Consider the following 922,746-nt stretch of genomic DNA (forward strand, 5'->3'; position numbering starts at 1 on the left):
CCGCGAAGGCACCGCCAGGAGGTGTGGGGCATCGACACGTCGTCAGCCGGCGGCAACATCGCTGTCGGTGGCGCCCCGCAGACCGGTAAGTCGACATTCCTGCAGACGCTGCTGCTGTCGGCCGCCGCGTCGCACACGCCGCGTCAGGTGCAGTTTTACTGCGTGGACCTCGGCGGTGGCGGCCTCATGTACCTCGAGGATCTGCCGCACGTCGGCGGGGTGGCGACCAGGTCCGAGCCCGACCGGGTGAACCGCGTGGTCGCCGAGATGAAAGCCGTTCTGCGGCAACGCGAAGCAACCTTCAAGCAGTACCGCGTCGGCTCGATGGCTGCCTACCGCCAGATGCGTGATGATCCGAACCACCCCGCGGCGGCCGATCCGTTCGGCGACGTGTTCCTGGTGATCGACGGCTGGACCGTGTTCGTTAGCGAATTCCCTGACCTCGAGCCGCTCGTGCAGGACATCGCGGGCCAAGGATTGGCGTATGGCGTACACACGGTGATATCAACGCCGCGGTGGACGGAACTCAGATCCCGCGTCCGCGACTACCTGGGCACCAAGGTCGAGTTCCGGCTCGGCGACGTGAACGAGACCCAGGTCGACCGCATCACCCGCGAGATCCCGGCCAACCGACCCGGACGCGCGGTCTCGATGGAGAAGCATCACCTGATGATCGGGGTGCCGAGGCTCGACGGCGTGCACAGCGCGGAGGAGCTCGTGCCTGCGCTGACGACCGCCGTTCAGCAGGTAGCGGCAAGGCACACCGACGAGGCTCCGCGCGTTCGGGTGCTGCCAGAACGCGTCTACCTTCACGAGCTGGACCCACAACCGCCGGGCCCGGACGCGGACTATCGGACCCGCTGGACGATTCCGCTTGGCGTGCGCGAATCGGACCTGACAGTGGCCTACAACCACATGTACAACACACCGCACCAACTCATCTTCGGGGCGGCGAAGTCGGGTAAGACCCGTATCGCGCATGCGTTGGCGCGGTCGATCTGCGCACGCAACAGTCCCGATCAGGTTCGATTCATGGTCGCCGACTACCGGTCCGGCCTGCTTGATGCGGTGCCCGAGAGCCATCTGCTCGCCGCCGGAGCCATCAACCGGAATCATGCGACGCTCGAAGATTCGATCAAAGCGTTGGCCGTCAACCTGAAAAAGCGGTTACCGCCGTCGGACTTGACGGCGGCTCAGCTGCGATCGCGGTCGTGGTGGACCGGGCCAGATGTGGTGCTCCTGGTCGACGACTGGCACATGATCGTGGCCGCCGGCGGCATGCTGCCGCCGATGGCACCACTTGCGCCGCTGCTACCTGCCGCAGCAGATATCGGTCTGCACATCATCGCGACCTGCCAGATGAGCCAGGCGCATCGGTCGACAATGGACAAGTTTGTAGGCGTCGTATACGGGGCGGGCACCCCCACGATGTTCCTATCAGGTGAGAAGCAGGACTTCCCCTCGCGCGAGATCACCGTCAAGCGTCGGCCCCCTGGCCAGGCGTTTCTCGTCACGCCCGACGGCAGGGAGGTGATCCAGGCCGCCTATGTGGACGGCCCTGAAGAAGTGTCATGAGCACCATTGGGGGGCGGTTAGTATCAATCCAGACTGTTCAGCAAAGTTGGCAAACGACGTCAGCAAAGGGGTCGGGGACCGCCGACGGTACCACTTGGCTACGCCCGCATAGGGCCGCACAGCGGTGCAGCCCGACGACGATTGTTTCCGCAGCAATAAGGAGTAGGAGCAAATGGAACCTTTGAGTGTCAATCCCGGCGTCGCTGCCATCGGCACGCAGGTCGTCGCGAATGGTGTCCGCGGACTGGCGGCTGGCACTGCAGCGACCGCAGAGGTCACCGCGCTGGTGCCGGCGGGAGCGGAGGAAGTGTCGGTGCATGCGGTGGCGGCGTTCGCTGCCGAAGGCGTGCAGACTCTCGGGATCAACGCGCTGGCCCAGGAAGAGTTGTCGCGCGCTGGCGCCGCATACATTCAGGCCGCGGGCACCTACGAGGCGGTCGACGCCGCCAACGCCGCCGGACTCGTCTAACCAATTCAGGTCGAATACCCGGTCCATCGATATGGCTACAGTTCCCGTATTGGTCCCGCCCATCTGGGCGGCCCTGCCCCCGGAGGTCAACACCTCGAGGTTGATGTTCGGGGCGGGCGCTGCGCCGATGCTGCAGGCCGCCGCGGGTTGGGAAGCGCTTGCCATCTCGTTGGAGGCGCAGGCCGACGAATTGGCCGGGAGTATGTCGTCTCTGGCGTCGGCGTGGACGGGAATGGCAAGCGAACGCGCGATTTCAGCAACCCTTCCGATGGTGATATGGCTACGGATGCTGTCGCTGCAGGCGATGAAGCGTTCGCTGCAGGCGGCGGCGCAGGCGACGGCGTACACCGCCGCGATGGCAACGACGCCGCCGCTGGCCGAGATCGAACTCAACCACATTACCCACGGGGTGTTGGAGGCCACCAACTTCCTCGAGATCAACCGGCTGCCGATCACGCTGAACGAACTCGACTACGTCCGGATGTGGGATCAGGCCGCGGCGGTGATGGATGCCTATCAGGCCGAGACGGTGGTCAACACGACGTTCGAGCCCATCGTGATGCCGAAGCCCATCGTGATTCCCGGCGTGGCCGAAGCCGCAACGGGCGTTGCGCTGGGCAACGCCGCAGCGACGGCCCCGACGGCGATGATGCGGAATGCCACGTTCACCAAGGTCAGCGCCGAGGGAAAAGCGCGGTCGGTCGCCCTTCAGACCGGGCGTGCCGCCTCGGCCGCCAATCAAGGTGTGGCGCATGCCAGTTCGGACGCAAAGCGGGCGGGCGACTTCTCGTCGTCCGGCCAGCTGCAAGATCAGATGGTCCAGCAGGGGATGCAGCAGGGCGTTCAGATGGCGATGCAGATGGGTTCCTCGCTCGGGCAGCTACCGCAGCAGTTGATGCAGGGTGTGACGCAGCCGTTTCAGCAGCTGACGCAACCGCTGCAGCAGGTGTCATCGCTGTTCGGCCAGATGAGCGGCATGAGTGGAAGCAAGGGGGCTCAGGTCGGCCTGATCGGTGCTTCGCCGTTTTCCAATCACCCGGCAATCGGTGGAAACGGCCCGACGTCGGGGGCTGGACTGGTCCGAGCCGCCTCGCTGCCCGGAGCCGGCGGTACAGCGATCCGTACGCCGTTGATGGCCAACCTCATCGGTCTGCAGAACGTGTCGCCGGTGTCCGTTTCGCCGGGGGCTGCTGCGGGCGCGGCCGCTGCGGGGCTGGCTCCGGTAGGTGCGGGGATGGGCACCGGCGGTCCGATGGGGATGCTGGGGCAACGCTCGAAAAGCGGTGGCTCCAAGTCGGGCCGGACCGCCCCGTCGCCGCTCCCGCAAAAACTCGACGAGGACGATGAGGACGACTGGTAGCAGTCACCGATGGACTTCGCGGCCACCGGGCCGGAAGGCTCACCATTGCCGTGGTGGGCACACATAGAGGAACAGTTAGGCAGGCAGGATAGGAATGGCAGATCCATTACGGACCGAATCTGCAGCAATGCAGACGGAGGCCGGCAATTTCGATCGCATCGCCGGCGAACTCACGGCCGTCATGAACCACGTCGGCACGACAGCGGCGGGGTTGGCGGCGTCTATGCAGGGGCTGGCCGGCGCCGCAGCACAGCAGGCGCTGACGCGTTTCGAAGAGGCTTCACGGCAGCAGACGCAGCTCCTCACGGAGATCTCGCAGAACGTGCAGCAGGGCGGTGTCCAGTACGACACAGCTGATTTCGATGGCAGCGAAGCCCTCGCTCATCAGATGCAGCTCGGCTGACCCAAGCACTTTCTAGAAAGGAGAACAACGTGCCAGAACTCGTATACAACTTCGGTGCAATCGAAGGCGGCGCCGGCGATTTGGACGGGTCCGTGGTGCAGACCCAAGGTCTGCTCGAGGAGGGCAGGGAGTCTTTGTCCCGGCTCGCCGGCCAGTGGGAAGGCGATGCCTCGATGTCGTGGCAGGAGGCCCAGACCCGTTGGGATGTCAACGCGAACGAATTGAATCACGCGCTGAGGAGCCTTGCGGCAGCCGTGCGCGATACGGGCCAAAACATGCTGCAGGTCAACACCGGCATCGCGAACTCGTTCCATTAGCCGGCTACGCACGCTGGTGGGCGGGTAGATCGACGACGATGCTCGCCCACCTCGTGCGCCCGGTGCAACATTCAGTAATGAGAGGCACCCATGTCGGCAGACTATGACCGGCTCTTCCATTCCGCGGACGCCGCGACCACGACCGAAGAAGACACCGTGACGGTGGACCGCGACGTCGTCGCGGCCGCCGACGGTAAGCCCACGCCGAGCGGGCCGGCGCACGCCGAGGCGCCGCCGCCCATGCCAGTGGCCGCAAAGGAAGCACCCGCGCCACCACCGCGGGCGGCTGAGATCACCCAACAGATGCGGCCCGCTCAACCACCGGCGCCGCAGGTTCCGGCGAACGGGATGATGCGCACGCCGCAGGCCCACGACATGCCCGCCGGTGCTCGATACGAGCAGCCCCGGCCCGTGCCGGCGCCGGCGCCGGCGCCGCGGCACCCGCCTGCCCCCGCCCCCAGCCAGCACTTCGCCGAAGCGCAATCCGACAGGAACGGCGCCTTCCGACCCGGCCAGGCGCCCCCGACTTCGGCCGCGACGATCGGCAACCACCGCGCGATCGACGCCCTGTCCCACGTCGGGGTGAAGTCCGTGGTGAAGATGCCGTCGCAGCGGGGCTGGCGACATCTGCTCTACGTGTTGACCCGGATCAACCTCGGGCTGTCGCCGGATGAGCTTTACGAAATGGAGTTGCACACCCGGATCCGTCGCAACGCCCGCGACTCCTACCAGATCGGCGTCTTCGGTCTCAAGGGCGGCGTCGGCAAGACCGCGGTCACCGTCGCGCTCGGGTCAGCGCTGAGCAAGGTGCGCGGTGACCGGATCCTGGCCATCGACGCCGACCCCGACGGCGGCAACCTCGGCGACCGGGCGGGACGCCAGTCCGCCGCCACCGTAGCCGATCTGCTCGCCGACAAGGAACTGGCGCGCTACAACGACATTCGTGCGTACACGAGCATGAACGCCGCGAACCTCGAAGTGCTGTCGAGCGAGGAATACAGCGGTGCCCGCCGTGAATTCAACGACGAGGACTGGAAGGGCGTGACGGGCATCGTCTCGCGCTACTACAACCTCGTGCTCGCCGACTGCGGGGCCGGGCTTTTCCAGCCCGCGGCCCGCGGTGTCCTGGCCACGGTGTCGGGGCTGGTCATTGTCGCCAGTGCGTCGATCGACGGTGCCCGCCAGGCGGCGATGACCATGGATTGGTTGCGCCAGAACGGATACCAGGATCTGCTCGGCCGCTCGTGCGTGGTGATCAACCATGTCGTCCCAGGCAAGCCGAACATCGACGTCGAAGATCTGGTCGCGCAGTTCGAGCGCCATGTCCCGCCGGGCCGGGTCGTCGTCCTGCCGTTCGACAAGCACATCGCTGCGGGCACTGAGATCCAACTCGAGCTGTTGGGCAAGACGTTCCGGCGCCGGGTCGTCGAGTTGGCCGCCGCCCTGTCCGACGACTTCGACAGGCTCGAACGGCGTTGACCTCCACCGCCGCAGCAGCATCCACGTCGAGCGTCACGCCCGGCCGGCCGTCGACTACGCGGGTCACGATCCTCACCGGCAGGCGGATGACCGATCTGGTGCTGCCCGCGGCGGCGCCGATCGAGACCTACATCGACGAGACGGTGTCGGTGCTGGCCGAACTCCTCGAAGACACACCCAAGGACGTCCTGGCCGGGTTCGACTTCACCGCGCAGGGGGTGTGGGCGTTTGCCCGACCCGGTGCCCCGCCGCTGAGATTCAACGAGTCGTTGGACGACGCCGGGGTCGTCGACGGGTCGCTGTTGACGTTGGTGTCGGTCAGCCGTACCGAACGGTACCGGCCGCTCGTCGAGGACGTCATCGACGCGATCGCGGTGCTCGACGAGTCACCAGAGTTCGACCGGTCTGCGCTGAATCGCTTTGTCGGCCTTGCCATTCCCGTGGTAGCACTCGTCGTGACGGTGATGGTGCTGGTGGCGTGGACGCGGGCAGACCATGACTGGTGGTGGTCGGCGGCCCTCGGCGTGCTGGGTTTGGGCCTGCTCGGCGGCAGTGCGCTTGCCATCAACCGATACCGAAACGTCGACATGGCGGAAAGCCTGCTGGCTGCGTCGATACCGACGCTCGCCGGTGCGGTCGCGCTGGCCGTGCCGTTACCCCGGGGCGTCGACTCGTTGGGGGCCCCGCAGATCGCAGGTGCAGCCGCCGTTGTGCTGCTGCTGACGTTGGCGACACGTGGCGGGCCCCGGCGAAGAGCGGAGTTGGCGTCGTTCACCGCGGTCACCGCGATCGCTGCGACGGCTGCCGCAATCGCCTACGGCTACGGCTGGCAGGACTGGGTGCCGGCCGGTGCGATCGCGTTCGGTCTCGTCGTCGTCACCAATTCGGCGAAGTTGACGGTCGCGGTGGCGCGCATCGCGCTGCCACCCATTCCGGCGCCGGGCGAGACGGTCACCAACGACGAACTGCTCGATCCCGTCGCGACATCCGGCACTGACGAGGAATCGCCGACGTGGCAGGCGATCATCGCCTCGGTTCCCGACTCGGCGGCGCGGTTGCACGAGCGCAGCGAACTGGCGAGGCGCCTGCTGATCGGGTTCGTCACAGCCGGAGCGCTTGTGCTGTCGATCGGTGCCATCACCGTTGTGGTGCAGGGACATTTCTTCGTGCACAGCATGATCGTCGCGGGTCTGGTCACCGCCATCTGCGCGTTTCGCTCTCGGCTGTACGCCGAGCGGTGGTGTGCGTGGGCGCTCCTGGGCTCGGTCGTCCTCATTCCGACCGGTGTGATGATTCGACTCTGTCTCTGGTACCCGGACTCTGCGTGGCTGGTGCTAGCGGGGTACGTCGCGGCAGCGATCATCGCGCTGATCATCATCGGGGCGACGGCTGGCGTGCGGCGGGTCTCACCGGTGACCAAGCGCATCCTCGAACTGCTCGACGGTGCCGCAATCGCCGCCGTGATCCCGATGCTGCTGTGGATCGCCAGCGTTTACGACCTGTTGCGCAACCTGCGTTTCTAGGTAGTCGCTACGCGACATGTTGCGGTGTGCCTCGAGGGCCGGCATGGCCGCGACTCGGTGGTGCGATCTACTGACCGGGGGCGCAGGAGAAGGAGGGCCGATGCGGCGACCAGTGGTTGGTTCGGGTCGACTGGCGGTAGCAGTCGGGTGCGTCATCGCGGTTGCAGGATGTTCATCGACGACACCGGGGGAAGCCGTGAAGGCATCGGATGCGACGGGTGGGGACGGTGTGGTGGCGTCCTTGCTGGACACCGGCGACTATGCGACCACGCAGAGTCGCCCGTTCGGCGTGATGGGGGAAGGCGACCCTCAGGGCCAACGTGTGTTGGAGGCGCATCGCATCGCCGAATTTACGGTGGGCCCGTGGGAAACCGACAAGGCGCTGCGCACGTTCCCACCAGTTCTGCAAACGGGGAGGACCGGGCCGGTCCCGACTACGCAGCTCATGCGAGACCTCGAGGTGTTGCCGGACCCATTGCCCGACATCGCTGCCACCCACGGTTTCATAACGGGGTTCTCGACGGTGCGGACCACCGCACCCGACGAGGAACAGCATCTTGCATTGCAGAACGTGGTGCTGCGGTTCCCCGACCCGCCGGCTGCAGCGGCCGCTGCGGGCGAGATGGCCGCCAAGGCGCCTGAGATCGGTGTTGCGCCAGGGCGGCCGACACCGCTCTCAGGAACACCGGAAGCGATCGCTAGGACCTATGACATGGCCGACGGCAGCGAGCGCGTGGACAGTTTCACTCCGCTCGGCCCATATGTGCTGTACCAGTCGGCCCGCACGACCGCGAAGTTCATGGGTATAACCGCTACCGGGTTGGTGCTAGGGATCCTCGGCGTACAAAAGCGGCGTATCGACGGGTTCGTGCCAACCGAATTGGCGGAAATGGCTCAGTTGCCGACGGATCCGACTGGTCAGTTGCTTGCGCGCACGCTGTGGGCTATTGACAATAGTGCCCCGTTCATAGTTGGGACGTGGCCGCCGCGTGGTTGGTTACATTTCGAGGATGACCCAGTTGCCTCGACGGCGCTATTCCAAAGCGCCGGCGTCGACGCGGTGACGCAGCGGTTGACGACCGTGTATCAGGCCGCCAATGCCGATGGAGCGGCCCGCATCGTCGATGAGTTCTCCGAGCAGATGGGGAGCATGGGTGCAGTCCGCTCGGTCGACGGTGTGCCGGGCCTTCGGTCGGCGCGCTGTTTTGAGCGGATAGATGGATGGGTTTCGGCGAGTACGGCGATGAGCTTTCAGCGAGTCGCCTGGCATTTCAAGTGTGTTGGCAGTGTTGACCGTTACGCCTACACCGCGTTCTCTGATGACCTGAAGGACGTTCATCAGCAGATGGCGGCCCAGTACCGCATCTTGTCGGGCAAGTGACCGGAGGTCGCTGCTGCGAGCGTGCATCCCGCGTTCGGTATGCCGTCGTCGTGCCAAACTTATGCCATGTCGCACGCCCGAAGTCGGAGGTGTGGTCTGCTGAGCGGTGGGCGTAGGAGAGGAGGATCGGTGCCGCGACTAAGGGCTGGTTTGAGTCTGCTGGCGGTGGCCCTCGGGTGCGCTGTTGTGGTTGCCGGATGCTCCTCGATGACGCCTGGCAGGGCGGTGAAGGCTTCGGATGCGGCCGGCTCGGACGGTGTGGTGCCGTCTTTGTTGGACACCGGCGCTTATGCGACCGCGGCCGGCCACCCGTTCGGTGCGGTGGGCGACGATCCGGCAAGTCAGAGCCTGATGGAGGCGCATCGCATCGCCGAGTTCACGGTCGGTCCGTGGGAGGTCGACGCGGCGCTCCGTATGCTGCCGGGCGCCATGGATTCAGGCCTGATCGGCCCGGTGTCGGATCTGCAGATGATGCGGGACAACCATGTGTTGCCCGAGCCCTTGCCCGACATCGCTGCCGCACACCGCTTCATAACCGGGTTTACGACGGTGCGGATGACTGCACCAGAGTCGGGGCAGCAGCGTGGGCTGCACAACGTGGTGCTGCAGTTCCCCGACCCGGCGGCGGCCGCGGCCGCGGCAGGGGAGATGGCGGCCAAGGCGCCTGATCCAGACGGCACGCCGGGGCGCCAGACGCCGATCGCAGGGACACCGGAAGCGATCGCCAAAACTTATGACATGCCCGACGGTACCGAGCGGGTCGAGAGCTTCACCGCGCACGGGCGGTACGTGCTGTACCAATCGGCCCGCACAGCGAAGATGTTTCTCGGTGCGACGGCCGGGCCGCTGATTCAGGGCGCCCTCAACAAGCAGAAGCGGCGCATCGACGAGTTCGCGCCGACCGAGCCAGCGGCGATGCCGCAGTTGCCGCTGGATCCGACCGGCCAGCTGTTGGCACGCACGCTGTGGTCTCCCGACAACAGGTCGCCGTTCATCACGGGGGTGTGGCGGCCTCGAGCCTGGCTGCATTTTGAACAAGATCCGGTGGCGTCGACGTCACTGTTCAACACCGCCGGTGTCGATGCAGTCACACAGCGGTTGACGACGGTGTATCAGGCGGCCAACGCCGATGGGGCCGCCCGCATCGTCGACGAATTTTCCGAGCAGATGGGCAACATCAATGGGGTCCGATCGGTCGAGGGTGTGCCGGGCTTTCCGTCGGCGCGCTGCTTCGAGCGGGTCAAGGGATGGATTCCGGCGACTACGCCGATGACCTGGCAGCGCGTTGTGTGGCATTTCAAGTGTGTCGCCAGCGTCGACCGCTACGCCTATACCGGGTTCTCAGTAGACCTCGAAGATGTCCATCAGCAGATGTCGGCCCAGTACCGCATCTTGTCGGGCCAGTGACCGGAGGCCATGGCAAGTGGTGCTGAGCGTGGGTTCGGTAATGGCCGGTTACCGCATCGAGGCGGTGCTGGGCGCGGGTGGCATGGGCACGGTCTACAAGGCTCGCAACCCGACGCTGCCGCGAAGTGACGCGCTGAAAGTCCTCTCGGAGCAGCTGTCGCAGGACCCCCACTTCCGTGCCCGCTTCGAGAGGGAAGCCGAGCTGGCGGCCACGCTGGATCATCCCAATATCGTCACCGTCTACAGCCGCGGCGAAACTGATGGGCAGTTGTGGATCGCGATGCAATACGTCGCCGGCAGCGACGCCGACAAGGAGCTCAGCCAGGGGCGGATGACGCCGGCGCGGGCGGTCCACATCGTTGGCGAGGTCGCCAAGGCGCTCGACTACGCGCATCGCCGGCACCTGCTGCACCGGGATGTCAAACCGGCCAACTTCTTGCTCGCGCCCAATGACGAGCGGGTGTTCCTTGCCGACTTCGGCATAGCCCGTGCGCTTGACGAAGCGGTCGGCTTGACCCAGACCGGAATGGTGATGGCCAGCGTGTCCTACGCTGCGCCCGAAAGTCTCGCCGGTGAAGGCGCCGACCATCGTGCAGACATCTATTCGCTGGGTTGTTCGTTGTTCCGGATGCTCACGGGCACTTCACCTTTCTCGCGTTCGGGTGGCATGGCGGCGGTGGCGGCTGCGCATCTCACGGAGCCGCCGCCGAGGCCCACCGACGTCGCGCCCGGGTTGCCCGCCGCGATGGATGCCGTCATCGCCCGGGCGATGGCGAAGAACCCGAACGAGCGCTACCAGAGCGCGGGCGAGTTGGCTGTCGCCGCGGCCCGGGCACTCGACGAAACCACCGACGCCGTTCGCGCTACGCCTGCGCCGTTCGCCGGCGCGCCGCCGTGGCCGAGCGAACAGACACCGCCGCCGCGGCCGCCTCACCACACCGGCCCCCCGATGCCCGGCGCCTACGGCGGGCCGGCATGGCCAGGCCATAGAGGCCCAACGACGGCCGGCTACGCCCCGACGCCGCCCATCGCTGCTAGGCCGGCGTCGCGATCGCGGCTTGCGGGACGGCGCAAGTGGGTGCTGATCGCGGTCGCGGCAGTGGTGGTGCTCGCTGCGGCTATAGGCGTGGGAACGCTTGTGTCGCGGGACGATTCGGCCCCGTCGTACACGGCCCAGACCTTAGTGCACCAGCACGGTGAAACGCAGCTGACCGCCCAGCCCGGTGCGGTGGCCGCGGTCGGGCCCGGTGATGCGGACGCGGTGTTGTCGTTGGGGGTACAGCCGGTGGCCATGGTGGTGCCTGGCGGCACATTGCCCAGCTGGTTGAAGCAGATGGTCAACGACAATGTGCGGACGTTGGCGGAGGCCGACGCAGCTGTGATCGCCGCAGCGGAGCCGGACCTGATCATCGACACCGGCGAGATGGACGACGCGGCTTACAAGGCGTTGGCAGCGGTCGCGCCCACGGTTACCCGGCCACAGAACACCACGGAGTGGACGTGGCAGACCCATCTCGAGTGGATCGGGCGCATGCTGGGCCGCAGCGATGAGGCTAAGAAGTTACTCGACGAGGCCGCCGCCCAGCAGGCCGAGCTGCGCAGCCAGCACCCGGCCTTTGACGCCAAGAGCGTTGAAGTGGTCACGGTCGCCGACGAGGGTGTCACGGTCGCGACGGCCGACTCGCCCGCCGGCCGCTATCTGCGGGGACTCGGCTTCCGCTACCCGGCCGAGTTTGATCCTGCCAGCGCCGGCGCCGCCTTCCGTCCCGTCGCCAACCCTGAGGAGCTCAACACCACGCCGACAGATGTGCGCGTGGTGGTGCGCACCGACAAAGGAGCGGGTGGCGGCAGCTACAACGGTCTGCCGCAAGCATTCTCGAGCTATCGGGGAACCACGGTGATCGTCGATGACCCCGACGTGATCGCCGCGCTCAATACTCCTGGCTATGCGGCGACGAAGTTCCTCGACACCACGCTGGTGGATGCACTTGCCCGGCAGGTGCGCTGACTACGGTGCCGGAGCGACCTTATCGGCGATGGCGGTCGCGATCGACAGCCCCGCGCTGCCGACGGTCGGCGAGCAAGCGCGCACATCGACGATCACGTTGCCGCGCACCGTCATATCGCGTTCACACTGCTGACCGGCGGTTGGCGAGTTGGTGGGAAAGAGCATTACGGTCATCACCCCCGCGGTGATCGCGGGCACGCCGACGTCGAGTTCGGTGGAATTGCCGCCGTACTCCCACCTGACGTGGCTGGATTTGCAGGCGTTCCAATCGGCAACCTGCTTGTCGTAGAACGCTTTCGCCCGTCCTGCGTCGGGGAACGAGACGACGGCCTGGGCCACCTTGTGCGACGGTTCCCGGTGGACGCCTTGAATGGCCAGCCCGGTATAGCCAGAGCCGTCGTAGGTCGCCTGGTATGCCGGAGCCCACACACCGGTGCAGTGCGGCGGAGTGACGGTGCCGCCCAATGGCGCATGCTCCGTCGGCAGCGCAGTCATCCCGCTGGTGTTCATGCGCTGGTTGATCTGCTCGGCCGGCAGCAGCAGGCCCGGCAGGGCATCGGGGGCGACGTTCGGCGCGGGCGGCGCGGCGGGGGGCTGCGACGGCGGCGCGGCCGTCGGAGAGGCGGGCACGGTCGTCTTCGGACCGGCCGGTACCTGCGCCGGGCTGGTCGGAGGGCCATCTTCGGAGGAGCTGTCATCTCCGCTGCTCGCAACGATCAGCGCGATAACCAGCACGACAGCGATGGCCGCGGCGGCGCCAATCACCCACCAACGGTGTTCGGACAGCCGGCTCCCCAGGCTGGGCTTCGCACGTGGCACGACGGTTGGCGGCGGCTGCTGATAGCCGGCGGGCCAAGTACCCGGGTGTTGGTACGGCGGAGGACCTCCCGGCCCGGGCGCAGGTGGCTGCTGATGGCCGGCGGGCTGACCCGGCCAGCCCGGGGGAGGTGGTGGTGCGCCCGGCGGAGGCTGTTGTGGCCGAAGAAATTGCGCGGCGTCGAGCGTGGTCTCCTCGTGGATGCTGCGCGGGGACGCGGGCGTCGCAACGGTGGTCTCCGGGTCCGAGGGCGGCTCACCCGCCGGCCGCTGTTGACCGGCTGGCCAGTCCGCCGTCTCCTCGCCGCGAGGCCCTTCTGCCGGGTCGTTCGGGTTCACGCCTAGTCCCCTCACCACTGTTGTCTCATGCGTCGAGTACGCCGACCGTGCGGCCACGCAAATCATCGCATGAACGAGCGCACCCTCAGTGCAGTAATTTTGCTGCGGTGGGGGACGGGGCGAAACCATAGCGGGCCAGCGGGAATTGCTAGCATGAGCGCTCGCCGTTGGTCAGTGCCGCGGACTCTCCGGGAGGTCTCATGCATGAGGGGCGGTCCGCCGGAGCCGAACCGCTGACAGTTCAGGTCGCCGGCAGCGTCTACACCGCGAAACCCGACGACGGCGCAGTCACGATCGGTCGCGAGTTGCCGGCGCAGATCCGCATCGACGAACCCGGAATCTCACGCACCCACGTTCGACTCGAACCGGCGCGCGACCACTGGGTGCTGACCGACGCCGGAAGCCGAAACGGCACCTATTTCGACGGGCAGCGTGTGGAGTCCGTCGAAATCGACCGCGAGATCGACGTCTATTTGGGCAACCCTGACGGCGTCTGTGTGCAACTGCGTCCCTCAGGCGGTGCGAACACGGGACAAAGTCCGACCGACACACTCACCGCAGCCCCGGCGTCCACGGAAGCAGACGACGCCGAGCCCGACCCCGACGAAGAATCCACCGAAGCGATCACGCCGACCGTACAAGTGGCGGTCGCCATCGACGCGGCCGACATCGCGCTGCGCGGCATCTACGCACGCGCGGCCTCGCTGCCCATGAGCGACGACCCGCAGTTCGCGCCCGAAGCCGCCGCGTTGCTGTCCGAACTGCGCCGCCTCGAGGCTTCGCTCACCAACGCCGCGCGCAGCGCTACCGGGCGGCCCGAGATCGCGATCGCCCTCGGCGAGGTCAGGCAGGCATACACCGATCTGATGCGACGCGCCGCGCGTGCTCCCGCAGCGACTCTGGGTCAGCGTCTCTACGACGCGCGCCACCGCTGCCAGTTGACGGTGCAGGAAGCCGCAAACGCCGCCGGCGTCACCGACGATGACGTCATCAGCGCTGAGTCCGACCTCTCGGTGCCCGCCCCGGCCGCGGCCACCCTGCAGCGGTTCGTCGACATCCTCGAGCACGGCTGGGAACGGCGGTGAAGCTCTGGCGGCGCAAATTGGTGTCGGGGTGCGGGTCGTAGCGCCGTTAGCATCAGAGCGCAACGCCGAAGCGGAAAGTAGGGGCCATGGGGCTTATCGGACAGGTGTCGCGCCGGAGAAGTCGGTGGCTGCGACCGGCCCTCGCGTCCGCGGCGGTCAGCACTGTTGTGCTCACGGGCTGCTCCACAGTCGAGGGCCAGGCCGTGTCGAGCCTGTACAACCCCAACACCGTGGGCGGATTGACCGTGGCTGACGGTCCGAGCGGTCTTCGACCGGACGCTGCCGAACCCACCGGCGAGGTCCGCTACACCGACGACGGACCCGTCGACGGGATGGCGCTGTCGGCGGTCAACGATCTCGTGCAGTTCTGGGAGGAGCACTACAGCGAGGCGCTGGACGGAACGTTCGAGCCGGTAGCGAACCTCGCGTCCTACGACTCCGAAGATCCGCTCGGCCCGCCGTTGTGCGGCCAGATCCTCTACGAGGAACCCAACGCGTTCTTCTGTCCCCGAAGTGAGCTGATCGCCTGGGACAGAGGCGTTTTGGTGCCTACCGGTCAGAAGTTCTTCGGTGACATGTCGGTCGCGGCGCTGATCGCGCACGAATACGGTCACGCGGTCCAGAACATGGCCGGACTGGTCGACCGGTCCACCCCCACCATCGTTCGTGAGCAGCAAGCAGACTGCTTCGCCGGCAGCTACACGCGCTGGGTCGCCGAGGGGTCCTCACCCCGCTTCGAGATGAGCACTGGCGACGGGCTGAACAAGGTGCTCGCCGGGGTCATCACCATCCGCGACCCGATCCTGACGCCCGAGGACGCCGAGATGGTCGAGGGTGGTCACGGCACCGCCCTGGATCGCGTCAGCGCGTTCCAGTCAGGGTTCACCGACGGTGTGTCGACCTGTGCGGCAATCGATCTCGACTCGATCGAGCAGAGCCGAGCGGATCTGCCGATCGTGCTCGACGTCGACGACAGCGGTGCCCTGCAGACCGGTGAGACAGCGCTCGACGAGGCCTTGGTCAAGACGGTGGTCGAGGCCCTCAACATGCAGTTCGAGCCCGCGCAACCGCCGACGCTGTCGATGCAGCCAGGTCAGTCATGTGCCGATGCCAAGGTGACCGAGCCGACGTCGTACTGCCCTGAGAACAACACCATTTCGGTCGACCTGCCCGGGATGCAGGCGCTGGGCACCCAGGCGGGAACCGAGGAGGGTGTACTCGTCCAGGGTGACAACACCGCGATCTCGGTGCTCACCTCCCGCTACGTGCTTGCGCTGCAGCATCAACGGCAAGCCCAGCTCGATTCGGCTGCGACGGCGTTGCGCACCGCCTGCCTGACCGGGGTTGCGCAGCGCGGCATGGTCGAGGAGGTGAAGCTGCCGTCGGGCAACTCCATCGTGTTGACGGCCGGCGACCTCGATGAGGCCGTTGCCGGCCTGCTCAACAACGGCCTGGCGGCCAGTGACGTCAACGGCAACACCGTCGCAGCCGGCTTCACCCGCATCATGGCGTTCCGTTCGGGTTTGGTGAACCCCGACGCCGACGCGTGCTTCACTCGCTTCCCCGAGTAGACGGCGTCTGCGGCGCTAACTCCACTGCGTCGCTGGGCGTTCGCGGCGGACGCCGTCGACGGTGACGTCGACCCGTTCGTCGAAGAAGCAGATCCGGTCGCGCACCCGGGCACCGTCCGGGAGCGGATCGCGGTAGGTCCACGCCACATCTCGCGGCCCGTCGGGCACCGAGAAGTAGGACGCCCGACCCTTGTAGGCGCAGTAGCTGATCGTGTCGCTGCCGTCGAGGTCGGCGAGCACGTCGTCGCGGGGCAGATAGAACCGTACCGGCAGGTGCGTTTCGAACAGCAGCAGCGGACGCTTCGACTCGGCAAGCACGTGCCCATCGGATTCGATGCGGACGTGACGGCTGCTGGCCAGCACGTCGATGCGGTGAAACGGATCATGCGGATGGCTGACGATTGGCTCGTCCTCTTCCAGCCATTCGAAGGCGCCGAACTCCAGCACCACATAGTCGGCCAGGTCGGCGTCGTCAGGACGGAACGCCGCCGCCGGTGCCGTCTCCTCGCCGGCGATCACGTCGAACTCGACGCCGGGACACGTATGAGCGCCGAACGGGACTGTCGGATCCAGCACCGCGCGGTCGGCACCCGGACGATCCACGTCGTCGTCACCGGACTCGGCACCCGCGGGCACCAGTTGCTCGACCAGGTCGGCCACCGGAACCGCGTAGGTCGGCACGATCCGGCGCGGTTCCCAGACGAGCAGTGCAGCACCGGTGTCGACGAGCGGTTCACCGGCCAGGCTGATGCGGATCCGCTTGGGCGTCGGTTCGTATCGCAGGGCGTCCAGGCTCCCGTGCAACAGTTCGGACATCCTGACACCCATACCGGACCTCTTATCCGCGAGTCACTTTCGAGGCGGCCGCAACACGTTCATCGCCAACCGCATTATCGGCGCAGGCACCCGGTCCTTGGCGGCAAGCGCGGCGTCGGCGGCGCGACCGCGTAGCGGCGTGCCCCGACCGAAGACGCGGTTGATCGGCCCGCCGGTGGGTTCGAGGTCGAAATGCAGCGGCGGCTTGCCGTCGGCGGCACCGAGCGCATTGGATATCACGATGCGTTGAATCTCGCTGGTGCCTTCGAAGATGGTGTACAGCTTGGCATCCCGATACCACTTCTCGACAGGATGGTCGGTGATGTAACCCCAGCCGCCCATCGTCTGGATGGCACGTTCGGTGGCGCGGACCGCGACCTCGCTGGCGGCCAGCTTGCACATCGACCCCTCGCCGCGTTCGAACGGCACGCCGCTGGCGGCCATCCAGGACGCCCGCCAGGTCAGCAGGCGCGCCGCGTCGAGCCCGGTAGCCAGTTCGGCGAGTGGGAACGCGATGCCCTGGTTGTCGATGATGGGGGCGCCGAACGCTTCCCGCCGATTGGCATACTCCGTCGCGTATTCCAGTGCCGCCCGCGCAATTCCGAGCGCTTGCGCGGCAACCATCGGACGTGTCTGTTCGAAGGTGCCGAGCGTGGCCGAGCCGGAATGTTGCCCACCTTCGACCGCCTCGCGCGCCTTGGCGAGCTTGTGGTCGAGCTTCTCCTGGCCGCCGAGCAGATTGGCGGCCGGGACCCGGACGCTGTTGAACTTCAACTCCGCGGTATGCGACGCACGGCAGCCGAGTTTGTCGAGCTTGCGAACCATCTCCAGACCAAGCGTGCCGCCGGGCACGATGAACAGCGCCTGTCCCTTGTGCCCGAGTTCTTCGTCGACGACGGCATTGACGACGTGCACGTTGGCGATACCGCCGTTGCCGATCCACATCTTGTGGCCGTCGATGATCCAGTCCTCACCGTCGCGGTGCGCGCGGGTGCGTAAATTACGAACGTCGCTGCCGCCCTCGGGTTCCGAGATCGCCAACGCGGCCAGCTTGAGATCGCCTGGCGTGCCGAAGCATTCGGGTGCCCACTCCAGCATCTGTTCAGGAGACGCCGCCTGCCCGATCGCCGACAGCGCGAGCGCCGGCATCACCACCGCCAGTCCGATCCCGGCGCATCCCCAGAACAGTTCCTCCATGAACATCGGCAGCGAGAGCCCCGTTGGGTCACCGATGAGGTCTCGATAGAACAGCGGGCTGTAAAACCCCCTAGTGGCGGCTTCTTCGAGGACCGGCCACGGGAACTCCTGGCGTTGGTCGTACTCGAGCGCAACAGGTCGGATGCACTGCTCGGCGAACTCATGTGTCCGTCGCGCGAGGTCGTGCTGGGCGGCGGTGGGCGTGAGGTCGAAGGCCACCTCAGTGTGTTAGCCAGCGGGGGGCGTTGCGAAACACTTGTTCGCCAAGACGGAAGGCCCCCGGATGCCGGGGGCATCGCGGGGGCCTGTCCGCCGGGGTAGCTACTTGACGTCTACATAGACGGTCTTGTTGATCACCCGGGTGTTGCGGTCACCGCCGATGCCCAGGCTGTCTGTCTGGGTGTAGGTCTGACCGGGGCGTACCGCCACGACGCTCGCCTCGGCCAGCGGGGCGTTGCCGATCCGGTTCACGATCACGTTGTAGCCCTGCGATTCAAGCTCGCTGATGGTCTGCTGCGCGTTTCCCGGTCCGGACGGAGCCGCCTGGACAGGCGCTGCTAGTCCGATCAGAGCGGCGGCCAAGGCGCTGGTGGCGACGGTGGCGATCCCAAACTTCTTCATTTCGGACCTCTTCTTATCTCGTGCGTTTGGTATCCGAGCCGTGGCATGTGTCGCGGTTCGTAGCTGCAGCTGATCTTGGAAACCACGTGGTCAACGCTTTTAATTCCGATGGCAGAAATTGGTTGCCGGATGGCAGCAATCCTGCTGCGGGACAGCCGATCGTCCATATTCGGGCGGCCGAATCCGTTCGCAGTTCGCGGTCAGGCACTCGAACGTATGATCGAACCGTGGGTGAGCTGAAGGGCATCGGATACAACGGCCAGCCCGTTGCGCAAGCCTTCCGCCGCGTCGACCCGCCGATCACCGTGCTCGTTGACCTCGCCGCGGTGTTCCCTCGCGAACCGCATGCCGCCGGCGGTTACAGCCCGGCGGGTCTGCAGATGCACGCCGTCGTCGAGGGGCGACTCACGTGCTGGGGCCTGTGCGAGCAGGGCCACTGGTGGGGGCTGGTCACCTACGACATCGCCTACGGCACGCGCCGTAAGGCCGTCACGCACTGGATACCCGCATGGACCCTCAAGCCCAAGCCCGAGTGATGACTAGGAAGCCGCCCGGCCAGGCGCCGCTGCGCCTCTCCCGGTGAAATTCGCAGTCGCCTGGCAACGTCCTTGGCCGATGAACCGCCGACGGCGAGCAGTCGTCCCAACAACCGCTGGTCGAGTGCTGCGCGTTGGTGGTCCAGTCGGTCCAGTCGCTCGAGCAGCGCATAAAGATCAGTGCGCGACAAATCGTCCAACCGCAGACCCGCCGCCTGCTTGTAGGCGCACTCGAGGGCGGCGAGCACGTCGGCCACTTCGTTCGAACGCATGTACGAATCATACCTCTGCCCGGTCGCGTTGACTCGCCTTTTATGCGCGCGAAGCGGCTATACGTTGCCTCACTGAAAATGCGCGCATGCGGCGTGCCTACCTGAGGGATCGGCGATGGTCTCGGTAGGCCCAATTGATGGGGTTGACGTTGGCCGAGCGCAGGGCTGTTACCGAGATGACCGCGATCCGCTACGTGGTGGCCGATAGGCCAGCCAAAAGCAGGATTCTGGACGAGTTGTGCGCCAACACCGGTTGGCACCGTAACCATGCCCGCAAGGCTCTCGGGGCGGCGCTGCAGCCCAAGGTGGTGGCACCGAGGCGAAGTCCGCGGCCACCCGTATACGGGACGGATGTCATTGCCGCGCTTACCGTGTGCTGGCTGGTGCTGGGGATGCCGGCCGGCAAGCGGCTGGCACCGATGCTGACCGAACTGGTGGCGGTGTTGCGGCAGTTCGGCGAGCTGGTCATCGATGATGACACCGCAGCACTGCTGGTGTCGATGTCGGCGGCCACCATTGATCGTCGCCTGGCAGGTGAACGGGCCAAACGCCAGCTCAAAGGGCGTCGCGCTACCAAGCCAGGGTCGCTGTTAAGAAGTCAGATCCCGGTCCGCACCTGGGCCGACTGGGACGACGCTAAGCCGGGCTTTGTTGAGATCGACTTGGTCTCCCACGACGGCGGAAACACCATCGGGCCGTTCGCATTCACCCTCACGGTCACCGATATCGCCACGGGGTGGACCGAGAACCGCTCAGTGCCGACCAAGGAGGCCAAGTGCGTCCTGGCCGCCCTAGAAGGCATCGCCGACAAGATGCCCTTCCCGATCTTGGGGGTGGACTCTGACAACGGAGCAGAATTCATCAACGTCTATCTGTTCCTGTGGTGCAGGAAACGTGAGATCACCTTCACCCGAGCGCGGCCGACGAACAAGAACGACGGCTGTCACGTCGAGCAGAAGAACTGGGCAGTGGTCCGCACCATGGTCGGCTACCACCGCTACGACACCGCACCAGAAATGTTGCTACTCAACGAAATCTGGAATCTTCAGTCCCAGTTGACCAACTACTTCTACCCGCAGCAGAAACTAGTAACCAAGGTCCGCGACGGCGCCAAGGTGACCAAGAAATACGACAAAGCGACCACCCCATTCCGCCGCGCGATCAATCATCCCGCCATGACCGATGACCGCATAGCATCCATGGCCCGAACCCACGCTTTGATCAACCCCGCCGCTACTCAACGGCAGATCCAGGTCCTGACCGCACAGCTCCTCAAAGTGACCACGAGCAAGTCCGAACCAGCCACCCGAGCCCGCATCCCCAAGCGCGCACAATCACGTGAGGCAACGAACCCACCCTCGCGCGCATCTTGACGTGAGGCAACACGCCGGTGACGTCGGCGAAGCGTCGTCCATAGGTAAGCGGAATGTATCGGACCGCAGTCCGGTTACTTCAGGCATGCCTGCCATCACAGCCGATACCCTCACCCTCCCGCGCATCGCCGCTCCCGCCCCGGCCGACACCGAACGCCCCGTGCGGTCGATCACCACCGGACCCCGTGGCTTCGAAGGCGAGGGCTTCCCGGTGGTGCGCGCCTTCGCCGGCGTCGCCGCGGCCGACCTCGACCCGTTCGTGCACATGGACCAGATGGGAGAGGTGGAGTACGAACCCGGCGAACCGCGCGGCACGGACTGGCATCCGCACCGCGGGTTCGAGACCGTGACCTACATGATCGACGGTCGCTTCGCTCATCAGGATTCCCACGGCGGAGGCGGACTGATCACCGACGGCGCCACCCAGTGGATGACCGCCGGTTCCGGCATCCTGCACATCGAGACACCGCCCGCCGAACTCGTCGAGCGGGGCGGTGTATTCCACGGCATCCAGTTGTGGGTGAACTTGCCGCGGGCCGACAAGTTCACCGCGCCGAGGTACCAGGCCATCGAGGGCAACGAGGTGAAGCTGTTGTCGTCGGACGACGGCGGGGCGCTACTGCGGGTCATCGCCGGCGACCTCGACGGTCACGTTGGCCCCGGAGCCACACATACCCCGATCACATTGGCGCATGCGACGATTCAGCCTGGGGCGCGACTCGACATCCCCTGGAACCGCGAATTCAATGCGCTCGCGTACATCCTGTCCGGGCAGGGGACGGTGGGTCCGGTGGCCCATCCGATTCGTCAGGGACAGCTCGCGGTGTTCGGGCCCGGCGACCGGGTCACCGTCGCGGCACAGCCGCAACAGGATCCACACCGGCCCGCTCTCGAGGTGCTGATCCTGGGCGGCAGGCCGATCCGCGAGCCGGTGTACCAGTACGGGCCGTTCGTGATGAACAGCAAGGCTGAGCTTGTCCGGGCGCTCGAGGACTACCAGGCCGGCAAGTTCGGCACCATCCCGCCGAACGCCCTTATGCCGCACCGCCCTTAGTCGCATCGGCGGGGACGGACTTCGGGTACAGCAACTCCAATTCGCCGAGGTGAGCCGCGACGGTCACCAGCGGCAGGGCCGCAGCGACCGCGAGGTCGTCGCCTGTCGCCTCGGCGCGCAGTGTTCTCACGAAGTCGTCGCTGATCGCTGGTGGCGAATCGGCTTTGCCGCCGGTGACTCTCGCGCAGATCGCCTCCGTGTGTGCCTCCAGCACCGTGCGGGTGCGGGCGTAGATCCCGTGCGGCGGGGGAACGACGTCGGCGATCTGTTCCGCGGCCGCCCGCAGCCTGATCGCCCGGTTGGCCGACCGGACCGCCGGCCCGCGGATGTCGGTGGGGCCGCTGCTTTCCGAAAGGAACTGTCGAACCGCATCGTCGGTGGTCCTCGACGCCTCGAGCGCACCGTGGCTCAGCGTGATCACCCGATTGGTGGCGTCCTCGGACGCACCTCGCGTCACGCGCAGCACCGCCGCCTTGAGGAACGTCGCGCCGACGGCGAACGCGTCGTCGATGGCCCGTGACAGCCGGGCCCGTGCCCCGCGCGGCCACAACAGAATCGACACCATCACGCCCACGAGGGCGCCGACCGCAACGTCCTCGACGCGGATCAAACCGACACTCCAACCCGTCGGCGCAATGAGGTTGAAGATGATCAGCACCATCATGGTGAAGGCGGCCTGGCCGGCGATGAACGACGCCACCTCCGGCACGAAAGCCGAGCCGAACGCGACCACCGGCAGCAGCCCCCACATGACCACCGGCTCGACGCCCACCAGTTCGATGAGTCCGACACCCAACAGGAATCCGATTGCCGTGCCCGCCACCGCGCGCAGCACCCGGGTACCAGTGGTCAGCGCGCTGCTGCGCAGCACCGACATCGCGCCGAGCACCACCCAGAAGCCATGCTCGAGGGGGAACAGGTGGGTGACGGCGACCGCCATCGCCAAGCCGAGGCCGGTGCGAAGGCTGTTGCGTAACACCACCGCTCGAGTGGCGAGAAATCCGCGGGTGATCGCGGCGACGGCCGTCGTCTCGGGCATCACCCAGTCCGCGGTGCCGGTCTTCGGTAGCCGACGACCCAGCACCCGCGCCCACACCGGACGGGCGTCGGCCTCGGCAGCGTTGCGGATGACGCGTCCGGTCACGCCTACGGTGGCAGAGAACGTGCGACGCCCCAACAATTCTCGGCCGACGCCGACGGCGGAGGCGTCGTCCGGGCAAGCGAGGATCTCGAGGATGTCCTCGTGGTACCTGCCCTGCGCGATGGCGCGCAGTTCAGTCAGCGCCGCGTTGAGATCGGCGCTGCGGGCGCTTCGTCCGGCCGCGTCGGAAATCCGCAGCACCGCAGCGCAATCCCGCAGCACCCGGATCAGCGGGTCCCTCATGTCGCCGAGCAGTCGATCCGTGTCGTCGGTGATCCGGTCGGCCAGCCAGCCGAGGTCGTCGACCACACGAACGAGCGCGCGGCTGCCCGCTGTCAGGGCGACCGGACGAAAGTCGGCGCTGAGAAACGTTTCCCACAGCTGGTTCATCGCGCGGGTCGCGTCCCTGGCGACCACCGTGCCCGCCAGACAGTCGGCCAGCCGATTGCACACCCGAGCGGCGTCACCACGTAACTCGTCGTGGTGACGGGGCGGTAGGAGAAACAGCGCGGCCGGCACGCAGACCGCCAGCGCGATGAGCCAGCCCAGCAACCGGTCCGGAATGGGACCCGCCGGCGTACAGGCGGGCAGCACGAAGGTCAGCAGCGTCGCGCGCTGCCCGGCGGCGATGATCTCGCTGAGCACCCCGGAGAACGTCACCACCACCCCGAGAACGAACATCGCCGCGACGCTCAACCACGGATGCGGCGAGACGAGAGTGCCCAGGGTGATCAGGATGGCGCCGTTGACGGCCAGCCCGCAGTACGCCAGCGCGCGGGCCGGTCGGTTGCCGGGAAAGTCCACCAGGATCAGCAGCGCGACCGAACCGAAGATGGTGAACATCGGCGTCTGCGAGCCGCCGCCGACCGCGAAGCTCACCGCGGCGGCGATCGGCAACATGATGGCCGCCCTCGTCGCGCGCCGCAGCGCGTCGAATTCCGGGTCGCGCCGCCGGATGCGGTTCACCACGCGGCGCCGCACGGGACCGACGACGTCGTTGAGCGACACTCCGCTACCCGCGCTACCCGGCGTCGGGAACCGACTGGAGGCGCCTCGAGTCGAGCGCATCGATCTCGACGTAGCCCTCCCGCGAAACCACGCTCGCCATGAGACGCGACATTAGTTCTTCGTCAGCCGACTTCTCTACGGAAGTCGGTAGCTGACACGGCCGATGGGGGCCCCCAACAGGGAGTGTCAGAGGACGTAAGTGACGTGTGGCACAATTTGACCGTGCCGCATACGGCGAGTAGAGGTCCGGGCCGTCCCCCCGCAGCGAAGGCCGCCGAGACACGGGAGCGCATCATACAAGCCGCTCGCGAGGTCTTCAGCGAACTCGGATACGACGCTGCGACGTTTCAGGCGATCGCCGTCCGCGCTGATCTCACGCGTCCCGCGATCAATCACTACTTCGCGAGCAAACAGGTGTTGTGGCGGCAAGTCGTCGAGCAGACCAACGCGGCCATCGTCAGCGCCGGCAGGGCGCGTGCGGAAGGCGAGACGAACCTGCTCAGCCGGTTGTCCGCATACTTCACCGCGGCGATGCAGCCGGACTCCGAAGATCGTTCAGCGGCAGCCTTTTTGGTGACGTCGGTGCTGGAGGCTCAGCGCCACCCAGAGCTCAGTGACGACGAGCACGACTCACTCAAACACTCGCGCGAATTCGTGGCGTGGGCGGTCAACGACGCGATCAAGCGCGGGGAGCTCACCACCGACACCGAGGTCGACTCGCTTGTCGAGATGCTGGTTGCGGTGATGTGGGGGATGGGCTTCTACGCGGGCTTCGTCGGCACACCCGATGAGCTCAAAGCCGTGGTGCAGCAGTTCGAGCTGCTGATGGCCAACAACCTCTGGCGGCTCAAGGGCTGAGCGGGCGCAGTCACCTGCCAAACCTTCGTATAGCTGGCCTAAGTTCTTGCGGTACCATGGCGCTCGATGAGTTCGTTGCGCACTGAAGATGACACCTGGGACATCGCGACCAGCGTGGGTTCGACGGCCGTGATGGTGGCCGCCGCCCGCGCCGCCGAGACCGCGCGGGACGACGCGCTGATCCACGATCCGTTCGCCGAAGTGCTGGTCGCGAAGGCCGGCGGCGGGGTGTGGGACATAGTGCTCGACCCCGAGGTCGGCGCGAAGGTAGCCGAGACGGACCCCGAGGTCGGCGCGATCTTCGAGCACATGGGCAACTACCAGGCCGTGCGCACGCACTTCTTCGACGAGTACTTCACCGACGCCGCCGCCGCAGGCATCCGGCAGGTCGTCATCCTCGCGTCCGGTCTCGACTCCCGCGCGTACCGCCTGCAGTGGCCCGCGGGCACGGTGGTGTACGAAATCGACCAACCCAAGGTGCTCGCGTACAAGGCCGCCCGGTTGGCCGAGCACGGTGCTCTGCCGACCGCCCAACGCGTCACGGTGGCCGTCGACCTGCGCCACGACTGGCCGAAAGCGTTGCAGGAGGCTGGATTCGACCCCGACTCACCGACCGCGTGGCTGGCCGAAGGGCTGCTGATGTATCTGCCCGCCGATGCCCAGGACCGGCTTTTCGAGCAGATCACCGCGCTCAGCGCGCCGGGCAGTCGCGTGTCCGTGGAGACCGTCGGGGTGCAGGCCGAAGAGCGACGCGAGCAGATGCGGGAGCGTTTCGAGCGGATCCGCGCGCAGTTCGGAATGCAGGATTCCGTCGACGTCGCGGAGTTGATGTACAACGACCCGGACCGTGCCGACGTCGCCGAATGGCTCGACGCGCACGGGTGGCGGTCGAATGCGGTCACCTCGCAGCAGGAGATGCGCCGGCTGGGGCGCTGGGCGTTGCCCGCCGAGTTGTCGGACGACGACGGGTTCTCGGAGTTCGTCATCGCCACGAAGGGCTGAATTCTCGCCGCGTGGGCCTCTCGCGGGGCTATCACCTGCCCAACCAGTTGGTTAGGATCGGGGGCGCGCGAGGAGCGGAGATCCTCGTGCTCGGGTCGGGAAGGACACCCATCATGACCACTGAAATCGCCGCGTCGACGCAAGCCACCGAGGACATTCCCAACGTCGTTCGTCGACTGCGCGACACCTTCAAGACCGGACGCACGAAGAGCATCGACTGGCGCAGAGAGCAGCTCAAAGCGATGGAGCGGCTCGTCCTCGAAAACGAGCAGGCGATCGCGGCCGCGCTCGAACAGGACCTCGGACGCAAGCCGTTCGAGGCGTGGCTGGCCGACATCGCCAGCGTCGCCGGTGAAGCCAAGGACGCCGCGCGCAACGTCCGCAAGTGGGCCAAGCGCAAGTACCGGATGCTGGAGATGAGCCAGCTGCCCGGCCGCGGCTGGGTGGAATACGAGCCGTTCGGCACGGTGCTGATCATCGGCGCGTGGAACTTCCCGTTCGCGTTGACGCTCGGTCCCGCCGTCGGCGCGATCGCGGCGGGCAACACCGTCGTGCTCAAGCCGTCCGAGGTGGCGCCCGCGTCGTCGGCGCTGATGGCCGAGCTGGTGCCCAAGTACCTCGACAGCGACGCCATCGCGGTTATCGAGGGCGACGGCCGGGTCAGCCAGGAACTCATCGCGCAGGGCTTCGACTACCTGCTCTACACCGGCGGCACCGAGATCGGCCGCAAGGTCTACGAGGGGGCGGCGCCGCATCTGACTCCGGTCACACTCGAACTCGGCGGCAAGAGTCCGGTGATCGTGTCGGCCGACGCCGACCTCGACGTCGCGGCCAAGCGCATCGCGTGGACCAAGCTGATCAACTCCGGCCAGATCTGCATCGCGCCCGACTACGTCTTGGCGGACGTCAAGATTCGCGACCAACTGGTCGACAAGATCAAGGCCGCGGTGCAGACCTTCGAGTCCGAGAATCCCGACGGCAAGCGCATCGTCAACGAGCGCCACTTCGACCGGCTGACCAACGCCCTGGCCGCAACCAAGGGCGACGTCGTGATCGGCGGCGGATCGGACGCGTCGAAGGTCAGCATCCAGCCCACCGTCGTCGTCGACCCCGACCCGGCGGAGCCGTTGATGACCGACGAGATCTTCGGCCCGATCCTGCCGATCATGACCGTCCAATCACTCGACGACGCAATCACTTTCGTGAACTCGCGGCCCAAGCCGCTCGCGGCTTACCTGTTCACCAAGACCAAGAGCATCCGCGAACGCGTGGTCAAGGAGGTCTCCGCGGGCGGCATGGTGGTCAACCATCTGCTGTTCCACTTCGCCACCCACAAGCTGCCGTTCGGCGGCGTCGGACCGTCGGGCATGGGCGCCTACCACGGCAAGTTCGGCTTCGAGACGTTCAGCCACAAGAAAACCGTGATGACCAAGCCGACCCGACCCGACGTCGGCGCCTTCATCTACCCCCCGTATACAGAAAAGGCTTGGAAGCTCGCCAGACGGCTGTTTTAGCGATTTCGGGGTAGTTGGTCGCGCTCAGCGCAACGAACTACACCGAAACCGCAGAACCTAGAAAGGAAACCCATGCCAGGAGTGCAGGATCGCGTCATCGTCGTCACCGGGGCCGGAGGCGGGCTCGGGCGCGAGTACGCGCTGACCCTCGCCCGGGAGGGCGCCAGCGTCGTCGTCAACGACCTCGGCGGTTCACGCGACGGCACCGGTGCCGGACACAACATGGCCGACCAGGTCGTCAAGGAGATCAAGGACGCAGGCGGACGCGCAGTCGCGAACTACGACAGCGTCGCCGAACCCGAGGGCGCCGAGAACATCATCAAGACCGCGGTCGACGAGTTCGGCAAGGTCGACGGCGTCGTCTCCAACGCGGGGATCCTGCGCGACGGCACATTCCACAAGATGGAGTTCGCCAACTGGGATGCGGTGCTCAAGGTGCACCTGTACGGCGGTTACAACGTGATCCGCGCGGCGTGGCCGCACTTCCGGGAGAACAGCTTCGGCCGTGTGGTCGTCGCCACCTCCACCAGTGGGTTGTTCGGCAACTTCGGCCAGGCAAACTACGGCGCCGCCAAGCTCGGCCTGGTCGGCCTGATCAACACGCTGGCCCAGGAGGGTGCGAAGTACAACATCAAGGCCAACGCGGTCGCTCCGATCGCAGCGACCCGGATGACGCAGGACATCCTGCCGCCGGAGGTCTTCGAGAAGCTGACGCCGGAGTACGTGGCCCCGGTCGTGGCCTACCTGATGACCGAAGAAGTGCCCGACACCGCTTCGGTGTTCATCGTCGGCGGCGGCAAGGTTCAGCGCACCGCGCTGTTCCAGAACGAGGGCATCACATTCTCCGAGGTTCCCTCGGTCGACGACATCTCCGCGAAGTGGGGCGAGATCACCGACCTGTCGGCGGCGCAGCGGGCCACCTTCAGCCTCGGCTGAGTCTGCTGAATGAAAGCGCTTGTCGCGCAGGAACTCACCGGACCGAGCGGGCTTAACCTCACCGATGTCGACGAGGTTGGCGGCGGCGACGACGTCGTGGTCATCGACGTCGGTGCGGCCGGGGTCAGCTTCCCCGACCTCTTGCTGTTACGCGGCGAGTATCAGCTGCGGCTCGAGCCGCCGTTCATCCCCGGCATGGAGGTCGCCGGGGTGGTGCGGTCGGCACCATACGAGTCGGAGTTCAAACCCGGTCAACGCGTGACCGCGCTGTCCATGCTCGGGGCGTGGGCGCAGCAGGTGGCGGTGCAACCAGCCAACCTCATGCGCACCCCTGACGACCTGGACGACGCCGAATCCGTTGCACTGCTGGGCAATTACCAGACGATGTACTTTGCACTGGCCAAGCGCGGCGCGCTGCGGCCGGGCGAGACGGTGCTGGTGCTGGGCTCGGCGGGCGGGGTCGGCACCGCGGCCGTACAGATTGCGAAGGCGTTGGGCGCCAGGGTGATCGCGATGGTGCACCGGCCGCATGCGGTCGAGTTCGTCGAATCGCTGGGCGCCGATGTGGTGTTGCCGCTCACCGAGGGCTGGCTGGAGGCGGTCAAGGATGCGACCGACGGCCGAGGCGTCGACCTGGTGGTGGATCCGATCGGCGGCGACGCCTTCGACGACGCGATCCGGGCACTCGCCGTCGAGGGCCGGTTGCTGGTGATCGGCTTTGCGGCGGGCGGAATTCCGACGGTGAAGGTGAACCGGCTGTTGCTGCGCAACGTCGCGGTGATCGGTGTCGGTTACGGCGAGTACGTCAACCGCAAGCCGGGCTCGCAGTCGGTGTTCGAGTTCGGGGTCGCGGAGTTGGTCAAAGCCGGCCTGCGGCCGCCGCCGCCGATGCGCTTTCCGCTGTCCAAGGGTCCCGAAGCGCTGCAGGCGCTGGCCGACGGTGGGGTCCTGGGCAAGCTCGTGCTGGAGCCGTAGGTGGCGCTGCAGGCGTTGGCGTTCGACACGTTCGGCACCGTGGTCGACTGGCGCTCCAGCATCATCCGTGAGCTCGAGGACTTCGGCAAAGCGCAAGGAGTGCAACGGGATTGGGCGGCGTTCGCCGACGACTGGCGCGCCGGCTACCCGCCGGCGATGGACCGGGTGCGGCGCGGCGAACTACCGTGGACCAAGATCGACGACCTGCACCGGATGATCCTCGTCGACCTGCTCGCCAAGGCCGGCATCACCGCCGATAGCGATACTCTCGACCACCTCAACCGCGCCTGGCATCGCCTCGACCCGTGGCCCGACGCGGTGCCTGGCCTCACGCGACTCAAGCGAAAGTTCGTGATCACGACGCTGTCGAACGGCAACGTCTCGCTGCTGACCAACATGGCCAAGCGGGCCGCGCTGCCGTGGGACTGCGTGATCTCGGCCGAATTGTTCCGGCACTACAAGCCCGACCCCGAGGCCTACCTCGGCTGCGCCGAACTGCTCGACGTGGCGCCCGGCGAGCTGATGCTGGTGGCCGCGCACGCCAGCGACCTGCGCGGAGCGAAACGCGCGGGACTGATGACGGCTTGGGTGGACAGGCCACTGGAATACGGCGAGGGAAGGCGGCGGCCGTCGAGAATCGCCGACGGTGAATTCGACGTCATGGCCGCCGACTTCATCGACTTGGCCGACAGACTCGGCGCCTGACGCCTCGCGAGTTCTACACCAGGGCTGCTCTCGGGGGCCGGATCGCGACCCTCAGGTAGAAATCGGCGATTGCTGGCGCGGCTAAAGTCGAGCCATGAGTTCAGGTGGGATCGTGCTTGTGGCGCTGGCCATCGCGGTCGGCATCGTCGGCATCGTCATTCCGCTGCTGCCCGGAACCCTTTTGGTGTTCGGCGCGATCGCGGTGTGGGCCGTCATCGAGAACAACCCCACCGGATGGGTCACGCTCGGCGCGGCCACGGTGCTGCTCGGCGCTGCCATGCTGATCAAGTACACGTGGCCGATGCGGCGGATGCGCGAGGCCGATGTGCGGACCTGGAGCCTGGTCGCCGGCGGCGTGCTCGGCGTCATCGGCTTCTTCGTGATCCCGGTTCTCGGTCTGCCGATCGGCTTTGTGCTGGGCATCTACCTGGCCGAACTGGCCCATCGGCACGACCAACGGGTGGCCTGGACATCGACGAAGCACGCGCTCAAAGGCGTCGCACTGTCGGTCGGGGTGGAACTGGCGGGTGCGTTGCTGGCCACTGTCGTTTGGGCCACCGGGGTGTACCTGACGCAGTAGCTTGCAGGAATGGCCAAGCTGCGCTTCGGATACTTCATCGCACCGTTTCACCGCGCCGGCACCAACCCGACGCTCGCCCTGCAACGCGACCTCGAACTCATCGAGCATCTCGACGCGGTCGGTTACGACGAGGCGTGGATCGGCGAGCACCACTCGGCGGGCAGCGAGATCATCAGCTCGCCCGAGGTGTTCATCGCCGCGGCGGCCCAGCGTGCCAAGCGGATCCGGTTCGGCACGGGCGTGATCTCGCTGGCGTACCACAACCCGCTGTGGACGGCCGACCGGCTGATGCTGCTCGACCACCTCACCCACGGCCGGATCATCGGCGGTATGGGACCGGGTTCCTTGCCCACCGACGCGGCGATGATCGGGCTGACGCCCACCGACACCCGCGAACTGCTGGAGACCAACCTCGACATCGTGGTCCGGCTGCTCAACGGCGAGACCGTCTCGGCGAAAACCCCGACGCACGAACTGTTCGACGCCCGACTGCAACTGGCGCCGTACTCGGAGGACGGCATCCCGCTGGCTGTCGCCGCGGTGGCGTCCCCGACCGGCGCGCGGCTGGCGGGCAAGCACGGCATCGGCCTGCTCTCGATCGGCGCGACCCTGGTCGTCGAGGGGTTCGACGCGCTTGCCCATCACTGGGGCATCGTGGAGGAGCGCGCGGCCGCGTTCGGCACCACGGTCGACCGCAGGAACTGGTCGCTGGTCGGGCCGTTCCACATCGCCGAGACCGAGGAGCAGGCGCGCGCCGACGTCCGGTTCGGTATCGAGCCGTGGTTCAACTACTTCCAGAAGGTGGCGGCGTTCCCGCAGATGACGATCCCGGGCGACCGCATCGACGACATGATCGACATCATCAACGAGGCCGGCGCCGGGGTGATCGGCACGCCGGAGCGGGCGCGGGCTCAAGTGCAGCGGTTGTGGGACCAGTCCGGTGGGTTCGGTTGCCTGCTGCAGATGGGCCACGAATGGGCCAACCCGGCGGCCACCAAACGATCGGCGGAGTTGTTCGCCGCCGAGGTGTTCCCACACTTTCAGGGTCAGGCGCAACCGACGCTGGACGCCGCGACACGGGCCAGCGACGTGCGCGAGGAACTCGCCCAGACCCAGCTCAGCGCGATCGACCACATGACCAAGAAGTACGAGGCGGAGAAGCGGGGTTAGCCCAGCAGGGTAGCGCGCAGTCGTGCGACCTCTTGGTCCGTCACGCCCGCCGCCTCGAGATAGCCGCGCAACGAACCGTAGTTCTGGTCGATCGAACGGCGCGCCGCGGCGAGATACTCCTCGCGCACCCCGAGCACCGCGTCGGTCAGTCGCGCCTCGACGAACGTGACTTCCTCGTCCGTCTCTGTCCGCTCCCGCACCGACCGCATGATCTGCTCCCGCAGGTGTGGCACCGCGTCGTTGCTGCGCAGGAAATCCGCCATGACCACTTCCCGGTTCACACCCACCGCGCCGAGGGCCGTGGCCACCGTGAAGCCGGTTCTGTCCTTGCCGGCGAAGCAGTGCGCGATGACCGGACGGCCCGCGGCGAGCAGTGAAATGACCTGCCGCACAGCGCGTTGCGCACCGGGCAAGGTCGGAAACCGCTGGTACTCCTCGGTCATGAACCGCAGCGCGGCCACGCTGACGTCCTCGTCGTCGGGCTTGTCGGTCATCATCTTCTGGAAGGCCGACTCGTGCGGCGCCTCGTCGGACACGGCGGTGACCTCGTGGAAGTGGAGGTGGTGCACTTCGACGCCCGGGGGTACCGCACCGGTGCCGTGACGTTCCACCTCCCGCGCCGAGCGCAGATCGGCCACATCGGTGATGCCCAGTTCGACAAGGCGACGACGGCCGGCGTCGTCGAGACCACTCAGCTCGCTGGACCGGAAGAACCGGCCCGGGCGCACGCCCGTCTCGGCCGCGACGTCACGGAAATTCCATGCGCCCGAGAGCTCGCCGAGTCCGACGCTCACCGGCCGGTCACCGCCGAGTCCGATTGGCGGCTCGCCGCCGTGCCCGATTGGCGGCTCGCCGCCGAAACGAAAGCGTCTTTCTCCCTACCAAGTTCGGCCCGTGCGATGGTGCGCATGTGTACCTCGTCGGGCCCGTCGAACAGCCGCATCGCGCGGTGCCAGCTGTACAGTCGGGCCAGCGGGAAGTCGTCGCTGACCCCGGCTGCCCCGTGCACCTGGATGGCGCGGTCGATCACGTCGCATGCCACTTGGGGTGCGACGGACTTGATCTGGCTCACCAACACGTGCGCTTCCTTGTTGCCGCGCTGGTCGATGGTCCACGCGGCCTTCTCGCACAACAGCCGCGCCTGGTCGATTTCGTTGCGCGACTTGGCGATTGCTTCACGCACCACACCCTGCTCGGACAGCGGCTTGCCGAAGGCGACCCGCTTCTGCACCCGGTCGACCATCAACGCCAGCGCCCGCTCGGCCGCGCCCAGCGCCCGCATGCAGTGGTGAATCCGGCCGGGGCCCAGCCGCGCCTGGGCGATCGCGAACCCGCTGCCCTCCTCGTGGAGCATGTTCTCGACCGGCACCCGGACGTTGTCGAAAACGATCTCGCAGTGTCCGTGCTGGTCCTGCCAGCCGAATACCGGAAGTGAGCGCTGGATGTCGACGCCGGGGGTGTCGACGGGCACAAGGAGCATCGACTGCTGCTGATGGCTGGCCGCGTCCGGATTGGTGCGGCCCATCACGATCAGGATCTTGCAGCGCGGGTCGGCGGCTCCGGTGATCCACCACTTGCGGCCGTTGATGACGTAGTCGTTCCCGTCGCGCAGCATCGTCGTCTCGATGTTGCGGGCATCGCTTGAGGCCACAGCGGGCTCGGTCATCGCAAAGGCGCTGCGGATCTCGCCATTGAGCAGCGGATCGAGCCATTGCCGGCGCTGCTCCTCGGTAGCGAACAGATGCAGCGTCTCCATGTTGCCGGTGTCCGGTGCGGCGCAGTTGAGCACCTCGGGCGCGATCTCCAGGCTCCACCCCGAAAGCTCGGCAAGCGGCGCGTACTCCAGGTTGGTCAGCCCCGAGATCGGCGGCAGGAAAAGGTTCCACAGCCCGCGCTCCTTCGCGAGCGCCTTCAACTCCTCGACGATCGGCGGAACGGTGTGGTCCTTCGGTCCCGTCTCTTCGCGGTAGCGGTGGTATTCGGCCTCGGCGGGGAAGACGAATTCCGTCATGAAGGCGGTCAGGCGGTTGTGGTAGTCCTGTGCCTTGGCCGACATCGCGAAGTCCATGCCGCCACGATATGACACCCGGTCAGAGCGGCTTGTGCTGCGTCGGACTTTGTTCCGACTCCCATTTCGCCTCGAGCGAGCGGGTGACGCGGGTCCCGGCGGCATACTCAACCTGGAAGGTTCCGCCGTCATCGACCTCGTAGGTGACCACGCACGTTCCGTCGGCTTCGTCCTTGTGGACGACTTTGTACGGGACGGGGCCGGCGCCGCGGTCGACTAGTACGAGGTCGCCGGGCGTGACGTCCTCGATGCGGTCGTTTTCAGAGATGTTCGACATCCCCCCGACGGTAGCAACGAGGCCGCCATTGCGTCTCGCGCGGCCGGCGACGCGGCGAGCCCACCGTCAGGGCCGGCGAAATCTGCTGAAACTGAAGCAGTTTCACGGCGCGGGTGTGGCAGCAATCACGTCCGGCCGGCTTGTCTTTGCAGCACGGAGCGCGCAGAATCGGGTAAGTAAACTGGACTGAATCCAAAATATACATAAAGGATGGTGTGCGAGCGATGGCATTGTTGACGATCGGTGACCAGTTCCCCCGCTACGACATGGCGGCGGTGGTCGGCGGTGATCTCTCCGAGGTCGATGCCAAGCAGCCCGACGACTATTTCATCCGCGTGACCAGCGAAGACTACGAGGGCAAGTGGCGGATCATCTTCTTCTGGCCGAAGGACTTCACCTTCGTGTGCCCGACGGAGATCGCCGCGTTCGGCAAGCTCAACGACGACTTCGAGGACCGCGACGCGAAGGTCATCGGCGTGTCCGTCGACAACGAGTTCGTCCACTTCCAGTGGCGGGCCCAGCATGAGGACCTCAAGAAGCTGCCGTTCCCGATGGCGTCCGACCTCAAGCGGGAACTGGCGCTAGCCACCGGCGTGCTCAACGCCGACGGTGTCGCTGACCGGGCGACGTTCATCGTCGACCCCAACAACGAGATCCAGTTCGTGTCGGTCACGGCCGGCTCCGTGGGCCGCAACGTCGATGAGGTGCTGCGGGTTCTCGACGCCCTGCAGTCCGATGAGCTGTGCGCGTGCAACTGGAAGAAGGGCGATCCCACGATCAAGCCGGCCGAGCTGTTGTCAGAGGCGGTGTGACCGTGAGCATCGACAACATCAAGGACGCGCTGCCCGAGTACGCCAAGGACCTGAAGCTGAACTTCGGCAGCATCGTCAAGACCACCGAGCTGTCCGAAGAGCAGCTGTGGGGTGCCCTGGTGGCGACCGCCGCGGCAACCAAGTCGGAGCGGCTGCTGCGCGAGATCGCCGAGGACGCAATGGACATCCTCAGCCAGGACGCCTACAACGCCGCCCTAGGCGCCGCCGCCATCATGGGGATGAACAACGTGTTCTACCGCACCAAGGGCCAACTCGACGGCGCCTACGACGATCTGCGGGCCGGTCTGCGGATGAACATCATCGGCAATCCGGGTGTCGCCAAGGAAGATTTCGAGCTGTGGTCGTTGGCGGTGTCGGCGATCAACGGATGCGGACACTGCCTCGCGGCGCACGAGAAGACCCTGCGTGACGCGGAGGTGGCGCGGTCGGTGATCTTCGAAGCGATCCGGCTGGCGTCGATCGTCTCGGGCGTCGCCCAGGCGCTGCAGACCGCCGACGTCCTGGCCGGCGTCTAGCCTCGATCCGCGAAGGCGGGGACACCCGATGGTGTCCCCGCCTTTCGCGCGCGTCTCAGCGGTGATAGTCGGGCTGCACGTACGTCAGATGCGGGATGCCGTGGTGCGGATGGGCGCCCGGCGCGGGGTGTGCGGTGACGGGTGCAGGAGCGGTCGTGGTGGGCTGCGGCGTCATGTCGTGCGAGTAGGTGCCCGCGCTGGCGGCACCGGCGAAGGCCAGTGCGCCCGCGACGATTCCGGCGCAGACGGCTGACAGCGCGAGGAAGCGGGCAAAGCGGCTAGTGGCGGTGGTGGTCATCGTGATCCTCTGTGTGCGTTAGATTTTCGGGTCTACCACCGGGTCCTTCCGGCGATCGCCTAAGCATGCTGCAGCGCGCGGCCGCGGTCTGTCGGCCGACCGGAGGATGACGCGGATGAATCGCGTGTCCCCCAATCGGGGGAAGCGGACGCGCCGCTGTGCCAAGCTGACTGCGTGGTGAGCGGCGCGGCCGGTGAGAAGGTCCGGGTGGTGGTGGGAGACGACCACCCGATGTTCCGCGACGGCGTGGTCCGTGCGTTGGTCTCCAGCGGTCAGATCGAGGTGGTGGCCGAGGCCGACGACGGAACAGCCGCCCTCGAGGCGATCCGAACGCACACGCCGGCGGTGGCACTGCTGGACTACCGGATGCCCGGTATGGACGGCGCCGAGGTGGCAGCCGCCGTCCTGCGAGACGAACTGCCCACCCGCGTGCTGCTGATCTCCGCCCATGACGAATCCGCGATCGTGTACCAGGCGCTGCAGAACGGCGCCGCGGGCTTTCTGCCCAAGGAGTCCAGCCGCTCCGAACTCGTCGCCGCGGTGCTCGACTGCGCCAAGGGCCGGGACGTCGTCGCACCGAGCCTGGCCGGGGGGTTGGCTGGCGAGATCCGCAGGCGCGCCGAACCGGAAGGCCCGGTGCTCAGTCCCCGCGAGCGCGAGGTGCTCCGCCTGATCGCCTCCGGCACCAGCATCCCCGCGATGGCCAAGCAACTGTTCCTGGCGCCGTCGACGGTGAAGACCCACGTGCAGCGGCTCTACGAGAAGCTAGGGGTCAACGACCGCGGTGCCGCCGTCGCCGAGGCGATGCGCCGCAAGCTGCTGGACTGACCCGCCGTGCTGGACCGGATCGCGAGCTTCTTCACCGCCGAACCCGTGCGCGTCACCGCGTTTCTGCGGCTGCCGCTGATCGCGCTGGTCGCCGTGCTGGTGTGGATCTGGGAGGTCGACCACTGGCTGCCCGGTGTCTACGTCGTGGTGCTCGGGGTGTGGGCCGCGGCGGCCGTGCTGTGGCTGGTGGTGATCCTGCGCGGACCGGTGCCCCGGTGGGGAGACTGGGCGTCCACCGGTGTCGACGTGCTCGTCGTCGTGGTGTTGTGCCTGGTGTCCGGCGGTGCCACCGCGGCGCTGCTTCCGGTGTTCTTCCTGCTGCCGATCGCGGTCGCGTTCCAGGACCGGCCGACACTGACCGCACTGCTCGGAATCGGCACTGCGCTGGGCTATCTCGCGGTGTGGATCGTGTACTCCAAACGCGACGACTCGGTGGGCCTGCCGGATGTCGTCTACACCCAGTTCGGATTCCTGCTGTGGTCCGCGGTGGCGACGACCGCGCTGTGCGCGGTGCTGGTGCGCCGACAGGCCCGCGTGATCAAACTCCAGGGTGTGCGGCGTCAGCTGGTGTCCGAGGCGATGCACGCCGACGAACGGCACAACCGGGAGGTCGCCGAGCACCTGCACGACGGACCGCTGCAGACGCTGCTCGCCGCGCGTCTCGACCTCGACGAGGTCCGGGAACGCGCCGACGACCCCGCACTCGACACGGTGCACACCGCGCTGCAGCAGACGGCTGCGGCGCTGCGCTCCACCGTGACCGAGCTGCACCCGCAGGTGCTCGCCCAGCTCGGTCTGATGCCGGCGATACGGGAGCTGTTGCGGCAGTTCGAGTCTCGTGGCGACTACGTGATCGAGGCCGATCTCGACGATGTGGGTAAGCCAGAGTCGCAGCAGCTGCTGTACCGGGCGGCGCGCGAACTGCTCGCCAACATCCACAAGCACGCCCGAGCGACGGTGGTGCGGGTCGGGTTGTCGCGCCAAGGGGACCGGATCGTGTTGACCGTCGCCGATGACGGCAAGGGCTTCGATCCGGCGACGGTCGAGCAGTACGTCGCCGACGGCCATATCGGGCTGGGGTCGCTGCTGGCCCGGTTCGACGCGATGGGCGGGTCGATGCACATCAATTCCATGACCGGCCACGGCACCCAGGTGACCGTCACGTCACCACCATCCGGCGAGCAGACGTGAAATGTCCTGATTTGTTAGGTTTTCGGTGCACTTCCCGACGGGACGCGCTCAAGTCGTGAGGCCGCGGGCGATGACCAGGCGCTGAATCTGGTTCGTGCCCTCGAAGATCTGGGTGATCTTGGCTTCCCGCATGTACCGCTCGACGCGGTAATCGCGGGTGTAGCCGGCGCCGCCGAACACCTGGACCGCGTCGGTGGTGACCTTCATCGCGGCGTCGGTCGCGACGAGCTTGGCCACGCTGGCCTGTTGCGAGTAGTCCCGCCCGGCGTCGCGTCGACGGGCGGCGTCCAGGTACGTCGCGCGCGCACTTGCCACCGCGGCAGCCATGTCGGCCAGCAGGAACCCCAGCCCCTGATGGTCGATGATCCTGCGGCCGAACGTCGTTCGTTCGTTGGCATAGGCGACGGCCTCGTCGAGCGCAGCCTGTGCCAGGCCGGTGGCGACGGCGGCGATGCCCAACCGTCCGGAATCCAGTGCGGAGAAGGCGATCTGCAGACCCTGGCCCTCCGCGCCGATCAACCGCTCGGCATCCAGGTGGGCATCGGAGTAGAACGCCGAGGTGGTCGGGATCGCGTGCAGGCCCATCTTCTCTTCGGGCTTGCCGAAGCTCAGCCCGGGCAGGTCGCCGGGCACCAGGAAGCACGAAATCCCGCGGGAGCCTTCGCCCGTCCGCGCGAACAGCGTGTAGAAGTCGGCGCGCCCACCGTGGGTGATCCACGACTTCGAGCCGTTGAGCACATAACCGCCGCCATCGGCCTTGGCCGCGGCGCAGCGCAGCGCGGCGGCGTCCGACCCGGCCTGCGGTTCGGACAGGCTGTAGGCGCCGATCTGCTCGCCCGACAGCATCCCCGGCAGCCACCTGTGCTTCTGCTCGTCGGTGCCGAACATCAGCAGCGGATGCGACGACAGGCTGTGCACGCTGACCGCGACCGCGACCGCCGCCCAGCGCGCGGCCAGTTCCTCGAGCACCTGTAGATAGACCTCGAACGGTTGGCCGCCGCCGCCCCACTCCTCGGGCTGCGGCAGGCTCAGCAATCCGGCCGCGCCCAACTGGGCCATCACCCCTTCCGGATAGCGCTCGGTCTTCTCGTGATCGTCGACGATCGGGTCGAGCACCTTGTCGGCGACGTCGCGGGTGAGCGCGATCAGGTCTTCGGCGTCCCGGGTGGGTAGCAGCCGGTCGACAGCCATCCGTTGGCCTCCCCTGGTTGTGCTGGTCAACTAACCGATCAAACTAATGGTCAGTCGCTGCGCCTCCACCAGGCGGTGAAGTACAGAACCATCGCCCCGGTCAACGCGAGCAGCACCCACAACACCAGGATCTGGTCGATCCATGCGCCGGGCGGCGGTGCGCCGGGCATGAAGTTCCGGATCGGGATGATCGCGAACAAACTCGCGGCGTACCACGTACCGAACGGCGGGAGGAAGTTCTTCCGTCCACGCAGCATCTCGATCGAGACGAACAGAGCCAGCGCGGGCAGCGTGATGAGCACCAGGCACAGGCCGACGTCGAAGGCGAGCGGGCCCCGCGCTCGAGTCAACGTCACCGTCTCGTAGTCGCCGTCGCCGGCCGACTGGGTCGCCGGGCCGCTGCGTGTGCTGGTGATGTCCCAGCCGTCGAGACCACCCGTCACCACCACCCGGGCGGGCTCGAACTGGCGGTCGTCGCCGGTCCCGACGAGCAGGTCGGCCCCGAGAGCCCCGACCGTGTACGAGTCGAACGGCCACTTGTCCGGATCACCGGTGGCGGTGATCGTCGTGCTCACCTCCGCAGGCAACTGACCCTTGGGTGTCCTCAGATCATCGATGCCGAGATTGACCTCGTTCATGAACAGCCGCACCGCAATGTCGGTGTTGACCACATTGAGGTCGGCGTTCATATGGTCATCGGAGGGGAAGACAACTACTTTGACGTCCACCTCGTTGCCGACGGTGCGCAGCGCCCCCAAGGTCACCTGCACGATCGTGTCGCTGTCCTCGCCGAGATCCGGTGGCCCCAGCGACCTGGCCGAACCGGAGACGTAGTGATAGCCGACCAGCGACCCGGCGTAAACCACGAGGATGATCAGCACCGTGCCGATACTGGCCAGCCGGCCACGCGTGCTACCGCGAGTTTTCGGCGGTTCGTCTTGTGGCACGGACGGGATGCTAGTTCCACCAGCGGTTCGACCGCCGCGCCTTGCCGATAGAAATCCGCGACGCCCCGTACCGATTTAGCTGTGACCAGCGGTAGCGGTTAAGGTGTTCCGTCATGACGCAGACGACGGATGCGGACGTCGCCGGTCGCGCGGCTCCGACGGTCGGGGTGGTGCGCGAATCCGGCTCCGACGAGCGCCGCGTCGCGCTGGTACCGAAGGCGGTGGCGTCGCTGGTGAACAGCGGTGTGGCCGTCGTGGTGGAATCCGGCGCGGGCGAGCGGGCCCTTCTCTCCGACGACCTCTACACCGACGCGGGCGCGACGATCGGCGACGCCTGGGCGGCCGACGTGGTGGTGAAGGTGGCGCCCCCGACCGCCGACGAGGTGGGCAAGCTCAAGTCCGGCCAGACGCTGATCGGGTTCCTCGCCCCGCGCAACTCCGACAACCAGATCGCCGCGCTCGAGGCCGCGGGCGTGCAGGCGTTCGCCGTCGAGGCGATCCCGCGCATCTCCCGCGCGCAAGTGATGGACGCGCTGTCTTCGCAAGCCAACGTCGCCGGCTACAAGGCGGTGCTGCTGGCGGCGTCGGAGTCGACGCGCTTCTTCCCGATGCTGACCACGGCCGCGGGCACCGTGAAGCCGGCGTCGGTGCTGGTGCTGGGCGTCGGAGTGGCAGGGCTGCAGGCGTTGGCCACCGCCAAGCGACTCGGGGCGCGCACCACCGGCTACGACGTGCGCCCGGAGGTGGCCGATCAGGTCCGTTCGGTCGGCGCGCAATGGTTGAGCTTCGGCGCCGAAGACATAGCGGCCGCCGGCGAGGGGGGCTACGCCCGCGAGTTGTCCGAGGAGGAACGCGCCCAGCAACAGAAGGAGCTGGAGCGGGCGATCACCGGGTTCGACGTGGTGATCACCACCGCGCTGGTGCCCGGCCGCCCGGCGCCGCGGTTGGTGACCGCCGCCGCGGTCGAGGGCATGAAGCCGGGCAGCGTGGTCGTCGACCTCGCCGGTGAGACCGGCGGCAACTGTGAGCTCACCGAGCCCGGGCAGACCGTCGTCCGCCACGGCGTCACCATCGCCTCGCCGCTGAACCTGCCGGCGACCATGCCCGAGCACGCCAGCGAGCTGTACTCGAAGAATTTGACCTCGCTGCTGGATCTGTTGATCACCGATGGTGCGTTGGCACCCGATTTCGACGACGAGGTCGTGGCGGCCTCCTGCGTCACCCGCACCGCGAGCGGTGCAGAAAGCTAGAGGGCATAGATGTACGACAACCTGCTGGCCAATCTCGCGATCCTGGTGCTCGCCGGGTTCGTCGGGTTCGCCGTGATCTCCAAGGTGCCCAACACCTTGCACACGCCGTTGATGTCGGGCACCAACGCCATCCACGGCATCGTCGTGCTCGGCGCGCTGATCGTGCTGGGCGACCTGCCCGCCGACGCGCACTGGGGAGTCCGGATCATCGCGTTCGTCGCGCTGATCTTCGGCACCCTCAACGTGATCGGCGGCTTCCTGGTTACCGACCGGATGCTGGGGATGTTCAAGTCCCGCAGGCCCGAACCCAAAGCTGTTGAGGCGGCTGACAAGTGAACTATCTCGTCACCGTCCTCTACATCCTCGCGTTCTCCCTCTTCATTCTCGGGCTGTCCGGGCTGACCGGACCGAAGACGGCGGTGCGTGGCAACTGGATCGCCGCCACCGGTATGGCCATCGCCGTGGTCGCGACGCTGATCAAGGTGCGCGACACCGCGTCGATCAACTGGATCCTCATCGTCGCCGGGCTGGCGCTGGGAGTGATTCTCGGTGTGCCGCCGGCCAAGAAGACCAAGATGACCGCGATGCCGCAATTGGTCGCGCTGTTCAACGGCGTCGGTGGCGGCACCGTCGCGTTGATCGCGTGGTCGGAGTTCATCGAGACCGACGGCTTCGCACACTTCACGCCCGATCAGCACCCGACGGTCGCGTTGGTGGCCGGGTCACTGTTCGCCGCGATCATCGGTTCGGTGTCGTTCTGGGGCTCACTGGTGGCGTTCCTGAAGCTGCAGGAGTCGATTCCCAAGAACGTCGAGAAGCGACTTGTCGCCTCCGCCAAGCTGTTTCAGGCCGCCAACGTGCTGCTGCTGCTCGGTGCGACGGCCGCCGCGATCTACATCGGGCTGAACGCCGGTGCAGGCAGCCCGGGTTGGACGATCATGGTGGTGCTCGCGCTGGCCGGCCTGATGGGCCTGTTCGTGGTGTTCCCGATCGGCGGCGCCGACATGCCGGTGGTCATCTCACTGCTCAATGCGTTGACCGGATTATCAGCCGCGGCAGCGGGGTTGGCGTTGAACAACACCGCGATGATCGTCGCGGGCATGATCGTCGGCGCGTCCGGTTCGATACTGACCAACCTGATGGCCGTGGCGATGAACCGCTCCATTCCGGCGATCGTGTTCGGCTCCTTCGGCGGCGGCGCCGCCGCCGTGGCCGGTCCGGACGGCGACCAGGGCACCGTCAAGTCGACCTCCGCCGCGGACGCCGCGATCCAGATGGCCTACGCCAACCAGGTGATCGTGGTCCCCGGCTACGGATTGGCCGTCGCGCAGGCCCAGCACACCGTCAAGGAGATGGCCGACCTGCTGGAATCCAAAGGCGTGGAAGTGAAGTACGCCATCCATCCCGTCGCAGGCCGCATGCCGGGGCACATGAACGTGCTGCTGGCCGAGGCCGACGTCGAGTACGACACGATGAAGGAGATGGACGACATCAACGGCGAGTTCGGCCGCACCGACGTCACATTGGTCATCGGCGCCAACGACGTCACCAACCCGGCGGCGCGCAACGATCCGAGTTCCCCGATTCACGGCATGCCGATTCTCAACGTCGACGAGTCGCGGTCGGTCATCGTGCTCAAGCGGTCGATGAACGCAGGTTACGCCGGCATCGAGAATCCGCTGTTCTTCCTCGACCAGACCTCCATGCTGTTCGGCGACGCCAAGAAGTCCGTCACCTCGGTGATCGAGGAACTAAAAGCGCTGTAGGCGCCGCCTCAGACCGGCGGGTAGGCGGGTGGCGGGTAGACGCCGCGGAGGATCCAGGCGAACCAGTTCACTCCGTATTCCAGCTCGTCGCTCGCGTCATAGTCCGGGTTCGGATCCATGTGGTCACCTCTCGAGTCCGGCTGGTTATGTCCGAAGTCTAGACCCGGTGTGCGGCCCGCGACACCCCCAACACCTACACTTCCAACCAGTTGATTGACACCCCGCTGACGTTCGGCCCAGCATAAAGTGAGTCGCCATGCCCTCTTCGGAAGCCCTCCCTCCGAACGGGAGGACCCGTCGCGATGAGTTGTTGGCCGTCGCCACCAAGCTCTTCGCCGCTCGCGGCTACCACGGCACCCGGATGGACGACGTCGCCGACGCGGTCGGCCTGAACAAGGCGACCGTCTACCACTACTACGCGAGCAAGTCGCTGATCCTCTACGACATCTACAAGGGCGCCGCCGACTTCACGGTCGACGCGCTGCACGACGATCCGTCGGCATCGGCACGCGAGACGATTTACCACTTCACGCGGCGGTTGCTGGTCGGCATCGCCAGCGACATCGAGCGCGCGGCCGTGTACTTCCAGGAGGGCCCGTACATCAGCGAGTGGTTCACCGAGGACCAGGTGGCCTACATCCGCGAGAAGGAAACCCAGGTCTACGAGCATGTTCGCGACGTCATCGACCGCGGCATCGCCAGCGGCGAGTTCCACGACTGCGACTCCCACGTGCTGGCGCTGGGCTACATCGGGATGACGCTGGGTGCCTATCGCTGGTTGCGGCCGCACGGCAGGCGGACGGCGCAGGAGATAGCCGTCGAGTTCAGCAAGGCGCTGTTGCGCGGCTTGATCCGCGACGAGTCGGTGCGCACGGAGTCGCCGTTGGGCATCGAGGTCGACGCGCTGCCCGGCGAACCGGACGCGGCCACCGCACCGTGAAGTCCCTGCTGCTCTCGCGCCGCGACCTGGATTTCCTGCTCTACGAGTGGCTACGGGTCGACGAGCTGACCAGCCGCGAGCGGTTCGCCGAACATTCGCGCGAGACCTTCGACGCGGTGCTGGACCTGTGCGAGCAACTGGCGACGCGGTACTTCGCGACGCACAACAAGAAGAGCGACGCCAACGAGCCGAGCTTCGACGGCGAGAAGGTCACCGTCATCCCCGAGGTCAAGCAGGCCTGGGACGCGTTCGCGCAGGCCGACCTGATCGCGATGTCGATGGATCAGCGGCTCGGCGGCGCGCAACTGCCCGCGACGCTGGCGCAGGCGGCGTTCGCCTGGTTCTCGGCGGCAAACATCAGCACGACGGGCTACCTCATGCTCACGATGGCCAACGCCAACCTGCTGGCCAGGTTCGGCACCCAGGAGCAGGTCGAGCAGTTCGTCAAGCCGATGTTGGCCGGACGGTTCTCCGGCACCATGGCGCTGTCGGAGACGCAGGCGGGTTCGTCGCTGGCCGACATCCTCACCCGCGCCGAACCACAACGCGACGCCTCTGCGTCCGGCACCTATCGGCTGTTCGGATCGAAGATGTGGATCTCCGGCGCCGAGCACGAGATGACCGACAACATCGTCAACCTGGTACTCGCGAAGATTCCGGGCGGGCCGGCGGGGACCAAGGGCATCTCGCTGTTCATCGTGCCGAAGTACCTGCTGGACGAGAACGGTGCGATCGGTGAGCGCAACGACGTGGTGCTGGCCGGGCTGAACCACAAGATGGGCCAGCGCGGCATCACCAATACCGTGCTCAATCTCGGTGAGGGCGCCTACACCCCGGGCGGGCAACCGGGCGCCGTCGGTTACCTCGTCGGCGAAGCGCACCGCGGCATCGCCTACATGTTCACGATGATGAACGAGGCTCGGCTGGGCGTCGGGATGGGCGCAGTGGCGTTGGGCTACACCGGTTATCTCAAATCGGTGCAGTACGCGCGCGAGCGTCCGCAGGGGCGTCCGGTCGGCGCCAAGGACCCGTCGGCGCCGCAGGTGCCGATCATCGAACATGCCGATGTCAAGCGGATGTTGTTGGCGCAGAAGGCTTATGTGGAAGGTGGCCTGGCGCTGCTGCTGTACTGCGGCAAGCTCGTCGACCTTGCGCACAGCGCACAGTCCGACGAAGAGCGTGACAGCGCCACGCTGCTGCTGGAGATGCTGACCCCGGTCGGCAAGAGCTGGCCGTCGCAGTGGTGCCTGGCCGCCAACGACCTGGCCATCCAAGTGCACGGCGGATACGGCTACACCCGTGAGTACGACGTCGAACAGCATTACCGCGACAATCGGCTCAACCCGATTCACGAGGGCACCCACGGCATCCAGAGTTTGGACCTGTTGGGCCGCAAGGTGGTTTCGCGCGGGGGCGCCGGCCTGGCCGCGTTGGGCGCCGTAATCTCCCGGACGGTGGCCGAGGCGGGGGCGCTCGGCGGTCAGCCCGCCGAGCATGCGAGCCTGCTCGACACCGCATGGCAACGCCTCGTCACTGTCACCGCCGAGATGTTCGGCTCCGGTGACATCGAGGCCGCGATGGCCAACAGCGTGGTGTACCTCGAGGCGTTCGGGCACATCGTCGTCGCGTGGATCTGGCTGCAGCAGGAGCTCGCCGCGCACGGTCACAGCGCAGACTTCTATGATGGCAAGCGCCAGGCCGCCCGCTACTTCTTCCGCTACGAACTACCCAGGACCGCACCACAACTGGACCTGCTCGCGAGCCTGGACCGCACCACCGTGGACATGCGGGCCGACTGGTTCTGACCGGCGCCGAACTGGCGTCTAACCGAAGCGGATGACCTGCCGCACGGCTTTGCCTTCGGCGAGTTCGTCCATGCCCGAATTGATTTCGTCGAGAGTGATCGTCGAGGACACCAGCGACTCGACCGGTAGCCGGCCCGCACGCCACAGCCCGACAAAGTACGGGATCTCACGCGAGGGCACCGCCGAACCGAGATAGCTGCCGATCAGTGACCGGCCCTCGGCCACAAAGCCCAACGGGGACAGCGATACCCGCGCATCGGGACGAGGCAGGCCGACCGACACCGTCCGACCGCCGGGAGCGGTGAGATCGACCGCGGTCTCCAGCGCGCTCGGATGGCCGACCGCCTCCACCACGACGGTCGCCTTGAGGCCCCGATCACGCGCTTCGTCGGGCGTGTACGCCTCGTGCGCGCCCATGCCGCGGACTCTTTTCAATTTGTCGGGCAGCGGGTCGACGCCGACCACGTGAACGTCGTCCTGAGCCAAAGCGGTGAGGATCGCCGCCATGCCGACGCCGCCGAGCCCGACGACGGCCACGGTGTCGCCCCGGCGCGGCCGGCCGGCGTTGATCACCGCGCCGCCGCCGGTCAACACGGCGCAGCCGAGCAGAGATGCCACGGCCGCGGGCACATCGTCGGGCACCGGCACCACCGAGCGCCGGTCGACCACCGCGTGGGTGGCGAAACCGGAGACGCCGAGATGGTGGTGCACCGGCCGGCCGTCGCGCGACAGCCGGCGTTCGCCGGTCATCAACGTGCCTGCCGCGTTGGCCGCGCTGCCGGGCTCGCACGGGGTGAGGCCGTCGGTGGCGCACGCCGGGCACCGGCCGCAGCGCGGCAGGAAGGTCATCACGACGCGGGCGCCGACGCTCACATCCGAGACCCCGGCGCCGAGCGCCTCGGCGACTCCGGCGGCCTCGTGGCCGAGCAGCATCGGCACCGGTCGGACCCGGCTTCCGTCGACCACCGACAGGTCGGAGTGGCACAGGCCGGCGGCCTCGACGCGCACCAGCAGTTCGCCCGCCCGCGGCGGTTCGAGGTCCAACTCGCCGACCGACAGCGGCCTGGACTCGGCGTACGGCCGTGCGCGGCCGATCTCTTCCAACACGGCACCGCGAATCCTCATGGTCACCAGCCTGCCTGCGACACTGCTGCCATGACCAGAAGCGAGGAGTCGCCGACGGCGGGCGATTTTCCGGTGCACTGGCCGGTGACGACCAGATGGGCCGACAACGACATGTTCGGCCACCTCAACAACGCGGTGTACTACGCGCTCTTCGACACGGCGATCAACGGGTGGATCAACACCAGCGTCGGGATCGACCCTCTGACCGTTCCCTGGCTGGGCGTGGTGGCCGAATCGGGCTGCCGGTATGTGGCCGAGTTGCGGTTCCCGGAGCCGCTGTCGGTCGGGCTGGCGGTGACGCGGCTGGGCAACAGCAGCGTCACCTATCGGCTGGGGCTGTGGCAGCAGAACGGCCCGGTCGCGGCGGTGGGGCACTGGGTGCACGTCTACGTCGACCGGGCCGAGCGCAGACCGGTGCTGATTCCGGAGCAGATTCGCGCACTGCTGGAAAAGGCGCGCGTCGACCATCGGGCGTGATCGATATGCTCGTCGGATGCCGCTCGTGAGCAAGACCGTCGAAGTGGCGGCCTCCGCCGACGCGATCATGGGGATCGTCGCCGACTTCGAGGCTTACCCCGAATGGAACGAAGAGATCAAAGGTTGCTGGGTGCTGGCCCGCTACGACGACGGCCGCCCCAGCCAGTTGCGTCTCGACGTCGTCGTGCAGGGGCAGGCGGGCACGTTCATCACGGCCGTCTACTACCCGGGCGACAACCAGATCTTCACCGTGCTGCAGCAGGGTGACCACTTCGAGAAGCAGGAACAGAAGTTCTCGGTAGTGGCGATGGGGCCGACGTCGCTGCTGACCGTCGATCTCGACGTCGAGACCAAACTGCCGATCCCCAAGCAGATGGTGAAGAAGGCGATCGGCGACACGCTGGATTACTTGGCCGGCAACCTGAAGGCCCGCGCCGAGCAGCTGGCGGCGAACTGAGAGAACGACGGCGAGCGCGCACTGGCGTACGGAAAACATCGCTGTTTGCGTACCTGGCTGAGCGCTCAGCCGCGGAACTTCAGCTCCACAGCCCCGCTTCGTCGAGCCGCGCGATCAGACGCTGCGCACCGTCAGTGAACTCGGCGCCGGTCAGTGTGACGATGGTGGCCACGTCGCGCCGACGAAGTGCGCCGATGAGTTCGCGATGGCGGGCGATCGCCAAGACTCCCCACTGCGGATCGCCGGCATAGATCTGACCGGGCAGATAGCGGGCGACATGAAGGAGGAACCAGGCCAGCTTGATCCGGCCGGTGGACCGGTTGAACGCCCGGTGGAAGGCGAATTCCGCGGCGGCGATCTCCTCGGTGTCGTGCCGTTCGACGGCGGCCGCCAACTGGTCGTTGAGCCGGTCCAACTCGTCGATCTCGGCGTCGGTGATGCGCGCGGCCGCCGTGGCCGCCAGCTCCTTGGCGATCGCGGCCTGTAGCCAAAAGATGTCCTCGACATCGGTGCGCGTCAGCGGTACCACCACGTGGCCGCGGTGCGGCTCCAGTTGCACCATGCCCTCGCCGCGAAGTGTGCGCAGCGCCTCGCGCACGGGCGTGATGCTCACCCCGAGCGCCGCGGCGGTCTCGTCCAGCCGGATGAAGGTGCCCGGCCGCAGCGTGCCGGTCATGATGTCGGCGCGCAACCGCGCCGCGACCTCGTCGGACAGTTGTTCGCGCCGCACCGCCCGCCGCGGCCGCCGCCGAGGCGCAGTGGGTGCGTTCACTGTGGTCTCCGGTCGTTTCTCGCAGCGCTGAGGCGGGCTTGTCCCAAAGCGGCCGAGGCCATAGTGTGACCGGGGCAACACTATGTTTGATCAAATATCACCCTCGCGCAACCCGCATCAGATGGAGCGTCAGCAGTTGATCGAGCCGGATCCCACCGCACAGCCCTACCTCGCCCGCAGGCAGAACTGGACGAACCAGCTTGCTCGCCACGCTCTGATGCAGCCTGAGGCCACCGCGCTGCGGTTCCTCGGCCGGACGACGACCTGGCGGGCGCTCGATCAGCGAGTGGGCACCCTCGCCGGCGCGTTGAGCAGGCGCGGAGTGAAGTTCGGCGACCGGGTGCTGATCCTCATGCTGAACCGCACAGAGTTCATCGAGTCGTTCCTCGCGGTCAACAAGCTCGGCGCGATCGCCGTGCCGGTCAACTTCCGCATGACTCCGGCGGAGATCGCGTTCCTGGTCGGCGACTGCAAGGCCGAGGTGGTGATCACCGAGGCGGTGTTGGCCAACGTGGCGACGGCCGTGCGTGACATCGGAGACACCGGAGCGACTCTGACCACCGTGATCGTCGCCGGCGCCGCGACCGACCAGAACGTGCTCGGCTACGACGACCTGATCGCCGAGGCCGGTGAGCCCGCGGCGACAGTGGATATCCCGAATGACTCCCCGGCGCTGATCATGTACACCTCGGGCACGACCGGCCGGCCCAAGGGCGCGGTGCTCACCCACACCAACATCGCCGGCCAGGCGTTGACGTTCCTGTTCAGCAACGGCGCCGACATCAACAATGACGTCGGCTTCATCGGCGTGCCGCTCTTCCACATCGCGGGGATCGGCAACATGATCCCCGGCCTGCTGCTGGGCCGCCCGACCGTGATTTACCCGCTGGGCGCGTTCGACCCCGACGAGTTGCTCGACGTGCTCGAAGCCGAGCAGGTCACCGGCATCTTCCTGGTGCCCGCGCAGTGGCAGGCGGTGTGCGCCGCACAGCAGGCCCGGCCCCGCGCGCTGCGCCTGCGCGTGTTGTCCTGGGGCGCCGCACCGGCATCCGACACCCTTCTGCGACAGATGGCCGAGACCTTCCCGGGCACCCAGGTCCTGGCCGCCTTCGGCCAGACTGAGATGTCACCGGTGACCTGCATGCTGTTGGGCGAGGACGCGATCCGCAAGCTCGGCTCGGTCGGCAAGGTGATCCCCACCGTGGCGGCCCGTGTCGTCGACGAGGACATGAACGACGTCCCGGTCGGACAGGTCGGCGAGATCGTCTACCGCGCACCGACTCTGATGGCCGGCTACTGGAACAACCCGGGGGCCACCGCCGAGGCATTCGCAGGCGGCTGGTTCCATTCCGGCGACCTCGTCCGCCAGGACGAGGAGGGCTACGTCTGGGTCGTCGACCGCAAGAAGGACATGATCATCTCCGGCGGCGAGAACATCTACTGCGCCGAGGTCGAGAACGCGCTCGCCGCCCACCCGGCGATCGCCGAGGTCGCCGTGATCGGGCGTCCGGACGAGAAGTGGGGTGAAGTGCCCGTCGCGGTCGTGGCGCTCGGCACAGGCGATCGGACCGATCTTGACCTGCGTGATCTTGACGCGTTCCTCACCGAGCGGCTCGCCCGGTACAAGCACCCCAAGGCTCTCGAAGTCGTCGACGCGTTGCCGCGCAACCCGGCCGGCAAAGTCCTGAAAACTGAACTGCGCGCACGTTTCGGGACCGCAGGTCCGATTGACGCGGATGAAAGTTTCGGTGCGCCAACGATTTCTGCTTCGGCGCCAAGGGACTAAGGGGCCGAATTGAGTTTGCTAACGGTTACAGGCTCAATCCGCCGGATGCACTGCACGGCGGGAAAGGCATCGGGTACATTCCTGTGGTCCGTCTTACTACCGGTGGGTAGGGAGACGGGGATTACATCGGTGAGGTCGGGGCAAGGAGGGGACGTGCGACAGGGGCTGCCGATGCACCACGACAGTCGCCGTTGCGCCGCGGGAGCACACTGGTGACGGCGTCGACCGGCGTGGTCGGGTACGTCCGCGATCAGACCAGACCCGCGCTGGAGGCCGTGGGCGGTTTCGTGCGCATGTGCGTGCTCACCGGCAAAGCCCTGTTCAAACCGTTTCAATGGCGAGAGTTCATCCTGCAGAGCTGGTTCCTGTTCCGGGTGTCGTTTCTGCCGACTCTCGCAGTGTCAGCGCCGTTGACCGTGCTCTTGATCTTCCTGCTGAACATCCTGCTCGCGGAGTTCGGCGCCGCCGACGTGTCCGGCGCGGGTGCGGCGATCGGCGCCGTCACCCAGCTCGGCCCGCTGGTGACCGTGCTCGTCGTCGCCGGGGCGGGTTCCACAGCCATCTGCGCGGATCTAGGAGCGCGCACCATCCGCGAGGAGATCGACGCGCTCGAGGTACTCGGCATCGACCCGATCCACCGACTGGTGGTGCCGCGCGTCGTCGCCTCCACGTTCGTCGCCTTGTTGCTCAACGGCGCAGTGATCACCATCGGCCTGGTTGGCGGATTCATCTTCGGGGTGTACCTCCAAAACGTCTCCGCGGGCGCATATGTATCCACACTCACGCTGATCACCGGTCTCCCGGAAGTGGTCATCTCGATCGTCAAGGCCGGGACGTTCGGCTTGATCGCCGGGCTGGTTGGCTGCTACCGCGGCCTTACGGTGTCGGGCGGCGCCAAGGGTGTCGGTACCGCGGTCAACGAGACGCTGGTGCTGTGCGTGATCGCCCTGTTTGCCGTGAACGTGGTGCTGACCACGATCGGTGTCCGGTTCGGTACGGGGAGCTGACGTGTCCACGACAACGGTCCTGCGTTCACGGTTCCCGCGGGCATACGAGCGCACCAAGAGTGTGGCCAGTGCACCCGCGCGGTTTCTCGACAGCGTCGGACACGTCGCGTGGTTCGTCGTCACCACGATCGGCTCGATCCCGCACGCACTGCGCTATTACCGCAAGGAAACGCTGCGACTGATCGCCGAGATCGGCCTGGGCACTGGCGCGATGGCGGTCATCGGCGGCACCTCCGCAATCGTCGGCTTCGTCAGCTTGTCTGGTTCGTCGCTGGTCGCGATCCAGGGCTTCGCCTCGCTGGGCAACATCGGCGTCGAGGCGTTCACCGGCTTCTTCGCCGCGATGATCAACGTGCGCTCGGCCGCCCCGCTGGTGGCAGGTGTCGCCTTGGCCGCGACGGTCGGTGCCGGCGCCACCGCGGAGCTGGGCGCCATGCGCATCAGCGAGGAGATCGACGCGCTCGAGGTGATGGGCATCAAGTCGATCTCATACCTGGTGTCGACTCGGATCATGGCCGGGTTCGTAGTGATCATCCCGCTGTACGCGATCGCGATGATCTTGTCATTCCTCTCCGGGCAGGTGACCACCACACTTTTCTACGGACAGTCGACCGGTACCTACGAGCACTACTTCCGGACATTCCTGCGACCCGAAGACGTGTTCTGGTCCTTCATGGATGTGCTCATCATCTCGGTCATCGTGATGGTGAACCACTGCTATTACGGCTATTTCGCCAGCGGCGGACCGGTCGGCGTCGGCGAGGCCGTTGGCCGAGCCATGCGGGCGTCACTGGTGGCGGTGGCAGTGGTAGTTCTGCTGGTTGCGTTGGCGCTCTACGGCGTCGACCCGAACTTCAACCTGACGGTGTAACGCCATGACCGCCCCGCTGAACAACCCGCGCACCCCGCCGTACAAGCTGGCCGGCCTGGTGCTGAGCCTGTTGACGGTTGTCGCTCTGGTACTGGTGTACCTGCAGTTCCGCGGCGACTTCCTCAACCGTGAGCAGCTGACCTTGGTGGCCGCGCGGGCCGGCCTGTCCATGGACCCCGGCGCCAAGGTGACCTTCAACGGCGTCGAGATCGGCCGGGTGGCCAACGTCGAAGCAGTCACCGTCGGCGAAGAGCCGAGGGCGAAGATCACGCTCAACGTCGATCCCAAGTACCTCAAGCTGATTCCGAAGAACGTCGACGCCAGCATCGACGCGACCACCGTGTTCGGCAACAAGTACATCAACTTCTCGTCGCCGAAGAACCCGACGGAAGCACGGATCACACCGGACGATGTGATCGACGTGACGAACGTGACCACGGAGTTCAACACGTTGTTCGAGACCATCGTGTCGATCTCCGAACAGGTCGACCCGATCAAGCTGAACCAGACGCTGGCCGCGACCGCCGAGGCGCTCGACGGGTTGGGCGACCGGTTCGGACAGTCGATCATCAACGGCAACCAGATCCTCACCGACGTCAATGCCCGGATGCCGGAACTCCGTCGGGACAACCGGCTGTTGGCCGACCTCGGCGAGGTGTACGCGAACGCGGCGCCCGACCTGTTCGCCGGGCTGGAGAACGCGGTCACCACCGCCCGCACGCTCAATGAGCAAAGGGCGAACCTCGATCAAGCGCTGGTCGCCTCGATCGGATTCGGCAACACCGGTGCGGACATCTTCGAGCGCAGTGCGCCGTACCTGATTCGCGGCACCGAAGACCTTCTGACGACATCGAAGACGCTCGACGAGTACAGCCCTGCGCTGTTCTGCACCATTCGAAATTTTCACGACGTGGAGCCAAAAGTCGCTGCATCCCTTGGCGGCAACGGGTATTCGCTGCAGACCCTGTCCACCATTGAAGGCGCCGGTAACCCCTATGTGTATCCGGACAACCTGCCGCGGGTGAACGCGCGCGGTGGCCCCGAGGGCCGGCCGGGCTGCTGGCAGCCGATCACGCGCGACCTGTATCCCGCGCCGTATCTTGTGGCGGACACGGGTGTTTCGATCGCGCCGTACAACCACTTCGAGTTGGGCCAGCCGATCCTGATCGAGTACGTCTGGGGTCGCCAGGTCGGGGAGAACACGATCAACCCATGAAAATCACCGGTACCGCCATCAAGCTCGGCGCCTTCTCAGTGGTGCTGCTGCTGTTCACCGCGATTATCGTGGTGGTGTTCGGACAGATGCGCTTCGACCGCACCACCAGCTACTCGGCGATCTTCTCGAGCGCCAGCGGGCTACGCGCCGGCCAGTTCGTCCGCGCGTCGGGCGTCGAGGTCGGCAAGGTTGACAGCGTCGAGTTGGTCAACGGCGGATCGCAGGCGAAGGTCGAATTCAATGTCGACCGATCGCTGCCGATGTTCGAGGGCACCACCGCCTCGGTGCGGTACCTGAACCTCATCGGCGACCGCTATCTGGAACTCAAGCGGGGTGACAGCGACAAGCGGCTGCCCAGCGGCGCAACGATCCCGCTCGAGCAGACCCAGCCCGCACTGGATCTCGACGCGCTGATCGGCGGCTTCCGGCCGGTGTTCCGCGCGCTGGACCCGGAGAAGGTCAACACCATCGCCGAGTCGATCATCACGGTCTTCCAGGGCCAGGGCGGCACGATCAACGACATCCTGGACCAGACCGCCTCGCTCACATCGGCGCTGGCCGACCGCGACCAGGCGATCGGCGAGGTGATCCGCAACCTGAACACCGTGCTGGACACCACGGTCAAGCATCAGGCCGAGTTCGACCAGACCGTGCAGGATTTCGAGAAGCTGATCACCGGCTTGAAGAACCGCGCGGATCCGATCGCCACCTCGGTCGGGGATATCAGCGACGCGGCGGGCACGGTCGCCGACCTGCTCGCCGACAACCGGCCGCTGCTGCAGAGCACCGTCGGACATCTCGAGGTCATCCAGCAACCGCTGATCGATCAGAAGGACGAGCTCAACGACTTGCTCACCAGGCTGCCCACCGCGTTCAAGATCATCGGCAGGGCCGGCGGTATCTACGGCGACTTCTTCAACTTCTACGCCTGCGATATCTCCTTGCGGCTCAACGGCCTTCAGCCGGGTGGGCCGGTCCGGACCGTCAAACTCTTCAGTCAGCCGTCGGGTAGGTGCACACCGCAATGAGGACGCTCGAAGGGTCGAACCGGGTCCGTGGCGGGTTGATGGGAATCATCATCCTGATCATCGTCATCGGCGTGGGACAGAGCTTCGCCAGTGTCCCGATGCTTTTCGCATCGCCCACCTACTATGCGTACTTCTCTGACACCGGTGGCATCGGCACGGGCGACAAGGTGCGCATCGCTGGCGTGGACGTCGGCGATGTGCGCAGCATGGAGATCGAGGGCGACAAGGTCAAGATCGGCTTCGGGCTTGGCGGGACGCAGATCGGCACCGACAGCCGCGCCGCCATCCGCACCGACACCATTCTCGGACGCCGCACCATGGAGATCGAGCCACGCGGTTCGGAACCGTTGCGCGCGAACGGCGTTCTGCCACTCGGCCAGACGACGACGCCGTACCAGATCTACGACGCGTTCTTCGACGTGACGAAGGCCGCCTCGGATTGGGACACCCAGACCGTGAAGCGTTCGCTGAACGTGCTCTCGGAGACCATCGACCAGACCTATCCACACCTGAGCGCCGCGCTCGACGGGGTGGCCCGGTTCTCCGACACCATCGGCAAGCGCGACGAGGACATCAAGAAGCTGCTGAGCAACGCCAACAAAATCGCGGGCATCCTGGGCAGCCGCAGTGAACAGATCAACCAATTGCTGGTCAACGCCCAGACCTTGCTCGGCGCGATCAATGAGCGCCAGTACGCGGTGAGCATGCTGCTCGAGCGCGTCGGCTCGTTCTCCGAACAGGTCAAGGGCTTGATCGACGACAACCCGAACCTCAACCGGGTGCTCGAACAACTCCGCGTGGTCAGCGGCGTGCTGGTCGACCGCAAGTACGACCTGATGGACACCCTGACCACGGTCGCAAGCTTCGTGGCGTCGCTCGGTGAAGCGGTCGCTTCGGGCCCGTACTTCAAGGTCATGCTGGTCAACCTGCTGCCGGGCCAGATCCTGCAGCCGTTCGTGGACGCCGCCTTCAAGAAGCGCGGTATCGACCCGCAGAAGTTCTGGCGCGACGCGGGCCTGCCCGCCTGGCGGTTCCCGGACCCGAACGCGCAGGGCTTCGAGAACGGCGCCCCGCCGCCGGGACCGGCCGTGCTCGAAGGCACCCCCGAGAACCCGGGACCCGGTGTGCTGAAGGGCTCACCGTGCTCGTACACGCCGCCGGCCGACGGTCTGCCGACACCAGGCGACCCGCTGCCCTGCGCGGATCTGTCCGTGGGGCCGTTCGGCGGTCCCGCGTACGGGCCACCCAATGTGGCGACCTCTGACCCGAATGTGCACGGCCCGCAGCCGTCTCCGGGCGTGCCGGCCGCGGCGATTCCGGGTCAGATCTCGCCGCCGGTGCCGGGTGCGGACATGCCGCTGCCGCCGGCCCCGCCAGGAGCGCGCACAGTGCCGGTCGGGCCGCAACCGCCGCTGCCGCCGGATTTCACGCCGGGCATCGCACCGTTGCCACCGGCGTTGCCCGCGCCGGCGGTCCCGGGCCCCGGTCAGCAGCTGCCACCCGCCAACACGCCACCGCTGCCGGGGAACCCACCGTTCCTGCCGCCACTCTCTCAGGGACAGGGGGGCTGATCGATGACAACGATCTTCAACATCCGAAACCTGAAGTTGCCCAAGGTTTCCCGGGTGACCGTCATCATCGGCGCGCTGGTCGTGGTGCTGGCGTTGGTGGCCGCCTTCGTCGGGTACAACCTGTACAAGAAGCTGACCACCAACACCGTCGTCGCCTATTTCACCGACACGCTGGCGCTGTATCCCGGCGACAAGGTGCAGATCATGGGGGTGAAGGTCGGCTCGATCGACGCGATCGAACCGGCCGGCGACAAGATGAAGGTCACCTTCCACTACGAGAACAAGTACAAGGTGCCCGCCAACGCCACCGCGTCGATCCTGAACCCGAGCCTGGTGGCGTCGCGCACCATCCAGCTGTCGCCGCCGTACACCGGCGGGCCGGTGATGGAGGACGGTGCGGTCATCCCGCTGGAGCGTACGCAGGTGCCGGTCGAGTACGACGAGCTGCGTGACTCGATCAACCGGATCCTGACCGATCTGGGGCCGACGCCGGAGCAGCCCATGGGCCCGTTCGGCGACATCATCGAATCCGCGGCCGACGGCTTCGCGGGCAAGGGCAAGCAGCTCAACGAGACGTTGAACAACCTGTCGGAGGCACTGTTCGCGCTCAACGAGGGCCGCGACGACTTCTTCAGCGTGGTGAAAAGCCTGGCGCTGTTCGTCAACGCGCTGCACCAGAGCGATCAGCAGTTCGTCGCGCTGAACGACGATCTCGCCGAGTTCACCAACGCGTTCACCAACACCGACCGCGAGGTCGCGAACGCACTGCAGGACCTCAACCAGCTGTTGACGACCACCCGCGGGTTCCTCGACGAGAACGCCGAGGTGCTCACCACCGACGTCAACAACCTGGCCGAAGCGACCACCGCGATCCTGCAACCAGAGCCGCGCAACGGTCTGGAGACCGCCCTACACGTGTTCCCGAATCTCGGCGCGAATCTCGTGAATATTGCTTCTCCGGTCACCGGTGGCATAAACAGCTACGCCGTCATAAACAACTTCGCCAATCCGCTGCAGTTTGTGTGCAGTGCAATCCAGGCGGGCAGCCGGCTGGGTTATCAGGAGTCGGCCGAGATGTGCGCGCAGTACCTAGCGCCGATCCTGGACGCGATCAAGTTCAACTTCCCGCCGTTCGGGATCAACCAGTTCAGCTCGGCGATGACGCTGCCCAAGCAGATCGCCTACTCCGAGCCGCGGCTGCAGCCGCCGCCGGGCTACAAGGACACGACCGTGCCGGGCATCTGGTCACGCGACACCTTGTTCTCGCACGGCAACCACGAACCGGGCTGGGTCGCCGCGCCGGGTATGCAGGGTGTCGACGTGCAACCGTTCACGGCGAACATGATGACCCCGGAGTGCCTGGCGGAACTGTTGGGCGGACCCAACTGTGTGGTCCCCGCGGCACCGCCGGCGTTCGGCACGACGCGCAACGGCAATCTGCCCGGTCCGCCGAATGCCTTCGACCAGAACAACCCGCTGCCGCCGCCGTGGTACCCGCAGCCGGGCCCGCCGCCGCCGCCGGCGCCGGGTGTGATCCCGGGCGATCCGGGCGGAGCGGCGATGGCCGGCCCGCTGCCGGCTCCCGGCCCGGGACCGGGGCCCGCTCCGGCCGCGCCCGCCCCGGCAGGGCCGCCGCTACCAGCAGAGGCAGGTCGGTGATGAGCGTTCGTAGGTGGAGCAGGTTCGCGCAGCGAGCCGTCGCGCTGGGCGCGGTCGCGCTCGTGCTGAGTTCCTGCGGTAACTGGAAGGGCATCGCGAACGTGCCGTTGCCGGGCGGTCCGGGCACGGGGCCGAACGCGACGACGATCTATGTGCAGATGCCGGACACCTTGGCGCTCAACGTGAACAGCCGGGTGCGGGTCGCCGACGTCTATGTCGGCCGGGTGCGCGCCATCGAGCTGAAGAACTGGGTCGCGACGCTGACGCTGGATCTGCAGCCCGACATCGAACTGCCCAGGAACGCCCTAGCCCGCATCGGCCAGACCAGCTTGTTGGGTTCACAGCATGTGGAGCTGGAGCCGCCGCCGAACCCGTCGCCGGAGCCGCTGCAAAGCGGTGACACGATCCCGCTCGCGAACTCGTCGGCCTACCCGAGCACCGAGCGGGTGCTGGCGAGCATCGCCACCATCCTGCAGGGCGGCGGGGTGCAGAACCTCGAGGTCATCCAGACCGAGATCTTCAACGTGCTCAACGGCCGGGCCGATGAGATCCGCGAGTTTTTCAACAAGCTGGACACGTTCACCGCCGAATTGAACCAGCAGCGCCAGGACATCACGCGCGCAATCGATTCCACCGACCGGCTACTCACGATCGTCGCGGAGCGCAACAACACGCTGGACCGGGTGTTGACCGAGTTCCCGCCGCTGATCAAGCATTTCGCGGAGACGCGCGATCTGTTCGCCGACGCGGTGGAGGCCGTCGGCCGGATCAGCCGGGCCGCAGACAACGCGTTGGCGCCGGCCAGCGACAATCTGCACACCAACCTGCAGAACCTGCAGCGGCCGCTCAAGCAGCTCGGGCGGGCGTCGCCGTACCTGATCGGCGCCCTCAAGCTCATGCTCACCGCGCCGTTCTCGATTGAGAACGTGCCGAAGGTGATCCGCGGCGACTACCTCAACGCGTCACTGATGGTGGACTTGACACTTTCGTCGCTCGACAATGCAGTACTGACGGGCACGGGCCTTTCCGGGATGCTGCGCGCGCTGGAGCAGGCGTGGGGTCGCGACCCGGCGACGATGATCCCGGATGTGCGGTTCGTGCCGAACGCGCACAACGCACCGAACGGCCCGCTGGTGGAAAGGGGTGAGTGAGCTGTGCTGACCAGGTTCATCAGGATCCAGCTGGTGCTGTTCACCATCCTGACGATCGTCGCGCTGGTGGTGCTGGGGTGGTACTACCTGCGCATCCCGAGCCTCGTCGGTATCGGCCAGTACGAGTTGAAGGCCGAACTCCCCCGCTCGGGCGGTCTGTACGCGACGGCCAACGTCACCTACCGCGGCACGCAGATCGGCAAGGTCACCTCGGTCGAGCCGACCCAGCGGGGCGCGCTCGCGGTGATGAGCATCGATGACCGCTACAAGATTCCCGCCGACGCGACGGCGAACGTGCACTCGGTGTCGGCGATCGGCGAGCAGTATCTGGACCTGGTGTCGACGGGCGACGCGGACCAGTACCTGTCGCCGGGTTCGACGATCACCGAGAGCACCGTGCCCAGCGAGGTCGGCCCGGCGCTGGACGCCGCGAACAGGGGTCTGGCGGTGCTGCCCAAGGAGAAGATCGACGCGCTGCTCACCGAGACGTCACAGGCGGTCGGCGGGCTGGGCCCGGCGCTGCAACGGCTGGTGGATTCGACGACCAACATCGCGCAGGGCTTCAAGGACCATCTGCCGCAGGTCAACGACATCATCGTCAACGCAGGCCCGATCCTGGACAGCCAGGTGCAGTCCGGCGACAACATCGAGCAGTGGTCGCGCAACCTGAACGTGATCGCCGCGCAGTCGGCCGAGCAGGATGCGGCGCTGCGGAGCGGCCTCCAGCAGGCCGCTCCGACAGCCGACCAGCTCAACGCAGTGTTCGGCGGGGTGCGCGAGTCGTTGCCGCAGACGCTAGCGAACCTCGCGATCGTCACCGACATGCTCAAGCGCTACAACAAGGGCCTCGAGCAGTCGCTAGTTCTCTTACCGCAGGGCGCGGCGGTGGCGCAAGCGGGCACGTTGTTTGAGGGCTACGGCCAACTGCCGCTCGCGTTAGGTGCACTCAACCAGCCGCCGCCATGTCTGACCGGCTTCCTGCCCGCGTCCGAGTGGCGCTCGCCGGCCGACACCAGCATGGCGCCGCTGCCGCGGGGCACCTACTGCAAGATCCCGAAGGACTACCAGGGCAACGTCGTTCGCGGCGCCCGCAACTATCCCTGCGTCGACGTCCCGGGCAAGCGGGCGGCGACGCCGATGGAGTGCCGCAGCGATGAGCCGTACGTTCCGCTGGGCACCAACCCGTGGTACGGCGACCCAAACCAGATCCTGTCCTGCCCGGCCCCTGGCGCGCGCTGCGATCAGGGCGTCAACCCGGGCCGCGGCGTCATCCAGGCGCCGTCGGTCAACAGCGGGATGAATCCTGCACCCGCGAGCGACCTGCCGCCGCCGAACTCGACGGCGCCGGTCAGCGATCCGCTGAGCCCGCCCGGACAGGGCAGCGTGACCTGCAGTGGACAACAACCCAACCCCTGCATCTACACTCCGGCACCAGGGCCACCCGGCTCCACGGCGGTGTACAGCCCGAGCAGCGGCCAGGTGGTCGGACCCGACGGCGTGAAATACAACGTCAGCAACTCGAGTAACCCAGGAGACGACGGATGGAAGGAGATGCTGGCACCCGCCAGCTGAACCCCACCGATGCTGATGAGACGCCCGACGAGTCGTTAGCAGTATCCCCAGGCCCAGCGCCCGCCGAGGATCCGGACACCACAGAAGAACAGGTTTCGGCCGATCCCCGCCGACCGTCGCGGATCGGTCGCGGCCTGGCTGTCAGTATCTGCGCGGCGCTGCTCGCGCTCGCCGTCGCCGGGGGTGTCGCGGGATTCCTGCTCTTCAAAAATGACCAACGGGTCGCGGCCAGCGAGCGCGCCGAAGCGGCGGCACTGCAGGCGGCGAAGGATTGTGTGGCCGCGACGCACGCGCCCGACACCGCCGCCATGACCGCGGCGCAGACCAAGATCATCGATTGCTCGACCGGCGACTTCGCCGTGCAGTCCTCGCTGTACGCAGGGGTGCTGGTCGACGCGTACCAGGCCGCCGACGTGCGGGTGCAGGTTTCGGATATGCGCGCGGCGGTGGAGAAGCACAACGACGACGGGTCTTTCGACATCCTGGTCGCGGTGCGGGTCAAGGTCACCAACTCCGACACCGCCGATGAGGAGCAGGGCTACCGGCTGCGGGTGCGGATGGCACCGGACGAAGGGACCTACAAGGTCGCCGAGTTGGATCAGGTCACATCGTGACATCGTCCACCCTGACACTCGACACGACCCCGGATTCGCCGGCCACCGACCAGGCCACCGTGGAGCCGGTGGCGTCGTGGCCGGCCAGGGCCGGCGCGTTCGCCGTCGACGTCCTGATCGGGCTCGCCGTGCTGGTGACGCTGGCATTGGTTTCGCTGACCGCGCCGCTGCGCAGTCCGCTGTGGTGGTGCTACATCGCCGCGGTGGTCGTCGTGGTGTTGGTGATCGCGGTCAATCGCCTCGTACTGCCTGGCATCGTCGGCTTCTCGCTGGGACGCGCGGTCTTCGGCATCGCGGTCAGGAAGCGGGACGGCTCACCGGTCGGAGTGTGGCGGCTGCTGATTCGTGACGGCGCGCACCTGCTCGACACTGTAGGGCTGTTCATCGGATGGTTGTGGCCGCTTTGGGATCGCCGAAATCGGACCTTCGCCGACCTTCTGCTGCGGACAGAGGTGCGCCCGGTGGCCCCGCCGGCGCGAAATGTGCGCAAGCTGACCGCAATTGCGCTGATCGTCGCGACGATCGGCTGCGCGACCGCGATCGGCGTCAACTACTGGGTGGTGTACCGGCACGAGCGCGCGGTGGCCGCGACCAAGCAGCAGATCACCGAGCAGGGGCCTCGGATCGTCGAGGAGATGCTCAGCTACAAACGCGACACCATGCAGGAGGACTTCACGCGCGCCCAGGCGTTGACCACTGACGGCTACCGGGACCAGTTGATCGCCCAACAGCAGGCCGCGCAGAAGGCGGGTGTCACCTCCAACGAGTACTGGGCGGTGAGCAGTGCCCTGCTCTCAGCGTCGCCAGACAAGGCCGAGATGCTGCTGGCGATGCAGGGCCAACGCGGCGATGATCCGAAGAACCTCAAGTTCATCACCGCGACCGTTCGAGCGGATTTCGCGAAGTCGGACGACGGCCAGTGGCGGGTCTCTGATCTCACGGTGTTGAAGAGGCCACACATGAATGCGCAGGGCCGATGAGTCCGCGGCGCAAGGTCGAGTCCGACGAGCCGGACTTCTTCGAAGTGGCGCCGAAGTCGCCGCGGCGCTGGGGCTTACCGATTGTCGCCGTCGTCGCGTCGCTGTTGATGGCCGCCTCGATCACGGTCGGCGCGCTGATGCTGGTCAGCCACGAGACCGACCGGCGCGCGGCGGTGAAAGACGCCGCCGCACTCGGCTACGTCAGCCAGTTCATGACGGACTACACGTCGCTGGATCCGTTCCATGCCAACGCGTATGTGGAGCGGATATTGGCGGAGGGCACCGGCGACTTCGCCAAGATGTTCAAGGAGAAGCAGAACGAAATTCTGATCCAGGTCGCGCGGGCCGAGCCCGCCACCGGCACCGTGGTGGCCGCGGGTGTGCAGCGGTGGAACGACAACGGCAGCGCGGACGTCTTGGTCGCGACCAAGGTGTCCGCGAAGGCGGCGGACGGCAAGTCGACGGTCGAAAGTGGAAACCGTTGGATAGCAACGGCTATCAAGGAGGGACAGCAGTGGAAGATCAGCCAGCTGATCCAGGTGATCTGACCACTGGGGAAACCGCCGCCGCGCCGCGTCGCCGTCGGTGGTTCTCCCTCCGCCGAAGGTCGGAAGCGCCTGCGTCCGAGCCGGATTCGGCCGTCGCCGACGCGACGGAGGGTGTGGCTGCGGACGAGGCGAAGCTTGCGCCGCGGCCGGTCGGCAAGGCGAGCCGCAGGGCCCGAACACAAGTATCCGAACCGGAGACGGCCGACGAATCCGACGCCGCCGCCGAACCGCAAGCTGAGGCCGTCGAAACTGAGGCCGTCGAATCCGACTCCGCCGAATCCGATGTGGTGCCACAGGAAGTGAGGTTCGTGCCGCACCGGCCCGCGGGCAGGCGGCTCATCGCCGCGGCGGTCGCGGCGGCGGTGTTGTTCGTCGGCGCAGCGGCATTCGCGGGCGCGATGCTGCAGCCGTACCTGGCTGAACGTGCCGAGGTCAACACCAAGCTCGAGGTGGCCCGCACGGCGGCGCGCGCCATCTCCACGCTGTGGACGTACACGCCGGAGAACATGGAAACGCTGCCGGACAGAGCGGCGGGATTCCTCGGCGGTGACTTCGCCTACGAGTACCGCAACTACATCGACGCGATCGTCGCGACGAACAAGCAGGCGCAGGTCACCAACACGACACAGGTGCTCGGCGCCGCGGTGGAGACGCTGACTCCGTCGGAGGCCACCGCGATCGTCTACACCAACTCGGTGGCCACCAGCCCGATGACCAAGAACATCCCGTCGCTGCGCTACCTGTCCTATCGGCTGACGATGGAGCGCCGAGATGCGAAGTGGCTGATCACCCGCATGTCGACGATCACGTCGCTGGATCTGACGCCGCAGTTGTAATCCGGTCGTGGCCGTCGAATCCCCTGTCTCACCGCGGTTGACGATCACCTGCCTGCTGCTGCTGACGTTTGCGACGGGCCTGGTCGATGCGGTCAGTGTGCTGAAGCTCGGACATGTCTTCGTCGCCAACATGACCGGCAACGTGATCTTTCTGGGCTTCTGGTTCGTTCCGCACTCGAGCGTCGACGTCACCGCCGCCCTCGTCGCGTTCGTCAGCTTCGTGACGGGCGCGGTGGTGAGTGGCCGCTTCGCCCGCCACCTCGGCACCGACGTCCGCCGATGGCTGGCGATCACGTTGTCCTTCGAAGTCCTGATGCTGGTGGCACTTTCGGTGCTGGCCGGCGCCGGCGTGCTCGACTATCAGGACAACAGGAAACTGCTTCTCATCGCAGGTCTGGCCGTCACCTTCGGCGTGCAGAATTCCACTGCCCAGCAATTCGGCATCCAGGAGCTGTCCACCACGGTGCTGACGACGACGATCGTGCGGATCGGGTTCGACAGCAGGCTGGCCGGCGGCAGTGGCGATCGGGAGAAGCTGCGCTACAGCGTGGTGCTCACGATGTGCGGCGGCGCGATCGTCGGTGCAACGATGACCCGCTTCACCGTCGCACCGATCATCGCGTTGGCCGCGGCGATGGTCGCGACCAGCGGGGCGCTGTTCTGGTTCTGCAGCCGCCCAGCCCGAACTAGTTGAATGCCAGCCAGCTGGGCAAGGCGCGTTCGCGCGAGTCGCACAGCACCTGACGGGTGTCGCATGATCCGCGCGGCACCCCGGCGCCGGCCCACATTCCGCCGGTGTCGCGGCGCAGCACGATGGACGATGACCCACCGCCGTCGAGCAGCACCGCCGCGTCACTGCCCAAGCCGCGGAACAGATCCTGGATCTGGTCGGGCGTGTAACTGCCGCCCTGGAAGACGTACATCTCGTCCTTGTCCTTGGCATACGCGATCGCGGTGCGGGCCGCGCTCGGGCCACCGTCGTTGAGCTGGCCGGTGTCGCCGGGCGCGAGCAGCCCGATGCCTGCCACCGCGACGAACCGCGTCCCCTCGTCGACCAGGGCCTGGATCACGGGCGACGCCGCATCGTAGTCGTCGGGATTCTTGGGCGGCACCACGTACGGCGCACCGCCCACCGGAAGGATCATCGTCGACAACGCCTTCCAGTGCTCGTTGCCGCCGGACAGCCCCTGCTTGCCCGCATAGGCGATCGTGCCGGTCACCGCGGCATTGGCCCGACCCTGTCCGCGGGTGTTGTCGACGTATGCGCCCAGCGGCGAACTGCATCCGGTCGACTTCCAGGAACCGCCCTTCTGCCCGCGCACGTCGAAGAAGTTGGCGTTGATCGCGATCGTCGGTTGGCCGAGGGCCTGCCAGGCTTGCAGCGGCGTGAAGATCTCCGACGCCTGCCACAGCCCCTCCGCGGTGCGAGCCCGCGGATCGCGTTCGCAGCGCGCTTGAAATCCCCTGTGTGAGTCGACAAGTAGGCGTGGTGCGAGGCGAGTCGACGCGGCCTTGATGATCATCAGGTGCCCGCCGCTGGTCATCTCGTACCAACCGCCGCCCGCGTTGAGCATCGGCGCAGGGTGCCCGCCGCCGAAGTTGTAGACGAGGTACGAACCGCGCGTCGTCGCAATGGCGTTGGCGAGTAGTTCGCGGGCGTCTGCGGCCTTCGCGGCCGGCACCCCCGCCGTCGCCGACAGCACCGCGCAGAGCATCAGCGATGCGGCCGTCGCCGCGAATCGTCGGATGTTTGCCACAGCCGTCGGCACCGTCGCTCCTTTCCCCGAAGCCCCTAAACCTGAGCCAACCGTAACCACAGGAGACACGCTGTCAACTTTCGTCACACCTGCATCACAGTTCTGCATCGTCCTGCCAGAACCCTGAGTTTCGAGCGCCAGAAGTGGGTAAGGAGAGGTGGTAAGCCGTGTACGGCGGACTACGTGTGAGGAGCGGCAATGATCTGGACCATTATCAGCGCGATAATCGTCGGCGCGATCATCGGTGCGTTGGCCCGACTGGTGATGCCCGGTAAGCAGAACATCGGTGTGCTCATGACGATCCTGTTGGGCATCGTGGGGTCATTCCTCGGGTCGTGGCTGACCGGCCTGTTCGGTTACAGCAACGAGAACGGTGGTTGGGCGGTCATCCCATTCATCGTCGGTGTCATCGTCGCGGTCGTGTTGATCGCGATCTACGTCGCAGTCACCGGTCGCAAAGGCACTGGGGCACCGACGGCCCGCTAGCGTTGCGGCGGCGCCAACCGGTAGATGGCGTCCGCGTAGTCGTCGGTGATGTAGACCGCCCCGTCGGGCCCCGTCACTGCGGCCACCGGACGCCCCCACCGGGAGCCGTCGTCTGCCTGGAACCCGGCGACCAGCGTCTGCTGGTTGCCCAAAGAGCCGTTCTGCCAAGGAAAGAACGCCACCTCGGGCGCAAGGGGCGGCTCCCTGTTCCACGATCCATGCACACCGATCAGCGCTCCGCTGGCATACGGCTCCGGCAGCACGCCCGTGGTGAAGCTCATGCCCAGCGGTGCCGCGTGTGCGCCCAGACTCTGCTCGACCGGCGGCAGCGACGCGCAGTCGAGACGGCTGCCGTCGGGATTGGCCTGAACGTCGCGGATGAACGGTAGGTTCGCCGGACCGCCATCGGGATTGCAGTACGGCCAACCCAATTCGCGTCCTTGCCAGAGTCGGGCGACCGACTCGGGAGGATGGTCGTCGACATAATCGGGGACGACCTCGCCGGTCCGCGGATCCGCCACATTGTCACGATTGTTGACCGCCGTCCACACCGACCCGTCCGGGGCGATGGCCAGGCCGGTGCCGTTGCGGACGCCGGTCGCGAACGGCTGTGGGGGACCGCCGCCGGGCGGAACGCGCATGATCGTTGCGCGTGGCGGATCGGCGTCGCGGTCCTCGGCGGAGATGTTGCCGGTCGAGCCGATCGAGAAGTAGACGCTGCCGTCGGGACCGACCGCAACGGATTTGAGCGCATGAGCGTAAGCCCCTTTCAGGTCGGGGCTCTTGGCGTCGGGCAGGTTCGCGACGACCGTGCGCCGGTTCGTCGCGGCGCCGTCGGCGTAGTCGTACACGTCGATCTGGTCGCTCTCCGCGATGTAGAGCGCGTCACCGGCGAACGCCATTCCGTGTGGCTGGTCGAGGTTCTCGAGCAGCGTCGACTGGCGCGGTTCGGCGTCGGTGGGTTCGAGCCGCAACACCTGGCCGGTGCTCGGCTGGGAAACCAGCAGCGCGCCGTCGGGCGCCCACACGGCCAACCTCGCCTTGGGTACGCGGGCCCACACCGACATCGACCAGCCCGCGGGCACCATCGCTTGCCGAGGCTCGTCGAAAGGCGATTGCGCGAGCGGCGATGCGACCGCCACGGTGACCGGCGCCAGGCCGGCCGACGTGTCCACCGTCGGCGCCGGGCTCGGTTCAGGGCTGGGTTCCGTGCTCGTCTCGGAGCTCGTTGAGCAGGCCGCCATCAGTGTCGCGCCCGCCAGGCACGCAATCGCGTTACGCCGCAGCCAAACTCGCATGCATCTCCCAGACCAGGATCTCGGCGGGCGTGGTGGCCGTGACGCGCTGGCCGCCGGATCCGGTGAAGCGCACCGCGTCGCCCTCGTGCAGCGCGCCCGCACCCTCGAGCGTCACCTCACCGCGGGGGATGAACAGATGCAGGTACCGCGCCTGCGGCAACCCGACGGTATCGCCGGGTTGCATGCGTGCGCCGTGCAGGGCGGCGTAGCTGTTGCGGATCGCGATCGCGGCCTGATCGCGGTGCTCGGGCATGCCGGAGGCGATGGTCACCAGCCCGCCGCGCAGCAGTTCGTCGTCGATCTCGAGTTGCTGATAACCCGGGTCGATCCCAGACTCGTCGGGCACGACCCACATCTGGACGAAATGCACCGGCTCATCCCCCTGCCCTTCGGGCGGGAGGTGCCCCCAGTGTGTCTCGGCGCCGGTCAACGTCCACGAGTCGTTCTTCTCGGAGTGCAGAATGCCGCGGCCGGCCGACATCCGCTGCGCCAGGCCGGGATAGATCACCCCGGAGTGACCGGTGGAGTCCTGATGTACCAGCGATCCGCGCAGCACCCACGTGACGATCTCCATGTCGCGGTGCGGATGAGTGTCAAACCCGGTACCGGGTGCCACGATGTCGTCGTTGTTGACCAGCAGCAGGCCGTGGTGGGTGTTCTCAGGCTCGTAGTGGCTGCCGAAGGAGAACGAATGCTTGGAGTCCAGCCAGGAGATCTTGGTGTTCGCGCGGTCGTCGGAACGCCGGATGTCGACGGTTTCCGCGGCGGCCATGCCCCCAGGGTAGCGGCGCTACCAGTCCGCCTCGTCATAGGTGACGACGCCGCGGATGTTCTTTCCGTCGAGCATGTCCTGGTAGCCCTGGTTGATGTCCTCGAGCCGGTAGGTCTTGCTGACCATGTCGTCGATGTTGAGCAGGCCGGATCTGTACAGGCCGACCAGCTTGGGCGTCTCGACGTGCGAGCTGCCGCCGCCGAAGATGTTGCCCTTCAGCGTCTTCTGCAACATCGTGAACAGGAACAGGTTGAGCTTGACGTCGACGTCCATCATCGAGCCCATGCCCGTCACCACGCAGGTGCCGGTCTTGGTGGTCAAGGTCAGCGCCTCTTCGATGTACTCGCCCTTCATATCGCCGACCGCGATGATGGTCTTGTCGGCCATGATGCCGTGGGTGAGGTCGATGACGGGCGCGATCGCCTCGGCCATTGACGGGTAGACGTGGGTGGCGCCGAACTTGATGGCCTGGTCGCGTTTCCATTCGTTGGGGTCGATCGCGATGACGTTGCGAGCGCCGGCGATCACCGCGCCCTGCAGCGCGCTCATGCCGATGCCGCCGACGCCGACGATCACGACGGTCTCGCCGGGTTGCACCTCGGCGACGTTGGTGGCCGATCCGAAGCCCGTCGGCACCGCGCAGCCGAGCAGGGCCGCCGACTCGAACGGAATGTCCTTGTCGATCTTGACGACCGAGTCCTTGTGCACGGTCATGTAGGGCGCGAAGGTGCCGAGCAGGTTCATCGGCGAGACCTCGGTGGTGCCGGCGTGCACCCGCGAAGTCCCGTCGGCGATGGCCTTGCCGCCGAGCAGCACCGCGCCGCGGTCGCACAGCGAGCGGTAACCCTTGAGGCACGGCGGGCATTCGCCGCAGGCGGGGATGAACGCGAGGATGACGTGATCGCCCTCCGCCAGGCCGGTGACGTTGCGACCGACCTTGGTGATGACGCCGGCGCCCTCGTGGCCGCCGAGCGCGGGCAGGGCGATCGGGGTGGCGCCGGTGGTCAGGTGGTAGTCGGAGTGGCACATGCCCGCGGCGTGCAGGCGGATCTGGACCTCATCGGCGACGGGGTCACCGATCTCGATCTCGTCGATACGGAACGGCGAGTTGAGCTCCCACAGCAGAGCGCCCTTGGTTCTCATGGAGGCTGACTATAGAACACGTTCCAGAACACGTGTCAAAGAGGGCGCTGACCTGGCTGTTTCAGTGCTATCGTCCGTCGAGTGTCGGCGCGCTAGAGAGTCGCGGGCATGCCGAACTTCTCGAACGACGTCATGTGAAACGCCACCACGTGCATGATGCCGTCGCGCCCGACGTCGAGGACATGCATCTGAAACGGCTCGTGGACGCCGGTCTCCCGATTGAGCATGTACAGCGCACCGGCCGGCTGACCGTTCGCAGTGATCTGGATGAACCGCATGTCCCCGGGGCCCTCCGCCGGGCAGTGCGTCTTCGACAACAGCACGATGTCCTGTGGACCCTGGTACCACCCGTCGAACGGCGGCATCTCCCACACCGCGTCCGCAGTGAACAACTCGACCAGCTTGTCGATGTCATAGCTCTCGAACGCGGCGATGTAGCGAGTCAGCAGGTCCTGCGCCTCCGGCGACTCCGGCGGCTGCAGCTGATCGTCCTCACTCGGGCCGATGGCATCCAGTTGCGCGCGCGCCCGCTGCAGCAGGCTGTTGACCGCCGCGGTGGAAGCGCCGATCGCATCCGCGACCTCGGCGGCCTTCCACTGCAGCACCTCACGCAGCACCAGCACCGCGCGCTGCCGCGGCGACAGATGCTGCAGCGCCGCGACGAACGCCAAGCGCACGGATTCGCGCGAGCCCACGATGTTCGACGGGTCGGTCGAATCGTCGGGTAGCGGCTCCAGCCACGGCACCTCGTCGCGCGCGACGATGTCGTCGACCGGATCCGAACTCGGCGCGCCGAGTCCCGTCGGCAGCGGCCGGCGCTGTCGGCCTTCCAGCGCCGTCAGGCTGGTGTTGGTGGCGATCCGGTACAGCCACGTCCGCACCGAGGATTTGCCCTGGAAACCGGCGTACGACTTCCAGGCTCGCAGATAGGTTTCCTGCACCAGGTCCTCGGCGTCATGCAGGGAGCCGGTCATCCGGTAACAGTGCGCGAGCAATTCGCGGCGGTACCGTTGCGCGTCGGCCAGGAAGGCATCCTGGGCGCTTCTGTCGTCGACATCGTGGGCCAGCACCGTCACGCCGCCGAGCTTAATCAGTACCACCGACAAGCGGATAGTCTCTGCTGGTGGCCACTACTCGCAGCGAACACACCTTCGACGGTGTCGGCGGTGTGCGCATCGTCTACGACGTCTGGACACCCGACGGTGATCCGCGCGGCGTGGTCGTGCTGTGCCACGGATACGCCGAGCACGCCCGCCGCTATGACCACGTCGCGGCCCGGTTCGGCGAGGCCGGCCTGATCACCTACGCGCTCGACCTGCGCGGCCACGGCCGGTCCGGTGGCAAACGGGTCTATCTGCGCAAGATCGGCGAATACACCGAAGATTTCCGCACCCTTGTCCGCCTCGCCGCCGCCGAGCACCCCCGGCTGCCGCGGATCGTCCTCGGTCACAGCATGGGTGGTGGGGTCGTGTTCGCCTACGGCGTCGACCACCCCGACGACTACACCGCGATGGTCTTGTCCGGGCCTGCCGTCTACGCGCAGGACGCGGTGTCGTCATTCATGATCGCCGTCGCCAAGATCGTCGGCGGCACCCTGCCCGGGCTGCCCGTCGAACAGCTGCCGACCGAAGCGGTGTCCCGCGACCCCGAGGTGGTGGCCGCCTACATGGCCGACCCGATGGTGCATCACGGCAAGCTGCCGGCGGGGATCGCCAAGGCGCTGATCAAGGTGGGCGAATCCATGCCGCAGCGGGCCTCGGCGCTCACCGCACCGCTGTTGGTGGTGCACGGTGAGCAGGACAAGCTGATCCCCGTTGCCGGCAGCCACCGCCTGATGGAATGCGTCGGCTCCGACGACGCGCACCTGAAGGTCTATCCCGAGCTGTACCACGAGGTGTTCAACGAGCCCGAGCGTGACCTGGTGCTCGACGACGTCACCTCGTGGATCGAGGCCAAGCTTTGAAAACCCTTGCAGCCAGCCTTCTTTCACTTGTCCTTGCGCTTGCCGCGTGCTCGTCGTCGGATCAGACCCAATGGGTCGACGAGGAGGTCACCTTCACCGCCGACGGCCTGACCGTCCACGGCACCTACCGGCATCCGTCCGGCGAGGCGCCGGGTCCCGCCGCGCTGCTGATCTCAGAAAGCGGTGCCACCGACCGTAACGGCGACAACCAGGTCGCCGGCCCGGTCGGCAACATGCGCCAACTCGCCGAACTGCTGTCCGACCGCGACGTCGCGAGCCTGCGTTACGACAAGATCGGCACCGGCAAGACCGGTCTGGGGCCCTACGCGCAGCGGCCCACCGAGGTGGTCAGCGCCGTGTACACCGCTGGCGCGAAAGCCGCCGTGCGCTACCTGGCCGGTCAGCCCCGCACCGACGCCGACCGCATCTCGGTCTACGCGCTGGGAGAAGGCACCATCCATGCGATGCAGTTGGCCGGCGACACCGGTCCCGATGCGCCGAAGATCCACTCGCTCGGCCTCCTTCAGCCACTGCCCGGCCGGTACCTGGACATCATCACCAACCGGGTGCGCGCCAACGCCAGCCCCGCGGCCCTGTCGACCTGGCTGACGGCCGTCGACGAGGTCCGCACGAAGGGGACCGTGCCGCCGAACCTCCCCGAGGGTCTCGGCGCGCTGCTCAACCCCGGCAACGTCAATGCCGTTGTCCAGGCCGACAAGATCGACCCGCTTACGCTGGCGGGCGACATTCCCGCGGGCACACCGGTCCTGCTGACCTGTTCGGATTCCGACGGTCAGGCCGACTGCGACGCGATCAAGCCGCTCGCGGATGCGCTGCGTCACACCGCGCTGACGCTGGTGGAACTCCAGGGCGTCAACCACGTACTGCGCGACGACCCGAGCGACAACGTCGCCAATTACGCCTCACAAGACCCGCTTTCTCCACAGGTGGTCGAAGCGCTGAATGGTTTTGTCGCCAAGTAGCCCTAATCTGGCGCCATGACCGACGACAAGATGCTGGCCCGCATCGCCGCCCTGCTGCGCCAGGCCGAGGGCACCGACAACCCGCACGAGGCGGACGCGTTCATGGCTGCCGCGCAGCGGTTGGCGACCGCGACGTCGATCGACCTGGCCGTCGCCCGCTCGCATTCCGATCTGCGCACCAAGGCGCAGATGCCGGTGCAGCGGACCATCACGATCGGCAACGCGGGCACCAAAGGCCTGCGCACCTACGTGCAGTTGTTCACGGTGATCGCGCATGCCAACGATGTGAAGTGTGACGTCGCATCGAATTCGACGTTCGTCTACGCCTACGGCTTTCCCGAGGACATCGATGCCAGCCACGCTCTCTATGCCAGCCTGGTGATGCAGATGGTCCGGGCTTCACAGGGCTACATCGCCTCGGGTGCGCACCGCCCCACACCGACCATCACCGCGCGGATCAACTTTCAGTTGGCGTTCGGCGCGCGCATCGGGCAGCGACTTGCCCAGGCCCGCGAGGAGGCCCGCGAGGAGGCCACCAGCAGCCGCGACAGTCGACCGGGAACCGCGATTGCATTGCGCGACAAGGACCTCGAGTTACGCGACTTCTACCGCGAGACCTCCGAGGCGAGGGGAACCTGGCGGGCCACCAGCGCGACGGCCGGCTACTCCTCGAGCGCCCGGCGCGCGGGTGACCGCGCCGGGCGCAACGCCAGGCTCGGGCCCAGCACGGAACTCGCGGGGGCACGCTCGGCGCTGGCTGGAGGTCGGCGCCGCGGCGCCTCCGGGGAGAAGTGACCGGCCGCGACGTCCAGCGCGCGAAGGTCTACGCCGCCGAGGAGTTCGTCCGGACGCTGTTCGACCGGGCGGCCGAGCACGGCAACCGCGTCGTGGAGTTCTTCGGCACCTCGCTCACGCTGCCGCCGGAGGCGCGCTTCGCGTCGGTGCAATCGGCGCAGCGCTACGTCGACGACGTGCTGTCGTTGGCAACGGTGCGGCGACGGTGGCCGCACGTGGCGCCGCTGGCCGTGCGCGCCAGACGTGGAGCGACCGCCGCGCACTACGAGGCCGGCGACGACGGGGCCGTCATCGCGGTGCCCGAAGCCGGCACCCGCTGGGCTCTGCGCGAGTTGGTGGTTCTCCACGAGATCGCACATCACCTCTGTACGGATCCGCCGCCGCACGGGCCCGAATTCGTCGCGACTTTCTGCGACCTCGCCGACGCGGTGATGGGACCCGAGGCTGCCCACGTGTTGCGCGTGGTGTACGCGAAAGAGGGTGTCCGCTAACGGTTTTCGCCTGGCCGAGCGTCGGTGATCTCGGCGACGGCGGCATCGATGCGCTCGCGGTCCGCCTCCATCGAGGCGCTGGCGACGGCGTTGGCGTTCTGTAGCGCCTCGTTGAGACGCTGCTGCACGGTTTCGACCCCGAGGCGCAGCAGCCCATCCTCGATGAACGCGCCCGTCAGGTGGTGGTGACCGTTCAACGTCACCTCGACGGTCTCCGTTTCGTCTGTGGCCGTGAAGGTTTGAGTGCTCATCCGGTGCAGCTGATCGTCCATGATCGACTGCAGCCGCTGCGCTTGCTGCAGCACGGCGGCGACTTCGGGATGCATCTCGTCGCTCACGTGGCGTCCTTGCCCCCGCCGCCGTCGCCGACATCCCTGCGCCGGCGGTTACCGATGACGGCCTCGGTCCAGGGCCGGTCCTCGGTGTACAGATCCTCGTCGGGAACCAACCGGGGATCGCGCCGCTTCTCCGTGCCCTGTTGCGCGCCCGCACCGTGGCCCATCGGCGCCATGCCGCCGCCCATGACCCCGGCCGTGCGGTCGGCCGACGGGCCCGCTGCAGCGCCGGCCGCGGCCGGCGTGGTCGGCGCGGGCGCCACCGTCTCGGCCGTCACCGGCGCCGACATCGGTGTCGCAGGCATGTCGCCACCGCCACCGCCCCCAGCGCCACCACCGGACCCTCTGCCGCCGGAGGCCGCAGCGGGGCGCAGGCTCGGATCGATGGGCAGTTTCGGAGTCGACGGCGCACCGCCCGGCAGGCCGCTCGGCGTGCCTGCGGTGGCACCACTACCTCCGGCCGGGGCGCCGCCGGATGGCGCGGCTCCACCCGCGGGCGTACCGGCGCCTGAGCGCGACCCGGGTTCGGCTCGTGCCGCGGTCGTTTGCGACTGACCCGGAGGCGTCCGCGAGGCCATTGCCGTGGGATCACCGCCGGGCTGCCCGCCGCCACCGCCCCCGCTAGCTGTGGCCGCGCTGTCGACGTCCCCGCGCGACGGCATGGCCGGGCGGACGGGTGAGAACGTCGCATCGCTGGCGTACTGCCTGCGGACTTCGTCGGAGCGCTGCTGCAGCTCCTGCATCCGCTTCTGGACCTTCGCCATCTCGGCCTGCGTCGCGACGGAGTTGTCGGCGGTCATCTGCGCGGCCAGCTGTCGCAGCTGCGTTTCCAGCGCGACGTACTCGCTGTGGATGCCCGCGTGCTCACTCTTCGCCTTGTCATGCGCCTCGAGGACTTTGGCGGCCGATTCGGCCAGCTCCCGCCATCCTTCGGCGAGCTGCTCCAGCCAGCCGTCGAACTCCGCCATCCGGGCGTAGGCCGCATCGGCGGCCTCGCCCTCCCAGTCACCGGCGGCGGGACGCGGCGCGTTGCCCCTGACCCGGGTGGCCGCCACGCTCCACTGCATCAGCGCCGTTTTCAGCGAGGCGCCGTTGTCCCCGGCGATCAGGTCGGCCTGCGTCTTGTGCACATCGCTGTAGCCGCCGGCGTCGAGGATCTGCGGAGCTCCGACGGGTGTCGGGAGGTCGGGCGGCGGGGTCGACGGAGCGGGCACCGGGATCGCCTGCACCGCAGCCCGGCGCTCTGGGTCCTCGATCACCCTGCCGTAGGTCTCGTCGACCTCGGTGTAGGCGTCGGCGGCTATCTGCAGCATCTCGGCGATGCGCTGGTTCTCCGTCTCGGCCCACCGCTGGAAGCCCAGCAGGGACTGCGCATTGTCGTTGAGGTTGGCGACCGCGGCGGCCGAGGAGGGCAGCGCGTCGGGCGGCACCACCGCTTCGGCGGCGGGGTTGTGCCAGTTCCGACCCTTCATCTCAGCGGACTGCCTGGTGAGTTCCACCGGGTCGACGCGCTGTATGTCGCCCATGGCTATCCCTCCGTCCGCATGTCGGTCTCAGCCCTCGAGGACCATCTGGTAGCGGCTTTCCTCCCGCGGGTTGATCAGCCGGATCGGGAGCTGGCGGTGACGCGGAGTGTCGATGAAGTTGTTGCGCAAGATAACTCGGCCGACACCCGGATGTGGACCCAGGTACGTCGTCGCATTGGGCCAGGCGACCTTGGCCTCTTCACCGACCCGCGCGTTGACGAACCCGGCGAACTCGCTGAACTGCGGCAGCAGAGTGATGACGGCGCCCGCCGCCGCCGAGCGCACGATGAACTGGGTGAACAGTCGCGCATCGCCGAGGTTGATGCTCACGTCGACGTCGTCGAACGGCATGTAGACCGGGTAGCGGTCCGCGGTCTCGCCGACCAGCACACCGGCCGATCCGATGGGGAGTTCGTAGTGGCGGTCGTTGACCGGGCTGATGCCGTACAGAGCCGCCCGCTGACCGCCGAACAGGCACGAAAAGCCGCGCGGCGTCGCGGGATTGGCCAACGTCGTCAGCAGCACCGTCGAGGTGGGAGCTTCCCCGGGCCGGATCCGGACCCTGGTGATCGTGTGGTCTGCACGCGCCGACCACCACACATCTGGACCACCGGGCGCGCTGTAGGCGGCGGTGAACGTGCTGCGGCCCTTGATCGCCGACCACATCTCACGCTCGAAGCTGATCTCGGTTGCCCGGTCGAGGTCGTCGAAGCTGCGCGCCGGGCGCGCGTCGATTCCGTTGCCGGCCAGCTGATCCGCGATCCGTGTCGCGGAGGCCACCAGGTAGCGGGCCAGCCCGGCGACGCCGGACTCACGACGCTGCGACGACTTGCGGGTGGTCTCCGGGTCGGCCCGCAACACGATCCACGTCCGCCGATTGGCGGGTGCCGGATAGGGGCCGACGACCTGCTCGTACAGCGAAACCAGCGTCGCCGGAGCGGTTTTGCCGACCCGGTAGCCAGAGGACACCACGTCGGCTTCGAGATCCGGACAGTGCGCCGCGACGAGTTGCTCGACGAGTCGGGTGTTGAGGACGTCGTCGGTGAACGCCTCCCCGTTGACGATCACCGTCGGGGTGAACGCCCGCGGCACCAACTCGATGGCCGACACCAGGTACTCGTCCTGCCACCGCACCGCGACGTGGTCGCCCGGCATCACCGTGGCGCCCACGGCGGGCTCCGACGGCCGCGCCGGCACGTTGCGATGCCGCCGGCGCCAGGCGAACACCGCCGCGACCCATCCGGTGACCCGTCGACCGCGGATGGTCACCACGGAACCGAGCGCGATCAGCACCGCGAGCGTGATCCCGAGCCAGAGCAGGTCCAGGCTGGCGAACAACAGAACGCCGGCCGGGATCAACGCCGCCGCCCAGATCGCGTGGCCGGTCGTGAACCGCAGCCCGAAGATGCGGAGGATCTTGGTCATCGGCGCCTCAGTGCGCGACGAGCCAGCGCGCCGAGTCCCAGGACCGCCGCGAGCACCGCACCCGCGACGACGACCGCGGTGATCGGGCCGCGATCCGGCGGAGGGATGTACACCGGCGGCGGAATCTCCTTGACCTTGTACGGCGCCCGTTCCGGACCCGCGGGCACGTCCCACGTCAGTGCCGCGACGGGGTCGATGGCCCCGGCGCCGACGTAGTTGTCGGCGCCCCCGCCCGGGTGGCGCGCCGTGGCGGTGATGCGGTTGATGATCTGGGCCGGCGTCAGTGTCGGAAAGCGTTGTTTGAGCAGCGCGGCCAATCCGGAGACGTACGCCGCCGCGAACGACGTCCCGCTGATCGGGATCGGGCCGTCCTGGCCGTGCAACGCGTTGACCGGGTTCCCGTCATAGCCGAGCGCGATCAAGTTCTCGGCCGGGGCGGCGGCGCCCACCCAGGGGCCGGACATCGAGAACGCGCTCGGCTGACCGGTCGGGCCGATGCCACCGACGGTCAGCACCAGCGGCGAATACCACGCTGGGCTGACGATCGTCTGCACCTGCTTCCAGCCGCGCGGATCCGCCGGCACCGCCGGATCCGGTGGCGGGTTCTGCGTGCAGTCCTGACCGGTGTTGCCCGCAGCGACGATGACGACCGCACCCTTGACGTTGACCGCATAGTTGATCGCGGCGCCAAGGCCGGTCTCGTTGATCGGGCGGGTCACCTTGTAGCACGCGGCTTCGCTGATATTGATGACCTGCGCGCCGAGGTTCGCCGCGTGCACCACCGCCCGGGCCAGGCTGCGCAGCGACCCGGCGGTCTGTGTGGTGTTCGGGTCATTGGGGTCCTGGCGCGAGCCGACCGGTTGGAACGCCTCGGAAGTCTGCCGCAGCGACAGCACACGGGCATCGGGTGCGACCCCGACGAACCCGTCGGTCGGTGCGGACCTTCCCGCGATGATCGACGCGGTCAGCGTGCCATGTGCGTCGCAGTCCGACATTCCGTTGCCTGCCTGGTCGACGAAGTCTCCGCCGGGTTCGGCAGGCACCCGCGGTGAGCCGACGACGCCGGTGTCGATCACCGCGACGGTGACGCCCGCACCGGTTGCGAACTTGCGTGCCTCCGACAGCCGCAGATAATCATTTGCCCAGGGTCGGTCGGCGAAATTCGAGTTGGGAAACGCCGTCGGCGCCGAGCAGACGCGACGCTGTTCCATCGGTTGGTCGGGGCCGGTCTGGTCGGGTGGCACGGCCGCGGGATCGATCGCCGGCGGTTCGATCGCCGTGGCCGCCGGGGCGGTGAGCAAGGCCAGCAGCAGCGCCGCCAGCAGCGCGGTGACGCGCGCGAAGTTGCGCTGCACGCGCTACGCACCTCCTTGCTGAAGCGCACGCAGCAAAGTCTGCGCCGCCGGGTAGGCGGGGCAAATCATCACGTCAAGCCGATCGGCCGATTGCACGCAGCCAATCTTAAGGGGCGGTCAGGGTGGGTCATTGCGCTATCTGTCCCCGGCGCCCGGCCGGCACCGGCGCCGACGCAACGTGTCGCCGCTTCGACCGTCGACCAGGTATGCCAGCCGACCGGCCACAGGGTTCGTCGGCCGAGGACACCCCGGGGTCGGCGACGCCCGCTCAGCGTCCGGACGTCGCCCTCAACGAGACAGCTGCTTTTCGCTGTCGACGCAGATTTCCACCATCCGGGTTGCGGAGCGACGTGGCTCGACGACGGTCCGGCGCATCACTTGCGCGCCCGGGCGCACGCGCAGGTACCGCGCTGTCGAGCAACTCCTCAGTCGCTTGCTGGAGCGCCCACACCTCGCTACGGAACGGCGGTGTCCAACCCGTCGACGTCGAGGGTGATCGCACCGGCCGGGTCGGCGCGGAACTTGCCGCTGCCGGCCACGTCGGCCAACCCGCCGGTGCCGGAGGCGATCCGCACGTCGGCACTGGCGACACCGTCGCTATAGGAGCCGTCGTGCAGCAACACGAGGCTGCCCGGATTGCCGCCGATGGTCCCCGTGATGTGCTCGATGCCGACGAACATCGCGCTCTTGTCCGGTGCATAGGCCAACAGCCACTTCGTCGTCGACGTGCCCTTGATGTCGCCGTCGTAGCGTTTGGCGACCAGCGCCTCGGTCAGCTTGGTGGCCTCGTCGCCGTCCTCGAACGGCGTCTCGTCCCAGCTGCCGATCTCGAAGGTTGCCTCGATATGTCTGCTCATGGGGGGCGGATACCCGGTCGGCGGGCGGGGTGAACCGAGAGGCCGACAGGCGGGGCCGCAAGCCACTGTGATAGTCAAGGCATGGCGGCCGCGTTGCGTCCGATAGCAGGTCAAACTATAGTCTGGACACATGTCCAGAAGGTTCGGAGTTGTTGCGTGACACGATTCGTCCAGCTCACCGGGCCTGGATTTATCCGCTTCTGTGCATCGGCGTGAGTTGAAGATGCGCATCGCCCTGTTGTCGTACCGGAGCAAGACCCACTGCGGTGGGCAAGGCGTGTACGTCCGCTACCTCAGTCGCGGTCTCGCCGACCTCGGCCACGATGTCGAGGTGTTCTCCGGCCAGCCCTATCCGGAAGACCTCGACCCCCGGGTCCGGCTGACCGAGGTGCCGAGCCTGGATCTGTACCGCGAACCCGATCCGTTCCGCGTTCCGTGGCCGACCGAGATCAAGACCTCCATCGACCTGCTCGAGCTGTTGACCACCTGGACGGCAGGCTTTCCGGAGCCGCGCACGTTCAGCCTGCGCGCCGCACGCGTGCTGGCCGAACGCCGCGACGAGTTCGACGTCGTGCACGACAACCAGTGCCTCGGCACCGGCTTGCGCAAGATCGCCGGCCTCGGGCTCCCGGTGGTGGCCACGGTGCATCACCCGATCACCCGCGACAAGGTCGTCGACGTCGCCGCCGCCAAGTGGTGGCGCAAGCCGCTGGTGCGGCGGTGGTACGGCTTCGCCGAGATGCAGAAGCAGGTCGCCTGTGAGATCCCCGAACTGCTCACGGTGTCGTCGACCTCGGCGGCCGACATCGCCGAGGACTTCGGTGTCGCGCCAAACCAGTTGCACGTCGTGCCGCTGGGCGTGGACACGGCGATGTTCAAACCGGCCGAACAGCGGGTGCGAAACCGCATCATCGCGATCGCCAGCGCCGATGTGCCGCTCAAAGGCGTCCGGCACCTACTGCACGCGGTCGCCCGGTTACGCGTCGAGCGCGACCTCGAACTGCAACTGGTCGCCAAGCTCGAACCCAACGGCCCGACCGAGAAGCTCATCGCCGAACTCGGCATCTCCGACATCGTGCACAGCTCCAGCGGGCTGTCCGACAGGGAGCTGGCCGACCTGCTCGCCTCGGCCGAAGTAGCCTGCATCCCTTCGCTTTACGAAGGCTTCTCGCTGCCCGCGGTGGAGGCGATGGCCAGCGGTACGCCGATCGTCGCCAGCCGTGCCGGTGCGCTGCCCGAGGTGGTCGGCGCCGACGGCGAGTGCGCCCGGCTGGTGCGGCCCGCCGACGTCGACGAGCTGACCGCGGTGCTCGGCGACCTACTCGATTCTCCGCGCGAGCTGGCCCGCCTCGGCGCGAACGGACGCAAACGCGCGCTCGAGGTGTTCAGTTGGCAATCGGTTGCGGCGCAGACGGTTGCGGTGTACGAGCAGGCGCGGGAACGGGTCGGCGCGTGCTGACCGTGGACTTCGACCGGCTCGGTGTGGGTGCGGGCACGAAGGTGATCGACGTGGGCTGCGGCGCGGGCCGGCACAGCTTCGAGGCGTACCGGCGCGGCGCGGACGTCGTGGCCTTCGACCAGAACGCGACCGACCTCAACGATGTCGACGAGATCCTGACCGCAATGCGGGAACAGGGCGAGGCGCCGCCGACGGCGAAGGCCGAGGCAGTCAAGGGCGACGCGCTCGATCTGCCTTACGCCGACGGCACTTTCGACTGCGTGATCGCCTCGGAGATCCTCGAACACGTGCCCGAGGACGAGTTGGTGATCGCCGAACTGGTCCGGGTGCTCAAGCCGGGCGGAACGCTGGCGATCACGGTGCCCCGGTGGCTCCCGGAGAAGGTCTGCTGGGTGCTCTCCGACGAGTACCACGCCAACGAGGGTGGACATGTGCGCATCTACCATGCCGACCGCTTACGCGACAAGGTGCTCGCCCACGGCCTGCGACTCGAGCACACCCACCACGCGCACGCCCTGCACGCCCCGTACTGGTGGCTGAAATGTGCAGTGGGAACAGAGAAGCCGGACCACCTCGCGGTGAAGGCGTACCACCGCATGCTGGTGTGGGACATGATGAGCCGTCCGTGGCTGACCAGGACGGCCGAGTCACTGCTGAACCCACTGATCGGCAAGAGTGTCGCGTTGTACTTCGACAAACCGGCGGTCGTCGGTGCTGACACCTAAACTCGAGGGCGTCCCGGGCGTCCCGGGTGTCCTGACGCCCGAACAGTGCCGGCAGACCGCGAAGTCGATTGCGGCGACACAGGAATCGTCCGGTGCCCTCCCGTGGTTCGACGGCGGCCACACCGATCCCTGGGACCACGTCGAGAACGCGATGGCGCTGACCGCCGCCGGCCTGCTGGAACCGGCGCGCGCGGCCTTCGAGTGGTCGCGCACGACCCAGCGTCGCGACGGCTCGTGGCCCATCCAGTTGCGCAACGGCGTCATCGAGGATGCCAACAGCGACAGCAACTTCTGCGCCTACATCGCGACAGGCGTGTGGCACCACGTGCTGATCACCGGCGACCGTCGGTTCGCCGAGACGATGTGGCCGGTGGTGGCCAGGGCCATCGACTTCGTCCTCGGCATGCAGCTCGGTGGTGGTGAGATCGCCTGGGCGAGAAGCCCTTCGGCAATCGAGCCCGACGCGCTGCTGACCGGCTGCGCGAGCATCTACCACAGCATCCGGTGCGCGTTGGCACTCGCGGACTACTTCGACGACCCGCAGCCCGAGTGGGAGGTGGCCGTCGGCCGGCTCGGCCATGCGATCGCCCACCATCCCGAGGCGTTCGCGGTGAAGGACCGCTGGTCGATGGAGTGGTACTACCCGGTTCTCGGCGGCGCCGTGCGCGGTGCGGCGGCGACGGCGCGCATCGACGAGCGGTGGCACGACTTCGTGGTGCCCGGCCTCGGGATCCGCTGTGTCGACGACCGGCCGTGGGTGACCGGTGCCGAAACCTGCGAGCTGGTCCTGGCTTTGGACGCGATGGGGGACACCGTGCGCGCTCGGGAACAGTTCGCCGCAATGCACCATTTGCGTGAGGATGACGGTTCGTACTGGACGGGCCTGGTGTTCGCCGACGGCAAGCGCTGGCCCGAGGAACGCACGACGTGGACCGGCGCTGCGATGATCCTCGCCGCCGATGCGCTGTCGGCAACCACGGCGGCCAGCGGGCTTTTCCGCGGCGTCGAACTACCACGCGGCCTCGAAGGCGAATACGACTGCGAGTGCGCGACGAGCGACCGCTGACTACAGCGGCTCGCCAACCACGCCTTGTGTCCGCTCCAGCACCCGCATGGATCCGGTTGCCGAGACTTCGCGAAAGTGGTTGCTGTCCAAGGCCCGACGGTAGACGTGGAACGGCGCCTGCCCGCCTTCCTCGGGATTGGGGAAGACGTCGTGGATGACCAGCGCGCCGCCCACCTGCACCCACTTCGCCCAGCCGTCGAAGTCGCGCTGTGCGGCCTCCTCGGTGTGGCCACCGTCGATGAACAACAGGCGCAACGGAGTTCGCCACCCGCGCGCCACCACCGGTGACCTGCCGACCACCGCGACGACGTGGTCATCCAGGCCGGCCGCGTCGAGCGTGTGCCGCGCCGTCGGCAACGTGTCGAACAGGCCCGTGACCGCGTCCACCATCGACGCGTCGTGGTACTCCCAACCGGGTTGGTGTTCCTCGGAACCGTGGTGGTGGTCGACGGTGTAGATCACGCCGCCGGTCTGCTGCGCGGCCGCGCCGAGTAGCACGGTGGACCTGCCGCAGTAGGTGCCGATCTCGACGCCGACACCGTCGCCGAGATACTTCACGGCCGCGTCGAACAGAGCGCGGCCCTCGTCGGCCGGCATGAAACCGGTCACCTGCTCGGCGAGGGCGAAGAGTTCATCGGTGGTACGCATCGTGGTCAATCTATCCGGCGGCAGCGCGCGGTTTCATTGCTGGTGCCGATTCGTTGTAGTAGCGTCCGGACATGTGTCCGACGCGGCCCTGGAGTCGACCCGGCGCCGTCTGACCGCCAAGCAGGCGGACACCGTGGACCGCCTCGGCCGGGCCGCGGTCGACCTCCTCGGCCGCGAGGGCTTCGCCGGTCTGACCGTGCGCCGGGTGGCCGCCGACGCGGGCGTCGGCGCCGCCACCGCCTACACCTACTTCTCCTCCAAGGAGCACCTCGTCGCGGAGGTGTTCTGGCGACGGCTGTCGATGTCGCCGCCGGCGGCGCACGAGTCGGACGATCCCGCAACCCGCGTCATCGAAGTGCTGCGGCACATCTCGCTGCTGGTCGCCGATGAGCCCGAGTTCGCCGGCGCGGTGACGACCGCGCTGTTGGGCCGCGACCCCGACGTCGAGGTGCTGCGGCTGCGGATCGGCCGCGAGATCCGCGCCCGACTGGCCGCGGCCCTGGGTACCGACGTCGATGCCGACGTCATCGACTCGCTCGAGATGCTGTATTCCGGCGCGCTGGTCCGCGCAGGCATGGGCTACGCGTCGTACACCGAGATCGCGGATCGGCTGGCGAAGTCCGCGCGGTTGATCCTGGGCTGACCGGTCAGCGTGCGCCGAGAATCGCTTCAGACGCGGTGATCGCGGGCTCGATGATCCCCCGCAGATCGCGGCCGTCCTCGACGAACAACGCGGTCAGTTCACGTAACCCACCCAACAGGATCAGCGCCAGCGGGCGCGAGATCGCGGGCAGTCGTGCACGCCGAAAACCGGGGCTGTCGCTGAGATCGACGAGCATGTCGGTCAGGTGCTCCATGGCCAGCCGATGCAGCGGCTGGGCGGCGGTGCCCAGCGCGGGTGCCTCGCGAATCCAGGTCAACGTTATCGCCGGACGTGCCGCGATGTGGTCGACGTAGGCGTTGACCGCCTGCCGGATCTGGTCCTGCCAATCGGCATCCGGCCGGGTCGCCGCCCGGATGCTGGCGATCAGGTCCTCGTTGTTGCGGCGCAGCAGCTCGATCAGACATTCGGCCTTGCTCGGAAACTGCTCGTAGAAGGTCCGCTTGGAGGTGCGGGCGTGCCGCACGATGTCGGCCACCGTGGTGTCGCGGTAGCCGCGCTCGTTGATAGAGGCGGCCAGACCGTCGAGAACTCGATCGCGGAACGGGTCGCCGACGGCGGTAGCGCCGTTGTCGAGCGCTGTCGTCATCTCGCCTCCAGACCCTTGCGACAACTGGTACCAACCGGTACCGTACATCACACAATCGTGGTACATCGTAGTACCGAGATATGGCTGGGAGCGTCATGAACGAAGTCACGGTCATCGAGGGCACAGGAACGCCCACCGAAGCCGAGTCGTCCCGAGCGGTCAAGCTGCCGCCGCAGCCGCCGATTCCCAAGCCCGTTCTGGGCGTCGCCTTCTCGATCTCACGGCGGTGGACCGTGGCCCAGATCGCCCGCCGCTACGGGTCGGTGTTCACGCTGAACCTTCCGGTGTTCGGACGCACGGTCGTCGTCGGTGAACCGCAACTGGCCAAGCAGCTGTTCATGGCCAACACCGACGACGTCGGCAACATCCAGCCGAATCTGTCCCGGGTGCTCGGACCCGGCTCGGTGTTCGCACTCGACGGAGCCGAGCACCGCCGTCGACGCCGGCTGTTGACCCCGCCGTTTCACGGCAAGAGCATCAAAAACTACGAGCGCATCTTCGAAGAGGAGACGCTGCGCGAATCGGCGAACTGGCCAACGGGACAGGCATTCCCGGCCCTCGAGCCGATGATGCGGATCACGCTCAACGCGATTCTGCGCGCCGTGTTCGGCGCCGACGGTGAGCATCTCGACGAATTACGGCGCATCATCCCGCCCTGGGTGACGCTCGGTTCCCGGGTGTCGACGCTGCCGACCCCGTCGCGAACCTACGGCCGGTTCAGCCCGTGGGGCCGGCTGGCCGAATACCGCAGGCAGTACGACGCCGTCATCGACAAGCTGATCGACTGGGTCACCGCCGACCCGAACTTCGAGAGCCGTGACGATGTACTGGCGCTGCTGCTGCGCAGCACGTACGAAGACGGTACCGCTATGTCCCGCAACGATATCGGCGACGAGTTGCTGACCCTGCTTGCTGCCGGGCACGAGACCACTGCGTCCACCCTGGCGTGGGCCTTCGAGCGGATCACCCGGCATCCGGAGGTACTGGCGAAGCTGGTCGACGAAGCGGGCACGGACGACAACGAGTACCGACAGGCCACCATCCTGGAAGTGCAGCGGTCGCGGACGGTCATCGACTTCGCCGGTCGGCACGTCTACTCGCCGACATTCGAACTCGGCGATTGGGTTGTACCGCAGGCGCATTCGATTCTGGCCAGCATCTCGCTGATGCACGACCGTGCCGAGGAGTTCCCGGGGCCCGACAGCTTCGATCCCCAGCGCTTCCTCGGTGATCGGCCCCCGACGTTCGCGTTCATCCCGTTCGGCGGGGGCACCAGGCGGTGCGTAGGTGCGGTGTTCGCCAACGTCGAGATGGATGTGGTGCTACGGACGGTGCTGCGCCACTTCGTGATCGACAGCACGACGGCGCCCGCGGAGAAGGTGCATTCACGCGGTGTGGCCTACACCCCGAAGGAAGGCGGACGCACCGTGGTCCACCGCCGAGAAACGCCGCTCGCTTAGGAGGAACCGATGACGGACGCCGCCGTCACCAAGCAGGACGCCCCGGTCGCACCCGGCCGGACGCCGCCGGCGGTGCCGTTACCCAAACCCGTTCAGCTGGTGCTCATGGCGGGGTTCCGGCGCTGGTATCTGGTCAAGGCCATCAACCGGTACGGGCCGGTGTTCGCGATCAATGTGCCGTTCTTCGGTCGCAGCGTGGTGGTCGCCGATCCCGCGCTGCTGCGGCAGGTGTACCTCGCGAGCACCGACGATCTGATCAACGTGCAACCCAACCTGAGCCGGATCTTCGGTCCCGGTTCGGTTTTCGCGCTTGACGGGGTCGAGCATCGCAAGCGCCGCAAGCTGCTTGCCCCGCCGTTCCACGGTCAGAGCATCAAGAACTACGAGAAGATCATCGAGGAGGAGACGCTCCGCGAGACGGCGACCTGGCCGGAAGGCGTCGAGTTCCCGACACTCGAACCGATGAACCGGATTACGCTGAACGTCATCTTGCGCACGGTGTTCGGCGCCGACGGAGCCGAACTCGACTTCCTGCGAGAGATCATCCCGCCGTGGGCCAAGCTGGGTTCCCGCATGGCGACCCTGCCCGAACCGCCGCTGCGGACCGGACGGTTCAGCCCGTGGGGGCGGTTGGCGGCTTTCCGCCGCCAGTTCGACCGGACGGTGTTCGCACTGATCGACAAGGCCGAAGCCGATCCCGCGCGCGATGAGCGCACCGACATCCTGGCGCTGTTGCTGCGCAGCACCTATGAGGACGGCACGCCGATGTCGCGCCAGGACGTCTCCGACGAACTGCTAACGCTTCTGGGGGCGGGCCATGAGACGACCGCCTCGACGCTCGGCTGGGCCTTCGAGCGGCTGCGCCGTCACCCCGAGGTGCTGGCCGAGTTGGTCAGGGAGAACGACGAGGGCGGCAGCGAATACCGCCAGGCCTTCATCAACGAACTGCAACGCAACCGCACCGTCATCGACTTCTCCGGACGTCACGTCGCCGCACCGCATTTCGACCTCGGCGAGTGGCGGATCCCGCACGGTTACACCGTGATGGTGGCGCTGGCGAACATCCACGCCGATGCGAAAGTCTTCCCCGACCCCGAGCGCTTCGACCCGAACCGCTTCCTGGGTAAGCGACCGCCGACGGCGTGGGTGCCCTTCGGTGGCGGCACGCGCCGGTGCATCGGCGCCGCGTTCGCGAACGTCGAAATGGACGTCGTGCTACGAACAGTGCTGCGGCACTTCGTGATCGAGACCGATAACGCCCCCGACGAGAAGGTGCATTTCCGCGGCATCGCGTTCACGCCGAAGGACGGCGGCCGGGTCGTGGTACGACACCGGAGTTAAGCGCGAGCAGGGGCCTAGACAAGCGCCGAGACTACGGTTTCTGACTGGTTTCGGTCGATTCTCGTCACAAACCGTAGTCTCGCGGCCGACGGATTACTTGTTCGCCGTCGCCCGCCTGGGTAGCTTCCAGCCCGGGCGCGGGTAGTGGCAGGTGTAGCCGGTGGGATACCGCTCCAGGTAGTCCTGGTGCTCTGGCTCGGCCTCCCAGAAGTCGCTCGCCGGTGTCACCTCGGTGACGACCTTGCCGGGCCACAGGCCGGAGGCATCGACGTCGGCGATGGTGTCGAGCGCGATGCGCTTCTGCTCGTCGTCGAGGTAGAAGATCGCCGACCGGTAGCTGGTGCCGACGTCGTTGCCCTGCCGGTTCTTCGTGGTCGGGTCGTGGATCTGGAAGAAGAACTCGAGCAGCGCCCGGTAGTCGGTCTTCGTCGGGTCGTAGACGATCTCGATCGCCTCGGCATGGCCGGGGTGGTTGCGGTAGGTGGCGTTGGCGTTCTCGCCGCCGGTGTAGCCGACGCGCGTCGACACCACACCGGGCTGCTTGCGAATCAGATCCTGCATGCCCCAGAAGCAACCGCCCGCCAGGATGGCCGTCTTGGTGTCACTCATGCTTGTGCCTCCTTCGTGAACAACGACTTGTACTGGCCGCCGCCCTCGGCCTCGAGGTCGTCGAGGTGAATGAACCTCAGCGAAGCCGAGTTGATGCAGCAGCGCAACCCGCGTTCGTCGCGCCGCCCTTCGGTGAACACGTGCCCGAGGTGGCGGCCACCGGCGACAACGCGCTCACCGCGGCCGGGTTCTTGTCGTATTGCCTTGCCATGGTGCCTGTATAACCGGCGGCGTAACGCCGGTGTTCCGAGCGGGGATTACGGTTATGTGATGCGTGCGCTCGCTGCGGTGGCCGGGCTGCTGATGGCCGTTGGCCTCGCTCCCGTCGCGTCGGCGGAGACCGCGGTGCTTGCCGAACGGCCCGGCTACCAGGGTGTCGTGTTCACCGACAACCCGGCGATCGTCGACGCCCATCCCATGCGCGCCGAGTCGTTCAGCCGAGCCGCCGACGACCGCGCGATCGCGGTGCATTTCACCACGGGCACGCCGCAGTGCTACGGCGTGCACGCCACGGTCCAGGAGACTCCCGACGTCGTCACCGTCGCGTTGCGGGGCGGCACGCTCCCGGAAGCCGTCGGCCGCGCGTGCATCATGATCGCGGTGTCGGGGACCCTCGACGTCGCATTGCAGGATCCGCTGGGCACCCGGCAGGTGCTGACCGCGTTCTGAGCCTCGACAAACGCCAGTAGAACGTGTTCTAGTTCTCGTTGTGACGAGCAGCACCTTCAGCCGTGACGAACTCGTCGCGGCGTTCGAGAAGTTCGAGGCGACGGTCGACCGCGCCGCCCAGACCAGGGACTGGGATCCCTGGGTTGAGCAGTACACCCCCGACGTCGTCTACGTCGAGCACGCGGCGGGCACCATGCGCGGCCGGGAGGAGGTTCGCGCCTGGATCTGGAAGACGATGGAGACCTTCCCCGGTAGCTACATGACGTCGTTCCCGGCGCTGTGGGCGGTCTTCGACGAGCCGACCGGCCGCGTCATCTGCGAACTCGACAACCCGATGCGCGACCCCGGCGACGGCACGATCATCAGCGCGACCAACATCTCGATCCTCACCTACGCAGGCGACGGGCTGTGGCGCCGGCAGGAGGACGTCTACAACCCGCTGCGCTTCGTCAAGGCAACGGTCAAATGGTGCAGCAAGGCCGCCGAACTGGGCACGTTGAGCGACGAGGCGGCGAGTTGGATGCGCCAGTACGGAGGCGCCCGGTGAGCAAGCTGGTGATCGGGGCCAACGGTTTCCTCGGCTCGCACGTCGCCCGACTCCTGGTGGCCGACGGGCATGACGTCCGCGCCATGGTCCGCCCGAACGCGAACACGACGGGCATCGACGACCTCGCCGTGGAACGTTTCCACGGCGACATCTGGGACGACGACACTTTGCGTGCGGCCATGACCGGAGTGGACGACGTGTACTACTGCGTCGTCGACACCCGCGGCTGGCTCAAGGACCCCGCCCCGCTGTTTCACACCAACGTCGACGGCACCCGCAACGTGCTCGAGATCGCCAAAGACATGAACCTGCACCGGTTCGTCTACACCAGCAGCTACGTGACGGTCGGACGCCGGCGCGGGCATGTGGCCACCGAGGACGACGCGATCGTCGACGGAGGCGAGATGTCGCCGACCTTTCGGCTCCGGGGGCTGACGCCGTACGTGCGGTCCCGCGTCCAGGCCGAGACGCTGGTGTTGCAGTACGCACGCGAACACGGCCTGCCCGCGGTAGCGATGTGCGTATCGACCACCTACGGCAGCGGTGACTGGGGCCGCACCCCGCACGGCGCGATCATCGCCGGAGCGGCGTTCGGCAAGCTGCCGTTCGTGATGGGCGGTATCGAACTCGAGGCCGTCGGTGTCGACGACGCAGCGCGCGCCATGATCCTGGCCGCCGAACGCGGCCGTGTCGATGAGCGCTACCTGATCTCGGAGAAGATGATCAGCAATGCCGAGGTCGTCCGCATCGCCGCCGAGGCGGCGGGGATGCCGGCGCCGACGAAGTCGATACCGCTCCCGGTCTCGTACGCGATGGCCACCCTGGGCTCCGTGAAGGCGCGACTGACCGGGACCGACGAGAAGTTGTCGCTGGAGTCGTTGCGGCTGATGCGTGCCGAAGCGCCGGTGGACTGCAGCAAGGCCAGACGCGAACTCGGTTGGGCGCCAAGGCCGGTCGAGGAGTCGATCCAGGAGGCGGCACAGTTCTGGGCCGCCTTGCGGGATGCGCGACGCAAGAGCAAGGCCGGCTGAACGGCGCGCCGAAGCGCGTTCAACTGCTGGCGTCGTCGATTCGATCGCGACTAGCGTCGCAGAGATGCCCGACAAACTGCACGTCGATCTGACCGGGGCGCCGCAGACCATGCTGGCGACCTTCTACGCCAAGGCGCTCGATGCCGATCGACCCGTACCCATCCTGGGAGACCGGTTCGCCAAGGACATCGTGGACCGCATCGACTACGACTGGTCCAAGACATCGATCACCGCGGCCAATTCACCGTCGGTGACCACCCGTAGCGCCCACTTCGACACGTGGGCGCGCCAATTCCTGGCCGTGCACCCCGAAGCGGTCGTGCTGCACCTGGGCTGTGGGTTGGACGCGAGGGCGTTCCGGATCGATCCCGGGCCGGGCGTCGACTGGTTCGACATCGACTATCCCGATGTCGTCGATCTGCGCACGCAGCTCTATCCCGAACGCGAGCACTACCGCGTCATCGCCGCATCGGTCACCGATCCGGCGTGGCTGACCGAAATACCCTCCGACCGACCGGCTTTGATGATCGGCGAGGGCCTCACCATGTACCTGACCGAGGCCGACGGGGTTGCGCTGCTGCGGCGCATCGTCGACGGGTTCCCGTCCGGCGAACTGCATTTCGACGCATTCAACCGACTCGGCATCCGGTCCCAGTGGATGAACGCGGTGGTGCGGCGCGCGGGCGCGACGCTGCACTGGGGTATCGACGGTTCCGACGACATCATCGACGCGGTGCCCGGCGTCCGGTTGATGGCCTGGATGTCCGCGTTCGACTCGCCGTCGTTCCGTGGCATCGCGTGGTACTACCGGGCGATGGGCTGGGCGATGTCGCTGCTGCCGTCGTTGCGCTATATGGCGCAGTACCACCGCTACGCGTTCTGAGCGGCTCGCGAGGCTAGCGCGACCCCTCGGCCTTTTCCTTCAACCGCTGCAGCGTCCGGCGGATGTGTTCGGCGTTGGCGGCGTCGCGGTCTTTCACGCCTGTGGCCCATCCGGCCGGGACGCGAAACCAACCGGGCCGCCGGTCCCACGTCCGTTCGGTCACCGTGCATCCGCCGTCGGTCGCGGTGATGTCATAGCGCCAGTGCGCGACCGGAATCACTGCACTGCGCACGTCGAAGGCGAAGGCGCTGCCGGGTTCGGCGTCGGTGACGGTGCAGGTAGTGGTCCAGGTACGTGACCCGTTGCGGTTGTGCCCCCGAAACACCGCGCCCGGTCGTGCCGCATCGCCCTTGCGCCACTCCATCGCATGCGCCTCCTCGGCCAGCGACGCAAGCGTCGGCAGGTCGGTGATCAACCGGTACACCGTGTCGGGATCGGCGTCGATGGTGACTTCTGCCTGTGCGGTGGCCGGACCGGATTCGCTCATGCGCCGATACTAGGGCGGCCGGTAAGAATGTAGTACGACAAAGCAGGAATCCAAGCACCACTTCGCGCGTTGGCCATGACATGAGCGATCGACCCGTACTCGAACCCAGCCCGTCGCACCCGATCACCGTCGAGCCGACGGGAAGACATGTCACGGTGCGGGTGGCCGGCGAGGTCGTCGCCGAAACCGACCACGCGTTGACGCTGCAGGAGTCCACGTATCCGCCGGTGCAGTACGTGCCCCGAAGCGACGTCATCGCCGACCGGCTCCGGCCCAGCGACACCGAAACCTACTGTCCCTTCAAGGGTGAGGCCAGCTACTACGACGTCGTCACCGAAGGCGGCGCCACCGTCGAAGACGCCGTGTGGACCTATGAGAAGCCCTATCCCGCAGTCGGCGGGATAGCCGGACACGTCGCGTTCTATCCGGACAAGGCCGACGTCGTCGTCGCATAGCCTTGGTCGGTGCACACCTCGGCCAGCCTCGTCTTCGACGGACCGGCCAGCCCGGCGTTGACCCTGGCCCCGCTGCGTCGAGGGCGTAAGGATCCCTGCTACTTCGACGCACCCGACGGCGCCATCTGGCGGACCAGCCTGATGCGCAGCGGCCCGGTGACCGCGCGCATCACAAAATCGGCATCCGGCACCGTCGACTGCGAGGCCTGGGGCGCCGGCGCGGCCGAGTTCGTCGAGGCACTGCCGGCTCTACTCGGTGCGTACGATGACCGCGTCGGCTTCCTGCCCGGCGAGCCGACGATCGCCGCGGCGCAGCGCCGGGTGCGCCACCTGCGGCTGGGCCGGACCGACCGGGTACTCGAAGCCCTCATCCCCGCCGTGCTCGAACAGCGTGTCTACGGCAAGGACGCTCGCCGTGCCTGGCGCCTTCTGGTGACGAAGTACGGCGCGCCGGCACCCGGGCCGGCGCCCGCCCACATGCGGGTCCCGCCGCCGGGCGAAATCTGGCGTCGCATCCCGTCGTGGGAGTTCCACCGGGCCAACGTCGACCCGCGCCGCGCCCGCACGGTCGTCGGATGCGCGCAGCGGGCGGACTCGCTGGAACGGCTCAGCGCCCGCTCGCCCGCGCGGGCGCGAGCCGCGATGGCGTCGCTGCCCGGAGTCGGTGAGTGGACCGCCGCGGAGACCGCGCAGCGCGCCTTCGGCGACGCCGATGCGCTGTCGGTCGGGGATTACCACCTGGCGAAGATGGTCGGCTGGAGCCTGCTGGGCCACCCCATCGACGACGCCGCGATGGTCGAGTTGCTCGAGCCGCTCCGACCGCACCGCCACCGCGCGGTGCGGCTGTTGGAAGTCAGCGGGTTGGCGGTGTTGCCGCGGTTCGGACCTCGCATGGCGATCCCGAATCTCATCGATTTGTGACGTACGCAGCGGCGTGATTACCGACCAGCGACAGCGGGTAGTCCGACGGTCGACACCGTATGCGTGCGAAGGAGCTTTGATGTCTGAGTACACCGTCCCCGGCATGACCGACAAGCAGGCCACCCAGGTCGCCGAACTCCTGCAGAAGCAGTTGAGCCGATACAACGACCTGCACCTGACGCTCAAGCACATTCACTGGAATGTGGTGGGGCCGAACTTCATCGGTGTGCACGAGATGATCGACCCGCAGGTCGAGTTGGTGCGCGGCTACGCCGACGAGGTCGCCGAGCGCATCGCCACCCTCGGCTTCGCGCCGAAGGGCACGCCGGGGGCCATCATCGAGGACCGGTCCTGGGACGACTACTCCATCGAGCGCGACACCGTGCAGGCGCACCTCGCAGCCCTCGACCTCGTCTACGACGGCGTCATCGAGGACACCCGCAGAAACATCGAGGAGACCGACGAGCCGGATCCGGTCACCCAGGACATGCTGATCGGCCACGCCGCCGAGCTGGAGAAATTCCAGTGGTTCGTGCGAGCGCACCTGGAGAACTCGGGCGGTCAGCTGGCCAACAAGGGCGCCTCGACGGAGAAGGGCGCCGCCAGCCAGGCCAAGAAGAAGTCCCCGGTCAAGTAGCCGGCGAGTCGCCGCGGGCATCCCCGAGAGCGTCGTCTCGCACCGGCCGGTCGGCCAGTTCCTCCCGACGGCCGAACAGGTACGGGTAGGCGACGCCCGCGAGGGCCGCACCGACCAACGGCGCCAGCCAGAACGCCCACAACTGGGCGGGTGCACCGTCGCCGTTGAAGAACGCGACCCCGGTCGAGCGCGCCGGGTTGACCGACGTGTTGGAGATCGGGATCGAGATAAGGTGGATCAGCGTCAGCGTCAAGCCGATTGACAAGCCCGCGAAGCCCTTCGGTGCACGGTCATCGGTCGAGCCGAGGATCACCAGCATGAAAATACCGGTCAGCACCACCTCGGCGATCAGCACCGCCCACAGCGAATAACCGCCGGGCGAGTGGGCGCCGTAGCCGTTGGCCGCCATGTTGCCCGTTGCGGTCCAGCCCTCCTGGCCCTTGGCGATCACATAGATGATCAAGCCCGCAGCGACACCGCCGATCACCTGGGTGATCCAGTAGGGCGGCAACGCCTTCCACTCGACCCGCCGGGCCAGCGCCGCGCCGAGGGTGACGGCGGGATTGAAATGCCCGCCGGAGATGGTGCCGAACGCATACACACCGGTGAGCACCGTGAGGCCGAACGCGAATGCGACACCGAGGAATCCGATGCCCAGCGATGCCCCGTCAGCGTTGACGAACTTCGCGGCGAACACCGCGCTGCCACAACCGCCGAGGACCAACCATAACGTTCCGATGAACTCCGCTGCCAACCGGTGCAGCATGGTGGGTGCGTCCATTCAGTGAGGGTCACATGCGCGGCACCGGTTGCGAACGGTCGTGGCCGAATCGTGCCGTGACAGAGACCGTCACCACCCGATCGCGACCCCGCCGTGACCGGCGTCAGTCGGCGCCACGCGCAGCGTGCTCGGACTCGCGGTCGAGGCGCTGCGCCTGATAGATCGACACGTCGGTGCGCGATATCAGCAGATAGGCGATACCGACCGCCACCATCGCGCACGGGATCACCGAGAAGGATCCGGTCATCTCCGCCACCATGATCATCACCGCCAGTGGCGCGTGGGCGACGCTGCCGAAGCAGGCCATCATGCCGACGACGACGAAGACGGCTGGAGAGTCGGGAATGCCTGGTGCGTGCACGAGATCGCCGAGTCGCCACACCGCGGCACCGACGAACGCGCCGATCACGACGCCCGGTCCGAAGATGCCGCCGGATCCGCCGGTGCCTATCGACAGCGATGTCGCGACGATCTTGGCCAGCGGCAGAACCAAAACGATCCACAGCGGGATGGCCATCAAAGTGTCGGTGGCGGTGGCTTTTTGCGCCCAGCCGTAGCCGCTGGCCAGGATCTGCGGGATGACGAGCGCCAGCAGCCCGACGGCCAGCCCGCCCAGCGCGGGCTTGAGCACCGTGTTGCCGGGCAGTCGCTTGGTCAGCGCGACCGTGCCGTAGAAGATGCGGGCGTAGGAGTATCCGACACCGGCGGCGACGATGCCGAGCACGACGAACCAGCTCAGGTCCAGCGGGTGGTCGAACCGGTAATCGGCGGCGACGAACCCGAACAGCGGGTCGAACCCCAGGATCGAACCGAGCACGGCGTAGGCGGTGGCCGAAGTGATGAAGCCGGGGATGAGCGCCTTGTAGTCGAAGTCCCGCCGGTACACGATCGACGCGGCCAGGACTGCCCCGCCCAGTGGCGCCCCGAAGATTGCCCCGATACCCGAGCCGATGCCAAGCGATACCGCGGTGCGCCCGTCTTCGTCGGGGAGGTCGAGCCACCGCGTGAGCATGGACCCGAAGCCAGCCGAGATCTGTGCCGCCGGGCCTTCGCGACCGCCCGAGCCGCCCGAACCGATGGTCAAGGCGCTGGCGATCGTCTTGACCACGATGGCCTGACCGCGGATGGCGCGGGGATCGGTGTGCACGGCCTCGATCGCGCTGTCGGTGCCGTGCCCCTCGGCCTCCGGGGCGAACTTCGCGACCAGCCATGCCGATACAAGCGCGCCGCCGCACGCCACCAGCGGAATCGCCCACGGTCGATCGAAGCCCGCCGAGCCGGGATCGCCGCCGTCCCCGACGGGTTCGGGAATGCGGTAACCGGCGAGCTCCCCGAGCAGGAAGCGGCTCGCGTAGTCGAGCGCCAGGTAGAACACCACCGCGCCGAGCCCGGCGATGACGCCGATCGCGATGCCGAGTATCAGCCACTTCCGGATGTATCCGGAGCGACGGATGAATCCGCCCAGACCGCCGCCGGTTTCGCGGGTCTCGGGCATGGTCTCCAGATGCTAGCGCGGTCCTGCGCGGTACGCGGTCAGTCTCGCGATGATCGCCGCTTCGCCACCCGGGCCGATGGCCTTCGCCTCGCCCACGCCCGTACTACGTCCGACACGCAAAACGGTTCCAGCATAACGGGATTCGGCACCGCTGTGGAATGGCCGCAAGAAATTGACATGCAGGGACGACGTCCGCAGCGGCCGGTCGAGGCGGTCGGTGTTGAGCGCCGCCGACGCCACCAGTTCCAGCGCCATGGCCGATACGCCGCCGTGCACGATGCCGAGTGAGTTGTTGAGCACGGGGTCTTCGTCCTGCAGCAGAACCGGCCCCGCGCCGCCGCTCTCGGCGATCCGCACCGCCATCCGGTGAGCGAGCGTGCCCGGTGGTAGGGGCCCGGTCGGGCCGTCGGGAAACGGCGCGAGATCGCCGGGCGAGCGGATGTAGAACGAACGAACGGTGGCGGTGGCCAACGGAATGCCTCGGTGGGCGAGTTCACATGTCGCCAACACCACGTCGCTCTTCCTGCCGAACGGCTGGGCCGTCGCCACCACCGGCACATCCGGCGCGCCGGCGATGATGTCAGCGGCGTCGGGGACGGCTTCCAGCGACAGCTCGCTGGATACCGTCCACTCCTCGGCGGCGCGTCGCCGGTGGTTGACGAGGCCGCAGGCGTGATCGACCAGCATCGCCAGCGGTGCGATGGTCGGGGCGCCGTTCAGCGGGTTGACCATCCCGCCGACCGGAATCGAGGCCACACACTCGTCAGGCGCGTCCTTCGACGTCACGATGCCGAACCGGCCCAGGGGAGTGTTCAGAGGGTGTGACATCGGGATCCAGCGTCGCCGATCGACGGTAGCGATATACCCCCAGGGGGTATAGCATGGCTCGCATGACGCACGTGGAGCACGCCCAACACCATCCAGATTCTGCGACGGCCGGGCATTCCGAACACGGCCATGCCGGGCACGCCGACCACGTAGCCCAGTTCCGGCGACTGTTCTGGACCATGCTCGTGCTCGCGATCCCGACCGTCGCGCTGTCGGGCATGTTCGCGATGATCATCGGCTACTCCATCCCCGACATTCCCGGTATCAATTGGGTGTCGCCCGTGCTGGGCACCGTGATGTACGTCTGGGGAGGACGCCCCTTCCTGTCCGGTGCGATCAGTGAGATCCGTTCCCGCGCACCGGGAATGATGCTGCTGATCGGTCTGGCGATCACCGTGGCGTTCCTGTCGTCGTGGGGCGCCAGCCTCGGCGTGCTGCACCATCAGCTGGATTTCTGGTGGGAGTTGGCGCTGCTCATCGTGATCATGCTGCTCGGTCACTGGATCGAGATGCGCTCGCTCGCGCAGACCACGTCGGCGCTCGACTCCCTGGCCGCGCTGCTGCCCGACGAAGCCGAACGGATCGTCGACGGCGGCACGGAAACGGTGGCGCCGGCTGAGCTGGAACTCGGTGACGTCGTGCTGATCCGGCCCGGAGGCAATGTGCCGGCCGACGGCGACATCGTCGACGGCGCCGCGGACGTCGACGAGTCGATGGTCACGGGTGAGTCGCGCCCGGTCCGCCGGTCCGTGGGCGACCACGTCGTCGCCGGTACCGTCGCGACCGATTCGGCGCTGCGGGTGAAGGTCACCGCGGTCGGCGACGACACCACGCTCGCCGGTATCCAGCGGATGGTGACCGAGGCGCAGAACTCGTCGTCGCGGGCGCAGCGGCTGGCGGACAAGGCGGCCGGTTGGCTGTTCTGGTTCGCGCTGTCCGCGGCGGTCGTCACCGCGGTGGTGTGGTCGTTCGCCGGGATGCCCGCCGAGGCGGTCGTGCGGACCATCACCGTGCTCGTGATCGCCTGTCCGCACGCCCTGGGCCTGGCCATTCCGTTGGTGGTGTCCATCGCCACCGAACGGGCCGCGCGCGGGGGCGTGCTCGTCAAGGACCGGCTGGCGCTGGAGAGCATGCGGACCGTCGGCACCGTGCTCTTCGACAAGACCGGCACGCTGACCAGGGGAGAACCGACGGTCACCGCGGTCGCCACGGCGCAGTCCGATGCCGGCGACGATGTGCTGGCGCTGGCCGCGGCGGCCGAAGCGGACTCCGAACATCCGCTGGCGCGCGCGATCGTCGCTGCCGCGCGGCACCGCGACCTGACGTTGCCACCGTCGACGGAGTTCAGCTCCTCACCCGCAGTCGGCGTCACGGCCACGATCGACGGCCGAACCGTGCAGGTCGGTGGCCCACGGATGCTGGCGGAGGCGGGTCTGGCCGAACTGCCCGATACCGCGCAGTGGCGCGACGAGGGCGCGATCGTGCTGCACGTCGTCGTCGACGGCGAGGTCGTCGGCGCGGTGAAGCTCGCCGACGAGGTGCGGACCGAGTCTCGGCAGGCAGTCGCGGCGCTGCGCAAACTGGGTGTCGAAGTGGTGATGATCACCGGCGACGCGGAGGCGGTCGCCCGGGCGGTGGCCGCCGAGCTGGGCATCGAGCGGGTGTTCGCCGGCGTCCGCCCGGAGGACAAGGCGGCGAAGGTCGCCGAGCTGCAGCACGAGGGCCGGAAAGTGGCGATGGTCGGGGACGGCGTCAACGACGCCCCCGCCCTCGCGCAGGCCGACGTCGGCATCGCGATCGGTGCGGGTACCGACGTGGCGATCGCCTCGGCAGGCGTGATCCTGGCCGGCTCGGACCCCCGCTCGGTGTTGTCGGTCATCCTCTTGTCGCGGGCTTCGTATCGAAAGATGAAGCAAAACCTTTGGTGGGCAGCGGCTTACAACATCGTGTCGGTCCCGCTTGCCGCGGGCGTGCTGGCGCCGGTCGGCTTCGTGCTGCCGATGTCGGTGGGCGCGATCCTGATGTCGGCGTCGACGGTGGTGGTGGCGCTGAACGCGCAACTGCTACGTCGGCTCGACCTCGACCCCGAAGCCAGCCTGAACGCCGTTTCTTAAGAATCTGACTAGGCTTTCAGCAAATACTAACTGAGCCACTTCCACGAGTACACTGAGGCATTAATGTCGACAACAGCAAACTTCATCGCCCACTTGAGGCCAGGTGTGACGTATGCCGCACCCAGCCGGCGTCAGACCGTATCCGATGAAAACACCTTCAGCACAACGGATTTCGTTACTCAGCACGGTGGTGGCCGATCGCAGGCTGCACCGTCGGCCAGACGTAGTTAGGTGCCGCTAAGTTGGCATGTCACCCGGTGTTTGTCATATCGTTTTCTTCACTTGAGGCAAGTGGGAAAAGGCCGGCGTTCGATGCTGCACGAAGGCACTCCATAGCCGGGGCCGGCGAAATGCCATGGTCTACGGCTGCCAGGCAGAAGCTTCGTGAGACGTGCGGAAAAAGGGTAGGTGGGAATGGCGCCCAACAGCCAGGGGCTCAATTGCTCCTCGCGTGCGCAGGGGCTGTACGACCCCGCGTTCGAGCATGACGCATGCGGCGTGGCCATGGTCGCCGACATGCACGGGCGCCGCAGCCGCGACATCGTCGACAAGGCCATCACCGCCCTGGTGAACCTGGAGCACCGCGGTGCCCAGGGTGCCGAGCCGAACACCGGCGACGGCGCGGGCATCATGCTGCAGGTCCCCGACGAGTTCCTGCGCGAGGTGGTCGACTTCGACCTGCCCGCACCGGGCAGTTACGCCACCGGTATCGCGTTCCTGCCGCAGTCGTCGAAGGATGCGTCGACCGCTTGCGAGGCCGTCGAGAAGATCGCCGAGGCCGAGGGACTCGAGGTGCTGGGCTGGCGCGAGGTACCCATCGACGATTCGCCGCTGGGCGCGTTGGCCCGCGACGCGATGCCGACGTTCCGGCAGCTGTTCCTGGCGGGCGCCTCGGGCATGGAACTGGAACGCCGCGCCTACGTGGTGCGCAAGCGGGCCGAACACGAGCTCGGCACCAAGGGCCCCGGCCAGGACGGTCCGGGACGCGAAACCGTCTACTTCCCAAGCCTTTCCGGCCAGACCTTCGTCTACAAGGGCATGCTGACCACCCCGCAGCTCAAGGCGTTCTACCTCGACCTGCAGGACGACCGGCTCACCAGTGCGCTGGGCATCGTGCACTCGCGCTTCTCGACCAACACGTTCCCGTCGTGGCCGCTGGCCCACCCGTTCCGGCGCATCGCCCACAACGGCGAGATCAACACCGTCACCGGCAACGAGAACTGGATGCGCGCACGCGAGGCGCTGATCAAAACCGACGTGTTCGGCCCGAATCAGGACCTCGACAAGATCACCCCGGTCTGTACCCCGGGAGCGTCGGACACCGCGCGGTTCGACGAGGTGCTGGAGTTGCTGCATCTGGGTGGCCGCAGCCTGCCGCACGCCGTGCTGATGATGATCCCGGAGGCCTGGGAGCGCCACGACACGATGGACCCCGCCCGGCGCGCCTTCTACCGGTACCACGCATCGTTGATGGAGCCGTGGGACGGCCCGGCGTCGATGACGTTCACCGACGGCACGGTGATCGGCGCCGTCCTGGACCGTAACGGCCTTCGGCCGTCGCGCATCTGGGTCACCAGGGACGGTCTGGTCGTGATGGCGTCCGAGGCCGGCGTGCTCGATCTCGACCCGTCGACCGTCGTGAAGAAGATGCGCCTGCAGCCCGGCCGCATGTTCCTGGTCGACACCTCCAAAGGCCGCATCGTCGACGACGAGGAGATCAAGGCCGAACTGGCCGCCGAGCAGCCCTACCGCGAGTGGCTCGACGCGGGCCTGTTCCACCTCGACGAGCTGCCGCCGGGCGACTACGTGCGCATGCCGCATCACCGGGTGGTGTTGCGTCAACAGGTCTTCGGCTTCACGTACGAGGAGCTCAACCTGCTCGTGGCGCCGATGGCACGCGCCGGCGCCGAGCCGCTGGGCTCGATGGGCACCGATACCCCGGTCGCGGTGCTGTCGCAACGCCCGCGGATGCTCTACGACTACTTCCAGCAACTGTTCGCCCAGGTGACCAACCCGCCGCTGGACGCCATCCGCGAAGAGGTGGTGACCAGCCTGCAGGGCACGCTCGGCCCAGAGGGTGATCTGCTCAACCCGAACGCCGAGTCGTGCCGCCAGATCGTGCTGCCGCAGCCGATCCTGCGCAACGCCGAACTGTCGAAGCTGATCTGCGTCGACCCCGACCACGAGATCCGCGGCCACAAGCACGGTATGCGCGCGGCGGTGATCCGATGTCTGTATCCGGTCAACCGCGGCGGGCAGGGCCTCAAGGAGGCGTTGGACAACGTGCGGGCCAAGGTGTCGACCGCGATCCGCGAGGGTGCGCGCATCATCGTGCTCTCCGACCGCGAGTCCAACGAGCAGATGGCGCCGATCCCGTCGCTGCTGTCCGTCTCCGCCGTCCACCACCACCTGGTCCGGGAACGCACCCGCACCAAGGTGGGCCTGGTCGTCGAGGCCGGCGATGCCCGCGAGGTGCACCACATGGCGTGCCTGGTCGGTTTCGGTGCCGCGGCGATCAACCCCTACATGGCTTTCGAGTCGATCGAGGACATGGTCGACCGCGGCGTCATCACCGGCATCAGCAGCGATGAGGCCAAGGCCAACTACGTCAAGGCCGCAGGCAAGGGCGTGTTGAAGGTGATGTCGAAGATGGGCATCTCGACGCTGGCCTCCTACACCGGCGCGCAGCTGTTCCAGGCCATCGGCATCAGCCAGCAGGTGCTCGGCGAGTACTTCACGGGGCTGACGTGCCCGGTCGGCGGCATCGAACTCGACGACATCGCCGACGATGTCGCGGCCCGGCACTCGCTGGCATATCTCGACCGCCCCGACGAGTGGGCGCACCGCGAACTCGAGGTGGGCGGCGAGTACCAGTGGCGCCGCGAAGGCGAGTACCACCTGTTCAACCCGGACACGGTCTTCAAGCTGCAGCACTCAACTCGTACCGGGCAGTACTCGATCTTCAAGGAGTACACCAAGCTCGTCGACGACCAGAGCGAGCGGATGGCCTCGCTGCGCGGTCTACTGAAGTTCAAGGAGGGCGAACGCTCGCCCGTGCCCCTCGACGAGGTCGAACCGGCGAGCGAGATCGTGAAGCGGTTCTCCACCGGCGCGATGAGCTACGGCTCAATCTCCGCCGAGGCGCACGAGACACTGGCGATTGCCATGAACCGCCTTGGCGGACGGTCGAATTCGGGTGAGGGCGGTGAACACGTCAAGCGCTTCGACCGCGACGAGAACGGCGACTGGCGCCGCAGCGCCATCAAGCAGGTGGCGTCCGGCCGATTCGGCGTGACGAGCCACTATCTGAGCAACTGCACCGACATCCAGATCAAGATGGCCCAGGGTGCGAAACCCGGTGAGGGCGGTCAGCTTCCGGGTAACAAGGTCTACCCGTGGGTGGCCGAGGTGCGGCACTCGACGCCCGGCGTCGGGCTGATCTCGCCGCCGCCGCACCACGACATCTACTCGATCGAGGATCTGGCGCAGCTGATCCACGACCTCAAGAACGCGAATCCACAGGCGCGGGTGCACGTCAAGCTGGTGAGTGAGAACGGCGTGGGCACCGTGGCGGCGGGCGTGTCGAAGGCACACGCCGATGTGGTGCTGATCTCCGGTCACGACGGCGGCACCGGCGCGACGCCGCTGACATCGATGAAGCACGCCGGCGCGCCGTGGGAGCTCGGTTTGGCCGAGACCCAGCAGACGTTGCTGCTCAACGGTCTTCGTGACCGCATCGTCGTGCAGGTCGACGGCCAGCTCAAGACCGGACGCGACGTCGTGGTCGCCGCGCTGCTGGGCGCCGAGGAGTTCGGCTTCGCGACCGCACCGCTGGTGGTGTCGGGATGCATCATGATGCGCGTCTGCCACCTCGATACCTGCCCCGTCGGCGTGGCGACCCAGAACCCGGTGCTGCGCGAGCGGTTCACCGGCAAGCCGGAGTTCGTCGAGAACTTCTTCATGTTCATCGCCGAAGAAGTGCGTGAAATGATGGCGCAGTTGGGCTTCCGCACGGTCAACGAGATGGTCGGCCAGGTCGGTGTGCTGGACACCACGAAGGCCGCCGAGCATTGGAAGGCCTACAAGCTCGACCTTGCGCCGGTGTTGCACGAACCCGAGTCGGCGTTCATGAACCAGGACTTGTACTGCAGTTCGCGCCAGGACCACGGCCTGGACAAGGCGCTCGACCAGCAACTGATCGTGATGTGCCGTGAAGCCTTGGATGCCGCTTCACCCGTCCGTTTTTCTACCACCATCGCCAACGTCAACCGCACGGTCGGCACCATGCTCGGCCATGAAGTGACGAAAGCTTATGGCGGGCAGGGTCTCCCGGACGGCACCATCGACATCACGTTCGACGGCTCGGCGGGTAACAGCTTCGGCGCCTTCGTGCCGAAGGGCATCACCCTGCGGGTGTACGGCGACGCCAACGACTACGTCGGCAAGGGCCTATCGGGCGGGCGGATCGTCGTGCGCCCGTCGGACAATGCGCCACAGGACTACGTCGCCGAGGACAACATCATCGCCGGCAACGTGATTCTGTTCGGCGCCACCAGCGGACAGGCGTTCATCCGCGGCCAGGTCGGTGAGCGGTTCGCGGTGCGCAACTCCGGCGCGCACGCCGTCGTCGAAGGCGTGGGCGACCACGGTTGCGAGTACATGACCGGCGGCAAGATCGCGATCCTCGGACCGACGGGTCGCAACTTCGCCGCGGGCATGTCGGGTGGTGTGGCCTACGTCTACGATCCGGAGGACACCCTGCCGGGCAATCTGAACGCCGAGATGGTGGAACTCGAAAGCCTCGACGAGGAGGATAGTGAAGATGTGGTGTGGCTGCACGACATCATTCGCGCCCACGTGGACGCCACCGATTCCGCTGTCGGAGCACGCATTCTGTACGACTGGAACAACAACGTGAAGCACTTCACCAAGGTGATGCCCCGCGACTTCAAGCGGGTGCTCGAGGCGATCGCCGAGGCTGAACAGCGCGGCGCCAACGTCGATGAAGCGATCATGGCGGCCGCCAGTGGCTGACCCGCGCGGCTTCCTCAAGTACACCCAGCGCGAGACCCCGCAGCGGCGGCCCGTGCCGATTCGCCTGCGCGACTGGAAAGAGGTCTACGAGGACTTCTCCCACGACACGCTGCGCGAACAGGCGACCCGCTGCATGGACTGCGGTATCCCGTTCTGTCACAACGGCTGTCCCCTCGGAAACCTGATCCCCGAGTGGAACGACCTGGTCCGCAACGACCGCTGGCACGACGCGATCGAGCGGCTGCACGCGACGAACAACTTCCCCGAGTTCACCGGCCGGCTCTGCCCAGCCCCCTGCGAGGGCTCCTGCGTGCTCGGCATCAACCAGGATCCGGTCACGATCAAGCAGATCGAGGTCGAGATCATCGACAAGGCGTTCGACGAGGGCTGGGTGACACCCCTGCCGCCGGAGGTCAAGACGGGCAAGAAGGTCGCCGTCGTCGGCTCCGGCCCTGCGGGATTGGCTGCCGCACAGCAGCTCACCCGCGCCGGGCACAGCGTCACGCTGTTCGAGCGCGACGACCGGATCGGCGGCCTGCTGCGGTACGGCATCCCCGAGTTCAAAATGGAGAAGCGCCACATCGACCGTCGTCTGGAGCAGATGGCGGCCGAGGGCACCGAGTTCCGCACCAGTGTCAACGTCGGTGTGGACATCACCGCCCAGCAGCTGCGCAAGGACTTCGACGCGGTGGTGCTCGCCGGTGGCGCGACCGCTCGCCGCGACCTGCCGATCCCCGGGCGTGAACTCGACGGCATCCACCAGGCGATGGAGTACCTGCCGTGGGCCAACCGCGTGCAATTCGGCGACCCGGTGACCGATGAGAACGGCCTGCCGCCCATCCACGCCAAGGGCAAGAAGGTCATCATCATCGGCGGCGGCGACACCGGTGCGGACTGCCTCGGCACGGCGCACCGACAGGGCGCGGCCAGCGTGCATCAGTTCGAGATCATGCCGCGCCCGCCCGAGACGCGCGCCGACTCGACGCCGTGGCCCGTCTACCCGCTGATGTTCCGGGTGTCCTCCGCTCACGAGGAAGGTGGCGAGCGGGTCTACTCGGTCAACACCGAGGAGTTCGTGGGCAAGGACGGCCGGGTGACCGGCCTGCGCGGCCACGAGGTCAAGATGAACGCCGGCAAGTTCGAGAAGGTCGAGGGCACCGAGTTCGAGATGGAAGCCGATCTGGTGCTGCTCGCGATGGGATTCACCGGACCCGAACGAGAAGGCCTGCTCACCGACCTGAACGTGGAGATCAACGAGCGGGGCAACGTCACGCGCGACGCCGACTTCTGCTCGTCGGTGCCGGGTGTGTTCGTGGCCGGCGACATGGGCCGCGGTCAGTCGCTGATCGTGTGGGCGATCGCCGAGGGCCGCGCCGCCGCCGCCGGTGCCGACCGCTACCTGATGGGCCACTCCGCGCTCCCAGCGCCGATCAAGCCGACCGCCGTCCCGCAGCGTTAGCTCCCCGCCCGCGACACGCGGGGCAATGACCGGCTTTTCTGTGCGCTCGCGGGACAGTAGGGGCGGTGATCGGCCGTTACGGAACTGCCCGCGCCGGGTTGGAGCTCAACCGGCGCAACTTCATCGTGGCGCTGTCCGTCGCGACGTTCGGCGCCATCGGGCTGAGCCGCTGCGCCACCGGCGAGCAACCGCGCGTGGCGGATGCGGCCGCGTCACAACCGCCGGACGCGGCATCGGCCCGCCTGTTGCCACCGCCACCGAAATCCGCGCGGGTCGCCCTGCCGGGCGGCGGGGTGCTGAGTAGCCTGCCGGGAGACGGGGACCTGTTGGCGCTGACCGTCGATGACGGTGTCGACAGCGACGTCGTCCGCGCCTACACCCAGTTCGCCAAGGACACCGGGGTCCGGCTGACCTACTTCGTCAACGGCGTCTATCGGTCCTGGACCGATCACGTCGACCTGCTGCGGCCCATGGTCGACGCCGGCCGCATCCAGTTGGCCAACCACACCTGGTCACACCCGGACCTCACCAAGCTCCCTCTGGTCGACGTGGTGGAGCAGTTCCGGCGCAACCATGAGTTCCTCTGGAAGACATACGGAGTCGACGCCCGCCCCTACTTCCGTCCGCCCTATGGCGCACACAACCCGCACGTCGACAAGGTGTCGGCCGAACTCGGCTACACCGTCGACACGTTGTGGTCGGGCTCCTTGGAGGACCACGTGTGGATCCCCGCCGACGAAGTCGTCAGGATGGCTGACAGGCATTTCACCGCGCAGGCGATCGTGATCGGCCACCTCAACCACGCGCCCGTCACCGAGGTGTACGGGCGCCTGGTCGAGATCATCCGCGCACGACGGTTGCGCACCGTGACGCTGGATGACGTGTTCCTCAAGCCGTAACTGGTCGATCGGCGACGACTTCAGCAGCCCGATTGTGAAGCTAGTGACGCTCTGCCGGCGAGTCGCGTCGGAAACCGCACAAACGGGCCCGAGGGACCGGAAGGCCCGACCGCACGATTCACTTCTGTCACTCTAAAAACATCCGATTAATTATCGGCGCGCCTCGCATAGTTTGCCGGTACACGGAGGTCTAATGACTTCATGAGGGCTCTGCGGTAATGTGAGCCCCCGGTCAGCTATCGGTTTCGACGCAGGAGACAGTTCCGTGTATGTCAACCCGCTATCCCGGTCACGAATGAGCCGAATCGCCTGGTCACTGCTACGTCATCCCCTGAAGAGCCGCGAATTTCCCGCAAAGGCAGAACGCCTGATAACCGCTGACGAGCTTCGTCTCTACGGCGTCTAGCGAACGCATCAACTCGACTTCCCCGCGCCGGGTACGACCCGTACTCCGCGTTTGCCAAATCGTTATATTTTCGTGACCGTCAGGAAAATCTGCTATCCGCGTAGCCCCGACGCGGTGATCGCGTCGGCCAGCGGTTGCAGCACGGCGGGATCATACGGCGGCGGCAGGTAGATGATCGCCAGGTCCAGTCCTTCCTGTCCCAGCGCCGCGGCTTCCTCGAGAACCTTGCCGTAGTTGCGGTCGCCGTCCAGCCGAACATGTGCCGACAGCGTGATCTCGTCGGGGTTCCGGCCGATGTCGGCGCAGTGCGAGGCCAGTACATCGCGTTTGCGGGCGAACTCCTCAGGCGGTCCGCCGACGAAGTTCCAATGCTGGGCGTACTTGGCGGTGATCCGCAACGTGCGCTTCTCGCCGCTGCCGCCGATGCAGATCGGCGGATGCGGTCGCTGTGGGCCCTTCGGCTCGTTGCGCGCCTCCTTGAGCTGATAGAACCTGCCGTCGAACGACGTCGTCTCCTGGCTGAGAAGGCTCGTGAGAATCTCGCAGGCCTCCTCGAAGCGGTCGAACCGTTCCTTGATCGATCCCAGCTCGATGCCGTAGGCGCCCGACTCCTCCTCGTTCCAACCCGCGCCGATGCCGAGCTCGAGGCGGCCGCCGGACACGATGTCCAACGCCGAGGCCATGTTCGCCAGCACGGCCGGATGGCGGTAGTGAATGCCGGTGACCAGCACGCCCACCCGTAGCCGCTCGGTCGCCTGCGCCAGCGCGGTCAGCGTGATCCAACCCTCCAGGCACGGTCCGGTGGAGTCGGAGAAGATCGGATAGAAGTGGTCGAACGTCCAACCGGACTCGAAGACCTCGATATCGTCAGCGGCCCGCCAGACGGCCAGCATGTCGGTCCAGGTGGTGTTCTGCGGGGACGTCTTGAAAGCGAATCTCACCGAGCCGAGCCTAGCGGGGCGACGATCAAGCGGCGAGGAACGAGCCGCTCACTCCATTTCGCCGTACTCGTCGAACCAGAACGCGAGCTTGCCTTTCCGACTCACCGCGCGCAGCCGGCGTTCGGCGACGGCGCGGGTCGCGGTGGTGGTGACGATGAGTAGTTCGTCGCCGATCGCGATGCGGGTGTCGGGTTGCGGAACGAAGGTGCGCCCGTTGCGGATGATCAAGGTGATGACGCTCGGGTCGGGCAGTCGCAGTTCCATCACGGTGACGTTGTGCAGCCGCGACGGCGCCTGCACCGTCATCGTCAGTAGTTCGGCGTCCAGAACGTCGAGGGGAGCCGACTCCACCTGAATCTCGCGGGTCGCCTCCTTGGGGATCAGACCCAACCTGCTCGCCAGCGGGCGCAGGCTCGGCCCCTGCAACAGGGTGAACACCACCACGAGAATGAACACGATGTTGAGCACGCGCACACTGTTTGGCACGCCGCCCACGATCGGGAAGGTCGCCAGCACGATCGGGACCGCGCCGCGCAATCCGGCCCAGGATACGAAAATCTGTTCACGCCAAGGGATCCGAAACCAGACCAGCGACACGAAGACGGACAGCGGCCTGGCGACGAGCAGCAACACCAAGCCGGTCACGATGCCGGGGACCACCTCCGCGGTCAGGTCGCTGGGGTCGACGAGCAGACCGAGCAGCACGAACAAGCCGATCTGCGCGAGCCAGCCGAGACCCTCGGCGAACGACCGGGTCGCCGAGCGGTGCGGAAGGCCGGAATTGGCCAGCACAACCGCGGAAAGGTAAGCGGCGAGGAATCCGCTGGCATGCGCCGAGCCTCCGGCAGCGAACGCGACCATCCCCAAACCGAACGTGGCGAGCGGATACAAGCCGGACGCCGGAAGAGCGATGCGGCGCAGCGCGATCGACCCCAGATATCCGACGCCCAACCCGATCGCCGCGCCGGCGGCCAACTCGTAGACCAGTTCGCCGAGCGCGTGCACGGGAGACAACTCGAGCGGCGCCACGCTGAACATCAGCACGAGGATCACGGCCGGGGCGTCGTTGAAGCCCGACTCGGCTTCGAGCAGACCCGCGACCCGGCGCGGTAGGGGCACCACGCGCAGCACCGAGAACACCGCAGCCGCATCGGTGACGGAGACGACGGCGCCGAGCAGCAGCGCCAACTGCCAGTCGATCCCGAGGAGCAGGTGAGCGCCGCCCGCGGTCACCAGCATGCTGACCGCGACGCCGAGGGTGGCGAGCATCCCCGCGGGCGCCAGCACCCGCCGGACGTCGGAGAAGCGTGTCGTCAGACCGCCCTCGACGAGGATGACGGCCAGTGCCACCGTGCCGAGGTGGTCGGCGAGCAGATAGTTGTCGAAGTCCAGGCCCAGCCCGTCCTCGCCGACGATGACGCCGACGCCGAGGAACAGCAGCAGGCTGGGCAGGCCGACACGGGTGGCCGCTCGGGTGGCGATGATGCTCGCCAGCAGCACCACCCCAGCGAGCAGCAGCATCAGATACAGCTGCTCCAGGGTCATTTCATCCCCGTCCGGGAAAGGCGTGGGTGGTGGGTGCAGTAAAACACCTACCACGGTCGGTGGCGCGGCGGTCCTATCCGGTAGCTGCGCGGAAAGGCCACATCATGGGTCAATATGGGGTGATGTTGCGGCTTCGCAGGCAGTCCCCCGACGCTTCGCGTCGCGCCGAGCAGCGGCCGATGATGCGCGTCGGCATCGCCGGCGCCGGGGCCGTCGGCCGCTCCGTCGCCCAGGAACTGCTCGACTACGGCCACAAGGTTCTGCTCATCGAGCACGACGTACGCCATTACGAACCGCAGACGGTCCCCGACGCCGAATGGCTACTGGCCGACGCGTGTGAGTTGACCTCGCTCGAGGAGTCCGGACTGCAGATCTGTGACGTGGTGATCGCCGCCACCGGCGACGACAAGGTGAACCTCGCTGCGTCGCTGTTGGCCAAGACGGAGTTCGGTGTCGCCCGCGTGGTCGCGAGGGTGAACGACCTGCGCAACGAGTGGCTGTTCACCGAGGCGTGGGGCGTCGACGTCGCGGTCTCCGCGCCGAGCGCGCTGGTCGCGGCGATCGAGGGCGCCATCGACATCGGCCACGTCGTACGCTTGATGCAGCTGCGCCACGGCCAGGTGAGCCTGGCCAAACTCACGCTCCCCGAAGGTGATTCGCTGGTCGGCCGGCGCATGCGTGACCTGCCGTTGCTGGAGAACACCGCGCTGGCGATCGTCATTCGCGACAGCGGGATCGTGTTACCGAAGCCAGACGACGTGTTGGAGGCCGGCGACGAGATGCTGTTCCTGACGGGCGGGCCCGCCCACGGTGAAGTCCGGGGCCTCGTGCACGGTGCGATCCATCCGGTGACCGACCGATGAATTGCGGCGGCCGCACGGGTCGGTATGGGCATGATTGACCTGACTGCAGCCTGTCGACGCACAGCCGACGTCCTTCGAAACGTGGCCGACGACCAACTGACGGCTCCCACGCCGTGCGAGAAGATGCTGCTGGACGCGTTGATCGCCCACGTTGGTGGGCTTTCGCTGGCGTTCACCGCGGCGGCGCGCAAGGAGTTCGGGCCGTTGACCGACACGTCGCCCACCGAAGCCGCACAGCCTTTGGAAGACGACTGGCGCGCGTCGTACCCGGATCGGCTCGCCGAACTGGCGCGGGCATTTTCAGATCCGGCGGCGTGGGAAGGTATGACGCGCGCGGGCGGATTCGACTTTCCCGGCGAGGCGGCCGGCATGGTCGCACTGACCGAAGTGGTGATCCACGGCTGGGATGTGGCCCGGTCCAGCGGGCAACAGTACGAGATCGATGAGCAGACCGCCGCCGCTGTGCTGCCGCACGTCACGCAGAGCGCGGCCGAGGACCCGGTGGAGGGCCTGTTCGGCCCGGCGGTGCCCGTCGCCGACGATGCGCCGGTGCTCGACCGTATCGTCGGGTTGACCGGTCGCGACCCGCGATGGATGCAACCGTCCTGACGCGTGCTCGGCGGACGACTCGGCGCAGGTTCCTCAGGGGACGGCGGTTAACGACGGCTTCGTGACTGTCTTCGTCGTCAAGTCGGCGGTCGTGGTCGACGTATCGGTGGTGGCTCTACCCGACGCCGAACGAATCGCCTCGGAGATCTCCCGAGCGATTATCGAACGCGTCAACTAACCCTGTGCACACTGGAGGCATGGACCCCGTCGTCGCCCTCCGGCAGATCGCCTACTACAAGGACCGCGCGCGCGAAGAACCGCGCCGGGTGATGGCCTACCGCAACGCCGCCGACGTCGTGGAAGCGCTCTCCGACGCCGAACGCGACCGCCACGGCACCGCGAACAGTTGGCAGTCGCTACCCGGCGTCGGCCCCAAGACCGCGAAGGTCATCGCACAGGCATGGGCCGGGCGCGAGCCGGACGTATTGACCGAACTCCGCTCCAGCGCCGCCGATCTGGGCGGCGGCGACGTCCGTGCCGCGCTGCGTGGCGACCTGCACGTGCACTCCAACTGGTCCGACGGGTCGGCCCCGATCGAGGAGATGATGCTCGCCGCAAGGGATCTGGGACACGAGTACTGCGCGCTGACCGATCATTCGCCACGCCTGCGGATCGCCAACGGTCTGTCGCCCGATCGGCTGCGCCAGCAACTCGATGTCATCGACCAGTTGCGTGAGACGGTCGCGCCGATGCGGATCCTCACAGGCATCGAGGTCGACATACTCGAGGACGGCTCACTCGATCAGGAGGACGAACTGCTCGAGCGCCTCGACGTCGTGGTGGCCAGCGTGCACTCGAAGTTGTCGATGGACGCCCCGTCGATGACGCGTCGCATGCTCAAGGCGGTGGCCAATCCGCACACCGACGTGCTGGGGCACTGCACCGGCCGGCTGGTCACCGGCGGCCGCGGCATGCGGCCCGAGTCGAAGTTCGACGCCGAGAAGGTGTTCACCGCCTGCCGGGACAACGGCACCGCCGTCGAGATCAACTCGCGACCCGAACGCCGCGACCCGCCGACGCGGCTGCTCAACCTGGCGCTGGAGATCGGCTGCCTGTTCTCGATCGACACCGATTCGCACGCCCCCGGGCAACTGGAGTTCCTCGCTTACGGAGCGCAGCGTGCGCTCGACGCCGAAATACCGGTCGAACGGATCGTCAACACCTGGCCGGCCGAGGACCTGCTGGCGTGGACCGAATCCTGAAACGCTCAGTCCGGTAGCAGGGGCATCTCTAGGCCGGGGTCGCGCCCCAGGAGGACACCTCGCGTGACCGCGGCGTTGCCGTACCGCCGGCGCACTTGGTCGACCGCTTCGTCGACGGCGGTCGTGTCCTGGACCTCCTCGAACGGCAACTCGAGTTGCTGCGCGCCATCCCGGTCGATGTTCGACACCGCGAAACCGACCAGTGTCAGACCTCGCGCGGCGATCAGCGGAGCCGCCGCGGCGACGAGGCCGCGCGCAGCCTGCAGGATGACCTCCGTCGACGCCGTAGCGCGGGGCATCGTGTGCGACCGGGTGGCGCGGCTGAAGTCGTCGAACCGCAACCGCAACACCACCGTGCGTCCGGTCCGGCCGGCCTTGCGCATCCGGCGGGTGATCCGGTCGATCAGATTGACGACCACGGCGTCGACCTCCGTGGTCGACATCGTGTTCCCGCGCCGGCCCAGCGCGCGCTGCGCGCCGACCGAGCGGCGGCGCACCCCGGTGACCACCCGGCGCCGGTCGATGTTGCGCGACAACGCGAACAACCGGCTGCCCATGGCGCCGCCGACCAGCGACCCGAGCGTGGATTCGCTCAGCTCGGCAACGTCGGCCACGGTTTCGATCCCGTACGCGCGGAGCTTCTCGGCCGTCTTCGCGCCGACGCCCCACAGCCGCCGCACCGGCAAGGGGTGCAGGAAGGCCAGTTCGCGGTCGGGCGGCACGAGCAGCAGCCCGTCCGGCTTGGCCTCCTGGCTGGCGACCTTGGCCAGGAACTTCGTGCGCGCGATGCCGACCGTGATGGGCAGGCCCACCTGGTCGCGCACCTGCGCGCGCAACCGGGCGCCGATCTCGACCGGCGTGCCCGAGACCCGCCACAGACCGGACACGTCGAGGAACGCCTCGTCGACCGACAGCGGTTCGACGACAGGCGTGGTGTTGTGGAAGACCTCGAAGACCGCGTGGCTGGCCTGCGAATACGCCGACATGCGCGGGGCCACGACGATCGCGTGGGGGCAGAGGCGACGGGCTTCGCGGCCACCCATCGCGGTGCGCACGCCGTATGCCTTGGCCTCATAGCTGGCCGCGAGCACGACACCGCCGCCGACGATCACCGGCCGCCCACGCAGCGCCGGGTCGTCGCGCTGCTCAACCGACGCATAGAACGAATCCAGATCGGCGTGCATGATCGACGGTTCGGACCGCCCCAACCGACCCTCGGACACGAACATATGTTCGCATCGCGGTGTGACTAGTGCGGGGCCTTGCCGTAGATACTGGTGACCCAGATGTGGGCCAGCGTGTCGACCAGCTGTGCCGGGTCGACGGCCGGTTGCTCGGCGGCGAAGGCGGCGAGCATGGTGCGCTCGTTCATCAGGTTCAGAGACGTGGCGAGGTCGTGCGCGGGGATGGTCTCGGGCGCTGCGCCGCGGGCCCGCTCACTGGCGATCGACGCGGTGGTGTGGTCGATCCACTTCTGCATGAACCGCGACCACAGCGCACGCACCTCGGTGTTCGTCGGCCGTGCCGTCGCGCCCGCGAGCGTGACCGCGCGATGGGAGCCGAAAGTGCTGAACAAGGCGTTGATGGCCTTCCAGACGCCGGCCGGGTCCACGGCCGTGTCCAAACCGCCCATCGCGGCGTCGGCGTTGCGGTCGGCCTCGTTGATCACCTGCTCGACGAGTGCGAGCAGTACGGCGTCCTTGGACGGGAAGTAGAAGTAGAAGGTCGGCCGTGAGATTCCGGCACCCTTGGCGAGGTCGTCGACCGAGATGTCGGCCAGCGACCGGACCTCGAGCAGTCCCTCGAGCGTCGAGAGAATTGCCTGTTCACGGTCGTCGCCCGACGGCCGTGGGGTGCGGCGGGCCCGCGAGCCGCGGGGGTGGCTGACAGTGGTCACGTTCGCCTACTTTACACGGTGTCGAGTTTCTCAACACACTGTTGACTAGTTCGACGCACCGTTGATACGCTGCCGTACCATGAGCGAACACCTCGACGTCGTCATCGTCGGAGCTGGCATCTCCGGCATCAGCGCCGCTTGGCACCTGCAAGACCGCTGCCCGGGCAAGAGTTACGCGACCTTGGAGCGCCGGGCCAACCTCGGCGGCACCTGGGACCTCTTCAAGTACCCCGGCATCCGGTCGGACTCCGACATGTTCACGCTCGGCTTCCGCTTCAAGCCGTGGACGTCGGAGAAGGCGATCGCCGACGGGCCGTCGATCATGGCCTACCTCGAGGAGACGGTCGCCGAGTCCGGCATCGACAAGCACATCCGCTACGGCCACAAGGTCGTCAGCGCGGACTGGTCGGACGCTGACAACCGGTGGACGGTGCGCGTCGAGCGTGATGGTGAGGAAGCCGAGATCACCGCTTCGTTCCTGTTCGCCGCGAGCGGCTACTACAACTACGACGAGGGCTACACGCCGGAGTTCGTCGGCCGCGACGACTTCGGGGGCACGATCATCCACCCGCAGCACTGGCCCGAGGATCTCGATTACCAGGGCAAGAAGATCGTCGTGATCGGCAGCGGTGCCACCGCGGTCACGCTGATCCCCGCGCTGGCGAACTCGGGTGCCGGCCACGTGACGATGTTGCAGCGTTCGCCGACTTACATCGGCGCGCTGCCCGATGTGGACCCGTTCACCGTCCAGACCAACAAGTCGCTGCCGGAGAAACCGGCGTACGTGCTCAACCGCTGGAAGAGCATCCTGTTCCAGGCCGCGCAGTACAAGATCAGCAGGCGCTTCCCGAAGTTCATGCGCAAGCAGTTGATGACCATGGCGCAGCGCCGTCTGCCCGAAGGTTACGACGTGGCAAAGCACTTCGGACCGAAGTACAACCCGTGGGACGAGCGGCTGTGCCTGGCGCCCAACGGTGACCTGTTCAAGACGATCCGGCACGGCAAGGCTGACGTCGTCACCGACACCATCGAGCGGTTCACCAAGACGGGTATCAAGCTCACCTCCGGTGAGGAGCTCGCCGCCGACATCATCATCACCGCAACGGGTTTGAACCTGCAGTTGTTCGGCGGGGCCACGATCATGCGCAACGGTGAGCCGATCAATCTTCACGACACGATGGCCTACAAGGGCATGATGCTCACCCACATGCCGAACCTCGCGTTCACCATCGGTTACACCAACGCATCGTGGACACTGAAGGCCGATCTAGTGTCAGAGTACTTCTGCCGAGTGCTGAACTACATGGACGCCAAGGGATTTGACACGGTCGAGCCGCAGCACCCGGGAAACAGCGTCGACGAGCGCCCGCTGATGGACTTCACCCCCGGCTATGTTCTGCGTGCACTGGACTATCTGCCCAAGGCCGGACACGTCGCGCCGTGGCGCCTGAAGCAGAACTACCTGTTGGATCTGCGCTTGATCCGGCGCGGCCGGGTCGACGACGAGGCGCTCAAGTTCAGCAAGCACCATGCGCCGGTGAAGGCCTCGGTCTAGTCCTCACGCCGAGAAGCTCGGCGGGTCCGCGTCGCTGCGGAAAAGTTCGTCCGGATCATGAATGCGGTTGACCTGCGGCGGTGAGATGCCGTTGGTCCACGCCAGCCGACCGGTCTGTGTGACAGTCGTCGTGTAGTGGCCGTCGGTTGCGAGTTTGTGGTCGGGCCCGCAGGCGAAGAAGAGGTGATCGGCATCGGTCGGGCCGCCCATCGCCCAGTCGGGGCTGTGGTGCACCTCGCTGTGATAGCCAGGTGCGGTGCAGTTGGGCCGGGTGCAGCCACCGTCGCGGGCGTAGCAGATGATGCGCTGATCTGCGGTGGCCACCCGCTTCTGGCGGCCGAGGTAGAGCGGGCGGTCACTGTGATCGTCGAACACCGCCAGATAGTGGATGGCATCGCTGGCCATACGGATCAAGTCACGCATCGGCAAGGCGGTGTTACCGCCCGTGCGCGCCGGTGGCGGCATCGGGACGGCGGCGTCGCTTACCGCGTGAGCGGCCTGGTTGAGTTCCGCCAGGGTGGTGCGTGCGATCACCGTCACCGGATGCCCGCGATGCTGACCCAGCTCACCTGAGGCGATGCCGGCCTTGAGGCCCAGTTTGATGCCGTCGTGGCAGCGCTGAGCCATACCGCGCTCGTCCTTGACCTCGGCCGTCGTGCCGTCGGGCAGGTGGCGGCCCGGCCGCGCCGCGGCGGTGGCGGCCTCCACATAGCAGCGAGTCTCCGGGTCGATCCAGCCGTGAAGCCGCGACATGCCATCGCGCCCCTGAGGGCCCAACGTGATGCCGCGGCGGCGCTCACGATCCTTCTCGTCGTAGTCGCCATCGGGGTTGAATATCGCATCGATCATCTTTGCCGCCGTCTTGACGATCTCGGCGTCACTCTTGATCGCCTCACGCACCAGGCTGGCTTCGACCTCGTCGCGCTCCGCGGCCGACACGCAGGAGGGCAGCTTGTCCAACGCTTTGGTGACCGCCTTGAGATGGTCTTCACCGATCAACCCGTCAGATACCGCGATTGCTACCTCTGCCAATTCGGCCGGCAGCGGTGGGCCACTGATCTGGCGGCGCGGGCATAACCGCGCGGCCACCTTCATCCGCCGCTTGATTTCGTTGGGCGGGAGGCGCAGCCGCGCCCACAGCCGATCCACCACCGTGGGTACCATCGCGGGCTCGTCCGGCGGGTTGGCGATCTGACCGAACACCCGATACATCAACCCCCGATTGCTGCGCTCCTGCGCCTCGAGGCGTTCGGCCATCTCGACCCGAAACTCGGTGCCAACCTCATCCGAGGACAGTTCACGTATCCGGGCATGGGCGTCATCGACCTGGTCCAGCAGCGCGCAGAACTGTTCCCGCGCTGCGGCTCCGGTGATGAATTCGCCCATACCGCAACGGTATCGAGCGCACACGCCAAATCAGATGCCTCGGGACGATCCGCCAGCGATCTGTGGATCAATCCCGCCTTGTGCACAACCCAGGGCGCCAGCGGCACGACGCGGCCAAGATGTCGCAGCCATGTGATACACGCGCTGCAACAATCCCTACAGACGAGGCCCACTGACGTTGTGCTACAGCTGGGGCGAGCGATCGGCTAGCGTTCCACCACGACGATGCCGTCGTCGTCGCTGTAGAGGATGTGGCCGGGCTCGAACACGACGCCGCCGAACTCGACGGGCTGATCCCGTTCGCCCGCACCGGTTTTGCTGCTCTTGCGCGGGTTCGTACCGAGCGCCTTGATACCGATGTCGAGGGTGCGCAGGGTCGCCGAGTCGCGGACCGCGCCGTTGATGACGAGCCCGACCCAGCCGTTGTCAACGCCGAGGCCGGCGATGACGTCGCCGACCAAGGCCGAGTGCACCGACCCGTCGCCGTCGATCACCAGGACGCCGCCATCGCCCGGTTCGGAGAGCACCGATTTCAACAAGGCGTTGTCCTCGAAACACGTGACCGTGGTGATCGGTCCGGCGAACTGGGCGCGGCCGCCGAACTGGCGTAGTTGGAGGTCGCAGCTGCGGACGTCGGGACCGATCTCGTCGACCAGGTCGGCGGTGGGGCGGGGCTCGATGCTCACCGCTCGATGCTAGCGATCAGACCTCGCCACGATGATGTCGTGCAGGAACTGCGCCAGCCCAGGCTCGACGTCGTCGTAGTACCGGGTGAACCGCTCGTCGGCCACATACATCTGCGCCAAGCAGACCTGCATCTCGTGGTCGCAGTCGTAGAACCGTTCGATCGACAACCTGTGCCGCTCGGCGAGCGCGTCGGCCTCGGCCGAGCCCGCCACCACGCCGCGGCGCTTGGCCTCGGCCAACGCCTGCAGCAGCGCGTCGCCCTCGGCCTTGATGTCGATCCAGTCTTGCTTGGTGAACCGCGAAGCCCGCTGCTGAGACTGCTTCCACGCATCGGTGTCGCCCCAGCGCTCCTCGGCTTCGGCCGCGTACTCAGTGCTGATCCGCGTGTGCGCCTCTGGGCCGAAGATCTCCACCTGTTCCTCAGCGGTCAGTTGAATTCCGCTACGGTGTGCGCTCATCAGTTCCTCCACTGCCTTGATCGTGTGTTGCAGGCGGTCGGCCTGCTCCAGTAGCAGCCGGTGCTGCCGCTCGAGGTGGTCGAGTACATTCGCCTCCCCGTCGAGTAGGGCGCGAATCTCCTCGAGCGGCAGTCCGACCGATCGGTACACCAGCACCACGTGCAGCCGTTCGATGTCAGCGTCGGTGTAGCCGCGGTAGCCCGCCGAAGTGCGCACGCTCGGCACCACCAGGCCGATGTGGTCGTAGTGGTGCAGGGTGCGCACCGAGACGCCCGTGAGGGCGGCTACTGCGCCGACGGTGTTGGCGTCCATAGCGCCACTATCGACCCTGACGCCGCGTGAGGGTCAAGTCCTCGGTCAGTCGTCGCCGCTACCGCGGCGGACCAGCAGCAGCACCAGGATCGCCAACACGCCCGCCGCGATCGCCGCGGCAACCGGCAGCCGCGACTGTTCGGGGCCGATCAATGGCACCGGCGCCGGTCCGGACACCGGATTGGTCGCGCTGGCTACAGTCGACTTCGCTTTGGCGGCAGTCTCTTTCGCCGCCGATTCCAGGTTGGTCCCGGTACCGACCTGCTCGGCGGCGGGCGCTTTCTTCGCCGGCGCCTTGTTGGGCGGGGCTTTCTTCGCGACCTTCTTCGCCGGTGCCGCCTTTTTCGCGGCCTTCTTGGCGGGCGTCTTCTTGGCGGCCTTCTTAGCCGGGGCCTTCTTGGCCGGCGTCTTCTTCGCCGGTGCCGGAGGGATCAGTGGGTCTGCGGAGGTGCCCGCCGACTCCGCGGCAGCGGGCTGCGGGGTCGACTCATCCGCGGGTGGTGAGCCTTGCGGCTGTTCGTCGGGTCGGCCCTGCTGGTCTGCCATCGGGCTGCTCCTTTGCAGTGTCTTGTCTCCGCCAGGCCGGCCGAGCATGGGAACCGGCAGTGGAACGATCCCATCATGCCAGTGGGGTGGGGCGCTAACCGGCGACGGCCAGTCCGGCGGCCAGTGCCAGGGCGATGATCATCAGCGTGGTCTCGACCCGCGCCCGGGTCCGTGACACCACCGCGGAGGCCCGATGGGCGCGCGCGGCGGGCAACCACATCGTGCGGTTGCGCCAGCCGAGGACGACGAGTACGACGGTCGTCGCGATCTTGGCCGACAACAGCCGTCCGTACCCGGTGGCATACAACTCGACCGGTGAGGCCAGCCGGACCGCGGCCCCCACCGCCCCGCCGATCAGCAGCACCAGCACGCAGGCCAACGACAACTGCGAGAAGCGCGGCAGCATCCGGGCCCACTGTCCGCGGTGCTCGACGGTGAGGACCAGGGCCGCCAGGGCACCGCACCACAGCGCGGCGGCCAGCGTGTGAACGGTCACCGCCAGACCACCCAGCGGGCTCTCGGCGAAGTGTCCGGTGAGTTGTCGTGCGGCAACCCCGACCGCCGCGACACCCGTCATCACGACGTTCGACGACGCGGACCGCGGCACGATGACGGCCGCGCCACACACGACCGCCGCGGCCGCTGCGGCCAGCACGCCCGTTCGGCCGGCGGCCGTCGTCGTCAGGAAGTCGACGGTGGTCTGTACGCCGAGCCGGCCGACCGGAGCCGCCGCGGCCTGCGCGGCCGCGCCGAGCATCCGGGTCAGCTCAGCCAGCAGCCACACCGCCGAGGCGGCGGCGAGCGGCTGCGTCGCCCGGGTCATCAGCTCGCCGCGGTGGCGCTCGCCGTCGAGCATCGGCAGCACGGTCAAACCCAGCGTGACGACGCCTGCGCAGTCGGCGAGAACGCGCACCGCGGTGAGGCTCAGCGACGCCTGTGGATAAGCCAGCGCCCAGGCCAGGACCGCCGCGGCAACGGCGACCAGCGTCCCGGCGGCCACCGTGCTTCGACGCGTCACGTGCGCCGCCGCACCGCCCACACGACGCCGGCGCCGACGATCACGACGGCGCCCACATAGAACGGCCACACCGGAATCGTTTCGTCAGGGGAGTCGGCCGGAGTGGCCGCCGACGGGCCCGGCGCCCCTGGCCCCGGCACGGTCAACCGGAACGACCACGACCCGTTGATCACGTGGCCATCGGCAGACGTCACGCGGTAGTTCACCGTGTAACTGCCGGACGGTCCGAGCGGACGTACTCCCACGCTGAGCACGGCCCCGTCGACCCGCGGTTCGCCGGTCGACCACAGGTTGCCGTCCGGGCCGACGACGGTCATCGCCGCGAACTGAGCCTGCAGTGCTTCGCTGAATGTCGCCGACACCCTCGGCGGGCCCTGGGTCAGCTCGGCGTTCTCCGCCGGATCCGTGGCGATGCGGGTGGCGTGCGCGGCGGCGGTGCCGGCGCCCGCCAGCGCAAGTGCGGCGAGCCAGAGCACCACGACCACGCAAGCGGCGGCGGGTTTGACCCGGGCGCGAACGCTAGCCCCGGTGATCGACGGCATCGGCGACATCGCGGCCTCAGCTCAAACCGAGCCGGGCCATCAGGTCGGCGTCGATACCGTCGAGTTGGCGTTCTATGGCAGCGTGCGCCGACCGGCGGCGCGGCGTCGGCATGTGCTCGGCGGCGGCGACCGCGGCCGACAGCTCGCCGAGGCGCTCGGTGATCGCGGCGACGAACCGCTTGGTCTCGGCGTCCTTCGGCTTCTTCTCGGCGACCAGATGCAACGACTGCTCGGCGCCGGCGATGCGGGCCGACAACTGGGCGCCGTGGCCGTTGAACTGGCCGATCTGGCTGAGCGGAACACCGAGGCGGTCGGCGCGGCGTTGGTCGACGTAGCCGCGCGCGGTGACCGCCGCGCGGTACGCGAGCGGAACGACGAGGGGGGCGAGCAGCCGCGTCACGGTGAGCATGCGGCGAATCCGCGTGGGCGAGAACAGCTTGCCTTCACGGGCGGCCTTCAACTGCGTCTCGGCGACCTTGAGAGCGGCCCGGTCACTGTCGCGCTGGGCCTTCAGCTGCGCCTTCAACGCTCTGGTCTCGGCGCGGTGCGCGGCCTTGATGCGGCGGGCCTCGTTCTTGGCGGCCAGCCGCGCTTCCAACTTCGCCTTCGCCTTGATCGCGCGGGCCTCGGCCTTACGGGTGGCGCGGGTTTTGCGTCGCTTGAACAGGCTCATCCCGGCTTGCCTCCCGGTGTTGTTCTCGACTGTTGACGTCGTGCGGTGCGGGTTGTCGATGCCGCCCAACCCTATCGTTCGACTTTGATCGGCCAGCGAACGGTTGGATGCGTTTGTGCGAGAATCGACGGGTCGTCGGACCGGTTGTCACCAGGCCGAGACCGGCCACGGTCGAAAGGGGGGCCTCATGCCAGCCAGCCGCCGTGTCACCCGCGCGGTCGGTGCCGTACTCGAACTGGCGCCGCGGCAGGGGGAAGTGTCGCTGACCCGGCTCGTCGAGGCCGTCAGCGCGGACCGCGATCGGCCCATCGAACTCAAGACGGCGGATCTGCCGCCCGGCGTATGTGGGCAGTGGCGGCAGTACGCCGACCGTGACGTCTTCCTGATTCAGAAGGGGCTGCCGGCATGGGACCGCACGCTTGCCCATGAACTGGGACACCTGGTGCTCGGTCACGACGGCATCCCGGTTGCCCAAGCGGCCCGGGAGACCACGGAGGTCGCCAGCTCCGACCTGATCGGCTACATGCTCAACCAGCGGACCGGTTGTATGGGGCCCGCCGGTGAGGAGGCCGAGCAGGAGGCCGAGGACTTCGCGGCGCTGCTGCTGTACCGGCTGGGCCGGTTGCCATCGGATCGCTCGTCCATCGTCCAGGTCCGGCTCGGAGAGGCGTTTGGTTGATCGTCTGGGTGATCGCCGGTCTGCTCGGACTGGCCACGGGCCTACGCATCGGCTGGGCGCTGGTCAACAAGCAGAGCCTGGTGAGCACCGCGATGATCCTTGCGCTGGGCAGTCTCGGCGTGATCGCCGCCCTCAACTGGCAACCGCTCACGCTGCTGATCGACACGCTGCTGCGATGGCCCAACATCTCGATGGGGCTGTCCCAGGTGGCCCTCGTCGCGTGCGCGGCGGGCAGCTGCGTGATGATCACGACCGTCTCCTCGGCACGTAAACCCGCCACGGTCCGCAAGGTCGCGATCGCCCAGTACAGCGTGGCCGCGGTGATCGCCTCGGTGAGCCTGGTGAGCTTCTTCGCCGCAGGCCGGCAACCCGAGATGTCGCCGCAGGAGTACCTGCGGCGCAACCTGAACAACGCCGGCTACCCGCTGCCGTGGCTGCTGCCGCTGCTCTATGTGCTGCTGGCGCTGTCGTTGGTGGCGTGGGCGGGCCTTCGCCACTCGAACCGCACTCGCCGAGGTCGGGCGTTGTTCGTGTTCACGATCGGCATCGTCCTGATCGTGGCGGCCTCAGGCTTCTTCCTCCTGCGCGCCGCCGGCAGGAGTGGACCGGTGGGCGTCGGAGCCGCTGCGACGCTGTTGGGCTGCGCGATGCTCGTCGTCGCCGCGGGGGCGTTGCTGCCCAGCGTCGAGGACTGGTTCGGTGCGCGGCGGGAACTGCGGGTGATTCAGCCGATCCTCACCGAACTCGGGCGCAGGCATCCCGACATCGGTATCGGCGTGCGGCCCCGCGGACCGCTCGTGTTCCGGGTGGCGGAGCGGATGTCGCTGGTTTCCGACGCGCTGTTCCTGGAAGCCACCGCAGCCGACCACACACGCAAGCTGCGGGTCGATTCGGCCGGCGCGCTCTCCGGCGAGGACGAGACCGAACTGGAGTCGCCGTCGGTGCCGCCGAAGGAGCAGGCGCGGGCGATCGCGGAGTGGATATACGCCGGGAGCGACGCCGCATCGGAGGTCCAGCACGCGAGCTTTCCCGGCCTCGGGTGGCTGCGACAACCGGGCGATTATTCAGACCGCGAGTGGATCCTCGAGATCGCCGAGCAGTACCGCGCGCTGACCCGGCACGGTGGCGCGGCGGCCCAGCCGGCGTAGCTGTTTCCGTTACGCGGATTCGCCGGGTTCCGCATTCACCGCCCGGTCGGGCTAATCGTCGAGATGCTCGCGGCGGCGCAGCTCATCGACCTTCTGGACGATGTCCTGCTGAGCCTCCGGCGACAGCCCCACAGTGCGTGCGGCAATACGCCGAACACCCTCGTCACGCATGCTGGCGAGCCAGGTCAGCTCCTTGTCCAGCTTCTCGTAGTACTCGTCGTCGGTGAAGTAGGCCGGCTTGATCCGGAAGAAGTTGGCAAGAGCGGCCATGGTGGCCGCAGAGGGGTTGGTGCGGTTGCCGGAGCGCAGCTGAGAAAGGTATGGCGCAGACATGGTGACGCCCTCGGACTTGAGCGCCGCAATCACCTCAGCGGAGGTGTGTGGGCCGCGTCCCGGCGGGTAGACCGTGTCGAACAGCCGGTTCAGGCGGGCGGCAAACGTCGTGCTCATCGATATGACCTCCACATGCAATAAACGAGCGGTGTATTAGCGGCGTATTTGCTGCTCATCGTAGCGAGTGTAGTGGCGTCAACCAAGTGCAAACCCGGGAAAAGTTAACTCACCCGTTCGGTCGGTACTGCCTCCGGTGGCCGCTGCGACGTGCTGAGAGCCTACCGGTTCCGCTTCTTCAAGGTGCGACGAAGCAAATATTGACGGCAATGTCGAGCTAGCTTTGCCAACGGAGTGTCCGACGCCGCAACCGAATTGTCGCTGTGCGCCCTCGGCAACGCTGATCTTGAGTGCAGAAGCAGAATTCGAAGTTTGCCGATATTCGAACCCGGCGTCGCGGAACGAGTCGAGAGTGGTTGCCGTCAGGACGGCGACGAGGGCTCCAACGTATTGGGATCCACGGTCGCGGTGCGGTTGCGCACCAGCCAGGCCACGACCGCCAGGACGATGACCGAGCCGACGACCGCCGCGGCGACCCACCGCAGCCCGAGGGCGCTGTCGAACAGCAGCCACAGACCGAAGAGCAGGAACAGCACGCTGGCCAGACCGTGCAGGAAGCGTTCGGGCAACCGCTTGTGCATCAGCCTGCCGGCCGCGATCGCCGCACCGTCGGCGAGCACCATGCCGGCCGTCGCGCCGATCCAGACGCCGGCCCAGTGGTGATCGCTGGCCAGCGCGACGGTGGCGAGCATCGTCTTGTCGCCGAGTTCGGCGAGCACGAATGAGGAGACGATCGCGGGCACGACGAAGCGCGGCTCGGCGATCCGCACCTCCTTGCCGTCGTCACTGCGTTCTCGCCACGTCCACACCGCGAACAACAGGAACGCGATGGAAGCGACGAAAGCGATCGGGCGCTCGGGAAGGGTCAGCCCGAGGAAATGTCCGATCGCCACCGACAGGCCGTGCACCAGCATCGCGGCGATCCCGACGCCGGACAGCACCACCCACCAGCGGTGGCGCAGTGAGTAGGTCATGGTGATCAGCTGGGACTTGTCGCCGAGTTCGGCGACGAAGACGACTGCGAGACTGACCAGGATTGCGGTGAGCATTCGGACGACCCTTTCGACGCGTCGCCGACGGATCGATTCTCACGCCCGTCGACTTCGGTCGAAGGTCTCGCCCACCGCCACTTCGTGAGGTGCGGTTCGCCGGCCGGGCTTGCGCCAGTATGTCGACACGACGATTGGGGGCTACTCCCCTTCGCTTACTCCACCGACCATAGCTGCGCTCAGGCCGGCGCGCCACCGCCCGCCGACGTTTCGGGCAGCCGAATCCGTCGTTCAGGAGCCCGAATCAAATGCTTCGAAATACCTTATGCCGCAAGGAGCATCGCGAGGATCGCGGTGTCGGGATGGCTGATCGGGTCGACGCCGACTCTGCTCACCATGGACGTCACCGTCCCGTCCGCTTCCGCCTCGACCCAGGCGGCCCGATGTTCGAGGCCCAAGTGGGGAAGGCCGGGCAGCAGCACGCAACCGGACGCCGCCCCAGTGCATTCCGGCAGCGACGGCATGGTCTCCGACGGCGGATGCAGCATCAACAGCGCCGGCGGCTGGTGCTCGGCGAAATATCCTGGCGGCACCGCTGATTCGCCGACGACGGTACCCTCGGCGAGGACCAGGCCGACGGTGTTCGGTTCCGGCTCGTCGGGTAACTCCTCCCGCGCGCCGAAAATCGTTGTGGTGGAGAGCAACCCAGGAAGCGACGCCACCCGCACCGCGACCATCAGCAACTGGGCCCACTCCTTGGTGGAGTCTGGCCACCGGCCCGAGATCACGAACCCCTTGAGTGAACCGCGTGAATGGAACGGGGCGACCTCGATCGCCCGGCCGGATTCTCTCTCCATATTGCCTCCGCGCCATCGGTGTTCACGCGCCGATTCGCTCAGGATGCGGCAGAATCGGCTGGCACGCAAGGGGACACGACTGCTAACGGCCGGATCCGCCGCGTGCGATCCACACCACACGGTAGGACCCGGCCGCCGAAATCCAGCCGAACTCATGGGAGTCGGCAGCGCCGGCGGCGCGGGGATTGTCCGAGCGGGCCTCGAAGATCGCGTCGCGTCCCACGCCGTACACGTCGCCGACCCGCTTGACGAGCCACCGCGTCGAACGTCGCGGATCCTGAAAGACCCGTAACTGTCCGCGACGAATGCTCCCGCAGCGCATGGCCAGAAGTCCGTCACCGGGGCGCAGCGTCGGGCGCATCGAGTCGTCGACGACGCGGAACAGCCGCAGCGGCCAGCGTCGCGGTGTCTGGTTGCGGCGCACACGCAAAGGGTAAGTTAGGACACATGCTGCATCGAATGTTCACCAACGCCACCCCAGCCCATGCCCATTGCGATCTGTACTGCGGTGTCTATGACCCTGCGCAGGCCAAGATCGAGGCGCTTTCCTGCCTCAAGTCGATCCAGAAGTATCACGACTCCGATGACGAGCACTTCCGCGCCCGCGCGATCATCATCAAGGAGGAGCGCGCCGAATTGGTCAAGCATCACCTGATGGTGCTGTGGGCCGACTTCTTCACCAAGGAACATTTCGAGAAGTTCCCCAACCTGCACCAGCTGTTCTGGGAGGGAGTGCACGGCGCGGGTGATGTGAAGAAGTCGCTCGACGTCGCCGTCGCCGAGAAGCTGCTGGCGACGATCGACGAGATCGCCGATATCTTCTGGCAGACCGAGAAGTCCAAGGACGCGGGGGTCTACCCGCCCGCTTGAGCAACCGATTCCGTTCGTCAAAAGAGCCGCCGACTCAACGACCGGCGGCTCTTTTCATGATTGTCGAGCGGCGTCCGGAGTCAGAACAACACGATGACTGCCAGCACGCCCAGCAGCACCAGCGCGATCACGCTGGCCCGCAGGAACGCCATCCACTGGGTGCACGTGTAGTCATGCGCCGACGACGGCCATTCCGTGGGCGGCATCGCCGAACCCGAACCCATCGAAGACGTCATCAACCCCTCCTGACCTGCACGTTTGGTGTCTCTCCCCCAGTGAGATCCATCACAACATCCGCTGTGACGCCGATCATAACCCCTGTTGTCCCGACGGGAGAAATTCGGCGGCCCCGCTGACGCCCCCGCTGTCGCGCCCGAGTAGAACGGAGGCGACCGCGCCGCGTTGCGCCATTAGGTTGACTAGGCTATTCGCTCGTCGCCGGGCAACCTGTTGATGAGGACACCCGACGCGGCGACTTCTATCCACAGCAAGCGGTGCAGGAAACCTCGATTCAGCGGCTCACGCCCGGTTCGCAGCGGCGCCCGCCTGTGGATGAACCTGTGGAAACTGTGGATAGGTCGGAATTGCTGTGGCTGCCCGACGGCCCGCGCCACATGAGGATCGGCGCGGCGGTCGGACGGGTCGTCGCTACGCTGTCGGGTGGTGAGTGCCAGGCAAGGAGCGACATGATTCAGGTGTGTTCCCAATGCGGAACCCGGTGGAACGTGCGCGACCGACGCAGGGTCTGGTGCCCACGCTGCAACGGACCGCTGCTCCCGCCGTCGGGCCCCGGGCCGGCCGCCTCCTTCGGCACCGCGTCGACACCCGGCGCCCCGCCGCGCCGGCCACCCGGCTACCGCTGGATCGCGGTACGCCCGGGCGCACCGCCTATACCGCGGCGGCCGAGGCTGGCACTCGGACCGACGCCGCGCTACGCGACGATTCCGCGGTGGGGTCTGTTGGACCAGGTCCGGCCGTTCGACGATCAGCAGGAGGCGCCGCGGACAGGACCGTCGGCCGCGACGCTCCGTGGCACTCTGCTGGCGACGATGGCGGCGCTGGGTGCGGCGGCGCTGATCCACCTGGTGCGCTACGTGCTGCTCATCGTCAACCGCTCAGTGCTGTTGCATCCGTGGATCGCCGCGGGTGCGACGTGGTTCGGCGCCGCGCTGAGCGTCATCGCGTTGTTCATGGTGGTCGCCAGCCTCATCGTGCTGACCAACTGGCTCATCGCGCGGCGGGCCGCCGCGTATGCCCATCGGGGGACGACGGATCCCCGGCCGGGCTGGCACCTGCAGGCCGGGTGCCTGCTTCCCTTCGTCAACCTGTTCTGGGCGCCGGTGTTCGTCCTCGAGTTGGCCGGAGTCGAGGAGCGCCTGCGCTGGCTGCGTCGACCGATCGTGGCCTGGTGGCTGGTGTGGCTGGCCAGCTACGTGGTGTCGATCTGGTCGATCGCGACGAGCTTCACCCAGGACGCGCAGGGAATCGCCGACAACACCATGACCACGACGGTGGCTTATCTACTGGCACTGGCGGCCCTGCTGCTCGCCGCGAAAGTCGTCCTCGGTTTCGAGCGGCAACCGGTCGAGCGGCCGACCAAGCGCTGGGTGGTCGTACCCGAGGATCAGCCGCAGGCGGAAAGTGACGTTCCGGTTGAGTCCGAAGGGCAGAACCCGGCAGCATAGGGCGCATGACTGGCGACGCCAAGGCCGCCGACGAAGCGAGTCCCGGGCCGACGTTCGGCGGGCACCCCTTCGTCGTGGCGCACCGCGGCGCATCGGCCGACCGGCCGGAGCACACGCTCGCGGCGTACGAGTTGGCGCTGCAGGAAGGTGCCGACGGCGTCGAATGTGACGTGCGGCTGACCCGCGACGGCCACCTGGTGTGCGTGCACGACCGCAAAGTCGACCGGACGTCGAACGGGACCGGCCTCGTCAGCGACATGACGCTCGCGCAGTTGCGCGAATTCGATTACGGCGCATGGCATCCCAGCCGTCAAGGCGATGAGCCGCAAGGGGAAACCGGCTTGCTGACCCTCGACGAGCTGGTTTCGCTGGTGTTGGACTGGCACCGGCCGGTCAAGCTGTTCATCGAGACCAAGCACCCTGTCCGGTTCGGCGCGCTGGTGGAGAGCAAGGTGCTGGCCCTACTGCACCGGTTCGGGATCGCCTCCCCCGCATCGGCGGATCTGTCGCGTGCGGTGGTGATGTCGTTCTCGGCGGCCGCGGTGTGGCGGATCCGGCGTGCGGCGCCGATGTTGCCGACGGTGTTGCTCGGCGAGACGTCGCGGTACCTGGGCGGCAGCGCCGCCACCACCGTGGGCGCCACGGCGGTGGGGCCCTCGATCGCGACCTTGCGCGAACATCCCGTGTTGGTGGACCGGGCGGCCGCGCAGGGCCGCGCCCTGTACTGCTGGACGGTCGACCATTTCGAGGACGTGCAGTACTGCCGCGAACTCGGCGTGGCGTGGGTCGCGACCAACCATCCGGGCCGCACCAAGGACTGGCTGCAGAATGGGCTGGCCGGGGCCGGCCGGGACTAGACCGCGGTCACGGCTCGGCGTCGAGGACGTCCTGCGGTACCGGTGCGTCGGTTCGCAGCGCCTCGAACAACCGGCTCGCGACGTCCTCGTCCCACAGCACCACCGAGCCCGAGTCACCGCCGGAGAACTCCCCGATCGGCACCGTGGTCGTCAGGACATCGCCGCGCAGTGCCCACGCCAGCCGCGCGAGGTCCCAGATGTGGTCGTCCTCGTTGACCGCGACGGCCCCGGTGGCGGCGCGCGCCATCGGGTACCAGCGCAGAGGGTTGAGCAGCACTGCGGGGCTCGCGGCGCGGTGCAGCAGCGCGGACATGAACTCGCGCTGGTGAAGCATGCGGTCCAGGTCGGCGCGCGGCGTGGCCCTGGAGCGGACGAATCCGAGCGCGCTGCGGCCGTCGAGTTTCTGGCATCCGGCGGGCAGGTCGATGCCGGCCAGCGGGTCGCTGATGGGCTCGGTCGGACACATCGTGACACCGCCGACGGCGTCGACCATCGTGGCGAACCCGTCGAACCCGATCTCGGCGTAGTGGTCCATCCGCAGCCCGGTGGCCTGCTCGACGGTCTGGGCGAGCAGCGGGGCGCCACCGACCGTGAAGGCGGCGTTGATCTTGTCGCTGCCGTAGCCGGGAATCGACACATAGGAGTCGCGCGGAATCGACACCATCGTGGTGCGTGTCCCCGATCCGATGCCGGGAATGTGCACGAGCAGGATCGTGTCGGTGCGACCATCGCCGAGGTCGCCGCCGGTGGCCAGCTGCGCTTGCTGTTCGGGCGTCAGGTTCTGCCGGCTGTCCGATCCGACCAGCAGCCACGTTGTGCCGGGCCCCGACGCGGGGCGGTCAGGGTAGTCGGTCAGCGCGGGGATGCGCCGAAGCGACGAGTCGAGCCAGAGGCCGCCGGCCACCACGAAGACCAACGCGGCCACCACGAACACCAGCAGAACCGCCGCGATGAGTCGGCCCCAACGGCGTTTGCGCCGGGGCGGTTTCGGTTGTGTCGGCGCGGGCGGCCGCGGGGGTGGTGGCGTCCGGGGCGGTGCGGGTTGGCGGGCGGCCGGTGGCCGGGCGCGCGGTGGTCGCGGCGGCGGTGGTGGCTGTCGTGGTGGTGCCGTGCGCGGCGGCGGCATGCGCGGCGGAGGCGTAGGCGGGGGCGGTGGAGGCGGGGGCAGGTTTCGCGGCCGCGGTGGCGGCGGTCGGTAGTTGGGATCCCGACGGATCACCTGCGACGGCTCCCGGCGTGCCCGCGGCGGTGGCTCGAACCCGCGGGGCGGCTGCCGGTTGTCGGTCATCTGAAGAATCTACGTCGCATTCCGCCATGTTCACCGCAACCAGCCCAGGTGGCCGGCGGCCAGGGTGTAGCCGACGAACGCCACGGCGTCGATCACCGCGTGGGCGATGATCAGCGGCCAGAGCCGACCGGTGCGCAGATAGACGTAGCCGAACACCAGGCCCATCGCCAGGTTGCCGAGGCCCGCCCCGAAGCCCTGATAGAGGTGGTACAGGCCACGCAGCACGCTGGAGACGATGACGGCCGACGCGGGGCTCACCCGCAGTTGACGCAGCCGAGTGACCAGGAAGCCGACGACGACCACCTCCTCGGCCCAGCCGTTGGCGAGCGACGTCAACAGCAGGACGGGTATCCGCCACCAGGTGTCGTACAACTCGGCGGGTTCGACGTCGGCGTTCATGCCGAGCAAGCGGGCGATCTGATACAGCGCGAGACCGGGCACCCCGATGAGCGCGGCCAACCCGAGTCCACCGAGCACGTCCGGTCGCCAACGCGGTCGGCCCAGCCCGATTGTTTCGAGGACGAAACCGCTGCGCCACAACAGATATACGGCGAGCCCGCCCCACGCCGACAGTTGGAAGACCCAGGCGAGGTTGAGCCCGAGGTCGATCAGGTCGAACGGGGAACGGCGCGGATTGAGTGCCACCACCTGGCCGGAAAGGCCGAGCAGGACCGACTCGGTCAGGTTCAGCAGCGCGCTGTAAGCCGACAGGCCGAACGTCACCGCCAGTACGACTGCGACTTCGACGCGAAGCGCCCGGCGCTGGCGGTCGGTCAGCTCGTCGCGGGCGCCGGTCACCGGAGCTACGGTAGTGGCGTCACAGCTTGCGTGCGCGCAGCCCGTTGAGGAACGGGCAGCCCATCAGCACCCGGATCGCCTGGCTGAGCCCGGTGACGTCGTCCACCGGCTTGGTGAACGGCAGCCGCACGTCGTGATCGCCGTCGTCGGTTTCCACCCGAAGCCGCACGCCGTAGCGGTCCAGCCCCAGAGGCCGAACGCGGCCGCGGCGCAACGACATCGGCAGCCGACTGGCCAGCCGCTCGACAACGTCGCGGTGTGCCGACTCCATGTGCTGCAGCCAACACGACTCCATCGCGCAGAACGGGTCCGGTCGCGCGTCAAGCAGCGTGCTCACGCCGACCGATTCCGCGCCGGTGGAGTCCGCCACGACCACCGAGTCGATCTCGAGGCGCAGCAGTGCGTAGCCGCGATCGCCGTCGGACGGGCCGGAGTTCACCTGCAGCAGGGCCGGGTTGGGGTCCTCGGAGGCGACCAGATCGAGCAGCGTGGGCACCTCGCCCGCCGGCACGTCGTGCAGGCGCCCGCGGATCCACACCAGGGACCGCACCGGCTCGCGCAGCGGCAGCGGCGCATAGTCGGTCATCTCCAGCACCGCCTGCACCCCGGCGGTGCCGGCAGAAACGGCCTTGGCCGCGACCGTGCTGTCGAGCGGGACGGTGATCGCGAACGAGCCGTCGTCGAGCAGATGGTGGACCGGAGTTTCGGTGGGTTCGACGTTTTCACAGCCTTCGACCGCGAGCATCGCGCCGCCGGCCCGCGCGCACGCGCTGCGGATCCGCTCGGCCGTCGTCGGTGCCGTGGTCGTTGTCGTCATCCCGCCTCCTCAGATAAGGTGAGCCTAACTTAACTAGGTCCACGCGGATCTCGCAAGGCTTTCGTGCAGCGGAACGGCATTACCGTAGGGAACCGATAGTGTTGTGCCGTGCCGCGCATCGCTTATCTGGGGCCTCAGGGGACCTTCACCGAGGTGGCGCTTCTGACGATGTCCGCCGAGGGCATGCTGCCCGGCGGGTCGGGCGCCGGTGAGGTGACCGCAGTCCCGACCGACAGCACCACCGGCGCGCTGGCCGCGGTCCGCAGCGGGGCCGCGGACTATGCCTGCGTGCCGATCGAGAACTCGATCGAAGGATCGGTGCTGCCCACATTGGACGGCCTGGCCACCGGTACGCCCCTGCAGATTTTCGCCGAACGGACACTCGACGTGTCGTTCACGATCGTGGTGCGCGACGGTATGCGGGCCGGCGATGTCGCCACGGTCGCAGCCTTTCCCGTCGCGGCCGCCCAGGTGCGCAACTGGCTGGCCCAGCATCTGCCGTCGGCGCAGTTGGTGCCCGCCAACTCCAACGCCGCCGCCGCCAACGACGTCGCCGAGGGTCGCGCCGATGCGGGGGTGAGCACCGCGCTGGCCGCGCAGCGGTACGGCCTGACGGCGCTGGCGTCCGACATCGTCGACGAACCCAACGCGCGCACCAGGTTCGTGTTGGTCGGCCCGCCCGCTCCGCCGCCGGACCGCACGGGCGCCGACCGCACCTCGGTGGTGCTGCGACTGGCCAACGTGCCCGGCGCGCTGGTGTCGGCGATGACCGAGCTCGCGATCCGCGACATCGACCTGACCCGGATCGAATCGCGGCCCACCCGAACGGGACTGGGCACGTACATGTTCTTCCTGGACTGTGTGGGCCACATCGACGACGATGCGGTCGCCGAGGCACTCAAGGCGCTGCACCGTCGTTGTTCGGATGTGCGATTCCTAGGTTCCTGGCCGACCGGAGCCGCCGCAGGCGCGGCGCCGCCCGCGCTGGACGAAGCCTCTCGCTGGCTGGCGCGGCGCAGGGAAGGCAAGCCATGAGCGGGCGCCTGGTGCTGGTGCGCCACGGGCAGTCACTGGCGAACGTCCAGCGTCGCCTCGACACCCGCCCGCCCGGGGCCGAGCTGACCGATCTCGGCCGAAACCAGGCGCGCTCTTACGCCAAGGGCCTGACGATGCCGCCGGCGATCCTTGCGCATTCGGTGGCACACCGGGCCCGCCAGACCGCCGAGGAGATCGCCGGCGCGCTCCGATTACCGCCAATGGAACTCGACGGCATCCACGAGGTGCAGGTGGGCGACCTGGAGGATCGCAACGACGACGAGGCGATCGCGACGTTCGAGACGGTCTACCAGAAGTGGCACCAAGGCGACCTCGACGCGCCGATGCCCAACGGCGAGACCGGTAACGACGTGTTGGACCGGTACGTGCCGGCCATCACGCAGCTGCGGATGCGCCACCTCGACGACGACGCCTGGCACGGCGACATCGTGGTCGTCAGCCACGGCGCGGCGATCCGGCTGGTGTCGTCGGTACTGGCCGGGGTCGAGAGCAGCTTCGTGCTCGACCATCACCTGGGCAACACCGAGGCCGTCGTGCTGGCCCCGATCACCGACGGCCGGTGGAGTTGCGTGCGGTGGGGGTCGATGACGCCGCCGTTCTACCCGGAGCCCGACGTGCACCCGGTCGAAGACGCGCTGCAGTCAGCCGACCCGATGGGCTGACAGCGAGACGGCGCAATTGCAGCCGATCGCCTCGCAGTCGATCACGAACGTGTGCACCACTTCGGGGGTCACACAGTCCGGTTCGGTGCACTCCGCCCGGCACGACGCGTGGTGGATGACGGTGCCGTGGCAGTGCTCGAGGCCAACCACGCAGTCTCGGCACTCGGTCATGGCCTCTTGATAGCACCAGCGGGGGACAAAGCGTGGTTGCCGCGCTGAGGCTTTCGGCGGTCTTCGCGATCTTCCGGCTGTCATCCCCAACCGAGTTCGTGCAGGCGCTGGTCGTCGATGCCGAAATGGTGCGCAACCTCATGGATCACGGTGATCGCCACCTCGTCGACGACCTCCTCCTCGGTGTCGCAGTGCCGCAGCAGCGCCTCGCGGTAGATCGTGATCGTGTCCGGGAGCGAACCCGCGTACCACGAATCGCGTTCGGTCAGCGCGACGCCCTCGTACAGGCCCAGCAGGTCGGGTTCCTCGTCGTTGCGGGCCTCGACCAGGACGACGACGTTGTCGAGCGCGTCGGCGAGCTTCGGCGGTATCAGGTCGAGCGCCTCGGAGACCAGTTCGTCGAACCGTTGCGGGCTCATCCGCACGGTCACGCGGCTACGGTCCCGGTGGCGCAGGTGCAGGTGCAGGTGCCGGCGGGGGCGGCGGTGCGGGGGCCGGCGCGGGCGCAGGCGCGGGAACCGGCGGCGGGGGAGCGGCCGCGGGCGGCGGCGGAGGCGGGGGTGCGCCCGGCGGAGGCGGCGGCGGAACCGGCGCGCCCGGCGGCAGCGGCGCCCCCGGCGGTGGCGGCCCTCCGTTGAACGTGTTGCCCGGCGCGGGCGCGGGGCCGGCCGGCGGTTCGGGCTCGCTGGTGTCCGGCGCCTGCGCGGGCCCATGGGTCGACTGGTCGCTGCTACCGCTACCACTGCTGCTGCCGCTGCTGCTGTCGTCGGAGGACTGGTCACTGGTGACCTGTGACGTGCTGCCCGTGTCGTCGTCGGGAATCGGGATCGGCGGGAAGTTCAGCCGCTCCTCGGGGATGTCCGGCGGCGGGACCGGCGGCTGTCCGTTGATCAGCAGCGGACCCTTGGCGCTGTTGAGCAGAGTCGACCAGCCGCCGTTGCCGAGGGTCGCACCGATGCTGCACGACACCTGACGGCTGCCCGCCGACCAACTCGGTAGCGAGATGGTGCTGTAGATCAGCGTCAGCGTGGTGCTGCGCAGCTCGATCGGCGCCAGATAAGCGTCCGTCATCCGGGTGCACGCGTCCTTGATGAAGGCGTCCTGTTCGGGCTCGGGCGGCAGGCCGCCGGGGAACTTCTCGGCGAGGTTCACCGCGCCGGTGACCTCCATCGCGTGCGGAGCCGCGCAGTCGACGGGGATGTCGGTGGGCTGGTTGGTGGTCGGGTCGATTCCCAGGCAGGTGCCCGCGGGCCACACCTTGGACTGGTCGATCTCGGCGACCTTGCCCGTGAACGGCAACTGCTGGTTGTTGGGTCCGGGCAACTGCAGGCCGCACAGCATGCGGCGCTCACCGGACTGACGCCAGGCCTTGTCGCCGGACCACAGCATGCTCACGGTGAAGCGGCTGTTCGGATCGAAGCGCGGACCCAGGTAACGCTTCACGGCCGTCGAGCACTGCTCCTGGCTGATCTGCTGGATGCGCGCACTCGACGGCGGCGCCGCGTCCGGCCCGTACTCGCTGCCCGGGAAGGTCCGCATGTCGACCGACTCGGCGACCTCGAACCGGTGCTCTGAGTTGCAGTCGACGATCTCGGCGGCGTCGGGTGTGCGGTCGGGCCAGTTGAGGCAGTCGCCGGCCTTGGCGTGCTCGAACGTCGCATTGCCGCGCGGGCCGAGGGAGATCGTGCTGGCGGTCAGGCCGTTGGCACCCTCGCTCTGCGGCAGTGCGGTGATGAAGCCGGCGATGAGCAGCCCGCCGAGGGCCGTCAGCAACAGGGCGCGACGCGTCGACGTGGCGTGCAGGCTGTGCCACCACGCCACCCGCTGCGCCGGTTCGGTGTCGTCTCGCTGCAGATCGGCGCGCTCATGCGCGTCGCCCGGACGACCTGGTGCCTCCAACATCTGCTCCATTGTGACAGGCGTGTCAGGTGCTGTGACAACTGTTGCAGTTGTAAAGTTATGCGGTTGTGCTGGCCCGCCCCGTCGACCAGTAGGGTTGCGCCGTGATCGACCTCAAGTTGCTGCGCGAAAACCCGGATGCGGTCCGTGCCTCGCAACGCGCCCGCGGCGAAGATCCGGACCTCGTCGACGCGCTGCTGCAGTCCGACGCCGCCCGCCGGGCCGCGGTGTCGGCGGCCGACAATCTGCGCGCCGAACAGAAGGCCGCGAGCAAGAAGGTGGGCAAGGCCTCGCCGGAGGAGCGGCCCGCCCTGCTCGAGCAGGCCAAGCAGCTCGCCGAGAAGGTCAAGGCCGCCGAGGCTGAGCAGGCCGAGGCCGCGCGGGCGTTCAGCGTCGCGCACATGGCGTTGTCGAACGTGATCGTCGACGGAGTGCCGGTCGGCGGCGAGGACGACTCCGTGGTGCTCGAGACCGTCGGCGAGCCGCCGCGCATCGACGATCCCAAGGATCACGTCGAGCTCGGCGAGGCGCTGGGGCTGATCGACCTCGAGCGTGGCGCCAAGGTGGCCGGGGCGCGGTTCTACTTCCTCACCGGTGCGGGTGCGCTGCTGCAGCTGGGACTGCTGCAGCTGGCGGTCAGAATGGCCGCCGAGAACGGCTTCACGTTGATGATTCCCCCGGTGCTGGTGCGCCCGGAGATCATGGCGGGCACCGGCTTCCTCGGCGCCCACAGCGAGGAGGTGTACCGCATCGAGGCCGACGACCTGTACCTCGTCGGCACCTCCGAGGTGCCGCTGGCCGGCTACCACGCCGACGAGATCCTCGACCTGTCCGGCGGGCCGTTGCGGTACGCGGGCTGGTCGTCGTGTTTCCGCCGGGAAGCGGGCAGCCACGGCAAGGACACCCGCGGCATCATCCGGGTGCACCAGTTCGACAAGGTCGAGGGATTCGTCTATTGCAAGCCCGAGGACGCCGAGGCCGAACACGACCGGCTGCTGGGCTGGCAGCGCGAGATGTTGGCCAAGATCGAGGTGCCCTATCGCATCGTCGACATCGCAGCGGGTGACCTCGGGTCGTCGGCGGCGCGCAAATTCGATTGCGAGGCTTGGGTTCCCACGCAGAGGACCTACCGGGAGCTGACCTCGACGTCGAATTGCACGACGTTCCAGGCGCGTCGGTTGGCGGTGCGGTACCGCGACGAGAACGGACGCCCGCAGACCGCGGCCACGCTCAACGGCACGTTCGCGACGACGCGGTGGCTGGTGGCGATCCTGGAGAACCACCAGCAGCCCGACGGCAGCGTCCGCGTCCCGGAAGCGTTGGTGCCCTTCGTCGGAACCGAGCTGCTGACGCCGGCCAAGTGAGCGCCGACCGCTAACCGTTCAGAAGTTCGTCCAGGCTCGCGAGGAACTCGGTCGGCCGCTGGGGCGTGAACGCGGGTTTGGGCCGCGCGCCTGCAACGTCCAGCGTCACCAAAGTCGACTTGATCGGTCGCCACACGTCCAGCGGCAGCCAGCGCCGCAGATCCGAGCTGCCCCAGATGCGGAACCGATGGGTGAACATGCCCAGCGGCTCGGCCTTGTATCCGCGGATCGACCGCAGCGGGATTATCTTCGAGGTGCCCGACGGGAAGTGATAGCGACGCAACGTGATCGCCTCACGGTCGAGCTGGATCATCCCGTCGTCGTAAAACTGTTGTGGGGCCATCAGTTCCGCGTACTCCGCAACTCGTGACCCTTGGTGGTCAGGCAGCGGCCGTTCTCCAGGTTCCACTGCCACCCGTGCAGGTTGCAGGTCAGTGTCGAGCCCTCGACCACGCCGAATTTCGACAGGTCCGCCTTCAAGTGCGGGCATCGCCGCTGAATCTCCCAGCCGTCCAGCGTGATCGACGAGGAGTCGTCATGGGCCTCGGCGAACCACCCGTCGGCGTAAGCGATCCGCTCGTCGGTCAAGCACTTGAAGAACGTGTAGAGGTACTCGTTGTAGCCGCCGACCCGCCACGCGCGGAACCGGGTCGACAGGAAGATGGTGTTGACCCAGTCGGGTTCGTTGTCCCGCAGCACGGTGCGCACCAGTTCCGGCGCGATCGCGAAGCCGTAGCGGAACTTCTCGTCGGGAATAGGTTCGCGCACAACGCGTTTAGGGAAGTCAAGGATCACCGTCTCCGGACCCAGTCGCAACTCCACCGGATAACCGATACCGTCGCAGATCTGATCGGTCTGAATCATGATCGGCTCGAAGGCCGTGCGCAGCGGTTCCAGCAGCGGCTCGCCCGCCGCGGGTGCCCAGTTCGCCTTCTCCGCGGCCAGCACGGGCGCCATCCGCTCGGCGTAGTCGGCGATGTAGTCGGCCTTACCGGTCGTGAAGATCGCCTGCACCTGGTCCTCGGGCAGCGGATGGGTCAGCGAATCCAGTTGCGAGCCGGTGAAAGTCGCCGTCGACCCCGGAATCATCAGCAGGCCACCCTCGTGGCCGTGCGCGCGCAGCTGCTCCAGGAACACCGCCTGGTCGGGAAAGATGTTGGCCGGATCGCCATGGTCGTCGTTCAGGTGCCGCAGGTCCGGATCGAGGAAGCACGGCGGGCCCGCCGACGGGACGACCCAGGTGGCGCCGACCTGGGCGATGTACTGGCGGCAGCGGTCCATCTGGCGCTGCCGCTTCTGGATCCCGAACGCCTCCTTGGCGCGGGCGGGCATGTCGTAGACCATCGGGTACCAGATGGCGCCCGAGTACTGCAGCATGTGCACGTCGACATGGCCGAAGTCGGCGTGCACCACGTCGAGATCGACGGGCCGCGCGTCGTTCATATTGAAAGCGGTGGTCACGCCATCCGATACCACGAGTCCGGAGTCGCCGATCGGACCGTCGGCCGGGGCGCGCAACGCGATGATCATCACCTTGAGATCGCCGCGCGGGCCGCTGACGGTGTGCGTGACCGAATCCGTCGTCTCGAAGAACCGGTGGAATCCGAGCTTCTCGAGTTCGCGACGCAGATCGGGCACCGGGTAGTCCGGCAGCAGCACGATCGCGTCCTTGTTGACGTGCCTGCGCAGCAACCGTGGGTCGAAGTGGTCGCGGTGCAGATGCGAGACGTACAGGTAGTCGCAGTCGCCGAGCGCGTCCCAGTCCAACGCGCTGTTGTCGGGGAACGGGAACCACGACGCGAAATAGGCGGGGTTGACCCAGGGGTCGCACAAGATGCTTCCCGCCTTGGTGTCGATGCGGAAACCCGCGTGCGCGACGCTCGTGACCTGCACAAATCCCCCTTCTTTGCAATGTGGCGCTCGCGGTGAGTCTAGCCCGCCAGCGGGTCCTGATCGTCGTCGGAGGCGTTCCACGCAAGCCTGTAGTAGAGGATGCGCTCGTCGTCGGCTGCCACGCCGTACGCCTCGAGCAGTAGTTCCGCAAAACCACCGGGGCCCTCGGTCGGGAAGTTCCAGTCCAGCGACAACGTCGCGATCGCCAAGTCGGCCCACCGGTCGGCGACGCCCAGGTCGCCGAGGTCGACGTGCCCGCTGAACGCGCCGTCGTCGGCCATCAGGGTGTTCGGGGCGCAGGCGTCGCCGTGGCACACCACGAGCCGGTCGGGCGGTGGCGCGTCGCTCGGCACCCATGACGGCCTGCCGAACGGACAGTCCTCGACCGGCAGCGCGTCGTGCAAGCGCCGCAGCCCCTGCCCGATTGCCCGGGCGGCGGTTTCAGGTTCGTCGGCCCAGCGGGGATCCACCGCGGACCGACCCGCCAGCCGCGCGGTGTGTAGCCAGCCCGGCCCGGACGCCAGCACCTCGGGTACCGGCGTGTAGCGCCGCGCCCAGCGCAGCCGGGGGACCTCTGCGGCGAGTAAGTGCGTTGAAGCGTCGGGGTACACCTTGACGAACTCCCGGCCCCCGTCGATGGCGAAGGTGACGCCACCGAGCTCGTTGACCCAGACGGCACGCACCGGGCGGCCCATCGAGATCGAGGCGACGAGGCCGGGAACCGGCACGGGTTCGGCGGGTCGGGTCACGCGACTAGGCTGCCTGATGTGGAACCGGTATACGGCACCGTCATCCAGCTGGCGCGGCTGCTGTGGCGCGCGCAGGGGCTGAAGTTCACGGTCACCGGCGTGGAGAACCTGCCGGCCACCGGCGGCGCGGTGATCGCGATCAACCACACCAGCTACTTCGACTTCACGTTCGCAGGCTTGCCCGCCTACCGCCAGGGGCAGGGCCGCAAGGTCCGCTTCATGGCCAAGAAAGAGGTCTTCGACCACAAGATCACCGGACCGCTCATGCGCAGCCTGCGCCACATCGAGGTGGACCGCGACAGCGGCGCCGGGTCCTTCGACGAGGCGTGCCGGAAACTCAAGGAGGGTGAGTGGGTCGGCGTCTATCCGGAGGCGACGATCAGCCGCAGCTTCGAGATCAAGGCGTTCAAGTCCGGCGCCGCGCGCATGGCGATCGCCGCCGACGTGCCGATCGTTCCGCATGTCGTGTGGGGTGCGCAGCGGATCTGGACCAAGGACCACCCGAAGAAGATGTGGCGGCCCAAGGTGCCGATCTCGGTCGCGGTCGGTGAACCGATCGAGCCGACGCTGCCCGCAACGCAGCTGACCGCGCTGCTGCACTCGCGGATGCAGCACCTGTTGGAGCGGGTGCAGGACGCCTACGGCCCGCACCCGCCCGGCGAGTTCTGGGTGCCGCACCGGCTGGGCGGGGGAGCACCAACGCTGGCCGAGGCCAATCGGATGGACGCCGAGGAGGCTGCCGAGAAGGCCGCCAGGCGCGCACAGCGTCCCGACCCCAGTGGGGCACCGGGGTAGCCGAGATGGAGCCCGTCTTCTACACACTCGAAGTACTGGTCAAGGCGGCGGTCAGGGTCAACGGGATCCCAATCACCTACCACGGTCTGGAGCACATCCCCGCCAGTGGCGGTGCGGTGATCGCGATCAACCACACCAGCTATGTCGACTGGTTGCCCGCGGCGCTGGCAGCGCACTACCGCAAGCGGCGGCTGCGTTTCATGATCAAAGAAGAGATGCAGCATGTGAAGGTCGTCAACTACCTCATCAGCCGCACGGGCACGATCCCGGTGGATCGCAGTGCCGGGGCCGGCGCCTACGCCGTCGCCGTGGAGCGGCTGCGGGCAGGCGAGCTCGTCGGTGTCTATCCGGAGGCCACGATCAGCCGCAGCTTCGAGCTCAAGGGCTTCAAGACCGGCGCTGCCCGCATGGCGCGGGAGGCCGATGTGCCGATCGTTCCGCTCATCGTATGGGGCGCCCAGCGGCTCTGGACCAAAGACCATCCGCGGCGCCTGGGCCGCAGCAAGATTCCGATCACCGTCGAGGTGGGTAAACCACTGCGGGCCGACGACTCGATGGAGCGAACGTTGCAGAACCTGCGCACGGCGATGACCGAGCTGCTGCACGAGGCGCAGCGCGACTATCCAAGCCCGAAGGGCGCCTTCTGGGTGCCGCGCCGGCTCGGCGGTGGCGCACCGTCGCCCGACGAGGCGAAAGCGCTCGACGAGGCAGAACTGGCCGAGCGGGCCCGCAAGCGCGCAGAGCGGGAAGCCAAGAGCCGCCGGTGACCCTCCCGTTGCTGATCGCCTCCGACGTCGACGGCACGTTGCTGGACGACGACGAGAAGGTCTCCGCGCGCACCCGGGCGGCGGTCACCGCCGCGGTCGCGGCGGACACGAAGTTCGTGCTGGCCACCGGTCGCCCGCCGCGGTGGGTGCAGCCCGTCGTCGACGAGCTGGGCTTCGCGCCGATGGCGGTGTGCGCCAACGGTGCGGTGATCTACGACCCGGCCACCGACCGGATCGTGTCCGCGCGCACGCTGACCACCGACGTACTCGGCGAACTCGCCGACATCGCGACACGGGCGATCCCGGGCGCGGGCTTGGCCGTCGAGCGGGTGGGGCGCAGCGCTCATGACGCCGCGACTCCGCAGTTCGTCAGCTCACCGGGCTACGAACACGCCTGGCTCAACCCGGACAACACCGAGGTGTCCCTCGAGGACCTGCTCAGCGCACCCGCCGTCAAGCTGCTCATCCGCAAGGCGGGCGCACGCAGTGCCGATATGGCCGCCGAGCTTGTCAAACACGTTGTCTCGCAGGGTGATATCACGTATTCCACGAATAACGGTTTGGTCGAGATCATGCCGATCGGCATCAGCAAGGCGACCGGCGTGGCGGAGTTGGCCGGTCCGCTCGGCATCGCCGCCGAGGAGATCGTGACGTTCGGCGACATGCCCAACGACGTGCCGATGCTGCAATGGGCCGGGTTGGGTGTCGCCATGGGGCATGCCCATCCGGATGCGTTGGCCGCGGCCGACGAGATCACCTCGACGAACAACGACGACGGCGTCGCGCGGGTGCTCGAGCGGTGGTGGATGTAGCGCCGCGATCAGCTGCTGATCGGCGGGGTGAACCGCTCGAGCTGCACGGGCGCCGTGTCGGCCGTCGGCTTCGGGAGCTCGACGGGGATGCCGTCGAACACCCGTGTCACGGTGCCGTTCTCGCGGTCGAAGTTCAGCGTGCCGTGTTGGAAGTTCTGCACAATCCAAAGCGGTGCTTGAATTTCCGCGCTGGTCGGCAATCCGAGCGCGCCACGCTCGAAGCCCAATGCGCCCCAGGCCTTGTAGATTTCGCCGGTGACCGGTTGCGCGCCGCTCTGCGGTGACCAGTACACCGCGCCGCGTTCGAATGTGACGTAGCGGGCGCCACCCTCGCCGGCGGCCTCCAATGACGTCGGCCTGCCCAGCGGGCTCTTCATCCCGCCCATCGCCTCCCACTGCGCGAAAATCGCGCCCCCGCGCAGTGATTCGGACAGGTCGTCGGGCCCCGGTGGGTGGTTGAACCGGGCGGCGATGTCGCGGATGTGGTCCATCAAGGCATACGCCGCATTGCCGGGGCACTCCGTGGCGCCGACGTCGCGGTGGGTGAAGATCGAGGGCAGCTTCGGTGTCGCGCCCGTTGGGAACGCCGAGAACGACCCACCCGAGGAGGCCAGCACAACAGTACCGCGCGGATCGACGTGGTCCAGTCCGAGTCGCCACCCGAGCAATCGGGCCGTGGTGCGCAACTGGATCGGTGTCGGCGGGACCACCTCGAAGTTGCCCATCATCGCCACACCCCAGGTGTCGCGGTTGAAGCCGCCGGTGTGCGCTCCCTCGACCGGTTTGGTGATGCCGCCCGCGCGCCCCTCGAAAACCTGTCCGTACTTGTCGACCAGCGCGTTGTACGCGATGTCGCACCAGCCCAACGTGCGGGTGTGGTACTCGTAGACCGACCGGACGATGCCGGCAGAGTCCTGGGGCGCGTATTCGTTGCTACCGGCGGTGTGGTGCACGACTCCGGCGCGAATTCCCGAGTCGTAGCGGGGGTCTCCGCACCGCATCGATTCGTCGGCACCCCACTGCGACCGGTTGATGATGTTCGGCGGCACGCCCGGCGCGTTCACCGCCGACGGCGGCGGCAGTGTGTCGACCGGCGGCGCCTGCGGTGGGCTGATCAGGACGGCGTTCAAGTTCTGCCCGATGGACTGCTCCACGCTGGCCGGCAGGTAACCGAGGCCGGGCCCCTGCGCAGGTGCCGGCTGCGGGGTCGTGGCCGCATCGGGCGGACGGGTCACGGCGATCTGCACGGTGGTGGTGCGTCCGACGAACACCGGTTCGGTGCCGCGCGGACCGGCAGCGGGAGTCTGGGGGCCGACGCCCTCGAGGGGCTCGGCCTCGTACCACGGCCCCCACGTGCCGTCGGCCTTCTTGGCCCGCACCCGGGCGGTGGTGCCGGCGAAGTCGTCTGCGGTCAGCGCGACCAACGAGAACGGCGTGTCCTGGTGGACCTCGCGGATCGTCTCTCCGCCCGGGAGGCCGGTCAGCGGTTGCTGCGCGAGTCGCGGCGCCTCCGAGGCCGTCGCCCGGTCCGGCCCGTCACCCGGTAGGCCGTAGACCGCCATCGGCAGCATCACGACCGTCGCCGCCAGAGCGGTGAAGATCAGCGACGGCGCGGGGCGGCGAGGCGGCACGGACCGATGTTACGTATGTGTCAGTTGTTGCTTGTGGTACGACACGGCCCGCAGCGGCACCAAAATCGACGGAGACCTGCACCGGCACCGCAGAGCCGCCCGGCTTCTGCGGTGCCGTCTGGTGGCAGGTCTCAGGCGCCGGGAGCGGCCGGCGCCGCAGGTACCGGCGGTGCGGGCACGGCGGCCGGGGCGCCCGGCGGCTTCACCGCCGACATGATCGCCGGCATCACCATGCCTTTGAGCAGGTCGATCGCCTGTCCGGCGCCGAGTTGTTCGGCCATGCCGGACAGCTCGCCGACGATCCCGCCACTGCCGCCGCCGGTCGCCGCGGGCATCGTCGCCAGAGAGGGGTCGCCGAGGATCGGGTACGTGCCGGCGGCCGGGTCGAGCCCGATCGGCGCCGCGATGGGCACCTCGCTGGGTGCCGGCAGGCCCGTCGCCGACGAGATCGGCGTGGTGCCCAGGGCCGGATCGGTCAGCGCCGGTGGGGTGGACAGACCCGGGGCGGTCAGGCTGCCGCTGTCCCCGGCCGGACTGGTCAGCCCCGGGCTGGTCAGGTCCGGGCTGGTCAGCGCGGGGTTGGTCAACGCCGGGTCGGTCAGGGAGGGAGCGGTGGCGGTGACCGGCGGAACCGTGGCGCTCGGGGCGGTCAGTCCCGGAGCGGTCAGTCCCGGAGTGGTCAGCTCGGGCGTGGTGAGTCCGGGTGTGGTGAGCCCGGGCGCCGTCAGGCTCGGAGACGTCAGCCCCGGTGTGGTGAGACCTGGTGTCGTCAGCCCCGGGGAGGTGAGCGTGGTCGGCGCGCTCGCCCCCGTGCCCGTCAGCATCCCGGTCGGCATCGGCGGCAGGTTGATGCCGAACTGCGAGAGGCCCTGGGACAAGGCGGACATCAACTCGTTGGGCAGATCGGTGATCATCGCTGCCTGGACGAACTCGCGGTGCTGGGACGCCGGCTCGGTGCTCTCCGACAACTCGGTCACGGCGACTACTGCTGCGGGACTCGCGACTGCCAAGGCCAGCACTGCGCTCGTGGCTGTCGACAGCCTGCGTCGACGTCGGTTCGGCACGGAAGTCTCCTCAATACATGGGCTACATCTGTTAGGCGGTTCTGCTGGGTCGCGCCAGGCGATTCAGGTGAACCACCCAGGTCGTGCGCTGCCGGCACGCAATGCCGACGTGAACGACGGTACTGGTGTGACTGGTGGGACGAAAGTGACGATATGGAATCGTGAGCCGATCGCAATCTTCGGCTTCTGTCGAATTCGGGTCGTGCGGTCGCGGTCGGATACCCTTGCTGCCGATGACAGCTCGTTTCGACCTCCTTGTCGTCGGCTCCGGGTTCTTCGGCCTGACGATTGCCGAGCGCGCGGCAACCCAGCTGGACAAACGCGTCCTCGTTCTCGAGCGACGCCCGCACATCGGCGGCAACGCGTACTCCGAACCCGAGCCGCAGACCGGCATCGAGGTGCACAAGTACGGGGCCCACCTGTTCCACACCTCCAACAAGCGGGTGTGGGACTACGTGCGGCAGTTCACCGAGTTCACCGGCTACCAGCATCGCGTCTACGCCATGCACAACGGGCAGGCCTACCAGTTCCCGATGGGCTTGGGCCTGGTCTCGCAGTTCTTCGGCAAGTACTTCACCCCGGACGAGGCCCGCCAATTGATCAAGGAGCAGGCCGCCGAGATCAATACCGAAGACGCCCAGAACCTCGAGGAAAAAGCGATCTCGCTGATCGGTCGCCCGCTCTACGAGGCGTTCGTCAAGGGCTATACCGCCAAACAGTGGCAGACCGATCCCGCGGAACTTCCGGCCGCTGTCATCAATCGCCTGCCGGTGCGATACACCTTCGACAACCGCTACTTCAACGACACCTATGAGGGGCTGCCCGCCGAGGGTTACACCGCGTGGCTGAAGAACATGGCCGCCGACGACCGCATCGAGGTCCGGCTGGACACCGACTGGTTCGACGTGGGGGACCAACTCCGTGCCGAGAACCCCGACGCGCCAGTGGTCTACACCGGGCCGCTGGACCGCTATTTCGACTACGCAGAGGGGCGACTCGGTTGGCGTACCCTCGATTTCGACGTAGAGGTGCTGCCCACCGGTGACTTTCAGGGCACCCCGGTGATGAACTACAACGACGCCGACGTGCCCTACACCCGCATCCACGAGTTCCGGCACTTCCATCCCGAACGCGCGTACCCGACCGACAAGACGGTGATCATGCGCGAGTTCTCCAGGTTCGCCGATGACGACGACGAGCCCTATTATCCGATCAACACCGAAGCCGACCGCGCGTTGCTGGCCGCATACCGGGCCCGGGCGAAGGCCGAAACCGCTTCTGCGAAGGTGTTGTTCGGTGGCCGTCTGGGCACCTACCAGTACCTGGACATGCACATGGCGATCGCCAGCGCGCTGAGCATGTACGACAACACGCTGGCCCCGCACCTGCGCGACGGTGCGCCACTGACCGAACCGGACCCAGAAAGCAGTAGCGCATGAGCGAGATACCGTCCGGCGCGCTCGACGCCGGCGAATCCAAGGCGGTCAGCCTGCTGACGCGCGTCATCCTGCCGCGTCCCGGCGAACCGCATGACGTCCGCAAGCTCTATATCGAGGAAGCCGACACCAACGCCAAACGCGCGCACGCGCCGACACGCACCGCGCTCGAGATCGGCACCGAATCCCAGGTGTCGTTCGCCACCTACTTCAACGCCTTCCCCGCCAGCTACTGGCGGCGCTGGTCCACACTGCAGACGGTGGTGCTGCGCGTCGAGCTGACCGGCAGCGCGCGCGTCGACGTCTACCGATCCAAGGCCACCGGGGCGCGCATCACCGTCGGCGGCGCGCCGGTCGCCAGCGAGAGTGACGGAGCCCGCGCCGCTGGATCAAATGTCGGCCCCGCCTCCGTCGAGTTCGAGATCGACCTCGGCCCGTTCGAGGACGGCGGCTGGATCTGGTTCGACATCGCCACCGACGCCGCGTCGACGTTGCATCACGCCGGTTGGTACGCGCCGGTGCCCGCACCGGGCCGGGCCAACATCGCGGTCGGCATCCCGACCTTCAACCGTCCGGCGGACTGTGTCAACGCGCTGGCCGCGCTCACTTCGGATCCGTTGGTGGACGAGGTGATCGGCGCGGTGATCGTGACCGATCAGGGCGCGAACAAGGCGAAGGATCATCCCGGTTTCGACGAGGCCGCGGCCGCACTCGGCAACCGGCTGTCCGTGCACAACCAGCCCAACCTCGGCGGTTCCGGCGGCTACAGCCGGGTGATGTACGAGGCGCTGAAAAACACCGACTGCGAACAGATCCTCTTCATGGACGACGACATCCGCATCGAGCCGGACTCGATCCTGCGGGCGCTGGCGATGAACCGGTTTGCGAAGTCGCCGACCCTGGTCGGCGGCCAGATGCTCAACCTGCAGGAACCCTCACACCTGCACGTGATGGGCGAGATGGTCGATTCCGAGAACTTCATGTGGACCAACGCGGTCAACACCGAGTACGACCACAACTTCGCGAAATTCCGACTCAGCGACGAGGATTCGCCGCGCAGCAGGCTGTTGCACCGGCGCATCGACGTCGATTACAACGGCTGGTGGATGTGCATGATCCCGCGCCAGGTCGCAGAGGAACTCGGTCAGCCGCTGCCGTTGTTCATCAAGTGGGACGACGCCGACTACGGCCTGCGTGCCGGCGAGCACGGCTACCCGACCGTCACGCTGCCCGGGGCCGCCATCTGGCACATGGCGTGGAGCGACAAGGACGACGCGATCGACTGGCAGGCGTACTTCCACCTGCGCAACCGGCTGGTCGTGGCGGCGCTGCACTGGGACGGCAACATCAGCGGGCTGATCGCGAGCCATCTGAAGGCGACCCTCAAACACCTTCTGTGCCTTGAGTATTCGACGGTCGCCATTCAGAACAGGGCGATGGACGACTTCTTGGCCGGACCCGAGCACATCTTCTCGATCCTGGAGTCCGCGCTGCCCGAGGTGCGCAAGATGCGCCAGGAGTACCCCGACGCGGTGGTGCTGTCCAGCGCCGCCGAGCTGCCGACACCATCGGACAAGCGGTGGCGCAAGAAGGTGAACATCCCCACGAACGCGCTGGCGATCTCGTGGCGGCTGTCCCGCGGCGTCATCCACCAGCTGAAGGCCGCCGACCCCGAGCACCATCGCCGCCCGCAGATCAACGTCGCCACCCAGGACGCCCGCTGGTTCTCGCTGTGCAGGGTCGACGGTGTCACGGTGACGACCGCGGACGGTCGCGGTGTGGTGTACCGCCAGCGCGACCGCGAGAAGATGTTCGAGTTGCTGCGGGAGTCGCTGAAGCGCCAGGCGCGCCTCGCGCGCAAGTTCAACCGGATGCGCAAGGTCTACCGCGAGGCGCTGTCGACGTTGTCGAGCAAGCAGAAGTGGGAGACGGTCTTACTGGAGTCGTCTGCACATGAATGACAGGCCGCGCGGGGAGGAAGCCGCGCTGGTCGCCGTGCAGTCCGCGCTGGCCGACCGGCCGGGGATCCTTTCGGGTGCGCGCGCGTTGTCGCATTTCGGCGAGCACAGCCTCGGCTGGCTGGGAATTGCCCTGCTGGGAGCGGTCTTTCAGGCCGACCGCCGGCGCGCCTGGCTGGCCGCGGGGGCGGGCGCATTCGTCGCGCACGCCGCTGCGGTCGTGATCAAGCGGGTGGTGCGTCGGGAGCGTCCGCACCACCCGGCGGTCACGGTCAACGTCGGAACCCCGAGCCGGCTGAGCTTCCCGTCGGCCCACGCCACGTCCACCACCGCAGCGTCGCTCCTGATGGCCAGGACCACGGGGCTGCCGCTGCCGGCACTGCTGGTGCCCCCGATGGCGTTGTCGCGGTTGGTGCTCGGCGTGCACTACCCCAGCGATGTGCTGACCGGCGTCGCGGTCGGGGCGGCCGTCGCCAAGGTGGTCGGCACGGTCGCCGACCGCGCCGAGAGGATCCCATGAGCATCTCGAGTGACAGCAGCGCAGAGAGCGTACGGCCAATGAGTCAACAACCGGCACCGGTCAACGAGCCACCGCGAAACGCCGCGACGGGTCTGATCAAGGCGATCCGGCCGCGGCAGTGGGTGAAGAACCTGCTCGTCCTCGCCGCGCCCATAGCCGCCCTCGGCGGAGATGTGGATTACGACTATCGCGAGGTCGCGGTCAAGATCCTGATCGCCTTCGTGGCGTTCTCGCTGGGTGCCTCGTCGATCTATCTGGTCAACGACGCGCGCGACGTCGAGGCCGACCGCCAGCATCCGACGAAGCGGTTCCGGCCGATTGCGGCGGGTGTCGTCCCGGAATGGTTGGCCTACTGCGCCGCGGTGGTGTTGGCCGCTGCGGCACTTGGCATCTCGGTGCTCGCCTCGACGAACCTGACCGTGGTGATCGCGGTCTACATCGCGATGCAGCTGGCCTACTGCTTCGGGCTCAAACACCAGGCGGTGCTCGACATCTGCATCGTCTCCTCGGCGTATCTGATCCGCGCCATCGCGGGCGGCGCGGCGGCGAGCATCCCGCTCTCGCAATGGTTCCTGTTGGTGATGACCTTCGGCTCGCTGTTCATGGTGGCCGGAAAGCGTTACGCCGAACTGCAACTCGCCGAACGCACGGGCGCCAAGATCCGCAAGTCCCTGGAGAGTTACACGGCGTCCTACCTGCGCTTCGTGTGGACGTTGTCGGCCACCGCGATGGTTCTCTGCTATGGACTGTGGGCCTTCGAACGTGACGGCACCACCGCGTCCTGGTACGCAGTCACGATCATCCCGATCACCATCGCGATCCTGCGCTACGCGGTCGACGTCGACGGCGGGTTGGCCGGGGAGCCCGAGGAGATCGCGTTGAAGGACCGGGTACTGCAGCTGTTGCTGCTGGCGTGGATCGGGACCATCGGTGCCGCCGTCCTCCTCGGCTGAGAAGGCGGCCCCGCCCCTCGCGGGCCGATGGGCCGACCAGCTCGCACACAACCTGGCCCGCTGGCCCGCATTCCGGTACGACACCACGGTCCGGGTGAGCCTGTGGCTCAGCGTGCTGGTGGTCGCGGCGCTGTTCGGCTGGGGCGCCTGGCAACGGCGCTGGATCGCCGATGACGGCCTGATCGTGCTGCGGACGGTCCGAAACTTGTTGGCGGGCAACGGCCCGGTGTTCAACGCGGGCGAACGCGTGGAGGCCAACACCTCCACGGTGTGGACCTATCTGGTCTACCTCGGCGCGCTGGTGGGCGGCTCGGTACGGCTGGAGTACGTGGTGTTCGTGCTGGCGCTGGTGCTCAGCGTGCTGGGCGTGGCGTTCGCGATGCTGGGCACCGGCCGCCTGTACGCGCCGAGCCTGCAGGGCCGACGCGCGCTGATGCTGCCCGCAGGTGTACTGGTGTACATCGCCGTGCCGCCCGCCCGCGACTTCGCCACCTCCGGACTCGAAAACGGTTTGGTGCTGGCCTATCTGGGCCTGCTGTGGTGGATGATGGTGTGCTGGTCACAAGGACTCCGCGGCGTCCGCGCTGCCCCGGCGCCGCTCACCCGGGGCGGCGCGCCGGTGATCCGCCGACACCCCGTCGGTGCGCACACACCGTCGACACCGCCGCGGCCGGCGAGCGAAATTTTCGACGGTGCACTGGCTTTCGTCGCGGGACTGAGCGTGCTGGTGCGGCCGGAGTTGGCGCTGATCGGAGGGCTCGCCCTGGTGATGATGCTGATCGCGGCACGCGATTGGCGCCGCCGAACGATCATCCTCGTCGCGGGTGGGCTGCTTCCGGTGGCTTACCAGATCTTCCGAATGGGCTACTACGGGTTGCTGTTTCCCGGCACCGCGCTGGCCAAGGACGCCACGGGATCGAAGTGGTCGCAGGGCTTCGTCTACCTCGCCAACTTCAACCAGCCGTACCTGCTGTGGGCGCCGGCGATCCTGCTGGCCGGGCTGGCGGGGGTGGTGTGGGTGACCCGCGGCCGTCCCCGACCGGGCCGCGGCGCCACGGCGCCCGGCTACGGATGGTTGGCGCGAATGGTGCAGAGTCCCGCTGCGGTGGTGATCTTCTTCCTCGTCAGCGGCCTGCTGCAGGCGCTGTACTGGATCCGCCAGGGCGGCGACTTCATGCACGGCAGGGTGCTGCTGACCCCGTTGTTCTGCCTGTTGATGCCGATCGCGGTGATCCCCGTCGTACTGCCCGACACCACCCGAATGGCCCGGGGCGCAGGCTATTTGTTCGTCGGCGCCACCAGTGTGCTGTGGTTGGCGGTGGCGGGATGGTCGCTGTGGGCGGCCAATTCGAGCGGGATGGGCAGCGACGCCACCCGCGTCACGTACTCCGGCATCGTCGACGAGCGGCGGTTCTACGCTCAGGCAACCGGCCATGCGCACCCGCTGACCGCCGCGGATTATCTCGACTATCCACGAATGCGGGCGGTGCTCGAGGCGTTGGACAACACGCCGGACGGTGCGCTGCTGCTGCCGTCGGGCAACTACGACCAATGGGATGTGGTGCCCGCCCTACCGCCGCCGCCCGACGCGCCGAAGGACTACAGAGGGCCGCACACAGTCTTTTTCACCAACCTCGGCATGCTGGGCATGAACGTCGGATTGGACGTGCGGGTCATCGATCAGATCGGCCTCGCCAACCCGTTGGCTGCGCACACCGCGCGCCTCGAGGACGGCCGAATCGGACACGACAAGAACCTGTTTGCCGACTGGGCGATCGCCGAGGGACCGTTCCTCAAAGAGCCACCGTTCATTCCGAGTTACATCGACGAGGACTGGGTCAAACAGGCCGAGGCGGCGCTGAAGTGTCCGGCGACAGAGGCGATGCTGACGTCGGTGCGCAGCCCGATGGGTCCGCGGCGGTTCCTGTCGAACCTCGTGCACGCCTACCAGTTCACGCAGTATCGGATCAACCGCGTGCCGCTCTATGAACTCATCCGCTGCGGGCTGCCGGTACCGGAGTCCACGATCGACCCGTACCAGGGCATGCCGGCGACGGGTCCGTAACGCGCGGACCCCTTGCAGTCGATAGATCAGTGGCTCAACGACTTAGCGTCGTGACCAGGAACGACACGCTCTGAATGGGAAGATTGCGACGAGGTGTGGTTGACTGCACGGGTTACGCGGCGTGCCCGAGGGGCCTTTCCGCGTGCGGCATACGACAGATGGGATAGATGAAGCATGAAGTTCGTTGGCAAGATCCGGGGTGCCTGGGTCCGCCGGCTGGCTACAGCGGCGATGGTTGCCGCGGTGCTGCCCGGTTTGATCAGCGCCATCGGAGGCTCGGCGACTGCGGGGGCTTTCTCTCGTCCGGGTCTGCCGGTCGAGTACCTCATGGTTCCGTCCGCCGGGATGGGCCGTGACATCAAAGTTCAGTTCCAGAACGGCGGTCCGAACGCACCGGGCGTGTATCTGCTCGACGGTCTTCGTGCGCGCGACGACTTCAACGGCTGGGACATCGAGACCGCGGCATTCGAGTGGTATCTGGATTCCGGCCTCGCGGTGATCATGCCGGTCGGTGGGCAGTCCAGCTTCTACAGCGACTGGTACAAGCCCGCCTGCGGTAAGGCCGGTTGCTCCACCTACAAGTGGGAGACGTTCCTGACCCAGGAACTGCCCGCGTACCTGGCGGCCAACAAGGGCGTGAACCCGAACCGCAACGCGGCCGTCGGGCTGTCGATGGCCGGATCCGCCGCGCTCACGCTGGCGATCTACTACCCGCAGCAGTTCCAGTACGCTGCTTCGCTCTCGGGCTTCCTGAACCTCTCCGAGGGTTGGTGGCCGATGCTGGTCGGTCTGTCGATGGGCGACGCGGGCGGCTACGAGTCCGAGGACATGTGGGGCCCGTCGAGCGATCCGGCGTGGAAGCGCAACGACCCGATGGTGAACATCGACAAGCTGGTCGCCAACGGCACCCGGATCTGGGTGTTCTGCGGTAACGGTAAGCCGGCCGACATCAACGGTAGCGGCGTTGCGGCAGGCGACAACTTCAACGCGAAGTTCCTGGAGAGCTTCACGCTGCGGACGAACGAGACGTTCCAGGAGAAGTACCTCGCCGCGGGCGGCAAGAACGGTGTGTTCAACTTCCCGCAGGCCGGTACCCACAGCTGGGAGTACTGGGGTCAGCAGCTGAACCAGATGAAGCCGGACATCCAGCGCGTGCTCGGCGCCACGCCGCAGCCGACGACTCCGATCGCGACTGAGGCCTCGGCGCAGACCCCGAACCCCGGGAACTGACCGGTACGGCGATAACTACATAGTTGGCGGCGGCGATCCTGCGGGGTCGCCGCCGTCAGCCGTTTCCAGCCCGATCCGGCGGGCGGGTGTGATTGACTACCTCGCGCGGGGACAGCAGCCGAACACGAGGTGGGTCAGTTGATGCGTGGGATGTTCCGGACGATCATGACCGTCGCGCTCGCCGCCGGTCTGTGGACCGCCGGCACGGCGATGGCGCCGTCGGCGAACGCACAAGTAGAGATGCTCATGGTGCCCTCGGGCGCGATGGGACGCGACATCCCCGTCGCCTTCCAGGGCGGTGGCCCGCACGCGGTCGTGCTGCTCGACGCGTTCAACGCCGCCCCCGACGTGAGCAACTGGGTGACCGCGGGCAACGCGATGAACACGCTCGCCGGCAAGGGCATCTCGGTGGCCGCCCCCGCGGGCGGCGCGTGGAGCATGTACACCAACTGGGAGGCCGACGGCAGCAAGCAGTGGGAGACGTTCCTCGCCGACGAACTGCCGAACTGGCTGGCCGCCAACAAGGGGCTGGCCCCCTCGGGTCACGGCATCGTCGGTGCGGCGCAGGGCGGCTACGGCGCGATGGCGATGGCCACCTTCCACCCCGACCGCTACCGCTACGCAGGCTCGCTGTCCGGCTTCCTGGCCCCCGAGCGCACCGGCGTCGACGGCGCCATCACCGCCGGGCTGGCCCAGTACGGCGGCGTCGAGACCCGCAACATGTGGGGCCTGCCACAGCTGGGCCGGTGGAAGTGGCATTCGCCCAACGTCCATGTGCAGTTGCTGGCGGACAACAACACCCGGTTGTGGGTGTGGAGCGCGTCGGCCGGCGGTTGCACCGATCCGCCCGCGATGATCGGCTACTGCGACATCGCCCAGGGCACCAACCGCGAGTTCTACCAGCACTACCGCGCTGTCGGCGGCCACAACGGGCATTTCGACTTCCCGCCCAGCGGCACCCACGACTGGGGGTCCTGGAGCGCTCAGCTCGCCGCCATGAGCGGGGAACTGGCGGCGACGATCAAGTAGCCGGCGAGCCGTCATCGCCGAGCCGGTCCGCGCCCGGGCGGCCGGTACCTTGGAGGAGTGCAACGCTCGGTACGGACGTCGGCGGCAGGGACGCTGCTGATCGCTTCGGCGACCGCGATGCTGACCGGATGCTCAGGTGACGCGGTGATGGGGACCATGGGCATGCCGACGACGGAGTCAGCGCCGGCCCACGGGACATCCCAAGCGCAGCCGGGGCCGCCGCCCGCAGGCGGTCAGTCCAACGCGCTGGTCGTCACCGACCGGCAGCGCGCGTACCTCGACGCGTTGGCCGCCGAGCGCGTCGAACCGTCCAGTGACCTGCTGGCGCTGAGCATCGGCTCCTACGTGTGTCAGGCCCACGCCGCCAAGCACACCGATCAGGAAGTGTGGGACGCCGTGTTGCCGATGGTGCGCAGCGATATGGATGAGCGGGTTGACGCAGGGACGTCGGGTATGGCGTCCTCGTCCGGCGACGTCCACGCCGCCACTTCCGACTACATTCGCATCGCAACCGACCGACTCTGCTAGCAGGAGCCCAACCGACACATGGCCAAGACCAATCGGCGGAAACGCCATCGCATCCTCGCGCTCATCGCAGCGGGCGCGATGGCGCTCGTGGTGGTGCTGCTCGTCGTCATCGTCGTGGTGATCCTGCGCAAACCCGAGGAGCCGCCGAGCGCCGGACCGCCGTCGGCGGTGCCCCCGACCGGCGTCAGCCCGACCAAGAAGCCGCGGCCGGAGTTCCAGGACGCCAGCTGTCCGGATGTGCAGATGATCTCGGTGCCCGGCACGTGGGAGTCCTCGCCGCAGCTCGATCCGTTCAACCCGACACAGTTTCCGATCGCGCTGCTGCTCGGTGTCACCAATCCGATCGACGAGCAGTTCGACGAGAACCGGCTCGAGGTGTTCACCGTCCCCTACACGGCGCAGTTCCACAATCCGTTCTCCCAGGACGGTCAGATGTCCTACAACGACAGCCGCACCGAGGGCTTCAACGCGACCGTCAAGGCCATGACGGAGATGAACGAGCGGTGCCCGTTGACGAGCTACGTCATCGTCGGCTTCTCCCAGGGCGCGGTGATCGCGGGGGATATCGCCAGCGACATCGGTAACGGGCGCGGGCCGGTCGACGAGGATCTGGTGCTCGGCGTGACGTTGATCGCCGACGGCCGTCGACAAGTAGGCGTCGGCCGCGACGTCGGGCCGAACCCGCCCGGGCAGGGCGCCGAGATCACGCTTCGCGATGTGCCGATGCTCGAGGGGATGGGGCTGGCGATGACCGGGCCCCGACCCGGCGGGTTCGGCGCGTTGAACGACCGCGTCAACGAGATCTGCGCTCCGGGCGACCTGATCTGCTCGGCGCCGCCGGAGGCATTCAACATCTTCAATCTGCCGAAGACCATCGACATCCTGCTCGGCGGTGCGGGACAACCGATTCACGCGATGTACGCGACGACGCAGTTCTGGAATCTCGACGGGGCTTCGGCCACACAGTGGACACTGAATTGGGCGAAGGGGTTGATCGATAACGCCCCGCACCCGAAACATGGCTGACCTGTAACCAGACTGATTTGGACTGCGCCAACCGGTCACCTAACATTAAGAAAAAACTAAGAGCAGTAAGCGGATAGCCGACCGGTACGATCTTCCGGGTCCGGGGCTTGGGGGCGGCTCGGGGATCATGTGCGAATCGGCATCGAGAAGCGTGTGCCGTTGACAGGAGAGTGCGATGGGGTTCCATAACCCGTTCATCAAGGACGGACTGATCAAGTTTCCCGACAACGGGAGCCTGGTCAAACACGTCGAACGATGGGCGAAGGTGCGTGGAGACAAGGTCGCCTACCGGTTCATCGACTTCTCCACCGAGCGTGACGGAGTCGCGCGCGACCTGCACTGGGCCGACTTCGGCGCCCGGAACCGCGCCGTCGGCGCCCGCTTGCAGCAGGTCACCCAGCCCGGCGACCGGGTCGCGATCCTCTGCCCGCAGAATTTGGAATACCTCGTCGCATTCTTCGGCACTCTGTACTCGGGCCGCATCGCCGTGCCGCTGTTCGACCCGAACGAACCCGGCCACGTAGGCCGGCTGCACGCCGTGCTCGACGACTGCCACCCCTCGGCGATCCTGACCACCACCGAGGCGGCCGAGGGCGTGCGCAAGTTCTTCCGCACCCGCCCCGCCAACCAGCGCCCCCGCGTGATCGCCGTCGACGCGGTGCCCGACGAGGTCGGCGCCACCTGGGAGCCCGTCGACGTCGATGAGCACACCATCGCCTACCTGCAGTACACGTCGGGCTCGACGCGCATCCCGACCGGCGTGCAGATCACCCACCTCAACCTGGCCACCAACGTGGTGCAGGTGATCGAGGCGCTCGACGGCGAGGAAGGCGACCGGGGGGTGTCCTGGCTGCCGTTCTTCCACGACATGGGCCTGATCACCGTGCTGCTCTCGCCGATGCTCGGCCACTACATCACGTTCATGACCCCCGCCGCGTTCGTGCGTCGCCCCGGCCGCTGGATCCGTGAGATGGCCCGCAAGGAAGGCGACAGCGGCGGCACCATCTCGGTCGCGCCGAACTTCGCCTTCGACCACGCCGCGGCCCGCGGTGTGCCCAAGGACGGCGAACCGCCGCTGGACTTGTCCAACATCAAGTGCATCCTCAACGGCAGTGAGCCGATCTCGGCGGCCACCGTGCGCCGGTTCAACGAGGCGTTCGGGCCGTTCGGATTCAAGCCGCAGGCCATCAAGCCGTCCTACGGCCTGGCCGAGGCGACCCTGTTCGTCTCCACCACGCCGATGGATGCGGAGCCGGTGATCATCTCGGTGGACCGCGACGAGTTGAACGCCGGTCGTTTCGTCCCGGTGCCCGACGACTCGCCGAAGGCCGTCGCGCAGGCCGGCGCCGGCAAGGTCGGCCTGGCCGAATGGGCGGTCATCGTCGACAACGACACCGCCACCGAGTTGCCCGACGGACAGATCGGTGAGATCTGGATCAGCGGCCAGAACATGGGCACCGGCTACTGGGGCAAACCGGATGCGACCGCGGAAACATTTCAAAACATCCTCAAGTCACGCACCAACCCGTCGCACGCCGAAGGGGCGGCCGACGACGCCACCTGGGTGCGCACCGGGGACCTCGGCACCTACCACGACGGTGAGCTCTACATCACCGGTCGCGTCAAGGATCTGGTGATCATCGACGGCCGCAACCACTACCCGCAGGACCTCGAGTACTCCGCGCAGGAGGCGACCAAGGCGCTGCGCACCGGGTTCGTCGCGGCGTTCTCGGTGCCCGCCAACCAGCTGCCCGACGAGGTGTTCGAGAACGCCCACTCCGGTCTCAAGCGTGATCCCAACGACACCTCCGAGCAGTTGGTGATCGTCGGAGAGCGCGCACCGGGTGCACACAAGCTCGACATGGGGCCCATCGCCGACGACATCCGCGCCGCGATCGCGGTGCGTCACGGCGTCACCGTGCGCGACGTGCTGCTCACCCCCGCGGGCGCGATCCCCCGTACCTCGAGCGGCAAGATCGGCCGCCGGGCGTGCCGCTCGGCATACCTGGACGGCAGTCTGCGGAGCGGGAAGATCGCCAACGCGTTCCCTGACGAGACGGACTGAGAACTCACTCGAAAATGGCTGATACACAAGACGACTCGCAGCAACCCGAGGCTGATGTCCTCGCCGAGGCGACTCCCGAAGCCGAGGTTCAACTCGCACCCGAAAAGCCGTTGACCGCACCGGGCTCCGATGTCGCCGCCGGCGCGGCTCCGGGTTCCGACATGTCGGTCAACGAGATGCGTGAGTGGCTGCGCAACTGGATCGGCAACGCGACCGGCCAGTCGCCCGACTCGATCAACGAGTCCGCGCCGATGGTCGAACTCGGCCTCTCGTCACGCGACGCCGTCGCGATGGCCAGCGACATCGAGGACCTGACCGGTGTCACGCTGACCGCGACTGTGGCCTTCCGCCACCCCACGATCGAGTCGCTGGCGACGGTGATCATCGAGGGCGAGCCCGAACTCGAGCAGGGTGAAGACGACGAGGACTGGAGCCGCGACGACACGGCCGCCCGGGACATCGCCATCGTCGGGCTGGCCACCCGCTTCCCCGGCGACATGAACACCCCCGACCAGACGTGGCAGGCGCTGCTCGAGGGCCGCGACGCGATCAGCGACCTGCCCGAGGGCCGCTGGGAGGAGTTCCTCGGCGAGCCGCGCATCGCCGAGCGGGTCGCCAAGGCCCGCACCCGCGGCGGCTACCTGTCCGACATCAAGGGCTTCGACGCCGAATTCTTCGCGCTGTCGAAGATGGAGGCCGACAACGTCGATCCGCAGCAGCGGATGGCGCTCGAGCTGACGTGGGAGGCGCTGGAGAACGCCCGCATCCCGGCGTCGAGCCTGCGCGGCGGCAACGTCGGCGTCTACATCGGCAGCTCGCTGAACGACTACAGCTTCCTGGCGATGTCGGACCCCTCGGTCGCGCACCCGTACGCGATCACCGGCACGGCAAGCTCGATCATCGCCAACCGGGTCTCCTACTTCTACGACTTCCGCGGCCCGTCGGTGGCCGTCGACACCGCGTGCTCGAGCTCGCTGGTCGCCGCGCATCAGGGTGTGCAGGCGCTGCGCTCCGGAGAGGCCGACGTGGCGATCGTCGGCGGTGTCAACGCGTTGATCACCCCGCTGGTGACTGTCGGCTTCGACGAGGTCGGCGGCGTGCTCGCGCCCGACGGCCGGATCAAGTCCTTCTCGCAGGACGCCGACGGCTACGCCCGCTCCGAGGGCGGCGGCATGCTGGTGCTCAAGCGGGTGGCCGACGCCCGGCGCGACGGCGACGAGATCCTCGCCGTCATCGCCGGAAGCGCGGTCAACCACGACGGCCGGTCCAACGGCCTGCTGGCGCCGAACCCGGACGCGCAGGCCGAGGTGCTGCGCAAGGCGTACAGGGACGCGGGCATCAACCCGCGCTCCGTCGACTACATCGAGGCGCACGGCACCGGCACCATCCTCGGCGACCCGATCGAGGCCGACGCGCTCGGCCGGGTTGTCGGCAGGGGCCGCACGCCCGACAAGCCCGCGCTGCTGGGTGCGATCAAATCCAATGTGGGACACCTGGAGTCGGCTGCCGGCGCGGCGAGCCTGGCGAAGATGACGCTGGCACTGCGCAACGACAAGATCCCGCCGTCGATCAACTACGCCGGCCCCAATCCCTACATCGACTTCGACGGTGTGCACCTGAAGGTCGCCGACACCGTCACCGACTGGCCGCGTTACAGCGGGCACGCGATCACCGGGGTGTCCGGGTTCGGTTTCGGCGGCGCCAACGCCCACCTCGTGCTGCGCGAGGTGCTGCCCTCCGATCTCGTCGAGCCCGAACCCGAAGAGCCAGTCGCCGAGGCGACCGCAGCACCTTCCGAAGCAACCGCTGTCTATGTCGGCGGCGTGCGGATGGACGAGTACGGCGAGTTCATCGACGACGACTCAGAAGATGGAGACGCGCCGGACCGGCCCGCGGTCACCGTCGATGACGAACCCGAACTTCCCGGCCTGACCGACGAGGCGTTGCGGCTGCTGGAGGTCGCCCGCGAGGAGTTGGAGTCCGGCGAACTACCCACTCCCGTTGTGCCATTGGTCGTTTCGGGATTCCTGACGTCTCGCAAGAAAGCCACCGCGGCGGAGCTGGCCGACTGGATCGACAGTCCGGAGGGCCGCGAGTCATCGCTGGAGTCGATCGGCCGCGCGTTGTCGCGGCGCAACCACGGCCGCTCCCGCGCGGTGGTGCTGGCGCACGACCACGACGAGGCGGTCAAGGGGATGCGCGCGATCGCCGAGGGCAAACAACACCCGAGCGTGTTCAGCGCGGACGGCCCGGTCACCAATGGTCCGGTGTGGGTGCTGGCGGGATTCGGTGCGCAGCACCGCAAGATGGGCAAGAACCTGTACCTGCGCAACGAGGTCTTCGCCGAGTGGATCAACAAGGTCGACGCGCTCATCCAGGATGAACGGGGCTATTCGATCGTCGAGATGATCCTCGATGACGCGGTCGACTACACCAATGAGACCTGCGAATACCCCATCGAAGTCGTCCAGACGGTGATCTTCGCCCTGCAGATCGCCCTCGGTGAGCTGCTCAAGCACCACGGCGCGAAACCCGCTGCGGTGGTGGGCCAGTCGCTCGGCGAGGCTGCCGCCGCCTATTTCGCCGGCGGCCTGTCGCTGGAGGACGCCACCCGGGCCATCTGTTCGCGCGCTCACCTCATGGGTGAGGGCGAAGCGATGTTGTTCGGGGAATGGATCCGGTTGATGGCGCTGGTCGAGTACTCGGCCGACGAGATCGAGACCGTCTTTGCCGATTTCAAGGATCTCGAGGTGTGCGTGTACGCCGCACCTACCCAGACCGTCATCGGCGGCCCGCCCGACCAGGTCGATGCGATCATCGAGCGTTGCGAGCAAGAGGGCAAATTCGCGCGCAAGATGCAGACCAAGGGCGCCAGCCACACCTCGCAGATGGACCCGCTGCTGGGTGAGCTGGCCGCCGAACTCGTTGGCATCCAAGCGCATCCGCTGAAGATCGGGTACTTCTCGACGGTGCACGAGGGCCGCTACATCCGGCCCGGCGAGACGATCCACGACGTCGACTACTGGAAGAAGGGGCTGCGCCACAGCGTCTACTTCACCCACGGCATCCGCAATGCCGTCGACAACGGCCACACCACGTTCCTGGAGTTGGCGCCGAATCCCGTTGCGCTGATGCAGGTCGGCCTGACGACGGCGGCGGCAGGTCTTCACGACGCACAGTTGATCGCGACGCTGGCGCGCAAGCAGGACGAGGTCGACTCGATGACCGTGGCGATGGCGCAGCTGTTCGTGTACGGCCATGATCTGGACGTCCGCACGCTGTTCCCGCGACGGTCCAAGGGGCTGGGCGGGGCGCTGGATTTCGCGAACATCCCGCCGACGCGGTTCCGGCGCAAGCCGCACTGGCTCGACGCGCGGTTCACCGGGGACAGCTCGGTGATGATGCCCGGCAACCACGTCGCGACTCCGGACGGCCGGCATGTCTGGGAGTTCGCGCCGAAGGGTGAGCCGGATCTCGCCGCGCTGGTGAAAGCCGCTGCGGCGCAGGTGCTTCCGGACGCCAAGCTGGTCGCCTCCGAGCAGCGCGCCGTCCCCGGCGAGGGGGCGAGGCTGGTGACGACGCTGGCCCGTCATCCCGGCGGGGCCAGCGTGCAGGTGCACGCACGCATCGACGAGTCGTTCACGCTGGTGTACGACGCGGTGGTGAGCCGTGACGGTGCCGTCGGTGCATTGCCGGTCGCCGTCGGCGCCGGCACTGGTGTGGCTCAGCAGGTTTCGGCGGCGCCTGTCGGTGACGAGCCGCAGGCTGATGCGGAGATCCTGCAGGACAACCTCACGGCAGGCGCAGGCCTGGCGGCTGGCTTCGCCAAGTGGTCACCGGACTCCGGGGAGACCATCCACGACCGGTTGGGCGCAATCGTCGGCGGCGCGATGGGTTACGAGCCCGAGGACCTGCCCTGGGAGGTGCCGCTGATCGAACTCGGCCTCGATTCGCTGATGGCCGTGCGGATCAAGAACCGTGTCGAGTACGACTTCGACCTGCCACCGATCCAGCTGACCGCGGTGCGCGACGCCAACTTGTATGCCGTGGAGAAGCTGATCGAATACGCGATCGAGCACCGCGACGAGGTCGACCAGCTCGCCGAGCACCAGAAGTCCAAGACCGCAGAGGAGATCGCGGCCGAGCAGGCCGAGCTGATGGGCGGCGCGACGACCGTTGCCGAACTCGAGCAGGTCCTGGCCGAGCGGGGCGGTGAATCTCCGCTCACCAGTGCCGGCACGGCGACCTTCACCGACATCCCGCCGCCGCCGACGGATCCGAGCGGTCCCACGGGTCCAAACATCCCGCCGCCGCCGACGGATCCGAGCGGTCCCACCGGTCCGTCGGAGTCGACGGTCGCGGCGGCCGCCAAGGCACTCAGCCAGGAGGCGGTCACCGAGGCGCTGGGCACCGACGTGCCCCCGCGTGACGCCGCAGAACGTGTCACGTTCGCGACATGGGCGATCGTCACCGGCAAGTCGCCGGGCGGAATCTTCAACGAACTTACCGCGGTTGACGACTCGACCGCGAGCAAGATCGCCGAGCGGCTGACCGAACGCGTCGACGAGGGCAAGATCACCGCCGACGATGTCACCGGCGCAAAGACCATCGAGGAGTTGGCCACCACGGTCCGCGAGTACCTCGAGGGCGGCAAGGTCGACGGCTTCGTGCGGACCTTGCGCGCCCCACAGGAGGGCTCGAACCGGATCCCGGTGTTCGTCTTCCACGCCGCGGGCGGATCCACGGTGGTCTACGAGCCGCTGCTCAAACGGCTGCCGGCCGACACCCCGATGTACGGCATCGAACGGGTGGAGGGCTCGATCGAGGAGCGTGCCCGCGAGTACGTGCCGAAGCTGTTGGAGCTCAACGGTGATCGACCGTTCGCCCTGGCGGGCTGGTCGTTGGGCGGTGTGCTGGCCTACGCGTGCGCGATCGGGCTCAAGCAGGCCGGCGCCGATGTGCGGTTCGTCGGTCTCATCGACGCGGTCCGTCCGGGTGAGGAGATTCCGCAGACGCGGGAGGAGACCCGCGCCCGCTGGGATCGCTACGCGCGGTTCGCCGAGCGCACGTTCAACGTCGAGGTGCCCGAGATCCCTTACGAGGAACTCGAAAAGCTCGACGACGAGGGTCAGGTGAAGTTCGTCCTGGACGTGGTGAGCCAAAGCGGCGTGCAGATCCCGGGCGGCATCATCGAGCACCAGCGCACGTCGTACCTGGATCAGCGGGCCATCGACACCGCCGAGATCAAGCCGTACGACGGCAAGGTCACGCTGTACATGGCCGACCGCTACCACGACGACGCGATCTACTTCGAGCCGCGCTATGCCACCCGCAAGCCCGACGGTGGCTGGGGTGAGTTCGTCTCCGAACTCGAGGTCGTTCCGGTCGGGGGTGAGCACATCCAGGTGATCGACGAGCCGTACATTGCGAAGGTCGGTGCGCATATGAGCGAGGCGATCAGCCGGATCGAGAGCGAGAACGAGTGACCACCAAGACGACCGCAGAACTGCTGTCCGAACTCCGCGAAAAGCTGGAGCAGGCCAAGGAGCCCGGTGGCGAGAAGGCGGTGGCCAAGCGGGAGAAGAAGGGGATCCCGAGCGCGCGCGCCCGAATTCACGCGCTGGTCGACCCGGGCAGCTTTCTGGAGATCGGCGCGCTGGCGAAGACGCCCGGCGATCCGAACGCGTTGTTCGGCGACGGAGTGGTGACCGGTCACGGGAGAATCAACGGCAGGCCGGTCGGCGTGTTCAGCCACGACCAGACGGTGTTCCAGGGCTCGGTCGGCGAGATGTTCGGCCGCAAGGTGGCCAAGCTGATGGAGTGGGTGGCGATGGTCGGCTGCCCGATCATCGGCATCAACGACTCCGCGGGCGCCCGGATCCAGGACGCCGTGACATCGCTGGCGTGGTACGCCGAACTGGGCCGTCGCCATGAGTTGCTGCGCGGCTTGGTGCCCGAGATCTCCATCATTCTCGGCAAATGCGCGGGCGGAGCGGTGTATTCGCCGATCCAGACCGATCTGGTGGTGGCGGTGCGCGATCAGGGTTACATGTTCGTCACCGGACCCGATGTCATCAAGGACGTCACCGGTGAGGACGTGTCGCTCGACGAACTGGGCGGTGCCGACGCGCAGGCCCGCTACGGCAACATCCACCAGGTGGTGGAGAGCGAGGCCGCCGCGTTCCAGTACGTCCGCGACTACCTGGACTTCCTGCCCGCCAACACGTTCGACGACCCGCCGTTCGTCAACCCGGGCCTGGAACCCGAGACCACACCGCACGACTACGAGCTCGACACGATTGTGCCGGACAGCGACAACATGGCCTACGACATGCACGAGATCCTGCTGCGGATCTTCGACGACGGCGATGTGTTCGACGTGGCCGAGCAGCAGGGACCGGCGATTATCACCGCGTTCGCCCGTGTCGACGGCCGCCCGGTCGGAGTGGTCGCCAATCAGCCGATGCACTTGTCCGGCGCGATCGACAACGAGGCTTCCGACAAGGCGGCGCGGTTCATCCGATTCTGCGACTCCTACAATCTGCCACTGGTTTTCGTGGTCGATACGCCAGGGTTCATGCCGGGCGTCGAGCAGGAGAAGGGCGGCATCATCAAGCGCGGCGGCCGGTTCCTCAACGCCGTCGTCGAGGCCGACGTGCCGAAGGTGACGATCACGATCCGTAAGTCCTACGGCGGCGCGTATGCGGTGATGGGTTCCAAGCAGCTCTCCGCCGACCTGAACTTCGCATGGCCGACCGCACGGATCGCGGTGATCGGCGCCGAGGGTGCGGCACAGCTGTTGGTGAAGCGGTTCCCCGACCCGACCGCGCCGGAAGTCCAGAAGATCCGCGCCGACTTCATCGAGGGTTACAACCTCAACATGGCCACGCCGTGGATCGCGGCGGAGCGCGGGTTCATCGACGCGGTGATCCAGCCGCACGAGACCCGCCTTTTGCTGCGGAAGTCGATGAACTTGTTGCGCGACAAGCAAATCGACCGCGTGCAGCGCAAACACGGCCTCACCCCGATTTAGTTTCTGCAGCTCCTTCGCGAGGGCCCACCCCTTCTTCGCGAGCGTGCGTGTTTGCACACGACACGCCGCGGATTTTCGACAGTCTGCGCACCCTCGTCGCATTCTGAAGGTGCGCATAACGGTGCGCCGCCTAGTTCATGTCTCCAGCCGTGGTCGCGATGTCGTCGCCGAACCACTTCTCTTTGATCAGGTTGTAAGTGCCGTCTTCACGCATCCGGAACAGCGTCTGATTGATCGGTCTGCGCAGCGGACTGTCGATCTTGGTGACGAAGCCTTGGTCCTCTTCATGGAAAACCGGTCCGGCCATCACCGCCACACCCTCACCACGGTGGGCCACGTAGTACCGCAGTACGGGGGCATCGAAAACGACCGCATCGTAGCCCTCTTCACGCAATAGGTGGTAGGAGTCCTCGACGGTGGAGGTTTCGGTGGCATCAATGCCCATGCTCCGAAGAAACGTCGCGGCGGTGGTGCCTGCGACGGTGGCAACCGATTTGTCGTACAGGTCTGCGGGTCCGGTGATCTTGGCGTCCAGTTTGGCGACGGTCAACGTGGCGCTGAGGTTGGCCGAGCAATAGGCGATGAAGACGATGCCTGCAAAACCCCACAGGATCGCCAATGCTTTGGTGACCGTCTTCGTCGCGGAGGCGCTGTTCTTGCCCACCAGTGAGCCAATGCCCCAGCCGAACGATTGGACGATACCGGGAAAGTAGGCGCGCGACACGACTGGCTTGTGGCTACGGCGTTCGATGAGCCAAAAGGCATGTGCGGGAACCATACTGACGACCACGGCAGCGCTCAGCCAGATCAGCATCGTCCGGGACAGCAGGAGGTCGAGGTAGCCGCCCAAGCCGGGCACCGACGGCCGGGTGTCGTGGACGGGCACGATGATCTGCAAGCCGGCATCGAGCGTCGGGTGGGTGAAGTCGAACGACCGCTCCCGCTCCGCCGTCAACGAAATGCCTCCGACGGCCACCTTGGCCCCTCCGTCGGCGACCGCAGCCAATTGACCACGCACATCGCCGGTGTCGACGTAATCCGTCGACCAGTCGAGGCGTTTGGTGATCTCCTCCCACAACTCGACGCTGAACCCTGTCATCGCGCCGCTGCCGGTCGGCATGACGAATGGCTCCAGGGAGTGAACGGCGGCGGTGACCGTCCGCGTGCCCGGCGCGGGTGCAGGTGCGGGTTCGGGTTCGGCGGAAGCTCGCGGGGCGGAACCGGGTACTGCTGCGAACAGACACACCCAGAGAACGGTCACGGCCAGCGCATACCACCGCACACCCATGAGACGGTCGACCTCTTTCCACCTTGGCGGCTCTACGAACCATACAAGCCGCCCAATCCGCGGCCGCGGGCCACCGCAATGGGTCCCTAAATCGGCGGGAACTCCATCCAGTCGTCGACCATGAACGCGTCTCCCCGCGCGACGACCGTGGCGCCGCCATGGCCCGGGTAGTGCGCCGGCACCGCCGCGGCCCGACGCCGCGACGCCTCGGTCAGGATGCGTTTTCGCGTCGCCGCCGCCGCGTCGAAGTCTTCGTCCCAGCCGCACGGATCGTCCGGTCTGACAATCTGGATCGGGCAGTGCGTCAGGTCGCCGACGAAAACCGGCTCTCCTGACACTTCCGTGGGTTGATTTCTGAGATGTCTGGGGCGCACGTCGTTGTCGCTTAAGGTTTCTGGCTTGTCAAGGGTCAGGAACCAAGGGAGCGGGCAACGACGTGCGCAATGTGAGGTTATGGCGTGGGCTGCTGGGTGTCGACAAGCGCACGGTGATCGAGGCGGTCGAGTTCGAGGAATTCGAAGGCCAGGACGCCGAGGGCGCCGCACTGGTGGTGGCGCGGGTGCGGCCACGAAGCGGGTCTCACGGCGTTGTGGCCGCTGTGGCCGCAGGGCGTCTTGGTATGACCGGGGTGAGGGTCGACGCCGGTGGCGGGGCCTGGATTGGGGCACTGTGCAGGTGGTGCTGGAGGCCGAGGCGCCGCGGGTGAACTGCCCCACCCACGGGCCGACGGTGGCGGCGGTGCCGTGGGCGCGTCATCACGCCGGACACACTTTGGCCTTCGATGACACGGTGGCCTGGTTGGCGGTGGCGTGCTCGAAAACCGCGGTGTGCGAGTTGATGCGGGTCGCCTGGCGCACCGTCGGCGCGATCGTGGCCCGGGTCTGGGCCGACACCGAGAAGACCTTCGACCGGTTCGCGGGCCTGCGCCGCATCGGCATCGACGAGATCTCCTACAAACGCCACCACAAGTACTTGACGGTGGTCGTTGATCACGACAGCGGCCGGCTGGTGTGGGCCGCACCCGGGCGCGACACCAAGACGCTGCGGCGGTTCTTCGACGCCTTGGGCGCCCAGCGGTGCGCACAGATCACCCACGTCTCCGCTGATGCCGCCGACTGGATCGCCGACGTCGTCGCCCAACGCTGCCCGGCCGCGATCCGTTGTGCGGATCCGTTCCATGTGGTGGCCTGGGCCACCGAGGCACTCGACGTCGAGCGGCGCCGGGCCTGGAACGACGCGCGAGCGCTGGCGCGCACCGAGCCCACGTGGGGCCGGGGTCGGCCCGGTAAGGACACCGCGCCGCGGCCGGGCCGTGAGCACGCCCGCAAGCTCAAGGGGGCCCGCTACGCGTTGTGGAAGAACCCCGAAGACCTCACCGAACGCCAGAACGCCAAACTGGCCTGGATCGCCAAGACCGACACCCGCCTCTATCGCGCCTATCTGCTCAAAGAGGGCTTACGGCATGTGTTCTCGGTCAAAGGCGAGGAAGGCAAACAGGCCCTGGACAAGTGGACCTCCTGGGCGCGGCGTTGCCGCATCCCGGTGTTCGTCGAGCTCGCCGGCCGCATCGTGCGCCACCGGGTGGCCATCGACGCCACGCTCGATCACGGCCTCTCCCAAGGACTGATCGAATCCACCAACACCAAGATCCGACTCCTGACCCGCATCGCGTTCGGATTTCGCTCCCCAGACGCACTCATCGCCCTGGCCATGCTCGCCCTCGGCGGCCACCGCCCCGCGCTACCAGGACGCATCAACCACCCACGGATCAGTCAGTAGAGCCCGAAAACCGCGGGTTTACCGGCGTCAAGCCACACCACCGACGACCCGGGGGTGTGGCCCGCCGCGGGGCGAAGCCACAGCGACTGGCTGAGTTGATGGTCGCCGGACCACAACTCGATCTGAGGCTCGACGGGAGAAACGCTGTCGTCGAACACCGTTCGCACATGCCGTTGCACTGATTCCTCATCCTCGGTCCGCGGCGTCGACGACTGCGCCGGACCGTCGGGACCGAAGTGCCGATAGTCGGCTTCGGGGACCAGGTAACGGGCGTTGGGAAACGTCGGAACCCATGAGTCGTTGAGACACAGCGTATTCCACCCCACGTGGTCGAAATGCAGATGTGTGTTGACGACGACGTCCACCTCCGCCGGGTCGAATCCTGCGGCGCGGAACGAAGCAAGGAACTCGGTCTGCAAGCCCGACAGCACGGCCATCCGCGGGCGCGACTTGTCGTTGCCCGCGCCGGTGTCGACCAGCACGGTCAGCCCGTCGACCTCGATCACCCAGATCTGCAATGCGATGCGCCATCCGGACTCGGCCCAGTATGTCGGTGAGAACTCGTCGGCATGTTTGGACCAGGCGTCCGCGGGTGTGTGCGGGAACACCGCCTTCGGCAAGTCGTCGACCTGCCACTCGACGACGCGGGTGAGCGCCGCGGCGCCGAGCCGAATCTGGTCCACCGCCTCAGATTAGATGACGCGTACACAGTCACGCCCGCTCACAGCGTCACGAGCGTGCACATAGTGTCGAAAATCCGCGGTGTGTCGTGTGCAGACATGCACGCTCGCCGATAAAGGTCGCGGCGTTCGCGCCAATTGTTACGGCTTGATGCGGATGTGGCCGGGGCTGTACAACCCGCTGCGCGTAGCCGTGCCGAAGTCCAGCGTCGCCGGCGTCGCACCCTGCGCCTCGGGGGTCATGTCGAACTTGCGCAGCGAACCCCAGTCGCGGCCCCAGTCCTTCGACAGATACGTCGCCATCACGTGTGCACGCAGCAACAGATCAGTGATGCCGAGCAGTCCGCCGTTGAGCCCGTCCTGCCAGGTGTCGGTGTCTTTGCGCTTGGCGTTGTAGTCCGGTGTGATGCGGAAATTCGGAATCTCTGTGACGCCGTTGGCGTGCAGCATCGGCTGCTGGCACGGGAACGCCAGGCCGACGGCCCAGTCCATCAGCACCGGCTGCTCCGATCCGACGTACTCCTGAACGGAGCGTACCTCGGGCACCCGCGGCGGCGTGACGGCCAGCCAGTCGCCCGTCGTCAGCGAACGGTCTTCGGCGACAACGCGAACCGCGACTGCATCGGATGGAATGTCGGCACGCGGGAACCGCAAGTTTCGCCACGACGGGATCGGGCCCAGATCATAGGGAACCAACCGCCCGGCGGGCACCGGCGCACCGTCCGGGCCGCGGCGCGCGTACTCCAATTCGACGGCCTCGCCCTCGGTGCGCCCGTTGAACACGCTGTCGCCGGTGATGGTGCCCGCCGCGGTGATGACGACAAGCGGATGCGCGTCGTCGGCGGGCGGCAGTTCATACCACGCCGACGTCAGCGTGCTCTGCTGTTGCGGGCCCTCGACGTAGCTGCCCGCGAGCGGCACCCGCTTAGGATCGAGCCCGTACGGCAGCGGCACCGTGGACCCGTTGACCCCCGGAGTCTTGAGCTTTGTCGGCTGGTCCCAATCGTAATCGGTACCCGGCATCGGGAGGTTGACCCGGATCGCCTCGGCGACAATGTCTTCCGGAACCCCGCTGGGGGAGAAGCCGACCGGTCCGACGCCGCCCAGCGGTCCCAGCGGCCCGTAATCGCCGGGCAGCGGCTCGAGGAACCCGTCGTTGGTGTCGGGTTCGACGAGCACATCGTCGGCCAGGCCGCAGCCGCCGGTGAAGGCTCGCAGGTTGGCCCATCCGTTCGAGTACGTCGGATACTGGCGTACCACGCCGATGAGCATCGAACCGACGAACACCACCACCATGAACCCCGCGACGACCGGGATTGGCGCGGCGGTCAGCGCCCGCGCGATGCGGCCTTCACCGCGGGTTCGTGACGAGAAGTGCAGCCACGCCGCCCACAGGGCAGCGATCGCAAACAGCACGAAAAAGATTGTGCTTAACGTGATTCCGCCGACTGCAGGCTTGTCGTTGTTGAACGGTACGCCGAAGCTGGACACATACCACCAGCCGTTGGTGGTCGCGAAACACAACGCCAGCACGAACAACACCGCGGCCAGGAACGCCATCCGGTTGCGGGACCAGGCCAGCACCTTCGGTGACATCAACACGGTCGCCAGGGCCGCCATCGCGGCGCCCACCGCGGCGAAGAGACCGAAGTGGTGCACCCACTTGGTCGGGGTGAACATCAGGAAGAACATGGTGCCGAGGATGATGCCCATCAGCCGCCACGCCGGGCCGCGCGCGACACCGGCGATCCGCTTGCGCCGCAGCATGACGAACATCGACGCGAACAGCGCCAGCGCGGTGATCAGGAAGCCGAAGCGCCGTGACAGCGACCCATCGACGGTCGGCAGGATCAGGTAGTAGTAGCGCAGGTTCTCGGTGTACCACTCCTGGTTCGGGCCGATCGCGGTGCGAATCCTGGTGGCTTCCAACACCGTCGCGATGGTCTGGTCGAAGAAGACCACCGTCAGGATCACCGTGCCGGCCGCAAGCAGCGGCAGCACCAGCGGCCAGGTTCCCACGACGCGGCGCCGTCGCACCAGGATCCGCAACAGCGGACGGCCGCCGGCCAGCAGCGCGGCCACCGCGATCAGGCCGGTCGGCTGGATGCCCAGCGTGAACGCCGCCGTGATGATCGCGAACGCGGCCGGAGTGAGCCGGCCCGAGCTGATGGCCCGCTCGATCAGCACGTAGGTGATCAGGGCGCCGGTGGCGATCTGCCCTTCCGGGCGCAGCCCGTTGTTGAACGGCATCCACGCCGCCAGCAGCACCAGGCCCGCCGCCCACAGTGCGGGCTTGCTGGCCGCCACGGCGGGCCCCAGCCTCGGCAGCACCTCCCGGGACAGCAAGAGCCAGCACACGATTCCGCACACCAGGTCCGGCAGCCGCATCCAGATGCTCGCGTCGCTGACGCTGGTCATCATCGCCAGCAGGTTGTAGTACCAGCCGAACGGATCCTCGGGGCTGCCGAACCAGCGGAAGTAGTTCGACATGTAGCCGGCGTGCCCGGCCACCCGTGCCATGCCCAGGATGTAACCGTCGTCGGAAGAGTTGGCCCCGATCACGTGCCAGACCATGAAGCCGCCGACCACCACCACGTCGGTGGCGGTGAACGTGCGCCAGCGCTGCGGGATCAGCCGCCGCATCCGTCGACCGTCCATTCGGTCCAGTCGCCACAGGGCCAGCAGGGCGATCGCGGTCGACACGATGGCCAGCACCATCGCCGTCAGCTTCAACGGCGTTGGCGTGGTGGTGAATCGGGTGTCGATCTCCGCCGACAGGCTCAATCCCGGTGGCGCCGGGCCGGTCAGGTCGGTGAAAACGCCGACGATCGCGGGGCGCAGATTCGGATCCGGAAATCCGCTGTACTGCGGCGAGCCGTCCCGTTTGGTCAGCCCGACGAATGTCGCGAAGGTGCCCTCCTCGGAGGACGTGATCTCGATCCTCTGGCAGTCGGGCCCAACGACGCGTGCGCGAGGCACGCTGGCCACCACGACGTTTCGGTCGGTGATGTCGACGCGTTGGGCGTTGACCGTGACGAACAGGCTCTGGAGAGCGGCCTGCTTGCCGTCCTTGGGCGCGGTGCCCAACACCACCCCGCCGCGGGCGGGCATGTCCCGGATCACCTCGCACGGCACCGTCACCGACATCCTGACCGGGGTCTGCGAGATCAACGGCGCGGTGACACTGTTCAGTTGACCCTGCTGTGGCCAGTTCAAGGTGGCGGTGGTCTGCTCGACCGGAAGCAGGGGCGTGGCCACCGACAGGACGAATCCGATCAGCCCGGCGATGGCCGCGACCCAACGGGCGATATTCACATCACTCATGGCTCGACTCACGGCAGCGCCCTGATGGGTCCGTTGCGGCTCCAGCCGAACACTCGCGTCGTGCCTTGTTCGACGACCGCGTCCGGCGCCTGCGACTCGGGCACCACGCGGTTGTAGCGCTCGATCGAGCCCCAGTCCCGGTACCAGTCGTCACGCAGGTAGGTCGGCACGGTCGACGTGCGCAGCAGCGCCTGGATGAACAGGAACGGACCGCCGTCCTGAGCGGACTGCCACTGATTCGAGGACACGACCACCTGCTTGAGGTTCGGAAGGATCCGGTACTCCGGCAGTTCGGCGATGCCGAGATGTTCGGAGAACGGGCGCTGGCATGGGAAATTCGCCGCCGTGGCGATGTCCATCAGCACGGGTGTCTGCGCGCCGAGGAACTGCTGGGCAGTCTGCAACACCGGTACCCGCGGCGGGGTGAACGCGAACCACTGATCGGTCGACAGGTTCGGGTCGTCGGCCACGATGCGGGCGACGTTCGCCTCCGGCGGCGCCCAGGCGAGCGGGAATCGCAAGTTGCGCCAAGCCTTCTGGGGGCCGGGACCGATGTCGATCGGCTGTACCTCGGCCAGCGGCTGGTAGCTGCCGTCGGGGCGGTGCACACCCCACTGCAGCTTGAGGGACTGCCCGTAGTTGAACGAGCCGTCTTCCTCGTAGAACCAGATGGCGCCCGCGGCAGCGACCGTGACCAACGGTCGATCGGGGGTGCGGGGCGGAAGCTGGTACCAGGCCGAAGTGACCTTGGCCGCAACGTCGTTCTCGTCGTAGCTGCCCATCACCGGCGTGCGGTCGGGGTCGAGACCGAACGGCAGGAAGACGTTCGAACCGTTCACCCCGACCGGGCCGTAGCCGCCGCCGGTTCCGGCCGCGAAACCGATGCCGATGTTCGGCTCGTTCGGCGAGCCGTCGGAGTTCACCGTGCCGGGGTTCGCGGTGATCGGCTCGGGCGGATCCAGCGTGTCGCTGACCCCGTTGGGCGTGAAACCGACCGGGTCCTCACCGCCCAGTGGACCGTACTCGCCGAAGCGTTGGCCCGGAACTGGTTGCAGCATACCGGCATTCGTGTCGGCCTCGACCAGCACGTCGTCGGCCATCGCGCAACTGGTGTCCGAGAGCCCCGACTTCAGTGCCGAGAAATTCGCCTTGGCGGTGGTGTAGACGGGGTAGCGCTGCACGGCGCCCTTGGCCATCGAGCCCACCTCGAGCACCACCATGATGGTCGCCACCACCAGCAGCGGCGTCGACGCGAGCACCCGGTTGCGCCGGGTGTCGGCGACCTGCGTGTGCCCGGCGTAGTCCATCCGGAAGTGCAGCCATCCGGCGAGCAGGCCGGTGGCGATCGCCAGCACGAGGAAGATGGTCATCACGGGGATGCCGGCCAGCACCGGCTGCTTGTCGAACCACGGCACGCCGTAGTTTCCGACGTAGAACCAGCCGTTGATACCCGATGTCGCCCAAGCCAATACGAACAGCAGCGCGGTGACGTACAGCGCGAGGTTACGTCGGCTGTGCAGGCCGACGCGGGCGAACGCGAACGCGGTGACCGCCCCGAGCGCACCCGCCAGCGCGGCGAACACGCCGAACTGCACGGCCCACTTGGTCGGCGTGAACGTCAACAGGAGCAGGCCGATCGCGGTCGATCCGATCAGCCGCCAGACCGGGCCGCGGGCCATGCCGGGGACGCCCCCGCGCCGCAGCAGCACGGCCAGCATCCCGAACAGGCAGAGCATCAACACCAGCACCGCGAAGCGTCGGGTCAGCGACGAGTCGACGCTGTCCTCGACGGTGAGGAAGTAGTAGCGAAGGAACTCCTGGTACCAGGCGATGGTCGGCCCCACCACATATTTGATGCGTGCCGACTCGGCGACGGTCGCCAGGGTCTGGTCCCGGAACACCACCACGAAGATCAGGGCGAGCGCCGCCAGCAGCGCGGCCAGCGGCGCCAGCACGCCGTCGACCGGACGACGGGCGCGGACGGTGCGCACGATCGCGCGGCCCCCGACCAGCAGCGGCGCGATCGCGATCAGCCCCTGCGGGGCCAGTGTCACGCTGAACACGGCGACGACGATCGCCAACGCGGCGGGCCACGTCCGCCGGGTGGCGACCGCGTTCTCGACCAGCACCCACACCGCGACGGTGCCGAATGCAATCAGCGGTTCGGGACGCAGGCCGTTGTTGAACGGCAGCCAGGCCGCCAGGAACACCGCCCCCGCGGTCCACACCGCGACCTTGTTCACCGCCAGTCGGCGGCCGAGTCTTGGCAGCACGCATCGGCTGACGATCAGCCACGCGCCGATCGCGGCCAGCGTCGCGGGCAGTCGCATCCACACGCTCGCGGTGCTGATCGTCGCGAAGGCCGCAAGCACCGACTGGTACCAGTCGAACGGCGCCTCGGTGGCGCCGAAGAAGCGGTAGTAGTTCGCGGTATAGCCGGCCTCGTTCGAGGCGCGCGCGATCGTCAGGTTGTAGCCGTCGTCGGATGACAAGGCGCCGATGATGTGCCACAGAAGAAGGGTGCCGACGACGCCGGCGTCGGCCAGCCAGTGCCCGAGACCGACCCGCCAGAACCGCCGCCAGGCCCGCGGCACGCGGCGGCGGTGCCGGCGGTCGAGCACCGCCAACGCAACGATCGACGCGATCACGCTCGCCACCCCGAGCACCATCGCCACGAGCTTGAGCGCGGTCGGCGAGCTGATGAACCGGGTATCGACGTCGATTCGCGCCGACAGCCCGTCCTGCGCCGCCACCTTCAGATCGGTGAAGATACCGGCGACCTGCGGCTTCTCCTCGGGGGGCAGGGTCCCTGCGGCACCGGGTAATCCGACGAAGTCGGCGCCGACCTGCCCCGGGTTCGCCCAGATGTGCAGCGTGCTGCAAGCGCCAGCGCCCGCGTCGGATTCCATCGCGGCCCGCGGCGCGACCGCGGCGACGGAGTCGCGGAAGGCCACCACCACCAGGTCCTTGGTGGCCCGCACGAAGAGCCCGTTGCGGCTGGCGTCGATCCCGCCCGGCGGGACCGTCGACAACACCAGGCCGCCGGCCTCGGGCAGGGTGGCGACGGCCCGGCAAGGGATCGAGATGTCGAGGGACTGCGGCGCGCCGGAGACCAGCGGCGCGGTGATGTCGGTGACGAAACCGTCTGGACCGGGCGCTTGCGGCCACAGGATCGTCGCGGTGGTCTGCTTCACCGGCAGCAGCGGGACCAGCCCGCACAGCAACACACCGGCGATGCCCGCGACGACGGCGATCAGTCGCGCGAACCGGTGGGTCCGCTGATCTTCGTCGCGTGGCACGAGGGTCGATGGTAGGCGACGGAAATGTGCGCGCCGCTGATGCGGGGCCGAGCGGCCTCGAGGTGTTGGTTGGTGGCGGCTTCCGCCACACCCCGGACCTGGCCGGTTCCGCTAGCGGCTTTGCGCTCTAAGAGGTTGATCCCCCGCACCAGGTGCATGCGATCAACCGGTTAAGCCGTTATCCACAGCCGCGGTTACGGCAGGTTGGCCATCGGGGGGTGGCGGGGTCACGCTTACCCTGTGGCGCGTTGGCATCTTGGGCATGTCGAGGGCATCTCGTGGGCGCAGAACGGAGTTGTTTCACGTCGCCAAATTCTGGCCGCAGCCGGCACCGATGACGACATCGCCCGATTGCTGCGCCGTCGCGAATTGACCTACGTCCACCGAGGCGTCTACGTGAACCACAGCGGCCGCCTCACGCAGGAGCAGCGTCACTGGGCCGCGGTGCAGGCGTTCTGGCCCGCCGCGTTGGCACATGCGTCGGCGCTGCCCGATCCGCCGACGACGGTCGTGCACGTCGCCGTTGACCAGGCGCGCAATCTGCACCCGTTGCCACGAATCGTGCTGCACCGGACGCCCGACTTCGAGCAACGCGCCGAACTCGACCGCAGCCCGCCGGCAATTCGCTTGGAGCACGCGCTGATTGACGTGGCGAGCAGGGAACTTCACGACGAGCACCTCGCGGACGCATTCGCCGTACTCGCGCGGGTGTGTGCCACGCGGCGGACCACCCCCCAGCGGATATTGGTGACGCTGGCGACTCGCCAACGTGTTTCCGGTCGGCGCACGCTGGAGGCAATGCTCACCGATCTTCGAGACGGCGCATGCTCGGTGCTGGAGCGCGGCTACCTGCACACAGTCGAGCGCGCCCACGGGTTGCCGCGAGGGCAGCGTCAGACTCGAAGCACCGCGACCGGCCGGTCCACCTTCCAGGATGTGCGCTACCCCCGACAAGGGGTGGTGGTCGAACTCGACGGCCGCGCGTTTCACGATTCGCCGCAGGACCGCGATCGCGATGCACTTCGTGATCTCGCGGAGCTGAGCCGGTCAGACCTCGTCACAATCCGGCTGACCTACGGACTCGTCTTCGGCGATGCATGCCGCACTGCCCTCCTGATCGGTGACGTGCTCCGTCGCCGCGGCTGGGCCGGTGGGCTGCGAAGCTGCCCGAAGTGCCCACCCGTGATCGCGTTAGCGGGTTGATCCCCGGCACCAGGTGCATGCAATCCACCCGGTAGTGCCACAAAACCTCGCAGAACGTCAGGAAAGGCGAAGCGGTGCCGGGCTCCACAGCCCGCTGCGTGTCGCCGTGCCCAGGTCCAGCCGGGCCGGTTCTGCGTTCGGGTACCACGGCGTGAGCTGCTGCAGCGAACCCCAGTCCCGGAACCAGTCGTCCTCGAGGTAGGTCGGCACCGTCGTGGCGCGCACGAGTAGTTCGGTGATGCCGAGCGGCCCGCCGCCGAGGTAGTCCATCACCGGGGAGTTCGCCTCGGCGCCGAACCGGTCGGGCAGGATCCGCCACTTCGGCACCTCGATGACGCCGTTCTCGTGTCCGAACGGCCGCTGGCAGGGGAAGGCCAAACCGACCAGCCAGTCGAGCAGCACTGGGTCGGAGGAGCCGACGACGTCCTGCAGAGTGCGCAGCTTCGGGATCCGCGGGGGCGTCAACGCGATCCAGTGCTGCGGGTCGAGGTCGTCGTCGGTGGCGACCAGGCGGATCTGGGTGGCCTCCCGCGGAATCGCGGCCATCGGCGCCCGCAGGTTGCGCCACGCGGGTGCGGCGCCGACATCGGCAAACCCCAGCGCGCCACCGGGTTCGTCGTCGCGGGCCTGGGCGTCGGTGGCCCACTGCACGACGACCTCGCCGGGATCGAAGCGGCCCGCCGCCGCGACCACCAGCAGCGGCCCGGCCTCGTCGCGCGAGGGCAGGCGGTACCAGGCCGAGCGCAACTGCGCCGGCTGCTGTGTGCCCGGACGCCAGCTGCCCATCACCGGTGTGCGGGCGGGATCCAGGTCGTAGGGGAGCCGGGCGCGCGAGCCGTTGACGCCCGCGGCGGCCGTGGTGCCGCCTTCGGTGCCGCCGTTGCCGGCCTCGTCGGTGTCGGTGTCGGTGTCGGCGAAGTTGGTGGAGGTGCCCTCTCCGCTCATCGCCTCGTCGGCGGAGACGTCGGTGGGAATTCCGTTGGGGCCGAAGCCCTGTGCGGTGACCGCGCCCAGCGCCTCACCGACCGGCGTTCCGACGGGGGCCAGCAGGCCGGCGTTCGGATTCTCCTCGACGAGCACGTCCTCGGCCATCCCGCACGTCTTACCGGTGAGAGCTTCGAGGTTGGAGCGGCCGACGCTCCACGCCGGGTACTGGTCGACCATCGCCAGCGTCAGCGAGACCACCTCGAACACCACGACCAGCCAGGTCGCAACGGCCAACGGCGACTGCATGATGCGCTGCCATCGACGTGGTGGTCCCGGCGGCGACGCGTCGCGCCCGGAGAAGTGGAACCACGCCGCCGCGAGCAGCGCCAACACGGAGAGCCCGAGCAGGAAGGTGCTGAAGCCGAACTTCCACTCCGGCATCTGATTCGACCACGGCACCCCGAAATTGGAGACGTACCACCAGCCGTTGACGGTGGCGAACGACAGCGCCATCGCGAACAGCACGGCGGCGGCGAACACCGATCGGTTACGCCTCGAGCGCATCGCGGTCACGGTGACGGCGACCGCAGCCAACGCGCCCAGCGAGCCGGCCAACCCGGCGAACACGCCGAAGTGATGCGTCCATTTGGTGGGGGTGAACATCATCGCCAGGAACGAGATCACCGTGATGCCGATGATGCGGCGACTCGGCCCCAGCGCGGTACCGGGAATCTTGAACTTGCGCAACGACATCGCCACCGACACGGCCAGCGCCAGCAGCAGCGTGAGCACCGCGAACCGTCGTGCGACCGAACCGTCCGGGCTCAGCGTGAACAGCCGCTCGTAGCGGATGTGTTCGTCGAACCAGCTCAGGCTCGGCCCGACCGCGGACTTGAACGTGCTGGCCTGCAGTTCGGCGGCCAGCGTCTGGTCCCGGAAGATCAAGATGATCGTGACGGTGGCGGCGGCCAGAATCGGCGCCAGCAGGGCAAGATATCCGAAACGCGAGACATGCGCGGCGACAATGGTTTTCAGCGGGCCGACGGCAACCAGCAGCGCGCCGACCGCGGCGATGCCGGTCGGGCCGGAGAACAGCGTGAGCGCGCCGATGATGACCGCGATCGCGACCGGCAGCAGCCTGCTCGTGGCGACCCCGCGCTCGACCGAGCACCAGGTGAGCAGGATGCCGAGCGCGATGATCGGTTCGGGGCGCAGGCCGTTGTTCAGCGGCAGCCAGAACGCCAGGAACAGACCCGCCGCCGTCCACGCCGCCGCGGGGGTGGACTTGACCGCGTGGCCCAGGCGCGGGATCACCTCGCGGCTGATCACCCACCAGCACGCCAGCGCCATCACCAGAGTCGGCAGCCGCATCCACACGCTGTGCGTGCTGACGTGCGCCCACAGCGCCAGCAGGTCGTAGTACCAACCGAACGGCGCTTCGGGAGTGCCGAACCAGCGGTAGTAGTTGGCCATGTATCCGGCCTGCTCGGAGACCCGGGCCATGGTCAGGATGTAGCCGTCGTCGGCGGTGTTGGCGCCGACGAAGTGCCACCACACCAGCACCGCGGCGACCAGCCCGTCCAGCGGCCGCAGCGTCCACCACCGGGGCGGCAGGAACCGCTTGGCCCGGCGGCCGTCCGCGGTGTCGAGAAGATGAAGCGCGGCCAACGCGATTACGGTCATCGCCACCCCGACGATCATCGCGAGCGTCTTGAGCAGGGTCGGTGATGTGCTGTACCGCGAATCGAGGGTCGCGGAGAACTCCAGTCCCGGCGACGCAGGACCGCTCAGATCGGTGAAGACCCCGACAATCTGCGGCCGGAAGTCGTAGCCGCCGCGCTCCCCGCGCAGCGGTTCCCCGGGGTCCCGATCGTCAGGGCCCTGCACCAGGCCGACGAACTCGCCGGTCACCTTGTCGGCGCGCGCGGTGAAGGTGAGCCGCTGGCACTGCGGGCTGAGCACCTGATCCAGCGGGGCGCTGATCACCGGGGTGTTGCGCACGATCACCAGTAGGTCGTTGTTCACCCGCTCGATGAGCAGTCCGCGGTCGACGGCCTTGGGCGCCTGCTTGGGCACGGTGGACAGCAGCACCGTGCGGCCGCGGTTCTCCGGCCGGGCCAGGTCTGCCGCCGCGCGGCACGGCACGCTGATTTCCAGGTCGGTCGCGACGTAGCCGATGAGCGGTGCGTTCACGCTCTGCAGCACGCCGTTCTGCGGCCAGTTCAGCTGCGCGGTCGTCTGCGTGACCGGTAACAACGGGGTCGCGATCGCGAGCAGGGCCCCCAGCAACCCGGCGACGATGGCAATCAGCCGCACGGTCCGATGGTTGGACCCGACCCCGGCTTCACCGACCACGGGGTTCGATCCTAATTGGGCTGCCGAATCGCCAGCACGAATGGGCCGATGGTGGACACCTGGAAGCGCGGGTCGTCGAACAGCGCCTCGTCGAGTGCGACGTGATAGCGGCGCACGTTCGGCTGGTTGGGATAGACGTCCGATGCCAGCCGCAGCGTGTAGGTGTCGTCGGCGCCGCGGCGCATCAGAAACACCGTCGGGGGCTCCCACGGCAGCGTGTCGAGCGCCTCGATGAACTGGTCGGCGTCGGTCAGCGTCGCCCAGCCCTCGATGGCTTCGGCCCGCTTTTCGAACTGCGCCAGCGGGTTCGCGTAGTGCGACGTCAGCCCTTGGAAGCCGTAGTAGGGGTAGTACGACAGAAAGCTGTAGTCCGCGGTCAGCACGACGGTCTCGTCGCGCGGCCGGCCGGTCACCTCGGTGATCTTCGCGTCGATCTCGCGGTAGTAGCGCTCGGCGCCTGGCGGCCGCCGGTCGGCGCGCTGACCGTAGCCGTCGGTGTCGGTGTAGGCGACGATGATGTCGGAGCGCAGCACGTCGGGGATGTCCTGGCTGAACGTCACGGCGCCGACCACGCCCAGCGTCGCGGCCACCGCGATGACGCGCTTCGCGTTCTCCGGCCGCACCCGCGCCGCGGTTGCGCGCGCGAAGTCGAGGAAGCCGAACGCGCCTGCCGCGGTCAGCAGCACGGTCAGCGTCGGGTTCAACCGGAACGACAGCAATGTCGTGCCCGCCAGCGTGGTCAGCATCGACAGCAGTGACCAGGCGTAGACGGCCAGCACGGCGATCGCGAGCGCGCCGGCCCGGGTCGACGAACGGGCGCGCCAGACCAACCACAGCGTGCCGACCATGCAGAGCGCCCCGAGCAGGGTGAAGTGCAGCATCGGGAACTCCAGTTGCGCGCCGTCGGACGGCAGGTAGTGCTGCGCGGTGCCGGAATCGGCGGGCTCACCCCTGATCGCGGCCAGCAGCCACGGGCCCAGGCCGATCAGCCACATGGCACCGGAGATCACCGCGATGACGAGCAGTCGCAGCAGCGGGTCGACGCGCCTGCGGGCGACGGCGATCGTGACCGCCATGATCGCCAGCGTGAATGCGGCATAGCCGAGCAGCAGTGAGTAGAACAGCGCGGCGACGCCGAGGAAGAAGCCGGTGCCGATGACCGCGGCCCACCCGCCTTTGCGATGCGTGTTCCCGCCCACCACCCGACTGGCCCCGCGAAGCCCCGACCAGGCCAGCACGAACACCGGCGGCAACAGCACGGTGATGAACGCGGCGTACGGCTCGGCCGGCGAGTACGCGAGCGTGGCGGCGGCGGTGGCGGTGGTGACGACGAGTGCGTACTCGAAGCGGATCATGGCCGCCCACAACACGAACGCCGCCACGATCGCGACGGTGATCGAGATGATCGCCCACGGTTTGAACATCTCCCACGCGGGCGTCCCTGTCAGCGCGGCGAGGCGCCCGCCGATCCAGAACCAGCCCGGCGGATAGAACGGCGGCAGCCCGATGTAGGTCATGTCGCGCAGCGCGGCGGTGTCGGTCAGCCGGGTCAGATACTCCGTGCGGAAGGCCTGGTCGACGGAGATGCCGTGCAGATAGAGCCGGGTGGCTCCCAGCGGCATCGCCAGCGTCACAACCGAGAACGCGGACAGGAACAGCGTCGCCGCGCCCTTCGCGAGCAGGCGACGCCCGCGCCGCCACACCCAGCCGCACACCAACAGCCCGGCCAGGCAGGCGAATTGGCCGACTGTCGTCAGCGCGTGCAGCTGATTCGACGAGTTGTAGGCGGGCCACTCCACCCGCGCGATCGCGGCAAGGGAGACCACCGCCACGACGATCGCGACCGCAGCCGCAGCCGCCATCTGGCCGAGGACGGCCAGCGTGCCGCGCATCAGATGGGAAGCTTGCGGAAGATCGGCCGCGGGATGTGTCGCAACACCATCATCACGTACCGGAACGCTCCCGGCGCCCATACCAGTTCCTTGCCCTTGGCTGCTGCCGTTACCGCCAGTTCGGCGACGTCCTCCTTGTCGACGGTGAACGGCGCCTCCTTCGCGCCGGTCGCTTTCCAGTGCTCGACGGTGGTCGTGGTGCGGACCTGCCCGGGCCGGATGACCAGCACCCGAACGCCAAACTCCCGCAACGCTTCTCCCAGCCCCAGGTAGAAGCCGTCCAGGCCCGCCTTGGTGGAGCCGTAGACGAAGTTGGATCGCCGCACCCGCTCACCGGCCGCCGAGCTCATCGCGATGATCTGCCCGAAGCCCTGCGCGCGCATCTTCTCGGCGAGCAGCACGCCTACCGAAACCGCTGCGGTGTAATTGATCTCGGCGATCTGCACGGCCTTGCGCTGGTCCTGCCAAAGCTCCTCGGCATTGCCGAGCAGTCCGAACGCCACGATCGCCACATCTATGTCGCTCCGGGCATCGGCCCCGCCCCAAGCCGCGTCGATCACGGCCGGGTGGCCGCCCGTGTCGGTGCCGTCGAAGTCGATCCACTCGACGGACTTGGCGCCCGCGGCCTTCATCGCAGCGATGGCGTCGTCTTTGCGCGGGTGATCGGGCAGGTCCGCCAGCACAATACGGGCGTGGGCGTTGCGCAGGTAGCGCTCGCAGATCGCCAGCCCGATCTCGGACGTACCGCCGAGCAACAGGATGGCCTGGGGGTTACCCACGGCGTCGAGAACCATTACAGCAACTCCAAGCGTCGGGCCATATCGGATGCGAAGACGCCGTTCGGGTCGGCCTTGCGGCGCACGGCGATCCATTCATCGATACGGGGGTACATCTTGTGGAACCTCTCCGCGCTGACGCGAGAATCCTTCGCCGTGTACACGCGGCCACCGAACTCCATGACCCGTTCGTCGAGTTCGTTGAGGAATTCGTTGACTCCGGCTTTGTTCGGGAAGTCCATCGCGACGTTCCAGCCGGCCATCGGAAAGCTCAGTGGCGCACGGTTGCCGGGACCGAACAGCTTGAACACGTTCAGCGCAGAGTAGTGGCCGCGGGTCTGGATCCAACCGATGATGGCCTTGAACTCCTCGAGCGCGTCGGGCGGCACCAGGAACTGATGCTGCGCGAAACCCGCTGGGCCGTAAGCGTTGTTCCAGCCGCTGACCAGGTCGAGCATGTGGTAGAACTGCGACAGGTTCATGATCTTGCCGCTGTAGGTACCGCCGAGCCGGTAGTACACCTCGCCGATCGCCATGAACGACAGCTTGTTCATCGCGCTTACCGGAAACACGTCGGGCACCGTGAGTAGTTGCGGCGCATCGAATTTCAGCGGGTTCCTGGCGAGTTTGGGTGGCAGCTGGTCCAGCGTCGCGAGGCTGCCGCGGCTGATCGAAGCGCGGCCGAGCTTCGGCGGCGGGCTGATGAGATCGAACCAGGCGCTGGAGTAGGTGTAGCGGTCTTCGCTGCCGTCGAGGTGCACGGCGACGGTTTCGTCGAGATCCTTGGTGGCCACCCCGTCGGCGATGAAGTACGCGGTCTCGGTGCGGGTCATCGCGATACGGGCGCGCACCACGATGCCGGTGAGGCCGTTTCCGCCGACGGTGGCCCAGAACAGCTCACTGTCCGGCTCGTCGGGTGCAACGGTGCGGACTTCGCCGTCGGCCATCAACAGGTCCATCGACAGCACGTGGTTGCCGAAGCTGCCGGCGCTGTGGTGGTTCTTGCCGTGAATGTCGGAGGCGATGGCTCCGCCGACTGTCACCTGGCGGGTGCCCGGCAGCACCGGAACCCACAGCCCGAACGGCAGTGCGGCCTTCATCAGCTGATCCAGGCTGACGCCCGCGTCCACGTCGGCGACGGCGGTGTCTGCACTGATCGAGTGGATCCTGTTCAGCGCGGTCATGTCGACCACGAGACCGCCGCCGTTGCAGGCCTGGTCGCCGTAGGACCGGCCGAGGCCCCGGGCCAGCACACCACGGCGCAGGAACGACGGAGTCGATGCGGCGGGGTCGGCGGCTTCGCGGACGGCGCGGGCGATCACCTCGACGTCGGGCGTGCGCAACACCTGGGCGACCGACGGTGCGGTGCGCCCGAAGCCGGTCAGGGCACGCGAAGTCGTCGGCAGGTTCTCGGACATCGTGACGAGGGTACCGTGCGCCGCGTCGCGCCCCGGAGAGCCGGAAATTGGTGCACGGAGCGCGTGTGCCGGTGAGTTAGCGTGGTCAGGCGACTGTAAGGGGTCACCGCCGATGCTGCTCAGCGACATCGACACCTGGAACGTGGGTGCGTTGCGGTCCATCGCGTTCGAACTCGGCGGTGAGCTGACGACGGTCGAGGGCGTCGCCTCAGATCTCGAGCTTATCTCCCGGCTGCCGGGGTGGGAGTCGCCTGCCGCGGACGCCGCGCGGGGCAAGATCAACGAGACGACCCGCGGGGTGCTCGACGACGCCGCGGTGATCGGCGCCGTGCAGCAACTCGCGTCGGAGACGGCTGCGGCGGTCGAGAAGCTGCACACCGAACTGGAAGCCCTCCGCGCCGACGTCGCCGCGCAGGGCGGCCTACTCACGCTGTCCGACAACGGCGACGTCACGATCAATGCGCCGCCGGACATGCGCGACGAGTTGCGACCGATCGCCGACAACATCGAGGCGCGGGCAAAGGCGCTCATCCATCAGGCCGAGGACGTCGACGCCGACTGCGCCGAGGTATTCGGTCACCTCGAGGACGGCGACATCACGTCGAAGGGCGCGACCGATTTCGCCGGCGCCCAGCAGATGGGTCGTGACCAGTCGGGGCTGTCGGCGCCGTATCCACCCGAGGGCGAGGGCACCATGCCCGAAGATGTCACCGCGTGGTGGAACGCGCTGTCGAAAGAGGAGCAGGACAAGCTCAAGGCCGAACATCCTGACTGGATCGCCAACCGCGACGGTGTGCCGACCCCGGTGCGCAGTGATCTCAACAAGTCGACGCTGGACCGCGAACTGGCCGACGCGCAGCGCGCCGTCGACGAGCTGCCGACGTTGCAGGAGTACCTGGGCGGCACCGGCGCGGGCCCCGGATCGGCGATCAAGCGGTCGGAGTACAACCGGATGGTGGCCGAACGGCACGATCGGTTGAACGATGCGAGGGCCATGAGGGCCGCGATGTCGGTGGACGGCAAGACCGAGAGCGCGTACGACCCGAACAAGTACCTGATGCTGTTGGAGTTCCCGGAGGACAGGGAAGCCCGGGCCGCCATCGCGGTCGGCAATCCCGACACCGCCGAACACGTGAGCGTGACGACGCCGGGCGTCGACACCCGGCCGACCAGCCTGCCGGGCATGGTCAACGAGGCCACCGCGCTACGCAACGAGACCATCAACCAGCTCGAGTTCGCGAAGCGGCCCGGTGAGGAGGTGTCGACGATCGCATGGCTGGGCTACGAGCCACCGGGCAAGGACATCTCGGTGCTGGAGGCCGGTTTCGAGAACCGCGCGAACGAGGCCGCGCCCGATCTCGCCGACTTCTACCGCGGCATCACCGCCACCAACGAACACGGATCGGATGTGCACTTGTCGGCGCTCGGGCATTCCTACGGTTCCCTCACCACCGCGCAGGCGCTCTATGAGCTCGGCCAGACCGGCGTGGTCGACGACGCGGCGTTCTACGGGTCGCCGGGCCTCGGACACACCGACGAGGTCGGGTCGATCACCGGTGCGCACGGCGTCCCGCTGGAGTTGATGCGGCCTATCGCCGACGAATCCGACATGTTTCTGCCGGACGGCCACGCATACGTCATGAGCGCGCCGGGCGACTGGATCTCCGGAGATCCGAAACTCGGACCGATCCCGATGCCGTCGGCCGGTGATCTCGGGCAGTTCGGCCCGAACCCGACGACGTTGCCGCTCGAGCAACTGTCCTCGGAGGCGGCGAGAAGTCCCACCGACAATGTGTCCCGCCTGGGCGCGCAGAGCCACGCCGACTACCCGCGATCAGATGACAATGGCGTGCTGCGCACCACCGGGTACAACCTCGCGATCATCACCGGTGGGCTGGCCGACGTACCTTTGGAGAACGGCGACGAAAGGTTGGTTCGATGACGACGACGCGCGCGTTGGCGGCCGTGTTGGCGATCGTGGCGCTGGTCATCGCAGGATGCAACGGCGGCGGTGGCGACGGCGGCTCCAGCGTCGGCCAGGACAAGCCCGATTCCCCGATCATCAACGAGGACGTACCGGCAATGGACATCGCAGACCTGCCCGATATCGAGGCCACCCGCACCCAGATGCTCGAACTGATCGAGCGGGTACGGGGCGAGGTCAGCCGGCTGGTGCCGGCCAGTGTGCCGTGGGAGTGGCGCCGAGAGGAGGCGCGCGCCGGCTGCGAGAGGAACGGCCGCCAAGGCGTCGCGCTGTACTTCGCCAAGCTGACGTCCCCGCACTCGTTCACCGACGAGGAGTGGAACCTCGCCCTGCCCGCGGTGCAGCGGCTGGCCGCCGAGGCGGGGTTGACTTCCGACACTGCGATGCAGAACTCGGCGGGCGCCCACGATGTGCGGTTCACCAGTGACGACGGCCGTGAGTTGGTGTTCGGCTCGATCGAAGCTTCGCTGATCACGGGCACGATCGCGTGCCGGCTCTCGCCCGGAGACAACGCGCCATGACCTACGGCGATCTGAACGTGGTGACCGCCGAGGTTCGGCGGTCCGCCGACCAGATGCAGGTGGTGGCCGACGAGGCGGCGAAGAGTCGCGCAGCGGTCGCGGACAGCGTCTCGACGCAGGGTGCGGCGTGGAAGCAGGCGGGCACGCCCGGATTCGGGAAGTTCATCGGCATCCTCGAGACGCAGGCGCAGCGCCTGCGCGCCGACCTGACCGACCTCAGTGACAAGTTGCGCGCCGCTGCGGACGCCTACGACCGGCAGGACCACGAAGCCGGCGCAGCACTCGACAGCGCTGTCCGTTACGACTGAAGGCGGAAGATCACCGCGCGCTGGACCACGAAGTTGATCACGGTCGCGGTGCCCTGGGCGATGACGAACGCGACCGGGACCCGCCACGGCTTCTCGTCCAACGCCACATAGAACACGTAGTTGATTCCGACCTGGACGGCGTAGGTGACGGCGTAGAGGACGCAGACGGCGATGAACCGCGCTGCGCTCGGCGGTGCCTGAAAGGTCCACCGGCGGTTGATGAGATAGGCCGTCGTGGTGCCCGCGATGAAGCTGATGGTCTTGGCGACGTTGACGTGCAGTCCGGCGGCGAGCAACGCGACATACAACCCGAAGTCCACCACCGCCGAAAGCCCGCCGGTGACGATGAACCGCCACACCTGGGTGCCCAGGCTCAGGTTCGGCTGCATCGGCGGCTCGGCCACCCGGGCAGCTTACGGTGCGACGGGCGGCGATCCGGTCAGCGGGCCAACCCGCTCGATTCGAGCACATCGCACAATGCGTCGACGGCCGCGGCGAAGGCATTCTCGGCCGGCGTGCCGAAGCCGATGATGATGCCGTCGGGATCGGGTACGTCGCGGCTTGCCTGCGGGTGTCGCATGATCGAAAGTCCCTGCAGCGCAACGCCGGCCGCACCAGCCCGTTGCAACACTTCGGGTTCGGCGCCGTCGGGCAGCGTCAGCAGCAGGTTGAGCCCCGCGTTGAGCCCGCCGATCCCGATGCGGAAGCTCCCCAGCGTCTCGACGAGGGTGTCCCGGCGGCGCCGGTAGCGGATCCGCATGCGTCTGATGTGTTTGTCGTAGGCACCGCTGGCAATGAAATCGGCCATCGTCAGCTGCGCGATTCCGTTGACGTAGAACTGATCTCCGCCACCGGCCGCAATCACCGACTCGACGAGTTGGCCCGGCAGCACCATCCAGCCCAGTCGCAGCACGGGCGACAAGCTCTTGCTGGCCGAACCGAGGTAGACGACGCGCTCCGGGCACAGCGCCTGCAGAGCGCCGACGGGTTGGCGGTCGTAGCGGAACTCGCCGTCGTAGTCGTCGTCGATCACGTAACCGTTCGTGCGTCGGGCCCACTCGACCACCGCGGCGCGCCGCTCCGGGTGCAGCGACATACCCAGCGGGCTGTGGTGGGCGGGGGTCAGCAGCGCAGCGGGCACGTCGAGGGCATCGAGACCGGCCACCACCGCACCGTGATCGTCGACGCCGATCGGCACCGTGCTGCCGCCGAGCGCGGCGATCACATCGCGAAAGATGAAGAGCCCGTAGGCTTCCACGGCGATCGGCCGGGCGGTGCCGAACACGCGTGTCAGCACCTCGACGCCGTGCCGGGTACCCGCACAGATGACGATCGACTCCGGGGTGGTGCGCACGCCGCGCACGCGCGCGAGGTAGCCGGCGATCGCCTCGCGCAGTTCCAGACGCCCGCGTGGATCGCCCATCCGTAGCGCCTCGGTGGGCGCGTTGGCCAGCGCCCGGCGGGTGGATGTGACCCACTCGGTACGCGGAAATTCCGAAACGTCTGGTGATCCGGGCATGAAGTTGTGCCGCGGTGCGGTGCGTATCCCGCGGCTGGGGCGCGCCGGGGCTGCTGCGCCGGCGGCGTTGAGCACCCAGGTGCCCGCGCCCTGGCGCGAGGCGAGCCATCCTTCCGCGACCAGCTCGGCATAGGCCTCGGCGACGGTGTTGCGGGCCAGTCCGAGGTCGCCGGCCAGACTGCGCGAAGGCGGCAACACGGCGCCGGGCGCGAGCCGTCCCGAGCGCACCGCATCGCGCAGGGCGCCGATCAACAGGTCACGTGCGCCGCGCGTGCCGGGTACGATGCGGTGGCGCAGATCCAGATGAAGATCGCGCGTCTCTGGATTGGCCCACGAAGTCACCCATGAATTGAACCATGCAGGTGGGACACTGCGTACTAGCGTTGGCACCATGACGCAGACACTGGAATCCCGCGAAGCCACCACCAAGAACACCGACCGGCTCAAGATCTACAAGACGTCCCCGGAGTTGTTCGACGCGATGATGGCGCTGAGCAACGCCGCCGCCAAGGATCTCGATGTCGAACTCGGCGAGTTGATCAAGATCCGCGCGTCGCAGATGAACCACTGCGCGTTCTGCCTCGACATGCACACCCGGGACGCCCGCAAACACGGAGTCTACGAGCAGAAGATCGATCTGCTGGCCGCATGGCGAGAGGCCGGCGGGCTGTTCTCCGAGCGTGAGCGCGCGGCCCTGGCGCTGACCGAGGCGGTCACCGACCTGCGTGACGGCCCCGTTCCCGACGACGTGTACGCACAAGCCGCCGAGGTGTTCTCCGAGCGCGAACTGGGACAGGTCGTCGCGATGGCGGTCACCATCAACGCGTGGAACCGCATCAACGCCGCGATGGTTCAGCAACCGCCCCGGCGCCGATGACGGCCCACCTCCCAATACCGTTTCAGGTGTGCAGACCTCCTCCGGTGCGCAGATCGTCGTCGACGGCGTTGGCCCCGATGGCGTCGTCTACAAGCTGCACCGGCCGGGCACCGACCCCCGCGCGTTGGCCGCCCGGTTGGACATCGCCGCCCGGTCGGACTGTCTGCTCTCACCGCTGCTGCCGATCCCCGAGCCGGTGGGCGACCGATGGAGAACCCGGTGGCCGTGGGTGGAAACCGTTGCCCCGCCACCCGACTGCCTACCCTGGGCCGAGGCTGGGCAGCTGCTGGCCCGGCTGCACTGCGAATCGCGCCCGCCGCGGGTGCCACCGCACGGTTGGCCGCACCGGATGCGGCGGGCGGTCGACGCGTTGCGCCGCGCCGCCGACCCAACGGTGCGCCGGGCGGCGGCCGGCCTGCCCGATGCGGCCTGGCGTGCCGGGTCGCCGAACCGTCCGGTGACGCTGGTGCACGGCGACTGGCATCTGGGCCAGCTCGGTCGTCAGCGGGCGGACGCCCCTTGGGTGCTCATCGACGTCGACGACCTCGGCGCGGGTGACCCGGCATGGGACCTCGCCCGGCCGGCCGGATTCTGGGCGGCGGGCCTGATGCCCGACGACGACTGGACCCGCTTCGTCGACGCCTACCGGGCCGCGAACGGACCCGCGCTGCCCCACGGCGACCCGTGGCCGGTGCTCGAACCGTTCGCGCGGGCCGCCGTCGTGCAGGCCGCGGCCCATCATCCCGACGACGAACTGCTGCTCGCCGCCTGCGCGCGCATGGGGTAGTCGGTCAGCTGGAGAAGAACAGCCGGCCGAACCCCTGCTTGCGGTAGTGCTTGTTGCCGCGATGACCCCAACCGGGCCCGTAGCCGTATCCCGGCGCAGCAGCCGGCGGGGGCGGTGCGGTCTGGACGAACCGGTTCTCCATCTGGGTGAGCGACTCGAGCTCGCCGAAGTCGAGGAAGATGCCTCGGCAGGTGTCGCACTGCTCGAGGTGGATGCCGTTGCGTTCGTATGTGCGCATCGAGCCCGCACACTTCGGGCAGGTCAACGTGCCGCCGGCGCTCTGCGGTGTGGACGACGGTGGTTGATATGGCGGGATGCTCATATGTCCCTAACGGACGCGGCCAGCGCCTGAGTTCCGCTCGACGCTCAGACCCAGTACGGGACGCGGGCGCGGTACTGGCGCATCGCGAAGGCCGCGAGGATCCAGCCGATCACCGTCAGCACGAGCACGACCACCCAGTGGCGCAGTTCCTGGTCGGCGCCGAGCAGCGGCGCACGCACGATGTCGAGATAGTGCAGCAGCGGGTTGAGTTCGATGATCTTCGTGTACGCCCCCGCGCCCTGCTGCTGCAGCGTGGACTCGTTCCAGATGATCGGCGTCATGAAGAACAGCAACTGCACAAGGCTGAACAGCAGCGGGCTGATGTCGCGATAACGGGTCGCCAGGATGCCGAAACACAGCGACACCCAGATGCAGTTGAGCACGATCAGCCCCAGCGCCGGAATGACCGCCAGATCGGTCCACTTCCACGGTTTTGGATAGATCACCGCGATGATCACGAAGATGATCATGTTGTGCGCGAACAGAATCATCTGCCGCCACACCAGCCGATATACGTGCACCGACAGCGGAGTCGGCAACTGCTTGATCAGACCCTCGTTGGCGACGAACACGTCGGCGCCCTCCAGGATCGCCGCGTTGATCAGGTTCCATACGATCAACCCGAGGGTGACGTACGGAAGGTGTTCGGACAGTTCGAGTTTGAACAGCTTCGAGTACAGCAGGCCCATCGCGACGGCGGTCGCGCCGGTGGCGATCGTGATCCAGAACGGGCCGAGCACCGAGCGGCGGTAGCGCTGTTTGATGTCCTGCCAGCCGAGGTGCAGCCACAGTTCGCGCTTGCCGAAGCCGGCGACCAGGTCGCCCCACGCCCGGCTCATCGTCCTCGACTGCGCGGCGGCGTCGGTGAACGTCATCTCTTCTTCCCGTCGTCCCCTGCCCTACGGGCGTGGCCCCATCGCTCGCCCAGGTGTGCCGGCCTCCCGAACCTTTCCTTACGGCCCATGCGCCGCAACCGGATCCACGCCATCAGCCCGGCGGGGTCGCGGCGTGACACCAGAAAGAACCAGCCGAAACGCGCCCATTCCTGCAACTGCAGCCGGCGCAGTCCGGGTTGGGACAACAGATAGCCGCGGTTGCGGTAGGTATAGAAACGTTTGGCAGCGCTTTCGGGAAACTGGGTGTGCATCCGGCCGCCGAGGATGGGTTTGAACTCGTCGCCGCCCTGTGGGTGCAGGTACACCGCGTCCAAGCAGGTGCCGAACGGCAGCGCAGAGCGCACCAGCCTGCGGTGCAGTTCGGTTTCGTCGCCGCGCACGAACAGCCGCAGATCCGGCACGCCGACCGCCTCCAGTGTCGACGCGGCGAACAGCGCCCCGTTGAACAGCGACGCGATGCCCGGCAGCAGATCCCGGGAAGCATCGGTGCGCAACTCCTCGACCCGGCGCCGCCACACGATGCCGCGGCGCAGCGGGAACGCCAACCGCCCCGGGTCGGTCATATCGCAGACCATCGGCGACACCTCGGCAAGGCCGTGGCGCGCGGCGCACTCGAGCAGCGTGCCGAGCACCTCGGAGTCGGCGGGCCGGCCGTCGTCGTCGGCCAGCCAGACCCAGTCGGCGCCCAGAGCCAGCGCGTGCAGCATGCCCAACGCGAAACCGCCTGCGCCACCGAGGTTTCGCCGCGATCCCAGATACGTGGTCGGTACCGGCTGCCCGGCCACCAGTTCGGCCACCCGCTGGTCGCCCCCGTCTGAAAAGTCGTTGTCGACGACGACCAGATGATCGGGCGCGCGGGTCTGGGCCGACACCGCCTCCAGCGATTTGGCCAGGTCGTCGGGCCGCCGGTGGGTGACCACCACCGCGCACACGACGGTGCTGGTTGGCTCCTCGGGCAAGCCCTCGTCGGCGGTCATCCCTGGCGCGTCTCTTCGAGCACTTCCCGGACGTGCCGGGCAGCGTCGTCGCCCTCATACGCGCGGACGACGTCCTCGATCCCGCCGGTCATCTTGACCGTGCCGTGGTCGATCCACATCGCGGTGTTGCAGAGCCGGGCCAGGAACTCGTTGGAGTGGCTGGCGAACACCAGGATTCCGGAGCGTCCGACGAGCTCGGCCAACCGGGTCTGCGCCTTCTTCAGGAACTCGGCGTCCACCGCACCGATACCCTCGTCGAGCAGCAGTATCTCTGGGTCGATGCTGGTCACCACGCCCATCGCGAGACGCACCCGCATGCCGGTGGAATACGTGCGCAACGGCATCGACAGATAATCGCCGAGTTCGGTGAACTCCGCGATCTCGTCGACCTTTGCCAGCATCTGCTTGCGGGTCTGCCCGAGGAACAACCCGCGGATGATGATGTTCTCGAACCCCGAGATCTCCGGGTCCATCCCGACGCCGAGGTCGAACACCGGCGCCACCCGGCCGGTCACCGTCGCCACGCCGCGGGTGGGCTCGTAGATGCCCGACAGCAGCCGCAGCAGCGTCGACTTGCCTGCGCCGTTGTGGCCGACCAGGCCCACCCGGTCGCCGAGTTCCAGCGACATGGTGATGTCCCGCAGCGCCTCGATGACCACGACGTTGGAGTCGTTGCGTCCGATCGCACCGCCGGCCTTGCCGAGGAACGCCTTCTTCAGCGAGCGCGACTTCGCGTCGAAAATCGGAAACTCCACCCACGCATTGCGTGTCTCGATGTGCGGGACCACCAACCGGCTCCTACCCGTGAATCAGAGGTACTGTCCGGTCCCCGGATGCGACGGGCCGCCGCGGACCGCCACCCCGGGTGGCAGCGCGCCCTGTCCGCGCATCTGCTCCAGCTGTTGGCGCGCGGCCATCTGCTGGGCGAACAGCGCGGTCTGGATGCCGTGGAACAGGCCCTCCAGCCAGCCGACCAGCTGCGCCTGGGCGATCCGCAGCTCGGCGTCGGACGGCACGCCGTCGTCGGTGAACGGCAGCGTGAGCCGTTCGAGCTCGTCGCGCAGCTCGGGGGCCAGCCCGTCTTCGAGCTCGGTGATGCTGGTGCGGTGAATCTCGCGGAGCCGGTTGCGGCTGGCCTCGTCGAGCGGGGCGGCGCGGACCTCCTCGAGGAGTTGCTTGATCATGGTGCCGATCCGCATGACCTTCGCCGGTTGCTCGACGAGGTCTGTCAGTGACTTGCCGTCGCTGTCCTCGTCGGCCTCGGCGTCGTCGGCCTCGCGGCTGATGATCTCGATGTTGTCGTCGTCGGTCATAACCTCGGTGTTCCCTCTGGGTTCCATCTAATCCACGTCATTCGTAGCCGCGGGCCCCCGACCGCGAACCACCTAGCGAGACTAGTCCCAGGGTCACCTCGAGCCCGCTCACCACCGGTGTTCAGGCCGTTGCGTAGCGCCAGTCCAGCGTTGCTGCGGGGCTGACCAGCAATGACAACCCGATTAGCACACCGGTGGCGAAGCTCACTGGACTAGTATGGCTGCGCAACAGACCCAGTCCGGCATGGCGGGTCGGGCCGAGCTTGGGCCAGAATCGTGTCGGTTTGAGAAAATCACGGACGCTCGAAGGTGGGCTGGCATGGCATACGACGTCGCCCGGGTGCGCGGTTTGCACCCGTCCCTGGGCGATGGGTGGGTGCGTTTCGACGCCCAGCACGGCATGCTGCTGCCCGACAGCGTCGGCCGTGCGGTGTCGACGGCCTTCCGCGGTTCGATGCCGACGCCCGTGGGTCCGCACCCGTCCGCGCAGCGCAGCGCCGCCGTCCTGGAGGCCGCCCGTTCGGCGGTGGCCGACCTGGTCAACGCCGATCCGCGCGGTGTGGTGCTCGGCGCCGACCGCGCGATCCTGCTGACCTCGCTGGCGGACGCGTCGTCGTCGCGCGTCGGCCTCGGTTATGAGGTGGTGGTCACCCGGCTCGACGACGAGGCCAACATCGCGCCGTGGCTGCGGGCCGCCAATCGCTATGGGGCCAAGGTGAAGTGGGCCGAGGTCGACATCGAGACCGGCGAACTGCCCAGCTGGCAGTGGGAGAGTCTGGTCACCCGGAACACTCGGCTGGTCGCAATCACTTCTGCCTCTTCGACTTTGGGCACGGTGACCGACCTGCGCGCGGTGACGAAGTTGGCGCATGACCAGGGCGCACTGGTCGTCGTCGACCATTCCGCGGCCGCGCCCTACCAGTTGATCGACATCGACGAGATCGACGCGGACGTGGTGGCGGTCAACGCGTTGGCATGGGGCGGGCCGCCGATCGGCGCACTGGTGTTCCGCGATCCGTCACTTATCGACTCGTTTCACTCGGTCTCGTTGAACCCGTATGCGATCGGGGCGTCGCGGCTGGAGGTCGGCGCGCACCAGTTCGGGTTGCTCGCCGGGGCGGTGGCGAGCATCGAGTACTTGGCCTCGCTGGACGAGAACGCGCACGGCACGCGTCGGGAACGACTCGGTGTCTCGATGCAATCGGCGAGCCTGTACATGAACCGGTTGTTCGACTACCTGCTGATCTCGCTGCGGTCGCTGTCGACCGTCATGGTCATCGGCCAGCCCGAATCCAGGATTCCCGTGCTGAGCTTCGCGGTCAGCGACGTGCCCGCCGAACGGGTGGTGCAGCGCCTGGCCGACAACGGAATTCTGGCCATATCGAACGCGAACTCGCGCGTGCTGGACGTGATCGGCGTCAACGACGTGGGCGGCGCCGTGACAGTGGGGTTGGCGCACTACACCACCACGGCGGAGGTCGACCAGCTGGTTCGCGCCCTCGCCTCGTTGGGCTGACCGTCGGTTAATCCGCCACGCGCAGAAGGACTTTGCCGGAAACCTCACCGGACTGCAGAAGTTCGTGCGCCGCGCCGGCCTCCTGAATCGGGTACTCGGCGCCGATGATCGGCCGCACCTCACCGCTCTCGACCATCGGCCAGACGTTCGCCACCACCTCGGCGACGACCTCGCTCTTGCTGCCGCGTCCGTCGATCGGGCGTGAACGCAGCGCGGTGGCGATGACTCCGGCACGCTTGCCCAGCAGCTTGCCGATGTTGAGCTCGGCCTTGACCCCGCCCTGCATGCCGATGATCACCAACCGGCCGTCGGGCCCGAGCGCGTCGATGTTGCGGTCGAGGTAGGCCGCGCCCATGATGTCGAGGATCACGTCGGCGCCACCCTCGGCCCTGATCCGCTCGACGAAGTCCTCGTCGTGGTAATTGATCGTCACCTCGGCCCCCAGTTCGGCGCACAGGTCGAGCTTGTGCGTCGAACCTGCGGTCACCGCCACCCGGCTGCCGATGGCACGGCCCACCTGGATGGCGTGGGCGCCGATGCCGCTGGCGCCGCCGTGGACGAGCACCAGCTGTCCGGCAGCCAGCCCCGCGGTCATCACCAGGTTCGACCAGACCGTGCAGGCCACTTCGGGCAGGCCGGCGGCCTCATGCTGGCTCACCGAGGCGGGCAGCGGCATCACCTGTCCGGCGGGCACCGCCACATACTCGGCGTATCCGCCGCCGGCCAGCAGCGCGCAGACCTGTTGTCCGATCGACCATCCGGCGGTGCTGTCGCCGGTCGCGACTACGGTTCCGGAAACCTCGAGACCGAGGATGTCACTGGCGCCCGGCGGCGGGGGGTAGTTCCCGGCGGCTTGCAGCAGGTCGGCCCGGTTGATCCCGGCGCTGGCCACCTTGATCAATAGCTCGTCGTCGGCGGGCGCGATGTCGGGAACTTCCTGCCAGGTCAGTCGGCCTTCCGGCCCGGCCACGATCGCGTGCATCCAGCTAACGCTATAGCCTGCGGAAACAGTCTGACAAATCCCCGACCAGCAATGCACTGGGGATTTACTATGACCGCATGGAGGGGATTATCGCGGGACGTACTGCGGGTGATATGCCGGGGTTGGACATCGCTGAGCAACGGTCCTGGCAAAACTTTTTGGACTCGGCCTTGCGTCTGTATGCGACGCTGAACCGCTCGCTCGTCGACGCGCACCACCTGACCCTGAACGACGTGCGGTTGCTGGACATCCTTGACAAGTCCGCGACCGGGTCGGCCCGGATGGGGGACCTCGCGGACGGGCTGATGTCGCTACCGAGTCGGGTCACCCGGCAGATCCGTCGGCTGGAACTGCAGGGCCTCGTGCGCCGTGGCGCCAGCCCCGACGACGGCCGCGGCGTGCTGGCCAGCATCACCGAGGACGGCCAGGCCGCAGTGCGGGAGGCGATGAAAACCTACGGCGAGGGCGTTCGCGCACATTTTCTCGAGCGGCTGTCGCGGCCCCAGGTCGCGGCGATGGGCGAGAACTGCAGGCGGATCAGCGTTGCGCTGAAGAGCGGGACCCCGAACGCCAAGCTCGGTCGCGTCTGAGCGGTCTCCTCGTCGTCGTTGGCCGGGGTCCCCGTACTCTTGTCGGCGGTGGCGTGGCAGAGCGGCCTAATGCACTCGCCTTGAAAGCGAGAGACGGCTAACACCGTCCGGGGGTTCAAATCCCTCCGCCACCGCAGTTGTGATGAGTCGGGCCGCCGAGACTGCGGGCAGATCGCCCGTACGGCGGAAAATGCGATCTCGCCGCAGTTTCGATCAGCGATGTTAGGACATCGACCGCGCCAACACCTGCACGCCCGAATCGATCTGTGTCTCAGTGAGATTGGCGTAGCCGAGGAGCAGGCCCGGTGGTGCCGACGCCGGATCGGCGTAGCACGGCGCGAGGGGTTCGACGCGCACGCGTTGATCTGCGGCCCGCTGCACCAACTGCTCAATCGGGAATCCATCGGGAAAGTGCACGGTCAGGTGGACACCGGCCGCCGCACCGAGCACCTTCGCCCGCGGCAGGTACCGGCGCAGCGCGCCCAACAGTGCGTTGCGGCGGATCAGGTAGCGACGACGCATCTGGCGTAGGTGCCGGTCGTATCCGCCCGAGATCAGCAGTTGTGCGAACGCCAACTGGTCCATCACCGAACTTCCGGTGTCGGCAAGACCTTTCGCCATTGTCACAGGTCCGACGAGGTCCGCCGGAAGCACCATCCAGCCGATGCGAAGCCCCGGGGCCAGGGTTTTGCTGGTCGAGCCGACATAGACGACGCGGTCGGGTGCGATGCCCTGCAACGCGCCGACAGGCGCACGGTCGTAGCGGTACTCGGCGTCGTAGTCGTCCTCGATGACCAGGTGACCGGCGCGCGCCCAGTCCATCAGCTCGGTCCGCCGCGCGGCCGACAGCACGACCCCGGTCGGGGATTGGTGCGCCGGGGTGGCGAGCACGGCGTCGGCGCCGCTGTCGGCCAGCGCGTCGACATCCAGCCCGTCGTCGTCGACGGGAACAGGAATCGGCTCGATCCTGTTGTTGCGTAGCACCATTCGATGCAACCAGAAGCCGGGGTCCTCCATCGCCAGCGAAACCGTGGGCAACGACTGGGCCAGCAGCGCCACGGCCTGGGTGGCCCCTGAGCACAGCACTATGTGATGCGGATCGGCGTGTACGGCGCGAACGCGACGTAGGTAGTCGGCCACCGCAACCCTCGCCGCGAACAACCCCTGCGGCGCCACGTAGCCGAAGGCGTCCGAGCCGATTTCGGCGAGGCCCTGCCGCAGGGCCCGCAGCCAGGCCTCACGCGGGAAGCTCCTCAGATCGGGTGACCCCGGCAGGAAGTCGACGTCGTAGCGTGTCGTCGGTCCGGGTGCGGCGCCGGTGGGCATGTTCACGGTGTCGACCCTGGCTACCACGGTGCCCGACCCGTGCCTGCCGAGCAGGAATCCCTCGGCGACGAGTTGGCTGTAGGCATCGACCACCAGTCGCCGGGAGACGCCGAGGTCGACGGCCAGCACCCGACTTGACGGCAGTCGTGTGCCCGGCGCGAGGCGGCCCGTGCGGATGGCCTCCCGAAGGCCGTCGGTGAGTTGGCGGTGTAGCGGATCGCTGGCGGTGCGATCAAGTTCCAGCAACAGCTCAGGCCCCGAAGTGGTACCCGATTTTGCCATGGAAGTGGAGCCTATCTTGAGGCCAGTAACGAACTAGCGTGACCGTATGACAACGACACCGACGCGCACAAGGGCGGGGTTCGTTGAGGTGACGCTCATCGTCTTCGGGCTGTACGCCCTGGCGGTGGGGCTGTTCATGATGTTCGCGCCGGGCGTGTTCTTCGATACGCTCGGCAACTTCGGCTCGCGCAACGATCACTACATCTTCGACAACGCCACCTTCGAGGTGCCGCAGGGGCTCATGCTGCTCGCCGCGGTGCGGTGGCCGACCTGGCGCACGCCCGCGCTGGCATTCGCGACGCTGCACTGGGCGCTACACGCGCTGAGCCACCTCATCGACCCACACCACGGCGCGGGCGTCTGGATCGGTTGGCTGGAGGCCGGTGGCCTGGTGGCGACCACCGCGATCCTGGCAATCGCATTGCGCGTCAACGTAGTTGCTGCGAAAGGAGGGCGATGATGCGCGTACTGGTGGCCGGCGCGACAAGCGTACCGGGGCTTCCGCTGTTGCGGGAGTTGAACTTCCGGGGTTACGAGGTGGCCGGGTTGACCCGGTCGCCGTCGAAAACGTCGCAGATCGCGGCGGCGGGCGCCAAACCGGTGGTCGCCGACGTTTTCGATGCCGACGCCGTCGACAAGGTGATGGCAGACATCGGCCCGGAAGTGGTGGTGTCACTGCTGACCACGCTGCCCAAGCGGGGGCCGATGCGCCTCAAGGACTTCGAGCCCGCGCGAAAGCTATGGGGAACCGGCGCGCCCAACCTCCTGGCGGCGGCGCAGCGTGCAGGTGTGCGGCGCGTCGTCGCCGAGTCCGTGATCTTCGCGTACGGCTACCCGACCACAGGCCCGGCGCTCATGGACGAGAGCGATCCGTATCCCGGCCCGCCTCCGCCCGGCGGTGATGCGATGCTGGCGGCGCTGCGCGGGATGGAGCAGAAGATCCTGACCTCGGGCGAACACAGCGATACCGAGGGAATCGTGTTGCGCTACGGCGCCTTCTACGGGCCAGGTGTACCGCACGACGAGACTTTCACGCGGATGGCGAAGTGGCGCGTGGCCTTGGACATGGGTGGCGCGGGGATCGTGTCCTGGGTCCACATCGACGACGTCGCCAAGGCCACCGCGGACGCGCTCGATCGCGGCCGCGGCGGGCAGATCTACAACATCGTCGACGACCGCCCGCAGTCGTTCAACGACTACACCCGGGAGCTGGCCGCCAAGCTGGGCAGGCCTCGGGGGCTGCGTATTCCGCGCAGCGTGGTCAAGCTCGTCGCACCGTACGGGGTGGCCGCGTTCGGCGATACGTGGCTGCCGCTGTCCAACGCCAAGGCCAAGGCCGAACTTGGCTGGACGCCTGTTCCGCGGGTCTGATTAGTCCCCCGTGAAATTCGGCGGCCGCTTCTCGAACGTCGCGGTGATTCCCTCCGTCAGGTCCTTCGACGGGAGGAACGCGGAGTTCCATGCGGCGACGTAGCGCAAGCTCTCCGAAACGCGGGCGATGCGCTGCTGGTCGAGCACGTCCTTGACGCCGGCGACGGTCAGCGGAGGGTTGGCGGCGATCTCGGCGGCGGTCCGGTGCGCGGCGGCCAATGACGCCTCGGCATCGTCGTACACGTCGTTGACCAAGCCGATCTTCTCCGCGCGCGCCGCGTCGATGTCCTTGCCCGTCAACGCGAGTTCGCGCAGGTGCCCGTCGTTGAGGATCAGCGGCAGCCGGGCCAGGCTGCCGACGTCGGCCACCATTGCGAGCTTGATCTCCCGCACGGAGAACTTGGCGTCGGCGCTGGCGTACCTGATGTCGACCGCCGAGATCAGATCGACGCCGCCGCCGATGCACCAGCCGTGCACCGAGGCGATCGTCGGCGTGCGGCAGTCGGCGACCGCGCTGATCGCACCCTGCATGCGCAGCACCGTCGCGTGGAATTCGGCGCGCGGCCTGGCGCTCGCCCCGCCGGACAGCACGTCTGAAAGTGTCCCGCCCATCGCGGGCAGGTCGAGCCCGTAGCTGAAATTCTTTCCGGAGCCGGTCAGAACGATCGCGCGCACCTCGCGGTCGGCGTCGAGTTCGGCGAACGCCTCGGGCATCTCGGCCCAGAACGCCGGGCCCATGGCATTGCCCTTGCCGGGACCGATCAGCGTCACCTGCGCGACGCGATCGGAGATGTCAACGGTGAGCGATTCGTAAGCGCCGGTTTCTAGGCCCATGGGACAACACGCTAGTTCGTCGCGAATGAGCGCTTGCGCGAAGACCCTGTTACGGATGAGCGCTTGCGCGAAAGACCCTGTTACCCCGGCGGCTTGCCCAGCAGGATCTCGCTCACCGTGGCGCTGGGCAGGAACTGGCAGGCGGCCTCGGCGAGCATCTGACCGATGCCTTCCCCGTTGGGGCCCAGCGGATTGTTCTCCTGCTCGAGGATCGCGCGGATCACGGCGAGCTGGGTCGCCTCGTCGAGCCCGTTGAACTCCTCGCACGTCATCGACACGGCGTTCGGGGGCGGCGGTACGACCGGGACGTCGGTATCGCGCGTCGGCAGCGGCAGGCCGGGAATTTCGAAGTCGGGCAGTCCGGGAATCGACGGCATCGCCGTCGGCGCCGGGGAGGTCAGCGGCGGCCCCGGTTCGGTGGTCATCGCGACGGACCCCTCCGTGGTGCGCTGGCATGCCGTCGTGACGCCGACGAACACCAGCATCGCCGCCGCCACTCGCACGTGGGTCCTCATCCCGGCAACGATATGCCCAACGGCGACGTAGCGTGGCGGCATGCCCGAGGACTTGCGCTCAGGACCCGAATCGCCACCGACCGACGAACTGCGCAGTGCGGAGAAGTCGTTCGCCGTGTTGCAGCACGTGCTGCACGGCATCGCCGCCGGCGATATGCACAAGCAGACCCCGTGCCGGGAGTTCGACGTGGCCGCGCTGACCGACCACCTGCTCAACTCGATCACCATCATCGGCGGGATGGCAGGCGCCGAATTCGATGAGCGTGACCGCGACGCATCCGTCGAGCAGCAAGTGGTGTTGGCGGCGCGGCCCGCGCTCGACGCCTGGCAGCGCCGCGGCCTGGACGGCACGGTCGAGTTCGGCGGGAATAAGGCGCCCGCCAAGGTGATGGCCGGCGTGCTGTCGATCGAATTCGTGGTGCACGCATGGGATTACGCCCAGGCGGTCGGGCGTGAGGTGACAGCTCCGGAGTCGTTGTCGGACTATGTGCTGGGCTTGGCGCGCAAGATCATCACGCCGGAGGGTCGCGTCAACGTCGGCTTCGACGACCCGATCGACGTGCCCGACGACGCCGGCGCAATGGATCGGCTGCTGGCGTACACGGGCCGCCGAGCCTAGCGTCGAGATTGCAATCAGGGCTGTGGTCCGAACCAACAGCCCTCAGCGCAGTCTCGGCCCTAGCATCGCGACGATCAGATCCGCTCGAGGTAGAAGTACAGGTGTCTGCCCTCGTCGAGGGCGCCCTTTCCGTTCATGATCCCGACGACGGCGTTCTCGTCGACGACCTTGAAGTGGTCATGCACCGGGGCGCCGTCGTAGACCATCGATGCCACCATCTCACCGCGGAACTCCTCCATCCACAGGCTGGCCTCGCCCTTCATGGCCTCGGTGTTGGAGAACTTGTTCCCGTCGTCATCGAGGCACACCAGCGGCTTGGCGTCGGTGGCCGACACGAACGTCTTGCCGAACCAGTTGAGCCGCTCCATGAAGCCGTTGGCTTTGTGGCCGGTGTGGAACTCGCCGCCTTTCCACTCGCCGATCATGAAGCCGATGGTGGCCGGCTTCAGCGTGGCCCAGAACTCGTCGAGTTCGGCGTCGGAGATCTGGTCAGTGCGCTTCGTGAGGTCGGTGAACGTCTCGCGGTCGGTGCGTGTCGAGGTCATGTGGTTCCTTTCCAGCGGCGGGCGAACTCGATGAACGCGTCGTTCTCATGCGTCGCGGCGACGGTGACGCGGACCCCGTCGTCGCCGTAGGGCCGGACGATGATGCGGTGGTCCGCCGACGCTTTGGCGAACTCCTGTGCGCGCCCTGGCATCGGCAGCCACACGAAGTTGGCCTGCGGGTCCGGCATGACGTAGCCGGCCTCGCGCAATGCCGCCGTGACGCGGGCGCGTTCGGCGACAACCGCATCTGTGCGCTCGAGCAGTTCGTCGGCGGCATCCAGGGACGCGATCGCGGCCGCCTGGGAGAGGCTGGTCGCGGTGAACGGCACGTAGACCTTACCGAGCGCGGTGATGACGTCCGGATCGCCGACCGCGTAGCCGATCCGCAACCCGGCCAGCCCGTATGCTTTGGAAAACGTGCGCAGCACAACAACATTCGGATGTGCGCGGACCAGGCCGAAGCTGTCCGGGAGCATGGGCTCGCGGATGTATTCGACGTAGGCCTCGTCGAGCGCGATCAGGATGTGCGGCGGCACCGCCGCGACGAACCGCTCGAGCGCGTCTGGCTCGACGACGGTGCCGGTCGGGTTGTTCGGGTTGCACACGAAGATCAGCCGGGTGCGGTCGGTGATCGCGGCGAGCATGGCGTCGAGGTCGTGCGTGTGGTCGATCAGCGGCACCGGGACGGCGGTGGCGCCCGCCGTGCGCACCTGCAGCGGATAGATCTCGAAGCTGCGCCAGCCGAACAGCACCTCATCGCCGACGGTCGAGGTGATCTGGATCAACTGCTGGCACAGGCTGACCGACCCGCAGCCGACCGAGATGTGCTCGGGTGCGAAGTTGACGTGTTTGGCGAGCCGCTCCTTGAGTTCGACGTAACCGTTGTCGGGATAGCGGTTGACGTTGCCGACTGCCCGCTCGATCGCGGCCCGCACGCTCGGCAGCGGCGGATGCACCGTCTCGTTGCTGGCGATCTTGATCGCGCCGGGAACGGTTCTCCCGGGGGTGTACGCAGGCAGATCAGCCAGTTCGGGGCGCAGCCGGACGGTCACCGCACCAGTTTATGGGTCGGCCGAATGCGCTTTGCCTCGCGCGGTGGCCGATGTGTACGCTGTCGGATCGGCGGTAATCGTCGAGGAGGCGTGCCAGAGCGGCCGAATGGGGCTCACTGCTAATGAGTTGTCGCCCTCAAAGGCGACCGGAGGTTCAAATCCTCTCGCCTCCGCCGCGGCTGACCCGTCAGCCAGACAACTCAAGATGGACCAAGCGCCCGTAGCTCAACGGATAGAGCATCTGACTACGGATCAGAAGGTTAGGGGTTCGAATCCCTTCGGGCGCGCTTTCGCCGGTTGCGCGAGCGCACGGCTGCGTACAGTTTGACTCGCGTTTTCTGTACCTGACTGTGCGCTCAGCGCCGCTAGATTGGCAACAGTGCGACTCCTGCTCATCGCCGACACACACGTCCCCAAGCGCGCCCGGGACCTGCCCGCCCGAGTGTGGGATGAGGTGTCGAAGGCCGACGTCGTCGTGCACGCCGGCGACTGGGTCGAGCCGTCGCTGCTGGACGATCTCGAGGCCCGCGCCACGCGACTGGTGGCCTGTTGGGGCAACAACGACGGCGCCGAACTACGAAGGCGGCTACCCGAACGCGCCGACGTGACGCTCGAAGGCCTGCGGTTCACCGTGGTCCACGAGACCGGCGCGGCGACCGGTCGTGAGGCCCGCATGGCCAAGGCCTACCCCGACACCGACGTCCTGGTGTTCGGCCACAGTCACATTCCGTGGGACACGACGGCGAAAACGGGTCTGCGCCTGCTCAACCCGGGCTCACCCACCGACCGTCGCCGCCAGCCCTACTGCACGTACATGACGGCGACGGTACGTAACGCCTCGTTGACGGACGTCATCTTGCACACCTTGGACCGCCGTGCGTGACCGACCGGCGCGGGTTGCCGACGTACACGAGATCGCCGCGTCGATGCCGCACACCAAACGCATCGAGGGGCCCAAGGGCAATCCGATCTACCAGGTGGGCGGCAAGTCGTTCGTGTTCTTCCGTACCCCGCAACCCGACGCGGAAGACCCTCGGACGGGCGAACGCTACGCCGACGTGATCATGATCTGGGTGGAGTCCGAGATGGACAAGATGGCGCTCGTCCAGGACCCCGCTTCGCCGTTCTTCACCACCGAGCGCTTCGAGGGCCACCCGTCGGTTCTGGTGCGGGCCAGCAGGTTACCCGAGATCGGCAAGGTCGAGCTGACCGAGCTGATTCAAGACGCGTGGCTGTCGCGGGCCTCGCGCCGCCGGGCGGACCAGTGGCTGGCCGAACACCAGGACTAGGTCGCGGTCACGTCGGCGTGCTCAGCGCCGCAGATGAAAACGGCCATGCGGGCGGGCTTGTCGCCCGGATTCTTCCACCGGTGCCGCGTGCCGTTCTGCACGACCGTGTCACCGGGGTGCAACGTCACCTCGGCACCGTCGTCGAGTTCGAGCACCACCGTGCCATCGAGAACCACCTCGAAGTCGACGGTGGGGGTGGTGTGCATGCCGGGGTCGGTGTAGTCCAGGTAGCCCAGCATCCCGGGCAGTTTCTCCTCCATCTCGGCCATCGCCTCGTCGACGTCGAGAGCGGCCGGCGGCTCGGCCGCGTGCGACGGCGGCAGTGTCAGCATCGCGAACCGGAATCCCCCGACGGGTGGGAAGTAGTTGCGCCACTGCGGCATCGAACCGTCATCAGGGAATCGGCAGGAGGCGTCGCTGCCCCACAGCAGATGGTTCTCGAAGCCGGGCATCAACATGGTCTCGATGGGCGCGACGTTTGCGTCGCTGACGAAAACGGACTTCCCGGACGGGTCGTGGCCGGTCACCACTCGGCGTACTTGCATGGGCTCAGTGAACCAGCAGGAACAGCTCTAGTGTCGGGTTATGTGACGGAAATTCCGTTGCGGCGTCGGACAACCCGACACTCGGCTCAACAGCAATCCCGAAATCAGGGAATGCCGCCGTCGACGCGGATGATCGAGCCCGACGTATAGCTCGACGCATCCGACATCAGATACAGTGCGGCGCCGACGATCTCGGGCGGCTCACCGAGCCGCTTCAAAGCGAAATGCTGTGCGCCCGCCGTCGTCGCCGGAATGTCCCACGCCTTGCTGATGTCGGTGAGGAACGGGCCCGGCATCAGCGTGTTGACCCGCACGGTCGGGCCGTACGCTAGCGCGAGCCCCTCGGTCAACGCGTTGAGGCCCGCCTTGGCCGCCGAGTAGGGCAGCTGTTCGGGCCGGGGCCGGCGCGAACCGCTCGAGCTGACGTTGATGATCGAGCCGCCACCGTCGGCGACCATCCGTTCGCCGACGAGGGCGGACAACCGGAACGGACCCTTCAGGTTGAGGTTGATCACCGCATCGAACAGCTTTTCCGGCACCGACGGCAGCGACTCGTACAGCGGTGACATGCCGGCGTTGTTGACCAGGACGTCGACCTTGCCGAACCGGTCATAGGCCGCGTCGACCAAACCGTCGAGCTCATCCCACCGCCCGACGTGCACCCGATAGGGCAACGCGGCGCGCCCAGTCGCCGCAGCGATCTCCTCGGCGGTCGCGAGGCAGGAGTCGTATTTGCGGCTCGCGATCACGACGTCGGCGCCGCAGCGCGCCGCGGCGAACGCCATCTCCCGCCCCAGCCCGCGGCTGCCGCCGGTGACCAGCACCACGCGGTCGGTCAGGTCGAACAGTTGGTCGGCGTACCCGCGAGAAGACACAGCCATATGGTGTCACGGTGCAGTTGCTCATCATCCGACACGCGCTGCCCCTGCGCAGCGAGCCCGGCCGGGGCTCCGACCCCGACCTCTCCGAAGAAGGCGTCGAACAGGCCAAACGCCTACCCGATGCGCTCGCCCGGTTTCCGATATCGCGGCTCGTCAGCAGCCCGCAGCGGCGCGCGATCCAAACGGCGCAGCCGGTCGCCGACGCCTTGGGACTCCAGATAGGCGTCGACGACCGCCTCGCCGAGTACGACCGCGACCTCTCGCACTACACCCCGGTCGAGGAGATCTCCGAGGAGGACATGCGGCGCCTGGCCAACGGCGAGCTGCCCAGCGGGGTGGACCAGTCGGCGTTTCTCACCCGCGTCAAGGCCGGGGTGGCCGACATCGTCAGGGCCGCCGACCGGGAGGACACCGTCGCGCTGTTCAGCCACGGCGGCGTCATCAACGCACTGGTCCACGACGTCATGTGCACCGAGCGCCTGCTGTGCGTACAGGTCGACTACGCGGGCATCACCCGGCTGCTGTGGTCGTCCTCGCGCGAGACGTTCTTCGTGGCGGGTGTGAACGCGACCGAGCACGTATGGGATCTGCTGCCGAGAAATCAGCAGTGGTAGACAAGTCCCCGTGACCACCTCCCTGGAAGGGCTCGACCTCGACGCCCTGGACCGTCACCTTCGTTCGGAGGGCATTCCGCGGTCCGGTGACCTACGCGCCGAGCTCATCTCCGGCGGCCGGTCCAACCTGACCTTCCTGATCGCCGACGATGAGTCGAAGTGGGTGCTGCGCCGCCCACCGCTGCACGGCCTGACGCCGTCGGCCCACGACATGGCTCGCGAGTACAAGGTCGTCGCCGCTCTGCAGAACACCGCCGTCCCCGTCGCCCGCGCCGTGACCATGCGCAACGACGACTCCGTGCTCGGCGCGCCGTTCCAAATGGTCGAGTACGTGCCAGGCCGCGTCATCCGCCACACCGACGAACTCGAAGCGCTCGGCGGCAAGGACGAGGTCGACGCCTGCGTGGACGCCCTGATCAAGGTGCTCGCCGACCTGCACGCGCTGGATCCCGAAGAGGTCGGCCTCGGCGACTTCGGCAAGCCCACCGGATACCTCGAACGGCAGGTCAAGCGTTGGGGTGGCCAGTGGGAGCTGGTGCGGCGCGACATCAATGGCGGGGACGAACGCGACAACGACGTCAAGCGGCTGCACTCGGCGCTGGCTGAGGCGATCCCGCCGCAGCGCCGCAGCTCGATCGTGCACGGCGACTACCGCATCGACAACACGATGCTCGACGCGACCGACGGCACCAAGGTGCTGGCGGTGCTGGACTGGGAGATGTCGACCCTCGGCGACCCGATCAGCGACGCCGCCCTGATGTGCGTCTACCGCCATCCGATGTTCAACCTGGTGCACGCCGACGCGGCGTGGGCCTCACCGCTCATCCCGACGGCCGACGAACTGGCGCAACGCTATTCGGCGGCATCCGGTCAGCCGCTGGACCACTGGGAGTTCTACATGGGGCTGGCGTACTTCAAGCTGGCGATCATCGCCGCCGGCATCGCCTACCGCGGCCGGGTGGGCGGCGCGGCGCCGGACTTCGTCACCATGGTCGACGACGCGGTGGCGCCGTTGATCGCCGCGGGACTCGAATCGCTGAAGGCTTAACGCAGCGCCGCTCGGTAGTTCTTCTTCGCGGCGCGGCGCAACTGGACCATGCGCGCCGCCCCGGCCAGCGAGGCGATGAGTCCGCCGCACACCGCGGCGAGCAGGATCGCCACGCCCAGTGGCAAGTGCCACCGCCAGCCGAGGAAGGCGAACTGAGCCGAATCGGTGTTCTGTGTGATGAAGATCAGCAACACGATCAGGATCAGGAAGCCCCCGATGACCGCGGACCACAGTGCGGCCGCGCGGGTGAAGCGGACCTGGTCGATCGACGGCGAGGTGTGATCGGCGATCTCGCCGTCCGTCGGCGGAACCGGCGGCCCGGGGTTGGGCCGATCGTAGGGTTCCGGCTCGTGCTGCGCTGACGCCCCATGCGAATCGGTGCTCATGGGTTTATCTTTGCCCTTTCCGGGCGCCGACGAACCACTTTGGCTCCGACGGTGCCGATCAGCCCGCGGCAAACGCGGGCGTAGCTGCGGCGATGTCGATAGTGTCGGTCTTCATGACCGTGCTGCCGCGACGTGTGAGCGGGCCTTTCGCCGCGGCAGCGGTCACATTCGTCGTTCTGCTGAGCGCGGCCTGCGGAAGCTCCAACCCGCTCGGTGGGGGCGAGATCTCCGGTGACCTCAAGACGATCGCCGTCGGGTCGGCGGACTTCACGGAGTCGAAGATCATCGCCGAGATCTACGCCCAGGCGCTGGAAGCCAACGACTTCACCGTGCGCCGCCAGTTCGGCATCGGCAGCCGCGAGACCTACATCCCCGCCGTCCAGGACCACTCCATCGACCTGATTCCGGAGTACACCGGCAACCTGCTGCAGTACTTCGACGAAGACACCACCGCCACCACCCCCGATGCGGTGCTGCTCGCACTGTTCAAGGTGCTTCCCGGCGACCTGTCGATCCTGAACCCGTCGCCGGCGCAAGACAAGGACACCCTCGCGGTGACCGAGGCGACCGCGCAGCGGTGGAACCTCAAGACCATCGGCGATCTGGCCGAGCACTCCGCCGAGGTGAAAGTCGGTGCGCCGTCGGAGTTTCAGACGCGCATCACCGGGCTTGTCGGGCTCAAAGACGCCTATGACCTCGACATCGCACCGGCGAACTTCGTCGCCATCAGCGACGGCGGCGGCCCGGCGACCGTCGATGCCCTCAACAGCGGGGCGGTCACCGCCGCGAACATCTTCAGCACCTCACCAGCGATCGAGCAGAACAACCTCGTCGTCCTCGAGGACCCCGAGAACGTCTTCCTCGCCGCCAACGTGGTGCCGCTGGTGGCTTCGCAGAAGAAGTCGACCGAACTCAAGACCGTGCTCGACGCGGTCAGCGCGAAACTGACCACCGACGCCCTGGTGGCGCTCAACATCTCGGTCGAGGGCAACCGGGGCGTCGATCCCGACGAAGCGGCCCGAAAGTGGATTGCCGACAACGGTTTCGACAAGCCGGTGGGCAATTGATCACGTTCGCCGACGTCACGAAGCGCTACCCGGACGGCACCGTCGCGGTCGACGAGCTCAGCTTGGAGGTCCCCGAGGGCACGCTGACGGTTTTCGTCGGACCGTCGGGCTGCGGCAAGACCACCTCGATGCGGATGATCAACCGGATGATCGAGCCGACCTCGGGCACGCTGACAGTCGACGGCCGGGACGTCAGCGAGGTGGATCCGGTCAAGCTGCGGCTCGGCATCGGCTACGTGATCCAGAGCGCCGGGCTGATGCCGCATCTGCGGGTCGTCGACAACGTGGCCACCGTGCCGGTGCTTCAAGGCCAATCACGGCGCAGCGCAAGACGATCCGCGCTGCAGGTGATGGAGCGGGTGGGGCTGGACACCAAGCTCGCCGACCGCTATCCCGCCCAGCTCTCGGGCGGTCAGCAACAGCGCGTCGGGGTGGCCCGGGCGCTCGCCGCCGACCCGCCGATCCTGTTGATGGACGAGCCGTTCAGCGCTGTCGACCCGGTGGTGCGCGAGGACCTGCAGACCGAAATCGCCCGGTTGCAAAGCGAATTGCGCAAGACCATCGTGTTCGTCACCCACGACATCGACGAGGCGGTCAAGCTCGGCGACAAGGTGGCGGTGTTCGGCCGCGGCGGCGTGCTGCGGCAGTACGCCGACCCGGCTTTCGTGCTGTCCAACCCCGCCGACGAGGAGGTGGCGGCATTCGTCGGCGCCGACCGCGGCTACCGCGGCCTGCAGTTCTTCCACGCCACCGGGCTGCCGCTGCACGACATCGACCACGTCGACGAAGACGACATCGACGCGCTGCAGTTGGCCCCCGGCGACTGGACGCTGGTCACGAAGGGGAACGGCAAGCCGTATGCGTGGATCAACGCCGACGGTGTGGCGCTGCACCGCAAGGGAAGTTCGCTTCACGACAGCACCATCGGCGGCGGATCGCTGTTCCGGCCGGACGGCACGCTGCGGCATGCGCTCGACGCGGCGCTGTCCTCGCCGAGTGGCCTGGGGGTCGCGGTCGACGAGCACGGGCGGGTGATCGGCGGGGTGAAGGCCGAGGACGTGCTGGCCGCACTCGACAAGCAGCGCCGCCTGCCGGAGTTGGGTTAGCGCATGCGCTACCTGCTCACCCACCTCGACGACCTGTGGGCGTTGACGCTGATCCATCTGCGGCTGTCGCTGATCCCGATCGTTCTCGGGCTGATCATCGCGGTGCCGTTGGGCGCTGCGGTCCAGCGGACCACCACGGTGCGACGGCTGACCACGATCACCGCGAGCATCGTGTTCACCGTTCCGTCGCTGGCCTTGTTCGTGGTGCTGCCGCTGGTCATCCCGACGCGAATCCTCGACGAGGCGAACGTGATCGTCGCGCTGACGCTCTACACCGTCGCACTGCTCGTGCGAGCGGTGCCCGAGGCGTTGGACGCGGTGTCGCCGACGGTGCTCGACGCCGCGACGGCGGTCGGTTACCGGCCCTTGACCCGGATGGTCAAAGTCGAGCTGCCGCTGGCACTTCCGGTTCTGACGGCCAGTCTGCGGGTGGTCGCCGTCACCAACATCTCGATGGTGGCGGTGGGTTCTGTGATCGGCATCGGCGGGCTGGGCACCTGGTTCACCGAGGGCTACCAGGCCAACAAGAGTGGTCAGATCGTAGCGGGCATCATCGCCATCTTCCTGTTGGCGATCCTCATCGACACGTTGATCATGCTGTCGGGCAGAGCGCTCACACCCTGGACGCGCGCAGCGCGCACCGATCGGCGCAAGGCGGTTGCCGCGTGAGCCCGATGAGCTTTTTGACCGAGGCGCTGTCCTACCTCTTCACCGCGGCCAACTGGGGCGGACCGGCCGGCCTGACCGCCCGCCTGCTCGAACACCTGCTGTACACGGCCGTCGCGGTGTTCTTCTCGGCCCTCATCGCGGTCCCGATCGGGATGCTCATCGGCCACACCGGCCGCGGCACATTCCTCGTGGTGACCGGGGTCAACGCTTTGCGGGCGCTGCCGACGCTCGGCGTGCTGCTGCTCGGCGTGCTGCTGTGGGGTCTGGGGCTCATACCGCCGACGGTCGCACTGATGCTGCTGGGTATCCCGCCCTTGCTGGCGGGCACCTACGCGGGAATCGCCAACGTCGATCGCGCGGTCGTCGATGCCGCGCGGTCGATGGGCATGACCGAGCGGCGCATCCTGCTGCGGGTGGAGGCGCCGATCGCGTTGCCGTTGATCCTCAACGGGTTGCGCACCGCCACGCTGCAGATCGTTGCCACCGCAACGGTTGCCGCGTACGCCAGCCTCGGCGGGCTGGGCCGCTACCTGATCGACGGCATCAAGGTGCGGCAGTTCCAACTGGCGTTGGTCGGCGCGCTGATGGTGACCGCGCTGGCGCTGCTCCTCGACGCCGCGCTCGCGTTCGCGGTATGGGCTTCGGTGCCGGGGACCGGTCGGCTCCGGAGATCGTCCATGCCGCAGCCGCTGCTCAGTGACGAAGTCGTCCTCGAATCCCCTCGGCGCGCAACATCACAGACCGCCGGGAAAACCGCCGCCCAAGCACGTTACGAACGGGGCGATCCTTCGCATACGGTATAGGGGTGAGTGAAGCAGGTGGCTCCGAGAAGTCATGGCCGGCGATCCTGACCTGGCGGGCGCACGACGTGCCGCGGATGGAATCGGTCCGGGTTCATGTGTCGGGCAACCGCATCAAGGCCTACGGCAGGATCGTGGCCGCCGCTACACCGTCGCACCCGGCGTTCTCGGCCTCCTACGACCTGGTGACCGACGAGGCCGGCGCCACCAAGCGACTTTCCATGACGGTCACGCTCGCCGAGCGGGAACGGCAGCTGTCGATCGCTCGTGACGAAGAGAACATGTGGCTGGTCCAGCAGCACACCGGCGAGTCGCACCGCGCCGCCTACGACGGTGCGCTCGACGTCGACGTGATCTTCAGCCCGTTCTTCAATGCGCTGCCGATCCGGCGCACCCGGCTCTATCAACGCTCAGACTCGATCAGCTGTCCGGTGGTGTACGTGCGACTGCCGGAAATGTCCGTCGAAACCGCGGTGATCAGCTACAGCAGCGCCGAAGACGGCATCAAGCTGCACTCGCCCGTCGCCGAGACCACGATCAGCGTGGACTCCGACGGGTTCATCCTCGACTACCCAGGGCTGGCAGAGCGGATCTGATCACCCCGCCGGCGCGGCCCGCGGCGGCGAGTTCCTCGCGCCACCGATCCTCTCCGACGACGACGGTGACGATCTCCGGCCTGCTGAAGTTGTCGTAGCGGATTCGGGCGGCGTGGCCGGTCTCCACGATGTCGGTCAACGGTTTGTGCTCGGCCAGCGCGTCGCGCGCATGGTGAAGCAGGTCCAGTGCGCGATCCAGCACCGGTAGCAGTTCCTCGGCGTTGGCCTCACACATCGCCCGCACCAGATCCGGCGCGGTCGCTGCCACCCGGGTGCCGTCGCGGAACGACCCCGCCGCGAGAGCGAACGCCAACGGCACCTCGCCCGCGGTGGCGGCGAGCGCCTCGGCCAGCAGGTGCGGCAGGTGCGAGATCGTCGCTGCGGCGGCGTCATGTTCATCGGAGCGGGCGGGGACGACGACAGCGCCGCAGTCCAGCGCGAGGTCCATCACCAGCGTCCAAACCCCGGGGTCGACGTGGTCGTCGACGCTGATCACCCACGGCGCGCCGACGAACAACCGGGCGTTGCCGGCCGCCCACCCGGAGTGCGCCGTGCCCGCCATCGGATGACCGCCGACGAACCGCTCCAGCAGTCCGAACGACTGGACCTCCTGCAGCACAGCGGTTTTCACGCTGGTCACGTCGGTCAGCGGGCACCCCGGTGCCGTTTCGCGGATGCGGCCCAGCAGCTGAGTCAATGCGGGCACCGGTACCGCCAGCACGATCAACGCATTGCCCGCCGCCGCGCGAGCGAGCGTGCCATCGAGATCTTCGCTGGCGTCGAACCCGTCGGCCACCGCCGCCTGGACGGCCTCCAGCGACCGGTTGTACCCGAAGACGTCGCGCCCGGCGGCCGCCGCCGCACGCATCACCGAACCCCCGATCAGCCCGAGGCCGAGCACGCAAACCGGTGTGTTGGTCACCCGTCAAGGTTGGCACATCCAGAGCCGCCGACCGACGTCAGGCTTGGTGCCTTTTCCTGGTCAAGGGCATGGTCGGCGACTACCGTATGCCGACATGGGAGCACAGCGTGCACCGGCGCGGGAGCAGTCCGTCGAAACCCCCGACGGCTTCGGCGTTGCGGTCGTCCGGGAGGACGGCAAGTGGCGTTGCGCACCGTTGCGCCGCGCTGCACTGAGCAGCCTGGCCGCCGCCGAGACCGAGCTCCGCGAGATTCGCAGCGCCGGAGCGGTGTTCGGGCTGCTCGACATCGACGACGAGTTCTTCGTGATCGTGCGGCCCGCGCCTTCGGGCACGCGGTTGTTGCTCTCGGATGCCACCGCGGCGCTGGATTACGACATCGCCGCCGAGGCGCTGGAGAAGCTCGACGCCGACATCGAGGCCGAGGAACTGGAGGAGGCCGAACCCTTCGAGGAGGGCGATCTCGGCCTGCTTTCCGACGTCGGCCTGCCGGAGGCGGTGCTCGGCGTCATCCTCGACGAATCCGACCTGTACGCCGACGAACAGTTGGGCAGGATCGCGCGGGAGATGGGATTCGCCGACGAACTATCGGCCGTGCTGGACCGCTTGGGTCGGTGAAACCGACATCGAGCAGGGGTCGGTGACCGACGAGGCGCTGATCCGCGCCGCCCTCGAGGCTGCGTCCACCGCCGGCCCCCGCGACGTGCCGATCGGCGCGGTCGTGGTCTCCGCTGACGGCACCGAACTGGCCCGCGCCGCCAATGCGCGCGAAGCCCTCGGCGACCCCACCGCGCACGCGGAGATCCTCGCGATCCGCGCGGCCGCGGCGGTGCTCGGCGACGGCTGGCGGCTGGAGGGCACGACGCTGGCCGTCACCGTCGAGCCCTGCACGATGTGCGCGGGCGCGCTCGTGATGGCGCGCGTGGCGCGCGTGGTGTTCGGCGCCTGGGAGCCCAAGACCGGAGCCGTCGGATCGCTGTGGGATGTGGTGCGCGACAGGCGGCTGACGCATCGGGCCCAGGTGCGCGGGGGGGTGCTGGCCGAGCAGTGCGCGGCACCGCTGGAGGAGTTCTTCGCCCGGCAGCGATTGGAGTAGAAGGGTCCGCGCCCGGTAAGCTGCCACACGGTGGCGTGTCCGAGCGGCCTAAGGAGCACGCCTCGAAAGCGTGTGACGGGTAACCCCCGTCCGAGGGTTCAAATCCCTCCGCCACCGCCACAAGGCTCAGGCATTATTGTCGGATCCGTCACTGAAGCAGAGGTCGAGGCGACCGCGGTGACCAACGCGAGAGAATTGGTTACATATGCGTGCGCTTCATGACGAAGGCCCGTCCGCCTCGGCCGGTGTTGGCGCTGCCGTGCGCCCATTTTCCGTGCTCCTGGTCGAGGACGACCGCGGCGACGCGATCCTGGTCGAGGAACTGATCGCCGATGCCGCCGCCGAGATCCACGTCGCGTGGGCGCCGTCGATGGAGGACGCCGAACAGCACCTGGACACCTCTCGACCGGATTGTGTGCTGCTTGATCTGAACCTGCCCGACGCGAACGGGATCAAGGCCCTCGACCGGATCACCAGGCGCGACGTCACGTTGCCGATCGTGGTGTTGACGGGTCTCAACGACGAGCACTTCGGCGTCTCCGCCGTCGCCGCCGGCGCGCAGGACTACCTCGTCAAGGGCCGCGTCGAACCCGAGACGCTACGCCGCGCGCTGCTCTATGCGGTGGAACGCAAACGCGCCGAGCTGACGTCGGTGGAACTGCACGCCAGCGAACTGCGCGCCATGGAGAACGCCCGCCTCGAGCGTGGGCTCTTGCCGTCCCCGCTGCTGCTCGACCCGCCCGGCGTCGACATCGTCGCCGAGTACCGGCCCAGCAGACAGCACGCGCTGCTCGGCGGTGACTTCTACGACTTCGTGCAGACGCCGGACCGCACCGTGCACGTCATGGTCGGCGACGTCGCCGGGCACGGCCCCGACGAGGCCGCGCTGGGGGTGGCGCTGCGGATCGGCTGGCGCGCGCTGACGTTCGCCGGGCTGCGCGGCAACGAACGCATGCGCCAACTCGAACGGATCCTCAGCACCGAACGGCCGGGCTCGAGCACCTTCGCGACCGTGATCAGCGTCGCGATGTCAACCGAGTCCCTCACCTTCAACGTGGTGTCGGCCGGCCATCCCGGCATGCTGCTGCACGGTCCCGGCACCGTGGAGTGGCTGGAGCCCAAGGTCGGTCCCGCGCTCGGCCTGTACGGCCACGAGTGGCCGCTGAACGTCCTCGAGCTGCCGCCGGGGTACGGCCTGGTGTTGCTGACCGATGGGCTGTTCGAGGGACGCTCCGGTCAGGGCACCCAACGCCTCGGCGAGAAGGGCCTGCTCGAAGTCGCCCGCGGCTACGCGCATCTGCCCGGCGCCGAATTCGTCACCGCGCTGATCGACGATGTGGAGCGCCGCGCGCAGTCGGTGGGCGGCATCAGCGACGACATCGCGGTCGTGCGGGTCGAGCGGACGACGCCCGGATGAGATCGCGCCTCACCGTCCAGGGTTGGCAGAACCTGGTGTTGTCGATGATGGGCGTCCTGGTGATCGCCGGTGCAATCGCCGGTGCTCTGCTGCTGAACCGGACCGACGACGTCTCGCGTGAGCTCAATCTCGGCATCCAACCCGCGCGCGTCGCGGCGTACCAACTGCAAGGCGCAATACGTGACCAGGAGACGGCCGTTCGCGGATACGCCATCGCGGCACACCGCCAATTCCTCGAACCGTATTACGCCGGCCAGGAGGCCGAGCGCGTCGCCGCGCAGCAGATCCGCGACGGAATCGGTCACCGGCCCGAATTGCTCGCCGACCTCGAAGCGATCGAAGAGGCTGCTGCCGACTGGCGCTCGACGTACGCGGACCCGGTCATCGCCGCCCTGACGCCGGGTTCGCCGAAGGTTCTGGACGCCGAGATGGCCGCGCGCGGCGCGGTCGAATTCGACAGGCTGCGAGCGTTGTTCGAGGAACAGAACCGCGGTCTGACACAGGCCCGGCAGGACGCCGTCGACGAACTCGCCCGGGTGCAGACCTGGCGGGACGGCGTGCTCATCGCGATCGTGGCGACGTTCCTGGTAGCCGCGATCGCGTTGGCGGCGCTGGTGCGAAGCGCGGTCACCCGGCCGCTGGAAGCGCTCGCCGCGGCCTGCCGCAAGATCACCGAAGGCAGTTTCGGCGAGAAGATCGCGGTGCGGGGCCCGCGCGACATTCGGTCCATCGCCGCGTCCGTCGAGGAGATGCGGCAGCGCATCGTCGAGGAACTCGAAGCGTCTCGGGAGGCGCGCACCCAGTTGGCCGACCAGGCGCTCGAACTGCAGCGCTCCAATGCCGAACTCGAGCAGTTCGCCTACGTCGCATCACATGACCTGCAAGAGCCACTGCGCAAGGTGGCGTCATTCTGCCAGCTGCTCGAGAAGCGTTACGGCGACAAGCTCGACGAGCGGGGCGTCGAGTACATCCAGTTCGCCGTCGACGGCGCCAAGCGGATGCAGGTGCTGATCAACGACCTGCTGACGTTCTCCCGCGTCGGCAGGCTCCATTCGGTGCACGCCGACGTCGAGCTCGAAGCAGTGTTGGACGACGCGGTGGACAACCTCGGAACCGCGATCGAGGAGTCCGGCACCGAGGTCTTCCGCACCGGGCAGCCGCTTCCCACGGTCAAGGGCGACCCGACGCTGCTGACGATGCTCTGGCAGAACCTGATCGGCAACGCGGTGAAGTTCCGCAGGCCCGACACAGAGCCGCGAATCGTCATCGACTGCGCGACAGGCGAGGACGCGCAGGACGGTTCGTGGGTGTTCACCGTCACCGACAACGGGATCGGTATCCCCGACGAGTTCACCGAGAAGGTCTTCGTGATCTTCCAGCGCCTGCACGGCCGCGACTCGTACACCGGCACGGGAATCGGGCTTGCGTTGTGCCGCAAGATCGTCGAGTACCACGGCGGCAGCATCTGGATCGACACCACCTACACGGACGGCACCAGGTTCCGTTTCACCATTCCCTGTGCCGTCGACGAGCCCGTCGAGGCCGATATGGAAGGATCAACCGCATGACACTGGACGGTCGGGCGATCGACGTACTGCTGGTCGAGGACGATCCGGGGGATGAGCTGATCACCCGAGAAGCCTTCGAGCACAACAAGATCAAGAACACGCTGCACGTCGCGCACGACGGCGAGGAGGGGCTCGACTTCCTCTACCGCCGCGGCAAGTTCGCCGACGCGCCCCGGCCCGATTTGATCCTGCTCGACCTGAACCTGCCGAAGTACGACGGCAGGCAACTGCTGGAGACCATCAAATCCGACGCGGACCTCAGCCACATCCCGGTCGTGGTGCTCACGACATCCTCGGCGGAGGAAGACATTCTCCGTAGCTACAAGCTGCACGCCAACGCCTACGTCACCAAACCGGTCGACCTCGACCAGTTCATGAACGCCGTACGGCAGATCGACGAGTTCTTCGTTCAGGTGGTTCGACTACCCCAGTCGTGACGCCCGTCGGTGACCTCGAAGTCGATTCGCACGGTGGTGCCGCTCGCTGATTTCGCGACATCCACCCCGTCGCCGACCGCCTCGATGATCGGCAACCCGCGACCGCGGGTGGTCGGTTCCGTACTGGGCGTCCGCCATGCACCGTGATCGGAGACGCAGACGATGATCCGCTCGTCCTCGACGGTCGCATCGATGACGATCACGCCGCCGTCGCAATCCCGGTAGGCATGTTCGACGCAGTTGGTGGCCGCCTCGTTGACCGCCAGCACGATGTCGGCGACGACGGGATCGGGCACGCCGATCGGGGCCATCCAGTCGAGCAGTCGGTGGCGGATCTGTGCCAATCGATCCGCGGTGGCCGGTACCTCGATACGCAACGGGTCTGCCGGCCGCAGGCGCACATCGATCACCACGCCCGTGTTGTACCCCGCTTGGCGCGATTCCTCACGTACGCCACGCATACGCTGTCGATCTCGAAACGGTAGCGAGGCGCAGATCACACCGGGGGAGCTGTCGAGAGCGCGGTCACCTGCCTTCGCCGGGCGCGCCTTTCGCGCGCGTCAGCCGTAGAACGTCACGCGGTAGTCGGGGGTCCAGGCACCTTCGAGGCAGCTCAGCGGAACGCCGTCGGGTGACTGCGCGACGCCGGTCGCGTCGCCGCACGGCAGCCGGTTGGTCCGGATGCCGACCAGCGGTGGTGACGCGATCCATGTGCTGTGCGAGCTGCATGCGAGCGTGTTGCCCGACGGGTCGATCCCGAAGTTGTAGCGGGTGTTCTGCACGCAGTGCGTGCCCTCCACCGCGGTCCGGTCGACATACGGGACGCAATCGGTGCCGTCGCAGTAGCCCGGGGACGCCGGCGCATTCGCGGCGGTGAACATCGGTGCGGCGACGAACCCGCACGCGAGCGCAGCTGCAGCCATGAGCCTCATGGGGTTAGCGTATGTGCCCCGCACCGGGGACGGGAACGGAATAGGCTCATATGCCATGAAGCGCGTCATCGTTGCTCTGGCCGCCGCTGCCGGTGCCGCCGCCGTCGTCTGCGCTCCGCCGGCCGGGGCAGACGTCGTGGCCTATCTGGTCAACGTGCACGTGCGACCCGGCTACAACTTCCCGAACGCGGACGCAGCCATCGGTTACGGCAACAGCATCTGCGACCGGGTGGCGGCCAAGATGAGCTACGCCCAACTGGTCGATCAGGTGAAGGCCGACTTCCACACCACGGACTACTACCAGGGCGCCTACCTGATCAACCAGGCCGTCAACGAGCTGTGTCCGGCGCAGATCTGGCAGCTGCGGCAGTCGGCGGCCGGCTACACCCTGTGACGAACGGCGGCGCCCCGATCCGGGACGCCGCCGCCCGTCGTGCACGATTCGCCTATGGGCAGCTGACCTCGATCTCGAACGGCTTGTTGACCGGCTGCAGCGGGTTCGCCATGTCGACGCCCGTGGCCGTGCCGGTGATCTTGTAGGTGTTGCCGTCTTTCTCCGCCTTGGCGTCGCCCTGGCCCGTACCGCTCTGGTAGCCCAGCGTCACGCCGTTGACGTTGCCCAGGCCGACGGACTGCACCGTGGGCTCGTCACCGGAGCTGACCACCGCGCCGATGCCGGTGGTCGCGTCACCGATCGCGATGTTGGTGTTGCCGCCGACCGAACTGCAGACGACCGTGCCCTTTACGGCCTGATCCTGGCCGTCGATCGTGACGGTGGTCTTGCCTTCCGCTGCTGCGGCAGTTGATGTCTCACCCGTCGTCTCTGACTTCTTGTCGTCGGAAGAACAGCCGGACAGTCCGGCGATGACGAGAGCCGCGCCGCCTACCGCGACCAGGAAACCACGCTTCACCACAGTTCTCCTTTTGTTGTCGTGACCCGTCAAGATCGGATCATCTAGAGCAGTATGGTTCGCGGCAACCCTGCGAACAGCGGTTTCGCGGAAAAATTGATCTTGCCCCGTCAGCAGGACAGCCGGATGTGGAAGGGGGCGGAAGTACGAAAGCTCGGCGCGTCGGTGTTGAAGCCGTCGGCCGTGCCCGAGATGTCGTACGTCCGCCCTGTCATAGACACGTCAGCAGCTTCGGCCTCGCTGCCAACCCCGGCGTTGTAACTACCGGTGAACCCGCCGACGTTGTGGATGCCGACCGACTCCGCGGCCAGTTCGTCTTCGGCCGACAGCATCACCGTGATCCCGGACGTGTCATCACCGGTGGTGATGGTGGTGAGCCACCCCGTCGTGTCGCACTGCACCGCCTCGGTGGTGCCGGCGTCGTGGCCGTTGACCGTCACCTGCGCCGTGCCCGCGACGAGTTCGCCCGGCGGCGGTTGGTAGTCCGGCGGATCCGACGAGCATCCGGCGAGCACCAGCACGGTCGCGGCGCAACACGGCCAGCCCCACCGATTTCTCACAGTGCAGAATCTACGGCGTGGCCGTGCCGAATTCTTCCGCTCCGCGAGAGTCGTCGGCACCGTCTTTCAGCGTGGTGACCGAACTGCCCGGGCGCTTCGGCCGCACGGGCGTCATCCGCACCCCGCACGGCGAGATCCACACCCCGGCATTCATTCCCGTGGGAACCCAGGCGACCGTCAAGGCGGTGCTGCCGGAGATGATGAAAGAACTTGGCGCTCAGGCGATTCTGGCCAATGGCTACCACCTGTATCTGCAGCCGGGCGCGGACATCGTCGATGAGGCCGGCGGTTTGGGCGCCTTCATGAACTGGCCGGGGCCGACGTTCACCGACAGCGGCGGATTCCAGGTGCTGTCGCTGGGCGCCGGGTTCCGCAAGGTGCTGGCGATGGACACCGAGCGCGTCCAGGCCGACGACATCATCGCCGAGGGCAAGGAGCGACTGGCCGCCGTCGACGACGACGGTGTGACGTTCCGGTCGCACCTGGACGGGTCAACCCACCGATTCACCCCCGAGGTGTCAATAGGCATCCAGCACCGGTTGGGCGCCGACATCATCTTCGCGTTCGACGAGTTGACCACACTGGTGAACACCCGCGGCTATCAGGAACGCTCCGTGCAGCGCACCCATGACTGGGCCGTGCGCTGCCTGGCCGAACATCGCCGGCTGCAGGCGAGCAGGCCGGACAAGCCGAAACAGGCGCTGTTCGGCGTCGTGCAGGGCGCGCAGTACGAGGATCTGCGGCGGCAGGCCGCGCGGGGTCTGGTGTCGCTCGGGTTCGACGGATACGGCATCGGCGGGGCACTGGAGAAGCAGAACCTGGCCACCATCGTCGGCTGGGTGTGCGAGGAACTGCCCGTCGACAAGCCCCGCCACCTGTTGGGCATCAGTGAGCCCGACGACCTGTTCGACGCGGTGGCCGCCGGCGCCGACACCTTCGACTGCGTGTCCCCGTCGCGCGTCGCGCGCAACGCCGCGCTCTACTCGACCAGCGGCCGCTTCAACATCACCAACGCGCGGTTCCGGCGCGACTTCACGCCCGTCGACGCCGAGTGCGACTGCTACACCTGCGCCCACTACACCCGGGCGTATCTGCATCACCTGTTCAAGGCCAAGGAGATCCTCTCGGCGACGCTGTGCACCATCCACAACCAGCGGTTCGTGGTTCGCCTCGTCGACCGGATGCGCGCGGCGATCGACGCGGGCGAGTTCGACGAGCTGCGCGCCGACGTGCTGGGCCGGTACTACGCGACGCGCACGCGGTAGTTTCACGCCATGCCAACCGAGCTCACCGCCGAGGAGGCCGCCGCGCGGCTCGCTCCCGACGACACGTTAGGGATACCGCTCGGACCCGGCCAGCCGCCGGCGGTCCTGCGGGCGCTCGGCGAGCGCGAGGACTGGACGGATCTGCGGGTGTACGGCGCGTTGCTCGCGGTCGGCACGGAGCTGTTCGGCCGCCCCGGCGTGCATTACCTGTCGGGCTTCTTCGGTCCGCTCGAGCGGGCGCTGCGGGACACGGGCGCCAATGTCGAGTTCGCGCCCGCGGACTTTCGCCGCTTCGGGCCGCTGCTCGAGCAACAGTCGCCGCGGGTGATGACGACCGTCGCAACGCCGCCCGACGCCGACGGCTGGTGCTCGCTGTCCCTGCACGCGGGCGGCACGGTGAACGAATTGCGCCGCGCCGGAACAGATCCCGAGCGGCTGTTGATCGTCGAGTCCTCAACCGCATACCCGCGGACGTTCGGGCTCGGTGAACACCGGAACGCGCTACACGTCGACGAGATCGACATCCTCGTGCACTCGACCGATGCGCCGGTTGCACTTCCGGGCGGCGACGCGGCGCCCACCGAAGCCGATACGGCGATCGCGCGCCACGCGGTCGAGTTCATCACCTCCGGTGCGACACTGCAGACCGGTATCGGTTCGATACCCAGCCAGATCGCGACCCTGCTGGCCGAGGGCGACGGTGGCGAATACGGTTTGCACAGCGAGATGTTCACCGACGGCTGCATGAAACTGCACCGCGCGGGCAAGGTCACCAACACCGGCAAGGGCATCTACGACGGTGTCAGCGTGACGACGTTCGCGTTCGGCTCGGCCGAGCTGTACGCCTGGCTCGACGGCAACCGCGACGTCGCATTCCTGCCCGTCGAGATCGTCAACGCGCCCGGGGTGATCGGGGCCAACAACGACATGGTGTCGATCAACGGTGCGCTCGCCATCGACATTCAGGGCCAGGTCGTCGCCGACACGATCGGCGGCAATCAGTTCAGCGGAGTCGGTGGCGCCGAGGATTTCGTGGCCGGTGCAGGTCTCGAGTTGTCGGACCGCTCGTTGATCTGTCTGCCTTCGACGTTCGAGAGGGACGGCGAGTTGCAGTCGCGGATCGTGCCGTGGTTCGGACCGGGCGCGGTGATCACCACGCCGCGACACCACGTCGACGTGATCGTCACCGAGTACGGCGCCGCGGAACTGGAAGGCAAGACGGTCCGCGAACGCGGTGAGGCACTCGCCGCGATCGCGCATCCGCGGTTCCGCGACGACCTGCTTGCGGCCGCCGAGCGCGCGGCGAAGGGCCGCTCACCCGTCGTCTGAGCCTGAAGCCTCCGGGGTGTAGATCCACGGCCGGCGGGGCAGCCCGGCCGGGTCGAACTCGGCCAGCATGCCCTCGACGTCGCGGGCCCGCCAGCCCAACGACGCGCTGATCTGCGCGAGCGCGCGTTGGGCGCCGACTTCCGCGAGTGTCACGGCGCCGTCGCGCTTGGCCAGACGGGCGCCGTCCTCGTTGAGCACCAGCGCGACGTGGGCGTACGTCGGCTCCGGGAATCCGAGCATCCGAGCCAGGTACGCCTGTCGCGGCGAGGAAGGCAGGAGGTCGTCACCGCGCACCACCTGGTCGATGCCCTGCGCCGAGTCGTCGACGACGACCGCGAGGTTGTACGCGGGCACGCCGTCGCCCCGGCGCACCACGAAATCGTCGACGATGCCGGTGTAGTCGCCGTGCAGCAGGTCACCGATCGTGTGCACGATCGCGTCGGTGCGCAGCCGTAACGCGGGCGCCCGTCCGATCTCGGCCCGGCGTGCCGCGCGCTCGGCGTCGGTGAGGTCGCGGCAGGTCCCCGGGTAGGCGCCCTGCGGCGCGTGCGGGGCCCGCGGCGCTTGCGCGATATCCTTTCGGCTGCAATAGCATTCGTACAGCAACCCCCGACTCGCCAGCTCCTCTAGCGCCGAGGAGTAGCGGTCGGGCTGCTCGGACTGCCACTCGACGGCATCCCACGTCAACCCGATCGCCTCGAGGTCGGCGAGTTGACGTCGGCCGATGTCGACGGAGGTGCGGTCGTCGAGGTCGTCGACGCGGATGAGGAACCGCCGTCCGGTGGAGCGGGCGAACAACCACGCGAGCACCGCGGTGCGCAGGTTGCCGATGTGCAGGTCGGCAGACGGGCTCGGGGCGAACCTGCCTGCGGTCACCCGTGCAATGTAGCTACTGGCGCTCCCACGGCGGGTCGTCGCCCATCTTCTTGTAGTACTTGGCGAGGTGGCTTTTCACCCGGTCGATGTCGTCTTCGGGCAGATCGATGCCGCCGCGGGCGCCGTCCATGATCGCGCCCGCCGCCATCACCCCGCGCGGCACGACTTTGAGACTGTCGCCGACCACGTCGGCGATCAGCAGTTTGTAGGCGGTGAAGTTGTCCTTTTCATCGCTGTCGTACCAGACATGTGCATTGCGATACTTCTCGTTCGGTTCGTCCTGCGCGTCGGCCCATTTGCGGACCCTCTTCTCGGCGGCGTCGCCGTCCCAGTCGCGGTCCCGCTCTGCCAGAGGTAGGTCCTGAAATGCGGTTACGGACATTGCAGAGAAGTGCCCACGCGTCGGCCTCGTGAAACCGTTGCACAGGTGTCAGCGGTTACGGTTGGGTGACTACGGGCGCGAAGTGAGCCGACATGGGGTATCAACGGAAGCGTCCAGCACTGGACCATCAACAAAACAACGGCTAGGCCCTGCGGTGTCGACACACACTGAGCTTGCCGAGTGAACTGCACCGGGAGCCGCGTCGACGGACACGAGAGAACCCATGGACGCCCAAGATCCCGAGCACGCCGTCAACCCGCAGCATTCTCCCGTCGACCAGGACCAACCGCCGGGCGTTGTGAAAAAGGCCATCGCGGCTTCGGCCGTCGGAAACTTCACCGAATGGTTCGACTACGGTCTCTACGCCTACGGCGTCACCTATATCTCCGCGGCGATCTTCCCCGGCGAAGGTGCCACGGCGACGTTGTTGGCCCTGATGACTTTCGCTGTCTCATTTCTCGTCCGGCCACTCGGTGGATTCGTCTGGGGCCCACTCGGCGACCGACTCGGTCGGCGGCGGGTGCTCGCCGTCACGATCCTGGTGATGGCCAGCGCGACGCTGGGTGTCGGACTCGTCCCCAGCTACGCCGCGATCGGGTTCTGGGCTCCCGTGCTCATGGTGGTGCTGCGGATGATCCAGGGTTTCTCCACCGGCGGCGAATACGGCGGCGCGGCCACCTTCATGGCCGAGTACGCGCCGGCGCGTCGACGTGGGCTGCTGGGCAGCTTCCTCGAGTTCGGCACCTTGGCGGGTTTCTCCGCAGGCGCGCTGCTGATGCTCGGCTTTTCGCTGGTGCTGAGCGACGACCAGATGAACACGTGGGGGTGGCGGTTACCGTTCCTCGTCGCGGCTCCACTCGGCCTGATCGGCCTCTACCTGCGCAGCCGGCTCGACGAGACACCGGTTTTCAGGGCTCTCGAGCAGGAGGGGCAGCGAGAGAAGAACATCTGGGCCGAATTCAGGGACCTCATCGCCGAGTACTGGGGACCGATCCTGCGGCTCGGCGGTCTGGTCGTCGCGCTGAACGTGGTGAACTACACGTTGCTCAGCTACATGCCGACCTACCTGAAGACCGCGATCGGGCTGTCCACCGACATGTCGCTGGTCGTACCCATCATCGGCATGCTGTCGATGATGGTGTTCCTGCCGTTCGCGGGACTTGCCTCTGACAGGTTCGGGCGCAAGCCGCTGTGGTGGATATCGCTGGTCGGCCTGTTCGTCGGCGTCGTGCCGATGTTCATGCTGATGTCGACCGGTGTGGTCGGGGCCGTCATCGGCTTCGCCGTGCTGGGCCTGCTGTACGTGCCGCAGCTGGCCACCATCTCGGCGACCTTCCCGGCGATGTTCCCAACCCAGGTGCGATACGCCGGCTTCGCAATCGCCTACAACGTGTCGACGGCGATCTTCGGTGGCACCGCACCGGCGGTCAACGACTGGATGGTCATTCAGACCGGCAACAACCTGATGCCGGCCTTCTACATGATGGCGGCCTGTCTCATCGGGGTGATTGCGTTGCTCAAGGTGCCCGAAACCACGCGCTGTCCGATCTACGGCACGAAGATCCCCGGCACACCGGGGGCCCCGGCGCAGTTGGACTACGAGCTGGCTGGCAGCCGCTGAGTCACAGGACGGCGCTCACGGCGTCGGACCAGATGCCGGCCGCCTCGTCGATCTGCTCGGCGGTGACGACGAGGGCAGGGATGAACCGCACCACCTGGCCCCACGCCCCGCAAGTCAGTAACAGCAGGCCGCGCCGGGCGGCCTCCTGCTGCACGGCCACGGCGGTCGCGGCGTCGGGTTTGCCTGCCGCATCGCGGAATTCGGTGCCGAGCATCAGCCCGAGGCCGCGCACATCGCTGATCGCGTCGAACTTGTCGCCGACGGTCTGCAGCGCCTCGAACAACTGGGCGCCACGCTCGGCGGCGTTGTCGACCAGGTGTTCGTCGGCGATCACGTCGAGGGTGGCCAGCGCGGCCGCACACGCCACCGCGTTGGCGCCGTACGTGCCGCCCTGCGAGCCCGGCCACGCCTTCTCCATCACGGCCGCGGGCGCCGCGATCCCCGACAGCGGGAAGCCCGACGCCAGCCCCTTGGCGGTGATCAGGATGTCGGGGCGCGCCCCCGAATCGCCGAGGAAGTGCTGATGCCCCCAGAAGCGGCCGGTGCGGCCGAAGCCGGTCTGCACCTCGTCGACGACCAGCAGGATGCCGTGGGCGTCAGCGCGCTCGCGCAACCCGGCGAAGAACCGCTCGTTGGCCGGCACGTAGCCGCCCTCGCCGAGCACCGGTTCGACGAAGAACGCGGCGGTGTCGGCGGGCGCGCTGATCGTCTGCAGCACATAGTCCAACTGAGCCAGAGCGAAGTCGGTGGCCTGCTCGACCGGCCAACCGAAGTGGCCCGGATCCGGGAACGGCGCCACGTGCACCCCGGCCATCAGCGGGGAGAATCCCGAGCGGAACTTGGTGCCGGAGGTTGTCATCGAGGCCGCCGCGACGGTGCGGCCGTGGAAGCCGCCGTGGAAGACGATGACGTTGGGGCGGCCGGTGGCTTGCCGAGACAGCCGCAGTGCCGCTTCCACGGCCTCGCTGCCGGAGTTGGCGAAGAACAGCCGGTCCAGCCCGGCCGGCAGCACCTCGCCCAACCGCTCCACGAGCGTGAGCAGCGGCCGGTGCATCACCGTCGTGTACTGGCCGTGGATGAGTGTGGCGACCTGGCGCTGCGCGGCCTCCACCACTCGTGGATGGCAGTGCCCGGTACTGGTCACGCCGATGCCCGCGGTGAAGTCGAGGTATGCGCGGTCCTGCTCGTCATAGAGCAGCACCCCTTCGCCGCGGGCGGCCAGCACACCTGTGGCCTGTTTGAGGATTTGCGAGAGCTGTGGGGCTGTGGACGCCGAGGTCATGGCATGATCTTCAGGGGCTCGCTGTAGATTGTCAACAATCCGACAGGAGAGGCGACGTGGGCGGTAATCGCGAAGAGGCAGTGATCGATGCGGTGGGCAAGCGACTGTTCGTCGACGGCAAGTGGGCCGACGCGACCGGGGGCCGCACCTTCGATGTGCTCGACCCGGCCACCGGTCAGGCGCTGTGCGCGGTGGCCGACGCCACGCCTGCCGACGCCAGAGCGGCATTGGACGCGGCGGTCGCCGCGCAACCAGACTTCGCTGCCATTCCGCCGCGGGCCCGCGCCGACATGTTGATGGCGGCGTTCGAATTGTTGCACGACCGCGTCAACGACCTGGCGCTGCTGATGACGCTGGAGATGGGCAAGCCGCTCGCGGAGGCCAGGGGTGAAATCGCTTACGCCGCTGAGTTTTTCCGACACTTCGCGGAGGAGGCCACCCGGATCGACGGCGGCTATCAGACGGCACCCGCCGGCGGCGCACGGTTCCTCGTCGCTCGCCAGCCGGTCGGGCCGTGCCTGCTGATCACCCCGTGGAACTTCCCGATGGCGATGGGCACCCGCAAGCTGGGCCCGGCCATCGCCGCGGGCTGCACCAGCGTGATCAAACCTGCGCACCAGACGCCGCTGTCGATGCTGGCGTTGATGGAAATCCTCGACGAGGCGGGCGTGCCTGCCGGTGCCGTCAACTGCATCACCGCGATGGATGCGAACGCGGTGATGGAACCGCTGATCCGGTCCGGACGGGCACGCAAGCTGTCGTTCACCGGTTCGACGGCTGTCGGGCGGATCCTGCTCGAGCAGTGCGCGCAGAAGGTGCTGCGGACCTCGATGGAACTCGGCGGCAACGCTCCGTTCATCGTGTTCGCCGATGCCGACCTCGATGAGGCGGTGGACGGGGCGATCGCTGCCAAGATGCGCAACATGGGCGAGGCGTGCACGGCCGCGAACCGAATCTTCGTGCACGCGACGGTGATCGACGAGTTCGGGAGCCGACTGGCCGAGCGGATGGCTGCGCTGGTCGTCGGCCGCGGCACGGAGGACGGTGTCGAGGTCGGTCCGCTGATCGACGAAGCTGGGCTCCACAAGGTCCAGGCCCTGGTCGACGATGCGGTGGCTCGCGGCGCCCGCGTGCTGACCGGTGGCTCGGCCGTCCGGGGCGACGGCTACTTCTACCCGCCCACCGTGCTGACGGGCGTTCCGCGTGAGGCCAGGATGTCCAGCGAGGAGATCTTCGGTCCCGTCGCCCCACTGACGCCGTTCGAGACCGAGGACGACGTGATCGCCGCCGCCAACGACACGGAGTACGGCCTGGTGGCCTACGTGTTCACCAATGATCTTCGGCGGGCGCTGCGCGTCGCCGAGGCGCTGGAGACCGGCATGGTCGGGCTGAACCAGGGCGTGGTGTCCAACCCGGCAGCGCCTTTCGGCGGCGTCAAGCAGTCCGGCCTCGGACGCGAGGGCGGGGCGGTGGGGATCGACGAGTTCTTGGAGACCAAGTACGTCGGCATCGCGCTCAAGTGAGGTCAGGCGTCGCGGGCCAGGCGTGCAATCAGCCGGTCGACGGCGTCTTCCATGTGGGCGATCAACAGCTTGTCCGACAGCTGCACGTCGCCGGCTCTGATCGCGGTGGCCAGGGCCTGGTGCTCGGCCACCCGATCGGTCGGATTGTCGTAGGTGTCGGCCAGCGCGTGCACGCACATCCGCGTCTCGACGAGATAGGTCTGATGCATCCGCGACAGCCGCGGACTTTCGGCCAGCTCGACGAGGCGCTCGTGGAATCGGATGTCGGCTTCGCTGCCCTCATCGACATCTGCCGCGGTGGCCATCTCCTCGACGATGACGAGCAACTCGTCGCCGGCGGCGGCGTAGCGGCCCTGCAGAATCCGCCTGGTGGCGGCGCGTTCGATGGCTTCCCGCGCGAGGTACATGTCGGAGGCCACTTCGGGCGTCATATCGATCACGAACACCCCGCGGTTGCGGATCGAGATGAGTAGGCCTTCCTGGGTCAGGCGCTGCATGCCTTCGCGCAGAGGACCGCGGCTCACGCCGAGCTTGCGGGCCAGGTCGGCCTCGATCAGCTGAGTGCCGGGGGCCAGTTCGCCGTGCGCGATGGCATTTCGTAGCTTGTCGGCAACGATGCTCGGTGTGGACTCCTGTTCCACCGGCGCGAGGAACTCGGTCATTGGGCCTCCTCGAACAGCAGGCCCAGCCCGGGGATCGCGGGCACGCGGCCGACGAGCTGCAGCCCCTTCCAGACTGTCACCTGATTGGCGGTGAGCACGGGTTTGTCGACCGCGGTTTCGAGCCAGTCGACGATCGCCAGCGTGTGCATAGCGGTGTCGGGAACCAGCACCGCCTGTGCGTCGGGATGGTCCGCCGCGATGACCATGTCGATGACCCGTTCCGGCGTCAGGGAACCGACCTCGGCGGCGGTGATGATTCCGTGGCTACCGATCGCCACCACCTCCACGCCGGCGGCGGACAGGTACTCGACGAAGTGCTCGGCGACGTCATGTGGGTAGGACGCGGCCACGGCGACACGTCGGATGCCGAGGTGGCGTAGCGCGTCGACGAATGCGATAGAGGTGGATGACGCCGGCACACCCGCCGCCGCAGTGACTTTCGCGGCCTGGTGCCGCGCGCCGTCGGGACCGAACACAAAGCTGCCCGACGTACACGCCCACATCACCGCCTGCGGACGGGTGTCGGCAAGCTGCCGGACGCCGTCGGCCAGACGTTCGTCGCTGCCCAGGTCCAACAGCGCATCGACCCGGTGCGCGTCCTCCCCGACCGAGGTGATGACCACAGGCAGCCGTAACTCACCGGCCACCCGAGCCTCCAGCGCTTCGAAGTCGTCTTCAGCGCTGTGTCCGGGGTAGAGCAGTCCTACGGTCGCCATGCGGCCCCCTGCGAGCATTCGTCGACGGGAAGATTGTCGACAATGTTAACAACCGGCCCATTCGGAACTACGTCTCCAGCAAGCGCTGCCCTGGTCCGACGGCCTTGCGCCCGGCGACGCGCAGCGCAGCCCACATCGTCACTTGGTTGGCCGTGACCACCGGCTTCCGCAGATCGGCCTCCAAATCGGCGATCAGGTCATAAGTCGGCAGGTTGGTGCAACTGATGACGATGGCCTCTGCGTCGGAGACGTCGGTGGCTCGCACGAGGTCTGCCGTCTGCGCGTACGGCACCGACCAGATCCGCGAGGTCAGACCCAGCCCGGACGTGGCAACCACCTCCACGCCGGCCTCCATCAGGTAACTGGTCAAGCCGACAGTCAAATCCGTGGTGTAGGGGGTGACGGTCGCGACCCTGCTGACCCCGAGGTGCCGCAACGCCTCGAGCATGGAACCGCTGGTGGTCACCGCCGCCGGGGCGCCGGCCGCTCGCATCGCCGCGACCAGGGCGGCCTCGCCGGCCATGCCCTTGACGAAGCTGCCCGCGGTGCACGCGTACGCGGTCACCAGGGGCGACACCGCGAGCACGTTGGCGGCGCCGGCAACCACATGTTCGGCATCGGAGATGTGCACCGCCATGTCGACCGTTACCTGCAGCGGGGCATACCGCAGGCGGGTGACGTAGAGGCTCACATCGTCGGGTACCCAGCGCCAGAGTTCGCGATCGAGCGCGAAGTCGTATGGCGTCACCACGCCTATGCCTACCTGCTGCAATGGCGGGGTCGGCACCAGTTCCCCGATCGTCATTTCCACAGTGTGAGGCCACAACGCGAAACCAGCAACAGATTGTTGACAATCATACGGCGTGTCCTTAGCCTCGTGGCGTGCCGACCCCCCGCGACCGCGTTCGGATCGCGCGGCGTGGAGGTGTGTTCGAGCAGGTCAGAGTAGGTTCCGAGCGACCCGTGGTCGCCGTTCTGTGCGCGCGGGCGACCGACCGGCCCCCCGGTCTCGGCGGGCTGGATGTCGACTTCCGGTACTGCACCGCGGCCGACCTTGCCGTTGCGGTCCGCGGAGCCCGCGCTCTGCTGCTCTGGGACTTCTTCTCCTCCGCGGTGCGCGACGTCTGGGCCGAGGCCGCCGGGTTGGAGTGGATACATGTCACCGCGGCCGGCGTCGACACCCTGCTCTTCAACGAACTGCGCGACTCCGATGTTGTGGTGACCAATGCCCGCGGCGTGTTCGACCGCCCGATCGCCGAGTATGTGCTCGGCGCGGTGCTCGCCAACGCCAAGGACAGTCGCACCAGTTTCGCGCTGCAGCGCGAGCACCGGTGGCGGCACCGTGAGACGCGTGGCATCGCCGGAGCGCGTGCGCTGGTCGTCGGCACCGGCGGCATCGGCCGGGAGATTGCCCGGCTGCTGCGCGCCGCGGGTATGCAGGTGCGCGGAATCGGTCGCGTCGCTAGAACAGACGACCCGGACTTCGGCGATGTGAGCCCGAGCGCGGACTTGGCCGCCGAGGTCGGCTGGTGCGATCACCTGGTGCTGGCCGCGCCGCTGACGAACTCGACTCACGGCCTGGTGGACGCGTCCGTACTGGCCGCGATGAGGGCCGACGCCCATCTGGTCAACATCGGCCGCGGTCCGCTGGTCGATGAGTCGGCGCTGCTTTCGGCGTTGCGCGACAACAGCATTGGCGGCGCAACCCTGGACGTATTCGACACGGAGCCGCTGCCTGCCGATCATCCGCTGTGGGACGCTCCCAACGTGACGATCACCGCGCACATGGCCGGCGACGTGGTGGGCTGGCGCGAGACGTTGGCGGACCAGTTCGCCGGCAATGTGCGGCGCTGGCTGGCCGGTGAACCGTTGCTCAACGTGGTGGACAAGAAACTTGGCTACGTTCCGGGGAGTTCGCGATGATCCCGCCGGCCGTCGAACTGGTGCAGGGCTATCGCGCCAAAACCATCTCTCCGGTGGAGGCCACGCAGGAGGCGTTGGCCGCCATCGACGCCCACGACGGCACCGTGAACGCATTCGTCCTCGTTGACCCCGGCGGTGCGCTCGCGGCCGCGCGGGCATCCGAGGCGCGCTGGCATGCGGGGCAGCCGCTCGGACCCGGCGACGGGGTACCGACGTCGATCAAGGACGCGCTGTGGACCCGCGGATGGCCGACGCTGCGCGGCAGTTGGCTCATCGACGAGGAGGGCCCGTGGGACGAGGACGCGCCCTGTGTGGCGCGACTTCGCGAGACGGGCGCCGTGCTGCTCGGCAAGACCACCACACCGGAGTACTCGTGGAAGGGCGTCACCGACTCCCCCCGGTTCGGCGTGACCGGCAATCCGTGGGATCCAGCCAAGACGGCGGGCGGGTCGAGCGGCGGCAGCGCGGCAGCAGTAGGTCTGGGCATGGGGGTGTGGTCGGTCGGCACTGACGCGGGCGGATCGGTGCGTATCCCTGCGGCATTTACCGGAACGGTCGCGCTCAAGCCGACTTACGGGCTGATCCCGCACTACCCGCCGAGCCCGTTCGGGACGCTGGCCCATCCCGGTCCGATGACCAGGACGGTAGCCGACACTGCAGCGCTGATCGATGTGATCACCGGCTTCGACGCCCGGGACTGGGCGGCGATGCCGACGCCGCAACAGTCCTTTCTGGCCGGCCTCGACGACGGCGTCGCCGGTATACGGGTGGCCTTCTCGCCGAACCTCGGATTCGTGCACAACGATGCGGAGGTGGACGCCGCGGTGCGGGCCGCCGTGACGGTGCTGGCCGACGCGGGCGCGCGGGTCGAGGAGATGGACCCGGGGTTCGTCGACCCGATAGAGGCCTTCCACGTGTTGTGGTTCTCCGGCGCGGCGAAAGTGTTGCAGTCCTACGGTGATATCCGGGAAGACTGGGCCGATCGGGTCGACGCCGGCCTGCGCCGGATTGCGGCGGTGGGTGCGACTTTCTCGGCGTCGGACTATCTCGACGCGATGGCCGTGCGAATGCGCCTGGGTGAGTTAATGGGACGCCTCCACCAGGATTACGACGTGCTGGTCACACCGACCCTGCCGCTGCCGGCCTTCGAGGCCGGTCGCGATGTGCCCGTGGGCTGGCCGTCGCCGGACTGGGCGACCTGGACGCCGTACACCTATCCGTTCAACATGACCCAGCAGCCCGCGCTGAGCGTGCCGTGCGGATTCACCGCGGCCGGTCTGCCGATCGGGCTGCAGATCGTCGGTCCCCGGCATGCGGATGCATTGGTGTTGCGGGTGGGGCGGGCATACGAATCGGCCACCGACTGGACCCGGCGCATGCCGGCACTGACCGCACAAGGAGTTCGATGAGCAGGCTGATCACCGTGTCCCTGGACAAGCGCAGCGTCAGCTGTGTCGCCCGACTGCTGGACGACGCGGCGCCACGCACGTGCGCGGCGGTGTGGGACGCGCTGTCCGACGGAAAAGTCCTGTCGGCACCGGTGTTTCACGGCAAGTACGCACGCAACGAGATCTATACGCTGTTCCCGGCGTTCGCGTCCGTCGATCCCGGTAGGGAGAACACCACGGTGACGCCGATACCGGGCGACCTGTGCTGGTTCTCGTTCGACTCCGACCAACTGGGAAATCCCGCTTACGGCTACGAGAACAGCACGGGTACGGGAAGCACCGGCCCGATCGTCGACCTCGCGATGTTCTACGGCCGCAACAACCTACTGATCAATGGCGATCAGGGCTGGGTGCCAGGCAATGTATTCGGCGCTGTCATCGAAGGTCTCGACGAGATGGCTGCGGCCTGCCAGGACCTATGGATGGGTGGTGTGCGTGGGGAGACGCTGAGCTTTCAGCGCGTTACTTGAGGATTGACGCACGCAGGGCCGGTCCGACGGCCTCGTCGGCTGACTACAGCGGCTGCAAGCTGATCGGGTTCTCGTGCCGGCCCGCGTTGGGGTCGTTGCAGGCCCCGGGTTTCGACGTGTAGGTGGCGGTGCCCGCCAGGGTGGCGGCGTCGAACGCATAGGACAGATCCCCCGGCCCGGTACTACCGTCGGGACACGTCCAGCCGTTCGGGACGTCGTGGCGCTCGACGATCCACGGGCCGTCGGCCCCCCGGCTGATATGGGCGATCATGCCTGTGGAACTCGACACCGTCCCGGCGCAAAAGCCCTCGGGGTTACATTGCGTGGTGATCGCCCACGTGTTGGACGTTGCGCCGTTGACGAATCGGAAGTCGCCCTCCAGGCGACCGTCCGCCCATGCGGGGCTAGCCGATCCGATCGCGACGCCCGCGATTGCCGCCGCCACTGCCATGGCGCGTGTGAGCATCATGCAGGCAGCATCACACGTTCGGGGCAGCTAGATCTCCCATCCGGCGAAACTACTTCCTCAGCCCAGGCCGGGGACGATGTCGCCGAGCTTGAAGGTGACGGGATGCTCGAGTTGTTCGTAGGTGCAGGAGCGGGGGTCACGGTCGGGCCGCCATCGGTTGAATTGTGCGGTGTGGCGGAACCTTTCGCCCTCCATGTGGTCATAGCGCACCTCGACAACAAGTTCGGGTCGCAGCGGCACGAACGACAGGTCCTTGCCGGCGTTCCAGCGTGACCCCTCGTTGCGGCGGGGCGTGCGATCGCCGACCATGTGTGCGGCCCAGTTCCATGGGTGCTCGTCGAATGTCGTTACCAGCGGCTGCAACTCGGTGAAGAGTTCGCGACGCCGGGCCATCGGGAAAGCGCCGATGACGCCGACGGATGCGAGCGTCCCGTCGTGCTTGTAGAGCCCGAGCAGCAGCGAACCGATCGCATCCTCGCCGGATTTGTGCACCCGGTAGCCGGCGACCACGCAGTCCGCGGTGCGTTCGTGCTTGATCTTGAACATCACGCGCTTGTCCGGCTGATACGTGAGGTCCAATGGCTTGGCGATGATGCCGTCGAGGCCCGCGCCTTCGAACTCGTCGAACCAGCGGCGTGCGGTGGCCAGGTCGGTGCTCGCCGGCGTGACGTGGAACGACTGGCCGGTGTCGGTGAGCGCGTCGACGAGCGCGGCGCGCCGCTGCGTGAACGGTCGGCCGGTGTAGTCGCTTTCGCCGAGCGCGAGCAGGTCGAACGCGATGAACGATGCCGGGATCTGTTCGGCAAGCATTCGCACCCGGCTGGCGGCGGGATGCAGGCGCAGCTGAAGCGCCTCGAAGTCCAGGCCGTGGTCGGTCGCGATGATGATCTCGCCGTCGATGACGCAGCGATCGGGGAGTTCAGCCTTGGCTGCTTCGACCAGCTCGGGGAAGTACCGGGTCATCGGTCGCTCGTTGCGGCTGCCCAGCTCGACTTCGTCACCGTCGCGAAAGCAGATCGACCGGAAGCCGTCCCACTTCGGTTCGTAGGAAGCGTCGGCTGGAATCGATGTGACCGATTTGGCCAGCATCGGCGACACCGGAGGCATCACGGGCAGGTCCATCGGCCCCATTGTGGCATCAGATCGGCGTTGAGAAGGCACAAAATGCCGCGAAACGTCTTGGCTGTACGGCGTTTTGCGACTGCTCGGAGTGAAACGTCACCAATGAGGATCGGCTCTTTTCCCTCCGCGCAAGTGCCACTTAGGACGGCGGCGCCGAGCCATGTCGATGTCCCGCCGTGGCACCTGCGCTCTTACCCAAGATAATTTAAAGGGCTATAGTCATTTAAATCGGTGAACTGATCGCGGGAGGTGGCGCAGATGGCGCACGAGATCGCCCATCACCGTGTCCTTCCGGCGGCGACGTGATTACGGTCGTCGAACTGACACCGCCCCGGCCATTCCCGCCCCGAGGAGGAGTCAAGGGTTCGTTCGTATACCGGATGGTGACTACCACAGACCCGAAGCTGCTGGGAATCATGTACACCGCCACCTCGGTCGGCTTCTTCTTGGCCGGCGGTTTGATGGCGCTGCTTATGCGCTCGGAGTTGACCGCGCCGGGGTTGCAGTTCCTTTCCAACGAGCAGTACAACCAGCTATTCACCATGCACGGCACGATCATGCTGTTGCTGTATGCGACGCCGGTCGTGTTCGGATTCGCCAATTGCATTCTGCCGCTTCAAATTGGGGCGCCCGACGTGGCGTTCCCGCGGTTGAACGCGCTCAGCTACTGGCTCTATCTGTTCGGCGCACTGATCACTGTAGCTGGTTTCATCACCCCTGGCGGGGCGGCTGACTTCGGGTGGACCGCCTACAGCCCGCTCAGCGACGCTTTGCATTCGCCCGGCGCAGGCGCCGATCTGTGGATCATGGGCCTGGCCATCGCCGGTTTGGGGACCATCCTGGGCGCGGTCAACATGATCACCACCGTGGTTTGCATGCGCGCACCGGGGATGACGATGTTTCGGATGCCGATCTTCACCTGGAACATCCTGGTCACGAGCATCATGATCCTCATCGCATTCCCGCTGTTGACCGCCGCGCTGCTCGGCTTGGCGGTCGACCGGCACCTGGGTGCTCACATATACGACGCGGCCAACGGTGGAGCGATCCTGTGGCAGCACCTGTTCTGGTTCTTCGGCCACCCCGAGGTCTACATCGTCGCGATCCCGTTCTTCGGCATCATCACCGAAATCGTTCCGGTGTTCAGCCGCAAACCGGTCTTCGGCTACACCACCATGGTGTACGCGACCGTGAGCATCGCAGCCCTTTCGACCGCCGTCTGGGCCCACCACATGTTCGCCACCGGTGCCGTACTTCTACCCTTCTTCTCGTTCATGTCGTATCTGATTGCGGTTCCCACCGGGATCAAGTTCTTCAACTGGATCGGCACGATGTGGCACGGGCAGTTGACGTTCGAGACTCCAATGTTGTTCTCGGTCGGCTTCATGCTCACCTTTCTACTGGGGGGACTGTCCGGCGTCATGCTGGCCAGCCCGCCGATCGACTTCCACGTCACCGACACCTACTTCCTGGTCGCGCACTTCCACTACGTGCTGTTCGGCACAATCGTTTTCGCGACCTTCGCCGGCATCTACTTCTGGTTCCCGAAGATGACAGGCCGCCTGCTCGATGAGCGGCTGGGGAAGCTGCACTTCTGGCTGACGTTCATCGGATTCCACACCACCTTCTTGGTGCAGCACTGGCTGGGTAACGAAGGTATGCCGCGTCGCTACGCCGACTATCTGTCCACCGACGGATTCACCACGCTGAACATCGTGTCGACCATCGGGGCGTTCACGCTCGGCGCTTCCATGCTGCCGTTCATCTGGAACGTCTTTAAGAGCTACCGCTATGGCGAGGTCGTCGTCGTCGACGACCCGTGGGGCTACGGCAGCTCCCTGGAATGGGCCACCACCTGTCCACCGCCACGGCACAACTTCATCGAATTACCCAGGATTCGCTCGGAGCGACCGGCTTTCGAATTGCACTATCCGCACATGTCCGATCGGATGCGCGCCGAATCTCACATCGGCCGGAAGTCTCACTCGCCCAGCTAAAGTGCTAATATAAAGGATAAACGTCCTCTAAATAGATGGGTAAGTCCATGGGTACCGAACCTCAACCGGCAACAAATGGGGCAACGGTTGCATCGGCTCTGATTCGGGTGGCTGAACTGGAGCGGTCGGTCAACTTCTACCGCGATGTGTTCTCCTGCAGTGTCGCCATCCACGAGGAAAACACGGCTCTGCTGTTGACGCCGGACGGGTTTCAGATATATCTGCACTCGACGGGCCAACCGCGGCGGCCCCCACTCGCCTCACTCGGAGTTCAGTACCTCATGTGGGCCACCGACAGCGAAGCCGAATTCGAGCGGCTGGCCGGACGTCTGCGGGTCCACGATCAGGACACCTATCAGTACACCGAGAACGAGATGTCGTTCGTTGAGGGCTGTGACCCCGACGGTGGCCGGGTCTTCGTCGCTCATCCCAGTCCGAGCCGGCGTCCGCGACAGCTGATCGCGTCACGGCTGCGGGGGGTCGTCCGCCCACGGTCGGAGCGAACTTTGCAGCGTCTGCGAATCCCGCGCCGCCGCAGAATCGTTGAGACGGCGCCGTCGTCGGTCGGTTCCTGACAGTTCTCTATTCCCTCATGGTCGAGCGTGGGTGCCGGCGAGTGCGAAGAACTCCTGGCGTGATCGAAGATCTTCCCGCAAGGCCCCCAGCAGTGTGGAAGTGATGGTTGCCGATCCGGCGGCGTGAACGCCGCGCAGGGTCATGCAGCTGTGCTCGGCTTCGATGACTACTCCGACACCGCGGGGCTGGAGCTCGTTATCGAGCCAATCGGCGATCTGTTTGGTCAGCCGTTCCTGGCATTGCGGGCGGCAGGCGAAGTGTTCGGCGACGCGGGCCAGCTTTGATAGCCCGATGATGCGTTCGCCCGGTAGATACCCGATGTGCGCTATACCGACAAACGGCAACATGTGGTGCTCGCACACCGATCGCACGGGCAGGTTGCGGGAGATGACGAGTTCGTCGTATCGCTCGTCGTTGGGAAAGGTGGTCAGGTCAAAGCTCCGAGGGGTGAACAGTTCCGCATAGGCGCGCGCCATCCGTCCGGGTGTGCCCGCGAGACTCTCTGAATCAAGTGAAATTCCGAGGGCGCTCAAGAATGCGGTCGCGGCTGCTTCGGCGGCAGCCAGATCCCTCTCGGGAGAGGGATGCACGAGTTGCAGCGCGGCGCTGGAGTGCATGGCGGTTTCCTTCCGCGAGACGCTGCGCCCGGGCGGGGCGTCGCCACTTCGTTGTAGGACCAACTTCGTTGTAGAACCAAACGAAACTAGTTTTAGATTCTGCCGCTCGCACCTATTTGTCAATACTTTTTGGTGTTAGAGTTTGGTTATGACCACGACACGGCTCGAGCGGCTCCTTACCGAGCAGCGGCAAAGCCCGTGGCTCGACAACCTCACCCGTGGATATCTTCGCGACGGCACATTGGCCGACTTCGTCGCTGCCGGGATACGCGGGGTGACGGCCAATCCGACCATCTTGGCGAGAGCCATCCAGGCCTCCGAACTGTATGACGAGCAGTTCTGCGCGCTCGCCGAGGCCGGCTGTTCGGTCGAGGATGCCTATTGGGAACTGGCGGTGCAGGACGTCACCGATGCCCTGGCGGTGTTGCGTCCGACCTACGACAATTCGGTCGGCAGTGATGGTTTCGTGTCGATCGAAGTCGCCCCGGAGTTAGCCCGGGAAACGGTGGCCACGGTCGCCGCCGCCGCCCGACTGCATGAGCGCATCGACCGCCCCAACCTTCTGGTGAAGATCCCTGCCACCGCAGAGGGCATTCCTGCGATCACAGCTTTGATCGGGCGGGGCCTGAGCATAAACGTCACCCTGATCTTCTCCCTGTCTCGCTATGAGCAAGTGATCGAGGCCTATCTGCGGGGCGTGGAAGCGCTTGCCGATCGCGGTGGCGATCTCGCGGCGGTTCGCAGTGTCGCGTCCTTCTTCGTCAGCCGTGTCGACACAGAGGTCGATCACCGACTGGAGGCGTTCGCCGGCGCGGACGCCATGGCATTGCGCGGTAGGGCCGGCATTGCCCAGGCGCGCCTGGCCTACCGGATGTTCCGCGACCGATTCGCCGGCCCGCGATGGGAGAAACTCGCCGCGTCCGGGGCTCACCTGCAACCGCCGCTATGGGCATCGACGTCGACGAAGAACCCCGACTATCCCGACACCCTGTACGTCGACAGCCTCATCGGCCCCGACACGATCAACACGATGGCCGAGACCACCATCGCCGCATTCGAGGACCACGGCACCGTCACGCGGACCCTCGACACCGGTATCGCCGAGGCGACCCGTGTCATGCATGACCTGCGCGTTGTCGGCGTGGACATGGACGACGTCGGGCACTCACTCGAAGACGAAGGTGTCGCAGGCTTCCATCGGTCATTCGCCGATCTTCTAGACACCTTGCGCGACAAAGCACGTCAACTGACGCAGCTTTGATCCGGTGCGCTGCAGCGAGGAGGAGATGAACGTGAGCGCACAGCAGACTTTTATCATCGTGGGCGCCGGACTGGCCGGAGCGAAGGCCGCAGAGGCGCTGCGCACCAATGGTTTCGGTGGAAGGATCGTTCTCATCGGCGAAGAAGACGACCGCCCGTATGACCGACCGCCTCTGTCGAAGGGGTACCTACTGGGCAACACCGAGCGGGAAAAGATCTACATCCATCCCGCGCAGTGGCACACCGAGCACGACGTCGACCTGCGCCTGGGCACCCGTGTTACCGAAATCGACTGCGCTGCGCACGAAGTGAGTACAGCATCCGGAGACAAGCTCGGCTACAACAAGTTGCTGCTGGCCACCGGTTCCTCGCCCCGACGGCTTGATGTGCCCGGTGCAGACCTTGCGGGTGTGCATTATCTGCGCAGAGTCGCCGACAGCGAGGCCTTGCAGGCAGCGTTCGCCTCGGCGCAGCGGGTAGCGATCATCGGCGCCGGGTGGATCGGCCTGGAGACGGCCGCCGCCGCCCGGGCCGCCGGTTGCCACGTGACTCTCATCGAACGGGAACCGCTGCCGTTACTGGGCGTGCTCGGCGCGGAGGTGGCCGAAACGTATGCGGCTCTGCACCGTGCGAACGAAGTCGAGTTGCGGCCGAGTACGGGCGTGGCCGAGATCATCGGCGCGGATACGGTGACCGGCGTGCGCCTGGCCGACGGCGAAGTCGTGCAGGCAGACGCGGTCGTGATCGGCATCGGCATCGCCCCCAATATCGAACTGGCCGCGTCGGCCAGGCTAGCGATCGACAACGGCGTCGTCGTCGACGAACATCTGGCCACCACTGACCCCGACGTATTCGCCGCGGGCGACGTCGCCAACACGTACTACCCGTGGTTGGGCACCCACCTGCGACTCGAGCACTGGTCGGCCGCCCTCAACCAGGGGCCTGTAGCAGCTGCGAACATGATGGGTGCCCACGACTCGTACGACAAGCTGCCCTATTTCTTCTCCGACCAGTACGACAGCGGCATGGAGTATTCGGGCTATGTGCCGCGCAACGGTTACGACTCGGTCGTCTTCCGTGGCGATGTCGCGAGCGGCGAGTTCATCGCCTTCTGGCTGAAGGCCGGAAGGATTCTGGCCGGCATGAACGTCAACACCTGGGACGTTGCCGACGACATCGAGGCGCTGGTGCGCTCCAAAACGCAACCCGACCCATCGAAGTTGGCCGATCCCGGGGTGCCGTTGTCGGATCTAATCGATCAGCGCCTTTCGCGCAGCGCCAAGATGGCAGCCACCGACCCGGCTGGCCGGTAATCAGGTGGACGGTCGTAAAGCCCCCAACCTGGCGAGGCAGAGTTCCGGCTCGACGAACGGATCGAGCCTGGCAGTCAGTCCCTGTTCATGCGCATCGGCTTCTCCGGCAGCGGCCGCGGCGTGGTCGAGCAGTCCCTGCAGCACCCCCAGATGAACCCTGCAACCCACCTCGGGGTGAGCTCGGGCCAAATCCCTTACCGGGCAGGCGTGTAGGCGGATGACGCGCTCCCGGCCCACCATCTGTTCACTGGTCGCAGACAGGGATGCCATCGGTTCGGATTCCGCGGCCAGTTCTGGCTCGAAACCCATGCGGTTGAATATTTCGGTGGCAAGTACCGCTCCTCGGTCCAGCGGGTCATCCACTTCCGATTCATCCGTTTTGTTCTGGGCGGCAGCGACTTCACTCTGAGACGCGGCGACTCGAGCGGCCCAGCGCTGTCCGGCGCGCTGGGCACGCCTCGCGCGGGTCTCCACCGTCTCTCCCAATTCCATCGCGAGGATCTCGGCGAGAGTCCGATAGTCGAGGCGTTCTGCGACGGCACGGTACCCGGTGCGGGGACGACCGACACCGTCCCGGTACATCCGCGTGCGTTCGATCGCTCCAGCCTCGCACAACGCGTTCAGGTGGAACCGCACGGTCGTTACGTGAACCTGCAACTGCGCAGCTAGCTCTGCGGCATCGATCGCGGCGCCATGCTTGCGCACCATTTGAAGCACCCGTTCACGTTGGTGGTTGCGCGGCAAGTGATCTCGCCGCTCCGCCACGGTCGTGGAGACTGTCTCCTCGTCCACCCGGACCCTTACCCTTTCTTATATTTAACGGATATAATTCCTTTATATTATCAGTAGCTTCTCAACGGGGAGGGGTAGAACGAATGACCGTCCGTGGCTTGTCCGCGTCGCCCCGGTCAAAGCAGGACGTGCGCTCGCGCCGAGCGGGAACCGGATATCTCCGCTTGCGGATGAAGCCGGCCCACGATCACGGCGGATTTGTGCAGGGCGCCTGGTGGCCTCGGACCGATCAACTGCACACCGAACTTCCGCATCTGCTTGCAGCCCTTTCGCCGCAGATCGGTCTCGTCGACCGGGTCATATTCGACGGAACCAGTTGGGCGTCAGCGGCGATGCGCATCGAGGTCGAAGACTGCAGCATCAATCTCGAGCGCGCCAGCTCCTCTTCGGCCAACACAGTGTCGATGATCGGCGAGGCCTTTGGTGCACTCGTGCTGCTGGTCGTTCCCCCCTACACAAATCCGGCTCGCGCGTACACGGCGGTGATGACGGCGTCGACGCTCGGCAACGTGTCGACTCCCGACGAATTGCTGGGAATCGGGCCGCAGCACGCGCAGGATCGCCGACTCGCGCTGTTGGCACACCAGCGTTGGGAGTCTGAAGGGGGAGCATTGCGCCACCTGGGCGGTACGCGCAGTGTCGGCATCGGTGGACCGCAGGAGGTGCAGCATGATCAGTGAAGACGAACGCCGTGCGCTGCGCGCGATCGAGCGTCGACTGCGGTGGGAAAACCCGGATTTGGTTCGGCTGTTCAGCTCTGAGAAGCCCCCGCTCACGGTTAACCTCCGTCAACCGGCAAGGGGCAGAGCGTTACTCGCTGCCGCCGCGATCACAGGTCTGCTGCTACTAGGGCCACGCATCTTGACCGAGGCCGAAGTTCGGACCCGGCGGCGAGCGCCGCTGCCGTGCGCCGACATACTCTCGACGCTCCCATCGACCGTCGTGACACCGCCCTGTCGAGCGGCCTGACGTTCCATCAAGACAGCCCGAATCCACCGACGAATACCGACAGCTGGGCCCGGGCGGAAGAGGAGAGAACAATGATGGTCTTCTACGCACTGGCCGCCGCGGTGGGGTTGGGTCTGCTTTTGCTGGCGACCAATCTGCGCATCGTCAAACAATATGAACGAGGTGTTGTCTTCCGATTCGGCCGGGTTCAAACCGACGTGCGCGCACCCGGATTGACGATGCTGATGCCGGTCGCTGACCGCCTCGAAAAGGTCAACATGCAGATCGTCACGATGCCCGTCCCCGCCCAAGACGGCATCACACGCGACAACGTGACGGTGCGAGTGGACGCCGTCATCTACTTCAATGTCGCCGATCCGGTGCGCGTGGCCGTCGACGTACAGGACTACATGTCGGCCATCGGTCAGGTCGCACAGACGTCGCTGCGGTCGATCATCGGCAAGAGTGACCTGGACGATCTGCTGTCTGATCGTGAACACCTCAATCAGGGCTTGGAGTTGATGATCGACAGCCCCGCGCTCCACTGGGGAGTGCACATTGACCGCGTCGAAATCAAGGACGTGGTGCTACCCGATTCGATGAAGCGGTCGATGTCACGCCAAGCGGAAGCCGAGCGTGAGAGACGGGCGCGAATCATCACCGCCGATGGCGAAATGCAGGCATCGGAGAAGCTGGCCCAGGCAGCGGAGGTGATGGCCGAGCACCCGGCCGCTCTGCAGCTGCGGCTGTTGCAAACCGTCGTCGAGGTGGCCGCCGAGAAGAACTCCACGCTGGTGCTGCCCTTTCCCGTCGAACTGCTGCGGTTCTTGGAAAAGGCGACCCCGCAACTTGGGGCCCAAGATGCGGTACGCGCTACACCCGCGGCGCGACCCAACGGTGGAGCGCCGCACGTGGACATCCAGCCGGTCGCCAACGACACACGCGGTCTGCCACTCGAGAGCGTCGCGGGTCAGCCCGTCCGGCTCAACCAATAGCTTCCGGATCACACAGGAAGTCCCGATCTACAGAGCGACCTCATCGTGTCGGGGCGTCCGCCGCAGCAGACTGTGCGCCCTTGTCGCCGGCCGCAGCGAGCGCTCGCCGGACCATGGCCTTACGCTCCTCGATGGCGCGGCCAATATCCTGCAACAGCAGCGGCTTTCGACGCGCGAGTGCCTCGATGTGTTCGCGTTCCACCTCTACGGCGGTGACTTCCTCGAGCGCTCTGGCGGTGGCGAGCACCGGCTCGCGAGTCAGCATCGTCTGGCCAAGGTAGTCGCCCCGATCCAGGGTGCGAACTCCGACAGTCGCGTTGTCGTCGGTGGTTGCGGTAAGGCGTACGCGGCCGCTCACCACAAACGTCATATGTCTGGGCACCTCGCCGGGGAACTGCAGGGTTTCATCGGTCCCGTACCGCACGATGCGCATGAACGGGAGCAGCAGCTGCTGGTCGGTGCGCCCGATCCGCAACGCCTGCCCCAGCACGGTCAATGCATCCTCCTGCAGCTCCTGGTCGGGGTATCCGTCGTCCGCGTCATCGAGGTGCAGCTCGGCTCGCCGGGCCGCGTACCACAGCCAGCGCAGATAGGTCGACCGCGCTGCGACGTCGTTGCCCGCGCTGCGCAACGGAATCGTCGTCGTGTACTCGCCGCCCGCGCCCTTGGTGACTTCGGGCACCGCGCCGGGTCGCAGTTGCGGGAGCAGTTCAGCCACCCGCGCCAACACCGCGCATACCTGGTCGGGGGAGTCGTTCGGGGAAAAGACGGTGACCACTTCCGTCGAGCGACCGTCGCGCGGCAGGCTCAGGTTGATGAACCATTCCGTCGCGAGTAGCGAGTTGGGAAGTACGTATACGCCATTGCCGGACTCGAGATGGGTTGCCCGCCAGTTGACTTCGACCACCCGGCCGCCCGGAAGCCACCGGGTGGCCACCAGGTCGCCCAGTTGAAACGGCTGCTCGAACAGCACCAGCAGCCCGGCGATGATCTGGCCGACGGAGTTCTGCAGAACCAAACCCAAGACGATGGATCCGACGCCGAGCGCAGCGAACAGCCCGCCGACGTTGGCGCCCCAGATCCAGGCGAAGATGAGCGCGATGCCGAGCGCGATCACCACGAAGCGGGCGACCTCGAGGAAGATCGACGGCACCCGCTGGCGCCAGCTTCCTTCCGGCGCGCCTTGGAACACGGTGGCGTTGAGCCCGGAGAGCAACAGCACCAGTACGACGAACCCGAGCCCTGTCGCGACGATCCGCACGGTGGTGGCCTCGGTCGCCACCTCGGTTGCCTTGACCAGAAGTAACAGCAACGCACCCAGCGGCAGTACGTAGTTGCGGATCAGGTTCACCGGCCGGGCGAGATAACTTCGCCGGCGAGCCAGCGCGTTGTGGAGTTCGGTGAGGCATACCAAGGCCAGCGGCAATCCGACCGCGATGACGACGGCCCACCAGAACCACGGCGCCGAGAACACGCCGTCCATCACTGTCGCTCCGAAAGTCGCCAGACATGCTCGCTGCGACCGTCCACCTTGATTTCACCCGCGGCGGTGAACTGTGTCGAGTCCCGCATCGTCTCGAACACCTGGGTCGTGACGTACACGCCTGGTTGTGAGAAGCCGCTCTGCACCTGGTAAGCGAGGTTGACCGCAGCGCCCCACATGTCGTAAGCGAGGCTGGTTCGACCCACCAGCCCGCTGGTCACTGTGCCCGCATCTATGCCCGCACGCAGCTGGAGGCGATTACCAGTCTCGAGGTTGAACCGATCGATGATGTGCTGCAGCTCAACGGCGAACTCAACCGTTCGCCGGACGTTGTCCAGGCGCGGCACGTTGAGTCCGCAGCTGGCCAGGTAGCCGTTGTGCAGCGTGCGGACCTTCTCCACGCCGAGGTTCTCGGCCGCCGCGTCGAACTCCCGCACCAGCCGATTGACGATGGACAGAGCTTCCTCGGACGTCAGATCCTTTGTGAGTACATCCAAGCCGACGATGTCGGCGAAGATCACCGTGACGTCCCGGTGGTCCAGGGCGATCGTCTCCTCACCCTCGCGGTAGCGTTCCACCACCTTCTCGGGCATCAGTGACAGCAGTAGCCGGTCGTTCTCGCGCCGCTGCTCGGTCAGCAGGTCCTCCTTGATCCGCAAGTTGCGGCTCATCTCGTTGAAGGCATGCGTGAGATCGCCGAATTCGTCGCGCGAGATGACGGGCAGGGCGACGTCGTAGTCGCCTGCACTGATCCGCCGCGCGCCGCCCTCGAGTCGGCGTATGGGACCCACGAAAATCCGTGCCAGCAGCATCGCGGCGATACAGACCACAAATATGATCACCGCGGTCGACAACACCAGTGTCCGAGTGAACGCCGCAACCGGGACGAAGGCCTCCTCGGTGTCGATCTTGGCCACGATGGACCAATCGAGCCCCGGCAAGTCGACCGGTGCGTAAGCCTGCAGGGTCTCGCTACCCGTGTAGTCGGTGTCGATCAGCGTCCCGTGTTGACCCTGCAGGGCGCGTTCGGCCGCATCGGAGGTAGTCGGCTGTACCAGCGTGGTGCCGTTCTGCCGGATCGCCTGTTCGGCGACGTCCACCGGCGTACCGGCCGCGACGACGTCGCGGCGGTACGCATCACGGTCCTCGAGGAACACCCGAGCGTCCGACCGCATCAGGTTGTCGGGTCCGACGATGACCGTCTCGCCGGTCCGGCCCAGACCTGCCGCCTCCCATTGCTGACCGAAAGTCGTCACCTGGTTGAGCTTGGAGATGGGCAGTTGCAGGGCGAGGACACCCTGGATGTTCGTCGCCGGACCGACCGGCGAGACCATCCAGGCGGCTGGCTCGTCCGAGGGCTGATAGTCGCCGAAGTCGCTGACGGCAACGTGATCGAGCGCGTTGGATTTCAGCGCCTCCTCGTACGCATCGGTCAGGTTGCTACCGCGATACGGGCCATCAAGGATGTTGGTACCGAGGTCGGTGCCTTTGTAGGCCGAGTAGACGACGTTGCCAGCGTCGTCGATGAGCAGGGCGTCCTCGAACTGGAATCGCGTGACCATCACCCGGAAGAATTCGTTGAACCTGGCGTTGGCCGCCGACCACGCACTGCCGTCGCGGGCGTCGTCCTGATTGATGGCGGCGGCCCTGTCGTTGGCCCGGACGGTGTAATGCGCCTGCAGGTACCGCTGCGCATTCGATTCCGGAAGCAGAGTTTCGACGTCGACCTCGGCGCCGCCGGCATGACCATCGGGCGCCGCGAGAGTTTCGGTGTAGTAATCCACGATGGCCTGCTGCTGAGCCGGGCTGATACGCGCGTCATTGAGTTCAGCGAATCCCGCCCTGAACGCACCCATCGCGTCCTCGGCGGTGCCCCCGCGGGTGTAGACCGCCAGGGAGTTCATCAGGTTCCCAACCGTCGCCTCCAGGTGGCGAGCTTGCGAACCGCGAATCTGGGTGAGCCGGTCGAACACGGAGTCGCGCAATGATTCGCGTCCGGACTGATAGCCGATGAATCCCACCACGGCGGCCGACAAGACACTGATCACCAGCATCATGACCAGCAGCTTGGACTGGATGCTGATCCGGGACATGAACCGCCCTCGTGGAGTCCTCGGTTCCTGCGCAGGTTCGGGTTCGATGGCTGTCATATGCCCGCTTTACGCCAGGGGCGAAACATTCATATGGCAGTACCGACTGCTCCCTGTGCGAGTCGGCACCGATGACTTTGCCTGGCGTCGACGATCTGGCGTGGACGCAGCTCAGCGTTTCGCCGGTTTGAGTTCGACGACGACCTTGTGAAGTTCTCCGGAGAATCGGAACGGCACGTCATAGTCACGGTTGACCGGAGTGCCGCTGTCCTCGCCGACGTCGAAGGTCTCGTCGGCGGACACGCGTACCGGGATGGTCTGGTCGATGCGTCCGGAGGCAACCTGTGCATTGTCGACGAAGAGGTTGGCGGTGCCGCCGCTGCCGGGGTCGCCCCCGTCCCAAACGAAATCGACGCGAATGTCGTGCTTTCCCGGGGTCAGCGCAGCGGGCGCCTCGACCTTGTACTTGTGCTCCGGGTAATGCGAACGCGCATAGGCGAACACCGGTTTGCCCTCGAGCAGATACAACGCGTTACCGCCGAACCAGCCACCCTGGGTGACGATCATCCCTTCGGCACCGGTGGGGGGAACGGTGATGGTCCCGGTGATGGAGTATGAGGTGTTCTTCATGTTGGGCGCCATTCCCTCGGTGATGCGGGTGGCGCCGGGGAAATAGGTATAGACGTTGCGACCCTTGTTGTGTTGCGGACGGTTTTCGGGTGCCACCCGCTCCAGGTAGCGGTCGTCGAGCGGCAGCACTTGGTTCTTGGATGCCTCGTCCAGGAACAACGTTCGCAGTTCTTGGAGTTTGTCGGGATTGTCGGCGGCGAGGTTCCTGGACTGCGAGAAATCCTCATCCAGGTTGTAGAGCTGCCACTCGTATTCTTCGTACGGGTCCTTGGTGGACGGCCCTCGGCTCACCCACGGCAACCGCTTGGGCGCGGTGTTGGCCATCCAGCCGTCGTGATAGATGCCCTGATTGGCGATCACCTCGAAGTACTGGGTGCGGTGGTGCTCTTCGGCGTCCGCTTTGTCGAAGGACGGGATCAGGCTCGACCCGTTGAGTGGCACCTGCTCGATACCGTCGATGCTTGCCGGCATGGGCAGTTTGGCGGCTTCCAAGATGGTCGGGGCGATGTCGGTGATGTGAGTGAACTGCGAACGCAACCCGCCGCGGTCTTTGATGCGCGCCGGCCAGGACACCACCATCGAGGTGCGGGTGCCGCCGAGATGTGAGGCAATCTTCTTGTCCCACTGATACGGAGAGTTCAGGGCGTGCGCCCAGCCGTGGGAGAAGTGGTTCTGGAACCACCGCCCGCCGAACTCGTTGATGTTCTGCACCATGAAGTCGTCGCGGTCGTCGATCCCGTTGCCGATGGTGACGATCTCGCTGGTCATCCCCCGTCCGGACGCATCCTCTGCGCTGCAACCGTTGTCGCCCTGGATGTAGATGATCAGGGTGTTGTCGAGTTCGCCGAGCTCCTCGATCGCGTCCACCACCCGCCCGATCTGATGGTCACAGTGTGCGAGAGCCGCGGCATAGCACTCCATTTGCCGGGCGCAAACCCGCTTCATGTCCGGCGACAGGTCGTCCCAACGCCTGTAGTCGGGTGGGGTCTCGTTGAGCACGGCATCGGGCGGGATCACCCCGATTTCCTTCTGCTTCTGATAGGTCATCTCCCGCTGACGATCCCAGCCATGGTCGAACTTGCCTTTGAACCGCTCGATCCAATCCGGCGGAGCATGGTGCGGGGCGTGTGCGGTGCCCGGCGTGTAGTACGCGAAGAACGGTTTATCAGGGTTGACGGCCTTCTGGCGCCGCATCCATTGAATGGCATGGTCGGCCATATCGGCGTCGAAGTGGTACGTGTCCTCGCGGCCGAGATACGGGTCGACCGGCAAGTTGTTCTCGTAGACAGCCGGACGGAATTGATGCGCGTCGGCACCGAGGAATCCGTAGAAATACTCGAAACCCAGGCCCGACGGCCACAAGTTAAACGGCCCGGCCGGCGTGGTCAGCCAGTCCGGCACGTTGTGATTCTTCCCGAACCACGATGTGCCGTAACCGTTTCCGGTGAGAATTTCTCCCAGCGTACCGACGCTTTTGGACACGATGCTGTGATAGCCGGGGAACGGAGTGGAGAACTCCATGATGATGCCGGTCGCCGCCACATGGTGATTGCGGCCGGTCAGCAATGCCGCGCGTGACGGCGAGCACAACGCGGTGGTGTGAAAGCGGTTGTATCGCAGCCCGTTTTGCGCCAACCGTGCGTATGTCGGGGTGGGTATCGGGCCGCCGAACACTTCACTGGCGCCGAACCCGACGTCGTCGGTCATGACCAACAGGACGTTGGGGGCTCCCTCTGGAGCCGTGACTTCCCTGGGCCATTCGATCGGGTCGGACCCCTCCACGGTCCGGTCTATCTTGCCGATGTCCTGGTGCGCGGGGATGGGCAGCCTGGTGCGGTCCGGCCATTCACCGGATGGTGGCCCAGCGCCCGGCGTGGGTTCCGGCGAGGGGTCGCCGGTGCTGTCGCAGGCAGCCAGCAACGAAACGGCCGCGGTGCCGCTCATGCCGAGAATACCCAAGCGGCGCAGCGCTTCCCGGCGAGAGAGTCCGCCTCGCCGATCCTCGACCACAGATTCAACGCTGTCCGGATGTGGTTCGGCCATCACCCGATCGTATGGCGACCGCACCGGGGCGTGTCTCAAACAGGACGATCGGCGAGTCAGCTATCGGTGGCCTGCACGACTCAGCCGCCGACAAGCCCCTCGGCCCGAACCCATTCTGCGACGCGTTCCATGCCCTCATCCATCGAGACCAGCGGCCGGTAACCGAGCATTTTCTGGGCCTTCTCGATGGAATAGGTGCCGGGCCGATTGAGCAGCCACATGGTGCCCGCCGACAGGTCGGTCTTCTGACCCAGCCGGCGCAGAACCGATCCGACCGCATCCGCCAACGGCGCTGCGACCGCCATCGGCAGGGTGCGGACCGTACCGCCGCTCATGGTCGCCAACCGGCCGAAGAAATCGGCACACCGAACGCCCACGCCGTCACCGATGTTGAACACCTGGCCCACCGATTCGTCGGAAGCGATGACGAGGACCAGGCCGTCGACGAAGTTGTCGATGTAGACCGGCGAGAAGATGCCGTTTCCGCTGTCGGGCAATGGGAATCCGGTTGGTTTGCGCATCTCCGCGATCGGCGATCGCACCCACACCGATCCCGGACCCCAAACGTCGCCGGGCCGGATCACGGTCACGTCGATCTCCTTCGCCGCGTGCGCAGCCAGCACCACGGCCTCGGAGTTGACCTTCGTATCGGTGTACACGTCACCGTTCACGTGCACCGGGTAGGTTTCGTCGACGTCATCGGGGAAGTCGAAGCCGTATGCGGCGACCGACGAGAAATGCACGAACCGACGCACGCCGGCGTCGATCGAAGCCCGCAGGACCCGGCTGGTGCCGAGCACGTTGACATGCCAGGACTGATCGAGCGAGTACGCCGCGCCCAGCAGGGCCGCGGTGTGAATGACGGTGTCGACGCCATCCAGAGCCGCGGACCACTGCTCCGGTTTGGTGACGTCACCGGCCACCACGCCGCGCGTCGGATCGGCCGTCAGATCGAGACCGACGACCTCGGCGCCCAGGGCACCTAACCGCTCGGCCACGGCGCGGGCAATGAAGCCGTTGCCTCCGGTGATGAGGACCTTGCGATTGGCCAGCGAGGGCGCCGGGCGGCCGGTGTCTGCGGTGGGCGACATCAGGCGTCCTTGGCCATGATTCCGGCCGCGCCACCGCCGACATAGCTGACCTTGTGGAGTCCCTGCTCCGCCGACAGCGCGCCGGTGAGATGGGTGATCAGGGCGGCGTCCAGGATCGAATGGAAGGTGCCGTCGCCGTTGAAGTTGACGTTGGCACCGTCGACACGGAACAGGACGACGGTGTCTTCGGTGTTGGATTCCGGGCACACGAGGGTGTGCACCGACGCGCCGGGCTCGAACAGGTAAGAGCCCGCGGTTTGCTTCTGATCGGAATACTCCAGGTAGTACCAGCAGCCGCTGAGCGTGTATGCGTCGACAACGCCGGTGTGATAGTGCAGCGGGATCTTCGCGCCTGGCGCGAAGGTCGCCAGCACCACCCATACGCCGTTTTCCATGTCGAGCCGCAGCGGCTTGAAGTGCACGCCCGGGCCGAGCGCATCGCGGATCAACGGGTTGTCGTTCTCGTTGACGGTCAGCAGCTCGCCCTGCGGCAGGGCCACGAGCGGCAGAGGCGCGCCCGACGACGTGCTCGCGGGGGCAGGGGCGGTCATGAGAGTCATATGAGCTTCCTTTCGCTGCGGGGCTGTTGTGATCCAGGTTGCCCTGATCTGCCGACGCCGGACTTGACACCAGAGGACACTGTCTTGACAGTGGAGGACATGTCCGTGATCCGCGGCACGTCGTTGACCGGATATCGCGAATTGGTCGGCGAACTCGGCGGCGAACCGGACACGCTTCTGCGCCGCGCCGGCATCCTGCCCGGCCAAGTCGGTCAGTTCGATTCGTTCATCACCTACCTGGCGCTGATCGATGCAATGGAGGCGGCGGCAGCGGCGACCGGCGCTGCGGACTTCGGGCGACGACTGGCGCGGCGGCAGGGCATCGACATCCTCGGAGCCGTGGGTGTCGCCGCGCGAACCCCGCAGACAGTTGCCGACGCGTTTGGCATTTTCGAGCACTACCTAGCCGCTTACAGTCCGGCGATCTCGGCACAGATCCTTCCGCTGGCGGACAAGGAGCTGTGTTTCTTGCAGTTCAAGGTATTGATCGCCCATCCGCCGGCGCATCCGCAGGTGACCGAACTGTCCCTCGGCGTCATGCTCCGGGTGCTGCGCTTTCTGCTCGGATCCTCTTACGCGCCCATCGCCGTTGACCTACCGCATCAGCCGCTGACACCACAAGACGAGTACTTGCGGTACTTCTCGTGCGCCCCCCGTTTCGGTGAGCGCGGTGCCGGTCTCACCTTCCCGTCCGCCGACCTCGGGCGATCGTTGACCCAGGACGAAGTGTCCCACCGCGCAGTGCTTACCTATCTGGATTCGATGATGGATACCCGTGACGGCGAAATGAAGACGGCGGTCCGCGCGCTGACACGTCAGCTGCTACCAACCGGAGCCGCTACCCAAGACGTTGTCGCGCAGCAATTTCGACTGCACCCCAAGACATTACAGCGACGATTGGCCGCGGAGGGAACGACGTTCGTCGCCATCGTCGACGATGTGCGCCGCGAGATGGCCCAGCGCTACCTCCGCGATACCAACATGACACTCTCGCATCTGGCCCGCGAACTCGGATATGCCGAGCACAGCGTACTCACCCGGGCGTGCCGACGTTGGTACGGATCGAATCCGACCGTGCTGCGGGATAATTGGCGATCGGCATCAACGCAATGAACGAACGTCAGTAGTCCTTTCCGGCGTTGAAGCGCGCGTGCAGCTTGGCTTCCTCCTCGGGTGAGAGACCGGGTTCGCCGATTTCGATATCGATGCGGTCGATCGTTCCGGTGTAGCCGAAGGGCGGTTTGTAGTCCTTGCTGACCGGTGCGCCGGTGTCCATGCCGACGCCGAAGGTGTCGATACCGAAACGTCCGGCCACCGTGTGTTCGATGCGTTTGCGGTCCACCTCCATTCCGTTGACCGACAGGATCGCGTCGCCGCCCAGTCCGCCACCGCCGCCGTCGTAGAGGAACGACATCGTCACGGTCGACTCGCCTTCCGGGAGCGGATCACCGCCCGCGACCTTCGTCCGTTCGCGGTCGAACCAGTTGTATTCGTAGTGCGGCTTCCCGTCCTTGACATACATGACATAGCCGGCCGATGTCCCACCGGCAGCCACCAGCACACCGTCGCCGCGCTCGGCGATGTGCGCGGTGATGCGGTGCGAGCGGTTCTTGGTATTGGGCGACGCGTTCTCGGGAAGCCGGATGGCGCCCGGGTAGTAGGTGAACTGACGGCGGTTCGGGTCGGCGCCCCCCGGCGGCGGTTTGGGGACGGCGATCCGAGCGGCCCCGCGATCGTCGAACGGATACACGCCGTACTTCTCGGCCTCTTCGTCGAACAGCTTCTTGAGTTCTTCGAGCTTGTCCGGATGCTCGTTGGCCAGGTCGTGGTTCTCGCTGAAATCCTCGTCGAGGTGGTAGAGCTCCCACCGATCGTTCTCCCAGTGACCGGGCGCGTAGTCCTGCCGCCACGGGAAGGTGTGTTGCGCGCACGCGATCCAGCCGTTGTCGTAGATGGCGCGGTTGGTGAAGATCTCGAAGTACTGGCGTTGCCGGACCGGGCGGGCATCGGCGCTGTCGAACGTCGAGCGGATCGTTACTCCGTCCATCGGCTTCTGCTCAATGCCGTTGACGGTGTCAGGCGCCGGAATGCCTGCGGCGTCAAGAATTGTCGGCACCAGATCGATGAGATGGGTGAACTGGGAGCGGACGGCGCCGTGGTCGTTGATCTGGGCGGGCCAGGACACCACCATCGGGTTTCTGCTGCCGCCGAGATGACTTGCCACCTGCTTGACCCACTGGAATGGGGCGTTGCCGGCCCATGCCCATCCGAGTGGATAGTGCGGCTCGGTATCGGGATTGCCTATGTCGTCGATGCGGGCGAGGTTCTCCTCGAGCGTGGACGGGATGCCGTTGAGGTTCATGATCTCGTTGATCGTGCCGGTCAAGCCGCCTTCGGAGCTGGCGCCGTTGTCGCCGACGATGTAGATCACCATGGTGTTCTCCGCGTCGGGTAGCGCGCGGATCGCGGTGAGCAGGCGGCCGATCTCGTGGTCGGTGAACGCCATGTAGCCCGCGTAGTTCTCCATGAACCGCGCATACAGCCGTTTTTCGTCGGCGCTCAGTGACTCCCAGGCCGGGCACCAGTCCGGCCGCGGTGTGTTCTCGGCGTCGGGCGGGATTACGCCGAGGTCCTTCTGGCGGGCAACGGTCTCCTCGCGCACGACGTCCCAGCCCTTGTCGAACTGCCCCTTGAACCGTTCTCGCCACTCCGGGCGGACATGATGCGGCGCATGCATCGCGCCCGGAGCGAAGTATATGAACGCCGGTTTGTCGGGGTTGACCGACTTGCTGTAGCGCAGCCAACCGATCGCCCTGTCGGTCAGATCGGTCATGAAGTGGTAGCCCTCTTCGGGAGACTTCGACGGTTCCACGGCCACCGTATTTTCGAACAGCACCGGGTAGTACTGATGCGTCTCGCCGCCGATGAACCCGTAGAAGTAGTCGAAGCCCAGCCCGGTTGGCCACCGGTCGAACGGGCCCACCACGCTCGATTCCCAGTCCGGGGTGTTGTGATTCTTGCCGAACCACGAGGTGTTGTAGCCGTTTTCCTTGAGTATCTTGCCGATCGTTGCGGTGGATTTCGGCATCATGGAGGTGTAGCTCGGGAATCCGGTCGCCCACTCTGCGAGGAATCCCGAACCGCAGTTGTGATGGTTGCGACCCGTCAACAGCGCCGCCCTCGACGGGCCGCAGATCGCGGTGGTGTGAAACCTGTTGTATTTCAGGCCGTTTGCCGCCAGCTCGTCCAGCGCCGGCGTTGGCACCGGCCCGCCGAAAGTACCGGCCTGGCCGAACCCCACGTCGTCGAGCAGGATGATCACCACATTGGGTGCGCCCTCGGGCGGCTTCGGCAGCTCCGGCCACGCCTCCTTGGACTCCTGATAGGTCTTACCGATCGTGCCGGTGAACTCCGGATCATCCATGGGGAGCTTGGTTCGGTCCCCAGTCATCGGACTTTCACAACCTGAGGTAGCTGGTAGCTGCCGTCGAGAATGGAGTCGCTCGGCTGGTAGAGGCGCAGAATGACATAGAAGTCCCCTGATGGGGCGGGAAGCCAATTCACGTTCAAAGCCGGGTCGGGTTGCTCGTGTTGGATTGCGATGGTGACCGACCCGTCGGCCGCCACCGTCAGATCCGGTGTGTCGGTGCCGACTTTGTAGCGCTGGATCGGGTTCTCGACAAGCATTTTGTCCGCCGCGTTGTACATCGTCAGTGACCAGAACGCCTCTACCGGCGGCTGCTGATTCATCTTCACTTCGTACTTGTTGGCACCGTTGAGCGTGTCGCCGTCAGCGTCGGTGTAGCGAAGCGGATACATGGCTTCACGTTCGCCGTTGCCGCCCAGGTACGGACCGGCCACCAACGCGCGCATCGGATAATTGAAGCCGAAGCTGTCCAGGCCGGTGACCCAGTTCCAGCCGTTACGCACGGTTCCCGTGCTGGCGATTGACGAGATCGCCGCCGCTGGTCCGTCGGCCAGTGCGCGGACGACACCTTGCCGCGCTTCGTTCGAGAGTCTGGCCGGGTCAAAACCCTGTGCTGTCAGGCCAATTCGGGCGAATTGCGCGAACAGCGCTTCGTCGGCCGGCTTGACCTCGTTCGATGCCAGCGCGAACGCCAGCTGTCGGAGGAAGTCTAGATCGTCACCGGCCGGTGACGGCATCGGAGGCAGTTCGGGCGCAGTGGAGTTCCCGCTCACCGATTGCAGGGTGAACTGGTCCTGAAGGTCATGGACAGGTCCGACAGGTTCACCTTGGGTGAATTGCAGACGCCCCCAGAGCCAGACTTTGGTGGTCGAGACATCGAGGCGCGTAGCGCCTGTGGGGACTGGCCCGCTCCAGCCGGGGGGCACCAGCACGTAGCGAGCCGCTGTCGTGCCGGTGGTCCGTCGCCCGATGTAGTGCTCCAGTTCCTGCCACATGTTGAAGACGTTGATGACGTAGTAGCGATCCGCGGTATCGGGAACCGATAACACCATCGGTGCGTCGAGCGCCAGCATGGCACTCATGTACAAGGTGTCGTTGTTCGCGGTGGGCATGTCTTTGGCCGACGGGGTGGCGAGTTCGCGTGCCCAACCGATCGTGTTGATCGGCGCACGGTAGCTCGTCGGTGGTACACCACCTGAAACATCCGTGTACATCCGGGCGAGCCGCTCCATCCGAACGAGCGGATAACCCCAGCAATAGGCCGAGATGCCCAGGTGATACCCATCGGCCTCCAACCCTTGCGCGATCACCTGCGGACTGGCGGGGGTGGTAAGGAGTGCGTCTTCGAGCGGTTCCTCGGCGGAGAGGTCTGTGTTCACTACCCCAGAATGCCCAACAAGCTGAGTCGATACCCGACGATTTTCCCAGGATTCTCCAGGGACCCCATCGGTCCAGTCCGGTCTGCACGACAACTACGGCGAGGTAGCGGGACAGCGCACGCCGCGGATGCGGTACTTGATGTGCGGGCGATGAGTTCGGCGGTGATGTGATGTCTATCTGGAGTTCGAGCACCCCGATGAATCAGGATGGACAGCGTGGACCTTCCCGTACTGCCGCCGCTCGAACCGATGCTGGCCAAGGTGCCCCCCGAAGCGGGCGTGTGGTCGTACGAGCCAAAGTGGGACGGCTACCGCGCGCTGGTGTTCCGCGACGGCGACAAGGTGGTGCTGCTTTCCCGCAGCGGGAAAGACCTGGGTCGCTACTTCCCCGAGGTCATCGAGTCGGTGCGCGAGGAATTGGCGACGCGGTGTGTGCTCGACGGTGAAATCGTCGTCCCCCGCGACATCGGCGGGCGCACACGGCTGGACTGGGAGTCGCTGAGTCAGCGTATCCACCCCGCCGTCAGCCGGATCAAGATGCTGTCCGAGCAGACGCCGGCCCACTTCATCGGTTTCGATGCGCTTGCCACCGGCGACACGTCGTTGATGAAGGAGCCTTTCCGGGTCCGGCGCGCGGCGCTGCTCGATGCGGTGACAGAGAAGCAGTGGTGTCACGTCACCCGCACCACCGAGGACCCCGATCTCGGCGCCCAATGGCTCGAGGAGTTCGAGGGCGCCGGACTCGACGGCGTGATCGCCAAGCGGCTCGAGGGTCCGTACCTGCCGGGCAAGCGGGAGATGGTGAAGATCAAGCACGCCCGCGACGCCGACTGTGTGGCGATCGGATACCGCATACACAAGAGCGGCGAGGGTATCGGGTCGATTTTGCTGGGCCTGTATCGCGACGACGGCGAACTGCAGATGGTCGGTGGCGCAGCGTCTTTCACCACTAAAGACCGGCTCAAGCTGCTCGCCGAACTGGAACCGCTGCGCGAGGGCGACCAGATACGCGAAGGGGATCCCAGCCGGTGGAACTCCGCCGCCGACAAGCGGTGGATTCCGATCCGGCCGGAGAAGGTGTGCGAGGTAGCCTATGACCAGATGGAGGGCAACACCGTGCACGGCCGGCGTTTCCGGCATGCGGTGAAGTTTCGGCGCTGGCGTCCGGATCGGGACCCCGAGAGCTGCACCTTCGACCAACTCGAGGTGCCGCTGAACTACGACCTCTACGATGTTCTGGAGTCCTGAAATGGCAACGGCTGCTGAGGAAATCGACGTCGACGGCGTCAAGGTCCGGCTGACCAATCGCGACAAGCCCTACTTCCCGAAACTCGGTAAGGACGGCACCAAGGGCAAGCTGTTCGAGTACTACCTGTCGGTGGCCGACCGGATGGTCATGCTGTTGCGGGACCGGCCCACGCATCTGCAGCGTTTTCCCGACGGCATTGACGGCGAGGAGATCTACCAGAAGCGGGTGCCGCAGAAGCATCCGGACTACCTGCAGACATGTCAGGTCACGTTCCCGTCCGGGCGCACCGCCGACGCGCTCAAGGTGACCCACCCATCGGCGATCGCATGGGCGGCACAGATGGGCACGATCACGCTGCACCCGTGGCAGGTGCGGTGCCCGGATACCGAGCACCCCGACGAGCTGCGCATCGACCTGGACCCGCAGCCCGGAACGGATTTCAGGGACGCCAGTTCGGTCGCGGTGGACGTGCTCAAACCGCTGCTCGACGAGTTGGGTCTGACCGGCTATCCGAAGACCTCGGGCGGCCGCGGTGTGCACGTCTTCCTGCGAATCAGAACCGACTGGGACTTCATCGCGGTGCGTCGTGCGGGCATCGCGCTGGCCCGCGAGGTCGAGCGCCGCGCACCCGATGCGGTCACCACCTCGTGGTGGAAGGAGGAGCGCGGCACGCGGATCTTCATCGACTACAACCAGAACGCCAGAGACCGCACGTTCGCGTCGGCGTATTCGGCGCGCAAGACTGGAATCGCCACCGTGTCGACACCGTTGACGTGGGACGAATTGCGCACCGCCGACCCCGATGACTTCACGATCTCAACAGTGCCGGATTTTGTTGCGGGACGGCCCGATCCGTGGGCCGACATCGACAGCGACGCCCAGTCGCTCGAACCACTGTTGAAGATGGTCGAGGCCGACGAGGAGCGCGGGCTCGGTGATCTGCCGTATCCGCCGAGCTACCCGAAGATGCCGGGCGAGCCACCGCGTGTGCAACCGAGCAAGAAGGTCGCCGCCAACTGGGACGCCGAGGGCAACCCGGTTAAACCCGACTGACGAAAACGCGCCATCGGCCGCGATGTGCTCTTAGCATCGACGAATCGCCACCAGATGTTCACGAATTCGGATCGCCGTAGGGGTCTGCGCAGCCGGCCTGACGGCGGTCGCTGTATTGAGCGCACCGGTCGGCATCCCTTCGGCGCGGGCTCAATCGTGTCCCGACATCGAGGTGGTGTTCGCGCGCGGGACGGGCGACCCGGTGGGTGTTGGCGCCGTGGGACAGGCGTTCATCGACTCGCTGCGTTCGAAGGTGGGCGACAGAACGGTCGGCCAGTACGCGGTCAACTACGCCGCCACCATGAACTTTCTGCGAGCCGCCGAGGGCGCTGCCGACGCGAACGGTCACGTCGGATACATGACCGCGAACTGCCCGGCCACCCGGTTGGTCCTCGGCGGCTTCTCGCAGGGCGCTGCCGTCATCGACTTGATGCTGGGCGTGAGTCCCGGCCTCGGTGCCATCCCTGGCGTCGGGGCGATCCCCGGCCTCGATGCGGTGCCCGGTCTCGACCTCGGCGCCGTCGCGGCGCCGCTGCCCCCGCACGCTGCCGACCACGTGGCGGCGGTCGCGGTGTTCGGCAACCCGTTCGCCAAGATCCTCGGCCCGCTGAACGCGCTCAGTCCGGTCTACGGCGGCAGGACCATCGACTTGTGCAATGCCAACGACCCGATCTGCGGCGAGGGCGATATGGACAACCGGGCGGCCCACCATCAGTACGTGCCTGGAATGACCGATCAGGCCGCCTCTTTCGTCGCCGGCCTGCTTTAGTCTCCGGTGCGCTGGACGCGCGACTCGAAATCACTGTTGAAGGGGCAACCGCCGGTGACGGTGTAATGACCGCGTCCGGTGAGGAGCGTGATCGGGTCCTGCGGCGGCTGTGGCAACGGGTAGTTCAGGCTGATCTCGCGGTGAGCGGGCGCACCGTTCTTGCACTGGGAGTCCGTCGAGGTGTTGGTCAGTTGCCACGCGTTCTCTTCGAACACCAGGACTTTGACGTCGTTGGGGTTCAGCCAGTAACTCAGGCACTTCTGGCCGGTGCGCAGACAGTACGTCTGGATGTCGAAACTCACTTCGGCGCTGCGGTTTCCGTCGACGTACGTATCGACTTCCTGATAGCGGCCGTGTAAGGACTGCGCCGGGGACGCGACGCGCGCCGGTTGGCTCGCCGGGTCGGTGACGGACGCGCCCCCCTCCGGGGCACCGGTGCGGGTAAAAGTCACCGGCTGGTTACTCGCGCAACTGCCGTTGGTCGATCGGATGACGTATTCGCCCTCCAGGCTTCCGTCGGCCTGAGACTGCAGCGAGAACGCCTCCCAGAGTTCCGCCGGCTCGGCGCCCTGGCACGTGCCCTGTTTCGCATTCACCGCCTCCCAACGACCGTCGATCTCGTCGAGCACCAGAGTCGACGTCGTGGTGAGAGAACCGTTGACCTTCGTCGCCGACGCGACACACCCGCCGGCAGGGCACGCCGATCGGATCACCCATTTCTCGTTGCCGCCCTGCGCGTTCTGATACGGCTCGCCGTTGGGCTTTGTCGGCGAACCGAATTCGACGGCGAATGTCCCGTCGAGAGGCGCATCGGGTGGTTGTGCGACGCGTCGGTCACCACCGTCGTCGCTGATCACGGTGAGGATGGTGGCCGCGGCGGCGATGATCAGAACTACGCTGATCGGAACGACGATCGCGGTCCGTCGCCACCACGGCAGCGACCCATCATCGTCGGGCGACTGGTCCGAAGAGTCGCCGGGAGGCGGCGTTTCGGCGGGTCCGACCGAATCGGCGCGCCGCGCCTGGGTCGGGGCGTGGGCCTGTTCGTCATGGGCAGCAGGCGCGGAATGGGTCGGCGCCCACGCCTTCTTCACATGCTCGGGTGGGCCGGCCTGCGTGGTAGCTGCGGGTGGACCGGCCTGCGTGGGGGATGCGGGTGGGTCGACCTGCTCCGCCGGGCGAGCCCGGGTCGGCGCCCAGGCTTGTCCCGCCTGAGCGGTACTGGCAACTGCGGTGGACGCGGACGGGGCCGGTCCTGCGGCTGTCGGCGCTGAATGTGGTTGTGCGGGTTGGGTAGTGACACCAGGATCGGTGATGGCCTTGCTTGCCGCTTGGGCCAGTTCAACGGTCGTTCCGTAGCGCTCGTCGGGGTCCTTCGCCATGCCGGCCGCGATCACGGCATCCAGCTCCGGCGTCACCTCCGGCCGCGAGATCGACGGCCGCGGCGGCGGAGTCGTCAGGTGACCCGCGATCTGCTGTTCGACGCTGTCTCCGGGGAACGGGCGGCTGGACGTGAGGCACTCATACAGCACGCACGTCAACGCATAGACGTCCGCGCGCGTGTCGGTTTTGCCGGTGGTGAACCGCTCGGGCGCCATGTACGGCCACGTACCGACCACGTTGCCGGTGGCGGTGAGCTTGGTATCGCCTGTCGCGCGTGCAATCCCGAAATCGATCAGATACGAGAAATCGTCTTCTGCGACGAGGATGTTGGAGGGTTTGACGTCGCGATGCACGAGCCCGATGCGGTGCGCAGCATGCAGCGCCGACGCAATCTGGGCAATGATCTTCACCGCCCGTTCGGGCTCCAATGGGCCGCCGGCAAGCAGATGCTCGAGATCCTGACCCTCGATCAACCGCATGTCGACATACAGTCGACCTTCGATCTCGCCGAAGTTGTGAATCGGCACCACGTGGGGATTGGTCAGCCCGGCGGCAGCGAAAGCCTCGTGCCGAAACCGCTGTTCGAAGACCGGGTCGGCGGCAAGATGCGCCGGCAGCACCTTCACCGCGACCACACGCTGGGTGGCCGTGTCGAACGCCTTCCAGACCTCGCCCATGCCGCCGCGGCCCAACAACTCGACCAATCGGTATCGGCCGAACGGCGCTCCGTCCACTACGCCTCCCGCAGACTGCTGCGTACCAGCAGATTCACAGTCATCACCATAAGCCGGTCCGGGCCCGCTCGTTCGCTCTTGGAATGGCTGCTCTACCTGAGCGCCCAGCGCCGAGGTGCCGTGGAAACGCCAGGTTTGCGTCAAAATTTGCTGTTTTGCAGATTTCGGAATGTTCGCAACTTCTGGCTGAAACAATTCCATGATCTGACCGCTCGGGGGTCAGCAGGTCAAAGGGGACAGTCGATGAACTCGTCACACCCACCCAAGCCGCGCTCGTCAATCGTTACCGTGTTGGCCGCTGGTTTTGCCCTCATCTGCGCGTGGGTAGCGCCATCGGCGCAGGCATTCCAGATCCAGAACCATGACCGCATCACCCGCGATGCACTGGCACCGCTGGGAGTCGACAACGTCACGATGGGCCAGATACTCGTCGGCCCACCGCCGGGCGCCGGCGTGGTAGGCAGCGACGCGTTCTTCGCCGACGAGTTCCGCCACATCGACAACGCAAATGACCCAGCAGCAATCTGCGCGCGCACCCAGGAAGCGTGGAACTTCTTCACCCCGCTCATCGTCAGCGGCGCGCAGCCCACCGGACCCGGCGGCAGCGACCTCGTCGACGGACCCCAGGCCCGCGCCGCGTTCGGCGGACTGGCCCACGCTCTGCAGGACTTCTACTCCCACTCGAACTGGGTTGAGGACAACATCGCTGTCGGCCAAGTCGATCGCATGCCGCCACCGCTGATGCCCACATGCGATCCGGCGAGCCTGCCGGCCGGGCTGCACACCGGGTTCTACGCCGTCGACAGCGACCGCCACGACCCGCTGGGCGGCTGCCCGCCCGGTGGTCCGCCGCCCGGCTTCGTCGAGTGCCATTCGACACTGAACAAGGATGCTTGGGACACACCCCGCGGCATGATGCTGGTGCCCGGCACCAATCCACCGATCAACCATTTCGACCTGGCCGCACAGCTGGCGACGAAGGCCACCGCCGACCTGTACTGGCAGATCCGCAACCTCGTCGTCAGCGACGCCGGAGAGTGCGCCGCCGCCAATCTGTTCCAGGCCGAGCGGCGTCAAGCCTGCTGGTGAGAAGAGGTTGACGTGCCTGTCGCAGTCGGCATTTCGCGCATCCGCCACCTAGCGGCCGCGCTGGCTTCGGTGGCGGCTGTCTCGTTGGTCGCGGCCGGCACCGGTGTACACCCGGCGCTCGCCCAGCCGGACACGACCGCACCGACCGAGACCGCATACGCCCCCGCAGAAGAGGCGCCTGCCGAAGTCCCGACCTATGAGGCCCCGCCGGCGATCGAGGCCCCACCGACGATCGAAGCACCGCCGGCGGTTGAGGCCCCGCCCGTGGCGCCGGAGGTGCCGCAGGAACCTGCGACTCAGGCCCCGGTCGTCACCGAAGAGACGCAGGCACCGGAGATAGCGACGACGACGGCCGCGCCGCAGGTTTCGGCCGAGCCCGAGCCCGAGCCGGTGACGACGACCGAGGCCGCGCCCATACCTACCCCCACGACGCAGGCGAGGACAGGAGTCACAACGGCAGCCACGACACCGTCGGCGTCGGCCACCACCTCGCCGTCGCCGTCCCCGGGATCGACGTCGGCTACTTCGACGGTCACAAGTGAACCTGCCGGCCTGGAACCCGGGACGACGACGGGCACCGCGCAGCCGGGCGAGACGTCGCCCGCTGGGGAATCGCAGACAAGTCCCGAGGAAACCACTTCCGTTGGCGGAACGACGGATTCATCAGGGGCAACGCAGTCGCCAAGTGCGGAACTGGCGGCGGGCGTGACGGAAACCCCTGAGCCGCAGAGGTTGGAAGCGTCCCCGCAAGACATCAAGATCGCCGAGCAGGCTCCCCCCGTCCAGAAAATTCCGCCGCCCGCGCCGCCGGCGGAGATCGACCGCCTCAGAAATCTGGTCGTCCCCCAGGCAGATCCCGGCGCCAACGCCCCGGCGAGCGTAGCCGCTGAGGCCGGCGGCCAGAACGAGGCTTTGCGGGTGTTGCAATGGCAGCCGGACTGGGTGCAGTACGACCCCTACTTCAGGCCGCTGATCTTCAACCCCTATCCAGAACCCCTGCAACTGGTCTACGAGGTAGGCGGGGTGCCTCGGATCCTGCTCATTCCGCCGTTGGGCCGCATCGTCACCGAAGTGCGCGATCTCGGGTCGTACAACTTCACTGCGCTGCGACTCAATCCTTTCGGGATTCCGATCGACGTCGCGGTAGGCAACTTCTTCGGCGGTGGCTACTTCCCCGGACCGGGGTTGCCACCTCCACCGCCGCCTCCACCCGTGCGGACGCTTACCGATGTCCCGGTCCAGGTGAAGTACACGGACGCGACATACCGGCCAATCGTGGTCCGGAAAATAGTGGACGTCGGCCCGGACCCATCGGTCGGCGGTGCTCACAAAGTCCTACTCGACGGCGTCACTCCGGCATGGGGGGAATGGAAGCAAAACGACAGCGGGGTACCGCAATTCGAGGTTCACCAGACCCAGAGCTTCCCGGGGATGGAAGGACCCGCGGAGGGACCGCTGCCCGGCGATTACGACTTGCAGCTGGTAAGTGACTCCTCGCCGACCGGCCTCAGCGCCAAGGACATCACGCTGATCGTCGCGGCCGCGCTGGTGGCGGCGCTGGGTCTCGGCGGTATCTTCCTGACACTGTTCCTGGGCAGGCGTCGCCGCATCAGGCACTGACAGGACGACCGTCGGTAATGCGGCGGAAACGCCGCGCGTTCGGTCGCCCACCGGGTTTCCTTGACGCATGCGTGTGTCGATGGCCGTCCGCAAATGGTCCGCGGGCCTGGCGCTGCTCGCCCTCCTCGCCGGTGGCGTCGGCATGGCGGCCGTGATGATCCTCGGCAGCGTCAACGCACCCGAGCAGGCGCAGCGAGCGACAACGCCGCGCACCACGTTAGCCCCACGGCCGCCGAAGGTTCCGACACCGATGGAGTTCGCGGTCAGCGTGATCGTCACCGACCGGCAGTGCCCACCGGACGCGTCCACCTGCACCTACAGGTACACGATCGAGCCGAAATACATTGGACTGCATCCGCTTCCGGAGACTCCGTTCACCGTCTTCTATGAAGTCGTCGGGGGTGCGGCGCCGCAGAAGGGCGAATTCACGGTGCACAACGATGAGGCCAAGATCCTCAAAGACGTTGCCCTGGAGGGACCGCCGAACGCCCAACTGAAGGCGACCGTGATGGGCGTGAACGGTGCTCCGGTCTCTCCGCCGCGGCCATAGGCCGCGCCGTCAGCTCGTCGGCCCGACTCCGCGCGCCTGGGGCAGTGGCAAGTCGTTGTAGGTGGCGATACCGGGCGCCGCCGCCACGACCGCCGGTATCGCATGGATCGGTGGCATTGCGGTCATGATGTGGCCGAGCACGAAGAAGTCCTCGATCGACTTCGCGTTCTCGATCATGTCCGGCGGCGGCAGGAATCCGACCTGCATGTTGACCGTCGGCCGGCCGTCGATCGTGATCTTCCAACCGTCACCGTCGAGCTGCCAGTCCGGATCAAGGGTCTGACCCTTCTTCCACCGGACGTTGATGTCGACGACGGTCTTCCCATTCACCACGCCCTGCCAGCTGGCGTAGACACCCGCGACATGTCCGGCCGGGATGGTCCACGACGCCATCACGAGATCCTCTGTGGTCTGGGCATATTCGGAGACGCACTGGATCTCGTCGAGCTCGACGCCGATCGAGTCGGCGACCAGTCGCACCGCCTCGGCGAACACCGCGGTGCCGTTGGCGGCCATCGGGGCCAGGTTCGGGTCGTCGATCGCGGTGCCGAAGCCGGTGGGCCGCTCCGTATCGGGGGAGTCGTAGAGCGTGGTGTCGGCGGATTCGGAGATGGTGACCTTGTCGACCCGATCGCAGGCCGTCGAGGCGACGATGGCGAGCAACTCGGCGAAGCCCGGGCTGACACCGGAACCGAACAGCGTCGAACCGCCCCGCCGGCACGCCTCTTCGAGTTTGTCCCGGCCGGCGCCGAGGTTGTGGCCGGTGATGAAGGAGGCCGACGCCACGACGTTGACGCCGGTTTCGAGGATGCGGACCAATTCGTCGACGTCGATCCACATCGGGTTGTAGACGACCACGTCGGGCTTCAGCGCGAGCAGCGCGTCGACGTCGTTGGTGGCCTGCACGCCGAGGGATGCGATGCCGGCGAGCTCACCGGCGTCCCGGCCCACCTTGTCCTTCGACCACGCGTAGAGGCCGACGAGTTCGTAGTTCGGGTTTTTCGTGATCGCCTCGACCGAACTCTTGCCGACATTGCCGGTGGTCCACTGAACGACGCGATAAGGGGTGTTTGGCACGCGCACAGCATAGGGAAACGCGACGCGTCGCGAAGGCGTTTTTACCGACCGGTGAAAAATACATTCCACACGCTCTAGTGTGACCGTGATGAGCGGCCGCACCAGAGGTCGTCCACCGCGGATCAGCCGAGACCAGATCGTCGCGGCGGCGCGCGGCGTGGCGGACCGAGACCTGACGATGCAGGCGGTGGCCGATGCGCTCGGTGTCAGCCGCAAGGCGCTGCACTATTACGTCGGTGACCGGGAGGGGCTTTTGACCCTGGTGGTCGCTGACCTCTTCGAACGCGAACTGACCAGCGTCGAGTTGCCGGTCGACGACGATTGGCGGGTGGTGCTGCGCGCGTACAGCGTCGCGTTCCGCGACGGCCTGGTCCGGGTGGGGGTCGCGACCGACTTCACCCGGTTGCGCGGCATCGGCGCCGCGGCCGCGTTGGCGCTCGCCGACCGGGTCCTGGACGCGCTGCTCGCGGCCGGCTTCCCGCCCGACGCCGCCCGGTACGCCCTGACCGCGGCGTCCAACATCGCGCAGTCCGCGGCGCACAGTAGCGCCGCGCAGACAGCATCGGGGGTGCACCGGCACCGCGCGGAGACGTCAGCGGCACTCGAACAGGAACCACGGGACATCTATCCGGCGCTGCGCACGGTGCTGGCGTCGGCCGAATCACAGCACCACGACGCCGAGCACCAGTTCGACTTCGAACTGGGCCTGTTGATCGCCGGTCTCGACCGACTCCTGGACGCTTAGAGCGGCGTCAGGGTGGCCTTGCCGGTCCGTTCCTGCCCACTGCGGTCGATCCACGTCAGATCGATCACGTCGCCGGGGTAGTGGCGATCCAACACGTAGGTCAGCGTGGTCGCCGAATCGAGGGGAGTGCCGTCGAGCACGGTCAGCACGTCACCGGCGAGCAGTCCGGCCCGGTCGGCGGGCCCGCCGCGCAGCACTTCGGCGATCTGCACGCCCGGGCCGCGTTGCGCCGAGCGCACCCCGACACCGAGCAACACCGGCGGCCCGATGTGCACGTCGGCGGAGGGGGCGCGGGACCGGATCTGGTTCGCGACGGGTAGGGCGTCGTTGATCGGGATCGCGAAGCCCTCTCCGCCCGGACCGAACTGGTAGTTCACCGATGCCGCGGTGGTGATTCCGACAACCTGCCCGGCGCTGTTGACCACGGGTCCACCGGAATCACCCGCGACCACCGGCGCAGCGAACTCGAACAGCCCGGAAAGTTCGTCCTTGCTGCCGGTCAACGTGTCTTCGGCGTTGACGGTGCGGCCGAACGCGGTGATCTGTCCGACCTCGCGGGTCAGCGGCCCGTTCGATCCGTTGGCGTTGCCGAGCGCCACGACCGGTTCACCGGGCACCAGCTGCGCGGAATCTCCGATCGGTGCGACAGGCAGCCCGTTGGCGCCGATCAACTGCAACACCGCGATGTCGCGCCTGCGGTTGTAGCCGACCAGCTCGGCGGGGTAGGACCGGCCCCCGACGCTCGCGGTGATCCGGTCGGCACCCGACACGACGTGGAAGTTGGTCAGCACCTGGCCGGCCGGATCGAGCACGAAACCTGCCCCGTTACCGAAGGCGCCCTGGTAGTCGATCTCGGTGTCGATGCGCACGACGGCAGGCTCGACCTGAGCCGCCGCGGCGATCGGGTCGGCGGGGGCGGCGGTGGCCGGGAAAACCGGTGTCACCATGGCCAACGCCGCGGCCAATGCGATCAGTAGCGCGGCGAACGGACGGCGGACGGGGATTTTGCCCATGAACCCATATTGCCCGATGCGCATGCGGCTAATCGTCTACGACGACGCCGCCACGTAGCCGCCTGCGGCGACGGCGGGTCTGCTCAGGTCGGCGATTGCGCAGCTTGCCGTCGGTTTGCTCGGCTTCTTCGGTGGCGGTTGAGGCGGGTTCCCCGGCGCCGGAGTCAGGCTCGTCGGCGGCGGTTTTCTCCTCGTCATCCGCTTCGACGGTGGTCTCCTCGGACGCTTCGGAAGCGTCGCTAGCGTCTTCCGCCCCTTGGGGCTCTTCCGCCTCTTCGGCCTCTTCCGCGCCTTCGACCTCTTCGGCCTCGTCCGCTTCCTCAGCGCCCTTGCCCCGGCCGCGCCGCTTCTTCGGCGCCTTGACCTTGAGCGGTTTCGGCGGCGGTGGTGGCATCTCGGCGACCGAGGCCAGGTAGAACGCGAAGACGCCGAGCAGCGCGATCGCCGCGGCGGCCCCGTAGATGCCGAACAACCACCGGCCCGCGTCGTCGAGTGACAGCCAGATCTCGCTGATCGCCGCGCCGAGGATCAGCACCCCCGCCAACACGTGAAACACGATGGACCAGGTCCGCAGCCTCAGCGCCAGCAGCGGTGTGCCGAACTCCGGCCTGCGGGTCCGCAGCAGCGTGAACACCACCGGCAACGCGGCCAGCCCGATCAGCGCGCCGACCACAATGCGCATCGCGGTACCCAGTGTGTGGGGGATGTCGCCCGACAACTCGTACCAGCGGGGCAGGACGAAGAAGAAGTACAGAACACCGGCCACGACACTGAAAGACGCGTGCCAGATCACCGCGACGGTGCGGCTCATACTCCTCCTAGACGTTTGGTTGGCCGGGGTGCGACCGGGCGAGGGCCTGCAGATCGCACCCCGTGCCGAGTGCGGAGGATGCGGGATTTGAACCCGCGAGGGCTATTAACCCAACCCGCGTTCCAGGCGAGCGCCATAGGCCACTAGGCGAATCCTCCGCGGGCCATGGTAGCCGACCCCGCGGATGAGCCCGTCCGGATGCGGATGCCTCTGGTATTAGACTCGCCGTGGACCCCGCGCGGCGTCCATCCTGTGAACTCCCCCAGGGCCGGAAGGCAGCAAGGGTCAATGGGCTCTGGCGGGTGCGCGGGGTCCCCTTCTTCCATGGTTCGAAAGGTTTCTGGTGTCTTTTCTGTCGCTCGGCCGAGATGACCTCTCCGCACAGCACGAGCAGCAGAAGCGCAACTATGCCGAGCTGCAGGGCAAGGGCCTCAAGCTGGACCTGACCCGGGGCAAGCCGGCGCCCGCGCAGTTGGATCTGTCCAACGGGCTGCTGGACCTGCCCGGCAAGGACGACTTCCGCGACGGTGACGGCACCGACACCCGTAACTACGGCGGTGTGCACGGGTTGCCGGAATTGCGCGCGATCTTCGGCGAGCTGCTGGGCATTCCGGTGCAGAACCTCATCGCGGGTAACAACGCCAGCCTGGAGCTGATGCACGACGTGGTGGTGTTCTCGATGCTGCACGGCACCGCCGACTCGCCCCGGCCCTGGAGCCAGGAGCCGAAGCTGAAGTTCCTGTGCCCCGCTCCCGGTTACGACCGGCACTTCGCGATCACCGAGAGCCTCGGCATCGAGATGATCACCGTGCCGATGCGTGAGGACGGCCCCGATGTCGACCTGATCGAGGAACTCGTCGCCGCCGACCCGGCCATCAAGGGCATCTGGTGCGTCCCGGTGTACTCCAACCCGACCGGCGTCACGTACTCCTGGGAGGTCGTGCGGCGGCTCGTCCAGATGCGAACGGCGGCAACGGATTTCCGCATCATCTGGGATAACGCGTATGCGGTGCACACGCTGACGCACGACTTCGTCCGGCAGATCGACGTGCTCGGGTTGGCAGAAGCCGCGGGCAACGCAAACCGGCCGCTGGTGTTCGCGTCGACTTCGAAGATCACGTTCGCCGGTGCCGGGGTGAGCTTCCTGGGCGGGTCGCTGGGCAACATCGCCTGGTATCTGCAGCATGCGGGCAAGAAGTCGATCGGCCCCGACAAGGTGAACCAATTGCGGCACCTGCGCTTCTTCGGCGACGCCGACGGGGTGCGCCTGCAGATGCAACGCCATCAGGAACTGCTGGCGCCGAAGTTCGCGGCGGTGCTGGAGATCCTCTCCGACCGCCTCGGCGAGTCCAAGATCGCGTCGTGGACCGAACCCAAGGGCGGCTACTTCATCAGCCTCGACGTGCTGCCCGGAACGGCGCGGCGCACCGTGGCGCTGGCGAAGGACGCCGGCATCGCGGTGACCGAGGCCGGGGCGACGTTCCCGTACCGAAAAGACCCGGAGGACCGCAACATCCGGATCGCACCGACGTTCCCCGCCGAACCGGAGCTGCGGGCTGCGATCGACGGCCTGGCCACCTGTGCACTGCTGTCGGCCACCGAGTCGCTGCTGAAGGGCTAGCCCGTTTGTGAATCTGACGACGAAATCCGCTGAAAAACGCCGTCAGATTCACAACCGAAACCCACGCGAGTGCAGCGCGCTCTCGACTCTGGCCACATAGGTCGCGCGTCGATACCGCAGCAGGTCTCTGCTGACCCGGATGATCAGCCAGCCAAGTCCCGTCAAGACGAACTGCTTGTCGATATCGCGCTGCCGCACTCCGGGATCGGTCCAGTGTTGCGGCCCGTCGTATTCGATAGCGACCTTGAAATCCTCATATGCCATGTCCACGCGGGCGACGAACTGCCCGTACTCGTCGAACACCTGGACCTGGGTCTGCGGCGCCGGCAGGCCCGCATCGATCAACGCCAGTCGGGCGACCGTCTCCTGTGGTGATTCCGCGCCGCCGTCGACCAGCGGTAGCACACACCGCAGCCGCGGAATGTCGCGGGCGCCCGCGTGTGCGGCGATGACCGCCTCCACGTCGACGTGTTTGAGGCCGGTGGCGTTGGCCAGAGCGTCGAGACGTTGCACTGCGACGGTCCGAGACTCGAGGTGGCGACCGAGGTCGAATGCCGTGCGGGCCGGCGTCGTCACACGCATCTCGCCGAGCGTCGTGACTTCGTTCGGCAGCACCCGTTCAGTCCTGACGACGAGTTTCGGTGGCGGCCTGCGATTGTCGTGGATCAGCTCCGCGGCCTCCGACGGATCTATCCACTTGGTCTTCAGCATCGCCGCCGCCGACAGGCCCGCGACGACTCCGCGCCGCTTCGACCACAGCCATGCCGCCAGCGCCCGATGCTGCGCCGACACGGTCGCATCGCGTGGGACGTAGACCCCCGGATACATCGGTGCATACAAGCGGCGCATCGCACGTTCGGAGATGATGCCTGTCGACAACGCTTCGGTTCCGACGAACGGCCACGGCAGCTCGGTCATGCGCCTACGGTGCACGCGTGGGCCGACGGATCAGCGCTGCGCTCGGCGACTTATCCCCAGGGACGCGCCGCCCGCCCGAACCCATTTGTGAATCTGACGACGCGAATCGCCCCTCAACCGTCCTCAGGTGCACAATCCAGCGACGCAGTGGTGGCCCGTCAGCCCGTCGGACCGCGCCGGTAGCCTGCTGAGCGTGGCGCTCTACCGCAAGTACCGGCCTGCGACGTTCGCCGAAGTCGTCGGACAGGAACATGTCACCGAGCCCCTGTCGACGGCGCTTTCCTCCGGCCGGATCAACCACGCGTACCTGTTCTCGGGTCCGCGCGGGTGCGGCAAGACCTCGTCGGCGCGCATCCTGGCCCGCTCGCTGAACTGTGCGCAGGGTCCGACGGCCACCCCGTGCGGGGTGTGCGACTCCTGTGTGGCGCTAGCGCCGAACGGGCCCGGCAGCGTCGACGTGGTCGAACTCGACGCCGCCAGCCACGGCGGCGTGGACGACACCCGCGAGCTGCGTGACCGCGCGTTCTACGCACCCGCGCAGTCGCGGTACCGGATCTTCATCGTCGATGAAGCGCACATGGTCACCACGGCGGGCTTCAACGCGCTGCTGAAGATCGTCGAGGAGCCGCCGGAACATCTGATCTTCGTGTTCGCGACCACCGAACCGGAGAAGGTGCTGCCGACCATCCGCTCGCGCACGCACCACTACCCGTTCCGGCTGCTGGCCCCGCGCACCATGCGGTCGCTGCTCGAGGGCATCTGCACGCAAGAGGGCGTGACCGTCGACGACGCGGTGTATCCGTTGGTGATCCGCGCCGGTGGCGGTTCGCCGCGCGACACGCTGTCGGTGCTCGACCAGTTGCTGGCGGGAGCAGAGGGAGACCACGTCACCTATGCGCGGGCTCTGGCGCTGCTCGGCGCGACGGACGTCGCGCTGATCGACGACGCCATCGACGCGCTCGCCGCCAACGACGCCGCCGCCCTCTTCGGGGTTGTCGAGGCGGTGATCGACGCCGGCCACGACCCGCGCCGGTTCGCGACCGACCTGCTGGAGCGGTTCCGCGACCTGATCGTGCTGCAGTCGGTGCCCGACGCGGGAGCGCGTGGAGTTGTCGACGGGCCGGAGGATGTGCTCGAGCGGATGCGCGAGCAGGCGACCCGCATCGGCACCGCGACGCTGACCCGCTACGCCGAGGTGGTGCACGCCGGGCTCGGCGAGATGCGGGGTGCCACCGCGCCTCGACTGCTGCTGGAAGTGGTGTGTGCGCGGCTGCTGCTGCCGTCGGCCAGCGACACCGAATCGGCGCTGCTGCAACGGGTCGAGCGCATCGAGACCCGGCTCGACATGTCGATTCCGGCCGGAGAGGGCACAGCGGCGCAGGGCAGCGGGCCGCCGAGGCAGTACGCCCGCAAGAGCAGGGTCGCCGAACCGCACGCACCCGAACAGACGCGCGCCGAACCGGCGCCCGAAGAGAAGGCGCCCGCCGAACCTGCGCCCGAAGAGAAGGCGCCCGAGCCGGCGCCCGAAGAGAAGGCGCCGTCCCCTCCACCGGTGCGGCCGCCGTCGGACCCGGTGGTGGAGGCCCCCGCGGCGGCCGGCGAGCCGAATGCTGCTGCCGTGCGCAGCATGTGGTCGACGGTGCGCGACAAGGTTCGGGAGCGCAGCCGCACCACCGAGGTGATGTTGTCGGGCGCGATCGTCCGCTCGATCGAGGGCGACACGCTGGTGCTCAGCCACGACTCGGCGCCGCTGGCCAAGCGGTTGGCCGAGCAGCGCAACGCCGACGTCATCCGCGAAGCGTTGAAGGACGCGCTCGGGGTGAACTGGAAGATCCGCTGCGAGACAGGTTCTGCGGATCCTGCGCCCGCTCAACCGAAGCGGGCCGCCGACGTGCCTGCACCACCGCAGCGCGACGAGGACGAAGAAGACATGCTGGCCGAAGCCGGCAGCGACACCTCGGACACCCCGCGCCGCGACCCCGAGGAAGCCGCGCTCGAGCTACTGCAGAACGAACTGGGCGCCCGCCGCATCGACGGCTGACTCCTAGGGCGTCCACCACGGCCGCAGCGGCAGCCCGCAATCACGTCCGTCGCTGTCCAGCTTGACCGCCAGCACCTGGTGTAGCTGAACCACATTCGTCTCGAACCCGAGGCGCGACCCGGCCATGTACAGGCCCCACACCTTGGCGGTCGCCAGGCCGACCTCGGCGACGGCCTCGTCCCAGTGCTCCACCAGGTTGCGACACCAGTCGCGCAACGTCAGCGCGTAGTGGTTGCGCAGGTTCTCCTCGTGCACGACCTCCAGGCCGACGTCCTGCGCCTCGCTGATGATTCGCCCCGAGCCGGTCAGCTCACCGTCGGGAAAGACGTATCGGTCGATGAATCCACCCGCCGTCGCTCCGGTCCGGTTGTCCGGACGCGTGATGCAGTGGTTGAGCAGCAACGCGCCGGCGCGCATCCTCGACTGCAGGAAAGCGAAGTAGGCGGGATAGTTGTGCACCCCGATGTGCTCGGTCAGCCCGATCGACGAGACCGCGTCGAAGCCGTCCTCGCGCACGTCGCGGTAGTCACCGTGGCGAACCTCGGCCAGATCGCCGAGGCCGTCCGCGGCGATCGCGTTCTGCGCCCAGGCTGCCTGCTCTTTCGACAGCGTCACGCCGATCGCCTTGACCCCGTGGCGCGCGGCGTAACGCACCATGCCGCCCCAACCGCAGCCCACGTCGAGCAGGCGATCGCCCGGCTTGAGCCGCAGCTTCTCGAAGACCAGCCGGTACTTGTTCTCCTGCGCTTCCTCCAGGGTGGCCCCGTGGTGCGGATAGCACGCGCACGTGTAGGTCATCGACGGGCCGAGCACCCACTCGTAGAACGTGTTGGACACGTCGTAGTGGTGGTGGATCGCCTCGGCATCACGGGTTTTGCTGTGCCGCAGGCCTTCTGCGATTCGACGCCAGCGCGGCAGCGCCTCCTGTGGCGGCGGAGCGATCGGCTTGAGGTGTTCGATGCCGATGGAACGCACGATGTTGGCGAGCACCCGCGCAGGCGGTCGTCTGAAATCCATCTTGTCGGCGAGCGCCTTGAGCAGCTCGTAGGGATCGCCGGGGTGCACCCCGTGCGGTTCCAGGTCGCCCGACACGTAGGCCCGCGCCAATCCGAGGTCGCCCGGCGCGGTCGCCAGGTATGTGGTGCCGCGGGGAGTCAGCAGTTCGAGGCCGAGCGGCGAATCCTCGGGTCCGGCCGAACTCCCGTCGTAGGCGGTGAATCTCAGCGGCAGGTTCCCCGCGGCGAGGATCTCCAGGATCTCCGCCAGCGTGAGCTTCCTGGCCGGCGCGTGAGAATGTGCGGCGTTGTCCTTGAAGGTCGTCATCGTCTTTGCACCGCCTTCGCATACAGATCGAGGAGCCGGGAATCTGGATCGTAGGCCTTTTTGACGATCTTGTAGGTTTCCCCGCCGTAGAGATCGTCGAATTCCTCGCGGCCGTAGTACGAATCCGAGTACAGCGATTTGTGTCCGTCGAGTTCGCTGATCTTGCGTTCGATCAGTTTGTTGGTGTGGCCCTCGTCAGGGCCGACCGGTACCGATGACCAGAAGCCCACGTTGACGTAGGTGTGTTGCGGCCGTAGTGGATAAAGCGGCCAGCCGCCACCTGTTCGCGGATCATCGCGAAGACGCAACGGGCACAACCAGATCGGCTCGATCGGAACATTGTCGAGGAACCAGTGCAGGAACTCGGCGACCCGCTCGATCGGCACCTCGACGTCCTGTACGACGCGTTCGCGCGGTGGTCGCCCGTTGCGCTTCTCGATGCGATCGGCGATGTCGAACCGCTGATCGTAGGCGATGAGCTTCCAGTAAAAGCTGCTGCGCCGGTAGCGCCGTGGCCACCACCGGCGGATCCGCGGGTTCTGCGCGCCGAACGCCCGCGAGCACCAGAACCAATCGGTGTCCCACCGCCAGAGGTAGTCGTGAATTGTCAGCCGGTCGTACTTTTCCGCGCCGTTGTCGCCCGAGTGCTGGATCGAGCGGTAGTAGATCTGCTGGCCGGTGTAATCGCTGACGGGCCCCGGCGTCGCGGTCTGGAAGCCCAGCGTCAGGTACGCCTCGTCGGCCGAGAACACCACGCCGTCGAGATAGTCGACTTGGGCGCCGTCGTAACCGCCGGTCTCGACGATGCGGTCCATGGCGGCGACGAGATCCTCGATGGTGTTGAACCGCAGGTGGCGCACGGCGACGAACGGCTGGACGGTCTCCAGCTCAATCTTCAATCGGACCGAATAGCCCAGCGTGCCATACGAATTCGGGAAAGCCCTATACAAGTCCACGTGTTGGTCCGGCGACGCGGTGAGCACCTCGCCGGTGCCGGTCAGGATGTCCATCTCCAGCACCGACTCGTGCGGTAGGCCGTTGCGGAAGGACGCCGACTCGATGCCGAGCCCGGTGACCGCGCCGCCCAGCGTGATGGTCTTCAGTTGCGGTACCACCAACGGGGACAAGCCGTATGGCAGCGTCGCGGCGACCAGGGCTTCGTAGGTGCACATGCCCGCCACGTCGGCGGTGCGGGCATCTGGGTCGACGGCGATGACCCCGGTCAGACCCGAGACGTCCAACCCCTTGACGGTGGTCTTGGCACGCGCTCGGAACAGGTTCGACGTGGGCTTGGCGAGGCGCACGGTCGCATCGGGCGGGATCGCACGGTAGCTGGACAGTAGCCGCTGCACGCCCGCGGCATGTGAAGCACGTGCGTCGGTTCGGGCAACAGACACGCATATACGCTAGTCCGCGGTGGCACCTGATGCGACCCAACCAACCCTTCAACCAAGGAGCTCGTAGGAGATGGCACAGGTCAGCGCGTCCAGCACAGTCTTGATCGACGCGGCGCCGGAGGCGGTGCTGTCGGCCGTCGCGGATTACGCGACCGTGCGTCCGAGAATTCTGTCGCCGCACTACAGCGAGTACAAGGTCCTCGAGGGCGGCCAGGGCGCCGGGACCGTCGCGAGTTGGAAGTTACAGGCGACCAAGTCGCGGGTGCGCGACGTGAAGGCCAACGTCGACGTGGCGGGCCACACGGTGATCGAGAAGGACGCCAATTCGTCGATGATCACCAACTGGACAGTCGCGCCTGCAGGGCCCGGCTCGTCGGTGACGGTCAAGACGTCCTGGCAGGGCGCGGGCGGCATCGGAGGCTTCTTCGAGAAGACTTTCGCGCCGCTCGGACTGCGCAAGATCCAGGCCGAGGTGCTGGCGAACCTCAAGAAAGAGGTCGAGGGATAACCCTCGTTATCGGGTTGATCCCATGCAGCTGGTGAGGGCAATCAACCCCTTAGAGGGCTAAGCAGCCGCCGTAGAACCCAGGAACCCCGCGATGCCGCGCACCACCGCGTCGGCGTACTTCTGCCGGCCTTGCGCCGTCTTCATCAGTGCCGAGTCGACCGGGTTCTTCATGTTGCCCAACTCGACGAGTATCGACGGGTACTGGGCGAGGTTCAGCCCGGCGATGTCAGAGCGCGGGTTGAGGCCGTCGGAGCCGATGTAGGTCGACGGCACGAAGCCCGACGCCTGCAACTGGTCACGCATGATCGCCGCGAACCGGGGAGACGGCCCCGCCTGCGCGTCGTTGAGCGGCGGGGACGAGTACAGGACGTGAAATCCGCGCCCGGTCGGCGGGCCGCCGTCGGCGTGGATACTCACGATCGCGTTCGGCTTCAGCGAATTGGCCATCGCGGCGCGTTCGTCGACGCAGGGACCCAGAGCGGTGTCGTTGCCCCGCGACATCGCGGTGCGCACGCCCAGCGCGTGCAGCGCCTGACGGATCCGCAGCGTGGTGTCCCAGGCGAAGGTGTGCTCGGCGTAACCGTCGTCGGTGGAGGTGCCGCTGGCCTGGCAGTCCTTGGTGCCGCCGCGGCCGGTGGACACCTGCCGGCTGATCGACGCGTCGTTGGCGCCGTTGTGGCCCGGGTCGAGGAAGACGATCTTGCCCGCGATGCTGGCGGGCGCGGCGGCGACTTCGCCGGCTGGGCTGACGAGCGTCGACGCGACAACGAGGAATCCGGTGGCCACTGCGGCGCAACCGCGCATTGCTCGAGTGGCGCCGACACGCAGGCGGGCAGGCACGGCCGTCACCGTAACCGCAACCACGACTACGCTGAAAGGCCAAACCGCCGCGAGCGGGCAGGCGAGACCAAGTCGAAACCCGTCCGCAATCAACACGCAAGGGGACCAGTCATGCAACCCGGAGGCCAACCGGATATGTCGGCACTGCTCGCGCAGGCGCAGCAGGTGCAGCAGCAATTGATGGAGGCGCAGGAGGCGCTGGCCAACTCCGAGGTGCACGGGCAGGCCGGCGGCGGTCTGGTGCAGGTCACGATGAAGGGCAGCGGCGAGGTGGTGGCCGTGTCGATCGATCCGAAGGTCGTCGACCCCGATGACGTCGAGACGCTGCAGGACCTCATCGTCGGCGCGATCGCCGACGCCTCCAAGCAGGTCACCATCCTCGCCCACGACCGGCTCGGGCCGCTGGCGAGCGGGATGGGCAATCTCGGTCTGCCGGGAATGTAATTGTTCGAGGGACCTGTCCAGGATCTGATCGACGAGCTCGGCAAGTTGCCCGGTATCGGGCCGAAGAGCGCGCAGCGGATCGCCTTCCACCTGCTGTCGGTGGAGCCACCAGACATCGACCGGCTGACGGCCGTGCTCAACAAGGTGCGCGACGGGGTGAAGTTCTGCGCGGTGTGCGGGAACGTCTCCGACGACGATCGCTGCCGCATCTGCAGCGACCCGCGGCGCGACGCGTCGCTGGTGTGCGTCGTCGAAGAGCCCAAGGATGTGCAGGCCGTCGAGCGCACCCGTGAGTTCCGCGGTCGCTACCACGTGCTGGGCGGTGCGTTGGATCCGCTGTCGGGGGTCGGGCCGGAACAGCTGCGAATCCGCGAGTTGCTCAACAGGATCGGGGAACGGGTGGACGGCGTGGATGTCACCGAGGTGATCATCGCGACCGACCCCAACACCGAGGGCGAGGCCACGGCGACTTACCTGGTGCGCATGCTGCGCGACATTCCGGGGTTGACCGTGACACGGATCGCGTCCGGTCTGCCGATGGGCGGGGATCTGGAATTCGCCGACGAGCTGACGTTGGGCAGGGCGCTGGCTGGCCGCCGGGCCATGGCATAGGTTGGCCGTCATGCCGGACGAGGAGTTCAAGGTCGAGGTCGAGCTGGGCAGCGATGAGCACCGGCTCTCATTCTGGGAGAAGCTGCGAACCCTGGATCTGGACGACGGCGCGCGCCGGCGGCTCGGGTCGCGGGTGACGGTGACGCGCGACGGCGACCGCATCCAGCTGTATACGCACACGTTGGCCGACGCGCAGGAGGCCGAGCGCACGCTCCGCGGGTTGGTGGCCGACGATCACGTGAGGGCGCAGTACATGGTGAGCCGGTGGGACCCGTCGAGCCAGGAGTGGGTGGACCCGGTCAGCGGGCAGGAGGTGTCCGACGATGCGCGCGAGACACCCGCGCCGGACCCGAGCTACGTGATCCTCGAGGCCTACAAGCCGCAGTTCCTGCGCGATCTCGGCTTGTAGCCACCGCCCTTGTAGCCCGAGCCGACCGGCGCCGTCGGGCCCGCCACGCCTAGCCTCAGGAGTCACAGCTATCGACGCTTGGCAGACGTGTTCTCGCACTTTCCCTGCCAAATGTCGATCGGTGTGACTTGTCGGTGGTCCCGTGCACGATGCCGTCATGACTGAAATCTTCATCGGCAGTGAGGCTGTCGCGGCGGGACGGGTGACCCGTCATGAGCTGAAGCGGTGGTACCGCCCCGTCTTTCGCGGTGTGTACGTGCCCAAAGATGTTGAGTTCTCATTGCGCGATCGGGCGATCGCGGCATGGTTGGCGTCACGCCGCAAAGGCGTCATCGCGGGAGTCGCGGCATCCGCCCTACACGGCGCCCCGTGGGTGGATCCATCGCAGCCGATCGAACTCGTCGGCGTGCGGATTCGTCCACAACCGGGTCTGATTCCGAGAGCGGATGACGTCGGCGTAGACGAGATCACCAGGATCGGCGGACTGCCGGTGACGTCTCGAGTCCGAACGGCCTTCGACATGGGTCGCCGGCTTCACCGGACCGAGGCGTTGGGTCGTCTTGACGCGCTGATGTGGAATCAGCGCTACGACATCGACGCGGTTGCGCAACTAGGTCAAAGACATCGACACGCTCCCGGATTGAACCGGTTGTACGAGTTGCTTCCACTCGTCGACGGCGGAGCCGCCTCGATACCGGAGTCCCGAATCCGACTGTGGTTACACGACGCCGGCCTGCCGAGGCCGGAGACACAGATCCCGGTAATCGTCGGCCATCAACCGCAAGCGTGGCTGGACATGGGTTGGCGGGAGTACCAGGTCGCCGTCGAGTACGACGGGGACCACCACCGCAAGAACCGGCGCCAGTACGTCAAGGACATCGCGAGGCTGCGAATGCTGGAAGCGCTCGGGTGGATCGTCATTCGGGTGATTGCGGAGGACAAGCCCGAGGACGTCATTGCACGGGTCGAGGCCGCGCTGATCGGTCGGGGCTGCAACCTCGACCTCGACGACATGCAAAGGTTCAAGCGCAGTTTGGCCGCCTAGCTGGAACGCAGTCACACTGATCAACTTTCTGCGGGCAAAGTGCGAGAACGCGTCGGCAAAACGTCGATAGTTGTGACTCGCGGAGGGCAAGTTGCACAAGTGACAGCTCGGCCGCGCTACACAGGGCGCGCAACGCAATTCAAAGATGCAACAACTAAGACGCCCGCCGCGGTGCGGCCAGGCGTTCGCGGCGAAGTCGGTCGACCTCGGGCAGCTCGAGCGGCGCCAGCTCGCCCACGACCCGGCTCAGCAGATGGTCGGCCAGCTCCGGATTGCGGGCCAGACACGGGCCGTGCAGATAGGTCGCGACGACGCTGCCCTGCACCGCGCCGTCATAGCCGTCACCCGCCCGGTTGCCCGCACCTTTTTCGACGCGGGCCAACGGCTGCGCATCACCACCGAGAACCGTTCCGCCGCGGTGGTTCTCGAAACCCGTGAGCCGCTGCGACAAGCCGGCCACCAACGGCTGCGACACCACCTCGCCGATCGTGCGCTCGTCCTGCGGCGAGGTGGTGACGTCGAGCAGACCGACGCCATCGACGCGTTCGCCCGACGACGTCTCATACCAGTGCCCGAGCACCTGGATGGCCGCACAGATCGCCAGCACCGGTGCACCGCGGCCGGCGGCCTGCTGCAGGCCCGGATACCGCAGCAGGTGCCTGGTGGCCAGCCGCTGTGCGTAGTCCTCGGCACCGCCGAGGGTGTACAGATCGAGCTCGGCGGGCACCGGGTCGTTCAAGGTGATCTCCACGACCTCGGCGTCGATGCCCCGCAGCCGCAGGCGTTGTCGTAGTACGACGGCGTTGCCGCCGTCACCGTAGGTGCCCATCACGTCGGGCAGCACCAGCCCGATGCGGACCGTCGACTCAGCCACCGGGCAGCCGCCTGTTCAGTTGCAGAAACGCCGTGTAGTTCGCGATCACCTCGACGTGTCCCGGCGGGCATGACTCAATCGCCTCGAGCGTGTCGTGCACCAGCGTGTGTCCGACCCCGACGTAACCCAGGCGCACCGCGAGGTCGGTGCCGCGTTCACCAGCGGCCACGACTTGCGTATCGTCGAAGTGTTCGAACCGCACATCCCACAGCCACGACAGATCCTCCCCGTCGGGCACCTGGCCGTTGACCGAGATCACCACGCCCGCACCATGTTTGTCGACCATCGACAATGCCTCATGCCAGCCCGCGGGGTTCTTGGCCAGCAGCACGCGCACGGTGTGCTCGCCGAGTCGCACGGTGCGGTACCGGCCCGCGACCTCGTCGACGGCGGACACCGCCGCAACCGCTGCGGCCGCATCCACGCCCATCGCCACCGCGGCCGCGACCGCCTGGGTGGCGTTGCCACGGTTCACCGCGCCGGGCAACGCCAGCGTCATCGGCAATGAAAGCCCGTCCGGCCCATGGATATTCGTCTCATCGAACCACCATTGCGGACTCGGACGCTTGAAATCCGTTCCGGTGGAATACCAATGCGAACCGTCGCGCACGATGATCTCACCCGATCGCGGACAGCTGACCGAGTCGTTGGCCCAGCTGCCGCCCGCGGCCACCCACACGACATTCGGGCTGTCGTAGGCGGCCGACGTCATCAGCACGTCGTCGCAGTTGGCCACGACCACCGCCGACGGATGACGGGCCAGCCCGCCGCGCAGCGTGCGCTCGATGTGGTTGATCTCGCCGACGCGGTCCAGTTGGTCACGCGACAGGTTCAGCAGCACGACGACTTCCGGGTCGGTGGCGTCGGCTACGTGGGGCACATGCATCTCGTCGACCTCGAGCGCGGCCAGGCCCGCGTCACGCGCACCGGCGAGCGCCGCGACCAGTCCGGCGTCCATGTTGGCGCCCGTGTCGTTGGTGGCCACCGCGCCGATCGTGCCCAGCGCCGCAGCGACCATCCGTGTGGTCGTCGACTTGCCGTTGGTTCCGGTCACCACCACGGTGCGGCGGCCCTGGCCCAACTGGCACAGCAACGATTTGTCGAGGGCCAGCGCAACCAGCCCGCCGATCATCGCGCCCGCACCTCGGCCGGTGACCCGCGACGCCCAGCGCGCGGCTGAGCCCGTCGCGAGTGCGACCCGTCCGCGAGTGGTGATCATCCCGGGATTCTAAGGAGCCGACACGCTGGCTAGCGATTCGGCGAGGTCCCGGCTTTGTCAGTGCACCGTGCCATCCTGACGAAGTGACCCGAACCTGGGGCAGGCCGGCGAGCGAGGACGGTGCCGGCTGGGCGGTCGTCGACGTGGAGACCTCGGGCTTTCGGCCGGGGCAGGCACGCATCGTCAGCGTCGCCGCGCTCGCTCTCGGCGACGACGGCAACGTCGAACACAGCCTCTACAGCCTGCTCAACCCGGGCGTCGACCCCGGGCCGACCCATGTGCACGGGCTGACGGCCGCGATGCTGGAGGGCCAGCCGACATTCGCCGACGTCATCGACCACCTCGTCGAGCTGCTCGCCGGGCGCACCCTCGTCGCGCACAACGTCGGTTTCGACTACTCGTTTTTGGTCGCCGAGGCGGAGCTGGTCAACCGGGAGCTGCCCACCGACTCCGTGATGTGCACGGTCGAGCTGGCCCGCCGGCTCGACCTCGATGTCGAGAACCTGCGGCTCGAGACGCTGGCCGCGCACTGGGGCATCAGTCAGATGCGGCCCCACGACGCGCTCGACGACGCGCTGGTCCTCGCTCAGATCCTCAAACCGGCGCTGGTGCGGGCGCGTGAACGCAAGGTGTGGCTGCCGGTGCATCCGGTCACGCGACGACGCTGGCCGAACGGCTTCGTCACGCACGACGAGCTGCGCCCACTCAAGGCGGTGGCGTCGCGGCTGCCGTGCACCTATCTGAACCCGGGCCGCTTCGTCGCGGGGCGGCCGCTGGTGCAGGGCATGCGCGTCGCGCTGTCGGCGGAGGTCAAGCGCACCCACGAGGAACTCATCGAGCGGATCCTGCACGCCGGACTTGCATACACCGACGCCGTCGACTCCGAAACCTCTCTAGTGGTCTGCAACGACCCCCGCCCGGCGCAGGGCAAGGGCTACCACGGCACCGAACTCGGTGTCCCGCTGGTCAACGACGCCGACTTCATGCGCTGTCTCGACGCTGTCGTCGGCGGCACCGGCATAGAGGAGTTCACCGACACCTCGCTGGCCGGCGACCAGTTCGCACTCTTCTGACTCAGCGGGCGGTCAGCGGGCGGCGCGGTTGACCGCCGACACCACGGCGCGCAGGGATGCCGTGGTGATCGACGGCGCGATACCGACGCCCCACACGGTCTTCCCGTCGATCGACGCCTCGACGTAAGCCGCGGCCTGGGCCTCCTCGCCGGCCGACAGCGCGTGCTCGGAGTAGTCCAGCACCGAGATCTGGTAGCCCAACGCGCCTAATGCATCGCAGAACGCCGCCAGCGGACCGTTGCCCGCACCGACGATTTCGCACTCGACCCCGTCGACCTTCACCACCGCCTCGATGGTGTCGGTGCCGCCGTCGACCTCGGACGCGGTCACCTTCTGACGGATCCGCTCGAGCGGCCGGACCGGGGCCAGGTACTCCTCGGCGAACACGTCCCACATCTCCTTCGGCGAGACTTCGCCACCCTCACCGTCGGTGATCTGCTGGATCGCCTGGCTGAACTCGATCTGCAGCCGCCGCGGCAGCGCCAGGCCGTGGTCGGCCTTCATGATGTAGGCCACGCCGCCCTTGCCGGACTGCGAGTTGACCCGGATCACGGCCTCGTAGGTGCGGCCCACGTCCTTCGGGTCGATCGGCAGATACGGAACCTGCCACAGGAGGTCATCGACATCCTTGTCGGCAGCATCAGCGTCGAATTTCATCGCGTCCAGGCCTTTGTTGATCGCATCCTGGTGGCTGCCGGAGAACGCGGTGTAGACCAGATCGCCGCCGTACGGATGACGTTCGTGCACCGGCAACTGGTTGCAGTACTCGACGGTGCGACGGATCTCGTCGATGTTGGAGAAGTCGATCTGCGGGTCGACGCCGCGGCTGAACAGGTTCAGGCCCAGCGTCACCAGGCAGACGTTGCCGGTGCGCTCACCGTTGCCGAACAGGCAGCCTTCGATCCGGTCCGCACCCGCTTGATATCCCAATTCGGCTGCGGCGACAGCGGTTCCGCGGTCGTTGTGCGGGTGCAGGCTCAAGACGATGCTGTCGCGGGGAGTCAGGTGGCGGTGCATCCACTCGATCGAGTCGGCGTACACGTTGGGGGTGGCCATCTCGACGGTGGCGGGCAAATTGACGATCAGCGGCACATCTGGTGTGGGCGCGACGATTTCGGCGACGGCGTTGCAGACGTCGACGGCGTACTCCAACTCGGTGCCGGTGTAGGACTCGGGGGAGTACTCGAACCGCCACTTGGTGTCCGGGTACTGCTCGGCTTGCTCGACGCACAGCCGAGCGGCGTCGGTGGCGATCTTCTTGACCGCGTCGCGGTCGGCGCGAAATACTACGCGGCGCTGCAGGATCGACGTCGAGTTGTAAAAGTGCACGATCGCGCGGGGCGCGCCCTGGCACGCCTCGAAAGTCCGCTCGATCAGTTCCGGCCGGCACTGCGTCAGCACCTGGATCGTGACGTCGTCGGGGATCACGCCCTCGGAGATGATCTCGCGGACGAAGTCGAAGTCGGTCTGGCTGGCCGACGGGAAGCCGACCTCGATCTCCTTGTAGCCCATGCGCACCAGCAGGTCGAACATGCGGCGTTTGCGGGCCGGGCTCATCGGGTCGATCAACGCCTGGTTGCCGTCGCGCAGGTCGACCGCACACCACATCGGCGCGGTGTCGATCACCTTGTCCGGCCAGGTCCGGTCAAAAGGAACAGGCACTGGGCCCAACGCCGGGCTCCCACCCGGCACCTCCTCGGCGAAGCTGCGGTAGCGGCTGACCGGCATCGCCGACCCGCGTTGGGTGTTCCACGCCCGCTGGCCGGGGTGAGGCGAACCGGACGGCTTGGTGATCTGGCGAACCGACGAATACGCGTCGGGTGAATCGGGTGAGGGTTTCGAGAATGTGGTCACGGTGGTCGCTCCGGGAGTTTCAAAGGGGACTCGACCGGCGCATCGCGAACACCCGCGACGGGAAGCCGGTCTGGATCAGACCCCGTCGCGGCTGCCGAGAAGGAGCACCCGCTGCACGCAGGCCACTGTACTCCGGCCTCAACGCGTCACAAAATGGACGCCTCCAGGCCGCGAGCGCGCAGCTTGGGTACGGTTTCTTGCCCTTGACTCGTACGTGGGTGAGCGCTCGGCGTCCCAGCGCTGGCTAGAGTGCGAGCGGTGATAAAGCTTGATCGGCGATGGTGGATGGCGATCGGTGTCGTCGTGGTCGCGATTGTGGCGCTGGTCTACTCCCAGCTGCAACAACCGCCGCAGGAATGCCGCCCGGTGCTCGACCTGCTCGAGTTCAACAAGTCGCAGAACGAGTTGATCAGCTCGAAGAGCGAGGATGCGCAGGGACCGCCGACCGCGGCCGAGCAGATCGCCTATCAGCAGTGGGCCGACGGGCTGGCCGAACGCGCCCGCAACGTCGACGCGCCGGAGCTTCGGTTCACCGCGATGGACCTCGCCGATCTCGCCGGGACGTTCGTTCAGAAGATGCCCGAAGCGCGCTCGGCGGTGGAGTCCCGCGCGCCGGGCGCCCCTGCCCCGCAGATCTACTACGAGATGTCGGCGATCGACAGCCAGATTCAGCGCAAGCTCGCGGAGCTGACCGAGGCGTGCTCGAACTGAGCCCCGCATAGGCTCACTCATCGTGTGCACGCGCGTGGTTTACCTCGGGACAGACGACCGCAACGTCACCGGTCGCTCGATGGACTGGAAATCGGAGATCGGCACGAATCTGTGGGCGCTGCCGCGCGGCGTCCGCCGGACCGGCCAGGGCGGCGCGAACTCCGCCGAGTGGACCTCGAGGTACGGCAGCGTCGTGGCCAGTGGCTACGACATCAGCACCACCGACGGGGTGAACGAGGCGGGCCTCGTCGTCAACCTGTTGTGGCTGGCCGAGTCGCAGTATCCGGCCGAGACGGCCGACGGGCCCGCAGTCTCGCTCGCGCTGTGGGGCCAGTACGTGCTCGACAACTTCGCGACGGTGGCCGAGGCGGTGCAGGCGCTGACCGCGACCCCGCTGCGGGTCGCCACCGCGGAGGTGCCGGGTGAGGAGCGGATGGCGACGCTGCACCTGGCGATGTCCGACGCCGGCGGGGACAGCGCGATCGTCGAGTACATCGGCGGTCAGCAGGTCATCCACCACGGCAGGCAGTACCGGGTGATGACCAATTCGCCGACCTTCGACAAGCAGCTCGCGATCAACGAGTACTGGAAGGAGATCGGCGGCACGGTGATGCTGCCGGGCACCAACCGCGCCGCCGACCGGTTCGTGCGGGCATCGTTCTACATCGACGCGGTGCCCAAGACCGACGACCCGCTGCTGGCCGCCGCCGCGGTCCTCAGCGTGGTGCGCAATGCATCCACCCCGTACGGCATCTCGACATCGGACGAACCCAACATCTCGACCACCCGGTGGCGCAGCGTCGTCGATCACAAGGCGCTGCGCTACTTCTTCGAGTCGGCGCTCTCGCCGAACACCTTCTGGGTGGAGCTGCGCAACATCGACTTCTCGCCCGGCGCGCCGACGCTGCGGCTCAACTTGGGCGAGGGCGAGCGCACGATCTACGCCGGGGACGCCAGCGCCGAGTTCAAGCCCGCCGACCCGTTCCCGTTCCTCGGCGTGCCCTGACGAAGGTTGGCGTTGCGAGCTTTCGAGCATCGACTTTGAACGGCTGCATACCAGGGGTCTTCGTAAGACACTGAATTTCGGCGTGGACCGTCGACGCATACGGTAGGTCTGCCGAATTTGCCTGCGGCGCCCCGAAATCCCCGATGCGTGTTTGAAAAATGCTCACCATGAGGCTCGGTTCGGCAGAATGTCAGGATCCCTGAAATCGTTGTCGAGGCATTGCCTACGCGACATAATCACGAGACGTGATGTGGCGGATGAGGACGATGACCACATCGCACTTGCCGAGTTTCGTTCCGAGCCAACGTCTGGTGGAGCGCCGATGGAAAAGCGTCTGACGACGTGAAATCTGACTCGTTTACACGTCCTCATGTTGGGCCCGATCAGGCGCGGGCCCAGGCTCGCCGGTGGAGATCGGCATATCATCGGCGGGTTCTGCTTGTCGATGCGTTGACTCTCGTCGTGGTCGTCATATTCGCCGAATGGATCGGAACGCGACTGGCGCATCGGCATTTCGCCGATTTCACCACGGCAACGGCTTTCTCGGTCGGTATCTACATCGGGTGGCTCGTCGCCCTCGGTTACGCGCGGTCACGTGATCTTTCGCTGGTTGGTCAGCAGGTCGAGGAGTACCGCCGCGTTGCTGCGGCGACCGGGTGGACATTTGCCATCGCCGCAGCCTTCGAGATCTTTCTGGACATGCCGATCTCGCGCATTCAGTTCGGCGTGACGTTCGGACTCGGGTTGATCGGGCTGTTCCTCACCCGCTATCTACTTCGGGCCGATATACGCCGACGCAGGAAGAAGGGCACCTACATCTCGCGTGTGGTCGCACTGGGCGATCTTGATTCGTCGCGGACACTGTGCGAGTACTTCGCACGCTCGCCGAGTGCCGGCTATCAGGTCGTCGGACTCTGCGTGCCCGACTGCGGAGACCGGATAGGGCAGAACGTGAGCCTGCCCACCGGCAGCGTTCCCATCCTCGGTTACAACGACGACAGCCTCATCGAATCGGCCGTGCAGTCTGCCGGAGCAGACACCGTCGCGGTGGTGTATTCCGAGCAGCTGGGGCCCGAGACGGTCGAATATCTGGCTTGGCGGATGGAGGCGATCAACACTGAACTCATCGTCATTCCGGCATTGACAGAAGTGGCGGCGCATCGACTGCAATTGCGACCGATAGAGAACTTGCCGCTGTTTGTCATCGAAGCGCCTACGCACGATGCGCCGTCGATGATCACGAAACGCATACTCGATCTTGTGCTGGCCACCATTGGATTGGTGGTGGCGCTTCCGGTGATCGCGCTGGCGGGGTTGGCGATCAAACTCGACGACCGGGGCCCGGTCTTCTACCGGCAGCAACGGGTGGGCATGGACGGCAGGCCGTTCAAGATCATCAAATTGCGCAGTATGTACGTGGATACCGATAAGACGGCGCAACCGGAGAGCCACCGCCACGGCAGCATTTTTCACAAACGCACGTCCGATTCCTGCGTGACCCGTGTGGGAAAACTCCTCCGGGCCACCAGCATCGACGAGTTGCCCCAGTTGTTCAATGTTCTCGAAGGGTCGATGAGCATAGTCGGGCCCCGACCGCTGGCCGTGGGAGAAGCAGGGACCCATGAGCACTTCATCGAACACCGATCACACGTCAAGCCTGGAATGACCGGTTTGTGGCAGGTGTCCGGGAGGTCCGATTTGGAAGACAAAGACCGCATCCGGCTCGACGAGTCGTATGCGGGCAACTGGTCGGTTGTCGGGGACCTGCTGATCATCTGGCGTACGGTGGGCGCCGTTCTGAAGCGCAAGGGCGCATATTGACGTACGCGGGCTACCAGCCCATCGCGGTGCGTACGCCCGCTGGCCACGACGACGGGTCCAGGCCGTGAGTTCGCAGCAGCCCCAGGGCAATCCGCTCCATCCCGAACCCCACGCAGGCGCTGTGTGCAACGCCGCCATCGGCGGTGCGCAGGGCGAACGTCTCGCCGAAGTGGTCGCGGTGGGAGTTGGCCGACACCACGGCGGTGCCCTCGTGCAGGTCGCCGTAGAGCCGCACCAGTAGTTCGGTCTTCAGATCCTCGTCACGCTGGTTTGCGGCCAGCAACTTGCCGACCCGGCCGAAGAACGGGTCGTTGGCTGCGGCGGGGCGGGCGTCCAGGCCGAGCTCGCTCAGTACCGCCATGCCGTGGTCCACCCACCTGTCACGGTGTGTCTGTGCCTGATCGGGTGTTCCGACCAACACGTACTCGTGCATTCGGAACGCCTGCATGCGTGCCGGGTCGGCGGCCGGCTCGTGCCTGAAGCAGTACCCATAGATGTCCATCAGCACACCGCCATCGGGCAGGCTCGACGGCAGGGTTGCATAGCTCGGATGGCAGGCCGCCGAAACCAGCATGGTCCCAGCGGAATTCAGATGCCCGTCCCACGGCAAACCGGCATCGCGATCAGCCAACAGCGCGCGGTGCTCGGCGTTTCCGCCGGTGAATGTCGAGACCGCACCGGTCAGATCCGGGAAAGACGCTATGTAGTCGGTCTTCTCGAATTGCTCACGCGGGAACACCGGTGGGAACCGCAGCACCTTCGCCCGCTCACCGTGGACCTCGGCGCCTTTGCGCTCGACCACGCGTTCGACGCCGTCGACGATGTTCTCGAACACCCCGCCACGGCCGTACAGTCCGTCGATTCCCATCGGCACCAACAAGCCCGCCGCGATCAGTTCATCGCGGAACTGTCGGCGGGCCGACTCGAGTTGTGCGTCCACGTCCTGAGCCTCGGTCATCTGCCAACCCTATCCACGGCCAGGCCCGGTCCGCTGTAACTCATCAGCATCCGAAATCAGTGCCGAGCCGCGACGCATCTCAGCTCCCTTCGGCCCGTATTCCGCCTAGGAAATCGCCGGCGCTTTCCATTCGGCCGGACCTTATGCTTGCCAGCATGCGGGAGATAATTCAGAAGCTGTTGGCCGATCACGGAAAGATGGCGGTCGATCCGGCAGGCGTCGACGCCGACGCCGACCTCTATGAACTCGGCCTCACCTCGCATGCGTCGGTCAACGTCATGCTTGCACTTGAAGACGAATTCGACATCGAGTTCCCCGATGAGGCACTGAAGAAGTCCACATTTGCATCGATCAACAACATCGAAGCGGCCGTCAACGACCTGATCAAGTAGCGCGCGTCGGCCATGAACCCACCGGGAGTCGAGCTTCCGGGTCACCGCATCCGCGTCGGGTGCGACGTGGTGGCCCTCGAGGAGATCGAGAATTCGGTGTCCTCGTTCGGAGACCGGTTTCTGGCCAAGGTCTACACCGCTGACGAGCTCGCCACCTGCGCCGGTCCGAATCGGCTGGCCAGGCTTGCTGCCAGGTTCGCCGCCAAGGAAGCCGCGATGAAGGCGTTCGCACGGCCCGACGCTGCGTTCTCCTCTCTCGAAATCGAGGTTGTCACTTCGGGCCATCTGCCCACATTGAGGCTTACCGGTTCGGCTGCGCGGCTGGCCGCCGCTCAGCAGTGGCTGCAGGTCTCGGTGTCGATCACCCATGCAGACTGTCACGCGGCAGCCGTGGTCGTAGCGGTCTGTGCCGAGTAGCAGTGGCACCCCGGAAATGGTCGTACGGTGTGGGGTGAGCGACTCGCAAACGCCGATGTCTGATGTGGATACGCACGATGCAGAATGTGGACGATTCTCGGGTTTCTTCGGGTGACGGGATGGACGCAGAGATGACCGGGGAATCAGGCGTACCGACATGGTTCGGGCCCGAGCAATCGCGGCTTTTCGGCGTTTTGCATGTCCCGGGCGGTGAGGTTGCGCGGGCGGGCGTGGTCATCTGTCCGCCACTGGGCCGTCAACACCTGGATACCTACACCGGGCTGAAGTTGCTGGCGCAACGATTGTGCGCCAAGGGATTTGCGGTGCTGCGCTTCGATTACCCGGGTACGGGGGACTCGATGGGCGACCAATGCCGGGACAGTGCCGTGGATGACTACCTGCAGGGCATTCGGACAGCGGCGGGCTATCTGCAAGCTTGCGGAGTGCGCAGTGTGTCGCTGGTCGGCCTGCGGGTGGGTGCGTTGCTCGCCGCGACAGCGGCGCCCTTGATAACGGGTCTCGATGGCCTGGTCATGTGGGACCCCGTCACCAATGGTCGCCGATATCTGCGCGAACAACAGGCTCTCTACCGGATGACCGTCGGCGGCGAGGAGTCCGCCGAGTTACCGCCTGAGCCGGGCGCGGTGCCGCTTCTCGGCATCACCCTTTCGTCCGCGGCTGCGGCCGCCCTCGGTGCGCTGAAGATGCCGGCGGCGGTCGGACCGATCTCGGTGCTTGTGTTGACCCGGCCCGAGCACACCGATGACCGCCTGCTCGCCGCGCTGCCCGCAGCGGACGACTGCACTGTTCAGGAAATTGTCGGGCAACCTGATTTCGTCGAACCACCCAGCATTGTGGTCAAGATCCCGATGGATACCCTGGCGATGATCGAGAAATGGCTCGATGCGAATCTGACGTCGGAGACGTTCGCTTTCGAGCCGGTGTTCGCCGATGTTGCCGTGGCCGACGAGCTGCCCGACGGCCGCAAGATCATCGAGACGATCACCGGACTCGGCCCCAACCGGCTGTTCGCCATCCGGACCGCGATCAGTGGCGCTACTGAGGGTGGGCCGACGGTGTTATGTCACAACACTGCGTGTGAACATCGGGTCGGCTCAGGGCGTATCTGGCCGGACACCGCGCGGCAACTGGCTGCACTGGGTGTGAGCGTGGTCCGCTATGACCGTCGTGGAGTCGGCGACACCGGTGTCGCAACGGGCGAGTTCCCCTGGATGCATTCACCAGAGGCCAAGGCTGATGTGACCGATGCGGTCGCGGCCCTGGCCGTGCCGGAAGACCGACTGATGATGGCCGGAATCTGTTCGGGGGCTTGGAATTGCGCGTATGGAGCGTTGCAGTGCGGTGCCAAATTGGTGGTACTGCTGAACATTCTGCTGTATTCGTTCCGGCGTTCCGATGGCGGATCGGAGCGGATCGCCCAGGTGACCGACGCTGTTGTCGGCGAGCCGGACTCCGAGGAACGGCGGCTATGGGGAATGGTCAAGCAGGGACTGCGAAATTGGTTGCCGTATCAGGGTTGGCTACTCCTCGGTCGCCTGGGTTATACGCAGGCCCCCGAGGTGCTGCTCAAGGCGCTCGGCAAGAGTGGCGTGCCGACTGAGTTGGTGCTGTCACCGTCGGATTTCGAATGGTACGTAGAGCATCGCGGCCTGATCGGAGCCAAACGCCTGGCGCGTCATGGGTGGGCGCCGAAGCTGACGGTGCCGCCCGCCGGCGATCATGCGGTGCTACACCGAGGTTTGCAGAACTTCATGCGTGAGTATCTGCTGGCCGCGGCGCGCCGGGAATTCGCCGACCAGCTCTGAAGGGGGCGCTGCGCATCAGATCGTGGCGAACAGAGCGCGCAGTCCGGCAGTGGTTGCGGTGATGTCGAATTCCCGCTCGACCAGGTCGCGTCCCGTGCGGACGTAGCCGTCGAGTGCGGGGCCCGACGATATCAATTGATCCAACGTGTCATGCAGGCTCTGCGCGTCGGCAGGCGTGGCCAAGAGGCCGGTTTTCTCGGGTATGACCAGCTCCGGGATGCCCGACAGACTCGTTGATGCGGTCGGCATTCCGCTGGCCAGCGCCTCCATCAGAGCTACTGGAAGACCTTCCATCTGACCGTCGGCGGCGACGATGCTCGGCAGCACGAACAGATCCGCCTCGCCCAGTGCCTGCTTCACCACTGTCTCGGACTGCGCGCCATGGAACCGGACCCGCGACCTGAGCCCGAGTTCTGTTGCCAGGGACTGTAATTCAGCTTTCAGCGGTCCATCGCCGATCAGATCCAATTCGATCCGGTCGACGGCAGGGCCTCCCAACGCCAGTGACCGCAGTAGCACTTCGTGGCCCTTGTACTCCTGCAGCGAGGCAACACACAGCGCGCGGATCGGGCCGCTGTCGGGAATTCCCCTGGGCCGGAACGAATATGTCGCGGTGTCGATTCCACAGTGGATGACGTGCACCGGGGTCGAGGTATAGCGCTCCAGCAGTCGACGGTTGTACTCCGACACCGTCACGATGAAATCGGCACCGTCCAGTTTGGCGCCCAGCATGGACTGGTCGACGTAGAGATCGTGCGCATGCACGGTGACGCTGTAGGTCACACCGGCCAATCTCGCGCAGATCCATGCGGCGAGGGCGGGATAGGTGGCGTAGTGGGCATGGATGTGCCGCGTGCCCGCCGACGATTGCAGATCGCGGGCGTGGGCAGTCGCGATCGGCACCGTGGCCAGCGCGCGGATCAGCAGCCCGGGCCGGGCAGCGTAGCCGCGCACCACGGCGGCCAGGATCGACAAGGTGATCAGCGGGTGCCGGGTCGACGCCCACAGCAGTCCTGCCGTACTGGCGCCGATGCCGGGTCGGATCAACTTCTCCATCCACGGTCTGGCAATAGCGTGAACCTGCGGGTCCGGCGACGGAAACAGCGACCGCAGCCCGATTTCACGCCCGTCGATGGCAGACAGCGCATCGAGCTCCCGGACGATGAAGGTTTCCGAGGTGATCGGGAACCGGGATACCAGATAGTCGATCTTCTTGCCGCTCAATGTTTTCGCTCGATCAGTTCGCGGTAGAGGTCTTCGAGCCGGTGGGCCCACGAGGTGGCGGAGAACTCGACGCGAGCGCGTTCGATAGCCGGCTTTCCCAGCGACCTCCGAAGCTGCGGGTCGTCCAACAACCGAGTCACGGTGACGGCCAGTGCGGCGGGATCATTGGGCTCGAACAGGAGTCCCGTAGAGCCGTCGACGATGATGTCCGGGATGCCGCCGATCCGCGATGCGGCGATCGCCTTGCCCGACGCCGACGCCTCGATCAGCACGGTGGGCAGGTTTTCACCGTAGGTCGACGGCAGCAGTACGACGTCGGCAGCCCGGTAGACCCGCGGCATGTCCGAGCGAATCCCGGCGAAGATCACCGAATCGGTCACGCCCACCTCGCTGACCAGCCCCCGGAGTTCGACCTCGTCCGGGCCGCCACCGACCAGAGACAGGACCGCGTCCGGATGTGTCTGCAATACCTGCGGCCACGCCCGGATCGCCACCGGTATGCCCTTGAAATCGCGGAATGCGGCCGGCAGCACGACCAACGGGCCAGGGCCACCGCCGAGTTCGCTGCGGACCGTCAGATCTGGCTCGCCGGGGTGGAAGTTGCTGACGTCGATTCCGTTGTGCAGCACATCCCAGTTGGCCGGGATCCGGCCCCGCCGATGCACCTGCGCCCACGACACCCGGCTCGCCTCGGAGACGAACAGCACCCGATCACCCCGGGTCGCGGCTTCAGTCGCGATCTGCTCGCGCCAGTGCTCGCGCCCGGGCCAGCGCTCGGTCACATGGTGGAACGTACAGACCACCGGCCGGCCGGTCAGCTTCGCGGCTGGTACCGCGAACGTCGCCGACATCTCCAAGTGAGTGTGCACCAGATCATAGCCACCGCTTCGGATTTCGCGGGCCAATCGCGGAACGCCGGTGAGGTCGAGTAGTCGGCGGATACCGAGCGAACGGGGATGCACACCCGATTCGGAAAGGATCTTCATGGTTTTCTCGGCATTGACCGATGCATCGTCCAGGCCGACAAAGTCCATCTGGACATCGGTATTGCGCATGGCGACGGCCAATGGTGCCAGCAGGGTTTCAGCACCACCCATACGGAACCCGTCGATCAACGTCATCACTCGAATCGGCTTCATTTGAGGACCCGCAACCTATTCCACGGGATCTTCGACAGCCCGTCGTAGTCCCATCGAATTCCGGCCGCACTGTAGGTTCGCCCGATGGTTCCGGGAGCGGCTGTGTCGTCTCGTTCGAAGCTGATGCTCAGTGGCGATGCGCTGACATCGACGATGTAAGCGCCATACTTCTGGAGAGCCTCGGCCACCGTGTGTTGTGCCGGAGTAAGCCCCAGGCGGTTGATGTCCAAGCTCGGGTCCAGTTGCATGCGGGCTCCTTCGGGAATGCAGTCGGGGCGCGTCGACCGGCCGTCGGTCTTGAGGGCTGGCGGGCGGAACACCTTGGCGCACACGTTGTTGCTCTGCATGGCGAGTGCATGTGGAATCAACTCCTGGGCGATCTCGGCCACCCGAACCACTCCGGCCAACCGGGATGCCCCCGAGCCTGTGCTGGCGCCTCCCCAGCCTGAGCCATCGAGATCGTTCACAGCGCCGAATTCGGTTGTCCAGGAACCGTTTACATTCTTGGCGCGCCAGAACTCATAGATCTTTCGGCTATCTGGGTCGATCACCACCATCGCGCCGTCGGACCCATCCTGCGGCCGCGCGTCGTCGGGGATCGGTACCTCGAGACCATCGAACGGGCAGCGGCCCCATTCGGCGATCAGGCATGGGACGGAATAGCGGGGGGTGTGCGCGTCCGCGGTGTAGATCGGAATTCCGAATTCAACGGTCGACGCGTATGCCCTGTTTTCCCACTGCACCGCGCGGATCATTGCTGCGCTGTTCGGGTCGATCTCGGCGTCGGCCGGGATCGGCGTGCGAAAAGGGCTGTCTTCGGCAAACGGTTGGGCTAGGTCAGTCCGCGCGGGGCTATCTCGCGCGGGGCTATCTGTGGACAACGTCGCGATGATGAGGATCGCGCCAACGGCCGCAGCGACGAGCGCAGCGACCGCGACCTGCCACCGTGTCTGCCTGCTCATCATGGCTCAATCTCCGGACTGACGCGTTTGGTGGCAGCTGCCACCGCATCGCTGATCAAGCCCGCGGCGACGGCCCAAGAGCGCTGTACAGCAGTCTGCCCCGCCTCGCCGAGTTTCGTTGCGAACTGCGGATCCCTCAACAGTCGGAGCATTGCGGCGGCAAGTGCCGCGGCGTCGTTCGGCGGTACCAACAGGCCGGTGACACCGTCGTCGATCGCGGCCGGTAGGTCGCCGACGGTGGTGCCGATGACCGGACGGCCGAAGGTGTACGCCAGGTGTGCCACGCCGCTGGCGCTGGCGCGGATGTACGGCGTGACGACGACTCGCGCGGATTCGATGAGTTCGGGCACCTCGTCCATCGCGCAGTAGCCCGGCCGGGCCTCCACGCCGTTGGCCGCGGCCCGGACCAGCAGGTCCGGAAGATCCACATCGGCGCTGACGGCACCAGCGAGGATCAGGCGTGCTCTCGGCATCTCGGCTTTGACCAGACCGAATGCATCGATCAGCACATCGATGCCCTTGTAGGTGGTCCACGTGCCGAAGAACAGCGCGACGGGTTCGGTCATGGCCACCGGCGCCGGTGGCCGGCCGCGATGCATGACACCGGACTCGCCGTGCGGGATGACGACGACGTCGCAGTTGGGCTGCCAGTGGTCGAGCACGATCTGCCGGGTCCGCGGGCCCAATACGAATGCGACGTCCATCTGTCGCCAGGCTGCGGCGAAAGAGGCCTGCAACAGTCGGCCGTCCTTGGGCGTGCTGGTGTCCTTGGCGTCGGATCGCGGGAGCGGCTCGTGGGCGACGATGCCGAACACCGTGCGCGGCAACAACTTGCAGATTGCCACCACAAGCCACGGCTCAAAGGTGAAGCGCCACTGTGAGAACAGCACCGCGCGCGGCGGTCGACGGCGCAACTGGTAGGCCAACACCAGCCAGGCCAGTACCAGCTGGCCTGCACGCCGGGCGCGCCGCAACAGATACCGCAGGTACCCGTGGCCGCCGTTCTCATTGGGATGCCAGGTTGGCAATACCGAGCGGATCTCGAATCCCGCTTCTGCGGAAGTGATTTCGGGCTTCGGGCCGGTCCACAGCTCTACCTCGTCGCCGTGGTCGGCCAGAGCGCTGCCGAGTTGGGCGGCGAACTGGAAGAGCCCACCCGACGGCGAGAACTCAACCAGGACCGTGCGGTTGTTCGTCATACCGCGGCTCCGACCGGCTCAGCCGACACGGCCGCGCGTGGCCAGAATCGGTTCGCCAAGCGGCCCAACAGCAGTCGGGCCAACACCATGGCGACCAGACCCCAACCCGCTGCATAGGCCACCGCCAACTGGGACCGCACGGAGGTGCGTTCTACGTGAACGTCGGTAATGGTCTCGACGGTGTATTGCATGGGGCCGATGTGGTCGTTGATCCGCGTGCGTGCCACGGCCAACGCGTTGGCCAGGCCCCGTTCGGCGCCGTCGGCATCCTGCGCGGTGACCGAGAACGTCGCGATACCGCGGATCGGGTCGGAGTGGATCTGTGCCGGGGCGTCGGTGTTGTACATGACCTCGATCAGGGTAGGCAGGAATGCCTCGCGGGCCCGGACATTCATCGCGTACGCGGCCCAGCCGTCGAGCGGGCCGACCGGCACCATGATGACCTTCTGGCTGGCCCGCACCGCCGGTGTGCCCGCGACCAGCATGCTGGCACCGGCTACGGCGGCGCCGACGACGCCCGCCGTCACCCACAGCGCAGCGGTCCGCAACATATTGCGGATCACTTCCGGTCGCACCGCTTCGGCCGGGCCGAGGGCGCATGCCAGCGCCAGCACGATGGCGAACGACCGAAAGTAGGCCATGTGGAGAAAGATGCTTGCGACCGACCAGGTGACGATGCCGGTGAGCGTTGCCGCGGCCAGCGCCCGATCCACCGAACTGGGGTTCGCAGCGATTCGCAGCGCCACGATCGTGAAGATGCCACCGACCATGATCAGCCAGGTGAACAGCCCGGTCACCCCGGACTCGGCGAGGAACTGGGCGTAGAGATTGTGCGGGGCGACGAGCCCTTCGTTGACGGCTGTCCGCACCCGGTCGGTGTAGTAGGGCACCTCGTAGCCGAAGGCCCCCGGGCCGAACCCGAAGGCGGGCCGTTCCTGGAACATCCGCCAGGCCATCTCCTGAGATGCCTCGCGACCGAGGACCGAGGGGTCGATGTCATAGCTCCGCTGACCACCGGACCCACCGAGCACGTCGTTCACCAGGGCCACCAGTCGGTTGCCGATGCCGGGGATCGCGAGCGTCAACAGCATGGCGGGTGCTATCCATGCCAACTTTTTCGGCTTGCCAGAAGCGACGAACCACAGCGCGACCGCCACCCCGGCCGTCAACAGCGTGCCGCGTGATTGAGTCAGATAGATGCCGACCAGCATGAGGACGCTGCAGAGCAGCCATGCCACCGACTGCCGCTGCCTACCGGCGCGACGGCTGCGTTGTGCCAGTGCCCAACCCATCGGCAGGCCCAACACCAGCTGGCGGCCCCAGAAGTTCGAGTCACCATACGGCCCGGCATACCGCTGGGTCGTGATCAATTCCCCCTGGGCTTCTGAGATCTGGGCAAAGCCGCCGAACGTCGCATCTCCACCGGTCAGATAACTCGCGATCGACAGCAGCGACAGGACGGCCAGTGTCACGGCCATCGCCATCGCCACCGCCCAGGGCTTCCCGGTGACCTGGGTCAGCATCAGGATGACGAGCAGGAACGCAAGGTCGACCGCCGCCCGCCAGAGCTCGGCGGTCGATGCGGCTGTGTCGACGCTGCCGACGAGCGCGATCACCTGGCCTGCGACATACACCCCGATCAGGGCGGCGCCGATGATCGTCCAGCGATTGAGGCGAGCCCGGGCCTGTGGGTCGCGCAACGCGACGATCAGCGCGAGAACGCCGAGCGCCACACTGGCTTTGAACACGGGAGCCGAGGTGTATTGGGTGGCCACCTCGGACACGTTGGCCACTTCCGCGACCACCATGCCGACGAGGACGCCGACGATCCATGGGCTGGAGCCGGACACGGCTATGCGTTGCTCCGGCGTGAGCGCAGCCAAGCCGCGCCGATCCCGACCGCAACGCCGAGCAGCAGACCCCCCAGCGCGCCGGCCAGGACAAGCTGGGTCCGTGATGTCGTCATTGCGGATGCACCATCAGGCGGCGAAACCACCCGGACCTGAAACGGCGCGGAGACCGCTGTGACCTCAGGTGTGGCCTTGGCGAGGAGATCCGAAACCGCGGCTTGTGCGGCTTGAGCTGACGGTGCATCGGCGGTGATCGACACCATTGTGGTGTCCGGTAGCGCACCGGCCGTCAACGTCAGGCTCGATGCGTCGATACCGGCAGCCGATGCCGCGCTCGCGGCCCAGCGCGGGTCGGAGTAGACGGCCGCCGCAGTGCGCGAAACCTGCCCTTGCGTGAGGACCTCCCAGTAGGCCGATGCATCGGCGGTGCTCAGGTCAGGCCCCGGGACCAAGGCCACCTGTGCGGTCGCGCGATACGTCGTCGATACCGGCAGCAGCAGGCCGGCGAGGCCACCGATGACGAGGCCGATAGCGGCGCACATTGCGACGATCGGCTTCAGCCAAAGGCGTTGCGGGAAACTCATGGACCGTCCTTTTCGCCATGGGCGTCACCGCTTCGCCATGATCCTGCCAGGCGGCTGACAACCGGCCGGGCCAGCTCCGGCGCGGTGACGGACAGCGCCGCTGCATAGACGACGATGCCCAGCGGCACCAGGAGAGCAAGTTGAACCGGTGCCGGCCAATGAACGACCAGAAGGCCGATGCCAAAGACGGTGGCGGCCATGGGGATAGTCGCAGCCAGCGGCCCACCTACGACCGAGAAGATTTGCGTCCACCGTATTGGAATGACCCGGCGGACCACGGTCATCCGGATCGTGAAATGAACCAACTCGACACTGAGTAGGGCCACCGCCACCAGCGTTGCGCTGTGCCCCGCCGCCCACCAGATCGGTCCTATCAGTAGGACGAGTTTGACCGCATTGATCGCGGTGAGCACGCCGGGGCGGCCCGCGGCTTTGAAGACGTCGCCCGCGTGGTACGAGGCCGAATAGATCGCGGTATACAACGCCAGCACGACCAAGATGTTCTTGGCGCCGTCGTACTGCGAGCCGTACAAGGTGTGCAGCAGGGGGTCGGCCACCACAGCCAAGCCGACGCCGGCCGGCAAGGTCAGCGCCAGGACGATGCCCAGGGCCTTCTGGTACTGCGTGGACATGGCCCCGCGATCGCGCTGCAGCCGGGACATCGAACTGAACAACACGTCGCTTATCACGGCGCACAGGTTGAGTACGACGAGCTCGGGCACCCGGTAGGCCAGCGTGTACAGGCCGAGTTCGGTGGTGCCGAGCCGGGTCCCGACCGCGAGGTAGTCGACGTTGTAGATCGCGTAGGCGAGCAGTGTGACACCGGTGACGGGGATTCCGAACCGCAGCAGCGCCCTGGCTTCGTCCAGATGGAACCGCGGCCACACGAAGGTCGGTGCGGCCCACCAGTACATGATCGCGGTGATCAGCACGCCGGCGAGTTGGCCGTACACGAGGCTCCACACCCCGTGGCCGGTCGCGGCGAGCCAGATGGTGAGTACCGTTTTGACCACTGCGCCGGCGAACTCTGGGAGCAGTCGGCGCTGGAACTTCAGGTCGCGGCGCAACCAGGACAACGGCACGACGCTGGCAGCCGAGATCACCAACGCGATCGCAAGGACGCGGATCAGCGGCGCGAGGTCGGGATGGCGTAGGAGGTCGGCCGTGATGTCGGCGGTCGAAGCCAGCAGCGCTCCGGCGATCACCCCGAATCCGATGGAGAGGGTCAATCCGGTTGGGGCGATTCGATTCCAGGGGCGGTGACTTTGAATGAGCGCCTCCGCGACGCCGAGGTCCTTGACGTAGTCGAACAAGTTGACCAGCAGCAACGCCAGGGCGAAGACGCCGAATTCGGCTGGGGTGAGCAGACGCGCGACAACGACCGTCATCAGCAGGGTGGAGCTCTTGCTGATCGCAAAGACGGTGTAGTTCCAGATCGTCTGCTTGCCGAGGTTCGGGCGCTTGGCCGGTGGCGGATCCGGGGTGTCGAGCGGTGGGTCAGGGGGGTTGTTCGGCGTCATGGCGCTGCGGTTCGGTGAAGAACCGTCTTCCGCCACCGAATCGCTCCTGTCGACTTTGCTGAGGTTGCGTTAGTGCACGGCTCGGTTGGTGACAGCCTGCTATTGAGCGCCGGATCAGTGTATGTCAGCGGACGCTGGACTCAGTTGGAAACAGGCCCTCGATTGGTGATCGTCGGTTCAGTGCAACAGTTAGCTTGATTCGAGCGGGCGATCACAGCAATCGAGGCAGGTGTGCGGTGTCGGTGACACTGGTGAGTGCGGTCGATCCAAATCCCACCGACGCCGGAAAAAAGGTGGTGCTGGCGGGATTTCTCGAGTACTTCCGGGACCGGTTGGGTCCACCGGATGTGCATTACCTACTTGTCGGCGGCTCACCGCGGTCGGAGTTTCCGGTCACGTTGCACCCGCTGCCCAGGCCGAGTCGGAAAGCGGCGTTGACCGCGGTGGCCAGCCGCGTGCCGACCGGTCGGGCGACCCTGCAGGAGTCCTTGCTGTACTCGCCGGAAGTTGAACGCGCGGTACAGATGACGCTGGAGCGGATCGGCCCGGATCTGGAGATCTACGACACCATTCGGATGGCGCAGTACGCCGACGAGGCCCGTGCCGACCGCCAGCTGTGTTATCTCGATGACCTGTTCTCCGAGCGGTATACGGCGATGCTCGACGCGGCGGATCGCTACCCCGACGTGACGATCCGGCCGCTGGGCAACTTCGCCCAGCACGTGCCCCGCCGGTTGCGGCCACTGGCCGACAGCAAGCTTCCGCAACGGGCGCTGCTACGCATGGAGGCCGCTCTGGCCCGCCGCAGTGAAGACCGCGCGGCATTGCGGTTCCGTCGGAACCTGTTGGTCAACGACGGCGAGGCCACCCGGCTGGCAGCCCGGGTCGCGAATCGCGGATCGGCCGACGTGCGGGCGGTGCCACCGTTGGTCAAGCCGCCGCAGTACCGCCAGCGCCGGTACGAAGGAGCGCCGGACTTCGTCTTCATCGGTTTGTTGTCGTTGCCGCACAACGAGGATGGCGTGCGGTCGTTCCTTACCGACGTGTGGCCGACGGTGCTGACCCGGATACCGAAGGCTCGGTTACGCATCATCGGGCGGGACTGCAGCCCCGAATTGACCGAGGCGGTGGGCCGGTTCGGCGGTTCGGTGTCCCTGGAGGGCTATGTCGACGACCTCACCGAGGTGTTGTGTTCGGCGGCCGGCTTGATCAACCACCTGCGATTCGGCTCGGGGATCAAGCTGAAAGTGATCGAAGCACTTGGGCGCGGACTACCGGTGATCTCGACGAGCGTGGGTGCCGACGGGTTCGCCACCGGGGGAGAGCACGGTGTGCTGGTTGCCGACCGGGCCGCGCAGTTCGTCGAGGCCATGTGCGAATTGACCGATCCCGGCCGTAACCGGGAGATATCCGAGGCTGCCCGTGGGCAATTCGACTCCGCCTATGCGCGTGACGCCGTATTCGCTTGCTACGACAACGCTTTCTCGCTTCGCTGATCGTCGACGGGGAAGCCTCATTGCCGGGAAATGACACCCTGCACCTTGTCGACTTCGGCGATCAACGCATCGACGGCCCGTGAAAGTTCTTGCCGCTCAGGCTCGGTCACCTTGTCGTAGGGCACGAAGCCGGCGTTCCACTGGTGCTTGTCCAGCAGCCCCTGGACAGTGGCGAACGCCAGGTCGACCTGCGCGCCCAGCTCGTGGTCCCGCTCGTCGATGATCGGCCGAACCGAGCCGACCGCAGTACGGGCACCGTCGAGGTTGGCCTGGATGTCCCAGAGGTCGGTGTGGCTGAAGACCTCTTCGGCGCCGGCGATCGTGTTCTGCGCGATCTTGGCCAGCAGACGTTGTGCTCCACCGGCGATCTCGGTGGCGTCGATCGTCCATTTCGGGTCCTTGACGAGGGCGTCGAGTTCTTTGACATCGGCCACCAGCTGATCCGCGATCGCGCCGGTGTCCGGCTGCAGGTTGCTCAACCACAGGTCCTTTTCCAAGCGGTGGAACCCGGTCCACCGCTCGCCCGGGCGCACATCGGCCTCGCGCTGGTCGATCCGCCGGCCCAGATCGTTCGGGAACGATTCGGCGACCTGTTCGACACGCCCGTAGTAGGTGCGGGCCTGGGAATACAACTCCTGGGCACCTTCCCAGTCGCCCTTCTTCGTAGCGCCGGCGAACACCTCGGTGGCGGTCACCAGATTGGTGGTCTGGCCGATGACGTAGGCCTTGTAGCTGTCGGCGGCTTCCTTGAACCCGTCCTGGGCATCCGCCGGACGCGCGTTGCCGGTGACGGTGAAGTCACCGCGGATGCCGTCGCCGACCATGCCGGGCTTGCAAGCGGTGTAGTACCTGCCCGGCTCGAGCAGCTGCACGACCAGTTTGCGCTGCAGGCCGGGGGCGATGTTCCCCACTTCGCCCATGACCCGGTCACCGGCGCCGTAGAGGTAGAACTCGGTGACCGCAGTGCCGTGGTTGGTGATCACGAACGTGGTCGTGCCGGTGCCTGCGGAGGCCTTCGACAGCTGACATGATTCATCGCCGGCCGCCACGGTGATCTCACTGCTGTCGGGCTTGCCATCAGGAACCGTCGGCTTGGGCGCGCACCCGGACATGAACATTGCGGTGAGGCCGACCACTACGACGGCAGCGGTCAACCCCGCTTTTGCGTTGTGCGCAACGCGAGCCATGTCATGGACCTTTCCGAGCAGTTCGGACACCCACCACCAGATAACCAAGCCAACAGCAAAATTGCAGCATTGCGAGAAACGAGTGCTGGTCGGCCAATTGCCAGTCAGTCAACTGTGCCCGCCGGTACTATCCGATCCCGGTTGGGATTACCAGCCGGGACATCCGAAAGCAGGTCGAACAGCGTGCACCCGCTGAGCCGCAGCATCCTGGCGCGCGTGCTGCTGTCGGCGATGTTGGTGCTCCTGCCGGCAGTGGGCGCCGGGCTGCTCATGGCTACCGCGCACGCGCAGCCACCCCCGCCAGACCAGCCGAGCCTCACGTTGCCCTGGCAGGAACTCGGACTCAGTTCCGAGATCTTTCTCGATCCTGATCACCCGTCGAGCTTCACCATGCCGGTCCCCACCGGGCTGACCGCCGTGCGGTTGAGCGGCACCATCGCCGCGCCCCTGAACATCGATGCCGGCACCCTCGTGATCACAGGCAACGGCAACCTCCTCGCGGCGATCGATCTGCCCCCGGGGGCGACCAGTAGGCCCGCAACACCACTCGACGTCGACCTTTCGGCAGCAGGCGGGGGTGGTTCGTCGGTCGACCTCACGTTCGACATTCGGCCACGCTTCGATCCGCAATACTGCGGGCCACGACGGCAGTTGGTGTTGAACAACCTTGCAACAGTCTTCACCGGGATCGAGGTCGCTCCGACGACGATCGCGAACTTCTTCCCGACGGTCCTGCAGCGCGCCACGATCTTCACACCGACTGATGCCGACGCCGATGAACAACAAGCGGTGCTGTTGCTGGTCTCCACGTTGGCGCGGCTCTACCAGAACCAGCCGATGGTCATCAGTGTCGTCAACCAACCCCGTGGCGCGACGCCGCCGCCGGCTGATCAGCTGGCGCGCACGATCCTCGTAGAGAAGGGCGGTACCGCCGGCCTGAAGGTCGAAAACCGCGACACCCCAGAGGTATTCCTTCGAGTCTCCGGCAGCGGTGGCGAGCTGTCGACCCAGGTGTCGCTGCTTGCCAATCAGCTTCAGGCGCTGGCGCAGGTGGACACGGTCCGGGTGGAGCAGGCAGAGTCTCCAGCCGCCGCGCCGAGCGGTGACACGATGACGTTCCGCCAGTTGAACATCGAAGGCCAAACCGACGTCATTTGGACCAGCAGCCTGTCGGTCGGCGTCGACCGTGCCTCACTCGGGTCGGATCGCGTCGATGGCGTGCAGGTGCATCTGCTTGCCGATTACACACCCGTGGCCAGAGACGACGCAGCATCGGTGGTGATCCGGTCCGGCGGGGTGGTTGTCTATCGAGCGGCGCTCGACAACACCGGTCTGCTGGATGCGACCTTCGATCTGGACAGCGAGAAGATCGGTCAATTCGTCGACCTCGATATCGCCCTCACCTACACCCCGCGCGAAACCTGTGGAGCACTCATTGCGCCCCTCACCTTCCAAGTCGATCCGCGCTCGACCTTGACCGTGCACCGCGGTGGCCCCCCGCTGCACGGTTTCGGCGCCGCACCATCGGAGTTCAGCCCCAGTTTCATGGTCGCGATGGACGGGACCGGCCCCAATCAGCTGGCCTACGTCGCCCGGCTGGTCGCGTCGATGGCGCGTTCCTCCAGCAAACCACTTTCGCCACAAGTGGTAGATCTCAACACTGCCGCCGCCGCCAGCACGGGGGCGCTGATCGTGGCCAATGCCGAGGCGCTGAAAGAGACCGCTCTTGACCCGCCTATCAGTGGTGACGGCACGACGGTAGAGGTCGGAGTGCCCACCGAGGTCCGTGTGGACATAGCCGGTGGCCTCGGGTCGATTCAGGCCTTCGCCGACCAGCCTCGGAATCGGTCGGTCATCCTCGTCACGACGACGGCCGCCTGGACACTGGTCGACCCGCTGTTCAGCTATCTCGGCGGCTTGAATGATGACCTGTCTGCGCTGAAGGGCGATGTGCTCTTCGCCGGTGCGGCGGGTGAGCCGACGAATCTCGCCATCCGAACTACTGGGGACGCCTCCGATACCGCGGAATCGCCGCAGTCGCTGAGTCGATCGATCGCGATAGGCGCAGCAGTCGCGGTGGTTGCCGTCATCGCGATGGCCGCGGCGGTGCTGTGGTCGAGAAGGCGTCGCACCAGCAGAGGTTCGGCCGACTAGGTGGGAGCCTCGCGCGGCGGGCCCTCGATCTCGTTTGCCAGGGTGTGCAGCAGCGGGCCTTCGAGCTGGGCTGCCAGCTTCCGTAGCACCGGCCCGTATTCAGGATGGGTCAGGGCGAATGCGAACTGCGCGACCAGGTAGTCGGATGGATTGCCGGTGTCACACCAGTGTCCCTGGATCACCTGACCGTAGACGGCATGGTCCTTGGCGTAGGTGTTGATCGCGTCGGTCAGGTAGATCTCACCCGTGTGGGCCTGCTCGTACCAGCGTTTCGTCTGCTCACGCAGCTCGTCGACGACGCCGGGTGTGATGACATAGCCGCCGATGGCGGCGTACTCCGACGGAGCCTCCTGTGGCTGTGGTTTCTCGACGATTCCTGTGACCCGCAGCAACCCGCCGTCGAGATCCTCTTTGATGATCGGCACGCCGTACCGGCGTGAGTTCTCCGGCGCCATCGGCATCAGCGCCAGAACTGGGGACGCGGTCTGTTCGTAGGCCCTGATCAGTTGCTGGGCTCGGGGCACCTCGGCGACGAAGACGTCGTCCGGCCAGAGGACCAGGACCGGCTCGTCACCGAACGAGCGTGAGGCGTTGAGCACCGGGGTGCCGTTGCCGTACGGACCGTACTGGTAGAGGTACGTGATATGCCCGTGCTGGGACAATCTGCCGACGTCCTCGACCGCGTCGGCGTACGCCTCCTTGCCGTCCGCGCGCAGTTGGTCGACCAGCGCCGGATTGGGTCGAAAGTGCTCCTGTATCAGGGTCTTTCCACCCGACACCACAATCATTATGTCGGTGATGCCGGAGTTGATCAGCTCGCGCACAGTGTGTTCGATGACAGGCTTGTCGCCGACCGGCAACATCTCCTTGGGGATCGCCTTGGTCATCGGCAACAGGCGCGAACCGATGCCGGCCGCGGGAATGACCGCTTTGCGGATGGTCTGTCGCACCATGTGTGCCTCGCTCAGTCAGGCTTGGCGGCCGGGAGTCAGATCGTGAGCAGTATCTGCCGCAAGTTCCGCGCATATCCTATTCACCGCACGGCGACATTTTGGTGATGCTGGCGTGGCCGGCCGACCGCTCGGTGCGCCGGGCACGTCCGCCGAATCACCGGCGGAAAAAATCGCGCGCACGTCTCCCTTATCCTTGTTGGGACTCAATCCCGGCTTGTTGAGAGGTAGACAGTGGCGCTCGTCGTGCAGAAGTACGGCGGATCCTCGGTGTCCGACGCCGAGCGGATCCGTCGAGTCGCCGAGCGCATCGTGGAAACCAAGAAAGCCGGCAACGACGTCGTCGTGGTCGTCTCGGCGATGGGCGACACCACCGACGACCTGCTCGACCTGGCCCAGCAGGTTTGTCCCGCGCCGCCCGCGCGCGAGATGGACATGCTGCTGACGTCCGGGGAGCGGATCTCCAACGCGCTGGTCGCCATGGCCATCCATTCGCTGGGCGCGCAGGCGCGGTCGTTCACCGGATCACAGGCCGGGGTGATCACCACCGGCATCCACGGCAACGCCAAGATCATCGACGTCACACCGGGCCGGTTGCGCGACGCGCTCGACGAAGGCGTGATCGTGCTGGTCGCCGGTTTCCAGGGAGTCAGCCAGGACAGCAAGGACGTGACCACGCTGGGCCGGGGCGGCTCGGACACCACGGCGGTCGCGTTGGCCGCGGCCCTGGAGGCCGACGTGTGCGAGATCTACACCGACGTCGACGGCATCTTCACCGCGGACCCGCGGATCGTGCCCAACGCGCGTCACCTCGACCGGATCAGCTTCGAGGAGATGCTCGAAATGGCCGCCTGCGGTGCCAAGGTGCTGATGCTGCGGTGTGTGGAATACGCCCGCCGCTATCACGTGCCGATCCGCGTGCGCTCGTCATACTCAGACAATCCCGGCACCCTGGTGTCCGGATCGATGGAGGACATACCCGTGGAAGACGCCATCCTGACCGGAGTCGCACACGACCGCAGTGAAGCCAAGGTGACCGTCGTCGGCATCCCGGACGTGCCCGGTTACGCCGCCAAGGTGTTCCGCGCGGTCGCCGACGCCGACATCAACATCGACATGGTGCTGCAGAACATCTCCAAGGTCGAGGACGGCAAGACCGACATCACGTTCACCTGCCCCCGGGACAACGGTCCGGCGGCGGTGCAGAAGTTGAGTTCGCTGCAAGGGGAGATCGGGTTCACCGGTGTGCTCTATGACGACCACATCGGCAAGGTCTCGCTGGTGGGCGCCGGCATGAAGAGCCATCCAGGCGTGACCGCGAAGTTCTGTGAAACCCTGGCGTCGGTCGGAGTGAACATCGACTTGATCTCCACCTCGGAGATCCGGATCTCGGTGCTGGTCAAGGACACCGATCTGGACAAGGCGGTCGCCTCGCTGCACGAGGCGTTCGGCCTGGGCGGCGAGGAGCAGGCCGTCGTCTACGCGGGAACGGGGCGGTAGCCATGGTAGCCATAGGCTTACAGATAGGCATTGTGGGTGCGACCGGTCAGGTCGGCCAGGTGATGCGGAACCTGTTGGAAGAGCGCGACTTTCCGGCTTCCTCGGTGCGCTTCTTCGCATCGGCGCGGTCGCAGGGCAAGAAGCTCTCTTTCCGCGGCCAGGAGATCGAGGTCGAGGACGCCGCCACCGCCGATCCCGCGGGCCTGGACATCGCGTTGTTCTCCGCGGGCGCGACGATGTCGCGTGTGCAGGCGCCGCGGTTCGCCGAGGCCGGCGCGGTGGTGATCGACAACTCGTCGGCGTGGCGCAAGGACCCTGACGTGCCGCTGGTCGTCAGCGAGGTGAACTTCGCGAGAGATGTCGGGCGCAGAGCCCGCACTCTCAAGCGAGGCATCATCGCGAACCCGAACTGCACCACGATGGCCGCGATGCCGGTGCTCAAGCCGTTGCACGACGAAGCGGGCCTGGTGCGGATGATCGCGTCGACCTACCAGGCGGTGTCGGGCAGCGGCATCGCCGGCGTCGACGAGTTGTTCAGCCAGGTCAGCGCGGTCGCCGCCAACAGCAGGGATTTGGTGGCCGACGGTGGCGCGCTGGACTTCCCGGCGCCGTCGAAGTATGTGGCGCCCATCGCGTTCAACGTCGTCCCGCTGGCGGGTTCGTACGTCGACGACGACTCCGGGGAGACCGACGAAGACCAGAAGCTGCGCAACGAGAGCCGCAAGATCCTGGGTATCCCGGACCTTGCGGTCAGCGGGACCTGCGTGCGGGTCCCGGTGTACACGGGCCATTCGCTGTCGTTGAACCTCGAGTTTGCCCAACCGCTTTCGGTGCAGCGCGCCACCGAATTGCTGGGATCGGCCCCGGGTGTGAAGCTCGTCGACGTTCCGACGCCGCTGGCAGCCGCCGGTGTGGACGACTCGCTGGTCGGCCGGATCCGCCAGGATTTCGGTGTGCCCGACGGGCGTGGGCTGGCGCTGTTCGTATCCGGCGACAACCTTCGGAAGGGCGCGGCACTCAACACCATTCAGATCGCCGAGCTGCTGGCCGCGGAACTCTGATTTGCGTCGAAACCGACGTTCGGGTGGAAATGCGCGAGTGATTTCCGCCATTTCGTCGGTCTCGTCGTTCACCGCGGGCTCGGTTGTCGCGGTTGCCATCTTGTCCGCCGCACCCGCCCATGCACAGCCGGCGCCGATTCCCGACCCGGTGCTACCGCCGCTGGGGCCAGGACAGGTGATCCGGATCGGCCCGACGGCCGGAACCGGCACGCCGACACGTGATTACGGCGTCGGTGCCACGGATCTGTGCGAGTTCGTGGAGTTTCCCAGCGGCATCCTGCAGGTGTGCGGCGACAGCTTCGCCGGCCAGGGTGTCGGCTACGGTGGCTGGTTCTCGCCGATCGCGCTGCACGTCGAGACGGATTCGATCGACGACCCGACCGGCGTGCGCTATGACGGCGTGACGGGCACTGACCGCCCGCTGCTCGCCGACCCGACGCCGGCGGGCATGTCGCAGTTGCCTGCCGGGGTGGTGCAGATCAACCGCGAGAACTACATGATGATCACGACGGTGCGTGAGCTGGAGCCGGAGTCGTCGCGGTTGGTGAAATCCGATCCGGCGCAAGGTAGTTGGCCGACGGTGGACGGATCGGAACGAGCGGCTTCATACGAGGGGGGCCGGCAGTCGCAGATCAGCGGCTACTACGATCCGATCCCGCGGCCCGATTCGCCAACCGGATGGGTCTACATCGTGGCCGACAACTTCGACCGCAGTGCGTCGCTGACCCTGTACCGCGTTCCACCCGAGGCGTTCGAGGACCGGTCCAGCTGGCAGGGCTGGTCGGACGTTTCGGGTTGGGGGAATCCGCCGACGCCGCTGTGGCCGGACGCGGTGGGCGAGATGAGCATCCGGCAGATCGACGGCAAGACCGTGCTGTCGTACTTCAACGCCACCACCGGCAACATGGAGATGCGCGTGGCCGACGATCCGACTGGGCTGGGCACCGCGCCGGTGACGACCGTCGTCGTCGCGACCGAGTGGCCCGATCCGGTGGACCATCTCGGGCCGCCGGAGAACAACCGGCTGGCTCAACCGTACGGCGGATACATCTCGCCGGGCTCGACGCTGGACGAGGTCCGGGTGTTCGTCAGCCAGTGGAACACCGGCCCACGCGGCGGGTCGCCGTACCGGGTGATCCAGTTCGCGGTCAACCCGTTCAAGCCGTAGCCAGCGGGCGCATTCACAGCCCGCTCACAGGTGGCGCATGACCGGCACATCGGAACTGCCCGCAAGATGGCAGCCATGAGTCAAACACCTAGCGAACCTGGAACCGAACCCGTCGTCACCGCACCCCCGCACGATCCCGTGGCCCCGACCGGGCGTGAGGAATCGCGCCGCTCCCGACTCGGCGCCGTCGCCGCCTGGGTCGGCATCGTCGCCGGCGTGGTCTTCGTCGTCGCGGTGATCTTCTTCTCCGGTTTCATCATCGGCACGCACTCCGGCGGTCACCACCGCGGCGGCCACCACGGTGGCCACGACCGTGACGCCGCGATCTTTCACCGTGGCCCGCCGCCGGGATTCCCGATGGGGCCGCGCGCTGAATTCGAGCGTCCGCCGTTCGGTGGTCCGGGCGGCGCGGATGGCCCGCGGTTTCATCCGCCTCAGCAGCCGCAGTCGCCCGAGGCACCTACCACGACTGCGCCAGCGCGTCCGTAACGACGTTCGAACTCGAGGGCCCGGTGTTTGCCGGGCCCTCGAGCCGGCCCAGGGCTCCGAGCGGCGCCGCCGAAAGCACCCTCGGCGCGATGTTTTGGATCGACGCGCTCAGGGGACCATCACCTTGAAGGAGGCGGTGCAGCCCGCTGCCGCCCGATTCGAGGAGTGACGCCCATGAGCGACAAGTACACGACCAATGACGCAGGTAATCCGGCACCCAGCGATGACAATTCGCTGACCGTCGGGCCGGACGGCCCGATCCTTCTGCAGGACCACTACCTGATCGAGCAAATGGCGAACTTCAACCGGGAGCGCATCCCGGAGCGCCAGCCACACGCCAAGGGTGCCGGCGCGTTCGGCCACTTCGAGGTGACCAACGACGTCAGCCGCTACACCAGGGCGGCGGTGTTCCAGCCGGGCGCGAAGACCGAGATGGTGGCCAGGTTCTCCACCGTGGCAGGTGAGCGCGGCAGCCCTGACACGTGGCGCGACCCGCGCGGGTTCGCGCTGAAGTTCTACACGTCAGAGGGCAACCTCGACCTGGTCTGCAACAACACGCCCGTCTTCTTCATGCGCGACCCGTTGAAGTTCCAGCACTTCATCCGTTCGCAGAAGCGCCAGCAGAAGAACAACCTGCGCAGCAACCACATGCAGTGGGACTTTTGGAGTCTCTCCCCGGAGTCGGCGCATCAGGTCACCTGGCTGATGGGCGACCGGGGCATCCCGAAGACATGGCGGCACATGAACGGCTACGGCAGCCACACCTACAGCTGGAGCAACGCCGACGGCGAGATCTTCTGGGTGAAGTACCACTTCAAGACCGACCAGGGCGTGGAGTTCCTGACCCAGGAGGATGCCGACCGGCTGGTGGGCGAAGACACCGACTTCCACACCAGAGACCTCTATGAGGCGATTGAGCGGGGTGAGCACCCGAGCTGGTCGCTGAAGGTGCAGATCATGCCGTTCGAAGAGGCAAAAACCTACCGGTTCAATCCCTTTGACCTGACCAAGGTGTGGCCGCACGGCGACTATCCGCTGATCGACGTCGGCAAGATGACGCTCAACCGCAACGTCACCGATTTCCACACCGAGATGGAGCAGGCGGCGTTCGAGCCGAACAACATCGTGCCCGGTACCGGGTTGAGCCCGGACAAGATGCTGCTGGCCCGTGGCTTCTCCTACGCCGACGCGCATAGGGCTCGGCTCGGAGTCAACTACAAGCAGATCCCCGTCAACTCGCCGCACGTGGAGGTGAACAGCTACTCCAAGGACGGCGTTATGCGGGTGCAGAACGTCACCGACCCGGTGTACGCACCCAATTCCTACGGTGGTCCGCAGGCCGACGAGGCCCGAGCCGCCGAGGTGCGCTGGATGTCCGACGGCGACATGGTCCGCGCGGCCTATACGCTGCGTCAAGACGACGACGATTGGGGCCAACCCGGCACGCTGGTGCGCGACGTACTTGATGACGCCGCGCGAGAACGCTTGGTCCACAACATCGTCGGCCACCTGTCCGACGGAGTGCAGGAACCGGTGCTGTCCCGGGCGTTCGAGTACTGGCGCAACGTCGACGCCGATCTCGGCAAGAAGGTCGAAGAAGGAGTGCGGGCCGCGCTGAACGGAAGCGGGGCGTAGCCGTCCGCAGCGCTACCGAAGGGGCGTCTTGCCGTCTGCGGCGAGGCTGGCATGATCGAGCCTATGAGCATTGAAGTCGTTTTCACCTCTGAGTCAACCGCAACCGGTGGCGGCCGCGAAGGCCACGTCAAGTCCTCGACCGGCAAGATCGATCTGGGCACGAACCACCCCAAGGAGATGGGTGGGAGCGGAGAGGGCACCAATCCCGAAGAGTTGTTCTCCGCCGGCTACGCCGCGTGCTTCCTCGGCGCGCTGCGGCTGGTGGCGAAGAACGACGACGTCAAGCTGGACGACGCGACCGGCATCACCGCCCAGGTCGGCTTCGGCAAGGATCCCGAGGGCGGCTTCGGCATCAACGCGCACCTGATCGGCTACCTGCCCGGCCTCGAGCAGAGCGCGGCCGACGACCTGATGAACAAGGCGCATCAGGTCTGCCCGTACTCGAAGGCCACCCGCGGCAACATCGACGTCAAGCTGTCGGCGAAGGTCTGAGCCGGTGCGGATCGCCGCCCTAGCCGGCGTCGGTCTTGCGTTCGGAATGTCGATTGTGGCGCCTGCCGATGTCGCCGCGGCGCGTCCGTCGGATCCCGGCGTGGTGAACTACGCCGTGCTTCCCAAGGGCTCGGTGGGCAACATCGTCGGGACCACAATGCGATTCGAGACGACGTTCACTGATCCGCTGCAGTCGTTCCGCGTCGACAACCCGGTGTGCAACAACTGGGCCGACATCGGCTTGCCGGACGTCTACGCCGACCGGGACCTGGCGTCGTTCAACGGTGCCGTGACGCAGGAGTCGCCTACCGACGCGACGCATCTCGTCAAGCAGGCGGTCGGGGTGTTCGCGACGGCCGACGCGGCCGACCGGGCCTTCCGCCGCGTCGTCGACCGCACCGTCGGCTGCAGCGGTCAGACCACCGCGATGCACCTGGACAACCTGCGCACCCAGGTCTGGACGTTCACCGGCGGGCCCGCCTCGGCGACGGACGCCGACTGGGTCAAACAGGAAGCCGGCACGGATCGGCGCTGCTTCACCACCACCCGCAAGCGGGAGAACGTCCTGCTGCAGGCCAAGGTCTGCCAATCCGGTAACGGCGGTCCCGCGGTGAACGTGCTGGCAGGAGCGATGCAGAACACGCTCGGCCAGTAGCCGAGAGGGGCAGTCGCCTACATGTAACGGACGCGTCATCGGAAAAATCGCGAGACTTTGTCGGTCTCGTCTGGAAGATGGTTGAAGGGGGCGAGCGGTCCAAACCCGGAAGGGGATGGTTGGGTGACCTTCACCATCATGTCCGAGGTGGACGACGCGCACCCGCCGCGAGCCGCTTCGGCAGAGCTGACCAGCGCGCAGGCCGCTGCGCTGCACGTCGGCGCCGGGTGTCTGCGGGACGGCCCGGTGGGTCGGGTGGGTCTGGAGATCGAGGCGCACTGCTTCGACCTGGCCGACCCGATGCGTCGGCCCGCCTGGCAAGAACTCACCGACATCATCGCCGGATTGCCGGCATTGCCGGGTGGCAGCAGGGTCACCGTCGAACCCGGCGGGGCCGTCGAACTGTCCGGCCCACCATTGCCGGGTCCGATGGCCGCGATCGACGCGATGATCGTCGACCGTGCGGTGCTGCGGGCGGCGTTTGCGGCTGCGGGCTTCGGCCTGGTGCTGCTCGGTGCCGATCCGCTGCGGGCGCCGCAGCGGATCAATCCCGGTGCCCGCTACCGCGCGATGGAGGCCTTCTTCGAGGCCAGCAGGACCGGCGCTGCGGGCGCAGCGATGATGACGTCGACGGCCTCGGTGCAGATCAACCTCGACGCCGGGCCGCGGAACGGCTGGGCGGATCGGGTGCGGCTGACCCATGCGCTCGGGCCGACGATGATCGCGGTCGCGGCGAACTCACCGCTGCTGAGCGGACGGTTCTCCGGCTGGCAATCCGCACGGCAACGGGTGTGGAGTCGACTGGACGCCGCGCGTTGCGGTCCTGTACTCGGCGAAAGCGGCGACGACCCGGCCAGCGACTGGGCCCGGTATGCGCTCAAGGCGCCGGTCATGCTCGTCAACAACACGGCCGCCGACGCCGCCCCGGTGACCGAGTGGGTGCCGTTCGCCGACTGGGTCGAGGGGCTTGTGCCGCTGGGCGGGCGTAGACCCACCGAAGCCGATCTCGACTACCACCTGACCACGCTGTTCCCGCCGGTACGGCCGCGTCAATGGCTGGAAATCCGGTACCTCGACAGCGTGCCGGAAGCCGTCTGGCCGGCGATCGTGTTCACGTTGGTCACGCTGCTCGACGATCCGGCCGCCGCCGACGTCGCCGCCGAAGTCACCGAACCCGTCGCCACCGCCTGGGATCTGGCCGCCCGCGTCGGCCTGGCCGACCGCCGGTTGCAGAGCGCCGCCGAACAATGCGTGCACGCTGCCGCCGAACGCGCGCCGGCCGAACTCGAGGAATCGATGCGACAGTTGGTGCGTTCGGTCGAACAGGGACGGTGTCCGGCCGACGAGTTCAGCGACCGCGCCGTGAGATACGGGATCGCGCCGGCGGTCGCCCAACTGGCCCGAGGAGAAGTGTGACTTCACGCGAATCGATCGCGCGCGAACTCACCATGGCACGCGAGCGCACCTTGCGGCTGGTCGATTTCGACGACGCCGAACTGGGCCGCCAGTACAGCCCGCTGATGAGCCCGTTGGTGTGGGACCTCGCGCACATCGCGCAGCAGGAGGAGCTGTGGCTGCTGCGCGACGGCAACCCGGATCGGCCGGGCATGCTGGCGCCCGAGGTCGAGCGGCTCTACGACGCGTTCGTCAACTCCCGTGCCAGCCGGGCGACCCTGCCGCTGCTTCCGCCGTCGGACGCCAGGGCCTACTGCGGCACCGTGCGCAACCGGGTGCTCGACGCGTTGGACGCGATGCCCGAGGACGATCCGGCGTTCAACTTCGCGCTGGTCATCAGCCACGAGAACCAACACGACGAGACGATGCTGCAGGCGCTGAACCTGCGCAGCGGCGCGCCGCTGCTCGACGCCGGCGCCCAGCTGCCGCAGGGCCGTTCAGGCGTCGCGGGCACCTCGGTCCTCGTGCCTGCTGGCGAGTTCGTCCTCGGCGTCGACGCGGTCACCGAACCACACTCGCTGGACAACGAGCGTCCGGCGCACGTCGTCGATGTGCCCGCCTTCCGGATCGGCCGCGTCCCGGTCACCAACGCCGAGTGGCGCGGGTTCGTCGACGACGGCGGCTACGACAATCCGCGATGGTGGTCGCAGCGCGGCTGGGCGCACCGGCAGGAGGCGGGTCTGCGGGCGCCGCTGCTCTGGAACACCGACGGCACCCGCACGCGGTTCGGCCACCTCGAGGACATCCCGGGTGACGAACCCGTCCAACACGTCACCTACTTCGAGGCCGAGGCCTACGCGGCGTGGGCAGGCGCGCGGCTACCCACCGAGATCGAGTGGGAGAAGGCCTGCGCGTGGGATCCGGCGGCCGGTGCCCGACGACGCTACCCGTGGGGCGCCTCGGAACCGACGACGCACCTGGCCAACCTCGGCGGCGACGCACTGCGACCCGCCCCCGTCGGCGCCTATCCGGCGGGCGCGTCGGCGTACGGCGCCGAACAGATGCTGGGCGACGTGTGGGAGTGGACCACGTCGCCGCTGCGGCCGTGGCCGGGTTTCACGCCGATGATCTACGAGCAGTATTCGGCGCCGTTCTTCGACGGTGACTACAAGGTGCTGCGCGGCGGGTCATGGGCCGTGGCGGCAAGCATCCTGCGGCCCAGCTTCCGCAACTGGGACCACCCGATCCGGCGGCAGATCTTTTCGGGCGTGCGCCTGGTCTGGGACGTCTGATGTGCAGACATCTCGGGTGGCTCGGCGAACCCGTGTCGGTGGCGTCGCTGGTTCTCGAGCCCGCCAACGGCCTTCTGGTGCAGTCGTATTCACCCCGCAGGCAGAAGCACGGCCTGATGAACGCCGACGGGTGGGGGGTCGGTTTCTTCTCGGCCGATGTGCCTGGCGACACGCCCCGGCGGTGGCGCAGTGCCACGCCGCTGTGGGGTGACGGCTCGTTCGCGTCTGTCGCCCCGGCGCTGCGCAGCGGTTGTGTGGTGGCGGCCGTGCGGTCGGCAAGCATCGGCATGCCGATCGAAGCGACGGCGTCGGCCCCGTTCACCGACGGGCACTGGTTGCTGTCGCACAACGGACTGGTGGACCGCGCCGTCCTGCCGTTGTCACCGCGCGCCGAGTCGATGAACGACAGCGCCCTGCTGGCGGTGCTGATCTTCGACCGGGGGCTCGACGCACTGGGCGACACCATCGTCGAGGTCGCCGCCGCAGACCCCGATGCTCGGCTCAACATCCTGGCGGGCAACGGATCTCGGTTACTCGCAACCACATGGGGGGACACCCTGTCGATGCTGCGTCGAAGCGATGGCGTCGTGCTTGCCAGCGAACCCTACGACGACGATCCGGCCTGGGCGGAAGTTCCCGACCGCCATCTCGTGCACGTACACGGCCCGGAAGTCGAACTGATCCCGCTGAAAGGATCGTGATGACAGTCAAGCGAGGAGCGGAGGCGGATCGGGCATCCACCCTGTCGCTGTCGAACCACCTGTCCGCCGACTCGGCCGCGGTGGCGCTGCGCCGCGACGTACTCGACGGTTTGACGCAGCACCCGAAGTCGTTGCCGCCCAAGTGGTTCTACGACGCCGTCGGAAGTGACCTGTTCGACCAGATCACCCGGCTGCCCGAGTACTACCCGACGCGAACCGAGGCGCAGATCCTGCGGGAGCGAGCCGCCGAGATCGCCGCGGCCTCCGGTGCGGACACGCTCGTCGAACTCGGCAGCGGCACGTCGGAGAAAACCCGCATGCTGCTCGACGCCCTGCGCGACAGCGGGTCGCTGCGCCGGTTCATCCCGTTCGACGTCGACGTGGGAGTGCTCACCGCAGCCGGGTCCGAGCTCAGCATCGAGTATGCCGACATCGAGATCGACGCGGTCTGCGGTGATTTCGAGGAGCACCTCGACCGGATTCCACGGATCGGGCGCCGTCTGGTCGCGTTCCTCGGCTCGACGATCGGCAACCTCACCCCCGGTCCGCGCGCCGACTTCCTCGCGAGGCTGTCGCAGACCCTGCGGCCCGGCGACACGCTGCTGTTGGGCACAGATCTGGTCAAGGACGCCGACCGACTCGTGCGGGCGTACGACGACAGCGCGGGCGTCACCGCGAGGTTCAACCGCAACGTGCTGGCGGTGGTGAACCGGGAACTGCACGCCGACTTCGACCCGGAGGCGTTCGAACACGTCGCCAAGTGGAACGCCGACGAGGAGCGCATCGAAATGTGGTTGCGCGCCAGCGCCTCTCAGCGGGTGACAGTGCGCGACCTCGACCTGAACGTCGACTTCGCCGACGGCGAGGAGATGCTCACCGAGGTGTCGTGCAAGTTCCGCCCCGACGGCGTTGCCACCGAACTCGCTGCCGCCGGGCTGCGGCCCACCCACTGGTGGACCGACGCAGCGGGGGACTTCGGCCTGTCGCTTTCGACGAAATGAGCCTCGCCGAACAGTGGCGGTCCGCGCGACCGGCCGTCGCAGGGCTGCATCTCGACAGCGCGGCCTGCTCACGCCAGAGCTTCGCGGCGATGGACGCCGCCGCGCAGCACGCCCGGCACGAAGCCGAGGTCGGCGCGTACGTCGCCGCCGAAGCGGCCACGCCGGTACTGGACGCGGGGCGCGCGGCCATCGGCGTGCTCACCGGGCTCAGCGGCAGCGATGTCGTGTTCACGACCGGCGCCAACAATGCGCTGGACCTGCTGCTGTCCGCCTGGCGCGGCCCGCGCACCCTGGCCTGCTTGCCGGGCGAGTACGGACCGAACCTGGCCATCATGGCCGCCAACGGTTTCGACGTCCGCCCGTTACCGGCCGACGGGGACGGCCGCCTCGACGTCGAGGCCGCCGCGCGTCTGCTCGCCGAGAACCCGCCCGCCCTGGTGCATCTCACGGCACTGGGCAGCCACCGCGGCACCGCCCAACCGCTCGCCGCATTGACGCAGATATGCCGTGACCTCGACGTGGCGCTGGTGGTCGACGCCGCGCAGGCGCTCGGCCATCTCGACTGCGCGGTCGCGCCGTCGGCGATCTACGGTTCGTCACGCAAATGGCTCGCCGGTCCACGCGGAGTGGGCTTTCTGGCGATTGCGCCGGCGCTGGCCGAACAGCTGCGGCCGCGGTTGCCGCCGCCGGACTGGAATCTGCCCTTGACGCTGATGCAGCGGCTCGAACAGGGAGAGGCGAATGTCGCCGCCCGCGTGGGGTTTTCCGTCGCGGTCGGTGAGTATCTGGCCGCGGGACCCGTTCGCGTGCGTGAACGCCTGGCCGAAGTCGGCCGGATGACACGCGAGGCGGTGGCCGGCACCCGCGGCTGGCGCGTGGTCGAGGCGACCGACGAGCCGACGGCCGTCACCACGCTGGCGCCGACGGCAGGCGCCGACCCCCAGAAGGTACGAGCCTGGCTGATTGCCGAGCGCGGCATCGTCACCACCCACGCCGAAGTGTTGCGCGCTCCGTTCGAGATGACGACGCCGGTGCTGCGGGCGTCGCCACACGTCGATGCGACGCCAGAAGACCTCGGGCAGTTCGCCGAAGCGCTGGCGACCGCGACCGAGAAGGCCTAGTCCACCTGGTCCTCGAAACCCTCATCCCAGGTGTGCACGGGTTCGTTGCTGTGCATCCGCGTCCCGTACCGGCGCAGCATCTCCGCGAGCGCGGCGGGCCGCGCCATACCCCGTTCCTGCAGCGCCCGCACCGTCGAGACCTGCCACGTGGCGCCGTTGCGACCGGTCTTGGCGCGGCCCTCGATCACTCCGAGATACCGGTCGCGCACCTCGGCCGCCACCTCCCAACGGCGCAGGCCCTCGTCGGCCATCGGCAACAACTGGCGCAGCACCAACTCGTCCGCCGTCACCTCGCCCAGGCCGGGCCAGTACAGCCGGGCGTCTATTCCGTGTTGCGCGGCTTGCACGAAGTTGTGCTGCGCCGCAGGGAAACTCATCTTGGTCCACAACGGCCGGTCCTCCTCGGACAGCGTCCTTAGCGTGCCGTAGTAGAACGCGGCGTTGGCCATCATGTCCACCACGGTCGGACCCGCGGGCAACACCCGGTTCTCCACCCGCAGGTGCGGACGGCCGTGCACGACGTCGTACACCGGCCGGTTCCACCGATAGATGGTGCCGTTGTGCAGCCGCAGCTCGGCCAGCTTCGGAGTCCGGCCCTCGGCGAGCTCGCGGACCGGATCCTCGTCGGACAGTTCCGGCAGCAGCGACGGGAAGTAGCGCACGTTCTCCTCGAACAGATCGAAGATCGAGGTGATCCAGCGTTCGCCGAACCAAACGCGGGGCCGGACGCCCTGCGCCTTTAGCTCGTCGGGCCGGGTGTCGGTAGCCTGGGCGAAGAGCTCGATGCGGGTCTCGGCCCACAGTTCGTGGCCGAAGAAGTACGGCGAGTTGGCGCCCAGCGCGAGCTGCGGCCCCGCCAGCACCTGGGCGGCGTTCCAATTCTGCGCGAAGTCGGCGGGCGACACCTGAAGGTGCAGTTGCATGCTCGTGCACGCGGACTCCGGCGCGATCGAGGCGGTTTGCAGGCTCAGTCGTTCCGGTCCGACGATGTCGATCAGAATGTCCTCGCCGCGTGCGGTGAAGATCGAGTCGTTGAGCGCCTGATACCGCGTCGACTCGCTCATCCAGTGGCCTGCCAGGTGCTCGGGTAGCAGCGTTGGCAGAATCCCGATCATCACGATGTGTGCGTCGTGCCGGTTGGCCTTCGTCTCGGCCGCGTTGAGGCTCGCGCGCACCTCGGTTTCCAGTTCGAGCGCAGCCCGTCCGGGCAGCCGGCGCGGCGGCACGTTGAATTCGATGTTGTAGGCGCCCAATTCGGTTTGATAGGCCGGATCGGCGATCGCCTGCAACACCTCCTGGTTGCTCATCGCGGGCTGATACGCCGAGTCGACCAGATTGCACTCGATCTCCATGCCGGTCAGCGGCCGTTCGAATTCGAAGCTCGACTGGGCGAGCATGGTCTCGAAGACGTCGAGGCACTGCTGCACCTTGCGGCGGTACTCCCGGCGGTGCGCGCCGCTGTAGCCGGTACCCTTCACTTCCTCACCCACACCGCCATTGTCGGCGAGTGTGCGGGTTCGCACCGAGACACGCCGCTATTCGTCGGCATAAACTCCGCCGCGGCGGGTAGTCGGAGGCGATGGACGTCACGGTCACCTTCATCGGCAATGCCACCACCTTGATTTCCGGCGGCGGAGTCGTCCTGTTGACGGACCCGAATTTCCTGCACCAAGGCCAGCACGCCTACCTGGGCTACGGGCTGCTGTCCAAGCGGCGCAAAGGACCGGCGCTCGACATCGACCAGTTGCCGGCGCTCGACGGGGTGGTGCTGTCGCACATGCACGGCGACCACTGGGACCGGGTTTCGCAGCGCCGCCTCGACCACGCGTTGCCGATCGTGACCACGCCACACGCGGCGAAACGGCTGGCTCACCGCGGGTTCGGCCGCGTTGTGGCGCTGGACACCTGGCAACATCACGTCTTCGTCAAGGGCACGACGCAAGTCACCGTCACCTCACTGCCCGGCCGGCATGCCCCCACCCCGATCGACCGCTTGCTGCCGCCGGTGATGGGCAGCATGGTCGAGTTCTCCGACGGAACGGCGCGGCGACGGCTCTACATTTCCGGAGACACCCTGCTGGTCGACGAATTAGGCGACATACCAGTGCGATTCGAATCGATCGACATCGGCATACTGCACCTGGGCGGTACTCGACTGCCCTTCGGCAGGCACGTGCCGTTCGGGCTGACGGTGACGATGGACGGTCGACAGGGCGCCGACGTCGTCGAGTTGCTAGACCTGCCCAGGATGATCCCGGTGCACTTCGACGACTACGGGGTGTTCGCCTCCCCACTGTCGGACTTCCTCGACGAGATGAAGCGGCGTGGGATGGGCGACCGGATCATCGAATTGGAACGCGGTTCGTCTGTCACGGTCTGATACTGACGCGGTGTCAGGTCCATGGTCGGGCGACGACCAGGGTGGCCTCGAACAGGTTTCGACGGTCGATCGGGTCGCGTCGCTCACAGGGATCCGGGCTGTCGCGGCGCTGCTCGTCATGGGCACCCACGCCGCCTACGGCACGGGCGCCTACAACCGCGGCTATCTCGGGTTGACGTTCGCGCGCATGGAAATCGGTGTCGCGATCTTCTTCGTGCTCTCGGGCTTTCTGTTGTTCGGTTCGTGGGTGCGGGCCACGGCGACCGGAAGCCCACCGCCGAGCGTGCGCCGTTATGCCCGTAGCCGGGTGCGCCGCATCATGCCCGCCTACGCGGTGACGGTGTTGCTGGCCTACATCGTCTACGAGTTCCGCCCGATCAACCCGAACCCGGGCCACAACTGGCACGGGTTGGTGCGCAACCTCACGCTCACGCAGATCTACAGCGGCAACTACCTCACGACGTACCTGCACCAGGGCCTCACCCAGATGTGGAGCCTCGCGGTCGAGGTGGCGTTCTACGCCGTGCTGCCCGTGCTCGCGTATCTGCTGCTCGCCGTGCTGTGCCGGCGCCGCTGGCGACCGGGCGTGCTGCTGGCCGGCCTGACCGCCGCCGGTGCGCTGAGCCCCCTGTGGCTCATCGTCATGCATACGACCGACTGGTTGCCGAACGGTGCCGGGCTGTGGCTGCCGCACTACCTCGTGTGGTTCGTCGGGGGGATGGCGCTTGCGGTCCTGGCGCACAACAACGTTCGGTGCTACGCAATCGCAGTGCTGCCGGTCGCGCTGGTCGTCTATCTGGTGGTGGCCACCCCGATCGCCGGGCGGACCGACGTCCCGGCGCTCGACCTCGGTCAGGATCTGGTCAAGGTGATGTTCTACGCGGCGATCGCCACGCTCGTCGTCGCACCGCTGGCGCTCGGAGACACCGGCTGGTACTCGCGGTTGTTGAGCAGCAGACCGATGGTGTGGCTGGGCGAGATCTCCTACGAGGTCTTCCTGTTGCACGTGCTCGTGATGGAGATTGCGCTGGTGTCGGTGTTGCGCTGGCAGGTGTACACCGGTTCGGTGGTGGTGCTGTTCGTGGTGACGCTGATGCTCACGATCCCCGCCGCGTGGCTGCTGCACCGGCTCACCCGCCCTCGCCGCAGGGTTTGACCTGCGGCGACGCGGGTATCAAGGTCAACATGAAACTGATCGGTGTGCTGATCACGCGGCATCCGGCGCTGTACGACGTGCTCGATGCCCTCATCGACTACGGGCAGCAGCGGTGGCCGTCGGTGTGGCGCGCCGTGGAGCGTCAGCAACGCGCGACCACCACCTGAGGGCTCATCAACCCGCCGCGCAACTGAAGTTCGATGCCGGGACGGGCATGTGCGGCCAGCGCCCGCAGCGCCGACGGGCTGTAGGTGCGCAGCGAGCTGATGACGCCGTCATGTGCGAACGGGAACACCGGAGCGAACGGAAGCATGGTCGCCAGGCGCAGCAGATGAAGTGGCGACGGTGGCCGAGGAAGGTCGATGATCAGCAGCTTGCCGGCCACCCGGGTGCCCTCGGCGATCGCCCGTGCGGCGGTCGACGGCGGTAGGTGGTGGAAGGACAGCGCGAACACCGCCAGGTCGAACTGGCCGTCCGGGGCGTCGATCGCGGTGGCGTCCATCTGCCGGACCGTTGCCCGGGGGTGCCGGCCCAGGTCGCTGTCGGCCATCGCCTCGACGGAGGCGGCTTCCACGTCGGTGGTCGTCAGGTGCGCGGTCGGATGCCAGTCGAGCAGCTTGCGCGACAAACCGCCGTGCCCCGCACCGAGTTCGAGGATCTTCGGATCGGCGACGTCGGCAACCTCGGCGAGCGCGATCTCGGCGAACTTCTCGGTGGTGCCGAACCGCTCGCCGGCCCATTCCAGCGCGCGAATCACGCTGCGCTTGCGGGCGACGTCGGCAGGACGGTCCGAGTCGCGGTCCAGGTATTCGAGCCGGTCGGTTTCGAGTAGCCGGTCCAGGCACGAGGCGTCGGGTCCGCCGCGTGGCATGCGGTCAATGTCGGCGAGCGGTCCGGTCATGTAGTCCATCATGAAGCAATGCCAGCCGAATTCGTCGCCGCGATCGACCAGGGCACCACGAGCACGCGGTGCATGATCTTCGACCACGCCGGCGCCGAGGTCGGCCGCCATCAACTCGAACACGAGCAGATCCTGCCGAAGGCGGGCTGGGTCGAACACAACCCGGTCGAGATCTGGGAGCGCACCGCGTCGGTCATCATGTCGGCGCTGAACAAGACGAACCTGGCGGCAACCGACCTGGCCGCGTTGGGCATCACCAACCAGCGGGAGACGGCGCTGGTCTGGAGCAAGCGGACGGGACGGCCGTACTACAACGCGATCGTGTGGCAGGACACCCGCACCGACCGCATCGCCTCGGCGCTGGACCGTGACGGCCGCGGCGAGGTGATCCGCCGCAAGGCCGGCCTGCCGCCGGCGACCTATTTCTCGGGCGGCAAGGTGCAGTGGATCCTGGAGAACGTCGACGGCGTCCGGGAGGCCGCCGAGAACGGCGACGCGATCTTCGGCACGCCCGACACGTGGGTGTTGTGGAATCTGACCGGTGGCCCGCGCGGCGGTGCGCACGTCACCGATGTCACCAACGCCAGCCGCACCATGCTGATGAACCTGGAGACGCTGGATTGGGACGATGAACTGTTGTCGTTCTTCGGGATTCCGCGGCAGATGCTGCCTGAGATCAAGCCGTCGTCGTATCCGCAGTCGTACGGCATCACCCGCGACGACGGGCCGGTCGGCGGTCAGGTGCCGCTGACGGGGATCCTGGGCGACCAGCAGGCGGCGATGGTCGGGCAGGTGTGCCTCGATGCCGGTGAGGCCAAGAACACCTACGGGACAGGCAATTTCCTGTTGCTGAACACCGGTGAGAAGATCGTGCGTTCGGAGAACGGCTTGCTGACGACGCTGTGCTACCAGTTCGCGGACGCGAAACCCGTTTACGCGCTGGAGGGCTCGATCGCGGTCACCGGTTCGGCCGTGCAGTGGCTGCGCGACCAGCTGGGCATCATCAGCGGCGCGGCGCAGAGCGAGGCGCTGGCTCGCCAGGTCGAGGACAACGGCGGCGTGTACTTCGTGCCCGCATTCTCGGGATTGTTTGCGCCGTACTGGCGTTCGGATGCCCGCGGCGCGATCGTCGGGCTGTCGCGGTACAACACCAACGCTCATCTTGCGCGCGCGACGCTCGAGGCGATCTGCTACCAGAGCCGCGACGTCGTCGACGCGATGGAGGCCGACTCCGGCGTGCATATGGAGGTGCTCAAGGTCGACGGCGGCATCACCGCCAACGATCTGTGCATGCAGATTCAGGCCGATGTCCTCGGCGTCGACGTCGTCAAGCCGGTCGTCGCCGAGACCACCGCGCTGGGTGCGGCATACGCCGCCGGTCTCGCGGTCGGGTTCTGGGAGAACGCCGACGACCTGCGGTCCAACTGGCAGGAGGGCAAGCGCTGGACGCCGTCGTGGAGCGACGAGCAGCGCGAGTTCGCCTACGCCGGTTGGCAGAAGGCGGTACAGCGCACCCTCGACTGGGTCGACGTCGAGTGATTTGTGGAGCCGCAGCGGCGCTGACCGCCGCTAGGGCTCCACAAACCGCAAAACTATTCGGACTCGCCGAGGATGCCGTAGATCTCGCGGCGGGCGTTGTTGACGATGTCGACGATCCGCTGTTGCTGCTCCTCGCCGGTGGCGTAGGCCGCCTGCGCGACGGCGCCCATCAGCTGCGCGACCGCGCTCTGCAGGTTGACGTGGCTCGGGTCGACGTTGTCGGCGATCTCCTCCCACGGCGCGGTATCGATCTTCTCCACCGCAGTGCGTCCGTCGTCGGTGAGGTCGAAAAGCTTCTTGCTGCCGTCACTTTCGGTCGCCACGATGAGTCCCTCGTCGACCAGCAGCTGCAGCGTGGGATACACCGATCCGGGGCTCGGCCGCCACAGGTTCTGGCTGCGCTCGGCGATCTCCTGGATCATCTCGTAGCCGTGCATGGGCCGTTCGGCGAGCAGTTTGAGGATCGCCGCACGCACATCGCCGCGACGGCCACGGCCGCGACGGCGGCCGCGGTGCAGCCCGCCGGGGCCGAAACCCGGACCGAAGCCAGGGCGGAAGCCGAATCCGCCGCGCGGGTCGAAGCCGAACTCGAAGCCCCCGCGACCGGCATTGAACCCGGGTGGGCCGCCGAAGCCGGGCCCGCTGTCGTGCTGGCGGAATTGTTCGCGCAGGTTCTCGCGGAACTCGCGCCGGGCCTGCCGCCGCTGCTGATGCAGCGCGCGCCGGTCCAGTGGGGTGAAGCCGAAGCCGCCGGGCGGCGGCGTGAAGGGGTCTGTCATGTCCGTTTCCTTTGATCGTTAGAAAGCGCGTCGTGCGCTTCCGATACGTAGACGATATATCGGAAACTATCGTGATGCCACGTTGTGGCGTCGGTCCCGGTCGTCGATTCCCGCGATCACCGATCGCGCCCACTCCGCTTCCATCGCATTCAGCCGCAGCCCGTATTCGAGCGCCGCTCGGCCGTAGAACAGCTCGTCACGGTCGTCCCAGGCGATCGAGTCGCGCAGCTTCTCGAGCCGGATGCCTTCGGCGTCGGCGCGCTCGGCCATCGCCGTCAGGTGCTCGCGCGCCTGCTCATGAGTGGTTTCGCCGAGCAGGAAGATGCGCAGGAGCGCGGGGCTGCGAAATGGCGGATCATCCTGCGGATTGACGATCCACCGCCGCAACTCTGCCCGGCCGGCGTCGGTTATGCGGTACTCCTTGCGGCCGCGCGGACCGGTGGCCGACACTTCGATCAACCCGGCGTCGGCCAGCTTGTTCAGCTCGCCGTACAACTGGCTCTGGGTGGCCGGCCACACGTTGGCCATCGACTTTTCGAAGTGCTTGAGCAGGTCGTATCCGCTGCCCGGTTGTTGGGCGAGGAGTCCCAGCGCCGCGATTCGCAAGCTCATCGCCTCACCATACTCCACTATTGACATGTCATAGTTGACATGTCAGTGTCGGGTTACCGACTTCAGGAGATCCAGATGACCGAGACCACCGACTCGACACTTTTCGGGGCCGACGACTTCTTCCGGCGCGGCAACTACGCCCCGGTCGCCGACGAACTGACCGAATACGACCTTCCGGTGCACGGCGCGATACCGCCCGAACTCGACGGCTGGTATCTGCGCAACGGGCCCAATCCGCGGCAAGCCTCAGCGCACTGGTTCACCGGTGACGGCATGATCCACGGCGTCCGCATCGAGGGTGGCCGGGCCAAGTGGTACCGCAACCGGTGGGTGCGGACCGACAGTTTCATCTCCGACTTTCCGCTCTACAACGCCGACGGCACCCGCAACCTGCGCGCCAGCGTCGCCAACACCCACGTCGTCAACCACGCGGGCAGGACACTCGCGCTCGTCGAGTCGTCACTGCCCTACGAGATCAACAACGATCTGGAGACGTTGGGCGCCTACGATTTCGGGGGCAAACTCGTCGACTCCATGACGGCTCATCCCAAGATCTGCCCGACGACCGGCGAGTTGCACTTCTTCGGTTACGGCAACATCTTCGCCCCGCACGTGACGTATCACCGCGCCGATGCCACCGGCGAGTTGACCGTCAACCGGCCGCTCGACGTTCCGGCGCTGACGATGATGCATGACTTCGCGTTGACCGCGTCGTACGTCGTCTTCATGGACCTGCCCATCGTGTTCGACCTCGACATCGCCATGAAGGCCGAAAGTGACATGCCGTACCGCTGGGACGATGACTACGGCGCCCGGTTGGGCCTGCTGCGCCGCGACGACCCGTTCGGGGAAGTGCGGTGGTTCGAGATCGACCCGTGCTACGTGTTCCACGTCGCGAATGCGTACGACAGCGAGGATTCCGTTGTGCTGCAGGCAGTTCGCTATCCCGAGCTGTGGCGGGGCACCGGCGGTTTCGAGGCCGACGGCGTGTTGTGGAGTTGGACGATCGATCCGGCCACGGGCACCGTCACCGAACGTCAGTTCGACGACCGCGCGGTCGAGTTCCCGCGCATCGACGATCGGTTGGCCACCCTGCCGGCCCGATACGCCATCGCGGTCGGTGACGGCCGACTCGTGCGCTACGAGCTGTCGACCGGCGCGGCGGTGGAGCACACCTTCGGTACCGCGGAAGCCCCTGGCGGGCCCGGCGAGGCGGTGTTCGTCCCGTCGACGTTCGGGCCGGCCGACGAGAGCAGCGGGTGGTACCTCGGCTATGTCTACGATTCGGTGCGCGACGGCAGCGACCTCGTGATCATCGACGCGTCGGACTTCTCGGGTCCGCCGGTCGCGAGAATTGAGCTACCGCAACGGGTCCCCTACGGCTTCCACGGCAACTGGATCGCCGGTTGACGCGCTCGCGGATAAGCAGCGACCACGGCGGATCCATCCGCATCCGCAGCACGAACGCGCCGCGCGCCCGCACACCGTCGAGCAAGCCGACAACGGCGTCCACGCTTCGAGCCTATCCCGCGGATGCGCGGTAGCCGGCCAGGAAGACGGCGATACCGGCGGCGACGTGCTGGTCGACGTCGATTGTCTGGAGCACATCGGGCCCGCCGTGAAACAGCGCCTGGTCGATGCACCGGCCGACGATCAGAAACGCGAAATGTTCGGCGGCCAAGACGGGTTCGGGCGCGTGAAGCAGACCGCGGTCGTGCAGGTGACCGAAGGAGGCGGCGTAGGCGGCCAGCGTTCGGGCAGGCGCGCGCTCGTAGTACAACCGCGCCAGCGCCGGCGATCGATTGGCCTCGCCGATGATGAGTCGGCGCAACTGCACGACCGGTTCCTGCAGGACCGCCCGCAGATAGTCACCCGCAAGAACGGTCAGGTCCGCCTCGAGATCGGAGGTCTCGGCCAGCGCCTCGATGCGGTCGGCAAACGGGGCGACCGTGCGCTCGAGAGCGTCGTCGACGATCGCGAGAAGCAGTTCCTGCTTGTCGCCGAAGTGCTTGTACACCGTCTGCTTGGACACCTCGGCCGTCGCGGCCACCTGATCCATGCTGGTGCCCTGGTAACCGTTGCCCAGAAAGAGCGCACGCCCCGCGGACAGGATCGATGCGCGCTTGCGGGCCGACCGGCCGAGTGCCTCCGTCATCACCGGACACATAGTACTAGACAGTCTAGTTCTAAGTAATGTACCGTCCAGTTCCATTCGGAGGGAGCGCTCGATGACTACGACCGACTGTCCGCCCCTGCAGGTGCGGGTGACCAAGTCACTGCTGGGCTACGGCATCATCGCCGGACCGATCTACGTCGTCATGGCGGCCGCGCAGACACTCGCTCGGGACGGCTACGACCCGACGCGGCACGCAGTCAGCCAACTCGCCAACGGCCCATGGGGTTGGGTTCAGGTCGTCAACTTTCTGGTCACCGGCGCCATGACCGTCGCTGCGGCCGTTGGCGTGCGCCGCGCACTCGGTCGGGGACGCCGGTCCGCCTGGGCGTCAGCGCTGCTCGGCGCCTACGGCGTCGGACTGATCGGCGCCGGCGTCTTCCGTGCTGATCCGTCGGACGGCTTCCCACCCGGCACGCCGCCCGGAATGGGCGAAGTGAGTGGGCATGGCATGGCGCACTTCGCGATCGCCGGCCTCGCGTTCGGCTGTCTGGTGGCCGCCTGCTTCGTGATCGCCGGCTGGTTCGCAGGCAGCGGTGACGCGGCGTGGGCGTGGTTCTCGCGGGCCACCGGTGCCGTCTTCGGGCTGAGTTTCCTCGCGCTGGCCGGAACAGGCGGAGCCGCAGCGGTTCTGACCTTCACCGCCGCCGTTGTGCTGGTGTGGGGTTGGTTGACGGCGGTGTCGACCAAGCTCTATCGCGGCGTGCGGGCCACCTAGACGCGCGCGTATGCGCGCAGGACGCTCGACGATGGCATGCGGCTGTGCGCACCGATTGACTGAAGCCATGACTGCAACCCCCTTCGTCGTCCTGACCTCGATTGCCGCGCTTTCCGCGGCCGCGGCCGCCGGCATGATGTATGTGTTCTCCACCTTCGTGATGCGCGGGGTCGACCGGACCGGACCGGTCGACGCGATCACCGCGATGCGCGCCGTCAACGCCGAGGCGAACACCAATGCTCCGTTCCTGATCGGCTATTTCGGCGCGGCGATCCTCGCGGTCGCGGTCGGCGTGATGGCCGTCGTGAAGTGGGGCCAACCCGGCAGCGTCTGGGTGTTGGTGGGCGCTGTGTTCGGTGTGCTGGCCGCGGTCATCACGATCGCGTTCAACGTGCCGCTGAACAACCACCTCGACACCGTCGACCCCGCCGGCCTTTCGGTCGCCGACGCAGCACGCGAATGGCAGGCGTACTACACGCCGTGGACCGCATGGAACCACGTGCGCACGGCCACCAGCATCACCGCGGCGATCCTGATGATGATCGCCCTGCGCTACAACTGAATTCAGCTGGGCGGGGTGAACCCGCCGGAGTCCGGAGGCTGCGGAATCGGTTGCCGGACCGGCTGCTGCATCCCGGGCCACGTTGGGGGTGGCGCCGAGGGGGCCGGTTGCAGTCGCGCGAGTTCGCGGCGATGCCGCTCGGCCAGGACCGCCGCGAGCACCAACTGCGGCGGCATTCCCGGCGGTGGTGGCGGTGAGATCTGCGCGACGACGCCCGCGGTGATCCGGTATGCCATCTGTTCGCGAACCGCAGGATTCAATTGCGCTGCCCGGCCGAGGAACTGGCGCGCCAGCTCCGCCTGCTCGGGGCGAAGTCCGGACAGCTGTAACGATGATGCCCACCAGGCGAGCTGCGGCGGCATCGGGGGCGGGAGCGTCATCCGCGGGGCGCGTTCGCTGATCACGACGGTGCCGGCGAAGATGTCCCCGAGCCGTTTCCCTTTGGCCGACAACAAACTGCAGATCACCGCGGGCCCGCCGGCGAGCATCCAGATCTCGATCACGCCGGACAGCGCGCGAAAGAACGCCTGCCGAAAGCGTTCCGGGCCGCCGTCTTCGGACACCACCCGCAGCCCCATCGCGATCTTGCCCAACGACCGACCCCGTGTCGCGGTCTCGAACACGAGCGGATACCCCAGCAGGGCGAGCACGGTGAAGATGATCATCACCGCCCCCGAAAGCGCCGGATCGAACTGGGTGATCGTCAGCGTGAAAAGCAGCAGCCCGATCACGTACAGCAGGAAGACCACGGTGATGTCGATGAGCGCCGCCACCGCGCGAACCGGAAGCTGGGCGATCTGAACATCAAGGACCACCGCGTCTCCGGTCACCACTGGTTCCTGCGGCCCGACCATAACGCGACACGCTACTAGGATTCGGATTCGTGGATGTCGACGCGTTCGTGCTGGCGCACCGCCGGACGTGGGACCGGCTCGAACAGCTGGTCAAGCGGCGCCGCCGGCTCACCGGCGCCGAGGTCGACGAGCTCGTCGACCTATACCAACGCGTGTCGACGCACCTGTCGATGGTGCGCGCCGCATCCGCCGACCCGGTGGTGGTGGGCCGATTGTCGGGCCTGGTGGCGCAGGCACGCAGCGCGGTTACCAGTGCGCACGCACCGCTGTGGCGGGAGTTTGCCCGGTTCTGGAAGGTGTCGTTTCCTGTGGTCGCCTACCGGTCCAGGCGGTGGTGGCTGAGCACGGCCGTCGTATTCCTCGTGGTCTCCGCGGTCATCGCGTTGTGGGTGTCGGGCAGTCCGGAGGTGCGGGCGTCGATCGGTACGCCGGACGAGCTCGACCAGTTGATCAACAACGACTTCGCCTCCTACTACAGCGAAAACCCGGCCGGCTCCTTCGCGCTTCAGGTCTGGGTCAACAACGCCTGGGTTTCGTTGCAATGCCTTGGCTTTGCGATCCTGCTCGGCATTCCAATCCCGTATATCCTGTTCCAGAACGCCGCCAACCTCGGCGTGAATGCGGGGTTGATGTTCGGCGCGGGCAAAGGCGACATCTTCCTCGGTCTCATCACCCCGCACGGCCTGCTCGAACTGACCGCGGTGTTCCTGGCGGCGGGGGCGGGGATGCGGCTGGGCTGGACGGTGATCTCGCCCGGGGACCGACCGCGCGGGCAGGCGCTCGCCGAACAGGGCCGCGCGATCGGCGCGGTGGCGGGCGGGCTGGTGGCGGTGCTACTGGTGTCTGGCCTCATCGAGGCGCTCGTGACGCCTTCGCCGCTGCCGACTGCGGCCCGCATAGGCATCGGTGTGGCGGTCGAGATCGCTTTCCTGGCTTACATATTCCACTTCGGACGCCGAGCCGAGCGGGCCGGCGAAACCGGAGACGTCGAGCACGCGCCCGATGTGGTGCCGACCGGCTAGAGCCGGCCGCTGGCCTTGAACGCTAGGTAGTGATCCGCCAACGCGGGTGCGAGCTCCTCGGGCGGGGCGTCGATGACGCCGACACCGCGGCGCCGCAACCGCGATGCGATCGCCCGCCGCTCGTTGCGGGCGCGCTCGGCTGCTGCGGCGTCGTAGACCTGTGGGGCGTCGGCGCGTCCGGCGGCGAGGACCTCGACCCGGGGGTCGGCGACTGCAGCGAGAATCACCTCGTGGTTGGCCGTCAGCTGTGGCAGCACGGTCATCAGGCCTTCGTCGAGCGCGGATGCGTTGAGGTCGGTGAGCAACACGACCAGCGCACGCCTGCGGACCCGGCGCAGCACCGCGGCGACCATTGCGCCGGCGTCGGATTCGATCAGCGCGGCTTCGATGGGCGCCATCGCTCCCACCAGTTGCGCGAGGAGTTCGGTGCGCGAGGCATTGAACACCGCCGCCCTGGTGACGCGGTCGTGGGCAAGGAAGTCGACGTGGTCACCGGCGCGCGAGGCCAGCGCGGCGAGCAGCAACGCGGCGTCCATCGACCAGTCCAACCGTGGCCATCCGGACGGGTCGTTCGCCGTTGGATCCACGCCGACTCGGCCGGCCGACGTGCGGCCGGTGTCGAGCACGATGACCACCCGTTGATCCCGTTCGGGGCGCCACGTTCGGACCACCACGTCGGCGCGGCGAGCAGAGGCGCGCCAGTCGATCGACCTGACGTCGTCGCCGATGACGTACTCGCGCAGCGAGTCGAACTCGGTGCCGCGGCCACGGATCAGAACCGGCGTATTGCCTTCGAGTTCACGCAGTTTCGCCAGCCGGGACGGAAGGTGCTTGCGAGACAGGAACGGCGGCAGGACCCTGATCCGCCACGGCACCCGGTGCGAGCTCTGCCGTCCGGCCAGCCCGAGTGGTCCGATCGCGCGCACGGTGACCAATGCCGAGTCCTGGTCGCCCCGGCGCACCGGACGAAGCGTCGTGACGAGCCGAAGGTGTTGGCCGGCAGCCAAATTGATCGAGTGGACACGGGGGTCGGCGCGCGCGCTCGGCGGCCAGGCATCGCGGACGACGCCCTTGACGCGGCGTGTGCCGGCGTTGTCGACCAGCAGCACGGCGGCCACCTGCTGGCCCAACCGCGCGGCGGTGTCCCCGGACCGGCGCAGGCGTACGCGCCGGGTGTTGCCGGCCAGGGCGGCGTCGACCGCGATGAGCGCGAGCAAGGCGATCAGCAGCACGACGAACGTGAGGGCCGGGCGCGGCGAGGCCGCGATCGGCAGGACGCAGACTCCTGCGACCAACCCGGCACGTCCGGTGAGAATCACTAGCGCGGCACCGGTACTGACGCGAGGATGCCGTCGAGCACGCCGTCGGGGTTGGCGCCCTCCAGCTCGGCCTCGGGCCGGAGTTGGATGCGGTGGCGCAGTGTCGAGCGGGCCATCGCCTTGACGTCATCCGGGGTGACGTAGTTGCGTCCCGACAGCCACGCCCACGACCGGGCGGTCGCCAACAGCGCCGTCGCCCCGCGCGGCGACACTCCGAGTTGCAGCGAAGGCGAGTTCCTTGTCGCGGTGGCGATGTCGACGATGTAGCCGAGAACCTCGTCGCCTACCAACACCCCCCGCACAGCCGCGCGTCCCGCGGCGAGTTCGGCGGCTCCCGCGACGGGTTGCACGATCGACAGATCCCGCGGGTCGAAGCCGTGCGCGTGCCGGTTCAGGATCGCGACCTCCTGCTCCCGCGACGGCAGCGGCACGTTGAGCTTGAGCAGGAACCGGTCCAGCTGCGCCTCGGGCAGCTGGTAGGTGCCCTCGTATTCGATCGGGTTCTGCGTGGCGGCAACGATGAACGGATCAGGAAGCGGGCGAGCCTCGCCCTCGACGCTGACCTGACGTTCCTCCATCGCCTCCAGCAGCGCGGCCTGGGTCTTGGGCGGTGTGCGGTTGATCTCGTCGGCCAGCAGCAGGTTGGTGAACACCGGTCCGGACCGGAACTCGAACTCGGCAGTACGAGCGTCGTACACGAGTGAGCCGGTGACGTCGCCGGGCATGAGGTCGGGCGTGAACTGCAGGCGCTTGAAGTCCAGCTGCAACGCGGAGGCGAGCGTGCGCACCAACAGCGTCTTGGCGACGCCCGGGACTCCTTCGAGGAGAACGTGGCCGCGGCACAGCAGCGCGATCACCAGTCCGCTGACCACCGCGTCCTGTCCGACGACTGCCTTGGCTATTTCCGAGCGCAGCGCCAGTAACGCGGTCCGCGCCGAATCGTGTTCGCCTGCCTGAGTCACGAGTGTGCGACCTGCCTTTCGATGTTGTCGAGTTCACGTGCGAGGTTGACCAACTCGGCGTCGTCACTCGGCGGTGGACCGAACAATGTGTGGGCCACCGACTGCGGTTGGACGCCACAGTGGGCAGAAACCGCTTGGACGACCGCGGCCGGGTCGGTGTTGACGCCGAGGCCGAGGCGGGGCTGCATCCGCTGCAGCGCGGCGGTGCGTAGCGCGGCGGCGGCGCTGTCGCGGGCACGCCGCGAGCGGTACAGGCGGCCACGTCCCTCCACGGTTTCGGAGGCCCGGACCACCACGGGGAGACGTTCGGCCACGAGTGGGCCGATGCGCCGGACCTTCCAGGCGGCCAGCAACACAACCACCGCGACGAGCTGCCAGATGATCCACTTCACCTGCTCGGGCGCGAGGTCGAAAAGCGTTGCACCGCCGTCGGATTCGCCCTCGGTGAACTGCGGGTCATACCAGATCATCCGCTGATGCGTGCCCGTGAGGTTCATGGCCAGCGCGGCGTTACCCTCCTCGACCAACCCGCCGTTCGTCATGAATTCGGAGTTGCCGACCACCGTGACGTCGCGGCCATCGGCGGTGTACCGGACCAGCGCGCCGTCGTAGCAGCGCGTCAGGTTCGTGTCGTCCTCTGCTGCGTCGTAGGAGTCACTGACTCCGAACTGCACCGCCCCGGCACGGGTCGCCTCGCGTAGATCGCAGTCCGGCCGCTCACCGGCGCCGAAGGTGGTTGCCCCGCTCGCCTTGATCGCGGGCGCCAGCACTTCCCGGGTGCGCGAGATCGGTTGCACGAGAAGACGGTCACCGGGCAACGTGGACAACCGGCGGAGTGCTGCGCGGTCGACGAGGTGATAGGTCTGCACCACCACCAGTAGGGCGTCGGGGCCGGCGGCCGCCTCGACCGCGGCCACATCAGGTGCCTCGATGACGTCGACACCGTGCTCGCGCAGCAGCGTCATCAGTGCCCGTGTGCCGTCCGGCGAAGTGGAGTCCGGATCCATGCGCCCGCCTGGCCGGGGTGCGGTCAGGTAGGCGGTCAGCGTCGCGAATGCGACGATGACGGCCAGCGCCAGCAGAACCCACCGGGCACCGCGCCACCGCTGGCCGATCGTCGGTTCCGTGGCGGTGCCGCGCCCGCCCGCGGTCGCTTCGACGGTCACCGGATCTCCGCCCAACCATCGGATGCGGCTGGCGTGGCGGCAGCCGTCGCGGCCACCGGTGATCGCGACCTCAGGTGGTCGTCGAGGCCCGCGATCAGCGCGTAGGCGTCCTCGGTGCCCGGTCGCTCGCCGTAGGTGACGTCGTTGAAAGCCGTTGCGGCGGACCCTAGTTCGCCGGCGAGGTGCGGCAGCCGCCCACCTGCGTCACGCGCGAGCTCGGTGGCGGTGCGGCCGGGCACCGGATCGAGCACACCGGTTTCCTCCAATTGACGGGCGACGGCGCGCAGCCGGTGCCGGATCGCCGCCGCCCAGTCCGCTGCAGCGGCAGACCGCTCGGCTGCGGCCCGGTGCTGTGCCGCGGTCAGCTCGCGGCTGCCGAACAACGACGCGCCGCGGCCACGGCTGGTCCGCATCGACCGTCGCGCAATCCGGAACGCCACGACCACCGCCACCGCGAGCAGGATCAGCAGCACCGTGACCGTCACCCAGCCCCCGGGCACCGATGCGCCCTCCACCGCCAATCGGTACAGCAGATCCTCGATCCAGTCGATGGCCCGCTCGGAGAGAGACCCCTTGGGGTAGATCGGCTTTGCGAGTTCGCGTTGCGCAGCCTCGTGCGCGGCATCGCTGTCGATGTTTATCGTCGGCACGTCAGCTCTGGCGAGTCAGCCACAGATGGTCGGTGGAGTCGGACGGGGCGGCGGGGCCGTACCCGGCGCCGGTCTGCAGGACGAGATCGAAGGCCTCTCTGCGAATCCGGGCGTCGGTGTACTGCAGCACCACCACACCCGCGCTGAACGGTGCGGTGATGATCTGACCGATCGCGCCGCCAACCGTCAACAGGATCAGCGCGAGCATCGCGGCGGCCGTCGTCGTTGCCGCCATCAGCACGATCTGCCCGCCGAGACTGAACGGGAATGCGACAGCACCCGCGACGAGCTGGGCGACGATCACTGCCAGCAGCCGAATACCCAACACCCGCCAGAAGTCTCGTCTGACCAACGCGAATGACCGCTGGACGGCGGCGACGATGCCGAGGCGCTCGAGCACGATGATGACCGGTGCGAACGTCAGCATCGTGCCCAGGAACACGAGACCGGCAATCAACGCGAATGCCAACGGGATTCCGATGACCACGGCCGCGGCGCCGCCTGCCGCGACAGCTATCCAGATGATGAGGCCGACGACCGCGGCGATCAGCAGCACTGCGCCGATCATCTCGAGGACCGTGAATCCGATCAGCGCCCAGAGCCGGCCCCGAAGTCGTTGCCACGCTTCCCCGATCGTGATCCCCGAGCCGAACACGGCCCTGCCGACGACGACGGTGAGCAACCCGCTGAGCAGGATCGACGCCAGTCCGGTCGCCACCGATCCGGCCAGGCTCGACATCATGGAGCCGAGCAGCACGCCTGTCGACACCTCTTCTTCGCCGCTGAGCGTCGGCACCAGCTGACCGCCGAAGGCCAGCGGGCCGACGGACAGGATCAACGCGAGGATCTGCGTGATCACCACGACGATGGTGGTCAGGCCGAGCGTCGCTTTCGGGTTCGCCCTGATGTAGCCGACCGCGCCGTTGAAGATGTCGGACAGGCTCAGCGGCCGCAGGGGGATGACCCCGGGCTTCAGCGCGGGCGGCCCGTAGCCGGGCGGTGCGTAGGCCGGCGGCTGGTAGCCGGGCTGCGGCCAGTACCCCGGTGGAGGCCCGTAGCCAGGCGGGGGCCCGTAGCCAGGCGGTGGATAGCCAGGTGGTGGGTAGCCCGGCGGCGGCGGACCTGCGGAACCGGACCCGCCTGCGTCGGTGCTCATGGCCACCATCCTGTCGAGGGCGATGCGAATTGACAACGTCGTCGCGCGGCCGCGCCGGACTTCCGCGGCGTAGTTTTGGCTCATGGCGGAACTCAAGGACCGGTTGCGGGCCGACCTGACGGCGGCGATGAAATCCCAGGACAAGCTGCGCACCGCGACGTTGCGGATGCTGCTCGCCGCGATCCGCACCGAGGAGGTCTCCGGCAAACAGTCGCGCGAGCTGACCGACGCCGAAGTGCTCAAAGTCCTCGCCAGGGAGTCGAAGAAGCGCGGCGAGTCCGCCGAGATCTACACCCAGAACGGCCGCGGTGAGCTGGCCGCCAACGAGCACGCCGAGGCCCGCATCATCGACGAGTACCTGCCGACGCCGCTGACCGAAGCCGAGCTGGCCGATGTCGCCGACACGGCGATCGCACAGGTGGCCGAGCAGATCGGTGAGCGGCCTGGCTCCAAGCAGATGGGTCTGGTGATGAAGGCCGCCACGGCGATCGCGGCCGGCAAGGCCGACGGCGCGCGGCTCTCAGCGGCGGTGAAGTCCAGGCTGTAGGCACCGCGAGGGACGAGCTGATCGCCGTTTTCGGGGGGTGGGGCCCGGGTACTCCCGACCCATGACGCGGTTCGGCTACACCTTGATGACAGAGCAGAGCGGGCCAAAAGAGCTTGTCCATTATGCGGTTTCGGCGGAACGCGAAGGGTTCGACTTCGAGGTGTCCTCCGATCACTACTTCCCGTGGTTGTCGGCGCAGGGGCATGCGCCGTACGCGTGGTCGGTGCTGGGGGGCGTCGCTCACGCCACCGAGCGGGTCGAGCTGTTCACCTACGTCACCTGCCCGACGATGCGCTACCACCCCGCGGTCGTCGCGCAGAAGGCCGCCACCATGCAGATCCTCGCCGATGGCCGCTTCACCCTGGGGTTGGGCAGCGGCGAGAATCTCAACGAGCACGTCGTCGGCAAGCGCTGGCCCACGGTGGCACGGCGCCAGGACATGCTGCGCGAAGCGATCCAGATCATCCGGGAGTTGTTCACCGGCGAACTCGTCGACTGGAAAGGCGAGTATTTCGAGGTCGACTCCGCCCGGTTGTGGGACCTCCCGCAGATGCCGGTCGCCATCGCCACCGCCGTTTCCGGTGAGCGGTCGGTCGAGACGTTCGCACCGCTGTCGGATCACCTGATAGCGACTGAGCCGAACAAGGATCTCGTCGATGCCTGGCACGACGCCAGGCGCGCGACCGGACTTCCGGGCGACGTACGCGTCGTCGGTCAGATCCCGATCTGCTGGGACACGGACAAAGAAGCGGCGGTGCGACGCGCTCACGATCAGTTCCGCTGGTTCGCCGGCGGGTGGACGGTGAACTCCGACCTCCCGACGACAGCCGGTTTCGATGGCGCAACTCAGTACGTGCGTCCCGAGGACGTCGCGCAATCCATCCCCTGCGGGCCCGATCTCGATGCGATCGTCGAAGCGGTCAGCAAGTACTGGGAAGCCGGCTTCACCGACATCGCGCTCGTCCAGATCGGCGACGAGGGTCAGGAGCAGTTCCTCAAGGAGGCGGCAGCGCCGCTGCTCGACAAGTTGCGCACCGCAGCGAGCTGAATCCGCGTTTGGTGTCCGCCCTCCCGGGTATCCCGCGCCGATCCGCCAACCACACAGCCCGGGAGGCTCAATGTTCATTCACAACAAGGATCTTCAATTCGAGGTACGCGTCGAGCGGCCGGACCCGCGGTTCGCCAGTTTGCTGCAGGAGCAATTCGGCGGCGCCAACGGCGAATTGAAGGCCGCCATGCAGTACTTCACCCAGGCGTTTGTGCTGCGTCAGAAGAACCCGAAGATGTACGACCTGTTCATGGACATCGCGACCGAGGAGTTCAGCCACCTCGAGATGGTCGGTTCGATGATCACCATGCTGCTCGACGGCCTCAACGACGATCTGAAGATGGCCAACGAACGGTGCGACTGGATGCCCGCGGTCGGCACCAAGGGCGGTCGCGACGACATCATCCACAGCGTCGCCGTCAATCCGTTGTACTTCGCGCTCACCGGCGGCGGACCGGACGTCAAGGACTCCGCCGGCGTGCCGTGGCAGGGCACGTTCGTCAACGCCAACGGTGATCCGACCGTCGACCTGCGCAGCAACCTGGCGGCCGAGTCGCGGGCCAAGATCGTCTACGAGTACCTCAAACAGTTCACCGACGACCCCGGAGTGCAGGACACGTTGACGTTCCTGATGACCAGGGAAGTGGCGCACTTCCAGCAGTTCACCGCCGCCCTCAACGAGCTACCGGTGAACTTCCCGCCCGGACAACTCCCCGGGGACGATCGCTTCCAGAACGTGGCGTTCAACATGTCCAACGGGCAGGGTTCGGTCCGAGGTCCGTGGAACGAAGGCCAGGGACCGTGGCCCGAGGGCATGGAATGGGAGTACGTCGAGAAGCCCAGCCAACAGTGGCTCGGCACCGACAAGCGGGAGAACAAGGGCGCCCAGAAGTCTCCGGACGGGCAGCCCGCCGTGCAGAGCGAGAAGCCGTTCACTCACGAACAACACACGGCGACAAGCTGATTCGCTGCCCGGTGCGGTCAGTGTTGCTGCGGATCCGGCGGATTGTCGGCGTCGCGGCCACTGACCGCACCGCGCACATGGTCCACCGTCGCGGCGCCGAGCCCTATCGTCTTCTGCACAAGTGAACTCGGCGGGGTGTCGGGATGCGGTCGCGTCGGGGCGACCTTCTTCGCGGCCTCGAGCTGCTCGCCGATCTTTTCGCGGTCCTCCGGACTCACGGCTGCCTCGAACGCGGGCCACACCACGTCCTGCTCGTAGAGAATGTGCTCGCGGCCGACCTTGACGAACTCGGCGAGCGCGTCGTGGTACTCCGGATCGCCCGGCTCCTTGTCTTCGAGCGTCTGAAGCAGTTTCTTGCCTGCCTGCTCCTGGGCGATAGCTTCGTCGGCGAGCCCGTCGCCGATCGCATCGCGCACCGCGGGCCAGAAGAACTGCTGCTCGATCGCCTCGTGCTGGGACTCCGCGATGATCAGGTTCGTCACCATGGTGCGCAATCCGCTGACCTCGGCACCGGTTCCCGACGGCGCACCGTCGAGAACTTCGAGCATGCCGAGCACGCTCTTGTGATCGTCACGAAGGAATGTCAAGGCGTCCATGTGTGCTGGCCTTCCGGCTCGACAGTGCGCTGCGCATACCCGGGCGCGCGAGGTTGAAACGCCGGTCCTTCGGGTAGCTGATTGAAAGAGGAAAGGACCGATATGCCCACCGGTAAAGGGATTTACGACGACGACGACTCCGAGCAGCGGGACAAGCGCAAAGCGCAACGTACCGGGCCGCAGGACGAGGGCCGCGAGGGCGGCATGGCGACCCGGGAGAACGCGCCCGACGTCGCTGAGTCCGGCGGGGAGCCTACGGCCTGATCATTCGGCGTCGCGGCCCTGCCTGCTGCGCTTGTAGGCCGACCGCCGGAAGTCGCCGAGCCAACGCGGCACGAGTTCCACCTCGGGGTTGCTGTGCAGGGCCGGGTCGAATGCGATGTCGTCACAGCTAGGGTCGACGTGGCGAAGCGTGAGCCGGGCCAACGGGCGAAAGGCTCCGGTGCCCGACGCCTGCTCGACGGTGAACGTGATTCCGGTTGAGGTGATCTGCTTCTCGACCGCATCCAACGACAGCCCCGGTGCGTCGATGCGGGTCACCAGTCGGGCCCGCACCCACCACAGGCCGTCGTGATAGCGAAGCGGCATCAGGCTGGAGAAGGTCGCGCCGGACCACGATGCCGCCGGCGCGAGCCCGATGCGAGTGCCGGCGAGCGTCGACGCCAACAGCACGTCCCACGGGCTGCAGGAGCGCAGGTCGGGCGGTGGCGGTATTCGCCATGCCAGCCCGGCGACGTCGGGGGTCGCGCCGGGCAGGCCCACCCCTTTGGACACCCGCGCGATGACGTCACAGGAGTTCATCGGCAGCCCCTCGCCCTCCGGGGCGATGCGTTCGAGAATCCCCTCGGCCATCACCCCGGACGGATGGAACAGCCGGCGGTGGCGCAGCGCGGCGCCGAAGCGGATGGGCAACGAGGCGATATCGGAGGCTCGCACGGTAGTCGGGTGCCCGAACGGTGGCGCGGCAAAACGGTGGCCGACGTTTCAACAGGGCTGGGACCGGGCATTAATTCCGGCAGTGCTGCAGCGCAGCAGCAGATGGACCCTGTCGAAAGGCCGATGTGACAACCGCATACACCGATGTCCGCGACCCCCTGGTTGCGGATGAGGGCGTCTACGCCCCGCAGGAAGATTCGCGACTGCTCATCGAGGTTATGGACGGCGCGGCGCTGGCACGGGGCCGGCACGTCGTCGATCTGTGCACGGGAAGCGGCGTCGTCGCCATCGGTGCCGCCGAGCAGGGTGCGGCATCGGTGACCGCACTCGACATCTGTCCGCGTGCGGTGCGATGTGCGCGGACGAATGCACTGGGTGCCGGTGTCAGCGTCGACGTGCATCTCGGATCATGGGCGCGGGCAGTTGAGTTCGGCCCCTTCGATCTGGTCGTCTGCAATCCGCCGTACGTGCCGCACGACCCGGCCGCCGCGTGCGATCCGCTCCCGGCCTACGTGGGTCCGGCGCGCGCCTGGGACGCCGGGTACGACGGCCGACTGGTGCTCGATCCGCTGTGCGTGGCGGTGCCGGAGATCCTCGACCACGGCGGCAGCCTGTTGTTGGTGCAGTCGGAATTCGCCGATCCGCGTCGGACGCTCGGTGCACTCGCCAGCGTCGGGCTCGACGCTGAGATCGTTGCGCGGCAATGGATTCCGTTCGGTCCGGTGCTGACCTCGCGGGCCGAATGGCTCGAGACAACAGGCCGCCTGGAACCCGGCCGTCGCGAAGAGGAACTGCTGGTCATCCGGGCGGACAAGCCGTGAGCGACACCGAAGCCCGGGTCGTGCGGGTGGTGCCGAACGGCCCGCTGATGGTGCAGGGACCGGTTCGCATCGAGATGGCCGACGGGCAGGTGGTGGAATCGGACCGCTTCATGGTGGCCGTCTGTACCTGCCGGCGCAGCAAGGATTATCCGTTGTGCGACACCAGTCATCGGTGTCGGCCCGGCCGCACGCCGGCCACGTCAACTCAACGGTCGGCGTAGCGACGAGCGGTTCTCGGTCCAGCTGTCCATCAGATGCTTGGCCAGCCGCTCCTCGACCACATCGCGCGCCCGGATGCCGAACACGACGTCGCGGTCCAGATGCGGTTCCCTGGCGACGAGATCGCCGACGACATCGGTGCGCACCACCTGCTCGTGGACGGCGTCGGCCACCACATGCTCCTGGTAGAACGCCACGCAGGCGTCGGGAGCGCCCATGCGGCGCAACGCCTCCACCAGTCGTCGTGATCCGGGCGACGAGGTGATCTCCGTCGATGCGAAGTGTCCGATCGATGCGCCGCGCAACTCCCGGTGCAAGCCGAACAGCGACATCAGGTTCACCGACGCCAACGCGTCGGCGGGCACGTGGTCGAGGTAGCCCAGGTACGACGAGTCCAGGCCGGCCGCATCCATCAGCTCGGCGTACAGATGCTGGTGCACGTGTTCGCCTCGGCCACCGCCGAACTCGTCGAACTCGACCGCGACGAAGGCGGCCTTCGCGTGCCCGGCGAGACGGGGGATGGTCCAGGCGTGCGGGTCGCCTTCTTTGAGGTGGTACACCGAGCGGTGCACGAAGTACTCGAGCATCTGGTCCCAGGTGCCCTTGTCGCGCAGGTGATACGACGGACCCTCGCCGTCGACCGGTTCGATCGACAGCTTGTCCATCTCGGCTTCCGCGGTCTCGCTTTCGGTGATCTCGCCGACATCCTGGCGCACCGCGCTGAGGAACGACTCCTCGAACCTGCCGCGCAGATGCAGCAGCGCGGGGTTCCACTCCCACCGCGGGCTGACACCGGCGAAACCGCGGTAGTGCAGCTCGTAGCAGATGTAGAGGGCAAGCTGCAGGTCCAGCCCGTAGGGGTCCGCCTCGCACATCGGAACATCGATCGGACGCGCGTGCAGTGCCGGCCGGCCCCGCTGGAGGAGGTCGATGATCGCGGCGGACAGCGGCCCCGCGGCCTTCGGCAGGGCAGGCTCGATTAGCGTCGACGGTTTCGTCACGCCCTGGTCAATACCCGGCATTCGCGCCGGTCAAACACCTTTCGGAACGCCGAACCGCCGGCGTGGGTCACTTGACTTGCTCGCTCAGCAGAATCACTGAGCGGATGCCTTCTTCTTGTCGGGGTGGCGGGATTCGAACCCACGACCTCTTCGTCCCGAACCACGCCACCTGGGGTTTTGATGACGTTGGGTACGTTGGCCCGCGTAAGTTTTCCCAGCTCAGCTGCATTGGGTGGGTTGGCGCGCGCAGGAGTCGCGAAAATCTACTGCGGACTGCCTGCGGACTGAGACACCTTGGTGGTCAAGGCCGCCTTTGATTTACCGAGAGCGGGAACCTTGAAATCAGGATGTCAGTTTGGACGCTTACTCGACGGGCTTGCAACACCAGATCACGACGGATCCGCAACCAAAGATCACGTCTGCGAATGGACCTCGCGTTCCTCGCATTCCTCGCTTCCACTAGTAGTGCGTTGCTCCTTATTTCTGCGTGGCGGTGTCAGCTACTGGGGTCCGCGTTGCTTTGGAAGGCCACCAGCTGGCTTCGCGTAGAAGTGTGGCGATGGCGGGCACGGTGAGGGTGCGCACGAGGAAGGTATCGAGCAGCAATCCGAAGCCGATGATGAGGCCGGCTTGGATCATGATGGCGACTGAGCCGACCATGAGGCCGAACATGCTGGCGGCGAATATCAGACCAGCTGAGGTGATGACGGCTCCGGTGTTTGCCACGGTGCGCAGGACGCCGACGCGGATGTTGGTCCCGGATTCTTCGCGGAGCCGTGAGACGAGCAGCATGTTGTAGTCGGCGCCGACGGCGACGAGGATGATGAATGCCAGTAATGGTACGGGCCAAGCGATTTCGTAGCCCAGTCCCCATTGGAATACCACAACGCCGATGCCGAGCGAGGCGAGGTAGTTGAGCACGACGGTGCCTAAGAGGTAGAGCGGCGCCAGGAGTGCGCGCAGCAGTAGGACCAGGATGACGCCGACGATGATTATGGTGGCGACGGCCAGTTGTGCGAAGTCGGCCCATAGGAATCGTTGGATATCGGAGTTGACGGCGGGGAAGCCGGCGACGGATACGGTGGCGTCGGCGAGCGACGTGTTGGGTCGTGCGGTGTTGGCGGTGTCGGTGATGCGGCTGGCGAGCTCCATGGCTTCGACGCTGTAAGGGTCGTGGCTGCTTTCGATCATGAACCGCGCGGTCTTGCCGTCCGGTGAGAGGAATTGCTTGGCAACATCGGTGAATTGCCGGTTCTCGAATGCATTAGCGGGCAAGTAGAAACCGCTCGAGGAGTCGGAGTCCGCCGCTGCGCGTGAGGAATTCTGTAGTTGGGTGGCGATCTGGCTCATACCGGACAGCATTTCGATGTTGCTGTCGGCGAGGGTGCGGACACCGGTCGCGAGTGCTTGAGCGCCGGAGGCCAGCTGTCCGATTCCCTCCTGTAGTCGGCGGAGGTTGGTGGCCAGGTCGTCGGGATCACCCAGGGCTCCGAATGCCTTGTCCAGCGAGGCGACTGCGTTCTGGACGTTGGCGAGGGTGCCACCAACGGTGGCATTGGTCGCGGGATCGTAGCGGTCCCCGAGGTCGGCGATCTGGTCGAAGAATCCGCTGTCGCGCAGGCTGACCAAAATCTTCACCTGGTCACGAATTTGGGCGCACTGCGGGGTGGCGGCACACCACGGTGAGGTGTTGAGCGCGCCCACGAGTGGATCGAGCTGGGTGATCGCGTTCTGCGCCTGGTTGGCCAGCGGTCGCAGTCCCGGGCCGGATTGGATGGCTTGGTCGACGGCGGGGGCGGTGGCGGAAAGTTGTTGCAGCAGCGGGCGGAACTGGTTGACCTGAGTTCCCGCGGATTGAGCTTGGGTGAGGATTCCGGCCAGTGGCGCGAGGGCGGTGCGCACCGTGCCATCGAGTTGGGCGAGGCCGTCGGCGAGCTGGTCGGCGCCGCCTGTGAGTTTGGCGAGGTCGTCTTTGCGTGAGTTGCCCTCGGCGACCGCGCCGGCCATTTTGTCGCCGATCTGGCCGTTCTGCCAGGCCAGTTCTGCTTGGTCGAGGCGCTCCCCGGTGGGGCGGGTGACTCCGGACACCCTGGTGACGCCGGGGATCTGGGAGACGCGAGAGGCCATCTCGTCGAGATCGGCCAGCCCCCTCCCGGTCCGCATGTCGGTCGGGTTCTCTACGACGAGGAACTCGCTGATGACGACGTCCTTGCGGAAGTGGCGGTCCAGAAGTTGGTAGCCCTGGTTGCTGGCCGTGGTGTCTGGTTGTCCCTTGCGGTCGTCGTAGCTGATTTTGATGGTCGCAGCGGCTGCCGATAGGGCGAGCAGGATGGCCAGGCTGACGATCAGCAGTGGCACCGGACGGCGGACCACGGCGACGGCGACGCTGTTCCAGTAGCGGCGGGTGCGATCGGATTTGGGTTCACCGATGCCGCGTTTGGCGGCTAGCGACAGCACGGGTGGCAGCAGGGTGACGGTCGCCAGAAATCCGAACAGCACGGCGATGGCGCACGCGGGGCCCAGGGCGGCGAAGACGCTGAGCCGCGCGAAGACCATGGCCAAGAACGCGAGTGCCACGGTGGCGGCGGACGCCAGGATGACGCGCCCGATGCTGGCGGTGGCGTGGATGATCGCCTGATCGGCGGGTACTTGGGCGCGGCGCTGCTCGTGGTACCGGCTGATCAGAAAAACTGTGTAATCAGTTCCGGCGCCGAGCAGGATCGCCGTCATGAATGCGACGGTGAACTGGGAGACCGGCATGCCCATCTCGCCGAGGGCGGATAGCACGCCGCGCCCAACCGCCAGGCTCAACCCGATTACCAGCAGTGGCAACAGCGCGGTGAACACTGACCGGTAGACGATCAGCAAGATCAGGGCGATCACGCCGGCGGTAGCGATCGAGATCAACAGCAGGTCGTGCTCGGCGGAGGCGATCATGTCGCTGAAGGTCGCCGGTGGTCCCGTCACTTGGACGGTCGTGGTCGATCCGGTGAACACCTCCGCGGCGATGTCGCGCACCGCGTTCAAGGATTCGGCTGCCGTGGGGTCTCCGAGGGTGCCGGTGACACCGACGGGCAGATACCAGGCTTTGCGGTCGGCGCTGACTGCCTGAGCTTCGGTAATCGGATCGGCCAGCAGGTCCTGCACCAGCAGGACGTGGTCGCCCTCGGCCTGCAACCGGCGCACGAGTTCGCCGTAGCGCTGCCGTGCAGTTGGAGTCAAGCCAGTGGGGTCTTCCATGGCGACGAACACCATGGTTTTCGAGCCTTCTTCGCCGAACGCGGCGCTCATGCGGTCAACCGTCTGCAAGGACGGGGCGTCGCGAGGAATGAGGTCCACCGACTGTTGGCGCACCACGGTTTCCAGCTGTGGGAACAGCAGCGCGAGAACCACCGCGGCGCCTAGCCATACCCCGATGACGAGCGCTTTGTGTCGGAGGGTGAACCGGGCCAGGGTCGCCAACCGTTCGCTGTACTCGCGAGTGTCGGCCGGATCGGTGGATCCGTTGGCGCGCCGACCAGGCCGCTTGGCCTGGCTTGGGGCATCTGCACTGCCGTCGGTCACTTGGCCTCCACTGGTAGCGATACTGCCGGTATCGGTACGCTACCGCACGTAGTGCAAGTGGTGACGGCGACCGGTGGGGGCCTCGCTCAAGAGCGTGATGAGTCGACTCCCTACGGGATTGCGGCGGGCCAGTCGGCCGCGAATACCTGCACGGCGTGCAGGGCGCCTCCTACCGCCACCGTCGCCAGTGCCGCACGATCACTGCTGGGGGCGGGAATGACGACAGCCGCTGCCACGTCTCTGAGAACTCGAAGTTTGAGCGTTCTGATCGTCAATCGCTGCCCTCCGCGGAGTCCTATGGTGGCACGCGCCCCCATTGGGGGCGGATGCTACCAAAGTGTTGCGACCTACTGTGGTTTGCCAAGATGGACATGTGCGGACGCGGTCGAAGAGATGGGGCGGGCGTACCGGTGCTGAACGCCGGGCGGAGCGCCGTCAGCGCCTCATTGATGCCGCGACGGAAATCTGGAGTGAAAGCGGTTGGGCAGCAGTCACGATGAGAGGAGTGTGCGCCAAAACCGGCCTGAACGACCGTTACTTCTACGAAGACTTCAAGACCCGCGACGAGTTACTTGTCGCTGCATGGGACGGCGTGCGCAACGAGATGCTCGGTGAGGTTTCTGCGACGCTCGCAGAACGCATCGGGCAGCCGCCGATGGAGACCATCCGCGTGACCATCGCCGCGGTGGTCGACCGGATTGCAGAGGATCCGGGCAGGGCGAAGATTCTACTGGCTCAACACGTGGGCAGTTCCCCGCTTCAGGATCGGCGCGCTGTCGCACTGCAGGAGGCGACACACCTGGTGATCGCAGCCAGTGAGCCACACCTGAGGCCGGAAGCCGATGAAACCGCCCTTCGGATGGACACACTGGTGGCCGTTGGTGGCTTCGTCGAATTGATCACCGCATGGCATGCAGGTTTGCTTGACGTCATCCAGGGGGAGATCGTGGAGCACACGAGTCGGCTTGCCGAGACGCTCGCCGAACGTTATTTGGTCGACGACGCTGGCCTCTAATGTTGTACAGCGGCGTTCATGTGTTCAGTCCGGAATGAAGCAAGCGGAGGCACCTCGACATTCGCGAAGCGCGGCCGGGAGGCGCCAGAAGCTAACTCTGAGGTTTGGCTTTGGTCGTGGCCGACTCGACTGCGTTCTGCAGCAGCACATAGCTGCCGAGGCTGCCCAGGAAACCTGCGCAGTGCTGAACGAGTTCATCGGTGGTGAACTCGAGTTCTCCGTCGAGCCAGCGGCGCAAGACTTCGAATAACCCACCCACACCCAATGTCGAGGCCAAATGGGCAACGCCCACTGCGGAGTCGGCGATGTCAAGGTGAAGTCTGGCCTCACGCAATACGAGGTCGGTGAAACCGGTCATCATGTCGCTGCGTAACTCCCGAAGCAGCGGCTCCGTTGCAGATTCCACGAACAAGATCCGACCCAGTCGAGGATCATTGTTGATCATGCTGACCAGCCCGCGGATCGGCGCGTACGCGAGCACCTCGGGTGGGGCGCCGGCATCGGGGATCGCGTCAACTATCACCTCCTGGAAGGTTGCGTAGAGCTGCTGGTAGACAGCTCGCAAGAGGGCGTCTCTGTCAGGGAAATGCTGATAGAAGTAGCGTGACGTCACGCCGGACTCAGCGCATACGGCAGTCACCGTGGCGGCGGCAACGCCGTGCGTGCCGATCAACTCCATCGCGGCCTCGATGAGACGCGTGCGCCTGTTCCGGTGACGCTCCTCGGCGGACATCCCGCTGTACACCCGCACCGATCGCACAACGCATAGCTTGCCATCTAATTCTGACTAGGCGTAAAGTCAGATCATCAGTGCCCATGACAACAGGAGAACAACATGAGCGACGATTCGTCCACACGGCCCACCACGCGGGTCGTCCCGAAGCCCCGCCGTGTCCGATTCGACATGCCTGCTGAGACCAGTCGGCAGCACTTCGTCGATGGCGACTTGGTGATGAGCCACTTTGTGTCCACCTTGTCGGCCACGTTCCCCGAAGGCGAAGACTTCTTCATCCGGTCAGTCCGCGAGTACCGGGACCACATCAGCGACGCTGACCTGAAGGAGGCGGTCAAGGGATTCATCGCTCAAGAGGCCACCCACCGGCACCAGCATCGGCTGCTCAACGATCGCCTTCAAGCGATGGGCTATCCCACCGAGGGGATCGATCGGCATATCAAGAAGTTGGTTGGCCGACTCGAGAAGCGTTTTTCTCCCAAGATGCGCCTGGCTGTGACGGCAGCCCTCGAGCACTACACGGCGACATTCGCCGAGATCATTCTCACCAGCGACGAAGCTCAAGAACTGATCGGCTACACCGAGGTGCGGCCGATTCTGCTTTGGCACGCACTGGAGGAATGCGAGCACAAGGCCGTCGCTTTCGATGTCTACGAGACGGTCGGTGGAAGCGAACGCACCAGGGTCTGGGGAATGCGGATCGCCAGTCTCCTATTGTTCACCGAGTTGGTCATCCAGACCACCCGCTCTCTGGCCGGCGATCGTGCCGCCTACAACCCGGTGCGGTTGCTGCGCAGCCTTCGAGCCTTCCGTCATAACCCGCTGTTCAGCCGAGCAGCGATTGAGCGCTTCCGTTCCTACACCCACGCCGGGTTCCATCCCGACGACTGGGATAGCGCAGAAATCCTCGAACGTTGGACCAAGGAACTCTTCGACGCCGATGGCGGCCAACAGCTACGGAGTAACGTGTAGGTCGACAAGTACTTTTGTGGTGAAAGCCGCCATATGGAACGACCTCTTCACGAAGAAGTGCGTTGCGCCGTGGCCGCATCGCGCGTTCAGGCATTCCGCTGATGCGGGCGGAAGGGCCATTACCGCCGTCCCGTCAGCGTCCGAAGACGTCCCGGCAAATCTGCACACAAGTTGGCGCCGTGTCAGCGAGCGCGCATGTCTTCTACGAATTGCTGTCCGGAGTTGCGATGCCGTTCGCGTCGGTGATTGGTCCGGTGCCGGCAGCGACGGGTTGGGGCATGAGCACCGCAGTAGTACTTCGCATGGCGGAACGTGCCGATAAGCGTCACGAGGCTGTCCTCGGTGTTGTGAACGGCCTGTTCCTGACGACCGTGTTGGCTCACTTCATACACTGGCCGAAGCGCTGGAGATTTGGTGTGCCAAGCCTGTCCGAGTGCGAAGGACTATGCGGCCCAATCCTGGTGCCTTACAACGGTATTCTTTACATTTCGGGGCTCAGTGCTGTAGCCGGATTGCTGGAGAATGGTCGCCGAGGTGCGGTCCGTGGTGCGATCGTCCCGCTGCTGGGTGTTCCAGTTCTCCTTCGACTGCAGCGGATGGAATTCCGTCGGCTCAGTCTTCAGGCCCGGCGCAATCCTCGGTGGTGGAATCGCCGTCTGCAGATGCAACCGCCCGACCGTTCGACATCGTCAGATCCCGACCAACAGGTGCTAGGGGCAGAGTCATAGCACGGAGTCGACATGGCGAGCCGATCACCCTTCAGTCAACGGAGGGTCGAACTCCGTCAGGGGGCCATCCTTCGAGGCCGTCTTCTAGCGGCACGTGCAAGGACCGCAGCAGCGCTGAGAACAATCTCCAATTCCCGATCGCGGCGACGAGTTCGACGAGGACGGCCGGGTCCCCGTGCAACGCGCGCTGACACTCAGCCCAGGTTTCATCCGAGATGGTGCCGTCACGCAACGTCTCGTCTGTCGCCGCCAGTACCGCCCGCTCGGCTTCGCCGAAGTGGCCGGCGTTCTGCCAGTCGCGCACCCCGAGCAGGTCGCGTTCGGGCACATCGAGCAAGCGGGCAACCCTCCAGTGTTGCGTCCACTCATAGACCGAATCAGTGACCCAGCCGATTCGCATGATGATCAGCTCCCGTAGCCGCGCATCCAGCGCGCCTTTCCACAGCAACGCCTCCAGCATTCCATGCAATGCGACGGCTACAGGGGGCTGATGAAGCGCGATCCTGAAAACAGACAGTTCAGCCATGGCGTCCGGAATCCCGCATTGAGCGGCGCGCTCGCGGGCATCTGTCAGGGCAAGCATGTCAACCCGGCTTTGGCTGCTCACGGTGGATCCTTCCGGTTGGGCGCTAGTTGGCGCTGTCAGGCGATCGGCACAAAGACGTTGTGCAGAGCGGGGACCCGGTCCGGCTCGTTGCCGGCCAGAAGGTCGAGCAGCCCGGGCAGGCCGGCGAAACCGGTGATCTCGCGGTGCAATTCTTCGAAGGGCCAACGCCTAGAGACCAGCAGCTCGATGGCGCTCTGGTAGGCGGGGTAGTCGACCCCCAACGAACCGAAGATGCGTAGTTCCTTGAATACGAGCAGGTCTGGCTCGAAGCCCGGCGCTCCGCCGCCGCCGCGTGTGCCCGCGACCACCACGCGTCCGCCGGGCTGCGCGAGTGCGACGGCGTCCGCGAATGCGGCTGGCGCCTTCGCGGTGACGTCGACGACGACATCTGCGAGCCGGCCGGTCGCCATTTGCAGGGCCTGCGCCGGGTCGTCTTCGGTGACGTCGATGGTCAGGTCCACGCCGAACTGGTGGGCTGCGGCTAGCCGAGTTCGGTCGCGAGGGCCGACCCCGGTCATCGCGACGAATGCCGCTCCGGCCTCCTTGGCGGCTACGGCAGCACAAATCCCGCGGATCCCTGGTCCGAGGACCGCGACGACGTCGCCCGGGCTTGTCTCGGGCAACATGGCAGCCCATTTGATCCCTGCCCCAAGCGGATTGAACAACGTCGCGACGATCGGGTCGAGTCCGTCCGGGACCGGCAACGGCATGGAATCGAACGGCAGATGCAGGTGGGTTGCATAGCCTCCCCACAGGCCGGGCGGGATGTTCACGTCGACGAAGCCGAACATGGTGGCGAGGCCGTTGCTCGAGCACCTGCGATACTCGCCGCGGCCGCACGAGTCGCACTCCCGACACGATCGGAACACCTCGACGGCGACTCGCTGACCCACCGAGACGCCCCAACGCTCGCGCGCGGCGTCACCGATTCCCTCGATGACGCCGATGATCTCGTGTCCGGGGATGAAGGCGAACCCCGTCGGCAGGTGTCCGCTGAACTGCTCGTGGTCGGTTCCGCAGAGCCCGCACGCCTCGATCCGCAGGAGACCGGACTCGTCGTCGATGCGCGGCACCGGAAGATGCCGCCGTTCAAGGGTGCGCGGCTTGGTCAGCACGAGCGCGTCGGCGTTCACGACAGTTCGAATTCGACGTGTCCGTCCGCCTGCCGCACGGCGACTTGGTGTCCGACGCACATGTCTCGTGACATTGCCACCGCCACCTCGGCATCGTCACTGCGCGCCGCGACGCGGCGGCCGTCGGTCATGCGCGCGAAAATCGGCACCCAGGAGGGGCCTTGGTCACGGTCGTGCACGACGGTGTATCCATCTATGGTCGCCTCTCCGGATGCGTCGGCGGGAGAAGCGACCGGGAGGGAGGTGCCGTCGATCGCAGACTGCGCATCGGCCATGTCCGGAGTCTGCCATCCCGTTGGCGGTGGAGTCGCCGACCACAGACCCAGCGAGTGCTTTGTGATGTACCAGCCCAGTCCGGACACGAGCCCGACGGCGTCCGGGTCGCTCCTGCAGCGTCGCACCATCTCGACGATCGAATGGCTGACATAGTTGTTACCCGGCCCTCCGTGGTAGGGCAGTCCGCCGGTCACCGTGAACCCGCGGTCATCCGCCGGGTCGAGATCCAAGGCGTCGATCGCCGCCTCGACCGCGGAAGGAAAGCAAGAGTAGAAATCAAACCATCTAATGTCGTCGATGTGAAGTCCACTGGCCGCCAATACCGCCTTGCCGGCGGCCCTTATTCCGGCGGAACGACCCAGATCAGGCCGCTGAACCGGGAAATACACGTCGTTGCATGTGGCCGACGACCACGGGAAGACCCAACGATCACTGGGCACTCCGAGTTCCTCGGCGACTTCGGCGGCCATGATCACGAAAGCGGCAGCCATATCCACGGCGATGATGCTGTTGAGCAGCTTCGGGTACGGCTCGCACACCATCCGGTTAGCCGGGGAGACCGTGCTGAGCTCGTCTGCGCTACGGGCACGCGGAAACCAGGCCTGCTCGAGATGTCGGGACGCCTCAACCGTGAACGGAGCCATCAAGTCACCCAGCCAGCGGCGCTGTTCGTCGAATGTGCGGCCTGATCGGGCCGCGATCGCGGATTCGAAGATCGGGTACACCTCGTGCGGCCAATGTAACCCGGCGCCCACCTCGGCTTCGCTCAGTCCCGGGCGGGTGTCACCGAGTGACTCGTCCTGTGCTGCGATGGGTTTGGGCTCCAAAAGTGCGCTACCGGATGCGACTTTGCGTGCTGACGCGCCGCTTTCCGCTCCGACGATCAGAGCCGCGTCGCTGACGCCGCGCCAAATGCGGCGGCCGAGGACCTCGACCAGATACTGGGGGGTGTTGCCGCCGACCGGACAACTGATGCGATGATCCGGCGTCAGCCCAGTCGCTTCGGCAATCCTCGACGCGGGGTTGTCGCGTGGGATCATCAAGATTCCGGGCGTCGCCACGGTATCGATGCGATGCCCGATCGCGGCCGAAGCATCATGCAGCGCTCGACGCGCGGCCTCGGCGGCCAAATCGATGGGATCGACGGTGCCTTCACCGCGATGTGTGAGTTCACCGACGCCGACGACAACCGGAGTGCGTGGTGGGATGGCCAACGGTCAGATCACGCTCATCGTCGAGGTCTTCTATGCGACACGACTGCGATATTGTCACATCCGTTTCCATGCGACAACCGCGGGTGTTCGACAGAGCGAGTCCCTTGACAGGGCATACTCGTACCCGTGACGAAGAGATCGTTGCGGCGGGGCGACGCGACTCCTGGGCGAAACCGCGATATGGCGCGCGATCGCCTACTCGACGCCGCCGAAACGTGCCTGCAAGGCAAGGGGCTGTCGGGCACCACGATGGAGGATATCGCCAGGCATGCGGGCGTATCGCGCGCCACGGTCTATCGCTACTTCGCTAGTCGCGAATCCGTCGTATCCGGTGTCATCGTCCGCGCAGCGGAACGCTACCTGCACCGCACCAGCGGACGGATCTTGGCGCACACCGACTTGGGCTCTGCCATATTGGACTTCGTTGCAGTCACGGTGCGCGCGGCACGCCGCGAACCGATAATCGGCATGCTCTTCGCCAGCGACGATGAACTCGCCGGCGTGGGACTGGCCGAGGGAACGTCGGTGGCGCTGTTCGAACTCGTCGCCGAGTTTCTGCGACCCGTGTTCGCCGCACACTGGCATCAACTCGAAGCCGGCGTTTCGGTCGATGACGCCGCCGAATGGATTTTGCGCATCATCCTCAGCTTGCTCGCGGTTCGCGGCCCCCGGCACCGCAGCCCCGAAGGAATCGATGCTTTCTTGCGCCGATTCCTGCTTCCCGCGCTACTGGCCGACACTCACAGTTGCATTGCTGCGACAACTGCGGAGTAGTGTCTCAGCGATGGCATCGGTATCGCTGAACGAAACGAGGCGCTGACCATGGACTTCCCCCAGTTCAACAAGCAAATAGCCGAGGAGCTCCAGCACGCGGGGGGAACCTCGGGAGGGCTCGCCAAGTACTTGGACTTCCGCCACATCGAGTTCTCCGCCGGGAGACTGGTAGTGGAAATGGACGCCCGAGCCGATTTGTTGACTCCTTTCGGCACTCTGCATGGCGGATGCCTGTCAGCGATGGTCGACCACTGCTTGGGCGTGGTGTTCTATCCGGTGATCCCACCTGGGTCATGGGTGGCCACAACCGAATTCAAACTGAACCTCCTACGTCCGGTGTCCAGTGGAGTCTGCGTTGCGGTCGCCGACATCATCGCGCTGGGGAAGCGTAGCGGCGTCGCCAGGATCGACATCACCAATACGGGACGCCCGGTATGCGCCGCACAGGGAACAGTGACCGTCGTCGCCCAGAGCGCCTCGTGATCCGGTCGCGGAACGAGAACGCTGCCCAAGGCGACCATCGAGGACACAGCAAATGACCTCAACGTTCGAGCGCGTCCGCAACGAAGACGGAACCGCCCTTGCAGCCGATGTCTACCGACACGAATCCGCCCGCGCGGTCGTCATACTGCTGCACGGCGGTGGACAGAACCGCCATGCCTGGGCGACTACGGCGCGCCGCTTACACGCGCGCGGGTATACCGTCGTCGCTTACGACGCCCGCGGTCACGGCGACAGCGAGTGGGACCCCGATGGTCGATACGATCTCGACCGACTTGCATCCGACCTGCTGTCGATTCGCCGATATGCCAGCGATGGCCGCCCGCCAGCTGTCGTTGGCGCATCCTTGGGCGGCATGACGGTGTTGGGAACGCATTTGGTGGCGCCTGCCGATCTGTGGGGAGCCGTCGTACTGGTCGACATAACTCCGCGAATGGAGTTTCACGGAGCACGCCGCGTCGTGTCTTTCATGGGCGCCCATCCCGACGGATTCGATACGCTCGACGCGGCCGCGGACGTCATTGCCCAGTACAACCGGCATCGCGCTCGGCCCAAGAACTTGGACGGTCTCCGAAAGGTCTTGCAGCAGCGCGACGACGGTCGGTGGATCTGGCGATGGGATCCGGCGTTCATAGCTTCCAACTTCGAGTTCCTGCAGGGCGACCCAGCAACTGGTGCCAAAGAATTCGGCGCCATAAGCGACCTTCTCATCGAAGGGGCCCGCCGCGTGCGAGCACCAACGCTTCTCATTCGCGGCGTTCACTCCGACGTGACGTCGCAGCAGTCGGTCGAGGAGTTCCTCGAAGTCGTACCGCACGCCGAGGCTGTCGACGTTTCGGGCACGGGCCACATGGTTGCGGGCGACGACAACGACGCCTTCACTTCGGCAGTCGCAGATTTTCTCGACCGCACGCTGAACGACTCGTCGGACTGAGCGTCTTTCAGGGCCTTGCGATGGCCGCGGCCCGGCGACGTCAGGTTGTCAAGGCCTCACGAACCGCTTCCGTGAACGCATTCCTCGGGGGGGTTGCACATCCGCGGGTACGAAGGCCTCGATGCCAAACGAAAATACCGACAACGCCAGACCGAGCAACGGCCAGACCGACGAAGATGAGCTTCCACGTCCACACCTCCAGCGGGGCCCGGAGCACAAGACGCCGACCACGGAACTCGACGCTGCACACCCGGATCCCAACACCCCGCGGCTGTCATATCCGGCCGAAAGGCGAGGAGGTAGTTCCGGGATGAGTTCTATCAACGTCGCAACTGGCCGGGTTTTCAACCGTCGTCAACATCGACAATGAGATCGGCTTGGGGAGACGAAGGCGAAGGCCTTGCTGGGCTCAGTGGCACGCTCTTTACGCGCTCAAAGCTGGCCCGAGGAACCGCTCAATGATCTCACGTTCTGTGCCAGGAACGCTTGCCGGCCAGTGCCACAGCGCAAGCACTGCGCGTACGAACCACTGGGCGGCGGCCTCGTCGTGACGGTCTGAGCCGATCATGCTTGTCGCGATGCCGGTGACGATGGGCGAGGTCTCGATCCATCGCCGGTTCTTCGGATTGGATGACCGAAGCAGTTGTTGGACAATGTGTTCCGTGCGGAGGTGGTGTAGGGCCACGCTGACGGCGACGACGATCCGCTCATGCCCTGTCAAATCGCAGATTGCGTCGTCCACGGCGTTTACGATGCGCGACGACAGCCTCACCACGACCGCTTCGCAAATCGCGGCTTTCCCACCCGCGTGACGGTAGATCGTTGCCGGCGAACAGTGGACCGACGCGGCGAGTTCGTGGATGGAGAAATCATCGAAGCCTCGGCGTCCGATCAAACTCGCGGCCGCCTGGAGAATCCTTTCAGTCGCAGCGGCCGCTCTGGGCTGCTCGAGTAGCCAGTCGTTGCCTGTCACTTCCAAGGCCTTCCGATGTTCGACACCCCTGGTCGGCTTGGGAGAATTCTCGGAATGAGAATTAATAGACTCTCCCAATCGCAGTATTAGCATTTCACAGCTCTATAGTGATAATCCAGACCCGCCGAGGGCAGACGATTTCCTATCAACTGTTGCCGCACCATTGACGCGGTGGATCGCCGTTGGCCAGCCTTGATGCCATGACATACTGCGCAGCGCGCTCAGGCACCAACCGTCCGGCGACCTTAGCGGGGACTACCGATGAGTAGATGGCGCTCGGATAGCGCGGTGCGGCAAATCGGGGCACCGGTGGTGGCGGCTGTCGGAATGAACATTGCTGCGGCCGTACGGGTCCGGCGCCGTGGCTATGCAGGATGGACCGGTGCGGTAAACACCGATTACGATCCACTCGATCCAGCGACCGCGGCGCAGCCATTCGATGCCTATCGCGCGCTGCACGCCGGAGGGCGGGTGCACTACAACCCCAAACGTGCGACCTTCATTCTGAGCCGACACGAAGACATCCGAGCAGCCCTACGCGACACCGACGCCGTCACAAGTAGCCAGGGCGTCACCCGAATGAAGATCTCGGCACCGATCTTGGTGCTCACCGACGGCGATGACCACACCCGGCTTCGCAAACAGGTTCAACCCGGGTTCACCAGGGGAGCTATGAGCGACTGGCAGGGGATGGCAGACCAACTCGCCAAAGAACTCGTCGCCGACGTCGTCGCCAACCCCGGTTGCGACGTTATGGAGCGCCTCGCCGTGCCTTTGCCCATCCGAATGATCGCGCACATAATCGGGATTCCGCCCGAAGATGTCCAGAACTTCCGATCATGGTCCGAAGACGGTGTCGGCGTCATCAATGCCGGCGTGAGCCCCGCCGGGCTGCGGCAGGGGCTCAAGGGGGTTCGGGCGATTGCGGCACTGCGCCGGTACTTCAAGGATCAGTTGGCCTCGGGCAAGCTCAAGGGGTCAGATACCGTACTGGGTCGGCTCGTCGATAACAACGAGGACGGCAAGCTCTCCGACGACGAGCTCTTCTTCATCGCGATGCTCCTGTTATTCGCTGGGAATGAAACCACCACCAACCTCATCGGCGGGATGTTCGACACCCTTGCCCACGCCCCCGATCAGTTCGCCATGATCCGAGACGATCCCGACCTGATCCCCAGCGCTGTCGAGGAACAGCTGCGGTACTCGGCGCCCATCCAAAACCTGTACCGCTACACTCGCACCGACTACAGGGTCGGCGAGGTGACTATCCCGAGCGGGTCGCGGCTCTTGTTGGCATTCGGCGCGGCCAATCGCGACCCTGAGGTCTTCGAGGATCCCGATACCTACCGCGCTGACCGAAATCCGCGCAATCACATCGCATTCGGCTACGGCGTTCACATGTGCATCGGAGCAACCCTCAGTCGCATGGAGGGCCAGGCGGTGCTCCGCGAACTCACTTCCCAAGCCTCGGCCATCGCAGCGGCCGGTTCGGCCACCTGGTCAACCAACAGCTCACTTCGGGGCACCACTTATCTGCCGATTCGGCTGACACCCGCGCGGTGATGAACGAGGACTGTCCGAGAAACCGATGCGTGAATCAACGCGTAATCGGTGACGGTGGATCTCAGCTGGGTGCGCCACGCCAGAGCGTGGGCTTGGCCGCAGTCGACCGCGGTACTCCTCGCAGCGTAGTAACACCGGTAGTCTCGGACGGATGGGTGTGGTGACCGACGGCGATCCGGATGTCTCGGGCCTCGTGGTCCGAGTCCGATTCATGTTTCGACGCTGCCACCGGGCTCTACTGCGGGAAGGCTGATCGGGTGGAGTCGTCGGTCGCCGCCGTACGACACTGAAGCACCCCCCTTTCGCCGAAGCTCATGGGCGTCAGGGACGCTCAAGCACCTATCGCAAGGTGACAGGCGAGCGCATGGCAAGACCCACCCGCAACACATGCCGGATGTCGTGTTCCTCCCGGTTGTCTCGGCCGACAAGTCCCAACCCTGCGCCTCTAAACGTTAGCGACAAATAACATCTTCAGCTATTTGCAGCGGTGACCTTGGCTACTCGTCGCGACAACACTTCCCAAACCCGAGCTCCGCCTCCGGTGTCGTGCCTCAGCGCTGGACGACGCCGCCCTCGACACCGGTGAATCGCCTGCGCAGCTCGGTCTTGAGGAGCTTGCCGGTGGCGTTGCGGGGCAGCTCGGCAAGGAAGTGCACCTCGCGCGGGCACTTGAAATGCGCCAGCCGTTCGCGGCACCAGGCGATCAGTTCGTCGGCGCCGGGTACCTGTTCGGCGGCTGGGTCGGCCACCACCACGGCGACGACGCGCTCACCCCACTTGTCGTCCGGACCGCCGACGACCGCGGCGTCGAGCACACCGGGGTGACGGAACAGCACCTGCTCGACCTCGATGGGGTAGACATTTTCCCCGCCCGAGATGATCATGTCCTTCTTGCGGTCGACGAGCGTGATGTAGCCGTCGACGTCGATCCGGCCGAGATCGCCGGTGTGGAACCAGCCGCCCCGGAAGGCCTCGGCGGTGGTCGCCGGCTTCATCCAGTACCCGACGAACACGTTGGGTCCGCGCACCAGGAGCTCGCCGACGGTGTCGTCCGGGACGTCCCGGTCGTCGGCGTCGACGATTCGGGCATCGACGTGCATGGCGACCCGGCCGATCGACCCGGCCCGCGTGGTGATGTTGGCGGCGTCCAAGACCGAGACCATGGGGGCGGTCTCGGTCATCCCGAATCCCTCGGTGAAGGGGACTCCGCGTTGGTGCATGAAGTCGATGACAGTCAGCGGCATCGGTGCGCCGCCGCCCATGGCCAGACGCAGCGCGGAGAGGTCGTAGGAGTCGAAGTCGGGCACCTGGGTCAGCGCCGACCACATCGCCGGCACCATGAACTGGACGGTGGCCCGGCTCTCGGCCATCGCCTTGAGCGTGCCCACCGGGTCGAACGACGGCAGGATCACGCTGGTCCCGCCGACGTAGAGCAACGGCAACGTATGTACCCCGAGCCCGCCGATGTGGAACATCGGGGCGACTGCGACAGTCACGTCGCTGCCGGTCAGGCCTTGTTCGGCGCCCAGCACGTTGATGGCGTTCCACAGTAGGTTGTCGTGGGTGAGGATGGCGCCCTTCGGGCGGCCGGTGGTGCCCGAGGTGTACATGATGAACGCGGGGTCGCGGCCCTCGACGTCGCTGTCGAGTGGCGCGGGCGCACCGTCGGAGAGCAGGTCGGTGTAGGGGATCTCGCCGTCGGCCGGGGCGCCCCCGGCCCGGAGGGTGTGGCGGACCCGGACCCCAGGCTCGGTCAGCGCGCTGACCGCCGCCGCTGCTAGCGGCGCGTGGAACACGAACACGTCGGCGCCGGAGTCGGCGAGGATGTAGCCGATCTCCGGGCCGGCGAGCCGGACGTTGATCGGGATGGTGATGGCGCCGATCTTCGCGCAGCCGAGGAGGACCTCCAGGAACTCGACCGAGTTCACCAGCAGTATGGCCACCCGGTCCCCCTTACGGACACCGAGACGCAACAGGCTCGAGGCCACCTGGTTGGTGCGCCGATCGAAGTCGGAGTACGTGAAGCTGGTGTCACCTTGGACGAGCGCTGTGCGCTGCCCGTTGAGGAAGGCCCGTTTGGTGACCCACTGACCGATACCGCGATCCATGTTGATTTGCCTCCTCGGCAGTTTTGGTTGACAAATGCTCGTTAAGGCAGGACCCGGCCCCGGCGGGCGACCGATCACCACTGTCCGTCTTGGTAGACGGAAGCGGACAGGAACGGATGAAGGATGCTCAGTACGATCGTGGCAGGTTGAGGCTGTGCTGTGCCACGTAGTTGAGGATCATCTCTCGGCTGATCGGCGCGGTCCGCATCAGCCGTGCCGGGCCCCAGAGAGTGGCCAGCCCGTACTCGGTGGCCAACCCGTTGCCGCCGTGGGTCTGGATCGCCTGGTCGAGGGCGAGGATGCCCGCCTCGGCCGCAGCGTATTTGGCCATGTTCGACGCCTCCGCGGAACCGGGATCGCCGGCGTCGTGCAATGAGGCCGCCCGCTGGGTCATCAGCCGGGCCAGCTCCAGCTGGATTTTAGCGTGCGCAAGCGGGTGGGACAGGCCCTGGTGGGCTCCGATCGGCACGTCCCAGACCTTGCGCTCGCGCGCGTAGGCAGAGGCCTTGTCCAGCGCGTAGCGGCCGATGCCGTTTCCCAGGGCGGCGCCCATGATGCGTTCGGGGTTGAGGCCCATGAATACCTGACGCAAACCGTCGTTTTCCGCGCCGATCAGGTTCTCGGCCGGCACCCGCACGTCGTCGAAGAACAGCGTGAACTGCTTTTCAGGTGTCACCGCCTGCACCGGGATGAGGGTCTTGGTCAGCCCGGGCGCGTCGGTCGGGACCACGAGCAGGCTCAGCCGTCCGCGTCCGCGGTCGTCGGTCGCGGTGCGGGTGACGACCAGGATGGCCTCCGCCTCGTCGACGCCGGAAATGTAGTACTTGGTGCCGTTGAGTATCCAATCCCCGCCGACGCGCTTGGCGTAGGTGGAGATGTTGTGCGAGTTCGAGCCCGCATCCGGCTCGGTGATCGCGAACGCCATGATGACCTCGCCGCTGGCGATGCCCGGCAGCCAGCGTGCCTTGAGTTCGTCGCTGCCGAAAGCCTGGATGATCGTGCCGCAGATGGTGGGGGAGACCACCGTCATCAGCAGCGGGCAGCCGGCCGCGGCCAGTTCCTCACCGACGATCTGCATGTCGTAGATGCCGCCGCCACCGCCGCCGTACTCCTCGGCGATGTTGATCCCGAGGAACCCCTGTTCCCCGACGGCGTGCCAGAGTTCCGAACTCTTTTCCCCGCCGAGCGACTTGGCCACGTAGTAGTCGTGCCCGAAGTCCTTGGCGATCTCGGACACGGCCTTGCGCAGCGCTCGCCGCTCCTCGGTCTCGTGCAGTTCCATACCGCTCTCCTACTTCGATGTCACCGGCCACCGGGGCCGGTGACGGGTCCGATGGTGCTCAATCCTGATCTGCACCGGCGGCCGCTCCGACCACCGCGAGGGCATCGCCGGTGGACACTTGCTGACCCACCTCGACCGAAAGCTCGGCGACGATCCCGTCGATTGGGCTGACGATGGTGTGTTCCATCTTCATCGCCTCCACCACCACCAGCGCCTGCCCGGCCGTCACGACGTCGCCCGCGGCGACGGGCAGCCGGATCACCGAACCCGGCATAGGCGCCGTCAGCGAGCCCGCCGGCTTTAGCGCGCTCGGGTCCAGGAACCGTGGTACCTGCGTAAACGCAGTGGACCCGGCAGGGCTGTCGACATAGGCAATGTCGGCGTCGAGGACGACGTCGTAGCCGCGCCGCACCCCGCCGGTCTCCAGGACCACCCGGTCCGGCCGCTGCACGAGCACGCTGACGTCTTCGACGGGCTTGCCGTCGACTTCGACCTCGACGCCGTCGCGGAGCAGCGCATAGCCCACCCGACGCTCGCGGCCGTCGGCGGTCAGCCATCCGGTGGACTGCAGTTGGGACGGGTTGTTGCGCCACCCGGCAGGCAGCGTCGGCTGGACGGGGGCCGCCGCGCGGCGTCCCGCGACCTGGGCGAGTGTGGCCGCGATGGCGTGCAAGCCCTCCCCGTCGCGGTCGATGAGGGCTGCGCCGAGGTCGGCCACGTCGTGGCGGTCGAGGAACCCGGTGTCGGTGCCGCGTCCGGCGAACTCGTCGTGGCGCAGAACGCGAACCAGCAGATCCCGGTTGGTGGTGAGTCCGTGGATCCGGGCGCCGGCGAGCGCGGCGGACAGCGCGCCGAGCGCCTCGGCGCGGGTGGGCGCCCAGGCGATCACCTTGGCCAGCATGGCGTCATAGTGGTGGCTGACCACCGAGCCGTCGCGCACGCCGGAGTCCACCCGGACCCCGACGTGGTCGGGGATCTGCATCGTGCGCAGCGTTCCGGTCTGCGGCAGGTAGCCCTTCGTGGGGTCCTCGGCGTAGAGCCGGGCCTCGACCGCGTGGCCGGTGATCCGCGGCTTGCTCACCTCGGCAGGCAGTGGCCGACCCATCGCCACCAGCAACTGCAGGCGCACGAGGTCGAGCCCGGTGACGAGTTCGGTGACCGGGTGCTCGACCTGCAGCCGGGTGTTCATCTCCAGGAAGGCGAACGTCCCGTCGTCATCGCCGCCGTTCGCGTCGAGGACGAACTCGACCGTTCCGGCCCCGACGTAACCCACGGCCTGTGCCGCCGCGACCGCCGCCGCGCCCATCCGGGCGCGCAGGTCGTCGTCGACGACGGGCGAGGGCGCCTCCTCGATGACCTTTTGGTGGCGGCGCTGCACCGAGCACTCCCGCTCGAACAGCGAGACAACCGTGCCGTGCATGTCGGCCAACAGCTGGATCTCAACGTGGCGGGGACGCTGCACGTACCGCTCGAGGAACACCGTGCCGTCCGAGAACGCCGACATCGCCTCGCGCGAGGCCGAGGCCACGGCTCCGTCGAGGTCGTCGGCCGACTCGACAACCCGCATGCCGCGCCCGCCGCCACCCGCGCTCGCCTTGACCAGCAGCGGGTAGCCGATCTCGGCGCCGAGCTTGCGCAGCTTGTCGGGGTCCAGGCCGGTCGCGTCGCCGCCCGGGAGAACCGGCACGCCCGCATCGGCCATCATCGCCTTGGCCGTCAGCTTGGAACCCATCGCGTCGATGGCATCCGGCGGCGGGCCGACGAACACGAGCCCGGCGTCGGCGCAGGCCCGCGCGAAGCCGGCGTTCTCCGACATGAAGCCGTAGCCGGGATGCACGGCGTCGGCGCCGGTGAGGAGGGCGGCGGCGATCACCCGGTCACCGTCGAGGTAGGTCTCCGCCGGCGAGGAACCCGGTAGCCGGACGGCCTCGTCGGCATCGTCCACGTGCCAGGCGTCGGCGTCGGCGTCGGAGTACACGGCGACGGTCGCGATGCCGAGTTCGCGACAGGTGCGAAACACGCGTCGGGCGATCTCTCCCCGGTTGGCCACCAGCAGCTTCTTGATCACGGGCATCGCCATCACATCCGGAACACGCCGTAGCCACGCTGGCCACGGATCTCGCTGTTGTGGACCACGGAAAGGCAGAACCCGAGAACGGTACGGGTGTCGCGCGGGTCGATGATCCCGTCGTCGTAGAGCCTGCCGCTGTTGGCCAGCGCCAACGACTCACGCTCGATCTGGCCCTCGACGGCAGCGCGCATCTGGGCGTCGGCCTCCTCGTCGAACGGGAGCCCCCGGTCGGCGGCCGACTCGCGGGCCACGATCGACAGCACGCCCGCGAGCTGGGCCGGGCCCATGACGGCCGAACGCGAGTTGGGCCAGGTGAACAGGAAGCGGGGAGAGTAGGACCGCCCGCACATCCCGTAATTGCCCGCACCGTAGGACGCGCCCATCACGATCGTCAGGTGTGGGACAGCGCTGTTGGAGACGGCGTTGATCATCTTCGCGCCGTCCTTGATGATGCCACCCTGCTCGTACTCCGCGCCGACCATGTAGCCGGTGGTGTTCTGCAGAAACACCAGTGGCGTGTCGATCTGGTTCGCCAGCTGAATAAACTGGGCGGCCTTCTCCGCCTCCTCGCTGAACAGGATTCCGCGCGCGTTGGCAAGGATCCCTACCGGGTATCCGTGGATCGAGGCCCAACCGGTGACCAGCGAGGTGCCGTATAGCGGCTTGAACTCGTCGAAGGCGGACCCGTCCACGATTCGGGCGATGACATCACGTGGGTCGAAGGGAACCTTCGGGTCCACCGAAGCGATCCCGAGGAGTTGGTCGGGGTCTCGCAGCGGGGGGGTCGGTGGCTGTGTCGGGCCGGGCCCGAGCTTGCGCCAGTTCAGTCTGGCCATGATGCGCCGCCCGATCCGGATGGCGTCCTGCTCGTCCTCGGCCATGTAGTCGGCCAGCCCGGAGGTGCGGGCGTGCATGTCGGCGCCGCCGAGCGACTCGTCGTCGGACACTTCGCCGGTCGCCATCTTCACCAGCGGCGGACCACCGAGGAAGACCTTGGACCGGTTGCGGACCATCACCACGTAATCACACATGCCGGGGATGTACGCGCCGCCTGCCGTCGAGTTACCGAATACCAGCGCCAGTGTCGGCAGGCCCTGCGCGCTGTGCTGGGTGAGGTCGTTGAATAGCTGGCCCCCGGGCACGAAGATCTCGGCCTGCGTGGGCAGGTCCGCCCCGCCCGACTCGACGACGTTGATGATGGGCAGCCGGTTCTCGCGGGCGACTGCCATGCCCCGGAACACTTTTCGGAAGGTGTAGGGGTTCGAGGCTCCGCCGCGCACGGTCGGGTCGTGCGCGATGATCATCGACTCGACGCCTTCGACGATGCCGATGCCGACCACAACGCTGCCGCCCACCGGAAACTTCGTGCCCCACGCCGCGAACGGACAGAGTTCCAGGAAGGCCGTGTCGGGGTCGATGAGCAGCTCGACGCGCTCCCGAGCCAGCATCTTGCCGCGGCTACGGTGCCGGGCGACGTACTTCTCGCCGCCGCCACCGTTGGCCAGCGCCAGCTGTTCGGCGAGCGCATGGAGCTGCGCGATGAGTCCCTCGCGATTCTCGAGGTATACCGGCGCGCGGGTGTCGACCCGGTCGGGCAGGACGTCAATCAACTTTCCTCCAGGTGACATCAACGTCGATCTCCTGACACGCTACGTTATCGGTCATTAACATTCGACGACAATGGGGTCGACGTGGCAATCGTGCCGTCCCCGAGTGATCACAGCAGGAGCAACTCACATGAAACAGCCGGATCAGCGGGAAGCGGAGGCGGCCGCAGCCGACCCGTGGATGACGCCCGAGCGCATCTCGTTGCGCAACCTCGCGATGTCGTTCACCCAGAAGGAGATCGTTCCTCACCTGCAAGACTGGGAGGACGCCGGAGAGCTCCCTAGAGAACTCCACCGCCGCGCAGCCGCAGCGGGGTTGCTGGGCATCGGGTTCGCCGAAGAGATCGGTGGCTCCGGCGGTGACCTGCGCGACCTGGTGCTGCTCACCGAGGCCGTGATGGAGGCCGGCGGCTCGTCGGGCTTACTGGCCAGCCTACTTACGCATCACATCGCAGTGCCCCATATGGCCGCGCAGGGCGATCCCGAGCAGATCCGCAGCTTCGTGGCGCCGACCCTGGCCGGGGAGAAGATCGGCAGCCTTGGCATCACCGAACCCGACACCGGTTCTGACGTCGCCGGCATCCGCACTACCGCACGGCGCGACGGCGACCACTACGTGGTCAACGGTGCGAAGCTGTTCATCACCTCGGGTGTCCGCGCCGATTTCGTGACCACCGCCGTGCGTACCGGCGGCCCGGGCCCGTCGGGGATTTCTCTGCTCGTGGTGGAGCGTGGCGCCACGGGTTTCTTGGTCTCGCGGGCACTGAAGAAGATGGGCTGGCTGTGCTCCGATACCGCCGAACTCGGATTCACCGACGTGCGCGTGCCGGTGGTCAATCTGGTTGGCCCCGAAGGCAGCGGATTCCTGCAGATCATGCAACAGTTCCAGGTCGAACGTGCTTTCATCGCCGTCCAGTGCTACGCCACGGCCCAGCGCTGCCTCGACCTGACGCTGGATTGGGTGAAGAAGCGCGAAACCTTCGGTCGACCGCTATCCACCCGACAGGTGGTGCGGCACAAGATCGTCGATATCGCGACGGCCGTCGACGTCGCCCGTACGTACACCCGTGCCGCTGTGGACCGCATCGTCGCCGGAGACACCGACGTGCGGATGGTCTCGATGGCCAAGAACCAAGCCGTAGAGGCCTGCGCGCTCGCCGTTGACACGGCCGTCCAACTATACGGTGGCATGGGCTACCTACGCGAGACCGAGGTCGAAAGGCACTATCGCGATTCGCGCATCCTGGGTATCGGGGGCGGCACCACCGAAATCATGAAGGAGATCATCGCCAAGCAGATTGGCCTCTGAGTGAAGCCGCCATTCGACAGCAGGAGCGTCGGCTTGGCAGGTCGACGAGACGGACCTTCCACCGTTTCTAAGGTAAGTCAACGGTGTGTCACGACCCCTGCGGCCAATGCAGCCTCCGCCACCGGGAAATTGCATCCGGAGTACCAGCTAGCCAAACTTATCAACCACGTAGCGGCGAGCCAGCGTCTCAGCAAGTCTACTCGTATGTTCGACGATGTCGACCTGACTTACATCGACCAGTAGTCCTGCGTGCCAAGCGCTGATCAGTTCGACGAAGCCGCCGACCGCTACAAACGTGTCCATACGCAGAGCCATTTCGTCTGCGTCAGGCTTCAGATGCGGCTTGCTGGCGGCCATGACGAGCTGGGTTGCTTCCTGCAAGGCCACCGCTCGGCGATCTTGCAATGTTGAACTGCCGACGTGCTGTGTCAGCAGGATCTGTGCTCGCCCGGCATCCTGCGCGATGCGGAGAACAACGATCGAGATTGCGGCGCGAATGGTTTCGATCGGTGGTTGACCGACGCGTTCGGCAAATGTTGCCGAAACCTCGCCGAGCATCTCGTCCCGCACGTTGTCCCACGCTGCTACGAGCAACTCATCGCGCGTCTTGAACTCCTCGTAGAAATATCGGTCGTTCAGCGCGGCTCTGGAGCAGACCCCACGCATTGTCACGGCAGCCCATCCGCTTTCCGTCCAGATCTCCGTCGCCGCGTTCACTAGGCGCCGCCGCCGGTCAGCCCGTCGTTCGGCGCCAGTACGCCCGCCCCACCTTGCTGCCTTTGTCCGCACGAATACATCTTGACAAAGGCAGGAGCGCCGCATCAAACTGGTGGCAGGCGACCACAATTGTGTTCGCCGCCACCAGATGGCTGCAGGCCGGCTTGTCTCACAGGTCAGGCGTCGCCGTAATCTGCAAAGGATTCAGTAGTGATGGATATCTTGAGGTGGGACAGACCGCCTCGCCTGAGCCGCCGCGCCAACGCGGTCGTAACGGGAGCGGGCAGCGGAATTGGCCGTGCCTTCGCGGTGGAGCTCGCCCGTAGAGGTGGACGAGTGGTGTGTGCCGACATCGACCCGGTGCGTGCCAAGGAGACGGTCGGGCTCGTCGTCCAAGCCGGCGGCGAGGGGCTCGACATCGCATGCGATGTCACGGACGAAGAGCAGGTCCGCGAACTCGCCGACAGCGCCGAGAAGTGGTTCGGCGCGGCAGCCAGCCTGGTGATCAACAACGCGGGCATCGGAATCGGTGGCAATGTCATCGGCGCGACGCCCAAGCGGGACTGGGAAGCGACACTTTCAGTCAACTTGTGGGGAGTGATTTACGGCTGCGAGATCTTCGTACCGCGACTTCGTGCGAAGGGCAGCGGGGGAATTATCAACGTCGCATCGGCTGCAAGTTTTGGAGCAGCGCCCCGGATGGGTGCCTATAACGTCAGCAAGGCCGGCGTGCTCTCGCTATCCGAGACTTTGGCGGCCGAGCTGAGTGGTACTGGTGTGGCGGTGACTGTACTGTGCCCGACATTTGTCAAGACCAACATCGTCGATAACCCTGGTATTGAGGAGTCGGCCGCCAAGCTGGCAACGAATTTGATGAAGTGGACCGGCGTGTCGGCGGAATCGGTGGCGCGCAAAACGTTGGACGCGAACGATCGCGGTCAGTTGCACGTCCTACCCCAAGTCGACGCGAAGATTCTCTGGTTATTTAAGCGGGCAGTGCCTGCCACGTATACCCGTGCGCTCGGTTTGGTTGAGCGAATCGCGCGCTAAGTCATTCCAGACAAAGACAAAGGAGACTCCAATGGCATTCAAATACAGCGATATGCTCGAGACGATCAAGAATCGGCAGTGGGCGCTGGCCGACATCGATTGGGATGCGCCGGGCGCCGATAAAATCACTGATGAGCAGCGGCCCGAACTGAAGCAGTTCATGGCTGACGTGGTGTGGATAGAACACGTCGGTGCACGCGCGTTCGCCGCCATGGCGCCGAAAGCGCCGTTCGAGGCTCTAGGTGACATCTACCGGTATTTCCATGCCGAGGAGCAGCGGCACGCCAACGCGGAGCTGGCGCTCATGCAGCGGTGGGGGATGCTCGAGGAAGGGGAAATCCCGGTGCCGAACAAGAATATTCGACTGGTCATCGAGTGGATCGACCGATACGCCGAGGCCCTCCCGCTGACGGTGATCGGAGCGGCGATCCCAGCCTTGGAGACTGCGCTCGACGGAGCATTGCTCAAGTTCCTTCTCGACGAGGTGCAGGATCCGCTCTGCGCCGAGGTCTTCAACAAGGTCAACAACGACGAATCGCGGCACTTGGCAGTGGGATTCCAGGTTCTGAACGACCTCGGCGCCAGCCCCATGCGCATTCATGCGACTCAGACGATGGGGGCGCTCATCGACCCGAGAATCCTTCTCGGCGGCGTCCTCTACGTGCCGTTGCTCACCAGGATGTTGACCAATCTCAACGCCATGGGATTGTCGGAGGAGAAGCTCTACAACGCGGTGATGCGGTACGAGAACGTCGGAGATCGTAGTGAGTTCACGCGCCGCGTTCCGGGCTACCACATCTTGAAGGCTCACATGTCCGCCAGCATCAAGCGTTCTCAGCCATTGCATTTCATTTCGCAGCGGCTGGGTACCGCGATCGACCACTTCCCCACCGAGGTGCTCGGTAAGTCACCGACGTGGACAGAAGAGCTGACCTACGAACCGGTGGCCAGATGAGCGACACCACGACCGTCTTGATCGTCGGTGCGGGTTTCGCCGGCCTGGGAACCGCAATCCGGTTGCTACAACAGGGTATCGACGATTTCGTTGTCCTTGAACGTGCCGACGAGGTGGGTGGTACCTGGCGGGACAACACCTATCCCGGCGCGGCGTGCGACATCCCGTCGCTGCTCTATTCCTACGGGTTCGAGCAAAATCCGGACTGGTCCCGCGCGTATTCGGGCAGCGCCGAGATCCTCGGCTACATCAAGACGATGGTGGACAAGTACTCGCTGTCGCGTTTCATCCGGTTCGGAGTGAACGTCACCGGTCTGGAGTTCGACGAGGAAAGCGCACTGTGGACGGCGCAGACAGCTGACGGCTCGCAGTTCACGGCGCGCACCGCAGTGATGGCCAGTGGGCCGCTGGCGAATGCGAGCCTGCCGGACATCCGCGGACTGGACACCTTCGATGGTCACAAGATCCACAGTGCGCGTTGGGATCACGACTACGACATGAGCGACAAACGTGTCGCCGTGATCGGCACCGGAGCCAGCGCTGTTCAGATCATTCCCGAACTGGTGAAGACTGCGCGGTCGGTCAAGGTCTTCCAACGCACCCCCGGCTGGGTCCTCCCTCGGCCCGACTTCTCCCATCCGCAGTGGGTGCGGACGGCGTTTCGTCGCTTGCCTCGCGTGCAGAACGTCGGACGGCAGGCGTGGTTTTGGGGCCACGAGCTCATGGCCGTCGGCATGGTCTGGGATACCCCGGTCACCACTGGCATCCAGCTACTGGCGAAGGCGAATTTGCGGAGGCAGGTATCGGATACTTGGCTCAGGCGCCAGCTGACGCCGAACTTCCGTGCCGGCTGCAAACGGATGCTGATGAGCAGCGATTACTACCCCGCTCTTCAGCGCGACAACTGCAAGCTCGTCTCATGGCCGATCGCGACCCTGTCGCCGAATGGCATACGGACCGCAGATGGCATCGAACACGAACTGGACTGCATCGTCTTCGCCACCGGCTTCGATGTATGCAAGGCTGGCACACCTTTTCCCATCCGAGGCGCGCATGGTCGTGAGCTCTCCGACGAGTGGTCCCAGGGCGCCTATGCGTACCGGAGCGTCACCGTCGCAGGCTATCCCAATCTTTTCTTCACCTTCGGACCAAATTCAGGGCCCGGCCATAACTCGGCCCTCGTGTACATGGAGGCCGAGATCAACTACATCGTCAAAGCCATCGGCGCGATCATCGCGAATGATCTCAGTACGCTCGAGGTCCGCGAAGATCGGCAAAATAATTACCACGGCGAGGTACAGCAGCGGTTGGGAAGTACGACTTGGAATTCGGGTTGCAAGAGCTGGTACCTCACGAATGACGGATACAACGGCACCATGTACCCCGGTTTCGCCACCCAGTTCAAGCGCGCACTGTCCAAGGTCGACATGGGTGATTATGTAACGACCCCGACAACCGCACGAACTGAGCACCACCCAACCGAACACGCCCAAAACGGCTCGAATGTGGCCAAGGTTGCCCAGGGCCGCAAGGCCAAGGTAGCCCAGGGCCGAAAAAGCGCAGGCGCCCTGCCAACGCGGTCTGACGTCAAAGCCGACATCCTGGACGTGGGCGTCGGGAAGGTACCGCCTAAGCGCGCAGCCTCGAGAGTGAGGAAAGACGCTTGAGTGTCCATGTTGCGGGCGACGAGAATGCCCCCACCTCCGGAGCCCCTACGTACGAGGTCCCCACCCACGAGATATTGGTCATCGGAGCTGGATTCTCCGGGATCGGAGTGGGCATCAAGCTGCTGAAGGAAGGTTTCTCGGACTTCCTCATCGTTGATGAGGCCCAAGGGGTGGGTGGAACCTGGTACTGGAATACCTACCCGGGGATTGCAGTAGACATTCCGTCATATAGTTACCAATTCTCCTTTGAGAAACGCCCGTCGTGGTCCCGTACCTATGCGCCGGGGATCGAACTGAAGAACTACGCGAAGCATTGCGTGAAAAAATATGGCCTCGCGTCGCGCATCCGCTTCGGAGTCACGGTTGTGAGGGCTGAGTTCGACGAAGAATCGACATTGTGGCGTTTGTTTACCTCGACGGACGAGGAACTGACAGCGAGGTTCGTCATCAATGCCTCCGGGGTTCTCACGCGACCAAAATCGCCGGACATACCGGGGGTCGGGGACTTCGGCGGGGTCACGATGCACACGTCGCGCTGGGACCACCAGCAGACCCTCACCGGAAAGAGGGTCGCCGTCATCGGGACGGGCGCCTCGGCGGTGCAACTGATCCCCTCGATAGCCAAGGACGTGGACACACTCACCGTCTTTCAGCGCACCCCGATATGGTGTCTGCCGAAATTCGACTTCGCGGTGCCCCGCCCGCTGAGTGCTCTTCTCCGGCTCGCACCCGGAGCGCAGATCGCCGCGCGGGGAGCCAGCCAGGCCTTTGTCGAACTCACCTTTCCCGTCGCAGCGCACTTCCATACCGCCATACCGCTGGCGTCGGCGATCGAGCGTGCAGCGATCAGCTATATGCGTCGGCAGGTCACCGACCCGGTCGTTCGGGAGAAGCTGACGCCGCGTTACGCGCTGGGCTGCAAGCGACCAAGCTTTCACAACGAATATTTGAAGACGTTCAACCGCGAGAACGTCCTTCTTGAAACCAACCCCATCACCCGGGTGGATGAGACCGCGGTAATTACGGCCGATGGCGTCAGACACGAGATCGACGTGCTCGTCCTGGCAACGGGATTCAAGGTCATGGAATCGGACAGCATGCCCACCTACTCGCTCAGAGGTGTCGCCGGCCGAGACCAGGCACAGTGGTGGGACGAGAACCGACTCCAGGCATATGAGGGAGTCAGCGTGCCAGGATTCCCGAACCATTTCTCAGTGTTTGGCCCGTACGGATACAACGGGTCGTCCTACTTCGCACTCATCGAGGCACAGGCGGGTCACATTCTCCGTTGCCTCCGGCATGCCAGGACGGCCGACTCGAACTACGTCGAGGTACGCGAGGAGGCGAATCAACGCTTCTTCGCGGAGATGCTGGCACGGCGGCATACGCAGGTCTTCTGGCAGGACAGCTGCGCGGGCGCGAACAGCTATTACTTCGACAAGCATGGGGACGTGCCTCTGCGTCCCACGACGACGGTCGAGTCGATCTGGCGCAGTCGACGATTCGACTTGGCCGACTACCGTTTCGAACGGCGACCGGCGAAAAAGGCGGACACTGCCCCACAGAAGGTGGACACCGCCGGATGAGTTCACCTGCCAGGCCGAATCCGAGCATGGCGAGCCACCTGGTCGCGGCAACGGCGCGAGGCGTTCTTCGACCTCTCACGCAAGTGATTCCGGCCAACGACCATGGCTTCGCGGTCATGGACCGCGTGCTACGGGGAACACTCGTGGTGTCGCGGCCAAGGCGCGCAATCAGTGTCGAGAAGGTAGACACGCCCTTCGCCGGTGAACGTGTGCGAGGCGACTGGGTCAAGGCGGCCAACGTGGCCTCGGATGCTCCGCCGATTCTTTATATACACGGCGGCGCATTTTCTATGTGCTCTCCCGAGACCCACCGTGGCCTCATCAGCGAACTGTCCGCGGCCGCCCGCAGGCCGGTATTTGCCGTGCGCTATCGATTGGTCCCGAAATATCCCTTCCCGGCGGCCGCAGATGATGCACTGATCGCCTATCGATGGTTGACAGAGGGAAGCGCGATCACCGCGTCTTCTGGCACGGTGGCGCTCGCCGGCGATTCCGCAGGCGGCCAGCTTGCTGCGGCGACGGCGCTTGGCGCTCGGGAACATCGACTGCCGACGCCGGATGCCATGCTGCTGATGTCGCCGGTGCTGGATTTGACATGCCAACTCGCGATGGACCGTGATCTGCGCAGACGGGACCCCTTTGCGTCCGCCATCTCTGCGTCGAGAACAATTGGTCTGTACGTGGCGGGCGCCGATCCAGCCGACCCGAGGATAAGCGTGCTCGATGCTGATCTCACGGACATGCCACCAACTTTGATTCAGGTCGGCGGACGAGAGATGTTGCTCGACGACTCCAGAGTCTTTGCCAAACGTCTGCAAACTGCAGGGGTCTCCTCGCAGTTGCAAGTTTTCCGCGGCCAGATCCATGTCTTCCAGGCGATGTTTCGCCTACTGCCAGAAGCACGTGAGGCCCTCAGGCTCGGTGGCGAGTTCTTGGCTACTTCGGCCACCGTCCGTTGACAGCGTCCCTGCGCACGCCTTGACCACGAGGCGCCCCAGCACGAAGGTTGTATGAGCTAACGATGAAACCCGTGAAACGTGAACCAACCCAGGACAATCCCCCTGGTAACCCCTCGATCGTCATCATCGGCGCTGGCTTCGCCGGAATTACCCTTGCACTTCGCCTCAAACGCGCAGGGTTCGACAGGGTCCTCATTGTCGAAAAGGGCGATGGTGTCGGGGGAGTCTGGCGGGAGAACACCTACCCAGGGGCGGCCTGTGACGTCCCGTCGCAGTTGTACTCGATCTCCTCGGCGCCGAATCCCAGGTGGGGTCGGCGTTACGCAGAACAAGGCGATATCCTCGCCTACCTTCGCCGCGTCGCCGACGAAAGTGGTTTGCTGTCCCTCCTTCGGACCAAAACCGAAATCGCTAAGGCGGCCTTCGATGAGCGCACGAACACATGGCGTCTGACCACGACTACGAGTCAGGAATTGGAGTGCGATGTCGTCATTTCGGCCGTGGGCCAGCTGTCCCGACCCTCAGTTCCTGATATTCCTGGAATCTCGGGCTTCGCGGGCCCGTCGTTTCATTCCGCGAATTGGGACCACGATCTGAATCTCAGCGGCAAGCGGCTTGCGGTCGTCGGCACCGGCGCTAGTTCGGTGCAGTTCGTCCCGGTGGTCGCCGCAGGCGCTGAGCACTTGGACGTTTTCCAACGGTCAGCCCCATGGGTGCTGCCCAAATTCGACCGTCAGTACGGTGGGCGGCATCACCAACTGCTGCGCAAGTTGCCCATTCTGCGGCTCAGCGAACGTCTGATGATTTGGACGATATTCGAGTTCTTGGCGTTGGCACTCGTCGACGCGAAGCCAGTAGCGCGAGTCTTGGGAGTCATCGCCCTCCGGCACCTAGGTCGCCAGGTGTCGGATGCCCGGCTGCGTTCCCACCTGACGCCGGACTATGCGCCCGGGTGCAAGAGGATTCTGTTCTCCAGCGACTATTACCCCGCGCTCGCACGTCCCAACGTTTCATTGGTCACCGACGATATCCGGGCAGTAGAACCTGGCGGAATCCGCACGGTGAACGGCGACTTCCACGCCGCCGACGTGATCATCTACGGCACTGGCTTCAGTGCCACCGAGTTTCTTTCCCCGATGGAGGTCTACGGCCGCTCGGACCGAAAATTGTCGGACGTGTGGGCGGATGGCGCGCACGCCTACTACGGCCTATCGGTGCCAGAGTTTCCGAATTTCCTCATGATGTACGGGCCCAACACCAACGTGGGATCCGGGTCCATCGTCTACATGCTCGAATCGCAGGCCCGACACATCGTCAGGTTGATGAAGGTTCTCCGTGCCCATCCAGGAAGTGTTATCGAGGTCCGTGCCGATGTGGAGAAGCGCTTCAACGACCGGTTGAGTCGCCGCCTGGACAGATCCGTGTGGACTATGTGCACGAGCTGGTATCGCTCGGCGCGCGGGTCGATCTCTACCAACTGGCCCAGCCCGACCTTCTTGTATCGCCTTCGTGCGCGCAGGCCGAAGCGGCGCGCTTACGTCCTGTCGCGTCCCGCGCCCGCGAACTCGTCGCGCAGGGGGACACCCGAGCCGGCCAACACCCATCTGGCCGACATGCCCTATGCCCCAAGCGGGGCCGATAGCGTCGACTAGTGGCGGCTCTGTTCAGTGACGGGTATCCGAGGACGGCGGGGAGTCGCCGACATTCGAGCGGCAACTGTGACCGCCGTTGACAGGGTGGTCACCGGTGTAAACGATGGGTGAAATCCTTCCGATAATGCGAGAAACAACATCAAGGGGGCACTCGATGACCAAATCGCCGTCCGGTTCGGCAAGCAAGTCCCGTGACCGGCTGTTGTCGGTACTACTGAATCCCCTCCCGCAGCGCGTCGAGCGCGCTATCCAGGAGTGAGTCGACGATGGCCGGTTCGCGAACTCGCCGCGCCGCCGACAGGTAGCGGATTGAAGCCAGTTATCGGCGATCAGGGATTGCCTCTCGTTGGCCTTCGCCCGGAACTTACCGGCGGCACGCTCGGGGCAGAATGGTGATTTACTCGCCGCGCTATGTGAGGCGCGCGCCGAGGACGGCGAACGCTTCACTGATGCGGACATCATAAATCACATGATCTTTCTGATGATGGCCGCTCATGACACGTCAACGATCACCACTGCCGCTGTGGCGTACTTCTTGGCGAAGAATCCTGAATGGCAGGATCGACTTCGTGCTGAGTCTGACCGTCTAGGCGACGATCTGCCGGACATTGAGGACCTGGAGGGGCTTACGGCGATGGACTTGGTCATCAAGGAGTCGCTCAGACTAGTTGCACCGGTACCGTTGGTTATGCGTAAGACGGTGACCGACACCGTAATTGATGGCTACTACGTCCCCTCCGGAGTGCTCGTCGCCATCACGCCTGCGGTCAACCACTTTGCGCCCACAGTGTCGACCGAGCCGGACCGGTTTGACCCAACGCGACTCGAGCCGCCACGGCGCGAGGATCAGGCCCACCGCTTCGCCTGGCTTCCGTTCGGAGGAGGCGCGCACAAGCGCATCGGGATGCACTTCGGCACCTTGGAGGTGAAGGCAATACTGCACGAGATGCTGCGGGAATTCACCTGGAGTCTGGATGACGGCTACCGCGTTCGGTGGGACAATACGTCCCTGCCTGTTCCCTGTCGACGGCCTACCTATTACGTTGTGTCGCCGATGATATCTAGGTCATTCCACGAGACTTTTGAGTGCTTAGCCGAGCACATCGCCCTCACAGGGCGCCGGCGGAATCGACGCAGTCCTCCAAGTGGCCTCGGAGATCCTCAACAAACCCCGGCGAACCGTAGTCGGCAAACCTACGCAAACTGCCGGAAAGGATGGTCATGCTAGAACCATCAACAGCCGTCGTCACAGGAGCAGGTCGAGGGATTGGTCTGGAGATCGCGAGACAACTCGCCGCTGCCGGTCACAAGGTTTTGCTCACGGATGTGGATGGCGACGCAGCGGAGCGCGCTGCCACCGAGGTCGGCGGTGGCGCTTGGAGCGCCACGCACGACGTACGAGATCCGTCGGGTCATCGGGAAGTCGCTGCTCAGGCTTTAGCCGCTGGCCCTCTGGCGGTGTGGGTAAACAACGCTGGGATCCTACTCGCGGGTAACAGCTGGAGTCACAGCGATGCCGAGATTGCGTCGATCCTCGATGTCAATGTACGAGGTGTCGTTGCCGGCTCACACGCGGCAGTTGTCGCTATGGGCGCGGGTGGGGGCGCGATCCTCAACATCGCGTCCCTCTCGGCTCTGGCGCCCATCCCTGGATTAGCGATGTACGCAGCAACCAAAGCGGCCGTATTGTCGTTCACCACATCGCTGCAGGGCGACCTTGACCATGCGGGATTGCCAATCCACGCACGGGCGCTATGCCCTGACGTGGTAAGTACGAAAATGGTCACCGACCGAGTTGCCGACCCTGGGGCGGCGCTTCTGTTCGCCGGACCGCGTCCAATGGATGCTGCGGCCGTGGCCCGCGCGGGACTCGAGTTGCTGGAGAGTCGCCAGATATTCCGGGTAGTTCCTAGGTGGCGTGGCGTAGTTGCGCGCACTAGCGATGCTGCGCCGTCGCTTGGATTGAAAGCTTTCGCGTTGATGCGCGGCGTCGGTGAGCGGCGCCAACGCAATCATCGTTGATGGCGGTGTCGAAGACGGAGGGTTTAGCGTGGGGAGGCTCGAGTTGTACCTGGTCAGGTTTTCGGTTCGCAGAGTGGTAAGTGGGGATCAAGCTGGAATCCCAGTTCCTGCAGCCTGTCATTGATTATCAACCAGGTTTGCCGTGTCAACCGAATGACGAGTTCGTCACGAGTGGAGTCGCGATGGTCCAGCCACCATAGGACCGAAGCGTCCATCAGGCCCATGATGGCGGCGACATTGCGGTCTGCCGCCTCTGAGTCCTCGCCGTAGCGAGGAAAGTAACGGGCACCCGCGACGGCGAGTTCGGAGGCGAATGCGCTGCTGCCGGGCGCGGTCTTCTCGGTGCTGCGCCGATAGTGTCGGTTCACCAGGAACCGATAGAGGTTGGGGTGTTCGTCAGCCCACATGACGTGCTGAGTGACCGGCGCGCGTATCACGTCTAGCGGCGATCCCTGGACATCCAGAGTTAGGCGAATCTTCGCAGTGAGTTCGCGGTGGACGTGACGAGCCACGGCAAGATCGAGTTCTTCTTTACTTGCGAAGTGGCGGTAGAAGTGTGTGCGTCCCAAACCGGCCTTGTCTGCGATTTGGCCCGTGAGTGCGTGGGGCCCGTTCTCTTCGATTGCGCTGAGCGCCGCTTCGATGATCTGTTCACGACGTAGTTCACGGCCCGGCAACCTACTGGCCGCGCGGCGTACCGCTGTGGTGTCCACCCAGTGCTGTTGCTCCACGATGTCACCGTAACGCCCCGCGCTCTGGAAAGTTCTGGGTACGTGTTGTACCCGGCGTGCGATTCGTGGTACACCATGTACCCACAGGCGAAGCGAGACCATTGCGGGATCGGTGCGCAAGCAAACACAGTGAGGACTTTGTAATGGCAGCCAACCGCTCTAGCTGGATGGACGACGACCTCGACGCACTGCGGGATTTGGCACGTACGTTCTGTGAGAAGGAGGTCGCGCCGCACAGTGCCCGCTTCATCGAGCAGCACCACGTGGATCGGGACCTGTGGACCCGGGCGGGTGATCTTGGGTTGCTGTGCATGTCAATCCCCGAGCAGTACGGCGGAGGTGGGGGAACGTTCGCTCACGAAGCAGTCTTGATTGAGGAACAGGCCCGCATCGGCGATTCGGCATGGGGCGCGCCGCTTCATAGTGGAATCGTCGCCCACTACCTGCTCGAGTACGGCACCGATGAGCAGAAGGAACGCTTTCTTCCCAGACTGGCAACTGGTGAGATGGTTGGCGCGATTGCGATGACGGAGCCGGGCACTGGCTCCGATCTCCAATCTGTCACGACCAAGGCATCGCGCGTTGGAGACGAATACGTTGTCAACGGTTCCAAAACGTTCATCACCAACGGCGCTCAGGCCGACCTCATCATCGTCGTTGCGAAGACCGACCCCAGTGCCGGAGCGAACGGAATCTCGTTGGTTTTGGTCGAAGGCGATCGACCGGGCTTTCGGCGGGGTCGGGTGTTGGACAAGGTCGGTCAGCGCGGACAGGACACCTCCGAGCTCTATTTCGAAGATGTGCACATTCCGGTTGAGAACCTCCTGGGTACGACTGAAGGCCAGGGGTTCATTCAGTTGATGCAGCAACTTCCCCAAGAGCGATTGATCCTTGCGCTTGGTGCAGTGACAGTACTAGAAACAGCGCTCGAGTTCACTGTGGAATACACCAAAGATCGGCATGCCTTCGGCAAGCCCGTCTTCGCCTTCCAAAACACCAAGTTCAAGCTCGCCGAGGTCGCCACCGACGCCCACATCAGCCGCGTTTTCATCGACGACTGCGTCGCCCGCCATCTGCGCGGTGAACTCGACATCCCCACCGTCGCGATGGCGAAATGGTGGACTACTGAGCGTGCGATGGTCGCCCTTGATGACTGCTTGCAGCTCCACGGCGGCTACGGCTATATGACCGAGTATCCCATCGGCAGGATGTGGGCCGATGCTCGCGTTCAGAAGATCTACGGTGGGACAAACGAGATTATGAAGGAGATCATTGCTCGGTCGCTTTAGATCGAATTCGACCGCTAGATTGGTTACGAGGGGCCGCGATAGCGAGGTGGCGTTCGCTTATCAAGTCGGTGGTGACTGTTCATTAGGCGGTCACTGTTCACTAGGCGGATACCCGGCGAGCTCGCTTCAAACGGGGGCCTTACTCGGCCGGCCTGGGCGCGCCGCGCCCGAGACAGGTTGACCTTGCTGCTGACGCCCTTCAGACGATATGCGCCGGCGGACGACCACCGGAGGCCTGCGTCGTCGACGATCACCCGCGTGGAGTCCCACCAACACTGCGCCTGGCCGCGCCGCCGCGCTCACTCGGCTGGCCAGGTTCACGGGGTTGCCGAACCAGTCGCCCGCGCGCGAGACCGCTGACCCGGACGCCACGCCAATCCTCAAGGAAGGCAGGTCATTTGCTGACGCGCTGTCGATCAGGTCCAGCATCGTCGTCACCAGCGGCGTCGGTCGTGATGAGACCAGCATGACCGCGCCCCGAGGGTTTCACGAATCTCAACCGGTGGGTTGGCAGCCTCGCGCGCAGCAGTCGCGAGTCGATTCGCGAGCCTCTCCAAATCGTCGGGCTGAAGCTTTCAACATGTTCAGCGCGCGAAGCCACGCATCATCTCCGTGGCCTGCCCGATGCCTTCCGTGAGGGCCCGCAATATGGCGACTGTTTCGTCTGGATTCCGGTTTCCGTGCTCAGCTCGCGCAGAGAGACGTACCGTCCCTCACCACCCAGTACGCGGCTTGTAGGAAGAAGGAGAGGGGTTGGGGCCACCAGTCGGCTTTGATCAATCGTGAAGCCCTGGGCATGCAGCCAGGCAATTAGATGAGTCCTTTCCTGGCGGCTGTCGCCCTCAAGACCGTCGTGCAGACATACTGAGCGAGGTCGTCTTCGTGTGTTGCTGACACCCTGGACCTGCTTAGTGCTGCGGCGTACCGGGACGCGGACAGGATGGTTCAGTGTTCACGCCGCGCACCTGGTGACTCGACGCGGGGACGCCGAGCACGGCGTGACCCATCGCAACGAGCAGCGCAGAGGTCTGTTCGGGAGCCAGGCCAGTGCCGCGGTAGTGCAAGATCGATTGAATGGCTCCGATCGCTCCATGAACCATCGCCCGAAGTTCAATCTCATCGACCGCGGGCCGCAATTCTCCGACGAGGTGTACCCACTCTTCTAGATAGAGTCGCTGCTTTCGGCGCAACCGGCTCTGGTGCTGATCCGACAGATTGTGCACTTCGCGGTAATACACCATTGCCAGCTCGCGTTGATCCATTACCAAGGCGACTTGGTCTGACACCAGCAGGGTCAGCGCCTCCGCCTCGTCGCGGGACTGCTCGACGATCGCCGTCGCACGCTTAAGGAGTTTGTCCACCACTCGCTCGAAGAGGGCCGCCAGTAGATCGCTCTTACTGTTGAAATGGCGATAGATGGCCGGCCCGACAACCCCTGATGCAACGCCGATGTCGGCCATGGAGACAGCGTGGTAGCCCCGCTCGGCAATCAACTCGGTGGCAGAGGCGAGAATCCGTTCCCGACGTTCGCCGCCGACCCGGGTACGTCCGGCAACGACCACCTTGTTCACTACTACCTTCCTTCGCTCGCAACCAGGGCTCGCGCAGCACTGCAGCGCCGGGAGCTACACTACGAACGTTAACACCTGCTCACAATCCCAGGTTGAGTTGAAATGTAGACGCCCAGTGGCAGGTGGCTGGCGCCTGCGCGTGTGATCCCCATTCGTGGATGTGCCCGCTCATTGGCCAAGATCGGCAACCGCGTGGGCAGATCGCTGCGCCCTCTTTGGATGTCCAGTTCGGCAAGGAACTGGACAAAGCCATCTCTCCGTCTGCCGGACGCTGTTGGCGTCATCCGATCGTCATCACATCGTTCGGCAACACGGCTTTGGCAAAGGGGCTACGTCAAGCAGCAGGCAGAGGACGGCGACTTGATTGGCGATACGTCGACAGAGTGGCCCGGCTACTCCAAATTCGGGATTTGTCAGGTCGCGCCGACAAGGGATTGCGGTATGTCCACGATGCGGGAGCGCAGGTACTCGCACAAGCCCTTCGCCTGGGCATCCGGCCGGGTCGAGGATGCCACGCCTTCCCCCAGCAGCCCGTGCACCACAACGTTGAGCGCACGCAGGTTGGGCAGCTCGAATCGCTCTATGCGCAGCTGCGCAGCCTCCGGGCCGAGCAGCCCGCGCAGTCGCTCGACGGTTAAGTGCTCGCGCACCCAGGCATAGCCGGCGTCGTCGCGGGCCCAGAGACCAATATTGGCGTTGCCGCCCTTGTCGCCGGACCGCGCGCCCAGAACCGCGCCCAGCGGCGCGCGGCATGTCGGCTCGGTCGGCGGCGCGGCTGCCGCGCTGCCCCGGACCTTCGCGGCCGGCACGCTACCGGTCGGCGGATCGGCGATCCTCCGGCGCTCACCGTTGGGCAGCACCACGACCTGCGTCACGCTCGACCGGGGCACGGTCGCTGGGCGATACACGCCGAACACTGACTCCGACGTGGGTGGCGTGGTGGTGTGGAAGCCGGCATACCCGGCCAGAGCGATCTCCATGATTGCGCTCGAGAACGCCCGGCCGACCTTGCGCGGGTCGGTGTCCTTGACCGTGATCCGCAAGTGCGCGCACGCCTGGTCGTTGGTGGGGGCGTCCGGTGTGTCGAAACGCAGAAACCGGACGTCGACCTCGGCGAAGGATCCCCGGCCGCCGAGGATGTCGAACAGCTGCTGCTGCGCGAACGCGGCTTTCGCCTCCAGGTCCAAGCCGGTGAGCACCATCGTCATGGTGTTCCGGTAGCCCCCGACCTCGTTCAGCGCCACCTTGAGCGTCTCCGGTGGCGGGCTGCCGGTGACACCCGTGATCGCCACCCGGTGCTCGGCCTGCTGGGCCAGCGAGATCGTGTCGAAGTGAGTCACCACGTCGGGCCCCAGATAGGCCGGCTCGGCGATCTCGTAGAGCAGCTGGGCGGTGACCGTACCGACCGACACCAGCCCCCCGGTGTCGGCGTGCTTGGTGATCACCGACGAGCCGTCGGCCGCCACCTCCGCGATCGGGAAGCCCGGGTAGCGACGGTCGGTGATCTCGTCGAGGAAGGCGTAGTTGCCGCCCGTGGCCTGTGGTCCGCATTCGATGACGTGGCCGGCCACGACGGCACCGGCGAGCCGGTCCCAGTCGGTGCGCTCCCACCCGTGCCACCAGGCGGCCGGGCCGACGACCAGCGAGGCGTCTGTCACCCGTCCGGTGACGACGACGTCGGCGCCCGCACCCAGCGCTTCGGCGATACCCCAACCCCCGAGGTAGGCGTTGGCCGAGACCGGCTTGACCTCACCGACCGCAGGGGTGATCGCGGAGAGGTTCCCGCGCAAGTCGTCACCTTCGATGTGGGCGATCCGGACGGTGATACCGAGCCGGTCCGCAAGCTCGCGCAATCTGACGGCCAGCCCGGCCGGGTTGAGCCCACCGGCGTTGGCCACGATCTTGATACCGCGGTCGGAACAGGTGCCCAACACCTGCTCCATCTGGGTCAGGAACGTGCGCGCGTAACCGCCCGCCGGATCCTTCGCCTGGGCCTTCGCCAGGATGAGCATCGTCAGTTCAGCGAGGTAGTCCCCGCACAGCACGTCGATGCTCTGCTCGCCCGTCCCGCCCTCGACCATCTCCCGCGCCGCGGCGATCCGGTCGCCGTAGAAGCCCGAGCAATTTCCGATGCGTACCGGGTCCCTCACGACACACCTCCGTCGAACTGTCCTGCGGTGCGCCCGCCACCGGGAGGTCCGGCGAAGGCCTGCGCGATGGAGAGCCACTGGTCGGCGAGCGGACCGGTGACGTGCAGTGCGGTGTCGTCGCGATGCCTGCGCTGGGTGACGAGCAGGCAGAAGTCGTGCGCAGTGCCGGTGACCCGGTTGGGCACGCCGTCGGGGCCCCAGGTCCACAGCGTGCCCCCCGGTGCGGTGAGCTCGACACGGACGGGTTCCTCGGGCACCTCCAGGCCGTTGGCCATGTAGCTGAACGCCCGCGCTCCCACGCCGATGTGGGCGACGTGGCGCAACCGGGCCGAGGGCACACGGGTCACTCCCAGCGCGTCGGCGATGTCCTGACCGTGCGCCCAGGTCTCCATGATCCGCGCGGTCAGCGAGGAAGCCGCGCTCATAGGGAGGCCGAACCACGGCACCCGCATCGAGGGGTCGATCGCTGCGAAGGCAGCGACGAGGGCGCGGCGCGCGCCGTCGAACCAGGACAGCAGCTCCGCTGTCGGCATCGGCCGGTAGCGCTCGGCGATGGTGTCCGGGGAGATCCGGCCGTCGGCGAGCATGGGCAGCACCTCGGCCGTGAACCCTTCGGGGTCGGTGGCTGAGCGCACCGCGGCGTCGTCGAAGAACGCAAGATGGCTGATCTGATCGCGGACCGCCCAGCCTGCCGCGGGGGTGGGCGCGTCCCACCCGGCTTGCCCCTCGGGCAGCTCGGCGATCAGTGACCACAGCTCGGCCGTTTCCGCCCCGATGTCGGTGATCAAGGACTCCATCGGCACGGCCACGTCTAACGTCCCTTCCAAACCGGTGTGCGCTTCTCGCGGAACGCGGCGGGACCCTCTAGCGCGTCGGCGCTGAGGTACACCGGCTCCCATATCTGGTCGGCGTGGGCGTAGGCCTCCGTCAGGTGGTGCGCTGCGGAGAGGTATACGGTCTTTTTTGCCGCGAGTACGGACAGCGGTGCGTTGGAAGCGATCCGCAGGGCGATCTCCTGAACTCGTACCCGCAGCTCCGCTGCGGGCACGACCTCGTTCACCATGCCTACCTCGCGGGCGCGCTCGGCAGTGATCGGGTCGCCGGTCATCAAAATCTGCAGCGCAATCCGCGGCGGCAGCAGCCACGACAGCGGGACAGCCCATGGCGAGCCGCGGCCTACCTTGACCTCGCTGACCGCGAACCTGGCGTGCTCGGCTGCGATGACGAGGTCGCACTGCTGGGCCAGTAGGAATCCGCCGGCGAAGGCGACGCCGTTCACCGCGGCGATGGTCGGCTTGGCGACCTGGATGTTGCGCCCGAATTGCGGCGCGAAGTCTGGCGGCGGAACCGTGAGCGCCGTCTCCGCCATCTCTTTAAGGTCCCCTCCGGCGCAGAACGCCTTATCGCCTGCCCCGGTCAGCACCAGAACCTTGGCGGAGTCGTCGGCGTTGAAGCGGTGAACGCTGTGGAACAGTCCCTGCCGGACCGCCCCGTTGAGCGCGTTCCGTGCCTCGGGGCGATTGATCGTCAACCAGGCCACCCCGTCGACGACCTCGTAGGTGATCGCTTCCTCGCTCATCAATCCCCGTCCTGATCGGCACCCGCCCTCCCGATGTGAGGGCTCGTTCACTCGCAGTACGTTACCCGGCAGAATGTCGCGAGGACCAGTTGGTGAGCGAACGCGTTGCGTCCGGCGGCGCAACCCGACCGGCGTGGCCAGCTCCGTAAATGTTGGGTTCGCCACCTCGTCGGCCGCATTCGGTTCGAGCGATTGACGAGATCGGATCCCAAGGCCGCAACACGGGGTTGCATTCGTACGTCAAGTCCTCGGCAAGAATGTGGCCCTCTTCGGCCTTTTGGGATTGGCACGCCGGAGGTGCTCCTTGCCACCGTTTCACCCTTGGCTCCCAGAAACAATCGGTGCCAAATGCTGTGAACGCATGCGTCGCCGCGGGGAACCGCTCGTCAGCGTCCGAGGACTTGAAAACCTTCCCATGCTTTCCGGCGGTCGGCGTGGGGGTCGTTGTCCACTCGCGAAGCGCGATCGAAGACGAGGACCGGACGGGCGTCGCTGGTGTAGCGCGGCCAGCCGTCTCCTGGAACTCCGGTGCGTGCGAAAGCATCCCAGCGCCCTTGCATGTCGTCGCTCACGCGTAGGGCCGAGCGGCGATCGGCTCCGGCGCTGAGTAGCCGACCGAGCGGCGTGCGGTAGGCGTCGAACACCGCAAGAAGCTCCGTCGCATGGGTGGCACCCAGCCCGGCCCATTGCAGAGTTCGCGGGGCGAAGTCATAGCGGTACAGATATGTGGGGGCGTGCCGACTGTGGGAATCCGCGAGCTGCCACAGTGTCGATCCGAATGTGAAGTCGGCCCCCAGTCGGATACAGGCATCGGGGGCCGGATATTCGGGATAGGCAGCAGTAATTCGCTCGCGACAGGTGGGTTCCGCTCCCGCTAGTAACGCTTCGATCTTGGCTTCGTTCGTCGGGAGGAGTTTGAGGAAGCGAGTGAACAACCGGCCCTCGTCGGCGTTCGTACCGACGATCAGCGGCACACGGTACGCCTTGCCGTCGCGCATCGCTTGAATGGGCTCGGACGGTAGATAGTCGGTTCCGAATGTGCATCCCACCGGGTAACCGCCAGCAAGGTCCGATGCACTCGTGGTGAGCAAGCGATCGAATGCATTCACCAGTTGAGCCGGACGCGCCGCCAACAGGAGGCGGGCGGGCTCCCGCTCGTCGGCGCAGAGAATGGATGCGAACTTGGCGGCGAACTCCGCGGCCAGCTCCTGGGAGCGGGATAGCGCGCCGGCCGGACTTTGTGAGATAGCCTGTGCGAAAAGCCCTTTAGCCGCTGGCACGGCCAGCAAAGTGGTAACGGCGTGCGCGCCCGCGCTCTCTCCGAAGATCGTCACGTTATCGGGATCGCCGCCGAATGCCGCGATGTTCTCGCGTACCCACCTGAGCGCCGACACGAGGTCACGCAAGTAGAGGTTGTCGTCAATATGGATGTCTGCGGTGGACAGCGACGACAGGTCGACAGCCCCTAGCGCGCCGAGGCGGTAGTTTGTCGATACGTACACGCAACCGCTGCGGGCAAGCGACGCGCCATCATAGATCGGTGTCGCGGAACTGCCCAGGAAGTACGCCCCGCCGTGAATGAAGAACATCACGGGCAGAGGTCGGTCCGAGCCGCCGTCGGGTGCAACGACATTGAGGGTGAGGCAGTCCTCGCTCATGGGCTGGAACTTGCCCGGACCGACGATGGTGTATCGGCGGGGCTGTGGAGCGCAGTAGCGGAATCGGTGGCAGGGTCGGACGCCGTCCCACGCTTCGACCGGCTGGGGAGCCTTGAACCGCAGCGCGCCGACTGGTGGCTTGGCGTAGGGAATGGAACGCCAGCGATTGACGCCGTCCCGCGTGAATCCTTCGATGGCGCCCGAGGTGAGTTCGGTGCGGACTGTCTTCGCTGGCATGTATCGACAATAGCGAATGACTATTCACACCAGCGCCCGGCTCTGCCGTTCAGTCGCCGTGTCGGGCACGGTTTGGCCTGCTACTGATGACTCACTCGACTTCGGTCAGCGGCCTCCACGGCCGTTCGGTGACGTCGTGGCTGATTCTTAAGCACCGGTTACATCTTTTCAGAAGAAGAAGCTACCCATGACCGGCTATCTCCGGGCGTGCGGGGACATCCTCAGCGTTGTGAGCGTCGGTACTCGCTCGGAGAGCGGCCGGTCCATCGCTTGAAGGCGTGTGAGAAGTTAGCAAGATCGCCGTATCCGAGCTCGGTCGCGATCTGGCTTGCCGACATTGATCGGGTGATTAACAGCATCATCGCGCTCTCCCGCAGACACGACTGGCGCAACTCGCGAAAGGTGGTGCCCTCTTCGGCGAGCCGGCGTTTGAGTGTGCTGGTGGATACCGAGAGTTCGTCTGCGACCCGCTGGCAACTTCGCTGTCCGGGATCCTCGTCCAACAACCGTCTCACCTTCTTGGAGAAGGACGTGGCTCCGCTCTGCTCGTCGAGGGTCCGCCTCAGCTCGGCGACGGCGAGTCGATACGCAAGGGGATCGGAGAACCGGCACACTTCATTGAGCGCGTTGACGGGAACATGAAGGTAGGACATCGGTGCGTCAAAGAACAGGCGCCCGGCTAGTACCATCTCTGCCGCGAGTTTGTTCAGGGAGACCGGCGCTGACCAACTCAAGTGGAGCGTGACGGTCAGCGCGTCACTGACGAGCATGTCCAGCAGTCGTAACAACGCCGAGCCGGTATATGTGACTGCTAAGCAGTCCAGGGCCCGATCGCCTGTGTGCCCCCAGAGCCCGACGGTGAGACCTTGGTCGTTTGGACGGAATTGTGCATTGATCGCCGTGGTGATCAACGGTAGATAGGTGAGCAGCTCGACGATCTCGGCTACCGAGCCTGCGCTGACCAGCGGGACGCTCAACGGGCCGAAAGATGTCAACTGTGCCTGTCCTGCAAACGAGAAGCCGAGCAGGGTTGCCCGGTCGACGTCTAGATCGGGGTACAGATCGCGAAACCACCGCAGTGGCGCCTGGACATCGTGCTGCATCAGCGTCGCCTCGTCGGTTCCCTCGCGCGCCATGATGGTGCGAAGCCGCGCGACGGCGTCCGGGTCGAGTGCCTGGCTCTCCAGCATTTGCACGAACGCGACCGGAGGCACACCGGCGTTGCTGAACTTCACCGATCGTGCCCCCTGAGCCCAATCCACAAGTTCCTGATCCGCGCAAACATAGCGGAAGCGCTCGGATTGGACAATCCTGTTAACAAGTATTCACATTCAGGGCAACTTAAGAGGAGTCGGTAATGGCCGTTGTCACTTTTGTCTCCCACGACGGCGACAAGCACCAGGTGCCTCTCGATGAAGGCCAGTCACTCATGCAGGTCGCGACCAACAATGCAGTGCCTGGCATCGACGGCGACTGCGGAGGCGAAGCGGCGTGCGGTACCTGCCACGTCGTCGTCGATCCGCAGTGGTCCGATCAGGTCGGCTCCTCCGGCGTCGGCGAAGAGGAGATGCTCGCGATGAACCCCGAGCGTCAGCCGACCTCTCGGCTGTCCTGCCAGATGACGGCCTCCGAGGCATGGGACGGCTTGATCGTCCATCTGCCGGAGTTCCAGATGTGACGACGAAGGGAAGTGGTCAAACATGGTAAAAATCTCTGAAAAGGTCGCCGAGAAAGTTCAGGCGACCATCCCGATCGACCTGCAGATTCAAGGTGCACACGCCTACGACAAAACTCGGCGTTGGGTGACCGGTACGAACGGGAAGAAACTCTTTGTAGAGCGTCCTATTCCGCCGGCCGAGGAGGTCGAACTCGCCGACATCGATCTCAGCAATCCTTTTCTCTATCGCCAGGGGCGCTGGCAGTCATACTACGAGCGCCTGCGTAACGAAGCTCCGGTCCATTATCAGCGGCACAGTGCCTTCGGCCCGTTTTGGTCCGTCACCCGGCATGCCGACATCGTGGCCGTCGACAAGAATCATGAGGTCTTCTCCGCTGAGCCATTGATCGTCATCGGGGTGCCGCCCCGCTTCCTGGATATCAAGATGTTCATCGCGATGGATCCACCACGCCACGACCTGCAGCGGGCGGCTGTCCAAGGGGTGGTCGCACCCAAGAACCTACGGGAAATGGAGGGTCTGATTCGCTCGCGCGTAAGGGAGGTGCTGGATAACCTCCCCGTGGATCAGCCGTTCGACTGGGTTCACGACGTCTCGATCGAGCTGACCGCTCGAATGCTTGCGACCCTGCTGGACTTTCCGTACGAGCAGCGTCGCAAGCTTGTCGAGTGGTCGGATCTGGCAACCTCGATGGAGCAAACCAACGGCGGTCCCTCGGACCTTGACGAGACGTTCGTCGGCATGCGCGCCATGGCCCGAGATCTCAGCCGGCACTGGCACGACAAGGCGGCCCGGACCGGTGCCGGAGAAGAGCCTGGGTTCGATCTGATCACCATGCTGCAGAGCAATGAAAGCACCAAAGACCTGATCGACCGGCCGATGGAGTTCTTGGGCAACCTTCTGCTGCTGATCGTCGGAGGCAACGACACGACCCGGAACTCGATGAGCGGCGGCGTTCTCGCGTTAAACCGCCACCCGGACCAGTTCGAGAAGCTGAAAGCAAATCCCGACCTGATCCCCAACATGAACTCCGAGATTATCCGATGGCAGACGCCACTCGCCTACATGCGCCGGATCGCCAAGGCCGACACCATGCTGAATGGTCAGTTCATTCGCAAGGGTGACAAGGTCGTGATGTGGTACGCATCGGGAAACCGCGATGAGCGCGTATTCGATCGGCCCGACGACTTCATCATCGACCGGGACAACGCCCGCAACCACATCTCTTTCGGGTTCGGCGTCCACCGCTGTATGGGCAACCGGTTGGCCGAGATGCAGTTGCGGATCCTGTGGGAGGAGCTGCTTCCTCGTTTCGAGAAGATCGAGGTCATTGGTGAGCCCGAATACGTGCAATCCAACTTCGTCAGGGGAATCAGCAAGCTGATGGTCCGCCTCACCCCGAAAGCCGGCGCATGACTTTGCATCGAGCGGTCATCGTGGGCGCCAGCCACGCGGGCGCCCAACTGGCGGCCAGCCTTCGTCAAGAAGGATGGGACGGCGAGATCGTCCTCGTCGGCAATGAATCGGCAGCGCCCTACCAACGCCCTCCGCTGTCGAAGGCATATCTGGCCGGGAACTGCGCAGTCGACAAGCTCGCGATCCGCAGCGCCGAGTTTTACACCCAGCTGCGAATCGAAGTTCTGGATGCGACGGTGGAGGCGATCGATCGCGCAGCGGGTCACCTCTCGCTGAGCACCGGCGAGGTGCTGCCCTACGACAGGCTCGCGCTGTGCACGGGCGCGCGCCCCCGTCGGCTCTCCACCCCAGGCGCCGACCTGGCCGGAGTCTTCTACCTACGCACCGCGGCGGACGTCGAGATGATCCGAGACGCCACCAGACCGGGGCGTCGAGCCGTGATCATCGGCGGCGGTTACATCGGATTGGAGACGGCTGCCTCCTTGCGTGCGTTGGGTCTAGAGGTCACCGTGCTCGAGGCGACGGAGCGCGTCCTCGAACGGGTGACCGCCCCGGAGGTATCGGCGTTCTTCGACCGGATCCACCGGGAGGCGGGCGTCAACATCCAGACGGGCGCGCGGGTCGAGGCTCTGTCTGGCGACGGCAAAGTCGGCGAAGTAGTCCTGGCCGGTGGCGAATCGATTTCCGCCGACCTCGTCATTGTCGGCATCGGCGTTGAGCCGAACACCGAGCTCGCCGCTGCCGCGGGCTTGGTCGTCGACAACGGCGTCGTGATCGACGACCAAGCCCAGACCAGCGACTCCGCCATCATGGCCGCCGGGGACTGCGTCAGCCACGACATGGCTCGTTACGGCCGCCGTATACGTCTGGAGTCCGTGCCCAGTGCGGCCGAGCAGGCCAAAGTCGCGGCGGCGACTTTGTGCGGGAAGTCCAAGAAGATATCAGCGCTGCCTTGGTTTTGGTCAGATCAATACGACCTCAAGCTCCAGATCGCGGGTCTCAACACCGGGTACGACGAGGTGGTCCTCAGCGGCGACCCGACCCGCGACCGCGACTTCACCTGCTTCTACCTGCGTGCCGGCGAGCTCATCGCCGCCGACTGCATCAATCGCCCCCGCGACTTCATGTTCAGCAAGCGGGTCATTACGCAGCAGGTCCCCGTCGAACGGGCCGAACTCATGCTCGCCGGCTCGGTCTGAGGTCATGGCTGCATGGGCGATGGGACGGCGACTGCGATTGCGACGCGTGTCTCGGAGACGAACGTCAGCGAGAACCGCCATCCAACTCCGCTGGCCGCGGGGACTGGCTAGCGGATGCCGCCGGGCACCTCGGCGGTGTTACCGCAGCGCATCAGAAGCTAGTGGAGGTCGCCAACAGGCGTGACGATTTTTGCGGAGGGAGCATCGTCTTGAGTCGATGCTCGCGACTGTTCTGTTCTGACAACGAGATTGGTGGAGATTGACGGTGGCGGTATTCAAGGACGAGGACGAGGTCTATGCCTTCTTGGGTGGGATCTTTCAACGGGGCTTGGAGAAGGAGGGACTGGCGGACAAGCTCGCAAATTCGGGTGTGGTGTTACGGGTGCACTACACCGATCCGGACGCGGTGGTAACGGTGGACATGCCGAAGAAGGTGGTGGAGACCGGAGCGGCCAGTACCGCGGTGCCCAACGTGGAGTTGTTCATGTCGGCGGACACTGGAAACAAGTTCTGGCTGGGCAAGGTGAACCTGACGATGGCGATGGCCAAGGGGACGGTGCGCGCAAAGGGCCCGGTGCCGAAGTTGATCAAGTTGATTCCGCAGGCCAAGAATCTGTTCCCCGAGTACCGGTTGATGCTGCAGAGTCAGGATCGGCAGGACCTCATCGATGCGTGACCGTCGCCTCATCAAGGGTTGTCGGGCGGGCTCTCGATGAGGAGCACGATGCAGGACGTTGCGTTGACGGTGCCCGCGATCGTGGCCCATGCTGCGGCAGTCCATGGCGATCGCGAGGTGTTGACCGCACGCGGACCCCAACAGATCTCTGGGGTGTCGTATCATGAGTTGGGGCAGCGTGCGGCGCGGTTGGCGAATGCGTTGCGCGAGATAGGCATTTGTGGAGACGAGCGTGTCGCGACGCTGCAGTGGAGCAACCAGGAGCACCTGGACTGTTACGCGGCGGTGCCGTCGATGGGTGCGGTGCTACATACGTTGAATCTGCGGCTGCCACCTGAACAGCTGACGTGGATCGCCAATCATGCCGAAGATCAGGTGATCATCGTCGACGGTACGGTGCTGAACCTGTTGGCGGCGGCGTTGCCGTCGATGACCTCGGTGCGCACGGTGCTGGTGACCGGCACGGGTGATCTTACCGCAGTGCAGGGCTGCGGAAAGGACGTCCTTCGCTACGACGATGTGGTGGCAGCCCAGCCGAGCACGTTCGACTGGCCCGACGTCGACGAGCAGTCGGCCGCAGCGATGTGCTACACGAGCGGTACTACCGGGCACCCGAAAGGCGTTGTCTACAGCCACCGTTCGACGTGGTTGCACTCTCAATCGGCGTGCACCTCGAACGCCTTGGGCATCGGTCATGACGACACGGTGTTGGCGATCGTTCCGATGTTCCACGCTAATGCCTGGGGGTTGCCGTATGCGGCGATGATGGCGGGGGCGCAGCTTCTGCTGCCTGACCGTTTCCTGCAGGCGGGGCCATTGGTGGAGATGATCGAGGCGGCCCGGCCCACGATGGCGGGCGCTGTGCCGACGATCTGGACCGATGTCTTGCACTACCTGCGCGACAATCCCGGCCACGACGTGAGTTCGCTGGAGATGGTGGCGTGCGGTGGTTCGGCGGTTCCGAGGTCGTTGATGACTGCCTATGACGAACTGGGCATCCGAATCGTGCAGGCCTGGGGGATGACTGAGACCTCCCCGCTGGCTGCGGTCGCTCTGCCGCGGAACACCGACACCCCGGAGAGGTCCCTTTACCTGCGGGGAACCCAAGGCAGGGTAGTGGCCGGTGTGCAGGCGCGCATCGTTGATGACAGCGGTGCAGAACAACCTTGGGACGGACTGTCGGTGGGGGAGATTCAGATCCGCGGCCCGTGGATCACTCAGTCCTATTACGAGCATGACAGTCCGGCGGTGTCGCCGGACGGTTGGTTATGCACCGGGGATGTCGGGACCATCAGCGCCGATGCGTTCATCACTCTCACCGACCGCGCCAAAGACGTGATCAAGTCTGGAGGGGAGTGGATCTCCTCGGTGGAATTGGAGAACGAGTTGGCCGCTCACCCTGCAGTACGCACCGCCACGGTGATTGGAGTGCCCGACGACAAGTGGCAGGAACGGCCGCTGGCAGTGGTGGTCCTGGCCGCTGACTGCACCGCCACCGCTGCGGAGTTGACTGAGTTCCTGCGTGCACGGGTGGCCAAGTGGTGGCTACCGGAACGGTGGGCGTTCGTCGCCGACGTTCCGTTGACGTCTACTGGCAAGTTCGACAAGAAGAAGCTGCGCCGCCAGCATGCCGACGGTGAGCTCGCCGTCGAGACGCTGGCGTGAACCATCCACTGCTACGGAAGCACCGACGTTGAGGAGAGGACACACATGAAAACACGCGCTGCCGTGCTCTGGGGCTTGGGAGAGAAGTGGGAGGTTGATGAGATCGAGCTGGATCCGCCCGGTGCGGATGAAGTGCTGGTCCGGTTGACCGCCAGCGGGTTGTGCCATTCAGACGAACACCTGGTGACCGGTGATCTGCCGTTTCCGCTGCCCGTCGTCGGTGGTCATGAAGGCGCCGGCACCGTGGTCGAGGTGGGTGCAGGTGTCGAGGACCTGGCCGAGGGCGATTCGGTCATCCTGACGTTCCTGCCGTCTTGCGGGCACTGCTCTTACTGCGCGCGCGGGATGGGAAACCTGTGCGACATGGGTGCGGCGATTATGATGGGACCCCAGATCGACGGCACCTACCGCTTCCATGCCCGCGGCGAGGATGTCGGCCAGATGTGCTTGCTGGGCACGTTCTCGGAATACACCGTGGTGCCGAAGGCCTCCTTGGTCAAGGTTGACCACGGGACACCGTTGGACAAGGCGGCCTTGATCGGTTGCGGTGTCACGACCGGTTACGGCTCGGCGGTACGCACCGGTGACGTGCGCGCCGGGGACACCGTGGTCGTGATCGGCGCCGGCGGCATCGGCATGAATGCGATCCAAGGCGCCCGCATCGCTGGCGCGTTGACCATCGTGGCTGTCGACCCAGTGGAGTTCAAGCGCGAACAAGCTGGCGGTTTCGGCGCGACGCATGCCGTTGCCACCATCGATGACGCCTGGTCACTGATCAGCGACATCACCCGTGGCAAACTCGCCGACGTCTGCGTCTTGACCACCGACGTCGCCGAGGGGTCCTACATCGGCGAGGCGCTGTCATTGGTCGGTAAACGCGGCCGTGTGGTCATTACCGCGATCGGGCACCCCGAAGACACATCGATGTCGGGTTCACTGCTGGAATTAACGCTGTATGAAAAGCAGATCCGCGGCGCCCTCTACGGCTCGTCCAACGCCGCCCACGACATCCCGCGGCTCGTCGAACTCTACAACTCCGGACACCTCAAACTCGACGAGCTGATCACCCGTGAGTACACCCTCGATCAGATCAACGAGGGCTACGACGACATGCGGTCAGGCCGCAACATCCGAGGACTCATCCGATTCTGACAGAGCACCCAAAGCAGGGAAGCGCAAAACGGCACCAAGCGAGCTCAGTACAACGATGGCGATGCTGCGGGTCAGGGGCTCTCACCGTTGACGCTTCGATGCGGGATAGCGATCGAAAGCAATGTTTCCCATAGTCATAGGCGCTCGAGCTGCGCGGGTGAGATTGGCTGCGGTCGAACAGTTCTGGCACCTACCGCCAGCCGGGACGCCTTGATGGTATGTAGCTTTCGATGAGTGTTAACAGTGCTATTGGATAAGAGAGGAAGCGGCGATGGCGAGGATTGAAATTCCCTATCTCCATAGGAGAGGAGGGCACTGTGGTTCCGGTGCGCTGCGTGACCTTACTGAATGGGCACAACTAGGATGGGGGACAGAAACACTCAGTGAAGGATTGGTCTTCACCCTCGGCGGAGCCTTGGACTTCTCGTACGTCCGCTCTACGCAATTGTTTCCCCAGATCTACCTGGTAGGACGAGGAAGCGACCTGGAAAAAGACTACCTCTCCCGAGTTGGTGCAAACTGCGTCGTGCGATCGACCGATGACGCAGACGTGGGATGGTCATTTGTTACCGACGAAGTCGACAAGGGCCGACCCGTCATGGTCTGGGCTGACATCGGCGAACTTCCTTACCTGCGCGTCCGATTGCACATGAGCCGTCACGACATCGTCATCACCGGATATGATGACGAACAAGGGGTTGCCTATGTGGTCGATAATGACCGCGAGACCACCCAAACGGTGGCTTATGATGACCTGCGCCGGGCGCGGTCCTCGGTAGGGTTCCCTACACCGACCCGGCACACCACATATCACGTCGACTGGCCGGAGCGAGTGCCCGACCTTGGGCCGATTGCCGCCACTGCATTAGCCGCGAGCGCAGCTTTCATGCGCGGCGGTGCCGTAGGTGCGCCGCTACTGCGCATCGAGGCAGCTGAAGTCGAGGCTTCCGGTTTGAAGGGTGTGCAGGAGTTCGCCGATGACGTACGGCATTGGCCAACGGTGTTTGATGACGACGCCCTGACCGCGGCATTGTTCGGGCTCGGGGCGTTCATCGAGAAAGCCGGAACCGGTGGCGGGCTCTTTCGTATGCTGCAAGCACAAGGTTGCCAGAATATCGCCGATCTCCTCGGGGACGCCGCCGCAGCCGAAGCGGCGGCCGCGGCCCGACACGCTTCCCAAGCGTGGTCTGAGCTTGCGGCCGCAGCCACCGATGCCGGCACATCGCTACGGAGTCGTAGTCTCGCTGCGGCCAAAATCGCCGCGACGATCCCGGACTCCGAAACACGCCTCGTCGAAGCCCTCGAAACGGCCAGTCGATCCGTTGGCACTGTCGATACCGGCCTCGAGGCTTATCTGAAAGGCTATCTGTGAGCGACACTTCAAACGAATCGAGTTTCCTGGAGACAACTGGGTTCCTCGATTGGCAGCACGACGATGTACAGCGCTTCACCGAGGACGCGGTCGGTGACGTTCGTGACCCTGTGCAGAAGGCGAGGTTGATCTTCACCGCTGTGCGGGACAGGATTTGGTACGATCCCTATAGCACCGACGACGATCCCGAGCATTATCGGGCGAGCTATGTAGCGACAGCGTCGAGGGCGTATTGCATACCGAAGGCGGTGCTGCTGACCGCGGCAGCTCGTGCGGCGGGCATTCCGGCCCGGCTCGGATTCGCGGACGTGCGCAACCATCTGCAGACCACCACATTGCGTGCCCGGATGGGAGGTACCGACGTGTTCGTCTACCACGGATATAGCGAATTACAACTCAACAACCGCTGGGTGAAGGCTACTCCGGCGTTCAATGCCGAGCTCTGCGCGCGATTCGGTGTACCTCCGATCGACTTCGACGGCCACACCGATGCGCTCCTCCATGCCTACGACGGTGGGGGAAGCCAACACATGGAGTACCTCAACGACCGCGGTTGGTACCACGATCTCCCCTTCACCGACATCGTTACAGAGTTGCATCACCGGTACGGCCCGCTCATGGCTGGTGCTGGAGCCCAGCGTGACGCCTTCTCCCAGGAGTTGTGAGGCGCTGCGGACTGTGTGCCAGTTCATTGTGACGCGATCTGGCCGGCTATGAATACACTGCAGTCCAAGGGATTACGGGCAGGACCAGATAGCCGACAGTGTCCTAATCGGAAGGTGTGTCGCAGCGATGATCTCGGCGGGCTAACGAGTCCTACATACATATCTACCGGCGATCAGCCCAGTCGACGCCGGCGCAATTCTTCAGTCGTGTGGTGAACCACGCGCTACGAGGGTCTATTTAGGAGGGTTTCGTCATCGAAGAGCAAGCGGAAGAAGATTCGGCCATCGCATGGTGGCATAGCTTTCAGGATCGTGCTGTCGCCGCCGACGGCGACTACCTTGATGCGCACCACCCGTGGTGCCTTGGTTGCGGCACAGACAATCCGCACGGTCATCGCCTGCGAGCGCGTCGGCATGGCGACGGGGTGGGTGCCAGGCATATCTTCGACGGCAGACATCGCGGCGCACCCGGTATCGCACATGGCGGCGCAGTCATGACCGTACTCGACGACATGGTGGGCATGTTGCTGTACGTCGTCGGTGAGATGGCCGTCACCCGCAGGTTCGATACCGAGTTCTACGCGCCGGTGTTGCTGGGGGTCCCCTACGAGGTCAGCGCGGAGCTGGTGTCCAAGACCGGCCGGAAACTCGAAGTCCGGACAGAATTGCGCGAGGAGACTACCGGTCAGCTAGTCGCGTCCGCCTCAGGGTTATTCGTCGTCGTCACGATGGCGCACTTCACTAGTTCCATACAGAAGGCGACTTCGACACCCTGCATTGTGCGGTCACCCAGGGAGGGAAGATGCTGAGCACCAGCCTTGGAGGTGGCGCACGGCTGGCCGCGCGCGTTCCACGTCTCTTACCCCGCTCGACGCAAACATCATCAACGCACTCATGTACCTGGTCGCCGAGGATCACCTCCACCAGACGGCGGCCACGGGTCAGCGCCGTCGTATTCGACGGCCCGCGCCCGCGCACAGGAGACCGGTCATGAGCACCTACGGCCTGTCGGTTCTCGGCGCGGATTTGAAGTCACTGGCCCAGACCGCACACGCCGCCGATGCGGCCGGGTTCGACGCCGTATGGGCCTCGGAGTTCTACTCCCGGTCGGGTTCGATCTCCATGGCCGCGATGGCCAACTGCACACAGAACTGCCGGATCGGTTCCTCCATTCTCTACGGCGTCGGCCGAAGCCCCCTGGTGCTGGCCACCGAGGCGCGTGATCTCGACGAACTCTCCAACGGACGGCTGGTGCTGGGCATCGGCAACGGCACCAAGCGGATGATGAGCGACTGGCACGGCGTGCCCGACACCTCCGCGCCCGCGCTGCGGATGGAAGAACTCGTGATGCTGCTGCGCCGGATATGGAACCTGCATGAAGGCCCGATCCATCACGAGGGTCGTTTTTACAGAATGAATCTCACGCCGACCGGCGACGTGGGACCCTCCAGCCGGCCGATCCCGATCGTCACCGCCGGTGTCCGGCCTCGGATGTGCGAGGCGGCCGGGCGGGTGGCCGACGGGCTGGCCGGACATCCCCTGTTCACCACCACCTACGTCGAGGAGATCGTCCGGCCCGCTATCGCCAGGGGTGCCGCGCACACCGGCCGCGACCCCAATGACGTGGAAATCATTTCCATGGTGATGTGCGCCATCCACGACGACGCCGAGGTCGCCAGGCGCGAACTGGCGCAGCAGATTGCGTTCTACTCCTCGGTCAAATCCTACGAGACGGTACTTGATGTGAACGGCTTCGCCAGCGAAGGCCGAACCATCCGGGAAGCATTCGCCCAGCGCGATTTCCCGGCGATGTTCGCCGCGGTGTCCGAGGAGATGATCGACACCATGGGCGTCGCGGGGACGGCACACGAGGTCCGTGAACAGCTGAGACGCTACGACGGCGTCCTCGACCACATCATGCTGTATTCACCATCGGTTGGCATCGCTCCCGAGCGCGTGCAGCAAAACCTCGACAGCATCATTCGGGAATGCTCGCCCGCCTCGATGTCGCCAGGGCAGTCCGGTCCACGTTCAATCTGATCCACGCATTGCCGCCGAAGTTGACCCGTCCCCGTCCGCGGTCGCATTTAGTGCGTCTGTCGCGCCGACCCCGCCGACGGTTGTGCGGCGTTGTTGAGGATGTTGGCGTCGTCGCTGTCGGGGAGGTCGTGGCGGACCACGCGTACCCGCCCCCGGGGTAGGCATGCCATGTAGCCGTGGCGCTTGCCGTACAACTCCCATGCCGTTTCCTCGGAATCGGGGTCGACGTCGATGCTGTGTCCACGCGAGAACCTCAGGTGTAGCCCTCCATCGTCGCCGGACCAGGCCTGAGTGCACACCGCGCCGGCGAGGTTCAACAACGGGCGTTCGTCAGTCGCGATCTTGAGTGGATCGATGCGTACCGCTTCTGCGGGATACGGGTCGACCGCAGGCAGTGTCAGCAGCAAGGGGCACGAGATGACAATCTCGTTGTAGTCGTCCAGGTCCAGGACCAGGCCGTCGCGCACGGAGACGCGTTGCACGACACAATTTTCGATCCATTGGGTATACATGGCACTCTCCTTCGCCGCGTCATCGAGCCTCGCCCTAAGGGTACTTTAGGTAGCGCTGCGATACTACTAGTATCGTTATGCGGTTTCCGCGGGTCGTGCGCGGCTGGTCACCACGCGCCGAGTGGCCAGGTCGATGCGTTCGCGAGTATCGGCGGCCGACGCTCGGTGGCCACAAAAGGCCACGAGGTTGGCCAGCCACACGTCGGAGATGATCGCGGCGATGTGTAAATCGGCGGGAGTCGGTTCGCCGCCCCTGAGCGTGCGGGCCAGCAGGGTCTGAATTTCGGCGGCGGCGCAGTCTAGTTCTGCGGCTGCCCGGGTGTCTGCAACGGCGAACGCTCGTGTCATGGCTGATGTCAGCCAGGGATCGCGCTGCCAGCGGTCATGTAGGTGTGTGGTGAGACGTTCGAGCCGTTCCAATGGCGTGCCGTCACCGCTAGCCCAGTCGTCAGCCGAGTCGAGTCGGCGAAACTCGCGCGATAGCGCCGCCACCAACAAGTTGGTCTTCGCCGGGAAGTGGCGGTAGAGCGTGCCGACGGCGATACCGGCCCGCTCGGCAACCGACCGCATCTGAACCGCCTCATAGCCACCTGACGTGGCCACGAGCAGGGCCGCGTCCAGAATCGCTTCCCGGCGCTGGGCGGATGAACGCGAGGCGGGCGCTACAGCGGTCCGCGTCTGACCGCCAGCCGAATTTGCTTCCAGCGGTCGGGTTTTGCCATGGCTGCGAGAAAGAGCGTGCGTCATAATCGCCCGTCGTCGAGGCCGCCGTGACGTGAGAACTGCTCGAGAAGGCCGCCAAAAGCACTGACGTCGCCGTGCGCAGCGAAGTGATCCGTGCTGACTGCGACAAATACGGCAATGGCGGTGAAGCGGATGGCCCCATCGGAATCAGTGCCCGTTGCCATGACGTGCAGAGCCCGTCCTTCGCGGGACCGGATGTGGGCGGTGATCCTGTGGGGTTGATGCAGAGGTACCGGCCGCAGATACTCCACTGTCAGGCTGCGAGTCACCGCTGGTGTGCCGGCGATCCACAATGTGAAGCCCAAGACGTCATCGCACGCCGCCGCAACTGCTCCGCCATGGGCCAGCCCAGGAGCCCCGATGTGGCGCTCGTCGAAAATCACGTGGGAGTACACCGCGTCGCCGCGGCGGTGCACCACCAACTGCAGTCCGTGGGGATTGTCGGGGCCGCAACCCATGCACGTTGTCGTGTGCGAAGGTAACCGCTTCGGCAGCGACGCGCTTTCCGGCACAATCACGCTCCAATACTATCGGTTTCGCTTCGATACCGTTAGTACCACACTGCTAGACTGCCAGGACAGCATCGCGTGAAATCGACCGCCGAGGTGAATGAGTGAGCGACAGTCAGCCAGCGCCGGTCCCTGACGATGACGTGGACCCGCGGCGAATCCGGTCTCGAAATCGACTGCTGGATGCAGCCGCGACCCTTCTGAGCACTGGCGGCGTGGAAGCCGTCACGATCGATGCCGTCACCAAAGCGTCCAAAGTGGCCAGAACCACGCTTTACCGCCATTTCCAAAGTTCGTCGCACCTGCTCGCAGCCACGTTCGAACGCTTGCTTCCCCAGGTGACGACTCCGGTACCGACCAGCGGCCCTCTGCGTGACCAGTTGATCGAATTGCTAAGCCGCCAAGCCGCTCTTTTCAACGACGCGCCACTGCATGTCACGACGCTGGCATGGCTGTCCCTTGGTCCCACCGGCCCGACGAACGAAGCCGATGATCGACACACATCCGGCGCGTTGCGGGCCCGAGTCGTCGACCAGTACCGGCAACCGTTCGACGCCATACTCTCTAGCCCGACGGCGCAAGCCGAGTTGGAGAACTTCGACCGAGAACTGGCGCTGTGCCAACTGGTCGGCCCACTGGCGTTTGCCCGGATGACCGGCATTCGCGCCATCACTCACGACGACTGCGTGAACCTCGTCGATGGCTTTCTCGCCGCCCACTGCAAGAGCGACGATGGCGAGACCAAGCGCGTGAAGGCCGCCAGTCTGCATGCAGGGCGACCGCTCGCATAGCCCTCTAGCACAACGAGTTTCACTGCGCCCAGTCTGGCTGGTCTTCGAACTTTCCTCTGCACTCCAGTCACGTCGGCGATGGCACCGGCGAAATGTTCGCCGTCACTCGCTAGGGGCCGTGCACGCAGATCGCAGGCATGCCCACGACGACTATGTCGGGCCAGGCGACGTGAACCGCCTCAGCGTTCGCAGTGCGGTTGCTCGCGTTGAGACCCCGTAGCACTTTCGTCAATGGCATTGCGGATCGATGCGTGTTTATCGTCCGACGAAAAGTGATCGTGCTGGCCCCAGAGTGCAAGAGGTGTGTCGGAATTGGAGGAACTGGCTGGCAGGGATGGCTTGGTGGCAAGCGGGGCGGGTTACTCGGCAGTGACGACAGCGGCCGGGGCGCGCCATCGGAAGTGACGCTGAGCGACGCGCGGAACTGAGACGAATGTGGCTGTGGTCGTGGACCAAACCTCGTGTTGCTTCGTAGGTTGTCGACATGACTGCTGTGTCGAAACTGGAGGCGCGTCGTCGCGCCGTCGAGGCGCAACGCCGAGCGAACGAAGTGCGAGCGCAGCAGGACCGTGCCAACGCCGATGACGCGACCGCCGTTCGGGCGTTGATCGGACGCCTGCAGGATGTGGACGAATGGCAGGCCCGTCGCGTCGCGCAGTCTCGCCAGCAAGCGGAGGCGGAGGCGCAGCGCAGGCGCAGCCGCTATTACGCGGAAGCCTGTGCATCGATCAAGGACATGCGGGAACGTGGCGCGACGTTGGCGGCTATCGCCGAGCTGGTCGGTGTTGATGTCAGAGAGATACGCGCGCTGCTGCGCAGCAAGGCGGCGAAAACCGTTAAGAAGCAACCGGCTGCGCGCGCTGATGCATGGCGCGACGCTCGTGTGGACACGGAGTGGCCGCGGTGCGTGCGATGCGATGTGTTGATGATGGATCCTGAAGACAGGCCACGTCGCGGACGCCGCCGGCTCTACTGCTCGGACACGTGTCGGCGCGACTCATCTGCTGCACGCATGGCTGCCGAGCGCCACGGAACGCCGATCCGCGTCGTCGAGGTGCCGAGGGCCGGTTCCGCGACCGACCTCGCCCTGACGCCTGAAGATTCACCGGCTCCTGTCCCTGTCAGCGCGCTCGACGCCGCAGACATTGCCTCCCGGGACGAGCGGGCGCTGTGCACGCTGCTAGCGAGGCTCACGGAACGGGCACGGCACAAGGACCTCGACCGAGCGACTCTGACGGCGGCGCGTGATCTCGCCAAAGCTGTTTATCCGTATCGCGCCTGAACGGCTCAGCAACCGTATCGATCATCTGGTCGTCAACGCCCGTTGTGCCCGCGTGATGCGCGCTGCGTAACCTGGGTCACGTGGCAGATAACCCGCCAGGCAATCGATGTGCGTCCTGCGCAACATCGGCATCGGCGTTGCCGAGCGCCCTAGGGCGGATCCGTCGCCAGTGAGCGCAGTCGCTCGTAACCTGCCTTCTGACTCCGCGATCCGGCCGGGAGCGGACCGCGGCGTGCTTCGATAGGTACGTGGGGCCACCCTGTCCGAAATCAGCTGTGCGATTGGTGAGGCGGACACCCCGAGTGGGTCTATGCAAACCGTCCGCGCTCGAGAGTCGGCGCTTCGATGGGTACCGACGCGCGATAGAGTCGCACGGGGCATTTGTCGACCGTGAGGAAATGGATTGGTTCCCAAGTAATCCCGGCGGCGTTCAATGACTTCCGATGGGACTTCCATTCGTCGCGAAGCGGTTTCTTCTCCGACGGTCCGAAGCGGACGTCTGTCAGCACGAGTAGTCGCACACGCTTCGGATACAGTGTGGTCCCCTCGACGATCTCCAAACGAAGCTGTTCGACGTCATCGCACCAGTCCTGCGACTTCTTCGCCTTCGAAATGAGTTTGCGCAGAGCTTCGAATACCGGACCGGCAAGCGCATCGTGCACAGCAGGCCGGCCAAGTTTGCTGGCAAGGCGCTGTCCGAGAATGAGCTCGTCCTCAATCGAGGCGAACCCCACGACCGGTTCCTGCGCAGCGAGCAAACCCTTGCTGACCGGAACGATCGCGCGCAGGTCCACGGCCCAAACCGCTCCAGGAACCGGAGGCTCACTTAGCCAGACGTAGTCGGAGAGCTGATGGTCTTTGATCTGCTGGACCTTCTCCGTCGAAAAGACTGAGATGTCGCGTACCGGGCATGCCTGCACCAGCGGATGCCGCATCCCGGGACCGCCCGCAATGTCGCAGGTCTGTGACACCACCGCGGCATACCCGCTGTCGCTCAATGGTGCTGACCGAGCACGCACCTCACCCAACGCTCCATCGGCAGCGGGTTCTCCGGTTACAGGGTCATCTACCCACGCTGGGACGATCCATGCGCCGCGATCCATCGGGAGAAGATGCCCTTGCCGCCACCGCTCCAGAGCGAGAAGCGTGTGCGGGGGCCATCGCTCCGGCAGGAGTCGATCAATAGTCACCGGGCGAATCCGTCCTCGACGTTCTCGGTCACCACCGGACCACCGGTTCGAATGATCGGTGTCTCGACGTGTTCGGCGATCCCCTCGTATACCGAAGTGCCGATCTCTCGCCGAGGGAACGGCGTCCGATCCACAGCCAGGTCAACGAGGTCGTCGAACCGGCCGTCGAGTAGTGCGGAGGCTCGCTTCTTGTCGGCACGCAGCCACCTGTTCATCGGCTGGTCCAGTGTGCTGCGGAGGTCGTCGACGGCGTCCGCCAACTCCCACAGTCCACCCAAGCTGGCTACACGGGGCCGGCTGGCGGGGGGCTTTGCCGCCCACGAGTGGAACGTGCGCTTGTTGATGCCGGTGGCCTTGAACATCTCCTTCTGCGTTAGGCCCAGTTCGGCTCGGATTCGTTCGAAGGCATCAAGAACGTCGACCGTCTCGTCGACCTGTTGCTCGTCGGACAGCACCGTATCGATGAATGTATACGGCATCGTCAACCACAGCGCCGAGCCCGGAAGGTTCATCTGCCCGTCGAGACTCTTGAAAACTTCGACGCGAACCTGATCCCATCCGCACGGGTCGAGGGCTCCAGAGAAATGCGCGACGACATCCCGCAACCCCGGCGATGAACTCATCTCCACGAACGTGCTGGACCAGAGTCCGTCCTCGCAAGGGGCCGGGTACAGGCCCTTTTGTGCTCGGGCCCAGGAAGGTGACCGGAGCACGCGGGAGCCGGTCGGCTGCTGCTCCATGATCGTCATTTCGCGCTCCCTTCTCGAAGCTCTTTCAGGTAGGTATCGGTAACCGACGCCTGAAAAAGTGACAACGAAGTGCGGTTCAGCCGCTCCGCTGAGATGACGACCTCTCGCACGTCGAACGTGAATGAGGAGTGGCGGAACACGTCCGTATCGAGTAGATACTGCACGCACTTGCCCGAATCATCGCGAACTGGTCCATGCCGCAGCAACGCGCCGTGATGATCATCAAGCCGGATCTCCACCTGCTGTTGAGCACCTCGAACACTGCCGCCGAACACTGGGTTAAGCACAGGGCCCAGAAGGGTGTCGTCGATCCGGCCACGCCAAGCCTCTGCAGAGTTGAACCCACTGTCATGGAAGCGGTCGACGTACCGCAGACCGATGCGGTGCACCAACGATGGCTTGACTAACCGTCCGAGAGATTCGACCAGAACGGTTAGCGGAGCCTTCATGCTGGTACGCCACCGCTCGTAGCGGTTGACCTGCATGATCAGGATGTCGGGCATGAGCGTGACGTGTGCTCCGTCCGCGGAAGCAATTTGCCACCCACTGGACTCCGCTGCCACCTGGGCAACGCCGTTGGCCCCGAAGTCGATCCTCATCTGCTGTTGAACGGTGGGTTGAATGCTCGGGAAGTCCACCCCCGTGTTCTCCACAAGGTCGTCCCGGAAAGCAGCGGCGACCTCCGGTGTGATCTCGTCGGTACGGGCGGTATACCGGATCTCGATCACTGCGACTTCGAGGGGAGCGTTTCCGAGCAGGGTCGGATCGGCCGAGGGCAGCCCCCCCAATGGAACGTCCTCAGCTGGGCGAAGTGTGTGTGGATCGATGGTCATACTGTCCTGTCCATAGAGATGCACCTTAGATGCACCTACCGACAAGTGTAGGCGCTATCGTCAGAGATGAGGAGCAGGAGAGGCAGCGCCCCCGGTCCGGAAATAGCGAACGCGGCTTCAAGGGATCTATGCGCCGCTCGATCGCATCTCGTCTGTCGACACGGGAGTGCGAAAGGCCATTTCGAAGCGGATGGTGCCGCCGCAAAACGGAACCTACCTAAGAACGGCTTAGGCGCAGTGTGCTGCTCTGCCGCCGTTGGGCCGGCCCGCACGCCGTCAGAGAGCCATTTGCCCTTCCAACACCGTGGGCTGTCAACGCGGCGATCTCGGCAGGTAGGTCAGCCGCGAACCGGAGCTCCAGCTCGTCGAGCACGTCCCGACGCGCCGCTGTAAGTAACAGAGCTGAATCGTCACGATGGGGGAGAACTCCGTGATCGCGCACATAGCAATCTGTGACGGTATCGATGAGGTCGTCCAGTGAGCTGGTGAGAAGGAGCGCGTCGTCGCCGGCGTGGCTCTCTGCGAACTCCTCGCAACGGTCGCTGGACCATGTTGCCGGATAAGTAAGTTCTGACAGATACAGCTGCTTGATGGCCGCCTCCAATCGGCCGGACCACCCGTAGTCAGGCCAGTCGTGGATGACCGCCTGGGCGATCGCCTCGAATTGCGCGCTCACGGACACCAACTCCTCACGTAGAGGGACGTGGTGCTGATTGTGCCCGAAAGGTCCGGCGCAGCCGTGACGACGAGCGCGGTCATGAGGCCTCGACGTCGAGATTGTCGCCCGAATGCTTGTTCGGGATGGTCTGGCGGGGCGCCGGCAGATCTTGAACAAAGGACGACAGCTCACGCGGAGCCGAAATGCGCGAGGGACGCGAGGATTGCGAGGGTTGTTTGGCCGACACATCTTTGTAGGGCGGATAGATGGTCCACAGCAGCACGTTCCGATGATTTCGAGCGCCATCGTCTTCGATCGCCCAACCCAGACTCCGGAGCGCAGGTGCGTGCCGTCGCAGGACGGCTGTGACATCCCGGCCGTTCCGAGGCCACTCCTTTGGTCTGCGCCAGGTGTCGCCGGTCGGCGTGACTGTCGCCAGCAGGTCGCCGCCGGACTTTCCGATGAGTGGTTCCCGGATGTGCAGCCTTAGCTGTTCGATGAACGGGTCGGCGGACAGGCTGTCCTCGGAGAGTTGACTGGCGCGTGACAAGTAACGCCGGAAGCCATGGGTCGACAGAATCTCGTCAACGGCCGCCAGCGTGCGACTGAAGTCCGCCATCCGTGGCGACACGTCGACCGAAATGGTTTCCAGCCGTTGATGAACCACGGCGGCCAGATCAAGAAGCCCGCCCAAAATGCCTGGTAGAGCCGTGCGCCACTGTTGTCGCATCGTGGCTTCCGGTTGTCGCATGTGGCGATCAATGCGTCGCAGGTCGACTGTCGCCAGTCGCTCCGCGAGGTCGGGTCGCACTGCGCCGACGTCGATGCCGTTGATGATGACGCACCGCCGGAATTTGATCACCGCGAGATCGGAGTCCGTGTACAACGCCCGTTTGACGTTGCCGTCGCCTGTGGCGGCACGGCACAGGGAATCCGACAACCAGGGCGGAATCGTCGACAGATTGTCCAAGGCAACAACCCACGACCCGGACGCCGCAGTGACCCACGAATCGGAATCACGCGGTGCCTGCCGTAGGGGAACCGGTGACGGGTCGATGAGATCGACCAGCATGCGTGTGGTTGTGCTCTTGGCGCTGCCCTGCTCGGCGAACAGCGCCAAGATCGGGTGTGGGACGTCGGTCTGGACAAGAGCGGCAATGAGGGCAGCGAGGAGGACCGGTCGGTCTTCGAAGTCGACGTTGACGAAATCCCAGAGCTTCTCGATATCCCCGCCCTGAGCCGGCAGCGGCATCGCTCCGGTCAACTTGGTGCGTAGAAAGCGCACAGGTGCCCGCTCGGTCAGCGTCCACCGGCCCTGTCGGATACGAATCACCTGGCCGTTGGGTAGTCCGGTATCGATGTAGATCGTGCCGTCATCGTCAGCGACGCGGAGGTTCAGGCGTTCGGGCGGCTTCGTGGCAGCCAATCCTTCAAGGATCAGCGTGGCGTCAGTCAGGGCCTGGCCGCCGGCGACCGCGCCGGTCTCGGCGAAGTACCGTGCGGCTAGGTCGGCGCGTAGACCGGCCTTGCCGGCGCGGAGGAGCATGACCAAGTGCGGGCGATCGCGGTCAGCTCCGAACGGCTCACCCTCATCGGAGAGTCCGAGCAGGTAGCGTTCCTGTGCCATGCCGACCAAGCGCGCGGCCACCGACTTCTTGTCCGTCTCGGTGTTGTCGCTCATAGGATTTCCTGCACACCGTGCTTATGCAGGCTGCGTTGACGAGCTATTCTCATGTGGAACTTCCGTGTCGGATGATCAGGTGGTTCGAACAAAGACCTCGGCTAGGCCCCGGGGTCTTTTTCGTGGGCGCGGTTCACGCGGCGTCTCCGCCTCCCCGCCGGGTCGCGGTTTCTTGTTCCGCGATCCATCGCAGTACCTCGTCGCGCCGGTACACGACCCGGCGGCCCAAGGTGAAACTGGCCGGCCCGATATCGCAGTGGCGCCAGTAGCGGAGAGTTCCAACGGGGACGCCGATGATGTCCGAAACCTGTTTGGCGCTCAGTAGATCCATGTAGCTGCTCCTCAATGGTGGGTTCTGTCAACGAATCCAACGGTGGTGGTGGCGCCCTGCATTTGTCCACCAGTACCCTCAACTTCGCCTACAAATTGACTTCAGCCGAACGCTTTCGTCGGCTGTCGGTGGTCGGTGTGAAACTGGCGGTAGAGGAGGTGGTCGACTTGCAGCGACGAAACCGTCGGGCTGGTGTCGAGGACCGGTGGCGTCGATCAGACGGGAGCCCCACCGCACGTAGCGGTATGGGCCGCCGCTGGTTGGCCCGTTACGTCGACGATCAAGGCGGGGAGAACACGCGTTCGTTCGACCGCAAGGTGGACGCTCAGGCCTTTCTCAATGAGATCACGGCCGCTCAGACGATCGGCACCTATGTCGCGCCGAAAGCCGGGCGCATCACCGTCCGTGAGCTGCATGGGAAATGGCTTGGCACACAGGGTCATTTGAAGGAGACGACGGTTGCGACACGCGCATTCGCCTGGTCGGGCTACGTCGAAGGCCGGTGGGCCGCGGTCGCTGTAGCCGACGTGCAATCGTCGGATATCAGGGCGTGGGTGCAGCAATTGGCGGCGGGCGGAGCCAAACCGGCCACCATCGAGAACGCGCTCAGCGTCCTGAGGCAGATCTTGGAGATGGCCGTCGACGATCGACGGATCCCCCGCAATCCGTGCACAGGAGTGAAGTCGCCGCGACGACAGCACCGAGCGCGGGGCTACCTGACACACCAGCAGGTGGAGCTTCTGGCCCGCGAGGTCGGCGAGTACGCCGTTGTTGTTCGATTCCTGGCCTACACCGGGCTGCGCTGGGGCGAGATGGCAGCGCTACGGGTGGAGTCCTTCGACATGCTCCGCCGGAGGGTAAATATCCGTGAGGCGGTCGCCGAGGTCAAGGGACGTGTGGTGTGGTCGTCACCCAAATCCCACGAGCGTCGCTCGGTGCCCTTCCCTGCGTTCCTTGCTGATCCGCTGGCCGCGATCATGATCGGCAAGCGACGAGACGATTTGGTGTTCACGTCACCCGGCGGAGCATTGTTGCGAGTGTCGACGTGGCGGCCGCGGGTGTTCAACATGGCTGTCCAACGGCTTCAGGAAGCAGACCCGGCGTATCCCACCGTCACGCCTCACGACCTTCGTCATACGGCAGCGTCCTTGTCGATCAGCGCCGGGGCCAACGTCAAGGCTGTTCAGACGATGCTGGGACACGCTTCTGCGGTCTTGACCCTGGATACGTATGCCGACCTGTTCCCCGACGACCTGGAGCAAGTTTCAGTTGCACTAGATGCCGCGCGAATGCGGTCTCTGGCAGCCACTGCGGACCAGCTGCGGACTGGGAAGTAAGAAGGCCCCGACCGGAATTCCCGGTCAGGGCCTCTACCTGCGATCACACGAGTCGGGGTGGCGGGATTCGAACCCACGACCTCTTCGTCCCGAACGAAGCGCGCTACCAAGCTGCGCCACACCCCGCGTGAAGCCACGACAGCGTATCGCACCGGCCTGGTGCGGGGCCAAACGCTTACCGCGGACCCGATGGACGACCGCGACTTCTGCACCAGGGCTGTGATTCGTTCCGAGGACGACCCTGGTGCAGAAATCACGACGCACGCCTCAAACGCTTTAGCGGCGGGTGTCCCTCAGCACGGCCAGACGCTCGCGGTACTCGGCCTCGGTGACCTCGCCCTTGGCGTACGAGTCACGCAGCGTGCGAATGCCGTGGCTGCCGCGGAAACGGCGCGCGGCGTAGACGATGCCGACGATGACGAGTGTCCAGAAGGTCAAAGGAATGAGCAGGAACCACGGGTTCCAGTCGTGGTCGGCGAACCGGCCGCCGTGCTCGGCGAGAAACGTGGTTGTGGTTGGGATGATTTCGTAGATGTTCATGGCATCGAGCCTGCCGCTGACGGGTCGGCGCCGCATCGGCCTGTGGTCGGCAACTGCCATACGCCGCCGCGCGTAGTCGTCAGCCCTGCCACCCGGGCCGTACCAGGCCGGTCTCGTAGGCCATCACCACCAGCTGGGTGCGGTCGCGGGCGCCCAGCTTGGTCAGGATCCGGCTGACGTGGGTCCGCGCGGTGGCCGGGCTCATGAACAACCGCTGCCCGATCTCGGCGTTGTTCAGGCCCTCGGCCACCAGCGCCATCACCTCGCGCTCCCGCGTCGTCAAGTCGGCCAGCGCGGCCGGCGACCCGGCGGGCGCCTTGGTTCGGGCGGCGAACTCCGCCACCAGCCGACGCGTCACCGACGGCGACAGCAGCGCGTCGCCCTCGGCGACCACCCGCACCGCCCGCACCAGTTCGATCGGCTCGGTGTGCTTGACCAGGAAGCCGCTCGCCCCGGCGCGCATCGCGTCGAACACGTACTCGTCGAGTTCGAACGTCGTCAGTACCACCACCCGCACTCCGCTGAGCGCCGGGTCGGCCACGATCGCCCGCGTCGCGGCCAGCCCGTCCATCTCCGGCATCCGGATGTCCATCAGCACCACGTCAGGCCGATGTTCGCGCGCGGACGCCAGCGCAGCGGTCCCGGTATCGGCCTCCGCGACCACCTCGATGTCGTCCTGCGCGTCGAGTAGCGCGGCGAAGCCCGCCCGCACCAGCGCCTGGTCATCAGCGACAACTACCCGAATCGTCATGTCGCCTCGTCACTTTCGGCCGCTAATGGAAGAGAGGCCCGTACGCTGAATGCGCCGCCGGGATGCCGGTGCACCGACAGTTCGCCGCCCAGCGCGCGGGCCCGCTCTCGCATGCCGACGATGCCACTGCCTCCCGACGGTGGCCCGGAGTTGAGCGGACGTCCGTCGTTGTCGACCGCGACGGTCAACGTGTCGGGTCCGTAAGTGATTGTGACGGAGGCGTGTTCGGCCGTCGAATGCCGTACCACGTTCGTCAATGACTCCTGAACGATGCGGGCTGCCGCGACGTCGATCACCGCGGGCACCGGACGCGGTTCGCCGCGGACCGCAGTGGTCACCGTCAATCCCGTCGCGCGGGCGGTGCCGACCAGGCCGTCCAGATCGGCGATCCCAGGGGTCGGGGCGGTCGGTTGGCCCTGCTCGGTGCGCAGCGCGTCGACCAACGAGTGCACATCCGAGATCGCTTGCCGGCTGGCATCTTTGATGGCAGCGAGCGCAGGACCGGCTCGCTCCGGATGGCGGTCGAGCAATTCCAGCGCAACCGATGACTGCACGTTGATCATCGACAGGCTGTGCGCAAGTACGTCGTGCAGCTCCCGCGCGATGGACAGCCGCGCCTGCGTGGCCTGGCGCTCGTGCTCGGCCTGCGCCTCCCGCGCCATCGCGGCCTTGCGCTGACGACGCGCGACGATCACCGCGCGCCGCTGCCGGATACCCTCGGCGACCGCCACGAGCACGATCAGCCACGCCGCGATTGCGCCGATCGCAACGGCGGGCGGTGGCTCCTCGCCCCGAAGCAGGGGGATCAGCCAGACCACCGCCGCCCAGCCCAGCAGCGGCAGCGGATAGCTACGCCAGCGTGGACCCGTGACGGCCGCGGTCAGAAACGCCACGATCAGCGATGCGAAGACCGGTCCCACCCGGAACCCCGCCGCCAGGTAGACCATGGTGATCGCGAGCACGGTCAGCAGCACCGCGTACGGGTAGACGGTGCGCAGCAGCAGCGCCACCGGGCCGGCGATCAGCAACAGGTAGCCGAACCAGTTGAGTGGCACCCAGTGCAGATCCGGTCCACGGCGGTGCCGCGGTCCGGCAGTGCCTGCGAGCTGGACCGCCGCCACCACCACCGGGATCAGCCACACCGCTGGGCGGCGCAGCTCATCCAGGACGCGGTCCATACCCGAAACGTAGTAGGGCGCGGGCCGTCCTGGCGTCCACGCAGAGGCGTACATCACGACACGCCGGGGGAAGCAATGGGGTTGTCGGTGGCGTTATGCACACTGACGGCAGGAACCGACGAAGCGAGGACGAGATGACTGGTCTTGGCGCATCCATCTATCTAGGTTTCTTCGTGCTCGCCGCGGTGTGGCTGTTCCTCACCTCGGACGGCCCGCTGAGCGGCGGAGCCGACGATCAGGACCAGCGTCCCGAGCGTTCGAACTCGACCAACTCCGACGCGAACTCCGAGGCGTCCAACCCCTGGCTGGTCAGCCACTCGTCGCAGAAGTAGGTGTCCGCGTAGCGGTCGCCGCTGTCGGCCAGCAGCGTCACCACCGAACCACTGCGCCCTGCGGTCATCATCTCCGCCAAGAGGCCGAACGCGCCCCACAGATTCGTCCCGGTCGACGGCCCCACCCGCCGGCCCAGCACCCTGCTGGCGTGCCGAGCGGCAGCCACCGAGGCGGCATCCGGCACGACCACCATGCGGTCGACCACGCCGGGCAGGAACGACGGTTCCACTCGCGGCCGGCCGATACCCTCGATCCGCGACGACATCCCGGTCACCACATCACCGCGGCCCTGCGCGTAGGCGGGGAAGAACGCCGAGTTCTCCGGGTCGACCACGCACAGCCGGGTCCGGTGGCGCCGATACCTGATGTAGCGGCCGATGGTGGCGCTGGTGCCGCCCGTGCCGGCGCCCACCACGATCCAGTCGGGCACGGGATGCGCCTCGTCGCGCATCTGCTCGAAGATCGACTCGGCGATGTTGTTGTTGCCACGCCAGTCGGTGGCCCGCTCGGCGTTGGTGAACTGATCGATGTAATGTCCGCCGGTCTCTTCGGCGAGCCGTTCCGCCTCGGCGTAAACCTGACTGGACTCCGCCACGAAATGGCAACGCCCGCCTTGTGATTCGATCAAGGCGATCTTGCTCGCGCTCGTCGAGGACGGCATCACGGCGATGAACGGCAAGCCGAGCAGCGCCGCGAAGTACGCCTCCGACACCGCTGTCGATCCTGACGACGCTTCGATGATCGTGGTGTTCTCGTCGATCCAGCCGTTGCACAGCGCGTACAGAAACAGCGATCGCGCCAATCGGTGCTTGAGACTGCCCGTGATGTGGGTGGTCTCGTCCTTGAGGTACAACTGCAGGTCGCAGCCGTCGCACCAGGCCGAAGGCAGCGGATACCGCAGCAGATGGGTGTCGGCGCTACGGCGTGCGTCGGCCTCGATCAACCGGACCGCCTCGTGCACCCACATGCGTGGACCGCTGCGACTGGCTGTCAGGGCCGTGTCGGTCACCGCACCGAGACGCTCGGATGGGATATGCCCGCCCGAGTGTCCGCGTCCCGGCCGCCGATCGGCGTCGCGACCAGTGTCAGCAGCGTGGCCTCGGGACGGCAGCAGAACCGCAGCGGAGCGTACGGCGAGGTGCCGATGCCCGCCGAGACGTGCAGTTGGGTGCGCACGCCCCACCGTGATGGTCCCTTGACCCGCGAGCGGTCCAAGCCACAGTTGGTCACCAAGGCGCCGTAGAACGGCAGGCACAACTGCCCGCCGTGCGTGTGGCCGGCCATCACCAGCTGGTACCCGTCGGCGGCGAACCGGTCGAGGACCCGCGGCTCCGGCGAATGCGTCAGCCCCAGCGTGAGGTTGGCGGCTGGGCTGGCGGGGCCGGCGATGGTCTCGTAGCGGTCCCGCGACAGATGCGGATCGTCGACGCCGGCCGCTGCAATGTGCAGGCCGCGCACCTCCAGCTCACGGCGGGTGTGCGTCACGTCGAGCCAGCCGCGCTCGGTGAACGCCGCCCGCAGGTCCTGCCACGGCAGCGGTTCACCGTGGATGCGGTGACCGGGCCGGGTGATGTAGTTGAGGGGGTTCTTCGGCCGGGGTCCGAAATAGTCGTTGCTGCCGAACACGAAGACACCCGGGACCGACAGCAACTCCGACAGCGACTGCACCACCGCGGGCACCGCCTTGGCGTGCGCCAGGTTGTCACCGGTGTTGACCACCAGGTCGGGTTCCAGAGCCGCCAGTTCCCGCAGCCAGGCCTGTTTGCGGCGCTGTCCGGGACGCATGTGAATGTCGCTGATGTGCAGCACCTTCAGCGGCGACGACCCCGGCGAGAGCACCGGCATCGTCAATTCCCGCACGGCGAATGCGTTGCGCTCGATCAGCGAGGCGTAGCCGATGCCGGCCGCCAGCGCACCGGCGGAGGCCGCGGCGGAGTTCTTCAGGATCGTCGAACGGGCGGACATGCTGCAGAGCCTACTGCCAGCCGCGCCGAGTCACCGCCTTCACCCGGTCCGCGGCGCGCAACCGCAGCCGATCACGGTGGGGGCGGCGCCGGTGGTGGCGGTCCGAGCACCGGCACGGTGATCGGCGGCAGGCCGGGAATCTCCACCACCGTCTGGCCCACCGGCGCCGGAAGCCCCGGCATCCCGGCGGGTGGAGGCGGCGGTGCGGGCGGGATGCCGTTGGAGACCTGGATCGTGATGATGGAGCCGGGCACCGTCTGTCCGTTCGGCGACGTGCCGACGACCGATCCTCGGGGCGCCGAACTGTTCACCGACGAGGCCTGATCGGACACCTGGAAGCCAGCGTCGCGCAGCCGTTGCCGGGCGGTGCCCTCCGTCATGCCCGAGACGCTGGGGACCCGCGAGCCGGGACCACCCTCGACATAGCGCGGATCCGTCGGGGGCAGCCGGACCTCACCGAAGTTGTTGGCGATCGGCTTCATCGCGCTGAACCACGTCCGGGCGGGTTCGTTGCCGCCGTACAGGTTGCCGTATCCGCATTTGCGCAGCGGGAACGAACACAGTTCACCGGGCGAGGTGGAGTCGTCGTAGATGTAGTTGCCGGCGGCGAGCGTGTTGGTGAAGCCGAGGAACGCCGACGAGCGGTGCGCCTCGGTGGTGCCGGTCTTGCCGGACATCGGCAGGTTCCAACCGACCGAACCGGCCGCCGCCGCGGCGGTGCCCGCGCCCTCGTGGTCCTTGCTCAACGCGTTGGCCAACGTATTGGCCAGGCCGTCGGGGACCACCTGCTCACAGGTCTCGGTGGTGACCGCGACTTCCTCACCGTGGCGGTCGATGACCTGCGCGATCGGGTTGGGTGGGCACCACATGCCGCCGGAGGCCAGTGTCGCCGCGACGTTCGAGAACTCGAGTGCGTTGATTTCGATCGGCCCCAAGACGAATGAACCGAGGTTCTGCCGCTTGATGAAGTCGGCGAGGCTCTCGTTGCTGCCGGGGTCGTAGTCACGCGCGGTGCCGGGCAGCGCATAGGACCGCAGCCCCAGCCGGACCGCCATGTCGACGCTGCGCTGCACACCCACCTGTGAGATCAGCTTGGCGAAGGCGGTGTTCGGCGAGGTGGCCAGCGCCTCGGTGATGTTCATCGTGCCGCGGTAGTTGCCGGCGTTCTTCACGCACCAGGTGGCGGGCGGGCAGCCCGGGGTGTCGCTGCTGCCGAGGCCCTTGGCCTGGAACTGGCCGGGCACGTCGAGTTGGGCGTTGATGCCCATGCCCATCTCCATGGCCGCGGCCACCGTGAAGATCTTGAACGTCGACCCGGCGCCGTCGCCGACCAGGGAGAACGGCTGAGGCTGCATGGTCTCGCCGGCATCGAGGTTGAGCCCGTAAGTGCGGCTACTGGCCATGGCCAGGACCGGGTGCGACTCCTTGCCGGGTTTGATCACGCTCATCACGCTCGCCACACCGTCGAGGTCGGGGCTGGCGAACTGGTTGACCGCGGCCTTCACCGGGCCCTGCACGTCTGGGTCGAGCGTCGTCTTGATCAGGTAACCGCCCCTGGCGACCTGCTCCTTGCTGATGCCGGCGCGGGCCAGGTACTCGAGCGCGTAGTCGCAGAAGAACGCGCGGTCGCCCGCGGCGATGCAGCCGCGTGGCAGTTCCTTGGGTTGCGGCAGCACGCCGAGCGGCTGTTCCTTGGCCGCCCGAAGTGCCTCGGCCTCTTCGGGAATGTTTTCGATCATGGTGTCCAGCACCAGATTTCGACGCGCCAGCGCACCCTCGGGATTGGTGTAGGGGTTCAGCGTGCTGGTGGACTGCACCATGCCGGCCAGCAGCGCCGCCTGCTGCCAGTTCAGCTCGGAGGCGTTGATGCCGAAGTAGGTCTGCGCGGCGTCCTGCACCCCGAAGGCGCCGTTGCCGAACGACACCAGGTTCAGGTAGCGGGTCAGTATCTCCGACTTGGTGAACGTCTTGTCCAGCGTCAGCGCCATCCGGATCTCACGCAGCTTGCGCGCCGCCGTGGTCTCGACGGCCGCGCGCCTCTCCGCCTCGGTCTGGGCGATCACCAGCAGTTGGTAATTCTTGACGTACTGCTGCTCGATGGTGGAGCCACCGCGGGTGTCCAGGTTGCCCGACAGATATCCCGACAGACCGGTCAGCGTGCCTTGCCAGTCGACGCCGTTGTGCTCGGCGAACCGCTTGTCTTCGATCGAAACGATCGCCAATTTCATCGTGTTGGCGATTTGCTCGCTGGGCACTTCGAACCGCCGCTGCGAGTACAGCCAGGCGATGGGGTTGCCCTTGGCATCGACCATCGTCGAGACCTGTGGGACCTCGCCCTCCACCAACTGCGCCGAACCGTTGGCGACGACGTCGGAGGCTCGGTTGGAGACCAGGCCGAACCCGCCGACGAGCGGAAACATCAAGGCCGCGGTGATGACGCTGGCCAATAGAACGCACCAGGCGAGCTTGACGACCGTGACCGCAGTGGGCGGTCGACTCGGCTGGCTCTCCGGCATGACTAACAGCGTAACGACGTCGCAAAATGGCAGCTTCCGACGGTCGATTGCCAGCTCCGGAGGCCGCGCCGACCGGCGCGGACGTCAAATTTGCTCCCTGACGGCACGGTCGTCCCAAAAAAGTGGCCCGTAGATATTGCGCAGAACGGCTGTGACCATCTAATTTGGTCGAACAGTGCGATGCAGGTCACACTGACCCCACGCAATGTGGCGTAGATCGCAGCAAGGCGTTCTACACCTGGGACTGCGCCGTACCGGTGTTGGCCGGGGGGCGGTTGGAACGGAGGGAACGCTGGTGTCAGCTACTAGGCCCGCGGTACGCAGGACCGCGATGACGTCCTCGGCTCACAGTGTTGTCCACGGCGCTGAAGCCGAAGCCCGCATTGCCTGGGTATCGCAGGCCCGATGCCGCCAGACCGATCCCGACGAGCTGTTCGTCCGCGGGGCCGCGCAGCGCAAAGCCGCCGTGATCTGCAGACATTGCCCGGTGATACTCGAGTGCGGCGCCGACGCCCTGGACAACCGCGTCGAGTTCGGGGTGTGGGGCGGGATGACCGAGCGCCAGCGGCGCGCACTGCTCAAGCAGCACCCCGAGGTGGTGTCCTGGGCCGAGTTCTTTGCCGCCCAGCGCAAGCACCGCAGCGCGGTCTGAGCTACGCGGCGGAAGCAGCCTCGCCGGTGATCTGATCGGCGATGGCCCGCAGCGCCTCCAGGTCCGACACATCGAACGGCAATGACGGCACACCGACGATCGCCACATGCGGATTGGCGCCGGTGAACCGAGACAGCAACCGAATCTCACGTTTGGCGGTGGACGCCCTGTCGGCGTGAATCTTGAGCACCGCAGCGGTCAACGAGTCGGGATCGGTCTTCTCGATGGTCTCGGCGGCCTCTTCGGCCTTCTCGGCGTGCAGGTCCGACAGCATCGGATGGGTGCGATTGAGAATCAAACCGGACAGCGGCATGTGCTCTTCGGAAAGTCGGTCGACGAAGAACGACGCTTCGCGAAGCGCATCCGGTTCGGCCGCCGACACCACCACGAACTGCGTGCCGCGGCGTTTGAGGAGATCGTAGGTGCGGTCGGCCTTTTCGCGGAAGCCACCGAACGTCGAGTCGAGTGATTGCACGAAAGCCGCTGCGTCGGAGAGCATTTGGGAGCCGAGAACAGTCGATAGGGCCTTCATCGCCAGCCCCATCGCGCCCGTCACCAACCGGCCGATTCCTCGACCGGGACCCAGCAGGAGTTTCCAGAGTCGGCTGTCCATGAAGCCGCCCAACCGCTTTGGCGCGTCCAGGAAGTCCAATGCGTTGCGCGACGGTGGGGTGTCGACGACGACGAGGTCCCACCGGTCCTCGCCGAGAAGCTGACCGAGCTTCTCCATCGCCATATATTCCTGAGTGCCCGCCAACGAGGTGGCGACCGTCTGATAGAACTGGTTGTCCAGAATCTCTTGCGCCCGTTGCGGTCCCGAATACTGGATGACCATCTCGTCGAACGTGCGGCGCATGTCGAGCATCATCGCGTGCAGCTCACCCGGCACCTCCGGCGCGAGCGGAACACGCTGTGGGGTGTTGCCCAGCGTCTTGATGCCCAACGCCTGGGCGAGTCGCTTCGCCGGGTCGATGGTCAGCACGACGACTTTTCTGCCGTACTCCGCCGCGCGCAACGCCATCGCCGCCGCGGTGGTGGTCTTGCCGACACCGCCTGCGCCGCAACAGACCACGACGCGGTTCGACGTGTCCCGCAGAATCGAGCCCATGTCCAGGGCCGGTGGAGTCGCACTCATCATCGCACCCCTTGGCGTTCGAGTTCTTCGGCGAGTTCGTAGAGGCTGCCGAGGTCCACGCCATCGGTGATCTGAGGCAGCTGTAGTCGCGCTACATCCAAAGCGTCGAGTTGCTCGGCGCTTTCGGCACGGGCCATGATCCGGGTCGCGTGCTGGATCGTCTCGGTCAGCAGCCCAGCGAAGTCGGTGTCGGACAACGTGATTCCGGCTTCGGCCAGCCCGGCGCGAACGGCGTCGGCGTCGATGACACCTTCGGCGGCCTTGGCCAGCGCGTCGGCGGGCAGATAGGCGGGGATGTTGCGGTTGACGATGACGCTGCCGATCGGCAGGCCGAGGTCCTTCAACTCGTCGATGGCCTCCAGCGTCTCCTGGATGGGCAGCGCCTCCAGCAGCGTGACGAGGTGGATGGCGGTCATCTCCGAGTGCAGCACCTTGACCACGCTCTCGGCCTGCCCGTGCACCGGCCCGCCCTTGGCGAGATCGGACACCGCCTTGGTGACGTCGAGGAACCGTGCGATGCGACCGGTCGGCGGTGAGTCGACGACGACGGCGTCGTAGACCGGCTGCTTGCCCTTCTCGGCGCGGGTCACGATCTCGCGGATCTTGCCGGTCAGCAGCACGTCGCGCAGGCCCGGCGCGATCGTGGTCGCAAATTCGACGGCCCCGATCCTGCGCATGGCCCGGCCGGCCAGGCCGAGGTTGTAGAACATGTCGAGATACTCGAGGAATGCCGCCTCGGTGTCGATCGCCAATGCATTGACCTGGCCACCGCCCTCGGCGGTCGCGATCTTGACCTCTTGATACGGCAGCGGCGGCACGTCGAACAGCTGCGCAATACCTTGGCGCCCTTCGACTTCCACCAGCAGGACCTTGCGGCCGCCAGCGGCCAGAGCCAACGCCAGCGAGGCGGCGATCGTCGATTTGCCGGTACCGCCCTTGCCGGTGACGAAGTGCAGGCGGGCCTTGCTCAGCCGCGACGGCCAGCCGACGGTTCTACCGCCATTGGTAGTGGAAGCCACCCGTGCATGCTAGCCAACGCCGGGTCACTGCCCGATAAGCTCGGCCACATGACCGAATCGACCCGCTGGGAGTACGCCACCGTCCCGCTGCTGACCCACGCCACCAAGCAGATTCTCGACCAGTGGGGAGAGGACGGCTGGGAGCTGGTTTCGGTGCTGCCGGGCCCCACGGGCGAACAGCACGTCGCGTACCTCAAACGCCCGAAATGAGCGTCTCGGCGCGGCTCGCGGAGCTGGGCATCGAGCTGCCCGCGGTGGCGGCGCCGCTGGCGGCCTATGTGCCCGCGGTACGCACCGGCAACCTGGTTTACACCGCCGGTCAGCTGCCGATCCGGGACGGTGAGCTGTTGCAGACCGGCAAGGTCGGCGGCGGAGTCAGCCCCGAGCAGGCCCGCGACCTGGCCCGGGTCTGTGCGCTGAACGCGCTGGCCGCGGTGCACTCGCTGGTCGGCATCGACTCGGTCACCCGCGTCGTGAAGGTGGTCGGGTTCGTCGCCTCCGCGCCCGGGTTCAATGGTCAGCCGGGCATCGTCAACGGCGCGTCCGAATTGCTCGGTGAGGTGTTCGGGGAGGCCGGCGCGCACGCCCGCTCCGCGGTCGGCGTGTCGGAGCTGCCGAAGGATGCGCCGGTCGAGGTCGAGCTGATCGTGGAGATCAGTTGACGCTGGAGCATCCGGCGTACGGGCTGCTGCGCCCGGTGACCGGCACCGCGTCGGTGCTGCTGTGCGACAACCCCGGCTTGATGACGTTGGAGGGCACCAACACCTGGGTACTGCGCGGACCCGGCAGCGACGAGATGGTCGTCGTCGATCCCGGGCCCGAGGACGACGAGCACATCGCGCGCATCGCGGAGCTGGGCCGTATCCCGCTGGTGCTGATCAGCCACCGGCACGAGGACCACACCGGTGCCATCGACAAGATCGTCGACCGTACGGGGGCGGTGGTGCGGGCCGTCGGCAGCGGGTTTCTGCGCGGCCTCGGTGGGCCGCTGACAGACCGCGAGGTCATCGACGCTGCGGGCCTGCGCATCACGGTGATGGCGACGCCGGGGCATACGGCTGATTCGGTGTCGTTCGTGCTCGACGACGCGGTGTTGACGGCCGACACCGTGCTCGGGCGCGGCACCACGGTCATCGACTCCGAAGACGGCAGCCTGAGCCACTACCTGGATTCACTGCAGCGGTTGCGCGGGCTGGGCCACCGCACGGTGCTGCCGGGCCACGGCCCCGAACTCGACGATCTCGAAGCCGTCAGCGCCGGGTACCTCACCCATCGCCAGGAGCGGCTCGAGCAGGTGCGGGCGGCCTTGCGAACATTGGGTGAGGACGCCACCGTCCGCCAGGTCGTCGAGCATGTCTACACCGACGTCGACGAGAAGCTCTGGGATGTAGCGGAATGGAGCGTCCAGGCGCAGCTCGACTACCTACGCGGGTGACTACACCCGAATCGTTAGCGTGCGCGGCGGGCCAGGCGCTCCGAGTCGGAGATCAGAACGCTCTTGCCCTCCAAGCGAATCCAGCCGCGATGGGCGAAGTCGGCGAGCGCCTTGTTGACGGTTTCCCGCGATGCGCCGACCAGCTGGGCGATCTCTTCCTGGGTGAGGTCGTGTGTCACTCGCAGTGCGCCACCCTCCTGGGTGCCGAACCGCTGAGCCAACTGCAGCAGCTGCTTGGCGACGCGACCGGGAACGTCGGTGAAGATCAGGTCGGCCAGGTTGTTGTTGGTGCGGCGCAGACGACGGGCGAGCACCCGCAGCAGTTGCTCGGCGATCTCCGGCCGGTCGGCGATCCACGCCCGCAGCGCGTCACGGTCCATCGACACTGCGCGCACCTCGGTGATGGTCGTCGCGCTCGACGTCCGCGGGCCGGGGTCGAAGATCGACAGCTCGCCGAACATGTCCGACGGACCCATGATGGTCAGCAGATTCTCTCGGCCGTCCGGCGACCGGCGGCCGATCTTGACCTTGCCCGAAATGATGATGTAGAGCCGGTCGCCGGGTTCACCCTCGGCGAACACGGTGTGTCCACGAGGGAAGTCGACTGGCTGCAGTTGTTTGGTCAGCGCGGCGACGGCGCTTGGTTCGACCCCCTGGAAGATTCCGGCCCGCGCCAGGATCTCGTCCACGTTGCCCCTCTTAAGCTGTTAGGTGAAGCCGACCTCTATCGGTTAGCGAGATAAGTCTAGAGGTACCCGGTTTCGTGACCAGCCCACGCTACACACGATCGGCATGTCGGGTCGGCCGAAACTCCGGATTCACCCGGGGCTCGGGGAAGCCGTGCGTCGGCAAACCCGAGTCGTGATAGATCGGTCTGGATCCACCGGCCATCGCGTGGTCAACGTGCCGGCGTTGGCGCAGACCGTCGAGCGCGCGGCTCATCCCGTCCCGCGCCAGCGTGTCGACGTCGGACGGCTCGGCCTCCGCAAGGAATTTCGCCACATCGGTGGCTGAGACGGTGTCGCGGTGCAGGCCCGCCTCGAGTCGCTGCAGCCCGAATGTCGCCACCATCAGCAACCCCGGTATCAGCGCGACCAGCAACCACGACACAAGGCTGAAGTAAACACGCCGAAGGTCTCAGCGGGATCACGAAGTGTCACCGGTCCGCAGTACCGGTGTCGGTGCGTCTCAGTACGCTGGCTTTCGTGACCGTGGGTGAGACGTCGGCAAAGAAGTCGGGTGCGATGAAACGGGCCCGGAACCGGGACGGCGAAACGCGCATCGGTCTGGTTCGCCGCGCGCGACGGATGAATCGCGCGCTGGCGCAGGCGTTTCCGCATGTGTACTGCGAGCTGGACTTCACCAACCCGCTCGAGCTGACCGTCGCGACGATCCTGTCGGCACAGAGCACCGACAAGCGGGTCAACCTGACCACCCCGGCGCTGTTCAAGAAATACCGCACCGCAGTTGACTACGCGCAGGCCGACCGCACCGAGCTGGAGGAAATCATCCGGCCCACCGGGTTCTACCGCAACAAGGCCAACTCACTCATGCGGCTCGGCCAGGAACTCGTCGAACGGTTCGACGGTCAGGTGCCCGCAACCATGGAGGAATTGGTGACGCTGCCCGGCGTCGGCCGCAAGACCGCCAACGTCATCCTCGGCAATGCGTTCGGCATCCCGGGCATCACCGTCGACACGCACTTCGGCCGGCTCGTCCGCCGGTGGCGGTGGACCACCGAGGAGGATCCGGTCAAGGTCGAGCACGCCGTCGGTGAGCTCATCGAGCGCAGCGAGTGGACCGACCTCAGCCACCGGGTGATCTTCCACGGCCGTCGCGTCTGCCACGCGCGCAAGCCGGCGTGCGGTACCTGCGTGCTGGCCAATGACTGCCCGTCCTTCGGTATCGGACCGACCGACCCCCTGATCGCCGCGTCGCTGGTCAAGGGCCCCGAAACCGAGCACCTGCTGGCCCTGGCCGGGCTGTAACCCGGCCGACCGTGCGTACCTCGACTCGTTGGACCGTCGTGGTCCTTGTGGTCATGGTGGCGCTCGGGTGGGCCCTGTGGGCGCAGATGGATGACGACGCCCCGTCGCCCGAGTTGCCGTCGCAGACCGACGCGCGGGACCGCCGCGACGCCGACACGGCCGAGGCGCTGGCCGGACCGCGGGCACGAGCCGACCTTGCACCGTGTCCTGCGTCGGGCGCGGGCCCGGGGCCCGCAGCCCTGCGCGGCATCACGCTGGAGTGCGCCGGCAACGGGACGCCGGTCGACGTCGCCAAGGCGGTCGCCGGCCGCGTCGTCGTGCTCAACCTCTGGGCGTACTGGTGCGCGCCCTGTACTGAGGAACTGCCGGCGATGGCCGAATATCAACGCCGGATGGGTTCGGCGGTGACCGTACTGACGGTGCACCAGGACGAGAACGAAACCGCGGCGCTGCTGCGACTGGCCGACCTCGGCGTCCGGTTGCCCACGCTGCAGGACGGCAGGCGGCTGATCGCCGCCGCGTTGCAGGTGCCCAACGTCATGCCCGCAACCGTGGTGCTGCGCGCGGACGGTAGCGTTGCCGACGTCCTGCCGCGCTCGTTCACCAGTGCCGACGAGATCGCCGCAGCGGTGAACTCACAGATTGGAGCAGCGCGGTGAGTTGGGTCAACGAGGGCAGCGGGCTGACCCCCGACGCCGCCCCACCGTGGCTCAAACCGCTGTTGGACAACGCCGCCGACGTCAAGCAGGTCTTCCGCCGTCGGGTGCCGCCCGAACTGCTCGCCATGGTCACCAGCGAAGGAAAGCCCGCGCAGGCCGACGCGCGCGAAGCGGCGGTGCTGGTGCTGTTCTCCGGCCCGGCCGACACGCCGACCGGCGGCCTGCCCGACGACGCCGACCTGCTGGTCACCGTGCGCGCCGCGACCCTGCGCCACCACGCCGGCCAGGCCGCCTTCCCGGGCGGTGCGTTCGAGGCCGGCGACCACAGCCCGGTGCAGACCGCACTGCGGGAAGCCAACGAGGAGACCGGCATCGACGTCGGGCGGTTGCACCCGCTGGCCACCATGGAGCGGCTGTTCATCCCGCCGTCGGGCTTTCACGTCGTGCCCGTGCTGGCGTACTCGCCGGATCCGGGACCGGTGGCCGTCGTCGACCAGGCCGAGACCGCGCACGTCGCCCGCGTGCCGGTGCGGGCGTTCGTCAACCCGGAGAACCGGATCATGGTGTATCGCAGCGCCAACACCCGCCGGTATGCGGGTCCGGCGTTCCTGCTCAACGAGATGCTGGTGTGGGGTTTCACCGGTCAGGTGATCTCGGCGATGCTCGATGTCGCGGGTTGGGCCCGGCCGTGGAACACCGACGACGTGCGCGAACTCGAGGACGCAATGGCGCTCGTCGGCGGCGACGCCGGTTACGGTGATGCACAACCATGACATCGTCACAGTGGGTGGACCTCGCGGTCCTCGCTATCGCTTTCGTCGCGGGCATCTCGGGCTGGCGCTCGGGTGCCCTCGGGTCGATGCTGTCGTTCCTCGGTGTGGTGCTCGGCGCCGTCGCTGGCGTCCTGCTGGCCCCTCACCTGGTCGAGCACATCGACGGCCCGCGCACCAAGCTGTTCGTGACGCTGTTCCTGATCCTCGCGCTGGTGGTCGTCGGGGAGATCGCTGGTGTCGTGCTGGGCCGCGCGGTGCGAAGCGCTATCCGCAACCGCACGTTGCGGGCGGTCGACTCGCTGGTCGGTGTGGCGATACAGATTGTCGCCGTGCTGGTGGCCGCGTGGATGCTGACGTACCCGCTGCAGACGTCCGACCAGCCCAACCTCGCCGCGGCGGTGCGTGGCTCGAAGGTGCTCAAAGAGGTCAACGACGCCGCGCCGGACTGGCTGCGCTCGGTGCCGACGCGCCTGTCTGCGCTGTTGGACACGTCGGGTCTGCCCGACGTGTTGCAACCGTTCGGCCGCACCCCGATCGTCGCCGTCGACGCGCCCGACGCCGCGCTCGCCGCGGACCCGGTGGTGGCCGCGACGCGGCCCAGCGTGGTGAAGATCCGCGGGGTGGCGCCCGGTTGCCAGAAGGTGCTGGAAGGCACCGGGTTCGTCGCCGCGACCAATCGCGTGATCTCGAACGCGCACGTGGTCGCCGGTTCGGAAAGCGTCACCGTCGAGGCCGACGGGCAGACCTACGACGCGTACGTCGTGTCGTACGACCCGCAGGCAGACATCTCGATCCTCGACGTGCCGGACCTCCCGGCGGCCCCGCTGCCGTTCGCCGACACCCCGGCCACCACGGGCACCGACGCAGTGGTGATGGGCTATCCCGGCGGCGGCAACTTCGTCGCCACGCCGGCGCGCGTCCGCGAGATCATCGAGCTCAGCGGTCCCGACATCTACCGCACCACCACGGTCGAGCGCGAGGTCTACACGATCAGGGGCACTGTGCGGCAGGGTAATTCAGGTGGGCCGATGATCGACCGGGAGGGCCGCGTACTGGGTGTGGTGTTCGGCGCGGCGGTCGACGACGCCGACACCGGTTTCGTGCTGACTACCAACGAGGTGTCCCACCAGCTCGCCAAGCTGAACAACAGCGAACGCGTGCCGACCGGCGAGTGCATCACCTAGCCGTAGACGTGTCTCAGGAAGCGTGACAGCTGCTCGGTGACCGGTCCCGGCGCCTCCTCGTGACCGAAATGCCCTGCGCCGGCGACGGATACGTACCGGCCGTGCGGCGCGTAGCGCTGTGTGCGGTACACGGGATCGGCCAGCACGTACGGGTCGGCGTCTCCGCGCAGGTGCAGCACTGGCACGTTGATCGGGCGCTTCATCGATCGCATGAATCGGCGGCCTTCGCCACGCAACTGGCTGCGTACCGCCCAGCGCTGATATTCCAGCGCAGAGTGTGCGGCGCCCGGAATCTGGATCGCTCGGCGCATGTGCGCGATGGTCTGCGAGAAGTCCTCGGAGGCAACCCATTTGCTACCCGCCCGGCTACGGATGAGGCGTTCCAGCTCCTCGGCGTTGTGCCGGGTGAGCGCGCGCTCGGGCCACATCGGCACCTGGTAGCGAAGCATCGACGGCAGCAGCGCCCGGCCCTGGTCGCGGCGCCGCAGGGCGGAGGCGCGCAGCGCCACCGGATGCGGTGAGCTGACCACCGCGATGGCGCGGACCGCGCGGGGATGCAGCACCGCGGTGGCCCAGCACACCAAGCCGCCGTCGGCGTGCCCGACCAGCGTCGCGGTGCTGTGGCCCAGCGCGCGCACCAACCCGGCGGTGTCGCCGGCCAGCGTCCAGCCGTCATAGCCCCGCGGTGGTTTGTCGCTGGCACCGTAGCCGCGCAGGTCGACGGCGACCACGCGCGCGCCGGTCAGCCCCCGGAGTTGGTGCCGCCAGGACCACCAGAACGAGCCGAATCCGTGCAGCAGAATCACCAGCGGCCGCTCGGTAGCCGGAGGGGCGTCGGACTCCGCTTCGACCACATGGAAGCGAATTCCGTTGGCGTGCACCTCGAGATGACGCCACGGCCCGTCGATGCGGACGACCGACGGAGCGGGTGGGGGCACTTACCAGCCCGACGGATCGGCCGTCGACGCCGGTTTCCCGTCACCCGCCGCGATCGCCTTGGCCTTGTCGTGGCCCGGCGTCAGCGCCTCGGGAATCTCCTTGACCGATTCGATGGTCTTCTGCGGGCCGCGGATGCGTCGCACCTTGAGATAGCCCAGCAACGCGAACACGGCGGTGACCACCACCATCAGCCCGAACACGATCAGATACGCCGCCCACTTCACCAGCCACAGGTCGAGCAACTCGCCGAGGAAAAAGAAGAAAAAGAACGTCGAGTAGAACAGCACGACCAGCGCGAGGACGAAGAAGACGCTGCCGGTGAGACCCTTCTTGACGTCGCGGGTGATCTCGGCCTTCGCCAACTCCACCTCGGCTCGCACCAGCGTGGAAACCTGCGCGGTCGCATCCTTGACGAGGTCACCGATGGATGGGTCCGCCTTCGGGGCGTGCGGGTCGACCAGCGGTATCGACGTGACGGTGGTCGGCGCGCCGTTCCTGCGATCGCTCACGACAGTTCCTCCCGCAATCAGGTCTCGGTCGCGACTCATGTTGCCATGTGGCGTGCGCTGAAACGATGCCGGTCGGCGATAGACTGGCTGGATCCAAGGCAGGGCAGGTCGGGGCACGTCGATAGGGGAAATGTTCACGTGAAGACCAGCGGCCTCCGCCTGAGCCGTCTCGCGGCGACCGTCGCCGTCGCTGTCGCCTTCGCCGCAGCCCTGCTCTCGACGCCCGCAGTCGCACGGGCCCAGGAGCGGGTTCCGCTCGGCGGTGGCTCAGGGCTGGTGGTCAACGGCGAGACGCTGTGCACACTCACCACGATCGGCACCGACAGCCGCGGCAAACTCATCGGCTTCACCTCGGCGCACTGCGGAGGCCCGGGAGCCCAGGTCGCCGCCGAGAACGCCCAGGCGGCCGGGGTACTGGGCACGATGGTGGCGGGCAATGACGCGCTCGACTACGCGGTGATCGAGTTCGACCCGCAGAAGGTGCACCCGGTCAACAACGTCAACGGGTTCCAGATCGACGGGCTGGGCCCGGACCCGGCCGTCGGCGACGTCGCCTGCAAGCTCGGCCGCACGACCGGTTACTCGTGCGGTGTCACATGGGGCCCCGGCGATGAGCCCGGCACGTTCATCAACCAGGTGTGCGGTCAGCCGGGCGACTCGGGTGCGCCGGTCACGGTCAACAACCGGCTGGTCGGCATGATCCACGGCGCCTTCTCCGAGGGACTGCCGACGTGCATCATCAAGTACATCCCGCTGCACACTCCCGCGGTGAACATGTCGTTCAACACCCAACTGGCCGACATCACGGCCAAGAACCGGCCCGGAACGGGATTCGTCCCGGTCGGCGCCGCCGGTTGACGGTGGTGCGGCGCGGCGCTAACGGGTTGATCGCCCGCAGCACGTACCGGTAATCAACCCGTTAATGAGTCATCCGGCGTTCGGCACGCCTACTTGCTGGCGCGGATCGCCTCGAACACGCTGGGATCCACCAGCGTTGACGTATCACCGAGTTCGCGGCCCTCGGCGACGTCGCGCAGCAACCGCCGCATGATCTTGCCGCTGCGGGTCTTCGGCAGTTCCGGCACGACGTGAATCTCCCTGGGCCGGGCGATCTTTCCGATCTCCTTGGCCACCTGCTCGCGTAGTTCGGCGGTCATCTCGTCGTCGTCGCGGTGTTGGGCGTGTGACTCGAGGATGACGAACGCGCAGATGCCTTGTCCGGTGGTCTCGTCGCTGGCGCCGACGACCGCGGCTTCGGCCACACCGGAGTGACCCACCAACGCCGATTCCACCTCTGTGGTCGAGATGCGGTGACCGGACACGTTCATCACGTCGTCGATGCGGCCGAGCAGCCAGATGGACCCGTCCGAGTCGACACGCGCGCCGTCTCCGGCGAAGTACCAGCCCTTCTCGGCGTACCGGGACCAGTAGGTCTCCTTGTAGCGTTCCGGGTCGCCCCAGATGCCGCGCAGCATCGCCGGCCACGGCTGGTCGAGCACCAGGTAGCCGGTGACGTGCTCGGCCTCGTCCGCGCCGGGAACCAGTTCGTTGCCCTCCTCGTCGACGATCATCGCCGAGATGCCCGGCAGCGGCTGCATCGCCGACCCGGGCTTGGCTGCGGTGACACCGGGCAGCGGAGAGATCATGATGGCGCCCGTCTCGGTCTGCCACCACGTATCGACAACCGGAGTTTTGTTGCCGCCGAATGTATCCCGATACCAGCGCCACGCCTCCGGGTTGATCGGTTCGCCGACCGAGCCGAGCAGTCGCAGGCTGGACAGGTCATGAGCGTCGGGGATCTCGCGGCCCCACTTCATGAACATCCTGATCAGCGTGGGCGCGGTGTAATAGATGGTGACGCCGTACTTTTCGATGATCTCGAAATGCCGGTGCTCATTCGGTGAGTTCGGCGTGCCCTCGTAGACCACCTGGGTGCACCCGTTCGACAGCGGGCCGTAGACGATGTATGTGTGTCCGGTGACCCAGCCGATATCCGCGGTGCACCAGTAGACATCGGTCTCCGGCTTGATGTCGAAAACGTTGTAATGGGTGTACGACGCCTGGGTCAGGAAGCCACCAGAGGTGTGCACGATGCCCTTCGGCTTGCCGGTGGTGCCCGAGGTGTACAGCAGGAACAACGGATGCTCGGAGTCGAACGCCTCCGGCGTGTGCTCGGCTGACGCCTTGTCGACGATCTCGTGCCACCACAGGTCGCGACCGTCCGTCCACGGAATGTCAATTCCCGTGCGCCGCACCACCAGTACGTGCTCCACCGACTTCTGTCCTTCACAGGCCTCGTCGGCCGAGTCCTTGAGCGGCACCGCCTGCCCGCGCCGGTACTGCCCGTCGGTGGTGATCACCAGCTTCGCCGCGGCGTCCTCGATGCGGGCCTTCAGCGCAGACGCCGAGAAGCCGGCGAACACCACCGAATGGAGCACGCCCAACCGAGCGCAAGCCAGCATCGCCACGATCGCCTCGGGCACCATCGGCATGTAGATGGCGGCGCGGTCGCCGGCCACCAGGCCGAGGTCGGTCAGCGCATTGGCGGCTTTCGAGACCGCCGCCAGCAGTTCGGAATAGGTGATCTCGAGGCTGTCGCCGGGCTCCCCCTCCCAGCGGATCGCGACCCGGTCCCCGTTGCCCGCCTCGACGTGCCGGTCCACGCAGTTGTACGCGACGTTGAGCTTGCCCCCGACGAACCACTTGGCGACCGGAGCATCCGACCAGTCCAGTACCTCGGTGAAAGGTGTTTCCCAGGTGAGCCGATTCGCTTGTTCGGCCCAGAATGCCAACCGATCCTTCTCGGCCTGCCGGTACATCTCCTCGGTGGCGTTGGCCTGCTCGGCGAACTCAGGAGGCGGGGGATAGACGGACGGACCGTGGGCATGCTGTGCGGTTGTGTCGGTCATATCTGTGAGGGTAGTCACCGGGTCGGCGGCGCACATGGGCATGTCACAGACCGCTTCGCCGGAGGTACCGAGGCGCGCGGTCGGCTAGCGTGTGCTGCCGTGACCGGTGGCTTCGCGAAAGACCCCTTGGCGCCGCTCGCCGACCTTCCCGGTGTGGCGGAGGCGGCCGACGAGGCGCGCGAAGCGCTGGGCCGAGCGCATCGGCACCGGACCAATCTGCGCGGCTGGGCGAAGAGCGCCGCCGAGGCCGCTCTGCGCGCGGCCCGAGCGTCCTCGGTGCTGGACGGCGGCGCGCTGCAACTGTCCGATGACGGCATGGCGGATCCGGTGTTGGCCGGCGCGCTGCGAGTGTCGGAGGCCGTGGAAGGCGGGGCAACGGCGTTGGTCGGTGTGTGGCAGCGGGCCCCCCTGCAGGCGATCGCCAGATTGCATGCGTTGGCGGCCGCGGACATCGCCGACGACGACCGGCTGGGCCGACCGCGCACGGACGCCGACATCGGCACCCGGCTGACCCTGTTGGCCGACATCGTCACCGGAGGTACTTGGGTGTCGGCACCCGTGTTGGCCGCCGTAGTGCACGGCGAACTTCTGACGCTCGCACCGTTCGGTGTCGCTGACGGTGTGGTGGCCCGCGCGGCGTCGCGGTTGGTGACGATCACCACCGGACTCGATCCGCACGGCCTCGGCGTCCCGGAGGTGTATTGGATGCGCCAGTCGGGCGATTACGCCGCTGCGGCGCGGGGCTTTTCGTCGGGAACACCCGACGGCCTCACCGCGTGGATCCTGCTGAGCTGCCGAGCCCTGCACGCCGGCGCCCGTGAGGCGCTGTCGATCGCGCAAGCGGCGTCGTCCTGAGCCGTCGCTGCAACACCGACCATTCCGCGGGTCAGCAACGCGAAGCGGGCGACGTTCCGAACGTCGGTTCGGCGCGTCGCCCGCTAGCACGGACACCGGTTACCAAGCGTGCTCTCATGGGTTGCGTGGGTGGCCTCGGCGTCTTGTCGATGCGCTTCGACTTCGACCCCACCCAAAGGGTCACTCTGGTCGTCCGCTCTTCGCAAATACGCAGGCCCGCAACACTTTTGCCTATTCCGCGGCATGTGCTCCGCGTGGGTGCCGGGATCCGTGCTGGGGAGCCTGAAGTGGGAGATCCGAGCCTTCTCTTCTGGCTCGGTCTTGGCCTCTCCAAGCTTCCGTGATTCCTTTGTACCCCGTGACGGCGGTCACATCAAGGGTCAAAATCGGCGGTAGTCCGGATCGTTACGCGCGCGTTGGCTAATTCGCGAAACCTCAGCTAGAAAGCGAAGCGCCGCAACAGTGAATAGGTCAGCGCGCCGGCCGCCAACGCGCTCACGCCGACCGCGGCAGTGGTTGCCATGGCAGCGCCGGATGGTGCCGGGATCCGGTCCCGCAGCGACACCGGGTTGGAGAAGTTCAGCACGGGCCAACCCCGCGCGGCTGCCTCTTTGCGCAACGCGCGGTCTGGGTTAACCACGCTCGGGTGGCCGACGACCTCGAGCATCGGCAGATCGGTGGTCGAGTCGGAATAGGCGTAGCAGTGCTCGAGCGCGTATCCCTCACGCGCCGCCAGCTCCCGGATCGCCGCCACCTTGCCCTCGCCATAGCAGTAGAAGGCGATCTCCCCGGTGTACTTGCCGTCCTCGACGACCATCCGGGTGGCCATCGCGTGGGTGGCGCCCAACGCCCTGGCGATCGGCGCGACAATCTCTTCGCCGGAAGCCGAAACCATCACTACATCGCGGCCACACAGTTTGTGGTCGGCGATCAACTCGGCCGCTTCGGCGAACACCAACGGGTTGACGATGTCGTGCAGTGTCTCGCCGACGATCGCCTTCACCTGCTCGACGTCCCAGCCCGCGCACATGTTGGTGACATACGCGCGCATGCGATCCATCTGGTCATGGTCGGCGCCGGACATGAGGAAGAGGAATTGGGCGTAGGTCGACTTCAAAACGGCCCGCCGATTCATTAGCCCTTGCTCGAAGAAGGGTTTGCTGAAAGCCAGTGTGCTGGATTTCGCGATCACCGTTTTGTCGAGATCGAAGAAGGCGGCGGTGCGGACTGGACTGTCCGTCGGGACGCTCGTTTGCCGAGTGTTCGAACCCCCGGTCGCCGGCTCGGATGCGGTCACAGCGCCAGCATAGGGGCCGCCGCGTGACAATCAGGGGGAGAGTGTACAAAGTGGCAGGTTATGACACCTGTCGGTGACCGGACAGTTCCGTGAATCGGGGTGTTTCCCGACGCAACCAGCACTTGCGTCGCCGACGACTGGCGTGTGTATAGTGAGCGTTACCCGGCTTTGTCGGGTGTGGATCAGCCCGACCCCCCGGGGCTGATACACGACGACCTCCGCCTCCTCCCCCCCTGGCGGGGGTCGTCCCTTTTTCGGCACCTATTCGTATTCCGGATACGTGTTGCCATTCCAAAGAGTTGCGGAACGCTGTTTTCGGCCGGCCGGTACCGGCGTTATCCCCATGATCGAGTTCATCCACAGATCGCGCAGCGACGGTAGCTCCACCCCGACCATCGGGCGCACGCTCGACCCATGGCTTCGTTGAGTGGATATCTCGCGTTGGTCGCCGATCCCGCGCTGCGCGACGACGTCGACCGGGTGTGCGCGGCGGCGGGCGTGCGCGTGGTCCACGCCCCGGAGCCGTCCAGCCGCAAGGTCTGGACCGAAGCGGCCGCAGTCGTGCTCGATGCGACGGGCGCCCAGCGATGTGCGGCACGCGCGCTGCCGCGCCGCGCCCGCGTCGTCCTGGTGGGCCGCGCCGAACCCCGCGCCGCCGACTGGCAGGCCGCGATCGCCGTCGGCGCCCAACGGGTGCTGACCCTGCCCGCCCAGGACGGCGAGTTGATGGCCGAGTTGGCCGAGGCCGCCGAACGCGTGCAGGACGTCGGCGGCCGCGGCGCGGTAGCGGCGGTCATCGCCGGCCGGGGCGGCGCCGGTGCATCGGTCTTCGCGACCGCGTTGGCGCGTGTCGCCCAAGATGCGCTCCTGCTCGACGCCGATCCGTGGAGCGGCGGCATCGATCTCGTGGTCGGCGGCGAAGCCGAGACCGGACTGCGCTGGCCCGATCTGGAGCTGCGGGGCGGTCGGCTCAGCTACGCGGCATTGCGCGACGCGCTGCCCCGCGTGCAGGGCGTGAGCGTGTTGTCGGGCAGCCGAGATGGTGGCGACGTCGACGCCGTACCGCTGGGAGCGGTGATCGACGCGGGCAGCCGCGGCGGCGCCACCGTGGTGTGTGATGTGCCGAGGCGATCGACCGCGGCGGCCGAAACCGCTCTGGCGGCAGCGGATCTCGTCGTCGTGGTGACGTCGGCCGACGTGCGGTCGTGTGCGGCCGCAGGCGTGGTGGGACGGTGGGTGTCGACGGTCAACCCGAACGCGGGCGTGGTGGTGCGCGGTCCGTCGCCGGGGGGATTGCGGTCGGGAGAGGTCGCCGGAATCATCGGGCTTCCACTACTGGCGTCGATGCGTCCCCAACCCGGTTTGGCCGCCACCCTCGAGCGCGGCGGGCTGACGATTCAGCGACGGTCACCGCTGGCCTGCGCAGCCCGGAAGGTCCTCGCAGTACTCCAGCAGCATCCGGCGGTCAATGCCGCATGAGTGACTCGTTGATCGACCGGGTACGCGAGCGGCTCGCCGCCGAGTCGGCACCGTTGCGGCCGACGGTGGTGGCCGCGGCGATCCGCGCGGAGTCCGGCGGGTTGCTCGGCGACAGTGAGGTACTCAGCGGGTTGCGCCTGCTGGAGACCGAGTTGACCGGCGCAGGTGTGCTCGACCCGCTGCTGTGCGCCGAGGACACCACGGACGTGCTCGTCACCGCACCGGACGCGGTGTGGGTCGACGACGGTAACGGGTTGCGCCGCAGCCCGATCCGCTTTCCCGATGAGGACTCCGTGCGCAGGCTTGCGCAGCGGCTCGCGCTGACCGCCGGACGGCGCCTCGACGAGGCCCAGCCATGGGTCGACGGCCAGTTGACCGGCCTGGGGACCGGCCAGTTCACGGTCCGTCTGCACGCGATCCTGCCACCGATAGCGCCCGCAGGAACGTGCCTGTCCCTGCGGGTGTTGCGGCCCGCCACCCAGGATCTGGCATCGCTGACCGCCGCCGGCGCCATCGAGCCGGCCGCCGCCTCCCTGCTCGACGACATCGTCCGAGCGCGGTTGGCGTTCCTGATCTCCGGCGGCACAGGCGCGGGCAAAACGACCTTGCTGGCCGCTGTCCTGGGCGCGGTTGCCAGGACCGAACGCATCGTCTGTGTCGAGGACGCACCGGAACTCGCGCCGGCACATCCGCATCTGGTGAAGCTCGTCGCGCGCTGTGCCAACGTCGAGGGCGCAGGCGAGGTGACCGTGCGGGATCTGGTCAGGCAGGCGCTGCGGATGCGGCCCGACCGCATCATCGTCGGCGAGGTACGCGGCGCCGAGGTGGTCGATCTGCTCGCCGCGCTCAACACCGGTCACGACGGCGGTGCCGGTACCGTCCACGCGAACAGTCCGGGCGAGGTGCCCGCTCGTCTCGAGGCGCTGGCCGCGCTCGGCGGTCTCGACCGGGCCGCGCTGCACAGCCAGCTTGCAGCCGCGGTGCAGGTGGTGATCCACGTCGACCGTGACCGAGCGGGCAAGCGCAGGCTCAGTGAGGTCGCGCTCTTGACGGCTGGGACAGACGGCCAGGTCCGGGTGTCGACGGCGTGGCATTTCGAGCGCGGCTTCGGTTGCGGCGCTGGACCTTTGCGTGACCTTCTTCGGCAGCGTGGTGCGCTGTGAGCGGCGCAGCGGTGGCCCTGGCACTGGCGCTTCTGGTCGCACCCGACCCCCGGCGACGCTCGATCCGTGTGCGTGGCGGAGGCAACCGTCGGCCGAAGCGGATCCCGGTCGCACCATGGTTGGTGATCGGCCTGCTCGCTTTGATTGTCGTTGCCCCGTTCGGGGTTGTCGTCGCGGCAGCGATCGCCGCCCTGACCGGTGAGGCCCGCAGGCGGCGCCGGCGCAGGCAGCGACAACGCACGGCGGAAGCGGCTGCACTGGAGGGTGCGCTGGACGTCCTGGTCGGCGAGTTGAGAATCGGTGCGCATCCGGTAGCCGCATTCGACGCGGCCGCAGCGGAAGTCGACGGCGTCGTCGCGCTGTCGCTGCGGACAGTGGCGGCGAGGGCGCGGATGGGCGCCGACGTCGCAGCCGGCCTACGAAGCGTCGCGGGGCTATCAGCGCTGGGCGCACACTGGCAGCGGCTCGCGGTCTGTCGGCAGCTGGCTCAGTCGCACGGCCTCGCGATCGCGGCACTGATGCACACCGCTCACCGTGACATCGTTGCAAGGGAACGGTTCTCGGCTCAAGTGAACGCTGGAATGGCCGGGGCTCGCACCACCGCCACGGTGCTCGCCGCGCTGCCACTGCTCGGGGTGGGGCTGGGCGAGCTGATCGGTGCCCAACCGCTGCGCTTTCTGTTCGCGGGTGGCCAGTGGCTGCTGGTCGTGGGTGTGACGCTGACCTGCCTGGGCCTCGCCTGGTCGGACCGGATCACCGGTGGGGTGGTCAAATGATGCTTGCGGCACTGCTTCTCGCAGGTGCGCTGCTTGTCGGCGGTGTTGACGGCCGGGTGCGGTTGCGGGGCACTGCGATCGCGTCGCCGGCGATGCCCGACGCGGGCCGGTCGGGCGATCCGCTGGCGTTCGCTTCGGCGCTCGACGTGCTGGGCGCGTGCCTGCATTCGGGAATGGCCGTGTCGAGCGCCGCGGCCGCTACGGCACCGTCGGCACCACCGCATTTGGCGCGGTTGTTGCTCCGCGCAGCAGACCTGCTTGCCCTGGGCGCCGACCCGTCGACAGCGTGGGCGACCCCGGCGGACGCAGACCGCCACGCCGACGCGCTGTTGCGGCTGGCGCGGCGGTCGGCGTCCTCGGGTACGGCGCTGGCGCAGGGCGTCACCGAGTTGGCGAGCCGATCCCGTGACGACGCGGCGGACGCGGCCCGCGCCGCTGCCGAGCGGGCGTCGGTCTTGATCGCCGGCCCGCTGGGCGTGTGTTACCTGCCCGCGTTCCTGTGCCTGGGCATCGTGCCCGTGGTCGCCGGCCTGGCCGGCGACGTGCTGCAGTCAGGAATCTGGTGAACGGCATCGAATGGGGAGGGAAAATGAAGGTGCGCAACCGACTACGTGCATTGCACGCAAGACTGGCATTGCTGATGGTGGAGGACGACGGCATGTCGACCGTCGAGTACGCGATCGGGACGATCGCCGCCGCCGCGTTCGGCGCGATCCTGTACACGGTGGTCACCGGCGACTCGATCGTCAGCGCCTTGACCAACATCATCAGCCGCGCGCTCAACACCAACGTCTAGCCGGTGAGCGTGGCGCCGCCACGGTCGAGGCGGCATTCGCGGTGGCCGCACTGGTTGCGGTGCTCATCCTGTGTACGGCTGGACTCGCGGCGGTGTCAACGCACATCCGCTGTGTGGACGCCGCCCGCGAGGCGGCACGGCTCACGGCCCGGGGTGATGACGGTGGTGATGTGGCACGCAATCTCGCGCCCGAAGGCGCCGCCGTGCTCATCCGCCGCGACGGCGACTTCGTCGTCGCCACCGTCACCGCGCGGTCCGCGATGCTGCCGGGGCTCACCGTCGAAGCGAAAGCAGTGGCGGCCGTGGAACCGGCTTTACGCTGACGATGGTTCGGCCACCCTGGTCGCGGTGGCGATGATCGCCGTGCTGCTGATGATCACCGTCGGCGCGGCATACCTCGGCGTGGCGGTGACAGCGCGGCACCGCGCTCAGGCCGCCGCCGATCTGGGCGCGTTGGCTGCCGCCCATCGGGTCGCCGCGGGTGCCGATGCGGCGTGTACGTGGGCCGTCGCGGTCGCCACCGCAATGCGAGCCGACATGACCCAATGTGAGGTCGTCGATCTGGATGTGGTTGTCGCCGTCGATGTTTCGGTCAGACTGGGCCGATTCGGACTGGTTCCTGCGCGGGCGGTCGCCCGGGCAGGACCAGGGGATCCGGCGGGCTAGGGCTCGCCTGCGTGCCGACCCGTCTGCGCGACTTCCGTGGCGTCGGGTTGACGCAGCGTCGCCAGCGCCGCATACACGTCGTCGTCGAGTTCGACCCGATTCACGGTCACATGCACCGGCGTCCATTCACTGCCGCCGACCCCGGTCATCCGCAGCACACCGGTGGCGACGCCGGCGGTGAATTCGGTTGCCATCCGCTCCATCTCGGCGCGATCGGCAGGGTGCACCGCGTGCTCGCCCGCCAGGCTGATCCGCCAGTCGAAAAACGGTGCGGGCTCGTCGAGCCACTTCAGCAGGGTCCAGTTCGTCGGGTCCACCAACGCGCGGTGCACCCCGGGTTGGGCCAGCCCGTTGAGGATTCGCTGCGCCAGATGGTCCTGCTGCGGCGCCGATTCTTCGTGCTCGCTACGCCAGTTCATCGCCCGGCACAGCAGCCGATCCGGGCCGTCGTCGCGGGGTTCGGAGACCGTGCGGATGACGAAGCCGACCGTGATCGGCTCACCGCGGTAGTCGGTGACGTCCCACGCGCTGCAGAACGTCGTGCCCGGCTCGCGTTGGATCGCCATCGTGAGCACCTTGGCCTCGCTCGGGTTGAGCTCACGCATCGGCAGATCGTCGGCGAAGGTGCGGTTCTGCGTTGGCTCCTTCCGTGTATCCCAGCCGCTGTTGAACAGCGATTCCTCGGTGGTGGTGGCGGTCCCGGTATCGAGATCCCACAACAGCGGTCCAGGCACGGGCCGCTGCGGCGGTTCCATGTCCGGCGGCCCGATCCAGATGTGCACGCCGTGGATGCGGCCGTCGGTCATCTGCACCACCTCCGTGCGGATGACGCGGTCGTTCTTGGGCGTGATGCTGCTCAGGCCCTGTCGCGCCCGCACCGTTTCCCCGATAGCGGTCTGCACGGCCATCAGGTGGGGATTACGCCGCAGGAACGCACCCACCGGAATTAAATTCTGGGTTCGACGGCCCTGCGCGACCACGACGGGCTCGCTGCCCAGCGTCTCCACGAGCAGCCAGTCGTGGGTCATGGTGACACTTTACCGGCGGGCGTGTGGGGCCCTCCCGGCTTGGAAGGATGCGGAATTCGTTGCGATTCGGCGGCGTCGCGACTTCCGGGGCGTCTCGTTGCCCCCGTCGGGAGTTGCAACCGCCTCATCAACGAGGTAGTTTTCGTCTGCGCCCGGGTTCCGGGATTGGGAACGGATCGCGTCGTTCGGCCGTTCCCCGCAAGGTTCGCGCTCGGTGGCCATTTCCCGGCCCCAGACCGCGGACACCGTGGGGGGCGATCGTCGAGGGGTCGATCGCCCTTCGCACGGTCCGTCACGGCGAGCCGCCGGAAATCTCACGGAGTACGAGGCGCAGCACCCGCACCGCACCATCCTTGTCCAGCGGGTCGTTTCCGTTGCCGCACTTGGGCGACTGCACGCAGGACGGGCATCCCGCAGGACATTCGCACGCCTCGATCGCATCGGCCGTCGCCGCCCACCAGGTGGCAAGCCTGCGGAATCCGCGGTCGGCGAAGCCCGCGCCGCCGGGGTAGCCGTCGTAAACGAAGATCGTCGGCAATCCTCCCACCGGCCCGATCGCCGTCGACACTCCGCCGATGTCGCCACGGTCGCAACTGGCGACCAGCGGCAGAAGCCCGATAGCCGCGTGTTCTGCGGCGTGAAGCGCGCCGGGCACTCGAAGTAGATCGAGGCCGTTGTGCTGCAACACCTCTGGAGTGATCGTGCACATCACCGCGATGGTGTCCAGCGTGCGGGTGGGCATCTCGAGTTCGACGAAGTCGATCACCTCGCCCGTCAATCGACGGCGCAGATAGCCGATCACCGTATTGGTCACCGAGACCGGCACGAGCCCAACAGTCACCGGACCGAACGTCTTTCGCTCTCCCTCGCCGGTGACCGAGATGTCGGCCACTTCTCGGGCGGACGTGGTGTAGCCCGGGTCGTCCGCGTGCACGAACGCCACGCCGTCTTCGAAGTCGAGGGAGTCGACGACGTAGCTCTCGCCCTGGTGCAGATACACGGCGCCCGGGTGCACCGAGGCGGGCGCCTGCCCCGCACCCGTGCTGCCCAGCATGCGGCCGGTACCGGCCTCCAGGATCGCGATCTGTCCGCCCGATCCGCCGCGGATGTCCACGGCCGGATGCGGATCCATGCCGGGGGTGGGGAAGTAGCCGTTCGCCCGGCGGCGCAGGAGTCCGTCGTCGACGAGTGCTCCGGCGACCGCCTCGGCATTCCACATCCGCACCTCGGCATCCGTCAGCGCAAGTTCGGTGGCCGCGCACAGCAGTTGCGGCCCAAGCACGTAGGGGTTCGTCGGATCGATGACGACGCGTTCGATCGGCTTGTCCAGCAGGGCGGCCGGGTGGTGCACCAGGTAGGTGTCCAGCGGGTCGTCGCGGGCGATCAACACGATCAGCGCGCCCTGCCCGCGGCGGCCCGACCGGCCGGCCTGCTGCCAGAACGACGTCACAGTGCCCGGGAACCCGGCGAGTACCACGGCGTCCAGACCCGCGATGTCCACACCCAACTCCAGGGCGTTCGTCGTCGCCAATCCCCGCAGTTCCCCATCGGCCAGAGCGCGTTCGAGCGCGCGACGGTCTTCGGCGAGATAACCGGCGCGATAGGACGCCACCCGGTCGGCGAGATCCGGCGCGCGCTCCTGCAGCCGGGCTCTCGCGCCGAGTGCCGTCAGTTCGGCGCCGCGGCGCGACCGCACGAACGTGAGCATCCGGGCGCCTTCGGCGATCAGGTCGGCCATCACGCCGGCGGCCTCAGCGCCGGCCGAACGCCTTACCGGAGCCCCGTTTTCACCCACCGCATCCTCGAGCAGCGGCGGCTCCCACAGTGCAACGGTGCGCGCACCCTGCGGCGACCCGTCCTCGGTCACTTCGACGACAGTCTGGCCGATCAGTTCGGAGGCCGTTTGCGCAGGCGCGGCGGTCGTCGCGCTGGCGAAAATCACCGTCGGCATACTGCCGGTGGCCGAGTATCTCGCGCACAACCGCAGCAGGCGTCGCAGCACCATCGCCACGTTCGAGCCGAAAATACCTCGGTAGTAATGGCATTCGTCGACGACGAGGTAGCGCAGGTGACGTAGGAACACCGCCCAGCGGGCATGGTTGCGCAGCAGCGACAGGTGAATCATGTCGGGGTTGGAGAACAGCCAGCGCGACCGTTCGCGCGCGAAGCGCCGCACGTCACCAGGGCTGTCGCCGTCGTAGGCGCACGGGGCGACGTCGGGCAGCGGCACAGCCTCGGTGAGCGCCACCGCGGTTCGGAGTTGGTCGTGGCCGAGCGCCTTCGTCGGCGACAGGTACAGCACCCGGGCCCGCGGATCTGCTTTCAAGTCCGTCAATATGGGGAGTTGGTAGGCCAGCGACTTACCCGATGCCGTGCCGGTGCACAGCACCACGTGGCGGCCGGCGTGGGCGAGCTCCGCCGCGGCGAGCTGATGTGACCACGGGGACTCGATGCCCCGATCAACGAACGCCCGCACCACATCTGAGTCGGCCCACCGCGGCCACCCCTGCGGACGGCCCTGGCGCGGCGGAAGATCCGCCACGTGACGCAGCGGATTCTGCCCGCCCCGCCCGGTGCCTTCGACCGCGCAAGCAAGCAGCTCGCGGCCGAAATCAACCATCGATCGCCCTCCTGAGAACCGCTATTTGATGAATTGTTCCCCACTTGCCAGCGCCGAGACTGTACGCAGCAGCAACGAACGTGATTGACTTAGCGCGGTCGCAGCTTCTGTGTTCGTGTATCAGCACTCGCAGGATCGACGTTGCGATCGCGGTTCCTGCGAGGGTTGTAGGTCGGGTCGAGTTCCGAGCTTCCACGAAGGAGAGCGGTCGGAACGGGCCCGGTGTACCGAAACACGGTGGACCGCACCCGGTGAATAAGAGAAGGAAACAACAGGAAATGCCACAGGGAACTGTGAAGTGGTTCAACGCGGAGAAGGGCTTCGGCTTCATCGCCCCGGAGGACGGCTCCGCCGACGTTTTTGTCCACTACACGGAAATTCAGGGCAGCGGCTTCCGCACCCTGGAAGAGAACCAGAAGGTTGAGTTCGAGGTTGGCCAGAGCCCCAAGGGGCCGCAGGCCACGGGTGTTCGGGCCGTCTAGCGCGACCAACACGATCTGAGGGCAACACCCCGCGAGCATCCGAGACCGGTTGCCGCGGGGTGTTCGCCATTCCGGCGCGCTACGGCCCGGCCGACACGGTAGATGTCGGCGGCTGCCTTACTGTCGATTCGTGAGCCAGCTGTCGTTCTTCTCGGCGGAGTCGGTGCCCCCCGCGGTCACCGACCTCACCGGGCTGCTCGCCGCGCCCGGCCAGGTGGTGCTGGTCGGTTCGGGCGCACAGCAGGCTGCGCGCCTGTCGGTCGTCGTCGATCAGATGTGGCGCGCCGAGGCCATCGCAGAGATGATCGTCGAGGCGGGCCTGCAGCCGGAGGTCGCGCGCACCGACGAGAACAATCCACTGGTGCGCACCACGGTCGACTCGCGGCTGGTCGCCATCGCCGCTGATTGGACCCGTGGAGCCGTCAAGACGGTGCCGCCGCAGTGGCTGCCCGGACCGCGGGAACTTCGGGCCTGGACGTTGGCGGCGGGAACGCCGGAGGCGGACCGGTATCTGCTCGGACTGGACCCGCATGCGCCGGACACGCATGCGCCGCTCGCGTCGGCGATGATGCGGGTGGGGATCGCACCGACGTTGATCGGCACTCGAGGCTCGCGTCCGGCGCTGCGGATCAGCGGTCGCCGACGGCTGTCGCGCCTGGTAGAGAACGTGGGGGAACCGCCGGGCAACGTGGAGGCGTTCCACCAATGGCCGCGTATTTGACGGCCGTACAGAGGGGGGCCAGTTTGCGTCGGCTCGCGCGGGGTGCGAAATTGTCAGTTGCCGACGGGGTCGACGAGCCGCCGAGTGCGGAACCCGGCGCCGTGGGCGACTGAAGAAGTGGAGCGTAAGTAAAGGTGGCAGACGGTGACCGCGGCGGCAGTCGCAACGGTGGCGTCCGGCGGCTCGTCATTGTTGAGTCGCCTACCAAGGCGCGCAAAATAGCTGGTTACCTGGGCTCCAACTACATCGTCGAGTCCTCCCGCGGGCACATCCGCGACCTGCCGCGCAACGCCGCCGACGTGCCCGCGAAGTACAAATCGGAGCCGTGGGCCCGGCTCGGGGTGGACGTCGACCACAACTTCGAGCCGCTCTACATCATCAGCCCCGAAAAGAAGAGCACGGTCGCGGAGCTCAAAGACCTGCTCAAGAACGTCGACGAGCTCTATCTGGCGACGGACGGCGACCGCGAGGGCGAGGCGATCGCCTGGCATCTGCTCGAGACGCTCAAGCCACGCATCCCGGTCAAGCGGATGGTGTTCCACGAGATCACCGAGCCGGCCATCCGGGCCGCCGCCGAAGACCCCCGCGACCTGGACAACGACCTGGTCGACGCGCAGGAGACCCGCCGCATCCTGGACCGGCTGTACGGCTACGAGGTCAGCCCGGTGCTGTGGAAGAAGGTCGCGCCGAAGTTGTCCGCCGGCCGGGTGCAGTCGGTGGCGACGCGGATCATCGTCCAGCGTGAACGCGAACGGATGGCGTTCCGCAGCGCCGGCTACTGGGACGTCACCGCCGAACTCGACGCCAGCGTGTCCGACCCGCAGGCGTCCCCGCCCACCTTCACCGCGAAACTGAACTCCGTCGACGGCCGGCGAGTGGCCACCGGCCGGGACTTCGACTCGCTGGGCCAGCTCCGCAAGCCCGACGAGGTGCTGGTGCTCGACGAGGCCGCCGCGAGTGGGCTGGCCACCGGCCTGCGCGGCGCCCAGCTCACAGTGAGCTCGGTCGAGCAGAAGCCCTACACGCGCAGGCCGTACGCCCCGTTCATGACGTCGACCCTGCAGCAGGAGGCGGGCCGCAAGCTGCGGTTTTCCTCGGAGCGCACGATGAGCATCGCGCAGCGGCTCTACGAGAACGGTTACATCACTTATATGCGCACCGACTCGACCACGCTGTCGGGCAGCGCGGTGGAAGCGGCGCGCAACCAGGCCCGGCAGCTCTACGGCGAGGAATACCTGCACCCGACCCCGCGGCAGTACACCCGCAAGGTGAAGAACGCGCAGGAGGCGCACGAGGCCATCCGGCCCGCCGGCGACGTGTTCTCCACCCCCGGCCAGCTGCACGGCCAGCTCGACACCGACGAGTTCCGGCTCTACGAGCTGATCTGGCAGCGCACGGTGGCCTCGCAGATGGCCGATGCGCGCGGCACCACGCTCTCCCTGCGGATTTCCGGAGCCGCCCGCGACGGTCAACAGGTCGTGTTCAACGCCAGCGGCCGCACGATCACGTTCCCCGGGTTCCTGAAGGCCTACGTCGAGAGCATCGACGAGCAGGCTGGCGGCGAGGCCGACGACGCCGAGAGCCGGCTGCCTTCGTTGCAGCAGGGCCAGCGCGTCGACGCCAAGGACCTCACGGCCGACGGGCACAACACGACGCCGCCTGCCCGCTACACCGAGGCCTCGCTGATCAAGGCGCTCGAGGACCTCGGCATCGGCCGGCCGTCAACGTACTCGTCGATCATCAAGACGATCCAGGACCGCGGTTACGTGGTGAAGCGGGGCAGCGCCCTGGTGCCGTCGTGGGTCGCGTTCGCCGTCATCGGACTGCTCGAGCAGCACTTCAGCCGTCTCGTGGACTACGGGTTCACCGCGGCGATGGAAGACGAGCTCGACGAGATCGCCGCCGGTCACGAACGACGGACCAACTGGCTGTCCAACTTCTATTTCGGCGGTGATCACGGGGTCGAGGACTCGATCGCCCGGTCGGGCGGGCTCAAGAAGCTCGTCGGGGTGAACCTCGAGGAGATCGACGCTCGAGAAGTCAACTCCATCAGGCTCTTCGACGACGAGCAGGGCCGTCCGATCTATGTGCGGGTCGGCAAGAACGGCGCATACCTGGAGCGGATGGTCACCGGCGACGACGGTGAGCTGACGCCGCAGCGCGCCAACCTCAAGGACGCGCTCACCCCGGACGAGCTCACGTTGGAGCTGGCCGAAAAGCTCTTCGCCACACCGCAAGAGGGGCGGTCGTTGGGCGTCGACCCGCAAACCGGCCACGAGATCGTCGCCAAGGACGGTCGTTACGGTCCGTATGTCACCGAGGTGCTGCCCGAACCGCCGGATGACGGCGAGGACGGCGCTCCGGCGAAGAAGAGCAAGAAGCCGACGGGCCCCAAACCGCGCACCGGGTCGCTGCTGCGTTCGATGGACTTGGAGACGGTCACGCTCGAGGATGCGCTTCGGCTGTTGTCGTTACCGCGCGTCGTGGGCGTCGACCCGAACACCGGTGAGGAGATCACCGCGCAGAACGGGCGCTACGGTCCTTACCTCAAGCGCGGCACCGACTCTCGGTCACTGGCCACCGAAGAGCAGATGTTCGACATCACGCTCGAGGAAGCGCTGAAGATCTACTCGGAGCCGAAACGCCGTGGCGGGCAACGCGCGTCGGCTCCGCCGCTGCGTGAGCTGGGTAACGACCCGGCGACCGGCCAGCCGATGGTCATCAAGGACGGCCGGTTCGGCCCGTATGTCACCGACGGCGAGACCAACGCCAGCCTGCGCAAGGGCGACGACGTGCTGTCGATCACCGACGAACGCGCCGCGGAACTGCTGGCAGACCGGCGGGCGCGGGGACCGGTGAAGCGGACCAAGAAGGCCGGAGCCAAGAAGTCGCCGGCGAAGAAGAAGGCACCCGCGAAGAAAGCGGCCAAGAAGAGCTGACGCGGCTTTGCGTCACGTCGAACTGACGTGCATGTCGGGCCTCACCCACGCGTTGACGAGCGGCACGCCTTCCCACGCCCCGCCACGGGCGATCGCGATGACGGCGTGGGGACGGTCGAAGGTGATCTCGACGCGTCGGACGGTGCGCTCGACGAACGCCGGGCGGCCCAGGGCCACACCGAATGCGGTGACGGCGGCAGCACTGAACCCGTGTTCGTCGTAGGCCGCCGTGGCGGCCTGGGTGCACTCGGTCGGGCCGCCGAGTTCGGGCGCAACATCGGCCAGCGACTTGGCGATCTCGGTCACGCCGGGGGCGCCGGTCAGCTTGCTGAGCGCATCGGCACGCCAGCGCGGCAGGCGGCTGCGCCACAGATTGTCGAAGTCGTTGGGCGCATCCCATTCGAGGAACGTCTCGGTCGTTTCCCGTACGGTCCAGGCGTGCCCGTCGATCAGTTCCCCGCCGGGGTGCTCGCCGTGCCGCAGCTCCCCGCCGTCTAGCCGGGCGACGACCTCATCGACGGCGCGCCAAACATCGTGCGACGGAACCTCTTGTGCAGCAATGATGCTCAGGACATCGACGCCATCCTCGCTGAGCGGCTTGGCGACGGCGACCGGTCCCGCAGCGCGGGTGTCGACGAGGGCCTGCAGTTCGCCGACGAGGACCAGTAGGCCGTCGCGCTTGGCGAGTTCGGTTGTCCAGCGCGGCTGAAGGACAAGCGCGGTGGCGAGAACGAGTAGCGTCGCGGGACTGATCTGCAACGGGAACCGCTCGATGAGGCCGCGGGTGTGCTCGGCCGCCCACCGGTCAAGGCCGGCCTGGTCGGGCAGCTCGTCGGGTGCGGTTGCCAGCCCGGCCGGGACCGGGACGCGCGACCATGCGCCGAGCGCGACGCCGACGGTGGGGTGCGGAGCGGCGAGGAGTTCGGCGGCCAACGCAGCGGCGTCGTCGCAGGGCACACCGAGCACATCGGCGAGCTGGGCCCGATGAGCGCTGGACGCCACCGGGGCAAGGTTCGCCAGCAGTAGCCACAACCCCGCGTAAGAAGCGACCGGTGCTTCCGCCATGCCTAGGGCCGCGCGAGCCAGATCGGCATACCGCGTGATCAGACCTGCGCTGCCCGGCGAGACGGTGGCCTCCGGTTCCGAGGAATCGTCGGCACCGGATCCGCCGGTCACAACGCGTCGCTCGAGACTTCGTCGTTCTTGCCGGCCGCATCGGGGTTGACCAGGTTCACCGGCCTGGCCAACTGCGTCGGGGCGGTGCGTCCGCGCAATTCGACGATCTCACCGACGTCCCAGCAGAGCGCTTCGGCGTCGAGCGCCCCGCTGACGGCGATGGCCGAGGCCAGCACGTGACCCTCCTCCAGTTTCGCCAGTTCGGTGAGTCGCGCCGCCTCGTTGACAGGATCACCGATCACCGTGTACTCGAAGCGCGCCTGGGCGCCGATGTGCCCCGCGATCGCCCGGCCTGCGGACACCCCGATGCCGAACTCGGTCTGGCCCAGCACCTCGATCAGCTCGTCGTGCAGTTCACGGGAGGCGGCGAGCGCGGCCCCGCAGGCGTCGGGGTGCTCGATCGGTGCGCCGAAGATGGCGAGCGCCGCGTCGCCCTGGAACTTGTTGACGAAGCCGCCGTGCCGGTTGACAGTGTCGACCACGACCCGGAAGAAGTCGTTGAGCAGGCTGACTACCTCGGAGGCGGGGATTGTCGCCGCCAGCTGCGTCGAGCCGACCAGGTCGACGAACAGCACCGCGACGTCGCGCTCCTGACCACCCAGCTCGGTCCCGCGTTCGAGCGCGCGGCGGGCCACGTCCTCGCCGACGTAACGGCCGAACAGGTCGCGCAGCCGCTGCCGTTCGGCCAGGTCGCGGACCATGTCGTTGAAGCCTGCCTGCAGCAGCCCCAGCTCGCTGGCGTCATAGATCTGCATGTGGGCGTTGTAGTTGCCCCGCTGCACCTCGCCGAGTGCCCAGCGCAGCTGGCGCAGCGGGTCGGCGATCGACATGGCCACCAGGACGGTGCCGGCCAACCCGACCACCAGCGCGGCGATCGCGAGGATCAGGATCGGCGTGGTGAGGCGGTGGGCGGGCGCGGTGAGGATCTCGAACTTGCTGGCCACCAGCGCCAGCACGATCGCGATGATCGGCACGGCGGTGGACAGCACCCACGTCATCACCTGGCGTGCGATCACTCCCGGCGCGCGGAAGTTCTCCGGTACCCCACCCCGCAGGGCGGCCACGGCGACGGGCCGCAACACCCGCTCGGACTGCAGGTAACCGATGATCGCCGTCGCGGTGGCGCCCAGTCCGGTGGCGACAGCGACGACCGGCGCCGACTTGCTGGCCACCGGCCAGCTCGCGACGATGAACACCACCGAGCCGAGGAACCAGTTCACGACGTTGATCACCGACCGGTAAAACGGCATCTTCAGCGCCCGGGTGCGGGCCACTTCGGTGTCGGCGGGGTCGCCGCGGTCGCCGAGCAGCATGTCGCGGCGCTGCCAGCGCATCACCGGGATGAGCAGCCGCAGGCTCCAGTACGCGGCAACGGTGAACGAGACGAACAGGAAGCCGAGGAACACCGCCAGGTTGAAGGCGGGCAGATCCTGCAGTTGGATGCGGTCCTCGGGCGGCAGGCCGAACCTCAGGAAGCTCAGGACCAGCAGGGCGCCGATGATGTCGGCCTGCACCATGCCCAAGGTGAACACCGGCCACGGAGTGCGCGCGGCCCAGCGGACGAATGCGCTGATTCGCCCGATCGGTCTCGCGTCCATGGCCACGCGTCAACCGTATCGGGCCTCGGGGACGTCTACGGGTGGTGTGAGACGGACGTGTCGGTTCGCAGCATTACTGTTATCTGCGATGGGCGGTGTCTTCTCGCGTCTGGTGGGTCAGCAGGCCGTGGAGGCTGAGTTGGTGGCCGCTGCGCGCGCTGCGCGCGGTGAGGCGACTCACACCGGCCTCGTGACCGGGACCATGACACACGCCTGGCTCATCACGGGCCCGCCAGGTTCGGGTCGTTCGGTTGCGGCGCTGTGCTTCGCGGCCGCGCTGCAGTGCACAGCCGAAGGTGCGCCCGGCTGTGGTGAATGCCGGGCGTGCACGACGACGATGGCCGGCACGCACGCCGATGTGCGTCGCATCATTCCCGAGGGACTGTCGATCGGCGTCGACGAGATGCGCGGCATCGTGCAGATCGCGTCTCGGCGGCCGGGCACCGGGCGATGGCAGATCGTGTTGATCGAGGATGCCGATCGGCTCACGGAGGGGGCGGCGAACGCGCTGCTCAAAGTGGTGGAGGAGCCGCCGCCGTCGACGGTGTTCCTGCTGTGCGCGCCGTCGGTGGACCCGGAGGACATCGCGATCACGCTCCGGTCGCGGTGCCGGCACGTCGCGCTGGTGACACCGACGGTGGACGCCATCGCGGACGTGCTGGTCGACAGCGACGGGCTGCCGGAGGCCGACGCCCGATGGGCGGCGTCGGTCAGCGGCGGCCATGTCGGCAGGGCCAGGCGGCTGGCCACCGACGAGGCGGCGCGCGAGCGCAGGAAGCGGGCGCTGGGGTTGGCGCGGGACGCGGCGACTCCGTCGCGGGCTTACGCCGCGGCCGAGGAGTTGGTGAAGACGGCCGAGGACGAGGCCTTGGCGCTGACGGTGGACCGCAACGAGGCCGAGACGGAGGAACTGCGCACCGCACTCGGCGCGGGCGGCACCGGCAAAGGCACGGCCGGCTCGCTGCGCGGCGCGGCGGGCGCCCTGAATGCCCTTGAGCGACGGCAGAAGTCGCGCAAGACGCGCGCGTCGCGTGATTCACTCGACCGGGCGCTGATCGACCTGGCGACGTACTTCCGCGACGCGCTGCTGGTGGCCTCGGGTGCGGGTGATGTCCAGCACCACCATCCCGATATGGGTGATGAGGTCGCCAAGATCGCCGCGCACGCGTCGCCGGAGAAGCTGTTGCGCTGCATCGAGGCGGTGCTGGAGTGCCGCGAGGCGCTGGCGGTGAACGTCAAGCCGAAGTTCGCGGTCGACGCGATGGTTGCCACCGTCGGGCGCGCACTGCGCGACTGAGTTGGGTCCGCGACGGGCCCTGCCGTAGACTCGTGCCGCCGCTACGGCGCTTGGCCCCTCGCGCAAGCGCTCATCGCGGGCGCCGGCCACCTTAGCTCAGTCGGCAGAGCGGCTCACTCGTAATGAGCAGGTCAGGAGTTCGATTCTCCTAGGTGGCTCCAGTTCTTTGTATTACGTCGGCTGAGGCTTGACGTTTTTACTTCGGTTGATGGCTGACAGTGTTTCGGCTGATGCTTTACACCTACTTCGGTTGATCCTTGACACTCCCTAGATGAGGGAGTTGAGCGTGGTTGAGCAGCGGTATCAGGCTGTGTTGGCGGTGATCAGCGATGGGTTGTCGATCTCGCAGGTTGCCCACAAGGTTGGTGTGTCGCGCCAGACGTTGCACGCGTGGTTGGCCCGGTATGAGGCCGAGGGTCTGGAAGGGTTGGCGGATCGGTCGCATCGGCCGGTGTCGTGTCCGCATCAGATGCCGGCCGAGGTGGAGGCCCGTCTGCTGGAACTGCGCCGCTCACGTCCGTACTGGGGGCCGCGGCGGTTGGTGTTCGAGCTGGCCAAACGAGGTGTGAGGCCCGTGCCGTCGGAATCGGCGGCCTATCGCGCATTGGTTCGGGCGCAGATGATCGATCCGCACCTGCGGGACCGTCGCTCACGCAAGTGGAAGCGCTGGGAACGGGCCGCGGCGATGGAGTTGTGGCAGATGGATGTGGTCGGTGGGTTCGCCCTGGCTGATGGCACATCGGCCAAGGTGTTGACCGGGATAGACGATCACTCGCGAATGTGTGTATGCGCAGCGGTGATGGCGCGTGAACGGACACGGGCCGTCTGCGATGGGTTGCGTGCCGCGCTAGCGGCGTTCGGGGCACCAGCGCAGATCCTGACCGACAACGGCAAGGTGTTCACCGGGCGGTTCAACCATCCGCCGGTCGAGGTGCTCTTCGATGCGATCTGCCGCCAGCACGGGATCGATCACATATTGACCCAGCCGCGCAGCCCGACCACGACCGGCAAAATCGAACGGTTCCACCGCACCCTTCGCCTCGAGTTCCTCAGCGGGCATGCGCCTTTCGCGGATCTAAAGTCAGCCCAGCAGGCGCTCGAGGAGTGGGTGGCGTTCTACAACACGGCCCGCCCACATCAGGCGCTACAGATGGCCACACCGGCCTCGCGGTTCAGCGCCGACCCGGCAGCGGCCGCTGCGACCGCACCGATGCCACCAGTCGAGGGATGCAGCCAGGAACGCACCGGCTCGCATTGGGTAAGCAGGCGAGTAACCACCAACGGCGTGGTGTGCGTGTCCTGGCAACAGGTCAGCCTGGGACGCCACTACAGCGGCTCACGCTGCGACGTCCATGTCGACGGCCAGCTGCTGCGCTTCTACATCGGCGACGTTCTGGTCAAGACCGCCGCCCGCAATAGCACCGGCGAGGTAAGAAACAAAAGGGCTCTGCGCACCAGCACCGAGCCCTGAACACAACAACGAGTGTCAAGAATCAACCGGAACCGATCCGACAAGCATCAACCGAAGCCCAACAGTGGCTCCAGTTCTTTCCGGTTTTCGCCGAGCGCACGCTCGGTGTACGGGTTTCTCGGATTTGCGTACCTCCGCCGTGCACTCAGTGAAGGAACTTCTGATCGCCGAGCGCGCGAAATTCTTGCTCCAGCGCCCGGATGCGTCCGCCGATCGCGTGGGACTCGGCATTGGAGCGGTGCATGATTTCCTGCAGTTCCGCCAGTCCCTTCTGGGCGATGACCATGCGCATCAGGGCGCCGTTCTCGCCCGGCGGGACGCTGTTGGCGGTGTCGACGACCCACTTGCGCAAGTCGTCGAGATTGCGCCGGCCGGCGTCGACCGACTGCGCGGAGTTGTCGACTTCGGTGGCCAGTCGCCGGTCCAGATCGGCCAGGTGGCCGATCACCCGCCGGTGCTCGGTGTTGGCCTCGTCGTACTCGGTGGCCGCGCTGCCGGTCCACCGTGGGCCCAGTGCGGCCGACTCCAGGGTGGATTGCAGCCCGCGCAGCGTGCTGCTGTTGTCGTATTGCGCGCCGGTCTGCGGGGTGCCCTCACCATAGGTCTGGCGCGCGTTCGACCAAGTCGTCAGGAACGCGTCGATCACGCTCATCGGTCAAGTATCTCAGCCCGCCGACTACCTCGGCGCCACGAATCCGACCGGCCCCGACGCGATGCACACCGACAACGCCGCGGTGTTCGCGCGCACGTCGATCGCGTCTCCGGCCCCCGGCAGTCGGACGAACACCCGGTTCAGCCCCGGTCGGACCGGCACCTTGACTTCCTGCCCTTCCGACAGCGACATCATCATCGAGCCGTCGCTGTTGGCCAGGTAGTTGATCTCTGCCGTCCAGTCGGCCGGCAGCAACGGACCGTCCAACGGCATCCGGACCGGGGCATCGGGTTGCACCAGATATCCGCAATCAGGCGCCGGCCCGGGTGCGATGCTGCGCACCCACGTGACCGTCGCGTCGACCACTCGACCCGCTCTGTCCAGCATCCGCAATTCCGGTGTGGCTGCGGCGAATTCGGGGCGGTCCGACAGCAGCGCGAACATGCGGCTGGCGCGGTTCTCGGGCCCCACCACCCGCTGCAACACCATCGGATCGACCTCCTGGTCGAGCATCGGCGCATCGGACGTCCGGGCGGCTTCGGCCAACCCCGCCACCGCATTCTGCAGATACGGTTGGGCCGGGTTGTCGCGCCAACTCGTCAGGAATGTCGCGGTCGAGTACAGGCTGCTCGCCACGAATACCGCGGTCAGCGAACAGATCACGGCCGTGCGCACCCGCGACTCGTCCAGCCATCCCGACCTCTCCCGGTTCGGCGCGCACAGTCCGACCGCCGCCAGCAGCGCCAGCACGACGACGAGATCCGGCAGATAGCGCAGCGTCTGCGCCAGTTCCAAAGCGGTGAACTGCGACGACCGCATCAGGTAGATCGGGATCTGGCAGGCCACCGCGTAGCCCGCCGCCACCAGCCACACCGCGCCGATGCGCCGCTTCCGCAGCACCGACAGCACAATCACCGCGGCCAGCGCCACCCAACCCAGCACCATCACCGTCAGCGGCGGTGTTCCCCACGGCGAGGCCGGGGCCCAACGCTGCCAGTCCCACGGCCCGCCGACCAGGCCCGGCACAATCCCGTGCGTCACCGACCGCGCGAGCAGGTCCCACGTCATCGCCAGGTCCAAACTCCAGCGCTTCTGGTCCACCACGACGAGGTACACGGCGATCCATCCAACCGTAATCAGCAGCGACGGCAGCCACAGGCGGATGCCTTTGCGCCACACCGTTTTCACCGATGCGGTATCGGTCACGTACGCCAGCAGCGCCGCCACCGCGAATGCGACGAACGGGATCACCGCCGCCTTCTCGAAGAACAGCAACCCGCCGACGTACACCAACAAGCCCGTCGCCGCGTAACGCCCGTTGCCGGTGCGCACCAACAGGATCGCGTCGCCGCACACCCACGCCATCGCGGCCAGCATCGGCAGCGAGTTCAATGCCGCGGCCCACCACGCGAAGCCGGGCACCGCCAGCGGCGTGAACAACGCAAACGTCAACGGCAGCAACAACACCGGGCGCCAACCGAGGATCACGTGCAAGGTCCGCAGCAACGCCAACGAGGCCAGCAACTGCAGAACCAGCAGGCTGATCGCCGGGCCAACCCAGTTCAGCGGTGCCAACCGGGTGATGCCGCCCGCGACGAAGAACGCCCCCGGCATGACGTGGCCGTCGTGGTCGTCGAACAAATATCCCGGCGACAGCAGTGCCTGCGTGCCCGCGCGACCGATCAGGATCAGATCGTCCCAGTAGAAGTAGCCGCCGAACGCAAGCACCGCCCGGATCGCCAACTGCACGACGATCAGGACGACGGCGGTGCGAGCGACCCAGGTGCCCAGCCAGGAATTACCGGGGATACGCGTCCCCTGCTTGCCGGCGCGCGGTCCATGCGGAGCGCACCATTTCCTCCAACGAATGCCGCATCTGCCAGTCCAGGTCGCGCGCCGCCAGATCGCCGGAGGCGACGATGCGCGCCGGGTCACCGGGTCGGCGCGCGGCGATGACCGGCTCGAAGTCGAAGCCGGTGACATCGCGGATCGTCGTCATGATCTCGCGAACCGAGGTGCCGTTACCGCTGCCGAGGTTGTAGACGGGTTCGATCGGCTCGTCGGCGGCCAATCGCTTTGCCGCGGCGACGTGCGCGAGCGCCAGATCCGACACGTGGATGTAGTCGCGCACGCAGGTGCCGTCCGGGGTGGGGTAGTCCGCACCGTTGATCCGCGGGGTCTCGCCGCGGCAGAGCATGTCGAACACCAGGGGAAATAGGTTGTGTGGGCTGACGTCGAACAGTTCCTCCGACCCGGAGCCGACCACATTGAAGTAACGCAGGCTCGTGTGCCGCAAGTCGGACGGACGGGCCGCGTCGCGAATGATCCACTCGCCCACCAGCTTACTGACACCGTAGGGCGATTCGGGTGCGGTCGGCGTCTGCTCCGTGACGATGTCGACATCCGGTGTGCCATAGGTGGCCGCGCTGGACGAGAACACGATCTTGTCGGTGCCGGCGGCCTCCATCGCCTTGAGCAGCGTGACTGTCGCAGAGACGTTCTGCTCGTAGGTGTGTAGCGGCCGTTGCACCGAGACGCCTGCGTACTTGAAGCCCGCGATGTGTACGACGCCGGACACGCGATGCTCGTCGAGCGTACGGGCGACGAGTTCACCGTCGAGCAGGCTGCCGCGCACCAGAGGGACGGTCGAGGGAACGAATCGCTCGAGACCGGTCGAGAAGTCGTCGATCACCACCACAGGCACGTCGGCGGCCGAGAAAGCGCGCACCACATGCGAACCGATGTATCCCGCGCCGCCGGTCACCAACCAATTGACGTGCTCCCCGCCATGAATAGCGGGAACTCCCGTGCGGCTACCCCGCTGTTGGGATGCTTCTTGCTTCATCGCCCCGAACCTCTCGATCGGGAGGACTTACCGGGGCTCGGCAAGCGTTTAGTCTCTCCGCCCGCCCGGCGGCGAGAATGACTTTGGCGGCGTTGTGATCGCGGTCGTGGACCACCCAGCAAGCCGGGCAAGTCCACGAACGCACTTGTAGTGGAAGTTCGTCGAGCCGATGTCCGCACTGCGAGCATGTCTTGCTCGAGGCCAACCATCGCGACACCTGATGCACGGTGCGCCCGTAGCGGTCGGCCTTCTCGCCAATGATCCGCACGAACTGTCCCCAGCCCGCATCCGAGATCGAGCGAGCGAGGCGACGGTTTTTGAGCATGCCCACGATGTTGAGGTCTTCGACGTGGATCACTTGGTTGTCGCGAACCAGCGCCAAAGCCTGCTTGTGGTGATAGTCGCGCCTCGCGCGAGCCACCTCGTTGTGCGCGACAGCAACCTTGCGCCGCGATTTCTCTCTGTTCACTGATCCTTTCTGCCGACGGGACTTTTCCCGCTCCAACCGCGCCAGCTTGCGCAGCTTGCGTCTGAGATGCTTCGGATTTAGAACGTCGACTCGAGTGCCGTCCGTTGCCGAGATCGTCGCCAACCGGGTCAGGCCAACATCCACCCCAGCCTCCTGCTCCACCGGCGGTAACGGTGACGCTGGTACATCGACCACGAAGCTGGCGTAGAAATGCCCATCCGGCTCGCGGATGATGGTGACTGACGACGGCTCGCACGGCAGATCCCGCGACCAGCGCACCCGCACCTCGCCGATCTTGGCGAGATACAACCGCCCGTTGGACCGAACCGAAAATCCGTTGCGGGTAAGTCGGAACGACTGCCGGTAATCCTTGCGGGATTTCATCCGCGGCCGCCCCATCGTGCGTCCCTTGCGTTTCCCAGTGTGGGAGTTGAAATAATTCTGCCAGGCGCGGCGAGAGTCGTTGACCGACTGCACCAACGCTACACTGGGCACCTCGCACAGCCAGGCCCGCTCGGTGGTAGTTTTGGCTACGGTGATGACGCGGCGCTGAATCTCGCTGTGGGACAGTGTGAACCCCGCCCGATAGGCGTCGCCACGGACCCGTAGCGCGTCGTTGAACACTACCCGGCAACACCCAAAGACCCGCGCCAGAGTCATCTGCTGACCCGGTGTCGGTTCGATGCGATACCGGAAACGCATGTGCATAACCCGACTGTAAGGCCAGCCTGTGACAACTGAAACGCATCGCTGGGGTCGACACAGCGTGTCGTTCCTGCGCGACCACATGATTCTTGTGTTCACGTGGAGACGCGCAGCGTTCACCGACGCTCTGCTCAACTTCCGCGAGCACATGATGCGGGCGGTATGCGAGTCCAACGGCAAATCCGAGCGGGTGCATTCGCTCTTCGCCCATCAGCCAAAGCTGGCGATCTCCGTCCTGGCGCGCCCGGTCAACGGTCGAACGACCTACGTGGCGGGCCGCGAATTCACCGGAGGCGCACCGACGTCCATCATTCAGCAATACATCGAGGGATAAGCACGACCATTCTGAACGCCGAGCAACCCCGGCGCTCCTGAGCAATAGGGCTACCTCGCGCTGAAGTCTGAGGTCAACGACTAAGAATTTGGTCATTCGATCTTCCTTACGAGAGAACGGAGCTCCGACACCGTGCTCGGCCGCTGTTGCAATGTGTCGATCAAGCATCTGACCGCAAATTCGAGCGGCACAGATGCGCTGCCATACAGTGAATAATCGCCGGTGACCATTGCGGTAACCGACCCCGGTTCTGTATATGGATCCGCAATCCGACTCGACTCGCAAAGCGGCACAACTGCAACCGATTGAGTCCACACCGCCTCGGACAGCTCTGCCCACTTGGGTTTGCGACGGATTGCTCCCGCTTCAATCGTCAGCGCAGTCAACGCAATGAATTCCGGCTTGCCGCCGTGTTCGAGCCATCTGCCAAACCCGATAAGCCTGCTACCCGCAATATCAGAACGCGTCAACCCGCATTCTTCGCGTAGTTCGCGCTCCACGCCCCTGAGTAACGTGGACGCGGCGGAGTCGGAAAGGTCCCTTGGTTCCAGCGAGCCGGAGCCCGAAGGCGCGAGAAGCCGAGCCGAACTGCTACTTGCTTCCGACTGCAGTGGGAGTACTAGGAAGTCGTCGGTTGTCATAGCGAGTGTTGAGACGCCCAAAAGGTTTGCTAGCGCGCTCACACTTAGGGGCACGACGACCGACTCGCCGGCTGTGGACGGTGTGAGCAAGTACTCCTCGCGAAAATGCCATGGCACGCCGTGATGGCTGATATTCCATGGCGTGAGCATGTTGGAACACAGCCCGTCGAAGTAACGCGCGGGACGTAGCACGACCGGCAGGGGTTCACCGACCGTGTGCTCGTCCAGGTCGGATTCCATACGGACGCACAAGCTGTTGTAGCGGTACTTGCCGCGAGTCGTCCTGAACACCATTGCGGGTGCTCTCTCTTGCAATAGGCCTTCGAGGCGGAACTCGTCCGTCCTCCAATCGATCGCGGGATTCCAATCGGCTATTGCTCGGTTCACGTGTGCAGAGGTCGACATCGTCCCGCGGGCCATTCTCACGGTCAGAGGAAGACCGGGATCTCGAACAGTGATTTCGGGCGGGAAGAGAGGCAGGGCGTCGCCGAACTCCCATGGTGAGTGTTTATCGAACACGGCGCGGACGTCGCGCACTAACAAGACCAGAGTGACGCCTAGGCCCAGGACGCCGATGCCTACTTGCACGACCTGCAAGCGCGGAAGCGGCAGCAACGGTAGTAAGCCGAGTATTGCCCCGGTGACGCTAACCGCAAAGAGCCATTCATGTCGAACAATGAACGCGAGGACGTCTCGAAGACTTACCGCACGCGCGATCAATCCGCCGAGAAATTTTCTCCAGACGTGCACCCCGGCAGCATAGGCGCGCATTGTGTCCCGTCGATCACCCCGTCCGGCCCCGGGCAAGCGCCCACAGGTGCACCGCGATACCGACCACCGGCCCGCACATCAGCGCGATCACCGTGCGGGTCTGCAGGTCGAGCGGCAACAGCAGCAACAGCGTCGACGCGACCGTTGCCGACACCCAGCCCAGCGAGTACGCGCGGTGCAGGGACGCCGCCACCGCCGCCGCACCGGTCAGCGTGAGCAACGCGATCGCGGTCGCCCCGGCCGTCAGCCAGGCCAGCAGCGAGCCCTCGGCCCGGTACTCCGCGCCGAACCCGCTGCGCAGCAACCACGGTCCGACCGTCCACGCGGCCAGCATGCCCAGCGAACCGACAGCGGTGACCAGGATCGCGGGGGCGGCCAGCGCACGCAACCGGTGCGCGCGTTGGTCGACGAAGTGGGCGATCAGGTTTCCCTGCATCGCGGTCAGCGGAACAAGCAGCGGCGCCCGGGTCAGCGTCACCGCGAGGATCACCACACCTCCGGCCGCGCCGAGGTCGCCCGTGGTCGCCTTGAGCAGCACCGGAAATCCCATAACCAGGATCGCGCTGGCGCCCGCCGCGGCGATCGAGTGCATCGCGCCCCGCAGGAACGTCGCGGTGCGGACCGGGGTCAGCAGGCCGGCCGCGTGCCGGGTGCCGGGTGAGGCGATCAGCATGAGCAGCCATGCCACCGCACCCGCCACGGTGGCCCACAGATAGCCGACCAGCCCCCAGCTGATCAGAAACGTTGCGATGGCCACCAGCACCCGCAGGCCGGCGTCGGCCACCATCAGCGAGCCGTATGCCGTCCACCTGTTCAAACCCGCCAGCATCCCGAGCAGCGTTGCGTGCAGACAGAACCCGGCCAGGCCGACGGCTAGCAACGCGAGCGAGATCCACCGCGCTTCGACGAACACGTGCTCCGACCACAGTGGTGAGGTGACCGCGATGGCCGCTGCCGATACGACGCCGACGACGGCGGCCACCCGCACCGGACGGGTGTGTGGCCCGTCGGTTGCCTCGAGATCACCGGCGGTGCGCACTTCGCGGGTGGCCTCCTGCAGCAGGCCGAACGCCGCACCCGTGGCCAGTCCGAACGCTCCCCAGAACACCCCGAACACCGAAAAACCCACTGGCTCGAGGTCGCGGGCCGCCAGATACAGCACCGTGTATCCACACAACGCGGACACCGCGGTCGCCGCACCGACCCGAGCGACGCTGCCTCGTGCGGCCGGGCCGGACGGCGCTGTGCCGCTTGCGCTGAGGGCATCGAACGGCGCGCCCGCATCGGTCACGGCGGATCCAGGGCGGGAAGGTCGGTCGAATACAGCCAGCAGTCCCACAGCGGGCGCAGTGACTCACTCGCGTAATGCGATGCCAGTGCGGTGAAGTCGTCGGTCACCACCGTGCTGTGCCGGTAGCGCGCAGTCCAATCCTGCAGTAGTGCAAAGAAGTTGTCATCACCGAGATGGCGCCGCAGTACGTGCAACGTCAGCGCGCCGCGCTTGTACACCCGGTCGTCGAACATGTCCCGTGGCCCCGGGTCGGCGAGGACAAGGTCCTGTGGCGAGTGTGCGAGCCGCTGATGGTAGTGGTGCGCCCAGTCCTCGGCGCTGCGTCCGCCGGAGTTCTCCGACCACAACCATTCGGCGTAGCAGGCGAACCCCTCGTGCAGCCAGATGTGGCGCCACCGCTTCGCGGTCACCGAGTTCCCGAACCACTGATGGGCGAGTTCATGCGCGATGAGCCGCTCGGCGCCGCGGCCGCCGTCGCAGTGATTGGCACCGAAGATCGAAATGCCCTGCGCCTCCAGCGGAATCTCGAGGTCGTCGTCGGTGACCACGACGGTGTAACCCTCGCTCAGCGGGTAGGCCCCGAACAACTTGACGAACAGCTTCATCATCTGCGGTTGGCGGGCGAAGTCGTGTTCGAAGTCGCGACGCAACCGGTCCGGCAGCACTGCGTCGATCGGAACGCCGTTCTCGGCCATGCGATGCCGCTCGTACATCCCGATCTGCACCGTGACCAGATATGTCGACGTCGGCTCCGGCAGCTCGTAGGTCCACGTCGTCATCCCGGCCCGGGCACGCCGGGACATCAACTCGCCGTTGGCGATCGCACGGTACGGGCTCTCGGTGGTGATCTGGATGCGAAAGCTCGCCTTGGCACTCGGGTGGTCGTCGCAGGGAAACCATGACGGTGCGCCGTTCGGCTGACCGGCGACCAGGGCTCCGTCGGTCAGCTCCTCGAACCCGATGTCACCCCAGAGCGACCGGATGGGCCGCGGGACGCCGCCGTAGCGCACGACGATCGTCATCGCCGCACCTGCAGGCAACGTGTCGCGCAACGCGATGTGCAGTTTGCCCGCCGAGCTGCGAAACCGTTGCGGGCGGGCGTCGTTGACGGTCACCTTCGTCGCCGACAGCGTGTCGGTGAGGTCAAGGGTGAACGTGCGCAACGCCGCCAGCGTCACCGCGATGATCGTCGCCGTGCCCGCGAGCCGGTTGATCGCCACCTTGTACTCGAGATCGAGTTCATAGCGTGACACCCGGTACCCGAAGTTGCCGCTGGCCGGCACGTACGGGTCGATGACCGGCGCCCCGGCACCTCCGCTCCTCGCATCCGCGGTCTTCTTCTTGCTGCTCGTCACGCGGCCGTTGTTCTGGTCGAAGATGCCGACGCGCCGCGGCGCTTCTTGCGCGGCGCAATCCACGGCGCGATGGGGTTGCCCTGCCAGCGGGTGGACGGGGGCACCTCGTCGCCACGCATCACGAGCGAAGCCGGGCCGACGGTCGCTCCCGCACCGATGCGCGCCGCGGGCAGTGCGACACAATGGGTGCCGAGTGTCGAACCGCGTTCGAGCACAACGGTGTCCATTCGCATGATCCTGTCGTGGAACAGGTGGGTCTGCACCACGCAGCCACGGTTGACGGTGGCGCCCGTCTCGAGCGTGACCAGGTCGGCCTCCGGCAGCCAGTACGTCTCGCACCAGACACCGCGGCCGATTCGGGCGCCCAGTGCGCGCAGCCACAGGTTCATCACCGGCGTGCCGCTGGCGGCGCGCGCGAACCAGGGCGCTGCGACGGTTTCGACGAAGGTGTCGGAGACCTCGTTACGCCAGACGAACGGTGACCACAGGGGATGCTCGAGGGCCTCGATACGGCCGACCACAAGCCATTTCGCGACAACGGCGGTGACGCCGGCGACGGCGCCCGCCGCCAGCAGCACCGCACCACCGGCCAGCGCAGCCCACCCCCAACCGGTATGCACGGCCAGCCACTGCAGGACCAACAACACCGCGACACCGATCCCGAACGTCACGATCAGCGCAGCGATGCGGCACGTCTCGACCAGCCCGCGCAGCAGCTTCAGCCGTGCCGACGGTCGAAACGTGCGCAGCGCGTCGGCCGCGGTCGGTTTGCGGCGCAACCTGACCGGCGGACTGCCCAGCCAGGACGACCCCGCCTTGGCTTTACGTGGGGCCGCCGACAGCACCGCCACCAGCCCGTCGTCGGGCACCCTGCGGCCCGGTTGGGTGATGCCCGAGTTGCCTAGGAAAGCGCGCTTGCCGATTGTCGCCTTCGCAACGTGGATCCAGCCGCCGCCCAGTTCATAGGAAGCCACCATGGTGTCGTCGGCCAGGAATGCGCCGTCCTCCACGACCGTGAACTTCGGGGTGAACAGCGCCGTCGAAATCTCTGTTCCGCGACCCACTTTGGCGCCGAGAAGTCGCAACCACCACGGCGTGAGCAGGCTTGCATAGATCGGGAACAGATATGTGCGCGCGGCGTCCATCAGGCGCTCGGTGGCCCAGATCTGCCATCCGGCGCGGCTGCGCACCGGGTGATAGCCCTCCCGTAGTCCCAGCGACAGCAGTCGCACTCCGGCCACCGTCAACACCGCGTAGGTCAGCGCCGCAGCCAGCGTCGCGACCGGCGTCCACAGGACAGCGGGCACGATCGCGTCCGTCACCGACTCGGTATCGCGGATGCCGTAACCCAGCACGGCCAACCCGGCGGCGATCGCGAGCAGCGGCAGCCCGCCGAGGAAAAGGGAGGTAACGCCGTAGACCGCTACCCACAGCGGGGCCCGGCGCGGGCGGTGGTCCGGCCACGGGTGCCGCGCCTTGCCCGACTTCACCGCGGGCGAACCCTTCCAGTATTGACCGTTTTTCACCTTGCCGACGACTCCGGACCCGGGCGCCACATCGGCGTTCTTTCCGACGACGGCGCCCGGCAGCAGCGTCGTGCGCGCACCGATGGTCGCGTCGTTCCCGACCGTGATCGGCCCGACGTGGAACCGGTCGCCGTCGATCCAGTGGCCGGACAAATCGACCTCGGGCTCGATCGAGCTGCGGTGCCCGAGCTTGAGCATGCCGGTCACCGGCGGAGTCGAGTGCAAGTCCACGCCCTTGCCGACTATGTTGCCCAGTGCCCGCGCGTAGAACACCAACCACGGTGCACCCGAAAGGTTTTCGGCACCGCTGGCTTCGGCGATCCGCTCGGCGAGCCACACCCGCAGGTGGACGGGCCCGCCGCGCCGGTAGGTGCCGGGTTGCAGCCCGCCGAGCAGCAGTCGGGCGCACAGCGCCGCGATGCCCATCCGGCCGAGCGGTGTGACGAACAGGACGAAGCCGACACCCACCCACCACCAGTTCAGCTGCGTGGTCCACGGCACCAGGCCGGCCAGAACGTTGTTGGCCAACGCCAGCCACACCACCCACTGCAACCCGGTCAGCGTGGCCAGCGGCAGCGACAACACCACCTGTACCCCCTGCGCGAGATGCGACGTCGGCTTCACCTCGCGCGCAGCCACCTGCGGCGGTGGATCCAATTCGTCGAGGAAGCTCGCCAGCGAACCCAGCCGAGGATGGTCGTAGAGGTCCCCGACGGTCACCTGAGGATGCCGCCCGCGTAACGCGGCGACCAGTTTCGCCGCCGACAGTGAGCCCCCGCCGAGTGCGAAGAAGTCCGCCTCGGGGCCGTCCACCGGGGCGGCCAGCACGTCGCGCCATAGGCCGGCGAGCCAGCCCATCGTGCCCGCCAGGTCGGCGCCGTGGTCTCCGGCGTCGCTTCGGGCCGGGTCGATCGGCCACGGCAGCGCGTCGCGGTCGACCTTGCCCGACGTGCGGGTCGGCAGGTCGTCGACGAGCACGAGTCGTGGGACCAGCGCCGCAGGCAATGTCTCGGCCAGCGTGACACGCGCCTTCGCGAGGTCGAACGACGGGTCGGCGCTGGCGACGTAGCCGACCAGCAGCGGCGTGCCGCTGGCCGTTCGGCGCACCGCGGCTGCGCCGCCGCTCACCCCGGGCAGGTTGACCAGCGCGGCGTCCACCTCACCCAGTTCGATGCGCCGCCCGCCGACCTTGACCTGGTCGTCGGCGCGGCCGACGAAGTAGAGGCCGTCGCATTCCAGCCGCACCAGGTCACCACTGCGGTAGGCGCGCGACCACCCCAGCAGCGGCATCGGCGCGTATTTCTCCGCGTCCTTGTCACGGTCGAGGTAGCGCGCCAGGCCCACCCCCCCGATAACGAGCTCGCCCACCTCGCCGTACGGCACCGGCTCACCGTTTGGATCGACCACGGCCAGGTCCCAGCCGGCCAGCGGTAGCCCGATGCTCACCGGGCCGTCTCCGGTCAGGCGGGCGGCGCATGCCACGACGGTCGCCTCGGTGGGTCCGTAGGTGTTCCACACCTCGCGGCCCTCGACGGCCAGCCGGTCCGCCAGGTCGGGCGGGCAGGCTTCACCGCCGAAGATCAGCAGGCGCACCGCCTCGAGCGCCTCCGCAGGCCACAGGGCGGCCAGGGTCGGCACCGTGGACACCACGGTGATGTCGCGTGCGACCAGCCACGGTCCCAAATCCATTCCGCTGCGCACCAGCGACCGCGGCGCGGGCACCAGACAGGCTCCGTGCCGCCAGGCCAGCCACATCTCCTCGCACGACGCGTCGAACGCCACCGACAACCCGGCCAGCACGCGGTCGCCCGGTCCGATCGGATTGTCTTGCAGGAACATTCGTGCCTCGGCATCGACGAACGCGGCGGCGCTGCGGTGGGTGACCGCGACACCTTTCGGGGTGCCGGTCGAGCCGGACGTGAAGATGATCCACGCGTCGTCGCGGCCCAGTGGCGACACCGCGCGCCAGCCACGCGAAGAACCGGGCCCGCGGGAAAGCCCTGCTTCGGTGATGATGGCCACCACGTTGGCCTCGGTGAACACCAGTTCGGCCCGCTCCTGCGGATCGTCGGCATCGACGGGCACGTAGGCGGCACCGGTGGCCAGCGTCGCAAGGATCGCGACGTACAGCGCGTAACTGCCCGACGGCATGCGGATGCCGATCCGGTCGCCGCGGCCGATGCCCCGCGCGGCCAGCCACCGCACGCTGTCCTCGATGTCGGTGATGAGTTCGGCGTAGGTGAGCTGCACCTCGCCGTCGTCGATGGCGGGCGCTTCGGGATGGCGGCCCGCGGTTTCGTAGAGGATGTCGATGAGCGTGCGAGGCGCCGGCGCCACCGGGGACAACACGTATTGAGGCGGTACTTCCGGCGGCAACTGCCCAGTCACGGCTACAAAACTACCCAGCGACGCGCTTGTGTCGCCCGCGCCGCACGCTGGGCGTGATCACGATTGTTTGATTTCCCCCGGTTTCGGTCATCCGCAGGTACCTGGCAGAATCGGCTGCGGAGGGGAGTATTCCTTCGCCGCGGCGTCGTCATCACGTCGGCCGTCATCGGACGACCGGTGCTGCGGGCCGGCACGAGCCGTCGTGGCGGTGGAAGAGACCTCCGGCGCTTTTGACGACCGGAGGATCAGTGAACGTTTCCCAACTCGAATGGATCATCACGCTGAGCGTGACGATCGGCATCCTGCTGTTCGACGTCGTCGTGATCGGCCGACGGCCGCACGAACCGTCGAAACGGGAGACCGGGATCGCGCTGACGATCTACGTCGGGCTGGCGATCGCGTTCGGGTTGTGGACCTGGTTCTTCCACGGCGGCCAGTACGGGCTCGAGTTCTTCGCCGGCTGGCTCACCGAATACAGCCTGTCGGTGGACAACCTGTTCGTGTTCCTGATCATCATGGCGAGCTTCAACGTGCCCAGGAAGTACCAGCAGCAGGCGCTTCTGGTGGGCATCATCCTGGCGTTGATCTTCCGCGGCATCTTCATCGCTCTGGGCGCCGTGGCGATCAACCAGTTCTCGTGGGTGTTCTACATCTTCGCCGCGTTCCTGATCTACACCGCGATCAACCTCGCCCGCGACACCGATCACGAGGACGACGGCGACAACATCGTGGTGAGGTTCGCACGCAACCACCTGAGCATGACCGACAAGTGGGACGGCCTGAAGCTGTGGGTGAAGGACAACGGCAAGCGGCTGATGACGCCGATGTTCCTCGTCATCGTCGCGCTCGGCACCACTGACCTGATCTTCGCGCTCGACTCCATTCCGGCCATTTACGGCCTGACACAGGAGCCGTACCTGGTCTTCACGGCGAACGTGTTCGCGCTGATGGGGTTGCGCCAGCTGTACTTCCTGCTGGGCGACCTGCTCAAGCGACTGGTCTTCTTGTCCCAGGGCCTCGCGTTCATCCTGGGGTTCATCGGGGTGAAGCTACTGCTGCATGCGCTACACGAGAACGAGGTGCCGTTCATCAACGGCGGCGAGCACGTTCCGGTGCCCGAGATCCCGACGCTTCTGTCGCTGGGTGTGATCGTCGTGACGCTGCTCATCACCACCGCGGCGAGCCTTTACAAGACGCGGGTGCACGACGTGAAGAACGGTGCGAGCGAAACCCCGAAATCGATCGATTCGCGCTGAGCGGTCAGGCGAGAGCTTCGTAGACGAGTTTCGCGTAGCGGTTGGTGCGCTCGGTTCCGGTGGTGCCCGGACCCATCCGGTTCATCACATAAGTCAACGTCGTGCGACGGTCGACATCCATCACCGCCATCGAACCGCCCCAGCCGCCCCAGAAGCAGATCTTCCCTTCCGGGATAGCGGGAACGCTTGCCGGACAAGGCAGTCCGAAGCCGATGCCGAAGCGCAGCGGGATGATCAACACCTGATCCGGGCCGTCGGACTGCTCGTCGAAGATCAGGTCGATGGTCTCGGGACGTAACAGCTGCACACCGTTCGCCTTGCCGCCCAGCGAGATCGGCGACAGGGCCCGCGCGAGCCCTCGAGCGTTGCCGTGGCCGTTGGCGCCGCCGATGTCCGCGCGCCGCCACGCCGTCGTCTCGGCGATCGCGGCGACATCCTGGTCGGGCCGGATCGTGCCAAACGTCTTCAGCATCGGATGGTCCTGCGGCAGCAGGTCGAACGGCAGCTCGAGCGGCGGAGGTGGGATCAGCTCGGCGATCCGGTGGTCGTCGTCGGGTCCGGCGCCGATCTGCACGTCGGCGTTCAACGGCGCGGCGATCTCGTCGCGCACGAACTCCTTGAGCGTCTTGCCGGTGACGCGCCGGATCACCTCGCCGATCAGGTGGCCGTAGTTGAGTGCGTGATAGCCCGACGCCGTCCCGGGCGGCCACCACGGGGCCTGGCCCGCCAGGTGGCTGGTCGAACTGTCCCAGTCGTACATGTCCTCGAGACGAAACGGCGCCTCCCAGCCCGACACGCCGGAGGTGTGCGCCAACAGCTGCCGGACTTCGATGTCCTGCTTGCCGTTCGCCGCGAACTCCGGCCAGTAGTCCGCGACCGGGGCGTAGGGGTCGAGCTGGCCCCGGTCGATGACCATCAACCCCGCCAGCGCCGTGAGGGTTTTGGTGCAGGACCAGAAGTTGACGATCGTGTCGCGGCCCCACGCGATCGTCTTGGCGCGATCGGCGTGGCCGCCCCAGATGTCGACGACGGACTCGCCGTCGATGTCGACGGCGATGGACGCGCCGAGTTCCTCGCCCTTGGTGATCTCGTCGGCCAGCGCCTCGGCCACCTGGTCGAAACGGCTGTCCCACTGGCCGTCGATGATGTTGTGCATCGGCTCATCATGCCCGGTGCACCACACCGAGCATCACCAGTTGTCGTAGCCGCCCTCGGGACCCAGCATGCGCTCGAGGCGGGTGCGGTTGATCCGGGCCAACTCGTTGCGGACGATCTTGCGCTCGGTGTCGACGTCGTTGTGCATCCGGTCGGTCATCGTCGCCAGTACATCGGGGGCCTCGTAGCCGGTTACACACATCACGAAGCCGAATCCGAAGTGCTCGAAGTAGCGCTTGGCCGCCGTCCCCAGCTGCTCCATCACCTCGGGTTTGTCGCACCAGATCGCGCACTGCTCGGCCCGCGATTTCGCGCTGCCCGGCCGCCGTCCGATGTCGGGATGGGCCTCGAGGATCGAGTCGACGGAGGCCTCTGACAACCCGAACAGCAACGCGTCGGCCTCGCGGAACAACGTGGCGTGGTCGAGGTAGGGACGAGCGCGTGCCAGGTCGGCGGCCAACGGCACGCTGTAGCAGCACTCGTACACGGCGTGCACGGCCCTGCGCATCGGCATCGCGTTGAACACGTCGAGGCCGATCCCCTGATGCATCAACACAAATTCATGATCGAAGCCGTGGAGTACGGGCAGGTTACCTCGGGTTACATCGAGGAAAATTCAGTGCGCGCAGTGCCCAGGCTCAGTGGCCGGATTTCTTGAACCGCTCCACCGACGCCTGCACTTCGGCCTCGGCCTTCTCGCGGCCCACCCAGTCGGCGGCCTTGACGTACTTACCCGGTTCGAGGTCCTTGTAGTGCACGAAGAAGTGCTTGATGGCCTCGAGTTCGAAGGAGGGGACGTCTCCGAGGTCCTTGATGTGCTCCCACCGCGGGTCGCCGGCGGGCACGCACAGCACCTTGTCGTCGCCGCCGGCCTCGTCGGTCATCTGGAACATGGCGACCGGACGGACCTCGACGACGCAGCCGGGGAACACCGATTCGGGCAGCAGGACCAGCGCGTCGAGCGGGTCGCCGTCCTCACCGAGGGTGTCTTCGAAGAATCCGTAGTCGGTCGGATAGGCCATCGACGTATACAGGTAGCGGTCCAACTTCACCCGGCCGGTGTCGTGGTCCACCTCGTATTTGTTGCGCGAACCCTTGGGAATCTCGATGACTGCGTCGAACTGCACGGCGATGGCTCCTTGCCCTGTGCTCTGGTCTGGGTCGTCCTGTGAGAACGCGGGTCAACCTTAATGGAGCGATACGCTGCTGTACGGGGGCGGTCTAGATGAGCAGGAGGGGTATGCGGCCCACTGGGTGGCGACGATCCACGCATATGGCGGTCGGGCTGGCGGTGTTGGTGCTGATCGCCGTGGTCGTGGTGGTGGCCGCGCTGCTCACCGCGGGTCCGTCGACCGAAGCCGCCGCCGTCAAGCCGGCGCCCGCGCCCGCGACCGCGCACCCCGCCGTCGTGCCGGTTGCTGATTCGGCGCCGAGGCCGGCACCGCACCGGCTGGCCGCCATGCTCGCGCCGGCGCTGGCGGACCCGAACCTGGGCCACCTAACCGGCCAGGTCACCGACGCCATCACCGGAACGTCGCTGTGGGAGCAGGAAGCCGAGGTGCCGATGCAGCCGGCGTCGACCAACAAGACGCTGACCGCCGCCGCAGCGTTGCTGACACTGGACCGCGACGCCCGGCTGACCACCCGCGTGTACAGCGGCAGCAGGCCCGGGGCGGTGGTGCTCAAAGGGGGCGGCGACCCGACCCTGTCGGCCGCGCCCGACGGGCAGGAAACCTGGTACCACGACGCGGCCCGGATCAGCGACCTGGCCGAGCAGGTCCGAAGCACTGGCATCGAGGTGACGGCCGTGCAGGTCGACACCAGCACCTACAGCGGCCCGACGATGGCGCCGGGCTGGGATCCGCTGGACATCGACGGCGGGGACATCGCGCCGATGGAGTCGGTGATGCTCGACTGCGGGCGCACCCAACCGGTCAGCGTGGACTCCGCGCGTTCGCACACACCCGCGCTGGACGCCGGCCGGGCGCTGGCGGCCGCGCTGGAGATCGACCCGGCGAAGGTGAGCGTGCAGCCCGGAAGCGCCGGCGGCGCCAAGGAGATCGCCGCGGTGCAGTCGCCTCCGCTGATCCCGCGGCTGCGCGAGATGATGAACGCCTCGGACAACGTGATGGCCGAGGCGATCGGCCGGGAGGTGGCTGCGGAGAGGAACCTGCCGCAGAGCTTCGACGGTGCCGTCCGTGCGACGCTCGGCGCTCTCGAGGATGCCGGGATCGACACCGCCGGCGCGCGATTGTTCGATTCCAGCGGACTGTCTGTCGATGACCGCCTCACTGCGGAGACGCTGGACGAGGTGGTCCAGTCGGCGGCCGGAAGCGACCATCCGTCGCTGCGGCCGCTGGTCGATCTGCTGCCGATCGCCGGGGGCAGCGGAACACTGTCCAACCGTTATCTGGACACCGCCATCGTCAAGCCCGCCGCCGGTTTCCTGCGCGCCAAGACGGGGTCGCTGACCGGCACCAACTCACTGGCCGGCATCGTCACCGACGCGAGTGGACGCGTCCTGACGTTCGCGCTGATCTCCAACGACGCCGGCCCGACCGGACGCATCGCGCTCGACAACCTGGCCGCCACGCTGCGAAGGTGCGGATGCAGCGCATGACATCCACGACCAAGTCCTCGCCCTCCGTCGGCCGCGCCGTCGACTGGAAATTCGCGGCGACCATCGGGCAGAAGTTGGCCCGCCCGGGCCCGGCGTCGAGCGAGTACACGCGACGTCAGGTGATCGAGCAGTTGTCCGAGGCGGCGCGCTCCGCTGAACTGCCGGTGCGCGAGGTCACCGGATTGAACGAGGGCGGCGAGATCCCCGAGGCCAGGATCGTGGACCGGCCACAGTGGATCCGCGCGGCCACGCGATCCATGCGCGTGATGACCGGTGGGACGGAGAATCCCAAAGGCTTCATCAGCGGGCGGATAACCGGCGCCCAGACCGGCGCGGTGCTCGCATTCGTCTCGTCGGGCATCCTCGGCCAGTACGACCCGTTCGGCCCCGACGGCGGTGAACTGCTGCTGGTCTACCCCAACGTGATCGCCGTGGAACGGCAACTTCGCCTGCAGCCCTATGACTTCCGGCTGTGGGTGTGCCTGCACGAGGTCACCCACCGAGTGCAGTTCCGCGCCAACCCATGGCTGGCAGACCACATGTCTCGAGCGCTCGCCGTACTCACCGAGGAAAACAGCGACGACATCGCCGAAATGGTCTCGCGACTCGCCGAATTCATTCGTGGTCGCCGCGGGAACGCCAACGGGATTGCGCCGGATGCCAATTCGAACGGTGTGATCGGGCTGCTGCGGGCGGTGCAGTCCGAGCCGCAGCGCGAGGCACTCGACCAGCTTCTGGTGTTGGGCACGCTGCTCGAGGGTCACGCAGACCACGTGATGGACGCTGTCGGCCCAGCGGTGGTGCCGTCGGTGGCCACCATCCGCAGCCGGTTCGACGAGCGGCGTCAACGCAAACAGCCACCACTGCAGCGGGTGGTGCGCGCATTGCTCGGGTTCGACGCCAAGCTCAGCCAGTACACCCGCGGCAAGGCATTCGTCGACCACGTGGTGTCCGCTGTCGGGATGGCCCGGTTCAACTCCGTGTGGTCCGGCCCCGAAACACTGCCTCTGCCAACAGAAATCGATGAGCCGCAACGATGGATCGACAGGGTGCTGTAGCCGCGTTACGGGCGGCTGTCACAGCGTTCGCCCGTGACCACGGTGCCGGTGACGACCGCTGGTGCGTCGCGCTGTCCGGAGGTGCGGATTCGCTGGCGTTGACCTCAGCCGCGGCCGGTGTCAAACCGACCACCGCGTTGATCGTGGATCACCAGCTGCAGCTGGACTCTGCGGCCGTGGCGCAAACCGCACAGCAGCAGGCGAAGTCACTGGGATGCGTTGCGACACAGATTATCCGCATCGACATCGGCACCGTAGGCGGACCGGAAGCGGCGGCCCGCACCGCCCGCTACCGGGCGCTCGACGCAGCCCGGGACGGGGCGCCGGTGCTGCTCGGGCACACGCTGGACGACCAGGCCGAGACGGTGCTGCTGGGGTTGGGCCGCGGCTCCGGGCCGCGGTCCATCGCCGGCATGCGACCGTGTGACCCGCCGTGGTACCGGCCGCTGCTCGGCGTTCGGCGGGCGGTGACCCGGGCCGCGTGCGCCGAGCTCGGACTGACTCCGTGGCAGGATCCGCACAACTCCGACCGCCGCTTCACCCGGGTCCGGCTGCGGGAGGAGGTGTTGCCACTGCTCGAAGACGTGCTCGGCGGCGGCGTCGCCGAGGCGCTGGCCCGCACCGCGAGCGCACTGCGGGCCGACACCGACACCCTCGACGAACTGGCCGACCGCGCCCTGAGCGGGCTTCGCCGCGACGGTGCACTCGACACCGAAAAGCTGACCGTATTGCCGGAATCCCTGCGGCTGCGGGTGATTCGTCGCTGGCTGCTCGACGGTGGCGGCAGCGACCTGACCGACAAGCAGATCCGCGGAGTGGACGCCCTGGTGACCGCGTGGCGAGGCCAAGGCGGGGTGGCGGTCGGATCCCGCCTGCGCGAGCGACGGCTGATCGCCGCTCGCCGTGACGGCATGCTGACCCTGCACACCGAGCCGGTGCGAAACGTGGAAAACTGTGCCCGTGCCTGAGCAACCCGCCGAGCTGTACTCCGGCGACATCAAGTCGGTGCTGCTGTCGTCCGACGAGATTCAGGCAAAGATCGCCGAACTCGGTGCACGCATCGGCGAGGAGTACCGCGACGCCGTCGAGGCCGGAGGCCAAGACCTGCTGCTGGTGACCGTGCTCAAGGGCGCGGTGTTCTTCGTCACCGACCTCGCGCGCGCGATTCCGCTGCCGACGCAGTTAGAGTTCATGGCGGTCAGCTCGTATGGCTCGTCTACGTCGTCGTCGGGCGTCGTGCGCATCCTCAAGGACCTCGACCGCGACATCAACGACCGCGACGTGCTCATCGTCGAGGACATCGTGGATTCCGGCCTGACCCTGTCCTGGTTGTTGCGCAACCTCGCGACCCGCCATCCCCGTTCGCTGCGGGTGTGCACGCTGATGCGCAAACCCGACGCCGTGCGCGCCGACGTCGCCATCGCCTACGTCGGCTTCGACATCCCCAACGAGTTCGTCGTCGGCTACGGATTGGACTACGCCGAGCGCTACCGCGACCTCAACTACATCGGGACGCTGGACCCGAAGGTCTACGACCAGCAATAGGGCGACGATCCTCGCGCGTCACACCACTCAACGTTTTGCCGACAACGGGCGAGTAGCGGGCCGCAAAAAGTTGATCGGTGTGCAAGCTGAGGTGATTGCCGATCACGTAGCGGCGCAACCGGCAGGTGGCGTCGAAATCGACGTCAGCGCGCAGAAGCCCGAGAGGAATCCTCGGTGGTGTCGATCTCGGCGCGCCATCAGGCTCTGACCCGTCAGGTAGTGGTGCAAATGCGCGATTGCGGCGCAGAATGCGGGGCATGACCACAGCCCTTCGGATCTGCCCACTCTGCGAGGCGACCTGCGGCCTGACCCTGACCATCGACGGCGGTCGCGTCACCGGAGCCCGCGGCGACCGTGACGACGTGTTCAGCAAGGGCTTCATCTGCCCGAAAGGCGCCAGCTTCGCCGAACTCGACAACGACCCCGACCGGTTGACCCGCCCGCTGATCCGGCGGAACGGCGCGCTGACCGAGGCGACGTGGGAGGAGGCGTTCGCGGCCGTCGCCGAGCGCCTCGGCGCTGTGCTCGCCGAACACGGCGGCACGGCGGTCGGCGTGTACCTGGGCAATCCGAACGCCCACACGATCGCCGGCGGGCTGTACACGCCGCTGGTCGTGAAAGCGTTGGGCACCCGGCAGGTGTACTCGGCGAGCACGCTCGACCAGATGCCCAAACATGTCGCGTTGGGCTACATGTTCGGCAGTCCGGTCGCGTTCACGGTGCCCGACCTCGACCGCACCGACTACCTCGTCGTCATCGGCGCGAATCCCCTTGTGTCCAACGGTAGTCTGGCGACCGCTGCCGACTTCCCGGGCAAGCTGCGGGCCCTGCGAAAGCGCGGCGGGCGCCTCGTCGTCATCGACCCCGCCCGCACCCGCACCGCCGAATTCGCCGACCGCCACCTCGCCCCCCGGCCGGGCACCGACGCGGCGCTGCTTGCGAGCGTCGTCAACGTGCTGTTCGACGAAGACCTCGTCGACCTGAACGGGCTCGCCGGGCATGTCGACGGTGTCGACGAGGTGCGCGCGCTGACCGCTGATTTCACCCCGGACACGGTGGCCGCCCACTGCGAAGTGCCCGCCGACGACATCCGCACCCTGGCTCGTGAGATCGCTGCCGCGCCGTCGGCGGCCGTCTACGGTCGAATCGGCACGTCCACAGTGGAATTCGGCACGCTGGGCAGCTGGCTGGTCGACGTGGTCAACATCCTCACCGGCAACCTGGACCGCCCCGGCGGTGCGATGTTCCCGCTCTCGCCGATCGCGTCCGCGCCGCGCCCGCCGAAGCCGGGCCGCGGCTTTCGCACCGGCCGCTGGCACAGCCGCGTTTCGGGCTATCCCGAAGCGCTGTCGGAGCTTCCGGCCGCAGCGTTCGCCGAGGAGATCGACACTCCCGGCGACGGGCAGATCAAGGCCGTCATCACGATCGCGGGCAATCCGGTGCTCTCGGCGCCCGACGGGGACCGCCTCGACAAGGCGCTCGATGGCGTCGAGTTCATGCTCAGCATCGATCCGTATCTCAACGAGACCACTCGGCACGCCGACGTCATCCTGCCGCCGCCTCCGCCGTCGCGCAGCGCGCATTTCGACATCGCGCTCAACAGCCTCGCGGTGCGCAACAACGCCCGCTATTCACCGCCGGCCCTACCGCTGACCGGCCGGCCGGACGAAGCCGAGATACTGTCGCGCCTCGCCCTGATCCTGTACGGCCTCGGGCACGACGGGGATCCGATGCTGGTCGACGATCAGGTGATCGCCATGACGTTGGCCAAGGAGGTCGCCGACCCCCATTCGCCGGTCACCGGGCGCTCCGTCGACGAGCTGACCGCGATGCTGCCGCAGGCGCCGGGCTACGAACGGCGTCTCGACATGATGCTGCGGCTCGGCCCCTACGGGGACGCGTTCGGCGCCAAACCTGACGGCCTCACGCTCGCCAAGCTCAAGGCCGCGCCGCACGGCATCGACCTCGGGCCGCTGCGACCGCGGCTCGGTGAGGTGCTGCGGACGCCAAGTGGCCGAATCGAACTCGCGCCGCACCAGCTGACCGCCGATGTCGCGCGACTGCGGGATGCGCTTGGGCGGCGCCCCGACGGGTTCGTGCTGATCGGACGACGGCACCTGCGATCCAACAACAGCTGGATGCACAACCTGCCCGCGTTGTCGGGCGGGTCGAACCGGTGCACACTGCGCATCAATCCCGATGACGCGGCCGATCTCGGCCTGACCGACACGGCCGTCGTCAAAGGACCCGGCGGCGAACTACTGGCCCCGGTGGAGATCACACCCGAAATGCGCCGCGGGGTGGTGTCGCTGCCGCATGGATGGGGCCACGACCGCGGCGGCACCGGCCAACGCGTCGCCGCGGACGAGCCCGGCGTGAACGTCAACCAGCTCAATGACGGCACCCATTTGGATCCGCTGTCGGGCACCGCTGTGCTGAACGGCATACCGGTGGACATCGCGCCCGCGGGTTGACCTCGCTCGCGGTCAGGTCAGCTCGTAGACCACCGTCACGTTGAAGCCGACGGTCTGCTGGCCGGGCTCGACCGGCACCGCGGCCATCTCCGCCGCCGGACCGCGCGGGCCCGGATACGGTATCGGCGGCGTCGACGACGGCGCCTCCGAGATCGAGATGACCTTGCCCAGATCCAGCTCGGCCAGCAGCGCGTACTGTTCGGCCCGCATCTTGGCGTCGTTGAACGCCCGGGCGCGCGCCTCGCGGACGAGCTGCGAATCATCCTCGATGGCAAGGGTTACATCGTTGATCCGCGTCGCGTTGCCGCCCCTGCTCGCGATGATCCCGAACGCCTGCGACGCCATGTTCAGCTCGCGGATCTTGATGTCGATGGTGTTCGACGCCCGGTACCCGATGATGTTGTTGGAGTCACCGCCGGCGTACTGCGGCTGCACGCTCACCTGAGATGTGTTGATGTCCTTGCGGTCGATGCCCGCGTCGACCAACGCGTCGATGACGCCACGCTGCAGCTGGCTGGTCTGGTTCAAGGCACCGGCAGCGTCGGAGGCGACGACCTCCATCGCCGCGTTGATCGTCAGCGTGTCGGGCGTGCCGAGCACCTCGCCGGTGCCGACGACCGTGACCTGACGCGGCACGCTGTCGTCGTTGGTGAGGACCGGGCCGGCCTTCGCGTCACAACCCGAAAGGACGGCGATCAATCCCACCGCCGCGGCGGCGAGGACTCGGATGGGCGTCTTCGCCCGCGCAGCGATTGGCATGGCTGGCACCCTACCGTCAGGGCGTCACCATGATCTTGCAGTGCGTGTCGGGATGGGCGAGTTCGTCGAACGCGGCGTCGACCCCGTCGAGCCCGACCTCACCGGTGATCAGCGGCGAGACATCGATGTCGCCGTCGGCGATGGCGCGCAACGACTCCGCGAACTCGTTGTGGTCGTAGGCATTGACGAACTGCACGTTGATCTCCTTCGCGATGCCGAACAGCGGCAGCACGGTGTCGGGCTGCATGCACACTCCGGCCACCACCAAGCGGCTGCCCAACGGTGCGCGACGCATCACGTCGTTGATGATGCCGGGCACGCCGACGGCCTCGAAGATCACCGCGGGCTTCGCGGTGTCGAACGGCGACCCGTCCGCCGGGTCCAGCGTCACGTGCGCCCCCATCGTCGCAGCGAGGTCGCGGCGTGTCGCCGAAAAGTCGGCGGCCGCAATGTGTTCGACACCCTTGAGCCGCAACGCGGCGACGATCGCGATACCGATCGGACCGCAGCCGATGACCAGGGCGGCCTCCCCGGGTGCGATGGCGGACTTGTTGACCGCGTGCAGCCCGACGGCCGTCGGCTCGGTGAGCGCGGCGTGACGCGGGTCGACGCCGTCGGGCACGCGCAGCAGCAGTGGGGTCGACAGCAGCATCCGTTCGGCGTACCCGCCGAGCACCGTGTTGCTCGACAGGATCGGCTCGAAACCCTTCGGGGACAGCAACACCGGCAGCGAGGTCACGACCGTCCCGGGGGCCGGCGCGTCGGTGCGCGGGCCGGCCTCGAGGACCTCGGCGCTGAACTCGTGGCCCATGTACACGTCGTCGTCGACGTCGACGGGCAGCCCGCCTTGCAGTGGCATTCCCGTGATCTCTCGGGTGAGCCGGACCATCTGGTCACCGTGCTTCGCGAAATGCAGATCCGAGCCGCAGATCCCGCAGGCTTTGACCGCGACGAGGACCTGACCCTCGAGAGGAACCGGTTCGGGCACGTCGTCGCGGACCACCATCCGTCCGTCCCGCAGTACCGCAGCGCGCATTCACCACTCCAATCGGGCGAGGAAATCGAGCAGCACCGTGTTGACCGCGGCGGGGCGTTCCTGCGGCAACCAGTGCCCGGCGCCGTCGATCATCACTTCGCGATAGTCGCCGGTGACGATTTCGCGGGCGCGGTGCCGCGGCGTGTAGGCCAGGGTCGGGTCGTCGGCGCCGCTGAGGAACAGCGACGGAACCGCGATCGTGGCGGCGGGGGTGGCCGCGGTCAGTTCCCAGTTGCGATCGAAACAGCGGTACCAGTTCAGCGGTGCGGTGAAGCCGGTGCGGGTGAACTCGTCGACGTAGTAGTCGAATTCGTCCTGGCTGATCCAGTCGGGTAGGTCGCCGGGTTCCGGGATGCGGGCCAGGAATCCGTGCGGACCCGGTTCGACCATCCGCTGGTCGATGAGCCCGTCCTTGGATGCGGTGGCCGAGCCGAACAGCTTGCGCATGGTCATGGCGGGGTCGCGGTTCAACTCCGCGTCGGCGGGGCCGGGTTCCTGGTAGTAGAGGATGTAGAAGAACTTGTCGCCGAAGATGCGGCGAAACGCCTGCGTGGTCGGCACCCGCGAGCGCGGCACCGGCGGTGCGCAGATGCCGACCGCCCCGGCGAACCGGTCCGGGTGCAGCAGCGGCGCCGCCCACGCCACCGCGCCGCCGAAGTCGTGGCCGACGATGACGGCTCGCTCCGCGCCGGAGTCGTCCAGCAGGCCGACGACGTCGGCGCACAACTCGACGACGTTGTAGGCGTCGATGGCCTCGGGCCGCGACGACCCCCCGTAGCCGCGCTGATCCGGCGCCAGCACGTGGTAGCCGGCCTCGGCGAGCGCCGGCAGTTGGTGGCGCCAGGAGTAGGCCAGTTCGGGGAAGCCATGGGCCAGGACCACCAGCGGCGCGCCCCGCTCCCCCGCTTCGAGCACCCGCAGCCGGACGCCATTGGTATCGACAAACCGCTCGGTCGGTGTGAGCACGCTCATATCTTCGACGCCGAAGTGCCGTTGTGAACACAAAACGCGAGCGGACTCGCGAACAAGCGTTCGCTCGGCGGAGAACCGTCGGGAACCTCGGATCGTTGGTCTAGCGGTAGCCTGGACTATTCCAGCTGCGCACATTGGACAGAACTAACGGCCCTATGCGGCCGAACGACGACGGATAGTTGATGAACCGGAAAAATGTCATCCGCACGCTGACCGTGATCGCGGTCGTGTTGTTGCTGGGTTGGTCCTTCTATTACTTCAGCGACGACACCCGCGGCTACAAGCCGATCGAAACGTCGGTGGCGATCGCCCAGATCAACAGCGACAACGTCGAGTCGGCCCAGATCGACGACCGCGAACAACAGCTGCGGCTCGAGCTGAAGAACGAGGTCGAAAGCAGCGACAAGGTCATCACCAAGTACCCGACCGGCTACGGCGCGACGCTGTTCGAGGCGCTGCAGGACAAGAACGTCAAGACCAACACCGTGGTCAACCAGGGCAGCATGCTCGGCTCGCTGCTGATCTACCTGCTGCCGCTGTTGCTGCTGGTCGCGCTGTTCGTGATGTTCTCCCGGATGCAGTCCGGCGGCCGGATGGGCTTTGGCTTCGGCAAGTCCAAGGCCAAGATGCTCAACAAGGACATGCCCAAGACCACGTTCGCCGACGTGGCCGGTGTCGACGAGGCCGTGGAAGAGCTCTACGAGATCAAGGACTTCCTTCAGAATCCGTCGCGGTACCAGGCGCTGGGCGCCAAGATTCCGAAGGGCGTGCTGCTGTTCGGTCCGCCGGGCACCGGTAAGACGCTGCTGGCGCGCGCCGTCGCGGGCGAGGCCGGCGTGCCGTTCTTCACGATCTCCGGCTCCGACTTCGTCGAGATGTTCGTCGGCGTCGGCGCCTCGCGGGTGCGGGACCTGTTCGAGCAGGCCAAGCAGAACAGTCCGTGCATCATCTTCGTCGACGAGATCGACGCGGTCGGTCGCCAGCGCGGCGCCGGCCTGGGCGGCGGCCACGACGAACGCGAGCAGACGCTGAACCAGCTGCTCGTCGAGATGGATGGCTTCGGCGAGCGCCAGGGCGTCATCCTGATCGCCGCCACCAACCGGCCCGACATCCTCGACCCGGCGCTGCTGCGCCCCGGCCGCTTCGACCGCCAGATCCCCGTCTCCAACCCCGATCTGGCCGGGCGCCGCGCGGTGCTGCGGGTGCACTCGCAGGGCAAACCGATCGCCGACGACGCCGACCTGGACGGGTTGGCCAAGCGCACGGTCGGCATGTCCGGTGCCGACCTGGCCAACGTGATCAACGAGGCGGCGCTGCTGACCGCCCGCGAGAACGGCACCGTGATCACCGGTCCCGCGCTCGAAGAGGCCGTCGACCGCGTCGTCGGCGGGCCGCGGCGCAAGAGCCGCATCATCAGCGAGCACGAGAAGAAGATCACCGCCTACCACGAGGGCGGCCACACGCTGGCGGCGTGGGCGATGCCCGACATCGACCCGATCTACAAGGTGACGATCCTGGCCCGCGGCCGCACCGGCGGGCACGCGATGTCTGTGCCCGAGGATGACAAGGGCCTGATGACGCGCTCGGAGATGATCGCCCGGCTGGTGTTCGCGATGGGCGGACGAGCGGCCGAGGAACTGGTGTTCCGCGAGCCGACCACCGGCGCGGTCTCCGACATCGAGCAGGCCACCAAGATCGCCCGCGCGATGGTCACCGAGTACGGCATGAGCTCCAAGCTCGGCGCGGTGCGTTACGGCACCGAGCACGGTGATCCGTTCCTGGGCCGCACCATGGGCACCCAACCGGACTACAGCCACGAGGTCGCGCAGATCATCGACGACGAGATCCGCAAGCTCATCGAGGCCGCGCACACCGAGGCGTGGGAGATCCTCACCGAGTACCGCGACGTGCTCGACACCCTCGCCGGCGAACTGCTGGAGAAGGAGACGCTGCACCGGCGCGAGCTCGAAGCGATCTTCGGCGAGGTGAAGAAGCGTCCGCGGTTGACCATGTTCGACGACTTCGGCGGCCGCGTGCCGTCCGACAAGCCGCCGATCAAGACGCCCGGCGAGCTCGCCATCGAGCGCGGTGAGGAATGGCCGAAACCGGTGCCCGAGCCGGCGTTCAAGGCCGCGATCGCCGCGGCCACCAGGGCCGCCGAAGCCACCAGGGTGGCCGAGGGCGGCAAGAACGGAACCAACGGCAGCGGCAACGGGTCCTCCGGCAATGCGCCGACGCAGCCGGATTACGGCGCGCCCGCGGGCTGGCACGCCCCGGGTTGGCCGCCGCCGCAGCAGCAGCAGCAACAGCCGCCGGTCCAGCAGCCCCACGGCTACTGGTATCCGCCGCAGGCGGGTTGGCACCACCCCAACGCCGCCGGCGGTCCGCCCTATCCGCAATACCAGCCGTACCCGCAGCCCGGCCCGCCCGGCGCCCAACAGAACCCGCCCCAGCCGAACGAGGATCAGGGTCAGGACAACAGCCGGCGAAACGGCTGACAAGCAGGCAGGTCACAGGAGGCTCCATTGGCGCAGTCGAGGCACAACTCTGTCACCTTCAGCCCCGCGAAGTTCGATCAGCCGCGTGCGGAGGCAGCGGTGCGCGAGCTTCTGCTGGCCGTCGGGGAAGATCCCGACCGCCATGGGCTGGAGTCGACCCCGACGCGGGTGGCGCGGGCGTACAAGGAGCTGTTCGCCGGGCTCTACATCGACCCGGATTCCGTCCTGGACACCACCTTTGACGAGCAGCACGACGAGCTGGTGCTCGTCAAGCAGATCCCGATGTACTCGACCTGCGAACATCACCTGGTGTCATTTCATGGCGTCGCGCACGTGGGCTACATCCCGGGTAACGACGGCCGCGTCACCGGATTGTCAAAGATCGCCCGGCTGGTCGATCTCTACGCCAAACGACCGCAGGTGCAGGAACGGCTCACCGGGCAGATCGCCGACGCGATGATGCGCAAGCTGGATCCGCGCGGGGTGATCGTCGTGGTGGAGGCCGAACACCTGTGCATGGCGATGCGCGGCGTACGTAAGCCGGGCGCGGTGACGACCACGTCGGCGGTGCGCGGACAGTTCAAGGTCGATGCGGCATCGAGGGCCGAGGCGCTGGACCTGATCCTGCGCGGATGAGCCCGACCAAGGTGCGCGTCATGGGGGTCGTGAACGTCACCGACGACTCCTTCTCCGACGGAGGCTTGTTCCTCGACCGTGACCGCGCCGTAGAGCACGGCCTGGAGTTGGTCGCCCAGGGTGCCGCGATCGTCGATGTCGGCGGTGAGTCCACCCGTCCCGGCGCCGTGCGCATCGCCCCCGACGTCGAGAAGTCGCGGGTGGCGCCGGTCATCGCCGAACTCGCCGCACAAGGCGTCACCGTCAGCATCGACACCATGCACGCCGAAGTCGCGCGGACGGCGCTGGAGAATGGCGCGCAGATCGTCAACGACGTGTCCGGCGGCCGCGCCGACCCGGACATGGCGCCGCTGCTCGCCGATGCGAAAGTGCCCTGGGTGCTGATGCATTGGCGGTCGGTCGGCGCGGACCGGCCCCACGAGGTGCCCGTCTACCGGGACGTGGTCGAAGAGGTGCGCACCGAACTGCTCGCCAGCGTGGACGCCGCGGTGGCCGCCGGCGTCGACCCGGCCATGGTCGTCATCGACCCGGGTCTGGGTTTCGCCAAGACCGGCGAACACAATTGGGCGCTGCTGCGCGCGCTGCCAGAGTTCGTCGCCACCGGCATCCCGGTGCTGGTCGGCGCATCCCGCAAACGCTTCCTCGGCACGCTGCTGGCGGATGCCGACGGCCGCCCGCGGTCGCCAGACGGCCGCGAGACCGCGACCGCGGTGATCTCGGCGCTGGCCGGCCTGCACGGCGCCTGGGGCGTGCGGGTGCACGACGTGCGCGCCTCGGTGGACGCCATCAAGGTGTTGGAGGCCTGGACGGATGGCTGACCGAATCGAATTGCGGGGCTTGACGGTTCGTGGACATCACGGGGTCTTCGAACATGAGCGGCGTGACGGCCAGGACTTCGTCGTCGACATCACGGTCTGGCTCGACCTGGCTGCTGCAGCGGCCAGCGACGACCTGGCCGACACCCTGGACTACGGCGCGTTGGCGCAGCGGGCGGCCGACATCGTGGCCGGTCCGCCGCGCAACCTGATCGAGGCGGTGGCCGGCGACATCGCCGACGGCGTCATGACCGACGACCGCGTGCACGCCGTCGAGGTCGTCGTGCACAAACCGGCGGCGCCGATCCCGCTGACGTTCGCCGACGTCGCGGTGGTGGCCCGTCGATCACGCCGCGGCCGGGGCGGTGACCTTTGACGCGCGCAGTTCTCTCGATCGGGTCGAACCTCGGCGACCGGCTGGCCATGCTGCGCTCGGTCGTAAACGGGCTCGGCGAAGCGGTGTGCGCAGTGTCTCCGGTATACGAGACCGCTCCGTGGGGTGGTGTCGACCAGGGACCGTTCCTCAACGCGGTGGTGATCGCCGAGGATCCCGCGCTCGACGGCCGCGGATGGTTACGGCGCGCGCACGAGCTCGAGCAGACCGCCGACCGGGTGCGCGCGCAACGCTGGGGACCACGCACCCTCGACGTGGACATCGTCACCTGCCGCGCCGACGGCCGCGAGCTGATTTCGTGCGACGCGGATCTGACGCTGCCGCACCCGCGGGCCCATCAGCGCGCGTTCGTGCTCGTGCCCTGGCTGGCGATCGAACCGGACGCCGTATTGACCATCGCGGGCCGGCCGCGCCGCGTCGAGGAGCTGCTCGCCGCACTCGACGCGTCCGAACGCGACGGCGTTCGCCGTACCGACCTGGTGCTGCGCTGATGGGGCCGACCCGCTGGCGGGACCTCGTCGCGGCGACGGTGCTCACCGCCGTCGTGAGCTATTTGCTCGTGCTCGCGCTGTACCGGTGGTTTCCGCCGATCACGCTGTGGACGGGCATATCGCTGTTGGCGGTCGCGATCGCCGAAGCGGGCTGGGCCTTCCACGTCCGCGCCAAGATCAACGACGGCGAGATCGGTGTCGGGTCCGGCCGGTTGGACCCCCTCGCGGTGGCGAGGTCGGTGGTGATCGCCAAGGCCTCGGCGTGGGTCGGGGCGCTGGTGCTGGGCTGGTGGTCGGCCGTCCTCGCCTACGTCCTTCCGCGGCGCTCGACTTTGCGCGTCGCGGCCGACGACACCGCGGGCGCCGCAGTCGCAGCGGGCTGCGCGCTGGCGCTGGTCGTTGCTGCGCTGTGGTTGCAGCATTGCTGCAAGTCTCCGGGGGAGCCACCGGAGAAGCCCGACGGGGCAACGGAATAGCGGACTTCGGTGGGCGCGCGGTCGAATCGCCGTGAAGGTCGACACGCGGAGTGACCTGTGGCGGGTACAGTCGCCCCCATGACCGATCCGACCCGCAGCGCCCGGTCTCGGCGCGGCGGCCGCAGGCCGGGTTGGATGCTGTTGACCGCGTTGCTGGTGCTGGCGATCGCGGCCAGTTCCGCCTTGGTGTTCACCAACCGGGTGGAGCTGCTCAAGCTCGCCGTCATCCTCGCGTTGTGGGCTGCGGTGGTCGCGGCCTTCGTGTCGGTCATCTACCGACGGCAGAGCGATATCGACCAGGCCAAGGTCCGCGACCTCAAGCTGGTGTACGACCTGCAGTTGGACCGTGAGATCTCGGCGCGCCGCGAATACGAGCTGTCGCTGGAGTCGCAACTGCGCCGCGAACTCGCATCCGAAGTGCGGGCCCAGGCCGCCGACGAGGTGGCGGGCCTGCGGGCGGAGCTGGCTGCGCTGCGGGCCAACCTGGAAATCCTGTTCGACGCCGACCTGTCGCACCGGCCGGCGATCGAGACCGAACGCACGACCGTGCGCGCCTACAGCGACTGGGCGCGCGACCCGGAAACCACTGGGCGGGTGAGCTCCAGCCGCTTCGACCAGTACCGGCCGGACGTCGACGAGCGCACCGAGGAGAGCCCGATCATCGACGTGCCCGCCGAACCTCAGCCGGAGTTCGGTTGGGCGTCGTCGCCCGAAGCCGGTGGGGCGCACCGCAGATCGTTCGACGACGAGCGGGGGCACCGTCCGGTGGAGGAATCTTCCCCGTGGGTTACGCCACCACCACAGCCGTCGCCACCACCACAGCCGCCGCCCCCGCCGCCCCAGCCCGAGCCGGTCCCGCAACCGCCGCCGCGACCGGAACCCGTCGCGCCGGCTGCGCCGCCGCCCCCTCCGCCACAGCCGACACCGACACCGGAGCCGGAGCCCTCGCCGACACCGGAGCCGGAGCCGGTGGCCGAGTGGCAGCCCGCGCCCGCCGACGGCCTGTGGCTTCCGCCGGGAAGCCCGGGCAGCAATTGGGCGTCGTCGAGCGTCAACGGGGAGGCGAACGAATACGTCGGCAGACGGCGCGCCCCCGAACCCACGCAGGACTCGGCCGAGGGGACGGGCGTGCAGCCGGCCATGTCGACGCCGTCGCCCGGACCGCGGCGCGGCCGACATTCCGCCCCGCCGGATGCCGGAGATCCCGGCCGTCCCGCCGCGCCCACCCTGGCCGCCGCACCGGCGCAGCAACCGTCCGAGCCCCCTTCGGCGCGGGCCGCCGAACGGTCGCGACACCGCAGCGCTGACGACGCCGACACCGCCGGCCAGTCCGTCGCCGAGCTGCTGGCCCGGCTGCAGGCGAGCCAGACGCCGGGTGGGCGTCGGCGCCGCCGCGAGGAGTGAGCTAACCTCGTATCGACCGTCCGGTACCCGCATCGCAGGACCGGAACGACACACATTGACTCTCAGCGAGGTCGACTTCATGGTCTCCATGGGGACCCCACCTGGCGGATTCCGCCCGGCGCGGCTCACTGTCGGAATCATTTCCGCAGGTCGCGTCGGTTCCGCGCTGGGCGTAGCCCTCGAGCGCGCCGAGCATGTCGTGGTGGCGTGCAGCGCGATCTCGCGCGCGTCCCGCGACCGTGCGAACCGCAGGCTGCCCGATACGGCCGTGCTCCCGGTCGACGAGGTCGCAAGCCGCGCCGAACTGCTGCTGCTCGCGGTGCCCGACGCGGTGCTCGCCGACCTGGTGTCGGGTCTGGCCGCAACCGGGTCGGTACGGCCGGGCACGATCGTCGCGCACACCTCAGGCGCCAACGGAATCGGCGTGTTGGCGCCGCTGGCGGAGCAGGGCTGTATTCGGCTGGCGATCCATCCGGCGATGACGTTCACCGGGACCGACGAGGACATCGAACGGCTGCCTGACACCTGCTTCGGCGTGACCGCCGCCGACGAAGTCGGCTACGCGATCGCCCAGTCGCTGGTGCTCGAGATCGGCGGCGAGCCGTTCCGGGTCCGGGAGGACGCGCGCGCCCTGTATCACGCCGCGCTCGCGCATGGCGGCAACCACGTGGTGACGGTGCTGCTCGACGCGGTCGAAGCCCTACGGTCCGCGCTGCGGGGTCAGGAACTGCTCGGGCAGGAACTGGTCGGCGACGCGCCGGGCGGCATCGCGGAGCGGGTGATCGGTCCGCTGGCGCGGGCCTCGCTGGAGAACGCGCTCCACCGCGGGCAGTCGGCGCTGACCGGACCCGTCGCGCGCGGCGACGCGGCCGCAGTCGCGACACATCTGGAGGCGTTGACGGAGGTGAATCCCGAATTGGCTCAGGCATATCGGGCGAACTCGTTGCGCACCGCCCAGCGTGCGCACGCCCCCGACGAGGTATTCGCCGTGCTCGCAGCAGAACCCAGCGCCGGCCGAGGAACGGGCCGATGAGCGGAAGCAAACCTACGTTCACCGCGGGTGAGCTGAACGTCTACTCGAACCCGCGCGAGGTCTCGGCCGTCACGAGGGCGCTGCGCAGCACCGGCCGCCGGGTGATGCTGGTGCCGACGATGGGCGCGCTGCACGACGGGCATCTGATGCTGATCCGTGCCGCCAAGCGCGTTCAAGGCGCTGTCGTGGTGGTGTCAATCTTCGTCAACCCTCTGCAGTTCGGCGCGGGCGAAGACCTCGACGCCTATCCGCGAACACTCGACGACGACCTGGCCGCGCTGCGCTCCGAGGGTGTCGAGATCGCATTCACCCCGACCGTCGCCGACATGTACCCGAACGGCACTCGCACCTCCGTCCACCCCGGTCCGCTCGGTTCGGACCTCGAAGGGTCCACTCGGCCGGAGCATTTCGCGGGAGTGCTGACGGTCGTGCTCAAACTCCTCAACATTGTCCATCCCGACCGCGCGTTTTTCGGGGAGAAGGACTATCAGCAGTTGGCGCTCATCCAGCAGATGGTCGCCGACCTCAACGTCGACACGCAGATCGTCGGCGTGCCGATCGTGCGGGAGGCCGACGGCCTGGCGATGTCGTCGCGCAACCGCTACCTCAACGAAGAGGAGCGGGAACACGCCGGCGCGCTGTCCGCGGCGCTGCTGGCGGGGATGTACGCGGCGGGCGAAGGGGCCCCGGCCGCGTTGGACGCGGCGCGCGCGGTGCTCGACGAGGTGCCGGCCATCGAGGTCGATTACCTGCAGGTGCGCGACCCGATGCTGGGCCCTGCACCCGTCGTGGGGGCGGCCCGCATGCTGGTGGCCGGTCGGCTCGGCCGCACCAGGCTGCTGGACAACATCGCCATCGACATCGGGGTGCCGTCGGGATCGGGCCCGGACGTCGCGTTTGACGAACACGAACTCCCTTGGAGGAATTGATGTTACGAACAATGCTCAAATCGAAGATCCACCGTGCCACGGTCACGCAAGCCGACCTGCACTACGTCGGGTCGGTGACCATCGACGCGGACCTGATGGACGCCGCCGACCTGCTCGAGGGTGAGCAGGTGACGATCGTCGACATCGACAACGGCGCGCGGCTTGTGACGTACGCGATCACCGGGGAACGCGGCAGCGGGGTGATCGGGATCAACGGCGCGGCAGCGCATCTCGTGCATCCCGGTGACCTGGTGATCCTGATCGCTTACGGCACCATGGAGGACGCCGAGGCGCGCGCATATCAACCGCGGATCGTGTTCGTCGACGCCGACAACAAGCAGATCGACCTCGGTCACGATCCGGCGTTCGTACCGGCCGACGCGGCCGAGCTGATGTCGCCACGGTAGAGCCCGTGTTACTTGCGATCGACGTCCGCAACACCCACACCGTCGTTGGGCTGGTATCGGGCTCGGGAGAGCGCGCGAAAGTCGTTCAGCAGTGGCGGATCCGCACCGAATCCGAGGTGACCGCCGACGAACTCGCGCTGACCATCGACGGCCTCATCGGTGACGACTCCGAACAGCTGACCGGCGCCGCGGGCCTTTCGACCGTCCCGTCGGTGATGCACGAACTGCGCGAGATGCTGGGACAGTACTGGCCGTCTGTCCCGCACGTGCTGATCGAGCCGGGAGTACGCACCGGCATTCCGCTTCTGGTGGACAACCCGAAAGAGGTCGGCGCCGACCGCATCGTGAATTGCCTTGCCGCATACCACAAGTACGGCAGCGCAGCGATCGTGGTCGACTTCGGCTCGTCGATCTGCGTCGACGTCGTGTCGGCGAAAGGCGAATTCCTCGGCGGCGCAATAGCGCCGGGCGTCGAGGTGTCCTCCGATGCGGCAGCGGCCCGGTCGGCGGCACTGCGGCGCATCGAGCTGACCCGGCCGCGATCGGTCATCGGCAAGAACACCGTCGAATGCATGCAGGCCGGTGCGGTGTTCGGGTTCGCCGGGTTGGTCGACGGGCTGGTGCAACGCATCCGCGACGATGTCGACGGCTTCTCGGGCACCGACGTCGCCGTGGTCGCGACCGGACACACCGCGCCGCTGGTGCTGCCGGACATGCGGACCGTCCAGCATTACGACGAGCACCTCACCCTCGACGGGCTGCGGTTGGTGTTCGAGCGCAACCGCGACAACCAACGCGGCCGCCTCAAAAAGGGGATTTCGGTGTAGTTGGTCGCGCTCAGCGCGACCGGCGACACCGAAATCACTAAAAGAACGTGCGGATGAGGTCGACGACGCGGCCGGCCTCGTCGAGCATCGGGATCATCGGCCACTTGTCGAACACCGTGCAGGGATGCGAGATCCCGAACTCCACCCAGTCGCCGACGTCGACGGAGTCGCCGCCACCCGGTCGCAGGTACGCGTGCTGATCGTTGAGCTTCGTGACGCTGCTGTCGGGCAGCCGTCGCGGCACCGGCAGATCCTGGTCGAACGACACGTCGCGGCGGCCCATCGTCAACAGCGCCAGGTCGGGTTGCGGGCGCGACATCACCTGCGCCCAGACGCTGAGCGCGGGCCGCAGGGTCTCGCGCAGCGGCGACGTCCGCCCGTACAGGCCGTCGTCGTGAGCGAGGTAGCAGCCGCTGCGCAGGATCGCGCTCACCTGCAGCCCGGCGGGCCAGCCGGTGAGGGCCTCGGCCACCGCGTCGAAGTACGTGCTGCCACCGGCGGTGGCAATGACGACGTCGGTTTCGAAGAGCGGCGCCAGCCGCAGCACCGCGGCACGCACATCCGCCAGGTGCGACGCGACCGCGCCGCTCGCCTCCCGCCCGTGGCCGAGGGCAGCCTCGTAACCGGCCACCCCGACCAGCCGCAGCCGTGCCGAGGCGGCGACCGCGTGGGCCACCGCGTCGGCGGTGTCGCGGTCACGGCAGCCGGTGCGCCCACTCGGCATCCCGACCTCGACGCAAACGTCCACCGGGCGGACCGTGCCGGCGGCGGCCAACGCCGACGTCATCAATTCGACCCCACGGACCGAGTCCACCCAGCACGTCACGTTGAAGGCCGGATCGGCATCGAGCTGGTCGCCAAGCCAGCGCAACCCGGCCTCGTCGACGAGCTCGTTGGCCAGGATCACGTCTCGTACTCCGAACGCCCGGAACATCCGCACCTGGCTGATCGTGGCGGCGGTGACGGCGCAGGCGCCGGCCTCGAGCTGACGGGCCAGCAGCTGCGGCGCCATGTGAGTCTTGCCGTGCGGAGCCAGCTGCACTCCGTGCGCGGCACACCACCGCGCCATGGTCGAGATGTTGTGCGCCACCGCCTCGGCCTGCAGGACGCACACCGGACCCACGGCGCCATCGCCGAACAGATCGGGCCTGCGCTCACGGATTTCCGCCACCGTGCGGCCCCACCAGGCGGCGGGCAGGCCCTTGAACCGCCAGTCCAGCGGTTCGTCGGCCAGCGCCGCCACCGCCGCTGCGCTGATCGGGGCCGTCATGGGTTCATTTAAGCTGGCACGACGTGACCGAACCTGACTCGCCCCGCACCGCACCGGCAGCGGCAGCGGCATCCGAGCCCGACATTCCGGAGCAGTACCGGATCCGTCAGGCCAAGCGTGAGCGACTGCTCGCCGAGGGGCGGGACCCGTACCCGGTCGAGGTCGCGCGCACCCACACCCTGGCCGAGATCCGGGGCGCCTATCCCGACCTGGCCGCCGACACTGAGACCGGCCAGATCGTCGGTGTCGCCGGCCGCGTGATGTTCGCCCGTAACTCCGGCAAGTTGTGCTTTGCCACCCTGCAGGAGGGCGACGGCACCCAGCTGCAGGTGATGATCAGCTTCAACAAGGTCGGACAGGAATCGCTGGACGCGTGGAAAGCCGACGTCGACCTCGGCGACATCGTGTTCGTGCAGGGCGAAGTGATCAGTTCCCGGCGCGGCGAACTCTCCGTGCTCGCCGATTCCTGGCGAATTGTTTCGAAAGCCTTGCGGCCACTGCCGGTCGCGCACAAAGAGATGAGCGAAGAGTCGCGGGTGCGGCAGCGCTACGTCGATCTGATCGTGCGACCCGAGGCGCGTGCCATTGCCCGGCAGCGAGTGGCAGTGGTGCGGGCGCTGCGATCGGCGCTGGAACGGCGCGGCTTTCTCGAAGTCGAAACACCGATGCTGCAGACACTCGCCGGTGGCGCCGCGGCCCGGCCTTTCGTGACGCACTCCAACGCGCTGGATGCGGACCTCTACCTACGTATCGCCCCTGAACTGTTTCTCAAGCGGGCGTTGGTCGGCGGTTTCGAGCGCGTCTTCGAGCTGAATCGGGTGTTCCGAAACGAAGGCGCGGATTCCACACATTCACCGGAATTTGCGATGCTCGAGACATATCAGGCATACGGAACCTACGACGATTCCGCGGTGATGATCCGAGAGCTTATTCAAGAGGTTGCCGACGAAGCGATCGGAACGCGTGACGTGCCATTGCCTGATGGCACTGTCTACGATCTGGACGGCGAATGGCAATCCGTCGAAATGTATCCATCGCTATCCGAAGCGCTGGGCGAAGAGATCACTCCCGAAACGACGGCCGAGCGGTTATGGGAGATCGCGGATCGACTAGCTGTCGAGATTCCGCGTGATCGCGGTTACGGGCACGGGAAATTGGTTGAGGAGCTTTGGGAGCACGCCGTCGGCAACAGGCTGTGGGCGCCGACCTTCGTCCGTGACTTTCCCGTCGAGACGACCCCGCTGACACGGGAACATCGCAGCATTCCGGGCGTCACCGAGAAATGGGATCTCTACATCCGGCGCTTCGAGTTGGCCACCGGATATTCCGAGCTGGTCGACCCGGTAATCCAACGGGAAAGGTTCGAAGCCCAAGTCAGGGCGGCGGCAGCCGGAGACGACGAGGCAATGGCTCTCGACGAGGATTTTCTCGCCGCCATGGAGTATGCGATGCCGCCATCCACGGGCACCGGAATGGGCATCGACAGGTTGTTGATGGCATTGACGGGACTGTCGATTAGGGAGACAGTTTTGTTTCCGATTGTTCGGCGTCACGGGAACTGAACACCAGCTATTGTCGATTCTGTTGAATGGGGGACACACATATGGCACATTGGTGCCGGGGTTCGAGGACTTAACCGCGATCCAGTGATCGCGCAGAAGGGCGTGTGGGGAAATGGCGAAGAAAGTTACCGTTACGTTGGTCGATGATTTCGACGGCGAAGGTGCGGCTGACGAGACGGTTGAATTCGGCCTCGACGGGGTGAGCTACGAGATCGACCTTTCTTCGAAGAATGCCGCGAAGTTGCGAAATGACCTGAAGCAGTGGGTCGAGGCCGGCCGGCGGGTGGGCGGCCGTCGACGTGGACGTTCCGCTGGGTCGGGGCGCGGGCGCGCGGCCATCGACCGTGAGCAGAGCGCAGCCATCCGGGAGTGGGCGCGGCGCAATGGCCACAATGTCTCGACCCGCGGCCGCATTCCCGCCGACGTGATCGACGCCTTCCACGCGGCGACCTAGCCAGGCAGTTCCGGGGCTCTCGAGCCCGTTCGCTAGCCGCGAACCTGCTGCGGCCCGATCCGGAAACGAATCACCCCGCTGACGCGTTGCTAGTCGGTAGCGTCGGGTATTCGACCCGATACGCATTGATGCTTCGGCTGTCCGCGCAGAGCTGACCGGCGGGCGGGGCATCGGGGCGAGCCGCCCACTAGAGTGGACGGTAGGTGCGGTGCGTCGCTCGGAGTCTTCGAGTCGCATGGCACCGACCTATTGATGGAGAGCAGGTAACCACCGATGTTCGAGAGATTCACCGACCGTGCCCGCAGGGTCGTCGTCCTGGCCCAAGAAGAGGCCCGGATGCTCAACCACAACTACATCGGAACCGAGCACATCCTGTTGGGACTCATTCACGAGGGTGAAGGTGTAGCGGCCAAGTCATTGGAGTCGCTGGGCATCTCGCTCGAGGGCGTGCGCAGCCAGGTCGAGGAGATCATCGGCCAGGGCCAGCAGGCGCCGTCCGGCCACATCCCGTTCACCCCGCGCGCCAAGAAGGTGCTGGAGCTGAGCCTGCGCGAGGCGCTGCAGCTCGGCCACAACTACATCGGCACCGAGCACATTCTGCTCGGCCTGATCCGTGAGGGTGAGGGCGTCGCCGCCCAGGTGTTGGTCAAGCTCGGCGCCGAGCTGACGCGCGTGCGCCAGCAGGTGATCCAGCTGCTGTCCGGCTATCAGGGCAAGGAGACCGCTGAGGCCGGCACCGGTGGCCGCGGCGGCGAGGCGGGCAACCCGTCGACCTCGCTGGTGCTCGACCAGTTCGGGCGCAACCTGACCGCCGCCGCTATGGAGGGCAAGCTCGACCCGGTCATCGGCCGCGAGAAGGAAATCGAGCGGGTCATGCAGGTGCTGAGCCGGCGCACCAAGAACAACCCGGTGCTGATCGGTGAGCCCGGCGTCGGCAAGACCGCCGTCGTCGAGGGCCTGGCGCAGGCGATCGTGCACGGCGAGGTCCCCGAGACGCTGAAGGACAAGCAGCTCTACACGCTGGATCTCGGCTCGCTGGTCGCCGGCTCGAGGTACCGCGGTGATTTCGAGGAACGCCTGAAGAAGGTGCTCAAGGAGATCAACACCCGCGGCGACATCATCTTGTTCATCGACGAGCTGCACACGCTCGTGGGCGCGGGTGCCGCCGAGGGCGCGATCGACGCCGCGAGCATCCTGAAGCCGAAGCTGGCCCGCGGCGAGCTGCAGACCATCGGCGCCACCACGCTCGACGAGTACCGCAAGTACATCGAGAAGGACGCCGCCCTGGAACGCCGCTTCCAGCCGGTCCAGGTGGGTGAGCCGACGGTCGAGCACACCATCGAGATCCTCAAGGGACTGCGCGACCGCTACGAGGCGCACCACCGCGTCTCGATCACCGATTCGGCGATGGTCGCGGCCGCCACGCTGGCCGACCGCTACATCAACGACCGGTTCCTGCCGGACAAGGCGATCGACCTGATCGATGAGGCCGGCGCCCGGATGCGGATCCGCCGCATGACCGCGCCGCCAGACCTGCGCGAGTTCGACGAGAAGATCGCCGATGCGCGCCGGGAGAAGGAGTCCGCGATCGACGCGCAGGACTTCGAGAAGGCGGCAAGCCTACGCGACAAGGAGAAGCAGCTGGTCGCCCAGCGCGCCGAGCGCGAGAAGCAGTGGCGCTCAGGTGATCTCGATGTGGTCGCCGAGGTCGACGACGAGCAGATCGCCGAGGTGTTGGGCAACTGGACCGGCATCCCCGTGTTCAAGCTGACCGAGGAGGAGACCACTCGGCTGCTGCGGATGGAGGACGAGATCCACAAGCGGATCATCGGCCAGGAGGACGCCGTCAAGGCGGTCTCCAAGGCGATCCGCCGCACCCGCGCCGGGCTGAAGGACCCCAAGCGTCCGTCGGGCTCGTTCATCTTCGCCGGCCCGTCCGGTGTCGGTAAGACGGAGCTGTCGAAGGCGCTGGCAAACTTTTTGTTCGGCGACGACGACGCGCTCATCCAGATCGACATGGGCGAGTTCCACGACCGGTTCACCGCCTCGCGGCTGTTCGGCGCCCCTCCGGGCTACGTCGGTTACGAGGAGGGCGGCCAGCTCACCGAGAAGGTGCGCCGCAAGCCGTTCAGTGTCGTGCTGTTCGACGAGATCGAGAAGGCGCACCAGGAGATCTACAACAGCTTGTTGCAGGTCCTCGAGGACGGCCGCCTGACCGACGGACAGGGCCGCACGGTCGACTTCAAGAACACCGTGCTGATCTTCACCTCGAACCTCGGCACGTCCGACATCAGCAAGGCGGTCGGACTGGGCTTCAGCCCCGGTGGCGGCGAGAACAACTACGAGCGGATGAAGCAGAAGGTCAACGACGAGCTGAAGAAGCACTTCCGCCCGGAGTTCCTCAACCGTATCGACGACATCATCGTCTTCCACCAGCTGACTCGCGACGAGATCATCCGCATGGTCGACCTGATGATCGGCCGAGTGTCCAACCAGCTCAAGGCCAAGGACATGACGTTGGAGTTGACGGACATGGCCAAGGCCCTGTTGGCCAAGCGCGGGTTCGATCCGGTGCTCGGCGCGCGGCCGCTGCGGCGCACCATCCAGCGCGAGATCGAGGACCAGCTGTCGGAGAAGATCCTGTTCGACGAGATCGGTCCGGGTCAGCTCGTCACGGTCGATGTCGAGAACTGGGACGGCGAGGGCGCCGGCGAGGATGCGGTGTTCACGTTCAAGGGCACCAAGAAGCCGGCTCCGGTGGCCGAGCCCGACCTCGCTCAGGCCGGTGCGGCCGGGGCGGCCAGCGCCGAATAGTCAATCGCGCCACAACGCAAATGCCCCCGAATCGCAAGGATTTCGGGGGCATTTGCGGCTGTTCGTCCAGCGGTTGCTTAGGATGTGCGATGTAATCGGCGAGCGAAGGAATCTGGTGAGAATCCAGAACGGTCGCGCCACTGTGTCAAGTCAGACCCGACGTTCGCCGACACCTCGACCCGATGCACGGCCCGCCGTGCGGGAACTGGGACGCGAAATCCCGGAAAGGACACCGACATGACCTCTCCTGAGGCCCGCAAGAGCGTTGCGCCCGCGCTGGACTTCTCGGCCACCAAGGCGGTGATGTGGTTGACGTTCACCGCATTCTTCGCCCTCCTGGTGCTCTACTTCGTCGGCATGGATCAGGGTGCGACGTCGGTGTTCGGCAACAACACCGTCATCCACGAGTTCGTGCATGACGCCCGCCACCTGCTCGGCTTCCCCTGCCACTGAGCGGACGGCGCCAGAGACAATGGAAAAGCAGATCATCGGGCGCGGCCTGCTTGCCGGCGCCCTGGCCGGACTGTTCGCGTTCATCTTTGCCCGGATCTTCGTCGAACCCGTCATCGAGCGGGCGATCGCTTACGAAGAGGGCGTCGGCGCCGCGCACGAAGCGATGGCAGGCCATGCGCACGGCGGGCACAGCCACGGTGACGGTGGCGGATTCGACCGTGTCGTGCAGGCCAACATCGGCATGGGATTGGGCGTGCTCGCCTTCAGTGTCGCGATCGCGGCATTGTTTGCCGTGGTCTTCGCGGTGGCCTACGGGCGCGTCGGCGACGTCTCGGCGCGGCTGCTGTCGGTGTACGTGGCCGGCGGAATGTTGTTGAGCCTGTACATCGTCCCTTCGCTGAAGTACCCGGCGAGCCCACCGGCGCTCAGCCTGGACGAGACGATCCGTCAGCGCACGCTGCTGTACCTGTTTATGGTGGTGCTGTCCGCGGCGCTGCTGGTCGGTGCGGTTTATCTGGGTAGGCGGTTGTCCGACCGGCTGGGCGCATGGAACGCGACGTTGGCCGCGGCAGGGTCCTACGTCGTCGCGATCGCGGTGCTGATGCTGATACTGCCTGGCATCCACGAAACACCGGGCCCGCTGCGCGACGACGCGGGCACCATCGTCTACGAGGGCTTCCCGGCCGACGCGCTCTACGAGTTCCGGCTGTTCTCGCTCGGCACGCAGGTCGTCATCTACACGACGATCGCCCTGGCGTTCGGCGCGATGGCAGCGCGGCTGCTCGGCGAGAAGCGACGGGAGAGCGTTCCTTTGTGAGTGAGGTCGTTCGGCTGACGCTCGTGTCGCATGCGTTGACGGACGCGATGTCGGCCGGACGATTCCCCACCGACGAGCCGTTGAGCCCGATCGGCCACCGGCAGGTCGACGCGTCCATCGACCTGGGTGTCGCCGATGCCGCGTTCTGCGGTCCTGAGAAGCGGACCAGGCAGACCGCCGAACTGTTGGGTCTGCATGCCGAGGTCGACGGTCGGCTCGCCGATCTGGACTGCGGACGATGGCGCGGTGACGTACTGGGCGGGGTGCGACCGGCGGACCTGGCGGTCTGGTTGACCGATCCGACGCGGGCGCCGCACGGCGGCGAATCGGTGGTCGACCTGGTCGACCGGGTGCGCGACTGGATGGAGTCGCAGACGACGGTCCGCCGCAGGCTCGTCGTGGTGACACACCCGGCGGTGATCCGGGCGGCCATCCTGGTGGCGCTTGATGCACCCGCGAAGTCGTTCTGGCGCATCGACATTGCTCCGGTCAGCCGCACGGTGATGCACTTCCGCGGGCACGCGTGGACACTCCGGTCGAACCGCTAGCCGCTGATCGGGACCAGGTCGAAAGCCTGGCGCACGATCGACAACAGCCACCCGGCGGCCGTCGGACTGCGATACCTGGGCCAGTTCAGCTGGAAGCTGACGACCCACGGCTGGCCGGTGTGGTCGACGGCATACCAGCTGAACGTCAGGTCGCCCGGCAGGTTTCCGCCCTTGGCGCCGATGTAGGCCCACTTCGACCCGTCCAGGTCGATGCCGGGAATCGCGGCGAGGATGTCCTTGACCGGCGCGGCCTCGCCGACAGCGGCCGCCTGCAGCGCGATGTGCACGCGGCAGATGTCGGCGGCGCTGCCGTACCACTCCGCGCCGAAGTTCGACGCCGGCGTGTGCGTGCGTTTTGGATCCGGTTCGTAGGGCCGCGAATTCGTCTGCTTCAGCAGTTTCGCACGGACCTGCGGGTTGCCCTGTTCTACCGCCTGCCGCCACTGCTCGCGTAGGTCCGGCCGACCCCAGCCGACCGAGAAGAGCTCGTGCATGGTGGGGAACGGCGTCATGCTGGCCGGGTCGTGATGGCCGGCCGCGACCAGTGCCCGCTCCACCGCGCCGGGACCAAGGCGTGCGATCAGCAGATCGGTGGCCATATTGTCACTGGCCGAGATCATCTGCTGGGCAGCGGTTCTCACCGATACCCGTGCGCCGGGCGGCAGTTCCTCGAGGCCGGCCGATCCGACCGCCTTGGCCCGCTTGGTGATGGTCAACGTGTCGGTCCACTCGAGCGTGCCGGCCTTCACCGCGTCGGCAACCGCAAGCAGCACATAGAGTTTGAAGATCGACGCCAACGGCAGCGACAGTTCGGTGTTGGTTCCGGCCACCACATCGCACCGGTCCGCAACCACCTTCGACACCTGATAGGAATAACGCGCGCCGGACTTCGTCAACTCGGCGTCGACGTCAGCCCATTCGTCGACGACCGGCGGTCGCAGCGACACGTCGAGCCGATCGACCAAGCCGGCTTCGTTCGTGCGCAGGTCGATTTCCTGTGCGACGCCATAAGACGTCAGCACACCCACCTTTGCTTGGCCGGCGCCGATCTCCACGTCGGTGACGGTGAACGGCCGGTCCCACCAGATCCTGTCGAGCTTGAACGCGATGTCGTCGACCTTCTCCGGCACCGCCAGGGTGCGCACCCCGACCGGCCCGATCGGCCAGTCGGAGTTGAGCATGTCCAGGGTCTGCTTGGCCCGCAGACCCTGCGGGGTGTTGATCTCGATCGGCGTGCCGTACGCGGCGTCGGCCGGTGGGGCGTCGACCTTCGAGCAACCGGCGAGCGCGACGACGACAGAGACTGCGACCGTCAGCGCGAGCGCGCGGCGCGCGTTACGCCTGCCGCTAGTGAGTGGCACCTGCAACGTCGAGGACGACCTCGAACTCGAGCAGTGACGCGCCGGTGGCAACCGGGTTGGCCTGCTGGCCTTTGTGGGCTTCGATCGCCGGGCCCGTGGCCCAGGCCTGGAAAGCTTCCTCGGACTCCCACTGCGTCACCACGAAGTAGCGGTTTTCGCCCTTGACCGGGCGCAGAAGTTGAAAGCCCAGAAAGCCGGGCTGGTTGTCGACGGCATGGGCGCGGTGTGCGAACCGCTTCTCCAGTTCGGGACCGGCGTCGGGCGGGACCTCGATTGCGTTGATCTTCACCACGGGGTTCTGGCTGGGCATGCGCTAAAGGCTACCGAATGCGCGGCGTGCACCTTGAGGCACGATGATGTCTCCCATGCAGTCCCCAGCACGCGAGCGGGCTCACCTGACCCGTCGCGGCGGCAGGGGCCGACCGCTGGTGCTCGTGCACGGCCTGATGGGGCGGGGCAGCACGTGGACGCGTCAGCTGCCGTGGCTCACTCAGCTGGGCGATGTCTATACCTACGACGCGCCGTGGCACCGGGGCCGCGACGTCGACGATGCGGCCCCGATCAGCACGGAGCGGTTCGTCGCCGAGCTCGGCGACGCGGTGTCGACGATCGGCAAGCCCGTCGTGCTGATCGGCCACTCGATGGGAGCACTGCACTCGTGGTGCCTGGCAGCGACGCGGCCCGACCTGGTGGAGGCGTTGGTCATCGAGGACATGGCACCGGACTTCCGCGGCCGCACCACCGGTCCGTGGGAGCCCTGGCTGCACGCGTTGCCGGTCGAATTCGAAACTGCGCAACGGGTTTACGACGAGTTCGGGCCGGTGGCCGGCCAGTACTTCCTGGAGGCGTTCGACCGCACGACGACCGGCTGGCGGTTGCACGGTCAACCGGCGGTGTGGATCGAAATCGCCGCCGAGTGGGGTACCCGCGACTACTGGCGGGAGTGGGAGGCCGTGCGCGTACCGGCGCTGCTGCTCGAGGCGGGCAACTCCGTCACACCTGGGGGCCAGATGGCGAAGATGGCGCAGACCGGCCACCGGACGACCTATCTGCATGTGCCCGGCGCCGGTCATCTCATCCACGACGACGCACCGCGGGCCTACCGGCAGGCGGTCGAGTCGTTCCTATCGGAACTCCCCGAGGACAGCTGAGGATGGCCGGCCCGGCGGACGCTCGAACCGGGTGCGGATCACGTCGAGATCATGCTCGACGCGCAGGACGTCGCGGTCGTCGTCGAACAGCCGGCCCGCCATCGGCGCCGCCATCCGGAACTGGTCGGGGTGCAATCGCAGGGCACCGGAGCGGTGGGCGGCCCAGCCGAACGCCGCGGCCACCGCAAATGGGGCTACCAGGATCAGCAGTGTCAGGGCAGTGGTCATGGCAGTAATCTTTCGCTCGGACATATCCGGCCAACAGTGGCAGGAATGACACATTGAGATAAAATGCTGCCATGGCGATGAAGAGCGTATCGACACTGGTGCTCGACGATCTGGCGATTTTCGAGTTCGGAGTCATCTGCGAGGTCTTCGGTATCGACCGTTCCGCCGACGGCGTGCCCAATTTCGACTTCAAGATCTGCGGGCCCCAGCCCGGCAGACCGGTCAGCACCTCCGTCGGGGCGACGATCACACCCGCTCATGGCCTCGCCGACCTGGTGGGCGCCGACCTCGTCGCGATCCCGGCGATCGGCGGATCGGAGTACCTGCCCGAGGCGCTGGCCGCCGTCCGCACCGCCGCCGACGCCGGCTCGATCATCCTCACCGTGTGCTCGGGTGCTTTCGTCGCCGGTGCCGCGGGATTGCTCGACGGCAGGCCCTGCACCACGCACTGGATGCACGCCGACGCACTCGCCCGGAAATATCCGACCGCCAAAGTCGACCGCAACGTGCTGTTCGTCGACGACGGCAACCTGATCACCAGTGCGGGCACCGCGGCGGGAATCGACGCCTGCCTGCATCTCGTCCGGCGCGAACTCGGCAGCGAGGTGACCAACAAGATCGCCCGCCGCATGGTGGTTCCGCCGCAACGCGACGGCGGTCAGCGCCAGTACATCGACCAGCCGATCCCGGTGCGATGTTCGGAACGCTTTGCCCCCCACCTTGATTGGATTCTCGGCAATCTCGACAAACCGCACACCGTTGCCACGTTGGCCGCCCGCGCGCACATGTCCGCGCGCACGTTCGCACGCCGATTCGTAGAAGAGACCGGCCGGACGCCGATGCAATGGGTTACCGATCAACGTGTGTTGTACGCGCGCACCCTGTTGGAGGAGACCGATCTCGATGTCGACCGGATCGCCGAACGCAGTGGCTTCGGCACCGCGACGCTGCTGCGCCACCACTTCCGCAGGATCATCGGAGTGACACCGTCGGACTATCGACGCAGGTTCGCTTGTGGTGCAGAGGATTCCAACGGCGGAACGCAGGAATCGGCGGCCACCGCCTGATCGCCTTCGCCGGCGAGCGCGAACCGGCCGTCGGCGGTCTGTTCGATGAGGCCGTCGACCAACAGCGAATCAAGTGCCCGGTCGCGTTGGGCGGTATCGGACAACCAGGCGACGTCGAGTTGCGCGCGGGTGACGGGAGAGTCGTTGCCGCGCAATACATCAAGCAGACGACCGCGCACCTGCCGGTCGGTGCCCGCGTAGCGCTGCGTGCGGCGCGTCCGCGCCGTCGACGAAGGAAAACCATGCGAACGCCACGCGCACATGTCCAGCGGGCACAGCCCGCACCGCGGCGCCCGAGCGGTGCACACCGTCGCGCCCAGTTCCATCAGCGCGACCGAGAACTTCGGCGCCAGTTCGTCGTCGGGCAGCAGAGTCTCGACGTCGGCGAGGTCACGCGGCGACGACGATGCCGCTGCCTCGGCGCGACCGTGCACCACCCTGGCGACGACACGACGAACGTTGGTGTCGACGACCGGCACCCGCCGGCGGTAGGCGAAGCAGGCGACTGCACGCGCGGTGTACGCGCCGACGCCCGGCAGAGTCAACAGCGTCTCGACGTCGGACGGCACGACGTCGTCGTACTCCGCGGCGATCACCGTCGCGCACTCGTGTAATCGCTTGGCGCGGCGCGGATACCCCAGCTTGCCCCACGCTCGCAACACGTCGGCGGCACTCGCCGCCGCGGTCGCCGACGGGGTCGGCCAACGCTGCACCCATGCGAGCCAGGCCGGTTCGACCCGGGCCACCGGCGTTTGTTGCAGCATGAACTCGCTGACCAGGATTTGCCACGGTGTCACCCCGGGCCGGCGCCACGGCAGGTCGCGCTGCCCGCGGTCAAACCAATCGAGCAGCTGAGGCACAATACCGGTCATGCCGAACACCAACCCAGTGACCGCATGGAAAGCACTCAAAGAGGGTAACGAGCGCTTCGTCGCCGGTAAGCCCGTCCACCCGAGCCAGGGCGTCGAGCACCGCGCGAGCCTGGCAGCGTCGCAGAAGCCGACCGCGGTGGTGTTCGGTTGCGGGGACAGCCGCGTGGCGGCCGAGATCATTTTCGATCAGGGCCTCGGAGACATGTTCGTGGTCCGTACCGCGGGACATGTCATCGACTCGGCGGTGCTGGGCTCCATCGAGTACGCGGTCAATGTGCTCAACGTGCCGCTGATCGCGGTGCTGGGCCACGACAGCTGCGGCGCGGTGAAGGCGACTTTGGCCGCACTGTACGAAGGCGTGGTGCCCGGCGGCTACGTGCGCGACATCGTTGAACGGGTGATGCCGTCGATTCTGCTGGGCAGGCGTGACGGGTTGAAGAGGGTTGACGAGTTCGAGGCCCGGCACGTCACTGAGACCGGGGCGCAGCTGATGGCCCGCTCGACGGCCATCGCCGAGGGGGTTGCTGCGGGCGACCTGGCGATCGTGGGACTGACCTACCATCTGGCCGACGGCCGGGTGGTGTTGCGAGATCATCTGGGCGACATCGGCGAAGGCTGACGGGCGACACGCCGGGTCACCTCGGGCGATAAGGCGCGACCCGGCCTTACCTTGAACTTGTGCTGGATCTGGAACCGCATGGCCCGCTACCGACGCAGATCTACTGGCGTCGCAGGGCACTGGCGCTGGGCATAGCGGTACTCGTGATCGGCGTGATCGCGGCCATCGTGGTCGTGGTTGTGAAGAACACCGGCGGCACGGACGAGGCGAACGCGGAGAAGTCTGCGTCCACCGCGGCAGCCGGGCCGACGCCGCTGCCGGGGGAGAACCCCGAAGTCAAGACGCCGGTGATGCCGCCGGCGCAGGATGCGCCGCCCCCGACGGCGACGCCGACCGCGGCGGTGGTGCCGCCGCCGCTACTCAACGAGGGCGACGATTGCCCCGATTCCTCGCTTGCCGTCAAGGGCATCACGAACCAACCGCAGTACGTCGTGGGTGATCAGCCGAAGTTCACAATGGTGGTCACCAACATCGGGCTCGTCGGCTGCAAACGCGACGTCGGTGCCGCCGTGCTGGCGGCCTACGTGTACTCGCTGGACAACGCCCGGCTCTGGTCCAACCTCGACTGTGCACCGTCGAACGAAACGCTGGTCAAGACGTTCCAGCCCGGTGAGCAGGTGACGACGGAGGTCACCTGGACGGGCATGGGCTCCGCGCCGGGTTGCCCGCTGCCGCGGCAACCCATCGGACCCGGCACGTACAACCTGGTCGTGCAGCTGGGCAATCTGCGTTCAGCGACGGTGCCGTTCATCCTCGCGGCGCCGCAGTCGCCGGTGCACGGCAACGGCGCCGCGCCGCCGCCCGGGCCCCCGCCCGCCGGCTGAGCCGCGATAGCCCGATAGCCCGCTAGGCCAGCCGGTCGGCGATCGTCGACTCCGCCAACTGCGACAGGCCTTCCCGGATGTGGCGTGCCCACATCGAGCCGATGCCCTCGACCGACTGCAGATCACCTGCGCTGGCCGCCAGCAGACCCTGCAGTGAGCCGAACGAACGCACCAGCAGGTCGACGTGCGCGAACTGCAGGCGAGGGATACCGGCCATCGCGCGGTAGCCGCGTGAGCTCATCGCCGAATCCTGCGCCTCGATTGTCGACGGGTAGCCGAAAACTCTTGCCAGCGTGGTGAAGTCGAGCAGCTCGTTGTCGGACAGGCCGTCGAGTTCGTCGAGCGTGGCGCTCACCTGCGCCGCCGACGGCGGGTCGGGATTCGCGTGATAGTCGCGCACGATCAGCTCGCGGGCGGTGTCGTTGTCGCCCACCAGCTCCTCCAATTGCAGCTTGAGCTGACGGCCGTCAGTTCCGAGTTCGACTACGTAGGAATCGATCTCGAGGCTGATGCGACGAACCATCTCGAGCCGCTGCACCACTGTCATCACGTCGCGCAAGGTGACGAAGTCTTCGATCTCGGCCGTCGAGAGCTGCCTGCTGACCTCGTCGAGGCGCGTCTTGTAACGCTCGAGGGTGTCGATGGTCTGGTTGGCGCGCGACAGAATGGTCGCCGAGTCCGGGATCACGTGGCGCTCCCCGGCCACATACACGGTCACGATGCTCATCGAATGGCTCACTGAGATCACCGGATAGCCGGTCTGGATCGCGGCACGCTCGGCGGAGCGGTGCCGCGTCCCTGATTCCTCGGTGGGGATCGACGGATCAGGCACCAGTTGCACGTTGGCCCGCAGAATGCGACTGCCGTCGCTGGAGAGCACCACGGCGCCGTCCATCTTGGACAGCTCGCGCAGCCGTGTCGGCGCATAGCGGACGTCGAGGGAAAAGCCACCGTCGCAGATCGCCTCGACGCTGTCGTCGTAGCCGATCAGGATCAGCGCGCCGGTGCGTCCGCGCAGGATGCGCTCGAGACCGTCGCGCAGTGCGGTTCCGGGCGCCAACCGGGCGATGGTCTCGCGCAGCGTCGGCCGGGCCAACGGCACCACGGTGCGACCCGATCTTCCGCCCGACTTCACGGCCATCGCCCCTCCCTAGGATCGGCCGTCATTGCACTATCTTCGCTGATCTTTGCTGATTTCGCGTAAAACCCGCAACGCCGAACCGATGTCGTCGGCAGTGATCGCACGCAGCCCGGCAGGAACCGACGTCACGCCCGGCGGTATCACCGCCGAGGTGAAGCCGAGCCGCGCCGCCTCGGCCAGCCGACGGTCCATGCCCGTGACCCCCCGCAGGTCACCGGCCAGCCCGACCTCACCGATCGCGACCGCCTCGGCCGGCATCGGCAGGTTCATCGTGGACGATGCGATGGCCACCGCGACCGCGAGGTCCGTCGACGGATCGGTCAGCCGCATCCCGCCCACCGTGGACAGGTAGATGTCGCGCGTGGCGACCGCCAGGCCCGCGTGTCTGTCGAGCACCGCGGTGATCATCGCCGCGCGTGACGCGTCGATACCGCTGACCGCCCGCCGCGGAGTTCCGTTCGCGGGTGGTCCGATCAGCGCCTGCACCTCACCGATCAACGGCCGCTTGCCGTCGAGAGCGACCGTGATCGCCGTGCCCGCAACCGGTTTCGGGCGTTGGTCGCGGAACAGGGCGGAAGGGTCGGCGACGCCCTCTATCCCGTTGTCGTGCAACAGAAAGCAACCGACCTCGTCGGCGGCGCCGAACCGGTTCTTGACGCCGCGGACCATTCGAAGCGACGACGCGCGGTCACCCTCGAAGTGCAGCACGACGTCGACCAGGTGCTCCAGTGAGCGTGGCCCCGCGATCGCGCCGTCCTTGGTGACGTGACCGACGAGGATCATCGCGACGCCCCGGGACGGGCCGGCCTTGGCATAGGACGTCAGCGCGGTGGTGACGGCCCGCACCTGGGTGACGCCGCCGGTTACCCCGTCGGCCTCGGTGCTGGACATCGTCTGCACCGAGTCGACCACCACCAGGCTGGGCTGCACTTCGTCGATGTGCCCCAGCGCCGTCGCCAGATCCGATTCGGCGGCCAGGTAGACCTCGTCGTGCGTGCATCCCGTGCGTTCGGCTCGCATCCGGATCTGGCCTGCTGACTCCTCACCCGAGAGGTACAGCGCGCGCCGACCGGCCGCCGCCCACCGGTGTGCGACCTCCAGCAGCAGCGTCGACTTGCCGACTCCGGGGTCGCCGGCCAGTAGCGTCACCGAGCCGGGAACCAGGCCGCCGCCGAGCACCCGGTCGAATTCCGTGACGCCCGTGTGGAAGTGGCGGGTGCGGCCGGGATCGATGGAGGTGATCGGCACGGCCGGGGAGGAGGGTGCGACCGAACGTCGCGCGCCCGCTCCGGCCACCGCGGAGAGGACGGCTACCTCGTCGACCGTGCCCCAGGTGCCGCACTCCGGGCAGCGGCCGACCCACTTGAGGGTGATGTGGTGGCATTCTGAGCAGCGGTACTGCGAATGCGCCTTGACGCCACCTTTGGCCACGCTGTGACGGTAACCGTCGCCTCCGACAGAAACCGACAGAAACTCACTGGTGAGCCGCCGTGTCGCCGACTTCGCTCAGTGCCCGCCGCCGTGACCGCCGGCCGTGTCGCCCGCCTCGGCGGCGTCCCCGCGTCGCGGCTCCTCGCCCGCCGAGATCGGCACCGGCACGGTGGTCTCGCCGGCCTTCTGGAACTTGAACGTGAAGTCGTACGTCAGCCCGTTGGTGATCGGCTTGGACAGCGTCACCTTCGCCTCGGCGGCTTCGGCCGCCTCGACGCTCTCCAACGGGGTGATCTGCCCGTCGGGCGCGCCGACGGTGAGCGCACCGCCGGCCGGCAGCGTGGTGTCACCGGTCAGTGTCACTTTGCCGATGTCGGAGGTGACCGACACCAGTTTGTCCGCCTGGTCGGGCGAGGCGTTGGACGCCTGGAAGATCAGCTCCACCTCTTTGCCCGGCTGGACGAAGTCGCTCACCTGCTCGGCCCGCAGGTGCACGTTGCGCAATGCGATCGAGCCGAGGTCGGCGCTGGTGCCGTTGACGGCCGGCTCCTGCAAGGTCATCTGTGAAACCTGACCGGAACTGCAGCCAACGAGCGCGACGGCGGCGGCCAGCCCACAGGCGGCCAGTTTGAAGCGGTCCACTCTTGCCTCCTGCTCGACCGTCGAGCGGCCGATGCGACCGGCCGCGGGGATTCGACTATGCACAGTAGTAGGTGCGCGCAGTAGGCGGTAGCGCAGGGCCGATGGCGTGCCCGAACTCTCGCCGGAGCCACCGGCCAAGATCGGTAATCCGCGTGTTCAGGGCGCTGCGACGGCTATCGCCGGGGCGCCGACGAGTCACCTGTCGGACATCAGAGCCATGCATGGATTCGCCGTCGTGTCAACCCCTGGTGTTCTCCTGAGGTGCCCCTGACCTGCACCGTTGGTGCGCCCCCGTCTGGGGCCCGTGCTAGCATTGGAGTGTGAAAGGGGCTCGAAACTGATGATTTTCAAGGTCGGAGACACCGTTGTTTATCCCCACCACGGTGCTGCGTTGATCGAAGCGATCGAAACCCGGACCATCAAAGGCGAACAGAAGGAATATCTCGTCTTGAAGGTCGCCCAAGGCGACCTCACGGTTCGAGTACCCGCCGAGAACGCAGAGTATGTCGGGGTGCGCGACGTCGTCGGACAGGAGGGCCTGGACAAGGTTTTCCAGGTGCTCCGCGCCCCCCATACAGAGGAGCCGACCAACTGGTCGCGGCGGTACAAGGCCAATCTCGAGAAGTTGGCTTCAGGTGACGTCAACAAGGTCGCCGAAGTCGTCCGCGACTTGTGGCGACGCGATCAGGAGCGTGGCCTGTCCGCGGGGGAAAAGCGGATGCTCGCCAAGGCGCGGCAGATCCTGGTGGGCGAGCTCGCGCTGGCCGAGAACACCGACGACGAGAAGGCCGCGACCATTCTCGACGAGGCACTAGCCGCCGCTTCCTGAAGTCGATGACGAGCCTGCCAAGGGTCGGGCTCGGCACCGACGTGCACCCCATCCAGGTCGGGCGGCCCTGCTGGTTGCTGTGCCTGCTGTTCGACGATGCCGAGGGCTGCGCAGGCCATTCCGACGGCGATGTCGCTGCGCACGCGCTGTGCGATGCGCTTCTGTCGGCAGCCGGGCTCGGCGATCTCGGCGAGGTGTTCGGCACCGGCCGTCCCCAGTGGCGGGACGCCAGCGGTGCCGACATGCTGCGGCACGTCCGCGAGTTGGTTGATGGGCAGGGTTTCCACATCGTCAATGCGGCCGTCCAGGTCATCGGCAACCGACCCAAGGTCGGCCCGCGGCGTGGCGAGGCGCAGGAACTTCTGTCCGGATTGCTCGACGCCCCCGTGTCGGTGAGCGCGACCACCACCGACGGGCTGGGCCTGACCGGCCGCGGCGAGGGGCTCGCCGCGATCGCGACCGCGTTGGTGGTGAAGCCCGAATAGGCCGGTAAGCTGGCCGGTCGTGAGTGGAGCGAACGGTCGGGAAGGGTGACCGAACTGCGGCTGTACGACACCATGACCGGTGCTGTGCGCGATTTCGTGCCGGTCCGCCCCGGCCACGCTTCCGTTTACCTGTGTGGTGCCACCGTGCAGGGCCTGCCACACATCGGACACGTTCGCAGCGGCGTCGCCTTCGACGTGTTGCGGCGCTGGCTGCTGGCCAAGGGCTACGACGTCGCGTTCATCCGCAATGTCACCGACATCGACGACAAGATCCTCAACAAGGCCGCCGACGCGGGCAGGCCGTGGTGGGAGTGGGCCGCCACGTATGAGCGCGCGTTCTCGGCGGCTTACGACGCGCTCGGCGTGCTGCCGCCATCTGCCGAGCCGCGCGCCACCGGTCACATCACCCAGATGGTCGAGCTGATCGAGCGGTTGATCGAGCGCGGACACGCCTACGCCAGCGGCGGTGACGTGTACTTCGACGTGCTCAGCATGCCGGGCTACGGCAAGCTGTCCGGCCACCGGATCGACGACGTGCATCAGGGTGAGGGCGTCGCGACCGGCAAGCGCGACGACCGCGACTTCACGCTGTGGAAGGGCGCCAAGCCCGGTGAACCGTCCTGGCCGACGCCATGGGGTCGGGGCAGGCCGGGCTGGCACACCGAATGCGTCGCGATGTGCGAGGCCTACCTCGGCGCCCAGTTCGACATTCACGCGGGCGGTATGGATCTGGTGTTCCCGCACCACGAGAACGAGATCGCCCAGGCCGAGGCCGCGGGCGACCCGTTCGCCCGGTACTGGCTGCACAACGGCTGGGTCACCATGGGCGGTGAGAAGATGAGCAAGTCGCTGGGCAATGTGCTCGCGATTCCCGCTGTGCTGCAACGGGTCCGGGCCTCGGAACTGAGGTATTACCTGGGCAGCGCGCACTATCGGTCGATGCTCGAGTTCTCGGAGACGGCGCTGCAGGACGCGGCGAAGGCCTACACCGGGATCGAGGACTTTCTGCACCGTGTGCGCAACCGTGTCGGTGCGGTTGTGCCCGGCGAGTGGACGCCGAAGTTCGGTGCCGCGCTCGACGACGACCTGTCGGTGCCGATCGCGCTGGCTGAGGTGCACGCCGCCCGCGCCGAGGGCAATCGGGCCCTCGACGTCGGCGACCACGAGACAGCGTTGAGCCAGGCGATGTCGATCCGCGCGATGATGGGCATCCTCGGCGCCGACCCACTCGACGAGCGCTGGGAGTCCAAGGACGAGACGTCGGCGGCGTTGGCGGCGGTCGACGTGCTGGTGCAGGCGGAAGTGAAGCGCCGCGAGGACGCACGGGCGCGGCGGGACTGGGCCGAGGCCGACGCGATCCGGGACCGCCTAAAGGAAGCGGGCATCGAGGTCACCGATACTGCCGACGGCCCGCAGTGGACGCTGCTCGACGGGTACCCCAAGTAGATGGCGGGCAATTCACGGCGCAGGGGTGCGGTCCGCAAACCGGGCACCAAGAAGGGACCGACGGTCGGGTCGGGCGGTGTGCGGCGACGGGGCCTCGAAGGCCGCGGCGCCACCCCACCCGCGCACATGCGCCCCAATCATCCGGCCGCAAAGCGCGCCGCCAAGGCGGCGAAGTCGCAGGGGCGGCGGCAAGGCAAGAAGACCGACGACACCGAGGTCGTGCTGGGCCGCAATCCGGTGCTGGAGTGCCTGCGGGCGGATGTGCCGGCCACGGCGCTGTACGTCGCGCTGGGCGCGGACGCCGACGAACGGCTGACCGAGGCCGTGCAGATCGCCGCCGATGCGGGCATCTCGATTCTCGAGGTGCCGCGCCACGATCTCGACCGGATCGCCACCAACGGCTTGCATCAGAGTGTGGCGCTTCAGGTTCCGCCTTACTCGTATGCACACCCCGACGACCTGCTCGCGTCGGCGAGAGCAGCCGGTTCGCCGGCCCTGCTGGTGGCCCTGGACAACATCTCGGATCCGCGCAACCTCGGTGCGATCGTGCGATCGGTGGCCGCGTTCGGCGGCCATGGCGTGCTGATCCCGCAACGCCGGTCGGCGTCGGTCACTGCGGTGGCGTGGCGCACCAGCGCGGGTGCCGCGGCGCGGTTGCCGGTGGCACGCGCGACGAATCTCACTCGGACACTGAAGAGTTGGGCCGACGCCGGCTTGCAGATCGTCGGGTTGGACGCCGACGGGGACACCACCGTCGACGAGCTCGACGGGTCGGGCCCGATCGTGGTGGTGGTCGGTTCCGAGGGCAAGGGGCTGTCACGGTTGGTCCGGGAGACCTGTGACGCCGTGGTGTCCATTCCGATGGCCGGCCCCACCGAGTCGTTGAACGCGTCGGTGGCCGCCGGCGTGGTGCTCGCCGAGATCGCCCGCCAACGCCGTCCTTCTTGAGAGCTCGCTGAAAGAGGCTCAGCTCCACGGATCGGCGGGCTGCCAGAGCGTGGGCAGGTGCAGCGCGACGCCATCCTCGTGGGCCAGCCGCGACAACACCCGCATCGAAACGTCGAGATCATCGGCGGCGTAGGGCAGCGCGCGCAGCGGTTCGTGCAGCGGACGGAAGAAGTCGTCCCAGTGGATGAGCACCACGCGGCGCGCGCGCACCGTCCGCACGGTCTCCTGCCAGTAGTCGACGAGATACCGCTCGGGTTGTAATCCGAGTTGCCCGACACCGAGGTACGCCACGTCGGCGCGCTGTCCTGCCAGTGCGCCAGGCACGAACCCCGCGCTGCCGACCACCAGCAGGCGTCGACCCGACGGCCGGTGGTGAACCAACGTGGACCACGCCTCGCCACATCGGTATGCCGACACTTTGACCGGTGGGACGACCGGTCGGGTGATGACGCCGGGGAACCGGTCGGGTGGACAGTGGTCACCCTCGATGAGCGTGACGTCGTAGGCCCCGAGCCGGACGGGCTCCCCGGGGGTGACGACGACGAGGCGGTCTTCCGGCAGCCGGTGGCCGCGGCCCACCTGGGCGGCCGACTTTCCGCCCACGATGTTCGCACCGGTCCGTTCGGCGACCACCGCGCTGTCCATCGCGTGGTCGTAGTGAGTGTGGACGGGCAGGACGGCTTGCAGCCGGTCGATGCGCAGGCGGGTCAGGCAGCCGTCGATGCGCGGTTGCGACGGCGCGAGCCGCCGCAAGGCCACTTCGCCGAGGCTGGGCCGCGAGAAGAAGCCGTCGGTCAGTACGGCCGAATTGCCGTCGTCGATCAGCAGAGTGGTGACACCCGCCCAGGTGACGGTCAGGGGTGTGCTCGCCGACGCCGGTGGCGTGTCGAAGTAGCTCGCGTAGTCCGTGAGGTCCGGCCTGCCGACCTTGAGGCGCATAGCGCCAACCTTATGACGCGCCGGCCAACACCTCAGCGACCCCGTCGGCATCCCCTTGACCGCAGATCAGCACCACTGGGGTGCGCACCCGACCTCCCTGTGTTGAAAATGATTGTCATTAACGTTAGCGTACCGAGGTGAGGAGGAACATGTCTTGCCGTCACCACGCAGACGATCGGTCGTGGCAATTGCGCGCACGGTGTCGTGGGATGCCGACCGAGATCTTCTTCGCGTCCGATGCCGAGCGCGGTCAGCGCCGGGCAGTTCGCGAGGAACGAGCCAAGGAAGTGTGCCGTCGGTGTCCGGTGCAACGCGATTGCCTGCGGTATGCGCTCACGCATGTGGAGCCCTGGGGCATCTGGGGCGCGACGACGCCGCGAGAGCGGCAGCGGCTCGGCGTATCTCGCTCAGGTTGATCAGCGCCGGCGGACTCGGGTGTGGCAGGATCGTCCCCGACAGGCGACCGTGACCCGAGGAAGCCGGTGTGAATCCGGCGCGGTCCCGCCACTGTGATCGGCGCATTCTTTCGACCGCGCCGAGAGCCAGATACTCCTCGCGGTCGCCTCCTCACCACAACTGGGGCGGATTTCCCCGGCGAGGACGACCTCGGCATGCCGAGCGTGCTCCCGTCGCATCCGCCCATGACGGGAGGCACGGAAGATGGCGGCGCGTCGACACCTTGCTTCGGCGGCGATCTCGGCACTGCTTCTTGCGGGATGCGGTACACCGGCACCACCATCGGACCTCGCGGCCGTCGAACCCGTGGCCGGGTTTCCCGTCACCGTGACCAACTGCGGCATCACCACGACATATGAGCGTCCGCCGCGCCGTGCTGTCGCCCTCAATCAGCACGCGATCGAGACGATGTTGGCGCTCGGACTGGAGAAGTCCATGGTTGCGACCGCATTCCTGGACGACCGAATCCTGCCCGAGTACCAGGAGGCCTATGACTCGATATCGGTGATCGCCGAGGAGTACCCGTCGTTCGAGACGCTGCTCGCCACCGAGCCCGACTTCGTCTACGGAGGCTGGGCAAGTGCATTCGACGACAAGGAGGGGCGCGGCCGAGAGCGGCTGACCGAGGTGGGCATCGACACGCATCTCAACACCGAGAACTGCTCCCCCGGACCGATGACGATGTCCGCCGTGGACGACGAAATCCGAACGCTGGGAGGGATATTCGGCGTCAGTGAACGAGCCGAACAGGAGATCGAACGGCAGCGCCGCACCCTGCAGGACAGTCGGGATCGGATCCACGGCGCGGCGCCGGTTGATGTCGCGGTCTATGACAGCGGCGAGACCACGGTGTTCACCTCCGGCGGGAAAGGTATCGGCAACCAGATCATCGAGTCGGCGGGCGGGCGGAACCTGTTCGCCGACGTACCGAAGGTGTGGGCTGACGTGTCGTTCGAACAGTTCGCCGAGCGGGCGCCTGAGGTGATCCTGATCTACGACTATGGCGACCAGTCGGTTGAGCAGAAGAAGAGGTTCTTGCGGGAGAACCCGGTGCTGCAGCGGGTGCCGGCGGTTCGGGACCAGCGCTTCGCGGTGCTGCCGCTGTCTTCCATCACGGCGGGCGTCCGTGTCGGGCACGCGGTGAAATCGCTTGCCGAACAGCTACACCCGGGACGAACCGGGTGACGTCGGCCATCCTGGACCGACCGGCCTGCGCTGCACCGCCGGTTCACGGCCGCCTTTCATACAGCCTCGCGCTCACGCTGCTCGTGGTGTTGCTGTTGGTGTGCACGACCGCAGGGGTCACCATCGGTTCGGTGGCGATTCCTCCCGGGCAGGTGTGGCAAATTCTGCTGCACGAACTCAACCCGGTGTTGTGGGACGCGACATGGCCGCCGACGCGTGCCTCGATCGTGCTCGACGCGCGGCTGCCGAGGGTCGTGCTGGCAGCCGTGGTCGGCGCGGGCCTGGCGGCGTGTGGGATGACGTTGCAGGCGGTGGTGCGCAATCCACTGGCAGACCCGATGCTGCTCGGTATCTCGTCGGGCGCTTCGGTGGGTGCGGTCTCGGTGCTGGTGGCCGGCGTCGGGGCCGGCCTGATGGTGCTACCGGCGGCCGCGTTCGTGGGAGCGCTGATTGCACTGGTCGCCGTCTACTTCCTCGCGCAGACGGGCGGTCGGATGACGACGATCCGATTGATACTCGCCGGGGTCGCGGTCGCCGAGATACTTTCGGCCGCCTCGAGCCTGCTGATCGTCACCTCCGATGACCCGCACAAGGCCCAGTCCGCGGTGCGTTGGATGCTCGGCGGCCTGGGTGGGGCGACCTGGTCGATGGTGTGGATACCGGCAATCGTGGTGGCAATCGGTGTGGCGGCGCTGTTGGCGGTGACCCGGTCGTTGAACCTGCTGTACAGCGGCGAAGAGGCCGCGACCGCACTGGGTTTGGATGTGCATCGGTTCCGCGCAGCGATGTTCGTCGTGGTCGCGTTGATGGTGGGCGCGATGGTCGCGGTCAGCGGTGCGATCGGCTTCGTCGGCTTGATCATGCCGCACATCGTGCGCATGATCGTCGGCGCCGACCACCGTCGCGCATTGCCCGCGGTCGCGCTGCTCGGCGCCTCGTTTCTCATCGTGTGCGACATCGCCGCGCGCACGGTCGCCGCGCCCGAGGAGTTGCCGGTCGGAATACTCACCGCGCTCGTCGGCGGCCCGTACTTCCTGTGGTTGATGCGACGTAAGGCGCCGGCATGACCGGCCGAATTAACATCGACGACGTCACCGTGTCAGCGGGACGTAAGACCTTGATCCGCAACGTGTCCCTGCATGCAGGCCGCGGCGAGATGGTGGGCGTCGTCGGGCCGAACGGTGCCGGCAAGACCACGCTGCTGCGCACCCTCTACCGTGCCCAGCGACCGACGTCGGGCCGTGTGTTGATCGACGGCGACGACGTCTGGCGGATGTCCGCCAAGCGAGCGGCACGGCGGTTGGCGGCGGTACTGCAGGACACCCCGGGCGATTTCGAGCTCACCGTGTTCGACGTCGTCGCCATGGGGCGTTCGCCGTACAAGCGCGCGTTCGAGGGCGACAACGTCGACGACAGAGGGATCATCGCCGAAGCGCTTGACGCCGTGGACATATCGGCGTTGGCCCACCAGCCGTTCGACCGCGTCTCGGGCGGACAGAAGCAACGTGTGTTGATCGCACGGGCGCTGGCACAACGCACCGACACGATCGTGCTGGACGAGCCGACCAACCATCTCGACCTGCGCCACCAGCATGATGCGTTGCACCTCTTACGGACGACAGGCGCCACCGTCGTCGCCGCGCTGCACGATCTCAATCTCGCTGCGGCATACTGCGACCGAATCTGTGTGCTGGATTGTGGCAGTGTCGTCGCGACCGGCACTCCCGCCGAGGTGCTGACGGTCGAACTGCTGGCGCAGGTCTACGGCGTCGACGCCCGGGTCGACATCGATGAGCACACCAACCTGTTGCGGGTAGCCGTGGCGCCAAAGGGGCAGAACCGGTGAGGATCAGCACGGAGCTCGCGGAGATCGCGCGGCACGGCGGGTTCTTCACGATCGTCGTCGGCGGTGACGATCGAGGCTGGCGTGCGGTCGAGGAGTGTTACGCCGACGGTTACGCCGATCTGATCGAGGCGACGACCCGCAGGTACCGCACGGCCGACCGTCGCGTCAGCGCGTCGCTTGTCCAGATGAGCCACGCGTCGCGGTTGTGGTCGCCCGTACTCGCATGCGCTGTCGCGCACGGCGTGCTACCGGATCTCACCGGCTTGCAGCGCGCCGATGACAGCGCGGCACTGAGAATCCCTGTGCCCGAGGGCTCGCGGCTCGACGGGGATCTGCCGAACACGCTCTACCGCATCGTCGTCGAAGAACACTTGGAGCGGCTCGCCGACGGGCTGCCTGTCAAGGTCGCGCCGCGACTGCTCTACGGCAACATCGCGTCTGCGTTGGTCGCCGCGACGCGTGCACTGTATTCCGTCCGGCCGCAGCTCCGTGGGGAGGCCACCCGGCTGGCTCGGTCGTTGTTGGAGACGGGACGGCTGGCGGGATCCGGGACCGTCAAACACAACTTGGCTTTTCGCCGCCGCAGCTGCTGCCTGTACTACCGCGTCGCCGACGGGTCGAAATGTTCGGATTGTGCGCTGCGACGACTCAGCTGAAGGGACCGATCTGGACGCCTTCGGCCAGCAGCCGTTCCCGCACAGCTGTCGCGATCTGCACGGCACCCGGCGAATCACCGTGCACACAAATAGATTCGACCGATATCGGGATGGTCGACCCGTCAACGGCGGCGACCCTGCCCGCGCTGACCATCGACGCGACCCGGTCGGCGATCTCCGCCGTGTCGTGCAGGACCGCGTTGCGCTCACGCCGCGACACCAGTTGGCCATCCGGGCGATAGGACCGGTCGGCGAAGGCCTCGGGCACTGTCTGCAGCCCGAGTTGTTCGGCTTCGCCGAAGAACGCCGATCCCGCTAGCCCGAGAACCGGCAGCGACGCGTCGACGGCGTGCACCGCCTCGGCGACCGCATGCGCCTGGTCCCGATCGGTGACGATCGTGTTGTACAGCGCCCCATGGGGTTTGATGTAGCTGACGGTTGATCCGGCAACTTCGGCAAGCGCTTGCAGTGCTCCGATCTGGTAGATCACCTCGGCCGTCAACTCCTCGGGCGGCACGTCGATGAAGCGGCGGCCGAACCCAGCGAGGTCTCGATAGCTCACCTGCGCGCCGATGCGCACGCCGCGTTCGGCCGCCGCACGGCACGTCCTCAGCAGCAGCGCCGGGTCGCCGGCATGGAAGCCACACGCCACGTTGGCGCTGGTGACGACGTCGAGCATGGCCTCGTCGTCCCCGAGTCGCCACACCCCGAAGCCCTCGCCGAGGTCTGCGTTGAGATCCACGGTAGTCATGATGGGGTCCCCACCGTTGACGGCCAACGGTTTTCGGAGACGAACTCCGCGAGCGGGCGACCCGACGTCCACTCGTCGATCTCCAACTGCGGCCGGTCGGGGAATTCGGGTACCGGACCCAGGCACAGCACGGCCACGGGCTCGGCGCCATCGGGCATGTCGAGCAACGCCGCGAGTTCACGCGGTTCGAAGATCGACACCCAACCCATGCCGAGGCCTTCGGCGCGGGCGGCCAGCCAGAGATTCTGGATCGCGCACGACGCCGATGCCAGGTCCATCTGCGGCAGCGTGCGCCGGCCGAACACGTGTTGCTCTCTGGCGTCACCAAGCGCCACCACCAACAATTCGGCGCATTCGAGAATTCCTTCGACCTTGAGGGTCAGGAACTCGGCACCGCGAGCCCCCAACGCCTCGGCGGTCCGCAGCCGCTCCTGGTCGACCAGGTCGTGAATGCGACGCCGAAGGTCTGCGTCAGTGATCCGTATGAACCGCCACGGCTGCATCAGGCCCACACTCGGGGCGGTGTGCGCCGCCTCCAGCAGCCGTGCCAGTACATCCTTCGAAACCACCGCGTCCGGGACGAACCGGCGCATGTCGCGGCGCTCGGCGATGGCCCGGTAGACCGCCCGGCGCTCGGGCCCGCTGAACGCATGCTCGCTCACGCCGATCAGCGTAGGCCTCCGCGGCAGCCGAACGCGTCTGGCGAGCTTCGGCCCGGCGGGCACGAACTATTGGAAACGGTTATCGTTATCGTCGTGTTCACTGGAAAGAGATCCGCGGTCCGCGCCCTCGCCGGCCTGCTCCTTGCCGCGCCATTCGGGCTGGTCGGATGTGCGCAGGGCGCTGAGCAGGCGGAGCCGACGTCCGCCGAGGCCTGCCCGGCCACCCCGGTGGACGTCGTGGTCAGCGTCGACCAATGGGGCGATATCGTCTCCGACCTCGGCGGCGACTGTGCCCGCGTCACCACGGTGCTGGCCAGCTCGGGGGTCAATCCGCACGATTTCGAACCGGCGCCCTCGGATGCAGCCGAGTTCCAGGAGGCCCAACTCGTGGTTCTCAACGGCGGCCACTACGACGAGTGGGCGGCCAAGCTCGCGGCCAGCTCGGCGCCTGATGCGCCGGTCGTCGATGCACTGGCCGTCGGCGGCGCCATCCCCGACCACGAGGGCGAGACCCACGACCACGAAGTGAACCCCCACGCCTGGTACAACCCCGCGACGGTGACGGCGGTCGCGGACGCGGTCAGCGCGCGACTGCGCGAGCTTGAGCCCGGCGCCGCGGGTTATTTCGACGAGCGTCGCGCCGCGTTCAGCGAGACCCTCAGGCCGTACGATGAGCGCATCGACTTCATCAGGGCCGGTGCCTCCGGCAAGTCCTATGCGGCGACCGAGACCGTGTTTGACGACATGGGCGCCGCGCTCGGCTTGGTCAACCGCACTCCTCGCGGGTACCAGGTCTCCTCGGCCAACGAATCCGAACCGTCGCCCGCGGATCTCGACGTCTTCCTGCAACTGCTGGCCGATCGCGGCGTCGACGTGCTGATCTACAACGTGCAGACGGAAGGGGCTGTCCCACAACAGCTTCGAGCCGCCGCAGAGGGGGCGGGAGTCCCGGTTGTCGACATCACCGAGACCGTGCCGCCGGATACCGACTCGTTTGCGAGCTGGCAGGTGAATCAGTTGGCCGAACTCGGCGAGGCGCTCGGTGTCCGAGGCTGATGCCGGGGTTGCGCTGGCCTTCGACGACGTCAGTGCGGCGCGCGGCGGGCGACTGATCTGGTCGGAAGCGACGTTCGAGGTGCCTGCGGGCGGCATCGTCGCCGTCATCGGATCCAACGGCGCTGGAAAGACCACGCTGCTGCAGATCGTGCTCGGACTGCTTCCGCCGGCGTCGGGACATGTCCGTGTCTTCGGCGAACTGGCCGGCGCGCTGAACAAGGCCATCGGCTATGTCCCGCAGAACTATGCGTCGGCCTCCGGTGAGGCGATCCGGGCACGCGATGCCGTGATGCTCGGTCTGACGGGGCACCGGTGGGGATTCGGCCGCCCCAGCCGCGACGACAACCGTCGCGTCGACGAGGTGCTCGCCGCCGTCGACGCCACTGCGGTGGCGAACAAGCGACTGTCCCAACTGTCTGGCGGACAACGCCAGCGGGTCGCGTTGGCCGAAGCGCTCGTCTCCAAACCCCGGATGCTGATCCTCGACGAGCCGTTGGCCGCGCTCGACCTGCGCAGCCAACGCGAGATCGTCGCCGTCCTCGAGCGGGTGAACACGAAGTTCGGCGTCACCATCCTGGTCGTCGCACACGACCTCAACCCGCTTCTGGGCGTCCTGACCAGTGCCATCTACCTGCTCGACGGGCATGCCCACTTCGACACCCTCGACGGCGTCGTCGACGAGACACTGCTGAGCCACCTCTACGGCACCCGGGTGCAAGTCGTGCACACCCCGCAGGGCGAGCTGTACACGCGGAGAACATGATGAACACGACCATCGTCGCGCTGGGCTACCAGGAGAATTGGTGGCACATCATCACGTCGGAGTTCATGCGCAATGCGCTGATCGGCGGCACGATCGTCGCGCTCGCCGCCGGGCTCATCGGGTACTTCGTGGTCGTGCGCAACACCGCGTTCGCCGCGCACGCGCTCGCCCACATCGGACTGCCCGGCGCAACGGGCGCGGTCCTGGTCGGCGTTCCGGTGGCGGTGGGGCTGGGCGCTTTCTGTATCGGCGGTGCGCTGGTCATCGGTGCGCTCGGACGACGGGCCGCCGACCGCGAGGTCGCGACCGGCACCGTGCTGGCCATGGCAACGGGTCTCGGGTTGTTCTTCAACTCGATGGCGACCAGGAGTTCGAGCACCATGACCAACGTCCTGTTCGGCAACCTGCTGGCGATTTCCGGCCAACAGATCGCGATGTTCGCGGTGCTGCTGGTCGTGCTGGCGCTGTGCATCGCGATGATCTACCGGCCGCTGCTGTTCACTTCCGTCAACGCCCAAGTGGCCGACGCGAAAGGAGTGCCGGTGCGCGCCTTGTCGGTGGCGTTCATGGCGCTTCTCGGCCTCGCGGTGACGATGGCGGTGCAGGCGGTCGGCACGCTGCTGCTGTTCGCGCTCGTGGTCACCCCCGCTGCCGCGGCGATCATGCTGACGCCACGGCCGGGCGGCGCGATCGCGCTGGCCACCGGGTTCAGCCTGGCCTCGGTGTGGGCCGGGCTCGGCCTGTCGGCGATGTTCAATGCGCCACCGAGCTTCGTGATCGTCACGGTCGCCTGCAGCGTGTGGGCGCTGGTGTGGGCAGCGCAGCGTGGCCTGCGACAAACCGCCGACCGCGTGCTGGTCACCTGAGCGGGAGCGGGAAACTCCTTCGGCTACTCTCCGGGAGCATGCCCAGGAGTCCGACGCCCAGACGGCGTGCCACCCTGGCTTCCCTGGCGGCGGAACTCAAGGTTTCCCGCACCACGATCTCCAACGCCTACAACCGGCCTGATCAACTGTCGGCGGACCTTCGTGAGCGGGTGCTCGCCACGGCGAAGCGGCTGGGCTACCCCGGTCCGGATCCGGTGGCGCGGTCGCTGCGCACCCGGAGGGCGGGTGCGGTCGGGCTGATGATCACCGAACCGCTCAACTACTCGTTCAGCGACCCGGCCGCGCTCGATTTCGTTGCCGGCCTGGCCGAGTCCTGTGAAGCGGCCGGGCAGGGACTGCTGCTGGTGGCGATCGGCCCCAACCGCAGCGTCAGCGACGGCACGGCCGCGGTACTGGCCGCGGGGGTGGACGGTTTCGTGGTGTACTCGGCGTCCGACGATGACCCGTATCTCGCGGCGGTCCAGCAGCGCCATCTTCCGATGGTGGTCGTCGACCAACCCAAGGACGTACCGGGGGCCTTGCATGTGTGCATCGACGACCGTGCCGGGATGCGCCAGCTCGCCGAACACGTTCTGCAGCTTGGACATCGGGAAATCGGCCTGTTGACCATGCGGCTGGGCCGCGACCGGCCACGCAGCGGGCCGGGACCGACCCTCGCCGACCCAGACCGACTGCAGACACCGCACTTCCACGTACAGCGGGAGCGAATCGCAGGTGTGCGGGATGCGATGACCGCGGCCGGCCTCGACCCGCAATCGCTGACCGTGGTGGAAAGCTATGAGCACCTTCGGACTTCGGGCGGTGCGGCAGCAGAGGTCGCGCTCGACGCCAACCCGCGACTGACCGCCTTGATGTGCACCGCCGATGTGCTGGCGCTCTCGGCGATGGACCATCTGCGGGCCCGGGGGATATACGTGCCGGGCCAGATGACGGTCACCGGCTTCGACGGAGTTCCCGAGGCGTTGCGGCGTGGCCTCGCCACCGTCGCGCAGCCCAGCCTCGAAAAAGGCCGTCGGGCAGGACGATTGCTGCATCACCCGCCCCGCAGCGGGCTGCCTGTGGTCGAGGTGCTCGACACCGAGGTCATCCGCGGCCGCACCGCGGGTCCTCCCGCCTAGATTTCGGTCAGCGGTGGGGTGGCCCGCCACAAGTCGATCATCGGCGCGATGCCCTCGACCAGCATCGGCAGGGCGGGTGCCATCGCCAGGGCCGCTATCATCGCGAGCCGGCCGGCCGCCTCGGTGATGCGCAGCACCCGTGCGTCGGTCGGCCGCAGTCCGAGCGAGACGGCGGCCGCGTCGTAGGTGGCGATCGCTTCCGGGCCCGTCAACGCCAGATCGGATTCGACCGCGCCCAACGTCACGAGTTCGAAGTCCGACCACAGGTCGCCGTCGGCGGTGGCGATCATGTTGTGGTACGGCGCGTCGCCGTGGATGGTCTGCACGTCCACACCGGGGAAGGCCGCCTCGAATGCCGCGCGCGACGTCAGCACCGGGGCGATGGCGGCCCATTCCCGTTGGGCGCGTTCGAGATCGGCGGCAGAGACCAGCTCGGGCAGGCGCCGTAGCTGCGCAAGCCCTTCGGGGATGTAGGAGTTGAACGGCGCCCAGAACTCGAGTTCCCCGTCGTAGTCGCGAAGCGCGGCGTGCAACCGCGCGGTCTGCTCCATCCGCCGGCCCATGTCCGGCGCTACGTCCGGAATCTGTTCGACGAACTGCCAGAACGTCATCGAGAAACCGTCGCGCCGAACGGGTTCGCGCGGCACGAGCGGGCTGGGCGGCACGACGGGATGGCCGCGATCGGCTAGCCATCCGGCCACGGCCAGTTCCGCGCGCTGTTGCCTGGTCTGCTCGTGCGGGTTCGCGGTGTACGACGGCGGCAGCACCGTGGGTACCCGGACCACGACCGGAGCGGGCGACAGGTGGACGATCACGGAGAACGCGTCGTAGAGCACGCGGGGTTCGTCCACACGCAGACCGAGGTCGACACCGGCCGCGGCGGCTGCGGCGACGGCGGTGGCGGTGCGGGCGGCGATCTCGGCGTCGGTCAGCACCGTCAACCCGAGTGCGACTGACGCGCTTCGAGTAGGAACCTCAACGCTGCGGCAACGTCTTCGGGCGAGTTCACCCGGTAGGCCGCCAGCGTCTCGCCCGGGCCGACCTTCACCCCGACATCGTCACCGCCCAGCCGCCGGAACGCCTTCTCGTCGGTGACGTCGTCGCCGAAAAACACGACCGCGCTGGCCTTCTCCTGCGAGCGCAGAATGTCGAGCGCCTCGCCCTTGTCGGTCTGGATGACCGCGAACTCCAGCACCGCCTTGCCCTCGGTCAGTTGCACATCCCAGCCCGTCGACGCCTCACGTGCCGCCGCCAGCGCCGCCTCGCCGTCGTCGGCCGAGGCGTTGCGGACGTGCAACGCAACGCTCGCGGGCTTGGTTTCGACGGTCACGCCCGGTCGGCCCGCCGCGATGGCGTCGAGCTCGGCGGTGATCCGGTCCAGCAGCTCCCGGTCGATGTCATGTGTGAAACCCGAAGTGAACTCGGCGCCGTGGCTGCCGACGAGATGCACCGCCGGCGACAGCCCCGACAGGTCGCGCAGCACGTCGAGTGCGCGCCCGGAGATCAACGCACTGGCCGTATGCGGAACATCGGCCAGGGACACCAGGGCATCGGCGGCATCGGCGAGCGGTCGGGCGTCGGCCGGGTTGCTCACGATCGGTGCGAGGGTGCCGTCGAAATCGGAGCTGACGAGCAGCCGCGGTGTCGCTGCGGCCGTCGTGAGAGCACGCTGCAGATCGGCCGGGAGCACGCCTAGATCTTAGGGTGCTCTCCGTCGCCGATCAGCAGCCGCACGGCGAGATCCAGCCGCTTGCTGACGTCGGTCGCCGAGGCCCGCCTGGTCAGCCAGGCGAGCAGATTCGACAACCAGACGTCGGAGATCACGCGGGCGATGTGGTACTGGTCCTCGGTGGGCTCACCGTCGCTCATGGCGCGGGCGAACATCGAGTCCATCAACTTGCCGACATGGTCGACCTCACCGGCCGCCGACGCGTCGGCGAACACGAACGCCCGCGTCATCGCCTCGGTCAACAGCGGATTGCGCTGCATCGCGCGGTTGAGCTTGCCGACCATGATGTTCAGCCGCTGATAAGGCGTGCCGCCGGTCAGCGCTGCGCGGTCGGTCTTGGCGTCGATGCGCTCGAACTCGCGGCCCAGCGCCGAAACCAGGAGATGGACCTTCGACGGGAAGTATCGGTAGAGGGTGCCGACCGCGACATCGGCGCGTTCGGCAACCGCACGCATCTGAACGGCTTCGTAACCGCCTTTGGAGGCGATCGCCAGCGTGGCGTCCAGGATGCGCTTGCGACGCTCACGCTGGGCTTCGGAGCCGAGCTCGGACTCGGACAGCACCGCCACGTTCATCACCTGGCGTGGTCGCGAATCCGACGCCGAACCCGAGCTGGCGGGTGCTGACTGAGACGGGCCGGACATGCGGCGGGCAACTCCTTCGTCGTGCGTTCTCGTTTCGAAACGATACGCATGCCGATCCTCATTTTCTCACCTCGACACCCGCATTGGCACCGACGTGTCCTGCTGTAATGGCGGTCGACTTGACGTTCGATCGCTGGCACTATTAGAACACGTTCTAGTGAGGAGCACCGCCTTCTCACCCAATCGCTAGGAGTGGACGGTGTCGCTCGCATCCCCGGGGACCATCGCCGACGAGCAGTCGGCCGTACGGGAGCTGGTCCGTGACTGGGCAGCAGCCTCCGGCGCCATCGCGGCGGCGCGCGACGTCGAGCAGGGCCAGCCGGACGCCTGGCGCCAACCCTATGCGGGGATGGCCCAACTCGGGATCTTCGGTGTCGCGTTGCCCGAGGAGCACGGTGGCGCAGACGGCACGGTCGACGACCTCTGCGCGATGGTCGACGAGGCGGGCGCCGCGTTGGTTCCCGGCCCGATCGCCACGACGGCGCTTGCCACGCTGGTGATAGAGCAGTCCGCCGAGCAGTCCGAGGTGTTGCAGGCACTGGCCTCCGGGGATCGGGTCGCCGGGGTGACACTCATCGGGGATCTGCAGTTCGCCGACGGCCGCGCCTCGGGCACCGCGGAATACGTGCTCGGCGCCGACGCCGCGGGGGTGCTGCTGCTGCCCGCAGGCGACGAGTTCGTGCTGGTCGACGCGGGCGCCGGCGGCGTCTCGGTCGAACCGTTGAAGGCGACCGACTTCTCCCGGCCGCTGGCGCGCGTCGTGCTCGACGCCGCGCCCGCCGAGGCGGTCGACGTTCCGGCGCAACGGGTGATCGACATCGCGGCGGCGGTGATGGCGGCGGAGGCCGCCGGGCTGGCCCGCTGGGCATTGCAGACCGCGACGGAATACGCGAAGGTGCGCGAGCAGTTCGGCAAGCCGATCGGCAGTTTTCAGGCCATCAAGCACATGTGCGCCGAAATGCTGCTGCGCTCAGAGCAGGCCTCCGTGGCGGCCGCCGACGCCGCGAGGGCCGTGGGCGAAGAGGACGAACAGTTGTCGATCGCTGCGGCGGTGGCGGCAGCCGTCGGTATCGACGCGGCCAAGGCCAATGCCAAGGACTGCATCCAGGTGCTGGGTGGCATCGGCATCACCTGGGAGCACGACGCGCACCTGTACCTACGCCGTGCCTACGGCATCGCGCACTTCCTCGGCGGGGCGCAGCGTTGGCTGCGCCGTGTGGCCACGTTGACGCAACAGGGGGTGCGTCGCGAACTGCACATCGACCTCGAGTCGGTCGCGGACAAGCGGCCCGAAATCGCCTCTGCCGTCGCCGAAGTCGCGGCGCTGCCGGTCGAGAAGCAGCAGGCCGCACTGGCCGACGCGGGATTGCAGGCACCGCACTGGCCCAAGCCGTACGGGCGCGGCGCCGGCCCCGCCGAGCAGCTGCTGATCGACCAGGAGCTGGCCAAGGCCGGTGTGTCGCGGCCGGACCTGGTGATCGGATGGTGGGCGGCGCCAACGATTCTCGAGCACGGCACGCAGGAGCAGATCGAGCGGTTCGTGCCGGCCACGCTGCGGGGCGAGCTGTTGTGGTGTCAGTTGTTCTCCGAGCCCGGCGCCGGATCCGATCTGGCGGCGTTGCGCACCAAAGCCGTACGGGTGGATGGCGGTTGGAAGCTCACCGGACAGAAAGTGTGGACCTCGGCGGCGCACAAGGCGGCGTGGGGTGTGTGTCTCGCGCGCACGGACCCGGATGCGCCCAAACACAAAGGCATCACGTACTTTCTGGTCGACATGAAGTCGCCGGGCATCGACATCCGGCCGCTGCGCGAGATCACCGGCGACAACCTGTTCAACGAAGTTTTCTTCGACGAGGTCTTCGTCCCCGACGAGATGGTCGTCGGGCAGGTCAACGACGGCTGGCGGTTGGCACGCACCACGCTGGCCAACGAGCGGGTGGCGATGTCACACGGCACCGCACTGGGCAATCCGATGGAGGAACTGCTCAAGCAGGTGGCCACGCTCGATCTCGATGCGGCCGGCCAGGACCAGTTGGGCTCGTTGATCGTCGCGGCTCAGGTCGGCTCGCTGCTGGACCGCAAGATCGCCGAACTCGCTGTTGGCGGCCAGGATCCGGGACCGCAGGCCAGCGCGCGCAAGCTGATCGGGGTGCGCTATCGACAGGCGCTGGCCGAGATTCGGATGGAGTTGTCCGAAGGCGGCGGCGTGGTCGAGAACCCCACGGTGTTCGACTTCCTCAACACCCGCTGCCTGACGATCGCGGGCGGCACGGAGCAGATCCTGCTCACCCTCGCCGGCGAAAGGCTGCTCGGCCTGCCCCGCTAGGGGTGGTGGCAGTCGTGTGGTCCCTTAACGGGTTGATCGCACGCACCTGGTGGCTGTAATTAACCCGTTAAGTGCGCCGCGCGTGCTTTACGCAGGATTCCCAGCAGTCGCCTAGCTGAACGCGGCCTGTGCGCAGGCGTCGGGGGAGGTGACGTTCACTCCCGCGTAGACCACCTGGATGTGTGAGCACACGATCAGCGGGACGTCGGTGCGCGGGCCGCCGGTGCGCGCGTCGACCGGCCAAGCGATTCCGCGGAACTGGAACTTCTCCGGCGGTCCGCCGCCGAAGTAGATCGTCGTGAACTCCACATCGGTGAGCGACTTGAACGACCGGGTGTTCGGCGCATCGAAATTGAAGTTGATGTACACGCCGCGGTCCATGGTCCGCAGCGTGGTGGTCTGGCGGGCCCACAGGTCGCCCGGGAAGCCGAGGATGTCGGGCCCGCGGCGAAGGTTGGCGCGCGCGTCGAACAGGCACTTGGCCTCGGCCGCGATGCAATTGGCGGTCGAGTGCATCTCCAGGGAGGTGGCGGGGTCGACCGGAATCGACACGTCAGCGGTGTCGACCGCCGCGGACGCGGTCGGGGCGACGAGCGCAACAGCCAACCACATCGCCGATACCACGGCCAGAACGCCGGCGCACCGCTTCACTGGTTCTCCCTTTCGGTCGTGCGGCGAATGCTAGCCCGCACGCTATTCGTCGTAGGTGACTTCGACCGAATCCGAGCGTGGCAGCGCCTGGCAGCCCAGGATCAGGCCCTCGTCGAGATCGGACTGCTCCAACACGTCGTTGACATCCATCTCGACCTCGCCGCTCTTCTTGAGCACCGCGCAGGCGCCGCAGTGGCCCTCACGGCAGGAGAACGGCGCATCGAGGCCCTTGTCCAGCAGCACGTCGAGCAGCTTGGCGTTGCGGGGCCACCGAACCTCGTGCTTCTCGCCGTCGAGCGTGACGATCGCGGTGGCCGGGCCCTCGTCGCTGTCGTCCTCCTCGATGACCACCGCGGCGAACGGGTCGGAGTCCAGCGACTTGAACACCTCGAGGTGCACCCGCTCGGCCGGCATTCCGGCGCCCTTGACGGCCTCCTCCGCCGCGGCCATGAACGGACCCGGCCCGCAGATGTACGCGTCGTGGCCGGTGTACGGGGCGGTCAGCGTGGCCAGCGCCGCCGCGCTCGGCAGCCCCTGCACCGTCTCCAACCAGTGCACGACGACGAGCCGCTCGGGGTACTTCTCGCCCAGTTCACGCAGCGCCGCGCCGAAGATCACCGAGTTCTCGTCGCGGTTGGCGTAGATCAGAACAACCTTGCCGCTGCCCTCGGCGAGTGCCGATTTGCAGATCGACATCATCGGCGTGATCCCCGACCCGGCGGCCAACAGCAGGAAGTCGGTGTCCAGTGTCTTGGGCACGAACGTGCCCGACGGCGCGAGCACGTGCACCTTCATGCCGGTGTGCGCGTGATCGCAGAGCCAGTTGGATGCGTAGCCGTCGGCGGTGCGCTTGACGGTGACGGTCAGCCGGTCGTCGGTGAAGGGTGAACTGCACAGCGAGTAGCAGCGGGCCACCGATCCGGTCCGCTCGCTGGGCACGCGCAGCGTCAGGAACTGCCCGGGTGCGTACCGCAGCCGTTCAGCCGGGATCTCGGCACCGGCGGGCACGGTGAACACCAGCGAGCGCGCGTCGCCCGTCTCCTCGACGACGTCGGCAAGCTCCAGCTCGAGCACATGGCTGCCGAGCGGCTCGTCGGTCACTTTCGCGTCCACCTTTCACGTCCGGCGATTCCGCCGATTCAGGCCGATAACTAGAACAGGTTACAGAAATGCATGTGCGCTGGTCCAGCCGTCACAGGTATGCCCTACTCGACACGAATCGTAACGTGTTCTAATCTGACGGCTAAGCGATTCGCGCTTGGTGTGAGTGCTCATCGCAGTCCGTCCTATCCGGGAGGCACATCAGTGACGTCCATTGAACAGCGTGACGCGCAGTCGGTCCTAGCCGGGATCGACGACCTCTTGCCGCTGATCGCCAAACGCGCGCAAGCCACCGAGGACCTGCGTCGCATTCCTGACGAGACGATCAACGAGCTCAACGAGGTCGGCTTCTTCAAGCTGCTACAGCCGCAGCAGTGGGGCGGCCTGCAGTGCGATCCGACGCTGTTCTACGAGGCGGTGCGCCGGCTCGCCAGCGCCTGTGGTTCCACGGGCTGGGTCGGTTCGATCATCGGTGTGCACAACTGGCATCTCGCGCTGTTCGACCAGCAGGCCCAGGAAGAAGTCTGGGGCGACGACCCCGCTGTGCGGATCTCCTCGTCGTACGCGCCGATGGGTGCGGGCACCGTCGTCGACGGCGGCTACATCGTCAACGGCTCCTGGAACTGGTCCTCGGGATGCGACCACGCCACATGGACGTTCGTCGGAGGCCCGGTGATCAAGGACGGTAAGCCCGTCGACTTCGGTAGCTTTCTGATCCCGCGCACCGAGTACGAGATCGACGACGTGTGGCATGTGGTCGGGCTCAAGGGGACCGGCAGCAACACGCTCAAGGTCAAGGATGTGTTCGTGCCGCGGCACCGCTTCCTGTCCTACAAGGCGATGAACGACCGCACCGCGGGCGGGCTGCAGACCAACACCGCGCCTGTCTACAAGATGCCTTGGGGGACTGTGCATCCCACCACGATCTCGGCTCCCATCGTCGGCATGGCCTACGGTGCTTACGACGCTCACGTCGAGCATCAGGGCAAGCGGGTGCGCGCCGCGTTCGCGGGGGAGAAGGCCAAGGATGATCCGTTCGCCAAGATCCGGATCGCCGAGGCCGCCAGCGACATCGACGCCGCCTGGCGTCAGCTGATCGGCAATGTCGGCGACGAATACGCACTGCTCACGGCGGACCAGGAGATCCCGTTCGAATTGCGCGCCCGCGCCCGCCGCGACCAGGTCCGGGCGACCGGCCGCGCGATCGCCTCGATCGACCGGCTCTTCGAGGCATCCGGTGCCACCGCACTCAACAACGACGCTCCGGTGCAACGGTTCTGGCGCGACGCGCACGCCGGACGGGTGCACGCCGCCAACGACCCGGAACGCGCCTACCTGATCTTCGGCAACAACGAGTTCGGGCTGCCGCCGCAGGACACGATGGTTTAACGGGAAGGCCTGATGACCTCATACATCCAGGAGACCGAGCAGCAGGTCGAGGTCACCTTCGAATCGACGTCGCGGTACGCGCAGGTGCGCGACGACATGCGGCTGCACTACCACGAAGCTGGTGTCGGCCACTCGCAGACCGTGGTGCTGTTGCACGGCGGCGGGCCCGGCGCGTCGAGTTGGTCGAACTTCTCCAAGAACATCGCGGTGCTGGCGAGGCACTTCCATGTCATCGCCGTCGACCAGCCCGGCTACGGACACTCCGACAAGCACGCCGAACACGAGCAGTACAACCGCTACAGCGCGACCGCTCTGCTCAACCTGTTCGACCATCTCGGCATCGAACGTGCTGCGCTGGTAGGCAATTCACTCGGCGGCGGGACCGCGGTGCGCTTTGCACTGGACAATCCCAAGCGGGCCGGCCGGCTGGTGCTGATGGGCCCGGGCGGGCTGTCGGTCAATCTGTTCTCCCCGGATCCCACCGAGGGTGTCAAGCTGCTGGGCAGGTTCACCGCCGAGCCGACACGCGAGAACCTGGAGAAGTTCCTGCGCATCATGGTCCACGACCAGAACCTGGTTACGCCCGAGTTGATCGACGAGCGGTTCGCGATCGCCAGCCAGCCCGAGTCGCTGGCCGCGGCGAAGGCGATGGGGAAGTCGTTCGCGGGTGCGGATTTCGAGCTCGGCATGATGTGGCGCGAGGTGTACAAGCTGCGTCAGCCGGTGCTGCTGATCTGGGGCCGGGAGGACCGCGTCAATCCGCTCGATGGCGCGTTGGTCGCGCTCAAACAGATTCCTCGCGTGCAATTGCACGTCTTCGGGCAGTGCGGCCACTGGGCGCAGCTGGAGAAATTCGACGAGTTCAACAAGCTGACCATCGACTTCCTCGGGAGCTAATGATGAGCATCAAATCGCTTGGCTACCTTCGGATCGAGGCCACCGATGTCGCCGCGTGGCGCGAATACGGCCTCAAGGTGCTCGGCATGGTCGAGGGCTCCGGACAGACAGAGGGTGCGCTCTATCTGCGGATGGACGAGTTCCCGGCCCGCCTGGTGATCATTCCCGGTGAGCACGATCGGCTGCTTCAATCCGGCTGGGAGACCGCCAACGCCGCCCAACTGCGGGACATCCGCAACCGGCTCGACATCGAAGGCGTCCCCTACAAAGAGGCCTCGGCCGCCGAGCTCGCCGAACGCCGGGTCGACGAGATGATCCGGTTCGACGACCCGTCGGGGAACACGCTCGAGGTGTTCCACGGCGTCGCGCTCGAGCACCGCCGCGTCGTCAGCCCCTACGGCCACAAGTTCGTCACCGAGGAGCAGGGTCTGGGCCACGTGGTGCTGACCACCCGCGACGACGCCGAATCTCTGCACTTCTACCGCGACGTGCTGGGCTTCTACCTGCGTGACTCGATGCGGCTGCCGCCCCAGCTCGTCGGCAGGCCGGCCGACGGTGCGCCCGCATGGCTGCGCTTCTTCGGGGTCAACCCGCGGCACCACAGCTTGGCGTTCATGCCGGGTGAGACGCCGAGCGGCATCGTGCATCTGATGGTCGAGGTCGGCGAGGCCGACGACGTCGGGCTCTGCCTGGACCGCGCGCTGCGCCGCAAGGTGCCCATGTCGGCGACGCTGGGCCGCCACGTCAACGACAAGATGCTGTCCTTCTACATGAAGACCCCGGGCGGCTTCGACGTCGAATTCGGTTGCGAGGGTTTGAAGGTCGATGACAACGAGGACTGGGTCGCGCGGGAGAGCACCGCGGTGAGCCTGTGGGGCCACGACTTCAGCGTTGGTTTCAAGTAACGGTGGCGGCCGAACCGATCGACCCGCGCACGTTCCGCAACGTGCTGGGCCAGTTCTGCACCGGCATCACGGTGATCACCACGGTGCACGAGGGCGCGCCGGTCGGGTTCGCCTGCCAGTCGTTCGCCGCGCTGTCCCTGGATCCGCCACTGGTGCTGTTCTGCCCGACGAAGATGTCGCGGTCATGGCAGGCGATCGAAGCCAGCGGGAACTTCTGCGTAAACGTGCTGCACGAGAACCAGAAGGACGTCTCGGCGCGATTCGGCTCGAAGGAGCCTGACAAGTTCGCCGAAATCGATTGGGCACCCTCGAAACTCGGCTCACCGGTCATCGAAGGCACCCTCGCGCACATCGACTGCTCGGTGCATTCGGTGCACGACGGCGGCGATCACTACGTCGTGTTCGGCTCCGTGCACTCGATGTCGGACGTGCCGCACAAGAAGCCGCGGCCGCTGTTGTTCTACCGCGGGCAGTACACCGGCATCGAGCCGGACAAGAACACGCCCGCGCACTGGCGCGACGACCTCGAAGCGTTCCTGACCGCCACGACCGACGACACCTGGCTCTGACAGGTCCGGGCTTACAACCGCTCGTTGACGAAATCCACCACCGCTGCGGTGACCTCGCGGTGCACGGTCTCGTTGAGGATGTCGTGGCGTGCGCCCGCGAACTCGGCGAGATGCAGCGCGTCGATCTGCTCGGCGTACGCCCGCACCGCGCCGACCGGCGCGATGGCGTCGTTCGAGCCGTGCACCGCCAAAGTCGGCACCGTGAGTTCCGGCAGGGCGGCGCCGAATCGGTCCCAGGCCCTGTCGAGTTCCCGCGTCAGTGCCGCACCGTCGGCGTCGACGAACGCCAGCGGATCGTTCTCCAGCAGGTCGAGGTAGAACGGGTCCTCGGACAGCCAGCTCGGTTCGAGCTCGAGTGAGGTGTCGCTGTCGACCATCGCGGGCGTCGCCACCAACGGAGCGCCGGAGACGATTCCGGCTTGATAGCGGTCCGGCTGTTCCAGCAGCCGGAACAGCGTGACGATGGCGCCGAACGAATGCCCCACAGCGATCAACGGCAGTCCAGGCCGTGCGGTCTCCGCGACATCGGTCACGGCATCGGCGAGGCCGGAGCTGTCTTCGATCGACCCGAAGTCCCCGCGGGTGCCCGGGCTCAGGCCGTGGCCGAACTGGTCGACCGCCCACAGATCGATACCCGCGGCATTGAGCGCGAAGCCGAAGCGGTGGTAGAGCCCGGAGTGCTCGCCGAAGCCGTGCAGGAAGATCACCGCGGCGCGCGGTTCGGCAGACGGCCAGTGGCGGTAGTAGGCGCGGCCCTTCGGATGGTCGACGAACGGCATGCTGACGACGTTAGACCTTGCCCAGCAGCACATCATGCTGCTCGCGCATGCGGTCGCAAATCGCCTCCACCACGGCGGCCACCTCGGGTCGGCGTAGCGCCTCTGCGCGGGTGACGAGCCAATACGTCAGCCGGACCGCCACCTGGCCGGGCAGCACGCGGACCAGATCGTCGTGCCGGTCGGCCATGAAACAGGGCAGCAGCCCGATGCCCGCGGCCGCGCGGGTCGCTTCCACATGCACGAAAACGTTTGTGGAGGTGACGGATTCGCGCATGGCGGGCGCGAAGCTCGCCGCCACATCGAGGTCGTCGACCTGCAGCATCGAGTCGATGAAGTAGACCAGGGGGTAGCGCTCGAGGTCGGCGATGCTGGTCGGCGTGCCGTGCTCGGCCAGGTAGTCGCGGGCGCCGTAGAGGCCCAGGCAGTAATCGCCGAGCCTGATCGCCCTGGCCCGATGCACCTTGGGTTCGCCGACGACCACCTCCACGTCGAGACCGGACCTCTGCTGGGTGGCGGGTCGCGTCGTCGCGACGAGCTCGACCGCCACCTTCGGATGCCGACGCTGAACGTGAGCTGCGGCCGGTGCTGCGATGTACGCGGAAAAGCCGTCGGTCGCCGAGATCCGCACGACGCCTTCCAGTGCGCGGCCGCCTGCGGTGTCGACGGCCAGCGACCGCACGGCCGACTCGATGACCTCCGCGGCCGCCAGCGCGTCGCGGCCCAGGTCGGTGAGTTCCCATCCGCCCGCGCCGCGCGCCAAGACCCGTCCGCCGACCGACTCCTCGAGTGCGGCGATGCGCCGCGAGATCGTGGTGTGGTTGAGTCCGAGCTCCTCGGCGGCGGTCTTGTACCGGCCGGACCGGCCGACCGCCAGCAACACGAGCAGGTCGTCGGCGCTCGGCCGTCGACCCGACGGCTGGGTCATCGGAGGCGGCACAACTGCATTTTCGCAGATGCCTCCTGCACTTTTCGCCATTGCTAGCCGTGGGTACCTGCGTGAATACTCACAAAGTCTGTGCGTGCCATCACAGCTGAAGGAGTGCGCGATGGATGTCACCAACGTTGCGAGCAGCGACGCGCCGGTCCCGACGGGCCTCAAACGCGTCGTGGTCGCCTCGATGGCCGGCACGGTCGTCGAGTGGTACGAGTTCTTCCTCTACGCGACCGCCGCCACGTTGGTCTTCAACAAGGTGTTCTTCGCCGAAGGCATGAGCGAGGCGAGTGGACTCATCGCGGCCCTGCTGACCTACGCAGTCGGATTCGTCGCGCGCCCGCTGGGCGGGGTGGTCTTCGGACACTTCGGTGACAAGTACGGGCGCAAGAAGCTCCTCCAGTTCGCGATCCTGCTCGTCGGGGCCGCCACGTTTCTCATGGGCTGCCTGCCGACCTACGCGCAGATCGGGGTATGGGCGCCGATCCTGCTCGTCGTTCTACGGTTCCTTCAGGGCTTCGCGGTCGGCGGCGAATGGGGCGGAGCGGTCCTGCTCGTCGCCGAGCACTGTCCGAACGACAAGCGTGCATTCTGGGCTAGCTGGCCGCAGGCCGCGGTGCCCGTCGGCAACATGCTCGCCACCGTCGTGCTGCTGATGCTGACCGGACTGCTGCCGGAGGCGGCGTTCCTGTCCTGGGGGTGGCGGGTGGCGTTCTGGCTGTCCGCGGTGGTGGTGCTGATCGGCTACTACATCCGCACCAAGGTCAGCGATGCACCGATCTTCTTGGCCGCGCAGGAGGAAGTGGAGCGCGTCAAGGCCGTCTCGTACGGCGTGTTCGAGGTCCTGAGGCGTTATCCTCGTGGCGTTTTCACCGCGATGGGTCTGCGCTTCGCGGAGAACATCATGTACTACCTGGTGGTCACCTTCTCGATCGTCTACCTCAAGACGCACGTCGGCGCCGACACCAGCGACATCCTGTGGTGGCTGCTTGTCGCGCACGCCGTGCACTTCCTGGTGATCCCCCAGGTGGGCCGGCTGTCCGACCGGTTCGGCAGGCGGCCGGTGTACATCGTCGGTGCGATCGCCGGGGGAACGTGGGGCTTCTTCGCATTTCCGATGATGAACAGCGGCTCCTACCTGCTGATCATGGCGGCGGTCATCCTCGGACTGGTCATCCATGCGCTGATGTACTCGCCGCAGCCGGCGATCATGGCCGAGATGTTCCCGACCCGGATGCGGTATTCCGGTGTCTCCCTTGGCTATCAAGTGACGTCGATCGTCGCCGGGTCGCTGGCGCCGGCAATCGCCACCTGGCTGCTCGCCAGGTACGACTCGGCGGTTCCGATCGCGCTCTATCTCGCCGGCGCCTCGGTGATCACGTTGGTGGCCGCGTTGTTCACCCGCGAAACCAAAGGGCTCGATCTCGCGACGCTCGATGCGGCCGACCGTGAGCAACTGGCCAAAGCGGGTGTCGTATGAGCGACCTCGACGGCCGCACCGCGCTGGTCACCGGAGGTGCGAGTGGGATCGGGGCCGCATGCGCCCGCGCTTTGGCTGCGCAAGGGGCGACGGTCACCGTGGCCGATCGCGACGACGCCAGCGCCAAGGCGATCGCCGAGCAGATCGGTGGAAAGCCGTGGGTGGTCGATCTTTCCGACGTCTCGGCGCTCGAGGAACTTCGGCTGCAGACCGACATCCTGGTGAACAACGCCGGGGTGCAGCACGTCAGCCCGATCGCCGAGTTTCCGCCCGAGCGCTTCCGCTTCATCCTCCAACTCATGCTCGAAGCGCCGTTCCTGTTGATCCGCGCGGCGCTGCCGCACATGTACGAGCAGAACTTCGGGCGCATCATCAATATTTCGTCGGTGCATGGCCTGCGCGCCTCGGAGTACAAGAGTGGGTACGTGACAGCGAAGCACGGGCTCGAGGGACTGTCGAAGGTGACCGCGTTGGAGGGCGCGCCACACGGCGTCACCAGCAACTGCGTCGACCCGGGCTATGTGCGAACTCCGCTGGTGACCGAACAGATCGCCGATCAGGCCCGCACCCACGGGATCGACGAGGATAAGGTGGTCTCCGACATTCTGCTGAAGGAGAGTGCGATCAAGCGACTTGTCGAACCCGAAGAAGTTGCCTCGCTGGTCATCTGGCTCACCTCACCGGACGCGGGGATGGTGACCGGGGCGTCGTACACGATGGACGGCGGCTGGAGCGCCCGATGACTCCCGCTGCGCAATGGACGCCCACGGAGGCCGACATCGCCGACGCGCGGGTCACCGACTTCGCGCGGTTCGTGCGGCGGCGCTCCGGCCTCGACCTACCCGACTACCGGTCACTGTGGCAATGGTCGATCGACGACCCGGACGCGTTCTGGGCAGCGCTGTGGGACTACTTCGGCCTCGGCGACCGGCCCGACACAGTGCTCGCCACCGCCGAAATGCCCGGCGCACAGTGGTTTCCCGGAACGCAGCTCAACTACGTGGATCAGGTGGTGCGCAACGCCCGAACCGATCGGCCCGCGATCCTCTATCTCGCCGAAGGCGGCGGGGTCACCGAGGTTTCCTGGGCCGAGTTACTGAGTCGCACCGCAGCTTTCGCGCAGAAGTTGCGCTCGCTCGGGGTGACCGCCGGTGATCGGGTCATCGGATACCTGCCCAACGTTCCCGAAGCCGTGATCGCGTTCCTGGCCACCGCCAGCATCGGAGCCATCTGGAGCGCCTGCGGCCAGGACTACTCGGCCAAGGCCGCCCTCGACCGGCTCGGACAGCTCGAACCGACGGTGCTGGTGACCGCCGACGGCTACACCTACGGCGGCAAGTTCCACGACAAGAGCCGCGACATCGCTACGCTGCAGGACGGCCTGCCGACCCTGCGCGCCACCGTGATGGCCTCGGAACTGACCGCTTCGGACGGTGCGGAGTTGACCTCGACACCGGTCGACTTCGCTCATCCGCTGTGGATTCTGTTCTCGTCGGGTACCACCGGACTGCCCAAGGGCATGATGCACGGCCATGGCGGCGTTCTACTCGAACACCTCAAAGTCATTGCACTGCAATCCGACATCGGACCCGACGACACCTTCTTCTGGTACACCAGCCCGAGTTGGATGATGTGGAACTTCCAGGTCGCGGGGCTTCTCGTCGGAGCGACCATCGTCTGCTACGACGGCAGCCCGAGCGCCCCACGGCCCGATACGCTGTGGGACATCGCGGCTCGCGTGAAGGCCACGGTGCTGGGAACCAGCCCCGGATATGTGCTCGCCTGCGCGAAGGCCGGTGCGGTGCCGCGTAAGGAGCATGATCTGTCGGCGTTGCGCACGGTCGGCATCACCGGATCATCGCTGCCGCCGTCGTCGTCACTGTGGTTGCGCGACAACGTGGGTGAGCAGGTGCAGGTGTCATCGATCAGTGGGGGCACCGATGTGGTGTCGGCGTTCATCGGTGGAGTCCGCACCGTCCCGGTGTGGCCGGGTGAGCTGTCGGCGCCGTATCTCGGGTGTGCGCTGGACTCCTGGAACGAGTCGGGCAAGCCGGTGCGTAACGACGTCGGGGAGTTGGTGATCACCAAGCCGCTGCCCTCCATGCCGGTCGGGTTCTGGAACGATCCCGACGGGTCGCGTTATCGCGGCGCGTATTTCGAGATGTTTCCCGGTGTGTGGCGCCACGGCGACTGGATCACGATCACCGACCACGGCAGCGTCATCGTGCACGGTCGGTCGGACTCCACCCTCAACCGGCACGGCATCCGGATGGGCAGCGCCGACATCTACCAGGCGGTCGAGCGGTTGCCGGAGGTCGCCGAAGCGTTGATCATCGGCGTCGACCAGCCCGACGGCGGGTATTGGATGCCCTTGTTCGTGGTGCTGGCCGACGATGCGGAACTGACCGACGACCTACGCGACCGCATCAAGGGCACCATTCGCGAGGAGGTGTCGCCACGACACGTGCCCGACGAAATCATCGCTGCGCCAGGCGTTCCGCACACCCGCACGGGCAAGAAGCTCGAGGTGCCGATCAAGAAACTGTTCCAGGGTGCAGACGCCGCGAAGGTGGTCGAGCGAAGCGCCGTCGACGACCCCGATCTGCTCGACTGGTACGTCACGCAGAAGCGGTAGCGCACGGATCCGCGGGCCAACTCTTGTCATAGTGGTGCGCTAGCGTCGAACACGTGTTCGACAGAATCGACGAGGCGGGGCTGGTCTCCACAATCGGCGATGCTGTGCGCGCCGAAGCGTCGGCGGCGTCGCTGCGATTGGCGGCTATCGGCGAGTTGATGGCTCGCCGGTTCCCCGACGAGGGTGCCGACCCCCGCTACGCCTACGCCTTTGATCCGTGGGCGGAGGTGGCCGCGGAAGTGAGTGCGGCGATGACGATCAGCTATGCCAAAGCCTGTGGCCAGATGCGGATCGCCGAGGCCCTACGCGATCGCCTCCCGAAGGTGGCAGCCCTGTTCGGCAAGGGACAGTTGTCCGAGCGAGTGGTGTCGATCCTGACGTGGCGGACCCGCAACATCGTCGACGGCGGTGTGTGGGCCGCCGTGGATTCCGCTCTGGCGGAACGGGCCATCGAGTGGGGTCCGTTGTCCCAGGACGACATTGTCGCCGCGGTGGATGCTCTGATCTATCAGTACGACGCCGATGCGGTCATCACCGTCAAACGCCGCGTAAAGGGCCGCGATTTCGTCGTCGGCGCTCACGAGGATGAAGACGGGCTGACCACCGTCTACGGGAAGTTGCCGGCGGATCAGGCCGCGTTCGTCGGCAAGGTCGTCGCCGCGGTGGCGAGCACCGTCTGCGCCGACGATCCCCGCACTGTCGCACAGCGACGCTCGGATGCGTTCTACGCGGTGATGGCCGGCAACCGGCACCTGATCTGTGGCTGTGGCTCGCCGGCATGTCCGGTGGCCGATAACCCGGCGCCGAAGTCGCCGGTCGTGATCAATGTGCTCGCCGATGAGAAAGCCGTCGACACCGCGAGGGCCTATCTTGCTGCCGCCGAGCGGGACACCGCGTGTTCAGGAACTTCGCGCGCCGACAACGGGACTGCCGTCATGTCTGACAGCACCGTGGTACCCACCCCGTTGCTGGCCGAAATGATTGGCAACGGCGCCAAACTCTGTCCCCTACCGACGCCGACGGACCCGGATCCGGAGCCACGCTACCGGCCATCGGCGAAGCTGGCCGCCTTCATCCGGGCCCGCGATCTGCATTGTCGCGCACCGGGGTGTCGGGTGCCCGCCGATCGCTGCGATATCGATCATGTGACCCCGTACCCGACAGGTAAGACCCACGCTTCGGATCTGGTCTGTCTGTGCCGCCGCGACCATTTACGCAAGACGTTTCTCGTCCCGGACTGGTCATTGGTGCTCGACCCTGACGGCACGGCGACGTGGACTGCACCGACCGGACATACCTACACCACAAGTCCGGGGTGTCGAAACTTGTTCCCAGACTGGGATGTCACCACAGCCGATCTTCCGTACACCGCGCCACCTCCGCTGGGGCCGCAGCGTGAGCTGAAGATGCCACTGCGTAAGCTAACCCGCGCCAAAGCACGCCTTCAGCGCATCAAAGGCGAACGCGCGGAGAACAACTCAGACCCACCGAACGAAGAGGTACCCTTCTGAGGCCAGATCAGCTCAACCAGGAGCTGATTCGGTACAACGCTTCGTCGATATCGGTGGTCGGTCCCGCGAACGACATCCGCACGAACGAACCGCCGCGTGCTGGGTCGAAGTCGATACCCGGTGCGATCGCAACACCGGTGTCATCCAACAGCTTCGAGCAGAACGACAACGAGTCGGTGGTCAGATGCGAGACGTCCGCGTACACGTAGAACGCGCCGTCGGTCGGGGCCAGGCGGTCGATGCCGAGCCTTCGCAGGCCGTCCAGTAGCAGCCGGCGGTTGGCGGCGTACTGGTGCAGCAGCGCGTCGGCTTCGGCGATCGACTCCGGGGTGAACGCCGCGACCGCGGCGAATTGCGGCAGCGTCGGCGGGCAGATCGTGAAGTTGCCCGTCAGACGGTCCACCGCACGCTGCAGTTCCTGCGGCACCAGCAGCCAGCCCAGCCGCCACCCCGTCATCGCGAAGTACTTCGAAAAGCTGTTGGCGACAATCGCGTTGCGCGACGTCTGCCATGCGCAACTGGTTGCGGGCGCACCCTCGTAGACCAGCCCGTGGTACACCTCGTCGCTGATCAGCCGCACTCCGGCCGTATCGCACCACGACGCGATCGCCGCCAGTTCGTCCGGCGGAATCACCGTGCCGGTCGGGTTGGCCGGGCTCGCCACGATGACGCCCCGCACGGGCGGATCGAGCGCCGCGAGCATCTGAACCGTCGGCTGGAAGCGGGTCTCGGGGCCGCAGGGAATCTCGACGACTTCGCAGCCCAGCGCCGAGAGGATGTTGCGATAGCAGGGGTAGCCGGGGCTGGCGATCGCGACCCGGTCGCCGACGTCGAAGCTGGCCAGGAACGCCAACAGGAAGCCGCCCGACGAACCGGTCGTGATCACCACGTCGTTCGGGTCGACGACGAGACCGTGCCGGGCGAGGTACTGGCCGGCGATGGCCGCACGCAGTTCCGGGATACCCAGCGCGACGGTGTAGCCGAGCACGGTGGTGTCCAGCGCCTCTTTCGCCGCGGCACGGACGGCGGCGGGGGCGCCCGCGCTGGGCTGACCGGCGGATAGGTTCACCAGGTCGCCGTGGCTGCGCTGGCGTTCCGCGGCGGCCAGCCACACGTCCATCACGTAGAACGGCGGGATCCCCGACCGCAGCGAGATGCTCACGCTGCTAACGCTAAAGCACTTCGGATTCGAGCCGCCGCAGGTAGTCCCGCGGCGGTCCGAGCAGCTGCGCGCTGCCGTGCGCGCGCTTGAAGTACAGCTGGATGTCGTGCTCCCAGGTGATCGCGATGCCACCATGCATCTGCACGGCTTCGCCGGCGACCTTGGTGAACGCCTCGCTGGCCGAAAACCGGGCCAGCGCTGCGGATGTCGGTGACGGCGCGGCGATCGCCTCGTCGACGACCGCGCGCGCTGACTGCACCGCGACGTACAGGTCCGCCATCCGATGCTTGAGCGCCTGGAAACTGCCGATGGGCCTGCCGAACTGCACCCGGTCCTTGGTGTACTGCACGGTGAGGTCGAGGCAACGCGACGCCGCGCCGATCTGCTCGGCGGCAAGCAACAGCGCGGCGGTGTCGGCGAGGCCTGGGTCGGCGGCGATGTCCGCGGTGTCCTGCGCTTCGACGCGCGCCAGCCGTCGCGTCAGGTCCATCGCGTCGACCCGGTGGGCGGTGAACCGCGTCCACCTGGTCAGCCGATCGCCATTGGCGGCGATCACCACGTCTGCGATGTCACCGTTGACCACATGGTCGGCATCGAAAGCGACGGCGCCCAACCGGGTGCCCTCAGCCAGCCCCTCGAGCGCCTCGGTGTCGGGTTCGTCCGCGGCCAGCAGTGCCAACTCCGCGAGTGTGGTGCCGAGCAGCGGGGTCGGTACCAAAGCCTTGGCGAGTTCCTCGAGCACGACGGCGGCGTCGGCGAGTTCACCGCCCGCGCCGCCGAGTTCCTCGGGCACGACGAGTGCCGCCGCGCCGACCTGCTCGCACAGCAGCTTCCACAGCGACTCGTCGTATCCGCGTTCGGATTCCATCGCCTCGCGGACCGCCGCGGGTGATGCGTGCTTGTCGACCAGCGCGGCGGCCGTCTCGCGCAGGAGTTGACGTTCTTCACTCATGACAGCGCCTCCAATACCCGCTGGCGATGCACCGCCGGGTCGCCCCACGCCGAGCGCAGCGCCTGCACGCGCAGCAACCACAATGACAGGTCGTGTTCCTGGGTGAAGCCGATGGCGCCGTGGGTCTGCAGGGCCGAACGGGCCGCCAGCAGTGCCGCGTCGGCCGCGGCGGCCTTGGCGGCGCTGACGTCGCGCGCGGTGTCGGGTGAATGGTCGGCCAGCGACAGCGCCGCGCCGTACACCAGTGGGCGGGCCAGTTCGACGGCGATGTGCACGTCGGCGAGCTTGTGCTTGATCGCCTGATAGGTACCGATCACCTTGCCGAACTGGGTGCGCTGCTTGGCGTATTCGACCGACATGTCGAGCATCGCCTGCCCGGCACCGACCAGTTGCGCTGCCGTCGCCAACACGCCGAATTCGTACGCTCGCGCGACGTCGGCCTTCTTCGCGTCGCCGGAAGCGCTGACCTCGAACAGCTTCCGGCTCGGATCCACGGACTCGTGCTGCGCGCCTGCAGCGCCGTCGCGCACCTCGTTGTTGTCGGCCACCAGGATGAGTCCGGCGGTATCCGCGTCGACGGCGTACGGCACATGCGGTGGCAGGGCGACGGTGGCGATGAGCTCACCGGCGGCCAGCGCGGCACTGCGCTCGTCGACGGCGAGCAGAACTGGTGCGACTGCGATGGATTCGACGACCGGACCCGGCACGCACCACCGACCGAGACGTTCGGCGGCGACCACAAGATCCACCGGGTGCGCCTCGATCCCGTCGTACTTCTCGGGGACCACGAGCGCGGTGACGCCGAGGTCGGTCAGCTGCGCCCACACCTTGCGGCCGGGCGCCGTGTCACCGGCCGCCCACGCCCGGATCGCACCCGGCAGATCGGCGGCGCCCAGCGCGGCGTCGATACTCGCCGCGAAGTCGCGCTGCTGTTCGTCCAATTCGAAGTTCATCTGACTACTTTCGGGGAAGCCCCAGGAGGCGCTCGGCGATGATATTGCGCTGGATCTCGTTGGTACCGGCGTAGATCGGGCCGCCGAGAGCGAACAGCAGGCCATCGGTCCACTTGTCGGCGAGCTCACCGTCGGCGCCGCGCAAGTCGAGTGCGGTCTGGTGGATCGCGACGTCGAGGTCGGACCAGAACACTTTCGTCACCGAGGACTCGGCGCCCAGCTCACCGCCTGCGGCGACGCGCGTTACGGTCCCGAACGTGTGCAACCGGTAAGCCTGTGCCTTTATCCACGCGTCGGCGACCCGGTCGGCGTACGCGGGGTCGCGGTCGTTGGCCCATTCGGCCACCAGCCTTTCAGCCGGCGCCAAGAACCGGGCGGGGCTGCGCAACGACATACCGCGCTCGTTGCTCGAGGTGCTCATCGCTGCGCGCCACCCGTCGTGCACTTCGCCGATGACATCGTTGTCGGGAACGAACACGTCGTCGAGGAAGATCTCGCCGAATCCCGTGTCGCCGCCCAACTGCGCGATGGGACGCACCGTGACGCCGTCGGCCTTGAGGTCGAACATGAAGTAGGTCAGGCCCTTGTGGCGCTGCGCCTCCGGATCGGAACGGAACAAACCGAACGCCCGCTCGCCGAATGGCGCCCGTGAACTCCAGATCTTCTGCCCGTTGAGCAGCCAGCCGCCCTCGGTCTTGGTCGCGGTCGAGCGCAGGGAAGCCAAATCGCTGCCGGATTCCGGCTCCGACCAGGCCTGCGCCCAAATCTCCTCGCCGCTGGCCATTTTCGGCAGCACGCGGTCGAGCTGTTCTTCGGTGCCGTGCGCGAACAACGTCGGCGCCAGCATCGAAGTGCCGTTGGCGCTGGCGCGACCCGGCGCGCCGGCGCGGAAGTACTCCTCCTCGTAGACCACCCACTGCAGCAGGGACGCGTCGCGGCCACCGTATTTTTCAGGCCAGGTGATCACCGACAGCCCGGCGTCGAAAAGCACCCTGTCCCAACGTCGATGCTCTTCGAAACCCTCGGCGGTGTCGTAGGACTTGGTCGGGAACTTGTCCTTGTTGTCCGCCAGGAACTGGCGTACCTCGGCTTGGAAGGCCAAGGTGGCGTCGTCGAAATTCAGGTCCATCAGGAAGATCCAGCCCTCTCATTGTGTTGTTGGCGCAAACGGGGCTTGACCACCTTGCCGCCGGGGTTACGCGGCAACGCAGCCAGGAACTCCACCGACCGGGGTGTCTTGAAGTTCGCCAGATGCTGCCGGCAGTAAGCGATTACGGTCTCTTCGTCGAGTTCGGTGCCGGACTTGGTGACGATGAACGCCTTGCCCACCTCGCCGAGTCGTTTGTCGGGTACCCCGATCACCGCGGCTTCGGCGACACCGTCGAGGCGGGCCAACACCTGCTCGATTTCGGCAGGGTAGACGTTGAACCCGCCGCAGATGTACATGTCCTTGAGCCGGTCGGTGATGCGCAGGTTGCCGTTCTCGTCGACGGTACCGACGTCGCCGGTGTGCAACCAGCCATCGGAGTCGATCGCCGCCGCGGTTGCTTCGGGATCGTCGAGGTAGCCGAGCATGACGTTCGGGCCGCGCAGCAACACCTCGCCGGCGCTCGACTCATCCGGATTGTCGATGCGCAGTTCGAAATCCGCGATCGGCCGCCCCGACGTCGTGGCGACGGTGACCGCGTCGTCGTCGGCACGGCACATCGTGCCGAACCCGCTGGCCTCGGTCAGCCCGTACGCCGTCAGCACGATGTCGATGTCGAGTTCGTTCTGCATGCGTTCAATCAACACGACCGGGATCGTCGCCGCCCCCGTGACCGCGAAGCGCAGCGAACTCAGGTCGTAGTCGGCGCGTTTCGGGTGATCGAGCAGCGTCTGGTAGATGGTCGGCGGACCGGGCAGCACGGTGATGCGTTGCTCGGCCACCGCGGCCATCGCCTGCTCCGGGTCGAATGTCAGCTGAGGAATGAGCGTCGCTCCGGTCTGCAGGCAAGTCAGGATGCCCGCCTTGTAGCCGAAGTTGTGAAAGAACGGGTTGATGCACAGATAGCGGTCGTCGCTGGTGAGCTGACCACAGGCGGCCCACGCGGCGGATGCGTCGAGCGACTGTCGGTGCGCGCACAGCACGCCCTTGCTGCGGCCAGTCGTGCCCGAGGTGAACAGGATGTCGGACACGTCGTCGGGTGCGACTGCGGCGGCGCGGGCGTCGACCTCGTCGAGGTCCTCTCCCTCAGCCACGAATTCGTCCCAGGTGCCGTCGTCCTTCTCGATCGGCACGCGCACGACGTGCTTGAGGTCGGGCAGAGCATCACGATCGAGGGAGGCGGCCTTGTCGGCGCCGAGGAACTCGCCCGACGCGAACAGCAACGGTGCACCCGTCCGCGCCAGGATGTCGGCGGCCTCGCTGGAGGTGTAGCGGGTGTTCAAGGGAACCACCACGCCGCCGGCATAGTGGGTGGCCAGGCAGGCGACCACCCAGTGCCAGGTGTTCGGTGACCAGATCGCGACACGGTCACCGGACTTGATCCCGAGCTGCATCATCGCCGCGGCCGCGCGGCGGACCTCGTCGCGCAGTTCGGCGTACGTGACGGTGCGATCCCCGGTCGAATTGCCGGCGGTGACCAGCGCGTTGTGGTCGGAAAACCGGTCGGCGATCCGGTTCAAGACCTCCGGAATGGTCCGCCGATCGCCAGTCATCGATGCTCCTCTAACAAAGCAAGTGCTTGGTAGGTTAGCCTACAAGGGTGATTGAGGTCGAGGAGTTCCGGGCCGAGGTCCGTGACTGGCTTGCCGACAACCTTGTCGGGGAGTACGCCGCGCTGAAAGGCCTCGGCGGGCCGGGCCGGGAGCACGAGGCGTTCGAGGAACGCCGGGCGTGGAACCAGCACCTGGCGGCCGCAGGGTTGACGTGTCTGGGCTGGCCCGAGGAGCACGGCGGTCGCGGGTTGTCGGTCGCACACCGGGTGGCGTTCTACGAGGAGTACGCGATCGCGAACGCCCCGGCGAAGGTCAACCACTTCGGTGAGGAACTGCTCGGTCCGACGTTGATCGCGTACGGGACCGCCGAGCAGCAGCGACGGTTCTTGCCGAAGATCCTCGATGTCACCGAGCTGTGGTGTCAGGGCTACTCCGAGCCGGGCGCGGGCAGTGATCTGGCGAACGTGGCGACGACCGCCGAACTCGACGGTGATCAGTGGGTCATCAACGGCCAGAAGGTGTGGACGTCGCTGGCGCACTGGGCGCAGTGGTGCTTCGTCGTCGCACGCACGGAGAAGGGCTCCAAGCGGCATGCGGGCTTGTCGTATCTGTTGGTCCCGCTGGATCAGCCGGGCGTGGAGATCCGCCCCATCGTCCAGCTGACCGGTGACTCGGAGTTCAACGAGGTCTTCTTCGACGACGCCCGCACCGATGCCTCGCTGGTGGTCGGCGAGCCGGGTGACGGTTGGCGGGTCGCGATGGGCACATTGACCTTCGAGCGTGGCGTGTCGACGCTGGGCCAGCAGATCGAGTACGCCCGCGAGTTGTCCGGCGTCGCCGAGTTGGCGAAACGCAATGGTGCAGCTGACGATCCGTTGATCCGTGAGCGGTTGACCCGGTCGTGGGCGGGTCTGCGCACGATGCGGTCGTATGCGTTGGCGACGATGGACGTCGAGCAGCCGGGACAAGACAACGTGTCGAAGTTGTTGTGGGCCAACTGGCATCGCGAACTCGGTGAGATCGCGATGGAGGTGCTCGGCCGCGAAGGGCTGACGCTGACCGACGGTGACTTCGACGAGTGGCAGCGGCTGTATCTGTTCTCCCGGGCCGATACCATCTACGGCGGGTCCAACGAGATCCAGCGCAACATCATCGCCGAGCGCGTGCTCGGACTACCCAGAGAGGTCAAGGGCTCGTGAATCTGGCTGAGACCCCGAAAGAGATTGACGGCCACGGTCTTCTGACCGGCAAGGTGGTCGTCGTGACGGCGGCTGCCGGTACCGGCATCGGGTCGGCGGTGGCGCGACGGGCGCTGCTCGAGGGCGCCGACGTCGTGGTGTCCGACCATCACGAGCGCCGACTGGGGGAGACCCGCGACCAGTTGGCCGAACTCGGCCTCGGCCGGGTCGAGGGCGTGGTCTGCGACGTCACGTCCACCGCGCAGGTCGATGCGCTCATCGCGTCGACGACCGCGCGGATGGGCCGGCTCGACGTGCTGGTCAACAACGCCGGTCTGGGCGGGCAGACGCCCGTCGTCGACATGACCGACGAGGAGTGGGACCGCGTGCTCAACGTGACGCTGACGTCGGTGATGCGCGCGACGCGCGCCGCGCTGCGCTACTTCCGCGAGGCTGACCACGGCGGCGTGATCGTCAACAACGCCAGTGTATTGGGCTGGCGCGCACAGCATTCGCAGTCGCACTACGCCGCCGCCAAGGCCGGAGTCATGGCGTTGACACGGTGCAGCGCGATCGAGGCCGTCGAGTTCGGCGTGCGGATCAACGCCGTCTCGCCCAGCATCGCCCGGCACAAGTTCCTCGAGAAGACCAGTTCGTCGGATCTGTTGGACCGACTGTCGGAGGGGGAGGCGTTCGGGCGCGCCGCCGAGCCGTGGGAAGTCGCGGCCACCATCGCGTTCCTGGCCAGTGACTACTCCAGTTATCTGACCGGAGAAGTCATTTCGGTGTCGAGCCAACGGGCTTAGCGCTCGGCTGGCTTGCCGACAGTTCTTCGCTGGCCTGTTTTGTACGCTCCCAGATACACGATTGGGAAGACGCCGAACGTCAGCACCGCCAGCAGCCCGAGTTGTAATTTCTGTCCGGCTGCGATGGGGCGGTCGGCGAGCGCATCGCGGTACCCGAGAGAGACGGCGGCGAACAGGGCGATGGCGCCTAGGCCAACCGGGACCCAGGCCTGCGCGCCGTCGGCGACGAATGCTGCGGCGCTCGCGATCAGCGTCGCTACCGCGAACACAGCCAGCCACCACGTCTTCGTGGGCGTCAAGCCGACGCCGTAGTCGTCAATGGCTTCAGGATCGGCGAACAACGAATAGGTCTTACCGCCGATCGAAATGAACTGGGTGTTGACATAGGCGACGCCGGTCATCGCGAACACCGCGAACACCGACATCATCAGTCCCGATTTCCAGTCCGGCGGATAGGCCATGAAAAATACGGAGACCGTCGTAACGACGGCGCCCGACCAGTAGACGATGCGGCCGATACGCAGCGGTAGCCATCCCGCGATAATGGCGGCGCCGAGACCGGCGAACGCTGTCGTCATGAAGAAGTCGTTCATCAACTCCCAGCCATTCTCTGGTAAAGGTTCTGGCCCAGCTGCTCGCCGCCGAGCGAACCGATGGAGCCGAGGATGAAAGCGCCCGCGAAGATTCCGACCGGGCCGGCCGGAGCGCCGAGCCATGCCCCGAAGGCGGCCATTCCCGAGGCACCGAGCATTCCGCCACCCGTCTTGGCGGCAACCTCGCCGAGCGGTGTTCCGGTTCGCCACTCGTACATTCCGACGCCGAAGTCGACGAGATTCCCAGCCACCCCCAGGTTGCCCCCGATCTTCTTGAGCACGTCGACATCACTTGGTGAGAAGCCCGGCATACCCTGCACCGGGTTATCCGCTATGGGCAGCGAATTGGCGAAATGCTGGAACGCCTTCTCCCCGCCCGCGATCGGTTTGCCCGCAGCGGATGCCGCCTCGACAAGCTCCTTCGGAACGATGCCCTGCGCCATGCTGTCTGTGGCCGCCGCGGCGCCTTCAGGGGACATACCGGCCTGCATGAGTTGTTCCTGCACGCGTGCGATGACCAGGTTCCTCGCCTGTGCCTCGCTTTGGTTGATCATCGCGGTGGCCTGATCCGGCGGCATCGGCGCCGTATTGAGCAAGCCCTGCTCGAGTTTGGCCTGCATTTCAAGCCTCGTGCGCGCCTGGGAGCGAGCGTCGCCGCCGAGGATGGGGTCGCCCAGTAGCGGACCCTGAGTGGTGGCCGTTTGGTAGTCGTCGAGGCGTTGTCCTGCGAAGCGCCTCTGGTCGAGACTCGACGTCGGGTCGTTGATCGTGTCGTAGTCACGCAGACGTCCTGCGGCTGCTTGTTTCTCAGGTGTCCACGGACCCGGCGAGTTGACGAGTTCTTGGTCGGCCGTGCGTTGTTCACTGCCGTACTGATCGGCCTCAGCCTTCGCATCCTGTGACGTCGGAGACTCCTGTTGGCCCTCGCTGCCCTTCATCGCGTCGGGTGAGTAACCCTCGGCCGCCATCTCGAGCCGAGACTTGTCCAGTTGCTCGGAGTAGCTGTCGCGAACACCCTGCACTGCCGTGAGCGCTTCCCGCGTCCGGTCGACGGCCGCCCGTTTCAGATCGGATACATCTGCTTCCTCCCCGTTTGCAGCGGCGACAGCAAGCTGGTAGTCGATCTGATTGTCGATCCGCTTCAACGCCGCGTCGAGGTTGGAGATGGCGATGTCACCGTTGCGCTGCGCTTCGGCCAACGACGCTGAAATGTGGCTCTACTGACTGATCCGTGGGTGGTTGATGCGTCCTGGTAGCGCGGGGCGGTGGCCGCCGAGGGCGAGCATGGCCAGGGCGATGAGTGCGTCTGGGGAGCGAAATCCGAACGCGATGCGGGTCAGGAGTCGGATCTTGGTGTTGGTGGATTCGATCAGTCCTTGGGAGAGGCCGTGATCGAGCGTGGCGTCGATGGCCACCCGGTGGCGCACGATGCGGCCGGCGAGCTCGACGAACACCGGGATGCGGCAACGCCGCGCCCAGGAGGTCCACTTGTCCAGGGCCTGTTTGCCTTCCTCGCCTTTGACCGAGAACACATGCCGTAAGCCCTCTTTGAGCAGATAGGCGCGATAGAGGCGGGTGTCGGTCTTGGCGATCCAGGCCAGTTTGGCGTTCTGGCGTTCGGTGAGGTCTTCGGGGTTCTTCCACAACGCGTAGCGGGCCCCCTTGAGCTTGCGGGCGTGCTCACGGCCCGGCCGCGGCGCGGTGTCCTTACCGGGCCGACCCCGGCCCCACGTGGGCTCGGTGCGCGCCAGCGCTCGCGCGTCGTTCCAGGCCCGGCGCCGCTCGACGTCGAGTGCCTCGGTGGCCCAGGCCACCACATGGAACGGATCCGCACAACGGATCGCGGCCGGGCAGCGTTGGGCGACGACGTCGGCGATCCAGTCGGCGGCATCAGCGGAGACGTGGGTGATCTGTGCGCACCGCTGGGCGCCCAAGGCGTCGAAGAACCGCCGCAGCGTCTTGGTGTCGCGCCCGGGTGCGGCCCACACCAGCCGGCCGCTGTCGTGATCAACGACCACCGTCAAGTACTTGTGGTGGCGTTTGTAGGAGATCTCGTCGATGCCGATGCGGCGCAGGTCCGCGAACCGGTCGAAGGTCTTCTCGGTGTCGGCCCAGACCCGGGCCACGATCGCGCCGACGGTGCGCCAGGCGACCCGCATCAACTCGCACACCGCGGTTTTCGAGCACGCCACCGCCAACCAGGCCACCGTGTCATCGAAGGCCAAAGTGTGTCCGGCGTGATGACGCGCCCACGGCACCGCCGCCACCGTCGGCCCGTGGGTGGGCAGTTCACCCGCGGCGCCTCGGCCTCCAGCACCACCTGCACAGTGCCCCAATCCAGGCCCCGCCACCGGCGTCGACCCTCACCCCGGTCATACCAAGACGCCCTGCGGCCACAGCGGCCACAACGCCGTGAGACCCCGCTTCGTGGCCGCACCCGCGCCACCACCAGTGCGGCGCCCTCGGCGTCCTGGCCTTCGAATTCCTCGAACTCGACCGCCTCGATCACCGTGCGCTTGTCGACACCCAGCAGCCCACGCCATAACCTCACATTGCGCACGTCGTTGCCCGCTCCCTTGGTTCCTGACCCTTGACAAGCCAGAAACCTTAAGCGACAACGACGTGCGCCCCAGACATCTCAGAAATCAACCCACGGAAGTGTCAGGAGAGCCTGAAATGTTCTGCAAATCGACGGCGATCCGACCGATCTGCTCACGATTGAGCTGCAGGGATTCCATGGCGCGCTTAACTTCTGCCGAGTCGTTGATCGGATGGCCACCGCCGTCCTGGCGATCCCATGCAGAGGCGAAGCGCTGTTGAGCAACGGCGAACTCCTCGCTGGTCTCGGTGGTGCACACGCCCGCGTTGTGGAAGGCCGTCGCGAGTTCGCTGATCTCGCCGGGTGATCCGCTCTGCACCGTCCGGTTCATCTGCCACGGATCACCACCGGCAGATCCGGTGAGCACCCCGACATCGAGATGCTTGAAGTCGACCGTCATCTCGGGTCAGGCGATGTCGTCTCCTGCCGAGCACACCGCCGCTCGGCAGGCCTCGTCCTGCGTATCGAACTCTGCGGCGCCAATGTTGGCCTTCGCGGCCAGACCATCGAGGTCGGCGTGGTGTGACCGCATAGTTTCGGCGTGTGCTTCGTGGGCACGGCAGAGGGCGCTGTGGAAGCCATGGGCAGCCTCAAAGTCACCGAAGAGTCCTGCGGGCAGGGATGTCGACGCGAACTCGTCCGCTCCTCGCTTCGCAATCTCGCTGGCGCTCTTCGAGAAGTCGGCTCCCATCCGTAGCATGTCGGTGTCGACTAACATGCTCCAAGCCTAAAGGAACGCACGACGGCTCGGGTGCACTGATTCTCGGCCTACCGGATGCGGAAGCCGTAGCGATGCAGGGGTTGCAGTGGCGCGGCGCTGTCCCCTTCGACCAGAACGAGCCAGTGCTTCTCCGTGTCGTCGACGCGAGTGGCATAGCGATGCGCCGTGCGCATTTCGGCGACATCGTCGTTCAGCGCCGCGCCGTCGTCGTACACCCCTATCACCATCGAAGCGCCGCTCTCGGGCGCTAGGCACACCACATAGTCCTCCGCCCGTGGCAGCGGTGACTCCGGCAGGTCCTGCAAAGTCATCGCCCCGCCACATGCCGCGACGATCCATGCGAGGCCATAGGACGTCTGGAGAGGCGACCGGCTCGTCGACGTGGTGGTGGGAAACGCGCTCGAGACGTCCGACGCAGATGAGTCAGATCGCGACATGGTGAAGTAGATCGCGGCGGCCGCGACAAGGAGCGCCAGCACAACCAGGTCGACGACGATGACGATTTTGCCTCGACGGGATAGGCGGCTCCAGAATCCAGAGGGCTTCCGCTGCGCGTCCGTCACCGCTCTTGTTTACCGAATGCGGTCGCATCATCGCTAACCAGCTGGCCGAGCAAGCGCTTGGTTGATAGGCTGTGGCGGTGGGTGAGGCACCGCTGAGCCAGCCGGCGAGCCGACGCGACGAGCTTCTCGAGCTCGCGGCGTCGATGTTCGCCGAGCGCGGCCTGCGGGCGACCACCGTCCGCGACATCGCCGACTCCGCGGGAATTCTCTCCGGCAGCCTGTACCACCACTTCGCCTCCAAGGAGGAGATGGTCGACGAGGTGCTGCGCGGATTCCTCGACTGGCTCTTCGCGCGTTACCAGGAGATCGTCGCCACCGAGCCCAATCCGCTGGAGCGCCTCAAAGGGCTGTTCATGACGTCGTTCGAGGCCATCGAGCACCGGCACGCGCAGGTGGTCATCTACCAGGACGAGGCCAAGCGGCTCGCGGGTCAGGAGCGGTTCTCCTATGTCGAGAAGCGCAACCAAGAGCAACGTAAAATGTGGCTGGACCTACTCAACCAGGGCGTCGACGAGGGCTACTTCCGTCCCGACATCGATGTCGACCTGGTCTACCGGTTCATCCGCGACACCACCTGGGTTTCGGTCCGCTGGTATCAACCGGGCGGTCCGCTCACGGCCGAGGAAGTCGGCCGTCATTATCTGTCGATCGTTCTCGGCGGCATCACCAGAAAGTAAGGACGACTATGACTGGAATCTCGCAGGCCTACGTCATTGACGCCGTACGCACAGCCGTCGGTAAGCGCAATGGATCTCTGGCGGGTGTGCATCCCGTCGACCTCGGCGCCGCGGCGTGGCGCGGGCTGTTCGATCGTGTCGACGTCGACCCGGGCGCGGTCGACGATGTGATCGCCGGCTGTGTCGACGCCATCGGACCGCAGGCCGGCAACATCGCGAGGTTGTCGTGGCTGGCGGCCGGCTACCCCGAGGAAGTGCCCGGCGTCACCGTCGACCGCCAGTGTGGATCCAGTCAGCAGGCCGTTTCCTTTGGCGCGCAGGCGATCATGTCCGGTACCGCAGACCTTATCGTTGCCGGCGGCATGCAGAACATGAGCCAGATCCCGATCTCGTCGGCGATGACCGCCGGCGAGCAGTACGGATTCACTTCCCCGACAAACGAATCCAAGAGTTGGCTGCACCGCTACGGCGACCAGGAGATCTCACAGTTCCGCGGCGCAGAGCTGATCGCCGAGAAGTGGAACATCTCACGTGAGGAGATGGAGGAGTACTCGCTGGCCAGCCATCAGCGTGCGCAGGAGGCGATTCGCGCGGGCTACTTCGAGAACGAGATCATCCCGGTTGACGGCTTTGTCACCGACGAGGGCCCGCGCGATACCTCGCTGGAAAAGATGGCCGGATTGAAGACCCTCGTCGACGGCGGCCGGTTGACCGCGGCGATGGCCAGTCAGATCTCCGACGGCGCCAGCGCGGTGCTGCTGGCCTCCGAGCAGGCGGTCAAGGACCACCGGCTCACGCCGCGCGCCCGGATCCATCACATCAGCGCTCGCGGCGCCGACCCGGTGTTCATGCTCACCGGACCGATTCCCGCGACCGAGTACGCGTTGAAGAAGACCGGCCTGTCGATCGATGACATCGACACCGTCGAGATCAACGAGGCGTTCGCGCCCGTGGTCATGGCGTGGCTGAAGGAGACCGGCGCCGACCACGCGAAGGTCAACCCCAGCGGCGGCGCGATCGCGCTCGGTCATCCACTCGGTGCGACCGGCGCCAAGTTGTTCGCCACGATGCTGAACACCTTGGAGCGCACCGGCGGCCGCTACGGGCTGCAGACGATGTGCGAGGGTGGCGGCACCGCCAACGTCACGATCATCGAGCGCCTCTGACTACTTCCGCGGCCAACTGCTCAGTGGTCGTGGATGACTACGCCGCGGATGTTGCGGCCGGCGAGCATGTCGTCGTAACCCTCGTTGATGTCGTTGAGTTTGTATTCGGCCGTGACGGTTTCGTCGAGCAGCAGCTTGCCGTCTCGATAGAGGTTCAGCAGACGCGGGATGTCGGCGCGCGGATTGGCCTCGCCGTAGAGACTGCCCAGTAGCCGCTTCTGGAACAGCGTCATCATCGCCATCGACAGCGTCGGGGTCACGTCGGCCATCGACGCGATGGCGGTCATCACCACCGCTCCGCCCTTGCGAATGATGTTGAGCGCCTCGTCGATCATCTGGCCCTCGAGCACGCCCATCGTCAACAGCGCGGAATCGGCCATCACGCCGCGGGTGAGCTCTCCGACGAGCTCCATGGCCTCGGGCATCGACGTCACAAAATGCGTCGCACCAAACTGAAATGCCATGTCCCGCTTGGTCTCGACGATGTCCACAACGACGATGTGCTCCGCGCCGGCCAGCCGAGCGCCCTGGATGGCGCCGCTGCCGATGCCGCCGCAGCCGATGATCACGACCGTGTCGCCCGGGCTGACATCGGCGGTGTTGACCGCCGACCCCCATCCGGTCATCACACCGCAGCCCAGTAGGCAGGCCCGCGCCAGCGGCAGATCGTCGTCGATCTTGACGACCGACGCCTCCGACAGCGTGCCGTACTGCGAGAAGCTGCCGACGCCCGACAGGACACCGACATCCTGGCCCCGGACCTTGCGCCGGTAGGTGCCGTCGGCCTGCAGGCCGATCAGGATCAGCGCACCCAGGTCGCACAGGTTCTGGTGGCCACTGGCGCACCACCGGCAGCGTCCGCACGCCGGCAGAAACGAGCTGACAACGTGATCGCCGACCTTGAGGTCGCGAACCCCCGGCCCGACGTCGGCGACGATTCCCGCACCCTCGTGTCCGCCGATGATCGGCAGCGGTACGCCGGCGAAATCGCCGGTGACCACATGGTGATCCGAGTGGCACAGACCGGTCGACTCGAACGAGATGAGGACTTCGCCCTCCTTGGGCCCGTCGAGATCGATCTCCTCGATGCTCCACGGTTCGTTGAGTCCCCACAGAACGGCGGCGTTGGTTTTCATGGCCGCGAGTGTAGGAAACCGACAGCCGAAATACGGGGGAATCGAAAGGCTTACCGTTCAGTGCGCGAGAGCGACCGCCCAGCGCGACGATCCAACTTGCGAAGCTGCCGACGAGGAAGTACTCGGTGACCTCGTCGATGCCGAAGCCGCCGTTCTCACGAGCTTTCTGCGCGTTGATCTCCGGGAACCGGATGATGCTCTTGGCAGCGACGACGGCCGTGGCCACCGCGAGTTGACCGGCCAGGCCCAGACCGAGAATCAACAGCCGTTCCATCGGGCCGAGAAGTCGGCCGCCTTTCAACCTGTCCGACGGCTGCGGCTGCCCTTCCGGCTTGACCGCGCCGACGGAGCCGAGCACCAAGCGCACCAACTGGTTTCCCGTGACGAGTTGCATCAGCACCACCCCGGCGATCATCAGCAATCGATCTGGCGACACCGAGACACCCACCCACGACGGCCACCGGCCCACCACGCCGGCCACTTCAGAGTCCCAACCGGACAGCACCATCAACACCGCCAACGCCGCAGCGAACACCAGCAACGGGGCCACCTGACCGCGGCCAGTGCGTTCGGCATGGGCGCCCAGCACCACCCACCCGACGCTCGCCGCCGCCGCGACGATCAACAGCACGATGTCGCCGAGGCGCCAAAGCCCGGCCAGTGCCGCGCATGCGACGACCACGATTGGTGCAGTCGACGCAGACACCCACAGCCGACCGGTCACCCGCCAGATGACGTCGGCGACACCCATCGCGATCAGCATCACCGCGACCGCACTCACGGCACACCCCGCAGAAGGCGCGAGGCGACCACGATCAGGTCCAACCCGTCGCGGCCCGCACGTTGCGACACCGCCGAGGCGCTGACGCCCTCGGCCGCGGCGATGTCCTTCTTCGTCTGATCGGTCAACAGTCCCTTCACAATCCGTACTGAGCGGTCATCGAGCGATCCAAGCAGATGGTCCCGACACAACAGCGCGGCGTTGACGGCGTCGATGTCCGACCTGCTGTCGGCGGCCGCGCGGAACGATGTCCGCACCGACGCCAATCCTGGCTGTCGCTGCGCGGCCGCTGTCCATTCGATCGCCTCTCGCGCCGCCCACCAGCCCGGTCCGTCCTGGATGCCCGCCTCCGGGTCGAGCACGGTGACTTCACCCCACCCGATGCCGAACCGGACGTCGATGCTGGGCTCGACGGCCAGCCGGATGGCCAAAGCCGCGTCGATTGCCTCGCCGACCGTCGGAAAGGTGCCCTGGAATTCGTCGCCGACTGTGAACGCGGGCGGATCGATCGCGCCGCTGGCCACGTCGGCCAGCGTGTCATTGATTGCGCGGTGCGCGGCGGCGCGGTCGGCAACACGGCGCGAGCCGACCACGTCGCCGATCAGCGTAGCCCGCACTGATGAAGCAGAAAGCTTCACGTCGATCATATGAAGATTATAGCTTCACTAGGCCGTTTTTAAGCAATAACCTTCACTCAACGTACGAGTTGGCCGCCCGCAGGTGCTTGACCGCGTCTGCCACGATCGACTCGATCAGCTCGGCACACGACGGTAGATCGTCCAACATGCCCGCGACCTGACCAGATGCAAGGACACCAGCGTCGGTGTTGCCCTCGACCAGGCCGGCCTTCAACAGCATCGGGGTATTGGCCGCCATCACGACCTGCGACCACGTCAACTCCTTGCCGTGCCGCATCTCGAGGCCGTCGCGGATCATCGACCGCCACGTCATGCCCGACATCTTCTTGAACTTCTGGGCGTTACGCACTGCCGCGGAGAATCCGCGCAGGCGCGATCCGCTCTCGAGTTTTTCCACCAGGCCGGTGCGCAACACCCGGTGCGGCATTCCGTCGACGCGGGTCGAGACGACCGTGCCGTCCAATCCCGACTCGAGATATCGCCGCTTGACCGCGTCCGGCACCGTCGAGTCCGACGTCAACAAGAATCGAGTGCCCATCGCGACGCCTGCCGCGCCATAAGACAGCGCCGCCGCGAGTCCGCGGCCGTCGAAGAAGCCTCCGGCCGCCACGACCGGGATGTCCACCGCGTCGAGCACCGACGGCAACAGCAGCGTCGTCGCGATCGGCCCAGTGTGACCGCCGCCCTCACCGCCCTGCACGATCACCGCGTCGGCGCCCCAGCCAGCCACTTTCTTGGCGTGCTTGGCCAGGCCCACCGACGGAATCACCACGACGCCAGCCTCTTTGAGCCTGGCGATCAGGTCGGGTTTGGGCGCCAACGCGAACGACGCGACCTTGACGCCCTCGCGGATCAGCAGATCGATGCGCTCGCCGGCGTCGCCCGCGTCCGCGCGGATGTTGATACCGAACGGCCTGTCCGTCGCGCTCTTCACCTTGGTGACCGCGGTCTGCAGTTCCTCGAGCGTCATGGTCGCCGACGCGAGGATCCCCAGACCGCCGGCATTGGAGGTCGCCGAGACCAGCCGCGCACCCGCCACCCAGCCCATGCCGGTCTGAACCACCGGATGGTCGATGCCGACCAGCTCGGTCAACGGCGTGCGCAACTTACTCATGACCGTATTTCCTTGTCCCGCAAACCTTTCGGATCGATCACCTCGCGGATCAGCTTCTGCTCACTCTCGGTGGGCAGTCGAGTCTCCTCCACCGAGTCCAATCCGTGTACCTCGAACGAAGTGTTCTCGGCGACCTGTTCCGCCTGAACGCCGGGATGCAGCGACACCGCCCGCATCTGATGGTCGGGGCCGTTGAAGTCGAACACGCCGAGATTGGTCACCACCCGGTACACGTTGACGAACCGGTAGGCCGGGTTGTCCGGATCCACCTTGTCCCAGCCGATGCCCGAGACCACGTCGACGGAGTCGCCGAACACCCGCTTCGAGTGGTTGCCGACCCAGTAGCTGGTCGCGTGGTTGATGGTGTTGCCGGGCGCACCGCGCACACCGAACATCTGGCGAGTCGGCTGCTGCAGGGGTCCGAACGCCGAGAGATTCTGGTTGCCGTAGCGGTCAATCTGGTTGGCGCCCATGACCACATGCCGTCGACCCCACGTCAGTGTCTCGAAGACCCGGCCGAACGGCATCCACCCCTCGATCGCGCCGGCGGCGCCGAGGGCGGGTGTGTCGGCCAGCAGGCGCGCCTCACCGTCGGTCAGCAGGATGTCGGGGGAGAAGGTCAACCGGGCCAACCGGGCGCCGATCGACACCATGGTCGTCATCGGGCTCACCATGATCTCGCCGGCGTCGCGGAAGAGTTCGGCGCACGCGACGGCGCATATTTCGGCACGGGACACCGACATCACTTGCTCTCTCCAAACTTGCGCACGGCCGCTTGATAATCGGCCTCGGTACCCGACAGATAGGTCTGCACGAACTGCTGCCACGACTCGTCGGAACCCGCTGCCTCGGCGTAGTGCCGCTGGAACTTCTCGTCGCGACGGTAATCCGGTTCAGCCGTGGTGAAGTGCGCGCTGTTCGGGGCCTCGACGACGGTGTCGACCATCATCCGGTTGATCAGCAGCGCCTGCGGCGGCACGGCCTTGACCAGTTCCTCGGTCGCGACCACCCGCTCGACCGACAGGAACCGCTGGTCGGCGGCCATAAGGTACAGGTCGTCGAAGTAGGGGTCGATACCGGTGTAGGCCGCATTGCCCTGTGCGTCACCGAGATTCATGTGCACGAACGCGGCATCCAGGCTCAGCGCGGGCATCGCGATGAGTTCTTCGTAGCCGTCACCGGTCGGGTACGGCGACGTCACGGTCTTCAACTCGTCGCCCCAGAACGTGCGCACATCGCTGCCGAGCCCGGCTCGGATCGGCAGGAACGGCAGCCGCTGCGCCGCGGCCTGCAGGCCACACCGCAGCATGCCCTCGTCCATCTCGCGCGCCTCGATCGCACCGCTGGTGCGCGCCTTGGCGAACCACGGGTCGTAGAACGGAGGCGAGTCCAGCGACACGAAGCCGTAGTAGGCGCGTTTGATCTTGCCCGCCGAGCACAGCAGCCCCAGGTCGGGTCCGCCGTAGGTGACAACGGTCAGGTCGGTGACGTCGGTACGCAGCAGTGCGCGCACGAACGCCATCGGCTTGCGGCGCGATCCCCACCCGCCGATGCCGACGGTCATGCCGCTGCGAATCGAAGAGACTGCGTCGTCCAGAGTCGTTCTCTTGTCGCTCATTTGGTTCCCTTGTCGGTTCCGGCGAACGCGTCGCGGTGCTCGTCGGAGACCCCCGCGAGGTTCAGCTCGAATGTGAAGCCCTGCTCCATGCGGTAGCTCGAGTTCACGTGCTGCACGTCGATGAAGTTCAGCGCCTCCTTGGCCGCCCGGATGACCCTGGTGTCCTTGGCGGCGATGTCTCGGGCGACGCGCAGTGCGGCCTCGTCGAGTTCGCCGCGCGGCACCACCTCGTGCACAGAACCGAAGTGGTGCAGGGTTGCCGCGTCCACGGTGGCGGCGGTGAAGAACAGTCGCCGCATCATGTGCTGGGGCACCAATCGCGACAAGTGGGTGGCCGCGCCGAGCGCGCCACGCTCGACCTCGGGCAGTCCGAACTTCGCGTCGTCGGAGGCGACGATGACGTCCGCGTTGCCGACCAGGCCGATACCGCCGCCGACGCAGAAGCCGTTCACCGCGGCGACGACGGGCACCGCGCACTCGTAGACCGCGCGGAACGCTTCATAGCAGCCGCGGTTGGCGTCGATCAGCGCGGTGAAACCTTCGGTGTTCTGCATCTCCTTGATGTCGACACCGGCGTTGAAGCCTCGGCCCTCGGCGCGCAGGATCACGACGTGGGTGCTCTGGTCCCGTCCCGCGGCGGTGATCGCGTCGGCCAGCTCGAACCAACCGCGTGAGGGGATCGCATTGACCGGGGGGTAGTCGACGGTGACCGAGACGATGCCCGGTTCGGTGATGGTATGAGCGATTGTCATTGAAACTCCCGAGCACTTCCTGGGGACGGCGTAGGAAAGCAAGCACTTGCTTGGTACGCTAGCACAGTGACCGACCTGCAAGACATAAACCTCGGACTCGAGGACAGGGTGGTCCTGGTTACCGGCGGAGTACGCGGCGTCGGCGCGGGGATCAGCGCGGTGTTCGCCGGCCAGGGTGCCAGCGTGGTGACCTGTGCCCGTCGACCGGTCGAGGGCCTGCCGTACGAGTTCCACCCGTGCGATGTGCGTGACGACGACGCGGTGGGCGCGCTGATCCAGACCATCGTCGACCGGCACGGACGCCTCGATGTCGTGGTGAACAATGCGGGCGGTTCGCCCTACGTGCTCGCCGCCGAAGCGTCGGCGAAATTCAGCAGGAAGATCGTCGAACTGAACCTCCTTGGCCCGCTGTCGGTCTCCACGCACGCGAACGCGGTGATGCAGACACAGGAACGCGGTGGATCGATCATCAACATTGCCAGCGTCAGCGGTCGCAGACCTACGCCGGGCACCGCGCCCTACGGCGCTGCCAAAGCAGGTATGGAAAGCATCACCGCCACGCTCGCCGTCGAATGGGCACCCAAGGTCCGGGTGAACTCGGTGGTGGTCGGCATGGTCGTAACCGAGCAGTCCGAATTGTTCTACGGAGACGCGGATTCCATCGCGGCGATCTCACAGAACGTCCCACTCGGCCGACTCGCCGAGCCGGCCGACGTGGGCTGGGCTGCCGCATTCCTGGCGTCCGACGCGGCCTCCTACATCAGCGGCGCATCGCTCGAAGTCCACGGCGGCGGCGAGCCGCCCCATTACCTGGCAACCACCACTGCCGACATCAAATAATCAAGGGAGACAATAGATATGGGATTGCTCGACGGTCGTGTGGTCATCGTGACGGGATCGGGCGGCGGCATCGGACGCGCGCATGCGCTGGCGTTCGCCGCCGAGGGCGCCCGCGTGGTGGTCAACGACATCGGCGTCGGCCTGGACGGGTCACCCGCCGGCGGCGGTAGCGCAGCGCAGACCGTCGTCGACGAGATCACCGCCGCCGGAGGACAAGCCGTCGCCAACGGTGCCAACGTCGCAGACTGGTCCCAGGCCGAGGGCCTCATTCAGGCGGCTGTCGACACGTTCGGCGGGCTCGATGTCCTGGTCAACAACGCAGGCATCGTTCGCGACCGGATGTTCGCCAACACCAGCGAAGAGGAGTTCGACGCCGTCATCGCCGTGCACCTCAAGGGGCACTTCGCCACGATGCGACATGCCGCGGCGTATTGGCGCGCACAGTCCAAGGCCGGCAACCCTGTTGATGCCCGGATCATCAACACGAGTTCGGGCGCCGGCCTGCAAGGCAGTGTGGGACAAGCGAATTACAGTGCGGCCAAGGCGGGCATCGCGGCGCTGACGCTGGTCGCGTCCGCGGAGATGGGCCGGTACGGCGTCACCGTCAATGCGATAGCGCCCTCGGCCCGTACCCGGATGACCGAGACCGTGTTCGCCGAGATGATGGCCACCCAGGACCAGGACTTCGATGCGATGGCACCGGAGAACATCTCGCCGCTGGTGGTCTGGCTGGGCAGCGTCGAGTCGAAGGACATCACCGGCCGCATGTTCGAGGTCGAGGGTGGCGTCATCCGGGTCGCAGAGGGCTGGGCGCACGGCCCGCAGGTGGACAAGGGAGCCCGGTGGGATCCCGCCGAATTGGGCCCCGTCGTCGCCGACCTGCTCGGCAAGGCGCGCGAACCGGTTCCGGTCTACGGCGCCTGAGCCCTACCGGGGTTCGCAGACCACCAACGGGATCCGCCGGTCCGTCCAGGACTGGTAATCGTCGTAGGTCGGGTACATCTGGACGAGCCGAGGCCAGTACCGTGCCCGCTCTTCCTCGGTGGCGTCGCGCGCGATCAGTTCGAGCACTTCGCTTTTGATCTGCACCGTGACTTTCGGGTCGGCCTTGAGGTTCAGGTACCACATCGGGTGCTTGTCACTTCCGCCCTTGGACGCGGCCACGATCACCTTGTCGCCGTCACGGTGGAAGTACAGCGGACTCACCCGCGGTTCACCGGTCTTGCGGCCGGTCGTCGTCAGCAGCGCCACCGGGATGCCCTGGACCTCGCCGCCGAGCCCCTCGCCGTTGTTGCGGCGGTACAGGGCGGTGTTGATCTTCGACATCCACTTGATGAAGAAGTCGGACGCTTTGGTGTCCATGAACCGGGGCCGCGAATTTGGCATGGCGGTCATCCTATGCTCGGTCGGTGGACACAGTCTCCGACACCGACCGCATTGCGGCGGCCGACGCCTACATCGACGCGCTCGCCAGCCATCGAGCCGACGACGTGCCGTTCGCTCCCGACTGCGTGCGCATCGAACAGGGCATCAAGACCGGCTTCTCCGGCGATCACCTGCGGCGCAGCCTCAATCGGGGGCCGCAATACCGAATCATCGAAGCGACGACGGAACGCCAGTTCACCGTCGATGGCGACCACGTGCACGCGACGTTCACGGTCGTCACCAAGGCGAAGCTCGCCGGCCGCCGCGTCGTCGCCCCGGTGCGCGAGACGTTCCTGATTCCCGCCTCGGACGGCAGGATCCACCACATCCGGGCCCGGTTCAGCCCGACCGTGCGGCGCGCCTAGCAAAAAGCCCGGCCGAATTTCCCGACGCGGCTCAGATCCGTTCGATGATCGTGCCGGTGGACAGCGCGCCGCCGGCACACATCGTGATCAGCGCGGTGCTCTTGTCGGTGCGCTCCAACTCGTGCAGGGCGGTGGTGATCAGCCGGCTGCCGGTGCTTCCCACGGGATGGCCGAGCGCGATCGCGCCGCCGTTGACATTCACGCGGTCCATGTCCGGCTCGTGCACCCGCGCCCAGGACAGCACGACCGAGGCGAACGCCTCGTTGATCTCGACGATGTCGATGTCACCCATCTTCATGCCGGCCTTCTCGAGCACCTTCGCCGTGGACTGCACCGGCCCGTCGAGGTGGTAGTAGGGCTCTGCGCCGACCAGCGCCTGGCTGACGATGCGGGCGCGCGGTCGCAGGCCGTGGGCCTTGGCCACGTCTTCGTCCATCCACAGCACCGCGGCGGCGCCGTCGGAAATCTGTGAGGACGTGCCGGCGGTGTGGATACCACCCTCGAGCACCGGCTTCAGCCCCGCGAGACCCTCCAGCGTGGTGTCGCGCAGCCCCTGGTCGCGGGTCACGATGTGGCGTTCGCTGGTCGGCTGCTTCTGCTCGTCGAGCACCGGCGCCTCGATGCCGCTGATCTCCCGGTCGAACCGGCCTTCGGCCCACGCCTGCTTGGCCTTGCGCTGCGAGTCGAAGCCGAACCGGTCGATCTCCTCACGGGTGATGCCGCGACGCTTGGCGATCCGCTCGGCGGCGGTGAACTGGTCGGGCAGGTCGATGTCCCACGATTCCGGCCGCAGGATGCTGCGATCGGGGCCGGCGTTGGCGCCCAACCCGACCCGGCTCATCGCCTCGATGCCGCAGCCGATGCCGATGTCGATGGCGCCCGCCGCGATCAGGCCCGCGATCAGCCCGTTGGCCTGCTGCCCGCTGCCGCACTGGCAGTCGACCGTCATCGCGCCGACGTGTTCGGGCAGGCCGGCCACCAGCCAGCTCACCCGGGTGATGTTGTTCGACTGCTCGCCGTACTGTGTGACGCAGCCACCGACGACCTGCTCGACGTCGCCGGCATCGATGCCGGCCTTCTCGACGAGAGCTTTCTGGGTGGCGCCGAGCAACTCGGTGGCGTGCAGGCCAGACAGCCAGCCATTGCGCTTTCCGATCGGGCTGCGGGTGGCTTCAACGATGACAGGGTTACCCATTCCGTCAGGCTAGAACACGTTTCATTACTCTGACAAGCGGCGTTGACGTCGTGCCTTTTATCTGCGCAGAAGGCATGTTTTACTGGCACTAGAACACGTTGCAATTGACGTTGCAGAGACGTTGCAGAGGAGCTTTCCGCGATGCCTTGTCCGAACATTCCCAACGACTTTGATTTTCTCGACGCGACCCTGAACCTGGAGCGCCTGCCCGTCGAGGAGCTTGCCGAGCTGCGGAAGTCCGAGCCGGTGCACTGGGTCGACGTGCCGGGCGGCACGGGAGGCTTCGGCGACAAGGGCTACTGGCTGGTGACCAAGCATGCCGACGTCAAAGAGGTGTCGAAGCGCAACGAGGTCTTCGGCAGCTCCCCGGACGGCGCCATTCCGGTCTGGCCGCAGGACATGACGCGGGACGCGATCGACCTGCAGAAGGCGGTCCTGTTGAACATGGACGCGCCTCAGCACACCCGTCTTCGCAAGATCATCTCGCGCGGCTTCACGCCCCGCGCCGTGGGACGGCTCGAAGACGAACTGCGGTCTCGCGCGCAGAAGATCGCCGAGACCGCCGCGGCCGAGGAATCCGGCGACTTCGTCGAACAGGTGTCGTGTGAACTGCCGCTGCAGGCCATCGCCGAACTGCTCGGTGTGCCGCAGGACGACCGCGACAAGATCTTCCGCTGGTCCAACGAGATGACCGCCGGTGAAGACCCCGAGTACGCCGACGTCGATCCCGCGGTGTCGTCGTTCGAGTTGATCCAGTACGCGATGAAGATGGCCGAGGAGCGGGCCAAGAATCCCACCGAAGACATCGTCACCAAGCTGATCGAGGCCGATATCGAGGGCGAGAAGCTCTCCGACGACGAGTTCGGGTTCTTCGTGGTGATGCTCGCGGTGGCGGGCAACGAGACCACCCGCAACTCGATCACCCACGGCATGATCGCGTTTTCACGGAACCCCGAGCAGTGGGAGCTGTACAAGCGGGAACGGCCCGAAACCGCCGCGGACGAGATCGTCCGCTGGGCCACCCCGGTTTCGGCGTTCCAGCGCACCGCTCTGGAGGACGTCGAGCTGGGCGGCGTGCAGATCAAGAAGGGGCAGCGGGTCGTGATGTCCTACCGCTCGGCCAACTTCGACGACGAGGTATTCGAGAACCCGCACAAGTTCGACATAATGCGCGACCCCAACCCGCACGTCGGCTTCGGTGGCACCGGCGCCCACTATTGCATCGGCGCGAACCTGGCGAAGATGACCATCAACCTGATCTTCAACGCGGTCGCCGACCACATGCCCGACCTCAAGGCGATCGGCGAGCCGGAGCGGCTCAAGTCCGGTTGGCTCAACGGCATCAAGCACTGGCAGGTGGACTACACCGGCAAGTGCCCAGTCGCGAAGTAGCTTTAGCCACTGCGCAAATTTCCCGGTACCAAGGAGGATTCGGGTGGACTTCAGTCCAGACGAAGGGCAGCAGGCTGTCGCCGACGTGGTGAACTCGGTGCTCGGTCGTGACAACAGTTGGGACGCGCTGGTTTCCGGCGGCGTGAGCGCACTGGCCGTGCCCGAGCGCCTCGGCGGCGACGGGGTCGGTTTGCCCGAGGTGGCCACGGCGCTCACCGAGATCGGCAGGCACGGCACCATCAGCCCCGCGCTGGCCACCCTGGGTCTCGGGTTGCTGCCGCTCCTGGACGCGGCGACCGAAGAGCAACAGGACCGCTATCTCGCCGGGGTGGCGAAAGGCGCCGTGCTCTCGGCCGCCCTCAACGAACCCGGAGCGCCGCTGCCGGATCGTCCGAGGGTGACGCTCGCCAACGGCAGACTCAGCGGCACCAAAGTCGCGGTGCCCTATGCGGAGCAAGCGGATTGGCTCGTCGTGACCGCCGATACCGGGGTCGCCGTGGTGTCCCCGAAGGCGGAGGGCGTGACGGTGGCCAAGACGCCGACGTCGAACCACGGCGACGAGTACTCGGTGACGTTCACCGACGCGGTGGTCGACGGAGTGCTCGACGGCGCCGAAGCCCGCCGGGTCAACCAGTTGGCGCTCGCCGCGATCGGTGCCTTTGCGTCCGGTCTGGTCGCGGGTGCACTGCGGTTGACCGCCGACTATGTGGCCAACCGGGAGCAGTTCGGCAAGCCGCTGTCGACCTTCCAGACGGTCGCCGCGCAGCTGGCCGAGGTCTACATCGCCTCTCGCACATTGACTTTGGCGTCGAACTCGGTGACCTGGCGGCTCTCGGAGGGCCGCGACGCCGACGACGACATCGACATCCTCGGCTACTGGCTGGCCTCCCAGGCGCCGCCGGTGATGCAGCTGTGTCATCACCTACACGGCGGGATGGGTATGGACATCACGTACCCGATGGACCGCTACTACTCCTCGATCAAGGACCTCGCCCGCCTGGTGGGTGGTCCGTCACACCGGCTCGACACGGTGGGAGCCGCACTGGGCGAGCGATGGGGCCACGGCCGGAGGCCAGGGGACGACGGGAGATAGGAATGTACATCGAACTGACGCCCGAACAGAAACAGCTGCAAGCCGAACTGCGAGAGTACTTCTCGAGTCTCATCTCCCCTGAAGAGGCGAAGGAGATGGAGAAGGACCGCCACGGCAAGGCGTACCGCGCCGTCATCAAGCGGATGGGCGCGGACGGCAAGCTGGGCGTGGGTTGGCCCAAGGAGTTCGGCGGGCTCGGCTTCGGTCCGATCGAGCAGTCGATCTTCGTCAATGAGGCGCAGCGCGCCGACGTACCGCTGCCCGCGGTCACCCTGCAGACCGTCGGGCCCACGCTGCAGCAGTACGGGACCGACGCGCAGAAGAAGAAGTTCCTGCCCGCGATCCTCGCGGGTGAGGTGCACTTCGCGATCGGCTACACCGAGCCGGAGGCGGGCACCGACCTGGCCTCGCTGCGCACCACCGCCGTGCGGCAGGGCGACGAGTACATCGTCAACGGGCAGAAGGTGTTCACCACCGGCGGCCACGACGCGGACTACATCTGGCTGGCCTGCCGAACCGACCCGGAGGCGGTGAAGCACAAGGGCATCTCGATTCTGATCGTCGACACGAAAGACCCCGGTTACTCGTGGACGCCGATGATCCTGTCCGACGGCGCCCACCACACCAACGCCACGTACTACAACGATGTCCGGGTGCCCGCCGACATGCTCGTCGGCGAGGAGAACGGCGGCTGGAAGCTGATCACCACCCAGCTGAACAACGAGCGCGTGATGCTCGGACCCGCCGGACGATTCGCCGGCCTCTACGACCGGGTGTATGCGTGGGCGTCGAAGCCGGGCGGAAACGGCGACATCCCGATCAACCACGACGACGTGAAGCGCTCGCTCGGCGAGCTCAAGGCGATGTGGCGAATCAACGAACTGCTCAACTGGCAGGTCGCCGCGGCGGGGGAAACCATCGATGTCGCCGACGCGGCCGCCACCAAGGTGTTCGGCACCGAGCGCATCCAGTACGCCGGACGCCTCGCCGAGGAGATCGTCGGGAAGTACGGTGATCCTTCTGAAGAGGACACTGCGCAACTGCTGGAATGGCTGGACTCCCAGACGAAACGAAATCTGGTGATCACGTTCGGCGGAGGTGTCAACGAAGTGATGCGGGAGATGATCGCGGCCGCCGGCCTGAAGGTCCCGAGGGTGCCGCGGTGAGCGCCATCGAGGAGATCCAGAAGGCCGCTGAGCGGATCAAGGCCGAGGGCAAGAGCAAGCCGCGAGCGGGCAGGCATCCGGTCAACCAACCGATGATCGACCACTGGCTCGACGCGATGGGTGACCGGAACCCCATCTACGTCGACGATCTGGCCGCCAAGACGGCCGGGCATCCCGGCGCCGTCGCGCCTCCGGCGATGATCCAGGTCTGGACGATGATGGGCCTCGGCGGTGTCCGGCCGGACGACGACCCTCTCGGCAAGATCCTCGACCTGTTCGACGAGGCGGGCTATGTCGGCGTGGTCGCGACCAACTGCGAGCAGACCTACCACCGGTACCTGCGGGTAGGCGAAGAGGTCAGCGTCACTGCGGAATTGACCGATGTCATCGGGCCGAAGACCACCGCGCTCGGTGAGGGTTTCTTCATCACGCAGAAGATCACGTGGACGGTCGGTGACGACGTCGAAGACCCGGTCGCCGAGATGATGTGGCGAATCATGAAGTTCAAGCCGGCCGACAGCGCCGACGCGGGCGCCGGCGTGACGGTGCCCGACGACCTGGACGCGGACATGATGATGCGGCCGGCGTCCTCGCGCGACACCAAGTTCTTCTGGGACGGCGTCAACGCACACGAGTTGCGCATCCAGAAACGTCCCGACGGCACGCTGGTGCATCCGCCGGTGCCGGCACTGTGGCAGGACAAGAACCAGCCGACCGACTACGTCGTCGCCAGCGGCAAGGGCACCGTGTTCAGCTTCGTGGTACACCATGCACCGAAGGTGCCCGGCCGCACGCTGCCGTTCGTGATCGCGCTCGTCGAACTCGAAGAAGGCGTACGGATGCTCGGCCAGATCCGCAACGTCGACCCAGCCACCGTGGAGATCGGAATGCCTGTTCGCGCAACGTACATCGACTTCCCAGAGGGAGAGTCAGGTCCCGCGTGGACGCTGTATGCGTGGGAGCCGAGTGAGGAGGCGCCACGATGAGCGCTCCTTCCATTTCTGTCGGGACGAAGCTTCCAGAGCTGGCGCTGTATGGCGACCCCACGTTCATCGTGTCGACGGCGATCGCCACGCGCGACTATCAGGACGTCCATCATGACCGGGACAAGGCGCAGGCCAAAGGCTCGAAGGACATCTTCGTCAACATCCTGACCGACACCGGCCTGGTGCAGCGGTACATCACCGACTGGGCGGGTCCGACCGCGATGATCAAGTCGATCTCGCTGCGCCTCGGCGTGCCCTGGTACGCCTATGACACGGTGACGTTCTCCGGTGAGGTGACTGCGATCGATGACGGGGTGATCACGCTGAAAATCGTTGGCAGCAACAGCCTCGGCGACCATGTGATCGCCACCGCGACGTTGACGATCGGAGGGAATTGATGCCCGGCGAGCTGTCCGGTAAGGCGGCGATCGTCGGGATCGGCGCCACCGACTTCTCAAAGAACTCCGGCCGCAGCGAACTCCGTCTCGCGTCGGAGGCGGTGCTCGATGCCCTGGGCGACGCCGGCCTCACGCCCGCCGATGTCGACGGCATGGTCACGTTCACAATGGATTCCAACACCGAGGTCGCGATCGCCCGGGCGACGGGCATCGGTGAGCTGAAGTTCTTCTCGAAGATCCATCACGGCGGCGGCGCGGCATGCGCGACGATCCAACAGGCGGCGATCGCGGTGGCGACCGGTGTCGCGGAATGTGTTGTGGCGTATCGGGCGTTCAACGAGCGCTCAGGTGTGCGGTTCGGTCAGGTTCAGATGCGGTTGGTGGAGAACGCCGACTCGACCGGCGTCGACAACTCGTTCTCCTATCCGCATGGGCTCTCAACGCCCGCTGCGCAGGTCGCGATGATCGCCAGGCGGTACATGCATCAGTCGGGTGCGACGAGCAGAGACTTCGGCATGATCTCGGTCGCCGACCGCAAACACGCGGCGAAGAACCCGAAGGCGTACTTCTACGAAAAGCCGATCACCATTGAGGATCATCAGAATTCGCGGTGGATCGCCGAGCCGCTGCGGCTGCTGGACTGCTGTCAGGAGACCGACGGCGGGGTCGCGCTGGTGGTGACGTCCGCCGAGCGGGCCAAGGACCTCAAGCACCGGCCGGCGGTCATCGAGGCGGCCTCGCAGGGTTCGAGCCCGGACCAGTACTCGATGACGAGCTACTACCGACCGGAGCTCGGGCTGCCGGAGATGGGTCTGGTGGGCAGGCAGTTGTGGGCGCAGTCGGGTCTGACGCCGCAAGACATTCAGACCGCGATACTCTACGACCACTTCACTCCCTTCACGCTTATTCAGTTGGAGGAACTCGGCTTCTGCGATCGCGGTGACGCCAAGGACTTCATTGCCGACGGCGCGATCGAGGTCGGCGGACGGTTGCCGATCAACACCCACGGCGGTCAGTTGGGCGAGGCCTACATACACGGCATGAACGGGATCGCCGAGGGCGTACGACAGTTGCGTGGCACGTCGGTCAATCCCGTACCGGACGTCGAGCATGTGCTCGTCACCGCGGGCACCGGAGTGCCGACCTCCGGGCTGATCCTGGGCTGACCATCCGGCGTGGGCGTCGTGGTCGGCCTACTACTCTCTGAGAGGTGAGTTCGTCGACGCCACCGGAGCCGGGGCCACAGGAGAACGACGCCTCGGTCGACGGCATCCACGAACCGGCACCCGATGACGCGGACACCGGCCCGCTGCAGGCTCAGCGGCCATCCACCGCCGCGGCACCGGACTTCGCTGGTGCCCAGCGGAATTGGTCGCCGAGGTTCGATGCACCGCTGACCGTCAACCCGCGCCAGGTCAAGCCTCAGCGCAACTACAAGCCGCTAATCATTGGCGCTGCCGTGGTGGGCGCTGTCGCCGTGCTCGGCGGCTTGGTCTTCTGGTCGACGCGACCGTCTCAGGGCGGTGCGCAAGCGCCGGGTGCCGGGGAACCGACGACGTCCACGCCACCGGAGCAATCGGCCGCCTCCGAAGACGACGCCCGGTTGCTACGTCAGTTACCCAAGGGCTACCGGGCGGAGGCGTGTGAAACCGTGCCCCCAGCGGAAAGCGTATTGGCGCAGGTGAATTGTGGTCGAAACGACGATGTCGGGGGCCCGCTGTCGGCGACCTACAGCCTGGTCGGCGACAAGGCTGCCCTCGAAGCGGTCTTCAATGCCGCGGTCGCAGCGGCGACGAGGGTCAACTGCCCAGGCAACATTCAGTCACCGGTTCTCTGCCCGACAGGCGTGTCGAAGACGGTTGGGGGAATCGCTTCGGCGATGATGAGGGCGATGCCCGTGAGGTAAGGGGGAAGCCGGGGATGGCTGGTGCTTCGGCTGATGGTTGGACTCTTCATTTCTACGATTTCCGTCAGCGGTTCGTATCGGTGGACGACGTGGTTCCAGGGTTGGGTGATGTCGAGTCCCGGGCGAAGCGAAATGGTGCGCGTGATAGCACTCCGTTCTTCCTGGATCCGTGGGGCCGGGCGGATGCGTTGGTGAACGCCTACTGGCGAGATCCGCTGGTGAGGGGACGAGCAACGGGGACTTTGCGTCGTTACGCCTTGTCGTTGAAGGTGTGGCTGGATTTTCTGCACGCGATGGGCGTTCGATGGGATCAGGCGTCGCGATCGGAACTGGCTGCGTTCAAGGAGTGGCGGTTGTCGGCTGAGAAGAATCCTCAGCACGTGACCGCCAATAGTTTCTGTGTCGATCGCGCGGCGATCCGCAATTTCTACTCGTGGGCGGCCGAGCAGCACGGAATCGACAACCCCGTCCGAGCCCGCGTGATTGCCACGTCTTGGATGGGCGGTGGCCAAGTCGTGTTGGAGAGCACTCCGTCGGGGATGCGCAGGGCCGACGTGAAGTGGCTTACCCCACAAGCATTTCGGTTGTGGCGGAACCTGGGGTTGCGTGGTTTCACGATGGAGGGCGTGCCGCGCCACGATTGGCGGGGAGCGACTGAGGATCGCGACATCGCATTCGCGGAGGGGTTGTTCGGGACGGGTTTACGAATCGGCGAGTGGGCCAGCATATTAACCATCGAGGTGCCCAAGCCGGGCTCTGAGGGGCTCGTGCGTTCGCGCGTTGCGTCTCATTGCGCGAAGGGTGGTAGCGGGCGAGCGTTCTGGATGCGGCGCCGCGTAGCCCAACAAGTTCACTTCTATCTGCAGGAAGGTAGTCGCACTGCTGCCGTAGCACGCGCGCAACGTGCTGGTCGCTATGGGCAGATTGCGGATCGATTGGTCGTTGAACATGTTCGCCGGGATGGGCAACTGGAGGTCGTTGATGCGACGGGATCGCGTCGTACGGTCCGGCTCGATGCACTCGGGCCGTCGACACGAATGAAGTTGTTCCGCCGGGGACGTGATGGCCTGGAACCGATGTGGCTGTGGCTGAATCACGACGGGACACCTCGCCCTAAACACTCCTGGTACAAGACGTTCGACCGCGCGAACACCAGGGTTGCGAAAGCGCTTGCGCAAGAGGGGGGTACGCCGTTGTGGTGCCGTCCCCACATGCTGAGGCATTCCTTTGCGCTGCGGTGGTTTTGCATTGCCACGTTCGTCGCGTGGCGCCGCACCGATATGTTGACCAAGCAGGAGCAGCGCGACTTCCGCAATCAGCTTGGCGATGTCTGGTTTCTTCTGGCGACACTTCTTGGACATCGCAGTGCCGAGGTGACTCGCAGCGTTTATCTTGAGCCGTTTCAGGCGTTGCAGGTGGAGGAGCTCATCGCGCTGATGGATGCCGACGATCGGCAATCCCTTGAGCGTCTCGTCGCAACAGTTGGTGTCGGTGAGTCTCGTGTGTTGACGGTCCAAACGTGACGGGTCACCGCGCGGCGCAGCCGGATCCGGCGTGGCGACCGGTATTGCGGCGACGCGGGCTGATCGTGACGTTCGTCAGCGAGGATGGCACTCAGTCAAAGGACTTCGACTTCGGTTCTCTGCCGGGCACTGACGGAATCCGCCACGATTTCGCGATCGCGTTCGAGGATGCCACTGGTGTGCTGGGCGTATCCAAGCGATTGAGGGGTGCGGGCGCGCTGTGGCAGTCTGCCCGGCATGCCTGCTGCTGGCTCGCCGAGAACCGGCCAGAAATAAGGAGACTGGCAGATTTATCAGCCCCGGATGCCCGGCTGCTCGCCCTATCGTGTCGGGTACCCAGCGGCCCTGGCCCGGCGGCGAGCCTCAAGACGCTGCTGCGCTGTAGTCCCGTCGTCTCAGACGAGGCAAGTCAGGCGTTCGCGCGCGTGCGTCACCAGAAGAACGCGAAGGCGAGACAACCGTACTCTGCCGACGAGATTCGCCAAATCAGTGTCGTGGCACGGGGAACAGTCCGCCGGGCACGTGCCCGATTGCGGACTCATTGGGCGATGGTCGCCGACTATCGTGCGGGACGGTTCGATCACCTCCCCCGTGCAGACCCCATTCGCAGTCTGGCCGAAGTACTCGATCACTGCGCGCGGGAGGGAGATTTCCCTCGCACCGCCTCGGGTGCAAGGGCGTACGTGACGCGGCGGGCGGTGGCCGCGGCCGGTGGATGTCGACTTCAGTCGTTGCTGCATGTGAGCCCGGGAGAAGTGTGGGCATTTGGTGTTCTCCTCGCCGGACTGACCGGCCTGAACCTGTCGACGCTGGACTCGCTGCCCGCGCCGCACCGACGAGCCAGCAGCCCAGATGAACCCGGCATCGTGTTCGTCAGCGCCGACAAGCCCCGCCGTGGGAAACGGTCGGCCATGACGGTGCCGGTGACCGCGCTGCGCCCCGAACTGCGGCCGCTTGGTGGGGAGAATCGGCGCGCCGCAGTGGTCAACACATCGCTGACTACCGCGTACGGGGTCTTCATGTTGCTGCTGGAACTGACCGAACCGGCCCGTGCGCTGACCGGGTCCCAGCACGCATTCATCTATTACAGCGCCCAGCCCGACAATGTCGAACAGAAACTCTTCGGATACGGAATCAGCAGCACAGCCTCCGGAGTGAATGCGCGACGGCGGTGGATAGCGCCGTGGCTGACCGGTGATGCCGAGCGTGACGGCCTGCTCCTCGGGATCAGTATGGATCGGCTGCGCAAGACCTACCTCGAGCAGGTCCGAAAACCCACATCCCACACCCCGGCCACGTTGGCCCGCTATCTGAGTCGCATGGATCCCGTCAGGAACGAGGGATTCCAGATCGTCGCCGAGGCCCTCGATGAGCAGGTCGCACGAGCACTGGCCCGACGCTCGATGACGGTGCAACCGGACACCCACGACAACGGATCCGGCCAGGACGCCGTGCTGGGTACGTGCGCCGATTTCGAGCACTCGCCGATCGACGGCAAACGGTGCCGCCAGTCGTTCATGGCATGCCTTGACTGCAGCAACGCCCGCGCCTTCCCGCGCCACCTACCAGTTCAACTCGTCGTTGCCGACCGGCTTCGCGGCCTGCGCCAAGAGATGCCCATCGGGCAGTGGATCGCCGATCACGCGGGTCCTCTCGCACAACTGGACGACATCTTCGCCGAGTACGAGCAGGCCCAGCTCAGCGCCGCGCGAGCCGAAATCACCGACAGCCATCACCAGACGGTGAACCTTCTGCTGACAGGAAACCTCGAAGCATCATGACGTACACAGCTGAAGCGCTCGACGTCGTGGCAGGTGTCCAAGTCGCCCCCGAAACAGCGGTCTTGGTCAACCGGACGCTTCACATCGACGCGACCCGATGCCGATTCGGCGACCCGGTGTGGGATTTGTCCGCGGCGATCGAAGACCGGCACAGTGCAGGACAAGCCGTGCACTGGGAGGGGTTCCCAATGCCATTTCGTCACGCCTGCAAGCTCTACCTGTTCGCCCTGCTCAACATCGTCGACGACGCACCCCGCCTTGACAGTGCCCGATCGCTCTATCCACACATCAAGACGATCTTGGGCGAGCTGGTGCCGTTGCGGAGGTTCACGACGTGGCTGGTGGAGCGGGGTGTCACATCGTTTGGCCAGGTCAGCGCCGAACACCTCGATGACTATCTGCGCCATGTCACCGAGACCATCGGTGTCAGCGCCCAATCCAAACGCTCGGCGTTACAGGCCATCAAGCGTCTGCACGTGTACCGGGATGCCCTGCCCCCGCATTGCCGGCTCCCCGCAGGTCCGTTGTGGGGCGGTGCGAGTGCGCGGGGGCTCGCCAACTACGAGTCATCCTGGGGCAAGCCGAACACGACCCCTCGCATTCATCCCGATGTCATGGAGCCGCTGCTCTCGGCGGCGCTGGTGATCACCCACACGGTCGCGGCCGATCTACTTCCCGCGGCGCGCAACCTTCACGCGATGCGGTATCTGGCCCATCACATCGCACCCGCCATTCGCCGAGCTCCCACTCGTACGGTGTCGGTGTTCGACACCACCAAGGCCCAACTCGAATGCCTGCTTGCGGCACTGGGCCGCAACGACGCCTCACTTCCGGGTATCCGGACGGGCGACACGACCAGTGTCGACCTGATGGGGTTGGCCGTGGGTGGATGGCTCAGCCACAGCGAACTGAAACGAATGAAAGAGACTTCGGTCCTGATAGCCAAGTATGGATTGCCGATCGAAGTTGACATGTTGCGCGCCACCACATTCACTGCCACCGGCATGTACTGCTGGCGTGAAGCCCCCGTCGGTGCGAATGAACTCGTCGAACTGCTTCGCCACGTCACGACTGCCTGTTTCCTCGTGATCGCCTACCTTTCGGGTGTCCGGACCGGCGAGGCACTCAACCTACGACGCGGCTGCATCAGCCGGGACTCGAAGCTGGCGTTGACACTCATGTCCGGCCACCAGTTGAAGGCCGGTGAGCAGCACCGGGACCGATCGCCCGCCACGATCCCGTGGGTCGTGACCGACGAAACAGCGCATGCCGTCAGCGTTCTCGAGCAGATCACGGTGAGCGATCTGCTGTTTCCGGCGTTCGAGCTGTTCTCCAAGGACCAATTTCTCTTAGGCGCTACCCGGACCAGAACACCTGGCTCCATCAACGCCGACATCACCAGCTTCATTGAATGGTTCAATCGCGAGGTCGCTCCAGTAGTCAGCCATCCGCTGATCGGCGCCGATCCGCACGGCACAATCCAAGTACCGCGCCTGCGACGCACACTGGCCTGGCACATCGTGCGGCGGCCCGGCGGAACGATCGCCGGCGCAACGCAATACGGCCACCTGCACACACAAATGATCCAAGGTTATGCCGGCGGAGCTGATGCAGGATTCCTCGACGACATCACCTTCGAACAATTTCTCCACCGTGCTGAGATCATCCACGACGATTCCCAACGACTCGAGCGCGGCGAGCACGTCTCCGGTCCGGCTGCCGATGAGTACCGGGCCCGTATTGCCAGGGCAAGCACATTCGCGGGTTTGACAGTGACCACCAAGAGTCAGATCAAGAGCGCATTATCGAACCCCGACTTGCAGATCCACCACGGCGCGGTCGTGACGTGCGTGTTCCGGCGCGCCACCGCAGCCTGCCTGGAACCTGCCGACAGCTCCGCTGAACCCTTCTGGAGTCGATGCCGTCTGGGCTGCGTCAACGCCGCACGTACCGACCGCGACGCCGCCAACCTTCGCCAGCATGTCACAGCGCTCCAACGCGACTTGGCGACACTCGAACTCCCCGAACCGCTGCGGCAGCGAATTCAGGTTCGCCTGATCGAGCACCGAAAGGCCCTCGCAGAACACGATTCCAGCCGGCCGATGACAGTCCCACAACAGAGCGAGGAAGACGAATGACCCTCATGGGCGATGCCGCCGCACGCAACGATGAGGAACGCCAGCGGGTTCGGGCCGCTATCAACCGCCTCCGAGACAACAAAGCCGAGCAGAGCAACGGCGCGCGCACTGTGGTGGCCTTGGCTGACGAATCGGGAATACCACGGCAGAGACTCTACGAACATTACTGCGACCTGCTCAACGAGTTCAAGGCGACGGTCGGGTGCGGACCCGCCACCCCGAATGTCGAGGCTCTGCAACGACAACTTGCACAGGCCCGTGATCACAACCAGGAACTGGCTACCGAAAATGCTCACCTGCGAAGCAAGATCAGAACGCTCTCAGCGGTGATCACCGAAATCACGCACGAAACCGCCGGAGCCAACGTCGTTGTTTCGATGCCACGCAAATACCGGGGGCGGTGACTGTCCGCCCGGCGATGTCATATTCTCATTTGTCTTTTCATATGGGTGTCATTTGTGACAACGGGATGAGTTTAGCGGCGCACCGAATTGGCTGCAGCATTCAAATCAGTAGCCAGTGTCGAAGTTGATGGGCAGGGTGGTCGGGCCGCTCATCCCGGTGAGCGGCTTCCAGGGGGCGGGGCCGGTGCAACGGGGGTTCGGCATTCGTCGGGTGATGACAGTTAAGGCTTCGGCGAGTTCGAGTCTTGCGAGGTGGGTACCGAGGCAGTAGTGCACGCCGCCGCCGAAAGTCTGCATGGCTGCTGGGCCGTCGCGGGTGATGTCGAAGCGGTCGGGATCGGGATAGACACCGGGGTCGCGGTTGGCGGCGGCCATATTCGCCATGACGAGGGTGCCGGCCGGGATGACGACACCGCCGAGCGCGACGTCCTCGGTGGCTTTGCGCATGGTCATGCAGACGACCGGAGAATGGCGCATGGCTTCCTCGATCGCCTGCGGTGCGAGCCCGGGATGTTGAGCCAACAATGCCCATTGGTCGGGATGGTCACAGAGGACCTGCACCGTGGCGGCGAGTTGATTGCGGGTGGTGTCGGTGCCGGCGGCCAGCAGGGTTGATGCGAGCGTGATCAGCTCGGCGTGGGTGAGTCGGTCACCGTCGTCTTCGGCGCGGATCAGTGCGGAGATCAGGTCGTCGGTGGGGGTGTGGCGCCGCTGGGCGACCATGTCGTCGATGTAGGCGTCGAGTTGTTCCCAGGCTCGCAGGATGACGGGCGCGTCGTTGGCGACGTTCCAGCTGAAGATCTTGAAGATGTCGTCGGTCCAGCGCGAGAACAGTTGCCAGTCCTCCGGGGGTGCGCCCAGCAGCGCGCAGATGATCGGAATCGGGTATTGCTGGGCGATGTCGGTGACGACGTCGCAGCGCCCGGCGGTGGTCAAAGGTTCGATCAGCTCGGTGATGACCTCGACGATGGTGGTGCCGAGCCGCCCGACCGCGCGGGGTGTGAAGGCCTTGGACACGAGGCGGCGCAGCCGGTGGTGCTCGGCGCCGTCGAGGCTCAAGATGCCGGTGATTGTCTTGTCCCACAGCGGACCGGAGGTAATGCCTTGTGCCTCCAGACCGAGCCCTTGGGGCATGGCGAAGCGGGAATCGCGCAGGACGGTGCGGACCAAGTCGTAGGTCAGCAATTCGGGTCCGTGTGGTCCCAGCGCGATCGGCGCCTGCTGCCGTGCCTGCCGAATCCGCCGGTGCGCGTCCTCGGGTTTCGGGGTGTCGTCATAGGTCAGGGACGGCAACTCGGCGTCGAAGACGCTGGGGAAAGTTGAGCGGGTGGTGTCGATGGTCATGGTGGCCTCTCGGGTCGGAATGAGTCGACTATCCGATGTCGCCGGCGCTAGACCATCGGTCAGATCGCGTAGATACGCGGGGCCGGGGTCGTAGATACGCGGATCCGCCGATGTATTGCGGCTCGCGCCCGCCGCATGCTGGCTAGCATGAGCGAGATTGATCCACAGGCGGATCCGCCACCGTTGAACTGGAGCGACCTGGGCATGAGCGGGCTACTTCCGACCGGAACGGTGACGCTGCTTCTCGCCGACGTCGAAGGCTCGACGCGGTTGTGGGAGACCCAGCCCGAGGAGATGCGCGTGGCGATCGCGATGCTCGATCGGACGCTAGCCGACCTCACTTCCATGCATAACGGTGTGCGGCCGGTCGAACAGGGCGAGGGCGACAGCTTCGTGTTGGCGTTCGCCCGTGCCAGCGATGCGGTGGCATGTGCGTTGGCGTTGCAGCGGGCGCCGTTGGCGCCGATCCGGATGCGGATCGGCGTCAACACGGGCGAGATTCAGTTGCGCGACGAGGGCAACTACATCGGCCCGACCATCAATCGCACCGCGCGGCTGCGCGACTTGGCCCATGGTGGGCAGACGGTGTTGTCGGGTGCGACGGAGTCGATGGTGCTCGACCATCTCCCGGTCGATGCGTGGCTCACCGACCTTGGCACGCACACGTTACGAGACCTGCCGCGCCCGGAACGGGTTGTGCAACTGTGTCATCCGGACATTCCCAATGAGTTCCCGCCGCTGCGGGTAGCGAAAGCAGCTGTGGTGCAGCGCTTTCCGGCCCAACTCACGAGCTTCGTCGGACGTGCGGCGCAGATCGACGAGGCGCGCAGCGTCCTTGGCGACAACCGGCTGGTGACCCTCAACGGTGCGGGCGGCGCGGGAAAGACGCGTTTGGCCATCCAGATCGCGGGTGTGATCGCGAGCGAGTTCGCCGACGGTGCGTGGTACGTCGACTTGGCGCCGATCACCAACCCGGACGTGGTCGTGGTCGCGGTGGCCCGCGGCCTGGGCCTGCCCGATCAGCCGAACCGCTCGACGATGGACACGATCGTCCGATTCGTCGGCGAGCATCAGATGCTCGTCGTGTTGGACAACTGCGAACACCTGTTGGACGTGACCGCCGAGCTCGCCGTCGACCTACTGAAGGTCTGTCCGGCCCTGACCTTGCTCACCACCAGCCGCGAGCCCATAGGTGTCGCGGGCGAGGTCACCCTGCGGGTGCCATCGCTGGCGATCGCCGACGAGGCGGTCCACTTGTTCGCCGACCGTGCCCGGCTGGTCCGCGCGGAATTCCATCTCACCGATGACAACGTGGCATCGGTGACCGAGATCTGCCGGCGGCTCGACGGCATGCCGCTCGCGATCGAGCTCGCCGCGGCGCGGGTGCGCGCGCTGTCGTTGCAGGAGATCGTCGACAGCCTGCACGATCGATTCCGGTTGTTGACCGGAGGATCGCGGACCACGGTGCGTCGGCAGCAGACGCTGCGGGCGTCGGTGGACTGGTCGCACGCGCTGCTGACCGAACCCGAGCGCGTGGTGTTCCGGCAACTCGCGGTGTTCCTCGGCGGGTTCGATCTCGAAGCTGCCCGGGCGATCTCCGGTGACGGCGATGTGGAGCGCTACCAGGTGCTCGACCTGCTCACCTTGCTGGTCGACAAATCGCTCGTGGTGGCCGAGGAGAGTGGCGGCCGCACACGATACCGCTTGCTGGAGACGGTTCGGCAGTACGCACAGGAGAAGCTGGCCGAGTCGGCCCAGGCGGACGCCGTTCGCGCGCTGCACCGCGACCACTATCTCGGGCTGGCCATCGGGGTCGACGCCCCGGGCGACGAAGGGCATGAGGCACGCCTGGAGCAGGCCGAAATCGAGTTCGACAACATCCGTGCGGCTTTCGCGTGGAGCCGCGAGTGCGGTGATACCGAACTCGCTTTGCAGCTCGCCTGCTCGCTATTCCCGTTGTGGCTCGCGCGGGGTCGCAACGGCGAGGGGTGCGCCTGGCTGGACACCACACTGAACGACCGAACGGCGGACGAACGGAAGATTGCGCCCGCCGTATACGCTCGTGCGCTCGCAGACAGGGTCGCACTCGACGCGTGGTCCGGCCTCCCGGCAAGCCTCGATCGGGCTGAGGAAGCGCTGGGGATCGCGCGGGACGTCGGGGACCGTGCCCTGCTGGCCCGGGCACTGACCGCGCGTGGCATGGCTGTCGGTTACGACGACGAACTTTCCGAGCCATACTTCGCCGAGGCGGTCGAGCTGGCCCGCGAGATCGACGACAGCTGGCGGCTCATTCACCTTCTCGGGTGGCGCGCATATGCGGCCATCATGGCGGGAGATCCGATCGCGGCGCGCACGGCCGCAGATGAGGGTCGACGTGTCGCCGCCGCGTCTGGCAACCACTTCGGCTCGCGCACCAGTCGCAGCTGGTTGGGGTGGGCAGACGTGATGAGCGCCAACCTCGCGGATGCCACTGCGCGATTCGACGAGGTATTCGCCGAGGTTGAAGCAGTGAACGATCTGGTTTGGCGGTTCACCAGCCTGTTCGGCCAGACTTATGTATTCGCCAATGGTGGAGACGTAGGGCATGCCCGCGCCGCGGCCGAAGCCGCCCTCGAGGCCGCCAAGGAGCTCACCGGGTTCTACCCCGGCTTTGCCTACGGAGGATTGGGACTCGTGCACCTTGCCGCCGGAGACCTCGACGCCTGCGCGGAGGCATCCGAGACCGCGTCGAATCTGTTGAGCATCCAACCCAATGCCGCGGGAACCGTCCTGTACCTACGCGCTGAGACGGCGCTGGCCCGCGGCGATCTGACGGCCGCGCGCCGCTTCGCCGATGAAGCGATATCAATGACGAAAGGCTGGTATCTCGCGTCAGCGCTCAGGACCCGGGCCCGGGTTGCGCTGGCACAGGGCGAGTCGGAACAGGCTGAACGCGACGCCTACGCCGCCCTTGCCTGTGCGGCAGATCTGCGGGCGTACCTGGGCGTCGCAGACACACTGGAGTGCTTGGCCCGTTTGGCAGGAGAAGCCGAGAGTCAACACGAGGCGGTACGACTGCTCGGCGCGGCGAACGCGATGCGCGAACGTGGTCGGTTGCTCCGGTTCAAGGCCTACGATGCCGACTTCGAGAACACGGCGGTGGCGCTTCGAGATGTCCTGGGGCAGGACGACTTCGAGGTGTGTTGGGCCGAGGGTGCCGCTTTGTCCACCGAGGAGGCGATTGCCTACGCTCAGCGTGGTCGTGGTGAACGCAAGCGGCCGAGCAGTGGTTGGGCGTCTTTGACGCCGACTGAACTCGACGTCGTACGGCTGGTCGGCGAGGGGCTTGCCAACAAGGACGTCGCCACAAGGCTTTTCGTGTCACCGCGGACGGTGCAGACGCATCTGACGCACGTCTACACCAAGCTGGGCTTGACGTCGCGGGTGCAGTTGGCGCAAGAGGCGGCCCGACATACCTGAACATGCGCGCATTCGCCTACAGAGCTAGGAAATGCAGCGCCGCCGTGAGACAAACCAACTCGGCATCACCGTGAGACGGCATCGAAAGCGCACGTCAAGGGTGTCCCAGATGTCACCGACGATGAGAACCGGCCCCAGTTGTCGGGGATCCGGACCAGCATCCCCCGAGCACGTCGTGGTGAGTGCCGCATCGTCAGGGATCTAAATGGGCTGTCGGTGAATCAGCTTGGGTTCGACCTTGATCTGCTGGACCTGGGTCATTGAAGCGGGGTCGCGCCGCGCCGAGGGTCCCCTCGACCGAGCTGGACTCTCCGGGCGGTAGCCCACTCCAATCGAGACATTTTCGACACCTGTCGGTTGGGCGAGTGAACGCCGGGGCCGTGGCGGCGCAACGCGACTCCGGACAGGATCAGCGGAATTCTGTTCTGCGGCCTGCAGACCGGTCAACCGACCGTCGTCTGGACCGACGAGGCCAAGATGACGGTCAGCGCCGTCCGAGCGGGGCCTGGCGGCCCGACCTTCCCACAGCTGTACGCGTGGTGGTCATCGCACTCGTGACGACGCTGACCGGTTGACGTACTACCTGATGGTCCGTCAGGGAGTAGGCGCCGGGATGTACGTGTTTGGAGTCTGCACCTGGTCACCGGCGGGCAGCGGCGTGCCATGGCTTCCCGCAGGCTGCGGCACGCCCTCGGTGCCCGCCGGAGCGGGAGCAGCCTCGGCGGGCTGGACGGGCGTGCCATGCGGGGTCGCAGCGCCTTCGGGTGCGATCGGGGTGCCCTCGCTGCCCTCCGGAACCGGGGTGCCCTGACTGCCCTCGGGCACCTCGGCGCCCGAAGCGGCGGGAGCGGCGGTCGTGCCCTCGGGAGCCTGCGCGGCAGGCGCCTCAGCCTCGGCAGGTGCTGCCGTCGCCGGCTCGCTTTCCGCGTCGTAGGAGGTCGACGGCGATGAACTGCTCGAATCGGAGGCGGGCGGCTCGGTCCACACCAGCCGGTCCTGGCCGCCGGCGTTGTACACGACGCTGTCGGGAGCGGCACCGGTGACGTCGAAGTAGACCTTGCCCGACGTCTGCTGCCCCGGGGCGAGCGTCGACGGGTTCACGCCCTGCGGCGTGGCGACGCCGAACAGCGCGCGGTAGGTCTGACCGTCGGCGGCCCTCGCGTTGAGATTCGACACGATCGGCGTCGCGGACCCCTGGATCGCCTGATCGGTTGCGGTGGCTTCCCACAGCTTTCCGGTCACCGGATACGGGATCGCGTCGCTGCTCGGCTTCAGGTCGGTGATGGTCCAGCCCTGGATGACTGCGCCGTCGACCAGCTTGCCCTGGCTTCCGAGCGTCTGGGTCTGGACGGTGGTTCCGCTCTGGTTGGCTTCGGCTTCTGCGGAGGCCAGCGGCGCCCCGATGAAGCCGGCGGTCGCGGCTGCTGCCAACACGCTGGTGATCTTCGTGATCTTCATGATGTGCTCCTGACTCGTCCGACAATTGGGATGGTCACGGAACGAAACTATCAGGTCACTCGGCGATTGTGGATTCCGGATCGACTGACGCCGTTGACATTAGGGCGCAGCGAGTCATGATGCGGCAACGACCTTTTCGGGCGTGCGACGCGGTTGGCGTTGTGTTTCAGATGGTTTCGTCGGCCAGGGCAAACCCGGCAGTGGATGCGCGAATCATGCGGGAGTCAACTCGACGCCGGCGAGCGCCACCGCGTCGTCACGCTCGGGTGCGGTCACCGTCGCGACGAACCCGTCGCCGTTCTTCCAGACGCTGGCCTTGAGCGTCTCGCCCGGGAACACCACACCGGCGAACCGGGCGCCATAACTTGCGACCCTGGCGGTGTCTCCGTCGAGCAAGGCGTCCACCATCGCCTTGCACGTCATGCCGTAAGTGCACAAGCCGTGCAGGATCGGCCGCGGGAAGCCGGCGGCTGCTGCGAAGTCGGGGTCCGAGTGCAGCGGGTTGCGGTCGCCGCACATCCGGTAGAGCAGCGCCTGTTGCGGTGACACCGGGATCGAGAGTTCGAAGTCGGGCGCACGCGGCGGCGGCTCCGAAGACCCAGACGGTCCACGCTCGCCGCCGAAGCCACCCTCACCGCGGGCGAAGATCGAGCGCTTTTGGGTCCACAACGGCGTGCCGTCGGGCGCGGTCACCGTGGTCTCCGACCAGATCACCGCCGCCTTGCCCTTGTCCCAGATGTCGGTGAAGCGCGTGACTGCGATACCGGTGCCGGCCGGTGGGATCGGCCCCGGCACTGACACCGCCTCGCTGGCGTGCAGGACCTTCGAGAGCTCGATGTCGATGCCGGGAAACTTAACCGTCGGCGGATCGGTCATGTGGAAGCTCTGCGCGACGTTGCCGAATGTCGGCAGTACCTGCGGGGTTTCGTCGGTCAGATAGCGAAGCTCACGCTTGTCCATCGGATCGGCGCCGGCCCCTAGCCCGAGGTGGTAGAGCTGGATGTCGCTGCTCGTCCATGAGAACTCGGCGGCGGGAAGCTCCGCGCCGAGCGCCTCGTCGAGATTGATGGGCATCAGTTCTTCCCCGCTATGTGTAGTGCGGCAAGGTATCCGAACGCCATCGCCGGACCGATGGTGCCGCCCGGGCCGGGGTAGGTGTGGCCCATCACCGGCGCGCTGACGTTGCCTGCAGCATAGAGCCCTTCGATCACGGACCCGTCGTCGCGGAGCGCGCGGCCGTGCACGTCGGTGACCACGCCGCCCTTGGTGCCCAGATCACCGGGCACCATCTTGGCCGCGTAGTAGGGCGGATGGCTGATCTCGCCGAGGTTCGGGTTGGGCTTGTTGGTCGGATCGCCGTAGTAGCGGTCATAAGCACTTTCGCCGCGGCGGAAGTCCTCGTCGACGCCGGAGCGGGCGAACCCGTTGAAGCGCTCGACCGTCTCGGTGAAAGCCTCCCCGGGCAGACCGGTCTTCTCCGCCAGCTCCTCGAGCGTGTTCGCCGTGACGATCACACCCGACTCCAGCCATTTCTTCGGAATCCGTTGTCCCGGTTGGAGTCCAGCGAAGATATAGCGGTCCCGGTACTGCTGGTCGAACACCAGCCAGGCCGGAATGTTCTCGCCGGGTCCCGGGCCCTGCCCGTACTGGCCGCCGTACATGTGGTGGCAGGCCTCGACATAGGGCATCGACTCGTTCATGAACCGCTTGCCCGCCATGTTGACGATGATCGAACCCGGCGAATTGCGTTCCGACAGCGCGAACCACGGCGCGCCCACCAGCGGAACGGTCGGGCCCCACCACGCGTCCTCCATGATGTCGAGCGCGGCGCCCAGCTTCTCGGCGGCGATGATGCCGTCACCGGTGTTGGCCTTGGCGCCGACCGTCCATTCGGTGGTGATCGGGGCGCGCTGGTACTTCACCCGCATCTGCTCGTTGTGCTCGAAGCCACCCGAGCCGAGGATCACGCCGCGGCGCGCCCGGATCAGTTCGGGCTCAGCGGTTTCCGGTGCGCTGGTATCGCGGACGTAGATGCCCCGCACGGCACCGTCTTCGATGTAGAGGTCGGTCAGCGCGGTGTTCAGCCGCACCGGCACGCCCGCGTCGCGCAGGCCGATGCGCAACGGCGCGATCAGCGCGCGACCCATGCCGACGAGGTTCTTGCCGGTGGCCTTGGCCCACATAGTGCGCGCACCGACCTTGAGACTGCGCAGCACTCCGCGGGGGTGACGCTTGAGCTGGTTGAGCCGAACGTAGTCCTGCTGCATGACGACCACGTTGAGCGGGACCTTGCCGTACGGCGGCTCCAGGCCCGGCAGGTCGGGGCCGAGCTTCTTCGCGTCGAACGGCTTGGGCTCGACCGAGCGGCCCGTCGGCTTGCCGCCCGGTGTCTCGGGGTAGTAGTCGGAGTAGCCCGGCACCCAGCACAGCTTCAGAGGCGAGTGCTCGAGCACGAAAGACAGCATCTCCGGACCGCGGTCGAGATAGGTGTCGATCTTCTCTGCGGGCACGACGTCGCCGATGATGTTGTGCAGGTAGGTGCGGGCGGCCTCAGCCGTGTCCTTGACCCCGTCGCGCCTGAGTATCTCGTTGTTCGGGATCCATACGCCGCCACCTGACCGCGCAGTGGAACCGCCGTAGTGCGGAGCCTTTTCGACGACTACTGTGGAAAGTCCCTGGTGGGCCGCGGTAAGGGCGGCGACCATGCCGGCGGCGCCGCTGCCCACCACGACGACGTCATACTCCTGACCAGTCATGTAGAACACGTTATAGAATTGCGCGGCCGACCCACAACCGCGCCGGTCAACAGAACAAGGGGACTTCATAAGAATGCTCAGTGACCAGGTGCGTCAGGAGCTCGCCGCCGACCTCGCGCAGGCCGAGCGCAGCCGGGTTCCGATCGCACCGTTGACCGATGGGCATCCGGACATCGACGTTGTCGATGCCTACGAGATTCAGCTGATCAACATCCGCCAACGCGTGGCCGAGGGCGCCAAGGTCATCGGTCACAAGGTCGGGCTGTCGTCCAAGGCCATGCAGCAGATGATGAACGTCGACGAACCCGACTACGGCCACCTGCTCGACGAGATGGCCGTCTTCGAGGACAGACCCGTCAAATCCGCGGACTACCTCTATCCCCGCGTCGAGGTGGAGGTGGGCTTCGTCCTCGCCGACGACCTTCCCGGCGCCGGTTGCACCGAGGACGATGTACTCGCCGCGACCGCCGCGTTCGCGCCCGCGATCGAGCTGATCGACACCCGTATCAAGGACTGGAAGATCAAGCTCTGCGACACCATCGCCGACAATGCGTCGTCGGCGGGCTGGGTGCTCGGGGAGGCCAGGGTCTCACCCAAGGACATCGACATCACCGCGATCGACGCCGTGCTCACCCGCAACGGCGAGGTCGTGGCGAAGGGCCGCAGCGATGCGGTGCTCGGCAACCCGGTGACCGCGGTGGCCTGGCTGGCGCGCAAGGTCGACAGCTTCGGCGTCCGCCTCAAGGCGGGCGACATCGTGTTGCCGGGATCGTGCACCAAGGCGTTCGACGCCACACCCGGCGCCGAGTACGTCGCAGATTTCGCCGGGCTGGGCTCGGTACACCTGAGTTTCGAGTAATCGAGGAGCTACATATGCCGGAAAAGCTTTCGGTCGCGATCGTCGGATCGGGCAACATCAGCACCGATCTGCTGTACAAACTGCTGCGCTCGGAGTGGCTCGAGCCGCGCTGGATGATCGGCATCGACCCGGAGAGCGAAGGCCTGGCCCGCGCCCGCAAGCTCGGCTTGGAAACCTCTCACGAGGGCGTGGACTGGCTGCTGGCGCAGGATGAGAAGCCCGACATGGTCTTCGAGGCCACCAGCGCCTACGTGCATCGCGACGCCGCCCCCAAGTACGCCGAGGCCGGCATCCGCGCCATCGACCTCACCCCGGCCGCGGTCGGCCCCGGCGTGATCCCGCCGGCCAATTTGCGTGAGCATCTCGACGCGCCGAACGTCAACATGGTCACGTGCGGTGGCCAGGCGACGATCCCGATCGTCTACGCGGTGGAGCGCGCGGTCCGCGACATCGGTGGGGTGCCCTACGGCGAGATCGTGGCATCGGTGTCGTCGGCGTCGGCAGGCCCCGGCACGCGGGCCAACATCGACGAGTTCACCAAGACCACCGCCGCGGGTGTGCAGAACATCGGCGGCGCCCAGCGTGGCAAGGCGATCATCATCCTCAACCCCGCCGAACCGCCGATGATCATGCGTGACACCATCTTCTGCGCCATCCCCGAGGACGCCGACCAGGACGCCGTCGCGCAGTCCATCAAGGATGTCGTCGCCGAAGTGCAGACGTATGTGCCCGGCTACCGGTTGCTCAACGAACCGCAATTCGACGAGCCGTCGATGGTCAACGGTGGCAACCATCTGGTCACGACGTTCATCGAGGTCGAGGGTGCGGGGGACTATCTACCGCCCTACGCTGGAAACCTGGACATCATGACCGCAGCGGCGGCCAAGGTGGGCGAGGAGATCGCCCGGAAACAGGTTGGGGCGAGCCTCTCCGTATCGACAGGAGGCCAGGCATGAGCGTCACGGAACAGATTTACTTCAACCCGATCTGGGACGTCCGGATGACGGACACCTCGCTGCGCGACGGCAGCCACCACAAACGTCACCAGTTCACCAAGGACGAGGTGCATGCGATCGTCTCGGCACTGGACGCCGCCGGAGTGCCGGTCATCGAGGTCACCCACGGTGACGGGCTGGGCGGATCCAGCTTCAACTACGGGTTCTCCAAGACGCCCGAGCAGGAGCTGATCAAGCTCGCCGCCGAGACCGCCAAGGAATCCAAGATCGCCTTCCTGATGCTGCCGGGTGTCGGCACCAAGGAAGACATCAAGGAGGCGCAGAACAACGGCGGGTCGATCTGCCGGATCGCTACGCACTGCACCGAGGCCGATGTGTCGATCCAGCACTTCGGCCTGGCCCGCGAACTCGGCCTCGAGACGGTTGGCTTCCTGATGATGAGCCACACCATTCCGCCGGAGAAGCTGGCCAAGCAGGCGCGCATCATGGCCGACGCGGGCTGTCAGTGTGTATACGTCGTGGACTCCGCAGGCGCTCTGGTACTCGAGGGCGTGCGCGACCGGGTGGCCGCTCTGGTCGACGAGTTGGGCGACGACGCGCAGGTCGGTTTTCACGGCCACGAGAACCTGGGCCTGGGGGTGGCCAACTCGATCGAGGCGGTCCGCGCGGGCGCCAAGCAGATCGACGGCTCGTGCCGCCGCTTCGGCGCGGGCGCGGGCAACGCGCCGGTCGAGGCGCTGATCGGGGTGTTCGACAAGATCGGCGTCAAGACCGGCATCGACTTCTTCGATATCGCCGACGCGGCCGAAGAGGTCGTCGCGCCCGCGATGCCCGCCGAATGCCTGCTGGATCGCAACGCGCTGATCATGGGCTACTCCGGGGTGTACTCGAGCTTCCTCAAGCACGCCATCCGCCAGTCCGAGCGCTACGGCGTGCCGGCGCACAAGCTGCTGCACCGCGCCGGCCAGCGCAAGCTCATCGGCGGCCAGGAGGACCAGCTCATCGACATCGCGCTGGAGATCAAGCGGGAGCAAGACGCGGCCGCGGCAAGTTCCTGACCGGCGAGTGTGAATCTGACGACGTTTTCGGCGATTTTCCGTCGCCAGATTCACAATCGGTGGGCCGCGTGAGGACTCGCGAAGCCGCACAGGCGCTTCTCGAACAGCTGGCGGGTCCGACCGCCGTACTGCGCGACGACCAATGGGCCGCCATCGAAGCGCTGGTGGTGCACCGGCGGCGCGCTCTCGTCGTACAGCGCACCGGCTGGGGTAAGTCCGCGGTCTACTTCATCGCCGCCAAACTGCTGCGCACCGACGGGCACGGCCCGACGGTGATCGTGTCGCCGCTGCTGGCGCTCATGCGAAACCAGGTGGCCGCCGCCGAGCGGGCCGGAGTGCACGCCGCGACCATCAACTCGAGCAACGTCGCCGACTGGGACGACATCCACCGCCGGGTGCACCGCGGCGAGCTCGACGTCCTGCTGGTCAGCCCGGAACGGTTGAACAATCCCGACTTTCGCGACGCGGTGTTGCCCGCGCTGGCGCGCGATGCCGGGTTGGTGGTGGTCGACGAGGCGCACTGCGTATCGGACTGGGGTCATGACTTCCGGCCCGACTACCGCCGGATCCGCACCCTGATCGCCGACCTCGGCGTGGACGTGCCGGTGCTCGCGACCACCGCGACCGCCAACGACCGGGTGGTCGACGACGTCGCGGCGCAGTTGGGCGTCGGCGGCTCCGAAGCCGGAAGCACCCTGGTGCTTCGCGGTGGGCTGGACCGGGAGTCGCTGCGCCTGTCGGTGGTCAACGCCGGCAACCCGGCGCAGCGAGCGGCATGGCTTGCCGCACATCTGGATTCGTTGCCCGGCTCCGGCATCGTCTACACCCTGACCGTTGCGCAGGCACATGACGTCGCCGCACTGCTGCGCGAACAGGGACATCCGGTGGCGGCCTATACCGGTTCCACCGAGGCAGCCGAACGCGAACAACTCGAGGCGGACCTGCTGGCAAACCGCGTCAAGGCGCTGATCGCGACGTCGGCGCTCGGCATGGGGTTCGACAAACCCGACCTCGGATTCGTCGTGCATCTCGGCGCGCCGTCCTCGCCTATCGCCTACTACCAGCAGGTCGGCCGCGCCGGGCGGTCGACGGACAGCGCCGAGGTCGTCCTGCTGCCCGGCAGAGAAGATCAGGACGTCTGGCGGTACTTTGCGTCCGTCGCATTCCCACCGGAAGCGTTGGTGCGCAAGGTGATCAGGGAGCTAGACGCGGAACGCCCGCAGTCGACGGCCGCGTTGGAACCGCTTGTCGATCTCAATCGGACCCGGTTGGAGATGGTTTTGAAGGTGCTCGACGTCGACGGTGCGGTGCGGCGTGTCAAGGGCGGCTGGGTCGGCACCGGCCAGGAGTGGGCCTACGACGAACCGCGCTACCGCAAGCTCGACGAGTCGCGCAAGCGGGAACAGCAGGCGATGCTCGGCTACCAGGCGACCGACCGCTGCCGGATGGCCTTCCTGCGGGCGCAACTCGACGATCCCGACCTCGACGACGGTGATCGTTGCGGCCGCTGCGACAACTGCGCGGGTCCGCGCTACGACGGGACCGTCGACACCACGGCCGAGGAGCGCACCAGGGCGTCGCTCATGCGGCCCGGGGTGGAACTCACGCCACGCAAACAGTGGCCGTCCGGATTGAGCAGGCTCGGGATCGATCTCAAGGGCCGAATCGGCGACGGCCCCGCTTGCGGCCGGACCATCGGCAGGCTGACCGACCTCGGCTGGGGAGCCCGCCTGCGACACCTGCTCGACGCCCCGGATTCGGAGGTGCCCGGGGAGATGGTCCAGGCTGCGGTGCAGGTGTTGGCCGCATGGGACTGGGAGGACCGTCCGACCGCGGTCATGGCGCTGGATTCACACAGTCATCCGGTGTTGATCGCGTCACTGGCGCGAGAACTGGCCCGCCTCGGCCGACTGACCGACCTCGGCGTCCTGCGGTACGCGCCCGGACGCAGGCCGGTGTCGGCGGCGAACTCCGCCTATCGGGTCGCCGCGCTGTGTGATGCGTGGACCGCACCCGATCCGGCGCTGATCGCCGCGGCCGGTGGGCCGGTGCTGCTCGTGGACGACGTGGCCGACACCGGCTGGACGCTGACGATGGCATCGCGCCTGGTCAGGGCCGCGGGTGCGCCGGCCGTGCTGCCGTTCACGCTGGCCGGCGTGAGCTGACACGCCGACGGTCCGACCACGCTGAACATGGGGTCTGGCCTGGGGTTGTTTAGCTCGCCCCCGAGGGCGGTTACGCCTTCGGGAGCGGCCACCGGGTCGCAGACTGAAGGAGTGATTCGATGAAGATGTCCGTTACGACCGTGCGACGCGGCCTGTACGGCATGTTTGCAGGCGGCCTTCTCGCATTCGGTTCCGCCGCGATCGTCGCACCGGTTGCCAGCGCCCAGCCGGCCCCTGCGCCGGCGCCGGACAACACCTGCAGCGTGAGCGCAATCGCCAACACCGCGAGCACGGTGTCGGCGTCCACCAGCAACTACCTCGCCTCGCACCCCGAGACCAACGAGGCGCTGACGGAGATTGCCACGCAACAGCAGGAGCAGACCACGGAGGCGTTCCGCACCTACTTCGCGGAGAATCCGCAGGTCGAGTCCGAGCTCAAGGCGATCAACGAGCCGGTAGCGGCGATCTCGAGCCAATGTGGCATCGAGGTGGAGCCGACGCCGATTTCAGAGGCGTTGTCTGACGTCTAAATCGGTTGATTGACCTGTACGTCATCAGTAGCTCACCGCGCCGGCTTCGGTCGGCGCGGTGAGTGCGTCTAGGGCCGCCGATCCAGCAGCCGCTTCGCGGCCACGGTTGCGCCGTCGGTGCGGACCTGGTGTGCGACCGCGGTTGCCCTTGCGCGTGCCTGCGGCGACAGGGCGGTGCGCAGCGCGGCCGTCATCGTGTCGCGTGTCGGCGCCGGACCGTCGTGCGCGACGCCGATGCCGAGCACCCTCACCCGCTGCGCCCAGTAGGGCTGGTCCGCGTACTGAGGCACGACGACCTGCGGCGCGCCTGCCGCTGCCGCCGTCGTCGTGGTACCAGCGCCGCCGTGGTGCACCACCGCGCCGACGCGGGGAAACAATGCCTGGTGATTGACCTCATCGACGGTGAAGCAGTCGTCGCTCGCGTCAGGGGGTGTCAGTCCCGCCCAACTTCGGTTGACGATTACGCGGTACCCCAGGGCGCGGGCGGCCTCCATCGTCACGCCGGCGATGTCGGCGGGCGCCCGCACGCTGCCCATACCCACGTAAACCGGTGGTGCGCCGGAGTCCAGGAACGCGGCCAGATCGTCGGGCAGCGGACGGGGGTCGGGCAGGATCCAGGCGCCGGTCTGGATGACCTCGAAATACGGCGACCCAGGCCATGGAGCGAGCGTCGGGTCGCAGGCCAGCCACGGCTTGTGGGTGAAGACGTGGTCGCGAACGTTGCGTATCGGCGGCAGCCCTCGCGCTGCGCGGTGACGGTTCAGCGGGTCGCGGTACAACGCATCGACGCGCTCGGCGTCGATGTCCCACAGCACCCGGCTGTCCGTCTCGCCGTCCGGGAACGGCTTGCCGGGTCGCCGCAGAGGAGTCTGGTGCGGGGACGGAATGCTCCCGGGGTGGAACATGGCGCACACGTAGCGGATGCCGAGGTGCTCGGCGATCGAGCGCACACCGGCGGGCATCAGGCCGCTGGCCACCACCGCGTCACAGCCTTCGGCGGCGGCGGCCACCGTGTCGAACTGCATGTCGATCAGGTTGGCCGCCGTCTGGGGCGCGTCGGCAGGCGTCGCCGGCTTGTCGCCGTGCAGGAACTCGCGGATCGGGCGGCCCAGCGGGATCAGCGGCACACCGGCCCTGGCGGCGAGTTCACCGAAGTCCGGCGGCGCGCACAGGCGGACCTCCGCCCCGAATTCACGTAACCGGGCCGCCAGCGCCGCCATCGGCTCGACGTCTCCGCGCGACCCCCACGTCGAAAGGCACACCCGCATTCGAAACCCCCATCTCCACCGGCCTTTTCGTTACAGGCCAGCGATTCTGCGGCATACCCCCGGTCTTGCCGCAAGCCCCGGTGTGCGCTATAGATTGAGAGTGGGAGGGGAGGTGTGTCCCCTCTTCACTCCGCCCAGTTGGGTGGTGACCGCATCGGCCGTCGCCACCAATTCCCGTGCCCGCTCGGTTATTTCGTTGTCAGTCAACGACTTTCCGATGTGCATCGACGCGACCATGACTTGACGTTGGTAGTGGTCGTACACCGGCGCCGAGATCACGCTGATGTCATGTCGTCTGCGGGCGCCGGCGGACCCGGCGCGCAGATACACTCGCTCGCCGATGTCGGATACCAGTTCGCCGAGCAGCGCGCGCAATTCGTCCGGCAGATCGGTCGACATGCCCGCCATCAACGAGTACAGCCGCCGCCCGCCGGGTGTCAGCCGTTCGACCAGGTACCCGTGCGCGCGGCATTCGGCGATCACCCGGTTCAGCCGCTCGGTGTCGGTGCGCAACGGGATTGTCGGCTCTTTGGCCAACCAGTCGCGCTGCGCCTCGTCGTCCCAGAGCACGAACATCAGCCCGACCGGCGGTGCGAACGGATAGCTCTGCCCGACCACGACACCGGGCCTTGCGCCGGGCGGCGCGACGAGGTCGAGCAGCGTGATTCGATCGTCGATGACCCCCGACAGCGCCGCGGTGACCCCGAAGCGGGACGACAGCCGCCGTAGCTCCTCGCGGGCGGCCGGGCTGACGCGCAGCGACTCCTGCGCTTTGTGGCCGAGCGTGATCAGCGACGGGCCCAACCGGTACGTCTTGTCGCCGGGGTCGCGCACGAGATAGCCCGCATCAGCGAGCGTGGTGACGATACCCAGGCAAGTCGGCTTGCTCAGCCCGAGACGGCGGGCCAACTCGGAGACACCGAACCGCCGGTCGGGGTGGCCGGCGAGGTAATCCAGAATGCGCACCACGCGTTCGGTCGGCGGCGACGAGCGGCCGGCGGGGCGAGTCATGTACGGAAGGCTACCGACCGTTCCGTATTTGTACCAGCAAGGTCGCATATTGACACTCCCTAGAACGCGTTCTACTTTCGAGGGGTGTACTCGCAGCCATTGGTAGACGCGATCGCTGAGGCCGAACACCTCGTCGCGCAAGCACCGTTCATCGAATCCGAGGCGGACCTTCTCGAGGGTCTGCAATACCTGGCCGGCTGCGTCGCCGCGTGCACGCACCTGGCGTTCGACTACGACCGCGACCATCCGTTCATGCAGTCAGGCACCGGGCCGTTCACCAAGATGGGCCTCGACAACCCCGACGCGCTGTACTTCGGCGCCCGGGTGCAGCCCGGCAACGAGTACGTCGTCACCGGAAAGCGTGGCACCACCACCGACCTGGCCTTCCAGATGCTCGGCGGGGAGTACACCGACGACAATGTCCCGCCGAGCCAGGCGGCGTTCGACGACCGCGAACTCGACATCGCCGCGGACGGCACGTACGAGTGGCGAGTGACGCCGACGAGCCCCTCGCAGTTGGTGGTTCGCGAGGTCTACAACGACTGGTCGGCACAGCGCGGCTACATCAGCATCGCGCGCACCGATACCGCGGGCACTGCGCCGCCGCCGCTGACCGCAGCGACAATCGAGAAGCGTTACGCGGTCGCGGGCAAGCAACTGGTTCAGCGTGTCAAGACGTGGCTGCAGTTCCCGCAGTGGTTCTACAACAACCTGCCGGTCAACACGATGGTGCCGCCACGACTCACGCCGGGCGGGCTGGCCACGCAATACTCGTCGGTCGGGCATTTCGACCTGACCCCCGAGCAGGCGATGATCATCACGCTTCCGGTCAGTGACGCGCCGTATCTCGGATTCCAGCTGGGCAGCCTGTGGTACATCTCACTGGACTACATCAATCACCAGACGTCGCTGAACGGCACTCAGGCGCAAGCAGACCCCGACGGCAAGATCCGCATCGTGGTGTCCGACGCGAATCCCGGCGTGACGAACTGGTGCGAGACGCTCGGCCACCGGAAGGGCTACCTGCAGTTCCGCTGGCAGCGGCTGTCGCGCGCGCTGACCGAGGCCGACGGGCCCACCGTCGAGGTCGTCGACATCGACAAGGTGGCGGCCGCCCTGCCCTACTACGAGTCGAACAAGATCTCCGAGGAGGATTGGCGCGCGCGAATCGCGTTACGGCAACAGCAGATTCAGAACAGGATGGTTGGCTGACCATGGCCGGTACGCCCGCAGGACTTCTGCAGGACAAAGTCGTCGTCATCAGCGGTGTCGGTCCCGCACTCGGCACCACCCTGGCGCGACGGTGCGCGGAAGCCGGCGCCGACCTGGTGCTCGCCGCGCGGACGGTCGAACGACTCGAGGATGTCGCCAAGGAGGTCACCGATCTGGGCAGGCGTGCCCTTTCGGTGGGCACCGACATCACCGATGATGCTCAGGTGCGCAACCTCGTCGAGGAGACCATGACGGCGTACGGCAAGGTCGACGTGTTGATCAACAACGCGTTTCGGGTGCCCTCGATGAAACCGTTGGCCGATACCACCTTCGAGCACATGCGCGACGCGATCGAGCTGACGGTGTTCGGCGCGCTGCGGTTGATCCAGGGCTTCACCCCCGCGCTGGCGGAGGCCAACGGATCGGTCGTCAACGTCAACTCGATGGTGGTGCGTCACTCGCAGGCCAAGTACGGCGCCTACAAGATGGCGAAGTCGGCGCTGCTGGCGATGTCGCAGTCGCTGGCCACCGAGCTTGGTGAGCAGGGCATTCGGGTGAATTCCGTGCTGCCCGGCTACATCTGGGGCGGCACGCTGGAGAGCTACTTCAACCATCAGGCCGGCAAGTACGGCACTACGGTCGACGAGATTTACAAGGCCACGGCTGCGGCATCGGACCTCAAGCGACTGCCCACCGAGGACGAGGTGGCCTCGGCGATCCTGTTCATGGCCAGCGATCTGTCCAGCGGCATCACCGGGCAGGCGCTCGACGTCAACTGCGGGGAATACAAAGCATGAGTGCGCGTACCGATGTCGGCACGGTGGAGGACCTCCATGCCTCGGCCACCAAGGCGTGCGGGCTCGACGATTTCGGCAGCGACGACGACAACTACCGCGAAGCGCTGGCGGTGCTGCTCGAGGCGTACCGCAAGGACGCCGATCTCACTGAGTTCGGCAGCAAGATGCAGCGGTTCTTCGTGCGCAACGCATTGGTGGCCCGGCTCGTGAGCGAGGCGGCGTTCAAGCAGTACCCAGAGCATGCCGACGTGCCGATCGAGAGACCGATCTTCGTCACGGGCCTGCCCCGCACCGGTACCACCGCCATTCACCGGCTGCTGGCGGCCGATCCGCGGCACCAAGGTCTTGAGCTTTGGCTTGCGGAGTTCCCGCAGCCGCGCCCGCCGCGCGAAACATGGCCGGCGAACCCTGTCTTCGCCGAGCTGGACGCAAGGTTCAAGAAGGCTCACGAGGAGAATCCGGACTACACCGGCCTGCACTACATGACCGCCGACGAGGTGGAGGAGTGCTGGCAGCTGCTGCGACAGTCGCTGCATTCGGTGTCCTACGAGACGCTGGCCCACATCCCGACGTACTCGCAGTGGCTGGCTCGACAGGACTGGACCAAGTCCTATCAGCGGCATCGCCGCAACCTCCAGTTGATCGGCCTGAACGAACCCGAGAAACGCTGGGTGCTGAAGAACCCGAGCCACCTGTTCGCGCTCGACGCGTTGTTCAACACCTACCCGGACGCGCTGGTCATCCAGTGTCACCGGCCGGTCGAGACGATCATGGCGTCGATGTGCTCGCTGGCCCAGCACACCACCGAAGGCTGGTCGAACAGCTTCACCGGCGAGGTCATCGGCAGTGACGCGATGGAGACGTGGTCACGCGGTTTGGAGTTGTTCAATCGGGTTCGCGCCGAACATGATCCGGCCCAGTTCTACGACTTGGACTACTTCGAGTTCGTCAAGGACCCGGTTCGCGCGGTGCAGGACGTGTACCGGCACTTCGGCATCGACTTCACCGACGATGCGCGAGCGGCGATGGAGCACAGCCACGAGGAGAGCAAGCAGGGCCCGCGCGCGCCCAAGCACACCTACTCGCTGGCCGACTACGGCCTGAGCGACGAGCAGGTCAAGGACCGCTTCAAGGGGTTGTAAACACCTATCAAGCCGTCGTATTGGCCAGCGCTTCAATGCGTTCCAGTGCATCGTGGGCAAGCTTGTTGACGTCGTAGCCGTTGGCGGGGCCGCATGTCGAGATCTCGACGGCCGCGTTGTGCGCGGCGACGAATGCGCTGTCACATGCCCAGTCATCGCCCTTGAACGACCACAACAGGATTTCGGGGGAATCGGATTCGACGGGCGGAAGAAGCTGGAAGGCGTACACGCGCTGTGCCATGCTGGTCACCTCGAAGGTCCTACCGCGACAGGAATCGATCGTTCGCTTGGCTTGCGCCAGGGCGTCTTTCGAGTTGAAGTCCGCACGATAGACACCGGCCATCTCCTCGACGTACACCTCGCGACCGCCGAGGACGGTGGTCCAATGCCCGCCGTCGTACGCGGCGGGACCGTGATCGGCGATGAACGGCGGGTCGACCTCACGCGCCAACCCCGCGCAGTCCTGGGGGTCGACGGAAACGAACAAGTTGCCGTCGGCCTTGGCGACCTTCGGACTCAACAGATCGCCGACCTGTCCCGCAGTGATCGGTGCGACCGGCGGCTCGGCCCTGGGTTGCGGGCTGTCCACCACACGCGTGCAGGCAGCAGCACATACCGCGAGACCCATCGCGAGCAGACACAAAGTGCCCTGAAATGCGGCTCTACTGACTGATCCGTGGGTGGTTGATGCGTCCTGGTAGCGCGGGGCGGTGGCCGCCGAGGGCGAGCATGGCCAGGGCGATGAGTGCGTCTGGGGAGCGAAATCCGAACGCGATGCGGGTCAGGAGTCGGATCTTGGTGTTGGTGGATTCGATCAGTCCTTGGGAGAGGCCGTGATCGAGCGTGGCGTCGATGGCCACCCGGTGGCGCACGATGCGGCCGGCGAGCTCGACGAACACCGGGATGCGGCAACGCCGCGCCCAGGAGGTCCACTTGTCCAGGGCCTGTTTGCCTTCCTCGCCTTTGACCGAGAACACATGCCGTAAGCCCTCTTTGAGCAGATAGGCGCGATAGAGGCGGGTGTCGGTCTTGGCGATCCAGGCCAGTTTGGCGTTCTGGCGTTCGGTGAGGTCTTCGGGGTTCTTCCACAACGCGTAGCGGGCCCCCTTGAGCTTGCGGGCGTGCTCACGGCCCGGCCGCGGCGCGGTGTCCTTACCGGGCCGACCCCGGCCCCACGTGGGCTCGGTGCGCGCCAGCGCTCGCGCGTCGTTCCAGGCCCGGCGCCGCTCGACGTCGAGTGCCTCGGTGGCCCAGGCCACCACATGGAACGGATCCGCACAACGGATCGCGGCCGGGCAGCGTTGGGCGACGACGTCGGCGATCCAGTCGGCGGCATCAGCGGAGACGTGGGTGATCTGTGCGCACCGCTGGGCGCCCAAGGCGTCGAAGAACCGCCGCAGCGTCTTGGTGTCGCGCCCGGGTGCGGCCCACACCAGCCGGCCGCTGTCGTGATCAACGACCACCGTCAAGTACTTGTGGTGGCGTTTGTAGGAGATCTCGTCGATGCCGATGCGGCGCAGACCGCGAACCGGTCGAAGGTCTTCTCGGTGTCGGCCCAGACCCGGGCCACGATCGCGCCGACGGTGCGCCAGGCGACCCGCATCAACTCGCACACCGCGGTTTTCGAGCACGCCACCGCCAACCAGGCCACCGTGTCATCGAAGGCCAAAGTGTGTCCGGCGTGATGACGCGCCCACGGCACCGCCGCCACCGTCGGCCCGTGGGTGGGGCAGTTCACCCGCGGCGCCTCGGCCTCCAGCACCACCTGCACAGTGCCCCAATCCAGGCCCCGCCACCGGCGTCGACCCTCACCCCGGTCATACCAAGACGCCCTGCGGCCACAGCGGCCACAACGCCGTGAGACCCCGCTTCGTGGCCGCACCCGCGCCACCACCAGTGCGGCGCCCTCGGCGTCCTGGCCTTCGAATTCCTCGAACTCGACCGCCTCGATCACCGTGCGCTTGTCGACACCCAGCAGCCCACGCCATAACCTCACATTGCGCACGTCGTTGCCCGCTCCCTTGGTTCCTGACCCTTGACAAGCCAGAAACCTTAAGCGACAACGACGTGCGCCCCAGACATCTCAGAAATCAACCCACGGAAGTGTCAGGAGAGCCCAAAATCGCCGCATTTCAGGGCACTTTACGTCTTCTCGCGAGGAAGGGGCCAGCGCAGAGAAACCTAGCCGTCGCCGGGGGAGGGAGCCGACGACATCTCCTCCAGACAACCTTCGGCGACGGCGTGCTTGATGCTGTCGGCCAGCCGCGGACAGGACTTGGCACGGGCGGGGTCCCCGCCGGACTGCCGGATCTCGCTGAAGTACGCGCAGCGCTGTGACGCTTCGGCGTTCCACTGCACCGACGTGTGAGCCGGCCCGAGCTTCTTGACGTCCACCGACACGTGGCAGAACCGGCAGTCGACCGACACCAGGCCCGACCTGAGATAGCGCTCACGGTCTCGCTGCGTGGCCTCCCTCAATGCCGCCGCGCGTTCCGCATCGAAAGGCGGCGCCTTCGAGATGCTTCCGCGCCTGGGCTCACTCCCGTGGCCGTGGCCGTGGTCGTCGTCGTCATGCGCGCCGTGCAGCAACAACATCGCCCGGGCCAGCCGGTCGACGTCGGGAGCATCTCGCGGACTCATGAGCTCGCTTGGTCGGCCTTTTCCTTCTCGTCCTTCTGTTCGGCCTGCCGCTTGAGGTTCTCCTCGACCTCGACGTGCCACTTCTCGTTGGCCGCCGTGGTGTCGACCTCAATCTCGAAGCGGTCGGTCATATCGGGCGTGACGTCGGCAACGTCGACATAGAACTGCTGATACCAGCGCCGCATCTGATAAACCGCGCCGTCCTCCTCGACCAGCAGCGGGTTGTCGATGCGAGTCTTGTGCTTCCAGATTTCGACGTCCTGCAGGAAGCCCTTGCTGACGCCCTCGGTGAACGTGTTCGCCAGTTTCTCGGTCATCTCCTCGTCCAGGCCCTTGGGCTTCTCGACGATGACGCCCCACTGCAGCATGAACGAGTTCTGCGTGACGGGGTAGTGGCAGTTGATCAGGATCGACTCGGCCTTGTAACCGCCGTAGTTGTTGTGCAGCCAGTTGATCATGAACGAGGGACCGAAGTACGACGCCTCGGAGTCCAGATGCGCCTCACCGTAGGTGGTGCCCATGTCGCTGATGTCGGGCCGACCGACGTTGTGCAGGTACTGCGAGGCGATATGGCCCTCGAAGACGTTCTTGAAGTACGTCGGCAACCCGTAGTGGATGTAGAAGAAGTGCGCCATGTCGGTGACGTTGTCGATGATCTCGCGGCAGTTGGCGTTCTCGATCAGGATCGAGTTCCACTTCCAGTCGGTCCACTCGTCGCTCTCGACTTCCGGGATCTCGGGGATCCGGACCTCGGGCTGCGGGGGGTTGCCCTCGTGGTCGTTCCAGACGAACAGCAGCCCGCCGCGCACGTCGGTGTGCCAGGCGCGGGTGCGGGCTAGTCGCGGTGTGCGCTTGGCGTAGGGAACCAGCTTGCATTTGCCGTCGCCGCCCCAACGCCAGTCGTGGAACGGGCACGCCACCTCATCGCCCTTGATCGTGCCCTGGCTGAGGTTTCCGCCCATGTGGCGGCAGTAGCCGTCAAGCACTTTCACGTCGCCGTGCGAGTCGGCGAAGACCACCAGCATGGTGCCGAAGATCTCGATCCCGTGCGGCTTGCCGTCCAGGTAGTTCTGCACCGGGCCCAGGCAGTGCCAGCCCCGGGCGTACCGGTCGGGCAGAGCGCCGGTGTCGATCTCGCGAATTCCCGCACTGTCGGTAGTCACGGTGGGCCTCCCGTTATGTGTCTCTAACTAGAACACGTTACAGTTTTTCCCGCTCGGCGCGCAATCCAAACGCCTCTACCTGCGGTATATCCAGCGGTATAACCAAACGATGCCGTTGTACTCCTTCGAGGGCCGCGCTCCGACGATCGGTCCGGACGCGTTCATCGCGCCCACTGCGACGCTGGTGGGTGACGTACACGTCGAGGCGGGTGCATCGGTGTGGTTCAACGCGGTGCTCCGCGCCGATTTCGCTCCGATCGTGATCCGCGAGGGCGCCAACGTCCAGGACGGCTGCGTATTGCACGCACCGCCGGGCATTCCCGTCGACGTCGGGCCGGGTGCGACGGTCGCACACGCATGCGTGGTGCACGGTGCGCACATCGGGGCCCAGGCGGTGCTCGCCAACCACTGCACTGTGCTCGACGGCGCGGTCATCGGCAGGCGCAGCCTCATCGCAGCACACTCGCTGGTCGTCGGTGGCACGAAGATCCCCGACGAAGTCCTGGTGACCGGGTCACCAGCGAAGGTGCGCGGCCCGATCGCGGGAACGGGCGCGGAGATGTGGGTGAACACCAATCCCGGCGCGTACCAGGAGTTGGCCCGCAGGTACCTGGCATCACTGAAGCGCGTCGACGACGAGGGCTGAGTCACTGCGACCGGCTCAGCCCGGTCCGCAGCGCGATCTGCTGCATCTTTCCGATGTTGATGACGAACTCGTCGGTGGTCGCGTCGCCCGGCGCGCTCTCGAATTCCAGGCGCACCAGCGCGGGACCCTGGGTGAACAGCAGCAGCGTGGCCGCCTTGGTGCCGTCGGGGGACATGCCGACGGCCATGGTGCCGTCGCTGCCGACTGGGACGGGTCGCGAAGTCGCCCCGGTGACGACCGTGCCGATCGTCGGCAGGGCCTCCCGCAACGTGGTGGCGGCCGTCGCGGCGTCGGGATAGATCACGATGGCGTCGGAGATCGCCCGGGTGTCGTCCTGGTTGACGAAGAGCGCGCTTGCGCCCGGCAACCCGTCAGGGCCGCCGGGGGTCGTCGACCGCACCGCGAACGTGTCCTCGGCGTCGCTGAGGTCTTCGGGGCGAAGCAGCAAACCGCTGTAGTCGCCGCCCTTGGGTGCCGCATCGCCGGTGGGACTGGCGGTCGGGGCTGGCTGCGCCTGTGAGGTCGTGAAGGCGGGCAGGCGTGGAGCGCTGGCGTCAGGTGCTGGGCCGGATGCGTCGCAGCCGGCCGCCCCGACGCATACCAGCAATGCGAAAGCGATGGCGGACAGGGATTTCCAATATGGAATACGGAGGTTCGCAGGCATTCGATCTTCACTTCGTGACGTTCGTTGCTGAACAATCGGTCAAACACCCAACGTACCGGCGTGGGGCGTTACGGTGATCAGATGTCGATCGGCAACGTCGCGGCGCTCTGGCGGTATCCGGTGAAGTCGCTGGGCGGCGAGCAGGTCGAGGGCATCGACATCGGGCAGCGCGGGCTGCACGGCGACCGCCTCTGGGCCGTGCGGGACCTCGAACGCGACGTCACCGCATCGGCCAGACGCATACCGGCGCTGCTGACCGCCACCGCCCGGTACACCGCACCGCTCGCGCCCGATGCAGGACCCGGCAACGTGCCCGAGGTCGAGATCACCTTTCCCGACGGCGCCGTCATGTCGAGCAATGACGCCGGCGTGCACGACAAGCTGTCCGAAGTGGCCGGCCGCGACGTCCGGCTGACCGCACTGCCGCCGGCGGAGGACACCAGCTTGCACCGGCTGAGCAAGCACGAGCGCGACAACATCTCGATCGCAGCCTACCGGCAGGACTTCGGGTTGACCGAGGGCGAGGGGTTCCCGGACGTCTCGATGTACCGGATGTCCGATCTGGCCATGCTGGCCCGATACTCGACGCCGCCGGGGATGTTCGTCGACCTGGCGCCGGTGCATGTGATCAGCCAGACGAGCCTTGCGACCATCGGCGGTGAGGTCGGCGGCGACGTCGACTTGCGCCGGTTCCGGCCCAACGTCCTTCTGACGCTCGATGATCCGGATGACGGGCTGCCGGAATCGCACTGGACGGGAGGGCTTCTCACAGTGGGTGGCGCGGTCCTCGAGGTCACCATGCCGACGATCCGCTGCGTCGTGCCCAGCCGCCCGCAATCCGGGCTCGAGGTCGACCGCCGCATCACCCGGGCGGTCGCGGGACGTGCGCAGCGCTGCCTCGGCGTGTACTGCTGGGTGCAGACCGAAGGCGTTGTCCGAGTGGGGGATACGGCCGGCGTGCGCTCGGCGCCGGGACCGAAGCGCATGCTCACCGACGCGGCCAGGCGCGCGAAGCGCTTGACGTTCGGGGTGGCGACCGCGGCGGCGGACCGCTTCTCGCGCTAGAGCTTTCGAGCGCTGGCGGTGGCTCGGTCGAGTTCCCAGTATGCGCGCAGCGCGACGATCTTGCCGTCGTCGTCGACGCGGTAGGTGAACACGCCCTCGGCCGTCACCTCGTATCCGGCCGACCGGATCACGATGTTGCCGACGTTGGCTTCCTCGTTGCCGCACTGGTAGGTCTGCTCGAAGTTGAACGTCAGCTCGCTCGGCGCGATCGCCTTGTCGTAGAACGCCGCGATGGCTTCCTTACCGCGGTGGCCCTTGCCGTCCGGATCGAAGTGCGAGGGGCCGATCGGATCTTCGACAACCGCGTCGTCGGCGAAGTTGTCCAGCCACGCCTGCTTGTCATGCGCGATGGCGGCCTCGCGGGAGCGCTTGCCCGCCAGGTGAACCGGTGCGTTCGGATCGGTCACGGTCATGGGTCAGTCCTGCCAGCCCGAGTGGATGTAGGTATCGGCGAAGCGCTTCATCGCGTCCTTCTTCTTCTCCAACGGCGCATCGAAGCCCAGACCTTCGAAGACCCACGGGATCACGATGTTGTCGGTGACGCCGGCCTCGGCGAGTTCGCGGTGCCCGTCGACACCGAACTTGTCGATGCACACCGCCTGATACTCGAACGGCGCTTCGGCGCGACCGTATTCGGCGAGCAGAGCCTTGAGCTTGGTGATGGTCTCGGCCAACTGGTCGCCGGTCATCATCGCGCTGGTCCAACCGTCACTGATCCGCGCCGCACGCTTGAGCGCGACCTCGGTGTGGCCGCCGACGTAGAACGGGACCGGCTCGGTGGGCGCCGGGCTCATCTGCAGCTTGTCGAAATCGTAGAACTCACCGTGGAACTCGACCATGCCGCCGGCGAGCACAAGCTTGATCACCTCGATCATCTCGTCGACGCGCTTGCCGCGTTTGGCGTACGGCTGTCCGCACCATTCGAACTCCTCAGGTGCCCAGCCGATTCCGACGCCGAACCCGAACCGGTTGTTGGTCAGGTTCGCCACCGAACCGACCTGGCGCGCCAGCAGCAGCGGGTTGCGCGAACCGAGCTTGAGCACGTTGGTGTAGAACCGCAGCGTCGACGTCACCGCACCCATTGCGGCCGCGGCGATCAGCGGGTCGACCCACGGGGTGTCCGCGTTCCACATCCGCGAGCCGTCCGGCGTGTACGGATAGTCGGTCGACTGCTTCTCCATGTAGAACAGCGAGTCGGGCAGCGCGATCGCGTCGAACCCGACTTCCTCTGCCGCCTTGGCGATCTCGATGAGCTCCTCGACCGGGCCCATCGCGACGCTGCAGGTGTACTTCACGGCTTGTCAGCCCCGACCACCCACATCGAGTAGTACTGCGAACCGCCGCCGTACGCATGGCCGAGCGCCTTGCGGGCGTTCGGCACCTGGTGCTCGCCCGCCTTGCCCATCACCTGGATCGCGGCCTCGGCGAACCGGATCATGCCTGAGGCGCCGATCGGATTCGACGACAGCACACCGCCGGACGGGTTGAGCGGGATGCGGCCACTGATCGCGGTCTCACCGGCCTCGGTGAGCTTCCAGCCTTCGCCCTCCGGCGCAAAGCCGAGGTTCTCCAACCACATCGGCTCGAACCACGAGAACGGCACGTAGATCTCGGCGACGTCGATCTCGTCGATCGGGCTCTTGATACCCGCCGCCTCCCACAGCGCCTTGGCGGCGTCGCGGCCGGCCTGTGGATTGACCTGGTCGCGTCCCGAGTAGGCCAGCGGTTCGGTGCGCAGCGCGGTGGCGTGTATCCATGCGACGGGATTGCCCTCGGCGACGCGCTTGTCGGCGATTTCTTCGTTGCCGATCACCAGCGCGCACGCGCCGTCGGACGACGGGCAGGTCTCGTCGAATCGGATGGGGTCCCACAGCATCTGCGAGGCCATCACCTTCTCCAGCGTGATGTCGGGCTGGTGCAGATGCGCCAACGGGTTCTTCGCGCCGTTGAGCCGATCCTTGACCGCGACCATCGCGCCGATGTGGTTCGGCGCTCCGGAGCGGCGGATGTAGGCGCGCACGTGCGGGGCGAAGTAGCCACCCGCGCCCGCGCCGACGGGCTTGGTGAACGGCACCGGAATACTCAACGCCCACATGGCGTTCGACTCCGACTGCTTCTCCCACGCCATCGCCAGCACTCGGCGGTACTTGCCCGACTGCACCAGCGACGCGGCGACCACACCGGTGGATCCGCCGACCGAACCCGCGGTGTGCACCCGGATCAGCGGCTTGTTCGTCGCGCCCACGGCGTCGGCCATGAACAACTCGGGCATCATGACGCCCTCGAAGAAGTCGGGCGCCTTGCCGACGACCACGGCGTCGATGTCGTCCATCGTCGCACCCGCATCGGCGAGCGCCCTATCTATGGCCTCGCGCACCAGGCCGTTCATCGACACGTCCTGACGCTTGGCGACGTACTTCGTCTGCCCGGTGCCCAGCACCGCTGCCAGCTGCTTGCTCATGACCGTCCCTCCAGGACCGCGACCAAATTCTGTTGCAGCGCAGGGCCGCTCGTGGCATGCGCCAGCACCCGCTGGGCCGAGCCGTCGAAGATGTGCTGCGCGGCGAAGCCGATGCGCTCCAGGCCCGCCGAGAACATCGGGTTGGCCGCCAGTGCGCCGCCCGACGGGTTGATCTTCGTCTTGTCGCCCAGGCCGATCGCCTCTTTGAGGATCAGCTGCTGATGGCTGAACGGCGCGTAGATCTCGGCCACTTCAATGGAGCCGGCGTCGCCGCCCGTCGCCGCCTGCGCCGACGCCGCCGTCGACGGTGAGGTGGTCAGGTCCCGGGCGCCCAGCACCGGCGTCTCGATGCGGTGCTCGAATCCGGTGATCCAAGCGGGGTTCTCGCGCAGTCCGCGCGCCCGGTCACCGGCCGCGAGCACGATCGCCGACGCGCCGTCGGTGATCGGCGCGATGTCATGGCGGCGCAACGGATCAGCGAAGTAGGGGCGGGACAGCAGTTCATCGATGCTCTTGGCCGGCTTCTCGCTGTCGGTGCGCCCCGCGGCGGCCATCGAATCCAGAGCCACCTGGGCCATCTGCTCGGCGGTCCATTTGCCGGCGTCCAACCCGAATCGCGCCTGCAGTCCCGCCATCGACACCGCATCCGGCCACAGCGGCGCGACGGTGTATGGGTCGGTCTGCAGCGCGAGCACCCGGCGCAGCGTGCCGGCACTGGACTTGCCGAAGCCGTACACCAGCGCGGTCTCGACCTCACCGGTCAGGATCTTGATGTAGGCCTCGTAGAGCGCCCATGCCGCGTCCATCTCGACGTGCGATTCGTTGATCGGCGGCACTGCACCGATCGAATCGATCGCCGAGATGAACGAAAATGCCCGCCCGGCAAGATAATCGGAGGAGCCCGAGCACCAGAAGCCGATGTCGGTCTGCTTCAGGCCCAACTCCTCGTAGAGCTGGTGGAAGCACGGCATCAGCATCTCGACGCCGTTGGTGGTCCCGTCGGTGCGCCGCACGTGTGGTGCGTGCGCGAAGCCCACCACTGCAACTTCAGTCATTGCCTAATCCCTTTACAGGTGGTGCTTGTAGGTGTCGTATTCGGCATCGGGCTCACCCGTCGGCCGGAAGTGGTCGATGTTGTCGATGCCCAGGCCCCATTCCTCGCGGGGCTTCCACACGGCCTCGACCCGCATGCCCATCCGGACTTCATCGGCCTCGATCTCGGTGACCAGGTGCAAAAACGGGATGTCGGCGCCGTCGAGCAGCACGTACGCCGCGACGTAGGGCGGCTTGATGCGCTGCCCCGCGAACGGGATGTTGATCACCGCGAACGTCGTCACCGTGCCCTTGTCCGGCAGTTCGATGAACTCGTCGAGTTCGTGGCCGGTGGCCGGATCGGCCTCCCGCGGCGGGAAGTACACCTTGCCGGGTTTGCCGTCGCGCCCTTTCTTGGTGCGTGCGCCCAGCAGCTTGCCCTCCTCGAGCGCCTTGAGGAACGTCGTCTCCGGAAACGAGGCGGTGTGCTGGATCTCGATGCTGCTCGGCGTCACCTGCACCGTGACGGGGTCACGGTCGTCTTTGCGGGGCTCGGCGGCAGGGCCTTCCTCCCCGAGCTTGAAGTACGCGATGTCGGTGATGGCGCCGACGGGCTCGTCGACCCAGTGCACGTGCACCCGCGCGCCGCTGCTGATGGCGTCGGACGAACCCGCGTCGACTGCGTGCAGCAGCGGGGTGTCCGCCCCGTCGAGCTTGATCAGCGCCCAAGCGAACGGCCGCTCCAGCGGCTGGCCCTCCAGCGGGGTCGACTGCCAGGTCCACGACACCACGGTTCCGACGCCTGCCACCGGTACGATCTCGGTCAATCGTTCGTAGGTGACGGGGTCGAACTCGGCAGGTGGCACGTGGACGCGCCCGTCCGAACCGCGGACACCGACGATGCGCCGTTCGCGCAGCGCGGTGAAGAACTGGGACAGGAGTGGCCCTACTGAACGGGTGTAGTCGAATGAGAGTCTCAGCGGAGCCGAAAGTGGCCGCTGATGGGGATCGATCTGCACCGGGCTGCTTTGGCTGGTGGTCACGGCATCGAGTAGAACAGGTTCTAAGAATGGTTTCAACCACGGGTGTGGAGGCGGTCTCATGAAGTTGGGTTTGCAACTTGGCTACTGGGGCGCGCAGCCGCCCGAAAACCACGCCGAACTGGTGGCCGCGGCCGAGGACGCCGGCTTCGACACCGTGTTCACCGCCGAGGCGTGGGGATCGGACGCCTACACGCCGCTGGCGTGGTGGGGCCGCGAGACCAAGCGGATGCGGCTCGGCACGTCGGTGATCCAGCTGTCGGCGCGTACCCCGACGGCGTGTGCGATGGCGGCCCTGACGCTGGACCACCTCTCCGGCGGGCGACACATCCTGGGCCTCGGCGTGTCCGGCCCGCAGGTGGTCGAGGGCTGGTACGGCGCGAAGTTCCCGAAGCCGCTGGCGCGCACCCGCGAGTACGTCGACATCCTGCGCCAGGTGTGGGCGCGCGAGGCACCGGTGCGCAGCGACGGCCCGCACTACCCGCTGCCGTTGACCGGCGAGGGCACCACGGGCCTGGGCAAGAACCTCAAGCCGATCACCCATCCGCTGCGCGCGGACATCCCGGTCATGCTCGGCGCGGAGGGGCCCAAGAACGTCGCGCTGGCCGCCGAGATCTGCGACGGCTGGCTGCCGATCTTCTACTCGCCGCGCATCGCGGCCATGTACAACGAGTGGCTCGACGAGGGCTTCGCCCGGCCGGGCGCGCGCCGCAGCCGCGAGGATTTCGAAATCTGCGCGACGGCCCAGGTGGTCGTCACCGACGACCGTGCCGGCGTCATGGAGTTGATGAGGCCGCACCTGGCGCTCTACATGGGCGGGATGGGCACCGAGGACACCAACTTCCACGCCGACGTCTACCGCAGGATGGGCTACGCCGAGGTCGTCGACGACGTGACCAAGCTGTTCCGCAGCGATCGCAAGGACGAGGCGGCCAAGATCATCCCTGACGAGTTGGTCGACGACTCCGCGATCGTCGGCGACCTCGCGTACGTGCAGGAGCAGATCAAGGCGTGGGAGGCCGCGGGCGTCACGATGATGGTCGTCGGCGCGCGGTCGCCCGAGCAGATCCGCGACCTCGCCGGGATTGTGTAGACACTTCTTGCTAGTTGTCTAGAACGCGTTCTAGATTGACGCGATGAGTCAGCACACCATCGCGGGCACCGTTTTGACCATGCCGGTGAAGATCCGCAAGGCGCAGCAACACATGGCGATGTTCTCGGTCAACGCCGACGCCGCCCAACGGATGATCGACTACAGCGGCCTGCAGGTGTGCCGCTTCCTGCCCGGACGCGCCGTCGTCGTGCTGATGCTGATGCACTACGTCGACGGCGACCTCGGCCAGTACTACGAGTACGGCACCAACGTGATGGTGAACCCGCCGGGGTCTTCTGCTTCGGGCCCGCGCGCGTTGCAGGACGCCGGCGCCTTCATCCACCACCTGCCCGTCGACCAGGCGTTCACGCTCGAGGCGGGCACGAAGATCTGGGGCTACCCGAAGGTGATGTCCGACTTCACGATTCGCGACGGCCACACGTTCGGGTTCGACGTCACGATCGACGGGCAGTTCGCCGTCGGCATGGACTTCAAGCCGGGGCTGAAGGCGCCCGCGGCGTTCACGTCCAAGCCGCAGGCGCATCCCACGTACTCCTACCGTGACGGGGTGGTCCGGCAGACGGTCGGGGAGATGAAGCTGTCCGATGTGCGCTACCGGCCTGGTGGCGCGCGCGTCCGGTTGGGCGAACATCCCTACGCCAAGGAGCTGGCCTCGCTAGGCTTCCCGAAACGCGCGCTGTTCTCCAGTTCGGCCGGCAACGTGGAGATGTCGTTCGCTGACGCGCAGGAGGTCCGTCCATGACGCTCACTCGACCAGATGTCGATCTCACCGACGGTGGGTTCTACGCCGGGGACTCGCGATCCGTCTACAAATGGATGCGCGAGAACGAGCCGGTGTTCCGGGACCGCAACGGCTTGGCCGCCGCCGCCACCTATGCCGCGGTGATCGAGGCCGAGCGCAATCCCGACCTGTTCTCCAACGCCGGCGGGATCCGGCCGGATCAGCCGGGCGTCGAAATGATGATCGAGATGGACGATCCGCAGCATCTGTTGCGGCGCAAGCTCGTCAACGCCGGCTTCACCCGCAAGCGGGTGAAAGACCTTGAAGGGTCGATCAGTTCGCTGTGCGACACGTTGATCGACAACGTGTGTGAGCGCGGCGAGTGCGATTTCGTCTGGGACATCGCCGCGCCGCTACCGATGGCCGTCATCGGCGACATGCTCGGTGTGCGCCCCGAGGAACGGGAGATGTTCCTCAAGTGGTCCGACGATCTGGTCAGCTTCCTGAGCAGCACCGCGGACCCCGAGAAGTTCCAGATCACGATGGACGCGTTCGCCGCCTACAGCCAGTACATGATGGGCATGATCGAGGCCCGCAAGGCCGAACCGACCGACGACCTGGTCAGCGTGCTGGTGCACGCGGAGGTCGAGGGGTCGAAGCTGGAGGACCACCAGATCGTCACCGAGGTGCTGTTGCTGCTGATCGGCGGCGACGAGACCACCCGGCACACCCTGTCCGGCGGGACTCGACAGCTACTGCGTCATCCGGACCAGCATCAGAAGCTGCTCAACGATCCGGGGTTGCTGCCCAACGCGATCGAGGAGATGCTGCGCTGGACTGCGCCGGTGAAGAACATGGCGCGAACCGTCACCTCCGACACCGAGTTTCACGGAACCGCCCTCAAGGAGGGCGAGAAGATGATCCTGCTGTTCGAGTCGGCGAACTTCGACGAAGCGGTTTTCGAGCGCCCGGAGTCCTTCGATATCGAGCGCTATCCCAACAACCACCTGGCGTTCGGCTTCGGCACGCACTTCTGCCTGGGCAACCAGCTCGCCCGCCTCGAACTGTCGATCATGCAGACCAAGTTGCTGCAGCGCCTGCCCGATCTTCGGTTGGCTTCCGACGACGAATTACCTTTGCGGCCCGCCAACTTCGTGTCGGGCCTGGAGAAGATGCCGGTGAAGTTCACGCCGACGAAGCCGGTAGGCGCCTAGCACGCCGATGGGCCCGCCTCGAGTGTGAATCTCACGACGCTTCAGCGGCATTATGCGTCGTGAGATTCACAATCGCGCCGCCCGTCAGCGCATCTTGAAGTTTGGGGCCCGCTTCTCCTTGAACGCCCGGGGGCCCTCCTTGGCGTCCTCACTCAAGAACACCGGGATGCCGTTGGCGGTGTCGGGCTTGAAGGCCTCTTCCTCGTGCATGCCCTCGGTTTCGCGGATCGTCTTGAGGATCGCCTGCACGGCCAGCGGCCCGTTGTTGTTGATCACCTCGGCGATCTCCAGCGCCTTGTCCAGAGCGGTGCCGTCGGGCACCACGTAGCCGATCAGCCCGTACTCCAACGCCTCGGCGGCGGTGATGTGACGACCGGTCAGCAGCAGATCGCACGCGATCGTGTAGGGAATCTGACGCACCAGGCGCACCGCGGAACCGCCCATCGGGTAGAGGCTCCACTTGGCCTCCGAGATGCCGAACTTGGCGCTTTCGCCGGCGACGCGGATGTCGGTGCCCTGCAGGATCTCGGTGCCGCCCGCGATGGCCGGTCCCTCCACCGCCGCGATCAGCGGCTTCTTGAGCCGACGGCCCTTCAGCAGCCCGTCGATGCGCGACGGGTCGTAGCTGCCGTCCTTGAACGAGTCGCCGGGCGGTTTGGCCGTCGCGGCCTTGAGGTCCATACCCGCGCAGAAGTAGCCGCCGGCGCCGGTGAGGATGCACGTGCGGATCTCCGGATCGCTGTCGACGCGATCCCAGGCCTCGACCATGATCGAGAGCATCTCGGTGGAAAGCGCGTTGCGCGCCTCGGGCCGGTTCAGCGTCAGGATCAGAGTGTGTCCGCGCTGCTCAATGAGGGCGTCGGGGCCTTTTTCGCTCTCGCTCACGGTCGCTCTCTTTCCTGGTTCGGAGCCACAGACTTGTCTCGAAATGTAACACGTTCTAGTTTAGGTTCCGTGGCCCTGAACATTGCTGATCTCGCCGAGCACGCCATCGATGCTGTGCCAGACCGCGTCGCCCTGATCTGTGGCGACGACCAGCTCACCTACGCCCAGTTGGAGGACAAGGCCAACCGCCTGGCCCATTACCTCATCGACCGGGGCGTCAAGAAGAACGACAAGGTCGGTCTGTACTGCCGCAACCGCATCGAGATCGTGATCGCGATGGTCGGCATCGTGAAGGCGGGCGCCATCCTGGTCAACGTCAACTTCCGCTACGTCGAAGGCGAGCTGAAGTATCTGTTCGAGAACTCCGACATGGTGGCGCTGGTACATGAACGCCGCTATGCCGACCGCGTCGCGAACGTCCTGCCCGAGACGCCGAACGTCAAGACGGTCCTGGTGGTGGAGGACGGCACAGAGGGCCCAGCCGACGACTTCCTCAAATATGGCGGCGCCGAGTTCTACTCCGCGCTCGAGCAGGCTTCCCCTGAGCGGGATTTCGGCCCGCGCAGCGAGGACGACATCTACCTGCTCTACACCGGTGGCACGACCGGCTTCCCCAAGGGCGTCATGTGGCGCCACGAGGACATCTACCGGGTGCTGTTCGGCGGCACCGACTTCGCCACGGGCGAGTTCGTCAAGGACGAATACGACCTGGCCAAGGCCGCCGCCGAGAACCCGCCGATGGTCCGCTACCCGATCCCGCCGATGATCCACGGCGCAACCCAGTCGGCGACTTGGATGTCATTGTTCTCGGGCCAAACCACCGTGCTGACACCGGAATTCGACCCGGACGAAGTCTGGCATACGATCGAGAAGCACAAGGTCAATCTGCTGTTCTTCACCGGCGACGCGATGGCCCGTCCACTTCTCGACGCGTTGACCAAGCTGCACGACGAGGGCCGCGAACCCGACCTGTCGTCGCTGTTCCTGCTGGCCAGCACCGCGGCGCTGTTCTCCACCAGCATCAAGGACAAGTTCCTCGAACTGCTGCCGAACCGGGTGATCACCGACTCGATCGGATCCTCGGAAACGGGCTTCGGTGGCATCAGCATCGTGGCCAAGGGCCAGTCGCACAGCGGCGGCCCGCGGGTGACCATCGATCACCGCACCGTCGTCCTCGATGAAGACGGCAACGAGGTCAAACCCGGTTCGGGTGTGCGCGGGCTGATCGCGAAGAAGGGCAACATCCCAGTCGGCTACTACAAGGACGAAGAAAAAACCCGGCAGACCTTCCGCACTTTCAACGGAATTCGGTATGCCATTCCGGGTGACTACGCCGAGGTGGAGGCCGACGGCACCGTCACGATGCTCGGCCGCGGGTCGCAGTCGATCAACAGCGGCGGCGAGAAGATCTATCCCGAGGAGGTCGAGGCCGCGCTCAAGGGGCATCCGGACGTGTTCGACGCGCTCGTGGTCGGGGTGCCCGACGAACGCTACGGCCAGTGTGTCGCGGCGGTGGTTCATCGCCGCCCCGGCACCCAGCCGACGCTCGCCGACCTCGACACCTTCGTGCGCCAGGAGATCGCCGGTTACAAGGTGCCGCGCAAGGTGTGGTGGGTCGACGAGATCCAGCGCACGCCGGCGGGTAAGCCGGATTACCGGTGGGCCAAGGACACCACCGAGGAGCGGCCCGCCGACGATGCGCACGCCAACCACGTCGGAACTGTGTCCTGAAGCGACGGGAGAAATAGAGATGCGCACCGAACTGTGCGATCGCTTCGGCATCGAGTACCCGATCTTCGTCTTCACACCGTCGGAGAAGGTTGCCGCCGCGGCCAGCAAGGCCGGCGGACTCGGGGTGCTGGGCTGCGTGCGGTTCAACGACGCCGACGACCTCGAGCGCGTCCTGTGCTGGATGGACGAGAACACTCTCGGCTTGCCCTACGGCGTCGACGTGGTCATGCCTGCCAAGGTGCCGCAGGAGGGCACGGCGGTCGACATCGACAAGCTCATCCCGCAGAGCCACCGCGACTTCGTCACGAGAACCCTTGCCGACCTTGGTGTCCCACCACTTCCCGACGAGGGGGAGCGCAACGAGGGTGTGCTTGGCTGGCTGCACTCGGTGGCCCGCTCGCACGTCGAGGTCGCACTGAGACATCCGATCAAGCTGATCGCCAACGCGCTGGGCTCCCCGCCGAAGGACGTCATCGACCAGGCACATGCGGCGGGAGTGCCGGTCGCGGCGCTGGCCGGTAGCGCCAAGCATGCCCAGCGGCACGTCGAGAACGGCGTCGATATCGTGGTGGCACAGGGACACGAGGCCGGCGGACACACCGGTGAAATCGGCTCGATGGTGCTGTGGCCCGAAATCGTTGACGCCCTTGATGGTAGGGCGCCGGTACTGGCGGCCGGTGGGATCGGCACCGGCAGGCAGGTGGCCGCCGCGCTGGCGCTGGGTGCATCCGGCGTGTGGATGGGTTCGGCATTCCTGACGGCGGCCGAATACGACCTCGGCTATCGCAAGCCCAGCGGCGTGTCGACGATCCAGGAAGCATTGCTGCGCGCCAACTCCAGTGACACCGTGCGCCGCCGCATCTACACCGGCAAGCCTGCGCGGCTGTTGAAGAGCAAATGGACCGAAGCGTGGGATGCCCCCGATGCGCCGGAACCGTTGCCGATGCCGCTGCAGAACATCCTCGTCAGCGAGGCCCACCAGCGGATGAACGAGTCCGACAACCCCGACACCGTCGCGATGCCGGTGGGCCAGATCGTCGGCCGGATGAACGAGATCCGTCCCGTCGCCGAGATCATCGCCGAGTTGGTGCAGGGCTTCGAAGAGGCAACCCGGCGATTGGACGTCGTCCGCGACGGCTGACGCGCGTCAGCGCGTTGTGCCACGGCGCGGAGCGGCTGTGGTACTACCGGATGATGCTCTTGGTCACCGGCCCGTCGGGCAATGTGGGTCACGAACTCGTCAGGCTCCTCGACACCCGGCAGGACGGGCCGAAGTGGCGGGTGGCCAGTCGTCACCCCCGAGCAGGTGCACGCCCGGCTACGCGGTGGCTCGGCCGTGCCGACACGCCTGGACTTCTTCGATCGGTCCACATGGAACGACGCGCTGGCTGACGTGGATTCGTTGTTCCTGCTGTTCCTGCTGTTCCCGCTGCCCGGCAACCGCGCCGCTCGCGAGGCGATCATCCCGTTCCTGCATGCGGCCGAGCGAGCCGGATGCAGACACGTCGTGTACATCTCGGTCTTCGGCGCCGACCGCGCCCGGTTCATCCCGCACTACAAGGTGGAGGCCGCACTGCGCGCAAGCTCGATGACGTGGACCGTGCTGCGGTGCAGCTTCTTCATGCAGAACCTGCACCGGCAGATCTCCACTCACGGGCAGGACATCGCCGAGTGCGGTGAATTGTTCATCCCCGCCGGTCGTGGCCGCACGACGTTCATCGACGCCCGCGACGCCGCCGCTGTTGCAGAGTTGGTGCTCGGCGACGGCGAGGCCCACCGCAACGTCGTGTATCACCTGACGGGACCGGCCGCCTTGACCATGACCGAGGTCGCAGAGGAACTCACAACTGCGCTGGGCTATCCCGTCACCTACACCGATCCGAACCTGATCGCCTTCGCCCGACGGCTGCGCGGCCGCGGCGTCGGCTGGGACACCATCGGTTTCATGGCAGCGGTCTACACGCTGACCCGGTTCGGGCAGAACCAGCAGATCACCGACGACGTCCAGCGCCTCCTCGGCAGACCGCCCCGCACGCTCACCGAATTCCTCGCCGACAGCGCCTGGCGATGGCGCGACCGCGTCTGGAGCTGAGCCCCTAAGCCCGGATCTCGTAAACCGGGTTGGCGCATTCGATGCCTTCGGCGGCCATCTGCCGCTTGATCACCTTGAACGTCTCGGTGCGCGGCAACGTTTCGCTGATCCGGACGAACGACGGCCACTGCTTGCGGCCGAGGTCCGGTTGGGCCGCCAGGAAGTCGCGGAACCCACCGGGATCGAACGCAGCGCCCTCGGTCAGCGTCACCGCGGCCATCACCCGATCACCGACGTCGGGTGCCGGTATCCCGTACACCGCGACCTCGACGACGTCGGGGTGCCTCAGCAGGACCCGCTCGATCGGTGCCGAGCCGAGGTTCTCGCCGTCGACCCGCATCCAGTCGCCGAGCCGGCCCGCGAAGTAGGCGTAACCCTGCTCGTCGCGGTAGGCCAGGTCGCCGCTGTGGTAGACACCGCCGCGCATCCGGTCGGCATCGGCCCCGGGATCGTTGTAATAACCCTCGAAACGCCCGGTGTCCGAAGCGTTCACGAGTTCACCGGTCACGCCGGGCGGACACGGCTCGCCGGTGTCGACGTCGACGATCTCGGTGCCGGGCGGCAGCGGGCCCAGGGCGCCGGGCGGGGTGTCGGGCGTGCGCGCGATCGCGATACCCCCCTCGGTGGAACCGAAGCCGTCCATCACCACACAATCGAATCGTTCGGCGAAGCGCTCGATGTCGGCGGGCGCGCCCTCGTTGCCGTAGACCGCCCGCAGCGGATTGTCCGCGTCGTCGGGTCGTTCGGGGGTCGCGAGCACATACGACAGCGGCTTGCCCACGTAGTTCGCATACGTCGCACCGAACCGGCGGATGTCGGGCAGGAACTGCGACGCGGAGAACTTGCGGCGCAACGCCAGTGAGCTCTGCGACGCCACCGCCACCGACCAACCGACCAGCACCGCGTTCGAGTGGAACAGGGGCATCGAGACGTAGCAGGTGTCGTCGGGTCCGAGCGAGAAGCGTTGCGTCATCGTCACGCCCGCGATCGCGACCTTGCCCTGGCTGCACTTGACCGCCTTGGGGTCACCGCTGGTGCCCGAGGTGTAGATCAACATGAACAGGTCGCCGGGGTCGGCGGCCCGCAGCTGCACCGGCGCGTCGCGGTGTGCGTCCACCTCGGCCGCCCACTGGGGGGAGTCGACGTCGATGTGGTCGACATCGCCGAGCGCCGACGCCGACGCCGAATCGGCGAGCACCACCTGGCAATCGGCGTGTTCGACGTCGCGCTGCAGTGCCGCGCCGCGGCGCACCGGGTTCAGCCCGACCGGCACGATGCCGGTCAACCCCGCGGCCACCAGGACCGCCGAGAAGAACGGGGTGTTCTGCAGCAGCACGCCGACATGCGGTGGCCGGTCCGGGTCGAGGCGCGCGCGCAGTGCCGCCGCCAGCGCCGCTGCGTGCCGAATGTGCTCACGCCACGGCGTGAACGAGACGGTGTCGTCGTCTCCTCGCCCGAGAGGCTCGTCGGTGAAGTACATGCCCCGGTCGTCGACGTCGATCAGCGGCGTCAACAGTCCTGCGACGGTGGGAAGTTCGTTCACCTCAGGCGGGAGTGTCGGCCAACTCCCGGCCGATGCGCAGCAGTTGTCCGGTGGCGCCACCGACCGCGAACTCGGTCTGCTTGGCCGCCAGGAAGTAGCGATGCACCGGGTGGTCGGTGTCGATGCCCACGCCGCCGTGCACGTGCACCGTGGTGTGCGCGACGCGGTGGCCCGCATCGGCGGCCCAGAACGCCGCGGTGCTGACGTCGACGTCGGCGGGGAGGTTCTCGGACAGTCGCCAGGCCGCCTGGGTCAGCGTCAACCGCAGCGCCTTGACGTCGATGTAGCCGTCGGCCAACCGCGACGACACCGCCTGGAAGCTGCCGATCGGCCGGTCGAACTGTTCACGCTCACGGGCGTATTCCGCGGTGAGCTCCAAAGCACGCTCGAGCACGCCGAGCTGGAACGCACTGCGTCCCAACGTTGCTCGCGTCACCAGCCAAGCCAGGGCCTCGGCGTCACCGACGACGCTGTCGGCGCCCAGCTCGACCCCGCGCAGCTCGAGATGCCCTTCGCTACCCTGTCCGGTGGTGCTCAGCGACTCGACCGCCACGCCCGTATTCGCTGCCGGAACCAGGAAGACCTTTGTGCCCGAATCTGTTTCAGCCGGCAGCAGAAACGCGTCGGCGACCGGTCCGTACGGCACCAGGGTGCGCGAACCGGTGAGCCGGAACCCAGAGCCGCTCGCCCCCGAAGATGTCGCCTGCACCGGTCCCTCGCCCATTTCGCCGTCGAGCGCGATGGTCAGGATCTTCTCGCCCCTGACCGCCGGCACCGCCCACTCCTGCTGCAGCGCCTCGGATCCGAACTCGGCCAGCGCGCCCGCCCCAAGCACGACCGACTCCAGGTAGGGCACCGCAGAGAGCTGTCGACCGAGCGCCACGAGCACCGCGACCTGCTCGAGTACGCCGAATCCACCGCCGCCCACACCTTCCGGGGATGCCGCCGACAACACGTCGGCCTCGATCAGCTTGCCCCACAGGTCACGGTCCAACCTCTGCTCGAGACCGTCGAGTTCGCGTTGGCGCTCCGGTGTGACGACCGAGTCGGCGATGGTGCGAACCAGCCCGCCGAGGTCCTCGGACGCTTCCGTCGTCTTGAAGTCCATGTCGACAATCCTTACCGGTTCACTCGGGGTAGGCCGAGCGCGACCATCCCGATGATGTCGCGCTGAATCTCGTTGGTGCCGCCGCCGAACGTCAGGATCAGGCAGCTGCGGTGCATCCGCTCGACCCGCCCGCGCAGCAGCGCGCCGGGCGCATCGGGACGCAGCGTGGCGGCGGTGCCGAGCACCTCCATCAGCAGGCGATACGCCTCGGTGGCCAACTCGGTGCCGTACACCTTGGCGGCCGAGGCGTCCGCGGGCGACGGCGCCGCGTCGTCCGCGGACGCCAGCTCCCAGTTGATGAGCTTGAGCACCTCGGCCTTGGCGTGCACCCGGGCCAGGTTCAGCTGCACCCACTCCGAGTCGATCAACCGGTTGCCGTGCACATCCTTGGTGTTCTGCGCCCACTCTCGAACGCCGTTGAGTGCCAAGTAAATCGGCTGCGCGGAAACCAGCGCGACCCGCTCGTGGTTGAGCTGGTTGGTCACCAGCTTCCAGCCGGCGTTCTCCTCGCCGACCAGGTTGGTCACCGGCACCCGCACGTCCTGGTAGTACGTCGCGCTGGTGTCCACGCCGGCCATCGTGTGCACCGGCGTCCACGAGAACCCCTCCGCGGTGGTGGGCACGATCAGCATCGAGATGCCGCGGTGCTTCTTGGCCTCCGGGTTGGTGCGCGCCGCCAGCCAGACGTAGTCGGCGTAGGCGATCAGGCTGGTCCACATCTTCTGACCGTTGATGACGTAGTCGTCGCCGTCGCGGACCGCGGTGGTGCGCAGCGACGCCAGATCGGTGCCTGCGCCCGGCTCGGAGTACCCGATCGAGAAGTGCAGGTCACCCGAGGCGATCTTGGGCAGGAAGAACTTCTTCTGCTCTTCGGTGCCGAACGCCATGATGGTCGGCGCCACGCTGTTGATGGTCAGGAACGGCACCGGCACGTTGGCGAGCGCGGCCTCGTCGTTGAAGATCAGTCCGTCGATCGGCGGGCGGGCCTGGCCGCCGAACTCCTTGGGCCACGACAGCGTCAGCCAGCCGTCCTTGCCCATCTGAGCGACGGTCTCGCGGTAGACGTTGCCGCGGCCCATCTCGCCGTCGTTGGACGCCAGCGCCTCGGCCCGCTCGGGCGTCATCAGCTTGGTGAAGTAGGAGCGCAGCTCGCGACGCAGCTCTTCCTGCTCTGGGGTGTAGCCGATTCGCATCGCCTTGTCCTAACTTCTGTAGAGGCACGAAGCTGGCAGCCAGGCTGAAACGGAAGCCCAGCCCGCGTTCACCCCCGGTTGTAACACGTTCTAGTCTTGGGGTCCAGACCGGTGTCACACTGGGCTCGGAGCAGCTCTGACCGCGAGGAGGTTGTGATGAGAGTGGAAGTGGACCGGGACCGCTGCGAGGGTAACGCCGTGTGCGTGGGAATCGCGCCGGGCCTGTTCGATCTCGACGACGAGGATTACGCGGTGGTCAAGGCCGACCCGGTGCCTGCCGACCAGGAGGATCTGGCCGAGCAGTCGATCGCCGAGTGCCCACGCGCCGCATTGATCCGCAGAGACTAGAGGTATTCATAATTTGACGCCGAAACCCTCCACCCGAGGAGCCGCATGAGCACTGACGCCAACGACCTGTCCGGCCGCGTAGCGGTGGTAACCGGCGCGGCCGCCGGGCTGGGCCGCGCGGAGGCCATCGGCCTCGCCCGGGCGGGAGCCACCATCGTCGTGAACGACATCGCCGCGGCGTTGGACAAATCCGACGTCATCGACGAGATCACCGCCGCGGGCGCCAAGGCCGTCGCGGTGGCCGGTGACATCAGCGAGCGGTCGACGGCCGACGAGCTGGTCGAAACGGCCGACGGTCTCGGCGGGCTGGGCATCGTCGTCAACAACGCGGGCATCACCCGCGACCGGATGTTGTTCAACATGTCCGACGAGGACTGGGATGCGGTGATCGCCGTCCATCTGCGTGGGCACTTCCTGCTGACCCGCAACGCCGCAACGTACTGGCGGGCGAAAGCCAAGGAGAACAACGGCCAGATCTACGGCCGGGTGATCAACACCTCCTCGGAGGCCGGCCTGGTTGGACCGGTCGGGCAGGCCAACTACGGCGCGGCAAAGGCCGGCATCACCGCACTGACGCTGTCGATGGCGCGCGCGCTCGAACGCTACGGCGTGCGGGCCAACGCCATCGCGCCGCGCGCCCGCACGGCGATGACCGCGGACGTCTTCGGCCAAGCGCCGGAACTTACGGAAGGCCAGATAGACCCGCTGTCGCCCGAGCACGTGGTGAACCTCGTCCGCTTCCTGGCCTCGCCCGCGGCGGAGGGGGTTAACGGACAGCTGTTCATCGTCTACGGTCCAACGGTGACGTTGGTGGCGGCGCCGACCGTGGAGGCACAGTTCAGCGCCGAAGCCGATGCCTGGAACCCGTCGGACCTGTCCGAAACGCTGCGAAATTACTTTGCTGGCCATGATTCGCAGAAGTGCTTCGCCGCCACCGGACTGATGGCGTAGCAAGACTGAAGGTCTCGGTCGCCGAGCTCGGCTCGTGCTAGAACACGTTCTACAATGACCTCGGTCACGCCTGGCTTGAACAGCGCAAAGATCACAATTTCGGCTACTTTTCCGGTTCTTTGACACCGCGAACGTGTTCTAGTTAGTATGATCCGGCTCACTAAGAGCAACGCTTAACCAAGGGCTGGGAAGCCCGCCGTGACAACGAGTTTCGCCTCTTCGCCACGGCGACTATGCGCAACCATCCGGCCCCCGAGAACGGAGCTAAGGTTGATCGAACAGCTGGCGGCACCGGCTCGGGCCGTGGGCGGGTTCGTGGAGATGTCTTTCGATACGTTCTCCAAAACTTTTCGGCGTCCGTTTCAGTTTCGGGAGTTTCTGGATCAGACGTGGATGATCGCGCGGGTTTCGTTGGTGCCGACGTTGTTGGTGGCGATTCCGTTCACGGTATTGGTGGCGTTCACGCTCAACATTTTGCTGCGCGAGATCGGTGCGGCCGATCTGTCGGGGGCAGGTACGGCCTTTGGCACCATCACCCAGCTGGGCCCGGTGGTGACGGTGTTGGTGGTGGCCGGGGCGGGCGCCACGGCGATCTGCGCCGATTTGGGGGCGCGCACCATCCGTGAGGAGATCGACGCGATGCGGGTGCTGGGCATCGACCCGATCCAGCGCCTGGTGGTGCCGCGGGTGCTGGCCTCGACGTTTGTGGCGTTGTTGCTCAACGGTCTGGTGTGTCTGATCGGGCTCTCAGGTGGTTATGCGTTCTCGGTTTTTTTGCAGGGCGTCAACCCGGGGGCGTTCATCAATGGGTTGACCGTGCTGACCGGTCTGGGTGAGTTGGTGATGGCCGAGATCAAGGCGTTGCTGTTCGGTGTGGTGGCCGGGCTGGTGGGCTGTTATCGGGGGTTGACGGTCAAGGGCGGGCCCAAGGGGGTGGGCATCGCGGTCAACGAGACCGTGGTCTATGCGTTCATCTGCTTGTTCGTGATCAACGTGATCATGACCGCGGTCGGGGTGCGGGTGCTGGTCCGATGAGCTACGACGTCACCGTGCGGTTGCGCCGCATGTTCAGCGGGGTGCCCAAGGCCGTGGACACCATCGGCGAGCAGGCGCTGTTCTACGGCGAGACGATGCGCTATCTGCCCAACGCGGTGCGCCGCTACCGCACCGAGACCATCCGCAACATCGCCGAGATGACGATGGGCACCGGGGCGTTGGTGATGATCGGCGGCACCGTCGGGGTGGCGGCGTTTTTGACGCTGGCTTCGGGCGGGGTGATCGCCGTGCAGGGCTACTCCTCGCTGGGCAATATCGGGATCGAGGCGCTGACCGGGTTCTTGTCGGCGTTCCTCAACGTGCGCATCGTGGCCCCGGTGATCGCCGGGATCGCGCTGGCGGCCACCATCGGCGCGGGCACCACCGCCCAACTCGGGGCGATGCGGGTGGCCGAGGAGATCGACGCCGTGGAAGCCATGGCGGTGCACTCGGTGTCCTATCTGGTCTCCACCCGGCTGATGGCCGGCATGATCGCGATCATCCCGCTGTACTCACTGTCGGTACTCGCGGCGTTCTTCGCCGCCCGCTTCACCACGGTGTTCATCAACAACCAGTCCGCGGGCCTGTATGACCACTACTTCAACACCTTCCTGGTACCTACCGACCTGCTCTGGTCCTTCCTCCAGGCCATCGTGATGGCCGTCGCGGTCATGCTCGTGCACACCTACTACGGCTACAACGCCTCCGGCGGCCCGGTCGGTGTCGGCATCGCCGTCGGCCAAGCCGTGCGCACCTCCCTGATCGTCGTCGTCACCATCACCTTGTTCATCTCACTCGCCGTCTACGGCGCGTCCGGCAACTTCAACCTCTCCGGGTAACCGCGGTGGCAGACGGAGACGCGAAGCGCACCCACGTCAGGATCGCCGCGGCGATCCTGGTGGCGATTGTTGTGGCCGCAACGGTGTTCACGTACCTGTCCTACACGGCGGCGTTCACATCGACGGATACGGTTACCGTGACCTCCCCGCGTGCCGGCCTGGTGATGGAGCGCGAGGCCAAGGTCAAGTACCGTGGCATCCAGATCGGTGAAGTCAGATCAATCGAGTACGTGGGCGATCAAGCGAAGCTGACGCTGGCGATCAACAGCAACGAGATGCGGTACATCCCGGCCAACGCCGACGTCCGGATCGCCGGGACGACCGTCTTCGGCGCCAAATCTGTCGAGTTCGTACCGCCCGAGAACCCGACGGGCCAGTTGCGTGCCGGTGCCGCCGTGAGGGCGTCGTCAGTGCAGCTGGAGGTCAACACGTTATTCCAGACCTTGACCGACGTCCTGCAAAAGATCGACCCGATCGAGCTCAACGCGACGCTGAGCGCACTGGGGGAGGGCCTGCGCGGCAACGGCGACGACCTGGGCGCTCTGTTGGCCGGCCTGAACTCCTATCTGCAGCAGCTCAATCCGAAGCTGCCCACGCTGCAGGAAGATCTACGCAAGACCGCCGTGGTGGCCAACATCTACGGTGACGCGGGCCCAGATCTGGCACGCATCTTCGACAACGCGCCCGCGATCAGCGACACGATCGTCGCCGAGCAGGACAACCTCAACGCGACGCTGCTGGCCGCAATCGGTCTGGCCAACAACGGAACACAGACGCTCGAACCGGCGGAGACCGACTACGTTGCGGCGATCCAACGGCTGCGGGCACCGCTGAAGGTGGCGGCAGACTACTCCCCCGAATTCGGTTGCGTTCTCGAGGGGACCGCGCTGGCCGTGGATCGCTTCGCACCCATCATCGGCGGCATCCGTCCTGGTCTTTTTGTGTCATCGAACTTCATGCTCGGCGCGCCCGCGTACACCTATCCGGAAAGTCTGCCCATCGTGAACGCCTCCGGCGGACCCAACTGCCGTGGTCTGCCCAATGTGCCGAGCAAGCAGTTCGGCGGTTCCTGGTACCGCTCACCGTTCCTGGTCACCGATAACGCCTACGTTCCGTACCAGCCGAACACCGAGTTGCAGTTCGACGCGCCGTCGACGCTGCAGTGGTTGTTCAACGGGGCTTTCGCGGAAAGGGACGACTTCTGATGAAGGGTGATCGGACGCTGCTCAACGTCAGCATCTTCACGGTGGTCATGGTGTTGGTCGCGGCGATGTTGGTGATCGTCTTCGGCGAGTTCAGATTCACAGCAGAAGAGGGTTATCGCGCAACGTTTACCGACGCCTCGCGGTTGAAGGCCGGTCAGGATGTGCGGATCGCCGGTGTGCCCGTCGGCACTGTCAACGACGTGAAGCTGAATGCCGACAACACCGTCGACGTGGCGTTCGACGTAGCTAAGCGCTATCAGCTGTACACCTCGACGCGCGCAGTGGTGCGCTACGAGAACCTGGTCGGCGACCGGTATCTCGAGATCACCTCGGGCCCAGGTGAGTTACGCAAGCTGCCGGCGGGCAGCACGCTTCCCGTGACCAACACCCAACCCGCGCTCGATCTCGACGCGTTGCTGGGCGGGCTACGGCCGGTGCTTAAGGGACTCGACGGCCAGAAGATCAACGAGGTCAGCAGTGCGGTGATCGAACTGCTGCAGGGCGAGGGCGGTGCGCTGTCGAACCTGCTGTCGACGACCAGTGCGTTCGCCCAGAACCTCGCGGCGCGCGACCAGTTGATCGGCGACGTGATCAACAACCTCAACACGGTGCTGGCCACGGTCGATGAGAAGGGCGCCCAGTTCAACGACAGCGTGGACCAACTTCAGCGGCTCATCACCGGTCTCGCCGAGGGCCGCGACCCGATCGCCGGCACCATCCCCCCGCTGGCCTCGGCCGAGAACGACCTGACCGACATGCTGGGGCAATCCCGCAGGCCGATCCAGGGTGTCATCGAGAACGTCCGGCCGTTCGCCCAGCGTCTCGACGAGCGTAAGGCCGACGTGAACAAGGTGATCGAGCCGCTCGCCGAGAACTATGTTCGGCTGAACGCTCTCGGCGCGTACGGCTCGTTCTTCAACATCTTCTACTGCTCGGTTCGGATGAAGATCAACGGCCCGGCGGGCAGTGACATGCTGATTCCGCTCGGCGGCCCACCGGATCCGTCGAAGGGGAGGTGTTCGCCCAATGTCGAGTAGACCCGACGATTCGAATCCGCTGCGCACCGGCATCTTCGGCATCTTCCTCGTGGTGTGCCTGGTGCTGGTGTCATTCGGCTACAGCAGCCTGCCGTTCTTCCCTCAGGGCAAGCCCTACGACGCGTACTTCACCGACGCGGGCGGCATCTCGCCCGGCAATGACGTCAACGTGTCCGGCATCAACGTCGGCCAGGTGACCGGCGTGGAACTGGCCGGCGGCACCGCCAAGGTGACGTTCACCGTCGACCGCGACATCTGGGTCGGCGACCAGACAATGGTCGCCATCAAGACCGACACCGTGCTCGGTGAGAAGTCACTTGCGGTGATGCCGCAGGGCAGCGGCGAGACGACCAGTATCCCGTTGGGACGCACGACGTCTCCGTACACGCTTAATACGGCGTTGCAGGACCTTGGGCAGAACGCCAACGAGCTCGACAAGCCGCGGTTCGAGCAGGCACTGCAGACGCTCACCGACTCGCTGCGGGACGCGACCCCGCAGTTGCGTGGGGCGCTCGACGGTATCGCGGGTCTGTCGCGCAGCCTGAACAGACGCGACGAAGCGCTCGAACACCTTCTCGGCCATGCCAAGCGGGTCTCCGACACGCTGGCTCAGCGCGCCGGCCAGGTGAGCCAGTTGATCGTCGACGGGAACCTGCTGTTCGCCGCGCTCGACGAGCGGCGTGAGGCGCTGAGCAACCTGATCGAGGGCATCGACGAGGTGTCCGAACAACTCTCGGGATTCGTAGCCGACAACCGACGTGAGTTCAGGCCCGCGCTGGAGAAGCTCAACCTGGTGATGGACAACCTGCTGGAGCGCCGCGAGCACATCAGCGAGGCGCTCAAGCGGCTTCCCCCGTACGCCACCACGCTTGGCGAAGTCGTCGGTTCTGGATCCGGATTTCAGATCAACCTATACGGGTTGCCGCCGGCGCCGCTAGCCGAGGTGCTGCTGGACTTCTACTTCCAACCAGGGAAGCTGCCCGACAGCCTCGCCGACTACCTCCGCGGGTTCATTTCCGAGCGCATCATCGTCAGGCCGAAGTCACCATGACGCAAGCGACATCGACTCCGAACCGCGGCCGCTGGCTGCGCATAGCCGTGATGGCGGCACTGGTCATCATGCTGGTCATCGGCGTGCTGCTGGTCATGCCGTCGCGCAGCGGCACCAAGTTGACCGCCTACTTCACCTCAGCGGTCGGGTTGTACCCCGGCGACGATGTCCGCATCGTCGGTGTACCGGTGGGAACAATCGATTCGATCGAACCGCGGCCGACCGACGTGAAGGTGACCATGACGGTGGAAAACGGCGTCGAGGTCTCCGCTGACGCGAAGGCCCTCGTCGTCGCGCCGAACCTGGTTGCGGCGAGGTTCATTCAGCTGGCCCCCGCCTACACCGGCGGCACGAAAATGGCCGACGGCGCCGAGATCGGCCTCGACCGCACCGCAGTACCGGTCGAATGGGACGAGGTTAAAGAGCAACTCACACAGCTGAGCGCCCAGCTCGGCGCGAAGCCGGGGTCGGTGCAGGGCCCGCTGACCGCCTTCGTCAACCAGGCCGCCGACACGTTCGACGGCAACGGCGACTCGTTCCGTCAAGCCCTGCGTGAACTCTCGAAGACGGCGGGCCGCCTCGGTGACTCGCGCACCGACCTATTCGGCACCATCCGCAACCTTCAGGTGCTCGTCGACGCGCTATCCAACAGCAACGAGCAGATCGTGCAGTTCTCCAACCACGTCGCATCCGTATCTCAGGTACTGGCCGACAGCACCGCCGATCTCGACACTACGCTGGGCACGCTGAACCAGGCGCTGGCCGACGTCCGCGGCTTCCTCAACGAGAGCAACGGTGCGCTGATCGATCAGGTCGCCAAGCTCACGGACTTCACCAGCATCCTGACGGAACGCAGCGAGGACATCGAGCAGATTCTGCACATCACGCCCAACGGCCTGTCGAATTTCTACAACATCTACAACCCCGCGCAGGGCACCGTCGTGGGCCTGCTCACGCTGCCCAACTTCGGCAACCCGGTGCAGTTCATCTGCGGCGGCACGTTTGACACAGGCACGTCAACCGACAACTACAAGCGGGCCGAGATATGTCGGCAACGCATGGGGCCGGTGTTCAAGCGCATCGCGATGAACTACCCGCCGCTGATGTTCCATCCCATCAACAGCATCACCGCCTACAAGGGGCAGATCATCTACGACACCCCGGAAACCGAGGCGAAGGCCGAAACCCCGGTGCCGTATCTGCAGTGGCAGCCTGCGCCGGGCGTCACACCACCGCAGTTGTCGGGCAACACGGATCTCAGCTCGCTGATCGTGCCGCCCGCACCGGATGCCGCTCCCGAACAGCCGCCGCCGCCTGACAACTCGCATGCCGGGGGGGCGGCTTCCGAGTTGCCCGCGGAGGCACCGCTGCCGGGCGCCGATGTGAACGCGGCTGAGCCCGCGCCCGCGCACGCCCCGGTCGCTCCCATCCCGATGCCGGCCCCGCTGCCCGGTGGAGGTGCCCCGTGATCCGCAGGATGATCGCACTGCCGACGTTGGCGGTGGTGCTGGCAGGCTGCTCGTTCGGCGGGCTCAACTCGCTGAACATGCCGGGCACCGCCGGCCACGGCGCGGGCTCCTACAAGATCACCGTCGAGCTGCCCGATGTGGCGACTCTGCCGCAGAACTCGCCGGTCATGATCGACGACGTCACGGTCGGCAGCGTCTCCGGCATCGATGCGGTGCAGCGCTCCGACGGCACGTTCTATGCGGCGGTACAACTGTCGCTGGACGGGAACGTCGACCTCCCGGAGAACGCCACTGCGACGGTGGCACAGACGTCGCTGCTGGGCTCACAGCACATCGAGCTCGCTGAGCCCGTCGGTCAGCCCGGCGTCGGACACCTGAAGAACGGCTCGAACATCCCGCTTGACCGTACCGGCCGCTATCCGACCACCGAGGAAGTGCTGTCGTCGCTGGGCGTCGTGGTGAACAAGGGCAATCTCGGTGCGTTACAGGACATCACGGACGAGATGTACAACGCCGTCGCCGGACGCGAAGGCACCTTCACCGACCTGATCCCCCGGCTCGCCGACCTGACGAGCTCGCTGGACCGGCAGACGAACGACATCATCGCCGCGATGGAGGGGCTCGATCGATTCGCCGGAATCCTGGCGCGCAGCAGGGACGGGTTGGGACGCACACTGGACCGTCTGCCCGCGGCGCTGAAGGTACTCAATGACAACCGGGCCAACATCGTGGACGCGTTCGCAGCCTTGCAGCGCTTCGCCACCGTGGCGTCGCGGATCCTGCAGCAGACCAAGGACGACTTCGCCGCCGATTTCAAGGCCCTGTACCCGATCATCAAGGCATTCAACGACAACGCCGACTTCTTCATCAAGGACCTTGAGTTCTTACCGACGTTCCCGTTCCACTACCAGTACCTGAAGAACGCGGTGCGCGGCGATTACTTGAACGTGTACGTCACGTTCGACCTGACCCTGCGGCGCTTAGGTGAGTCGATCTTCACCACGTCATGGGGCCTGGACCCGAACATGAAGCGGATGGACGAAGTCATCACCCCGCCCGACTTCATGACCGGCTCGCTGGCGAACCTCTCTGGGCAGGCTGCCGATCCGTTCGAAATCCCGCCGGGCACAGCGACACAGCACCAGGGACCTTAAATGCTGAACCGCCTCACCCGCTTTCAACTGTCGATCTTCGCGATCGTCACCGTGCTGACTGTTGGCGCGATCTCGCTCTTCTACCTGAAGTTGCCCGCCGCCGTCGGGATCGGCGCCTACAATGTCAGCGCCAACTTCGTTGCCGGCGGCGGCCTCTACGAGAACGCGAACGTCACCTACCGGGGCGTGACCATCGGGCGAGTGACCTCGGTCGGGCTCGACCAGGACAGCATCGTCGCCGACATGCGGCTCAACAGCGGAACGCCGGTCCCCGAGAACGTCACTGCCACGGTCAAGAGCGTCTCGGCCGTCGGCGAGCAGTACATCGACCTGGTGCCACCAGAGGATCCATCGCAATCAATGTTGCGCAACGGGGACAACATCGGCGTGGACCGCACGGCGATCGGACAGGACATCGCCGGCCTGCTGCGTGAGGCCGACGCGCTGGTCAGCAGCGTCGGCGACAGCCGCATCCAGGAGCTGTTGCGCGAGGCGTTCACGGCGTTCAACGGGTCCGGTCCCGAGCTGGCCAGGCTCATCGAATCGTCGCGGCTGCTGGTGGACGAGGCCAACGCGAACTACGGGCTGACAACGCAGCTGATCGATCAGGCCGGACCGTTCCTCGACGCGCAGATTCGCAGCGGTGACGACATCCGATCGCTGGTGGACGGGCTAGCGAAGCTGATGACGCACGTGGCCAATGCCGACCCACAGTTGCGCACGACGCTGCAGTCCGTGCCCGGCACGACAGCCGAGGCCAACGAGCTGTTCAGCGGCATCCGGCCGTCCTTCCCGGTGCTGGCGGCCAATCTGGCGAATTTCGGCCGGATCGGCGTCATTTACCGCAAGTCCCTCGAGCACTCGCTGGTGGTATTCCCGGCATTGATCGCCGCTTTGAACACCGTCGCAGGGGGGGTGCCGGCGGACGAGGGAGGGAAGCTCGACTTCAAGATTTACCTGCAAGACCCCCCGGGCTGCTCAACAGGTTTCGTCCCCGCCACGGAAATTCGCTCACCCGCAGACGAGACGCTACGAAACCTGCCTAACGATTTGTACTGCAAGGTGCCGCACAACGATCCCAGCGTCGTGCGTGGTGCGCGCAACTATCCGTGCCAGGAGTTCCCCGGCAAGCGCGCGCCGACGATTCAGCTGTGCCGTGATCCGCGCGGGTACGTCCCGATCGGCAACAACCCGTGGCGGGGGCCGCCGGTGCCGGTCGGTACCCCGATGGACGTCATGGAGGACGACACGCCTGAGGACGGGCGCAACATTCTGCCGCCGAACAAGTTCCCGTACATCCCACCACAGGTCGACCCCGACCCGGGTCCCCCGGCGGTGCAGTTGCCGCCCGGCGTCCCACCGGGCCCGGGTCCGGCGCCGCATGCGCCCTTCCCGCTGCCGGTGCCGCCGAACGAGGTTCCGCCGACACTGCCGCCGGCGTGGCCGTTCTTCGCACCGCCGGATCATGTGGTGCCGCCGTACGCCAGGACACCACCGCTGCCGCCGGCGGGGCCCGCGCCGCCACGGCCGGCTGTCGCTCCGGCATCGCCGTCGGCGGGTGGTCCGCCACTGCCCGCCGAGGCGCCGATGGCTGCTAGGACCGGGATGGGCCCGATGATCGCGACCTACGACCAGAACGGCAAGTTCGTCGACCCTGAGGGCGGAAGTGGCATATTCGCGGCCGGTACTGACAAACTGGCGCCTGCAGAGAACTGGGTGGATTTGATGTTGGCTCCAAGGCAGGCGTGATGACGGATAACACTGGATCGACGGCGACGGTGCCGGGGCCCAAGGGACGTCGGCGCGCGTCCCGCCCGGCCGGGCCGGCGAGTGGCGAACCGGCGGCGACCGGCCGAGTCGACCCGGCAAAGCCACTGCGCGCCCGGTTGCCCAAACCCGCCGGGCCCCCGCCGCGCAGGCAGCCGAACCGGAAGCTGGTCGCCGTCGTCTTCCTCGCGGCCGCCGTCGTCGCGATAGCGGTGCTGGCGGGACTGGGCACGTTGATGGTCGGGCAACAGCGGGACGCCGAGGCCGCCCAGGCGCGAGAGCAGCGTTTCGTCGACACGGCATCGCAGTTGGTGGTCAACATGTTCAGCTATGAACAGGACACCATCGACGCCAGCGTCGACCGCTTCGTCAACAGCACCAGCGGCCCGCTGCGCGCGATGATGACTGAGGGTGACAACACCCAGAACCTGAAGCTGCTGTTCCGGAGCACCGAGGCCAGCGCCGAGGCGGTGATCAACGGTGCCGCGCTGGAGAAGATCGACGAAGTCTCGAAGAACGCCGCGATACTGGTGTCGGCGCGGGTCACGGTCACCGACCTCGACGGCAACAACCAACCGTCGCAACCGTATCGGTTACGGGTTATCGTGCACGAGGACGACAACGGAAACATGTCGGGCTACGACCTCGAATACCCCGATGGGGGCAATTGATGCGCCGCCTCGTCGGTGCGCTGTCCGTTCTGCTCGCGGTCGCCTTCATCGCAGCCGCGGCCGTCGGCGGCGGGCTGTACTGGAACCGGGTCGAGCAGCGCGGCGAGCAGGCCGCGCGTACCACTCTCGCGCCGCTGGCGGAACAGCAGATCCCGAAGGTCTTCGGCTACGACTACCAGACCGTCGAACGCACGCTCAACGAGGTCTATCCGATGCTCACCCCGAGCTATCGCCAGGAGTTCCGCGACCGCGCCGACAAGGACATCATTCCGCAGGCACGGGACCGCCAACTGGTCAGCCAGGCCAATGTGGTCGGGGTGGGAGTCATGGACGCGCAACGCAATTCAGCGTCGGTGATGGTGTATATGAACCGCACCGTCACCGACAAGTCCAAGGAGCCGATTTACGACGGCAGCCGGTTGCGGGTCGACTATCAGAAGGTCGACGGCAAGTGGCTGATCCAGTACATCACTCCGATCTAGCCGACGCCGGTAGCTCGTCGGCGGAGCGCTTCGAGGCCAGCGCTTCCAGGAACGCCCGCGCCCAGCGGTCGACGTCGTGGGCCAGCACCTGCCTGCGAAGCGCCCGCATCCGGCGCCTGCCCTCCTCGGGTGATTGGTTCAGCGCCGCTTCGATGGCGTCCTTGACGCCCTCCAGATGATGCGGGTTGGCGAGGTAAGCCTGACGCAATTCTGCTGCGGCGCCGGTGAACTCGCTGAGCACCAGCGCGCCGCCCAGATCGCTGCGGCATGCCACGTACTCCTTGGCGACCAGGTTCATCCCATCGCGTAGCGGCGTCACCAGCATGACGTCGGCCGCCACGAAGAATGCGATCAACTCGTCGCGCGGCACCGGACGGTGGAGGTAGTGCACGATCGGATGCCCGACCTCGCCGTACTCGCCGTTGATGTGGCCGACCTGGCGTTCGATGTCCTGCCGCATCTCGATGTAGCTCTCGACTCGCTCCCGGCTCGGCGTCGCAAGTTGCACGAACACGGTGTCCTCGCGGTCGGCCCTACCCTCGGCGAGCAGTTCGGAGAACGCCCGCAGCCGCACGTCGATGCCTTTGGTGTAGTCCAGCCGGTCGACACCCAGCAGGATCTTGCGGGGGTTGCCCAGCTCGTTGCGAATCTCCAAGGCTCGCTGGCGGATGGACCGCGAGCGAGACTGCTGATCCAGAGCCGTCGAGTCAATGGAGATCGGGAAGGCACCGACCTTCACGGTGCGTGCGCCGACATCGATCTCACCGAACCGCGACCGGACGCCGATCGTCGCACGGGAAGTGTTGGCGCCCACCAATCTTCGCGCCAAGATGAGGAAGTTCTGTGCCCCGCCGGGCAGATGGAAGCCGACGAGGTCCGCGCCGAGCAGGCCCTCGACGATCTCGGTGCGCCACGGCATCTGCATGAACAGTTCGACCGGTGGGAACGGAATGTGCAGAAAGAAGCCGATGGTCAGGTCCGGGCGCAGTGTACGCAACATCTTGGGCACCAACTGCAGTTGGTAGTCCTGCACCCAGACGGTCGCGCCCTGCGCGGCGTTCTTCGCGGTGGCCTCGGCGAAGCGGCGGTTCACCTCCACGTAGGTGTCCCACCACTCGCGGTGGTAGATCGGCTTGACGATCACATCGTGGTACAGCGGCCACAGCGTCGCGTTGGAGAAGCCTTCGTAGTACTCGGCGACGTCGTCGGCGGACAGGTTGACCGGGCACAGGGTCATGTCGTCCTGCTCGATCGGCGCATCATCGGCATCGGGTATCCCGGGCCAGCCGATCCACGCCCCCTGCCGACTGCGGAGCAACGGCTCCAGGGCGGTCACCAGCCCGCCGGGGCTTCTCTTCCAGGTGGTGCTGCCGTCGGGCAGCCGCTCCATGTCGATGGGCAGCCGGTTGGCCACCACCACGAAGTCGGCGTTCCCGGAGCCGGCCCGCGGACCGCCTCCCGGAGTCACTTACGCCTCGTGTTTCGACGGTCCAATGCCGAGCATCGAGAGGAAGACCCGGCATTCGTCGGCGTCGGTCGCGTACGCGGCGACAACGCGCCGCGCCTGGCGCGCAGTGCTGTCGGCGAGCGGTTCGACGTCGCCGAGCTCGGCGGGATCTGATTTGGCAGGCATACGACAACTCTAGGCGAAGGTGCCCTCGCCGCGGTCCGGCAACCCGCTGACTAGGTGTACCGGGACAGGACGTTGGTAGCAGGCGTGTCGGCTTGATGTGAGGAGAACCTCCGGATGAGGTGTGGCTTGTCTAGGTCCACCACCGTCCGGAGGTTCTCGTGTCCCACCGTAATGCCCGTACGACGTTTCACGGCCGACTGCTGATAGTGCAGCGGTATCAGGCCGGCTGGGCTAAAGCCCATATCGCCAAGGCGATGGGGGTGTCGCGCAAGTGCGTACACACCTGGATCACTCGCTACGAAACCGACGGCGAGGCGGGCCTGTGCGACCGGCCCTCGCGCCCGCATACCACGCCCACCCGGGTTACCCACGGCCTCGAAAATCAGATCGTGGCTTGGCGGCGTCGGCACCGCTGCGGTCCCGACGAGATCAGCGCGAAGCTGGGTGTGTGCGCCCGCACGGTGTCGCGTGTGCTGCGCCGACGCGACGTGCCCTATTTGCGTGACTGTGACCCGATGACCGGTCACGTTATCCGCGCCTCCAAGGCCACCGCCGTACGTTATGAACGATCCCGGCCCGGTGAACTGGTCCATATGGACGTCAAGAAGCTGGGCCGCATACCCGACGGAGGCGGTTGGCGCACACGGGCGCGGTAACACTGGCTTAGATGTCAACCGGCGTAACGGGTTTGACTACATCCACTCACTTGTTGATGACTACAGCCGGCTGGCCTACAGCGAAATCCTTCCCGACGAGAAAGGCTCCAGCTGCGCTGGGTTTCTGCGCCGCGCCGCAGCCTACTTCTGCGCCCACGGCATCCCTGCCATCGAACAGATCATGACCGACAACGCCTGGGCCTACCGATACTCGCTACGCGAAGTCAGCGCTGAGCTGGGCGCTCGCCAGATCTTCATCAAGCCGCATTGCCCCTGGCAGAACGGAAAGGTGGAACGCCTCAACCGCACGCTGCAGACCGAATGGGCCTACAAGCGCGTCTTCACCTCCAACAGCCAACGCGCCGCAGCCCTTGCCCCCTGGCTCAAGTACTACAACACTCAACGGCGTCACAGCGCACTCGGTGGACTGCCGCCCATCAGCCGACTGCAACCAACCTCATGACCGAGTACAACTAGGGGCTGTGGCTGAAGACCGGCGCCGGCGGCGGAGTCACCTGCTCAGCCTGGGCCTCCTCGTCCAGGCCGATGCAGCCACCCTGGTTGTGGCCGATGCACGGGACGCCCAGCACCTCCGGCACGTCCGGGTTACCGGCCGGCGTGCTGAACGTCGAACCGGCGTTCGGCACCGTGTGAGGCACGCACACGCCGGTGAACTGGTCGGGCTCTTCGCCACCGGAGCAGCTCTGGGCCACCGGCCCCACAACCGGCGTGGGCGCTGCGAACGTGGCGAGCACCGGCGCCGCGGCGATCGCAACCGCAAAGCCACCGGCAATCATCAGTCGTTGTGCGGGGAACTTCATGGTCGCCATCGTCACGCTTCCTGTAGTCGTCAACCGTGTCGTCGGCATGAATTCTATGGAAGCCAGCAGGTTTCTGCACAGCTTCGCCGAGTTACCGGGCCGGTGGCTACGGGCTGGAACTGATGATGGATCGGGGTTGCGCCGGTGGGCCCGCCGCTTCCTCGTCCTCGGCCAGCCCCATGCAGGCCCCGGAATTGTGCCCGATGCACGGAATACCGTCGATCTCCGGAACGTCCGGATTGGCCGCCGTGGTCTGGAACAACGGCGGCGCACTCGGCACCAGATACGGCACACACGTCGTCGTGAACTGGTCCGCTTCCTCGCCCGACTGGCAGCCCCCCTGAGCCACCGCTGCGTCCGGTCCCGGTGCGACAGACAGGCCGAGCACGGGCGCGGCCGCGACCGCCATGAGGAACCCGCCGGCCAGGACAATCCGTCGAATCGGGAACGAGGAATTCGCCATTTCGCGATTGTAGGAGCTTGCCTTTGCGTATGCGCACGTTTGGCACGGGCCGGGATAGTGCGGGGTGGGCGGCACCGTAATGTGCAGTAAGCCGAACAACGCAAGCGAGGTGGTCCGCGATGGCGAGCCCTGATCTGACAAGCGCCGACGCCGGAGGCGATGCAGCGCAACAGGTGACGTACGAAACGCTGGACGACGGCCAGATCGCCCGCATCTGGCTCAACCGACCGCAGGCGCAGAACGCCCAGTCGCGCACGCTGCTCGTGCAGTTGGACGAGGCATTCGGCCGCGCGGAGGCCGACGACCGGGTGCGGGTGGTGATCCTCGCCGCGCGTGGCAAGAACTTCTCGGCCGGCCACGATCTCGGGTCCGAAGAGGCGATGTTGGAACGCAAGCCGGGCCCTGCGCAACATCCGACGTTCCAGTCGCACGGCGCCACCGTGCCCGCGATCGCCGAGCGGACATATCTGCAGGAGTGGCACTTCTTCTTCGAGAACACCCGTCGCTGGCGGGATCTGCGCAAGATCACCATCGCCCAAGTGCAGGGCAACGCGATATCCGCCGGCCTGATGTTGATCTGGGCCTGCGACCTGATCGTCGCCGCCGACGACGCAAAATTCAGCGACGTGGTGGGCGTCAGGATGGGCATGCCGGGCGTGGAATACTACGCGCACCCATGGGAATTCGGTGCTCGCAAGGCCAAAGAGCTTCTGCTGACCGGTGATTCGATCGATGCCGATGAGGCCTACCGGCTCGGTATGGTGTCGAAGGTTTTCCCGCGCGAGGGACTCGAGGACAAGACGCTCGAGTTCGCCCGACGCATCGCCGAGCGCCCGACCATGGCGGCCCTGCTTGTCAAGGATTCGGTGAATGCCGCAGCCGACGCGATGGGTTTCACCGAGGCGTTGCGGCACGCATTCCACATCCACGAACTCGGGCACGCGCACTGGGCGGCGCACAACGAGAACCGTTATCCCGTGGGGCTTCCGCCGAATGTGCCGGACTGGCGCACACTCGGGGCGCCGAAGCCCGCCCGCCGCGACGAGCCGTGACGTATAACCAGAACCTGTTCTAGTCATCTGATGAAGGGATCTGCGGTGGAGTTGTCGTTGGCGGGGCGGACGGTACTGGTCACCGGTGGTGGCAGCGGCATTGGTAAGGGTGTGGCCGCCGCGGTGGTGGCGGCCGGCGGAAACGCGATGCTCGTCGGCCGCAACGCCGACAAACTCTCCAAAGCCGCCGACGAGATCACAGCGCAGGGCGGTTCGGGCTCGGTGCTCTACGAACCGGCCGATGTGACCAACGAAGACGAAGTGGCCCGCGTCGTGGAGGCGACTACGGCGTGGACCGGTCGGCTGTACGGCGTCGTGCACTGCGCGGGCGGCAGTGAGACGATCGGACCGATCACGCAGATCGACTCGGAGTTGTGGCGCCGCACCGTCGACCTGAACATCAACGGCACCATGTACGTGCTCAAACATTCGGCGCGGGAGATGGTGCGCGGGGGCGGCGGCTCGTTCATCGGCATCTCGTCGATCGCTGCGAGTAACACCCACCGCTGGTTCGGCGCCTACGGGGTCTCCAAGGCCGGCATCGACCACATGATGCAGTTGGCCGCTGACGAACTCGGCGCGTCCTGGGTGCGGGTCAACTGCATCCGGCCCGGTCTGATCCGCACCGAACTCGTCGCGCCGGTACTCGAATCCCCGGAACTCAGCGGTGATTACGCCGCGTGTACGCCGCTGCCGCGGCCCGGCGAGGTCGACGACATCGCGAATGCGTCGCTCTTCCTCCTCAGCGATGCCTCCAGCTTCATCACCGGCCAGGTCATCAACGTCGACGGCGGACAACTCGTGCGCCGCGGCCCGGACTACTCGTCGATGCTCGAGCCGCTGTTCGGCGCGGACGGCTTGCGGGGAGTCGTCTCCACCTAGCCGCTCCGCCCAGCCCGGTAACGTCGGTCACGTGGTCACCTTGGACCGGCTCGTCAACGTGCTGGGTAGTTACGGCGTGCGGCTGCGCTTCTGCCCGATCCCGCGTTCCAGGGAGCTGGGCAGCGTGGTGATGCACGAAATGGTCGGCGGCCGCACGATCACCGGTGACGTGCTGATGGCGATCGGGGCGCGAACCGTCAACGAGGCGCTGCGATGGGCGGTTTCGGCGCGTGCGGTGGTGGTCCTCCTGCGCGACGGCGACGACGACACCACATTCGCGGGCATGGTCGAGGGGGTCGCGGTGATGGTCGTCGATCAGACCGTGTCCTGGAGCGAGCTCGCCGCCGTCGTCTACGGGCTGGTGCTCGAGGGGCGGGAAACCGAATCCGGGCGCGGGCCAACGGATCTGTTCGCGCTCGCCGACAGCCTGGCCGAAGCGACCGGCGGCGGGGTCACCATCGAGGACCCGCTGTCGCGCGTGCTTGCGTACTCGACGATGCAGGAGAACGCCGACCCGGCGCGGGTGGCGACGATCATGAGCAGGCAGGCGCCGGAGTCCTTGCGCGAATTCTTCGACGCGCAAGGCGTGTTCGCCCATCTGGTGAACTCCGACGAGCCGCTGTTCGTCGGGCCCGACACCGGTCAGGGGTTGTCCGGCCGCATGGTTGTCGCGGTGCGGTCCGGGCGGGAACTGATGGGCTCCGTGTGGGTTGCGTGCCCTGAGCCGTTGGCCGAACCCGAACGCACGGCGTTGGCCGACGGTGCCCGCACGGTGGCTCTGCATCTGCTGCGGTCCCGCGCCAGTGCAGATCTGGAGCGCCAGGTCGAATCCGAATTGGTGCTCGGACTCCTTGACGGCAGTGCGGCCGCCGCGGCAGCCGCCAGCAGACTCGGCCTCTCGCAGGGACCGATGCGGGTCATCGCCGTGCGGGCATTCATCGGCGCCGAACACGACGCCGCGCTGCTGCTGGCGTTCGAGAGGGCGACCGCCGGCTTCGGTTGGTCGCGTCCGGGGCGCAGTGCGCTGGCGGGCAACACCATCTACACGCTGCTGCCGGGCGAGCTGGCTGACCCCGCTCGCAGATGGGTCACCGGCTTACGGGCGGCCCTGCCCGACCGCGTCACCGTGTTGGCCGGCATCAGCAAGGCGGCCATCACCACCGACCTACCCGCGGCGCGTCAGGAAGCCGACGAATGCCTCGCGCTGCACGAGATCAGGCCGTCGACCGCCGTACCCCCCGCCTACGACGAATCCTGGGACGAGATCCTGTTGCAGCGACTTCGCACCGCGGCGCAGTCCGGCCGCACCCCGGACCGGGGGCCGGTCGCCGAACTGCGCCGTCACGATCAAGACCACGCCACGGAGTACGTCTCGACGCTGAGGGCATGGCTGGAGGCGCTGGGCGACCCCGTCCAGGCGGGCGTCCGCCTGGGCGTGCACGAGAACACCGTGCGGTACCGGCTGCGCAAGATGGCCGAGATCACCGAACTGCCGCTGGACGACGCCCGTAAGCGGCTGGCCATCATGATCGAACTCGCCGCCATCGACGCCGACTGAAACGATTCGCCGCTTCCTCGGCGCAGGTCTGACTGTTGTCGGATCACCACAACGGCAGCGCCGCGGATTGTCCTGGCGCGGCAATACGCGATGAGGCGACCGGCCGCACCATGGTTGGACAGCCGGCAATGTCGGCAATGTTCGGCAATGTTCGGCAATGGAGGTATCTCCGTGGTCAGCGGCGAGCGGATGGACGGTGGGCCGCGGTCTGCGATCGTGATCGGCGCCGGGATCGTCGGTTTGTCGACGGCCTGGTTTCTGCAGGAGCGCGGTGTCGAAGTCACGGTCGTCGACCGGAGCGGGGTGGCCGGCGGCGCCTCCTGGGGTAACGCCGGCTGGGTCGCGCCCGCGCTGACCCTGCCCTTGAACTCGCCGAAGGTGCTGCGCTATGCGCTGCGCTCGTTGCGTGACCGCAGCGCGCCGCTGCACATCCCGCTGAGCATCGACGGCGCGTTGTGGCTGTTTCTGATGCAGTTCGCCGCCAACTGCCGGCCCTCGGCGTGGCGCCAGGCGGTGGAGGCCAGTGTGCCGCTGAACGAAGAATGCATCGAAGCATTCGACGTTCTCATCGCGAACGGTGTCGACGCGCCGGTGACCGACGCTCCGATCACCGCGGTGTTCCGCAACACCGATGACGCCGAGAACATGATGCGCGAACTGCGCGCGCTCGAGCGGGCCGGCCAGAAGCTGTTCGTCACCGGGTTGTCCGGTGAGGCGTTGCGGGAGCAGGTGCCGCTGGCATCGCCGGCGATCACCGCCGGTATCAACATCAACGGTCAGCGATTCGTCGATCCAGGACGATTCGTCCAGGCCCTGGGCCGAACGGTCGAGGAGCGCGGGGCGCGCATCCTGACGCTGGACGTGCGTGGCGTGTTCAGTTCCGGCAACCAAGTGGTGGTGCAGCCCTACCACGGCAAGCACCTGACCGCGGACACCGCGGTGATCGCCACCGGTGCGTGGATGTCACGGCTGACGGGCCACCGGTTGCGCGTCCCGGTGGAGTCCGGTCGCGGCTACTCCTTCACCGTGCCGGTGGACCGCCCGATCCCCGGGCCCATCTACCTGCCCGACGTACGAGTCGCGTGCACGCCCTACCACGGTGCCCTTCGCGTGGCGGGCACGATGGAGTTCCGCGACCCACACGAACCGGTGACCGCCGAGCGGGTGGGGGCGATCGTCGCTTCCGCGAGCCCGCTGCTGCAAGGCGTCCGGTGGGCCGAGCGCAGCGACATCTGGGTCGGTCCGCGGCCGATCACCCCGGACGGCAGACCCCTGGTCGGCGAGATGTCGCGCAACGTCTACGTCGCAGGCGGGCACGGAATGTGGGGACTCGCGCACGGTCCGGTGACCGGCCGACTCCTGGCCGAACAGATCACCACCGGGAAGCAGCCCGAAGCACTGCGGCCCTTCGATCCGCTACGACGCGCGGTCGCCTAGACCGGCGCCCGCCACCCATCGAAACCCCTCGTCTGCTCGCCCTCCATGGCGACCGGCCGACTCGCGACTCGAGTACCTGGAAAGGACCAGAAATGACCATCGCACAACGAATTTGGATATCACCGGACGCCTACGCGCGGCTGCAGGATGAACTCGCCACGCTTCGTGAACTCGTCGCAAATGCAGTCGGTGAAGAAGACGCGGGCGAGAACGCGTCCGCCGTCAAACGCGCCCGCCAGGCGCGCATCCGCGAGATCCACGAGATGCTCATCAACGCTGTCGTCGGCGAGGATCCGCCGGATGACGGGATCGCCGAACCGGGCATGGTGGTGACGGTTCGCTACGACGACACCGCCGAGGTCGAGACGTTTCTCCTCGGTGTGCGAAGTGCCGAGCACGGTGACATGGAGGTCTACTCCGTCCAGTCGCCGCTGGGCGCGGCCATCCTCGGCGCCCGCCCTGGTGAACAACGCAGCTTCAAACTCCCCAGCGGGGCGGATCTGTCCGTCACGATGCTCACCGCGGTGCCGTACGGCCTGCACAGCGGCGACGAGATGATGCTTCGCGAATAACCTTTCGGCGCGCTTGGCGGCTAACTAGGATGGATTCACGACGACCCCTACGCCCCGCGCCGAAGGAGGGTCTTTTGACTGCCGAAGTCACCTCGGTTCCGCAACTGGAGGTCCGCCGGCCATTCCCGGCCAGGATGGGCCCGCGGGGCAACTTGGTTTACAACCTCATCACCACCACCGATCACAAGCTGATCGGCATCATGTACGTCGTCACCTGCTTCGTCTTCTTCTTCATCGGCGGGCTGATGGCGCTGTTCATCCGGGTCGAGCTGGGTGTGCCGGGGCTGCAGTTCCTCTCCAACGAGCAGTACAACCAGCTGTTCACCATGCACGGCACGGTGATGCTGCTGTTCTACGCGACCCCGATCGTGTTCGGGTTCGCCAACCTGGTGCTGCCGCTGCAGATCGGCGCGCCCGACGTGGCGTTCCCGCGCCTCAACGCGTTCTCGTTCTGGCTGTTCCTGTTCGGCGGGCTCATCGCGCTCGCCGGGTTCATCACCCCGGGCGGCGCGGCTGACTTCGGCTGGACCGCGTACGCGCCGCTGAGCAACGCCATCCACTCGCCCGGCGCCGGCGGGGACCTGTGGATCCTGGGGTTGGCCGTCGCCGGCCTGGGCACCATCCTCGGCGGGGTCAACATGATCACCACCGTGGTGTGCATGCGCGCACCCGGCATGACGATGTTCCGGATGCCGATCTTCACCTGGAACATCCTGGTGACGTCGATCCTCGTGCTGATGGCCTTCCCGATTCTGACCGCGGCGCTGTTCGGCCTGGCCGCCGACCGCCACCTCGGCGCGCACATCTACGACCCGGCCAACGGCGGGCCGCTCTTGTACCAGCACCTGTTCTGGTTCTTCGGCCACCCCGAGGTGTACATCGTCGCGTTGCCGTTCTTCGGCATCGTCACCGAGATCTTCCCCGTGTTCAGCCGCAAGCCGATCTTCGGCTACACCACGTTGGTGTACGCGACCTTGGGCATCGCGGCGCTGTCGGTGGTGGTGTGGGCGCACCACATGTTCGCCACCGGCGCGGTGCTGCTGCCCTTCTTCGCGTTCACCACCTATCTGATCGCGGTGCCGACGGGCATCAAATTCTTCAACTGGATCGGCACGATGTGGAAGGGCCAGTTGACGTTCGAGACACCGATGCTGTTCTCGATCGGATTCCTGGTGACCTTCCTGCTCGGCGGGCTCACCGGCGTCATGCTGGCCAGCCCGCCGCTGGACTTCCACGTCACCGACAGCTATTTCGTCGTGGCACATTTCCACTACGTGCTGTTCGGCACCATCGTGTTCGCCACCTACGCGGGCATCTATTTCTGGTTCCCGAAGATGACCGGCCGGCTGCTCGACGAGCGACTGGGCAAGCTGCATTTCTGGTTGACGTTGATCGGATTCCACACCACCTTCCTGGTGCAGCACTGGCTCGGTAACGACGGCATGCCGCGGCGCTATGCGGACTACCTGCCGACGGACGGGTTCACCACGCTCAACGTCGTGTCGTCGATCGGCGCGTTCATCCTCGGCGTCTCGGTGCTTCCGTTCACCTGGAATGTGTTCAAGAGCTGGCGTTACGGCGAGCCGGTCACCGTCGACGATCCGTGGGGTTATGGCAACTCGCTGGAGTGGGCGACGTCGTGCCCGCCGCCGCGGCACAACTTCACCGAGCTGCCCCGGATCCGTTCGGAGCGGCCCGCTTTCGAATTGCACTACCCGCACATGGTCGACCGGATGCGCGCCGAGTCGCACATCGGCAGGCACGCCACCGCGGGCGAGTCGCCGACCGGTTTCGGCCCGCGCACCGAACCCGACCGCAGCTAGGACGTTTCCGCGGGTCGCGCATGACTGGGCGGTTGTCGTGCGCGAACAACAACTCACGCTGCCGTTGTCGTACTGGTGCAACCCGAGTCGGCCCGGGACAGAGCACCATGGAAGGTGTCCCGAGCCCGACGAAGCGGGTTCTGGGCGCTTGACTACACGACCGAACGAGGGCAGCAGACATGATCGCATGCAATTCATCCGAAAACGGATCGCGGCACAACGACGATCAGATGCTCACCCACGTCGCTCTGCACCGGTGGGAAGCCGAGGGCGGCGCACTAGCGGATACGTAGCGGCGTTACAGCGTGAAAGCGGGCCGTTACGGCAGCGACGCCTGCGGTTCGAACGACGCGACGATGGCCTCCACCGGCGAACGCCACGTCACGCCGAGATCCCCGATCGTCGCTGAGTCGTCAGTCGGTGTCGCGGCGATGAGCAGCAGCGCCGCCTCATAGCTCAGGCCGTCACCCAGGTCTACGACGCCGGACAACGCCTCGCTGGCCCGGCTGATGATGCGAAACAAACTCGGGCTCAGGGGGATTCGTCTGAAGCGACGGTTCGCCCCGCGCTCCAGAGCGGCGATCATATCGTCGAATGCGACAAGCGTGCCCCCGCATACGTAACGGCGCGGCCCGCGACCCGGCGTCATCAATGCGGCGTGCACGTCGGCAACATCGCGGACGTCGATCATCTGCATCCCGCCGCGCAACCGGGGCGCGACACCGGCACGCACCAGCGGAGCCCACCCCCGCTCCGTGACGCCCGCCGCAGTGTGGAACGCCGGACCGACCACGCTCGAGGGATAGGTGACGACGACGGGCGCGCCCTGCTCCTGCAGGCCACGCGCCACCCGGTCGGCATACGCCTTGGTCCGCGCGTACGGGCTTCGCCCCGGCGCGGTCGGCGTATCCGGTCCGATGACACCGTTCGGTGGCGGGAACAATGCGCTGTAGCTGCTGACCGACACGATCGGGTCGAGGCCGCCCGCCGTCGCGCGGTTCAGCACCGATTCGGTGGCGTAGGCGTTGACCTCCCACATCAGCGTGCTGCGGCGTTTGTCGGTGCCCACCACGCCCGCGGCGTGCAGCACCGCATCGCAGCCGTCGAGAAGCGCCTCAACCGTTGCGGTGACCCGGATGTCGCCCGCCATGGTCTCGATGTCGCCGATCTCGGCGAACCGCTGCAGCACCGGTGCGCCCTGCGCCTCGGGCGCCACCAGCAGGCGCACTCGATGACCGTCAGCGAGCAGGGCACGCACACAGTGGGCGCCGACATAGCCGGTTCCGCCCGTGACAGCGATCAACACGGGGGACGAGCCTAGGTCATCTCCGCCGCACGATGTACGGCGTTCACGATCCCCTGGTATCCGGTGCACCGGCAGAAGTTGCCCGACAACCCTTCGCGGATCTCCTCGTCGGTGGGCTTGGGGTTGTCGCGTAGCAGCGCGGTGATCGAGGTGACGAAGCCGGGCGTGCAGAAGCCGCACTGCAAACCGTGGCAGTCGCGCAGCGCGGCCTGCACCGGCGACAGTTCACCGTCCGGACCCCCGACGCCCTCGACGGTGGTGACCTCCATACCTTCGGCCTGCACGGCGAACATCAGGCACGCACGCACCGCGTCACCGTTGAGCAGCACGGTGCAGGCCCCACATGCACCGTGCTCACAACCGAGATGCGTTCCGGTCAGGCCACACTTCTCGCGGAGGAAGTCGGCGAGCGTGAGCCGCGGTTCCACGGTCGCGGTGAACGTGCGTCCGTTGACCGTCACTTCGACCGGCATGTCATGCATCGATTGCCTCCGTAATGGCGCAAGTCCAGGCACGGGCGACCATCGTCGCGCCGACCTTGGCTCGGTAGGTCGCCGACCCCTGTAGGTCGGACGGAATGTCGTCGAGTCCGCTCAGTGCGAGCCTGCCGATCTCCCCGGCGTCGATGTCGCCGACCGGGCGACCGGTGACGGCCTCTTCGGCGGCGCTGCCCCGCAGCGGTGTCGAACCCAGGCCCAGAAGTCCGATGCCGCAACGGGTTACCCGGTCATCGAAATCCAACTCGACCGCGACCGCCGCACCGGCGATTGCGAAGTCGCCGTGGCGGCGCGCGAATTCCTCCACTGCGAAGCCCGTCCGCCCGCTCCAGATCGGGAAGTGCACCGCGGTCAGCATCTCGCCGGGTTGCAACGAGGTCTCCCACAGCCCGGTGAAGAAGTCCTTCGCGGCGATCTGTCGGGACCCCGTCGAGGACAGGACGTCCATCCGCGCGTCGAGCGCCAACGCGACGGCCGCGTACTCCGCCGCCGGGTCGGCGTGGGCGATGGCGCCGCCGAGTGTCCCCCTGGTGCGGATCTGGAAGTGGCCGATGTGCGGCGTCGCCAGGGTCAGCAACCGAACCGACTCCGCCACTTCGTCATCCATCCCGACGAAGGAATGCGGGGTGCCGGCCGCGACGCGTACCGCGCCGTCGACCAGGTCGATGCTGCGAAGCTCGTCGATCCGCGAGATGTCGATCAGGTTCTCGAAATACGTCAGTCGCATCGCGAGCATCGGCACCAGGCTCTGTCCGCCCGCAAGAAGTTTCGCGTCGTCGCCGAATTCCGCGAGCATGTCCACCGCCTCCTTGACCGACTCGGGGCGGTGGTAGGCGAACGGGGCGGCTTTCATGACGAAAGTAGCCGCGCCAGTGCGGCCTGCAGGTCCTCGGCCATCGCCGCGGCCGGCGGCTTCTTACGGTGACGGCCCAGCAGAAGGCCGACCGCCAATCCCGCGGCCAGACCGGCTGCGACCGGCGCGGCGCGCTTGGCCAGCGGTACGGCAACGACTTTCAGCATGTCGATCGACTCACCGGCTTCAGGCTGCGCGGCGGCCGCGGCCGCCTCCGTCGTCGGTGCCGTGGTGGCCTTGTCGCCGAGCACGCTGGCCTCCAAAGACTTGGCGAACTGGCCGATCAGGTTGGACGCCACATCGGCGAGCACGCCGCGACCGAACTGCGCGGCCTTGCCGGAGATCGTCAGGTCGGTGTTGATGACCACCCTGGTCGCGTCGCCCTCGTCCTTCAACTGCGCGGTGACGGTCGCCGCGGCGTTGCCGTTACCGCGCGTCTCCTTGCCTTCGGCTTTCAGGACGACGCGCTGCGCGGCGGCGTCCTTCTCCTGAAACGAGGCAGCGCCCTTGTAGGACACCGTGATCGGGCCGACCTTGACCTTCACCGCGCCGGTGAAGTCGTCGCCGTCGACTGACAGCAGGGTGGCACCGGGCAGGCACGGTGCGACGCGCTCGACGTCGGTCAGCACCTCCCAGGTCTTCGCGGCCGGTACCGCGACCCGGAATTCGTTGTTGAGTTCCACTGCTGTTTCCTTACTTTCGCGCTTGTTCGATCGCCTCGACGATCGCGGCCGGGCTGGCGGGCAGGCGGGTCAGCGTGACGCCGAGGGGCGCCAGGGCGTCGTTGATCGCGTTGATCACGGCGGGCGTCGAACCGATCGCGCCGCCCTCGCCGACACCCTTGTATCCGCCCACGCCCGGTCCCGGAATCTCCACGTGTCCGTACTCGATCGCGGGCACCTCGGTGGCCGTCGGCAACAGGTAGTCGACGAACGTACTCGACAGCGGGTTTCCGTCGTCGTCGTATGCCATGTCCTCCAGCAGCGCCCCGCCGATGCCCTGCACGGTGCCGCCGGCGATCTGGCCCTCGACGACGTTGGGGTTGATCATCGGCCCGACGTCCTCGCTGACGATGTATCGGGTCAGCGTGACGCGGCCGGTCTCGATGTCGACCTCACACGTGCACGCGTGGGTGGCGTTCGCCCAGTGGATCGGCGCTTGCGAGGTGAACCGCGCGGTCGCCTCCAACGAGGCCGATACACCGGGCGGCAGCTGTTGCGGCTCGTAGTACGCGCGGTAGGCCAGATCGGCGAAACTGACGCTCTTGTCGGGGTTTTCGCGCACGCGAACCCGTGAGTCGGCCAGTTCCAGCTCGGACTCCTCGACCTCCAGGCGCGGTGCCGCCATCGCGAGGATCTGTTTGCGCAGCATCGCGCCGGCCTCGGCGACGGCGCCCGCGGTCATCGGACCGCTGCGGCTGCCCTGCGTGCCCGCGCCGTACGGGGTGACCGCGGTGTCGCCCTGGATCGTCGAGACGTCCTCGATGTCGGCGCCCAGGGCGTCGGCGGTCAACTGCACGACCGTGGTCTCGAGGCTGTTGCCGGTCGAACCGCCGTTGACGTAGACGTTGACCTTGCCGGTCGGCTCCATCCGGATCGTTGCGCCTTCGGTGGCGAGGTGACCCGTTGCGGCGCCCGTCGGTTCGATGTAGGCCGAGAATCCCAGTCCGAGGTAACGACCCTCGGCCAGCGCGTCGGCCTGCTCCTTGCGGAAGCCTTCGTGGTCGAGGATCTTGACGGCCTGTTCGAAGGTGTCGGCGGGCGCGACGTGGTCGTAGGGCATGCCGTTGGGGTTGAAGTACGGCATCTCGTCGCCGCGCAGGATGTTGCGTCGACGCAACTCGACCGGGTCCATGTCCATCTTGCGCGCTGCGATGTCGAAAAGCACTTCGCGCGCGAGGGTTTCGTACTGCCACGGCCCGCGGTAGGCGGCCAGTCCGGCGGTGTTGGAGAACACCGTCTTGTAGTTGAAGCTGGCCTTGGGCACCCGGTACGGGCCGGGGAAGAACATGCCGACCGCGGCGGTGGTCAGCACCGGGTACGGGGTCGGATAGGCGCCGATGTCGTAGGTGAAGTCGATGTCGACCGCGAGGATGTTGCCCTCGTCGTCGAAAGCCGCCCGGGCGGTGCCGTCGACGTGGCGGGCCTGTCCGGCCGACATCAGGTTCTCGCGGCGGTCCTCGATCCACTTCAGGGCTGAAGGCACTTTGCGCGCCGCCAGCATGATGCACATGTCCTCGCGCATCGGCACGACCTTCTGGCCGAACCCGCCGCCGGTGTCGCGCATGATGACCCGGACGTTGTGCGCCGGGATTCCGAGCAGCCGGGCGCAGAACGCCCGCAACTCGTGGGGTGTCTGCGTCGACGCCCACATCGTCAGTTCCTCTGTCGCGGGCGTCCATTCGACGACCATGCCGCGGCATTCGATCGGCACCGGCGCGTGGATCTGCTGATAGACGTTCGCCGAGGCAACGTGTGCGGCGTTGGTGAAGGTCTCCTCGTCGGGCGGCGCGCCGCCCATGCCGCCCGCGACGTTGTCGGGATAGGCGTCGTGTACCACCGCAACGCCGGCGTCCGCACCGCCGACGGCCCGGGTGAAGTCGGCGATCGCGGGCAGCGGTTCGTAGTCGACCTCCACCGCGTCGGCGGCATCCTCGGCGAGGTAGCGGCTGTCGGCCACGACCAGGGCGAGTGGGTCCCCGACGAACTTCACCTCGCCCTCGGCCAGCGGCGGCCGCGGGGTGTCCGGCATGTCCTTGCCCGCGACGGCGTGCCAAGCCTCTTTCACGTCGGGATTGAGGTCCTCGGCGGTGAACACGGCGTGCACGCCCGGCATGGCGAGCGCAGCCGACGCGTCGATGCCCTTGATCGTCGCCCTCGCGAACGGGCTGCGCACGAAGCAGGCGTGCAGCATTCCCGGTCGTACGACGTCGTCGACGAAGGTGCCGCGACCGGTGAGCAGCCGGTTGTCCTCGATGCGTGGCACGCGGGCCCCCGCGTAACGGGTCGCGACCTTCTCCGCTGAAGCTGAAGTCACCTCGACGCCTTTCCGATCGGCCTTAAGAGTGACGTTATCGCATTCGAGAACGACATTTCCATGCCCATTGTCTCATTCATCGCGACTCGGCTGGAAGACTGTGGACCGGCTTCGCGGCGCTTAACCGGTTGATCACCCGCACCAGACGCATGCAACCAACCCGTTAAGCCCGTTGTCTCAGCCATCGTGATGGATCCGCCCCGCGGTGTCGCTCAACGGCCTGCCGCCGCCGCCCCACCTGCGGGCGATTATCTCCGCGGCGATCGACACCGCGGTCTCCTCGGGGGTGCGGGCGCCGAGATCGAGCCCGATCGGGCTGGCCAGCCGGCCAAGCTCGGCGTCGGTCAGCCCGACCTCGCGCAGCCGCTGCATCCGGTCGTCGTGGGTGCGACGCGAGCCCATCACCCCGATGTAGCCGACGTCGGGCAGGCGCAGCGCGACCTGCAGCACCGGCACGTCGAACTTCGGGTCGTGGGTGAGCACGCAGATCGCGGTCCGCGAATCGATCGCGCCGTGTTCGGCCTGCTCGGCGAGGTAGCGGTCGGGCCACATCACCACGACCTCCGCGGCGCCCGGGAACCGTGCGGGTGTCGCGAACACCGGTCGCGCGTCGCACACGGTGACGCGGTAGCCCAGCAGCGTCGCCTGCTGCGCCAACGCGCTCGCGAAATCGATCGCCCCGAAGATCAGCATCCGCGGCGGCGGGGCGTGGCTGGCGACGAACACCTCCATCCCCGACTCTTGACGCTGACCGTCGGGGCCGTAGGACAGCACGCCCGTGCGGCCGACCGCGAGCAACCCGCGGGCGTCGTCGATGACCGCGGAGTCCACGCGCGCCGAGCCCAGCGATCCCTCGACGGCTTGCGTCCCGATCACCAGCCGGCGGCCGATCCGCTGCGGATCGGGATGGGCGATCACCGTGGCCAGTGCGGTCGGCCGGTGGGCGGCGATGTCGTCGGCGACGGCCTGCAGTTGCGGGAAGGTGTCGCGTGACACCGGCTCGGCGAAGATGTCGATGACGCCGCCGCACGTGAGTCCCACGGCGAACGCGTCGTCGTCGCTGATGCCGTAGCGCTGCAGTTCGGGGCGCCCCGCCGAGACGACCTCGTTGGCGAGTTCGTAGACCGCGGCCTCGACGCAGCCACCCGACACCGAACCGGCGACCGTGCCGTCGGGGCAGACCACCATGGTCGCGCCCGGTTGGCGTGGCGCGGAGCGGATCGTGCGCACGACGGTGGCCACCCCGGCGGTGCCGCCGGCCCGCCACACGGTCAGCAACTCGTCGAGCACGTCGCGCACGGTCGCAGTGTAAGCCCGCCACGCTGTGCAGGTGCTCAGCGGGAAGCGGTGCGACGGCCCGCGTTGTCGTATCGGAGTGTCCTTGATGACGCGCGGTTATCAGGACGGCCCGCGTGCGAGCATCGTGGTATTGGGTGGGGGCGGCTTGAAGGGCGAGGGCAGATGACAAATCGAGGCAAGTCGGCACTTGTCATGGTGAGTTTGACAGTTATGGCGGTCATTTTCCCTCCGGCCGCCGATGCTCGACCTACCTGCCAGGACACGGGCTCAATGACGACCTGCCAAACCAACGGCAGTGTGTCGATCAAGGCGCGGCCTTCGACAGTGGCGCCCCCCGCCAACCAGCCGATGTTTCCATGGGGAGTACCTAATCGTGTTCGGGCTCCCGGCGGTCGCGGCTAGTGTGACGCTGCACGATGCGGAAAGCCTGGGCGGGTGTGACGGCGGTGGTGCTGGCATGGGCAACGTCCGGCGTGGCCGCCGCGACACCGGACGTGCCGCCGGTTTCCGACGCGGCCCGCGCGGCGGGTCTGGTCGACGTGCGCACCGCGGTCCCCGACGCGGTGATCGACCTCCGGTACGCGACGACGAACAACTTCGTCGGCCAGCAGCTGTATCCCGCCGACGCTCGATGTTTGGTCGACGAGTCGGTGGCGCCGCGCCTTGCCGTGGCGGCTGACGCGCTGCGCCCCGGCGGCGAGGTGCTGGTGTTCTGGGACTGCTACCGGCCGCACGATGTGCAGGTGCGGATGTACGAGGCGGTGCCGGAGCCCGGCTGGGTGGCACGGCCGGGGCCCTACGCCCGCAGCCACGAGGCCGGCCTGTCGGTTGACGTCACATTGGCGCGCGACGGCGCCCTCATCGACATGGGCACCGGGTTCGACGACTTCAATCCGCGGGCGAACGCCTATGCCACCGACGGAGTCAGCGCGGCCGCCCAGGCCAACCGCGCGCGGTTGCGAGACGCGATGGCGGCGGGCGGGCTGACCGTCTACGAGGGGGAGTGGTGGCATTTCGATGCGCCCGGCGCATACGCCCAGCACCCTATTCTCGATGCGCCGGTGAGGTGAGCCGACCCGTGCGTCCTCAGGCCGCCGTCGGGCCGACGGTCATGGCCTGGCAGTAGGCACATAGATTCGGTCCGAGAGTCGGATAGCCACAACCAGCGCAGACCGCGACTACGGTGGTCTCATCGGCATCGGGCATGTGGCATATCTACCCGCTCATATCCAAATCAATCCCAAATCTGGGACACATTTTCCGAAGCTGACGTGCGCCGCCTCAGATGATGGGCGGGTCGCCGGGGCGCAGCAGCCGCAGCCACCGGTAGCCGTACGGTTCCAGGCCCACCTCGAGGCGGCCCTTGTTGTCGAGCTGGTGTTCGGACGGTCCGTCGAGGAGGTCGACGAGCCGGCACTCCGGCGCTTCGTCGAGTTCGATCGTCACGATGCAGGCTTCGGCGCCGAAGTTGTGCAACCCGACCATCGCCCAGCCCGACTCTTCCCGGCAGACGTGCGCCAGCACGGCGGTGTTCGGTTGCTTCAGAATCTCCGGGGTCGACCAGCCGATCTCCGGCTGTGAGCGGTAGGTGTAGATCAGATCGCGCATGAACCACCAGAACGACCGATGGTCGTGGCGCTGGTCTGCGGCGTTGACGCGGTCCGGGCCGTACATCCCGTCGGGTTGCGGGCGGGGCAGCCGGCGTTTGGCCGCGGTGGAGAATCCGCCGTTGACGTCGGCGGTCCACTGCATCGGTGTTCGCACGGCGAATCGCCCTGCGACTTCCAGGTTTTCGGCCATGCCGATCTCTTCGCCGTAGAACAGCACCGGAGTGCCGGGTAACGAGAACATCAGCGAGTAGGCCATGCGCATCCGCCGCTGGTCACCGCCGAGCATGGCGGGCAACCGCCGGCGCAGCCCGCGACCGTAGAGTTGCATGTCCGGATCCGGACCGAAGGCGTCGAAGACTTCTTGGCGCTCTTCGTCGCTCAGCTTGTCGAGGGTGAGCTCGTCGTGGTTGCGGACGAAGTTGGCCCACTGGCTGGTGATGTCGAGTGTCGGGCGCTGTTTCAGCGCTTTGGCGATGGGGCGGGCGTCGCCGCGGGCCAGCGACAGGTAGAGGTTCTGCATCCCGATGAAGTCGAACTGCATGTTGAGCCCGTCCCCGTCGGGGCCGCCGAAGAAGCTCTTCTGGTCCTTGTAGGGGACGTTGACCTCGCCGAGCAGGACGGCGTCGCCGACGCGGCGGGTGATGAAATTGCGTACGTCGCCGAGGTATTCGTACGGGTCGAACACGCCGGGGTCCCCCGGGACACCGTCGCGGGCGAACAGGAACGGCACGGCATCGACCCGGAAACCGGACACCCCCAGTTCGAGCCAGAACCCCAGGACGCGGGAAATCTCTTCCTGCACTTTAGGGTTCGCGATGTTGAGGTCGGGCTGGTGCTTGAGAAAGTGGTGCAGGTACCACTCACCGGTCTTCGGGTCCAACTCCCAGAGACTGTCTTCCTGATCCGGGAAGACGACGTCTTGAGGGCTGGACTTGGGTTCGGTCGCGCTCCACACGTAGTAGTCGCGATACGTGGCGTCGGTACTGCGGCATGCGGACTTGAACCAGGGATGGCGGTCGGAGGTGTGGTTCATGACGAAGTCGACGATCACCCGGATACCGGTCGCCTTGGCGGTGCGCACCAGTTCGACGAAGTCGCCGTGGGTACCGAAACGTGGATCGACACCGAAGAAGTCGGTGATGTCGTAACCGTCGTCGATGCGGCCGGTCGGGTAGAACGGCATGAGCCACAGGCAGTTGACGCCGAGGTCGAAGAGGTACTCGATGCGCTCAGTCATGCCGCGGATGTCGCCGCAGCCGTCGCCGTTCCAGTCGTAGAAGGTTTCGATGTCGGCGCAGTAGAAGACGGCGTTCTTCCACCACAGGTCGCCGGTCTCGATCTTCCTCACGCGCTGACCGCCTCCGAATTCAGCTGCGAGAGCACATGTTCGCCGAACGCGTCGATGAATGCGCTCTGCTGTTGGCCGACGAAATGCAGATAGAGCTCGTCCCAGCCCTGTTCGAGATCTTGGTGCAGCCACTCGGCGTGCCGGCCCAGGTCGCTCGAGACCCGGACGGCTCGCCGGACGTGTTCGGACGAGACCTTTTCGCCGATGACATCGAATGCCTCCACCGTCTCGATGTCCCAGCAGACCGGCGGATCGAAAACGTTGGTGCGCCACTGGTCGTGGGCGATGGCGAGGGCTTCGTCCTCCGAGGGGGCCCAGCTGAGATGGATCTGCAGGCGCGCAGGTCCGCGGCCGCCGGCGTCGCGGTAGGAGTGCAGCACCTGCTCCAGGGCGTCTCGCGACTGGTTGACGGTGACCAGGCCGTCCGCCCAGGCGGCGTGCCGGGCGGCGGTTTCCGGGGTGACGGCCGGACCGATGAGATCGGGAACCTTCTCGGGAAGCGTCCAGAGACGCGCCCGGTTGACGTTGACCAGACCCTCGTGATTGACCTCTTCGCCGCGCAGTAGGCGCCTGATCACGTCGACGCACTCGAGGAGGCGCTGGTCGCGCACCTCCTTGCGTGGCCACTGGTCGCCGGTGATCCGTTCGTTGGATGCCTCGCCTGAGCCGAGCGCCGCCCAGATCCGTCCGGGGAACATCTGCGCGAGCGTTGCAATCGCCTGGGCGATGATCGCCGGGTGGTAACGCTGCCCCGGCGCGTTGACGACGCCGAACGGTAGCTGCGTGGTGGCGAGTGCCGCGCCGAGGAATGCCCACGCGAAACCGGATTCGCCCTGCCGTTCACTCCAGGGGCTGAAGTGGTCCGACGACATGCCGGCGCGAAATCCCGCCTGCTCGGCATGTTGCACGTCACGCAGCAATTGGGCGGGGTTGATCTGCTCGTGAGAACAGTGGAAGCCGATGACCGTCATGGCCTACCGCGTACCCGTTCTTCATGCCTCTTACGTGACCGTCAGGCACTTCGGTAGGTTGCGGTCGTGCCCGAGCTGATGAACCGCCAGATCGTGTTGCGTCGCAGACCCACCGGGTTGGTCCAGCCCGCCGACACCGAGTTGATCACCGTCCCGGCGCCGGAGCCCGCCGAGGGTGAGGCGTTGGTGCGCACTACCTACATCGGCATCGACGCGGCCGCCCGCACCTGGCTCAACGATCAGCCGGGGTACCTGCCTCCGGTGCAACTCGGCGAGGTCATCCGCGCGGCGGGCATCGGTGAGGTGGTCGCCTCGCGTTGCGACGCGTACGCCGTCGGTGACGTCGTGACGACGCTGACCGGATTCCAGGAGTACGTCATCAGCCGCGACGACATCTTCACCACACCCGTCGAAGGCCCCGATGTAGACCAGCTCGCGGTGATGTCGGTGTACGGGCCGACCGGCGCAACCGCCTATTTCGGGATGGTCGGCATCGGCAAGCCGCAGCCGGGCGAGACCGTGGTGGTGTCCGCGGCTGCAGGAGCCACGGGCTCGGTGGCCGGTCAGATCGCCAAGATCGCCGGCGCCCGGGTGGTGGGGATCGCGGGCGGCCCGCAGAAGTGCCGGGCCGTCGTCGACGATTTCGGGTTCGACGCCTGCATCGACTACCGCGCGGACGACCTGCCCGCCGCGCTGAAACAGCACTGCCCGAAGGGCGTCGACGTGTACTTCGACAACGTGGGCGGGCCGATCCTCGATGCGGTGCTCGGCCGGCTGGCCCACAAGGCCAGGGTCGTGTTGTGCGGCGTCATTTCGAGCTACCTGACCGGCGAACATCCAGGTCCGGCCAACTACGTCAACCTGCTGTCGAAGACAGCGCTGATGCAGGGATTCAACGCGCTCGACGAGTGGGGCCGCTTCGAGGAGGCGTTCGGGCCACTGCGCCGGTGGGCGCAGGAGGGCCGATTGGTGCATCGTCAGACGATCTTCGAGGGCATCGAGTCCTGTGTGGACGCGATGAACGGCTTGTTCACCGGTGCCAACATAGGCAAAATGCTGGTCAGGATAAGCCAGCCGAGCGGCGGATGATCTCCGCCGCTAGAACGGTTGATTATCTGGCAAACAATGCGGGTATGACGACCGGCGCGGCGGTCGCCGCAGTTCAGTTGATAGACGAATACAGGTAAGGGAGTGGTCGAATGAGCGCTCGTCGAATCGCTCGAAAGCTTGGTCTGGTCGTGCCCTTCGCGGCGCTCGTCAGTGCACCGGTTCCTCTCGCGGCGGCCCAACCGCCGCCGCCACCGCCCCCCGGCTGTCCCGACGTGCAAGTGGTGTTCGCGCGGGGCACCGGGGAACCCGTCGGTGTCGGCGGGGTCGGGCAGGCATTCGTCGACCAGCTGCGCGCGCAGGCCGCTCCGCGGTCGGTCGACGTCTACGCGGTCAACTACCCCGCGAGCGCGGACTTCGGCGACCGCATCCAGTTCGCACGGACGGTCGTCGACGGGATCCGCGATGCCGGACGGAAAGTCGAGTCGACCGCAGCGGCGTGCCCCGATACGGACATCGTGCTCGGCGGATTCTCCCAGGGCGCTGCGGTGGCCGGTTACGTGACCTCTGCGGAGATTCCTGAGGAGGTACCCGCTGAGTACCGCGAGTTCATCCCCGAGCCGATGTCCGACGAAGTCGGTGACCACGTTGCCGCCGTGGTGCTGTTCGGCCGGCCGTCGGATCGGTTCCTGACCGACGCAGGCGCACCCCCGATCGCGATCGGACCGTCGTATCAAGACAAGACGCTGAGCCTGTGCGCCGAAGGCGACACGATCTGCAACGGCGCTCCGATCGGTCTTCCGAGCTTCGCGCACAACTCGTACCTCATGAACGGGATGGCCACCGAGGGAGCGGCCTACGCGGTGGCGCGCCTCCAGCCGGCTCCACCCGCCCCGGCACCGGCCCCGGCGCCCGAACCAGCGCCGGCACCGTTCGGTGCGCCGGCGCCAGCACTGGGACCAGCCCCGTTCGCGGCACCCGCGCCGCCGGCACCAGCTCCGGCGCCGCCCGCACCACCAGCCCCGGCGCCTGCGCCAGCCGGCTGAGTCGGCGCAGTCGCGGTCTGCCACTCTCGAGTGGTGGACCAAGACGTGTATGACCGGGGCCGCGAAATCCGCACGGCGGTGCTCGGTGCGGCTTATGTGCAGAAGGCCGCAGACGCTGCGGATGACTTCACGGGGCCGTTCCAGGATCTGGTGACCGAGTACTGCTGGGGCGCCGTGTGGGGCCGCGACGGCCTACCCCGCAAGACCCGAAGCATGCTCAACCTTGCGATGCTCGCGGCGCTGAACCGTCCCGATGAGCTACGCACCCACGTCAGGGGCGCTCTCACCAACGGGGTCACGCGCGAGGAGATCCGCGAGGTCTTCCTGCAGGTCGCGGTCTATGCGGGCGTACCCGCAGCGGCGGAGGCCTTCCGCACAGCGCGCACCGCCTTCGACGACGCCGACCACCGGTAGGGGGCGGGGCATGGACATCGGCTTCATCGGCCTCGGCAACATGGGATTTCCGATCGCGACCCGGCTGCGGGCGGCAGGGCACCGCGTGGTGGTGTGCGACAGGCGCATCGAGGTGGTCGACAAGGCAGTCGAAGCCGGCGCCGAAGCGGCGGCATCGGTGCGCGAGGTCGCAGATCGTGTCCCGACGGTCTTGGTCAGCTTGCCGACCCCTGTGGCATCGGAGTCCGTCGCCTCCGACGTCGCGCACGGAAACGTCGTCGAACGCTTCGTCGACTTGTCGACGGTGGGCCGCCGAACGGCGCAACGCAACAGCGTGCTTCTCGCCGAGCGGGGGATCGCCGCGCTCGACAGTCCCGTGAGCGGCGGCGTGCACGGAGCCGAGGCGGGCACGCTCGCGGTCATGGTGTCGGGTCCGCCCGCCCACTTCGAGACCTGCCTGCCGATCTTCGAGACCATCGGTCGGGCGACTTTTGTCGGCGAGGAGCCCGGCGCGGCGCAGACGATGAAGCTGGTGAACAACCTGATCGCGGCGACGACGTTGGCGGTCACCGCCGAGACGATGGTGGCCGGCGTGAAGTCCGGTCTCGATGCCCGGGTGATGCTCGACGTCCTGAACGCCGGGTCGGGCGGCACCCATGCCAGTCGGGACAAATTCCCGCGGGCGGTCCTGTCACGCACGTTCGATTACGGTTTCGCGACCGGGCTGATGGTCAAAGACGTTCGGCTTTACCTCGACGAGGCGAAGGCGCTGGGGCTGTCGACCGAACTTGCCGACGCCGTGGCGCAGGTTTGGGAGTCGACGATGGCGAGCGAAGGGGCCGACTCGGACTTCACCGCGGTGGTGAAGCCGATCGAAGCCGCCGCGGGCGTCGTGGTCGAAGGGTGACCCGTAGTGCTGGCGGTAGAGTGCGGCAAATGAGCACGCCGACATCGCACGCACGCTGGCTGCGTGGGGGCCTTGTCGGCGCGTGCTCCGCCATCCTCACCGCGACCGCGCACACCTTCGCCCAAGGGGAGCTTCCGCGGGGCTCGGCATTGATCGTCGCGATGCTCCTCTGCGCCACCGCGGGCACCGCGGTCGCGCGGCTCACACTCGACGGTCGCCACGCGCGTCTGGTGGGTGCCATCGGCGCGCTGAGCATCGCGCAGGTCCTGGGTCACCTCTCGTTCGTCGTCTCCGGCGGGCACCACCACTCGGCCGCCGCGCTCGGCTTCACACCCGCGATGGTGGCCGCACACCTCGGCGCCGCGCTCGTCCTCGGTGCGGCGATCGCCGCAGTCGAGTACCTCTACGTGGTCTCCGTGTCCGTGCTGCGCTGGCTGCGGATTTTCGCCGCCCTTGCTCTGCGGCCGCGGGTGCGCCGAGTGCCCCGCGTAGCCAAAACCGTTGTCGCCGAGTCCGTGCTGTTCAACTACGGCCTCGGTATGCGCGCTCCGCCGGCGAGGTACGCAACGGCGGCATAGCCCGCCACCTCGATTGAATTCGCCGCGGTCTCGCTGACCCCGGCCGGCTGCATCACTTGTATGACGCAGTCCCTGACTCCTCAGCTGAATTTCCGGCGTGCCGGCGCTCGGCGCGCCGCCGGCTCGAAAGCTTCCGATGCCATGACGACGACTCCCACCCGGAGCACGCCCGCGCGCCGACATCTGCGCGGACTGCGCCCTCTGCTACTTCGATTGCACTTCTACGCCGGCGTTTTCGTCGGCCCGTTCATCCTCATCGCCGCCGTCACCGGCCTGCTGTACGCGGTGATCCCCCAGATCGACAACGCGGTCCACCGCCACGAGGTGACCGTCGACAGCGTCGGCCAGCAACGGCTGCCACTGGCCGAGCAGATCCGCGCCGCACGTGCCGCGCACCCCGAGGGGACGGTCGAAAGCATCCGCCCACCCGCCGCCGCCGATGAGACGACACGCGTCACGCTCGCCGTCGAGGACGTACCGCCCGACTACGCGCGCACCGTCTTCGTCGACCCGTACACCGGTGAGGTTCGCGGCGCGCTGACCACCTACGGCCAGTGGATGCCGCTGCGGGCCTGGTTCGACGAACTGCACCGCAACCTGCACCTCGGCGCGGTGGGCCGCAACTACAGCGAGCTCGCGGCGAGTTGGCTGTGGGTGATCGCGCTGGCGGGGTTGGCGCTGTGGTACCTGCACCGCCGCGACACGAATAAGCTGCGTCGCATCGCCGTGCCCGACCGCGATAAGACAGATCGGCGACGCACGCTGTCCTGGCATGGCGCGGTGGGGGTTTGGCTCATCGTTGCGCTGCTGGGCTTGTCGATCACCGGCATCACCTGGTCGCGGTACGGCGGCGAGACCGTCAACCTTCTCCAAGAGCGGTTGAACACCACCGCGCCGGCGGTCGACACGACGTTGACGCAAGCGGCCGGAAGCGACATCCGGGGCGGGCATCAGCACGGTGGGCCCTCCGCCACGGGTGGCGATGCCGCGCTGCACGGCGCGGACACGGCGCTGCGCACTGCCGTCGACGCGGGTCTGCGCGGACCGATGTGGATGTATCCACCCGCCGAACCCGGCCACGGCTGGCAGGTCGCGGAGAACAAGCGCGACTGGCCGACCCGGCACGACGCGATCACCGTGAACCCCGACACCGGTGCGATCACCGACCGTGTCGACTTCGCCGAGTGGCCGGTTCTGGCCAAGCTCACCGACTGGGCCATCGACGCCCACATGGGCGTCCTGTTCGGCGTCCCGAATCAGATCCTGTTGGCGCTCACCGCGATCGGGCTGATCACGATCGTCGCGCGGGGCTACGTGATGTGGTGGCGACGACGGCCGACGCGCGGAACGGCGTGGGCAGTGGGACGTCCGCCGCTGCGCGGCACCCTTCGCGGCCTGAACCCCGTCGCGGTCACCGCGCTCGCTCTCGGCGCGCTCGCCCTCGGCTGGGCACTGCCGTTGTTCGGGCTCAGCCTCGCGGCATTCATGGTCGTCGACCTCATCGTCGGCGCCGTCAAGAAACGCAGATACGACAGCAGGCAGGAGGCGAAAGCCAGTGTCTGACAAGCGGTATCGCAAAGTTCTGTTGCTCGCGGCCACCGCGACGGTCGTCGTCGCGGGCTGTACGACGCAGGCCCACCACGATGAAGAGCCGATGGCGTCGGCGGTGACCATCGCCGAGCAGTGGGCCAGCTCGGCGGAGACGGGCATGGCGGCGGTGTTCGGTACCTTCACCAACGCCGGGCACCACGACGCCCGGATCGTCAAAGGGACCTCGGATGTGGCCGGTCGAGTCGAAGTTCATGAGGTCGCAGCAGATGCCACCGGCGTCAAGACGATGCGCCCCAAGGAGGGCGGCATGACGATTCCGGCCGACGGCTCACATGCGCTGGTGCCGGGCGGGGACCACCTGATGTTGATGGACCTCGTGCAGCCGCTGGCGCCGGGTTCAGAGGTCACGCTGACCGTCGAGTTCGAGGACGGTTCGACGCTGCCCGTCACCGCGCAGGTGCGTGACTTCGCCGGCGCGGACGAGGATTATCAGCCGTCGACCGGCGGGTCGTCGCCGCACGACGGTCATGGCTGAGCGCTCGACCGGCGGTTCCGTACGGTTCAACCGGCGGCGCCTGCTCGCGGGCAGCGCCGCCGCGGTGGCGGCAGGGGCGACGCTCACGCAGGGCAGCGTCGCGCAGTCCGCGGTCGCACCGCAACCGTTCGACCGGGCCGTCGAACCGTTCCACGGCAAGCATCAGGCCGGCGTGGCGACGCCGCCACAGACGCACGCGCTGTTCGTGGCGCTGGACCTCGCACCGCAACCCCGGCGCAGTCCGCGGGAGACGCTGGCCGCGGTCCTCAAGCTGTGGACCTCGGACGCCGCGCGGTTGACGCAGGGCACGCCCGCACTGGCGGATACCGAACCCGAACTGGCACACCGGCCGGCGCGTCTCACCGTCACGGCGGGCCTCGGGCCGGGTCTGTTCGACCGGATCGGGTTGGCGCACCGGCGTCCGCGGGCTCTGGCCGAACCGCCCGCCTTCACCACCGACCGACTTGACCCGCAGTGGTGTGGCGGTGATCTCCTGCTGCAGATCTGCGCCGACGACCCGGTCACCGTCGCGCACACCGCCCGGGTGCTGCTGAAGAACGTCCGCACCATGACCACTGCGCGCTGGCGGCAGACCGGATTCCGCAACGCGGTCGGAAACGGCGAGGGCGCCAGCATGCGCAACCTCATGGGCCAGATCGACGGGACCGCCAACATCACCGACGCGGCGGGCTTCGACCGGCACGTCTGGGATGCCGGCGACGATCAGCCGTGGTTCGGCGGCGGCACGATCCTGGTGCTGCGCCGGATCCGCGCAGAGATGGACACCTGGGACGAACTCGACCGCAGCAGCAAAGAACTCACGGTCGGGCGTCGACTCGACACCGGCGCCCCGCTGACCGGACAGCGGGAATCCGACGAACCGGATTTCGCCGCGACCGAGAACGGCATCCCGGTGATCCCGCCGAACGCGCACATTGCGTTGGCCCGGCACCGCAACGAGCATGAACAATTCCTCCGCCGCCCCTACAACTTCGACGATCCGCCGCCGGCCGGGCGCACCACCGAATGCGGCCTGGTTTTTGCTGCCTACCAACGCGATCCGGCCGTCCAGTTCACGCCGGTTCAGCAGCGTCTCGCGGCGGCAGATGCGCTGAACGAGTGGATCACCACGATCGGGTCGGCGACGTTCGCGATCCTGCCCGGAGTCGGTACGGGCGGATATCTCGGCCAGACGCTGCTGGTGTAGGCGGTCGCGGTCACGGGCGTCGGCAAGGGTAGGCTGGTCAGCGCAACTGGTTTGTCGGCGACCCGGCCTCGGGGACGAAGTCGGAACGTCGAGATCGAGTGCTGCATGCCGGTCCGGGTGCGGCGCGAGAGGGAACCCGGTGAGAATCCGGAACTGTCCCGCAGCGGTGTGCAGGAACGACCGCCGTCACCAGCACTGGCCCCGACGGGCTGGGAAGCGACGGCCACTAGGTGCGCGATCTTCCTCGCGCGGGCCTGCAAGTCCGAAGACCTGCCAGCTGTACCGGGCGCGCCGCGCCCGGTGGTGCATCGCCTCGTGGAATAGGCTGTGGCCGAAGCCGGTTCGATGCCGTGTTCGGCTTGACGTCTACTGGCGATGACCATCCGCCGCACCGATGAGGACGTCGTCATGACCACACAAGCCACCTACCGGCCCTTCACCGCCACCATCCTCGGTGCGCCGCGCATCGGGCCGAACCGGGAACTCAAACGCGCCGTCGAGAAGTACTGGGCGGGCGGTATCGACCGCACCGAACTCGAGGCCGTGGCCGCGAACCTGCGCCGCGGTACGTGGGAGGCGCTCACATCGGCCGGCCTGGACTCCGTTCCGGTGAACACCTTTTCGTACTACGACCATGTGCTCGACACCGCCATGATGGTCGACGCACTGCCGCCGCGGGTCGCCGATGTGCCCGACGAAGTGGATCGCTACTTCGCGGCCGCGCGAGGCAACGACGACATCGCGCCACTGGAGATGACCAAGTGGTTCGACACCAACTACCACTACCTCGTACCCGAACTCGGCGCGCAGACCAGGTTCGCGCTGAACCCGGCCAAAATTCTGGGTGAACTCGAAGAGGCTCGTGCGCAGGGTGTTCCGGCGCGTCCGGTGGTCGTCGGGCCGGTCACCTTCCTCGCGTTGAGCAAGGCGGTCGACGGAGGAAGTGCGCCGCTCGAGCGCCTCGGCGAACTTCTGGACGTGTACGGCGAATTGTTGCAACTGCTCGCCGACCGGGGCGTGGAGTGGGTGCAGCTCGACGAGCCGGTGCTGGTCACCGACATCGTCGACAACGCAGGCGAACTCGCCGAGCGGGCGTATCAGTTCCTCGGTGGGCTGGCGAAGCGTCCGGCGATCTTCGTGGCCACCTACTTCGGCGAGCTCACCGATGCGCTGCCCGCGCTGGCGCGCACGCCGGTCGAGGCCATCGGCGTTGACCTGGTCGCCGGCAGTGGGTCATCGGTCGCCGCGGTACCTGAGCTCGCGGACAAGTTGCTGGTCGCCGGTATCGTCGACGGGCGTAACGTCTGGCGCACGGACCTCGAGGCCGCGCTCGGGACACTGACAACGCTGCTGGGCGCTACCGGCCACGTCGCGGTGTCGACGTCGTGCTCGACACTGCACGTGCCGTACTCCCTCGACGCCGAGCCGGACGTCGATGCCGCGCTGCGCAGTTGGCTGGCATTCGGATTCGAGAAGGTTGCCGAAGTGGTGACACTCGCCCGAGGCTTGAGGGAGGGACGCGACGCGATTTCCGGTGAGGTCGCGGCGTCTAACGCGGCCGTAGAGGCGCGGCGCGTGGATCCGCGGTTGAACAACGGCCAGGTCCGGTCGCGGATTTCGTCGATCGTGGCGTCCAGGGCGCAGCGCGGGCCTGCGGACAAGCGTCGCGCGGCGCAGCAGGACCGGCTGAAGCTGCCTCTGCTTCCGACCACGACGATCGGCTCCTACCCGCAGACCTCGGCCATCCGGGTGGCGCGTGCGGACCTGCGCGCCGGCACCATCGACTTCGCGGAGTACGAGCGTCGGATGAAGGCCGAGATCGCCGACGTCATCAGGTTGCAGGAGGAACTCGGTCTCGACGTGCTCGTTCACGGTGAGCCCGAACGCAACGACATGGTGCAGTACTTCGCCGAACAACTCGACGGGTTCTTCGCGACGCAGAACGGCTGGGTGCAGTCCTACGGCAGCCGGTGCGTGCGCCCGCCGATTCTGTACGGCGACGTGGCACGGCCCAAGCCGATGACCGTGGAATGGATCACCTATGCGCAGTCGCTCACCGAAAAGCCGGTGAAGGGCATGCTCACCGGCCCGGTCACCATCCTCGCCTGGTCGTTCGTGCGTGACGACCAGCCGCTGGCCGACACGGCCGCCCAAGTCGCACTGGCGATCCGGGACGAGACGGTCGACCTGCAGGCGGCCGATATTGCGATCATCCAGGTCGACGAGCCGGCCTTGCGTGAGCTGTTGCCGTTGCGCGCCAAGGACAAAGACGACTATCTACGCTGGGCGGTCGACGCCTTCCGGTTGGCGACCTCGGGTGTGGCGGACTCGACGCAGATTCACACCCACCTGTGCTACTCGGAGTTCGGTGAGGTCATCGGCGCGATCGCGGACCTCGACGCCGACGTGACGTCGATCGAGGCGGCGCGCTCGCACATGGAGGTGCTGGCAGACCTGAACGCGGCTGGGTTCTCCAACAGCGTCGGACCCGGGGTGTACGACATCCATTCGCCCCGCATCCCGGGTGTCGAGGAGATGGCGACAGCGTTGCGCGAAGCCTTGGACTCGGTTCCCGCCGAACGCCTTTGGGTCAACCCGGACTGTGGCCTCAAGACCCGCAGGGTCGACGAGGTGGTTGCGTCGCTGCGTAACCTCGTTGCTGCGGCGAACGAGGTCCGCGCCGGTTAGAACGGACTGCTGTTCTGCTGCCAGCGCGCCTCTTCCGGACGGGGACCGAAGCGGCGGGCGTAGTCTTCGTGTATCCGCGCGTCCTTGCGGCGCTTGATCTCGTCGACGAGGTTCGGGTCCAGTCCGTGCTGCGCCAGGCGGTGCCGGCGCCAGATCTTGTTGAGCGCCAATGCCATCAGGATCGCCCAGATGTAGATCGGCACGGTCATTTCCAGATGCACGTACAGCGACGCAGGAAGTAGCCAGAGCGGCGCGAGGATCACCAACGGAGGTATCGCCATCCGGACCATGTGGCGGCGGAGGGCGCCCGGTCCAGCCAGGTCGCGTGCCACCCACTCGCGCATGGAGTCGGGTAGGCGGCGTCCATACGAATAGGTGACGTATTGGACGATGCCGGGGCGGGTCTGCGCCATGGTTTCTCCTCGGTTGGTCAGTCGGCTAGCGCGCCCGCAGCGAGGGCGGCGGTGTTCACGCGGGTCAGCACGTCACGAAGGTGTTCAAGCTCGTCGAGGTCGACGCCCAGGCGCTCGACGACCGCAGGCGGGATCTTCAGCGCGCGTCGCCGTAACCGCACACCCTCCTCGGTGAGTCGCACGTCGGTGGCCCGCTCGTCGACGGCGCTGCGCGATCGGGTGATCAGGCCGAGCGACTCGAGTCGTTTGAGCATCGGCGACAGTGTCGCCGAGTCCAGCTGCAGCGCGCGGGCGATGTCCTTGACCGACAATGGTTTCGTCGGCGCCTCGCCGGTATCGCCGGACTTGTGGTGGTCCCACAACGCCAACATCACCAGGTACTGAGGGTGGGTGAGCCCGAGCGGTTCGAGCAGCGGACGGTAGACGGCCAGCACCGCCCGATGGGTGACCGCGAGCGCGAAGCACACCTGCTGTTCAAGCGCGAGGGGATCGACCTTGGACGGAGCCGACGTGGTCACATCTCCATGGTGGCCTAATAGTTAGTGCCCTAGCAATGTACTTCCGGTCACACGGGTTTCGTCCGAGGTGGAACGGGTGACCCTGCTCGCATGTCAACGCCGAACGACCCCCCGGCCACCCCGAAGGACGCGACGAAGGTCACCGCGGAACAACGGGCTCTGCAGGAGGATCTGGACCACCGCAACGACGACCCCGAGGCGCCCGGCGGCCATCAGGATCGCCACGACATCGCCGACGAGACCTGACGCCCAGGCGGCTAGCCGGTCGCCGGCACCCCGAGTGCGAGGACCGCGACATCGTCCTTGACTCCGGCGCCGAAGCTGGTGAGAAGTTGCTGGATGGCACCGACGATGTGGTTCGCGGTGGTGGGCGCGCGGGACTTGACGAAGGCCAGAAGGGCACCGTCGTCGTCGTAGCGCTTACTGCCGACTCCTATGCTCGCCTCGGTCAGTCCGTCGGTGTAGAGCACCAGGGTGTCGCCCGGCGCCAAGTGGAGCTTGTGGGCGATGAAGCGCGGGTCATCGGTGATACCGACGGCCTGCCCTCCGGTGGTGTCGGCGTAGTAGGCCGACCCGTCGGCACCGAGCAGCAGTGGTGGCGGGTGACCACCGCTGGCCAACTCGACGTCGAACCCGTCACCGCGCATGGTGATGTTTCCGTCGATCACGGTGCACAGGCGGTTCGCAGCGATGTCGCCTTCCCGCATGAGAACCGAATTGAGGACGTGCAGTGCCTTCACCGGGTCGTGATCGGCGACAGAGGCCGAGCGAAGCACGTACCGCGTGAGGCCGGCAACGACTGCGGCCTTGACTCCTTTACCCGCGACGTCGCCGAAGAAGAAGCCCCACATGGAACGTGTCAGCGGGAAGAGATCGTAGAAGTCGCCGCCCACGTCGTCATCCGAGTCGGTGTGGTAGTAGGCAGCGGCGTGCAACCCCGCGGGCGGCTCGAGATGCGGCGGAAGCAGTGAGCGGCGCAGAGTTTCGGCAAAGGCCTGCACCCGGCGGCGCTCGCTCTCGGCCTTCTCTCGCTGCGCGAGTAGCTCGCGTTCGTAGGATCGACGGTCCGTGGCGTCGATGGCGGTCAGCCGCAGCAGTTCCGGATTTCCGTCGCCGTCGAACTTCAGGTTCGCGGTGAGGAACATCGGCAGCCTGGTCCCGTCGGCGGCCACGAGGTCCACGGTCACGCCATCGAGCTTCCCGCTCATCCGCAGCAGCGGGCGGAAGTGGGTGTCGAAGTGTATGCGTCCGCCGATGGTCAACAAGTCGGTGATCTGCTTGCCGTGCAGACCATTACGCTCATATCCCAACCATGCGGTCAGCGTCGAATTGGCGCGGATGATGCGACCGCCCGGGTCGGCGATCAGGTGGCCGCAGGGCGCGTTGTCCCAGTGGTCTTCGAGGTCCACTTCGGTCATGTCGGTCGAGCGAAGTCGGCGATTGCCTCGGCCGTGGCGTCCGGGTTACTGACGTGTGGGCAGTGTCCGGTGGCGTCCAACGTGATCAGTCGACTGCCGGCGACGTGCCGGTGCACATAGGCACCGACCGCCCGCGGCGCGATGACGTCCTGCGTGCAGTCCAGGATCAGCGTGGGCACCGCGACCCGCGGGAGGTCGGCGCGGTTGTCGGAAAGGAAGGTGGCGCGGGCGAACACACGCGCACAGTCGGGGTCGGTTCGGCAGAAGGACGCCGTGAGCTCCTCGCCGAGCTCGGGCCGTTCCGGGTTCCCCATGATCGCCGGAGCCATGGCACGCGACCAACCCAGATAGTTGAGTTCCAGAGATTCGAGGAGCTCGTCGATGTCGGCCCTGGAGAAGCCGCCCTGGTACTCGTCATCGTCGATGTAGCGGGGCGAGGGCGTGATCATCACGAGTTTGGCGAATCGGGTCGGCTCCTTGATCACCGCCAGAGCGCCGATCATCGCCGCCACCGAGTGGCCGACGAACACCACGTTGCTCAGGTCGAGTTCGCGCACGATGTCAACGATGTCGTCGGCGTAGCCGTCCAGCGACGAGTACTTGGCATCGCTCCACGCCTTCGGATCCGACGCCCCCGAGCCGACATGGTCCATCAGCACGATTTCGAATTCTGCCTCCAGCCTGTCGACAATGAGCCGCCACAAATTCTGATCGCAGCCGAAACCGTGAGCCAGCAGCAGCGTCGGGCCGCCTTGCCGGCCCACGATCTTGACGTTGTTGCGGCTCCGCACATCCATGTCCAGCAGCTTAGGATCCCGGGGGCTAGAGAACGACCACCCAGACGGCCACGTAGTGGCAGGCCGCCGCGGCCGCGGTGAAGGCGTGGAAGAACTCGTGATAGCCGAAGGTGTGCGGCCACGGATTGGGCCAGCCCATTCCGTAGAAGACGGCGCCGATGTTGTAGAGCACGCCGCCGGCCAGCAGTAGCAGCACCACCGTGAGGCCGGCGTGGTTCAGCAGTGTTTCTGTGTACAGCACGGCGGTCCAGCCGAGCAGCAGATACAGCGAGACTCCCAGCCACCGAGGCGCCGACGGCCAGAGCAACTTCATCGCGACACCTGCGGCTGCGGCTGCGCACACCACAGTCAGGACGCGGGTTCCGGCGTCCGACGGCATGGCCAACAGCGCGATCGGGGTGTAGCTGGCGGCGATGAAAACGAAGATCAGCGAGTGGTCGGCACGTTTCATCCACAGTTCGGTGGTGGGCCGCCAGTGCACCCGGTGGTAGGTCGCGCTGACGCTGAACATCGCGACGATGGCGGCGCTGTAGGCCAATGTCGCCCAACCGGCTATCGGGGACCCGGCGGTCCAAGCGACGTACACCAGCGTCGCTCCCGCCACGACGGCGCCGACGGCGGAGCACAAGTGGATCAGGCCGCGTGCGCGGGGCTTACCGATCAGATCCGAGACGGCGTCTGCAAGCGCGTGCGGCAGGTCGTCTGCGCCGGACTCGGTGCCGGAGGACGCGACGGAGTCAGGGCCGGCCGACTCCAAGGTCACGTCCGACACGTCAACGATCCGAGGTTGTTCAGGACATCTCCTGCGTCGACGGAAGCCATACCGGTCGAGGCAGGGTATCGCGCTTCGGGGCGATCGCGGGCGCTGCCCCGGCCGTGGCGCGATGTAGCTCGACTTGGGCCCATCGTAGAATGGTCGCGGCTCATCGAGCTGGCCGCGTTAGCTCAGTTGGTAGAGCGTCGCTCTTGTAAAGCGGATGTCGAGAGTTCGAGTCTCTCACGCGGCTCCGTTGTGTCGGTCCCGGCGGCTAACGTCATGTTGTGTCGATGACCTGCCTCGGGTGCGGCCTCCGTCTCGAAGGTCGTCGACGAAAAGTGTTCTGCTCCAACGCATGCCAACAGTTGCACCGGCGGCGAGTGCTCCTGGATGCCTGGCTCCAGACGGGAATGTGTGGCCGCACGTCATACCAAGGCAACTACGTTCGGGACTACCTCTATGAGCAGCAGGGTGGCTGCTGCGCAGTCTGCGGAATCGCAAGCGAGTGGAACGGCATGACCCTGGCGTTGATCATCGACCACATCAATGGGGACGCCACCAACAACCGTCGTGACAATTTGCGGCTCGTCTGTCCCAACTGTGATAGCCAGCTGCCGACGTATAAGGCCAGAAATCGCGGCAGCGGCCGCCATTACCGGCGACAACGGTATGCCGACGGCCAGTCGTACTGACGCGGTGCTCTACCACTGAGCTAAGGAGGCCTGCGGGCCCTGAGTTTATCCGGTAGCGCGTTCGGGGAACCCGCTGCCCGTGAGTGTCAAGGACGATCTCCTGAGCGACTTCCCGCACGTCTATCCGGGGCTGACCCGGCCGCAGGTGGAGCGGCTGCTCACGCTCCTCGACGAGAGCGCGAGCACCGGAGGCGGGCTGGGCCTCAGTGTCGCGACTGCCATCAGGCCGTTGGCGCCGGACATCGCCGCCCGCATCGAGTCCTACGGCAAGGCCGACGTCGATGAATACGTACGCATCCTGCGCGGCGCCGCGGTGCTGCTACTCCAGCGGTGGCAGCCCGAAAATCAGCCTCCGAACCCGGAAAGCGTCGCAGCCGCGGTCGAAACCATCGAAGCCGACGCCTGACGTCATTCCTCGACGTCGATGACGCGCTGTGAGGTCACCGTTCGTGACGACGTTCGGGCGCGCGGCCGCCGGCCCGGCAACGGGATCCGGTCGGCGATGTTGCTCAGCGGGTTCACCACCTGGCTGAGGGTGACGACGGCGTCGTGCAGCGCGTCGATCGTCGGCGCCAGCGCCTCCAGGCCCGGGGCCAGCCGGTTCAGGGTGTCGGCGACGTCGGCGAGTTTGAGCAGCGGTCCGTCCGGATCGGTCAGGGTGTCCAGCAGACCATCCTCGGCCAGTAAGCGGTCGGCCACGCCGTCCTCGCGCAGCACCCGCTCGACCAGTCCGTCGTTGGCCAGCAGCTGGTCGGCCAGCCCGCCCGGCGCGATCACTCGCGACAATGCGCCGTCGTCGGTGGTCATCCGGTCCACCAGTCCGCCCTCGGCCATCACCTGATCCACCAGCCCACCAGGTGCGACCGCTCGCGCCACCGCGCCGTTCTCGGCGGTCAACCGGTCCAGCAACCCGCCCTCGGTGGTCAGCTGATCGACCAGGCCGCCAGGGCGCAGCAGCCGGTCCAGTGGGCCGTTCGGCGCCAGCGCACGTCCCAGCGGGGCGTCGTCGTCCATCAGCCTGGCCAGCCGGTTCGCCCGCTCCACGGCCTCGTCGAGACCCAGCATGTGCGCGAACGAGGCCGAGCCGTTCCTGGTCGCCGTGTTCGCGTCGCCAAGCGTTTTCTGCGCCAGGCCCAACGCCCCGTTGGCCATGGAGAGCCCGGCGTCGGCGACGGCCAGCCCCACCTTGACGGGCGCAACGGCCAGGTCCGTGAGGGCTTTGCCGTAGTTCATCGCCTCAGTCTATGGACAGCGCAAGGCCGGCGTGGCGTCTCAGGTCAGCTGAGCCAGCGCGGCTTTGATCTTGGCCTGGGCCTCGTCGAGGGACTGCGGCGACGGGTTCTGGTCGGCGTTGGCGAAGCCGAAGTCCGCCAGGTTGTTGGTGGGGAAGACGTGCACGTGCAGGTGCGGCACCTCCATGCCGGCGATGATGACCCCGGCGCGGTGGGCGGGGAACGCCTTGACCACGGCCTTGCCGATCAGCTGCGACACCTCCATGACGCGGCCTAAGACCGCGGAGTCGACGTCCTGCCAGTGGTCGATCTCGGCCCGGGGCACCACGAGCGTGTGGCCTTGCGTGATCGGCGCGATCGTCAGGAACGCGACGATGTCATCGTCGTCGTAGACGAACCGGCCGGGTAACTCTCCGTTGATGATCTTGGTGAAGACGCTCGCCATGGGTCGAGCATAGTGAGCGGGCGAGTGCGGCGTTCCACGGTGATGACATCGGCGGATCGGGCGGACGAGGTGCTTCTGTCCCGCACACTTCGCGACCCCGTGACGGGTCAGAACGGTGGGGGGTCGGCGTCGGGGTTGTCGGTGCCGACGTCGAGGTTGATCTTGCCCGGGTGGTCGGGTGGTGGTCTGCTGGGTTCGGTGGTGACGGGGGCTGCGCGTTGGCGGCGTTCGAGGGCGTTGAGGGCGCGTTCGTGTTCGATTCGTCGCATCCGGTCTTGGGCGCGGGTGCGTCGTCGGCGCGGCATCATGGCGCCCTTGTCGCCGTTTCCCGCGGGGCGTTGTGCCGCTGGCAGGGTAGCGGTCGTCGTGTCCCAGCCGGGGTAGAAGAAGCGGCTGCCGGGGTGGGTGACATAGGTTCTGCCCGACGGGGCGGTCCAGATGACGGTTCCGTCGGCGCGTTGTTCATCGAGCCACCCGCCGAAGGTTTTGAGTAGGTGGTGGATTCGGCACAGGCATTTGGTGTTCGACGGATGCGTGGGACCGGCCGGATACGGCGTGGTGTGGTCGATGTCGCAGCACTGCGCCGGGCGCCCGCAGCCGGGGAATCGACACGTCAGATCGCGCATCCGGACAAAGCGTGCGGTCTTCTGCGATGGCCGGTAGCCCGATTCCGGTGCCGCATCGGGCTTGTGCACCCAGCGAACCTTGGCGCCGTTGTTGATCAGTTCGGCCAACAGCGGGGTCGGAAGCAGTCCGCCGCCGAGGATCAGCCCCGCAACGGGTTTGGGTTTCGCGGGCCCGGCCGGTTCGGCCGGGGATTCGGCGGGGTCGGCCGGGGGTTCGGCAGGTTTGGGGTGGCCATCGCCGGACATCTGCGGATCCGGTTGTGCGTCTATGGCCGCGGGGTCGGCGAGCACGTTGATGACGAAGTTGGCTGCGCGGGGATCCTCGCCGGCAGAGGCGCAGTCGGGGCTGCCGCATTGGCAGGTCAGTCGGTCCGCGAACGCGGCGATGGCACCCAGGGAATCCGAGCGCCGCTGCCCCACGGTGCGCGGATCCGCATTGCACACCCCGCTCGACATCTGGGCGAGGCGACGTTCGATTAACTCGGCGTCGGCGGCGGATAAGCGCCCCCACAGCGAGGCCGTTCCGGTCACATCGTCGCGCTTACCGAGTCGGACGTCTCGGCTGCGCGCGGCCTCGCGCAGGCGCCGGCGCGCGTCGGGGTCGTGTTCGTCGACCAGCGCGTCGATCGCGGCCTCGAGCTTGGTGACCGACAGTGCACCCCATTTGGCCGCGCGCGCGGCGATGGCGGCATCGACCCGTGCATGGATTGCGGAGTCCACGATCAGTTGGGTGCGCCAGGTGATGGTCGCGACCAGCCCAACGCTCAACCGGCCCTGGGCGAACAACGCAGCGACTCGGGGCAGCCGCTCGCGCAGGGCCATCGCGATACACATCTCCCGCGAGGCAGCCCGATCCCCGATCCCCATCGCGGCCGAAACCTCGGCCGAGGCCATCCGCCAGCCATCAATCGCCAAATGCTCACGCTCTTCGTCGGGCTCGGTGTAGCGCGCGGTCAGCTCGGCGGTGGCCGCCAGCCGACGCGCGGCCAGCACAGCCTCCGCGCGGACGCAGTCGGCGATCGCAGCCACCACAATGCTGTCGTCGACGGCCGCGAACTCGGCATCGAACGTGTGTTCGATCATGGCTTCGATCCTGCCACACCCAACCGACAAAAATCAGCGACGGTAATCGCCCCTGTGGACAAGCTCATCGAGCTCGGTGATCGACCACGGTGGCGAATCGTGCTGATCGCGGTACGCGAGGACCGCCGGCATCTGCCGGTCGAAGCGCCCGACGAAACCGCCGGCAGCGATGAAGATCTGCCCCGTCACGTCTGCGGCCAGATCACTGGCCAAATATGCGTAAGTCGGCGCCACATACTCCGGCGGCGCGGCGTCGAGGGCGCCCTGCATGCTGATCTCGTCGAGTAGACCGCGCCGATGCAGATCGCTTATGTGCGCCTCATACTCCGGGCCGGTGGACAGCCGCGTCCTGGCGCCGGGGCACACCACATTCGCGCGCACACCGTCGCTTTTGAGCTCGGCCGCAATCGCCAGCGTCAGTCCGTTGACTGCGCCCTTGCCCGCCGGGTAACCGGTGCCGCCGTAGTCACCGAGGAAGGCGAACGAACTGGTGTTGACGATCGCGCCGCCGCCTTGCGCCACCATCTTCGGAGCAGCGGCCCGGCAGGTCTCGAACACCGTGCCGAGGTGCGCGTCGATCAAATCGTGAAACTGCGCAGAGGTGACGTTGAGGATCGACGATCCGTGGGGCTCGGCGGTGCCCGCACAGTTGATCAGGATGTCGATCCGACCGAACTCCTCCACGCACAAGTCGATCAGCGTGTCAGCGACAGCCGGATCTGCGGGCGAGCCGGGCAGCCCGCGCGCGTTCGGGATCTGTTGGGTTGCTTGCGTTACGGCATCGGCGTCGCGGCCGTTGACGATGACTCCCGCGCCGTGGGCGGCGAGCAGTTCGGCCACCGCCAGCCCGACACCACGCGAACCGCCGACGACAACCGCGCCGCGCCCGCCCAGTAGCGGGCTAGTTGTCATCCGTTGGCTGGCCGAACTCCATCATGTCCATGTTCCAGTAGCCGCGCAGGTTGGTCAGCAATCCAGCGTCGTCGGTCTTGTAGGTGAACACGCCACGCACCGTGCTTGTCATGCCGTTGTCGAACTTGCTGCGCAACACCAGGATATGGGCCACCTCGTGCGGTGAGCTGGAGGGAAACGTCTCCTCGCACGTGATCTGAAGGTCGTTGGAGGCGATGTTGGCGTCGTAGAAGCCGGACACCGCCTCCTTGCCGCGCAGACCGTTGCCGTCGGGGTTGGTGAAGGACTGGCCGATCGGATCCTCGATGACGACGTCGTCGGCCATCAGGGCCAGCCAGCCCTCCTTGTCGTGGGCATGCACGCACTTCCAGGAGTTGTGCGACGCGGCCAACGCCGGTGTCTTCTCGGCGGTTTCCTGCGACATCGGGTTCAGCGGTCCTCGTCGGTGTAACGGATGACCCCGCGAATGTTGCGACCCTCGAGCATGTCCTTGTAGCCGTCGTTGATCTGCTCCAGCTTGTACTGCCGGGTGACCATGTCGTCGAGGTTCAGCTTGCCGGCCTTGTACATCGACAGCAGCTGCGGGATGTCGAAGTGCGGGTTGCCGCCACCAAAGATGGTGCCCTGCAAATTCTTCTGCAGCAGGGTCAGCATCGCCAGGTTGAGGTTGACCTCATTGTCGAGCAGGCTGCCGATCGCGGTCACCACGCAGGTGCCGCCCTTGGCGGTGAGGTTGAGGTAGTTGTCGATGTCCTTGCCGTGCAACTCGCCAACGGTGACGATCACCTTGTGGGCCATCAAACCCCAGGTGACCTCCCCGATGCCTGCCATGGCCGACTCCCAATCCGGATAGGCATGTGTGGCACCGAATTTCAGCGCCTGATCGCGCTTCCACTCCACCGGGTCGATGGCGAAGACGCGGCGGGCCCCGGCAGCGACGGCGCCCTGCAGCGCGCCCATGCCGACACCGCCCACGCCGACGATCGCGACGTCCTCACCGGGGCGGACGTCACCGCTGCGCACCGCCGAACCGTAGCCCGTGGTGATGCCGCAGCCGACCAGGCAGGCGACCTCGAACGGGATCGACTCGTCAATCTTCACCACCGAGCTCTTGTGCACGACCATGTACGGGCTGAAGGTGCCCAACAGTGTCATCGGGAAAACCGGCTGCCCATTTGCGTGGATGCGGTGGGTGCCGTCGGAGACCGCGGTGCCCCCGAGGAGTCCGGCGCCGAGGTCGCACAGGTTGCGCAGGCCCGCCTGACACGACGGACAGTTGCCGCACGACGGGATGAACGACATCACCACGTGGTCGCCGGGTTTGATGTCCTCGACGCCCGGCCCGACTTCGGTCACGATGCCCGCGCCCTCGTGGCCGCCGAGCACGGGGAAGCCGGCCATCGGAATGCCGCCGGTCACGAGATGGTGGTCGGAGTGGCACATCCCCGACGCTTCCATCTGCACTTTGACCTCGTCTTTGACGGGGTCTCCGATCTCGATCTCTTCGATCGACCACGGCTGGTTGAACTCCCAGATGAGAGCGCCTTTTGTCTTCATTCGTACGTGCCTTCCGCTAGAGCCGGTGACCTCAGACTAGAGGGAGTAGTTAGATACGTCACAGTCACCCCCAATCAACTGCTTGGCCGGTCACCAGATGGGTGCCGGGGCCTGGCCGAGCGGGTAGTAGCCGGGCAGTTTCTCGCCCGCCAGGGAGCGTTCGATGCGTTTCTGCATGCCCGGTGAAAGGTCGCCGGACTCGATCAGCTTGCCGAACATGTAAGACACGTGGCCGAAGTCGAAGAAGTCGCGCTGCCACTCGATCTTGAGGTCGGCATCGAGTCGGAACCAACTGCCGCCGATGCCGTAGATCTCGTCCTGCGTGCCATCGGACTTGTTGACGATCTGCTTCCAGAACCCGACGATCTCGCCCTGCTTGTCGTCGACGAGCACCTTCTGGTACTCGTACACCCAGTTCTCCAGGCCCTCCATCTCCAAACCCAATGCGACGTCGCGGATTTCGTCCTTGCCGATACACATCACGTCTTCTTTCGGCCCGATGTTCCAGCCGTAGGTGGCGTCATCGGTGTAGAACTCGGCCAACGGCTTCCAGTCGCCGTTACGCTCGGCCTCCCGGTTGGCCTCCAGCCACTGCTCGACCCAGCTGTCGAGCGCTTCGCGTGGTAGTGACGGCATTGTCTACTCTCCTGTTTCTCTGATGGTCAGGGCTTGGGTCGGGCACATGTCGACCGCGTTCTGAACCTCGTCGCGGGCGTCGTCCGGCGGTTCGGGGTCAAGGATCTCGACCTTGCCTCGTTTGGGCACCGTGAAATAGTCGGGTGCTTCGAGTTCGCACATCGCGTGGCCCTGGCACAGATCCAGATCCACTTCGATTCGAAAGCAACCCATGGTGACCTACTTCGCGCGCCTGCGGTAGCGGGCTTTGGCCGGCCGCTGCAGCTGGACCACCATCTTGGAGTGGTCGTTGCGGTAAGAGTCGGCGGGCTGGGCCATCTCGAACTCATACTCGCGCAACAGGACCGAGAAGATCGCTTTGATCTGCATCTGGGCGAACGCAGCGCCGACGCAGCGGTGCCTGCCCGCGCCGAACGGGATCCACGTCCACCGGTTGACGACGTCGGCCTGCTCGGGCTTGTTGTAGCGGTCGGGGTTGAACGCATCAGGGTCCGGGAAGTCCTCGGGAATCCGGTTGCTGATCGCCGGTGACGCCGCGACGAAGTCGCCCTTGTGAATCGGGAAGCCGGCCACCTCGAACTCGCCCTGTGCGACCCGCATCAGGATGATCAGTGGGGGATGCAGCCGCAGTGTTTCCTTGACCACGTTGTCCAGCTTCGGGATCTGGCGCAGCGCATGGAAACTGACCTCTTGGCCGTCGGCGTAGAGCTCGTCGAGTTCGTCCTGCACCTCGGCGTACACCTCAGGGTGGCGGATCAACTCGATCAACGTCCACGCCGAGGTGCCCGAGCTGGTGTGGTGCCCGGCGAACATCAGCGAGATGAACATGCCGGTCACCTCGTCGGCCGAGAACCGCGGATTGCCGTCGTCGTCGCGGATCGACACCAGCACGTCGAGCATGTCGCGGTCGGACTTGTCCTTCGGCGGATTGGCCAGCCTCTGATTCATGATTTCCTGAACCAGCGCAACGAGTTTCACTCGGGCTTCGTCTCGGCGCTTGAAGCTCTCGATCGGCAGGTACGGATCCACGTAGCACAGCGGGTCGGTGCCGCGCTCGAGATCGTGGTAGTACTCGGCAAATCGGTGGTCGAGCTGATTGCGGAACTTCAACCCGATCAGACACGCCGTCGAGGTGTAGATCGTCAGCTCGGCGAAGAAGTCGAGCAGTTCGATCTCGCCTTCCTCGCCCCAGTCGGCGATCATCTTCTGGACTTCGCCCTCGATGGTGGCCGCGTGGCCCTTCATGTGCTCGCCACGCAGAGCCGAGTTGTGCAGCATCTCCTTGCGCCGCTCCGGGCTGGCGTCGAACACCACACCCTTACCGAAGATCGGCGTCATGAACGGGTAAGCCTCGGCCTGGTCGAGATCCTCATCGGCCGAACGGAAGAAGAACTCGTTGGCTTCCGCGCCGGAGAGCAGGATGACGTGCTTGTCGACCAGCTGGAACCAGCCGACGTCGCCGCATTCCTCGCGCACGCGCTTCATCAGGCCGATCGGATCGGTGCGAAACTCCTCGAGGTGGCCGTGCTCTTCCTCGCCGCCGGAAACGCGCGGGACGATGGCTGTGGTCATTGATTCAGGGCTTTCTCGTCGACTTGGAGCTTTTGACGGTCTTTGTCGTCGGCCAACGGGGCCTCGGGCTGCAGTTCCATGTTCGCGATGAACCCGCCGCGCGGCGTTTCTGCCACGAACGCGATCGCGCGCGCCAGGTCGGAGGCCCGCAGGAAATAGTCGTGGCGGGCCTGCCCCCATTTGGCCCAATCCTCGAGTGCTGGACCGATTTTCTCGGCGGGCAGGCTCCAACCCATGCTGGTCTTCGTGGGACCGGGGTGCACGATCGAGGCGCGCACACCGGTGCCTTCCAGTTCCATCTGGAAATTGCTGACCATGGCGACCAGTGCCGCCTTGGCCGCGCCGTAGGCGCCCATGTGCGGCCGTTGCCGCAGCGCCACATCGGAGCCGACGAAGATCAGATCGCCCCGCTGACGCTCGAGCATGCCGGGCAACACCGCGGCCGCCAGCCGGTTGGCGCCGACGAGGTGGATCTGCAACTGCGATTCGAACTCGTCGGTGCTGATCTCGGCGAGTTTGCCGAAGTACGTGTCTCCGGCGCCGGCGACCAGCACCTCGATCTCGCCGAGCGCGTCGACGGACTGGGCGACAAAGGATTTGACCGAGTTCGGATCTGTGACGTCGAGGTGGAACCCGACCGCCTCACCACCGTTCGCGTTGATCTTGCCGACGATGTCGTCGAGCTTCTCGACGCGCCGCGCGCCGAGCGCGACGGGGAAGCCACGCGCGGCCATCTCGATGGCGGTGGCCTCGCCGATTCCTGACGAGGCGCCGGCGACGATGACGGGTCGGCGTTCGGGTAACGGTTCGAAGCGGGGCATGTGTTGGCCTTCAGAGGGTTTGGAGAGTGATCGGAAGATGAGCGAACCCGCGGACATTGCTCGAGTGGACGCGGACGGCGTTGGCCTCGTCGACCTCGTATCCGCGGATTCGCTTGAACAACTCGGTCAGCGCGACCCTGGCCTCCATGCGCGCGAGGTGCGCGCCGAGGCAGAAGTGTGCGCCGCTGCCGAAACTCATGAGCTTGGACCCGATCTCACGGCCGATGACGAACCGGTCGGGATCGTCGAACACCCGCTCGTCGCGGTGCGCCGAACCTGGCAGGAGCAGCAGCACGTCGCCGTCACCGATGGTGGTGTCATACAGCGTCAGCTCACCGGCCACGGTGCGCGCCAGGATCTGGCTCGAGGTGTCGTAGCGCAGCGTCTCCTCGACCCATAGCGGTACCCGGTCAAGGTCGGCATACACACCGGTGAGTTGGTCGGGGTTCTTGTGGCCCCAGAACGCCGCGTTGGCAAGCAGTTTCGTGGTGGTCTCGTTGCCGGCGATCACCATCAGGAACATGAAGCCGAGGATCTCGTCGTCGGTGAGCCGGTCGCCGTCGATCTCGGCTTCCAGCAGCGCGGTGGTGAGGTCGTCGGTGGGTGTCTTCCGGCGTTCGGCGACCATGCCCTGGTAGTAGACGATCAGGTTGATGGACGCCTCCACGGCCGCCGGCGGCACATCGGTCACGCCCTCGTCCCGGTGCATCACGCCGTCCGCCCATGCTCGCACCTGGCTGCGGTCGGGTTCGGGCACGCCCATCAGTTCGGAGATGACGTCCATCGGCAGCTTGCCTGCGAATTCATCGACGTAGTCGACGGTTTCGTTCGATCGCGCCTTCTCCAGCATGACATCGAGGTGCTGGACCGCGATCTCGGTGACCCGCGGCTCCAGTTCGCGAATGCGGCGCGGCGTGAAGCCCTTCGACACCAGCGTGCGCAACCGCAGATGCGCCGGATCGTCCATCGCGAGGAAAGACATGGTCTTCGACGCGTGCGGGCCGCGCGAGGCGGGATCCAACGACACGCCGAACTTGTTCGACAGCGTGGTGCTGTTACGGAAACCCTGCAGCACGTCCTGGTGCCGCGACAGCGCCCAGAAGCCGAGTTCGTCATTGCGATACAGCGGCGCCTCGTCGCGCAACCGCTTGTAGTACGGATACGGGTCCTCGTGGAAGTCGTAATCGTAGGGGTCGAGGATCACGTCGGAGGCGGCTCCGGTCTGAGGGGTCACTGCTCGTCTCCCAGGATGAGGCCGACGACATAGGAGAGCCGGTCGGCGATCTGGTGGTAGGTGAACACGCCGCTGCCGGCGTTGACCAGCGCGCCGAAGAACGTCATCTCCAAGGCGGCCAGCGCGCGTGGATCGGCGTCGGGTCCCATGGCCGAGCGGATACGGCGGTGGATCTCGGCGCCGATGCGGTCGCGCACGGCGCGCACGGTGGCGTCGGTTCCGCTCAGCAACGCGGTCGTGCAGGCCGCCGCGACCTCAGGTTCGTCGGCGACCATCAACGCCATGGCGCGCAGCGTCTTCTCGACGCGGGTCAGTCTGCTTTCGTTGACGTCGGTGAAGTACGGAACCTGGCGCATCAGGTCGAGGTAGACCTCGGCGATCAGGTGGTTCTTCGACGAGAAGTAGGTATAGGCGGTCGCGGGGGCGACCTTGGCCTTCGCCGCGACGGCTCGCACGGTCAGGTCGGCGTAGCTGGATTCGCGCAGCATCTGAACCCCTGCTGCGAGCACCTTGCGAAACGTCTCCTCCTGGCGACGGTTGCGCGGCGTCTCGCCGTCGGTCACGGGCGCCGGCCCTGTGACCGCGACCACGGGTTCGCTGGACACATGTCCAAGCTATCGGATGCCAGCTGCGGCCCGCAAGTGCCCAGTTGGGGCCCATCTGCTTGCCACCTGCCAGGCCAGAGGTCTAAGGTTGCTTTCAAATCAATCCGGACAGTTGTCCAGCAACGGTGGAACGGAGCGCAGATGGCAGTGCTGGCCAATCGCGAGAGTCAGTTGCTCATCGACGGCAAGCTCGTCGGCGGCGGTGGCGGGACGTTCCAGACCGTCAACCCGGCGACCGAGGAGGTGCTCGGCGTCGCCGCCGACGCGACCGCCGACGACATGGATCGCGCGATCGGGGCGGCCCGTCGCGCGTTCGATGAGACCGACTGGTCGACCAACACCGAGTTGCGGGTGCGGTGTCTGCGCCAACTGCAGCAGGTGCTGCGCGACAACCTAGAAGAGTTACGGGACTTGACGATTTCCGAGGTGGGTGCGCCGCGGATGCTGACGTCGGCAGCCCAACTCGAGGGCCCGGTGGAAGACCTGGCGTTCTGCGCCGACACCGCCGAGTCGTATCAGTGGGTCACCGATTTGGGAGTCGCCTCCCCGATGGGGATTCCGTCTCGTCGGAAGGTGGTGCGTGAGGCCGTCGGCGTCGTCGGTGCCATCACGCCGTGGAACTTCCCGCACCAGATCAACCTGGCCAAGATCGGTCCCGCGCTGGCGGCGGGCAACACCGTGGTGCTCAAGCCGGCGCCGGACACCCCGTGGTGCGCGGCCGCGGTCGGGGAACTGATCGCCGAGCACACCGACATCCCGCCGGGCGTGGTCAACATCGTCACGTCCAGCGATCACGGTGTTGGCGCCCTGCTGTCGAAAGACCCACGGGTCGATATGGTTTCGTTCACCGGTTCGACGGCGACCGGCCGGGCCGTGATGGCCGACGGCGCCGCGACGATCAAGAGGGTGTTCCTCGAACTCGGTGGCAAGTCGGCGTTTCTCGTGCTCGACGACGCGGATCTCGCGGGTGCGTGTTCGATGTCGGCCTTCACCGCGTCCATGCACGCGGGCCAAGGTTGTGCGATCACCACACGGTTGGTGGTGCCGCGTGCCCGCTACGACGAGGCCGTCGAGGCGGCGGCTGCGACGATGGCGGGGCTGCGGCCGGGCGATCCGCAGGACGCCGGAACGATCTGTGGCCCTTTGATTTCCGCCCGTCAGCGCGACCGGGTGCAAGGGTACCTGGACTCGGCGATCGACGAGGGCGGCAAGTTCGCGTGCGGCGGCGGCCGTCCACAGGACCGCGACACCGGCTTCTTCATCGAGCCGACCGTGATCGCCGGATTGGACAACGACGCCAAGGTCGCCCGCGAGGAGATTTTCGGGCCGGTGCTCACGGTCATCGCCCATGACGGCGACGACGACGCGGTGCGCATCGCCAACGACTCGCCATACGGCTTGTCCGGCACGGTGTTCTCCGCCGACGAGGAGCGCGCGAACCGGGTGGCGGCGCGGATGCGGGTCGGCACGGTCAACGTCAACGGCGGCGTCTGGTACTCGGCGGACATGCCGTTCGGCGGGTACAAGCAGTCGGGACTGGGCCGGGAGATGGGTCTGGCCGGCTTCGAGGAATACCTGGAGATCAAGGCCATCGCCACAGCGGTGTGACCAGAAGGGAAGACATGAGGTTCAACGACAAGGTCGCGATCGTCACGGGTGCGGGCGGCGGGATCGGCCAGGCCTACGCCGAGGCACTGGCACGTGAGGGCGCGGCCGTCGTCGTCGCCGACATCAACACCGAGGGTGCGCAGAAGGTCGCCGACGGGATCAAGGGCGAGGGCGGTAACGCGTTGGCGGTGCGGGTCGACGTGTCCGATCCCGAATCCGCCAAGGAGATGGCCGCACAGACGCTTTCGGAGTTCGGCGGCATCGACTATCTGGTGAACAACGCCGCGATCTTCGGCGGCATGAAGCTGGACTTCCTGATCACCGTCGACTGGGACTACTACAAGAAGTTCATGAGCGTGAACATGGACGGTGCGTTGGTGTGCACCCGAGCGGTGTACAAGAAGATGGCCAAGCGCGGGGGCGGGGCGATCGTCAACCAGTCGTCCACCGCGGCGTGGCTGTACTCGAACTTCTACGGGCTGGCCAAGGTGGGCATCAACGGCCTGACGCAGCAGTTGGCCACCGAACTCGGCGGCCAGAACATCCGCGTCAACGCGATCGCGCCAGGACCCATCGACACCGAGGCCAACCGCACCACCACCCCGCAGGAAATGGTCGATGACATCGTGAAGCGAATTCCGTTGTCGCGCATGGGTGAGCCCGAGGATCTGATTGGTATGTGCCTGTTCCTGCTGTCGGATGAGGCCAAGTGGATCACCGGCCAGATCTTCAACGTCGACGGCGGACAGATCATCCGATGACCGACGACGTCAAGCTCGGCTACATCGGTCTTGGCAACATGGGCGCGCCGATGGCCAAGCGTCTGGTTCAGTGGCCGGGCGGGCTGGTGGTCTTCGATGTGCGGGCAGAGGCCATGACACCATTGGCGGAGGTCGGCGCGACACTGGCCGACAACGTCGCCGATGTCGCGGCCGCCGACATCATCAGCGTGACGGTGCTCAACGACGAGCAGGTGCGCGAAGTCGTCGGCGAACTGGCGGCCAACGCGAAGCCCGGCACCGTGATCGCGATTCACTCGACGATCAGCCCGGAGACCGCGGTGGAACTCGCCGAACAGTTGCGGCCCCAGGGGCTCCACATCGCCGACGCCCCGGTGACCGGTGGCGGAGGCGCAGCGGAGAAGGGCGAGCTGGCGGTGATGGTCGGCGCCGAACGCGAGGTGTACGAGCGGATCAAGCCGGCGTTCAAACAGTTCGCGTCGTTGGTGATCCACGCCGGCGAGCCGGGAGCTGGAACCCGGATGAAGTTGGCGCGCAACATGTTGACGTTCACCGGCTATGTCGCTGCGTGCGAGGCGATGAAGTTGGCCGAGGCGTCCGGGCTGAGCCTTCAGGCGCTCGGCCGGGTCGTGCGCCACAGTGACGCACAGAGTGGTGGGCCCGGCGCGATCATCGTGCGCGAGGACATGAAAGACCTGACCCCCGACCACTGGCTGTATGACGCGTTCACCCACACCCGCGGGTTGGGCGAGAAGGACTTGAGCTTGGCTCTGGAGTTGGGGGAGAGCGTCGACGTCGGCCTGCCGCTGGCCAAGATCGCATTGCAGAACCTGGCTGCCGGGCTGGGTGTGCCGCACACGAAGGAGTAAGAGGATGGACGAGTTGCGCCGCAAGGGCCTGGAGATGATGAACGAGGTCTACGGCTGGGAGATGCCGAACGTCGAGGGCAACGACTACTTCGCGCTGACGGCCGATCACCTCTTCGGAACCATCTGGACGCGGCCCGGTCTTTCCATGCGGGACAAGCGGATCATGACGTTGACCGTGGTGACCGCGCTCGGCAATTCGGAGCTGGCCGAGATTCAGGCCAACGCCGCGCTCGCCAACGGTGAGATCACCGAAGACGAGCTCAAGGAGATGGCGATCTTCCTCACCCACTATCTCGGTTTCCCGCTGGGCTCCAAACTCGATGGGGTGGTCAGCAAGGTGGTCAAGAACCGTAAGAAGGCCGCCGAGAAGGGGCGGGGCGAGGACAAGAAGGCGAACGTCAACGCGGCGGTGAAGATGCACTCCGGGGGGACGGTCCATGACGACCCAGATGAGTAGGTACTCCTCGCTGTCGCGCGAAGAACTCGCGGTGTTGGTGCCCGAGCTGCTGCTGATCGGCCAGCTGATCGACCGGTCCGGGATGGCCTGGTGCATCAGCAATTTCGGGCGCGAGGAGATGCTGCAGATCGCGATCGAGGAGTGGATGGGCGCCAGCCCCATCTACACCAAGCGGATGCAGAAGGCGTTGAAGTACGAGGGCGAAGACGTCGTCACGATCTTCAAGGGTTTGCAACTCGATATCGGTGCGCCGCCGCAGTTCATGGATTTCCGCTACACCGTGCACGACCGCTGGCACGGCGAGTTCCATCTCGATCACTGCGGTGCGCTGCTCGACGTGGAACCGATGGGCGAGGATTATGTGCGCGGCATGTGCCACGACATCGAGGACCCCACGTTCGACGCCACGGCGGTCGCCACCAACCGTCGAGCACAGATCCGGCCGATCCATCGCCCACCGCGCACCCCCGCCGACCGGCACCCCCACTGCGCGTGGACCGTGATCATCGACGAGTCGCATCCCGAGGTCGAGGGGCACCCTGTTCTCGACGTGATCCGTCGAACACGGGCGGCACAAACCGAACTCGACCCGATCGACATTGAAGACGAGGGACAGGCGGACTACTCCGGCGCGCTGTTGTCGGACTTCGACTTCGGTGCGTTCTCACATTCGGCGTTGGTGCGCATGGCGGACGAGGTCTGCCTGCAGATGCACTTGTTGAACCTGTCGTTCGTGATCGCGGTGGGCAAGCGGGCGGGGACCAACACCGAACTGGCGACCGAGATCTGCACCAAGCAACTGATCGGCGTCGCCGGAATCGCCGCCGAGCGGATTCATCGGGCACTGAGACTTCCCGGCGGCATCGAGGGCGCGCTGCGCACGATGGAGCTACATCCGATGTTCAACCCCGCCGCATACGTCGACGCGGAGTTCGGCCCGGACGTGGTGCATGTGCGAAGGTCACCGGCCCACGAGGACGGCGCATGGGTGTCGCTGGTGTCTCCCGGCGAGGTGCGCCCGCTGCAGGCGATCGTCACCGCAGTCGACAGGCACCTCGATGTCGAGGTCGCGGGCGACGGTCAGGACTGGACCGCGCGCGTCGTCGAAACCGGCACGGAGGCCAAGGAATTCTCCGAGGTGTCGGTGGTCAGGGTCAGTGGCGGCGCCTCTTGGGAGTTCGAGGACCGCAAGTCGCTGCCGTTGACGGTGCTCTGAAAACCTCTGCATCGGGTGCGCGTGCCCGTCGCTTAGGCTCGGGGAATGATGCGTCTGGAACGACTGGCGGCGTGGCCGCTCGCGATCTGTATGACCATGGTGCTGGCCGGTTGTTCAGGGTCCGACAGCGCGCCCGAGTCGACTTCGGCGTCGCCCCAGGCAACTGCAGAGTTCGACCTGTCGAAGCTGTCGCAACTCGAGGACGATATGCCACCGGGATTCGTTCCGTATCCGTCGGAAGTTCGCAGACTCCAACAGCTTTACGTCGCCGGAGTCGGATCGGTCGTGTCCAACGGAAAGCCGTTCGAGGCGGACCCGCCGCAGTGCCATGTCTTGTTGAAACCGGTGGATGGCCAGGCCGGAGCCGAGACCGTCGGCATCCGGGCGGATGGAACCGAGAAGCGAACGATTGCGGTCGGTGCAGATGTGCCGGTCTCCGTTCCGGCGCAGATCCCCACGGTCGGTTGCGAACGGCTGAGGTACACCGTGCCCGATGACGACCAACCGCGCAGCGGCACAGCCGAACGGATCGCGGCGCCGGACATCGACGGAGCCACCACGTATGCCCTCGAACTCACGACGGATGGCTTCCCTGATCCGGAGTACTACTACGCCGCCATCCTCGACGATCGCGTCTACGTCGACGTCCAGGCGCGCCTCGCTCCCGAATTCGACGCAGAGCCCGTGCTCGCGGGCCTCCTGCGAGAAGCCGTGTCGGTGATTCGCGGCTAGAAAGGACTACCTGAGTAGGGATCCGGAATGAGGACACCCGAACGCGGCCATAGCTCCACCATTCCGGCGGGAATGCGTGCCTGCGGGTCGACGATCTCGATCTCGGTGAGATCGACTGGCGCCTCGGGGATGTGCGGCTCGTAGCCCGGGTAGTTGGGATTGGGCACCCAGGCCCCTGAGCCGGGGACCAGTTCCATCTGCCAGGGTTCGCCCTTGACCCCCGGGCCCAAATACTCGATGTCGTTGAGATCGAGTGGTGCCTCAGGAGTTTTCGGTTGATAGGTGGGGCTGCCGGGGTCCGGTACCCACACTCCGGAGCCTGGAATCAGTTCCATCATCCCCGGCCGGCCCTTGGCGCTTGGGTCCAGGTACTCGATGTCGGCCAGGTCGAGCGTCGTCGGGGGCACTTCGTCGCTCGGCTCGTCTTCGTCGTCGCTCATGAACGACACCGTTTCCGCGTCGTCGTCCTTGCCCCGCCCACTCAGCTCCTCGTACTCGCCTGCCAGACCGCGCATCCTCTCGGCGATGGCGGACAACTCACCGTGGGAACGGCGGACGATATCGGCGACCTCGCTTGCGCCCCTGCTGATGACCGGCCACAGCATCCGCTCGCCGGCCGCGGTCCTCGGGACGGTCGCGGCCGTGTCGACCACCCACTGCCTGACGCCTTCGAGTTCGCGTCGGCCGGCCGCCACCACCGCCGCCGACCGGTCGACTTCGGCCTTGAGTCGCTGATCGAGGTCCGCCATCGCGGCCAGCGCACGGCTCTGTCGCTGGTTTGCCTCGGCATACGATTCCGAGCCCGCACCGGTCCAGTCCCGCGGTGCGACTGCGTCGACATCGCTCTGCAGCCGGCGCAACCGCGCACTGTGGTCGAAGCCGTCACCGCCGTGCGGAGTGCCCTCGCCGAACGTGGTGCGCGCGCGTTCCCACGTCGACAGGAAGGCAGCCAGGACACTCACGATCGGAGTCTAAGGCCGGTCAACTCGTGCGTTCGACGGCAATTTCGGGGGCCAGCGTCGCGCCGACCCAACGGCGCAGGTACTTGCGCAGTTCCGCGCCTCTGCGTGGCGGGCGGCCCGGGTCGATGATGAACGACTGGATGATCCGCAGCAGATGTTCGGCCAACTCGTCGAGGTCGCCGTCGGTCAAGCCGTGACCGGTCCAGTCCACGTCGAAGCGCCGCAGCATCGAGTTGGCGAACTGCAGCGCCACATCAGAGGTGACCGTCTGACTGAAGGCGCTGGCTCTTCCGGGCGTCAGCAGCAGGCCCATGTGCTTGTCCTTGGGCAGCCACTCGAGCGCGGTGGCGATGCCCTCGGCGACCGCCTCTTGCGGGTCGGTCACTCCCTGCAGATGGTCGGCCAGCCGATCCAGGAAGCCGGTCGCCGCGCGTTGCGCCGAGGCTTCGAGCAGCGCGTCGGTGCTGGGGAAGTACCGGTAGACGGTCTGCCTCGTGACACCGAGGGTGCGAGCGACGTCGGCGATGGAGAAGTCCGCGCCGCGGGCGTCGATCGCCTTGCCTGCGGCGTCGAGGATGCGGGCGACCGCCTCCTCATCCGTCGACGGTGCCGATCCGGACCAGCCGTGGGTGCGCACGGCGAAATCCTACTCAGCCAGTTCGATCAACCCGTGTAGGAGACCTGCAGGTTCTTGACGCCGTTGATCCAGCCCGACCGAAGGCGTTGCGGTTCGCCGAGTTTGGCGATGTCGGGGATCTGGTCGGCGATCTCGTTGAAGATCAGCTTGATCTCCATGCGGGCCAGGTTCGCGCCGATGCAGTAGTGCGCGCCGTTGCCGCCGAAGCCGAGGTGCGGGTTGGGGTCGCGCAGGATGTTGAACTCGAAGGGCCGTTCGAAGACGTCTTCGTCGTAGTTGGCCGAGCTGTAGAACAGCCCGACGCGCTGGCCCTCGCGGATCGTGACACCGCCAAGCTCATTGTCGGCCAACGCCGTTCGCTGAAAGCAGTGCACTGGGGTGGCCCAGCGCACGATCTCGTCGGCGGTGGTCTCCGGCCGGTCCCGCTTGAACAGGTCCCACTGGTCGGGGTTCTCGAAGAACGCGTTCATGCCGTGTGTCATGGCGTTGCGGGTGGTTTCGTTGCCGGCGACCGCCAGCAGAATCACAAAGAACGCGAACTCGACGTCCTCGAGGGACTCACCCTCGAGGTCGGCCTGGACCAGCCGGGTGACGATGTCGTCTGCCGGACAACGCCGACGCTCCTCGGCCATCGAGTAGGCGTAACCCATCAACTCCGCGTTGGCGGCGGTCGGGTCGGAGTCGAAGTCCGGATCGTCGGTGTTCATGATCGCGTTGGTCCAGTGGAACAGCTTCTCGCGATCGGCCTCCGGAACTCCGATCAGATCGGCGATCGCCAACAGCGGCAGGCTCATCGCGATGTCGTCGACGAAGTTGCCGCTGCCCTTTTCCTTTGCGGCGGCGACGATTTCGCGCGCTGCGGTGGCGAGCTTCGCCTCGAGGGTCGTGATGGCTCGCGGTGTGAAAAGGCGCGACACCAGCTTGCGCAGCCTGGTGTGCTCCGGCGCGTCGTGGTTGATCAGCAGTGCCTTGGTGAGCTCGAGCTGGTCGGCGGTGACGCCTTCGGGCAGGCGCATCACCGCGCCCTTGCGGTTGGTCGACCACAGGTCACCGTTGCGGGAGATGGCCTTGATGTCGTCGTGGCGGCTGATCACCCAGTAGCCGCCGTCGTCGAAGATCGACTCGGGCTGCTCGTTCCACCACACCGGCGCGGTCTTGCGCAGCTCGGCGAATTCGGCCACGGGGATGCCGCGGAGCAGCACCTCGGGGTCGGTGAAGTCGTAACCGTCGGGCAAGAACGGACATGTGGCGTGCGTCATACATTAGACCATACAGTGTGTTGTCAAGTGTATGGCCGAAGGGCCGGGTTGACAGGCGTTAGGGTGAGCAGTTGTGCGAGTCCTGGTGATTGGCTCCGGAGCCCGTGAACATGCGCTGCTGCTGGCGCTACGGCGAGACCCCGAGGTCGAGGGGCTGTCCGTGGCCCCGGGTAATGCGGGGACCGCAGGGATCGCCGACCAGTACGACGTCGACATCACCTCCGGTGAGGCGGTCGCGAAGTTGGCCCAGCGCATCGCCGCCGACCTGGTGGTCATCGGGCCGGAAGTGCCGTTGGTGCTCGGTGTCGCCGATGCTGTGCGCAGCGTCGGGATCCCCTGCTTCGGGCCGACGAAGGACGCGGCGCGTATCGAGGGTTCGAAGTCGTTCGCCAAGGACGTGATGACCGCCGCCGGAGTGCGCACCGCCAGGAGCGAGGTCGTCGACAACCCGGCACATCTCGACGCCGCGCTCGACCGGTTCGGCCCGCCGGGCGGGGACCCGGCGTGGGTGGTCAAGGACGACGGCCTGGCCGCGGGCAAGGGCGTGGTGGTGACCGCCGACCGCGCCACCGCGCGGGCGCACGCGGCAAGCCTGCTCGACGCGGGGCATCCGGTGTTGCTCGAGTCGTTCCTCGACGGCCCGGAGGTGTCGCTGTTCTGCGTCGTCGACGGCGAGACCGTGGTGCCGCTGCTCCCGGCGCAGGACTTCAAGCGCGTCGGCGACAACGACACCGGGCCCAATACCGGAGGCATGGGGGCCTACGCCCCCTTGCCGTGGCTGCCCGATGACGTCGTCACCCGGATCGTCGATGACGTGGTGAAACCCGTTGCCGCCGAATTGGTTGCGCGCGGCAGTTCGTTCTCGGGCCTGCTATACACCGGGTTGGCGATCACGCCGCAAGGGCCCGCGGTGATCGAATTCAACTGCCGCTTCGGCGATCCGGAGACCCAATGTGTGCTGGCGTTGCTGGAGACGCCGCTGGGCCAACTGTTGTACGCCGCCGCGATCGGAGACCTCGCCGACGAGCCGCCCTTGCAGTGGCGCGACGGCGCCGCGGTGACCGTGGTGCTGGCCGCGGAGAATTACCCGGGCCGCCCGCGGGTCGGCGACGCGATCACCGGGTCAGAGGTCGACGGCGTGCTGCACGCGGGGACAAGTCGGAGCGACGACGGCGCGATCATGTCATCGGGCGGCCGTGTGCTCTCGGTGGTCGGCACTGGTGCGGACCTCCCGGCCGCGCGCGAAGCCGCCTACCAGCTGATCAAGTCGATTCGGTTGCCCGGCAGCCACTTTCGCAGCGATATCGGCTTGGCGGCGGCCGAAGGGCGAATCGCCCTCTAGGCCGTCAGCAACGGCGCCATCCAACTCAGCTCACCGGGCAGTTGCGAGCTCCAGAACCCACCGTCGTGCCCGCCCGGTGAGAACCCGCCGGCGGGCGGGTTCGGCAGCTGCGCAATGAACTCTTTCGTCGCCGAATAGAAGGGATCGTCGGTGCCACAGTCGATTCGGATCGGGATGGACGCCAGCGCGGGCAGCCCCCATACGCTGTTGGCCGCATAGTCCTCGGCGCTGTCGAAAGCGCCGGGCGCGGCCGCCCCCGACGACGTCCACAACGCCGGGCTCACCGCACAGATCGCCGCCGTGCGGGCCGGGCCGAGCCGGGCACCGAGCAGCAGCGCGCCGTAGCCGCCCATCGACCAGCCGAGAAAGCCGACGCGCGAGGTGTCCAAGCCCTGCGAGTCGAGCATCGGGATCAACTCATCGAGCACCATCGCCCCGGAGTCCTCGCCGGACGCCCGCTTGTGCCAGTAGCTTCCACCGCCGTCGACGGCGACCACCGCGAACGGCGGCAGCCCCGCGGCGACGGCCTCGGCCAGGCCCTGCTCCACACCTCCGGCCATCACACCGGCCGCGTCCTGTCCTTTCCCGTGCAGCGCAATGACGGGACGCAACGGGGCGCTCTGGCCGGGCGGGCGGGCGATTGCCCAATTGGTCGTCCGTCCTCCCCGCGCCGCCGAGACGAAGGAGCCGTCGATGTAGGTGGGCGCGGCAGGGGCCGCCGGAACCGTCGGCGCCATCCGCAACGCCACCGCCCCGGCCGCGGCACCGACTCCGAAGCGCAGAAGCGAACGGCGAGTCAGTTCGGGCATGGCGGCCATCATGCCACCGGCACTTGTTCAGCCGGCGCGGCCGTTTGCGCGTCGCAGCAGAACCACCAGCCCCGTCTTCTGTGGGCAAAGCCTGACGTTTAGCCGAAAGCCCGATGGGAGGCCCGCCTGACTGGCAGCATGCTAGGCGTGACGGCAGCGGTCACTCCCAAGGGAGAGCGTCGGCGGTATGCGCTGGTCAGCGCAGCTGCCGATCTGCTGTGCGAAGGCGGCTTCGACGCGGTGCGTCATCGCGCCGTGGCCCGTCGTGCCGGCCTGCCGCTGGCGTCGACGACCTATTACTTCTCGTCGCTGGACGACTTGATCGCCAAGGCTGTCGAATACGTCGGCGAGCGCGAGGCCGAGCAGTTGCGGGCGCGCGTCGCGATGCTGTCGCGGCGGCGACGGGGCGCGGAGTCGACCGCCGACATCCTGGTCGACCTGTTGGTCGATGACGCGGTGGGACAGCGGGTCAGCGAGCAGTTGATCTCGCGCTATGAGCGCTACATCGCATGCGCACGCCACCCCCTGTTGCGCGACATCCAACGGCGGATTCTGCGCCAGCGCAGCGACGCGGTCATCGAGGTCATCGAACGCTCGGGGCGGTCGGTGCGGGCGGAGTACCTCACCGCGTTGGTCAACGCCGTCGATGGTGCGGTGGTCGCGGCGCTGGTCGCCGAGGGTGACGGCCCTCGCGCAACAGCGCGCGCGACGTTGATCGACGTGATAGACGTGTTGGCACCGATCGACGAGCGGGTAGCGCAGGTGTAAAGCCAGAGGAGGCCGATGAGTACGCCGGTGGACAAGCAACAGCCAGAACTTCGGCGGGTCATGGGTCCGGGGTTGTTGCTCCTGTTCATCGTCGGCGACATCCTCGGCACCGGCGTGTACGCGCTGACCGGCCAGGTTGCCGGTGAGGTCGGCGGTGCGGCCTGGCTGCCGTTTCTGCTGGCGTTCACCATCGCGACGATCACGGCGTTCTCCTACCTCGAGCTGGTGACGAAATATCCGCAGGCGGCGGGAGCAGCGCTGTACGCGCACAAGGCTTTCGGAGTTCAGTTCTTCACTTTCCTCGTCGCGTTCGTGGTGATGTGCTCCGGTATCACGTCCGCTTCCACCGCGTCACAAGCGTTCGCGGCCAACCTGATCAAGGGTTTCGGGCTGGATTGGGGCAAGGCCGGTGTCGCCGTCATCGCGCTGGCGTTCATGGCCGTCCTGGCCGCGATCAACCTGCGCGGCGTCAGCGAAAGCGTCAAGCTCAACGTCGGCCTGACCATCATCGAGATCACCGGACTGATGATGGTGATCTTCGTCGGGCTGTGGGCCTTCACCCAGGCCGGCGACTATGACTTCTCGCGTGTCGTCATGTTCGAAAGCAGCCAGGAGCGAAGCACATTCGTCGCGATCACCGCGGCGACGTCACTGGCCTTCTTCGCGATGGTCGGGTTCGAGGACTCGGTCAACATGGCCGAGGAGACCAAGGACCCGGTCCGGATCTTCCCGAAGGTCTTGTTGACCGGCTTGAGCATCGCGGGCGTGGTGTACATCGTGGTGTCGATCATCGCCGTCGCGTTGGTGCCCATCGGTGAACTGAAGGCAAGCGCCACACCGCTCGTCGCCGTGGTCGAGGCGGCCGCCCCCGGGCTTCCGATCGACGAACTGTTTCCGTTCATCACGATGTTCGCGGTGTCGAACACCGCGCTGATCAACATGCTGATGGCGAGCCGGCTGATCTACGGCATGGCTCGCCAGCATGTGTTGCCGCCGGTGCTCGGAGCGGTGCACCGAACACGCCACACTCCTTGGGTTGCAATCGTATTCACGACAGTCATCGCGTTCGGTCTGATCTTTTATGTCTCCGCGTTTGCGAGCAGCAAGGCGGTCTCGGTGCTCGGCGGCACGACGTCGCTGTTGCTGTTGGCGGTCTTCGCGATGGTCAACGTCGCGGTGCTGGTGTTGCGCCGCGACGTCCGTGAGGCCGGCCGGCACTTCAAAACGCCCACGGTGTTGCCCGTGATCGGGTTCATCACATCGCTGTATCTGGTGACGCCGCTGTCGGGGCGCCCGGGTTCGCAGTACCTGGTCGCCGGCGGCCTACTCGTGATCGGCGTCGTGCTGTTCGTGATCACCGTGGTGATCAACAAGCAGCTCGGCATCAAGGACGCCGGCATCACCGATCCGACCCAGCTGGCCGAACGGCCGGATTAGCCGCCCAGCTGCCTGCGGATCTCGGTGAGCTCGCGTTGTGCGCGTTCGATGAGAAGTTGAACCTGCTCGAGCCGCGGCAACACATCGTCGGGGTCATGGTGTGGCACCGCACGAGCCCGAGGAGCGGGCGCGAGCTCCGGTGGCAACGCCGGCGTGACGATGTAGCCGACTTCGCGGTCGCCGTAGATCGTGATGTCCTCGCGGCGCCGCTCGAAATACAGCGCGACGTACGCGCAGAGCACCGCGTCGACGGGATCTTCACAAGCGTTCAGCTGAAAGGCTCGAACCCCCGCCTCGATTCTCTTTCGAAGTTCAAGCCAGGCAGGACTGCTGCGCACGCGAAGCTGCGGCGTCGCGTCGTGCAACCCCTCGATCAGCTCCACCATCCTCAGCAGCTCGGACTTGCGCTTCTCGACATCCTTGGCGCGCCGCTTGTATTTGAGCGTCCTGCCGAGTTTGAACAGTGAGACCGTCGCTGCGTGCGGATAGACCTCGATCGCGCGACGAACACCGCGAGACTGCGGGTCGGGGTCGAGGCCGAGCCGCTCGCAGAGGACTTCGGCGCGGGGTGGATTGAAGAGCGGATTGCCCGTGTTCGAGGGCTGCGCGGTTGCTTCGAACGGCGCGAAATCCCGGTTGTACAAGGTCTCGCCGAGTCGGTAGCCGCTGGGATTCTTGACGATGAGGGGGGCGTCGATGGCCACGACGCAGGGACCGTCGACGTAGGGCGCGAGAGTCGCCGCGATCTCGTCGTCGCTGACCGCCGCGCCGACCTGCACGAGCCGTCCGTCTTCGTCGAGGACGGCTATCCCGGTTTGGTTCGCGTCCGCCCATGCGAGATCGAGCCCAACGAAGTACATGGGCGCTACTCTGCCTTACCCGTGCACCTACCCGCCGCCGTAAGCTGAGTGTTTGTGACGATCCCCAATGTGCTGGCCAATCGTTATGCCAGCGAGGACATGGTGGCCATCTGGTCGCCGGAGGCCAAGGTCGTCGCGGAGCGCCGGCTGTGGGTCGCCGTGCTGCGCGCCCAGGCGGAGTTGGGTGTCGACGTTCCGGCGACGGTGGTAGCGGACTACGAGCGGGTGCTCGAACACGTCGATCTGGCCTCGATCGCGGAGCGCGAGCGGGTGCTGCGCCACGACGTCAAGGCGCGCATCGAGGAGTTCAACGCGCTGGCGGGCCACGAGCACGTGCACAAGGGCATGACGAGCCGCGACCTCACCGAGAACGTGGAACAGTTGCAGATCCGCCGGTCCCTGGAGCTGGTGCATTCGCACGCCGTGGCGGTGGTGGCCCGCTTGGCCGAACGCGCCGTTCTGTATCGCGACCTCGTGATGGCCGGCCGCAGCCACAACGTCGCCGCGCAGGCGACCACCTTGGGCAAGCGATTCGCGTCGGCGGCCGAAGAGATGCTTATCGCGCTGCAGCGGCTGCGCTCGTTGATCGACCGATACCCGTTGCGCGGCATCAAGGGCCCGATGGGCACCGCTCAGGACATGCTCGACCTGTTCGACGGTGACGCGTCGCGCCTTGCGGATCTCGAGCGCCGAGTCGCCGAATTCCTCGGCTTCACAGACATTTTCACCAGCGTCGGGCAGGTGTACCCGCGTTCGCTGGACCACGACGTCGTCTCCTCGCTGGTGCAGGTGGGTGCGGGGCCGTCGTCCCTGGCGCACACCATCCGGCTGATGGCCGGCCACGAACTGGTCACCGAAGGCTTCGCACCCGGTCAGGTCGGATCATCGGCGATGCCGCACAAGATGAACACCCGCTCGTGCGAGCGGGTGAACGGATTGCAGGTGGTGCTGCGCGGTTACGCGGCCATGGCGGCCGAACTGGCTGGCGCGCAATGGAATGAGGGCGACGTGTTCTGCTCGGTGGTGCGCCGGGTGGCGCTGCCCGATGCATTCTTCGCCGTCGACGGGCAGATCGAAACCTTTCTGACGGTGCTCGACGAGTTCGGCGCCTACCCCGCGGTGATCCAGCGGGAACTGGACCGGTATCTACCGTTCCTGGCGACGACGCGGATCCTGATCGCCGCCGTCCGCGCCGGGGTCGGCCGCGAGACCGCCCACGAGGTGATCAAGGAGCACGCCGTCGCGGTGGCCTTGGCGATGCGGGAGAAGGGCTCCGAACCCGACCTGCTGGACCGATTGGCGGCCGATGCGCGGCTACCGCTGGACCGGCCCGCGCTGGATGCGGCGCTGGCCGACAAGCAGGCGTTCACCGGCGCTGCCGGCGATCAGGTGGACCGAATCGTCGAAGCAGTCGACGAATTGGTCAGCCGCTATCCCGAAGCCGCCAAATACACTTCGGGTGCCATCTTGTGACACTGGCCGCAATCGATTTCACCGATCTGGACAACTTCGCTTCCGGTTTCCCGCACGAGTTGTTCGCGGTGCATCGGCGCGAGGCGCCGGTGTATTGGCACCCGCCGACCGAGCACACTCCCGACGGCGAAGGATTCTGGTCTGTCGCCACCTACGCCGAAACGCTTGCGGTGTTGCGTGATCCACAAACTTTCTCGTCGGTGACCGGTGGTTCGCGGGCATACGGCGGCACGCTGCTGCAAGACCTGGCGATCGCCGGTCAGGTGCTCAACATGATGGACGACCCGCGACACGCGCAGATCCGCAGGCTCGTCAGCTCGGGTCTGACGCCACGAATGATCCGGCGGGTCGAGGACGATCTGCGGGCGCGGGCGCGGCGGCTGTTGGACTCTGTCGAGCCGGGGGAGCCCTTTGATTTCCTGGTCGACGTAGCCGCCGAGTTGCCGATGCAGATGATCTGCATTCTGTTGGGAGTTCCCGAGTCCGAACGTCATTGGTTGTTTCAGGCGATCGAGCCGCAGTTCGACTTCGGCGGTTCCCGTAAGGCATCCCTTGGACAGCTGTCGGCCGAGGAGGCCGGCTCGCGGATGTACACCTATGGCCAGGAGTTGATCGCCGCCAAACGCGCGTCGCCGACCGACGACATGCTGTCGGTGGTGGCGAACGCTTGCCTCGATGGCACCGCGGACGACGGCGCACTCTCTCCGGCCCTCCTTTCGGAAATCGAGTTGTATCTGTTCTTCAGCCTGCTGTTCAGCGCGGGCGCCGAGACGACCCGCAATGCGGTGGCCGGTGGGCTGCTGGCATTGATCGACAACCCTGATTCGCTCGCGGCTCTGCGTTCGGATCTGAATTCGTTGCCGCCGGCCGTCGAGGAGATGGTGCGCTGGACGTCGCCCTCACCATCGAAGCGGCGCACCGCGACCCGCGATGTGTCGTTGGGCGATTGCGAGATCGCGGCCGGTCAGAAGGTGCAGATCTGGGAGGGATCGGCCAACCGGGACGCGGCGGTCTTCACCGATCCGGATGTGTTCGACATCGAGCGTAAACCAAACCCGCATCTGGGGTTCGGGCACGGTGTGCACTACTGCCTCGGTGCCAACCTCGCGCGGCTGGAGCTTCGGGTGCTGTTCGAGGAACTGCTGACGCGGTTCTCCGTGGCCACGCTGGTCAAGCCCGTCGAGTGGACGCGCAGCAACCGGCACACCGGCATTCGGCACCTCGTGGTGGAGCTGCGGTGAGCGGCGGGCGGTGAGGCCCGACGCGTTCGCGTTCGTGATGGCGACCGGCATCGTGTCGATCGCCGCGACGGACCACGGCTTGGTCTACGTCAGCGACGGCCTGGCTGTGGTGGCCGTCGTCGGGCTCGTGGTTCTCATCGCGGCGGCGGGAGTTATGTGGCGCGGCCGGCCGCCGGATCTGTCGGATCCCGATGTCACATTCGGCTTGTTCACGTTCGTCGCGGCGTGCGCGGTCCTCGACAACAGGCTGACGTCGATATCGGCGGTGTTGTGGACGCTGGGCGTGTTGGCGGCGGTCGCCTGGCTGGTGTTGAGCGCGCTGACGGCGAGGAATCTCGCTGCCAGATCCTGGAAAGAGTTGCAGGAGCGTGCACGTGGCGCGTGGGAACTGGCCAGCGTCGGCACGTCCGGACTGGCGATCGTCGCAGTAGCGCTGGCGCATGACAGGGGCTCGCATGCCCTGCTGATGATCGGTGTGGCGATCTGGGCGGTGGCGATCGCGGTGTATGTGTTGATGACCGCGATGATCCTGGCGCGGGCGTTCGCCGCACGGCTGGATCCCAGTGGGTTCGAGCCGGACGCGTGGATACTGATGGGCGGGTTGGCCATTGCCACGTTGGCCGGAGATCACATCCACCGCGCGGGGTTCGACAACGTCCGCGCAGTGACGATCGCGACGTGGTGTGTGGCGTCGTTGTGGATCCTGCCGCTTCTCTACTTCGGCTTGCGACACATCCAGCGGGCCGAGGCCCGGCGTTTCGTCGCGGTGTGGTGGGCGATGGTGTTCCCGCTGGGCATGTACTCGACGGCCACCCACGCCATGGCCGTAGAGACCGGATGGCCTGTGCTGCCCGGCGTTTCGACGACCTTCTTCTGGATTGCGTTCGCTGCGTGGCTCATTGTGGCGGTCGCCGGGGCGTGGCGGTTGCGTGCCCGCCGCCACCTACCCTCGAGGCATGGACTCCGATGATGCGAACCTACGGATCTCTGACGACGACCGTGCTCACGTGAGACGACGACTCGAACGGGCGGTGGGCCAGGGCATGCTCACACTCGACGAGTTCAGCGAGCGGATCGACACTGTGCTGGCCGCGCGTACCCGCGGAGACCTCCGCACGGTGTTGGCTGATCTCCCAGATGTGGACGTCCTGCCACCGACGACGGCGGGGCCTGGCGATGGCTCGGTGTTGCGTGGCCGGATGTCGTCGGTCTCGCGGCGTGGGCGGTGGACGGTGCCGTCGCACCTGCGGGTGAACACCCGGATGTGTGACACCACGCTCGACTTCACCAACGCGGCGCTGCAGGGGCCGACCGTCGTGCTGGACATCGACGACTACTTCAGCTCGACAGAACTGATCCTGCCCGACGGCGCCACCGCCGACCTCGACGGTGTCGAGACGTTCGCCGGCAGCACGACCGTCAAGGTGCCCCGCGGGCCGCGGTCGGAGCGGTTGCATGTGGTGGTCCGCGGCCGGGTGCGGTTCGGATCGGTGACGGCGCGGTATTCATTCGGGCGGGTGTGGCGGCGCGTGCTCGGGTAGTGCGGTTCACTGTCCGGTCGCCGCGGCGATTTCGGCTTGCACGCGTTGCGGATACTCCGTCAGGTCGAGCCAGGTGAAGCGCAACACCTTCCAGCCGAGAAGCGATATCGCGTTCTGGCGCTTGCGGTCGATCTGGAACGCATCCGGGTCATGGTGGAATGCCCACCCGTCGACCTCGATGGCGACCTTCGCGTCGACGAACCCGACGTCGACCTTGTAACCGCCGAGGGGATAGTTCGTCTTCCAGCCGGTGAACCCGGCGTCGCGGAGGAGCTTGACCAGCAGTCGCTCGGCCTCCGAGCGGGCCCCGTCCTGGGCGGCCTGCAAGAGTCTGCGTGCTGGAGGCGAGCCGTGCCTGCCCTTGTTGCGTAGATGTGCCCGCCAGAGTTGAGCGAGTTCGACGTGGCGCTGGAGGGCGGCGTCCATCAGCTTGGCACCGCCGCCGCGCCGGACCGCGGCTTCGACGACCGTCAGCGGCAGCGCGGTGACGCGCAGGCCGTCGCGCTCGATCACGTCGTGCGGGTCGAGGTCACGTCGCCGCAGCCTGGTCTCCGGTTGATGTCGAAGTCGACTGTCTCGTGGAACGGTGACCTCGACGGTCCTCGGCGCGAATTGCGTCAGCCGGTGCCACCACGCCGCCGCCATGCCGCTCGCGCATGCCTGCGGACCGTAGGCCAGCACAGCGACGCGTACCCGAGCGGCGTCGGTGAATCGCCGATCGGCGACGAAGTACACGCCGCGAGCGCAGCGCAGCCAATGCCCCGACCGGATCCTGCGGTTGATCGCATCCTGGCTCAGCCCCACACGAAGCGCCTGAGTGCGGGTGAGTACGCCGTCCTGCCGGCACAGATAGTCGTCGAGCACTCTTTTTGGACGCGAGAACCGGCCCAACCGGTTCCATCCCGGGCGATTTGTGGAGCCGCACCGGCGCTCACCGCCGCCAAACCTCCACAAGTCGCGGGCGGCGGAGCCGCTGGCGGCGGAGCCGCTCAGACACGGAGTCGCGCGACACCTGCGGACCGCAGCTCCAGGGCGGCGAGACCGCGGATGGTCTCGGCGTCGTGCTCGCGCCACGCCCCGACGGGATCAGGGTGGATCGCCGCCAGCTTGGCCAGCGGCCGGTTGGCCAGCGCGCGCAGCGCCAGCAGTTGCTCGCCGGCGGGAGTGCGAGCCAGCGAGATCGCAATCCATTTCCGACGGAAGAACCGCAGCCGCAGATACAGCCACGGCATCGCGACGAACAGGATCGGCGGCGCGGCCACCGCCAGCGCCAGCACCCACGCCAACCATGACGCGGTGGTGTCGAGGCTTTGACCGGCCCCCGCGATATCGAGCGCCGCCTCGCTGGCCGCCCGCAGCGGCTTGCTGAGCGCATCGCCGACGAGCGGGAAGTCGTCGGTGCGGTCACCTGCGGTGTCGAGATTCTCGGACACCCCGTTGGCGCCGGTCTCGACTTGACGGCCCACCGCGGCGATCGTCGAGACGGCCGAGTGCACGGCCATGCCGACCGTCACCCACACGGTGGTCCAGGCCACCACGACGATGTCGCTGATCAGCTGGCCGAGGACACGCGACGGCGTGGTGGCATAGGGGATAAACCGCGAAGTCATGGCTGTAGATGCTGCCCGATAGGCTGGCCCGATGCGCCCCGCTCTGTCCGACTACGAACATCTGGCCAGCGGCAAGGTTCGCGAGCTGTACCGCGTGGACGACGAGACGCTGCTTTTCGTGGCCAGCGACCGCATCTCCGCCTACGACCACATCCTCGACTCGCAGATCCCCGACAAGGGCCGCATCCTGACCGCGATGAGCGTGTTCTTCTTCGACCTTCTCGACGCGCCCAACCACCTCGCCGGCCCACCCGACGACGAGCGCATCCCCGCCGAGGTGCTCGGCCGCGCGCTGGTCGTGCAGGAGCTGCAGATGCTGCCGGTCGAGGCGGTGGCCCGCGGCTACCTGACCGGTTCCGGGCTCATCGACTACCAGCAGACCGGCAAGGTGTGCGGTATCGCGCTGCCGGCAGGCCTGCGCGAGGCGAGCAAGTTCGCTGCTCCGCTGTTCACCCCGGCGACCAAAGCCGAACTGGGACAGCACGATGTGAACATCTCGTTCAACGAGGTGGTCGGGTTGCTCGGCGCGCAGCAGGCCGAGCAGGTACGCGATCGGACACTGAAGACCTACATCCAGGGCGCCGAGCACGCGTTGACCAAGGGCATCATCGTCGCCGACACCAAGTTCGAGTTCGGTGTGGACAAAGACGGCGAACTCCGACTGGCCGACGAGGTGTTCACGCCGGACTCGAGCCGATACTGGCGGGCCGACGACTGGAAAGAAGGTGTCGTGCAGCAGAGCTTCGACAAGCAGTTCGTCCGCAACTGGCTCACCGGGCCGGATTCCGGATGGGACCGTGCCGGCGATACCCCGCCGCCGCCCCTGCCGCCAGACGTCGTCGAAGCCACCAGGTCGCGTTACATCGAGGCGTACGAACGCATTTCGGGTCTCGACTTCAGCGATTGGATCGGCGCATGAGCGACGCTTGCGGAGCGGATCAACGGCGGATGAAGCCACCTGTCGCCAAACGCGTCGAGACGCGCCGCGAGCATCACGGCGACGTCTTCGTCGACCCGTATGAATGGCTACGCGACAAGAGCGATCCGGCGGTGACCGCACACCTCGAAGCGGAGAACGCCTACACCGAGCACGTCACCGAGCATCTGGCACCGCTGCGGCAGAACATCTTCGATGAGATCAAGGCACGCACCAAGGAGACCGACCTGTCGGTGCCGACCCGACGCGACGCCTGGTGGTACTACGGCCGTAGCTTCGAGGGCAAGCAGTACAGCGTGCACTGCCGTTGCCCGGTCGCCGATCCCGACGACTGGACGCCGCCGGTGCTCGACGAGAACACCGAGATCCCGGGCGAACAGGTGCTGCTCGACGAGAACGTCGAGGCCGAGGGCCACGACTTCTTCTCCCTGGGCGCCGCCTCGGTCAGCCTGGACGGCAACATCCTGGCGTACTCCGTCGACGTCAAGGGCGACGAGCGATACACGCTGAGGTTCAAGGATTTACGCACTGGCGCGCTGTACGACGACACGATCGTCGGAATCGGTCCGGGCGCGACGTGGGCGGCCGATAACCGCACCGTGTACTACTCGACGCTCGACGAAGCGTGGCGGCCCGACACGATCTGGCGGCACCGGCTGGGCGCGGGCCTGCCGGCACAACGCGTGTATCACGAACCCGACGAACGGTACTGGCTGGGCGTCGGCCGGACCCGCAGCGACAAGTACGTCATCATCGCCGCCGGTAGCGCCGTCACCTCCGAGGTGCGCTACGCCGACGCGACGGACCCCGACGCCGAGTTCACGGTCGTGTGGCCGCGCCGCGACTTCGTCGAGTACTCCGTCGAGCACGCCGTCGTGGGCGGTGAAGACCGGTTCCTCATCCTGCACAACGACGGTGCGGAGAACTTCACGCTCGTCGAGGCGCCGGTCGCCGAGCCCACCGTGGTTCGCACACTGATCGAGCACCGCGACGACGCCCGCCTGGATTCGGTGGACGCGTTCGAGAGGCACCTCGTCGTCAGCTACCGAAGCGAGGCGTTGCCGAAAATCCAGCTGTGGCCCATCTACCCCAATGGTGAATACGGCCATCCCGAGGACTTCACGTTCGAGTCCGAACTGACGTCGGCCGGGTTGAGCGTGAATCCGAACTGGAGCGCACCGAAACTGCGGATCGGCGCCACCTCGTACGTCATCCCGGTGCGCGTCTACGACGTCGACCTCGCCACCGGCGAACGGACGCTGCTGCGCGAACAGCCCGTGCTCGGCGACTACCGCCCCGAGGATTACGTCGAACGCCGCGATTGGGCCGTGGCGCCCGACGGCGCGCGGATTCCGATTTCGATCGTGCACAAGATCGGCCTGCAGTATCCGGCCCCGACGCTGCTCTACGGCTACGGCGCATACGAGGCCTGCGAGGATCCGCGCTTCTCGATCGCGCGGCTGTCGCTGCTCGAGCGGGGGATGGTGTTCGCGGTCGCCCACGTGCGCGGCGGCGGAGAGCTGGGTAGGCCGTGGTACGAGCACGGCAAGATGCTCGAGAAGAAGAACAGCTTCACCGACTTCATCACCGTGGCAAACCATCTCGTGCAGACCGATATCACCCGACCGGAGAACCTCGTCGCCTACGGGGGCAGTGCCGGCGGCCTGCTCGTCGGCGCCGTGGCCAATATGGCGCCGGAGCTGTTCGCGGGAATCCTCGCGGTGGTGCCGTTCGTCGACCCGCTCACCACGATCCTGGACCCGTCGCTTCCGCTCACGGTCACCGAATGGGACGAGTGGGGAAACCCCTTGGAGAACAAGGAAGTCTACGAGTACATGCAGTCGTACTCGCCGTATGAGAACGTGGCGGCCAAGCATTACCCGCCGATCCTGGCGATGACGTCGCTCAACGACACCCGGGTGTACTACGTCGAGCCCGCGAAATGGATTGCGGCACTGCGCCACACCAAGACCGACGACAATCCGGTGCTACTCAAGACCGAGATGAACGCCGGCCACGCCGGCATCAGCGGACGCTATGAACGCTGGAAGGAAACCGCGTTCCAGTACGCCTGGCTACTGGACGCTGCCAAGGCCGATCACGAGCGCCGCCCCTAGGCGCAATCTAGACACTGTCAAGATTTGTGGGTATGATGGCGGCATGAGCAGGCCCTCCTACCACCACGGCGACCTGAAGGCCGTCATCCTCGCGGAGGCGGCCGACCTGGTGGCCGAGCGTGGCGCCGACGGCATCTCGCTGCGCGAGCTGGCCCGCGTGGCGGGGGTGTCGCATGCGGCGCCCGCGCACCACTTCACCGACCGCCGTGGCCTGTTCACCGCGTTGGCGGCCCAGGGTTGGCGGAAGCTGGCCGCAGCCCTCGCCGACACGAGGCCGGATTTCCTCGACGCCGCGCTGGCATACGTGCGGTTCGCGCTCGACAACCCGGGGCACTACGCGGTGATGTTCGACCGGTCACTTGTCGACCCGGCCAACCCCGAGTTGGTGGCGGCTCAGGATGCTGCGGGCACCGAGCTGGCCCAGGGCGTCGGGACCCTTGACGATCCGCGCGCCACCGAGGACCCACAAGCCGCTGCGCTGGCGGCATGGTCACTGGTGCACGGGTTTTCGCTGCTGTGGCTCAACAAAACCATCGACGTCGACGACGATCCGGTGGCGACAGTGCACCGGGTGGCGGGCATGCTGTTCAAGAACGGGTAACGTGCGGGCATGACCGACACACCGCTGACCGACATCGCTGTCACCACCCTCGACGGCCGCGACACCACGTTGGGCGAACTGGCCGACGGCGCCGCGCTGGTGGTCAACGTCGCTTCGAAATGCGGTCTGACGCCGCAGTACACCGCGCTCGAGCAGTTGGCCAAGGACTATCGCGACCGCGGGCTGACCGTGATCGGCGTGCCGTGCAACCAGTTCATGGGTCAGGAGCCGGGCAGCGCCGAAGAGATTCGGGAATTCTGCTCGACCACTTACGGAGTGACATTCCCGCTGCTGGCCAAGACCGACGTCAACGGCGCCGACCGGCATCCGCTGTACACCGAGTTGACCAAGACGCCCGATGACAGCGGCGAGGCCGGCGACATCCAGTGGAACTTCGAGAAGTTTCTGCTCGCGCCGGGCGGAACGGTGGCCAAGCGGTTCCGTCCCCGCACCGAGCCCGATTCTCCCGAGGTGATCGCGGCCATCGAGGACGTTCTGCCGCGCTAGCACGCGATCGTCATGTGCCGTCAGCCTGTCGTAAACCGTTGCGACACCTGACGTTGCCATACTGGCCGCGTGGCTGGACAACTGATCGTCTCCGTCTCCGGGATCAGCGATCGCACGATGCCCGAGGTCGCGGAGTTCTGCGCGCAACTCGACGTGCGCGGTGTGCCGGTCTCATTGCTGGTGGCGCCGAGGATCAAGGGCGGCTACCGGCTCGACGACGACGCCGCCACGGTGGGATGGCTGGCACGCAGGCGCGATGCACGCGACGCGATCGTGCTGCACGGCTTCGACGAGGCTGCCACCAAGAATCGGCGCTCAGAGTTCGCGACGTTGCCGGCACACGAGGCGAATCTGCGGTTGATGGCCGCCGACCGCGTGATGGAGCACATGGGTTTGCGCACGCGGCTGTTCGCGGCGCCAGGTTGGACGGTGTCGCAGGGGACACTCACGGCATTGCCACGCAACGGCTTCCGACTCCTCGCCGGACTCACCGAGATCGCCGATCTGGCCCGCGGGACGGCGGTACGTTCGCGGGTCCTCGGCATCGGTGAAGGCTTCCTCAGCGAGCCGTGGTGGTGCCGGACACTGGTGCTGTCCGCAGAGCGCATCGCACGACGAGGCGGGTTGGTTCGGGTGGCCGTCGCCGCCCGGCACCTGCGCAGGCCGGGGCCGCGGCGGGCGATGCTCGACGCCGTCGACCTCGCGCTCATGCACCGGTGCGTGCCCGGTGTCTACGAATGGCGGCCGTACCGCGCATTGACAGACGCCGCGTAGCGTCCGCCCGCTAACGTGGCGACATGGCAGATGCTGACGTCATCGTCGTCGGGGCCGGGCTTGCAGGTCTGGTGGCGGCATGCGAACTCGTCGAACAGGGCCGCCGCGTACTGATCGTCGACCAGGAGAGCGCCAACAACATCGGCGGCCAGGCGTTCTGGTCGTTCGGCGGCCTGTTCTTCGTCGACAGCCCCGAGCAGCGGCGGCTGGGCATCAGGGACAGTCACGAGTTGGCGCTGCAGGACTGGCTGGGCTCCGCGGGATTCGACCGCCCGGAGGATCACTGGCCCCGCCAATGGGCGCACGCCTACGTGGATTTCGCGGCCGGCGAAAAGCGCGGCTGGCTGCGCGAGCGTGGCCTGCAGACGTTCCCGATCGTCGGGTGGGCCGAGCGTGGTGGATACGACGCCCGCGGGCACGGCAACTCGGTGCCACGGTTTCACATCACCTGGGGCACCGGCCCGGCGATCGTCGACATCTTCGCGCGTCGGCTGACCGGACGCGTCCGGTTCGCGCATCGGCATCGCGTGGACGAGCTGATCGTCGAGAACGGCGCGGTCGTCGGTGTGCGGGGAGCAGTGCTCGAGCCCACTGACGCGCCGCGCGGTGTCGCGTCGTCACGAAAAGCTGTTGCAGAGTTCGAGTTCCGCGCTCAGGCGGTTGTCGTCGCGAGTGGCGGCATCGGAGGAAACCACGACCTGGTGCGGCAGAACTGGCCGAAGCGGATGGGCCGGGTGCCCGAACAATTGCTGTCCGGCGTCCCCGCGCACGTGGACGGTCGCATGATCGGCATCACCGAGGCGGCCGGGGCGCGGGTGATCAACAGCGACCGGATGTGGCATTACACCGAGGGCATCACCAACTATGACCCGATCTGGCCGTTGCACGGGATCCGGATCCTCCCCGGGCCGTCGTCGTTGTGGTTGGACGCCAACGGCAACCGCCTGCCGTCGCCGCTGTATCCCGGATTCGACACACTCGGCACGCTGGAACACATCGCGCGGACCGGGCAGGACTACACGTGGTTCATCCTCAATGCGCGGATCATCGCCAAGGAGTTCGCGCTTTCGGGTCAGGAGCAGAACCCGGACCTCACCGGCCGCAGCGTCCGCGATGTCTTGTCGCGGGTGCGTGCCGGGGCGCCGAAGCCGGTGCAGGCGTTCGTCGATCGCGGGGTCGACTTCGTCAGTGCTGATTCCCTGCGCGAGTTGGTTTCTGCGATGAACGCCGTCCCTGAAGTCCAACGCCTGGACTACGCGACGGTGCAGGCCGAGGTCACCGCTCGTGACCGGGAGGTCGCGAACAAGTTCACCAAGGACTTCCAGATCGCCTCGATCCGGGTGGCCCGCAACTATCTCGGCGACCGGGTGAGTCGCGTCGTCGCGCCGCACCGGTTGACCGATCCGAAAGCCGGTCCGCTGATCGCGGTGAAACTGCACATCCTGACGCGAAAGTCGCTGGGTGGCTTGGAAACCGACCTCGACGCGCGGGTGCTGCGACCCGACGGCAGCGTGTTCGAGGGCTTGTTCGCCGCCGGGGAGGCCGCGGGTTTCGGCGGCGGCGGCGTGCACGGCTACCGGTCGCTGGAGGGCACCTTCCTCGGTGGCTGCATCTTCTCCGGCCGGGCCGCCGGCCGCGCGGCGGCGCGCGACACCGCTTAGCTGCGCTAGAAAGCCGTGCCGTTCTCCGGTTCGAGCACCTGAAAGTCGGTGTCCGTCATCTCCGAGAGCCTGCCGTAGAAGATGCCGCGAGCGCTGGGGTCGATGATCCCCTGGTGGATGGGCACCGCATGCGTCGGCGCCACGGCGCGTAGATAATCCACCGCCTCGGAGATCTTCATCCATGGCGCGGCGGCGGGCGTCGCGAGCACCTCGACCGGTTCGCCCGGAGTGAACAGCGCGTCGCCGGGGTGCATCAAGCGGGCACGATGCGAGCCGTCGCCGATCAGATACGAGATGTTGTCGATCACCGGGATCTCCGGGTGGATCACCGCGTGCTTGCCGCCGACGCCGCGGACCGTGAGGTGGTCGATGGTGAGCTCGTCGCCGACGTTGACCGCGCGCCACGGATCGCCGAGTTGCGCGGCGGTCTGCGGGTCGGCGTACAGCGCGGCCTGCGGATTGGCGTCGAGCAGGGCCGGCAATCGTTCGGTGTCGGCGTGGTCGGGATGCTGATGGGTGATCAGGATCGCCGACAGCCCCGTGATGCCCTCGAAACCGTGCGAGAACGTTCCAGGGTCGAAAAGAATCGTCGTTTCGCCGCCCGATTCACCCTTGAAATTCGCGAGTAAGCATGAATGTCCGAAATGCGTCAATTCCATGCCTATATTGTGGCGGCGCTGGCCGTGTTCAGGGGGTACTTGAGTCGTGCGATTGCTGCTGGCAGTGGCCCTCGCGGCGTTCGGGGTGGCGATCACACCTATCCCGCCGGCGGCCGCCGTCCCGGGCATCTGCCCGCCGATCTGCGACGCGATTCCCGATTCGGCCTGGGCGGTGTCCAGCGAGCTTCCGTTGTACTCGGTGTACCGCTGGCCTGGCCTGGCCGGCTTGGCGGTCAGCGCGCGCTCGCCGCGGTTCATGTTCGAGGAACTCTGCAGCAGCCCGCCGGTGCCCGGCGACCCGCGCGACTATGTGGTCGCGGCCAGGGCGGAGGTCGGCAATCCGGCTGGTCAGTGGCAACTACGGGCGCAGGTACTGCACTGGCGCGGAGACATCGCGCACAACGATCCGCTCACGCGGTCGGTGCTCGACACGGCGCGACACAGGCTGCGGACCTGCCAGTTGACGGCTCCGCTGGTGTCGCCGTCGATCACCACGACGGACCCGGAGCGGATGGCCGCCGTGATCAGCGTGGCCGGCCAGAAGGTGGTGCACCAGTACCTGCTCGCGCACCCGACTAGCGGCACGATCGTCGAACTGGCGATGTGGTCGACGCTGCCCGTGCAGGTGCCCTGGGACGCAGTGCCCGACGCCCGGGTTCTCGACGCGCTGACGGCTCCGCTCTGCAATGCCTACCTCGGTTCGTGCCGGTGACTCGCGCAAGCCGAAGCCGCCGGTACAGTTGACGCGTGGCAAGGGTGGTGGTGCACGTGATGCCCAAGGCCGAGATCCTCGACCCGCAGGGGCAGGCGATCGTCGGCGCGCTGGGCAGACTCGGCTTCGGCGGCGTCTCAGATGTGCGGCAGGGCAAGCGCTTTGAGCTCGAGGTCGATGACAGCATCGATGACGACACCCTCGCTGAGATCGCGGAATCGCTGTTGGCGAACACCGTGATCGAGGACTGGAGCGTGAGCCGGGAACCGGCGGGGAACGAGTCATGACCGCGCGTGTGGGCGTCATCACATTTCCCGGCACCCTCGATGACGTCGACGCCGCGCGAGCCGTTCGGTTGGCCGGCGCCGAAGCCGTTCCGCTCTGGCATGCCGACGCCGACCTGAAGAGCGTCGACGCAGTGGTGGTGCCCGGCGGGTTCTCCTACGGGGATTATCTGCGGGCCGGGGCGATCGCGAAGTTCGCGCCCGTGATGGGCGAAGTGGTGCGCGCCGCCGAGCAAGGCATGCCGGTGTTGGGTATTTGCAACGGTTTTCAAGTCCTGTGCGAGTCGGGCTTGCTACCGGGCGCGTTGACCCGCAATGTCGGCCTGCACTTCGTCTGCCGCGACATCTGGCTGGAAGTGGCGTCGAACTCCTCGGCGTGGACATCGCGTTACGAGCAGGGCGCCGACCTGCTGATCCCCCTGAAATCCGGCGAGGGGCGCTACGTGGCCAGCGACAAGGTGCTCGACGAGCTGGAAGGCGAGGGGCGTGTGGTGTTCCGCTATCGCGAGAACCCCAACGGATCGCAACGCAACATCGCGGGCATCAGCTCTGCCGACGGACGCGTCGTCGGCCTGATGCCGCATCCCGAGCACGCGACCGAGGCGCTCACCGGACCGTCCGACGACGGGCTCGGCTTGTTCTACTCCGCGCTGGACGGCGTGCTGAGCGCCTGAGCGAAGCGTCACCCTTTTCTCCGCGAGCGTGCGTGTTTGCACACGACACGCCGCGCTTTTGCAGCACTTTCTGCACGCTCGCCGGCTCCAGAGGGTGCCGATTTTGGTGCGCGGACTGCCCCTCAGGCGGTGTTAGGTTCGATCCGTGTTGACCCGTGCTGAAGATACGACTCCTGGCAACAGACGAACTTCGGGTGCCAAGTGCTAGTCGATCCGGAAGTCTTGCGTGCATTCGCCGCGCAAGTGGGCGCCGTCGCGGCGACGATCAACGGACTCGACGTCGGCTCGACGGCCACGACGTCGGCCGACGGCCTACCGGGCTCGGAGACGCAGTGGGCCGCCCGCCAGATCGGGTCCCACCTGGGTATCGCGGCCGCCGACATCGCCAACGACATTCGTGCCATGGGTATAGCGGTGCGCGGCGCGGGCGATCGCTACGAAGTCGAGGACAGCACCCTGGCGGACACGTTCAAGCGGCTGTTCTGACGTGTTGCCCTCCCGTTCGCGGCTACAGAGCTGGAACCCCGAGTCGCTGCTGTCGGCCGCCTCGACGCTCCGAAATGCCGGCGGGTCGATATACCACGGGGTGCTGGCCCTCGACGATCGGATCGACCGGATGCCCGAGGCCAGAGGGTGGGCCGGCGAGGCGCACAACGCCGCAGCAGACATGTTCCGGCGGGCCACCTCTCGTTCGTCGACGTTCAAGAACTACGCCGACGCATTCGCCGGCGCGCTGGAAGGCGGCAGCGCGTCGATCGGCAGTGCTCGAAGGACGTTGCTTGCCACGGCCGACGACATCGACAGCGGTCCGCTGAACGTCACCGACCAGTGGGTCGTGATGATCGACCCCGCCGAGATGTCGGCGCAGAAGGCAGCCGAACTGCAGATGCAGGCGCAAGCTGCGCAGACTGAGGTCAACGAGCTTCTTCTCGAGTTGGATAGTGCCGACGAGCGGACCCTGCAGCAGTTGGTGTTGGCCCGGCTCGAACACGGAAAGGTATTCGAGGGCCTCGTCTTCGGTCCGCCCGGTCCGGTGCCACCGGTCCCGGGTGACGATGTGCCCAATCCGAAAGATCCGGCGGGCAGACAGTTTCAGGAGGCCGCCCTCGCGCAGGATATGGCGACGACGATCCGCGATGTCGAGGAGACGGTCGACGAACACGGAAACCGGATCACAACGCTCACCATGCTGGATGGCAGCACTCAGGTCACCACGGAGTACATCGACCAAGGTCTGCCCAGCGAGCAGGTCTACGCCGCCGGGACGGTCAAGCTCGTGCACACGGACAAGAACGGGAATTTCGTGTCGGAGACGATGACAACTCCTCGGGAGGACGGGGGTTCGCTGACCGAAGTGTGGTATGCCGATGGAACGAAGTTGACCATGTCCGAAACCGCTGACGGAGTCCGCACCGGCAGTTGTTGGACACCGGGCCGCGGGGAAGCGATCCTGCCGGACTCATTCTTCAACGATCCGGTTCCGACGCTGGCCGGCGGGGTGCTGTCGGGACTTGAAGTCAAAGCGGGTCAGGGGATTCCGAAGCTGAGCGCCGATGTCCTCGAAGGACTGAAGGGCGGCGCGAAATTCGGTGGTCCCGCGGTGGGTATCGCGTCGATGGCGTACAACATCGTGTCGGCGGAGACGCTGCATGAGAAATGTGTCGCTGCTTGGTCTGGCGGAGTCGGGTTAGCCGGCGGCCTGGCGACGACGATCGCGGTGGGAGCCGTCCCTGGAGTTGGACCCCTAGCCGCGATGGGCATCAGCACGGGGAGCGGCTTCCTCTTCGGATATGTGGGAGAGTTGGTCGGGAATGTGTTGTGCCCGCCGTGAAGTCGTCGGTTGCTGTTGCGTTTTTGTCGGTCGTTCTCGGCGCGTTCGGGCTTCTCAGCGCCGCCTGGGTGTTTGTGTCTCTCTCGCGCACTGCGTATTTGACGGCGATCGTGGCTCTCGGAGGTGCCGTCTTCTCCTTCGGAATGATTGCGATGCTGTTGACGGTTGCGTCACGCCGAGTCGTGCCGCGTGCGGAATGGCACCAGGGCGGAGTCACCTTTCGACCCGATCGCAGAGTCGACACGCTTCTTGTGATCTCGTCGCTCGCAGGATTCTTCGCGATGGCGCTCTACGCCATCTTCGCGCCGCTGGGGATGCTGGATATTCGGGCTCCCCGGGGCAACAGTCAATACATCGTGATTGCCTGCGCTGCAGGTGCTCTGGTGGGAGTGTTCGCGATTCGCCACATGCTCGTGCAACGAGGTAGCAGTCTTCTGCGGATGACCGTCGCCGGACTCGAAACGGGAAATACCATGACAACCGTCCGCCGGTCCTGGGACGAAGTGGCGGACATCGCTGACCGGCCGGCCAATGGGCGTCATGGCACCGGGGCCGCGTACATCGTCACCGCCGACGGTCGGGTTCGAGCGCACCCGACTGACTGGTACACGCCCGGCGGGCAGGCTCTTCGCGAGTTGATGCGCTTCTACTGGCGGCACCCTGAACGCCGATCGGAGCTCGCCGATGGCACGGCTTTGAAGCGCCTGCAAGGGGATCCACCTGATCGCTAGCGGGCGCCTGGCTTCGCTATTCGGCAGCGAGCCTGACGAGCTTTCGTCCTTGGTTGACGACGTATACGTTGCCGTCATTGTCGACTGTGATGTGGGTCGGGCTCTGGAGGCCGGTGAACGGTAGTGTGGCCCATCCGCCTCCGCCGGCGGGCATGCGTGAGACGGTGTTCGCTTTCACGTTGGTCGCATACAGATTGCCGGCAGTGTCGACGGCTAGGCCACCGACGTGGTCGGGCGCACCTTCGACCGGCTCAGCCGTCTTCGCGTTCTTCGCTATCTTCACGAGCTCACCCATGGTGAACACGAACAGGTTGTCTTCGGCGTCGATCGCCACGTGTCCTGCCCCGTTGATCCCGGCTACGGGCAGCTCGGTGGGGCTGTCCGCACCGGGGACGAATTTCAACAGCTTGTTCTGCTTGTTGTCGCCGAGATAGATTGTGCCGTCAGTCGCCACCGCGATATCGCTGTAATTTTGCAGCTTGGGGAAGGGTAGCCGCTTCGGTTCCGTGGATCCGGGTGAGACGGTCTCGACGAGACCGTCGAGAGTGACGAAGTACAGCGTGCCGTCCGGAGCAACGGCGGACGTTGAGGCTGTCGGATAACCACTGAGCTTCAACGGGGTCGGGCGAACTGCTCCTGGTGCCAGAGTGGAGATTCCGGTGGCGCCACCCAAATAGAGGACGTTCTTACCGTCGACGCTTAACGACGTAATGCCCATCGTGACAAGCGGAAACGTACTTTGCGTGCCCGTCTGCAGGTGTGCATCTGGCGGCCGGGACGAGAGCGCAGAGTTCGTGCACGCAGCCGCCATCACAACGATGGCGGCTATGCCGAGGAGGAATCTGACCACGCCACCATGCCGCCGCGGACCCTGCTTGACGGTCTTCACGAGACCCCGCGCACCCGTCGTCGACAAGCAAGGGTTTGCGTTTTCGATCTCCACGCTGGGAATCGTAGCGGCCTGCTTGTTTTGGGTTGTACACCGCTGATGCGTGAGCGCACGTTCACATCCCCGCCAGCGTGCACAATATGCTGAAATCCCGCGGCGTGTCGTGTGCAAACACGCACGCTCGCGGAAACAAAGGGGAACGTCAGGGCGTCAGCGCGACCGAGGCTTCCGCGGTATAGCACAGGAACGTCAGCGTCTCCTCGAGATACAGCTGCACGGTTCCTGCGTCGTGCGACAGGTAGCCGATCGACACGTCGGTGCCCAGCTGCAGGTCAAAATCGCCTCCGCGCGTTGACAATACGAACGCGCCGTCGATAGCAGGGGCCCAGATGATGTCGCCGTCAACGAGCCGGTGGAGGTGCTCGCGGATCGGATAGCCGTGCTGGGTGGTCTCGCTAACCTTGGTGTACACCTCGGCCGACAGCAGCACCGAGTACGGGCCGTCGACGCCGGAGAGCCGCAGCTCGGACAGCGCCTGAGAGATGACGTCGGGGATGTCGCGCTCGTCGTCGGGCAACGCCAGCGCGGTGTTGGAACTGCACGCCCTGATGCCTTCGATGGACGCCGCCTCGTAGCCCTCGAAGATCGCCCGGTCCTCGGCGAACGCCAATTTCATGGCGGCGTCCTTGACCGGATCCCAATCCGAATCTTGCGAGCCCCGCTCGACGTCGTCGATCGCAGTGCGGGACACCGTGAACGGCACCCGCAGCCGTACCAACGGTTTGGCTTCGCGCAGGTGCGCGATCACGCCGTCGCCGGGAGGCGCGACGTCGCGCAGATGCCCCGTGCTGATCGCCGCGGCGGCCGGCCCGCCGGGCTCGCTGACGTCGACCACCCGCCGGCCGGCGATGTGCCGTTTGAACGTGCGGCTGGCCTCCAATTCTATTTCCGCCCAAGCGGCTTCGGTGACCGGTGCCAGATCGCGGTACAGGTTGTTCATCAACGGGTTCCTTTCAAGCTGCCGATGCCGAGTGAGCCTTCGTATTCGACGGGAGTCACCGAGGCCGCCGGCCCTGCGTCGGAGGCGACCGAATCAGGCAGTGGCGGAGGGTCGTCGAGGAAGTCGACGGTCGGGGTGAAGAACATGCCGCCCGTCAGGGCGGTCGAGAAGTCGAGGATGCGATCGGTGTTGCCCGGCGGGTCGCCGATGAACATGTTGTCCAGCATCCGTTCGGTGACCGCGGCGCTGCGCGAATACCCGATGAAGTAGGTGCCGAACTCGCCCTTTCCGATCTCGCCGAACGGCATGTTGTGCCGCACGATCTTCAGTTCGTTGCCGCCGTCGTCCTCGATCACGTTCAGTGCGACATGGGAATTGGCCGGCTTGACCGCATCGTCGAGTTCGATGTCGTCGAGTTTGGTGCGGCCGATCACCCGCTCCTGTTCCTCGACCGACAGCGAGTTCCACGCGGTCATGTCGTGCACATACTTCTGGACGTGCACATAACAGCCGCCCGCGAAATCGGGGTCCTCCTCGCGGATCTGGGTTGCCGAGCGTGCGAGCGGACCATCCGGGTTCTCGGTCCCGTCGACGAAGCCCATCAGGTCGCGGTTGTCGAAGAATCTGAAGCCGTGCGTCTCGTCGACGATGGTGATCGCTCCGTCCATCGCCTCGATCAGCTTGGTGGCGAGCTCGAAGCAGACGTCCATCGATTCGGCCCGGATATGGAACAGCAGATCGCCCTCGGTCGCCGGGGCGTGGTGGCGCCCGCCGCGGATCTCGGTGAAGGGATGCAACTCGGCCGGTCGAGGTCCGCTGAACAGCCGGTCCCAGGCATCGGAGCCGATCGACGTGACCGCCGACAGCCGTTTGGCCGGATCGCGGAAACCAATGGCCCGCACCAGGCCCGAGACCTCCGCCAACGCGTCGTGAACGGTCTCTTCCCGGCCGGCGACGATGGTCGCCACCAGGAAGACGGCCGCGGGCGTCAACGGTTCGAGCACCGGCTGCGGCTGGATTTCGGGCACAACTGGACCCTAGCGCCAATGATCTTGAATCACCCGTAAAGATGAACAGATGGCAGCCAGCCCCCAGAGCCTGTGTGAGTTCATCGACGCGTCGCCCTCGCCGTACCACGTCTGCGAGACCGCCGCGGACCGGCTGCGCTCGGCGGGCTTCCGCGAACTCTCCGAAGCCGACCCCTGGCCGTCGTCCGGGGGCCGGTTCTTCACCGTGCGTGCCGGCTCCCTGGTCGCCTGGCACACGGATGCAGAGCGCCGGGCCGCACCGTTTCGCATCGTCGGCGCGCACACCGACAGCCCGAACCTGCGGGTCAAACAGCACCCTGACCGGTACCTCTCGGGATGGCGGGTGGTCGCGCTTCAGCCGTACGGCGGCGCGTGGCTGAACTCGTGGCTGGACCGCGACCTCGGCGTCAGCGGCCGGCTCTCGGTACGCACCGGCAACACGATCGAGCACCAACTCATCCGGATAGACGAACCGATCCTGCGCGTGCCGCAACTGGCCATCCACCTGGCCGAGGACCGCAAGGCCGTCGAGCTGAACCCGCAGCGCCACGTCAATGCGGTGTGGGGTGTCGGTGACGGGCCCGAATCATTCCTGGATTACGTCGCTGAGCACGCCGGCGTGCCTGCCGGCGACGTGCTGGGCGCCGATCTGATGACCCACGACCTCACGCCGTCACGGCTGGTCGGCGCGGGCGGCAAGCTGGTCAGCGCGCCCCGGCTGGACAACCAGGCGACCTGCTACGCCGGGCTCGAAGCGTTCTTGGCCGCCGAACCGCGCGGATATCTGCCGGTGCTGGTGCTTTTCGACCACGAGGAGGTCGGCTCGCAGTCCGACCACGGCGCCCAGTCCGATCTGCTGGCGACGGTGCTGGAGCGCATCACGCTGGGCGAGGGCGGCGGGCGCGAGGAGTTTCTGCGCCGGTTGCCGGACTCGATGGTGGCCTCCGGCGACATGGCGCACGCGACCCATCCCAACTATCCCGAGCGACACGAACCGGGGCACCTCATCGAGGTCAACGCGGGCCCGGTGCTCAAGGTGCAGCCGAACCTGCGCTACGCCACCGACGGCCGCACCGCCGCGGCGTTCGCGCTCGCCTGCGCACAGGCCGGGGTCCCGCTGCAGCGCTACGAGCACCGCGCGGATCTGCCGTGCGGGTCGACGGTCGGGCCGATGACCGCGGCCCGCACCGGCATCCCGACCGTCGATGTGGGCGCACCGCAGCTGGCCATGCATTCGGCCCGGGAGGTGATGGGCGCCGATGACGTCACGGCCTACGCCGCGGCGTTGACGGCGTTCTTGTCACCGCAGTGATCTAGGGTCGGCACCATGACGCTGAAGGTCGAAATGATCACGCTGGACTGCGAGGATCCCGACGAGCTGGCCCGGTGGTGGGCAGAGGCGGTCGACGGCGAAGTAACGCCTTTTGCACCAGGTGAATTCGTCACGGTGACGCGCGCCGACGGGCCGATTCTGGGCTTTCAGCGAGTGCCCGATCCGACGCCGGGCAAGAACAAGCTCCACATCGATTTCACGGCCACCGATGTGGAGGGGGAGGTCAAGCGCTTGGTGGGGCTTGGCGCCCACGAAACCGGCCGACACAGCTTCGGGGAGGAGTTCAACTGGGTGGTGCTGGCCGATCCCGCGGGCAACGCGTTCTGTATCGCCGCGGCAGGCTGACGCCAGGTCAGCCGAGTCGCTGCGCGAGCAGTTGCTTGGCCATTTCGGCGCCCTTGCGGCTGTCGGCTTGGGCCTTCTGGAACAACTCCACCACCGCGTTGTCGCCGTCGCGCTTGGCGTCTTCGATGTAGGTCTCCATCTTCAGCGCGTTCTCGAGGCACTGCTCGGTGTACCAGATCAGGTTGTAGTTCTTGTCCTTGGTTCCGGTTACCTGGCCGGTGTGGGCGGTTGTGGTCATGGGTCACCTTCCTTCCTTCCTTGTGACGTGGTTCGGCTACCCGATAGGTCGGCGGGGAAACCCATGTCGAAGCGGTGAGCGAGGCGCCCCAACCTAGAATGGCGTCGTGACGTCGGAGCTAACCCACGCCGGAAACGCTGTAGACACCGTCGACCGTGCCGCCGCCACACCCGATCAACCGCAACCGTTCCGTGAACTCGGTCTCAAGGACGACGAGTACCAGCGGATCCGCCAGATTCTGGGGCGCAGGCCGACCGACGCCGAGCTGGCGATGTACTCGGTGATGTGGAGCGAGCACTGCTCGTACAAGTCGTCGAAGGTGCATCTGCGCTACTTCGGCGAGACCACCACCGACGAGATGCGCAAGACGATGCTGGCCGGCATCGGGGAGAATGCCGGCGTCGTGGACATCGGTGACGGTTGGGCCGCCACCTTCAAGGTGGAATCGCACAACCACCCCTCCTACATCGAGCCCTACCAGGGGGCGGCCACCGGCGTCGGCGGCATCGTGCGCGACATCATGGCGATGGGCGCCCGCCCGGTCGCTGTCATGGATCAGTTGAGGTTCGGCGCGGCCGACGCGCCCGACACCCGCCGCGTCGTGGACGGGGTGGTGCGCGGCATCGGCGGGTACGGCAACTCGTTGGGACTGCCCAACATCGGCGGCGAAACGGTGTTCGACGCGTCCTACGCAGGCAACCCGCTGGTGAATGCGCTCTGCGTCGGGGTGCTGCGCAAGGAGGACCTGCACCTGGCGTTCGCGTCGGGAACCGGCAACAAGATCATCTTGTTTGGCGCCCGCACCGGCCTGGACGGCATCGGCGGCGTGTCGGTGCTGGCCTCGGAGACCTTCGGCGGCGACGAAGCCGGTGCGGGACGCAAGAAGCTGCCGAGCGTTCAGGTCGGTGACCCCTTCATGGAGAAGGTGCTCATCGAGTGCTGCCTCGAGCTGTACGCCAACGACCTGGTGGTCGGCATCCAAGACCTCGGTGGCGCCGGACTGTCTTGTGCCACAAGTGAACTGGCATCCGCGGGTGACGGCGGCATGCGCATCGAACTGGATACGGTGCCGTTGCGGGCGGCCAACATGACGCCCGCCGAGATCCTCTCGAGCGAATCGCAGGAGCGGATGTGCGCGGTCGTCACGCCCGACAACGTCGACAAATTCATGGCCGTCTGCCGCAAGTGGGAGGTGTTGGCCACCGTCATCGGCGAAGTGACCGACGGCGACCGGCTACAGATCACCTGGCACGGCGAGACCGTCGTCGACGTGCCACCGCGCACCGTCGCGCACGAAGGTCCGGTCTACGAGCGACCGGTACAGCGGCCCGACACGCAGGATGCGCTCAACGCCGACACCACGGCGAGCCTGCCGCGACCGTCGACCGGTGCGGAACTCAAAGCGACTCTGCTTGCGCTGCTGGGCAGTCCGCACCTGTGTAGTCGCGCATTCATCACCGAGCAGTACGACCGCTATGTGCGCGGCAACACCGTGCTGGCCGAGGACGCCGACGGCGGGTTGCTGCGCGTGGACGAGGCCACTGGCCGCGGCATCGCGATATCGACCGACGCGTCGGGCCGCTACACGGCGCTCGACCCGTACGCCGGGGCGCAATTGGCGCTGGCCGAGGCATACCGCAACGTTGCCGTCACCGGCGCGACCCCGGTCGCGGTGACGAACTGCCTGAACTTCGGCTCGCCGGAGGACCCCGGCGTGATGTGGCAGTTCAGTCAGGCCGTGCGCGGGTTGGCCGACGGTGCTGCGGCGCTGGGTATTCCGGTCACCGGCGGCAATGTCAGCTTCTACAACCAGACCGGCACCACGGCGATCCTGCCGACCCCGGTCGTCGGTGTACTCGGCGTGATCGACGACGTGAAGCGGCGCATTCCCACCGGTTTCGGCAACGAACCCGGCGAGACGCTGATGCTGCTCGGCGACACCCGCGACGAGTTCGACGGATCGATCTGGGCGCAGGTGACCGCAGACCATCTGGGCGGGCTGCCGCCCGAGGTGGACCTCGCGCGGGAGAAGCTGCTCGCCGAGGTGCTGACCGCCGCGTCCCGCGACGGTCTCGTCTCAGCCGCGCACGACCTGTCCGAGGGCGGGCTGATCCAAGCCGTCGTCGAGGCCGCGCTGCGCGGTGAAACCGGTTGCCGCATCGTGCTTCCCGAAGGCTGGCAAGAAGGAACAGCTCCGTTCACGTTCTTGTTCTCCGAATCCGCGGGCCGGGTGCTGGTTGCGGTGCCGCGAACTGAAGAGAGCCGGTTCCGCGCGATGTGCGAGGCCCGCGGCCTGCCTGCCACTCGCATCGGCGTGGTCGATGCGGCCAGCGATGCGATCGAGGTCCAAGGTCTGTTCACCGTTACCCTGGAGGACCTGCGCAGCACGTCAGAAAGCGTGCTGCCCGGGTTGTTCGGGTGAGCGAGCACACGCGACAACGACACCCGATACACGTCTGGGCGTGGCGCCTGGTCCGACTCGACTTCGTCGGCGTCGCGTTCGCTGCATTGTTCTTCTGCCTGTCGCTGACGCCGTCGCTGCTACCCCGTGACTGGCTGTTCGCAGGCCTGATCGGGGGCCTCAACGCCGCGATCGGCTACGGCATCGGCGTCTTCATCGCAAAAATGTTGCGCCGCTTTATGTTACGCCGCCGCGCCTGGTGGCCGCCATCCAAGCGGGTGTTGGTGGTGCTCAAGACCGCCACGGTGGCGTTGTCGATCGCCGCCAGCGTTCTGATGGTGATTCCGGCCGCGGCGTGGCAGCGACAGGTGTCGGCGGTGATGGGCATCGAGGGACCGGCCACACTCGGCTATCTGCGCACGCTGATCGTCGCGTTGTTGGTGGGCGGACTGTGCGTGGCTGTCGCACGCGTGCTGCTCGAGGTGATCAAGACGATGGCCCGGTTCTTCATCCGGCGCTGGCGTCTGCACGACGAGGTGGCGCTGTTCATCGGGACCGCCATCGTCGTCGTGCTTGCCATCACGCTGATCAACGGTGTGCTGGTGCGTGGCTTCCTCGCCGGCGCCAACCGGGTGTTCCAGCCGCAGAACACCACCACCCGGGAAGGCGTCATCCAACCGGCAGAACCGGAAAGATCCGGTAGCCCAGAGTCTTTCGCGGCCTGGGAGACATTGGGTTATCAGGGTCGAAACTTCGTCGCCACCGGTCCACGCGCCGACGAGCTCAGCGAACTCAACGGCGCGCCCGCCAAGGAGCCGATCCGGGTGTATGTCGGGCTGCAGACCGCCGAAACCGACGAACAGCGGATGGCGGTGCTGCTCAGCGAGCTCGAGCGCACCGGCGCGTTCGAGCGTGAGCTGCTGGTGATCATCCCCACCACCGGCACCGGTTGGGTCAATCCGGTGGCGGCCCGGGCGCTGGAGATGATGTACAACGGGGACACCGCGCTGGTCGGATCACAGTATTCCTTCCTGCCGAGCTGGATCTCCTTTCTGGGTGACCAGCAGAAGTCGATGGTGTCCGGGCGCATGATGATCGACGCGATTCAGCAACGGTGGGAAGAACTTCCGCAGGAGCGGCGGCCGAAACTCGTGCTCTACGGGGAGAGCCTGGGCTCGATGGCCGGCCAGGGTGCGTTCGAGTGGTTGCCCGACATTTCACGGATGGGTTTCTCGTCGGTGCTGTGGGTGGGTCCGCCGAACGCCAGCCCGCTGTGGAAGGCAATCACCGACCGGCGCGACCCGGGCACCGCGCAGGTCGAGCCGCGTTACGACAACGGCCGCACCGTCCGGTTCTCCCAGGCGACCGATCCCGCGGAGATCGAGCGTGACACCGCGCCGCCGTGGGAGGGTACGCGCGTGCTGTTTCTGCAGCACCCGTCCGATCCGATCGTGTGGTGGTCGCCGGACCTGCTGTTCAGCCGGCCGGACTGGCTGCGCGAACCGCCCGGTCGTGACCGCACGGCCAGCATGCGGTGGTATCCGATCGTGACGTTCGGGCAGGTTGCGGCCGATATGACCAACGCCAGTTCGGTGCCGGGAGGGCACGGCCACAACTACGGCGATCTGGTGCTCGACGGCTGGGCCGCCGTCGCGCCGCCCGACGGCTGGACCCGGGAGGACACCGAACGGATCCGCACCGCGCTGACCAAGACCGAGGGCGAGGACGGACCGGAATACTGATGCGGGCGAAGAAGTTTCGCGCGACCGCCGTGGCAGCCGCCCTGGTGGGTTGGAGCTTCGTCGCGCCCAGGGTGCGCTTTCATCCGATTGCGAACGCCGCGTTGGGCACCGGCCTCTACGCGCTCGCCCGTCCCCCGCTGGGGCTGCGTCCGCCCGCACTGTGGTCCGGCCTGCGCCATGGGCTGGCCGCGGGTGCGGTGATCGCGCTGGGCGTGGCGGCGGCGACCGCGGTCCCGTCGGTGCGACGTGGAATGGCCGCGCGCGAACTGCCCGACCGTCCGGTGCGGTGGCTGGCGTTCGACATTCCGGTCGGCACCGTCTGGCCCGAGGAAGTCGCCTACCGGGCGACGCTGGGCAGCGCCGCCGAGACCGCGTTCGAACGTGCAGGCGGGCGATTTCTGCAGTCGGTGGCGTTCGGTCTGTGGCACATCATGGATGCGCGCCTCACCCGCAACCCGGTGTTGGGCACGGTCCTTCTCACCGGCGTTGCGGGCTGGGCGTTCGGATGGCTGCATGCGCGCTCGGGCAGCCTCGCCGCGCCGATGCTGGCCCATCTGGCCGCCAACGAGGCCGCGGCGTTGGCGGCACTTGCCGTTCAGCGGCGCATAGAGTCCCGGGCATGAGCACCGCCGAGCGCGACCGTTCGCGCACCTTCGTCGTGACCGGAGCCGCGTCGGGCATCGGCCTGGCCACCACCAGGCGCCTGCTCGCAGGCGGTGGAACCGTGATCGGCGCCGACTTGGCACAGCCACCGGAGAAACTGGGCGACCGCTTCGAGTTCGTCACCGCCGACATCACCGATGAGGCCGCGGTGGCATCGGTGTTCGCCGCGGTGCGCGGGCGCCTCGACGGCGTCGTGCACTCGGCCGGAGTTGCCGGCGGCGGGCCGGTGCACCTGCTCGACCGCGCCGAGTGGGACCGCGTGATCGAGGTCAACCTCACCGGAACGTTCCTGGTGGCCAAGGCCGCGGTCGCGAAGATGATCGAGCAACCGCGCGTCGACGGCGAGCGTGGGTCGATCGTCACCCTGGCCAGCGTCGAGGGTCTGGAGGGCACCGCCGGCGGCAGCAGCTACAACGCCGCCAAGGGTGGTGTCGTGCTGCTCACCAAGAACATCGCCGTCGACTACGGCCCGAGCGGTATCCGCGCGAACGCTGTCTGCCCCGGCTTCATCGACACCCCGATGCTGGCGAGCGTGATGGGCCTCGAAGGCATGGAGGGCCCACTGCGTTCCATCACCGAGGAGCACGCTCTGCAGCGGCGGGGCCGCCCGGACGAGATCGCTGCCGTCGCAGCGTTTCTCGTGTCGGCCGATGCGTCGTTCGTGACCGGCCAGGCCATCGCGGTCGACGGTGGCTACACCGCCGGTCGCGACCACGGCGTGGTCAAGCTGTTCGGTTTCCCAGACTGAACTTCACGGGTTGATCGTGAGTTCGCCGACCTGGCGGCCCCAGACGTACTCGATGAACAACGGCTGGCCGAGTTCGAGATGGTTGTACGGGGCGATGCTGGCGCCGGTGTCCATCACCAGATAAGGCGCCGGGTACAGCTCGCGGCTGACATCCTGCCAGCAGCCAGGACGGCCCTCCGGCCCGCCGGTGGCGTTGACCCGCGGCAGATTGTCGGGATAGATGTACGGATTGCCGGCACCCGCCAGGACGCCGCCACCACCGGTCAGCGAATAGCCGTTGCCGCCCAACGTCTTCGCCACCCGCGGTTGGACCTCGTTGAAGTTCTGGATTGTGCAGAACAGCGCGGGGCTGTGGTAGTCGAGCACTTTCGACGTCGGCAGCAGATCGGCGGCGCCGCGGACCAGATAGGGGCCGGCACGCTCGAAGACGTCGGCGCCCATGTCGGCGAAGCCGAGCGCGCCCATCAGCGCGGCGTCGAGGTCGGCGCGGTGCTCGTTGAACGTGCGACCGGTGGTCACCGCGTTGTCGAGGCCGTTCCACAGGTCGCCGGAGGCGTCGGCGTACACGTCGGCGAGATCGGCCAGCAGGCGGGTGTCGGACTGGATCGCCGGCATCCGGGCGTTGAGGTCGTCGACGATCCGGTTGCCGTTGCGCAGAGACTCGCCGAATCGGTCACCCAGACCCGTGAGGGCCTCCGCCGTCGCGGCCAGGGTCTGGTTCAACTTGATCGGGTCGACCTGTTCGGCGAGCGCCATGACCGTCTCGAACACGGTGTTGAACTCCGTCGTCACCGACGACACCTCGATCACCTCCCGGCCTGTGAGGTGTTGTGGCGACGGATCTTCGGGCGCGGTGAACGAGATGTACTTGTTGCCGAACACCGTGGTGGCGAGGATGTCCGCGGTCACGTTTGCCGGAATGCGTTCGAGGTAGCGGGGATTGACTTTGAGCGTGAGTTTCGCCTGCTGCCCGTCGCCGCCCTCGACGAGTGAGATCTGGCTGACCCGCCCGATCTCCACGCCGTTGTAGGTCACCTTCGCGCCCGGTTCGACGACCAGCCCGGCGCGCGGCGACAGCAACGTCAGCTGAGTCCGAGGCGTCAGGTCGCCGCGGAACTGGAGATACAGCACGCCCACCGCGACGGCGGCGATCACCAGGAACACCGCACCGGCCACCTTGTACGGCGGCCTGTGGCGGTCGACAAACACTTTGAGACAGTAAGGTATGGCCACCTCTCGTCGGGCCCGTACTGCCGATCCGGCGAAGACCCGCACCGCGGTCGCGGCGCTGGTGGACTGGTTACGCGACGATGAGCGACCAGCGCCGGCCAGAACCGAACTCGCCGAGGCGGTCCGGTTGACGGCCCGCACGCTCGCCGCGGTCGCGCCGGGTTCCAGCGTCGAGGTCCGCGTACCACCGTTCATCGCGGTGCAGTGCATCGCGGGTCCGGCGCACCGGCGCGGCAACCCGCCCAATGTGGCCGAGACCGATCCGCGGACTTGGCTGCTGCTCGCCAGCGGGATGCTGTCGCTGGGCGACGCCGTGGCCGACGGCCGGTTGACGCTGTCGGGGTCGCGCGCCGGCGAGATCGGGACCTGGCTACCGCTGATCGACCTCGACGGTTAGCTTCGCCACACCACGTCCGCCGGGGATTTCGGTGCTCTACTGACCGCTCAGCGATATGTCCTGTTTCGGGACATCGCTGACAGGTGTATGTCTCGGGACATCGCTGACACCTGAGTAAGGGCCTGGCCAGGATGGTTCATGGCCCAGAAGGTGACGGCGATGGACATTCTTGTTGCGACGGCATTTGGACAGATCCGCAACGTGTCGCAGTTCTGCCGCGATCAGCAGATCAGCCGGCAGACGTTCTACAAGTGGCGCCGCCGCTTCGGTGAGGACGGTCTGGACGGGCTCGAGGAGCGCTCGCGCCGGCCCATATCCTCGCCGGGTCAGACCGCGGCCGAGGTCGAAGAAGCGGTGCTGCGCAAACGCAAACAGCTGCTCGAAGCTGGTCTTGATCACGGTCCACAGTCGATCGTGTGGACCCTGCAACGCGAAAAGCACCCACAGGTGCCGTCGCGGGCGACGGTGTGGCGGATTCTGACCCGCCATGGGGTGATCGTCGCTCAGCCCCAGAAGCGGCCCAAATCGGCGACAAAACGGTTTTGCTTCACCCGGCCCAACGACTGCTGGCAGTCCGACTGGACACAATGGATGCTCGCCGATGGCACCGCTGTGGCTATCGCTGGCACCCTGGACGACCATTCCCGGTACCTGCCCGCGCTGGCGGTCGACATCGGGCACGGCACCGCCGAGTTGGTGTGGTCGACGATGTTGGCCGGTATCACCGAATGTGGTGTCCCAGCAATGTCATTGACCGATAACGGGATCGTCTACACCGGCCGACGCAAAGGATATGAGGCGTCGTTCGAGGCTAACCTTCGCGCTCTGGGGACACGCACCATCAACTCAACCCCGTTTCATCCGCAGACCTGCGGCAAGATCGAACGGTTCTGGCAGACGCTGAAGAAATGGCTACGCGCGCGCCCTGCCCCGGCCACCATCGACGAGCTCAACGAGCTGCTCAACCAGTTCCGCGAGTTCTACAACTACCACCGCCCCCACCGCGCCCTGCGCGGCCACACAAAGCGTTCAACGCCACCGCCAAAGCCCACCCCGCCCAACACGCGATGCCAGCACCGGTCTTCGTCAGCCGCCACAGCGTTGATGAACAGTCCGGCAACCTCCACGTCAAGCCTTACCGCATCGGAATCGGTCTGCGCTGGGCCGGACACAGCTGCGACGTCATCCGACAAGGCGATCACATCGCCATCTTCAGCGGCACCACCCTGATCCGAGAACTCACCGCCGACCCCACCCGCTACCACCAGCGGTGCGCACCCAACACACGGACCTACCGCACCCGCGAACCAAAACCGTCATCATGAGTGTCAGCGATGTCCCGAGACATATCTGTCAGCGATGTCCCGAGACACCACAGACCGCTCAGCGATCGGAAGCGCACCGAAATCGCAGGTGAGTGCGGAAATGCAGGCGCCCGCGGGCGCGTTGTTCCCGTTGCGGCGACACCCCCGCCGCATTCGGTGAATGACTCGTGATGTACGTAGACTGAGGCGGTCTACCCATTCCGCCCTGGGAGCAGCCATATCGTGACCGGCCCGCAGACCGATCCAGAACCCCGCGAAGAGTGTGGCGTATTCGGCGTGTGGGCGCCGGGTGAAGAGGTCGCCAAGCTCACTTACTACGGCCTCTACGCGCTTCAGCACCGTGGCCAGGAAGCCGCGGGCATCGCCGTCGCCGACGGCTCCCAAGTGCTGGTCTTCAAGGATCTGGGCCTGGTCAGCCAGGTCTTCGACGAGCAGACGCTGGCCGCGATGGAAGGCCACGTCGCCATCGGGCACTGCCGCTACTCGACCACCGGTTCCACGACGTGGGAGAACGCCCAACCGGTGTTCCGCAACACGGCGGCGGGCACCGGTGTCGCGCTGGGACACAACGGCAACCTGGTCAACGCGGCCGAACTCGCCGCGCGCGCCCGCGAGGCCGGGTTGCTCGGGACCAGGGGTGCTCCGGCGGCGACCACCGACTCCGACATCCTCGGCGCGCTGCTCGCCCACGGGGCGGCCGACGCGACTCTGGAGCAGGCCGCGCTGGAACTGCTGCCGACCGTGCGCGGCGCCTTTTGTCTGACCTGGATGGACGAGAACACCCTGTACGCGGCGCGCGATCCGTACGGGGTGCGACCGTTGGCGTTGGGGCGGCTGGACCGCGGCTGGGTCGTCGCGTCGGAGACCGCGGCGCTCGACATCGTCGGTGCCTCGTTCGTGCGCGACATCGAGCCCGGTGAACTGCTGGCCATCGACGCCGACGGAGTGCGTTCCACCCGGTTCGCCAACCCCGAACCCAAGGGCTGCGTCTTCGAATACGTCTATCTGGCGCGGCCGGACAGCACTCTGGCCGGCCGTTCGGTGCACGCCACCCGCGTCGACATCGGCCGCCGGCTGGCCAGGGAGATGCCGGTCGAGGCCGACCTGGTGATCGGCGTTCCGGAGTCGGGCACCCCCGCCGCGGTGGGTTACGCGCAGGAGTCCGGCATCCCCTACGGCCAAGGCCTGATGAAGAACGCCTACGTGGGACGCACGTTCATCCAACCGTCGCAGACCATCCGCCAACTCGGCATCCGGCTCAAGCTCAACCCGCTCAAGGAAGTGATCCGCGGCAAACGGCTGATCGTCGTCGACGACTCGATCGTACGGGGCAACACCCAACGCGCCCTGATCCGGATGCTGCGCGAGGCGGGCGCCGTGGAGGTGCACGTCCGCATCGCGTCGCCACCCGTCAAATGGCCCTGCTTCTACGGCATCGACTTCGCCACGCCGGCCGAACTGATCGCCAACGCCGTCGAGGACCAGGGGGAGATGCTCGAGGCGGTGCGCCACGCCATCGGCGCGGACACCCTCGGCTACATCAGCCAGCAGGGCATGATCGCCGCGACCGAGCAGCCCGCTTCGCGGTTGTGCAGCGCCTGCTTCGACGGCAAGTATCCGATCGAGTTGCCGGGCGAATCGGCGTTGGGCAAGAACGTGATCGAACACATGCTGGCGACGGCCGCCAAGACCGGACTGCCGCTGCGCTCCGACAACGACAACGTCTCGGCGCTGCGCAGGCCGTAGCTACCGCCCGACGTGTGCCCAGCGCGGATCACCGGGCAGCGGGCCGCGCTGCAACGCCGTCGCCACCGCGTCGCGATAACTCGTCAGGCCGCCGTGCGGCGGGGCGATGACGGCATCGATGTCGTGGTTGCCCATCACCGCCTCGCACTCCAGCGACTCGACGAGCGGACGTGCCAGCGCCCCGGGCAGCGGCGTCACCAACCCGATCCACCAGCTCGCGATAGTCGGTGTCAGCCAAGGTAATACGACGATCACCCGGCGGCGCAGACCGGCCACGTCGGCGTACACCTGCATCGCCTCGCCGTATTCGAGCACGTCGGGCCCGCCGATATCCCAGGTGCGCGATGTCGGCACCGGCGCGGCGGCGGCCTCGGCCAGATAATGCAGCGCGTCGTCGATCGCGATCGGCTGGATCTTGTTGTGCACCCACCTCGGTGTCGTCATCACCGGCAGGCGGTTGGTCAGGTGCCGGATCATCTCGAACGACGCCGATCCGGAACCGATCACTATTCCGGCCTGCAGGACGACGGTCTCGAGGCCGGACTCGATCAGGATCTCGCCAACGTCGGTCCGCGACTGTAGGTGAGGGGACAGGTTGGCCTCCGCTGGGTGCAGCCCGCCCAGATACACCAGCCGCCTGATCCCCGCATCGCGTGCAGCGGCGACCACGTTGCGGGCCGACCGGACCTCTTCATCGACGAAATCGCCGGAGGTGCCCATCGAGTGCACCAGGTAGTAGACGACGTCCATGCCCTCGAATGCGCTGCGCAGCGAGTCCATATCGCCGAGGTCGCCGCGTGCCACCTCGACCCGGTCGCGCCACGGCGCGTCGCCGAGTTTGTCGGGGTTGCGCGCCAGCGCGCGCACGGCGTGACCGTGGTCGAGCAGAGCGGGCACCAACCGGCCGCCGACGTAACCGGTCGCACCCGTCACCAAGCAGCGAATCGCGTCTGTCACCCCGCCGGGATCGCCGGTTTGGGGGTCGGGCAAACACGGCTAGGCGGTTACCGCGGCGCGCCGAACACCGGTAGCCTTTATCGCGATGACCGAACGCGCCGAACCTGCCGGCATCTCCTACGCGTCGGCCGGGGTCGACATCGAAGCCGGCGACCGGGCTGTCGAACTCCTCAAACCACTCGCCGAGAAGGCCACCAGGCCCGAGGTGCGCGCCGGCATCGGCGGCTTTGCGGGACTGTTCGCGCTGCGCGGCGGCTACCGGGAGCCGGTGCTGGCCTCATCGACCGACGGCGTCGGCACCAAACTGGCGGTCGCCCAGGCCATGGACAAGCACGACACGGTCGGAATCGACCTGGTCGCGATGGTCGTCGACGACCTCGTGGTCTGTGGCGCAGAACCGCTGTTCCTGCAGGACTACATCGCGGTCGGGCGCACTGTTCCCGAGCGGATCGGCGAACTGGTGGCCGGCATCGCCGACGGTTGCCAGCTGGCCGGCTGCGCGCTGCTCGGCGGCGAGACGGCCGAGCACCCCGGTCTGATGGCACCGGACCACTACGACATCTCGGCCACCGGGGTCGGCATCGTCGAGGCTGACGACGTGCTCGGCCCGGACCGGGTCAAGCCGGGCGACGTGCTGATCGCGATGGCCTCTACGGGATTGCACTCCAACGGCTATTCACTGGCCCGAAAGGTGCTGCTGGAAATCGACCGGATGAACCTGGCCGGTCACGTCGAAGAATTCGGTCGCACGCTGGGCGAAGAACTGCTGGAGCCGACCCGCATCTACGCCAAGGACTGCCTGGCACTGGCGGCCGAGACGCAGGTACGCACTTTCTGCCACGTCACCGGCGGCGGGTTGGCCGGCAATCTCGAGCGGGTGGTCCCGCACGGGCTGATCGCCGAAATCGACCGCGGCACTTGGACGCCGGCACCGGTATTCGCGATGATCGGGCAGCGCGGACGGGTCGAGCGCAGCGAGATGGAGAAGACCTTCAACATGGGTGTCGGGATGGTCGCGGTCGTCGCACCCGAGGACACCGACCGCGCGCTGGCGATCCTGACCGCGCGTCACCTGAATTGCTGGACGCTGGGCACCGTCAAGAAGGGCGGTAAGAACGGTCCCCGAGCCAGGCTCGTGGGTCAGCACCCGCGCTTCTGAGCCTGCACTCTGAACCTCTAGCGGCGCCAGTCATCGTCGTCGACCCAGTCGTCGGCCACCGGGTCGGTGCCGTTCAGGTCGTTCTCGGAAGCGCCCGACAGCTCTTGCTGGAGCCGCTTTAAGTCGGTCTGCGGTGAGCTGTATTTGAGCTCACGAGCAACCTTGGTCTGCTTTGCCTTCGCCCGGCCGCGGCCCATGGGGGGACCCCCTCGCGCAATAACGGAGCGGCCCAATTGGTAGGCGGCTCCGATCTGATCTGTCTTTTTATCGTCCTGCCGACACTTTACCGTGCCTGGCTGCGGTGCGCTCCCAGGCCCTCGGCGATCAGCGGTTTCCGCCGCGCAGCTGTTCGACCGCGCGGCGCCCGGCACCTGCGACGTCGGGCGCCGGCATCGAATCCGCATCGATCAGGGCGGGCACTCCTGCGACGGTCAGTTCGGTGTCCGCGGGCAGTCCCCGCTTGAGCAGCGCCAGCGCGACCGGGCCTTCGTCGACGTGGTCGACCACCGTGCCGAGACGGCCGACCGTCCGGCCGCCGGCGAGCACCGGATCGCCGGTGGTCGGCCGATCCGTCGAACCGTCGAGATGCAGCAGCACCAGCATCCGCGGCGGTTTACCCAGGTTGTGCACTCGGGCGACCGTCTCCTGCCCGCGGTAGCAGCCCTTGTCCAGATGCACGGCGGGACCGATCCAGCCGACTTCGTGCGGAATCGTCCGCTCGTCGGTGTCCACGCCCAGCCGGGGCCGACGCGCGGCCACCCGGTGGGCCTCGTAGGCCCATACCCCGGCGGGCCGGACCCCGGCATCGCCGAGCCGCCGGCGCCAGCGGTCGAGCTGGTCGCGGGGCACCAGGAGATCGAGTTCCAGCGTGGATCCGTCGAGGCGGCGCACGAAGCCGCCGTCGGGAAGCGCGACGGCCGTGCGGGGCGCCGGCAGCGACCCGACGCCGAGCGCGTCGAGCACGGCGTCGTCGGCCAACCGCGGCCCGAGCAGTGACAACACCGCCAGGTCGGCCGGTTCGACTGCGACGTCGGACCAGAACACCATCTTGCGCAGGTAGCTCAGCAGCGCCTCGCCGCGCCACGCTTCGGTGTCGAGATAGGTGACGCCGCCGAGTTCGGTTTGCAGCCAGTGATCTTCGACACGGCCCTGGCCGTCGAGGCTGAGATTCTCGGTGACCGTGCCGTCGCCCATATCGCTGACGTGCTGGGTGGTCAGATTGTGCAGCCAGGTCTTGCGGTCGGCGCCGGTGAGGGTGAGCACCGCGCGGTGTGAGCGGTCCACGACGACCGCCGCGTCCGCCGCCGCGCGTTGCTCGGCCAGCGGATCGCCGTAATGCCAGACGGCGCCGGCGTCGGGTCCGGTGTCGGGAGCGGGGACGGCTGGCCCAGAGGATGTCACACGTCAACTCTACGTTCGGCGCTCGGCGGGCCGCGGCTACGCTGTGGGCCCATGGCTGGCGAACCGGGGGTCGTGGTGACGCTCGACGGGCGGTTGCACGATCCGGCGGCGCCGCTGCTGCACGCCGACGACCTCGCAGCGGTACGCGGCGACGGTGTCTTCGAGACGCTGTTGATCCGCGACGGTCGGCCCTGCCTGCTCGAGGCCCACCTGGCCCGGCTCGGCCAGTCGGCGCGGATGGCCGACCTGCCGGCACCCGACCTGCCGCGGTGGCGGGCCGCGGTGTCCGCGGCGGTCGACGAATGGGGCGCGGGTGCAGACGACGAGGGCGTGCTGCGGCTGGTGTACAGCCGGGGCCGCGAAGGCGGGACGCCCCCGACGGCGTTCGCCACGATCGGCGTGTTGCCGGCGCGGGTGGCACAGGTGCGACGCCACGGGCTCGCGGCGCTGACGCTGCCCCGCGGGCTACCGAGCGAGGGCACCGCCGACATGCCGTGGCTGCTGGCTGGCGCGAAGACGTTGTCGTACGCGGTGAACATGGCCGCGCTGCGGCATGCCGAGCGGCACGGCGCCGGCGATGTGATCTTCGTCGGCTCCGACGGGTTTCTGCTCGAGGGCCCACGCTCGACGGTGGTGATCGCCGCCGAGTCCGAACCGGGCGCGGGCGACGTGGCGTTGTTCACGCCGCCGCCGTGGTTTCCGATCCTGCGTGGCACCACGCAGCAGGCGTTGTTCGAGGTGGCGCGCAACAAGGGGTACGACTGCGACTACCGCTCGTTGCGGCCCGCGGATCTGCTTACCGCTCAAGGTGTTTGGCTGGTTTCTAGCATCACCCTGGCCGCGCGGGTGCACACCCTCGACGGCAAAGCGCTGCCGGCGAGCCCGTTGGCGGCGGAGTTCGCCGAACTCGTCGACGCCGCCATCGTCAGCGATCGCTGAGCGCTGAAACCGCCGTAAATCGGTTGTCGCCTCTGGTGTGCGCGGGTACCGTCGCTCGTACACAGGGAAGGAGGTGGTCCGACATTTTGAGTGACTTATGGACTTGTGAGGTGGCTGCGAGCTAGCAGCGCCAGGGGAATGAGCTGACGGCTCTTCGCGTTCTGCGCGCTCTGGCGAATTCCCCGCAGTCACCCGGCCCCCGAGCCCCTCGGTTTTGTCCGCCAGGAACACACGGCTCGGGGGCCGCCCCATATCCGGGGGCGAATCGATGACGAGCCGTTGCGGTTTGCTCAGCCGGTAGGTCCCGGCGCGAACGACGCGCAAGCCTGCATGGCCTGATGCCAGGTGTCCGGATCGACGCCGGGCGGCGGAGCGGCCGCAGGACCGGGAGCGGCGGGCACGCCGTGGTCGGCGAGGCACTGCGCCAGCGAGCCGTGGCCGGCCGGGGCGTTCGATGTGGTGGTCTGCTGATCGGCCGGCGGGTCCGACGCGCAGCCCGCCAGGAACGCGACCGCGACGACGCCCGTGGCGAGCAAGATTGCGCGCATCAGCCGACGAACCTCGACAGCCGGGCCGACAGGTGGGGAACCAGGCCGCCGTCGGCGTCCACGCGCTCCTCGACGTACGCAAGATCGCCGCCCTCGACGATGCCGTAGAGCCGTTTGGCGCCGCCGACCAGCATCCCGGACTTACTGCGCGCCAACGCATCGGTGACGAGTTCCCAGGACGACTGGGTGAGTGGACGGCCGTAGAACAACTCGATGTAGCCGGCGGAATGTGCCAGCAGCAGTTCGATGGCTTGCGACTCGGACGGATCTGCCGGGTCGACGATGAATCTCCAGAAGCCCGACTCACGCAGCGCCGGTTGCTCGTAGTCACCCGACTCCGACAACCGCCAGGACCGCGCTTCCCAGATCAGGTAGTCCCCGCCATCGTGGGACACCACGATCTGCTGGCCGAACCGGTAGTCGCCGTCGGTACCGCGGCCCTCACCCTCACCGCGCCAGACACCGACCAGCGGCAGCAGCGCCAACAGCGCGTCGTTGAGGTTCACGCCTTCGCGCAGATTGGCGGTGTCGGAGGGCGCCGGCAGGTCGCCGAAGACCGGGATGTTGCGCGCGGCGGTCGCTTTCGCGCGCTCGGCCGCGGCCGCTACTGCGTCGTCCCCCGACGTCACGACTCGTCGGTGATCAGCCGGTACACCGCGTACAACGCGAACCAGGTGATGACCACCGTCGCGGCCACCAGCAGGAGTTCGAAGAACAGCACCACGGGGTGCAGTCTAGCCTCCGGCTGGTCACCGGGCTCGCCGGGCCCAGCCCGCCGAATCTGAACTTGTGCGCGAGATTTTCACGAAATCTCAAGCACAAGCTCAGTTTCGACGTAGAAAGCTACGCGACCTTGACGTCGACCTCGTGGATCCCCGCACCGGACGGCGCCACGACGGCATCGCCGTTGCCGACCTTCGACAGCGCACGCAGCGTCCACGTACCGGGCGCGGCGAAGAACCGGAAGTCGCCGGTGGCCGAGGCGACCACCTCGGCGGTGAACTCGTCAGAGCTGTCCAGCAGCCGCACGAACGCGCCGCCGACGGCCTGTCCCGACCCGTCCACGACGCGGCCGGTGATCACCGTCTCCTTTTCCAAGTCGACGCTGGCGGGCAACGTCAGGCCTTGTTTCGGGGCAGAGCACATATCAACTTCCCAACTCGATCGGGGCACCCACGAGGGAGCCGTATTCCGTCCAACTGCCGTCGTAGTTCTTGACGTTCTGGTGTCCGAGCAACTCCTGCAGCACGAACCACGTGTGCGACGAACGCTCACCGATGCGGCAGTAGGCGATCGTCTCCTTCTCACCGTCCAGGCCGGCCTCGGCGTACAGCTTCGCGAGCGCCTCGTCGGACTTGAACGTGCCGTCGTCGTTGGCCGCCTTGCTCCACGGAACGTTGATCGCGCCGGGGATATGCCCGGGCCGCTGGCTCTGCTCCTGGGGCAGGTGCGCGGGCGCCAGGATCTTGCCGGAGAACTCGTCGGGCGAGCGCACGTCGACCAGATTCTTGCTGTTGATCGCGGCGATCACCTCGTCGCGGAAGGCCCGGATGCTGTTGTCGGGCGCTTTGGCGGTGTAGCTGGTCGCCGGTCGCTTGACCACCTCGGTGGACAGCGGCCGACCGTCGAGTTCCCACTTCTTGCGGCCGCCGTCGAGCAGCTTGACGTTCTGGTGCCCGTACAGCTTGAAGTACCAGTAGGCGTACGCGGCGAACCAGTTGTTGTTGCCGCCGTAGAGGATCACCGTGTCGTCGTTGGAGATGCCGCGCTCGCTCAACAGTTTCGAGAACTGTTGCTGGTCAACGAAATCGCGGCGCACCGGGTCCTGCAGGTCGGTCTTCCAGTCGATCTTGACGGCGCCCTCGATGTGGCCGGTGTCGTAGGCGCTGGTGTCCTCGTCGACCTCGACGAAGACGGTGTTCGGCGCGTTGAGATTGCTCTCGGCCCAGTCAACCGTGACCAGGACGTCGGAGCGTGCCATGTAGGGGATCCTTTCGGTTGCTTCGGTTTCGAAGTTCTATGCGGGTGACGGTGTGCGCGCGTTCTTTCGAACGCGGGCGACGAGCGGGTACAGCTGACAGCCCAGGCAGATGCCGAAGGCTGCGTTCAGGAAGGCCGCCACCAGCGCGAAGCCGGTGGCGACGAGGCCCAGCAGCGGATGGCCGGCCGCGAACCCGGCGACGCCGGCCACCGCGAAGACGAGGCCGACGAGCTGGGCGAACTTGAGTGGCGGGACGGGCTCCTTCTCGGTGACGGGTCCGAGCCGCGGCGCGACGAAGCGGCCGAAGATCAGGCCGTAGGAATGCGATCGCGGCCCGCGCGACGCACCGACGGCGAACACCACCGCCTGGGCGCCCAGGAGCACGGCCGAGACCACCGGGCTCAGCGGCCACACCAGCAGCGTCGCCACGAGGACCCCGGTGGTGAGCCACGCGGCGAACCGCGGTCCACGCACGTCCACCTGATCGGGTGTCCGGGTGTTCGTTGTCGACATATCCGTCGCTGGCATTCATGTGCTCCTGTGGGCTGTCATGGGCTGGGCGGGGATTGACCACAGAGGTCGCTCCCGAGTGCGGCGCGAAGAGCGGCGCGGCTACTCAGCAGCTACAACAACAGCAAGAACCCGCGACGCGGCACAGATCGACTGCGCGGCGCTTGGTGAGCATCGGCTCGAGGCGGGCGGACACGCCGGCCAGCTTACCAACCGACTCGGCGATCAAGCCAACAGCGGTTCCAACGCCGAGCGCAGGTCAGCGGCTTTCGGGACGCCGTGGGTCCGGTACCGGGGTCTGCCGTCCTTGTCGAACACGATCGTGGTGGGCAGCGAGAGCACCGAAAGCCGCCGCGCCGCCTGCGGGTTGGCGTCCATGTCGATCTCGACGTGCGCCACCGCGGGCAACTCGGCGCACACCTCGTCGACCACCCTGCGCACCGCCGCGCACGGACCGCACCACTCGGCGGAGAAGTGCACCACCGTCGGTCCGGTCGATGACAAGCCCAGGTCGCTGGTGTCGACGTTGGCCGCGTCCTCGCTGGCCTTGAGCAGTCCCGACCGCAGCGCAAGCAGCCGGCCGATCACATACGCCACGCCCAGCGCCGCGACGAGCACGGTGATCGCCAACACCCAAGAGGAGCTCATGTCCGGTTGAACTCGTCGAGGACCATGGTTACTCCCTCGGCGATGCCCTCGATGATGATGTCGGAGCCACGCGCGCCCTGCGCTGTCGGTGCGAGTCCGAACGGCAGCTTCTGGCCGGGCAGACTCGCGGTGAACGCCGCCAACACCGCCTCCTTCTTGTCGTCGGGCACCTCCTGGTCGGCGGTGCCCGGCCCGGTCAGCACGCCGGTGGCCGTCATCACCAGCGTCGTCTGGTCCGGTCCGGCGACGTCGAGGTCGACGGCGATGCTCACCCTGCTGTGAAAATCGGCCTTCTCGGGTGTCCCGGTGAACAAGACGCCCCGGTTACTCGAGATACCCGATTCGGTGGTGCCGCCGGTGGCGTCGTTGCTCTCTCCCGTCGGCGCCTCGACCAGCAGGTCGGGAATGTCCATGAACCGGCCCAGATGCGTCGAGTCGATGATGATGCGGCTCTCGGCCTTGCCGACCGGCAACACGGCGTCGGGTCCGACCAGCCATGAGCCCCTCCGAAGCTCGATGTCGTGCAGCGTGGCCTCCAGCGAGGCCTTGCCCACCACGGGGTGATCGACGCCATTGGCCCTGATCTCGACCTCGTCGTAACGGTGATCCATGGCCTGGGTGGCGAATGGGAAGCCGAGTATCGCCACCGACGGGTCATGCTGTAGCTCGGCGGCGCTGCGCACGCTTCTGGCCAGCCGGTATTCGGCGTAGATCGCCGCCCCGAAGTCCGCCCCGACGGCACCGACGACGACGGCCAGCACCGTCGCGACCACACCGATCAGGAGCTTGCGCACCCGGACATTCTGGCCCACCTTCGCCGCGTCGGTGCGTTCGACGCAGCTGACCGGCAGGTTGCGCGCTATCGTTAGAGCACCATCGGCCGCGTAACGGCCGGATGTCGAGCATGAATCTGGGAAGTCACCGACCGACAAAGTTGTCCAGGCGAGGTCCCTGTGGCTGTTGGAGGGCCAGTTGGATCTACTGCTACTGACCGTCGACCCACACCCCGAGTCGGTGCTGCCGTCGTTGTCGCTGCTTCCTCACACCGTGCGGACCGCGCCGACCGAGGTCTCCTCGCTGCTCGAGGCCGGCAGCGCGGACGTCGCGATCGTCGACGCGCGCACCGACCTGGCCGCTGCCCGCGGATTGTGCCGGCTGCTGGGCACCACCGGAACCTCGGTGCCGGTGGTGGCCGTCGTCAGCGAGGGCGGCCTGGTTGCCGTCAGCGTCGAGTGGGGTCTCGACGAGATCCTGCTGCCCGGCACCGGCCCCGCCGAGATCGACGCGCGGCTGCGGCTGCTGGTCGGGCGTCGGGGCGGGATGGCCAACCAGGAGAACGTCGGCAAGATCAGCCTCGGCGAATTGGTGATCGACGAGGGCACCTACACCGCACGCCTCCGCGGCCGCCCGCTCGATCTCACCTACAAGGAATTCGAGTTGCTCAAGTATCTGGCCCAGCACGCCGGCCGGGTGTTCACCCGCGCACAACTGCTGCAGGAGGTGTGGGGCTACGACTTCTTCGGCGGCACCCGCACGGTCGACGTACACGTGCGACGGCTGCGCGCCAAGCTCGGCCCGGAGTACGAGTCGCTGATCGGCACCGTGCGCAACGTCGGCTACAAGGCGGTCCGCCCGGCGCGCGGCCGTGCGCCCGCCCCGGGCGCAGAGGTGCCCGACGACATCGACGGCGGCGATTACGAGGCGCCCGCCACGATCCCCGAATCGCTGGCCGACCCGCTGCGAAGTCCGTGACGGAATTCCTGTGGCGCACCGGGCTTTCCGACGATGAGCAGCGCCGCATCCGGGACTTGATCGCAGCGGCCACGGCCGCCGACGGCGTCGCCCCGGTCGGGGAGCAGGTGCTGCGTGAGCTCCCGCACGACCGGACCCGGCACCTGGTGGCCCGCGACGACGACGACGTCGTCGGCTATCTGAATCTGTCAGCCGGTGACGGGTCCGCGATGGCGGAACTGGTTGTGCACCCCCGGGCCAGGCGCCGCGGAATCGGATCGGCTCTGGTGGGCGCCGGCCTGGCCGAAGGCGGCGACGACGCCCGGGTGTGGGCGCACGGCAACCTGGAGGAGGCGCGCGCCACCGCGGCCTCGCTCGGGCTGGCCGTCGTGCGCGAACTGCTGCAGATGCGACGGCCGCTGACCGACCTGCCGCCGACACCGGCGCCCGACGGCATCCGCATCACCACCTACTCCGGTCCCGCCGACGACGCCGCGCTGCTGCGCGTCAACAACGCCGCGTTCGCCTGGCACCCCGAGCAGAGTGGCTGGACCGAAGCCGAGATCGCCGAGCGCCGAGGCGAACCGTGGTTCGACCCGGACGGGTTGTTCCTCGCAGTCGACGAGGACACCGGCGAGATGCTCGGATTCCACTGGACCAAGGTTCACAGCGCCGATCTGGGGGAGGTCTATGTGGTGGGCGTGGACCCAACGGCGCAGGGCCGCGGCCTGGGCGCTGCGCTGACCCTGACCGGTCTTCACCACCTCGCCGCGCGACTGTCGCAAAGCGCACACCCCACGGTCATGCTTTACGTCGAGGCAGATAACTCGGCGGCCGTGAAGACCTACCGGAAACTGGGTTTCGACATCTTCTCGGTGGACGCCGCGTACGCCGCGCGTTCCCCGCGCTAGCTGGGAAACCACGACGAACTAACTGAACGTGTTCACCGGCCGTTCACCTGCGGTCCGGAAGCTGTCCACCGACGCCGCATACGTTGCCAGAGAGTTTGAAGCCGTCCAAAGTCGAAAGTGGGATAAGTGAAGCTCAACCTTGGCAAGACTCTCGGAACCACGCTCTCGGTGACCGCGATCGCCGCGTTGACCCTGTCCGCGTGCGGCAGCGACAACAACGCCGGCACATCCCCGACGGGCGGCACCGGGGCGGCGTCGGCCGCGGAGTGCGGTGGCAAGGATTCCGTCACCGCCGAGGGCTCGACAGCTCAGCAGAACGCGATCGCCGAGTTCAACAAGGTCTGGGGCCAGCTGTGTGCGGGCAAGAACCTGTCGTACAACCCCACCGGCTCGGGCGCTGGTCGCGAGCAGTTCATCGCCAAGCAGGTCGACTTCGCCGGGTCCGATTCGGCGCTCAAAGGCGACCAGGTCAAGCAAGCCGCCGAGCGTTGCGGCGGCAACCCGGCGTGGAACCTCCCGCTGGTGTTCGGCCCCGTCGCGCTGGCCTACAACCTCGAGGGCGTCGACAACCTCGTGCTCAACGCTGACCTGCTCGCCAAGATCTTCCAGGGCCAGATCACCAACTGGAACGATCCCGCGATCGGCGCGCTGAACGCCGGCACCAACCTGCCGGACACCCCCGTCACCCCGATCTACCGCTCGGACTCGTCGGGCACCACCGACAACTTCCAGAAGTACCTGGCCACCGCGGCCCCTCAGAGCTGGACCAAGGGCCAGGGCAGCGAGTTCCAGGGCGGCGCCGGCGAGGGCGCCCAGAAGTCCGCGGGCGTCGTTCAGGCCGTGGAGGCCACACCCGGCGCGATCGGTTACGTGGAGAAAGGCTTCGCCGATCAGGCCGGTGCGCCGTACGCTCAAATCGACAGTGGCGCAGGGGCTGTCGCGTTGACCGACGAATCGGCCAAGAAGGCGATCGACGCCGTGAAGTTCGCCGCCGAGGGCAATGACCTGACGCTGGACCTGGACTCGCTGTACGGTACCGAGGAGCCGGGCGCCTACCCGCTGGTGCTCGCCACCTACGAGATCGTGTGCTCGAAGGGCTACGACGCGGAGACGTCGGCGGCGGTCAAGTCGTTCCTGACGGTCGCCGCGAACGAGGGGCAGCAGAATCTTTCGCCGGCGGGCTACGTGCCGCTTCCGGATCGCTTCAAGGAGCGTCTGCTGACGTCCATCGAAGCTATTGCCTAGTTTCGTGGCGCGCCGGTACGGATACGGTGAGGATGGGTCCTGGGACCGATGACCGATAGGCTCGAAGTGACAATCCCCAATCCGGCCGACGCGGGATCGGGTGAAGCGCTTGCTTCACCCTTTCCCGAGCCGACTCCCATCTCCACCAGCCCGTCGAGGAACGCCAAAGAGCGTGTCGGCGACCGCATCTTCCGCGGATTGGCGGAGGGGTCCGGCGCGTTCATCGTCGCGCTGATCGCGGCGATCGGCGGATTCCTGCTGTGGCGCGCGATTCCGGCGCTGGCACGCAACGAGGAGAACTTCTTCCTCTACGGCGGCAACTGGATCACCACCGACACGTCGGCGATGCACTTCGGCATCCTCGACCTGCTGCAGGTGACGGTGTTCGTGTCGGTGTTCGCGCTGGTGCTCGCCATGCCTGTGGCACTGGGCATCGCAATCTTTTTGACCCAGTACGCGCCCCGCCGGGTGGGCGGTCCGCTCGGATACATGGTCGACCTGCTCGCCGCGGTACCGTCGATCATCTACGGCGTCTGGGGGCTTTACGTCCTTGCGCCCGTTCTGAAACCGGTCGCGTTGTGGCTCAACGAGAATCTCGGCTGGCTGTTTCTCTTCAAGTCCGGAACCGCGTCGGTGGCCGGTGGTGGCACCATCTTCACCGCCGGAATCGTGCTGGCGGTGATGATCTTGCCGATAATCACCGCGGTGACAAGGGAAGTGTTCATTCAGACACCGCGGGGTCAGATCGAGGCGGCGCTGGCGCTGGGCGCGACCCGCTGGGAGGTGGTGCGGACCACCGTGTTGCCGTTCGGCATGTCGGGCTACATCAGCGGCGCCATGCTCGGCCTCGGCCGTGCGCTCGGTGAGACGATCGCGCTGCTGATCATCCTGCGTGGCACGCAGGAAGCATTCGGGTGGTCGCTGTTCGACGGCGGATACACCTTCGCCAGCCTGATCGCCGCCACGGCAAGCGAATTCAACGATCAGTACAAGGCGGGTGCCTACATCGCGGCCGGTCTGGTCCTGTTCATCCTGACGTTCGTGGTGAACTCGCTGGCGCGCGCCGCGGTCGCCGGGAAGGCAGCGAAATGACCGCGACGCTGGACCGCCCGGTCAAAGCGACGACATTCCAAGGGGTCGGCCTTCGGCGCAAGCTGACCAACAACTTCGCGACGGTTCTGGTCACGCTGTCGGTGCTGATTGCTTTGGTGCCGCTGCTGTGGGTGCTGTACTCGGTGATCGTCAAGGGCTTCACGGCGCTGACATCACCGGTCTGGTTCACCAATTCGCAGGCGGGCATGACGGCATTCGAGGCCGGCGGCGGCGTGTACCACGCGATCGTCGGCACGCTGCTGCAGGGTTTGGTGTGCGCAGTCATCTCGATCCCGATCGGGGTGTTCGTCGGGATCTACCTCGTCGAGTACGGCGGCGGAACGCGATTCGCCAAGGTGACGACCTTCATGGTCGACATCCTCACCGGCGTTCCGTCGATCGTCGCCGCGCTGTTCATCTACGCGTTGTGGGTGGCGACGCTGGGATTCCCCCGGTCGGGGTTCGCGGTGTCGCTCTCGCTGGTGTTGTTGATGATCCCGGTCATCGTGCGCGCCACCGAGGAGATGCTGCGCATCGTTCCGATGGATCTGCGGGAAGCCAGTTACGCGCTCGGCGTCCCGAAGTGGAAGACCATTGCGCGCATTGTGATTCCGACTGCGTTGTCGGGCATCGTCACCGGCGTCATGCTGGCGCTGGCGCGCGTCATGGGTGAGACGGCACCGTTGCTGGTTCTGGTCGGCTATGCGCAGGCGATGAACTTCGACATGTTCGACGGCTTCATGGGATCGTTGCCCGGCATGATGTACGACCAGACATCGGCGGGCGCCGGCGCCAATCCTGTTCCCACCGACCGGCTGTGGGGCGCTGCGCTGACATTGATTTTGCTGATCGCCATACTCAACATCGGGGCCCGGTTGCTCGCCAAGATCTTTGCCCCCAAGAAGGTTTAGGAGCTTTCGATGGCCAAGCGTTTGGACCTCAAGGACGTCAACATCTTCTACGGCTCGTTTCACGCCGTCGCCGACGTCTCGCTGGCCGTTCCGCCCCGCAATGTGACGGCGTTCATCGGTCCGTCGGGCTGCGGCAAGTCGACGGTGCTGCGGACACTGAACCGCATGCACGAAGTGATCCCGGGCGCGCGGGTCGAGGGGTCGGTGCTGCTCGACGGTGAGGACATCTACGCCCCGGGGGTGGACCCGGTCGGTGTCCGCAAGACGATCGGCATGGTGTTCCAGCGGCCGAACCCGTTCCCCACCATGTCGATTCGCGACAACGTCGTAGCCGGGCTCAAGCTCCAAGGCGTCCGCAACAAGAAGACGCTCGACGAGGTGGCCGAGCGCTCGCTGCGGGGCGCCAACCTCTGGAATGAGGTCAAGGACCGGCTGGACAAGCCCGGCGGCGGGCTGTCCGGCGGCCAGCAGCAGCGGTTGTGCATCGCCCGGGCGATCGCCGTGCAACCCGACGTGCTGCTGATGGACGAGCCGTGCTCGGCGCTCGACCCGATCTCCACGCTGGCGATCGAGGATCTGATCGCCACGCTCAAGCAGGAGTTCACGATCGTCATCGTCACGCACAACATGCAGCAGGCCGCTCGGGTGAGTGATCAGACGGCATTCTTCAACCTCGAGGCCACAGGCAAGCCGGGACGCCTGATCGAGATCGACGACACCGAGAAGATCTTCTCGAACCCGACACAGAAGGCCACCGAGGACTACATCTCCGGTCGGTTCGGCTGACCGCTTCCTCCCACTTACCTGCTCGCGGGGACTAGCGGGCTCAGCGCGGCGCGGGAATCTCCTCTTCCGCCGGATGCTTACCGGTGACCTGGAAGATCACCCGGCGGGCGACCTCGACGGCGTGGTCGGCGAACCGCTCGTAGAAGCGGCCCAGCAGGGTCACGTCGACCGCTGCGGCCACCCCGTGCTTCCACTCCTTGTCCATCAGCACGGTGAACAGATGGCGGTGCAGATCGTCCATCGCATCGTCTTCTTCGCCGATCAGGGCCGCCTTCTCTGGGTCGCGGGTGACCAGCACCTCCTGGGCACTATTACCCAGTTCGACTGCGAGACGGCCCATTTCGGCGAAGTAGCCGTTGACCTCTTCGGGCAGGGCGTGCTGGGGGTGGCGGCGACGAGCGATCTTGGCGACGTGCAGTGCCAGCGCGCCCATGCGGTCCACGTCCGCGACGATCTGGATCGAGCCCACAATCGCGCGAAGGTCCCCGGCGACCGGCGCCTGCAGCGCGAGCAGCACGAACGCCGCCTCCTCGGCGCGCGCGCTCATCGCGGCGATCTGTTCGTGGTCGGTGATGACCTGTTCGGCCAGCACCAGATCGGCCTGCAACAGGGCCTGGGTCGCGCGTTCCATCGCTGCGCCGGCCAGCCCGCACATCTCGCCTAGCTGACTGGTCAGGGCATCCAACTGCTCGTGGTACGCGGTACGCATGGCTCCAGCCTACGGGCTTTGCTGGCCGAACGGCATGAGGCGACCGGTGAACGACCGGTGAACGCCGACCGCCCAAACGCCGTGATGAGGACCGCTACTCGCAGGTGGTGTCGGCGGCGTTGGTGACCGCGAGATCCTCGGGAAGCTGCGTCGGAGTGCTATGGGTGCCGCGGACGACCTGCACCTGGACCGGCGACCCGCTCGGCGACGGAGCGTTCACCGTGTAGAAGTCGCTGCCCAGCACCACGCGCACGGTGTCGCCCATACCCGAGACCCGCTCGATCATCGGGTTGGCGAAGGAGGAGGCCACCGTCGCGGCCGCCTCTTCATTGCCCGGCGAGAAGAACACCGTCGTCGAGTCCAGCGGATCGGGGTAGTCGTCGGGGGTGGTGACGTTGAAACCGTGCGTCTCCAGTTCGCTGGCTGCGGTCGCGGCAAGTCCGCTCTCGCCGGTGGAGTTCGACACCTGAACCGTGATGTCGGCCGGATTCGTGGTGATCGCGTCGACCAGTTCGCTCGACGGTGCTGAATCGTGGGTCGGCGCCGCCGACTCGGGCTGGGCGCTCATCGACTCGGGTGTGCCCGGCACCGGGGTGTTGTCGGCGTTCTTCTCCTCGGGCAGCGGATCGTCGTTGATGATCGCGTCGAAGATCGCGCGCGTGTCCTCCTCGCGCAGATGTTCGTTGCCGTATTCGTCCATGTAGCCCGTCGTCGGGACGGTCAGGAACGTGATCCGGCCCGCCGCGATGCCCTGGATCGACTGGCCGAGCCTGACAAGGTCCTTGGTGTCCATGTTGTCGACGTAGCTGTCGTTGATGAACATGTTGACGACGTTGTTGAGCTTCGACAGCGAGAAGAACACTTCCTTCGAAATCAGCTCGCGCATCAGCGAGGACAGGAACAGCTGCTGACGTTTGATTCGCCCGTAGTCGCCGTTGGTTTCGGTGGTCACCTGGCGGGCGCGCACGTACTGCAGTGCCGTGTGCCCGTCGACGATCTGGCGGCCGGCCTTCGGCAGCACTGTGCCGAGTTCGTAGTCCTCGAGCGGTGTGGTGCTACACACTTCAACGCCGCCGAGAGCGTCGACCATCTTGGAGAAGCCAGCGAAATCGACCGCCATGAACCGGTTTATCGACAGACCCGACATCTTCTGGATGACCTTGACCAGACACTTGGGGCCACCGACGGCGTACGCGGAGTTCAGCTTGTACTCCGTATAGACCTCCTCGGCCCCGTACATCGGCGAGTCCGGATCGGTGATGGGTCCATACGTGCGGGTTTTGGGATCCCACGGCTCGCACTTCATCGGCTCGATCGCGAGGTCACGCGGAAACGACACGGCCACAACACGTTCCCGGTTCGCCGGGATGTTCACCAGCATCACGGTGTCTGACCGCGCGCCCGCGGCGTCCTCGGTGGTGCCCGCGCCCATGTCGCTGTTCTCGCCGATCCGGCTGTCGACGCCGACGATCAGGAAGTTCTCGTCACCGAACTGCGCGTTCGGGTCGAGGATGTCGCGGGAGTCCGGGTCTAGCGCGGAGATCCGGTTGAGCATGTTGTTCTTGGCGGTCTGCCACTGCCATGCCCCGCCGGTCAGCGCGAGGGCCAGCACGGCGAGCACGGCTGTGACCGCACGTCCGGCGATGACCGCCCTGCGCCGACTGCGGCGCGGTTTCGAATGCGTGCGACGCGTGGCCGAGTGCGCCGCCGGCACCCTGCTCGGGCGGCGCACCAGCGCCAGGTCGGGAAGGTCCGGATGGTCGTGCAGCACCGGCAGGATCTCGGTGTCGTCCGCCTCGGTCTCGGCGGGCGCGTCCGGTCCGGGCACCGCCTCGATGATCTCGGTGGGCGGTGACGGCGGTGACGGCGGTGCAGGGGGTGCGGGGCGTTCGGTGGGGGCCGGTGGTTCGGGTTCGCGGCGCCGACGGCGCAACTCCGGCGGGACCGCGGTGTCGCCCGACAGCTTCGCGATCAGGTCGGCGACGGTGACGCCGTCGGTGTGGTTACCGGTGGACTCACCATCGGCAGGGTCGTCGGCGTCGGCTGCCAATGGGTCTGACCTGGCAGATGGTCGGGAGACGCCCCGACGCTCCCACGGCGCCGAACCAGCCGCCGGTCGCTGGCTTCGGGTGAGCCATTGGTTGTCCCCGCCGGTCGGGTCCCCGGGGCCAGGAGTGGCGTTGTCGCCGTCACTCATGTTCCTACCGGCCTCCGACTCGTATCGCGTGCAGCACAGGAGTGTGCGCCGGTGCCGCGCGCCGTTGCTTCAGCACCTGGGTGGCCCCGCGACGGGAGCTCATTACACACGAGACTCATATCGTACTGAGACATCCTGAGAGATGTGATGTCGGAGTCGTCTCGGAAAAGAGACGACTGCGAGACGGCCGGGATCTGGGTCAGCCCCCGGAGTGCATGACCTCGGCACCGGCGGGCACGGTGCAGTCGTCCGGATCGGTCAACCAGCCCTCCGGCAGGGCGACGGCGGCCGCGGAACCCTGGCGGCCGCGCGGTCCGGTCGCAGCGTCGGGAAACGGCACGGCGGCGTCCAGCCTGCCCAGCAGCGTCTCGAGCTCGGCGAGGGACTTGACCAGCGCCAATGACCGCCGCAACTCGGCGCCGGCGGGGAAGCCGTGCAGATACCAGGCGATGTGCTTGCGGATGTCGCGCATGCCCTTGTCCTCGCCGAAATGTGCGGACAGCAACTCGCCGTGCCGCAGGATGATCGACGCCACCTCCCCGAGCGTGGGGGGCGTGGGCGCCGGGCTTCCGGTGAAGGCCGCCGACAACTCGGCGAACAACCACGGCCTGCCGAGACAGCCACGACCGATCACCACGCCGTCGCACCCGGTGGCCGACATCATCGCCAGCGCGTCCGCGGCTTCGAAGATGTCGCCGTTGCCCAGCACGGGCACACCGGTGACGTGTTGCTTGAGCGCCGCGATCTGGTCCCAGTCCGCCGTGCCGGAGTAGCGCTGCGCGGCGGTGCGGGCGTGCAGGGCGACCGCAGCCGCGCCCTCCTCGGCGGCGATCCGGCCCGCATCGAGATGGGTGCGGTGGGCGTCGTCGATGCCGATGCGGAACTTCACCGTCACCGGAATATCGGTGCCTTCGGTGGCACGCACCGCGGCAGCGACGATCTGCCCGAACAGCCTGCGCTTGAACGGCAGCGCCGCGCCGCCGCCGCGCCGGGTGACCTTGGGCACCGGGCAGCCGAAGTTCATGTCGATGTGGTCGGCCAGGCCCTCGTCGGCGATCATCTTCGCCGCGGCGTAGGTGTTCTGCGGATCGACCGAGTACAGCTGCAGCGACCGCGGACTCTCATCGGGGGCGAACGTCACCATGTGCATGGTGGCGGGATGCCGTTCGACGAGGGCCCGCGCAGTGACCATTTCGCACACATACAGGCCGCTGACCGTGCCGGCCCTGGCCAACTCGAGTTCGCGGCACAGCGTGCGGAACGCGACATTGGTCACACCGGCCATCGGGGCCAGTACGACGGGGCTGCGCAGCCGAAGCGGGCCGATCAGCAGTTCGCGCGGTTCGGCCAGGACCGTCATGACGCCAGTCACGTCGAGCTAGCGGCCAGGACCTTCTTCGCGGACAGCTTCTCGGCTTTGCGTGCCTCGCGCTCGAGGCGGCGCTGCTTGGACTCCTCGAATTTCTGCGAGGCCTCCTCCAGCTCCTCGACGAGCACACCGAGGTCGTCGCGCATCCGGGCGGCCTCGCCGGTGAAGTCCTCGCGTTCGAAGATGCGCCACTTCTTCAGCACCGGCATCACCACGTCGTCGAGGTGGATACGCGGGTCGTAGACGCCGCCGACCGCGATGATGACGGCCTTGCGGCGAAACTCCGGAACCGTGTAACCGGGCATCTTGAAGTTGCGCAGCACCCGGTGCAGCGAATGCATCGCCTGGTCCGGGGCGATATCAAACCCAGCAGCCGACACATCGCGATAGAAGATCATGTGCAGGTTCTCGTCGGCTGAGACCCGGGCCAGCAGTTGGTCGGCGACGGACTCGTTGCACGCCTTGCCGGTGTTGCGGTGCGAGACGCGGGTCGCCAGTTCCTGAAACGTGACGTAGATGACCGAATCGAACAGGCTTTCCGCGAAGAGGTCGCCCTGTTGGTTTTGGCCGGGAGAGAAGCCGCGGGTGACCTGCTCGACGCGCAGCTGTTCCAGCTGCACGGGATCGACTGCGCGGGTGACGACGAGGTAGTCGCGCAGCGCGATGCCGTGGCGGTTCTCCTCGGCCGTCCAGCGATTCACCCACTGTCCCCAGGCGCCGTCCATGCCGAAGTTCATCGCGATCTCGCGGTGATACGACGGCAGGTTGTCCTCGGTCAGCAGGTTCTGGATCATCGCGACCTGGGCGACCTCTGACAGTTGAGACTGCTCGGGGTGCCAGTCCTGGCCGCCGAGGGCGTAGTAGTTCTTGCCGTCCGACCACGGGATGTAGTCGTGCGGGTTCCAGTCCTTGCGCATCGACAGGTGCCGGTTGAGGTTCTTCTCAACCACAGGCTCGAGCTCATGCAGCAGGTGCAGGTCAGTCAAGTTCTCGTGCATCGATCCTCAGTCCTCCTCGCCTGCATGGGTCATTCGTGCTCCTCGCTTGCGGGAAGCCCTCCAGTTATCTGTACCTGTTGGTTGCACTCAATATATCTGTGTACCCCGGTGACATTCAAGTTCCGCCAGCTGTGTCACGTATGCACCACCAGTCGCATCCGTGCGTTGTAGTATCCCCGGCGGGCAAACGTCGACGCCCGAGCCGAAGCATCATGAGACTTGGAGGCGGCGCGTTGCTCAAGCCGTGGAATCTGCTGGCCGCTGCGCTCGCCGCGGCGGCAGCATCGGGTGTTGCGCTGGTCGGAGCGGGCGCGGCTGCGGCCGTCCCCGACGTCGTCGACCGGACATACAGCGACGCCCAGAAGATCATCCAGCGGGCAGGCGGAAACGCCGTGATCGCGACGCGGGTGGGAAGCGGCGCAGACGAAGCCGAGTGTTTGGTGACGAACGCCTGGGATGCGGCCGTCAGGCGGCCGAACTCGCGTGGACGCCCGGTTGAGAACTCCGATGTGATGGTGGCGTTGAACTGCAACGCGGCCGTGGCTGCGCCCGGGGCGCCGGGCAACTCGGCGATGAGCCCGGTCGGCCGCGACGCCAAGGCCCAGCAGCAACGCGAGGCGGCCAAGGCCGCGCGGGAAGCAGCCAAGCTGGAGGAGCAGGAGTTGGCCAGGGCCGAGACGCCGAACACCTGACCCGCTGCCGTTTTCGCAGCGGTGGCGACATACCCCATCACGCAATAGACTTCCACCAGCAATTCATATGGCGGTCATCGCCCGGACATGCAGGTTGGCGGCATCGTGAAAAAGGCCATCTCGATCGGGTTTTTGTCGGCGACGAGTGTCGCAGCGGTATCGGCCGCCCTGTGCGGGGCGGGTATTGCCGCCGCGGCGCCCGATGTGGTCGGGATGAAGTATTCCGAGGCGCAGCAGGAGATCGAGGACAGCGGCGGGACGGCGGTGATCGCCACCCGGGTCGGTGACAAGCTCGACGAGGGCGACTGCATCGTGACGAATGCCTGGGATTCCTCGTTCCTGCGTATCGCCGAGCCTGACAGCGACGAGATTTCCGTCGCGCTCAACTGTGCCGGCGAATACGCCACGGCCACCAATCCCGGTGCGTCGGTCGCCAGTCCTGAGGGCCGACAGGCGAAGTCGGAGGCCGAAGAGGAAGCCGCAAAGCAGGAAGAGCAGGAACTCGAGAACCCCGTTACGCCCGACGAGTAACCCGCTCTTCAGGCAGCGCAAGGGTTTTCACGCTCCGTCAATACGAGCGTTGCACTGCGTTCACCTGTCTTCGTGAAAGTTGCGTGGAATCCACGCCCGGGGTGGGCCGGTAATACGTTCCGCCTGCGCCCGCTCCGGAGCACACTCATGGAGGCTGGCGGTCATGCAATTGCGGTACTCGGGGATCGGTGCGATGGCTTTGGCCGCGGCGGCGCTGGCGCTGTTCGGCACCGCAACGGCCACCGCCGACGACTATGTCGGCAAGACGTATGCCGACGCATCGGACGCGATGGACGAGGAAGGTCTCGACCCGATCGTCGCAACCAGGGTCGGCGACAAGCTCGAGGATGACGACTGCATCGTGGTCGCCGCCTGGGAACCGCCGTTCTTGCGCGGGGTCGGCGATGGTTTCGAGCACTCCGAGGACGAGATGCTGGTGTCGCTGAACTGCGCGGGACCGTTCGCGACAGCGACGAAACCCGCTGCCTCCGTTGCCAATCCGATCGCACGGGCGGCCAAGTCCGAGGCCGAAGAGGAAGCCGCCGAACAAGAGGAAGAAGAGCTCGAAGCGCCGGTCACTCCGGACGAGTAGCGGTTAGTAACTCGATACGCGGCTGAGCAACATCTCGACGCAGTAGTCGATGAACTGCTCCCGCGTGACGGCCAGGCTGCCGTTGAGATACGCGGTGAACAGCGCCGTCAGCCCCCCGATCAACCCGGTGGCGACCATGGCCGCCAGCGCGGGATCGGTGATGCGGGTGAGCTTTCGTTGCAGCAGTTCGATGAAGCTGGGCATCCACTCCGCGCCCGATCGGGTCAGCACCGGTTCACTGGCCGGCGCAAGCAGCAGCACCCTTCCCCGGGTCGGATCGTCGACCATCAGCGCTACGAACCGCTCGACGGCGTCGCGCGGGGTCTCGGCCGTCATCAAGGTCGACATCGCCCGCGCGCACACGTCGTCATAGACCGCGCGGACGAACTCATCGCGGTCGGTGAAGCTCTCGTAGAAGTAGCGCTCGGTCAGCCCGGCGGCCCGACACACAGCGCGGACGGTGAGGGAAGGGCCCTGCACGCTGCCGAGAAGCTCGACCCCCGCAGCGATGAGTTCGTCGCGGCGCAACACCTGGCGGTCCTGCAGCGGCACGCCCGACCATCGGCCCCTTCGTTGACCCGAAGGCACATCCCTCCTAAGCTCGGCGATGACAACGCCCGTAGTCAGAAGTCTGAGACGGACCCGGACGGAAGTACACCAGTGACTCAAGATACGTCTGAGACGTGCCCTGTGACCAGGGAGTCCCCGTTGGCGGCCGGCTGCCCGGTGGCTTCCGGCGGCTACGACGCGCCGCCATCTCCGCTGGGCCCCGACTCGCTGACGTGGAAGTACTTCGGCCAGTGGACGGGGCTGTTTCAGGGCACTTGGGCGGGCTCTATGCAGAACATGCATCCGCAGTTGGGTGCGGCGGTGCAGGAGCATTCGATCTTTTTCCTGGAGCGGATCCCTCGGTTGTTGCGGTCGATCTATCCGATCGGCGGCGTGGTGTTCGATGGCGACCGGGCGCCGATGACGGGCGCAGAGGTGCGCGATTACCACATCGGCATCAAGGGCGTCGACGAACAGGGTCGGCGATACAGCGCGCTCAACCCCGACGTCTTCTACTGGGCCCACGCGACGTTCTTCAAGTCGACACTGCTGGCCGCCGAGAAGTTCGGCGGCGGGCTGACCGAGGACCAGAAGCGCCAGCTGTTCGACGAGCACATCACCTGGTATCAGATGTACGGGATGAGCATGCGGCCGGTGCCGAAGACCTGGGACGAGTTCCAGGAATACTGGGATCACATGTGCCGCAACGTCTTGGAGAACAACTGGGCGGCGCGCGAGGTGATGGATCTGTCGACCATGCCCAAACACCCGTCGCTGGAATGGATTCCGGATCCGCTGTGGCGGCTGAACCTCAAGGTGATGCAGCACTTCCTGACGTTCATGACCGTGGCCCTTTACGACCCGCCGGTGCGGGAGTTGATGGGCTACACATGGTCGCCCCGCCAGGAGTGGCTGCACCGGCGGTTCTGCGACGTGATCACGTTCGCCAACAAGGTGCTGCCCAAGCGCATGCTGATGCACCCGCGGAAGCGCTCTGCGGTTGATCGCGCGACGGGCAGGCTGCCGATAGACGCCCCATTGGTGCAGACTCCGGCGCGTAACCTACCGCCGGTCGAGTATCGCGGTCAGCCGCAGTTCTACTGCCCGACCGTCTGATCCGCGGCCGTCAGGTGGCCGGCGGAAACCCGAGTTCATGCAACAGCATTCGAACGCGTCGCTCGATCTCATCGCGAATATGGCGGACATCGTCGACAGATTGCCCTGCCGGATCGGGCAATTCCCAGTTCTCGTAACGCTTGCCGGGGTAGAAGGGGCAGGCGTCGCCGCATCCCATGGTGACGACGACATCTGCGGCGTGCACGATTTCGTCAGTCCACGGTTTCGGGTATTCGCCGGTGATGTCGATGCCGACTTCGGCCATGGCTGTGATCGCGGCGGGGTTGACTTCGTTTCCGGGTTCGGATCCCCCAGACCAGGCCACTGCGTTGTCGCCGGCCAGGTGGGTGAGGAACCCCAACGCCATCTGGGAGCGACCGGCGTTGTGAGTGCAAAGAAACAGCACGGTCGGTTTTCCGTCGCTGATGTTGCCCTCGACGCGGGCCAGGGCGTGGAGGCGTTGGCGGGCGAACCGTTCGGCCAGCAGAGGAAGGGATTTGGGAATGGTTGCGCGGCCTGCGAATTGGTCGTAGGAGGAGTGGAGGAACCGTTCAATGGTTTCGGTGCCGAACGTGTCAGCGAATTCAGACTCCAGCCGGGTTGCCGTCGTCTTCAGTGCCCGCTTCTGGTCGATGGACAGGTCGTCACGCAGTTGATGGGTTATCGGCCTGTCGGTCATGATGTGGCGTCTGTTTTCGTCGTCGAGTCCTCGGGGACGTGCTCGGGGGTGTGATGCGTGAACCGGCTTCGTAGCGCCAGGGAGACATACACCAGCGCAACGAGGACCGGTACTTCGATGAGGGGGCCGACGACGCCGGCGAGGGCTTGGCCGGAGGTGGCGCCGTAGGTGGCGATCGCGACGGCGATGGCGAGTTCGAAGTTGTTGCCTGCTGCGGTGAAAGCCAGGGTGGTGGTGCGCTCATAGCCGAGATCGAGCACGGTGCCGAGAAGGTAGCCCCCGCCCCACATGACGGCGAAGTAGGCCAGCAGCGGCAGCGCAATCTTGGCGACGTCGAACGGCTGGTTTGTGATCTGTTCACCTTGTAACGCAAAGAGAACCACGATGGTGAACAGCAGTCCGTAGAGCGCCCATGGCCCGATGCGCGGGAGGAACCGTGTCTCGTACCAGTCGCGCCCCTTGGCTTTTTCGCCGATGCGTCGGGAGAGGTATCCTGCCAGCAGGGGGATACCCAGGAAGATGAGTACGGATTTGGCGATCTGCCCGGGTGAGGTGTCGATGGTGGTTTGCTCCAGGCCCAGCCATCCGGGCAGCACCGACAGGTAGAACCAGCCCAGCACCGCGAACATGATGACTTGGAAGATCGAGTTCAATGCGACGAGGACGGCGGCAGCTTCCCGGTCGCCACAGGCCAGGTCGTTCCAGATGATCACCATGGCGATACAGCGGGCCAGGCCGACGATGATCAGACCCGTGCGGTATTCGGCCAGGTCGGGCAGCAGCAGCCAGGCCAACGCGAACATGAGTACCGGGCCGAGCACCCAGTTCAACAAGAGAGAGGCGACCAGGAGTTTGCGGTCTCCGGTGACGGTGTCGAGTCGGTCGTAGCGGACCTTCGCCAGCACCGGGTACATCATGATCAGCAACCCGAGCGCGATGGGCAGCGAAATCCCGTCCAATTGAACGGCTTCCAGCGCTGTGTTCAAGCCGGGGATCCACCGGCCGAGCAGCAGTCCGGCGATCATGGCGGCGCCGATCCAGATCGGCAGAAACCGATCAAGGGTGGAGAGCCTGCCGACGACGACCGGTGCTGCAGTGGCCGTGTCGGTCACGCAGGCAGCCCAACGGTATCGGCGACAGCACCCAGCAGTACTGACAGGCTGGCCAGCGCATCGGGCACCACCGCGTAGTAAACCCAGGACGCCCGACGCTCGGACGTGAGCAGACCCGCGTCGCGCAGCACCTTGAGGTGATGGCTCACAGTCGGCTGGGAAACCTCCAGGCCGGCCGAGACGTCACAGACACACGCTTCACCGCCCGCGTGGCTGGCGATCGCAGAAAACAACCGCAGTCGCACCGGATCGGCCAGCGCTTTGAGTTTGACGGCCATATCCGATGCTGCCGCGGGCGAAAGTGGCTCGCGTAGCAGTGCGCCGGGTGGACAACACGCCGGACCGGTCAACGATCCCGGTGACTTCGACATACATCGATATTGGCAGTCATCGAATCAGTTGGCAAATCAACGCTAAGTGAAGGTGAGCTGGCGCGCGTGGAAGTCGAAGTGGCGACCGGGGTAGCGGTAGACGTCTTCGAGGGTCATGTAGTCGGAGAAGAACGGGTCCCACCTCCGTGGGAAGTGCATGCCGTAACTTAGAGCGTCATCGGTCTCTCGTGCGAGTCGGCGTTGCAGCGATGCGATGACTCGGTCGAGCTTGGCGCCCATCCTGTGCCGGTTGTAGACCAGGGCGGCGGCGCACGAGCCGTAATAGTTGATGTGGTGAAACGGCGTCGTCGCCGCGTTGAGTAGTCGGGCGAATGTCGCGCTGATGCGGTCCGGCAGGCGGCCCATCACCCGTACGAGCGGCAGCAGTCGTTGAACGACCATATAGCCGAACACCATGTGGAACAGCAGTTGTTCATTGGTCCAACGAGTTTCGCGCGTCAGTGACCGCCAGTCGTCCGGCCCGGCAGCGGCTAATAGCTCATGAAACCTCACACGCGCGCGCTCCAGATCGGCGGCGATGCCGTCGCGGTCCATGTCCCGATCATGCGCCTACCGCGGCCATGTGGCCACGGCCGCGGTAGGTCGCAATCGACTAGCAGCAGGAAGCAGCCGCCTTCTCTGCATCATTGGACGTGCCGCCGCAGCAGACATCGGCGCCGTCGTCACCGGATCGCTGGGGGCTGGAGCCGAATGTGTCGGAGTCGGCGAGAACCGTGTAGATCTCCCACTTTTCGCCCGCGGGTCCGGTGACCCAGACCTTGTCCTGAGTGGCGAAGCAGCAGGTGGTGCCGATTTCCTCGTCGGTGAACAGGCCCTCGTCAGTGAGCCGTGCGATCTCGGCATGCACTGTGTCGCTGGACTCGACCTCGACGCCGAGGTGGTTGATGGTGCCGCCCTTGCCGGGGTTCTGCAGCAGGACGAGTTTCAGGGGCGGCTCTGCGACGGCGAAGTTGGCGTAGCCCTCCTTGACCTTGGCGGGCGGGGTGTTGAACAACTTGGAGTAAAACTGGACGGCCTCGTCGAGGTCGTCGACGTTGAGGGCGAGCTGGATGCGGGACATGGTGGCTCCTCCGTACCTGTGAGACATATATCGAAGTACTGCGCCAGCATGCACACCTTTTCGATATATGTCAATGTTTGTGGCAGGATGGCTGCATGCCGAAGGCGCTCCCAGTGATCGACATGTCCGCGCCGGTGTGCTGCGCGCCCGTGGCCGCCGGCCCGATGAGCGACGCGGACGCGCTGCACGTCGCGCTACGACTCAAGGCCCTCGCCGATCCGGCCAGGGTCAAGATCATGTCGTATCTGTTCAGTTCGGCTTCCGGTGAAGAGAACAGCAGCGAGCTCGCCACCGCCTTGGGCTTGACCGAGTCGACGGTGAGTCACCACATCAGCCAGCTTCGGCGGGCCGGGCTCGTCGAGTCCGAGCGTCGGGGCATGAACGTCTACCACCGGGCGCACCGGGACGCGGTCGTGGCGCTGTGTGCGGTGCTGGATCCCAGCTGTTGCACATAGCGCCTCGGCCTCGAACGCCGAGCGCACAGTTACGTACGCGACACGCCGGGAAGGTCTGTACGTAAGTGTGCGCTCGCGGCGGTTGTGACGCTGTGGTGCAACGTATGTGGTGCCCCCACTAGGACTCGAACCTAGGACCTGCGGATTAAAAGTCCGTAGCTCTACCAACTGAGCTATAGGGGCGCGAAGGACAGGATACTGGGTGGCTACGGGAGCCGCGTTTGAGGATTGGGGAGCCGGTGCCCTAAGCTATCGAGGCTCCCAACGTCATCGCGTTGCGAGTACCCCGGAGAGATTCGGCTGGCCCCCTTCGTCTAGCGGCCTAGGACGCCGCCCTTTCAAGGCGGTAGCGCGGGTTCGAATCCCGTAGGGGGTACTCGTGACGGCCCGTACGATGGGACGCACAGCAAGGCCCTGTGGCGCAGTTGGTTAGCGCGCCGCCCTGTCACGGCGGAGGTCGCGGGTTCAAGTCCCGTCAGGGTCGCCATCGCGGCGAGGCATCTGGGGTTGTGCACGACCGGTGCCTTCCGGCCAGGTAGCTCAGTTGGTACGAGCGTCCGCCTGAAAAGCGGAAGGTCGCCGGTTCGATCCCGGCCCTGGCCACCACACCATCGAGCGCGAGGCCGTCCTCGACAGACCTACGAACATCTCACTCCGGCGCCCGACGCACTCTTGTCTTCTTCGGTACCACCACGTACCGTACATCGGTACCTCGGTGTACCACCATGTAGCAGGAAGGCTCTCATGGCCGAAGCGACGACAGACCCGGTGCGGCTTCCGCCAGGGCCGCGGCTTCCCAAGGCGGCGGTCGGACTGAGTTTCCTGACTGCGCGGCACCAGATGCTCGTGGCGCTCGGTCGCAGGTACGGCAGCGCGTTCACCGTCGAATTGCCGGTCTTCGGCCCCGCCCTCGTTATCAGCGACCGAACCCTCATCAAGGAACTGTTCACCTCGAACAGCGACCTGGTCGCCAGGGCATCCAACCTCGGCCAGGTGTTGGGGCCGGGGTCGACGTTCAGCCTCGACGGCGACGAACATCGCGAGCGGCGAAAGCTACTGGTGCCCCCATTCCACGGCAAGCGGATGGCCGGTTACGAGGAGATCGTCGAGGAAGAGGTGAGACGCGAGATCGCCACGTGGCCCGAAGGCCGCGAGTTCGCGACGCTGCAACCGATGATGCGCATCACGCTCAACGCGATCCTGCGCACCGTATTCGGCGCCGAGGGCGGTGCTCTCGACGAGCTGCGCGAACTCTTGCCGCCAATGGTGCCGCTGGCATCCCGAATGGCCCTGCTGCCCAAGGCACTGCGACGCGACCTCGGGCCGTGGAGTCCGTGGGGCCGGGTCCAGCGCGCTCGGCGGCGCTACGACGAGATCATCGCGACGCTCATCTCCAAGGCGCGGGCCGACCCCGCGTTCGAACACCGCACCGACGTCCTCGCCCTGCTGCTGCAGGCCCACTACGAGGACGGTTCGCCGATCTCCGACAAGCATGTCGCCGATGAACTGCTCACCCTGCTGGCCGCCGGGCACGAGACGACCGCCACCACGCTGGCATGGGCGGTTGAACGGCTGCGCCGACATCCGCGGCTGCTGTCGCGGCTGACCGCCGAAGTCGACGCCGGCGGCACCGAGTTGACCCAGGCCACGGTGTGGGAGGTGCAGCGGACCAGGCCCGTCGTCGAGGCGACGATCAGGGTCACCCGTGATCGGCTCCGGCTGGGCGAATGGGTAGTTCCGAAGGGCCACACCGTCATCGCCAGCATCGGGATGTCTCACGAGTCCCCGCAGCACTTCACGGATCCCGCCATCTTCAACCCGGACCGGTTCCTCGGCGCCAACCCCGACACCTACACCTGGATTCCCTACGGTGGCGGCATCCGCCGCTGCATCGGGGCAGCGTTCGCGAACATGGAAATGAACGTCACACTGCGAATCCTGTTGCGCGAGTTCGAGTTCGGCACGACAGCGGCGGCAGGGGAGCGTCGGCGCTCGCGGGGTGTCGCCAGCGCGCCCGCCCGCGGCGGTCGCGCCGTCGTGTTCCGGCGACCGAGGACGACCCGCATCACCTCCAAGAGCGACGAGCAGCGGGTATCAGCGTGAACGAGCGGGAGACGATCATCGGCCACACCACCGTCAAGGAGTCAGCATGAGCAAGCAACGCAGGACGATCAGCGGCCGCACCGCGGTCATCACCGGCGCCGCCTCCGGTATCGGCCGCGCATTGGCACAACGCCTTTCGTCGTACAGCTGCCCGGTAGCCATCGCCGACGTCGACGAGCGTGGGCTCAAGGAGACAGAGGCGTCGCTGCGCGGACCGGCTCTGCTGCGGGTACTCGACGTGCGCGATGCCGACGCGCAGCGCGACTTCGCCGCCGAGGTGCGTGAGTGGGCTCCGCAGCCGATCGGCGCGGTGTTCAACAACGCGGGCGTCGCGGTGGCGTCGAACGTACTGGAAGCGGTGCCGGAAGACGACCAGTGGCTTTGGGACATCAACTTCGGTGGCGTGGTCAACGGCACCAGGGCCTTCCTGCCGATCCTCGTCGAACAGGACGAAGGCGTTATCGTCAACACCTCGAGCGTGTTCGGCCTCGTCGGCATGCCCACGCAAAGCGCCTACTGTGCAGCCAAATTCGCGGTCCGTGGCTTCACCGACTCGCTTCGCCAGGAACTGCGCGGCACCGGGGTATCGGCGGTCAATGTGCATCCCGGCGGCATCAACACCAACATCGTGCGCAACGCCCGGTTCCGGCAGGATCCCGACGGCCGCGGCCGCACCCAGGATCAGAAGGCCCAGGAGTTCGCGGCGATCACGATGACGCAACCGGACAAGGCGGCGGCGATCATTCATCGCGGCGTGGAGGCAGGCAAGGCCCGCATCCTCGTCGGCCCCGACGCCTACCTCTTCGACGCGCTCGGCCGCGTTGCGCCGACCCGCTACTACGACGCCCTCGGCGGCCTGCAGTCGTTCCTGCGCAAGCGCGCGAGCCGCTAGGCGGTTCGGATCGCCAGGTCCAACAGGCCCGGATCGTGCGAACAGATCAGGAACAGGTCGGGCTCGTTGCGGCCATACAGCTCGGTGAGCCGCGCGTGGTTGTCGCGCACCCGTTTGCGGTCGAACGCCGCGAACTTCTCGAAAGCACCGAGAAGCCAGGGCATTCGGCCCTCGCCCCCGATGGTGCTCGGGTGGTAGAACGCGTCTCCGCAGTGCAGCACCCACCGGTTACCCGCGTCGACGGCGACACAGGCGTGGCCGCGGGTATGGCCGGGCAGCGACACCAACACGAGTCCCGCTGAGATCTCGGTCAGCTCCTTGGCGGCGGCGAAGCCGCGCCACGGCTCGCCGTCGGGATCGTGTTCGACGATCTTGGGGCCGTGCGCCCACTGCGCGGGCCGGAACCGGAACTTCTCTGCCCGGGTGGGTGCTCCCATGGCACCGCGCGCTTCTGCTGCGGTGCAATGGATTTCGGCATCCGGAAAGTCCGCGATGCCGCCGATGTGGTCGATGTCGAAGTGGGTCACGACGATGTGTCGCACATCTTCGCGGCGAAAGCCCAATTGCTGCACCTGTCGAACGGCGCTCTCATCCCGGTCGAACAACGGTCGAGTGATCCGGCGAATCGGGCCGGTACGCAGCGCCGGAGCGTCGCAGTCGCGCAAGCCGTAACCGCTGTCGACGAGTACCAGACCGTTGTCGGTCTCGACGAGCAGCACGTGGCACACGAGGCGATGCATGCTCGGCGGTCGCATCGACCCGCAGTTGAGGTGGTGCACCTTCACGGCGCGCCGCCGACCAACAGCTCTGCGCGGCCGATCTGCGTCACCAGGCTCGCCGCATCGAAGTAGATCCGCTCGTTGACGATGCGGTCGTCATCGAAGAAGAACACCGCCGCCACCGGCACCCGGAACGACTTACCCGTCGGCGGCAAACCATAGAACTCACCGAGATTGGTTCCCAGCAAGTCGAATTCGACGATCACCGCGTCGTCGGCGACGTGATAGCGGACGTTGTCGTGGCGCTGATCGGGAAACGCCGTGCGCGTCGTCCGGTAGTAGGCCATCACTTCGTCGTCGCCGTCGAAAACCTGGCCGGTGGCCATGATCTCGTAGCGGGCACGGCCCCCGGAATCATTCTTGAATGTCGCCAGCGTGGCGTCGAACTCCTTGGTGACCTCGGTATCCATGTGCACGCGGATCGCGTCGAGTCGGCGTTGCCGCAAAGCGTCGGTGACCATCTCCGCACTGTACGGCCGCAAGCACCGTCAGGCGGTCGACTTGACCTCCGCCGCCGACTGCTGGTGCCGGCGCTGCCGCTCGATCGTGGCCAGGTAGAACGCCCAGGCGAATGCCGAACTGGCGAACAGGATGAACCCGAGATACAGCCAGGCGTGCTTCACCCCGCGCCTGCGGCCGTCAACCAGCAACCAGGCCGGGAAGAGCAGCAGGCTCATGATCGTGTAATCCTGGCTCGCCGAGCTGGCGGCGGGGTTGTCGTAGCCGAGCGCGATGAACTCCGACCAACTGCCGGGACCCCAGATGAAGTTGTGCAGCCCGCCCGACGGCGCGTACTCGGCCACGAACTGGTTGTTGAAGTAGTAGCCGAGCAGCACCGAGGCGATGCCTGCGACGTAGTAGAACAACTCGAGCTTGGTGACCTGCGGGCCCGACGAGTAGCGCGCGAAGATCGCCGGATTCGCCTTGACAATCACGGCGAGCGTGGCGAACCCGAGAACGAGGTGAACGATCAGCGAGACCATAGCGGGGAGTCTGGCCACCCTCCGAAGTTTTGTCAATCGTGACATAACTTTATCCGCCCTCGGGTCGGGTACCTTCATGCACATGCCACGGCCGGCGCACACCGCACGGAGCGAGCGCACGCGCGACGCACTCCGAAGGGCGGCGGTCGTCCGGTTCCTGGCCCAGGGCGTCGAGGACACCTCGGCCGAACAGATCGCCGCCGACGCCGGCGTCTCGCTGCGCACCTTCTACCGGCACTTCGCGTCCAAGCACGATCTACTGTTCGCGGACTACGCGGGGTTGGAGTGGTTCCGGGCCGCGCTGGCCGCGCGAAATCCGGAGGAGTCCATCGTCGAGTCGGTCCAGTCCGCGATCATGGCGCGCCCCTACGATGACTGGGCCGTCGCACAGACCGCTGCGTTGCGCGCGCAGGAACTCGAACCCGGCCGAGTCGTCCGACACATGCGCCAGGTCGAGGCCGACTTCGCCCAGGCGATCGAAGAGCACCTGCGCGAGGCCGGTCCACCAACCGCCTCCGCCGATGAGCGAATGCGGATCACCGTCACCGCGCGGTGCATCGCCGCCGCGGTATTCGGGGCGATGGAGGTGTGGATGCTCGGCGAGGAGCGATCCCTACCCGAGTTGTCGCGGCTCACCGGAGAGGCGCTGAGCGTCATCGGCGGGGGCATCGGCTGAGTACGTTTTGTCATCATTGACAAAACATTGCACTCGTGTCAGCCTCGGCCGATGAGCGACTTCGACGCGATCGTCATCGGCGCGGGGCACAACGGGTTGACCGCGGCCACCCTGCTCCAGAAGCGCGGATTGCGCACCATCTGCCTGGACACCAAGCTCTACGCAGGCGGCATGGCCTCCACAGTCGAATTGTTCGACGGGTTCAGATTCGAGATCGCCGGTTCGGTGCAGGTCCCGACGTCGGCGGTGGTCAGCCGGGAACTCGGGCTCGACGAGTTGCCGACCGTCGACCTCGACGTGATGTCGGTGTCGCTGCGCGGTGTCGGTGATGAACCGCTGGTCTACTACACCGACCCGATGAAGCTGCTGACGCACCTCAACGAGGTGCACGGTGCCGAAGCCGTCAACGGAATGGCCGGTCTGATGGCGTGGTGTCAGGCGCCCACCCGGGCGTTGGGCCGCTTCGACGCGGGTCAGCCGCCGAAGACGCTCGACGAGATGTATGCCTGCGCGACAAACGAATTCGAGCGGTCGGCGATCACCGATCTGCTGTTCGGATCGGTCACCGACGTGCTCGACCGCTACCTGCCGGACACGGAGAAATTCGGCGCGCTGCGCGGCATGCTGGCGCTGCTGGCGTGCAACACCACGTACCGCGGACCCGCCACACCCGGCACCGCCGCGGCGCTCGCATACGGCTTCGCCGTCCCCGACGAGAACGCGCTGCTGGTCAAGAAACTGCGCGGCGGGATCGGCGCACTCACATCGCATCTGTGCGACACCTTCACCGCCGGCGGCGGGAAACTGCGGCTGCGCAGCAAGGTCGCGGAGGTCACCGTCGCCGCCGGCCGCGTCACCGGCGTGCGGCTCGAGGACGGCACGACACTGACCGCGCCGATCGTCGTCTCCGGCATCGCACCGGATGTCACCGTCAACCACCTGGTCGATCCAGGCGCGGTGCCCGCCGACGTGCGCGACCGGTTCGCCCGGCTGGACCATCGCGGCAGCTATCTGCAGATGCACTTCGCGCTCGACGGCGTCCCAGACTTCGCCGCACCCTATGAACTGCTCAACGACCCGGCGATGCAGTCCAACATCGGGATCTTCAGCACACCAGAAGAGCTGCAGCAACAGTGGGAGGACTGCAGGCACGGCATCGTGCCCGCAGACCCGTCCATCGCGCTGCAGATCCCATCGGTCAACGACCCCGGTCTCGCGCCGCCGGGCAAGCACGCGGCGTCGGCCTTCTCACTGTGGTTTCCGCCCGAGGATGCGAGGAGTGCGGATACCGGGGCGGAGGGCGAGCGCGGCTACGGCGCGATGAAGGCGGAGATGGGCAGGCGCGTGATCGAGAAGATCTCCAGGCTGGCGCCGAATTTCGAGAGCTTGATCATGAGGCACACCACGTTCACGCCCAAGCACATGGGCACCATGTTCGGCGCACCAGGTGGCGACTACTGCCACGGATTGATCCATCCCGAACAGATGGGCCCGAACCGGCCGGGGCCCAAAGGCTATCTGGATCAACCGATTCCGATCGACGGCCTCTACCTCGCCAGTGCGGGCTGCCACGGCGGGCCGGGTATCACGTTCGTTCCCGGCTACAACGCGGCCAAGCAGGCGCTGGCCGACATGTCCTGACGCCGGTCTGTCGTTTCAATACGGCGGTGCCGGGAATGCATCGTCCATGGGATTGACCGTGGCTGTCACCGGGCCCACCGGCGAGATCGGCAAGTCGGCCGTGGAGGCACTCGAGGGTATGGCCGAGGTCGACGAGATCGTCGGCATGGCGCGCCGACCATTCCACCCCGCCGAGCACGGTTGGTCGAAGACCACGTATCAACAGGGCGACATCCTCGACCGGGACGCGGTCGACTCGCTGGTCGCCCGCGCCGACGTGGTGGTCCATCTGGCCTTCATCATCATGGGCTCGCGGGAGGAGAGCGCCCGGGTGAACCTGCAGGGCACCCGCAACGTCTTCGAGGCGACGGTGGCCGCGGAGCGTCCGCAGCGACTGGTGTACACCTCGTCGGTGGCGGCCTACGGCTACCACGCCGACAATCCCGTGCCGATCACCGAAAGTGTCCCGCCGCGAGGGTCGCCCGAGCATTATTACTCGCAGCAGAAGGCCGCATGTGAGGCCACGCTGGCCGAGGTCACCGCCGGCACGCCGCTGGCAGTCTATGTGTTGCGGCCATGCATCGTCGCCGGGCCGAAGGCGCCCGCGCTGGCCGAGGCCATGCCGTGGAACAAACTGCCCGGGCCGGTCAAGCGCATCATGCGGGGTCTGCCGCTGTTGAAACCACCGATCCCCGACCCCGGCATACCGCTGCAGTTGGTTCACCACGACGACGTGGCGACCGCAATAGCGTTGGCCGCCACGACATCCGCGCCGCCGGGTGCGTACAACATCGCCGGTGACGGTGTGGTGTCGATGTCCAACGTCACCGGAAAGCTCGGGGCCCGTCCGGTGCGCGTGCCGAAGGCCTCGGCGACCGTGGCATCGGAGATCGTCGCACGGCTGCCGTTCGTCCCGTCGATGCTCGAGTGGTTACACGTCGGACGCACATCGGTCGTGATGGACACGACCAAGGCGAAGACTCAGCTCGGCTGGCGGCCGAAATACACTGCCGCCGAAACACTGTCGCAACTGGCCGACTCGCTCTGAATCACTGTGTCGGGTCGCCGGTGTCGGCGGGACCGCTCGGCGTCGCGCCGCCCTCATCCGACCAGTCCACGCCCTCCTCGGTGCCGTCGGTGCCACGGGCGGGATCGCTCTGCACGTCGTCGTCGGCCTCCGACGGCCCTGCGTCGGTGTCGGCGGTGTCGGGGTTGTCCTTCTTGTCGCTCACCGGCATCGAGTACCCACCGAGCCGAGCTTTCAGTCCGGCGTCAGTGAGCGAGCCATCGTCGAGTTCGGCGCGCTCCAGTCGGTCGAGACGAAGCGATGGCGGATCAGCCAGTCCCCGTCCACCGAGCCGACGGGGACGAACACGTCGCGGTAGCGGCCGTAGTGGTCCAGACCGATCTCGGTCAACACCGTGAAATAGCACGCGACATGCGCCTCTTGCGGTGTCACGTCGGTGAACCGGATGTTCGTCACGTTGTGCCGCACGATGCGTTTGACCTTCGACTGCGACGCCGCCGCATCCGGCGCCGCCACCGCGCCGCCCAAGAACTCTACGATCGCGGCGCGGCCCCGGGCCGGTTCGCTACCGCGCACCTCGAGAACGCCGTCTTCGCAGAACGCGGCGGCAAGCTCGGTGAGGCGCAGCGCATCTCCAGACCAGTTGTACTGGGCCAGGGTGTCTCTGATGCGTTCGCGGGCGGAAAGCTCCCAAAGCTCCATCGGTCAACCGTAACGGGGCTAGGGTCAGGCCATGGCTACCAGCGATTCCCGCGAGGTCGTGATCGAGGCGAGCCCGGCCGAAATTCTCGACGTCATCGCCGACGTCGAGTCCGCACCGGAGTGGTCGTCCCAACACCAGGGCGCCGAAGTGCTCGACAGAGACGCCGACGGTCGGCCGGGCCGGGTGCGCCTCAAGCTGAAAACCATGGGCATCTCCGATGAGCAGGTGGTGCAGTACACCTGGACGGAGAACAAGGCCAGCTGGACGCTTCTGGAATCGACTCAGCTCAAGACCCAGAGCGCGTCGTACACGCTCACCCCCGACGGCGACAAGACCAAGGTGCGCTTCGAGATCACCGTCGACCCTGCGGTGCCGATCCCCGGCTTCGTGTTGAAGCGCGCAATGAAGGGCGGGTTGGAGGCGGCCACGGACGGCCTGCGCAAGCAGGTGCGCAAGGTCAAGGGGCATTGCTAGCCGACGATGTCGAGCTCGTCGGGTTCGGCGATGGTCAGCACGGCGTCGACGATGTAGGGGTCGGCCTGCAGTTGCATCTCCAGGCGCCGAAGCGTCTCGGCGATCCGAGATTCGCGCGCATCGCCGTCGAGGTCGACGCTTGCCACCAGAAATAGTTGCTTCGGCCCGACGAACACCAGGCGCACGAAGCGCACCGCGGCGACGTCGGGCAATAGCTCGATGCGCCTGATCGCGGCCTCGCGCACCCGCGGATCGGCCGGCTCGCCGACCAGAAAGCGGCGGTTGCGGTCAATGAGGACCACCGCGATCACCCCGAGCAGCACTCCTACCATGATTGACCCGACTGCGTCCCAGGCGGCGTTGCCGGTGAGCTGATGCAGGCCAATTCCCAACGCGGCGAGGATGATTCCGATCAATGCGGCAGTGTCCTCGGCGAACACCGCGCGAGTCGTGGGATCCGAGGTCTCGAGCACGTGATCGAGCAGACCGCGCTCGAAGCGGCGAGCTTCGGTGCGTAGTTGGCGCACAGCCTGGACGAGTGACACCGACTCGAGGGCGAACGCGACGGCCAGCACGATGTAGGCGACGACATAGTTCTCGGGTCCCGACTCGCCGTGCAGCAATTCGGTGATGCCGTGCCAGACGGAAAGCGAACTACCGACGGTGAACAACCCGACGGCCGCCAACAACGACCACACGTACGCTTCTCGGCCGTAGCCGAACGGACGGTCGGCGTCTGGCGGTCGGCGGCTTCTTCGGTTGGCGACGGCCAGTAGGCCCTGGTTGCCCGCGTCGGCCCAGGAGTGCGCGGCCTCTGCGGTCATCGACGCCGAACCCGTCAGGACGGCGGCCACCGTTTTGGCGAGGGCCACCGCCAGATTGGCGCCGAACGCGATGAGGACGGTCAGCGTGCTCTCGGCGGAGCGCTGGTCGGTTTCGCTCATCCCACTAGTCTGCGACTCATGACGAGCCAAGGGCCCCTGGCGGGAGTAAAGGTCATCGAGCTCGGCGGCATCGGGCCCGGACCGCACGCCGCGATGATGCTGGCCGACCTCGGCGCCGACGTGGTGCGGGTGCGCAGGCCCGGCGGATTGCAGATGCCCGCGGAGAACGTCGACCTGCTGCACCGCGGCAAGCGCGTCGTCGACCTGGATCTGAAATCGGACCCGGCCCCGCTGCTGGCCCTGATCGCCAAGGCCGACGTGCTCATCGACGCATTCCGGCCCGGCACCTGTGAACGGCTCGGCATCGGACCCGACGACTGCACGGCGGTGAACCCGCGGCTGATCTTCGCTCGAATCACCGGCTGGGGCCAGCACGGCCCGCTGGCACAGACGGCCGGCCACGACATCAACTACCTGTCGCAGACCGGCGCGTTGGCGGCCATCGGCTACCGCGACCGCCCGCCGGTGGCGCCGCTGAACCTGGTGGCCGACTTCGGCGGCGGGTCGATGCTGGTGTTGATGGGCATCGTGACCGCGCTCTACGAGCGGGAACGCTCCGGCCAAGGGCAGGTGATCGACGCGGCGATGGTCGACGGCGTGTCCGTGTTGGTTCAGGACATGTGGACGATGAAAGGAACCGGCACGCTGCGCGACGAACGCGAGTCGTTCATGCTCGACGGCAGCGCACCGTTCTACCGCACGTACGAGACGGCCGACGGTAGGTACATGGCGGTCGGCGCAATCGAACCGCAGTTCTTCGCCCAGTTGCTGACGGGCCTCGGCCTGAGCCCCGACGAGGTGCCCCGACAGTCGGACAAGGCGGCGTTTCCACAGATGCACAAGCTGTTCGCAGACAGGTTTGCGAGCAAGACGCGGGACGAATGGACTGCGATCTTCTCGGGTACCGACGCGTGCGTGACACCGGTACTGACATGGAGTGAGGCCGCGCAGAACGACCACCTGCGCGCCCGGTCAACCATGGTGCAGGTCAACGGCGTAGATCAGGCGGCGCCCGCCCCGCGATTCTCCCGCACGCCGGCCGGTCCGATCGGTTCCCCACCGCAGACCGCGACTCCGATCGCCGACATCGACTGGCCTGAGGATTAGCTGGAACGCCCGATACCCGAGGCTGTCGCGGCTACGATTTGCCGCATGGCGGTGCAGGCATCGAGGGAAGTGGTTTTCGAGGCGCCGAAGGAAGCGATCATGGACGCGCTCGCCGACATCGACGCCGTCCCCACGTGGTCACCCGTGCACAAACGCGCCGAAGTGCTCGACCGGCATCCCGACGGGCGTCCCCATCACGTCAAGGCGACATTCAAGATCATGGGCGTCACCGACAAGGAAGTGCTCGAGTACCACTGGGGTGACAACTGGGTGGTCTGGGACGCCGAAGCGACCCTGCAGCAGCGCGGTCAGCACGGCGAGTACAACCTCACCCCCGTCGGTGAGGACCGCACGCGCGTGCGCTTCGACATCGTCATCGACCTGGCCGCGCCGATTCCCGAATTCCTGCTGCGCCGTGCGAAGAAGATGGTGCTCGACGTCGCGACCGAGAACCTCCGCCGGCGAGTGATGGCGGATGCCAGGTAGACGTCGGTATCAAGACAGGCCAACCGCATTTGTGAATCTCACGACGGAAATGCGCGGGAAGGTGTCGTCAGATTCACAATCGGCGCGACACTAACGGCGCAGCGCGGCCAACCTGCGGATCGCCTCGTCTAGCGTGTCGTCCTTCTTGCAGAACGCGAAGCGCACCAGGTGATTCCACGCGCCGGCATGCTCAGCGCCCGGGTCGCAGAAGGCCGACATCGGAATGGCGGCCACCCCCGCGCTGTACGGCAGGTCCGCGCAGAACGCGGCGCTGTCGGTGAAGCCGAGCGGCCGCGGGTCGGCACACAGGAAGTACGTTCCGAAGCTGTCGTGCACCTCGAAACCCAACTCCGTCAGCGCGTCGCCCAAGCGGTCGCGCTTGACCTGCAACGAATCCCGCAACGCGGCCACCCACGCCTCTTCGTTGTTCAGCGCGTGCGCGACCGCGGGCTGGAACGGCGCGCCGCCGACATAGGACAGGTACTGCTTGGCGGCGCGCACACCGGCGATGAGATCGGCTGCGCCGCAAGCCCATCCGATCTTCCATCCGGTCACGTTGAACATCTTGGCGGCACTGGAGATCGTGATCGTGCGCTCGGCCATCCCGGGGTAGGACGCCAGCGGGATGTGGCGCCGACCGTCGAACACGAGGTGCTCGTAGACCTCGTCGGTGATCACCAGTAGGTCGGCCTCGACGGCGAGTTCGGCCAGCGCGCGCAATTCGTCGTCTCCGGCCACCATGCCGGTCGGGTTGTGCGGCGAGTTGACGATCAGCGCCTTCGTGCTCGGCGTGAGTGCCTTGCGCAGCCCGTCGACGTCGATACGGAACCCGTCGCCGTCCTGGGCCAGGGGGACCGCGCGGCGCTGGCAGCCCGCCATCGCGATCACGGGGGAGTAGGAGTCGTAGAACGGTTCGATCAGCAGGATCTCGGAGCCGGGCTCGACGAGACCGAGGACAGCGGCCGCGATGGCTTCGGTGGCGCCGACGGTAACCAGCACCTGGGAGTCGGGGTCGTATGCGGTGCCGAAGTGGCGCTCGCGCTGCGCAGCGATGGCTTGGCGCAACGGCGCGATGCCGAGGCCGGGTGGGTACTGGTTGACGCCCTCGGCGATCGCCTTCTCGGCGATCTGGAGCATCGCGGGCGGACCGTCCTCGTCGGGGAAGCCCTGGCCGAGGTTGACGGCGCCGATCCGGGCAGCCAGCGCAGACATCTCCGCGAAAATCGTCACCGCATAAGGCTGTAGGCGTCTGACTGTCACGGCTGTCGAGCGTAGGCCTCAACCCACGTTCGGCGGTGAGATGGCCGAAGCGAGAGGCCGCCCAACCAACAGGTTGGTTTAGGCTGTTAGGCTCGCGCACATGTCTGAAGAAGCCTTCATCTACGAGGCGATTCGCACGCCTCGCGGCAAGAACAAGAACGGCGCGCTCAACGAGGTCAAGCCGATCAACCTGGTAACCGGACTGGTCGACGAGATCCGCCGCCGCCACCCCGACCTCGACGAGACGCTGATCAGCGACGTGATCCTCGGTGTCGTGTCGCCGGTGGGCGATCAGGGCGGCGACATCGCCCGCACCGCGGTGCTTGCGGCCGGCCTGCCGGACACCACCGGTGGCGTGCAGCTCAACCGCTTCTGCGCTTCCGGCTTGGAGGCCGTCAACACCGCTGCGCAGAAGGTGCGCTCCGGCTGGGACGACCTGGTGCTTGCCGGCGGCGTGGAGTCGATGAGCCGGGTGCCGATGGGCTCCGACGGCGGCGCGTGGGCGACGGACCCCGAGACCAACTACGTCATCGGCTTCGTCCCGCAGGGCATCGGCGCCGACCTGATCGCGACCATCGAGGGCTTCTCGCGTGAGGACGTCGACGCATACGCCGCACGGTCGCAGGAGCGGGCAGCCGCGGCGTGGTCGGGCGGCTACTTCGCGAAATCCGTGGTGCCGGTGCGTGACCAGAACGGCCTGGTGATCCTCGATCACGACGAGCACATGCGTCCGGGCACCACGGTGGAGAGTCTTGGCCAGCTCAAGACCGCGTTCGACGGCATCGGCGCGATGGGCGGTTTCGACGACGTGGCGCTGCAGAAGTACCACTGGGTCGAGAAGATCAACCACGTCCACACCGGCGGCAACAGCTCGGGAATCGTCGACGGCGCCGCGCTGGTGCTCGTCGGCTCAGAAAGTGCAGGAAAAGCTCAAAATTTGACCCCGCGTGCTCGCATCGTGGCCACGGCGACCAGCGGTAGCGATCCGGTCATCATGCTCACCGGCCCGACCCCGGCCACGCGCAAGGTGCTCGACCGCGCCGGTCTGACGGTCGACGACATCGACCTGTTCGAGCTGAACGAGGCGTTCGCATCGGTGGTGCTGAAGTTCCAGAAGGATCTGAACATCCCGGACGAGAAACTCAACGTCAACGGTGGCGCCATCGCGATGGGCCACCCGCTGGGCGCCACCGGCGCCATGATCACCGGAACCATGGTCGACGAGCTCGAGCGCCGCGGCGCGCGTCGCGCGCTGATCACGCTGTGCGTGGGCGGCGGCATGGGCGTGGCCACCATCATCGAGCGCGTATAGGAAGGCCGAAAAATGCCAGCACAGAACACCATTCAGTGGGACAAGGACGCCGACGGCATCGTCACCCTGACGCTGGACGACCCGACGGGCTCGGCCAACGTGATGAACGACGCCTACAAGGAGTCGATGCACAACGCCGTCGAACGGCTTGTGGCCGAAAAGGACTCGATCACCGGCGTCGTGATCACGAGCGCGAAGAAGACGTTCTTCGCCGGCGGAGACCTCAAGAGCATGATCCAGGCCGGCCCCGAGAACGCCGGCGACATCTTCGACGAGGTCGAGGGCATCAAGCGCGACCTGCGCGCATTGGAAACGCTGGGTAAGCCGGTGGTCGCGGCCATCAACGGCGCGGCGTTGGGGGGCGGCCTGGAGATCACGCTGGCCTGTCATCACCGCATCGCTGCCGACGTCAAAGGTCTGGTGCTCGGGTTCCCCGAGGTGACTCTCGGGCTGCTGCCCGGGGCAGGCGGCGTCACCCGCAGCGTGCGCATGTTCGGCATCCAGCAGGCGTTCATGGAGGTGCTCTCGCAGGGAACGCGCTTCAAGCCCGCGAAGGCCAAGGAGATCGGGCTCGTCGACGACCTCGTCGACAGCGTCGAGGAGCTGGTCCCCGCCGCGAAGGCGTGGATCAAGGCCAACCCGGATGCGCACACCCAGCCGTGGGACGCCAAGGGCTACAAGATGCCCGGCGGAACCCCGGCATCACCGGGCCTGGCGAGCATCCTTCCGTCGTTCCCCGCGCTGTTGAAGAAGCAGCTCAAGGGCGCGCCGATGCCGGCGCCGCGGGCGATCCTGGACGCGGCCGTCGAGGGTGCGCAGGTCGACTTCGACACTGCGAGCCGCATCGAGAGCCGCTACTTCACGTCGCTGGTCACCGGTCAGGTCGCCAAGAACATGATCCAGGCGTTCTTCTTCGACCTGCAGTACATCAACGGCGGCGGGTCTCGTCCGGAGGGCATCGCCAAGCAGGAGATCAAGAAGATCGGCGTGCTGGGCGCGGGCATGATGGGCGCCGGTATCGCCTACGTGTCGGCCAAGGCCGGCTTCGAGGTGGTCCTCAAGGACGTCAGCCTCGAGGCGGCGCAGAAGGGCAAGGGCTACTCGGAGAAGCTGGAGGCCAAGGCGCTCGAGCGGGGGCGCACCACGCAGGAGCGCTCCGACGCGCTGCTGGCCCGCATCACGCCGACCGGTGATCCGGCCGATCTGAAGGGCGTGGACTTCGTCATCGAGGCAGTGTTCGAGGACCAGGACCTCAAGCACAAGGTGTTCCAGGAGATCGAGGACATCGTCGAACCCAACGCACTGCTGGGGTCGAACACCTCGACGCTGCCGATCACCGGTCTGGCGACCGGGGTGAAGCGCCAGGAGGACTTCATCGGCATCCACTTCTTCTCGCCCGTCGACAAGATGCCGCTGGTGGAGATCATCAAGGGCGAGAAGACCTCTGACGAGGCGCTGGCCCGGGTGTTCGACTACACGCTGGCCATCGGCAAGACGCCGATCGTCGTCAACGACAGCCGCGGCTTCTTCACCAGCCGCGTCATCGGCACCTTCGTCAACGAGGCGCTGGCCATGCTCGGCGAAGGTGTGGAGCCGGCGTCGATCGAGGCGGCGGGTTCGCAAGCCGGCTATCCGGCGCCGCCGCTACAGCTGTCCGACGAGCTCAACCTCGAGCTGATGCACAAGATCGCCGTCGCCACTCGCAAGGGTGTCGAGTCCAGCGGGGGCACCTATGAGCCGCACCCGGCCGAGGCGGTGGTCGAGAAGATGATCGAGATCGGGCGGCCGTCGCGCCTGGCGGGCGCCGGCTTCTACGAGTACGCCGACGGCAAGCGGACCGGCTTGTGGCCCGGACTGCGGGAGACGTTCAACTCCGGGAAGGCCGACATCCCGCTGCAGGACATGATCGACCGCATGCTGTTCGCCGAGGCGCTCGAAACGCAGAAGTGCCTCGACGAGGGCGTGCTCACCTCGACCGCCGACGCGAACATCGGCTCGATAATGGGCATCGGCTACCCGCCCTACACCGGTGGTTCGGCGCAGTTCATCGTCGGCTATGAGGGTGCGGGCGGCATCGGCAAGGAGGCCTTCGTGGCCCGGGCCAAGGAGCTGGCAGCCAAGTACGGCGAGCGGTTCAACCCGCCGGCCTCGCTGACCTAGCGTCCGCCGAGCGCTCACCTACGTACGCCCCTGCAGCCGGAATCCGTACGCAGATGAGCGCTCGCGGGAGTGCTGGCCGCTAGATTGGCCAGCGTGCCCGAAAGCTTCACCGAAAAGTTCGCGGCGGGGCTGGCCGGCTACGGCGGCAAGCCGTGCATCGAGTTCGAGGGCCGGTGGTACACCGGCGACGAGGTGGCGGCGTATGGCGAGGCCGTCGCCGAGGCGCTTCGGACTGCGGGTGTCGCCGACGACGCCCCCGTCGGGCTCGTGGTGCGCAACCGGCTACCCCACGCCGCAGCGATCATCGGGTTTCTCGCCGCCGGTCGCACGGTGTCGATGATCTACTCGTTTCAGTCGCCCGAGGCGATCGGCCGCGACATCGAGACACTGCGACTGTCGGCCGTCATCGCCGACGCCGACGACTGGACCGCACCCGTCGTCGACGCCGCCGCGCGGACGGGTAGCGCCGGCGTGGCGATGTCGTCGCGGCCGCCGACCGTCGCGGCCGTTCCGGGGCTGGAACGTCGCGACCCGAGCCGTTCCCACGCACACGCGGAACCTTCAGTGGTGCTGCAGATCCTGACCAGCGGAACGACCGGACCGCCCAAACGGCAGTCGATCAAGACGGCGGTGCTCGAACGCACGGTCTTCAGCGTCACCAGCGGCGAGGCCGCGACCGAAGACTCCCCGCCCGAGCTGGCGTACTGGCAGTTCGGCGGAATCGGCGTGTGCCAACTGATCGCGGGCATTTACAACGGCAGGCGCGTCGCGATGCTGGAGCGGTTCAGTGTCGAGTCCTACGTCGACGCGGTGAAGCGGCACCGGGTCACGCGTTCGGGCGTTCAGCCCGCCGTCATCAGGATGCTGCTGGACGCCGAGGTCGCCAAGGAGGATCTCGCGTCGTTGAACTTCCTGATCAGCGCCTCGGGTCCGCTGGACCCGGAGACCCGGGACGAGTTCGAGGCGAAGTACGGTATTCCGATTGTGTTGGCTTACGGCGCAACGGAATTCGCGGGCTCGCTGTGCGCGTGGACTCCGGAGATGCAACGCGAGTTCGGGTCGGCCAAGCGCAACAGCGTCGGTAGGGCCCTGCCCGATGTCCAGTTGCGTGTCATCGACCCCGACACCGGCGCCGACCTTCCGACCGGCGAGCAGGGTCTGCTGGAAGCCAAGGTCGCTGCGATCGGACCGGACTGGATCCGCACCACCGACATCGCGTCGGTCGACGCCGACGGGTTCGTCACGCTACACGGCAGGGCCGACGGCGCCATCAACCGCGGCGGGTTCAAGATACTGCCGGAAACCGTTAGGTGCGTTCTCATTTCGCATCCCGCCGTGCGAGACGCATGTGTCGTCGGAGTGCCTGACGCGCGTCTGGGCGAGGTGCCGTTCGCGGCGATCGAGGTGACGGCCGGGTCGCCGGTGCCGTCCGAAGACGAGCTGGCCGAGCTGGTCCGCCAGACCCTGCCGGTGTACAACGTGCCGGTGGCTTTCGCGGTCGTCGACGAACTGCCGCGCAACCCGGCGCTCAAGGTCAGCCTGCCGGCCGTCGCCGCGCTCTACGAACCGCGCGCGAACAAATAGTGCCGGGGCGCGTGCCCGCCGTCGTGAGCGACTTCCGGTTCGTCCCCGGCCGACAGCAGGGACCAGCCCGTTGAGAAGCGGCGTTGCACCTCGGCGGGTTCAGAAGGAACCGAGATCGGATGACAGCCAGTGCTGCGGCTTCATGAAGATCACCACGCTGTCGCCGTGCTCGCGGCGCGCGAATTCGACGTAGTCGTCGACTTTCTCGGGCGGCAGATAACGTTTGGCGACCTCGACGAGGTGCTCATCGGTGCCAGGTTCGATCCGACTGACCGGGCCGTCGACGGCCACGTAGCGCACCGTCGGTTCGACCCGCTCGACCATCAGCGTGAACTCGCCCTGGCTCTCGATGAGCCGATGCTTGCGTGAGCCGTCGCCGGTGAGCACCCACGGCTCACCGCCGGGGCTGTATTGGTACCAGACGGGCACGGTCAGCGGGCCGCGCTTGTCGCCTGCACTCACCGACAGCGCGGCGACATGAGGTTCGGCCAGGAATTGTTCGCGTTCGTCCTTCGACAGGGCCATGCCGTCAGGCTAGCCCCGGCCTCTGACACGCTCCGGCGGATCGGGCGTCAGCACCCGACCCGGGAGAAGAACGCCAGTGCGACGATGCCGATGGCGATCGCGACGGGCGTCTGTCCCATCGCCGCGGTGCTCACGATGCCGGCAACGACGGCGATGGCGATGACCGCCAGCAAAAGCGCTTGGAACCAGCGGACCCCGATGGCGCCGCTGGGACGCGGGTGGTGAGACTCCATCCGGGTGATCGGATTACGGGCCACGACCGCCTCCTAATTGTGGCTCAGGTCACACACAGCTTGGTCTGTGAGCCACACCATATAACAGAAACCGCCGGTCAGCGAACCGACGCGGGCTTTCTCGCGGGTGGATGCGCGTACCGCAGCGGCTCAGGCGGCACGCCGATTGGCGCTGTCGGTGCGTGCCCCGATGACTCCGCGCTGCATGGTGCTCATGTGAAGCGCAGCTAAGTGCTTTGCGCGGTGGCCGGCGACGAGGCGGCCGGCAGCCGCCGGAAATGATGGCCGGCCGACACCGCTCGGACGCGTCTCGCGCACTCGTGACCCGGCGTCCCCGGTGGCTTAGAGTCGGGTGCCATGCGCTTCGGACTGTTCATCCCGCAGGGCTGGCGACTCGATCTGATCGGCATCCGCCCCGAAGAGCAGTGGAAGGCGATGCACGACCTCGCCGCCTACGCCGACGGCAGCGATGCCTGGGACTCGTTGTGGGTGTACGACCACTTCCACACCGTGCCGGTCCCGACGTCCGAGGCGACCCACGAGGCGTGGACGCTGATGGCGGCGTACGCGGCGACGACGTCACGGATCAAACTCGGCCAGATGTGCACGGCGATGAGCTACCGCAACCCCGTCTACCTGGCCAAGGTCGCCGCCACCGCCGACGTCATCTCCGGCGGCCGGATCCAGATGGGCATCGGCGCCGGCTGGTACGAACACGAGTGGCGCGCTTACGGATACGGGTTCCCGTCCGCCGGGGTGCGGCTGGCCCGCCTCGACGAGGGAGTGCGGATCATGCTCGACGCCTGGCGTGCCGGAAAGGTCAGCTTCGACGGCAAGCACTACCAGGTCGCGGGTGCGATAGTCGAGCCGAAGCCGTTGCAGGAAGGCGGGATTCCGATGTGGATCGCTGGCGGCGGCGAGAAGGTGACGCTGCGCATCGCCGCCAGGTACGCCCAGTACACCAACTTCACCTCCGAGCCCGGCGGGTTCGCGCACAAGTCACAGGTGCTGGCCGACCACTGCCGCGAGGTCGGCACCGACTACAACGCGATCGTGCGCTCGGCCAACTTCAACGCGGTGATCGGCGAGTCGGAGGCCGACGTCAAAGACCGGGTGGGCAGGGTGCGCGCGCGACAGATCGCCAAGGCCGACGAGTCAGCGGTGGAGGCGATGTTGAGCACCGTTTCCGCTCCCGAATCCGCAAGCGGCACACCGGAACAGGTAGTCGAAAAGCTGGAGAAGATGCGGCAACTCGGCTGCGAGTACGCCATCCTCTACTTCCCGGAAGCCGCGTACGACCGCTCCGGAATCGAACTCTTCGAACGGCAGGTGATCCCCGCCCTGAGTTAGGGCGTCGGCGGAACCGGTCCCGGAGTCGGTGCGGCGGGAGTGTCGTAGTAACCGGGCGGCGGCGGGCCGTCCAGGGAGTGGTATCCGGGCGGCAGCGGAGGACCGCCTCCTGGCGGTGGCGCCACCGGTGGTCCGTTGGACTCGGGCGCGGTAATCGAGGTGTATCCGGGTGGCAGCTGCGGCGCGCGCCCGGCCCCGGGCGGTGGTGGAGCTACCGCGGGTGTGTGACCGGGCGGCATTCCGGTGAACCCGTACGGATCCTGAGCCTGATGCCAGGCGTCCCTGAGGAAGCCCAGCGGACCGGGGCTCGACCCCTGACCGTACTGCGGGTTCGCGATCTCAGGCACCGGCGGAGCGCCCACGGGCGGCGGTGCTGGCGGCGGATCGGCCGCGTCCGCGGGCGCGACATAGGGCTGCCCCGGCGCCGGCGGTGCATCGGCAGCGGCGGGCGCGGGCGTCGGCAGGGGCGGGACCTGCGGATCCGCGCTGGCGAGGCCGGCAGTGGTGAGTGCTGCCAGACCGGCCGCGACGCCGGCCAGCGCGCTCTGGGCCGCCTTGACGGATGAAGTGGGAGCAGCGCGCCGGCGTCTGGTCATGGGTAAGGAGGCTAGCGGCTCACCGCGCAAGGCGCCCAGGTACGAGCGATGACGTATCACGGCCCGACCGCTCATCGGTGCCGGCGACCATTAGGATTGTCTTCCTGCCATACCGCGATCGAACAGCCCTCGATTGAGACGATCCATGGCTCACATGCGGGTGGGCGTGCTCGGCCGTCTCGAAAGGAAGCTTGGCGATGAACAAGACCTCCCTGACCGCACTCGCGCGTGAGCAACTCGAAACCGCCCGTGCCGCGCGTAGCGGGCGTAGCGCGCACACCGTCTACGGCGGCCATGAGCACTCGCTGCGTCAGACGCTGATCGCCCTGACCGGCGGCTCCAAACTCGACGACCACGAGACGAACGGGGAGGCCACCCTTCATGTGCTGCACGGTCGGGTGCGGCTGACCCATGAGTCGGCGAACTGGGAGGGTTCGGCGGGTGACCACATCGTGGTGCCGAAGTCGCGGCACGGGCTGCAGGCGATCGAGGACTCGGCCGTGTTACTGACCGTGTCGAATCCCGTTGGGCCGCATATCTAATCGCGAGTACCGCTAGATCGCCGGGCCGAGCAGGTCGTCGGCGTCCTTGATGACGTAGCCGTAGCCCTGCTCGGCAAGGAACCGTTGACGGTGCGCGGCGTACTCGGCGTCGAGGCTGTCGCGCGAGACCACCGAGTAGAACATCGCGCCACCGCCACTGGCCTTGGGACGCAGCAACCGGCCCAACCGCTGAGCTTCCTCCTGCCGGGAACCGAAGGTGCCTGAAACCTGCACCGCCACAGACGCTTCCGGTAGATCGATGGAGAAGTTGGCGACCTTGGACACCACCAGCGTCGGAATCTCGCCACGGCGGAACGAATCGAACAGCGCCTCGCGCTCGGCGGTCTTCGTGGAGCCCTGGATGATAGGGGCGTCGAGTTCGGCTCCGAGTTCTTCGAGCTGGTCGAGGTAGGCGCCGATCACCAGCGTCGGCTCACCCTTGTGTTTGTCGAGGATCGATTTGACCACCGCGATCTTGGTGTGCACCGTCGAGCACAGCTTGTACCGCTCGTCGGGTTCGGCTGTCGCATAGAGCATCCGCTCGTTGTCGGTCATCGTCACGCGCACCTCGACGCACTCGGCCGGCGCGATCCAGCCCTGGGCCTCGATGTCCTTCCAGGGCGCGTCGTACCGCTTCGGCCCGATCAACGAGAACACGTCGCCTTCGCGGCCGTCCTCGCGAATCAGCGTGGCGGTCAACCCGAGTCGACGGCGTGACTGCAGGTCGGCGGTCATCCGGAACACCGGCGCGGGCAGCAGGTGCACTTCGTCGTAGATGATCAGTCCCCAGTCTCTGCTGTCGAACAACTCCAAGTGGCGGTACTCGCCCTTGGTCCGCCGCGTGACCACCTGGTAGGTGGCGATCGTGACGGGGCGGACCTCCTTGCGCTCGCCGGAGTATTCGCCGATCTCGTCCTCGGTCAACGAGGTCCGGTTGATCAGCTCACGCTTCCACTGCCGGCCCGCGACGGTGTTGGTCACCAGGATCAGCGTCGTCGCCGAGGCCTTCGCCATCGCGGCCGCACCGACGAGCGTCTTGCCCGCACCGCACGGCAGCACGACGACCCCCGATCCGCCCACCCAGAACGACTCGGTGGCCATTTCCTGGTAGTCGCGCAGATGCCAGCCGTCCTGCGCAAGGCTGATCGGGTGCTTCTCTCCGTCGACGTAGCCGGCCAGATCCTCTGCGGGCCAACCGATCTTGAGCAGCATCTGCTTGACGCGGCCGCGCTCGCTGTTGTGCACCATGACGGTGTCGTCGTCGATACGAGCACCGAGCATCGGCGCGATCTTCTTGTTGCGTAGCACCTCCTCCAGCACCGCGCGGTCCAAGCTCACCAGGGTCAGCCCGTGTACCGGGCTCTTCACCAACTGAAGGCGGCCGTATCGGGCCATGGTGTCGACGATGTCGACCAGCAGCGGCTGCGGCACCGCGTACCGCGAGAACGACACCAGCGCGTCGACGACCTGCTCGGCGTCGTGCCCCGCCGCGCGGGCGTTCCACAGCGCCAGCGGGGTGATCCGGTAGGTGTGCACATGCTCGGGCGCACGCTCGAGTTCGGCGAACGGGGCGATGGCGGCACGCGCGGCGCCCGCCTGCTCGTGGTCGACTTCGAGCAGCACGGTCTTGTCGGACTGCACGATCAGGGGGCCGTCGGTCATTTGTCCAGTATCCAGAACCGCCCGACCTCGGCACCGGTGAGTGTGCGTGAACTGCTGTTTTTCCGCGGCGTGTCGTGTGCAGGCGCGCACGCTCGCGCAAAGAAGGGAGGCTCAGTCGTCGTCGGCGATGACCACCGAGGTGATCCGGTGGACGGCGAAATCGCGCACCCGGCCCGATGCCGGGTCGTAGGCGGTCAACTGCCCACCTCGCACGTTGATCGGCGCGACGACACGCTGCGTCGCCACCCCTGCCGGGTCGACGTAGCCGATCACGACGGAAGCCTGCATATGCGAGGCCTCCTGCAACTGGTTGATCGCCACGGCGGGGTCCAATCGCATACCGCCGGTCGGGGCCGACGCCACCTTGCGCAGCACCGCGACGATCGCGGCCAGCGTCTGGCTGGTGGGGGTCGGCGGGAGTCGGTAGGTGCGCCGACGCCCGGGCGGGGCGGGCACCCGCGCGCCGCGCGCCCGGATGTCGACGATGGTGCCGGTCGAGTCCTCGGCGGCCGGGGCGAAGCCGGCCTGCCGCAGCGCGGCGAGCACCTCGGAGATCGGCGCCTGGGACACCGCGACAGTCGGTGCGAGCAGACGCATCTCCAGGGCTTCGGCCGCCGGCGCGGTCACCGCCTGCGCGAGCAGTGCGGCGTCCTCGCACCGCACGAACGACGCCGCCATTCCGACGCGCAGCTGGCCGTGCCTGCGCGCGACGTCGTCGATGAGATACGTCAGACCTTGCGGCACAGGCGTTTTGGAATGCCGATCGAACAGGGCGTGCAGCTCGCCAGCGGTCCGCCCGGTGTCGAGCGCCCGCCGGATCGACGCCTCGCTGATGCGATACACCATCGCTGCGCCCGCGGACTCCACGCTCGCCACCGCGGCCAGTTGTTCGGCCAGCTCGCGTTGCAGCGGGCCCGGCACGATCACCGTCAGGTCGGCCTGGAGCAGGAAGTGGTCGATCGGCGCGGGCAGAATCCGCTCCATCGCCTTGACCACGTCGTCCCCAGCGGCGTCGGCGAGCAGCGCCCGAGCCGGGGTGGCGATCGCGCCGCGACCCACCAGGCCCAGCGCGTGTGCCTCCGTCAGCAGGTCGGCGACCGGCGTCGGTTGCAGCCGCGCCCCCCAGCGCGGCCTGCGCCAAATCATGGCGCGTGACGCCTCCGTCGCGTCGACGCCTGCGCCGGGCGGAAGGCTCGCAAGCATTTCGAGCAACAGTCGGCGGTCCAGCGGCGCGGCGGTGGAGAACAACGAATCCGACAGCGCGGCATAGGGTTTGTTGTCGGGTCCGCGGCTGCCGATCAAGCTCGGCCGGCCCGGCAGGTCCAGCCACGCCGTGGCCATCAGGTGCCACTTGCCCGCCGTCGGGGATTCGACGAACCGATCGGCAGACACGGTCGGCGCCCAGTAGGGCCCGTCGCCGGCTTCTGGATCGGGCTCGGGCATGCCCGCCGAGATCAGATGCGCGGCCGCGGCCACCGTGAGGATCAGCCCCAGCCTGCGGTCCTCGATCCCGGTCATCTTGGTCAGCCGCTTGACGTCACGCACCCCGAGCCCGCCGCTGCGAAGCTCGGGAACCGGTGTGGCACCGAGTGTTTCGAGCACGACCTCGACTTCACGCAGCAGATCAAGGGCGGCGCCGGCGGCCACCGCATCGGCGTCGGCCGCCGTCGTCGTCGACACCACCGGGTCGGGTTCGGTCCACTGCACCGGCCCGGGCAGTTCGCCGCGCAGCACCTGGCCGACCAGTCGCGGCAGAATCACGGTTTCGGCGTCCACCTGGCGCAGCAGCCCGGCCGCCAGCAGGCGTTGCACCGGACGGTCGGGCGGTGTGCCGGGCGCGGCGTCGCGGGTGCGGCCCACCGGTGAGCCCTCCAGCAGCTTGTGCAGCAGATCGGACTGCGCCTCGTCGAGCGTTTCGAGCCGCGCCGCGATGTCCTCCGGCGTTCCGGCGGTGTCCTCGACCGTCGCCTGCCCCGGATACCACGGCAGCCCCGCGGCGACTTCGGCCGCCACCCGCACCGTCGTGTCGCCCCATACGAGCGCACGGTCGCGGAGGTCGTCGACGGCCTCGGCGACCGCAGCCTCGGACGCCCGTTCACCGATCAACTCCAGGAGTTTGGTCAGCGGGACGGCGGTGGTGTCGGCGTGCAGCACCAGCAACGCATCGAGCACGGCGAGCCGCAGAAAGTCGAGGTCATCGGTGGCGGCCTTGACCGACTGACGGGCCTGGGCGCGGGCCGCCAGCGCAGCGATCGTCCCGGGTGGCGGTTGGGTCAGGTCGGGCCGCAACTCCAGCAGCCGGATGAGCCGCTCGTCGGGAAGATCAGCCAACCAGGCGCCCAGCGGGACGCTTGGCGTGTTCTGGGTCATTGCTGACCAGCGTAAAGGAGGGCGGCGGTGTCGCCACCGGCGGCGGCATTTGCCACAATGTGGGCGTGGCAGACAACAAAGGGAAGAAGCGATACGTCGACCCGGGCTGGCCCGCGGTCGACGGTGAAGACGATCACGCGGTCAGTGAACTGGCCACCGACCGTACCGGCGCGCTGTCGCCCTTCGGCGAACTGACCTTTCCGCTGCCATCGGACGACCTGCCGTACGTACACCCGGTGACGGTCGTCAACAAGTAACGGTGACCGAGCCCCGCCTCTCTCACCTCGACGAGTCGGGGGCCGCGCACATGGTCGACGTCACCGCCAAGGACGTCACCAAGCGCACGGCCGTCGCGGCGGGCACATTGCACACCACGGCCGACGTCGTGGCGATGATCGCCTCGGGCGGCCTGCCCAAGGGCGACGCGCTGGCCACCGCCCGGGTCGCGGGCATCCAGGCCGCCAAGCGCACCAGCGACCTCATCCCGCTGTGCCATCAGCTGGCGCTGACGGGCGTGGACGTCGACTTCGAGATCGGCGACGCCAGCCAGCCAGGAACCGTTGGCGTCACCGCGACCGTGCGCAGCACCGACCGCACCGGTGTCGAGATGGAGGCGCTGACCGCGGTGAGCGTGGCCGCGCTGACTCTTTACGACATGATCAAGGCCGTCGACCCGGCCGCCCGCATCGACGACATCCGGGTGCTGCGCAAAGAGGGCGGCAAGACCGGAACGTGGACACGATGAGGTCGGGTCGCGTCGTCATCGCCTCCACACGTGCCGCCGCCGGGGTGTACGAGGACCGCTGCGGGCCCATCGTCGTGGACTGGCTCACCGGCCGCGACATCGCCACGCCGGCGCCCGTCGTCGTAGCGGACGGCGCCGCCGTCGCCGAGGCGATCTCGGCAGCCGTCGGGGAGGGCGTCGACGTGGTGATCACCTCGGGCGGCACGGGCATCTCGCCGACCGACCGCACCGCCGAGGCCACCGCCGACATCGTCGACTATGAGATCCCCGGGCTGGCCGACGCGATCCGCCGCGCCGGCGAGGACAAGGTGCCGACATCGGTGCTGTCGCGCGGAGTGTGCGGAGCCAAGGGGCGCACGCTGATCGTGAACCTGCCCGGCTCGCCCGGCGGGGTCAAGGACGGTTTGGGTGTGCTGGACGGCGTCCTCGAGCATGCGCTGGATCAACTCGGCGGAAAGGACCACTCGCGATGACGGCCGTCGTGGTGCGCGCCGACCTGTCCGGGCAGCCGATCGAACCCGCCGAGTACGCGGCGCTGGTCGCCAACGCCTCGGCGGGAGCGGTGGTCAGCTTCGCCGGTGTGGTGCGGGACCACGACGGCGGCCGCTCGGTCGTCCGGCTGGAGTATTCGGCGCACCCCTCGGCGCCGCAGACCCTGGCCGACGTCGCCGCCGAGATCGCCGCCGACGCGACTGGCGTGCGGGCCATCGCCGTCAGCCATCGCATCGGAGTTCTCGAGATCGGAGACGCTGCGCTGGTGGCCGCGGTGGCGGCCGACCATCGTGCGGCTGCCTTCGAGACCTGCGCTCGCCTGGTCGACGTCGTCAAGGAGCGGCTGCCGGTGTGGAAGCACCAGTTCTTCGCCGACGGCTCCGACGAGTGGGTGAACTCCGCCTAAACCCGGGTTCAGGCAGTCGGAGCCGGGGCGGCCGGAAGGTTCGGCGGTGGGCCACCCGGTGCGTCCGGCGTGGTCAGCGGCCGCTGGGTCAGCGCCAGCAGGGCGTCCTTCCCGGTGACGTCCTGCGTCTGGATCGCGTGCCAGATCTCCTTGAGGTACGCGACGTTCGGGCTGTCGGTGGCAACCTGCGAACGGTCGACAGTCGTTCCCGGCGGCAGGTTCTGCGGGCTCGCGAGGTGCGGCACACCGCTGTCCGCCGCGAGTGGAGTGGCCGCTGGTGCATCCGGTGCGGGTGCCGGAGGAGCCGGCGGCGCCGCGGGCGCAGGCTGAAGCGGCCCGTCGGCGGGCAGCGACCACAGCTGCGGCTGCTCACCCGGCGCGACCGGAGCGGGCGGAGCGACATCCCAGTTGGCGACGGGCTGTGCTTCGATCGGCGGAGCCGGTGGCGGGGCGGGAGCCGGTGGCGGCGGTGGGGCGGGCGCGGGAGGCGGCGGTGGCGCTTCCGGCAGTGGGGCGGCCATGGCGTCGATCGGTGCAGACGCCGGCGGGGGCGGTGGCGCGGGCGCGGGCGGCGGCGGGGCCGGCGCGGGAGGCGGAGGCGGTGCTTGCGGTAGCGGGGCGGCCATCGCGTCAACCGGCGCAGGCGCGGGTGGTGGAGGCGGGGCCGGCGCGGGCGGCGGTGGTGGCACCGGCGCGGCCAGCGCGTCGAAGGGTGCGGGCGCAGGCGGCGGTGGCGGAGCGAACGGATTGATCGGCGGTGGCGGGGGCGGCAGCACGTTCTGCACCGCTTCCGCCGCGTCGTCGACGACGTTGCGCGGCGTGGCGCCCGACAGCGGACCACCGCACGACGGCCAGGCACCCTTGCCCTGGTTGGCGAGCACCCGCTCGGCGACGGCGATCTGCTCTTCCTTGGTGGCCAGGTGCGCTGCGGGTGCGTACTCTCCGCCGCCGTGGCCGCTCCAGGTGCTCGGCGAGAACTGAAGGCCGCCCTGATAACCGTTGCCGGTGTTGATGGCCCAGTTGCCGCCCGACTCGCAGCTGGCCACCTGGTCCCATTCGCCGTCGGTGGCGGCGTTGGCTTGCCCGGCGAGGGCGAGGCTTCCGGTTCCGAGAACTGCGCCGGTGAAGGCGACTTTCGCGACGCTTACAGCTGATGCAGTGGGCTTGCGATGCCGTCCACTCATGGGTGCGTTCGGTCCTCTCTTCGGCGCCCACGAGGTCAGCTGTCGGGTTCGGGCTGGAGAGGTATGCCCGGCCGTGTCGCACTGCGCGATCCGGCTTCACCCCAAGGAGCCGATGGCTCCAGGTCCGTCTTGACTCGGCGGACCGGTGGGTCCCCCGCCTCCATCCAAGTTGTTCGTCGGTATCCCGTGCACCAACGGATGGAGCTCGGCGCGGTTGGGCACGGCGGGCACGGTCGTTTTGAGGTCGACCGGCTTGGGACCGAACCGTAGCGGCTCGCTGTGGTCGCGTCATCTTTCGCCGGTAACGGCGTTTCCGCCGTCGGCAAATCTTAAAAATCCTCTAAATGCCCAGCAGTTTCCGGCGTTTCCGCAGGACCGAGACGAGCTCCACCTCGCCGTAGCCAGTCTGTGACCATTCCGTTATGTGACGGAAATCACCGTTAACCACCGGCGAAAGGGGGAAGAACATCGACGGTTTGAGCGTCGCTCAGCGCCGCGCTGTCATCGCGAACCGCGATGCCGTCGCACAGAAATGAGCAGCGTTTCAACACTTTCGCCTGATTCTCGTCGCGCTCGCCCAATCGCACGACCAGTTCGGCGAGCGTCGTTCCCGGCCGAAGCCGAACCGTCTCCTCATCGTTACCGGCCGCTGCCCGCGCGGCCGCAAAGTAGCGAACCGTCACCGCGATCGTGGCCGTCGTCGTCATCTCACCCAAAGTCATCCACCGATCGCGCTCATCGGACGATCGGGCTGAACGAAGTCGGGATCGTTGATGCCGTGTCCGGCCGCCTTTGCCCACATCGCGGTGCGCCACGCGGCTTCGACGGCGTCGTCGTCCGCGCCGGCGCGCATCAGGTCGCGCAGGTCGGTCTCCTGCTGGGCGAACAGGCAGTTGCGGACCTGGCCGTCGGCGGTGAGCCGGGTGCGGTCGCAGGCGGCGCAGAAGGCGTGGGAGACCGAGGCGATGATGCCGACCACGCCGCCGTCGTCGACCCGCCACAACTCGGCCGGCGCCGAACCCCGTGGCGCGCTGTCGGGGGTGAGGTGGAAATGCTGCTGCAAGGTGGCGAGCACCTCGTCGGCGCCGATCGCCTTGCCGCGCTGCCACTCGTGGCCCGCGTCCAGCGGCATCTGCTCGATGATGCGCAACTGGTAGCCGTGGTCCAGGCAGAACCGCAACAGCGCGACCGCATCGTCGAGGCCGGTGACCGGATCGAGAACCGCGTTGACCTTCACCGGGTCGAGACCCGCGGCCTTCGCCGCTCGCAGCCCGGCGAGCACATCGTCGAGTCGGTCGCGGCGGGTGATGGCGGCGAACCGCGCGGCGTCGACGGTGTCCAGTGAGACGTTGATGCGGTCGAGGCCGGCCCGCTTGAGCCGGTCGGCCCGGCTGGCCAGGCCGATCCCGTTGGTGGTCAACGTGATCTCCGGCCGCGGCCGCAGGGCAGCCGTCGCGGCGATGACGTCCTCGAGATGCCGGGACACCAGGGGCTCCCCGCCGGTGAAGCGGACGCTGGTGATGCCGAGTCGTGTGACGGCGATGCGCAGCAGGCGGGTCAGCTCGTCGGGCCGCAGCAGGCGCTCCACCGGGAGCCAGTCCAGGCCCTCGGCGGGCATGCAGTACGTGCAGCGCAGGTTGCACCGGTCGGTCAGTGACACCCGTAGATCCGTGGCGATGCGGCCGAACGTGTCGATGAGCGGGCCGTCGGCCGGCGCCGGTGTGGCCGGACCGACCGATGGGAGGCCGAGGCCGACGACCGTCATGCGAACGCCCGCTCCGGGTTGGCCACCGAGTCGACCGGCACGATGTCCTTGCCCAGTGGCATCAGCGATACCGGGATGAGCTTGAGGTTGGCCAGCGCGAGCGGGATGCCGATGATCGTGATCGCCATCGCCGCGGCGGTGATGACATGGCCTATCGCCAGCCAGATGCCGAACAGGATGATCCAGATGACGTTGCCGATCAGCGCGCCGGGCCGTGGTCCGGGTTTGTCGACGACGGTGTTGCCGAACGGCCACAGCGCGAAAACCGCGATGCGCAGTGCTGCGAACCCGAACGGAATCGTGATGATCAGCACGAAGCTGATCAGCGCGGCCAGCAGGTAGCCCAACGCCAACCACAGGCCGCCGAAGATCAACCAGATGACGTTCAGGATCAATCGCATAGCGGACGCTTCTTCTCCTTCAGCGGTGGCTCCAGCCTACCGATAAGGGGATGCTGGCGAGGTTGAGGTCAGAGTAGGATCGCAACTCGCGTCCCAGCGGGGCGCTTTCCTTATGTATCCCATGTTGACGTCAAGACAAGCGGGTGAGACCAGTGCCGACCGGCAGGGTTAAGTGGTACGACGCCGAAAAGGGCTTCGGCTTTCTGTCGCAGGAGGACGGTGAGGACGTCTACGTCCGGTCCTCGGCGTTGCCCGCTGGTGTCGAGACGCTCAAGGCGGGTCAGCGCGTGGAGTTCGGCATTGCCGCGGGGCGTCGCGGGCCGCAGGCGTTGACGCTGAAAGTCATCGATCCGCCGCCCAGCCTGTCGCGGACCCGTCGAGAGGCCGCGGCCGCCGAACGCAAGCACTCGCCCGACGAGTTGCACGGCATGATCGAGGACATGATCACGCTGCTCGAGAGCGCGGTGCAGCCGGAGCTGCGGAAGGGCCGCTATCCGGACCGCAAAGCCGCCCGCCGGGTGTCCGAGGTGGTGCGGGCGGTCGCGCGCGAGCTCGAGTCCTAGCTTCGTCGCGCCGAAACTGAACTTATGCGCGAAATTTCGATAATTTCTGCCGCATAACTTCAGTTTCGGCGGTCAGATGGGTGCGCCGGCGGCACGCAGAGCGGCGATGGTGCGCTTGACGATCGCATAGGACCGGTAGCGCAGCATCTCGGCGCTGACACGAATGATGCGCCAACCAAGCGCTTCCAGCTTGGCTTGACGCTCGATGTCGGCCGCTCTGATCGCGGGATCGGTCCAGTGTTGTTCGCCGTCGTACTCCACGCCGACCTTCCACTCCGGCCATCCCATGTCGATTCGGCCGACGTGCGCGCGGTAACCGTCGTAGACGTTGATCTGGGTGTGCGACGGCCGCAGCCCGGCATCGGTGAGAACCAGTCGGGTGCGGGTTTCCTGCGGAGACTCCGCGCCGGTGTCGGCGAGGTCGACCACGTCGCGCAATTGCACGATGCCCCGGGCGCCATGATGCCGCTCGATCAGTGCGTCGACGTCGGACAGCTTCAGCGCGGTGGCCTGTAACAGCGCGTCGACCCGGATAACGGCCAAGGTTCGCCCGTACCGGCGGCCGAGGTCAAACGCTGTGCGGGCGGCTGTCGTCACCGGGAAACCGCGGATGTTGCAGACTTCATCGGGCATCAGAGAGTCGTTGTGCAGCACGATCCCTCTCGTCTTGTGCTGGCTGCGCTGGTTGAGCTCGGCAGGCAACCGCTTGTCGATCCACTTCGCGCCGTGCAGCGCCGCCGCCGAGACACTGACGAGCGTCGCCCGGCGCTGCGACCACAACCACGCAGCGTGCGCTTTCTGCGGCGGGGTCAGCACCTGCCCTCGCGGCACATACACATTGCGGTGAACGGCCTCATAGCGCGTCATCAACTGGTAGCGGTTCAACAGGCCGGCGGCCAATGCCTCGCTACCCAAGAATGGCCAATCCACGGTCACTAGGACGGCGCCGCGGCCAGTTCGGTTCCGTCGCCGAAACTGAGCTTATGTGCGAGGTTTTGCCCTTTGAACGCGCATAAGTTCAGTTTCGCGGGGAAGAATCACCTGCATGGCATATGTCGCCGACAAGTCCGACTCAGGTGGCGAGTTCAACCGCGACACCAAATACATCTCGACCCGCATCACGGCCGACGGTCGCGACGGCTACCCCGTCGAGTCCGGCCGGTATCGGCTCGTCGTGGCGCGGGCCTGCCCGTGGGCCAACCGCACGATCATCGTCCGAAGGCTGCTCGGCCTGGAAGACGCCCTGTCCATTGGCTTTTGCGGCCCCACCCATGACGAGGACAGCTGGACGTTCGACCTCGATCCCGACGGCGTCGACCCGGTGCTGGGAATTCCCCAGCTCAAGGACGCCTACCTGAAGCGCTACCCCGACTACGACAAGGGCATCACGGTTCCCGCGATCGTCGACGTGCCCACCGGCGAGGTCGTCACGAACGACTTCCCGCAGATCACGCTGGACTTCTCCACCGAGTGGACGAAGTATCACCGCGACGGCGCACCCGACCTGTATCCCGACCGGCTGCGCGACGAGATCGACGAGGTGGCGCAGCGCGTCTACACCGAGGTCAACAACGGCGTGTACCGGTGCGGATTCGCCGGGTCTCAGGACGCCTACGAGAAGGCCTACGACAGGTTGTTCGCTGCGCTGGACTGGTTGTCCGACCGGCTGGCGAACCAGCGCTATCTGGTGGGCGAGACGATCACCGAGGCCGACGTGCGGTTGTTCACCACGTTGGCCCGCTTCGATCCCGTCTACCACGGGCACTTCAAGTGCAATCGCTGCAAGCTCGCCGAGCTGCCGGTGCTGTGGCCCTACGCCCGTGACTTGTTCCAGACGCCGGGATTCGGCGACACCATCGACTTCGTCCAGATCAAGCAGCACTACTACCTCGTGCATACCGACATCAACCCGACGCAGATCGTGCCGAAGGGACCGGACCTTTCCAACTGGCTCACGACGCACAGCCGGGAGACGTTGGGCGGCAAGCCTTTCGGCGACGGAACGCCGCCGGCGCCGCCGCGGCAGGGGGAGCGGGTTCCGCAGGCCCACTCGGCCTAGGACCACACCGTGCGCACCGACCACTCGGCGTGCGGGGCGGGTACCTCTTCACCGTCGACGCGGATCAGCGTCGGCAGCAGGACGGCGAAGCCGGTGAGCTTGCCGCGCCGCGGATCGACGGTGGGGATGGTCACCGCCAACCGCGTCTCGGGTCGGAACTCCTCGATGACGTCGCCACCCTCGTACTGGCGCAACAGCACCCACGGCGCCCGCGCGATCGCCGGCGGCACGGACAGCTGCACGGCATCGCGTTCGGTGACCGGCAGTTCGCCCTGCTCAGCGAAGACCGCGCACTTCGTGGGATTGAGCACCTCGCAGTATCGGTAGGGGCCGACGCGGACCAGGTGTCCGTGCGAAAAAGCGCTGATCTCAGGGTATTCCGGTGAGTCGTGATCGCTGAGCCGCCAGATGAGCACACCCGTACCCACCGACGCGAGAACCACCACCGCCGCGAGTGCGGCGAGCAAGCGTTTCACTCGTGCGCCACCGCCGCGGTGTCCGCGCGGCCGCCCTCCGGTTCGGCGAGCACCGGCCGGTTGCCGCCCAGGCCCGGGATCAGCGATTCGCCGCGGTAGCTGACCACGGTCTGCGCCAGGCCGAGAATCAGCACCGAGGTGATCGCGGTGAAGCCCACCCACAGTTCGGTGTAGACCAGCACGCCGACGGCACCGCCGGCGACCCAAGCCAATTGCAGCACCGACTCCGACCGGCCGAAGGCGGACGCGCGCGACTCCTCGGGCAGGTCGTCCTGCAGCGAGGCATCCAGCGACGCCTTGGCTATCGCGCTCGCCCCCGAGGTGAGCAAGGTGGCGATCGCGGCGACCAGCAGGTCGCCGGTCAGCGCGGCGGCCAGCGCGGCCAGCGTGACGACCACCGTGCAGCGCACCACGACCTGCGCCGGACGGCCGAGCTTCAGGCGCGCGCCGGTGAAGTTGCCCGCGAAGTTGCCGATGGCCGCGGCCGCGCCGATCATGCCGAGTATGCGCAGCTGCTCCCAGCCGCTGGCGTCGTGAGATTTGGCCACAAAGGCCGGATAGAGGAACAAAAAGCCGACCATCACCTTGATGGTGCAGTTGCCCCACAGCGCGGTGATGGTGTTGCGGCCCAACGGCTGCCGCGCCGGCTGCGCCGGCGGCGGTTGTTCGAGATGGCGCCGCAGTTCGCCCGTGCGACCGTGGTAGCTCAGCGTCGCGGGAACCTCACCCTCGGTGACCTCCACCCACTTCGGGATCCGCATCGCCAGCGCCGCACCGGCCACCGACACGGCGACGATCACGTACAGCGCACCGGGTAGCTGGACCAGGTTGAACAGGTACTCCGCGCCCGCGGCGACCGCGCCCCCCACCAAGGTGCCGCCGAGCAGACCGAACGTCGTCAACCGCGAGTTCACCCGCACCAGGTCGATGCTCGGCGGCAGTACGCGCGGGGTCACCGCGCTGCGCAACACGCTGAATGACTTGGACAGCACCATCATTCCCAGCGCACAGGGGTAGAGCACCCATGACGGGAAGTTGCCGGTGGCGCTGTCGTAGTTGGCGATCAACACCACGGCCAGCACCGTGCGCAGCGCGAACGACGTGGCCAGCGCGACGCGGCGACCGTGCTGCAGCCGGTCCAGGGCGGGTCCGATCAGCGGCGCGATGACGGCGAACGGCGCAATGGTGATCAGCAGGTACAGCGCGACTTTGCTCTTGCTCTCCCCGGCGGCCGCGGCGAAGAACAGCGTGTTCGCCAGTGCGACGGCCATCGCGGCGTCGACGGCGAAGTTCGCGACCGTCGGCCATGTCAGCGCGGTGAGCCCGGACTTGTCGGCGCCGTCGGCGGTGGCGGCCCGGTGCACCAGGCCGTACATCCTGGAGCCCATCTCGCGGCTGCGCTGCGCGGCCGCCCTTGTGACGGTGACCCTTTCGCCGGCCGCGCTGCCCACGCTGTGCGGCGGAGGCGCAGAACTGAACTCGCGGGTCGGCTCGTCGAGCGGCGGTAGCCAGCGGTTGGCGCTGGGGGTCGGCCCACTCCGCCGGGGACGACGATAGCTCCCGTCGCTCGGGTAGTTCGCCATCCCGGGATGTTCGTCATCGTCGGGCGGGCGCGGAGGGTAATAGCGAGGGTCGCGCCGGCCCGGGGAGTCTCGTGGGTCACGACGCGGTCCGGTCACGAGGACGATTCTCCACCATCGAAGCGGCCACGGGTGTGCAGCCAACCGGTGTGGCTACCGGTTCGCCGGTCAGGCACTATTGAGGGCGATGGACAGCGTGACCGAATCCGCCGAGCACGGCGCCGACGCTTCCGGTGAGAACGCCGCCGGGCGTCCGGACCTGGAGGCGGTACTCCTGGGCGCCGTTGACGACGCGCGCGAGGCGATCGTCGAGTTCAGCGGCGAGGACACCGTCGGTGAATATCTGGGAGCGAGCTTCGACGACCCCACCGCGGCCACGCACCGGTTCCTCGCGGCCATGCCGGGTTACCGCGGCTGGCAGTGGGCCGTGGTCGTCGCGGCGTGGCCGGGCGCCGACCACGCCACGATCAGCGAGGTCGTGCTGGTGCCCGGACCGACGGCGTTGCTGGCGCCCAAGTGGGTGCCCTGGCAGGAGCGCGTCCGGCCGGGCGATCTGGGTCCGGGTGACCTCCTGGCTCCGTCCGCAGACGACCCCCGCCTGGTTCCCGGCTACGTGGCCACCGGCGACCCGGAGGTCGACGAGGTCGCCGCCGAAGTGGGTCTGGGCCGTCGCCAGGTGCTCAGCCGGTGGGGCCGGATGGACGCGGCGCAACGGTGGCACGACGGTGAATTCGGCCCCGGTTCACCGATGGCGCGTTCGACGCGGCGCGTGTGCCGCGACTGCGGGTTCTATCTGCCGCTCACCGGGTCGCTGGGCACGATGTTCGGCGTCTGCGCGAACGAGCTTTCCGCGGACGGTCACGTGGTCGATGCCGAATACGGTTGCGGCGCACACTCGGACACCCCGCAGCCGGCGGGTGGCGGGTCTCCGCTGTATGACCCGTACGACGACGGCGTGCTGGACCTGACCGAGCCGGCCGATTAGCGTTCGGCCGCGGCCTTGATCCGCGCGAGTGACTCGTTCATGCCCTCGACGAGCTCACGCTCGAAGCTGGGCACACCGCCCATCAACGCGTTGACCGTCATGTTGGAGATCGGTTTCACCCCATTTTCGGCGTGCCGCGTTTCCACCAGCCGGGTGCCGGTCTCGGTGGGTTCGAGCTCGTAGCTCCACACTGTGCCGTTCTGATCCACCCGGAACGCGAGCTTCTTCTCCGGAATCAACTCGGTGATCTGGCTTGTGGTGGGCCACACCAGGAACTTGCGCCGATTGAGATTGATCGTCTTCGCCCCCGGCCGCAGTGGGCCGAACGTTTTCATCATTCGGCACTGCGGGCTCCACCGCGGCATGTTCTTGAGGTCCGAGATCAGTTCCCAGACCTTCGCCACCGGGGCGTTGATCGTGGTTTCGGCTTGCAACAGCGGCGCTGCCATCGTGTTCTCCTGTCTTGTCTTCAGCTCAGTCCGCTTTGCGCCCCGCGCGACCCGTGGCGCGCCGCGCGGCGTTGCCACAGCCAGATCGCGGTGCCAAGCGCGCCGACACCCAGGCCGGCCACCGTGTAAGGCCGCCACTCGTGTAGACCGGTCACCGTGAACGCCAGGATCGCAGCGACGACCCAACCGGCCGCGATCGCGACGATGACCGGCAATGGCCGCAACAGGATGTCGGGCAGAGGGGGCGGATGCGGGGTCATCGCTATGAAACCTAGCCGATCGCGCTCGACTCGTCGGTCAGACGGCCCGGATTGCGGACGTCGGTGAGCGTCAACGTAATCGACGTCGCCGATCCGTCCGACCCGCGGCTGGACGACTTCCGCGACCTCAACAGCGTCGACCGCAGACCCGACCTGCCCACCGGCAAGGGTCTGGTGATCGCCGAGGGCGTGCTGGTGGTGCAGCGCATGCTGGCGTCGCGGTTCACCGCCCGCGCGATGATGGGCACCGACCGCCGCCTGCAGGAACTCGCGGCGGACCTGCCCGGGGTGTCGGCGCCCTATTACCGGGTGCAGGCCGACGTGATGGCCGAGGTGGTCGGCTTTCACCTCAATCGCGGCGTGCTGGCCTCGGCGTCGCGGCCGCGCGAGCTGTCGGTCTCCGAGGTGCTGGACGGAGCCGCGGGGCCGGCGACATCGGGCAGCGGCGCCCGCACCGTCGCGGTCCTCGAAGGGGTCAACGACCACGAGAACCTCGGCTCGATCTTCCGCAACGCGGCGGGCCTGTGCGTGGACGCGGTCGTATTCGGCACCGGATGCGCCGATCCGCTGTACCGGCGCGCCGTGCGGGTGTCGATGGGCCATGCCCTGCTGGTGCCGTACGCGTGGGCGCAGTCGTGGCCGGCGGACCTCGAGCAATTGCGCGACAACGGGTTTCGGTTGCTGGCGATGACCCCTGCGCCGACGGCGCGCACGCTGGCCGACGCCATGTCGGCCGTCGTCGACGACAAGGTGGCGATCATGGTCGGCGCCGAAGGGCCGGGACTGACCGAGCGGACGATGCGCGCGGCGGATCTGCGGGTGCGCGTCCCGATGTCGCGGGGTACCGACTCGCTGAACGTCGCAACCGCCGCAGCGCTGGCGTTCTACGAGCGGATTAGATTGGCGACATGACCGACGACTCGACGCCGTGGGCGATGGGGTTGACGGTGGCGGCGTTCGTCGCCGCGGTCACCGCGGCCGCGATCGTCGTGCTCAGTATCGGGCTGCTGCGGGTTCATTCGCTGTTGGCGCTCGGGCTCAACCTGGTCGCGGTCGGCGGTCTGGCCCCGACGGTGTGGGGGTGGCGCAACCGGCCGGTGTGGCGGTGGTTCGCGCTGGGCTCCGGTGTCGGTGTGGCGATCGCATGGGTGGTCGTGCTGGCGATAGCCGTTGGCGGATAAGCCGACTTCAGTCTTGGGGTACTAGGCCGATCGGCCCAATCAACTTCGAAATACCGGTCATATCGACGCACGCTACGACGTCAACGACAGTTCAGATCAACAGTTTGTGCGGGCGCTCGAGCTGACGCCAAGCAGCTCGCCCTCTTCATACGCGGGCGCTGGGGCCTCACTCTTGCGGTCTGGCAGTGGCTTCCTCGCAGAAAGCCGCCTCGATGCGGTCGCGGACCGTCGTACCGAGAACCTCGCTTAGTGCGATGAGCGTAGATAAACCGTGGCTTTGCCGGCTTCTGATCGATTCCTTACGCGAACGGGCCGAGCAGCTCGGTCGGAACCACCCGGACGCGGTACGGCCGGGTGGCCTCGAGCGGTTCGCCGCCCTCAACAGACGTCGACTCTCGGTACTTGCCGTCGACAAGCTGGTAGACGGTCAACCGCGGCTCGTCCGGCTCGATGATCCAATAGTCGGGGACTCCCAGCCGTTCATAGACGGCCTTCTTGGTGTTGAGGTCGATCAATGCCGTGCTGGGCGAAAGGATTTCGACAACCAAGACGGGTGGAGCCGGGAGGTCTTTCGCGGTGAAGTCGCCCAGTCGGCCGACGAGAACGTCGGGCTGCAGTTCGATGAAGTCGCCCTGGTGCACGGCAAAGGGCGCACCGATGACAGCGAGTTCGGACGGACATGCGGCATCGAGCACGCCGAACAGGCGATACGCGATCGTCTGATGTCGCGTACCCGGCGCGGGGCTCACGATCAGCACGCCGTCGATGAGTTCATAGCGGCGACCGTCATCGGGCATCGTCTCCAGATCACTCACGGTGAGAGGCCCGGAGCCTGTTGCGGTCATGCTGCTCATAGTGCGCCTCCCGGTCAACTCCTGCATAGGGTTAGACGCGGTCGGAAGGGTGGTGGTTCCGCCGGGTAAAGCCCTAGCGCTGGCCGCCCGAGCGCACGCCCAGCAGCACGTCCTCCCACGCGGGCACCGGCGGCTTCGCCTTGCCCCTGCGGGCCTTCGGCTGCTGGGGCGCGACGGCCTCGGACGCCGCTTGGGGCTCGCTGGCTTGCAGCGGTGGGTCGATCGGCAGCGTCGGCTCCTCGACCCGGACCTCCGGCTCGCGCAGCGCTGCCACGGGACGCAGCGGACGCGCGAAGTTCGGGTCGATCAGCTCGCTCGCCGCGTCGTCGAACGCCGTCGCGGTGCCGCCGTGCGCGCCGGGGGTGTAGCGGAAGTGTGCGACGTTGTCGGACATCCCCGCTTTCCACGCCAACTGCACCGTCCAGCGGCCGTCCTCGTTGCGCCACGCGTCCCAGGAGGGGGCGTCGGGGTCCAGACCGCGCGCGATCAACGCCGTCGTGACCGTTTCCAGCAGTGTCAGCACGGACGGGCCGTCGGGGAGGACCGGATGGGCGGCCGTTGCCAGTTCCGCCGCCCGGGAGCGCTCGAGCAACACCGGATAGGCAAACCGCTCTACCCGTGCCACGTCGACGCCCGATGCCTCCGCGACCTGCGCGACGGATGCACCCGCCCTGATCCTGGCCTGAATCTCTTTGGGGTGCAGCACGTTTTGCACCTCGGTCTCGTCTCGTGTCTGGCTCGGGCCCACTTGGTCGCCACGAACCGCGGCCCGCAAACGTTCGTCGGGTCGCAGCATGAACTTGTCGCCGGAGTCGGCGGCCTCGCAGATGATTCGTTTGCCGTCAACGTCGAGTCCGACGACTTTGAGTTCCCGCATGGCGACCTCCTCCGGGCTAGCGCCAAGCCCGTTCACCCGGACAGTACTGCGTTATCCGCTCGTTACCTGGTAGGACACGCCAGCTAAAGGCGCTCGACGCCTGTTGGTCGCGGCTAAAGCCGCTCCACGCCTGTTGGTCGCGGCTAAAGCCGCTCCACGCCTGTTGGTCGCGGCTAAAGCCGCTCCACCACCCAGTCGATGCACGCGGTGAGCGCGCTGACGTCGTCGGGGTCGACGGCCGGGAACATCCCGACCCGCAACTGGTTGCGGCCGAGCTTGCGGTACGGCTCGGTGTCGACGATGTCGTTCGCCCGCAGCGTCTTGGCAACGGCGCCGGCATCGACGTCGTCGCTGAAGTCCACGGTGCCGACGACCTGTGAGCGCAACTCCGGATCGGTGACGAACGGCGTCGCGAACGGTGCCGCCTCCGCCCAGCCGTACAGCCGCTGCGACGAGTCCGCGGTGCGCTTGACCGCCCAGTCCAGGCCGCCGTTGGCCAGCATCCAGTCCAACTGCTCGGCAAACAGCAGCAGCGTGCCGATGGCCGGGGTGTTGTAGGTCTGGTTCTTGCTGCTGTTGTCGATCGCGATCGGCAGCGAAAGGAACTCCGGCACCCAGCGGCCCGAGCCCGCGATCGCCTCCACCCGCGCGAGGGCGGCCGGCGACAGGATCGCCACCCACAGCCCGCCGTCACTGGCGAAGTTCTTCTGCGGCGCGAAGTAGTAGACGTCGGATTCGGCGATGTCGACGGGCAGGCCGCCGGCCGCGGACGTGGCGTCGATCGCGACCAGGGCATCACCGGATCCGTCCGGACGTTGTACGGGTACGGCGACGCCCGTCGACGTCTCGTTGTGCGCCCAGCCGATCAGGTCGACCGACGGGTCTGACTGCGGCTTGGGCGCGCTGCCGGGGTCGGCCTTGATGACGACCGGGTCACCGACGAACGGGTTCTTGGCCACCGCCGAGGCGAATTTCGAGCTGAATTCGCCGTAGGTCAGGTGCAGTGAACGTTTGTCGATGAGACCGAACGCTGCCGCGTCCCAGAATGCGGTGGTGCCGCCGTTGCCGAGGATCACCTCGTAGCCCTCGGGCAGCGAGAACAGCTGACGCAGCCCGTCGCGCACCCGGCCCACCAGGTTCTTGACCGGCGCTTGGCGATGCGACGTGCCGAACAGATCGCCGGCGGCGGCGAGCGCGGCCAACTGTTCCGGCCGGACCTTGGAGGGCCCGCAGCCGAAGCGGCCGTCGCGCGGTTTGAGGTCGGCGGGGATCGTCAGGTCGGCCATGCGGTCAACGATAGTGACCGGGCTTGCGCACCGGCCGCGGGGAGGGTCGGGCAGAAAATCTCGGCAATGTGGGTAAACGGCCGATATAGAGACCTCGCTGTGTCCATACTGTGACCAGTCGGGGACTGCAGCTCGAGCCCAGGGGGGCACGTGATGAGTCTTGCGAGAACTTCGACGTTGACAACGCTCTGCGCGGCGGCGGTGACGCTCTTCAGCCCGCTGCTCGCGGTTCCCGCCCACGCCGACGAGGGCGGCGCGTTGCTGAACCAGATCAACGCCACGCGCGCGGCGAACGGCTGTGGTCCCGTCGCGGCCAACCCGCAGCTCTCCGCGGCCGCTTCGCGCCAGGCCAACGACATGCTGGCCAACGGCGTTGTCAACCACACCGGCTCGGACGGTTCCTCCGTCGTCAAGCGCATCACCGACGCCGGCTACACGTCCTACTCCAACGTCGGCGAAATCATCTTCTGGAGCACCGGCGTGGGAAATGTCCCGCCTGCGGCGGTCAACTGGTGGATGAACAGCCCTGGCCACCGCGCGATCATCACCGACTGCGGCATGACCGAGGCCGGGTTCTCCGTGCTTCGCAACGGCAACAGGGCCGCCGCGGTCGGGGAGTTCGGGCGGAAATAGCCACGCGCCTGTACTTGGGCACCTGGCGCCACCTGTGACGCCTGTCACACCCGAGTCTGTTCGCGCCGGTGTGACACATCGCGCGAAGGGGTATGTTCAGTAGGCGATACCTGCGGTACCGTTGCTGGACATTAAAGCCGCAGATGTAAACCTCAGTGGGGAGGTCTGAAGATGGCCCGGACTCGAATGGTCAGGCGTTGGCGTCGCAACATGGAAATAGGCGACGGCCGAGAAGACCGGGACTATGTCGACATGCTCACCACCCTGTCCGAGGGGTCGGTGCGGCGCAACTTCAATCCGTACACCGACATCGACTGGGATTCGCCGGAGTTCGCGGTCGTGCCGAACGACCCGCGCTGGGTTCTACCGGCGACCGATCCGCTGGGCCGCCATCCGTGGTACCAGGCCCAGCCGCTCGAGCGGCAGATCGAGATCGGCATGTGGCGTCAGGCCAACGTCGCCAAAGTCGGTCTGCATTTCGAGTCGATCCTCATCCGTGGCCTGATGGAGTACTCGTTCTGGACGCCGAACGGTTCACCGGAGTACCGGTACTGCCTGCACGAGGCGGTCGAAGAGTGCAACCACACGTTGATGTTCCAGGAGATGGTCAACCGCATCGGGGCCGACGTTCCCGGTATGCCGCGACTGCTGAAGTGGATTCAGCCGTTGATCCCGCTGGTGGCTGGGCCGTTACCAATCCCGTTCTGGTTCGGCATCCTCGCCGGTGAAGAGCCGATCGACCACACGCAGAAGAACGTGCTGCGCGAGGGCAAGGCGCTGCATCCGATCATGGAGCGGGTAATGGCCATTCACGTGGCCGAGGAAGCCCGCCACATCTCGTTCGCCCACGAGTACCTGCGCAAGCGGCTTCCGCACCTGCCGCGGCGCAAGCGGTTCTGGTTGTCGATCTTCGTCCCGCTGACCATGCGGATCCTGTGTTCGGCGATCATCGTCCCGCCGAGGACGTTCTGGAAGGAATTCGACATCCCGCGCTCGGTGCGCAAGGAGATCTTCTTCCGCTCGCCCGAGTCCAAGCAGATGCTGCGCGACATGTTCGGCGACGTCCGGATGCTGTGCCACGACACCGGCCTGATCAACCCGATCGCCAAGCTCATGTGGCGGATCTGCAAGATCGACGGAAAGCCGAGTCGGTACCGCAGCGAGCCGGCGCGCCAGCACGTGGTCGCCGCCTAGGGGGCTATGTGCCGCATGTGATCACCCAGTCGTGTTGCAGCGACGGGTCCTGTGTCTACGCGTGTCCGGTGAACTGCATCCACCCGACGCCCGACGAGCCGGGCTTCGCCACCGCCGAGATGCTCTACATCGACCCGGTCGCGTGCGTCGACTGCGGCGCGTGCGTTTCGGCCTGCCCGGTCGGGGCCATTGCGCCCGACACCCGGCTGGAGCCCAAGCAGCTGCCGTTCGTCGAGCTGAATGCGGCGTTCTACCCCGAGCGCGAGGGCAAGCTGCCGCCGACGTCGAAGCTGGCGCCGGTCATCGAGGCACCGGTGGTGTACCCGCGGCCCACCGGACCGCTCACCGTGGCGATCGTCGGTTCTGGACCGGCGGCGATGTATGCCGCCGACGAGTTGCTCACCCAGAAGGGCGTGCGGGTCAACGTCTTCGAACGGCTGCCCACGCCCTACGGCCTGGTGCGTGCGGGTGTCGCTCCCGATCATCAGAGCACCAAGGGCGTCACCGCGTTGTTCGACAGAGTCACGCGCGACCCCGGCTTCACGTTCTATCTCAATGTCGAGGTCGGCTCGGACGTGACGCACGACGAGTTGCTCGCGCACCATCACGCCGTGCTGTACGCGGTCGGCGCCCCCAACGATCGCCGCCTCGACATCGAGGGCATGGGCCTGCCGGGTACCGGCACCGCCACGGAATTCGTGGCCTGGTACAACGGCCATCCCGAATTCACCGAACTGCCAGTCGATCTCAGCTCCGAACGAGTCGTCATCGTCGGAAACGGCAACGTCGCACTCGACGTCGCGCGCATCCTGACCACCGACCCCGACACGCTGGCGCGCACCGACATCTCCGATCACGCGCTCGCCGCGCTGCGCAACTCCAACGTGACCGAAGTGGTGATCGCCGCCCGGCGCGGACCCGCAGACTCGGCGTTCACGCTGCCGGAGTTGATCGGGTTGACGTCGACGAGCGAGGTGGTCCTCTCCGCCGCCGACCATGAGCTGGTCGTCCGCGACCTCGCCACCGCGCAGGATTCGCTGACGCGCAACAAGCTGGAGCTCTTGAGCAAGCTCGGCGACGCTTCGGCGCCGGTGACGCGGCCCCGCATCCGGCTGGCGTATCGACTGACGCCGAAACGGGTCATCGGCGGTGTCCGCGCCGAAGCGATGGAGTTCACGGTCACCGGCACCGACGAGGTGCGCCGGCTGGACACCGGGCTGGTGTTGATTTCGATCGGCTACCGCGGCAGGCCGGTTCGCGGGCTTCCGTTCGACGAAACCGCGGCGGTGGTGCCCAACGACGGCGGTCGTGTGTTCGACCCGCAGACGGGTGCACCGGTCATCGGCAGCTACGTCGCGGGCTGGATCAAGCGCGGGCCGACCGGGTTCATCGGCACCAACAAGTCCTGCGCTTCGGAGACGGTGCACAACCTCGTCGCCGACTACAACGACGGCCTGCTGCGCGACCCCGACAGGGATCGAGCCAAGCCGGCCGCGCTCGAGAAACTCGTGCGCAGCCGGCGGCCCGACCTGGTCGACGCCCGGGGGTGGAAGGCGATCGACGCCACCGAGATCGCTCGCGGCGGAGATGACCGGCCTCGCGTCAAGCTCACCACCGTCGCCGACATGCTCGCCGCGGCGGCAGCCGCGCCGGCACCGCCGCTCGGCCGGCGTCTGCTCGCCGGACTACGCCGGTAGACGGCAGGTAGGCGCTCGCGCTACTGGTGCTGCTTGACCGCCTTGTCGATCTCCTCCTGACTGACCTCGCGCACCGGCTGGCCCATCGACCACACATGTCCGAAGGGGTCACGCAGCTCGCCGTAGCGGTCGCCCCAGAACATGTCGTCGAGCGGCATCACGACCGTCGCGCCCGCGTCGACGGCCTTCTGGAACTTGGCGTCCACGTCGTTGACCGTCAAGTGGATGGTCACCGGTGAGCCGCCGAGCGCTTCCGGCGTCACCGACTTGCCGTCGTTCATCTCGGGGAAATCGTCGTTGAGCATCACCAGCTTGCCGTTGATCCGCAGCGCGGCGTGAAACAACCGCTTGCCGTCAGGGCCCGGGACACGGCCGAGTTCCTCGGCGTCGAAGGCTTTGACATAGAAGTCGATCGCCGCGGCACCGTCGCTGACCGTGAGCATGGGGGATACGTCGGGCTGAACCTCGATGGCCATTTTCGGAAGTTCCTTTCGATTCTCGGTCATCCCCGCAGGGGGCTTTCAGTACCGACCGCTCGATTGCGCTCAATTCATCGGCACGCGGCCATGCAACCACGAGCCACCGACAGCAAGCGGTGCCTCAGACGACCGAGAACGACACCGGCAGCGCGTCGCGGCCAGTGAGTGCCATCAGCACCGTGTCGCCGTCCTGCCCGGCCGCGATGCGCGCTGCCAGGACCAGCGCCTCCTCGAGCACCGCGGGAGGCAAGGCGAACGAAATGCCAAGAGCACGGGTGATATCCAAGCTGTGCACCGCCAGCTCGAACGTCCGCGTCGGCAGGTAGGCCTGCAGCCGGATGCCCAGCCCGCCGAGCACGGTGATCAGCGGATCGTCGACGGCATTGAGTCGGGCAAGTGCGCGCGACACCAGCGCATCGACGGCACCGGCCGGATCGTCACCGAGATCCCGGCCCGCCTCCCTGCCGCGCTCGGCGACCTCGGCGGGGTCCATGCCCAGCGCGGCCGGGTTCACTCGCGCGTAGTACTCCTGCGGTGTGGCGATGTCCTCGCGCTCCGCGGGGTTCTCGAGGTAACTGATCACCGTGGTCAGCGACCGCGACGTGTGACCGACCAGCGAGCGCAGGTCCCACTCGCCGAGGCCGGGCCCGGACCATGCGTCGGAGGGGATCCGCCGGACCAGCCGCGCGAAACTGTCCGCCGCCGAGGGGAACGCCGTCGTCACGGCCGGACGACTCGGTCCCAACCCTCGACCGACCCCGGGCTGCGCGGCGCCGGTCCGACGTAGATCGCCGAAGGGCGCACCAGCTTGCCGAGCCGCTTCTGCTCGAGGATGTGCGCACACCAGCCGGCGGTGCGGCCGCAGGTGAACATCGCGGGCATCATCCTTGTCGGCACCTGCGCGAAGTCGAGGATCACGGCTGCCCAGAACTCGACGTTGGTCTCGATGGCCCGGTCGGGTCGCCGCTCCCGCAGCTCGCTCAGCGCGGCCTGCTCGAGTGCTGCGGCCACCTCATAGCGTGGCGCCTCCAACCGCTTGGCGGTCGCGCGCAGAACCCGGGCCCGCGGGTCCTCGGCTCGGTACACCCGGTGCCCGAAGCCCATCAGCTTCTCGTTGCGGTCGAGGATGCCCTTGACGACCGCGCGGGCATCTCCGGTCTGCTCGACCTCCTCGATCATCGGGATCACGCGCGCCGGGGCGCCGCCGTGCAGCGGTCCGCTCATTGCGCCGATCGCACCCGAGAGAGCGGCCGCGACGTCGGCCCCGGTCGACGCGATCACGCGGGCGGTGAACGTGGACGCGTTCATCCCGTGCTCGGCCGCGCTCACCCAATACGCGTCGATGGCCTCGACGTGCCGGGGATCCGGCTCTCCGTGCCAGCGGGTCATGAATCGCTCTGTGACCGTTGAGCATTCGTCGATGGTGCGTTGCGGGACGGCGGGTTGGTGGATTCCGCGGGCGGATTGCGCGACGTAGGACAGCGCCATCACCGACGCGCGGGCGAGGTGACCGCGGGCGGTCGCATCGTCGATGTCGAGCAGCGGGGGATAGCCCCAGATCGGGGCCAGCATCGCCAGACCCGCCTGCACGTCCACGCGGACGTCGCCGCTGTGGATGGGCAGCGGAAACGGTTCGGCGGGCCGCAGGCCGTCGCCGAATTTCCCGTCGACGAGCAGCGCCCACACGTCGCCGAAGGTCACCTTCTGGTTGACCAGGTCCTCGATGTCGACGCCGCGGTACCGGAGCGCGCCGCCGTCCTTGTCGGGTTCGGCGATCTCGGAGGTGAAGGCGACGACGCCTTCGAGGCCGGGTACGAAGTCTTCAGGCACCGCACTCATGGCCAGATTCTCGCACTCGCCTTTCGGGTGGTATCCACCGGTTGATCGGACACCGCCGGACAGCCTGGGCGTAGCGTTGTCGCGTGACGGCGGTAGGCCCGGAAAACCCAGAGCACTTGGCGAGGATGCGGGTGGAATACGGCTCAGCGGAGAAGGACGGCAGTCCGGACCTCGATGTCGACTGGCTGGCTGACGGCTGGGTTGCCTTGCTGCTCAACTGGTTAGCCGAAGCCGAACGCGCGGGCGTCGCAGAACCGAATGCGATGGTGTTGGGCACCGTCGATACGCAGGGCAGACCCGTCACGCGCTCGGTGTTGTGCAAGAGCGTGACCGAGGCCGGCATCACCTTCTACACCAACTACGACTCCGACAAGGGCGCGCAGTTGGCTGCCACGCCGTACGCGTCGGCCACCTTTCCCTGGTACCTGCTGGGTCGCCAGGTCCACGTCCGCGGACCGGTGACGAAGGTGTCCGCGGAGGAGACCGCCGACTACTGGTCCAAGCGGCCGCGGGGATCCCAACTCGGTGCGTGGGCGTCGTACCAATCGAAGCCGATCGCCTCGCGTGCGGCGCTGCTGCAGCAGCTCGCCGACGTGGCAAAGCGGTTCGCCGCATACGACGCTGTTCCGGTGCCGCCGAACTGGGGCGGCTACCTGATCGCCCCCGAAGTCGTGGAGTTCTGGCAGGGCCGAGAGGATCGGATACACAACAGGATTCGGGTCCAAGGCGATCGCGTCGAACGGTTACAGCCGTAGCGCCGATAGCCCGCACTTCTTCGCTACTGCGTGGCGTATCGAGCAAACCGTGACGTCGTCCATCTTTCGAAGAAGTTAGGTTCTTAGCTCACTCATATGTTCGGACGTTAAGATTCCCTTCGTGTCTGGCGGTAGGGTGGCGCAGGCTGCGGGCTTGCGCGAGCGCAAGAAGCAGCGCACCCGGGCGACCCTCATCGACGCGGCCGTGGAGCTCTGCAACGGACAGGGATTCGACGACACCACCGTCGAACAGATCGCCGCGATCGCCGACGTCTCGCCGCGCACCTTCAGCCGGTACTTCCCCACCAAGGACGCCATCGCGCTGGCGTTGGTCGACGAGATCATCGACCAGACCGCCGTTGAGCTGGCACGCCAACCCGCCGACCTGAACCACTTCGAGGCGATCATGCGCGCCTATGTCGCGATGGCCGAGGCGACCAGAAACGGGCGAGCCGGGGAGCTGACCGCCGAGCGGGTGCTGTGCATCACCCGGATCGTGTTGTCGTCGTCGACGCTTCGGCAGGTCAGCATCGAGTTCCGCGGCAACTCGATCGAGGTCGCGTTGGCCGAGCGGATGGGCGTCACCCTGGACGACCGCCGAGTCCGCTTGATATCCGCCACATGGGGTGCGGTGATCATGACCGCGCTCAACGCCGCCATGCAGGTCAACGCGGACCCGTCGCAGCTGTCGATAGACGACCTGATCGAGCAGCTGGAAGCGGTGTTCGCGGAGTTCGCCGACCTGATGGGAAACCTGCGGCAGGTCGTGTGAGCAACTGACCGCCCCCGGCGGGGCACGCCCGCCGGAATGGGACTACCTTTTGTAGAGCAATGTTCGATTACTCCCAGCAGCGACGAAGGGATCCTCGTGGCCGATAACGCGAAGAGTGGGGAAGGGCAAGCCACCCTCTCGTACCCCGGTGGCACGCTCGACCTTGACATCGTTTCCGCCTCCGAAGGCGCCGATGGCATCGCGCTGGGTTCACTGCTGGCCAAGACCGGTTACACCACGTTCGACGAGGGCTTCGTCAACACCGCTTCGACCAAGAGCGCGATCTGTTATATCGACGGCGACGCCGGCATCCTGCGCTACCGCGGCTATCCGATCGAGCAGCTCGCGGAGAAGTCGAATTTCATCGAGGTCAGCTACTTGCTGATCTACGGCGAGCTGCCCAGCAAGGAGCAGTTGGCGGAGTTCACCACCCGGATTCAGCGGCACACCTTGCTGCACGAGGACCTGAAGCGGTTCTTCGACGGCTTCCCGGCCAACGCGCACCCGATGCCGGTGCTGTCGAGCGCGGTCAACGCGCTGTCGACGTACTACGAGGACTCGCTCGACCCGTTCGACGACAACCAGGTCGAGCTGTCGACGATCCGGTTGCTGGCAAAGCTCCCGACCATCGCGGCGTACGCCTATAAGAAGTCGGCCGGCCAGCCGTTCCTGTATCCGGACAACTCGCTGACGCTGGTCGAGAACTTCCTGCGGATGACGTTCGGTTTCCCGGCCGAGCCCTACGAGGTCGATCCGGAGATCGTCCGAGCGCTGGACATGTTGTTCATCCTGCACGCCGACCACGAGCAGAACTGCTCGACGTCGACGGTGCGGTTGGTCGGCTCGTCGCAGGCCAATCTGTTCACCTCTATCTCCGGCGGCATCAACGCGCTGTGGGGTCCGCTGCACGGCGGGGCGAACCAAGCGGTTCTGGAGATGCTGGAGAAGATCCGGCAGGCCGACTTCGACGTTCACGAGTTCATCAAGAAGGTCAAGAACCGCGAGGACGGCGTGAAGCTGATGGGCTTCGGCCACCGGGTCTACAAGAACTACGACCCGCGCGCCCGCATCGTCAAGGAGCAGGCCGACAAGATCCTCGGCAAGCTCGGCGGCGACGACGAGATGCTGGACATCGCCCGGACTCTCGAGGAAGCGGCGCTCACCGACGACTTCTTCATCGAGCGCAAGCTCTACCCGAACGTCGACTTCTACACCGGCGTGATCTACCGGGCGATGGGCTTCCCGACGCGGATGTTCACCGTGCTGTTCGCGCTCGGCCGGCTCCCCGGGTGGATCGCACACTGGCGTGAGATGCACGACGAGGGCAGCGGCAAGATCGGCCGTCCGCGCCAGATCTACACCGGCTACACCGAACGCGACTACAAGGACGTCAACAGCCGCTAGCCGGTTCTCTTCTGCCGCGAGCGACCGTGTTTGTACACCGACACGCCGACATTGTGAGTGCAAGAGCGGTCGCTCGCGGAGAATGAGCGACCCCTCGATGAGCGCTCGGCGTAAGGCCATCATTCTGGTGACCTGCTGCCTGAGCCTGCTGATCGTGTCGATGGACGCGACGATCGTCAACGTCGCGATTCCCAACATCCGCGCTGATCTGCACGCGACGGGCTCCCAACTGCAGTGGGTGATCGATATCTACACCCTGGTGTTGGCCTCACTGCTGCTACTGTCGGGCGCGGCCGCCGACCGGTTCGGTCGCCGTGGCACGTTTCAACTGGGGCTCCTGGTGTTCGCGGTCGCGTCGCTGCTGTGCAGCCTGGCGCCGAACGTCGAGACCCTGATCGCCGCGCGACTCTTACAGGCGATCGGCGGGTCGATGATGAACCCCGTTGCGATGTCGATCATCACCCAGGTGTTCACGGGCCGGGTGGAACGAGCCCGCGCCATCGGCGTGTGGGGCGGCGTCGTCGGCATCTCGATGGCCGCGGGGCCGATCGTCGGCGGGGCGCTGATCGAGTTGATCAACTGGCGTGCGGTGTTCTGGATCAACTTGCCGATCTGTGCGCTGGCGATCCTGCTGACCGCTCTCTTTGTGCCGGAGTCCAAGTCGGCGACGATGCGCGACGTCGACCCGGTCGGGCAGGGGCTCGGAATGGCGTTTCTGTTCGGCGTCGTCTTCATGCTCATCGAGGGTCCGGTCATGGGTTGGACCGACCCGCGAACCGTCGCTGTCGGGTTGGTCGCGGCGGTGGCGTTGGTCGCCTTCCTCGCCTACGAGGCTCGCCGGCGCGACCCGTTCATCGACCTGAGGTTCTTCCGCAGCATCCCGTTCGCGTCGGCGACGATGATCGCGGTGTGCGCGTTCGCCTCGTGGGGCGCCTTCCTGTTCATGATGTCGCTGTACCTGCAGGACGAGCGCGGCTTCTCGGCGATGCACACCGGGCTGATCTATCTTCCGATAGCCATTGGCGCGCTGGTGTTCTCGCCGTTGTCGGGACGGATGGTGGGCCGCTTCGGAGCGCGGCCGTCGCTGTTGATCGCGGGCACGCTGATCACGGCGGCGACGTTGGTGCTGGCCGAGCTGTCGGCGACGACACCGGTGTGGGAGCTGCTCGTCGTGTTCGCTGTCTTCGGTATCGGCTTCTCGATGGTCAACGCGCCGGTGACCAACGCAGCGGTCAGCGGCATGCCGACCGACCGGGCGGGCGCCGCGTCGGCGATCGCTTCGACCAGCAGGCAGGTCGGCGTGAGTATCGGTGTGGCGCTGTGCGGTTCGGTCGCCGGTGGCGCACTGGCGGCGACGGGCACGGACTTCGCGGTGACCGCCCGACCGCTGTGGCTGATCTGCGCCGCACTCGGGGTGGTGATCATCGTGCTCGGCTTCTACTCGACCTCGGCGAAGGCGTTGCGCTCGGCCGACCGACTCGCTCCGCTGGTGGCCGCCGATGTCAGGTAACCGGTTGACCTTCCAACACCGCCATCGCCGCGCTCGTCATCGACTCGGAACTGTCCCGGCTGCAGGCGATCCTGGGGAACTGTCCGCCCAGTGAAACGGCAGTCACAGCTGTCGACGTTTTGCATGGGCCCTGGCGCACTTTGTCTGCAAAACGTCGATCGCTGTGACGTGTGATGGTCGGCTGATCTGCGTCACCGGCCAATTCGTGAAACATCGAGGCTAGCCCTCCAACACCGCCATCGCCGCGTTGTGCCCGCCGATCCCCGACACCGCGCCACCGCGTCGAGACGCCGAGCCGCACAACAGGATCCGATCATGCGTGGTCGCCACGCCCCAGCGCTGCGCCGAAGTTTCCAGGGGCTCGTCGTCCTCGACGAACGGCCACGACAACCCGCCGTGGAAGATATGTCCGCCCGTCATGCCCAGCGAGTGCTCGAGGTCGACGGTCGTCTTCGTCTCGATGCACAGCCGGCCCGCCGAATCCTCCATCAACACGTCGTGAATCGATTCGGCGAGAACAGAATTCAGTGAGTTGAGCACCGCCGAGGTCAATGTGTCGCGCATTCGGTCGGGGTCGCCCGACGACACCAGCTGGTGCGGGGTGTGCAGGCCGAACACCGTCAACGTCTGCGCGCCGGCCGCGCGCAGTTCGTCGGACAGGATCGACGGATCGGTCAGTGAATGGCAGTAGATCTCGCACGGCAGCGGATCGGGGACGACGCCGTGGTCGGCCTGCACATACGCCCGGTCGAGTTGGCTGTACGACTCGTTGACGTGGAACGTCCCCCCGAACGCCTGCTCGGCGGTGACGGTGTCGTCGCGTAGTCGCGGCAGCCGCCGCAGCATCAGGTTCACCTTGACCTGCGCGCCGGGGGTCGACTCCGGCGCCGGCTCACCCAGCAATTCGGCCAGCACGGTCGGCGTCACGTTGGCCAGCACAACCCCGGCGTGCACGGCGCGATCGGCGCCGCCATTGCGGTATCGGACTTCGCCGGCCGGATCGACCGCGTAAACATCGGCGTCACAGGTCAATTCGGCGCCATAACCGGCGGCGGCCGCCGCTAGCGCGCCGCTGATCGCCCCCATACCGCCGATCGGCACGTCCCAGTCGCCGGTGCTGCCGCCGAGCAGGTGGTACAGGAAGCACACGTTCTGGATCAGCGACGGGTCGTCGAGGCGGGCGAACGTGCCGATCAACGCGTCGGTGGCGATCACGCCGCGCACCACGTCGTCGCCGACGGCCGTGGTGATCGCGTGTCCGATCGGCTCCTCGACCATCAGCCGCCACGCGGCTGCGTCATCGACGAGAGTGCGAGCCTGGCTGCGACGACGCAACGGCTGCAGCAGCGTCGGCCACAACCGGGCGGCGACGCCACCGCACCGGCGGTAGAAATCGGCGAACGCGGCCTCGTCGGATGCCGCGCCGATCGTCCCGAACGTCGACGTCGGCCCGATCAGCAGCCCGGTGCGGCCGCCGGTCGACGGGTCGGGCGTGTACGAGGAATAGCGGCGGCGCTGCAGGCGCACCCGCGCGCCGAGGTCTTCGATGATCCGCCGGGGCAGCAGGCTGACCAGATAGGAGTACCGCGACAGTCGCGCGTCGACGCCGTCGAACGCATGCGCGGACACCGCCGCACCACCGACGTGGTCGAGCCGTTCGAGCACCCGCACGCGGCGACCGGCCTTGGCGAGGTAGGCAGCCGCGACGAGGCCGTTGTGGCCGCCTCCGACGACGATGACGTCGTAGCTGGGGTTCAGCTGAGGTATCCCTCGACCTCGTCCGGCGGACGCACCTCCGCCTCGCGCGGATCGCCGCCGGTTTCCCGCAGGGCCCGGCGCTGCCGCAGCAGATCCCAGCACTGGTCGAGTTGCACCTCGACGGCCTTCAGCCGTTGATGCTCCTGCGACTCGTCGATCTCGCGGTCCTGAAGCTTGGCGCGCAGCTCCTGCTCCTCGGCGACGAGCTTGTTGACCTGATCGAGAATGTCTTGGTCTTTGGTCACAGCGCCAGTCTGCCCGACTACCGTGAGTGCGGTGACTTCAAATTCGGGGCAGAAGCCCGAAATCGAATTCCCCGACGGCCCGCCACCCACCGAGTTGGTGATCACCGATCTGGTCGTCGGCGACGGCCCCGAGGCGGTGCCCGGCGGCAACGTCGAGGTGCACTACGTCGGGGTGGAGTACGACACCGGCGAGGAGTTCGACAGCTCGTGGAACCGCGGTGAGTCGATCGAGTTTCCGCTGCGTGGGCTCATCCAGGGCTGGCAGGACGGTATCCCCGGAATGAAGGTCGGCGGTCGCAGACAGCTCGTCATCCCGCCGGCGCAGGCGTACGGTCCCGCCGGCGGCGGACACCGGCTGTCCGGCAAGACGCTGATCTTCGTGATCGATCTGCTCGCCGCGCGCTAGCGTCCCCGCGCGACTCTCACCGCACGCCGGGCAGCCGCAGAAGCAGGCGTACGCCACCCAGTGGGCTGTCCTCCAGCGTGGCAGTGCCGCCGTGCAATTCGGCTTGCTGCGCGACGAGCGCGAGGCCCAGTCCGGACCCGGAGTGCGACGCCGTCGACCCGCGGGAGAACCGCTCGAACACGATCGAGCGCTCCTCCTCGGGAATGCCGACTCCGTCGTCGTCGATGGCGATCTCCACGCCCGCACGTGAACTGACCGCCGACAGTTGCACCCGCGTCGCACCGCCGTGCTTCACGGCGTTGGCGATCGCGTTGTCGACCGCCAACCGCAGGCCCGCGGGCAGGCCCACGATGATCACCGTCGGCGCGGGCACCAACGACACGTCGAGATCCGGATAAACCCGCATCGCGTCGTGCGCGGCGCGGTCCAGTAGTTCGGTGATGTCGACGGGCACATGGTCGTCTGCGGTCGACAACTCGCCCTGGGCCAGGCGTTCCAGCGCGCTGAGCGTCGCCTCGATGCGCGACTGTGTCCGGATGACGTCGTTGACCACCTCCTTGCGCTGCTCCTCGGGCATGTCGAGGGTGGCCAGCACCTCGAGGTTGGTCCTCATCGCCGTCAGCGGAGTGCGCAGTTCGTGGGCGGACACCGACGCGAAATCACGCGCCGACGCCAGCGCGGCCTTGGTCCGGTCCTGTTCGTTCCACACGCGTTCGACCAGGCCCTTGACCGCCTCGGCGATCTCGACGGCTTCGGTGGCGCCGCGCACCTCGACGTCGGGGTCCTCGTCACCGGCGTCGATCTGGCGGGTCTGCTGAGCCAAACTCTTGAGTGGGCGCACCGCGAACGCGGCCAGCACCCAACCGAAGACCGACGCGGCGCCCACGGCGAACACGCAGATGACGATCACCCGCCGGTGCAGGTTGTTGGTGTCGGCGATGGTGGCGTCGTAGGTGGCGCCGACGGCCACCGACATCGGCCCCGGGTAGTAGGGGATGTCGACCGTGCGGACCCGGTATCGCACGCCGTCGACGTAGGTGTCGGCGTAGCCGGGCTCCATCTGCGGGAGCACGACGTTGGAGTTGGACGTCACCTCCCCGCCGCGGTGCACGGTGATGACGGCGTCCTGGTTGTTCGGCGATTTGGGGATCTCGTCCAGGCCGCGCGGCAGAAACGGGATCGCGAACCCGGCGGCCTCATCGAGTCGGCGGTCGAGGCGCTCTTTGCGGTCGTTGGTGATGCCGACCCACACGACTGTGCCCACGATGACGACGACGATCGCCGCGCCGATCGCGGTGGCAAGTGCGACGCGGGTGCGCAGCGACGGGGTTCGGCGGAAGATCCGCGACAGCAGGTTCATAGTTCACTGAGTTCGCAGAACGAATCCCACTCCGCGCACCGTGTGCAGCAGCCGGGGCGCTCCGCCGGCTTCCAGCTTGCGACGCAGGTAGCCGATGAAGACATCGACGACGTTGGTGTCCGCGGCGAAGTCGTAGCCCCAGACCAGCTCGAGCAGCTGCGCGCGCGACAGTACGGCGGTCTTGTGCTCGGCCAGCACCGCGAGCAGGTCGAACTCGCGCTTGGTCAGGTCGACGTCGACGCCGTTGACGCGGGCGCGTCGGCCGGGGATGTCGACTTCGAGCGGGCCGACCTGAATGGTCTCCGACGAGAACGTCGCGGTGGACCCGCGCCGGCGCAGCAGCGCCTTCACCCGGGCCACGAGTTCGGCCAGCACGAACGGCTTGACCAGGTAGTCGTCGGCGCCGGCCTCCAGACCGGCCACGCGGTCGTCGACCGAGCTGCGCGCTGAGAGCACGCAGACGGGCACGTCGTTGTCCATCGCGCGCAGGGCGGTGACCACGCTGACGCCGTCGAGCACGGGCATGTTGATGTCCAGGACGATGGCGTCGGGTCGGGTTTCGGTCGCGCTACGCAGCGCTTCGGCGCCGTCCACGGCGGTGGCCACGTCGAAACCGGAGAGCCGCAGCCCACGCTCGAGGGAGGCCAGGACGTCGGGGTCGTCGTCGACCACGAGAACCCGGGGCGAGGCTGCACCACTGTTCATGCCGTCAATCTTGCCTGAAGGAGAGGTTTATCGGCGGGAAGGCGGGCGGCCGGGGCGGCTACTTGTACTTTAGGAGGTCGATAGGACCGTTCCGGCAGTCGAGCCCGAAGAGAGGTTTGCCGAGCGCCGCTGGAACCTTTGCTGCGGCTGGATTTTTTCCCACCGAAGATTAACCGCTGCCCACCATCGAAAGGTGGGCTAACTGGTGCTCATCCTAATTCGATGACTTTCACGTTGCCGCTTTTCGAGAGGGCTGTCAGCCCCGGAGCGCTCGGGTCGGCGGTTTCCGGCACGGTCACTGTCGTAACGCCATGAGGCATGTCGGTTTCGGCCCGTACTCGGTACGGCTCAGAGCCGGGCAGCCCCACAGTCACATTGCCGCGGGCGATCGCTTCGGTAGTGCGCGGCGCCGCACGGAATTCCATCGAGATGCTACCGGTTTCGGCTGTCGCCCTGAACGTTTCGGACACGGCGATTCTGGCGTTGGTGCTGATGTCACCGTGGCGGACCTCAACGTCGATCACGCGGGCCGAGCCGCCGAGCGTGACGGTGCCGTCATCGACATTCGCAACCAGGTGATCGAGATCGGCGTCGGTGGTGAGCGGGCCGGTCCGGTGGTTGACGGTCACCCTCAAACCCCTTGCGACATCTGGCGGTAGCACGACCGTGAGCTCACCGGTGCCGATGTACGACAGAAAGCCGGAAGCGGCGTCGCCGAGTGTCACGCGGCTGCTGCCGCTGTCGGTGATGACGGCCGGTGGCGGACCGTCCGCCCTTGTCACCATCCGCAAGTCGACGCGGGGCTCAGTGGCGCTGTCATCAGCGACGATCCGCACGGCCACAGGGACCTCCCCAGTATCGATGGTCAGCAGCTGCATGTCGGCTGGCAGCGCCTGCGTGTGTGTGACGATGCGGCTGTCGGCGATCCCGAATGCGAGAACACCGAGGCCGGCCAACGTCGCGCCCGAAACCAAGGCTGCGATGGCGACGAGTAGGGCGCGCATCGCAGTGCGCGGGCCGCCGGACACTATTGGCGGCAGAGGAGCTGCCAATGGGGGGAGTGGCAGCTCCTCTGCCAGGACTTGGCGCGGTATGTTGGCGCGACGTCGGTGACGCTCACCGCCGCTTCGGCTCCTGCGCATCGAGGTGGGCGGCGGCGCGTTTGAGTACCAATACCGCATCGGCTTTGGTGGTGTGAGCGTCGTCGTTGTAGGCCCGCAGACTCGGCCACGCTTGCGCGGCGACGGAATTGGCCAGCCGCAGCACCAGGCGCTCCAGTCGGTCTACCTGCTCGTGTACCGCATTGGGATGCATGGCCTGCCAATAGCCAGCCGCCGTGCGCAGGGACCCTTCCAGGCAGAACTTGCACGGGGCGGCGCCGGCCTCGGTGCGCACCCGGTAACCCCCCGTGCCGATATGCTCGGTGCGCACGCGCACCCATTCGCCCGGGGACCCCAGGACGGGGTTCACCTGAGCACCGTCGGCGTCACGGCAGTAGGTGCCCTGCGTCCACCCGTCGTGGGGCTCGATGAGCGCCAACGCGTCCTCGATCACCTCTCGGTCGGTTTTGGCCGTCATACCTGCAGTGGTTTGGGCGATCGTCGTCATGATCTTGAATCCTTCCTATGTGCTTAAGACTCGAGGTAGCGCAAAACCGCGAGGACACGGCGGTTTTCGGTGTCATCGGGCTCCAGCCCCAACTTGGTGAAGATCGAAGCGATGTGTTTCTCGGCGGAACCGGTCGACATGTGCAGCGTCGCGGCGATCGCGGAGTTCGTCCTGCCCTCGGCCATCAGCTGCAGTACCTCGCGTTCGCGAGGGGTGAGCTGATCCAGCGTGCTGCGGCGATGCGATCGCGCCAGGATCTGGGACACGACCTCGGGGTCGAGCAGGGTGCCGCCGCTGCCAACGACCGAAACTGCCTCGAGGAACGCCGGCACGTCGGCAACGCGGTCCTTGAGCAGGTAACCGAAGCCGCGGGTGTCCGAGCTGATCAGGTCGGAGGCATAGCGCTCTTCCACGTAGTGGGACAACACCAGTACGGGCGACTCGGGATTCTGGCTGCGCAGCAGCGCGGCGGCGCGGATCCCCTCATCGGTGAAAGTCGGCGGCATCCTCACGTCGACGATCACCAGATCAGGCTTGGTGTCGTTGACCAGGGACAGCAGGTTGGTGGCGTCAGCGACGCCCGCGACCACGTCATGGCCGGCGTCGGTGAGCAGGCGTTCGATACCCGCACGCAGCAGCGCCGAGTCCTCGGCGATCACAATGCGCATGGCAGCACCGCCGTGACAGTCGTGGGCCCGCTGGCAGGGCTGGAAACCGTGAACGTGCCGCGCGCGGCGCGGACCCGGTCGGCCAGGCCGCGCAGGCCGGTGGCGACCGCGTTGTCAGTGATCCGCGCGCCGCCGTGGCCGTCGTCAAACACCGACACGTAGAGCTTCTTTTCGGCCTCGTCGAGCCGCACCGTCACGACGGCCCGCGACGCCTGGGCATGCTTGGCGACGTTGGTGAGTGCCTCCGCGACGACGAAGTAGGCGACGGATTCGATCTCCACAGGGCCGCGGCGGGGTTGGTCGATGTTGAGCGTTGTCGGGATCCCGGCGTTCTGGGCGCGCTGCACCACTGCTGAGAGCGCGGCGTCCAGGCCCCGGTCGGAAAGGATTGTCGGTGCGATACCGCGCACGACATTACGCAGTTCCACCAGAGCGGTTTTCACGTCGTCATGGGCCTCGGTGAGCAACGCTTTGGCGGCAGCCGGGTCGGTGTCGAACTTGGTCTGGGCCAGGCCGATCGTCATCGCCAGCGACACCAGGCGGGGCTGCACACTGTCGTGCAGGTCGCGTTCGATGCGATGACGCTCGGTGTGGGCCGAGGAAACCGCGCCTAGCCTGGCGTCGGCGAGCGCGTCCACCTCGTGTTGCAGCACCGCGGCCGGCGACGGCGAGAGCAACCAGTGGTCGATCTTGGCGTCGAGAACGGGCGCGAAGACCACGATCGCAGCGGCGGCCGCCAACGCAACCACGGCCAGCGGCCACGCCAGAGCCGGCGAAATGAAGGACAAAGACGCGTCGTCGCTGCGGCTTGCGGCGATCGCCGCGGCCGGCGTCAATAACCCGAACGCCAGCAGAACGAGCGCGAGACCACCGGCTGTCAGGTCGTAGACGCTCCGAAGAAAGTGATGGGTGCAGCCCTTCCAGAACCGAACGCTGGTGATGTCCAGCCACATCTGGTGGGTCCATCCTTGAAACCCCTTATAGCCAGACCTCTTTCGGGGTGGCACCGGGATTCCCATACCGAAGACAGTTTCGCTGCGCACTCGCTCGAGCCACTCCACGCCGCGCATCAGGTACACGAACACGACGAGGGCGAGTACGAACCCGATCACCGAGGGAATCGTCGCTATTCCGATGACCGCGATAATGATCGGCACCCACAGCCAAACCACGGCGATCGCCGCGCCGACGATCAGCGAGGCGCTCGGCACGAAGCCGATGCGACGGGGCGCCGGCACCGTGACTGGATCAGCCGTGACCGGCGCGACCTCTGGATCAGTGACTGCTGCGACCATGCCTTCAACGTACGGAACGCCGCGGCGAGGCAACATGCCGTTTACCGGACGAATTAGGGGGGGTTAACCCCCGCATCCGCTGCCTGAATGCACCGCGACGGCAGTTCAGCGCACCCGTCGCGAATTTGCATCTTCGGTGGGAGCCGTACGCGAGAGCTTGAACCATTGCGCGGCTGTTGGCAAGGGCGGCATCGGGAAACCCCCTCAAGCTGCGGCGTAGTACCGTCCCCCCGTGGTGAACTTGGCTTACGAAGACCGCGGTGACGGGGATCCGGTCCTGTTTATTGCCGGTCAAGGTGGTGTTGGACGCATGTGGGATGTCCATCAGGTGCCTGCGTTCCGGGCAGCTGGCTACCGCGTCATCACGTTCGACAACAGGGGTGTCGGAGCAACGGCGAATCTCGACGGCTTCACAACGGCGAATATGGTCGCTGACACCGCGGAGTTGATAACGAAGCTGGATATCGCTCCCGTTCGGATCGTGGCCACCTCGATGGGCTCATACATCGCACAGGAACTGATGCTGGCCAGGCCGGAGTTGGTGAGCCACGCGGCATTGATGGCAACCCGGGGACGCCACGATCGCGCGCGAGCGTTCTTCCGCACAGCCGAGGAAGATCTCGCTGCTGCCGGCACTGACCTGCCGCCGCGTTACGAAGCCAAACTGAGGCTGCTCGAGAACTTCTCACCGAAGACGCTCAACGACGACGGCGCTGTTCAGGACTGGATCGACACCTTCACGATGTGGCCGACGAAGTCGACGCCTGGGTTGCGCGCCCAGTACGGCGTCGCGCCGGAGAGCGATCGGCTGCGTGTCTACAAGGTGATCGCCACTCCGGTACTGGTGCTCGGGTTCGCGGACGACCTCGTGATGCCTCCGCACCTCGGCGCCGAGGTGGCAAACGCCCTCCCGAATGGTCGGTACCGAGAGATCGCTGACACCGGTCACCTGGGATTTCTGGAACGACCCCAGGTCGTGAACTCGGTCATCCTGAGCTTTTTCGCCCACGAGTCTCCGCAGACGGCTTGACGTGCCGGACGCACCGGGCTAGGGCTGGTCGAACGCCCCACGAACAGCGAGTTATGTTCTCCTGCAACCCATCACAAGCTGTAGGGGAGATTGGTGCGATCCGACGCCGAGGGCGGCTGGGTCGTCACCGATCATTAACGCTTCTGCGTCCGTGCCGAGAGCTCCCGGAAGTAGACTCCTGGACCGCTGCGAGGTTCAAGGGGATTTGTCGGTCTGATGTAACTTTCGATACGGTGCCTGACACACGTGATCTGCATTACGATCCCGTATCGCGTTGGAAAAGGGGAGATTGTGGAGGGCAACGACATGCTTTACTTCGGCATGGTCGGGTTTTGCTCCCCGAGGTGCTGCGTGTTTGCGGTGACTCCGCATGGCTAGCCTCGGATGCTCGCCGCATCCGAGGCGTCGCCGTCTGGCGTGTCACGGTCGATGTGTAGTTGCATGTTCGAGCGACTGACAATTCGACGACGTACGACGGACATGGATACGGATAGAGGGGATTCGCGATTTTCAGGGTTCTGAAGCGGCTGTGGATTCCGCTGCTCATTCTCGTGGTGGTCCTTGCCGGGGGCTTCACCGTGTCGCGGCTGCGCACAGTCTTCGGTACCGACAACCGCGCCTCGTATGCCGACACCGAATTAGAGGAGCAAGAACCCTACGACCCGAAGAAGCTGGTGTACGAGGTGTTTGGCCCGCCGGGGACGGTGGCAACCATCAGCTATTTCGACACCGATGCCGACCCACAGTTGGTCGAGGGAGCGAGCCTGCCGTGGTCAACGACGTACGAGATCAGTGGAGCAGCCATCATCGGAAACCTCGTCGCGCAGGGCACCGGCAACAGCATCGGCTGCCGCATCATCGTGGACGGTGAGGTCGAAGCGGAGAGAATCGCCCAGGGAACTAACGCGCTTACCTACTGCCTGATGAAGGCCGCATGACCACTGATCAGAGGCAACGTAAACCGCCATTCGTTGCGCGAATGATTTATCGGCTCTCGCCGGCCATCATCCTGGGGTGGTTGGCGATCGCCGTCATCCTGAGCACCGGCGTCCCCTCACTGGAACAGGTCGAAAGAGAGCATGCGATAACGCTCACCCCCGACGATGCGCCGTCTTTCAAAGCGATGCAGCGTATGGGGGATCTTTTCAACGAGTCTGATTCGAACAGCGTGGCAATGGTCGTCCTGGAGGGTCAGGAACCGCTTCGCGAAGCCGCGCACGACTTCTACGACGAATTGATTCGTCAGTTCAAGGCGGACACCCAGCATGTCGAGCATGTTCAAGATTTCTGGGGGGATCCGCTCACCTCTGGTGCCGCGGAGAGCGACGATGGAAAGGCCGCGTATGTCCAAATCAACCTCAAGGGAAACCTGGGCCAGGCCTCGTCCAACGAATCCGTAGAAGCCCTCCGGAAAATCGTGGACCAGACCCCGCCGCCGCCGGGAGTCACGGCCTATGTCACGGGCCCAGCGGCGTTCGTTTCGGATCTGGGTTCGAGTGGCAACAACACCGTCCTCTTGATCACGGGCCTGAGCATTGCGGTGATCTTCACCATGCTGCTTCTGGTTTACCGCTCGATCGTCACGGTGCTCGTTTCCTTGGTGATGGTCTTTGTTCAGTTGCAGGTGACCCGGGGATTCGTCGCGTTCTTGGGCGACATGGAGATTGTCACTCTTACGACCTACGTCGTTAATCTCCTGGTATCGCTTGTGATAGCGGCCGGAACTGACTACGGAATCTTTTTCTTCGGGCGCTATCACGAGGCGCGTCTGGCCGGCGAGGACAAGCTAACGGCCTTCTACACCACATACCGCAGCGTTGCCAAGGTGGTTTTGGCGTCCGGGTTGACTATCGCCGGAGCCGTTTTCTGTCTCAGTTTTGCCCGATTGCCCTATTTCCAACCGCTGGGGATCCCCGGTGCGGTGGGGATCCTCGTGGCGGTTGCGGTGGCCCTCACGCTGGTTCCGGCGGTGCTTGCCGGAGGCAGCCGGTTAGGGCTGTTTGAGCCCAAGCGGAAGGTTGTCGGTCGGCGATGGCGCCGGGTAGGCACCGCAGTAGTCCGATGGCCCATGCCGATCCTGATTGCGACGTGCGCGCTCGCGCTTGTCGGTTTGCTAGCGCTGCCGGGATACAGACCCAGCTACAACGATCAGGAAACGATCCCCAAGGATATACCCGCCAATCAGGGCTTTGAGGCCGCTAAGCGACATTTTCCAGAGGCGCTCATGATGACGCCCGATATTCTGATGATCGAGTCTGATCACGATATGCGCAATTCGGCTGACATGCTGGTATTGAACAAACTCGCCAAGGGGGTTCTAGCTGTTCCAGGCATCGCCAGGGTGCAGGCCCCGACTCGGCCCGCGGGTGAGCCGCTAGCACATACGACGATTCCTTTCATCATCAGCATGGGGCAGGCAAACCAGCTACAGAATCTGCCATTTCAGAAAGACCGCATGGAAGACATGCTGAAGCAGGCTGATGAAATGGCGGAAACCATACGCCTGATGACCCGAATGTTCGGTTTGATGCAAGAGCTGTACGCGACAACCCACCGCATGGTCGGTACCACGCACGAACTTGAAGATATCACGAACGAATTGCGTGACCACATTGCAAATTTCGATGATTTCTTCAGGCCGATCCGCAATTACTTCTACTGGGAGCCGCACTGCTTCAATATCCCAGTCTGCTGGGCGATCAGATCTGTATTCGATGTCATCGATGGAGTCGATAAGATCACGGTAAAGATGCGTGATCTAGTAACCAATCTTGATCAACTAGATGCCATCATGCCGCAGTTACTCGCCCAGTTCCCGCCAATGATCGCGACCATGGAGAGCACGCGAACCATGATGCTGACCATGCACAGCACCATGTCGGGAATGCTCGGCCAAATGGCCGAGGGAGGCGAAAATGCCACAGCGATGGGTAAGGCGTTTGATGCCGCCAAGAATGATGACTCTTTTTATCTGCCGCCGGACGTGTTTAAGAACGAGGACTTCAAGAAGGTCCTCGATGTTTTCATGTCAGACGACGGCAAAGCGGCGCGGATGCTCATTACTCATAAGGGCGATCCCTTGACGCCCGAGGGTATTTCGCGGGTCGAGCCGATAAAAATCGCGGCCGAGGAGGCCCTTAAAGGAACTCCATTGGAGAACGCTCAAATCTCCCTCGGGGGATCGGCGGCAATGGCGAAAGACTTGGTTGAGGGGTCCACATATGATCTCTTGATCGCTGGGGTCGCTGCGCTCTGTCTCATATTCATCATCATGCTGATCATGACGCGGAGTTTTGTCGCTGCCCTGGCGATCGTCGGCACAGTGGCGGTTTCGCTCGGCACGGCCTTCGGGCTGTCGGTTCTCATTTGGCAGCATATTCTCGGGATACAAATACACTGGGTGGTACTTGCGATGTCGGTGATCGTCCTGTTGGCGGTCGGTTCCGATTACAATCTATTGCTCGTATCACGAATGAAAGAGGAATTAGGCGCCGGAATAAACACGGGAATCATTCGCGCAATGGCTGGCACAGGTGGGGTGGTGACCGCGGCGGGCCTCGTATTCGCGTTCACCATGTTGGTGATGTTGGCCAGCGACCTGCGCACCCTCGGGCAAGTGGGGTCCACCATCGGGTTGGGCCTGTTGTTCGACACCTTGGTGGTGCGCGCGTTCATGACGCCTTCCATCGCCGCACTGCTGGGGCGTTGGTTCTGGTGGCCGCAACGCGTGCACCCCCGTCCCAATAAGTTCGGAAACCGTCCGCTGGTGCGTTCGCTCTTCGCAAACGGGGAGCACTAGGGCGACGTGACGAACGATCCGACCAGCTGCCCTCTGAAGGCCGCATGAGCGACCACCAGGTGAGAGACCGACCGCCTTTCATCGCACGAGCGGTCTATCGGTTGTCCGTGCCGATCATCGTCGGCTGGTTGGCGGTCACTGCCATCCTGTTCTTCGCGGTTCCTTCGCTGGAACAAGTCGGAAGGGAACGTGCTGTAGCGCAAGTTCCCGAAGACGCGCCGTCGTACCAGGCGATGAAGCACATGGGCCAGGTGTTCAAGGAATCCGACTCCGACAGCTTCGCCATGGTCGTGTTGGAGGGTCAGCAACCGCTCGGTCCCGATGCACACACGTACTACGACGAGTTGGTTCGTCAATTGGAAGCGGACACGAAGCACGTGAATCACGTGCAGGACTTCTGGGGGGACCCCCTTACGGCGTCGGGTGCGGAAAGCGCCGATGGCAAGGCCGCGTACGTTCAGGTGAATCTCGCCGGTGACCAAGGCGAGGCGTTGGCGAATGAATCCGTGCAGGCCGTTCGGGATATCGTGGCGCGGACGCCACCGCCTCCAGGGATCGCGGCCTATGTCACGGGTCCCGCGCCACTGATGGCGGACATGAACATCAGTGCCGACCAATCCATCATCAAGATCACCGTGGTCACCATCGTGGTGATTCTCGCGATGTTGCTTTTCGTCTACCGTTCGATCGTCACCGTGATCTTCCTGTTGGTGATGGTCGGGATCCAAGTGCAGGTGGCCCGAGGAGTTGTCGCATTTCTCGGCGATCACCAGGTTCTTGAACTTTCGACGTTTTCTGTCAGCCTGCTGGTATCGCTCGGAATCGCCGCCGGAACGGACTACGGAATCTTCTTCTTCGGGCGTTATCACGAGGCGCGTCAGGCCGGCGAGGAAAAGTTAACGGCCTTTCACACCACCTACCGCAGCGTTGCAAAAGTGGTCTTGGGTACCGGTTTGACTATCGCCGGAGCGATTTTCTGCCTGAGCTTCACCAGACTGCCTTATTTCCAAACGCTGGGCGTCCCAGGCGCGCTGGGTATGCTCATGGTGGTCGCGGTGGCCGTCACGCTGGTTCCGGCCGCAATTGCCGTAGGCAGCCGCTTTGGGTTGTTCGAACCCAAGCGGAAGATCTCTGTTCGTCGATGGCGGCGGGTGGGTACGGCGATCGTGCGGTGGCCGGTGCCGATTCTCGTCGCGACCTGCGCGCTTTCGCTCATTGGGCTATTGGCCCTTCCGGGGTATACGACCAGTTACAACGATCGGCTGTATGTGCCCCAAGACATCTCCGCAAACGTGGGATATGCGGCCGCTGAGCGTCACTTCCCTGAGTCGCGAATGATGCCTGAGATACTGATGATCGAATCGGATCACGATATGCGTAACCCCACAGATTTTCTGGTATTGCACAAACTCGCCAAAAGCATCTTCGCCATTCCGGGTATTTCCAGGGTCCAGGGTATAACCCGGCCCGAGGGAACCCCGATCGAACGCACCTCGATTCCTTTTCTGCTGAGCATCCAAAGCGCTAGCCAGAGGCAGATGTTGCCGTTTCAGCGACGCCAGATAAACGATATGCTGAAGCAGGCCGAGCGGATGACGGAATTGATCAGGCTGATGCAGCGCAACTACGAGGTAACGTTACAGCTCTACGATGTCACTCATCGCATGGTCGGCATAACGCACGAGCTGGAAGATAGCGTAAACGAGATGCGTGATTCCGTTGCGGATTTCGACGATTTCTTCAGGCCGATTCGCAATTACCTGTACTGGGAGCCGCACTGCTTCAATATCCCCATCTGCTGGGCGATCAGATCTATATTCGAATCACTCGACGGTGTCGATCGGATCAGTGTCAAGATGCGTCAGCTAGTCACCAACCTTGATCAAATTGATGTGATCATGCCGCAGCTGCTCGCGCAGATGCCCGCCATGATCGCGATCATGAAGAGCATGCGGACGATGATGCTGACCATGCACACCACAATGTCCGGAACAATGGCCCAGATGGATGAAATGAGCGAGGATGCCGCCGCCATGGGCAAAGCTTTCGACGCCGCCAGGAACGATGACTCCTTCTACCTGCCTCCGGAAGTTTTCGAGAACGAGGATTTCAAGCGCGCCATGGAGCTCTTCTTCTCGCCGGACGGCAAGGCGATGCGATTAATGATTTCGCATAGGGGTGAGCCCGGAACTCCTGAGGCCCTGGCGCGGGTCGATGAGATAAGAAAAGCTGCAGTGGAGGCACTCAAGGCGACTCCACTGCAGGACGCGAAGATTTACCTCGCCGGATCAGCGGCGACATATAAAGACATGCAGGAAGGTTCCACATTCGATCTGTTGATCGCTGGGGTCGCTGCGCTATGTCTTATTTTCATCATCATGTTGATAATTACGCGGAGTGTTATCGCTGCAGTGGTTATCGTGGGAACGGTGGTACTCTCGCTCGGCGCGTCCTTTGGGCTCTCCGTCCTCATTTGGCAGCATATTCTCGGTATTGAATTGCACTGGCTTGTGCTCGCGATGTCCGTGATCATCCTCTTGGCGGTGGGTTCTGATTACAACCTGTTGCTGGTGTCACGGATGAAAGAGGAAATAGGCGGCGGGATAAACACGGGCATCATCCGGGCGATGGGGGGTACCGGCAGGGTCGTGACGGCCGCTGGCCTGGTTTTTGCGTTCACCATGATGTCTATGGTCGTCAGCGACCTGCGCATCATCGGCCAAGTGGGTACGACCATTGGACTGGGTCTCTTGTTCGACACGTTGGTGGTGCGCGCGTTTATGACGCCGTCAATCGCCGCGCTGCTAGGACGCTGGTTCTGGTGGCCGCAGAAGATCCACCCCCGCCCCCAGAGCGCAACACATCGACTGGCGGGGATTCCGTCGAATGGTGGTACGTTCGCTCCCCCTGGACGCGGCTGACAACTGCTGGCGAGCGTCAACGCAGCGAATTGACCGACTATGCGGGCGAGGCAACTTCACGCCTGCTGTTTGCCGCCGCAAGCCCCCGCAGATCATGGTTGGCCCTCGACGCAATTCAAGGCTTCGGTTGTCAGTTGCCTGGTAACGTCGGCGCTGCAGCGCATGCACCTCGAGGAGTGCGCGGGCGACAGGGGCAAGGGTTTGAGCTGGACATTCAGAGGCAATGAAACGTTCAAGGGTAAGCGAGCGATTAAGACTAGGAAATCCGCTGAGGGAGGAAGTACACACATGATCAAACCGTCTTTGACCAGACTGGCCGTCGTGCTCGGGGGCTTGGGATTGTCGCTGACTGCGGCGACCGGGATCGCTTCGGCAACCCCTGACCTGGGTCCGGCTGTCGAGACAACCTGCACTTACCCGCAACTGATGTCGGCACTGAACGCGGCTGACCCCACTGCTGCAGCGGTGGTTAACAATTCGCCCGCGATCAAGGCCGGTTTGAATCAGTTCCTGGCTGCGCCGCCGGCGCAACGTCAGCGGATGGCGGAGAGCATCGCCAACGACCCGGCGAACCAGCCGTATCTTGGGCTCTACCAAACGGTTTTCAGCACGTGCAATAACTTCTGATCGGCGAATGCGCGTCTGACACTCGCCAGCTTGGCAAACGACCCTGTGTATACAGGGTCGTTTGTCAATTGCTCACTCGCGTCAACCTCGACTGAGCCTTAGTCGAATTGTCATCTGATCGATAACGAGGTCATGTCTGAGCGCATAACTGACGCGACGACGTTGACCGGTGACGGGTTGCGTGGCGAAAAGCCTTTCGAACGCGTGTTGATGTAGCCGCGACATAGCAATTCCATACGCCGCGCTGCTGGTTCGCCGCTTCCTACTTGACGGTCATGGCCGCCGCCGGTCGATCGCTGGCGCGGGCAGGCTGCGACGTGGTCGTGGCGATGGATCCGCGCGTGGCGGCGGTGCCCGCGGCTCTGCGCCGTAGGAGAGGCCACGCGGAATGCCGTTTCGGTCTCCGCAGGGTGAACCGATGCAGACCCTGCACGAGTTAGTCGTCGCAGGGTTTTGCCGATTTGCATAGCCCGGAGCGAGGCCTCCTGCCCCACCTGGTGGCCTACCTGTCCCAGTGATGGGTTAGGCGGCGCTCATCGCCGCCTATACAACGGGACTACCGAGTTTGCTCCGTCATGCCAATGAGGGGGCCATGACTGGCGGCAGACGGAAGTCTCGGGCTACTGCTGGCGGACGTCGTCGCTGTCGAAACACTGCGTCACGTACGCTTTGCTGGGCTTCCTGCTGACTTCGCCGGGATTCACGCGAAAACTTTGCCCAAACCCCGTGAACGGGGCTGACTGCCTCAGTATGGTTTGGAGCGGTCCCAACCATGTCGAGTAATCGGTCAGGAGAACTGTGAGCATCAATCCATTCGACGATGACAACGGAAGCTTTTTCGTCTTGGTCAACGACGAGGAGCAACACAGCCTGTGGCCGACTTTCGCCGAGGTTCCGGCCGGCTGGCGTGTGGTTTACGGCGAAGCGGATCGCGCCGCATGTCTCGACTACATCGAACAGAACTGGCCTGACATCCGGCCGAGAAGTCTACGGGAGAGGCTGGCAGAGGCGCGGGGCTCTAATAACTGAACCGTCTGACTTTTGGGGGGTCTGATGGAACGCAATAACGGGGCACTGCAGCTAAAACGGGGGGCAGAGCCCAGCGCGCTTGACGAGGGTGCGCTTCCGCTGACGCGCGGACAGCTCGATATCTGGCTCGCGCAGCAGATGGGCCAGCTCGACACGGAGTGGCACGTCGGCTTGTTCGTGAAAATTGACGGTCCGGTAGAGCGTGATCCCCTCGAATACGCGATCCGCCGGGTGGTGCGCGAAGCCGAACCGGGCAGGGCTTCCTTTTTCGAGGCGAATGGCCAGGTATTTCAGAAGGCGATCGACTATCCGGATATCGACCTGCCATTCCACGACCTGCTCGGCTCGAGCGATCCGGTGCAGGACGCCTATCGGATGGCGTTGTCGATTCAACACACGCCAATGCCGTTCACGGGTCCGCTGTTCAGGTTTGCCCTCTTCCGGACGCGGCTCGACGAATTTTATCTATTCGCGACCTGCCACCACATTGTCGCAGACGGCTCCGGTCTCGTGCTGGTCGGGCATCGCGTTGCGTCTGTCTATTCTGCGATCGTTTCTGGCGCGCCCATCCCCCCGCCGCTCTTCGGTTCCTTACAGGATTTGGTTGATCGCGAATTAGAGTATGAAGCGTCCAACGATTACCTGGAGGATCAGGCTTATTGGGCTGAGAACATTCCGGCAGAGAGCGAAGGTACTTATCGGTTGCCACAGGCAACCAACAAGCGCGATCCGCAGGATTTTTCCTCGCCCATCGGATTGGATCCACTTCTCTTACGGCGAGTCGACGAAGTATCCGACCTCTGGGGTTTGCCTCGATCGAGCGTTATCACCGCGGCATGCGCGCTTTTGGTCAGCGGGTGGTGCGCCGCGGGCTCGGAGGTGGTGCTCGACTTCCCGGTGAACAGACGAGTCCATCCGGAATTGAAGACGCTTCCCGGAATGGTTGCTGGGGTCGTGCCACTGGTGTTGAGCGTTTCGCCGGAATCCACGGTGGCCGATTTTTGTCAGCACGTCGACACTCGGATCCGAGAAGCGTTGGAGCATCAGAGGTTTCCGGTTCGGGCTCTCGAGCGCAAAGCCCGCGCAAGCAACCCGTTCCAATCCGCCGACAGGGTGACGGTCAATTTCCTGCCATCTATTTTCAGTCTGACCTTCGGCGGCGTCGCGGCATCGGCGTCTTTCACCAATCCCGGCCTCGCGGGCGAAGGCTTTGGGTTGATCTTCCTCAGCGAGGGTGAGCAGCTCTCGCTCGGTGTGTCAGGCGCTGGAAAGCCGTTCTCGAGTTTCGACGTAGCCGATCTGGCGGGCCGCCTGCAGCAGGTGCTGACGGCGATGACCGCTGATCCAGGACGGCGGCTCTCGTCGATCGAACTGCTCGTGGGCGGTGAGCGAGCCGAGCTCGGCGCATGGGGTAACCAAGCGCTGTTGACGCGGCCGGCATCGTCGTCGATATCGATTCCGGTGTTGTTCGCCCAGCAGGTGGCGCGCGCTCCGGAGGCGGTGGCGATCCGTTACGAAGGATGTAACTGGACCTATCGCGAGCTGGACGAAGCGGCCAACCGGTTGGCGCATCTGCTGATCGCCCAGGGCGCGGGCCCGGGCCAATGCGTGGCGCTGATGTTCTCGCGGTCGGCCGAGGCAATCGTGGCGATACTGGCGGTGTTGAAGACAGGCGCGGCTTATCTGCCGATCGATCCGGCGCATCCGGCTTCGCGGATCGAGTTCATGGTTGCCGACGCGGCGCCGATGGTCGCGATCGCCGCGTCAGCGGCGGCTGAGCGGCTCGCCGGATGTGACCTGCCCGTCATCGACATCGCAGATCCCAGCGTCTCCAGCTACCCCTGCACGGATCCACCTGCGCCGGCTGCGGACGATCTCGCCTACATCATCTACACATCCGGAACGACCGGAGTCCCTAAAGGCGTGGCCATCACGCACTCCAACGTCACTGAGCTGATCGGGTCGCTTGACCCCGCTCTGGCGGCGCCCGGGCAGGTGTGGTCGCAGTGGCACTCATACGCCTTCGACATCTCCGGCTGGGAGATCTTCAGTGCTCTGCTGCACGGCGGGCGACTCGTTGTGGTGCCTGAGCTGGTGGCCAATTCGTCGGAAGATTTCCACGCCTTACTGACGGCCGAGAAAGTCAGCGTCTTGTGCCAGACCCCCTCGGCGGTCGGAATGTTGTCGCCCGAGCGTCTGACCGGAGTCACCTTGATGGTGGGTGGCGAGGCCTGCCCCGCCGAGATCGTGGATCGATGGGCGCCCGGACGGGTGATGATCAACGAGTACGGCCCGACCGAGGCGACGATGTGGGTGGCTTTGAGCACGCCGCTGACTGCGGGCTCGGACGTGACGCCGATCAGCCCGCCGCTGCCGAGAGCTGCCTTCTTCGTGCTGAACAAGTGGTTGCATCCGGTGCCCGCCGATGTCATCGGTGAGCTGTATCTGGCTGGCCCTCAGCTGGCCAGCGGCTACGTGCGCCGGGCCGGTTTGACCGCATCGCGGTTCGTGGCCTGTCCCTTCGGTGGCTCCGGCGAGCGGATGTACCGCACCGGAGACCTGGTGAGCTGGGGTAGTGACGGGCAGCTGCGATATCTGGGACGAGCCGACGAGCAGATCAAGATCCGCGGGTATCGCATCGAGTTGGGCGAGATTCAGGCGGCGCTGGCCGGCCTGGGCGGGGTGGAACAGGCGGTCGTGATCGTCCGGGAGGATCGTCCCGGCGACAAGCGTCTGGTGGGTTATGTCACGGGGTCCGCGGATCCGGTCGAGCTGCGCGCCGCGCTGACCGACCGGCTGCCGGCCTACATGGTTCCAGCCGCAGTGGTCGTCATCGACTCGCTGCCGCTGACAGTCAACGGCAAACTCGACAAACGCGCCCTGCCGGCACCGGAATACCAGCACGCCGAGCGTTACCGCGCCCCGGCCACCGTCAACGAGGAGATCCTGGCCGGCATCTACGCCCAGGTACTGGGTGTGGAGCTCGTCGGGGTCGACGACTCTTTCTTCGACCTGGGTGGGGATTCGCTTTCCGCAATGCGGGTGATCGCCGCGATCAACACCAGCCTGGACTCCCGCCTTTCGGTGCGCACCCTGTTCGAGGCGCCGACGGTTGCCCAGTTGGCGCCTCGCATCGGCGGTGACGCAACTCGGCGCAAGCCGTTGGTGGCGGGTGAGCGACCTGCGGTGGTGCCGCTGTCCTTTGCCCAGAACCGGTTGTGGTTCCTCAACGAGTTCGAGGGTGGCAACGCGACCTACAACATTCCGACCGCTTTCCGGATCACCGGCGTGCTCGATGTCGAGGCGCTGGCGACGGCCCTCGACGATGTCATCGCCCGCCATGAATCGATGCGCACGGTATTCCCCGACATCGACGGTGTGCCGTACCAGAGCGTGTTGGCGGCCAAGCCGGGAATGTGGCGGCGCGGCGCGGCTGTCGTCTCGGTTCGGGAACAGGATGTGGCCGGCGAGTTGGCCGCGCTGGCACGGTACCGGTTCGATCTGTCCGCCGAAATCCCCATCCGGGCCCAGATCTTCTCGGTAGCCCCCGAGCAGCACGTGGTGGGAATTGTGGTGCACCACATCGCTTTCGACGGCTGGTCGTTGGCGCCGATGGTCCGCGACGTGGGCGAGGCATATCGCGCGCGTGCGCAGGGACACGCCCCCGACTGGACGCCGTTGGCCGTCCAATACGTGGATTACACGCTGTGGCAACAGGATTGGTTGGGCGCACCTTCCGATCCCGACAGCGTGATCTCCTCGCAATTGGAGTACTGGCGGCAGGAGTTGGCCGACTTGCCCGAGGTGATGTCGCTGCCGCCGGATCGGGCGCGCCCGCCGGTGGCCAGTTACCGCGGTGACGAGGTGGAGCTTCGCATCGAGCCGCAGGCCTGGGCCGGGGTCAAGCAGCTCGCGGCGGCTCACAACGCGACGGTGTCGATGGTGCTGCAGGCGGTCATGGCCATGGTATTGCACCGGGCCGGGGCCGGCGAAGACGTGGCGATGGGAACGCCGATCGCCGGGCGGTCGGATCAGGCGCTCGACGATCTGGTCGGCTTCTTCGTCAACACCTGGGTGCTGCGGGTGGGCGTCAACTCTGCTCGTCCGTTCAGCGATGTGCTCGCCGAGGTGCGCCAGAAGGCCCTCGACGCCTACAGCAACCAGGATGTTCCGTTCGAGCTGTTGGTCGAACAACTCAACCCTGCACGCTCGACCTCTCACAACCCGCTGTTCCAGGTGTTGATGGTGTTCCAGAACAACGTGCGCCCGGAGGCGTTGTCGCTGGACCAGGTCTCCATCGAGCAGCTGCCTGTCACCACTCGCACTGCCAGATTCGATCTGGATATCGAGTTGAGCGAAGTGCCCACCAACGATCCTGCAGCGCCAATGGCGGCCGGGATGGTGTTGTACGCCACGGATCTGTATGACCGGGCCACCATCGAGCGGTTGGTCAGCTGGCTCACTCGCGCGATCGAGGCCGTGGTCGCCGACGCGTCGGTGTTAGTCGGAGATGTCTCGATGTTGGATCACGATGAGCTTGATCTTGTGCTCTCGGAGTGGTCCGGCACTGGTGTAACGGCGCCGGTGGGGGTGGCACCGCAGTTGCTGGCCGCGGCGGTGTCCGCCGACCCCGATGCGCTGGCCGTGGTCGACGGTACGCGGGAAATGTCCTATCGCGAGCTCGACGAGCAGTCCACCCGATTGGCGCGGGTGCTGATCGAGGCGGGAGTGGGACCGGAGCGCGCGGTGGGCGTGGCCATGGATCGGTCGGCGGAGTTGGTGGTGGCCTGGTGGGCCCTGATGAAGGCCGGTGGCGCGTATGTGCCGGTGGATTCGGCGCATCCGGTCGAGCGCATAGCCACCGTGCTGGACGCCGTCGAAGCGGTGTGCGTACTGACCGCGAGTGCCGACAGCATCGCCGTGGCCGGGGAGCGTCCGGTGCTGCGAATCGGCGATCTGGACCCGTCCGCGATGACCGCGGATCCGATCACCGACACCGACCGGCTGGGGCCGCTGACGGTCGACACCACTGCCCATGTGATTTTCACGTCGGGCTCAACCGGGACGCCCAAAGGTGTGGCGGTCAGCCACGCCGGTCTGCTCGGTGTCGCCGCCCTCCACGAAGTGATCGGGTTGGGCGCTGATACCCGAATGCTCATGGTCGCCGCGCCCACCTTCGACGTGTCCGTAGGCGAGATGTTGTTGGCGGTCGGGGCCAGGGCCGCTCTGGTGGTGGCGCCGTCCGACGGATACGCCGGCGAAGCGCTGACCAGGCTGCTGGAGAGTCAGCAGGTCACCGCGGCGTGTCTCACCCCGACGGTTTTGTCCACGGTGGACCGGAGCCGGCTGAGCAAGATCGACACGCTGATCACCACAGGCGAGGCCTGTCCGACCGAGTTGGCGACGGCCTGGTCGCGGGGTCGGCGGATGTTCAACGCCTACGGCCCCACCGAAACCACCATCTGGGCCACGTGCAGTGCGCCGCTCTCGCCTGGGCAGCCGGTGGGCATCGGGAGCCCGATTTTTGGGGTCGGCGCGCTGGTGCTCGACGACCGGTTGAAACCGGCACCCGTCGGCGTCATCGGTGAGCTTTATCTGGCCGGGCCGGCGTTGGCGCACGGTTACGTGGGTCGGCCCGATTTGACGGCCGATCGATTCACGGCCAATCCCTATGGCGGGCCAGGCGCCCGCATGTACCGCACCGGTGACCGCGTTCGCTGGACGCGCGCGGGAGTCATCGACTACCTGGGCCGCGCGGACACGCAGATCAAGCTGCGTGGGCAGCGCATCGAGCTCGGCGAGATCGAGAACACCCTTCTGGCCTGCCCGGAGATCAGGCAGGCCATCGCGACCGTGTACCACGGCAACACGGGCGATCACCTCATCGCCTACGTCACCCTCGACGACACCACCAGCACCGAGAAGGACGTCGAAACCGTCGAACACTGGCAGAAAGTGTACGACGAGGTTTACGGCGCGAACGGCTCCGCACCGGCGTTCGGCATGGACTTCCGGGGCTGGAACAGTAGCTTCACCGAGGACCCGATACCCCTCGAAGAGATGGAAGAGTGGCGCTCGGCCACCGTGACCCGGATCATGGCCCTGCAGCCGCGGCGGGTGCTGGAGATCGGCGTGGGCTCCGGTCTGGTGCTGTCGAAGCTCGCCCCGCACTGCGAACACTATGTCGCTACGGACATGTCGGCGGTGGCCGTCGACAAACTCGCCCGGTCGCTGGAAGAGCTTCAGGTCCCTTGGCGTGACCGCGTGGAGCTGCTGGCCCAACCTGCGCACATCACCGACGGGCTGGCGAATGGCTACTTCGACACCGTCATCATCAATTCGGTCGTCCAGTACTTCCCCAGCGCGGGATACCTGTCCGATCTCATCGACACCGTCATGAACCTGCTGGGCCCTGCCGGCTCGCTGTTCATCGGCGACGTCCGCAACCACAGCCTGCAGGGTGCGTTCCAGACCGCGGTCGCGCTCGCGCGCACCGACACTGCTGACGCCGACGAGATCCGCAGGCGAGTGCAACTGGCCGTGGTCAGTGAACCCGAATTGCTGCTCGCCCCAGAGTTTTTCACCACTTGGGCCGCCGAGAACCAGGCAGTGGCGGGGCTCGACATCGAAGTCAAGCGGGGCTGGGCCGACAATGAACTGACTCGATACCGCTACGACGTGATCGTCCGCAAGACCCCGACCCCGGTTCGCTCACTCGCAACCGCACCCGCCTGGTCATGGACGCAGTGCGCAGGTGTGCGCGGACTGCAGCACCAACTCGCATCTGAGCGACCCGGCGTTGTCCGCATCACCGACATCCCGCGTGCCGTACTCGTCACCGACATTCACATCGAAGACGCCCTTGCCGCCGGACTGTCCGTGGAGGATGCGCTGGCCCAGGCCATCGCCGCGACCCCCGATACCGCGACACCGGAACAACTGCACCAGATCGGCGAAGCGAACGGATATCACGTCGCCGTCACGTGGGGCGTCCGACTCGGCAGCCTGGACGCCGTCTTCATCGCTCTCAATGATGACGGGCATGCTCCGGCTCTGACCGATCTGTACCTCCCTCCGGCGGGAGCGCACCTCCGCAACACCCACGCCAACCAGCCGCAAACCAATACCAAGATCAGTGCGGTGCGGCAGCGACTGAGCGCGCGGTTACCGGAATACATGGTGCCGTCGCAGATCGTGGTGCTCGAGGAGTTCCCGTTGACTTCGTCGGGCAAGCTCGACCGGAAGGCGCTGCCGGCGCCCATGTTCGCCGCCACCTCGTTCCGGGCACCGCAGACAGAGACCGAAGAACGGCTGGCCGCTATCTATGCCCAGGTGCTCGGACTGGAGCGGGTCGGGGCGGACGACTCGTTCTTCGACCTGGGTGGGGATTCACTGCTGGCGATGCGGGTCGTCGCCGCGGTCAACAGCGGCCTGAACGCGAACCTCGACGTGCGCGTCCTGTTTGAGGCGCCGACGGTCTCCGAGTTGGCGCCGCGGATCGGTGCCGCTGGTGGTGGCCTGGAGCCGTTGATGGCCGTGGAGCGGCCGGCGGTAGTGCCGTTGTCGTTTGCGCAGAACCGGTTGTGGTTCATCGATCAGTTGCAGGGGCCCTCGCCGATCTACAACATGGCCGTGGCGTTCCGGCTGCAGGGGCGCCTTGATGCCGAGGCGTTGGGTCAGGCGTTGACCGATGTGGTGGGCCGCCATGAGAGCCTGCGCACGCTGTTCGTCGCCCCGAAGGGGGTGCCTCAGCAACTGGTAGTGCCGGTCGATGATGCCGATTGCGGCTGGCAGGTCGTGGATGCAGCCGGCTGGACACCGGACCTGCTGGCTGACGAAGTTGACGCCGTAGCGCGTTACACATTCGATCTGTCGACCGAGATCCCTTTGCGGGCTAAGCTTTTCCGGATCGCTGACGATGAGCATGTGCTGGTGGCGGTGGTGCACCATATCGCCGCCGACGGCGTGTCGATCAACCCGCTGGTCAGTGATCTGGCGGTGGCCTATGCCAGCCGGTGCGCGGGCCAGGTGCCTGACTGGGAGCCGTTGCCGGTGCAGTACGTCGACTACACGTTGTGGCAGCGCGAGCAGCTCGGAGATCTGGGCGACCCCGACAGCAGCATCGCCGCACAGCTGGCCTACTGGGAGCAGGCGCTGGCCGGGATGCCCGAACAGCTTGACCTTCCCACCGATCGGCCGTATCCGCCGGTGGCCGACTACCGCGGCGCCTCGGTGCCGTTGGAGTGGTCAGCGGAGCTGCAACAGCAGATCGCCCGGGTGGCTCACGAACACAATGCGACTGCCTTCATGGTGATGCAGGCCGCCCTCGCGGTGCTGTTGTCGAAGCTCAGCGCCAGCAACGACGTGGCCATCGGATTCCCCATCGCCGGCCGACGCGACCCTGCGCTGGAGAGCTTGGTCGGCTTCTTCGTCAACACCTTGGTGCTGCGGGTGGACGTCGCCGGAGCAGCCAGCTTCGCCGAGCTGCTGAGCGATGTCCGCACGCGCAGCCTGGCGGCCTATGAGCATCAGGATGTGCCGTTCGAGGTCCTGGTCGAGCGGCTTAACCCGACCCGCTCGCTGAGCCGTCACCCGCTGGTGCAGGTCATGCTCGCCTGGCAGAACTTCGCCGGCCAGGACAGCACCCAGAGGCTGGCATTGGGTGACCTGGAAGCCACCCCCCTGCCGGCCGACACCCGCACCGCGCGCACCGACCTGACATTCGCTCTCGGCGAGCATTGGACCGCTGACGGCGAGCCCGCCGGGATCTCCGGGGAGGTCGAGTTCCGCACCGATGTGTTCGACGCCGCGAGTATCGAGGTCTTGATCGAGCGGTTCGAGCGGGTCCTGGTTGCGATGACCGCCGATGCGGGCCTGCGGTTGTCGTCGCTGGATGTCCTCGATGAGATCGAGCATGCGCGGCTCGATGTCGTCGGTAATCGTGTGGCGTTGAGTCGGTCGGGATCGTCTGCGGCGGTGTCGATTCCGGTGTTGTTCGCGGAGCAGGTGGGGCGGGCGCCGGAGGCGGTGGCGGTTAGTTGTGGGGCGCGGTCGTGGAGTTATGCCGGGTTGGATGCGGCTGCGGATCGGTTGGCGCAGGTGTTGGTTGGCCGGGGTGTGGGTGTTGGGGATCGGGTGGGGTTGTTGGTGCCGCGGTCGGGTGAGGCGGTTGTGGCGATGTTGGGGGTGCTTAAGGCGGGGGCGGCGTATGTGCCGATGGACCCGGCTCATCCGGATGCGCGGATCGGGTTGGTGCTCGATGACGCGGCGCCCAGGGCGGTGCTCACGACCGCCGAGTTGCGCGGGCGGTTGGGTGAGCGTGCGGTCGCGGTCATCGATGTCAACGAGGTCGGTGATGTTGATGGTGTTGGCGGGCGGCGTGAGTCGGGTGTGGTGGCCGCGGGGGTGGGTGCCGATGATGTGGCGTATTTGATTTACACCTCGGGTACCACCGGTGTGCCCAAGGGGGTGGCGGTGCCGCATGCCAATGTGGTGCGGTTGTTGGAGACGTTGGATGCTGATGTGCCCGGCGCGGGGGTGTGGTCGCAGTGTCATTCGTTGGCGTTTGACTTTTCGGTGTGGGAGATCTGGGGCGCTCTGCTCAGTGGTGGGCGGGTGGTGGTGGTCCCGGATGCGGTGGTGCGTTCGGCCGAGGATTTGCATGCGTTGTTGGTGGCCGAGCAGGTCAGTGTGTTGAGTCAGACGCCGTCGGCGTTTTATGCGTTGCAGGCTGCTGATGTGTTGGCCCCGGAGTTGTCTGATCAGCTCAAGTTGGAGACGGTGGTCTTTGGTGGGGAGGCGTTGGAGCCGCAGCGGTTGGGGCCGTGGTTGGCTCATCATCCGGGGCTGCCGCGGTTGGTGAACATGTACGGGATCACCGAGACCACGGTGCACGCCTCGGTGCGTGAGATCACCGAGGCTGATGGGGCCAGCAGTGTGAGCCCGATCGGGGTGCCGTTGGCGCATCTGGGGTTCTTCGTGCTGGATGGGTGGTTGCGTCCGGTGCCGGCGGGGGTGGTCGGTGAGTTGTATGTCGCTGGTGCGGGGCTGGCCTATGGGTATGTGGGCCGGGCGGGGTTGAGCGCGTCGCGGTTTGTGGCCTGCCCATTCGGTGGCGCGGGAGCGCCGGGGCAGCGGATGTATCGCACCGGGGATTTGGTGCGGTGGGGTGCTGATGGGCAGTTGGTGTATCTGGGCCGGGCTGATGAGCAGGTCAAGATCCGCGGGTATCGCATCGAATTGGGTGAGATCCAGGCCGCGTTGGCGGCCTGTGATGGGGTCCAGCAGGCGGTGGTGATCGCCCGCCAGGACCGCCCCGGCGATAAGCGCTTGGTCGGTTATGTCACCGGCAGCGCAGATCCCGGCGAGGTGCGCGCCGCGCTGGGGCAGCGGTTGCCGGCCTATATGGTGCCCGCCGCGATCGTGGCGCTGGAGGCGTTGCCGTTGACGGTCAACGGCAAACTCGACACCCGCGCGCTACCGGCACCGGAATACCAAGACGCCGACCGCTACCGCGCCCCAGCCACCCTCACCGAGGAGATCCTGGCCGGCATCTACGCCCAAGTCCTGGGCGTCGAACGCGTCGGCGTCGACGACTCCTTCTTCGAACTCGGCGGCGACTCCCTCTCGGCGATGAGGGTCATCGCCGCGATCAACAGCTCCTTCGACTCTGGGCTCGCCGTGCGCGTCCTGTTCGAAGCGCCCACCGTGGCCCAGTTGGTGTCCCGTATTGGTGCCGACGGTGGTGACCTGGATCCGCTGGTGCCGATGCCACGCCCGGCGGTGGTGCCGTTGTCCTTCGCGCAGAACCGGTTGTGGTTCATCGACCAACTGCAAGGACCCTCGCCGATCTACAACATGGCGGTGGCGTTGCGCCTGAGCGGACGTCTCGATGCGTACGCTCTGGGGCAGGCATTGGCGGATGTGGTCGGCCGCCACGAGAGCCTGCGCACGTTGTTCGTCGCATCCGAAGGGATGCCCCAGCAGCTGGTCGTGCCGGTCGAAGAGAACGACTTCGGCTGGCAGATCGTCGATGCCACCGGCTGGCCGGACAGCCGGCTGGACGAGGCCATCGACGCGGCAGCACGCTACACGTTCGACCTGGCAGCCGAAATCCCTCTGCGTGCAGAGCTTTTCCGCGTCGCCGATGACGAGCATGTGCTGGTTGCGGTGGTGCACCACATCGCCGCCGACGGCTGGTCGATCACACCACTGGTGGCGGATCTGGGCGTGGCGTATGCCAGCCGGTGTGCGGGCCAGGCGCCGGGCTGGGACCCGTTGCCGGTGCAGTACGTCGACTACACGTTGTGGCAGCGCGAGCAGCTGGGTGACATCGACGACCCCGACAGTCGCATCGCCACGCAGTTGGCGTACTGGGAGCAGGCGCTGTCCGGGATGCCCGAACAGCTGCAGCTGCCCACCGATCGGCCCTATCCGCCTTTGGCCGACTACCGCGGAGCACGAGTGGCCGTGGAGTTCTCGGCGGAGCTGCAACAGCGCGTGGTGCAGCTTGCCTATGCGCACAACGCGACATCGTTCATGGTCATTCAGGCCGCCTTGGCGGCGTTGCTCTCCAAACTGAGCGCCAGCAGCGATGTGGGCGTCGGGTTCGCGATCGCGGGCCGCGTCGACCCCGCGCTGGACCAGTTAGTGGGCTTCTTTGTCAATACGCTGGTGCTGCGGATCGATGCGGCTGGAGATCCCACCGTCGCCGAGCTGCTGGCCCAGGTGCGCGCGCGGAGCCTGGCGGCCTATGAGCACCAGGACCTCCCGTTCGAGGTGCTGGTGGAGCGACTGACCACCACGCGTTCCCTGACGCGTTCTCCGCTGGTGCAGGTTTTGTTGGCGTGGCAGAACTTCGCCGGGCAGGACAGCGACCACGTCGGCATGGCGCTGGGTGATCTGAATGTCGCGCCGCTGCCGGTGGACACTCGCACCGCTCGCATGGACCTGACCTTCACGCTGGGCGAGCACTGGAACGAGGACGGCGAGCCCGCGGGAATTCGCGGCGAGGTGGAATACCGCACCGATGTGTTCGACGCGGCCAGCATCGAGATGCTGATCGAGCGGCTGGAGCGGGTGGTGCTCGCGATGACCACGGAGCCCGCCAGGCGGTTGTCGTCGGTGGATGTGCTCGATGAAGCCGAGCATGCCCGGATGGACGACTGGGGTCACCGTACCGTGCTGACCGAGCCGGTCACCGGGCAGTCGGTCCCGGTGTCGTTCGCCGAGCAGGTGGCCCGCACGCCGGAAGCGGTGGCGCTCAGTGACGGACAGCGCTCGTGGACATATCGCGAGCTTGATGAGGCTGCTAACCGGTTGGCCCATCATCTGGCGGCACAGGGCGCCGGCCCCGGTGAGTGTGTGGCGCTGTTGCTGCCAAGGTCGGCCGAGGCGATCGTGTCGATCCTCGCTGTGCTGAAGAGCGGGGCGGCGTACCTGCCGATAGACCCGGCGCTCCCGACGGCGCGGATCGATTTCATGGTTGCCGATGCCACGCCGGTCGCGGCTGTCACGAGGACCGGGCTCGCGGATCGGCTCGACAACTGCGACCTGTTGGTCATCGACGTCGAAGATTCTCGCACCCAGGACAATCCGGGAACAGCTCTGCCCGCGCCGGCCCCTGACGACATCGCTTACTTCATCTACACCTCCGGCACTACTGGCGTCCCCAAAGGGGTGGCGGTTGCGCACCGCAACGTGGCCCAGTTCGTTGCGGGGGCTAACGCCGAGGTGCGGGCCGCGGGGGCGTGGTCGCAGTGGCATTCCCTGGCGTTCGACGTCTCGGTGTGGGAGATCTTCGGGGCGCTTCTGCACGGCGGCCGGCTGGTCGTGGTTCCTGAGCAGGTGGCCGGATCACCCGGCGACCTGCACACCTTACTCGTCGCCGAAGGCGTCGATGTCCTCTGTCAGACGCCGTCAGCGGCGGGGATGTTGTCGGCCGACGGGTTGGAGTCGACGGCGTTGGTGGTGGCCGGTGAGGCCTGCCCGACCGAATTGGTCGACAGGTGGGCGCCGGGGCGGGTGATGATCAACGCCTACGGTCCGACCGAGGCCACGGTGTATGCGGCGATGAGCGCGCCGCTGGAGACCGACTGCGATGTCGCGCCGATCGGCTCGCCGGTGTCGGGGGCGGCGCTGTTCGTCCTCGATGCGGGGTTGCGCCGGGTCTCGCCGGGTGTGGTCGGTGAGCTGTACATCGCCGGTGGCGGTGTCGCGGTGGGCTATTGGCGACGGGGCGGGTTGACGGCGTCGCGGTTTGTGGCGTGTCCGTTCGGTGGGCCGGGTGAGCGGATGTATCGCACCGGGGATCTGGTGCGTTGGGGTGCTGACGGGCAGTTGGCGTATCTGGGGCGTGCCGATGAGCAGGTCAAGATTCGCGGGTTCCGCATCGAGCTCGGTGAGGTGCAGGCGGCGTTGGCCGGTTGTGACGGGGTGGCGCAGGCGGTGGTGATCGCGCGTGAGGACCGCCCCGGCGACAAGCGCCTGGTCGGCTACATCACCGGAACGGCGGACCCGGCCGCGGCGCGTGCCACTCTGGCCGAGCGGCTGCCGGTCTACATGGTGCCCGCGGCGGTGGTGGTGATCGACGCGCTGCCGCTGACTGCGAACGGCAAACTCGACCGGCGCGCGCTGCCGGCGCCGGAGTACTCCGACGTCGATCGGTATCGCGCACCGAGCACCCCGACCGAGGAAATCCTCGCCGGCATCTACGCGCAGCTGCTTGGCTTGGAGCGGGTCGGAGTCGATGCCTCATTCTTCGATCTAGGCGGGGATTCGCTGTCGGCGATGCGGGTGGTCGCCGCGATCAACACCTGCTTGGACGCCGGACTGTCGGTACGCGCGCTGTTCGAGGCGCCCACCGTTGCCGAGTTGGCGCCGCGGGTCGGTGTCGGCGGCGGCGGGCTCGAGCCGTTGGTGGCCACGGACCGGCCCGCGGTGGTGCCGTTGTCGTTTGCCCAGAACCGGCTGTGGTTCGTCGATCAGCTGCAGGGGCCGTCCGCGATCTACAACATGGCGGTCGCATTGCGTCTGGACGGGCACCTCGATGCCGTCTCGTTGGGCCAGGCACTGGCCGATGTGGTGGGCCGTCACGAGACCCTGCGCACATTGTTCGTGGCATCCGACGGAGTCCCTCAGCAGCTGGTGGTGCCGGTCGAGCGGGCCGACCTGGGTTGGACCGTGGTGGATGCCATCGGATGGCCAGAAGCCCAGGTGCGTGGCGCCATCGACACGGTGGTGCGTCGTCCGTTTGATCTGGCCACCGAAATTCCTTTGCGCACAACACTTTTCCGCCTCGCCGACGAGGCGCATGTGCTGGTGGCGGTGGTGCACCATATCGCCGCAGACGGCTGGTCGGTCACGCCGCTGGTGGCTGACCTTGGCGCCGCGTATGCCAGCCGCTGTGCGGGGCAGGCTCCCAACTGGGCGCCGTTGCCGGTCCAGTACGTGGACTACACGCTGTGGCAGCGCGAGCAGCTGGGCGACATCGACGATCCGGACAGCCGCATTGCCGCACAGGTCGCCTACTGGCAGCAAGCGCTGGCCGGAATGCCCGAGCAGCTTCAGCTGCCCACCGACAGGCCCTACCCCGCGGTGGCCGACTACCGCGGAGCCTCAGTGGCCTTCGAATGGCCGGCCGAGCTGCAACAGCGGATCGCCCGGATCGCACGCGAGCACGATGCGACCACGTTCATGGTGGTCCAGGCCGCGCTGGCGGTGCTGCTCTCCAAGCTCAGCGCCACCGACGACGTAGCCCTCGGGTTCGCGATCGCCGGGCGCGGCGACCCTGCGCTTGATGGCCTGGTGGGATTCTTCGTCAACACCTTGGTGCTGCGGGTCGAAATCGCCGGGGACCCCAGCGTCGCCGAACTGTTGAGCGAAGTGCGCGCGCGCAGCTTGGCCGCTTACGAGCACCAGGACGTGCCGTTCGAGGTACTGGTGGATCGGCTCAACCCCACCCGCAGCCTGGCCCATCACCCGCTGGTGCAGGCGATGCTCGCCTGGCAGAACCTCGCCGGGCAGGACGGCGACCATGCTGGGCTGGTGTTGGGTGATCTGCAGGTCACCCCCTTGCCGGCCGAAACCCGCACCGCGCGTATGGATTTGACGTTCTCCATGTCTGAACGCTGGAACGAGGCGGGTGCCGCGGCCGGAGTCGGCGGTGTGGTGGAGTTCCGCACCGATGTGTTTGATGCGGCCAGTGTCGAGGTGTTGGTTGGGCGGTTGGAGCGGGTGTTGGTGGCGATGACGGCCGATCCGGCTCGGCGGTTGTCGTCGGTGGATGTGCTCGATGCTGCTGAGCATGCCCGGTTGGATGAGGTTGGGCATCGGGCGGTGTTGAGTGGGCCGGGGGCTGTGGCGGTGTCGATTCCGGCGCTGTTCGCTGAGCAGGTGGGTCGTGTCCCGGATGCGGTGGCTCTCAGCGGTGAGGGTCGGTCGTGGACGTATCGCGAGTTGGACGAGGCGTCTAACCGGTTGGCGCACTTGTTGGTTGAGCATGGTGCGGGGCCGGGTCAGTGTGTGGCGTTGTTGTTGGAGCGTTCGGCGCGGGCGGTTGTGGCGATTTTGGCGGTGCTCAAGTCCGGCGCGGCGTATATGGCGATTGATCCGATGCATCCGGATGCGCGGATCGGGTTCATGGTGGCCGATGCCGCGCCGGTGGTGGCGGTCGGTTCGGCGGGATTGACGCATCGGTTGGGTGCTGATGTGCCGGTGGTCGATATCGACGATCCGCGTATCGACAGCTGTCCGGCGGGCGCGTTGGCGGGCCCGGCGCCTGATGATTTGGCTTACGTCATTTACACCTCGGGTACGACGGTGTGCCCAAGGGGGTGGTGGTGGCGCATCGGGCGGTGACGCAGATGTTGGGGGCGTTGCCGGCGCATCTGCCGGTGGCGGGGGTGTGGTCGCAGTGGCATTCGTTGGGTTTCGACGTGTCGGTGCAGGAGATTTTCGGGGCGCTGCTCAATGGTGGGCGGTTGGTGGTGGTGCCCGATGCGGTGGTGCGGTCGGCGGCCGATTTCCATGCGTTGTTGATCGCCGAGCGGGTCAGTGTGCTCAGTCAGACGCCGTCGGCGTTGGCGGTGCTCTCGCCGCAGGGCTTGGATGCGGTGGCGTTGCTGATCATGGGTGGGGAGCCGTGCCCGCCGGAGTTGGTGGAGCGGTGGGCGCCGGGTCGGGTGATGATCAATGTGTGCGGGCCGACGGAGACGTCGGTGTTCGCGGCGATGAGTGCGCCGCTGGTGTCCGGATCGGGCGTGGTTCCGATTGGGACTCCGGTGCCTGGGGCGGCGTTTTTCGTGTTGGATCAGTGGTTGCGTCCGGTGCCGGCCGGTGTGGTCGGTGAGTTGTATGTGGCGGGTCGGCTCGGGTGTGGGTATGTGCGTCGGGCGTCGTTGACCGCGTCGCGGTTTGTGGCGTGTCCGTTCGGTGGTTTCGGGCAGCGGATGTATCGCAGCGGGGATTTGGTGCGTTGGGGTGCTGATGGGCAGTTGGTGCATCTGGGTCGTGCCGATGAGCAGGTCAAGATCCGCGGGTATCGCATCGAATTGGGTGAGGTCCAGGCCGCGCTAGCGGCGTGTGTTGGGTGGATCAGGCGGTGGTGATCGCGCGTGAGGATGCCCCCGGTGATAAGCGTCTGGTCGGTTATGTCACCGAAACGTTCGCCGGTGCAGTCGATTCCGCTCAGGCGCGTGCTGCGCTGGGGCAGCGGTTGCCGGCCTATATGGTGCCCGCGGCGGTGGTGGTGCTCGATGTGTTGCCGTTGACGGCCAACGGCAAGCTTGACCGGCGCGCGTTGCCGGCGCCGGAGTATGCCGATGTGGATCGCTACCGGGCGCCGAGCACCCCGACCGAGGAGATCTTGGCCGGCATCTTCGCCCAGGTACTGGGTCTGCAACGCGTCGGAATCGACGACTCCTTCTTCGACCTCGGCGGCGATTCGCTGTCGGCGATGCGAGTGGTGGCTGCGATCAACGCCGGCCTCGATGCCGGGCTTTCGGTGCGCGCGGTGTTCGAGGCGCCCACGGTGGCGCAGTTGGCGCCGCGGATCGGTGCCGCTGGTGGTGGTCTGGAGCCGTTGGTGGCCGGGCAGCGCCCGGCGGTGGTGCCGTTGTCGTTTGCCCAGCAGCGGTTGTGGTTCATCGACCAGTTGCAGGGCCCGTCGGCGATCTACAACATCGCGGTGGCGTTGCGCTTGAGCGGGCGCCTGGACGCCCAGGCGTTGGGTCAGGCGTTGACCGATGTGGTGGGCCGCCACGAAAGCCTGCGCACCTTGTGCGTCGCACCTGAAGGCATCCCTCAACAGGTCGTGGTGCCGCTCGCGGAGTCCGACTTCGGCTGGCAGATCGTCGACGCCGACGGCTGGCTGGAAGACCGGCTCGACGAGGCCATCGACGCCGCGGTGCGTCGCCCGTTCGACCTGGCGACCGAGATCCCGTTGCGCGCAGAGCTTTTCCGCATCGCCGACGACGACCACGTGCTGGTGGCGGTGGTGCACCATATCGCCGCCGACGGGTGGTCGATCAAGCCTTTGGTCGCCGACATAGGCATGGCATATGCCAGCCGGTGCGCGGGCCAGGCGCCCGACTGGACGCCGTTGCCGGTGCAGTACGTCGACTACACGCTGTGGCAGCGCGAGCAGCTCGGAGATCTGGAGGACCCCGACAGCCGCATCGCCGCACAGCTGGCCTACTGGGAGCAGGCGCTGGCCGGGATGCCCGAACAGCTGCAGCTGCCCACCGACCGGCCCTACCCGCCGGTGGCCGACTACCGCGGAGCACGAGTGGCCGTGGAATTCCCGGCAGAGCTGCAGCAGCGCGTCGCACAGGTCGCTCGTGCGCACAATGCCACCAGCTTCATGGTGATGCAGGCCGCCCTGGCGGTGCTGCTTTCCAAACTCAGCGCCAGCAGTGACGTGGGCGTCGGCTTCGCGATAGCCGGGCGCGGTGAGACCGCGCTCGACGGTCTGGTCGGCTTCTTTGTCAACACCCTGGTGCTGCGAGTCGATGTGTCCGGAGACCCGACGGTTGACGAGCTGCTTCGCGACGTGCGCGGGCGCAGCCTGGCAGCTTACGAACACCAGGACGTACCGTTCGAAGTACTGGTCGAGCGCCTCAACCCCACCCGCTCGATGACGCACTCTCCGCTGGTACAGGCGATGTTGGCCTGGCAGAACTTCGCCGGGCAGGACAGCGACCCCGACGAGATCGCGCTAGGTGAACTCGACGTCACACCGCTGCCGGTGGACACCCGTACCGCTCGCATGGACCTGACCTTCTCGCTGGGCGAGCACTGGGACGACGACGGTGCGCCCGCCGGAATTCGCGGCGAGGTGGAATACCGCACCGATGTGTTCGACGCGGCCAGCATCGAGGTCCTGATCGAGCGGCTGGAGCGGGTGGTGGCGGCGATGACCGCCGAGCCCGCCCGGCGACTGTCGACGATCGATCTCCTCGATCACGCTGAGCATGCCCGCCTCGCCGACATCGGTAACCGTGCGGCGCTGACCCGGCCCGCATCCTCTTCAGCGTCCATCCCGGTGTTGTTCGCCGAGCAGGTGGCGCGCACCCCCGAGGCCGTGGCGGTCAGTTGTGCCGAGCGCTCATGGACCTACGCCGACGTCGAGGCGGCCGCTGATCAGTTGGCGCAGCTGTTAGCTGCCCGCGGTGTGGGTCCCGGTGAGTGCGTGGCGCTGCTCTTGCCACGGTCGCCCGAGATGATCGTCGCCATCCTGGCGGTGTTCAAGGCCGGAGCGGCGTACCTGCCGATTGACCCGGCGCTGCCGGCGGCACGGATGGACTTCATGGTCCTCGATGCCGCGCCGATCGCCGGCATCACCAACGCCGCGTTGGCCGAGCGGCTGGCCGGCGGCGACCTACTGGTCATCGACATCGACGACCCCGGCATCGAAAGCCAACCCGCGAGTGTTGGGCTGCCGGCACCGGCCCCCGATGACCTCGCTTACCTGATCTACACCTCGGGAACCACCGGCGTTCCCAAAGGCGTGGCCGTCACTCACCGCAACGTCACCCAGCTGCTCGAGCAATTGCATCGCTATCTGCCGGTGACAGGGGTCTGGACTCAGTGCCACACCTACGGCTTCGACACCTCGGTGTGGGAGACCTGGTCGCCCCTTCTTCACGGCGGTCGTGTGGTGGTGGTGCCAGACTCGGTGACACGCTCGCCCGAAGACTTCCAGGCCCTGCTGTCCGCCGAACAGGTCAGCGTGCTGACTCAGACCCCGTCGGCGGTAGGGATGTTGTCGCCGGAGGGCCTGGGTTCGCTGGCGCTGGTGGTGGCCGGTGAGGCTTGCCCACCTGAACTGGTCGACCGGTGGGCGCCGGGGCGGGTCATGATCAACGCCTACGGCCCGACCGAGACGACCATGGTGGTGCTGCTCAGCGCGCCGTTGACCCCGGCGTCGGGCGTGGTGCCCATCGGCGCGCCGGTGCCGACTGCCGCGTTGTTCGTGTTGGACAACGCGATGCATCCGGTGGCCACCGGTGTGGTCGGTGAGTTGTACGTGGCCGGTCGCGGGCTGGCGTGCGGATATGTGTGCCGGTCGGGTCTGACCGCTTCGCGGTTCGTCGCCTGTCCGTTCGGTGGGCCGGGCGAAAGGATGTACCGCACCGGCGATCTGGTTTGTTGGGGCCCCGACGGACAGCTGCAGTATCTCGGGCGCGCCGACGAACAGGTCAAGATCCGCGGGTATCGCATCGAGCTGGGTGAAGTCCAAGCGGCCCTGGCCGCCTGTGACGGGGTGCAGCAGGCGGTGGTGATCGCGCGTGCGGACCGCCCGGGAGACAAGCGCCTGGTCGGTTATGTGACGGGCACCGCCGACCCGGTCGAGACCCGTGCCACGCTGGCCGACCGGCTACCCGCCTACATGGTGCCGACCGCGGTGGTGCTCTTGCCTGCGCTTCCGCTGACGCCCAACGGCAAATTGGACACCCGAGCCCTGCCGACTCCGGTGTATCAGGATATCGACCGGTACCGCGCCCCGAGCAACGCGGTGGAGGAACTCCTGGCCGCCGTCTACGCGCAGGTGCTCGGGCTGGAGCGGGTCGGGGTGGACGACTCGTTCTTCGAACTGGGCGGCGACAGCATCTTGTCGATGCAGGTGGTGGCCAGGGCCCGGGCGGCCGGACTGCTGTGCCGCCCACGCGACATCTTCGTCGAGCAGACCGTGGCCCGGTTGGCCCGGGTGGTCCGGGTGGCCGACGGTGAGGCCGGCGCGGTCGATGAGGGCGTCGGACCGGTGGTCGCTACGCCGATCATGCGCTGGCTCGAAGCTGTGGACGGCCCGGTGGACGAGTTCAACCAGACGATGGTCGCGCAGGCCCCCGCCGGGGTGACCGAGGCCGACGTGGTCGCGGTGCTGCAGGCCCTGCTGGACCGGCACGCGATGTTGCGGCTGCGCGTCGAGGAAGACTCCGGCGGAGGTTGGTCGCTGCACGTGCCCGAGGCCGGTTCGGTGGCCGCGCGCGAGTGTCTGCAGACGGTCGACGTGTTCTCCGAGGCCGCATTGCTCGGCGCGCGCTCACGGTTGAACCCGGCAGCCGGGAGGATGGTGAGCGTGCTGTGGGTCCGTTCCACCGGGCAGCTGGCGTTGGTCATCCACCATCTCGCCGTCGATGGGGTGTCGTGGCGAATCCTGTTGGAAGATCTGAACATTGCTTGGGCCCAACACCGCAGCGGCGAACCGATCGCCCTGCCGCCGGCCGGTACATCGTTCGCTCGGTGGTCCGGAATTCTCGTTGAGCATGCACACCACCCGAAAGTCGTGCAGCAAGCCGAAACCTGGCGGCAGGTGGCGGCGACGCCGGCAGTGTTGCCGTCGTTGCAACCGGCGGTGGATACGTTCGCGACGGCCGGGCAGTTCTCGACGGAGCTGGATGTCGAAACGACCCGGATGCTGCTCGGTGAGGTGCCTGCAGCGTTCCATGCCGGCGTACAGGACATCCTGTTGGTCGCATTTGGTTTGGCGGTCGCCGAGCTGACGGGCACCCGCGTGCCCATCAGCATCGACGTGGAAGGCCACGGGCGCGACGAAGATCTGGCCGACGTCGACCTGACGCGCACCGTCGGGTGGTTCACGAGCAAGTACCCCGTGTCGTTGGCCGTCGGCGGCCTCGACTGGACGCGGGTGACAAAAGGCGAGGCGGCCCTGGGCGCGGTGATCAAAGGCGCCAAGGAACAGCTGCGCGCCTTGCCGGACGGTCTTACCTACGGTCTGCTGCGCTATCTGAACACCGATATCGAGCTGGCCGGGTCGGACCCGGCGATCGGGTTCAACTACCTCGGGCGGATGGGTGCGGCCAGCGCCCAGCTCTCCGAGGACATGTGGCGGATCAGCCAAGAGGGTCTGGCGTCGGCCGGCGCAGTCGCTGCCATACCCATGCCGCTTGCGCACACCGTCGAACTCAACGCCGGCACCGTGGAAACGGATAGCGGCCCACAGCTGCACGCCAACTGGTCATGGGCGTCCTCGGTGCTCGATCACGCGCAGGTGCTCCGGCTCAGCCAATTGTGGTCGGCCGCTCTGACCGGTATCTGCGCGCATGTGCGCGCCGGCGGCGGCGGGTTGACGCCGTCGGATATCGCGCCGGCCCGGCTGAGCCAGCAGCAGGTCGACGAGTTGCAGCAGCGGTACCGCATCGCTGACGTGCTGCCGCTGACTCCCCTGCAACAGGGTCTGCTGTTCCATGCCGGCGCCGCCCAGGGCAGCGAAGACCTCTATGCGGTTCAGCTGGACATCACCGTGACGGGTTCGCTCGACCCGCAGCGGCTGCAGGACGCGGTGCAGGCCGTGGTCAACCGGCACCCGCACCTGGCGGCGCGCTTCTGCGCGGAGTTCGACGAGCCGGTGCAGGTGATCTTGGCCGATCCCGTCGTCCCCTGGCAGTACATCGAGCTCGACGACGACCTCGACCTCGACGGGCAGGTACAGGCGGTGTGCGCCGCCGAACGCGCCGCGGTCTGTGATCTGGTCGGCCAGTCGGCTTTTCGGGCGACGTTGGTCCGCATCGCAGCCGACCGGCACAGGTTCCTGCTGACCAACCACCACATCGTCATCGACGGTTGGTCGCTACCCATCCTCCTGCAGGAGATCATCGCCGGCTACTACGGTCATCCGCTGCCCGCACCTGCCTCGTACCGCAGCTTCGTCAGCTGGCTGGCCGGCCAGGATCGCACCACCGCCCAAGTGGCCTGGGGCGAGCTGTTCGCCGGGTTCGACAGCCCGACGCTGGTGGCTCAGCCGGGCCGTGGGGGACTCGGCCGGCGAGGCGTCGTCTCGCATCAGGTCCCCGAGCAGATCATGCAAGCTCTCACTGAGCTGGCCCGCTCGCACCAGACCACCGTCAACATCGTGCTGCAGAGCGCTTTCGCCCAATTGCTGTGCCAGTTGACCGGTCAGCATGATGTTGCCTTCGGAACCGCGGTCTCGGGACGGCCGGCAGAGGTGGCCGGTGCGGAGTCGATGGTCGGGCTGCTGCTCAACACGGTGCCGGTACGCGCGAACATGACGGCGACCACCACCACCGCGGAGCTGCTGGATCGACTGCAACGCGCCTACAACCACACCCTCGAGCACCAGCACCTGGCGCTGAACGACATTCACCGCATCACCGGGCGCGACCAATTGTTTGACGCTCTGTTCATATTCGAGAATTACCCGATCGACACCGCCGCGGTGGCCGGTGATCACGAGTTGGCGATCACCGAATTCACCACCCGCGAATACAACCACTACCCGCTGACGGTTGCCGCCCTTCCGGGCAGCGACCTCGGCCTCCGCGTCGAGTTCGACACCGATGTGTTCGGTGTGGACGACATCAGGGCGCTGATCGAGCGGTTCGAGCGTGTGCTGGCGGCGATGACCGCCGAACCGATGCGGCGGCTCGCCACGCTCGACCTGCTGAACGCCGGTGAGCATGCGCGGCTCGATGTCGTCGGTAATCGTGTGGCGTTGAGTCGGTCGGGATCGTCTGCGGCGGTGTCGATTCCGGTGTTGTTCGCGGAGCAGGTGGGGCGGGCGCCGGAGGCGGTGGCGGTTAGTTGTGGGGCGCGGTCGTGGAGTTATGCCGGGTTGGATGCGGCTGCGGATCGGTTGGCGCAGGTGTTGGTTGGCCGGGGTGTGGGTGTTGGGGATCGGGTGGGGTTGTTGGTGCCGCGGTCGGGTGAGGCGGTTGTGGCGATGTTGGGGGTGCTTAAGGCGGGGGCGGCGTATGTGCCGATGGACCCGGCTCATCCGGATGCGCGGATCGGGTTGGTGCTCGATGACGCGGCGCCCTGCGCGGTGCTCACGACCGCCGAGTTGCGCGGGCGGTTGGGTGAGCGTGCGGTCGCGGTCATCGATGTCAACGAGGTCGGTGATGTTGATGGTGTTGGCGGGCGGCGTGAGTCGGGTGTGGTGGCCGCGGGGGTGGGTGCCGATGATGTGGCGTATTTGATTTACACCTCGGGTACCACCGGTGTGCCCAAGGGGGTGGCGGTGCCGCATGCCAATGTGGTGCGGTTGTTGGAGACGTTGGATGCTGATGTGCCCGGCGCGGGGGTGTGGTCGCAGTGTCATTCGTTGGCGTTTGACTTTTCGGTGTGGGAGATCTGGGGCGCTCTGCTCAGTGGTGGGCGGGTGGTGGTGGTCCCGGATGCGGTGGTGCGTTCGGCCGAGGATTTGCATGCGTTGTTGGTGGCCGAGCAGGTCAGTGTGTTGAGTCAGACGCCGTCGGCGTTTTATGCGTTGCAGGCTGCTGATGTGTTGGCCCCGGAGTTGTCTGATCAGCTCAAGTTGGAGACGGTGGTCTTTGGTGGGGAGGCGTTGGAGCCGCAGCGGTTGGGGCCGTGGTTGGCTCATCATCCGGGGTTGCCGCGGTTGGTGAACATGTACGGGATCACCGAGACCACGGTGCACGCCTCGGTGCGTGAGATCACCGAGGCTGATGGGGCCAGCAGTGTGAGCCCGATCGGGGTGCCGTTGGCGCATCTGGGGTTCTTCGTGCTGGATGGGTGGTTGCGTCCGGTGCCGGCGGGGGTGGTCGGTGAGTTGTATGTCGCTGGTGCGGGGCTGGCCTATGGGTATGTGGGCCGGGCGGGGTTGAGCGCGTCGCGGTTTGTGGCCTGCCCATTCGGTGGCGCGGGAGCGCCGGGGCAGCGGATGTATCGCACCGGGGATTTGGTGCGGTGGGGTGCTGATGGGCAGTTGGTGTATCTGGCCGGGCTGATGAGCAGGTCAAGATCCGCGGGTATCGCATCGAATGGGTGAGATCCAGGCCGCGTTGGCGGCCTGTGATGGGGTCCAGCAGGCGGTGGTGATCGCCCGCCAGGACCGCCCCGGCGATAAGCGCTTGGTCGGTTATGTCACCGGCAGCGCAGATCCCGGCGAGGTGCGCGCCGCGCTGGGGCAGCGGTTGCCGGCCTATATGGTGCCCGCCGCGATCGTGGCGCTGGAGGCGTTGCCGTTGACGGTCAACGGCAAACTCGACACCCGCGCGCTACCGGCACCGGAATACCAAGACGCCGACCGCTACCGCGCCCCAGCCACCCTCACCGAGGAGATCCTGGCCGGCATCTACGCCCAAGTCCTGGGCGTCGAACGCGTCGGCGTCGACGACTCCTTCTTCGAACTCGGCGGCGACAGCATCTTGTCGATGCAGGTGGTGGCCCGAGCGCGGGCCGCCGGTGTGCTGTGCCGGCCCCGCGACATCTTCGTCGAGAAGACGGTGGCCCGGCTGGCGCGCGTCGTGAAGGTGGCGGAGGACGCCGGTGGCCCGGTCGACGAGGGTGTGGGACCGGTGGTCGCGACCCCGATCATGCGCTGGCTGCACGACATGGAAGGCCCGGTTGAGCAGTTCAACCAGACCATGGTGGTGCAGGCCCCGGCCGAGGTCACTGAAGCCGATGTGGTGGCGGTGCTGCAGGCCCTGCTGGACCGGCATGCCATGCTGCGGTGCCGCGTCGACGACGACGGGGCCGGCAGCTGGTCACTCGAGGTCCCCGAGCCCGGGGCGGTGAACGCGCGCGATTGTCTGCAAGTCGCGGACGGGCTCTCCGATGAGGTCCTGCTGGCGGCGACACGTCGGTTGAACCCTGCCGCCGGCGTGATGCTGCGCGCGCTGTGGGTGACTCCGACGAGCGAACTGGTGTTGATCGTCCACCACCTGGCCGTCGACGGCGTGTCATGGCGAATCCTGTTGGAGGACTTGAATATCGCTTGGGCACAGCACCGCAACGATCAACCCGTGGAGTTGCCGGCGCCCGGCACGTCGTTCGCGCGGTGGTCGTCGCTGCTCGCCAAGCACGCGCACCACCCCGACGTGGTCGAGCATGCCGAAGTGTGGCGGCAGGTGACGGCGACCCCTGCCTTACTCCCGGCGGTGCAACCCGCGGTCGACACCTTCTCCACAGCGGGACATCTGTCGGTGGCGCTGGACTGCGAGACCACCAGCCTGCTGTTGGGTGACGTGCCAGCCGCATTCCACGCCGGAGTCAACGACATCTTGCTGATCGCGTTTGGGTTGGCTTTGGCGGAATTCCTGACCAGCGGTGCGGCGCCGGTCGCCATCGACGTCGAGGGCCACGGCCGCCACGAGGAGCTGGCCGACGACGTGGACCTGTCGCGCACGGTGGGCTGGTTCACCACCATCTATCCGGTGTCGCTGGCCGCCGGTGGGCTGGACTGGGCACAGGTGGTCGCCGGCGAGGCCACGCTGGGCGCCGCGGTCAAGGATGCCAAGGAGCAGCTTCGCGCCCTGCCGGACGGCCTGACCTACGGTCTGTTGCGCTACCTGAACCCCGACGTCGGCATCGACGGGTCCGATCCGGTGATTGGATTCAACTACCTCGGCCGACTTGGCGCAGCCGCCGCCGAGTTGTCCGGCAACTTCTGGCGGATCAGCGAACAGGGCCTGGCGCAGACCGGCGCAACCGCGGCGTTGGCGCTGCCGTTGGCGCACACGGTCGAACTCAACGCCGTCACCATCGACACCGAAACCGGCCCGCAGCTGAATGCCAACTGGAGGTGGGCGCAGTCGGCGCTCGATCACGCACAGGCAGACCGGCTGAGCCGACTGTGGTTCGAGGCGCTGGCCGGCATCTGCGCACACGTCCGCACCGGCGGCGGCGGCCTCACCCCGTCCGACATCAGTCCTGCCCGATTGAGCCAGCAGCAGATCGACGAGCTGCAGCAGCGATATCGCATCGCAGACGTCCTGCCGCTGACTGCCCTGCAGCGGGGACTGTTCTTCCACACGAGCACTACGCAGGGGCACGGCGACGACGTGTACGCGGTGCAGCTGGATATCACCATTACGGGCGCCCTCGACGCCGAACGGCTTCGCGTCGCGCTGCAGAACGTGCTCAACCGGCATCCCAACCTGGCAGCCCGGTTCTTTGACCAGTTCGACGAGCCGGTTCAAGTCATCCCAGCGGAGCCGGTGGTGCCGTGGCGGTATGTCGACCTCGACGGCGCCGCCGATGTCGATGAACAGATCCAGGAACTGTGCGCCGCCGAACGTGCGGCGGTGTGCAACCTGGCCGACCAGTCGGTGTTCCGGGCGGAGCTGATCCGCACCGCGGCACACCGGCACCGGTTCGTGCTGACCAACCACCACATCGTCATGGACGGCTGGTCAACGTCCATCCTGCTGCGCGAGACCATCGCAAGCTACTACGGGCAGCGCCTGCCGGCGCCCGCGTCGTACCGCAGCTTCGTGAGCTGGCTGTTCGGCCGGGACCGCGCTGCGGCCCACGAAGCCTGGCGTGAGGTGTTCGCCGGATTCGAGACTCCGACTCTGGTGAGTCCACCGGGGCGGCTGAGTCTGGGCCGTCGAGATGTCGCCTCGTTCCAGGTGCCCGAGGACACCACGCGGGCGCTGAGCGGTTTGGCGCGCTCGCACGAGACGACCGTCAGCACGGTCCTTCAGGCCGCGTGGGTGCAGCTGCTGATGTGGCTGACCGGTCAGCATGACGTCGCGTTCGGTACCGCCGTCTCAGGCCGGCCCACGGAGGTGCCCGGTGCGGAATCGATGGTCGGTCTGTTGATCAACACGGTGCCGATACGCGCGACCATCACCACGACAACCACCGTCGCCGACCTACTCGGTCAGCTTCAACGTGTCTACAACGACACGCTGGAGCACCAGCACGTCGGACTTGGTGATATCCACCGCGCCGTCGGCCATGACCAGTTGTTCGACACCCTCTTCATCTATGAGAACTACCCGATCGACACCTCCGCACCATCAGGAGCCCACGAGTTGGCCATCACCGACGTCACCCCGCGCGAATACAACCACTATCCACTTTCGGTGCAAGCCGCCCCGGGCCGCGAACTGGACGTTCGGATCGAATTCGATACCGACGTGTTCGACAGCGCGCGCATCGGAGCGCTCATCAAGCGGTTCAAGCGGGTGCTGGTGGCAATGACCGCCGATTCGGGTCAGCAGTCATGACCGCAGACACGACGCGGCGGTTGCTGTCCCTGGATCTGCTCGATGAGGATGAACACGCCGAACTGGACGGCTGGGGTAATCGGGCGGCGTTGACCTCGCCGGCGAGTGTGTCGGCGTCGGTCCCGGTGTCGTTCGCCGAGCAAGTGGCCCGCACGCCGGAAGCGGTGGCGCTCAGTGACGGACAGCGCTCGTGGACATATCGCGAGCTTGATGAGGCTGCTAACCGGTTGGCCCATCATCTGGCGAGCCTTGGCGCACGCCCGGGACAGTCAGTGGCGCTGCTGTTCTCCCGGTCGGCTGAGGCGATTGTGTCGATCCTCGCGGTGCTGAAGGCCGGGGCGGCGTACCTGCCGATAGACCCGGCGCTCCCGACGGCCCGCATCGAGTTCATGGTTGCCGATGCCGCACCGATCGCCGCGATAACGACGGCGGGGTCGGCCGACCTGCTCACGGGGTGCGATGTACGCGTCATCGACGGCGAAGATCGCCGCATCCAGGACAATCCGGGCACGACTTTGCCGGCGCCGGCCCCTGACGACATCGCTTACTTCATTTACACCTCCGGTACTACCGGTGTGCCCAAAGGCGTTGCGGTCACCCACCGCAACGTGGCGAACCTACTGGCGTCCGGACTCGGCGGCGTGTCCTCGGGGCCGGGGCAGGTGTGGTCGCAGTGGCACTCCTACGCTTTCGACGTCTCGGTGTGGGAGATCTTCGGGGCGTTGCTGCACGGTAGCCGGCTGGTGGTGGTGCCCGAAGAGGTGGCTGCTTTCCCCGACGAATTGCACGCCTTGCTGGTCACCGAAGGCGTCACAGTGTTAAGCCAAACCCCGTCGGCGGCGGGCATGCTCGCACCCGAGGGCCTGCCGTCGGCGTTGGTGGTGGCCGGTGAGGCCTGCCCGACCGAATTGGTCGACAGGTGGGCGCCGGGGCGGGTGATGATCAACGCCTACGGTCCGACCGAGGCCACGGTGTATGCGGCGATGAGCGCGCCGCTGGAGACCGACTGCGATGTCGCGCCGATCGGCTCGCCGGTGTCGGGGGCGGCGCTGTTCGTCCTCGATGCGGGGTTGCGCCGGGTCTCGCCGGGTGTGGTCGGTGAGCTGTACATCGCCGGTGGCGGTGTCGCGGTGGGCTATTGGCGACGGGGCGGGTTGACGGCGTCGCGGTTTGTGGCGTGTCCGTTCGGTGGGCCGGGTGAGCGGATGTATCGCACCGGGGATCTGGTGCGTTGGGGTGCTGACGGGCAGTTGGCGTATCTGGGCCGTGCCGATGAGCAGGTCAAGATTCGCGGGTTCCGCATCGAGCTCGGTGAGGTGCAGGCGGCGTTGGCCGGTTGTGACGGGGTGGCGCAGGCGGTGGTGATCGCGCGTGAGGACCGCCCCGGCGACAAGCGCCTGGTCGGCTACATCACCGGAACGGCGGACCCGGCCGCGGCGCGTGCCACTCTGGCCGAGCGGCTGCCGGTCTACATGGTGCCCGCGGCGGTGGTGGTGATCGACGCGCTGCCGCTGACTGCGAACGGCAAACTCGACCGGCGCGCGCTGCCGGCGCCGGAGTACCAGGCCGGTGAACGTTACCGCGCGCCGGCCACCCCCGCCGAGGAGATCTTGGCCACCATCTACGCGCAGGTGCTCGGGCTGGAGCGGGTCGGAGTCGATGACTCATTCTTTGAGCTGGGCGGCGACAGCATCCTGTCGATGCAGGTGGTGGCGCGAGCCCGGGCCGCTGGTGTGTTGTGTCGGCCGCCGGACGTCTTTGTCGAGCAGACCGTGGCCCGGCTGGCCCGGGTCGCGAAGGTAGCCGACGGTGAGGCCGGACCGGTCGATGAGGGCATCGGGCCGGTGGTCGCGACGCCGATCATGCGGTGGTTGCACAGCATGGAAGGCCCGATCGAGCAGTTCAACCAGACGATCGCGCTTCAGGCTCCCATCGAGGTGACCGAAGCCGACGTGGTCGTCGTATTGCAGGCCCTGATGGATCGGCATGGCATGCTGCGGTGCCGCGTCCGCGATGGCGATGCCGGCGGCTGGTCACTCGAGGTACCCGCACCGGGATCGATAGACGCCGATGAGCACCTGCTCACGGTGGACGTATTGTCCGACGACGCAGTCGTGGCAGCACGGTCACGGTTGAACCCGGCTTCCGGGGTGATGCTGAGTGCGCTGTGGGTGACCTCCATGAGCCAGTTGGTGTTGATCATCCACCATCTCGCCGTTGACGGCGTCTCCTGGCGAATCCTGTTGGAAGACCTCAACATTGCCTGGGCGCAGCACAGCAGCGGACAACCCGTCGCGTTACCCGCACCGGGTATGTCGTTTGCCCGGTGGTCATCGCTGTTGGTCGAGTACGCCCGCACGCCGGCCGTCATGCAGCACGCGGACGCCTGGCGCCGCGTTGGGGCGGCCCGGCCCGCGCTACCGGCGGTGCAGCCCCTGGAGGACACGTTCACCACTGCCGGTTTCCTGTCGGTCGAGCTCGAAGCCGAAACCACCTGGATGCTTCTGGGTGAGGTGCCCACGGCGTTTCATGCCGGCATACAAGACATCCTGTTGATCGCGTTCGCGTTGGCCTGCTCGGAGTTCCTGGGCATCGGCGGCGCGCCGGTCGGGATCGACGTCGAGGGCCACGGCCGCCATGCGGAACTGGCCGACGACGCGGACCTGACCCGCACGGTGGGCTGGTTCACCACCAAGTACCCGGTCTCACTGGCCGTGGGGGGGCTGGACTGGGCGCGGGTGACCGCCGGTGACGCCGAACTCGGGGCGGTGATCAAGAGCGCCAAAGAGCAATTGCGCGCCCTGCCGGACCCGTTGACCTACGGACTGTTGCGCTATCTGAACCCCGACGTCGAACTCGTCGAGCCCGATCCGGAGATCGGGTTCAACTACCTGGGGCGGCTCGGGGCGGCCGGCACTGAATTGTCCGACGACTTCTGGCGGATCAGCCAGGAGGGCTTATCGCTGACCGGCGCTGCCGCTGCCATACCGCTCCAGCTGTCCCACACCGTGGAACTCAACGCCGGCACCGCAGACACCGACACCGGCCCGAGGTTGCACGCCAATTGGCGGTGGGCGCGATCAGCGCTCGATCGCGCACAGGTCGATAAGTTGAGCCGGTTGTGGTTCGAGGCCCTGACCGGTATCTGTGCACATGTTCGGGCCGGTGGTGGCGGTTTGACGCCGTCGGATCTAGCGCCGACCCGATTGAGCCAGCAACAACTCGACGAGCTGTGCCGGCAAGACTGCGTCGCCGACGTGCTGCCGCTGACTCCTCTACAGCAGGGTCTGCTTTTCTATACCAGCACCGCAGCGGACAGCAGCGACGACGTGTATGCGGTGCAGCTCGATGTGACCGTGACCGGGCCCCTAGATCCAGACCGGCTGCGCGACGCGGTGCACACGGTGGTTGGCCGGCATCCGCATCTGGTGGCCCGCTTCTGTGCGCAGTTCGACGAACCGGTGCAGGTGATCCCGGCCGATCCCACAGCGCCTTGGCGGTATGTCGAGCTGCACGAAGAAGTCGATGTCGATGAAGAGGTCACGAAGGTGTGCGCCGCCGAGCGTGCTGCTGTGTGCGATTTCGCCAACCCGCCGGCGTTCCGCGCGGCGTTGATCCGGACCGGGTCGGATCGGCACAGATTCGTGCTGACCAATCATCACATCGTGATGGATGGCTGGTCGAGGCCTATCTTGCTGCAGGAAATCATTGCCGCCTATTACGGGCAGCGCCTGCCCGAACCTGTCTCGTACCGCAGCTTCGTCACCTGGCTCGCCGGTCAGGATCGCGCTGCGGCACGAGCAGTCTGGGCTGAGGTGTTCGCCGGTTTCGAGACTCCGACATTCGTCGGGCCACCCGGCGGGGCAGGGCTGGGGCGGCGCGACGTGGCCGTGCATTACGTGGCTGAGGAGACCACGCGGGCGCTCGGTGAGTTGGCGCGTTCGAACCACACCACCGTGAACATCGCGTTGCAAGCCGCGTTCGCTCAGCTGCTCTGCCAGTTGACCGGTCAGACCGATGTCGCTTTCGGAATCGCGGTGTCGGGTCGACCTGCTGAGGTGGCGGGCGCCGAATCGATGGTGGGCATGCTGATCAACACCGTGCCGGTACGCGCATCCATGACCTCGGCAACCACCCCCACCGAACTGCTCGAGCAGCTGCAGAGTGCCCACAACCGCACCGTCGAGCACCAGCACCTACCGCTCAACGAGATTCACCGTGCCTCCGGTCAGGACCAGCTGTTCGACACGCTCTTTCTCTACGAGAACTACCCGATCGACACCGCCGCGTTGTCAGGCGACCACGAGCTGGCCATCCCGGAGATCAACGCTTACGAATACAACCACTACCGGCTGACGGTCGCGGTCCAGCCTGGGCGTGAACTACGGGTTCGCGTCGAGTACGACACCGATGTGTTTGATGCGGCCAGTGTCGAGGTGTTGGTTGGGCGGTTGGAGCGGGTGTTGGTGGCGATGACGGCCGATCCGGCTCGGCGGTTGTCGTCGGTGGATGTGCTCGATGCTGCTGAGCATGCCCGGTTGGATGAGGTTGGGCATCGGGCGGTGTTGAGTGGGCCGGGGGCTGTGGCGGTGTCGATTCCGGCGCTGTTCGCTGAGCAGGTGGGTCGTGTCCCGGATGCGGTGGCTCTCAGCGGTGAGGGTCGGTCGTGGACGTATCGCGAGTTGGACGAGGCGTCTAACCGGTTGGCGCACTTGTTGGTTGAGCATGGTGCGGGGCCGGGTCAGTGTGTGGCGTTGTTGTTGGAGCGTTCGGCGCGGGCGGTTGTGGCGATTTTGGCGGTGCTCAAGTCCGGCGCGGCGTATATGGCGATTGATCCGATGCATCCGGATGCGCGGATCGGGTTCATGGTGGCTGATGCCGCGCCGGTGGTGGCGGTCGGTTCGGCGGGATTGACGCATCGGTTGGGTGCTGATGTGCCGGTGGTCGATATCGACGATCCGCGTATCGACAGCTGTCCGGCGGGCGCGTTGGCGGGCCCGGCGCCTGATGATTTGGCTTACGTCATTTACACCTCGGGTACGACGGGTGTGCCCAAGGGGGTGGTGGTGGCGCATCGGGCGGTGACGCAGATGTTGGGGGCGTTGCCGGCGCATCTGCCGGTGGCGGGGGTGTGGTCGCAGTGGCATTCGTTGGGTTTCGACGTGTCGGTGCAGGAGATTTTCGGGGCGCTGCTCAATGGTGGGCGGTTGGTGGTGGTGCCCGATGCGGTGGTGCGGTCGGCGGCCGACTTCCATGCGTTGTTGATCGCCGAGCGGGTCAGTGTGCTCAGTCAGACGCCGTCGGCGTTGGCGGTGCTCTCGCCGCAGGGCTTGGATGCGGTGGCGTTGCTGATCATGGGTGGGGAGCCGTGCCCGCCGGAGTTGGTGGAGCGGTGGGCGCCGGGTCGGGTGATGATCAATGTGCGGGCCGACGGAGACGTCGGTGTTCGCGGCGATGAGTGCGCCGCTGGTGTCCGGATCGGGCGTGGTTCCGATTGGGACTCCGGTGCCTGGGGCGGCGTTTTTCGTGTTGGATCAGTGGTTGCGTCCGGTGCCGGCCGGTGTGGTCGGTGAGTTGTATGTGGCGGGTCGGCTCGGGTGTGGGTATGTGCGTCGGGCGTCGTTGACCGCGTCGCGGTTTGTGGCGTGTCCGTTCGGTGGTTTCGGGCAGCGGATGTATCGCAGCGGGGATTTGGTGCGTTGGGGTGCTGATGGGCAGTTGGTGCATCTGGGTCGTGCCGATGAGCAGGTCAAGATCCGCGGGTATCGCATCGAATTGGGTGAGGTCCAGGCCGCGCTAGCGGCGTGTGTTGGGGTGGATCAGGCGGTGGTGATCGCGCGTGAGGATGCCCCCGGTGATAAGCGTCTGGTCGGTTATGTCACCGAAACGTTCGCCGGTGCAGTCGATTCCGCTCAGGCGCGTGCTGCGCTGGGGCAGCGGTTGCCGGCCTATATGGTGCCCGCGGCGGTGGTGGTGCTCGATGTGTTGCCGTTGACGGCCAACGGCAAGCTTGACCGGCGCGCGTTGCCGGCGCCGGAGTATGCCGATGTGGATCGCTACCGGGCGCCGAGCACCCCGACCGAGGAGATCTTGGCCGGCATCTTCGCCCAGGTACTGGGTCTGCAACGCGTCGGAATCGACGACTCCTTCTTCGACCTCGGCGGCGACAGCATCCTGGCGATGCGAGTCATCGCCTCAGTGAACAAGTCGTTGGCGGCCGGCCTCGCCGTTCCCACCTTCTTCGAGGAACCGACAGTCGCGCAGTTGGCGCCGCGGATCGGTGCCGCTGGTGGTGGTCTGGAGCCGTTGGTGGCCGGGCAGCGCCCGGCGGTGGTGCCGTTGTCGTTTGCCCAGCAGCGGTTGTGGTTCATCGACCAGTTGCAGGGCCCGTCGGCGATCTACAACATCGCGGTGGCGTTGCGCTTGAGCGGGCGCCTGGACGCCCAGGCATTGGGTCAGGCGTTGACCGATGTGGTGGGCCGCCACGAAAGCCTGCGCACCTTGTTCGCCGCACCCAACGGGGTGCCTCAGCAATTGGTGGTGCCGGCCGGGGACGCCAACCTCGGCTGGGAAGTGGTCGACGCGGACGGCTGGCTGGAAGACCGGCTCGACGAGGCGATCGACGCCGAAGCGCGTCGCCCGTTCGACCTGGCGACCGAGATCCCTTTGCGGGCTAAGCTTTTCCGCGTCGCCGACGACGAGTACCTACTGGTGGCCGCGGTGCACCATATCGCCGCCGACGGCGTGTCGATCAACCCGCTGGTCAGTGATCTGGCGGTGGCCTATGCCAGCCGGTGCGCGGGCCAGGTGCCTGACTGGGAGCCGTTGCCGGTGCAGTACGTCGACTACACGTTGTGGCAGCGCGAGCAGCTCGGAGATCTGGGCGACCCCGACAGCAGCATCGCCGCACAGCTGGCCTACTGGGAGCAGGCGCTGGCCGGGATGCCCGAACAGCTTGATCTTCCCACCGATCGGCCGTATCCGCCGGTGGCCGACTACCGCGGAGCCTGGGTGACTCTGGACTGGCCGGTCGAACTGCAACAGCAAGTGCGCGGGCTGGCTCGTGCGCACAATGCCACCAGCTTCATGGTGATGCAGGCCGCCCTGGCGGTGCTGCTTTCCAAACTCAGCGCCAGCAGTGACGTGGCGGTGGGCTTCCCGATCGCCGGCAGGCGCGACACCGCGCTGGAAAGTCTGGTCGGCTTCTTCGTCAACACCCTGGTGCTACGAGCGGACCTGACGGGTGACCCCACCGTCGCCGAACTGTTGCGCCAGGTGCGGCAACGCAGCCTGGCCGCCTATGAGCATCAGGATGTGCCGTTCGAGCTGCTGGTCGAGCGGCTCAACCCGACCCGCTCGCTGAGCCGTCACCCGCTGGTGCAGGTCATGCTCGCCTGGCAGAACTTTGCGCGGCACGTCACCGATGGTGGCGACGCACTGCCGTTCGGTGATATCCAGGTGACGCCCCTGCCTGTGGACACCCAGACCGCCCGGATGGATTTGACCTTCTCACTGGCTGAAGCCTGGACAGCTGACGGCGAGCCCGCCGGGATTCGCGGTGCGGTCGAGTTCCGGACCGATGTGTTCGACGCCGCGAGTATCGAGGTCCTGATCGAGCGGTTCGAGCGGGTCCTGGTTGCGATGACCGCCGATGCGGGCCTGCGGTTGTCGTCGCTGGATGTCCTCGATGAGATCGAGCATGCGCGGCTCGATGTCGTCGGTAATCGTGTGGCGTTGAGTCGGTCGGGATCGTCTGCGGCGGTGTCGATTCCGGTGTTGTTCGCGGAGCAGGTGGGGCGGGCGCCGGAGGCGGTGGCGGTTAGTTGTGGGGCGCGGTCGTGGAGTTATGCCGGGTTGGATGCGGCTGCGGATCGGTTGGCGCAGGTGTTGGTTGGCCGGGGTGTGGGTGTCGGGGATCGGGTGGGGTTGTTGGTGCCGCGGTCGGGTGAGGCGGTTGTGGCGATGTTGGGGGTGCTTAAGGCGGGGGCGGCGTATGTGCCGATGGACCCGGCTCATCCGGATGCGCGGATCGGGTTGGTGCTCGATGACGCGGCGCCCTGCGCGGTGCTCACGACCGCCGAGTTGCGCGGGCGGTTGGGTGAGCGTGCGGTCGCGGTCATCGATGTCAACGAGGTCGGTGATGTTGATGGTGTTGGCGGGCAGCGTGAGTCGGGTGTGGTGCGGGGTGGGTGCCGATGATGTGGCGTATTTGATTTACACCTCGGGTACCACCGGTGTGGGGTGGCGGTGCCGCATGCCAATGTGGTGCGGTTGTTGGAGACGTTGGATGCTGATGTGCCCGGCGCGGGGGTGTGGTCGCAGTGTCATTCGTTGGCGTTTGACTTTTCGGTGTGGAGATCTGGGGCGCTCTGCTCAGTGGTGGGCGGGTGGTGGTGGTCCCGGATGCGGTGGTGCGTTCGGCCGAGGATTTGCATGCGTTGTTGGTGGCCGAGCAGGTCAGTGTGTTGAGTCAGACGCCGTCGGCGTTTTATGCGTTGCAGGCTGCTGATGTGTTGGCCCCGGAGTTGTCTGATCAGCTCAAGTTGGAGACGGTGGTCTTTGGTGGGGAGGCGTTGGAGCCGCAGCGGTTGGGGCCGTGGTTGGCTCATCATCCGGGGTTGCCGCGGTTGGTGAACATGTACGGGATCACCGAGACCACGGTGCACGCCTCGGTGCGTGAGATCACCGAGGCTGATGGGGCCAGCAGTGTGAGCCCGATCGGGGTGCCGTTGGCGCATCTGGGGTTCTTCGTGCTGGATGGGTGGTTGCGTCCGGTGCCGGCGGGGGTGGTCGGTGAGTTGTATGTCGCTGGTGCGGGGCTGGCCTATGGGTATGTGGGCCGGGCGGGGTTGAGCGCGTCGCGGTTTGTGGCCTGCCCATTCGGTGGCGCGGGAGCGCCGGGGCAGCGGATGTATCGCACCGGGGATTTGGTGCGGTGGGGTGCTGATGGGCAGTTGGTGTATCTGGCCGGGCTGATGAGCAGGTCAAGATCCGCGGGTATCGCATCGAATTGGGTGAGATCCAGGCCGCGTTGGCGGCCTGTGATGGGGTCCAGCAGGCGGTGGTGATCGCCCGCCAGGACCGCCCCGGCGATAAGCGCCTGGTCGGTTACGTCACCGGCAGCGCAGATCCCGGCGAGGTGCGCGCCGCGCTGGGGCAGCGGTTGCCGGCCTATATGGTGCCCGCCGCGATCGTGGCGCTGGAGGCGTTGCCGTTGACGGTCAACGGCAAACTCGACACCCGCGCGCTACCGGCACCGGAATACCAAGACGCCGACCGCTACCGCGCCCCAGCCACCCTCACCGAGGAGATCCTGGCCGGCATCTACGCCCAAGTCCTGGGCGTCGAACGCGTCGGCGTCGACGACTCCTTCTTCGAACTCGGCGGCGACTCCCTCTCGGCGATGAGACTGGTCGCTGTGGTCAACAAGTCGTTGGACACCCATCTCGCGGTGCGCACGTTGTTTCATGCACCGACCGTGCGAAGCCTGAGCGAGCAACTGGGCAGCGAAGACAGCGCATTGGAATTGGTACCCGTTGAGATTTTCAAAGAGGGGACCGGTGTTCCGCTCTGCTGTATTCACGAAGGTAACGGACAAAGCTATGCGTATCGGAACCTGCGCGATTATCTGGATTGTCCGATAATCGGCATCAATCAAATCCCCCAAAGCGGCGAAACCGAACCTCGGTCGATTCGTGACATGGCGAAAAACTACGCCGATCGGATCCAGGCTACTTACCCCGACGGGCCCTACAACCTTCTAGGTTGGTCCTTCGGAGGCCCGGTGGCCCACGAACTCGCGGTCGAACTTCGCCGCCGGGGTTCTACGGTTCAACGACTCATAATGCTGGATCCAGTGCTTGATGCCGATGGCACCACAGAAGACCAAGCGATCATCGACGAGAACCCGGCCGAGAATCGGCTCCTCAACCTCTTCCTACGATCCAGCGGTATCGAGATTCCTGAGCAGTCGGAGCAGCTCACCTACCAAAATGCCGAGGAGCTGATTCGGCAACAAGGACAAATGGTGGAATTTGTTCTGCCGCCCAAACCGATATTCGAGTTCGCGGTCTACAACCACAATAGGAATCTGTCTTATCTCCGCGATCACGCACCCGAAGTGTTTGATGGCGATATGATCGTATTCTCGGCGGCACGAGGTGAAAATGAGAATGATCCAGAAGATTGGCGACCGTATGTTACCGGCGATATCGTCGTGTACTCGGTCGATTGTGGACACGATGAGATGACGTCCACCGAAGCGCTGGGTAAGTATATTGAACAGCTCAAAATTTCATTAGGGGCTTGACGCGTGGCTCGAAGCTTTCACGGCGGTTGGTTCTCTAATGAACAGGCCTGCTGAACCGGGCAGGCATCGAAACGCTGAGCGGGCGCTCGGCGTTCGATCCACTCGGTGAGAGCGAGGGCGCGAGCCTGATGGGCGGGGGGGTGACCGGGGGTGTTGACCGAGGGTGCAGTCACCGCGGATCGTGCTGGCCTAAGCTGGGGCGTTCGCGACCTGATGGACTCCAAGCACCGCCCGCCCCGAGGGATCGGCGTTGTTAGCGAAGCTCGTGTCCCACGCGATGGCTGCCGGGGTGCTGCAGGCGATGCTCGGGCCTCCCGGAACACAAGCCGCCGCGGCGTGGCCCGGGAAATGGGATTCGAAAATCTCGCGGTACATGTACGCCTCCTTGGTGGCGGGCGGATTGTCCGGGAAGCGGTATTGGGCACTCTGCATTTGGCTGTCGGAGACCTGCGCCTCGGCGATTGCCTTCAGCGAATCAATCCACCGGTAGCCCACGCCGTCGGAGAATTGTTCCTTCTGTCGCCAAAGGATCTCGTTCGGCAAACAACCTTTGAAGGCTTCGCGCAACGGCCACTTCTCCATCCGACCCTGGCCGACCATCTTCTCGTAGGGGTCGAAAGCCATTGCGACGTCAAGGAATTCGCGATCGAGGAACGGTACGCGTATTTCGACGCCCCATGCGGCGGCGGTCTTGTTGGCGCGAAGGCAATCGTATTTGTGGAGCAGATCCAGCTTGCGGATCGTCTCTTCGTGGAACTCCCGCGCCCCCGGAGCCTTGTGGAAGTAAAGGTAGCCGCCGAAGACCTCGTCAGCACCTTCGCCCGAGAGAACCATCTTGATCCCCATCGCCTTGATCCGCCGCATCATCAGATACATCGGCGTCGAGGCGCGGATGCTCGTCACGTCATAGGTTTCGATGTGGTAGATCACGTCCCAGAGCGCGTCGAGTCCCTCCTGCACGGTGAACTCGAATTCGTGGTGGACGGTGCCGATTGCCGTCGCGACCTTTCGAGCCGCGGCGACGTCGGGAGAGCCTTCGAGGCCGATGCAGAACGAATGCAGCCGTGGCCACCAGGCCTGCGTACGGTCGCCGTCCTCGATTCGGTTTTCGGCGAATTTCGCAGTGACCGCCGAGATCACGGACGAATCGAGTCCTCCAGAGATGAGGACGCCGTAGGGCACATCGGACATCAACTGCTGGTGGACGGCGGCTTCGAGAGCTGTTCGCAGGCGCGAGATACCGAGCGGTCGCCCAGTGACCGCCGAGAAGTCGCGCCATTCCGGATCGTAATAGCGCCGGGGCTTGCCCAGCCTGCGCGTCAGGTAGTGGCCCGGGGGGAAATCCTCGATGTGTCGGCAGTATCGGATCAGAGCTTTCATCTCCGAGGCGACATAGAGGTTTCCGTTCTCGTCGCGGCCGGTGTAGAGAGGGACCACGCCGATCGGATCCCGCGCCACCAGAAAGTCATTGGTCCGTTTGTCGTAGAGGACGAACGCGAAGATTCCGCTGAGTCGATTGAGGAAGTCGGTGCCGTACCGCTCGTAGAGGGGGATGATCACTTCGCAATCCGACGCGGTCTTGAACGGGTAATCGGGGAATCCGGCGCGAAGCGCCTGGTGATTGTAGATTTCGCCGTTCACCGCCAGAACGAGTTCGACAGCGTCGTTGGTCAAGGGCTGCGCCCCGTGCTCGACGTCGACAATCGAGAGTCGCTCGTGTGCGAGGACTGCATGTTCGTCGGCGTATATACCGCTCCAGTCCGGCCCGCGATGCCGCAGCAACCGAGCCATCGTCACGGCGCGCTCGCGGAGTTCGCGGGGGTCACCTCGCAAATCGAGGATCGAAGCGATTCCGCACATGAGCCCCCCCATCTGAGCCGGTCGCAAACCCGGTCAGCGCGAGCGTACTGCGCGGGACGCTTCGCGGAGTTGCCGATTCGAGAAATGAAGCCCTTTGGAAGCAAAGAAGAACTGCTGTGTCCGCGTGACTCTGCCCTCACCGGACGGGCCGCGTTCGCGGTCGGGATTGGCCGACTCGATGCGCCACTACCTCGAGGGACCGCTGGCCGCCCACGGTCATGTACCTCTGCTCAGCGAGGATGGAGATGACGCACAGCGCTGTTCATGGGTTGGTATCGGTAGAACTGGTCTCGCCAGATCCGGAAAAGCTCGCGGAATTCTATCGCCGCGTCTTCGATATCGAGTTTCAACGTGAGATTTACGGATACTCCTGTCCTTACTACATAAGTATCGGCTCATCAGGCCCTCTTTTAGTCATCCACGACATTAAGGATTTCCCGCCTGGCAGTGCCACTCCTGGCGCAGCGCGCTTTCTCTTGCAGATAGAAGACCTCGAGAGGCTGAAGGAACGGCTCACTCAGCACAACATCGAACTCGAGGAGCCACCTAGGAATCTGGGTTTCGAGAGGCTCCCTTGGTTCAGTTATTGGGGGCGTTGGGTCATTTCGATAAGGGATCCAGACGGAAATGTCGTGTCATTCCGTCAGTTCGAAAATGCGCTGCCCCGCAATCGATTCGAGTTGTTCAGGCTGACACTTTCATCTACCTACACTGACCTGAAGACGGTTCTCCAATTCAAGATAGTCGATCGCCTCGTGTATCGACTGGGTCGGATACCCATTCGCACCAGAGATCTGACCGGTTACACACATCTGGTGGCTTCTCGTGAAGGGCTATACGCAGTCAATGGCCAGCAGTGGGCGAAAATCATGGATGGGGTGTTCTTTGGTGTAACCGTCAAGGATGGTTGCATCTACTGCTACCAGGCGCATGACATATACGACACGGGCATCCTCCTGAGTCGTATTCAGCTCCGCGGCAAGCCACTACGGCTGCGAGGCAAGCTTTTCGGTCGCGTCATCAAACTGGAGCTGGAAGATAATCAGATCCGGCGTGAATCGGTGGTTGTCAGGGGCTTACACACCAACTGTCATCAGATGGACTTTATCGGCGACAAACTGCACATAATCGATACTTTCTGCCAAAAGATCCAGCGCTTCAACAGCTCTTTCGAGTTGGAGGAAGAGTTCTTTCCTCTCGGCTCAGAATTCGCATCTCATAAGTCGGAGCTCGATCGTTACATCGTCCCGGGAAGCAACTACGTCCATATCAATTCCATCGTCGCGGAGCAGGGGTCGGTCTACCTTCTTCTGCACAACGGTCTGTCGAGCGGCAAATGCAGCGAGCTGATCCAAACGGACGAAAATTTCGAGGTGAAGAACAGGTTCACGGTCCCTGGGGCAGGGTGTCACAACGTGGTGTTCCTGGAGGACGGTGAGTGGCTGATCTGTGACTCACGCGGCGGCAACCTCATCAACCGCCATGGCGTGGTGGTGCACGTCGGTGAACTGCTCACCCGCGGCCTCTCGGTGGACAAGGACACGGTCGTCGTTGGTGAATCGGGATATGCCACGAGGCTCGGCAGACGGTACGTCCCAGGAAATGTGCACTTCTTCGACAGGGATTACCAGCATTTGTCGAGCCTGCGCTTGCCGGCGGCGCCCACCGACATTCGCAAGATCGATGGCAACGATTTATCACTCTCGAACGTGACCGAGCTCTAGATCGCGAGCGAGCGGACGACAAGACCGTGGGGGAACCCGATATGAGAAGAGATTCGTTGCACAGCGACTCGTCGATTTCACTAACTGGCGAGGGGGGCACGGGCAAACTATTGGGGGCACCCAGAGGAGAGGCCCCGGGAGAGGATTCGACGATGGAAGATCTGGCCCTCACCCGGACTGAGGCCCGCCCGGTCGTTCTATTCGTGTTGGGCCAGGGGCGGTCTGGCACGTCGGCGCTCGCTCGAGTGCTTTCGCTGTGCGGTGCTGCGCTCCCAGCCGAGGTCAGACAGGCCGATGCGCACAACCCGCGTGGCTATTGGGAGCCCCGCGCAACGCTCGTCCTCAACGAGACGATCCTGCGCCGGCACGGCAGCGCGGGGTTCGACCCCTCCCTGCGTTTGCTCGAAGATGGGGCGTTCGAACCCGACGAGAAGTCCGCCTGGACAGCCAAGATCGGCGCATTTCTCTCCGGGCTGCCGCGAGCTCCGCTCGTGGTCATCAAGGACACCCACGTGACGGCGCTGTCCGACTTATGGTTCGAGGCGGCGAATTCGGCCGGACTCGACGTGGTAGCCGTGATCGCGGTGCGCCACCCGCAAGAGGTCATCGCGTCGCTCGCGGCAGCCGGTCCAACCACGCCTGAGCTGTCGAGTGCCCTATGGCTGAAGAATTCTCTGCTCGCAGAGAGATACACCCGCGGCATGCCGCGCGTGTTCGTCGACTACGCCAACCTCCTCGACGACTGGCGTCGGGAGATTTCGCGGATTTCCGAGGCGGTCGCCATTGACTTGCACTCGCGAGACGAGGCCGAAGTCGACGACTTTCTGGCCCCGAGTCTGCGCCGTCAGCGATGCTCCGGGCCGGTGACTGAGCGCTTCGGCACGGACTGGATGTCGGCGGTCTACGAAACGATGCGCGCGGCGGCGCGCGACGAACCCTGGGACAGCTCCGTGCTGGATCGCGTTTTCGAGGCCTATCAGGTCAGCGAACACGACTTCCGGACGGCATTCGACAATTCGCGGAAGCTGTGGGCCCTCGGCGCGGATCGCGCCTACTCCAATAGCTTGCTCTACCGGCTTTCGGTGTTGAAGCTGATCCGTGCGCCCCGCGCCATGGTCAACCGTCACAAGGGTTCACGAACCTGACGGAGGAGCGAATGACTTTGGCACCGCTCATCTTTGCCGTAGGGTAGCCCGCTATGGCGTGTCTCGACGATGGGAAGCGAGCGACAACTCGCTCGAGGATCAAACGCGCGGGACAAGCCACGGAGATGGCCGCCGAGCTCGGGGCGCCACACCGCAGGAGAAGCTACGTTCCGGATTTGCTGAGGTCTCGACGGTTCGTCGCGGTGATTCTCGCGATCGGCGGCACTCAGCTGATGGCATCGATGGACGGGCCGGTCGTGGTTCTCGCGCTTCCTACGATCCAGAACGAGCTGGGTCTGTCGGACGGTATGCGGAGCTGGGTGATCACCGCTTACGTGTTGACTTTTGGTGGCCTGATGCTGGTGGGCGGCCGTCTCGGTGACACCATCGGCCGAAAGCGCACCTTCATCTTTGGGGTCGTGCTGTTCACCATCGCCTCTGGCCTGTGCGCGATCGCCTGGAACGGAGGCGTCCTGGTCTTGGCCCGGTTGGTGCACGGCGCGGCGGCGGCGATCATCGCACCGACCTGTATGGCGCTGGTGGCCACCACGTTTCCGAAGGGGCCGGTACGAAACGCGGCGACGGCGGTGCTCGGTGGGATGATCGGTGTCGGCTCGGTGATGGGTCTGGTGCTCGGAGGAATGCTCACCGACGTGTCCTGGCGGCTGGTGTTCTGGGTCAACGTGCCGATCGGAATCCTGGTGATCTGCCTGGGCTCCACGATGCTGCAGGAAACCCAGAAAGAGCGGATGAGGCTGGACGCAAGTGGAGCGGTATTGGCGACGCTGATCTGTACCGCGGCAGTCTTCGGATTGTCGATGGGTCCGGAGATGGGCTGGGTGTCGGCCCTGACGATCGGTTCAGGTGTGGTGACGCTGGTCGGACTGCTCGCATTCGTCGTGGTGGAGCGTACCGCGGAAAATCCCGTAGTGCCGTTCAGCCTATTCTTCGACCGCAACCGGTTGGCCACTTACGCTGTCATGTTCTTGTCCGGCGGAACGGGTTTCACTCTTGCTGTGTTGATCGCCCTCTATGTGCAAGACGTGATGGGCTATAGCGCCCTGCAGGCAGGTATCAGCTTCATTCCATTCGCGCTGGCACAGGCCACCGGAATGGGCGCCTCGTCGCAGCTGGTGAAGTGGTTCCCGCCCCGGGTGGTGGTGATCGCCGGTGCCAGTCTGCTGCTGGGCGCCATGCTGTACGGCTCGACGCTCAACCGCGGCGTTCCGTACTTTCCGGATCTGATGATGCCCCTCGTAGTCGGCGGTCTCGGACTCGGCATGATGGAAATCCCGCTCATGCTCTCGTTGATCGCCAGCGTCGGCTCCGACCGAATCGGGCCCGCATCGGCGGTTGCGGTGATGATCAGGATGATCGGAGGGCCGGTGGTGCTGGTCGTCATTCAGGCCGTCATCACGTTGCGCACGCTGCACCTAGGCGGCACGACCGGTCCGGTTGTCTCCATGAACGACGCGCAGTTGGATGCCTTGGACAACGGCTTCACTGACGGGCTGCTCGGAATAGGAGTCGTGGTCCTCCTGCTAGCAGCGGTGGCGCTGTTCATCGGTTACACCGCTGAGCAAGTGGCGCGAGCGAAGGAGGCCAAGGAAGCCCGGGACGCCGCTGACGCTGCCTGATGCCGTTTGGATCGCCTTGACTCCAAGCAGATCAGTCGGTGTTGCGTGTAGGTGTGCCTTCTGCTGAAATTATGGGTTACGCCGCGACCAGGGCTCGGCCATCCCGACGACGATCTGGCGCGGCGGCTTGTATTCCTCGCGGCTGTGGGCGACGAGCATGTTTTCGAGCATCATGATGTCGCCCTCCTGCCAAGGGACGGCCACCGTTTCGGCCTCGTATGCCGCGCGAAGCTCATCGAGTGCCTCGGGCTCGATCTCCTCGCCGTCGCCGTAGTAGGTGTTGTTCGGCAGGTTTTCCTTCCCCATCGAAAGCAGGGCCTCGGCGACCATGGGGTCCAGGCTGGAGATATGGAAGAAGGTGAGGTGGTTGAACCACGTCTTCTCGCCAGTTTCCGGATGTGTCGCGGACACCGGTCGCCGCTGCCTGGTGGTCAGCTCGTCGCCCGCGCCCCAGGTGAATTCGATGTCGTTCTCGGCGCAGTAGCGTTCGACCTCAGCACGGTCATCGGTCTGGAATGCCTCCTGCCAGCCGACCCCGAAGGCAGGTGTGAAGTGGCGGACGTAGAGATAGTCCCGTTCCTCCAACCGTTGCCGGAGCTCAGGTGAGATCCGGCGGTAGATGTTGCGGCTGTCGGCGATCGGGGTGGCACCGCCGCTGGCCGGTGGTACGACGCAGTGAAAAAAGAGTCGTAACGGCCAGGTCGTGCTGTACGACGACTCGTTGTGCAGAGGAATTCGAGTGTGCGGAGGATAGTCGGTAGACGTGTAGACCCGGTCACCAACTTCGTGTCGAGGCGACGTCCTGCCGACGTAGGGCAGAGGCTCACCGGACACCGCCGCGATGAATCTGCGGAATGTCTCAACCGATGCTCCGGTGAACCCCCGAAATACGATGCCCCCGTGGCGAAGTAGGAGTTCGTGGATTGGGCCACGCTGTGCGTCCGCCCACTCCACCACGTCCAACCCATCGCTCGTTGGCTCTATGACGAGCGGAAGCGCTGGTCCCGGAACAATCTTTGCGTCCGCCAGTGTCAAGACATCAGACTCCATGTCGATCCCTCCCTTGCTCGACTGCCCGCCTCGAAGTTGCTGTCGATCCCCGAATGTCTTCGCGACTCGCGAGGATGCTGCGCAACGTCGAATGGCCGTCCGCGTCAGGCTACTACGGCGAAACTCCTGTTACTCGACTTTGCCGGTCAGGTCGAATCTCGCCGTGGCGAGGCGTCGAGGTGCTCAGAGACGTTGACGTACCACGTCTAGCGGGGTTTACTGGTGCCGCCCGATGGATATACACCCGGACAGGTTCGAGCGGACAGGACGGGGGGAGAAGGGTTCCATCGTCCACACCCGCTGCTCGGCGCTGCGTTTGAACGCTGGGAACAGCCGTGTGCTGTACGCCGTGCGATAATTTGCCAGGATGGCGGTGCCAGTGTCACCGCGCCGTAGGAGGAATCGCTTGTTCGATGTCAGTAGCACGTTCGAGGTCCCCAGGGTGGAATGCCCGAGCCGCGATGAACTGCAGGAGCGCTTCATCGTTCCGCAGCGTCCGGTCGTCATTTCCGGAGCGATGGAGGGCTGGCCCGCGCTCGAGCAGTGGACCAACGAATACCTCACCGAGAAAATCGGTGCCCGACCCCTAAGCCCCTCCAAGGTCACAAGTGCAGGCACTCACATCCCCGATGCGAAGAACGGGACCATGGCTTCCGCGTCGGAGATGAAGTTCGCGGAGTACATCGACCTGCTGGCAAGCGGCGCCATTTCCGCCGGTGAGCTCTACGCCGTCCAACTTCCGATCAAGACCGCTCTACCCGAACTCTGGCCCGATGTCCGATTCCCAGCGTTCGTCGATGAGGATAAATACGCCGCCGTCAATTTGTGGTTCGGTCCCGGCAAAAACTTCACCGGCCTCCATTACGACGTTGCCGACAACTTCCTCACGCAGATTCGCGGACGAAAGCAGGTGATCCTCTGCCCGCCTCGGGAGATCGCCCGCGTCTACCCTTACCCCTACGGCTACGTCGGGAACAACCTCTCGCAGGTCAACGTGGCGTCCCCGGATCTGGCCCAGTTTCCCAAGTGGGCAGACGCTGACCGCGCTCTCGTCGAACTGAGTCCCGGTGACATGCTTTACATCCCGCTCTGCTGGTGGCATGCCGTGTGGGGCATCGACCAGAACATGTCGATCAACTACTGGTGGCAATCCAATTACGCGAACTTCTTCCGGCATCCCCAGCAGACGCTTCGTCGCATAACCAGCCTCGCTGTTGGCCTCCGCGGCGCCGCAGGCCAGGTGGTTCAGAACGTCGCCAGCAGCGCTGGGCTCCAATCCGTCCGTTGACTCCCAAGCTTCCGGGAAGTCGGGACTGGGAGATCCTTCGATTCCATTCCAGCATTGGCAAGAGAGTTCGCCGCATCGGCGCTGCGGTGCCAACGAGGTAGTGCCAGAACTTGCTCACGGAGGATGTTGCGTATCGCTTCCGTCGTTCCTCGCGGCGCAGCAGCTCGTGACAGAAAGCGACGCAACGCTCGACATCGCCATGACTTCGATAACTTGCTAGCACAGATTCATCGACGCCCGGGTCTGCGGCCAGTGCCGCGGCATCGATGAGTGCGTTTGACAGGACGGGTTAGGTTGCAGAAATGATCAAGGCACTTATCCTGCCGTTGGGGCGCCGGTACATGCGACTTCTTCATACCGACAAGGAAGACGTCGGCGTAGTAGGGCGTTGGGTGCGAGCGCTGCTGATGATTGTGCCGTTCTTCGCAGTGGCGTTCCCATTGTGGATCCGTGCCGCGTTGTGGGGACCACTGACCGTTGATACCACCACCGAAGATGGCATCCGTATCCGATGCCGGCTCCAAGATGGTATCCAGATCTACATCTACTTATTCGGTACGGCGTGGGAACCTGATCTCGCGGCATTTCTGCGCCGCCGGTTGCGACCGGGCGACACCTTCATCGACATCGGCGCCCACATCGGGTGCGTGACCGCACTGACCAGCAGAATAGTTGGACCGCGCGGCACCGTTGTGGCATTTGAACCCTGCCCCATAGTGATCCCTGGCTGCAGGAAACTGTAGCGAGGAACGAGCTCACGAACGTCCGCATGGTCGCCTCCGCGGTGTCGGATCGCGAGCAAGAACTTCCGCTGTTCATAGGGCCGAACTGGAACCTCGGCGAGACCACGACGATCGCCCGCCCCAAGCTTCGCGAACAGGGCCGGGTGCCGGCGGCGCCGCTCGGTTCGCTCCTAACCACCGAGGAGCTGGCGACCGCGCGCATGATCAAGATTGACGTGGAGGGCGCCGAGGACCGGGTGCTCGCCGGCTTGTTGGCGTCTGTCGACGCGCTGCCCGCCGACGCAGAATTGGTGGTTGAACTGTCACCAAGTTGGTGGAGCGATCCGGAACTGCGGCCGATTGACGTGCTACGGCCTTTCCTCGACCGCGGGTTCCACGTCTACCTGCTGCCCAACGACTACTTACCATGGCGGTACCTGTGGCCAAGGGATGTCGGCGCGCCGCAGCGGCTCCGCGACCTCACGGAATTGGAGCGACGCGTATTTCGGCTCGATGTCGTGCTATCACGCACGGACGCCGAAACGTTGTGACGTGGAAAGTCCGGCCCGGTCACGCGTCTTGTACAGGTAGAAGTAGTCGACGGACGCTGACGCTCATGTCGAGCATCGCCCCGGTCACCCGGTTCGGCGTGCCAAACCCGACGCTTCGGATCGTGCAGCGCGAATCCGCCGATTAACTGCAGAAGCAGGCGCGGCGGGGTGAGCCGCCGAAGTACCAAAACCGTCGAATAGTTGACGGGGCGATCCAGGTAAATTGGCGTGGTAACCCATTTTGGTCAACCGGGGGGATTGATGACGATCACTGAGGCATCGGTGACAAATGTGAAGCGGGTGAAGCAGAAGGTGTTTTTCGGGCTGCTGCTCGGCGGCGGCGTCCCCCTCGAAGGCTCAAGCTCTGTTCTGGAATTACAGCATCTAATGCGAACGGTTCAGCGGACTGAAGGGGGGTCGGTGGCTGAAATCGGGTTCAACGCGGGGTATTCCAGCTACGCGATGCTGGCTGCTCACCCGGATGTACGGGTCGTTTCGTTTGATTTGGGTCTGCACCATGTAGTGCGCGCCGGCAAACGGTTGATTGACCGCAAGTTCCCTGGGCGGCACGAGCTGATTGTGGGTGATTCCCGTGAGACGGTGCCCGCGTTCGCTGAGGAGAATCCGGGCGTGGTGTTTGATGTGGCCTTCATCGATGGAGGCCACGACTACGAGGTCGCGGCGGCGGACCTGAAGAATATGCGGGCCTTGTGTTCCCCTGACACGGTGGTGGTCATGGACGATTTGATGCCATGGAAGTCTTGGGGTGAAGGGCCGACGCGAGCCTGGGCTGACGCAGTCGCGGCGGGCGCGGTTCGACAGGACGGGTTGTTTCAGGATGGCCGTCTGGTCGATGCGGTGAGCCATTCCGCTAAGCGAGCATGGGCGATAGGCCGATACCTTCTAGACGACGAAAGACCGCCCTACAACCGGAACTAGAGGGCGGCGAGTTGCGGAACCGAGTTCTTCAGTCGCCGTTGTAGCCCTGGAGGTTTGGCGGCTCTCGAGATCTTGATGGTTACGAGTTTGAATGAACGCCGTGCGCGGCCCTACACCTACCACCAGCGTACTGCGATTGAAGAGGAAGCTTCGCGTCCCCCGCACAGGTTCGGTTGTGTTGCGAGCAATTTTCATATCGTGCGATCCGCAACTCCGCCGAGCAAGGTGTCAGCGGCACGTGAAAACTGACCCCGGCGCGGCAACTGAATTTTGACCCCCTGGTCCGGTGGCCTGGCTCTAGTCGAGCCAGGAGGACCAGAAGGGAATGTTGTCTGTGGAAGATTGGGCCGAGATCCGTCGTCTGCGCCGTGCCGAGGGCCTGCCGATCAAGGTGATCGCGCGGGTGCTGGGGGTTTCGAAGAACACCGTGAAGTCGGCGTTGGCCTCGGATGTGCCGCCGAAGTACGAACGGCCACCGCGGGGTTCGATCGTCGATGAGGCTGAACCGCGGATCCGCGAACTGCTGCAGGCCTATCCACGGATGCCGGCGACGGTGATCGCCGAGCGGATCGGCTGGACCCGCTCGATCCGGGTGCTCTCGGCGCGGGTGGCTGAGTTGCGGCCGGTGTATCTGCCGCCAGATCCGGCCTCGCGCACCGCCTATGCCGCCGGAGAGATCGCTGTCGCCTGCCAGGGTGATGGGACCACCGTTTTGCCATGAGGATGGGACCGGTTGTTTCCGGTCGCGGGCCGTGTGGTGATGGTGACCGATGATGGTGCCGCCGGTCAATCCGACGGATTGGTGTGGGCCGGATTTGCGGGGCGGGGTTTCTGGCGCTGCCGGTAGGACTCGCCTTCGACGACGAGTTCGTAGGCCGCGGATTGCAGCCGGTCCATCGCGGATTGGGCAAGGAGTGGGTCGGCCATCATGGTCAGGATCTCTGGTGGTTCACGGTTGCTGGTGATGATGGTCGACGCGGTGCGGTGGCGCTCGACGATGAGCTCGTAGAAGTCGCTGGTTTCGGTGGCTTCGAGCCGGTGCAGCGCGAGGTCGTCGATGATGAGTAGCTCGACGCGGTGTAGTTTGCGCATCTCGTCTTCGTAGGTGGCGTCCAGGCGGGCACCGCGTAGGCGTTTGAACAGTTTGTCGGCGCGTTCGGTGTGCACGCTGTGGTGACGCCGGACGGCGACGTGCCCTAATGCGTTGGCCAGGAACGTTTTTCCGACTCCGACCGGCCCCATGATGAGCACGTTGTAGGCGTCGGCGAGGAATCGCAGCGAGGTCAGCTCTGCCCACAGTTGTTGGTCGTAGGTGATCGCTGCGGTGTCGTCCCAGGCGTGTAGCTGCATCTGCGGGTCCAGGTGAGCGGCTTTGGCGCGCCGTGCTGCGGATTGGCGGTCGCGGCGGGTGACCTCGTCAGCCAGCAGCATCTCCAGGAAGTCGTGGTGCGGCAGCCGATTAGACCGGGCCAGCGCCAGCCGCTCGGGCAGGGTGTCGAGCAGCTGGCCGAGCTTGAGGCGGCGCATCAGCGCTTTGAGGTCGCTGGAGACCTCGATCGGCTTGACCGCCGGGGTGGTGTCGGTCGGGCGGGGCTCATGAGGGCCTCCGCACCGTGAAGTCGGTGGCAGAGCGGACGAACCGCGACGCCGTCGCTGGCGGTTTCGCCATCAGCGGCAGCTGCTCGCCCGCACCCCGGGACAGCATGCGCTCGATCAGCCCGACGTCGATGACTTCGGCGTCCAGCGCGCGGCGGCAGGCGTCATCGGCCGCGCCCGCGCCGTGGCGACGCACCAGCCCGAGCAGCCGGTAGACCTGGCGCATCTTGGTCCACGGCAGCGGATGCTCCAGCACCGCCGCGGCATACGCGCCGACATGGTCACCGTGCGCTGATGCCTTGCGCTGCAGGGTGTTCAGATCCCGCATCGCATAGACCGACGCCTCGGCCGGCAGATCGGCGGGATCGGTCTGGCGGCGCCCGGCGCGACGACGGGGTGGACCTTGATCAGCTCACCGCGCCAATACAGTTTGACCGTGCGCGCATCGGCCCGGGCATCCAGCCGCCGACCCACCAGCTCCCCGGGGACGCTGTAGAGGGCCTTGGCGATCTGCACGTGCCGATCCGGGGCGACCTTGGGATGGGTCCAGGTCGGGATGTCGAACACGTCATCGGGTGCCGCCTTGAGCTTGGGTGCCTCGTCGGTGGCGAACACCTCGGCGGGCCGGCATCGGGTGGTGCCGTGCACCCGCATCCCGGCCACCTGCGCACACCACTGCTGGGCTCGCGCCCGGCAGTCGTCGATGTCGCGGAACTGTTCTCCGGCGAAGAAATTCGACCTCACATACGGCACACTGCGCTCGACCCGCGGCTTGTCGCGCGGGCTGCGTACCCGGGCGGGGTCCACGGCGAACCCACGAGCCTGGGCGTACTCGCGAAACGCGTCGTTGAGCTTGGGGTCGGTCGCATCGGCCTTATCGACGATGGCCTTCATATTGTCGGGGATCACCACCGCGAACACCCCGCCGAAGAACGCCCAGGCAGCCTCGAACCCGCCGATCACATCATTGAGTGTTTGGCGGTAGGTCGGCCAGACGAACATATGCCGCGAATACACCGCGGTGAAGATCAACCCGTGCACCACCCGGCGGCGCCCGTCGGCTGCGTCGGTGAGCATGCCCAGCCGGCCGAAGTCGACCTGCACTTCGGCGCCCGGCTCACCGTCGGCCACCCGAACCGTGGTCTGCCGCTGCCCGAACCCCAATTCCGTTACCGCATAGCGGTGCAACGTTCGATACGACACCACCACACCACGGCGGCCCAGCAGTGTGTGCACCTTGGTCAGCGTCAGGTCCTGATCCAGCCACGCCTTGATCTGCTCGCCCTGAGCGGCGATGGTCTCCCACGCCTCGCTCTTGCCGTTGGGCCGACTCGGCCGCACCCCGGCGATCACCGCCGCCAACAGCTCATCGGTCAGCTGGCAGACATCGCCGTCACGGTCCAGCCCGCACGCGCGTGCCCGATCCACATAACGGCGCACGGTCTTGCGGTCGGTGCCCGATAGCCGGGCCACCTCACGCAGTCCTCGACCCTGCAGCCACAGCCGCAGCATCTCCTTGATTTCGATCACCGACACCTCCCGGTAGCTCATTCGGCCAATACAGCGGCCGAACGACCGGAAGCCCCGAAGCCACGCCGGGGTGGTCCCATAACTGGCAAAGCAGCCAGCCCGGTGGTCCCATCAGTGGCAAGCAGGCGGTCCCATACTCATGGCAAAACCGGCGCCGAGCTGGTCCCTTCTAGCTGGCAGCCGACAAGATCGCCCAGTGCGATCTGTGGTTCCCGCCGGTAGAGATCGCGGTCGGCTTTGGCCAGACCCGCACCGCCACCCGGTTGCCGGTACTGACGATGATCAGTGCCTACTCGCGATGGCTGATGGCCATCTTGCTCCCCACCCGGCGTGCTGAGGATCTGTTCGCTGGGTGGTGGGAGCTGATCAGCCGGCTCGGCGCGGTGCCGCGAGCCTTGGTGTGGGACGGTGAGGGTGCGATCGGGCGTTGGCGCGCGGGGCGCGTTGAGCTGACCAAGGAATGTCAGGCCTTTCGCGGGGTGCTGGCCACCAAGGTCATCGTCTGCAAGCCCGCCGACCCGGAAGCCAAAGGGCTTATCGAACGAGCCCATGACTACCTGGAGCGTTCGTTTCTACCTGGCCGCACCTTCGCCTCGCCAGCCGATTTCAACACCCAGATGACCGATTGGCTGGCCGTGGTCAACACCCGCACCCGCCGAGCGCTTGGCTGCGCCCCGACCGACCGGATCGAGGCGGATCGGGCGGCGATGCTGGGATTACCGCCGGTGGCACCGGCCACCGGCTGGTGTTCGTCGTTGCGGCTGCCACGTGATCACTACATCCGCCTTGACGGCAACGACTACTCGGTGCACCCTGCCGCGGTCGGGCGCCGGGTGTTGGTGCGCGCCGACCTGCAACGGGTGCAGGTGGTCTGCGACGGCCAATCGGTGGCCGAGCATGCGCGGATCTGGGCGACCCAGCAGACGATCTCTGATCCGGTGCATGTGGAGGCGGCCAAGGTGTTGCGGCGTAGAAGAATCCAGACCCCGACACCGCCATTGGAATCCGAGGTGCCGGTGCGCGAGCTGTCTTCCTATGACACCGCGTTCGGGGTCGATCTCGATGGTGGGGCAGCCTGATGGGGACTACCAAAACCACCACTGCGGCCGGCCGGGACGTCGCCGGCGAGCTGGCCTATCTGACTCGCGCACTTAAAGCCCCGACCCTGCGCGACTCGATTGCCCGGCTAGCCGAGCGGGCCCGGGCGGAGAACTGGACCCATGAGGAATACCTGGCGGCCTGTCTGCAACGCGAGGTTTCGGCCCGCGAATCCCATGGCGGTGAAGGACGCATCCGCGCCGCCCGATTCCCGGCCCGAAAGTCATTGGAGGAATTCGACTTCGACCATGCCCGCGGACTCAAACGCGACGCCATCGCTCACCTGGGCACCCTGGACTTCGTCGCCGCCCGCGACAATGTCGTCTTCCTCGGCCCACCCGGCACCGGCAAAACCCACCTGGCGATCGGACTGGCGATGCGGGCCTGCCAAGCCGGCCACCGGGTCCTGTTCGCCACCGCCGCCGAATGGGTAGCGCGACTGGCCGAAGCCCACCACGCCGGGCGCATCCACGCCGAACTGACCCGACTCGGGCGCTACCCGCTGCTCGTCATCGACGAAGTCGGCTACATCCCGTTCGAACCCGAGGCCGCCAACCTGTTCTTCCAACTGGTCTCGGCCCGCTACGAACGGGCCAGCCTGATCGTCACTTCCAACAAGGCCTTCGGCCGCTGGGGCGAAGTGTTCGGTGACGACGTCGTGGCCGCCGCCATGATCGACCGCCTCGTGCACCACGCCGAAGTCATCACCACCGACGGAACGCAAAGCTGCAGTTGACCGTCGTTCTGGCTCCGGCGGAGGCTGTCCCCGGGTTGTATGTGCATCCTGATCACCGCCGTCGACGGCGGCGGCCGGTTGTTCGGAGTGAGTTGGATGTCTAGTGATGATGACCGCATATCTAGTGTTATATGCCGCATGAGTCGCTGTATTTGGGATATTGATCGCTATCTCGCTGTATCTACAGTCGTCGATCGCCGACACGCGGCAGTAAATAATAGACGCCACGGATGGAGGGGCTTAGGCTCGGGCGTGGGAGGTGAGGCCGGTGAGCGACATGACACGGCTTCGGGCGCTGACCGAGGCGGGGTTGTTGCATCCGAATCCGGATGGGGTGTTGGCGCCGTTGTTCACCGGCGAGTCAGGTTTCTTTCTGGCCTCCGACAAGGTGCAGGTGAAGTACGAGATGTTGCGGGCGCGTCTGGTGGACGGCCTGCCGGTATCGGAAGTTGCTGCAGCACACGGCTATTCGCGCGCAGCGTTCTATCTGGTGGCGGCGGCGTTCGACCAGTCGGGGATGGCCGGACTGGTGGACGAGCGGCGGGGCCGTCGCGGACCGATCAAGCTGCGCCCGGAGATCGTGGAGTTCATCCGCGCCGACGCCGGGTCGGGGGCCCAGATCGCCGAACAGGTGGCCGACCGGTTCGGGGTGCGGTTGCACCGGCGCACCATCGAGCGGGTGCGCGGCCGGTGAGCGCCCGGTCGTTCTGGCCGCCGGTCGAAGCGGCGCAGGTCGACTACGAAACACTGCGCGCGCACGTGCTCGAGCACTCCCGGCTACCGGCAGGTCTGGCTGCGGCCCGGTTCGCCCGCCGCGGCCTGACGGGGTTGATCGCGTGGCCCAGCGCCGAGCCGGTGTTCGTCGCCGAACTCCTCGCCGCTGCCCGTCCGGCATGGACACCGCACGAGGATCCGCGCGTGTCGGCACTGGCCGCGGGCTATCAGTTCCTGCTCGACGCCGCCGCACGCGTGGATTCGGTTGCTGCACTGGCACTACCGGGGACAGGCCTGCGGTGAGGGCGGCGCTGTATGCGCGGGTGTCCACCGAGCGCCAAGCCGATCGCGGCACCATCGGCTCACAGCTGGCGCTGCTGCGCGATCACATCACCGCCGCCGGTGACGAGCTGGTTGGCGAGTACGTCGACGACGGGCATTCCGGCGCCCGACTGGACCGCCCCGGCCTGGACGCGTTACGTGATGCCGCCGAGGCCGGGCTCGTGGAACGGGTGTGGTGCCTGTCGCCGGACCGGCTCGCCCGCGCCTACGCATACCAGGTGCTGGTGCTCGACGAGCTGGACCGCTTCGGGGTCACCGTGGCATTCACCGACTCGCCTGGGCTGGCCGCCGACGACCCGCAAGCCACCCTGCTCACCCAGGTCCAAGGCGTGATCGCCGAATACGAGAAAGCCAAGATCGCCGAACGATACCGGCGCGGCAAACTGTTCCGAGCCCGCGCCGGCGAGATCGTCACCTGGAAAGCCTCCTACGGCTACCGCCGCATTCCCCGCAGCCCCGCCACCGGCCAGGCCCACCACGAGGTCTACGAGCCCGAGGCCGCGGTGGTGCGGCGGATCTTCACCGACCGCGCCGCCGGCATCACCGTGCGCGAAATCTGTCGCCGGCTCAACGCCGACGGGGTGCCCTCGCCGACCGGCAAACCCACCTGGGGCCATTCCACGCTCAGCCGGCTGCTGCGCAACGAGGCCTACATCGGCCGGGTGTACTACAACCGCACCGAATCGGTGCCCGACCGGCGCCCCACCCGCCGCAACCGACAGGTCCCGCGCGACCGCGACGAATGGATCCCCATCGAATGCCCCCGGATCATCTCCGACGAGCTGTTCCAGGCCGCAAGCCGAGTCGCCACCGACAACAGCAAGTGGAGCCCGCGCCGCGCCGAACCCGGCCAGTGGCTGCTCAAAGGCCTTGTCAAATGCGGTGTTTGCGGTGTCGGCACCAACTGCCACAAGATGCGCGGCCGCAACGGGACCTGGCACCGCTACTACTACTGCCGCAACCACGACCCGCTGCGCGCCGGCGGCGAACAACACCGCTGCCCCGAACGCAACATCCGCGCCGACGCGCTCGACACATTCGTGTTCGACCACATTCGCGCCGCGATCACCCACCCCGACCAACTACTGGCCGGCGAACAAGCGGTCACCCTGCACACGCCCATCCCCGACGACGAACTCCTCAGCGCCGAACTGGCCCGGCTGGACCGAAAGATCGACGCCGCCGACGCCGAACGGCGCCGCCTGATCGACCTCTACCAGGGTGGGTTTATCGAACTTCCCGAAATGCAGCGCCGCGCCACCGAAGTCGCCGCACGCCGAAAAGAGCTGCAGCACAAGCGAACCAGCCTCGCTCACGAACGAACTGCGCTCGCCCGCGACAACCAGCTCCGCCGCCGCGTCCACGATTTCGCCGCCCGCATCCACGCCGTCATCGACACTCTCGACGACATCCAGAAACAACAGCTGTTGCGCCTACTCGTCGAAGACGTACGGGTCACCGGCTGGCACGTCCAGATCCGGCTCCGCATCGCGCTGGACCCGCCACCACCCGACCCGCCACAGCCGACCAGCCCAACAGGCAAACCGTTGCCAGTCCCGCACCCAGTGTCAACCCAAGACCGTTTGCGTTCCGTTAGTGACCCTGAAAGGAGACAGCTACCGACTCAAAGACCGAGACCTTGGCCGCACACCTGCCGCGACCACCACCACTGAGGAATAATCACCAACCACCACCGGCAGGGGGTCAATTTTCACCTGCCGCCAGGGGGTCAATTTTCAGCCGCCGTCGACACAAGGCTCGCCGCACAATCTTAGGCCCGGGAACTACCCACAATGATTGCTGTAGCGTAGTTCGCTATGACGGTCGGCGATGAGGCAGCGCGACGTGGTGGACGGTAGGGCACTAGAAAGCCGCGACCCCATGCCTTCCGAACCGGCGACGCAAAGCGATACGAGCGGGTTTCTCCAGACCTCGATGTCGCGTGGCCGCTTCATTGCAGCAGTCGCTGTCATCAGCGGCATGGGGTTGGTGGCCGCGATGGATGGCACCATCGCAATCTTTGCGCTTCCGAGGATGCAGAACGAGCTCGGCCTCTCCGATGCCGCGCGAGGCTGGGTGATCATGGCCTACGTGTTGACCTTCGGAGGTCTGATGCTGCTTGGCGGCCGTCTCGGCGACACCTTCGGACGTAAGCGCACGTTCATGGTCGCGGCCGCGCTGTTCACGATCGCCTCGGCGGTCTGCGGAATCGCGTGGGATGCGGCCAGCCTCCTCTCGGGCCGGCTGCTACAGGGCGTCGCGGCAGGAATTCTTTCACCGACCTGTCTGGCACTGGTAGCGACAACGTTCCCGAAAGGTCCCGGACGCAACACCGCGACTGCGATTTTGGGTGCGATGGGGGGGATCAGCGGCATACTCGCCTTGACAGTGGGCGGGGCACTCACCGATGTGTCATGGCGGATCGTCTTCATAGTCAACGTACCGCTTGGGTTGGTGGTGATCTGGCTGGCACATATCTCTCTGCGGGAGACGCGGACGACGCGAATGAAGCTGGATGCCGTGGGCGCTGTGTTGGCCATATTGATTTGCGCCGCGGCGGTCTTCAGTCTATCGATAGGCCCGCAGGCGGGCTGGCTGTCGGTAACGACTATCGGTTCAGGCGCGCTGGCGCTCGGCGCCCTGGTCGCGTTCGTCGCCGTTGAACGGCGAGCAGAAAGCCCAATAGTGCCGTTCGACCTATTCGTGGACCGGAATCGATTGGCTACCTTTGTGACCATTTTCTTGGCCGGCGGGGTGCTGTTCAGCCTGACGGTCCTCGTTGCCCTATATGTTCAGCAAGTTTTGAAGTACAGCACTCTGCACGCCGGCCTTGGATTCATCCCGTTCGCCATTGCTGTTGGCATTGGGATGGGCGCCTCCTCGCGGCTGGTGATGCGGTTTCCGCCACGGGTGGTGGTAATCGTTGGTGGTGTTCTGGTGGCCGGTTCAGTCGTGGTAAGCAGCGTGACACTTCACGCGGGCGCCCCATACTTCCCGAATCTGGTGGTGCCACTCATCGTCGGCGCCATTGGTATCGGCCTGGCGAACCTTCCGCTCATGCTCTCCGCCATCGCGAGTGTCGGGGAGGACCGCATCGGACCCACATCCGCAATCGCGCTGATGCTGTCCACCCTCGGGGGACCGGTCGTGCTGGCCGCAATCCAGGCCGTAATCAGCTCGCGCAATCAATCCTTGGGCGGAATCAATGGACCTGTGACGTCCATGAGCGACGCTCAGTTGCATGCACTGGACCAAAGCATCACCTACGGCTTGCTGTGGTTGGCAGGTTTCTGCGTACTCGTTGCCGGAATTGCGTTGTTTATCGGCTACTCGTCGCAGCAGGTGGCGCACGCACAGGAGGTCAAGAAAGCCATCGATGCTGGGGATATATAGGTCCCAGGAACAGCCTTTCTTGAGTGCACTGACTAGGTGTTTCTGACTCTTTCTACGAATGAAGACGTTCCAACAGATCCGCGGCGTTGACAACGCTGTCGCCGCTCTTGGTCGTGCGGGCGGCTGTCTTGCGGGCCCGAGCCGCATATTCGGGAGTAAGGATGGTGCGCAGATCCTCCGTCAGGGAATCTCGGTTGGTACGCGAGAAGCGTCGGGCTGCGCCTACCTTCATACGTCTCACTTGAGCACCCCATCGCGCCTGCTCAGGCAACATCGACAGAATTAACTGAGGGACTCCGGCGCGCAGGGCCGCAGCTGTGGTGCCGGAGCCACCATGATGTACAACTGAGCGGCAGGCAGGAAGAATTGCCGCATGGTTCACGGCGGGCACAACTTTCACACGCTCGGGTTCTTCGTTATGGCAGACGCTGTTCAATCCAGAGCAAAACAACGCCCGTTCGCCTAGCTGCCCGGAGACCGCAGTGATCATGGCGAGGGTGTCGGCAGGACAATCGACCAACATGCTGCCGAATCCGAAATAGATCGGTGGTGTGCCCGCGGCGATCCACGAGGCGACCTCCGCATCCGCATCTGTCGGTAGCTCCAGCGTTAGTGTGCCGACAAACGGGCGCTTGCCAGTCAAGTTGCGCCATTCGGCTGTCAGCCCCGGGAAGCAAACATGCTCGTAAGCCTGGATTTCGAGGGGTGCGTGCTCGCTGAGGGTACCTCCTCGAGGCGAGGGGGGAGCGGCACTCAGCATGCCTAGTTCAAGGCGTTGCGTTTCCTCTAATTCCTTGGTTCCGAGCTTATCCAGCCAGCAGTACACCCTCATCGCGGGGCGGCACACCTGCGGCGGCAAGGAGGGGAACACCGAACCATTGGGGCGGACCGGAAACATGTGAATCGTGGCAAGCGGGATGCTGTAATACGCTGCGACATGTGCAGCGAGCCGCTCGAATATCAGGCCGGTGACGAGCACGTCGGCCCTCCGAGCCAGTGACGTCAGGGTCTTGCTCATCTGCGTCCAGCTTCGGGTGATGAGCGCACGATGTTCGCTGCCCGATCGGACCACATCGCGGACCGACCACAAGCTGCCAGGAAGATCCTCCCAGAATTTGCGCAGGAAATCCGATTCCAGCATCATCCGTGTATCCAGTCCGTATGCGACCGCCGCAAGGCCTGCGGACTCGACGAATCCGATCAGATCAGGCGCTACCGCCAGGCAGGCATCGTGCCCTCTACGCACCAGTTCGCGGCCGACGGCAACGAAGGGTTCGACGTCACCACGTGTTCCGTAAGTCGCCAACACAAACATCGTCACGTGTCCCCCCTACACGTTCACGAAACAGCTCAGCCGAATTGTGGCCGAAAGTGGTCCCATTTGGTGCGGATTCTGAACAATGCCTTGAATCGGCATCGACGGAACCGCAAGCACCACGAGAACTGGAGCATGGAAATCGATCGCGACCGGAGGAAGAGTCTAGTTACTCGATCCTGCCCGTAAGGCCGAATTCAGCCAGTGTTTCCGCAGCCAACTTACGCAGAGCGGGCTTTGTATTCTCGGCGCCCGGTTGGTATGCGTCGACACTGATGATGAAGCTGCCAGGGATGCGCAAGGATTGCAAAATCAGTTGGCCGCCGGTTCGCTCGAGCCGTTGTCGCGTTTCGTTTTGTGCAGTCACTCGTGCGGTGGCGTACTCGGCGTCAGTACCGTCGAGTCGGTTCACCACCGAACCGACGTCGCCGAGATTAGAACAGAACACCGGGTGATCTGGATCAGCCACCGTCGCATCGTCCATTCGTCTCAACGCCCGCTTCGGCGTGAACGAGAGAAGCCAAGCGAGCTGCAATGACTCGTCGTGTGTCTCCCGCACGTCTTTCAGCGCCTGTCTGATCGCTGCGCGGATGTCACCCAGACCCGTAGTTACCCCGGTCGGGTCGATGCTGACGCGTGCGATCAACATCGCATTCGCCCGTGTATCGCCTTCGGCGCGGTCGCTCACGGGGAGTTGCAACGTGACTGCTCCGTCAACGGCACGTCGGCGCCCTAGGTGTTCACCGAGTTTGGCAGCGAATCCGGCGGTCAGTGTGTTACTCGTTCCGCCCAGTGCCTTCGCACGGGCATCCCAGTCTTCTAGATCAACGCGAATCGTGATGCCCGGCACGACGATAACGTCGTCGTCGACGGCTTTAGGGAGGGTTGCTGCCGGGGGCGGTAGTGATGGTGATTGCGCAAAATCGCGCCGGCGCTGACGAGCAAGTCTTGCCGCCAACCCAACTGCCCGGGCAACCTCAGGTGCTTCCCGCAGTGTTAGTCGGGTGTCCTGCGACACAGCGCGTAGTCGACCACGTGAATTCGGCGGTGGGTAGGAAAGATCACGCGTGTTGCCTAAGAGCGCATCAACTAGCACCACGATAAGCCCGAGACCGTCGATCAGGTAGTGGGAAACCACCAGGCTGACCGCGGTGGAGCCATCTTCCATGGGAAGGACTCCGAGATGCCAACCCGGCCCGCTTTCTGGATCGATCGTTTTTTGTGAGCGTTCATCAATCCAGTCGCCGAGGTCATCGCGTGGACGGGGGCACTCTTCGACATCGAAGCCCCAAGGCCCATGATCTAAGACCCACCGATGCCAGCCGAATGGAAGCGGCGAACTCTCGATGCGCCGTCCCAATAGGCCGTGACCCAGATTTCGGTGAAAACTCCTCACGCGGTCAAAGTCGATGGCGTGTTCGTAAACCCACACGCCCTGGATGACTAGGTTGCGCCCGATCGCGTGATGCTGCGTGAACAAACCGTGGTCCATCAACGAGAGCCGATTGTCCCACCGCACAGAACTTGTCGGTTCGGGGCTATCAATCGATGTCCTTGCTGGAGGTATGCGGGTCCGCATTATCAGCCTTCAACGACGCGGATCGAATGGCTCGCTTGAGATTGGTACGCCTCATGGAGGAGGACGACACAGAACGGGACGACGCGGGCTTTGATGAATCCGTACCAATTCATGATGTGAGAGTACCGAGCAGGCCAGCTGGGTGTGTGGCGGAGTCTGGTGTCGACATTGCGGCGGCCCACGTCAATCAGCATTTAGAGCGCAGGCGTGCGAAGTTCTCGACGAGATCGGCAGCGGCCGTGACGCTTTCGGCGGGGCTTGTCATCCGGGTGGCGATCTCGCGAGCGCGCGAATCGTACTGTGGAGTGAGGATGGTGCGAAGATCCGCCAGTAGTGAGTCCGAGGTGGTGGTCGAAAAGCGCCGCTTTGAACCGACTTTCAGACGCTTGACCCGACTTCCCCAGAGCGTCTGATCCAGGTCTGTCGAGAGGATCAATTGCGGGATCCCGGCACGCAGAGCCGCTGCCGTCGTTCCCGAGCCACCGTGGTGGACGACCGCGCGGCACGCGGGGAAGGCGGCCGCGAAGTTCGTCGCGCTGACCACCTTGACGTCGTCCGGATGCGCGACTTGGGACGCATCCACGCCAGCGGCGCAAATCAGCGCCCGCTCGCCTAATTTCGCGCAGGCCGCGGTGATCATGGCGAGGGTGTCGGCAGCAGATTCCACCGGCACGCTGCCGAACCCGAAGAAGATCGGCGGCGTGCCCGCAGCAATCCAAGACGCAACCTCACGATCGGTATCCGTTGGCAGACTCATCGTCAGTGCTCCGACGAAGGGCCGTTGGCCGTCGAGTTTCGCCCACTCATCTGCCAATCCAGGAAAGCAAGCTTTCTCATAGGCCTGGATTTCCAGCGATCCACGTTCGGTGATCTGTCGCGCGGAGGGCAGTGTTGCGTCGGGCAGCCCCAGTTCACGGCGCTGCGCGTTCACCACCTCTTTTGCACCGCGCCAGATCAGCCATTCGTGCGCCAGCATGGTCGAGCGGCGTAATGGCGCCGGCAGGAACGAAAGAAGTTCGCCGTTGGGTCGTATCGGGAAGTAATGCAGCGTGGCCAACGGAATGTCGAAATACTCGGCAACGTTGGCCGCGACCTCCTCGAAGACTAGGCCGGTGAAAAGCAGGTCGGCGCCCTTCGCAAGCGACGTCAGCGTCCTGCTCAGTTCTTGCCAAGCCTCGGCTTTGGGTTCCCATGCTTCGCGCGACAACCTGCTCACTTCGCGAATGCGCCAGGGCTTCCGAAAAAACGTCCTGTAGAAGGTCCAGTGCGCCTCGAGCATCTTGTGCGAATCCGGACCGAAGGCCGTCGCACTGAGTCCTGTCGACTCGACGAAGGCGATCAGATTGGGTGCGACGGCCATGTGCACATCGTGCCCGCGGTGCAGCAGTTCGCGGGCAACCGCGGCGCAGGGCTCGACATCACCGCGCGTCCCGTAGCACGCCACCACAATTTTCATCGCGAGTCCTAACCGTTCAGTTATGTTGCGGAGCCTCTCATTGTTGTTGCTGAGGCGCAAAGCATCCGAGGGCTGGTGCCGAGCCAACGTGATGTCCTTCCGCCGACCTAGCGACTACAGGGACACAGCGAACATCGCGCCTACCGTGAACGCCGAACTCGGGAGCGCAGCGAATAGACAGGCTAAAAATCACAACGGGTCACCTTGTGCAGCGATCCCAGATGTACTCTCTGCCCACGGAACTGAAAAGGGGGCATGGTTGGCTAAATCCATGAGTTTCGTGCTGGCAAGCTATGGAAGTCGCGGAGATGTCGAGCCCTGTGTGGCTGTCGGCCGTGAGTTGCTGCGCCGTGGGCACCAGGTGCGTTTGGCGGTAGCGCCTGACATGGTGGCGTTTGTTGAGTCCGCTGGGCTCGAGGCGGTCGGTTACGGGCCGAACGCGCGTGCATGGCAGGACGTCCATCGTGAGTTCCAGGCGCGGATGTCCCGTCCGTGGAAGGTCGGGGATCTGCGGCGATTGTGGCGGGAGAATCGGTCGCTATTGGGTCGGTACCTGGAAGAGTCGAGCGCCACGTTGAGGGGGTTGGCCAGGGATGCCGACCTGCTGCTTACCGGCCCTCTCGGGGAGGATGTCGCCGCCAACGTCGCGGTGTTTTACGGCATTCCGTTGGCGGTGATGCATTTCGTTCCGATGCGAGCCAACGGGCAAGTGTTGCAGCGTTCGGTGACGAGATTTGGCGAGTGGGCCCAATGGCGGGTGCTGTACAAAAAGGCTGAGGACAAGCAACGCAGCGAACTCGGTCTACCCAAGGCAACGGCGCCTGCACCGCGCAGGATCGCCGGGTCGCTGGAGATACAGGCTTACGACGAAGTGTGGTTTCCCGGCTTGGCCGCTGAGTGGGGTACACGGCGACCGTTTGTCGGCACACTGACGATGCAGTTGCCGACCGACGCCGACGAGGAGATTGCGTCCTGGATCGCCGCAGGAACCCCGCCGATATACTTCGGCTTCGGCAGCATCCCTGTCGAGCTGGTCGAGTCAGCTGACGATGTTCTCGCCATGATCACCGATGCGTGCGCGGAGTTGGGTGAGCGGGCGCTGATCTGCTCCGGGTGGAGCGATTTCGGTGAAATGCAGTCCGACAGCGTCAAGGTTGTTCCCGCTATGAACCATGCGGCGGTTTTTCCGGCCTGCCGTGCGGTCGTTCACCACGGCGGCTCGGGCACCACGGCCGCGGGCTTGCGTGCCGGTGTCCCCACGCTGATTCTTTCCACCTGGCCTGAGCAGGCGCGCTGGGGGGCTCAAGTGAAACGCTTGAAAGTCGGTGCAGCGCGGCCCTTCGCAGGCATCAGCCGCGATTCTCTGGTTGAGGATCTGCGCACAATCCTCGCCCCGGAATACCTCACGCGGGCCCGCGAGATCGCCGCTCAGATGACGAAAGCTGCCGAAAGCGTTGCCAACGCTGCCGATCTTCTGGAGCACGCAGCGCTGTCAGAGGCGACGAACGTTTGAGGACTGAAGCGGCTGAGACCGCGGGCGCTCGGAACGTCGATGGTGCGGGGCAGTGTAGCGGTGAACACGTTTGAGGTGTGATAGGTAGGGGGTTACGACGCGCTCAGCGTCTTGCGCAATGATTGCGTCTCGCAGCTTTTGCGTCACAGGGAAGGGGACTCGATGAGCAAGCCCAAGATGCCTGCCGTCGCGGACTACGTCACGTCACGGATCGTGCGGCGAATTCGTAGCTTGGACTCGCGCCACCAGTTCGTTGATCTGGACGAATCCGCGCAAGACATCATTCGCACCGTCGACCCGTACACGTTGACCTCGGGTGACCGCGTTGCCGCCTTGTGCACGAGTGTCGATTACATCGTCGACCACGGCATCCCGGGAGCCTTCGTCGAGTGCGGAGTCTGGCGCGGCGGAAGCCTGATGGCGATACTGTTGCGCCTGTGTCAACGTGGCGTCACCGACCGCGATGTTTTCGGGTATGACGTGTGGCAGGGCATGGGACCGTCCGGGTTCCCGTACCAACCCACCGACGACGACGTGCTCTTCAACGGCGCAACGGTCAAGAGTTCCATGAACCCGGGTCGTATTGGCAAGGCGCTCTACGAACAGATAGTGCCGAGAGTGACCCACTTCAAACCCTCGCGCGATGACGTCTTCGCCCTGCTGACCTCCACCGGATATCCGCCGGAGCGGATCCACCTCGTAGCCGGCCCTGTGGAGGACACCATTCCTGCGAACGCACCCGAGACGATCGCTCTGTTGCGCCTCGACACCGACTTGTATGAGTCCACGCGCCACGAGCTTGAGCATCTTTACCCCCGAGTCCCCGTCGGCGGAGTGTTGGTCATCGATGATTACGGGTACTGGAAGGGCGCCCGCAAAGCCGTCGACGATTATTTCGACGGACACCGCATTTTGCTGCACCGCGACGGTCCTTCAGTTCGATTCGCGATCAAACAGCAGGAGCGCTGAACTACGGCTCGGCGGCCTGTTCATTGCCAACTTGGCTGGTATTCCGATAGGACATCCAATACCAATGGTGTCGCCACGAACGGCGCTGGCTTCGACTAGGAATTGTGCGCCGTTTCTCGGTTGCAATGTGCACTTTCATGCGGACCAGCAAAACTGCCGCCACAGCCGAGGCCACTCACGCCTCGCGCTACAACGGGGTGCTCTCATCGTGAAGAGTGGGCACTTCATGTTCTGGGGCTCGCCCAATCCCATCGTCAAGGTGCGCGTAGGACGGCTATCGGCTAACTGCACTATTTGAAATCTCACCGTTAATATGTAGGGCATTTCCGCCCGAGCGGAATCAGATCCCTATTCTCGTCTGGCCCCCTTAGGTCACTGCAGAAGTCGCCTCAGCTGTCCAGACAAGTTTCGCCGGCATCGCGCAAGCGGTCGGGTGAGAAGTGACGTTCGGCTGGGGCGTGGACGCCGCCGAGTTCACTGAGGTTCGCGAAATCCAGACTTGCCAAGCCGCGAGACGCTAGCCGAGCCGACCCATCACCGCAGGCGATAGCACTTCGCCGGCTGGACAGTCCGGATGCTAGGCTGTGAAGCAGATTACACCTAAAGGCTTTGCTGAAACCCCGAACGCACCCACTTCGGCTTCAGTATGGTTTGGTGCAGTCCCACCCACTCAAGTAAATTCTGGAGAGCTGTGAGCATCGATCTGTTCGACTGCGCGAACGGCCGTTTTTCGTTTCGGCCGACGTTGGGCGACACGCCCTGTGGCTCATCTTCGACCATGTCGCAACAGGCTCGCGAGCGGTTTGCGGCAAAGCCGAGCGCCCTGCGGTTTGGGCTGCATCCAACAGGACTGGGTACACATGGCTCAAAGGGTGTGCGCGAGAAGCTCGCTGGTGGCCCTGCTGTGACGAGCAAAGTGCCTGACTTGGGTTATTGAGGGGAAGTGAATGGAACTCGATGACCAGGTTTTTCCGGTTACGCGGAGACAGTTCGAGATGTGGCTCGCGGAAGAGACGGGCCGCGCGGACGCGACGTTACATCTCGGTGGGCTGCTGCGGATCGAGGGTTCGGTCGATGCTGATCTCCTGGAATCGGCGATTCATCGCGTAGTGGGTGAGGCCGAACCACTTAGAGCCGAATTCTTCGAAGTAGCTGGGCAAGTTTTCCAGAAGCCGGTCGATCACCCCGTCGTTGAGCTTCATTGCTATGACCTGCTGCGCTCGCAAGACCCCGTCGATGAGGTGCATCGCTTGGCATCCAGCATCCGGCGGATGCCGATGCCTCTTTCTGGCCCGCTGTTCAAGTTCGCACTGTTGCAGACGCGAGTAGACGAAAACTTCCTATTCGCGTGTTGCCACCACATCGCGGTAGACGGAATCGGGCTTACTCTGGTCTTGCATCGAATCGCAGCTGTTTACTCCGCGGTTGCTGCTGGCGAAGAGATTCCCCCCGCTTTCTTCGGCTCGTTGCGTGACTTGGTTCAATGCGAGGCGGATTACGAAACATCCACGGACTATCTCGATGATCAGGCCTACTGGGCTAGTAATCTTCCTGCCGAAAAGCCACCGACTCATTCCTTAGCGCACGCCGCCGTAACGGGAAGTGATGCCGACGACTTTTCCGCACCGCTTCCGTTGGAGTCGCAGATTCTTGACCGGATCGACGAATTGTCGCGGAATCTGGGCGTACGTCGATCCTCGGTGATCACTGCCGCCTGCGCGCTATTGGTGAGTGGGTACGAGGCCGACCGTTCGGAAGTCGTGCTTGATTTTCCGGTGAGCAGGCGCGTGCGGCCAGAATCACAGACGGTGCCCGGATTGATTTCTGGCGTTGTACCACTCGTCTTGAAAACTCCGGCGGATTCTTCGGTTGCTAGCTTTTGCCGACACGTCAACATCCGAATCCGAGAAGCGCTGCAACATCAACGGTTTCCGGTGCAGACGATGGAGAAGAGAGTGCGCCTCGGCGACTCTGCCCATGCCTCGAATCGGGTCGTCGTCAACATCATTCCCGCAGCGCATATGGGCCATTTCGATGGCGCCTTAGCGACAGGCACCCTGACCAACGCCGGCTTCGGAGACCAGGCCGCGCTGGTCTTCTTCAGGGATGGTGACCAGCTCCACCTCAGCTCTCTTGGTACCGGCCATCCGTCTACGGAACTTCATGTCGCTGAAGTGGCGGATCGGTTGAGTCGCCTTCTGCTGGCGATGACGACCGATCCAGAGCGTCGGCTGTCGTCAATTGACTTGCTCGATGAGCGCGAGCATGCCCGGGTTGACGGGTGGGGCAACCGGGCCCTGCTAACCGCGCCGGCGCCGGAAGGGGTGACGATTCCGGCGGAGTTCGCGGCACAGGTAGCTGCTGTTCCGGAGGCGGTGGCGCTGACGTGTGCGGGCCGTTCGTGGACCTATGCCGAGTTGGATGCGGCATCGAATCGGGTGGCGCACCTGTTGTCCGGGTTGGGGGCGGGTCCGGGGCGCTGTGTGGCGCTGCTCTTTCCGCGTTGTGCCGAGGCGATCGTCGCCATGCTCGGGGTTCTCAAGAGCGGCGCGGCGTACCTGCCGATCGACCCGGCGCACCCGTGGGCGCGCATCGAGTTCATGATTGCCGACGCCGCCCCGATGGCGGCACTGACCACCGCCGAGTTGGCTGACCGGCTGGCCGATAGCGAGTTGGTGGTCATCGATGTCGACGATCCGTCCATCGAGGGTTATCCGGTCACGGCCTTGCCGGAGCCGGCCGCTGATGATTTGGCCTACACGATTTACACCTCGGGCACGACCGGCGTGCCGAAAGGGGTGGCGATCACCCATGCCAACGTAACCCAGTTGATGGGTTCTCTGAATGACGATTGGGCCGCCGCGGGGCAGGTGTGGTCGCAGTGGCATTCGTACAGCTTCGACATCTCGGGGTGGGAAATCTACGGCGCCTTGCTGCATGGGGGGCGGTTGGCGGTGGTGCCCGAGTCGGTGGCTGCATCGCCGGAGGACCTGCGCGCCTTGTTGATCGACGAGCAGGTCAGCGTGTTGTGTCAGACCCCTTCTGCGGTTGGGATGCTGTCGCCGCAGGGGCTGGATGGGGTGACCTTGCTGGTCGGCGGTGAGGTCTGCCCACCGGACGTGGTGGACCGTTGGGCGCCGGGCCGGGTGATGATCAACGAGTACGGCCCGACCGAGGCGACGATGTGGGTGGCGTTGAGCGGGCCGCTGCAGTCGGGCTCCGGGGTGGTGCCGATCGGCGCGCCGCTGCCGGGTGCGGCGTTCTTCGTCCTGGACAGCTGGTTACGTCCGGTACCGCAGGGGATGGTCGGGGAGCTGTATCTGGCTGGGCCGCAGTTGGCGGTGGGGTACGCGCGCCGGGCGTCGTTGACCGCCTCGCGGTTTGTGGCCTGCCCGTTCGCCGGCTCCGACGGGCCCGGGCAACGCATGTATCGCACCGGGGATTTGGTGCGCTGGGGTGCTGACGGACAGCTGCAATACCTGGGTCGTTCTGATGAGCAGGTCAAAATCCGCGGGCATCGCATCGAGATCGGTGAAGTCCAATCCGCGCTCAGCGCCCTGGAGGGAGTGGATCAGGCGGCGGTGATCGTCCGCGAGGACCGCCCGGGCGACAAGCGCCTCGTCGGTTATCTCACCGAGTCGGCAAGCGGGGCGGTGGACCCCACCACTATCCGTGCCGCTCTGGGTGAGCGGCTGCCCAGTTATATGGTGCCTTCGGCGGTGGTATTGATCGATGCGTTGCCGTTGACGGTCAACGGCAAGCTCGACAAGCGGGCGTTGCCGGCACCGGAGTACCCCGACGCCGATCGATACCGCGCTCCGTCCACGCCTACTGAGGACCTTCTGGCCGGCATCTTCGCCGAGGTGTTGGGTGTGGAGCGGGTTGGCGTCGACGACTCGTTCTTCGAGCTGGGTGGAGACTCCCTGCTGGCGATGCGGGTGATCGCGGCAGTCAATACGAGCTTGGACTCGGGGCTTTCGGTACGTGCCTTGTTCGAGGCGCCCACCGTGGCTGAGTTGGCGTCGCGCATCGGCGAGGGGGACGGGCTGGAGCCGTTGGTTGCCGGTCCTCGTCCGACGGTGGTGCCGTTGTCGTTCGCCCAGAAGCGGTTGTGGTTCCTCGATCAGCTGCAAGGGCCTTCGTCGGTTGACAACCTGGCGGTGGCGTTGTGGTTGAAGGGTGACCTCAACATCGAGGCGTTGGGTGCGGCCATTGTTGATGTGGTGGGCCGGCACGAGAGTTTGCGCACGCTGTTCCCGGCCCCGAACGGGGTTCCCCAGCAGTTGGTGGTGCCGGTCGAGGACGCCCAGGTGGGGTGGCAGGTCGTGGATGCCACCGGCTGGCCGCAGAGCCGGCTGGAGCAGGCCGTCGGGGCGGTGGCGCGTCGGCCGTTTGATCTGGCCGCTGAGATTCCGTTGCGGGCAACGCTTTACAAGCTCGGCGATGTTGAGCATGTGTTGGTGGCGGTGGTGCATCACATCGCCGCGGACGGCTGGTCGATCACTCCGCTGGTTCGGGACCTAGATGTGGCTTACGGCGCCCGGTGCGCGGGACACGCGCCCGACTGGGCTCCGCTGCCGGTGCAGTATGTCGACTACACGCTGTGGCAGCGCGCGCAGCTCGGTGATCTCGATGATTCCGACAGCCGGATCGCTGGGCAGCTGGCCTATTGGCAGGACGCGTTGGCCGATATGCCGGAGCGGGTGGAGCTGCCGACTGATCGGCCTTATCCGCCGGTGGCTGATTATCGCGGCGCCAAAGTGGCGGTGCAGTACCCGGTGCAGGTGCAGCAGGCGGTTGCTCGGCTGGCTGGTGAGCACGGCGCGACCAGTTTCATGGTGATGCAGACCGCCCTGGCGGTACTGCTGGCCAAGCTCAGCGCGAGTTCTGATGTGGCGGTGGGCTTCCCGATCGCCGGGCGCCGCGATCGGGCGCTGGAGGAGTTGGTCGGTTTCTTCGTCAACACGTTGGTGTTGCGGGTGGATTTGGCGGGCGATCCGACGGTCGCTGAGGTGCTGGAGCAGGTGCGGCAGCGCAGCCTGGCCGCTTTCGAACATCAGGATGTGCCGTTTGAAGCGTTGGTGGAGCAGCTCAATCCGACTCGGAGCTTGAACCATCATCCACTGGTGCAGGTGCTGTTGGCCTGGCAGAACAATGTCGCCGGAGAATTCCGGTTGGGTGACGTAGGGGTCACACCACTGCCCGCCGACACCCAGACCGCCCGCGTCGATTTGACGTTTTCGTTGGCAGAACGTTGGAGTGAGGCTGGGCAGCCCGCCGGGATCGGCGGGGATGTCGAATTCCGCACCGACGTGTTCGACGCCGCGAGCGTCGAAGCGTTGGTTGAGCGGTTGCAGCGGGTGGTCGTGGCGCTTTGCGCTGATCCGTCACGCCGGTTGTCGTCGATCGATGTCCTCGATGACCATGAACATGCCCAGCTGCAGGGCTGGGGCAATCGAGCAGCGTTGACCCAGCCGGTGTCCGCTTCATTGTCGATCCCGGCGCTGTTCGCCGCCCAAGTGGCTCGCGCTCCGGAGGCAATCGCCATCACTTACGGTGCGCGCTCATGGACTTACCGCGAGCTCGATGAAGCCGCGAACCGGATGGCGCATCTCTTGAGCGGTCACGGGGTGGAACCCGGAAAACGGGTGGCACTGCTGTTGAGGCGGTCACCCGAGGCTGTGGCTTCGATTCTTGCCGTGCTGAAGACCGGGGCGGCTTATCTGGCGATCGACCCAGGGCAACCGGCGGCGCGGATGCATTTCATGCTCGCCGATGCCGCTCCGGCGGCCGCGATAACCACCGCTGGCCTGGCCGACCGGCTGAATGGCCATGACTTGCTGGTCATCAACATCGATGACCCTGTTCTCGATGGACAACCGGGCACCTCACTGCCGGCGCCGAACCCACACGATGTGGCCTACCTCATCTACACCTCGGGTACCACCGGAGTGCCCAAGGGAGTGGCCGTCCCGCACGTGAACGTGACCCAACTGCTGGACTCCTTGGATGCAGATCTGAATATGTCGCCGGGCCAGGTGTGGACGCAATGTCACTCCTTGGCCTTCGACTTCTCGGTCTGGGAGATCTTCGGTGCGCTACTGCACGGAGGTCGGTTGGTAGTGGTGCCCGATTCGATGGCCGCCTCGCCGCAAGACCTGCACGCCTTGCTGGTCAGGGAACAGGTGAATGTCCTGAGTCAAACCCCGTCGGCGTTCTACGCGTTGGAAACTGCGGATGCGTTGGCACCTGAGCTCGGGCAACAGCTCAAACTGGAGACAGTGATATTCGGTGGCGAAGCGCTTGAACCGCACCGTCTTGCGCCTTGGCTTCGAAACCACCCCGGTCTCCCCCAGCTGATCAACATGTATGGCATCACAGAGACCACGGTGCACGCCTCCTTCCGCGAGATCGTCGACGACGATGCCGACAGCGCCGTTAGCCCGATCGGATTGCCGCTGGCCCATCTCGGCTTCTTTGTGTTGGACGGCTGGTTGCGGCCGGTTCCGCCTGGTGTGGTCGGAGAGTTGTATGTGGCCGGTCACGGTGTGGCTTTTGGATATGTGCAGAGAGCTGGGCTGACTGCGACGCGGTTCGTGGCGTGTCCGTTCGCCGGCGTCGGTGTGCGGATGTATCGCACCGGCGATCTGGTGCGCTGGGGTGCTGACGGACAGCTGCAGTACCTGGGTCGTTCTGATGAGCAGGTCAAAATCCGCGGGTACCGCATCGAGCTCGGCGAGGTGCAGGCAGCGCTGAGTGCGCTCGACGGCGTGCACCAGTCGGCGGTGATCGTCCGCGAGGACCGTCCGGGTGACAAGCGGCTGGTGGCTTATGTCGCCGGGACTGCTGACTCGGTCGAGATGCGCAACGCGCTTGCCGAGCGCCTGCCGACTTACATGGTGCCTGCGGCGGTGGTGGTCGTGGACGCCCTGCCGCTCACTCACAACGGCAAGCTCGACAAGCGCGCCCTGCCGGCGCCGGAATACGCTGATGGCGATCAGTACCGGGCGCCGGCCGACGCCGTCGAGGAGATTCTGGTCGGTATCTACGCCCAGGTGCTCGGGTTGGAGCGAGTGGGGATCGATGACTCGTTCTTCGAGTTGGGCGGGGATTCACTGTCGGCCATGCGGGTGGTCGCCGCGGTCAATGCCAGCCTGGGCGTCGATCTTGGGGTGCGAACCCTCTTCGAGGCGCCCACGGTGGCCAGGTTGGTGTCGCGCATCGGCGCGGACGAGGGGCTGGCGCCGTTGGTCCCGGTGGAGCGCCCTGCGGTGGTGCCGTTGTCGTTCGCGCAGAACCGGTTGTGGTTCATCGATCAGTTGCAGGGCCCGTCTGCGATTTACAACCTGGCGGTTGCGTTGCAGTTGGATGGGCGGCTGAATCCCCAGGCGCTGGGCGCTGCCTGGGTTGATGTGGTGGGCCGGCACGAGAGTTTGCGCACGCTGTTCCCGGCCCCGAACGGGGTTCCCCAGCAGTTGGTGGTGCCGGTCGAGGACGCCCAGGTGGGGTGGCAGGTCGTGGATGCCACCGGCTGGCCGCAGAGCCGGCTGGAGCAGGCCGTCGGGGCGGTGGCGCGTCGGCCGTTTGATCTGGCCGCTGAGATTCCGTTGCGGGCAACGCTTTACAAGCTCGGCGATGTTGAGCATGTGTTGGTGGCGGTGGTGCATCACATCGCCGCGGACGGCTGGTCGATCACTCCGCTGGTTCGGGACCTAGATGTGGCTTACGGCGCCCGGTGCGCGGGACACGCGCCCGACTGGGCTCCGCTGCCGGTGCAGTATGTCGACTACACGCTGTGGCAGCGCGCGCAGCTCGGTGATCTCGATGATTCCGACAGCCGGATCGCTGGGCAGCTGGCCTATTGGCAGGACGCGTTGGCCGATATGCCGGAGCGGGTGGAGCTGCCGACTGATCGGCCTTATCCGCCGGTGGCTGATTATCGCGGCGCCAAAGTGGCGGTGCAGTACCCGGTGCAGGTGCAGCAGGCGGTTGCTCGGCTGGCTGGTGAGCACGGCGCGACCAGTTTCATGGTGATGCAGACCGCCCTGGCGGTACTGCTGGCCAAGCTCAGCGCGAGTTCTGATGTGGCGGTGGGCTTCCCGATCGCCGGGCGCCGCGATCGGGCGCTGGAGGAGTTGGTCGGTTTCTTCGTCAACACGTTGGTGTTGCGGGTGGATTTGGCGGGCGATCCGACGGTCGCTGAGGTGCTGGAGCAGGTGCGGCAGCGCAGCCTGGCCGCTTTCGAACATCAGGATGTGCCGTTTGAAGCGTTGGTGGAGCAGCTCAATCCGACTCGGAGCTTGAACCATCATCCGCTGGTGCAGGTGCTGTTGGCCTGGCAGAACAATGTCGCCGGAGAATTCCGGTTGGGTGACGTAGGGGTCACACCACTGCCCGCCGACACCCAGACCGCCCGCGTCGATTTGACGTTTTCGTTGGCAGAACGTTGGAGTGAGGCTGGGCAGCCCGCCGGGATCGGCGGGGATGTCGAATTCCGCACCGACGTGTTCGACGCCGCGAGCGTCGAAGCGTTGGTTGAGCGGTTGCAGCGGGTGGTCGTGGCGCTTTGCGCTGATCCGTCACGCCGGTTGTCGTCGATCGATGTCCTCGATGACCATGAACATGCCCAGCTGCAGGGCTGGGGCAATCGAGCAGCGTTGACCCAGCCGGTGTCCGCTTCATTGTCGATCCCGGCGCTGTTCGCCGCCCAAGTGGCTCGCGCTCCGGAGGCAATCGCCATCACTTACGGTGCGCGCTCATGGACTTACCGCGAGCTCGATGAAGCCGCGAACCGGATGGCGCATCTCTTGAGCGGTCACGGGGTGGAACCCGGAAAACGGGTGGCACTGCTGATGGAGCGCTCGGCCGAGGCGGTCATGGCGATTCTTGCCGTGCTAAAGACCGGGGCGGCTTACGTGCCGATTGACCCGACGCATCCGGATGCGCGCATCGAGTTCGTCCTGAAGGACGCTGCGCCGACGGTCGTCCTGACTACCACCGACCGTCGCTCGCGGCTGGCCGATCACGATCAGCTGGTGGTCGTCGATGTCGATGACCCCGCTGTTGACAGCCATCCGGGCACCGTGCTGCCATTACCGGCGCCCGACGATATCGCTTATCTGATTTACACCTCGGGGACCACGGGAACCCCGAAGGGTGTTGCGGTTGCGCACCGCAACGTAGTTCAGCTCCTGGAGACGCTCGAGGCTGATGTGCCGGCGGCGGGGGTGTGGTCGCAATGCCATTCGTTGGCCTTCGACTTCTCGGTGTGGGAGGTCTTCGGGGCGCTGCTGAGCGGCGGTCGGCTGGTGATGGTGCCCGATGCGGTGGTGCGCTCCCCGGAGGACCTGCACGCGTTGTTGGTCGGTGAGCAGGTCAGTGTCCTCAGCCAGACCCCGTCGGCGTTCTATGCCCTGCAGGCCGCTGATGGGCTGGCGCCCGAGTTGGGTGATCAGCTGAAGCTGGAGACGGTGGTCTTCGGCGGGGAGGCGCTCGAGCCTTCGCGTCTCGGTGGCTGGTTGGATCGGCATCCGCAGCAGCCGCGGCTGTTGAACATGTATGGCATCACCGAGACAACGGTGCACGCCTCGGTGCGCGAGATCGTCGCCGCCGACGCCCATGCCGTGGTCAGCCCGATCGGGGTGCCGTTGGCGCACTTGGGCTTTTTCGTGTTGGACGCGTGGTTGCGTCCGGTGCCAGCCGGGGTGGTCGGTGAGTTGTATGTGGCCGGCGCCGGGGTGGCCGAGGGCTATGTCGGCCGGGCGGGGCTGACCGGCTCACGGTTTGTGGCGTGCCCGTTCGGCGATGCCGGCGCGCCTGGGACGCGGATGTATCGCACCGGGGATCTGGCGTCCTGGGGCGCCGATGGGCAGCTTCGCTACGTGGGCCGCGCTGACGAGCAGGTCAAGATCCGCGGATATCGCATCGAACTCGGTGAGGTGCAGGCAGCGCTGGCCGCCCTTGAGGGAGTGGATCAGGCGGCGGTGATGGTGCGTGAGGACCGCCCCGGCGACAAACGACTGGTCGGCTACGTCACCGGCGCCGCCGATGTGAGCGGAATTCGTGCGAAGCTCGGTGAGCGATTGCCGGCTTACATGGTGCCGGCGGCGGTGGTGGCGCTGGATGCGTTGCCTATCACGTCCAACGGCAAGCTCGACAAGCGCGCGCTCCCGGCGCCCGAGTACACGGATGTGGACCGCTACCGCCCCCCCGCCAGCGCTACCGAGGAGGTTCTCGCGGGCATCTTCGCCCAGGTGCTGGGGCTGGAGCAGGTCGGGGTCGACGAGTCGTTCTTCGAGTTGGGCGGGGACAGCATTCTGTCGATGCAGGTGGTGGCCCGCGCTCGGGCGGCCGGTGTGGTGTGTCGGCCCCGCGACATTTTCGTCGAACAGACGGTGGCTCGGCTGGCGCAGGTGGCCACGGTCTCGGACGGCGAGACCCAGGTGGTCGATGAGGGGATCGGACCGGTGACGGCTACCCCCATCATCAGGTGGCTCGAAAGCGTGGACGGTCCGACTGACCAATTCAATCAGACTGTGCTGCTTCAGGCTCCTGCCGGAGTGGGCGAGGCCGATGTCGTGGCCTTGCTGCAGGCGTTGGTCGACCGGCACGCCATGTTGCGGCTGCGCGTCGCCGACACAGCTGGCGAGGGATGGTCGTTGTACGTGCCCGAAGCCGGGTCGGTGGACGCCGGCGAGTGCCTGCACACCGTCGATGCGCTGTCCGACGAGGCGCTGGCCAAGGTGCGTTCGCGATTGAGTCCTGTCAGCGGGGCGATGTTCGGTGCGCTTTGGGTCGCCGCGACTGGCCAACTCGCCTTGGTTATCCACCACCTGGTCGTCGACGGGGTTTCATGGCGGATCCTGTTGGAGGATCTCAACATCGCCTGGCGCCAACATCGCGCCGGGCAGCCGATCGCCTTGCCGGTGGGCGGGACGTCGTTTGCCCGATGGGCGTCACTGCTGGCAGAGCACGCCCAAGATGCAGAGGTGGTGGCCAAGACCGCCGCGTGGCGGCAGGTGGCGGGGGTCCCGTCGCGCCTGCCCGCGGTGCAGCCGACGGTGGACACCTTTGCCGCAGCTGGGCGCTTGTCGGTGGAGTTGGACGTCGAGACGACCCGGATGCTGTTGGGCGAGGTGCCGACGGCGTTCCACGCCGGGGTCCACGAAGTCCTGTTGATCGGGTTCGGCTTGGCGGTCGCGGAGTTCTTGGGTAGCGGTCTCGCGCCGGTCAGTATCGACGTGGAAGGCCATGGCCGCGATGGGGACCTGGCCGAAGAGGCGGACCTGTCACGCACGGTGGGCTGGTTCACCACCAAGTACCCGGTGGCGTTGAGCGTCGGGGGACTGGACTGGTCACGAGTCAGCGCCGGAGGGACGTCGCTGGGCGCGCTGGTCAAAGACGCCAAGGAGCAACTGCGCGAACTGCCGGACGGATTGTCTTACGGCCTGCTGCGTTATCTGAATCCAGACGCCGAGCTGCCCGACTCCGACCCGGCTATCGGGTTCAACTACCTCGGACGCCTCGGCGCGGCGGCCGCCGAGAGTTCCGACGACCTTTGGCGGATGAGCCACGACGGCATGTCGTTGACCGGTGTCGCTTCGGACATCCCGATGCCACTGATCCACACCGTGGAGCTCAACGCGGCCACCGTCGATACCGACAGCGGCCCTCAGCTGCAGGCGAACTGGACGTGGGCGCCCTCAGCGCTGGGCGAGGCGGACGTTATTCGGTTGAGTAGCTTGTGGTTTGAGGCTCTCGACGGAATCTGCCAACATGTCAGGGGCGGCGGAGGCGGGTTGACCCCCTCCGATATCGCCGTCAACCTCAACCAACAACAGATCGAGGAGCTTCAGCGGCAATATGCAAATCGCTGACATCCTGCCGCTGACTCCCCTACAGCACGGTTTGCTCTTTCATGCCGGCGCGGCGCCGGACCTGAGCGACGACGTGTATGCGGTGCAGTTCGACATCACCGTGCGCGGTGCTCTCGACGAGGACCGGCTACGTGATGCGGTGAACAGGGTGGCGGCCCGGCACCCAAATGTGTTGGCCCGCTTTTCAGAACAGTTCGGCCAGCCGGTGCAGATCATCCCGGCCGATCCAGAGGTTCCTTGGCACTACATCGACCTTCGCGACAGCCATTCAGATCTGGATGTGGAGATCGAGGCGATCTGTGCCAGGGAACGCGTCGCAATCCGCCACCTCGCCGACGACCCGGTCTTCCGGGTGGCGTTGATTCGTACCGCACCTGATCAGCACCGGTTCGTGCTCACCAATCACCACATCGTGCTCGATGGCTGGTCGATGCCGATCCTGCTGCGCGAAATCTTCGCAAGCTATTACGGGTGGCGCCTGCCTCCGGCCACGCCGTACCGCAGGTTCGTCACCTGGCTGGCCGACCGGGACCGCGAAGCAGCCCTCGCGGCCTGGCGTGAGGTCTTGACCGGTTTCGAGACCCCGACGTTGGTGGGTCCCCCGGATCGGTTGGAGCTTCGCAGTCGAGGTGTTTCCGAGCATCGGCTGCCTAAGTCGATGACACAGGCCCTGACCGAGTTGGCGCGCTCGCGGCACACCACTGTCAACGTCGTGCTGCAGGGCGCATGGGCGTTGCTCCTCGGCTCGCTGACTGGTCAGCATGATGTTGCCTTCGGTACGGCGGTCTCGGGCCGGCCAGCTGAGGTGCTCGGCGCGGAATCGATGGTCGGGTTGTTGATCAACACGGTGCCGGTTCGGGTGAACGTCACGTCGACCACCACCACAGTCGAGCTGCTCGACCAGCTGCAGAGCGCTCACAACCGCACGCTCGAGCACCAGCACCTGGCGCTCAACGAGATGCACCGCATCGCCGGTCATGACAAACTCTTCGACACTCTTCTGGTCTACGAGAACTATCCGATCGACACGGCCGCTTTGTCGGGTGACCATGAGTTGGCGATCACCGAGTTCCAGACCCGCGAATACAACCATTATTCGCTGACGCTTCAGGCCGTCCCGGGCGATGAGCTCACTCTTCGGGTGGAATTCGCCGCTGACGTATTCGACGACGAAAGAATCCAGACGCTGATCGAGCGGTTCGGACGCGTGTTGGCGTCGATGGCAGCCGACCCGACGCGGCGGTTGTCGACGATCGACCTGCTCGACGCCGGTGAGCACGCCCGCCTGGATCAAATCGGTAACACCGCAGTGTTGACCCAGCCCGCGTCTCCGGTCTCGATCCCGGCGTTGTTCGCCGCACAGGTGGCGCTGACGCCGGAGGCGGTGGCGCTGACTCATCGGGGCCGCTCGATTACCTACCGGGAGTTGGACGAAGCCGCGAACCGGTTGGCACATCTGCTGGCTGCCAATGGAGCGGGCCCCGGACGATGCGTGGCACTGCTTTTCAACCGGTCGGCTGAGGCGATCGTGGCCATCCTGGCGGTACTCAAGGCCGGGGCGGCTTATCTGCCGATCGATCCGAAACTACCGACGGCCCGGATCGGGTTCATGATCCAGGACGCCGCACCGGTCGCCGGTGTCACCACCACCGAGTTTGCCGAGCGACTGACCGCTCACGCGTTGCCGGTGGTCGACGTCGACGATCCCCGCGTCGAGACCTGTCCCGGCACCGCACTGCCGGCACCCGCAGCCGATGACCTCGCGCACATCATCTACACCTCCGGCACCACCGGCACACCGAAGGGCGTGGCGGTCACCCATTCCAACGTCACCCGGCTCTTCGACGGAATGGAGGTCGGGGTGCAGTTGGCCCCTGAGCAGGTCTGGACACAGACTTCGTCTCTGGTCTTCGACTTCTCGGTGTGGGAGATCTGGGGAGCGTTGCTGCACGGCGGCCGGCTCGTGGTGGTGCCCGAGGACGTGGCCCGCTCGCCGGAAGACTTCCATGCGCTACTGGTGACCGAGCGGGTCAGCGTGTTGAGTCAGACCCCCTCTGCGGTCGCAGCCCTGTCTCCGCAGGGCCTGGAGTCGGTCGCGCTGATGGCGGCAGGGGAGGCGTGCCCTCCCGGCGTGGTGGACCAGTGGGCGCCCGATCGGGTGATGATCAACGGGTACGGCCCTACGGAGACCACCGTGTACGCCACGATCAGCGCGCCGCTCCGGGTGGGGTCGAGTGTGGTGCCGATCGGCCTGCCGGTGCCGGGTACCGCGCTGTTCGTGCTCGACGGCTGGTTGCGGCCCGTGCCGCGCGGTGAGGTCGGTGAGTTGTATGTGGCCGGTCGCGGAGTGGCGTGCGGTTACGTGCGCCGGGCCGGGCTGACCGCGTCGCGGTTCGTGGCTTGCCCGTTCGTCGGTTCCGGTGCGCCCGGGCAACGCATGTATCGCACCGGGGATCTGGTGCGCTGGGGTGCCGACGGGCAGCTGCAATATCTGGGCCGCATCGATGAGCAGGTCAAGATCCGTGGGTACCGGATCGAGCTCGGGGAGATACAGGCCGCCCTGGCCGCGTTGGACGGCGTGGAGCATGCAGCGGTCATCGTGCGCGAGGACCGCCCCGGCGACAAGCGTCTGGTCGGTTACGTCACCGGGACGACTGATTCGGCCGAGCTTCGCAACGCCCTTGCGCAGCGCCTGCCCGCCTACATGGTGCCGACGGCGGTGGTGGTGCTCGAGTCGCTGCCGTTGACGGTCAACGGCAAACTCGACAAACGCGCCCTGCCGGCACCGGAATACCAGGGCATCGACACTTACCGCGCACCCACCGACCCAGTCGAGGAAGTCCTGGCCGACATCTACGCCGAAATCCTCGGAGTGGAGCGAGTCGGGGTTGACGAGTCCTTCTTCGAACTGGGCGGAGACAGCATCCTGTCGATGCAGGTCGCGGCAAGAGCACGCGCAGCGGGCTTGCAGTGTCGGCCGCGCGACATCTTCGTCGAACAGACGGTGGCCCGACTGGCCAGGGTGGCTCGCGCGACCACCGGCGACGCCGAGGTCATCGTCGAGGGCCTGGGGAAGATCCCTGCGACACCCATCATCCACTGGCTGGCCCGCGTCGACGGTCCGGTCGATCAGTTCAACCAGACGGTCGTCGCGCAGGCCCCGGCGGAAGTGGCCGAGGCCGACGTGGTGACGCTGTTGCAGGCGCTCTTGGACCGGCATGCCATGCTGCGGCTGCGCGTCGACGACGACGGAGCCGGGAACTGGTCACTCACCGTGCCAGAGGCGGGGTCGGTCGATGCCGCTACGTGCCTGCGCACCGTCGACTCGTTGTCTTCCGAAGCTCTGGTCGAGGCGCGCTCACGGTTGGACCCGGCTGCGGGCGTCATGCTCGGAGCCCTGTGGGTTACTTCCACTTCTCAGCTGGTATTGGTCGCACACCACCTGGCCGTCGACGGGGTGTCCTGGCGGGTCCTGTTGGAGGACCTCAACATAGCTTGGGCGCAGCGTCGCGGCGGCCAGCCGGCGGAGTTGCCGGCGGGCGGGACGTCGTTCGCCCGGTGGGCCTCGCTGCTGACGGAGTACGCGCACAACCCGGACGTGGTGCAGCAGGCACAGACGTGGCGGCAGGTGGCGGCGGCCCCTGCGGTGTTGCCGGCGGCGCAGCCGGCGATCGACACGTTCGCGACGGCGGGGCGCATTTCGTTGTCGCTGGAGGAGCCGACCACTCGTATGCTGCTCGGGGAAGTGCCGACGGCATTCCATGCGGGCGTGAACGACATTTTGTTGATCGCATTCGGCCTGGCACTGGCTGAGTTCTTCGCCGCTGACGGCCACCCGATCGGTATCGACGTGGAGGGCCACGGGCGGCACGAGGAGATCGCCCCCGATGTCGACCTGTCGCGCACGGTCGGCTGGTTCACCACCAAATACCCGGTGGCGCTGACAGTCAGCGGGCTGGACTGGGCGCAGGTGACTGCCGGTGAGGCAGCGCTGGGCGCGGCGATCAAGAACGCCAAAGAGCAGCTGCGCGCACTGCCCGACGGGTTGACCTACGGGGTATTGCGGTATCTGAACGCCGACGTCGAGCTGGCAGGTTCCGACCCCACGATCGGCTTCAACTATCTGGGTCGGATGGGCGCTTCGGCCGCTGAGACTGCTGGCGGAACGTGGCGAATGAGCCAGGACGGCTTGTCATCGACCGCCGCGGCCGCAGACATCCCGATGCCGTTGATGCACACGCTCGAGTTGAACGCCGCCACCGTCGATGGCGAAACCGGCCCGCAACTGCACGCCAACTGGACGTGGGCGCCCTCGGCGCTCGATGACGTACAGGTCAGCCGACTGAGCCGGTTGTGGTTCGAGGCTTTGGCCGGTATCTGCGCGCATGTCAGCGCCGGCGGCGGCGGACTGACGCCCTCCGATATCGCACCGGCCCGCCTGACCCAGCAGCAGCTGGACGACCTCCACCAGCAGCATGCGATCGCCGACATCTTGCCGCTGAGCCCGTTGCAGCAGGGGCTGCTGTTCCATTCCGAGGGTGCGCAGGTCACCGAAGACGTCTATGCGGTGCAGCTGGAGATCGCCATCAATGGGCCGCTCGATCGCCACCGGCTGCATGAGGCGGTGCAAACGGTGGCGAACCGGCATCCGCACCTCTCGGCCAGGTTCTGCTCGCAGTTCGACGAGCCCGTTCAGATCATTCCGGCTGACCCGGCCGTGCCGTGGCGGTATGTCGAGCTGAGTGCCGTCGACGCGGATATCACCGAACAGCTTGAGGCGGTGTGTGCCGCCGAACGCGCTGCGGTCTGCGACCTCGCCCACCAGCCGGCCTTCCAAGGGGCTCTGCTCCGCACCGCCGAAGACCGGTATCGGTTCGTGCTGACGTTCCATCACATCGTCGTGGACGGCTGGTCGCTCCCGATCCTGCTGCGAGAAATCTTCGCCGGCTATTACGGTCAGCCGTTACCCCCGGCGGCACCGTACCGCAACTTCATCAGCTGGCTCACCCGTCGGGACCACGACGCCGCCCGGGTGGCCTGGGGTGAAGTGTTTGCCGGCTTCGAGACTCCCACCATGGTGGGCCCGCCTGATCAGTTGCTGCGAGGCAAGCGAAGCGTCGCGTCGTTTCGGGTGTCAGCGCACACCACGCGGGCCGTCGGCGACTTGGCGCGCGCGCTGCACACCACGGTCAGCACTGTGCTGCAGGGCGCGTTCGCGCAGCTGCTGAGCTCGTTGACCGGTCAGCATGACGTCGCGTTCGGTACCGCGGTCTCGGGGCGTCCGGATGAGGTGGTCGGCGCGGACTCGATGGTGGGCCTACTGATCAACACGGTGCCGGTGCGGGCCGACATCACGTCGGCGACCACCACCGCAGACCTGCTCGAACAACTGCAGAGCGCTTACAACCGCACGCTGGAACACCAGCACCTTGCGCTCAACGAGATTCACCGGATCACCGGTCACGACCAGTTGTTCGACACCATGTTCGTCTACGAGAACTATCCGGTCGACACCGCCGCATTGGAAGCCGACCATGAATTGGCCATCCCCGAATTCGCGAGCCGCGAATACAACCACTATCCGCTGACTGTGCAAGCCATCCCGGGTGACGAGATAGGCCTTCGCGTCGAATACGACACCGATGTGTTTGACGCGCGAGGCATTCAGGCTCTCATCGACCGGCTGGAGCGGCTCCTGATGGAGATGACCGCCGATCCGCGGCGGCGGCTCTCGTCGGTGGACGTGCTCGACCCCGATGAGCACGCCCGCCTTGACGAGTTCGGTAACCGCGCGGTTCTGGCGTGGCCCCGCGCGCGGGGGTCGTCCATCGTCGAATTGTTCGCGGCGTGGGCGGCGGAGACGCCGGATGCGGTCGCGCTGGTATGCGGCGAGCGTTCGTGGACCTACCGGGAGCTCGAGCTTGCGGCCAACCAGCTCGCGCAGCTGCTCGCCGGCCGAGGGGCCGGTCCCGGACAGTGCGTCGCGGTGTTGTTCAACCGGTCCGCCGAGGCAGTGGTCGCGATCCTGGCAGTGCTCAAAACCGGTGCGGCCTATCTGCCGATCGATCCTTCCCTGCCCGAGGCTCGCATCGGATTCATAGTTGCCGATGCGGGGCCGGTGGCCGCGATCACCACCGCCGGTTTGGCCGACCGGCTGGACGGCCATGGAGTGGCGGTCATCGACGTCGACGACCCCGCCGTCGACGACCAGCCCAGCACCGCACCGCGGTCGCCGGCTCCCGACGACATCGCCTACGTGATCTACACGTCCGGGACCACCGGCACCCCCAAGGGCGTGGCGGTCACCCACCGCAACGTCACCCAGCTGCTGGCGTCACCAGATGAGGCCCTACCGGCCGTCGGGGTGTGGGCGCAGTGCCACACCCTGGCCTTCGACGTGTCGGTGTGGGAGATCTTCGGGGCTTTGCTGCGCGGTGGCCGCCTGGTGGTGGTGTCCGAAGAGGTGACGGGCTCGCCGGAGAGCTTCCAAGAGGTGCTGGCAGCAGAGCAAGTCAGCGTGCTCACCGAGACTCCGTCTGCGGTCAGTGTGCTCTCACCTGAGAAATTGGCCTCGATGGCGTTGGTCGTCGTGGGTGAGGCTTGCTCGGCCGAGGTAGTGGACCGGTGGGCACCGGGGCGCCGCATGGTCAACGCTTACGGGCCCACCGAGACCACGATGTGTGTGGCGATCAGCGCGCCGCTCACACCGGGAGCGCAGGCCGTGCCGATCGGCTCGCCCGTGGCCGGCGCGGCGCTGTTCGTGTTGGACAACTGGTTGCGCCCAGTGCCAGAGGGCGTGGTCGGAGAGTTGTACGTGGCCGGCGACGGCGTGGCGACCGGTTACGTGCGTCGGCTGGGGCTGACGGCGTCGCGCTTCGTCGCGTGCCCGTTCGGTGGCGCGGGAGCGCCAGGACAAAGGATGTATCGCACCGGGGATCTGGTGAGTTGGCGCGCGGATGGGCAGCTGGACTATCTGGGCCGCGCTGATGAGCAGGTCAAGATCCGCGGTTACCGCATCGAGCTCGGTGAGGTGCAGGCCTCGTTGGCGGCGCTCGAAGGCGTCGAGCAGGCGGCGGTGATCGCCCGCAAGGACCGCCCCGGCGACAAGCGTCTCGTCGGCTATGTCACCGGCTCGGTCGACTCGGCCGAGCTTCGGGCCACGCTGGCCGAGCGGCTGCCGGCCTACATGGTTCCCGCAGCGGTCGTCGTGCTGGACGCGCTGCCGCTCACGGTCAACGGCAAACTCGACACGCGCGCCTTGCCGGCGCCCGAGTTCAGCGACACCGATCGTTACCGTGCCCCGGCGAACCTCACCGAGGAGATCCTCGCCGGGATCTACGCCAAGGTCCTGGGCGTGGAGCGCGTTGGGGTCGACGACTCGTTCTTCGATCTCGGCGGCGACTCGCTGTCGGCGATGCGCCTGGTGGCCGCCGTCAACGCCAGCATGGACGCCCAGCTCTCAGTGCGCACTCTGTTCGAGGCGCGCACGGTGGCAGAGCTGGCGCACCAGATCGGAGCTGATGAGGGCGGGCTGGAGCCGCTGGTGCCGGGTGAACGGCCCGATGTCGTGCCGCTTTCGTTCGCCCAGAGCAGGTTGTGGTTCCTGGACCAGCTGCAGGGGCCGTCGCCGGTCTACAACATGGCGCATTCGTTACGTCTGAACGGCAAGCTCGACGCTGCTGCTCTGGCTGCGGCGCTGGCCGATGTAGTGGCGCGCCATGAAAGTCTGCGCACGATCTTCCCGGCGCCTGCGGGTGTGCCCCAGCAGGTAGTGGTTCCGGTCGAGCAGGCCGACTTCGGCTGGCAGATCGTGGACGCCACGGGCTGGTCGCCGGACCGGCTGCATGAAGCGATCAGCGAGACGGCGCGCCACACCTTCGACCTCGCCACCGAGATCCCGGTGCGGGCGCGGCTCCTGCGCGTCGGCGAAGAAGAACACGTGCTCGTTGCCGCGGTGCACCACATCGCGGCCGACGGCGTCTCGATCGGCCCGCTGCTGAGGGATCTGCGGGCGGCTTACACCAGCCGATGTGTGGGTCAGGCCCCCGACCTGGCGCCGTTGGCGGCGCAGTACGTCGACTTCACGCTGTGGCAGCGCGCGCAGCTGGGTGATCTGGCCGATCCTCAGAGCCGCATCACCGCCCAACTCGCCTATTGGGAGCAGGCCCTGGCCGGGATGCCCGACCGGCTGGTGCTACCCACCGACAGGCCTTATCCGGCGGTTGCCGATTACAGCGGCGCTCGAGTGCTGGTCGACTGGTCGCCGGAACTGCAGCATCGGGTGGCTCGGGTGGCCCGTGAGCACAACGCGACGAGTTTCATGGTCGTCCAGGCCGCACTGGTGGCTTTGTTGTCGAAGGTCAGCACCAGTCATGACGTGGCAGTCGGCTTCTCGATCGCCGGCCGGCGCGATCCCGTGTTGGACGAGCTGGTCGGCTTCTTCGTCAACACCCTGGTGTTGAGGGCCGACTTGGGCGGCGACCCGAGTGTCTCCGAGCTGTTGGCTCAGGTGCGCGCCCGCAGCTTGGCTGCGTACGAGCACCAGGACGTGCCGTTCGAGATGCTCGTCGAGCGGCTCAAGCCCACCCGGAGCCTCGCCCATCACCCGCTGGTGCAGGTGCTGTTGGCCTGGCAGACCCTGCCCGGCCAGCAGAACGGCCCCGCCCGGCTGGCCCTCGGTGATGTACAGATCACCCCGACGAGCCTCGACACCCACACCGCCCGTACAGACCTCGCATTCCACCTCGGCGAGCGCTGGACCGAGGCGGGTGAACCGGCCGGGCTCGGCGGAGACGTCGAATTCCGCACCGACGTGTTCGACGCGGCCAGCATCGAGCTCTTGATCGAGCGGCTGCGGCGGATGTTGCTGGCGCTGACCGCGGACCCGGCGGAGCGGTTGTCGTCCGTCGATGTGCTCGACGACGCGGAGCACGCGCGACTCGCGGAGTGGGGTAACAAGGCGGCGCTGACCCAGCCCGCGTCCGAGTCGGGTTCAATTCCGGAATCTTTTGCCGCGCAGGTGCAGCGGTCACCGTCGTCAGTGGCGATCAGCGGCGACGGTCGCTCGCTGACGTATCTGGAGGCTGATCAGGCGTCCAACCGGTTGGCGCATCTGCTGGCCGGCCGCGGAGCGGGACCGGGTCAACGGGTTGCCTTGATGTTGCCGCGGTCGGTCGACGCGATCGTGGCGATCCTGGCGGTGCTCAAGACCGGGGCGGCTTATGTGCCGCTCGACCCGGCGCATCCCGATGCTCGGATCCGGTTCGTCATCGGCGATGCCGCTCCCGCAGCGGTGATCACCACGGCGGATCTCCGTCCGCGTCTGGACGGGCACGACCTGTTGGTCGTCGACGTCGATGACCCCGCTCTGGGCAGCCAACCCGACGCCGCGCTTCCGTCGCCGGCCGCCGAGGACATCGCGTACCTCATCTACACCTCCGGTACCACCGGAACACCCAAGGGTGTCGCGGTCGCCCACCGTAACGTGACCCGGCTGCTGCAGGCCTTGGACGCTCAGGTGCCGCCTGGCGGCGTGTGGTCCCAGTGTCACTCCCTGGCGTTCGACTTCTCCGTCTGGGAGATGTTTGGTGCGCTGCTCGGAGGCGGACGCCTCGTGGTGGTGCCCGACGAGGTGGTGCGGTCGCCAGAAGAGTTGTACTCGTTGCTGATCGCCGAGCAGGTCACGGTCCTGAGCCAGACCCCTTCGGCGTTCTATGCGCTACAGACCGTCGACGCGCAGCACTCCTGGCAAGACGCGGCCACGGCGTGGGAAAATCAGGTGAGTCGCTGGCTCGGCTTCAGCGCGTCCCAAGCGCAGGAGTCGGGTGGTCAGCTCGCGCTGCAAAGGGTCGTGTTCGGCGGGGAAGCGCTACAGCCGCAACGTCTCGACTCGTGGCTGGACAATCACCCGGGAATACCGTTCCTGATCAACATGTACGGCATCACCGAGACCACGGTGCATGCTTCGTACCGCAGGATTGTCGCCGCCGATCTCGACAGGACCGCCAGTCCCATCGGGGGCCCGTTGGCAGACCTTGGCTTCTTCGTGCTCGATGACTGGCTGCGGCCAGTGCCGGTCGGAGTCGTCGGGGAGCTGTATGTGGCCGGTGCCGGCCTGGCTTACGGGTATGTGGGCCGAGCAGGGCTGACCGCAACGCGATTTGTCGCCAGCCCATTCGGCGCGCTTGGGGCGCGGTTGTACCGCACCGGGGATCTGGTGTCCTGGAGCGCCAAAGGCGAGTTGCACTACGTCGGTCGAGCCGATGAGCAGGTCAAGATTCGCGGGTATCGCATCGAGCTCGGTGAAGTGCAGGCCGCCCTGGCGACTTGCAGCGGGGCAGGCGAGGCTGCGGTGATCGCCCGTGAGGACCGCCCCGGCGACAAGCGACTGGTCGGCTACATCACCGGTTCGGCGAGCCCGGACGAGGTACGGGCCGCACTGGGCGAGCAATTGCCGTCCTACATGGTGCCGTCCGCGGTTGTCGTGCTCGACGCGCTGCCGCTGACCGCCAACGGAAAACTCGACAAACAAGCCCTTCCGGCACCCGAGTACCAAAAGGACGGTCATTTCCGCGCGCCGGCCAACCTCACCGAAGAGCTCCTGGCGGGCATCTACGCGCAGGTGCTGGGGCTCGAGCGGGTCGGAGTCGACGAGTCGTTCTTCGAGCTGGGCGGAGATTCGCTTTCCGCCATGCGGGTCATCGCCGCGGTCAACAAATCGCTGGATGCCAGCGTCGCGGTTCGCGCCCTGTTCGAAGCGCCCACCGTCGAGCAGTTGGCGTCCCGTGTTGGTGCAGGTTCGGGTGCACTGGAGCCGGTGGTCGCTGTCGAGCGGCCAGCGGTGATCCCGTTGTCGTTCGCGCAGAACCGGCTGTGGTTCATCGATCAGCTGCAGGGCCCTTCACCCATCTACAACATGGTGGTCGCGTTGCGGCTGCAGGGCAGTCTTGACGCCGAGGCGCTGCGAGCGGCACTGAGCGATGTGGTGGGCCGTCACGAGTCGTTACGCACGCTGTTCTCGGCGGTCGACGGCGTACCGCGGCAGGTAGTGGTCCCGGCCGAGCAGGCGACCGTCGGCTGGCAACTCATCGAGGCGACCGGGTGGACTGATGGCCGGTTGACGGAGGCCGTCGAGGAGGCAGCTCGCTACACCTTCGATCTGGCCGCTGAAATTCCTTTGCGCGCGGTGCTTTTCCGTCTTGGCGACGAAGAACATGTGCTGGTGGGCGTGGTGCACCACATCGCGGCCGACGGCTCCTCCATCGCACCACTGGTAGCGGACCTCGGGACGGCATACGCCGCCCGCCGCGCGGGGCAAACGCCAATATGGGCGGACTTGCCGGTTCAGTATGTCGACTACACGTTGTGGCAGCGTGCGCAGTTCGGGGATCTCGACAACAACGACAGCCCGATCGCGGCGCAGCTGGCTTACTGGCAGGACACGTTGGCCGGGATGCCCGAGCGCTTGGAGCTGCCCACCGACCGGCCGTATCCCCAGGTGGCATCCAACCGTGGGGCCAGTGTGGTCATCGACTGGCCGGCCGAGCTTCACCAACGGGTCATCCAGGTGGCCAGTGAACACAACGCGACCAGCTTCATGGTGGTCCAAGCTGCCCTCTCCGCCTTGCTGTCGATGATGAGTTCCACCACCGACGTGGCTGTCGGATTCCCCATCGCCGGGCGGCGCGACCCGGCGCTGGAAGAGCTGATCGGGTTCTTCGTCAACACCTTGGTGTTGCGGGTCGATCTGTCTGACGATCCGACCGTCGCGGAGTTACTGGCACAGGTGCGCGCGCGTAGCCTGGCCGCCTTCGAGCACCAGGATGTGCCGTTCGAGCTGTTGGTCGATCGGCTCAACCCCACCCGTTCCCGCGCCCATGAGCCGTTGATACAGGTGTTGTTGGCCTGGCAGAACTTCGCCGGGCCACGTAACGGCCGTGGCACGGAATTGCCGTTGGGTGATGTGCAGGCCACGCCTCTGGAGGCCGAAACCCACAGTGCGCGAATGGATTTGACGTTCGCAATTTCGGAGCGTTGGAGCGACGAAGGTGGGCCCGCCGGGATCGGCGGGGCGGTCGAGTTCCGCACCGATGTGTTCGACGCCGCGAGCATCGAGACTCTGATTCGGCGGTTCGAGCGGGTGCTGGTCGCGATGACCGGTGACCCGGCTCGGCGGTTGTCATCGGTGGATGTGCTCGACGAGGGTGAGCACGCCCGTCTGGATGCGATCGGTCAACGCGCGGCGCTGACCGGTCCGGCGCCTGCTGCGGTGTCTATTCCGGCATTGTTCACCGCCCAGGTGACGCGTTCGCCGGAGGCGGCGGCGGTGACCTTCGAGGGCCGCTCGATGACGTACCGGGAACTCGATAAGGCGTCGAATCGGTTGGCGCACTTGCTTTCTGCTCAAGGTGCCGGCCCTGGACAATGCGTGGCGCTGATGCTGCCGCGGTCGGCCGAGGCGATCGTGGCGCTGCTCGCAGTGCTCAAGACCGGGGCAGCGTATGTGCCGATCGACCCCGCGCATCCGGATACGCGCATCGCGGTGATCCTCGCCGACGCGGCACCGGCCGCCGTGGTGACGACGGCGGGCATTCGGTCGCGGCTCGACGCGCATGACGTCTCGGTCGTCGAGGTCGATGACCCGCGGATCGGCAGCTACCCCGGCACGGAGTTGCCGGCGCCTGCGGCAGACGACTTCGCGTACATCATCTACACCTCCGGGACCACCGGCGTGCCCAAGGGCGTCGCGGTCACCCACCAGACCGTCACTGCGCTTCTGGAGTCGTTGGACATCGAACTGAAGCTGACCGGTCAGGTGTGGTCGCAGTGGCATTCGTTCGCGTTCGACGTCTCGGTGTGGGAGATCTTCGGTGCGCTGCTGCACGGTGGGCGACTGGTGGTGGTGCCCGAATCGGTGGTGGCGTCGCCGGATGACTTCCGCGCCTTGCTGATCCGTGAACAGGTCAGTGTTCTGAATCAGACCCCGTCCGCGGCGGCGGCGCTTTCTCATGAGGGTCTGGAATCAGTCGCGTTGGTGGTGGCTGGTGAGGCATGCCCGGTCGAGGTGGTGGACCGGTGGGCCCCCGGACGGCTCATGATCAACGGCTACGGCCCGACCGAGACGTGGTACACCTCGATCAGTGCGCCGTTGCGCGCGGGCTCGGGCGTGGTCCCGATCGGCACGCCGGTGCCCGGCGCGGCGTTCTTCGTGCTCGACGCGTGGTTGCGGCCGGTACCGCCGGGGGTGGCCGGCGAGTTGTACGTGGCCGGCCGCGGGGTGGCGTCCGGTTATGTGGGCCGCAGCCCATTGACGGCCTCACGATTTGTCGCATGTCCGTTCGGGGCGACAGGACAACGCATGTACCGCACCGGGGACTTGGTGCGTTGGGGTGCCGACGGGCAGCTGCAGTACCTGGGGCGTGCCGACGATCAGGTCAAGATCCGCGGGTATCGCATCGAACTCGGTGAGATTCAGGCGGCGTTGGCCGGCTGCGCCGGGGTGGACCAGGCGGCGGTGGTCGTGCGCGAGGACCGCCCCGGTGACAAGCGGCTGGTGGGTTATGTGACCGGGACGGCCGAACCGGCCGAGATCCGGGCGGTGTTGGGCGAGCGCCTGCCCGGCTACATGGTGCCGACCGCTGTGGTGGTCCTCGATGCGCTGCCGCTGACGGTCAACGGCAAGCTCGACAGACGCGCTTTGCCGGCGCCTGAGTACACCGACACCGATCGCTATCGGGCTCCGTCCGGACTCGCCGAGGAGGTCTTGGCCGGCATCTATGCCCAGGTTCTCGGGTTGGAACGGGTCGGTGTGGACGACTCGTTCTTCGAACTAGGCGGCGATTCGCTGTCGGCGATGCGGGTGGTCGCAGCTGTCAACAAGTCTTTGGATGCGGGTTTGTCGGTGCGTGCCTTGTTCGAGACAGCCACCGTGGCCGAGTTGGCGCCGCGCATCGGCGAGGGCGACGGACTGGAGCCGTTGGTGCCGGTGGAGCGCCCGGCGGTGGTGCCGTTGTCGTTCGCCCAGAACCGGTTGTGGCTCCTCGATCAGTTGCAGGGCCCCTCAGCGGTTTACAACTTGGCCGTGGCGTTGCAGTTGCACGGGCGCCTGGACGCTGAAGCGTTGGCTGCGGCGCTGGTTGACGTGGTGACGCGTCATGAGAGTTTGCGCACGCGGTTCCTGGCGCCTGGCGGAATCCCCGAGCAGTTGGTGATGCCGGTCGAGGACGTCGAGGTGGGGTGGCAGGTTGTCGATGCCACCGGTTGGCAGCAGAGTCAACTGGAGGAGGCCGTCGGCGCGGTGGCGCGCCGCCCGTTCGATTTGGCCGCTGAGATTCCGTTGCGGGCAACGCTTTTCAAGCTCGGCGAGAATGAGCACGTGCTGGTGGCGGTGGTGCACCACATCGCTGCTGACGGCTGGTCGATCGCTCCACTGGTGGGCGATCTGAGCGCGGCGTATGCCGCCCGGTGCGCGGGACACGCGCCCGACTGGGCGCCGCTGCCGGTGCAGTATGTCGACTACGCGTTGTGGCAGCGCGAGCAGCTCGGCGACCTGGCCGATCCGGACAGTCGCATCGCTGCGCAGCTGGCCTACTGGCGGCATGCGCTGGCCGATATGCCCGAGCGGGTGCAGCTGCCCACTGATCGGCCCTACCCGCAGGTGGCCGACTATCGCGGCGCCAACGTCGCCGTGCAGTGGCCGGTCCAGGTGCAGCAAGCGATCGCCCGGCTGGCCGGTGCGCACGGCGCGACCAGTTTCATGGTGATGCAGGCCGCTCTGGCGGTGCTGCTGGCCAAGCTCAGCACGAGTTCCGATGTGGCAGTGGGCTTCCCGATTGCCGGCCGACGCGACCGCGCGCTGGACGAATTGGTCGGTTTCTTCGTCAACACGCTGGTGCTGCGGGTGGACGTCGCGGGCGATCCGACGGTCGCCGAGGTGCTGGAGCAGGTGCGGCAGCGCAGCCTGGCCGCTTTCGAGCATCAGGACGTGCCGTTCGAGGTGCTTGTGGAGCGGCTCAACCCCACCCGCAGCCTGAATCATCACCCGCTGGTGCAGGTGTCGCTGGCCTGGCAGAACAACGCCGCCGGCGAACTGCGACTCGGTGATGTAGAGGTCACCCCGATGCCGGCCGACACCCACACCGCCCGCATGGACCTGACGTTCTCGTTGGGCGAGCAGTTCACCGAGGCCGGGGAACCCGGCGGGATCGGTGGGCATGTCGAGTTCCGCACCGACGTGTTCGACGCGACCAGCATCGAGGCGTTGGTCGAGCGGTTGCAGCGGATTCTTCGCCTCATGACGGCCGACCCGGGACGGCGGCTGTCGTCGATCGATCTGCTCGATGAGCATGAGCATGCCCGGATGGAAAGCTGGGGTAACCGGGCGGCGTTGACCGCGCCTGCGCTGCCAGCGGCCTCGATTCCGGCGCGGTTCGGCGCACAGGTAGCCCGTACGCCGGAGGCGGTGGCGCTGACCTGTCAGGGCCGCTCGTGGACGTATCGCCAGCTGGAGGAGGCCGGCAACAGGTGGGCCTACTTCCTTGCTGCACGCGGGGTGGGTCCCGGGCAGCGGGTGGCGTTGCTGCTGGAGCGCTCAGCCGAGGCGGCCGTGGCGATGCTGGGGGTGCTCAAGACCGGCGCGGCCTATGTGCCGATCGATCCGGCGCACCCCGATGCGCGGATCGGGTTTGTGCTCGCCGACGCCTCGCCGATCGCCGCGCTGACCACCGAGAGTCTGGCCCACCGGCTGGCCGGCCATGAGCTGTTGGTCATCGATATCGCCGACCCGGCTGTCGATGCCCAGCCCGATACCGCGCTACCGGAGCCGTCCCCGAATGACCTCGCCTACTTGATCTACACCTCGGGCACCACGGGTGTGCCCAAGGGCGTGGCCACCACCCATCACAACGTCACCCAGCTGCTGGAAAGCCTGGGCGCGTACCTGCCGGTGGCGGGGGTCTGGACGCAGTGTCATTCCTACGGTTTCGACACCTCCATCTGGGAGACCTGGGGTCCGCTGCTACACGGCGGTCGGGTGGTGGTGGTGCCCGACTCGGTGACCCGCTCGTCGGAGGACTTGCACGCCTTGTTGGTCGAAGAGCAGGTCAATGTGCTCACTCAGACCCCGTCGGCGGCGGCAGTGTTGTCCCCGCAGGGGTTGGACGGGATGGCATTGGTGGTCGCCGGTGAGGCTTGCCCGCCGGAGTTGGTGGATCGGTGGGCGCCAGGCCGGGTGATGATCAACGCCTTCGGCCCAACTGAGACGACGATGGTCGTCATGCTCAGCGCGCCGCTGATGCCCGGGTCGGGTGCGCCGCCGATCGGTGCGCCGGTCCCAGGGGCGGCGTTGTTTGTGCTGGATGGCTGGTTGCGTCCGGTGCCGGCCGGGGTCGTCGGCGAGCTGTATGTGGCCGGTGAGGGTCTGGCATGCGGTTACATAGGCCGGGCTGCATTGACCGCCACGCGGTTCGTGGCGTGTCCGTTCGTCGGTGCTGGGACGGCCGCAACACGCATGTACCGCACCGGGGATCTGGTGTCGTGGGGCCGTGATGGGCAACTGCGGTACTTGGGCCGTGCAGATGAGCAGGTCAAGGTTCGCGGGTACCGCATCGAGCTGGGTGAGGTCCAGGCCGCATTGGCCGGCTGCGACGGCGTGGATCAGGCGGTCGTGATCGCCCGCGAGGACCGCCCCGGCAACAAGCGGCTGGTGGGTTATGTGACCGAGACGCCCGGCGCGGCGGTGGACCCGAACGGCGTACGCGCTGCCTTGGCGGAGCGGTTGCCGGGCTACATGGTGCCGACCGCGGTGGTGGTGTTGGCCGCGCTTCCGTTGACGGTCAACGGAAAGCTCGACACCCGCGCTCTGCCGGCGCCCGAATACAGCGGCACCGGTCAGTATCGCGGCCCGTCCAACGCGGTCGAGGAAGTACTGGCCGGCATCTACTCCGAGGTGTTGGGTGTGGAGCGCGTCGGGGTCGACGAGTCGTTCTTCGAGCTGGGTGGCGACAGCATCTTGTCGATGCAAGTAGTGGCCCGGGCACGGGCCGCGGGTGTGTTATGCCGGCCGCGTGATGTTTTCGCCGAGCAGACCGTGGCCCGATTGGCGCGGGTGGCCGAGGTAATTGACGGTGCGACTGACGTCGTCGATGAGGGTGTCGGGCCCGTGGTGGCAACCCCGATCATGCGGTGGCTGCAGGGCATGCAGGGGCCGATCGATGAGTTCAACCAGACCGTTGCGGTGCAGGCTCCGGCCGGGGTCAGCCAATCCGACGTGGTTGCGCTGTTGCAGGCTCTGGTAGATCGGCATGCGACGTTGCGCCTGCTTGTCGAGGATGATGGCGCCGGAGGGTGGGTGCTTACGGTGCCCGAGCCTGGGACGGTCGATGTGCGCGATTACCTGCGAACCGTCGACGTGCTGTCCGAGGCCGAATTGGTGGAGGCGCGGTCGCAGCTGAACCCGGCAGCGGGAGTGATGCTGGCCGCAGTGTGGGCGAGTGCGACCGGACAGTTGGCGTTGATCGGCCACCATCTGGCCGTGGATGGGGTGTCCTGGCGAATCCTGTTGGAAGACCTCAACATTGGCTGGGCTCAGCACCGCAATGGGCAGCCGATTACGCTGCCGTCGAATGGGACGTCGTTTGCCCGATGGTCGGCACAGCTGGCCGAGTACGCCCACAGCCCGGAAGTCGTCGCGCAGGCCGACATATGGCGACAGGTGGCCGCCGCCTCGCCCGCGTTGCCAGCGGTGCAACCCGCGCTGGACACATTCGATACGGCTGGACGCCTGTCGGTGTCACTGGATGTCGAGACCACCCAAATGCTGTTGGGGGAGGTGCCGACGGCGTTCCATGCCGGGATCCACGAAATCTTGCTGATTGCGTTCGGATTGGCGGCAGCGGAGTTCTGCGACATAGGTGATTCGTCGATCGTGATCGATGTGGAGGGCCACGGCCGTGCTGAGGAGCTTTCCTCCAATGTGGACCTGTCGCGCACCGTGGGCTGGTTCACGGCCCTTTATCCGGTCGCCTTGGCCGTGGGTGGACTGGACTGGGGCCAGGTCAGCACCGGTGATGCGACGCTGGGGGCGGTGGTCAAGGACGCCAAAGAGCAACTGCGTGGCCTCCCGGACGGGGTGACCTACGGGCTGCTGCGGTATCTGAACCCCAACGTGAACTTGGCCGGGTCGGATCCGGTGCTCGGGTTCAACTATCTGGGCCGGTTGGGTGCGGCGGGCGAAACCTCGGACGACGCATGGCGGATCAGCCCCGAAGGCCTGGCGTTGACAGGAGCGGTCACCGCGTTGCCTCTGCCGCTGGCGCACACCTTGGAGCTCAACGCCGCCACTGCCGACACCGACAGCGGCCCGCAGTTGCACGCCGACTGGACTTGGGCCCCGTCGGCGCTGAATGCCACACAAGTTGAGCGACTGAGCCGGTTGTGGTTCGAGGCGCTGGCGGGTATCTGCGCGCATGTGCGCGCCGGCGGCGGCGGGTTGACCCCATCGGACATCGCGCCCGCCCGGCTGAGCCAGCCTCAGCTCGACGAGATCTGCCAGCGCCATGCGGTTGCCGACGTGTTGCCGTTGACTCCGCTGCAGCAAGGGCTGCTGTTCCACGCCAGCACCGCGCAGGGCGACGGCGATGATGTGTATGCGGTGCAACTGGATCTCACGGTCGCCGGTCCGCTGGAGCCGCTGCGGCTGCGTGATGCGGTGCACGCCGTCGTCACCCGCCATCCGAACGTGGTAGCCCACTTCTGCGCCCAATACGACGAGCCGGTTCAGCTCATCCCCGCTGATCCGGCCGTGCCGTGGCGCTATGTCGACCTGAGCGCGAGGGAGGTCGACGTTGACGAGCAGATGCAGCGCCTATGCATTGCCGAGCGCGCCGCCGTGTGCGATCTTGCGGACCAGCCGCCTTTCCGGGTGGCGTTGGCCCGCATCACCGCAGAGCAGCACCGGTTGGTGCTGACTAATCACCACATAGTGCTCGACGGCTGGTCGATGCCGATCCTGCTACAAGAGATCATGGCCGGCTATTACGGGCAGCGACTGCCCGAGCCTGCGCCGTATCGAGCGTTCTGCACCTGGCTGGCCGAGCGGGATCTGCAAGCCGCCCGTAATGCCTGGGCTGCGGTGTTGGCCGGTTTCAAGAACCCGACCATGGTCGCGCCGCCGGATCGGTTGGGACTGGGGCCGCGCACAATTGCGGAGTTCCGGGTGCCGGAACAAACCACACACGCTCTTGGCGAGCTGGCCCGCTCACACCAAACCACAGTCAGCACAGTGCTCCAGGCTGCCTGGACCCTGCTGCTGAGCTCTATGACCGGCAAGCAGGATGTTGCGCTGGGCGCTGTGGTCTCCGGGCGGCCCGCCGAGTTGGCCGGCGCCGAATCGATTGCGGGACTTCTGATCAACACGGTGCCGGTGCGCGCGAGTCTCACGCCCGCGACCACCACCAGCGATTTGCTCGCGCAGCTGCAAATAATGCACAGCCACACCTACGAGCATCAGCACCTGGGACTGGCCGAAATCCACCGCCTCACCGGTCACGACAAGCTGTTCGACACGGTCTTCGTGTACGAGAACTACCCCGTGGACAGTGCAGCGTTGTCGAGCGGCCATGACTTGGTCATCACCGACTTGGCGGCACGGGACTACTACCACTACCCGCTTGCGGTGCAGGCACAACCGGGGCGCGAACTGGGACTTCACGTTCAATTCCGCACCGATATCTTCACCATGGCCGACATCGAGGCCCTGATTGAGCAGTTGCAGCGGATCCTTTTGACGATGATCGACGATCCCGCACAGCGGCTTTCGTCGACTGGTCTGATCCCTGCGATCGAAGACGACCACCTCGATGAGAATGCTGACCGGAGGATTTCGAGTCAGGCGATGACGGCCAAGGCGTCGGCATCCGAATACTCCGGCGCAGCCGGAGAGTATTGCGCCCCGACCACCCCTCTCGAGTGGCTTTTGTCCGACATCTTCGCGAAGGCCCTGGGTGTGGACCGCGTCGGCGTCGACGAGTCATTCTTCGAGACCGGCGGAGATTCGCTTGCCGCGATGCGGCTGATCGCCGCGATCAACGCAGCCCTCGATGTCCAGCTTGGGGTCACCAGCCTCTTCAACGCGCCGTCGGTCAGAAGCTTGAGTAAGCAGCTCGCAGACATCGCCGGTTCATTGGAATAGAAAGCGGGGGCCCAGGCGCTGTCAATCAATTTGCTTGTGCCGCTGCGGAAGCCGCAGCTTGGCTCAGGCTGAAGGTGTCGTCAATTCACCAGACGCATGGCACTAGGCGATAGCGGACCTTCTGCGTGTAGTCGCGGTATCCCTCTAGCTCTTCCCGCAGCATCTTTTCCTCATCCCGGATTCGCAAGGCGAGGGATATCCCCGCAAGTACGACGGTGACAAGTCCCCAGTAGGAACCGAGCGCAAGGGGGATGCCGATCATCATGATCATGCTGCCGGTGTACATCGGATGCCGCACCATCCCGTACAGGCCCTCAGAGACGATCTTCTGGCCTCCCTCGACTTGTACGTTGGCTGCCGCATAGCTGTTCTGAACTGCGACCACCGTCACCAGGAGCAGTCCGACGGCTACCAGCACGTCACCAACCAAACAGATCGCGGTCGGTACATGCGACCAGCCGAAGCGATGGTCCAAGCCGCTGACTACGAAGGCTGCCGGCACCGACAAGAGCCAGCCGATGATGAGAATTTTCTGCGCTATTCGAGTCTCCGCGGTCGGCCCTCGCATACGGCGCTCAAAAGCATCGGGATTGGTTCGCATCAAATAGACGCTCGGAATCCATCCGGCAAGGTTGTATACGGCGAGAAAGACCCACGCTTGCCAGTAATCGAACGTGCCTGCTGCCAGGAAAAGAATCAACCCGTGCACGACGGATTCAGCAAACTTCGCCGTCAACCTTCTGGAAGTGGAATTCACGGGCTCTCCTTGACGCCGTCACGATTAGGCACGGTTAGCGAACATTCGAAGCGCGTACGCAGCCGCCACGCAGCTGTGCCGGCGAATTGTCATTATTCGCCAAGGTGGGGTCCACCGATTCGTCGGGGGGTCTCGAAGCCGGCACGGCGTGGCGCGCACGCATCCGGTTCGCTGCTCGTTCGCGCGAGAAGAGTTGACGTGCCGGTTGACGCTGAACTGCCGCAAGTTACCATCACCTCGGAACCCTGCGGAGCGACCGCGTCAGCCTTCAGTATCGTTTGGAACGGTTCCACACATATCGACTAGATGGTCTGGAGAACTCGTGAGCGTCAATCCGTTCGACGACGAAAATGGCAGCTTCTTCGTCTTGGTCAACGACGAGGAGCAACACAGCCTATGGCCCACATTCGCCGACGTTCCGGCCGGTTGGCGCGTGGTTTTCGGTGAGGCGGACCGAGCTGCGTGTTTGGACTACATCGAACAGAACTGGCCCGATATCCGGCCGAAGAGTCTGCGCGACAGGCTGGCGGCGGGCGGAGCATCCGATACATCCGATAACTGAGACAACGGCGGCAGCGGAGCCGGGAGCGGTCGAATAACCAGGCGTTGCCGCTGACGCGTGGTCAGCCGATGCCGTCTCCCGGCAGCAGCGTCTGCCAAGTGTTCCGGCGTACCAACTCCTGCTGGCCTTCTCGCTTCTCGCTGCGCACCGAAGTTTGCGCCTATTGGACCGAGAACCTGCCACGAAAAGCGAACTGTTTCATCCAATACTGACGGCGCGCACAGCGTTCGAGATCGGACTAAGCCGACACCTCGACGTCGGCGGCTTCCGCCGGCACCAGCTTGTCGCAAAGCTCCGTTGCCAAATCGCGAATGGTCGCCGTCATGTTGGTGGAGGTGATCCGTAGCCCCGTTTCCGTCTCGATGCGCGTGCGCAGCTCGAGCGCGCCCAGCGAGTCCATGCCGTACTCGGCCAGCGGACGGTCCGGGTCGACGTTGCGACGCAGGATCAGGCTGACCTGGTCGGAGATCACCCGTCGCAGTAGGGCAGGCCAATCGTCAACCGGCAGCTCCTCGAGCTCGGCGCGAAACTTGCTCGAACCTGCTGCGCCTTGCCCGGTGTTGCGGAACGCTTCGGCGAACGGGCTGTGCTGCGCGAACGCGGTCAACCATGGGGTTCCCATGATGGGTGCGTAACCGGTGTAAGCGCGGTTGTGGCGCAGCAGCGCTTCGAACGCGTACGCGCCCTCATCGGGCGTGATGGCAACGCCGGCACCCTCCGCCAAGGCGGTGGCGGCACCGATCTGGCCCCACGCGCCCCATGCGATCGCAGTGGCGGGAAGGCCCTGAACCTGCCGCCAATGAGTGAACGCATCCAGCCAGCTGTTCGCCGCGGCGTAGGCGCCCTGCCCGGGCGAACCCACCAGCGCAGCCGCCGAGGAGAACGAGCAGAACCAGTCCAATGGCTGGTCGGCGGTGGCCTTGTGCAAATTCCAGGCACCGTAAACCTTTGGGGCCCAGTCACGGTCGATGAGCTCGTCGGTGATGTTGGTCAGTGTGGCATCCTCGATCACCGCGGCGGCGTGCAGCACACCGCGCACCGGTAGCCCGGTGGCCGTCGCCGTTGCCACCACGCGGTCTGCCGTTTCGGGATCGGTGATATCGCCACACTCCACCACCACGTCGGCGCCGATCGAGCGGATGAGGGCGATCGTTTCCAGCGTTTTGAGATCCGGCTGGGAGCGCGAGGTGAGCACGATTCGACCGCACCCGCCCCCGGCCATCTTCTCGGCGAGGAACAACCCCAGACCACCCAAACCGCCAGTGATGATGTAAGCACCGTCGTCGCGGAAGACTCGAGCCTGTTCCGGCGGGAGCACGGCGCTGCTGCTCCCGGCACGCGGAATGTCGAGGATGAGTTTGCCGGTGTGCTGCGCGGCGCTCATCACCCGGATGGCGGTGGCGGCATCGGCAAGCGGGTAGTGCGTGCTCTCCGGCATCGGCAGCACGCCGTCCGCGGTGAGCTTGTACACCGTCGCCAACAGATCCCGAAGCCGATCCGGATGGCTGAACGACAGCAACGCCAGATCGAGCGCATAGAACGTGAGATTGCGCCGGAACGGGAATAACCCCAGCTTGGTGTCGCCGTAGATGTCGCGCTTGCCGATCTCGACGAACCGTCCACCGAAGGCCAGCAATTCGACGCCCGCGCGTTGCGCTGCGCCGATGACCGAGTTGAGCACGATGTCGACCCCATACCCCTCGGTGTCGCGGCGAATCTCATCGGCGAACTCGACGCTGCGCGAGTCGTAGACGTGCTCAATACCCATGTCGCGCAATAACTGCCGACGCTGCTCACTGCCTGCGGTGGCGAAGATCTCAGCACCCGCGGAGCGGGCGATCGCAATCGCCGCCTGGCCGACCCCGCCGGTTGCGGAATGGATCAGCACCTTGTCGCCTCTCTTGATACGGGCCAGATCATGTAGGCCGTACCAGGCCGTGGCGGTCGCTGTGGTCACCGCGGCGGCGTCCGCGTCGGATAGGCCGACTGGCAGCGTGACGGCGAGATTGGCATCACAGGTGATGAATGTGGCCCAGCAGCCGTTGGGGGAGAGGCCGCCGACGTGGTCGCCGACCTTGTGCTCGGCGACGCCGGGTCCCACCGCGGTCACCACCCCGGCGAAATCTGTTCCCGGTTCTGGCAGTCGCCCCTCGAGGGACGGGTAGCGGCCGAACGCGATCAGCACGTCGGCGAAGTTGATGCTAGACGCAGTTACTGCGACCTCTATCTCTCCGGGTCCAGGCGAAACACGCTGACACACAACGAGTTCCGCCGACTCGAGATCTCCAGGCGTCCTGACCTTCAGACGCATACCATCGTGCTCATTGTTGACAATGGTGGTCTTCCGGTCTTCGGGACGCAACGGCGTGGGGTACAAACGCGCGACGTACCATTGGCCGCCCCGCCAGGCCGTCTCGTCTTCTTCGGCCTCGCCGAGGAATTGCTGTGCCAACTGCTCGGCGTCAGTCGCGGCGTCCACGTCGATCTGGGTGGCTCGCAAGTGCGGATGCTCAGTGCCGATCACCCGCACGAGGCCTCGCAACCCAGCTAACTCGAGATTGGGTCGGTCTCCTGCTTCGACGGTCTGGGCGTTGCGAGTCACGACGTACAGGCGGGGAGGTTCCCCCGCAACCTCGGGCAATTCGCGGGTGATACGCACCAGATGCTCTACGTATTCGCGGCCCAGGCGCGGAGACTGGTCCTCGGCGTCGCCGTTTCTGGGCCCCGTGAAGATCACCACGCCAGTGGTTCCACCGGTGCGCAAATGGTTCCTGAGCTGATGCGCATTCGAGCTGTGATCGGCCTGCCGGGGCCAGCACATGCTCGTGCATTGTGCTCCTGCGCTTTTCAGCACATCGGTCAAGGCGGTGGCCAACGGGTCGGCGTTGGTGGTACTGATCAGCATCCAGGTGCCTGCCTCGGCGTACTCCGTCTCAGGCAATGCTCGAGGCTGCCACTCGATGGTCAGCAGCCTCTCGGCCAGAATGCGACCTTTGTTGTCCTTCTCGTCGGCTCCAGTGCCCAATTGCAAGCCCTCAACGGCGAGCATGACTGCCCCATGCTCATCGAGCACCTCAATGTCGGCCTCCACTCCGGTGGTGTCGGCTTTAGTCACCCGGGTGAGGCAGTAGTGGGCATCGCGTGCAGCGACATAAGACCGGAGTCGACGGATACCCAGCGGAAGGCCGAGCACGCCGTCGCCAAGAGCCTGGACATCGGGATGAGCCTCGACGGACTGGAAGCAGGCATCGAGCAGCGCGGGGTGCACGCCGTAAGCTGCTTGCTGCGACCGGATCTGGCGAGGCAGCGCAACCTCGGCGAACATGGTGGCCGCTTCCCCCGTGTATACGGCGCCGAGACCGGCGAACGCCGGACCGTACTGGACGCCACGCTGGTCCATCCGCTCGCGGACCACGTCCCCCTCTTCACGATTCGGATGCGCGGCAAGTAGGGCAGACGTGTCGTGCGCGGGCGGCTGCTCATCCTCTGCGGCATGTAGAACGGCACTAGCTTGCCGTGTTAGTTCGCCCGCCTGGTTTGTCTCCACGGTGAAGTCCAGGACGCCCGGCGACGACAACAAGGCCGATGAGCCGACAGTGGTCTGCTGATCCAGCAGGAGCGCCTGCTCGAAGCGGATGTCACGGATTTCAGTCGCCTCGCCGAGCACAGCATGCGCGGCCGCCAGCGCCATCTCGCAGTAGGCAGCTCCCGGAAGGATAGCCACGTTGCGGATCTGATGGTCGCTCAACCAGGGCTGGTCGGCGGTGCCGACTTCCCCTTGCCAGACGTGGCGTTCCGGTTCTTCCTGCAATCGCACATGCGCACCCAATAGCGGATGTATCGAAATCGTGCGTGCCCCGTGCGTCGGTGAGTTGTCCTGACCGTCGCGGCTCAACCGAAGCTGACGGTGCGTCCACGTCGGCAGCGGCGCATCCACCAGCCGCCCATGGGGATAGAGCACTGAAAAATCGACCGCTGCCCCCGCACAGTGCAGATCCGTCAAAAAGCCCCGCAGGCCGTGCGGCAGCTCTTGCTCCCGGCGCATGCTCGCCAGCGCGGCCAACGGCACATCGAGGCTGCGCGCGTTCTGCTCGAGAGGATGGGTGAGCAGGGGATGCGGCGCCAGCTCGGCGAAGACCCGGTAGCCGTCCTCCATAGCTGCCTGCACCGCCGCGGCGAAGCGCACCGTGCGCCGCAGATTGTCCACCCAATAGCGGGCATCGCAGGTCGGCTGCTCGCGCGGGTCGAACAGACTCGTCGAGTAGAACGGAATCTCCGGTGTACACGGAGCGAGCTCGCGCAGCGCCTCGGACAGGTCACTGAGGATGGGTTCGACCTGTGGGGTATGCGACGCCAGGTCGATCGCCACCTCACGGGCCATCACGTCGCGCTTCTCCCATTCAGCAACCAGGTCGCGCACGGTCTGGGGGACGCCTCCGATTACCGTGGACTCGGGGGAGGCGACTACCGCGATCACGACGTCGTTGATCCCGCGAGCCATCAGCTCGGAAAGCACCTGCTGGGCCGGCAATACCACCGACGCCATCGCACCGGAGCCGGCGATGCGGGCCATCAGCCGCGACCGGCGGCAAATGACGCGGACCCCGTCTTCGAGCGAAAGCGCCCCGGCGACCACCGCTGCGGCGGTCTCTCCCAACGAGTGCCCTATTACCGCGCCCGGGCGCACGCCGTAGGAGTTCATGGTGGCGGCAAACGCGACCTGCATGGCGAACAGGGTCGGCTGCACTCGATCAACGCCGGTCACAGCTTCGGGTGCCGTCATCGCCTCGGTCACCGAAAATCCTGACTCCGAGGAGATCAATGGCTCGATAGCGGCGATGGTGGCGGCGAACACCGGCTCGTTGGCCAGCAGGTCAGCACCCATCCCCGCCCATTGCGACCCATGCCCGGAGAACACCCACACCGGCCCGCGGTCATCGCGTCCGACTGCCGCCTCATACGGAGTATCGCCGTCAGCGAGCTCCCGCAGAGCGCCGATGAGCTCTGGCCGACTGCTCGCGATGACGCCAGTGCGCACTGGGCGGTGCGCGCGCCGACGCGCCAGGGTGTAGCCGAGATCTGGCAACGCCACATCGTCATGTGTCTGTACCCAGTCGGCAAGGCGTGCGGCGGTTCGGCGCAGTTCCTCGGCCGAGGTTGAAGACAGGGGGAACAGCCGGGGCTCCGTCGTCGCCGGCTCGGCGGCCCCGTTGCGTTGCGCATCTGTCGCGAGGGTCCCGGGAGCTTGCTCCACGATGGCGTGGGCGTTGGTTCCAGAGAATCCGTACGCCGAAACCGCGGCCCGCCGGGGCGCCTGTCCGTTGGTTGGCCAGGCTGTATTCTCCTTGGGCACAAAGAGATTGCTGCCCACACGGGCTAGCTCGTCGGGCAGTTGGGTGAAGTGCAGGTTCTGTGGGACGACACCGTGTTGCACGGCCAGAACGGCCTTCACGAGTCCCAAAGTCCCCGAGGCCGACTGGGTATGCCCGAAGTTAGTCTTCGACGCCGCGAGCGCACACGGTCCCTCGATGCCGTAAACCTCGGCCAGGCTACCGAATTCGATGGGATCGCCGGTGGGTGTGCCCGTGCCGTGCGCCTCCACCATGCCAACCGTGTTCGGATCCACACCCGCCGCAGCCAATGCGGCCTGGTAAGCCTTGACCTGCAGGGGTTGCGACGGTGTGGTGATGTTGATCGTGCGCCCGTCGTTGTTCAGGGCCGTTCCGCGCACGACGGCCAAGATCCGGTCACCATCACGCAGCGCATCGGGCAACCGCTTGAGGAGCACCATGACGGCACCCTCCCCTGATGCGAACCCGTCCGCCTCGACGTCGAACGCATGACAATGGCCGGTCGGGGACAGCATTCCGCCAGCCGATCCCGCGGAGGACTTCCGTGGATCCAACAACAGCGTGGCGCCGCCGGCGAGCGCGACGTCGCATTCGCCGTCGTGCAGGCTGCGACATGCCATATGCACAGTGACGAGGCCAGACGAGCATGCAGTGTCGACGGTTAGCGCCGGACCGTGCAGGTCCATGGCATAGGCGATCCGCCCGGACGCCATGCTGTAGTTGTTGCCCAGGAATCCGTAGGGTCCCTCCAGGGCGTGGGCGTCGGCGGCGAGAAGTATGTAGTCGCCATGGGTCAAACCCACATACACGCCGGTGCGTGAGCCGGCCAACTGTGCCGGGCTTAGGCCGGCGTGCTCCACTGCCTCCCAGGAGGTTTCCAGCAATAGGCGATGCTGTGGGTCGACCGCGGTGGCCTCGCGCTCGCTGATTCCGAAGAAGTCGGAATCGAACCCGCCGAAATCATCGAGGAATGCGCCCCACTTCGACACCGATCGACCGGGGACCCCCGGCTCGGGGTCGTAGTACTCCTCGGCGTCCCAGCGGTCGGCCGGAATTTCGGTGATCAGATCATCGCCCCGCAGCAATGCGTCCCACAGCTGCTCCGGGGAGTCGATGCCTCCCGGAAGCCGGCAGGACATGCCGATGACGGCAATCGGAGTGACTGGTGTGCGGTCCACCGTGGACGAAGTCGTGGCCGACTCTGATCCTGACAGCGAATCGTCCACGCTCTTGAATGACGTCATTTCCCCTCCGCATTGCAATGGTTGCTGTGGCCCCCGGCCCCTTGACGGCTCAACGTCTTGCACTTATGAGGTCAGCAGTGACGGCGACGACGGCGCCGCCACGTGCTTCCTCGGCGGCATTGGTTTGCCCTGGCATACAGTCACACCGCTAACGCTAATTTCACACACGGCCTGTTGTCTCGGAATCCGACCAATCCGTTCTCGAGGTAGCACCAGCAGAGACAATAGGCACAATCAGGCCGTTTCATGGCCGGTGTGCAGGTGTTGTGTAGGTGTGTCGTCTCGTACTGACGGTTTTTCCGGTCGGCACTCGCCGTCAGACGGTCCGTCGGCCACTGGGCAAAGTCGCTCGTTATCATCTGTGCCGGAATCTGAAGGTTCTCTTGTCGAACGGGAAGCACATGACTGCACACGTCGAACAGTTGGAGTTCCAGGCCGAAGCGCGCCAACTGCTGGATTTGCTGATCCACTCGGTGTACTCGAACAAAGACTCCTTTCTGCGGGAGCTCATCTCGAATGCCTCCGATGCACTGGACAAATTGCGGCTGGAGAGCCTGCGCAACAAGGACCTCGACGTCGACTCCTCGGATCTGCACATCGAGATCGAGGTGGACAAGGAGGCGCGCACGCTGACCGTTCGCGACAACGGTATCGGTATGACGCACGACGAGGTCGTCGACCTGATCGGCACGCTGGCCAAGTCGGGCACAGGACAGCTGCGTCAGCAATTGCGTGAAGCCAAGGACGCGGCGGCCTCCGAGGAACTGATCGGTCAGTTCGGTATCGGTTTCTATTCGACGTTCATGGTGGCCGACAAGGTCGAGCTGCTCACCCGCAAGGCGGGCGAGAGCGAAGCCACCCGGTGGGTGTCCAGCGGTGAGGCGACCTACACCATCGAATCCGTCGAAGACGCCCCGCAGGGCACGTCGGTCACCCTTCACCTCAAACCCGAAGACGCCGAGGACCAGCTGCACGACTACACCGCAGAGTGGAAGATCCGCGAGCTGGTCAAGAAGTACTCGGACTTCATCTCCTGGCCGATCCGGATGCAGGTCGAACGGCGCACCCCGCCGACGGAGGAGGGCGGCGAAGAAACCGTCACCGTCGAAAAGCAAACCCTCAACTCGATGAAGGCCCTGTGGGCCAAGTCGAAAGACGAGGTCTCCGAGGAGGAGTACAAGGAGTTCTACAAGCACATCGCGCACGCCTGGGACGATCCGCTCGAGGTGATCGCGATGAGGGCCGAGGGCACTTTCGAGTACCAGGCCCTGCTGTTCATCCCGTCACAAGCACCGTTCGACCTGTTCACCCGCGACGCCAAGATCGGGGTGCAGCTGTACGTCAAGCGGGTCTTCATCATGGGTGACTGCGACGAGCTCATGCCCAGGTACCTGCGCTTCGTCAAGGGGGTCGTCGACGCAGCGGACATGTCGCTCAACGTTTCCCGCGAAATCCTGCAGCAGGACCGGCAGGTCAGCGCTATCCGCCGCCGGCTCACGAAGAAAGTCCTGTCGACGATCCAGGATCTGCAGTCCGAGCGTCCCGAGGACTACCGCACGTTCTGGACGCAGTTCGGACCGGTCCTCAAAGAGGGCTTGATGTCGGACTTCGACAACCGCGACACACTGCTGCGGATCTCGTCGTTCGCCTCGACGCACAGCGAGGAGGAGCCCACCACGCTCGCCGAGTATGTCGAGCGCATGAAGGAGGGGCAGGAACAGATCTTCTTCGCCACCGGACAGTCACGTGAGCAACTGCTGAAGTCCCCTCACCTGGAGGCGTTCCGGGCGAAAGGCTACGAGGTGCTGCTGCTCACCGACCCGGTCGACGAGATCTGGGTGGGGTCGGTGCCAGAATTCGACGGCAAACCGCTGCAGTCGGTGGCAAGAGGCGAAGTCGACCTCGACTCGGAGAAGGAGCGAAGCGAGGCCGAGCGCGAGGAGCAAGAGAAGGAATTCGCGGACCTGCTCGGCTGGCTGAAGGAGACGTTGAGTGATCATATCTCCGAGGTACGGCTGTCCACGCGCCTGACCGAGTCGCCGGCGTGCCTGATCACCCCCACTTTCGGCATCACACCGGCGCTGGCGCGCATGTACCGCGCCTCCGGACAGTCGGTTCCGGTCTCGAAGCGGATACTCGAGTTGAATCCGAACCACCCGCTCGTCACCGGGCTGCAAACGGCGCACGGTAACCGCGGCGACGATTCTCGACTGAGTCAGCTGGCCGAAACCGCTGAACTGCTGTACGGCACAGCGCTTCTCGCCGAAGGCGACATACCCGACGATCCAGCCAAGTTCGCCGGGCTGGTCGCGGAGCGACTGGCGCGCACCGTTTAGCACACCTGCCTTCGCCGCCCGGTCACGTGCGGATCCGAAAGTCCGATGTGGAGCACCCTCGGCAAACGCGTCCACGGCCAGCCCCGGCGGCGGAAAAGCGAGACATCAGGCTAAAGTCGCAAGTCGCAGTGTTGGTCGGTGTCCCGTCGGTTCGAGTCGAGAATCTGTCGGCTACCTAACTTTGGCTTTCGGCAGTGGGGTGGCGACTGCCGCAGTAACGTGATGCGGGTGATCGAGACCTCCCTTGTGGACGTGCTGCGCGAGCGTGCCAGCGTGCAGCCCGATGAAACGGCCTTCACGTTCATCGATTCGAACGGGACTGGAACGGCGTTGCCGAAAGCCTGGCGTGGTCACATCTTTATCGGCGAACAGACGGACCTGGCGCGAGAGCTCGAACAGCACGGGATGACGGACACCTCAGGGCGGCATGTGTCGAACAGTACCGGCACGGCAGATTCGCCCGCATCGACGCCGAGGCGGGGATAATTCGATTGAAGGGGAGGAAATGACAACAACAAGCGAGCGCGGTGCATCCGCCAAGTCGATTCAGCACCACTACGACATCAGCAACAAGTTCTACTCACTCTGGCTCGACGAGTCGATGACTTATTCGTGTGCATTGTGGGACGGCCAAGCCGATGATCTCGCGGCCGCGCAGACACGAAAGCTCGATTATCTCGTGTCGGAGGCAGGCGCGAAGGGCTGCGAACGCGTGCTGGACATCGGGTGCGGGTGGGGCTCGGGCATGCAACGAATGGTCGACGAACACGGCGTGCAACATGTCACCGGTCTGACCTTGAGCGAGGCCCAGGCTCACCACGTGGAGGGCCTCGGCGATCCTCGTCTGGAAGTGCTTGTCCGGGACTGGGCGGATTTCCAGCCAGAGCAACGGTATGACGCAGCGATCTCGATCGGGGCCATGGAGCACTTCGTCAAATTCGGTTGGAAGCGGTCGGATAGAGTCGCGGCGTATCGACGGTTCTTCGAGAAGTGTTACGAGTGGCTCAATCCCGGAGCGGGTTTGGCGTTGCAGACAATCGGCAAGGGTAACGTCCTCATGGACGAGCAAGGGCTGCGTGACTGCCTGTTCATCGCCGAGCACATATTCCCTGAGTCGGATCCGCCGAGGCTCTCCGAGATAGCCCATGCTGCCGAGAAGCTGTTCGAGATCAGGTCGGTGCTGAACCATCGGGAACACTACGCACTCACCTGTTCGGCGTGGCTCGAAAGGCTGCGCAGCAATCGGACCGAGGCAGAAGAAATCGTGGGCCCCGAAAAGGTGTCGGTCTACGAAAGGTACCTCGACGCATCGGTGAGACAGTTTCGGCTCCAACACACGAATCTCTACCGAATCTCGCTACGGAAGGTGTGAAGCGCTGTGAACGAGTCTTCCCCTGCGGCAATTCTGCGTGAGCGCGCCGGATTTCAACCCGATGACACGGCGTTCACGTTCATCGACTACGACCAGGACTGGAACGGTGTACCCGAAACCCTGACGTGGTCGCAGCTGTACCGGCGGACGACGAACGTCGCCCACGCGCTCAAAGGTTGCGCGTCGCCCGGTGACCGGGCGGTGATATCGGCACCGCAGGGGCTTGACTACATCGTCGCGTTCTACGGCGCATTGCAGGCCGGACTCATCGCGGTTCCGCTTTCGGTTCCGATGGGTGGTGTCACCGATGAGCGTGTTGATTCGGTGCTGCACGATTCGTCACCGACCGTCGTTCTCACGACGTCTGCCGTCGTCGACAGCGTCACGGCGTCCGTGCAGTCGCAGGGCGGCCCGTCCACTCCGGCTGTCATCGCGGTCGATTCGCTGGACCTGGACGCGCCGCCGGTATCCGACACCGGGATCGAGGAGGGCCCGGATATCGCATATCTGCAGTACACATCCGGGTCGACCCGTACACCGGCGGGTGTCATGGTGTCGAACAGAAATCTCGTGATCAATTTCGGGCAGCTGATGGCCGACTTGTTCGCCGACGACGGAAATGTGCCTCCGCCGGACACCACCATCGTGTCGTGGCTGCCGTTCTATCACGACATGGGTTTGATGGTCGGAATCTTCGTGCCGGTCTTGGCGGGGCTGCACGCTGTGCTCATCAGCCCGATGGCATTCTTGCAACGGCCGGCCCGGTGGATGCAATTGCTGGCCAGCAATAGACACGCATTCTCGTCGGCGCCCAACTTCGCGTTCGAGATAGCCGCCAAGAAGACATCCGACGAAGACATGGCCGGGCTTGATCTCGGGGAAGTGCGCGGCATCGGCAGCGGTAGCGAGCGGATCAACCCCGCCACCATCAAGCGCTTCACTGAGCGGTTCGCCCGCTTCAACCTTCGCGACACGGTGTTACGGCCCGGATATGGCCTGGCAGAAGCGACGGTGTACGTGGTCACCGGCCGACCCAATCAGATTCCGAAGGTCGTCCGGTTCGACTCCGACAAGCTGACCGCCGGCAAGGCGGAACGCTGCCAGAACGGTGGTGGGACACCGCTGGTCAGCTACGGAGTGCCACACTCGCCGACGGTTCGCATCGTTGATCCCGACACGAGGACCGAGTGTCCGGCCGGAGTGACCGGTGAGATCTGGGTGCACGGCGAGAACGTCGCGCTGGGCTATTGGCAGAAACCTGACGAGACCGCGGCCACGTTCGGCGCAAAGATCGTCGCTCCCTCTGACGGCACACCCGAGGGGCCGTGGCTGCGGACCGGAGATCAGGGCTTCTTCTTCGACGACGAGGTGTTCGTCATCGGCCGCATCAAGGATCTGTTGATCGTGTACGGGCGCAACCACTCACCCGATGACATCGAGGCGACGGTCCAAGAGATCACGGCGGGCCGGTGCGCGGCGATCGCGGTTCCCGATCGTCAGACCGAGAAGCTCGTCCTCATCATCGAGGCCAAGAAGCGGGGCGACTCCGAACAGGAGGCGTCGGAGAAACTCGCTGAGGTCAAACGGGAAGTGACTTCAGCGATCTCCAACTCGCACGGTCTCAACGTCGCCGACCTTGTTCTGGTACCGCCTGGTTCCATACCGATCACCACGAGTGGCAAGGTCCGGCGGGCGACATGTGTCGAGCAGTACCGACAGAGTCAGTTCGCCCGCATCGACGCCTAGGCGGCATTTGCCGGCTGCGGTGGGAAGCCGTTGACCTCATCCATTGTTGAGGTTCTACGGTGAATTGATGAGTATCGAAACGGTCGCCCGCCAGACGCTGTACCGGCAGTCACACGCCCGGGGCGGCGACTTGCGCTCGCTTCTCAACTCCGCGCTGCTGCGTCGCATCTGGAATTTCTCCGCCCGCCATCACCCGCGGCTCCGCGGATTCGTCGCGGTCAGCGTCGTCGGTGCGCTTCTGGGCGTCGCCACGCCGGTACTGGCCGGCAAGGTCATCGACGCGATCACCGGGGACTCGGCCCGCACGGTGCTGTTGCTGGCGGCGGTCATCGCGGCGGTGGCGCTGGCGGAGACCGTCGCGTCGCTGGTGACCCGCTGGCTGTCGGCGAAGATCGGCGAGGGCCTCATCCTCGACCTGCGCACCGCGGTGTTCGACCACGTGCAACGGATGCCCGTCGCGTTCTTCACCCGGACCCGCACCGGCGCGCTGGTCAGCCGGCTCGGCAACGACGTGATGGGCGCGCAGCGGGCGTTCTCCGACACGCTGTCCGGTGTCGTGTCGAACCTGGTGACGCTCACGCTGACGTTGGTCGTGATGCTGTCGATCTCATGGCAGATCACGCTGCTGTCGCTGGCGCTGGTCCCGCTGTTCATCGTGCCCGCTCGACGGATCGGCGCCGCCATGGCGCGGCTGTCCCGCGAGGCCGCCGACCACAACGCGACGATGAACACGCAGATGACCGAACGGTTCT

At 66.5% G+C, this 922,746-nt stretch carries 816 protein-coding genes, 12 tRNA genes, 1 other RNA gene, 19 pseudogenes and 3 riboswitches (2 of these 851 only partly in view); of the genes and pseudogenes, 477 read left to right on the forward strand and 371 right to left on the reverse strand.

Going from position 1 to position 922,746, the window contains the following annotated elements; genetic code table 11:
• The 10 genes from eccCb to G6N18_RS16305 all read left to right on the forward strand — a co-directional run.
• Nucleotides 1–1,575: the 3' portion of a type VII secretion protein EccCb gene (gene eccCb, locus G6N18_RS16260; protein ID WP_083000123.1), read on the forward strand. 183 nt of this gene lie to the left of the window's left edge; 1,575 of the gene's 1,758 nt are visible here — the last part of the coding sequence; the start codon falls outside the window, past its left edge; it ends in the stop codon at nt 1,573–1,575.
• A gap of 172 nt (nt 1,576–1,747) precedes the next feature.
• Entirely contained in the window at nt 1,748–2,044 is a 297-nt protein-coding gene (locus G6N18_RS16265; RefSeq protein WP_067225316.1) for a PE family protein, read from the forward strand.
• A gap of 31 nt (nt 2,045–2,075) precedes the next feature.
• Nucleotides 2,076–3,404: a PPE family protein gene (locus tag G6N18_RS16270; RefSeq protein ID WP_083000124.1), complete on the forward strand. Its 1,329-nt coding sequence runs from the start codon at nt 2,076–2,078 to the stop codon at nt 3,402–3,404.
• Between the two features lie 94 nt (nt 3,405–3,498).
• The gene (locus G6N18_RS16275) at nt 3,499–3,807 is read left to right on the forward strand and encodes a WXG100 family type VII secretion target (protein ID WP_083000125.1); all 309 of its coding nucleotides are present in this window, start codon (nt 3,499–3,501) and stop codon (nt 3,805–3,807) included.
• 29 nt (nt 3,808–3,836) lie between these two features.
• Nucleotides 3,837–4,124: a WXG100 family type VII secretion target gene (locus G6N18_RS16280; RefSeq protein WP_083000126.1), complete on the forward strand. Its 288-nt coding sequence runs from the start codon at nt 3,837–3,839 to the stop codon at nt 4,122–4,124.
• A 90-nt stretch (nt 4,125–4,214) separates the two neighbouring features.
• The gene (locus tag G6N18_RS16285; protein ID WP_083000127.1) at nt 4,215–5,603 is read left to right on the forward strand and encodes a MinD/ParA family ATP-binding protein; all 1,389 of its coding nucleotides are present in this window, start codon (nt 4,215–4,217) and stop codon (nt 5,601–5,603) included.
• Nucleotides 5,600–7,126: a type VII secretion integral membrane protein EccD gene (gene eccD / locus G6N18_RS16290; protein WP_083000128.1), complete on the forward strand. Its 1,527-nt coding sequence runs from the start codon at nt 5,600–5,602 to the stop codon at nt 7,124–7,126. The genes G6N18_RS16285 and eccD overlap by 4 nt, the downstream gene beginning before the upstream one ends.
• A 241-nt stretch (nt 7,127–7,367) precedes the next feature.
• Entirely contained in the window at nt 7,368–8,507 is a 1,140-nt protein-coding gene (locus G6N18_RS16295; RefSeq protein ID WP_133052438.1) for a DUF7373 family lipoprotein, read from the forward strand.
• A 207-nt stretch (nt 8,508–8,714) separates the two neighbouring features.
• Nucleotides 8,715–9,914, forward strand: coding sequence for a DUF7373 family lipoprotein (locus G6N18_RS16300; protein ID WP_133052439.1), 1,200 nt, complete (start codon nt 8,715–8,717; stop codon nt 9,912–9,914).
• Nucleotides 9,915–9,954: 40 nt separating this feature from the next.
• A complete protein-coding gene (locus tag G6N18_RS16305; RefSeq protein ID WP_170309984.1) occupies nt 9,955–11,922 on the forward strand; it encodes a serine/threonine-protein kinase in 1,968 nt (655 codons plus the stop codon).
• On the opposite strand, the gene G6N18_RS24610 is transcribed toward G6N18_RS16305, so the two are convergent.
• Nucleotides 11,923–12,687, reverse strand: a complete 765-nt coding sequence (locus G6N18_RS24610; protein ID WP_234806092.1) for a sensor domain-containing protein — start codon at nt 12,685–12,687, stop codon at nt 11,923–11,925.
• Between the two features lie 590 nt (nt 12,688–13,277).
• Between G6N18_RS24610 and G6N18_RS16315 the strand changes: the two genes are divergently transcribed.
• A complete protein-coding gene (locus G6N18_RS16315) occupies nt 13,278–14,162 on the forward strand; it encodes an FHA domain-containing protein (RefSeq protein WP_083000133.1) in 885 nt (294 codons plus the stop codon).
• Between the two features lie 86 nt (nt 14,163–14,248).
• On the forward strand, nt 14,249–15,733 hold the full coding sequence (locus tag G6N18_RS16320) for a neutral zinc metallopeptidase (protein WP_083000134.1): 1,485 nt from the start codon (nt 14,249–14,251) through the stop codon (nt 15,731–15,733).
• A 15-nt stretch (nt 15,734–15,748) separates the two neighbouring features.
• Here the strand turns inward: G6N18_RS16320 and G6N18_RS16325 are convergent, their stop codons facing one another.
• The 3 genes from G6N18_RS16325 to G6N18_RS16335 all read right to left on the reverse strand — a co-directional run bounded on the left by G6N18_RS16325 (nt 15,749) and on the right by G6N18_RS16335 (nt 18,367).
• Entirely contained in the window at nt 15,749–16,561 is an 813-nt protein-coding gene (locus tag G6N18_RS16325; RefSeq protein ID WP_083000135.1) for a DUF427 domain-containing protein, read from the reverse strand.
• 21 nt (nt 16,562–16,582) lie between these two features.
• Nucleotides 16,583–17,965, reverse strand: coding sequence for an acyl-CoA dehydrogenase family protein (locus tag G6N18_RS16330; RefSeq protein WP_083000136.1), 1,383 nt, complete (start codon nt 17,963–17,965; stop codon nt 16,583–16,585).
• 102 nt (nt 17,966–18,067) lie between these two features.
• Nucleotides 18,068–18,367 (reverse strand): hypothetical protein, encoded by a 300-nt coding sequence (locus G6N18_RS16335; protein ID WP_083000137.1) that lies wholly within the window; start codon nt 18,365–18,367, stop codon nt 18,068–18,070.
• Nucleotides 18,368–18,594: 227 nt separating this feature from the next.
• On the opposite strand from G6N18_RS16335, the gene G6N18_RS16340 reads away from it, so the two are divergent.
• The 3 genes from G6N18_RS16340 to G6N18_RS16350 all read left to right on the forward strand — a co-directional run bounded on the left by G6N18_RS16340 (nt 18,595) and on the right by G6N18_RS16350 (nt 21,602).
• On the forward strand, nt 18,595–18,903 hold the full coding sequence (locus G6N18_RS16340; protein ID WP_083000138.1) for a hypothetical protein: 309 nt from the start codon (nt 18,595–18,597) through the stop codon (nt 18,901–18,903).
• A gap of 409 nt (nt 18,904–19,312) precedes the next feature.
• A complete protein-coding gene (locus G6N18_RS16345) occupies nt 19,313–20,548 on the forward strand; it encodes an integrase catalytic domain-containing protein (protein WP_083000139.1) in 1,236 nt (411 codons plus the stop codon).
• Nucleotides 20,549–20,633: 85 nt separating this feature from the next.
• Entirely contained in the window at nt 20,634–21,602 is a 969-nt protein-coding gene (locus tag G6N18_RS16350; protein ID WP_083000140.1) for a pirin family protein, read from the forward strand.
• On the opposite strand, the gene G6N18_RS16355 is transcribed toward G6N18_RS16350, so the two are convergent.
• Nucleotides 21,583–23,751, reverse strand: a complete 2,169-nt coding sequence (locus G6N18_RS16355) for an FUSC family protein (RefSeq protein ID WP_234806093.1) — start codon at nt 23,749–23,751, stop codon at nt 21,583–21,585. The genes G6N18_RS16350 and G6N18_RS16355 overlap by 20 nt on opposite strands.
• Nucleotides 23,752–23,973: 222 nt before the next feature.
• Between G6N18_RS16355 and G6N18_RS16360 the strand changes: the two genes are divergently transcribed.
• From G6N18_RS16360 to G6N18_RS16395, 8 genes are all read left to right on the forward strand, one after another.
• Nucleotides 23,974–24,609, forward strand: coding sequence for a TetR/AcrR family transcriptional regulator (locus tag G6N18_RS16360; protein WP_083000259.1), 636 nt, complete (start codon nt 23,974–23,976; stop codon nt 24,607–24,609).
• Between the two features lie 66 nt (nt 24,610–24,675).
• Nucleotides 24,676–25,611 (forward strand): class I SAM-dependent methyltransferase, encoded by a 936-nt coding sequence (locus tag G6N18_RS16365; protein ID WP_083000142.1) that lies wholly within the window; start codon nt 24,676–24,678, stop codon nt 25,609–25,611.
• Nucleotides 25,612–25,724: 113 nt separating this feature from the next.
• Entirely contained in the window at nt 25,725–27,125 is a 1,401-nt protein-coding gene (locus G6N18_RS16370) for an aldehyde dehydrogenase family protein (protein ID WP_067225354.1), read from the forward strand.
• A gap of 72 nt (nt 27,126–27,197) precedes the next feature.
• Entirely contained in the window at nt 27,198–28,061 is an 864-nt protein-coding gene (locus G6N18_RS16375) for an SDR family oxidoreductase (protein ID WP_067225356.1), read from the forward strand.
• Nucleotides 28,062–28,070: 9 nt separating this feature from the next.
• Nucleotides 28,071–29,036, forward strand: coding sequence for an NADPH:quinone oxidoreductase family protein (locus tag G6N18_RS16380; protein WP_083000143.1), 966 nt, complete (start codon nt 28,071–28,073; stop codon nt 29,034–29,036).
• Entirely contained in the window at nt 29,037–29,741 is a 705-nt protein-coding gene (locus tag G6N18_RS16385) for a haloacid dehalogenase type II (RefSeq protein ID WP_083000144.1), read from the forward strand.
• A 94-nt stretch (nt 29,742–29,835) separates the two neighbouring features.
• Nucleotides 29,836–30,321, forward strand: coding sequence for a DUF456 domain-containing protein (locus G6N18_RS16390; protein ID WP_083000145.1), 486 nt, complete (start codon nt 29,836–29,838; stop codon nt 30,319–30,321).
• 9 nt (nt 30,322–30,330) lie between these two features.
• Entirely contained in the window at nt 30,331–31,491 is a 1,161-nt protein-coding gene (locus tag G6N18_RS16395) for an LLM class flavin-dependent oxidoreductase (protein WP_083000147.1), read from the forward strand.
• Here G6N18_RS16395 and G6N18_RS16400 read toward each other — a convergent pair.
• Genes G6N18_RS16400 through G6N18_RS16410 form a run of 3 tightly spaced genes read right to left on the reverse strand, consistent with a single transcriptional unit; the run spans nt 31,488 to nt 33,836 of the window.
• Nucleotides 31,488–32,285, reverse strand: coding sequence for a tyrosine-protein phosphatase (locus G6N18_RS16400; protein WP_083000148.1), 798 nt, complete (start codon nt 32,283–32,285; stop codon nt 31,488–31,490). The genes G6N18_RS16395 and G6N18_RS16400 overlap by 4 nt on opposite strands.
• Nucleotides 32,282–33,559 carry an acyl-CoA dehydrogenase family protein gene (locus G6N18_RS16405; RefSeq protein WP_083000150.1) on the reverse strand — a complete coding sequence of 426 codons (1,278 nt, stop codon included), beginning with the start codon at nt 33,557–33,559 and terminating at the stop codon, nt 32,282–32,284. Before G6N18_RS16405 ends, G6N18_RS16400 begins: the two co-directional genes overlap by 4 nt.
• 22 nt (nt 33,560–33,581) lie before the next feature.
• The gene (locus G6N18_RS16410; protein ID WP_083000152.1) at nt 33,582–33,836 is read right to left on the reverse strand and encodes a hypothetical protein; all 255 of its coding nucleotides are present in this window, start codon (nt 33,834–33,836) and stop codon (nt 33,582–33,584) included.
• Nucleotides 33,837–34,060: 224 nt separating this feature from the next.
• On the opposite strand from G6N18_RS16410, the gene G6N18_RS16415 reads away from it, so the two are divergent.
• Both G6N18_RS16415 and ahpD read left to right on the forward strand, forming a co-directional pair.
• Nucleotides 34,061–34,648, forward strand: coding sequence for a peroxiredoxin (locus G6N18_RS16415; RefSeq protein ID WP_083000154.1), 588 nt, complete (start codon nt 34,061–34,063; stop codon nt 34,646–34,648).
• Nucleotides 34,649–34,650: 2 nt separating this feature from the next.
• On the forward strand, nt 34,651–35,184 hold the full coding sequence (gene ahpD, locus G6N18_RS16420) for an alkyl hydroperoxide reductase AhpD (protein WP_083000261.1): 534 nt from the start codon (nt 34,651–34,653) through the stop codon (nt 35,182–35,184).
• A 55-nt stretch (nt 35,185–35,239) separates the two neighbouring features.
• Here ahpD and G6N18_RS16425 read toward each other — a convergent pair whose 3' ends face one another.
• On the reverse strand, nt 35,240–35,482 hold the full coding sequence (locus tag G6N18_RS16425) for a hypothetical protein (RefSeq protein ID WP_083000156.1): 243 nt from the start codon (nt 35,480–35,482) through the stop codon (nt 35,240–35,242).
• 177 nt (nt 35,483–35,659) lie between these two features.
• Between G6N18_RS16425 and G6N18_RS16430 the strand changes: the two genes are divergently transcribed.
• Both G6N18_RS16430 and G6N18_RS16435 read left to right on the forward strand, forming a co-directional pair.
• The gene (locus G6N18_RS16430; RefSeq protein ID WP_083000157.1) at nt 35,660–36,310 is read left to right on the forward strand and encodes a response regulator transcription factor; all 651 of its coding nucleotides are present in this window, start codon (nt 35,660–35,662) and stop codon (nt 36,308–36,310) included.
• Between the two features lie 6 nt (nt 36,311–36,316).
• Entirely contained in the window at nt 36,317–37,501 is a 1,185-nt protein-coding gene (locus G6N18_RS16435; RefSeq protein WP_083000159.1) for a sensor histidine kinase, read from the forward strand.
• Nucleotides 37,502–37,549: 48 nt separating this feature from the next.
• Here G6N18_RS16435 and G6N18_RS16440 read toward each other — a convergent pair whose 3' ends face one another.
• Together G6N18_RS16440 and G6N18_RS16445 are read right to left on the reverse strand one after the other, a co-directional pair.
• A complete protein-coding gene (locus tag G6N18_RS16440) occupies nt 37,550–38,692 on the reverse strand; it encodes an acyl-CoA dehydrogenase family protein (protein ID WP_083000161.1) in 1,143 nt (380 codons plus the stop codon).
• A 50-nt stretch (nt 38,693–38,742) separates the two neighbouring features.
• Nucleotides 38,743–39,639: a DUF4436 domain-containing protein gene (locus tag G6N18_RS16445; protein WP_179962314.1), complete on the reverse strand. Its 897-nt coding sequence runs from the start codon at nt 39,637–39,639 to the stop codon at nt 38,743–38,745.
• 113 nt (nt 39,640–39,752) lie between these two features.
• Here G6N18_RS16445 and G6N18_RS16450 point away from each other — a divergent pair, with 113 nt between their 5' ends.
• From G6N18_RS16450 to G6N18_RS16460, 3 genes are read left to right on the forward strand one after another with little or no spacing between them, the layout of a single operon-like run.
• A complete protein-coding gene (locus G6N18_RS16450) occupies nt 39,753–40,889 on the forward strand; it encodes a Re/Si-specific NAD(P)(+) transhydrogenase subunit alpha (protein WP_067225386.1) in 1,137 nt (378 codons plus the stop codon).
• Nucleotides 40,890–40,898: 9 nt separating this feature from the next.
• A complete protein-coding gene (locus tag G6N18_RS16455; RefSeq protein WP_067225388.1) occupies nt 40,899–41,225 on the forward strand; it encodes an NAD(P) transhydrogenase subunit alpha part 2 in 327 nt (108 codons plus the stop codon).
• Complete coding sequence (locus G6N18_RS16460; protein WP_067225390.1) at nt 41,222–42,655, forward strand: NAD(P)(+) transhydrogenase (Re/Si-specific) subunit beta; 1,434 nt, start codon at nt 41,222–41,224, stop codon at nt 42,653–42,655. The genes G6N18_RS16455 and G6N18_RS16460 overlap by 4 nt, the downstream gene beginning before the upstream one ends.
• 8 nt (nt 42,656–42,663) lie before the next feature.
• Here the strand turns inward: G6N18_RS16460 and G6N18_RS24345 are convergent.
• Nucleotides 42,664–42,774, reverse strand: a pseudogene (locus G6N18_RS24345) (CAP domain-containing protein); the annotation flags it as partial.
• Between the two features lie 137 nt (nt 42,775–42,911).
• Here G6N18_RS24345 and G6N18_RS16465 point away from each other — a divergent pair.
• Nucleotides 42,912–43,595, forward strand: coding sequence for a TetR/AcrR family transcriptional regulator (locus G6N18_RS16465; protein WP_083000162.1), 684 nt, complete (start codon nt 42,912–42,914; stop codon nt 43,593–43,595).
• Complete coding sequence (locus G6N18_RS16470) at nt 43,592–45,400, forward strand: acyl-CoA dehydrogenase (RefSeq protein WP_083000164.1); 1,809 nt, start codon at nt 43,592–43,594, stop codon at nt 45,398–45,400. Before G6N18_RS16465 ends, G6N18_RS16470 begins: the two co-directional genes overlap by 4 nt.
• Before the next feature lie 18 nt (nt 45,401–45,418).
• On the opposite strand, the gene G6N18_RS16475 is transcribed toward G6N18_RS16470, so the two are convergent.
• Nucleotides 45,419–46,525, reverse strand: a complete 1,107-nt coding sequence (locus G6N18_RS16475; RefSeq protein ID WP_083000166.1) for an alcohol dehydrogenase catalytic domain-containing protein — start codon at nt 46,523–46,525, stop codon at nt 45,419–45,421.
• Between the two features lie 30 nt (nt 46,526–46,555).
• Between G6N18_RS16475 and G6N18_RS16480 the strand changes: the two genes are divergently transcribed.
• Both G6N18_RS16480 and G6N18_RS16485 read left to right on the forward strand, forming a co-directional pair.
• Nucleotides 46,556–47,002, forward strand: coding sequence for an acyl-CoA thioesterase (locus G6N18_RS16480; protein ID WP_083000167.1), 447 nt, complete (start codon nt 46,556–46,558; stop codon nt 47,000–47,002).
• Between the two features lie 16 nt (nt 47,003–47,018).
• Entirely contained in the window at nt 47,019–47,459 is a 441-nt protein-coding gene (locus G6N18_RS16485) for an SRPBCC family protein (RefSeq protein ID WP_083000169.1), read from the forward strand.
• A gap of 79 nt (nt 47,460–47,538) precedes the next feature.
• Here the strand turns inward: G6N18_RS16485 and G6N18_RS16490 are convergent, their stop codons facing one another.
• A complete protein-coding gene (locus tag G6N18_RS16490) occupies nt 47,539–48,231 on the reverse strand; it encodes a GntR family transcriptional regulator (protein WP_083000170.1) in 693 nt (230 codons plus the stop codon).
• Between the two features lie 121 nt (nt 48,232–48,352).
• Between G6N18_RS16490 and fadD5 the strand changes: the two genes are divergently transcribed.
• From fadD5 to G6N18_RS16560, 14 genes are all read left to right on the forward strand, one after another.
• Nucleotides 48,353–50,017, forward strand: coding sequence for a fatty-acid--CoA ligase FadD5 (fadD5, locus tag G6N18_RS16495; RefSeq protein ID WP_083000172.1), 1,665 nt, complete (start codon nt 48,353–48,355; stop codon nt 50,015–50,017).
• Nucleotides 50,018–50,229: 212 nt separating this feature from the next.
• Entirely contained in the window at nt 50,230–51,024 is a 795-nt protein-coding gene (locus tag G6N18_RS16500; protein ID WP_067225407.1) for an MlaE family ABC transporter permease, read from the forward strand.
• Nucleotide 51,025: 1 nt separating this feature from the next.
• On the forward strand, nt 51,026–51,895 hold the full coding sequence (locus G6N18_RS16505) for an MlaE family ABC transporter permease (RefSeq protein WP_067225409.1): 870 nt from the start codon (nt 51,026–51,028) through the stop codon (nt 51,893–51,895).
• A gap of 4 nt (nt 51,896–51,899) precedes the next feature.
• Nucleotides 51,900–53,111, forward strand: coding sequence for an MCE family protein (locus G6N18_RS16510; protein WP_083000174.1), 1,212 nt, complete (start codon nt 51,900–51,902; stop codon nt 53,109–53,111).
• On the forward strand, nt 53,108–54,139 hold the full coding sequence (locus G6N18_RS16515) for a virulence factor Mce family protein (protein WP_067080318.1): 1,032 nt from the start codon (nt 53,108–53,110) through the stop codon (nt 54,137–54,139). The genes G6N18_RS16510 and G6N18_RS16515 overlap by 4 nt, the downstream gene beginning before the upstream one ends.
• Nucleotides 54,136–55,710, forward strand: a complete 1,575-nt coding sequence (locus G6N18_RS16520; protein ID WP_067225413.1) for an MCE family protein — start codon at nt 54,136–54,138, stop codon at nt 55,708–55,710. The genes G6N18_RS16515 and G6N18_RS16520 overlap by 4 nt, the downstream gene beginning before the upstream one ends.
• Nucleotides 55,711–55,713: 3 nt before the next feature.
• Complete coding sequence (locus tag G6N18_RS16525) at nt 55,714–57,369, forward strand: virulence factor Mce family protein (protein WP_067080312.1); 1,656 nt, start codon at nt 55,714–55,716, stop codon at nt 57,367–57,369.
• Nucleotides 57,369–58,520 carry an MCE family protein gene (locus G6N18_RS16530; RefSeq protein ID WP_067080309.1) on the forward strand — a complete coding sequence of 384 codons (1,152 nt, stop codon included), beginning with the start codon at nt 57,369–57,371 and terminating at the stop codon, nt 58,518–58,520. The genes G6N18_RS16525 and G6N18_RS16530 overlap by 1 nt, the downstream gene beginning before the upstream one ends.
• A gap of 3 nt (nt 58,521–58,523) precedes the next feature.
• A complete protein-coding gene (locus tag G6N18_RS16535; protein ID WP_067080307.1) occupies nt 58,524–60,092 on the forward strand; it encodes a virulence factor Mce family protein in 1,569 nt (522 codons plus the stop codon).
• The gene (locus G6N18_RS16540; RefSeq protein ID WP_067080306.1) at nt 60,062–60,706 is read left to right on the forward strand and encodes an Rv1363c family protein; all 645 of its coding nucleotides are present in this window, start codon (nt 60,062–60,064) and stop codon (nt 60,704–60,706) included. The genes G6N18_RS16535 and G6N18_RS16540 overlap by 31 nt, the downstream gene beginning before the upstream one ends.
• On the forward strand, nt 60,703–61,686 hold the full coding sequence (locus tag G6N18_RS16545) for an RDD family protein (RefSeq protein ID WP_083000176.1): 984 nt from the start codon (nt 60,703–60,705) through the stop codon (nt 61,684–61,686). The genes G6N18_RS16540 and G6N18_RS16545 overlap by 4 nt, the downstream gene beginning before the upstream one ends.
• The gene (locus G6N18_RS16550; RefSeq protein ID WP_083000178.1) at nt 61,683–62,234 is read left to right on the forward strand and encodes an Rv1363c family protein; all 552 of its coding nucleotides are present in this window, start codon (nt 61,683–61,685) and stop codon (nt 62,232–62,234) included. Before G6N18_RS16545 ends, G6N18_RS16550 begins: the two co-directional genes overlap by 4 nt.
• Nucleotides 62,201–63,070 carry a prolipoprotein diacylglyceryl transferase gene (locus G6N18_RS16555; RefSeq protein WP_083000179.1) on the forward strand — a complete coding sequence of 290 codons (870 nt, stop codon included), beginning with the start codon at nt 62,201–62,203 and terminating at the stop codon, nt 63,068–63,070. The genes G6N18_RS16550 and G6N18_RS16555 overlap by 34 nt, the downstream gene beginning before the upstream one ends.
• Before the next feature lie 7 nt (nt 63,071–63,077).
• Nucleotides 63,078–63,764, forward strand: coding sequence for a YoaK family protein (locus G6N18_RS16560; protein ID WP_083000181.1), 687 nt, complete (start codon nt 63,078–63,080; stop codon nt 63,762–63,764).
• Here G6N18_RS16560 and G6N18_RS16565 read toward each other — a convergent pair.
• A complete protein-coding gene (locus G6N18_RS16565; RefSeq protein WP_234806099.1) occupies nt 63,757–64,785 on the reverse strand; it encodes a phosphodiester glycosidase family protein in 1,029 nt (342 codons plus the stop codon). The two genes, G6N18_RS16560 and G6N18_RS16565, sit on opposite strands and share 8 nt — an antisense overlap.
• A gap of 240 nt (nt 64,786–65,025) precedes the next feature.
• On the opposite strand from G6N18_RS16565, the gene G6N18_RS16570 reads away from it, so the two are divergent.
• Complete coding sequence (locus tag G6N18_RS16570; RefSeq protein ID WP_059100634.1) at nt 65,026–65,313, forward strand: GlsB/YeaQ/YmgE family stress response membrane protein; 288 nt, start codon at nt 65,026–65,028, stop codon at nt 65,311–65,313.
• On the opposite strand, the gene G6N18_RS16575 is transcribed toward G6N18_RS16570, so the two are convergent.
• The 4 genes from G6N18_RS16575 to G6N18_RS16590 all read right to left on the reverse strand — a co-directional run bounded on the left by G6N18_RS16575 (nt 65,310) and on the right by G6N18_RS16590 (nt 69,632).
• Nucleotides 65,310–66,611, reverse strand: a complete 1,302-nt coding sequence (locus G6N18_RS16575) for a PQQ-dependent sugar dehydrogenase (RefSeq protein WP_067225429.1) — start codon at nt 66,609–66,611, stop codon at nt 65,310–65,312. The two genes, G6N18_RS16570 and G6N18_RS16575, sit on opposite strands and share 4 nt — an antisense overlap.
• Nucleotides 66,589–67,383 (reverse strand): pirin family protein, encoded by a 795-nt coding sequence (locus tag G6N18_RS16580; protein ID WP_067225431.1) that lies wholly within the window; start codon nt 67,381–67,383, stop codon nt 66,589–66,591. The genes G6N18_RS16575 and G6N18_RS16580 overlap by 23 nt, the downstream gene beginning before the upstream one ends.
• An 18-nt stretch (nt 67,384–67,401) precedes the next feature.
• On the reverse strand, nt 67,402–68,526 hold the full coding sequence (locus tag G6N18_RS16585; RefSeq protein ID WP_083000184.1) for an NDMA-dependent alcohol dehydrogenase: 1,125 nt from the start codon (nt 68,524–68,526) through the stop codon (nt 67,402–67,404).
• 92 nt (nt 68,527–68,618) lie between these two features.
• Complete coding sequence (locus G6N18_RS16590; protein ID WP_083000186.1) at nt 68,619–69,632, reverse strand: sigma-70 family RNA polymerase sigma factor; 1,014 nt, start codon at nt 69,630–69,632, stop codon at nt 68,619–68,621.
• A 17-nt stretch (nt 69,633–69,649) separates the two neighbouring features.
• On the opposite strand from G6N18_RS16590, the gene G6N18_RS16595 reads away from it, so the two are divergent.
• The 4 genes from G6N18_RS16595 to G6N18_RS16610 are packed head-to-tail and all read left to right on the forward strand — an operon-like array spanning nt 69,650 to nt 72,758.
• Nucleotides 69,650–70,489, forward strand: a complete 840-nt coding sequence (locus G6N18_RS16595; RefSeq protein WP_083000188.1) for an alpha/beta hydrolase — start codon at nt 69,650–69,652, stop codon at nt 70,487–70,489.
• Complete coding sequence (locus tag G6N18_RS16600) at nt 70,486–71,472, forward strand: alpha/beta hydrolase (RefSeq protein ID WP_067225437.1); 987 nt, start codon at nt 70,486–70,488, stop codon at nt 71,470–71,472. The genes G6N18_RS16595 and G6N18_RS16600 overlap by 4 nt, the downstream gene beginning before the upstream one ends.
• 15 nt (nt 71,473–71,487) lie before the next feature.
• Nucleotides 71,488–72,267, forward strand: coding sequence for a DUF2786 domain-containing protein (locus tag G6N18_RS16605; protein ID WP_083000189.1), 780 nt, complete (start codon nt 71,488–71,490; stop codon nt 72,265–72,267).
• A complete protein-coding gene (locus tag G6N18_RS16610; RefSeq protein ID WP_083000191.1) occupies nt 72,264–72,758 on the forward strand; it encodes a TIGR04338 family metallohydrolase in 495 nt (164 codons plus the stop codon). Before G6N18_RS16605 ends, G6N18_RS16610 begins: the two co-directional genes overlap by 4 nt.
• Here G6N18_RS16610 and G6N18_RS16615 read toward each other — a convergent pair.
• The 5 genes from G6N18_RS16615 to G6N18_RS16635 all read right to left on the reverse strand — a co-directional run bounded on the left by G6N18_RS16615 (nt 72,755) and on the right by G6N18_RS16635 (nt 78,256).
• Complete coding sequence (locus G6N18_RS16615) at nt 72,755–73,096, reverse strand: YbaB/EbfC family nucleoid-associated protein (protein ID WP_067225440.1); 342 nt, start codon at nt 73,094–73,096, stop codon at nt 72,755–72,757. The two genes, G6N18_RS16610 and G6N18_RS16615, sit on opposite strands and share 4 nt — an antisense overlap.
• Nucleotides 73,093–74,619, reverse strand: coding sequence for a PPE domain-containing protein (locus G6N18_RS16620; protein WP_083000193.1), 1,527 nt, complete (start codon nt 74,617–74,619; stop codon nt 73,093–73,095). The genes G6N18_RS16615 and G6N18_RS16620 overlap by 4 nt, the downstream gene beginning before the upstream one ends.
• A 27-nt stretch (nt 74,620–74,646) precedes the next feature.
• Entirely contained in the window at nt 74,647–76,044 is a 1,398-nt protein-coding gene (gene eccE / locus G6N18_RS16625) for a type VII secretion protein EccE (protein WP_083000195.1), read from the reverse strand.
• On the reverse strand, nt 76,041–77,399 hold the full coding sequence (mycP, locus tag G6N18_RS16630; protein ID WP_083000196.1) for a type VII secretion-associated serine protease mycosin: 1,359 nt from the start codon (nt 77,397–77,399) through the stop codon (nt 76,041–76,043). The genes eccE and mycP overlap by 4 nt, the downstream gene beginning before the upstream one ends.
• Before the next feature lie 455 nt (nt 77,400–77,854).
• Entirely contained in the window at nt 77,855–78,256 is a 402-nt protein-coding gene (locus G6N18_RS16635) for a DUF3224 domain-containing protein (RefSeq protein ID WP_067225445.1), read from the reverse strand.
• A 223-nt stretch (nt 78,257–78,479) separates the two neighbouring features.
• Between G6N18_RS16635 and G6N18_RS16640 the strand changes: the two genes are divergently transcribed.
• The 3 genes from G6N18_RS16640 to G6N18_RS16650 are packed head-to-tail and all read left to right on the forward strand — an operon-like array spanning nt 78,480 to nt 81,506.
• The gene (locus G6N18_RS16640; RefSeq protein ID WP_083000263.1) at nt 78,480–79,715 is read left to right on the forward strand and encodes an MMP alpha-(1->4)-mannosyltransferase; all 1,236 of its coding nucleotides are present in this window, start codon (nt 78,480–78,482) and stop codon (nt 79,713–79,715) included.
• Nucleotides 79,709–80,440: a class I SAM-dependent methyltransferase gene (locus tag G6N18_RS16645; RefSeq protein ID WP_067225594.1), complete on the forward strand. Its 732-nt coding sequence runs from the start codon at nt 79,709–79,711 to the stop codon at nt 80,438–80,440. The genes G6N18_RS16640 and G6N18_RS16645 overlap by 7 nt, the downstream gene beginning before the upstream one ends.
• Nucleotides 80,427–81,506, forward strand: a complete 1,080-nt coding sequence (locus tag G6N18_RS16650; RefSeq protein WP_083000198.1) for an MMP endo-(1,4)-3-O-methyl-alpha-D-mannosidase — start codon at nt 80,427–80,429, stop codon at nt 81,504–81,506. The genes G6N18_RS16645 and G6N18_RS16650 overlap by 14 nt, the downstream gene beginning before the upstream one ends.
• On the opposite strand, the gene G6N18_RS16655 is transcribed toward G6N18_RS16650, so the two are convergent.
• Entirely contained in the window at nt 81,507–82,154 is a 648-nt protein-coding gene (locus G6N18_RS16655; protein WP_083000200.1) for a class I SAM-dependent methyltransferase, read from the reverse strand.
• A gap of 73 nt (nt 82,155–82,227) precedes the next feature.
• On the opposite strand from G6N18_RS16655, the gene G6N18_RS16660 reads away from it, so the two are divergent.
• On the forward strand, nt 82,228–82,797 hold the full coding sequence (locus tag G6N18_RS16660; RefSeq protein ID WP_067225449.1) for a TetR/AcrR family transcriptional regulator: 570 nt from the start codon (nt 82,228–82,230) through the stop codon (nt 82,795–82,797).
• 4 nt (nt 82,798–82,801) lie between these two features.
• On the opposite strand, the gene G6N18_RS16665 is transcribed toward G6N18_RS16660, so the two are convergent.
• A complete protein-coding gene (locus G6N18_RS16665; protein WP_067225598.1) occupies nt 82,802–83,404 on the reverse strand; it encodes a TetR/AcrR family transcriptional regulator in 603 nt (200 codons plus the stop codon).
• 95 nt (nt 83,405–83,499) lie between these two features.
• Between G6N18_RS16665 and G6N18_RS16670 the strand changes: the two genes are divergently transcribed.
• Complete coding sequence (locus tag G6N18_RS16670; protein ID WP_083000202.1) at nt 83,500–84,864, forward strand: cytochrome P450; 1,365 nt, start codon at nt 83,500–83,502, stop codon at nt 84,862–84,864.
• Between the two features lie 9 nt (nt 84,865–84,873).
• Nucleotides 84,874–86,205: a cytochrome P450 gene (locus tag G6N18_RS16675; RefSeq protein WP_083000204.1), complete on the forward strand. Its 1,332-nt coding sequence runs from the start codon at nt 84,874–84,876 to the stop codon at nt 86,203–86,205.
• Between the two features lie 93 nt (nt 86,206–86,298).
• Here G6N18_RS16675 and msrA read toward each other — a convergent pair whose 3' ends face one another.
• Together msrA and G6N18_RS16685 are read right to left on the reverse strand one after the other, a co-directional pair.
• Nucleotides 86,299–86,814 carry a peptide-methionine (S)-S-oxide reductase MsrA gene (gene msrA / locus G6N18_RS16680; RefSeq protein ID WP_083000206.1) on the reverse strand — a complete coding sequence of 172 codons (516 nt, stop codon included), beginning with the start codon at nt 86,812–86,814 and terminating at the stop codon, nt 86,299–86,301.
• Nucleotides 86,811–86,975 (reverse strand): annotated as a pseudogene (locus tag G6N18_RS16685) (peptide-methionine (R)-S-oxide reductase); the annotation flags it as partial. The gene msrA and the pseudogene G6N18_RS16685, both read right to left, overlap by 4 nt.
• Nucleotides 86,976–87,084: 109 nt before the next feature.
• Between G6N18_RS16685 and G6N18_RS16690 the strand changes: the two are divergent.
• The 4 genes from G6N18_RS16690 (at nt 87,085) to G6N18_RS16705 (ending at nt 89,944) form a co-directional block, all read left to right on the forward strand.
• Nucleotides 87,085–87,483, forward strand: a complete 399-nt coding sequence (locus tag G6N18_RS16690; protein ID WP_083000208.1) for a hypothetical protein — start codon at nt 87,085–87,087, stop codon at nt 87,481–87,483.
• A 40-nt stretch (nt 87,484–87,523) separates the two neighbouring features.
• Complete coding sequence (locus tag G6N18_RS16695) at nt 87,524–88,030, forward strand: nuclear transport factor 2 family protein (protein WP_083000210.1); 507 nt, start codon at nt 87,524–87,526, stop codon at nt 88,028–88,030.
• Complete coding sequence (locus G6N18_RS16700; RefSeq protein WP_083000212.1) at nt 88,027–89,061, forward strand: NAD-dependent epimerase/dehydratase family protein; 1,035 nt, start codon at nt 88,027–88,029, stop codon at nt 89,059–89,061. Before G6N18_RS16695 ends, G6N18_RS16700 begins: the two co-directional genes overlap by 4 nt.
• A 64-nt stretch (nt 89,062–89,125) precedes the next feature.
• Nucleotides 89,126–89,944 (forward strand): class I SAM-dependent methyltransferase, encoded by an 819-nt coding sequence (locus tag G6N18_RS16705; protein WP_067225464.1) that lies wholly within the window; start codon nt 89,126–89,128, stop codon nt 89,942–89,944.
• A gap of 13 nt (nt 89,945–89,957) precedes the next feature.
• Here the strand turns inward: G6N18_RS16705 and G6N18_RS16710 are convergent, their stop codons facing one another.
• Nucleotides 89,958–90,431 (reverse strand): SRPBCC family protein, encoded by a 474-nt coding sequence (locus G6N18_RS16710; RefSeq protein ID WP_067225466.1) that lies wholly within the window; start codon nt 90,429–90,431, stop codon nt 89,958–89,960.
• A gap of 80 nt (nt 90,432–90,511) precedes the next feature.
• Between G6N18_RS16710 and G6N18_RS16715 the strand changes: the two genes are divergently transcribed.
• The 3 genes from G6N18_RS16715 (at nt 90,512) to G6N18_RS16725 (ending at nt 92,444) form a co-directional block, all read left to right on the forward strand.
• Nucleotides 90,512–90,886: a DUF427 domain-containing protein gene (locus G6N18_RS16715; protein WP_067225469.1), complete on the forward strand. Its 375-nt coding sequence runs from the start codon at nt 90,512–90,514 to the stop codon at nt 90,884–90,886.
• Between the two features lie 9 nt (nt 90,887–90,895).
• Nucleotides 90,896–91,807 carry a DNA-3-methyladenine glycosylase family protein gene (locus G6N18_RS16720; protein WP_067225471.1) on the forward strand — a complete coding sequence of 304 codons (912 nt, stop codon included), beginning with the start codon at nt 90,896–90,898 and terminating at the stop codon, nt 91,805–91,807.
• 79 nt (nt 91,808–91,886) lie between these two features.
• Nucleotides 91,887–92,444, forward strand: a complete 558-nt coding sequence (locus tag G6N18_RS16725) for a Dps family protein (protein ID WP_067225473.1) — start codon at nt 91,887–91,889, stop codon at nt 92,442–92,444.
• On the opposite strand, the gene aqpZ is transcribed toward G6N18_RS16725, so the two are convergent.
• From aqpZ to G6N18_RS16740, 3 genes are all read right to left on the reverse strand, one after another.
• Entirely contained in the window at nt 92,437–93,225 is a 789-nt protein-coding gene (gene aqpZ, locus G6N18_RS16730; RefSeq protein ID WP_083000213.1) for an aquaporin Z, read from the reverse strand. The two genes, G6N18_RS16725 and aqpZ, sit on opposite strands and share 8 nt — an antisense overlap.
• 103 nt (nt 93,226–93,328) lie before the next feature.
• Nucleotides 93,329–94,720 (reverse strand): chloride channel protein, encoded by a 1,392-nt coding sequence (locus tag G6N18_RS16735; protein ID WP_083000214.1) that lies wholly within the window; start codon nt 94,718–94,720, stop codon nt 93,329–93,331.
• A 12-nt stretch (nt 94,721–94,732) separates the two neighbouring features.
• Nucleotides 94,733–95,548, reverse strand: a complete 816-nt coding sequence (locus G6N18_RS16740) for a PaaI family thioesterase (protein ID WP_067225479.1) — start codon at nt 95,546–95,548, stop codon at nt 94,733–94,735.
• Between the two features lie 53 nt (nt 95,549–95,601).
• Between G6N18_RS16740 and G6N18_RS16745 the strand changes: the two genes are divergently transcribed.
• The 4 genes from G6N18_RS16745 (at nt 95,602) to G6N18_RS16760 (ending at nt 105,054) form a co-directional block, all read left to right on the forward strand.
• Entirely contained in the window at nt 95,602–97,662 is a 2,061-nt protein-coding gene (locus G6N18_RS16745) for a heavy metal translocating P-type ATPase (RefSeq protein WP_083000216.1), read from the forward strand.
• Between the two features lie 414 nt (nt 97,663–98,076).
• Nucleotides 98,077–102,696, forward strand: coding sequence for a glutamate synthase large subunit (gene gltB, locus G6N18_RS16750; protein ID WP_083000218.1), 4,620 nt, complete (start codon nt 98,077–98,079; stop codon nt 102,694–102,696).
• A complete protein-coding gene (locus G6N18_RS16755) occupies nt 102,689–104,155 on the forward strand; it encodes a glutamate synthase subunit beta (RefSeq protein WP_083000220.1) in 1,467 nt (488 codons plus the stop codon). The genes gltB and G6N18_RS16755 overlap by 8 nt, the downstream gene beginning before the upstream one ends.
• A gap of 65 nt (nt 104,156–104,220) precedes the next feature.
• Nucleotides 104,221–105,054, forward strand: coding sequence for a polysaccharide deacetylase family protein (locus G6N18_RS16760; RefSeq protein WP_083000222.1), 834 nt, complete (start codon nt 104,221–104,223; stop codon nt 105,052–105,054).
• A 498-nt stretch (nt 105,055–105,552) separates the two neighbouring features.
• Here the strand turns inward: G6N18_RS16760 and G6N18_RS16765 are convergent, their stop codons facing one another.
• Nucleotides 105,553–106,401: an LLM class F420-dependent oxidoreductase gene (locus G6N18_RS16765; protein ID WP_083000224.1), complete on the reverse strand. Its 849-nt coding sequence runs from the start codon at nt 106,399–106,401 to the stop codon at nt 105,553–105,555.
• A gap of 48 nt (nt 106,402–106,449) precedes the next feature.
• Entirely contained in the window at nt 106,450–107,946 is a 1,497-nt protein-coding gene (locus tag G6N18_RS16770) for a potassium/proton antiporter (protein ID WP_083000225.1), read from the reverse strand.
• Between the two features lie 182 nt (nt 107,947–108,128).
• Here G6N18_RS16770 and G6N18_RS16775 point away from each other — a divergent pair, with 182 nt between their 5' ends.
• From G6N18_RS16775 to G6N18_RS16785, 3 genes are all read left to right on the forward strand, one after another.
• Nucleotides 108,129–108,809, forward strand: coding sequence for a potassium channel family protein (locus G6N18_RS16775; protein ID WP_067225605.1), 681 nt, complete (start codon nt 108,129–108,131; stop codon nt 108,807–108,809).
• Between the two features lie 30 nt (nt 108,810–108,839).
• Complete coding sequence (locus G6N18_RS16780) at nt 108,840–109,418, forward strand: TIGR03086 family metal-binding protein (protein WP_067225607.1); 579 nt, start codon at nt 108,840–108,842, stop codon at nt 109,416–109,418.
• Between the two features lie 197 nt (nt 109,419–109,615).
• A complete protein-coding gene (locus G6N18_RS16785; protein WP_067225487.1) occupies nt 109,616–110,620 on the forward strand; it encodes a PHP domain-containing protein in 1,005 nt (334 codons plus the stop codon).
• Between the two features lie 5 nt (nt 110,621–110,625).
• Here the strand turns inward: G6N18_RS16785 and dinB are convergent, their stop codons facing one another.
• Nucleotides 110,626–111,849 (reverse strand): DNA polymerase IV, encoded by a 1,224-nt coding sequence (dinB, locus tag G6N18_RS16790; protein WP_067225489.1) that lies wholly within the window; start codon nt 111,847–111,849, stop codon nt 110,626–110,628.
• 20 nt (nt 111,850–111,869) lie between these two features.
• Nucleotides 111,870–112,517, reverse strand: coding sequence for a TetR/AcrR family transcriptional regulator (locus tag G6N18_RS16795; RefSeq protein WP_067225491.1), 648 nt, complete (start codon nt 112,515–112,517; stop codon nt 111,870–111,872).
• Nucleotides 112,518–112,596: 79 nt separating this feature from the next.
• Here G6N18_RS16795 and G6N18_RS16800 point away from each other — a divergent pair, with 79 nt between their 5' ends.
• On the forward strand, nt 112,597–114,072 hold the full coding sequence (locus G6N18_RS16800) for a flavin-containing monooxygenase (protein WP_083000227.1): 1,476 nt from the start codon (nt 112,597–112,599) through the stop codon (nt 114,070–114,072).
• 3 nt (nt 114,073–114,075) lie between these two features.
• Here the strand turns inward: G6N18_RS16800 and G6N18_RS16805 are convergent, their stop codons facing one another.
• The 7 genes from G6N18_RS16805 to G6N18_RS16835 all read right to left on the reverse strand — a co-directional run bounded on the left by G6N18_RS16805 (nt 114,076) and on the right by G6N18_RS16835 (nt 119,694).
• Entirely contained in the window at nt 114,076–115,458 is a 1,383-nt protein-coding gene (locus G6N18_RS16805) for a 13E12 repeat family protein (RefSeq protein WP_067225496.1), read from the reverse strand.
• Nucleotides 115,459–115,664: 206 nt separating this feature from the next.
• Complete coding sequence (gene rraA / locus G6N18_RS16810; protein ID WP_067225498.1) at nt 115,665–116,144, reverse strand: ribonuclease E activity regulator RraA; 480 nt, start codon at nt 116,142–116,144, stop codon at nt 115,665–115,667.
• Nucleotides 116,145–116,153: 9 nt separating this feature from the next.
• On the reverse strand, nt 116,154–116,915 hold the full coding sequence (locus tag G6N18_RS16815; protein WP_067225500.1) for a MerR family transcriptional regulator: 762 nt from the start codon (nt 116,913–116,915) through the stop codon (nt 116,154–116,156).
• A gap of 45 nt (nt 116,916–116,960) precedes the next feature.
• A complete protein-coding gene (locus G6N18_RS16820; protein WP_067225609.1) occupies nt 116,961–117,461 on the reverse strand; it encodes a hypothetical protein in 501 nt (166 codons plus the stop codon).
• A 94-nt stretch (nt 117,462–117,555) separates the two neighbouring features.
• Nucleotides 117,556–118,500, reverse strand: coding sequence for a CopD family protein (locus tag G6N18_RS16825; protein WP_067225502.1), 945 nt, complete (start codon nt 118,498–118,500; stop codon nt 117,556–117,558).
• Nucleotides 118,476–119,021 (reverse strand): copper resistance CopC family protein, encoded by a 546-nt coding sequence (locus G6N18_RS16830; RefSeq protein WP_067225611.1) that lies wholly within the window; start codon nt 119,019–119,021, stop codon nt 118,476–118,478. The genes G6N18_RS16825 and G6N18_RS16830 overlap by 25 nt, the downstream gene beginning before the upstream one ends.
• Before the next feature lie 16 nt (nt 119,022–119,037).
• The gene (locus tag G6N18_RS16835) at nt 119,038–119,694 is read right to left on the reverse strand and encodes a DUF6474 family protein (protein WP_067225613.1); all 657 of its coding nucleotides are present in this window, start codon (nt 119,692–119,694) and stop codon (nt 119,038–119,040) included.
• Between the two features lie 187 nt (nt 119,695–119,881).
• Here G6N18_RS16835 and G6N18_RS16840 point away from each other — a divergent pair, with 187 nt between their 5' ends.
• Nucleotides 119,882–120,373 carry a DUF955 domain-containing protein gene (locus G6N18_RS16840; protein ID WP_067225504.1) on the forward strand — a complete coding sequence of 164 codons (492 nt, stop codon included), beginning with the start codon at nt 119,882–119,884 and terminating at the stop codon, nt 120,371–120,373.
• Nucleotides 120,370–121,521 (forward strand): hypothetical protein, encoded by a 1,152-nt coding sequence (locus tag G6N18_RS16845; RefSeq protein ID WP_067225506.1) that lies wholly within the window; start codon nt 120,370–120,372, stop codon nt 121,519–121,521. The genes G6N18_RS16840 and G6N18_RS16845 overlap by 4 nt, the downstream gene beginning before the upstream one ends.
• 51 nt (nt 121,522–121,572) lie before the next feature.
• Here G6N18_RS16845 and G6N18_RS16850 read toward each other — a convergent pair whose 3' ends face one another.
• The 4 genes from G6N18_RS16850 to G6N18_RS16865 form a co-directional block, all read right to left on the reverse strand.
• Nucleotides 121,573–121,971 carry a secretion protein EspR gene (locus G6N18_RS16850; protein ID WP_067225507.1) on the reverse strand — a complete coding sequence of 133 codons (399 nt, stop codon included), beginning with the start codon at nt 121,969–121,971 and terminating at the stop codon, nt 121,573–121,575.
• 362 nt (nt 121,972–122,333) lie between these two features.
• Entirely contained in the window at nt 122,334–123,020 is a 687-nt protein-coding gene (locus G6N18_RS16855; protein WP_067225509.1) for a TMEM165/GDT1 family protein, read from the reverse strand.
• Between the two features lie 263 nt (nt 123,021–123,283).
• Nucleotides 123,284–123,817 carry a peptidase gene (locus tag G6N18_RS16860; RefSeq protein ID WP_083000229.1) on the reverse strand — a complete coding sequence of 178 codons (534 nt, stop codon included), beginning with the start codon at nt 123,815–123,817 and terminating at the stop codon, nt 123,284–123,286.
• Between the two features lie 82 nt (nt 123,818–123,899).
• Nucleotides 123,900–124,208, reverse strand: coding sequence for a S24/S26 family peptidase (locus G6N18_RS16865; protein WP_067225615.1), 309 nt, complete (start codon nt 124,206–124,208; stop codon nt 123,900–123,902).
• Nucleotides 124,209–124,264: 56 nt separating this feature from the next.
• Between G6N18_RS16865 and sodN the strand changes: the two genes are divergently transcribed.
• On the forward strand, nt 124,265–124,687 hold the full coding sequence (sodN, locus tag G6N18_RS16870; protein WP_067225513.1) for a superoxide dismutase, Ni: 423 nt from the start codon (nt 124,265–124,267) through the stop codon (nt 124,685–124,687).
• Nucleotides 124,688–124,767: 80 nt separating this feature from the next.
• Here sodN and G6N18_RS16875 read toward each other — a convergent pair whose 3' ends face one another.
• On the reverse strand, nt 124,768–124,923 hold the full coding sequence (locus tag G6N18_RS16875; RefSeq protein WP_163689757.1) for a hypothetical protein: 156 nt from the start codon (nt 124,921–124,923) through the stop codon (nt 124,768–124,770).
• A 450-nt stretch (nt 124,924–125,373) separates the two neighbouring features.
• On the opposite strand from G6N18_RS16875, the gene G6N18_RS16880 reads away from it, so the two are divergent.
• Both G6N18_RS16880 and G6N18_RS16885 read left to right on the forward strand, forming a co-directional pair.
• On the forward strand, nt 125,374–126,372 hold the full coding sequence (locus G6N18_RS16880; protein ID WP_083000231.1) for a DUF4328 domain-containing protein: 999 nt from the start codon (nt 125,374–125,376) through the stop codon (nt 126,370–126,372).
• 5 nt (nt 126,373–126,377) lie between these two features.
• A complete protein-coding gene (locus G6N18_RS16885) occupies nt 126,378–127,229 on the forward strand; it encodes a glycerophosphodiester phosphodiesterase (protein WP_067225518.1) in 852 nt (283 codons plus the stop codon).
• Between the two features lie 7 nt (nt 127,230–127,236).
• Here the strand turns inward: G6N18_RS16885 and G6N18_RS16890 are convergent, their stop codons facing one another.
• Genes G6N18_RS16890 through G6N18_RS16900 form a run of 3 tightly spaced genes read right to left on the reverse strand, consistent with a single transcriptional unit; the run spans nt 127,237 to nt 130,132 of the window.
• Nucleotides 127,237–128,517 (reverse strand): LCP family protein, encoded by a 1,281-nt coding sequence (locus tag G6N18_RS16890; protein WP_082949470.1) that lies wholly within the window; start codon nt 128,515–128,517, stop codon nt 127,237–127,239.
• Nucleotides 128,518–128,547: 30 nt separating this feature from the next.
• Complete coding sequence (locus G6N18_RS16895; RefSeq protein ID WP_067225520.1) at nt 128,548–129,315, reverse strand: CPBP family intramembrane glutamic endopeptidase; 768 nt, start codon at nt 129,313–129,315, stop codon at nt 128,548–128,550.
• Between the two features lie 19 nt (nt 129,316–129,334).
• Complete coding sequence (locus G6N18_RS16900; protein WP_067225523.1) at nt 129,335–130,132, reverse strand: DUF2470 domain-containing protein; 798 nt, start codon at nt 130,130–130,132, stop codon at nt 129,335–129,337.
• 108 nt (nt 130,133–130,240) lie between these two features.
• Between G6N18_RS16900 and pheA the strand changes: the two genes are divergently transcribed.
• The gene (gene pheA, locus G6N18_RS16905; protein ID WP_067225526.1) at nt 130,241–131,167 is read left to right on the forward strand and encodes a prephenate dehydratase; all 927 of its coding nucleotides are present in this window, start codon (nt 130,241–130,243) and stop codon (nt 131,165–131,167) included.
• A complete protein-coding gene (locus G6N18_RS16910) occupies nt 131,164–131,850 on the forward strand; it encodes a histidine phosphatase family protein (RefSeq protein ID WP_067225529.1) in 687 nt (228 codons plus the stop codon). Before pheA ends, G6N18_RS16910 begins: the two co-directional genes overlap by 4 nt.
• Here the strand turns inward: G6N18_RS16910 and G6N18_RS16915 are convergent.
• The 3 genes from G6N18_RS16915 to G6N18_RS16925 form a co-directional block, all read right to left on the reverse strand.
• Nucleotides 131,830–132,021 carry a hypothetical protein gene (locus G6N18_RS16915; RefSeq protein ID WP_067225530.1) on the reverse strand — a complete coding sequence of 64 codons (192 nt, stop codon included), beginning with the start codon at nt 132,019–132,021 and terminating at the stop codon, nt 131,830–131,832. The two genes, G6N18_RS16910 and G6N18_RS16915, sit on opposite strands and share 21 nt — an antisense overlap.
• Nucleotides 132,022–132,101: 80 nt before the next feature.
• Nucleotides 132,102–132,452 (reverse strand): metallopeptidase family protein, encoded by a 351-nt coding sequence (locus G6N18_RS16920; protein ID WP_067225531.1) that lies wholly within the window; start codon nt 132,450–132,452, stop codon nt 132,102–132,104.
• A 4-nt stretch (nt 132,453–132,456) separates the two neighbouring features.
• Nucleotides 132,457–133,932, reverse strand: coding sequence for a septum formation family protein (locus tag G6N18_RS16925; protein WP_067225532.1), 1,476 nt, complete (start codon nt 133,930–133,932; stop codon nt 132,457–132,459).
• A gap of 92 nt (nt 133,933–134,024) precedes the next feature.
• Between G6N18_RS16925 and serS the strand changes: the two genes are divergently transcribed.
• Nucleotides 134,025–135,284: a serine--tRNA ligase gene (gene serS, locus G6N18_RS16930; protein WP_067225533.1), complete on the forward strand. Its 1,260-nt coding sequence runs from the start codon at nt 134,025–134,027 to the stop codon at nt 135,282–135,284.
• A gap of 10 nt (nt 135,285–135,294) precedes the next feature.
• On the opposite strand, the gene G6N18_RS16935 is transcribed toward serS, so the two are convergent.
• Genes G6N18_RS16935 through G6N18_RS16945 form a run of 3 tightly spaced genes read right to left on the reverse strand, consistent with a single transcriptional unit; the run spans nt 135,295 to nt 137,926 of the window.
• Nucleotides 135,295–135,627 carry a hypothetical protein gene (locus G6N18_RS16935; protein ID WP_067225535.1) on the reverse strand — a complete coding sequence of 111 codons (333 nt, stop codon included), beginning with the start codon at nt 135,625–135,627 and terminating at the stop codon, nt 135,295–135,297.
• Nucleotides 135,627–137,177 carry an MBL fold metallo-hydrolase gene (locus G6N18_RS16940; protein ID WP_083006803.1) on the reverse strand — a complete coding sequence of 517 codons (1,551 nt, stop codon included), beginning with the start codon at nt 137,175–137,177 and terminating at the stop codon, nt 135,627–135,629. Before G6N18_RS16940 ends, G6N18_RS16935 begins: the two co-directional genes overlap by 1 nt.
• 38 nt (nt 137,178–137,215) lie before the next feature.
• Nucleotides 137,216–137,926 (reverse strand): aminoglycoside 3'-phosphotransferase, encoded by a 711-nt coding sequence (locus tag G6N18_RS16945; RefSeq protein ID WP_083006805.1) that lies wholly within the window; start codon nt 137,924–137,926, stop codon nt 137,216–137,218.
• Nucleotides 137,927–137,944: 18 nt separating this feature from the next.
• On the opposite strand from G6N18_RS16945, the gene G6N18_RS16950 reads away from it, so the two are divergent.
• From G6N18_RS16950 to G6N18_RS16960, 3 genes are read left to right on the forward strand one after another with little or no spacing between them, the layout of a single operon-like run.
• Nucleotides 137,945–138,721 (forward strand): lysophospholipid acyltransferase family protein, encoded by a 777-nt coding sequence (locus tag G6N18_RS16950; RefSeq protein ID WP_083006808.1) that lies wholly within the window; start codon nt 137,945–137,947, stop codon nt 138,719–138,721.
• A gap of 5 nt (nt 138,722–138,726) precedes the next feature.
• A complete protein-coding gene (locus G6N18_RS16955) occupies nt 138,727–139,488 on the forward strand; it encodes a lysophospholipid acyltransferase family protein (RefSeq protein WP_083006810.1) in 762 nt (253 codons plus the stop codon).
• Entirely contained in the window at nt 139,485–140,300 is an 816-nt protein-coding gene (locus G6N18_RS16960) for a Cof-type HAD-IIB family hydrolase (protein WP_083006812.1), read from the forward strand. Before G6N18_RS16955 ends, G6N18_RS16960 begins: the two co-directional genes overlap by 4 nt.
• A gap of 8 nt (nt 140,301–140,308) precedes the next feature.
• Here the strand turns inward: G6N18_RS16960 and G6N18_RS16965 are convergent, their stop codons facing one another.
• Complete coding sequence (locus tag G6N18_RS16965) at nt 140,309–141,871, reverse strand: N-acetylmuramoyl-L-alanine amidase (protein WP_067225620.1); 1,563 nt, start codon at nt 141,869–141,871, stop codon at nt 140,309–140,311.
• 191 nt (nt 141,872–142,062) lie between these two features.
• Complete coding sequence (locus tag G6N18_RS16970) at nt 142,063–142,995, reverse strand: hypothetical protein (protein ID WP_083006815.1); 933 nt, start codon at nt 142,993–142,995, stop codon at nt 142,063–142,065.
• A 233-nt stretch (nt 142,996–143,228) separates the two neighbouring features.
• Between G6N18_RS16970 and glf the strand changes: the two genes are divergently transcribed.
• From glf to G6N18_RS17030, 12 genes are all read left to right on the forward strand, one after another.
• Nucleotides 143,229–144,434, forward strand: a complete 1,206-nt coding sequence (glf, locus tag G6N18_RS16975) for a UDP-galactopyranose mutase (RefSeq protein WP_083006833.1) — start codon at nt 143,229–143,231, stop codon at nt 144,432–144,434.
• On the forward strand, nt 144,431–146,392 hold the full coding sequence (locus tag G6N18_RS16980) for a glycosyltransferase (protein WP_083006818.1): 1,962 nt from the start codon (nt 144,431–144,433) through the stop codon (nt 146,390–146,392). Before glf ends, G6N18_RS16980 begins: the two co-directional genes overlap by 4 nt.
• Entirely contained in the window at nt 146,385–146,909 is a 525-nt protein-coding gene (locus G6N18_RS16985; RefSeq protein ID WP_067225548.1) for a phosphatase PAP2 family protein, read from the forward strand. The genes G6N18_RS16980 and G6N18_RS16985 overlap by 8 nt, the downstream gene beginning before the upstream one ends.
• Nucleotides 146,910–146,947: 38 nt before the next feature.
• The gene (locus G6N18_RS16990; RefSeq protein ID WP_067225550.1) at nt 146,948–147,862 is read left to right on the forward strand and encodes a decaprenyl-phosphate phosphoribosyltransferase; all 915 of its coding nucleotides are present in this window, start codon (nt 146,948–146,950) and stop codon (nt 147,860–147,862) included.
• Nucleotides 147,840–149,927, forward strand: coding sequence for a terminal beta-(1->2)-arabinofuranosyltransferase (gene zomB / locus G6N18_RS16995; RefSeq protein ID WP_083006821.1), 2,088 nt, complete (start codon nt 147,840–147,842; stop codon nt 149,925–149,927). The genes G6N18_RS16990 and zomB overlap by 23 nt, the downstream gene beginning before the upstream one ends.
• A 174-nt stretch (nt 149,928–150,101) precedes the next feature.
• On the forward strand, nt 150,102–151,157 hold the full coding sequence (locus tag G6N18_RS17000; protein WP_067225552.1) for an esterase family protein: 1,056 nt from the start codon (nt 150,102–150,104) through the stop codon (nt 151,155–151,157).
• Nucleotides 151,158–151,298: 141 nt separating this feature from the next.
• Complete coding sequence (locus G6N18_RS17005) at nt 151,299–152,186, forward strand: alpha/beta hydrolase-fold protein (RefSeq protein WP_083006836.1); 888 nt, start codon at nt 151,299–151,301, stop codon at nt 152,184–152,186.
• Nucleotides 152,187–152,243: 57 nt separating this feature from the next.
• Nucleotides 152,244–152,714, forward strand: coding sequence for a DUF732 domain-containing protein (locus tag G6N18_RS17010; RefSeq protein ID WP_083006823.1), 471 nt, complete (start codon nt 152,244–152,246; stop codon nt 152,712–152,714).
• A gap of 18 nt (nt 152,715–152,732) precedes the next feature.
• A complete protein-coding gene (gene culp6 / locus G6N18_RS17015; RefSeq protein ID WP_067225555.1) occupies nt 152,733–153,740 on the forward strand; it encodes a carboxylesterase Culp6 in 1,008 nt (335 codons plus the stop codon).
• A 175-nt stretch (nt 153,741–153,915) separates the two neighbouring features.
• On the forward strand, nt 153,916–155,805 hold the full coding sequence (gene fadD32, locus G6N18_RS17020; protein WP_083006826.1) for a long-chain-fatty-acid--AMP ligase FadD32: 1,890 nt from the start codon (nt 153,916–153,918) through the stop codon (nt 155,803–155,805).
• A gap of 14 nt (nt 155,806–155,819) precedes the next feature.
• A complete protein-coding gene (gene pks13, locus G6N18_RS17025) occupies nt 155,820–161,291 on the forward strand; it encodes a polyketide synthase Pks13 (protein ID WP_083006829.1) in 5,472 nt (1,823 codons plus the stop codon).
• The gene (locus G6N18_RS17030) at nt 161,288–162,838 is read left to right on the forward strand and encodes an acyl-CoA carboxylase subunit beta (protein WP_067225560.1); all 1,551 of its coding nucleotides are present in this window, start codon (nt 161,288–161,290) and stop codon (nt 162,836–162,838) included. Before pks13 ends, G6N18_RS17030 begins: the two co-directional genes overlap by 4 nt.
• Nucleotides 162,839–162,968: 130 nt before the next feature.
• On the opposite strand, the gene G6N18_RS17035 is transcribed toward G6N18_RS17030, so the two are convergent.
• Both G6N18_RS17035 and G6N18_RS17040 read right to left on the reverse strand, forming a co-directional pair.
• Nucleotides 162,969–164,126 (reverse strand): transporter substrate-binding domain-containing protein, encoded by a 1,158-nt coding sequence (locus tag G6N18_RS17035; protein ID WP_083006831.1) that lies wholly within the window; start codon nt 164,124–164,126, stop codon nt 162,969–162,971.
• A gap of 86 nt (nt 164,127–164,212) precedes the next feature.
• Nucleotides 164,213–164,461 (reverse strand): annotated as a pseudogene (locus G6N18_RS17040) (MBL fold metallo-hydrolase); the annotation flags it as partial.
• A 101-nt stretch (nt 164,462–164,562) separates the two neighbouring features.
• On the opposite strand from G6N18_RS17040, the pseudogene G6N18_RS17045 reads away from it, so the two are divergent.
• Nucleotides 164,563–165,905, forward strand: a pseudogene (locus G6N18_RS17045) (ISL3 family transposase).
• Here G6N18_RS17045 and G6N18_RS17050 read toward each other — a convergent pair.
• From G6N18_RS17050 to G6N18_RS17060, 3 genes are all read right to left on the reverse strand, one after another.
• Entirely contained in the window at nt 165,899–166,588 is a 690-nt protein-coding gene (locus G6N18_RS17050) for an MBL fold metallo-hydrolase (protein ID WP_083000467.1), read from the reverse strand. The pseudogene G6N18_RS17045 and the gene G6N18_RS17050 sit on opposite strands and share 7 nt — an antisense overlap.
• Before the next feature lie 138 nt (nt 166,589–166,726).
• On the reverse strand, nt 166,727–169,909 hold the full coding sequence (locus G6N18_RS17055; protein WP_083000465.1) for an arabinosyltransferase domain-containing protein: 3,183 nt from the start codon (nt 169,907–169,909) through the stop codon (nt 166,727–166,729).
• Between the two features lie 8 nt (nt 169,910–169,917).
• Nucleotides 169,918–173,208 carry an arabinosyltransferase domain-containing protein gene (locus tag G6N18_RS17060; protein WP_083000463.1) on the reverse strand — a complete coding sequence of 1,097 codons (3,291 nt, stop codon included), beginning with the start codon at nt 173,206–173,208 and terminating at the stop codon, nt 169,918–169,920.
• 240 nt (nt 173,209–173,448) lie between these two features.
• Here G6N18_RS17060 and G6N18_RS17065 point away from each other — a divergent pair, with 240 nt between their 5' ends.
• Nucleotides 173,449–174,411, forward strand: coding sequence for a putative endonuclease domain-containing protein (locus G6N18_RS17065; protein ID WP_083000461.1), 963 nt, complete (start codon nt 173,449–173,451; stop codon nt 174,409–174,411).
• 57 nt (nt 174,412–174,468) lie between these two features.
• Here the strand turns inward: G6N18_RS17065 and G6N18_RS17070 are convergent, their stop codons facing one another.
• The 4 genes from G6N18_RS17070 to G6N18_RS17085 are packed head-to-tail and all read right to left on the reverse strand — an operon-like array spanning nt 174,469 to nt 181,779.
• Nucleotides 174,469–177,693, reverse strand: a complete 3,225-nt coding sequence (locus G6N18_RS17070) for an arabinosyltransferase domain-containing protein (protein WP_083000459.1) — start codon at nt 177,691–177,693, stop codon at nt 174,469–174,471.
• 11 nt (nt 177,694–177,704) lie between these two features.
• The gene (locus G6N18_RS17075; protein ID WP_083000457.1) at nt 177,705–179,585 is read right to left on the reverse strand and encodes a galactan 5-O-arabinofuranosyltransferase; all 1,881 of its coding nucleotides are present in this window, start codon (nt 179,583–179,585) and stop codon (nt 177,705–177,707) included.
• On the reverse strand, nt 179,585–180,379 hold the full coding sequence (locus G6N18_RS17080) for a decaprenylphospho-beta-D-erythro-pentofuranosid-2-ulose 2-reductase (protein WP_083000455.1): 795 nt from the start codon (nt 180,377–180,379) through the stop codon (nt 179,585–179,587). The genes G6N18_RS17075 and G6N18_RS17080 overlap by 1 nt, the downstream gene beginning before the upstream one ends.
• Nucleotides 180,379–181,779: a decaprenylphosphoryl-beta-D-ribose oxidase gene (locus G6N18_RS17085; RefSeq protein WP_083000514.1), complete on the reverse strand. Its 1,401-nt coding sequence runs from the start codon at nt 181,777–181,779 to the stop codon at nt 180,379–180,381. The genes G6N18_RS17080 and G6N18_RS17085 overlap by 1 nt, the downstream gene beginning before the upstream one ends.
• A 112-nt stretch (nt 181,780–181,891) precedes the next feature.
• Between G6N18_RS17085 and G6N18_RS17090 the strand changes: the two genes are divergently transcribed.
• The 3 genes from G6N18_RS17090 to G6N18_RS17100 are packed head-to-tail and all read left to right on the forward strand — an operon-like array spanning nt 181,892 to nt 184,592.
• A complete protein-coding gene (locus tag G6N18_RS17090; protein WP_083000453.1) occupies nt 181,892–183,721 on the forward strand; it encodes an alpha/beta hydrolase in 1,830 nt (609 codons plus the stop codon).
• Nucleotides 183,718–184,284 carry an LppA family lipoprotein gene (locus G6N18_RS17095; protein WP_067219240.1) on the forward strand — a complete coding sequence of 189 codons (567 nt, stop codon included), beginning with the start codon at nt 183,718–183,720 and terminating at the stop codon, nt 184,282–184,284. The genes G6N18_RS17090 and G6N18_RS17095 overlap by 4 nt, the downstream gene beginning before the upstream one ends.
• Nucleotides 184,281–184,592: a type VII secretion target gene (locus G6N18_RS17100; protein ID WP_067219244.1), complete on the forward strand. Its 312-nt coding sequence runs from the start codon at nt 184,281–184,283 to the stop codon at nt 184,590–184,592. Before G6N18_RS17095 ends, G6N18_RS17100 begins: the two co-directional genes overlap by 4 nt.
• Here G6N18_RS17100 and G6N18_RS17105 read toward each other — a convergent pair.
• Together G6N18_RS17105 and pdxR (G6N18_RS17110) are read right to left on the reverse strand one after the other, a co-directional pair.
• On the reverse strand, nt 184,583–184,981 hold the full coding sequence (locus G6N18_RS17105; protein ID WP_083000513.1) for a GtrA family protein: 399 nt from the start codon (nt 184,979–184,981) through the stop codon (nt 184,583–184,585). The two genes, G6N18_RS17100 and G6N18_RS17105, sit on opposite strands and share 10 nt — an antisense overlap.
• Nucleotides 184,982–185,031: 50 nt before the next feature.
• Complete coding sequence (gene pdxR / locus G6N18_RS17110) at nt 185,032–186,453, reverse strand: MocR-like pyridoxine biosynthesis transcription factor PdxR (RefSeq protein ID WP_234806105.1); 1,422 nt, start codon at nt 186,451–186,453, stop codon at nt 185,032–185,034.
• A gap of 49 nt (nt 186,454–186,502) precedes the next feature.
• Here pdxR (G6N18_RS17110) and G6N18_RS17115 point away from each other — a divergent pair, with 49 nt between their 5' ends.
• Both G6N18_RS17115 and G6N18_RS17120 read left to right on the forward strand, forming a co-directional pair.
• Nucleotides 186,503–186,988, forward strand: coding sequence for a carboxymuconolactone decarboxylase family protein (locus G6N18_RS17115; protein ID WP_083000449.1), 486 nt, complete (start codon nt 186,503–186,505; stop codon nt 186,986–186,988).
• A 28-nt stretch (nt 186,989–187,016) separates the two neighbouring features.
• Nucleotides 187,017–187,775 carry a phosphotransferase family protein gene (locus G6N18_RS17120; RefSeq protein WP_083000447.1) on the forward strand — a complete coding sequence of 253 codons (759 nt, stop codon included), beginning with the start codon at nt 187,017–187,019 and terminating at the stop codon, nt 187,773–187,775.
• 4 nt (nt 187,776–187,779) lie between these two features.
• Here the strand turns inward: G6N18_RS17120 and G6N18_RS17125 are convergent, their stop codons facing one another.
• The 5 genes from G6N18_RS17125 to G6N18_RS17145 are packed head-to-tail and all read right to left on the reverse strand — an operon-like array spanning nt 187,780 to nt 191,283.
• Nucleotides 187,780–188,097 carry a TFIIB-type zinc ribbon-containing protein gene (locus tag G6N18_RS17125; RefSeq protein ID WP_067219257.1) on the reverse strand — a complete coding sequence of 106 codons (318 nt, stop codon included), beginning with the start codon at nt 188,095–188,097 and terminating at the stop codon, nt 187,780–187,782.
• A 44-nt stretch (nt 188,098–188,141) separates the two neighbouring features.
• Nucleotides 188,142–188,972: a galactan export ABC transporter permease subunit Wzm/RfbD gene (gene wzm / locus G6N18_RS17130; RefSeq protein ID WP_067219260.1), complete on the reverse strand. Its 831-nt coding sequence runs from the start codon at nt 188,970–188,972 to the stop codon at nt 188,142–188,144.
• Nucleotides 188,969–189,970 carry a galactofuranosyltransferase GlfT1 gene (glfT1, locus tag G6N18_RS17135; RefSeq protein WP_083000445.1) on the reverse strand — a complete coding sequence of 334 codons (1,002 nt, stop codon included), beginning with the start codon at nt 189,968–189,970 and terminating at the stop codon, nt 188,969–188,971. The genes wzm and glfT1 overlap by 4 nt, the downstream gene beginning before the upstream one ends.
• Nucleotides 189,967–190,761, reverse strand: a complete 795-nt coding sequence (gene wzt, locus G6N18_RS17140; RefSeq protein ID WP_083000444.1) for a galactan export ABC transporter ATP-binding subunit Wzt/RfbE — start codon at nt 190,759–190,761, stop codon at nt 189,967–189,969. Before wzt ends, glfT1 begins: the two co-directional genes overlap by 4 nt.
• 18 nt (nt 190,762–190,779) lie before the next feature.
• Nucleotides 190,780–191,283, reverse strand: coding sequence for a bacterial proteasome activator family protein (locus tag G6N18_RS17145; protein WP_083000442.1), 504 nt, complete (start codon nt 191,281–191,283; stop codon nt 190,780–190,782).
• A 319-nt stretch (nt 191,284–191,602) separates the two neighbouring features.
• On the opposite strand from G6N18_RS17145, the gene G6N18_RS17150 reads away from it, so the two are divergent.
• Nucleotides 191,603–192,799, forward strand: coding sequence for a cysteine desulfurase-like protein (locus tag G6N18_RS17150; protein WP_083000440.1), 1,197 nt, complete (start codon nt 191,603–191,605; stop codon nt 192,797–192,799).
• 7 nt (nt 192,800–192,806) lie between these two features.
• Here G6N18_RS17150 and G6N18_RS17155 read toward each other — a convergent pair whose 3' ends face one another.
• Nucleotides 192,807–193,781 carry an NAD(P)H-quinone oxidoreductase gene (locus G6N18_RS17155; RefSeq protein WP_083000438.1) on the reverse strand — a complete coding sequence of 325 codons (975 nt, stop codon included), beginning with the start codon at nt 193,779–193,781 and terminating at the stop codon, nt 192,807–192,809.
• Between the two features lie 77 nt (nt 193,782–193,858).
• On the opposite strand from G6N18_RS17155, the gene G6N18_RS17160 reads away from it, so the two are divergent.
• Nucleotides 193,859–194,371: a MarR family winged helix-turn-helix transcriptional regulator gene (locus G6N18_RS17160; protein WP_067219275.1), complete on the forward strand. Its 513-nt coding sequence runs from the start codon at nt 193,859–193,861 to the stop codon at nt 194,369–194,371.
• Nucleotides 194,372–194,418: 47 nt separating this feature from the next.
• Nucleotides 194,419–194,505 (forward strand) — tRNA-Ser (locus G6N18_RS17165).
• Nucleotides 194,506–194,593: 88 nt separating this feature from the next.
• Here the strand turns inward: G6N18_RS17165 and pdxR (G6N18_RS17170) are convergent.
• Nucleotides 194,594–195,979: a MocR-like pyridoxine biosynthesis transcription factor PdxR gene (gene pdxR / locus G6N18_RS17170; protein ID WP_083000437.1), complete on the reverse strand. Its 1,386-nt coding sequence runs from the start codon at nt 195,977–195,979 to the stop codon at nt 194,594–194,596.
• A gap of 46 nt (nt 195,980–196,025) precedes the next feature.
• Between pdxR (G6N18_RS17170) and G6N18_RS17175 the strand changes: the two genes are divergently transcribed.
• Both G6N18_RS17175 and G6N18_RS17180 read left to right on the forward strand, forming a co-directional pair.
• Complete coding sequence (locus G6N18_RS17175) at nt 196,026–196,439, forward strand: hypothetical protein (protein ID WP_067219280.1); 414 nt, start codon at nt 196,026–196,028, stop codon at nt 196,437–196,439.
• Nucleotides 196,436–197,350, forward strand: a complete 915-nt coding sequence (locus G6N18_RS17180) for an NAD-dependent epimerase/dehydratase family protein (protein WP_244960058.1) — start codon at nt 196,436–196,438, stop codon at nt 197,348–197,350. The genes G6N18_RS17175 and G6N18_RS17180 overlap by 4 nt, the downstream gene beginning before the upstream one ends.
• Here the strand turns inward: G6N18_RS17180 and G6N18_RS17185 are convergent, their stop codons facing one another.
• Together G6N18_RS17185 and G6N18_RS17190 are read right to left on the reverse strand one after the other, a co-directional pair.
• Nucleotides 197,351–198,184 carry a crotonase/enoyl-CoA hydratase family protein gene (locus G6N18_RS17185; RefSeq protein ID WP_083000435.1) on the reverse strand — a complete coding sequence of 278 codons (834 nt, stop codon included), beginning with the start codon at nt 198,182–198,184 and terminating at the stop codon, nt 197,351–197,353.
• An 80-nt stretch (nt 198,185–198,264) separates the two neighbouring features.
• Complete coding sequence (locus G6N18_RS17190; protein ID WP_067219301.1) at nt 198,265–198,699, reverse strand: hypothetical protein; 435 nt, start codon at nt 198,697–198,699, stop codon at nt 198,265–198,267.
• A gap of 40 nt (nt 198,700–198,739) precedes the next feature.
• Between G6N18_RS17190 and G6N18_RS17195 the strand changes: the two genes are divergently transcribed.
• Nucleotides 198,740–199,318: a TIGR03086 family metal-binding protein gene (locus G6N18_RS17195; RefSeq protein WP_083000433.1), complete on the forward strand. Its 579-nt coding sequence runs from the start codon at nt 198,740–198,742 to the stop codon at nt 199,316–199,318.
• A gap of 74 nt (nt 199,319–199,392) precedes the next feature.
• Here the strand turns inward: G6N18_RS17195 and G6N18_RS17200 are convergent, their stop codons facing one another.
• Together G6N18_RS17200 and hisC are read right to left on the reverse strand one after the other, a co-directional pair.
• The gene (locus G6N18_RS17200; protein WP_067219307.1) at nt 199,393–199,863 is read right to left on the reverse strand and encodes a DUF4334 domain-containing protein; all 471 of its coding nucleotides are present in this window, start codon (nt 199,861–199,863) and stop codon (nt 199,393–199,395) included.
• A complete protein-coding gene (gene hisC / locus G6N18_RS17205) occupies nt 199,860–200,915 on the reverse strand; it encodes a histidinol-phosphate transaminase (RefSeq protein ID WP_083000431.1) in 1,056 nt (351 codons plus the stop codon). The genes G6N18_RS17200 and hisC overlap by 4 nt, the downstream gene beginning before the upstream one ends.
• Before the next feature lie 84 nt (nt 200,916–200,999).
• On the opposite strand from hisC, the gene G6N18_RS17210 reads away from it, so the two are divergent.
• The 4 genes from G6N18_RS17210 to G6N18_RS17225 all read left to right on the forward strand — a co-directional run bounded on the left by G6N18_RS17210 (nt 201,000) and on the right by G6N18_RS17225 (nt 202,204).
• Nucleotides 201,000–201,088: transfer RNA gene (locus G6N18_RS17210), tRNA-Ser, on the forward strand.
• Between the two features lie 41 nt (nt 201,089–201,129).
• Nucleotides 201,130–201,202 (forward strand) — tRNA-Arg (locus G6N18_RS17215).
• Nucleotides 201,203–201,294: 92 nt separating this feature from the next.
• The gene (locus G6N18_RS17220) at nt 201,295–201,798 is read left to right on the forward strand and encodes a metallophosphoesterase family protein (protein ID WP_067219314.1); all 504 of its coding nucleotides are present in this window, start codon (nt 201,295–201,297) and stop codon (nt 201,796–201,798) included.
• Nucleotides 201,791–202,204 (forward strand): MmcQ/YjbR family DNA-binding protein, encoded by a 414-nt coding sequence (locus tag G6N18_RS17225; protein ID WP_067219318.1) that lies wholly within the window; start codon nt 201,791–201,793, stop codon nt 202,202–202,204. The genes G6N18_RS17220 and G6N18_RS17225 overlap by 8 nt, the downstream gene beginning before the upstream one ends.
• Here the strand turns inward: G6N18_RS17225 and G6N18_RS17230 are convergent.
• A complete protein-coding gene (locus G6N18_RS17230; RefSeq protein WP_067219320.1) occupies nt 202,201–202,749 on the reverse strand; it encodes a cupin domain-containing protein in 549 nt (182 codons plus the stop codon). The two genes, G6N18_RS17225 and G6N18_RS17230, sit on opposite strands and share 4 nt — an antisense overlap.
• A 104-nt stretch (nt 202,750–202,853) precedes the next feature.
• Nucleotides 202,854–203,624, reverse strand: coding sequence for an SDR family NAD(P)-dependent oxidoreductase (locus G6N18_RS17235; RefSeq protein WP_234783614.1), 771 nt, complete (start codon nt 203,622–203,624; stop codon nt 202,854–202,856).
• Nucleotides 203,625–203,641: 17 nt separating this feature from the next.
• Here G6N18_RS17235 and G6N18_RS17240 point away from each other — a divergent pair, with 17 nt between their 5' ends.
• Both G6N18_RS17240 and G6N18_RS17245 read left to right on the forward strand, forming a co-directional pair.
• Nucleotides 203,642–204,244: a histidine phosphatase family protein gene (locus G6N18_RS17240; RefSeq protein ID WP_067219324.1), complete on the forward strand. Its 603-nt coding sequence runs from the start codon at nt 203,642–203,644 to the stop codon at nt 204,242–204,244.
• A gap of 10 nt (nt 204,245–204,254) precedes the next feature.
• The gene (locus G6N18_RS17245; protein ID WP_067219326.1) at nt 204,255–205,292 is read left to right on the forward strand and encodes a phosphotransferase family protein; all 1,038 of its coding nucleotides are present in this window, start codon (nt 204,255–204,257) and stop codon (nt 205,290–205,292) included.
• Here G6N18_RS17245 and G6N18_RS17250 read toward each other — a convergent pair.
• A complete protein-coding gene (locus G6N18_RS17250) occupies nt 205,289–205,678 on the reverse strand; it encodes a LapA family protein (protein ID WP_067219328.1) in 390 nt (129 codons plus the stop codon). The two genes, G6N18_RS17245 and G6N18_RS17250, sit on opposite strands and share 4 nt — an antisense overlap.
• Nucleotides 205,679–205,791: 113 nt before the next feature.
• Between G6N18_RS17250 and G6N18_RS17255 the strand changes: the two genes are divergently transcribed.
• From G6N18_RS17255 to G6N18_RS17275, 5 genes are read left to right on the forward strand one after another with little or no spacing between them, the layout of a single operon-like run.
• Complete coding sequence (locus G6N18_RS17255; RefSeq protein ID WP_067219591.1) at nt 205,792–206,745, forward strand: ABC transporter substrate-binding protein; 954 nt, start codon at nt 205,792–205,794, stop codon at nt 206,743–206,745.
• Nucleotides 206,742–207,851 (forward strand): ABC transporter ATP-binding protein, encoded by a 1,110-nt coding sequence (locus G6N18_RS17260; RefSeq protein WP_067219332.1) that lies wholly within the window; start codon nt 206,742–206,744, stop codon nt 207,849–207,851. The genes G6N18_RS17255 and G6N18_RS17260 overlap by 4 nt, the downstream gene beginning before the upstream one ends.
• Before the next feature lie 3 nt (nt 207,852–207,854).
• Entirely contained in the window at nt 207,855–208,520 is a 666-nt protein-coding gene (locus G6N18_RS17265; RefSeq protein ID WP_067219334.1) for an ABC transporter permease, read from the forward strand.
• Between the two features lie 5 nt (nt 208,521–208,525).
• Nucleotides 208,526–209,323, forward strand: coding sequence for an ABC transporter permease (locus G6N18_RS17270; RefSeq protein WP_067219337.1), 798 nt, complete (start codon nt 208,526–208,528; stop codon nt 209,321–209,323).
• Between the two features lie 2 nt (nt 209,324–209,325).
• Nucleotides 209,326–209,916 carry a putative glycolipid-binding domain-containing protein gene (locus G6N18_RS17275; RefSeq protein ID WP_067219339.1) on the forward strand — a complete coding sequence of 197 codons (591 nt, stop codon included), beginning with the start codon at nt 209,326–209,328 and terminating at the stop codon, nt 209,914–209,916.
• On the opposite strand, the gene G6N18_RS17280 is transcribed toward G6N18_RS17275, so the two are convergent.
• Nucleotides 209,879–210,838: a prephenate dehydrogenase gene (locus tag G6N18_RS17280; RefSeq protein ID WP_179962316.1), complete on the reverse strand. Its 960-nt coding sequence runs from the start codon at nt 210,836–210,838 to the stop codon at nt 209,879–209,881. The genes G6N18_RS17275 and G6N18_RS17280 overlap by 38 nt on opposite strands.
• Before the next feature lie 94 nt (nt 210,839–210,932).
• Between G6N18_RS17280 and G6N18_RS17285 the strand changes: the two genes are divergently transcribed.
• The 6 genes from G6N18_RS17285 (at nt 210,933) to G6N18_RS17310 (ending at nt 215,354) form a co-directional block, all read left to right on the forward strand.
• Nucleotides 210,933–211,454: a tRNA adenosine deaminase-associated protein gene (locus G6N18_RS17285; RefSeq protein WP_067219341.1), complete on the forward strand. Its 522-nt coding sequence runs from the start codon at nt 210,933–210,935 to the stop codon at nt 211,452–211,454.
• A 22-nt stretch (nt 211,455–211,476) separates the two neighbouring features.
• A complete protein-coding gene (locus tag G6N18_RS17290; protein WP_067219343.1) occupies nt 211,477–211,932 on the forward strand; it encodes a nucleoside deaminase in 456 nt (151 codons plus the stop codon).
• Between the two features lie 29 nt (nt 211,933–211,961).
• A tRNA-Ser gene (locus G6N18_RS17295) sits at nt 211,962–212,052 on the forward strand.
• An 85-nt stretch (nt 212,053–212,137) separates the two neighbouring features.
• The gene (locus tag G6N18_RS17300; protein WP_179962317.1) at nt 212,138–213,349 is read left to right on the forward strand and encodes a PP2C family protein-serine/threonine phosphatase; all 1,212 of its coding nucleotides are present in this window, start codon (nt 212,138–212,140) and stop codon (nt 213,347–213,349) included.
• Complete coding sequence (locus G6N18_RS17305) at nt 213,346–214,917, forward strand: sensor histidine kinase (RefSeq protein ID WP_067219345.1); 1,572 nt, start codon at nt 213,346–213,348, stop codon at nt 214,915–214,917. The genes G6N18_RS17300 and G6N18_RS17305 overlap by 4 nt, the downstream gene beginning before the upstream one ends.
• Nucleotides 214,914–215,354 carry a response regulator gene (locus G6N18_RS17310; protein ID WP_067219347.1) on the forward strand — a complete coding sequence of 147 codons (441 nt, stop codon included), beginning with the start codon at nt 214,914–214,916 and terminating at the stop codon, nt 215,352–215,354. Before G6N18_RS17305 ends, G6N18_RS17310 begins: the two co-directional genes overlap by 4 nt.
• Here the strand turns inward: G6N18_RS17310 and G6N18_RS17315 are convergent.
• Nucleotides 215,327–215,815: an ATP-binding protein gene (locus G6N18_RS17315; RefSeq protein ID WP_109749379.1), complete on the reverse strand. Its 489-nt coding sequence runs from the start codon at nt 215,813–215,815 to the stop codon at nt 215,327–215,329. The two genes, G6N18_RS17310 and G6N18_RS17315, sit on opposite strands and share 28 nt — an antisense overlap.
• A gap of 99 nt (nt 215,816–215,914) precedes the next feature.
• Nucleotides 215,915–216,286, reverse strand: a complete 372-nt coding sequence (locus G6N18_RS17320) for a hypothetical protein (protein ID WP_067219350.1) — start codon at nt 216,284–216,286, stop codon at nt 215,915–215,917.
• Nucleotides 216,287–216,341: 55 nt separating this feature from the next.
• Here G6N18_RS17320 and G6N18_RS17325 point away from each other — a divergent pair, with 55 nt between their 5' ends.
• Nucleotides 216,342–216,680 carry a DUF732 domain-containing protein gene (locus G6N18_RS17325; RefSeq protein ID WP_083000429.1) on the forward strand — a complete coding sequence of 113 codons (339 nt, stop codon included), beginning with the start codon at nt 216,342–216,344 and terminating at the stop codon, nt 216,678–216,680.
• Between the two features lie 52 nt (nt 216,681–216,732).
• On the opposite strand, the gene G6N18_RS17330 is transcribed toward G6N18_RS17325, so the two are convergent.
• A complete protein-coding gene (locus G6N18_RS17330; protein ID WP_067219605.1) occupies nt 216,733–217,197 on the reverse strand; it encodes a lipoprotein LpqH in 465 nt (154 codons plus the stop codon).
• Nucleotides 217,198–217,307: 110 nt separating this feature from the next.
• The gene (locus tag G6N18_RS17335) at nt 217,308–217,757 is read right to left on the reverse strand and encodes a lipoprotein LpqH (protein ID WP_067219356.1); all 450 of its coding nucleotides are present in this window, start codon (nt 217,755–217,757) and stop codon (nt 217,308–217,310) included.
• A gap of 17 nt (nt 217,758–217,774) precedes the next feature.
• Here G6N18_RS17335 and tgt point away from each other — a divergent pair, with 17 nt between their 5' ends.
• Both tgt and G6N18_RS17345 read left to right on the forward strand, forming a co-directional pair.
• Entirely contained in the window at nt 217,775–219,022 is a 1,248-nt protein-coding gene (gene tgt / locus G6N18_RS17340) for a tRNA guanosine(34) transglycosylase Tgt (protein WP_083000428.1), read from the forward strand.
• Nucleotides 219,023–219,031: 9 nt separating this feature from the next.
• Complete coding sequence (locus G6N18_RS17345) at nt 219,032–220,351, forward strand: acetyl-CoA hydrolase/transferase family protein (RefSeq protein ID WP_083000426.1); 1,320 nt, start codon at nt 219,032–219,034, stop codon at nt 220,349–220,351.
• On the opposite strand, the gene gluQRS is transcribed toward G6N18_RS17345, so the two are convergent.
• Both gluQRS and G6N18_RS17355 read right to left on the reverse strand, forming a co-directional pair.
• On the reverse strand, nt 220,337–221,227 hold the full coding sequence (gene gluQRS, locus G6N18_RS17350; protein ID WP_083000424.1) for a tRNA glutamyl-Q(34) synthetase GluQRS: 891 nt from the start codon (nt 221,225–221,227) through the stop codon (nt 220,337–220,339). The two genes, G6N18_RS17345 and gluQRS, sit on opposite strands and share 15 nt — an antisense overlap.
• 13 nt (nt 221,228–221,240) lie before the next feature.
• Nucleotides 221,241–221,609, reverse strand: coding sequence for a hypothetical protein (locus tag G6N18_RS17355; RefSeq protein ID WP_067219361.1), 369 nt, complete (start codon nt 221,607–221,609; stop codon nt 221,241–221,243).
• A gap of 223 nt (nt 221,610–221,832) precedes the next feature.
• Between G6N18_RS17355 and G6N18_RS17360 the strand changes: the two genes are divergently transcribed.
• Complete coding sequence (locus tag G6N18_RS17360) at nt 221,833–223,230, forward strand: MFS transporter (protein ID WP_067219366.1); 1,398 nt, start codon at nt 221,833–221,835, stop codon at nt 223,228–223,230.
• A 1-nt stretch (nt 223,231) separates the two neighbouring features.
• Here the strand turns inward: G6N18_RS17360 and G6N18_RS17365 are convergent, their stop codons facing one another.
• Nucleotides 223,232–224,512, reverse strand: a complete 1,281-nt coding sequence (locus G6N18_RS17365; protein ID WP_067219369.1) for an aspartate aminotransferase family protein — start codon at nt 224,510–224,512, stop codon at nt 223,232–223,234.
• A 56-nt stretch (nt 224,513–224,568) separates the two neighbouring features.
• Between G6N18_RS17365 and G6N18_RS17370 the strand changes: the two genes are divergently transcribed.
• Nucleotides 224,569–226,035, forward strand: coding sequence for an NAD-dependent succinate-semialdehyde dehydrogenase (locus G6N18_RS17370; protein ID WP_083000423.1), 1,467 nt, complete (start codon nt 224,569–224,571; stop codon nt 226,033–226,035).
• Nucleotides 226,036–226,037: 2 nt separating this feature from the next.
• On the opposite strand, the gene G6N18_RS17375 is transcribed toward G6N18_RS17370, so the two are convergent.
• The 3 genes from G6N18_RS17375 to G6N18_RS17385 all read right to left on the reverse strand — a co-directional run bounded on the left by G6N18_RS17375 (nt 226,038) and on the right by G6N18_RS17385 (nt 228,218).
• Nucleotides 226,038–226,697 (reverse strand): GntR family transcriptional regulator, encoded by a 660-nt coding sequence (locus tag G6N18_RS17375; RefSeq protein WP_083000421.1) that lies wholly within the window; start codon nt 226,695–226,697, stop codon nt 226,038–226,040.
• Nucleotides 226,694–227,413, reverse strand: coding sequence for a maleate cis-trans isomerase family protein (locus G6N18_RS17380; protein WP_179962318.1), 720 nt, complete (start codon nt 227,411–227,413; stop codon nt 226,694–226,696). Before G6N18_RS17380 ends, G6N18_RS17375 begins: the two co-directional genes overlap by 4 nt.
• Before the next feature lie 67 nt (nt 227,414–227,480).
• Nucleotides 227,481–228,218, reverse strand: a complete 738-nt coding sequence (locus G6N18_RS17385) for a maleate cis-trans isomerase family protein (protein ID WP_197931641.1) — start codon at nt 228,216–228,218, stop codon at nt 227,481–227,483.
• Between the two features lie 77 nt (nt 228,219–228,295).
• On the opposite strand from G6N18_RS17385, the gene G6N18_RS17390 reads away from it, so the two are divergent.
• The 3 genes from G6N18_RS17390 to G6N18_RS17400 are packed head-to-tail and all read left to right on the forward strand — an operon-like array spanning nt 228,296 to nt 231,254.
• Nucleotides 228,296–229,336: a D-2-hydroxyacid dehydrogenase gene (locus G6N18_RS17390; RefSeq protein WP_407663528.1), complete on the forward strand. Its 1,041-nt coding sequence runs from the start codon at nt 228,296–228,298 to the stop codon at nt 229,334–229,336.
• Nucleotides 229,333–230,745: an amidase gene (locus G6N18_RS17395; RefSeq protein WP_067219375.1), complete on the forward strand. Its 1,413-nt coding sequence runs from the start codon at nt 229,333–229,335 to the stop codon at nt 230,743–230,745. The genes G6N18_RS17390 and G6N18_RS17395 overlap by 4 nt, the downstream gene beginning before the upstream one ends.
• Nucleotides 230,742–231,254, forward strand: coding sequence for a DUF3830 family protein (locus G6N18_RS17400; protein ID WP_067219381.1), 513 nt, complete (start codon nt 230,742–230,744; stop codon nt 231,252–231,254). Before G6N18_RS17395 ends, G6N18_RS17400 begins: the two co-directional genes overlap by 4 nt.
• A 43-nt stretch (nt 231,255–231,297) precedes the next feature.
• On the opposite strand, the gene G6N18_RS17405 is transcribed toward G6N18_RS17400, so the two are convergent.
• Nucleotides 231,298–231,723, reverse strand: a complete 426-nt coding sequence (locus G6N18_RS17405) for a hypothetical protein (RefSeq protein ID WP_067219384.1) — start codon at nt 231,721–231,723, stop codon at nt 231,298–231,300.
• A 57-nt stretch (nt 231,724–231,780) separates the two neighbouring features.
• Nucleotides 231,781–232,845 (reverse strand): ATP-dependent DNA ligase, encoded by a 1,065-nt coding sequence (locus G6N18_RS17410; RefSeq protein WP_067219387.1) that lies wholly within the window; start codon nt 232,843–232,845, stop codon nt 231,781–231,783.
• Between the two features lie 302 nt (nt 232,846–233,147).
• On the opposite strand from G6N18_RS17410, the gene ctaD (G6N18_RS17415) reads away from it, so the two are divergent.
• Complete coding sequence (ctaD, locus tag G6N18_RS17415; RefSeq protein ID WP_067219389.1) at nt 233,148–234,842, forward strand: aa3-type cytochrome oxidase subunit I; 1,695 nt, start codon at nt 233,148–233,150, stop codon at nt 234,840–234,842.
• Nucleotides 234,843–234,949: 107 nt separating this feature from the next.
• The gene (locus G6N18_RS17420; RefSeq protein WP_067219394.1) at nt 234,950–235,417 is read left to right on the forward strand and encodes a VOC family protein; all 468 of its coding nucleotides are present in this window, start codon (nt 234,950–234,952) and stop codon (nt 235,415–235,417) included.
• A gap of 15 nt (nt 235,418–235,432) precedes the next feature.
• On the opposite strand, the gene folE (G6N18_RS17425) is transcribed toward G6N18_RS17420, so the two are convergent.
• Nucleotides 235,433–236,035 carry a GTP cyclohydrolase I gene (folE, locus tag G6N18_RS17425; protein ID WP_067219396.1) on the reverse strand — a complete coding sequence of 201 codons (603 nt, stop codon included), beginning with the start codon at nt 236,033–236,035 and terminating at the stop codon, nt 235,433–235,435.
• A 148-nt stretch (nt 236,036–236,183) separates the two neighbouring features.
• Here folE (G6N18_RS17425) and tal point away from each other — a divergent pair, with 148 nt between their 5' ends.
• A complete protein-coding gene (gene tal, locus G6N18_RS17430; protein WP_083000419.1) occupies nt 236,184–237,296 on the forward strand; it encodes a transaldolase in 1,113 nt (370 codons plus the stop codon).
• Between the two features lie 31 nt (nt 237,297–237,327).
• On the forward strand, nt 237,328–238,608 hold the full coding sequence (locus G6N18_RS17435) for an NAD(P)/FAD-dependent oxidoreductase (RefSeq protein WP_234806104.1): 1,281 nt from the start codon (nt 237,328–237,330) through the stop codon (nt 238,606–238,608).
• Here the strand turns inward: G6N18_RS17435 and G6N18_RS17440 are convergent, their stop codons facing one another.
• Nucleotides 238,609–239,316 (reverse strand): helix-turn-helix transcriptional regulator, encoded by a 708-nt coding sequence (locus tag G6N18_RS17440; RefSeq protein ID WP_083000505.1) that lies wholly within the window; start codon nt 239,314–239,316, stop codon nt 238,609–238,611.
• 254 nt (nt 239,317–239,570) lie between these two features.
• On the opposite strand from G6N18_RS17440, the gene G6N18_RS17445 reads away from it, so the two are divergent.
• The 3 genes from G6N18_RS17445 to G6N18_RS17455 all read left to right on the forward strand — a co-directional run bounded on the left by G6N18_RS17445 (nt 239,571) and on the right by G6N18_RS17455 (nt 241,343).
• Nucleotides 239,571–240,080 carry a DUF5994 family protein gene (locus tag G6N18_RS17445; RefSeq protein WP_234806110.1) on the forward strand — a complete coding sequence of 170 codons (510 nt, stop codon included), beginning with the start codon at nt 239,571–239,573 and terminating at the stop codon, nt 240,078–240,080.
• Complete coding sequence (locus G6N18_RS24925; protein WP_083000418.1) at nt 240,070–240,369, forward strand: DUF3040 domain-containing protein; 300 nt, start codon at nt 240,070–240,072, stop codon at nt 240,367–240,369. The genes G6N18_RS17445 and G6N18_RS24925 overlap by 11 nt, the downstream gene beginning before the upstream one ends.
• 74 nt (nt 240,370–240,443) lie before the next feature.
• The gene (locus tag G6N18_RS17455) at nt 240,444–241,343 is read left to right on the forward strand and encodes an SPFH domain-containing protein (RefSeq protein WP_179962445.1); all 900 of its coding nucleotides are present in this window, start codon (nt 240,444–240,446) and stop codon (nt 241,341–241,343) included.
• Nucleotides 241,344–241,383: 40 nt separating this feature from the next.
• On the opposite strand, the gene G6N18_RS17460 is transcribed toward G6N18_RS17455, so the two are convergent.
• The 5 genes from G6N18_RS17460 to G6N18_RS17480 all read right to left on the reverse strand — a co-directional run bounded on the left by G6N18_RS17460 (nt 241,384) and on the right by G6N18_RS17480 (nt 249,240).
• Complete coding sequence (locus G6N18_RS17460; RefSeq protein WP_083000414.1) at nt 241,384–242,826, reverse strand: mechanosensitive ion channel family protein; 1,443 nt, start codon at nt 242,824–242,826, stop codon at nt 241,384–241,386.
• Nucleotides 242,826–244,976 carry an adenylate/guanylate cyclase domain-containing protein gene (locus tag G6N18_RS17465; RefSeq protein WP_083000413.1) on the reverse strand — a complete coding sequence of 717 codons (2,151 nt, stop codon included), beginning with the start codon at nt 244,974–244,976 and terminating at the stop codon, nt 242,826–242,828. Before G6N18_RS17465 ends, G6N18_RS17460 begins: the two co-directional genes overlap by 1 nt.
• Nucleotides 244,977–245,087: 111 nt before the next feature.
• Nucleotides 245,088–247,589 carry an arylsulfatase gene (locus G6N18_RS17470; protein ID WP_083000501.1) on the reverse strand — a complete coding sequence of 834 codons (2,502 nt, stop codon included), beginning with the start codon at nt 247,587–247,589 and terminating at the stop codon, nt 245,088–245,090.
• 80 nt (nt 247,590–247,669) lie between these two features.
• Nucleotides 247,670–248,680: an NAD-dependent epimerase/dehydratase family protein gene (locus G6N18_RS17475; RefSeq protein ID WP_083000411.1), complete on the reverse strand. Its 1,011-nt coding sequence runs from the start codon at nt 248,678–248,680 to the stop codon at nt 247,670–247,672.
• Complete coding sequence (locus G6N18_RS17480) at nt 248,680–249,240, reverse strand: 2,4'-dihydroxyacetophenone dioxygenase family protein (protein WP_083000409.1); 561 nt, start codon at nt 249,238–249,240, stop codon at nt 248,680–248,682. Before G6N18_RS17480 ends, G6N18_RS17475 begins: the two co-directional genes overlap by 1 nt.
• Before the next feature lie 99 nt (nt 249,241–249,339).
• Here G6N18_RS17480 and G6N18_RS17485 point away from each other — a divergent pair, with 99 nt between their 5' ends.
• Nucleotides 249,340–250,353, forward strand: a complete 1,014-nt coding sequence (locus tag G6N18_RS17485) for an AraC family transcriptional regulator (protein WP_083000500.1) — start codon at nt 249,340–249,342, stop codon at nt 250,351–250,353.
• 7 nt (nt 250,354–250,360) lie between these two features.
• On the opposite strand, the gene G6N18_RS17490 is transcribed toward G6N18_RS17485, so the two are convergent.
• Nucleotides 250,361–252,664 carry an arylsulfatase gene (locus G6N18_RS17490; protein ID WP_244960059.1) on the reverse strand — a complete coding sequence of 768 codons (2,304 nt, stop codon included), beginning with the start codon at nt 252,662–252,664 and terminating at the stop codon, nt 250,361–250,363.
• A gap of 23 nt (nt 252,665–252,687) precedes the next feature.
• Nucleotides 252,688–253,977, reverse strand: coding sequence for a DUF1254 domain-containing protein (locus G6N18_RS17495; RefSeq protein WP_197931642.1), 1,290 nt, complete (start codon nt 253,975–253,977; stop codon nt 252,688–252,690).
• Nucleotides 253,978–254,253: 276 nt separating this feature from the next.
• Here G6N18_RS17495 and G6N18_RS17500 point away from each other — a divergent pair, with 276 nt between their 5' ends.
• From G6N18_RS17500 to G6N18_RS17510, 3 genes are all read left to right on the forward strand, one after another.
• Nucleotides 254,254–255,294, forward strand: coding sequence for an ATP-dependent DNA ligase (locus tag G6N18_RS17500; protein ID WP_083000404.1), 1,041 nt, complete (start codon nt 254,254–254,256; stop codon nt 255,292–255,294).
• Between the two features lies 1 nt (nt 255,295).
• On the forward strand, nt 255,296–256,348 hold the full coding sequence (ligD, locus tag G6N18_RS17505; RefSeq protein ID WP_083000402.1) for a non-homologous end-joining DNA ligase: 1,053 nt from the start codon (nt 255,296–255,298) through the stop codon (nt 256,346–256,348).
• A gap of 115 nt (nt 256,349–256,463) precedes the next feature.
• Complete coding sequence (locus tag G6N18_RS17510) at nt 256,464–257,117, forward strand: cutinase family protein (RefSeq protein WP_272937589.1); 654 nt, start codon at nt 256,464–256,466, stop codon at nt 257,115–257,117.
• Here the strand turns inward: G6N18_RS17510 and G6N18_RS17515 are convergent.
• Nucleotides 257,114–259,234, reverse strand: a complete 2,121-nt coding sequence (locus tag G6N18_RS17515) for a serine/threonine-protein kinase (protein WP_083000401.1) — start codon at nt 259,232–259,234, stop codon at nt 257,114–257,116. The genes G6N18_RS17510 and G6N18_RS17515 overlap by 4 nt on opposite strands.
• A 243-nt stretch (nt 259,235–259,477) precedes the next feature.
• On the opposite strand from G6N18_RS17515, the gene G6N18_RS17520 reads away from it, so the two are divergent.
• From G6N18_RS17520 to G6N18_RS17530, 3 genes are all read left to right on the forward strand, one after another.
• Nucleotides 259,478–260,323, forward strand: a complete 846-nt coding sequence (locus G6N18_RS17520; RefSeq protein ID WP_083000399.1) for a hypothetical protein — start codon at nt 259,478–259,480, stop codon at nt 260,321–260,323.
• 12 nt (nt 260,324–260,335) lie between these two features.
• Nucleotides 260,336–261,943 (forward strand): hypothetical protein, encoded by a 1,608-nt coding sequence (locus tag G6N18_RS17525; protein WP_083000397.1) that lies wholly within the window; start codon nt 260,336–260,338, stop codon nt 261,941–261,943.
• Nucleotides 261,944–262,010: 67 nt separating this feature from the next.
• Nucleotides 262,011–262,493 (forward strand): hypothetical protein, encoded by a 483-nt coding sequence (locus G6N18_RS17530; RefSeq protein WP_083000395.1) that lies wholly within the window; start codon nt 262,011–262,013, stop codon nt 262,491–262,493.
• Nucleotides 262,494–262,502: 9 nt separating this feature from the next.
• On the opposite strand, the gene G6N18_RS17535 is transcribed toward G6N18_RS17530, so the two are convergent.
• Nucleotides 262,503–263,570 (reverse strand): NAD(P)H-dependent amine dehydrogenase family protein, encoded by a 1,068-nt coding sequence (locus G6N18_RS17535; RefSeq protein ID WP_083000498.1) that lies wholly within the window; start codon nt 263,568–263,570, stop codon nt 262,503–262,505.
• Between the two features lie 88 nt (nt 263,571–263,658).
• On the opposite strand from G6N18_RS17535, the gene G6N18_RS17540 reads away from it, so the two are divergent.
• Nucleotides 263,659–264,315: a TetR/AcrR family transcriptional regulator gene (locus tag G6N18_RS17540; protein ID WP_083000497.1), complete on the forward strand. Its 657-nt coding sequence runs from the start codon at nt 263,659–263,661 to the stop codon at nt 264,313–264,315.
• Here the strand turns inward: G6N18_RS17540 and G6N18_RS17545 are convergent.
• The 3 genes from G6N18_RS17545 to G6N18_RS17555 all read right to left on the reverse strand — a co-directional run bounded on the left by G6N18_RS17545 (nt 264,312) and on the right by G6N18_RS17555 (nt 266,297).
• Nucleotides 264,312–265,328, reverse strand: coding sequence for a S1C family serine protease (locus G6N18_RS17545; protein WP_067219634.1), 1,017 nt, complete (start codon nt 265,326–265,328; stop codon nt 264,312–264,314). The genes G6N18_RS17540 and G6N18_RS17545 overlap by 4 nt on opposite strands.
• 28 nt (nt 265,329–265,356) lie before the next feature.
• Complete coding sequence (locus G6N18_RS17550; protein ID WP_083000394.1) at nt 265,357–266,139, reverse strand: lipid uptake coordinator LucA; 783 nt, start codon at nt 266,137–266,139, stop codon at nt 265,357–265,359.
• 72 nt (nt 266,140–266,211) lie between these two features.
• Nucleotides 266,212–266,297: transfer RNA gene (locus G6N18_RS17555), tRNA-Ser, on the reverse strand.
• A gap of 68 nt (nt 266,298–266,365) precedes the next feature.
• Here G6N18_RS17555 and ffs point away from each other — a divergent pair.
• Nucleotides 266,366–266,460, forward strand: an RNA gene (gene ffs, locus G6N18_RS17560) — signal recognition particle sRNA small type.
• Between the two features lie 22 nt (nt 266,461–266,482).
• Complete coding sequence (locus tag G6N18_RS17565) at nt 266,483–267,760, forward strand: aspartate aminotransferase type Ic (protein WP_067219446.1); 1,278 nt, start codon at nt 266,483–266,485, stop codon at nt 267,758–267,760.
• Between the two features lie 48 nt (nt 267,761–267,808).
• On the opposite strand, the gene G6N18_RS17570 is transcribed toward G6N18_RS17565, so the two are convergent.
• Nucleotides 267,809–268,678 (reverse strand): endonuclease domain-containing protein, encoded by an 870-nt coding sequence (locus G6N18_RS17570; RefSeq protein WP_067219448.1) that lies wholly within the window; start codon nt 268,676–268,678, stop codon nt 267,809–267,811.
• A 193-nt stretch (nt 268,679–268,871) separates the two neighbouring features.
• Here G6N18_RS17570 and G6N18_RS17575 point away from each other — a divergent pair, with 193 nt between their 5' ends.
• Nucleotides 268,872–270,719: a DNA polymerase III subunits gamma/tau gene (locus tag G6N18_RS17575; RefSeq protein WP_083000495.1), complete on the forward strand. Its 1,848-nt coding sequence runs from the start codon at nt 268,872–268,874 to the stop codon at nt 270,717–270,719.
• A 3-nt stretch (nt 270,720–270,722) separates the two neighbouring features.
• Here the strand turns inward: G6N18_RS17575 and G6N18_RS17580 are convergent, their stop codons facing one another.
• Both G6N18_RS17580 and G6N18_RS17585 read right to left on the reverse strand, forming a co-directional pair.
• Nucleotides 270,723–272,042 (reverse strand): class I SAM-dependent methyltransferase, encoded by a 1,320-nt coding sequence (locus tag G6N18_RS17580; protein ID WP_067219451.1) that lies wholly within the window; start codon nt 272,040–272,042, stop codon nt 270,723–270,725.
• Nucleotides 272,039–273,439, reverse strand: a complete 1,401-nt coding sequence (locus G6N18_RS17585; protein ID WP_083000392.1) for an FAD-binding oxidoreductase — start codon at nt 273,437–273,439, stop codon at nt 272,039–272,041. The genes G6N18_RS17580 and G6N18_RS17585 overlap by 4 nt, the downstream gene beginning before the upstream one ends.
• Before the next feature lie 70 nt (nt 273,440–273,509).
• Between G6N18_RS17585 and G6N18_RS17590 the strand changes: the two genes are divergently transcribed.
• Complete coding sequence (locus tag G6N18_RS17590; protein WP_067219458.1) at nt 273,510–273,947, forward strand: SRPBCC family protein; 438 nt, start codon at nt 273,510–273,512, stop codon at nt 273,945–273,947.
• A 57-nt stretch (nt 273,948–274,004) separates the two neighbouring features.
• Here G6N18_RS17590 and G6N18_RS17595 read toward each other — a convergent pair whose 3' ends face one another.
• The gene (locus tag G6N18_RS17595) at nt 274,005–274,787 is read right to left on the reverse strand and encodes an Rv3717 family N-acetylmuramoyl-L-alanine amidase (RefSeq protein ID WP_067219641.1); all 783 of its coding nucleotides are present in this window, start codon (nt 274,785–274,787) and stop codon (nt 274,005–274,007) included.
• A gap of 111 nt (nt 274,788–274,898) precedes the next feature.
• On the opposite strand from G6N18_RS17595, the gene G6N18_RS17600 reads away from it, so the two are divergent.
• The 4 genes from G6N18_RS17600 to G6N18_RS17615 all read left to right on the forward strand — a co-directional run bounded on the left by G6N18_RS17600 (nt 274,899) and on the right by G6N18_RS17615 (nt 277,297).
• A complete protein-coding gene (locus tag G6N18_RS17600) occupies nt 274,899–275,231 on the forward strand; it encodes a YbaB/EbfC family nucleoid-associated protein (RefSeq protein WP_067219460.1) in 333 nt (110 codons plus the stop codon).
• The gene (gene recR / locus G6N18_RS17605; protein ID WP_059101787.1) at nt 275,232–275,843 is read left to right on the forward strand and encodes a recombination mediator RecR; all 612 of its coding nucleotides are present in this window, start codon (nt 275,232–275,234) and stop codon (nt 275,841–275,843) included. It begins immediately after the preceding gene.
• A gap of 10 nt (nt 275,844–275,853) precedes the next feature.
• Entirely contained in the window at nt 275,854–276,252 is a 399-nt protein-coding gene (locus G6N18_RS17610) for a hypothetical protein (RefSeq protein ID WP_083000494.1), read from the forward strand.
• A 157-nt stretch (nt 276,253–276,409) separates the two neighbouring features.
• Entirely contained in the window at nt 276,410–277,297 is an 888-nt protein-coding gene (locus tag G6N18_RS17615; protein ID WP_067219645.1) for a DUF559 domain-containing protein, read from the forward strand.
• A 154-nt stretch (nt 277,298–277,451) separates the two neighbouring features.
• Here G6N18_RS17615 and G6N18_RS17620 read toward each other — a convergent pair whose 3' ends face one another.
• Together G6N18_RS17620 and G6N18_RS17625 are read right to left on the reverse strand one after the other, a co-directional pair.
• Entirely contained in the window at nt 277,452–278,171 is a 720-nt protein-coding gene (locus G6N18_RS17620; RefSeq protein ID WP_083000390.1) for a type 1 glutamine amidotransferase, read from the reverse strand.
• Nucleotides 278,164–279,390 carry a Mur ligase family protein gene (locus G6N18_RS17625; protein ID WP_083000388.1) on the reverse strand — a complete coding sequence of 409 codons (1,227 nt, stop codon included), beginning with the start codon at nt 279,388–279,390 and terminating at the stop codon, nt 278,164–278,166. Before G6N18_RS17625 ends, G6N18_RS17620 begins: the two co-directional genes overlap by 8 nt.
• An 83-nt stretch (nt 279,391–279,473) precedes the next feature.
• On the opposite strand from G6N18_RS17625, the gene G6N18_RS17630 reads away from it, so the two are divergent.
• Nucleotides 279,474–280,463 (forward strand): DEDDh family exonuclease, encoded by a 990-nt coding sequence (locus tag G6N18_RS17630; RefSeq protein WP_083000386.1) that lies wholly within the window; start codon nt 279,474–279,476, stop codon nt 280,461–280,463.
• A 12-nt stretch (nt 280,464–280,475) separates the two neighbouring features.
• Here G6N18_RS17630 and leuA read toward each other — a convergent pair whose 3' ends face one another.
• Nucleotides 280,476–282,317 (reverse strand): 2-isopropylmalate synthase, encoded by a 1,842-nt coding sequence (gene leuA / locus G6N18_RS17635; protein WP_083000384.1) that lies wholly within the window; start codon nt 282,315–282,317, stop codon nt 280,476–280,478.
• 258 nt (nt 282,318–282,575) lie between these two features.
• Here leuA and G6N18_RS17640 point away from each other — a divergent pair, with 258 nt between their 5' ends.
• The 3 genes from G6N18_RS17640 to G6N18_RS17650 all read left to right on the forward strand — a co-directional run bounded on the left by G6N18_RS17640 (nt 282,576) and on the right by G6N18_RS17650 (nt 285,855).
• Complete coding sequence (locus G6N18_RS17640) at nt 282,576–283,028, forward strand: hypothetical protein (protein ID WP_308215043.1); 453 nt, start codon at nt 282,576–282,578, stop codon at nt 283,026–283,028.
• 22 nt (nt 283,029–283,050) lie between these two features.
• Nucleotides 283,051–284,034, forward strand: coding sequence for a bile salt hydrolase (locus G6N18_RS17645; RefSeq protein ID WP_083000381.1), 984 nt, complete (start codon nt 283,051–283,053; stop codon nt 284,032–284,034).
• Nucleotides 284,035–284,376: 342 nt separating this feature from the next.
• On the forward strand, nt 284,377–285,855 hold the full coding sequence (locus G6N18_RS17650) for a sugar transferase (protein ID WP_083000379.1): 1,479 nt from the start codon (nt 284,377–284,379) through the stop codon (nt 285,853–285,855).
• Nucleotides 285,856–285,865: 10 nt separating this feature from the next.
• On the opposite strand, the gene G6N18_RS17655 is transcribed toward G6N18_RS17650, so the two are convergent.
• Nucleotides 285,866–286,813, reverse strand: coding sequence for an amino acid--[acyl-carrier-protein] ligase (locus tag G6N18_RS17655; RefSeq protein ID WP_083000378.1), 948 nt, complete (start codon nt 286,811–286,813; stop codon nt 285,866–285,868).
• Between the two features lie 155 nt (nt 286,814–286,968).
• Between G6N18_RS17655 and G6N18_RS17660 the strand changes: the two genes are divergently transcribed.
• The 3 genes from G6N18_RS17660 (at nt 286,969) to G6N18_RS17670 (ending at nt 289,448) form a co-directional block, all read left to right on the forward strand.
• Nucleotides 286,969–287,205, forward strand: a complete 237-nt coding sequence (locus G6N18_RS17660; protein ID WP_067219648.1) for an acyl carrier protein — start codon at nt 286,969–286,971, stop codon at nt 287,203–287,205.
• Between the two features lie 12 nt (nt 287,206–287,217).
• Nucleotides 287,218–287,622, forward strand: coding sequence for a phosphopantetheine--protein transferase domain-containing protein (locus G6N18_RS17665; RefSeq protein ID WP_083000376.1), 405 nt, complete (start codon nt 287,218–287,220; stop codon nt 287,620–287,622).
• Nucleotides 287,623–287,753: 131 nt separating this feature from the next.
• Entirely contained in the window at nt 287,754–289,448 is a 1,695-nt protein-coding gene (locus tag G6N18_RS17670; RefSeq protein WP_083000492.1) for a serine aminopeptidase domain-containing protein, read from the forward strand.
• A gap of 15 nt (nt 289,449–289,463) precedes the next feature.
• On the opposite strand, the gene G6N18_RS17675 is transcribed toward G6N18_RS17670, so the two are convergent.
• The 7 genes from G6N18_RS17675 to G6N18_RS17705 are packed head-to-tail and all read right to left on the reverse strand — an operon-like array spanning nt 289,464 to nt 297,962.
• Nucleotides 289,464–290,672: a glycosyltransferase gene (locus G6N18_RS17675; protein WP_083000374.1), complete on the reverse strand. Its 1,209-nt coding sequence runs from the start codon at nt 290,670–290,672 to the stop codon at nt 289,464–289,466.
• Nucleotides 290,669–291,811 (reverse strand): glycosyltransferase, encoded by a 1,143-nt coding sequence (locus G6N18_RS17680; protein ID WP_083000372.1) that lies wholly within the window; start codon nt 291,809–291,811, stop codon nt 290,669–290,671. Before G6N18_RS17680 ends, G6N18_RS17675 begins: the two co-directional genes overlap by 4 nt.
• Entirely contained in the window at nt 291,808–292,776 is a 969-nt protein-coding gene (locus tag G6N18_RS17685; protein WP_083000370.1) for a hypothetical protein, read from the reverse strand. Before G6N18_RS17685 ends, G6N18_RS17680 begins: the two co-directional genes overlap by 4 nt.
• On the reverse strand, nt 292,773–293,972 hold the full coding sequence (locus G6N18_RS17690; RefSeq protein ID WP_083000368.1) for a glycosyltransferase family 4 protein: 1,200 nt from the start codon (nt 293,970–293,972) through the stop codon (nt 292,773–292,775). Before G6N18_RS17690 ends, G6N18_RS17685 begins: the two co-directional genes overlap by 4 nt.
• Complete coding sequence (locus G6N18_RS17695) at nt 293,969–295,822, reverse strand: O-antigen ligase family protein (RefSeq protein ID WP_083000366.1); 1,854 nt, start codon at nt 295,820–295,822, stop codon at nt 293,969–293,971. Before G6N18_RS17695 ends, G6N18_RS17690 begins: the two co-directional genes overlap by 4 nt.
• A gap of 2 nt (nt 295,823–295,824) precedes the next feature.
• Nucleotides 295,825–296,406: a hypothetical protein gene (locus G6N18_RS17700; RefSeq protein WP_067219514.1), complete on the reverse strand. Its 582-nt coding sequence runs from the start codon at nt 296,404–296,406 to the stop codon at nt 295,825–295,827.
• Nucleotides 296,403–297,962 carry a lipopolysaccharide biosynthesis protein gene (locus tag G6N18_RS17705; RefSeq protein ID WP_234806103.1) on the reverse strand — a complete coding sequence of 520 codons (1,560 nt, stop codon included), beginning with the start codon at nt 297,960–297,962 and terminating at the stop codon, nt 296,403–296,405. Before G6N18_RS17705 ends, G6N18_RS17700 begins: the two co-directional genes overlap by 4 nt.
• A gap of 200 nt (nt 297,963–298,162) precedes the next feature.
• On the opposite strand from G6N18_RS17705, the gene G6N18_RS17710 reads away from it, so the two are divergent.
• On the forward strand, nt 298,163–299,422 hold the full coding sequence (locus G6N18_RS17710) for a glycosyltransferase family 4 protein (RefSeq protein ID WP_083000364.1): 1,260 nt from the start codon (nt 298,163–298,165) through the stop codon (nt 299,420–299,422).
• Nucleotides 299,423–299,439: 17 nt separating this feature from the next.
• Here the strand turns inward: G6N18_RS17710 and efeO are convergent, their stop codons facing one another.
• Complete coding sequence (efeO, locus tag G6N18_RS17715; RefSeq protein ID WP_083000489.1) at nt 299,440–300,609, reverse strand: iron uptake system protein EfeO; 1,170 nt, start codon at nt 300,607–300,609, stop codon at nt 299,440–299,442.
• A 3-nt stretch (nt 300,610–300,612) separates the two neighbouring features.
• On the opposite strand from efeO, the gene G6N18_RS17720 reads away from it, so the two are divergent.
• Complete coding sequence (locus tag G6N18_RS17720) at nt 300,613–302,763, forward strand: hypothetical protein (protein ID WP_244960060.1); 2,151 nt, start codon at nt 300,613–300,615, stop codon at nt 302,761–302,763.
• Here the strand turns inward: G6N18_RS17720 and G6N18_RS17725 are convergent.
• Complete coding sequence (locus tag G6N18_RS17725; protein WP_083000362.1) at nt 302,760–303,716, reverse strand: UTP--glucose-1-phosphate uridylyltransferase; 957 nt, start codon at nt 303,714–303,716, stop codon at nt 302,760–302,762. The two genes, G6N18_RS17720 and G6N18_RS17725, sit on opposite strands and share 4 nt — an antisense overlap.
• A 231-nt stretch (nt 303,717–303,947) precedes the next feature.
• Here G6N18_RS17725 and G6N18_RS17730 point away from each other — a divergent pair, with 231 nt between their 5' ends.
• The 12 genes from G6N18_RS17730 to egtE all read left to right on the forward strand — a co-directional run bounded on the left by G6N18_RS17730 (nt 303,948) and on the right by egtE (nt 316,223).
• Nucleotides 303,948–305,213 (forward strand): aspartate kinase, encoded by a 1,266-nt coding sequence (locus G6N18_RS17730; protein WP_067219523.1) that lies wholly within the window; start codon nt 303,948–303,950, stop codon nt 305,211–305,213.
• Between the two features lie 2 nt (nt 305,214–305,215).
• Nucleotides 305,216–306,274, forward strand: coding sequence for an aspartate-semialdehyde dehydrogenase (locus tag G6N18_RS17735; protein WP_083000360.1), 1,059 nt, complete (start codon nt 305,216–305,218; stop codon nt 306,272–306,274).
• 40 nt (nt 306,275–306,314) lie between these two features.
• Nucleotides 306,315–307,442 (forward strand): glycoside hydrolase family 183 protein, encoded by a 1,128-nt coding sequence (locus tag G6N18_RS17740; protein ID WP_407663583.1) that lies wholly within the window; start codon nt 306,315–306,317, stop codon nt 307,440–307,442.
• A gap of 75 nt (nt 307,443–307,517) precedes the next feature.
• Nucleotides 307,518–307,931, forward strand: coding sequence for a hypothetical protein (locus G6N18_RS17745; RefSeq protein ID WP_234806101.1), 414 nt, complete (start codon nt 307,518–307,520; stop codon nt 307,929–307,931).
• 174 nt (nt 307,932–308,105) lie between these two features.
• Entirely contained in the window at nt 308,106–309,566 is a 1,461-nt protein-coding gene (locus G6N18_RS17750) for a catalase (RefSeq protein WP_083000357.1), read from the forward strand.
• 63 nt (nt 309,567–309,629) lie between these two features.
• Nucleotides 309,630–310,058, forward strand: a complete 429-nt coding sequence (locus G6N18_RS17755) for an organic hydroperoxide resistance protein (RefSeq protein WP_179962320.1) — start codon at nt 309,630–309,632, stop codon at nt 310,056–310,058.
• 46 nt (nt 310,059–310,104) lie between these two features.
• The gene (locus G6N18_RS17760; protein ID WP_083000484.1) at nt 310,105–310,713 is read left to right on the forward strand and encodes a sensor domain-containing protein; all 609 of its coding nucleotides are present in this window, start codon (nt 310,105–310,107) and stop codon (nt 310,711–310,713) included.
• 138 nt (nt 310,714–310,851) lie between these two features.
• Nucleotides 310,852–312,129 (forward strand): ergothioneine biosynthesis glutamate--cysteine ligase EgtA, encoded by a 1,278-nt coding sequence (gene egtA, locus G6N18_RS17765; protein WP_083000482.1) that lies wholly within the window; start codon nt 310,852–310,854, stop codon nt 312,127–312,129.
• Nucleotides 312,126–313,400 (forward strand): ergothioneine biosynthesis protein EgtB, encoded by a 1,275-nt coding sequence (egtB, locus tag G6N18_RS17770; protein ID WP_083000355.1) that lies wholly within the window; start codon nt 312,126–312,128, stop codon nt 313,398–313,400. The genes egtA and egtB overlap by 4 nt, the downstream gene beginning before the upstream one ends.
• On the forward strand, nt 313,400–314,101 hold the full coding sequence (egtC, locus tag G6N18_RS17775; RefSeq protein ID WP_083000353.1) for an ergothioneine biosynthesis protein EgtC: 702 nt from the start codon (nt 313,400–313,402) through the stop codon (nt 314,099–314,101). The genes egtB and egtC overlap by 1 nt, the downstream gene beginning before the upstream one ends.
• Complete coding sequence (gene egtD, locus G6N18_RS17780) at nt 314,101–315,102, forward strand: L-histidine N(alpha)-methyltransferase (RefSeq protein WP_083000351.1); 1,002 nt, start codon at nt 314,101–314,103, stop codon at nt 315,100–315,102. The genes egtC and egtD overlap by 1 nt, the downstream gene beginning before the upstream one ends.
• Nucleotides 315,099–316,223, forward strand: coding sequence for an ergothioneine biosynthesis PLP-dependent enzyme EgtE (gene egtE, locus G6N18_RS17785; protein ID WP_083000350.1), 1,125 nt, complete (start codon nt 315,099–315,101; stop codon nt 316,221–316,223). The genes egtD and egtE overlap by 4 nt, the downstream gene beginning before the upstream one ends.
• Here the strand turns inward: egtE and G6N18_RS17790 are convergent.
• The gene (locus tag G6N18_RS17790; RefSeq protein WP_067219677.1) at nt 316,220–317,713 is read right to left on the reverse strand and encodes a glutamate-cysteine ligase family protein; all 1,494 of its coding nucleotides are present in this window, start codon (nt 317,711–317,713) and stop codon (nt 316,220–316,222) included. The two genes, egtE and G6N18_RS17790, sit on opposite strands and share 4 nt — an antisense overlap.
• 89 nt (nt 317,714–317,802) lie before the next feature.
• On the opposite strand from G6N18_RS17790, the gene G6N18_RS17795 reads away from it, so the two are divergent.
• From G6N18_RS17795 to G6N18_RS17805, 3 genes are read left to right on the forward strand one after another with little or no spacing between them, the layout of a single operon-like run.
• Entirely contained in the window at nt 317,803–318,603 is an 801-nt protein-coding gene (locus G6N18_RS17795) for an MBL fold metallo-hydrolase (protein ID WP_083000348.1), read from the forward strand.
• A gap of 10 nt (nt 318,604–318,613) precedes the next feature.
• A complete protein-coding gene (locus G6N18_RS17800) occupies nt 318,614–319,759 on the forward strand; it encodes an acyltransferase family protein (RefSeq protein WP_083000347.1) in 1,146 nt (381 codons plus the stop codon).
• Between the two features lie 29 nt (nt 319,760–319,788).
• On the forward strand, nt 319,789–319,926 hold the full coding sequence (locus G6N18_RS17805; RefSeq protein WP_163689900.1) for a hypothetical protein: 138 nt from the start codon (nt 319,789–319,791) through the stop codon (nt 319,924–319,926).
• On the opposite strand, the gene G6N18_RS17810 is transcribed toward G6N18_RS17805, so the two are convergent.
• Complete coding sequence (locus tag G6N18_RS17810) at nt 319,902–320,669, reverse strand: class I SAM-dependent methyltransferase (RefSeq protein WP_179962446.1); 768 nt, start codon at nt 320,667–320,669, stop codon at nt 319,902–319,904. The two genes, G6N18_RS17805 and G6N18_RS17810, sit on opposite strands and share 25 nt — an antisense overlap.
• Before the next feature lie 9 nt (nt 320,670–320,678).
• Here G6N18_RS17810 and glpK point away from each other — a divergent pair, with 9 nt between their 5' ends.
• The gene (glpK, locus tag G6N18_RS17815; RefSeq protein WP_067219562.1) at nt 320,679–322,199 is read left to right on the forward strand and encodes a glycerol kinase GlpK; all 1,521 of its coding nucleotides are present in this window, start codon (nt 320,679–320,681) and stop codon (nt 322,197–322,199) included.
• 53 nt (nt 322,200–322,252) lie between these two features.
• Here the strand turns inward: glpK and G6N18_RS17820 are convergent, their stop codons facing one another.
• The gene (locus G6N18_RS17820) at nt 322,253–322,978 is read right to left on the reverse strand and encodes a PadR family transcriptional regulator (protein WP_083000345.1); all 726 of its coding nucleotides are present in this window, start codon (nt 322,976–322,978) and stop codon (nt 322,253–322,255) included.
• A 66-nt stretch (nt 322,979–323,044) separates the two neighbouring features.
• Nucleotides 323,045–323,590, reverse strand: a complete 546-nt coding sequence (locus G6N18_RS17825) for a PadR family transcriptional regulator (protein WP_083000479.1) — start codon at nt 323,588–323,590, stop codon at nt 323,045–323,047.
• A 75-nt stretch (nt 323,591–323,665) separates the two neighbouring features.
• Here G6N18_RS17825 and G6N18_RS17830 point away from each other — a divergent pair, with 75 nt between their 5' ends.
• On the forward strand, nt 323,666–325,000 hold the full coding sequence (locus tag G6N18_RS17830; RefSeq protein WP_083000477.1) for a carotenoid oxygenase family protein: 1,335 nt from the start codon (nt 323,666–323,668) through the stop codon (nt 324,998–325,000).
• A gap of 9 nt (nt 325,001–325,009) precedes the next feature.
• Here the strand turns inward: G6N18_RS17830 and G6N18_RS24615 are convergent.
• Both G6N18_RS24615 and G6N18_RS17840 read right to left on the reverse strand, forming a co-directional pair.
• A pseudogene (locus G6N18_RS24615) lies at nt 325,010–325,103 on the reverse strand (AraC family transcriptional regulator); the annotation flags it as partial.
• Nucleotides 325,104–325,112: 9 nt separating this feature from the next.
• Nucleotides 325,113–325,745: a TetR/AcrR family transcriptional regulator gene (locus tag G6N18_RS17840; protein WP_083000342.1), complete on the reverse strand. Its 633-nt coding sequence runs from the start codon at nt 325,743–325,745 to the stop codon at nt 325,113–325,115.
• A gap of 73 nt (nt 325,746–325,818) precedes the next feature.
• Here G6N18_RS17840 and G6N18_RS17845 point away from each other — a divergent pair, with 73 nt between their 5' ends.
• Both G6N18_RS17845 and G6N18_RS17850 read left to right on the forward strand, forming a co-directional pair.
• A complete protein-coding gene (locus tag G6N18_RS17845; protein WP_083000340.1) occupies nt 325,819–326,481 on the forward strand; it encodes a DUF998 domain-containing protein in 663 nt (220 codons plus the stop codon).
• Between the two features lie 67 nt (nt 326,482–326,548).
• Nucleotides 326,549–327,043: an anthrone oxygenase family protein gene (locus G6N18_RS17850; RefSeq protein WP_067219575.1), complete on the forward strand. Its 495-nt coding sequence runs from the start codon at nt 326,549–326,551 to the stop codon at nt 327,041–327,043.
• Between the two features lie 2 nt (nt 327,044–327,045).
• Here the strand turns inward: G6N18_RS17850 and G6N18_RS17855 are convergent, their stop codons facing one another.
• Nucleotides 327,046–327,897: an RDD family protein gene (locus G6N18_RS17855; protein ID WP_083000338.1), complete on the reverse strand. Its 852-nt coding sequence runs from the start codon at nt 327,895–327,897 to the stop codon at nt 327,046–327,048.
• A gap of 29 nt (nt 327,898–327,926) precedes the next feature.
• On the opposite strand from G6N18_RS17855, the gene G6N18_RS17860 reads away from it, so the two are divergent.
• On the forward strand, nt 327,927–328,919 hold the full coding sequence (locus G6N18_RS17860; RefSeq protein WP_067219581.1) for a stage II sporulation protein M: 993 nt from the start codon (nt 327,927–327,929) through the stop codon (nt 328,917–328,919).
• Here G6N18_RS17860 and G6N18_RS17865 read toward each other — a convergent pair.
• Genes G6N18_RS17865 through G6N18_RS17885 form a run of 5 tightly spaced genes read right to left on the reverse strand, consistent with a single transcriptional unit; the run spans nt 328,916 to nt 334,172 of the window.
• On the reverse strand, nt 328,916–330,238 hold the full coding sequence (locus tag G6N18_RS17865; RefSeq protein ID WP_083000336.1) for a DUF58 domain-containing protein: 1,323 nt from the start codon (nt 330,236–330,238) through the stop codon (nt 328,916–328,918). The genes G6N18_RS17860 and G6N18_RS17865 overlap by 4 nt on opposite strands.
• The gene (locus G6N18_RS17870) at nt 330,238–331,200 is read right to left on the reverse strand and encodes an AAA family ATPase (protein WP_083000335.1); all 963 of its coding nucleotides are present in this window, start codon (nt 331,198–331,200) and stop codon (nt 330,238–330,240) included. The genes G6N18_RS17865 and G6N18_RS17870 overlap by 1 nt, the downstream gene beginning before the upstream one ends.
• Nucleotides 331,197–332,366 carry a DUF4350 domain-containing protein gene (locus tag G6N18_RS17875; protein ID WP_083000333.1) on the reverse strand — a complete coding sequence of 390 codons (1,170 nt, stop codon included), beginning with the start codon at nt 332,364–332,366 and terminating at the stop codon, nt 331,197–331,199. Before G6N18_RS17875 ends, G6N18_RS17870 begins: the two co-directional genes overlap by 4 nt.
• A complete protein-coding gene (locus G6N18_RS17880; protein ID WP_083000331.1) occupies nt 332,363–333,016 on the reverse strand; it encodes a DUF4129 domain-containing protein in 654 nt (217 codons plus the stop codon). The genes G6N18_RS17875 and G6N18_RS17880 overlap by 4 nt, the downstream gene beginning before the upstream one ends.
• 1 nt (nt 333,017) lies before the next feature.
• Nucleotides 333,018–334,172, reverse strand: coding sequence for a hypothetical protein (locus G6N18_RS17885; protein ID WP_179962447.1), 1,155 nt, complete (start codon nt 334,170–334,172; stop codon nt 333,018–333,020).
• 82 nt (nt 334,173–334,254) lie between these two features.
• On the opposite strand from G6N18_RS17885, the gene G6N18_RS17890 reads away from it, so the two are divergent.
• From G6N18_RS17890 to G6N18_RS17900, 3 genes are all read left to right on the forward strand, one after another.
• Nucleotides 334,255–334,719: a GatB/YqeY domain-containing protein gene (locus G6N18_RS17890; RefSeq protein WP_083000329.1), complete on the forward strand. Its 465-nt coding sequence runs from the start codon at nt 334,255–334,257 to the stop codon at nt 334,717–334,719.
• 61 nt (nt 334,720–334,780) lie between these two features.
• On the forward strand, nt 334,781–335,767 hold the full coding sequence (locus G6N18_RS17895; protein WP_083000327.1) for an LLM class F420-dependent oxidoreductase: 987 nt from the start codon (nt 334,781–334,783) through the stop codon (nt 335,765–335,767).
• A 70-nt stretch (nt 335,768–335,837) separates the two neighbouring features.
• Nucleotides 335,838–336,731, forward strand: a complete 894-nt coding sequence (locus G6N18_RS17900; protein WP_067222053.1) for a manganese catalase family protein — start codon at nt 335,838–335,840, stop codon at nt 336,729–336,731.
• 17 nt (nt 336,732–336,748) lie between these two features.
• Here G6N18_RS17900 and G6N18_RS17905 read toward each other — a convergent pair whose 3' ends face one another.
• The gene (locus tag G6N18_RS17905) at nt 336,749–337,327 is read right to left on the reverse strand and encodes a hemerythrin domain-containing protein (RefSeq protein ID WP_083000325.1); all 579 of its coding nucleotides are present in this window, start codon (nt 337,325–337,327) and stop codon (nt 336,749–336,751) included.
• 102 nt (nt 337,328–337,429) lie between these two features.
• Here G6N18_RS17905 and G6N18_RS24270 point away from each other — a divergent pair, with 102 nt between their 5' ends.
• Entirely contained in the window at nt 337,430–337,591 is a 162-nt protein-coding gene (locus G6N18_RS24270; protein ID WP_165606476.1) for a hypothetical protein, read from the forward strand.
• Here G6N18_RS24270 and G6N18_RS17910 read toward each other — a convergent pair whose 3' ends face one another.
• The gene (locus G6N18_RS17910; protein WP_083000324.1) at nt 337,592–338,263 is read right to left on the reverse strand and encodes a phosphodiesterase; all 672 of its coding nucleotides are present in this window, start codon (nt 338,261–338,263) and stop codon (nt 337,592–337,594) included.
• A gap of 125 nt (nt 338,264–338,388) precedes the next feature.
• Here G6N18_RS17910 and G6N18_RS17915 point away from each other — a divergent pair, with 125 nt between their 5' ends.
• Nucleotides 338,389–339,084, forward strand: a complete 696-nt coding sequence (locus G6N18_RS17915) for a HemK2/MTQ2 family protein methyltransferase (protein WP_083000322.1) — start codon at nt 338,389–338,391, stop codon at nt 339,082–339,084.
• Nucleotides 339,081–339,305 (forward strand): CDGSH iron-sulfur domain-containing protein, encoded by a 225-nt coding sequence (locus G6N18_RS17920; RefSeq protein WP_179962321.1) that lies wholly within the window; start codon nt 339,081–339,083, stop codon nt 339,303–339,305. Before G6N18_RS17915 ends, G6N18_RS17920 begins: the two co-directional genes overlap by 4 nt.
• On the opposite strand, the gene G6N18_RS17925 is transcribed toward G6N18_RS17920, so the two are convergent.
• Together G6N18_RS17925 and G6N18_RS17930 are read right to left on the reverse strand one after the other, a co-directional pair.
• Nucleotides 339,285–340,304, reverse strand: a complete 1,020-nt coding sequence (locus G6N18_RS17925) for an iron-containing redox enzyme family protein (RefSeq protein ID WP_179962448.1) — start codon at nt 340,302–340,304, stop codon at nt 339,285–339,287. The two genes, G6N18_RS17920 and G6N18_RS17925, sit on opposite strands and share 21 nt — an antisense overlap.
• A gap of 477 nt (nt 340,305–340,781) precedes the next feature.
• Nucleotides 340,782–343,868: an MMPL/RND family transporter gene (locus G6N18_RS17930; RefSeq protein WP_052544279.1), complete on the reverse strand. Its 3,087-nt coding sequence runs from the start codon at nt 343,866–343,868 to the stop codon at nt 340,782–340,784.
• Between the two features lie 373 nt (nt 343,869–344,241).
• Here G6N18_RS17930 and G6N18_RS17935 point away from each other — a divergent pair, with 373 nt between their 5' ends.
• A complete protein-coding gene (locus G6N18_RS17935; RefSeq protein ID WP_085981140.1) occupies nt 344,242–344,883 on the forward strand; it encodes a TetR/AcrR family transcriptional regulator in 642 nt (213 codons plus the stop codon).
• A 91-nt stretch (nt 344,884–344,974) separates the two neighbouring features.
• Here the strand turns inward: G6N18_RS17935 and G6N18_RS17940 are convergent, their stop codons facing one another.
• A complete protein-coding gene (locus tag G6N18_RS17940; RefSeq protein ID WP_011895470.1) occupies nt 344,975–345,616 on the reverse strand; it encodes a TetR/AcrR family transcriptional regulator in 642 nt (213 codons plus the stop codon).
• Nucleotides 345,617–345,718: 102 nt separating this feature from the next.
• Here G6N18_RS17940 and G6N18_RS17945 point away from each other — a divergent pair, with 102 nt between their 5' ends.
• The gene (locus G6N18_RS17945; protein ID WP_011895469.1) at nt 345,719–346,588 is read left to right on the forward strand and encodes a metal-dependent hydrolase; all 870 of its coding nucleotides are present in this window, start codon (nt 345,719–345,721) and stop codon (nt 346,586–346,588) included.
• A gap of 179 nt (nt 346,589–346,767) precedes the next feature.
• Nucleotides 346,768–347,316, forward strand: coding sequence for a hypothetical protein (locus G6N18_RS17950; RefSeq protein ID WP_052537336.1), 549 nt, complete (start codon nt 346,768–346,770; stop codon nt 347,314–347,316).
• Nucleotides 347,317–347,347: 31 nt separating this feature from the next.
• Here G6N18_RS17950 and G6N18_RS17955 read toward each other — a convergent pair whose 3' ends face one another.
• The 3 genes from G6N18_RS17955 to G6N18_RS17965 are packed head-to-tail and all read right to left on the reverse strand — an operon-like array spanning nt 347,348 to nt 350,546.
• Nucleotides 347,348–347,923, reverse strand: coding sequence for a carboxymuconolactone decarboxylase family protein (locus G6N18_RS17955; RefSeq protein WP_041800308.1), 576 nt, complete (start codon nt 347,921–347,923; stop codon nt 347,348–347,350).
• 35 nt (nt 347,924–347,958) lie between these two features.
• Entirely contained in the window at nt 347,959–349,056 is a 1,098-nt protein-coding gene (locus G6N18_RS17960) for a zinc-dependent alcohol dehydrogenase (protein ID WP_043985022.1), read from the reverse strand.
• Nucleotides 349,053–350,546 carry an acetyl-CoA acetyltransferase gene (locus tag G6N18_RS17965; protein ID WP_041800306.1) on the reverse strand — a complete coding sequence of 498 codons (1,494 nt, stop codon included), beginning with the start codon at nt 350,544–350,546 and terminating at the stop codon, nt 349,053–349,055. The genes G6N18_RS17960 and G6N18_RS17965 overlap by 4 nt, the downstream gene beginning before the upstream one ends.
• A gap of 180 nt (nt 350,547–350,726) precedes the next feature.
• Between G6N18_RS17965 and G6N18_RS17970 the strand changes: the two genes are divergently transcribed.
• The 3 genes from G6N18_RS17970 to G6N18_RS17980 are packed head-to-tail and all read left to right on the forward strand — an operon-like array spanning nt 350,727 to nt 352,755.
• Complete coding sequence (locus G6N18_RS17970; protein ID WP_011895464.1) at nt 350,727–351,320, forward strand: TetR/AcrR family transcriptional regulator; 594 nt, start codon at nt 350,727–350,729, stop codon at nt 351,318–351,320.
• A 48-nt stretch (nt 351,321–351,368) separates the two neighbouring features.
• On the forward strand, nt 351,369–351,803 hold the full coding sequence (locus tag G6N18_RS17975; RefSeq protein WP_011895463.1) for a PaaI family thioesterase: 435 nt from the start codon (nt 351,369–351,371) through the stop codon (nt 351,801–351,803).
• Between the two features lie 52 nt (nt 351,804–351,855).
• Complete coding sequence (locus tag G6N18_RS17980) at nt 351,856–352,755, forward strand: alpha/beta fold hydrolase (RefSeq protein WP_011895462.1); 900 nt, start codon at nt 351,856–351,858, stop codon at nt 352,753–352,755.
• Nucleotides 352,756–353,179: 424 nt separating this feature from the next.
• On the opposite strand, the gene G6N18_RS17985 is transcribed toward G6N18_RS17980, so the two are convergent.
• On the reverse strand, nt 353,180–353,728 hold the full coding sequence (locus G6N18_RS17985) for a TetR/AcrR family transcriptional regulator (protein WP_043985023.1): 549 nt from the start codon (nt 353,726–353,728) through the stop codon (nt 353,180–353,182).
• A 261-nt stretch (nt 353,729–353,989) separates the two neighbouring features.
• On the opposite strand from G6N18_RS17985, the gene G6N18_RS17990 reads away from it, so the two are divergent.
• Complete coding sequence (locus G6N18_RS17990; RefSeq protein WP_052537337.1) at nt 353,990–355,291, forward strand: cytochrome P450; 1,302 nt, start codon at nt 353,990–353,992, stop codon at nt 355,289–355,291.
• A gap of 551 nt (nt 355,292–355,842) precedes the next feature.
• On the opposite strand, the gene G6N18_RS17995 is transcribed toward G6N18_RS17990, so the two are convergent.
• The 4 genes from G6N18_RS17995 to G6N18_RS18010 form a co-directional block, all read right to left on the reverse strand.
• A complete protein-coding gene (locus tag G6N18_RS17995; protein WP_083000317.1) occupies nt 355,843–357,399 on the reverse strand; it encodes an acyl-CoA synthetase in 1,557 nt (518 codons plus the stop codon).
• Nucleotides 357,400–357,526: 127 nt separating this feature from the next.
• Nucleotides 357,527–358,681, reverse strand: coding sequence for an acyl-CoA dehydrogenase family protein (locus tag G6N18_RS18000; RefSeq protein ID WP_043985026.1), 1,155 nt, complete (start codon nt 358,679–358,681; stop codon nt 357,527–357,529).
• Between the two features lie 58 nt (nt 358,682–358,739).
• Nucleotides 358,740–360,755, reverse strand: a complete 2,016-nt coding sequence (locus tag G6N18_RS18005) for an ATP-binding protein (protein WP_011895456.1) — start codon at nt 360,753–360,755, stop codon at nt 358,740–358,742.
• Nucleotides 360,756–360,760: 5 nt separating this feature from the next.
• Nucleotides 360,761–362,362, reverse strand: coding sequence for an acyl-CoA carboxylase subunit beta (locus tag G6N18_RS18010; protein ID WP_043985027.1), 1,602 nt, complete (start codon nt 362,360–362,362; stop codon nt 360,761–360,763).
• Nucleotides 362,363–362,468: 106 nt separating this feature from the next.
• Here G6N18_RS18010 and G6N18_RS18015 point away from each other — a divergent pair, with 106 nt between their 5' ends.
• The gene (locus G6N18_RS18015) at nt 362,469–363,668 is read left to right on the forward strand and encodes an acyl-CoA dehydrogenase family protein (RefSeq protein WP_370492758.1); all 1,200 of its coding nucleotides are present in this window, start codon (nt 362,469–362,471) and stop codon (nt 363,666–363,668) included.
• Between the two features lie 147 nt (nt 363,669–363,815).
• On the opposite strand, the gene G6N18_RS18020 is transcribed toward G6N18_RS18015, so the two are convergent.
• Complete coding sequence (locus tag G6N18_RS18020) at nt 363,816–364,490, reverse strand: TetR/AcrR family transcriptional regulator (RefSeq protein ID WP_011895453.1); 675 nt, start codon at nt 364,488–364,490, stop codon at nt 363,816–363,818.
• Nucleotides 364,491–364,598: 108 nt separating this feature from the next.
• Here G6N18_RS18020 and G6N18_RS18025 point away from each other — a divergent pair, with 108 nt between their 5' ends.
• From G6N18_RS18025 to G6N18_RS18060, 8 genes and pseudogenes are all read left to right on the forward strand, one after another.
• Nucleotides 364,599–365,435 carry an SDR family NAD(P)-dependent oxidoreductase gene (locus G6N18_RS18025; RefSeq protein ID WP_011895452.1) on the forward strand — a complete coding sequence of 279 codons (837 nt, stop codon included), beginning with the start codon at nt 364,599–364,601 and terminating at the stop codon, nt 365,433–365,435.
• A 31-nt stretch (nt 365,436–365,466) separates the two neighbouring features.
• A complete protein-coding gene (locus tag G6N18_RS18030) occupies nt 365,467–366,390 on the forward strand; it encodes a hypothetical protein (RefSeq protein WP_011895451.1) in 924 nt (307 codons plus the stop codon).
• Complete coding sequence (locus G6N18_RS18035; protein WP_011895450.1) at nt 366,387–368,057, forward strand: flavin-containing monooxygenase; 1,671 nt, start codon at nt 366,387–366,389, stop codon at nt 368,055–368,057. Before G6N18_RS18030 ends, G6N18_RS18035 begins: the two co-directional genes overlap by 4 nt.
• 71 nt (nt 368,058–368,128) lie before the next feature.
• On the forward strand, nt 368,129–369,643 hold the full coding sequence (locus G6N18_RS18040) for a flavin-containing monooxygenase (RefSeq protein ID WP_041800854.1): 1,515 nt from the start codon (nt 368,129–368,131) through the stop codon (nt 369,641–369,643).
• Entirely contained in the window at nt 369,640–370,602 is a 963-nt protein-coding gene (locus G6N18_RS18045; protein ID WP_067992185.1) for an alpha/beta hydrolase, read from the forward strand. Before G6N18_RS18040 ends, G6N18_RS18045 begins: the two co-directional genes overlap by 4 nt.
• A 62-nt stretch (nt 370,603–370,664) precedes the next feature.
• The gene (locus G6N18_RS18050) at nt 370,665–372,254 is read left to right on the forward strand and encodes a flavin-containing monooxygenase (RefSeq protein WP_068001988.1); all 1,590 of its coding nucleotides are present in this window, start codon (nt 370,665–370,667) and stop codon (nt 372,252–372,254) included.
• 352 nt (nt 372,255–372,606) lie between these two features.
• Nucleotides 372,607–373,312 (forward strand): annotated as a pseudogene (locus G6N18_RS18055) (cytochrome P450); the annotation flags it as partial.
• Between the two features lie 163 nt (nt 373,313–373,475).
• A complete protein-coding gene (locus G6N18_RS18060) occupies nt 373,476–374,276 on the forward strand; it encodes an SDR family NAD(P)-dependent oxidoreductase (RefSeq protein WP_109558230.1) in 801 nt (266 codons plus the stop codon).
• A gap of 53 nt (nt 374,277–374,329) precedes the next feature.
• Here G6N18_RS18060 and G6N18_RS18065 read toward each other — a convergent pair whose 3' ends face one another.
• Nucleotides 374,330–375,007 (reverse strand): TetR/AcrR family transcriptional regulator, encoded by a 678-nt coding sequence (locus G6N18_RS18065; protein WP_109749373.1) that lies wholly within the window; start codon nt 375,005–375,007, stop codon nt 374,330–374,332.
• A gap of 143 nt (nt 375,008–375,150) precedes the next feature.
• Here G6N18_RS18065 and G6N18_RS18070 point away from each other — a divergent pair, with 143 nt between their 5' ends.
• Entirely contained in the window at nt 375,151–376,296 is a 1,146-nt protein-coding gene (locus G6N18_RS18070; RefSeq protein WP_011895443.1) for an acyl-CoA dehydrogenase family protein, read from the forward strand.
• A gap of 604 nt (nt 376,297–376,900) precedes the next feature.
• Here G6N18_RS18070 and G6N18_RS24820 read toward each other — a convergent pair.
• The 7 genes from G6N18_RS24820 to G6N18_RS18105 all read right to left on the reverse strand — a co-directional run bounded on the left by G6N18_RS24820 (nt 376,901) and on the right by G6N18_RS18105 (nt 384,726).
• Nucleotides 376,901–377,245, reverse strand: coding sequence for an adenylate cyclase regulatory domain-containing protein (locus G6N18_RS24820; protein ID WP_308215044.1), 345 nt, complete (start codon nt 377,243–377,245; stop codon nt 376,901–376,903).
• Nucleotides 377,205–377,867: a TetR/AcrR family transcriptional regulator gene (locus G6N18_RS18080; protein WP_011895441.1), complete on the reverse strand. Its 663-nt coding sequence runs from the start codon at nt 377,865–377,867 to the stop codon at nt 377,205–377,207. Before G6N18_RS18080 ends, G6N18_RS24820 begins: the two co-directional genes overlap by 41 nt.
• A 413-nt stretch (nt 377,868–378,280) precedes the next feature.
• Nucleotides 378,281–380,017, reverse strand: a complete 1,737-nt coding sequence (locus tag G6N18_RS18085; RefSeq protein WP_011895440.1) for an acyclic terpene utilization AtuA family protein — start codon at nt 380,015–380,017, stop codon at nt 378,281–378,283.
• Nucleotides 380,014–380,826, reverse strand: coding sequence for a TIGR03084 family metal-binding protein (locus G6N18_RS18090; RefSeq protein WP_011895439.1), 813 nt, complete (start codon nt 380,824–380,826; stop codon nt 380,014–380,016). Before G6N18_RS18090 ends, G6N18_RS18085 begins: the two co-directional genes overlap by 4 nt.
• Nucleotides 380,827–380,828: 2 nt before the next feature.
• Nucleotides 380,829–381,596, reverse strand: a complete 768-nt coding sequence (locus G6N18_RS18095; protein ID WP_011895438.1) for an enoyl-CoA hydratase/isomerase family protein — start codon at nt 381,594–381,596, stop codon at nt 380,829–380,831.
• Nucleotides 381,597–381,982: 386 nt separating this feature from the next.
• Nucleotides 381,983–383,491: a carboxylesterase/lipase family protein gene (locus tag G6N18_RS18100; RefSeq protein ID WP_043985041.1), complete on the reverse strand. Its 1,509-nt coding sequence runs from the start codon at nt 383,489–383,491 to the stop codon at nt 381,983–381,985.
• Between the two features lie 221 nt (nt 383,492–383,712).
• Nucleotides 383,713–384,726: a helix-turn-helix domain-containing protein gene (locus G6N18_RS18105; RefSeq protein WP_041800299.1), complete on the reverse strand. Its 1,014-nt coding sequence runs from the start codon at nt 384,724–384,726 to the stop codon at nt 383,713–383,715.
• 122 nt (nt 384,727–384,848) lie between these two features.
• Here G6N18_RS18105 and G6N18_RS18110 point away from each other — a divergent pair, with 122 nt between their 5' ends.
• The 8 genes from G6N18_RS18110 (at nt 384,849) to G6N18_RS18145 (ending at nt 393,312) form a co-directional block, all read left to right on the forward strand.
• Nucleotides 384,849–385,169: a 2Fe-2S iron-sulfur cluster-binding protein gene (locus G6N18_RS18110; protein WP_011895435.1), complete on the forward strand. Its 321-nt coding sequence runs from the start codon at nt 384,849–384,851 to the stop codon at nt 385,167–385,169.
• Nucleotides 385,170–385,191: 22 nt separating this feature from the next.
• Nucleotides 385,192–386,583, forward strand: coding sequence for a cytochrome P450 (locus tag G6N18_RS18115; protein WP_083000314.1), 1,392 nt, complete (start codon nt 385,192–385,194; stop codon nt 386,581–386,583).
• Entirely contained in the window at nt 386,580–387,782 is a 1,203-nt protein-coding gene (locus tag G6N18_RS18120) for an NAD(P)/FAD-dependent oxidoreductase (protein WP_083000312.1), read from the forward strand. The genes G6N18_RS18115 and G6N18_RS18120 overlap by 4 nt, the downstream gene beginning before the upstream one ends.
• A 265-nt stretch (nt 387,783–388,047) precedes the next feature.
• Nucleotides 388,048–388,458 (forward strand): SCP2 sterol-binding domain-containing protein, encoded by a 411-nt coding sequence (locus G6N18_RS18125; RefSeq protein ID WP_067992196.1) that lies wholly within the window; start codon nt 388,048–388,050, stop codon nt 388,456–388,458.
• 48 nt (nt 388,459–388,506) lie between these two features.
• Nucleotides 388,507–390,123 carry a fatty acid--CoA ligase gene (locus G6N18_RS18130; RefSeq protein ID WP_078290122.1) on the forward strand — a complete coding sequence of 539 codons (1,617 nt, stop codon included), beginning with the start codon at nt 388,507–388,509 and terminating at the stop codon, nt 390,121–390,123.
• Nucleotides 390,124–390,168: 45 nt separating this feature from the next.
• The gene (locus G6N18_RS18135) at nt 390,169–391,275 is read left to right on the forward strand and encodes an NDMA-dependent alcohol dehydrogenase (protein ID WP_083000311.1); all 1,107 of its coding nucleotides are present in this window, start codon (nt 390,169–390,171) and stop codon (nt 391,273–391,275) included.
• A gap of 271 nt (nt 391,276–391,546) precedes the next feature.
• On the forward strand, nt 391,547–392,647 hold the full coding sequence (locus G6N18_RS18140) for a BtrH N-terminal domain-containing protein (protein WP_043985049.1): 1,101 nt from the start codon (nt 391,547–391,549) through the stop codon (nt 392,645–392,647).
• Nucleotides 392,644–393,312, forward strand: coding sequence for a transglutaminase-like domain-containing protein (locus G6N18_RS18145; protein WP_043985051.1), 669 nt, complete (start codon nt 392,644–392,646; stop codon nt 393,310–393,312). The genes G6N18_RS18140 and G6N18_RS18145 overlap by 4 nt, the downstream gene beginning before the upstream one ends.
• A 224-nt stretch (nt 393,313–393,536) precedes the next feature.
• On the opposite strand, the gene G6N18_RS18150 is transcribed toward G6N18_RS18145, so the two are convergent.
• Complete coding sequence (locus tag G6N18_RS18150) at nt 393,537–393,770, reverse strand: hypothetical protein (RefSeq protein ID WP_162291742.1); 234 nt, start codon at nt 393,768–393,770, stop codon at nt 393,537–393,539.
• Here G6N18_RS18150 and G6N18_RS18155 point away from each other — a divergent pair.
• A complete protein-coding gene (locus tag G6N18_RS18155; protein ID WP_078281697.1) occupies nt 393,738–394,121 on the forward strand; it encodes a PaaI family thioesterase in 384 nt (127 codons plus the stop codon). The genes G6N18_RS18150 and G6N18_RS18155 overlap by 33 nt on opposite strands.
• Nucleotides 394,122–394,302: 181 nt before the next feature.
• The gene (locus G6N18_RS18160; protein ID WP_062655119.1) at nt 394,303–395,352 is read left to right on the forward strand and encodes an LLM class flavin-dependent oxidoreductase; all 1,050 of its coding nucleotides are present in this window, start codon (nt 394,303–394,305) and stop codon (nt 395,350–395,352) included.
• Nucleotides 395,353–395,399: 47 nt separating this feature from the next.
• Here the strand turns inward: G6N18_RS18160 and G6N18_RS18165 are convergent, their stop codons facing one another.
• The 3 genes from G6N18_RS18165 to G6N18_RS18175 form a co-directional block, all read right to left on the reverse strand.
• Nucleotides 395,400–395,864 carry a DUF6188 family protein gene (locus G6N18_RS18165; RefSeq protein ID WP_062655118.1) on the reverse strand — a complete coding sequence of 155 codons (465 nt, stop codon included), beginning with the start codon at nt 395,862–395,864 and terminating at the stop codon, nt 395,400–395,402.
• A 75-nt stretch (nt 395,865–395,939) separates the two neighbouring features.
• A complete protein-coding gene (locus G6N18_RS18170; protein WP_062655117.1) occupies nt 395,940–396,611 on the reverse strand; it encodes a TetR/AcrR family transcriptional regulator in 672 nt (223 codons plus the stop codon).
• On the reverse strand, nt 396,608–397,066 hold the full coding sequence (locus G6N18_RS18175; RefSeq protein WP_276060649.1) for a PaaI family thioesterase: 459 nt from the start codon (nt 397,064–397,066) through the stop codon (nt 396,608–396,610). Before G6N18_RS18175 ends, G6N18_RS18170 begins: the two co-directional genes overlap by 4 nt.
• Before the next feature lie 155 nt (nt 397,067–397,221).
• On the opposite strand from G6N18_RS18175, the gene G6N18_RS18180 reads away from it, so the two are divergent.
• Both G6N18_RS18180 and G6N18_RS18185 read left to right on the forward strand, forming a co-directional pair.
• Nucleotides 397,222–397,908 (forward strand): TetR/AcrR family transcriptional regulator, encoded by a 687-nt coding sequence (locus G6N18_RS18180; protein WP_083000309.1) that lies wholly within the window; start codon nt 397,222–397,224, stop codon nt 397,906–397,908.
• A gap of 484 nt (nt 397,909–398,392) precedes the next feature.
• Nucleotides 398,393–399,190 (forward strand): hypothetical protein, encoded by a 798-nt coding sequence (locus G6N18_RS18185; protein ID WP_043985058.1) that lies wholly within the window; start codon nt 398,393–398,395, stop codon nt 399,188–399,190.
• A gap of 308 nt (nt 399,191–399,498) precedes the next feature.
• On the opposite strand, the gene G6N18_RS18190 is transcribed toward G6N18_RS18185, so the two are convergent.
• The 6 genes from G6N18_RS18190 to G6N18_RS18215 form a co-directional block, all read right to left on the reverse strand.
• The gene (locus tag G6N18_RS18190; protein ID WP_083000307.1) at nt 399,499–400,125 is read right to left on the reverse strand and encodes a hypothetical protein; all 627 of its coding nucleotides are present in this window, start codon (nt 400,123–400,125) and stop codon (nt 399,499–399,501) included.
• 251 nt (nt 400,126–400,376) lie between these two features.
• On the reverse strand, nt 400,377–401,003 hold the full coding sequence (locus G6N18_RS18195; protein ID WP_133052440.1) for a helix-turn-helix domain-containing protein: 627 nt from the start codon (nt 401,001–401,003) through the stop codon (nt 400,377–400,379).
• 122 nt (nt 401,004–401,125) lie between these two features.
• Complete coding sequence (locus G6N18_RS18200; RefSeq protein WP_131630695.1) at nt 401,126–401,962, reverse strand: TIGR04255 family protein; 837 nt, start codon at nt 401,960–401,962, stop codon at nt 401,126–401,128.
• Nucleotides 401,963–402,179: 217 nt separating this feature from the next.
• Nucleotides 402,180–402,638 (reverse strand): hypothetical protein, encoded by a 459-nt coding sequence (locus tag G6N18_RS18205; RefSeq protein ID WP_083000306.1) that lies wholly within the window; start codon nt 402,636–402,638, stop codon nt 402,180–402,182.
• A gap of 79 nt (nt 402,639–402,717) precedes the next feature.
• The gene (locus G6N18_RS18210; protein ID WP_043985063.1) at nt 402,718–404,301 is read right to left on the reverse strand and encodes an AICE element replication initiation protein; all 1,584 of its coding nucleotides are present in this window, start codon (nt 404,299–404,301) and stop codon (nt 402,718–402,720) included.
• A gap of 133 nt (nt 404,302–404,434) precedes the next feature.
• Nucleotides 404,435–404,632, reverse strand: a complete 198-nt coding sequence (locus G6N18_RS18215; RefSeq protein WP_043985064.1) for a helix-turn-helix transcriptional regulator — start codon at nt 404,630–404,632, stop codon at nt 404,435–404,437.
• Between the two features lie 137 nt (nt 404,633–404,769).
• Between G6N18_RS18215 and G6N18_RS18220 the strand changes: the two genes are divergently transcribed.
• A complete protein-coding gene (locus tag G6N18_RS18220; protein ID WP_234806100.1) occupies nt 404,770–405,969 on the forward strand; it encodes a tyrosine-type recombinase/integrase in 1,200 nt (399 codons plus the stop codon).
• 52 nt (nt 405,970–406,021) lie between these two features.
• Here G6N18_RS18220 and G6N18_RS18225 read toward each other — a convergent pair.
• From G6N18_RS18225 to ponA2, 7 genes are all read right to left on the reverse strand, one after another.
• Nucleotides 406,022–406,095 (reverse strand) — tRNA-Pro (locus G6N18_RS18225).
• 150 nt (nt 406,096–406,245) lie between these two features.
• Nucleotides 406,246–406,509 carry an SHOCT domain-containing protein gene (locus G6N18_RS18230; RefSeq protein ID WP_131805742.1) on the reverse strand — a complete coding sequence of 88 codons (264 nt, stop codon included), beginning with the start codon at nt 406,507–406,509 and terminating at the stop codon, nt 406,246–406,248.
• Nucleotides 406,510–406,588: 79 nt separating this feature from the next.
• Nucleotides 406,589–407,260: a response regulator transcription factor gene (locus G6N18_RS18235; RefSeq protein WP_083000302.1), complete on the reverse strand. Its 672-nt coding sequence runs from the start codon at nt 407,258–407,260 to the stop codon at nt 406,589–406,591.
• A complete protein-coding gene (locus tag G6N18_RS18240; RefSeq protein WP_109749371.1) occupies nt 407,257–408,438 on the reverse strand; it encodes a sensor histidine kinase in 1,182 nt (393 codons plus the stop codon). Before G6N18_RS18240 ends, G6N18_RS18235 begins: the two co-directional genes overlap by 4 nt.
• Nucleotides 408,439–408,673: 235 nt before the next feature.
• Nucleotides 408,674–409,738: an L-cysteine desulfhydrase Cds1 gene (gene cds1 / locus G6N18_RS18250; protein WP_082949357.1), complete on the reverse strand. Its 1,065-nt coding sequence runs from the start codon at nt 409,736–409,738 to the stop codon at nt 408,674–408,676.
• A 38-nt stretch (nt 409,739–409,776) separates the two neighbouring features.
• On the reverse strand, nt 409,777–410,736 hold the full coding sequence (locus G6N18_RS18255; protein WP_067222079.1) for a metallophosphoesterase: 960 nt from the start codon (nt 410,734–410,736) through the stop codon (nt 409,777–409,779).
• Nucleotides 410,737–410,807: 71 nt separating this feature from the next.
• Nucleotides 410,808–413,252, reverse strand: coding sequence for a transglycosylase/D,D-transpeptidase PonA2 (gene ponA2, locus G6N18_RS18260; RefSeq protein WP_083000299.1), 2,445 nt, complete (start codon nt 413,250–413,252; stop codon nt 410,808–410,810).
• Nucleotides 413,253–413,547: 295 nt separating this feature from the next.
• Here ponA2 and G6N18_RS18265 point away from each other — a divergent pair, with 295 nt between their 5' ends.
• Nucleotides 413,548–413,904 carry a WhiB family transcriptional regulator gene (locus tag G6N18_RS18265; RefSeq protein WP_059161848.1) on the forward strand — a complete coding sequence of 119 codons (357 nt, stop codon included), beginning with the start codon at nt 413,548–413,550 and terminating at the stop codon, nt 413,902–413,904.
• A 1-nt stretch (nt 413,905) separates the two neighbouring features.
• Here G6N18_RS18265 and G6N18_RS18270 read toward each other — a convergent pair whose 3' ends face one another.
• On the reverse strand, nt 413,906–415,039 hold the full coding sequence (locus G6N18_RS18270; protein WP_083000297.1) for an ATPase BagB: 1,134 nt from the start codon (nt 415,037–415,039) through the stop codon (nt 413,906–413,908).
• Entirely contained in the window at nt 415,039–416,058 is a 1,020-nt protein-coding gene (locus tag G6N18_RS18275; protein ID WP_083000295.1) for an ATPase BagA, read from the reverse strand. Before G6N18_RS18275 ends, G6N18_RS18270 begins: the two co-directional genes overlap by 1 nt.
• A gap of 48 nt (nt 416,059–416,106) precedes the next feature.
• Here G6N18_RS18275 and G6N18_RS18280 point away from each other — a divergent pair, with 48 nt between their 5' ends.
• The 3 genes from G6N18_RS18280 to G6N18_RS18290 are packed head-to-tail and all read left to right on the forward strand — an operon-like array spanning nt 416,107 to nt 417,493.
• Nucleotides 416,107–416,268: a Sp36 family protein gene (locus G6N18_RS18280; protein WP_094288127.1), complete on the forward strand. Its 162-nt coding sequence runs from the start codon at nt 416,107–416,109 to the stop codon at nt 416,266–416,268.
• Nucleotides 416,265–416,720, forward strand: coding sequence for a RidA family protein (locus G6N18_RS18285; RefSeq protein ID WP_083000292.1), 456 nt, complete (start codon nt 416,265–416,267; stop codon nt 416,718–416,720). The genes G6N18_RS18280 and G6N18_RS18285 overlap by 4 nt, the downstream gene beginning before the upstream one ends.
• Nucleotides 416,717–417,493 carry an MBL fold metallo-hydrolase gene (locus G6N18_RS18290; RefSeq protein WP_067222102.1) on the forward strand — a complete coding sequence of 259 codons (777 nt, stop codon included), beginning with the start codon at nt 416,717–416,719 and terminating at the stop codon, nt 417,491–417,493. The genes G6N18_RS18285 and G6N18_RS18290 overlap by 4 nt, the downstream gene beginning before the upstream one ends.
• A 14-nt stretch (nt 417,494–417,507) precedes the next feature.
• Here the strand turns inward: G6N18_RS18290 and crp are convergent, their stop codons facing one another.
• A complete protein-coding gene (gene crp, locus G6N18_RS18295) occupies nt 417,508–418,182 on the reverse strand; it encodes a cAMP-activated global transcriptional regulator CRP (protein ID WP_059101725.1) in 675 nt (224 codons plus the stop codon).
• Between the two features lie 88 nt (nt 418,183–418,270).
• Nucleotides 418,271–418,564, reverse strand: a complete 294-nt coding sequence (locus G6N18_RS18300) for a hypothetical protein (RefSeq protein ID WP_067222575.1) — start codon at nt 418,562–418,564, stop codon at nt 418,271–418,273.
• 173 nt (nt 418,565–418,737) lie between these two features.
• On the opposite strand from G6N18_RS18300, the gene nth reads away from it, so the two are divergent.
• Genes nth through marP form a run of 4 tightly spaced genes read left to right on the forward strand, consistent with a single transcriptional unit; the run spans nt 418,738 to nt 422,097 of the window.
• Nucleotides 418,738–419,481, forward strand: coding sequence for an endonuclease III (gene nth / locus G6N18_RS18305; RefSeq protein WP_083000471.1), 744 nt, complete (start codon nt 418,738–418,740; stop codon nt 419,479–419,481).
• A gap of 11 nt (nt 419,482–419,492) precedes the next feature.
• On the forward strand, nt 419,493–420,140 hold the full coding sequence (locus G6N18_RS18310) for a TlpA family protein disulfide reductase (protein WP_083000290.1): 648 nt from the start codon (nt 419,493–419,495) through the stop codon (nt 420,138–420,140).
• Complete coding sequence (locus G6N18_RS18315) at nt 420,137–420,913, forward strand: NUDIX hydrolase (RefSeq protein WP_083000289.1); 777 nt, start codon at nt 420,137–420,139, stop codon at nt 420,911–420,913. The genes G6N18_RS18310 and G6N18_RS18315 overlap by 4 nt, the downstream gene beginning before the upstream one ends.
• Nucleotides 420,910–422,097 (forward strand): acid resistance serine protease MarP, encoded by a 1,188-nt coding sequence (gene marP, locus G6N18_RS18320; protein WP_067222109.1) that lies wholly within the window; start codon nt 420,910–420,912, stop codon nt 422,095–422,097. The genes G6N18_RS18315 and marP overlap by 4 nt, the downstream gene beginning before the upstream one ends.
• On the opposite strand, the gene G6N18_RS18325 is transcribed toward marP, so the two are convergent.
• Together G6N18_RS18325 and G6N18_RS18330 are read right to left on the reverse strand one after the other, a co-directional pair.
• Nucleotides 422,094–423,035 (reverse strand): alpha/beta fold hydrolase, encoded by a 942-nt coding sequence (locus G6N18_RS18325; RefSeq protein ID WP_083000287.1) that lies wholly within the window; start codon nt 423,033–423,035, stop codon nt 422,094–422,096. The genes marP and G6N18_RS18325 overlap by 4 nt on opposite strands.
• On the reverse strand, nt 423,036–423,545 hold the full coding sequence (locus G6N18_RS18330; RefSeq protein WP_067222585.1) for a phage holin family protein: 510 nt from the start codon (nt 423,543–423,545) through the stop codon (nt 423,036–423,038).
• A 138-nt stretch (nt 423,546–423,683) separates the two neighbouring features.
• Between G6N18_RS18330 and G6N18_RS18335 the strand changes: the two genes are divergently transcribed.
• Nucleotides 423,684–424,403, forward strand: a complete 720-nt coding sequence (locus G6N18_RS18335; protein WP_083000286.1) for a S1 family peptidase — start codon at nt 423,684–423,686, stop codon at nt 424,401–424,403.
• An 89-nt stretch (nt 424,404–424,492) separates the two neighbouring features.
• Here G6N18_RS18335 and acs read toward each other — a convergent pair whose 3' ends face one another.
• On the reverse strand, nt 424,493–426,454 hold the full coding sequence (gene acs, locus G6N18_RS18340; RefSeq protein WP_083000284.1) for an acetate--CoA ligase: 1,962 nt from the start codon (nt 426,452–426,454) through the stop codon (nt 424,493–424,495).
• A gap of 99 nt (nt 426,455–426,553) precedes the next feature.
• On the opposite strand from acs, the gene G6N18_RS18345 reads away from it, so the two are divergent.
• Nucleotides 426,554–427,309, forward strand: a complete 756-nt coding sequence (locus tag G6N18_RS18345; protein WP_067222119.1) for a Fic family protein — start codon at nt 426,554–426,556, stop codon at nt 427,307–427,309.
• Nucleotides 427,310–427,748: 439 nt separating this feature from the next.
• On the opposite strand, the gene G6N18_RS18350 is transcribed toward G6N18_RS18345, so the two are convergent.
• Nucleotides 427,749–428,606 carry an HAD-IB family hydrolase gene (locus G6N18_RS18350; RefSeq protein WP_083000282.1) on the reverse strand — a complete coding sequence of 286 codons (858 nt, stop codon included), beginning with the start codon at nt 428,604–428,606 and terminating at the stop codon, nt 427,749–427,751.
• A 414-nt stretch (nt 428,607–429,020) separates the two neighbouring features.
• Between G6N18_RS18350 and ssd the strand changes: the two genes are divergently transcribed.
• From ssd to G6N18_RS18380, 7 genes and pseudogenes are all read left to right on the forward strand, one after another.
• Nucleotides 429,021–430,085, forward strand: coding sequence for a septum site-determining protein Ssd (gene ssd / locus G6N18_RS18355; protein ID WP_083000281.1), 1,065 nt, complete (start codon nt 429,021–429,023; stop codon nt 430,083–430,085).
• On the forward strand, nt 430,082–431,248 hold the full coding sequence (locus G6N18_RS18360; RefSeq protein ID WP_083000279.1) for a TadA family conjugal transfer-associated ATPase: 1,167 nt from the start codon (nt 430,082–430,084) through the stop codon (nt 431,246–431,248). Before ssd ends, G6N18_RS18360 begins: the two co-directional genes overlap by 4 nt.
• On the forward strand, nt 431,245–432,024 hold the full coding sequence (locus G6N18_RS18365; protein WP_083000278.1) for a type II secretion system F family protein: 780 nt from the start codon (nt 431,245–431,247) through the stop codon (nt 432,022–432,024). The genes G6N18_RS18360 and G6N18_RS18365 overlap by 4 nt, the downstream gene beginning before the upstream one ends.
• The gene (locus G6N18_RS18370) at nt 432,021–432,590 is read left to right on the forward strand and encodes a type II secretion system F family protein (RefSeq protein ID WP_083000276.1); all 570 of its coding nucleotides are present in this window, start codon (nt 432,021–432,023) and stop codon (nt 432,588–432,590) included. Before G6N18_RS18365 ends, G6N18_RS18370 begins: the two co-directional genes overlap by 4 nt.
• A gap of 23 nt (nt 432,591–432,613) precedes the next feature.
• Nucleotides 432,614–432,820, forward strand: coding sequence for a DUF4244 domain-containing protein (locus G6N18_RS18375; RefSeq protein WP_067222135.1), 207 nt, complete (start codon nt 432,614–432,616; stop codon nt 432,818–432,820).
• Between the two features lie 41 nt (nt 432,821–432,861).
• Nucleotides 432,862–433,143: a TadE family type IV pilus minor pilin gene (locus G6N18_RS24625; protein ID WP_234783674.1), complete on the forward strand. Its 282-nt coding sequence runs from the start codon at nt 432,862–432,864 to the stop codon at nt 433,141–433,143.
• Nucleotides 433,144–433,153: 10 nt separating this feature from the next.
• Nucleotides 433,154–433,486: pseudogene (locus tag G6N18_RS18380) on the forward strand (Rv3654c family TadE-like protein); the annotation flags it as partial.
• Here G6N18_RS18380 and G6N18_RS18385 read toward each other — a convergent pair.
• On the reverse strand, nt 433,483–434,514 hold the full coding sequence (locus G6N18_RS18385; RefSeq protein ID WP_083000275.1) for a PAS domain-containing protein: 1,032 nt from the start codon (nt 434,512–434,514) through the stop codon (nt 433,483–433,485). The pseudogene G6N18_RS18380 and the gene G6N18_RS18385 sit on opposite strands and share 4 nt — an antisense overlap.
• A 292-nt stretch (nt 434,515–434,806) precedes the next feature.
• A complete protein-coding gene (locus G6N18_RS18390) occupies nt 434,807–437,134 on the reverse strand; it encodes a DNA 3'-5' helicase SftH (protein WP_083000273.1) in 2,328 nt (775 codons plus the stop codon).
• Between the two features lie 278 nt (nt 437,135–437,412).
• Here G6N18_RS18390 and G6N18_RS18395 point away from each other — a divergent pair, with 278 nt between their 5' ends.
• The 3 genes from G6N18_RS18395 to topA all read left to right on the forward strand — a co-directional run bounded on the left by G6N18_RS18395 (nt 437,413) and on the right by topA (nt 441,276).
• Nucleotides 437,413–437,616 (forward strand): cold-shock protein, encoded by a 204-nt coding sequence (locus G6N18_RS18395; protein WP_006243848.1) that lies wholly within the window; start codon nt 437,413–437,415, stop codon nt 437,614–437,616.
• A gap of 130 nt (nt 437,617–437,746) precedes the next feature.
• A complete protein-coding gene (locus G6N18_RS18400; RefSeq protein ID WP_083000272.1) occupies nt 437,747–438,337 on the forward strand; it encodes a hypothetical protein in 591 nt (196 codons plus the stop codon).
• Between the two features lie 134 nt (nt 438,338–438,471).
• The gene (gene topA, locus G6N18_RS18405) at nt 438,472–441,276 is read left to right on the forward strand and encodes a type I DNA topoisomerase (protein ID WP_083000270.1); all 2,805 of its coding nucleotides are present in this window, start codon (nt 438,472–438,474) and stop codon (nt 441,274–441,276) included.
• Between the two features lie 12 nt (nt 441,277–441,288).
• Here the strand turns inward: topA and G6N18_RS18410 are convergent, their stop codons facing one another.
• Nucleotides 441,289–442,452 (reverse strand): hypothetical protein, encoded by a 1,164-nt coding sequence (locus G6N18_RS18410; protein WP_083000268.1) that lies wholly within the window; start codon nt 442,450–442,452, stop codon nt 441,289–441,291.
• Nucleotides 442,449–444,050, reverse strand: coding sequence for an adenylate/guanylate cyclase domain-containing protein (locus G6N18_RS18415; protein WP_179962450.1), 1,602 nt, complete (start codon nt 444,048–444,050; stop codon nt 442,449–442,451). Before G6N18_RS18415 ends, G6N18_RS18410 begins: the two co-directional genes overlap by 4 nt.
• Nucleotides 444,051–444,138: 88 nt before the next feature.
• Here G6N18_RS18415 and G6N18_RS18420 point away from each other — a divergent pair, with 88 nt between their 5' ends.
• The 3 genes from G6N18_RS18420 (at nt 444,139) to G6N18_RS18430 (ending at nt 446,818) form a co-directional block, all read left to right on the forward strand.
• Nucleotides 444,139–445,347: a DNA polymerase III subunit delta' gene (locus tag G6N18_RS18420; RefSeq protein WP_067222151.1), complete on the forward strand. Its 1,209-nt coding sequence runs from the start codon at nt 444,139–444,141 to the stop codon at nt 445,345–445,347.
• Between the two features lie 85 nt (nt 445,348–445,432).
• A tRNA-Thr gene (locus tag G6N18_RS18425) sits at nt 445,433–445,508 on the forward strand.
• A gap of 110 nt (nt 445,509–445,618) precedes the next feature.
• Nucleotides 445,619–446,818 (forward strand): IS481 family transposase, encoded by a 1,200-nt coding sequence (locus tag G6N18_RS18430; RefSeq protein WP_163689902.1) that lies wholly within the window; start codon nt 445,619–445,621, stop codon nt 446,816–446,818.
• 145 nt (nt 446,819–446,963) lie between these two features.
• Here G6N18_RS18430 and G6N18_RS18435 read toward each other — a convergent pair whose 3' ends face one another.
• The 4 genes from G6N18_RS18435 to G6N18_RS18450 are packed head-to-tail and all read right to left on the reverse strand — an operon-like array spanning nt 446,964 to nt 451,492.
• Nucleotides 446,964–447,470 (reverse strand): EspA/EspE family type VII secretion system effector, encoded by a 507-nt coding sequence (locus tag G6N18_RS18435; protein ID WP_083004597.1) that lies wholly within the window; start codon nt 447,468–447,470, stop codon nt 446,964–446,966.
• A 24-nt stretch (nt 447,471–447,494) separates the two neighbouring features.
• Nucleotides 447,495–449,219: a hypothetical protein gene (locus G6N18_RS18440; RefSeq protein ID WP_407663531.1), complete on the reverse strand. Its 1,725-nt coding sequence runs from the start codon at nt 449,217–449,219 to the stop codon at nt 447,495–447,497.
• Between the two features lie 49 nt (nt 449,220–449,268).
• Complete coding sequence (gene galE / locus G6N18_RS18445; RefSeq protein ID WP_234806206.1) at nt 449,269–450,234, reverse strand: UDP-glucose 4-epimerase GalE; 966 nt, start codon at nt 450,232–450,234, stop codon at nt 449,269–449,271.
• Nucleotides 450,235–450,283: 49 nt separating this feature from the next.
• Nucleotides 450,284–451,492: an RNA-guided endonuclease InsQ/TnpB family protein gene (locus G6N18_RS18450; protein WP_083004603.1), complete on the reverse strand. Its 1,209-nt coding sequence runs from the start codon at nt 451,490–451,492 to the stop codon at nt 450,284–450,286.
• A gap of 22 nt (nt 451,493–451,514) precedes the next feature.
• Between G6N18_RS18450 and G6N18_RS18455 the strand changes: the two genes are divergently transcribed.
• Nucleotides 451,515–451,823, forward strand: coding sequence for a hypothetical protein (locus G6N18_RS18455; protein WP_163689760.1), 309 nt, complete (start codon nt 451,515–451,517; stop codon nt 451,821–451,823).
• A gap of 92 nt (nt 451,824–451,915) precedes the next feature.
• Here G6N18_RS18455 and G6N18_RS18460 read toward each other — a convergent pair whose 3' ends face one another.
• The 4 genes from G6N18_RS18460 to G6N18_RS18475 are packed head-to-tail and all read right to left on the reverse strand — an operon-like array spanning nt 451,916 to nt 459,795.
• Complete coding sequence (locus G6N18_RS18460) at nt 451,916–453,235, reverse strand: hypothetical protein (RefSeq protein ID WP_083004611.1); 1,320 nt, start codon at nt 453,233–453,235, stop codon at nt 451,916–451,918.
• Nucleotides 453,236–453,248: 13 nt separating this feature from the next.
• The gene (locus G6N18_RS18465; protein WP_083004614.1) at nt 453,249–454,526 is read right to left on the reverse strand and encodes a hypothetical protein; all 1,278 of its coding nucleotides are present in this window, start codon (nt 454,524–454,526) and stop codon (nt 453,249–453,251) included.
• Nucleotides 454,523–455,881: a M1 family metallopeptidase gene (locus G6N18_RS18470; protein ID WP_083004792.1), complete on the reverse strand. Its 1,359-nt coding sequence runs from the start codon at nt 455,879–455,881 to the stop codon at nt 454,523–454,525. The genes G6N18_RS18465 and G6N18_RS18470 overlap by 4 nt, the downstream gene beginning before the upstream one ends.
• Entirely contained in the window at nt 455,878–459,795 is a 3,918-nt protein-coding gene (locus tag G6N18_RS18475) for a Pls/PosA family non-ribosomal peptide synthetase (protein ID WP_083004617.1), read from the reverse strand. Before G6N18_RS18475 ends, G6N18_RS18470 begins: the two co-directional genes overlap by 4 nt.
• Nucleotides 459,796–460,043: 248 nt before the next feature.
• On the opposite strand from G6N18_RS18475, the gene G6N18_RS18480 reads away from it, so the two are divergent.
• Complete coding sequence (locus G6N18_RS18480; protein ID WP_067222167.1) at nt 460,044–461,051, forward strand: TerC family protein; 1,008 nt, start codon at nt 460,044–460,046, stop codon at nt 461,049–461,051.
• A gap of 4 nt (nt 461,052–461,055) precedes the next feature.
• Here the strand turns inward: G6N18_RS18480 and G6N18_RS18485 are convergent, their stop codons facing one another.
• From G6N18_RS18485 to G6N18_RS18495, 3 genes are all read right to left on the reverse strand, one after another.
• Nucleotides 461,056–462,207 (reverse strand): serine hydrolase domain-containing protein, encoded by a 1,152-nt coding sequence (locus G6N18_RS18485; RefSeq protein WP_083004795.1) that lies wholly within the window; start codon nt 462,205–462,207, stop codon nt 461,056–461,058.
• 33 nt (nt 462,208–462,240) lie between these two features.
• Nucleotides 462,241–462,762, reverse strand: a complete 522-nt coding sequence (locus G6N18_RS18490; protein WP_234806207.1) for a 2-oxo-4-hydroxy-4-carboxy-5-ureidoimidazoline decarboxylase — start codon at nt 462,760–462,762, stop codon at nt 462,241–462,243.
• 82 nt (nt 462,763–462,844) lie between these two features.
• Nucleotides 462,845–463,333: an inorganic diphosphatase gene (locus tag G6N18_RS18495; RefSeq protein WP_067222171.1), complete on the reverse strand. Its 489-nt coding sequence runs from the start codon at nt 463,331–463,333 to the stop codon at nt 462,845–462,847.
• 113 nt (nt 463,334–463,446) lie between these two features.
• On the opposite strand from G6N18_RS18495, the gene dacB reads away from it, so the two are divergent.
• The 5 genes from dacB to G6N18_RS18520 all read left to right on the forward strand — a co-directional run bounded on the left by dacB (nt 463,447) and on the right by G6N18_RS18520 (nt 469,903).
• Nucleotides 463,447–464,826, forward strand: coding sequence for a D-alanyl-D-alanine carboxypeptidase/D-alanyl-D-alanine endopeptidase (dacB, locus tag G6N18_RS18500; RefSeq protein WP_083004620.1), 1,380 nt, complete (start codon nt 463,447–463,449; stop codon nt 464,824–464,826).
• A complete protein-coding gene (locus tag G6N18_RS18505) occupies nt 464,823–465,884 on the forward strand; it encodes an Rv3626c family coenzyme F420 biosynthesis-associated protein (RefSeq protein ID WP_109749516.1) in 1,062 nt (353 codons plus the stop codon). The genes dacB and G6N18_RS18505 overlap by 4 nt, the downstream gene beginning before the upstream one ends.
• Nucleotides 465,863–466,852: a tRNA lysidine(34) synthetase TilS gene (tilS, locus tag G6N18_RS18510; protein WP_067222177.1), complete on the forward strand. Its 990-nt coding sequence runs from the start codon at nt 465,863–465,865 to the stop codon at nt 466,850–466,852. Before G6N18_RS18505 ends, tilS begins: the two co-directional genes overlap by 22 nt.
• Entirely contained in the window at nt 466,839–467,429 is a 591-nt protein-coding gene (gene hpt / locus G6N18_RS18515) for a hypoxanthine phosphoribosyltransferase (RefSeq protein ID WP_067222180.1), read from the forward strand. The genes tilS and hpt overlap by 14 nt, the downstream gene beginning before the upstream one ends.
• Nucleotides 467,430–467,686: 257 nt before the next feature.
• Complete coding sequence (locus G6N18_RS18520; protein ID WP_083004624.1) at nt 467,687–469,903, forward strand: molybdopterin-dependent oxidoreductase; 2,217 nt, start codon at nt 467,687–467,689, stop codon at nt 469,901–469,903.
• A gap of 12 nt (nt 469,904–469,915) precedes the next feature.
• Here the strand turns inward: G6N18_RS18520 and G6N18_RS18525 are convergent, their stop codons facing one another.
• From G6N18_RS18525 to G6N18_RS18535, 3 genes are read right to left on the reverse strand one after another with little or no spacing between them, the layout of a single operon-like run.
• On the reverse strand, nt 469,916–470,662 hold the full coding sequence (locus G6N18_RS18525; protein ID WP_083004627.1) for an SIMPL domain-containing protein: 747 nt from the start codon (nt 470,660–470,662) through the stop codon (nt 469,916–469,918).
• A 16-nt stretch (nt 470,663–470,678) separates the two neighbouring features.
• The gene (locus G6N18_RS18530; protein WP_083004631.1) at nt 470,679–471,698 is read right to left on the reverse strand and encodes a zinc-binding dehydrogenase; all 1,020 of its coding nucleotides are present in this window, start codon (nt 471,696–471,698) and stop codon (nt 470,679–470,681) included.
• Nucleotides 471,699–472,664 carry an alpha/beta fold hydrolase gene (locus G6N18_RS18535; RefSeq protein ID WP_179962322.1) on the reverse strand — a complete coding sequence of 322 codons (966 nt, stop codon included), beginning with the start codon at nt 472,662–472,664 and terminating at the stop codon, nt 471,699–471,701.
• A gap of 188 nt (nt 472,665–472,852) precedes the next feature.
• On the opposite strand from G6N18_RS18535, the gene ftsH reads away from it, so the two are divergent.
• From ftsH to G6N18_RS18590, 11 genes are all read left to right on the forward strand, one after another.
• Nucleotides 472,853–475,168: an ATP-dependent zinc metalloprotease FtsH gene (ftsH, locus tag G6N18_RS18540; protein ID WP_083004638.1), complete on the forward strand. Its 2,316-nt coding sequence runs from the start codon at nt 472,853–472,855 to the stop codon at nt 475,166–475,168.
• 27 nt (nt 475,169–475,195) lie between these two features.
• Nucleotides 475,196–475,804, forward strand: coding sequence for a GTP cyclohydrolase I FolE (folE, locus tag G6N18_RS18545; RefSeq protein WP_067222196.1), 609 nt, complete (start codon nt 475,196–475,198; stop codon nt 475,802–475,804).
• The gene (gene folP, locus G6N18_RS18550) at nt 475,801–476,622 is read left to right on the forward strand and encodes a dihydropteroate synthase (RefSeq protein WP_109749513.1); all 822 of its coding nucleotides are present in this window, start codon (nt 475,801–475,803) and stop codon (nt 476,620–476,622) included. Before folE (G6N18_RS18545) ends, folP begins: the two co-directional genes overlap by 4 nt.
• The gene (folB, locus tag G6N18_RS18555) at nt 476,615–476,995 is read left to right on the forward strand and encodes a dihydroneopterin aldolase (protein ID WP_067222201.1); all 381 of its coding nucleotides are present in this window, start codon (nt 476,615–476,617) and stop codon (nt 476,993–476,995) included. The genes folP and folB overlap by 8 nt, the downstream gene beginning before the upstream one ends.
• Entirely contained in the window at nt 476,992–477,504 is a 513-nt protein-coding gene (gene folK / locus G6N18_RS18560; RefSeq protein ID WP_083004642.1) for a 2-amino-4-hydroxy-6-hydroxymethyldihydropteridine diphosphokinase, read from the forward strand. The genes folB and folK overlap by 4 nt, the downstream gene beginning before the upstream one ends.
• On the forward strand, nt 477,504–477,980 hold the full coding sequence (locus G6N18_RS18565; protein WP_083004645.1) for a DUF3180 domain-containing protein: 477 nt from the start codon (nt 477,504–477,506) through the stop codon (nt 477,978–477,980). Before folK ends, G6N18_RS18565 begins: the two co-directional genes overlap by 1 nt.
• Nucleotides 477,981–478,058: 78 nt before the next feature.
• On the forward strand, nt 478,059–479,384 hold the full coding sequence (locus G6N18_RS18570) for a DUF6779 domain-containing protein (RefSeq protein WP_083004648.1): 1,326 nt from the start codon (nt 478,059–478,061) through the stop codon (nt 479,382–479,384).
• A 79-nt stretch (nt 479,385–479,463) separates the two neighbouring features.
• The gene (locus G6N18_RS18575) at nt 479,464–480,417 is read left to right on the forward strand and encodes a Rossmann-like and DUF2520 domain-containing protein (RefSeq protein ID WP_407663584.1); all 954 of its coding nucleotides are present in this window, start codon (nt 479,464–479,466) and stop codon (nt 480,415–480,417) included.
• Nucleotides 480,414–481,346, forward strand: a complete 933-nt coding sequence (gene panC, locus G6N18_RS18580; protein ID WP_083004652.1) for a pantoate--beta-alanine ligase — start codon at nt 480,414–480,416, stop codon at nt 481,344–481,346. The genes G6N18_RS18575 and panC overlap by 4 nt, the downstream gene beginning before the upstream one ends.
• Nucleotides 481,346–481,753, forward strand: coding sequence for an aspartate 1-decarboxylase (gene panD / locus G6N18_RS18585; RefSeq protein WP_059101682.1), 408 nt, complete (start codon nt 481,346–481,348; stop codon nt 481,751–481,753). The genes panC and panD overlap by 1 nt, the downstream gene beginning before the upstream one ends.
• A gap of 5 nt (nt 481,754–481,758) precedes the next feature.
• Nucleotides 481,759–482,580: a type III pantothenate kinase gene (locus tag G6N18_RS18590; protein WP_067222213.1), complete on the forward strand. Its 822-nt coding sequence runs from the start codon at nt 481,759–481,761 to the stop codon at nt 482,578–482,580.
• A 37-nt stretch (nt 482,581–482,617) separates the two neighbouring features.
• On the opposite strand, the gene G6N18_RS18595 is transcribed toward G6N18_RS18590, so the two are convergent.
• Nucleotides 482,618–483,850 carry an alanine racemase gene (locus tag G6N18_RS18595; protein ID WP_083004654.1) on the reverse strand — a complete coding sequence of 411 codons (1,233 nt, stop codon included), beginning with the start codon at nt 483,848–483,850 and terminating at the stop codon, nt 482,618–482,620.
• 23 nt (nt 483,851–483,873) lie between these two features.
• Here G6N18_RS18595 and lysS point away from each other — a divergent pair, with 23 nt between their 5' ends.
• The 6 genes from lysS to G6N18_RS18625 all read left to right on the forward strand — a co-directional run bounded on the left by lysS (nt 483,874) and on the right by G6N18_RS18625 (nt 490,498).
• A complete protein-coding gene (gene lysS, locus G6N18_RS18600; protein ID WP_083004657.1) occupies nt 483,874–485,412 on the forward strand; it encodes a lysine--tRNA ligase in 1,539 nt (512 codons plus the stop codon).
• A gap of 112 nt (nt 485,413–485,524) precedes the next feature.
• Nucleotides 485,525–485,866: a histone-like nucleoid-structuring protein Lsr2 gene (lsr2, locus tag G6N18_RS18605; RefSeq protein ID WP_059101678.1), complete on the forward strand. Its 342-nt coding sequence runs from the start codon at nt 485,525–485,527 to the stop codon at nt 485,864–485,866.
• Between the two features lie 273 nt (nt 485,867–486,139).
• On the forward strand, nt 486,140–488,680 hold the full coding sequence (gene clpC1 / locus G6N18_RS18610; protein WP_083004660.1) for an ATP-dependent protease ATP-binding subunit ClpC: 2,541 nt from the start codon (nt 486,140–486,142) through the stop codon (nt 488,678–488,680).
• Between the two features lie 237 nt (nt 488,681–488,917).
• Nucleotides 488,918–489,133: a CbtB domain-containing protein gene (locus G6N18_RS18615; RefSeq protein ID WP_067222224.1), complete on the forward strand. Its 216-nt coding sequence runs from the start codon at nt 488,918–488,920 to the stop codon at nt 489,131–489,133.
• A 19-nt stretch (nt 489,134–489,152) separates the two neighbouring features.
• Nucleotides 489,153–489,950, forward strand: a complete 798-nt coding sequence (locus G6N18_RS18620) for a CbtA family protein (protein WP_083004663.1) — start codon at nt 489,153–489,155, stop codon at nt 489,948–489,950.
• Nucleotides 489,947–490,498 (forward strand): histidine phosphatase family protein, encoded by a 552-nt coding sequence (locus tag G6N18_RS18625; RefSeq protein ID WP_083004666.1) that lies wholly within the window; start codon nt 489,947–489,949, stop codon nt 490,496–490,498. Before G6N18_RS18620 ends, G6N18_RS18625 begins: the two co-directional genes overlap by 4 nt.
• On the opposite strand, the gene G6N18_RS18630 is transcribed toward G6N18_RS18625, so the two are convergent.
• Together G6N18_RS18630 and mhuD are read right to left on the reverse strand one after the other, a co-directional pair.
• Complete coding sequence (locus tag G6N18_RS18630; RefSeq protein WP_234806208.1) at nt 490,495–491,859, reverse strand: serine hydrolase; 1,365 nt, start codon at nt 491,857–491,859, stop codon at nt 490,495–490,497. The two genes, G6N18_RS18625 and G6N18_RS18630, sit on opposite strands and share 4 nt — an antisense overlap.
• Nucleotides 491,846–492,169, reverse strand: coding sequence for a mycobilin-forming heme oxygenase MhuD (mhuD, locus tag G6N18_RS18635; protein WP_059101672.1), 324 nt, complete (start codon nt 492,167–492,169; stop codon nt 491,846–491,848). The genes G6N18_RS18630 and mhuD overlap by 14 nt, the downstream gene beginning before the upstream one ends.
• 55 nt (nt 492,170–492,224) lie before the next feature.
• Between mhuD and G6N18_RS18640 the strand changes: the two genes are divergently transcribed.
• Nucleotides 492,225–493,010, forward strand: a complete 786-nt coding sequence (locus tag G6N18_RS18640; RefSeq protein ID WP_083004811.1) for an alpha/beta fold hydrolase — start codon at nt 492,225–492,227, stop codon at nt 493,008–493,010.
• Here the strand turns inward: G6N18_RS18640 and G6N18_RS18645 are convergent.
• On the reverse strand, nt 492,984–493,238 hold the full coding sequence (locus G6N18_RS18645) for a hypothetical protein (RefSeq protein ID WP_083004671.1): 255 nt from the start codon (nt 493,236–493,238) through the stop codon (nt 492,984–492,986). The two genes, G6N18_RS18640 and G6N18_RS18645, sit on opposite strands and share 27 nt — an antisense overlap.
• Before the next feature lie 71 nt (nt 493,239–493,309).
• Between G6N18_RS18645 and G6N18_RS18650 the strand changes: the two genes are divergently transcribed.
• Nucleotides 493,310–494,305 (forward strand): GlxA family transcriptional regulator, encoded by a 996-nt coding sequence (locus G6N18_RS18650; protein WP_083004675.1) that lies wholly within the window; start codon nt 493,310–493,312, stop codon nt 494,303–494,305.
• Here G6N18_RS18650 and G6N18_RS18655 read toward each other — a convergent pair.
• On the reverse strand, nt 494,233–495,177 hold the full coding sequence (locus tag G6N18_RS18655; RefSeq protein ID WP_083004678.1) for an HhH-GPD family protein: 945 nt from the start codon (nt 495,175–495,177) through the stop codon (nt 494,233–494,235). The two genes, G6N18_RS18650 and G6N18_RS18655, sit on opposite strands and share 73 nt — an antisense overlap.
• Between G6N18_RS18655 and G6N18_RS18660 the strand changes: the two genes are divergently transcribed.
• Together G6N18_RS18660 and G6N18_RS18665 are read left to right on the forward strand one after the other, a co-directional pair.
• Nucleotides 495,176–495,796: a carbonic anhydrase gene (locus G6N18_RS18660; protein WP_083004682.1), complete on the forward strand. Its 621-nt coding sequence runs from the start codon at nt 495,176–495,178 to the stop codon at nt 495,794–495,796. The genes G6N18_RS18655 and G6N18_RS18660 overlap by 2 nt on opposite strands.
• 59 nt (nt 495,797–495,855) lie before the next feature.
• A complete protein-coding gene (locus G6N18_RS18665; RefSeq protein WP_067222243.1) occupies nt 495,856–496,620 on the forward strand; it encodes a hypothetical protein in 765 nt (254 codons plus the stop codon).
• 22 nt (nt 496,621–496,642) lie between these two features.
• On the opposite strand, the gene disA is transcribed toward G6N18_RS18665, so the two are convergent.
• The 3 genes from disA to G6N18_RS18680 form a co-directional block, all read right to left on the reverse strand.
• Nucleotides 496,643–497,761: a DNA integrity scanning diadenylate cyclase DisA gene (gene disA, locus G6N18_RS18670; protein ID WP_083004685.1), complete on the reverse strand. Its 1,119-nt coding sequence runs from the start codon at nt 497,759–497,761 to the stop codon at nt 496,643–496,645.
• Nucleotides 497,762–497,791: 30 nt separating this feature from the next.
• The gene (gene radA, locus G6N18_RS18675; protein WP_083004689.1) at nt 497,792–499,192 is read right to left on the reverse strand and encodes a DNA repair protein RadA; all 1,401 of its coding nucleotides are present in this window, start codon (nt 499,190–499,192) and stop codon (nt 497,792–497,794) included.
• 75 nt (nt 499,193–499,267) lie between these two features.
• Nucleotides 499,268–499,834 (reverse strand): copper chaperone PCu(A)C domain-containing protein, encoded by a 567-nt coding sequence (locus G6N18_RS18680; RefSeq protein ID WP_083004693.1) that lies wholly within the window; start codon nt 499,832–499,834, stop codon nt 499,268–499,270.
• 340 nt (nt 499,835–500,174) lie between these two features.
• Here G6N18_RS18680 and carD point away from each other — a divergent pair, with 340 nt between their 5' ends.
• From carD to rlmB, 4 genes are read left to right on the forward strand one after another with little or no spacing between them, the layout of a single operon-like run.
• Nucleotides 500,175–500,663 (forward strand): RNA polymerase-binding transcription factor CarD, encoded by a 489-nt coding sequence (gene carD / locus G6N18_RS18685; protein ID WP_003888533.1) that lies wholly within the window; start codon nt 500,175–500,177, stop codon nt 500,661–500,663.
• A gap of 5 nt (nt 500,664–500,668) precedes the next feature.
• Entirely contained in the window at nt 500,669–501,148 is a 480-nt protein-coding gene (ispF, locus tag G6N18_RS18690) for a 2-C-methyl-D-erythritol 2,4-cyclodiphosphate synthase (RefSeq protein ID WP_083004697.1), read from the forward strand.
• 45 nt (nt 501,149–501,193) lie between these two features.
• The gene (cysS, locus tag G6N18_RS18695) at nt 501,194–502,594 is read left to right on the forward strand and encodes a cysteine--tRNA ligase (RefSeq protein WP_083004700.1); all 1,401 of its coding nucleotides are present in this window, start codon (nt 501,194–501,196) and stop codon (nt 502,592–502,594) included.
• Nucleotides 502,595–503,542 carry a 23S rRNA (guanosine(2251)-2'-O)-methyltransferase RlmB gene (gene rlmB / locus G6N18_RS18700; protein ID WP_083004703.1) on the forward strand — a complete coding sequence of 316 codons (948 nt, stop codon included), beginning with the start codon at nt 502,595–502,597 and terminating at the stop codon, nt 503,540–503,542.
• Between the two features lie 18 nt (nt 503,543–503,560).
• Here rlmB and G6N18_RS18705 read toward each other — a convergent pair whose 3' ends face one another.
• Entirely contained in the window at nt 503,561–504,481 is a 921-nt protein-coding gene (locus G6N18_RS18705; protein ID WP_083004706.1) for an MBL fold metallo-hydrolase, read from the reverse strand.
• A 149-nt stretch (nt 504,482–504,630) separates the two neighbouring features.
• Here G6N18_RS18705 and G6N18_RS18710 point away from each other — a divergent pair, with 149 nt between their 5' ends.
• From G6N18_RS18710 to G6N18_RS18730, 5 genes are all read left to right on the forward strand, one after another.
• Entirely contained in the window at nt 504,631–504,897 is a 267-nt protein-coding gene (locus G6N18_RS18710; protein ID WP_083004814.1) for a WhiB family transcriptional regulator, read from the forward strand.
• A gap of 33 nt (nt 504,898–504,930) precedes the next feature.
• A riboswitch (cobalamin riboswitch) is annotated at nt 504,931–505,053 on the forward strand.
• A gap of 88 nt (nt 505,054–505,141) precedes the next feature.
• Nucleotides 505,142–506,122, forward strand: coding sequence for an ABC transporter substrate-binding protein (locus G6N18_RS18715; protein WP_083004709.1), 981 nt, complete (start codon nt 505,142–505,144; stop codon nt 506,120–506,122).
• The gene (locus G6N18_RS18720) at nt 506,119–507,189 is read left to right on the forward strand and encodes a FecCD family ABC transporter permease (protein ID WP_234806210.1); all 1,071 of its coding nucleotides are present in this window, start codon (nt 506,119–506,121) and stop codon (nt 507,187–507,189) included. The genes G6N18_RS18715 and G6N18_RS18720 overlap by 4 nt, the downstream gene beginning before the upstream one ends.
• Complete coding sequence (locus G6N18_RS18725) at nt 507,186–507,968, forward strand: ABC transporter ATP-binding protein (protein WP_083004713.1); 783 nt, start codon at nt 507,186–507,188, stop codon at nt 507,966–507,968. Before G6N18_RS18720 ends, G6N18_RS18725 begins: the two co-directional genes overlap by 4 nt.
• On the forward strand, nt 507,965–508,624 hold the full coding sequence (locus G6N18_RS18730) for a (2Fe-2S)-binding protein (protein WP_083004716.1): 660 nt from the start codon (nt 507,965–507,967) through the stop codon (nt 508,622–508,624). Before G6N18_RS18725 ends, G6N18_RS18730 begins: the two co-directional genes overlap by 4 nt.
• Here G6N18_RS18730 and G6N18_RS18735 read toward each other — a convergent pair.
• Both G6N18_RS18735 and bluB read right to left on the reverse strand, forming a co-directional pair.
• The gene (locus G6N18_RS18735) at nt 508,617–509,375 is read right to left on the reverse strand and encodes a LamB/YcsF family protein (RefSeq protein WP_083004719.1); all 759 of its coding nucleotides are present in this window, start codon (nt 509,373–509,375) and stop codon (nt 508,617–508,619) included. The two genes, G6N18_RS18730 and G6N18_RS18735, sit on opposite strands and share 8 nt — an antisense overlap.
• Entirely contained in the window at nt 509,372–510,037 is a 666-nt protein-coding gene (bluB, locus tag G6N18_RS18740; protein ID WP_083004723.1) for a 5,6-dimethylbenzimidazole synthase, read from the reverse strand. The genes G6N18_RS18735 and bluB overlap by 4 nt, the downstream gene beginning before the upstream one ends.
• A gap of 69 nt (nt 510,038–510,106) precedes the next feature.
• Between bluB and G6N18_RS18745 the strand changes: the two genes are divergently transcribed.
• Genes G6N18_RS18745 through G6N18_RS18760 form a run of 4 tightly spaced genes read left to right on the forward strand, consistent with a single transcriptional unit; the run spans nt 510,107 to nt 513,861 of the window.
• Nucleotides 510,107–511,093, forward strand: a complete 987-nt coding sequence (locus tag G6N18_RS18745; protein WP_276060443.1) for a metal ABC transporter solute-binding protein, Zn/Mn family — start codon at nt 510,107–510,109, stop codon at nt 511,091–511,093.
• A complete protein-coding gene (locus G6N18_RS18750) occupies nt 511,080–511,856 on the forward strand; it encodes a metal ABC transporter ATP-binding protein (RefSeq protein ID WP_067222295.1) in 777 nt (258 codons plus the stop codon). The genes G6N18_RS18745 and G6N18_RS18750 overlap by 14 nt, the downstream gene beginning before the upstream one ends.
• Nucleotides 511,856–512,722 carry a metal ABC transporter permease gene (locus G6N18_RS18755; RefSeq protein ID WP_067222298.1) on the forward strand — a complete coding sequence of 289 codons (867 nt, stop codon included), beginning with the start codon at nt 511,856–511,858 and terminating at the stop codon, nt 512,720–512,722. Before G6N18_RS18750 ends, G6N18_RS18755 begins: the two co-directional genes overlap by 1 nt.
• A gap of 38 nt (nt 512,723–512,760) precedes the next feature.
• The gene (locus G6N18_RS18760; RefSeq protein ID WP_083004729.1) at nt 512,761–513,861 is read left to right on the forward strand and encodes an Rv3575c family transcriptional regulator; all 1,101 of its coding nucleotides are present in this window, start codon (nt 512,761–512,763) and stop codon (nt 513,859–513,861) included.
• Here the strand turns inward: G6N18_RS18760 and G6N18_RS18765 are convergent.
• Genes G6N18_RS18765 through kstR form a run of 3 tightly spaced genes read right to left on the reverse strand, consistent with a single transcriptional unit; the run spans nt 513,858 to nt 516,234 of the window.
• Entirely contained in the window at nt 513,858–514,796 is a 939-nt protein-coding gene (locus G6N18_RS18765) for an aminoglycoside phosphotransferase family protein (RefSeq protein ID WP_083004733.1), read from the reverse strand. The genes G6N18_RS18760 and G6N18_RS18765 overlap by 4 nt on opposite strands.
• 2 nt (nt 514,797–514,798) lie before the next feature.
• Nucleotides 514,799–515,551, reverse strand: a complete 753-nt coding sequence (gene otsB, locus G6N18_RS18770; RefSeq protein WP_067222312.1) for a trehalose-phosphatase — start codon at nt 515,549–515,551, stop codon at nt 514,799–514,801.
• 2 nt (nt 515,552–515,553) lie between these two features.
• Nucleotides 515,554–516,234, reverse strand: a complete 681-nt coding sequence (gene kstR, locus G6N18_RS18775; RefSeq protein ID WP_059101642.1) for a cholesterol catabolism transcriptional regulator KstR — start codon at nt 516,232–516,234, stop codon at nt 515,554–515,556.
• Between the two features lie 199 nt (nt 516,235–516,433).
• Between kstR and G6N18_RS18780 the strand changes: the two genes are divergently transcribed.
• Entirely contained in the window at nt 516,434–518,560 is a 2,127-nt protein-coding gene (locus G6N18_RS18780; protein WP_083004736.1) for an acyl-CoA dehydrogenase family protein, read from the forward strand.
• 111 nt (nt 518,561–518,671) lie between these two features.
• On the opposite strand, the gene G6N18_RS18785 is transcribed toward G6N18_RS18780, so the two are convergent.
• Both G6N18_RS18785 and G6N18_RS18790 read right to left on the reverse strand, forming a co-directional pair.
• Nucleotides 518,672–519,172: a hypothetical protein gene (locus G6N18_RS18785; protein WP_179962452.1), complete on the reverse strand. Its 501-nt coding sequence runs from the start codon at nt 519,170–519,172 to the stop codon at nt 518,672–518,674.
• An 81-nt stretch (nt 519,173–519,253) separates the two neighbouring features.
• The gene (locus G6N18_RS18790) at nt 519,254–520,312 is read right to left on the reverse strand and encodes a ferredoxin--NADP reductase (RefSeq protein WP_083004822.1); all 1,059 of its coding nucleotides are present in this window, start codon (nt 520,310–520,312) and stop codon (nt 519,254–519,256) included.
• A 204-nt stretch (nt 520,313–520,516) separates the two neighbouring features.
• Between G6N18_RS18790 and hsaA the strand changes: the two genes are divergently transcribed.
• The 4 genes from hsaA to hsaB are packed head-to-tail and all read left to right on the forward strand — an operon-like array spanning nt 520,517 to nt 524,072.
• Nucleotides 520,517–521,701 (forward strand): 3-hydroxy-9,10-secoandrosta-1,3,5(10)-triene-9,17-dione monooxygenase oxygenase subunit, encoded by a 1,185-nt coding sequence (gene hsaA, locus G6N18_RS18795; protein WP_067222324.1) that lies wholly within the window; start codon nt 520,517–520,519, stop codon nt 521,699–521,701.
• A gap of 12 nt (nt 521,702–521,713) precedes the next feature.
• Nucleotides 521,714–522,598: a 4,5:9,10-diseco-3-hydroxy-5,9,17-trioxoandrosta-1(10),2-diene-4-oate hydrolase gene (hsaD, locus tag G6N18_RS18800; protein ID WP_083004743.1), complete on the forward strand. Its 885-nt coding sequence runs from the start codon at nt 521,714–521,716 to the stop codon at nt 522,596–522,598.
• A 2-nt stretch (nt 522,599–522,600) separates the two neighbouring features.
• Nucleotides 522,601–523,503 carry an iron-dependent extradiol dioxygenase HsaC gene (gene hsaC / locus G6N18_RS18805; protein WP_067222332.1) on the forward strand — a complete coding sequence of 301 codons (903 nt, stop codon included), beginning with the start codon at nt 522,601–522,603 and terminating at the stop codon, nt 523,501–523,503.
• A 2-nt stretch (nt 523,504–523,505) separates the two neighbouring features.
• The gene (hsaB, locus tag G6N18_RS18810) at nt 523,506–524,072 is read left to right on the forward strand and encodes a 3-hydroxy-9,10-secoandrosta-1,3,5(10)-triene-9,17-dione monooxygenase reductase subunit (protein WP_067222334.1); all 567 of its coding nucleotides are present in this window, start codon (nt 523,506–523,508) and stop codon (nt 524,070–524,072) included.
• A gap of 11 nt (nt 524,073–524,083) precedes the next feature.
• Here hsaB and G6N18_RS18815 read toward each other — a convergent pair whose 3' ends face one another.
• The gene (locus tag G6N18_RS18815) at nt 524,084–524,851 is read right to left on the reverse strand and encodes an alpha/beta fold hydrolase (protein ID WP_083004747.1); all 768 of its coding nucleotides are present in this window, start codon (nt 524,849–524,851) and stop codon (nt 524,084–524,086) included.
• Nucleotides 524,852–524,861: 10 nt separating this feature from the next.
• Entirely contained in the window at nt 524,862–525,827 is a 966-nt protein-coding gene (locus tag G6N18_RS18820) for a LysR family transcriptional regulator (protein ID WP_083004750.1), read from the reverse strand.
• Between the two features lie 70 nt (nt 525,828–525,897).
• Here G6N18_RS18820 and G6N18_RS18825 point away from each other — a divergent pair, with 70 nt between their 5' ends.
• From G6N18_RS18825 to G6N18_RS18840, 4 genes are read left to right on the forward strand one after another with little or no spacing between them, the layout of a single operon-like run.
• The gene (locus G6N18_RS18825) at nt 525,898–527,262 is read left to right on the forward strand and encodes an MFS transporter (protein ID WP_083004754.1); all 1,365 of its coding nucleotides are present in this window, start codon (nt 525,898–525,900) and stop codon (nt 527,260–527,262) included.
• Complete coding sequence (locus tag G6N18_RS18830) at nt 527,259–528,005, forward strand: 3-hydroxybutyrate dehydrogenase (RefSeq protein WP_083004758.1); 747 nt, start codon at nt 527,259–527,261, stop codon at nt 528,003–528,005. The genes G6N18_RS18825 and G6N18_RS18830 overlap by 4 nt, the downstream gene beginning before the upstream one ends.
• Nucleotides 528,002–529,897 (forward strand): acetoacetate--CoA ligase, encoded by a 1,896-nt coding sequence (locus tag G6N18_RS18835; RefSeq protein WP_083004762.1) that lies wholly within the window; start codon nt 528,002–528,004, stop codon nt 529,895–529,897. Before G6N18_RS18830 ends, G6N18_RS18835 begins: the two co-directional genes overlap by 4 nt.
• 53 nt (nt 529,898–529,950) lie before the next feature.
• Nucleotides 529,951–531,408, forward strand: a complete 1,458-nt coding sequence (locus G6N18_RS18840; RefSeq protein WP_083004765.1) for an HNH endonuclease signature motif containing protein — start codon at nt 529,951–529,953, stop codon at nt 531,406–531,408.
• Nucleotides 531,409–531,415: 7 nt separating this feature from the next.
• Here the strand turns inward: G6N18_RS18840 and G6N18_RS18845 are convergent, their stop codons facing one another.
• From G6N18_RS18845 to fadD3, 5 genes are read right to left on the reverse strand one after another with little or no spacing between them, the layout of a single operon-like run.
• Complete coding sequence (locus tag G6N18_RS18845) at nt 531,416–532,528, reverse strand: pyridoxal phosphate-dependent aminotransferase (protein ID WP_083004826.1); 1,113 nt, start codon at nt 532,526–532,528, stop codon at nt 531,416–531,418.
• 52 nt (nt 532,529–532,580) lie between these two features.
• Nucleotides 532,581–533,522, reverse strand: coding sequence for an acyl-CoA dehydrogenase IpdE2 (gene ipdE2, locus G6N18_RS18850; protein ID WP_083004769.1), 942 nt, complete (start codon nt 533,520–533,522; stop codon nt 532,581–532,583).
• Nucleotides 533,519–534,475 carry an acyl-CoA dehydrogenase family protein gene (locus tag G6N18_RS18855; protein ID WP_083004772.1) on the reverse strand — a complete coding sequence of 319 codons (957 nt, stop codon included), beginning with the start codon at nt 534,473–534,475 and terminating at the stop codon, nt 533,519–533,521. Before G6N18_RS18855 ends, ipdE2 begins: the two co-directional genes overlap by 4 nt.
• A 4-nt stretch (nt 534,476–534,479) precedes the next feature.
• Nucleotides 534,480–535,604, reverse strand: a complete 1,125-nt coding sequence (locus G6N18_RS18860) for an acyl-CoA dehydrogenase family protein (protein WP_067222366.1) — start codon at nt 535,602–535,604, stop codon at nt 534,480–534,482.
• A complete protein-coding gene (fadD3, locus tag G6N18_RS18865; RefSeq protein ID WP_083004776.1) occupies nt 535,604–537,175 on the reverse strand; it encodes a 3-((3aS,4S,7aS)-7a-methyl-1,5-dioxo-octahydro-1H-inden-4-yl)propanoate--CoA ligase FadD3 in 1,572 nt (523 codons plus the stop codon). The genes G6N18_RS18860 and fadD3 overlap by 1 nt, the downstream gene beginning before the upstream one ends.
• A gap of 47 nt (nt 537,176–537,222) precedes the next feature.
• Here fadD3 and ipdE1 point away from each other — a divergent pair, with 47 nt between their 5' ends.
• The gene (gene ipdE1 / locus G6N18_RS18870) at nt 537,223–538,374 is read left to right on the forward strand and encodes an acyl-CoA dehydrogenase IpdE1 (protein WP_083004779.1); all 1,152 of its coding nucleotides are present in this window, start codon (nt 537,223–537,225) and stop codon (nt 538,372–538,374) included.
• Entirely contained in the window at nt 538,371–539,159 is a 789-nt protein-coding gene (gene ipdF / locus G6N18_RS18875; protein WP_067222375.1) for a (5R,7aS)-5-hydroxy-7a-methyl-1-oxo-2,3,5,6,7,7a-hexahydro-1H-indene-carboxyl-CoA reductase, read from the forward strand. The genes ipdE1 and ipdF overlap by 4 nt, the downstream gene beginning before the upstream one ends.
• Here ipdF and G6N18_RS18880 read toward each other — a convergent pair.
• From G6N18_RS18880 to G6N18_RS18905, 6 genes and pseudogenes are all read right to left on the reverse strand, one after another.
• Complete coding sequence (locus G6N18_RS18880) at nt 539,156–539,752, reverse strand: hypothetical protein (RefSeq protein ID WP_083004782.1); 597 nt, start codon at nt 539,750–539,752, stop codon at nt 539,156–539,158. The two genes, ipdF and G6N18_RS18880, sit on opposite strands and share 4 nt — an antisense overlap.
• A complete protein-coding gene (locus G6N18_RS18885) occupies nt 539,752–540,963 on the reverse strand; it encodes a putative alpha/beta hydrolase (RefSeq protein ID WP_407663585.1) in 1,212 nt (403 codons plus the stop codon). The genes G6N18_RS18880 and G6N18_RS18885 overlap by 1 nt, the downstream gene beginning before the upstream one ends.
• 6 nt (nt 540,964–540,969) lie before the next feature.
• Nucleotides 540,970–542,312, reverse strand: a pseudogene (locus G6N18_RS18890) (ISL3 family transposase).
• Nucleotides 542,313–542,397: 85 nt separating this feature from the next.
• Entirely contained in the window at nt 542,398–542,751 is a 354-nt protein-coding gene (locus G6N18_RS18895; protein WP_083007226.1) for a putative alpha/beta hydrolase, read from the reverse strand.
• A gap of 6 nt (nt 542,752–542,757) precedes the next feature.
• A complete protein-coding gene (locus G6N18_RS18900; RefSeq protein ID WP_067222383.1) occupies nt 542,758–543,069 on the reverse strand; it encodes a DUF2563 family protein in 312 nt (103 codons plus the stop codon).
• Nucleotides 543,070–543,119: 50 nt separating this feature from the next.
• Nucleotides 543,120–543,635 carry a hypothetical protein gene (locus tag G6N18_RS18905; protein ID WP_133052487.1) on the reverse strand — a complete coding sequence of 172 codons (516 nt, stop codon included), beginning with the start codon at nt 543,633–543,635 and terminating at the stop codon, nt 543,120–543,122.
• Between the two features lie 92 nt (nt 543,636–543,727).
• Here G6N18_RS18905 and kstR2 point away from each other — a divergent pair, with 92 nt between their 5' ends.
• Nucleotides 543,728–544,312 (forward strand): TetR family transcriptional regulator KstR2, encoded by a 585-nt coding sequence (gene kstR2 / locus G6N18_RS18910; RefSeq protein ID WP_083007259.1) that lies wholly within the window; start codon nt 543,728–543,730, stop codon nt 544,310–544,312.
• Between the two features lie 17 nt (nt 544,313–544,329).
• On the forward strand, nt 544,330–545,478 hold the full coding sequence (gene fadA6, locus G6N18_RS18915) for a steroid 3-ketoacyl-CoA thiolase FadA6 (RefSeq protein WP_067222627.1): 1,149 nt from the start codon (nt 544,330–544,332) through the stop codon (nt 545,476–545,478).
• Nucleotides 545,479–545,498: 20 nt separating this feature from the next.
• Here fadA6 and G6N18_RS18920 read toward each other — a convergent pair whose 3' ends face one another.
• The 7 genes and pseudogenes from G6N18_RS18920 to echA20 form a co-directional block, all read right to left on the reverse strand.
• Nucleotides 545,499–546,614: an NDMA-dependent alcohol dehydrogenase gene (locus G6N18_RS18920; RefSeq protein WP_083007232.1), complete on the reverse strand. Its 1,116-nt coding sequence runs from the start codon at nt 546,612–546,614 to the stop codon at nt 545,499–545,501.
• Between the two features lie 73 nt (nt 546,615–546,687).
• Nucleotides 546,688–547,395: pseudogene (locus tag G6N18_RS24630) on the reverse strand (hypothetical protein); the annotation flags it as partial.
• Nucleotides 547,392–548,042 carry a SatD family protein gene (locus tag G6N18_RS18930; RefSeq protein WP_083007235.1) on the reverse strand — a complete coding sequence of 217 codons (651 nt, stop codon included), beginning with the start codon at nt 548,040–548,042 and terminating at the stop codon, nt 547,392–547,394. The gene G6N18_RS18930 and the pseudogene G6N18_RS24630, both read right to left, overlap by 4 nt.
• A gap of 43 nt (nt 548,043–548,085) precedes the next feature.
• Nucleotides 548,086–549,147: a (3aS,4S,5R,7aS)-5-hydroxy-7a-methyl-1-oxo-octahydro-1H-indene-4-carboxyl-CoA dehydrogenase gene (gene ipdC / locus G6N18_RS18935; RefSeq protein WP_067222398.1), complete on the reverse strand. Its 1,062-nt coding sequence runs from the start codon at nt 549,145–549,147 to the stop codon at nt 548,086–548,088.
• Nucleotides 549,144–549,893: a cholesterol ring-cleaving hydrolase subunit IpdB gene (gene ipdB / locus G6N18_RS18940; protein WP_067222402.1), complete on the reverse strand. Its 750-nt coding sequence runs from the start codon at nt 549,891–549,893 to the stop codon at nt 549,144–549,146. Before ipdB ends, ipdC begins: the two co-directional genes overlap by 4 nt.
• On the reverse strand, nt 549,890–550,765 hold the full coding sequence (gene ipdA, locus G6N18_RS18945; RefSeq protein ID WP_067222406.1) for a cholesterol ring-cleaving hydrolase subunit IpdA: 876 nt from the start codon (nt 550,763–550,765) through the stop codon (nt 549,890–549,892). Before ipdA ends, ipdB begins: the two co-directional genes overlap by 4 nt.
• Complete coding sequence (echA20, locus tag G6N18_RS18950) at nt 550,762–551,517, reverse strand: (7aS)-7a-methyl-1,5-dioxo-2,3,5,6,7,7a-hexahydro-1H-indene-carboxyl-CoA hydrolase (protein ID WP_067222409.1); 756 nt, start codon at nt 551,515–551,517, stop codon at nt 550,762–550,764. The genes ipdA and echA20 overlap by 4 nt, the downstream gene beginning before the upstream one ends.
• 66 nt (nt 551,518–551,583) lie before the next feature.
• On the opposite strand from echA20, the gene G6N18_RS18955 reads away from it, so the two are divergent.
• Both G6N18_RS18955 and G6N18_RS18960 read left to right on the forward strand, forming a co-directional pair.
• A complete protein-coding gene (locus G6N18_RS18955) occupies nt 551,584–552,357 on the forward strand; it encodes an SDR family oxidoreductase (protein WP_083007238.1) in 774 nt (257 codons plus the stop codon).
• Between the two features lie 18 nt (nt 552,358–552,375).
• The gene (locus tag G6N18_RS18960) at nt 552,376–553,281 is read left to right on the forward strand and encodes an SDR family oxidoreductase (RefSeq protein WP_067222415.1); all 906 of its coding nucleotides are present in this window, start codon (nt 552,376–552,378) and stop codon (nt 553,279–553,281) included.
• Nucleotides 553,282–553,284: 3 nt separating this feature from the next.
• On the opposite strand, the gene G6N18_RS18965 is transcribed toward G6N18_RS18960, so the two are convergent.
• Nucleotides 553,285–553,743, reverse strand: coding sequence for a nitroreductase family deazaflavin-dependent oxidoreductase (locus G6N18_RS18965; protein WP_067222634.1), 459 nt, complete (start codon nt 553,741–553,743; stop codon nt 553,285–553,287).
• Nucleotides 553,744–553,766: 23 nt separating this feature from the next.
• Between G6N18_RS18965 and G6N18_RS18970 the strand changes: the two genes are divergently transcribed.
• Nucleotides 553,767–554,147, forward strand: coding sequence for a DUF8021 domain-containing protein (locus G6N18_RS18970; RefSeq protein ID WP_067222421.1), 381 nt, complete (start codon nt 553,767–553,769; stop codon nt 554,145–554,147).
• A gap of 31 nt (nt 554,148–554,178) precedes the next feature.
• Here G6N18_RS18970 and G6N18_RS18975 read toward each other — a convergent pair whose 3' ends face one another.
• Complete coding sequence (locus tag G6N18_RS18975) at nt 554,179–555,342, reverse strand: steroid 3-ketoacyl-CoA thiolase (protein WP_083007241.1); 1,164 nt, start codon at nt 555,340–555,342, stop codon at nt 554,179–554,181.
• A 141-nt stretch (nt 555,343–555,483) separates the two neighbouring features.
• Between G6N18_RS18975 and G6N18_RS18980 the strand changes: the two genes are divergently transcribed.
• The 11 genes from G6N18_RS18980 to G6N18_RS19030 all read left to right on the forward strand — a co-directional run bounded on the left by G6N18_RS18980 (nt 555,484) and on the right by G6N18_RS19030 (nt 568,129).
• Nucleotides 555,484–556,734, forward strand: a complete 1,251-nt coding sequence (locus G6N18_RS18980) for a cytochrome P450 (protein WP_083007244.1) — start codon at nt 555,484–555,486, stop codon at nt 556,732–556,734.
• 43 nt (nt 556,735–556,777) lie between these two features.
• Complete coding sequence (locus tag G6N18_RS18985; RefSeq protein WP_083007246.1) at nt 556,778–557,827, forward strand: acyl-CoA dehydrogenase family protein; 1,050 nt, start codon at nt 556,778–556,780, stop codon at nt 557,825–557,827.
• 2 nt (nt 557,828–557,829) lie between these two features.
• A complete protein-coding gene (gene fadE29, locus G6N18_RS18990; RefSeq protein WP_083007249.1) occupies nt 557,830–558,993 on the forward strand; it encodes an acyl-CoA dehydrogenase FadE29 in 1,164 nt (387 codons plus the stop codon).
• Nucleotides 558,990–559,979: a bifunctional MaoC family dehydratase N-terminal/OB-fold nucleic acid binding domain-containing protein gene (locus G6N18_RS18995; protein ID WP_083007251.1), complete on the forward strand. Its 990-nt coding sequence runs from the start codon at nt 558,990–558,992 to the stop codon at nt 559,977–559,979. Before fadE29 ends, G6N18_RS18995 begins: the two co-directional genes overlap by 4 nt.
• Nucleotides 559,976–560,377, forward strand: a complete 402-nt coding sequence (locus tag G6N18_RS19000) for a MaoC family dehydratase (protein ID WP_083007254.1) — start codon at nt 559,976–559,978, stop codon at nt 560,375–560,377. The genes G6N18_RS18995 and G6N18_RS19000 overlap by 4 nt, the downstream gene beginning before the upstream one ends.
• Complete coding sequence (locus tag G6N18_RS19005) at nt 560,377–561,543, forward strand: 17-hydroxy-3-oxo-4-pregnene-20-carboxyl-CoA lyase (protein ID WP_067222444.1); 1,167 nt, start codon at nt 560,377–560,379, stop codon at nt 561,541–561,543. The genes G6N18_RS19000 and G6N18_RS19005 overlap by 1 nt, the downstream gene beginning before the upstream one ends.
• 44 nt (nt 561,544–561,587) lie before the next feature.
• Entirely contained in the window at nt 561,588–562,283 is a 696-nt protein-coding gene (locus tag G6N18_RS19010; protein WP_163689905.1) for a hypothetical protein, read from the forward strand.
• Nucleotides 562,284–562,297: 14 nt separating this feature from the next.
• Nucleotides 562,298–563,806: a site-specific integrase gene (locus tag G6N18_RS19015; protein WP_163689908.1), complete on the forward strand. Its 1,509-nt coding sequence runs from the start codon at nt 562,298–562,300 to the stop codon at nt 563,804–563,806.
• A gap of 65 nt (nt 563,807–563,871) precedes the next feature.
• Complete coding sequence (locus G6N18_RS19020; RefSeq protein ID WP_234806269.1) at nt 563,872–565,587, forward strand: hypothetical protein; 1,716 nt, start codon at nt 563,872–563,874, stop codon at nt 565,585–565,587.
• Between the two features lie 62 nt (nt 565,588–565,649).
• The gene (locus tag G6N18_RS19025; RefSeq protein WP_234806268.1) at nt 565,650–567,725 is read left to right on the forward strand and encodes a site-specific integrase; all 2,076 of its coding nucleotides are present in this window, start codon (nt 565,650–565,652) and stop codon (nt 567,723–567,725) included.
• Nucleotides 567,722–568,129, forward strand: coding sequence for a coiled-coil domain-containing protein (locus G6N18_RS19030; protein WP_083006992.1), 408 nt, complete (start codon nt 567,722–567,724; stop codon nt 568,127–568,129). Before G6N18_RS19025 ends, G6N18_RS19030 begins: the two co-directional genes overlap by 4 nt.
• A 105-nt stretch (nt 568,130–568,234) precedes the next feature.
• Here the strand turns inward: G6N18_RS19030 and G6N18_RS19035 are convergent, their stop codons facing one another.
• Nucleotides 568,235–569,473 (reverse strand): cytochrome P450, encoded by a 1,239-nt coding sequence (locus tag G6N18_RS19035; RefSeq protein ID WP_083006989.1) that lies wholly within the window; start codon nt 569,471–569,473, stop codon nt 568,235–568,237.
• Between the two features lie 135 nt (nt 569,474–569,608).
• On the opposite strand from G6N18_RS19035, the gene G6N18_RS19040 reads away from it, so the two are divergent.
• Nucleotides 569,609–572,932, forward strand: coding sequence for a LuxR C-terminal-related transcriptional regulator (locus G6N18_RS19040; RefSeq protein WP_083006986.1), 3,324 nt, complete (start codon nt 569,609–569,611; stop codon nt 572,930–572,932).
• A 369-nt stretch (nt 572,933–573,301) separates the two neighbouring features.
• Nucleotides 573,302–573,490: pseudogene (locus G6N18_RS24825) on the forward strand (hypothetical protein); the annotation flags it as partial.
• A gap of 36 nt (nt 573,491–573,526) precedes the next feature.
• On the opposite strand, the gene G6N18_RS19045 reads toward G6N18_RS24825, so the two are convergent.
• From G6N18_RS19045 to kstD, 3 genes are all read right to left on the reverse strand, one after another.
• Nucleotides 573,527–574,390: an MPT63 family protein gene (locus G6N18_RS19045; protein ID WP_083006983.1), complete on the reverse strand. Its 864-nt coding sequence runs from the start codon at nt 574,388–574,390 to the stop codon at nt 573,527–573,529.
• Nucleotides 574,391–574,603: 213 nt separating this feature from the next.
• Nucleotides 574,604–575,464, reverse strand: a complete 861-nt coding sequence (locus tag G6N18_RS19050; RefSeq protein WP_083006981.1) for an enoyl-CoA hydratase ChsH3 — start codon at nt 575,462–575,464, stop codon at nt 574,604–574,606.
• Nucleotides 575,464–577,155 (reverse strand): 3-oxosteroid 1-dehydrogenase, encoded by a 1,692-nt coding sequence (gene kstD, locus G6N18_RS19055; protein WP_179962325.1) that lies wholly within the window; start codon nt 577,153–577,155, stop codon nt 575,464–575,466. Before kstD ends, G6N18_RS19050 begins: the two co-directional genes overlap by 1 nt.
• A 64-nt stretch (nt 577,156–577,219) precedes the next feature.
• Here kstD and G6N18_RS19060 point away from each other — a divergent pair, with 64 nt between their 5' ends.
• The 5 genes from G6N18_RS19060 to G6N18_RS19080 all read left to right on the forward strand — a co-directional run bounded on the left by G6N18_RS19060 (nt 577,220) and on the right by G6N18_RS19080 (nt 582,714).
• Nucleotides 577,220–578,005 carry a 2-keto-4-pentenoate hydratase gene (locus tag G6N18_RS19060; RefSeq protein ID WP_083006979.1) on the forward strand — a complete coding sequence of 262 codons (786 nt, stop codon included), beginning with the start codon at nt 577,220–577,222 and terminating at the stop codon, nt 578,003–578,005.
• Nucleotides 578,006–578,019: 14 nt separating this feature from the next.
• Entirely contained in the window at nt 578,020–578,961 is a 942-nt protein-coding gene (locus tag G6N18_RS19065; RefSeq protein WP_083006976.1) for an acetaldehyde dehydrogenase (acetylating), read from the forward strand.
• On the forward strand, nt 578,958–580,019 hold the full coding sequence (gene dmpG, locus G6N18_RS19070) for a 4-hydroxy-2-oxovalerate aldolase (protein ID WP_083006973.1): 1,062 nt from the start codon (nt 578,958–578,960) through the stop codon (nt 580,017–580,019). The genes G6N18_RS19065 and dmpG overlap by 4 nt, the downstream gene beginning before the upstream one ends.
• 68 nt (nt 580,020–580,087) lie before the next feature.
• Nucleotides 580,088–582,184, forward strand: a complete 2,097-nt coding sequence (locus G6N18_RS19075) for a RecQ family ATP-dependent DNA helicase (protein WP_083007000.1) — start codon at nt 580,088–580,090, stop codon at nt 582,182–582,184.
• 119 nt (nt 582,185–582,303) lie between these two features.
• Nucleotides 582,304–582,714, forward strand: a complete 411-nt coding sequence (locus tag G6N18_RS19080) for a heme-binding protein (RefSeq protein WP_067222468.1) — start codon at nt 582,304–582,306, stop codon at nt 582,712–582,714.
• Between the two features lie 68 nt (nt 582,715–582,782).
• On the opposite strand, the gene G6N18_RS19085 is transcribed toward G6N18_RS19080, so the two are convergent.
• Both G6N18_RS19085 and G6N18_RS19090 read right to left on the reverse strand, forming a co-directional pair.
• Nucleotides 582,783–583,982: a glycosyltransferase gene (locus G6N18_RS19085; RefSeq protein ID WP_083006970.1), complete on the reverse strand. Its 1,200-nt coding sequence runs from the start codon at nt 583,980–583,982 to the stop codon at nt 582,783–582,785.
• 87 nt (nt 583,983–584,069) lie between these two features.
• The gene (locus G6N18_RS19090; protein WP_083006968.1) at nt 584,070–584,993 is read right to left on the reverse strand and encodes an IclR family transcriptional regulator; all 924 of its coding nucleotides are present in this window, start codon (nt 584,991–584,993) and stop codon (nt 584,070–584,072) included.
• An 84-nt stretch (nt 584,994–585,077) separates the two neighbouring features.
• Here G6N18_RS19090 and G6N18_RS19095 point away from each other — a divergent pair, with 84 nt between their 5' ends.
• Genes G6N18_RS19095 through G6N18_RS19105 form a run of 3 tightly spaced genes read left to right on the forward strand, consistent with a single transcriptional unit; the run spans nt 585,078 to nt 588,144 of the window.
• Nucleotides 585,078–586,205, forward strand: coding sequence for a hypothetical protein (locus G6N18_RS19095; RefSeq protein ID WP_067222475.1), 1,128 nt, complete (start codon nt 585,078–585,080; stop codon nt 586,203–586,205).
• Nucleotides 586,206–586,207: 2 nt separating this feature from the next.
• On the forward strand, nt 586,208–587,002 hold the full coding sequence (locus G6N18_RS19100) for an SDR family oxidoreductase (RefSeq protein WP_083006965.1): 795 nt from the start codon (nt 586,208–586,210) through the stop codon (nt 587,000–587,002).
• Nucleotides 586,999–588,144, forward strand: coding sequence for a sulfotransferase family protein (locus G6N18_RS19105; RefSeq protein WP_067222482.1), 1,146 nt, complete (start codon nt 586,999–587,001; stop codon nt 588,142–588,144). The genes G6N18_RS19100 and G6N18_RS19105 overlap by 4 nt, the downstream gene beginning before the upstream one ends.
• Before the next feature lie 7 nt (nt 588,145–588,151).
• Here the strand turns inward: G6N18_RS19105 and G6N18_RS19110 are convergent, their stop codons facing one another.
• The 4 genes and pseudogenes from G6N18_RS19110 to G6N18_RS19125 all read right to left on the reverse strand — a co-directional run bounded on the left by G6N18_RS19110 (nt 588,152) and on the right by G6N18_RS19125 (nt 591,947).
• On the reverse strand, nt 588,152–588,733 hold the full coding sequence (locus tag G6N18_RS19110) for a sensor domain-containing protein (RefSeq protein WP_234783679.1): 582 nt from the start codon (nt 588,731–588,733) through the stop codon (nt 588,152–588,154).
• A 73-nt stretch (nt 588,734–588,806) separates the two neighbouring features.
• Nucleotides 588,807–590,149: pseudogene (locus G6N18_RS19115) on the reverse strand (ISL3 family transposase).
• A gap of 176 nt (nt 590,150–590,325) precedes the next feature.
• Nucleotides 590,326–590,784, reverse strand: coding sequence for a hypothetical protein (locus G6N18_RS19120; protein WP_083007056.1), 459 nt, complete (start codon nt 590,782–590,784; stop codon nt 590,326–590,328).
• Complete coding sequence (locus tag G6N18_RS19125; protein ID WP_067222490.1) at nt 590,781–591,947, reverse strand: 3-ketosteroid-9-alpha-monooxygenase, oxygenase component; 1,167 nt, start codon at nt 591,945–591,947, stop codon at nt 590,781–590,783. The genes G6N18_RS19120 and G6N18_RS19125 overlap by 4 nt, the downstream gene beginning before the upstream one ends.
• 109 nt (nt 591,948–592,056) lie before the next feature.
• Here G6N18_RS19125 and G6N18_RS19130 point away from each other — a divergent pair, with 109 nt between their 5' ends.
• On the forward strand, nt 592,057–592,593 hold the full coding sequence (locus tag G6N18_RS19130) for a gamma carbonic anhydrase family protein (protein ID WP_083007058.1): 537 nt from the start codon (nt 592,057–592,059) through the stop codon (nt 592,591–592,593).
• A gap of 1 nt (nt 592,594) precedes the next feature.
• Here G6N18_RS19130 and G6N18_RS19135 read toward each other — a convergent pair whose 3' ends face one another.
• On the reverse strand, nt 592,595–593,257 hold the full coding sequence (locus G6N18_RS19135) for a hypothetical protein (protein WP_109749591.1): 663 nt from the start codon (nt 593,255–593,257) through the stop codon (nt 592,595–592,597).
• 81 nt (nt 593,258–593,338) lie between these two features.
• Here G6N18_RS19135 and G6N18_RS19140 point away from each other — a divergent pair, with 81 nt between their 5' ends.
• The gene (locus G6N18_RS19140; protein ID WP_083007110.1) at nt 593,339–594,322 is read left to right on the forward strand and encodes an MOSC domain-containing protein; all 984 of its coding nucleotides are present in this window, start codon (nt 593,339–593,341) and stop codon (nt 594,320–594,322) included.
• On the opposite strand, the gene G6N18_RS19145 is transcribed toward G6N18_RS19140, so the two are convergent.
• Genes G6N18_RS19145 through G6N18_RS19165 form a run of 5 tightly spaced genes read right to left on the reverse strand, consistent with a single transcriptional unit; the run spans nt 594,319 to nt 598,858 of the window.
• Nucleotides 594,319–594,735: a nuclear transport factor 2 family protein gene (locus G6N18_RS19145; protein ID WP_083007061.1), complete on the reverse strand. Its 417-nt coding sequence runs from the start codon at nt 594,733–594,735 to the stop codon at nt 594,319–594,321. The genes G6N18_RS19140 and G6N18_RS19145 overlap by 4 nt on opposite strands.
• Nucleotides 594,736–594,738: 3 nt before the next feature.
• Nucleotides 594,739–595,617, reverse strand: a complete 879-nt coding sequence (locus G6N18_RS19150; protein WP_083007063.1) for a TIGR03619 family F420-dependent LLM class oxidoreductase — start codon at nt 595,615–595,617, stop codon at nt 594,739–594,741.
• On the reverse strand, nt 595,614–596,783 hold the full coding sequence (locus G6N18_RS19155; protein WP_083007066.1) for a thiolase family protein: 1,170 nt from the start codon (nt 596,781–596,783) through the stop codon (nt 595,614–595,616). The genes G6N18_RS19150 and G6N18_RS19155 overlap by 4 nt, the downstream gene beginning before the upstream one ends.
• Nucleotides 596,780–597,838: a thiolase family protein gene (locus G6N18_RS19160; protein WP_083007069.1), complete on the reverse strand. Its 1,059-nt coding sequence runs from the start codon at nt 597,836–597,838 to the stop codon at nt 596,780–596,782. The genes G6N18_RS19155 and G6N18_RS19160 overlap by 4 nt, the downstream gene beginning before the upstream one ends.
• Nucleotides 597,839–597,850: 12 nt before the next feature.
• On the reverse strand, nt 597,851–598,858 hold the full coding sequence (locus tag G6N18_RS19165) for a Zn-ribbon domain-containing OB-fold protein (protein ID WP_083007072.1): 1,008 nt from the start codon (nt 598,856–598,858) through the stop codon (nt 597,851–597,853).
• A 58-nt stretch (nt 598,859–598,916) separates the two neighbouring features.
• Between G6N18_RS19165 and G6N18_RS19170 the strand changes: the two genes are divergently transcribed.
• The 3 genes from G6N18_RS19170 to G6N18_RS19180 are packed head-to-tail and all read left to right on the forward strand — an operon-like array spanning nt 598,917 to nt 601,904.
• Nucleotides 598,917–599,948, forward strand: coding sequence for an LLM class F420-dependent oxidoreductase (locus tag G6N18_RS19170; protein WP_083007075.1), 1,032 nt, complete (start codon nt 598,917–598,919; stop codon nt 599,946–599,948).
• Nucleotides 599,949–599,991: 43 nt separating this feature from the next.
• Nucleotides 599,992–600,711, forward strand: coding sequence for an acetoacetate decarboxylase family protein (locus G6N18_RS19175; RefSeq protein ID WP_083007078.1), 720 nt, complete (start codon nt 599,992–599,994; stop codon nt 600,709–600,711).
• Entirely contained in the window at nt 600,708–601,904 is a 1,197-nt protein-coding gene (locus tag G6N18_RS19180) for a cytochrome P450 (RefSeq protein WP_083007081.1), read from the forward strand. Before G6N18_RS19175 ends, G6N18_RS19180 begins: the two co-directional genes overlap by 4 nt.
• A gap of 84 nt (nt 601,905–601,988) precedes the next feature.
• Here G6N18_RS19180 and G6N18_RS19185 read toward each other — a convergent pair whose 3' ends face one another.
• Nucleotides 601,989–602,789 (reverse strand): crotonase/enoyl-CoA hydratase family protein, encoded by an 801-nt coding sequence (locus tag G6N18_RS19185; RefSeq protein WP_083007083.1) that lies wholly within the window; start codon nt 602,787–602,789, stop codon nt 601,989–601,991.
• A 69-nt stretch (nt 602,790–602,858) separates the two neighbouring features.
• Between G6N18_RS19185 and G6N18_RS19190 the strand changes: the two genes are divergently transcribed.
• The 3 genes from G6N18_RS19190 to G6N18_RS19200 all read left to right on the forward strand — a co-directional run bounded on the left by G6N18_RS19190 (nt 602,859) and on the right by G6N18_RS19200 (nt 606,612).
• A complete protein-coding gene (locus G6N18_RS19190) occupies nt 602,859–604,520 on the forward strand; it encodes a medium/long-chain-fatty-acid--CoA/3-oxocholest-4-en-26-oate--CoA ligase (RefSeq protein ID WP_083007086.1) in 1,662 nt (553 codons plus the stop codon).
• Between the two features lie 19 nt (nt 604,521–604,539).
• Complete coding sequence (locus G6N18_RS19195; protein WP_083007089.1) at nt 604,540–605,661, forward strand: NAD(P)H-dependent flavin oxidoreductase; 1,122 nt, start codon at nt 604,540–604,542, stop codon at nt 605,659–605,661.
• A gap of 81 nt (nt 605,662–605,742) precedes the next feature.
• Nucleotides 605,743–606,612 (forward strand): NmrA family NAD(P)-binding protein, encoded by an 870-nt coding sequence (locus tag G6N18_RS19200; protein WP_083007092.1) that lies wholly within the window; start codon nt 605,743–605,745, stop codon nt 606,610–606,612.
• A gap of 4 nt (nt 606,613–606,616) precedes the next feature.
• Here the strand turns inward: G6N18_RS19200 and fadD17 are convergent, their stop codons facing one another.
• The 3 genes from fadD17 to G6N18_RS19215 are packed head-to-tail and all read right to left on the reverse strand — an operon-like array spanning nt 606,617 to nt 610,456.
• Nucleotides 606,617–608,155 carry a long-chain-fatty-acid--CoA ligase FadD17 gene (fadD17, locus tag G6N18_RS19205; RefSeq protein ID WP_083007095.1) on the reverse strand — a complete coding sequence of 513 codons (1,539 nt, stop codon included), beginning with the start codon at nt 608,153–608,155 and terminating at the stop codon, nt 606,617–606,619.
• 1 nt (nt 608,156) lies between these two features.
• On the reverse strand, nt 608,157–609,263 hold the full coding sequence (locus G6N18_RS24635; RefSeq protein WP_083007098.1) for an acyl-CoA dehydrogenase family protein: 1,107 nt from the start codon (nt 609,261–609,263) through the stop codon (nt 608,157–608,159).
• Between the two features lie 11 nt (nt 609,264–609,274).
• Nucleotides 609,275–610,456, reverse strand: coding sequence for an acyl-CoA dehydrogenase family protein (locus tag G6N18_RS19215; RefSeq protein WP_083007100.1), 1,182 nt, complete (start codon nt 610,454–610,456; stop codon nt 609,275–609,277).
• 156 nt (nt 610,457–610,612) lie between these two features.
• On the opposite strand from G6N18_RS19215, the gene G6N18_RS19220 reads away from it, so the two are divergent.
• From G6N18_RS19220 to G6N18_RS19275, 12 genes are all read left to right on the forward strand, one after another.
• The gene (locus tag G6N18_RS19220; RefSeq protein ID WP_083007103.1) at nt 610,613–610,804 is read left to right on the forward strand and encodes a ferredoxin; all 192 of its coding nucleotides are present in this window, start codon (nt 610,613–610,615) and stop codon (nt 610,802–610,804) included.
• A gap of 45 nt (nt 610,805–610,849) precedes the next feature.
• Complete coding sequence (locus G6N18_RS19225) at nt 610,850–611,755, forward strand: 3-oxoacyl-ACP reductase (protein ID WP_083007105.1); 906 nt, start codon at nt 610,850–610,852, stop codon at nt 611,753–611,755.
• A gap of 270 nt (nt 611,756–612,025) precedes the next feature.
• Nucleotides 612,026–612,790, forward strand: coding sequence for an MlaE family ABC transporter permease (locus G6N18_RS19230; protein ID WP_163689912.1), 765 nt, complete (start codon nt 612,026–612,028; stop codon nt 612,788–612,790).
• A complete protein-coding gene (locus tag G6N18_RS19235) occupies nt 612,787–613,629 on the forward strand; it encodes an MlaE family ABC transporter permease (RefSeq protein ID WP_163689914.1) in 843 nt (280 codons plus the stop codon). The genes G6N18_RS19230 and G6N18_RS19235 overlap by 4 nt, the downstream gene beginning before the upstream one ends.
• Nucleotides 613,630–613,634: 5 nt before the next feature.
• Nucleotides 613,635–614,834 carry an MCE family protein gene (locus G6N18_RS19240; protein ID WP_083007376.1) on the forward strand — a complete coding sequence of 400 codons (1,200 nt, stop codon included), beginning with the start codon at nt 613,635–613,637 and terminating at the stop codon, nt 614,832–614,834.
• On the forward strand, nt 614,834–615,871 hold the full coding sequence (locus G6N18_RS19245; protein WP_083007374.1) for an MCE family protein: 1,038 nt from the start codon (nt 614,834–614,836) through the stop codon (nt 615,869–615,871). The genes G6N18_RS19240 and G6N18_RS19245 overlap by 1 nt, the downstream gene beginning before the upstream one ends.
• Nucleotides 615,861–616,922, forward strand: a complete 1,062-nt coding sequence (locus G6N18_RS19250) for an MCE family protein (protein ID WP_083007371.1) — start codon at nt 615,861–615,863, stop codon at nt 616,920–616,922. Before G6N18_RS19245 ends, G6N18_RS19250 begins: the two co-directional genes overlap by 11 nt.
• Entirely contained in the window at nt 616,919–618,391 is a 1,473-nt protein-coding gene (locus G6N18_RS19255) for an MCE family protein (RefSeq protein ID WP_083007369.1), read from the forward strand. Before G6N18_RS19250 ends, G6N18_RS19255 begins: the two co-directional genes overlap by 4 nt.
• A gap of 8 nt (nt 618,392–618,399) precedes the next feature.
• Entirely contained in the window at nt 618,400–619,545 is a 1,146-nt protein-coding gene (locus G6N18_RS19260) for an MCE family protein (RefSeq protein ID WP_109749605.1), read from the forward strand.
• Nucleotides 619,546–621,294, forward strand: a complete 1,749-nt coding sequence (locus tag G6N18_RS19265; RefSeq protein WP_083007364.1) for a virulence factor Mce family protein — start codon at nt 619,546–619,548, stop codon at nt 621,292–621,294.
• Complete coding sequence (locus tag G6N18_RS19270; protein ID WP_083007362.1) at nt 621,294–621,983, forward strand: Rv1363c family protein; 690 nt, start codon at nt 621,294–621,296, stop codon at nt 621,981–621,983. Before G6N18_RS19265 ends, G6N18_RS19270 begins: the two co-directional genes overlap by 1 nt.
• A complete protein-coding gene (locus G6N18_RS19275; RefSeq protein WP_083007359.1) occupies nt 621,983–622,465 on the forward strand; it encodes a mammalian cell entry protein in 483 nt (160 codons plus the stop codon). Before G6N18_RS19270 ends, G6N18_RS19275 begins: the two co-directional genes overlap by 1 nt.
• Here G6N18_RS19275 and G6N18_RS19280 read toward each other — a convergent pair.
• Together G6N18_RS19280 and G6N18_RS24275 are read right to left on the reverse strand one after the other, a co-directional pair.
• Entirely contained in the window at nt 622,452–623,933 is a 1,482-nt protein-coding gene (locus G6N18_RS19280) for an alpha,alpha-trehalose-phosphate synthase (UDP-forming) (protein WP_083007357.1), read from the reverse strand. The two genes, G6N18_RS19275 and G6N18_RS19280, sit on opposite strands and share 14 nt — an antisense overlap.
• A complete protein-coding gene (locus tag G6N18_RS24275; RefSeq protein WP_109749604.1) occupies nt 623,934–624,098 on the reverse strand; it encodes a hypothetical protein in 165 nt (54 codons plus the stop codon). It abuts the gene before it with no gap.
• Nucleotides 624,099–624,256: 158 nt separating this feature from the next.
• Between G6N18_RS24275 and G6N18_RS19285 the strand changes: the two are divergent.
• Nucleotides 624,257–625,217 (forward strand): annotated as a pseudogene (locus G6N18_RS19285) (IS481 family transposase).
• A 10-nt stretch (nt 625,218–625,227) separates the two neighbouring features.
• On the opposite strand, the gene G6N18_RS19290 reads toward G6N18_RS19285, so the two are convergent.
• Complete coding sequence (locus G6N18_RS19290) at nt 625,228–625,584, reverse strand: hypothetical protein (protein WP_067215601.1); 357 nt, start codon at nt 625,582–625,584, stop codon at nt 625,228–625,230.
• A gap of 97 nt (nt 625,585–625,681) precedes the next feature.
• Complete coding sequence (locus G6N18_RS19295) at nt 625,682–626,038, reverse strand: hypothetical protein (RefSeq protein WP_234783567.1); 357 nt, start codon at nt 626,036–626,038, stop codon at nt 625,682–625,684.
• A gap of 119 nt (nt 626,039–626,157) precedes the next feature.
• On the opposite strand from G6N18_RS19295, the gene G6N18_RS19300 reads away from it, so the two are divergent.
• The 6 genes from G6N18_RS19300 to ctaD (G6N18_RS19325) all read left to right on the forward strand — a co-directional run bounded on the left by G6N18_RS19300 (nt 626,158) and on the right by ctaD (G6N18_RS19325) (nt 633,362).
• Complete coding sequence (locus tag G6N18_RS19300) at nt 626,158–627,090, forward strand: enoyl-CoA hydratase (protein ID WP_067215594.1); 933 nt, start codon at nt 626,158–626,160, stop codon at nt 627,088–627,090.
• 30 nt (nt 627,091–627,120) lie between these two features.
• On the forward strand, nt 627,121–627,972 hold the full coding sequence (locus tag G6N18_RS19305; protein WP_276060983.1) for an SDR family oxidoreductase: 852 nt from the start codon (nt 627,121–627,123) through the stop codon (nt 627,970–627,972).
• Between the two features lie 31 nt (nt 627,973–628,003).
• Nucleotides 628,004–629,530 (forward strand): PucR family transcriptional regulator, encoded by a 1,527-nt coding sequence (locus G6N18_RS19310; protein ID WP_083006650.1) that lies wholly within the window; start codon nt 628,004–628,006, stop codon nt 629,528–629,530.
• A 147-nt stretch (nt 629,531–629,677) separates the two neighbouring features.
• Nucleotides 629,678–630,967, forward strand: coding sequence for an NAD(P)/FAD-dependent oxidoreductase (locus G6N18_RS19315; RefSeq protein WP_276060984.1), 1,290 nt, complete (start codon nt 629,678–629,680; stop codon nt 630,965–630,967).
• A gap of 92 nt (nt 630,968–631,059) precedes the next feature.
• Nucleotides 631,060–631,539, forward strand: a complete 480-nt coding sequence (locus G6N18_RS19320; RefSeq protein ID WP_067215584.1) for a GreA/GreB family elongation factor — start codon at nt 631,060–631,062, stop codon at nt 631,537–631,539.
• A 134-nt stretch (nt 631,540–631,673) separates the two neighbouring features.
• On the forward strand, nt 631,674–633,362 hold the full coding sequence (gene ctaD, locus G6N18_RS19325) for an aa3-type cytochrome oxidase subunit I (protein ID WP_067215580.1): 1,689 nt from the start codon (nt 631,674–631,676) through the stop codon (nt 633,360–633,362).
• A gap of 319 nt (nt 633,363–633,681) precedes the next feature.
• Here ctaD (G6N18_RS19325) and G6N18_RS19330 read toward each other — a convergent pair whose 3' ends face one another.
• The 6 genes from G6N18_RS19330 to G6N18_RS19355 form a co-directional block, all read right to left on the reverse strand.
• Entirely contained in the window at nt 633,682–634,668 is a 987-nt protein-coding gene (locus tag G6N18_RS19330) for an NAD-dependent epimerase/dehydratase family protein (protein ID WP_083006648.1), read from the reverse strand.
• 11 nt (nt 634,669–634,679) lie between these two features.
• Complete coding sequence (locus G6N18_RS19335) at nt 634,680–635,150, reverse strand: (2Fe-2S)-binding protein (protein ID WP_083006646.1); 471 nt, start codon at nt 635,148–635,150, stop codon at nt 634,680–634,682.
• Nucleotides 635,143–636,018 carry an FAD binding domain-containing protein gene (locus G6N18_RS19340; protein WP_083006643.1) on the reverse strand — a complete coding sequence of 292 codons (876 nt, stop codon included), beginning with the start codon at nt 636,016–636,018 and terminating at the stop codon, nt 635,143–635,145. Before G6N18_RS19340 ends, G6N18_RS19335 begins: the two co-directional genes overlap by 8 nt.
• Nucleotides 636,015–636,701: an SRPBCC family protein gene (locus tag G6N18_RS19345; RefSeq protein ID WP_067215544.1), complete on the reverse strand. Its 687-nt coding sequence runs from the start codon at nt 636,699–636,701 to the stop codon at nt 636,015–636,017. Before G6N18_RS19345 ends, G6N18_RS19340 begins: the two co-directional genes overlap by 4 nt.
• Nucleotides 636,702–636,711: 10 nt before the next feature.
• Nucleotides 636,712–639,054, reverse strand: coding sequence for a xanthine dehydrogenase family protein molybdopterin-binding subunit (locus tag G6N18_RS19350; protein ID WP_083006640.1), 2,343 nt, complete (start codon nt 639,052–639,054; stop codon nt 636,712–636,714).
• Nucleotides 639,055–639,231: 177 nt separating this feature from the next.
• Nucleotides 639,232–640,353 (reverse strand): XdhC family protein, encoded by a 1,122-nt coding sequence (locus G6N18_RS19355; protein ID WP_083006638.1) that lies wholly within the window; start codon nt 640,351–640,353, stop codon nt 639,232–639,234.
• Between the two features lie 416 nt (nt 640,354–640,769).
• On the opposite strand from G6N18_RS19355, the gene G6N18_RS19360 reads away from it, so the two are divergent.
• Nucleotides 640,770–641,423 (forward strand): M15 family metallopeptidase, encoded by a 654-nt coding sequence (locus G6N18_RS19360; protein ID WP_083006635.1) that lies wholly within the window; start codon nt 640,770–640,772, stop codon nt 641,421–641,423.
• Between the two features lie 211 nt (nt 641,424–641,634).
• Here G6N18_RS19360 and G6N18_RS19365 read toward each other — a convergent pair whose 3' ends face one another.
• Complete coding sequence (locus G6N18_RS19365) at nt 641,635–643,311, reverse strand: alpha-amylase family protein (protein ID WP_083006633.1); 1,677 nt, start codon at nt 643,309–643,311, stop codon at nt 641,635–641,637.
• Nucleotides 643,308–644,282: a TIGR03885 family FMN-dependent LLM class oxidoreductase gene (locus G6N18_RS19370; protein ID WP_083006631.1), complete on the reverse strand. Its 975-nt coding sequence runs from the start codon at nt 644,280–644,282 to the stop codon at nt 643,308–643,310. Before G6N18_RS19370 ends, G6N18_RS19365 begins: the two co-directional genes overlap by 4 nt.
• 66 nt (nt 644,283–644,348) lie before the next feature.
• Here G6N18_RS19370 and G6N18_RS19375 point away from each other — a divergent pair, with 66 nt between their 5' ends.
• From G6N18_RS19375 to metE, 9 genes and pseudogenes are all read left to right on the forward strand, one after another.
• On the forward strand, nt 644,349–645,371 hold the full coding sequence (locus G6N18_RS19375; protein ID WP_067215519.1) for an NADP-dependent oxidoreductase: 1,023 nt from the start codon (nt 644,349–644,351) through the stop codon (nt 645,369–645,371).
• Nucleotides 645,372–645,481: 110 nt separating this feature from the next.
• Nucleotides 645,482–646,204, forward strand: a pseudogene (locus G6N18_RS19380) (cutinase family protein); the annotation flags it as partial.
• 204 nt (nt 646,205–646,408) lie between these two features.
• Entirely contained in the window at nt 646,409–646,789 is a 381-nt protein-coding gene (gene pcaC, locus G6N18_RS19385) for a 4-carboxymuconolactone decarboxylase (RefSeq protein WP_083006655.1), read from the forward strand.
• 10 nt (nt 646,790–646,799) lie between these two features.
• On the forward strand, nt 646,800–647,675 hold the full coding sequence (locus G6N18_RS19390) for an NAD(P)-dependent oxidoreductase (protein WP_083006626.1): 876 nt from the start codon (nt 646,800–646,802) through the stop codon (nt 647,673–647,675).
• 29 nt (nt 647,676–647,704) lie between these two features.
• Nucleotides 647,705–648,253, forward strand: a complete 549-nt coding sequence (locus G6N18_RS19395) for a hypothetical protein (protein WP_083006624.1) — start codon at nt 647,705–647,707, stop codon at nt 648,251–648,253.
• A 141-nt stretch (nt 648,254–648,394) separates the two neighbouring features.
• Nucleotides 648,395–649,816, forward strand: a complete 1,422-nt coding sequence (locus G6N18_RS19400) for a PepSY-associated TM helix domain-containing protein (protein ID WP_083006622.1) — start codon at nt 648,395–648,397, stop codon at nt 649,814–649,816.
• Nucleotides 649,809–650,339 (forward strand): copper chaperone PCu(A)C, encoded by a 531-nt coding sequence (locus G6N18_RS19405; protein WP_234806260.1) that lies wholly within the window; start codon nt 649,809–649,811, stop codon nt 650,337–650,339. Before G6N18_RS19400 ends, G6N18_RS19405 begins: the two co-directional genes overlap by 8 nt.
• Nucleotides 650,332–651,546, forward strand: a complete 1,215-nt coding sequence (locus tag G6N18_RS19410; protein WP_083006620.1) for a Dyp-type peroxidase — start codon at nt 650,332–650,334, stop codon at nt 651,544–651,546. Before G6N18_RS19405 ends, G6N18_RS19410 begins: the two co-directional genes overlap by 8 nt.
• A 91-nt stretch (nt 651,547–651,637) precedes the next feature.
• A riboswitch (cobalamin riboswitch) is annotated at nt 651,638–651,838 on the forward strand.
• A gap of 116 nt (nt 651,839–651,954) precedes the next feature.
• Nucleotides 651,955–654,234 (forward strand): 5-methyltetrahydropteroyltriglutamate--homocysteine S-methyltransferase, encoded by a 2,280-nt coding sequence (gene metE / locus G6N18_RS19415; protein ID WP_163689916.1) that lies wholly within the window; start codon nt 651,955–651,957, stop codon nt 654,232–654,234.
• Here metE and G6N18_RS19420 read toward each other — a convergent pair.
• Together G6N18_RS19420 and G6N18_RS19425 are read right to left on the reverse strand one after the other, a co-directional pair.
• Nucleotides 654,231–654,647, reverse strand: coding sequence for a DUF5313 domain-containing protein (locus G6N18_RS19420; protein ID WP_067215494.1), 417 nt, complete (start codon nt 654,645–654,647; stop codon nt 654,231–654,233). The genes metE and G6N18_RS19420 overlap by 4 nt on opposite strands.
• A 17-nt stretch (nt 654,648–654,664) precedes the next feature.
• The gene (locus G6N18_RS19425; RefSeq protein ID WP_067215489.1) at nt 654,665–655,165 is read right to left on the reverse strand and encodes a MarR family winged helix-turn-helix transcriptional regulator; all 501 of its coding nucleotides are present in this window, start codon (nt 655,163–655,165) and stop codon (nt 654,665–654,667) included.
• Nucleotides 655,166–655,255: 90 nt separating this feature from the next.
• Between G6N18_RS19425 and G6N18_RS24280 the strand changes: the two genes are divergently transcribed.
• The gene (locus tag G6N18_RS24280; RefSeq protein ID WP_165757357.1) at nt 655,256–655,411 is read left to right on the forward strand and encodes a hypothetical protein; all 156 of its coding nucleotides are present in this window, start codon (nt 655,256–655,258) and stop codon (nt 655,409–655,411) included.
• A gap of 11 nt (nt 655,412–655,422) precedes the next feature.
• Here G6N18_RS24280 and G6N18_RS19430 read toward each other — a convergent pair whose 3' ends face one another.
• From G6N18_RS19430 to trhA, 3 genes are read right to left on the reverse strand one after another with little or no spacing between them, the layout of a single operon-like run.
• The gene (locus tag G6N18_RS19430) at nt 655,423–656,583 is read right to left on the reverse strand and encodes a PP2C family protein-serine/threonine phosphatase (RefSeq protein ID WP_083006616.1); all 1,161 of its coding nucleotides are present in this window, start codon (nt 656,581–656,583) and stop codon (nt 655,423–655,425) included.
• Nucleotides 656,580–657,380: an alpha/beta fold hydrolase gene (locus G6N18_RS19435; protein WP_067215480.1), complete on the reverse strand. Its 801-nt coding sequence runs from the start codon at nt 657,378–657,380 to the stop codon at nt 656,580–656,582. Before G6N18_RS19435 ends, G6N18_RS19430 begins: the two co-directional genes overlap by 4 nt.
• A gap of 25 nt (nt 657,381–657,405) precedes the next feature.
• On the reverse strand, nt 657,406–658,077 hold the full coding sequence (gene trhA, locus G6N18_RS19440) for a PAQR family membrane homeostasis protein TrhA (RefSeq protein WP_234806261.1): 672 nt from the start codon (nt 658,075–658,077) through the stop codon (nt 657,406–657,408).
• 237 nt (nt 658,078–658,314) lie between these two features.
• On the opposite strand from trhA, the gene G6N18_RS19445 reads away from it, so the two are divergent.
• The 3 genes from G6N18_RS19445 to G6N18_RS19455 all read left to right on the forward strand — a co-directional run bounded on the left by G6N18_RS19445 (nt 658,315) and on the right by G6N18_RS19455 (nt 659,235).
• Nucleotides 658,315–658,387 (forward strand) — tRNA-Thr (locus G6N18_RS19445).
• Nucleotides 658,388–658,427: 40 nt separating this feature from the next.
• On the forward strand, nt 658,428–658,829 hold the full coding sequence (locus G6N18_RS19450; protein ID WP_083006614.1) for an HNH endonuclease: 402 nt from the start codon (nt 658,428–658,430) through the stop codon (nt 658,827–658,829).
• A 79-nt stretch (nt 658,830–658,908) separates the two neighbouring features.
• Complete coding sequence (locus tag G6N18_RS19455; RefSeq protein ID WP_083006612.1) at nt 658,909–659,235, forward strand: hypothetical protein; 327 nt, start codon at nt 658,909–658,911, stop codon at nt 659,233–659,235.
• 2 nt (nt 659,236–659,237) lie between these two features.
• Here G6N18_RS19455 and G6N18_RS19460 read toward each other — a convergent pair whose 3' ends face one another.
• The 12 genes from G6N18_RS19460 to G6N18_RS19515 all read right to left on the reverse strand — a co-directional run bounded on the left by G6N18_RS19460 (nt 659,238) and on the right by G6N18_RS19515 (nt 669,552).
• Nucleotides 659,238–660,062: a hypothetical protein gene (locus G6N18_RS19460; protein WP_083006610.1), complete on the reverse strand. Its 825-nt coding sequence runs from the start codon at nt 660,060–660,062 to the stop codon at nt 659,238–659,240.
• Nucleotides 660,063–660,101: 39 nt separating this feature from the next.
• Nucleotides 660,102–660,506 (reverse strand): HIT family protein, encoded by a 405-nt coding sequence (locus G6N18_RS19465; RefSeq protein ID WP_083006608.1) that lies wholly within the window; start codon nt 660,504–660,506, stop codon nt 660,102–660,104.
• Between the two features lie 107 nt (nt 660,507–660,613).
• A complete protein-coding gene (locus G6N18_RS19470; protein ID WP_163689918.1) occupies nt 660,614–662,215 on the reverse strand; it encodes an HNH endonuclease signature motif containing protein in 1,602 nt (533 codons plus the stop codon).
• Nucleotides 662,216–662,248: 33 nt separating this feature from the next.
• Nucleotides 662,249–663,127, reverse strand: a complete 879-nt coding sequence (locus G6N18_RS19475; protein ID WP_163689920.1) for an SDR family NAD(P)-dependent oxidoreductase — start codon at nt 663,125–663,127, stop codon at nt 662,249–662,251.
• Complete coding sequence (locus G6N18_RS19480; RefSeq protein WP_067217970.1) at nt 663,117–663,551, reverse strand: nuclear transport factor 2 family protein; 435 nt, start codon at nt 663,549–663,551, stop codon at nt 663,117–663,119. The genes G6N18_RS19475 and G6N18_RS19480 overlap by 11 nt, the downstream gene beginning before the upstream one ends.
• Nucleotides 663,552–663,556: 5 nt before the next feature.
• A complete protein-coding gene (locus G6N18_RS19485) occupies nt 663,557–664,684 on the reverse strand; it encodes an NDMA-dependent alcohol dehydrogenase (RefSeq protein ID WP_067217973.1) in 1,128 nt (375 codons plus the stop codon).
• A gap of 90 nt (nt 664,685–664,774) precedes the next feature.
• Nucleotides 664,775–665,320, reverse strand: coding sequence for a nuclear transport factor 2-like protein (locus G6N18_RS19490; RefSeq protein WP_083006200.1), 546 nt, complete (start codon nt 665,318–665,320; stop codon nt 664,775–664,777).
• Between the two features lie 3 nt (nt 665,321–665,323).
• Complete coding sequence (locus G6N18_RS19495; protein WP_067217979.1) at nt 665,324–665,533, reverse strand: ferredoxin Fdx; 210 nt, start codon at nt 665,531–665,533, stop codon at nt 665,324–665,326.
• Between the two features lie 6 nt (nt 665,534–665,539).
• Nucleotides 665,540–666,892 carry a lanosterol 14-alpha demethylase gene (locus G6N18_RS19500; RefSeq protein WP_083006202.1) on the reverse strand — a complete coding sequence of 451 codons (1,353 nt, stop codon included), beginning with the start codon at nt 666,890–666,892 and terminating at the stop codon, nt 665,540–665,542.
• Nucleotides 666,889–667,713, reverse strand: a complete 825-nt coding sequence (locus tag G6N18_RS19505; protein WP_067217985.1) for an SDR family oxidoreductase — start codon at nt 667,711–667,713, stop codon at nt 666,889–666,891. The genes G6N18_RS19500 and G6N18_RS19505 overlap by 4 nt, the downstream gene beginning before the upstream one ends.
• 10 nt (nt 667,714–667,723) lie before the next feature.
• On the reverse strand, nt 667,724–668,947 hold the full coding sequence (locus G6N18_RS19510; protein WP_083006204.1) for a cytochrome P450: 1,224 nt from the start codon (nt 668,945–668,947) through the stop codon (nt 667,724–667,726).
• Entirely contained in the window at nt 668,944–669,552 is a 609-nt protein-coding gene (locus tag G6N18_RS19515; RefSeq protein WP_067217992.1) for a TetR/AcrR family transcriptional regulator, read from the reverse strand. The genes G6N18_RS19510 and G6N18_RS19515 overlap by 4 nt, the downstream gene beginning before the upstream one ends.
• A 141-nt stretch (nt 669,553–669,693) precedes the next feature.
• Between G6N18_RS19515 and G6N18_RS19520 the strand changes: the two genes are divergently transcribed.
• Genes G6N18_RS19520 through G6N18_RS19545 form a run of 6 tightly spaced genes read left to right on the forward strand, consistent with a single transcriptional unit; the run spans nt 669,694 to nt 675,174 of the window.
• Entirely contained in the window at nt 669,694–671,160 is a 1,467-nt protein-coding gene (locus G6N18_RS19520) for an aldehyde dehydrogenase (protein WP_067217995.1), read from the forward strand.
• 14 nt (nt 671,161–671,174) lie between these two features.
• Nucleotides 671,175–671,921 carry an SDR family oxidoreductase gene (locus G6N18_RS19525; RefSeq protein ID WP_067217998.1) on the forward strand — a complete coding sequence of 249 codons (747 nt, stop codon included), beginning with the start codon at nt 671,175–671,177 and terminating at the stop codon, nt 671,919–671,921.
• Nucleotides 671,918–672,769, forward strand: a complete 852-nt coding sequence (locus tag G6N18_RS19530) for an NAD(P)-dependent oxidoreductase (protein WP_083006206.1) — start codon at nt 671,918–671,920, stop codon at nt 672,767–672,769. The genes G6N18_RS19525 and G6N18_RS19530 overlap by 4 nt, the downstream gene beginning before the upstream one ends.
• A 4-nt stretch (nt 672,770–672,773) precedes the next feature.
• Nucleotides 672,774–673,226, forward strand: a complete 453-nt coding sequence (locus tag G6N18_RS19535) for a carboxymuconolactone decarboxylase family protein (RefSeq protein WP_067218005.1) — start codon at nt 672,774–672,776, stop codon at nt 673,224–673,226.
• Nucleotides 673,207–674,442, forward strand: coding sequence for a hypothetical protein (locus G6N18_RS19540; RefSeq protein ID WP_234806246.1), 1,236 nt, complete (start codon nt 673,207–673,209; stop codon nt 674,440–674,442). Before G6N18_RS19535 ends, G6N18_RS19540 begins: the two co-directional genes overlap by 20 nt.
• A 45-nt stretch (nt 674,443–674,487) precedes the next feature.
• Nucleotides 674,488–675,174 carry a DUF5642 family protein gene (locus G6N18_RS19545; protein ID WP_083006208.1) on the forward strand — a complete coding sequence of 229 codons (687 nt, stop codon included), beginning with the start codon at nt 674,488–674,490 and terminating at the stop codon, nt 675,172–675,174.
• On the opposite strand, the gene G6N18_RS24355 is transcribed toward G6N18_RS19545, so the two are convergent.
• From G6N18_RS24355 to G6N18_RS19560, 3 genes are read right to left on the reverse strand one after another with little or no spacing between them, the layout of a single operon-like run.
• Nucleotides 675,171–676,136 (reverse strand): EspA/EspE family type VII secretion system effector, encoded by a 966-nt coding sequence (locus tag G6N18_RS24355; protein ID WP_067218015.1) that lies wholly within the window; start codon nt 676,134–676,136, stop codon nt 675,171–675,173. The genes G6N18_RS19545 and G6N18_RS24355 overlap by 4 nt on opposite strands.
• 19 nt (nt 676,137–676,155) lie before the next feature.
• A complete protein-coding gene (locus tag G6N18_RS19555) occupies nt 676,156–676,773 on the reverse strand; it encodes a TetR/AcrR family transcriptional regulator (protein ID WP_067218018.1) in 618 nt (205 codons plus the stop codon).
• Nucleotides 676,774–676,799: 26 nt separating this feature from the next.
• Nucleotides 676,800–678,032 (reverse strand): cytochrome P450, encoded by a 1,233-nt coding sequence (locus tag G6N18_RS19560; protein WP_067218022.1) that lies wholly within the window; start codon nt 678,030–678,032, stop codon nt 676,800–676,802.
• 73 nt (nt 678,033–678,105) lie between these two features.
• Here G6N18_RS19560 and purD point away from each other — a divergent pair, with 73 nt between their 5' ends.
• Nucleotides 678,106–679,374: a phosphoribosylamine--glycine ligase gene (gene purD / locus G6N18_RS19565; RefSeq protein ID WP_083006210.1), complete on the forward strand. Its 1,269-nt coding sequence runs from the start codon at nt 678,106–678,108 to the stop codon at nt 679,372–679,374.
• Here purD and G6N18_RS19570 read toward each other — a convergent pair.
• Nucleotides 679,371–680,192 (reverse strand): alpha/beta hydrolase, encoded by an 822-nt coding sequence (locus G6N18_RS19570; protein WP_083006271.1) that lies wholly within the window; start codon nt 680,190–680,192, stop codon nt 679,371–679,373. The two genes, purD and G6N18_RS19570, sit on opposite strands and share 4 nt — an antisense overlap.
• A 129-nt stretch (nt 680,193–680,321) precedes the next feature.
• Between G6N18_RS19570 and G6N18_RS19575 the strand changes: the two genes are divergently transcribed.
• A complete protein-coding gene (locus tag G6N18_RS19575; RefSeq protein WP_067218029.1) occupies nt 680,322–680,951 on the forward strand; it encodes a TetR/AcrR family transcriptional regulator in 630 nt (209 codons plus the stop codon).
• A 15-nt stretch (nt 680,952–680,966) separates the two neighbouring features.
• Complete coding sequence (locus G6N18_RS19580; protein ID WP_083006212.1) at nt 680,967–682,388, forward strand: APC family permease; 1,422 nt, start codon at nt 680,967–680,969, stop codon at nt 682,386–682,388.
• Here the strand turns inward: G6N18_RS19580 and G6N18_RS19585 are convergent.
• Nucleotides 682,385–683,248 carry a DUF429 domain-containing protein gene (locus tag G6N18_RS19585; protein ID WP_083006213.1) on the reverse strand — a complete coding sequence of 288 codons (864 nt, stop codon included), beginning with the start codon at nt 683,246–683,248 and terminating at the stop codon, nt 682,385–682,387. The two genes, G6N18_RS19580 and G6N18_RS19585, sit on opposite strands and share 4 nt — an antisense overlap.
• A gap of 54 nt (nt 683,249–683,302) precedes the next feature.
• Between G6N18_RS19585 and purB the strand changes: the two genes are divergently transcribed.
• From purB to G6N18_RS19605, 4 genes are read left to right on the forward strand one after another with little or no spacing between them, the layout of a single operon-like run.
• The gene (purB, locus tag G6N18_RS19590; RefSeq protein WP_083006215.1) at nt 683,303–684,721 is read left to right on the forward strand and encodes an adenylosuccinate lyase; all 1,419 of its coding nucleotides are present in this window, start codon (nt 683,303–683,305) and stop codon (nt 684,719–684,721) included.
• On the forward strand, nt 684,718–685,962 hold the full coding sequence (locus G6N18_RS19595) for a cytochrome P450 (protein WP_083006217.1): 1,245 nt from the start codon (nt 684,718–684,720) through the stop codon (nt 685,960–685,962). The genes purB and G6N18_RS19595 overlap by 4 nt, the downstream gene beginning before the upstream one ends.
• A 10-nt stretch (nt 685,963–685,972) precedes the next feature.
• Nucleotides 685,973–686,932 carry a tellurite resistance/C4-dicarboxylate transporter family protein gene (locus G6N18_RS19600; protein ID WP_234806247.1) on the forward strand — a complete coding sequence of 320 codons (960 nt, stop codon included), beginning with the start codon at nt 685,973–685,975 and terminating at the stop codon, nt 686,930–686,932.
• Entirely contained in the window at nt 686,919–687,503 is a 585-nt protein-coding gene (locus tag G6N18_RS19605; RefSeq protein WP_083006219.1) for a DUF1707 SHOCT-like domain-containing protein, read from the forward strand. Before G6N18_RS19600 ends, G6N18_RS19605 begins: the two co-directional genes overlap by 14 nt.
• A gap of 6 nt (nt 687,504–687,509) precedes the next feature.
• Here the strand turns inward: G6N18_RS19605 and G6N18_RS19610 are convergent, their stop codons facing one another.
• Together G6N18_RS19610 and G6N18_RS19615 are read right to left on the reverse strand one after the other, a co-directional pair.
• Nucleotides 687,510–688,367: a type IV toxin-antitoxin system AbiEi family antitoxin domain-containing protein gene (locus G6N18_RS19610; RefSeq protein ID WP_083006221.1), complete on the reverse strand. Its 858-nt coding sequence runs from the start codon at nt 688,365–688,367 to the stop codon at nt 687,510–687,512.
• Nucleotides 688,368–688,492: 125 nt separating this feature from the next.
• Complete coding sequence (locus G6N18_RS19615) at nt 688,493–689,113, reverse strand: hypothetical protein (RefSeq protein WP_083006223.1); 621 nt, start codon at nt 689,111–689,113, stop codon at nt 688,493–688,495.
• 31 nt (nt 689,114–689,144) lie between these two features.
• Here G6N18_RS19615 and G6N18_RS19620 point away from each other — a divergent pair, with 31 nt between their 5' ends.
• The 6 genes from G6N18_RS19620 (at nt 689,145) to G6N18_RS19645 (ending at nt 695,710) form a co-directional block, all read left to right on the forward strand.
• Entirely contained in the window at nt 689,145–690,032 is an 888-nt protein-coding gene (locus G6N18_RS19620; protein ID WP_083006225.1) for a phosphoribosylaminoimidazolesuccinocarboxamide synthase, read from the forward strand.
• A 29-nt stretch (nt 690,033–690,061) separates the two neighbouring features.
• Nucleotides 690,062–692,167: a S9 family peptidase gene (locus G6N18_RS19625; RefSeq protein ID WP_083006227.1), complete on the forward strand. Its 2,106-nt coding sequence runs from the start codon at nt 690,062–690,064 to the stop codon at nt 692,165–692,167.
• A gap of 43 nt (nt 692,168–692,210) precedes the next feature.
• Complete coding sequence (locus G6N18_RS19630; RefSeq protein ID WP_083006229.1) at nt 692,211–692,768, forward strand: TetR/AcrR family transcriptional regulator; 558 nt, start codon at nt 692,211–692,213, stop codon at nt 692,766–692,768.
• Nucleotides 692,769–692,777: 9 nt separating this feature from the next.
• Nucleotides 692,778–693,275, forward strand: coding sequence for a glutathione peroxidase (locus G6N18_RS19635; protein WP_083006231.1), 498 nt, complete (start codon nt 692,778–692,780; stop codon nt 693,273–693,275).
• 69 nt (nt 693,276–693,344) lie between these two features.
• Nucleotides 693,345–694,049: a DUF2334 domain-containing protein gene (locus tag G6N18_RS19640; RefSeq protein WP_083006233.1), complete on the forward strand. Its 705-nt coding sequence runs from the start codon at nt 693,345–693,347 to the stop codon at nt 694,047–694,049.
• A gap of 23 nt (nt 694,050–694,072) precedes the next feature.
• On the forward strand, nt 694,073–695,710 hold the full coding sequence (locus tag G6N18_RS19645; protein WP_083006235.1) for an FAD-binding dehydrogenase: 1,638 nt from the start codon (nt 694,073–694,075) through the stop codon (nt 695,708–695,710).
• A gap of 5 nt (nt 695,711–695,715) precedes the next feature.
• Here G6N18_RS19645 and G6N18_RS19650 read toward each other — a convergent pair whose 3' ends face one another.
• Complete coding sequence (locus tag G6N18_RS19650; RefSeq protein WP_083006237.1) at nt 695,716–696,369, reverse strand: MBL fold metallo-hydrolase; 654 nt, start codon at nt 696,367–696,369, stop codon at nt 695,716–695,718.
• 46 nt (nt 696,370–696,415) lie between these two features.
• Between G6N18_RS19650 and G6N18_RS19655 the strand changes: the two genes are divergently transcribed.
• The 6 genes from G6N18_RS19655 to G6N18_RS19680 all read left to right on the forward strand — a co-directional run bounded on the left by G6N18_RS19655 (nt 696,416) and on the right by G6N18_RS19680 (nt 700,601).
• Nucleotides 696,416–697,081, forward strand: a complete 666-nt coding sequence (locus tag G6N18_RS19655) for an ATPase (protein ID WP_067218088.1) — start codon at nt 696,416–696,418, stop codon at nt 697,079–697,081.
• Nucleotides 697,082–697,116: 35 nt separating this feature from the next.
• Entirely contained in the window at nt 697,117–697,368 is a 252-nt protein-coding gene (purS, locus tag G6N18_RS19660; RefSeq protein ID WP_083006238.1) for a phosphoribosylformylglycinamidine synthase subunit PurS, read from the forward strand.
• Nucleotides 697,365–698,039 (forward strand): phosphoribosylformylglycinamidine synthase subunit PurQ, encoded by a 675-nt coding sequence (gene purQ / locus G6N18_RS19665; protein WP_067218095.1) that lies wholly within the window; start codon nt 697,365–697,367, stop codon nt 698,037–698,039. The genes purS and purQ overlap by 4 nt, the downstream gene beginning before the upstream one ends.
• Before the next feature lie 201 nt (nt 698,040–698,240).
• On the forward strand, nt 698,241–698,525 hold the full coding sequence (locus G6N18_RS19670) for a type VII secretion target (RefSeq protein ID WP_067218099.1): 285 nt from the start codon (nt 698,241–698,243) through the stop codon (nt 698,523–698,525).
• Between the two features lie 4 nt (nt 698,526–698,529).
• Nucleotides 698,530–699,870, forward strand: a complete 1,341-nt coding sequence (locus G6N18_RS19675) for a hypothetical protein (protein WP_163689922.1) — start codon at nt 698,530–698,532, stop codon at nt 699,868–699,870.
• On the forward strand, nt 699,858–700,601 hold the full coding sequence (locus G6N18_RS19680) for a hypothetical protein (protein ID WP_083006242.1): 744 nt from the start codon (nt 699,858–699,860) through the stop codon (nt 700,599–700,601). Before G6N18_RS19675 ends, G6N18_RS19680 begins: the two co-directional genes overlap by 13 nt.
• Nucleotides 700,602–700,617: 16 nt before the next feature.
• On the opposite strand, the gene G6N18_RS19685 is transcribed toward G6N18_RS19680, so the two are convergent.
• The 3 genes from G6N18_RS19685 to G6N18_RS19695 all read right to left on the reverse strand — a co-directional run bounded on the left by G6N18_RS19685 (nt 700,618) and on the right by G6N18_RS19695 (nt 703,518).
• The gene (locus G6N18_RS19685) at nt 700,618–701,544 is read right to left on the reverse strand and encodes an NHL repeat-containing protein (protein WP_133052481.1); all 927 of its coding nucleotides are present in this window, start codon (nt 701,542–701,544) and stop codon (nt 700,618–700,620) included.
• A gap of 148 nt (nt 701,545–701,692) precedes the next feature.
• Entirely contained in the window at nt 701,693–702,490 is a 798-nt protein-coding gene (locus G6N18_RS19690) for a family 1 encapsulin nanocompartment shell protein (protein ID WP_083006246.1), read from the reverse strand.
• Complete coding sequence (locus G6N18_RS19695) at nt 702,490–703,518, reverse strand: Dyp-type peroxidase (RefSeq protein ID WP_083006248.1); 1,029 nt, start codon at nt 703,516–703,518, stop codon at nt 702,490–702,492. Before G6N18_RS19695 ends, G6N18_RS19690 begins: the two co-directional genes overlap by 1 nt.
• Nucleotides 703,519–703,567: 49 nt before the next feature.
• Here G6N18_RS19695 and G6N18_RS19700 point away from each other — a divergent pair, with 49 nt between their 5' ends.
• Both G6N18_RS19700 and G6N18_RS19705 read left to right on the forward strand, forming a co-directional pair.
• The gene (locus tag G6N18_RS19700) at nt 703,568–704,830 is read left to right on the forward strand and encodes a M18 family aminopeptidase (RefSeq protein WP_083006251.1); all 1,263 of its coding nucleotides are present in this window, start codon (nt 703,568–703,570) and stop codon (nt 704,828–704,830) included.
• Nucleotides 704,831–704,845: 15 nt separating this feature from the next.
• Nucleotides 704,846–705,196, forward strand: a complete 351-nt coding sequence (locus G6N18_RS19705; RefSeq protein ID WP_083006253.1) for a VOC family protein — start codon at nt 704,846–704,848, stop codon at nt 705,194–705,196.
• 7 nt (nt 705,197–705,203) lie between these two features.
• Here G6N18_RS19705 and G6N18_RS19710 read toward each other — a convergent pair whose 3' ends face one another.
• The gene (locus G6N18_RS19710) at nt 705,204–705,434 is read right to left on the reverse strand and encodes a hypothetical protein (RefSeq protein ID WP_083006255.1); all 231 of its coding nucleotides are present in this window, start codon (nt 705,432–705,434) and stop codon (nt 705,204–705,206) included.
• Between the two features lie 106 nt (nt 705,435–705,540).
• On the opposite strand from G6N18_RS19710, the gene purL reads away from it, so the two are divergent.
• From purL to G6N18_RS19730, 4 genes are read left to right on the forward strand one after another with little or no spacing between them, the layout of a single operon-like run.
• Nucleotides 705,541–707,856, forward strand: a complete 2,316-nt coding sequence (gene purL / locus G6N18_RS19715) for a phosphoribosylformylglycinamidine synthase subunit PurL (RefSeq protein WP_083006257.1) — start codon at nt 705,541–705,543, stop codon at nt 707,854–707,856.
• Nucleotides 707,853–709,577 carry an alpha/beta hydrolase gene (locus G6N18_RS19720; RefSeq protein ID WP_179962328.1) on the forward strand — a complete coding sequence of 575 codons (1,725 nt, stop codon included), beginning with the start codon at nt 707,853–707,855 and terminating at the stop codon, nt 709,575–709,577. The genes purL and G6N18_RS19720 overlap by 4 nt, the downstream gene beginning before the upstream one ends.
• Nucleotides 709,577–710,200: an Rv0804 family intramembrane glutamic endopeptidase gene (locus G6N18_RS19725; protein ID WP_083006259.1), complete on the forward strand. Its 624-nt coding sequence runs from the start codon at nt 709,577–709,579 to the stop codon at nt 710,198–710,200. The genes G6N18_RS19720 and G6N18_RS19725 overlap by 1 nt, the downstream gene beginning before the upstream one ends.
• A complete protein-coding gene (locus G6N18_RS19730) occupies nt 710,197–710,988 on the forward strand; it encodes an SDR family NAD(P)-dependent oxidoreductase (RefSeq protein WP_083006261.1) in 792 nt (263 codons plus the stop codon). The genes G6N18_RS19725 and G6N18_RS19730 overlap by 4 nt, the downstream gene beginning before the upstream one ends.
• A gap of 3 nt (nt 710,989–710,991) precedes the next feature.
• On the opposite strand, the gene G6N18_RS19735 is transcribed toward G6N18_RS19730, so the two are convergent.
• Nucleotides 710,992–712,197, reverse strand: coding sequence for an MCE family protein (locus G6N18_RS19735; RefSeq protein ID WP_083006263.1), 1,206 nt, complete (start codon nt 712,195–712,197; stop codon nt 710,992–710,994).
• A gap of 16 nt (nt 712,198–712,213) precedes the next feature.
• Here G6N18_RS19735 and G6N18_RS19740 point away from each other — a divergent pair, with 16 nt between their 5' ends.
• The 3 genes from G6N18_RS19740 to purF all read left to right on the forward strand — a co-directional run bounded on the left by G6N18_RS19740 (nt 712,214) and on the right by purF (nt 715,686).
• Nucleotides 712,214–712,615 (forward strand): sterol carrier family protein, encoded by a 402-nt coding sequence (locus G6N18_RS19740; RefSeq protein ID WP_083006265.1) that lies wholly within the window; start codon nt 712,214–712,216, stop codon nt 712,613–712,615.
• Between the two features lie 159 nt (nt 712,616–712,774).
• Nucleotides 712,775–713,845, forward strand: a complete 1,071-nt coding sequence (locus G6N18_RS19745) for a helix-turn-helix domain-containing protein (protein ID WP_244960061.1) — start codon at nt 712,775–712,777, stop codon at nt 713,843–713,845.
• 317 nt (nt 713,846–714,162) lie between these two features.
• Nucleotides 714,163–715,686, forward strand: a complete 1,524-nt coding sequence (gene purF / locus G6N18_RS19750) for an amidophosphoribosyltransferase (protein ID WP_083007190.1) — start codon at nt 714,163–714,165, stop codon at nt 715,684–715,686.
• Here the strand turns inward: purF and G6N18_RS19755 are convergent, their stop codons facing one another.
• Nucleotides 715,687–716,643: an NAD(P)H-binding protein gene (locus tag G6N18_RS19755; RefSeq protein ID WP_083007220.1), complete on the reverse strand. Its 957-nt coding sequence runs from the start codon at nt 716,641–716,643 to the stop codon at nt 715,687–715,689.
• Nucleotides 716,644–716,728: 85 nt separating this feature from the next.
• On the opposite strand from G6N18_RS19755, the gene purM reads away from it, so the two are divergent.
• A complete protein-coding gene (purM, locus tag G6N18_RS19760; protein WP_083007193.1) occupies nt 716,729–717,802 on the forward strand; it encodes a phosphoribosylformylglycinamidine cyclo-ligase in 1,074 nt (357 codons plus the stop codon).
• Between the two features lie 17 nt (nt 717,803–717,819).
• Here the strand turns inward: purM and G6N18_RS19765 are convergent, their stop codons facing one another.
• Together G6N18_RS19765 and ygfZ are read right to left on the reverse strand one after the other, a co-directional pair.
• Nucleotides 717,820–717,999 (reverse strand): DUF3073 domain-containing protein, encoded by a 180-nt coding sequence (locus G6N18_RS19765; protein WP_067218170.1) that lies wholly within the window; start codon nt 717,997–717,999, stop codon nt 717,820–717,822.
• A gap of 127 nt (nt 718,000–718,126) precedes the next feature.
• Entirely contained in the window at nt 718,127–719,203 is a 1,077-nt protein-coding gene (gene ygfZ / locus G6N18_RS19770) for a CAF17-like 4Fe-4S cluster assembly/insertion protein YgfZ (RefSeq protein ID WP_083007195.1), read from the reverse strand.
• 51 nt (nt 719,204–719,254) lie between these two features.
• Between ygfZ and G6N18_RS19775 the strand changes: the two genes are divergently transcribed.
• A complete protein-coding gene (locus tag G6N18_RS19775) occupies nt 719,255–720,142 on the forward strand; it encodes an aminodeoxychorismate lyase (RefSeq protein ID WP_083007198.1) in 888 nt (295 codons plus the stop codon).
• Nucleotides 720,143–720,432: 290 nt separating this feature from the next.
• On the opposite strand, the gene G6N18_RS19780 is transcribed toward G6N18_RS19775, so the two are convergent.
• From G6N18_RS19780 to lmeA, 8 genes are all read right to left on the reverse strand, one after another.
• Nucleotides 720,433–720,690: a hypothetical protein gene (locus G6N18_RS19780; RefSeq protein ID WP_083007201.1), complete on the reverse strand. Its 258-nt coding sequence runs from the start codon at nt 720,688–720,690 to the stop codon at nt 720,433–720,435.
• Nucleotides 720,690–721,319: a heme-binding beta-barrel domain-containing protein gene (locus G6N18_RS19785; RefSeq protein WP_067218185.1), complete on the reverse strand. Its 630-nt coding sequence runs from the start codon at nt 721,317–721,319 to the stop codon at nt 720,690–720,692. Before G6N18_RS19785 ends, G6N18_RS19780 begins: the two co-directional genes overlap by 1 nt.
• Before the next feature lie 214 nt (nt 721,320–721,533).
• Complete coding sequence (locus G6N18_RS19790; protein ID WP_059098314.1) at nt 721,534–721,836, reverse strand: DUF1416 domain-containing protein; 303 nt, start codon at nt 721,834–721,836, stop codon at nt 721,534–721,536.
• A gap of 1 nt (nt 721,837) precedes the next feature.
• Complete coding sequence (locus tag G6N18_RS19795) at nt 721,838–722,671, reverse strand: sulfurtransferase (protein WP_067218190.1); 834 nt, start codon at nt 722,669–722,671, stop codon at nt 721,838–721,840.
• A 36-nt stretch (nt 722,672–722,707) separates the two neighbouring features.
• Complete coding sequence (locus G6N18_RS19800; protein ID WP_083007204.1) at nt 722,708–723,184, reverse strand: DUF4395 domain-containing protein; 477 nt, start codon at nt 723,182–723,184, stop codon at nt 722,708–722,710.
• A 103-nt stretch (nt 723,185–723,287) separates the two neighbouring features.
• Complete coding sequence (locus G6N18_RS24930) at nt 723,288–723,377, reverse strand: Ms5788A family Cys-rich leader peptide (protein ID WP_353612105.1); 90 nt, start codon at nt 723,375–723,377, stop codon at nt 723,288–723,290.
• Nucleotides 723,378–723,406: 29 nt separating this feature from the next.
• Nucleotides 723,407–723,829: a thioredoxin family protein gene (locus G6N18_RS19805; protein ID WP_067218198.1), complete on the reverse strand. Its 423-nt coding sequence runs from the start codon at nt 723,827–723,829 to the stop codon at nt 723,407–723,409.
• Nucleotides 723,826–724,623 carry a mannan chain length control protein LmeA gene (gene lmeA, locus G6N18_RS19810; protein WP_083007223.1) on the reverse strand — a complete coding sequence of 266 codons (798 nt, stop codon included), beginning with the start codon at nt 724,621–724,623 and terminating at the stop codon, nt 723,826–723,828. Before lmeA ends, G6N18_RS19805 begins: the two co-directional genes overlap by 4 nt.
• Nucleotides 724,624–724,801: 178 nt before the next feature.
• Here lmeA and G6N18_RS19815 point away from each other — a divergent pair, with 178 nt between their 5' ends.
• The 6 genes from G6N18_RS19815 to pstB all read left to right on the forward strand — a co-directional run bounded on the left by G6N18_RS19815 (nt 724,802) and on the right by pstB (nt 730,505).
• The gene (locus G6N18_RS19815; RefSeq protein WP_067218235.1) at nt 724,802–725,581 is read left to right on the forward strand and encodes a winged helix-turn-helix transcriptional regulator; all 780 of its coding nucleotides are present in this window, start codon (nt 724,802–724,804) and stop codon (nt 725,579–725,581) included.
• The gene (mshD, locus tag G6N18_RS19820; RefSeq protein WP_083007207.1) at nt 725,578–726,471 is read left to right on the forward strand and encodes a mycothiol synthase; all 894 of its coding nucleotides are present in this window, start codon (nt 725,578–725,580) and stop codon (nt 726,469–726,471) included. Before G6N18_RS19815 ends, mshD begins: the two co-directional genes overlap by 4 nt.
• Before the next feature lie 126 nt (nt 726,472–726,597).
• Nucleotides 726,598–727,716, forward strand: a complete 1,119-nt coding sequence (gene pstS, locus G6N18_RS19825; protein ID WP_083007209.1) for a phosphate ABC transporter substrate-binding protein PstS — start codon at nt 726,598–726,600, stop codon at nt 727,714–727,716.
• Between the two features lie 48 nt (nt 727,717–727,764).
• Nucleotides 727,765–728,808, forward strand: a complete 1,044-nt coding sequence (pstC, locus tag G6N18_RS19830) for a phosphate ABC transporter permease subunit PstC (protein WP_083007212.1) — start codon at nt 727,765–727,767, stop codon at nt 728,806–728,808.
• The gene (gene pstA / locus G6N18_RS19835; protein ID WP_067218211.1) at nt 728,805–729,719 is read left to right on the forward strand and encodes a phosphate ABC transporter permease PstA; all 915 of its coding nucleotides are present in this window, start codon (nt 728,805–728,807) and stop codon (nt 729,717–729,719) included. Before pstC ends, pstA begins: the two co-directional genes overlap by 4 nt.
• Nucleotides 729,720–729,728: 9 nt before the next feature.
• Entirely contained in the window at nt 729,729–730,505 is a 777-nt protein-coding gene (pstB, locus tag G6N18_RS19840) for a phosphate ABC transporter ATP-binding protein PstB (protein ID WP_067218215.1), read from the forward strand.
• A gap of 40 nt (nt 730,506–730,545) precedes the next feature.
• Here the strand turns inward: pstB and phoU are convergent, their stop codons facing one another.
• The 4 genes from phoU to G6N18_RS19860 form a co-directional block, all read right to left on the reverse strand.
• Entirely contained in the window at nt 730,546–731,214 is a 669-nt protein-coding gene (gene phoU, locus G6N18_RS19845) for a phosphate signaling complex protein PhoU (protein WP_067218219.1), read from the reverse strand.
• A 94-nt stretch (nt 731,215–731,308) separates the two neighbouring features.
• The gene (locus G6N18_RS19850) at nt 731,309–733,411 is read right to left on the reverse strand and encodes an LCP family protein (RefSeq protein WP_083007214.1); all 2,103 of its coding nucleotides are present in this window, start codon (nt 733,409–733,411) and stop codon (nt 731,309–731,311) included.
• Between the two features lie 199 nt (nt 733,412–733,610).
• Nucleotides 733,611–734,744, reverse strand: a complete 1,134-nt coding sequence (gene dusB / locus G6N18_RS19855; RefSeq protein WP_179962454.1) for a tRNA dihydrouridine synthase DusB — start codon at nt 734,742–734,744, stop codon at nt 733,611–733,613.
• A 35-nt stretch (nt 734,745–734,779) separates the two neighbouring features.
• Nucleotides 734,780–735,778 (reverse strand): acyl-ACP desaturase, encoded by a 999-nt coding sequence (locus tag G6N18_RS19860; RefSeq protein WP_163689924.1) that lies wholly within the window; start codon nt 735,776–735,778, stop codon nt 734,780–734,782.
• A gap of 212 nt (nt 735,779–735,990) precedes the next feature.
• Between G6N18_RS19860 and G6N18_RS19865 the strand changes: the two genes are divergently transcribed.
• The 3 genes from G6N18_RS19865 (at nt 735,991) to G6N18_RS19875 (ending at nt 737,593) form a co-directional block, all read left to right on the forward strand.
• Nucleotides 735,991–736,470 (forward strand): hypothetical protein, encoded by a 480-nt coding sequence (locus tag G6N18_RS19865; protein WP_083005388.1) that lies wholly within the window; start codon nt 735,991–735,993, stop codon nt 736,468–736,470.
• A gap of 105 nt (nt 736,471–736,575) precedes the next feature.
• A complete protein-coding gene (locus G6N18_RS19870) occupies nt 736,576–737,001 on the forward strand; it encodes a PASTA domain-containing protein (protein ID WP_067218781.1) in 426 nt (141 codons plus the stop codon).
• Nucleotides 737,002–737,164: 163 nt separating this feature from the next.
• Nucleotides 737,165–737,593: a hypothetical protein gene (locus tag G6N18_RS19875; RefSeq protein ID WP_083005392.1), complete on the forward strand. Its 429-nt coding sequence runs from the start codon at nt 737,165–737,167 to the stop codon at nt 737,591–737,593.
• Nucleotides 737,594–737,596: 3 nt separating this feature from the next.
• Here the strand turns inward: G6N18_RS19875 and G6N18_RS19880 are convergent, their stop codons facing one another.
• Nucleotides 737,597–738,181 (reverse strand): TetR/AcrR family transcriptional regulator, encoded by a 585-nt coding sequence (locus G6N18_RS19880; protein ID WP_067218730.1) that lies wholly within the window; start codon nt 738,179–738,181, stop codon nt 737,597–737,599.
• 72 nt (nt 738,182–738,253) lie between these two features.
• Here G6N18_RS19880 and G6N18_RS19885 point away from each other — a divergent pair, with 72 nt between their 5' ends.
• Nucleotides 738,254–739,258, forward strand: coding sequence for an oxygenase MpaB family protein (locus G6N18_RS19885; RefSeq protein WP_083005395.1), 1,005 nt, complete (start codon nt 738,254–738,256; stop codon nt 739,256–739,258).
• Between the two features lie 10 nt (nt 739,259–739,268).
• Here G6N18_RS19885 and G6N18_RS19890 read toward each other — a convergent pair whose 3' ends face one another.
• Genes G6N18_RS19890 through G6N18_RS19910 form a run of 5 tightly spaced genes read right to left on the reverse strand, consistent with a single transcriptional unit; the run spans nt 739,269 to nt 742,501 of the window.
• Nucleotides 739,269–739,937 carry an arsenate reductase ArsC gene (locus G6N18_RS19890; protein ID WP_083005399.1) on the reverse strand — a complete coding sequence of 223 codons (669 nt, stop codon included), beginning with the start codon at nt 739,935–739,937 and terminating at the stop codon, nt 739,269–739,271.
• Nucleotides 739,934–741,049, reverse strand: a complete 1,116-nt coding sequence (gene arsB / locus G6N18_RS19895) for an ACR3 family arsenite efflux transporter (RefSeq protein ID WP_083005402.1) — start codon at nt 741,047–741,049, stop codon at nt 739,934–739,936. Before arsB ends, G6N18_RS19890 begins: the two co-directional genes overlap by 4 nt.
• Nucleotides 741,046–741,420, reverse strand: coding sequence for an ArsR/SmtB family transcription factor (locus tag G6N18_RS19900; protein ID WP_083005405.1), 375 nt, complete (start codon nt 741,418–741,420; stop codon nt 741,046–741,048). The genes arsB and G6N18_RS19900 overlap by 4 nt, the downstream gene beginning before the upstream one ends.
• Before the next feature lie 42 nt (nt 741,421–741,462).
• Nucleotides 741,463–741,975, reverse strand: coding sequence for a DinB family protein (locus tag G6N18_RS19905; protein WP_083005408.1), 513 nt, complete (start codon nt 741,973–741,975; stop codon nt 741,463–741,465).
• Between the two features lie 58 nt (nt 741,976–742,033).
• Nucleotides 742,034–742,501 carry an ArsI/CadI family heavy metal resistance metalloenzyme gene (locus G6N18_RS19910; RefSeq protein ID WP_083005411.1) on the reverse strand — a complete coding sequence of 156 codons (468 nt, stop codon included), beginning with the start codon at nt 742,499–742,501 and terminating at the stop codon, nt 742,034–742,036.
• Between the two features lie 95 nt (nt 742,502–742,596).
• Between G6N18_RS19910 and G6N18_RS19915 the strand changes: the two genes are divergently transcribed.
• Entirely contained in the window at nt 742,597–742,956 is a 360-nt protein-coding gene (locus G6N18_RS19915) for an Rv2640c family ArsR-like transcriptional regulator (RefSeq protein ID WP_083005414.1), read from the forward strand.
• A gap of 107 nt (nt 742,957–743,063) precedes the next feature.
• Here G6N18_RS19915 and G6N18_RS19920 read toward each other — a convergent pair.
• Nucleotides 743,064–743,139: transfer RNA gene (locus G6N18_RS19920), tRNA-Lys, on the reverse strand.
• Nucleotides 743,140–743,259: 120 nt separating this feature from the next.
• On the opposite strand from G6N18_RS19920, the gene G6N18_RS19925 reads away from it, so the two are divergent.
• The 5 genes from G6N18_RS19925 (at nt 743,260) to G6N18_RS19945 (ending at nt 745,951) form a co-directional block, all read left to right on the forward strand.
• A tRNA-Glu gene (locus tag G6N18_RS19925) sits at nt 743,260–743,332 on the forward strand.
• Nucleotides 743,333–743,366: 34 nt separating this feature from the next.
• Nucleotides 743,367–743,443 (forward strand) — tRNA-Asp (locus G6N18_RS19930).
• Nucleotides 743,444–743,485: 42 nt separating this feature from the next.
• Nucleotides 743,486–743,562, forward strand: a tRNA-Phe gene (locus G6N18_RS19935).
• Nucleotides 743,563–743,700: 138 nt separating this feature from the next.
• Nucleotides 743,701–745,059 carry a cytochrome P450 gene (locus G6N18_RS19940; protein WP_083005417.1) on the forward strand — a complete coding sequence of 453 codons (1,359 nt, stop codon included), beginning with the start codon at nt 743,701–743,703 and terminating at the stop codon, nt 745,057–745,059.
• A gap of 46 nt (nt 745,060–745,105) precedes the next feature.
• A complete protein-coding gene (locus G6N18_RS19945) occupies nt 745,106–745,951 on the forward strand; it encodes an SDR family NAD(P)-dependent oxidoreductase (RefSeq protein WP_067218691.1) in 846 nt (281 codons plus the stop codon).
• On the opposite strand, the gene G6N18_RS19950 is transcribed toward G6N18_RS19945, so the two are convergent.
• The 3 genes from G6N18_RS19950 to G6N18_RS19960 are packed head-to-tail and all read right to left on the reverse strand — an operon-like array spanning nt 745,948 to nt 747,713.
• Nucleotides 745,948–746,736, reverse strand: coding sequence for an MBL fold metallo-hydrolase (locus G6N18_RS19950; RefSeq protein WP_083005420.1), 789 nt, complete (start codon nt 746,734–746,736; stop codon nt 745,948–745,950). The two genes, G6N18_RS19945 and G6N18_RS19950, sit on opposite strands and share 4 nt — an antisense overlap.
• Complete coding sequence (locus tag G6N18_RS19955; RefSeq protein WP_083005424.1) at nt 746,733–747,191, reverse strand: ester cyclase; 459 nt, start codon at nt 747,189–747,191, stop codon at nt 746,733–746,735. Before G6N18_RS19955 ends, G6N18_RS19950 begins: the two co-directional genes overlap by 4 nt.
• Before the next feature lie 27 nt (nt 747,192–747,218).
• Nucleotides 747,219–747,713 carry a DUF2834 domain-containing protein gene (locus G6N18_RS19960; protein ID WP_083005427.1) on the reverse strand — a complete coding sequence of 165 codons (495 nt, stop codon included), beginning with the start codon at nt 747,711–747,713 and terminating at the stop codon, nt 747,219–747,221.
• A gap of 82 nt (nt 747,714–747,795) precedes the next feature.
• On the opposite strand from G6N18_RS19960, the gene G6N18_RS19965 reads away from it, so the two are divergent.
• From G6N18_RS19965 to G6N18_RS19975, 3 genes are read left to right on the forward strand one after another with little or no spacing between them, the layout of a single operon-like run.
• Entirely contained in the window at nt 747,796–748,389 is a 594-nt protein-coding gene (locus tag G6N18_RS19965; RefSeq protein ID WP_067218778.1) for a TetR/AcrR family transcriptional regulator, read from the forward strand.
• A 51-nt stretch (nt 748,390–748,440) separates the two neighbouring features.
• Entirely contained in the window at nt 748,441–750,030 is a 1,590-nt protein-coding gene (locus tag G6N18_RS19970; RefSeq protein ID WP_083005431.1) for a phytoene desaturase family protein, read from the forward strand.
• 46 nt (nt 750,031–750,076) lie between these two features.
• Nucleotides 750,077–751,057 (forward strand): NAD-dependent epimerase/dehydratase family protein, encoded by a 981-nt coding sequence (locus G6N18_RS19975; RefSeq protein WP_083005435.1) that lies wholly within the window; start codon nt 750,077–750,079, stop codon nt 751,055–751,057.
• 1 nt (nt 751,058) lies between these two features.
• On the opposite strand, the gene G6N18_RS19980 is transcribed toward G6N18_RS19975, so the two are convergent.
• Together G6N18_RS19980 and G6N18_RS19985 are read right to left on the reverse strand one after the other, a co-directional pair.
• Nucleotides 751,059–751,247, reverse strand: coding sequence for a hypothetical protein (locus G6N18_RS19980; RefSeq protein ID WP_067218669.1), 189 nt, complete (start codon nt 751,245–751,247; stop codon nt 751,059–751,061).
• 23 nt (nt 751,248–751,270) lie between these two features.
• Nucleotides 751,271–751,738, reverse strand: coding sequence for a nuclear transport factor 2 family protein (locus G6N18_RS19985; RefSeq protein ID WP_067218666.1), 468 nt, complete (start codon nt 751,736–751,738; stop codon nt 751,271–751,273).
• A gap of 31 nt (nt 751,739–751,769) precedes the next feature.
• Between G6N18_RS19985 and G6N18_RS19990 the strand changes: the two genes are divergently transcribed.
• A complete protein-coding gene (locus G6N18_RS19990) occupies nt 751,770–752,213 on the forward strand; it encodes an SRPBCC family protein (protein ID WP_083005438.1) in 444 nt (147 codons plus the stop codon).
• On the opposite strand, the gene G6N18_RS19995 is transcribed toward G6N18_RS19990, so the two are convergent.
• The gene (locus G6N18_RS19995; protein WP_083005441.1) at nt 752,210–753,157 is read right to left on the reverse strand and encodes a cation diffusion facilitator family transporter; all 948 of its coding nucleotides are present in this window, start codon (nt 753,155–753,157) and stop codon (nt 752,210–752,212) included. The genes G6N18_RS19990 and G6N18_RS19995 overlap by 4 nt on opposite strands.
• Nucleotides 753,158–753,175: 18 nt before the next feature.
• Between G6N18_RS19995 and G6N18_RS20000 the strand changes: the two genes are divergently transcribed.
• Nucleotides 753,176–754,264, forward strand: a complete 1,089-nt coding sequence (locus tag G6N18_RS20000) for a CaiB/BaiF CoA transferase family protein (RefSeq protein WP_083005444.1) — start codon at nt 753,176–753,178, stop codon at nt 754,262–754,264.
• Between the two features lie 45 nt (nt 754,265–754,309).
• The gene (locus G6N18_RS20005; RefSeq protein WP_067218654.1) at nt 754,310–754,750 is read left to right on the forward strand and encodes an SRPBCC family protein; all 441 of its coding nucleotides are present in this window, start codon (nt 754,310–754,312) and stop codon (nt 754,748–754,750) included.
• A 90-nt stretch (nt 754,751–754,840) separates the two neighbouring features.
• On the opposite strand, the gene G6N18_RS20010 is transcribed toward G6N18_RS20005, so the two are convergent.
• The gene (locus G6N18_RS20010; RefSeq protein WP_083005447.1) at nt 754,841–756,010 is read right to left on the reverse strand and encodes a pyridoxal phosphate-dependent aminotransferase; all 1,170 of its coding nucleotides are present in this window, start codon (nt 756,008–756,010) and stop codon (nt 754,841–754,843) included.
• 100 nt (nt 756,011–756,110) lie between these two features.
• Between G6N18_RS20010 and G6N18_RS20015 the strand changes: the two genes are divergently transcribed.
• The 3 genes from G6N18_RS20015 (at nt 756,111) to G6N18_RS20025 (ending at nt 761,066) form a co-directional block, all read left to right on the forward strand.
• Complete coding sequence (locus G6N18_RS20015) at nt 756,111–757,322, forward strand: acetyl-CoA C-acetyltransferase (protein ID WP_083005450.1); 1,212 nt, start codon at nt 756,111–756,113, stop codon at nt 757,320–757,322.
• A 12-nt stretch (nt 757,323–757,334) separates the two neighbouring features.
• Nucleotides 757,335–759,482, forward strand: a complete 2,148-nt coding sequence (locus G6N18_RS20020; RefSeq protein ID WP_083005453.1) for a 3-hydroxyacyl-CoA dehydrogenase NAD-binding domain-containing protein — start codon at nt 757,335–757,337, stop codon at nt 759,480–759,482.
• 93 nt (nt 759,483–759,575) lie between these two features.
• A complete protein-coding gene (locus G6N18_RS20025) occupies nt 759,576–761,066 on the forward strand; it encodes a class I adenylate-forming enzyme family protein (RefSeq protein WP_083005457.1) in 1,491 nt (496 codons plus the stop codon).
• A 99-nt stretch (nt 761,067–761,165) separates the two neighbouring features.
• Here G6N18_RS20025 and G6N18_RS20030 read toward each other — a convergent pair whose 3' ends face one another.
• Both G6N18_RS20030 and G6N18_RS20035 read right to left on the reverse strand, forming a co-directional pair.
• The gene (locus tag G6N18_RS20030; RefSeq protein ID WP_067218640.1) at nt 761,166–761,591 is read right to left on the reverse strand and encodes a pyridoxamine 5'-phosphate oxidase family protein; all 426 of its coding nucleotides are present in this window, start codon (nt 761,589–761,591) and stop codon (nt 761,166–761,168) included.
• Nucleotides 761,592–761,638: 47 nt separating this feature from the next.
• Nucleotides 761,639–761,848, reverse strand: coding sequence for a hypothetical protein (locus G6N18_RS20035; RefSeq protein WP_133052474.1), 210 nt, complete (start codon nt 761,846–761,848; stop codon nt 761,639–761,641).
• Between the two features lie 333 nt (nt 761,849–762,181).
• Here G6N18_RS20035 and G6N18_RS20040 point away from each other — a divergent pair, with 333 nt between their 5' ends.
• A complete protein-coding gene (locus G6N18_RS20040) occupies nt 762,182–763,174 on the forward strand; it encodes an LLM class F420-dependent oxidoreductase (protein ID WP_067218633.1) in 993 nt (330 codons plus the stop codon).
• Here G6N18_RS20040 and G6N18_RS20045 read toward each other — a convergent pair.
• Nucleotides 763,171–763,770, reverse strand: a complete 600-nt coding sequence (locus tag G6N18_RS20045; RefSeq protein ID WP_109749543.1) for a hypothetical protein — start codon at nt 763,768–763,770, stop codon at nt 763,171–763,173. The two genes, G6N18_RS20040 and G6N18_RS20045, sit on opposite strands and share 4 nt — an antisense overlap.
• Nucleotides 763,771–763,967: 197 nt before the next feature.
• Here G6N18_RS20045 and G6N18_RS20050 point away from each other — a divergent pair, with 197 nt between their 5' ends.
• Nucleotides 763,968–764,312 (forward strand): cupin domain-containing protein, encoded by a 345-nt coding sequence (locus G6N18_RS20050; protein WP_059098466.1) that lies wholly within the window; start codon nt 763,968–763,970, stop codon nt 764,310–764,312.
• 12 nt (nt 764,313–764,324) lie between these two features.
• On the opposite strand, the gene G6N18_RS20055 is transcribed toward G6N18_RS20050, so the two are convergent.
• On the reverse strand, nt 764,325–765,974 hold the full coding sequence (locus tag G6N18_RS20055) for a DNA repair helicase XPB (protein WP_083005464.1): 1,650 nt from the start codon (nt 765,972–765,974) through the stop codon (nt 764,325–764,327).
• A gap of 111 nt (nt 765,975–766,085) precedes the next feature.
• Entirely contained in the window at nt 766,086–768,344 is a 2,259-nt protein-coding gene (locus G6N18_RS20060; RefSeq protein ID WP_083005467.1) for a helicase-associated domain-containing protein, read from the reverse strand.
• Between the two features lie 59 nt (nt 768,345–768,403).
• On the opposite strand from G6N18_RS20060, the gene G6N18_RS20065 reads away from it, so the two are divergent.
• From G6N18_RS20065 to G6N18_RS20080, 4 genes are read left to right on the forward strand one after another with little or no spacing between them, the layout of a single operon-like run.
• Nucleotides 768,404–768,601: a hypothetical protein gene (locus G6N18_RS20065; RefSeq protein ID WP_109749547.1), complete on the forward strand. Its 198-nt coding sequence runs from the start codon at nt 768,404–768,406 to the stop codon at nt 768,599–768,601.
• Nucleotides 768,602–768,603: 2 nt separating this feature from the next.
• The gene (gene moaC, locus G6N18_RS20070) at nt 768,604–769,089 is read left to right on the forward strand and encodes a cyclic pyranopterin monophosphate synthase MoaC (RefSeq protein WP_083005474.1); all 486 of its coding nucleotides are present in this window, start codon (nt 768,604–768,606) and stop codon (nt 769,087–769,089) included.
• Complete coding sequence (locus G6N18_RS20075) at nt 769,086–769,562, forward strand: MogA/MoaB family molybdenum cofactor biosynthesis protein (RefSeq protein ID WP_083005594.1); 477 nt, start codon at nt 769,086–769,088, stop codon at nt 769,560–769,562. Before moaC ends, G6N18_RS20075 begins: the two co-directional genes overlap by 4 nt.
• Entirely contained in the window at nt 769,559–769,987 is a 429-nt protein-coding gene (locus tag G6N18_RS20080) for a molybdenum cofactor biosynthesis protein MoaE (RefSeq protein ID WP_083005477.1), read from the forward strand. Before G6N18_RS20075 ends, G6N18_RS20080 begins: the two co-directional genes overlap by 4 nt.
• Before the next feature lie 8 nt (nt 769,988–769,995).
• Here the strand turns inward: G6N18_RS20080 and G6N18_RS20085 are convergent, their stop codons facing one another.
• The 4 genes from G6N18_RS20085 to G6N18_RS20100 all read right to left on the reverse strand — a co-directional run bounded on the left by G6N18_RS20085 (nt 769,996) and on the right by G6N18_RS20100 (nt 773,337).
• The gene (locus G6N18_RS20085; RefSeq protein WP_163689926.1) at nt 769,996–771,171 is read right to left on the reverse strand and encodes a transglycosylase family protein; all 1,176 of its coding nucleotides are present in this window, start codon (nt 771,169–771,171) and stop codon (nt 769,996–769,998) included.
• Between the two features lie 9 nt (nt 771,172–771,180).
• Nucleotides 771,181–771,360: riboswitch (cyclic di-AMP (ydaO/yuaA leader) on the reverse strand.
• Nucleotides 771,361–771,611: 251 nt separating this feature from the next.
• Nucleotides 771,612–771,893 (reverse strand): MoaD/ThiS family protein, encoded by a 282-nt coding sequence (locus tag G6N18_RS20090; RefSeq protein WP_083005484.1) that lies wholly within the window; start codon nt 771,891–771,893, stop codon nt 771,612–771,614.
• Nucleotides 771,890–772,936 carry a GTP 3',8-cyclase MoaA gene (gene moaA, locus G6N18_RS20095; RefSeq protein ID WP_083005487.1) on the reverse strand — a complete coding sequence of 349 codons (1,047 nt, stop codon included), beginning with the start codon at nt 772,934–772,936 and terminating at the stop codon, nt 771,890–771,892. The genes G6N18_RS20090 and moaA overlap by 4 nt, the downstream gene beginning before the upstream one ends.
• Nucleotides 772,933–773,337, reverse strand: a complete 405-nt coding sequence (locus G6N18_RS20100) for a YccF domain-containing protein (protein WP_083005491.1) — start codon at nt 773,335–773,337, stop codon at nt 772,933–772,935. The genes moaA and G6N18_RS20100 overlap by 4 nt, the downstream gene beginning before the upstream one ends.
• 152 nt (nt 773,338–773,489) lie before the next feature.
• On the opposite strand from G6N18_RS20100, the gene G6N18_RS24745 reads away from it, so the two are divergent.
• Nucleotides 773,490–773,900 carry a cold-shock protein gene (locus tag G6N18_RS24745; RefSeq protein WP_083005495.1) on the forward strand — a complete coding sequence of 137 codons (411 nt, stop codon included), beginning with the start codon at nt 773,490–773,492 and terminating at the stop codon, nt 773,898–773,900.
• Nucleotides 773,901–773,972: 72 nt separating this feature from the next.
• On the opposite strand, the gene G6N18_RS20110 is transcribed toward G6N18_RS24745, so the two are convergent.
• The gene (locus G6N18_RS20110; RefSeq protein WP_109749548.1) at nt 773,973–774,767 is read right to left on the reverse strand and encodes an endonuclease domain-containing protein; all 795 of its coding nucleotides are present in this window, start codon (nt 774,765–774,767) and stop codon (nt 773,973–773,975) included.
• Between the two features lie 178 nt (nt 774,768–774,945).
• Between G6N18_RS20110 and G6N18_RS20115 the strand changes: the two genes are divergently transcribed.
• Entirely contained in the window at nt 774,946–775,959 is a 1,014-nt protein-coding gene (locus G6N18_RS20115) for a glutathione S-transferase family protein (protein ID WP_083005498.1), read from the forward strand.
• Here the strand turns inward: G6N18_RS20115 and G6N18_RS20120 are convergent.
• Nucleotides 775,956–776,435, reverse strand: a complete 480-nt coding sequence (locus tag G6N18_RS20120; RefSeq protein ID WP_083005502.1) for a DUF2771 domain-containing protein — start codon at nt 776,433–776,435, stop codon at nt 775,956–775,958. The two genes, G6N18_RS20115 and G6N18_RS20120, sit on opposite strands and share 4 nt — an antisense overlap.
• Nucleotides 776,432–778,018, reverse strand: a complete 1,587-nt coding sequence (locus G6N18_RS20125) for an MFS transporter (RefSeq protein ID WP_083005506.1) — start codon at nt 778,016–778,018, stop codon at nt 776,432–776,434. The genes G6N18_RS20120 and G6N18_RS20125 overlap by 4 nt, the downstream gene beginning before the upstream one ends.
• Nucleotides 778,019–778,202: 184 nt before the next feature.
• Here G6N18_RS20125 and G6N18_RS20130 point away from each other — a divergent pair, with 184 nt between their 5' ends.
• Nucleotides 778,203–779,000, forward strand: a complete 798-nt coding sequence (locus G6N18_RS20130) for a DUF3027 domain-containing protein (RefSeq protein WP_083005509.1) — start codon at nt 778,203–778,205, stop codon at nt 778,998–779,000.
• On the opposite strand, the gene G6N18_RS20135 is transcribed toward G6N18_RS20130, so the two are convergent.
• The gene (locus G6N18_RS20135) at nt 778,997–779,449 is read right to left on the reverse strand and encodes an SRPBCC family protein (RefSeq protein ID WP_083005513.1); all 453 of its coding nucleotides are present in this window, start codon (nt 779,447–779,449) and stop codon (nt 778,997–778,999) included. The two genes, G6N18_RS20130 and G6N18_RS20135, sit on opposite strands and share 4 nt — an antisense overlap.
• A gap of 20 nt (nt 779,450–779,469) precedes the next feature.
• On the reverse strand, nt 779,470–779,709 hold the full coding sequence (locus tag G6N18_RS20140) for a DUF2530 domain-containing protein (RefSeq protein WP_083005516.1): 240 nt from the start codon (nt 779,707–779,709) through the stop codon (nt 779,470–779,472).
• A 63-nt stretch (nt 779,710–779,772) separates the two neighbouring features.
• Between G6N18_RS20140 and G6N18_RS20145 the strand changes: the two genes are divergently transcribed.
• Nucleotides 779,773–780,621 (forward strand): TrmH family RNA methyltransferase, encoded by an 849-nt coding sequence (locus tag G6N18_RS20145; RefSeq protein ID WP_083005519.1) that lies wholly within the window; start codon nt 779,773–779,775, stop codon nt 780,619–780,621.
• Nucleotides 780,618–780,890 (forward strand): DUF2537 domain-containing protein, encoded by a 273-nt coding sequence (locus G6N18_RS20150; protein ID WP_083005522.1) that lies wholly within the window; start codon nt 780,618–780,620, stop codon nt 780,888–780,890. Before G6N18_RS20145 ends, G6N18_RS20150 begins: the two co-directional genes overlap by 4 nt.
• 299 nt (nt 780,891–781,189) lie before the next feature.
• Here the strand turns inward: G6N18_RS20150 and G6N18_RS20155 are convergent, their stop codons facing one another.
• From G6N18_RS20155 to serC, 3 genes are all read right to left on the reverse strand, one after another.
• On the reverse strand, nt 781,190–781,735 hold the full coding sequence (locus G6N18_RS20155) for a Uma2 family endonuclease (RefSeq protein ID WP_234806228.1): 546 nt from the start codon (nt 781,733–781,735) through the stop codon (nt 781,190–781,192).
• A gap of 82 nt (nt 781,736–781,817) precedes the next feature.
• Nucleotides 781,818–782,621 carry a septation protein SepH gene (gene sepH / locus G6N18_RS20160; RefSeq protein WP_083005529.1) on the reverse strand — a complete coding sequence of 268 codons (804 nt, stop codon included), beginning with the start codon at nt 782,619–782,621 and terminating at the stop codon, nt 781,818–781,820.
• Nucleotides 782,622–782,794: 173 nt separating this feature from the next.
• Entirely contained in the window at nt 782,795–783,907 is a 1,113-nt protein-coding gene (serC, locus tag G6N18_RS20165) for a phosphoserine transaminase (RefSeq protein ID WP_083005535.1), read from the reverse strand.
• Between the two features lie 153 nt (nt 783,908–784,060).
• Here serC and G6N18_RS20170 point away from each other — a divergent pair, with 153 nt between their 5' ends.
• The 3 genes from G6N18_RS20170 (at nt 784,061) to G6N18_RS20180 (ending at nt 787,431) form a co-directional block, all read left to right on the forward strand.
• Nucleotides 784,061–784,540 (forward strand): CAP domain-containing protein, encoded by a 480-nt coding sequence (locus G6N18_RS20170; RefSeq protein WP_083005539.1) that lies wholly within the window; start codon nt 784,061–784,063, stop codon nt 784,538–784,540.
• Between the two features lie 171 nt (nt 784,541–784,711).
• Nucleotides 784,712–785,734 carry an AurF N-oxygenase family protein gene (locus G6N18_RS20175; protein WP_083005543.1) on the forward strand — a complete coding sequence of 341 codons (1,023 nt, stop codon included), beginning with the start codon at nt 784,712–784,714 and terminating at the stop codon, nt 785,732–785,734.
• Between the two features lie 8 nt (nt 785,735–785,742).
• Nucleotides 785,743–787,431, forward strand: coding sequence for an FAD-dependent oxidoreductase (locus G6N18_RS20180; RefSeq protein WP_083005546.1), 1,689 nt, complete (start codon nt 785,743–785,745; stop codon nt 787,429–787,431).
• 20 nt (nt 787,432–787,451) lie between these two features.
• On the opposite strand, the gene G6N18_RS20185 is transcribed toward G6N18_RS20180, so the two are convergent.
• From G6N18_RS20185 to G6N18_RS20195, 3 genes are all read right to left on the reverse strand, one after another.
• Nucleotides 787,452–787,907, reverse strand: a complete 456-nt coding sequence (locus G6N18_RS20185; protein ID WP_083005600.1) for a VOC family protein — start codon at nt 787,905–787,907, stop codon at nt 787,452–787,454.
• A gap of 124 nt (nt 787,908–788,031) precedes the next feature.
• Nucleotides 788,032–788,634, reverse strand: coding sequence for a maleylpyruvate isomerase family mycothiol-dependent enzyme (locus G6N18_RS20190; protein ID WP_109749545.1), 603 nt, complete (start codon nt 788,632–788,634; stop codon nt 788,032–788,034).
• Nucleotides 788,631–789,749, reverse strand: coding sequence for a citrate synthase 2 (locus G6N18_RS20195; RefSeq protein ID WP_067218545.1), 1,119 nt, complete (start codon nt 789,747–789,749; stop codon nt 788,631–788,633). The genes G6N18_RS20190 and G6N18_RS20195 overlap by 4 nt, the downstream gene beginning before the upstream one ends.
• A gap of 125 nt (nt 789,750–789,874) precedes the next feature.
• On the opposite strand from G6N18_RS20195, the gene pdxH reads away from it, so the two are divergent.
• The 4 genes from pdxH to G6N18_RS20215 all read left to right on the forward strand — a co-directional run bounded on the left by pdxH (nt 789,875) and on the right by G6N18_RS20215 (nt 794,190).
• Nucleotides 789,875–790,504 (forward strand): pyridoxamine 5'-phosphate oxidase, encoded by a 630-nt coding sequence (gene pdxH, locus G6N18_RS20200; RefSeq protein WP_067218541.1) that lies wholly within the window; start codon nt 789,875–789,877, stop codon nt 790,502–790,504.
• 121 nt (nt 790,505–790,625) lie between these two features.
• Nucleotides 790,626–791,276, forward strand: a complete 651-nt coding sequence (locus G6N18_RS20205; RefSeq protein WP_234806229.1) for a TetR family transcriptional regulator — start codon at nt 790,626–790,628, stop codon at nt 791,274–791,276.
• 96 nt (nt 791,277–791,372) lie between these two features.
• Nucleotides 791,373–792,680: a citrate synthase gene (locus tag G6N18_RS20210; RefSeq protein WP_082949257.1), complete on the forward strand. Its 1,308-nt coding sequence runs from the start codon at nt 791,373–791,375 to the stop codon at nt 792,678–792,680.
• A 97-nt stretch (nt 792,681–792,777) separates the two neighbouring features.
• The gene (locus tag G6N18_RS20215) at nt 792,778–794,190 is read left to right on the forward strand and encodes an MFS transporter (RefSeq protein WP_407663532.1); all 1,413 of its coding nucleotides are present in this window, start codon (nt 792,778–792,780) and stop codon (nt 794,188–794,190) included.
• Between the two features lie 219 nt (nt 794,191–794,409).
• Here G6N18_RS20215 and G6N18_RS20220 read toward each other — a convergent pair whose 3' ends face one another.
• Entirely contained in the window at nt 794,410–795,948 is a 1,539-nt protein-coding gene (locus G6N18_RS20220; protein ID WP_083005603.1) for a phytoene desaturase family protein, read from the reverse strand.
• Nucleotides 795,945–796,193 carry a DUF2630 family protein gene (locus tag G6N18_RS20225; protein WP_083005553.1) on the reverse strand — a complete coding sequence of 83 codons (249 nt, stop codon included), beginning with the start codon at nt 796,191–796,193 and terminating at the stop codon, nt 795,945–795,947. The genes G6N18_RS20220 and G6N18_RS20225 overlap by 4 nt, the downstream gene beginning before the upstream one ends.
• 22 nt (nt 796,194–796,215) lie before the next feature.
• Between G6N18_RS20225 and G6N18_RS20230 the strand changes: the two genes are divergently transcribed.
• Complete coding sequence (locus tag G6N18_RS20230; protein ID WP_179962330.1) at nt 796,216–796,599, forward strand: FKBP-type peptidyl-prolyl cis-trans isomerase; 384 nt, start codon at nt 796,216–796,218, stop codon at nt 796,597–796,599.
• Nucleotides 796,600–796,615: 16 nt separating this feature from the next.
• Here the strand turns inward: G6N18_RS20230 and G6N18_RS20235 are convergent, their stop codons facing one another.
• From G6N18_RS20235 to G6N18_RS20260, 6 genes are all read right to left on the reverse strand, one after another.
• Nucleotides 796,616–797,959, reverse strand: coding sequence for a sensor histidine kinase (locus G6N18_RS20235; protein WP_083005556.1), 1,344 nt, complete (start codon nt 797,957–797,959; stop codon nt 796,616–796,618).
• Between the two features lie 3 nt (nt 797,960–797,962).
• Entirely contained in the window at nt 797,963–798,673 is a 711-nt protein-coding gene (gene prrA, locus G6N18_RS20240) for a two-component system response regulator PrrA (protein WP_179962456.1), read from the reverse strand.
• A gap of 200 nt (nt 798,674–798,873) precedes the next feature.
• Nucleotides 798,874–799,668: a hypothetical protein gene (locus G6N18_RS20245; RefSeq protein ID WP_163689938.1), complete on the reverse strand. Its 795-nt coding sequence runs from the start codon at nt 799,666–799,668 to the stop codon at nt 798,874–798,876.
• A 112-nt stretch (nt 799,669–799,780) separates the two neighbouring features.
• Entirely contained in the window at nt 799,781–800,272 is a 492-nt protein-coding gene (locus G6N18_RS20250; protein WP_234806230.1) for a DUF6197 family protein, read from the reverse strand.
• A gap of 23 nt (nt 800,273–800,295) precedes the next feature.
• A complete protein-coding gene (locus tag G6N18_RS20255) occupies nt 800,296–800,940 on the reverse strand; it encodes a response regulator transcription factor (protein ID WP_083005566.1) in 645 nt (214 codons plus the stop codon).
• Nucleotides 800,928–802,235 carry a sensor histidine kinase gene (locus tag G6N18_RS20260; protein ID WP_083005569.1) on the reverse strand — a complete coding sequence of 436 codons (1,308 nt, stop codon included), beginning with the start codon at nt 802,233–802,235 and terminating at the stop codon, nt 800,928–800,930. Before G6N18_RS20260 ends, G6N18_RS20255 begins: the two co-directional genes overlap by 13 nt.
• Nucleotides 802,236–802,470: 235 nt before the next feature.
• Between G6N18_RS20260 and G6N18_RS20265 the strand changes: the two genes are divergently transcribed.
• The 7 genes and pseudogenes from G6N18_RS20265 to G6N18_RS24645 all read left to right on the forward strand — a co-directional run.
• The gene (locus tag G6N18_RS20265; protein ID WP_083005607.1) at nt 802,471–803,265 is read left to right on the forward strand and encodes an alpha/beta fold hydrolase; all 795 of its coding nucleotides are present in this window, start codon (nt 802,471–802,473) and stop codon (nt 803,263–803,265) included.
• 527 nt (nt 803,266–803,792) lie between these two features.
• Nucleotides 803,793–804,203 carry an MmpS family transport accessory protein gene (locus G6N18_RS20270; protein ID WP_272937600.1) on the forward strand — a complete coding sequence of 137 codons (411 nt, stop codon included), beginning with the start codon at nt 803,793–803,795 and terminating at the stop codon, nt 804,201–804,203.
• Entirely contained in the window at nt 804,200–807,064 is a 2,865-nt protein-coding gene (locus G6N18_RS20275; RefSeq protein WP_109749546.1) for an MMPL/RND family transporter, read from the forward strand. Before G6N18_RS20270 ends, G6N18_RS20275 begins: the two co-directional genes overlap by 4 nt.
• A gap of 44 nt (nt 807,065–807,108) precedes the next feature.
• Nucleotides 807,109–809,985, forward strand: coding sequence for an MMPL/RND family transporter (locus G6N18_RS20280; RefSeq protein WP_083005581.1), 2,877 nt, complete (start codon nt 807,109–807,111; stop codon nt 809,983–809,985).
• A 288-nt stretch (nt 809,986–810,273) separates the two neighbouring features.
• Nucleotides 810,274–810,612, forward strand: coding sequence for a hemophore-related protein (locus G6N18_RS20285; protein WP_083005584.1), 339 nt, complete (start codon nt 810,274–810,276; stop codon nt 810,610–810,612).
• Nucleotides 810,613–811,410: 798 nt separating this feature from the next.
• Nucleotides 811,411–811,641 (forward strand): MbtH family protein, encoded by a 231-nt coding sequence (locus tag G6N18_RS20290; protein WP_083005590.1) that lies wholly within the window; start codon nt 811,411–811,413, stop codon nt 811,639–811,641.
• A 90-nt stretch (nt 811,642–811,731) separates the two neighbouring features.
• Nucleotides 811,732–849,405: pseudogene (locus tag G6N18_RS24645) on the forward strand (amino acid adenylation domain-containing protein); the annotation flags it as partial.
• Nucleotides 849,406–849,594: 189 nt separating this feature from the next.
• On the opposite strand, the gene asnB reads toward G6N18_RS24645, so the two are convergent.
• On the reverse strand, nt 849,595–851,277 hold the full coding sequence (asnB, locus tag G6N18_RS20340) for an asparagine synthase B (RefSeq protein WP_308215033.1): 1,683 nt from the start codon (nt 851,275–851,277) through the stop codon (nt 849,595–849,597).
• 233 nt (nt 851,278–851,510) lie between these two features.
• Here asnB and G6N18_RS20345 point away from each other — a divergent pair, with 233 nt between their 5' ends.
• The 3 genes from G6N18_RS20345 (at nt 851,511) to G6N18_RS20355 (ending at nt 855,771) form a co-directional block, all read left to right on the forward strand.
• Nucleotides 851,511–852,989, forward strand: coding sequence for a VOC family protein (locus G6N18_RS20345; protein WP_163689951.1), 1,479 nt, complete (start codon nt 851,511–851,513; stop codon nt 852,987–852,989).
• 152 nt (nt 852,990–853,141) lie between these two features.
• Nucleotides 853,142–854,134, forward strand: coding sequence for a sulfotransferase family protein (locus G6N18_RS20350; protein ID WP_083007327.1), 993 nt, complete (start codon nt 853,142–853,144; stop codon nt 854,132–854,134).
• A 53-nt stretch (nt 854,135–854,187) separates the two neighbouring features.
• The gene (locus G6N18_RS20355) at nt 854,188–855,771 is read left to right on the forward strand and encodes an MFS transporter (RefSeq protein ID WP_083007326.1); all 1,584 of its coding nucleotides are present in this window, start codon (nt 854,188–854,190) and stop codon (nt 855,769–855,771) included.
• Nucleotides 855,772–855,840: 69 nt separating this feature from the next.
• On the opposite strand, the gene G6N18_RS20360 is transcribed toward G6N18_RS20355, so the two are convergent.
• On the reverse strand, nt 855,841–856,821 hold the full coding sequence (locus G6N18_RS20360) for a TauD/TfdA family dioxygenase (RefSeq protein WP_083007324.1): 981 nt from the start codon (nt 856,819–856,821) through the stop codon (nt 855,841–855,843).
• Between the two features lie 442 nt (nt 856,822–857,263).
• Between G6N18_RS20360 and G6N18_RS20365 the strand changes: the two genes are divergently transcribed.
• The 5 genes and pseudogenes from G6N18_RS20365 to G6N18_RS20385 all read left to right on the forward strand — a co-directional run.
• Nucleotides 857,264–858,109, forward strand: coding sequence for a cupin-like domain-containing protein (locus G6N18_RS20365; protein ID WP_165757362.1), 846 nt, complete (start codon nt 857,264–857,266; stop codon nt 858,107–858,109).
• Between the two features lie 302 nt (nt 858,110–858,411).
• Nucleotides 858,412–858,852: a class I SAM-dependent methyltransferase gene (locus tag G6N18_RS20370; protein WP_083007320.1), complete on the forward strand. Its 441-nt coding sequence runs from the start codon at nt 858,412–858,414 to the stop codon at nt 858,850–858,852.
• Nucleotides 858,853–858,878: 26 nt separating this feature from the next.
• On the forward strand, nt 858,879–859,382 hold the full coding sequence (locus tag G6N18_RS20375) for a class I SAM-dependent methyltransferase (protein WP_083007317.1): 504 nt from the start codon (nt 858,879–858,881) through the stop codon (nt 859,380–859,382).
• 261 nt (nt 859,383–859,643) lie between these two features.
• Nucleotides 859,644–860,321 carry a class I SAM-dependent methyltransferase gene (locus G6N18_RS20380; protein ID WP_083007314.1) on the forward strand — a complete coding sequence of 226 codons (678 nt, stop codon included), beginning with the start codon at nt 859,644–859,646 and terminating at the stop codon, nt 860,319–860,321.
• A 325-nt stretch (nt 860,322–860,646) separates the two neighbouring features.
• Nucleotides 860,647–861,003: pseudogene (locus G6N18_RS20385) on the forward strand (sigma factor-like helix-turn-helix DNA-binding protein); the annotation flags it as partial.
• 104 nt (nt 861,004–861,107) lie between these two features.
• Here G6N18_RS20385 and G6N18_RS20390 read toward each other — a convergent pair.
• Both G6N18_RS20390 and istA read right to left on the reverse strand, forming a co-directional pair.
• Entirely contained in the window at nt 861,108–861,848 is a 741-nt protein-coding gene (locus G6N18_RS20390; protein WP_170309983.1) for an ATP-binding protein, read from the reverse strand.
• Nucleotides 861,849–861,915: 67 nt separating this feature from the next.
• Nucleotides 861,916–863,468: pseudogene (istA, locus tag G6N18_RS20395) on the reverse strand (IS21 family transposase).
• A 158-nt stretch (nt 863,469–863,626) separates the two neighbouring features.
• Here istA and G6N18_RS20400 point away from each other — a divergent pair.
• The 6 genes and pseudogenes from G6N18_RS20400 to G6N18_RS20425 form a co-directional block, all read left to right on the forward strand.
• Nucleotides 863,627–864,526 (forward strand): annotated as a pseudogene (locus G6N18_RS20400) (Mu transposase domain-containing protein); the annotation flags it as partial.
• Nucleotides 864,526–865,281, forward strand: a complete 756-nt coding sequence (gene istB / locus G6N18_RS20405; RefSeq protein ID WP_163689955.1) for an IS21-like element helper ATPase IstB — start codon at nt 864,526–864,528, stop codon at nt 865,279–865,281. The pseudogene G6N18_RS20400 and the gene istB, both read left to right, overlap by 1 nt.
• A 277-nt stretch (nt 865,282–865,558) precedes the next feature.
• Entirely contained in the window at nt 865,559–865,975 is a 417-nt protein-coding gene (locus tag G6N18_RS20410; RefSeq protein ID WP_083007423.1) for a helix-turn-helix domain-containing protein, read from the forward strand.
• The gene (locus G6N18_RS20415) at nt 865,972–866,298 is read left to right on the forward strand and encodes a hypothetical protein (RefSeq protein WP_083007421.1); all 327 of its coding nucleotides are present in this window, start codon (nt 865,972–865,974) and stop codon (nt 866,296–866,298) included. Before G6N18_RS20410 ends, G6N18_RS20415 begins: the two co-directional genes overlap by 4 nt.
• The gene (locus G6N18_RS24750) at nt 866,295–868,010 is read left to right on the forward strand and encodes a recombinase family protein (protein ID WP_163689957.1); all 1,716 of its coding nucleotides are present in this window, start codon (nt 866,295–866,297) and stop codon (nt 868,008–868,010) included. The genes G6N18_RS20415 and G6N18_RS24750 overlap by 4 nt, the downstream gene beginning before the upstream one ends.
• Nucleotides 868,011–868,272: 262 nt before the next feature.
• Entirely contained in the window at nt 868,273–869,730 is a 1,458-nt protein-coding gene (locus G6N18_RS20425; RefSeq protein WP_109749462.1) for an MFS transporter, read from the forward strand.
• A gap of 52 nt (nt 869,731–869,782) precedes the next feature.
• On the opposite strand, the gene G6N18_RS20430 is transcribed toward G6N18_RS20425, so the two are convergent.
• The 3 genes from G6N18_RS20430 to G6N18_RS20440 form a co-directional block, all read right to left on the reverse strand.
• Nucleotides 869,783–871,045 (reverse strand): glycosyltransferase, encoded by a 1,263-nt coding sequence (locus G6N18_RS20430; protein WP_083002539.1) that lies wholly within the window; start codon nt 871,043–871,045, stop codon nt 869,783–869,785.
• 169 nt (nt 871,046–871,214) lie between these two features.
• A complete protein-coding gene (locus G6N18_RS20435; protein WP_083002542.1) occupies nt 871,215–872,537 on the reverse strand; it encodes a hypothetical protein in 1,323 nt (440 codons plus the stop codon).
• A 274-nt stretch (nt 872,538–872,811) separates the two neighbouring features.
• Nucleotides 872,812–874,080, reverse strand: coding sequence for a glycosyltransferase (locus tag G6N18_RS20440; protein ID WP_083002221.1), 1,269 nt, complete (start codon nt 874,078–874,080; stop codon nt 872,812–872,814).
• A gap of 271 nt (nt 874,081–874,351) precedes the next feature.
• On the opposite strand from G6N18_RS20440, the gene G6N18_RS20445 reads away from it, so the two are divergent.
• The 5 genes and pseudogenes from G6N18_RS20445 to G6N18_RS20465 all read left to right on the forward strand — a co-directional run bounded on the left by G6N18_RS20445 (nt 874,352) and on the right by G6N18_RS20465 (nt 908,626).
• A complete protein-coding gene (locus G6N18_RS20445) occupies nt 874,352–875,593 on the forward strand; it encodes a glycosyltransferase (protein ID WP_083002224.1) in 1,242 nt (413 codons plus the stop codon).
• Between the two features lie 162 nt (nt 875,594–875,755).
• Complete coding sequence (locus G6N18_RS20450; RefSeq protein ID WP_083002226.1) at nt 875,756–876,562, forward strand: TylF/MycF/NovP-related O-methyltransferase; 807 nt, start codon at nt 875,756–875,758, stop codon at nt 876,560–876,562.
• Between the two features lie 995 nt (nt 876,563–877,557).
• A pseudogene (locus G6N18_RS24960) lies at nt 877,558–878,769 on the forward strand (condensation domain-containing protein); the annotation flags it as partial.
• Nucleotides 878,770–888,438, forward strand: a complete 9,669-nt coding sequence (locus tag G6N18_RS20460; RefSeq protein WP_163689961.1) for a non-ribosomal peptide synthetase — start codon at nt 878,770–878,772, stop codon at nt 888,436–888,438.
• Nucleotides 888,425–908,626: a non-ribosomal peptide synthase/polyketide synthase gene (locus G6N18_RS20465; protein WP_234806163.1), complete on the forward strand. Its 20,202-nt coding sequence runs from the start codon at nt 888,425–888,427 to the stop codon at nt 908,624–908,626. Before G6N18_RS20460 ends, G6N18_RS20465 begins: the two co-directional genes overlap by 14 nt.
• Before the next feature lie 85 nt (nt 908,627–908,711).
• Here the strand turns inward: G6N18_RS20465 and G6N18_RS20470 are convergent, their stop codons facing one another.
• Nucleotides 908,712–909,383 carry a methyltransferase family protein gene (locus G6N18_RS20470; protein WP_083002229.1) on the reverse strand — a complete coding sequence of 224 codons (672 nt, stop codon included), beginning with the start codon at nt 909,381–909,383 and terminating at the stop codon, nt 908,712–908,714.
• A 322-nt stretch (nt 909,384–909,705) separates the two neighbouring features.
• Between G6N18_RS20470 and G6N18_RS20475 the strand changes: the two genes are divergently transcribed.
• Complete coding sequence (locus G6N18_RS20475) at nt 909,706–909,945, forward strand: MbtH family protein (protein ID WP_083002232.1); 240 nt, start codon at nt 909,706–909,708, stop codon at nt 909,943–909,945.
• Nucleotides 909,946–910,183: 238 nt separating this feature from the next.
• On the opposite strand, the gene pks2 is transcribed toward G6N18_RS20475, so the two are convergent.
• The gene (gene pks2, locus G6N18_RS20480) at nt 910,184–916,540 is read right to left on the reverse strand and encodes a sulfolipid-1 biosynthesis phthioceranic/hydroxyphthioceranic acid synthase (RefSeq protein WP_083002234.1); all 6,357 of its coding nucleotides are present in this window, start codon (nt 916,538–916,540) and stop codon (nt 910,184–910,186) included.
• A 401-nt stretch (nt 916,541–916,941) separates the two neighbouring features.
• On the opposite strand from pks2, the gene htpG reads away from it, so the two are divergent.
• The 5 genes and pseudogenes from htpG to G6N18_RS20505 form a co-directional block, all read left to right on the forward strand.
• Nucleotides 916,942–918,876, forward strand: a complete 1,935-nt coding sequence (htpG, locus tag G6N18_RS20485) for a molecular chaperone HtpG (protein WP_083002237.1) — start codon at nt 916,942–916,944, stop codon at nt 918,874–918,876.
• 222 nt (nt 918,877–919,098) lie between these two features.
• Nucleotides 919,099–919,287 (forward strand): annotated as a pseudogene (locus G6N18_RS20490) (acyl-CoA synthetase); the annotation flags it as partial.
• A 16-nt stretch (nt 919,288–919,303) separates the two neighbouring features.
• Nucleotides 919,304–920,248: an SAM-dependent methyltransferase gene (locus tag G6N18_RS20495; RefSeq protein WP_244960064.1), complete on the forward strand. Its 945-nt coding sequence runs from the start codon at nt 919,304–919,306 to the stop codon at nt 920,246–920,248.
• Nucleotides 920,249–920,254: 6 nt separating this feature from the next.
• Nucleotides 920,255–921,994: an AMP-binding protein gene (locus G6N18_RS20500; RefSeq protein ID WP_083002245.1), complete on the forward strand. Its 1,740-nt coding sequence runs from the start codon at nt 920,255–920,257 to the stop codon at nt 921,992–921,994.
• 67 nt (nt 921,995–922,061) lie between these two features.
• Nucleotides 922,062–922,746 carry the 5' end (the start) of an ABC transporter ATP-binding protein gene (locus G6N18_RS20505; protein ID WP_083002248.1) on the forward strand. Its footprint extends 1,199 nt past the window's final position, so the window shows 685 of its 1,884 coding nt (coding positions 1–685); the start codon lies at nt 922,062–922,064; its stop codon lies beyond the right edge, outside the window.

It is taken from the genome of Mycolicibacterium celeriflavum (genome assembly GCF_010731795.1).
GTDB classification, from domain to species: domain Bacteria; phylum Actinomycetota; class Actinomycetes; order Mycobacteriales; family Mycobacteriaceae; genus Mycobacterium; species Mycobacterium celeriflavum.

What these genes read in the sequence shown, in the direction of transcription:
- G6N18_RS16265 (WP_067225316.1), top strand. Translation starts at nt 1,748, where the DNA reads ATGGAACCTTTGAGTGTCAATCCCGGCGTCGCTGCCATCGGCACGCAG.
- G6N18_RS16270 (WP_083000124.1), top strand. Translation starts at nt 2,076, where the DNA reads ATGGCTACAGTTCCCGTATTGGTCCCGCCCATCTGGGCGGCCCTGCCC.
- G6N18_RS16275 (WP_083000125.1), top strand. Translation starts at nt 3,499, where the DNA reads ATGGCAGATCCATTACGGACCGAATCTGCAGCAATGCAGACGGAGGCC.
- G6N18_RS16285 (WP_083000127.1), top strand. Translation starts at nt 4,215, where the DNA reads ATGTCGGCAGACTATGACCGGCTCTTCCATTCCGCGGACGCCGCGACC.
- G6N18_RS16300 (WP_133052439.1), top strand. Translation starts at nt 8,715, where the DNA reads ATGACGCCTGGCAGGGCGGTGAAGGCTTCGGATGCGGCCGGCTCGGAC.
- G6N18_RS16305 (WP_170309984.1), top strand. Translation starts at nt 9,955, where the DNA reads ATGGCCGGTTACCGCATCGAGGCGGTGCTGGGCGCGGGTGGCATGGGC.
- G6N18_RS16315 (WP_083000133.1), top strand. Translation starts at nt 13,278, where the DNA reads ATGCATGAGGGGCGGTCCGCCGGAGCCGAACCGCTGACAGTTCAGGTC.
- G6N18_RS16320 (WP_083000134.1), top strand. Translation starts at nt 14,249, where the DNA reads ATGGGGCTTATCGGACAGGTGTCGCGCCGGAGAAGTCGGTGGCTGCGA.
- G6N18_RS16325 (WP_083000135.1), bottom strand. Translation starts at nt 16,561, where the DNA reads ATGGGTGTCAGGATGTCCGAACTGTTGCACGGGAGCCTGGACGCCCTG.
- G6N18_RS16335 (WP_083000137.1), bottom strand. Translation starts at nt 18,367, where the DNA reads ATGAAGAAGTTTGGGATCGCCACCGTCGCCACCAGCGCCTTGGCCGCC.
- G6N18_RS16345 (WP_083000139.1), top strand. Translation starts at nt 19,313, where the DNA reads ATGGGGTTGACGTTGGCCGAGCGCAGGGCTGTTACCGAGATGACCGCG.
- G6N18_RS16350 (WP_083000140.1), top strand. Translation starts at nt 20,634, where the DNA reads ATGCCTGCCATCACAGCCGATACCCTCACCCTCCCGCGCATCGCCGCT.
- G6N18_RS16365 (WP_083000142.1), top strand. Translation starts at nt 24,676, where the DNA reads ATGAGTTCGTTGCGCACTGAAGATGACACCTGGGACATCGCGACCAGC.
- G6N18_RS16370 (WP_067225354.1), top strand. Translation starts at nt 25,725, where the DNA reads ATGACCACTGAAATCGCCGCGTCGACGCAAGCCACCGAGGACATTCCC.
- G6N18_RS16375 (WP_067225356.1), top strand. Translation starts at nt 27,198, where the DNA reads ATGCCAGGAGTGCAGGATCGCGTCATCGTCGTCACCGGGGCCGGAGGC.
- G6N18_RS16380 (WP_083000143.1), top strand. Translation starts at nt 28,071, where the DNA reads ATGAAAGCGCTTGTCGCGCAGGAACTCACCGGACCGAGCGGGCTTAAC.
- G6N18_RS16390 (WP_083000145.1), top strand. Translation starts at nt 29,836, where the DNA reads ATGAGTTCAGGTGGGATCGTGCTTGTGGCGCTGGCCATCGCGGTCGGC.
- G6N18_RS16395 (WP_083000147.1), top strand. Translation starts at nt 30,331, where the DNA reads ATGGCCAAGCTGCGCTTCGGATACTTCATCGCACCGTTTCACCGCGCC.
- G6N18_RS16405 (WP_083000150.1), bottom strand. Translation starts at nt 33,559, where the DNA reads ATGGACTTCGCGATGTCGGCCAAGGCACAGGACTACCACAACCGCCTG.
- G6N18_RS16410 (WP_083000152.1), bottom strand. Translation starts at nt 33,836, where the DNA reads ATGTCGAACATCTCTGAAAACGACCGCATCGAGGACGTCACGCCCGGC.
- G6N18_RS16415 (WP_083000154.1), top strand. Translation starts at nt 34,061, where the DNA reads ATGGCATTGTTGACGATCGGTGACCAGTTCCCCCGCTACGACATGGCG.
- G6N18_RS16425 (WP_083000156.1), bottom strand. Translation starts at nt 35,482, where the DNA reads ATGACCACCACCGCCACTAGCCGCTTTGCCCGCTTCCTCGCGCTGTCA.
- G6N18_RS16440 (WP_083000161.1), bottom strand. Translation starts at nt 38,692, where the DNA reads ATGGCTGTCGACCGGCTGCTACCCACCCGGGACGCCGAAGACCTGATC.
- G6N18_RS16450 (WP_067225386.1), top strand. Translation starts at nt 39,753, where the DNA reads ATGACGCAGACGACGGATGCGGACGTCGCCGGTCGCGCGGCTCCGACG.
- G6N18_RS16455 (WP_067225388.1), top strand. Translation starts at nt 40,899, where the DNA reads ATGTACGACAACCTGCTGGCCAATCTCGCGATCCTGGTGCTCGCCGGG.
- G6N18_RS16465 (WP_083000162.1), top strand. Translation starts at nt 42,912, where the DNA reads ATGCCCTCTTCGGAAGCCCTCCCTCCGAACGGGAGGACCCGTCGCGAT.
- G6N18_RS16475 (WP_083000166.1), bottom strand. Translation starts at nt 46,525, where the DNA reads ATGAGGATTCGCGGTGCCGTGTTGGAAGAGATCGGCCGCGCACGGCCG.
- G6N18_RS16480 (WP_083000167.1), top strand. Translation starts at nt 46,556, where the DNA reads ATGACCAGAAGCGAGGAGTCGCCGACGGCGGGCGATTTTCCGGTGCAC.
- G6N18_RS16485 (WP_083000169.1), top strand. Translation starts at nt 47,019, where the DNA reads ATGCCGCTCGTGAGCAAGACCGTCGAAGTGGCGGCCTCCGCCGACGCG.
- fadD5 (WP_083000172.1), top strand. Translation starts at nt 48,353, where the DNA reads ATGGAGCGTCAGCAGTTGATCGAGCCGGATCCCACCGCACAGCCCTAC.
- G6N18_RS16510 (WP_083000174.1), top strand. Translation starts at nt 51,900, where the DNA reads ATGACCGCCCCGCTGAACAACCCGCGCACCCCGCCGTACAAGCTGGCC.
- G6N18_RS16515 (WP_067080318.1), top strand. Translation starts at nt 53,108, where the DNA reads ATGAAAATCACCGGTACCGCCATCAAGCTCGGCGCCTTCTCAGTGGTG.
- G6N18_RS16520 (WP_067225413.1), top strand. Translation starts at nt 54,136, where the DNA reads ATGAGGACGCTCGAAGGGTCGAACCGGGTCCGTGGCGGGTTGATGGGA.
- G6N18_RS16525 (WP_067080312.1), top strand. Translation starts at nt 55,714, where the DNA reads ATGACAACGATCTTCAACATCCGAAACCTGAAGTTGCCCAAGGTTTCC.
- G6N18_RS16530 (WP_067080309.1), top strand. Translation starts at nt 57,369, where the DNA reads ATGAGCGTTCGTAGGTGGAGCAGGTTCGCGCAGCGAGCCGTCGCGCTG.
- G6N18_RS16540 (WP_067080306.1), top strand. Translation starts at nt 60,062, where the DNA reads ATGGAAGGAGATGCTGGCACCCGCCAGCTGAACCCCACCGATGCTGAT.
- G6N18_RS16550 (WP_083000178.1), top strand. Translation starts at nt 61,683, where the DNA reads ATGAGTCCGCGGCGCAAGGTCGAGTCCGACGAGCCGGACTTCTTCGAA.
- G6N18_RS16565 (WP_234806099.1), bottom strand. Translation starts at nt 64,785, where the DNA reads ATGCTCTGCGCGGTGCTGTCGGCGACGGCGGGGGTGCCGGCCGCGAAG.
- G6N18_RS16570 (WP_059100634.1), top strand. Translation starts at nt 65,026, where the DNA reads ATGATCTGGACCATTATCAGCGCGATAATCGTCGGCGCGATCATCGGT.
- G6N18_RS16575 (WP_067225429.1), bottom strand. Translation starts at nt 66,611, where the DNA reads ATGCGAGTTTGGCTGCGGCGTAACGCGATTGCGTGCCTGGCGGGCGCG.
- G6N18_RS16580 (WP_067225431.1), bottom strand. Translation starts at nt 67,383, where the DNA reads ATGGCCGCCGCGGAAACCGTCGACATCCGGCGTTCCGACGACCGCGCG.
- G6N18_RS16585 (WP_083000184.1), bottom strand. Translation starts at nt 68,526, where the DNA reads ATGAGAACCAAGGGCGCTCTGCTGTGGGAGCTCAACTCGCCGTTCCGT.
- G6N18_RS16605 (WP_083000189.1), top strand. Translation starts at nt 71,488, where the DNA reads ATGACCGACGACAAGATGCTGGCCCGCATCGCCGCCCTGCTGCGCCAG.
- G6N18_RS16620 (WP_083000193.1), bottom strand. Translation starts at nt 74,619, where the DNA reads ATGGGCGACATACAGCGCGTCGACCCGGTGGAACTCACCAGGCAGTCC.
- eccE (WP_083000195.1), bottom strand. Translation starts at nt 76,044, where the DNA reads ATGACCAAGATCCTCCGCATCTTCGGGCTGCGGTTCACGACCGGCCAC.
- G6N18_RS16635 (WP_067225445.1), bottom strand. Translation starts at nt 78,256, where the DNA reads ATGAGCAGACATATCGAGGCAACCTTCGAGATCGGCAGCTGGGACGAG.
- G6N18_RS16640 (WP_083000263.1), top strand. Translation starts at nt 78,480, where the DNA reads ATGCGCATCGCCCTGTTGTCGTACCGGAGCAAGACCCACTGCGGTGGG.
- G6N18_RS16655 (WP_083000200.1), bottom strand. Translation starts at nt 82,154, where the DNA reads ATGCGTACCACCGATGAACTCTTCGCCCTCGCCGAGCAGGTGACCGGT.
- G6N18_RS16665 (WP_067225598.1), bottom strand. Translation starts at nt 83,404, where the DNA reads ATGACGACAGCGCTCGACAACGGCGCTACCGCCGTCGGCGACCCGTTC.
- G6N18_RS16670 (WP_083000202.1), top strand. Translation starts at nt 83,500, where the DNA reads ATGAACGAAGTCACGGTCATCGAGGGCACAGGAACGCCCACCGAAGCC.
- G6N18_RS16675 (WP_083000204.1), top strand. Translation starts at nt 84,874, where the DNA reads ATGACGGACGCCGCCGTCACCAAGCAGGACGCCCCGGTCGCACCCGGC.
- msrA (WP_083000206.1), bottom strand. Translation starts at nt 86,814, where the DNA reads ATGAGTGACACCAAGACGGCCATCCTGGCGGGCGGTTGCTTCTGGGGC.
- G6N18_RS16690 (WP_083000208.1), top strand. Translation starts at nt 87,085, where the DNA reads ATGCGTGCGCTCGCTGCGGTGGCCGGGCTGCTGATGGCCGTTGGCCTC.
- G6N18_RS16705 (WP_067225464.1), top strand. Translation starts at nt 89,126, where the DNA reads ATGCCCGACAAACTGCACGTCGATCTGACCGGGGCGCCGCAGACCATG.
- G6N18_RS16710 (WP_067225466.1), bottom strand. Translation starts at nt 90,431, where the DNA reads ATGAGCGAATCCGGTCCGGCCACCGCACAGGCAGAAGTCACCATCGAC.
- G6N18_RS16715 (WP_067225469.1), top strand. Translation starts at nt 90,512, where the DNA reads ATGAGCGATCGACCCGTACTCGAACCCAGCCCGTCGCACCCGATCACC.
- G6N18_RS16725 (WP_067225473.1), top strand. Translation starts at nt 91,887, where the DNA reads ATGTCTGAGTACACCGTCCCCGGCATGACCGACAAGCAGGCCACCCAG.
- aqpZ (WP_083000213.1), bottom strand. Translation starts at nt 93,225, where the DNA reads ATGGACGCACCCACCATGCTGCACCGGTTGGCAGCGGAGTTCATCGGA.
- G6N18_RS16735 (WP_083000214.1), bottom strand. Translation starts at nt 94,720, where the DNA reads ATGCCCGAGACCCGCGAAACCGGCGGCGGTCTGGGCGGATTCATCCGT.
- G6N18_RS16740 (WP_067225479.1), bottom strand. Translation starts at nt 95,548, where the DNA reads ATGTCACACCCTCTGAACACTCCCCTGGGCCGGTTCGGCATCGTGACG.
- G6N18_RS16745 (WP_083000216.1), top strand. Translation starts at nt 95,602, where the DNA reads ATGGCTCGCATGACGCACGTGGAGCACGCCCAACACCATCCAGATTCT.
- gltB (WP_083000218.1), top strand. Translation starts at nt 98,077, where the DNA reads ATGGCGCCCAACAGCCAGGGGCTCAATTGCTCCTCGCGTGCGCAGGGG.
- G6N18_RS16770 (WP_083000225.1), bottom strand. Translation starts at nt 107,946, where the DNA reads ATGACCCTGGAGCAGCTGTATCTGATGCTGCTGCTCGCTGGGGTGGTG.
- G6N18_RS16775 (WP_067225605.1), top strand. Translation starts at nt 108,129, where the DNA reads ATGCGCGTCGGCATCGCCGGCGCCGGGGCCGTCGGCCGCTCCGTCGCC.
- G6N18_RS16780 (WP_067225607.1), top strand. Translation starts at nt 108,840, where the DNA reads ATGATTGACCTGACTGCAGCCTGTCGACGCACAGCCGACGTCCTTCGA.
- G6N18_RS16785 (WP_067225487.1), top strand. Translation starts at nt 109,616, where the DNA reads ATGGACCCCGTCGTCGCCCTCCGGCAGATCGCCTACTACAAGGACCGC.
- dinB (WP_067225489.1), bottom strand. Translation starts at nt 111,849, where the DNA reads ATGTTCGTGTCCGAGGGTCGGTTGGGGCGGTCCGAACCGTCGATCATG.
- G6N18_RS16800 (WP_083000227.1), top strand. Translation starts at nt 112,597, where the DNA reads ATGAGCGAACACCTCGACGTCGTCATCGTCGGAGCTGGCATCTCCGGC.
- G6N18_RS16805 (WP_067225496.1), bottom strand. Translation starts at nt 115,458, where the DNA reads ATGGGCGAATTCATCACCGGAGCCGCAGCGCGGGAACAGTTCTGCGCG.
- G6N18_RS16815 (WP_067225500.1), bottom strand. Translation starts at nt 116,915, where the DNA reads ATGGACGCCAACACCGTCGGCGCAGTAGCCGCCCTCACGGGCGTCTCG.
- G6N18_RS16820 (WP_067225609.1), bottom strand. Translation starts at nt 117,461, where the DNA reads ATGGCAGACCAGCAGGGCCGACCCGACGAACAGCCGCAAGGCTCACCA.
- G6N18_RS16830 (WP_067225611.1), bottom strand. Translation starts at nt 119,021, where the DNA reads ATGCCGTCGATCACCGGGGCTAGCGTTCGCGCCCGGGTCAAACCCGCC.
- G6N18_RS16835 (WP_067225613.1), bottom strand. Translation starts at nt 119,694, where the DNA reads ATGAGCCTGTTCAAGCGACGCAAAACCCGCGCCACCCGTAAGGCCGAG.
- G6N18_RS16840 (WP_067225504.1), top strand. Translation starts at nt 119,882, where the DNA reads ATGCCAGCCAGCCGCCGTGTCACCCGCGCGGTCGGTGCCGTACTCGAA.
- G6N18_RS16850 (WP_067225507.1), bottom strand. Translation starts at nt 121,971, where the DNA reads ATGAGCACGACGTTTGCCGCCCGCCTGAACCGGCTGTTCGACACGGTC.
- G6N18_RS16855 (WP_067225509.1), bottom strand. Translation starts at nt 123,020, where the DNA reads ATGCTCACCGCAATCCTGGTCAGTCTCGCAGTCGTCTTCGTCGCCGAA.
- G6N18_RS16860 (WP_083000229.1), bottom strand. Translation starts at nt 123,817, where the DNA reads ATGGAGAGAGAATCCGGCCGGGCGATCGAGGTCGCCCCGTTCCATTCA.
- sodN (WP_067225513.1), top strand. Translation starts at nt 124,265, where the DNA reads ATGCTGCATCGAATGTTCACCAACGCCACCCCAGCCCATGCCCATTGC.
- G6N18_RS16875 (WP_163689757.1), bottom strand. Translation starts at nt 124,923, where the DNA reads ATGACGTCTTCGATGGGTTCGGGTTCGGCGATGCCGCCCACGGAATGG.
- G6N18_RS16880 (WP_083000231.1), top strand. Translation starts at nt 125,374, where the DNA reads ATGATTCAGGTGTGTTCCCAATGCGGAACCCGGTGGAACGTGCGCGAC.
- G6N18_RS16885 (WP_067225518.1), top strand. Translation starts at nt 126,378, where the DNA reads ATGACTGGCGACGCCAAGGCCGCCGACGAAGCGAGTCCCGGGCCGACG.
- G6N18_RS16890 (WP_082949470.1), bottom strand. Translation starts at nt 128,517, where the DNA reads ATGACCGACAACCGGCAGCCGCCCCGCGGGTTCGAGCCACCGCCGCGG.
- G6N18_RS16900 (WP_067225523.1), bottom strand. Translation starts at nt 130,132, where the DNA reads ATGACGACAACGACCACGGCACCGACGACGGCCGAGCGGATCCGCAGC.
- G6N18_RS16910 (WP_067225529.1), top strand. Translation starts at nt 131,164, where the DNA reads ATGAGCGGGCGCCTGGTGCTGGTGCGCCACGGGCAGTCACTGGCGAAC.
- G6N18_RS16915 (WP_067225530.1), bottom strand. Translation starts at nt 132,021, where the DNA reads ATGACCGAGTGCCGAGACTGCGTGGTTGGCCTCGAGCACTGCCACGGC.
- G6N18_RS16925 (WP_067225532.1), bottom strand. Translation starts at nt 133,932, where the DNA reads ATGGAGCAGATGTTGGAGGCACCAGGTCGTCCGGGCGACGCGCATGAG.
- G6N18_RS16935 (WP_067225535.1), bottom strand. Translation starts at nt 135,627, where the DNA reads ATGGCCCCACAACAGTTTTACGACGACGGGATGATCCAGCTCGACCGT.
- G6N18_RS16955 (WP_083006810.1), top strand. Translation starts at nt 138,727, where the DNA reads ATGGAGCCCGTCTTCTACACACTCGAAGTACTGGTCAAGGCGGCGGTC.
- G6N18_RS16965 (WP_067225620.1), bottom strand. Translation starts at nt 141,871, where the DNA reads ATGCTGCCGATGGCGGTCTACGGCCTACCGGGTGACGGGCCGGACCGG.
- glf (WP_083006833.1), top strand. Translation starts at nt 143,229, where the DNA reads ATGACAGCTCGTTTCGACCTCCTTGTCGTCGGCTCCGGGTTCTTCGGC.
- G6N18_RS16980 (WP_083006818.1), top strand. Translation starts at nt 144,431, where the DNA reads ATGAGCGAGATACCGTCCGGCGCGCTCGACGCCGGCGAATCCAAGGCG.
- G6N18_RS16985 (WP_067225548.1), top strand. Translation starts at nt 146,385, where the DNA reads ATGAATGACAGGCCGCGCGGGGAGGAAGCCGCGCTGGTCGCCGTGCAG.
- G6N18_RS16990 (WP_067225550.1), top strand. Translation starts at nt 146,948, where the DNA reads ATGAGTCAACAACCGGCACCGGTCAACGAGCCACCGCGAAACGCCGCG.
- G6N18_RS17000 (WP_067225552.1), top strand. Translation starts at nt 150,102, where the DNA reads ATGAAGTTCGTTGGCAAGATCCGGGGTGCCTGGGTCCGCCGGCTGGCT.
- G6N18_RS17005 (WP_083006836.1), top strand. Translation starts at nt 151,299, where the DNA reads ATGCGTGGGATGTTCCGGACGATCATGACCGTCGCGCTCGCCGCCGGT.
- culp6 (WP_067225555.1), top strand. Translation starts at nt 152,733, where the DNA reads ATGGCCAAGACCAATCGGCGGAAACGCCATCGCATCCTCGCGCTCATC.
- fadD32 (WP_083006826.1), top strand. Translation starts at nt 153,916, where the DNA reads ATGGGGTTCCATAACCCGTTCATCAAGGACGGACTGATCAAGTTTCCC.
- pks13 (WP_083006829.1), top strand. Translation starts at nt 155,820, where the DNA reads ATGGCTGATACACAAGACGACTCGCAGCAACCCGAGGCTGATGTCCTC.
- G6N18_RS17035 (WP_083006831.1), bottom strand. Translation starts at nt 164,126, where the DNA reads ATGGGTGTGCGGTGGTATGCGCTGGCCGTGACCGTTCTCTGGGTGTGT.
- G6N18_RS17055 (WP_083000465.1), bottom strand. Translation starts at nt 169,909, where the DNA reads ATGAGTGATGTGAATATCGCCCGTTGGGTCGCGGCCATCGCCGGGCTG.
- G6N18_RS17075 (WP_083000457.1), bottom strand. Translation starts at nt 179,585, where the DNA reads ATGCGCGGCACGCTGGCCGTCCTCGGCCAGATGGCGGCTGCGGCTGCG.
- G6N18_RS17080 (WP_083000455.1), bottom strand. Translation starts at nt 180,379, where the DNA reads ATGGTTCTCGACGCCGTGGGTAACCCCCAGGCCATCCTGTTGCTCGGC.
- G6N18_RS17085 (WP_083000514.1), bottom strand. Translation starts at nt 181,779, where the DNA reads ATGTCCGAGAACCTGCCGACGACTTCGCGTGCCCTGACCGGCTTCGGG.
- G6N18_RS17090 (WP_083000453.1), top strand. Translation starts at nt 181,892, where the DNA reads ATGCTGCTCAGCGACATCGACACCTGGAACGTGGGTGCGTTGCGGTCC.
- G6N18_RS17095 (WP_067219240.1), top strand. Translation starts at nt 183,718, where the DNA reads ATGACGACGACGCGCGCGTTGGCGGCCGTGTTGGCGATCGTGGCGCTG.
- G6N18_RS17100 (WP_067219244.1), top strand. Translation starts at nt 184,281, where the DNA reads ATGACCTACGGCGATCTGAACGTGGTGACCGCCGAGGTTCGGCGGTCC.
- G6N18_RS17105 (WP_083000513.1), bottom strand. Translation starts at nt 184,981, where the DNA reads ATGCAGCCGAACCTGAGCCTGGGCACCCAGGTGTGGCGGTTCATCGTC.
- G6N18_RS17115 (WP_083000449.1), top strand. Translation starts at nt 186,503, where the DNA reads ATGACGCAGACACTGGAATCCCGCGAAGCCACCACCAAGAACACCGAC.
- G6N18_RS17125 (WP_067219257.1), bottom strand. Translation starts at nt 188,097, where the DNA reads ATGAGCATCCCGCCATATCAACCACCGTCGTCCACACCGCAGAGCGCC.
- wzm (WP_067219260.1), bottom strand. Translation starts at nt 188,972, where the DNA reads ATGACGTTCACCGACGCCGCCGCGCAGTCGAGGACGATGAGCCGGGCG.
- glfT1 (WP_083000445.1), bottom strand. Translation starts at nt 189,970, where the DNA reads ATGACCGCCGACGAGGGCTTGCCCGAGGAGCCAACCAGCACCGTCGTG.
- G6N18_RS17145 (WP_083000442.1), bottom strand. Translation starts at nt 191,283, where the DNA reads ATGACCGACGACGACAACATCGAGATCATCAGCCGCGAGGCCGACGAC.
- G6N18_RS17150 (WP_083000440.1), top strand. Translation starts at nt 191,603, where the DNA reads ATGGCATACGACGTCGCCCGGGTGCGCGGTTTGCACCCGTCCCTGGGC.
- G6N18_RS17155 (WP_083000438.1), bottom strand. Translation starts at nt 193,781, where the DNA reads ATGCACGCGATCGTGGCCGGGCCGGAAGGCCGACTGACCTGGCAGGAA.
- G6N18_RS17160 (WP_067219275.1), top strand. Translation starts at nt 193,859, where the DNA reads ATGGAGGGGATTATCGCGGGACGTACTGCGGGTGATATGCCGGGGTTG.
- pdxR (WP_083000437.1), bottom strand. Translation starts at nt 195,979, where the DNA reads ATGGCAAAATCGGGTACCACTTCGGGGCCTGAGCTGTTGCTGGAACTT.
- G6N18_RS17175 (WP_067219280.1), top strand. Translation starts at nt 196,026, where the DNA reads ATGACAACGACACCGACGCGCACAAGGGCGGGGTTCGTTGAGGTGACG.
- G6N18_RS17180 (WP_244960058.1), top strand. Translation starts at nt 196,436, where the DNA reads ATGATGCGCGTACTGGTGGCCGGCGCGACAAGCGTACCGGGGCTTCCG.
- G6N18_RS17185 (WP_083000435.1), bottom strand. Translation starts at nt 198,184, where the DNA reads ATGGGCCTAGAAACCGGCGCTTACGAATCGCTCACCGTTGACATCTCC.
- G6N18_RS17190 (WP_067219301.1), bottom strand. Translation starts at nt 198,699, where the DNA reads ATGAGGACCCACGTGCGAGTGGCGGCGGCGATGCTGGTGTTCGTCGGC.
- G6N18_RS17195 (WP_083000433.1), top strand. Translation starts at nt 198,740, where the DNA reads ATGCCCGAGGACTTGCGCTCAGGACCCGAATCGCCACCGACCGACGAA.
- G6N18_RS17200 (WP_067219307.1), bottom strand. Translation starts at nt 199,863, where the DNA reads ATGACCTCGACACGCACCGACCGCGAGACGTTCACCGACCTCACGAAG.
- G6N18_RS17230 (WP_067219320.1), bottom strand. Translation starts at nt 202,749, where the DNA reads ATGCAAGTACGCCGAGTGGTGACCGGCCACGACCCGTCCGGGAAGTCC.
- G6N18_RS17250 (WP_067219328.1), bottom strand. Translation starts at nt 205,678, where the DNA reads ATGAGCACCGATTCGCATGGGGCGTCAGCGCAGCACGAGCCGGAACCC.
- G6N18_RS17255 (WP_067219591.1), top strand. Translation starts at nt 205,792, where the DNA reads ATGACCGTGCTGCCGCGACGTGTGAGCGGGCCTTTCGCCGCGGCAGCG.
- G6N18_RS17265 (WP_067219334.1), top strand. Translation starts at nt 207,855, where the DNA reads ATGCGCTACCTGCTCACCCACCTCGACGACCTGTGGGCGTTGACGCTG.
- G6N18_RS17270 (WP_067219337.1), top strand. Translation starts at nt 208,526, where the DNA reads ATGAGCTTTTTGACCGAGGCGCTGTCCTACCTCTTCACCGCGGCCAAC.
- G6N18_RS17285 (WP_067219341.1), top strand. Translation starts at nt 210,933, where the DNA reads ATGGGAGCACAGCGTGCACCGGCGCGGGAGCAGTCCGTCGAAACCCCC.
- G6N18_RS17300 (WP_179962317.1), top strand. Translation starts at nt 212,138, where the DNA reads ATGCGTGCGCTTCATGACGAAGGCCCGTCCGCCTCGGCCGGTGTTGGC.
- G6N18_RS17305 (WP_067219345.1), top strand. Translation starts at nt 213,346, where the DNA reads ATGAGATCGCGCCTCACCGTCCAGGGTTGGCAGAACCTGGTGTTGTCG.
- G6N18_RS17310 (WP_067219347.1), top strand. Translation starts at nt 214,914, where the DNA reads ATGACACTGGACGGTCGGGCGATCGACGTACTGCTGGTCGAGGACGAT.
- G6N18_RS17315 (WP_109749379.1), bottom strand. Translation starts at nt 215,815, where the DNA reads ATGCGTGGCGTACGTGAGGAATCGCGCCAAGCGGGGTACAACACGGGC.
- G6N18_RS17320 (WP_067219350.1), bottom strand. Translation starts at nt 216,286, where the DNA reads ATGAGGCTCATGGCTGCAGCTGCGCTCGCGTGCGGGTTCGTCGCCGCA.
- G6N18_RS17325 (WP_083000429.1), top strand. Translation starts at nt 216,342, where the DNA reads ATGAAGCGCGTCATCGTTGCTCTGGCCGCCGCTGCCGGTGCCGCCGCC.
- G6N18_RS17345 (WP_083000426.1), top strand. Translation starts at nt 219,032, where the DNA reads ATGCCAACCGAGCTCACCGCCGAGGAGGCCGCCGCGCGGCTCGCTCCC.
- G6N18_RS17355 (WP_067219361.1), bottom strand. Translation starts at nt 221,609, where the DNA reads ATGTCCGTAACCGCATTTCAGGACCTACCTCTGGCAGAGCGGGACCGC.
- G6N18_RS17360 (WP_067219366.1), top strand. Translation starts at nt 221,833, where the DNA reads ATGGACGCCCAAGATCCCGAGCACGCCGTCAACCCGCAGCATTCTCCC.
- G6N18_RS17365 (WP_067219369.1), bottom strand. Translation starts at nt 224,512, where the DNA reads ATGACCTCGGCGTCCACAGCCCCACAGCTCTCGCAAATCCTCAAACAG.
- G6N18_RS17375 (WP_083000421.1), bottom strand. Translation starts at nt 226,697, where the DNA reads ATGACCGAGTTCCTCGCGCCGGTGGAACAGGAGTCCACACCGAGCATC.
- G6N18_RS17380 (WP_179962318.1), bottom strand. Translation starts at nt 227,413, where the DNA reads ATGGCGACCGTAGGACTGCTCTACCCCGGACACAGCGCTGAAGACGAC.
- G6N18_RS17385 (WP_197931641.1), bottom strand. Translation starts at nt 228,218, where the DNA reads ATGACGATCGGGGAACTGGTGCCGACCCCGCCATTGCAGCAGGTAGGC.
- G6N18_RS17395 (WP_067219375.1), top strand. Translation starts at nt 229,333, where the DNA reads ATGATCCCGCCGGCCGTCGAACTGGTGCAGGGCTATCGCGCCAAAACC.
- G6N18_RS17400 (WP_067219381.1), top strand. Translation starts at nt 230,742, where the DNA reads ATGAGCAGGCTGATCACCGTGTCCCTGGACAAGCGCAGCGTCAGCTGT.
- G6N18_RS17405 (WP_067219384.1), bottom strand. Translation starts at nt 231,723, where the DNA reads ATGATGCTCACACGCGCCATGGCAGTGGCGGCGGCAATCGCGGGCGTC.
- G6N18_RS17410 (WP_067219387.1), bottom strand. Translation starts at nt 232,845, where the DNA reads ATGGACCTGCCCGTGATGCCTCCGGTGTCGCCGATGCTGGCCAAATCG.
- folE (WP_067219396.1), bottom strand. Translation starts at nt 236,035, where the DNA reads ATGCACTCCAGCGCCGCGCTGCAACTCGTGCATCCCTCTCCCGAGAGG.
- tal (WP_083000419.1), top strand. Translation starts at nt 236,184, where the DNA reads ATGACCACGACACGGCTCGAGCGGCTCCTTACCGAGCAGCGGCAAAGC.
- G6N18_RS17440 (WP_083000505.1), bottom strand. Translation starts at nt 239,316, where the DNA reads ATGGTGCGCAAGCATGGCGCCGCGATCGATGCCGCAGAGCTAGCTGCG.
- G6N18_RS17445 (WP_234806110.1), top strand. Translation starts at nt 239,571, where the DNA reads ATGAAGCCGGCCCACGATCACGGCGGATTTGTGCAGGGCGCCTGGTGG.
- G6N18_RS24925 (WP_083000418.1), top strand. Translation starts at nt 240,070, where the DNA reads ATGATCAGTGAAGACGAACGCCGTGCGCTGCGCGCGATCGAGCGTCGA.
- G6N18_RS17455 (WP_179962445.1), top strand. Translation starts at nt 240,444, where the DNA reads ATGGTCTTCTACGCACTGGCCGCCGCGGTGGGGTTGGGTCTGCTTTTG.
- G6N18_RS17460 (WP_083000414.1), bottom strand. Translation starts at nt 242,826, where the DNA reads ATGGACGGCGTGTTCTCGGCGCCGTGGTTCTGGTGGGCCGTCGTCATC.
- G6N18_RS17465 (WP_083000413.1), bottom strand. Translation starts at nt 244,976, where the DNA reads ATGACAGCCATCGAACCCGAACCTGCGCAGGAACCGAGGACTCCACGA.
- G6N18_RS17470 (WP_083000501.1), bottom strand. Translation starts at nt 247,589, where the DNA reads ATGGCCGAACCACATCCGGACAGCGTTGAATCTGTGGTCGAGGATCGG.
- G6N18_RS17475 (WP_083000411.1), bottom strand. Translation starts at nt 248,680, where the DNA reads ATGTCGCCCACCGCAGACACCGGCCGCCCGGCGCCCTCGCTGGCCAAT.
- G6N18_RS17480 (WP_083000409.1), bottom strand. Translation starts at nt 249,240, where the DNA reads ATGACTCTCATGACCGCCCCTGCCCCCGCGAGCACGTCGTCGGGCGCG.
- G6N18_RS17485 (WP_083000500.1), top strand. Translation starts at nt 249,340, where the DNA reads ATGTCCGTGATCCGCGGCACGTCGTTGACCGGATATCGCGAATTGGTC.
- G6N18_RS17490 (WP_244960059.1), bottom strand. Translation starts at nt 252,664, where the DNA reads ATGGATGATCCGGAGTTCACCGGCACGATCGGTAAGACCTATCAGGAG.
- G6N18_RS17500 (WP_083000404.1), top strand. Translation starts at nt 254,254, where the DNA reads ATGGACAGCGTGGACCTTCCCGTACTGCCGCCGCTCGAACCGATGCTG.
- ligD (WP_083000402.1), top strand. Translation starts at nt 255,296, where the DNA reads ATGGCAACGGCTGCTGAGGAAATCGACGTCGACGGCGTCAAGGTCCGG.
- G6N18_RS17520 (WP_083000399.1), top strand. Translation starts at nt 259,478, where the DNA reads ATGAACTCGTCACACCCACCCAAGCCGCGCTCGTCAATCGTTACCGTG.
- G6N18_RS17530 (WP_083000395.1), top strand. Translation starts at nt 262,011, where the DNA reads ATGCGTGTGTCGATGGCCGTCCGCAAATGGTCCGCGGGCCTGGCGCTG.
- G6N18_RS17540 (WP_083000497.1), top strand. Translation starts at nt 263,659, where the DNA reads ATGAGCGGCCGCACCAGAGGTCGTCCACCGCGGATCAGCCGAGACCAG.
- G6N18_RS17545 (WP_067219634.1), bottom strand. Translation starts at nt 265,328, where the DNA reads ATGGGCAAAATCCCCGTCCGCCGTCCGTTCGCCGCGCTACTGATCGCA.
- G6N18_RS17550 (WP_083000394.1), bottom strand. Translation starts at nt 266,139, where the DNA reads ATGAGCCGCACCGTCGCGGTGATCTGGCACGCGTCTTTCAGTGTCGTG.
- G6N18_RS17570 (WP_067219448.1), bottom strand. Translation starts at nt 268,678, where the DNA reads ATGACCGAGCTGCCGTGGCCGTTCGTCGGAACCGAAGCGTTGTCGACA.
- G6N18_RS17580 (WP_067219451.1), bottom strand. Translation starts at nt 272,042, where the DNA reads ATGACGACCTTCAAGGACAACGCCGCACATTCTCACGCGCCGGCCAGG.
- G6N18_RS17590 (WP_067219458.1), top strand. Translation starts at nt 273,510, where the DNA reads ATGGCACAGGTCAGCGCGTCCAGCACAGTCTTGATCGACGCGGCGCCG.
- G6N18_RS17600 (WP_067219460.1), top strand. Translation starts at nt 274,899, where the DNA reads ATGCAACCCGGAGGCCAACCGGATATGTCGGCACTGCTCGCGCAGGCG.
- G6N18_RS17610 (WP_083000494.1), top strand. Translation starts at nt 275,854, where the DNA reads ATGCCGGACGAGGAGTTCAAGGTCGAGGTCGAGCTGGGCAGCGATGAG.
- G6N18_RS17615 (WP_067219645.1), top strand. Translation starts at nt 276,410, where the DNA reads ATGACTGAAATCTTCATCGGCAGTGAGGCTGTCGCGGCGGGACGGGTG.
- G6N18_RS17625 (WP_083000388.1), bottom strand. Translation starts at nt 279,390, where the DNA reads ATGATCACCACTCGCGGACGGGTCGCACTCGCGACGGGCTCAGCCGCG.
- G6N18_RS17655 (WP_083000378.1), bottom strand. Translation starts at nt 286,813, where the DNA reads ATGACCGAGGCTCAGGACGTGGACGCACAACTCGAGTCGGCCCGCCGA.
- G6N18_RS17660 (WP_067219648.1), top strand. Translation starts at nt 286,969, where the DNA reads ATGCGGGAGATAATTCAGAAGCTGTTGGCCGATCACGGAAAGATGGCG.
- G6N18_RS17665 (WP_083000376.1), top strand. Translation starts at nt 287,218, where the DNA reads ATGAACCCACCGGGAGTCGAGCTTCCGGGTCACCGCATCCGCGTCGGG.
- G6N18_RS17670 (WP_083000492.1), top strand. Translation starts at nt 287,754, where the DNA reads ATGACCGGGGAATCAGGCGTACCGACATGGTTCGGGCCCGAGCAATCG.
- G6N18_RS17680 (WP_083000372.1), bottom strand. Translation starts at nt 291,811, where the DNA reads ATGAAGCCGATTCGAGTGATGACGTTGATCGACGGGTTCCGTATGGGT.
- G6N18_RS17685 (WP_083000370.1), bottom strand. Translation starts at nt 292,776, where the DNA reads ATGATGAGCAGGCAGACACGGTGGCAGGTCGCGGTCGCTGCGCTCGTC.
- G6N18_RS17690 (WP_083000368.1), bottom strand. Translation starts at nt 293,972, where the DNA reads ATGACGAACAACCGCACGGTCCTGGTTGAGTTCTCGCCGTCGGGTGGG.
- G6N18_RS17700 (WP_067219514.1), bottom strand. Translation starts at nt 296,406, where the DNA reads ATGAGTTTCCCGCAACGCCTTTGGCTGAAGCCGATCGTCGCAATGTGC.
- efeO (WP_083000489.1), bottom strand. Translation starts at nt 300,609, where the DNA reads ATGGCTCGCGTTGCGCACAACGCAAAAGCGGGGTTGACCGCTGCCGTC.
- G6N18_RS17720 (WP_244960060.1), top strand. Translation starts at nt 300,613, where the DNA reads ATGGACCTTTCCGAGCAGTTCGGACACCCACCACCAGATAACCAAGCC.
- G6N18_RS17725 (WP_083000362.1), bottom strand. Translation starts at nt 303,716, where the DNA reads ATGGTGCGACAGACCATCCGCAAAGCGGTCATTCCCGCGGCCGGCATC.
- G6N18_RS17735 (WP_083000360.1), top strand. Translation starts at nt 305,216, where the DNA reads ATGGTAGCCATAGGCTTACAGATAGGCATTGTGGGTGCGACCGGTCAG.
- G6N18_RS17745 (WP_234806101.1), top strand. Translation starts at nt 307,518, where the DNA reads ATGAGTCAAACACCTAGCGAACCTGGAACCGAACCCGTCGTCACCGCA.
- G6N18_RS17750 (WP_083000357.1), top strand. Translation starts at nt 308,106, where the DNA reads ATGAGCGACAAGTACACGACCAATGACGCAGGTAATCCGGCACCCAGC.
- G6N18_RS17755 (WP_179962320.1), top strand. Translation starts at nt 309,630, where the DNA reads ATGAGCATTGAAGTCGTTTTCACCTCTGAGTCAACCGCAACCGGTGGC.
- G6N18_RS17760 (WP_083000484.1), top strand. Translation starts at nt 310,105, where the DNA reads ATGTCGATTGTGGCGCCTGCCGATGTCGCCGCGGCGCGTCCGTCGGAT.
- egtA (WP_083000482.1), top strand. Translation starts at nt 310,852, where the DNA reads ATGTCCGAGGTGGACGACGCGCACCCGCCGCGAGCCGCTTCGGCAGAG.
- egtC (WP_083000353.1), top strand. Translation starts at nt 313,400, where the DNA reads ATGTGCAGACATCTCGGGTGGCTCGGCGAACCCGTGTCGGTGGCGTCG.
- egtD (WP_083000351.1), top strand. Translation starts at nt 314,101, where the DNA reads ATGACAGTCAAGCGAGGAGCGGAGGCGGATCGGGCATCCACCCTGTCG.
- egtE (WP_083000350.1), top strand. Translation starts at nt 315,099, where the DNA reads ATGAGCCTCGCCGAACAGTGGCGGTCCGCGCGACCGGCCGTCGCAGGG.
- G6N18_RS17795 (WP_083000348.1), top strand. Translation starts at nt 317,803, where the DNA reads ATGGACGTCACGGTCACCTTCATCGGCAATGCCACCACCTTGATTTCC.
- G6N18_RS17805 (WP_163689900.1), top strand. Translation starts at nt 319,789, where the DNA reads ATGAAACTGATCGGTGTGCTGATCACGCGGCATCCGGCGCTGTACGAC.
- G6N18_RS17810 (WP_179962446.1), bottom strand. Translation starts at nt 320,669, where the DNA reads ATGGACTACATGACCGGACCGCTCGCCGACATTGACCGCATGCCACGC.
- glpK (WP_067219562.1), top strand. Translation starts at nt 320,679, where the DNA reads ATGCCAGCCGAATTCGTCGCCGCGATCGACCAGGGCACCACGAGCACG.
- G6N18_RS17820 (WP_083000345.1), bottom strand. Translation starts at nt 322,978, where the DNA reads ATGACAGACCCCTTCACGCCGCCGCCCGGCGGCTTCGGCTTCACCCCA.
- G6N18_RS17825 (WP_083000479.1), bottom strand. Translation starts at nt 323,590, where the DNA reads ATGAGCTTGCGAATCGCGGCGCTGGGACTCCTCGCCCAACAACCGGGC.
- G6N18_RS17830 (WP_083000477.1), top strand. Translation starts at nt 323,666, where the DNA reads ATGACCGAGACCACCGACTCGACACTTTTCGGGGCCGACGACTTCTTC.
- G6N18_RS17840 (WP_083000342.1), bottom strand. Translation starts at nt 325,745, where the DNA reads ATGACGGAGGCACTCGGCCGGTCGGCCCGCAAGCGCGCATCGATCCTG.
- G6N18_RS17845 (WP_083000340.1), top strand. Translation starts at nt 325,819, where the DNA reads ATGACTACGACCGACTGTCCGCCCCTGCAGGTGCGGGTGACCAAGTCA.
- G6N18_RS17850 (WP_067219575.1), top strand. Translation starts at nt 326,549, where the DNA reads ATGACTGCAACCCCCTTCGTCGTCCTGACCTCGATTGCCGCGCTTTCC.
- G6N18_RS17855 (WP_083000338.1), bottom strand. Translation starts at nt 327,897, where the DNA reads ATGGTCGGGCCGCAGGAACCAGTGGTGACCGGAGACGCGGTGGTCCTT.
- G6N18_RS17885 (WP_179962447.1), bottom strand. Translation starts at nt 334,172, where the DNA reads ATGAGCACCGACGCAGGCGGGTCCGGTTCCGCAGGTCCGCCGCCGCCG.
- G6N18_RS17890 (WP_083000329.1), top strand. Translation starts at nt 334,255, where the DNA reads ATGGCGGAACTCAAGGACCGGTTGCGGGCCGACCTGACGGCGGCGATG.
- G6N18_RS17895 (WP_083000327.1), top strand. Translation starts at nt 334,781, where the DNA reads ATGACGCGGTTCGGCTACACCTTGATGACAGAGCAGAGCGGGCCAAAA.
- G6N18_RS17900 (WP_067222053.1), top strand. Translation starts at nt 335,838, where the DNA reads ATGTTCATTCACAACAAGGATCTTCAATTCGAGGTACGCGTCGAGCGG.
- G6N18_RS17905 (WP_083000325.1), bottom strand. Translation starts at nt 337,327, where the DNA reads ATGGACGCCTTGACATTCCTTCGTGACGATCACAAGAGCGTGCTCGGC.
- G6N18_RS24270 (WP_165606476.1), top strand. Translation starts at nt 337,430, where the DNA reads ATGCCCACCGGTAAAGGGATTTACGACGACGACGACTCCGAGCAGCGG.
- G6N18_RS17940 (WP_011895470.1), bottom strand. Translation starts at nt 345,616, where the DNA reads ATGTCCGCCGAGGAGCGTCACCGGAACAGGCGCACGCGTCTCATCGAG.
- G6N18_RS17945 (WP_011895469.1), top strand. Translation starts at nt 345,719, where the DNA reads ATGAGCGACGATTCGTCCACACGGCCCACCACGCGGGTCGTCCCGAAG.
- G6N18_RS17970 (WP_011895464.1), top strand. Translation starts at nt 350,727, where the DNA reads ATGGCGCGCGATCGCCTACTCGACGCCGCCGAAACGTGCCTGCAAGGC.
- G6N18_RS17975 (WP_011895463.1), top strand. Translation starts at nt 351,369, where the DNA reads ATGGACTTCCCCCAGTTCAACAAGCAAATAGCCGAGGAGCTCCAGCAC.
- G6N18_RS17980 (WP_011895462.1), top strand. Translation starts at nt 351,856, where the DNA reads ATGACCTCAACGTTCGAGCGCGTCCGCAACGAAGACGGAACCGCCCTT.
- G6N18_RS17990 (WP_052537337.1), top strand. Translation starts at nt 353,990, where the DNA reads ATGAGTAGATGGCGCTCGGATAGCGCGGTGCGGCAAATCGGGGCACCG.
- G6N18_RS17995 (WP_083000317.1), bottom strand. Translation starts at nt 357,399, where the DNA reads ATGGATCGCGGTATCGGTCAGTGGGTCACCAAACGGGCCTTCCTCAAC.
- G6N18_RS18000 (WP_043985026.1), bottom strand. Translation starts at nt 358,681, where the DNA reads ATGGAACTGCACGAGACCGAGGAGCGGCGAGCGCTGCGCAAGGCCGTG.
- G6N18_RS18005 (WP_011895456.1), bottom strand. Translation starts at nt 360,755, where the DNA reads ATGCCCGTGATCAAGAAGCTGCTGGTGGCCAACCGGGGAGAGATCGCC.
- G6N18_RS18020 (WP_011895453.1), bottom strand. Translation starts at nt 364,490, where the DNA reads ATGCGGCGCTCCTGCCTTTGTCAAGATGTATTCGTGCGGACAAAGGCA.
- G6N18_RS18025 (WP_011895452.1), top strand. Translation starts at nt 364,599, where the DNA reads ATGGATATCTTGAGGTGGGACAGACCGCCTCGCCTGAGCCGCCGCGCC.
- G6N18_RS18030 (WP_011895451.1), top strand. Translation starts at nt 365,467, where the DNA reads ATGGCATTCAAATACAGCGATATGCTCGAGACGATCAAGAATCGGCAG.
- G6N18_RS18035 (WP_011895450.1), top strand. Translation starts at nt 366,387, where the DNA reads ATGAGCGACACCACGACCGTCTTGATCGTCGGTGCGGGTTTCGCCGGC.
- G6N18_RS18045 (WP_067992185.1), top strand. Translation starts at nt 369,640, where the DNA reads ATGAGTTCACCTGCCAGGCCGAATCCGAGCATGGCGAGCCACCTGGTC.
- G6N18_RS18050 (WP_068001988.1), top strand. Translation starts at nt 370,665, where the DNA reads ATGAAACCCGTGAAACGTGAACCAACCCAGGACAATCCCCCTGGTAAC.
- G6N18_RS18060 (WP_109558230.1), top strand. Translation starts at nt 373,476, where the DNA reads ATGCTAGAACCATCAACAGCCGTCGTCACAGGAGCAGGTCGAGGGATT.
- G6N18_RS18070 (WP_011895443.1), top strand. Translation starts at nt 375,151, where the DNA reads ATGGCAGCCAACCGCTCTAGCTGGATGGACGACGACCTCGACGCACTG.
- G6N18_RS18095 (WP_011895438.1), bottom strand. Translation starts at nt 381,596, where the DNA reads ATGAGCGAGGAAGCGATCACCTACGAGGTCGTCGACGGGGTGGCCTGG.
- G6N18_RS18100 (WP_043985041.1), bottom strand. Translation starts at nt 383,491, where the DNA reads ATGCCAGCGAAGACAGTCCGCACCGAACTCACCTCGGGCGCCATCGAA.
- G6N18_RS18110 (WP_011895435.1), top strand. Translation starts at nt 384,849, where the DNA reads ATGGCCGTTGTCACTTTTGTCTCCCACGACGGCGACAAGCACCAGGTG.
- G6N18_RS18115 (WP_083000314.1), top strand. Translation starts at nt 385,192, where the DNA reads ATGGTAAAAATCTCTGAAAAGGTCGCCGAGAAAGTTCAGGCGACCATC.
- G6N18_RS18120 (WP_083000312.1), top strand. Translation starts at nt 386,580, where the DNA reads ATGACTTTGCATCGAGCGGTCATCGTGGGCGCCAGCCACGCGGGCGCC.
- G6N18_RS18130 (WP_078290122.1), top strand. Translation starts at nt 388,507, where the DNA reads ATGCAGGACGTTGCGTTGACGGTGCCCGCGATCGTGGCCCATGCTGCG.
- G6N18_RS18135 (WP_083000311.1), top strand. Translation starts at nt 390,169, where the DNA reads ATGAAAACACGCGCTGCCGTGCTCTGGGGCTTGGGAGAGAAGTGGGAG.
- G6N18_RS18140 (WP_043985049.1), top strand. Translation starts at nt 391,547, where the DNA reads ATGGCGAGGATTGAAATTCCCTATCTCCATAGGAGAGGAGGGCACTGT.
- G6N18_RS18150 (WP_162291742.1), bottom strand. Translation starts at nt 393,770, where the DNA reads ATGTCTGCCGTCGAAGATATGCCTGGCACCCACCCCGTCGCCATGCCG.
- G6N18_RS18160 (WP_062655119.1), top strand. Translation starts at nt 394,303, where the DNA reads ATGAGCACCTACGGCCTGTCGGTTCTCGGCGCGGATTTGAAGTCACTG.
- G6N18_RS18165 (WP_062655118.1), bottom strand. Translation starts at nt 395,864, where the DNA reads ATGTATACCCAATGGATCGAAAATTGTGTCGTGCAACGCGTCTCCGTG.
- G6N18_RS18170 (WP_062655117.1), bottom strand. Translation starts at nt 396,611, where the DNA reads ATGACGCACGCTCTTTCTCGCAGCCATGGCAAAACCCGACCGCTGGAA.
- G6N18_RS18175 (WP_276060649.1), bottom strand. Translation starts at nt 397,066, where the DNA reads ATGGGTTGCGGCCCCGACAATCCCCACGGACTGCAGTTGGTGGTGCAC.
- G6N18_RS18185 (WP_043985058.1), top strand. Translation starts at nt 398,393, where the DNA reads ATGACTGCTGTGTCGAAACTGGAGGCGCGTCGTCGCGCCGTCGAGGCG.
- G6N18_RS18190 (WP_083000307.1), bottom strand. Translation starts at nt 400,125, where the DNA reads ATGCGGCATCCGCTGGTGCAGGCATGCCCGGTACGCGACATCTCAGTC.
- G6N18_RS18195 (WP_133052440.1), bottom strand. Translation starts at nt 401,003, where the DNA reads ATGAGTTCATCGCCGGGGTTGCGGGATGTCGTCGCGCATTTCTCTGGA.
- G6N18_RS18200 (WP_131630695.1), bottom strand. Translation starts at nt 401,962, where the DNA reads ATGACCATCGATCCACACACACTTCGCCCAGCTGAGGACGTTCCATTG.
- G6N18_RS18210 (WP_043985063.1), bottom strand. Translation starts at nt 404,301, where the DNA reads ATGAGCGACAACACCGAGACGGACAAGAAGTCGGTGGCCGCGCGCTTG.
- G6N18_RS18215 (WP_043985064.1), bottom strand. Translation starts at nt 404,632, where the DNA reads ATGGATCTACTGAGCGCCAAACAGGTTTCGGACATCATCGGCGTCCCC.
- G6N18_RS18230 (WP_131805742.1), bottom strand. Translation starts at nt 406,509, where the DNA reads ATGAACATCTACGAAATCATCCCAACCACAACCACGTTTCTCGCCGAG.
- G6N18_RS18235 (WP_083000302.1), bottom strand. Translation starts at nt 407,260, where the DNA reads ATGACGATTCGGGTAGTTGTCGCTGATGACCAGGCGCTGGTGCGGGCG.
- G6N18_RS18240 (WP_109749371.1), bottom strand. Translation starts at nt 408,438, where the DNA reads ATGGACCGCGTCCTGGATGAGCTGCGCCGCCCAGCGGTGTGGCTGATC.
- cds1 (WP_082949357.1), bottom strand. Translation starts at nt 409,738, where the DNA reads ATGTGGGTGCACGAGGCGGTCCGGTTGATCGAGGCCGACGCACGCCGT.
- G6N18_RS18255 (WP_067222079.1), bottom strand. Translation starts at nt 410,736, where the DNA reads ATGTCCGCCCGTTCGACGATCCTGAAGAACTCCGCCGCGGCCTCCGCC.
- ponA2 (WP_083000299.1), bottom strand. Translation starts at nt 413,252, where the DNA reads ATGCCGGAGAGCCAGCCGAGTCGACCGCCCACTGCGGTCACGGTCGTC.
- G6N18_RS18270 (WP_083000297.1), bottom strand. Translation starts at nt 415,039, where the DNA reads ATGAGTGCGACTCCACCGGCCCTGGACATGGGCTCGATTCTGCGGGAC.
- G6N18_RS18280 (WP_094288127.1), top strand. Translation starts at nt 416,107, where the DNA reads ATGACCGAATCGACCCGCTGGGAGTACGCCACCGTCCCGCTGCTGACC.
- G6N18_RS18285 (WP_083000292.1), top strand. Translation starts at nt 416,265, where the DNA reads ATGAGCGTCTCGGCGCGGCTCGCGGAGCTGGGCATCGAGCTGCCCGCG.
- G6N18_RS18300 (WP_067222575.1), bottom strand. Translation starts at nt 418,564, where the DNA reads ATGGTGGCGACATTCGGGCTGCAGCGACTCGAGGCGGGCCTGCACCGC.
- nth (WP_083000471.1), top strand. Translation starts at nt 418,738, where the DNA reads ATGAAACGGGCCCGGAACCGGGACGGCGAAACGCGCATCGGTCTGGTT.
- marP (WP_067222109.1), top strand. Translation starts at nt 420,910, where the DNA reads ATGACATCGTCACAGTGGGTGGACCTCGCGGTCCTCGCTATCGCTTTC.
- acs (WP_083000284.1), bottom strand. Translation starts at nt 426,454, where the DNA reads ATGACCGACACAACCGCACAGCATGCCCACGGTCCGTCCGTCTATCCC.
- ssd (WP_083000281.1), top strand. Translation starts at nt 429,021, where the DNA reads ATGGCTTCGTTGAGTGGATATCTCGCGTTGGTCGCCGATCCCGCGCTG.
- G6N18_RS18360 (WP_083000279.1), top strand. Translation starts at nt 430,082, where the DNA reads ATGAGTGACTCGTTGATCGACCGGGTACGCGAGCGGCTCGCCGCCGAG.
- G6N18_RS18370 (WP_083000276.1), top strand. Translation starts at nt 432,021, where the DNA reads ATGATGCTTGCGGCACTGCTTCTCGCAGGTGCGCTGCTTGTCGGCGGT.
- G6N18_RS18375 (WP_067222135.1), top strand. Translation starts at nt 432,614, where the DNA reads ATGAAGGTGCGCAACCGACTACGTGCATTGCACGCAAGACTGGCATTG.
- G6N18_RS18385 (WP_083000275.1), bottom strand. Translation starts at nt 434,514, where the DNA reads ATGACCCACGACTGGCTGCTCGTGGAGACGCTGGGCAGCGAGCCCGTC.
- G6N18_RS18390 (WP_083000273.1), bottom strand. Translation starts at nt 437,134, where the DNA reads ATGGTTGATTTCGGCCGCGAGCTGCTTGCTTGCGCGGTCGAAGGCACC.
- G6N18_RS18395 (WP_006243848.1), top strand. Translation starts at nt 437,413, where the DNA reads ATGCCACAGGGAACTGTGAAGTGGTTCAACGCGGAGAAGGGCTTCGGC.
- G6N18_RS18415 (WP_179962450.1), bottom strand. Translation starts at nt 444,050, where the DNA reads ATGGACGCGAGACCGATCGGGCGAATCAGCGCATTCGTCCGCTGGGCC.
- G6N18_RS18420 (WP_067222151.1), top strand. Translation starts at nt 444,139, where the DNA reads ATGGGCGGTGTCTTCTCGCGTCTGGTGGGTCAGCAGGCCGTGGAGGCT.
- G6N18_RS18430 (WP_163689902.1), top strand. Translation starts at nt 445,619, where the DNA reads ATGAGGGAGTTGAGCGTGGTTGAGCAGCGGTATCAGGCTGTGTTGGCG.
- G6N18_RS18435 (WP_083004597.1), bottom strand. Translation starts at nt 447,470, where the DNA reads ATGAGCGTGATCGACGCGTTCCTGACGACTTGGTCGAACGCGCGCCAG.
- G6N18_RS18450 (WP_083004603.1), bottom strand. Translation starts at nt 451,492, where the DNA reads ATGCACATGCGTTTCCGGTATCGCATCGAACCGACACCGGGTCAGCAG.
- G6N18_RS18460 (WP_083004611.1), bottom strand. Translation starts at nt 453,235, where the DNA reads ATGCGCGCCTATGCTGCCGGGGTGCACGTCTGGAGAAAATTTCTCGGC.
- G6N18_RS18485 (WP_083004795.1), bottom strand. Translation starts at nt 462,207, where the DNA reads ATGCACAACATCATCGACGGCCAGTGGGACAGCCGTTTCGACCAGGTG.
- dacB (WP_083004620.1), top strand. Translation starts at nt 463,447, where the DNA reads ATGCGGCCCACTGGGTGGCGACGATCCACGCATATGGCGGTCGGGCTG.
- G6N18_RS18505 (WP_109749516.1), top strand. Translation starts at nt 464,823, where the DNA reads ATGACATCCACGACCAAGTCCTCGCCCTCCGTCGGCCGCGCCGTCGAC.
- tilS (WP_067222177.1), top strand. Translation starts at nt 465,863, where the DNA reads ATGGATCGACAGGGTGCTGTAGCCGCGTTACGGGCGGCTGTCACAGCG.
- G6N18_RS18520 (WP_083004624.1), top strand. Translation starts at nt 467,687, where the DNA reads ATGACCACAGCCCTTCGGATCTGCCCACTCTGCGAGGCGACCTGCGGC.
- G6N18_RS18525 (WP_083004627.1), bottom strand. Translation starts at nt 470,662, where the DNA reads ATGCCAATCGCTGCGCGGGCGAAGACGCCCATCCGAGTCCTCGCCGCC.
- G6N18_RS18530 (WP_083004631.1), bottom strand. Translation starts at nt 471,698, where the DNA reads ATGCGCGCTGCGGTACTGCGGGACGGACGGATGGTGGTCCGCGACGAC.
- ftsH (WP_083004638.1), top strand. Translation starts at nt 472,853, where the DNA reads ATGAACCGGAAAAATGTCATCCGCACGCTGACCGTGATCGCGGTCGTG.
- folP (WP_109749513.1), top strand. Translation starts at nt 475,801, where the DNA reads ATGAGCCCGACCAAGGTGCGCGTCATGGGGGTCGTGAACGTCACCGAC.
- folB (WP_067222201.1), top strand. Translation starts at nt 476,615, where the DNA reads ATGGCTGACCGAATCGAATTGCGGGGCTTGACGGTTCGTGGACATCAC.
- G6N18_RS18565 (WP_083004645.1), top strand. Translation starts at nt 477,504, where the DNA reads ATGGGGCCGACCCGCTGGCGGGACCTCGTCGCGGCGACGGTGCTCACC.
- G6N18_RS18570 (WP_083004648.1), top strand. Translation starts at nt 478,059, where the DNA reads ATGACCGATCCGACCCGCAGCGCCCGGTCTCGGCGCGGCGGCCGCAGG.
- G6N18_RS18575 (WP_407663584.1), top strand. Translation starts at nt 479,464, where the DNA reads ATGGTCTCCATGGGGACCCCACCTGGCGGATTCCGCCCGGCGCGGCTC.
- panC (WP_083004652.1), top strand. Translation starts at nt 480,414, where the DNA reads ATGAGCGGAAGCAAACCTACGTTCACCGCGGGTGAGCTGAACGTCTAC.
- panD (WP_059101682.1), top strand. Translation starts at nt 481,346, where the DNA reads ATGTTACGAACAATGCTCAAATCGAAGATCCACCGTGCCACGGTCACG.
- G6N18_RS18595 (WP_083004654.1), bottom strand. Translation starts at nt 483,850, where the DNA reads ATGACGGCCCCGATCAGCGCAGCGGCGGTGGCGGCGCTGGCCGACGAA.
- lsr2 (WP_059101678.1), top strand. Translation starts at nt 485,525, where the DNA reads ATGGCGAAGAAAGTTACCGTTACGTTGGTCGATGATTTCGACGGCGAA.
- clpC1 (WP_083004660.1), top strand. Translation starts at nt 486,140, where the DNA reads ATGTTCGAGAGATTCACCGACCGTGCCCGCAGGGTCGTCGTCCTGGCC.
- G6N18_RS18615 (WP_067222224.1), top strand. Translation starts at nt 488,918, where the DNA reads ATGACCTCTCCTGAGGCCCGCAAGAGCGTTGCGCCCGCGCTGGACTTC.
- G6N18_RS18620 (WP_083004663.1), top strand. Translation starts at nt 489,153, where the DNA reads ATGGAAAAGCAGATCATCGGGCGCGGCCTGCTTGCCGGCGCCCTGGCC.
- mhuD (WP_059101672.1), bottom strand. Translation starts at nt 492,169, where the DNA reads ATGCCCAGCCAGAACCCCGTGGTGAAGATCAACGCAATCGAGGTCCCG.
- G6N18_RS18640 (WP_083004811.1), top strand. Translation starts at nt 492,225, where the DNA reads ATGCAGTCCCCAGCACGCGAGCGGGCTCACCTGACCCGTCGCGGCGGC.
- G6N18_RS18645 (WP_083004671.1), bottom strand. Translation starts at nt 493,238, where the DNA reads ATGACCACTGCCCTGACACTGCTGATCCTGGTAGCCCCATTTGCGGTG.
- G6N18_RS18650 (WP_083004675.1), top strand. Translation starts at nt 493,310, where the DNA reads ATGGCGATGAAGAGCGTATCGACACTGGTGCTCGACGATCTGGCGATT.
- G6N18_RS18660 (WP_083004682.1), top strand. Translation starts at nt 495,176, where the DNA reads ATGCCGAACACCAACCCAGTGACCGCATGGAAAGCACTCAAAGAGGGT.
- G6N18_RS18655 (WP_083004678.1), bottom strand. Translation starts at nt 495,177, where the DNA reads ATGACCGGTATTGTGCCTCAGCTGCTCGATTGGTTTGACCGCGGGCAG.
- disA (WP_083004685.1), bottom strand. Translation starts at nt 497,761, where the DNA reads ATGGCCGTGAAGTCGGGCGGAAGATCGGGTCGCACCGTGGTGCCGTTG.
- carD (WP_003888533.1), top strand. Translation starts at nt 500,175, where the DNA reads ATGATTTTCAAGGTCGGAGACACCGTTGTTTATCCCCACCACGGTGCT.
- ispF (WP_083004697.1), top strand. Translation starts at nt 500,669, where the DNA reads ATGACGAGCCTGCCAAGGGTCGGGCTCGGCACCGACGTGCACCCCATC.
- rlmB (WP_083004703.1), top strand. Translation starts at nt 502,595, where the DNA reads ATGGCGGGCAATTCACGGCGCAGGGGTGCGGTCCGCAAACCGGGCACC.
- G6N18_RS18705 (WP_083004706.1), bottom strand. Translation starts at nt 504,481, where the DNA reads ATGCGCCTCAAGGTCGGCAGGCCGGACCTCACGGACTACGCGAGCTAC.
- G6N18_RS18710 (WP_083004814.1), top strand. Translation starts at nt 504,631, where the DNA reads ATGTCTTGCCGTCACCACGCAGACGATCGGTCGTGGCAATTGCGCGCA.
- G6N18_RS18715 (WP_083004709.1), top strand. Translation starts at nt 505,142, where the DNA reads ATGGCGGCGCGTCGACACCTTGCTTCGGCGGCGATCTCGGCACTGCTT.
- G6N18_RS18725 (WP_083004713.1), top strand. Translation starts at nt 507,186, where the DNA reads ATGACCGGCCGAATTAACATCGACGACGTCACCGTGTCAGCGGGACGT.
- G6N18_RS18735 (WP_083004719.1), bottom strand. Translation starts at nt 509,375, where the DNA reads ATGACTACCGTGGATCTCAACGCAGACCTCGGCGAGGGCTTCGGGGTG.
- G6N18_RS18755 (WP_067222298.1), top strand. Translation starts at nt 511,856, where the DNA reads ATGAACACGACCATCGTCGCGCTGGGCTACCAGGAGAATTGGTGGCAC.
- G6N18_RS18760 (WP_083004729.1), top strand. Translation starts at nt 512,761, where the DNA reads ATGCCCAGGAGTCCGACGCCCAGACGGCGTGCCACCCTGGCTTCCCTG.
- kstR (WP_059101642.1), bottom strand. Translation starts at nt 516,234, where the DNA reads ATGTCCGGCCCGTCTCAGTCAGCACCCGCCAGCTCGGGTTCGGCGTCG.
- G6N18_RS18785 (WP_179962452.1), bottom strand. Translation starts at nt 519,172, where the DNA reads ATGTGGTTGGCTGTTGCGCTCGTCGCCCCGACCGCGTCCGCGGCGGTC.
- hsaD (WP_083004743.1), top strand. Translation starts at nt 521,714, where the DNA reads ATGACCTCATACATCCAGGAGACCGAGCAGCAGGTCGAGGTCACCTTC.
- hsaC (WP_067222332.1), top strand. Translation starts at nt 522,601, where the DNA reads ATGAGCATCAAATCGCTTGGCTACCTTCGGATCGAGGCCACCGATGTC.
- G6N18_RS18815 (WP_083004747.1), bottom strand. Translation starts at nt 524,851, where the DNA reads ATGCCGTTCGTCGACCATCCGAAGGGCCGCGCCTACTACCGCCACTGG.
- G6N18_RS18820 (WP_083004750.1), bottom strand. Translation starts at nt 525,827, where the DNA reads ATGGCGAAAAGTGCAGGAGGCATCTGCGAAAATGCAGTTGTGCCGCCT.
- G6N18_RS18825 (WP_083004754.1), top strand. Translation starts at nt 525,898, where the DNA reads ATGGATGTCACCAACGTTGCGAGCAGCGACGCGCCGGTCCCGACGGGC.
- G6N18_RS18830 (WP_083004758.1), top strand. Translation starts at nt 527,259, where the DNA reads ATGAGCGACCTCGACGGCCGCACCGCGCTGGTCACCGGAGGTGCGAGT.
- G6N18_RS18835 (WP_083004762.1), top strand. Translation starts at nt 528,002, where the DNA reads ATGACTCCCGCTGCGCAATGGACGCCCACGGAGGCCGACATCGCCGAC.
- G6N18_RS18845 (WP_083004826.1), bottom strand. Translation starts at nt 532,528, where the DNA reads ATGGACGTGTGGCTGGCCGCCGCGGAACGCCAGCGCAGCCACGGCGAC.
- ipdE2 (WP_083004769.1), bottom strand. Translation starts at nt 533,522, where the DNA reads ATGAGTGAAGAACGTCAACTCCTGCGCGAGACGGCCGCCGCGCTGGTC.
- G6N18_RS18855 (WP_083004772.1), bottom strand. Translation starts at nt 534,475, where the DNA reads ATGAACTTCGAATTGGACGAACAGCAGCGCGACTTCGCGGCGAGTATC.
- G6N18_RS18860 (WP_067222366.1), bottom strand. Translation starts at nt 535,604, where the DNA reads ATGGACCTGAATTTCGACGACGCCACCTTGGCCTTCCAAGCCGAGGTA.
- fadD3 (WP_083004776.1), bottom strand. Translation starts at nt 537,175, where the DNA reads ATGACTGGCGATCGGCGGACCATTCCGGAGGTCTTGAACCGGATCGCC.
- G6N18_RS18880 (WP_083004782.1), bottom strand. Translation starts at nt 539,752, where the DNA reads ATGAACGACTTCTTCATGACGACAGCGTTCGCCGGTCTCGGCGCCGCC.
- G6N18_RS18895 (WP_083007226.1), bottom strand. Translation starts at nt 542,751, where the DNA reads ATGACGGTCGACTTCAAGCATCTCGATGTCGGGGTGCTCACCGGATCT.
- G6N18_RS18900 (WP_067222383.1), bottom strand. Translation starts at nt 543,069, where the DNA reads ATGTTAGTCGACACCGACATGCTACGGATGGGAGCCGACTTCTCGAAG.
- G6N18_RS18920 (WP_083007232.1), bottom strand. Translation starts at nt 546,614, where the DNA reads ATGAAAACCAACGCCGCCGTTCTGTGGGGACTCAACGAACCGTGGAGC.
- G6N18_RS18930 (WP_083007235.1), bottom strand. Translation starts at nt 548,042, where the DNA reads ATGATCGACGTGAAGCTTTCTGCTTCATCAGTGCGGGCTACGCTGATC.
- ipdC (WP_067222398.1), bottom strand. Translation starts at nt 549,147, where the DNA reads ATGAGTAAGTTGCGCACGCCGTTGACCGAGCTGGTCGGCATCGACCAT.
- ipdA (WP_067222406.1), bottom strand. Translation starts at nt 550,765, where the DNA reads ATGAGCGACAAGAGAACGACTCTGGACGACGCAGTCTCTTCGATTCGC.
- echA20 (WP_067222409.1), bottom strand. Translation starts at nt 551,517, where the DNA reads ATGACAATCGCTCATACCATCACCGAACCGGGCATCGTCTCGGTCACC.
- G6N18_RS18960 (WP_067222415.1), top strand. Translation starts at nt 552,376, where the DNA reads ATGGGATTGCTCGACGGTCGTGTGGTCATCGTGACGGGATCGGGCGGC.
- G6N18_RS18965 (WP_067222634.1), bottom strand. Translation starts at nt 553,743, where the DNA reads ATGCCAAATTCGCGGCCCCGGTTCATGGACACCAAAGCGTCCGACTTC.
- G6N18_RS18975 (WP_083007241.1), bottom strand. Translation starts at nt 555,342, where the DNA reads ATGGGTAACCCTGTCATCGTTGAAGCCACCCGCAGCCCGATCGGAAAG.
- G6N18_RS18980 (WP_083007244.1), top strand. Translation starts at nt 555,484, where the DNA reads ATGCCTTGTCCGAACATTCCCAACGACTTTGATTTTCTCGACGCGACC.
- fadE29 (WP_083007249.1), top strand. Translation starts at nt 557,830, where the DNA reads ATGTACATCGAACTGACGCCCGAACAGAAACAGCTGCAAGCCGAACTG.
- G6N18_RS19000 (WP_083007254.1), top strand. Translation starts at nt 559,976, where the DNA reads ATGAGCGCTCCTTCCATTTCTGTCGGGACGAAGCTTCCAGAGCTGGCG.
- G6N18_RS19005 (WP_067222444.1), top strand. Translation starts at nt 560,377, where the DNA reads ATGCCCGGCGAGCTGTCCGGTAAGGCGGCGATCGTCGGGATCGGCGCC.
- G6N18_RS19015 (WP_163689908.1), top strand. Translation starts at nt 562,298, where the DNA reads ATGGCTGGTGCTTCGGCTGATGGTTGGACTCTTCATTTCTACGATTTC.
- G6N18_RS19030 (WP_083006992.1), top strand. Translation starts at nt 567,722, where the DNA reads ATGACCCTCATGGGCGATGCCGCCGCACGCAACGATGAGGAACGCCAG.
- G6N18_RS19035 (WP_083006989.1), bottom strand. Translation starts at nt 569,473, where the DNA reads ATGACCATCGACACCACCCGCTCAACTTTCCCCAGCGTCTTCGACGCC.
- G6N18_RS19040 (WP_083006986.1), top strand. Translation starts at nt 569,609, where the DNA reads ATGCTGGCTAGCATGAGCGAGATTGATCCACAGGCGGATCCGCCACCG.
- G6N18_RS19045 (WP_083006983.1), bottom strand. Translation starts at nt 574,390, where the DNA reads ATGAAGATCACGAAGATCACCAGCGTGTTGGCAGCAGCCGCGACCGCC.
- G6N18_RS19050 (WP_083006981.1), bottom strand. Translation starts at nt 575,464, where the DNA reads ATGCCCATCAATCTCGACGAGGCGCTCGGCGCGGAGCTTCCCGCCGCC.
- G6N18_RS19060 (WP_083006979.1), top strand. Translation starts at nt 577,220, where the DNA reads ATGCTCAGTGACCAGGTGCGTCAGGAGCTCGCCGCCGACCTCGCGCAG.
- G6N18_RS19065 (WP_083006976.1), top strand. Translation starts at nt 578,020, where the DNA reads ATGCCGGAAAAGCTTTCGGTCGCGATCGTCGGATCGGGCAACATCAGC.
- dmpG (WP_083006973.1), top strand. Translation starts at nt 578,958, where the DNA reads ATGAGCGTCACGGAACAGATTTACTTCAACCCGATCTGGGACGTCCGG.
- G6N18_RS19080 (WP_067222468.1), top strand. Translation starts at nt 582,304, where the DNA reads ATGAAGATGTCCGTTACGACCGTGCGACGCGGCCTGTACGGCATGTTT.
- G6N18_RS19085 (WP_083006970.1), bottom strand. Translation starts at nt 583,982, where the DNA reads ATGCGGGTGTGCCTTTCGACGTGGGGGTCGCGCGGAGACGTCGAGCCG.
- G6N18_RS19090 (WP_083006968.1), bottom strand. Translation starts at nt 584,993, where the DNA reads ATGACTCGCCCCGCCGGCCGCTCGTCGCCGCCGACCGAACGCGTGGTG.
- G6N18_RS19100 (WP_083006965.1), top strand. Translation starts at nt 586,208, where the DNA reads ATGGCCGGTACGCCCGCAGGACTTCTGCAGGACAAAGTCGTCGTCATC.
- G6N18_RS19105 (WP_067222482.1), top strand. Translation starts at nt 586,999, where the DNA reads ATGAGTGCGCGTACCGATGTCGGCACGGTGGAGGACCTCCATGCCTCG.
- G6N18_RS19120 (WP_083007056.1), bottom strand. Translation starts at nt 590,784, where the DNA reads ATGAGTCCGCGAGATGCTCCCGACGTCGACCGGCTGGCCCGGGCGATG.
- G6N18_RS19130 (WP_083007058.1), top strand. Translation starts at nt 592,057, where the DNA reads ATGCCGTTGTACTCCTTCGAGGGCCGCGCTCCGACGATCGGTCCGGAC.
- G6N18_RS19135 (WP_109749591.1), bottom strand. Translation starts at nt 593,257, where the DNA reads ATGCCTGCGAACCTCCGTATTCCATATTGGAAATCCCTGTCCGCCATC.
- G6N18_RS19140 (WP_083007110.1), top strand. Translation starts at nt 593,339, where the DNA reads ATGTCGATCGGCAACGTCGCGGCGCTCTGGCGGTATCCGGTGAAGTCG.
- G6N18_RS19145 (WP_083007061.1), bottom strand. Translation starts at nt 594,735, where the DNA reads ATGACCGTGACCGATCCGAACGCACCGGTTCACCTGGCGGGCAAGCGC.
- G6N18_RS19155 (WP_083007066.1), bottom strand. Translation starts at nt 596,783, where the DNA reads ATGAGCAAGCAGCTGGCAGCGGTGCTGGGCACCGGGCAGACGAAGTAC.
- G6N18_RS19160 (WP_083007069.1), bottom strand. Translation starts at nt 597,838, where the DNA reads ATGACTGAAGTTGCAGTGGTGGGCTTCGCGCACGCACCACACGTGCGG.
- G6N18_RS19170 (WP_083007075.1), top strand. Translation starts at nt 598,917, where the DNA reads ATGAAGTTGGGTTTGCAACTTGGCTACTGGGGCGCGCAGCCGCCCGAA.
- G6N18_RS19175 (WP_083007078.1), top strand. Translation starts at nt 599,992, where the DNA reads ATGAGTCAGCACACCATCGCGGGCACCGTTTTGACCATGCCGGTGAAG.
- G6N18_RS19180 (WP_083007081.1), top strand. Translation starts at nt 600,708, where the DNA reads ATGACGCTCACTCGACCAGATGTCGATCTCACCGACGGTGGGTTCTAC.
- G6N18_RS19195 (WP_083007089.1), top strand. Translation starts at nt 604,540, where the DNA reads ATGCGCACCGAACTGTGCGATCGCTTCGGCATCGAGTACCCGATCTTC.
- G6N18_RS19200 (WP_083007092.1), top strand. Translation starts at nt 605,743, where the DNA reads ATGTGGGTCACGAACTCGTCAGGCTCCTCGACACCCGGCAGGACGGGC.
- G6N18_RS24635 (WP_083007098.1), bottom strand. Translation starts at nt 609,263, where the DNA reads ATGGACTTCAAGACGACGGAAGCGTCCGAGGACCTCGGCGGGCTGGTT.
- G6N18_RS19215 (WP_083007100.1), bottom strand. Translation starts at nt 610,456, where the DNA reads ATGCGAATCGGCTACACCCCAGAGCAGGAAGAGCTGCGTCGCGAGCTG.
- G6N18_RS19220 (WP_083007103.1), top strand. Translation starts at nt 610,613, where the DNA reads ATGAGAGTGGAAGTGGACCGGGACCGCTGCGAGGGTAACGCCGTGTGC.
- G6N18_RS19225 (WP_083007105.1), top strand. Translation starts at nt 610,850, where the DNA reads ATGAGCACTGACGCCAACGACCTGTCCGGCCGCGTAGCGGTGGTAACC.
- G6N18_RS19235 (WP_163689914.1), top strand. Translation starts at nt 612,787, where the DNA reads ATGAGCTACGACGTCACCGTGCGGTTGCGCCGCATGTTCAGCGGGGTG.
- G6N18_RS19245 (WP_083007374.1), top strand. Translation starts at nt 614,834, where the DNA reads ATGAAGGGTGATCGGACGCTGCTCAACGTCAGCATCTTCACGGTGGTC.
- G6N18_RS19250 (WP_083007371.1), top strand. Translation starts at nt 615,861, where the DNA reads ATGTCGAGTAGACCCGACGATTCGAATCCGCTGCGCACCGGCATCTTC.
- G6N18_RS19255 (WP_083007369.1), top strand. Translation starts at nt 616,919, where the DNA reads ATGACGCAAGCGACATCGACTCCGAACCGCGGCCGCTGGCTGCGCATA.
- G6N18_RS19260 (WP_109749605.1), top strand. Translation starts at nt 618,400, where the DNA reads ATGATCGCACTGCCGACGTTGGCGGTGGTGCTGGCAGGCTGCTCGTTC.
- G6N18_RS19265 (WP_083007364.1), top strand. Translation starts at nt 619,546, where the DNA reads ATGCTGAACCGCCTCACCCGCTTTCAACTGTCGATCTTCGCGATCGTC.
- G6N18_RS19270 (WP_083007362.1), top strand. Translation starts at nt 621,294, where the DNA reads ATGACGGATAACACTGGATCGACGGCGACGGTGCCGGGGCCCAAGGGA.
- G6N18_RS19275 (WP_083007359.1), top strand. Translation starts at nt 621,983, where the DNA reads ATGCGCCGCCTCGTCGGTGCGCTGTCCGTTCTGCTCGCGGTCGCCTTC.
- G6N18_RS24275 (WP_109749604.1), bottom strand. Translation starts at nt 624,098, where the DNA reads ATGCCTGCCAAATCAGATCCCGCCGAGCTCGGCGACGTCGAACCGCTC.
- G6N18_RS19290 (WP_067215601.1), bottom strand. Translation starts at nt 625,584, where the DNA reads ATGGCGACCATGAAGTTCCCCGCACAACGACTGATGATTGCCGGTGGC.
- G6N18_RS19295 (WP_234783567.1), bottom strand. Translation starts at nt 626,038, where the DNA reads ATGGCGAATTCCTCGTTCCCGATTCGACGGATTGTCCTGGCCGGCGGG.
- G6N18_RS19300 (WP_067215594.1), top strand. Translation starts at nt 626,158, where the DNA reads ATGGCGAGCCCTGATCTGACAAGCGCCGACGCCGGAGGCGATGCAGCG.
- G6N18_RS19305 (WP_276060983.1), top strand. Translation starts at nt 627,121, where the DNA reads ATGAAGGGATCTGCGGTGGAGTTGTCGTTGGCGGGGCGGACGGTACTG.
- G6N18_RS19315 (WP_276060984.1), top strand. Translation starts at nt 629,678, where the DNA reads ATGTTCGGCAATGGAGGTATCTCCGTGGTCAGCGGCGAGCGGATGGAC.
- G6N18_RS19320 (WP_067215584.1), top strand. Translation starts at nt 631,060, where the DNA reads ATGACCATCGCACAACGAATTTGGATATCACCGGACGCCTACGCGCGG.
- ctaD (WP_067215580.1), top strand. Translation starts at nt 631,674, where the DNA reads ATGGGCCCGCGGGGCAACTTGGTTTACAACCTCATCACCACCACCGAT.
- G6N18_RS19335 (WP_083006646.1), bottom strand. Translation starts at nt 635,150, where the DNA reads ATGCATGACATGCCGGTCGAAGTGACGGTCAACGGACGCACGTTCACC.
- G6N18_RS19340 (WP_083006643.1), bottom strand. Translation starts at nt 636,018, where the DNA reads ATGAAAGCCGCCCCGTTCGCCTACCACCGCCCCGAGTCGGTCAAGGAG.
- G6N18_RS19360 (WP_083006635.1), top strand. Translation starts at nt 640,770, where the DNA reads ATGCGGAAAGCCTGGGCGGGTGTGACGGCGGTGGTGCTGGCATGGGCA.
- G6N18_RS19370 (WP_083006631.1), bottom strand. Translation starts at nt 644,282, where the DNA reads ATGACGGTCATCGGCTTCCACTGTTCTCACGAGCAGATCAACCCCGCC.
- G6N18_RS19390 (WP_083006626.1), top strand. Translation starts at nt 646,800, where the DNA reads ATGGACATCGGCTTCATCGGCCTCGGCAACATGGGATTTCCGATCGCG.
- G6N18_RS19395 (WP_083006624.1), top strand. Translation starts at nt 647,705, where the DNA reads ATGAGCACGCCGACATCGCACGCACGCTGGCTGCGTGGGGGCCTTGTC.
- G6N18_RS19400 (WP_083006622.1), top strand. Translation starts at nt 648,395, where the DNA reads ATGACGACGACTCCCACCCGGAGCACGCCCGCGCGCCGACATCTGCGC.
- G6N18_RS19410 (WP_083006620.1), top strand. Translation starts at nt 650,332, where the DNA reads ATGGCTGAGCGCTCGACCGGCGGTTCCGTACGGTTCAACCGGCGGCGC.
- metE (WP_163689916.1), top strand. Translation starts at nt 651,955, where the DNA reads ATGACCACACAAGCCACCTACCGGCCCTTCACCGCCACCATCCTCGGT.
- G6N18_RS19420 (WP_067215494.1), bottom strand. Translation starts at nt 654,647, where the DNA reads ATGGCGCAGACCCGCCCCGGCATCGTCCAATACGTCACCTATTCGTAT.
- G6N18_RS24280 (WP_165757357.1), top strand. Translation starts at nt 655,256, where the DNA reads ATGTCAACGCCGAACGACCCCCCGGCCACCCCGAAGGACGCGACGAAG.
- G6N18_RS19430 (WP_083006616.1), bottom strand. Translation starts at nt 656,583, where the DNA reads ATGACCGAAGTGGACCTCGAAGACCACTGGGACAACGCGCCCTGCGGC.
- G6N18_RS19435 (WP_067215480.1), bottom strand. Translation starts at nt 657,380, where the DNA reads ATGGATGTGCGGAGCCGCAACAACGTCAAGATCGTGGGCCGGCAAGGC.
- G6N18_RS19450 (WP_083006614.1), top strand. Translation starts at nt 658,428, where the DNA reads ATGACCTGCCTCGGGTGCGGCCTCCGTCTCGAAGGTCGTCGACGAAAA.
- G6N18_RS19460 (WP_083006610.1), bottom strand. Translation starts at nt 660,062, where the DNA reads ATGAACTACGGCAAAGCCCTCACGGACCTGGCCGTTGCGCCCGTCAAG.
- G6N18_RS19465 (WP_083006608.1), bottom strand. Translation starts at nt 660,506, where the DNA reads ATGGCGAGCGTCTTCACCAAGATCATCAACGGAGAGTTACCCGGCCGG.
- G6N18_RS19470 (WP_163689918.1), bottom strand. Translation starts at nt 662,215, where the DNA reads ATGATCGAACACACGTTCGATGCCGAGTTCGCGGCCGTCGACGACAGC.
- G6N18_RS19475 (WP_163689920.1), bottom strand. Translation starts at nt 663,127, where the DNA reads ATGACAACTAGCCCGCTACTGGGCGGGCGCGGCGCGGTTGTCGTCGGC.
- G6N18_RS19480 (WP_067217970.1), bottom strand. Translation starts at nt 663,551, where the DNA reads ATGTCGCAGGAAACCGCCGAGAAGACACCGGCGTTGGCCGCGTCGCAC.
- G6N18_RS19485 (WP_067217973.1), bottom strand. Translation starts at nt 664,684, where the DNA reads ATGAAGACAAAAGGCGCTCTCATCTGGGAGTTCAACCAGCCGTGGTCG.
- G6N18_RS19490 (WP_083006200.1), bottom strand. Translation starts at nt 665,320, where the DNA reads ATGCCGTCACTACCACGCGAAGCGCTCGACAGCTGGGTCGAGCAGTGG.
- G6N18_RS19495 (WP_067217979.1), bottom strand. Translation starts at nt 665,533, where the DNA reads ATGGGTTGCTTTCGAATCGAAGTGGATCTGGATCTGTGCCAGGGCCAC.
- G6N18_RS19500 (WP_083006202.1), bottom strand. Translation starts at nt 666,892, where the DNA reads ATGACCACAGCCATCGTCCCGCGCGTTTCCGGCGGCGAGGAAGAGCAC.
- G6N18_RS19505 (WP_067217985.1), bottom strand. Translation starts at nt 667,713, where the DNA reads ATGCCCCGCTTCGAACCGTTACCCGAACGCCGACCCGTCATCGTCGCC.
- G6N18_RS19520 (WP_067217995.1), top strand. Translation starts at nt 669,694, where the DNA reads ATGGCAGTGCTGGCCAATCGCGAGAGTCAGTTGCTCATCGACGGCAAG.
- G6N18_RS19525 (WP_067217998.1), top strand. Translation starts at nt 671,175, where the DNA reads ATGAGGTTCAACGACAAGGTCGCGATCGTCACGGGTGCGGGCGGCGGG.
- G6N18_RS19530 (WP_083006206.1), top strand. Translation starts at nt 671,918, where the DNA reads ATGACCGACGACGTCAAGCTCGGCTACATCGGTCTTGGCAACATGGGC.
- G6N18_RS19535 (WP_067218005.1), top strand. Translation starts at nt 672,774, where the DNA reads ATGGACGAGTTGCGCCGCAAGGGCCTGGAGATGATGAACGAGGTCTAC.
- G6N18_RS19540 (WP_234806246.1), top strand. Translation starts at nt 673,207, where the DNA reads ATGACGACCCAGATGAGTAGGTACTCCTCGCTGTCGCGCGAAGAACTC.
- G6N18_RS19545 (WP_083006208.1), top strand. Translation starts at nt 674,488, where the DNA reads ATGATGCGTCTGGAACGACTGGCGGCGTGGCCGCTCGCGATCTGTATG.
- G6N18_RS19560 (WP_067218022.1), bottom strand. Translation starts at nt 678,032, where the DNA reads ATGACGCACGCCACATGTCCGTTCTTGCCCGACGGTTACGACTTCACC.
- G6N18_RS19570 (WP_083006271.1), bottom strand. Translation starts at nt 680,192, where the DNA reads ATGGCCGCCATGCCCGAACTGACTCGCCGTTCGCTTCTGCGCTTCGGA.
- G6N18_RS19575 (WP_067218029.1), top strand. Translation starts at nt 680,322, where the DNA reads ATGCTAGGCGTGACGGCAGCGGTCACTCCCAAGGGAGAGCGTCGGCGG.
- G6N18_RS19580 (WP_083006212.1), top strand. Translation starts at nt 680,967, where the DNA reads ATGAGTACGCCGGTGGACAAGCAACAGCCAGAACTTCGGCGGGTCATG.
- G6N18_RS19585 (WP_083006213.1), bottom strand. Translation starts at nt 683,248, where the DNA reads ATGTACTTCGTTGGGCTCGATCTCGCATGGGCGGACGCGAACCAAACC.
- G6N18_RS19605 (WP_083006219.1), top strand. Translation starts at nt 686,919, where the DNA reads ATGGACTCCGATGATGCGAACCTACGGATCTCTGACGACGACCGTGCT.
- G6N18_RS19615 (WP_083006223.1), bottom strand. Translation starts at nt 689,113, where the DNA reads ATGACTTCGCGGTTTATCCCCTATGCCACCACGCCGTCGCGTGTCCTC.
- G6N18_RS19620 (WP_083006225.1), top strand. Translation starts at nt 689,145, where the DNA reads ATGCGCCCCGCTCTGTCCGACTACGAACATCTGGCCAGCGGCAAGGTT.
- G6N18_RS19625 (WP_083006227.1), top strand. Translation starts at nt 690,062, where the DNA reads ATGAAGCCACCTGTCGCCAAACGCGTCGAGACGCGCCGCGAGCATCAC.
- G6N18_RS19630 (WP_083006229.1), top strand. Translation starts at nt 692,211, where the DNA reads ATGAGCAGGCCCTCCTACCACCACGGCGACCTGAAGGCCGTCATCCTC.
- G6N18_RS19635 (WP_083006231.1), top strand. Translation starts at nt 692,778, where the DNA reads ATGACCGACACACCGCTGACCGACATCGCTGTCACCACCCTCGACGGC.
- G6N18_RS19645 (WP_083006235.1), top strand. Translation starts at nt 694,073, where the DNA reads ATGGCAGATGCTGACGTCATCGTCGTCGGGGCCGGGCTTGCAGGTCTG.
- G6N18_RS19650 (WP_083006237.1), bottom strand. Translation starts at nt 696,369, where the DNA reads ATGGAATTGACGCATTTCGGACATTCATGCTTACTCGCGAATTTCAAG.
- purQ (WP_067218095.1), top strand. Translation starts at nt 697,365, where the DNA reads ATGACCGCGCGTGTGGGCGTCATCACATTTCCCGGCACCCTCGATGAC.
- G6N18_RS19690 (WP_083006246.1), bottom strand. Translation starts at nt 702,490, where the DNA reads ATGAACAACCTGTACCGCGATCTGGCACCGGTCACCGAAGCCGCTTGG.
- G6N18_RS19700 (WP_083006251.1), top strand. Translation starts at nt 703,568, where the DNA reads ATGGCAGCCAGCCCCCAGAGCCTGTGTGAGTTCATCGACGCGTCGCCC.
- G6N18_RS19705 (WP_083006253.1), top strand. Translation starts at nt 704,846, where the DNA reads ATGACGCTGAAGGTCGAAATGATCACGCTGGACTGCGAGGATCCCGAC.
- G6N18_RS19710 (WP_083006255.1), bottom strand. Translation starts at nt 705,434, where the DNA reads ATGACCACAACCGCCCACACCGGCCAGGTAACCGGAACCAAGGACAAG.
- G6N18_RS19725 (WP_083006259.1), top strand. Translation starts at nt 709,577, where the DNA reads ATGCGGGCGAAGAAGTTTCGCGCGACCGCCGTGGCAGCCGCCCTGGTG.
- G6N18_RS19730 (WP_083006261.1), top strand. Translation starts at nt 710,197, where the DNA reads ATGAGCACCGCCGAGCGCGACCGTTCGCGCACCTTCGTCGTGACCGGA.
- G6N18_RS19740 (WP_083006265.1), top strand. Translation starts at nt 712,214, where the DNA reads ATGGCCACCTCTCGTCGGGCCCGTACTGCCGATCCGGCGAAGACCCGC.
- G6N18_RS19745 (WP_244960061.1), top strand. Translation starts at nt 712,775, where the DNA reads ATGGACATTCTTGTTGCGACGGCATTTGGACAGATCCGCAACGTGTCG.
- purM (WP_083007193.1), top strand. Translation starts at nt 716,729, where the DNA reads ATGACCGAACGCGCCGAACCTGCCGGCATCTCCTACGCGTCGGCCGGG.
- G6N18_RS19765 (WP_067218170.1), bottom strand. Translation starts at nt 717,999, where the DNA reads ATGGGCCGCGGCCGGGCGAAGGCAAAGCAGACCAAGGTTGCTCGTGAG.
- G6N18_RS19775 (WP_083007198.1), top strand. Translation starts at nt 719,255, where the DNA reads ATGGCTGGCGAACCGGGGGTCGTGGTGACGCTCGACGGGCGGTTGCAC.
- G6N18_RS19780 (WP_083007201.1), bottom strand. Translation starts at nt 720,690, where the DNA reads ATGCGCGCAATCTTGCTCGCCACGGGCGTCGTCGCGGTCGCGTTCCTG.
- G6N18_RS19790 (WP_059098314.1), bottom strand. Translation starts at nt 721,836, where the DNA reads ATGTGCTCTGCCCCGAAACAAGGCCTGACGTTGCCCGCCAGCGTCGAC.
- G6N18_RS19795 (WP_067218190.1), bottom strand. Translation starts at nt 722,671, where the DNA reads ATGGCACGCTCCGACGTCCTGGTCACGGTTGACTGGGCCGAGAGCAAT.
- G6N18_RS19800 (WP_083007204.1), bottom strand. Translation starts at nt 723,184, where the DNA reads ATGTCGACAACGAACACCCGGACACCCGATCAGGTGGACGTGCGTGGA.
- G6N18_RS19805 (WP_067218198.1), bottom strand. Translation starts at nt 723,829, where the DNA reads ATGAGCTCCTCTTGGGTGTTGGCGATCACCGTGCTCGTCGCGGCGCTG.
- pstC (WP_083007212.1), top strand. Translation starts at nt 727,765, where the DNA reads ATGACCGATAGGCTCGAAGTGACAATCCCCAATCCGGCCGACGCGGGA.
- pstA (WP_067218211.1), top strand. Translation starts at nt 728,805, where the DNA reads ATGACCGCGACGCTGGACCGCCCGGTCAAAGCGACGACATTCCAAGGG.
- pstB (WP_067218215.1), top strand. Translation starts at nt 729,729, where the DNA reads ATGGCCAAGCGTTTGGACCTCAAGGACGTCAACATCTTCTACGGCTCG.
- phoU (WP_067218219.1), bottom strand. Translation starts at nt 731,214, where the DNA reads ATGCGTACCGCGTACCACGAGCAGTTGGATGCCCTGACCAGTCAGCTA.
- G6N18_RS19850 (WP_083007214.1), bottom strand. Translation starts at nt 733,411, where the DNA reads ATGAGTGACGGCGACAACGCCACTCCTGGCCCCGGGGACCCGACCGGC.
- G6N18_RS19860 (WP_163689924.1), bottom strand. Translation starts at nt 735,778, where the DNA reads ATGCACGAGAACTTGACTGACCTGCACCTGCTGCATGAGCTCGAGCCT.
- G6N18_RS19865 (WP_083005388.1), top strand. Translation starts at nt 735,991, where the DNA reads ATGAGACTTGGAGGCGGCGCGTTGCTCAAGCCGTGGAATCTGCTGGCC.
- G6N18_RS19875 (WP_083005392.1), top strand. Translation starts at nt 737,165, where the DNA reads ATGCAATTGCGGTACTCGGGGATCGGTGCGATGGCTTTGGCCGCGGCG.
- G6N18_RS19890 (WP_083005399.1), bottom strand. Translation starts at nt 739,937, where the DNA reads ATGACCGACAGGCCGATAACCCATCAACTGCGTGACGACCTGTCCATC.
- G6N18_RS19900 (WP_083005405.1), bottom strand. Translation starts at nt 741,420, where the DNA reads ATGTCGAAGTCACCGGGATCGTTGACCGGTCCGGCGTGTTGTCCACCC.
- G6N18_RS19905 (WP_083005408.1), bottom strand. Translation starts at nt 741,975, where the DNA reads ATGGACCGCGACGGCATCGCCGCCGATCTGGAGCGCGCGCGTGTGAGG.
- G6N18_RS19910 (WP_083005411.1), bottom strand. Translation starts at nt 742,501, where the DNA reads ATGTCCCGCATCCAGCTCGCCCTCAACGTCGACGACCTCGACGAGGCC.
- G6N18_RS19915 (WP_083005414.1), top strand. Translation starts at nt 742,597, where the DNA reads ATGCCGAAGGCGCTCCCAGTGATCGACATGTCCGCGCCGGTGTGCTGC.
- G6N18_RS19940 (WP_083005417.1), top strand. Translation starts at nt 743,701, where the DNA reads ATGGCCGAAGCGACGACAGACCCGGTGCGGCTTCCGCCAGGGCCGCGG.
- G6N18_RS19945 (WP_067218691.1), top strand. Translation starts at nt 745,106, where the DNA reads ATGAGCAAGCAACGCAGGACGATCAGCGGCCGCACCGCGGTCATCACC.
- G6N18_RS19955 (WP_083005424.1), bottom strand. Translation starts at nt 747,191, where the DNA reads ATGGTCACCGACGCTTTGCGGCAACGCCGACTCGACGCGATCCGCGTG.
- G6N18_RS19960 (WP_083005427.1), bottom strand. Translation starts at nt 747,713, where the DNA reads ATGGTCTCGCTGATCGTTCACCTCGTTCTCGGGTTCGCCACGCTCGCC.
- G6N18_RS19965 (WP_067218778.1), top strand. Translation starts at nt 747,796, where the DNA reads ATGCCACGGCCGGCGCACACCGCACGGAGCGAGCGCACGCGCGACGCA.
- G6N18_RS19970 (WP_083005431.1), top strand. Translation starts at nt 748,441, where the DNA reads ATGAGCGACTTCGACGCGATCGTCATCGGCGCGGGGCACAACGGGTTG.
- G6N18_RS19975 (WP_083005435.1), top strand. Translation starts at nt 750,077, where the DNA reads ATGGGATTGACCGTGGCTGTCACCGGGCCCACCGGCGAGATCGGCAAG.
- G6N18_RS19980 (WP_067218669.1), bottom strand. Translation starts at nt 751,247, where the DNA reads ATGCCGGTGAGCGACAAGAAGGACAACCCCGACACCGCCGACACCGAC.
- G6N18_RS19985 (WP_067218666.1), bottom strand. Translation starts at nt 751,738, where the DNA reads ATGGAGCTTTGGGAGCTTTCCGCCCGCGAACGCATCAGAGACACCCTG.
- G6N18_RS19990 (WP_083005438.1), top strand. Translation starts at nt 751,770, where the DNA reads ATGGCTACCAGCGATTCCCGCGAGGTCGTGATCGAGGCGAGCCCGGCC.
- G6N18_RS19995 (WP_083005441.1), bottom strand. Translation starts at nt 753,157, where the DNA reads ATGAGCGAAACCGACCAGCGCTCCGCCGAGAGCACGCTGACCGTCCTC.
- G6N18_RS20000 (WP_083005444.1), top strand. Translation starts at nt 753,176, where the DNA reads ATGACGAGCCAAGGGCCCCTGGCGGGAGTAAAGGTCATCGAGCTCGGC.
- G6N18_RS20005 (WP_067218654.1), top strand. Translation starts at nt 754,310, where the DNA reads ATGGCGGTGCAGGCATCGAGGGAAGTGGTTTTCGAGGCGCCGAAGGAA.
- G6N18_RS20015 (WP_083005450.1), top strand. Translation starts at nt 756,111, where the DNA reads ATGTCTGAAGAAGCCTTCATCTACGAGGCGATTCGCACGCCTCGCGGC.
- G6N18_RS20020 (WP_083005453.1), top strand. Translation starts at nt 757,335, where the DNA reads ATGCCAGCACAGAACACCATTCAGTGGGACAAGGACGCCGACGGCATC.
- G6N18_RS20030 (WP_067218640.1), bottom strand. Translation starts at nt 761,591, where the DNA reads ATGGCCCTGTCGAAGGACGAACGCGAACAATTCCTGGCCGAACCTCAT.
- G6N18_RS20040 (WP_067218633.1), top strand. Translation starts at nt 762,182, where the DNA reads ATGCGCTTCGGACTGTTCATCCCGCAGGGCTGGCGACTCGATCTGATC.
- G6N18_RS20045 (WP_109749543.1), bottom strand. Translation starts at nt 763,770, where the DNA reads ATGACCAGACGCCGGCGCGCTGCTCCCACTTCATCCGTCAAGGCGGCC.
- G6N18_RS20050 (WP_059098466.1), top strand. Translation starts at nt 763,968, where the DNA reads ATGAACAAGACCTCCCTGACCGCACTCGCGCGTGAGCAACTCGAAACC.
- G6N18_RS20055 (WP_083005464.1), bottom strand. Translation starts at nt 765,974, where the DNA reads ATGACCGACGGCCCCCTGATCGTGCAGTCCGACAAGACCGTGCTGCTC.
- G6N18_RS20060 (WP_083005467.1), bottom strand. Translation starts at nt 768,344, where the DNA reads ATGACCCAGAACACGCCAAGCGTCCCGCTGGGCGCCTGGTTGGCTGAT.
- G6N18_RS20075 (WP_083005594.1), top strand. Translation starts at nt 769,086, where the DNA reads ATGAGGTCGGGTCGCGTCGTCATCGCCTCCACACGTGCCGCCGCCGGG.
- G6N18_RS20080 (WP_083005477.1), top strand. Translation starts at nt 769,559, where the DNA reads ATGACGGCCGTCGTGGTGCGCGCCGACCTGTCCGGGCAGCCGATCGAA.
- G6N18_RS20085 (WP_163689926.1), bottom strand. Translation starts at nt 771,171, where the DNA reads ATGAGTGGACGGCATCGCAAGCCCACTGCATCAGCTGTAAGCGTCGCG.
- G6N18_RS20090 (WP_083005484.1), bottom strand. Translation starts at nt 771,893, where the DNA reads ATGACTTTGGGTGAGATGACGACGACGGCCACGATCGCGGTGACGGTT.
- moaA (WP_083005487.1), bottom strand. Translation starts at nt 772,936, where the DNA reads ATGACGGTCGTCGGCCTCGGCCTCCCATCGGTCGGTCCGGCCACACCG.
- G6N18_RS20100 (WP_083005491.1), bottom strand. Translation starts at nt 773,337, where the DNA reads ATGCGATTGATCCTGAACGTCATCTGGTTGATCTTCGGCGGCCTGTGG.
- G6N18_RS20110 (WP_109749548.1), bottom strand. Translation starts at nt 774,767, where the DNA reads ATGACGCGCTATGAGGCCGTTCACCGCAATGTGTATGTGCCGCGAGGG.
- G6N18_RS20115 (WP_083005498.1), top strand. Translation starts at nt 774,946, where the DNA reads ATGGCATATGTCGCCGACAAGTCCGACTCAGGTGGCGAGTTCAACCGC.
- G6N18_RS20125 (WP_083005506.1), bottom strand. Translation starts at nt 778,018, where the DNA reads ATGGCGAACTACCCGAGCGACGGGAGCTATCGTCGTCCCCGGCGGAGT.
- G6N18_RS20130 (WP_083005509.1), top strand. Translation starts at nt 778,203, where the DNA reads ATGGACAGCGTGACCGAATCCGCCGAGCACGGCGCCGACGCTTCCGGT.
- G6N18_RS20135 (WP_083005513.1), bottom strand. Translation starts at nt 779,449, where the DNA reads ATGGCAGCGCCGCTGTTGCAAGCCGAAACCACGATCAACGCCCCGGTG.
- G6N18_RS20140 (WP_083005516.1), bottom strand. Translation starts at nt 779,709, where the DNA reads ATGACCCCGCATCCGCCCCCTCTGCCCGACATCCTGTTGCGGCCATTG.
- G6N18_RS20150 (WP_083005522.1), top strand. Translation starts at nt 780,618, where the DNA reads ATGACCGACGACTCGACGCCGTGGGCGATGGGGTTGACGGTGGCGGCG.
- G6N18_RS20155 (WP_234806228.1), bottom strand. Translation starts at nt 781,735, where the DNA reads ATGACCGCAACAGGCTCCGGGCCTCTCACCGTGAGTGATCTGGAGACG.
- sepH (WP_083005529.1), bottom strand. Translation starts at nt 782,621, where the DNA reads ATGCGGGAACTCAAAGTCGTCGGACTCGACGTTGACGGCAAACGAATC.
- serC (WP_083005535.1), bottom strand. Translation starts at nt 783,907, where the DNA reads ATGGCCGACCTGACGATCCCCGCCGACCTCAAACCGCGCGACGGCCGC.
- G6N18_RS20170 (WP_083005539.1), top strand. Translation starts at nt 784,061, where the DNA reads ATGAGTCTTGCGAGAACTTCGACGTTGACAACGCTCTGCGCGGCGGCG.
- G6N18_RS20175 (WP_083005543.1), top strand. Translation starts at nt 784,712, where the DNA reads ATGGCCCGGACTCGAATGGTCAGGCGTTGGCGTCGCAACATGGAAATA.
- G6N18_RS20185 (WP_083005600.1), bottom strand. Translation starts at nt 787,907, where the DNA reads ATGGCCATCGAGGTTCAGCCCGACGTATCCCCCATGCTCACGGTCAGC.
- G6N18_RS20195 (WP_067218545.1), bottom strand. Translation starts at nt 789,749, where the DNA reads ATGAGTGCGGTGCCTGAAGACTTCGTACCCGGCCTCGAAGGCGTCGTC.
- pdxH (WP_067218541.1), top strand. Translation starts at nt 789,875, where the DNA reads ATGCGGGTGGAATACGGCTCAGCGGAGAAGGACGGCAGTCCGGACCTC.
- G6N18_RS20215 (WP_407663532.1), top strand. Translation starts at nt 792,778, where the DNA reads ATGAGCGCTCGGCGTAAGGCCATCATTCTGGTGACCTGCTGCCTGAGC.
- G6N18_RS20235 (WP_083005556.1), bottom strand. Translation starts at nt 797,959, where the DNA reads ATGAACCTGCTGTCGCGGATCTTCCGCCGAACCCCGTCGCTGCGCACC.
- G6N18_RS20245 (WP_163689938.1), bottom strand. Translation starts at nt 799,668, where the DNA reads ATGCGCGCCCTACTCGTCGCCATCGCAGCCTTGGTTTCGGGCGCGACG.
- G6N18_RS20250 (WP_234806230.1), bottom strand. Translation starts at nt 800,272, where the DNA reads ATGACGACGATCGCCCAAACCACTGCAGGTATGACGGCCAAAACCGAC.
- G6N18_RS20255 (WP_083005566.1), bottom strand. Translation starts at nt 800,940, where the DNA reads ATGCGCATTGTGATCGCCGAGGACTCGGCGCTGCTGCGTGCGGGTATC.
- G6N18_RS20260 (WP_083005569.1), bottom strand. Translation starts at nt 802,235, where the DNA reads ATGGTCGCAGCAGTCACTGATCCAGAGGTCGCGCCGGTCACGGCTGAT.
- G6N18_RS20275 (WP_109749546.1), top strand. Translation starts at nt 804,200, where the DNA reads ATGACCACTGATCAGAGGCAACGTAAACCGCCATTCGTTGCGCGAATG.
- G6N18_RS20280 (WP_083005581.1), top strand. Translation starts at nt 807,109, where the DNA reads ATGAGCGACCACCAGGTGAGAGACCGACCGCCTTTCATCGCACGAGCG.
- G6N18_RS20285 (WP_083005584.1), top strand. Translation starts at nt 810,274, where the DNA reads ATGATCAAACCGTCTTTGACCAGACTGGCCGTCGTGCTCGGGGGCTTG.
- asnB (WP_308215033.1), bottom strand. Translation starts at nt 851,277, where the DNA reads ATGGGGGGGCTCATGTGCGGAATCGCTTCGATCCTCGATTTGCGAGGT.
- G6N18_RS20345 (WP_163689951.1), top strand. Translation starts at nt 851,511, where the DNA reads ATGACGCACAGCGCTGTTCATGGGTTGGTATCGGTAGAACTGGTCTCG.
- G6N18_RS20350 (WP_083007327.1), top strand. Translation starts at nt 853,142, where the DNA reads ATGGAAGATCTGGCCCTCACCCGGACTGAGGCCCGCCCGGTCGTTCTA.
- G6N18_RS20355 (WP_083007326.1), top strand. Translation starts at nt 854,188, where the DNA reads ATGGCGTGTCTCGACGATGGGAAGCGAGCGACAACTCGCTCGAGGATC.
- G6N18_RS20360 (WP_083007324.1), bottom strand. Translation starts at nt 856,821, where the DNA reads ATGGAGTCTGATGTCTTGACACTGGCGGACGCAAAGATTGTTCCGGGA.
- G6N18_RS20370 (WP_083007320.1), top strand. Translation starts at nt 858,412, where the DNA reads ATGATCAAGGCACTTATCCTGCCGTTGGGGCGCCGGTACATGCGACTT.
- G6N18_RS20375 (WP_083007317.1), top strand. Translation starts at nt 858,879, where the DNA reads ATGGTCGCCTCCGCGGTGTCGGATCGCGAGCAAGAACTTCCGCTGTTC.
- G6N18_RS20380 (WP_083007314.1), top strand. Translation starts at nt 859,644, where the DNA reads ATGACGATCACTGAGGCATCGGTGACAAATGTGAAGCGGGTGAAGCAG.
- G6N18_RS20390 (WP_170309983.1), bottom strand. Translation starts at nt 861,848, where the DNA reads ATGCGCCGCCTCAAGCTCGGCCAGCTGCTCGACACCCTGCCCGAGCGG.
- istB (WP_163689955.1), top strand. Translation starts at nt 864,526, where the DNA reads ATGGGGACTACCAAAACCACCACTGCGGCCGGCCGGGACGTCGCCGGC.
- G6N18_RS20410 (WP_083007423.1), top strand. Translation starts at nt 865,559, where the DNA reads ATGACACGGCTTCGGGCGCTGACCGAGGCGGGGTTGTTGCATCCGAAT.
- G6N18_RS20425 (WP_109749462.1), top strand. Translation starts at nt 868,273, where the DNA reads ATGTCGCGTGGCCGCTTCATTGCAGCAGTCGCTGTCATCAGCGGCATG.
- G6N18_RS20430 (WP_083002539.1), bottom strand. Translation starts at nt 871,045, where the DNA reads ATGTTTGTGTTGGCGACTTACGGAACACGTGGTGACGTCGAACCCTTC.
- G6N18_RS20435 (WP_083002542.1), bottom strand. Translation starts at nt 872,537, where the DNA reads ATGGACCACGGTTTGTTCACGCAGCATCACGCGATCGGGCGCAACCTA.
- G6N18_RS20440 (WP_083002221.1), bottom strand. Translation starts at nt 874,080, where the DNA reads ATGAAAATTGTGGTGGCGTGCTACGGGACGCGCGGTGATGTCGAGCCC.
- G6N18_RS20445 (WP_083002224.1), top strand. Translation starts at nt 874,352, where the DNA reads ATGAGTTTCGTGCTGGCAAGCTATGGAAGTCGCGGAGATGTCGAGCCC.
- G6N18_RS20450 (WP_083002226.1), top strand. Translation starts at nt 875,756, where the DNA reads ATGAGCAAGCCCAAGATGCCTGCCGTCGCGGACTACGTCACGTCACGG.
- G6N18_RS20460 (WP_163689961.1), top strand. Translation starts at nt 878,770, where the DNA reads ATGACGACCGATCCAGAGCGTCGGCTGTCGTCAATTGACTTGCTCGAT.
- G6N18_RS20465 (WP_234806163.1), top strand. Translation starts at nt 888,425, where the DNA reads ATGCAAATCGCTGACATCCTGCCGCTGACTCCCCTACAGCACGGTTTG.
- pks2 (WP_083002234.1), bottom strand. Translation starts at nt 916,540, where the DNA reads ATGACGTCATTCAAGAGCGTGGACGATTCGCTGTCAGGATCAGAGTCG.
- htpG (WP_083002237.1), top strand. Translation starts at nt 916,942, where the DNA reads ATGACTGCACACGTCGAACAGTTGGAGTTCCAGGCCGAAGCGCGCCAA.
- G6N18_RS20495 (WP_244960064.1), top strand. Translation starts at nt 919,304, where the DNA reads ATGTGTCGAACAGTACCGGCACGGCAGATTCGCCCGCATCGACGCCGA.